The organism is Bradyrhizobium genosp. L (assembly GCF_015624485.1).
In the GTDB taxonomy this organism is placed as follows: Bacteria; Pseudomonadota; Alphaproteobacteria; order Rhizobiales; family Xanthobacteraceae; genus Bradyrhizobium.
Genome location: NZ_CP061378.1, coordinates 5190082 through 6110531 on the forward strand (window position 1 = coordinate 5190082; position 920450 = coordinate 6110531).

General features: G+C 64.9%; 853 protein-coding genes, 4 tRNA genes, 2 other RNA genes, 3 pseudogenes and 1 riboswitch (2 of these 863 only partly in view). Of the genes and pseudogenes, 380 read left to right on the forward strand and 482 right to left on the reverse strand.

All coding sequences use genetic code 11. The annotated features are described in order from the left end of the window. On the forward strand, positions 1–441 hold the 3' portion of the coding sequence (locus IC762_RS24775; protein WP_195790265.1) for an ABC transporter ATP-binding protein. It extends 357 nt beyond the left edge of the window; 441 of the gene's 798 nt are visible here — the last part of the coding sequence; its start codon lies beyond the left edge, outside the window; its stop codon occupies positions 439–441. A gap of 49 nt (positions 442–490) precedes the next feature. On the opposite strand, the gene IC762_RS24780 is transcribed toward IC762_RS24775, so the two are convergent. Beyond that, on the reverse strand, positions 491–1642 hold the full coding sequence (locus IC762_RS24780) for an AGE family epimerase/isomerase (protein ID WP_195784826.1): 1152 nt from the start codon (positions 1640–1642) through the stop codon (positions 491–493). 97 nt (positions 1643–1739) lie between these two features. On the opposite strand from IC762_RS24780, the gene IC762_RS24785 reads away from it, so the two are divergent. Further along, positions 1740–2963, forward strand: coding sequence for a phenylacetate--CoA ligase family protein (locus IC762_RS24785; protein WP_195784827.1), 1224 nt, complete (start codon positions 1740–1742; stop codon positions 2961–2963). Positions 2964–2978: 15 nt separating this feature from the next. Here the strand turns inward: IC762_RS24785 and IC762_RS24790 are convergent, their stop codons facing one another. Further along, positions 2979–3440 carry a hypothetical protein gene (locus tag IC762_RS24790; RefSeq protein WP_195784828.1) on the reverse strand — a complete coding sequence of 154 codons (462 nt, stop codon included), beginning with the start codon at positions 3438–3440 and terminating at the stop codon, positions 2979–2981. 179 nt (positions 3441–3619) lie between these two features. Between IC762_RS24790 and IC762_RS24795 the strand changes: the two genes are divergently transcribed. Both IC762_RS24795 and IC762_RS24800 read left to right on the forward strand, forming a co-directional pair. Beyond that, complete coding sequence (locus IC762_RS24795) at positions 3620–4150, forward strand: HAD family hydrolase (RefSeq protein ID WP_195784829.1); 531 nt, start codon at positions 3620–3622, stop codon at positions 4148–4150. Between the two features lie 144 nt (positions 4151–4294). Then, a complete protein-coding gene (locus IC762_RS24800) occupies positions 4295–5479 on the forward strand; it encodes a glycosyltransferase family 4 protein (protein ID WP_195784830.1) in 1185 nt (394 codons plus the stop codon). Here the strand turns inward: IC762_RS24800 and IC762_RS24805 are convergent. The 4 genes from IC762_RS24805 to IC762_RS24820 form a co-directional block, all read right to left on the reverse strand. After that, positions 5476–6573, reverse strand: coding sequence for a DegT/DnrJ/EryC1/StrS family aminotransferase (locus IC762_RS24805; protein WP_195784831.1), 1098 nt, complete (start codon positions 6571–6573; stop codon positions 5476–5478). The genes IC762_RS24800 and IC762_RS24805 overlap by 4 nt on opposite strands. A gap of 10 nt (positions 6574–6583) precedes the next feature. After that, complete coding sequence (locus tag IC762_RS24810) at positions 6584–7051, reverse strand: acyltransferase (protein WP_195784832.1); 468 nt, start codon at positions 7049–7051, stop codon at positions 6584–6586. Then, positions 7048–8109, reverse strand: coding sequence for a Gfo/Idh/MocA family protein (locus tag IC762_RS24815; RefSeq protein WP_195784833.1), 1062 nt, complete (start codon positions 8107–8109; stop codon positions 7048–7050). The genes IC762_RS24810 and IC762_RS24815 overlap by 4 nt, the downstream gene beginning before the upstream one ends. 226 nt (positions 8110–8335) lie before the next feature. Then, a complete protein-coding gene (locus tag IC762_RS24820; protein ID WP_195784834.1) occupies positions 8336–10057 on the reverse strand; it encodes a hypothetical protein in 1722 nt (573 codons plus the stop codon). Between the two features lie 143 nt (positions 10058–10200). Here IC762_RS24820 and IC762_RS24825 point away from each other — a divergent pair, with 143 nt between their 5' ends. Beyond that, positions 10201–11514, forward strand: coding sequence for an aminotransferase class III-fold pyridoxal phosphate-dependent enzyme (locus IC762_RS24825; protein ID WP_195784835.1), 1314 nt, complete (start codon positions 10201–10203; stop codon positions 11512–11514). 58 nt (positions 11515–11572) lie between these two features. On the opposite strand, the gene IC762_RS24830 is transcribed toward IC762_RS24825, so the two are convergent. The 8 genes from IC762_RS24830 to neuB form a co-directional block, all read right to left on the reverse strand. Then, positions 11573–12238, reverse strand: coding sequence for a serine acetyltransferase (locus IC762_RS24830; RefSeq protein ID WP_195784836.1), 666 nt, complete (start codon positions 12236–12238; stop codon positions 11573–11575). A 4-nt stretch (positions 12239–12242) separates the two neighbouring features. Then, complete coding sequence (locus IC762_RS24835) at positions 12243–13019, reverse strand: imidazole glycerol phosphate synthase cyclase subunit (protein ID WP_195784837.1); 777 nt, start codon at positions 13017–13019, stop codon at positions 12243–12245. Next, positions 13019–13657: an imidazole glycerol phosphate synthase subunit HisH gene (gene hisH, locus IC762_RS24840; protein ID WP_195784838.1), complete on the reverse strand. Its 639-nt coding sequence runs from the start codon at positions 13655–13657 to the stop codon at positions 13019–13021. The genes IC762_RS24835 and hisH overlap by 1 nt, the downstream gene beginning before the upstream one ends. 36 nt (positions 13658–13693) lie before the next feature. Beyond that, on the reverse strand, positions 13694–14848 hold the full coding sequence (locus IC762_RS24845) for an N-acetyl sugar amidotransferase (protein ID WP_246801205.1): 1155 nt from the start codon (positions 14846–14848) through the stop codon (positions 13694–13696). Positions 14849–14911: 63 nt separating this feature from the next. Next, positions 14912–15724: an SDR family oxidoreductase gene (locus IC762_RS24850; protein ID WP_195784840.1), complete on the reverse strand. Its 813-nt coding sequence runs from the start codon at positions 15722–15724 to the stop codon at positions 14912–14914. Beyond that, positions 15721–16761 carry a nucleotidyltransferase family protein gene (locus IC762_RS24855; RefSeq protein ID WP_195784841.1) on the reverse strand — a complete coding sequence of 347 codons (1041 nt, stop codon included), beginning with the start codon at positions 16759–16761 and terminating at the stop codon, positions 15721–15723. Before IC762_RS24855 ends, IC762_RS24850 begins: the two co-directional genes overlap by 4 nt. A 6-nt stretch (positions 16762–16767) precedes the next feature. After that, a complete protein-coding gene (locus tag IC762_RS24860) occupies positions 16768–17397 on the reverse strand; it encodes an acetyltransferase (RefSeq protein ID WP_195784842.1) in 630 nt (209 codons plus the stop codon). Beyond that, positions 17394–18476: an N-acetylneuraminate synthase gene (neuB, locus tag IC762_RS24865; protein ID WP_195784843.1), complete on the reverse strand. Its 1083-nt coding sequence runs from the start codon at positions 18474–18476 to the stop codon at positions 17394–17396. The genes IC762_RS24860 and neuB overlap by 4 nt, the downstream gene beginning before the upstream one ends. Before the next feature lie 181 nt (positions 18477–18657). On the opposite strand from neuB, the gene IC762_RS24870 reads away from it, so the two are divergent. The 3 genes from IC762_RS24870 to IC762_RS24880 all read left to right on the forward strand — a co-directional run bounded on the left by IC762_RS24870 (position 18658) and on the right by IC762_RS24880 (position 21838). Beyond that, positions 18658–19398: an acylneuraminate cytidylyltransferase family protein gene (locus IC762_RS24870; RefSeq protein ID WP_195784844.1), complete on the forward strand. Its 741-nt coding sequence runs from the start codon at positions 18658–18660 to the stop codon at positions 19396–19398. Between the two features lie 2 nt (positions 19399–19400). Then, positions 19401–20597, forward strand: a complete 1197-nt coding sequence (gene neuC, locus IC762_RS24875; RefSeq protein WP_195784845.1) for a UDP-N-acetylglucosamine 2-epimerase — start codon at positions 19401–19403, stop codon at positions 20595–20597. Positions 20598–20683: 86 nt separating this feature from the next. After that, a complete protein-coding gene (locus IC762_RS24880) occupies positions 20684–21838 on the forward strand; it encodes a phytanoyl-CoA dioxygenase family protein (RefSeq protein ID WP_195784846.1) in 1155 nt (384 codons plus the stop codon). A gap of 75 nt (positions 21839–21913) precedes the next feature. Here the strand turns inward: IC762_RS24880 and IC762_RS24885 are convergent, their stop codons facing one another. From IC762_RS24885 to IC762_RS24895, 3 genes are all read right to left on the reverse strand, one after another. Then, positions 21914–22774: a DMT family transporter gene (locus tag IC762_RS24885; protein ID WP_195784847.1), complete on the reverse strand. Its 861-nt coding sequence runs from the start codon at positions 22772–22774 to the stop codon at positions 21914–21916. A 69-nt stretch (positions 22775–22843) separates the two neighbouring features. Next, positions 22844–23458: a TetR/AcrR family transcriptional regulator gene (locus tag IC762_RS24890; RefSeq protein ID WP_195790266.1), complete on the reverse strand. Its 615-nt coding sequence runs from the start codon at positions 23456–23458 to the stop codon at positions 22844–22846. A gap of 157 nt (positions 23459–23615) precedes the next feature. Next, positions 23616–24416 (reverse strand): FkbM family methyltransferase, encoded by an 801-nt coding sequence (locus IC762_RS24895; RefSeq protein ID WP_195784848.1) that lies wholly within the window; start codon positions 24414–24416, stop codon positions 23616–23618. A gap of 159 nt (positions 24417–24575) precedes the next feature. Between IC762_RS24895 and IC762_RS24900 the strand changes: the two genes are divergently transcribed. Beyond that, positions 24576–25541, forward strand: a complete 966-nt coding sequence (locus IC762_RS24900) for an NAD-dependent epimerase/dehydratase family protein (RefSeq protein WP_195784849.1) — start codon at positions 24576–24578, stop codon at positions 25539–25541. A 118-nt stretch (positions 25542–25659) separates the two neighbouring features. Next, complete coding sequence (locus IC762_RS24905; protein WP_195784850.1) at positions 25660–26493, forward strand: 2OG-Fe(II) oxygenase; 834 nt, start codon at positions 25660–25662, stop codon at positions 26491–26493. Positions 26494–26567: 74 nt separating this feature from the next. Here the strand turns inward: IC762_RS24905 and IC762_RS24910 are convergent, their stop codons facing one another. Together IC762_RS24910 and IC762_RS24915 are read right to left on the reverse strand one after the other, a co-directional pair. After that, a complete protein-coding gene (locus IC762_RS24910) occupies positions 26568–28109 on the reverse strand; it encodes a hypothetical protein (RefSeq protein ID WP_195784851.1) in 1542 nt (513 codons plus the stop codon). Positions 28110–28192: 83 nt separating this feature from the next. Beyond that, the gene (locus IC762_RS24915; protein ID WP_195784852.1) at positions 28193–29521 is read right to left on the reverse strand and encodes a lipopolysaccharide biosynthesis protein; all 1329 of its coding nucleotides are present in this window, start codon (positions 29519–29521) and stop codon (positions 28193–28195) included. A gap of 217 nt (positions 29522–29738) precedes the next feature. On the opposite strand from IC762_RS24915, the gene IC762_RS24920 reads away from it, so the two are divergent. Genes IC762_RS24920 through IC762_RS24940 form a run of 5 tightly spaced genes read left to right on the forward strand, consistent with a single transcriptional unit; the run spans position 29739 to position 35174 of the window. Next, entirely contained in the window at positions 29739–30038 is a 300-nt protein-coding gene (locus IC762_RS24920; protein WP_195784853.1) for a hypothetical protein, read from the forward strand. After that, positions 30035–31735, forward strand: a complete 1701-nt coding sequence (locus IC762_RS24925) for an HAD-IIIC family phosphatase (protein WP_195784854.1) — start codon at positions 30035–30037, stop codon at positions 31733–31735. Before IC762_RS24920 ends, IC762_RS24925 begins: the two co-directional genes overlap by 4 nt. A gap of 3 nt (positions 31736–31738) precedes the next feature. Further along, positions 31739–32779: a hypothetical protein gene (locus IC762_RS24930; RefSeq protein ID WP_195784855.1), complete on the forward strand. Its 1041-nt coding sequence runs from the start codon at positions 31739–31741 to the stop codon at positions 32777–32779. Further along, positions 32776–34173: an SDR family NAD(P)-dependent oxidoreductase gene (locus tag IC762_RS24935; protein ID WP_195784856.1), complete on the forward strand. Its 1398-nt coding sequence runs from the start codon at positions 32776–32778 to the stop codon at positions 34171–34173. Before IC762_RS24930 ends, IC762_RS24935 begins: the two co-directional genes overlap by 4 nt. 11 nt (positions 34174–34184) lie before the next feature. Beyond that, positions 34185–35174, forward strand: a complete 990-nt coding sequence (locus IC762_RS24940; protein ID WP_195784857.1) for a polysaccharide deacetylase family protein — start codon at positions 34185–34187, stop codon at positions 35172–35174. Positions 35175–35209: 35 nt separating this feature from the next. On the opposite strand, the gene IC762_RS24945 is transcribed toward IC762_RS24940, so the two are convergent. Next, a complete protein-coding gene (locus IC762_RS24945; protein ID WP_195784858.1) occupies positions 35210–36430 on the reverse strand; it encodes a LegC family aminotransferase in 1221 nt (406 codons plus the stop codon). A gap of 5 nt (positions 36431–36435) precedes the next feature. Then, complete coding sequence (locus IC762_RS24950; RefSeq protein WP_195784859.1) at positions 36436–37434, reverse strand: NAD-dependent 4,6-dehydratase LegB; 999 nt, start codon at positions 37432–37434, stop codon at positions 36436–36438. Positions 37435–37933: 499 nt separating this feature from the next. Between IC762_RS24950 and IC762_RS24955 the strand changes: the two genes are divergently transcribed. Continuing rightward, complete coding sequence (locus IC762_RS24955) at positions 37934–39259, forward strand: hypothetical protein (protein ID WP_246801207.1); 1326 nt, start codon at positions 37934–37936, stop codon at positions 39257–39259. Here the strand turns inward: IC762_RS24955 and IC762_RS24960 are convergent. Genes IC762_RS24960 through IC762_RS24990 form a run of 7 tightly spaced genes read right to left on the reverse strand, consistent with a single transcriptional unit; the run spans position 39256 to position 47259 of the window. Beyond that, complete coding sequence (locus IC762_RS24960) at positions 39256–40419, reverse strand: glycosyltransferase family 4 protein (RefSeq protein ID WP_195784860.1); 1164 nt, start codon at positions 40417–40419, stop codon at positions 39256–39258. The two genes, IC762_RS24955 and IC762_RS24960, sit on opposite strands and share 4 nt — an antisense overlap. Then, on the reverse strand, positions 40416–41342 hold the full coding sequence (locus IC762_RS24965; protein ID WP_195784861.1) for an NAD-dependent epimerase/dehydratase family protein: 927 nt from the start codon (positions 41340–41342) through the stop codon (positions 40416–40418). The genes IC762_RS24960 and IC762_RS24965 overlap by 4 nt, the downstream gene beginning before the upstream one ends. Positions 41343–41349: 7 nt before the next feature. Next, entirely contained in the window at positions 41350–41913 is a 564-nt protein-coding gene (locus IC762_RS24970) for an acyltransferase (RefSeq protein ID WP_195784862.1), read from the reverse strand. Further along, positions 41910–42764: a methyltransferase domain-containing protein gene (locus IC762_RS24975; protein ID WP_195784863.1), complete on the reverse strand. Its 855-nt coding sequence runs from the start codon at positions 42762–42764 to the stop codon at positions 41910–41912. The genes IC762_RS24970 and IC762_RS24975 overlap by 4 nt, the downstream gene beginning before the upstream one ends. Before the next feature lie 8 nt (positions 42765–42772). After that, positions 42773–43861, reverse strand: coding sequence for a glycosyltransferase (locus IC762_RS24980; RefSeq protein WP_195784864.1), 1089 nt, complete (start codon positions 43859–43861; stop codon positions 42773–42775). Between the two features lie 3 nt (positions 43862–43864). Next, the gene (gene asnB, locus IC762_RS24985) at positions 43865–45703 is read right to left on the reverse strand and encodes an asparagine synthase (glutamine-hydrolyzing) (protein ID WP_195784865.1); all 1839 of its coding nucleotides are present in this window, start codon (positions 45701–45703) and stop codon (positions 43865–43867) included. A 2-nt stretch (positions 45704–45705) separates the two neighbouring features. Continuing rightward, on the reverse strand, positions 45706–47259 hold the full coding sequence (locus IC762_RS24990; RefSeq protein ID WP_195784866.1) for a lipopolysaccharide biosynthesis protein: 1554 nt from the start codon (positions 47257–47259) through the stop codon (positions 45706–45708). A gap of 313 nt (positions 47260–47572) precedes the next feature. Between IC762_RS24990 and rffA the strand changes: the two genes are divergently transcribed. Continuing rightward, positions 47573–48655, forward strand: a complete 1083-nt coding sequence (gene rffA, locus IC762_RS24995; RefSeq protein WP_433995922.1) for a dTDP-4-amino-4,6-dideoxygalactose transaminase — start codon at positions 47573–47575, stop codon at positions 48653–48655. 18 nt (positions 48656–48673) lie between these two features. Here rffA and IC762_RS25000 read toward each other — a convergent pair whose 3' ends face one another. Beyond that, entirely contained in the window at positions 48674–49408 is a 735-nt protein-coding gene (locus IC762_RS25000) for a hypothetical protein (protein ID WP_246801209.1), read from the reverse strand. Positions 49409–49744: 336 nt separating this feature from the next. Between IC762_RS25000 and IC762_RS25005 the strand changes: the two genes are divergently transcribed. From IC762_RS25005 to IC762_RS25015, 3 genes are read left to right on the forward strand one after another with little or no spacing between them, the layout of a single operon-like run. Beyond that, entirely contained in the window at positions 49745–53365 is a 3621-nt protein-coding gene (locus IC762_RS25005) for an autotransporter domain-containing protein (RefSeq protein ID WP_246801211.1), read from the forward strand. Positions 53366–53424: 59 nt separating this feature from the next. Beyond that, the gene (locus IC762_RS25010; protein ID WP_195784869.1) at positions 53425–53715 is read left to right on the forward strand and encodes a type II toxin-antitoxin system RelE/ParE family toxin; all 291 of its coding nucleotides are present in this window, start codon (positions 53425–53427) and stop codon (positions 53713–53715) included. An 11-nt stretch (positions 53716–53726) separates the two neighbouring features. Further along, on the forward strand, positions 53727–54026 hold the full coding sequence (locus tag IC762_RS25015; protein ID WP_195784870.1) for an addiction module antidote protein: 300 nt from the start codon (positions 53727–53729) through the stop codon (positions 54024–54026). 20 nt (positions 54027–54046) lie between these two features. Here IC762_RS25015 and gspM (IC762_RS25020) read toward each other — a convergent pair whose 3' ends face one another. From gspM (IC762_RS25020) to IC762_RS25060, 9 genes are all read right to left on the reverse strand, one after another. Continuing rightward, positions 54047–54610, reverse strand: coding sequence for a type II secretion system protein GspM (gspM, locus tag IC762_RS25020; RefSeq protein WP_195784871.1), 564 nt, complete (start codon positions 54608–54610; stop codon positions 54047–54049). Beyond that, entirely contained in the window at positions 54607–55665 is a 1059-nt protein-coding gene (locus IC762_RS25025) for a PilN domain-containing protein (protein WP_246801212.1), read from the reverse strand. The genes gspM (IC762_RS25020) and IC762_RS25025 overlap by 4 nt, the downstream gene beginning before the upstream one ends. Positions 55666–55667: 2 nt before the next feature. Next, positions 55668–56582 (reverse strand): general secretion pathway protein GspK, encoded by a 915-nt coding sequence (locus tag IC762_RS25030; protein WP_246801214.1) that lies wholly within the window; start codon positions 56580–56582, stop codon positions 55668–55670. Next, the gene (locus tag IC762_RS25035; RefSeq protein ID WP_195784874.1) at positions 56579–57304 is read right to left on the reverse strand and encodes a prepilin-type N-terminal cleavage/methylation domain-containing protein; all 726 of its coding nucleotides are present in this window, start codon (positions 57302–57304) and stop codon (positions 56579–56581) included. Before IC762_RS25035 ends, IC762_RS25030 begins: the two co-directional genes overlap by 4 nt. Continuing rightward, positions 57301–57660, reverse strand: a complete 360-nt coding sequence (locus tag IC762_RS25040) for a prepilin-type cleavage/methylation domain-containing protein (protein ID WP_349629757.1) — start codon at positions 57658–57660, stop codon at positions 57301–57303. The genes IC762_RS25035 and IC762_RS25040 overlap by 4 nt, the downstream gene beginning before the upstream one ends. A gap of 121 nt (positions 57661–57781) precedes the next feature. After that, positions 57782–58201, reverse strand: coding sequence for a pilus assembly FimT family protein (locus tag IC762_RS25045; RefSeq protein ID WP_246801687.1), 420 nt, complete (start codon positions 58199–58201; stop codon positions 57782–57784). A gap of 37 nt (positions 58202–58238) precedes the next feature. Continuing rightward, positions 58239–58697 carry a type II secretion system major pseudopilin GspG gene (gene gspG, locus IC762_RS25050; protein WP_195784876.1) on the reverse strand — a complete coding sequence of 153 codons (459 nt, stop codon included), beginning with the start codon at positions 58695–58697 and terminating at the stop codon, positions 58239–58241. Positions 58698–58708: 11 nt separating this feature from the next. Further along, on the reverse strand, positions 58709–59920 hold the full coding sequence (locus tag IC762_RS25055) for a type II secretion system F family protein (RefSeq protein WP_195784877.1): 1212 nt from the start codon (positions 59918–59920) through the stop codon (positions 58709–58711). Positions 59921–59924: 4 nt separating this feature from the next. Further along, positions 59925–61610: a GspE/PulE family protein gene (locus IC762_RS25060; RefSeq protein ID WP_195784878.1), complete on the reverse strand. Its 1686-nt coding sequence runs from the start codon at positions 61608–61610 to the stop codon at positions 59925–59927. A gap of 222 nt (positions 61611–61832) precedes the next feature. Between IC762_RS25060 and gspD (IC762_RS25065) the strand changes: the two genes are divergently transcribed. Continuing rightward, positions 61833–64133 carry a type II secretion system secretin GspD gene (gene gspD / locus IC762_RS25065; protein WP_246801218.1) on the forward strand — a complete coding sequence of 767 codons (2301 nt, stop codon included), beginning with the start codon at positions 61833–61835 and terminating at the stop codon, positions 64131–64133. A 24-nt stretch (positions 64134–64157) separates the two neighbouring features. On the opposite strand, the gene IC762_RS25070 is transcribed toward gspD (IC762_RS25065), so the two are convergent. The 3 genes from IC762_RS25070 to IC762_RS25080 form a co-directional block, all read right to left on the reverse strand. Continuing rightward, positions 64158–64610: a GNAT family N-acetyltransferase gene (locus IC762_RS25070; protein WP_195784880.1), complete on the reverse strand. Its 453-nt coding sequence runs from the start codon at positions 64608–64610 to the stop codon at positions 64158–64160. Between the two features lie 56 nt (positions 64611–64666). Then, positions 64667–65227, reverse strand: a complete 561-nt coding sequence (locus tag IC762_RS25075; RefSeq protein ID WP_246801220.1) for a tetratricopeptide repeat protein — start codon at positions 65225–65227, stop codon at positions 64667–64669. 330 nt (positions 65228–65557) lie between these two features. Next, positions 65558–66472 carry a class I SAM-dependent methyltransferase gene (locus tag IC762_RS25080; protein ID WP_195784881.1) on the reverse strand — a complete coding sequence of 305 codons (915 nt, stop codon included), beginning with the start codon at positions 66470–66472 and terminating at the stop codon, positions 65558–65560. 186 nt (positions 66473–66658) lie between these two features. Between IC762_RS25080 and IC762_RS25085 the strand changes: the two genes are divergently transcribed. Further along, positions 66659–67354 carry a WbqC family protein gene (locus IC762_RS25085; protein WP_195784882.1) on the forward strand — a complete coding sequence of 232 codons (696 nt, stop codon included), beginning with the start codon at positions 66659–66661 and terminating at the stop codon, positions 67352–67354. A gap of 74 nt (positions 67355–67428) precedes the next feature. On the opposite strand, the gene IC762_RS25090 is transcribed toward IC762_RS25085, so the two are convergent. Continuing rightward, positions 67429–68202: a hypothetical protein gene (locus IC762_RS25090; RefSeq protein WP_195784883.1), complete on the reverse strand. Its 774-nt coding sequence runs from the start codon at positions 68200–68202 to the stop codon at positions 67429–67431. 602 nt (positions 68203–68804) lie between these two features. Here IC762_RS25090 and IC762_RS25095 point away from each other — a divergent pair. The 5 genes from IC762_RS25095 (at position 68805) to IC762_RS25115 (ending at position 72942) form a co-directional block, all read left to right on the forward strand. Then, on the forward strand, positions 68805–69779 hold the full coding sequence (locus tag IC762_RS25095) for a glycosyltransferase family 2 protein (protein ID WP_195784884.1): 975 nt from the start codon (positions 68805–68807) through the stop codon (positions 69777–69779). Continuing rightward, the gene (locus IC762_RS25100) at positions 69776–70417 is read left to right on the forward strand and encodes a class I SAM-dependent methyltransferase (RefSeq protein WP_195784885.1); all 642 of its coding nucleotides are present in this window, start codon (positions 69776–69778) and stop codon (positions 70415–70417) included. Before IC762_RS25095 ends, IC762_RS25100 begins: the two co-directional genes overlap by 4 nt. Positions 70418–70511: 94 nt before the next feature. Then, entirely contained in the window at positions 70512–71246 is a 735-nt protein-coding gene (locus IC762_RS25105; protein WP_195784886.1) for a hypothetical protein, read from the forward strand. Between the two features lie 45 nt (positions 71247–71291). Then, positions 71292–72137, forward strand: coding sequence for a class I SAM-dependent methyltransferase (locus IC762_RS25110; RefSeq protein WP_195784887.1), 846 nt, complete (start codon positions 71292–71294; stop codon positions 72135–72137). Next, positions 72115–72942, forward strand: coding sequence for a phytanoyl-CoA dioxygenase family protein (locus IC762_RS25115; RefSeq protein WP_195784888.1), 828 nt, complete (start codon positions 72115–72117; stop codon positions 72940–72942). The genes IC762_RS25110 and IC762_RS25115 overlap by 23 nt, the downstream gene beginning before the upstream one ends. A gap of 57 nt (positions 72943–72999) precedes the next feature. Here the strand turns inward: IC762_RS25115 and IC762_RS25120 are convergent, their stop codons facing one another. From IC762_RS25120 to IC762_RS25135, 4 genes are all read right to left on the reverse strand, one after another. Next, positions 73000–73917, reverse strand: coding sequence for a hypothetical protein (locus tag IC762_RS25120; protein ID WP_195784889.1), 918 nt, complete (start codon positions 73915–73917; stop codon positions 73000–73002). Positions 73918–73925: 8 nt separating this feature from the next. Then, positions 73926–74594 carry an acetyltransferase gene (locus IC762_RS25125; RefSeq protein ID WP_195784890.1) on the reverse strand — a complete coding sequence of 223 codons (669 nt, stop codon included), beginning with the start codon at positions 74592–74594 and terminating at the stop codon, positions 73926–73928. Positions 74595–74630: 36 nt separating this feature from the next. Continuing rightward, complete coding sequence (locus IC762_RS25130; RefSeq protein WP_195784891.1) at positions 74631–77129, reverse strand: M10 family metallopeptidase C-terminal domain-containing protein; 2499 nt, start codon at positions 77127–77129, stop codon at positions 74631–74633. A gap of 501 nt (positions 77130–77630) precedes the next feature. Continuing rightward, positions 77631–80366 carry an FG-GAP-like repeat-containing protein gene (locus IC762_RS25135; protein ID WP_246801222.1) on the reverse strand — a complete coding sequence of 912 codons (2736 nt, stop codon included), beginning with the start codon at positions 80364–80366 and terminating at the stop codon, positions 77631–77633. Between the two features lie 467 nt (positions 80367–80833). Between IC762_RS25135 and IC762_RS25140 the strand changes: the two genes are divergently transcribed. Further along, a complete protein-coding gene (locus tag IC762_RS25140) occupies positions 80834–82027 on the forward strand; it encodes a CaiB/BaiF CoA transferase family protein (protein WP_195784893.1) in 1194 nt (397 codons plus the stop codon). A gap of 1 nt (position 82028) precedes the next feature. On the opposite strand, the gene IC762_RS25145 is transcribed toward IC762_RS25140, so the two are convergent. From IC762_RS25145 to IC762_RS25190, 10 genes are all read right to left on the reverse strand, one after another. Beyond that, positions 82029–83543 carry a tripartite tricarboxylate transporter permease gene (locus tag IC762_RS25145; RefSeq protein WP_195784894.1) on the reverse strand — a complete coding sequence of 505 codons (1515 nt, stop codon included), beginning with the start codon at positions 83541–83543 and terminating at the stop codon, positions 82029–82031. 147 nt (positions 83544–83690) lie between these two features. Then, positions 83691–84233, reverse strand: a complete 543-nt coding sequence (locus IC762_RS25150; RefSeq protein WP_195784895.1) for a tripartite tricarboxylate transporter TctB family protein — start codon at positions 84231–84233, stop codon at positions 83691–83693. 75 nt (positions 84234–84308) lie between these two features. After that, positions 84309–85406, reverse strand: a complete 1098-nt coding sequence (gene mtnA / locus IC762_RS25155; protein WP_195784896.1) for an S-methyl-5-thioribose-1-phosphate isomerase — start codon at positions 85404–85406, stop codon at positions 84309–84311. A gap of 41 nt (positions 85407–85447) precedes the next feature. After that, positions 85448–86323 (reverse strand): S-methyl-5'-thioadenosine phosphorylase, encoded by an 876-nt coding sequence (locus tag IC762_RS25160; protein WP_195784897.1) that lies wholly within the window; start codon positions 86321–86323, stop codon positions 85448–85450. Between the two features lie 159 nt (positions 86324–86482). Then, positions 86483–87430, reverse strand: a complete 948-nt coding sequence (locus IC762_RS25165) for a Bug family tripartite tricarboxylate transporter substrate binding protein (RefSeq protein WP_195790271.1) — start codon at positions 87428–87430, stop codon at positions 86483–86485. A 249-nt stretch (positions 87431–87679) separates the two neighbouring features. Further along, positions 87680–91600 carry a beta strand repeat-containing protein gene (locus IC762_RS25170; RefSeq protein WP_195784898.1) on the reverse strand — a complete coding sequence of 1307 codons (3921 nt, stop codon included), beginning with the start codon at positions 91598–91600 and terminating at the stop codon, positions 87680–87682. A gap of 523 nt (positions 91601–92123) precedes the next feature. Beyond that, positions 92124–92921, reverse strand: coding sequence for an enoyl-CoA hydratase/isomerase family protein (locus IC762_RS25175; protein ID WP_195784899.1), 798 nt, complete (start codon positions 92919–92921; stop codon positions 92124–92126). 29 nt (positions 92922–92950) lie between these two features. Then, the gene (locus IC762_RS25180) at positions 92951–94147 is read right to left on the reverse strand and encodes a pyridoxal-phosphate-dependent aminotransferase family protein (RefSeq protein WP_195784900.1); all 1197 of its coding nucleotides are present in this window, start codon (positions 94145–94147) and stop codon (positions 92951–92953) included. A gap of 187 nt (positions 94148–94334) precedes the next feature. Then, on the reverse strand, positions 94335–95618 hold the full coding sequence (locus IC762_RS25185) for an MFS transporter (protein WP_195784901.1): 1284 nt from the start codon (positions 95616–95618) through the stop codon (positions 94335–94337). A gap of 60 nt (positions 95619–95678) precedes the next feature. Continuing rightward, positions 95679–96881, reverse strand: a complete 1203-nt coding sequence (locus IC762_RS25190; protein ID WP_195784902.1) for a pyridoxal-phosphate-dependent aminotransferase family protein — start codon at positions 96879–96881, stop codon at positions 95679–95681. Between the two features lie 132 nt (positions 96882–97013). On the opposite strand from IC762_RS25190, the gene IC762_RS25195 reads away from it, so the two are divergent. The 3 genes from IC762_RS25195 to IC762_RS25205 all read left to right on the forward strand — a co-directional run bounded on the left by IC762_RS25195 (position 97014) and on the right by IC762_RS25205 (position 101455). After that, positions 97014–97814: a GntR family transcriptional regulator gene (locus IC762_RS25195; protein ID WP_246801689.1), complete on the forward strand. Its 801-nt coding sequence runs from the start codon at positions 97014–97016 to the stop codon at positions 97812–97814. A gap of 241 nt (positions 97815–98055) precedes the next feature. Beyond that, on the forward strand, positions 98056–101034 hold the full coding sequence (locus IC762_RS25200) for an FAD-binding and (Fe-S)-binding domain-containing protein (protein ID WP_195784903.1): 2979 nt from the start codon (positions 98056–98058) through the stop codon (positions 101032–101034). Continuing rightward, positions 101027–101455 (forward strand): GlcG/HbpS family heme-binding protein, encoded by a 429-nt coding sequence (locus IC762_RS25205; RefSeq protein WP_195784904.1) that lies wholly within the window; start codon positions 101027–101029, stop codon positions 101453–101455. The genes IC762_RS25200 and IC762_RS25205 overlap by 8 nt, the downstream gene beginning before the upstream one ends. Positions 101456–101551: 96 nt before the next feature. On the opposite strand, the gene IC762_RS25210 is transcribed toward IC762_RS25205, so the two are convergent. The 4 genes from IC762_RS25210 to IC762_RS25225 form a co-directional block, all read right to left on the reverse strand. Beyond that, positions 101552–102577: a DUF4424 domain-containing protein gene (locus IC762_RS25210; RefSeq protein ID WP_195784905.1), complete on the reverse strand. Its 1026-nt coding sequence runs from the start codon at positions 102575–102577 to the stop codon at positions 101552–101554. 125 nt (positions 102578–102702) lie between these two features. Continuing rightward, on the reverse strand, positions 102703–103923 hold the full coding sequence (locus IC762_RS25215; RefSeq protein ID WP_195784906.1) for a hypothetical protein: 1221 nt from the start codon (positions 103921–103923) through the stop codon (positions 102703–102705). A gap of 148 nt (positions 103924–104071) precedes the next feature. After that, on the reverse strand, positions 104072–105892 hold the full coding sequence (locus IC762_RS25220) for a DUF4344 domain-containing metallopeptidase (RefSeq protein WP_246801224.1): 1821 nt from the start codon (positions 105890–105892) through the stop codon (positions 104072–104074). Positions 105893–106048: 156 nt separating this feature from the next. Next, entirely contained in the window at positions 106049–106639 is a 591-nt protein-coding gene (locus tag IC762_RS25225) for a TetR/AcrR family transcriptional regulator (RefSeq protein ID WP_195784907.1), read from the reverse strand. 277 nt (positions 106640–106916) lie between these two features. Between IC762_RS25225 and IC762_RS25230 the strand changes: the two genes are divergently transcribed. Further along, positions 106917–107744 (forward strand): lysozyme inhibitor LprI family protein, encoded by an 828-nt coding sequence (locus IC762_RS25230; protein ID WP_195784908.1) that lies wholly within the window; start codon positions 106917–106919, stop codon positions 107742–107744. 192 nt (positions 107745–107936) lie between these two features. On the opposite strand, the gene IC762_RS25235 is transcribed toward IC762_RS25230, so the two are convergent. The 3 genes from IC762_RS25235 to IC762_RS25245 all read right to left on the reverse strand — a co-directional run bounded on the left by IC762_RS25235 (position 107937) and on the right by IC762_RS25245 (position 112070). After that, the gene (locus IC762_RS25235) at positions 107937–108716 is read right to left on the reverse strand and encodes an enoyl-CoA hydratase/isomerase family protein (protein WP_195784909.1); all 780 of its coding nucleotides are present in this window, start codon (positions 108714–108716) and stop codon (positions 107937–107939) included. A gap of 67 nt (positions 108717–108783) precedes the next feature. Continuing rightward, entirely contained in the window at positions 108784–110874 is a 2091-nt protein-coding gene (locus tag IC762_RS25240; RefSeq protein WP_195784910.1) for a molybdopterin oxidoreductase family protein, read from the reverse strand. Between the two features lie 125 nt (positions 110875–110999). After that, entirely contained in the window at positions 111000–112070 is a 1071-nt protein-coding gene (locus tag IC762_RS25245) for an ABC transporter substrate-binding protein (RefSeq protein ID WP_246801225.1), read from the reverse strand. A 173-nt stretch (positions 112071–112243) separates the two neighbouring features. On the opposite strand from IC762_RS25245, the gene IC762_RS25250 reads away from it, so the two are divergent. Both IC762_RS25250 and IC762_RS25255 read left to right on the forward strand, forming a co-directional pair. Further along, entirely contained in the window at positions 112244–113191 is a 948-nt protein-coding gene (locus IC762_RS25250; RefSeq protein ID WP_433995923.1) for a Bug family tripartite tricarboxylate transporter substrate binding protein, read from the forward strand. Positions 113192–113221: 30 nt separating this feature from the next. Continuing rightward, positions 113222–113932 (forward strand): molybdate ABC transporter substrate-binding protein, encoded by a 711-nt coding sequence (locus IC762_RS25255; protein ID WP_195784912.1) that lies wholly within the window; start codon positions 113222–113224, stop codon positions 113930–113932. Between the two features lie 9 nt (positions 113933–113941). Here IC762_RS25255 and IC762_RS25260 read toward each other — a convergent pair whose 3' ends face one another. Then, positions 113942–114748 (reverse strand): SDR family NAD(P)-dependent oxidoreductase, encoded by an 807-nt coding sequence (locus IC762_RS25260; protein ID WP_195784913.1) that lies wholly within the window; start codon positions 114746–114748, stop codon positions 113942–113944. Between the two features lie 90 nt (positions 114749–114838). On the opposite strand from IC762_RS25260, the gene IC762_RS25265 reads away from it, so the two are divergent. The 7 genes from IC762_RS25265 (at position 114839) to IC762_RS25295 (ending at position 121506) form a co-directional block, all read left to right on the forward strand. After that, complete coding sequence (locus IC762_RS25265; protein ID WP_195784914.1) at positions 114839–115585, forward strand: GntR family transcriptional regulator; 747 nt, start codon at positions 114839–114841, stop codon at positions 115583–115585. A 52-nt stretch (positions 115586–115637) separates the two neighbouring features. After that, complete coding sequence (locus tag IC762_RS25270) at positions 115638–116666, forward strand: TRAP transporter substrate-binding protein (protein ID WP_246801227.1); 1029 nt, start codon at positions 115638–115640, stop codon at positions 116664–116666. 18 nt (positions 116667–116684) lie between these two features. Next, positions 116685–117197, forward strand: a complete 513-nt coding sequence (locus IC762_RS25275; RefSeq protein ID WP_195784915.1) for a TRAP transporter small permease — start codon at positions 116685–116687, stop codon at positions 117195–117197. A gap of 15 nt (positions 117198–117212) precedes the next feature. Continuing rightward, positions 117213–118508: a TRAP transporter large permease gene (locus IC762_RS25280; RefSeq protein ID WP_195784916.1), complete on the forward strand. Its 1296-nt coding sequence runs from the start codon at positions 117213–117215 to the stop codon at positions 118506–118508. A gap of 92 nt (positions 118509–118600) precedes the next feature. Then, complete coding sequence (locus IC762_RS25285) at positions 118601–119287, forward strand: cyclase family protein (RefSeq protein WP_195784917.1); 687 nt, start codon at positions 118601–118603, stop codon at positions 119285–119287. Positions 119288–119312: 25 nt separating this feature from the next. Beyond that, positions 119313–120308: a Bug family tripartite tricarboxylate transporter substrate binding protein gene (locus IC762_RS25290; RefSeq protein WP_195784918.1), complete on the forward strand. Its 996-nt coding sequence runs from the start codon at positions 119313–119315 to the stop codon at positions 120306–120308. A gap of 103 nt (positions 120309–120411) precedes the next feature. Further along, complete coding sequence (locus IC762_RS25295) at positions 120412–121506, forward strand: amidohydrolase family protein (RefSeq protein WP_195784919.1); 1095 nt, start codon at positions 120412–120414, stop codon at positions 121504–121506. Positions 121507–121581: 75 nt separating this feature from the next. Here the strand turns inward: IC762_RS25295 and IC762_RS25300 are convergent, their stop codons facing one another. Then, a complete protein-coding gene (locus IC762_RS25300) occupies positions 121582–121854 on the reverse strand; it encodes a hypothetical protein (RefSeq protein WP_195784920.1) in 273 nt (90 codons plus the stop codon). A 118-nt stretch (positions 121855–121972) separates the two neighbouring features. Further along, complete coding sequence (locus IC762_RS25305) at positions 121973–122716, reverse strand: Crp/Fnr family transcriptional regulator (RefSeq protein ID WP_195784921.1); 744 nt, start codon at positions 122714–122716, stop codon at positions 121973–121975. A 514-nt stretch (positions 122717–123230) separates the two neighbouring features. On the opposite strand from IC762_RS25305, the gene IC762_RS25310 reads away from it, so the two are divergent. Beyond that, on the forward strand, positions 123231–123530 hold the full coding sequence (locus IC762_RS25310; RefSeq protein ID WP_195784922.1) for a hypothetical protein: 300 nt from the start codon (positions 123231–123233) through the stop codon (positions 123528–123530). Between the two features lie 13 nt (positions 123531–123543). Here IC762_RS25310 and IC762_RS25315 read toward each other — a convergent pair whose 3' ends face one another. From IC762_RS25315 to IC762_RS25335, 5 genes are read right to left on the reverse strand one after another with little or no spacing between them, the layout of a single operon-like run. Beyond that, on the reverse strand, positions 123544–124383 hold the full coding sequence (locus IC762_RS25315; protein WP_195784923.1) for a phosphodiesterase: 840 nt from the start codon (positions 124381–124383) through the stop codon (positions 123544–123546). A gap of 8 nt (positions 124384–124391) precedes the next feature. Further along, positions 124392–125450 carry an ABC transporter ATP-binding protein gene (locus IC762_RS25320; protein ID WP_195784924.1) on the reverse strand — a complete coding sequence of 353 codons (1059 nt, stop codon included), beginning with the start codon at positions 125448–125450 and terminating at the stop codon, positions 124392–124394. Then, entirely contained in the window at positions 125447–126232 is a 786-nt protein-coding gene (locus tag IC762_RS25325) for an ABC transporter permease (protein ID WP_195784925.1), read from the reverse strand. Before IC762_RS25325 ends, IC762_RS25320 begins: the two co-directional genes overlap by 4 nt. A gap of 3 nt (positions 126233–126235) precedes the next feature. Continuing rightward, positions 126236–127051 (reverse strand): ABC transporter permease, encoded by an 816-nt coding sequence (locus tag IC762_RS25330; RefSeq protein ID WP_195784926.1) that lies wholly within the window; start codon positions 127049–127051, stop codon positions 126236–126238. Positions 127052–127091: 40 nt separating this feature from the next. Next, positions 127092–128099, reverse strand: a complete 1008-nt coding sequence (locus IC762_RS25335) for an ABC transporter substrate-binding protein (RefSeq protein WP_195784927.1) — start codon at positions 128097–128099, stop codon at positions 127092–127094. A gap of 188 nt (positions 128100–128287) precedes the next feature. Here IC762_RS25335 and IC762_RS25340 point away from each other — a divergent pair, with 188 nt between their 5' ends. After that, positions 128288–129439: a zinc-dependent alcohol dehydrogenase gene (locus tag IC762_RS25340; RefSeq protein ID WP_195784928.1), complete on the forward strand. Its 1152-nt coding sequence runs from the start codon at positions 128288–128290 to the stop codon at positions 129437–129439. Positions 129440–129473: 34 nt separating this feature from the next. Here IC762_RS25340 and IC762_RS25345 read toward each other — a convergent pair whose 3' ends face one another. From IC762_RS25345 to IC762_RS25380, 8 genes are all read right to left on the reverse strand, one after another. Continuing rightward, a complete protein-coding gene (locus IC762_RS25345) occupies positions 129474–130178 on the reverse strand; it encodes an ABC transporter ATP-binding protein (RefSeq protein WP_195784929.1) in 705 nt (234 codons plus the stop codon). 3 nt (positions 130179–130181) lie between these two features. After that, complete coding sequence (locus IC762_RS25350) at positions 130182–130952, reverse strand: ABC transporter ATP-binding protein (protein ID WP_195784930.1); 771 nt, start codon at positions 130950–130952, stop codon at positions 130182–130184. Then, complete coding sequence (locus IC762_RS25355) at positions 130949–131935, reverse strand: branched-chain amino acid ABC transporter permease (protein WP_195784931.1); 987 nt, start codon at positions 131933–131935, stop codon at positions 130949–130951. Before IC762_RS25355 ends, IC762_RS25350 begins: the two co-directional genes overlap by 4 nt. Before the next feature lie 7 nt (positions 131936–131942). After that, positions 131943–132827 (reverse strand): branched-chain amino acid ABC transporter permease, encoded by an 885-nt coding sequence (locus IC762_RS25360; protein ID WP_195784932.1) that lies wholly within the window; start codon positions 132825–132827, stop codon positions 131943–131945. Positions 132828–132880: 53 nt separating this feature from the next. Next, complete coding sequence (locus tag IC762_RS25365) at positions 132881–134134, reverse strand: ABC transporter substrate-binding protein (RefSeq protein ID WP_195784933.1); 1254 nt, start codon at positions 134132–134134, stop codon at positions 132881–132883. A gap of 67 nt (positions 134135–134201) precedes the next feature. Beyond that, on the reverse strand, positions 134202–136595 hold the full coding sequence (locus tag IC762_RS25370) for a xanthine dehydrogenase family protein molybdopterin-binding subunit (protein ID WP_195784934.1): 2394 nt from the start codon (positions 136593–136595) through the stop codon (positions 134202–134204). After that, the gene (locus IC762_RS25375; RefSeq protein ID WP_195784935.1) at positions 136592–137077 is read right to left on the reverse strand and encodes a (2Fe-2S)-binding protein; all 486 of its coding nucleotides are present in this window, start codon (positions 137075–137077) and stop codon (positions 136592–136594) included. The genes IC762_RS25370 and IC762_RS25375 overlap by 4 nt, the downstream gene beginning before the upstream one ends. Further along, positions 137074–137955: an FAD binding domain-containing protein gene (locus IC762_RS25380; protein WP_195784936.1), complete on the reverse strand. Its 882-nt coding sequence runs from the start codon at positions 137953–137955 to the stop codon at positions 137074–137076. The genes IC762_RS25375 and IC762_RS25380 overlap by 4 nt, the downstream gene beginning before the upstream one ends. 165 nt (positions 137956–138120) lie before the next feature. Between IC762_RS25380 and IC762_RS25385 the strand changes: the two genes are divergently transcribed. Then, a complete protein-coding gene (locus tag IC762_RS25385) occupies positions 138121–139218 on the forward strand; it encodes an LLM class flavin-dependent oxidoreductase (protein ID WP_195784937.1) in 1098 nt (365 codons plus the stop codon). A 15-nt stretch (positions 139219–139233) separates the two neighbouring features. Further along, positions 139234–140109 carry a polysaccharide deacetylase family protein gene (locus IC762_RS25390; protein ID WP_195784938.1) on the forward strand — a complete coding sequence of 292 codons (876 nt, stop codon included), beginning with the start codon at positions 139234–139236 and terminating at the stop codon, positions 140107–140109. A gap of 3 nt (positions 140110–140112) precedes the next feature. Here the strand turns inward: IC762_RS25390 and IC762_RS25395 are convergent, their stop codons facing one another. The 3 genes from IC762_RS25395 to IC762_RS25405 are packed head-to-tail and all read right to left on the reverse strand — an operon-like array spanning position 140113 to position 142515. Next, entirely contained in the window at positions 140113–140799 is a 687-nt protein-coding gene (locus IC762_RS25395) for a TetR/AcrR family transcriptional regulator (protein ID WP_195784939.1), read from the reverse strand. Next, on the reverse strand, positions 140796–141347 hold the full coding sequence (locus tag IC762_RS25400; RefSeq protein WP_195784940.1) for a flavin reductase family protein: 552 nt from the start codon (positions 141345–141347) through the stop codon (positions 140796–140798). The genes IC762_RS25395 and IC762_RS25400 overlap by 4 nt, the downstream gene beginning before the upstream one ends. 10 nt (positions 141348–141357) lie before the next feature. Then, positions 141358–142515, reverse strand: coding sequence for an acyl-CoA dehydrogenase family protein (locus IC762_RS25405; RefSeq protein WP_246801232.1), 1158 nt, complete (start codon positions 142513–142515; stop codon positions 141358–141360). 281 nt (positions 142516–142796) lie between these two features. On the opposite strand from IC762_RS25405, the gene IC762_RS25410 reads away from it, so the two are divergent. Beyond that, positions 142797–144113 (forward strand): ISNCY family transposase, encoded by a 1317-nt coding sequence (locus IC762_RS25410; RefSeq protein ID WP_195784942.1) that lies wholly within the window; start codon positions 142797–142799, stop codon positions 144111–144113. Between the two features lie 294 nt (positions 144114–144407). On the opposite strand, the gene IC762_RS25415 is transcribed toward IC762_RS25410, so the two are convergent. The 5 genes from IC762_RS25415 to IC762_RS25435 all read right to left on the reverse strand — a co-directional run bounded on the left by IC762_RS25415 (position 144408) and on the right by IC762_RS25435 (position 145989). Next, complete coding sequence (locus IC762_RS25415) at positions 144408–144836, reverse strand: GNAT family N-acetyltransferase (RefSeq protein WP_195784943.1); 429 nt, start codon at positions 144834–144836, stop codon at positions 144408–144410. An 83-nt stretch (positions 144837–144919) separates the two neighbouring features. After that, positions 144920–145213 (reverse strand): hypothetical protein, encoded by a 294-nt coding sequence (locus IC762_RS25420; protein ID WP_195784944.1) that lies wholly within the window; start codon positions 145211–145213, stop codon positions 144920–144922. A 5-nt stretch (positions 145214–145218) separates the two neighbouring features. Then, entirely contained in the window at positions 145219–145455 is a 237-nt protein-coding gene (locus IC762_RS25425; protein WP_195784945.1) for a hypothetical protein, read from the reverse strand. A gap of 116 nt (positions 145456–145571) precedes the next feature. Then, the gene (locus IC762_RS25430; protein ID WP_195784946.1) at positions 145572–145826 is read right to left on the reverse strand and encodes a hypothetical protein; all 255 of its coding nucleotides are present in this window, start codon (positions 145824–145826) and stop codon (positions 145572–145574) included. 1 nt (position 145827) lies between these two features. Further along, positions 145828–145989, reverse strand: a complete 162-nt coding sequence (locus IC762_RS25435) for a hypothetical protein (protein ID WP_195784947.1) — start codon at positions 145987–145989, stop codon at positions 145828–145830. A 711-nt stretch (positions 145990–146700) separates the two neighbouring features. Between IC762_RS25435 and IC762_RS25440 the strand changes: the two genes are divergently transcribed. After that, positions 146701–146886 (forward strand): hypothetical protein, encoded by a 186-nt coding sequence (locus tag IC762_RS25440; RefSeq protein WP_195784948.1) that lies wholly within the window; start codon positions 146701–146703, stop codon positions 146884–146886. A gap of 56 nt (positions 146887–146942) precedes the next feature. Here IC762_RS25440 and IC762_RS25445 read toward each other — a convergent pair whose 3' ends face one another. Continuing rightward, on the reverse strand, positions 146943–147230 hold the full coding sequence (locus IC762_RS25445; protein WP_195784949.1) for a hypothetical protein: 288 nt from the start codon (positions 147228–147230) through the stop codon (positions 146943–146945). Positions 147231–147496: 266 nt separating this feature from the next. Between IC762_RS25445 and IC762_RS25450 the strand changes: the two genes are divergently transcribed. Next, positions 147497–147757 (forward strand): hypothetical protein, encoded by a 261-nt coding sequence (locus IC762_RS25450; protein WP_195790275.1) that lies wholly within the window; start codon positions 147497–147499, stop codon positions 147755–147757. A 47-nt stretch (positions 147758–147804) separates the two neighbouring features. Here the strand turns inward: IC762_RS25450 and IC762_RS25455 are convergent, their stop codons facing one another. The 4 genes from IC762_RS25455 to IC762_RS25470 form a co-directional block, all read right to left on the reverse strand. Continuing rightward, positions 147805–148158, reverse strand: coding sequence for a phasin (locus IC762_RS25455; RefSeq protein WP_195784950.1), 354 nt, complete (start codon positions 148156–148158; stop codon positions 147805–147807). A 114-nt stretch (positions 148159–148272) separates the two neighbouring features. Next, entirely contained in the window at positions 148273–148449 is a 177-nt protein-coding gene (locus IC762_RS35805) for a helix-turn-helix domain-containing protein (protein ID WP_195784951.1), read from the reverse strand. Then, entirely contained in the window at positions 148443–148697 is a 255-nt protein-coding gene (locus IC762_RS25465; protein WP_195784952.1) for a hypothetical protein, read from the reverse strand. The genes IC762_RS35805 and IC762_RS25465 overlap by 7 nt, the downstream gene beginning before the upstream one ends. Beyond that, a complete protein-coding gene (locus IC762_RS25470; protein WP_195784953.1) occupies positions 148679–149137 on the reverse strand; it encodes a hypothetical protein in 459 nt (152 codons plus the stop codon). The genes IC762_RS25465 and IC762_RS25470 overlap by 19 nt, the downstream gene beginning before the upstream one ends. 206 nt (positions 149138–149343) lie before the next feature. On the opposite strand from IC762_RS25470, the gene IC762_RS25475 reads away from it, so the two are divergent. Beyond that, on the forward strand, positions 149344–149529 hold the full coding sequence (locus tag IC762_RS25475; RefSeq protein WP_195784954.1) for a hypothetical protein: 186 nt from the start codon (positions 149344–149346) through the stop codon (positions 149527–149529). Here IC762_RS25475 and IC762_RS25480 read toward each other — a convergent pair. From IC762_RS25480 to IC762_RS25490, 3 genes are all read right to left on the reverse strand, one after another. Next, positions 149526–149729 (reverse strand): hypothetical protein, encoded by a 204-nt coding sequence (locus IC762_RS25480; protein WP_195784955.1) that lies wholly within the window; start codon positions 149727–149729, stop codon positions 149526–149528. The two genes, IC762_RS25475 and IC762_RS25480, sit on opposite strands and share 4 nt — an antisense overlap. Positions 149730–149833: 104 nt before the next feature. Further along, entirely contained in the window at positions 149834–150967 is a 1134-nt protein-coding gene (locus IC762_RS25485; RefSeq protein ID WP_195784956.1) for an alpha-hydroxy acid oxidase, read from the reverse strand. 164 nt (positions 150968–151131) lie between these two features. Then, positions 151132–152151, reverse strand: coding sequence for a GlxA family transcriptional regulator (locus IC762_RS25490; RefSeq protein ID WP_195784957.1), 1020 nt, complete (start codon positions 152149–152151; stop codon positions 151132–151134). 64 nt (positions 152152–152215) lie between these two features. Here IC762_RS25490 and IC762_RS25495 point away from each other — a divergent pair, with 64 nt between their 5' ends. The 5 genes from IC762_RS25495 (at position 152216) to IC762_RS25515 (ending at position 155735) form a co-directional block, all read left to right on the forward strand. Next, on the forward strand, positions 152216–152929 hold the full coding sequence (locus IC762_RS25495) for a hypothetical protein (RefSeq protein WP_195784958.1): 714 nt from the start codon (positions 152216–152218) through the stop codon (positions 152927–152929). Next, positions 152929–154221, forward strand: a complete 1293-nt coding sequence (locus IC762_RS25500) for an MFS transporter (RefSeq protein WP_195784959.1) — start codon at positions 152929–152931, stop codon at positions 154219–154221. The genes IC762_RS25495 and IC762_RS25500 overlap by 1 nt, the downstream gene beginning before the upstream one ends. Positions 154222–154294: 73 nt before the next feature. After that, positions 154295–155002 carry a YqcI/YcgG family protein gene (locus IC762_RS25505; protein WP_246801233.1) on the forward strand — a complete coding sequence of 236 codons (708 nt, stop codon included), beginning with the start codon at positions 154295–154297 and terminating at the stop codon, positions 155000–155002. After that, positions 154999–155322: a cupin domain-containing protein gene (locus IC762_RS25510; RefSeq protein WP_195784961.1), complete on the forward strand. Its 324-nt coding sequence runs from the start codon at positions 154999–155001 to the stop codon at positions 155320–155322. Before IC762_RS25505 ends, IC762_RS25510 begins: the two co-directional genes overlap by 4 nt. Before the next feature lie 227 nt (positions 155323–155549). Beyond that, on the forward strand, positions 155550–155735 hold the full coding sequence (locus tag IC762_RS25515) for a hypothetical protein (RefSeq protein ID WP_195784962.1): 186 nt from the start codon (positions 155550–155552) through the stop codon (positions 155733–155735). Positions 155736–155877: 142 nt separating this feature from the next. Here IC762_RS25515 and IC762_RS25520 read toward each other — a convergent pair whose 3' ends face one another. The 4 genes from IC762_RS25520 to IC762_RS25535 all read right to left on the reverse strand — a co-directional run bounded on the left by IC762_RS25520 (position 155878) and on the right by IC762_RS25535 (position 159288). Then, entirely contained in the window at positions 155878–157140 is a 1263-nt protein-coding gene (locus IC762_RS25520; protein WP_195784963.1) for a CaiB/BaiF CoA transferase family protein, read from the reverse strand. A gap of 317 nt (positions 157141–157457) precedes the next feature. Next, positions 157458–157880: a GFA family protein gene (locus IC762_RS25525; protein ID WP_195784964.1), complete on the reverse strand. Its 423-nt coding sequence runs from the start codon at positions 157878–157880 to the stop codon at positions 157458–157460. Between the two features lie 167 nt (positions 157881–158047). Next, the gene (locus IC762_RS25530; protein WP_195784965.1) at positions 158048–158620 is read right to left on the reverse strand and encodes a DUF6456 domain-containing protein; all 573 of its coding nucleotides are present in this window, start codon (positions 158618–158620) and stop codon (positions 158048–158050) included. A 95-nt stretch (positions 158621–158715) separates the two neighbouring features. Further along, positions 158716–159288, reverse strand: a complete 573-nt coding sequence (locus tag IC762_RS25535; protein ID WP_195784966.1) for a GcrA family cell cycle regulator — start codon at positions 159286–159288, stop codon at positions 158716–158718. A 129-nt stretch (positions 159289–159417) separates the two neighbouring features. On the opposite strand from IC762_RS25535, the gene IC762_RS25540 reads away from it, so the two are divergent. From IC762_RS25540 to IC762_RS25550, 3 genes are all read left to right on the forward strand, one after another. Continuing rightward, positions 159418–160047 (forward strand): LexA family transcriptional regulator, encoded by a 630-nt coding sequence (locus tag IC762_RS25540; protein WP_195784967.1) that lies wholly within the window; start codon positions 159418–159420, stop codon positions 160045–160047. 121 nt (positions 160048–160168) lie between these two features. Next, entirely contained in the window at positions 160169–160444 is a 276-nt protein-coding gene (locus IC762_RS25545) for a hypothetical protein (RefSeq protein WP_195784968.1), read from the forward strand. A gap of 173 nt (positions 160445–160617) precedes the next feature. Then, the gene (locus IC762_RS25550) at positions 160618–161769 is read left to right on the forward strand and encodes an OpgC domain-containing protein (RefSeq protein WP_195784969.1); all 1152 of its coding nucleotides are present in this window, start codon (positions 160618–160620) and stop codon (positions 161767–161769) included. Here IC762_RS25550 and IC762_RS25555 read toward each other — a convergent pair. Further along, the gene (locus IC762_RS25555; protein WP_195790276.1) at positions 161766–163070 is read right to left on the reverse strand and encodes a glycoside hydrolase family 3 protein; all 1305 of its coding nucleotides are present in this window, start codon (positions 163068–163070) and stop codon (positions 161766–161768) included. The two genes, IC762_RS25550 and IC762_RS25555, sit on opposite strands and share 4 nt — an antisense overlap. Before the next feature lie 181 nt (positions 163071–163251). On the opposite strand from IC762_RS25555, the gene IC762_RS25560 reads away from it, so the two are divergent. From IC762_RS25560 to IC762_RS25570, 3 genes are read left to right on the forward strand one after another with little or no spacing between them, the layout of a single operon-like run. After that, positions 163252–164826 carry a DUF4153 domain-containing protein gene (locus tag IC762_RS25560; RefSeq protein ID WP_246801234.1) on the forward strand — a complete coding sequence of 525 codons (1575 nt, stop codon included), beginning with the start codon at positions 163252–163254 and terminating at the stop codon, positions 164824–164826. Positions 164827–164851: 25 nt separating this feature from the next. After that, positions 164852–165556, forward strand: a complete 705-nt coding sequence (locus IC762_RS25565; RefSeq protein ID WP_195784970.1) for a response regulator transcription factor — start codon at positions 164852–164854, stop codon at positions 165554–165556. Continuing rightward, the gene (locus IC762_RS25570) at positions 165553–167145 is read left to right on the forward strand and encodes an ATP-binding protein (protein ID WP_195784971.1); all 1593 of its coding nucleotides are present in this window, start codon (positions 165553–165555) and stop codon (positions 167143–167145) included. The genes IC762_RS25565 and IC762_RS25570 overlap by 4 nt, the downstream gene beginning before the upstream one ends. 6 nt (positions 167146–167151) lie before the next feature. Here the strand turns inward: IC762_RS25570 and IC762_RS25575 are convergent, their stop codons facing one another. The 8 genes from IC762_RS25575 to IC762_RS25610 form a co-directional block, all read right to left on the reverse strand. Continuing rightward, positions 167152–168384: an acetyl-CoA C-acetyltransferase gene (locus IC762_RS25575; protein WP_195784972.1), complete on the reverse strand. Its 1233-nt coding sequence runs from the start codon at positions 168382–168384 to the stop codon at positions 167152–167154. Positions 168385–168567: 183 nt separating this feature from the next. Further along, on the reverse strand, positions 168568–169344 hold the full coding sequence (locus IC762_RS25580) for an enoyl-CoA hydratase/isomerase family protein (RefSeq protein ID WP_195784973.1): 777 nt from the start codon (positions 169342–169344) through the stop codon (positions 168568–168570). Next, the gene (locus tag IC762_RS25585) at positions 169341–170558 is read right to left on the reverse strand and encodes a CaiB/BaiF CoA transferase family protein (RefSeq protein ID WP_195784974.1); all 1218 of its coding nucleotides are present in this window, start codon (positions 170556–170558) and stop codon (positions 169341–169343) included. Before IC762_RS25585 ends, IC762_RS25580 begins: the two co-directional genes overlap by 4 nt. Before the next feature lie 22 nt (positions 170559–170580). Further along, positions 170581–171297, reverse strand: a complete 717-nt coding sequence (locus tag IC762_RS25590; RefSeq protein WP_195784975.1) for an ABC transporter ATP-binding protein — start codon at positions 171295–171297, stop codon at positions 170581–170583. Further along, a complete protein-coding gene (locus IC762_RS25595; RefSeq protein ID WP_195784976.1) occupies positions 171294–172052 on the reverse strand; it encodes an ABC transporter ATP-binding protein in 759 nt (252 codons plus the stop codon). The genes IC762_RS25590 and IC762_RS25595 overlap by 4 nt, the downstream gene beginning before the upstream one ends. Before the next feature lie 2 nt (positions 172053–172054). Next, positions 172055–173074 carry a branched-chain amino acid ABC transporter permease gene (locus IC762_RS25600; protein WP_195784977.1) on the reverse strand — a complete coding sequence of 340 codons (1020 nt, stop codon included), beginning with the start codon at positions 173072–173074 and terminating at the stop codon, positions 172055–172057. Continuing rightward, the gene (locus tag IC762_RS25605; RefSeq protein ID WP_195784978.1) at positions 173071–173973 is read right to left on the reverse strand and encodes a branched-chain amino acid ABC transporter permease; all 903 of its coding nucleotides are present in this window, start codon (positions 173971–173973) and stop codon (positions 173071–173073) included. Before IC762_RS25605 ends, IC762_RS25600 begins: the two co-directional genes overlap by 4 nt. 101 nt (positions 173974–174074) lie before the next feature. Continuing rightward, on the reverse strand, positions 174075–175334 hold the full coding sequence (locus tag IC762_RS25610; RefSeq protein ID WP_195784979.1) for an ABC transporter substrate-binding protein: 1260 nt from the start codon (positions 175332–175334) through the stop codon (positions 174075–174077). Positions 175335–175502: 168 nt separating this feature from the next. On the opposite strand from IC762_RS25610, the gene IC762_RS25615 reads away from it, so the two are divergent. From IC762_RS25615 to IC762_RS25640, 6 genes are all read left to right on the forward strand, one after another. Next, positions 175503–176999, forward strand: coding sequence for an AMP-binding protein (locus IC762_RS25615; RefSeq protein ID WP_195784980.1), 1497 nt, complete (start codon positions 175503–175505; stop codon positions 176997–176999). After that, positions 176996–177640 carry a TetR/AcrR family transcriptional regulator gene (locus tag IC762_RS25620; protein WP_195784981.1) on the forward strand — a complete coding sequence of 215 codons (645 nt, stop codon included), beginning with the start codon at positions 176996–176998 and terminating at the stop codon, positions 177638–177640. Before IC762_RS25615 ends, IC762_RS25620 begins: the two co-directional genes overlap by 4 nt. Next, positions 177637–178410, forward strand: coding sequence for an SDR family NAD(P)-dependent oxidoreductase (locus tag IC762_RS25625; protein ID WP_195784982.1), 774 nt, complete (start codon positions 177637–177639; stop codon positions 178408–178410). The genes IC762_RS25620 and IC762_RS25625 overlap by 4 nt, the downstream gene beginning before the upstream one ends. A 9-nt stretch (positions 178411–178419) precedes the next feature. Further along, positions 178420–180342, forward strand: coding sequence for an NAD(P)/FAD-dependent oxidoreductase (locus tag IC762_RS25630; RefSeq protein ID WP_195784983.1), 1923 nt, complete (start codon positions 178420–178422; stop codon positions 180340–180342). 505 nt (positions 180343–180847) lie between these two features. Beyond that, positions 180848–181477 carry a 2-hydroxychromene-2-carboxylate isomerase gene (locus tag IC762_RS25635; RefSeq protein ID WP_195790278.1) on the forward strand — a complete coding sequence of 210 codons (630 nt, stop codon included), beginning with the start codon at positions 180848–180850 and terminating at the stop codon, positions 181475–181477. Positions 181478–181552: 75 nt separating this feature from the next. Then, positions 181553–181825 carry a hypothetical protein gene (locus IC762_RS25640; RefSeq protein ID WP_195784984.1) on the forward strand — a complete coding sequence of 91 codons (273 nt, stop codon included), beginning with the start codon at positions 181553–181555 and terminating at the stop codon, positions 181823–181825. A gap of 4 nt (positions 181826–181829) precedes the next feature. Here IC762_RS25640 and IC762_RS25645 read toward each other — a convergent pair whose 3' ends face one another. Continuing rightward, positions 181830–183326, reverse strand: a complete 1497-nt coding sequence (locus tag IC762_RS25645) for a M81 family metallopeptidase (protein WP_195784985.1) — start codon at positions 183324–183326, stop codon at positions 181830–181832. 176 nt (positions 183327–183502) lie between these two features. Here IC762_RS25645 and IC762_RS25650 point away from each other — a divergent pair, with 176 nt between their 5' ends. Continuing rightward, on the forward strand, positions 183503–184297 hold the full coding sequence (locus tag IC762_RS25650) for a class II aldolase/adducin family protein (protein WP_195784986.1): 795 nt from the start codon (positions 183503–183505) through the stop codon (positions 184295–184297). A 373-nt stretch (positions 184298–184670) separates the two neighbouring features. Continuing rightward, entirely contained in the window at positions 184671–185645 is a 975-nt protein-coding gene (locus tag IC762_RS25655) for a Bug family tripartite tricarboxylate transporter substrate binding protein (protein ID WP_195784987.1), read from the forward strand. 30 nt (positions 185646–185675) lie between these two features. Here the strand turns inward: IC762_RS25655 and IC762_RS25660 are convergent, their stop codons facing one another. Together IC762_RS25660 and IC762_RS25665 are read right to left on the reverse strand one after the other, a co-directional pair. Continuing rightward, positions 185676–186506, reverse strand: coding sequence for an invasion associated locus B family protein (locus IC762_RS25660; protein ID WP_246801235.1), 831 nt, complete (start codon positions 186504–186506; stop codon positions 185676–185678). 40 nt (positions 186507–186546) lie between these two features. Continuing rightward, positions 186547–187689, reverse strand: coding sequence for an epoxide hydrolase family protein (locus tag IC762_RS25665; RefSeq protein WP_195784988.1), 1143 nt, complete (start codon positions 187687–187689; stop codon positions 186547–186549). A gap of 200 nt (positions 187690–187889) precedes the next feature. Between IC762_RS25665 and IC762_RS25670 the strand changes: the two genes are divergently transcribed. Next, a complete protein-coding gene (locus IC762_RS25670; protein WP_195784989.1) occupies positions 187890–188336 on the forward strand; it encodes a hypothetical protein in 447 nt (148 codons plus the stop codon). 13 nt (positions 188337–188349) lie between these two features. On the opposite strand, the gene IC762_RS25675 is transcribed toward IC762_RS25670, so the two are convergent. The 5 genes from IC762_RS25675 to xoxF5 all read right to left on the reverse strand — a co-directional run bounded on the left by IC762_RS25675 (position 188350) and on the right by xoxF5 (position 193591). Continuing rightward, complete coding sequence (locus IC762_RS25675; RefSeq protein WP_195784990.1) at positions 188350–189303, reverse strand: hypothetical protein; 954 nt, start codon at positions 189301–189303, stop codon at positions 188350–188352. A 124-nt stretch (positions 189304–189427) separates the two neighbouring features. Then, on the reverse strand, positions 189428–189991 hold the full coding sequence (gene gfa / locus IC762_RS25680; RefSeq protein ID WP_195784991.1) for an S-(hydroxymethyl)glutathione synthase: 564 nt from the start codon (positions 189989–189991) through the stop codon (positions 189428–189430). 31 nt (positions 189992–190022) lie between these two features. Then, complete coding sequence (locus IC762_RS25685; RefSeq protein WP_195784992.1) at positions 190023–191132, reverse strand: S-(hydroxymethyl)glutathione dehydrogenase/class III alcohol dehydrogenase; 1110 nt, start codon at positions 191130–191132, stop codon at positions 190023–190025. Positions 191133–191181: 49 nt separating this feature from the next. Beyond that, on the reverse strand, positions 191182–191679 hold the full coding sequence (locus IC762_RS25690) for a c-type cytochrome, methanol metabolism-related (RefSeq protein WP_246801691.1): 498 nt from the start codon (positions 191677–191679) through the stop codon (positions 191182–191184). A 109-nt stretch (positions 191680–191788) separates the two neighbouring features. After that, positions 191789–193591, reverse strand: a complete 1803-nt coding sequence (gene xoxF5 / locus IC762_RS25695) for a lanthanide-dependent methanol dehydrogenase XoxF5 (protein WP_195784994.1) — start codon at positions 193589–193591, stop codon at positions 191789–191791. 418 nt (positions 193592–194009) lie between these two features. Here xoxF5 and IC762_RS25700 point away from each other — a divergent pair, with 418 nt between their 5' ends. Both IC762_RS25700 and IC762_RS25705 read left to right on the forward strand, forming a co-directional pair. Further along, positions 194010–194984, forward strand: a complete 975-nt coding sequence (locus tag IC762_RS25700; protein ID WP_195784995.1) for a helix-turn-helix domain-containing protein — start codon at positions 194010–194012, stop codon at positions 194982–194984. Between the two features lie 17 nt (positions 194985–195001). Continuing rightward, positions 195002–195382, forward strand: coding sequence for a YkvA family protein (locus IC762_RS25705; protein ID WP_195790280.1), 381 nt, complete (start codon positions 195002–195004; stop codon positions 195380–195382). A gap of 24 nt (positions 195383–195406) precedes the next feature. On the opposite strand, the gene IC762_RS25710 is transcribed toward IC762_RS25705, so the two are convergent. Continuing rightward, on the reverse strand, positions 195407–196768 hold the full coding sequence (locus IC762_RS25710) for a histidine kinase (protein WP_195784996.1): 1362 nt from the start codon (positions 196766–196768) through the stop codon (positions 195407–195409). Between the two features lie 313 nt (positions 196769–197081). Here IC762_RS25710 and IC762_RS25715 point away from each other — a divergent pair, with 313 nt between their 5' ends. Both IC762_RS25715 and fghA read left to right on the forward strand, forming a co-directional pair. Then, complete coding sequence (locus tag IC762_RS25715) at positions 197082–197702, forward strand: response regulator (protein ID WP_195784997.1); 621 nt, start codon at positions 197082–197084, stop codon at positions 197700–197702. A gap of 32 nt (positions 197703–197734) precedes the next feature. Then, positions 197735–198574, forward strand: coding sequence for an S-formylglutathione hydrolase (gene fghA / locus IC762_RS25720; protein ID WP_195784998.1), 840 nt, complete (start codon positions 197735–197737; stop codon positions 198572–198574). Between the two features lie 216 nt (positions 198575–198790). Here fghA and IC762_RS25725 read toward each other — a convergent pair whose 3' ends face one another. Then, complete coding sequence (locus IC762_RS25725) at positions 198791–199267, reverse strand: DUF3280 domain-containing protein (protein WP_195790281.1); 477 nt, start codon at positions 199265–199267, stop codon at positions 198791–198793. A gap of 185 nt (positions 199268–199452) precedes the next feature. Between IC762_RS25725 and IC762_RS25730 the strand changes: the two genes are divergently transcribed. The 6 genes from IC762_RS25730 (at position 199453) to IC762_RS25755 (ending at position 204427) form a co-directional block, all read left to right on the forward strand. Beyond that, entirely contained in the window at positions 199453–200634 is a 1182-nt protein-coding gene (locus IC762_RS25730; RefSeq protein ID WP_195784999.1) for an ABC transporter substrate-binding protein, read from the forward strand. A 14-nt stretch (positions 200635–200648) separates the two neighbouring features. After that, entirely contained in the window at positions 200649–201620 is a 972-nt protein-coding gene (locus IC762_RS25735; protein ID WP_195785000.1) for a YVTN family beta-propeller repeat protein, read from the forward strand. Beyond that, the gene (locus tag IC762_RS25740) at positions 201617–202438 is read left to right on the forward strand and encodes an ABC transporter ATP-binding protein (protein ID WP_246801238.1); all 822 of its coding nucleotides are present in this window, start codon (positions 201617–201619) and stop codon (positions 202436–202438) included. Before IC762_RS25735 ends, IC762_RS25740 begins: the two co-directional genes overlap by 4 nt. After that, the gene (locus tag IC762_RS25745) at positions 202435–203283 is read left to right on the forward strand and encodes an ABC transporter permease (protein ID WP_195785001.1); all 849 of its coding nucleotides are present in this window, start codon (positions 202435–202437) and stop codon (positions 203281–203283) included. Before IC762_RS25740 ends, IC762_RS25745 begins: the two co-directional genes overlap by 4 nt. Before the next feature lie 2 nt (positions 203284–203285). After that, complete coding sequence (locus IC762_RS25750) at positions 203286–203909, forward strand: hypothetical protein (protein WP_195790283.1); 624 nt, start codon at positions 203286–203288, stop codon at positions 203907–203909. A gap of 221 nt (positions 203910–204130) precedes the next feature. Beyond that, positions 204131–204427 (forward strand): copper-binding protein, encoded by a 297-nt coding sequence (locus tag IC762_RS25755; protein WP_195785002.1) that lies wholly within the window; start codon positions 204131–204133, stop codon positions 204425–204427. Positions 204428–204455: 28 nt separating this feature from the next. Here the strand turns inward: IC762_RS25755 and IC762_RS25760 are convergent, their stop codons facing one another. Both IC762_RS25760 and IC762_RS25765 read right to left on the reverse strand, forming a co-directional pair. Next, entirely contained in the window at positions 204456–205025 is a 570-nt protein-coding gene (locus IC762_RS25760) for a PQQ-dependent catabolism-associated CXXCW motif protein (RefSeq protein ID WP_195785003.1), read from the reverse strand. 24 nt (positions 205026–205049) lie between these two features. Continuing rightward, a complete protein-coding gene (locus tag IC762_RS25765) occupies positions 205050–205931 on the reverse strand; it encodes a substrate-binding domain-containing protein (RefSeq protein WP_195785004.1) in 882 nt (293 codons plus the stop codon). 203 nt (positions 205932–206134) lie between these two features. Here IC762_RS25765 and IC762_RS25770 point away from each other — a divergent pair, with 203 nt between their 5' ends. Further along, positions 206135–207025 carry a quinoprotein relay system zinc metallohydrolase 2 gene (locus IC762_RS25770; protein ID WP_433995924.1) on the forward strand — a complete coding sequence of 297 codons (891 nt, stop codon included), beginning with the start codon at positions 206135–206137 and terminating at the stop codon, positions 207023–207025. Positions 207026–207113: 88 nt separating this feature from the next. Then, positions 207114–207893 carry a quinoprotein dehydrogenase-associated SoxYZ-like carrier gene (locus IC762_RS25775; RefSeq protein WP_246801694.1) on the forward strand — a complete coding sequence of 260 codons (780 nt, stop codon included), beginning with the start codon at positions 207114–207116 and terminating at the stop codon, positions 207891–207893. 221 nt (positions 207894–208114) lie between these two features. Here the strand turns inward: IC762_RS25775 and IC762_RS25780 are convergent, their stop codons facing one another. Continuing rightward, positions 208115–208477, reverse strand: coding sequence for a hypothetical protein (locus tag IC762_RS25780; RefSeq protein WP_195785007.1), 363 nt, complete (start codon positions 208475–208477; stop codon positions 208115–208117). An 85-nt stretch (positions 208478–208562) separates the two neighbouring features. On the opposite strand from IC762_RS25780, the gene IC762_RS25785 reads away from it, so the two are divergent. Genes IC762_RS25785 through IC762_RS25800 form a run of 4 tightly spaced genes read left to right on the forward strand, consistent with a single transcriptional unit; the run spans position 208563 to position 211382 of the window. Next, positions 208563–209540, forward strand: coding sequence for an ABC transporter substrate-binding protein (locus tag IC762_RS25785; RefSeq protein ID WP_195785008.1), 978 nt, complete (start codon positions 208563–208565; stop codon positions 209538–209540). Between the two features lies 1 nt (position 209541). Further along, positions 209542–210279 (forward strand): ABC transporter permease, encoded by a 738-nt coding sequence (locus tag IC762_RS25790; protein ID WP_195785009.1) that lies wholly within the window; start codon positions 209542–209544, stop codon positions 210277–210279. Continuing rightward, complete coding sequence (locus tag IC762_RS25795) at positions 210269–210979, forward strand: ABC transporter ATP-binding protein (protein ID WP_195785010.1); 711 nt, start codon at positions 210269–210271, stop codon at positions 210977–210979. Before IC762_RS25790 ends, IC762_RS25795 begins: the two co-directional genes overlap by 11 nt. Positions 210980–211031: 52 nt before the next feature. Next, positions 211032–211382, forward strand: coding sequence for a hypothetical protein (locus IC762_RS25800; protein WP_195785011.1), 351 nt, complete (start codon positions 211032–211034; stop codon positions 211380–211382). A gap of 73 nt (positions 211383–211455) precedes the next feature. Here the strand turns inward: IC762_RS25800 and IC762_RS25805 are convergent, their stop codons facing one another. The 4 genes from IC762_RS25805 to IC762_RS25820 all read right to left on the reverse strand — a co-directional run bounded on the left by IC762_RS25805 (position 211456) and on the right by IC762_RS25820 (position 213788). Continuing rightward, positions 211456–211692, reverse strand: coding sequence for a hypothetical protein (locus IC762_RS25805; protein ID WP_195785012.1), 237 nt, complete (start codon positions 211690–211692; stop codon positions 211456–211458). Between the two features lie 196 nt (positions 211693–211888). Continuing rightward, positions 211889–212773, reverse strand: coding sequence for a hypothetical protein (locus IC762_RS25810; protein ID WP_349629728.1), 885 nt, complete (start codon positions 212771–212773; stop codon positions 211889–211891). Between the two features lie 197 nt (positions 212774–212970). Further along, the gene (pqqA, locus tag IC762_RS25815) at positions 212971–213051 is read right to left on the reverse strand and encodes a pyrroloquinoline quinone precursor peptide PqqA (RefSeq protein ID WP_012029362.1); all 81 of its coding nucleotides are present in this window, start codon (positions 213049–213051) and stop codon (positions 212971–212973) included. A 338-nt stretch (positions 213052–213389) separates the two neighbouring features. After that, on the reverse strand, positions 213390–213788 hold the full coding sequence (locus IC762_RS25820; RefSeq protein WP_195785013.1) for an EF-hand domain-containing protein: 399 nt from the start codon (positions 213786–213788) through the stop codon (positions 213390–213392). A gap of 393 nt (positions 213789–214181) precedes the next feature. Between IC762_RS25820 and IC762_RS25825 the strand changes: the two genes are divergently transcribed. From IC762_RS25825 to IC762_RS25835, 3 genes are read left to right on the forward strand one after another with little or no spacing between them, the layout of a single operon-like run. Further along, positions 214182–215846, forward strand: coding sequence for a methanol/ethanol family PQQ-dependent dehydrogenase (locus IC762_RS25825; RefSeq protein ID WP_195785014.1), 1665 nt, complete (start codon positions 214182–214184; stop codon positions 215844–215846). A gap of 15 nt (positions 215847–215861) precedes the next feature. After that, a complete protein-coding gene (locus IC762_RS25830; RefSeq protein WP_433995851.1) occupies positions 215862–216212 on the forward strand; it encodes a c-type cytochrome in 351 nt (116 codons plus the stop codon). Beyond that, entirely contained in the window at positions 216209–217135 is a 927-nt protein-coding gene (locus IC762_RS25835) for a substrate-binding periplasmic protein (protein ID WP_195785015.1), read from the forward strand. The genes IC762_RS25830 and IC762_RS25835 overlap by 4 nt, the downstream gene beginning before the upstream one ends. A gap of 134 nt (positions 217136–217269) precedes the next feature. On the opposite strand, the gene IC762_RS25840 is transcribed toward IC762_RS25835, so the two are convergent. The 12 genes from IC762_RS25840 to IC762_RS35355 all read right to left on the reverse strand — a co-directional run bounded on the left by IC762_RS25840 (position 217270) and on the right by IC762_RS35355 (position 228262). Next, positions 217270–218178: a flagellin gene (locus IC762_RS25840; RefSeq protein ID WP_195785016.1), complete on the reverse strand. Its 909-nt coding sequence runs from the start codon at positions 218176–218178 to the stop codon at positions 217270–217272. A 16-nt stretch (positions 218179–218194) separates the two neighbouring features. Further along, positions 218195–219973, reverse strand: a complete 1779-nt coding sequence (flgK, locus tag IC762_RS25845; protein ID WP_195785017.1) for a flagellar hook-associated protein FlgK — start codon at positions 219971–219973, stop codon at positions 218195–218197. A gap of 27 nt (positions 219974–220000) precedes the next feature. Continuing rightward, positions 220001–220456 (reverse strand): flagellar protein FlgN, encoded by a 456-nt coding sequence (locus tag IC762_RS25850; protein WP_195785018.1) that lies wholly within the window; start codon positions 220454–220456, stop codon positions 220001–220003. A 19-nt stretch (positions 220457–220475) separates the two neighbouring features. Further along, positions 220476–220733 (reverse strand): hypothetical protein, encoded by a 258-nt coding sequence (locus IC762_RS25855; protein WP_195790286.1) that lies wholly within the window; start codon positions 220731–220733, stop codon positions 220476–220478. Beyond that, positions 220733–222004, reverse strand: a complete 1272-nt coding sequence (gene flgE / locus IC762_RS25860) for a flagellar hook protein FlgE (RefSeq protein WP_195785019.1) — start codon at positions 222002–222004, stop codon at positions 220733–220735. The genes IC762_RS25855 and flgE overlap by 1 nt, the downstream gene beginning before the upstream one ends. A 19-nt stretch (positions 222005–222023) precedes the next feature. After that, the gene (locus IC762_RS25865; protein WP_195785020.1) at positions 222024–222683 is read right to left on the reverse strand and encodes a flagellar hook assembly protein FlgD; all 660 of its coding nucleotides are present in this window, start codon (positions 222681–222683) and stop codon (positions 222024–222026) included. A gap of 228 nt (positions 222684–222911) precedes the next feature. Next, complete coding sequence (locus tag IC762_RS35810) at positions 222912–223418, reverse strand: hypothetical protein (RefSeq protein ID WP_433995852.1); 507 nt, start codon at positions 223416–223418, stop codon at positions 222912–222914. A 92-nt stretch (positions 223419–223510) separates the two neighbouring features. Continuing rightward, positions 223511–223933, reverse strand: coding sequence for a flagellar export chaperone FliS (gene fliS, locus IC762_RS25875; protein ID WP_195785021.1), 423 nt, complete (start codon positions 223931–223933; stop codon positions 223511–223513). Next, a complete protein-coding gene (fliD, locus tag IC762_RS25880) occupies positions 223933–225642 on the reverse strand; it encodes a flagellar filament capping protein FliD (RefSeq protein ID WP_195785022.1) in 1710 nt (569 codons plus the stop codon). Before fliD ends, fliS begins: the two co-directional genes overlap by 1 nt. A gap of 63 nt (positions 225643–225705) precedes the next feature. Beyond that, positions 225706–226530, reverse strand: coding sequence for a flagellin (locus IC762_RS25885; RefSeq protein WP_195785023.1), 825 nt, complete (start codon positions 226528–226530; stop codon positions 225706–225708). 140 nt (positions 226531–226670) lie between these two features. Then, on the reverse strand, positions 226671–227372 hold the full coding sequence (locus tag IC762_RS25890) for an RNA polymerase sigma factor (protein ID WP_195785024.1): 702 nt from the start codon (positions 227370–227372) through the stop codon (positions 226671–226673). Positions 227373–227935: 563 nt separating this feature from the next. Beyond that, a complete protein-coding gene (locus IC762_RS35355) occupies positions 227936–228262 on the reverse strand; it encodes a hypothetical protein (protein WP_246801242.1) in 327 nt (108 codons plus the stop codon). A 9-nt stretch (positions 228263–228271) separates the two neighbouring features. On the opposite strand from IC762_RS35355, the gene IC762_RS25895 reads away from it, so the two are divergent. The 4 genes from IC762_RS25895 (at position 228272) to IC762_RS25910 (ending at position 233618) form a co-directional block, all read left to right on the forward strand. Beyond that, positions 228272–230386 (forward strand): HAD family hydrolase, encoded by a 2115-nt coding sequence (locus IC762_RS25895; RefSeq protein ID WP_246801244.1) that lies wholly within the window; start codon positions 228272–228274, stop codon positions 230384–230386. A 58-nt stretch (positions 230387–230444) separates the two neighbouring features. Beyond that, a complete protein-coding gene (locus tag IC762_RS25900; RefSeq protein WP_195785026.1) occupies positions 230445–231803 on the forward strand; it encodes a hypothetical protein in 1359 nt (452 codons plus the stop codon). Between the two features lie 33 nt (positions 231804–231836). Beyond that, complete coding sequence (locus IC762_RS25905; RefSeq protein WP_195785027.1) at positions 231837–232559, forward strand: formyltransferase family protein; 723 nt, start codon at positions 231837–231839, stop codon at positions 232557–232559. A 327-nt stretch (positions 232560–232886) separates the two neighbouring features. After that, positions 232887–233618: a hypothetical protein gene (locus tag IC762_RS25910; RefSeq protein WP_195785028.1), complete on the forward strand. Its 732-nt coding sequence runs from the start codon at positions 232887–232889 to the stop codon at positions 233616–233618. On the opposite strand, the gene IC762_RS25915 is transcribed toward IC762_RS25910, so the two are convergent. The 10 genes from IC762_RS25915 to deoC form a co-directional block, all read right to left on the reverse strand. Continuing rightward, complete coding sequence (locus tag IC762_RS25915) at positions 233602–234075, reverse strand: helix-turn-helix domain-containing protein (protein WP_195785029.1); 474 nt, start codon at positions 234073–234075, stop codon at positions 233602–233604. The genes IC762_RS25910 and IC762_RS25915 overlap by 17 nt on opposite strands. A gap of 197 nt (positions 234076–234272) precedes the next feature. Next, positions 234273–235379 carry a biotin synthase BioB gene (gene bioB / locus IC762_RS25920; RefSeq protein WP_433995853.1) on the reverse strand — a complete coding sequence of 369 codons (1107 nt, stop codon included), beginning with the start codon at positions 235377–235379 and terminating at the stop codon, positions 234273–234275. A 74-nt stretch (positions 235380–235453) separates the two neighbouring features. After that, positions 235454–236545 carry an ABC transporter ATP-binding protein gene (locus IC762_RS25925; RefSeq protein WP_195785030.1) on the reverse strand — a complete coding sequence of 364 codons (1092 nt, stop codon included), beginning with the start codon at positions 236543–236545 and terminating at the stop codon, positions 235454–235456. Positions 236546–236645: 100 nt separating this feature from the next. Further along, on the reverse strand, positions 236646–238103 hold the full coding sequence (locus tag IC762_RS25930; RefSeq protein WP_195790288.1) for an extracellular solute-binding protein: 1458 nt from the start codon (positions 238101–238103) through the stop codon (positions 236646–236648). Between the two features lie 31 nt (positions 238104–238134). Then, a complete protein-coding gene (locus IC762_RS25935) occupies positions 238135–239172 on the reverse strand; it encodes a carbohydrate ABC transporter permease (protein WP_195785031.1) in 1038 nt (345 codons plus the stop codon). Next, a complete protein-coding gene (locus IC762_RS25940) occupies positions 239169–240044 on the reverse strand; it encodes a carbohydrate ABC transporter permease (RefSeq protein WP_195785032.1) in 876 nt (291 codons plus the stop codon). The genes IC762_RS25935 and IC762_RS25940 overlap by 4 nt, the downstream gene beginning before the upstream one ends. Next, complete coding sequence (gene rbsK / locus IC762_RS25945; protein ID WP_195785033.1) at positions 240041–240976, reverse strand: ribokinase; 936 nt, start codon at positions 240974–240976, stop codon at positions 240041–240043. Before rbsK ends, IC762_RS25940 begins: the two co-directional genes overlap by 4 nt. Positions 240977–240980: 4 nt before the next feature. Beyond that, the gene (locus IC762_RS25950; RefSeq protein ID WP_195785034.1) at positions 240981–241436 is read right to left on the reverse strand and encodes an RbsD/FucU family protein; all 456 of its coding nucleotides are present in this window, start codon (positions 241434–241436) and stop codon (positions 240981–240983) included. Between the two features lie 81 nt (positions 241437–241517). Next, positions 241518–243905, reverse strand: coding sequence for an aldehyde dehydrogenase family protein (locus tag IC762_RS25955; protein ID WP_195785035.1), 2388 nt, complete (start codon positions 243903–243905; stop codon positions 241518–241520). Between the two features lie 2 nt (positions 243906–243907). Further along, positions 243908–244825, reverse strand: coding sequence for a deoxyribose-phosphate aldolase (gene deoC / locus IC762_RS25960; protein ID WP_210338469.1), 918 nt, complete (start codon positions 244823–244825; stop codon positions 243908–243910). 350 nt (positions 244826–245175) lie between these two features. Between deoC and IC762_RS25965 the strand changes: the two genes are divergently transcribed. Then, a complete protein-coding gene (locus IC762_RS25965) occupies positions 245176–245970 on the forward strand; it encodes a DeoR/GlpR family DNA-binding transcription regulator (protein WP_195785037.1) in 795 nt (264 codons plus the stop codon). 81 nt (positions 245971–246051) lie between these two features. On the opposite strand, the gene IC762_RS25970 is transcribed toward IC762_RS25965, so the two are convergent. From IC762_RS25970 to IC762_RS26005, 8 genes are all read right to left on the reverse strand, one after another. Next, positions 246052–247203, reverse strand: coding sequence for a substrate-binding domain-containing protein (locus IC762_RS25970; protein WP_195785038.1), 1152 nt, complete (start codon positions 247201–247203; stop codon positions 246052–246054). A gap of 66 nt (positions 247204–247269) precedes the next feature. Next, entirely contained in the window at positions 247270–248262 is a 993-nt protein-coding gene (locus IC762_RS25975) for an ABC transporter permease (RefSeq protein ID WP_195785039.1), read from the reverse strand. After that, positions 248259–249812 (reverse strand): sugar ABC transporter ATP-binding protein, encoded by a 1554-nt coding sequence (locus tag IC762_RS25980; RefSeq protein ID WP_246801248.1) that lies wholly within the window; start codon positions 249810–249812, stop codon positions 248259–248261. Before IC762_RS25980 ends, IC762_RS25975 begins: the two co-directional genes overlap by 4 nt. A gap of 324 nt (positions 249813–250136) precedes the next feature. Continuing rightward, positions 250137–250212: transfer RNA gene (locus tag IC762_RS25985), tRNA-Lys, on the reverse strand. Between the two features lie 172 nt (positions 250213–250384). Continuing rightward, positions 250385–250987, reverse strand: coding sequence for a Spy/CpxP family protein refolding chaperone (locus IC762_RS25990; RefSeq protein ID WP_195785040.1), 603 nt, complete (start codon positions 250985–250987; stop codon positions 250385–250387). Positions 250988–251120: 133 nt separating this feature from the next. Continuing rightward, positions 251121–252407 carry a TRAP transporter large permease gene (locus IC762_RS25995; protein WP_195785041.1) on the reverse strand — a complete coding sequence of 429 codons (1287 nt, stop codon included), beginning with the start codon at positions 252405–252407 and terminating at the stop codon, positions 251121–251123. After that, complete coding sequence (locus IC762_RS26000; protein ID WP_195785042.1) at positions 252407–252979, reverse strand: TRAP transporter small permease; 573 nt, start codon at positions 252977–252979, stop codon at positions 252407–252409. Before IC762_RS26000 ends, IC762_RS25995 begins: the two co-directional genes overlap by 1 nt. A gap of 243 nt (positions 252980–253222) precedes the next feature. Next, positions 253223–254242 carry a TRAP transporter substrate-binding protein gene (locus IC762_RS26005; protein WP_195785043.1) on the reverse strand — a complete coding sequence of 340 codons (1020 nt, stop codon included), beginning with the start codon at positions 254240–254242 and terminating at the stop codon, positions 253223–253225. Between the two features lie 574 nt (positions 254243–254816). Between IC762_RS26005 and IC762_RS26010 the strand changes: the two genes are divergently transcribed. Next, positions 254817–256058 carry a hypothetical protein gene (locus tag IC762_RS26010; protein ID WP_195785044.1) on the forward strand — a complete coding sequence of 414 codons (1242 nt, stop codon included), beginning with the start codon at positions 254817–254819 and terminating at the stop codon, positions 256056–256058. Between the two features lie 56 nt (positions 256059–256114). Here the strand turns inward: IC762_RS26010 and IC762_RS26015 are convergent, their stop codons facing one another. From IC762_RS26015 to IC762_RS26075, 13 genes are all read right to left on the reverse strand, one after another. Further along, complete coding sequence (locus IC762_RS26015) at positions 256115–257413, reverse strand: chloride channel protein (RefSeq protein WP_195785045.1); 1299 nt, start codon at positions 257411–257413, stop codon at positions 256115–256117. A gap of 35 nt (positions 257414–257448) precedes the next feature. Then, positions 257449–259281, reverse strand: coding sequence for a class I SAM-dependent methyltransferase (locus IC762_RS26020; RefSeq protein ID WP_195785046.1), 1833 nt, complete (start codon positions 259279–259281; stop codon positions 257449–257451). A gap of 154 nt (positions 259282–259435) precedes the next feature. Beyond that, positions 259436–259687 carry a hypothetical protein gene (locus IC762_RS26025; RefSeq protein ID WP_195790437.1) on the reverse strand — a complete coding sequence of 84 codons (252 nt, stop codon included), beginning with the start codon at positions 259685–259687 and terminating at the stop codon, positions 259436–259438. 86 nt (positions 259688–259773) lie between these two features. Continuing rightward, the gene (locus IC762_RS26030; protein WP_195785047.1) at positions 259774–260778 is read right to left on the reverse strand and encodes a LysR family transcriptional regulator; all 1005 of its coding nucleotides are present in this window, start codon (positions 260776–260778) and stop codon (positions 259774–259776) included. 182 nt (positions 260779–260960) lie between these two features. Then, positions 260961–262520 (reverse strand): 2-isopropylmalate synthase, encoded by a 1560-nt coding sequence (locus tag IC762_RS26035; RefSeq protein WP_195785048.1) that lies wholly within the window; start codon positions 262518–262520, stop codon positions 260961–260963. 1438 nt (positions 262521–263958) lie between these two features. After that, positions 263959–264378, reverse strand: a complete 420-nt coding sequence (locus tag IC762_RS26040; RefSeq protein WP_195785049.1) for a hypothetical protein — start codon at positions 264376–264378, stop codon at positions 263959–263961. A 241-nt stretch (positions 264379–264619) separates the two neighbouring features. Continuing rightward, positions 264620–265552 carry a polyphosphate kinase 2 family protein gene (locus IC762_RS26045; protein WP_195785050.1) on the reverse strand — a complete coding sequence of 311 codons (933 nt, stop codon included), beginning with the start codon at positions 265550–265552 and terminating at the stop codon, positions 264620–264622. Beyond that, positions 265518–266525 carry a branched-chain amino acid ABC transporter permease gene (locus IC762_RS26050; protein WP_195785051.1) on the reverse strand — a complete coding sequence of 336 codons (1008 nt, stop codon included), beginning with the start codon at positions 266523–266525 and terminating at the stop codon, positions 265518–265520. The genes IC762_RS26045 and IC762_RS26050 overlap by 35 nt, the downstream gene beginning before the upstream one ends. Then, on the reverse strand, positions 266522–267403 hold the full coding sequence (locus IC762_RS26055; protein ID WP_195785052.1) for a branched-chain amino acid ABC transporter permease: 882 nt from the start codon (positions 267401–267403) through the stop codon (positions 266522–266524). Before IC762_RS26055 ends, IC762_RS26050 begins: the two co-directional genes overlap by 4 nt. A gap of 161 nt (positions 267404–267564) precedes the next feature. Beyond that, positions 267565–268269, reverse strand: coding sequence for an ABC transporter ATP-binding protein (locus IC762_RS26060; protein WP_195790290.1), 705 nt, complete (start codon positions 268267–268269; stop codon positions 267565–267567). A gap of 5 nt (positions 268270–268274) precedes the next feature. Next, the gene (locus IC762_RS26065; protein WP_195785053.1) at positions 268275–269048 is read right to left on the reverse strand and encodes an ABC transporter ATP-binding protein; all 774 of its coding nucleotides are present in this window, start codon (positions 269046–269048) and stop codon (positions 268275–268277) included. Between the two features lie 240 nt (positions 269049–269288). After that, a complete protein-coding gene (locus IC762_RS26070; RefSeq protein WP_195790291.1) occupies positions 269289–269990 on the reverse strand; it encodes an NUDIX hydrolase in 702 nt (233 codons plus the stop codon). Between the two features lie 93 nt (positions 269991–270083). Next, positions 270084–271112, reverse strand: a complete 1029-nt coding sequence (locus IC762_RS26075) for an ABC transporter substrate-binding protein (RefSeq protein WP_195785054.1) — start codon at positions 271110–271112, stop codon at positions 270084–270086. A gap of 136 nt (positions 271113–271248) precedes the next feature. Here IC762_RS26075 and IC762_RS26080 point away from each other — a divergent pair, with 136 nt between their 5' ends. Both IC762_RS26080 and IC762_RS26085 read left to right on the forward strand, forming a co-directional pair. Next, positions 271249–271698: a cupin domain-containing protein gene (locus IC762_RS26080; RefSeq protein WP_195785055.1), complete on the forward strand. Its 450-nt coding sequence runs from the start codon at positions 271249–271251 to the stop codon at positions 271696–271698. 243 nt (positions 271699–271941) lie between these two features. Continuing rightward, positions 271942–273267 (forward strand): 4Fe-4S binding protein, encoded by a 1326-nt coding sequence (locus tag IC762_RS26085; RefSeq protein ID WP_195785056.1) that lies wholly within the window; start codon positions 271942–271944, stop codon positions 273265–273267. A 102-nt stretch (positions 273268–273369) separates the two neighbouring features. On the opposite strand, the gene IC762_RS26090 is transcribed toward IC762_RS26085, so the two are convergent. The 3 genes from IC762_RS26090 to IC762_RS26100 all read right to left on the reverse strand — a co-directional run bounded on the left by IC762_RS26090 (position 273370) and on the right by IC762_RS26100 (position 276364). Beyond that, the gene (locus IC762_RS26090) at positions 273370–274647 is read right to left on the reverse strand and encodes a flavin monoamine oxidase family protein (protein ID WP_195785057.1); all 1278 of its coding nucleotides are present in this window, start codon (positions 274645–274647) and stop codon (positions 273370–273372) included. A gap of 85 nt (positions 274648–274732) precedes the next feature. Next, positions 274733–275458, reverse strand: a complete 726-nt coding sequence (locus IC762_RS26095; protein ID WP_210338388.1) for an SDR family oxidoreductase — start codon at positions 275456–275458, stop codon at positions 274733–274735. Between the two features lie 12 nt (positions 275459–275470). Beyond that, positions 275471–276364, reverse strand: coding sequence for an SDR family oxidoreductase (locus tag IC762_RS26100; protein ID WP_195785058.1), 894 nt, complete (start codon positions 276362–276364; stop codon positions 275471–275473). A 91-nt stretch (positions 276365–276455) separates the two neighbouring features. On the opposite strand from IC762_RS26100, the gene IC762_RS26105 reads away from it, so the two are divergent. Then, on the forward strand, positions 276456–277304 hold the full coding sequence (locus tag IC762_RS26105; protein WP_195785059.1) for a helix-turn-helix transcriptional regulator: 849 nt from the start codon (positions 276456–276458) through the stop codon (positions 277302–277304). Between the two features lie 151 nt (positions 277305–277455). After that, on the forward strand, positions 277456–277842 hold the full coding sequence (locus tag IC762_RS26110) for a hypothetical protein (RefSeq protein ID WP_195785060.1): 387 nt from the start codon (positions 277456–277458) through the stop codon (positions 277840–277842). Between the two features lie 63 nt (positions 277843–277905). On the opposite strand, the gene IC762_RS26115 is transcribed toward IC762_RS26110, so the two are convergent. Both IC762_RS26115 and IC762_RS26120 read right to left on the reverse strand, forming a co-directional pair. Beyond that, positions 277906–278691, reverse strand: coding sequence for an ABC transporter permease (locus IC762_RS26115; RefSeq protein ID WP_195785061.1), 786 nt, complete (start codon positions 278689–278691; stop codon positions 277906–277908). Continuing rightward, positions 278691–279506 (reverse strand): ABC transporter ATP-binding protein, encoded by an 816-nt coding sequence (locus tag IC762_RS26120; protein ID WP_195785062.1) that lies wholly within the window; start codon positions 279504–279506, stop codon positions 278691–278693. The genes IC762_RS26115 and IC762_RS26120 overlap by 1 nt, the downstream gene beginning before the upstream one ends. Positions 279507–279687: 181 nt before the next feature. On the opposite strand from IC762_RS26120, the gene IC762_RS26125 reads away from it, so the two are divergent. After that, positions 279688–280611, forward strand: coding sequence for a 2-dehydropantoate 2-reductase (locus IC762_RS26125; RefSeq protein WP_246801250.1), 924 nt, complete (start codon positions 279688–279690; stop codon positions 280609–280611). 7 nt (positions 280612–280618) lie between these two features. On the opposite strand, the gene prpB is transcribed toward IC762_RS26125, so the two are convergent. Beyond that, a complete protein-coding gene (gene prpB / locus IC762_RS26130) occupies positions 280619–281539 on the reverse strand; it encodes a methylisocitrate lyase (protein WP_195785063.1) in 921 nt (306 codons plus the stop codon). 75 nt (positions 281540–281614) lie between these two features. Continuing rightward, positions 281615–282463, reverse strand: a complete 849-nt coding sequence (locus IC762_RS26135; protein ID WP_195785064.1) for an IclR family transcriptional regulator — start codon at positions 282461–282463, stop codon at positions 281615–281617. A 167-nt stretch (positions 282464–282630) separates the two neighbouring features. Here IC762_RS26135 and IC762_RS26140 point away from each other — a divergent pair, with 167 nt between their 5' ends. The 7 genes from IC762_RS26140 to IC762_RS26170 are packed head-to-tail and all read left to right on the forward strand — an operon-like array spanning position 282631 to position 288503. Beyond that, complete coding sequence (locus IC762_RS26140) at positions 282631–283839, forward strand: ABC transporter substrate-binding protein (protein WP_210338471.1); 1209 nt, start codon at positions 282631–282633, stop codon at positions 283837–283839. Between the two features lie 56 nt (positions 283840–283895). Continuing rightward, complete coding sequence (locus IC762_RS26145; RefSeq protein ID WP_195785065.1) at positions 283896–285245, forward strand: aromatic ring-hydroxylating oxygenase subunit alpha; 1350 nt, start codon at positions 283896–283898, stop codon at positions 285243–285245. Further along, positions 285242–286048: an SDR family NAD(P)-dependent oxidoreductase gene (locus IC762_RS26150; RefSeq protein ID WP_195785066.1), complete on the forward strand. Its 807-nt coding sequence runs from the start codon at positions 285242–285244 to the stop codon at positions 286046–286048. Before IC762_RS26145 ends, IC762_RS26150 begins: the two co-directional genes overlap by 4 nt. Positions 286049–286072: 24 nt before the next feature. Then, positions 286073–286669, forward strand: coding sequence for a 3-phenylpropionate/cinnamic acid dioxygenase subunit beta (locus IC762_RS26155; protein WP_195785067.1), 597 nt, complete (start codon positions 286073–286075; stop codon positions 286667–286669). 18 nt (positions 286670–286687) lie between these two features. Beyond that, the gene (locus IC762_RS26160; protein ID WP_195785068.1) at positions 286688–286882 is read left to right on the forward strand and encodes a hypothetical protein; all 195 of its coding nucleotides are present in this window, start codon (positions 286688–286690) and stop codon (positions 286880–286882) included. A gap of 14 nt (positions 286883–286896) precedes the next feature. Then, complete coding sequence (locus tag IC762_RS26165) at positions 286897–287292, forward strand: hypothetical protein (RefSeq protein WP_195785069.1); 396 nt, start codon at positions 286897–286899, stop codon at positions 287290–287292. A gap of 11 nt (positions 287293–287303) precedes the next feature. Then, on the forward strand, positions 287304–288503 hold the full coding sequence (locus IC762_RS26170; protein ID WP_195785070.1) for an FAD-dependent monooxygenase: 1200 nt from the start codon (positions 287304–287306) through the stop codon (positions 288501–288503). A 21-nt stretch (positions 288504–288524) separates the two neighbouring features. Here IC762_RS26170 and IC762_RS26175 read toward each other — a convergent pair whose 3' ends face one another. The 3 genes from IC762_RS26175 to IC762_RS26185 form a co-directional block, all read right to left on the reverse strand. Continuing rightward, the gene (locus IC762_RS26175) at positions 288525–288818 is read right to left on the reverse strand and encodes a DUF3551 domain-containing protein (RefSeq protein WP_195785071.1); all 294 of its coding nucleotides are present in this window, start codon (positions 288816–288818) and stop codon (positions 288525–288527) included. Between the two features lie 39 nt (positions 288819–288857). Next, complete coding sequence (locus IC762_RS26180; protein WP_246801253.1) at positions 288858–289568, reverse strand: hypothetical protein; 711 nt, start codon at positions 289566–289568, stop codon at positions 288858–288860. 128 nt (positions 289569–289696) lie between these two features. After that, positions 289697–290533: a metal-dependent phosphohydrolase gene (locus tag IC762_RS26185; RefSeq protein WP_195785072.1), complete on the reverse strand. Its 837-nt coding sequence runs from the start codon at positions 290531–290533 to the stop codon at positions 289697–289699. 246 nt (positions 290534–290779) lie between these two features. Here IC762_RS26185 and IC762_RS26190 point away from each other — a divergent pair, with 246 nt between their 5' ends. Continuing rightward, positions 290780–290995: a hypothetical protein gene (locus tag IC762_RS26190; RefSeq protein ID WP_195785073.1), complete on the forward strand. Its 216-nt coding sequence runs from the start codon at positions 290780–290782 to the stop codon at positions 290993–290995. Positions 290996–291030: 35 nt separating this feature from the next. Here IC762_RS26190 and IC762_RS26195 read toward each other — a convergent pair whose 3' ends face one another. Beyond that, complete coding sequence (locus IC762_RS26195; protein WP_195785074.1) at positions 291031–294030, reverse strand: ATP-binding protein; 3000 nt, start codon at positions 294028–294030, stop codon at positions 291031–291033. A 283-nt stretch (positions 294031–294313) separates the two neighbouring features. Here IC762_RS26195 and IC762_RS26200 point away from each other — a divergent pair, with 283 nt between their 5' ends. Then, entirely contained in the window at positions 294314–294814 is a 501-nt protein-coding gene (locus tag IC762_RS26200; protein WP_195785075.1) for a hypothetical protein, read from the forward strand. A 35-nt stretch (positions 294815–294849) separates the two neighbouring features. Here the strand turns inward: IC762_RS26200 and IC762_RS26205 are convergent, their stop codons facing one another. The 3 genes from IC762_RS26205 to IC762_RS26215 are packed head-to-tail and all read right to left on the reverse strand — an operon-like array spanning position 294850 to position 297071. After that, entirely contained in the window at positions 294850–295071 is a 222-nt protein-coding gene (locus IC762_RS26205; RefSeq protein WP_195785076.1) for an Os1348 family NHLP clan protein, read from the reverse strand. 12 nt (positions 295072–295083) lie between these two features. Then, entirely contained in the window at positions 295084–295785 is a 702-nt protein-coding gene (locus tag IC762_RS26210; RefSeq protein ID WP_195785077.1) for a TfuA-like protein, read from the reverse strand. Beyond that, complete coding sequence (locus IC762_RS26215; RefSeq protein WP_195785078.1) at positions 295782–297071, reverse strand: YcaO-like family protein; 1290 nt, start codon at positions 297069–297071, stop codon at positions 295782–295784. The genes IC762_RS26210 and IC762_RS26215 overlap by 4 nt, the downstream gene beginning before the upstream one ends. 112 nt (positions 297072–297183) lie before the next feature. Here IC762_RS26215 and IC762_RS26220 point away from each other — a divergent pair, with 112 nt between their 5' ends. Further along, the gene (locus tag IC762_RS26220; protein ID WP_195785079.1) at positions 297184–297972 is read left to right on the forward strand and encodes an ATP-binding cassette domain-containing protein; all 789 of its coding nucleotides are present in this window, start codon (positions 297184–297186) and stop codon (positions 297970–297972) included. Then, the gene (locus IC762_RS26225; RefSeq protein ID WP_195785080.1) at positions 297969–299528 is read left to right on the forward strand and encodes a glycine betaine ABC transporter substrate-binding protein; all 1560 of its coding nucleotides are present in this window, start codon (positions 297969–297971) and stop codon (positions 299526–299528) included. Before IC762_RS26220 ends, IC762_RS26225 begins: the two co-directional genes overlap by 4 nt. An 83-nt stretch (positions 299529–299611) precedes the next feature. Here IC762_RS26225 and IC762_RS26230 read toward each other — a convergent pair whose 3' ends face one another. Genes IC762_RS26230 through IC762_RS26240 form a run of 3 tightly spaced genes read right to left on the reverse strand, consistent with a single transcriptional unit; the run spans position 299612 to position 302713 of the window. Beyond that, complete coding sequence (locus IC762_RS26230) at positions 299612–300574, reverse strand: ABC transporter permease (RefSeq protein WP_195785081.1); 963 nt, start codon at positions 300572–300574, stop codon at positions 299612–299614. Continuing rightward, a complete protein-coding gene (locus IC762_RS26235; RefSeq protein ID WP_195785082.1) occupies positions 300564–301550 on the reverse strand; it encodes an ABC transporter ATP-binding protein in 987 nt (328 codons plus the stop codon). The genes IC762_RS26230 and IC762_RS26235 overlap by 11 nt, the downstream gene beginning before the upstream one ends. Next, entirely contained in the window at positions 301547–302713 is a 1167-nt protein-coding gene (locus IC762_RS26240; RefSeq protein WP_195785083.1) for a COG1470 family protein, read from the reverse strand. Before IC762_RS26240 ends, IC762_RS26235 begins: the two co-directional genes overlap by 4 nt. Here IC762_RS26240 and IC762_RS26245 point away from each other — a divergent pair. After that, on the forward strand, positions 302712–302867 hold the full coding sequence (locus IC762_RS26245; protein ID WP_195785084.1) for a hypothetical protein: 156 nt from the start codon (positions 302712–302714) through the stop codon (positions 302865–302867). The two genes, IC762_RS26240 and IC762_RS26245, sit on opposite strands and share 2 nt — an antisense overlap. A 155-nt stretch (positions 302868–303022) precedes the next feature. Here the strand turns inward: IC762_RS26245 and IC762_RS26250 are convergent, their stop codons facing one another. After that, positions 303023–304735: a sulfatase-like hydrolase/transferase gene (locus tag IC762_RS26250; RefSeq protein ID WP_195785085.1), complete on the reverse strand. Its 1713-nt coding sequence runs from the start codon at positions 304733–304735 to the stop codon at positions 303023–303025. Positions 304736–304893: 158 nt separating this feature from the next. Continuing rightward, positions 304894–305598, reverse strand: coding sequence for a TetR/AcrR family transcriptional regulator (locus tag IC762_RS26255; RefSeq protein WP_195785086.1), 705 nt, complete (start codon positions 305596–305598; stop codon positions 304894–304896). A 108-nt stretch (positions 305599–305706) separates the two neighbouring features. On the opposite strand from IC762_RS26255, the gene IC762_RS26260 reads away from it, so the two are divergent. Further along, positions 305707–306339, forward strand: coding sequence for a hypothetical protein (locus IC762_RS26260; protein WP_195785087.1), 633 nt, complete (start codon positions 305707–305709; stop codon positions 306337–306339). On the opposite strand, the gene IC762_RS26265 is transcribed toward IC762_RS26260, so the two are convergent. After that, the gene (locus IC762_RS26265; RefSeq protein WP_195785088.1) at positions 306336–306569 is read right to left on the reverse strand and encodes a hypothetical protein; all 234 of its coding nucleotides are present in this window, start codon (positions 306567–306569) and stop codon (positions 306336–306338) included. The two genes, IC762_RS26260 and IC762_RS26265, sit on opposite strands and share 4 nt — an antisense overlap. 28 nt (positions 306570–306597) lie before the next feature. After that, positions 306598–306981, reverse strand: coding sequence for a lysozyme inhibitor LprI family protein (locus IC762_RS26270; protein ID WP_246801255.1), 384 nt, complete (start codon positions 306979–306981; stop codon positions 306598–306600). 128 nt (positions 306982–307109) lie between these two features. Here IC762_RS26270 and IC762_RS26275 point away from each other — a divergent pair, with 128 nt between their 5' ends. Both IC762_RS26275 and IC762_RS26280 read left to right on the forward strand, forming a co-directional pair. Next, the gene (locus tag IC762_RS26275) at positions 307110–308150 is read left to right on the forward strand and encodes an adenylate/guanylate cyclase domain-containing protein (protein ID WP_195785089.1); all 1041 of its coding nucleotides are present in this window, start codon (positions 307110–307112) and stop codon (positions 308148–308150) included. A 271-nt stretch (positions 308151–308421) separates the two neighbouring features. Further along, complete coding sequence (locus IC762_RS26280) at positions 308422–309480, forward strand: DUF2336 domain-containing protein (protein WP_246801257.1); 1059 nt, start codon at positions 308422–308424, stop codon at positions 309478–309480. A 172-nt stretch (positions 309481–309652) separates the two neighbouring features. Here the strand turns inward: IC762_RS26280 and ilvC are convergent, their stop codons facing one another. The 8 genes from ilvC to miaA form a co-directional block, all read right to left on the reverse strand. Next, a complete protein-coding gene (gene ilvC, locus IC762_RS26285) occupies positions 309653–310672 on the reverse strand; it encodes a ketol-acid reductoisomerase (protein ID WP_195785091.1) in 1020 nt (339 codons plus the stop codon). Positions 310673–310823: 151 nt separating this feature from the next. Further along, a complete protein-coding gene (locus IC762_RS26290) occupies positions 310824–311432 on the reverse strand; it encodes a LysE family translocator (protein WP_195785092.1) in 609 nt (202 codons plus the stop codon). Positions 311433–311439: 7 nt separating this feature from the next. Then, positions 311440–312330, reverse strand: coding sequence for an EamA family transporter (locus tag IC762_RS26295; protein WP_195785093.1), 891 nt, complete (start codon positions 312328–312330; stop codon positions 311440–311442). A 34-nt stretch (positions 312331–312364) separates the two neighbouring features. After that, positions 312365–313060 carry a class I SAM-dependent methyltransferase gene (locus IC762_RS26300; protein ID WP_195785094.1) on the reverse strand — a complete coding sequence of 232 codons (696 nt, stop codon included), beginning with the start codon at positions 313058–313060 and terminating at the stop codon, positions 312365–312367. 3 nt (positions 313061–313063) lie between these two features. Further along, on the reverse strand, positions 313064–313606 hold the full coding sequence (gene ilvN, locus IC762_RS26305; RefSeq protein WP_195785095.1) for an acetolactate synthase small subunit: 543 nt from the start codon (positions 313604–313606) through the stop codon (positions 313064–313066). 24 nt (positions 313607–313630) lie between these two features. Continuing rightward, positions 313631–314617, reverse strand: coding sequence for a threonine dehydratase (locus IC762_RS26310; protein WP_195785096.1), 987 nt, complete (start codon positions 314615–314617; stop codon positions 313631–313633). A gap of 153 nt (positions 314618–314770) precedes the next feature. Further along, the gene (locus tag IC762_RS26315; protein WP_195785097.1) at positions 314771–316546 is read right to left on the reverse strand and encodes an acetolactate synthase 3 large subunit; all 1776 of its coding nucleotides are present in this window, start codon (positions 316544–316546) and stop codon (positions 314771–314773) included. A 394-nt stretch (positions 316547–316940) separates the two neighbouring features. Continuing rightward, complete coding sequence (miaA, locus tag IC762_RS26320; RefSeq protein WP_195785098.1) at positions 316941–317849, reverse strand: tRNA (adenosine(37)-N6)-dimethylallyltransferase MiaA; 909 nt, start codon at positions 317847–317849, stop codon at positions 316941–316943. 112 nt (positions 317850–317961) lie between these two features. On the opposite strand from miaA, the gene IC762_RS26325 reads away from it, so the two are divergent. From IC762_RS26325 to IC762_RS26335, 3 genes are all read left to right on the forward strand, one after another. Next, the gene (locus tag IC762_RS26325) at positions 317962–319671 is read left to right on the forward strand and encodes a hypothetical protein (RefSeq protein WP_195785099.1); all 1710 of its coding nucleotides are present in this window, start codon (positions 317962–317964) and stop codon (positions 319669–319671) included. A 118-nt stretch (positions 319672–319789) separates the two neighbouring features. After that, positions 319790–320695, forward strand: coding sequence for a phosphoserine phosphatase SerB (gene serB, locus IC762_RS26330; RefSeq protein ID WP_195785100.1), 906 nt, complete (start codon positions 319790–319792; stop codon positions 320693–320695). A gap of 854 nt (positions 320696–321549) precedes the next feature. Beyond that, positions 321550–321729, forward strand: coding sequence for a DUF2442 domain-containing protein (locus IC762_RS26335; RefSeq protein ID WP_195785101.1), 180 nt, complete (start codon positions 321550–321552; stop codon positions 321727–321729). Positions 321730–321925: 196 nt separating this feature from the next. On the opposite strand, the gene IC762_RS26340 is transcribed toward IC762_RS26335, so the two are convergent. The 12 genes from IC762_RS26340 to IC762_RS26395 form a co-directional block, all read right to left on the reverse strand. Next, entirely contained in the window at positions 321926–323431 is a 1506-nt protein-coding gene (locus IC762_RS26340) for a Do family serine endopeptidase (protein ID WP_195785102.1), read from the reverse strand. 164 nt (positions 323432–323595) lie between these two features. After that, the gene (locus IC762_RS26345; RefSeq protein WP_195785103.1) at positions 323596–323796 is read right to left on the reverse strand and encodes a DUF2065 domain-containing protein; all 201 of its coding nucleotides are present in this window, start codon (positions 323794–323796) and stop codon (positions 323596–323598) included. 87 nt (positions 323797–323883) lie between these two features. Continuing rightward, positions 323884–324786 (reverse strand): protease modulator HflC, encoded by a 903-nt coding sequence (gene hflC, locus IC762_RS26350; RefSeq protein ID WP_195785104.1) that lies wholly within the window; start codon positions 324784–324786, stop codon positions 323884–323886. Continuing rightward, positions 324783–325922, reverse strand: coding sequence for an FtsH protease activity modulator HflK (hflK, locus tag IC762_RS26355; RefSeq protein WP_195785105.1), 1140 nt, complete (start codon positions 325920–325922; stop codon positions 324783–324785). Before hflK ends, hflC begins: the two co-directional genes overlap by 4 nt. A 147-nt stretch (positions 325923–326069) precedes the next feature. Continuing rightward, positions 326070–326582, reverse strand: a complete 513-nt coding sequence (locus IC762_RS26360) for a dihydrofolate reductase (RefSeq protein ID WP_195790296.1) — start codon at positions 326580–326582, stop codon at positions 326070–326072. After that, positions 326582–327067 carry a GNAT family N-acetyltransferase gene (locus tag IC762_RS26365; RefSeq protein WP_195785106.1) on the reverse strand — a complete coding sequence of 162 codons (486 nt, stop codon included), beginning with the start codon at positions 327065–327067 and terminating at the stop codon, positions 326582–326584. Before IC762_RS26365 ends, IC762_RS26360 begins: the two co-directional genes overlap by 1 nt. Positions 327068–327074: 7 nt before the next feature. After that, entirely contained in the window at positions 327075–327869 is a 795-nt protein-coding gene (locus tag IC762_RS26370) for a thymidylate synthase (protein ID WP_195785107.1), read from the reverse strand. A gap of 174 nt (positions 327870–328043) precedes the next feature. Further along, complete coding sequence (locus IC762_RS26375) at positions 328044–329015, reverse strand: tripartite tricarboxylate transporter substrate-binding protein (protein ID WP_195785108.1); 972 nt, start codon at positions 329013–329015, stop codon at positions 328044–328046. A 129-nt stretch (positions 329016–329144) separates the two neighbouring features. Next, positions 329145–330659: a tripartite tricarboxylate transporter permease gene (locus IC762_RS26380; RefSeq protein ID WP_246801258.1), complete on the reverse strand. Its 1515-nt coding sequence runs from the start codon at positions 330657–330659 to the stop codon at positions 329145–329147. A 7-nt stretch (positions 330660–330666) separates the two neighbouring features. Next, entirely contained in the window at positions 330667–331167 is a 501-nt protein-coding gene (locus IC762_RS26385; protein ID WP_195785110.1) for a tripartite tricarboxylate transporter TctB family protein, read from the reverse strand. Between the two features lie 87 nt (positions 331168–331254). Next, positions 331255–331788 (reverse strand): chromate transporter, encoded by a 534-nt coding sequence (locus tag IC762_RS26390; RefSeq protein WP_195785111.1) that lies wholly within the window; start codon positions 331786–331788, stop codon positions 331255–331257. Continuing rightward, a complete protein-coding gene (locus IC762_RS26395) occupies positions 331785–332396 on the reverse strand; it encodes a chromate transporter (RefSeq protein WP_195785112.1) in 612 nt (203 codons plus the stop codon). Before IC762_RS26395 ends, IC762_RS26390 begins: the two co-directional genes overlap by 4 nt. Before the next feature lie 78 nt (positions 332397–332474). Between IC762_RS26395 and ssrA the strand changes: the two genes are divergently transcribed. The 6 genes from ssrA to IC762_RS26425 all read left to right on the forward strand — a co-directional run bounded on the left by ssrA (position 332475) and on the right by IC762_RS26425 (position 336225). Continuing rightward, positions 332475–332837: a transfer-messenger RNA gene (gene ssrA, locus IC762_RS26400) on the forward strand. 150 nt (positions 332838–332987) lie between these two features. Further along, entirely contained in the window at positions 332988–333509 is a 522-nt protein-coding gene (locus IC762_RS26405) for an SspB family protein (RefSeq protein WP_195785113.1), read from the forward strand. Between the two features lie 154 nt (positions 333510–333663). Then, the gene (fumC, locus tag IC762_RS26410) at positions 333664–335061 is read left to right on the forward strand and encodes a class II fumarate hydratase (protein WP_195785114.1); all 1398 of its coding nucleotides are present in this window, start codon (positions 333664–333666) and stop codon (positions 335059–335061) included. 279 nt (positions 335062–335340) lie between these two features. Next, positions 335341–335526 carry a DUF4169 family protein gene (locus IC762_RS26415; protein WP_195785115.1) on the forward strand — a complete coding sequence of 62 codons (186 nt, stop codon included), beginning with the start codon at positions 335341–335343 and terminating at the stop codon, positions 335524–335526. Further along, on the forward strand, positions 335523–335798 hold the full coding sequence (locus IC762_RS26420; protein WP_195785116.1) for a ribbon-helix-helix domain-containing protein: 276 nt from the start codon (positions 335523–335525) through the stop codon (positions 335796–335798). The genes IC762_RS26415 and IC762_RS26420 overlap by 4 nt, the downstream gene beginning before the upstream one ends. Positions 335799–335871: 73 nt before the next feature. Further along, complete coding sequence (locus IC762_RS26425; RefSeq protein ID WP_195785117.1) at positions 335872–336225, forward strand: VOC family protein; 354 nt, start codon at positions 335872–335874, stop codon at positions 336223–336225. 8 nt (positions 336226–336233) lie between these two features. Here the strand turns inward: IC762_RS26425 and IC762_RS26430 are convergent, their stop codons facing one another. Both IC762_RS26430 and IC762_RS26435 read right to left on the reverse strand, forming a co-directional pair. Then, complete coding sequence (locus tag IC762_RS26430; RefSeq protein WP_195785118.1) at positions 336234–339938, reverse strand: AsmA family protein; 3705 nt, start codon at positions 339936–339938, stop codon at positions 336234–336236. A gap of 197 nt (positions 339939–340135) precedes the next feature. After that, positions 340136–341368: a cytochrome P450 gene (locus IC762_RS26435; protein ID WP_195785119.1), complete on the reverse strand. Its 1233-nt coding sequence runs from the start codon at positions 341366–341368 to the stop codon at positions 340136–340138. A 157-nt stretch (positions 341369–341525) separates the two neighbouring features. Here IC762_RS26435 and IC762_RS26440 point away from each other — a divergent pair, with 157 nt between their 5' ends. Beyond that, a complete protein-coding gene (locus IC762_RS26440; RefSeq protein ID WP_195785120.1) occupies positions 341526–342137 on the forward strand; it encodes a TetR/AcrR family transcriptional regulator in 612 nt (203 codons plus the stop codon). Here IC762_RS26440 and IC762_RS26445 read toward each other — a convergent pair whose 3' ends face one another. The 8 genes from IC762_RS26445 to IC762_RS26480 all read right to left on the reverse strand — a co-directional run bounded on the left by IC762_RS26445 (position 342138) and on the right by IC762_RS26480 (position 352156). Further along, the gene (locus IC762_RS26445; protein WP_195785121.1) at positions 342138–343430 is read right to left on the reverse strand and encodes an MFS transporter; all 1293 of its coding nucleotides are present in this window, start codon (positions 343428–343430) and stop codon (positions 342138–342140) included. A gap of 52 nt (positions 343431–343482) precedes the next feature. Continuing rightward, complete coding sequence (locus IC762_RS26450; RefSeq protein ID WP_195785122.1) at positions 343483–344229, reverse strand: ABC transporter ATP-binding protein; 747 nt, start codon at positions 344227–344229, stop codon at positions 343483–343485. Next, a complete protein-coding gene (locus IC762_RS26455) occupies positions 344210–346009 on the reverse strand; it encodes a branched-chain amino acid ABC transporter ATP-binding protein/permease (RefSeq protein ID WP_195785123.1) in 1800 nt (599 codons plus the stop codon). Before IC762_RS26455 ends, IC762_RS26450 begins: the two co-directional genes overlap by 20 nt. After that, complete coding sequence (locus IC762_RS26460) at positions 346009–346866, reverse strand: branched-chain amino acid ABC transporter permease (RefSeq protein ID WP_195785124.1); 858 nt, start codon at positions 346864–346866, stop codon at positions 346009–346011. The genes IC762_RS26455 and IC762_RS26460 overlap by 1 nt, the downstream gene beginning before the upstream one ends. Before the next feature lie 34 nt (positions 346867–346900). Further along, on the reverse strand, positions 346901–348097 hold the full coding sequence (locus IC762_RS26465) for an ABC transporter substrate-binding protein (RefSeq protein WP_246801259.1): 1197 nt from the start codon (positions 348095–348097) through the stop codon (positions 346901–346903). A gap of 165 nt (positions 348098–348262) precedes the next feature. After that, on the reverse strand, positions 348263–349246 hold the full coding sequence (locus IC762_RS26470) for an NAD(P)-dependent oxidoreductase (protein ID WP_195785125.1): 984 nt from the start codon (positions 349244–349246) through the stop codon (positions 348263–348265). A gap of 11 nt (positions 349247–349257) precedes the next feature. Further along, complete coding sequence (locus tag IC762_RS26475; RefSeq protein ID WP_195785126.1) at positions 349258–351114, reverse strand: TRAP transporter large permease; 1857 nt, start codon at positions 351112–351114, stop codon at positions 349258–349260. A gap of 10 nt (positions 351115–351124) precedes the next feature. Beyond that, on the reverse strand, positions 351125–352156 hold the full coding sequence (locus IC762_RS26480; protein ID WP_195785127.1) for a TRAP transporter substrate-binding protein: 1032 nt from the start codon (positions 352154–352156) through the stop codon (positions 351125–351127). Between the two features lie 199 nt (positions 352157–352355). Between IC762_RS26480 and IC762_RS26485 the strand changes: the two genes are divergently transcribed. After that, complete coding sequence (locus IC762_RS26485; protein WP_246801260.1) at positions 352356–353096, forward strand: FadR/GntR family transcriptional regulator; 741 nt, start codon at positions 352356–352358, stop codon at positions 353094–353096. Between the two features lie 196 nt (positions 353097–353292). Here the strand turns inward: IC762_RS26485 and IC762_RS26490 are convergent, their stop codons facing one another. Further along, positions 353293–355338 carry an adenylate/guanylate cyclase domain-containing protein gene (locus IC762_RS26490; RefSeq protein ID WP_195785128.1) on the reverse strand — a complete coding sequence of 682 codons (2046 nt, stop codon included), beginning with the start codon at positions 355336–355338 and terminating at the stop codon, positions 353293–353295. 203 nt (positions 355339–355541) lie between these two features. Here IC762_RS26490 and IC762_RS26495 point away from each other — a divergent pair, with 203 nt between their 5' ends. The 10 genes from IC762_RS26495 (at position 355542) to IC762_RS26540 (ending at position 366073) form a co-directional block, all read left to right on the forward strand. Then, positions 355542–356273 (forward strand): cytochrome c biogenesis CcdA family protein, encoded by a 732-nt coding sequence (locus IC762_RS26495; protein ID WP_195785129.1) that lies wholly within the window; start codon positions 355542–355544, stop codon positions 356271–356273. Between the two features lie 117 nt (positions 356274–356390). Further along, positions 356391–356855 (forward strand): DoxX family protein, encoded by a 465-nt coding sequence (locus tag IC762_RS26500; protein WP_195785130.1) that lies wholly within the window; start codon positions 356391–356393, stop codon positions 356853–356855. Between the two features lie 86 nt (positions 356856–356941). Continuing rightward, a complete protein-coding gene (locus IC762_RS26505; protein ID WP_195785131.1) occupies positions 356942–358732 on the forward strand; it encodes a thioredoxin domain-containing protein in 1791 nt (596 codons plus the stop codon). A 322-nt stretch (positions 358733–359054) separates the two neighbouring features. Next, on the forward strand, positions 359055–359318 hold the full coding sequence (gene bufA2 / locus IC762_RS26510) for a BufA2 family periplasmic bufferin-type metallophore (protein WP_195785132.1): 264 nt from the start codon (positions 359055–359057) through the stop codon (positions 359316–359318). A 204-nt stretch (positions 359319–359522) separates the two neighbouring features. Continuing rightward, positions 359523–359780, forward strand: a complete 258-nt coding sequence (gene bufA2, locus IC762_RS26515; protein WP_195785133.1) for a BufA2 family periplasmic bufferin-type metallophore — start codon at positions 359523–359525, stop codon at positions 359778–359780. Between the two features lie 109 nt (positions 359781–359889). Beyond that, positions 359890–360786: an MNIO family bufferin maturase gene (bufB, locus tag IC762_RS26520; protein ID WP_246801261.1), complete on the forward strand. Its 897-nt coding sequence runs from the start codon at positions 359890–359892 to the stop codon at positions 360784–360786. Further along, entirely contained in the window at positions 360783–361568 is a 786-nt protein-coding gene (locus IC762_RS26525; protein ID WP_195785134.1) for an HvfC/BufC N-terminal domain-containing protein, read from the forward strand. Before bufB ends, IC762_RS26525 begins: the two co-directional genes overlap by 4 nt. A gap of 50 nt (positions 361569–361618) precedes the next feature. Then, on the forward strand, positions 361619–362617 hold the full coding sequence (locus IC762_RS26530) for a hypothetical protein (protein WP_246801262.1): 999 nt from the start codon (positions 361619–361621) through the stop codon (positions 362615–362617). Between the two features lie 98 nt (positions 362618–362715). Further along, positions 362716–364395, forward strand: a complete 1680-nt coding sequence (locus tag IC762_RS26535; protein ID WP_195785135.1) for a SulP family inorganic anion transporter — start codon at positions 362716–362718, stop codon at positions 364393–364395. A 76-nt stretch (positions 364396–364471) separates the two neighbouring features. Next, positions 364472–366073 carry a purple acid phosphatase family protein gene (locus tag IC762_RS26540; protein ID WP_195785136.1) on the forward strand — a complete coding sequence of 534 codons (1602 nt, stop codon included), beginning with the start codon at positions 364472–364474 and terminating at the stop codon, positions 366071–366073. Between the two features lie 53 nt (positions 366074–366126). Here IC762_RS26540 and IC762_RS26545 read toward each other — a convergent pair whose 3' ends face one another. From IC762_RS26545 to IC762_RS26555, 3 genes are all read right to left on the reverse strand, one after another. Continuing rightward, positions 366127–367809, reverse strand: coding sequence for a glycosyl hydrolase family 17 protein (locus tag IC762_RS26545; protein WP_246801263.1), 1683 nt, complete (start codon positions 367807–367809; stop codon positions 366127–366129). Between the two features lie 88 nt (positions 367810–367897). Next, a complete protein-coding gene (locus IC762_RS26550) occupies positions 367898–368290 on the reverse strand; it encodes a hypothetical protein (RefSeq protein WP_195785137.1) in 393 nt (130 codons plus the stop codon). Positions 368291–368422: 132 nt separating this feature from the next. Then, a complete protein-coding gene (locus IC762_RS26555) occupies positions 368423–369847 on the reverse strand; it encodes an FAD-binding oxidoreductase (protein WP_195785138.1) in 1425 nt (474 codons plus the stop codon). 146 nt (positions 369848–369993) lie between these two features. Here IC762_RS26555 and IC762_RS26560 point away from each other — a divergent pair, with 146 nt between their 5' ends. Next, positions 369994–370479: a thioesterase family protein gene (locus tag IC762_RS26560; RefSeq protein WP_195790301.1), complete on the forward strand. Its 486-nt coding sequence runs from the start codon at positions 369994–369996 to the stop codon at positions 370477–370479. Between the two features lie 16 nt (positions 370480–370495). Here IC762_RS26560 and IC762_RS26565 read toward each other — a convergent pair whose 3' ends face one another. Continuing rightward, positions 370496–370669, reverse strand: coding sequence for a DUF1328 domain-containing protein (locus tag IC762_RS26565; RefSeq protein ID WP_021077209.1), 174 nt, complete (start codon positions 370667–370669; stop codon positions 370496–370498). 282 nt (positions 370670–370951) lie between these two features. Between IC762_RS26565 and IC762_RS26570 the strand changes: the two genes are divergently transcribed. The 6 genes from IC762_RS26570 (at position 370952) to IC762_RS26595 (ending at position 377053) form a co-directional block, all read left to right on the forward strand. Then, on the forward strand, positions 370952–373549 hold the full coding sequence (locus tag IC762_RS26570) for an ATP-dependent helicase (protein ID WP_195785139.1): 2598 nt from the start codon (positions 370952–370954) through the stop codon (positions 373547–373549). 63 nt (positions 373550–373612) lie between these two features. Next, positions 373613–374029: a hypothetical protein gene (locus IC762_RS26575; RefSeq protein ID WP_195785140.1), complete on the forward strand. Its 417-nt coding sequence runs from the start codon at positions 373613–373615 to the stop codon at positions 374027–374029. Then, the gene (locus tag IC762_RS26580; protein ID WP_195785141.1) at positions 374029–374697 is read left to right on the forward strand and encodes an OmpA family protein; all 669 of its coding nucleotides are present in this window, start codon (positions 374029–374031) and stop codon (positions 374695–374697) included. Before IC762_RS26575 ends, IC762_RS26580 begins: the two co-directional genes overlap by 1 nt. Positions 374698–374807: 110 nt before the next feature. Next, the gene (locus IC762_RS26585) at positions 374808–375098 is read left to right on the forward strand and encodes a type II toxin-antitoxin system HicB family antitoxin (RefSeq protein WP_195785142.1); all 291 of its coding nucleotides are present in this window, start codon (positions 374808–374810) and stop codon (positions 375096–375098) included. A 114-nt stretch (positions 375099–375212) separates the two neighbouring features. Continuing rightward, positions 375213–376136 carry an ABC transporter ATP-binding protein gene (locus IC762_RS26590; protein ID WP_195785143.1) on the forward strand — a complete coding sequence of 308 codons (924 nt, stop codon included), beginning with the start codon at positions 375213–375215 and terminating at the stop codon, positions 376134–376136. A 155-nt stretch (positions 376137–376291) separates the two neighbouring features. Next, a complete protein-coding gene (locus tag IC762_RS26595; RefSeq protein WP_195785144.1) occupies positions 376292–377053 on the forward strand; it encodes an ABC transporter permease in 762 nt (253 codons plus the stop codon). 109 nt (positions 377054–377162) lie between these two features. Here IC762_RS26595 and IC762_RS26600 read toward each other — a convergent pair whose 3' ends face one another. Then, complete coding sequence (locus IC762_RS26600; RefSeq protein WP_195785145.1) at positions 377163–377492, reverse strand: hypothetical protein; 330 nt, start codon at positions 377490–377492, stop codon at positions 377163–377165. A 223-nt stretch (positions 377493–377715) separates the two neighbouring features. Here IC762_RS26600 and IC762_RS26605 point away from each other — a divergent pair, with 223 nt between their 5' ends. From IC762_RS26605 to IC762_RS26625, 5 genes are all read left to right on the forward strand, one after another. Beyond that, entirely contained in the window at positions 377716–378654 is a 939-nt protein-coding gene (locus IC762_RS26605; protein WP_195790302.1) for a spermidine synthase, read from the forward strand. Then, positions 378651–379268, forward strand: coding sequence for a fused MFS/spermidine synthase (locus tag IC762_RS26610; protein WP_246801264.1), 618 nt, complete (start codon positions 378651–378653; stop codon positions 379266–379268). The genes IC762_RS26605 and IC762_RS26610 overlap by 4 nt, the downstream gene beginning before the upstream one ends. A 3-nt stretch (positions 379269–379271) precedes the next feature. Then, positions 379272–380225, forward strand: a complete 954-nt coding sequence (locus IC762_RS26615) for a M28 family peptidase (RefSeq protein WP_195785146.1) — start codon at positions 379272–379274, stop codon at positions 380223–380225. 247 nt (positions 380226–380472) lie between these two features. Then, positions 380473–381276, forward strand: coding sequence for a L,D-transpeptidase (locus IC762_RS26620; RefSeq protein WP_195785147.1), 804 nt, complete (start codon positions 380473–380475; stop codon positions 381274–381276). A gap of 340 nt (positions 381277–381616) precedes the next feature. Then, the gene (locus IC762_RS26625; protein WP_195785148.1) at positions 381617–382459 is read left to right on the forward strand and encodes an alpha/beta fold hydrolase; all 843 of its coding nucleotides are present in this window, start codon (positions 381617–381619) and stop codon (positions 382457–382459) included. A gap of 30 nt (positions 382460–382489) precedes the next feature. On the opposite strand, the gene IC762_RS26630 is transcribed toward IC762_RS26625, so the two are convergent. Continuing rightward, complete coding sequence (locus IC762_RS26630; protein WP_195785149.1) at positions 382490–383047, reverse strand: DUF308 domain-containing protein; 558 nt, start codon at positions 383045–383047, stop codon at positions 382490–382492. Positions 383048–383194: 147 nt separating this feature from the next. On the opposite strand from IC762_RS26630, the gene IC762_RS26635 reads away from it, so the two are divergent. Beyond that, a complete protein-coding gene (locus tag IC762_RS26635; protein WP_195785150.1) occupies positions 383195–383782 on the forward strand; it encodes a TetR/AcrR family transcriptional regulator in 588 nt (195 codons plus the stop codon). 112 nt (positions 383783–383894) lie between these two features. On the opposite strand, the gene IC762_RS26640 is transcribed toward IC762_RS26635, so the two are convergent. The 3 genes from IC762_RS26640 to IC762_RS26650 form a co-directional block, all read right to left on the reverse strand. Then, a complete protein-coding gene (locus IC762_RS26640; RefSeq protein WP_195785151.1) occupies positions 383895–386156 on the reverse strand; it encodes a spermidine synthase in 2262 nt (753 codons plus the stop codon). 105 nt (positions 386157–386261) lie between these two features. Next, positions 386262–386636, reverse strand: a complete 375-nt coding sequence (locus IC762_RS26645; protein ID WP_195785152.1) for a DUF6915 family protein — start codon at positions 386634–386636, stop codon at positions 386262–386264. A gap of 6 nt (positions 386637–386642) precedes the next feature. Next, positions 386643–387365 (reverse strand): hypothetical protein, encoded by a 723-nt coding sequence (locus IC762_RS26650; protein ID WP_195785153.1) that lies wholly within the window; start codon positions 387363–387365, stop codon positions 386643–386645. Between the two features lie 172 nt (positions 387366–387537). Between IC762_RS26650 and IC762_RS26655 the strand changes: the two genes are divergently transcribed. After that, positions 387538–389145 (forward strand): phytoene desaturase family protein, encoded by a 1608-nt coding sequence (locus IC762_RS26655; protein WP_195785154.1) that lies wholly within the window; start codon positions 387538–387540, stop codon positions 389143–389145. A 518-nt stretch (positions 389146–389663) separates the two neighbouring features. Here IC762_RS26655 and IC762_RS26660 read toward each other — a convergent pair. Beyond that, the gene (locus IC762_RS26660; protein WP_195785155.1) at positions 389664–389828 is read right to left on the reverse strand and encodes a Flp family type IVb pilin; all 165 of its coding nucleotides are present in this window, start codon (positions 389826–389828) and stop codon (positions 389664–389666) included. 179 nt (positions 389829–390007) lie between these two features. On the opposite strand from IC762_RS26660, the gene IC762_RS26665 reads away from it, so the two are divergent. After that, on the forward strand, positions 390008–390892 hold the full coding sequence (locus IC762_RS26665) for a 50S ribosomal protein L11 methyltransferase (protein WP_195785156.1): 885 nt from the start codon (positions 390008–390010) through the stop codon (positions 390890–390892). Continuing rightward, the gene (locus IC762_RS26670; RefSeq protein ID WP_195785157.1) at positions 390889–391395 is read left to right on the forward strand and encodes a hypothetical protein; all 507 of its coding nucleotides are present in this window, start codon (positions 390889–390891) and stop codon (positions 391393–391395) included. Before IC762_RS26665 ends, IC762_RS26670 begins: the two co-directional genes overlap by 4 nt. A 29-nt stretch (positions 391396–391424) precedes the next feature. Here IC762_RS26670 and IC762_RS26675 read toward each other — a convergent pair whose 3' ends face one another. Next, on the reverse strand, positions 391425–391640 hold the full coding sequence (locus tag IC762_RS26675; RefSeq protein ID WP_195785158.1) for a hypothetical protein: 216 nt from the start codon (positions 391638–391640) through the stop codon (positions 391425–391427). 260 nt (positions 391641–391900) lie between these two features. Here IC762_RS26675 and IC762_RS26680 point away from each other — a divergent pair, with 260 nt between their 5' ends. Then, entirely contained in the window at positions 391901–393730 is a 1830-nt protein-coding gene (locus IC762_RS26680; protein WP_195790304.1) for an aminopeptidase P family protein, read from the forward strand. Positions 393731–393999: 269 nt separating this feature from the next. Then, positions 394000–395277: a multidrug effflux MFS transporter gene (locus IC762_RS26685; RefSeq protein WP_195785159.1), complete on the forward strand. Its 1278-nt coding sequence runs from the start codon at positions 394000–394002 to the stop codon at positions 395275–395277. Between the two features lie 153 nt (positions 395278–395430). Here the strand turns inward: IC762_RS26685 and ligA are convergent, their stop codons facing one another. Continuing rightward, entirely contained in the window at positions 395431–397578 is a 2148-nt protein-coding gene (gene ligA, locus IC762_RS26690) for an NAD-dependent DNA ligase LigA (protein ID WP_195785160.1), read from the reverse strand. Positions 397579–397655: 77 nt separating this feature from the next. Between ligA and IC762_RS26695 the strand changes: the two genes are divergently transcribed. Then, on the forward strand, positions 397656–397943 hold the full coding sequence (locus tag IC762_RS26695) for a GIY-YIG nuclease family protein (protein ID WP_195785161.1): 288 nt from the start codon (positions 397656–397658) through the stop codon (positions 397941–397943). 93 nt (positions 397944–398036) lie between these two features. Here the strand turns inward: IC762_RS26695 and recN are convergent, their stop codons facing one another. The 9 genes and pseudogenes from recN to murB all read right to left on the reverse strand — a co-directional run bounded on the left by recN (position 398037) and on the right by murB (position 408748). Beyond that, positions 398037–399722, reverse strand: a complete 1686-nt coding sequence (gene recN / locus IC762_RS26700; protein ID WP_195785162.1) for a DNA repair protein RecN — start codon at positions 399720–399722, stop codon at positions 398037–398039. Between the two features lie 13 nt (positions 399723–399735). Continuing rightward, positions 399736–400551 (reverse strand): outer membrane protein assembly factor BamD, encoded by an 816-nt coding sequence (locus tag IC762_RS26705; RefSeq protein WP_246801265.1) that lies wholly within the window; start codon positions 400549–400551, stop codon positions 399736–399738. A 353-nt stretch (positions 400552–400904) separates the two neighbouring features. Further along, a complete protein-coding gene (gene lpxC, locus IC762_RS26710) occupies positions 400905–401867 on the reverse strand; it encodes a UDP-3-O-acyl-N-acetylglucosamine deacetylase (protein ID WP_195785164.1) in 963 nt (320 codons plus the stop codon). Positions 401868–402217: 350 nt separating this feature from the next. After that, complete coding sequence (gene ftsZ, locus IC762_RS26715; protein ID WP_195785165.1) at positions 402218–404008, reverse strand: cell division protein FtsZ; 1791 nt, start codon at positions 404006–404008, stop codon at positions 402218–402220. Positions 404009–404097: 89 nt separating this feature from the next. Then, entirely contained in the window at positions 404098–405414 is a 1317-nt protein-coding gene (gene ftsA, locus IC762_RS26720; RefSeq protein WP_195785166.1) for a cell division protein FtsA, read from the reverse strand. Next, positions 405411–406415: a cell division protein FtsQ/DivIB gene (locus IC762_RS26725; RefSeq protein ID WP_195785167.1), complete on the reverse strand. Its 1005-nt coding sequence runs from the start codon at positions 406413–406415 to the stop codon at positions 405411–405413. Before IC762_RS26725 ends, ftsA begins: the two co-directional genes overlap by 4 nt. Then, positions 406355–406648, reverse strand: a pseudogene (locus IC762_RS35360) (D-alanine--D-alanine ligase); the annotation flags it as partial. The pseudogene IC762_RS35360 and the gene IC762_RS26725, both read right to left, overlap by 61 nt. 87 nt (positions 406649–406735) lie before the next feature. Then, a complete protein-coding gene (locus IC762_RS26730) occupies positions 406736–407722 on the reverse strand; it encodes a D-alanine--D-alanine ligase family protein (RefSeq protein WP_195785168.1) in 987 nt (328 codons plus the stop codon). Between the two features lie 105 nt (positions 407723–407827). Beyond that, complete coding sequence (gene murB, locus IC762_RS26735) at positions 407828–408748, reverse strand: UDP-N-acetylmuramate dehydrogenase (protein ID WP_195785169.1); 921 nt, start codon at positions 408746–408748, stop codon at positions 407828–407830. Between the two features lie 20 nt (positions 408749–408768). Here murB and IC762_RS26740 point away from each other — a divergent pair, with 20 nt between their 5' ends. Then, positions 408769–409104, forward strand: coding sequence for a GIY-YIG nuclease family protein (locus tag IC762_RS26740; RefSeq protein WP_195785170.1), 336 nt, complete (start codon positions 408769–408771; stop codon positions 409102–409104). 56 nt (positions 409105–409160) lie between these two features. Here the strand turns inward: IC762_RS26740 and murC are convergent, their stop codons facing one another. The 11 genes from murC to rsmH all read right to left on the reverse strand — a co-directional run bounded on the left by murC (position 409161) and on the right by rsmH (position 422734). Next, a complete protein-coding gene (gene murC / locus IC762_RS26745; protein WP_195785171.1) occupies positions 409161–410564 on the reverse strand; it encodes a UDP-N-acetylmuramate--L-alanine ligase in 1404 nt (467 codons plus the stop codon). 24 nt (positions 410565–410588) lie between these two features. After that, positions 410589–411278, reverse strand: a complete 690-nt coding sequence (locus IC762_RS26750; RefSeq protein WP_195785172.1) for a hypothetical protein — start codon at positions 411276–411278, stop codon at positions 410589–410591. Positions 411279–411287: 9 nt separating this feature from the next. Beyond that, entirely contained in the window at positions 411288–412388 is a 1101-nt protein-coding gene (murG, locus tag IC762_RS26755) for an undecaprenyldiphospho-muramoylpentapeptide beta-N-acetylglucosaminyltransferase (protein WP_195785173.1), read from the reverse strand. A 50-nt stretch (positions 412389–412438) separates the two neighbouring features. Continuing rightward, on the reverse strand, positions 412439–413590 hold the full coding sequence (ftsW, locus tag IC762_RS26760) for a putative lipid II flippase FtsW (RefSeq protein WP_195785174.1): 1152 nt from the start codon (positions 413588–413590) through the stop codon (positions 412439–412441). Between the two features lie 257 nt (positions 413591–413847). After that, on the reverse strand, positions 413848–415257 hold the full coding sequence (gene murD, locus IC762_RS26765; protein ID WP_195785175.1) for a UDP-N-acetylmuramoyl-L-alanine--D-glutamate ligase: 1410 nt from the start codon (positions 415255–415257) through the stop codon (positions 413848–413850). Positions 415258–415378: 121 nt separating this feature from the next. Next, positions 415379–416485 carry a phospho-N-acetylmuramoyl-pentapeptide-transferase gene (gene mraY, locus IC762_RS26770; protein ID WP_195785176.1) on the reverse strand — a complete coding sequence of 369 codons (1107 nt, stop codon included), beginning with the start codon at positions 416483–416485 and terminating at the stop codon, positions 415379–415381. A 10-nt stretch (positions 416486–416495) separates the two neighbouring features. Further along, complete coding sequence (locus tag IC762_RS26775) at positions 416496–417929, reverse strand: UDP-N-acetylmuramoylalanyl-D-glutamyl-2,6-diaminopimelate--D-alanyl-D-alanine ligase (RefSeq protein WP_195785177.1); 1434 nt, start codon at positions 417927–417929, stop codon at positions 416496–416498. Next, the gene (locus IC762_RS26780) at positions 417926–419383 is read right to left on the reverse strand and encodes a UDP-N-acetylmuramoyl-L-alanyl-D-glutamate--2,6-diaminopimelate ligase (protein ID WP_195785178.1); all 1458 of its coding nucleotides are present in this window, start codon (positions 419381–419383) and stop codon (positions 417926–417928) included. The genes IC762_RS26775 and IC762_RS26780 overlap by 4 nt, the downstream gene beginning before the upstream one ends. Positions 419384–419507: 124 nt before the next feature. Beyond that, the gene (locus IC762_RS26785; RefSeq protein WP_195790305.1) at positions 419508–421271 is read right to left on the reverse strand and encodes a peptidoglycan D,D-transpeptidase FtsI family protein; all 1764 of its coding nucleotides are present in this window, start codon (positions 421269–421271) and stop codon (positions 419508–419510) included. 11 nt (positions 421272–421282) lie between these two features. Then, positions 421283–421735, reverse strand: coding sequence for a cell division protein FtsL (ftsL, locus tag IC762_RS26790; RefSeq protein WP_195785179.1), 453 nt, complete (start codon positions 421733–421735; stop codon positions 421283–421285). A 3-nt stretch (positions 421736–421738) separates the two neighbouring features. Beyond that, positions 421739–422734, reverse strand: coding sequence for a 16S rRNA (cytosine(1402)-N(4))-methyltransferase RsmH (gene rsmH / locus IC762_RS26795; protein WP_195785180.1), 996 nt, complete (start codon positions 422732–422734; stop codon positions 421739–421741). A gap of 470 nt (positions 422735–423204) precedes the next feature. Here rsmH and IC762_RS26800 point away from each other — a divergent pair, with 470 nt between their 5' ends. The 3 genes from IC762_RS26800 to IC762_RS26810 all read left to right on the forward strand — a co-directional run bounded on the left by IC762_RS26800 (position 423205) and on the right by IC762_RS26810 (position 426718). Continuing rightward, positions 423205–424077 (forward strand): N-acetylmuramoyl-L-alanine amidase, encoded by an 873-nt coding sequence (locus IC762_RS26800; protein WP_195785181.1) that lies wholly within the window; start codon positions 423205–423207, stop codon positions 424075–424077. A gap of 185 nt (positions 424078–424262) precedes the next feature. Further along, positions 424263–424787 (forward strand): FecR domain-containing protein, encoded by a 525-nt coding sequence (locus IC762_RS26805; protein WP_195785182.1) that lies wholly within the window; start codon positions 424263–424265, stop codon positions 424785–424787. 8 nt (positions 424788–424795) lie between these two features. Continuing rightward, the gene (locus tag IC762_RS26810; RefSeq protein WP_195785183.1) at positions 424796–426718 is read left to right on the forward strand and encodes a CHASE2 domain-containing protein; all 1923 of its coding nucleotides are present in this window, start codon (positions 424796–424798) and stop codon (positions 426716–426718) included. Positions 426719–426721: 3 nt separating this feature from the next. Here the strand turns inward: IC762_RS26810 and IC762_RS26815 are convergent, their stop codons facing one another. After that, positions 426722–427957 (reverse strand): RNA polymerase sigma factor, encoded by a 1236-nt coding sequence (locus tag IC762_RS26815; protein WP_195785184.1) that lies wholly within the window; start codon positions 427955–427957, stop codon positions 426722–426724. Between the two features lie 106 nt (positions 427958–428063). After that, positions 428064–428420, reverse strand: coding sequence for a YciI family protein (locus IC762_RS26820; protein ID WP_195785185.1), 357 nt, complete (start codon positions 428418–428420; stop codon positions 428064–428066). Between the two features lie 148 nt (positions 428421–428568). Between IC762_RS26820 and rnpB the strand changes: the two genes are divergently transcribed. From rnpB to IC762_RS26835, 3 genes are all read left to right on the forward strand, one after another. Then, an RNA gene (rnpB, locus tag IC762_RS26825) (RNase P RNA component class A) lies at positions 428569–428983 on the forward strand. A gap of 135 nt (positions 428984–429118) precedes the next feature. Beyond that, entirely contained in the window at positions 429119–430774 is a 1656-nt protein-coding gene (locus tag IC762_RS26830; RefSeq protein WP_195785186.1) for a tetratricopeptide repeat protein, read from the forward strand. Between the two features lie 152 nt (positions 430775–430926). Continuing rightward, positions 430927–432408: an IS4 family transposase gene (locus tag IC762_RS26835; protein WP_210338389.1), complete on the forward strand. Its 1482-nt coding sequence runs from the start codon at positions 430927–430929 to the stop codon at positions 432406–432408. A 75-nt stretch (positions 432409–432483) separates the two neighbouring features. Here the strand turns inward: IC762_RS26835 and IC762_RS26840 are convergent, their stop codons facing one another. Next, positions 432484–433215, reverse strand: a complete 732-nt coding sequence (locus IC762_RS26840) for an alpha/beta fold hydrolase (RefSeq protein WP_195785187.1) — start codon at positions 433213–433215, stop codon at positions 432484–432486. A gap of 105 nt (positions 433216–433320) precedes the next feature. On the opposite strand from IC762_RS26840, the gene IC762_RS26845 reads away from it, so the two are divergent. Together IC762_RS26845 and IC762_RS26850 are read left to right on the forward strand one after the other, a co-directional pair. Further along, complete coding sequence (locus IC762_RS26845) at positions 433321–434064, forward strand: sulfite exporter TauE/SafE family protein (protein ID WP_195785188.1); 744 nt, start codon at positions 433321–433323, stop codon at positions 434062–434064. A 74-nt stretch (positions 434065–434138) separates the two neighbouring features. Next, entirely contained in the window at positions 434139–435050 is a 912-nt protein-coding gene (locus IC762_RS26850; RefSeq protein ID WP_195785189.1) for a DMT family transporter, read from the forward strand. Here the strand turns inward: IC762_RS26850 and IC762_RS26855 are convergent. The 4 genes from IC762_RS26855 to IC762_RS26870 form a co-directional block, all read right to left on the reverse strand. Next, entirely contained in the window at positions 434995–436398 is a 1404-nt protein-coding gene (locus IC762_RS26855) for an MATE family efflux transporter (RefSeq protein WP_195785190.1), read from the reverse strand. The two genes, IC762_RS26850 and IC762_RS26855, sit on opposite strands and share 56 nt — an antisense overlap. Positions 436399–436455: 57 nt before the next feature. Beyond that, the gene (locus IC762_RS26860) at positions 436456–438258 is read right to left on the reverse strand and encodes an ABC transporter ATP-binding protein (protein WP_195785191.1); all 1803 of its coding nucleotides are present in this window, start codon (positions 438256–438258) and stop codon (positions 436456–436458) included. 330 nt (positions 438259–438588) lie between these two features. Continuing rightward, positions 438589–440178: a DHA2 family efflux MFS transporter permease subunit gene (locus tag IC762_RS26865; RefSeq protein WP_195785192.1), complete on the reverse strand. Its 1590-nt coding sequence runs from the start codon at positions 440176–440178 to the stop codon at positions 438589–438591. Between the two features lie 207 nt (positions 440179–440385). Beyond that, the gene (locus IC762_RS26870; protein WP_195785193.1) at positions 440386–441669 is read right to left on the reverse strand and encodes an HlyD family secretion protein; all 1284 of its coding nucleotides are present in this window, start codon (positions 441667–441669) and stop codon (positions 440386–440388) included. 186 nt (positions 441670–441855) lie between these two features. On the opposite strand from IC762_RS26870, the gene IC762_RS26875 reads away from it, so the two are divergent. Beyond that, complete coding sequence (locus tag IC762_RS26875) at positions 441856–442491, forward strand: TetR/AcrR family transcriptional regulator (protein WP_195785194.1); 636 nt, start codon at positions 441856–441858, stop codon at positions 442489–442491. Positions 442492–442617: 126 nt separating this feature from the next. Here IC762_RS26875 and IC762_RS26880 read toward each other — a convergent pair whose 3' ends face one another. From IC762_RS26880 to IC762_RS26905, 6 genes are all read right to left on the reverse strand, one after another. Beyond that, positions 442618–445290 carry a flavin-containing monooxygenase gene (locus IC762_RS26880; protein WP_195785195.1) on the reverse strand — a complete coding sequence of 891 codons (2673 nt, stop codon included), beginning with the start codon at positions 445288–445290 and terminating at the stop codon, positions 442618–442620. A gap of 364 nt (positions 445291–445654) precedes the next feature. Continuing rightward, positions 445655–446359 carry an SDR family oxidoreductase gene (locus IC762_RS26885; RefSeq protein WP_195785196.1) on the reverse strand — a complete coding sequence of 235 codons (705 nt, stop codon included), beginning with the start codon at positions 446357–446359 and terminating at the stop codon, positions 445655–445657. A gap of 147 nt (positions 446360–446506) precedes the next feature. After that, positions 446507–446890 carry a response regulator gene (locus tag IC762_RS26890; protein ID WP_195785197.1) on the reverse strand — a complete coding sequence of 128 codons (384 nt, stop codon included), beginning with the start codon at positions 446888–446890 and terminating at the stop codon, positions 446507–446509. A 107-nt stretch (positions 446891–446997) separates the two neighbouring features. Continuing rightward, positions 446998–448221, reverse strand: coding sequence for an extensin-like domain-containing protein (locus tag IC762_RS26895; RefSeq protein WP_195785198.1), 1224 nt, complete (start codon positions 448219–448221; stop codon positions 446998–447000). 637 nt (positions 448222–448858) lie between these two features. Continuing rightward, a complete protein-coding gene (locus tag IC762_RS26900) occupies positions 448859–449200 on the reverse strand; it encodes a hypothetical protein (protein WP_195785199.1) in 342 nt (113 codons plus the stop codon). A 94-nt stretch (positions 449201–449294) separates the two neighbouring features. Then, on the reverse strand, positions 449295–450098 hold the full coding sequence (locus IC762_RS26905; protein WP_195785200.1) for a DUF2147 domain-containing protein: 804 nt from the start codon (positions 450096–450098) through the stop codon (positions 449295–449297). 195 nt (positions 450099–450293) lie between these two features. On the opposite strand from IC762_RS26905, the gene IC762_RS26910 reads away from it, so the two are divergent. The 6 genes from IC762_RS26910 (at position 450294) to IC762_RS26935 (ending at position 456018) form a co-directional block, all read left to right on the forward strand. Beyond that, positions 450294–451079, forward strand: a complete 786-nt coding sequence (locus tag IC762_RS26910) for a DUF2147 domain-containing protein (protein ID WP_195785201.1) — start codon at positions 450294–450296, stop codon at positions 451077–451079. Between the two features lie 140 nt (positions 451080–451219). Next, positions 451220–452311, forward strand: coding sequence for a helix-turn-helix domain-containing protein (locus tag IC762_RS26915; RefSeq protein ID WP_195785202.1), 1092 nt, complete (start codon positions 451220–451222; stop codon positions 452309–452311). Between the two features lie 90 nt (positions 452312–452401). After that, positions 452402–453208 (forward strand): CPBP family intramembrane glutamic endopeptidase, encoded by an 807-nt coding sequence (locus tag IC762_RS26920; protein WP_195785203.1) that lies wholly within the window; start codon positions 452402–452404, stop codon positions 453206–453208. Between the two features lie 22 nt (positions 453209–453230). Further along, complete coding sequence (locus IC762_RS26925; protein ID WP_195785204.1) at positions 453231–453848, forward strand: inner membrane-spanning protein YciB; 618 nt, start codon at positions 453231–453233, stop codon at positions 453846–453848. 122 nt (positions 453849–453970) lie between these two features. Next, positions 453971–454297: a 2Fe-2S iron-sulfur cluster-binding protein gene (locus tag IC762_RS26930; RefSeq protein WP_246801266.1), complete on the forward strand. Its 327-nt coding sequence runs from the start codon at positions 453971–453973 to the stop codon at positions 454295–454297. A 188-nt stretch (positions 454298–454485) separates the two neighbouring features. Beyond that, entirely contained in the window at positions 454486–456018 is a 1533-nt protein-coding gene (locus IC762_RS26935) for a FecR domain-containing protein (RefSeq protein ID WP_195785205.1), read from the forward strand. A gap of 495 nt (positions 456019–456513) precedes the next feature. On the opposite strand, the pseudogene IC762_RS35815 reads toward IC762_RS26935, so the two are convergent. Then, positions 456514–456931: pseudogene (locus IC762_RS35815) on the reverse strand (NUDIX hydrolase); the annotation flags it as partial. 83 nt (positions 456932–457014) lie between these two features. Next, complete coding sequence (gene asd / locus IC762_RS26945; RefSeq protein ID WP_195790307.1) at positions 457015–457884, reverse strand: archaetidylserine decarboxylase; 870 nt, start codon at positions 457882–457884, stop codon at positions 457015–457017. Positions 457885–457918: 34 nt separating this feature from the next. Between asd and IC762_RS26950 the strand changes: the two genes are divergently transcribed. Then, positions 457919–459583 (forward strand): aminotransferase class III-fold pyridoxal phosphate-dependent enzyme, encoded by a 1665-nt coding sequence (locus IC762_RS26950; protein WP_195785207.1) that lies wholly within the window; start codon positions 457919–457921, stop codon positions 459581–459583. A gap of 286 nt (positions 459584–459869) precedes the next feature. On the opposite strand, the gene IC762_RS26955 is transcribed toward IC762_RS26950, so the two are convergent. The 3 genes from IC762_RS26955 to IC762_RS26965 form a co-directional block, all read right to left on the reverse strand. Continuing rightward, the gene (locus tag IC762_RS26955; protein ID WP_195785208.1) at positions 459870–460490 is read right to left on the reverse strand and encodes a hypothetical protein; all 621 of its coding nucleotides are present in this window, start codon (positions 460488–460490) and stop codon (positions 459870–459872) included. Positions 460491–460725: 235 nt separating this feature from the next. Beyond that, on the reverse strand, positions 460726–461415 hold the full coding sequence (locus IC762_RS26960; protein WP_195785209.1) for a class I SAM-dependent methyltransferase: 690 nt from the start codon (positions 461413–461415) through the stop codon (positions 460726–460728). A gap of 36 nt (positions 461416–461451) precedes the next feature. Beyond that, positions 461452–462507, reverse strand: a complete 1056-nt coding sequence (locus tag IC762_RS26965; protein ID WP_195785210.1) for a glycosyltransferase family 4 protein — start codon at positions 462505–462507, stop codon at positions 461452–461454. Positions 462508–462645: 138 nt separating this feature from the next. Here IC762_RS26965 and IC762_RS26970 point away from each other — a divergent pair, with 138 nt between their 5' ends. Then, positions 462646–464028 (forward strand): TAXI family TRAP transporter solute-binding subunit, encoded by a 1383-nt coding sequence (locus IC762_RS26970; protein ID WP_195785211.1) that lies wholly within the window; start codon positions 462646–462648, stop codon positions 464026–464028. A 16-nt stretch (positions 464029–464044) separates the two neighbouring features. Here the strand turns inward: IC762_RS26970 and IC762_RS26975 are convergent, their stop codons facing one another. Beyond that, positions 464045–465274: an acyltransferase family protein gene (locus IC762_RS26975; protein ID WP_195785212.1), complete on the reverse strand. Its 1230-nt coding sequence runs from the start codon at positions 465272–465274 to the stop codon at positions 464045–464047. Positions 465275–465511: 237 nt separating this feature from the next. On the opposite strand from IC762_RS26975, the gene IC762_RS26980 reads away from it, so the two are divergent. From IC762_RS26980 to IC762_RS26990, 3 genes are all read left to right on the forward strand, one after another. Further along, complete coding sequence (locus IC762_RS26980) at positions 465512–466198, forward strand: L,D-transpeptidase (protein ID WP_195785213.1); 687 nt, start codon at positions 465512–465514, stop codon at positions 466196–466198. 196 nt (positions 466199–466394) lie between these two features. Beyond that, on the forward strand, positions 466395–467963 hold the full coding sequence (locus tag IC762_RS26985; protein WP_195785214.1) for a DUF4403 family protein: 1569 nt from the start codon (positions 466395–466397) through the stop codon (positions 467961–467963). Positions 467964–468083: 120 nt separating this feature from the next. Next, positions 468084–469301: an ABC transporter substrate-binding protein gene (locus tag IC762_RS26990; protein WP_195785215.1), complete on the forward strand. Its 1218-nt coding sequence runs from the start codon at positions 468084–468086 to the stop codon at positions 469299–469301. A 111-nt stretch (positions 469302–469412) separates the two neighbouring features. Here IC762_RS26990 and IC762_RS26995 read toward each other — a convergent pair whose 3' ends face one another. Then, complete coding sequence (locus IC762_RS26995; RefSeq protein ID WP_195785216.1) at positions 469413–469700, reverse strand: hypothetical protein; 288 nt, start codon at positions 469698–469700, stop codon at positions 469413–469415. A gap of 278 nt (positions 469701–469978) precedes the next feature. On the opposite strand from IC762_RS26995, the gene IC762_RS27000 reads away from it, so the two are divergent. Continuing rightward, positions 469979–471133, forward strand: a complete 1155-nt coding sequence (locus IC762_RS27000) for a mandelate racemase/muconate lactonizing enzyme family protein (RefSeq protein WP_195785217.1) — start codon at positions 469979–469981, stop codon at positions 471131–471133. A 97-nt stretch (positions 471134–471230) separates the two neighbouring features. On the opposite strand, the gene IC762_RS27005 is transcribed toward IC762_RS27000, so the two are convergent. Next, on the reverse strand, positions 471231–474305 hold the full coding sequence (locus tag IC762_RS27005) for an alpha-mannosidase (RefSeq protein WP_195785218.1): 3075 nt from the start codon (positions 474303–474305) through the stop codon (positions 471231–471233). A gap of 163 nt (positions 474306–474468) precedes the next feature. Then, positions 474469–475008, reverse strand: a complete 540-nt coding sequence (locus tag IC762_RS27010; protein ID WP_195785219.1) for a PRC-barrel domain-containing protein — start codon at positions 475006–475008, stop codon at positions 474469–474471. Between the two features lie 620 nt (positions 475009–475628). Between IC762_RS27010 and IC762_RS27015 the strand changes: the two genes are divergently transcribed. After that, positions 475629–476942, forward strand: a complete 1314-nt coding sequence (locus IC762_RS27015) for a glycerophosphodiester phosphodiesterase family protein (protein WP_246801267.1) — start codon at positions 475629–475631, stop codon at positions 476940–476942. A gap of 141 nt (positions 476943–477083) precedes the next feature. Then, positions 477084–478244, forward strand: coding sequence for a DUF2652 domain-containing protein (locus tag IC762_RS27020; RefSeq protein ID WP_195785221.1), 1161 nt, complete (start codon positions 477084–477086; stop codon positions 478242–478244). Position 478245: 1 nt separating this feature from the next. On the opposite strand, the gene IC762_RS27025 is transcribed toward IC762_RS27020, so the two are convergent. Continuing rightward, entirely contained in the window at positions 478246–480213 is a 1968-nt protein-coding gene (locus tag IC762_RS27025; protein ID WP_195785222.1) for a class I SAM-dependent methyltransferase, read from the reverse strand. A 192-nt stretch (positions 480214–480405) separates the two neighbouring features. Next, a complete protein-coding gene (locus tag IC762_RS27030; RefSeq protein WP_195785223.1) occupies positions 480406–481917 on the reverse strand; it encodes an acid phosphatase in 1512 nt (503 codons plus the stop codon). A gap of 265 nt (positions 481918–482182) precedes the next feature. On the opposite strand from IC762_RS27030, the gene IC762_RS27035 reads away from it, so the two are divergent. Continuing rightward, positions 482183–483328, forward strand: coding sequence for a cytochrome-c peroxidase (locus IC762_RS27035; RefSeq protein ID WP_246801699.1), 1146 nt, complete (start codon positions 482183–482185; stop codon positions 483326–483328). Positions 483329–483655: 327 nt separating this feature from the next. Here the strand turns inward: IC762_RS27035 and IC762_RS27040 are convergent, their stop codons facing one another. Continuing rightward, positions 483656–483856 carry a hypothetical protein gene (locus IC762_RS27040; RefSeq protein WP_195785225.1) on the reverse strand — a complete coding sequence of 67 codons (201 nt, stop codon included), beginning with the start codon at positions 483854–483856 and terminating at the stop codon, positions 483656–483658. A 265-nt stretch (positions 483857–484121) separates the two neighbouring features. On the opposite strand from IC762_RS27040, the gene IC762_RS27045 reads away from it, so the two are divergent. Then, a complete protein-coding gene (locus IC762_RS27045) occupies positions 484122–484496 on the forward strand; it encodes a hypothetical protein (RefSeq protein ID WP_195785226.1) in 375 nt (124 codons plus the stop codon). 18 nt (positions 484497–484514) lie between these two features. Here IC762_RS27045 and IC762_RS27050 read toward each other — a convergent pair whose 3' ends face one another. Next, complete coding sequence (locus tag IC762_RS27050; RefSeq protein ID WP_195785227.1) at positions 484515–484892, reverse strand: PRC-barrel domain-containing protein; 378 nt, start codon at positions 484890–484892, stop codon at positions 484515–484517. Between the two features lie 342 nt (positions 484893–485234). On the opposite strand from IC762_RS27050, the gene IC762_RS27055 reads away from it, so the two are divergent. Beyond that, on the forward strand, positions 485235–485972 hold the full coding sequence (locus IC762_RS27055; protein WP_195785228.1) for a response regulator: 738 nt from the start codon (positions 485235–485237) through the stop codon (positions 485970–485972). A gap of 16 nt (positions 485973–485988) precedes the next feature. Next, entirely contained in the window at positions 485989–487353 is a 1365-nt protein-coding gene (locus tag IC762_RS27060; protein ID WP_195785229.1) for an ATP-binding protein, read from the forward strand. 3 nt (positions 487354–487356) lie between these two features. On the opposite strand, the gene IC762_RS27065 is transcribed toward IC762_RS27060, so the two are convergent. Continuing rightward, a complete protein-coding gene (locus IC762_RS27065) occupies positions 487357–487551 on the reverse strand; it encodes a hypothetical protein (RefSeq protein ID WP_195790308.1) in 195 nt (64 codons plus the stop codon). Positions 487552–487919: 368 nt separating this feature from the next. Here IC762_RS27065 and IC762_RS27070 point away from each other — a divergent pair, with 368 nt between their 5' ends. From IC762_RS27070 to IC762_RS27100, 7 genes are all read left to right on the forward strand, one after another. Continuing rightward, a complete protein-coding gene (locus IC762_RS27070) occupies positions 487920–488444 on the forward strand; it encodes a lytic transglycosylase domain-containing protein (RefSeq protein ID WP_195785230.1) in 525 nt (174 codons plus the stop codon). A gap of 176 nt (positions 488445–488620) precedes the next feature. Beyond that, positions 488621–488764, forward strand: a riboswitch (TPP riboswitch). Further along, positions 488752–489765, forward strand: a complete 1014-nt coding sequence (locus IC762_RS27075; RefSeq protein ID WP_195785231.1) for an FAD-dependent oxidoreductase — start codon at positions 488752–488754, stop codon at positions 489763–489765. Its footprint overlaps the riboswitch before it by 13 nt. After that, positions 489756–489953, forward strand: a complete 198-nt coding sequence (gene thiS, locus IC762_RS27080) for a sulfur carrier protein ThiS (RefSeq protein WP_195785232.1) — start codon at positions 489756–489758, stop codon at positions 489951–489953. Before IC762_RS27075 ends, thiS begins: the two co-directional genes overlap by 10 nt. 161 nt (positions 489954–490114) lie before the next feature. Further along, a complete protein-coding gene (locus tag IC762_RS27085; RefSeq protein WP_195785233.1) occupies positions 490115–490897 on the forward strand; it encodes a thiazole synthase in 783 nt (260 codons plus the stop codon). Next, on the forward strand, positions 490884–491492 hold the full coding sequence (locus IC762_RS27090) for a thiamine phosphate synthase (RefSeq protein WP_195785234.1): 609 nt from the start codon (positions 490884–490886) through the stop codon (positions 491490–491492). The genes IC762_RS27085 and IC762_RS27090 overlap by 14 nt, the downstream gene beginning before the upstream one ends. A 173-nt stretch (positions 491493–491665) precedes the next feature. After that, on the forward strand, positions 491666–493579 hold the full coding sequence (gene thiC / locus IC762_RS27095) for a phosphomethylpyrimidine synthase ThiC (RefSeq protein ID WP_195785235.1): 1914 nt from the start codon (positions 491666–491668) through the stop codon (positions 493577–493579). Between the two features lie 565 nt (positions 493580–494144). Beyond that, complete coding sequence (locus IC762_RS27100; RefSeq protein WP_195785236.1) at positions 494145–494714, forward strand: hypothetical protein; 570 nt, start codon at positions 494145–494147, stop codon at positions 494712–494714. Between the two features lie 81 nt (positions 494715–494795). Here IC762_RS27100 and IC762_RS27105 read toward each other — a convergent pair whose 3' ends face one another. Then, a complete protein-coding gene (locus tag IC762_RS27105; protein ID WP_195785237.1) occupies positions 494796–496475 on the reverse strand; it encodes a flavin-containing monooxygenase in 1680 nt (559 codons plus the stop codon). Between the two features lie 154 nt (positions 496476–496629). Here IC762_RS27105 and IC762_RS27110 point away from each other — a divergent pair, with 154 nt between their 5' ends. Both IC762_RS27110 and IC762_RS27115 read left to right on the forward strand, forming a co-directional pair. After that, positions 496630–497028, forward strand: coding sequence for a hypothetical protein (locus IC762_RS27110; RefSeq protein WP_195785238.1), 399 nt, complete (start codon positions 496630–496632; stop codon positions 497026–497028). Next, the gene (locus tag IC762_RS27115; RefSeq protein WP_195790309.1) at positions 497025–497528 is read left to right on the forward strand and encodes a mismatch-specific DNA-glycosylase; all 504 of its coding nucleotides are present in this window, start codon (positions 497025–497027) and stop codon (positions 497526–497528) included. The genes IC762_RS27110 and IC762_RS27115 overlap by 4 nt, the downstream gene beginning before the upstream one ends. 144 nt (positions 497529–497672) lie before the next feature. Here IC762_RS27115 and IC762_RS27120 read toward each other — a convergent pair whose 3' ends face one another. Both IC762_RS27120 and IC762_RS27125 read right to left on the reverse strand, forming a co-directional pair. After that, on the reverse strand, positions 497673–498107 hold the full coding sequence (locus IC762_RS27120) for a hypothetical protein (RefSeq protein ID WP_195785239.1): 435 nt from the start codon (positions 498105–498107) through the stop codon (positions 497673–497675). Between the two features lie 94 nt (positions 498108–498201). Further along, positions 498202–498600 carry a DUF4262 domain-containing protein gene (locus tag IC762_RS27125; protein ID WP_195785240.1) on the reverse strand — a complete coding sequence of 133 codons (399 nt, stop codon included), beginning with the start codon at positions 498598–498600 and terminating at the stop codon, positions 498202–498204. A 189-nt stretch (positions 498601–498789) separates the two neighbouring features. Here IC762_RS27125 and IC762_RS27130 point away from each other — a divergent pair, with 189 nt between their 5' ends. Continuing rightward, the gene (locus IC762_RS27130) at positions 498790–499173 is read left to right on the forward strand and encodes a RidA family protein (protein ID WP_195785241.1); all 384 of its coding nucleotides are present in this window, start codon (positions 498790–498792) and stop codon (positions 499171–499173) included. 935 nt (positions 499174–500108) lie between these two features. Here the strand turns inward: IC762_RS27130 and IC762_RS27135 are convergent. Beyond that, positions 500109–500870 (reverse strand): SOS response-associated peptidase, encoded by a 762-nt coding sequence (locus IC762_RS27135; protein ID WP_195785242.1) that lies wholly within the window; start codon positions 500868–500870, stop codon positions 500109–500111. 62 nt (positions 500871–500932) lie between these two features. On the opposite strand from IC762_RS27135, the gene IC762_RS27140 reads away from it, so the two are divergent. The 5 genes from IC762_RS27140 (at position 500933) to IC762_RS27160 (ending at position 503398) form a co-directional block, all read left to right on the forward strand. Further along, positions 500933–501433 (forward strand): hypothetical protein, encoded by a 501-nt coding sequence (locus tag IC762_RS27140; protein ID WP_195785243.1) that lies wholly within the window; start codon positions 500933–500935, stop codon positions 501431–501433. A gap of 21 nt (positions 501434–501454) precedes the next feature. Next, a complete protein-coding gene (locus tag IC762_RS27145; protein WP_195785244.1) occupies positions 501455–501874 on the forward strand; it encodes an NUDIX hydrolase in 420 nt (139 codons plus the stop codon). A 74-nt stretch (positions 501875–501948) separates the two neighbouring features. After that, entirely contained in the window at positions 501949–502326 is a 378-nt protein-coding gene (locus IC762_RS27150; protein WP_195785245.1) for a TIGR02301 family protein, read from the forward strand. Beyond that, positions 502316–502972 carry an HAD family hydrolase gene (locus IC762_RS27155; RefSeq protein WP_195785246.1) on the forward strand — a complete coding sequence of 219 codons (657 nt, stop codon included), beginning with the start codon at positions 502316–502318 and terminating at the stop codon, positions 502970–502972. Before IC762_RS27150 ends, IC762_RS27155 begins: the two co-directional genes overlap by 11 nt. 156 nt (positions 502973–503128) lie before the next feature. Further along, positions 503129–503398, forward strand: coding sequence for a hypothetical protein (locus IC762_RS27160; protein WP_195785247.1), 270 nt, complete (start codon positions 503129–503131; stop codon positions 503396–503398). Between the two features lie 6 nt (positions 503399–503404). Here IC762_RS27160 and IC762_RS27165 read toward each other — a convergent pair whose 3' ends face one another. Then, complete coding sequence (locus IC762_RS27165; protein WP_195785248.1) at positions 503405–504739, reverse strand: dihydroorotase; 1335 nt, start codon at positions 504737–504739, stop codon at positions 503405–503407. A gap of 129 nt (positions 504740–504868) precedes the next feature. Here IC762_RS27165 and IC762_RS27170 point away from each other — a divergent pair, with 129 nt between their 5' ends. The 5 genes from IC762_RS27170 (at position 504869) to IC762_RS27190 (ending at position 510412) form a co-directional block, all read left to right on the forward strand. After that, entirely contained in the window at positions 504869–505750 is an 882-nt protein-coding gene (locus tag IC762_RS27170) for a YgfZ/GcvT domain-containing protein (RefSeq protein WP_195785249.1), read from the forward strand. Beyond that, entirely contained in the window at positions 505747–506373 is a 627-nt protein-coding gene (locus IC762_RS27175) for a DNA-3-methyladenine glycosylase I (protein ID WP_195785250.1), read from the forward strand. Before IC762_RS27170 ends, IC762_RS27175 begins: the two co-directional genes overlap by 4 nt. Then, positions 506370–506978: a YfbR-like 5'-deoxynucleotidase gene (locus IC762_RS27180; protein ID WP_195785251.1), complete on the forward strand. Its 609-nt coding sequence runs from the start codon at positions 506370–506372 to the stop codon at positions 506976–506978. Before IC762_RS27175 ends, IC762_RS27180 begins: the two co-directional genes overlap by 4 nt. 127 nt (positions 506979–507105) lie before the next feature. Beyond that, entirely contained in the window at positions 507106–507612 is a 507-nt protein-coding gene (locus IC762_RS27185) for a tyrosine phosphatase family protein (RefSeq protein ID WP_195785252.1), read from the forward strand. A 106-nt stretch (positions 507613–507718) separates the two neighbouring features. Beyond that, on the forward strand, positions 507719–510412 hold the full coding sequence (locus IC762_RS27190) for a DUF2339 domain-containing protein (RefSeq protein ID WP_195785253.1): 2694 nt from the start codon (positions 507719–507721) through the stop codon (positions 510410–510412). A 5-nt stretch (positions 510413–510417) separates the two neighbouring features. Here IC762_RS27190 and IC762_RS27195 read toward each other — a convergent pair whose 3' ends face one another. The 9 genes from IC762_RS27195 to IC762_RS27235 form a co-directional block, all read right to left on the reverse strand. Continuing rightward, positions 510418–512388: a methyl-accepting chemotaxis protein gene (locus tag IC762_RS27195; protein WP_195785254.1), complete on the reverse strand. Its 1971-nt coding sequence runs from the start codon at positions 512386–512388 to the stop codon at positions 510418–510420. Positions 512389–512582: 194 nt separating this feature from the next. Then, positions 512583–512816, reverse strand: a complete 234-nt coding sequence (locus IC762_RS27200; protein ID WP_195785255.1) for a DUF6894 family protein — start codon at positions 512814–512816, stop codon at positions 512583–512585. A gap of 124 nt (positions 512817–512940) precedes the next feature. Then, positions 512941–513519 (reverse strand): hypothetical protein, encoded by a 579-nt coding sequence (locus IC762_RS27205; protein ID WP_195785256.1) that lies wholly within the window; start codon positions 513517–513519, stop codon positions 512941–512943. Positions 513520–513705: 186 nt separating this feature from the next. Continuing rightward, positions 513706–514692 (reverse strand): acrylyl-CoA reductase (NADPH), encoded by a 987-nt coding sequence (gene acuI, locus IC762_RS27210; protein ID WP_195785257.1) that lies wholly within the window; start codon positions 514690–514692, stop codon positions 513706–513708. A 43-nt stretch (positions 514693–514735) separates the two neighbouring features. Continuing rightward, entirely contained in the window at positions 514736–515995 is a 1260-nt protein-coding gene (locus IC762_RS27215) for an MFS transporter (protein WP_195785258.1), read from the reverse strand. 270 nt (positions 515996–516265) lie between these two features. Continuing rightward, positions 516266–517738: a cell wall hydrolase gene (locus IC762_RS27220; RefSeq protein WP_195785259.1), complete on the reverse strand. Its 1473-nt coding sequence runs from the start codon at positions 517736–517738 to the stop codon at positions 516266–516268. Between the two features lie 123 nt (positions 517739–517861). After that, entirely contained in the window at positions 517862–518005 is a 144-nt protein-coding gene (locus IC762_RS27225) for a hypothetical protein (RefSeq protein WP_195785260.1), read from the reverse strand. Positions 518006–518041: 36 nt separating this feature from the next. Next, positions 518042–520963 (reverse strand): pyruvate, phosphate dikinase, encoded by a 2922-nt coding sequence (gene ppdK / locus IC762_RS27230; RefSeq protein ID WP_195785261.1) that lies wholly within the window; start codon positions 520961–520963, stop codon positions 518042–518044. Positions 520964–521053: 90 nt separating this feature from the next. Further along, positions 521054–521209 (reverse strand): DUF3096 domain-containing protein, encoded by a 156-nt coding sequence (locus tag IC762_RS27235; protein WP_195785262.1) that lies wholly within the window; start codon positions 521207–521209, stop codon positions 521054–521056. A 250-nt stretch (positions 521210–521459) separates the two neighbouring features. On the opposite strand from IC762_RS27235, the gene IC762_RS27240 reads away from it, so the two are divergent. Next, entirely contained in the window at positions 521460–521819 is a 360-nt protein-coding gene (locus IC762_RS27240; protein WP_195785263.1) for a DUF1236 domain-containing protein, read from the forward strand. 86 nt (positions 521820–521905) lie between these two features. Then, a protein-coding gene (locus IC762_RS27245) for an IS630 family transposase (RefSeq protein ID WP_195785264.1) occupies positions 521906–522848 on the forward strand; the annotation gives its coding sequence in 2 pieces (ribosomal slippage) (positions 521906–522241 and positions 522243–522848; 942 coding nt in all). 245 nt (positions 522849–523093) lie between these two features. Here the strand turns inward: IC762_RS27245 and IC762_RS27250 are convergent. The 7 genes from IC762_RS27250 to IC762_RS27280 all read right to left on the reverse strand — a co-directional run bounded on the left by IC762_RS27250 (position 523094) and on the right by IC762_RS27280 (position 529457). Beyond that, positions 523094–523687 (reverse strand): class I SAM-dependent methyltransferase, encoded by a 594-nt coding sequence (locus IC762_RS27250; RefSeq protein ID WP_195785265.1) that lies wholly within the window; start codon positions 523685–523687, stop codon positions 523094–523096. Positions 523688–523691: 4 nt separating this feature from the next. Continuing rightward, positions 523692–525830, reverse strand: coding sequence for a glycine--tRNA ligase subunit beta (glyS, locus tag IC762_RS27255; RefSeq protein WP_195785266.1), 2139 nt, complete (start codon positions 525828–525830; stop codon positions 523692–523694). Further along, on the reverse strand, positions 525830–526765 hold the full coding sequence (locus IC762_RS27260; RefSeq protein ID WP_195790310.1) for a glycine--tRNA ligase subunit alpha: 936 nt from the start codon (positions 526763–526765) through the stop codon (positions 525830–525832). Before IC762_RS27260 ends, glyS begins: the two co-directional genes overlap by 1 nt. Before the next feature lie 183 nt (positions 526766–526948). Then, positions 526949–527140 carry a hypothetical protein gene (locus IC762_RS27265; RefSeq protein WP_195785267.1) on the reverse strand — a complete coding sequence of 64 codons (192 nt, stop codon included), beginning with the start codon at positions 527138–527140 and terminating at the stop codon, positions 526949–526951. Positions 527141–527255: 115 nt separating this feature from the next. Then, positions 527256–528167 carry a S49 family peptidase gene (locus IC762_RS27270; RefSeq protein ID WP_195785268.1) on the reverse strand — a complete coding sequence of 304 codons (912 nt, stop codon included), beginning with the start codon at positions 528165–528167 and terminating at the stop codon, positions 527256–527258. Positions 528168–528409: 242 nt separating this feature from the next. Beyond that, a complete protein-coding gene (locus IC762_RS27275; RefSeq protein ID WP_246801268.1) occupies positions 528410–529156 on the reverse strand; it encodes a tRNA1(Val) (adenine(37)-N6)-methyltransferase in 747 nt (248 codons plus the stop codon). Positions 529157–529229: 73 nt separating this feature from the next. Next, the gene (locus IC762_RS27280; RefSeq protein WP_195785270.1) at positions 529230–529457 is read right to left on the reverse strand and encodes a DUF2007 domain-containing protein; all 228 of its coding nucleotides are present in this window, start codon (positions 529455–529457) and stop codon (positions 529230–529232) included. 135 nt (positions 529458–529592) lie between these two features. On the opposite strand from IC762_RS27280, the gene IC762_RS27285 reads away from it, so the two are divergent. Together IC762_RS27285 and IC762_RS27290 are read left to right on the forward strand one after the other, a co-directional pair. Next, positions 529593–530603, forward strand: a complete 1011-nt coding sequence (locus tag IC762_RS27285; protein WP_195785271.1) for a polyprenyl synthetase family protein — start codon at positions 529593–529595, stop codon at positions 530601–530603. A gap of 180 nt (positions 530604–530783) precedes the next feature. After that, on the forward strand, positions 530784–531242 hold the full coding sequence (locus IC762_RS27290) for a hypothetical protein (RefSeq protein ID WP_195785272.1): 459 nt from the start codon (positions 530784–530786) through the stop codon (positions 531240–531242). A gap of 241 nt (positions 531243–531483) precedes the next feature. Here the strand turns inward: IC762_RS27290 and IC762_RS27295 are convergent, their stop codons facing one another. After that, positions 531484–532323, reverse strand: coding sequence for an AraC family transcriptional regulator (locus IC762_RS27295; protein WP_195785273.1), 840 nt, complete (start codon positions 532321–532323; stop codon positions 531484–531486). Positions 532324–532559: 236 nt separating this feature from the next. Between IC762_RS27295 and IC762_RS27300 the strand changes: the two genes are divergently transcribed. Together IC762_RS27300 and IC762_RS27305 are read left to right on the forward strand one after the other, a co-directional pair. Next, a complete protein-coding gene (locus tag IC762_RS27300; protein ID WP_195785274.1) occupies positions 532560–533792 on the forward strand; it encodes an ABC transporter substrate-binding protein in 1233 nt (410 codons plus the stop codon). Positions 533793–533931: 139 nt separating this feature from the next. Continuing rightward, positions 533932–535035 carry a mandelate racemase/muconate lactonizing enzyme family protein gene (locus IC762_RS27305; RefSeq protein WP_195785275.1) on the forward strand — a complete coding sequence of 368 codons (1104 nt, stop codon included), beginning with the start codon at positions 533932–533934 and terminating at the stop codon, positions 535033–535035. A 104-nt stretch (positions 535036–535139) separates the two neighbouring features. Here the strand turns inward: IC762_RS27305 and IC762_RS27310 are convergent, their stop codons facing one another. Continuing rightward, complete coding sequence (locus IC762_RS27310) at positions 535140–535487, reverse strand: hypothetical protein (protein WP_246801701.1); 348 nt, start codon at positions 535485–535487, stop codon at positions 535140–535142. Positions 535488–535722: 235 nt separating this feature from the next. Here IC762_RS27310 and IC762_RS27315 point away from each other — a divergent pair, with 235 nt between their 5' ends. Then, entirely contained in the window at positions 535723–535959 is a 237-nt protein-coding gene (locus IC762_RS27315; protein ID WP_195785277.1) for a hypothetical protein, read from the forward strand. Positions 535960–536215: 256 nt separating this feature from the next. Here the strand turns inward: IC762_RS27315 and IC762_RS27320 are convergent, their stop codons facing one another. Continuing rightward, on the reverse strand, positions 536216–536650 hold the full coding sequence (locus IC762_RS27320; protein ID WP_195785278.1) for a cupin domain-containing protein: 435 nt from the start codon (positions 536648–536650) through the stop codon (positions 536216–536218). A 318-nt stretch (positions 536651–536968) separates the two neighbouring features. Next, entirely contained in the window at positions 536969–537625 is a 657-nt protein-coding gene (locus tag IC762_RS27325; RefSeq protein WP_195785279.1) for a glutathione S-transferase family protein, read from the reverse strand. Between the two features lie 147 nt (positions 537626–537772). Between IC762_RS27325 and IC762_RS27330 the strand changes: the two genes are divergently transcribed. Together IC762_RS27330 and IC762_RS27335 are read left to right on the forward strand one after the other, a co-directional pair. Further along, entirely contained in the window at positions 537773–538996 is a 1224-nt protein-coding gene (locus IC762_RS27330) for a polyhydroxyalkanoate depolymerase (protein ID WP_195790311.1), read from the forward strand. A gap of 134 nt (positions 538997–539130) precedes the next feature. Further along, positions 539131–539922 (forward strand): substrate-binding domain-containing protein, encoded by a 792-nt coding sequence (locus IC762_RS27335; protein ID WP_195785280.1) that lies wholly within the window; start codon positions 539131–539133, stop codon positions 539920–539922. 248 nt (positions 539923–540170) lie between these two features. Here the strand turns inward: IC762_RS27335 and IC762_RS27340 are convergent, their stop codons facing one another. From IC762_RS27340 to IC762_RS27355, 4 genes are all read right to left on the reverse strand, one after another. Next, entirely contained in the window at positions 540171–541904 is a 1734-nt protein-coding gene (locus IC762_RS27340; RefSeq protein ID WP_195785281.1) for a bifunctional protein-serine/threonine kinase/phosphatase, read from the reverse strand. A 60-nt stretch (positions 541905–541964) separates the two neighbouring features. After that, positions 541965–542789, reverse strand: coding sequence for a formate/nitrite transporter family protein (locus tag IC762_RS27345; RefSeq protein WP_195785282.1), 825 nt, complete (start codon positions 542787–542789; stop codon positions 541965–541967). A gap of 430 nt (positions 542790–543219) precedes the next feature. Beyond that, complete coding sequence (locus tag IC762_RS27350) at positions 543220–543966, reverse strand: transporter substrate-binding domain-containing protein (protein ID WP_195785283.1); 747 nt, start codon at positions 543964–543966, stop codon at positions 543220–543222. Positions 543967–544149: 183 nt separating this feature from the next. After that, positions 544150–545331, reverse strand: a complete 1182-nt coding sequence (locus tag IC762_RS27355; RefSeq protein WP_195785284.1) for an MFS transporter — start codon at positions 545329–545331, stop codon at positions 544150–544152. 74 nt (positions 545332–545405) lie between these two features. Between IC762_RS27355 and IC762_RS27360 the strand changes: the two genes are divergently transcribed. Together IC762_RS27360 and IC762_RS27365 are read left to right on the forward strand one after the other, a co-directional pair. Then, positions 545406–546206, forward strand: a complete 801-nt coding sequence (locus tag IC762_RS27360; RefSeq protein ID WP_195785285.1) for an AraC family transcriptional regulator — start codon at positions 545406–545408, stop codon at positions 546204–546206. Between the two features lie 198 nt (positions 546207–546404). Next, positions 546405–547769 (forward strand): malonyl-CoA decarboxylase, encoded by a 1365-nt coding sequence (locus IC762_RS27365; protein ID WP_195785286.1) that lies wholly within the window; start codon positions 546405–546407, stop codon positions 547767–547769. Between the two features lie 52 nt (positions 547770–547821). Here IC762_RS27365 and IC762_RS27370 read toward each other — a convergent pair whose 3' ends face one another. Next, a complete protein-coding gene (locus IC762_RS27370) occupies positions 547822–548883 on the reverse strand; it encodes a hypothetical protein (protein WP_195785287.1) in 1062 nt (353 codons plus the stop codon). Between the two features lie 352 nt (positions 548884–549235). On the opposite strand from IC762_RS27370, the gene IC762_RS27375 reads away from it, so the two are divergent. From IC762_RS27375 to IC762_RS27385, 3 genes are all read left to right on the forward strand, one after another. Next, positions 549236–549619, forward strand: coding sequence for a hypothetical protein (locus IC762_RS27375; RefSeq protein WP_195785288.1), 384 nt, complete (start codon positions 549236–549238; stop codon positions 549617–549619). 309 nt (positions 549620–549928) lie between these two features. Next, a complete protein-coding gene (locus tag IC762_RS27380; protein ID WP_195785289.1) occupies positions 549929–550696 on the forward strand; it encodes an outer membrane protein in 768 nt (255 codons plus the stop codon). A 45-nt stretch (positions 550697–550741) separates the two neighbouring features. Then, positions 550742–551035: a hypothetical protein gene (locus tag IC762_RS27385; RefSeq protein WP_195785290.1), complete on the forward strand. Its 294-nt coding sequence runs from the start codon at positions 550742–550744 to the stop codon at positions 551033–551035. A gap of 33 nt (positions 551036–551068) precedes the next feature. Here IC762_RS27385 and IC762_RS27390 read toward each other — a convergent pair whose 3' ends face one another. The 7 genes from IC762_RS27390 to IC762_RS27420 form a co-directional block, all read right to left on the reverse strand. Then, on the reverse strand, positions 551069–552238 hold the full coding sequence (locus IC762_RS27390) for a mandelate racemase/muconate lactonizing enzyme family protein (RefSeq protein ID WP_195785291.1): 1170 nt from the start codon (positions 552236–552238) through the stop codon (positions 551069–551071). Positions 552239–552393: 155 nt separating this feature from the next. Beyond that, on the reverse strand, positions 552394–552663 hold the full coding sequence (locus tag IC762_RS27395; protein ID WP_195785292.1) for a DUF3297 family protein: 270 nt from the start codon (positions 552661–552663) through the stop codon (positions 552394–552396). Beyond that, on the reverse strand, positions 552660–553136 hold the full coding sequence (locus IC762_RS27400; protein WP_195785293.1) for a glutathione peroxidase: 477 nt from the start codon (positions 553134–553136) through the stop codon (positions 552660–552662). The genes IC762_RS27395 and IC762_RS27400 overlap by 4 nt, the downstream gene beginning before the upstream one ends. Position 553137: 1 nt before the next feature. After that, positions 553138–554529, reverse strand: coding sequence for an amidase family protein (locus tag IC762_RS27405; protein WP_195785294.1), 1392 nt, complete (start codon positions 554527–554529; stop codon positions 553138–553140). A gap of 72 nt (positions 554530–554601) precedes the next feature. Then, positions 554602–555147, reverse strand: a complete 546-nt coding sequence (locus tag IC762_RS27410) for a c-type cytochrome (RefSeq protein WP_246801269.1) — start codon at positions 555145–555147, stop codon at positions 554602–554604. A gap of 157 nt (positions 555148–555304) precedes the next feature. Next, complete coding sequence (locus IC762_RS27415) at positions 555305–556579, reverse strand: PQQ-dependent sugar dehydrogenase (RefSeq protein ID WP_195785296.1); 1275 nt, start codon at positions 556577–556579, stop codon at positions 555305–555307. A 176-nt stretch (positions 556580–556755) separates the two neighbouring features. Then, positions 556756–557013 carry a DUF6894 family protein gene (locus IC762_RS27420; protein ID WP_195785297.1) on the reverse strand — a complete coding sequence of 86 codons (258 nt, stop codon included), beginning with the start codon at positions 557011–557013 and terminating at the stop codon, positions 556756–556758. A gap of 326 nt (positions 557014–557339) precedes the next feature. Between IC762_RS27420 and pqqA (IC762_RS27425) the strand changes: the two genes are divergently transcribed. The 6 genes from pqqA (IC762_RS27425) to pip all read left to right on the forward strand — a co-directional run bounded on the left by pqqA (IC762_RS27425) (position 557340) and on the right by pip (position 561774). Further along, a complete protein-coding gene (gene pqqA / locus IC762_RS27425; RefSeq protein WP_035635412.1) occupies positions 557340–557420 on the forward strand; it encodes a pyrroloquinoline quinone precursor peptide PqqA in 81 nt (26 codons plus the stop codon). Between the two features lie 146 nt (positions 557421–557566). Beyond that, positions 557567–558496 carry a pyrroloquinoline quinone biosynthesis protein PqqB gene (pqqB, locus tag IC762_RS27430; protein ID WP_195785298.1) on the forward strand — a complete coding sequence of 310 codons (930 nt, stop codon included), beginning with the start codon at positions 557567–557569 and terminating at the stop codon, positions 558494–558496. A 20-nt stretch (positions 558497–558516) separates the two neighbouring features. Continuing rightward, entirely contained in the window at positions 558517–559272 is a 756-nt protein-coding gene (gene pqqC / locus IC762_RS27435) for a pyrroloquinoline-quinone synthase PqqC (RefSeq protein WP_195790312.1), read from the forward strand. A gap of 9 nt (positions 559273–559281) precedes the next feature. After that, a complete protein-coding gene (pqqD, locus tag IC762_RS27440) occupies positions 559282–559590 on the forward strand; it encodes a pyrroloquinoline quinone biosynthesis peptide chaperone PqqD (protein WP_195785299.1) in 309 nt (102 codons plus the stop codon). Continuing rightward, complete coding sequence (gene pqqE / locus IC762_RS27445) at positions 559587–560807, forward strand: pyrroloquinoline quinone biosynthesis protein PqqE (RefSeq protein WP_195785300.1); 1221 nt, start codon at positions 559587–559589, stop codon at positions 560805–560807. The genes pqqD and pqqE overlap by 4 nt, the downstream gene beginning before the upstream one ends. Next, positions 560797–561774 (forward strand): prolyl aminopeptidase, encoded by a 978-nt coding sequence (pip, locus tag IC762_RS27450; protein WP_195785301.1) that lies wholly within the window; start codon positions 560797–560799, stop codon positions 561772–561774. The genes pqqE and pip overlap by 11 nt, the downstream gene beginning before the upstream one ends. 39 nt (positions 561775–561813) lie before the next feature. On the opposite strand, the gene IC762_RS27455 is transcribed toward pip, so the two are convergent. The 4 genes from IC762_RS27455 to IC762_RS27470 form a co-directional block, all read right to left on the reverse strand. Next, entirely contained in the window at positions 561814–562695 is an 882-nt protein-coding gene (locus IC762_RS27455) for a class I SAM-dependent methyltransferase (protein WP_195785302.1), read from the reverse strand. Positions 562696–562867: 172 nt separating this feature from the next. Continuing rightward, a complete protein-coding gene (locus IC762_RS27460; RefSeq protein ID WP_195785303.1) occupies positions 562868–564061 on the reverse strand; it encodes a DUF1501 domain-containing protein in 1194 nt (397 codons plus the stop codon). A 15-nt stretch (positions 564062–564076) separates the two neighbouring features. Beyond that, complete coding sequence (locus tag IC762_RS27465) at positions 564077–565621, reverse strand: DUF1800 domain-containing protein (protein ID WP_195785304.1); 1545 nt, start codon at positions 565619–565621, stop codon at positions 564077–564079. 35 nt (positions 565622–565656) lie between these two features. After that, the gene (locus tag IC762_RS27470) at positions 565657–567855 is read right to left on the reverse strand and encodes a caspase family protein (RefSeq protein WP_195785305.1); all 2199 of its coding nucleotides are present in this window, start codon (positions 567853–567855) and stop codon (positions 565657–565659) included. A gap of 194 nt (positions 567856–568049) precedes the next feature. Here IC762_RS27470 and IC762_RS27475 point away from each other — a divergent pair, with 194 nt between their 5' ends. The 4 genes from IC762_RS27475 to IC762_RS27490 all read left to right on the forward strand — a co-directional run bounded on the left by IC762_RS27475 (position 568050) and on the right by IC762_RS27490 (position 573772). Beyond that, positions 568050–568721, forward strand: coding sequence for a DUF4286 family protein (locus IC762_RS27475; RefSeq protein WP_195785306.1), 672 nt, complete (start codon positions 568050–568052; stop codon positions 568719–568721). A 248-nt stretch (positions 568722–568969) separates the two neighbouring features. Continuing rightward, on the forward strand, positions 568970–570769 hold the full coding sequence (locus IC762_RS27480) for an FAD-dependent oxidoreductase (RefSeq protein ID WP_195785307.1): 1800 nt from the start codon (positions 568970–568972) through the stop codon (positions 570767–570769). Next, the gene (locus IC762_RS27485) at positions 570739–572586 is read left to right on the forward strand and encodes a 2-oxoacid:acceptor oxidoreductase subunit alpha (protein WP_195785308.1); all 1848 of its coding nucleotides are present in this window, start codon (positions 570739–570741) and stop codon (positions 572584–572586) included. Before IC762_RS27480 ends, IC762_RS27485 begins: the two co-directional genes overlap by 31 nt. 130 nt (positions 572587–572716) lie before the next feature. Next, positions 572717–573772, forward strand: coding sequence for a 2-oxoacid:ferredoxin oxidoreductase subunit beta (locus tag IC762_RS27490; protein WP_195785309.1), 1056 nt, complete (start codon positions 572717–572719; stop codon positions 573770–573772). A gap of 185 nt (positions 573773–573957) precedes the next feature. Here IC762_RS27490 and IC762_RS27495 read toward each other — a convergent pair whose 3' ends face one another. The 4 genes from IC762_RS27495 to IC762_RS27510 form a co-directional block, all read right to left on the reverse strand. After that, a complete protein-coding gene (locus IC762_RS27495) occupies positions 573958–575148 on the reverse strand; it encodes an ABC transporter substrate-binding protein (protein ID WP_195785310.1) in 1191 nt (396 codons plus the stop codon). Positions 575149–575364: 216 nt separating this feature from the next. Further along, complete coding sequence (locus IC762_RS27500; protein ID WP_195785311.1) at positions 575365–576909, reverse strand: SpoVR family protein; 1545 nt, start codon at positions 576907–576909, stop codon at positions 575365–575367. Then, positions 576909–578180 (reverse strand): YeaH/YhbH family protein, encoded by a 1272-nt coding sequence (locus IC762_RS27505; protein WP_195790313.1) that lies wholly within the window; start codon positions 578178–578180, stop codon positions 576909–576911. The genes IC762_RS27500 and IC762_RS27505 overlap by 1 nt, the downstream gene beginning before the upstream one ends. Before the next feature lie 101 nt (positions 578181–578281). Further along, positions 578282–580225 (reverse strand): PrkA family serine protein kinase, encoded by a 1944-nt coding sequence (locus IC762_RS27510; protein ID WP_195785312.1) that lies wholly within the window; start codon positions 580223–580225, stop codon positions 578282–578284. Between the two features lie 524 nt (positions 580226–580749). Here IC762_RS27510 and IC762_RS27515 point away from each other — a divergent pair. The 8 genes from IC762_RS27515 to IC762_RS27550 all read left to right on the forward strand — a co-directional run bounded on the left by IC762_RS27515 (position 580750) and on the right by IC762_RS27550 (position 589583). Next, positions 580750–581376 carry a hypothetical protein gene (locus tag IC762_RS27515; RefSeq protein ID WP_195785313.1) on the forward strand — a complete coding sequence of 209 codons (627 nt, stop codon included), beginning with the start codon at positions 580750–580752 and terminating at the stop codon, positions 581374–581376. Between the two features lie 44 nt (positions 581377–581420). Continuing rightward, on the forward strand, positions 581421–581867 hold the full coding sequence (locus tag IC762_RS27520) for a DsrE family protein (RefSeq protein ID WP_195785314.1): 447 nt from the start codon (positions 581421–581423) through the stop codon (positions 581865–581867). 225 nt (positions 581868–582092) lie between these two features. Continuing rightward, positions 582093–584939 carry a bifunctional transaldolase/phosoglucose isomerase gene (locus IC762_RS27525; RefSeq protein ID WP_195785315.1) on the forward strand — a complete coding sequence of 949 codons (2847 nt, stop codon included), beginning with the start codon at positions 582093–582095 and terminating at the stop codon, positions 584937–584939. A 13-nt stretch (positions 584940–584952) separates the two neighbouring features. Beyond that, positions 584953–585936 carry a phosphogluconate dehydrogenase (NAD(+)-dependent, decarboxylating) gene (gene gnd, locus IC762_RS27530; protein WP_195785316.1) on the forward strand — a complete coding sequence of 328 codons (984 nt, stop codon included), beginning with the start codon at positions 584953–584955 and terminating at the stop codon, positions 585934–585936. Positions 585937–585984: 48 nt separating this feature from the next. Continuing rightward, positions 585985–587478 (forward strand): glucose-6-phosphate dehydrogenase, encoded by a 1494-nt coding sequence (zwf, locus tag IC762_RS27535; RefSeq protein ID WP_195785317.1) that lies wholly within the window; start codon positions 585985–585987, stop codon positions 587476–587478. 2 nt (positions 587479–587480) lie between these two features. Further along, complete coding sequence (pgl, locus tag IC762_RS27540) at positions 587481–588233, forward strand: 6-phosphogluconolactonase (RefSeq protein WP_195785318.1); 753 nt, start codon at positions 587481–587483, stop codon at positions 588231–588233. A gap of 28 nt (positions 588234–588261) precedes the next feature. Continuing rightward, the gene (locus IC762_RS27545) at positions 588262–588780 is read left to right on the forward strand and encodes a gluconokinase (RefSeq protein WP_195790314.1); all 519 of its coding nucleotides are present in this window, start codon (positions 588262–588264) and stop codon (positions 588778–588780) included. Continuing rightward, the gene (locus tag IC762_RS27550) at positions 588777–589583 is read left to right on the forward strand and encodes an HAD family hydrolase (protein ID WP_195785319.1); all 807 of its coding nucleotides are present in this window, start codon (positions 588777–588779) and stop codon (positions 589581–589583) included. The genes IC762_RS27545 and IC762_RS27550 overlap by 4 nt, the downstream gene beginning before the upstream one ends. A 232-nt stretch (positions 589584–589815) precedes the next feature. Here IC762_RS27550 and IC762_RS27555 read toward each other — a convergent pair whose 3' ends face one another. Both IC762_RS27555 and malQ read right to left on the reverse strand, forming a co-directional pair. Continuing rightward, complete coding sequence (locus IC762_RS27555) at positions 589816–591624, reverse strand: glycoside hydrolase family 15 protein (protein ID WP_195785320.1); 1809 nt, start codon at positions 591622–591624, stop codon at positions 589816–589818. A gap of 19 nt (positions 591625–591643) precedes the next feature. After that, positions 591644–593593, reverse strand: a complete 1950-nt coding sequence (gene malQ, locus IC762_RS27560; RefSeq protein WP_195785321.1) for a 4-alpha-glucanotransferase — start codon at positions 593591–593593, stop codon at positions 591644–591646. A gap of 203 nt (positions 593594–593796) precedes the next feature. Between malQ and IC762_RS27565 the strand changes: the two genes are divergently transcribed. Genes IC762_RS27565 through treY form a run of 6 tightly spaced genes read left to right on the forward strand, consistent with a single transcriptional unit; the run spans position 593797 to position 607820 of the window. Then, on the forward strand, positions 593797–595761 hold the full coding sequence (locus IC762_RS27565; RefSeq protein WP_195785322.1) for an alpha-1,4-glucan--maltose-1-phosphate maltosyltransferase: 1965 nt from the start codon (positions 593797–593799) through the stop codon (positions 595759–595761). Beyond that, entirely contained in the window at positions 595758–599063 is a 3306-nt protein-coding gene (gene treS, locus IC762_RS27570; RefSeq protein ID WP_195785323.1) for a maltose alpha-D-glucosyltransferase, read from the forward strand. Before IC762_RS27565 ends, treS begins: the two co-directional genes overlap by 4 nt. Continuing rightward, positions 599060–601207, forward strand: a complete 2148-nt coding sequence (gene glgB / locus IC762_RS27575; RefSeq protein WP_195785324.1) for a 1,4-alpha-glucan branching protein GlgB — start codon at positions 599060–599062, stop codon at positions 601205–601207. The genes treS and glgB overlap by 4 nt, the downstream gene beginning before the upstream one ends. A 4-nt stretch (positions 601208–601211) precedes the next feature. Continuing rightward, complete coding sequence (gene glgX / locus IC762_RS27580; RefSeq protein WP_195785325.1) at positions 601212–603284, forward strand: glycogen debranching protein GlgX; 2073 nt, start codon at positions 601212–601214, stop codon at positions 603282–603284. Then, a complete protein-coding gene (treZ, locus tag IC762_RS27585; RefSeq protein ID WP_195785326.1) occupies positions 603281–605035 on the forward strand; it encodes a malto-oligosyltrehalose trehalohydrolase in 1755 nt (584 codons plus the stop codon). Before glgX ends, treZ begins: the two co-directional genes overlap by 4 nt. Before the next feature lie 4 nt (positions 605036–605039). Then, a complete protein-coding gene (treY, locus tag IC762_RS27590) occupies positions 605040–607820 on the forward strand; it encodes a malto-oligosyltrehalose synthase (protein WP_195785327.1) in 2781 nt (926 codons plus the stop codon). Between the two features lie 9 nt (positions 607821–607829). Here the strand turns inward: treY and IC762_RS27595 are convergent, their stop codons facing one another. Beyond that, positions 607830–608138, reverse strand: coding sequence for a polyhydroxyalkanoic acid system family protein (locus IC762_RS27595; protein ID WP_195785328.1), 309 nt, complete (start codon positions 608136–608138; stop codon positions 607830–607832). 169 nt (positions 608139–608307) lie between these two features. On the opposite strand from IC762_RS27595, the gene IC762_RS27600 reads away from it, so the two are divergent. Beyond that, entirely contained in the window at positions 608308–608472 is a 165-nt protein-coding gene (locus tag IC762_RS27600) for a DUF3309 family protein (protein ID WP_021080901.1), read from the forward strand. Between the two features lie 105 nt (positions 608473–608577). Here IC762_RS27600 and ligD read toward each other — a convergent pair whose 3' ends face one another. Then, positions 608578–611208 carry a DNA ligase D gene (gene ligD, locus IC762_RS27605; RefSeq protein WP_195785329.1) on the reverse strand — a complete coding sequence of 877 codons (2631 nt, stop codon included), beginning with the start codon at positions 611206–611208 and terminating at the stop codon, positions 608578–608580. Between the two features lie 107 nt (positions 611209–611315). On the opposite strand from ligD, the gene IC762_RS27610 reads away from it, so the two are divergent. Further along, complete coding sequence (locus tag IC762_RS27610; protein WP_195785330.1) at positions 611316–612203, forward strand: Ku protein; 888 nt, start codon at positions 611316–611318, stop codon at positions 612201–612203. 104 nt (positions 612204–612307) lie between these two features. Here IC762_RS27610 and IC762_RS27615 read toward each other — a convergent pair whose 3' ends face one another. The 7 genes from IC762_RS27615 to IC762_RS27645 form a co-directional block, all read right to left on the reverse strand. After that, complete coding sequence (locus IC762_RS27615) at positions 612308–612556, reverse strand: DUF6496 domain-containing protein (RefSeq protein WP_195785331.1); 249 nt, start codon at positions 612554–612556, stop codon at positions 612308–612310. A gap of 92 nt (positions 612557–612648) precedes the next feature. After that, positions 612649–613338, reverse strand: a complete 690-nt coding sequence (locus IC762_RS27620; RefSeq protein WP_195785332.1) for a response regulator — start codon at positions 613336–613338, stop codon at positions 612649–612651. Continuing rightward, positions 613335–616049: a sensor histidine kinase gene (locus IC762_RS27625; protein ID WP_195785333.1), complete on the reverse strand. Its 2715-nt coding sequence runs from the start codon at positions 616047–616049 to the stop codon at positions 613335–613337. Before IC762_RS27625 ends, IC762_RS27620 begins: the two co-directional genes overlap by 4 nt. A 39-nt stretch (positions 616050–616088) precedes the next feature. Then, positions 616089–616694 carry a K(+)-transporting ATPase subunit C gene (locus IC762_RS27630; RefSeq protein WP_195785334.1) on the reverse strand — a complete coding sequence of 202 codons (606 nt, stop codon included), beginning with the start codon at positions 616692–616694 and terminating at the stop codon, positions 616089–616091. A gap of 12 nt (positions 616695–616706) precedes the next feature. Next, entirely contained in the window at positions 616707–618818 is a 2112-nt protein-coding gene (gene kdpB, locus IC762_RS27635) for a potassium-transporting ATPase subunit KdpB (protein ID WP_195785335.1), read from the reverse strand. Positions 618819–618841: 23 nt separating this feature from the next. Next, entirely contained in the window at positions 618842–620545 is a 1704-nt protein-coding gene (kdpA, locus tag IC762_RS27640) for a potassium-transporting ATPase subunit KdpA (RefSeq protein ID WP_195785336.1), read from the reverse strand. Between the two features lie 119 nt (positions 620546–620664). Continuing rightward, positions 620665–620754, reverse strand: a complete 90-nt coding sequence (locus tag IC762_RS27645) for a K(+)-transporting ATPase subunit F (protein WP_016846764.1) — start codon at positions 620752–620754, stop codon at positions 620665–620667. A 594-nt stretch (positions 620755–621348) separates the two neighbouring features. Here IC762_RS27645 and IC762_RS27650 point away from each other — a divergent pair. The 5 genes from IC762_RS27650 to IC762_RS27670 all read left to right on the forward strand — a co-directional run bounded on the left by IC762_RS27650 (position 621349) and on the right by IC762_RS27670 (position 624676). Continuing rightward, positions 621349–621813 (forward strand): hypothetical protein, encoded by a 465-nt coding sequence (locus IC762_RS27650; protein WP_195785337.1) that lies wholly within the window; start codon positions 621349–621351, stop codon positions 621811–621813. Positions 621814–621826: 13 nt separating this feature from the next. Then, complete coding sequence (locus tag IC762_RS27655; protein WP_195785338.1) at positions 621827–622102, forward strand: hypothetical protein; 276 nt, start codon at positions 621827–621829, stop codon at positions 622100–622102. Positions 622103–622203: 101 nt separating this feature from the next. Next, positions 622204–622479: a hypothetical protein gene (locus IC762_RS27660; protein WP_195785339.1), complete on the forward strand. Its 276-nt coding sequence runs from the start codon at positions 622204–622206 to the stop codon at positions 622477–622479. 62 nt (positions 622480–622541) lie between these two features. Then, complete coding sequence (locus IC762_RS27665; RefSeq protein ID WP_246801270.1) at positions 622542–623918, forward strand: NfeD family protein; 1377 nt, start codon at positions 622542–622544, stop codon at positions 623916–623918. Continuing rightward, positions 623915–624676, forward strand: coding sequence for a slipin family protein (locus tag IC762_RS27670; protein WP_195785341.1), 762 nt, complete (start codon positions 623915–623917; stop codon positions 624674–624676). The genes IC762_RS27665 and IC762_RS27670 overlap by 4 nt, the downstream gene beginning before the upstream one ends. On the opposite strand, the gene IC762_RS27675 is transcribed toward IC762_RS27670, so the two are convergent. Further along, positions 624646–624834, reverse strand: a complete 189-nt coding sequence (locus tag IC762_RS27675; protein ID WP_246801271.1) for a hypothetical protein — start codon at positions 624832–624834, stop codon at positions 624646–624648. The two genes, IC762_RS27670 and IC762_RS27675, sit on opposite strands and share 31 nt — an antisense overlap. A gap of 1 nt (position 624835) precedes the next feature. Further along, the gene (locus tag IC762_RS27680) at positions 624836–625111 is read right to left on the reverse strand and encodes a hypothetical protein (protein ID WP_195785342.1); all 276 of its coding nucleotides are present in this window, start codon (positions 625109–625111) and stop codon (positions 624836–624838) included. Between the two features lie 251 nt (positions 625112–625362). Between IC762_RS27680 and IC762_RS27685 the strand changes: the two genes are divergently transcribed. The 4 genes from IC762_RS27685 to IC762_RS27700 all read left to right on the forward strand — a co-directional run bounded on the left by IC762_RS27685 (position 625363) and on the right by IC762_RS27700 (position 629591). Continuing rightward, the gene (locus IC762_RS27685; protein WP_195785343.1) at positions 625363–625767 is read left to right on the forward strand and encodes an Hsp20/alpha crystallin family protein; all 405 of its coding nucleotides are present in this window, start codon (positions 625363–625365) and stop codon (positions 625765–625767) included. Positions 625768–625779: 12 nt separating this feature from the next. Further along, positions 625780–628167, forward strand: a complete 2388-nt coding sequence (lon, locus tag IC762_RS27690) for an endopeptidase La (RefSeq protein WP_195785344.1) — start codon at positions 625780–625782, stop codon at positions 628165–628167. A 148-nt stretch (positions 628168–628315) separates the two neighbouring features. Next, positions 628316–628942: a hypothetical protein gene (locus IC762_RS27695; protein WP_195785345.1), complete on the forward strand. Its 627-nt coding sequence runs from the start codon at positions 628316–628318 to the stop codon at positions 628940–628942. Between the two features lie 28 nt (positions 628943–628970). Further along, complete coding sequence (locus IC762_RS27700) at positions 628971–629591, forward strand: hypothetical protein (protein ID WP_195785346.1); 621 nt, start codon at positions 628971–628973, stop codon at positions 629589–629591. Positions 629592–629606: 15 nt separating this feature from the next. On the opposite strand, the gene IC762_RS27705 is transcribed toward IC762_RS27700, so the two are convergent. The 6 genes from IC762_RS27705 to IC762_RS27730 form a co-directional block, all read right to left on the reverse strand. Further along, positions 629607–629855, reverse strand: coding sequence for a hypothetical protein (locus IC762_RS27705; protein WP_195785347.1), 249 nt, complete (start codon positions 629853–629855; stop codon positions 629607–629609). A 92-nt stretch (positions 629856–629947) separates the two neighbouring features. Then, a complete protein-coding gene (locus tag IC762_RS27710; protein WP_195785348.1) occupies positions 629948–631603 on the reverse strand; it encodes an OFA family MFS transporter in 1656 nt (551 codons plus the stop codon). A gap of 317 nt (positions 631604–631920) precedes the next feature. After that, positions 631921–632190 (reverse strand): sulfurtransferase TusA family protein, encoded by a 270-nt coding sequence (locus tag IC762_RS27715; protein WP_195785349.1) that lies wholly within the window; start codon positions 632188–632190, stop codon positions 631921–631923. A 66-nt stretch (positions 632191–632256) separates the two neighbouring features. After that, a complete protein-coding gene (gene mobB / locus IC762_RS27720; RefSeq protein WP_195785350.1) occupies positions 632257–632784 on the reverse strand; it encodes a molybdopterin-guanine dinucleotide biosynthesis protein B in 528 nt (175 codons plus the stop codon). A gap of 233 nt (positions 632785–633017) precedes the next feature. Next, positions 633018–634952, reverse strand: coding sequence for a molybdopterin biosynthesis protein (locus IC762_RS27725; RefSeq protein WP_195790316.1), 1935 nt, complete (start codon positions 634950–634952; stop codon positions 633018–633020). A gap of 24 nt (positions 634953–634976) precedes the next feature. Then, the gene (locus IC762_RS27730) at positions 634977–636086 is read right to left on the reverse strand and encodes a molybdopterin-binding protein (protein ID WP_195785351.1); all 1110 of its coding nucleotides are present in this window, start codon (positions 636084–636086) and stop codon (positions 634977–634979) included. Positions 636087–636271: 185 nt separating this feature from the next. Between IC762_RS27730 and IC762_RS27735 the strand changes: the two genes are divergently transcribed. Then, positions 636272–637483: an ABC transporter substrate-binding protein gene (locus IC762_RS27735; RefSeq protein ID WP_246801272.1), complete on the forward strand. Its 1212-nt coding sequence runs from the start codon at positions 636272–636274 to the stop codon at positions 637481–637483. A gap of 65 nt (positions 637484–637548) precedes the next feature. Here the strand turns inward: IC762_RS27735 and IC762_RS27740 are convergent, their stop codons facing one another. Beyond that, positions 637549–638517 carry a TAXI family TRAP transporter solute-binding subunit gene (locus tag IC762_RS27740; RefSeq protein ID WP_195785352.1) on the reverse strand — a complete coding sequence of 323 codons (969 nt, stop codon included), beginning with the start codon at positions 638515–638517 and terminating at the stop codon, positions 637549–637551. 125 nt (positions 638518–638642) lie between these two features. Between IC762_RS27740 and IC762_RS27745 the strand changes: the two genes are divergently transcribed. Both IC762_RS27745 and IC762_RS27750 read left to right on the forward strand, forming a co-directional pair. Continuing rightward, positions 638643–639599 (forward strand): Bug family tripartite tricarboxylate transporter substrate binding protein, encoded by a 957-nt coding sequence (locus IC762_RS27745; protein WP_246801273.1) that lies wholly within the window; start codon positions 638643–638645, stop codon positions 639597–639599. An 85-nt stretch (positions 639600–639684) separates the two neighbouring features. Next, positions 639685–639760 (forward strand) — tRNA-Ile (locus tag IC762_RS27750). Between the two features lie 250 nt (positions 639761–640010). On the opposite strand, the gene IC762_RS27755 is transcribed toward IC762_RS27750, so the two are convergent. Continuing rightward, positions 640011–640241 carry a hypothetical protein gene (locus tag IC762_RS27755; protein ID WP_195785354.1) on the reverse strand — a complete coding sequence of 77 codons (231 nt, stop codon included), beginning with the start codon at positions 640239–640241 and terminating at the stop codon, positions 640011–640013. A gap of 553 nt (positions 640242–640794) precedes the next feature. On the opposite strand from IC762_RS27755, the gene IC762_RS27760 reads away from it, so the two are divergent. Next, positions 640795–642561 carry an SIR2 family protein gene (locus IC762_RS27760; RefSeq protein WP_195785355.1) on the forward strand — a complete coding sequence of 589 codons (1767 nt, stop codon included), beginning with the start codon at positions 640795–640797 and terminating at the stop codon, positions 642559–642561. Next, positions 642558–643958 carry an argonaute/piwi family protein gene (locus IC762_RS27765; RefSeq protein ID WP_195785356.1) on the forward strand — a complete coding sequence of 467 codons (1401 nt, stop codon included), beginning with the start codon at positions 642558–642560 and terminating at the stop codon, positions 643956–643958. Before IC762_RS27760 ends, IC762_RS27765 begins: the two co-directional genes overlap by 4 nt. Before the next feature lie 215 nt (positions 643959–644173). On the opposite strand, the gene IC762_RS27770 is transcribed toward IC762_RS27765, so the two are convergent. Both IC762_RS27770 and IC762_RS27775 read right to left on the reverse strand, forming a co-directional pair. After that, a complete protein-coding gene (locus tag IC762_RS27770; protein WP_195785357.1) occupies positions 644174–644578 on the reverse strand; it encodes a hypothetical protein in 405 nt (134 codons plus the stop codon). Positions 644579–644725: 147 nt separating this feature from the next. Continuing rightward, positions 644726–645583, reverse strand: coding sequence for a DUF2066 domain-containing protein (locus IC762_RS27775; RefSeq protein WP_195785358.1), 858 nt, complete (start codon positions 645581–645583; stop codon positions 644726–644728). Positions 645584–645750: 167 nt separating this feature from the next. Here IC762_RS27775 and IC762_RS27780 point away from each other — a divergent pair, with 167 nt between their 5' ends. Beyond that, positions 645751–646764: a zinc-dependent alcohol dehydrogenase family protein gene (locus IC762_RS27780; RefSeq protein WP_195785359.1), complete on the forward strand. Its 1014-nt coding sequence runs from the start codon at positions 645751–645753 to the stop codon at positions 646762–646764. Positions 646765–646782: 18 nt separating this feature from the next. Here the strand turns inward: IC762_RS27780 and IC762_RS27785 are convergent, their stop codons facing one another. After that, positions 646783–647556 (reverse strand): enoyl-CoA hydratase-related protein, encoded by a 774-nt coding sequence (locus IC762_RS27785; protein WP_195785360.1) that lies wholly within the window; start codon positions 647554–647556, stop codon positions 646783–646785. Positions 647557–647784: 228 nt separating this feature from the next. Between IC762_RS27785 and IC762_RS27790 the strand changes: the two genes are divergently transcribed. The 4 genes from IC762_RS27790 (at position 647785) to IC762_RS35620 (ending at position 651158) form a co-directional block, all read left to right on the forward strand. Further along, entirely contained in the window at positions 647785–649377 is a 1593-nt protein-coding gene (locus IC762_RS27790; RefSeq protein WP_195785361.1) for a gamma-glutamyltransferase, read from the forward strand. Between the two features lie 256 nt (positions 649378–649633). Next, positions 649634–650740 carry an alpha/beta hydrolase family protein gene (locus IC762_RS27795; RefSeq protein ID WP_246801274.1) on the forward strand — a complete coding sequence of 369 codons (1107 nt, stop codon included), beginning with the start codon at positions 649634–649636 and terminating at the stop codon, positions 650738–650740. A 3-nt stretch (positions 650741–650743) separates the two neighbouring features. Further along, entirely contained in the window at positions 650744–650950 is a 207-nt protein-coding gene (locus tag IC762_RS27800; protein ID WP_195785362.1) for a hypothetical protein, read from the forward strand. A 73-nt stretch (positions 650951–651023) separates the two neighbouring features. Further along, positions 651024–651158 (forward strand): hypothetical protein, encoded by a 135-nt coding sequence (locus IC762_RS35620; protein ID WP_283816287.1) that lies wholly within the window; start codon positions 651024–651026, stop codon positions 651156–651158. Between the two features lie 198 nt (positions 651159–651356). On the opposite strand, the gene IC762_RS27805 is transcribed toward IC762_RS35620, so the two are convergent. From IC762_RS27805 to IC762_RS27845, 9 genes are all read right to left on the reverse strand, one after another. After that, positions 651357–651644 (reverse strand): DUF1488 domain-containing protein, encoded by a 288-nt coding sequence (locus tag IC762_RS27805; RefSeq protein ID WP_195790318.1) that lies wholly within the window; start codon positions 651642–651644, stop codon positions 651357–651359. Positions 651645–651787: 143 nt separating this feature from the next. Further along, positions 651788–652084, reverse strand: coding sequence for a hypothetical protein (locus IC762_RS27810; protein WP_195785363.1), 297 nt, complete (start codon positions 652082–652084; stop codon positions 651788–651790). A 190-nt stretch (positions 652085–652274) separates the two neighbouring features. After that, a complete protein-coding gene (locus IC762_RS27815; protein ID WP_195785364.1) occupies positions 652275–652958 on the reverse strand; it encodes a class I SAM-dependent methyltransferase in 684 nt (227 codons plus the stop codon). Positions 652959–652980: 22 nt separating this feature from the next. After that, positions 652981–653478 (reverse strand): hypothetical protein, encoded by a 498-nt coding sequence (locus IC762_RS27820; RefSeq protein ID WP_195785365.1) that lies wholly within the window; start codon positions 653476–653478, stop codon positions 652981–652983. Between the two features lie 42 nt (positions 653479–653520). After that, the gene (locus IC762_RS27825) at positions 653521–656754 is read right to left on the reverse strand and encodes an adenylate/guanylate cyclase domain-containing protein (protein WP_195785366.1); all 3234 of its coding nucleotides are present in this window, start codon (positions 656752–656754) and stop codon (positions 653521–653523) included. A gap of 80 nt (positions 656755–656834) precedes the next feature. Then, a complete protein-coding gene (locus tag IC762_RS27830; RefSeq protein WP_195785367.1) occupies positions 656835–658127 on the reverse strand; it encodes an NAD(P)/FAD-dependent oxidoreductase in 1293 nt (430 codons plus the stop codon). A 14-nt stretch (positions 658128–658141) separates the two neighbouring features. Further along, positions 658142–658873, reverse strand: a complete 732-nt coding sequence (locus IC762_RS27835) for an amino acid ABC transporter ATP-binding protein (protein WP_195785368.1) — start codon at positions 658871–658873, stop codon at positions 658142–658144. Further along, positions 658870–659523, reverse strand: coding sequence for an amino acid ABC transporter permease (locus IC762_RS27840; protein ID WP_195785369.1), 654 nt, complete (start codon positions 659521–659523; stop codon positions 658870–658872). The genes IC762_RS27835 and IC762_RS27840 overlap by 4 nt, the downstream gene beginning before the upstream one ends. Positions 659524–659771: 248 nt before the next feature. After that, a complete protein-coding gene (locus IC762_RS27845) occupies positions 659772–660539 on the reverse strand; it encodes an ABC transporter substrate-binding protein (RefSeq protein ID WP_195785370.1) in 768 nt (255 codons plus the stop codon). Positions 660540–660717: 178 nt separating this feature from the next. On the opposite strand from IC762_RS27845, the gene IC762_RS27850 reads away from it, so the two are divergent. Beyond that, positions 660718–661368 carry a cupin domain-containing protein gene (locus IC762_RS27850; protein WP_195785371.1) on the forward strand — a complete coding sequence of 217 codons (651 nt, stop codon included), beginning with the start codon at positions 660718–660720 and terminating at the stop codon, positions 661366–661368. A 166-nt stretch (positions 661369–661534) separates the two neighbouring features. Here the strand turns inward: IC762_RS27850 and IC762_RS27855 are convergent, their stop codons facing one another. Genes IC762_RS27855 through IC762_RS27865 form a run of 3 tightly spaced genes read right to left on the reverse strand, consistent with a single transcriptional unit; the run spans position 661535 to position 665361 of the window. Next, on the reverse strand, positions 661535–663805 hold the full coding sequence (locus IC762_RS27855; protein ID WP_195785372.1) for a xanthine dehydrogenase family protein molybdopterin-binding subunit: 2271 nt from the start codon (positions 663803–663805) through the stop codon (positions 661535–661537). Between the two features lie 3 nt (positions 663806–663808). Further along, positions 663809–664855 (reverse strand): FAD binding domain-containing protein, encoded by a 1047-nt coding sequence (locus IC762_RS27860; RefSeq protein WP_195785373.1) that lies wholly within the window; start codon positions 664853–664855, stop codon positions 663809–663811. Continuing rightward, positions 664852–665361 (reverse strand): (2Fe-2S)-binding protein, encoded by a 510-nt coding sequence (locus IC762_RS27865; protein WP_195785374.1) that lies wholly within the window; start codon positions 665359–665361, stop codon positions 664852–664854. Before IC762_RS27865 ends, IC762_RS27860 begins: the two co-directional genes overlap by 4 nt. 153 nt (positions 665362–665514) lie before the next feature. Here IC762_RS27865 and IC762_RS27870 point away from each other — a divergent pair, with 153 nt between their 5' ends. Both IC762_RS27870 and IC762_RS27875 read left to right on the forward strand, forming a co-directional pair. Beyond that, entirely contained in the window at positions 665515–666147 is a 633-nt protein-coding gene (locus IC762_RS27870; protein WP_195785375.1) for a TetR/AcrR family transcriptional regulator, read from the forward strand. A 924-nt stretch (positions 666148–667071) separates the two neighbouring features. Beyond that, complete coding sequence (locus IC762_RS27875) at positions 667072–670215, forward strand: multidrug efflux RND transporter permease subunit (RefSeq protein WP_195785376.1); 3144 nt, start codon at positions 667072–667074, stop codon at positions 670213–670215. A gap of 20 nt (positions 670216–670235) precedes the next feature. Here the strand turns inward: IC762_RS27875 and IC762_RS27880 are convergent, their stop codons facing one another. Continuing rightward, a complete protein-coding gene (locus IC762_RS27880) occupies positions 670236–671501 on the reverse strand; it encodes a D-amino acid dehydrogenase (protein ID WP_195785377.1) in 1266 nt (421 codons plus the stop codon). Positions 671502–671697: 196 nt separating this feature from the next. Continuing rightward, a complete protein-coding gene (locus IC762_RS27885) occupies positions 671698–673026 on the reverse strand; it encodes an aspartate aminotransferase family protein (protein WP_246801275.1) in 1329 nt (442 codons plus the stop codon). A 157-nt stretch (positions 673027–673183) separates the two neighbouring features. On the opposite strand from IC762_RS27885, the gene IC762_RS27890 reads away from it, so the two are divergent. From IC762_RS27890 to IC762_RS27900, 3 genes are all read left to right on the forward strand, one after another. After that, on the forward strand, positions 673184–673732 hold the full coding sequence (locus IC762_RS27890; protein WP_195785379.1) for a cupin domain-containing protein: 549 nt from the start codon (positions 673184–673186) through the stop codon (positions 673730–673732). Positions 673733–673821: 89 nt separating this feature from the next. Beyond that, complete coding sequence (locus tag IC762_RS27895; RefSeq protein ID WP_195785380.1) at positions 673822–674634, forward strand: caspase family protein; 813 nt, start codon at positions 673822–673824, stop codon at positions 674632–674634. Between the two features lie 86 nt (positions 674635–674720). Beyond that, positions 674721–675125 carry a DUF4864 domain-containing protein gene (locus IC762_RS27900; protein WP_195785381.1) on the forward strand — a complete coding sequence of 135 codons (405 nt, stop codon included), beginning with the start codon at positions 674721–674723 and terminating at the stop codon, positions 675123–675125. 164 nt (positions 675126–675289) lie between these two features. Here the strand turns inward: IC762_RS27900 and IC762_RS27905 are convergent, their stop codons facing one another. Both IC762_RS27905 and IC762_RS27910 read right to left on the reverse strand, forming a co-directional pair. After that, entirely contained in the window at positions 675290–676489 is a 1200-nt protein-coding gene (locus IC762_RS27905) for an MFS transporter (RefSeq protein ID WP_195785382.1), read from the reverse strand. A gap of 149 nt (positions 676490–676638) precedes the next feature. Then, positions 676639–677079 carry a hypothetical protein gene (locus tag IC762_RS27910; RefSeq protein ID WP_195785383.1) on the reverse strand — a complete coding sequence of 147 codons (441 nt, stop codon included), beginning with the start codon at positions 677077–677079 and terminating at the stop codon, positions 676639–676641. Between the two features lie 282 nt (positions 677080–677361). On the opposite strand from IC762_RS27910, the gene flhA reads away from it, so the two are divergent. After that, a complete protein-coding gene (gene flhA / locus IC762_RS27915; RefSeq protein WP_195785384.1) occupies positions 677362–679488 on the forward strand; it encodes a flagellar biosynthesis protein FlhA in 2127 nt (708 codons plus the stop codon). A gap of 324 nt (positions 679489–679812) precedes the next feature. Further along, entirely contained in the window at positions 679813–680013 is a 201-nt protein-coding gene (locus IC762_RS27920) for a hypothetical protein (protein ID WP_195785385.1), read from the forward strand. Positions 680014–680177: 164 nt separating this feature from the next. Here IC762_RS27920 and IC762_RS27925 read toward each other — a convergent pair whose 3' ends face one another. Next, positions 680178–680627, reverse strand: coding sequence for a MarR family winged helix-turn-helix transcriptional regulator (locus IC762_RS27925; RefSeq protein WP_195785386.1), 450 nt, complete (start codon positions 680625–680627; stop codon positions 680178–680180). A 98-nt stretch (positions 680628–680725) separates the two neighbouring features. Here IC762_RS27925 and IC762_RS27930 point away from each other — a divergent pair, with 98 nt between their 5' ends. Further along, positions 680726–681991 carry an FAD-dependent oxidoreductase gene (locus tag IC762_RS27930; RefSeq protein ID WP_195785387.1) on the forward strand — a complete coding sequence of 422 codons (1266 nt, stop codon included), beginning with the start codon at positions 680726–680728 and terminating at the stop codon, positions 681989–681991. Positions 681992–681997: 6 nt separating this feature from the next. Here the strand turns inward: IC762_RS27930 and IC762_RS27935 are convergent, their stop codons facing one another. The 4 genes from IC762_RS27935 to fliI all read right to left on the reverse strand — a co-directional run bounded on the left by IC762_RS27935 (position 681998) and on the right by fliI (position 685611). Continuing rightward, positions 681998–682966 (reverse strand): anti-sigma factor, encoded by a 969-nt coding sequence (locus IC762_RS27935; RefSeq protein WP_195785388.1) that lies wholly within the window; start codon positions 682964–682966, stop codon positions 681998–682000. 57 nt (positions 682967–683023) lie between these two features. Further along, positions 683024–683569: a sigma-70 family RNA polymerase sigma factor gene (locus IC762_RS27940; RefSeq protein WP_195785389.1), complete on the reverse strand. Its 546-nt coding sequence runs from the start codon at positions 683567–683569 to the stop codon at positions 683024–683026. 187 nt (positions 683570–683756) lie between these two features. Further along, positions 683757–684176, reverse strand: coding sequence for a flagellar export protein FliJ (gene fliJ / locus IC762_RS27945; protein WP_195785390.1), 420 nt, complete (start codon positions 684174–684176; stop codon positions 683757–683759). Positions 684177–684285: 109 nt separating this feature from the next. Beyond that, a complete protein-coding gene (gene fliI, locus IC762_RS27950) occupies positions 684286–685611 on the reverse strand; it encodes a flagellar protein export ATPase FliI (RefSeq protein WP_195785391.1) in 1326 nt (441 codons plus the stop codon). A gap of 366 nt (positions 685612–685977) precedes the next feature. Here fliI and ctrA point away from each other — a divergent pair, with 366 nt between their 5' ends. Continuing rightward, positions 685978–686679, forward strand: coding sequence for a response regulator transcription factor CtrA (ctrA, locus tag IC762_RS27955; RefSeq protein ID WP_016848562.1), 702 nt, complete (start codon positions 685978–685980; stop codon positions 686677–686679). Positions 686680–686764: 85 nt separating this feature from the next. Here ctrA and IC762_RS27960 read toward each other — a convergent pair whose 3' ends face one another. Genes IC762_RS27960 through IC762_RS27970 form a run of 3 tightly spaced genes read right to left on the reverse strand, consistent with a single transcriptional unit; the run spans position 686765 to position 689835 of the window. Then, positions 686765–688354: a S53 family peptidase gene (locus tag IC762_RS27960; protein WP_195785392.1), complete on the reverse strand. Its 1590-nt coding sequence runs from the start codon at positions 688352–688354 to the stop codon at positions 686765–686767. Between the two features lie 16 nt (positions 688355–688370). After that, positions 688371–689543 carry a hypothetical protein gene (locus IC762_RS27965; RefSeq protein ID WP_195785393.1) on the reverse strand — a complete coding sequence of 391 codons (1173 nt, stop codon included), beginning with the start codon at positions 689541–689543 and terminating at the stop codon, positions 688371–688373. 34 nt (positions 689544–689577) lie between these two features. Further along, positions 689578–689835, reverse strand: coding sequence for a hypothetical protein (locus IC762_RS27970; protein WP_195785394.1), 258 nt, complete (start codon positions 689833–689835; stop codon positions 689578–689580). 234 nt (positions 689836–690069) lie between these two features. On the opposite strand from IC762_RS27970, the gene IC762_RS27975 reads away from it, so the two are divergent. The 7 genes from IC762_RS27975 (at position 690070) to IC762_RS28005 (ending at position 694966) form a co-directional block, all read left to right on the forward strand. After that, positions 690070–690936 (forward strand): hypothetical protein, encoded by an 867-nt coding sequence (locus IC762_RS27975; RefSeq protein ID WP_195785395.1) that lies wholly within the window; start codon positions 690070–690072, stop codon positions 690934–690936. Beyond that, positions 690933–691898, forward strand: coding sequence for a glutathione synthase (locus IC762_RS27980; protein WP_195785396.1), 966 nt, complete (start codon positions 690933–690935; stop codon positions 691896–691898). The genes IC762_RS27975 and IC762_RS27980 overlap by 4 nt, the downstream gene beginning before the upstream one ends. A gap of 75 nt (positions 691899–691973) precedes the next feature. Further along, positions 691974–692438, forward strand: a complete 465-nt coding sequence (locus IC762_RS27985) for a hypothetical protein (RefSeq protein ID WP_195785397.1) — start codon at positions 691974–691976, stop codon at positions 692436–692438. A 217-nt stretch (positions 692439–692655) separates the two neighbouring features. Next, on the forward strand, positions 692656–693060 hold the full coding sequence (locus IC762_RS27990) for a DUF350 domain-containing protein (RefSeq protein WP_195785398.1): 405 nt from the start codon (positions 692656–692658) through the stop codon (positions 693058–693060). Positions 693061–693062: 2 nt separating this feature from the next. Continuing rightward, complete coding sequence (locus IC762_RS27995) at positions 693063–693476, forward strand: hypothetical protein (RefSeq protein WP_195785399.1); 414 nt, start codon at positions 693063–693065, stop codon at positions 693474–693476. 103 nt (positions 693477–693579) lie between these two features. Continuing rightward, the gene (locus IC762_RS28000; RefSeq protein ID WP_195785400.1) at positions 693580–693789 is read left to right on the forward strand and encodes a hypothetical protein; all 210 of its coding nucleotides are present in this window, start codon (positions 693580–693582) and stop codon (positions 693787–693789) included. Positions 693790–693808: 19 nt separating this feature from the next. Continuing rightward, on the forward strand, positions 693809–694966 hold the full coding sequence (locus tag IC762_RS28005; RefSeq protein ID WP_195785401.1) for a glutathionylspermidine synthase family protein: 1158 nt from the start codon (positions 693809–693811) through the stop codon (positions 694964–694966). A gap of 172 nt (positions 694967–695138) precedes the next feature. Here the strand turns inward: IC762_RS28005 and IC762_RS28010 are convergent, their stop codons facing one another. The 6 genes from IC762_RS28010 to chpT form a co-directional block, all read right to left on the reverse strand. Beyond that, on the reverse strand, positions 695139–696011 hold the full coding sequence (locus tag IC762_RS28010; protein ID WP_195785402.1) for a CheR family methyltransferase: 873 nt from the start codon (positions 696009–696011) through the stop codon (positions 695139–695141). Continuing rightward, a complete protein-coding gene (locus IC762_RS28015) occupies positions 696008–697183 on the reverse strand; it encodes a protein-glutamate methylesterase/protein-glutamine glutaminase (protein WP_195785403.1) in 1176 nt (391 codons plus the stop codon). Before IC762_RS28015 ends, IC762_RS28010 begins: the two co-directional genes overlap by 4 nt. 76 nt (positions 697184–697259) lie before the next feature. Next, the gene (locus tag IC762_RS28020; RefSeq protein WP_195785404.1) at positions 697260–697625 is read right to left on the reverse strand and encodes a response regulator; all 366 of its coding nucleotides are present in this window, start codon (positions 697623–697625) and stop codon (positions 697260–697262) included. 57 nt (positions 697626–697682) lie between these two features. Continuing rightward, entirely contained in the window at positions 697683–698153 is a 471-nt protein-coding gene (locus tag IC762_RS28025) for a chemotaxis protein CheW (protein ID WP_195785405.1), read from the reverse strand. Between the two features lie 12 nt (positions 698154–698165). Then, complete coding sequence (locus tag IC762_RS28030; protein WP_195785406.1) at positions 698166–700880, reverse strand: hybrid sensor histidine kinase/response regulator; 2715 nt, start codon at positions 700878–700880, stop codon at positions 698166–698168. Positions 700881–701066: 186 nt separating this feature from the next. Then, on the reverse strand, positions 701067–701714 hold the full coding sequence (gene chpT, locus IC762_RS28035; protein ID WP_195785407.1) for a histidine phosphotransferase ChpT: 648 nt from the start codon (positions 701712–701714) through the stop codon (positions 701067–701069). Between the two features lie 136 nt (positions 701715–701850). Here chpT and cysQ point away from each other — a divergent pair, with 136 nt between their 5' ends. Continuing rightward, positions 701851–702678, forward strand: coding sequence for a 3'(2'),5'-bisphosphate nucleotidase CysQ (gene cysQ / locus IC762_RS28040; RefSeq protein ID WP_195785408.1), 828 nt, complete (start codon positions 701851–701853; stop codon positions 702676–702678). Positions 702679–702692: 14 nt separating this feature from the next. On the opposite strand, the gene IC762_RS28045 is transcribed toward cysQ, so the two are convergent. After that, positions 702693–703157, reverse strand: a complete 465-nt coding sequence (locus tag IC762_RS28045; protein WP_195785409.1) for a YHS domain-containing (seleno)protein — start codon at positions 703155–703157, stop codon at positions 702693–702695. A gap of 153 nt (positions 703158–703310) precedes the next feature. Here IC762_RS28045 and IC762_RS28050 point away from each other — a divergent pair, with 153 nt between their 5' ends. The 7 genes from IC762_RS28050 to IC762_RS28080 all read left to right on the forward strand — a co-directional run bounded on the left by IC762_RS28050 (position 703311) and on the right by IC762_RS28080 (position 711151). After that, the gene (locus IC762_RS28050; RefSeq protein WP_195785410.1) at positions 703311–703922 is read left to right on the forward strand and encodes a DUF1134 domain-containing protein; all 612 of its coding nucleotides are present in this window, start codon (positions 703311–703313) and stop codon (positions 703920–703922) included. Between the two features lie 140 nt (positions 703923–704062). Beyond that, the gene (locus tag IC762_RS28055) at positions 704063–705358 is read left to right on the forward strand and encodes a hypothetical protein (protein ID WP_195785411.1); all 1296 of its coding nucleotides are present in this window, start codon (positions 704063–704065) and stop codon (positions 705356–705358) included. Between the two features lie 116 nt (positions 705359–705474). Beyond that, positions 705475–705549: transfer RNA gene (locus IC762_RS28060), tRNA-Val, on the forward strand. A 586-nt stretch (positions 705550–706135) separates the two neighbouring features. Beyond that, on the forward strand, positions 706136–706663 hold the full coding sequence (locus IC762_RS28065) for a hypothetical protein (protein WP_195785412.1): 528 nt from the start codon (positions 706136–706138) through the stop codon (positions 706661–706663). Between the two features lie 419 nt (positions 706664–707082). Continuing rightward, positions 707083–708025 (forward strand): IS630 family transposase gene (locus IC762_RS28070; protein ID WP_195785264.1). Its coding sequence is split into 2 segments (ribosomal slippage): positions 707083–707418 and positions 707420–708025, totalling 942 coding nucleotides; the frame shifts between segments, so codons are not numbered across the junction. Positions 708026–708334: 309 nt separating this feature from the next. Continuing rightward, the gene (locus IC762_RS28075; protein ID WP_195785413.1) at positions 708335–708592 is read left to right on the forward strand and encodes a hypothetical protein; all 258 of its coding nucleotides are present in this window, start codon (positions 708335–708337) and stop codon (positions 708590–708592) included. Positions 708593–708625: 33 nt separating this feature from the next. Then, positions 708626–711151: a hypothetical protein gene (locus IC762_RS28080; RefSeq protein ID WP_195785414.1), complete on the forward strand. Its 2526-nt coding sequence runs from the start codon at positions 708626–708628 to the stop codon at positions 711149–711151. On the opposite strand, the gene IC762_RS28085 is transcribed toward IC762_RS28080, so the two are convergent. Beyond that, on the reverse strand, positions 711069–712331 hold the full coding sequence (locus IC762_RS28085; protein WP_210338391.1) for a DNA methyltransferase: 1263 nt from the start codon (positions 712329–712331) through the stop codon (positions 711069–711071). The genes IC762_RS28080 and IC762_RS28085 overlap by 83 nt on opposite strands. Before the next feature lie 926 nt (positions 712332–713257). Between IC762_RS28085 and IC762_RS28090 the strand changes: the two genes are divergently transcribed. The 3 genes from IC762_RS28090 to IC762_RS28100 are packed head-to-tail and all read left to right on the forward strand — an operon-like array spanning position 713258 to position 717305. Continuing rightward, positions 713258–715786, forward strand: coding sequence for a hypothetical protein (locus IC762_RS28090; protein ID WP_195785416.1), 2529 nt, complete (start codon positions 713258–713260; stop codon positions 715784–715786). Further along, entirely contained in the window at positions 715783–716280 is a 498-nt protein-coding gene (locus IC762_RS28095) for a hypothetical protein (protein ID WP_195785417.1), read from the forward strand. The genes IC762_RS28090 and IC762_RS28095 overlap by 4 nt, the downstream gene beginning before the upstream one ends. Continuing rightward, positions 716277–717305, forward strand: coding sequence for a hypothetical protein (locus IC762_RS28100; RefSeq protein WP_195785418.1), 1029 nt, complete (start codon positions 716277–716279; stop codon positions 717303–717305). The genes IC762_RS28095 and IC762_RS28100 overlap by 4 nt, the downstream gene beginning before the upstream one ends. A gap of 11 nt (positions 717306–717316) precedes the next feature. Here the strand turns inward: IC762_RS28100 and IC762_RS28105 are convergent, their stop codons facing one another. Beyond that, positions 717317–717700, reverse strand: a complete 384-nt coding sequence (locus IC762_RS28105) for a hypothetical protein (protein ID WP_195785419.1) — start codon at positions 717698–717700, stop codon at positions 717317–717319. A gap of 193 nt (positions 717701–717893) precedes the next feature. Between IC762_RS28105 and IC762_RS28110 the strand changes: the two genes are divergently transcribed. Further along, on the forward strand, positions 717894–718265 hold the full coding sequence (locus IC762_RS28110) for a DUF4118 domain-containing protein (protein ID WP_195785420.1): 372 nt from the start codon (positions 717894–717896) through the stop codon (positions 718263–718265). Positions 718266–718604: 339 nt separating this feature from the next. Next, a complete protein-coding gene (locus IC762_RS28115) occupies positions 718605–718829 on the forward strand; it encodes a hypothetical protein (RefSeq protein WP_195785421.1) in 225 nt (74 codons plus the stop codon). Positions 718830–719124: 295 nt separating this feature from the next. Here IC762_RS28115 and IC762_RS28120 read toward each other — a convergent pair whose 3' ends face one another. Both IC762_RS28120 and IC762_RS28125 read right to left on the reverse strand, forming a co-directional pair. Beyond that, positions 719125–719637, reverse strand: a complete 513-nt coding sequence (locus tag IC762_RS28120) for a hypothetical protein (protein ID WP_195785422.1) — start codon at positions 719635–719637, stop codon at positions 719125–719127. Positions 719638–719687: 50 nt separating this feature from the next. Continuing rightward, positions 719688–721232, reverse strand: coding sequence for an acetolactate synthase large subunit (locus tag IC762_RS28125; protein ID WP_195785423.1), 1545 nt, complete (start codon positions 721230–721232; stop codon positions 719688–719690). Positions 721233–721455: 223 nt separating this feature from the next. Here IC762_RS28125 and IC762_RS28130 point away from each other — a divergent pair, with 223 nt between their 5' ends. The 8 genes from IC762_RS28130 to IC762_RS28165 all read left to right on the forward strand — a co-directional run bounded on the left by IC762_RS28130 (position 721456) and on the right by IC762_RS28165 (position 730495). Next, positions 721456–722025 (forward strand): L,D-transpeptidase, encoded by a 570-nt coding sequence (locus IC762_RS28130; protein WP_195785424.1) that lies wholly within the window; start codon positions 721456–721458, stop codon positions 722023–722025. Between the two features lie 93 nt (positions 722026–722118). Continuing rightward, positions 722119–722910: a DUF2927 domain-containing protein gene (locus tag IC762_RS28135; RefSeq protein ID WP_195790319.1), complete on the forward strand. Its 792-nt coding sequence runs from the start codon at positions 722119–722121 to the stop codon at positions 722908–722910. Between the two features lie 842 nt (positions 722911–723752). Next, positions 723753–724781 carry a MerR family transcriptional regulator gene (locus tag IC762_RS28140; RefSeq protein WP_195785425.1) on the forward strand — a complete coding sequence of 343 codons (1029 nt, stop codon included), beginning with the start codon at positions 723753–723755 and terminating at the stop codon, positions 724779–724781. An 89-nt stretch (positions 724782–724870) separates the two neighbouring features. Further along, positions 724871–725866 (forward strand): LysR family transcriptional regulator, encoded by a 996-nt coding sequence (locus IC762_RS28145; protein ID WP_195785426.1) that lies wholly within the window; start codon positions 724871–724873, stop codon positions 725864–725866. A 118-nt stretch (positions 725867–725984) separates the two neighbouring features. Beyond that, positions 725985–726146 (forward strand): hypothetical protein, encoded by a 162-nt coding sequence (locus tag IC762_RS28150; RefSeq protein ID WP_195785427.1) that lies wholly within the window; start codon positions 725985–725987, stop codon positions 726144–726146. A gap of 282 nt (positions 726147–726428) precedes the next feature. Continuing rightward, on the forward strand, positions 726429–727577 hold the full coding sequence (locus tag IC762_RS28155) for an ABC transporter substrate-binding protein (protein WP_195785428.1): 1149 nt from the start codon (positions 726429–726431) through the stop codon (positions 727575–727577). Positions 727578–727833: 256 nt separating this feature from the next. Beyond that, complete coding sequence (locus IC762_RS28160) at positions 727834–729036, forward strand: calcium-binding protein (RefSeq protein ID WP_195785429.1); 1203 nt, start codon at positions 727834–727836, stop codon at positions 729034–729036. 244 nt (positions 729037–729280) lie between these two features. Continuing rightward, on the forward strand, positions 729281–730495 hold the full coding sequence (locus IC762_RS28165) for a calcium-binding protein (RefSeq protein ID WP_195785430.1): 1215 nt from the start codon (positions 729281–729283) through the stop codon (positions 730493–730495). A gap of 53 nt (positions 730496–730548) precedes the next feature. Here the strand turns inward: IC762_RS28165 and IC762_RS28170 are convergent, their stop codons facing one another. Genes IC762_RS28170 through IC762_RS28180 form a run of 3 tightly spaced genes read right to left on the reverse strand, consistent with a single transcriptional unit; the run spans position 730549 to position 733109 of the window. Further along, positions 730549–730794, reverse strand: a complete 246-nt coding sequence (locus IC762_RS28170; RefSeq protein WP_195785431.1) for a hypothetical protein — start codon at positions 730792–730794, stop codon at positions 730549–730551. Positions 730795–730821: 27 nt separating this feature from the next. Further along, the gene (locus tag IC762_RS28175; protein WP_195785432.1) at positions 730822–731955 is read right to left on the reverse strand and encodes a M48 family metallopeptidase; all 1134 of its coding nucleotides are present in this window, start codon (positions 731953–731955) and stop codon (positions 730822–730824) included. 2 nt (positions 731956–731957) lie between these two features. Continuing rightward, entirely contained in the window at positions 731958–733109 is a 1152-nt protein-coding gene (locus IC762_RS28180; protein WP_195790320.1) for a DUF898 family protein, read from the reverse strand. Positions 733110–733591: 482 nt separating this feature from the next. Here IC762_RS28180 and IC762_RS28185 point away from each other — a divergent pair, with 482 nt between their 5' ends. Then, positions 733592–734863, forward strand: a complete 1272-nt coding sequence (locus IC762_RS28185) for a cytochrome P450 (protein ID WP_195785433.1) — start codon at positions 733592–733594, stop codon at positions 734861–734863. 95 nt (positions 734864–734958) lie between these two features. After that, entirely contained in the window at positions 734959–736233 is a 1275-nt protein-coding gene (locus IC762_RS28190; RefSeq protein WP_195785434.1) for a cytochrome P450, read from the forward strand. 2 nt (positions 736234–736235) lie between these two features. Here the strand turns inward: IC762_RS28190 and IC762_RS28195 are convergent, their stop codons facing one another. Further along, a complete protein-coding gene (locus IC762_RS28195; RefSeq protein WP_195785435.1) occupies positions 736236–736628 on the reverse strand; it encodes a hypothetical protein in 393 nt (130 codons plus the stop codon). 179 nt (positions 736629–736807) lie between these two features. On the opposite strand from IC762_RS28195, the gene IC762_RS28200 reads away from it, so the two are divergent. The 5 genes from IC762_RS28200 (at position 736808) to IC762_RS28220 (ending at position 742343) form a co-directional block, all read left to right on the forward strand. Beyond that, on the forward strand, positions 736808–737107 hold the full coding sequence (locus IC762_RS28200; protein ID WP_195785436.1) for a hypothetical protein: 300 nt from the start codon (positions 736808–736810) through the stop codon (positions 737105–737107). Next, positions 737100–738428, forward strand: a complete 1329-nt coding sequence (locus tag IC762_RS28205; protein ID WP_195785437.1) for a hypothetical protein — start codon at positions 737100–737102, stop codon at positions 738426–738428. Before IC762_RS28200 ends, IC762_RS28205 begins: the two co-directional genes overlap by 8 nt. A 412-nt stretch (positions 738429–738840) precedes the next feature. Further along, on the forward strand, positions 738841–741063 hold the full coding sequence (locus tag IC762_RS28210) for a hypothetical protein (RefSeq protein WP_195785438.1): 2223 nt from the start codon (positions 738841–738843) through the stop codon (positions 741061–741063). A 126-nt stretch (positions 741064–741189) separates the two neighbouring features. Continuing rightward, a complete protein-coding gene (locus IC762_RS28215; RefSeq protein ID WP_195790321.1) occupies positions 741190–741750 on the forward strand; it encodes a thiamine pyrophosphate-binding protein in 561 nt (186 codons plus the stop codon). Further along, entirely contained in the window at positions 741750–742343 is a 594-nt protein-coding gene (locus IC762_RS28220) for a thiamine pyrophosphate-dependent enzyme (RefSeq protein WP_195785439.1), read from the forward strand. The genes IC762_RS28215 and IC762_RS28220 overlap by 1 nt, the downstream gene beginning before the upstream one ends. Positions 742344–742461: 118 nt before the next feature. On the opposite strand, the gene IC762_RS28225 is transcribed toward IC762_RS28220, so the two are convergent. Continuing rightward, positions 742462–743385, reverse strand: coding sequence for a LysR family transcriptional regulator (locus tag IC762_RS28225; RefSeq protein WP_195785440.1), 924 nt, complete (start codon positions 743383–743385; stop codon positions 742462–742464). Positions 743386–743507: 122 nt separating this feature from the next. On the opposite strand from IC762_RS28225, the gene IC762_RS28230 reads away from it, so the two are divergent. From IC762_RS28230 to mdlC, 8 genes are all read left to right on the forward strand, one after another. Beyond that, on the forward strand, positions 743508–744677 hold the full coding sequence (locus IC762_RS28230; RefSeq protein ID WP_195785441.1) for an acyl-CoA dehydrogenase family protein: 1170 nt from the start codon (positions 743508–743510) through the stop codon (positions 744675–744677). Between the two features lie 9 nt (positions 744678–744686). Further along, the gene (locus tag IC762_RS28235) at positions 744687–745787 is read left to right on the forward strand and encodes a CaiB/BaiF CoA transferase family protein (protein ID WP_195785442.1); all 1101 of its coding nucleotides are present in this window, start codon (positions 744687–744689) and stop codon (positions 745785–745787) included. A 27-nt stretch (positions 745788–745814) separates the two neighbouring features. Then, on the forward strand, positions 745815–746669 hold the full coding sequence (locus IC762_RS28240; RefSeq protein WP_195785443.1) for an FAS1-like dehydratase domain-containing protein: 855 nt from the start codon (positions 745815–745817) through the stop codon (positions 746667–746669). An 82-nt stretch (positions 746670–746751) separates the two neighbouring features. Continuing rightward, positions 746752–747804 carry a histidinol-phosphate transaminase gene (gene hisC / locus IC762_RS28245; RefSeq protein WP_195785444.1) on the forward strand — a complete coding sequence of 351 codons (1053 nt, stop codon included), beginning with the start codon at positions 746752–746754 and terminating at the stop codon, positions 747802–747804. 26 nt (positions 747805–747830) lie between these two features. Beyond that, on the forward strand, positions 747831–748214 hold the full coding sequence (locus IC762_RS28250; protein WP_195785445.1) for a tautomerase family protein: 384 nt from the start codon (positions 747831–747833) through the stop codon (positions 748212–748214). A 108-nt stretch (positions 748215–748322) separates the two neighbouring features. Continuing rightward, positions 748323–749210 (forward strand): BJP family subclass B3 metallo-beta-lactamase, encoded by an 888-nt coding sequence (blaBJP, locus tag IC762_RS28255; protein WP_195785446.1) that lies wholly within the window; start codon positions 748323–748325, stop codon positions 749208–749210. Positions 749211–749306: 96 nt separating this feature from the next. Beyond that, positions 749307–749504: a hypothetical protein gene (locus IC762_RS28260; protein WP_195785447.1), complete on the forward strand. Its 198-nt coding sequence runs from the start codon at positions 749307–749309 to the stop codon at positions 749502–749504. Positions 749505–749641: 137 nt separating this feature from the next. Further along, positions 749642–751267 (forward strand): benzoylformate decarboxylase, encoded by a 1626-nt coding sequence (gene mdlC / locus IC762_RS28265; protein ID WP_195785448.1) that lies wholly within the window; start codon positions 749642–749644, stop codon positions 751265–751267. Positions 751268–751359: 92 nt separating this feature from the next. Here the strand turns inward: mdlC and IC762_RS28270 are convergent, their stop codons facing one another. Beyond that, positions 751360–752904, reverse strand: a complete 1545-nt coding sequence (locus tag IC762_RS28270; protein WP_195785449.1) for a 4-hydroxyphenylacetate 3-hydroxylase family protein — start codon at positions 752902–752904, stop codon at positions 751360–751362. Between the two features lie 84 nt (positions 752905–752988). Here IC762_RS28270 and IC762_RS28275 point away from each other — a divergent pair, with 84 nt between their 5' ends. Beyond that, positions 752989–753609, forward strand: coding sequence for a TetR/AcrR family transcriptional regulator (locus IC762_RS28275; RefSeq protein ID WP_195785450.1), 621 nt, complete (start codon positions 752989–752991; stop codon positions 753607–753609). A 254-nt stretch (positions 753610–753863) separates the two neighbouring features. Here IC762_RS28275 and IC762_RS28280 read toward each other — a convergent pair whose 3' ends face one another. Further along, positions 753864–754658 carry an SDR family oxidoreductase gene (locus tag IC762_RS28280; RefSeq protein WP_195785451.1) on the reverse strand — a complete coding sequence of 265 codons (795 nt, stop codon included), beginning with the start codon at positions 754656–754658 and terminating at the stop codon, positions 753864–753866. 67 nt (positions 754659–754725) lie between these two features. Then, the gene (gene trhA / locus IC762_RS28285) at positions 754726–755421 is read right to left on the reverse strand and encodes a PAQR family membrane homeostasis protein TrhA (protein ID WP_195785452.1); all 696 of its coding nucleotides are present in this window, start codon (positions 755419–755421) and stop codon (positions 754726–754728) included. 211 nt (positions 755422–755632) lie between these two features. Between trhA and IC762_RS28290 the strand changes: the two genes are divergently transcribed. Both IC762_RS28290 and IC762_RS28295 read left to right on the forward strand, forming a co-directional pair. Next, positions 755633–757096, forward strand: a complete 1464-nt coding sequence (locus tag IC762_RS28290; RefSeq protein ID WP_195785453.1) for a YcjX family protein — start codon at positions 755633–755635, stop codon at positions 757094–757096. Then, positions 757093–758124, forward strand: coding sequence for a YcjF family protein (locus IC762_RS28295; protein ID WP_195785454.1), 1032 nt, complete (start codon positions 757093–757095; stop codon positions 758122–758124). The genes IC762_RS28290 and IC762_RS28295 overlap by 4 nt, the downstream gene beginning before the upstream one ends. Before the next feature lie 226 nt (positions 758125–758350). Here IC762_RS28295 and IC762_RS28300 read toward each other — a convergent pair whose 3' ends face one another. Further along, the gene (locus IC762_RS28300; protein ID WP_195790322.1) at positions 758351–759901 is read right to left on the reverse strand and encodes a glycosyltransferase family 39 protein; all 1551 of its coding nucleotides are present in this window, start codon (positions 759899–759901) and stop codon (positions 758351–758353) included. 228 nt (positions 759902–760129) lie between these two features. On the opposite strand from IC762_RS28300, the gene IC762_RS28305 reads away from it, so the two are divergent. From IC762_RS28305 to IC762_RS28325, 5 genes are all read left to right on the forward strand, one after another. Then, positions 760130–761866: an adenylate/guanylate cyclase domain-containing protein gene (locus tag IC762_RS28305; protein WP_195785455.1), complete on the forward strand. Its 1737-nt coding sequence runs from the start codon at positions 760130–760132 to the stop codon at positions 761864–761866. A gap of 163 nt (positions 761867–762029) precedes the next feature. After that, positions 762030–762251 (forward strand): hypothetical protein, encoded by a 222-nt coding sequence (locus tag IC762_RS28310; protein ID WP_195785456.1) that lies wholly within the window; start codon positions 762030–762032, stop codon positions 762249–762251. 232 nt (positions 762252–762483) lie between these two features. Next, a complete protein-coding gene (locus IC762_RS28315) occupies positions 762484–763683 on the forward strand; it encodes a molybdopterin-dependent oxidoreductase (RefSeq protein WP_195785457.1) in 1200 nt (399 codons plus the stop codon). Positions 763684–763695: 12 nt separating this feature from the next. Continuing rightward, positions 763696–764007 carry a c-type cytochrome gene (locus IC762_RS28320; protein ID WP_195785458.1) on the forward strand — a complete coding sequence of 104 codons (312 nt, stop codon included), beginning with the start codon at positions 763696–763698 and terminating at the stop codon, positions 764005–764007. 247 nt (positions 764008–764254) lie between these two features. Further along, positions 764255–764455: a cold-shock protein gene (locus tag IC762_RS28325; protein WP_163149424.1), complete on the forward strand. Its 201-nt coding sequence runs from the start codon at positions 764255–764257 to the stop codon at positions 764453–764455. A 136-nt stretch (positions 764456–764591) separates the two neighbouring features. On the opposite strand, the gene IC762_RS28330 is transcribed toward IC762_RS28325, so the two are convergent. From IC762_RS28330 to IC762_RS28340, 3 genes are all read right to left on the reverse strand, one after another. Beyond that, positions 764592–766646 carry a tetratricopeptide repeat protein gene (locus IC762_RS28330; protein ID WP_195785459.1) on the reverse strand — a complete coding sequence of 685 codons (2055 nt, stop codon included), beginning with the start codon at positions 766644–766646 and terminating at the stop codon, positions 764592–764594. Positions 766647–766742: 96 nt separating this feature from the next. Then, the gene (locus IC762_RS28335) at positions 766743–767393 is read right to left on the reverse strand and encodes a hypothetical protein (protein WP_433995854.1); all 651 of its coding nucleotides are present in this window, start codon (positions 767391–767393) and stop codon (positions 766743–766745) included. Between the two features lie 90 nt (positions 767394–767483). Continuing rightward, a complete protein-coding gene (locus IC762_RS28340) occupies positions 767484–767948 on the reverse strand; it encodes an Lrp/AsnC ligand binding domain-containing protein (RefSeq protein WP_195785460.1) in 465 nt (154 codons plus the stop codon). Between the two features lie 115 nt (positions 767949–768063). Between IC762_RS28340 and putA the strand changes: the two genes are divergently transcribed. Further along, positions 768064–771072: a bifunctional proline dehydrogenase/L-glutamate gamma-semialdehyde dehydrogenase PutA gene (putA, locus tag IC762_RS28345; RefSeq protein ID WP_195785461.1), complete on the forward strand. Its 3009-nt coding sequence runs from the start codon at positions 768064–768066 to the stop codon at positions 771070–771072. A gap of 162 nt (positions 771073–771234) precedes the next feature. Here the strand turns inward: putA and IC762_RS28350 are convergent, their stop codons facing one another. Continuing rightward, complete coding sequence (locus tag IC762_RS28350) at positions 771235–772740, reverse strand: IS4 family transposase (protein WP_210338392.1); 1506 nt, start codon at positions 772738–772740, stop codon at positions 771235–771237. 60 nt (positions 772741–772800) lie between these two features. Here IC762_RS28350 and IC762_RS28355 point away from each other — a divergent pair, with 60 nt between their 5' ends. Continuing rightward, entirely contained in the window at positions 772801–774006 is a 1206-nt protein-coding gene (locus tag IC762_RS28355) for a CaiB/BaiF CoA transferase family protein (RefSeq protein ID WP_195785462.1), read from the forward strand. Between the two features lie 192 nt (positions 774007–774198). Here the strand turns inward: IC762_RS28355 and IC762_RS28360 are convergent, their stop codons facing one another. The 3 genes from IC762_RS28360 to IC762_RS28370 all read right to left on the reverse strand — a co-directional run bounded on the left by IC762_RS28360 (position 774199) and on the right by IC762_RS28370 (position 777181). Further along, positions 774199–774366, reverse strand: coding sequence for a hypothetical protein (locus IC762_RS28360; protein ID WP_195785463.1), 168 nt, complete (start codon positions 774364–774366; stop codon positions 774199–774201). Positions 774367–774465: 99 nt separating this feature from the next. Then, complete coding sequence (locus tag IC762_RS28365) at positions 774466–776013, reverse strand: hypothetical protein (protein ID WP_195785464.1); 1548 nt, start codon at positions 776011–776013, stop codon at positions 774466–774468. A 91-nt stretch (positions 776014–776104) separates the two neighbouring features. Further along, complete coding sequence (locus IC762_RS28370) at positions 776105–777181, reverse strand: hypothetical protein (protein ID WP_195785465.1); 1077 nt, start codon at positions 777179–777181, stop codon at positions 776105–776107. Positions 777182–777393: 212 nt separating this feature from the next. On the opposite strand from IC762_RS28370, the gene IC762_RS28375 reads away from it, so the two are divergent. The 3 genes from IC762_RS28375 (at position 777394) to IC762_RS28385 (ending at position 779378) form a co-directional block, all read left to right on the forward strand. Beyond that, positions 777394–777780, forward strand: coding sequence for a Crp/Fnr family transcriptional regulator (locus IC762_RS28375; RefSeq protein ID WP_195785466.1), 387 nt, complete (start codon positions 777394–777396; stop codon positions 777778–777780). Beyond that, positions 777777–778586 (forward strand): MBL fold metallo-hydrolase, encoded by an 810-nt coding sequence (locus IC762_RS28380; RefSeq protein WP_195785467.1) that lies wholly within the window; start codon positions 777777–777779, stop codon positions 778584–778586. Before IC762_RS28375 ends, IC762_RS28380 begins: the two co-directional genes overlap by 4 nt. 177 nt (positions 778587–778763) lie before the next feature. Continuing rightward, entirely contained in the window at positions 778764–779378 is a 615-nt protein-coding gene (locus IC762_RS28385) for a glutathione S-transferase family protein (RefSeq protein WP_195785468.1), read from the forward strand. Between the two features lie 118 nt (positions 779379–779496). Here the strand turns inward: IC762_RS28385 and IC762_RS28390 are convergent, their stop codons facing one another. From IC762_RS28390 to IC762_RS28400, 3 genes are read right to left on the reverse strand one after another with little or no spacing between them, the layout of a single operon-like run. Further along, the gene (locus tag IC762_RS28390; protein WP_195785469.1) at positions 779497–779994 is read right to left on the reverse strand and encodes a TPM domain-containing protein; all 498 of its coding nucleotides are present in this window, start codon (positions 779992–779994) and stop codon (positions 779497–779499) included. 3 nt (positions 779995–779997) lie between these two features. Beyond that, positions 779998–780900, reverse strand: a complete 903-nt coding sequence (locus IC762_RS28395; protein ID WP_195785470.1) for a TPM domain-containing protein — start codon at positions 780898–780900, stop codon at positions 779998–780000. A 19-nt stretch (positions 780901–780919) separates the two neighbouring features. Further along, positions 780920–781531 carry a LemA family protein gene (locus IC762_RS28400; RefSeq protein ID WP_195785471.1) on the reverse strand — a complete coding sequence of 204 codons (612 nt, stop codon included), beginning with the start codon at positions 781529–781531 and terminating at the stop codon, positions 780920–780922. Positions 781532–781686: 155 nt separating this feature from the next. Here IC762_RS28400 and IC762_RS28405 point away from each other — a divergent pair, with 155 nt between their 5' ends. From IC762_RS28405 to IC762_RS28415, 3 genes are read left to right on the forward strand one after another with little or no spacing between them, the layout of a single operon-like run. Next, positions 781687–782544 carry an enoyl-CoA hydratase gene (locus tag IC762_RS28405; protein WP_195785472.1) on the forward strand — a complete coding sequence of 286 codons (858 nt, stop codon included), beginning with the start codon at positions 781687–781689 and terminating at the stop codon, positions 782542–782544. A gap of 5 nt (positions 782545–782549) precedes the next feature. Continuing rightward, positions 782550–783695: an acyl-CoA dehydrogenase family protein gene (locus IC762_RS28410; RefSeq protein ID WP_195785473.1), complete on the forward strand. Its 1146-nt coding sequence runs from the start codon at positions 782550–782552 to the stop codon at positions 783693–783695. A gap of 13 nt (positions 783696–783708) precedes the next feature. Continuing rightward, on the forward strand, positions 783709–784905 hold the full coding sequence (locus tag IC762_RS28415; protein WP_195785474.1) for an acyl-CoA dehydrogenase family protein: 1197 nt from the start codon (positions 783709–783711) through the stop codon (positions 784903–784905). 103 nt (positions 784906–785008) lie between these two features. Here the strand turns inward: IC762_RS28415 and IC762_RS28420 are convergent, their stop codons facing one another. The 6 genes from IC762_RS28420 to IC762_RS28445 all read right to left on the reverse strand — a co-directional run bounded on the left by IC762_RS28420 (position 785009) and on the right by IC762_RS28445 (position 795443). After that, a complete protein-coding gene (locus IC762_RS28420) occupies positions 785009–787336 on the reverse strand; it encodes a xanthine dehydrogenase family protein molybdopterin-binding subunit (RefSeq protein ID WP_195785475.1) in 2328 nt (775 codons plus the stop codon). Between the two features lie 156 nt (positions 787337–787492). Beyond that, entirely contained in the window at positions 787493–788368 is an 876-nt protein-coding gene (locus IC762_RS28425; protein ID WP_195785476.1) for a dihydrodipicolinate synthase family protein, read from the reverse strand. Continuing rightward, entirely contained in the window at positions 788361–789317 is a 957-nt protein-coding gene (locus tag IC762_RS28430) for an NAD-dependent epimerase/dehydratase family protein (RefSeq protein ID WP_195785477.1), read from the reverse strand. Before IC762_RS28430 ends, IC762_RS28425 begins: the two co-directional genes overlap by 8 nt. Positions 789318–789338: 21 nt before the next feature. After that, a complete protein-coding gene (gene pgm / locus IC762_RS28435; RefSeq protein WP_195785478.1) occupies positions 789339–790979 on the reverse strand; it encodes a phosphoglucomutase (alpha-D-glucose-1,6-bisphosphate-dependent) in 1641 nt (546 codons plus the stop codon). 70 nt (positions 790980–791049) lie between these two features. Further along, a complete protein-coding gene (locus IC762_RS28440) occupies positions 791050–792702 on the reverse strand; it encodes an acetolactate synthase large subunit (RefSeq protein ID WP_195785479.1) in 1653 nt (550 codons plus the stop codon). Positions 792703–792782: 80 nt separating this feature from the next. After that, a complete protein-coding gene (locus IC762_RS28445) occupies positions 792783–795443 on the reverse strand; it encodes a M1 family metallopeptidase (RefSeq protein ID WP_195785480.1) in 2661 nt (886 codons plus the stop codon). Between the two features lie 182 nt (positions 795444–795625). Here IC762_RS28445 and IC762_RS28450 point away from each other — a divergent pair, with 182 nt between their 5' ends. Together IC762_RS28450 and IC762_RS28455 are read left to right on the forward strand one after the other, a co-directional pair. Then, positions 795626–796627: a glycoside hydrolase family 16 protein gene (locus tag IC762_RS28450; protein ID WP_195785481.1), complete on the forward strand. Its 1002-nt coding sequence runs from the start codon at positions 795626–795628 to the stop codon at positions 796625–796627. Then, positions 796617–798071, forward strand: coding sequence for a GH1 family beta-glucosidase (locus IC762_RS28455; RefSeq protein ID WP_195785482.1), 1455 nt, complete (start codon positions 796617–796619; stop codon positions 798069–798071). The genes IC762_RS28450 and IC762_RS28455 overlap by 11 nt, the downstream gene beginning before the upstream one ends. 5 nt (positions 798072–798076) lie before the next feature. On the opposite strand, the gene IC762_RS28460 is transcribed toward IC762_RS28455, so the two are convergent. Continuing rightward, the gene (locus IC762_RS28460; RefSeq protein WP_195785483.1) at positions 798077–799144 is read right to left on the reverse strand and encodes a maleylacetate reductase; all 1068 of its coding nucleotides are present in this window, start codon (positions 799142–799144) and stop codon (positions 798077–798079) included. Between the two features lie 16 nt (positions 799145–799160). Beyond that, positions 799161–800138: a helix-turn-helix domain-containing protein gene (locus IC762_RS28465; protein WP_195785484.1), complete on the reverse strand. Its 978-nt coding sequence runs from the start codon at positions 800136–800138 to the stop codon at positions 799161–799163. A gap of 160 nt (positions 800139–800298) precedes the next feature. Between IC762_RS28465 and IC762_RS28470 the strand changes: the two genes are divergently transcribed. After that, complete coding sequence (locus IC762_RS28470) at positions 800299–801024, forward strand: alpha/beta hydrolase (protein WP_195785485.1); 726 nt, start codon at positions 800299–800301, stop codon at positions 801022–801024. Positions 801025–801225: 201 nt separating this feature from the next. Here IC762_RS28470 and IC762_RS28475 read toward each other — a convergent pair whose 3' ends face one another. Beyond that, the gene (locus tag IC762_RS28475; protein WP_195785486.1) at positions 801226–802719 is read right to left on the reverse strand and encodes a flavin-containing monooxygenase; all 1494 of its coding nucleotides are present in this window, start codon (positions 802717–802719) and stop codon (positions 801226–801228) included. Between the two features lie 134 nt (positions 802720–802853). Continuing rightward, positions 802854–803303, reverse strand: coding sequence for a cupin domain-containing protein (locus IC762_RS28480; protein WP_195785487.1), 450 nt, complete (start codon positions 803301–803303; stop codon positions 802854–802856). A 338-nt stretch (positions 803304–803641) separates the two neighbouring features. Here IC762_RS28480 and IC762_RS28485 point away from each other — a divergent pair, with 338 nt between their 5' ends. From IC762_RS28485 to IC762_RS28495, 3 genes are all read left to right on the forward strand, one after another. Beyond that, positions 803642–804652: an AraC family transcriptional regulator gene (locus tag IC762_RS28485; protein ID WP_195785488.1), complete on the forward strand. Its 1011-nt coding sequence runs from the start codon at positions 803642–803644 to the stop codon at positions 804650–804652. A 97-nt stretch (positions 804653–804749) separates the two neighbouring features. Then, positions 804750–805616 carry a S1C family serine protease gene (locus IC762_RS28490; RefSeq protein WP_195785489.1) on the forward strand — a complete coding sequence of 289 codons (867 nt, stop codon included), beginning with the start codon at positions 804750–804752 and terminating at the stop codon, positions 805614–805616. Next, on the forward strand, positions 805613–805987 hold the full coding sequence (locus tag IC762_RS28495; RefSeq protein WP_195785490.1) for a response regulator transcription factor: 375 nt from the start codon (positions 805613–805615) through the stop codon (positions 805985–805987). The genes IC762_RS28490 and IC762_RS28495 overlap by 4 nt, the downstream gene beginning before the upstream one ends. Before the next feature lie 363 nt (positions 805988–806350). On the opposite strand, the gene IC762_RS28500 is transcribed toward IC762_RS28495, so the two are convergent. From IC762_RS28500 to IC762_RS28560, 12 genes are all read right to left on the reverse strand, one after another. Continuing rightward, entirely contained in the window at positions 806351–807724 is a 1374-nt protein-coding gene (locus tag IC762_RS28500; protein ID WP_246801276.1) for a sensor histidine kinase, read from the reverse strand. After that, positions 807711–808403 (reverse strand): response regulator transcription factor, encoded by a 693-nt coding sequence (locus tag IC762_RS28510; protein ID WP_195785491.1) that lies wholly within the window; start codon positions 808401–808403, stop codon positions 807711–807713. Before IC762_RS28510 ends, IC762_RS28500 begins: the two co-directional genes overlap by 14 nt. A gap of 107 nt (positions 808404–808510) precedes the next feature. Beyond that, complete coding sequence (locus IC762_RS35365; protein WP_195785492.1) at positions 808511–808963, reverse strand: hypothetical protein; 453 nt, start codon at positions 808961–808963, stop codon at positions 808511–808513. A 261-nt stretch (positions 808964–809224) separates the two neighbouring features. After that, positions 809225–811558 (reverse strand): Tex family protein, encoded by a 2334-nt coding sequence (locus IC762_RS28520; protein ID WP_195785493.1) that lies wholly within the window; start codon positions 811556–811558, stop codon positions 809225–809227. A 92-nt stretch (positions 811559–811650) separates the two neighbouring features. Then, the gene (locus tag IC762_RS28525) at positions 811651–812508 is read right to left on the reverse strand and encodes an amidohydrolase family protein (RefSeq protein WP_195785494.1); all 858 of its coding nucleotides are present in this window, start codon (positions 812506–812508) and stop codon (positions 811651–811653) included. Further along, positions 812505–813551, reverse strand: coding sequence for an aldo/keto reductase (locus tag IC762_RS28530; protein ID WP_195785495.1), 1047 nt, complete (start codon positions 813549–813551; stop codon positions 812505–812507). Before IC762_RS28530 ends, IC762_RS28525 begins: the two co-directional genes overlap by 4 nt. A gap of 113 nt (positions 813552–813664) precedes the next feature. Next, positions 813665–814702 (reverse strand): hypothetical protein, encoded by a 1038-nt coding sequence (locus IC762_RS28535; RefSeq protein WP_195785496.1) that lies wholly within the window; start codon positions 814700–814702, stop codon positions 813665–813667. A gap of 40 nt (positions 814703–814742) precedes the next feature. Further along, a complete protein-coding gene (locus IC762_RS28540; protein ID WP_195785497.1) occupies positions 814743–815753 on the reverse strand; it encodes an OmpA family protein in 1011 nt (336 codons plus the stop codon). A 232-nt stretch (positions 815754–815985) separates the two neighbouring features. After that, complete coding sequence (locus tag IC762_RS28545) at positions 815986–817104, reverse strand: branched-chain amino acid ABC transporter substrate-binding protein (RefSeq protein ID WP_195785498.1); 1119 nt, start codon at positions 817102–817104, stop codon at positions 815986–815988. Between the two features lie 273 nt (positions 817105–817377). Then, complete coding sequence (locus tag IC762_RS28550) at positions 817378–817899, reverse strand: hypothetical protein (protein WP_195785499.1); 522 nt, start codon at positions 817897–817899, stop codon at positions 817378–817380. Between the two features lie 16 nt (positions 817900–817915). Further along, positions 817916–818929 (reverse strand): DUF4424 domain-containing protein, encoded by a 1014-nt coding sequence (locus IC762_RS28555; RefSeq protein WP_195785500.1) that lies wholly within the window; start codon positions 818927–818929, stop codon positions 817916–817918. A gap of 266 nt (positions 818930–819195) precedes the next feature. Further along, positions 819196–820179, reverse strand: coding sequence for an AraC family transcriptional regulator (locus tag IC762_RS28560; RefSeq protein WP_195785501.1), 984 nt, complete (start codon positions 820177–820179; stop codon positions 819196–819198). A gap of 243 nt (positions 820180–820422) precedes the next feature. On the opposite strand from IC762_RS28560, the gene IC762_RS28565 reads away from it, so the two are divergent. After that, on the forward strand, positions 820423–821058 hold the full coding sequence (locus IC762_RS28565) for a pyridoxamine 5'-phosphate oxidase family protein (protein ID WP_195785502.1): 636 nt from the start codon (positions 820423–820425) through the stop codon (positions 821056–821058). 3 nt (positions 821059–821061) lie between these two features. Here IC762_RS28565 and IC762_RS28570 read toward each other — a convergent pair whose 3' ends face one another. The 14 genes from IC762_RS28570 to IC762_RS28635 form a co-directional block, all read right to left on the reverse strand. Then, positions 821062–821721, reverse strand: a complete 660-nt coding sequence (locus IC762_RS28570; RefSeq protein WP_210338394.1) for a hypothetical protein — start codon at positions 821719–821721, stop codon at positions 821062–821064. Between the two features lie 113 nt (positions 821722–821834). Beyond that, positions 821835–823904, reverse strand: a complete 2070-nt coding sequence (locus tag IC762_RS28575) for an alkaline phosphatase family protein (RefSeq protein WP_195785504.1) — start codon at positions 823902–823904, stop codon at positions 821835–821837. A gap of 235 nt (positions 823905–824139) precedes the next feature. Continuing rightward, positions 824140–825516, reverse strand: coding sequence for a cytochrome c peroxidase (locus tag IC762_RS28580; RefSeq protein WP_195785505.1), 1377 nt, complete (start codon positions 825514–825516; stop codon positions 824140–824142). Further along, complete coding sequence (locus IC762_RS28585) at positions 825513–826313, reverse strand: EfeM/EfeO family lipoprotein (protein ID WP_246801277.1); 801 nt, start codon at positions 826311–826313, stop codon at positions 825513–825515. The genes IC762_RS28580 and IC762_RS28585 overlap by 4 nt, the downstream gene beginning before the upstream one ends. Before the next feature lie 274 nt (positions 826314–826587). Continuing rightward, complete coding sequence (locus IC762_RS28590; protein ID WP_195785506.1) at positions 826588–827223, reverse strand: hypothetical protein; 636 nt, start codon at positions 827221–827223, stop codon at positions 826588–826590. After that, positions 827220–827783 carry a type II secretion system protein GspM gene (gene gspM / locus IC762_RS28595; RefSeq protein ID WP_246801278.1) on the reverse strand — a complete coding sequence of 188 codons (564 nt, stop codon included), beginning with the start codon at positions 827781–827783 and terminating at the stop codon, positions 827220–827222. The genes IC762_RS28590 and gspM (IC762_RS28595) overlap by 4 nt, the downstream gene beginning before the upstream one ends. Beyond that, positions 827780–828835 carry a PilN domain-containing protein gene (locus tag IC762_RS28600; protein ID WP_195785507.1) on the reverse strand — a complete coding sequence of 352 codons (1056 nt, stop codon included), beginning with the start codon at positions 828833–828835 and terminating at the stop codon, positions 827780–827782. Before IC762_RS28600 ends, gspM (IC762_RS28595) begins: the two co-directional genes overlap by 4 nt. Continuing rightward, a complete protein-coding gene (locus IC762_RS28605; protein WP_195785508.1) occupies positions 828832–829743 on the reverse strand; it encodes a general secretion pathway protein GspK in 912 nt (303 codons plus the stop codon). Before IC762_RS28605 ends, IC762_RS28600 begins: the two co-directional genes overlap by 4 nt. Next, on the reverse strand, positions 829743–830468 hold the full coding sequence (locus IC762_RS28610; RefSeq protein ID WP_195785509.1) for a PulJ/GspJ family protein: 726 nt from the start codon (positions 830466–830468) through the stop codon (positions 829743–829745). The genes IC762_RS28605 and IC762_RS28610 overlap by 1 nt, the downstream gene beginning before the upstream one ends. Beyond that, complete coding sequence (locus tag IC762_RS28615; RefSeq protein ID WP_246801279.1) at positions 830465–830875, reverse strand: prepilin-type N-terminal cleavage/methylation domain-containing protein; 411 nt, start codon at positions 830873–830875, stop codon at positions 830465–830467. The genes IC762_RS28610 and IC762_RS28615 overlap by 4 nt, the downstream gene beginning before the upstream one ends. Then, on the reverse strand, positions 830850–831311 hold the full coding sequence (locus tag IC762_RS28620) for a prepilin-type N-terminal cleavage/methylation domain-containing protein (protein ID WP_195785511.1): 462 nt from the start codon (positions 831309–831311) through the stop codon (positions 830850–830852). Before IC762_RS28620 ends, IC762_RS28615 begins: the two co-directional genes overlap by 26 nt. Positions 831312–831316: 5 nt before the next feature. Further along, the gene (gene gspG / locus IC762_RS28625; protein ID WP_195785512.1) at positions 831317–831808 is read right to left on the reverse strand and encodes a type II secretion system major pseudopilin GspG; all 492 of its coding nucleotides are present in this window, start codon (positions 831806–831808) and stop codon (positions 831317–831319) included. 15 nt (positions 831809–831823) lie between these two features. Then, a complete protein-coding gene (locus tag IC762_RS28630) occupies positions 831824–833038 on the reverse strand; it encodes a type II secretion system F family protein (RefSeq protein WP_195785513.1) in 1215 nt (404 codons plus the stop codon). A gap of 4 nt (positions 833039–833042) precedes the next feature. Further along, complete coding sequence (locus IC762_RS28635) at positions 833043–834719, reverse strand: GspE/PulE family protein (protein ID WP_195785514.1); 1677 nt, start codon at positions 834717–834719, stop codon at positions 833043–833045. 346 nt (positions 834720–835065) lie between these two features. Between IC762_RS28635 and gspD (IC762_RS28640) the strand changes: the two genes are divergently transcribed. The 3 genes and pseudogenes from gspD (IC762_RS28640) (at position 835066) to IC762_RS35690 (ending at position 839609) form a co-directional block, all read left to right on the forward strand. Further along, the gene (gspD, locus tag IC762_RS28640) at positions 835066–837441 is read left to right on the forward strand and encodes a type II secretion system secretin GspD (RefSeq protein WP_195785515.1); all 2376 of its coding nucleotides are present in this window, start codon (positions 835066–835068) and stop codon (positions 837439–837441) included. A gap of 150 nt (positions 837442–837591) precedes the next feature. After that, positions 837592–838826: pseudogene (locus IC762_RS35370) on the forward strand (serine hydrolase domain-containing protein); the annotation flags it as partial. Positions 838827–839111: 285 nt separating this feature from the next. Next, the gene (locus IC762_RS35690) at positions 839112–839609 is read left to right on the forward strand and encodes a S41 family peptidase (protein WP_246801705.1); all 498 of its coding nucleotides are present in this window, start codon (positions 839112–839114) and stop codon (positions 839607–839609) included. A 44-nt stretch (positions 839610–839653) separates the two neighbouring features. On the opposite strand, the gene IC762_RS28650 is transcribed toward IC762_RS35690, so the two are convergent. Next, positions 839654–840097: a hypothetical protein gene (locus IC762_RS28650; protein ID WP_195785516.1), complete on the reverse strand. Its 444-nt coding sequence runs from the start codon at positions 840095–840097 to the stop codon at positions 839654–839656. Between the two features lie 260 nt (positions 840098–840357). Continuing rightward, positions 840358–841008: a glutathione S-transferase gene (locus tag IC762_RS28655; RefSeq protein ID WP_195790327.1), complete on the reverse strand. Its 651-nt coding sequence runs from the start codon at positions 841006–841008 to the stop codon at positions 840358–840360. A gap of 116 nt (positions 841009–841124) precedes the next feature. On the opposite strand from IC762_RS28655, the gene IC762_RS28660 reads away from it, so the two are divergent. Next, positions 841125–841688 (forward strand): TetR/AcrR family transcriptional regulator, encoded by a 564-nt coding sequence (locus IC762_RS28660; RefSeq protein WP_195785517.1) that lies wholly within the window; start codon positions 841125–841127, stop codon positions 841686–841688. A gap of 3 nt (positions 841689–841691) precedes the next feature. Here the strand turns inward: IC762_RS28660 and IC762_RS28665 are convergent, their stop codons facing one another. Genes IC762_RS28665 through IC762_RS28675 form a run of 3 tightly spaced genes read right to left on the reverse strand, consistent with a single transcriptional unit; the run spans position 841692 to position 845942 of the window. Continuing rightward, positions 841692–842708, reverse strand: a complete 1017-nt coding sequence (locus IC762_RS28665; RefSeq protein WP_195785518.1) for an ADP-ribosylglycohydrolase family protein — start codon at positions 842706–842708, stop codon at positions 841692–841694. A gap of 9 nt (positions 842709–842717) precedes the next feature. Then, positions 842718–844868 (reverse strand): ADP-ribosylglycohydrolase family protein, encoded by a 2151-nt coding sequence (locus IC762_RS28670; RefSeq protein ID WP_195785519.1) that lies wholly within the window; start codon positions 844866–844868, stop codon positions 842718–842720. 24 nt (positions 844869–844892) lie between these two features. Beyond that, positions 844893–845942 (reverse strand): LacI family DNA-binding transcriptional regulator, encoded by a 1050-nt coding sequence (locus IC762_RS28675; protein ID WP_195785520.1) that lies wholly within the window; start codon positions 845940–845942, stop codon positions 844893–844895. 80 nt (positions 845943–846022) lie between these two features. Between IC762_RS28675 and IC762_RS28680 the strand changes: the two genes are divergently transcribed. From IC762_RS28680 to IC762_RS28690, 3 genes are read left to right on the forward strand one after another with little or no spacing between them, the layout of a single operon-like run. Beyond that, positions 846023–847366, forward strand: coding sequence for an ABC transporter substrate-binding protein (locus IC762_RS28680; protein WP_195785521.1), 1344 nt, complete (start codon positions 846023–846025; stop codon positions 847364–847366). A gap of 8 nt (positions 847367–847374) precedes the next feature. Beyond that, positions 847375–848223 (forward strand): carbohydrate ABC transporter permease, encoded by an 849-nt coding sequence (locus IC762_RS28685; protein ID WP_195785522.1) that lies wholly within the window; start codon positions 847375–847377, stop codon positions 848221–848223. After that, positions 848220–849047: a carbohydrate ABC transporter permease gene (locus IC762_RS28690; protein WP_195785523.1), complete on the forward strand. Its 828-nt coding sequence runs from the start codon at positions 848220–848222 to the stop codon at positions 849045–849047. The genes IC762_RS28685 and IC762_RS28690 overlap by 4 nt, the downstream gene beginning before the upstream one ends. A gap of 20 nt (positions 849048–849067) precedes the next feature. On the opposite strand, the gene IC762_RS28695 is transcribed toward IC762_RS28690, so the two are convergent. From IC762_RS28695 to IC762_RS28710, 4 genes are all read right to left on the reverse strand, one after another. Continuing rightward, a complete protein-coding gene (locus tag IC762_RS28695; protein WP_195785524.1) occupies positions 849068–850039 on the reverse strand; it encodes a HEAT repeat domain-containing protein in 972 nt (323 codons plus the stop codon). A 2-nt stretch (positions 850040–850041) separates the two neighbouring features. Beyond that, positions 850042–850275: a 4Fe-4S dicluster domain-containing protein gene (locus IC762_RS28700; RefSeq protein ID WP_008141081.1), complete on the reverse strand. Its 234-nt coding sequence runs from the start codon at positions 850273–850275 to the stop codon at positions 850042–850044. An 89-nt stretch (positions 850276–850364) separates the two neighbouring features. Then, the gene (locus tag IC762_RS28705; protein WP_195785525.1) at positions 850365–852107 is read right to left on the reverse strand and encodes a fumarate reductase/succinate dehydrogenase flavoprotein subunit; all 1743 of its coding nucleotides are present in this window, start codon (positions 852105–852107) and stop codon (positions 850365–850367) included. Between the two features lie 105 nt (positions 852108–852212). Next, on the reverse strand, positions 852213–852986 hold the full coding sequence (locus IC762_RS28710; RefSeq protein ID WP_195785526.1) for a ferredoxin--NADP reductase: 774 nt from the start codon (positions 852984–852986) through the stop codon (positions 852213–852215). A 223-nt stretch (positions 852987–853209) separates the two neighbouring features. Between IC762_RS28710 and IC762_RS28715 the strand changes: the two genes are divergently transcribed. The 5 genes from IC762_RS28715 (at position 853210) to IC762_RS28735 (ending at position 857858) form a co-directional block, all read left to right on the forward strand. Then, positions 853210–853515: a gamma-butyrobetaine hydroxylase-like domain-containing protein gene (locus tag IC762_RS28715; protein WP_195785527.1), complete on the forward strand. Its 306-nt coding sequence runs from the start codon at positions 853210–853212 to the stop codon at positions 853513–853515. 208 nt (positions 853516–853723) lie between these two features. Next, on the forward strand, positions 853724–854500 hold the full coding sequence (locus IC762_RS28720) for a Crp/Fnr family transcriptional regulator (RefSeq protein WP_195785528.1): 777 nt from the start codon (positions 853724–853726) through the stop codon (positions 854498–854500). Between the two features lie 165 nt (positions 854501–854665). Beyond that, positions 854666–856087 carry an ABC transporter substrate-binding protein gene (locus IC762_RS28725; RefSeq protein WP_195785529.1) on the forward strand — a complete coding sequence of 474 codons (1422 nt, stop codon included), beginning with the start codon at positions 854666–854668 and terminating at the stop codon, positions 856085–856087. Positions 856088–856125: 38 nt separating this feature from the next. Further along, positions 856126–856989 carry an ABC transporter permease gene (locus tag IC762_RS28730; protein ID WP_195790328.1) on the forward strand — a complete coding sequence of 288 codons (864 nt, stop codon included), beginning with the start codon at positions 856126–856128 and terminating at the stop codon, positions 856987–856989. Continuing rightward, on the forward strand, positions 856986–857858 hold the full coding sequence (locus tag IC762_RS28735; RefSeq protein ID WP_195785530.1) for an ABC transporter ATP-binding protein: 873 nt from the start codon (positions 856986–856988) through the stop codon (positions 857856–857858). Before IC762_RS28730 ends, IC762_RS28735 begins: the two co-directional genes overlap by 4 nt. A 249-nt stretch (positions 857859–858107) precedes the next feature. On the opposite strand, the gene IC762_RS28740 is transcribed toward IC762_RS28735, so the two are convergent. The 5 genes from IC762_RS28740 to mnmA all read right to left on the reverse strand — a co-directional run bounded on the left by IC762_RS28740 (position 858108) and on the right by mnmA (position 861460). Continuing rightward, positions 858108–858551, reverse strand: a complete 444-nt coding sequence (locus IC762_RS28740; protein ID WP_195785531.1) for a CBS domain-containing protein — start codon at positions 858549–858551, stop codon at positions 858108–858110. A 449-nt stretch (positions 858552–859000) separates the two neighbouring features. After that, positions 859001–859077, reverse strand: a tRNA-Met gene (locus tag IC762_RS28745). Between the two features lie 116 nt (positions 859078–859193). Then, positions 859194–859562 (reverse strand): hypothetical protein, encoded by a 369-nt coding sequence (locus IC762_RS28750; protein WP_195785532.1) that lies wholly within the window; start codon positions 859560–859562, stop codon positions 859194–859196. A gap of 53 nt (positions 859563–859615) precedes the next feature. Next, positions 859616–860254 (reverse strand): class I SAM-dependent methyltransferase, encoded by a 639-nt coding sequence (locus IC762_RS28755; RefSeq protein WP_195785533.1) that lies wholly within the window; start codon positions 860252–860254, stop codon positions 859616–859618. Positions 860255–860275: 21 nt separating this feature from the next. After that, on the reverse strand, positions 860276–861460 hold the full coding sequence (gene mnmA, locus IC762_RS28760; protein ID WP_195785534.1) for a tRNA 2-thiouridine(34) synthase MnmA: 1185 nt from the start codon (positions 861458–861460) through the stop codon (positions 860276–860278). Positions 861461–861860: 400 nt separating this feature from the next. Here mnmA and IC762_RS28765 point away from each other — a divergent pair, with 400 nt between their 5' ends. After that, positions 861861–863414, forward strand: coding sequence for a flagellar hook-length control protein FliK (locus IC762_RS28765; RefSeq protein WP_195785535.1), 1554 nt, complete (start codon positions 861861–861863; stop codon positions 863412–863414). Between the two features lie 9 nt (positions 863415–863423). Beyond that, positions 863424–864134: a flagellar hook assembly protein FlgD gene (locus tag IC762_RS28770; protein ID WP_195785536.1), complete on the forward strand. Its 711-nt coding sequence runs from the start codon at positions 863424–863426 to the stop codon at positions 864132–864134. A gap of 288 nt (positions 864135–864422) precedes the next feature. Here IC762_RS28770 and IC762_RS28775 read toward each other — a convergent pair whose 3' ends face one another. After that, a complete protein-coding gene (locus IC762_RS28775; protein WP_195785537.1) occupies positions 864423–864596 on the reverse strand; it encodes a hypothetical protein in 174 nt (57 codons plus the stop codon). Positions 864597–864772: 176 nt separating this feature from the next. Here IC762_RS28775 and IC762_RS28780 point away from each other — a divergent pair, with 176 nt between their 5' ends. Continuing rightward, a complete protein-coding gene (locus tag IC762_RS28780) occupies positions 864773–864994 on the forward strand; it encodes a DUF6894 family protein (protein WP_195785538.1) in 222 nt (73 codons plus the stop codon). Between the two features lie 207 nt (positions 864995–865201). Here the strand turns inward: IC762_RS28780 and IC762_RS28785 are convergent, their stop codons facing one another. Then, entirely contained in the window at positions 865202–865978 is a 777-nt protein-coding gene (locus tag IC762_RS28785) for an alpha/beta fold hydrolase (RefSeq protein WP_195785539.1), read from the reverse strand. A gap of 308 nt (positions 865979–866286) precedes the next feature. Here IC762_RS28785 and IC762_RS28790 point away from each other — a divergent pair, with 308 nt between their 5' ends. From IC762_RS28790 to flbD, 7 genes are all read left to right on the forward strand, one after another. Continuing rightward, entirely contained in the window at positions 866287–867579 is a 1293-nt protein-coding gene (locus IC762_RS28790) for an IS4 family transposase (protein WP_210338395.1), read from the forward strand. Positions 867580–867927: 348 nt separating this feature from the next. After that, on the forward strand, positions 867928–868203 hold the full coding sequence (locus IC762_RS28795; RefSeq protein ID WP_002714638.1) for a DUF1153 domain-containing protein: 276 nt from the start codon (positions 867928–867930) through the stop codon (positions 868201–868203). A gap of 177 nt (positions 868204–868380) precedes the next feature. Next, positions 868381–870000, forward strand: coding sequence for a flagellar basal-body MS-ring/collar protein FliF (fliF, locus tag IC762_RS28800; RefSeq protein ID WP_195785540.1), 1620 nt, complete (start codon positions 868381–868383; stop codon positions 869998–870000). A gap of 1 nt (position 870001) precedes the next feature. Continuing rightward, a complete protein-coding gene (gene fliG, locus IC762_RS28805) occupies positions 870002–871087 on the forward strand; it encodes a flagellar motor switch protein FliG (protein ID WP_195785541.1) in 1086 nt (361 codons plus the stop codon). Further along, positions 871087–871710, forward strand: a complete 624-nt coding sequence (locus IC762_RS28810) for a FliH/SctL family protein (protein ID WP_195785542.1) — start codon at positions 871087–871089, stop codon at positions 871708–871710. The genes fliG and IC762_RS28810 overlap by 1 nt, the downstream gene beginning before the upstream one ends. Before the next feature lie 20 nt (positions 871711–871730). Continuing rightward, positions 871731–872081, forward strand: coding sequence for a flagellar motor switch protein FliN (gene fliN / locus IC762_RS28815; protein ID WP_195785543.1), 351 nt, complete (start codon positions 871731–871733; stop codon positions 872079–872081). Between the two features lie 53 nt (positions 872082–872134). Further along, positions 872135–873520, forward strand: coding sequence for a sigma-54-dependent transcriptional regulator FlbD (gene flbD / locus IC762_RS28820; protein ID WP_195785544.1), 1386 nt, complete (start codon positions 872135–872137; stop codon positions 873518–873520). A 33-nt stretch (positions 873521–873553) separates the two neighbouring features. Here the strand turns inward: flbD and IC762_RS28825 are convergent, their stop codons facing one another. After that, positions 873554–873709, reverse strand: a complete 156-nt coding sequence (locus IC762_RS28825) for a hypothetical protein (RefSeq protein WP_195785545.1) — start codon at positions 873707–873709, stop codon at positions 873554–873556. Positions 873710–873892: 183 nt separating this feature from the next. On the opposite strand from IC762_RS28825, the gene IC762_RS28830 reads away from it, so the two are divergent. Then, positions 873893–874276 carry a hypothetical protein gene (locus IC762_RS28830; RefSeq protein ID WP_195785546.1) on the forward strand — a complete coding sequence of 128 codons (384 nt, stop codon included), beginning with the start codon at positions 873893–873895 and terminating at the stop codon, positions 874274–874276. Positions 874277–874495: 219 nt separating this feature from the next. Here IC762_RS28830 and IC762_RS28835 read toward each other — a convergent pair whose 3' ends face one another. The 8 genes from IC762_RS28835 to IC762_RS28870 all read right to left on the reverse strand — a co-directional run bounded on the left by IC762_RS28835 (position 874496) and on the right by IC762_RS28870 (position 884102). Next, positions 874496–876937, reverse strand: a complete 2442-nt coding sequence (locus tag IC762_RS28835) for a bifunctional diguanylate cyclase/phosphodiesterase (protein ID WP_195785547.1) — start codon at positions 876935–876937, stop codon at positions 874496–874498. Between the two features lie 403 nt (positions 876938–877340). Beyond that, a complete protein-coding gene (locus IC762_RS28840) occupies positions 877341–877931 on the reverse strand; it encodes a flavin reductase family protein (RefSeq protein WP_195785548.1) in 591 nt (196 codons plus the stop codon). Positions 877932–877938: 7 nt separating this feature from the next. After that, complete coding sequence (locus IC762_RS28845; RefSeq protein ID WP_195785549.1) at positions 877939–878778, reverse strand: ATP-binding cassette domain-containing protein; 840 nt, start codon at positions 878776–878778, stop codon at positions 877939–877941. A gap of 8 nt (positions 878779–878786) precedes the next feature. Beyond that, positions 878787–879593 carry an aliphatic sulfonate ABC transporter permease SsuC gene (gene ssuC, locus IC762_RS28850; RefSeq protein ID WP_195785550.1) on the reverse strand — a complete coding sequence of 269 codons (807 nt, stop codon included), beginning with the start codon at positions 879591–879593 and terminating at the stop codon, positions 878787–878789. Continuing rightward, positions 879590–880771 (reverse strand): FMNH2-dependent alkanesulfonate monooxygenase, encoded by a 1182-nt coding sequence (gene ssuD / locus IC762_RS28855; protein WP_195785551.1) that lies wholly within the window; start codon positions 880769–880771, stop codon positions 879590–879592. The genes ssuC and ssuD overlap by 4 nt, the downstream gene beginning before the upstream one ends. Beyond that, on the reverse strand, positions 880753–881706 hold the full coding sequence (locus IC762_RS28860; protein WP_195785552.1) for a sulfonate ABC transporter substrate-binding protein: 954 nt from the start codon (positions 881704–881706) through the stop codon (positions 880753–880755). The genes ssuD and IC762_RS28860 overlap by 19 nt, the downstream gene beginning before the upstream one ends. 24 nt (positions 881707–881730) lie before the next feature. Then, positions 881731–882681 (reverse strand): sulfonate ABC transporter substrate-binding protein, encoded by a 951-nt coding sequence (locus tag IC762_RS28865; RefSeq protein ID WP_195785553.1) that lies wholly within the window; start codon positions 882679–882681, stop codon positions 881731–881733. A 215-nt stretch (positions 882682–882896) separates the two neighbouring features. Beyond that, the gene (locus IC762_RS28870; RefSeq protein ID WP_195785554.1) at positions 882897–884102 is read right to left on the reverse strand and encodes an LLM class flavin-dependent oxidoreductase; all 1206 of its coding nucleotides are present in this window, start codon (positions 884100–884102) and stop codon (positions 882897–882899) included. Positions 884103–884314: 212 nt separating this feature from the next. On the opposite strand from IC762_RS28870, the gene IC762_RS28875 reads away from it, so the two are divergent. Then, a complete protein-coding gene (locus IC762_RS28875; protein ID WP_195785555.1) occupies positions 884315–885424 on the forward strand; it encodes an ATP-dependent DNA helicase in 1110 nt (369 codons plus the stop codon). Positions 885425–885560: 136 nt separating this feature from the next. Here IC762_RS28875 and IC762_RS28880 read toward each other — a convergent pair whose 3' ends face one another. Continuing rightward, entirely contained in the window at positions 885561–887294 is a 1734-nt protein-coding gene (locus IC762_RS28880) for a caspase family protein (RefSeq protein WP_195785556.1), read from the reverse strand. 281 nt (positions 887295–887575) lie between these two features. On the opposite strand from IC762_RS28880, the gene msrA reads away from it, so the two are divergent. From msrA to IC762_RS28900, 4 genes are all read left to right on the forward strand, one after another. Further along, the gene (gene msrA, locus IC762_RS28885; protein WP_195785557.1) at positions 887576–888292 is read left to right on the forward strand and encodes a peptide-methionine (S)-S-oxide reductase MsrA; all 717 of its coding nucleotides are present in this window, start codon (positions 887576–887578) and stop codon (positions 888290–888292) included. Between the two features lie 13 nt (positions 888293–888305). After that, positions 888306–888719, forward strand: coding sequence for a peptide-methionine (R)-S-oxide reductase MsrB (gene msrB / locus IC762_RS28890; protein WP_195785558.1), 414 nt, complete (start codon positions 888306–888308; stop codon positions 888717–888719). 354 nt (positions 888720–889073) lie between these two features. Further along, positions 889074–889238 (forward strand): DUF3309 family protein, encoded by a 165-nt coding sequence (locus IC762_RS28895; protein WP_195785559.1) that lies wholly within the window; start codon positions 889074–889076, stop codon positions 889236–889238. 221 nt (positions 889239–889459) lie between these two features. Next, positions 889460–889750 carry a hypothetical protein gene (locus IC762_RS28900; protein ID WP_195785560.1) on the forward strand — a complete coding sequence of 97 codons (291 nt, stop codon included), beginning with the start codon at positions 889460–889462 and terminating at the stop codon, positions 889748–889750. A 67-nt stretch (positions 889751–889817) separates the two neighbouring features. On the opposite strand, the gene IC762_RS28905 is transcribed toward IC762_RS28900, so the two are convergent. After that, positions 889818–890348 carry a DUF4112 domain-containing protein gene (locus IC762_RS28905; RefSeq protein ID WP_195785561.1) on the reverse strand — a complete coding sequence of 177 codons (531 nt, stop codon included), beginning with the start codon at positions 890346–890348 and terminating at the stop codon, positions 889818–889820. Between the two features lie 94 nt (positions 890349–890442). Between IC762_RS28905 and IC762_RS28910 the strand changes: the two genes are divergently transcribed. Further along, positions 890443–890580: a hypothetical protein gene (locus IC762_RS28910; RefSeq protein ID WP_195785562.1), complete on the forward strand. Its 138-nt coding sequence runs from the start codon at positions 890443–890445 to the stop codon at positions 890578–890580. On the opposite strand, the gene IC762_RS28915 is transcribed toward IC762_RS28910, so the two are convergent. The 6 genes from IC762_RS28915 to IC762_RS28940 all read right to left on the reverse strand — a co-directional run bounded on the left by IC762_RS28915 (position 890550) and on the right by IC762_RS28940 (position 896702). Beyond that, a complete protein-coding gene (locus IC762_RS28915; protein WP_195785563.1) occupies positions 890550–890984 on the reverse strand; it encodes a DUF5413 family protein in 435 nt (144 codons plus the stop codon). The two genes, IC762_RS28910 and IC762_RS28915, sit on opposite strands and share 31 nt — an antisense overlap. A 98-nt stretch (positions 890985–891082) precedes the next feature. Further along, a complete protein-coding gene (locus tag IC762_RS28920; protein ID WP_195785564.1) occupies positions 891083–891796 on the reverse strand; it encodes a hypothetical protein in 714 nt (237 codons plus the stop codon). Next, a complete protein-coding gene (locus tag IC762_RS28925) occupies positions 891793–892551 on the reverse strand; it encodes a hypothetical protein (RefSeq protein WP_195785565.1) in 759 nt (252 codons plus the stop codon). The genes IC762_RS28920 and IC762_RS28925 overlap by 4 nt, the downstream gene beginning before the upstream one ends. Beyond that, a complete protein-coding gene (locus IC762_RS28930; RefSeq protein WP_195785566.1) occupies positions 892508–893659 on the reverse strand; it encodes a hypothetical protein in 1152 nt (383 codons plus the stop codon). Before IC762_RS28930 ends, IC762_RS28925 begins: the two co-directional genes overlap by 44 nt. Before the next feature lie 116 nt (positions 893660–893775). Next, a complete protein-coding gene (locus IC762_RS28935; RefSeq protein WP_195785567.1) occupies positions 893776–895374 on the reverse strand; it encodes a hypothetical protein in 1599 nt (532 codons plus the stop codon). Between the two features lie 35 nt (positions 895375–895409). Next, on the reverse strand, positions 895410–896702 hold the full coding sequence (locus tag IC762_RS28940; RefSeq protein ID WP_195785568.1) for an adenylosuccinate synthase: 1293 nt from the start codon (positions 896700–896702) through the stop codon (positions 895410–895412). 346 nt (positions 896703–897048) lie between these two features. Here IC762_RS28940 and ybaK point away from each other — a divergent pair, with 346 nt between their 5' ends. Next, entirely contained in the window at positions 897049–897531 is a 483-nt protein-coding gene (gene ybaK, locus IC762_RS28945; RefSeq protein ID WP_195785569.1) for a Cys-tRNA(Pro) deacylase, read from the forward strand. 35 nt (positions 897532–897566) lie between these two features. Here the strand turns inward: ybaK and IC762_RS28950 are convergent, their stop codons facing one another. Further along, positions 897567–897818 carry a hypothetical protein gene (locus tag IC762_RS28950; RefSeq protein WP_195785570.1) on the reverse strand — a complete coding sequence of 84 codons (252 nt, stop codon included), beginning with the start codon at positions 897816–897818 and terminating at the stop codon, positions 897567–897569. Positions 897819–897939: 121 nt separating this feature from the next. Between IC762_RS28950 and IC762_RS28955 the strand changes: the two genes are divergently transcribed. After that, complete coding sequence (locus tag IC762_RS28955; RefSeq protein ID WP_195785571.1) at positions 897940–898713, forward strand: LuxR family transcriptional regulator; 774 nt, start codon at positions 897940–897942, stop codon at positions 898711–898713. Between the two features lie 20 nt (positions 898714–898733). On the opposite strand, the gene IC762_RS28960 is transcribed toward IC762_RS28955, so the two are convergent. Genes IC762_RS28960 through IC762_RS35380 form a run of 4 tightly spaced genes read right to left on the reverse strand, consistent with a single transcriptional unit; the run spans position 898734 to position 901967 of the window. Further along, positions 898734–899939, reverse strand: coding sequence for an MFS transporter (locus IC762_RS28960; RefSeq protein ID WP_195785572.1), 1206 nt, complete (start codon positions 899937–899939; stop codon positions 898734–898736). 12 nt (positions 899940–899951) lie between these two features. Further along, positions 899952–900167: a hypothetical protein gene (locus IC762_RS28965; protein ID WP_195785573.1), complete on the reverse strand. Its 216-nt coding sequence runs from the start codon at positions 900165–900167 to the stop codon at positions 899952–899954. Then, positions 900160–900753, reverse strand: coding sequence for a cysteine hydrolase family protein (locus IC762_RS28970; protein WP_195785574.1), 594 nt, complete (start codon positions 900751–900753; stop codon positions 900160–900162). The genes IC762_RS28965 and IC762_RS28970 overlap by 8 nt, the downstream gene beginning before the upstream one ends. Next, entirely contained in the window at positions 900750–901967 is a 1218-nt protein-coding gene (locus tag IC762_RS35380) for a GNAT family N-acetyltransferase (protein ID WP_195785575.1), read from the reverse strand. The genes IC762_RS28970 and IC762_RS35380 overlap by 4 nt, the downstream gene beginning before the upstream one ends. Positions 901968–902040: 73 nt before the next feature. On the opposite strand from IC762_RS35380, the gene IC762_RS28980 reads away from it, so the two are divergent. The 5 genes from IC762_RS28980 to IC762_RS29000 all read left to right on the forward strand — a co-directional run bounded on the left by IC762_RS28980 (position 902041) and on the right by IC762_RS29000 (position 906765). Continuing rightward, the gene (locus IC762_RS28980; protein ID WP_195785576.1) at positions 902041–903129 is read left to right on the forward strand and encodes a LysR family transcriptional regulator; all 1089 of its coding nucleotides are present in this window, start codon (positions 902041–902043) and stop codon (positions 903127–903129) included. After that, positions 903126–903494: a hypothetical protein gene (locus tag IC762_RS28985; protein ID WP_195785577.1), complete on the forward strand. Its 369-nt coding sequence runs from the start codon at positions 903126–903128 to the stop codon at positions 903492–903494. Before IC762_RS28980 ends, IC762_RS28985 begins: the two co-directional genes overlap by 4 nt. A gap of 154 nt (positions 903495–903648) precedes the next feature. Beyond that, positions 903649–904578, forward strand: a complete 930-nt coding sequence (locus IC762_RS28990; protein ID WP_195785578.1) for a DMT family transporter — start codon at positions 903649–903651, stop codon at positions 904576–904578. Positions 904579–904699: 121 nt separating this feature from the next. Next, entirely contained in the window at positions 904700–905509 is an 810-nt protein-coding gene (locus IC762_RS28995) for an MlaD family protein (protein WP_195785579.1), read from the forward strand. A gap of 41 nt (positions 905510–905550) precedes the next feature. Beyond that, on the forward strand, positions 905551–906765 hold the full coding sequence (locus IC762_RS29000; RefSeq protein WP_195785580.1) for an alpha-hydroxy acid oxidase: 1215 nt from the start codon (positions 905551–905553) through the stop codon (positions 906763–906765). A 146-nt stretch (positions 906766–906911) separates the two neighbouring features. On the opposite strand, the gene IC762_RS29005 is transcribed toward IC762_RS29000, so the two are convergent. Next, positions 906912–907316 (reverse strand): hypothetical protein, encoded by a 405-nt coding sequence (locus IC762_RS29005; protein ID WP_195785581.1) that lies wholly within the window; start codon positions 907314–907316, stop codon positions 906912–906914. Positions 907317–907392: 76 nt separating this feature from the next. On the opposite strand from IC762_RS29005, the gene IC762_RS29010 reads away from it, so the two are divergent. Beyond that, positions 907393–908058 (forward strand): TetR/AcrR family transcriptional regulator, encoded by a 666-nt coding sequence (locus IC762_RS29010; RefSeq protein WP_195785582.1) that lies wholly within the window; start codon positions 907393–907395, stop codon positions 908056–908058. 131 nt (positions 908059–908189) lie between these two features. Here the strand turns inward: IC762_RS29010 and IC762_RS29015 are convergent, their stop codons facing one another. Further along, the gene (locus IC762_RS29015) at positions 908190–908597 is read right to left on the reverse strand and encodes a DUF1330 domain-containing protein (protein WP_195785583.1); all 408 of its coding nucleotides are present in this window, start codon (positions 908595–908597) and stop codon (positions 908190–908192) included. Between the two features lie 157 nt (positions 908598–908754). Between IC762_RS29015 and IC762_RS29020 the strand changes: the two genes are divergently transcribed. After that, positions 908755–909600, forward strand: a complete 846-nt coding sequence (locus IC762_RS29020) for a metal-dependent phosphohydrolase (RefSeq protein WP_195785584.1) — start codon at positions 908755–908757, stop codon at positions 909598–909600. A 269-nt stretch (positions 909601–909869) separates the two neighbouring features. Then, the gene (locus IC762_RS29025; protein ID WP_195785585.1) at positions 909870–910814 is read left to right on the forward strand and encodes a DMT family transporter; all 945 of its coding nucleotides are present in this window, start codon (positions 909870–909872) and stop codon (positions 910812–910814) included. A 125-nt stretch (positions 910815–910939) separates the two neighbouring features. Here the strand turns inward: IC762_RS29025 and IC762_RS29030 are convergent, their stop codons facing one another. Next, a complete protein-coding gene (locus tag IC762_RS29030) occupies positions 910940–912625 on the reverse strand; it encodes a methyl-accepting chemotaxis protein (RefSeq protein WP_195785586.1) in 1686 nt (561 codons plus the stop codon). Between the two features lie 264 nt (positions 912626–912889). On the opposite strand from IC762_RS29030, the gene IC762_RS29035 reads away from it, so the two are divergent. The 4 genes from IC762_RS29035 (at position 912890) to IC762_RS29050 (ending at position 917358) form a co-directional block, all read left to right on the forward strand. Next, positions 912890–913933 (forward strand): C-terminal binding protein, encoded by a 1044-nt coding sequence (locus IC762_RS29035; RefSeq protein WP_195785587.1) that lies wholly within the window; start codon positions 912890–912892, stop codon positions 913931–913933. A gap of 107 nt (positions 913934–914040) precedes the next feature. Beyond that, positions 914041–915387, forward strand: a complete 1347-nt coding sequence (locus IC762_RS29040) for an ABC transporter substrate-binding protein (protein ID WP_195785588.1) — start codon at positions 914041–914043, stop codon at positions 915385–915387. 119 nt (positions 915388–915506) lie between these two features. Beyond that, positions 915507–916463, forward strand: coding sequence for a carbohydrate ABC transporter permease (locus tag IC762_RS29045; protein WP_195785589.1), 957 nt, complete (start codon positions 915507–915509; stop codon positions 916461–916463). A 52-nt stretch (positions 916464–916515) separates the two neighbouring features. Further along, the gene (locus IC762_RS29050; RefSeq protein WP_433995925.1) at positions 916516–917358 is read left to right on the forward strand and encodes a carbohydrate ABC transporter permease; all 843 of its coding nucleotides are present in this window, start codon (positions 916516–916518) and stop codon (positions 917356–917358) included. A 180-nt stretch (positions 917359–917538) separates the two neighbouring features. On the opposite strand, the gene IC762_RS29055 is transcribed toward IC762_RS29050, so the two are convergent. From IC762_RS29055 to IC762_RS29065, 3 genes are all read right to left on the reverse strand, one after another. After that, entirely contained in the window at positions 917539–917874 is a 336-nt protein-coding gene (locus IC762_RS29055; protein WP_195785591.1) for an antibiotic biosynthesis monooxygenase family protein, read from the reverse strand. A 193-nt stretch (positions 917875–918067) separates the two neighbouring features. Further along, positions 918068–919732: a mucoidy inhibitor MuiA family protein gene (locus IC762_RS29060; protein WP_195785592.1), complete on the reverse strand. Its 1665-nt coding sequence runs from the start codon at positions 919730–919732 to the stop codon at positions 918068–918070. Positions 919733–919911: 179 nt separating this feature from the next. After that, positions 919912–920450, reverse strand: the final stretch of a protein-coding gene (locus IC762_RS29065; protein ID WP_195785593.1) for an MFS transporter. The gene runs 895 nt beyond the window's last position; 539 of the gene's 1434 nt are visible here — the last part of the coding sequence; its start codon lies beyond the right edge, outside the window; its stop codon occupies positions 919912–919914.

The following is a 920450-nucleotide window of genomic DNA, read 5'->3' on the forward strand; positions in this document are numbered from 1 at the left end:
GTCTCAAGCGACATCGACATGGTCTTCAAATATTTCCCGCGGCTGAAGGAGCGCACCGGCCTTGCCGGCTATCTCTCCGGCGGCGAGCAGCAGATGCTCGCGATCGGCCGCGCGCTGATGGCGCGCCCGAAGATGATCCTGATGGACGAGCCGTCGATGGGCCTGTCGCCGCTGCTGGTGAAGGAAGTGTTCGCGATCATCAAGGAGATCAACCGCGACCTCGGCGTCACGATCCTGCTGGTCGAGCAGAATGCGCGCGCCGCGCTGTCGGTCGCGAGCCACGGCTACATCATGGAACAGGGCAAGGTGGTGCTCGACGGCTCCGCGGACGAGCTGCGCGACAACGAGGACGTCAAGGAATTCTACCTCGGCGGCGCCGGCGACCAGCGCAAGAGCTTCAAGAACCTGAAGAGCTTTAAGCGGCGCAAGCGCTGGCTGTGAGAGTTGAGGAGCGGTTCGCGTGACGATGCGTCCAACCAGGATCGTGCGTTCAGCCGAGCACCTGCTCCGCTTCGGTGACGGCGCACAGCACGTGATAGAACGACGACGCCGGAATCGTGGCGATCAGCGAATTGCCGTTGCGGTCGAACTGGTCGTACCAGCCGCCCGCCACCTGATGGTTGAGATATTGCCGCTCGAGCAGCAGCAGCGCCGCACGCGCCTCGTCCGCAGCACCGTTCTCGCCCGACTCGGCCTGGGCGATCCACGCCTTCGCCAGCTCGGTCTGCGGCCACAGCCGCCGGCTGTCGCGGCGGATGCCGCCCTCGGCGGTGCCCTCGTCGACCAGGCAGCCGGTGGCCGCGTCGCGATAGCGCAGCGCAGACGCCAGCAGTTCTCCGCGATGGCGCCCGGTCGGGCAGCCGGTGATGCGCTCAAACCCCTTCAGGAGCCAGACCCACTCCGCAAGGTGGCCGGGCTCGACGCTCACCGGCGGTATCTTCGACCAGTCCTCCTCGAAATATTCGCCGAGCACGCGGGTCTGCTTGTCGTAGAGGCTGGCGAGGAACAGCGCGAAGAACTCGCCGGCGCGGTTCTGGAACGACAAATCATGCGTCGCATCGAAGCAGGCGATCATCGCCTCGAACAGATGCATCTGCGGATTCTGCCGGCGCGGCATCGACGGCGGCAGGCCTTCCTGGAAGCCGCCATGCGGCGAGCGCAGCTGGGTGTCGAGGAACGCCAGCAGCGCGTCGATCTCGGCGCGGATCTGGGCGTCCTGGTCGAGGCCGTAGACGGTCGCCAGCGCCAGCAGCACGAAAGCATGGCCATAGGTGTCGCGCAAGGGATCGAGCACGGCACCATCAGGCGTCAGGCTGTAGACGAAGCCCGGGCGTCCGTCCGGCGCCTTGGCCTTGGCGAGCAGGTCCTCCAGCCCCTTCAGCGCGATCGCGCGGCCGTCCGGGTACCAGCCGAGCTGCGCCGCCTTGGCGTAGCAATAGATTTGGCGCGCCTGCACCATCACGCGGCGCGGCGCGGCGCGATCGGCGCTGCCGTCCTGATGCAGCCGTTCGATGAAGCCACCGGCCGTATCGTCCCAGCCGACCGTCGACCACAGCGGCAACGCCCGCTCGATGATACCGCGCTTCAATCTCGCGACGACATCGGCCGCATCGTCAGCTGCAACGTTCCCTGCCTCGGCCATCGTCTTCCCTGTAACCGTTCCAACGCCCGCGATCGCCGTCTGATAGCACGCGCGCGCCGGCGCGCAACCTGCGCAGAAATCTCCCCAAGGATCCGCCATGACCGACCATTACGACGCCCTTGAAACGCGCGCGCCGGCCGAGCGCGAGGCCACCCTGTTCGCCCGGCTGCCGCAGGTGCTGCGCCACGCGATGGCCGCGCCGGCCTATGCCAACCTGCTCCGTGGCGTCGATCCGGCCGCCATCACCAGCCGCGACGCGCTGGCGCGCCTTCCGGTGCTGCGCAAATCGGAACTCCCGGCCCTGCACAAGGCAGCCCCGCCGTTCGGCGGCTTTGTGGCGGAAAAACCTGGCGCATTCGCCCGCCTGTTCACCTCGCCGGGGCCGATCTTCGAGCCCGAGGGCCGCCAGCCCGATCCCTGGCGCGGCGCCCGGGCGCTGTTCGCGGCGGGCTTTCGCCCGGATGACATCGTGCTCAACACCTTCAGTTATCACCTCACCCCCGGCGGCTTCATCTTCGACAGCTCCGCGCGCGCGCTCGGCTGTGCGGTGATCCCGGCGGGTCCCGGCAACACCGAGCAGCAGTTCGAGCTGATCGAGGCCTATCGCCCGATCGGCTACAGCGGCACGCCGGACTTTTTGAAGATCCTGCTCGACGCCGCGGCCGCCGCCGGCCGCGACGTGTCCTCGATCAAGCGCGCGTTGGTATCCGGCGCCGCGTTCCCGAAATCGCTGCAAGAGGAGATCAAGGCGCGCGGCATCGATGCCTACCAGGCCTATGGTACCGCCGACCTCGGCATGATCGCGTTCGAGACGGCGGCGCGCGACGGCATGACGGTCAACGAGGAGCTAATCATGGAGATCGTCAAGCCCGGCACCGGAGAGCCGGTCACGCCGGGCGATGTCGGCGAGATCGTCGTCACCTCGCTCGACCCGCATCACCCGTGGATCCGGCTCGCACTCGGCGATCTCTCCGCGGCGCTGCCGGGGGCAAGCCCATGCGGCCGCACCAACATGCGTATCAAGGGCTGGATGGGCCGTGCCGACCAGACCACCAAGGTCAAGGGCATGTTCGTCCGCCCCGAGCAGGTCGCTGAGATCGGCAAGCGGCATCCCGAGCTCGGACGGCTGCGTCTCGTCGTCACGCGCGCCGACGAGGCCGATGTGATGATCTTGAGGGCGGAATGCGCCTCGGCTGCCGACGCCCTGCAGGCCGAGGTCGCGGCATCGCTGCGCGCCATCACGAAACTCGGCGGCAAAGTGGAAATGGTCGGCGCCGGCACGCTTCCGAACGACGGCAAGGTGATCGCGGACGAGCGCTAGGCCCTATTCAGCCGATCAAGGGTGATCCTGTTGCTCATTGGGCAGAACCGCCCAATAGTTCCGGCCGTTGGTGTTGGGATTGCTGCAGTCGCTGGCCGAGAAAACCAGGCCGCTTCTTTGCCAGTGCGCAAATCGCCCCCCGCCCAGCCGGGCGACGTCCGCGAACGTGCTGTGGCCGAGCCCGATCGCAATGCCATCCTCGTAGATCATGATCGGCGATTGCTGTTTCTCGACGCTGTCGTCATCGGCCCACTTCGCAAGCTTGCTCAGCACGGGCTGATGGCTGACGGCCGCGCACTGATAGACCTCGAAAGGCTTGATCAGCTGGACGACAATCTTCCCCTTCGGAATCGGGTCGACAAAGTTGTGGTTGATCCACGCGGCGAGCGGGAAGTAGAGGGCGAACAACACGGCAACGGCAGCACTGAGCCTGGTCCTCAACGCGCGACCATCATCGGCCAACGAGAAATTCGTCATTCCACAAACTCGTGCCCGTCTCAAGACCGCATTGCCGGTCCAAAATCTAGCACAGCCAAACCCGCTGCGTTAGGGGCCAGTTCGCATGGCCTCGCGCTGCCGTGGGTTGCGCGACTGCACCGCGTCGTGCAATTGAATGCGCGAAAACGTCTCCGCTCGAGCCAACGCACCACCATCCGATGAATGCCCTTTCCCCTGATCGAGCAAAGCGACCGGCGGTTTTCTTCGATCGCGACGGCGTCCTCAACCACGACATCGGCTATCTCTTCGAGACGCACAGACTGGTCTGGATCGACGGCGCCCGCGAGGCGGTGAAGGCCGTCAACGACATGGGCTATTTCGCCTTCGTCGTAACCAACCAGTCCGGCATCGCAAGGGGCCTCTACAAGGAAGTTCACGTCGAACTGTTGCACAACTGGATGGCGGCCGAGCTTGCCGGGATCGGCGCGCATATCGACGCCTTCGAATATTGCCCATTCCATCCCGATGGAATCGTGGAGCGGTATCGGCAAATCAGTCCTCGCCGCAAGCCGGCACCCGGCATGATCAATGACCTCCTGCAACGTTTTCCGGTCGATGTCGAACGCAGCTTTCTGGTTGGCGACCAGCCGACCGATCTCGAGGCCGCCAGGGCCGCCGGCCTGAAGGGCCATCTGTTCGCAGGACCGAACCTGGAACGGTTTGTGAGACCGCTGCTGCAAGCCGGCTGACCTTGGCGACGGCCAAGACGCTTGAGGACGCTATCGCGATCACCTAAGAGCGGTCTTCAGACCGTCACCCCACGAGAGCGCCCGACCGCGATGCCGTCCGAGCTGCCCAAGCCAACCAACCGGAACACCTTCAAACGGGTCGTCTTGGCCACCCAGTTCTATCCGCCGGATACGACGACGACGGCCACCTATCTCGGCAAGATTGCCGGAGCCTTCGCCGAAGATGCGGAGGTCGTGGTGCTGTCGGCCCAGAAGGGGTCCGCCTCCCCCGCGGACGGCGTGCGCGCCAATCCGTTCGTGGTCGAGTTGAAGAGCCCGCAGCCGGGAAAGCAGGCCGTGATCTGGCGGGCGCTCGCCGTGCTCGGTCTCGCCGCATCGATGTTTTGGGCCGTGCTGAGCAAGGCCCGCAGGAATGACCTGGTCTTCTGCGTGACGACGCCGTTCACGCTGCCCTATGCCGTCGTGCTTGCCGCCCGGCTGCGCGGCGCCGCCACCGCGCTCCTGATCTATGATCTCTATCCCGAGGTCCTCGAAGCCTCCGGCTTCATCAGTTCGGCATCCCCGCTCAACAAGGTCCTGCGCTGCCTCAACGGCATCATGTTCAGGGCGCTCGATGCCATCGTGGTCATTGGACGCGATGTCCCACCGCTTCTGATGAAATACCGCGGCGTCACCGCGGACAAGCTCCACTTCATCCCGAACTGGACATTTCTCGCCACGGGCTATCGCGAGCTGGCGCCGTCGAATCAGTTCAGGCCGCGCGACGGCGCGCATCTGGTGGTCGGATTGTCAGGCAATCTCGGCTTTACGCACGATCCGCGCACGGTGTTCGAAGCGGCCAAAATCGTCCGCGACGACGCCGGAATCCACTTCCTGCTGTCGGGCTGGGGCGTGGGCTGGCAGCAGCTGAAGGATCTTCAGGCTGCCGAGAAGCTGCCCAACGTGACGCTGCGCGATCCGGTGCCAGCCGAGCAGCTGGTCGAGTTCCTGTCCGCCGCCGACGTCTGGACCATTCCCTATCGCCGCAACATGGCCGGCGTGTCGATTCCCAGCCGTCTCTACAATCTGCTGGCAATCGGACGCGCCGTCATCGTCGGCGCGGAAGAGCATTCGGAGGCCGCGATCGAGGTCACTGAGGAAACGATCGGCTGGGTGGTCCCGCCGGAGGACCCTGCCCGCCTCGCCGAGGCGGTCCGCGCCGCCGCAACCGATCTGCGCGCGGTCGCCCGGATGGGGTGGCAAGCGGCGGTGGCGGCCGAGAAATTCACCGAGCAGACGGCGCTGGCACGCTACCGCGACGTGATCGCAGGCATCAAACCTGCAAGCTAGAACTTCCGGACCAGCTCGATCACCTCGTCCTGCTGGGCCCGCGTGATCTCGGCGAACATCGGCAGCGAGAGGATCTCGCCCTGGTCGCGATGCGCGTTCGGGAACTGCTCCGGACGGTGCGCGAACCGCGCAAAGGCCGGAAGCAACGGCAGCGCGGTCGGATAGTTGATCGCGGTCTGTACGCCGTTGGCGGCAAGATGCGCCGCCAGCGCCTCACGGCGCGGATGCCGGATCGTGTAGAGGTGATAGACGTGGCTGCGCCCCGGTGCGACCTCGGGCACCACGACGTCCTCGATCTGGTTGAGACCGGCGTCGTAGACATCGGCAGCTTGCTGCCGCGCCTCGGTCCAGTCGGCGAGATGCGGCAGCTTGGCGGAGAGGATCGCGGCCTGCATGCCGTCGAGCCGGCTGTTGACGCCCTCGATCTGGTGCTGGTGCTTCACCAGGCCGCCATGGCGCGCCAGCATGGCCATCTGCTCGGCGAGCGCGGCGTCGTTGGTGACGACGGCGCCGGCGTCGCCCATCGCGCCGAGATTCTTGCCGGGATAGAACGAATAGGTCGCGGCCTCACCGAACGTGCCGACCATCCGGCCCTTGTAGCGCGCCAGATGCGCCTGCGCGCAATCCTCGATCACCCAGAGCTTGTGCTTGCTCGCGATCGCCATGATCGCGTCCATGTCGGCGGGCTGCCCGTACAGATGCACCGGGATGATGCCGACCGTGCGCGGCGTGATCGCGGCCTCGATCGCCGCCGGATCGATCGTGAACGTCGTCTCGTCTGTGTCGCAGAACACGACGGTGGCGCCGGAATGGGTGATCATCGCGGCGGTCGATATCCAGGAATGCGCCGTCGTGATCACCTCGTCGCCGGGCTTCACCTTCAACGCCCGCATCGCGAGGTAAAGCGCATCGGTGCCGTTGGCGCAGGACACGCAATGGCTGACCTCTGCGGCCGCGGCGAACTCCCGCTCGAAGGCGTCGACATAGCTGCCGCGGATGAAGGCGTTGTCGCGGATCACGCCGGCGATCGCTTCATCGATCTCGCTTTTGATGCTCTGATATTGCAGCTGCAGATCGGCATACGGCACCGGCATTGGATATCCCCTATTGGCTCGCCAACAGCCGGCGTGCCGGATTGCCGGCATACGTGCCTGATGTCGTGATGTCCTTGGTCACCACCGAGCCGGCGCCGATCACGACGTCGTCGGCGATCCTGACCGGCATGATGGTCGCGTTGGAGCCGATCGACACCCGGTTGCCGATCACGGTCTCGCGCCACAGCTCTTTTCGTCCGCGCGCCGGACCGCCGGTGGAGAAGGTGTCGTTGACGAACATCACGCCGTGGCCGACGAAACAGTCGTCGCCGATGGTGACCAGCTCGCAGACGAAGGCATGCGACTGCACGCGGGTGCGCACCCCGATCACGACGCCCTTCTGGATCTCTGTGAAGGGCCCGACAAAGCAGTCGTCGCCGATCGTGCAGCCGTAGAGATTGCACGGCTCGACGATCTTGACGCCCGCACCGAAAGTGACGTCTCGGACGCCGGACTGGTGCACCTCGGGCCGGTTCACGAGACGACACCCAGCCGGCTCAGCCGCGGCGTGAAGCGCAGAAAAACCTCGGCGCCGGTCTCGATCGATTCATAGAGCGCGGAGATCAGCTCGAGGCTCCTGCGGCCCTCGAGCCCGTCGACCAGCGCGGCGCGCTGGTTGACCAGGCAATCGACCACGTGATGGTAGTAGGCCTGATGGCCGAAGCCGTAGACATTGGGCGGATTGACCGAGAATTTCTCGACGACGTCCTTGTCGGACGGCAGCTCGTCGACGAAGCGCCAGTGCCGGATCTGGTTGACCGCAAAGCCGGAGATCTCGACCGTGCCCCGCTCGCCGAGGATCGAGAGCGATCCTTCGAGATCGGTCGGGCGCGCCGCGGTGGTTGCCTCGATGATGCCGAGTGCGCCGTTCTTGAATTTCAGCGTCGCGACCGCGGTGTCCTCGGTCTCGATCTTGGCGAGCGCGGTGGCGGCGCGGGCATGGACGCTGACGACATCGCCGAAGAACCATTCCAGCATGTCGACGTGATGGCTGGCCTGGTTGGTCAGCACGCCGCCGTCATAGGCCCAGGTGCCGCGCCAATCGTCCTGGTCGTAATAGGCCTGATCGCGGCACCAGCGCACCCGCACCGTGCCCAGGATCAGCTTGCCGAAGCGGCCGGCATCGAGCGCCTCGCGCGCCTTGACCACCGGCACGTTGAAGCGGTTCTGCTTGACGATGAACATCTTGACGCCGGCCTCGTCGCAGGCCCGGATCATGTCGTCGGCATCCTGCAGGCGGAGCGCCATCGGCTTCTCGACCACGACATGCTTGCCGGCCCTGGCGCAGGCGATCACATGCACCGGGTGCAACCCGCTCGGCGTCAGCACCGCGACCGCGTCAATGTCCTTGCGCGCCAGGAACTCGTCCATGTCGTAATGGGCCGCGACGCCGAACTTGGCAGCGACCGCATCGGCACGGGCGCGATTGGGGTCGCAGACCGCAACCAGGCTCGCGCCCTCGATGTGATTGCCGCCCAGAAGGTCGGAGTGACGCTTGGAGATGCGCCCGCAACCGAGCAGGCCAAATCTGATCATGCACAGGCCCTGTCTTCTTATGGTCCTTGGCTTATGGTCCCTGGCTCATCGCCAGCCATCGCAACCGGCCAAACAGCCGAGGGAACAAGCGGCCTGTTGGGGCCGCGCGATACCGTCCATTACTCGGAAAACTCGGAGCAAGGCAAGGCATATGCGCCCTCGGCCAGCCGACGGCCGGGATTTCCGACCTACGAGCCCGCCGGAGCGGTGTGGGCAGCGCGGCCACTCAGTCGCCGACACAGGCATCGCCGCGGCCGGTGCGACGATAGAGCTCGATCGAGAGCGGCGGCGTTGCGTCGTCGAACGCCTGCGCGTCGACCCGCTCGAAGCATTTCGTCAGTCCGTGCGCCACCAGCGGCGCGTCCGGGGCCCAGATCAGCCAGGACGGAAACCTGTCCGGCCGCCGCTGCACGACCAGAAACTCATAGTCATTGCGCATCCAGCCTACGGCGGTCGAATCGGTCCATAGCGACAGCTCGCCGATCTCGGCCGTCGTCACCGCCTTCTGCTCGGCGGTGAGATTGTCGTTGAGCTTGCGGTAGAACGAGTTCAGCGCCAGCGCGACCGGGGGGATCCGCATGTCGGCCTCGGCCAGTGCGAGCGGAATCCTCGGGTCCGAGCCAACCAGCCCCACCAGCGAATGGGCCGGCAGATGGCCCTTGAGAGCGTCGGCGATCCGACGCACCTCGCCGGGAAGCGCGGTCGCCTGATTGCGAATCGACGGCAGCCTGTTGCTCCCCGACAGGTACCAGGACTGCAGCGACGCCAGCACCAGCGAGCCGGCCACCGCGCCGATCAAGACCATGCCGCTGACCTCACTTCGCTGCACCCGTTCCGACAATCCGCTCAAGGCAAGCGCGCCCGCGAGCGCGCCGAAATAGTCGAAATAGTTCGCATAGCCCTGGATGCAGATCGGGCAATAGGATTGCGCGCCGAAGTGATGGAACAGCAGCAGGAAGACGTAGGCGGCGAGGAACACCGCGATCCATCCCCGGTTCGGCATGCCGCGGACCGCCAGCGTGCCGAGCGCGAAGATGCTTGCGGCGAGCGGCAGGACATGGTGCGCCACCAGCCAGTTCAGCATGATGTCCGCGCCGAACATGTAGGCCAGCAACTGGGGCAAGGTACGGGTCGGACTGTCGAGCAGCAGCAACTGCTGGCTGAGGGTCATTGCGTGCGGGAACGGCATCAGGCCGGCACGCGACAGCCAGTCCGTGACGATCGGAAACCACAGCGAGACATAGATGAAGCGGCTGCCCCAGATCGACGCCAGCGCGACCCATGTCGCGATGAAGATGGCCGCAGCGCAAAAATAGACGCGCCAGCGATCGCGGCCGGCCCTCACCCAGGCGATCAGCAGAATCACGGCAATGAACGACACCAGGTTGACCCTGATGAAATAGATCATGGTCAAGACGACGCCGAGTGCGATGGCGACGGCGTAACCGGCCTTGCCGCGCATCGACAGCGTCAGATGCAGCGCGATCAGCTGGAGGCAGATCGAGAACGCGAACGGGGTCGCGCTGCTAAAGTAGAACACGCTGTCCTCGGTCAGCGCGAAGACGATCACCGCAAAGAGCATCGGCCAGATGCCGCAGTTCAATCGGCGCAGCAGGCCGGCGAGCAGGCCGATATTGATCGCGGTGAACAGCACGGCGACCACACGTGATGCGATGACGCCGTGACCGAACATCCATTGCCAGATCCCGATCACGTAATAGATCAGGGGCTGATACCAGGTCGCGTCCTCGGCGGAATAGGGACGCACCGCGCCGCTGATGTACCACCACGATTTCAGGATGTAGGCGGTCTCGTCCGCCCAGGTGCCCTGCCGCGACACCGCGAGCACCGACAGGCCGAGCCACAGCAGGACGATGCAGACGAAGGCGATGCTGCCCGCCGCCTGGAAACGCTTCTCGCCCTGTGCGCTGATCATATGGTCGGTCACCCTGCCCGCTTGCCTCGCTGTCTCTCGCAGTCCTGCGCCACGATTTCAAGCTGAGGCGCCAGGATCAGGCGCTGAGGCCGACAGCCTTGCCGGGGGCCAAGCCATGGGTTATTCAGCCCGGTGCTTTCCGCGGGAGAATTGGGATGTCGGGAACAGGACAAACACTTTACCGGCGCGCCCGCAAGGTGATCCCCGGCGGGACACAATTGCTGTCGAAGCGGCCGGAAATGTTCCTGCCCGAGCAGTGGCCGAGCTACTTCAAATCGGCCAAGGGCGCCGAGGTCACCGACCTCGACGGCAAGACCTATCTCGACATGAGCTATTGCGGCATCGGCGCCACCATCCTGGGTTTTGCCGATCCCGACGTCGATCAGGCCGTGAAGACCGCGATCGACCTGGGCTCGATGTCGACCCTGAACTGTGCCGAGGATATCGAGCTCGCCGAGCTCCTGGTCGAGCTGCATCCATGGGCGGACATGGTGCGGTTCGGCCGCGCCGGCGGCGAGGCGATGGCGATCGCGATCCGGATCGCGCGCGCCGCGACCGGCCGCGACATGGTGGCATTCTGCGGCTATCACGGCTGGCACGACTGGTATCTCAGCGCCAATCTCGGCGAGACCACGGCGCTCGACGGCCATCTGCTGCCCGGCCTCGATACCAAGGGCGTGCCGCGCGGCCTCGCCGGCCTGATGCATCCATTCCACTTCAACAAGCTCGACGAGATCGAGGCGATCGTCGCCGCGCATGGCGATCGGCTCGCCGCGATCGTGATGGAGCCGGTGCGCTCGAGCGAGCCGGAGCCCGCCTTCATCAAGGGCATCCGCGCGCTCGCCGACCGCTGCGGCGCCGCGCTGATCTTCGACGAGGTGACGTCGGGCTTCCGGATCAATTCCGGCGGCGCGCATCTCGCCTATGGCGTCGACCCCGATATCGCGGTATTCGCGAAGGCGATCGCCAACGGCTTCCCGATGGCCGCGATCGTCGGCCGCGCATCGGTGATGGACTCCGCGCAGGAGACCTTCGTCAGCTCGACCGCCTGGACCGAGCGCGTCGGTCCGGTGGCAGCGCTCGCCACGCTGCGCAAGCATCGCGAGCAGAATGTCGCCCGGCACCTGATGCGGATCGGCACCCGCGTGCAGAAGGGTTGGACCGAAGCGGCGCAGGCCAACGGCCTCCCCGTGCACGTCTCCGGCATCTCCCCGCTCGGCCACTTTGCGTTTGAGCTACCCGAGGCGCAGGAGGTCCGCACACTGTTCACCCAGATGATGCTCGACCGCGGCATCTTCGCCACCGGCTCGTTCTACGCGATGTGGGCGCATACCGACGCCCATGTCGACCGCTATCTGGAGGCGGTGAACGAGGTGTTCCGCGAGCTGCGCTCCGCAGTCGACCAGAAGGCGGTCAAGCAATTGCTGCGCGGCCCGGTCGCGCATTCCGGCTTCAAGCGGCTGACCTGATCAGCGCGTTTTCGAGCGAAGTGGATGCCGGTTCGCGTCAAGAAAACGCGTCCAAAATCTAGCTCGTAATCCCGAAGATGCCGCGCATCACGTTGCGCGACGTCGGCGAACGGCGCGCATTCGGATAGATCCCGTGCAGCACGCTGTCGGCCGCAAGCACCCCGCCGTCGATGATGATCGCGCCGGTCGAGACAAAGCTGTTGTCGCCGACCGCGGTCTTGCCGATCACCCGGCCGCCGCCATACATGACGACGCCGCGGCCGAACGACGGATAGTCGTTGTCGAGGTTCGCCCCGACCGTGCAGTTGTGATAGCAGAGAAAATAATCCGCATAGCTGGCGCGCCCGAGCACGGTGCCGACCGGATGCTGGACCGCGAACACGTCGGGCAGCTCGACCTCGTAGAACGCATCGAGCCCGTGCAGCGCCTTGTTCAGCGCATAGGCCTTGTCGGCGATCGGATGGCCCGGCTTCTCGCGAAACGCCGTGTTGGCGAGGTAATACAGGAAGATCGCATACTGGTCGGAATGCCGGTGCGAGAACCACGCCTCGCCATTGGCAGAGAAGCCCTTCAGCCTGACCCGAGAGAAGCAATGCTCGACCCGGCCGAGCGCCTTGTCGATGAATCCCGGCAAATCGCCGAGATCGGCGCCATCGGGAAACAGGTTCTCGAACTGCTTCTGCACGTAGAGCACCAGTTCGTTACGGCCAAGCGAGAGCTGCATGGTGCTAGTTCCTGCTCGACGAGCTCGCGCGCACGTCGAGACCGCGCGAGAACAGATGGCTGCGCAGCTTGATCGGGCTGTGATCGGTGAACAGGAACATCGACGAGATCGCGACCGCCGACGCGCCGGCCTCGAGCGCGTCGATGGCATGCTGCAGCGAGCCGCAGCCGCCGGACACGATCAGCGGCACGCTCAGCGCGCGCGACGCTTCGTGGATCACGTCGAGGTCGTAGCCCGACATGGTGCCGTCGCGGTCGATCGAACCGAGCAGCACCTCGCCGCAATGCAGATCCTCGCAGCGCCTGGCCCACTCAACCGGATCGAGCGCAACCTGCTCGCGGCCGCCGTCGATGAACACACGAGCCTCACCGGGGCCGGTCATCTTGTAGTCGATCGAGACCGTCATGCACTGGTCGCCGAAAGTGCGCGCCGCCTCGCGCAAAAATCCCGGGCGGCGCACCGCCTCCGAATTGACCGAGACCTTGTCGGCGCCGGCGCGCAGCAGCATGTTGACGTCGTCGAGCGTCTTGACTCCGCCGCCGACCGTGAACGGCATGAAGATCTCTTCCGACATCCGCTCGATGATCTCGACGACGCGGCTGCGCGAGGCCGCGCTCGGCACGATGTCGAGCACGATGAGTTCGTCGACGCCGTAATCGTTGTAGACCTTGGCCGTGGTCACCGGATTGCCGGCGACGCGCTCGTTCTCGAAGAAGCGGGTGTATTTGACGAGCCTGCCGTCGCGCAGCAGGAATTTCGGAATCAGGCGCTTCTTCAGCATCAGGGATTCCAGCGCAGGAAATTACCGACCAGCTCGATGCCGCTGTCCTGGCTTTTCTCCGGATGGAACTGGGTCGCCGCGATGTTGTCGCGGGCGATGATCGCGGTGACCGGCTGGCCGTATTGGGCGTAACCGACCACGTCGGCTTCGGCGTTGCAGCGCATCGCGAAGCTGTGGACGAAATAGAACGCCAGATTGTTCTCGCGGATGTTGGCGAGGATCGGGTGGCTGCGCTGCTTCGCCACCATGTTCCAGCCCATATGCGGGATCTTCAGCGACGGATCGTTCGGCGAAAGCCGCAGCACGTCGGCGTCGAACCAGCCGAGCCCCCGATGCCGCACGCCGTCATCGGTGTGCTCCTCGGAGGTGTTGGCCAGCAGTTGCATGCCGAGGCAGACCGCGAGAAACGGCTTGCCCTTCTCGCGGACATGGCGCTCCAGCATCGCGTCGATGCCGCGGGCGCGGATGTTGCTCATGGCGTCGCCGAATGCGCCGACGCCGGGCAAGATCACATGCGAGGCGCCGGCGATCGCGCCCTCGTCATGGGTGACGACGGGGTCGAAGCCGCAATACTCGACGGCGTTGCGCACCGACCGCACATTGTTGATGCCGTAGTCGACGATCGCAACGTGTGACATCGCCCCGCTCCCGCCGCGCACCGCGGCCCGGTCCGACTAGCCCTTGCCGCCGATCTCGACGCCCGGATGGTTCGGCCACGCGACGTGGGTGTTGTTCCACTTGTCCATGTCGGGCATGCGCCGGCCGGGCTCGACCTTGTTCGGGGAGAATTGCCAGGGGCTGACCTCGTGCTTGATCGCAATGCCGAGGAACTGCTCCTCGGTCAGTTGCAGATAGTCGAGGAACAGGTCGAGGCTCGGCGGCCGCTTGCCGTCGAACTCGCGCACCAGCGCCTCGCCCTGCTCGCGGGTCATGCGCTTGTTGCGGATGTCGATATTGGCGAGATGGTTGGTCCGGCCCATGCCGCGCTTGATGTATTTCAGATAGTCGCGCACGCCCTGGAAGAAGCACTCGATCTTCTCATAGTCGAATTCCGGCGGAATGCCCTCGACCTCCTGGCCCTTCCAGCCGAGCTCGCGCTTGATGATCTCGACGTGCTTCCTGGTGTCCCACTTGATGTAGCTGCCGAGGCAGATCGAGCGGCACTTGATCCGCATCAGATCCTTGCGCGGCGGATAGACGAACGGGTAGAGGTCGCGCTTGGCGACGCGGCCGCCGAGGAACTCGTACATGTCGTCGGCGGTGATGCCGAGATTCATCGCGCGGTTGAAGCGCTTCTCGTCGACCTCCTCCATCTCGTCATAGGAGTAGAACGACTGGTATTCGGCCAGGCTCTCGCCCCAAAACAGCAGTGGCGTCTCGTAACGGATCGCGATCTGCATGGTGTGGGCATAGATGCCGGTATGGCAGTGCCAGCAGAAGTCGCCGCGGCGCTTCAGCGATTCCAGCATCAGCTCGCGCACCACGTGCCAGTTCGGCGTGAAGTTCAGCACGTCGACGCCGAGCTGCTTGAACACGCTGGTGTTGTTCTCTTCGACCAGCGGCCGGTAGAACCAGTGGTCGAAGCGCACCACCAGCGGCTTGAGGCCGAGCTTGCGCACCACGTACCAGAGCTGGAACACGCTGTCCTTGCCGCCTGAAAACGGCACGATGCAGTCGTACAGCCCCTTGTCGCGGTATTGGCTGACCAGTTCCTGCATCTGCTTGTAACGGTCATCCCAGTCGATCTGGGTGTCACGCACCTCGATCTGGCGGCAGACGCTGCACGAGCCGGCGTCGTCGAACGATGTCGCTTCGGCCGTTTCCGGCAATAAGCACTTGCTACAGCTCAACATTTCGAAAGTTCTCGCAATTGCATGGACTTTGTTGACGGCTTACCACGCCGTCCAGCCTCCGTCGACCGCAATGCACTGGCCGGTGACATAGGCCGACAGGTCGCTCGCCAGATAAGCGACGGCGCCCTTCATGTCGTCCTCGGTCGCCATCCGGCCAAGCGGCGTGCGGGCCACGTAGCGGCTCAGGAACGGCTCCGGCGTGGCGCGGAACACGCCGCCGGGCGCGACGGCGTTGACCCGGACCCGCGGCGCCATGGTGGTGGCAAGCCACCGCGTCATCTGCAACAGGCCGCCCTTGCTCGCCGCATAGGCCGCCGGATTGCCGAGGCTGGTTCCCTCGTAGAGCCGCCAGTCCGGCCCGGCGAGCCCGTAGATCGAGGAGATGTTGATTACGCTGCCATGGCCCGATGCCGCGAGGTCCTCGGCCGCCGCCTGAACCAGGATGAACGGTGCAGTCAAATTGACCTCGAGCGCCCGCCGCCAGGTCGAATCCGACTGCTGCGCGAACGGCACCGCCCAGCCTTCGAGCCCGCTGGTACCGACAAAGGCGGCGCAATTGACGATGACATCGATGCGGCCGAATTTGTCGCGCACCCGGCGCGGCAGCTCATGCACGGCGGCGGACTGCTCGAAATCGCACGCGAAACCCTCGGCGCTGACCGACCAGCGCTCGGCCAGCGTGGCCGCGGCATCGGCGCCGGCGGACTCCGCGATGTCGACGAGCGCGATATTAGCGCCGAGCTCGGCAAGCCCGTCGGCGATCGCACGGCCGATATGGCCGGCACCGCCGGTGACGAGCGCGACGCGCCCGCCGAGCGACATCATCTCTCGCAGCGAGCGCTCGGTGCTCATCCAAAGATCCTCTGGAATTCGTCGGAGGCGCGCTGCAAATCGTCGAGACGGCCGACATCGATCCAGTATTCCCGCAGCGGGAACACCACCGATTGCTTGCCGTCGGCGATGGTGCGCTCGATCAGCGTCGGCATGTCGACCGCCTCGTTGGGCTTGAGATGATCGAGCATGCCGGGATCGAGCAGATAGACCCCGGCGTTGACGAAGAACTTCTGGGTCGGCTTCTCGCGGATGCCGACCAGGCGATGATCGTCGAAGTCGATCACGCCGAACGGCACGGTCACCGAATGCTCGCGCACGCAGACCGTGGAGAATGCCTGATGCTGGTGATGGTATTTCAGGAGCTGCTCGAAATTCACCGTGGTGAGCAGATCGCCGTTCATGACGAAGAACGCCTGCTTCGGCCGCTCGGGCAATAGTGACAGCGCGCCGGCGGTGCCGAGCCGCTCATTCTCCTGCAGGTAGTTGATCTCGACGCCCCAGGCCGAACCGTCGCCGAAATAGTCGCGGATCATGTCGGCCTTGTAGTTCACCGAGATGAAGAACTTGCCGAAGCCGGCCTTGACGAAGCCGCCGAGCACCGTCTCCAGGATCGGCTTGTCGCCGACCCGGATCAGCGGCTTCGGAATCTCGTCGGTCAAGGGCTTGAGCCGCGAGCCGAGCCCACCGGCCATCAACACCACCCAGTGATCGGATTGCTGGGCGAGCGCCAGATCGTCGATCAGCTTGACCTCGATCACCCGGCCTTCGGGATCGACGATCGGCAACTGATGGATCGAATACTTGCGCATCAGGTTCAGCGCCGCGGGATTGGAGATGCCGGCCGGCGCGGTGATCGGCTTGCGGTTCATCACAAGCTCGACCGACGCATCGAGCGCGACACCGCCGAGCAACGCACGCCGCACGTCGCCGTCGGTCACGGTGCCGACGATCCTGCCGTCGCGCTCGACGACGGCAAGCTGCAAATTGCCCTCGTCGATCCGCCGCAGCGTCTCGATCAAAGGCGTATCTTCACTGACGACAAACACCCCGTTCATGGCAATTCAATCCCGGCCGCCGGCGAAGGCGCCCGCCTCAATATTCTTTGCAACCACGGCGCCGGCGGCGACGATCGATCCCGCCCCCACGTTGACGCCAACCAAGATCACCGCTCCGGCGCCGATATGCGCGCCCTCGCCAACCGACGCGCCGCCACACAGGATGGCCCCGGGAGCAATATGCGCGTGATCACCGACCACGCAATCATGCTCGACCACCGCGCGGCTGTTTACCAGCGCGTTGCGGCCGATCCGCGCCGCGGGCTGGATCACCGCTCCCGCCATCACCTGCGCGCCGTCGCTGAGCACGGCATCGGAGGCGATCACGGCGGAGGCGTGCGAGATCACCGGAAACCTGTAGCCCAGCTCGGCAAAACGGCCAAATAGCGCGCGCCGGCCGGCGAGCCCGGAATCGGAGCGCGAGGCGCGGTTGCCGAGGCCGTTGGCCAGTTCGACCGACGCGACGTCCATTTTAAGGATTTCTTCGTCAGGTCCGGTGATCGGAACGGCGCCGATGGACTGGCCGATCCGCGCGGCGTCGCGGTCGGTCACGGCCGTGGGCCTGACGCCGCGGCTCAGCAAGGCCTCGATGACGACGCGGGCATGGCCGCCGGCGCAAAGCACGATCAGGCTCATGGCTCCAGCGCCTCATTGGCCGCGTAATCGTGCAGCGCGGCGCGGCCGAGATAGCTCCAATATTCGATCGGCGGAACGCCGCCGCCGGGGCGCTTGACGCCGAGATTGTCCTCGGTGAAGCGTTCGCCGCGCTTGACCGCACGCAGCGCCACGAGGCTGCGGCGCGCCACCGCGCGGTTCGGTACCTCCTCCGGCGCCGGCACCTTGCGGCCATCGCCGAGCGCCGCCTCGATGTCGCGGATCGAGGCGACCATCGCGGCCATCTCGTCCGGCTCGATCGAGGCGCGGTGATCGGGACCCGGCAGATTGCGATCGAGCGTCAGGTGCTTCTCGATCACGGTGGCGCCGAGCGCGACAGCTGCGGCCGCGACATGGATGCCACGGCTGTGGTCTGAGAAGCCGACCCCAAGTCCGAACGCGTCGCGCAACGTCGCCATCGCACGCAGATTGATCGAGGCCGGGTCGGCCGGATATTCGGTCGTGCAATGCAGCAGCGTGACTTTGGCCCGCAGTTCGTCCCACACCGCGCGGTCGAGCAGCACGTCGGCGAGATTGGCTGGCGTCGGCCGCGCGCCGGCATCGCGGAGATAGCCGAAAGCGATCACGCCGAGCGCCTGCTCGACTTCGGCGAGCGTCGCCATGCCGGTCGACAGGATGATCGGCAGCCTGAAGCGCGCCAGATGCAGCAACAACGGTGCGTTGGTGAGATCGCCGGAACCGACCTTCAGCGTCGAGACGCCGATGCGCCGGACCAGATGGGTCGCACTGTCGGCGTCGAACGGCGTCGACATGTAGATGATGTCAGCGGCGGCACACGCGGCCGCGATCCGCGCCTCGTCATCTTCGGACAGCTCGAGCGCGCGCAGCATCTCGAGCTGGGACTGCTCGGTCCCCGTCGTGACCTGCTGATAGCTTGCCTTCGCCGCCTCGCTGGTGGCGAGCTTGTCGGCGCGGAACGATTGAAACTTGACGACGTCGGCGCCGGCCCGCGCCGCCGCATCCACCAGCGCCAGCGCCCGCGCGGGATCGCCGTTGTGGTTAACGCCAGCCTCGGCAATGATCAGGGTTCGGCGATGCATCGGGTTTGTCGCGGGACGCGGTGGGCAATCGAAATCACCCGCCAATCAAGCGGTTGTCTTAGTCGAGTACACTGGTAAAAGCAACGCGAGCGGGCGGCTTGCACCGGTGTTCCCAAGCCTCCTGTGCGGCATGGAATAACGCCGCTTTCAGATGGCGCAGATCGCGGGATTGTCGAGGCAAATGACTGATACGGCGCAGATCCTGTTTTTGTTGGTGGGCCGCGGCGGATCGAAGGGCGTGCCGCGCAAGAATCTGCGCGAGATCGGCGGCCTCAGCCTGATCGGCTACAAGGTCCGATCGGCGCTCAAGTCGCGCTACTGCTCCCGCCTGATCGTCTCCAGCGACAGCGCGGAGATCCGCGACGAGGCCAAGCGCCATGGCGCCGAAATGCTGTTCGAGCGGCCGGCCGAGCTTGCCACCGACACCGCCTCCTCCAACGACGTGGTGCTGCACGCGATGGACTGGATCGAGCAGCATGAAGGCCGCCACTACGACGCGATCATGCTGCTGGAACCGTCGTCGCCATTCGCGCGGCCGGAGCATTTCGACGAGGCGGTCGAGCTGTTTGTGGCGCGCCAGGCCAGCCTCGTGGTCGGCATGCGCGAGACCGAGGTGGCCTCGGTGTTCGTCGGCACGCTCGGCGAGGACGGCTCGATCGGCGGCATCGTCGAGAAGATGCTGAAGACGCCGGCGCAACGCCGCCAGGACCAGGCGCCGGAGGTGACGATGAACGGTGCGCTCTATCTGGTCGGCTGGGACGCCATGCGCAGGCATCGCAAGATCTACGCCGACCCGGCCGCAAGCTACGGGATCATGATGGACCGCCTGCACTCGATCGAGATCGAAAGCGCGGCCGACCTCGCCTATGCGTCCTACGTCATCGAGCATGGCATGCTCGACGCCTCGCCCTGGCGGACGTGACCATGACCGCCGCGCCCCGCCACATCGCCGTCGTCACGGGATCGCGGGCCGATTACGGATTGCTGCGGGGCATTTTGGCGCGGCTGAAGGCCGCCGACGACGTGACGCTCAGCGTGATCGCCTGCGGCATGCATCTGGTGCAGCGATTCGGCGAGACCTGGCGCGCCATCGAGGCCGACGGCTTTCCGCTCGCAGCGAAGATCGACCTCGCGCTCGCCGACGATCGCGCCGAGACGGTGGCGCGTGGCACCGGGATCGGCATGTCAGGCTTTGCCGACACGCTCGCCAGGCTGAAGCCCGATCTCCTCGTCGTGCTCGGCGACCGCTATGAGATTTTGGCCGCTGCAACCGCGGCGCTGCTGCTCAACATCCCAATCGCGCATATCCATGGCGGCGAAGTCACCTCAGGTGCGTTCGATGACGCGATCCGCCATGCCATCACCAAGATGGCCTGCCTGCATTTCGTCGCGGCTGAGCCGTACCGGCGCCGGGTCATCCAGATGGGCGAGAATCCCGATTTCGTCTTCAACGTCGGCGCGCCCGGCCTCGATCTCGCAAGCACCGCACCGGCGCTGAGCCACGGCGAATTGTTCGCGCAACTCGGCATCACCGGCCCGGAGCGCTTCCTGCTGGTCACACTGCATCCGACCACCGCGCAGCCGGAAGCCGATGCAGCCAATATCGCCGCGCTGCTCGACGCGTTGGCGCAGGTCAAGGACCGCAGCTTCATCTTCACCGGCGTCAACGCCGATCCCGGATATCGCGCGATCGACGATGCGGTCCGCGGCTTCGTCGCGGCGCGGCCGGACCGGGCGCATCTGTTCGCCTCGCTCGGCAGCGAGCGCTATTGGGCGGCGCTGCGGCTCACCGATGCCGTGGTCGGGAACTCGTCGAGCGGCATCCTGGAGGCGCCGGCTGCGGACGTACCCTCGATCAATATCGGCGATCGCCAGCACGGCCGGCTGCGTGCCGCCTCGATCATCGATTGCCCCGCCGATTCCAGCGCCGTGCTCACCGCCCTCGAGGACATCCTGGCCGGGCGCTTCAAGGTCGATCCGTCGCTGGTTCCGCCCTATGGCCGCGGCGGCGCGTCGGAGCGAATTGCTGGAACCCTTCGAACGATCGACCTCCGCGGGGCTTTCCCCAAGCATTTCCATGACTTATCCGCCGCTTCGGACGGCGCGAATCCCGTTTCATAACGCCGCGCCCCGGTTGCCTGCACAACACGGCAGGTTGTATAGATCGGGCCGGCCCGGATAATCCCTGCGCCGCCGGAGAACGCGACATGACGACAATCGACTCCCTTTCCGATGCAGCGCCGAACGCCCGTGCCGCCGCTATCGGTGAGCTGCCGATCCCGCCCTATCGCGGCACGTCGATTCCCGAGATCGACTATGACGCGCATCCCGCCTATGGCCTGATGCTGCCGAAGCCGACCTTGGCCGAGCGCCTGCAGTCGCTGAAGGTGTTCGCGCGCACCTTCGCCTTCGTCACCATCCGCCGCATCGTCGACTATGAGAACATGCCGCTGCTGACCAAGGAAGCCGGCTTCACGGGCCTCAATGCCGCGACCGCGTGGCGTTTGATCTCACTGTACGCCCGCATCCGCACCAGCCGCATGATCGGCTCGCTGACCGGCGCGCGGCGTCCGGCCACGCCGGCGAATCCGGCGCTGCTGAACAAGATCAAATCCGACGGCATCGTCTGCCTCAATTTGACGGCGGACGAGCTCGATCAGATCCGCACCGCGACCAAGCCCGCTTTCGACAAGCTCGACGAGCGCCGCGTCCATCTGCCGCCGGAGAAGCGCAAGTTCGACGACAACGTCTACTGGTGCACCCGCTCGGCCGACCCGAACGCATTCGCGACCGTCGATGCCGTCTTCAAGCGCTACGGCGTCGCCGAGGCCGCCAGCGCCTATCTCGGCCGCCCGGTCGGCGTGAAGCATGTCAACGCGCAGATCAACGACCAGGATCTCGCCTTCTGGCGCCGCGTGTTTCCGGACACTCAGCTCGCCGATCCCTGGGGCAGCTACCTGCACATCGATGCCACCTACGGCATGCTGAAATGCGCGATCTATATCCATGACATCGGCCCGGATGGCGGCCCGTTCTGCTACATCCGCGGCAGCCAGAACGCCAAGGTCGGCCGGTTCGAAGGCATGGTACGCCGCACCATCGACTTCGCGGGCTTCTCCAGCCGCAAGCCGGAGGCGCGCAAGAAGTTCATGGCGTTGCCCGCCTTCCTGCGCAAGAAGGCCGATTTCGGCGGCGACCTGCCGGACGATTCGCCGGAAGTGCCGCGGCTGCGCGAAGGGCATTTCGCCGCGACCTCGAATTACGGCAACTGCATCCTGTTCGACGGCAACGGCATCCATCGCGGCGGCATGGTCAACAACGGCGAGCGCCGCTGCCTGTTCATCATCCTCGCCGAGATCTGACGGCGCGTCGCCGGCGGACGGGGTAATCCGACCCCTTCAAGCCAAACTCCGGATGTCAGCATGCGACAGCCGGGCTCAAACCGGTCGCGTGCGCGATCTTGCCTGGGTCATGGCGACGCCGGAGATCGCGAGCAGGCCACCGACAATCAGCTTGGGGGTCATGCGGTCGCCGAGGAACAACACGCTCGACATCAAGGCGAACACCGGAAGCAGCAGGCCGAAGGGTGCGACGCGCCTCATCGAGCAACGGGCGATCAGCCAGAACCACAGGCCGAAGCCGACAATTCCTCCGATGAAGATCGTATAGGCGAGCGCCAGCCAACCGCGTTGATCTGCCGTCACGAGGCTCGCCAGTTGCCCATATTCAAGCAGCAACGACATCAGCAAGACCTGCGGCACCGTGAGCAGCGACGACCACCCCATCAACATCAGGGGATCGAAAGGGCCGTAGCGTTTGGTCAGGACGTTGGACACCGCGAATGCGAAGGCTGCCCCGACCACGAGCAGCAGCGGAAGCGGATGTGCCGACAGGCCAGGCTCCGCTGCCAATACGACCACGCCGCCGAATGCAAGCACCACGCCGGCAGACGTCGCGAGCGACGGCCGCTCCGCGAGCAGCGGCCAGGCCAGCAGGACGGTGAACGGCGTGGCGAGTTGATAGGCGACCGCCGACAAGCTTCCCGAGCCGAGCCCAAGGCCAACGTAGAACAGCCCGAAGTTCAAGCCGCCAAGGAACAGCGAAATGGCTGCGACAGGGCCGAACTGTTGACGCGTGGGCCGCTTGACGAAAGGAACCAGCAGCAGCGCGATGGCCAGGAAACGCAGCGCAAGGAAGAACAGCGGCGGAAACTCCGCAACGCCCACCTTGATGGCCACGAACTGATAACCCCAGAGCAAGGGAACGGCCACTGCGCAGATGATCTGGATCGCAGACATGGCATCCTTCCTTTCAAGACCGATCGGTCCAAATTTCGGCGCACCGACGGCCGAGGCGCCCGTGGTTGCTTAGCTGATGAAGCGGTCGAGAAGCGCGTCGGCAGTGGCTTGCGATGCGGTCGGCGTCGGCGCCGTTTTGCCGACCACGCGCAGCCCCTCGACGAAACAGACGAGAATCCGGGCGGCACTTGAGGGCTCGACGCCATCGGCCAGCTTGCCCGCCGTCCTGGCACGATCAAGTGCATCCGCCACCCTGCTCTCCATGGCCTTGAAGAAGCCCGCGACGCGCCGACCGACGTCGGCATCCTGGCCAGCCAATTCCATGGCCGTGGCCACCAGCAGGCACCCACGCCGGCCATTGGCACCGCTGGTGCGTTCGACATAGCCGGCAAGATAGGCCCGCAGGCCCTCGACCGGCTCTCTACGCGGGTCGAGTTCGATATCCATCCGTGTCACGGCATCGGCAATGTAGCGATCGAGCGCACGCAGGAAGAGTGAGTGCTTGTCACCGAAGGCCGCGTAAAGGCTGCCACGCGAGAGCTTGGTCGCCCGAAGCAGGTCCGGGAGCGCCGTGGCGTGATAGCCGCGCGACCAGAACACGCCCATCGCGCGCTCGACCGCGGCGTCGACGTCGAAACTTCGCGGGCGGCCACGCGGCAACTGCACAGGGGTCTGGCGGCTCATTCCCAATATATAGACCAACTGGTCTAGAAATCGCAAGTGCCACTCTCGGTCAAACGACGACCGGGCGACCGCTGGGGATATTTGCTGCTATCCGGGAACCGGGCGTCTGAACTGCCGCGAGAAGGGCTTTGACCGAAGCGCTCGGTCGCCGCGCCAATCAGGCGCCGGCCTGCGGAAGCCTGCGCGACGTCCTGAGATAGTCCGTCAGCTGAGCCGGCGTGAAGGTTGCGGTCTTGCTGCGCAGCACCGAATCCTTGCGGACGAAGGCAAGATCGATCTGCGCGAGCGCGCCGTCCAGCGACCGCATATGGCCTTCCAGCACGTCATAGACCGCAAAGCCCGCCTCGTCGCAGAACCGCACGATCTCGGCGAATTCCGGGATGCCATGGCGCGCCTGCATCATGGTGGTCTCGAGAATCATCAGGTCGATCTCGCCGATGCGCGAGCCCAGCCCCTTCAGCACCTCGAGCTCGGCGCCCTGGGTGTCGACCTTGAGGAACACGGGATGTTCGAGCTTCTCCGGCAGCAGCGAATCCAGCCGCCGCATCGGCGTCGGCCGCGCCTCGCCGTCGAGCGCCTTGCCTTCGACCTGGCCATACAGGCTCGAACCGGAGACGTCTTCATGGACGTTGAAGATGACCTCGCCGTTCTCGGCGCCGGCGGCAACCTGGAAATATTCGGCGTTGAGCCGCTGCTTGAGTGCTTCGAGCACCGGCTTGCATTCGGCGACCGGCTCGATCAGGAAGTAGCGCGCGCGCGGAAACGCCTCGTAGATCGGCGGCGTGCCGAATGCGATGCCGATATCGATTACGGTCTTGACCTCGAAGCCGAGCGACCTCAGGTGCTGAAAGAACAGACGGAAGTTCCGCACCGGCGCGCTGGTGCGCATCAGGCGCAGGCCGATCAGCTCCAGGACGCGGTTGATGGCCTGGAATACGGCAGAAACGAATGCCTTCATGAAGCGAGCGCCGGTTGGACGGGTGACGGAAACCGCCGATCGCAAAATGCTCGTCTGGTGAGAATATAGCCGCAGTTTGCAATCGACTGGTCGGTTTGGTAGATCAGCCCGGCAAGCTGGTCAAGCGACCGCTTCCCGAGCAAAAACAACCAATTTCGCATGAAAATTCTTATCACCGGCAGCTCCGGCTTTATCGGGCAGGCGCTCGCGCAACGATTGAAGGCCGAAGGTTGGCAGGCCCTGGGTCTCGACAAGCGGCCGGGTCCGGCGACGGATTTTGTCTGCGATATCCTCGATGCCGGCAAGCTGCAGCAGACCGTTCAGGCCTGCGCGCCCGATGCACTGATCCATCTGGCTGCTCGAATCGACATCGACGAAACTGCCGGCGTTGAGGACTATCCCGCCAACGTCGAAGGCGTTCGCAACGTCGTTGCGGCCGTCAGCCGCACGCCGTCGATCAAGCGGACGATCTGGACGTCGTCGCAGCTCGTCTGTCGGATCGACTACGTTCCCAACGGCGACACCGACTACAATCCCGATTCCTCCTATGGCCGCAGCAAGGTGCTGACCGAGCAGATCGTGCGCGAGCAGGACGGCGGCGGCAGCGTATGGAGCCTCGCCCGCCCCACCACGGTGTGGGGACCGGGCATGAGCGCGCACTACCAGCGCTTTCTGCGCATGATCCAGCGCGGCTACTATTTCCATATCGGCAGCGAGCCGCTGCTCAAATCATTCAGCTATGTCGGAAACATCGCCCATCAGTACCTGCAATTGCTGAAGGCCCCCGAGCGGCAGGTGCAACGGCGGACGTTCTACCTCGCCGACTACGAACCGCTCGATCTGGTCGCCTGGGGCGACGCGTTCCAGCGCGCGTTTCACGCCCGCCGCATTCCGCGGATGCCGGTTTTCGTCGCGCGCGCGCTGGCGCATTCCGGCGACGCGGCCATTGCGCTCGGGCTCAAGCAGTTTCCGCTGACCTCGCGCCGACTGAAGAACATCCTGACCGAGTATCAGTTCGACCTGTCCGCGACCAGGGAAGTCTGCGGGCCACTGCCGAGCGACTTCCGGCAGAGCGTCGAGCAAACCGTGGAATGGTTCAACAGCCTGTCACAACCGAAGGCCTAGCGGCGCTGGGGCCGCGCAAAATTCTTCAAATAATTCAAAGGCCGGGATCTGTTCCTATCTTCACAATAGCGGCGATTGCGTGTAACAGCCGCACGTAGCACGGCAAGGGAGCGGACATATGCAGCGCACGCAGATCGTCGACCTCATTGTGGATCGCCTGGAAGGCGAAAGGGCCAACATTCTGTCGCAGTGGCAGGCTCCCGTCGGCACCACGACCCGGCACTTCTACGTCGACAATTTCCTGCCGATCGAGCTTGCCGATGAAGCCTACAATGCCTACCCGCGCGACGGCTCCGGCTTCTTCAGCAAGGAGACCTTTCGCGAGAAGAAGCGGACCAGCGCGCATCTGTCGGAATACGCGCCGATCCTCGCCGACCTGACCTACGCGATGCAGGACCCCGCCGTCGTCGCGAAGGTGGCCGACATCGTCGGCTTCACGCAGATCGAGCCCGACCCGTCGCTCTATGCCGGCGGCCTGTCGATGATGTTCAAGGGCGATTTCCTCAACCCGCATATCGACAACAGCCATGATGCCAAGCGCGATCGCTATCGCCGGCTCAACCTGCTGTACTACGTGTCGCCGGACTGGGCGATGGAGAATGGCGGCAATTTCGAATTGTGGAACGACGACTGCTCGATGCCGGTCACGATCATCTCGCAGCAGAACCGCCTGCTGGTGATGGAGACCAACAAGACCTCGTGGCACTCGGTGAGCCCGGTCCAGGTCGACCGTCCGCGCTGCTGCGTCTCGAACTACTATTTCTCGACGATCTCGCCCGATGCGACCGACTATTTCCACGTCACGTCGTTCACCGGGCGCCCCGACGAGACCGTGAAGAAGATCGTCGGCGTGGCCGACAACGCGCTGCGCAACATGGTCTCGAAGACGCTCGGCGTCGGCCGCGGCAAGAAGGAGATCAACTCCGATCCCGGCGCCGGCCCGAACAGCTAGAGCGCGATGTCGGCATCACACCGCCGCGCACGGCGCCGCGGTACGACCTGAGGCGTAGGAGATGTCTCCCACTCTCACGCCTTGGTGCGCTCGCCCGCAGATCTGGTCCAGATGTCGACGGCGAGGCCTGCCGCGAGCATCGAGACCAGCACCAGAGCAGAGTTGGCAACGCCCAGCGGACCCTGAACAGGGCTGAGCAAGATGCTGGCGAGAGTGAATACCAGCAACAGCCGCGGCGTCAGCAAGTGGGACAGTTTGGTACCCGCCGCACTCCATCCCGCCATGCATCCCCAGACCAGGATGTAGATGATCGCGCCGACCAGCCCGAAATCGATGAAGGCGGCGAGCCAGGCCGACGGGAAGAAACCGAACAGCCCGGCCGATCGCTGTTCTGCCTCCACCTTGTTCACCTGCTGGTCGCTCCGGAAGAACACCCGCAGGATCGGCGACAGCACACCAACTTCATAGACGCCCCATTGCGGGGACAATCCGTCACGGGCCTGCCAGCCGACATCGATCGAGCGCACGCCATGTGTCAGGTAGAAGTAAGTGCTCAGCCCAATCATCATCGCGCGCGGCGACAGGTAGCCGGCGTTGACCGCGGCGGTGACGTAGCCGCGCGGCTTCACGTGCCAGGCCTCCAGCATGATCGCCAGCACTGCGTCGGCGGAAAGCGGCTGCGGCGCCGGCGCCGCGCTGGGCCCCGTCGTTGCGGCAGCCATCTGCTTGCTGAGATCGGTACCGGAGATCACTTCATTGGATTTCCGAGTCTCGGCGGCGGCCGGTGCAGGCTGTTGTTGTTGTTGCTGTTGCTGTTGTTGTTGTCGTTGCTGCAGTTGCTGCTTCTGCTCCAGCTCGTGAATCAGCGGCGTCAACTGGGCGCAGAAATTCTGCCGGCTTGACCAGATCGAGCTCGAATAGACCGCAAACAGCCCGACCGCGAGCACCGCCTTGAGCAGCAAATAATGCCCGGCCGGCAGCGGCCGCCGCCCCTCGCTGACGCGGACCAGGATCGCGGCAATCACCAGCAGAATCACGAGCAGGATCGGCATCCGCCCGGAATAAAGCAGCGCATAGCCTACCGGCGACACGATGGATAGTTGGGCCAGCGCCGCCGCCCATCCCCTGACAACCTCGCCTTTCAGCAGGAACAGGATCACGGAGACGAAGCCGAACGAGAACATGACATAGCCGAGATAGAGGATCGGCGTGCGCTTGATCGCGATGGCATTGACCAGTCCCGGCGCGCAGCGCAAGAGCTCGGCGTAGACGCCATTGCTCACGCCGCTCAGGACCATCCGATCGAGCGCGACGAAGCCTATTCCCGCGATCCCGATCAGCGACGTGATCGTGACGGCGCGGTTGAGCGTCCTTGCCGAGGGTTCCGCAATCGGCTTCCCGCGCCCGAACCAGCGGTCAAACATGGAACCGCCGCCGCGATAGCCGAGGAGAAACAGCACAATCCCGATACCGACCACCGCCAGCACGGCCAATGACGGCTGCCCCGGGTAATCGATCGGCCCGACAGCGACCAAAGCGAGCGCTATTCCCCAGACCACGACAATGAGAGTCGCCGGCGACGAAAGACCGCCGGCCAGCCCAATAAATCGTTGCATATTGCCCCGCCAAAAAATTCCGGCGCCAACCCAAGGCTGTGTAGCAAGCTCGCTCCGGTACCGCAATGCAGTGCCGCGCGGCCTCAGGGATAGAGCATGTCGGGGTCGGTCGGCAGGCCGACGGTCTCCGCCGCGCTGCGTTCCGCGCCATTCTTGCGCACCCTGCGAACAGCGAAGCCGGTCAGCGAGGCGAACAGCACCGTGCTCGCAGCGGCGCCGGCCAGCGCCGCGCCATAGATGCCAAGCCGCGGAACCAGCGCGAGGTTGAGCAATGTCGCGACCACCGCGGAACCAAGGTTGCAGAGCAGCAGGTATTTGTCGGATCGCGCGGCGTAGAGCGCATAAGAAGGGACATCGGACATCATGCGCAGGAAGATTCCCGGCAGCATCGCGTAGAAGACCCCGACGCCCGACGCATAGGCGGTCAATCCGAGCATCGTGAGCATCGGTTTCATGACGAGGCCGCAGCCGACCATCGCGGCCGTCGCAAGCCCCAGCATCGACCAGAAGAACGAGCGCAGCGCCCCGCGATAGGCCTCGGCGCCGGCCGCGTGTCCGGCAATCACTTTCGGCAAGAACTGATGCGAGACCGATGCGCCGAGCGACAGCAGGCCGATCAAAATCGTCGAATAGAATGTGTAGATGCCGAGCGCATCGCGCCCGACAAACCCATCGATTGCGAAACGGTCGACATAGGAAATCACCAGCGCCCCGGCCGAGGTCACCATGAACGGTCGCGCCGTCCACAGCCCTTGTCGGATCGCCTGCCAGTTAGGGCGGTATCCGGTGAGCCCGCGCCAAGGCAAATCGGACAGCGAAATCGCCGAAAAGCCGATCGCCGCCACACCGCCGAGCGCCCACCAGGCCAGCACCGTCCCCAGCGTGCGCGTCGAGGGCGTCGTCAGCATCAGGACTGCGATCGCATAGACCCAGATGCCGCCGCGCAGGAATATGCCGATATAGGCCCGCACCGGGCGCGAGGTGATAATGAGGATCCGCGTCGCCTCCAGCGATAGATGCTCGGTCACCAACAGCAGAAGGAACCAAGGTGCGAGCTGTGCCGGAAACAGGCCGGCGAGGATCGCGCCGATGACGACGAGGCCGATCCCCAGCAATGCGAGCGCACAAAGCGCGATCTGGTCGACGATGATCCGGGCGCGCCGGTCGGGCGTCGCCGGTACCATCTCGCGCAACGTGTACGAGTAGAATTCGAGCCCGACCGCAAGCAGCGCAAATGCCAGCACCGCGGTCAACAGGCCGTATTCGCCCATCTCTGCCGGCGACAGCATCCGCGCCAGCAGCAGCGATAGCAGGAAGCGGCTTGCGAGCGTCAGCGCGCGCAGGATCAGCGCCGACATGGTGCCGGCGACCGCGGGCCGCCTCACGAGCTCGACCAGGCGGGACAGCTTCATGCTGCCGGCTCGCGCAAGCGCGGGGCTGCGACGGCCGCCACCACCGCCGGCCATCTTGCAAAGTCAATCGTTTGCGCTTGCATCGCTTCATTCCCCGAGCGCCGGCTCGGGCGGGTCATGGAGGAATTGCGCATTTACCGTGTTTCGGCGCGCGTGACAAATGCCGCGCGAAATCCTAAAATGCTCGCCTATCCGGACACTTAGGGAACTACGGCAAATGCCCCCAAATACGGGACAAACTCTCGCTCTGGTCTATGGCTGCCTCGACGAGATCAACGACCTGAGACCCCCGGAAGAAGCCATCGAAAAACGTCCCGACGTGCTGCTGGTTGGCGAAGGCGGCAGCCTCGACTCGCTGGCGCTGACCATGTTGATTCTCAACCTCGAACGCCAGGCCAGCAAGATGTCCGGCAAGGAGATCAGCCTGCTCGACGGGCGCGAGCTCGAGGACAATCTGGCGCGCTTTGCCACGCCGGCAGCCCTCGCCGAACTGGTCGATGAGGCCGTTGGCGCATGAGCACGCCCTGCAACGTCCTGGTGGTGTCCGATTTCAACGCCGAGCTGGTCTCGCGATATATCTCGGCCGACCGCACGATGCCGGCATGCGCCGCGACCAGCGCGCCCTACGGCCAGGTCTTCCAGGTGCTCTCCAGTGACGGCGCCGCGGCGCCCGGCAGCGTTGCGCTGATCTGGACCCGGCCCGAAGGCGTCATCCCGGAATACGCCAAACTGCTGGCGGGACATCAAAGCGAGCCCGCGCGCCTCGACGCCGAAGTCGACGCATTCGCCGCGATGATCAGGACGTTCGCGAAGCGCTGCAAATATGTCTTCGTCGCAAGCTGGGCGGCGACCTTCCATGATCGCGGGCTGGGCTTGCTGAGCTGGTCCAGGCAAGGTGCCGCCGGCCTGCTCGCGCGGATGAACCTGCGGCTGGCCGAGCAGCTCGGCGGGGCCGCCGATGTCTTCATGCTCGACAGCCAGCGCTGGATCGACGCCTCGGACAATCCGCGCGATCGCAAGTCGTGGTATCTCGCCAAGGCGCCGTTCACGGAAAAAGTCTGCAAGGCCGCAGCCCAAGACGTGAAGTCGGCGCTACGCACGGCGTCGGGCCAGAACCGCAAGCTCGTCGTCGTCGACCTCGACGACACGATGTGGGGCGGCATCGTCGGCGATGACGGCTGGGAGAATCTGCGGCTCGGCGGCCACGACCATGTCGGCGAAGCCTATGCCGAATTCCAGAGCGTGCTGAAGACGCTGGTCAACCGCGGCATCGCGGTTGCCGTCGTCAGCAAGAACGATGAGGCGGTGGCGCTCGAGGCGATCGCCCAACATCCCGAGATGATCATCCGCAAGGACGACCTCGCCGCCTGGCGCATCAACTGGAAGGACAAGGCACAGAACATCGCCGAGCTGGTCGAAGAGCTCAATCTCGGCCTGCAATCGGTCGTGTTCATCGACGACAACCCAATCGAGCGCGGCCGGGTGCGTGAGGCACTGCCGGAAGTCCTGGTGCCGGAATGGCCGGGCGATCCGTCGAAATATGCCGACGCGTTGCGCCAGCTCGACTGCTTCGATCGTGCCTCGATCACGACGGAGGATCGCGAGCGCACCCGCATGTATGTCCAGGAGCGGGAGCGGCGCGACAGCCTCACCGTCGCCTCTTCGCCGGAAGATTGGCAGGCCTCGCTGGGCGTTCGCGTTCACGCCGCCCCGGTCTCCGCGTCGAACGTGAAACGGATCGTGCAGCTGATGAACAAGACCAATCAGCTCAATCTGCGCACGCGGCGGACGACAGAGAAGGAGCTGTTTCAGTGGCTCGAAGAGGGCCATAACCGCAACCTCGCGGCGGTGACCGTCTCCGATCGCTTCGGCGACCTCGGGCTGACCGGCATCGTGAGCTGGGAACAGGTCGGCGCTGCCATCGAGATCGTAGACTATGTGCTGAGCTGCCGTGCCATGGGCCGGCGGGTCGAGGACCTGATGGTCCATCTCGCCGCGCAAGCCGCCTCGCGCGCGGGCTGCGATACCGTGAACGCACGGTTGATCCCGACCGCGAAGAACCGCCCCTGCCTGGAGTTCTGGCAGAACTCCGGCTTCACCGACGCCGGAGACAATGTCTTCGTCTGGAACACCGCGACCGACTATCCGAAGCCGGCCTTCATCACGCTGGAGAACGATGTCGCGCCGGCCGCGCCCATGGCTGCCGCGATCTGACCGATGGGCATCACCCTCGAGCTGTGCGGGCTTTCGGATCGACAGGATCTGATGGACTTCATCCGCGACTACTGGAGCGCCAACCACGTGCTGGCGCGCAGCGAAGCGCTGATGGACTGGCAACACCGCGACGAGGCCAACCAGCGCTATAATTTCATCGCCGCGCGCGACGATGAAAAGGGCATGGTCGGCATTCTCGGCTTCATCCTGGCGAGCCGGTACGACCCCACCCTTGCCGGCGAGGCCGATACGCTGTGGCTGACGACCTGGAAGGCGCGGCCGGATTTCGCCCACGGTCTCGGGCTTTTGCTATTGCGCAAGCTCGACAGCCTGATGGCGCCGAAATGGATCGGCACCGTCGGGCTCAACCTCGCGACCAAAGGCATCTATCAGGCGCTCGGCTATCACGTCGACATGCTGTCGCGGCATTACATGCTCAACAGCGCGATCGAGAACTACAAGTTGGCAACCGTGCCTGCGGACTCGCGGAGCAGCCCGAATTTCAGCTCGGGTGCGACGCTCACTGTGCTTGATCGGGACAATTTCTGGACCGCCACCGAAGGTCTCGGCCTGGACGCGTCGCTTCAGGTCCCACGCAAGACCCGTGCGTTCCTCCATGGACGCTACCTGTCTCATCCCTTCTATCACTATCAGGCAATGCTGCTGGTCGATGGGCTGCACGCCGCGATCTGCATGCTGCGGAGCTGCACAGCCGAAGGTGCGACCGCGCTGCGCATGGTGGATTTCCTCGGCGATGGCGCGGCCTTGCGACGCGCCGGCGCCGCTTTCCAGGAGTTGCTGCGCGCGAGTGACGCCGAATACATCGACTTCTTCTGCAGCGGACTGCAGGCCGAACTTGCAGCGGCCGGCTTTCTCACGGTGCCGCCGGGCAAGGATGCCGGGATCGTGCTGCCGGGCTATTTCGAGCCGTTCGAACGCTCCAATGTCGAACTCGCCTTCTCGCTGCGCGGTCCGGGCGACGATCGCATCGTCTGCAAGGGCGACGCCGATCAAGACCGCCCCAATTTGCTGATCAGTCCATGACGGCCGCTCGGCGACGGTTCGAGATCGACGATCAGCGCTGGTTTGCGGCCGCCTCCGGCGACCACAATCCGATCCATGTCGACGGCGAATGGGCGGTACGGCATTTTCCGGGCGCGCTGGTGGTGCATGGCATGCACGTCCTGCTGTGGGCGCTGGATCAGTTTGCCCAGCGGCGGCCGGGCGCGTCGTTTGCCGCGATCGACGCGACCTTCGTCAAGCCGATCGTCGTCGGCGACGAGGTCGTCGCAACCGGATCCGATGACGGCAAGCTGATCCGCGTCACGGTGGGGCGCGAAATCGCCCTGGTCGCGCGCATCGAGCCCGGCGAGACCGTCGTCGACGGTCAGCTGCGCTTTGAGCCGGGCACCCCGCCGAGCGTACCCTCTCCCCGCACGCACGCGGACATCCCGGGCTTCGCCGGGGTCATCGCGCTTCCTGAGACGGCGTCCTCCCTCCCCGCCCGGTTCGGCGCACTGGCCACCGCACTTGGTGTCGACCGCGTGATTGGACTTGCTGCCGTCTCGACCGTGGTCGGAATGGAGATCCCGGGACTTCGCAGCATGCTGTCCAAGATCGCGCTCAAATGCGTGCCGTCGACAGCCGGCGTGCTCGGTTTCGCAGTTCACAAGTTTCACGACGCCATGAGCCTCGTCGAACTCGATGTTCTCGGCCTGGGCATCCGAGGAACCGTATCGGCCTTCGCGGGACGCGAGCCGCCCGCGCCCGCCACGGACGAAGCCTTGCGCCGGATGGTGGCGCCGGCCGAATTCAGCGGGTCGCGGCCGCTCGTGATCGGCGCGGCCAGCGGGCTTGGCGCAGTCACAGCGAGGCTGCTTGCAGCGGGCGGCGCCGATCCGGTGCTCACCTGGCACGCATCCGATCTCGATGAGACGCTGCAGAGCGTGCGCAACCTCGGCGCAACCGGCTGCGCCCTCAAGCTCGATGCGACATCGCCGTCGCAGGGCCTCACCGATCTCGCCGCCACCGGCTGGGATGGCGGGCAAGTCTACTATTTCGCCTCGCCTCGCATCTTCCGCCGCCGTATCGAGCTCTACCAGGCCGGAGACTTCCGCGATTTCGCCGCGGTGTTCGTTGACGGTTTCTACGCCGTCGTCCAGCAACTGCTCGCACAGACCAGCGGCAGGTTGACCGTGTACTACCCGTCGACCGTCGCGATCGACGAAAAGGCATCGGACTTGCTGGAATACGCTGCCGCGAAAGCGATTGGCGAGCAGCTTTGCGCGCGGCTGGAAAAAAGCAATTCTCGCCTGAAGATCATCGTGGCGCGGCTGCCGCGGATCACGACGCGGCAGACGGAAACCTTCCTGAAGGTGAAGGCCGAGCTGCCGGAAGCCGTGATGCTGCCGTTGATCCGCACCGTGCAATCGGCGTGAGCGAGGGAAACATGGACAGGCCGACCGGCAAGCTCACGATCGTCATGTACCACTATGTGCGGCCGCTCAAGCGCACGCGCTTTCCACGCATCAAGGGCCTCGATCTCGACCTGTTCGAGCAGCAGCTCGGCTATCTCGCGCGACATTATTCGCTTGTGACGATGGAGCAGCTGATCGATGCCATCGACGGCCGTGGGGAGCTTCCGCCCCGGCCCGCGCTGCTGACCTTCGACGACGGCTATCTCGATCATTACACCTACGTGCTGCCCAAGCTCGTCGAGCGTAAGATCCAGGGCTCGTTCTTTCCGCCGTCATGCTCGGCGATCGACCGCAAAGTGCTCGACGTCAACAAGATCCATTTCATTCTCGCCTCCAACGTCGATCCCGACGATCTCGTCGCCACGATCGAGACGGCGTGCCGCGAACGCGCCGAGGAATTCGGTCTGCAGCCGATTGCTCACTACCGCGAGAAGTACATGGTCGGTAATTTCCTCGATCCGGCCAACGTCGACTATGTCAAGCTGATGCTGCAGCATGCGCTGCCTTCAGCGTTGCGCAGCGAACTGATCGAGCAGCTCTTCAGCCGTCACGTCGCAGCCGACGAGGCGACCTTCGCGGGCGAACTGTACGCGACGGTCGAGCAGTTGCGCCTGATGCGAGGCTGCGGCATGCACATCGGTTCGCACGGCAGCCTGCATCAGTGGCTGGGCCATCTGCCCAGAGAAGAGCAGGAAGCCGACATCGACGGATCGCTGGCGCTGCTCGACGCGGTCGGGGTCGCTCCCGCCTATCGCAGCATGTGCTATCCCTATGGCAGCTACAACGACGACACCGTCAGCGCGATCGCGTCGCGCGGTTTCAAGCTCGCGCTCACGACCGAGGTCGCGCTGTCGGAAACGAATGCCGCGGCCCGCTTCCGACTTCCGCGTCTCGATACCAATCACCTGCCGAAGGACGCATCCGCGCCGGTCAATGAATGGACATTGGCGGCCGAAACCTGATCGCCGCGGCAATCAGGGCTTCATGAACCGCGGCATCAGGTCCGGTTCGCGCCGGCGGCGAGGAACGGGCTGCTCGGCAGGTTGATGCAGCGCGTAAACATGTCCTCGGCGACGCCAAGCGGCGCGCGCGGGCAGTCGCGGTACATCGGCAGCATGTGCATCGGCGTCCACAGCGGCCGGGCGCGGATGCCGTGGCCGTGCAGCGCCGACAACAGCCGGTCGCGCTCAGCCGCATGATCGCCGTCGAGCACCAGCGTGTTGAGCCAGTAGTTGCTCTGCGCGCCGTCGGGCTCGCGAAAGATCCGCGCCCAGGGAAACGCGCTGAACGCCGCGAGATAGCGCTCGGCGAGTTCGCGCTTGGCCGCGACCATCGCCGGTAGCCGCTCCATCTGCCCGCAGCCGAGCGCGGCATTGATGTTGGGCAGGCGATAATTGTAGGCGACCTCGTCATGGTCGAACGCCCAGGCGTGCGACCTCTTCGCGGTCGAGGTGAAATGCCGGGCGTGACGGGCGTGCTGGTCGTCGTCGGTCAGGATCATGCCGCCACCGCCGGTGGTGACGATCTTGTTGCCGTTGAAGCTCAGCACCGCCGAATGGCCGAACGTGCCACAGCCCTGCCCGTTCCAGGTCGAGCCGAGCGATTCGGTTGCGTCCTCGACGACCACGAGGCCGTATTTCGCGGCAATCGCATTGAGCGCGGCCATGTCGGCCGGATGGCCGAAGATGTGGACAGGAACCAACGCGCGCAGCCGGCGCCCGGTTTCCCTGTTCACCCACCCGCCATCGCGTTGCGCGGCGATCGCCGCGAGATGTTTCTCCAGCGCAACGGGGTCGATGCCGAGCGTATCCCAGGTCGAATCGACGAAATGCGGGATAGCGCCGGCGTGGCTGACGGCATTCGCGGTCGCGACGAAAGTGATTGCGGGCAGCAGCACCTCGTCGTTGGGCTCGACGCCCTCGAGCAGGAGCGCGGCGTGCAGGGCAGCCGTGCCGTTGACGATTGCGACAGCATGGCGGGCGCCGGTCGCCTGCGCGACCATCTGCTCGAAGCGGTTCACATACTGGCCAGCCGACGACACCCAGTTGGTATCGATGCAATCGAGCACGAATTCACGCTCGCGCGCGCCGAGCCGCGGCTCGTGCAATTCCACAGGACGCGGGTTGGCGCCGAGGACGGCGTCGACCGCGTCGAGGGCGGGTTGCAGGTCGAGTGGCGCCGATCCGGCCTTGCCGGCTTGTGCGGACGAAATGCTCATCGAGGTCACAGCGTGTAGGCGTTGGCGCGATAGCGGGACAGGTTCTCCTGCTTGGTGAACCAGGCGATGGTCTCCTCGAGGCCCTTGCGCAAGCCGTCGACGCCGGCAAAACGCGGCGACCAGCCGAGCAGCCTCGCGGCCTTGGCATTGCTGGCCCACAGCCGCTCCACCTCGCTGCGGTCGGGGCGGACGCGGACGTCGTCCTGCTCGATCTCGATCTCGACGCCCATCAGCTCCGCGATCAGGCGCGCGGTGTCGCCGATCGAGATCTCGAAGCCGCTGCCTATATTGACGACCTCGCCGATGCCGGCCCTGGTCCCGAGCGCCGCCAGGAAGCCGCCGACGGTGTCCGAGACATAGTTGAAGTCGCGGGTCGGGTGGATGCTGCCGAGCTTGATGCGGCGGCTGCCGGCCGCGATCTGGGTGATGATGGTCGGAATCACCGCGCGGGTCGATTGCCGCGGGCCGTAGGTATTGAAGGGACGCACCACCGTCACCGGCGTACCGAACGACTTCTCGAACGACAGCGCGAGCTGGTCGGCCCCGATCTTGGTTGCCGAATAGGGCGACTGCCCCTGCAGCGGGTGCTCCTCGGTGATCGGAACGAACTGCGCGGTGCCGTAGACCTCGCTGGTCGAGGTGTGCACGACATGGCCGACATCGAGGTCGCGCGCCGCCTGCAGCACGTTCAGCGTGCCGCGGATATTGGTGTCGAGATAGGTGTCGGGCGAATGATATGAATAGGGGATGGCGATCAGCGCGGCGAGATGCAGCACCGCATCGCACCCCTTCATCGCGGTCCGTAGCCCGTTTGGGTCACAAATGTTGCCCGCGAACACGTCGATCTTGCCGAGGATTTCGGCCGGCAGCGAATCGAGCCAGCCATAGGATCCCATGCCGTTGTAATGCACGAAGGCACGCACGCCGACCTGTCGGCGGACCAGTTCTTCCGCAAGGTGAGAGCCGATGAATCCACCCGCGCCGGTCAGCAATACCTTTTGCAAGCTCCGAGTCTCCTGCAAGCTCCGTGTCTCCGTGAGCGCCAGCACCCGCCGCCAGCACGCCGCTTCTAGCTACTCCGGTGCCGGGAGGCCAGACGGAAAGTGCCGAAAGCCGGCGTCGCCGTCCAAAGGGCTCTTGCAATCGCCCGTAGGATCTTTTTCTTAGATCCTAATAAGTATCTGAATTTGCTATGCTATCTAAGACGATCTAAAGATCGGACGACACCGCATCCGGTCGCCGCGGACGTAGCGAAGGGGTTGGCGGTGTGTGCGATCGGCCTCCTCTGGATTGCACGACGACAAGGCACACGACCCGGGGCGAAGGAGTCTGGCAACGCCTGTTCGGGATTCGCAGAGATGAGAACACCGGGAACAGCAGGGAACATGCCGTGGCGCGTAACGCACAGGCTACAGACGCGCACAATCGCAACAAACGTTGTATGGGCGTTTTGAATGGGGTATCGGACGACGTGTTGGCGTCAAGCCTTGCTGGAGGAACTAGGTGAGTGGGATCGGTCGCGGCCTGATGCCGGAACGCTACAGGCTGCCGCTCCTGGTTTTTCTCCATATCGCGGTGGTCTGCCTGTCGCTCGGCTGCGTCGCGTATCTCTATTCGGACTATCACATCTTCTTCCGCTGGGACCGCATGGCCTCGGCAGCGGCCGTGGTCGCCGTGTTCTCGGTTGTCGCCGTTCTGTTCCTGTACGCCGAGTTCAGCTTTGGCTATTTCGTCGGGTTTTACCTGTTCACGATGATTGCCGGCTATCTCTGGCTCAACCAGTTCTCGGAATTCATCTACAACCACGCCCTGAGCGGGCTATCGGCGGCGGCATCCGCCATCGCGTTCCTGCTGCCTGCGCTGTTCATCCGATCGCCGCTGCCGCAAGTCTGGACCCTGTCGCCGAAGGCGCTCGACCGCGTCATCGACGGCATCCTGGTGTTCGGCGCCATCGTGGTGTCGATCGGCGCGACCTACGACTTCAGGCTGGTGTCGATCGAACAGATCTACGACTACCGTGAGTCGCTGCGGACTCCGACCGCGCTCAACTATCTGATGGGGATCGCGAGCGGCGCGCTGCTGCCGTTCGCCTTTGCCTGCTGCGTCGAGCTGAAGAGGCCGTTGCGCGCCGCGATCGCGCTGGCGATCCTGCTTGCCTTCTATCCGGTCACGGTGAGCAAGATCTCGCTCCTCACCTCCGCCTGGCTGGTGGTGATGACGATACTGTCGCGGATTTTCGAGCTCAGGATCGCCGTCGTCGTCTCGCTACTGGCGCCGCTGGTCGCGGGCCTGTTGGCGTTCATGCTGTTCGAGCTCGAATGGGTGCCCTATTCAGCGACGGTTCCCTATTTCGGACTGGTCAATTTCAGGATGGTCGCGATCCCGTCGCTGGCCATGGACTTCTACAACGATTTCTTCTTCAAGCATGATCTGACCCACTATTGTCAGATCGGGTTCCTGAAGTCCCTGGTGTCCTGTCCGTATAACGAACCGCTTTCGGTGGTGATCTACAAGGCGTTCGGTATCGGCGGATACTTCAACGCATCGCTGTTCGCGACCGAGGGGATTGCGTCGATCGGCGCCCTGTTCGCGCCGGTTGCGGCTTTCGTCTGCGGGCTCGTCGTCGCGCTCGGCAACCGGGCGTCGGCCAACCTGCCGCCGCGTTTGGCGCTCATCTCCGGGGCGGTGCTGGTCCAGTTGATCCTCAACGTCCCCTTCACCACCGTGCTGGCGACCCACGGCGCGCTATTGCTGTTCCTCTTGTGGTACGTGACGCCGCTGCGCGCCGAACGCAAGCCGGATCAGGGCTATTCCGGCCTGTCAGCTTAGCGCTGAACGGCCTGCCGCATGGTGGCCGCGAAGCTTGCAGCGAAGGCGCTGACATTGTCATCCTGCTGCGGGACGACATTGCGAACGGTGAGCCCGGCGGCCTGCCGTGACGCCTCCATGAGGTGGTCGGCCAGCGCAACGGGATCGTCGACGCCGAAATAGCGGGCACCGCCCGCGGTCTGCTCCCGGTGCACGTCGATGTCGGACAGGATCATCGGAACGCCGAACGATTTCGCCTCCTCCACGGTCGAGCTCCAGCCCTCGAAACGCGACGGGTTGACCATGGCGGTCGCGGCCCGCAGCAGCGCGTAGACATGAGAGAACGGAATGATGCCGACATGGCGGAAGTGCCGCTCGAGGCCGCGGCTGTGCACCTCGGCATTGACCTGATCGTAGTAGCCCGGCTCGCGCCGGTCCTCCGTGCTGCCGGATGCGCAGACCACCACATCGGCCCCGCGCTCTTTCAGGATCGCCAGAGCATCGACCACCAGCTGGTGGTTCTTGTGGCGGTAGAACTGATTGGGCAAATAGAAATAGTTTTGCGGCAGGCCATAGGCCGCAATGACTTCGGCCGGATCGGTGTTCAGCAGGCCAAGCTGCGGCTGGGTGGCAAAGCGGACCACGCGGACGTTGTTCTTGACCCGCGGGTAGTAGGCCCTGAAATCGCGCAGCGCGCTTTCGCTGCTGAGCATGATAGTGCGGCGGCCCGCGATCTGCATGCGGAAGCCGAATTCGCGCCGCCAGCGCGCGGCCCTTGGAAAAAGATGCGGCAGCGAGCGGTGCTGCAGATCCGGGATCCAGGCGATCGCCGGGATCGGCAACCGCCAGCCGAAGAAGCGCGCCGATTCGACCACCGCATCGATCCGGGCGGCGCCAAACGCCGCGCTGGCTTCGCGCGCCAGACCGAGGGCGAGTGCCTTGGCCAATTCCGGCTGGCCTTCGAAGGCCTCCGACCGCACGATCTCGACGCCGGAGATCGCGGCAAGCTGCGCCAGCTCGCCTGCGTCGCCGCGGCTGCTGGCGAACACCACCGGCGCGAACTCGCCGGGCCGGAACCGGGCCAGCGCCGCGAACAGATTGCTCTGATAATTGTACCCGCCGGCCCACAGGGTGCGCGAGATGTAGTTGAACGCGATGCGCATCGGAGCTTGCGGTGTCATGAGGCCTGCTTGAACCACGCCACATAGTCGGCAAGGCCGCGGTCGAGCGGAATCCGCCAGTCGAAGCCGACGCGGCGCAGGTTTGCATCGTCGGCGAGCAGGCTGACGGGATCGCCGGGCCGGCCGATACCGGAGTAACGCACGACCGTATTGCCGCCCAACTCCCTGACCAGGCCGTTCGCGATGTCGGCGACGCTCGCGCCCCGACCCGAGCCGCCATTGACGACGCGGAAGCCGTCCTGCCGCGATTGTCCCGCAAATTGCGCCAGCAATCGCGCGACATCGCGCACGTCAGTCCAGTCTCGGATCTCGGTGCCGGTGCCGCCGAGGCTGAGCGGCTGCTCCCCCGCCTTCAGCCGCGAGCAGATGTCCCACAACAGCTGCTTGCGCAGATTGGGGCCATAGACCGAGAACAGTCGCACCACGGTACAGCCGAGGCCGAAGGTTCGGGCATTGCTCTCGCACAACTGCTCCATCATCAGCTTGTGCTGTCCGTAAGGCGACATCGGCGTCGGCACGGCACTCTCGGCAATCGGGCCTGCGTGATCCGCACCGTAGACGGCAGCGCTCGAGGCTGCGATCACCGCGCAGTCCGGCGCGGAGCCGCGCAGCCATTCCAGCAATCGCGCCGTGCTCGCCACGGTGCGGGAGAAATCCTCGAACGGCCGCTCGATCGAGACCCCGACCGATGATCCGCCGGCCAGGTGCAGCACGCGCGTCGGCCGTCCATGCGCGGCGGCCAGCGCGTTGAGATTGGCCGCATCGATCTCGCCATTGATCCAGCTTGCAAGGCCGAGCCGGCGCGTCTCTGCCGCATCGAGCGCGCCATGGCCGACGCCATGCACGGCATGCCCCGCTGCCGCCAGTTCGCGAACCAGATGGCGGCCGATAAACCCGTTCGCGCCGGTGACCCAGATCGTCATGCGCCCTTCATGCCTCGAGGATGGACTTTACCACACGCGCGGGATTTCCGGCGACCACCGTATCATCAGCCACGTCCTTGGTGACGACGGTACCGGCCGCGATGATGGCGCGGGCGCCGATCGTGAGACCCCGCATAACGAATGCGCCGGCGCCGATCCAGGCGTCGTCGTGGATCGTGACCGGACGCTCGTCGAGATCGAGCTTGCGCGGATGGCCGCGGGTGAACATTTCCTGGATCTGGCTGTGACGCGCCACCGGGTCGACCGGATGGGTCAAATTGTCGAAGATGTTCACGCCGTGCGCGATCAGCACCCTGTCTCCGATCCTGACCGAGGCTGCCGACCAGATCCTCGTATGCTCTCCGACGTAGCACCACGCGCCGATCTCGATCCGCCCGCCATGCGCAAATGTCAAAAGCTCGCCGCGGATGACGCTGTTGTCGCCGACCACGATGCAGTCGCCGTCGCCGCGGATATTGCGAATCCGCGCTGTCGGCATCAGCCTGGCCTGCGGTCCAAGCCGGCAGGTCGCGCGCCCAACAGCTCGCTGCAGCCAGTAGTCGAGATTCATCTGATCATCTCGATGCAGGCGATGGCGCGCGCGCAGCCCGCATTGTCGTCGAGTCGACCGCGGCCGCTGTGCGGATCGAACGCCGTCGCATTGGCGACGTCGGCCTGCGAGGCGCGGCGCCAGCCGGCTTTGTCGTAGGCAAAGAATTCGAGATCGAAGGACGACGGCCCGAAGGCATCGATCAGCGCCTGGATCATCGCGCCGTCGAACAGCTGGAACCAGTTGAAATTCTCGTAGCGGCCGTAGGGCACCGTGATCAGGCAACGACCGCCGGGCGCGATGATACGCCGGAACTCGCTGACGGCATCGGCGAAGCCATGCTTGTTGGTTTCCGATTTCGTGGGATCGCTGGTGTAGAGCATCGTGTTGTCGAGCCCGACATGCTCCAGCGTCGAGATGCTGACGATGGTATCGAACGCCCCGTCCGCAAAACTGGTCTTGCGGAAATCACCGAACACGTAGGAATAGCCATCGTACCAGTAGCAGCGTTTCTCGGGCGCCAGCGTCATCATGGTCAGATCAGCCTTGCGCAGCGGATTCCGGCTGAGGACGTAGTCGTGATTCAGCGTCGAGCCTGCGTCAAGCATCCGGCCGAGCTTGACGCCGTCACGGCGCAGCCGATCGAACAGCCAGGGATATTCGACGACGCGTTCGTCGATCCCGACACCGAAGCCGTCGGGGAGTTGGCGTCCGGGTTGCACGGCCGCGCCATCGATCGCGCTCTCGATACTCGCCTTCTTGCGCGTGTAATAGCCGAGCGACCAGGGCCTGCGCCCGCTCAATTGATAGAGCGGCGACGCCGCGGCGTCGGCGATCTCCTTGATCCTGAAAACCAGACCGTCAACGTGCATGCCTGCTCCTAGAGGCGCTCCAAGAGTTGTCCAAATAGAGCCCACTGGCGCTCTTTGCTATACAAATCTCTGACCGCGGTCCGCCCCTTATCGGCCCGCGCCTTCAGTTCGTTCCAGCCACGCAGGCAATTCTCGACCTCGATCGGGCAGTCATTGCCGCTCTGATAGATCGCAATCGTCTTGCCCTCCTCCATCCCCACCGGATAGTTCCCGGCATCCGACAGCAGCAGCGCGCCGCAGCCCATCGCCTCGAAGCAGCGCATGTTGCCGCGATCGTTTCCGGCCATGTCGATCGCGCCGTTGAGCACGATCTTGGCCGAGCCGAACAGCGCGTAGAGATCGCGGCCGAACACCGGCGCCCGCGCGATGCGGGCAATGGCGTCGGGACGGCGGTGCTTGCCGAGCGGCAGCAGGCGACCGAGCGCGCTTTCGGCGAGCCGGGTCAATCGCGAGGCGTCGAGGCAGAACACGATCTTGTGCCGGGCCGAAAGATCGGCCACCTGCTCCAGCGTCCTGCCGCGCGCGCTGTGATGCCGCGAATAGCCGCCGACGAAGGCGACGTCGATCGGCCGCTCGCCCTGGCCGTACTCGTCCATGACGGGATCGACCGCGGGGAAGAACAATTCGGCCCGACAGCCCTTGGCTCGCCAGGACTCCAGGATCGAAGGGAAATTGCCGAGCACCGCGCCATAGCCGGTCAGGTCCGCATTGCCCGAGGGCGCCGCGCGCCAGCACAGTGTGGTCTTCACACAACCAGGCAGCTTGGCTGTGAACGCACTCGGATAGCGCACCGGGTCGAGATTATAGAACACCTCGGCCTCGTGATGCTCGATCTGCGCGAGCAGGATTGCTTCCAGCGTCGGCGTGCCTGCCATGCCCTGCGCGCGCGCCCACTGCCGCTGCAGCACCTCGTCATCGCCGTTGGTGAAAAAGGCCTCCGGCGCGCCATCGAGCACCGGCTTGAGGAAATGCGCCGCACCAAAGCGATCGTGCAAGAACACGTCGCGCCGCGCTTCGAACGTCGACGCGCCGGCGGCGAGTTGGTTCAGGCGCGGCAAATAGGACGGATAGAGGCCGCTATTCTGGAACAGGCGCATCGCTCACGCGTACCTTGCCAACATCCATTTCATGTTCAGATAGGGCCAGATCCGGCCGACGCTCTCCCAATCCCAGCCTTGCCGCGCGGTCAGGCGGCCGACCGCCCGCACAAGCTGCACCTCATCGACCATGTCGGCAAAGGCCGGCACCTTTCGCGCCAGCAGCTCGGCGGTCCAGCTCGAGAGCGGCCCGTTCAGCCATTCCGGCATCGGCGAGTTGAAGCCGACCTTGCGCCGCGCGGTGCGGATGCTTTCCGGCATCAGATTGGCCATCGCCTTTCGTGCCACCGCCTTGGTGATGCCGTCGGAGAGCTTGCTCGTCTCCGGCAGAGCCATCGTGTAGGTCACCAGACGCCAATCCATGAAGGGCATGCGGACCTCGATGCCATGCGCCATCGAGAGCCGGTCGAAATTGCGCAGGATCGTCGGCAGCGTGCTCGAATGGAACATGCGGTAGAGCCGCCGGTTCAGCGCACCCCAGTCGCGCGGCAGCTCGTCGTCCTCGGCGACCAGCGGCAGCGGCGCCGGCGTCGCGGCAAGCCCGCCGCGCAGGAAGTAATGCCCCTGGCGGCGGATCATCTGCGCCCGCGCCAGGTCGACGCCGCGCTGCGCGAACGGCAAGCGCGAGGTCAGCGCGGCCGCGGCGTTGCGGACACGAAACGCCGCAGACTGGCCTTCCTGCAGATAGGCGCCCATCAATTCGTCGGCGCCATGGCCGTCGAGTGACACCGTGACGTTCTGCCGGCGCAGCTCGCGGTAGATCAACCAGGCCGCGCTCGGCAGTCCGATATAGACGTCGTCATTATCCGCGAGGATGCGATCGAGGTCGGTCAACGCATCGCCGCGCCCGATCGCGAGGAAGGTCGGCTCGACCTCGGCCCAGGCCGCCGCTTCCTCGGCCGCCGGCCGCTCGTCGTTGCTGGCGCCGGGAAACGTCGCGACAAAGGCATGGCGCCAGGCGGTCGAGTCACGCGGGCCCATCCCCGCGCGCTCATGCGAGGCCATCGCGCAGATCACCGCGGACGAATCGAACCCCCCGGACAGGCAGGTCCCGATCGGTACGTCGCTGCGCATGCGCAGCGCGACGGAATCCTGAAACAGCCCGCGAAAGCGGTCCACCCGCTCGGCCTCGCCGCTCGGAATCTCCGGCAGGTGATCCACGGTGCGCCACCAGCGGCGCATCTCGACGCGTCCCTGGCGCAGCCACATGCAATGGCCGGCCTGCAGGCGGCGCACCTGCCGGAACAGGCTCCGCGCGCTGCCTTCGATGCCGAACGGATCGAGCAGCAGCCGCCGCGCCACGTCGAGATCGATTGTTGCGTCGATCAACCCGCTGCCCGCCAGCGCGCGCTGTTCGGACGCGAACACGAAGCGCTCGGGCGTCAGCGCATAGAGCATCGGCTTGATGCCGAAGCGATCGCGGGCGAGGAACAGTTCGTCGGTCGTCGTGTCGACGATGGCAAGCGCCCACATGCCGTTGAAGCGCAGCAGCATCTCCTCGCCCCAGGCTTGCCACGCGGCGAGGATCACCTCGGTGTCGGATTGGCTCCGGAAAGTCGCACCCTTCGCCTCGAGCTCGCGGCGCAACTCGAGGAAATTGTAGATCTCGCCATTGTAGAGGATGACGTGGCGGCCATCGCCAGAGACCATCGGCTGATAGCCGCCGTCGGTCGGATCGATGATCGCGAGCCGGCGGTGGGCGAAAGCGAGATTGCGCTTCGCGTTGAACCAGTTGCCCTCGCCGAACGGCCCCCGATGCGCGATCAGGCTGCTGAGCCGCGAGAGCTCGGCCGGCTCGACCGGATTGCCCCGGAGATTGACGATGCCAGCGATCCCGCACATCTCTAGACGGCCCTCAACGGCAAGAAGCGAGTGACGATGGCGCTGAGATCGCGCCGGCAGACGGTGCGATAGGGCCCAAGTTGCGAGGCGGCGACCGCGGCAACGAAGATCGCCGCCGCCGACACCACGTAGAGCGAGATCACATACCACCATGACGGCGCGTGGTCGAATGCCGCGTGGCCGAGTTCTGCGCGCAACGCCAGGGCGACCGCGATGCCGACGCCGAGCGGCACCAGGACGAAATGCAGAACGCGCGACCACAGGCCCTCGAGCCTGAACGTCCGCTGCAGCAGGACCACGGTCGTGACCATCTGCGCGATCATGCCGAGGCAAGTGCTCCAGCCGGCGCCCTGCCAGCCGAACATGGGCAGCGCGATGGCGCTGGTCGCCAGCGTGAAAATACCCGTCATCAGCGAGATCAGCGCATTGGAGCTGGAGCGGCCCTGCGACAGCAGATAGAATGCAAACACATTGGCGCAGGACCCCAGGATCCCGCTGATCGACAGCACCACCAGCACCAGTTGCGCTTCGTTCGCGACCTCTGCGCCGGTCCAGCGATAGAGCAGCGCGCCGGCAACCGGGATCAGCCCGCCGAGCGCGCTTGCCGCGAGCACGTTGAGGATCCAGGACGACCGCAGCAGCAGGTCGACCTTGCGGTCGTCGGCTTCCTTTTGCAGCGTGCTGAAGAACGGGAACAGGATCTCGCCGACCCGCAGCACGCCGATATAGACTGCCTCTTCCAGCCGCTGCGCGACGCTGTAGAAGCCGACGAATTGCGGCTGCAGCAGCGCGCCGAGCAGATAGCGGTCGGCCTGCCCGGCAAACAGCGCGCCGCTTTGAGCCGCGAGCTGCCAGCCACCGAGCTTGACCAGCGCGTGCAGCGCGCCGCGATCGAGCGCGGGCCGCGCCAGCCACTCACGGATCACGCGCCGCGACCAATAGACGGCCATCGCCAGATTGGTCGCAAAGCCCAGCGCCTGGCAGCCGAGAAAGGTCGAGGCGCGTGGCGCCAGCGGGATCAGCGCGAGCATCGACAGCGTCGCCACCAGCGTTCCGGAAATGCTGATCGAGGCGATCCGCCGATAGTCCTGCCGCGCCGTGAACAGCGACAGGAACACCGCGAACAGGCACTGCGCCAGCCAGCCGGCGCCGGCAAGCGCAAAAGCCAACGTGAGGTCGTCGGCGGCAGCACCGCTCAGATGAAAGCCCAGCCGCGCCAGCGGCGCTCCGGCAAGGCCCAGCACGAGCGTGATCACGCCGCCGGCCAGGAGCGCCATGGCAAGCGCGGTCGCAAAGAAACGCCGCGCCTCGCCGCGCTCGGACGGCGCCAATCGCTGCGCGAGCTCGCGCGCGGTCGACAGCCCGAGCGCATTGCTGAACATCAGCGCCGGCGCGACGCACGCCGTCACCAGCCCCGCGACACCGAACGCGGCGAGTCCGAGACGGAAGATGACGAACGGCAGGATCGCGAGGTTGAGCAGCACCGCGACCGCAAAGGCGACCGCATTCCACGCCGAGTTACCGAGCAGATCGGACGGACTTTTTTTCAACGCCATCCTTTTCTCAACAAACTTGCCAGCTTTCAGGCGATCGCCTCGATCCGCCTCAAGTGCCTCTGCCATCAAGGCAAAACCTTTTCAACCGGCACGGGCTAGCAGGGGCGGCGCGGAATGTCGAGGGTAGGCGTCTATCGCGCCGGCTGATCGGCGGGGTGGGCGAATTGGCCGTTGATTCCACGACCCGAAACCGCCTATCTGGCGTCATCCGCCCTTCAAATCCGCCGCCATCCCAGCGTCCGAAAGCAGCAACGTGGCCATCGACCCGATTCCGTTCAACCGGCCCTACACGACCGGGAAGGAGCTCGACAACATGGCCGAGGCGCAGCGCGCCCTGCATCTGTCGGGCGACGGCGGCTTCACGGCGCGCTGCCATCGCTGGATCGAGCAGCAGACCGGCTGCGCCCGGGCGCTTCTAACCCATTCCTGTTCGTCCGCACTCGATATGTCGGCGCTGCTGCTCGACATCGCCCCCGGCGACGAGATCATCATGCCGTCGTTCACCTTCGTCTCGACCGCGAATGCGTTCGTGCTGCGCGGCGCCGTCCCGGTGTTCGTCGATATCCGCGAGGACACGCTCAATCTCGACGAACGCCTGATCGAGGCCGCGATCACGCCGCGGACACGCGCGATCGTGCCGGTGCACTATGCCGGCGTCGCCTGCGAGATGGACGCGATCATGACGCTTGCGCGGCGCCATGGGCTCGCCGTGGTCGAGGACGCCGCGCAAGGCGTCGCGGCCGACTACAAGGGCCGCGCGCTCGGCGCGATCGGCGATCTCGGCAGCTTCAGCTTTCATGAGACCAAGAATGTGATCGCGGGCGAAGGCGGCGCGCTGCTGGTCAACGATCCCGCGCTGGTGCAGCGCGCCGAGATCATCCGCGAGAAGGGCACCGATCGCGCCCGCTTCTACCGTGGCGAGATCGACAAATACACCTGGCAGGATGTCGGCTCGTCGTATCTGCCGAGCGAGATCAACGCCGCATTCCTGTGGGCGCAACTCGAGCAGGCCGAACGCATCACCCGCGAACGCGTCGCGCTGTGGCAACGCTATCATGCCGGGCTCGAGCAACTCGAGCAGCGCGACCTGTTGCGGCGTCCGATCGTGCCGGCGGAGTGCCGGCATAACGGCCATCTCTACTACGTGCTGCTGGCGCCCGGCATCGATCGCCAGACGGTCATCAGGAAGCTGAAAGACGCCAGCATCTCGTCCGTGTTCCACTATGTGCCGCTGCATTCGTCGCCGGCGGGCCGGCGGTTCGCCCGCGCCCATGGCGAAATGTCGCTGACGACGGAGCTCTCGGAGCGGTTGATCAGGCTGCCGATGTGGGTCGGCCTGAGCGAAAGTCAGCAGCAGCGCGTCTGCGACGTGCTGGGCACGATCCTCGCGGGATGATCGCCGGCACGGACAGGCTCAAAGCCCGTCCGACTCGCCATTCTTCGGCGTCGAGCGCGGCACGAACGGCGCATAGGAGCCGTCTGCGGCACCGGCCACCGGCACCGGCGGCAGCGCGGGGTTGACCAGCGGCGTTCCGCCGATCTGGCGAGGTACGCCACCGCTGCTCACCTGCGACGTAGCCGGGGCGTCCTGGCGCTGCAGGGCAATGACCTCGCTGCGGCCGCTCTTGACGAGGGTGACCTCGCGCGGCTGCACCGCGCTGAGCTGCCACCCCTGGTGCGTGTCGCCCTGGCGCAGCCGAATCGCCTTTTGTGTCATGCGGTCGATGAACACCGCGAAGGCGTCGCCGTCGCCGACCACGGCGCCGATCAGGCTCAGCGCCGGATGCTCGGGTTCGGCAGGAGGCGGCGGCGCGGCAGCGACCGGCACCGCCGCCGGCGCAACCACGGCGCGCTGCGGCGGCCGCCGCGAGACCGAGAAGATCGGCCGGTCCACCGTCGCAGTCAGCGCCGACAGCGGCACCGCCCAGAGCGGGTTTCCGCTCGGCAACGCCTTGGCCGGCTCCCGGGCAGGTTGCGCCAGCGGCCTCAAATTGCCGATGTCGACCGAATCGCCGGCGTCCCCGGCCCGCTCGGCCGGAAGCACGTCCAGCGACGACGAGGTCGCGGCCTTTAGCTCAAGCGGCGTGGCCACGGACAAGGCCGCGCCCGACAGCAGCGCGAGAAGCAGAAATTTGGGCCACTTGTCCATGCTCATCCAAAAGCATTGTGCGATGCGGTCGCGCCGCACCCGGTCGAGCCACCCTATCCGCAGCAGGCCATCCCATCAACTCGACGCGATTCGCGGCACCGTCTCCGGTAATGATTGTTCCATGCGCTCATTGCGAATGTTGCCGAACAGTCACGCAGTCCAAAATACGCAGGCCCGAGCGCCAGAACAGCGGCACAACGCTGTGAGATCATGGCAGAAATTGGCGTGTTTCGTGACTCCGGCCGCGAAGACGTTTTGACCAAAACAATTTTTGAGACAGGCGCCATGGCTGAGCTGAGATTGCCCGTGCGGAATGCCAGGAGCGGATTGCGGTCCGTGACGCGGCATTCGATTGCGGTGCTGCTCGCCGCCACCGCATTGGGCGTCGTCTCCGCGCATGCGACCGACGGCACCTGGACCGGCACCTCCAGCAACGACTGGACCGACGGCACCAACTGGTCATCTACCCCGACCGTTCCGGACGGCACCGCGACCTTCACCAACAACGGCGCTCCGACCAACGTCGACAGCAACGGCGCGGTCAATGTCGGAACCGTGGTGTTCACCCCTGCTCCGGCCAATGCCCCCGCCTACACCATCAACACCAACGATTTCTTCATCGTGAACGGTGTCGGGGTCTCGAACAATTCGACCAACACCCAAACCTTCAACATCAATTCGGGGATGGTCTTCTCGAATGCGAGCAGCGCGAGCGCGGGCACCAACGGGGTAACCTACAACGTCAATGGCGGCGCTGCGCTGAGCTTTACCGGCACCAGCACCGCCGGCACCGCGACCATCAACAGCACGATCGGGGACATCGAGTTCTACAACAACAGCACCGCAGGCTCGGCGACGATCGCAACCGGGCTGGTGATGAATTTCAACGACGCCTCGTCGGCCGGCAGCTCGCTCATCACCAACACCGGCACGCTCGGCTTCAACACGACGGCGACCGCGGGAACGGCCAGCATCACCAACGACGCGATCGTCGCCTTCACCGGTTCGGCCACCGCCGGAAGCTCGACCATCACGACCGACAATGCGGCGACCACCGGTTTCTCCGGCTCGAGCACCGGCGGCAACGCGCGCTTCATCACCAATGTCGGCGGCACGGTCGACATCTCCGGCCTGACCTCGGGCGGCATGACGTCAGGCTCGATCGAGGGCGCCGGCGATTACGTGCTCGGTGCCAACACGCTGACGACCGGCAGCAACAACCTCTCCACCCAGGTCGACGGCACGATCTCCGGCACCGGCGGCGGGCTGACCAAGGTCGGCACCGGCACCCTGACGCTGACCGGCTTCAACAGTTATACCGGCGCCACCACGATCAATGCCGGCACGCTGGCGCTGTCGGGCTTCGGCGGCATATCGAGCTCCAGCGTCGTCACCGTCAATGCGACGTTCGATGTCTCCGGAGCAACGCTTCCCTTCGCCGCGATCACGACCCTCGCCGGCAGTTCCGCCGGCGTCGTGACGCTGGGCAGCACGCGCCTGATCATCACCAACGGCTCCACCGAATTCGCGGGCTCGATCCAGGGAGCCGGCGGAATCGATATCTTCGCGGGAACGCAAACGCTGTCCGGGGTCAACACCTACGGCAACGTGTCGCAGATCGAGGCCGGCGCGACGCTGGCGCTGAAAGGCAGCGGCTCGATCGCGAATTCGCTCTATGTCGGGCTCGCCGGTCCGGGCGCGACCTTCGACATTTCGCAGACCACATCCGGCGCATCGGTCGGCGGCCTGCTCTCGTCCGGGACCGACGGCACGGTATCGCTCGGCTCGAAGACGCTGACCATTACCAACGGCAACTTTTTCGGCGGCGTGATTCAGGACGGTGGTATCGGCGGCGGCACCGGCGGCAACCTGGTCATTGCCAACGGCGCCTGGCAGCAGCTCGGCGGCGCCAACACCTATACCGGCACGACGACGATCGCCGCCGGCGGCGAGCTTGACCTGATCAACAACGGCGCCGTCAACGGCAGCATCGCGACCTCCAGCAGCGTCATCAACAACGGCTTGTTCGATATTTCCGGCGTCACCAACGGCGCCTCGATCAAGTCGCTGTCGGGCGCGAGCACCGGTTCGGTCAATCTCGGCAACAACACGCTGACGATCACCAATGCGAACGGCAACTATGCCGGCGTGATCGGGGACAGCGGCCTTGTCGGCAGCCTCGTGATGTCGGGCGGCACGCAGGTGCTGTCCGGCACCAACACCTACACCGGCACGACCACGGTGAACGGCGGCACGCTGGTGGTCGACGGCTCGACTGCGACCTCGTCGCTGACGACGGTGAATGCCGGCGGCACCCTGGCCGGCTCCGGCATGGTCGGCGCCACCGCCGTGAACGGTGGCACGTTGGCGCCGGGATCGGCCGGCGGCAGCGCCTTCGGCCCGCTCACCGTAGCGGGCAACCTCTCGTTCACCGCAGCCTCGACCTACATGGTCCAGGTGACGCCGACCGCCTCCGGTCTCACCAACGTGACCGGGTCGGCCAATCTCGGCGGCGCAACGGTGAGCGCAGCGTTTCTTCCGGGGAGCTACGTCAACAAGCAATACACCATCGTCAATGCCACCGGCGGAATCGGCGGCACGACATTCAATCCGACCGTTGTTTCCAACAATTCGAACCTGCAATCGTCGCTCAGCTACGACGCCAACAATGCCTATCTCAATATCAAGCTGGTCTTCACCCCGCCGCCACCACCCAGCGGACCGAGCGGACCGAGCGGGCCCAGCTTGCCGAGCGGCTTGAACATCAACCAGCAGAACGTCGCCAACACGCTGGTCAATTACTTCAACGGCACCGGATCGATCCCGCTATCGTTCGCTTCGCTCAATGCGTCGGGCCTGACGGTGGCCTCCGGCGAACTCGGCACCGGCGTGATCCAGTCCTCGATCAACGCCGACAGCCAGTTCCTCGGCCTCATGCTGGATCCCACCATCGCCGGTCGCGGCACGGGCTTTGCCACGCCCGGCGGCGCCTCGGGCTATGCTGCCGAGATCAGTGCTGCGTCCGCCTATGCTATGCGTCCGGCAACCGAGAGCGAGCGGGCAGCCTATGCGATGGCCACCAAGGCGCCGTTATTCGCGCCGCAGCCGCTCAACCGCTGGAGCGTCTGGGCCGCAAGCTATGGCGGCTCGGCGACGACCAACGGCAACGCCATGGTCGGCTCGCAGGACGCCAAATCCCAGGTCTGGGGCATGGCTGCGGGCGCCGACTACAAGCTCTCGCCGGACACGTTGATCGGCTTCGCGCTCGGCGGCGGCGGCACCAATTATTCGCTGGCCAACAACCTCGGCAGCGGCTCGGCCGACCTGTTCCAGGCCGGCGTGTTCGGGCGTCACAATTTCGGCGCCGGCGGCTATCTGTCCGCGGCGCTGGCCTATAGCTGGCACGACGTCACCACCAACCGCACCGTGACCTTGGCCGGCTTCGACCAGTTGCAGGGCCGCTTCCAGGCGGAATCCTTCTCGGCCCGCTTCGAGGGCGGCTACCGCTACGCGACGCCGTGGGTCGGCCTCACGCCTTACGTCGCGGCGCAAGTGGTCACCTTCAACCTGCCCGCCTACGCCGAAACCGCAGTCATCGGCACGCCGCTGTTCGCGCTCAACTATGCGAACCAGAGCACCACCGTCGGCCGCACCGAGCTCGGCCTGCGCACCGACAAGTCCTATGCGCTGCAGGACGCGGTGCTGACCTTGCGCGGGCGCACCGCCTGGGCCCATGACTATAACAACAACAACTCGGTCAGCGCGATCTTCCAGTCGCTGCCGGGCACCAGCTTCGTGGTCAACGGCGCAACCCCGAAACCCGACTCGGCCCTGGTTAGCGCCGGCGCCGAGGTGAAGTGGCTGAACGGCTTCTCGGTTGCCGCGACCTTCGAGGGCGAGTTCTCCAGCAACGTCACCAGCTACGCCGGCAAGGGCGTGGCGAAGTATAGTTGGTAGGTCTTAGCAGACCCCGCAGCCCTTGACGTTGACGCGATTGTATCCTATAGGATACCTCAATGTTTGAGGTTCTGAAGACCGACTTGTTCGACAGTTGGCTTTCGAACCTCACGGACCGGCGCGCTGCCGCCAAGATCGCGTCTCGAATTGAACGTCTCGCGCTCGGCAATCCGGGTGACGTCAAGCCGGTGGGCGAAGGCGTGAGTGAAATGCGTCTGGCCTACGGCCCGGGATACCGCGTTTACTACAAGCAAACAGGACAACGGATCATTCTGATCCTGTGCGGCGGCGACAAATCGAATCAGGACCGCGACATCAAGCGTGCCAAGGAAATCGCGGCACAACTCTAGCAGGCAGCAAGATGGTCAAGATTTCAAAATTCGACGCGGCTGACTACCTGAAGGATCCGGTGTCGATTGCAGCCTACCTCACCGAGGCCTTCGAGACCGACGATCCCGTCTATATCAGCATGGCGCTCGACACGGTTGCGCGTGCCAAGGGGATCGCCGACATAGCGAAAGCCACCGGATTATCGCGCGAGAGCCTCTACAAGACATTCAAGGAGACCGCACGTCCGGAGTTCGAGACGGTTCGCAAGGTGATGAGTTCGCTCGGCGTCAAACTGGTCGTCGAGCCGATCGACGCGCAGAAGGTCGCCTGACGTCCAGGTATGATCGCGCCCTACTTCCCGCCCTGCCACTGGCCGGAGACACCGAGCACGACGCGGATCGGGCCGGTACCGGCTTCGCTGGCCGTGGTCAGCTGCGGCACCTGGACGTCGAGCTGATCAATGAACAGGAAGGGCATGCCGACCTCGAGATCATAGAGCAGTTTCTGCAGCGCCGGCTGCTCCATCTCGCAGCTGACGACGAGGCCGACGAAGCCGTCGCGCGCCTGGGTGCCGAGCACGTCGACCTGCGAAGACTGCACGGTGCCGCCGACATTGCCGATCGCGCTCGCGACCCGCTGCAGCAGCGCGGCGCCTGCGACCGTCACGGTCGGCCCTTCCAGGAACGGCGTGCCCGGATGCTCCGCCGACAGTGCGGCCGGATTGCGCGGCTTGCGCCCGCGCAACTGCTCGAGCAGGTCGGAGGTCCGCGCCAGCGTGCGCTGATGGTCGAGCATGCCGACGACTGAGACCACGCTCATGGTCGCGAGCCCGCCGAGCACCGCAAGATACAGCACCACCGCGATCAGCGGCGACTGCGCCAGCGTGCGCGTCACGATGTTGCTCGCCGCACTCATGGCGTCACCAGGCCGGTGACGCTGTTCTTCGGCTCGACCCGCGCCTCGATATGGAAGCGTTCGCCCGGATCGGACGGCCCACGCGTGGTCGGCGCAAAGAAGGTGGCGCGGGTGAAGTGCTGCGACTGCTCGATCAGCGGGATCAGCGACGGCGCGTTGCTGGTGATGCCGGAGATCTGCAGCTTGTTGCCGGCCAGATGCAGCTCCGTGACATAGGTGTGGTCGGGCAGCAGCCGACTCAGCGTCTCCAGCACGATCACGCTCGACGGCGTCTCGTATTTGCGTCGCTCGAGGGCTGCGACCGGCGAACGGTCGCCGCCGTCGGCGCCGGCGCGGATCGTCGCGCGCCGCGCCGAGATCTGCCGCGCCAACTCCTCTTCCTGGGCGCCGAGGCTGCTTCCGACATAGGCGGAGACGCCGGCCGAGATCACCGCGATCACCGCGGCGGCGCCGAGCACGAGTTGCAGCGCGCGGGCCAGCCGCGCCGCATCGAGATGGCCGCGCGCGCTCTGCTCGTACACTTTGACGGGTGCCGCCTGGCCCTCGACCCGGGTCGCGACCGCGACCGCCGACGGATGGAAGAGAGCCACCGCCTGCGCATAGGAGGTCGCAACCCTGCGCGGCGCCGCCGCGATCATGGTGGAGATGGCATCGCCGCTCGATGAAACCGGCGCCGTGCAGCCGAACACGGCGTCCGCCGCGCTCCATGGCGTCAGCCGATCGATCTGGGCGCGGACGATGCCTTCGAGGAAATCCGACGCCCGCCCCGGCAGTTCCAGCGGCCGGAACAGGAAGCGCTTCGGCTGCAGCACGATCTCGACCCGCTTGCCGCGGAACAGCGACGCGAGATTGGGGGCCGACAGGGCGCCGTCGGCAAAGCCGATCCGCGCGGGGACGTTGTCTTGCTTGCCCGCCGTCTCGACCGCAAAGCCGCCGTCGTCGCCCTCGACCAGACGGACCACGCGCGGCGAGACGACCCGGTTGATGGCCGCGATAAGAGCGTTGGCGACGCTTGTCGTCCAGGCGCTGACGATCGCCGTGAGGCTCGAGACCATGCTCATCTCGTGGAAACCCTTTGCGGCGCCGTGCTGCCGTCCGAATTATTGCGCCACGACAATACACGATAGGGCTCGTCGCCGCTTTCGAGAAGCAGGATCACGACCTCACTGCCGCGGCGGCTGCCGTCGGGGAGCTCGGCCTCGACGATGACGCGATAGGCCTTCGAGGCGGCCAGCGTCGCGCCCTCACCGCCGGTCATACCGACCAGGGCGCGCGGATCGGCGGTGGGATCGGCGCGCTGCGACAGAACCGATTGCAGCATCTCCGGCGTCATGTTCGGCAGCGCCGCCAGCACCTGCGGCGCGGCGTCGTGGACGTTGACCTGCGCGACATTGCTGAACACGGTGACGAAGGGCAGCATGCGCTCGATCAGCGCGGGCGGAATGCCGTACACCAGCCACAGCTCCTCGGGCGCCGGAAACGGCGCGTGCCGCGGCGCATAGGCGACGCCGGAGTTCTTGTAGAAGGCGGTCTCGGGATCGTTGTCGCCTTGCTCGGTCGGCGCCCGCCACGCCAGGATGCGGTCGGCGTAGCCGGCGGCATCGGACGCGCCGGCGCCGAGCCCGGTCATCAGGCCCGCCAGCAGCGCCTTCGGCGCGACATTGAGGTCGATCCGCGCGGCCTCGGAGCGGAACGTCACGAAGACCCGGCCGGCGCCGACCCGTGCATCGAAGGTGCCGCTGGTCGGGCGCCCGGCCTCGGTCGTGCCGGAGAGCTGCAGCGCGGTGAGCTCGAGGCCCGCTGTGACCATCGCCTCGGCCTGGATCCGCTCGGTGCTGCCGGCGACGACGACGGCGGTGTTGGTGACATAGGTCAGATAGATCAGCACCAGGCCCGCGAGCGCGGCGAGAATCCACAGCACCGCGACCACGATGAAGCCGCGCTGCAACGTGCGAGGAAGTGCGGCTGTCAAAGCTGCTCCTCCTTTTTCTCGGCCGCGGGATTGGCCCGCGTCGCGAGGCAGGCCACGGCATTCTTGGCACGAGCGCATTCCGCCGGCGCGTTGACGTGGACGGTCGCGGCGCTCGACACCGCCAGCACCTGTCCGGTGGCGGCGTCGCGCACGGAGACGCGGACCAGGCTCGGCAATTGCACCTGGTCGCGCCAGGTCGGCTGCCAGACCTGGTCGGGCCCGGCATAGGCGAAGGTGACGCGGAAGGGCGCGCGGACCAGCACCACCTGGTCGACAAAACGGATCTGCTCATCCGGCGAGCGCGGACTAAACGGCGAACGCTCGCGCACCAGCGCAAGCCCCTCTGCGTCGGCCTTCTCGATCAGGCGGATGATCTCGAGGCCGGGACGGGTGTTCGGCCCGACCGCGGTGCGGACGAAGGTGACGGAGAGCTCATTGCCCTCGAACAGCGGCCGCTTGCCGTTGCCGCTGATCGGGATCATCTCGGCGACCTCGAGATCGGCGAGCGCCCGCTCCAGCCCGATCGCGAGCTTTTCGGCGCGCTGCACCCGCAGCATGCCGCGGTTCCAGTTCGGCAGCCATTGCGCCGTGACGGTGGCAAGCGCGGCGAGGATCACCGTCATCAACAGCGTCGCCAGCAGCACCTCGAGCAGCGTAAAGCCCGCTTCGGCGCGCTGAGCACCGCGCCGAGACTTGCGCCACCATGACGTCATCGCGTTCATTGTGGCGGCGCCTTCGGCACCAGCCGCACGGTCGTGACCTGGATCTGCGCGCCGCCCGGTCCTTGCATGCGCAGATTGACCGCGAACGGCACGAACCGGTTTGTAGGCCCATCAGCAGCACCGGCATTGATCGGCGCGACGTCGATGCGCCAGCGATGGCCGGCGAGCGTGCCGCTCTGCCGTCCGACCTTCAGCGCGCTGCGCTGTGGCAGCGACGCCAGCACCGTCTCGGCGGCGCCGCTCAGCGCCAGTTTCTGGTCGATCGCGCGGGTGCCCTGCACCGTGGTGGCGATCACCGAGCCGATCGCGCCGAGCACGGATGCGACGATCGCGAGCGCCACCAGCGCCTCGATCAGGGTAAAGCCCCGAGAGTGTTTTTGAGCGAAGTGGGCACCGGTTCGCGTGAAGAAAACGCGTCCAAAAAAAAGAAGCGAGCCCGGTTCTGATCCAAACAGAACCGAACGGGCTCGCTCGCCGTCAGAGCAGATTCTGCGCGACAATATCGACCCCTCCGGTCAGCCAGTTGACGCGAATCTCGTAAGCCATGCCCGGCCGCGCCAGCGCGATGGTGCCGCCGCAGGACATCCCCGACGGAAAGAAATCGATCGAGCGCCCCGCGCTGCGGTCGGCGCAGCGCGAGGCCAGCGCCGTGTTGACGGTGACGTCGCTCGGCAGCCGGACGATTTGCCCGGTGGCGCCGGAGCGGATCGCGCGCGCCGGCGCATCGACCAGCGTCGTGACCTGGACATGCCTGCGCAACGCCGCGCTGCGGTCGGCCTTGAGCAGCGCCGCGGTCGCGGCCGCGTAGCTCTCCAGCCGCGTCCGCGTCGTGCTGCGCGGGATCGCCGGCAGGATGATCGCGGCCAGCATGCCGATGATCGCGAGCACGCAGACCATCTCCAGCAGCGAGAATCCCGCCTCGCCCCGCGGGGCGTCAGCGCACGGCACTGGTGACGTCAGCGGCCGTGCCACTGCCGCCTTCCTGGCCGTCCGATCCGAGCGAGATGATGTCATAGGCCGCGCGCTCGCCTGGCGAGCGGTAGATGTAGCCGCGGCCCCAGGGATCGTTCGGCACCACGCCGCCGCGCAGATAGGGCCCGTTCCAGCCCGGCGCGTTGTTGCCGCGGGTCAGCGCGGCGAGCCCCTCATTGCTGCTCGGATAGCGGCCGAGGTCGAGATAATAGAGATCGAGAGCGCTGGCGAAGCTCTCGATCTGGATCTTGGCCGCCTTGGATTTGGACTCGCCGAGATAGTTCAGCACCCGCGGCCCGACCAGCGCCATGATCAGGCCGATGATGGTGATGACGACGAGCATCTCGACCAGCGTGAAGCCGGCCTCGGAATGACGCCGGCGTCGCGCCGGCCGCTTGGCAGGTTCGTGAAATATCCTCATGGGCAACATCCTCAACCAACAATCTGACTGACCGACATCAACGCAGTCATCACAGACACAATCAAGCCACCGACCACGACGCTGATCACAATGATCGCCGCGGGGCCGGCGATGCCGACCACGCGGTCCAGCGTGCGTTGCAGCTTGGCCTCGTAAAATTCCGCGACCCGCCCCGCCAGCATCGGCAATTGCCCGGTCTCGTCGCCGAGACGGAGCATGCGCACAGCCATCGCCGGCAGCGCCTCGGTCTCGGACATCGCCTCCGACAGCTTGGCGCCGTGCCTGACACGATCGGCGGCCTCGGTCCAGACCTCGGACGAGCCGATCGAGGCCATCATATCGATCAGGATGCGCAAAGTCGTCGTCAGATTGACGCCGCTGCCGAGCAACAGCCCGAGGTTCCGGCAGAACAGCGCGGTGCGATGATATTTCATCACCTCGCGGATCACGGGCAGCCGCGCCATCGCGGCCAACAGCGAGCGCCGCACCCGCTCCTGCCGCAGCAGGAGCCAGGCCGAGCCGATCGCCACCACCAGGATCATCAGCACCGCATCCGAATTGCCGCGCAGCCAGGTCGACAAATTGAGGAAGGTCTGGATGAACGGATCGACCTTGGCGTTGAAATCCTGCAGCACGCTGGCGAACTGCGGCAGCACGAAGGTGAGGAAGAACAGCAGCACGCAGCCCGCCGCGCCGAGCACGAACAGCGGATAGCGCACGGCATCGCCGAGCCGGCGCTTCAGCGCCTCGCTGCGGCTGCGCTCGTCGGCCAGCACCTCCAGCACATGGTCGAGCGAGCCGGAGGCCTCACCGACCCGGATCAGCGCGACATACATCGGCGGGAACAGGCCCTGGTGCCGCGCCAGCGCCTCGGCAAAGCTCTCGCCGGCCATCACGCGCGACCGCACGTCGGCGACCACCGGCCGCAGCCGGCCGAAGTCGCGATCGGCGGCCAGCAGCTCGAGCGCGTCGTTGATCCGCGCGCCGGCGCGCAGCAACAGCGCGAGGTCGCGGGTGAAGATCGTGACGTCTTCCGGCTTCGGCGCGTTGAACAGGCTGAAGGCGCGGCCCGCCGAACCGCCTTCCTCCAGCGTGACGTTGTCGACCAGCACCAGGCCGAGCCGCTCGATCCTGGCTGCGACGTCGCCCGGCGCGGGGGCTGCGATCGCGCCCGAAACCAGCTCGCCGTCCGAATTCATCGCGCGGTAGCGGTAACTCGGCATCACATCACCGGATCGTCGTGACGCGGAACACTTCGGGCACGGTGGTCACGCCGGCGCGGCATTTTTCGACCGCATCCGCCAGCATCGTGGTCATGCCGCCCGATATCGCAGCCTGGTCGATCGCATGCGAATCGGTCTGCGGCCCGACCAGCTTGCGCACATCATCGGTCATCTCGAGGAGCTCGAACACGCCGTTGCGGCCGCGATAGCCGGTGCCGCCGCAGCGCTCGCAGCCGCCGGCCTCGTGCACCACCTCGCCGGCGGCAAAGCCGATCACGGCAAAACGCGGGTCTTTCTCGATATCGTTTGCCGAAAGTGTGTGCGGCACCTTGCAGCGGTCGCACAGCACGCGCACCAGCCGCTGCGCCACCACCGCGCGCAGGGTCGAGCGCAGCAAAAAGCCCTCGACGCCGAGATCGATCAGCCGCGGCACCGCGGCGGCGGCGGTCTCGGTGTGCAGCGTGGTCAGGACCAAGTGGCCGGTCAGCGCCGCATGGATCGCGATATGCGCGGTCTCGGCGTCTCTGACTTCGCCGACCATGATCACGTCGGGGTCCTGGCGGACGAAGGAACGCATCGCGGACGCAAAGGTCAGCCCGATCGAAGGCTTGACCTGCGACTGGTTGATGCCGGCGATCTCGTACTCGACGGGATCCTCGATGGTGAGGATTTTTCTGGTCGGTTCATTGAGGATCGACAGCATCGTCGCCAAGGTCGTGGTCTTGCCGCTGCCGGTCGGGCCGGTCACCACGATCATGCCGTGCGGCAAGGTCAGCAGCCGCGACAGCATCTTCTCATCGCGCGCAGCCAATCCGAGCTTGCTCATTTCCAAGAGGCCGCGGTCGCGCGGCAACAGGCGGATCACCGCGCTCTCGCCGCCTTGCGTCGGCATGGTCGCGACGCGGACGTCGAGCTCGGTGCGGCTGACGCGGACCCGAGCGGCGCCGTCCTGCGGCAGCCGCCGCTCGGCAATATTGAGGCCCGCGAGAATTTTTACGCGCGAGATCAGCGCTTGTGGTGGAACCGAAGACGGCGCGGGCAGCGCGCGCAACAGCCCGTCGACACGCATGCGGACGACGAGGCCGGTGCGGAACGGCTCGATGTGGATATCGCTGGCGCGTAGCTCGACCGCACGCTCCAGCAAATCGTTGAGTGCGCGCACCACCGGCGCGCCGGAGGCGAGGTCGCGCAGGCTTTCGATATCGTCGTCGGATTGCTGGCTCGCGGCCACCGCGCGCTCGTCCGTGGCGGCATCGGTGGCCGCGATGCGCTGGTCGAGCACCGTGGTGATGTCCTCGAACGAGGCCACCGCCAGCTCGACCGGCTCGCCGAACACGATCTCGGCTGCGCGAATGGCCGCGGTGTCGGAGGGATCGGCGACCGCGATGCGATAGCCGCCGTTCGGCGCGCGCAGCGGGAACACGGTGGATTCCCTGAGGAAGCGATGCGAGAAGCCGTCGAGGCACGGGGTCGCGGCAAGCAGTTGCGGCAGGCTCAGCCGCTCCACGCCGAAATAGTCGGAGACCTCGTCGGCGAACTCGGCAGCCGAGAGATCACTGGTCTCCCACAGCTCGCGCAACGGACGCGTCAGCGTCGAATTGGCGTGTTCGGCGCGCGTTCTCACGCGCGTCGGCACAGCGTGCTTATCCAGGAGATGCTGCCGGAAGGTTTCGGCGGACAAATCGCGCATCGAAGTCCCACCGCTCACGTTGTTACCTGAATACAACAGCTCGTGCGTGCAGCAATCCGGCCCTTGGCGCTTGACTCTTGTAACATCAAAAACATAATCGTGTCGTGAATTTACCGGGCGTCCGAGCCGAGGGGGATCGGACGTTATTCAATTTCAACGATAGTACTTGATAGGCGTATTTTGTTCAAAGTGGTGCATCCGCTTGCGCGCCCGCGTTCAGCGTTGACTGGAACGCTCGTTCTGTTTTTGTCCGCGTTCACGCTTTCCGCCTGCATCGTCACCGCCGATCAATCGGTCGAGACCAATCCGAAGGATCCTCGCGCGCCGGACCTTGTGGAGAAAGTGAATTCGCTCGATCTGCAGCCCCGTCAGACTACGGATACGCCGGCAGGCAGCCTGCGCCAGCAGAGCGCATCACGGCCTGCGATCTTTCTCTCCGACGGCACGCCCACCGGCGGCGAGCTCGCGGAGCGCGACGGCGGCGGCAATGGCTACGATCTGAATTTCGAGAACGCGCCGGTCGCGACCGTGGCAAAGGTCATCCTCGGTGACGTATTGCAGGTCGGCTACACCATCGATCCGCGGGTGCAGGGCACCATCACCCTGGCCTCGGTCCGTCCTGTCCCGAAACAGGACGCGATCTACGTGCTGGAGAATGCGCTGAAGATGTCCGGCATCGCGCTGGTGCGCGATCGCACCGGCAGCTACCGCCTGCTTCCGTCGGCGGAGGCGGGCCCCGGCGGCATCGACCGCAGCGCCACGGCCGAAGCCGGCCAGGGCGTCAGCGTGGTGCCGCTGCGCTATGTCTCGGCACAGACGATGTTCAAGCTGCTCGACGGCTTCGGCGTCAAGGCGACCACGCTGCGGCCCGACAATGGCCGCAACACGCTGCTGGTCACCGGCAGCGGCTCCGATCGCGCCGCGGCGATCGACACCATCATGAGCTTCGACGCCGACTGGATGCGCGGCCAATCGGTCGGCATCTTCCCGGTGCGCAACTCCTCGCCGGAGCCGCTGGTCGCCGAGCTCGAGAAAATCATGGATTCCGGCGAGGGCGGGCTCAGCACCGGCGTGGTCAAGTTCCAGGCGATCAACCGCCTCAATGCCGTTCTCGTGGTGAGCCAGAAGCCGGACTATCTCAAGCGCGCCGGCACCTGGATCGCGCGGCTCGACCGCTCCGACACCGAGGCGGTGAACCTGAAGTCCTATCCGCTGCGCTACGGCAATGCCAAGGTCGTGGTCGGCATGCTCAACGAGATGTTGGTGGCGCCCGGCAACAACGGGTCTTCCAACCTGCTCGATAACGGCACCAGCCAGATCGCGCCGGGCTCCGGCCTGACATCGTCTTCATCCTCGTCTTCGTCCGGCTCCGGCCCGATCGCCTCGCTAAGCGCGATGCCGACCGCAGCTGCCGGCGCCTCGACGCCGGTCACCGGTGTCGGCGGCGCGTCGCTGAACGCGCGCCCGGCACCTTCGACCAGCGCCGACCAGTCGCTCTCGAACGCGTCACAGTCCGGCGGCAGGGGTGCCTCCGGGCCGAGCTTCCTGCCCAATGTCCGCATCACCGCCGACATCACCAACAACGCGGTGCTGGTCTATGCCAACGCGGAGTCGCAGCGCATCGTCGAGCAGACCATCCGGCAGATCGACCGGCCGCAGCGCCAGATCGCGATCGAGGCGACGATCGCCGAGGTCACGCTCAACAACGACCTGAACTACGGCGTGCAGTTCTTCCTGGCGAGCCAGAAGGGTTCGGTCGTCAACACGATCTCGAGCGGCGGCGGCGGCACTAACAGCGTCGATCCGCCGAGCAACGCGGTCAACGCGGCGGCCGGCGCGTTGATGGGGCGGGTGCTGCCCGGCTTCAATCTGCTGGTCGGCTCGGAGAATTCGCCGCGCGTCATCCTCGATGCGCTGCACGGCGTCACCGACGTCAAGGTGCTGTCCAATCCCTCGCTTGTCGTGCTCGACAACCAGGCCGCCACCTTGCAGGTCGGCGACCAGGTGCCCTACTCGACCGGCACCGCGACGGTGTTGACTGCCAACAACACCGTGGTCAACACCATCGACTACAAGAACACCGGCATCATCCTGCGCGTGCTGCCGCGCGCCAACGCCAACGGCAACATCGTGCTCGACATCGAGCAGGAGATCTCCAGCGTCTCCAATGCCGGCGCCAACGGCCTGACGCCGACCATCTCGCAGCGCCGGGTCAAGAGCTCGATCGCGGTGACGTCAGGCCAGACCGTGCTGCTCGCCGGCCTGATCAGCGAGAGCGAGACCAAGGGCAAGCAGGGCATTCCGGTGCTCGACCAGATTCCCGGCATGGGCGATGCGTTCTCGCACCAGACCAACAACCGCAAGCGCACCGAACTGATCCTGTTCATCCGCCCGACCCTGATCAAGGACGGCGTCGATGCGCATGTCATCGCCGAGGAGATGCGCAGCAAGATGAACAGCCGCCTGGTCGGCACCAGCAACGCCGTGGTCGTGACGACCCCGCCCGGCGTGCCGCCGCGGTAGCGGGGAAACGACGCGCTGCGGGGATCAATCCAGCACTCGTTCCATGAGGATGGTGCGCTCGTCACCATGATAGCTGTCGCGCACGGCCTGGAAGCCAAGCCGCGCGTAAAAGGCTTCGGCGGTGACCGAAGACGGCACCGCCAGTTTGGAGATATTTCTTTCGCGCGCCGTACTCTCGACCTTGTCCATCAGCAACTTGCCGACCCCCCGGGCCTGGACATCCGGCGCAACGAACACCGAACGGACCACGTCTCCGTCGAGGCTTGCGGTCCCGACCACGCGGCCATCGATCTCGGCGATAAACACGGTCCGCCTGCCGATCAGCTCCCGCACGGCGCTTGGACTGAAGCTGCGCTCGACCCGCTCGATGATCTCGGCCGTGTAATCCTGCGCATTGGTTTCGCGCAGCGCACGCAGGATGACCGCGCTGATTGCATCGGCGTCGTCATCAAGCGCAGGGCGGATCGTGCAGTGCATTGCTCGGCTCCACCCGATCAAAATGGTCCGCAGTCACGACGGCAAGTCTTCGCCCCTCAATGCTCCCGCACCGGCGCCCATTCCAGCGCGCGCAGCCGCGCTTGGGCGATCTCGCCGCGCGACATCTTGCTGGTGACGGCGTCGCGGATGCGCTGGCGCGCGTCGCGCGCGCTCGGCGGCGCCGCGGCGACCGAGAGGTTGAGCCATTTGCTGGCCTCGACGATGTCGCGTGGCACGCCCTGCCCGCGGTCGTAGAGCAGGCCGAGCGAGTATTGCGCCAGGCTGTCGCCCTGCGTGGCGGCGCGGCGATACCACATCGCGGCTTCGGTGTAGTTCTGCGGCACGCCGTGGCCGGTCTCGAACAGGAAGCCGAGATAGGTCTGCGCCACCGGATTGCCGTACTCGGCGAGTGGAATGAAGATCTGCGACGCGCGCTGATAATCCTGCCGCTTGGCGGCCGCGACGCCCTGGCCCAGCGACTGCGCCGACGCCGGCGCGACGATCGAGATGCCCAGCATGACGGCCGCGAAAACCAGCGCGGCAAGCAGCGCGCCGCGCGTCCGCTTGCGGGAAACCTGGTCGTCACATTCGCAACCGCCGCGATCCGCATTCATCATGTTGCCCTGCCCGCTCTCTGCCGGGCGAGACTATTCTGCCGCAGCGAGGGAATCCATAGCCGGACGCGCTGGAAATCATTCGACGCAAGCCGGCAGGAACTCGCCTGCGATAACGACGTCACAGCGCTGTCATTCTCGATCGACGAGCACTCCTGCCTCTGGTGATGACACTGAGCTTGCCGAACAGAGGCAGTGTCGTCCCGGCGAAGGCCGGGACCCAACCACGAATGCTTATTGTTGCGCGCGCTGGGGCCACAGCTCACTTCAACAACACAACCCTGTGGCAATGGGTCCCGGCCTTCGCCGGGACGACACTGGAAAGAGCCTGCCCTACACCGCCCGCGCGACGACGACGCGGCTGCCGCCGGCGGGCCAGCGGAATCCGGCCAGGGTCATCCGCACCTCGGCGCGCAGGATCGCCGTCAGGATGCGGTTGACGAGTGGGCTCGGAGCGAATTCATGCTCTTCCTGATTGGCCGCCTTGCTCTTCTGCAGCAGGCGGCTGACCGCCATCAGCGGCAGCAGCAGCGCCGTGTAGGAGGACGAGAAAACGATCTCGAAGCCGTTGCGGCGCAGCTTGTCCTCGAGCTCGCCACGGCGGTAGCGGCGCTGGTGGTGGCCGATGTCGTCGGCGGCGCTCCACAGCCAGGGATGCTGCGGCACCGCGACGATGATGCCGCCGCCGGCGCAAGTCGCCGCGCGCAACCCGCGCAGCACCGCCTCGTCTTCGGCGATGTGCTCGATCACGTCGAAGGCGCCGGTGAGATCGAACACGCCGACGGCCGGAATGTCGCGCGCGTCCATCTGCACGAATTCGACCCCTTCGGGCAGCCGCTGCCTCGCATGAGCCAGGCCCGACGGGTGCAGCTCGGAGCCGACCAGGCGCTGCCAGCGGCGCGCGCCGGCCAGCGCGCCCAGCACCATGCCGGTGCCGCAGCCGATCTCGATGAAACGGCGGGCCTGGGGAAAAAATTTTCCGGCCAGGCCGGTGATCAGCTCGCCGCGCGGCACGAACCAGAAGTGCCCGGCCTCCACCCTGGCGAGCACCGCAAAGCCCTTGGGATCGACGCCGGAGACGGTATCGGCAAGGTCGGGGGCGAACATCGGGATGCCGTCGTCCTGCGCGACCACGGCGCCGCAGGCGGAGCAGCGCCATCCAGGCGGCCACAGCGGCGCGCCGTCGGCCACCGCCTCGACCGCGCTGCAGGCAAGGCAGCGCCGGCCCGATCCCTCCGGCAGGCTCATGCGGAACGTGGGGCAGGCCGGCCGGGACCGAACCGATCGAGGATTATGCGTGCTTTCGGCATAGAGCGACTATAAACACTTGCCCAAGCCGTGGCCAGCAACCCTCACCGGCTGGCAATCCCCGCGGCGTTCCCTGGTGCCCGATCCGGGTGCGACACCGATTTTGACGGTCAGAAGAGTGGCACGTTGCGCGTCAGCATCATCCAGTCCTGCTACATCCCCTGGAAGGGCTTCTTCGACCTGATCGGGCAATGCGACCAATATGTCGTGTTCGACAGCGCGCAATACGCCAAGCGGCACTGGCACAACCGCAACCGCATCAAGACCGCCAACGGGCTCGCCTGGCTGACCATCCCGGTGGTCACCAAGGGGCGCTTCGAGCAGCCGATCGACGAGGTCGAGATCGAGAAGCCGTGGGCCGAGAAGCATTGGCGCGCGATCGAGCTCGCCTACCGCCCCGCCCCCTTCTTCGACCAGTTCGCGCCGACGCTGCGGACCTTCTACGAACGGGCCGATGCGGAAACCAGGCTCACTAATGTCAACGAGCTGTTCCTGCGCGGGCTGGCTGAACTGCTCGGCCTCACCACCCGCATTGTCCGCGACAGCGCCTATCCGGCTGACGGGACCAAGACGACGCGGCTGAAGACCATCGCCAGCGCGGCCGGCGCCGATCGCTATCTCAGCGGCCCCTCCGCCCGAGATTATCTCGACGAAGCCGAGCTCGCCGACGCGGGAATCGCGACCGAATGGATGGGTTACGAAGGGTACCGCGAATATAACCAGCTTCATGGCGGCTTCGAGCACGCCGTCAGCGTGATCGACCTGCTGCTCAACACCGGTCCGGAGGCGCCGCGCTACCTGCGTCGCGGAGCCGCACCATGAGCACAGCGATCGTCCCAAGACGCAAACCCCGGGCGCTGGCGCCCGGGGTTCCGTCCGTCATGAGATCGATTGCCCTACTGCTGCGCAGCGGTGTTGAAGGCGCCGACCGCCGCGTTGCCGACCAGCCGGTTGGTGCCGAAGCTGGTCGGCGTGCCGGCATAGGCCGCCGTCGTGTTGAAGTTGATGTCGGAATCCGCCACGCGGATGCCGCCGCCGTTGACGCCCGTCGCATTGCTGTTTATCGCGCTGCTGTTCACCGTGATCTGCGATCCGGTGTCGCCGGTGACGCCGGTGCCGTTGTTGCTCAGATCGCTGCGTTCGACCGTGACGTTGTTGCCGGTGGCGGCCGCAAGCCCGAATGCGTTGTTGTACGAATACAGGCCTTCGACCGTCGCATTGTTGGTCGCCGCACCAGCGACAGAAACGCCGGCGCCGCCGTTGAGCGAGACCAGAGTATTTTTGACGTACAATTTGCCGCCGGCGTTGGTGCGCGCGTCGAGGATGCCTTGCTGGGTGAACTGGGTCACGACGCAATCCTCGATCGATACCGATCCGGCGGTATTGATCTTGACACCAACCAGGCCGGTCCCGATGCCCTGGATCTGGAGATTGCGGAGCACGACCTTGTCCGCCGCGCCGGCGCTGATGTTGAGGCCGTTGGTGCCGGACACCAGCACGGAGCCGAACACCTCATGGCAGTTGATGGTGATCGACTTTGTGATGGTCAGCGCGCCGAACCCGCCGGGATCGAGGCAATTGATCTCGCCCGCGGCGGCGGTCTTGGAGATCGCGCCGGCAAACGTCTTGCAGGGTGCGGTGCGACTGCATGGGTTGGCGTCGTCACCCACGCCGGAGACCCAGGTTCGGGTCGCCTGGGCATGGGCCGGGGCGGCAGCGAGAAGCGGTAGGAACAGGCCAGTGATCAATGTGAGCAAGGCTAAGCGGCGCATAATCGAACCCTCCAGTTGAAAAATGAACGTAATATTCACTCGTCCCAAAAGTCTGCGTCCCGGCATCGAAGGACCCGTACTGCAAAACCAGAAATGGGCATTGCAGCCGATAACTGAACGACAAAGTCTCGGGAGTCCACTGAACCGACCCCGTTCGCGTGAAGACGAACCCAGCCCAGTTAACCATTATGTCCGAGTATTGCGGGTTTGGTTCAAGCAGAATCGCATCGCGCGCGAGGATCCTCCGCGCCACAACTCGCGAGCGTCATCTGCGTGTTTCATATCTTTCATTCAACCTTCAAGAGCGTCCGACGCCGGGTAACTTTCTTGCGCGGGGGTCCCTGGCCCCATAGAATTCGGCGTTCCGAGGCGGGAAACCGGCTCCGTGCGGACCCGGGCAGCTTGCTGGGACCAATCCGGAATGGCATCAACGGCGCTACGGACGCCGGTTTGCCGGCCAAATCGGCCACGACGAGTGCCGATCCATCCAGGACCCGCGTGTGAAACTCTCCATTGTAACAACCCTGTATCGGTCGGCGACCACGGTCGAGGCGTTCTACCAGCGGGCCATGACCGCGGCGGAAGCGATCTTTCCGGAGATCGAGCTGATCATGGTCAATGACGGGTCCCCCGACGACAGCCTGGCGCGCGCTCTGGCGCTCCAGAAAAAGGATCCGCGCATCGTGGTGGTCGACCTGGCGCGCAACTTCGGACATCACAAGGCGATGATGACCGGCCTCGCCTACGCCGCCGGCGACCTCGTCTTCCTGATCGACAGCGACCTCGAGGAAAAGCCCGAAGATCTTGCGGCCCTGCACCAGCGCTTTGCGAAGGGCGACTGCGACGTGGTGTTCGGGGCGCTGCCGACGCGGCGCGGCGGCTTCTTCGAGCGACTGCCGGGCGCCCTGTTCTTCACCCTGCTCGACTTCCTCAGCGACCATCCGATCCCTCGCAACATCCTGACCTCGCGCCTGATGACCAGGCAGTATGTCCAGGCGCTGCTGCGGCACCGCGACCGCGCATTTTCGATCTCGCATCTCTGGCAAGTGACCGGGTTTCGGCAACAGGCCATCGCGCTCGAGAAGCTCTCGGCCTCGCCGACCAGCTATTCGCTGCGGCATCGCGTCGAGATGGCGATCCGCGACATCACCACGACGTCGAGCAAGCTGCTCTACCTGATCTTCTATGTCGGCGCCTCGATCTTCGGACTTTCGATTGCCGTGATCCTGTTCGTGCTGTGGCGCTATTTCGCGATCGGCATTGCGGTCAGCGGTTTCACCTCCGTCATCATCTCGATCTGGTTCCTCGGCGGCCTGATCACCCTTATCCTCGGTATTCTCGGAATCTATATCGCCAACATCCTGGCTGAGACGAAGCGCAGGCCATACACGATCGTGCGCAAGGCCTACCGCAGCGACGCGCCGGCGATTGTGCCCCTCCCCCGTCAGGATCAACCGGAAGGGAGCGTCCGGTGACGGAAGGCACCCACCCCGAGATCCTGCAACAGGTGGCGGTGTATTACGCCTCGCGGCTCGCGCAGCACGGGCCGACCCCGCAGGGGGTCGATTGGAACGGCCGGAGCTCGCACGAGCTGCGCCACCGCCAGTTTCTGCGCCTGCTCGACGACGCGCCGAATGGATCGCTGATCGATCTCGGCTGCGGCTTCGGCGACTTCTGGCGTTTCCTGCGCGACGCCGGCTACGAGGGAGCCTTCACCGGCTACGACGTCGCGGCGAGCATGATCGACAAGGCGCGGGAGCTATATGGCGAAAACGAGCGCTGCCGATGGCGCGTCGGGGCCGAGCCGGCGGAGCCGGCCGATTTCGCCGTTGCGAGCGGCATCTTCAACGTCAAGGGCGCGGTCGCGGCGGAGCGCTGGGCCGGCTATGTCAGCGACACGATCGACGTTCTCGCCCGCGCCGGGCGGCGCGGCTTCGCCTTCAACATGCTGAGCCTCTCGAGCGATCCCGAGCGGCGGCGAGCGGATCTGTACTATGGCGACCCGGTCGCGATACTCCGCGATTGCCTGGCGCGCTTCGGCCGGTCCGTCGCCCTGCTTCAGGACTACGGATTGTATGAATTCACCGTCATCGTGAGGCACCCCGGCGTTTGATTTGAGCACCTCATTCAGTTACGGATGAGACCGGATTGCGCCTACTACCCGAATTCACTGACCTAGCAACGCCCATGTTCAAGCTGGATTTTCGATGAGCATAATTGAGATAGATCCCGCCCGGATCGACGACGAACTCAATGCGAACGGATACGTGATCTTCCGCAATGCGGAGCTGCAACGGCTGAGCGAACAGGCGCGGTCCGAATACGAGGCCTGCCTGCGCGCGTCACCGCTGCAGGCGACCCGCGAGAAATTCCATTACAGCTCGCTGGCTGCGCGTCCATGGCGGAAGCTTGCGATCGGCTCCAGCAACGGTCTCGGCGAAAGCTACGCGCAGAACCTGCAATCGATCTACTTCTCGGCCGAGAACCCGGCCTACCCGGCGCTCGGCGTGTTGTTCAAGGAGATGATCCGGATCCGCAACAGCCTGATGGGCGTCGATCCGTCGTTCGGCTCGAACCCGGATCGCGACCGGTTTTGGGATGCCTGCCGCATCCATCATTATCCGCGCGGCGGCGGCTTCATGGTCACCCACAGGGACACGCACTTCCCTCAGGTGATCGCGTCGCAGATCGAAAAGCCGTTCTACCAGATCTGCGTGCTGTTGAGCCGGAAGGGCACCGACTTCCACACCGGCGGCGGCGTGATCTATGACGGCAACAAGCAGCGCATCGACCTCGAAGACGCCGGCGGGTTCGGATCCCTGATCCTGTTCGACGGGCGCACCTATCACGGCGTCGAGGACGTCGATCTCGATCAGGTGATCGACTTCTCCAGAACGGATGGACGGCTCGCCGCGTTCGTCAACCTCTATAAGGTGCTGTGATCGCACGGCGTCCGAATGGCTGCGCGCAAACCGGGATGAAGCAGGTTGAAGTTCGTCAAGATCAATCCTCCCGGCACCTTCTGCACCCAAGAGGCGCTCCGCGATCTCTTGAAGGGGCAGCAGGCCAAGACGTTAGGTAAGACGTTCCTGGAGGTCGGCTGTGGCAACGGCGACCTGTCCCGGATGCTCTGCGATGCCGGCCTGACCGGGATCGGCGTCGACTTCTCCGCGCAGGCGATCGAGATCGCGAAGACGGCGCTCGATCCCTATCTGAAGGACGGCCGCTACCAGCTGCATCTCGGCGACATCCGCGATCTGCCGGCTGACGCCGCCAAGGTCGACATCGCGGTCAGCTACATGGTGATGGAGCATGTCGAGGACGACGTCGGGTTCATCAGGAAGCTATCCGAGTTCGTGAAACCCGGCGGCATGGTGATCCTTGGCGTTCCAGGACGCCGCGACCGCTGGTCGTTCGAGGACGAGACGGTCGGGCACTTCCGCCGCTACGACCGCGGAGATCTCGAGGCCACGCTCGAGAAGGCCGACCTCCGCCAGGTCTCGGTCTGGTCGGTCGGCGTTCCCACCATCAATCTGCTGTTCAACGCCAGCCTCTACATGATCAAGCGCTCCGGTGCGGCATCGCATCTGGCGGAGAGCAAGCGGCAGCAGACCGAAACCAGCGGCATCCGGGAAATTCCGTGGAAGACGGTATTCCCGTCATGGGTGCGCATCATTCTCAACAGAACGACGCTGTTTCCGCTGTTCGTGCTACAGAGGCTATTCTACCGCACCGGGCTCGGCCTCGTGATGATGGGGGTCGGCAGAATCTCGGAGAACCGGCCGGGAGCCATGCTGGACCAGGTTGCACATGACACACAGCGACACGCCTAGACGCTACGGCGTTGCCGAGCAGACCCGCTCCGACACCGATGTCGAACGAACCTGCGAGACGATCCGCCAGCTCGGCTACGGGATCATCGACGGCGGCTACGACGGCGCGCAGTTGGCCGCGCTCTCGGCGGCGTTCGACCGGGCGCAGCAGCGCCATGGCGGCGAGCATGGCGGCCTCGACGCGCTCAAGGCGATCGACGAGCACAACACGATCCGCCTTCCCCTCGCCTACGAGACGGCGTTTCTCGAACTGGCGACCAATGCAGGGATCCTCGAAATCTGCCGCAAGCTGATAGCCGATTATGTGATCCTCAATCAGCAGAACGGCATCATCAATCCGCCGAACGGGATGCGCTACAATCAGGGCGCCTGGCATCGCGACCTGCCGTATCAGCATTTCGTCTCGTCGCGGCCGCTCGCGATCAATGCGCTGTTCTGCCTCGACGCGTTCACGATCGAGAACGGCGCGACCATGGTGCTGCCGGCTTCACACCGGCTGGAGGCGTTTCCGTCCGACCATTTCGTCGATACGCAGGCGGTGAAGGTCACCGCGCCTGCGGGCTCGTTCATCGTGCTCGACTGCATGGTCTTCCATAGCGGCGGCGTCAATGTGTCGGCGCAACCGCGCCGCGCCGTCAACCATGTCTATTCGATCCCCCTGCTGCGCCAGCAGATCGACCTGCCGGCTGCGCTCGGCGAGGATTTTGTCAGCACCCCCGAGTTGCGGCGGCTGCTCGGCTATGATGTTCGCCAGCCGCGGTCCGTCGCCGAATATCTGGCCGGCCGTGCACCGCCGCGGCCCTGACGAGAGCATGATCCGGAAAAGCGTGAAGCGGCTTTCCGAAGAGATCATGCTCAAGCTTCAGAGAGCGAGCTCGCCGTCCCAGACCGCCAATCCGATACCGGTCGCGCCGTAGCCGTTGCCGTTATAGGCGAGCCACAGCCGCTCGCGGTGCCAGAACAGCGCCGGATAGCACGTCATCTCGCTTTCCCAGGCCTGGTCCGACGGGCCGAGCCCCATCACCCCATCCAGCCGCCGCCAGCTTGCGCCGTCGTGGCTCGTCGCCGCACCGATCCGGTAATGCGGACCGCGACAGGCGAGGCACATCAGGAACCGGTTGCCGACGCTCACCACCGTCGGGCGCGCCAGCGCGTACTCGTCCGGCGTCGCAAATCCGACCACAGGTTCGGCCTGCCTGCTCCAGCGAAGTCCATCCGCCGACCGCGCCAGCTTGATTGCGTGCCGCATATCGGTACCGCCGACCACAGGAGCGAGATTGGAGCCGTACCACATGCGCCAATCCTGCGGCCCGAGCCGAAGCACCCAAGGATAGGATAGCGTGTAGGGATCTTCCGGCGAACGATCCAGGATCGGCCCCGGCGAGAATTTCACGAAGGGTTCGCCGGGCGCCGGCGACCGCGCCAGCCCGATCGCATTGCGCCATGCCGAGCGGACACCGAGATTCCAGCCCATGTAGTACAGCGAAAGCCCGCTGTCCGCCGCAACGACGCAGCCGACGCCGATGCCGCTATCGTCGAACGAACCATCGGCACCGGGCAGCAGCACCGGCTGCCGCCCGACCTTATCGACGCGCGGCGTGTCGGATATCTCGACGTCGATCCATCCCACATGCGAGCGCTGCTCGGCATCGCGCGCGCTGTAGAACACCCTGTATACGTCACCATCGAGGTGCACCGGCGTCGGCAGCGACGCATGGCTGCGCGCCCATGGCTGGTCTCCGGCAGGAGCGAACACCAATCCGAGACGGCGCCAGGGCATTCAGCGCCTCACAGTTTTCTCAGGCGTGTGCTCGGCACCGGCGAGCGCTCCGTTCCGCGCGGCGCGAGTACGGAGAAATCGGGCTGATCCTCCAGCACCAGCGCGCCGGCGCCCAGCACGCATCTCTCGCCGACGGTCACGTGGTCGCGGATCGTGACGTTGACGCCGACGAAGCTGCCCCGGCCGATCCGCACCCCGCCCGACACCACGACATGCGATGCCAGGAACACGTCGTCCTCAATGACCGAGTGATGGCCGATATGGTTGCCGCTCCACAGCGTGACATTGGCCCCGACCTTCGCGAAAGGCTGGATCGTGTTGTCCTCCAGGATGAAGCAGTTCTCCTGCGGCTCGAAGCCGGGAAACACCGTCGCGCGGCTGCTCAGGTAGGTCGCGAGCCGGTATCCCTTGGCCCGCGCAGCGGCCACCTTCTCGGCCCTGACGGCATTGATCTTCGCGTAACTCACCGCGACGAACATGCCGAACTCACCGGGCGGGAATCTCTCGGCCACCTCTTCGAACGCGACGACCGGCCGGCCGCGGAATTCACCCTGCTTCAGATACGCGGCATCGACGGTGAAAGCCGCGACCTCGACGTCGGAATCCTCGGTGAAATAAAAGTCGGCGAGTTCGGCAATCTCGCCGATCCCGAAGATGACAATGCGCCGCGCCTTCAATTGCAGTGCCTCCGAGCTGACAGCCGTCTCCGCGCGCTACGCGATGTGCCACGTCCCGGGCACCAGGCCGGCGCTGGAGATCAGATGCGCGCTGTTGATCTGACCATTGTTCCAGATCGAGACCGCGCCGTTGTCGTTCTGCCAGAGAATATCCGAATGGCCGTTGGCGTCAAAGTCGCCGATACCGGCGACGTGCCAGCTCGAGGCAACGTCACCAGGAGTGGCGATGAGGTGAGCCTGGCCGATCTGACCGTTATTCCAGATCGAGACCGCGCCATTGTCGTTCTGCCACAGGATGTCGGAATGCCCGTTGCCGTCAAAATCACCGATGCCGGCGACGTGCCAGCTCGAGGCAACGTCACCCGGTGTGGCGATCAGGTGAGCCTGGCCGATCTGGCCGTTATCCCAGATCGAGACCGCGCCATTGTCGTTCTGCCACAGGATGTCGGAATGCCCGTTGCCGTCGAAATCGCCGACGCCAAGGATGTGCCAGCTCGATGCATAGGAATCCCCGGTGACGATGAAGTGCGCGGTGCCGATCTGGCCGTTATTCCAGAGCGACAGGGTGCCATTGTCGTTGCGCCACAGGATATCCGACTGCCCGTTGCCGTCGAAATCACCGACGCCGGCGATGTGCCAGCTCGACGGCACGGCACCGGCGGCCGCGACCGTCTGGCTTTGGGTCACCTGCCCGTTATTCCAGATGAACACCGCGCCATTGTCGTCGCGCCACAGAATATCGCTCTGACCGCTGCCGTCGAAATTGCCGACGCCCTCGATGTGCGACGTACTCGCGACGCTGCCGGGACTCGCGATCCAGTGCGCGGCGCCCGATTGGCCGCTGTTCCAGAGCGATACGGTTCCGTTGTCACTGTACCAGAGGATATCGCTCTGCTGGTCGGCCGTGAACAAACCGGTCGCATAGTTCGCGGTGGCGTTGCTGACGTCGACATTGATATGGAACGTCACCGTCCCCGACGTCGCTCCGGACGGGTTCGAGACCGAATACTGGAAGCTGTCCGAGGACACGCCGAGGCCGGTCTCATGGTAGGTGACAAGTCCGTTGTTGACGTCCGCTTGCGTGAACGAGGTCGTGGCCGCTCCGTTCAGCATCAGCGTGCCGTGCCCGGGCACACTGGTGACCGCATAGTGCAACTGAGAGGCGCTGGCGTTGTCGACCGTGCTCAGATAGCTCGAACTCACGATATAGGCCGCGCCGGTCGCAAGCCCGAGCGGGTTTGCGGTGGCCGCAACCGTCGATAGCCCGATCAGATCGGCAGTGGTCAGCGCAATGTTGCCGGTGAGATCGATAGCGAAATCGGCGCTGCCGTCGCCGTTGATATCCCCCCGAAGTGTCGTCACGCCGGTCGTGCCGTTGTAGCCGTAGTCGAGCTCGTAGGCGCTGTGGTCGAACGACGACGTACCGATGAACTTGAACAGACCGAGGCCGCTGAGATCGATGTGATCCACGCCCGATGCGAAATCCGAGATCAGATCGTGACTTCCGCTCGCCGCAGTGACGTCCCCGGTCGCAAACGCGAAAACGTCGCCGGCGCCGTTGCCGGTCATGATGTCGGCGCCGGAGCCGGCGATCAGCCGGTCGGAACCGGCGCCGCCGATCAGCGTGTCGTTGCCCGCGCCGCCGATCAGGGTGCAACCGTTGTCGTTCGCGATCAGCGTGTCGTTGCCGCTGCCGGCGATCGCCCTCTCGATGATGGTGTTGGTCGCGATCCCGATGTTGTTGACCAGACCGCCGACCGACGAGAAGGCACCGGGATGCAGATCGATGGTCTGCGCCGCGGAGTATCCCGAGCAGTCCAGCGTGTCGTTACCGCCACTGTCGTAGATCGTCAGCGCGGGTGCCTGGTTGTAGTTGGCGAAACTGAAGATCGAGCCGGCGTTGCTGTGGAAGCCGTAGACGGTATCGCCCGTCCGCGTCGTGGTCGACGCGCCATAGATCTGGTCGACGGCGTAGATGTCGGCCATTTCCGGCGTGACGACGTAGCGATAGGAGCTTCCGGAATAATTGTCCTGCGAGAAGTAGGACATGATCGAATATTGCCAGGTGTCGTCGGCGTAGATCGCGTCGGTCGAATAGACGGCGTTGTTGTTATAGGGCCCCTGGTGGCCGAGGCCGAGCGCGTGACCGATCTCGTGGATGTACGTCTGATATCCGTAGCTGTCGATCCCGGTCTTGCCGTCATTGGTGCCGCCGTCGCTCGTGATCCAGTCGGCGCTGATGTCGACCGTAGCCGAGCTCATGATGCCCGCGCCATTCCAGCTCGCGTTGGTCATGGCCGTCATCGTGCCGGTGTCGACGAAGGTGATGTTGGCAGCGCCGCCGGTCTGGACGAAGCTGACATTGGCGACCTCGTGCCAGGCTTCGAGTGCCGACAGCGCAAGCGTCTGCTCGGCGGAATTCAATCCATTGATATTGTAGCTGACGGTACTGGAGCCCCAATGATGGGCGATCGAGCCTTCATAGGCCCAGTAGCCGCTGATCAGGTAGTTCGCAAGCGTGGGGACACTCGCCACTGTTTTGGTGGAGCTGGCATTGACCAGAGTGGCGGCGGTGCTGTCCGCAGTTGGATATGGATCGCCGGAATCTGCCAGAACGGGGGCGGCCGCCGCCCCCGCAAACGCCGACGGTCCCGTTGCGAACGACGGGTCAACCAAGCTGTCGAACAATGAATCCGTTCCGAGATCGTCGTGAAGCCAGAAGCCTTTTCGCATCATGTCGACCATACCTTGAGGTAATTGCCTGGGATGAATCGTCTGATGAACACAGACAGAATAACATAGAAGGACGACATTTCGTTTGCCGCGATCCCGCGGAAACGCCGTTGGCGGAAGATTGAGGCGACCGGGAAGATGCCGGCATGGCCTGAACGAACGTCAAAGTACCAGAGCGGAACCTGATCGGGAAAACAAAGGCCCGCAGATCTGCGCGATTGCAGCCAGCCCTGCGACATTCTGCGCCAAACCGGGCTTGGGAATTGAGCGGCCGTCTCACCAGGCGGGCCGCGGCGCCGACATTTACGCGATGTGCCAGGTGCCCGGCACGGAAGCCGCGGCAGCGACGATATGCGCACCGGAGAGCTGGCCGTCATCCCAGATCGAGACCGCGCCATTGTCGTTCTGCCAGAGAATGTCGGAGCGACCGTTGCCGTCAAAATCGCCGATCCCGGCGACGTGCCAGCCTGCGGCGACGGAGCCTGGGCTGGCGACGATGTGGGCCGCGTTGATCTGGCCATTATCCCAGATCGAGACCGCGCCGTCGTCGTTCTGCCAGAGAATGTCGGAATGCCCGTTGCCGTCGAAATCGCCGATCCCGGCGATGTGCCAGCTCGAAGCGACGGCGCCCGGACTGGCGATGACGTGGGCCGCGTTGATCTGACCATTATCCCAGATCGAGAGCGCGCCATTGTCGTTCTGCCACAGAATGTCCGAATGCCCGTTGCCGTCAAAATCGCCGACGCCGACGATGTGCCAGCTCGAGGAATAGGAGTCTCCGGTTGCGATCCAGTGCGCGCTGCCGATCTGGCCGTCGTCCCACAGCGAGAGGGTGCCATTGTCGTTGCGCCACACGATATCCGACTGACCGTTGCCGTCGAAATCACCGACGCCGGCAATGTGCCAGCCGGCAGGAACGACACCCGCGGCGGCGACGCTGCGGCTGTCGGTCGGCTGGCCGTTGTCCCAGATGAACACCGCGCCGTCGTCGCCGCGCCACAGAATGTCACTCTGGCCGTTGCCGTCGAAATCGCCGACCCCTTCGATATGCGACGTGTCGGCGATGGTACCGGGACTGGCGATCCAGTGTGCGCCGCTCGACTGGCCATCGTTCCAGAGCGACACGGTTCCGTCGTCGCTGTACCAGAGGATGTCGCTCTGGCTGCCGCCATTGAACAAGCCGGTCGCATGGCTGGCAGCGGGATTGCTGGTGTCGACGTTCACGTTGAACGTCTGCACCTGCGATGTCGCGCCGAGCGGATCCGAGACCGAATACTGGAAGCTGTCCGCAGACACCCCGAGGCCCGTCTCGTGGTAGGTCACGCGTCCACTGTCGATTTCGGCCTGCGTGAATGACGTCGTCTCCGCTCCGTCCAGCAGCAGCGTGCCATGGCTGGGATCGCTTGCGACCGTGTAATGCAGATCCGCAGCATCCACGCTATCGTTTGCCGCAAGGAAGCCAGAGGTCAGGGCATGATCGCCACCGGTCGAGACATCGAGCGGCTGGGCCGCGACGCTGATCGCAATGCCGCTCAGCGCCGCGGCAACGGCCGCATCGGCCTGCACCAGGCCGGCGCCGCTGACGGCCGCATCCGCCATCGGCAGCGCCGTCAGCTCCATGAAGTGTTCGACCTGCGCCGGCGTGAGGTTGGGATTGGCCGCCAGCATCAGTGCGGCGACGCCGGCGAGGCTCGCAGATGCAGCCGAGGTGCCGTAAAAATCGCCGAGGCCGCCGGACAGCGTCGTCGCAATGTTGTCCAGGCCCGAGACCGCGACCGGGCTCAACAGATCGGGCGTCGACAGCCGCGTTCCATCATTGGCGAACAGCAGCTCGGTGCCGGCTCCCGACGACGAGAAAGACTCGCTCTGCGCGGGGCTCACGCCGTAGACAGGCACCGAGGCAACGTTGACGGCACCCGCGGTGATCGCACCGGGCGTCATCGCATGACCAAACACCGTGCCGGTGTCGGCGCCGCTGATCGTCACCGGCAACCCGTCGGCGCCGGAAACCAGCTTGATCATCGTCGGATCGGAATTGGAGATCGACGACAGATTTTCGATCACGATCTGGTAGGTGCCGGATGCCGTGAACTGCAGGCCCGTCCACGGATTGGTCGCCACGCCGCCGACCGATCTGTTGGACACCGCCCCCAGATAGGTTCCGTTCTGGAAGACGTTCAAAACGAGATCGGCCGTGGCCGCGCCGTAGGCCTGATCCCACTCGAGCAACAGCGGAGATGGATTGGTCTTGCTGGCCGTGACCGTGATGTTCAAGACCATGCTACCGCCGAAGCTCTCGGCGTCTGCGAAGCCAAATCCATCGTAGATGCCGAACGTCGGCCGCCATGCCGCCTGATAGGCGTTGCTGGCATTGTTGCCGGCGGCCGTGACGTAGGTAACGCCCTCGGACTCCACGGTCTGAATGGCCTGGGCGACGATGCCATTCTGGAAAAACGGCTCGTCGAAATAGCTGACGTCGTCGCAGATCACTTTGCAGCCGGCCGCCGCAAGCGCGAGAATGCCGTTGGCAAAATCCTGCTCGCTGACATCGGCGGTATAGAAGGCGAGGCTGGCGCCCGGCGCGATCTCATGCACGATCTGCATCATCGCGCGGCCTTCGTCCGTTCCGCCCGACGATCGGTCTTCCAGCACCTGGATATTCGCGGCGGACGGCAACGCGCCGCTGGCCTCGTCGGCGGCCGCGCCGCCGAGATCGTTGAAGCTGTCCGAGATCACGCCGACTTTGATCCCGGAGCCGGTGCCGCTCAGGCCGCTTTCGCCAAGGGCCTGTTGCACCTGCCCGGCAGTGGCACCCTTGGCGCTGGCGGCGGCACTTGTGCTTCCGCTCGATCCCGACACTGGATTGGCCAGGCTGGCGAGGCTGTTGATCGCCTCAAAGGCCCCAACGCTCGGCTGGACCAATGCGGCCAGGCCGGCGTCGAGCTGTGGGAACTCACTGCCGGATACAAGCGGCGCCTGCACAGGCAACACCACGAACACCGGCGTGGCACTCGTTCCCGCGTCCCATGTGTCAATCAAATTACCGGTTTGATCGAGACCGTCCCAGCTCGAAATAAAATCGTCGCCGAATGCATCAAAAACGTCGTGAGGGCGCTTCATCGGTCAGTCATTTTCTTATTCAGGCAGAATTACTCGGTGGTCCCACGGCGAACGCTTGGATGAATCAGCCCGTCCCCCTGAGTCTTATCACGCGAAATATTTGCTGGCGCAATCTGCGAATGCGCTAAAGCCGGGACCATCTGTGCGAAGCGACGAAGTCGGCCTTGCGTGTATGAAGATCAGTATACCAGACCGGTCGCAGTCGGGGTCGACGGCTCCGTGGATTTACGGAATCCTAGTGAGCCGTCCGACCCCGCAGTGAAACGCCGCGTTGGGCAGGTCAGTTGTTTCCAGCTATTTCTGACGGGAGGACCGGTTGGAAACGCCGGTCAAATTGGCTAAGCCAGACGGGCCCCTTCGGGCCCGCCAATCAAGAGGTGTTCTCAATGCCCTTCCCCCGCGCGTCGCAAGCCCTGTCCCGTTTCACCGTGCTGGATCTGACCCGCGTCCGTTCGGGGCCGACCTGCGTGCGGCAGCTTGCGGACTGGGGCGCCAATGTCATCAAGATCGACGCGCTATTGGAGGATGCCGGCGGCGAGCAGCTCGGCGGGGCACGGCAGGGCTCCGACTTCCAGAACCTGCATCGCAACAAGCGCGCGATGACGCTGAACCTGAAGGACCCCAAGGGACTCGAGGTGTTCAAGCGGCTGGCGGAACAGGCCGACGTCGTCGTCGAGAACTTCCGGCCGGACGTCAAGGCCAAGCTCGGCATCGATTATGAGAGCGTGCGCAAGATCAACCCGAAGATCGTCTACGGCAGCATCTCCGGGTTCGGGCAGGACGGCCCCTATCACAAGCGGCCCGGCTTCGATCAGATCGCGCAGGGCATGGGCGGGCTGATGTCGATCACCGGCGCGCCCGGCGAAGGACCGATGCGGGTCGGCATCCCGGTCGCCGACCTCACCGCCGGACTGTTCTGCGCCATGGGCATTCTGACCGCTCTGCTGGAACGCGACGTTTCCGGCCAGGGCCAGTGGGTGCAGACCTCGCTGCTGCAGGCGCAGATCTTCATGCTGGATTTCCAGGCCGCGCGCTGGCTGATGGAAAAGGACGTCGCAAAACAGGCCGGCAACAATCATCCGACCTCGATTCCAACAGGCGTATTCAAGACGTCCGATGGCTACATCAATATCGCCACGACGGGCGGCCGGATCTGGGAACGCTGCGCGCAGGCCCTCGGCGCGCCCGAATTGTTCAGCCATCCGGATTACGTCACCGCGCCCTTGCGCTCGAAGAACCGCGACGCGCTGAACGCGACCATCAACAAGCTCACCGCGACGAAACCCACCGAGACCTGGGTCAAGGAATTGAATGAGGCCGGTGTGCCCTGCGGACCGATCTATTCGATCGACCAGATGTTTGAGGACGCCCAGGTCAAGCATCTCGGCATGGCCCAGCACGTTCCCAATGACGAGAACCGGCACATCCAGCTGGTGAGCCAGCCGGTGACGCTGTCGCGGACGCCGAGCAAGATGGCGGTGCGGCCGCCGGAATTCGGTGAGCAGACCGACGAGGTGCTGGCCGAGTTCGGCTTCGGCAAGGACGAGATCGCCGAACTCAGGCAGCGCAAGGTGGTCTGAGCTATTGCGCCCCTGCCGGCCGCACCTTGCGTGCGATGCCCGCAATGGCCCGGTCGATCAGCGGCCAGAACAGCAGCAGGATCGCCAGCGTCGTGATGGTGCCGACGAGGCCGTTGGACCAGAACACCTTCATGTCGCCGCCCGATCCGATCATCGACAGGCGGAAGGCGTCCTCGGCGCGGCTGCCGAGCACCAAAGCGAGCGTGAACGGTGCGAGCGGGATGCTGATCTTCTTGAAGACGTAGCCGACGACGCCGAAGCCCAGCATCAGCCAGATGTCGAACATCGCATTCTGGATCGCGTAAGCGCCGATCGCGCAGGACACCACGATCATCGGCGCGACGGCGGCGAACGGCACGCGCAGGATCGAGGCAAAAATCGGTACGGTCGTGAGCACCAGCACGAGGCCGACGACATTGCCGAGATACATCGAGGCGATCAGGCCCCAGACGAAATCCTTGTGCTCGACGAACAGCAGCGGACCCGGATTGAGGCCCCACACCATCAGGCCGCCGAGCAGGATCGCCGCGGTGCCGGAGCCGGGAATGCCGAGCGCGAGCATCGGCAGCAACGCCGAAGTGCCCGACGCATGCGCGGCGGTCTCCGGCGCGAACACGCCCTCGATGCGGCCCTTGCCGAAACTCTCCGGATCCTTGGAAAAGCGTTTTGCCAGATTGTAGCCCATGAAGGAGGCGGCGATCGCACCGCCCGGCGTGATACCGAGCCAGCAGCCGATCACGGAGGAGCGCAGCAGCGTCATCCAGTATTTCGGCAGATCCTTCCACACCGACAAAACGACGCGCAGGCTGATGCCGGCAGCGTGGCCGCGCAGCGCCAGACGCTCCTCCATCGTGAGCAGGATCTCGCTGATGCCGAACAGGCCGATGACGGCGACCAGGAAGTTGATGCCGCGCAGCAGCTCGGCCGAACCGAACGTCATGCGCAACTGCCCGGACACCGTGTCCATGCCGACGCCGGCGAGCAAGAGCCCGAGCGACATCGAGATCACGGTCTTGTGCTTGGCTTCACGACCGAGGCCGACAAAGGAGCAGAACGTCAGGAGATAGACGGCGAAGAATTCCGGCGGCCCGAACTTCAGCGCAAATGTCGAGATCATCGGCGCCAGGAAGGTGATGAGCAGCACGGCGACCAGCGAACCGATGAACGACGACGTGAAGGCCGCGGTCAGCGCTTCGGCCGCGCGGCCCTGCTGCGCCATCGGATAGCCGTCGAAGGTGGTCGCGACCGACCACGCTTCGCCTGGGATATTGAACAGGATCGAGGTGATGGCGCCGCCGAACAGCGCGCCCCAATAGATGCAGGACAGCATCACGATGGCCGAGGTCGGGTCCATCGTGAAGGTCAGCGGCAGCAGGATCGCAACCCCGTTCGGGCCGCCGAGTCCGGGCAGCACGCCGACGAAGATGCCGAGCACGAGGCCAACCATCATCAACAGCAGCGTCTTGCCGGTCAGCAGGACGGCAAAGCCGTGCAGCAGGAGTCCGAAGGCTTCCATCACGCGTTCCCAAACATTTCGTCATTGCCTGCGACAAACGCGAAGCGTTTGTGCAAGAGAGCGAAGCGACGAAGCAATCCACTCTTGCTTTGCTGCTGCATGGATTGCTTCGCTTCGCTCGCAATGACGGGACGGGTCATGCCGCCGCTAGTAGCCGAACGCCGCTTCGAGCGGGCCCTTCGGCATGATGACGTCGAACGCGATGTCGAAGGTTACGAACATCGCGGCGGTGAAGATGAAGGCGGTCAGCAGCGACTTCCACAGCGCGATCTTGCCGACCAGGCGCATGAAGCCGGCGATCAGGAGGAAGCTCGCGACATACAGCCCCAGGAATTGCGTGGCGAGGCAGAACAGGAAGGTCGGCACGAACACCGCCATCACCCGCCAAAGCTGCGCGCGCGAGACGAAGGTCTCGCGGGCCTCGCGATGCGAGAGCAGCGCCGTGCCGAAACCGTAGAGGCTGGCGCCGCCGAGGATGATCGAGAGATAGAACGGGAAATAGCCCGGTTGCGGCCCGGTCGAATCCCACGATGCGCCGGTGCGCCAATTGTCCCAGCCGAGTATCACGGCGAGCGCAAGCAGCAGCAGGGAGACGACGGCATCGACGATACCAGTGCTGACGACCGCAGGTGAATTGTCTTCGGGCGCAGTCGGATCGTCGACGACGATCTCAAGTTCGGTGTTGGCCATGGATGAGGGTGCTGGAGTGCGAGGACGCCGATTGGATTAGCGTGCGAGCGCAATCGGCGTCAATGCAGCGTTCAGCTAACCGGACCGTTCGGGAAACGCGCTCGCAAGTGCAGCACGGTCTGGCCTGAGCACGCCGCGCTCGGTGATCAGGCCCGTCACCAGCCGCGCCGGCGTCACATCGAAGCCGAAATTGGCGGTCGGTGAACCTTCCGGCACCACGCGCACGGTCTCGATGCGTCCGTCGGCGGTGCGCCCGGTCAGATGCGTGACTTCGCTGGCCGCGCGCTGCTCGATCGGAATCTGCCTGACGCCGTCATCGATACTAAAGTCGATGGTCGGCGAAGGCAGCGCAACATAGAACGGCACGCCATTGTCATGCGCGGCGAGCGCCTTCAGATAGGTGCCGATCTTGTTGCAGACATCGCCATTGGCGGCAACGCGGTCGGTGCCGACGATCGCGAGATCGACCATCCGATGCTGCATCAAATGGCCGCCGGTGTTGTCGGGGATCACCGTGTGCGGCACGCCGTGATGACCGAGCTCCCAGGCGGTGAGCGAAGCCCCCTGATTGCGCGGCCGCGTCTCATCGACCCACACGTGCACCTGGATGCCGCGATCATGCGCCTGGTAGATCGGCGAGGTCGCCGTGCCCCAATCCACGGTTGCAAGCCAGCCGGCATTGCAATGCGTGAGCACATTGACCGGCTCGCCCGGCTTCTTGGTCGCCGCGATGGTTTCGATCAGGCGCAGGCCGTGTTGACCGATGTCGCGGTTGATCTCGACATCCTCGTCGGCGATCTCGCGGGCGCGGGCATAAGCGGCCTCCGTGCGCGCCGGGGGCGGCAGCGGTGCGAGCACGCGATGCAGCTCGTCGAGCGCCCATTTCAAATTGATCGCGGTCGGCCGCGTCTCGATCAGCATCTTGCCGGCGCGATCGAGCGCGGTGTCGGAGGCGTCCGCACGCATCGCCAGTGCCATGCCGTAGGCCGCGGTGGCGCCGATCAGCGGCGCGCCGCGCACCAGCATCGAACGGATCGCCTCGCCGGCTTCCTGCGCCGTCCGGATTTTTGCCACGATGAATTCATGCGGCAGCCGCCGCTGATCGATCGCACCGACCGACCAGCCGTCGGGCTCGAGCCAGATGCTGCGGAAATGCTTTCCATCGACCTTCATGCCCTACGCCCTTTGCACCGTGCGCTCCCTGGAGCACTTGTTCACGACCGTAACACCCGTCCGGCAACCGCATCGAGCTTGGCCAGCAGCGCGGGATCGCGCGCCGCGGGCGCCGTGATCAGCGCGGTGTCGAGCGCGCGGTCCGAGCCGATCGGGCACGGCTCGTGCTCACGCGGGAAATCCCGCGCCAGACGGCCAACCAGCGCCTTGGCCTTCTCGGCGTTCGAGTTCAGCACGCGGATGATGTCCTGCACCGTCACGGCATCGTGCGCCGGATGCCAGCAGTCGAAATCGGTGACCATCGCGACGCTGGCGTAGCAGATCTCGGCTTCGCGGGCGAGCTTGGCTTCCGGCATGTTGGTCATGCCGATCACCGAATAGCCCTGCGCCTTGTAGGTCAGGCTCTCCGCGAGCGAGGAGAATTGCGGTCCTTCCATGCACAGATAAGTGCCGCCGCGCGCAAAGGCGATGCCTTCGGCTTCGGCGGCCGCTGCCAGATGTCCCGCGAGCAGCGGCGCGACCGGATGCGCCATCGAGACATGCGCGACACAGCCCTTGCCGAAAAACGAGCTCTCGCGCTTGTGAGTGCGATCGACGAACTGATCGACCAGCACGAAGCTGCCCGGCGGCAGTTCTTCCTTGAAGGAGCCGCAGGCCGACAGCGCGACGAGGTCGGTGACCCCGGCCCGCTTCAGCACGTCGATGTTGGCACGATAGTTGATGTCGGACGGCGACAGCGCGTGGCCCGGGCCATGCCGCGGCAGGAACACGATCGGCAGGCCCGCGATCTCGCCACGGCGCAGCGCCGCTGACGGCTCGCCCCAGGGGCTCGCGATCGCCTCCTCGCTGATATTTTCGAGGCCCGGCAGGTCGTAGATGCCGGATCCGCCGATGATCCCGAGAACGGCCTTGGTCATGTTCGCTCCTCACGGTCTCGCATTCGACCATACTGCGGCGCAATAATCATCGCGCGACGGCCAGTTGCAAGCGCATTTGGAGCGGAGGGTAAAGCGATGGGATACGGCGACACATGGCCGATCGGGGCCATGTGTCGGGTGAGCTACGAGGGGAGCCGGCTATTTGGCGACGAAGCCCGCCTCGTTCATCAGCGTGGTGTTGAGCCTGTCGTCGTCCTGGAGGAACTCGATCATGTCCTTGCCGGTGAGGAAGATCGGCTTCAACGCCTGCTTCTCCATGTAATCCCTGTATTCGGGGGTCTGCGTCACCTTCTGGAACAGGTCGACATAGAACGCCTGCTGCTCCTGCGTGACCTTGCCGGGCAGGAACATGGCGCGCAGCATCAGATACTGCACGTCGAGCCCCTCCTCCTTGCAGGTCGGGATGTCGTTCCAGGACTGCGTCTCGGTGACCTTGCTCTTGTAGGAGATGCGCTCCTTGTCGAACACGCAGAGCGCGCGCACCTGCCCGGCCCGCCACACTTCGAGGTTTTCGCTCGGGTTGTTGACGTTGGACTCGGTGTGGCCGCCGACCAGCTGGGTCGCAGCCTCGCCGCCGGACTTGTACGGCAGGTAGGAGAATTTCGCGCCGGTCTTCTGCTCCATGAACACGGTCAGCACATGGTCCTCGCGCTTGGAGCCGGTGCCGCCCATCTTGAATGGGCTGCTCGAGGCCTTCGCCGCCGCGATGAAATCCTTCACCGTCTTCGGACCGGACGCGTTGTCCCACAGCACGAACTGGTCGAGCGCGATCACCGACACCGGCGTGAGGTCGTGCCAGTTGAAGGGAATCTTCGCCGACAGCGGCAGCATGTAGATCAGCGAATAGGCGATCAGCACCTTGTTCGGATCGCCCTCGCTGGACTTCATGTACATCAGCGCTTCTGCGCCCGACGCGCCGCCCTTCAGCGACACCACCATCGGCTGCTTCATCAGATTGTTCTTCTGGATCGCCGCCTGCATCATGCGCGCCATCTGGTCGGAGGCGCCGCCGGCGCCCGCCGCAACCACGATCTCGACCGGCTTGCTCGGCTCCCAGCCGGCAAACGCCGGCGCGCTGAGCAGCATGGCCGCGACGGCAGCCGTGGCTTTCACAATCTGTCCCACGTGTCTCTTCCCTATCTCTTTGTTCGGCTTGGCAAAATGCTTGATATGGCTGGTCGGTGCATTGTGCGGATTATGGCCGGCGAGTTCAAGGCGCGAACCGGCGGATGACCTATGACTTTGGAATGAGTGGCGCGGACCGCGCTCCAAAAAAGAAAGCGGCGCGAACCCACGAGGAGCCCGCGCCGCTTTCGGCCTGGTCTTGCGCGACCGCTACACCACCAGGATGTCGTGCGGATTGAGCACGACGCCGGCCTGTACGCTGGTCACCGCGATGGCCGACGCCTGGGTTCCGTCGGCGCTGAAATACAGCGTCTGGTTGGCGGTATCGAAGTGGAACTCGGCCCCGGAGCCCGAGAACTGGTCGTCGCCCGCGGTCTCGAAGATCGACGACACGTCCATGCCGGCGGCGAGCCCGCCGCCGAAACCGCTGGCGGAGACCGCGATGTGATCGTGCTCGGTGGTGTTGTTGAAGTCGGTGATGATGCCGGGCCCGTCCGTCGACTGCAGGAACGCGAAGACGTCGTTGCCGCTGCCGCCGGTCATGCTGTGGCTGCCGGAATTGCCGATCAGCACGTCGTTACCGGCGCCGCCGTTCAGCGCTTCTGTGCCGTTGGTGGCGATCAGGATGTCGTCACCGCCGGTGCCGGTGAGCGCCGTCGACGACGTGGCATTGTTGAGGACGGTCGCCGTCGCCTGATTGCTGGTCGCAATCCCGTCGGACGAGGTGTAGTTGAACGACCCGCCAGGAGTTGCGTCGTCGCTGAACAGCACGTCGGAGCCGCCGAAGCTCGCGCTCCCGCCAGTGCTCGAGCTGACGCCGTTGACAAAGACATGATCCGTCTGATCCGGATCGGTGTCGTTTGCCGCCAGCGCCCAGGTCGGGATGTCGACCGTGCCATTGGCACCGACGTCGGTGACGACGTTTTCGCCGACCGCGGTCGGCGCGTCGTTGGTGCCGACGAGGGTGACGGCGACGTCCTGCACGACCGAGCCGCCGTGATTGTCCGACACCGTGACCAGATAGTCCTGCGTCAGCGTCTGGCCCTGGCCCAGGAACTGGATGTCGGCATTGTCGACGGTGTAGTGCCAGCCGACCGATCCCGTGCCGGAAGCGTCCGTCACCGGATCGAGCGTGAACGTCCCGACATAGTTGCTGTCGAGCGGCGCGAAACTCGCCGTGTGGGTATCCCCGGTCTCGGCGTCGGCGAACGAGATCGCGCCCGACGTCGATTCGGTCGGCGGGCTGGTCGCCGGCGTGACGCTCACGGAGTCGAGGATCATGCCGTCGGCGTCGTCGGCATAGGCGAATTGCAGCGACGTGCTCGATGCCGCGCCGTCGCCCGCGACCTCGAAGGCGTAGTGGTTGACACCCGCCGGAACGTCGGCGACCGACAGCAGGGTCATGCCGTCCCACGTCACCGAGAACGGCGTGTGGGTGCCTTCGGGATCGCCGATCAGGTCGAAGCTGATGAAGTAGTTCTGGCCCGGCGTGGTCGCAACGTCCTGCGACAACGTCTCGGTGCTGCCGGTCGGCGACAGCTGGGCCGAGTAATGGCCGAAGGCGCCGCCGAGCTCCAACTGCTCGACATGGATGTGCGAGCCGGTGGTGGTCCAGCCGGCCAGCGTGCCGGTTTCGAAATCGCCGTTGACGATCACCGGCGGGCCGGCGTCCTCCGTCACCGCACCGCTGATGTTGCCGCCCGTGATGGTCGGATTGTCGTCGGCACCGGCAATGTTGAAGGTCAGCGTCGTCGTCGCCTGATGACCCTGGCCGTCGTCGACCGTGAAGTTGAACTGGTCGGTGACGTTGTCGCCGACCTGCAGCGCGTCGACCGCCGAATTCGCCACATAGGTGTAGGTGCCGTCGGCATTGAGCACCAGCGAGCCATAGCTGCCGGCGACCGCCACACCGACATTTCCGGCGCTTCCGTCGACCTCCGTGATCGTCCGCGGCGTGCTGACATCGACGGCATGCTGGAGATCGGCGACGCTGCCGGCAGCGAGCAGATTGCCGGCGTCGGTCCCGGCGCCATCGGAGACATCGACCGAGGCCGGCGTCACCACCAGCGGATCGGAGGCGCCGTCGATGGTGATCGTGACGGTTTGCGTCGAACTGGTCGCACCATCGGCGACGATGACGTCATAGGTCACCGTCAGGGTCTCGCCCGGACTGAGGAAGTCGAGATCGCGATCCGGAATGCTGAAGGTCCAGTCGATACCGCCATGCCCCGTACCCGTGGAGTCATGCAGCGTGGTCGCAAGCGCGGTCTGCAGGTCGGCGAAGGTATCCGCCGGCAGGAAGTTCGGATCGACCGACCAGATCGCCGAATCCAGCGCGACGCTGACGCTGTGCGCATCCGACAGGTCGACATCGGTGAAGGCCAGCGTTCCGGTCGGCGACGGGCTCGTGGTGTCGATCGTGCTCGAATCGGTGACGCCGGGCTGTTCGGCCAGCGAGGCGGATCCGGGCCCGCTGGTGATCGTGACGGGATCATTGGCGCCGGTGATGACGACGGAGACGGTCTGGGTCGAGCTGGTCGAGCCGTCGCTGACCTTGACGTCGTAGTTGACGGTCAGCGTCTCGCCGGCGGCCAGGTAGTCGAGGTCGTGATCGGCGATCGCAAAATTCCAGTCGATGCTGCCGCTGCCGCTCCCGGTGGAATCGTGCAGCGTGGTGGTCAACGCCGTCGCGAGGTCGGCCTGGGTCGCAGCCGGGACAGTGCCGCCCGAGGTCGAATCGAGCATCACCGCGACCGTGTGGGTGTCGCTGGTGTCGGCGTCAGTGAAGGCGAGCGTACCGGCCGGCGTCGTCGGCGTGGTGTCGACCGCAGCCGAACCGGTGGTGTCCGCGAGCTCCGAGACGGTAGAGGATTCCGGACCGCTGGTGATCACGACGGGATGGTTGACGCCGAGGATCGTGACGGTGACGTCCCGCGTGTCGGTTGCGCCGAACGGATCCTGGACGGTGACGTGATAGACCAGCGTCAGGATTTCGCCGCCACTGAGGAAATTGGTCTCGGCATTCGACAGCGTGAAGTTCCACGAGACGTCGCCGAGCAGATGGCCCGTCGAATCCGGGCTGAGCGAGGTCGCGAACGCCGACAGCAGCGCTGCGTTGTCGAGCGGGATCGAGCCGCCCCCCGAGCGGGTCGCGGACACCGAAGTCGAGACGGTGTGGGTGTCGGAGAGGTCGACATCGCCGAACAGGAGGTCGCCATGGGCGGTCAGGTTGCCGGCCGGGCTGACATTTTGGTCCTCGACGAGATGCGCAAACTCCGGCGGCGACAGGAAGACCGGCTTGTCGTTGGTGCCGACGACGGTGATCGTGACGTTCTGCGTCGAAACGCCGCCGGCGTGGTCATCGAGCTGGACGGTGTAGGTGATGTCGAGATGCTGGCCGGCCGCGAGATAGTCGAAGGCGAGGTCCGGTGCGGAGAACGTGGTGTTGATCGTGCCGGCGCTCGAGCCTGACGTCTTGACCACGTTGTCGACGTCGAAGAACGACATCAACTCGCCGGTGCCGAGCGAGCCCGGCAGCAGGCCGTCGGTGTCGCCGGAGGCGCTCGCCGCGATGACGGTCGCGGTATGCCCGGTGTTGGTCAGATCGTCGTCGGTGAAATTCAGCGCGACGTGAACCGTGTCGGGCGAGAGCGACAGCGTCTGGCCCGCCTGCTCGGTGACGGTCGCAACCGTCGTCATGTTGATCACCGGCTTGTCGTCGGTGCCGGTGACGGTGATCTTGACGGTCTGGATCGCGGTGCCGCCGTGGTTGTCCGCGACCGTGATGTCATAGGTCAGAACCAGCGTCTGATTCTTCGACAGGAAATCGAAATCGTCATCCGCGTCGCTGAATGTCCATTTCAGCGAACCCGATCCACTGTGATCGGTGGTGATCTGCGACGTCATCGCGGCCTGGAAGTGCGCCAGCGATGCAGCCGGGATGATCGAGCCGCTCGATAACGTGGCGGAATGCAGGGTGGCCGACGTCGTGTGGGTATCGCCCTGGTCCGAGTCCTTGAAGTTCATCGTGCCGGACAGTTGATGCAGCGCCGTCGAGTCGGTGGTGTTGGCGAATTCGGTGAAACTGCCCGATGCGGACGAAGACGTGAAAACCGGAGTATGATTGGTCATGGAAAGCCCCTGCATGCGTTGTGACATGCGCCGCAGCGCAACGCTGCGACGAGGTGACGATCAGCCCTGGAATGCTCGCAAGCCGCGTTCGGCGTCAGAAAATGAAAATTGGCAATGGGTGCCGGCGCGATTGCGTCGTTGAAATTAGCGGTAACGCTTCTCAGTTTGATGACGCGTGGTTGCAGCCGCAGTCACAACGAAATTGAAAGGCGTCGAAGAATTGTAAGGGGAAGATCAAAGACCACGATCAACAACCACAACGATCATAAGTCTCACACTACAAGATCGTCAACATCAACGTGTCTCACGTTGAACCTTCGCGGCGCAGCCTGCACTAAGACTAGAGTCATCAGGCGAACGGCGGCGCGATGCGCGGGAACCTCTCGCGTCCGCGAGTGTGATGCGCGCATCACGATCGATGGAACCGCACCGGACTGATGCGGCCCATGAAATGCGGCCCATGAAATCGCGGCCTGTGAAATCCGGCCTGTGAAATCATGGGTGCGCGATCGACGGCTCGCGGCTATTTGCCCTTGAAGTTGGGCGCGCGCTTGTTGAGGAACGCGTCCATGCCTTCGCGGAAATCCTCGCTCATGTAGGCGCGCAGGATCAGGTCTTCGCCCTCCTCACGCGACAGCGTGCGGCGGATGCGGCGGACGGCCTCCTTGGTCACCTCGAGCGTGATCGGGGCATGGCCGGCGACGAGCTTTGCGGTCTCGTCGGCGCGGCGCTGCAGCGTCGCCACGTCGGGCACGACCTCGTTCAACAGCCCGAGCGCCAGCGCTTCCGGCGCTTCGACCAGGCGTGCCTTGAAGATCAGGTCCTTGGTCCGCGCCGGGCCGATCAGCGACACCAGCCGCGAGATATTTGACATCGAGAGGCAATTGCCGAGGGTGCGTGCGATCGGGAAGCCGATCCGCGTCGCCTCGGTGCCGATGCGGATGTCGCAGCAGGCGGCAATCCCGGCGCCGCCGCCGGTGCAGGCACCGGCGATCGCCGCGATGACGGGCACGCGGCACTGCTCGAGCGTACCGAGCACGCGATCGATCCGCGCCTCATAGTCGAGCGCATCCTGCGCGGTCTTGAAGGCCCGGAACTGGGAGATGTCGGTGCCCGACGCGAACGCCTTGTCGCCGGCGCCGGTCATGATCAGCGCCTTGATCGAATGGTCCTGATTGATGCTCTCGCAGATCGCGGCCATCTGCTCGTACATCGCAAAGGTCAGCGCATTGCGCGCCTGCGGGCGGTTGAAGGTGATGCGCGCTACTCCGTCCTCGACGGAATAGAGCAGGTCTTCGGTCGACGTCACGGGCGCATTCATGTCTCGCTCTTTCTGTTGTTGGATGACGTTCAGGCGACTGCCTTTGACATATGCACGGCCGTGCCCTGCTTCAGGACCTCCATCGCCGCCAGCACGCCGCCGCCGCGATGCGGCACCTTGGCCAGGTCGAGGCCCATCTCGACGCCGGAGAGCGTGCCCATCAGCATCAGGTCGTTGAAGTGGCCGATATGGCCGATCCGGAACACCTTGCCCTTCACCTTGTTCAGGCCGGTGCCGAGCGACATGTCGAAATTCTCCAGCACGATCTTGCGGAAGTGATCGGCGTCGTGGCCGTCGGGCACCCGCACCGCGGTCAGCGCCGGCGAATGCGCGCCCTGCTCCTGGCACTGGGTCTCCAGCCCCCAGACCTTGATCGCGGCCCGCGTCGCCTCGCTGTGGCGCTTGTGGCGCGCGAAAACGTTGTCGAGCCCCTCTTCCTCGAGCATCTTGACGGCCTCTCGCAGACCGAACAGCAGGTTGGTCGCGGGCGTGTAGGGCCAGGTCCCGGCCTTGTTGATGTTGATGACGTCCTGCCAATCCCAGTAGGAGCGCATCCCCGGATTGGCCGCGGCCGCGGCCAGCGCCTTTTCCGACACGGCGTTGAAGCCGAGGCCGGGCGGCAGCATCAATCCCTTCTGCGAGCCGGCGATCGAGACGTCGATGCCCCAGGCATCGTGCTCATATTCGAGCGAGCCGAGGCCGGAGATGGTGTCGACCATCAACAGCGCGGGGTGCTTGAGCGCATCGAGGATCTTGCGCACGTTGAGCGGATAGCTGACGCAGGCGGTCGAGGTCTCGTTGTGGACCATGCAGACGGCCTTGATCTTGTGCGCCTTGTCGGCCGACAGCCGCGCCTCGATCTGCTCGAGATCGGCACCATGCCGCCAGTCGCCCGGAATGAAATCGACGTCGAGCTTGAACTTGTCGGCAATGCCGTGCCAGAGCACCGCGAACTGCCCGGTCTCGCACATCAGCACCTTGTCGCCCGGCTGCAGCGTATTGACGATCGCGGCCTCCCAGGCGCCGGTCCCGGACGAAGGATAGATGATCACCGGCTGCTTGGTCCGGAACACGCGCTGCATTGCGGAAAGCACGGCAAAGCCGATCTCGGCGAACTCCTGACCGCGGTGGTCCATGGTCGGCATGTCCATCGCCCGCAGCACCCGGTCCGGCACGTTGGTCGGTCCCGGAATCTGCAGAAAATGCCTTCCAGTATGCACGGTCATCGGCGTCCTTCCCCGGTCTTGCTTCGGCTCTTGTCTTGACGCGTTTTCTTCACGCGAACCGGAATCCACTTCGCTCGAAAACGCTCTGGTGAGCCGCTCGCATATCACTATTTGACCGGCTTGTCCCCCGCCCGGCGGAGGTCCGTCATGCATATCCGACGGCGCTCCCGTTGGGTTGTGCAGGCGCTCATTCCGCGGCTACCACCTTGCCCGGCGCAACCAGTCCCTCCGCATCCTCGAACGGCCGCTCGGGATGCATCAGGAACGCCGAGACACCGCCGAGCAGCAAGAACCCCATCGACATCAGGAACGGCAGGTACCAGTTTCCGGTGGCGTCGATCACGAAGCCTGCGACCAGCGGCGAGACGATCGCGGCCAGCGCCGAGCCGGTGTTCATGATCCCCGCCGCAGTGCCGGAATATTTCGCCGCGATGTCCATCGGGATCGACCACATCGGGCCGATCACGAGCTCGGCGCAGAAGAAGCCGGCCGACAGGCAGAGCGCGACCACCGTGATGTCGCGAACGAACAGGATCGGCAGCAGCGACAGCAGCGCGCCGGCGAAGCCCACGATCGTGACGCTGAGCCGGGCCAGGCGGACATTGCCTGATCGTTCGAGAATACGATCGGAGATGACGCCGCCGATGCTGTCTCCGACGACGCCGGCAAAGAACACGCCGGATGCGAACAGCGCCGAGTTCTTGATGTCGAGATGGTAGTTGTTCTTGAAGAACAGCGGCAGCCAGTTGAGGTAGAGCCAGAGGCACCAGCCGTAGCAGAAATAGGTCAGCGTCACCGGCCACATCCGCTGCAGCAGCGGCCCCCACGGCACCTTCGGCCGCGCGCCTTGCGGACGCTGCGGCAGGCTCGCAAGCTCCGCCGCGGTGATGGCGCCGTGATCCTTCGGCTCGTTGCGGAAGTACCAGACCCACACGATGCCCCACACCAGGCTGGCGATGCCGAGCACGACGAAGGCGCCGCGCCATGTCAGCCACAGGATCAGCAGCGCGACCACCGGCGGCGTCGCCGCGTTGCCGAGCCGCGCGAAGGAATGCGTCAGGCCTTGCGCGAATCCGCGCCGGTTCGCCGGCGTCCAGTATTGCATGGCGCGGGTCGCGGTCGGAAAGGTCGCACCCTCGCCGAACCCAAGCGCGAAGCGCGCGACGAACAGCGCGGTGAGGCTGCCGACGAACCCGGTCATGATGGTCGCCGCGGCCCAGATCATGCCGCACCAGAACAAGGTCTTGCGCGGGCCGAAATGATCGCCGACCCAGCCGCCGATCACCTGGAACAGCAGATACGGATAGGCGAACGCCGAGAACACCAGGCCGAGCTCGGTGTTGGACAGGCTGAGCTCCTTCTGGATCTCGCTGGCCGCGGTGCCGATGTTGACCCGATCGACATAGGTGATGAAATACATCACGCAGAGCATGGCCAGCACGACATGCGTGGCCTTGAACCGAAACCTCATCCCCACCCCTCCCGGGTCCGCGATTTTTCTCGACGTTGGCGTTCGCGACGGCGTTGACAGCTAGGTCGTGCTGACGACTTTCAGATGGGACGCGTTGCTTTGGCTACGCTGCTCCAGGACCTTCATCGCGGCATCGACGCCGCCGGCGCGGTGCGGGACGCCGGCAACCGACATGCCCATCTCGACCCCGGTCAGCGCGCCGAGCAATGTCAGCTCGTTGCATTCGCCGAGATGACCGATCCGGAACACCTTGCCGGCGACCTTGGACAAGCCGGCGCCGAGCGACATGTTGAAATTGTCGAGCACGATTTTGCGGAACTGGTCGGCATCATGGCCGGGCGGCATCAACACCGCGGTCAAGACCGGCGAGAACTCGGACGGCTCCCGGCACAGCACCTCGAGCCCCCAATGATTGACGGCGGCACGGGTGGCGGCGGCGAGCCGCTGATGGCGGGCGAACACGTTGTCGAGCCCCTCTTCCAGCAGCATCGCGATCGCCTCGCGCAATCCGTAGAGCAGGTTGGTCGCCGGCGTGTATGGGAAGAAGCCCTTCGCGTTCGGCTTCAGCATCTCCTCCCAGTCGAAATAGGAGCGCGGCATTTTATTTGTGCGCGACGCGGCGCGCGCCTTGTCCGAGATGGCATTGAAGCCGAGGCCGGGCGGCAGCATGAAGCCCTTCTGGGAGCAGCTGACGCTGACATCGACCTTCCACTCGTCGTGGCGGTAATCGACCGAACCGAGCGAGGAGATGGTGTCGACCATCAGCAGCGCCGGATGCGCGGTACGGTCGATGGCGGCGCGGATCTCGGCGATCCGGCTGGTCGCGCCGGTCGAGGTCTCGTTGTGCACGACCATCACCGCCTTGATGGCGTGTTCAGTGTCGCCCTTGAGCCGCGCCTCGATCTCGGCCGGGTCGGCGCCGCGGCGCCAATCACCGGAGACGAAGTCGACCTCGATGCCGAAACGGCCGGCCATCTGCCGCCACAGGGTGGCGAAGTGACCGGTCTCGACCATCAGCACTCTGTCGCCAGGCGACAGCGTATTGACAATCGCGGCTTCCCAGGCGCCCGTTCCGGACGACGGGAAGATCACCACCGGGCCCGCGGTCTGGAAGACCCTTTGGCTGCCCTCGAGCACGGCGCGGCCGAGCGCACCGAACTCGGCGCTGCGGTGGTCGATGACCGGCATATCCATGGCGCGAAGAACGCGATCCGGCACCGGGCTCGGCCCTGGAATCTGGAGAAAATGGCGTCCTTGATGCATGAGAACCTCCTGATCGCCGGATCCCGGCCTCTTGACGGATCATTTTGCATTCATTTTTTGTCTTTTCAATCCAAATTTGGTATTCGATTGCAGGCATCGACGCGACAGCATTGGCAACTTACTGTTCCAGATATGAAATCCGCGATTCCCGAAATCGGCGTTCCGATCACGCAGCCGACCGCCGGCGGCGGCGACCGTCAGGAAGCCTCGCTGCACGGCGAAATCCTGCTGCGGCTGCGCGACCACGTGGTGGAAGGCAACATTGCCGAGGGCGCCCGCGTTCCCGAGCGCCAGCTTTGCGAAATGCTGGGCATCTCCCGAACGCCGCTGCGCGAGGCGCTCAAGGTGCTGGCCGCCGAGGGACTGATCGAATTGCTGCCCAATCGCGGTGCGCGGGTCCGCCGGCTCAGCGAACGCGACATCGAGGAGCTGTTCGACGTCATGGCAGGGCTCGAGAGCCTCGCCGGGCGACTGGCGTGCGAAGCCATCACGGACGAGGAAATCACCGCGATCGAGCGACTGCACTACGAGATGTACGGCCACTATCTGCATCGTGACATGCACGGCTATTTCGAGATCAATCAGCGCATCCACGAGAGCATCGTCGCAGCCGCGCGCAACGAGACCCTGCGTGCCGCCTACGCCAACTTCGCCGGCCGGATCCGACGCATCAGGTACTCCGCCAATTTCGCCCGCAAGCGGCAGCGCTGGGCCGAGGCAATGCGCGAGCACGAGGCGATCCTCGACGCCCTGCGCCGCCGCGCCGGCAGCGAGCTCAGCGACATCCTGTTCGCGCATCTGCGCAACAAGCGGACCGCAGCCATCGAGCATCTGGCCGAGGCGCAGGACGCAGCGTCTGAGACGATGCCCCGGGATGACGGGGATGCAGGGATTCTGTCCGCTCGTCGTCCCGGCGAAAGCCGGGACCCATAACCACAGGGTTGAGTTGTTGAAGAAGGCTGCGGCCCCAGCGTCGCGCAACAACGACCTTCGGTGGTTATGTGTCCCGGCTTTCGCCGGGACGACATTGAGTGTGTAGCGTCATCGAGGGTCATACATTCACATCCTCTCGGGATGACCAACTTGCTCGTTTTGAATTCATAATGTAACCAACAAGCAAGTATAATGCATAACCCCACGACGGCGGAGCCTCGTGGATCACATCGGATCTGGGATGAAGAACGCCTCATCGCTCGAACAGCGTCTGCGATCGAACCTCACCGGCGATGTGTTGTTCGACGCCTTCAACCGCGGCCGCTACGCGACCGACGCCTCGTTCTACCAGATCATGCCGGCGGGCGTGGTTGTCCCCCGCACCATCGACGAGGCGCTGCGTGCGCTTGCGATCGCGCGCGACGATGGCCGCATCGTCACCCCGCGCGGCGGCGGCACCTCGCAATGCGGACAGACCGTCAATGACGGCATCGTGGTCGATCTGTCCAAGCACCTGAACAAGATCGTTTCGCTCGACGTCGAGAGCCGGACCTGCGTGGTCGAGCCGGGCATCGTGCTCGACGATCTCAACCGACAACTGAAGAAGCACGGCCTGTGGTTTCCGGTCGACGTCTCGACGGCGTCACGCGCCACCATCGGCGGCATGGCCGGCAACAATTCCTGCGGCGGCCGCTCGCTGCGCTACGGCACCATGCGCGACAACACGCTGTCGATGGATGCGGCGCTTGCCGACGGCACGCTGCTGCATTTCGGCGAGGTGCCGCGCGATCTCACGGGGGTCAATTCCCCCGACGGCGGACTAAAACTGTTTCGCGACATGCTCGATCTCGGCGAGCGCGAGGCCGTCGAGATCGCGGACAAATTCCCGAAAGTGCAGCGCCGGGTCGGCGGCTACAATCTCGACGCGCTGGTGCCGCGCAATGCGCCGAACAACCTGGCGCATCTGCTGGTCGGCTCCGAGGGTACGCTCGCCTTCACGACACAGGTCGAGCTCAAGCTATGGCCGGTGATCCGCAACAAGGCGCTCGGCGTCTGCCATTTCGGCAGCTTCTACGAGGCGATGGACGCAACCCAGCATCTGGTCAAGCTGCAACCCATTGCGGTGGAATTGGTCGATCGCACCATGATCGCGCTCGGGCGCGAGATCGCGATGTTCCAGCCGATCATTTCGGCGGCGGTGCGCGGCGATCCGGATGCGATCCTGGTGGTCGAGTTCGCGGAAGAAGACCAGGCCGACAACCTCGCCCGCCTGAAGCAGCTCGGCGAACTGATGGCCGATCTCGGCTTCGGCTGGGACAAGCCGCAACGCAAATGGGGCGGCGTGGTCGAGATCGTCGAGCCGGCGCTGCAGGCCGGCATCGCCGATTTCCGCGCCGCCGGCCTCAACGTCATGATGTCGATGAAGCAGGAGGGCAAGCCGGTCTCGTTCGTCGAGGATTGCGCGGTGCCGCTGCCGCATCTCGCCGACTACACCGAGCGGCTCAACGCAATCTTCGCCAAGCACGGCACCCGCGGCACCATGTACGCCCACGCCTCGGAAGGCTGCCTGCATGTCCGCCCAGTGCTCAACCTCAAGCTCGACAAGGACGTCAAGGCAATGCGCGCCATTGCCGAGGAAGCCTTCGCGATGGTGCGCGAATACAAGGGCTCGCACTCCGGCGAGCACGGCGACGGCCTGGTGCGCTCGGAATTCCATGAGACGATGTTCGGCGCGCGCATCGTCGCCGATTTCCGCGAGGTCAAGGCGCGCTTCGACCCCGGCAACACGCTCAACCCCGGCAAGATCGTCGATCCGCCCAAGATGGACGATCGCACGCTGTTTCGCTATTCGCCGGATTATCGCATTGGTGAATTGAAGACAGTGCTCGATTGGTCGGCCTATCCTGGCGCCGGCGGCGGTTTCCAGGGCGCGGTCGAAATGTGCAACAACAACGGCGCCTGCCGCAAGCTCGAGGGCGGCGTGATGTGCCCATCCTATCGCGCCACCCGCAACGAGAAGGACGTCACCCGCGGCCGCGCCAACACGCTGCGGCTCGCGATCTCCGGCCAGCTCGGCCCGGACGCGCTGGCCTCCGACGAGATGATGGAGACGTTGAAGCTCTGCGTGTCCTGCAAGGCCTGCCGCCATGAATGCCCTGTTGGCGTCGACATGGCCAAGATGAAGATCGAGGTTTCGGCTGCGCGCGCCAAGACGCACGGACTGTCGCTGCGCGATCGGCTGGTCGGCTATCTCCCTCGCTACGTCGATCTCGCATCGCGGTTGGCTCCGCTTGCGAACTGGCGCAACCGCAGCCCGCTGTTGCGCGCGCTGCTTGAAAAATTCGCCGGCATCAGCGCCAAGCGCACGCTGCCGGCGTTCCGCAGCGACACGTTCCGGCCTGACGCCGAGGCATTCGGCCCGCATGACGGCCGCGAGGTCGTGCTGTTCGCCGACACCTTCAACCGCGGCTATGAGCGCGAGAATCTCGACGCCGCGCTCGAGGTGCTGGTTGCCGGCGGATATCGCGTGCACTTGCCAAAACCGTCGGACGGCACGCGGCCGCTGTGCTGCGGGCGGACCTTCTTCTCGGCCGGCCTGGTCGACCAGGCCCGCGCAGAACTCGACCGGCTGGTTGCGACCTACGCGCCATTCGCGGCCCGCGGCGTGCCTATTGTCGGGCTCGAGCCGAGCTGTCTTCTGACGCTGCGGGACGAGCTGCTTTCGCTGCGATCGGATGCCCGCGCAAAGACGATCAGCGCGCATGCCCTGCTGTTCGAGGAATTTTTGGTGCGCGAAGCGGAGGCTGGGCGCCTCGCTTTGCCGCTTGGCGCCGTCGCCGACAAGGCCGTTGTGCACGGTCATTGCCATCAAAAGTCCTTCGGTGCGTTCAAGCCGGTGGAGAAGGTGTTGCGCCTGGTGCCGGGCCTCGACGTCAAGACCATCGAGTCGAGCTGCTGCGGCATGGCCGGCGCGTTCGGCTATGGCGCGGATACCTACCAGGCCTCGATCGAAATGGCCGAGCTGTCGCTGCTGCCGGCCGTGCGCGCGGCGGACCAGGACACATTGATCGTGGCGGACGGAACCTCGTGCCGGCACCAGATCAGCGACGGCAGCGGGCGCACGCCGCTTCACGTCGCCCGCGTCTTGGCGATGAGCATCAAGTGTGCGACATCCGGTTCCGACAAATCATCCCCGACAAAGGAAGAGGCCCATGGCTGAGCTCACCCTCGATATCGCCCGCAAGATTCTGGACGCCGCATTGGCCAAGGGCATCGAGAAGAAATTCAAGCCGCTGGTCATCACCATCCTCGACATCAGGGGCGCCGTGAAGGCGACGGCGGCGCAGGACGGCACCAGCCTGATGCGGGCCGAGATCGCCCACGGCAAGGCCTACGGCGCGCTGGCGCTGGGCATGGGATCGCGGGCGATCTTTCAGCGCGCCCAGGAGCAAGCCTATTTCATCGACGCCGTGAACACGCTGGCGCAGGGCCGCATGGTGCCAGTTCCGGGCGGCGTCCTGATCCTCGACGGCAGCACCCTGCTCGGCGCCGTCGGGGTCAGCGGCGACACCTCTGATAATGACGAGATCTGCGCGCTCGCGGGCATCGAGGCTGCCGGGCTGAAGGCGAATCCCGGATAATCGTAACGGCCTGGTCGACGCTGCTCCCGCAACTGGCCCGAAACACTGGCCAGTTCGTAGCGTGCCGTGTCCGCGTAGCCGCCCGCCCGCTCCTCCTCATCGGTTCAGCCTCGTTCTCAGAAAGAGGATGTCGATGTCGCGTTGCGGCACGTAGTTCTTCACCACCATCTCGAAGGTGGTCGGGCCGATCTTCTTCACGCCATCGCCGCAGAACGACACCAGCGTCGTCGGCTCGCCCTTGTCGACGACCAGCCTGAAATCACCGATCGGCCCGGCCCAATGGCCTCCCGACGTGATGACATAGGACAAATACTGTTCGAATGCCTGAAAGGTCTTGGCGTTATCGGCGAGCGCTTTGTCGTAGAGCGATCGCGCGGCTTTCGTGAACGCCTCGTCCGTGCAGAATTTCTTTCGATATTCTGTCTTCTGAGCCGGATCCTGATCCGGCGAACCGAACGAAAGGCTGGAGAGACTGCCGAGGCTCGGGCTGTAGCTCTGACGAACCACGACATCCTTGCCGGCGGGAAAGACCTGCTTGCGCCAGAACTTCGACTTCAGCGTCCAGAGCGGGACCTGAACGGTGCGCTTGCCCTTTTCGTCATTGAAGTCCTGGGATTCGACAATTTCCGCATCAGCCAAGCTGCGACGCTGATCGTCGCGAAGCGCCGCCATGGCTTTCTCGGTGGCGTCAACCGTTGGGAGCAGCGGAATATGCAATGCCCTTAGCCGGGAGGTGATCTCGATTTCGCCCTTGCCATTCGGCGCGAGGAAGGCGCGCTGCTCGACCTGGGACTCGACTGGGCGCCCGTCGACTTGCGTCGTGAACTTCAGGAAATTATCGCTGGCGGGGTCGGGAATGTCCGTGTTGAGGTTTGGATTCCCTGAAATGTCCGGCATCGGAAACGCGATGATCGTCTCGAAATCCGCATTCGTCAGATTGCGAAAGCGATACGAGATGTGCACGGCCTTCGCCGAGAGGAACAGATCCTCGGAAACAAGCGCGATCTTGTCGGTCGTCGCCAGCACCAGCCCGCCTGCGCGGAGCGCGGCGGTGCTGTCGTCAGCTCGGGCAGCAAGTGGCACGGCGGCAAGCAAAACGAGGATGGAGGGCAGTAAGCGCATGAGAATCCCGCTTAAGGGTTGAGAGATGTTGGTGGAGAGCCACCTTGCGAAGGCGAAGGAGCCGGTTCGGCCGGCACCGCTCAGCCAAAGATGCCCCGAGCTCGGACGCATCAAGTTCAAGGCAGCTATGAATGACTCTTGCGATAGGCCTGTCCATCGTAAGAGTAGTCGTCAGCGGTTTCAGTCGACGCGGTCGCGGTGCCGACGGCAAGATCGTGAAAGCCGTTGCGGACGGCATCCACGATCTTGACGGAATATCCGCCCGTACTGAGCACGGTGTGCGCCTGTCCGGTATTCGTGACGGCGACGATCCAGATCGGACCGACGGCAGAACCCCATCCACACGCGTCCGCAGTGGTGACAAAATAGGTCCGCAGTGCTGCTCCGATCGAAGGCAGGATCGGCCTGCCGATCAGTTTGCACGAATCCGCATAGGCAGGATCATGCTTCACGGCCTTCGACACGTCTGACGGCACGGGCGCAAGTTCGCGGTCCTCGATCGTCAGGATGGGGCCAGACTGGCCGCCATCGGCAGCGGCAGGTGGTGAACTGCCATCGACTGTCGGCGAAGACGAGACCTTGAAATCCGCAGCGATCTCCTCGGGGAGTCTTCCAGATTCCAGCGCAAATTTTCCGTTGCGAGTTCGCCAGATCGTTTCCTGCGTCTGGCTCGTGCCAGCGGCCTTGCGGGTGTAGATGACATGAACCCGATCAGTCTCCAGCTGCTCACTCGCGATCGTTGCCTTGATTGTAACCACCTTGCCGTCGTCTTCTTCGGCACCGCCATTGTCCCATTCGGTCGGGATCGTACCCAGCGGGACGATGCCGCCCGATCTGAAGGCGTAGAGGGAGGCCGCGCCGTCGGTATAGCCTTGCGCGGTTTCGCTACCGGACACGATCATTCCGTCATCGTCGGCAAAACGCGCCTGAACGATGCGGCCCGCATTTCCCCACGCTGCATTTGCCTCGGCGAAGTCACGCCGGACGGTGACAAGCCTGAGCACGCCGCCGGATTTCCGCAAGACATAGGACGATAATCGGGCGCCCTCGCCATGCGCCGCCTTACCTGCGCTATCGCGGGCAGTGACAAGCACGTCAGCGCGGCTGAAGTGAAGGAGCGCGGCCAGCCTCTCGCATGCGGGCGCGTGACCCTGTCCCGCGGCATCAGCGGACCGGAAATGGACATCGTCGCCGAAAGCGGCAACCATCGCGCCGCGCAAGGCATCATCCTTCGCCACCGCATCCTTGACGTCGGCACAGAGTTCGACCCGGGGTCGGGAGGGCACCGCAATGGCGGGGCTTGCCAAAGCAAGCAGCAAGGCCACCGGCGGGACGACCTTGCTCATGACCGATCTTGCGGCCGCGATGCCGGCAGCGAAATACGGCCTGGCCTTCATGTTTCCGGTCCTCTCGGTTGTTGGATCTCGATATTCGAAGCCGCCGCCACATCGGCCTAGCCATGAGGCTTCGGTGCCGCACGGTTCACGGCGCCCCTCAATTCTTGAATGGATTCGACTTTCCGTCCCATTCCAGTGGGTTGCCGGTTTGCGCGGGGGGCGGTGCGCTCTTGCGGTTGTCATCAGGGGCCGCATCATCCCGAGGCCGGAAGCGGGGAGAGAAATGCGGCAGCAACAGGCGTGCCCAGGACCGCGTGATCTTGGCCGATTCATCGGGACACCGGTTGGCGCGCTCCTTCGGGAGCATGCCGCCATCGACGATGCCGCGGAAATGGTCGGGATCGCGACCGTAGACAATGCAGAGGAGGTTGAAATAGCGCTGCGCGTCGAGCGAATGCTCGTCGGCGAAAACCGCCACATTGTCGTTCTTAGCGCCGGCGCTGTTCACCTTGAACCAGGTCGCCGCGAGTTGCAGCACGCGGGCGATGTCGTTGGTGCTTTCGTCGTTGTTGACGTGCGCCAAGAGCAGAACCGCTGCCAACTGGTCGACCGAATCCTCTTCGCGCCCAACCGCGGGGAGATCGAGCATGTCGATCATCGCATGACCGGACTCGTGCAACAGGATAAAGCGAATATTGTCCCTGACGAACTCGACCGTAAGCGCGTTGGGATCGGAAGCACCCTTGGCCAGGGCGGCTCCGAGTTTCGTCAAGCTATCGATCATCTCGTAGCACAGCACGACGGACGAGATCTTCTTGGCGTAGAAGGCATTGATCGTGCCGCATTGCGCCGTGACGTAACGCAACGGCCGCGGGATCATCAGCATGCCGTCGAGGCCGTCGACTTCGGGAATGTTGCTGAACAGGTGCGTGTTGACGGCCCATTGATAGGCGTAGCGCAGCGCAGAATCGTCGGGTGGCCGATACTCATACGTAAAGCGCAGACCCTTACCATCGCTGGTCACCAGCGTGCCGTCGGTCGGTGCCGGCAAAGCGCCATCCTTGCGTTCCACGACCGCTTCGTCTTGATTTGGACTGCTATTCGCGGACTGCGCGCCCTGCGCCTGCTTGTTGGAATTGCCCTTGTCCTGCTGCGAGGTGTCCTGGTCGACCAGATCGGCAAGCTTCTGCAGCACCGGATATGTCGGCTGTCCGTCCGCAGCGTTCCTACCGAAGGGGTCGAATCCGTTGGAGATCAATACGGAGATTCTCTGCATCAGCACGTCATCCTCGGCCTTCCAGATCAAATCATAGCCACGGATATCGTCGCCCTTCTGTTCGACGCGGGTATAGAATTTGCCTCCCTGGCGCGTCCCCGACAGGATGAACGCGTTCTGTCGACGGAACTTGTAGGTGACCTGGTTCTGCCCGTTCATCTGCTTATCGAACAGCGCGTCGATCCCGTTGGAATCTGCCCCAGGGATATGGAAGGTCATCAACGAGATATGGTCATCCCCTGAATTCAGCGTCTCGCCGCCGGATTGATTGCCCGCCCGACGGGTCAGGATTGCCGCGGGATAGAACATGCGAATGCCGGTCGTCGAATCGAGCGGACGCCAGTCGACCTTCTTGCGTACGCCAAAAGCTGCACCGGCCAGACGCAGCGCATCCGCGGCCGTGACTTGTCCGGTAGCGGCGCGGCCTTGCTTGGTCTGGAATGCGGAGAGCGCATCCCGTGTGCCCTGCCCGAACGATCCGTCGGCAAAGCCGTTGTAGTAGCCGAGGATGATCAGCCCTTCCTGCATCAACCGCTTTTCCCAGATGTTCAGCACACTCTCGACCACGGGTGTCGAGGTCGCGTTCGCGGGAGCATTGGACGGCTGGGATTGTGCCAGGACCGGCGTGGCAAGGCAGATCAGACCGAGAAGGGCAGCGCTCGGGACGCTGATGCTGCATATGCTCGTCCAGAGCTGTTTCACGACGTGACGCCTTCCCATTGCAAGTGCTTCCATTGTTCGCCGATCAGGTGTTGGCACGCCGGACCTTCCAGCCGACGCGCCCCAGGTTTGTTCGTGAGTGCTTTCATCTCGCCGTGGTGAAGACGGGCGAAGGGGTGGCTGCTGCATCGACCATCATCAGCGGCTCCGTGCGGCCCGCCTGCGAACGGGCGCGGTCTCTGTCCCGATGATCGCCTCAGCGGCATCCCACGCCCTGCTCGCAACCGTCGGATCGTGAAAGGCCCGAGCATCGATCGTCGCACCGTCCAGCAGGATCATGAGGATCGAAGAAATCCGCGCCGCGGCCTGCTCGGGCAAGATATCCGCGAGAATGTCCTTCATCCACGCCGTCATCGTTTTCTTGTATTGGATCGCGACGGCTGAGATGTTCGGATAGTCCGTACCGAATTCGGCCAACGCGCGTTCGAAAAGACAGCCGGAAAATTCCGGGGTGCCGAACCAGGTCTGATGCCAGAGGAAAATGGCTTTCAGCTTGCCTCTTGGCGAAGCCACCGATTCCACGGAGTCACGAAGGCTGGACATGATGTCGTCATAGCGGCGTTCGAGGACGGCGCTGATCAGGTCGTCCTTCCCCGGGAAATGGTTATAGAGCGTCATTCGGGCGACATCGGATTCGACGATGACCCTGTCCACGCCGACGGGATGGAATCCGTGGCGGGAGAAAAGGTCGGTCGCAACCTTGATGATCTGCTCCTTTTTCAAGCTCATCGATGCTTCGGTGCCGAGTTTGCCGCGGTGGCCTCATCCACCCGAGATGCCGGAGTAGACATATTATACAGACCGTTCTATCTCTCCTGTCAACAGAACCGCGTGACGATGCCGCTGCCGGCGCGGCACCGACGCGCCAATGGCCCGGTTCCATCGGATGGAGACGAGTTTGGATAGTCGCGGAAATGCGTATGGAAGACCGAATGCTCGTGCCAACGATCGTTTCCATGCCAACAGGGCAGCTCCAAACGGTGCCGTCGCAAAAGCAGGCCCTCTCGTGGGGGCGACCCTCGCAATCATCGCCTTCGTATCGCCAGCCCGAGCGATCGACTGCCATAAGGCCTCGAGCACCATCGAGCATATGATCTGTGCCGACAAACGGCTTCAGAAGGCAGACGCCGACATGGGAGGCGTGTATGCGAGCCTCCTGAACGCCACGGGAGACACGGAAATCCGCGATGCTCTCGTCGCCAGCCAGAGGCGATGGCTGTCACGCCGCGACGAACGGCTCGGTCAAATGACCGGCCGCGAGGACGCTCCGGATGAAGACAGCCGACGCGGAATTGTGCTGCAAGCCATCCAGGATCGAACCAGGTATCTGGCCCGCCGTTCCGACGCCGATCCGAAGCTGCCGCGACTGGTCGAGATTGCGTTGGAGCAACGCAGATTCACCACACAGTTTAGCGGCGGGCCCTTCGCGGGCTTTGAGACCTCCTGCGATTTTCTGCCGGCAAACAGCAGCTACAGCTACGGATGCTTTTCCAGTCAACGCTATCAGAACGGCAACCGGGTCTGCATACTGGACCAGGATTGGGCGAGCGGCAGCGTCTCTGAGAAGCATGCCGTCGCCGAGGTCGTCGATGGCCGGCTCAAGACGATCGCGACCTGCTCGATCGGAGGTGGCGACGAAAATCCCTGCCCCGACGCTGAGGACCCGTCCGCCTCGCGCGGCGGCTGGAACAGCCATCCCTCACCTGTCGCGGATGCGCCACCCGCTCGTCCCCTTCCCCGGCTGGACGCCGACGTGAGCATCGACACCGACGCGCCATGGCTGCGCGCCTGCCTGACGAGCAGCCGATATCCGCCGTCCGGCATGTTGCGCTGACCCCGAAGCAACGGCCGCCTCGCCTGAGGGACGCCTGCGCGACTTCGGAATAATGGAATAATGCCACCGATTTGCCCGACATGTCAAGTTGTCGGGTCGAACGCCCCCGGCACCTTTGCATGGGGTTGTTTTCGACATTTTGGCGGTGCGCCCCTCCCCGCACGCGGGGCGAGGCGGCGCACAGTCCGCCGTTCATCGCCCCGTCCATGACGGCTTGCGCTTCTCGCCAAAGGCCTTGAGGCCCTCCTTGGCGTCCTCGGTCATCGCGAGCAGCGCGATCTGGCTTTCGGTGTAGGCGATGCTCTCGTCGAACGACATCGAGGCGATCGCCCGCATGGCATATTTGCCGCGACGGATCGCCGTCGGCGACTTGTCGACGATGCGGCCGATCAGCCAATCGATCTTGGCATCGAGTTCGGCGGCGGGAACGACGTAGTTCAGGAGACCGGCGGCCTTGGCCGCGCTCGCATCGAACGGCTCGCCGGTCAGCGCCCATTCGTTGACCAGGCGCGGCGGGGCGATCGATTGCAGCAGGCTCATCACCTGCATCGGGAATACGCCGACCTTGACCTCGGGCAGGCCGAAGATCACATGATCGGCGGCGACCGCCACGTCGGTCATGCACAGCAATCCCATGCCGCCGGCCATGCAGACCCCGCCGACCCGCGCGATCGCGGGCTTGGTCGCATTCTGCGACAGCCGCAACAGGTCGGCGTAATCGACATTGGGACGCGAATGATCCGTCGCGAACGCCGCGCCGCTGTTCTGCAAATCGGCGCCGGCACAGAACGCCTTGTCGCCCGCGCCCGTCAGCACGATGACGCGCACGTCGCCGTCGTCATGGGCGTCGCGGTAGCCCTTGGAAATGCCCGCGATCACGCTGGCATTGAGCGCGTTGCGCTTGTCCGGCCGGTTGATGGTGATCCAGAACGTCTGACCGCGCTTTTCGAGAATGACGCTGCTGTCGCTCATGTTTGCCGCCTGTGCGCTGTTGCCGGCCGACATTTGCGGCAGGATCGGCGCCGACTGCAAGCGGGAATTAGAGCGCCTTCCTGATCCAGACCTTGTTGTCGTGGAACGCGGCGCCGCCGACGGGAGCGACGGCTTCGGCGCCGGTCAGCATGTTGATGCCGCGGCCGCCGATGTGCGACTTGTTCGGGTGGATCGACTCGGCGATCAGCACGCCGCGCCGCACGCCGTCGAACAGTTTTGCAGTCAGCGTGGTCTCGCCGCGGGTGTTGCCGAGCGTCACTGCATCGCCGTCCGCGATCGACAGCGGCGCGGCATCCGCGGGGTGGATCATCACCGTCGGCGCGCCCTCGCGGGCCTGCGACGACGGCGTCTCGTTGAAACTGGTGTTGAGGAAGCTGCGCGACGGCGACGTCGCGAGCCGGAACGGGTGCTGCGCGTCCGCTTCCTCGATGATGGTCCAATGATCGGGCAGCGAGGGCATCTTGTCCCATGCGCCCATCAGGCCACCGGCACCAACCGGAACCTTGCCCCAATCGACTTTGAAGTGGAATTTCTTGTCCGCATGGGCGAAGCCGTCGAGATAGTGCGAGGTGCGGAAATCAGGCTGCAGGTCGCGCCAAATATCGGCCTCCAGCGCCGCGATATCGCCATGCCCGCTCTTCTTCAGCGTCGCGTCGATCAGCTCGCGCGCGGTCATGTCGAAGCCGGGATGGGTGGCGTTCAGCCTGCGGCCGAGCCCCTGCATCACCTCGTGATTGGAGCGGCATTCGCCGGGCGGGTCGATCAGCTTCGGGCCGACCGAGATGTGCTGATGGCCGCCGCCATAATAGAGATCGTCGTGCTCCATGAACATCGTCGCCGGCAGCACGATGTCGGCCATCTGCGCGGTCTCGGTCATGAACTGCTCATGCACCGCGACGAACAGATCCTCGCGCGCGAAGCCTTGCCGCACCAGCGCCTGTTCCGGCGCGACCGTCATCGGATTGGTATTCTGGATCAGCATCGCCTTGACCGGGCCGCCGCCCTTCAGCGCTTCCGCATCGCCGGTCAGGATGCGGCCGATCTTCGACTGATCGAGCACCCGCGTGGCGGGATCGATCGCGTCGTGGCCTTCGATGATGGATTCGTCGAAGCGCCAGATGCCGGCATTGTTGAAGAAGGCGCCGCCGCCCTCGTACTGCCAGGCACCGGTGACGGCGGGAATGCACAGTGCGGCGTGCATCTGCGCCGCGCCGTTGCGGCTGCGCGTAAACCCGTAGCCGAGGCGGAAGAACGTGCGCTCGGTCTGCCCGACCAGGCGCGCGAACGCCTCGATCTCTTCCACCGGCACGCCTGATATCGCCGAGGCCCATTCCGGGGTGCGGGTCTTGAGATGCGCTTCCAGCTCGTCGGGGCAATCGGTGTAGCGCGCGAGATAGTTACGGTCGGCAAGGCCCTCACGGAACAGCACGTGCATCACCGCGCAGGCGAAGGCGCCGTCGGTGCCGGGCCGCAGCAGGATCTTGATGTCGGCCTGCTTCATCGTCTCGTTGTTATAGACGTCGACCGCCGCGATCCTGGCACCGCGTTCCTTGCGGGCGCGCGAGGCGTGCGTCATCACGTTGACCTGGGTATTCACCGGATTGGTGCCCCAGATCACGACGAGGTCGGAGACGCCCATCTCGCGGGGATCGACGCCCATGATCTTGCCGGTCCCGGCCGTAAAGCCGATGCGGGCAATGGTCGAGCAGATCGTGCCATAGAAGCGCGAGTACTTCTTGACGTGCGAGAGACGGTTGAGGCCGTCGCGCATCACGAGTCCCATGGTGCCGGCATAGTAGTACGGCCAGACCGACTCGGCGCCGAACGCGCGCTCGGCATCATCGAAGCGCCCGGCGATTTCGTCGAGTGCCTCGTCCCAGGAGATCCGTGCGAACTGACCTGAGCCTTTCGGGCCGGTCCGGCGCAGCGGATGCATCAGCCGCTCGGCATGATGAATCCGCTCGGCGTAGCGCGCGACCTTGGCGCAGACCACGCCGGCCGTGTAGGTCTGCTGCTTGGAGCCCCTCACACGGCCGATCGAGCGCCCATCGACAACCTCGACGTCGAGCGCGCATGCCGAAGGGCAGTCGTGCGGACAGGTGGAATGGCGGATGTCGACCTTGGCGTGCTGGTTCATGCCAAAGTGGTAACATCAAACGGTCCGCGAGCCGAGAGGCATTATCCGCGCAGTTTGTGCGAAAACCGGGCATAAGCCATGCGTCAGGCGCCCAATCAGGTCGCTATCGGCGTGGGATCACCCGATCAAACGTGGAAAATCTTCGTGTAGCGCGACTTGATCGATTCTCCTTCCCGTTCCACCGCCGCCGCGTCGTCTTTCATCGTCTTGATGTCCTTCAGCGGCCTGCGTCCGGCTTTCTCCTGGGTCTGCGCGTGCACGGAACGCAGGCCGCCGAAATCGATGTTGAGTTGCTGCCCCTCGCGCCCGAGCGCAAACGATTGAAACAACCGCGCGGCATTCGGATGCGGGCAGTCCTTGAAGATGCCATTCGGGCCGACGATGATCGGTGATCCCTCGGTGGCGTAGACCGGCTCGACCGGGCGGCCGGATTCCTTCATCTGGAAGATGTTGTATTCGTTGCCGTCAGCCATCACCGCGCGTTCGCCGAGATCGAGCTTCTTGGGCGGATCGGTCGAGGACTGGACCTGCATGATGTTCTGCTTGGCGAGCTTCTCGAAATAACCCCAGCCGAGATCGCGCTGCATCTGATAGGTCGCGGTCATGATGGTGCCGCTGTAGCCAGGATGCGCCTTGACGATCTTGCCTTTCCATTTGGGATCGAGCAGATCGGCAAAACTCTTCGGCGCGTCCTCGGCCTTCACCAGATTGGTGTTGTAGGCGATGATCGAAAGCCAGACGCGGAAACTTGCGAACTGGCCGTCCGCATCGCGGTGCTCGTCCGGATAGAATTTGGCGACGTCCTCGGGAACGTAAGGCGCCAGAATGCCGTCCCGCTTCCAGACGATGAAATGCGCCGCATCGGAGGAATTGACGACATCGACGGCGTGAATGTTGCTGGAGTATTCCTGGCCGACCCGCTGGAACACGCGCTCGGCGCCGGTGCGCTCGACGCGGACGGCAATGCCGGGATATTTGGCCTCGAACGCCCTCGCCAGCTTCTCGGCGACCGGCAAATCGGTCGAGGTGTAGTAGATGACCTGCCCTTCTTTCTTCGCCGCCTCGATCAAAGTCGGCGTGACCGGTTCGGCGGCAGGCGCGGCGGCCACCACGCGCGTTGAGAACGCGGCGCCGGCCAGCACCATGCCCGAACCCTTCAGCACGTCGCGGCGCGACAGCCCGGAATGTTTCCTCATCAGATTCCCCGCACGTGATGGCGAAGTTGGGTACACCGATCTCCCGCACTTATTCCAGCGCGAGCGACGGAGTCTGTCGTCGACAGCGGCTTCAGGTTGCCGCTAGACTTCCGATCAAGAAACAAGACTTAAGTTGGGGGAGCCGATCAATGGCGGAATTACGGTACGCAGTGATGCTCGCGGCTCTGCTGACCGTGGCAATCCCGGCTTCGCACGCCCGCGCTGAAGACTACCCTGCCCGCCCGGTCAGGATCATCGTTCCCTTTGGCCCCGGCGGGCCCGCCGACGTCGTGGCGCGGCAGATCGGCAGCATCCTGCAGGAAAATCTCGGCCAGCCCTTCGTGGTCGAGAACCGTACCGGCGCCGGCGGCGTGATCGGTACGCTCGAGGTCGCGAAGGCGCCGGCCGACGGCTACACGCTGCTGATGATGTCGAACACCCAGACCGCGAATGAATCGCTGGTGCCGCAGCGCAAATACGAACTGATGCGCGACCTCGCGCCGATCGCGCCGCTGAATTCGTCCGATCTCGTGATCGTGGTCCACCCTGACGTGCCGGCGAAGACCTTGCCGGAGTTCATCGCGCTGGCAAAATCCCAGCCCGGCAAGCTCAACTATGCCTCGTCGGGTCAGGGTACGCCGTATCACATGGCGGGCGAGCTATTCAAATCCATGGCCGGAATCGATGTCGTGCATGTGCCCTACCGCAACAGCGGCGAGGCCCGCAGCGGCGTCATCGGTGGCCAAGTCCAGATGATGATCGACGCGGTTCCGGCGATGGCGCCGAACATTGCCGAAAATCAGGTCCGCGCCCTTGCCACCACGGGCAAAACGCGTTCGGCCGTGCTGCCTGCCGTTCCGACCGTCGTCGAGGCCGGCGTTCCCGGTTACGAGGCGACGATCTGGCTCGGCCTGATGGCGCCGGCAGGGACCCCGCAGCCGATCATCGACAAGCTGAACAAGGCTGTGAACATCGCGATCAAGCGGCCGGACGTCGCCCAGCTCTGGGCCACGCAGGGCGCGGTACCGATGGCGATGACGCCGGAAGAGTTCGGTAAATTCTTGCGCAGCGACATCGTGAAATGGGCCGACGTCGTCAAACGGTTCGACAAGACCCAGTAGGCTCGCTGCGTCAACCTTGGAACGGATCAGATGACGACTTTGAATATCCTGAGCGGCGGCGCGGCGCAGGGCCTGGTGGGCAGCCTCGGAGCTGCGTTCAAGGCCGCGACCGGTCGCACCATTGCCGGCGAGTTCGGCGCGGTCGGCGTCATGGCGGACAGACTGCGGTCCGGCCTGCCGATCGATATGGTGATCCTGACCGCCGCCCTGATCGCGAAGCTTGCCGATGAGGCGCTGGTGCTGCGAAATTCGATCACCGACATCGGCCGCGTTGAAACTGCGCTCGCGGTCCGCGCAGGGGATCCGCTAGCGGAGGCTCGGGATGCAGACGGGCTGCGTGCCGTGCTGCGGGCAGCGGATGCGATTTTCGTGCCCGACACCCAGGCGTCCACCGCCGGCATTCACGTCGCCAAGGTTCTCGCGCAGCTCGGCATTGCGAGCGATGTCGCCGACCGGCTGAAGATCTTTCCAAACGGCGCGACGGCCATGCGACAGCTTGCTGAATCCGATGCCCGGCGCCCGATCGGCTGCACGCAATCGACCGAGATTATCAGCACCGAGGGCGTCACGCTGTCCGGCGTGCTGCCGCCGGGGTATGGGCTCGCGACCATGTACACTGCCGCCATCGCGACGCACGCAGCGGCCGCAGAGCAGGCGCAATGCCTGATCGCACTGCTGACCTCGCCGGAAGCGGCGGAGCTCCGCGGCCGTGCAGGTTTTGTTTCCAAACCGATGCAGTGATGGCTGCGATTAGCGTGACAGCTGGGTCAGCCCCGTCGGAGGTCCATCGACCGCGGTCCAGCCGCCATCGACAAACAGCGTGCTGCCGCTGACATAACTTGCGGCATCCGATGCAAGGTAGGCGACGGCGGTGGCGACCTCGTCGGCGCTGCTCCAGCGATTGAACACGGTGTGCCCGGCATAGAGGTTGTAGATGTCCGGCCGCTGCTTGAATGGACCGGTCAGCGCGGTCTCGGCAATGCTCGGCGCGATCGCGTTGACCCGGACGCCGGAACGCCCGACCTCGGAGGCAAAGCCCTTCACCAGAAGCCCGATCGCCGCCTTGGTCGATCCATAAACCGCAAGCCCCGGCTCGATGGTCACCGCGCGCACCGACGAGCAGGCGATGAGGCTGCCGCCCTGCTGCTCGACCATGATGCGGCCGAAAGCCTGGAAGAACCAGACCGTGCCCTTGATGTTGAGGTTGATGACGCGATCGAGATCCTCGTCGGTGTAGTCGAGAATGGTCTTGCGGATATTCAACCCGGGCGTCGTGACGGCGATGTCGATGCGCTGAAATTCCGCGCGCGCTTTTGCGGCCAGCACTTCGACGTCGGCGTGGTCAGCAGCATCGCAACTGAGCGCGGTTGCCGATCCGCCCTGCTGCCGGATCGCTTGGGCGGTTGCGTCGGCGCCCTCCGGCGTGCGGTCGGCGCACAGCACGCGAGCGCCGAGCGATGCCAGTGCCTCGGCCGAGGATTTGCCGATGCCGGACGCAGCGCCCAGCACGACGGCGGTCTTGCCGGTGAGATCGAACAGCTTGCGATAGTCGGTCACCTGAAACTCCTCCGCGGATGCCGGAATGCGACTCTTGGTTTGCATCGATTGCTTGGTTCATATACTAATATATCACTATTGGGAGCAAGAATGCCCGCGCGCTCGCAGAAGACGTCCGATCTGCGTACCCCGTCCGGCGACCGCCGTGCCGGCCGGCCGCGCGCCGCGACCGCGGCCGCCCGCATCTACGCCGAGCTGCGTGCCGAGCTGGCCTCGCTGCAACGCCGGCCGGGCGAAGCGATCCTGGAATCCGAGATCGCGCGCTCCTACGGCGTCAGCCGCACGCCGGTGCGCGAGGCCATCCTGAAGCTTTCGGATGAGGGCCTGGTGGAGATCTTCCCGCAATCGGGCATCTTCGTGTCGCGCATCCCGCTGGCTGCACTGCCCGAGGCGATCATCATCCGCAGGTCGCTCGAGGAGACCACCACGCGCATGGCGACCGAGCGGGCCAGTTCCAGCCAGATCCTCGGCCTGCATTCCATCCTGGAGCGGCAGCGCGAGGCCGATGCGGCCGGAGATCGCGAAGCTTTCCATCAGGCCGATGAAGCCTTTCACGCCGCGATCGCTGATATCGCCGGGCACCCCGGCATCTGGCGGCTGATCCTCCAGGTCAAGCTTCATGTCGATCGCTTCCGGCGCCTCACTTTGCCGCAACGCGGGCGGATGGCGGAAGTGATCGCCGAGCACGAGGCCATCATGGCAGGCATCGAGGCGCGCGAACCGGCCGCCGCCAGTGCCGCCATGGTCAGACATCTCGAACGCCTGCTGGCCGATATCTCGGCGCCCCAGCACTACAATCCAGAGTTCTTCGACCAGCAAACCCAGCCAAGAAATTGAACCAGGACGACCGCGGCCGGACCACGAGCCGGGCATCAGGGAAGGAAACGACATGGACCAGGGACATCGATCGCAGCATCGCATTGCACGGCTCAACCGTCGCGACCTCTTCAGAATGGGCGCCGGCCTCGGCGCAGCGGCTGCGTTCGCAGCGCCCGCCCTTGCGCAATCGAAGGCGGTCTTCAAGGCATCCGACGTGCAGCCTCCCGGCTACCCGACCGTGGTCGCCACCGAAAGCCTCGGCAAGAAGCTGGCGGATGCAACCAACGGCCGTCTCTCAGTGCAGATGTTCCCGTCGATGCAGCTCGGCGGCGAGAAGGAAACCATCGAGCAGACCCAGATCGGCGCGATCCAGATGCTGCGCGTCAGTGCCGGCTCGATCGGTCCGATCGTCGATGAGATCAACGTCATCAACATGCCGTTCCTGTTCAAGAACACGGCGCATGCCGAAAAGATGATGGACGGCCCGATCGGCCAGGAACTGCTGGACAAGATCACCGCCAACGCCAACGCGAACCTGGTCGCGCTGTGCTGGATGAATTCCGGTGCGCGCAGCCTCTACAACACCAAGCACTCGATCAAGACGATCGCCGACGTCAAGGGCCTCAAGTTCCGCGTGATCGGCAATCCCATCTTCATCGACATGATGAACGCGCTCGGCGGCAACGGCGTCGCGATGGGCTACGATCAGGTGTTCAGCGCGCTGCAGACCGGCGTGATCGACGGCGCCGAGAACAATCCGCCGAGCTACGTCTTCAGCAATCACTACACGGTGGCGAAGCACTTCACGCTCACCGAGCATCTGATCGTTCCGGAGCTGTTGGTGTTCTCGAAACGCGCATGGTTTGCGCTTTCGGCCGACGACCAGGCGCTGATCAAGAAGCTTGCCCGCGAAGCGCAGATGGAGGAGCGCGTGCTCTGGAACAAGTACGAGCAGGAGGCGATGGAGAAAGCCAAGGTTGCCGGGTGCGAGATCGTCGAGATCGCCGACAAGACGCCGTTCCAGCAAGCGGTCAAGCCGGTCTGGGACAAATACGGTCCGAAATACCAGGACATGATCGCGCGCATCCAGTCAGCCTGACACAACGCGGAGCTCGACATGGTTGGATCGTATCGCCGCGCAATGGATTATCTCTACCTCGCCTGCGTCGTTACGGGCTGCACGGCACTGGTGCTGATCTCGGCCGTCATCCCCTGGGCGGTGTTCACACGCTACGTCCTGAACAGCGCCGCCTCCTGGCCCGAACCGCTGGCGGTCCTGCTCACCATCGTCGTGACCTTCATTGGTGCAGCGGCGGGCTATCGGCTCAACCTGCACATGAACGTCGGGTACTTCGCGGGCAAACTGCCTGACCGGTTGCGCTCCCTCGTCGATCTCCTCGTCCAGCTGCTGATGGGGATGATCGCACTGTTCATGATCGTCTGGGGCTGGCGACTGGTCGAAGTCACCTGGCACAATACCATCGCCGACTTCCCGTTCCTCTCGGTCGGCATCACCTATCTTCCGATCCCGATCGGCGGCTTGTGCCTGCTCGCATTCATCATCGAGCGGATTTTCCTCGGCGTGCCGCCCGACCCGATCGGGCCACACCACGAAATCTCCATCGACTGATCGCGAGGGGCCACGATGGATATCTTCATTCTGCTCGCGACCATGCTGGTCTGTTTCCTGATCGGCATGCCGATCGCCTACTCGCTGGCGATGGCGGCCATCGTCGGCGCGCTTTCGATCGGCATCCCGCTCGAAGCCGTCATGCTGAAGATCTCCGATGGCGTCAGCAAGGTCGCGATGCTGACCATCCCGTTCTTCGTGCTGGCCGGCGCGATCATGGCGGAAGGCGGCATGGCGCGACGCCTGGTGGCCTTTGCCGACGTGCTGGTCGGGCTCACGCGGCTGCGCGGCGGGCTTTCGATCGTCAACGTGCTTGCAACGACATTTCTGAGTGGCATTTCAGGATCAGCCGTCGCCGATACCTCGGCGATCGGTTCGGTGATGATCCCGCAGATGGAACGGAACGGATATCCGCGGGTCTTCGCCACCAATTTGACCATCACCTCCTCGGTCCAGGCGCTGCTGGTGCCGCCGAGCCACAATGCGGTGCTCTATTCGCTCGCCACCGGCGGCACCATTTCGATCAGCGCCTTGTTCATGGCGGGCGTCTTCCCCGGCCTGCTGCTCGGCTTTTCGCTGGTCATCCTGTGCGTCGCGGTCGCCTACCGCGAAGGGCACCCACGCGGCCAGACGGTGCCGGCAAAGGATGCGATCCGGATCACGATCGATGCCGCCTGGGGCCTGATCACGCTGGTCATCATCCTCGGCGGCATTCTGGGCGGCATCTTCACCGCGATCGAGGCTGGCGCCGTTGCCTGCATCTGGGCCTTCTTCGTCACCATGTTCATCTACCGCGATTATCGCTGGCGCGACCTGCCCGTGCTGCTGCACCGCACGCTGCGCACCGTGGCAATGGTGATGACATTGATCGCCTGCGCGTCCAGCGTCGGCTACATCATGGCGCTGACGCAGATGCCGGCCAAGATGACGGCGTTCTTCCTGTCGATCTCCGACAACAAATACGTCATCCTGCTCCTGATCAACGTCCTGCTGCTGGTGCTCGGCACGCTCGTCGACATGGCGCCATCGATCCTGATCGCAACGCCGATCCTGCTGCCGGTGATGAAGAATTTCGGCGTCGACCCGGTCCATTTCGGCATGATCATGCTGCTCAACCTCGGCATCGGCCTGTGCCATCCGCCGGTCGGGGCAATCCTGTTCGTCGGTTGCGCGGTCGGCAAGGTCACGATCGAGCAGGTCATGCGCAAGATCTGGCCGTTTTACGCCGTGATGTTCGCTGTCCTGATGTGCGTGACTTACCTGCCGGAGATCTCGCTGTGGTTGCCGCGGCAGCTTCAGGTGCTGCATTAGACAGAAGACGCGTCTTGCAAGGCTGCGGCAAACGCGGCAGCATCCAGGGTAGAAGCGCGCCTGCGCCAGCTCCGTCAAGAAAGGGCACCCGCATGAGGATCGTCGACCTGAGCCGGGAACTCTATCACCGCACCCCGAGCTATCCCGGTCATCCGCCGATCATGCACGGGATGTGGAAGGACCACGACGAGGCCTTTGCGGAATCCGGGAATGTCTACGGGCTGGCATCGATGTTCATCTCGATGCCCGACCATGGCGGCACGCACATCGATGCGCCCCGGCATTTCGGGCCGAGCGGCATCTCGATCGATCAGTATCCGCTGGAAAAATGCATCGTGCCCGGCATCTGCCTCGATCTGCGCCACATTGCGCCGCGCACCGAGATTACGCCTGCCGATCTCGAAACGGCCGTGACGGCAGCCGGGGTACCGGTGCCGAAGGGCGGCACTGTCCTGCTTTGCACCGGCCATCACGCACGGACATTTCCGGGCAAACAATATTCCACCGACAACCCCGGCGTGAACGTCGCGGCCACCGAATGGCTGGCCGGGCACGGTATCGTCCATTTCGGCATCGACTCGATGCGCCCAGGTCCCGACAGTGACGAGAACCTGCTCGTTCACAAGGCCTGTCTCGAGCTCGACATCACCCACATCGAAAGCCTGTGCAATCTCGAAGCATTGCTCGGCCAGGGACAGTTCACCTTTATCGGCCTGCCGATGAAATGGCGCGACGGAACAGCCTCGCCGATCCGCGCGGTGGCGGTGTTCGACCTGTAGCGTTGCGGAGAGACTGGGAAACCCGATGATGGACCGCAAAGCGTTCTTCCCGTCTCGCCGCTCAGTTCTGAAGGCTGGCACCGCACTCGCAGCCACTGGTTTTGCAAGGCGGACCAAAGCCGCCGGCTATCCCGAACGTCCGATCAAGATCATCGTGCCCTTCGCGCCGGGCGGCCCCACCGACATCATGGCCCGCATTCTCGGCACGCATCTTGGAGAGGCAGTGGGCGGCACGATCGTGGTCGAGAACCGTCCCGGCGGCGGCGGCAATATCGGGATCGGCATTGCCGCGCATGGCGAGCCGGACGGCTATACGCTCCTGATCACGTCCAGCGCTTTTGTCGTCAATCCCGGCCTCTACGCCAAGATCCCATACGATCCCGACAAGGACTTTGCCGCCATCGCCGAGCTCGGCACCTCGCCGAATGTGATCCTGGCCAATCCGAAACTCGGGATCAATTCGGTCGCCGAGCTGATCGCGCGTGCGAAGGCCAACCCGGATGAGCTGAACTATGCGAGCCCGGGCCTCGGCACGACGCCGCATCTGGCAGGCGAGTTGTTCAAGATCGTCGGCCGCATCCAGATGACCCATGTTCCGTTCTCCGGAGCCGGGCCTGCGATCCAGGCGATCCTCGGCGGAACGACGCAGATTGCGTTTGCCGCGCTGCCGCCTGCGCATCCCCATATCGAATCCGGTGCGCTGAAGGCACTCGCTGTGACCGGAGCGCACCGGTGGTTCGACCTGCCTGACGTGCCGACCATGGTCGAGCTCGGCTACACGGACTTCATCTCGGACACGTTTCAGGGATTTCTCGCTCCGGCAAGGACACCTGCGTCCATCGTCGAGCTGCTGACGGCAAAATCGATCGCGATCCTGAAAACGCCTGCCATCGCCGACCAATTGCGCAATGACGGCTTCGAGGTGCTTGCGAACGGTCCCGACGGCATGCGCAGGCGCATCACCGATGAAGTGCCGAAGTGGCGCGATATCATCGCGAAAGCCGGGATCAAGCCGGTCTGACCGGATCAAGATTGCGCGACACGCGCAGCGTGTGCCTTGCGACCGTTTCCCTGCCTCCCTACGGTGCGTCCCACCAAAAACAAGGATCAGGGAGGCGATTGTTATGACGACAAGGCGGGATTTCCTGAAGGTCGGCGCGACGGCGGCCGCCGGCATCGTGTTCTGCAGCTGCGGGCTCGTGCACAACGCACATGCACAGCAGCCGCGGCAGACGCTGCCTGTCTCGGTCAACGGCAAGCGCGTCAAGACCATCGACGTTCACTCGCACTGCCATTTCCGCGAAGCCGGTGCCCTGCTCGGTGCCGATGCGGCAAAATTCCAGTTGCCGCCGGTCAATGGCGCGGCCGAAGCCTTTATCGAAATCGACAAGCGCCTCGCTGCAATGGACGCGCAAGCCGTCGACATGGAGGTGCTCTCGATCAATCCATTCTGGTACGACCGGGATCGCGATCTTGCCGGGAAGATCGTCAAGATTCAGAACGAGAAACTCGCCGAACTGTGCGGCTCGAAGCCCGACCGGTTTGCGGCCTTCGCGTCGCTGACGCTGCAGGCGCCGGACCTTGCCGTCCAGGAGCTGGAGACGGCCGTGAAGAAGCAAGGGCTGAAGGGCGCTGCGATCGGCGGCGTCGTCGACGGGGTCGAATTCTCCGATCCGAAATTTCATCCGGTATGGGCGAAAGCGGAGGAACTCGGCGTCCCCCTGTTCATCCACCCACAGGGCGTGCCCGAGTTGAACAAGCGCCTTTCGGGCAATGGCTGGCTTGGCAACACGATCGGCAATCCGCTGGAGACGACGATCGCCCTCTCCCACCTGATCTTCGAGGGTACGCTCGACCGCTTCCCGGGACTGAAGGTGATTGCCGCGCATGGTGGCGGCTATCTCGGCTCCTATGCCGATCGCTCGGATCACCCTTGCCTGGTCGGGCCGAAGGGATGCAACCCCGAGATCAAGCTCAAGAAGGCGCCGACCGAGTACCTCAAGCAGATCTATTTCGACTCGCTGATCTTCACGCCTGAAGCGATCCGACACCTCGCCGCTCAGGTCGGCGCGAGCCAGATCGTGCTGGGCAGCGACTATCCCTATCCCTGGGAATTGGCACCGGTCGACCGCATCTTTGCCAGCTCATCGCTGAGCGACGACGACAAGGCCGACATTCTCGGCCGTACCGCGGCAAGACTGCTGGGCATTTCCGCCTGAGGGGCTCGGCCCGTCACCCATTGGCGACCCGAATGACAGTCGTCGTGCAATGAGGCGCGACGACTGCATGGGCCGTCAGTTGGCTTTCACCGCCTGGATTGCGTTGCTCGGCTGGGCCATTTGTGCCGGGCGCACGATGTTGGGCACCAGATCGGAGCCGACGCCTTCCGATCCGACGAACTCGGCCTGCGCCGCGTCCGAGATCCATTTGACCGCCGCCGGGTGACTGACCGCCATACCGATCAATGCGACGAGAACGAGCAGGGGCAGAGCGACGAGCTTGATGCTGAAACTCTGATAGTTGGTCTGCTCGTCCTGATGCTGCCGCTTGTCGAAAGAGCCGTGCATGGATTCCTCCACATTGCGGATGAGCTCCCCCCACGTCACTTATCGCAGTGCATGCAAAGCCGCTGTGAACGGCTTCACAGGCTTGCCCAATTCACCCCTTCGTGAGGCCTTGGACCGGCTATTCGCCGTCGTTCGATCCAGCGTCGACCAGTTCCTGAAGCGACTCCGGCTTCAGCACGACAATCGCACCGTGTTCGAGCCTGACCCAGCCGCGCGCCGCCCATGCCCGGAGTTGCTTGTTGATGCTCTCGCGGGTCATGCCAACCATCTCGCTGATCTCCTGCTGGGTGATCGAGATGGTGCGGCCCTGGGGTTCGCGCTTGTGCTTGTCACTCAGGCGCAGCAGCGCGTTGGCGAGCCGGCCCGGCAGGTCCAGCAGGATGACCTGCTCGACCTGGTCGCTGGTCCAGCGCAGGCGCGCGCAGAGCAGCTCGATGAACTTCATCGCAAGCGTCGGCTGGCTGCGCACGAACGGAATGAATTCGCGCCGGTCGATGACGAACAGCTCGCAATTGGAGTTGGCTGTGGCGTCGGCCGTCCGCGACCGGCCGTCGAGCAGCGCAATCTCGCCAAAAATCTCTCCGGCCTCGATCAGGTTCAAAATCGCATTGCGACCATCCGGCGACGAGATGCTGATCTTGACGGTGCCAGATATCACCGCGATCAGGGTGTTACCCGGATCGCCCTTGGAGAAGATCGCCGTCCCCCGCTTCAATGTGATGTGCTTGGCGTAGCGGCAGAGCTGGTCGAAGGCCTCGGGCTCGAGATCGGCGAAATAGGGGTGCTTGCGCAGCACCGACAGCTTGCTGTTTGAAAACGGCGGCGCGCCGACAGGTCTTTCTATGGGCAGCGCACCGGTCATCGTGATCCAGACAGATTGTGTTGAGTAAATTCGGCCCGCCGCGTGGACAGGACACCGACCTAGTCATCAATCAATGAAAGCGGAGGGACTATAGCCCTGCCGAAGGCTCACAGCAACAAACGTCGGCACCGCCGGCCCGGCGGCGCGAGGAAATGGCCCGAATACAACTTTTAGTAAAATACTAGATTCTAGATAACTCTTGATTGCGAACAGGCCGTCCGGCGTCGAGTGCCCGCCACATGCGCCGGTCACAATCTCGCCTGACGAAACCGGCATCGATCCAAACGCTACGGATGCGACCTCGGGACCCGGAGGGTCGATCGCCCTCAACCGATCTGCGCTGCGGCCCCGTCAATCGTCGGCTGACCGAAAAAGGGACGCCTCATTTTTCAGCTCGGCAATCAACTTAACCAAGTACAAACCTTGTGCATGATCCGCGTGGGCGATCAGGCTCAGGCAACCCACTCTTCATCAACTTCGGCCAGTTTCCCCTCAAAACAGGGAGTACAAAACAGTGCCGCAGATCTGGATGACCTATCGCGAAATCGCTGACATGCTGGGTTGCGACGAGGAGATCGCGCGCGCCGCAACCATGCAGCGCACGCTCGACCGAAAGAGGAGCCGCGATGGACTGACCCGCGTCAAGCTCGATTCCGAGCTGACCGCGAGGTTCATTGCCGCGATCCGCGACGCTGACGAAAGCCTGGATCAAGCCGTCCGCGCTCTTCGCAACATGCACCAGACGATGTCGCGCATCGATCGGACGACCATCGGACACGCTCACGACCATCCCGGAATGACCGCCTTGGGATAGGCGGCCGACCACCTCACAGCAACTTGCCGTCAGGTCCAAAGAACGGGTGCGGCCCATCGAACCGGCCGATCGGAATCTGGTGTGTAACCAGTTGCCCGAAGCCCTCGCCCGGAAACCAGGCGTGAAGGTGGAATGCAGCCGGCTCCACCTTGAACGACGGCTCACGGAGCTGGCCGAGGTCCAGGTCGACGGCGTGGTTGGGCGCGGGACAAATGGTCACGGCAATCCCGCCGATGGTGGTCAACATGGCACGATGAACGTGTCCGCATGCGATCAACCGCGCACGCGGGTGACGCCCGACAACAGCCAGCAACTCGTCCGCATTGAACAGGTCCTGTCGATCCATGTGCCAGATGCCGCCCTTGAATGGCGGGTGATGCAGGAAAATCAGCGCCGGCCGATCGGCCGCCGTCGCCAGCATGGCGTCGAGCCATTGCAGCGTGGAGGTTTCGAGCATGCCGTGCGGCTTGCCCGGCACGCTGGAGTCGAGCAGCAGGAGATCGAGGCTGGGTAGCTCGATTTTCTGGTCGAGCGGACCGGTGGCATGAGCAAAGGACGCGGCCGGAAAGGCGGCGCGCATCAGCTCGCGCGAGTCGTGATTGCCGGGAATGCCAGCAAAGGGAAGCCCGAGCGGCGCAAGCAGTCGTTTGAGATAGTCGTATTCCTCGCTGGTCGGCGTATCAACGAGATCGCCCGAGATGACCACGAAATCCGGCGCAGGCTCGAAGGCGTTCAGCGCTGCGACGCATCGTTCGAGCGCCTTCGCGGTGTCGACCCGGCCATAGGCGAGCGCGCCGGGCGGCTTGATGTGAAGATCGGAGATCTGGGCGATGAGAACCGGCTTCGACGACATCGGGATACTCACTGGTCGGACGGCAGCACGCGAACGGCTTCGGGGGCAATCGAAAGCCCGATTCGATCGCCGGCCTTGGCTTGAATCGTATTGGGGGCATCGACATTGAGCGGCCTGGGTGATGCACCACTGACGACGATCCGTTGTCGATCTCCGACGAAGCTGACGGCGTCGATGACACCGGCCAGCAATCCCGCTCCAGGCCCGACCACCTGAATGGTCTCCGGACGGATCATGACCGCCGCCTCCGCGATCGTGATGTCGCCTCCGATCGGCAGCCGCCCACCCGGCAGGACCAGCTCACCCTTTTCGATGGGGGCTTCAATGATGTTGGCCGCTCCGATGAATTCCGCCACGAAACGATCCCTTGGCGCGAAGTAGACCTCGCGCGGCGTCCCGATCTGGGCGATCGCGCCCTTCCGCATCACGACGATGCGATCACCCAGTTCCATGGCTTCGGCCTGGTCGTGCGTGACATAGATCGTGGTGATCCCGAGCGCACGCAGCAGCCGATTGAGCTCGCCGCGCAGTCGCTCGCGCAAGGCGGCGTCAAGCGCCGTCAAAGGCTCGTCGAGCAGCAGGATGCGGGGCCGGATTGCGACAGCGCGCGCCAAGGCGACGCGCTGGCGCTGACCGCCGGACAGCTGGTCGATCCGGCGGCTTTCCAATCCCGTGATGTTCGTCAGCGCCACCAGCTCCGCGACGCGTGCGGCGCGTTCGTCCCTGGCGACACCGCGAAGCTTCAGCCCATAGGCGATATTGTCCGCGACCGTCATGTTGGGAAACAGGGCGTAGGACTGAAACACCATCCCGACATTGCGCCGCTCGATCGGGACTGACGTCATATCCTTGCCGTCGAACAACACCTTGCCGCCGGGATCGGGCAGCTCGAGGCCCGCGATGATGCGCAGCATGGTGGTCTTGCCGCAGCCGGACGGCCCGAGCAGCACCAGCGTTTCGCCGCGCGCAATGTCGAGGGTTGCGGGATCGAGGGCGCGGGTGCCGTCGACAAATGTCTTGCCGCAGGCTTCGATCCGCACCGCTGCACCGTGCCCGACCGTACTCATCGCTTGCGATCCCTGTCGGCGAGCAGCTGCATCGCAACCAGCAGCGGGATGATCATCACGAAGAAGATCAGGGTGTAGGCGGAGGCCACTTCGAGCCGCATCGAGGCGTAGCTGTCGGCAAGCCCGACCGGCAACGTCTTGGTCAGCGGCGTGTGCAGCATCCAGGTCAGGTTGAATTCGCCAAGCGACAACGTAACGACCATCAGCGCGCCGGCGAGAATCCCCGGCACGGCATTCGGCACGATCACGTCGTAGAAGCGTCGCCATGGCGAGGCGCCCAGCGAAGCCGCGCCTTCATCCAGCGGCGTGATGTCGACGGTTGCGAACACCGCCATCACCGACCGCACCATGAACGGCATGGTGAAGATGACGTGGCCGACCAGGATGAAGAGCCAGGAGCGGCGAAAGTCGCCAAATCCGCCGTAGGCAAGCAGCAGCGCCAGCGCAATTGCAAGTCCGGGGATCGCGAGCGGCAGCGTGATGATCTCCTCGACGATCCGCGCGAGTCTGCCGCCGCGCACCTGCAACGCATAGGCCGCGGGAACGCCGACAAGCAGCGTCACCACCAACGTCGCGAACGCAATCACGAAGGACAACAGGATCGTTCCGGCATAGAGCTCCCAGACCTGCACGACCCACCGCAAGGTCACGCCGGACTGGATGCCCCGGAAATAGTTGACGGTGACGCCGGCGGAAATCGAAAGCACCGCGGGCACCACCAGGAACGCCGCAACGAGCAAGGTGAAGACGAACTGGCTCGCGAAAATCAGGCGGTCACGCATGCTTCACCCGGCCGCGGCGACTGCGCCACCGCTGAACGAGCGGGTAAGCGCCAGGATCAGCCAGGTGATCAAGCCAAGTCCCACCGAGAGCGACGCCGACGTTGCGAAGTTCGCGGCCAGCGTGAACTCCGTGTAGATCAGCATCGGCAGCACGTCGATGTTGGTTGCCAACGTGAAGGCGGTACCGAATGCGCCCATCGCCGTCGCGAACGCGATCGCGCCGGAGGCGACGAAGGCCGGCATCAACGCCGGCAGCACGACGTCGCGCTGTACCGCCCACGGGCTCGCGCCAAGCGAGCGCGCGGCCTCTTCCAGGCCGACATCGAGCTTCTGCACCGCGGCCATGATGGTGAGGATCACACGTGGGATGGAGAAGTAGAGATAGCCGAGGAAAAGGCCGGACATCGAATAGGCAAACACGATCTTCTCGCCGAACAGGCGGTTCGACACGTCGCCGATCAGCCCTTGCCGTCCGGCCAGCAGAATGATCATGAAGCCGACCACGACGCCGGGAAACGCCAACGGGAAAGTCAGCATCGCGATCAAGACCGCGCGCCCTGGAAAACGGTGCCGCTGCAGAAACGTGCCCGCAATCGTGGCGACGATCAGCGTGACAATGGTGGTTGCCGCCGCCAGCAGCACCGTGTTGAGCAGCGTCGCCCGATAGCGCGGTTCGGCGAGAATCGCGAGATATCCAGCGAGCCCCCGCGGGCCTTCGGCGCCGACCACCACCAGCCGGGCCATCGGCAGCAGGAAAAATGCTGACGTCACGACCGCGAGCGGCAGCAGGCAGAGCCAGACGAAGGAGTTTCGCGACATGGTGAGAAATGGTGCCCCGGGGGAGGAGCACCATATTGCCTCAGCGGACCTCGGCGAGATAGCGGTCGACGAAGGCTTTTTGCACGTTTTCCATCTCGCCCCAGTCCACGCTCTTGGCGCGGGCGTAGTCGCTGTCGGGGAGGAATTTGCCCTTGACGGAGGCCGGCAGATCGATCGGCCGGGCCGGACGCAGATAGGCATTGGTCCAGATCGCCTGCCCCTTGTCGGAGAGAAGATAGTCCATCACCTTCTTGGCCTTCTCCTTGTCGGGCGCGTTCTTCACGAGGCCAACGACATAAGGAAACACCACCGAGCCTTCACAGGGAATGACGAACTCGAAGTTGCCCTTTTCCGAGTATTTCGCGCGGTAGGCGTTGAAATCGTAGTCGAACAGGATCGGCATCTCACCGGAGACGACACGGGCATAGGACGTCTGTTTGGGCACGATCGGATCGTTCTTGCGCAGTTCCTTGAAGAAATTGATCGCCGGATCGAAATTGCTCGGTGACCCGCCCAGCGCCAGATTGACGGCGACGGCGCCGACATAACCGACGGCTGCCGATGACGGGTCGAGATAGCCGACCATGCCCTTGTAATCGGGTTTCAGCAGATCCTTCCAGCACGCGGGCACCGGCTTGCCGCCGAGGGCATCCTTGTTGACGAACAGACCAAGCGTGCCGGAATGGATCGTGGTCCAGTAGCCATCGGGATCCTTGAGCCCGGCCGGGACTTGATCCCAATGCGCCGGCTTGTAGGGCTCGAGCGCATCCTGGGCCTTGGCCTTCATGCCGAAGGTGACGCCGAAATAGCCGATGTCGCCGACCGGATTGCTCTTCTCAGCGAGGATCTGGGCGAGCGCCTGGCCGGAATTCTTGTTGTCATGCGGGATATCGTAGTCGAGATCGGCCTTGATCGCCTTCAGCATCGAAGCCCAGTCCGCCCATTCCGGCGGGCAATTGTAGCAGATCACGTCGGCCGCCCTCGCGGATTGCCACGGCGCGATCAGCGTCAGCGCCAGCAAGGCAAGGACAAGGCGGACGGTCTTCATGGGAGGCTCCGGATTGGCGGGGAAGGCAATGAGGATTTCAACATCAACCGGGCGATCAAGTATAGGCCGCGCATGAAGGTTTTGCGACGCGCTTGCTGCTGTGCAGCAAAAGGCTGCCCCGATGCCGGTGAGGTGCTGCGGCAGGCAGCCGTTTTACGCTAGGCTGCCGACCAAAAGAGGAAGCGCCCATGTACCAGCCGCCCGGCGTCAAGACATCGCCCGACCTTGCCATTTCCGATCAGATGAAAGCCTGGGTCCTCGGTGACCCCGACCAGTTGCTCCTGCGCGACAAGCCGACGCCGGTCCCCTCGCGCGCCGAGGTGCTGGTCCGCATCGACGCCGTCGCGATCTGCGCCACCGATCTCGAGATCATCCATGCAGGCTCGCCGGCGAGCATTCAGGGCGGCCTCCCCTTCAACAAGAATTTTACGCCGGGCCACGAGTATATGGGCACGGTTGCCGCACTCGGACCCGCAGTCGACGAGTTCAGGATCGGCGAACGGGTCAGCGTGGAAATTCATGCCGGCTGCGGCCAGTGCAAGCGCTGCCGCCAGGGCATGTATACGTCCTGCCTGAACTATGGAAAGCCCGAGAAGGGACACCGCGCCAACGGCTTTACGACCGACGGCGGCTTCGCCGAATACGCGATCAATCACATCAACACGCTGGCGCGCGTGCCCGATACCATGAGCGACGCGGAAGCAACGCTCGTGGTGACCGCCGGGACGTCGATGTATGGCTTGACGGAATTGGGGGGATTGGTTGCCGGCGAGAGCGTCGCCGTGATCGGCCCCGGGCCGATCGGACTGCTCGCGGTGGCCGTCGCCAAGGCGCTCGGCGCCAGTCCGGTGATCCTCACCGGAACGCGCAACAAGCGGCTTGCGATTGGCGAAGGGCTGGGTGCCGATCGCGTCATCAACATCAATGATGAAGATGCAGTGGCGGTCGTGAAGCAGCTGACTGGCGGGAGCGGCGCCGACTATGTCGTCGAATGCGCCGGGACCGAAGCGACGCTCAACCAGGCCATCCACATGACCAACCGCGGCGGCAAGATCTGCCTGGCCGCCTTCCCGCACGAAGCCGCAACGCTGGACATCGCGCATCTGGTGCGGAACAACATCTATGCTTACGGCATCCGTGGCGAGGGTCGCAGCGCCACCCATCGCGCGATGGAATTGATGGCCGAGAAGCGGTTCGACGCCACCAAGATACACACGCATACATTCCCGCTGGCCGACCTGCCGACCGCGCTGCGCTATGCGCGCGATCGCGTGGACGATGCAATCAAGGTGGTCGTCACCAATCGTAAAGACGCTGCGATCGCAAGCGCCGCGGAGTAGTTCTCTTCCAAGGCACCGCAGTGATGGAGCTCCCTCACACCGAGCAGTAGCGCTCCTTGATCTCGTCGTCGGCGAGCAAAGCCTGCGCCGATGCTTGATGTACCACCGAGCCTTGATCGAGCACATAGGCGCGGTCGGCGATGTCGAGCGCAAGCTCGACATTTTGCTCGACCAGGAGGACGGTCGTCCCCTGCGCCTTCATGCTGCGGAACAACGCAAACATCTCGTCCACGAGAACCGGCATGATGCCTTCGGACGGCTCATCCAGCATGATCAGGTCGGGCTTCGCGATCATCGCGCGGGCAATCGCCAGCATCTGCTGCTCGCCGCCGGACATGGTGACGGCCTCCTGATCCATGCGTTCCGCCAACCTTGGGAAAATCCCCGCGATATCGCCGATCAGTTCGGCCTCGCGCTTCTTCTGCGGTGACGCGACGAGGCCGAGCCGTAGATTCTCACGCACCGACAGGCCCTGCACAATCCGCCGCTCCTCCGGCACATAGGCGAGCCCCAGTGCAAAGCGCGTATGCGCCGGCCGCTGCAGTAGCTCCTGGCCCTTGAAGATGACCGAGCCTCTCGTTCGATCCATCAGGCCCATGATGGATTTCAGCGTGGTGGTCTTGCCCGCGCCGTTGCGACCGATCAGGCAGACGATTTCTCCCCTGGCAACTTCCAGGCTGATGTCCTGCAACGCATGGCTTGCGCCATACCAGGCATTGAGCTTGCTGATCTGCAGCATCCGTCAATGCTCCCGCTGTCCTAGGTAGACGCGCTTCACCGCTTCGTTCTGCCGGACCTCCTGCGGCGTTCCCTCGGCAAGCAGCTCGCCGTGATGCAGCACGAGGATACGGTCGCTGATCCCGAGCACCAACTTCATCTTGTGCTCGACCAGGATCACGGTGCGTTCCTTGGCAAGCTTTACGATCAGATCCATCATCGTCCGGGTTTCTTCCGGGCTCATCCCTGCGGTCGGCTCGTCCAGCAACAGCAAGCGCGGCTGACTGGCCAAGGCCATGCCGATCTCCAGCGCTCGCTGCTCGCCATGCGCCAGCGTCTTGGCCGCGCGTTCGCGGGCCTCCCATAACCCAACCAGAGCAAGCAGCTCATCCGCACGCGCGACCAGCTCGCTCAGGCGAGCGCGCGGTCGCCAGATGTCGTATCGCGACACCAGCGCCTGCAGGCCGACCCGGATGTTCTCGCGCGTCGTGAGCTGGGGAAAGACGCTGGTGATCTGAAAAGATTTCGCGATCCCCATATGCGCGAAGCGATGCTGCGGCAGCCCGGTGACATCCCTGCCCTCGAACTCGACGTGGCCGCTCGAGGGCGGGAAGGCGCCACAGAGCAGGTTGAAGTAGGTGCTCTTCCCGGCCCCATTCGGACCGATGATGGAGGTGATCTTCCCCTTGGAGAACTCCGCCGAGATATTGTTCAGCGCGACAAACTTCCCGAACGTCTTGCCGATGCCCCTGGTGCGCAGGATGACTTCGCCTGACTGTGCTGCAATGACGGTCATCGTTTGCTCCGCGCGATCAACGTGCCCCAGATCCCGGCCGGGAAGAACAGCACACATGCGACGAAGATCGCGCCGACGATCAATTGCCAGTGCACGGTCCACACCGAGACCACGTTCTCCAGGACGAGGAAAACTGCCGCACCGATCATCGGCCCGAAGAACGTCCCCATGCCGCCCAGCAGCGCAATCATCACCACGAGCCCCGACGTCTCGTAGTGCAGGATCTCGATCGGCACGATGGAGAGATGAAGCGCCTGCAACGCACCGGCGAGACCGCAGAAGCCGCCTGAGAGCACGAAGGTCAGCAACCGGGTCAGAGTGACGTCGTAGCCCGATGCGCGCGCCCGCATCTCGTTCTCGCGCACCGCCTCGATGACGGCACCGAACGGAGACGCCAGGATGCGAGACATCACGAAAAAAGCGGCGATCACGAACGCCGCGATGACATAGTAGCGCGCCATCGGATTGATGAAGTCGATCCTCAGGCCGAACAGGTCGATGGTGCGGATGTTGATGCCGCGAAGGCCGTTCTCGCCGCCGGTCCAGTCGACGGCCTGATAGAACAGGTAGTAGACGCATTGCGACAGCGCCATCGTCACCATCGCAAAGTAGATTCCGCGGGTGCGGATCGCCAGCACGCCGATCAGCAGCGCCATCAACAACCCGCCAAGAACGCCGGCCGCGATCGCCGCGTACCACGGCCAACCGAAATGGACGACCGCAATGCCGCAGAGATAGGCGCCGGTCCCGAACAGCGCCGCATGACCGAACGACAGCAGCCCCAGATATCCGAACACAAGGTTGAATCCGAGTGCATACAGCCCGTAGATCAGGATGTTCACCGCCAGAGCCGTGAACGGCATCAGCAGAGGGAAAATCAGGATCACCACGGCTGCGATGCTGGCGCGATGGCGCGTCGCGAATTCGTACCAACCGGCGGAGGTGGCACGAGGCTGCTTGATGGACTCGGTGGCTTCGGTCATGCCCGGTTCAACTCATCAGCCCGGCGCGGCCGAAGAACCCCTGAGGTCGAACGATCAGAACGATCGCCATCAGGGCAAAGATCGACACCTTGGCCATTTCGGGTGCAAACAGCGAGGTCATGCTGACGACCACGCCGACCAGAAGACCCGCCAATACCGCACCGCCGATCGAGCCCATGCCGCCGACCACCGTCACCACGAAAGCTTCGGCGAGAATGGTGCCGCCCATCTCCGGAATGACGCCCTGCAGCGGGGCCGCCAACAGGCCGGCGAAGCCGGCGATCGCAGTTCCGATCCCGAAGACGATCAGCCAGACGCGTGACACATCGACGCCAAGGACACGGACAATTTGCGGATCGCGAGCACCAGCGCGAATGATCAGCCCGAAGCTCGTCTTTTCCAGGAACAGCCAGAGCGCCAGCAGGACGACGGCGGTGGCTCCAATCACAAAGAGACGGTAAAGCGGGAAATATCCGACGCCGATGTCGACGGCCCCTTGCAGCACCTCTGGCGTATCGAAGGGGTAGCCGGTCTTGCCGAACGCGATGCGTACACATTCGACCATGACGTAACTCAGCCCGAAGGTAAGCAGCAGCGGATAGTCGATACCGCGGCCATAAAGCGGACGGATCAGCACCCGCTCGACCGCGAGCCCGAACACTCCGACCGCAAGCGGCACCGCCACCAGGCAGAGCCAGAAATTGCCACCGATCGAGATCAGATAGAGCCCGACATAGGCACCAACCATGTAGAACGCGCCGTGGGCGAAGTTGACGACCGTCAGCATCCCGAAGATCAGCGAAAGGCCGATCGCAAACAGCACGTAGATCGCGCCGAGCGCCAAGCCTGCGAACAATTGCAGCGCGATCAGATCAAAGCTCAGGCCCGCCATCCGTCCCCCCAAGCAGGCGCGCACCGTTCGACGGCGCGCGCCATTGCGCGAGCTCAGCTCTTGTGGCCGAGCGCTTCGCAGGTGCGCAGGTACTTTTCGTTGGGCTCCTCGGTCGAAAGAACCTCGAACACGTCGGAGTCGTTCTTCATGTCCTTGGACTTCGACTTGATGACGAGAACCGATTGCACCGATTGGTGATCGCATTTGCGGTAGTATTGCGGCCCCTTGTAGTAGTCGTACTTCAGGGCTTCCAACGCTGCGACCACCTTGTCGGTCTCGACGCTGCCCGCGTTCTTGACCGCCTCGAGCACAGTCCGCACGCCACCGTAGCCGAGCGCGCCGTAATCGGTCGGCAGCTTGTTGTCATACATCTTGCGAAACGCCTCGTTGAACGCCTTGGTCGAGGCGAACTTGTCCTCGATACCCCAGTAGAACGAGCAGCCGCCGACAACGCCCTCGAACGCCTGCGCGCCCGCGGCGACGCGGCTGGCGTGCGAGAGCAACGGCGCGATGATCTGGATCGACTTCTTGATGCCGAAATCGGTTGCCTGCTTCAGCGCGATCTGCTGGTCGCGGCCGAAATTGCTGATGCAGAGGATATCGGGCTTCAGCGCCTGAAGCCGGGGCAGCAGGGTCGAGAAATCGGTCGTTCCCAGCGGATGACGGATGTCGCCGAGATTCTCGATATTGAAGTCCTTGCCGACCTCGAGGAAACCGCGAACCATCTCGTGGCCGTAGGCGTAGTCAGCGGTAAGGAATGCAACCTTCTTGCCGAACTTGGAGAAGGCGTAGCGGCCGACCGCGCCCGACGTCATGTGCGGATTCAGGGCTTCATGGAATGTGTACTTGCTGAAATCGGCCGCCTCGTTGATGGCGTCGGACTGGCTGATCGAGTTGAAGATGATGCCGCGTTCCTTGGTGACGTTGTTGATCGCTAGCTGAACCGCCGCCGACAGACTGCCGACGACGAAATTGACCTTCTCCTTCTCGACCAGTTCTAGCGTCCGCGTCGCCGCCTCTCCGGGATTGAGCTTGTCGTCACGCACGACGAGTTCGGCCTTCCTGCCGTTGAGACCATCGCCATCATTGAACTGGGCGATGGCGAGCTGCGCTGCGCGCACTTGGTCCTGCGCCTCGGCGCCATAGGGACCGGTCAGGGGAACGGGGAAGCCGATCTTGATGGATGCTTCCTGCGCCTGCAGCAGATTGATACGGAATGGCGAGGCGGCAAGAATGGCGCCGGCGCCGGCTGTCGTCAGGAGCCGGCGGCGCGAAACCGACCCGGCTTTGGTGTCCGTCTTCCTCATCCCTGTTCCTCCCCAAATATTGCCAGTTTGGCTTGTTGTATTTGTGTTTGCCTGGAACGTCGCCGTCCTAGATTCGTCCCAATGCCGTCAGGATAACCTGAGGCGTGAGCGGAATCTCCGTAATTATAGTGCCAAAGGGCCGGAGCGCGTCGTTGACCGCATTGGCAACCGCAGCCGCCGCCCCGGCAGTGCCGGCCTCGCCCGCCCCCTTGGCACCCAGCTCCGTCTCCAGGGTCGGCGAGACCACGTGGCCGATCTCGATATCTGGCATCTCGCCGGACATCGGGACCAGATAGTCCGCCATGTTTGCGTTGGTCAGTTGACCACGCTCATCATAGACGCACTTCTCGAACAGCGCTGCGCCCAGTCCCTGCACCACCCCTCCCCGGATCTGCTCGTCGACCAGTTGCGGATTGATGATCGTACCGCAATCTTCGACCACCCAGTGATTCAGCAATTTGACGAATCCGGTCTCGGTATCGACCTCGAGCCAGGAGGCCTGAACGCCGTTGGTAAAGGCAAAGGGATACTGTCGGGGAACAAAATGCCGGGTCGCCATCAATTCGGGTTGGGTACCCGGTGGCAGCGTGTCCGGACGGAAGTAGACGATGCGCGCCAGCTCGTCCAACTCGATCCGCGATGCCCCGTCGCTGACGCCGACAATGCTGTTGCCGACGATGTCGAGCGTGGTTGGCTTGGATTGCAGGATGGCCGCAGCAACATCCAGAATGTTCTTGCGCAGGACCTTGGCCGCCTGCAATGCCGCCTCGCCGCCGATGCCGGCGCCACGCGACGCCCATGTCCCGCCGCCATAGGGCGTGTTGTCGGTATCCCCGAGAATAACGCGGACTCGCTCCATGGAGACGCCAAGCACGCTGCCGACGATCTGGGCCGTCAGCGATTCCGAGCCTTGCCCCTGCTCCGTGATGCTGGTCTGGCAGATCACAGAGCCCTGCGCGTCGAGCCGCACCGCAACGCCGTCCTGTGACGAAATCTTCGCGCCGCCGACGCCATAGAAAGCGGCGCTCGGATTGGTCACTTCGATGAAGCTCGCAATGCCAATCCCGCGGTGGATGTTACTGGACCGCAGCGCCGCCTGCTCGGCTCGCAGCCCGTCGTAGTTCATCATCTGGAGCAACTTGGCCAGCGAGGCATGGTGCGACAGCTGCTCGAACTTCATGCCCGACGGCGACGCGCAGGGATAGGCATCGTCAGCGATCAGGTTGCGGCGGCGAATTTCCACCGGATCCATGCCGATCCGCGCGGCGGCCAGATCGACCAGACCTTCGGTCACCGAGCAGGCAATCGGGTGTCCGACCGCCCGATACTGGCACATGACATTCTTGTTCTGGAAAACGACCCGGGCGCGCGCCCGATAGTTCTGGGCGACATATGGGCCACCGACCAGGTTGACCACCTGGTTTGCCTCGATGGCGCTGGTCCGCGGATACATCGAATAGGGACCGATGCCGGTCAGATCATCGATCTCGAAACCGACAATCATCCCATCCTGCTTGACGCCGATCCGGCCTTTGCAGCGATGATCGCGGGCGTGAATGTCGGTGTTGAAGCTTTCGACACGGTCAGCAACGAATTTGACGGGCCGGCGCAGCAGCTTGGACAGCGCGTAAGTCGCCATTTCGTCTGCGTAGATGTGGACCTTGATGCCAAAGGAGCCACCGACGTCTTTGCAGACGACACGAACCTGCGATTCCTTCAGTCCGAGATGCAAGGCCGCGATGTTCTGCACCATGTGCGGCGCCTGCGTGCCCTGATAGATAGTCAGCCGCGCCTCGGCCGCGTTCCAGTCGGCGACGACGGCGCGCGATTCGAGCGTCACGCCGGTATGCCGCCCGAAGACGAAGTCGGCCTCAACCACGGCGTCAGCTTCCGAAAATGCCCGGTCGACATCGCCGGCATGGAGGATCCGCTCAAAGGCAAGATTGTCTTTCAGCGACGCATGAATGACGGGTGTCGACGGATCGAGCGCGGTGCGCATATCCGTGACCGCCGCGAGCTCTTCGTAGTCGACGGAAATGTGCTCCATGGCGTCTTCGGCGGCCGCACGGTTGGTTGCCACAATCGCCGCGACCGCCTCTCCCTGCCAGCAAACGCGATCGATCGCGATGGCGCTTTGCGGCGCCGACTTCAATCCCTTCAGATGCGAGAGGACGCCGACCCAGGGCGTAATGACGGCCTCGAGTTCGCGACCGGTGACGACGGCGATCACCCCCGGCATACGCTTGGCAGCGCTGGCATCGATCGCCACGATACCGGCGTGAGCATGCGGCGACCGCAAGAACACCACATGCACCATCCGCGGCAGTTCGAGGTCGCTGACATATTGCCCGCGGCCTTGAAGGAGCCGGTCCAGGTTAGGTCGCGGCACCGTCTTGCCGATGTATGAATTCGGGCGGTCAAGCACCGAGAGCGTATCTGGTGGCGGACGAGCAGCGCTCATATCGATCGCTCCATCCGCGCCTTCGCCGTCGCCTCGACGGCGTCCACGATCGCCTGATAGCCGGTGCAGCGACAATAATTTCCGGAAAGATGCTCGCGGATCGCCTGACGATCCGGTGCAGGCAAATGCTTGAGCAAGTCCTGCGCCGTGATCAGCATCGCGGGCGTGCAATAGCCGCATTGCAGTGCATTGCGCTCGCGAAACGCCGCCTGGAGATCGGCAATTTCGCCACTGTCGGACAGCCCCTCGATCGTCTCGACCGACGCCCCCTGCGCCTGCAGCGTCAGCATCAGACAGGAGCGAACGATCTCGCCATCGATGCGCACGGTGCAGGCACCGCAGACCCCATGCTCGCAGCCGACATGAGTTCCCGTCAGCTTCAGATTGTCCCGGAGGAAGTCAGCAAGATTGAGCCGCGGCAAGACAAAGGCATCGACGGGTTCGCCGTTGACCAAGAGCGAGACCGGTACCGGGGCGGTCAACCCGCCGCTCCCGTCTCGAGCTCCGGACGCGCGAGCAGCGTCGCCACACAATGTCGCAGCAAGACCTTTGCAAGATGCCGGCGCATGGCCGGAGTTGCCTGCTGATCTTGCTGCGGATCGAGTTCGTCGTCCAGCGCAGCCGACGCTTCGTCGAGCGAGGCGGGGGTGACGGATACATTGATCAGCTTGCGCGCGGCCTCCACGAGGAGAGGCCGGTCCTCGACGGCAAAGAAGGCGAGCTGGAGAGCTGCGAACCGGCCGTCCTTGACGACAGCGTGAGCAGCAAGACCAATGATCGCGTAGTCGCCATGCCGCCGGGCGTACTCCTGGAAGAAGAATCTCGAGCCCTCGCCGGCGAGTGGTATCTCGATCGCGACCAGCAGCTCATTCGCCGACAGAGCCGTCTCGTAGATGCCCTTGAAAAATTCGCGTGCCGCGATCCGGCGTTCACCGTCCGGTCCGCGGACCACAACGGCCGCGTCGAGCGCTACTGTGCAGGCAGGCAGTTCCGACGCCGGATCCGCATGTGCGAGGCTTCCGCCGATCGTTCCGCGATTGCGAATTGCAGGATGAGCGACGTGGGTAACCGCCTCACGCAGCAATGGTGCATGTTCTGCCACCTCGGGGGATCTGAGCAATTCAACGTGGCGGGTGAGTGCGCCGATGATCAATGCGTCGCGCCTTATCGTAATGCCACGCAACTCGGCAAGACCGCCGATATCGACCACGAGATCTGGAGACATCAGGCGCAGGTTCATCGCCGGCATCAGGCTCTGGCCGCCCGACAGAACTTTGGCCCGGTCGCCGTGCGCAGCCAGCAGCTCCAGCGCATTCACGACGCTGGTCGGGCGGGCATAGGTGAAAGCCGCGGCTTTCATTTGGGCGTGGCCTCCCCGGGCCGATTTTGGCTTTTTCGGATTAAAGGGTCGCCCCAGTTAAAGGTCAAGCTTGTTTATCGAGTGATTATTTAGTTGATGGGGCTTGTCATCGAGGCACGAAGGACGCAGGTTCCTGACCAACCAAAGCCGGCCGCGGAGCAGATCATGAAGCTCGGGTTCTTTACGATGCCGATCCATCCCGTCGACAAGGACTGGCGGCAATCGCTCCGGGAGGATCGTGAAGCATTCTTGCTCGCCGACGAGCTCGGGTTCACGGAGGCCTATGTCGGCGAGCATGTCACCGACAGAGCCGAGAACATCACCTCCAGCATCGCCTTCATCGCCTGGATCGCGGCTGCCACCAGGCAGATCAGACTGGGAACTGGCACGATCAATATGCCCAACGCCCATCCGGCGGCGATCGCGGCTTCAGTCGCCATGCTCGATCACATGCTGGACGGCCGCTTCATTCTCGGGATCAGCCCCGGCGGCCTGCTGTCCGACGCGGAGGTGTTCGGCAATCTCGACGCCGATCGCAATGCGATGTTCCTGGAAGCGATCAATCAGGTTCTTGATATCTGGACAGGCAAGCCGCCTTATGACTTGCAGGGCAAGTACTGGAATATCTCGGTTGGAAAGACACTGATCGCCGACATCGGCCAAGGATTCATCCCCCGGCCGCTACAGACCCCCCACCCACCGATTGTCGTGACCGCGGTCGCGCCGTTCTCGAAGGGCGTCACGGAAGCCGCCGCTCGCGGCTGGGATCCGATCTCGGCAAACTTCCTGATGCCGGCCTGGGTGAAGAGCCATTGGCCCAAATATGTCGAGGGCTGCGAGCGCGTGAACCGGACCGTCGATGCCGCCAACTGGCGCGTTGCCAAGAGCGTGTTCGTCGCAAACGATGCGGCGACGGCAAAGGCTTATGCCACAGATCCCGACGGACCTTACGTGTACTACTATCATCAGCTTTTCACGAAGCTGAAGCGAGGCGGCCGGCTTGAACTGTTCAAGACGCGTCGGGATCAACCGGACTCGGAGGTCACGCTGGAGTCGATCTGCGACAAGCTGATCATCTACGGCACGCCCGACAGCGTGGCCGATCAGCTGCTGGCGTTCCAGGAGGAAGTCGGCCCGTTCGGAACCCTGCTTTATGCCGGCAAGGACTGGAAGGACCGCGAACTCGGCCGTCAATCAATGATCCTGATGGCCGAGAAAGTCTTGCCGCGGATCGACGTCGGCGCCGCTGGATCGTCGACCTGATCAAGGAGTCTCGCTGTGGCTTTCACTGATCGCATTCCCTATCAGGCTCAGATCGACCGGCCGAAGCTCACTTTGCCGGGCGGCAAGAAGCTTGCGGTCTGGGTCATCCTCAACGTGGAGGAATGGCGCATCGAAAATGCGATGCCGCGCACCGTGCTGAGCCCACCGATGGGACAACCTCTGCTGCCAGATGTACCGAACTGGTCATGGCATGAATACGGCATGCGCGCCGGCTTCTGGCGGCAATTCAAGGCTCTCACCGACCGAAAGATACCTGTGACGCTGGCTCTGAACGCCAATGTCTGCAACAGCTATCCGCGCGTCGCATCCGCAGCGCTCGAAGCCGGCTTCGAGTTCATGGGCCATGGCTTCGTTCAGGGGCCGATGCACAAGCTCGAGAACCAGCCCGATGCGATCAAGCGCGCGGTCGACACCATCGCGAAGTTCGCCGGCAAGCCGCCGAGGTCGTGGGAAAGTCCTGGTCTGACCGAGACCGACGAAACGCTTGATCTCCTGCGTCTCAACGGTATCGAGTATGTGGCCGACTGGGTCATCGACGATCTTCCGCAGGATATCGCCACGCCGCACGGGACCGTGACGACGATCCCCTATTCCGTCGAAACCAATGACATTGTCATTCACGCGCTGCAGCACCTTCCATCCGAGCAGTTCCTGAAGCGCTGCACCGACCAGTTCGATCGGCTCTACCTCGAAGGCGCGGAGAATGCACGGATCATGGCCATCTCGGTGCATCCCTACGTCACCGGGGTGCCGCATCGCATCAAATACCTGGAGGCTCTGCTCGACTACGTCATGGGCCACGACGGCGTAGCGATGATGACAGCAAGCGAGATCGGAGATTGGTACCGGAGCGAGACGGCCAAGGTGTAGGCCTCAGCCGACGGCCTTGATCGAAGCGCGCGGGCGATCGGTCGAGCTTTCGGCCAGCCGTCCAAATCCTGCGAGGAAAATGTCGAGTGCGTCGCTGATCATTTGCGCCTTATCCTCAAGGACCGGCGCATCATAAATGTACTTCCGCACACCATAATAGAAGATGCCGCCATGAAACACCCACGCCAGTTCCAATTCGGCGGCGCTCGGTTTGCTTTGCACCGCAAGCCCGGCATCGTGACGGCACTCCCTTATGATGCGGGCCAGGATCTTGTCCCTGACCATGCCGACGTACCAGCGATTGATATCGAGGCCCTTCAGGCCTGAATACAGATAGATCCGGAGCCATTTGCGGGTGAAGATCGCATCAGTGTAGTTTTGATAGAATTCCTGCAACCTTGCACGGAGGGGGCGCGACCGATCGGACAATAACCTGTCCCACCCCGGCTCGAGTGGACCAAGATAGACCTTCCGATAGACCTCCTTGATGAGGTCGTCCTTGCTCGGAAAGTACCGATAAAGCAGCGGCTGGGTTACCCCAAGCTTTCGCGCCAGTGCACGGGTGCCACCACCGAAGCCCTCTTCCGCGAATAGCTCGGTCGCCCTGGATACGAACTCGCTGCGGCGATCGTCGGCCGACAATCGTCTTTGCTTGACGCGCGTTCGCTTGGCCGGCGTCTTCCGATTCATGAACCCCCGCCATCGTCAGCCAAAAACCGGCCAAAACCGCCCCGCGCAAACAACAGAGGTTCGTTCCCGTTGTAGGCGTATCCCTCCACCGCCCCGAGGAAAATGACATGGTCTCCACCGTAGTAGCGATTGGCGGCACGGCACTGAAAATTTGCGATCGCATCCGCGAGCACCGGCGCGTTTCCAAGGCCTGGCGCCCAGGTGACCCCTGCGAACTTGTCACCAGACGATTTGGCGAACTGCGAAGCGAGCGCATGGTGCGACGCGCCAAGAACATTGATGGCAAAATGACTGGCATTCTGAAAGATACTGAGCCCCTGCGAAAACATCCCCAAGCTCCAGAGCACCAGCGGTGGATTGAGCGACACCGACGCAAATGAATTGCACGTAATCCCGTAGGGTTTTCCGTCCGCTGACATCGCGGTGACAATCGTCACACCGGTCGCGAATGTGCCGAGCGCATTGCGGAAGTCGCGAGGATCAATCGCTGAATTGTCGCTGGCCAGCTCATTGGCCGGATCAGCCGGATGTTTGGGTGGATCGGACATCCAGTCGGCCTCAAAGCGTCAGGTTTTCGGACGGTAGCCCGAGCGCGACCCGTCCGTAGTTGGTCCCGGCAGCATCAAAATTGAATGCCAGGTGGGAATTCACCGCATGTGCGTCGCGAAATTGGCGCTGCAGGGCTCCCGAGGTGAACAGGCTACGGGCTCCGCTCGCCGTAAACAGCAGCGACACAGCTTCGGTGCACAGATTGACCGAGAAGGCGCCGTCACGCCGGAGCTTCGTCTTCGCCGCAATCCCCGGCATCTGGCCGCGCCGGACATCCGCAAGCACTTCAACGCAGTTGGTGCGCATGATCAGGCGCGCGGCATCTATCTTGGCCGATGCCTCGGCGATCTTGATCTGCGTCGTCTGCAGATCACCGATCTTGGCTCTGTTATAGGTAGAGGCGCGATGCCGCGCGATTTCGACGTAATCATCGAGACACGCCTGGGCATTGCCCAGTCCGACCCCTGAGAGAACGTATGGGAATAGCGAGAACACGGGAAGCGCATAGAGCGCGTTGGGATTGACGACGCTACCCGGCGTTGGACCACCCGCGAGGTCTCTCACGGCAACCGTCATATGCCCGGGGACAAACGCATCCGCCACCCGGACGTCGTTGGATCCTGTTCCCTGCAGGCCGGTCGCATTCCACGTATCATTGATGCCGTAGTCCCGCCTGTTCAGGAGAAACAAGCGGTACTCTACGCCATCGGCTTCGTCGTCGGACGCAACGACGCCTGCGAGCATGTTCCACTCGCAAGCTTCCACGCCGGACGAGAACGGCCAATGACCATTCAAGACATAGCCGCTATCTGTCTTCCGGGCGCGACCGGCCGGGAAAACGAAAGACGACGCGATCAGCGTGTTCGGGTCCGCGCCCCACACCGTGCTCTGCGCCTCCGGTGAGAACATGGCCAGCATCCAATGATGGCTCGCGAGATTGGCAAAATTCCAAGAGACCGATGCATCGCCCTGCCCCAAGGCATCGGCGCAGTCGACCAGGGCGACATAGTCGAGTTCGCTTCCACCGACACGCCGCGGCTGCAGGATCCGGAACAGCCCGCTGTCTTGGAGATCCCGTTCTGTCTCCGGCGGCAGTCGGCGCAGTTCCTCAGTCCGCGGAGCCCGCTCGCGCAGCGCGGGAACGAGCGCCCTGGCTCGCGCGACCATGACCGAGTCTTCGTTTGGACGTGGCGCTGCCGGTACAGCAGCGTCAAGCCCGCGGCCAACCTCAACCATCGGCGTTTCCTGCGTTCGATCCAGCTTCAGATGCGCGGTCGATCTGACGTCTAGTTTATCGAGCGATCAACAGAGATCAAGGCGCATAAGCCAATGTGTCAGTAGCGCGTGATCTGTCGCCTGTTTGTAGCTCGTGAAGTGTCGTGTTTTTGGTGCCCGGGAACCAAGGGGGCACGATGGGCACGGCATCCATTCACGAGGGAGTACGACGGATGCGGTTTTCAGATTTGCTGGAGCGTACGGAGGCCAAGGAGCTGACGCAGGAGGCGGCGTCGGAGGTTCTGGGGATCAGCGTAAGGACCTTTCAACGCTGGGCGGAGCGCTTTGAGGCGGAGGGCGATGCCGGGCTTGTCGACCGGCGGATGGGTCGGCGATCGCCGAGACGGGCGCCGGAGGAGGAACTGGAGCGGATGCTGGGGCTGCTCCGGGACAAGTACGCGGACTTCACGGTGAAGCATTTCCACGAGCAGCTGCAAAAGCGGCATGACTACATGCTGGGCTATACGGTGACCAAGCTGGCCTTGCACGCAGCCGGGTTGGTGCGGAAGGCGCCGAAGCGTTCGGCGCACCGCAAGAAGCGCCCCCGCCGGCCGCTTCGGGGCATGCTGCTGCATCAGGACGGATCGCGCCACGTCTGGATCGAGGGTCTGCCCGCGAGCGACCTGATCGTCACGATGGACGATGCGACCAGCGAGGTCTACTCGATGGTCCTGGTCGAGGAAGAAGGAACGGCCTCGACCTTCCAGGCCCTGCGCGAAGTGATTGGCGAGCATGGCCTGTTCTGCGCGCTCTACACCGACCGCGGCAGCCATTATTTCCTGACCCCAAAAGCTGGCGAGAAGGTCTCGAAGACGCAACAAACCCAGGTGGGACGGGCCTTGTCGCATCTTGGGATCGAGCATATCGCAGCCTATTCGCCGCAGGCGCGCGGGCGCTCCGAGCGGCTGTTCGGCACGTTGCAGGACCGGCTGCCGAAGGAGCTGCGGCTTGCCGGGATCACGACGGTTGAGGCTGCCAATGCGTGGCTGAAGGCGCATTACATCGCCGGGCACAACGCCGCCTTTGCGATCAAGCCCGAACAGGAAGGCAGTGCATTCGTGGCCGACCGGCATGAGGCCTGGCGCGAGGCGCTGTGCGTGATCGAGGAGCGAACCGTCGCCAACGATAACACCGTTGCATGGAACGGTCGGCGGTTGCAGTTGCCGCAGAGCCGGCTCAGGCCGCACTTCGTCAAGGCCGTGGTGCGCCTCCATGAGTATCCCGATGGCACCCTCAGCGTGTTCCTCGGGCCGCATCGGTTGGCGATGTTCAGCGCCGACGGACAGCAGATCAGCCCCGACGCGCCTCAGCCTGGCAGCGTGCTCGCAGCCGTCAAGGACAAGCCCTGGCGGGCGCGCAAGCGCGCGTCCTTGACCGCTCCTGCGCGCGCCGCCGTCGAGACAGCGCGGGTCGGGGCGGAGAAACCGGCTGCAAGTCGAACAAAGAAACCCACCCGCAGGGCTAAAACCGCCGCAACAGCCGTGGCATGATCAATCAGGGAATGCCGTCCACGCCTTCCGGCTCCCCTGCTAATCTGAAACGAAGGCGACAGATCACGAGCTACAAAAACACGACATCTTCACCCGCTACGGACAGGCGCATAAGCCAATGTCGTCAAGCCATATCGCTCCTCAACGATCTTCCATACGCTTGGCATATCGACCGACTCGATGGTCCAGAAACGCGAAAGCGCCCGATGGCCACTACGACCACCGGGCGTGCTGTGCATGAAGATACTGGCCTTGATCGGTGCTCACCCACAGGCAAAGCCGGCCCGCCAAGCTCTAAACGAGCCCCTTCCACCAGTACAGCGTGTGAACCCACGCCCACGGCGTCGCGGGCCTGAACAGTTTGTATCCCTGCTGGATGAAATTGTTGGCCGAAAACACATTGTCCGTCGTATCCGAGACAATCGCCTGCCAACCGAGCCTCCGCGCCCGCGCTTCCAACGCCCGCGTCAGCCGCCGCTGCAAGCCGTGGCCGCAATGTTGCGTCACAACGCCGACGCGGCAGAGATATCCCGCATTGGCGACGTGCGTCGAGGGAACAATACCTGCGAACCCGACCGCCCTCGTTCCGTGGAAGGCAATCCACCAATACCCCAGCTCGAAATCCGGGACGCGGGCGCCGTCGTAGAACGTCAGCTGATGAAGTTCGCCGAGCGCCTCCGCGACTTCGTCATCCTGAGGCTCGACCTCACGTATTCGGTACATGGTGGAGCCCTGAGTTCTTTGTTGTCGAGCTAATGCAAAACCTATGGCGACGCGCGCTTCGCTTGTTAGAATCGAAGCACTGACTATTTTCCGAGTGTGGCCTTGATGCCCAGCCACACGGCGCCCACCAAACCGGTCGCAATGACAGTAATCGCTGCCTTGAAGGTATAACTCTGGGCTTGCTCGACGCTCCTTCGCCAGCGCCGCAGGTGTTGAAAGTCCGCGCGTAGTTCGCGCTGGTCACCCTCATCGATACCGAATGTGGCCAAGACGGTCGCAATCGTCTTGACCACGACCGCATCGATGTCACTTCGGCGAACGCGCTCTTGCTCGATCAACGTTTCCATCACGATGGCTCTCACGTCCGCCGCATTCATCAACGTCACCTTTTCAAAATTCGGACGACGTTCTCGAACGTTCGCTTACCGAAGTAGAACCCCATGATCATGCCCGCCCAGGTGCTGACATCGCCCGCGAGCTGTGGCGTCACGCCAAGCCCCATGACTTTGTCCCAAATGACGCATTTTCCCGATCCTCGGCCGCCGAATGCACCTTTGTACCGTGCAGGCTGCAGCAACGGCTCGAACACTTTTGCGGTAAGAATTTTCAGGATGGACAAGGCTGCTCTCAATGGGGAATTCGGCTCGCACCTCGATCATCGGCGACGCCACCAACCAGGACCGCCAGATCAAACCAAGCGGTAGACGAGCTTGGCCCGATGTGCGGCGCAACGTCTCACGCATCTTCGCTTTCATCAGAATCCGGCTCGACGATGATGCGCTCGATGCGATGCACGAGCTCGAGCGCGCCGTCGCCATTCTCGATCGCCTGCGGGGCCTTGCCCCAGCCGCGATCGAGGATGGCGTTGGCGGCAGAGACGCGGGCAGCGGGCGTCGCGCTCGTGGATCGCATCACGCCGACCAAGGCGTTGATCGCGCTTCTGGTATGGCTGCGCGCCAGCGAACGGATCTGGGTGATCGATTTCGCCACCCTATTTCTCCTGCCAATCGGACGGGAGGTATTCGCTCGGCGCAGTGTCGGCGTGATCGAGATCGGGGTCGGGCACGGCAGAGCGAAACGCGATGGTCGGAAAATCCGTTTGTTCGCGGCCCCGCCGCGGGCGGGGAATGAACTGGATGATCTCCGCGCTCACGCGAAATGCTCCCATACTGCGATGGCAACCAGGCCCGCAAGCGCGAGCGATATCAGATAAGCGGTCATGTGAACCTCATTGATCGGTCGGCCGCGCAACGCGCGGACCGCGGAAAGAAATGTGCGGCAGATCGCGCAATCGGCTGCGATCTTTGGGGCGCGAACCTTATCCCTGACGAGTGGGGCCGCGGGCGGCGCCGGCTTTCGCCGCGCCGCAGGGCCGGTGCGTTCGCGCGCGCCGGCCAATATGTTGACGGGTTCGGACGGCGGCGCGCTGACGACGCTCAGGCGATAGGTGGGGAGGATGTGGCGTCGTGACGTTGCGGCCGCCGTCCGATTGGTGAAACGGCAAACAAAAAGCCCGCCGCGGATTGCTCCGCGCGGGCTGCATCGATTTCGGAATGATGGAATTATGCCGGTGAGTTGCCCGACGTGTCAAACTCTTTTTTCAAGCTGAAGGAGATCGGTAAAATGCGATGCGTCGGCTTCGACGGCGGGAAACCGACTTCATCGATAGTTGGCGCAGGTTTAGGAATCGCAACACCAATGTCCGCCCAAGGTCGTATGCTTGTTGCGATGATGTCAGTGTGCCGGTGAGTTGCCCGACGCGTCAAGCCGTCGGGCGGCGTGCTGTTTGGTTCGACATCAGGACAGTTCTTGGCGGGCGTTGGCCGGATCGGCTGCGCCGCGCTCGAAACGCAAGGAGGCGTCGATGTATTTCGTTGCTGCCGTGCTCGCGGTCCTGTCGGGCCTGTTCTATGCCGCGGCTCATCATCAGATCGGTTCGCTCGGCTCGACCGTATGCCAGTATGGCGGTCTGTTCTGCGACAATCCGCTCCTGGTTATGGTCGGCGCCGGACTTGCCGCAGCCTGGGGCAAGCTGGTCAGCGTTCGCTGAAGACTGTTTGGGATTGAGCATTGCCTGCCACTGATTTTCCGACCAGGGCTTCACCTCTATTGCAACAAATTCGGATTTGCCGGTTGCGCCGGCTTTGGGCCCGGCGGGACGGGCTCGATCGGCGCTCTTGGCTCCGTCGGCGTCACTGCGGCACCGGCAGCACGTGCCGACTCGCCTGTCGTTGAGTGGTTGGCCGTCGCGGCCGGCTGCACCATTGGCGTGCTCCAGGGGCCGTGATCGACGATCAGCATGCCCAGCACGCCGAGGATTGCAACCACTGTTGCCACCGCGAGCGGTGCGCCACCGTGCCGCTTTCTGTGCTCGATCGCGCGAACATCGGTCATGACATCAGTCCTCGCAATTGTCGTCACAGGAATAAGCGGCGACTTGCGCGGAAGTTTCCGGTTCCCAAGTTCGAAAACGAGGCATGTTCACGGGAACCAATCCGCGGCTGCGGCATTCTCACAGCGTGGCCGTCACCCGCCGTTCAAAACGGCGCCTGTCGCGGATAGCCAAAGGTCATCGACCCGCTGTTCAAAACGAGCGCACGCGCGGATAGCCAAAGGTGGCGGCCACGTACCTTCCTTCGATCGAGCCCGCAGCACCGCGCATGAGCTTTGAATCACCGGAATCCCCGCTGCAACCCACGCTCGGCGAGCGCGCGATCGACGCTGCGACCGATGTTTCGCGCACCGTCACGGACGTGTCGGATGGTCTGCGCGCGGCGGCCGATCGGCTGACCGACGCGATCGCGGCATCGCGCCGACCGGGCGGAGTGCTCTCGACGGTGAGTGCGGTCACGCGCGAAGCGCCGCTCGCCAGCCTCTTCGTTGCCTTTCTCGTCGGCATCGCGGTGGCCCGCCGGCGCTAGACGCGAACCTGCCGCAAAAACGTCCCGCGCTAGAAAAACGTCCCGCGCTAGAACTTGCCTTTGGTGGCGTCGTTGGCGGCGGACATCACGTTACCCGTGATCTGCCGCATATGCTCGCCGGCATTGGTGAACTGGCTGCGCAGGAATTCGGACTGAATCCGCATCGCCTCCTGCAGATCGGTCGCGTGCACAAGCTTGCGCGCATGCTCGAACGCCGCCTTCATGTTCTGCTCGGTGAACGAGAGTGCTTGTTTGGATATCTCCGCACCGGTGCCAGGCATCGTCGTCATCGACTTGCTGGCCGCATCGAAGAACAGGCTGAAGGCCTTCTCGGCCTGATCGATGGTCTTCTCCGCGAGATCGCGGAGCTCGGCAGGAACTTCAAGTTTCGGTTCAATCATGATCGCCCCCTGAATAAGCGTCCAGTGACGTTACCATAGATTGTGACGGCGTCAGCCCACATGATCAATCAACGCCGCCGGGCCCGGTTCCGGGGCGCACCGAGGAAAATTGACCTAGGTCGAGTTCAGGCGTGCGGGATACCTCCCCAGCCCCTCGCCGGCTCGAACCTCGGAGGGTGAAGCGCCGTAGCGGCTACGGAAGCTGCGGTTGAAATAGGACTGAATGTTGAAGCCGGCCGCGGACACGATCGCGCCTATCGGAAGGTCGCTGAAGCGCCGATCGGTCAACATCCGGTGGACCCATGCGAGCCGTTTGGAGATTCGGTGAATGTCATCCCCTCAGCCTCGAACAAGCGCTGGATATAGCGCACCGGCAGCCGATGCCGTGCGGAAAGGCCGTCGATCGAGACCTTCTCGCGGCTGATCGTCTGCTCGATATCCGCCTTGATCTCGCGCAGGCGCGCCGCACGGCCACCACCGAGCGTAACCGCAACGGCCGCGTCACGCGATGCACCAAGCGTCAGGGACCATTGGAGCAATGGCGCGCGCGGGCATCGATAGGGTCAGCGAGCGACAGCCCGCCGCAACCTGGCTGACAAGCGGCTCCGCGCCCGCCGATGAATCCATCCCCGACCCGTACAAGCGCATTGCGGCTGAGCTGCTCGACCTCGAAACTGCTGGCCAACCCCACCGCAATGAACAGCCGGTCGCTTTCGACCTGATAGGGCTTACGTCGATAAAGGGCCTGGAAGAGGTCGCCGCGCATGGTGGCAAGGCCGGGCAGCCGGCAAAACAACACATTGGCATCGAGGTTGCCGGAATCGACAGGCTCGATCTCCTGCTTGCACAGGGTGTTTCCATAGACCTCGCGCCAGGCATCGAGCCGATCCTGCGGCGCATAGTCTGCTGTGGAAAATCGGAAGACCGTTCGGTCGGGCCGATGCTCGGCCGTCGCCCAAGATAAGCGGCTCCCACTCACCGTCCCGCCTCCCGCCCATCCCTCAGGGTTAGTTCCCGATCGGTTCATTTCGGTTCAAGACGACTTGACGCCAATATCTCCCTGTTCCGGCATGGAACTCCCCGATCTCGTTACCGTCCGGATTCCAATCGTGTCAGCACTGTGGCATAAGTGATTCGGATTTTCGTTGATGGCGTTGCGTCTCTCCTGGGGGCACGGGGACTACGATGCTGCACACCTTTCGACCGACACCGACCTGCACGCGTTTCAAGACCAGCATAGAGATGCCCTGCATGAAATGCGGCGCGCAGATGCGGCTTGCCCTGATCGAACCGCGCGATCAGGTTTACGACGTGCTGACCTACCAGTGCACGCCCTGCAATTCCGGCGAAAGTTTTCTGAAGGCCCGCTAACCACTCAACACTGCAGCGCCCGAGGGCGTCAGCTCCGGCCCGTCATCGTGCAGCTCGATCAGCCCGAGTTCGACCAGAACGCGCAGGTCCTCGTCGCTGACCGGTGACAATTCGAGCCGGTCGGCCTGGATATCCCGCAGCGTCCAGCGCAAACCGATGGCTCTTTCAAGAGAAAACTCAGCGAATGGATTGTCTGCCATTCGCTCCGACTAGTGCGGCATTTCGATCAGACTTTGGCTTTGCCGCGGCGTCTTTATGGACGCCGCGCAATGATGCTGCGAGGCCGCACGAGCCCCGCAATGCCTCAGTAGCGATACGGCTCGATATCCAGCAGCGGGAACGCGCTGAATACGCTCGGCAGGTTGGTCGGCATCGCCGGATGCAGATAGGATTTATCCAGTTCGGCAAAGCGGGTGACGCCGAGCAGCCCGAGGCAGCGGATCACCTCGTCCTCCAGGAGTTCGAGCATGCGCACGATGCCGGCCTCGCCCGCGGCGGCAAGCGCCCAGCACTGCAGACGGCCGATGCCGACGAGATCGGCGCCCGAGATGATCGCCTTCACGATATCGGTGCCGCGACAGACCGAGCCGTCGACCATGATCTTGGCGCGGCCTGCGACCGCCTGAACGATCTCGGGCAGTACATGCATCGAGCCGCGGCCGTGGTCGAGCTGCCGTCCACCGTGGTTCGACACGTAGATCCAGTCGACCCCGTGATCGACGGCGATCTTGGCGTCTTCAGCAGTGGCGATGCCCTTGACGACGAGTGGAATCTTGAACTTGTCCTTGATCAACTTCACGGTCCGCCACTCCAGCCCCTTCTGGAAGTCGCCGCCAGTGGCGCGAATGCGGCTTTCGCGGACATAGCGCTTGGCAATGTCACGCTCGCGCCGGCTGTAATGGGCGGTGTCTACGGTGAGGCAGAACGCGGCATAGCCGTTGGCGACGGTCCGGGCGACGACATCCTCGACGAACGCATCGTCGCCGCGCACATAGAGCTGATAAATACGCAATGCGTCAGGCGCCGCCGTGGCGGTGTTCTCCAGGCCCGGCTCCGATACCGAGCTCAGCATATGCGCCGCCCCGAACGTTCCCACGCCACGCGCGACGGCAGCGCCAGCCTCGGGATCGAAGATCTCGAGCGCGCCGACCGGCGCGATCATGACCGGCAACCGCAGCTTGCGCCCGAACAGCTCGGTAGACGCATCGACACGCGCGACGTTGCGCAGGACGCGCGGCCGGAAGGCGATTTCATCGAGCGCCATCCTGTTGCGGCGCATCGTGGTCTCGGTCTCCGAGGCACCGACGATGTAGTCCCAGGCATTCTGGTTCAGCTTGGCGCGGGCCTTCCGCACGAATTCATGCAGGTTCTGGTATTCTTCTCCGCTGGCGCCGAGCTCGACATTGCGCGCCGGCTGGATGGGGGTCCCGTCATTCATGGTGTTTCTCTCCCGATTTGGCCGGCACCTTAGCCGCAGACAAACCGCAAAAGCTACCGCCTTGAGCGCCGAATCCCGCGAGCGAAGGTCAGCCATTCGCGCGCGAGATGGATGGGCTTCGCGATCAGAATGCCTGCACCCGAATCCGGCCGCCGCATGGCAGGCTATCCGCCCGAAAAGCGACTTCGGTACTCCGTCGGCGTGACGCCGAGGTGGCGCAGGAACGCCCGGCGCATACGCTCGTCATCGCCGAACCCTGCGCGCTTGGCCACCTCGACGACGCCGCCGATTTGGCGACTCTCGAGCAACAGGCGCGCGGTCTCCACGCGCAGCGCCTCGACGCCACTCGCCGGCGTCATGCCGGTGCGGCTGACATAAGCGCGGGCGAACGTGCGCGGCGTCATTCCGGCCTTCGCCGCCAACGTCTCGACCTTCAGGTCGCTGGCGATATTCTCGATGATCCATGCATGCAACGCGCTGAAGCGCCCCTCGACGTCCGAGGCTTGCGCGGCAAGGACGGTCGAGAACTGGCTCTGACCGCCGGGCCGCTTCAGGAACACTACGAGCCTGCGCGCGACATCGAGCGCGGTGGTGTGGCCAAAATCCTCCTCGATCATGGCGAGCGCCAGGTCGATGCCGGCGCTGACACCGGCCGATGACCAGACCCGTCCGTCCTTGACGAAGATCGCGTTGGGTTCGACGCGGACGTTGGGGAAGCTGTCCTGCAAGCGTGGGCAATAGCGCCAGTGCGTCGCAGCACGCTTGCCGTCCAGGATGCCGGTCCAGGCCAGCGCGAACGCGCCGAGGCAGACCGAGGCGATCCGGCGCGCCTTTGCGATGGCTTCCGTCGTCCAATCCATCAACCTGGCGTCGTCGCGGATCTTCCAGATGCCCGGCCCGCCGGGGATCACCAGCGTGTCGATCTCGCCGGGCAGAACACTGTCGATCGAGGCGGTGTCGACCATCATGCCGACGTCGGTCGGCACCAGCCCACCCGACGTCGAAAGGTAGGACAGCGAATAGCCCGGCCCGGGCAGCTCGATCGCCTCGAGCTCCGCGAACACCTGTGCCGGCCCGGAGATGTCGAGCAGGGTCACGCCTGGAAAGGCCACCATCGCGATCCGTCGCGTCGGTGCCTTGTCGGGCGGCTCGGGCCGGGACGGTTTGGCAGCTTTCGAGGGCATATTGTCCTTTAAGCCATTCGAGGCGCCCCTGTATAGCTCGCGATGGAATACTGGAGTTTCTGCCATGTCGCGACATCTGGGCAGCGGATATCAGGCGCTCAAAACGTCGTGGGCCGACTACGCGATCTACAGTTTCCCCAACGCCTCCCGAATCGAAGACTGCGACCGTCAGCCGCTGATGGATGCGATGAACGGTATCATCGCCGTCAACTGGCAGGCCTCCGAGCCGCACTGGACGGCGGATTCCTCGCCTTTCGACAGCAAGTACAGCCTCATCCTGGTCTATGACGGCTCCGGGCTCGTCGCCTTTTCGGTCTACCGCATTCTGCAGATGTCGGCCGGGCTTGGAATCTACCGCAGCGGCACCGAGGTGCTGCCGGCGCATCAGGGCCGCGGCCTGTACGGCTTCTTCACGGCCGAAGTGCTGAAATGTTCGGGCGCCACCGAGCGAGCCGAAGGCAGCGTGCTGTACGGCTGGCGCACCCGCAATCCCATCGTCTGGGCCGCCAACGCCAAGATTTGCGAGAAAGTGACGCCCTCGCTGCTCGACGACGGGCAGGACCCTGAGCTGCAGGCCGCCTGCGTCGAGATGTGCACGTCGCTCTATCCGGGCAAGCCGCTCGAAATTCCCGACATGATCATGCGCGGCGCCTACGGCCACATCAAGCATCACCGGCAGCCCTATCACGGCGTGGCGTCGCTGGTCGACGCCGCGATGTCGCGCAAGATCCCGAATTCGGCGGATGCGCTGTTCTCGGTCGGCTACGCGAGGGTGTGATGGCGATGGTCGGACAGCAGGCCGTATACGCCCCGACGTCGCGCCTGACCGATCGCGCCTATCTGGCCTGGACGGCGGTCGCGATCGCCTACGCGATCGCTTTCCTGCAGCGCGTCTCGCCGCAATCGGTCAGCCTCAGCTTCATGCACGACTTCAACACCGACGCGGCCGGTGTTGCGATGCTCGCCTCCAGCTATTTCTGGGGCTACACGTTGATGCAGATTCCGGCCGGCCTTCTGGTCGACCGCTACGGCGTCAAGCGCGTCGTGCTGGTCAGCATGATCGCCTCCTCGCTCGGCAGCGCGGCGTTCGCGCTGGCGCCGAACCTGGTCGACGTATTTGCCGCGCGGCTGATCGTCGCCTGCGGCGATGCCCTGGTGTTCACCGCGCTGTTGAAGCTCGTCGCGCAAAGCTTTGCCGACGAGCGGTTCGGCGTGATGTCGGGTATCTCGCAGGTCTCCGGCTATGTCGGCGGCGTGATCGCGACCACGCCGCTCGCTGCGGCGGTTTCCGGCTTCGGCTGGCGGGCCTGCTTCCTGTTCATCGCCTGCATCGGTCTTGCCAACCTCGCCTTCGCGAAGCTCGCGCTCAAACCTGACCCGGCCTCGCACAGCAGCAAGACCTTGAAGGGCGTCGTCGTCGCAGCGCGGCAATCGCTCGCCCATGTCGCGAACTGGGGCTGCGCAATGACGTTCGCGTCGCACTTCGCGGTGGTAACGACGTTGTCCGGCGTCTGGGGTATCCCGATGGTGGCGCACTTCTTCAATATCTCGCCGACGGCCGCAGGCACGCCCCTGCTCGCCTTCATGATCGGCAACGCGCTCGGCTCGATCTTCCTCGGCCACGCCGCCGATCGGGCCGCCACCGCGCTCGACCGCGCGCTGGTCGGCATCTGCGTGCTGCGCATGGCCCTGATTGCGCTGTTGCTGCCGTCGATCGCCCGCACGTTCGGCCTCGTCTACGTCACGGTCGTGTTCACGGCATTGGGCCTCGTTGCCGGCGGCACCGTCCCGCTGGTGCTGAAATGCGTCAAGAAGCTTTACACGGCCGACCTCATTGGCGTCGGCGCCTCCGTGAACACCACGGCCGCCGGAATTCTCGCCGGCCTCTCCCAGCCGGTGATCGGTTTCGCGATGCTTGCCGCCAGCCAGGTCCCCGGAACCGACGCCGTGCACAACGCAACTGCGATCGGCGATGGCGGTTACGTCGCGTTGATAGTCATTCTACTCCTCATGTCGCTGCCTGGTATTGCCGGGCCGTTACTGATGAGGAGCAAGTTGATAGTCCGGTAGTCTCATTACGAGTGAAGGGGGAGTTATGAAGCATTTGTTTTTAAGAAAAGGCGAAGTTGCAGCAAACTTTCCGGTGAGCAGCTGGCAGAGCGTGATGTTCTCCGAGTTCGAAGCGCAGATGAGCAGCGATGCAAGGCCGTTCCCTTGCGTGTTCGGGGTCGCAGGGCATCGCCAGGACCAGCTCCGCTATCTCTTCCTCGATCCGTACGACGTCGACGTGCTCGGCGAGCAGCTCGCGCAATACGTCGCGCAGTCGCGTTCGTTCGGTCCCAATACGTCGCTGATCGTGTTCACGCGGCCGCGACCGGTGCAGACCCTCGACGCCTATTACCGCAAGATGTGGCTGACGCTCGACCAGCTCGCGCGCCTGGACAAGACGCCGTGGCCGGCCGAAATTCCGGAACAGATCGATCATCCGATGTGGGAGTTCTCGTTCGCCGGCGAGCCGATCTTCGTGGTGTGCACGACGCCTGCGCATGTGATGCGGCAAAGCCGCCGCTCCAGCGCCTTCATGCTCACCTTCCAGCCGCGCTGGGTGTTCGAGAAGATTCTCGGCACCGAGAAGGCGGCCAACGCCGCATTCGCCGAGGTACGCAAGCGGCTGATCCCTTACGACAGCGCGAGCCCCTCGCCGATGCTTGGCCGTTACGGTGCGGCCGACGGCCGCGAGTATCAGCAGTACTTCCTGCACGACGACAACAACGCAAGCGGTGGCTGTCCCTTCGCCAAGCTCGCCCAGAACAAGACGCCGCCGATCGAGGACAAGGAGCAGGCCGCATGACCCGCATCATTGCAGGCACGAAGACCGAATTTGCCATCGATCCGGATATCCTGAACCTGCTTCCCGCGCAGGGCTCGGTGGAGCTGCAGCACGACGCGGCAGGCAAGGTGCATCACTTCCATACCCACCCGGTCGATGAGATCCTGATGATCATCAGCGGCCGGTTGAACTTCATCTGGGATAACGGGGAACGCATCGTCGGCGCCGGCGACACGATCCTGTTGCCGGCCGGAACCCGGCACCAGTCGGAGGCGCTGGAAGGCGGCGCAGTCTATGTGATCGCGACGCAACCGCCGGCCAAGCCGATCTTCACCAGCTGAGATTTGAGGAGAAGTGCGAAACCTCAGGACAACGAGGGATCACGCGGCTCAACCGCCAAACGTTCGACCAGCTCGATGACCTCGCAACGCTGGCCGGACGCAAGTCGAAGGAAGGCCTTCAACAGTCGCAGGCCTTCCATTGTTTCGCTCGATGGAGCTCCGAGCTTGTTCCGCAGCTCTGCAACAGGGATGGGATTTTCATCTCGCACCTTAAGTGAGGATCACGAATGGCATACCCAGGCAAACGTGAAGGCTTGGCCCAGAAGGTCGAGACCGCAGCACAGGAGGCCGAGCGTCTCGGCCTGACCACCGCAACCCTGATACTCCGGATGGCACGCCTCGAGATCGATCGGGCGGAGCCGGAGGAAGTTCAAACCATGCCAAGGACCAACCTGCGCAGCAAGCCGAACTGAGGTCCGGACACGGACCGGCTCCGCGCAAAGCGCCCCGTGACACCCGAGTGACCTCGGCACGGGGCGAGTGGCTTTGCGGCGGTTAGCGAACAGATCGCGCCGCGAAACCGAAGGCCGGCCTCGAACTTTTTCCGATGCCGCGCTAAACCGCGTTGCCTGCCTTGCCGAAGGCGCCCGCCTCGGCCAATGCCGCGATGCGCCGGTCATCATAGCCGAGCGTCTTGCGCAGCACATCCTTGGTATGCTGGCCAAGCAATGGAGCAGCAACCGGATCGACCGTCGGCGTCAGGCTCATACCGACCGGCGATTCGATGTTCGGGACCGAGCCTGCGGTCGGATGCGGGATCTTGCTGAGGCGGTGCCGGTCGCGCACCTCGGGGGCATTGAACCCCTCCTCGATTGTGCGCAGATAGCCGACCGGAATATTGGCCTTCTTCATTTTCGCCATCCAGTGCTCGAGCGTGTCGCTCGCGAATACACTCGCAATGATGGCGCGCAGCTTCTCCCTGTTGGCGGTCCGCTGCCTGCGGTGCGCGAATTCGGGATCGGTGACGAGATCGGGACGCTCCAACACCTCGGTCACGAGCCGGCGATAAAGCCGATCGTTGGCGCAGGCCATGTAGAGCGGACCGTCGGACGCCCGATACACACCGACGGTCGGCGAGCCGTTCGGAGAGTTGCCGAAGCGGCCGGGATTATTACCGCTGACCAGATAGGCCATGCCGTAGAAGCCGGTCATTGCGACTGCGATATCGATCAGCGCCACCTCGACCTGCTGACCGCGGCCGAGGCGGTCGCGCGCAATCAGCGCCATCAGGATGGCGTTGCAGGCCGACATGCCGGTCGCCAGATCGACGATCGGCGGTCCGGTGCGCACCGGTTCGCCATCCGAAAAGCCGTTGAGCGACATGAAGCCGCTTTCTGCTTGCGTGATCGGGTCGAAGCCGGGCCGCAGCGCGAACTCGCCCTTGCGGCCATAGGCCGAGATCGAGCAATAGACCAGCCGCGGGTTGCTCGGCGCGACCGATGCGTAATCGAGCCCGAACTTCTTCATCACGCCGCCGGAGAAATTCTCCACCACGACGTCGGCCTTGGCGATCAACGCGCGCGCCACCTCGAGAGCGACCGGATTGTTGAAATCGAGCGCAATGCCACGCTTGTTGCGGTTGAGACTGAGATATGCCGCGCTCTCACCACCGGTCTCGGCGTGCTCGTAGTGGCGTGTGTCGTCTCCGCCATCCGGGTTCTCGATCTTGATCACCTCGGCGCCGAAGTCCGCCAGCGTCTGGGTACAGGCCGGCCCGGCGACAACCCGGGTGAAATCGACGACCAGCAGACCATCGAGCGCCGTCGGGACGCTCGGTCCACGCGGCGTGTGCTCCGGCAATTCGGGTCTCGCGGTCATGATCGGACTTTTCCTGTGTTTATTTTGTCAGACGAAATTCGACTTCGTCGTCGAGCGGCGACGCAACCGCTTTTAGCGAAGCCCCTCGCCACGACCAATTCCGGATTTTGCAGGGCGGGACCTGCGCCCGACATGGCTGCCGCCAGCTGCACAGGGCCTCGACGCACCGTGCACTCAGGCACGTCGTCGCGAGGCATGGTCGCCAAAGGAACTCAGCCGGATCCCGACTCGGCCCGGCGTCGAGCTCAACCGCGCCAGATCGTGGCGTGGCGACACCCGATCGCCACGCCATTCGACATCGTGAGCGAGCGGTCGAGCTACTCCGCCATCATTTCGCCGGAGCCGCCGAACTCGGCTGGAAAATCCTTCAGCTTCGGCAGGCCGTCGCGGATCGGCAGCACCGCCTCGGCGTAGTTGACGTGAACGCCCGGGGCGAAGCTGAGCGTCGGGATCGTTGCGGAAAAGACGTCGACCAGTCCGAGCGTCGGATGATTGGTCATCAGGTGACCGCCGCACTTGCCGCAATATTTGCGCTGGCTCATCGGCGTCTTCTCGAATGTCGCGACGTGCTCGGCGCCCTTGGTGACTTCCACCGCCTCGGGCTTCCAGAGGCTGAACGCATTCACCGGACCGCCCGACCAGGAGCGGCATGAGCGGCAGTGGCAGTAGCCCATCGCTTCCGGCTGTCCCGTGACTTGCAGCTCGACGGCTCCGCAAAAGCAGTTTCCAGTGTGCTTCATGGTTTTGTTCTCCCTGGTGACTTGTTCACGTCAAGCTCCCGTCAGCATCGCGGCACGCGTTTGAGTTATTCGAGCGGGAAAGATGCTGGAGGGGCGCAGGCGCACGCGAAGGTTACATGACAGTTCGCGGCGCTGTCGACCGTTCCGACGCCGACGAACGCGCCGCATCATCGTTGCTGCTTCTGGGGAACCCGAGGCGGCGTCGCAAATCCGTATATCAGCGCCAGCCGGTCCAGGCACTCTTTGAAGCGCCGCGCAAAATAGTCCTGCCAGCGCTGCGTCTGCAGACCGCGCCGCTGCCCGATCTGCTCCATCGTCATGCCGAGGATCAGGACCTCATGGACCAGCATCGACCCGTCGGCGCCGAGCTCATGCTCGGCCCGATTGAGGCGGAGCGTCGCCTGGCGCTGTCCCTCGGTGATCGGCTCGCGCCACTGACCGCCGTCGACATATTCGCGCGTCGTATCCACCGCCCGCGGCCCCCGTTCGGCCCGCTCCCAGTCGGCCTGGAAGGCGCGGCCGCCGCGATACTGCGAATCGTCGATCTGGCGGTGGGCGTGCAACCGCCCGAGCGGATCGTTGCGCACCGAGCGCAGCGCGACGATCTTGTCGCCGGGCTCCAACGCGAGGGGATCGTCGACTTCGACGGTCCCCACCTGGGCATTGTATGGCAAGTCCTGGGCGCGGCGGTCGTGCGCACTGCCCGGATCGTAAGGCTTCCGGCGATTGGCTCGCGGCATTGCTGATTCTCCATTGAGGCTGATGACGGGCGCGCGCGTTCCTGCGCGCGGTGGCGACCGCGGACGGCAGTCAGATGGTCAGGAGGTCGGTTGGTTCAGCCCGCCCCGATGGCGCGGAGCCATTCGGCGCTCAGCACCGGTTTCGCCGACAGTTCGGCGTCGCGGCTCAGCTGGAAATGCGGCGTGCAGTAGCTCGATCCCGGCTGGCGCGGATGACCGCAAAACGTCATCGCCTCGCCCTCGTGGTCGCCGCCATACGGATATCGGCAGTCCCCGGCTTCCAGTTCGAGCAGCGAAAGATGCCGTGGCGCGACCTCGACACAGCGAAGCTCGGGCAGATCCAGGTGACCCGAGAAGATTTTCGGCTGGCGAGGCAGGTCGGCCCGCGGCTCGGTGCGAACCTCACGCGGCTGTTCGAGGCTGGGAGCCTCCAGCGGGGACGGTTCGGGCCGGTTCTCTGGCCGATCGAGCGGTTCCGGCAACGACGGCTCGGGCCGGTCGAGGCTCCCGAGCCCCATGCGCTGGCCCCGGCTGAGGGTGGCATTTCGCGTGTAAGCCGTGCTGAATCTTGCATTAATCGTGTCGGCGATCTCCGAATAGGACATACCCCGGACCCGAAGGTCCCGCAGCGCCGCCGAATGCTCCGGCAGCCAGTTGGTTGCTTCCATTGCAAATTTCCCATTTCTGTCATTCCATCGGCGCCACCGTCATATTCGGATATTCGTAAGGAAAAGTCAAGCTTGTTTTCCGATTATCGGAACGGTTATAATGCTGGGAGATTCGGGAGAGGGTGAACCATGTTGGATGTGGCTTTAATTGAGCGGGCGTTGGAGCGGACGGGCAAGTCCAAGGGCGGGCTTGCCCAGGCGATGGGCGTTCGGGCCGGGGCGGTGTCGGAGATTCTGTCGGGAATCCGACTGATCAAGGCGTCCGAGATCGAGCCGATCGTCGAATATCTCGAGCTGAACCTGATCCCGGTCATGGGCCGGATCGGCGCCGGCGCGACGATCGAGCCGGAATACGAACAGGTGCCGCCCGAAGGCCTCGGCGAGGTCGAGCTGCCGTTCCCGATCTGGGAGGAGACCGTCGCTTTCGAGATCTCGGGCGATTCGATGCTACCGAAATACGAGAATGGCGACGTCATCGTGGTGTATCGCGAGCAGCGCCACCCGCTGTCGAGCTTCTACGGTGAGGAGGCCGCGGTCCGGCTCAAGAGCGGCGAGCGCTATCTGAAGACGATCGAGCGCGGCAGCTCGACCGGCCTGGTCAATCTCAAGAGCTTCAACGCCAAGCCGATCAACGGCGTGAAGCTCGAATGGATCGGCGAGATCGCCCTCACTTTGCCCCGCGGTCAGATCGCGCGGCTGCGCGGCAAGGCGTCGAAGAGCCGCAAATCGGGCAAGGGTGGGAAGAACGCCGACAAATAGCGCGTTGGTTGGGTGAGATGGTGATCCACGACCATATGCTGATAATCGGAAATATATCTTGACAAGGTCGCGGTCGTCGGAGATAATCTCCGGCGACTGTCAAGGCATCGATCTTTCGATTATGCAGTATTTTGTCGTGATGATTGACTATGGCCGCCGTGGCCGCGAGGCGATCGTTGACCCCGAAATGACACGGCGCGAGGTCATCGCGCGGGTCGCATCCGGGGAATATGGCAACATCTGCTTCATCCACGAGATCGTTGCGTCCTCCGTGGAGGACGTCACGGACGACATTCTTGCCGAGGCCGCCCTGCCCGAAATCGGCGTGACCGGCGCGGACCTGCAAGCCAATGCCTTCGACCATGCGCATGACCTGCGCAAGCACGAGCCCGTCTGAGGCCTCGACCGTTCACATGATGATTTCAAAAACGTGATGTTTCGCGGCTCCGGCATCTTGGCCTGAACGAGAAACGGACTAGATATCGTTCACGCGAAGTCTATTCGGATGACGCGGAAGTTCGCACTAGATTACCGAACTCGCTGCTCGGACCGGTCAATTTCAGCTTTCAAATGAATCCGACAACAAGCGCCGAGATCGCCGCACGCCAAAGCGACCTCAGGATTGCGATGCTGCTCGGCATCGCCAACTGGTTCCTGTTCCTGGACCACATTCCGCAGAACGTGGTCAGCATGCTGACCTTGCGCAACTTCGGATTCAGCGGCGCGACCGACCTGTTCGCATTCGTCGGCGGCTACACCGCCACGCTCAATTTTGCGAGAATTGCGCTCGAGCGTGGCTACCTGGTGGCGGCGACCCGCATCTTCAAGCGCGTGTGGCAGCTTTACGCCGCCTATGTCGTGCTGTTCGTCATATACGTCGAATTGATCAGCTATGCCGCAACCCGGACCGCGGCCCCCGAGATCATCAGCGAGTTCAACATCACCGGCTTCATCGATCATCCGATCCGGACGCTGATCTACGGCCTGTTCCTGCAGGCCAAGCCGCTCAATCTCGACGTCCTGCAGCTCGTCATCGCCGTGATGGCCGTCCAGCCGGTCTTTCTGCTCGGATTGCTGCGTGTGCCGAACCTGACGCTTCTGGCGTCCGTGGCGCTCTATGCGGCCGCGCGTATCCTTGACTGGAACCTGGCGTCGTATCCGGACGGGCACTGGTACTTCAATCCGTTCTGCTGGCAGCTCCTGTTCACGATGGGCGGCTGGTTCGCCCTCATGAGCAAGCGCTACGCACGCGTGATCCGCGCGATGCAGGCCGTTCCGGCGTTGCGCGCCGCGGCCCTGCTGTACCTGCTGTTCGCGCTGGCAATCGTGTCCGGCAGCAATGTCCCGGCGCTTGCCAAGATGATGCCGGGTCCGTTGATCGATACGTTCTTGCCGGACGACAAGGAGAACGTCGCGCCGTACCGGATCCTGCATCTCCTGACCCTGGCGTTCCTGTTCACGCTGCTGGTGCCGCGCGGCTGGGCGCATCTGCATTCCTACGCCCTGCAGCCCCTGATCAAGTGCGGTGAAGAATGGCTGGCGGTCTTTTGCGCGGGCGTGTTCCTCTCGTTTGCGGCCCACTTCATCCTGATCACGGGCCAGGGTTCGCTGCTGATGCAGGTGGTCGTCAGCATCGCCGGCATCCTGGCCATGACGGGCGTCGCTTATTACGTGTCGTGGTCGAGGCAGCAGGACTACAAATCGGCGGTTGGAACAGCCTAATCCACGATCAGGCCTCGCCGCAGCCGCGTCTCGCTGTCGTGCAGGATGGCGCTATCGAGCGCGTTCCGACCGGCCGCGTCGGACGCGCAGGCGAACAAGCGGTAGAATTGTGCGCCGTCATAGGCAACGAGCAAGAGATCGACGCCCGCGTTCAGCGCCTCCACGACCGCGGTGCAGACGTCATGCTGATAGATCGCCCCCATCACCAGATCATCGGTCATCACGATGCCCTGGTAGCTCCATTGCTTTCGAATCAGGCCGTCGATGACCGCCTTGGAATGTGACGCGGGCCGCTCTGGATCGACGGCGTCCACTGCCACGTGCCCGACCATCAGTCGCGCATTCGATGCCGACAGCACCTCGCGAAACGGACGCCAGTCCGTCGCCTCCAGTTCACCAAGCGGCGTATCGAGGTCGGCGCTAAAATGGTGCGTATCGGCGCGCACCCGACCGAGCCCGGGAAAGTGCTTCACGGTCGCCTGGACGCCTGCGGACTCGAGCCCATGGATATAGGCGCTCGCAATCGCTGCGACCTTGGCGGGGTCGTCCGAGATCGCGCGCTGGCCGATCAGCGTGTTGAAATCGAGCCGGTTGCGTGCCGTGTCCGGCCGGAGGTCGAGCACCGGAGCGAAATTGTGATTGACGCCAAGCGAGGCCAGTTCCTGGCCATGGATGCGTCCGAACGCCTCCGCCTTCGCCCGCTGTTGCTCCGGCGCCAGGTCGGCCAGTGTGGCGAGCGCTGGCAATCGCGTCAGCGGCGGCGCCAGATGGGAGACGATGCCCCCTTCCTGATCCGCCGCGACGATCAACGGCGGCAGACCCGCGCTGCGCCGCCTCGCCTGCAATGCGGCGATCTCCGCCTTCAGCGCCTCAGCCGTTCGTCCCGCAACATTGTGCCGCGTCACGTAGACACCCGCGATCAATCCTTTCTCGGCCAGGCGCGCCACCTCGTCGAATGACGTGTAGCCAACGATGAAATGCTGTCCGAGCGACCGCGCCAGCGCCGGCTCGGTCTGCAGGACACGGTGCTTCCGAAATTCAAACGTGCCATGCGCGGCCAGCACCGCGACCGGCGGCAGGCACCACAACACGGTCAGCAACCGTCCCATCCATCCGCGTCCACGCCAGAAGCCCCGGCGGACAAGCACAACCACGGCGGCGACACTCGCAAGCACAAGCAGCAGATTGCCCGTGCCGCGTAACGGCACCAGATAGGGATCGTTGTTGTTGATACCCGCGAACAGGAAAACGAGCCCGGCAATCCAGACCAGAGTGATGCCGATGCGCTTGATGATTTGCATGGAGACAACGGGAGTCCGAGCCGACCGGCATCGTCCGTAGCAGAGCGGATTCGCCGGCGCGAGCGGATAAGCCGCCTCTGCACGCAATCTGCATAACAATCCTGAACTCCTGCTGATCGCGTTCCCGGCATCTGCACAGGCACGGCCCAAGGTACGCCGCACGGCCAGCCGTGGAGCAGACATGGATCTGCACGGCGGCCGCAGCAACGATGTCCTTATTTCCGAGGTCATGATGACAAGCCTTGCACCACCGCAGACCGAGATCGAGAGCCAGCCGAATGACGTGCTGCCGCCGGCCAAGACCGCAGCCGCGCTTGCGCTCGCGGCGCTGGCCGACTGGTTGTTCTATGACCAGCGTCCGGGGATTTCCGTCGTGATTTTTGCAGCCGTATTGGCTTGCATATCGCTTGCCGCCAACCGCGATCACCTCGACCGTCGTCGGTTGCTGCTCGCCGGAACAATTCTTCTGGTCGGGTTAGTGCCGGCCATGGAGGACCTCAACGCCGCTTCGCTGGCCTTCGCGGTTCTCGCGCTCGGCGCGGCGCTGATGCTGACAACCAATCCCTATCTGGATGGTCTGGCCGACGGCGCCGCTTCCATGTTCGATCTCCTTCTGGTCGGTCCGTTCAGACTGTTTCGCGACGCGGTTCGCGCCTTCGACCTGCCGGCAGTCACGCGCGGCTTCGCATTGTGGTTCGTCCCAGTGCTGCTCGGCGGCCTGTTCGTCTTTCTGTTCGCGACAGCCAATCCGCTGTTCGCGAAATGGATCGGCGAGCTGAATCCGGGTGATCCGACCTCCTACCTCAGCATCAGCCGGATGCTGTTCTGGATCCTCGCGCTGGCGCTGGTCTGGCCGTTCCTCCACGTCAAGTGGCGTCGCAGTGTCGGGGTGGCAGCCGCGCAACCGCCATCGCTCACGCAAGATCCGGTCGTGCCCGCCAGGATCATGGACCTACTCGGGACCGGCGCCATCCTGCGCTCGCTGATCCTGTTCAATCTGCTGTTCGCGATCCAGACCGTGCTCGACGCGATCTATCTCTGGGGCAACGGGACACTGCCCGCCGACATCACCTACGCGTCATACGCCCATCGCGGCGCCTATCCGCTGATCGCCACGGCGCTGCTCGCGGCCGGCTTCGTGCTGATCACGATGCGGCCGCGTGGCCCGGCCGAGCAATCGCGGGTCATGCGCGCGCTCGTCTACGTCTGGGTTGGGCAGAACATCCTGCTGGTGATCTCCTCGATGCTCCGGCTCGATCTCTACGTCCAGACCTACCTGCTGACCTATTGGCGGATTGCCGCCTTCGTCTGGATGCTCCTCGTCGCGCTCGGGCTGATCTTGATCCTGACCCGCATCGTCTTGCGGCGTTCGAACGCATGGTTGGTCAGAGCCAACCTGATCAGCCTGACCGCCGTGCTCTATGCCTGCTCGCTCACCAACTTCGGCGCTGAGATCGCCGACTACAATGTCGATCACAGCCGTGAATTCCAAAACAAAGGGTTGGTTCTCGACATGAATTATCTGGTCCAGCTCGGGCCGCAGGCGCTGCCGGCGATCGACAGGGTCCTGCGGCACCGTTACGGCGACTCCGCCCCCGAGCTCCGCTACGCCGACCCTGTCCTTGTCTCCCGCCGCAATTGCCTTGTAGAACAACAGCGCCAGCAGATGGCCTCATGGCGCAGCTGGAGTTTTCGTGGCTGGCGGTTGCAACGCATCCTGGATCGGCCACAGCAGGCTACCGCGTCGGGATCGTGAAGATGCCGGCTTTCGGAGAGTGTTCGTGACGCACCGCATCCTTATCGTCGACGACGACCTGCATATCCGCGAGGTCATCCGCGTCGCGCTCAAGAAGGCCGGCATGAGCGTGGTCGAGGCGCGCGACGGCAAGGAGGCGCTCGTGCGGTTCGCCAGCGAACGGCCGGAGCTGATCGTGCTCGATATCGGCATGCCCGAATTCGACGGCCTCGACGTCTGCCGCGAGATCCGCAAATCCTCCGACGTTCCGATCCTGTTCCTCTCCGCCCGCGACGACGAGATCGATCGCGTGCTTGGGCTCGAGATCGGCGGCGACGACTATGTGACCAAACCGTTCAGCCCGCGTGAACTCGTCGCGCGGGTGAATGTCATCTTGCGCCGGTTGACGCCGCGCGCGGCCGGCGCGAAGCCGGAAGCCGCCGTGCTCGCGAGAGGACATCTTTCGGTCGACCCCGAGCAGCATGTTGCGACGTTCGCAGGCAGCCCGCTTCGCCTGACCGCAATCGAGTTCGGAATCCTGCGCGCCTTCCTGACGCGGCCGACCTCCGTTTTCAACCGCGAGCAGATCATGAGCGCGGCCTACCAGCTCAACATCCAGGTCTCCGACCGCACCATCGACAGCCATATCCGCAATATCCGCGCCAAGCTCGCCGTCGTGAACTGCGACAATGTCATCGAGACGGTGCACGGTGTCGGCTTCAAGCTCGGCCGCTGCGAGCCGCAGGCATGATGTCGTTCCACGCCCGGCAGAAATGGCGGCCGTCGCTCAGCCTCGTGATCTTCACCGTGCTGGCTCTGGTCGCGACACTTCCGCTGCTGGGGCTGTTCTTCTTCCGCCTCTACGACAACCAGCTGATCCACCAGACCCAGGCCGAACTGATTGCGCAAAGCCGCGTGCTTGCCGCGATCTATGCCCAGGACGTCCGGGGACGGCTCGACAGCGGGATCCCGCTCGGCGCCACGGTCCCGCCGGAGGCGCTGCCCGACCCCGGCGACAGGCTGACGCCGATCCGGCCCGCGCTCGATCTCGCCGGCAACGATCTGCTGCGGCGCCGGCCCGATGCGCTGCCGGCCACGAAGCCCGCGGATCCGGCCTATGTCGCGATCGGCGCCCGGCTGATGCCGATCATCCTGGAGACCCAGAAAGTGACGCTGGCCGGCTTCCGGATTCTTGACCCCGACGGCGTGGTCATCGCCGGGCGCCAGGAGGTCGGGCAATCGCTCGCCCATATCGAGGAGGTCGCGACCGCGCTACGCGGCCAATACAGCGCGGCGTTGCGCATCCGTATGCCCGACAAGCCACCGCCGCCGATCTATTCGATCAGCCGCGGCGTCGGGGTTCACGTGTTTTCGGCGATGCCGGTCATCGTCAATGATCGCGTCGCCGGCGTGATCTACACCTCGCGGACCCCGAACAACATCTTCGACCATATCTACCAGGAACGCGGCAAGTTCCTGCTCGCGGCACTGGCGGTGGTGCTGGCGACGATCACGATCGGACTATTGTTCTCACGCACCGTCACGCGGCCGATGCGCGAGCTCGTCGACCGAGCCACGCGGATCGGACGCGGCGACCGCAACGCGTTTCAGCCGCTAAATCATTACGGCACGCGGGAGCTCGCGCAGCTCTCGGACAGTTTCCTCGATATGGCCCATCAGTTGTCACGCCGCTCCGACTACATCGCGACCTTTTCGGCGCATCTGACCCACGAGCTGAAGTCGCCGCTGACATCGATCAGGGGCGCCGCCGAGCTGCTGCTGGATTCGCTGCAAAGCAAATCGGACACGCTGACGCGGACCGAGCAGCAAAGCTTCATTTCGAACATCCTCGGCGACGTCGCGCGGCTCGACGTGATGAGCCAGCGCCTGCGCGAGCTCGCCCGCGCGGAAAGCGCCCCGCAGAACGAGCAGACCCAGCTCGCGACCGTGATCGATGGTCTGCGAAGCCAATTTCCCGGAAGGGCCATCACGGCCAGCGGTTGCCTTGAACGCTCGGTCGGCATGTCCGGCGAAAAGGCGATGATCGTGCTGGCGCACCTCGCCGACAACGCCTTCAGTCACAACGCAAAAACGATCCAGATCGAGGCCGCCGGCGAAGCCTCGGCCATCAGGATGACGGTGAGCAATGACGGAGCCCCGATCTCGGATGCCAATCGCGACAAGATCTTCGACGCCTTCTTCACCACCCGCCGCGATAGCGGCGGCACCGGCATGGGGCTTGCGATCGCGCAGGCGGTCATGGTGACGCATGGCGGCACGATCCGGCTGCTGTCGTCTGGCGAGAGCGTCGTCTTCGAGCTGCGGTTTCCCGCGGTCTGACCGGAGCTAGATCCGCTCGATGATGATGGCCGGCGCCATGCCGCCGGCGGCGCACATCGTGACTAGGCCGCGCCTGAGATCACGACGCTCCAGTTCGTCCAGCACCGTCCCGATCAGAATCGAGCCGGTGGCACCGATCGGATGGCCGAGCGCGATCGATCCGCCGTTGACGTTGACCTTGTTGCGATCGAGCTTGAGGTCGCGGATGTACTTTTCGGCGACCACCGCAAAGGCCTCGTTGATCTCGAACAGGTCGATGTCGTCGAGTGTGAGCCCGGCCTTGGCCAGCACCTTGCGCGTCGCCGGCACCGGCGCGTTGAGCATCAGGGTCGGCGAGTCCCCCATGTTGGCCATCGCGACCACGCGCGCACGCGGCTGCAAGCCATGCTTGCGGACATAATCCGGCGACGCCAGCAGCAGCGCCGCGGATCCATCGACCACGCCGGACGAATTGCCCGCGTGGTGGACGAAGTCGATGTCGAGATCCGGATGCTTTTCCAGGATCAGCTTGCGGTAAGTCGTGCCCTTGTCGTCGAGCGCGTAGTCGGCCACGGCGGGGAATGCCGGCTTCAGCGCGGCGAGACCTTCCATCGTCGTCTGCGGCCGCGGATACTCCTCACGGTCGAGCGCCAGCGTGCCGTCCTCGCGATGCACCGCAACCAGGCTCTTGGCGAAATGGCCGCCGGCGATTGCCGCCGCCGCGCGCTTCTGGCTCTCGAGGCCGAGTGCATCGACGTCCTGCCGCGAAATCCCCTCCATCGTCGCGATCGCATCGGCGCAGACGCCCTGATGCGATTGCGGATGACGCGCGCGCAGGCGCAAATTGCCGTTGTCCATCATGAACGGCCCCTCGCCGCGTCGGCCTTCCATCGACATCATTTCGGTGCCGCCGGCGATCACGAGATCCTCGGAGCCCGCCATGATCGCATTGGCGGCCATGCCGACGCTGGTGATGCCGGAGCCGCAGAAGCGATCGAGCGTGACGCCCGAGGCGCGCACGTCGTAGCCGGCATCGAGCGCCGACATCCGGCCGAGGTCGCCGCTCTGCGGACCGCGCTGCGAGCTGGTGCCCCAGATGATGTCGTCGACATCAGCGGTGTTGATGCCGGTCCTGTCGGCGAGGGCCCGCAGCACGGTGGCGCCGAGCTGCTGCGGATGGATGCCGGCAAGCGCGCCCTTGCCGGCCTTACCGATGCCGCGCGGCGTCCTGCATGCGTCGATGATCAGCGCGTCAGCCATGGCGATTTCCTCTTCGGCAAATTGGTTGCGGCATTTGCCGCCGGTCCGGGATCAAAGTCAATTCGGGGCCGCCCAACCCATCATCTGATGCGCTTTCCGATTGTCCGACCGGAACACAACAGCGGATATTCTGGGCGGAGGAATATGGGCGGGCTTTGACTGTTCGAAATATAGTTCAGCCATCTATCGTCCCTTGTAATTGGGCGTCCGCTTCTCGACGAACGCATTCAGGCCTTCCTGACAGTCTTCGGTCGAGGCGACCACCACGAAACTCTCGGCCGCGTTCTCGACCGAGCGGCGGAAATCGGCGTCGACCGCGCGCATGAAGGCATCGCGGCCGACCTTCATCACGATAGGAGACTTCGCCGCAAGTTTCCGCGCGACATCGCGGGCCCGGTCGAGCGCCGTTCCCTTTGGCACCACCTCGCTCAGCAGCCCCATGCGAAAGGCGGTCGACGCATCGAAGGGCTCGCCGAGGAACAGCGGGCCGAACGCCTGGTGTTTGCCGACCAGCCGGGGCAATTGCACGAAGTGGATCGCCGGAATCAGGCCGACATCGATCTCGGGATAGCCGAAGGTCGAGCCGTCGCCCGCAATGATCATGTCGCAGGAGATCGCAATCGTCATGCCGCCGGCCCGCACCGCTCCGTCGACCGCCGCGATGGTCGGCTTGCCGAGCCGGTATTGCGTGTCGTTCAGCGCGAAATAGAGCTTCTCGAGAAACGCCTTGACCTCGATCGCGGGCTTGCCCCTGACGATGTCGAGGTCGAGACCGGCGCAAAACACCTTGTGCGCGCTGCTGATGACGATGGCGCGCACCGTCGCGTCGTCGCGCGCCTTTGCCAGTGCCGCAACAAGCGCGTCGATCAGGGGAATGCTGAGTGCATTGACCGGCGCGCGATCGAGCACGATCTCCGCGATCTGGTCGGCGACCGAGTAACGAACGAGATTTGTGCTCATGATGTCTTGCCTTCCGCTCTCCCGGCTTGCCGTACAGCGCCAGACCGCAGCAGGCCGTCGATCTCCGCAGCAACAAAGCCGGCATCCGAGAGGACGGCGCGACTATCCTGTCCAATGTCCGGCGCCGGGCAGAGGTGGTCCTCCGACAGGCTCGCGATCCCCGGCGTCCGCGGCGTGTAGACCGCACCGACGCCGGGCGTCTGCTGGCAGACCGACGCCTTGGTCGCCTCGACGTGCGAATTGCGCAGCCATTCGCCGGGACTGAGGATCCGCTCGGCGATGACGTCGGCAGCATGCAGCCGTGTCAGCCAAGCCTCCGTCGGCTCGGTCAAAAACACCTCGCGCAGTTGCGGGATCAGCGCGTCGGCAGCATCGGCGCGGCGGGCAAAATCGGCGAACCGCGGATCGCCGGCGAGATCGTCGCGGCCGATCGCGCTACACAGGCGCTTGTACTGCGGCTCGTTGACCAGCGTCACCATCATCCAGCCGTCCTGCGTCTGGTAGGTGCCGGCCGGCACGTTGAGCGCGCGCGGCGCGCCGCCCTCGAGGACGAACTCGGCGACCTTGTGCCCGAGCAGCGCGGACGTCGACTGGCAGAGATTGACATCGATCCAGCGCCCGGTGCCGACGGTCGCGCGCGCAAACAGCGTCGTCGCAATCGCCTGGAACGCATACACGCCGGTCACGATGTCGGAAATGGTGGTGCCGACCCGATGCGGAACACCGTCGGTTCCGACGTTGATCGAGACCAGCCCGGAAAACGCCTGCGCAACCGAATCGGAGCCGGGTCGTTTGGAATACGGCCCGCTCTGCCCGAAGCCGCTGACCGAGAGATAGACCAGCCCGGGATTGTCGCGCGACAGGCTTTCGTAGCCGAGCCCCAGCCGCGCGGCGACGCCGGGCCGAAAGCCCTCGATCAAGACGTCGGCTTCCTTCGCCAGCCGCTGCGCGATCACGATGCCGTCCTTGTGCTTCATGTCGAGACATAGGCTGCGTTTGCCGCGGTTGTAGACCGCCGACAGCGTCGTGTGATTGCCGTAGGTCGTGCCGAGATAGCGCGACCAATCGCCTTCCGGCGGCTCGACCTTGATGACGTCGGCACCGTAGACCCCGAGCAGCATGGCGCAATAGGGCGAAGCGATCCCCTGCCCGAAATCGAGCACCTTCAGGCCCCGATAGGGTGCCTCATGCGTCGGCATTAGCTTGCCCGCCATCCATCCTCCCATCTAAAGACCCTTACAGCGCCAGGTAGCGCTGCCGGATATTGTCGTTGGCCTTCAGCTCTTCGATGGAGGATGTGTAGACGATCTGGCCCTTGTCGATAACCGTCGCGTGGCTCGCAAGGCCAAGGCAAAAATGCATGTTCTGCTCGGCGATCAGCACCGTGGCACCGGTGCCGCGGAGCTGCCGCAGCAGCTCGCCGATGCGCTGCACGATGATCGGTGCCAGCCCCTCGCTCGGCTCGTCCAACAGCAGCAGCACGGGATTGCCCATCAGGGTACGGGCAATCGCCAGCATCTGCTGCTCGCCGCCGGAGAGCCGGCCGGCGATCCGGTGCCGCAACGGCTCGAGCAGCGGAAACACATCGTAGACGCGGCGGATCGACCATTCGTCCTCGCCGTCCGGTCCCTTCTTCTGCCCGATGACGAGATTGTCCTCGACGGTGTGCTCGGGAAAGATCTGCCGATCCTCCGGCACGAAGCCGAGCCCGGCACGGGCGATGTGATGCGGCTTCATCCCCGACACGACGCGGCCACGCAAGCTGACCTTGCCGCGGCGCGCCGGCGTCAGCCCCATGATCGCCTTCATGGTGGTCGACTTGCCGGCGCCGTTGCGGCCGAGCAGCGCCATGGTCTCGCCCTGGCGGACCGAGAACCCGACGCCGAACAGGATCTGGCTGGTGCCGTAGTAGACGTCGAGATCGTCGACCTGCACCACCGGCTGCGCGCTCATGCCACCGCTCCCGCATGGTCCTCGCTGCCAAGGTAGGCCTCGATCACGGCATCGTTCCTGCGGATCGCATCCGGCGTCCCGGTTGCAAGGATCCGGCCGTAACACAACACCACGATCTCGGGCGCAATCTTGAACACGATGTCCATGTCATGCTCGATGAACACCACCGTGATCTTCTGCGTCTCCCAGAGCTCGCGCACCTTGTCGATCATGCGCCAGCGCTCCTCGGTGCCCATGCCCGCGGTCGGTTCGTCCAGCAGCAGCACCTTTGGGTCGAGCACCAGCGCGAGCGCGATATCGAGCAGCTTCTGATCGCCATGCGACAGCGTTGCTGCGGTCCGGTCGCGCTTGCTGGCAAGGCCGAGCAATTCCATCGCGTGCTCGGCGCGGTCGCGGGTCTCGGCCAGCGGAAACCGCCGATGCATCACGCTCGCCCGGCGCTGGTCGGCACCGACCGCGGCCAGCATCGTCTCCTCGACCGTCAGTGACGGAAAGATGCTCGCAACCTGGAAGGCGCGGCCGATGCCGTGGCGCACGATCTCGGGCGGCGTCTTGCCGGCCAAGTCGACGCCGTTGAGCAGGATCTGCCCGGCATCCGGCCGCAGCGCGCCCGTGATCAGATTGAAGAACGTGCTTTTGCCGGCGCCGTTGGGACCGATCACCGCGGTGAGCGAGCCGTCGGCGAAATCGAGCGAGACATGGTCGGTCGCCTTGACGCCGCCGAAGGATTTTGAAAGCTCGCGGATCTCCAGCATGGCTAGCTCCCCGCCCTGCCGCGACGCTGCGCGATCCACTCGACGACGAAGTCCATCAGGCCCTTGCGCAGGCCGATGGCGAAGAACAGGATCACGATGCCGAGCACGATGCCGTGATACTCGGTCAGGCGGGTGACGGTGTCGTTGAGGAGCAAGAACAGCACCGTGCCGGCCATCGGCCCGAGAAAGGTGGTGACGCCGCCCAGCATGTTGATGAAGATGCCCTCGCCCGAGATCGTCCAGTAGGCGAATTCGGGGTAAGCGCCGGACACGAACAACGCCATGATCATGCCGCCGGTCGACGCGAACAGCGCGGCCAATACGAAGATGGTCAGCTTCGCGCGCCAGACATCGATGCCGATGAAGCTCGCCCGCGTGGCGTTGTCGCGGATCATGCGCAGCGTGTAGCCGAACGGCGATTGCGCGATCTGGCGCATCAGCAACAGTCCGATCACCAGCAGCGCGCAGCTCGTGATGTAGAGATGCAGATGGTTCGACAGGTCGATGCCGAGGAACGGCGGTCGCGGAATGCCGCCGCGCAGCCCCTGGTCACCGCCGGTCAGTGACTGCCACGACAGGATGGTCGAGTGGATCAGCATCTGGAACGCCAGCGTGACGAAGGCGAAATAGATCTCCTTCAGCCGCACGCAGATCGCGCCGATCGCGACGGCAACGACAAAGGTCATCGCCAGCGTCGCGATGAAGGCGACCGGGATCGCCACGCCGGTCTTCTGCATCATCAGGCCGAAACCGTAGGCGCCGAGGCCGAAGAACATGCCATGGCCGAACGAGATCAAGCCGGTGTACCCAACCAGAAGATTGAGCGAGGTCGCGAACAAGCCGTAGGCGGCGCAGCGGATCACGAAGTCGAGCAACTGCTTGCTGCCGAACAGCATCGGCAGCAGCGCCAGCACGACGAAGGCCGCGAGCGCGATCAGCAGATCGCGATAGCGCTGCGGACGGGCGTCGATTCCGTGGGCCCGGAGGGCCCGCGCGTCCTGCCCGGCCTGCAATTCGGTCATGCGACCTCCTTGCCGAACAGGCCGGTCGGGCGCGATACCAGCACGATCACCATGAAGAGATACATCAATCCTTCGGTGAACAGCGGGAAGCCGAGCGAACCGAACGAGCGGATCAGGCCAATCAGTAGCGCGCCAATCAGCGCGCCCAGAATCGAGCCCATGCCGCCGATCACGGTGACGATGAAGGACTCGATCAGCACCGAGAAGCCCATGCCCGGCGTCAGCGAGCGCACCGGCGCCGCCAGCGCGCCCGCAAGCCCCGCCAGCAGGCCGCCGAGCGCGAACACGCCGCCATAGATCAGCCCGGTGTTGATGCCGAGCGCGGACACCATTCCGGGATTTTGCGCGGCGGCGCGGATCACCTTGCCGATCCTGCTCCGCGCGAGACCTAATCCGAGAATGACCGCGGCAGCGAGCGCGACACCGATCAGCAGCAGATAATAGGGCGGCACCACGCCGCCGGCGACGAACAGCGGCGGCACCTGGAAGGCGGCCGGCATGCCCATCGAGCGGAATTCCGGCCCCCAGATCATGCGGACGACGTCGTCGAAGATCAGCACGAAGGCGTAGCAGACCAGCAGTTGCATCAGCACGTCGGCGCCGTAGACCCGGCTCATGAAGGCGCGCTCGAAGATCAGGCCGAGGATCGCGGTGCCGACCGCGCCAGCCAGTATCGCCAGCGCAAAGCTACCGCTGAGCTGGTAAGCAGTCATCGCGAAATAGGCGCCGAACATGTAGAAGGCGCCGTGGCTGAAATTGACCACCTTGAGCACGCCGAAGATCAGCGTCAGCCCAACCGCGACGAGGAACAGCAGCATGCCGATGATCAGGCCGCTGGTGGTCTGCGTCACCAGGCAAGCGGGACTGGCGAGGCAACTGACGAGCGCGTCGAGGTCCACGGGACATCATCCATCAAGGCGGCCGTCACGCCGGCGCGCAACAAAAAATCAGCGAAGGACACGAGGTAGCAGAGCCGTGGCCTCGCGTCCGCCTGCACGGATCAGGTGTAGCCCTTGCTCTTCTTCCACTCGGCTTCGAGCTCGAAGATGGTCTTCCAGTCGCCGGCCTTCACATCGGGCACGTAGGGCTCCTGCGGGATCGTGGTGCCCCAGCCGATCGCGTAGCCGACCAGCGTGCGGTCCTCGCCACGCATCGTCACGGTGCCGTCGGCACCGAACGGGCACTTGATGGTGAGCCCGGTGAGGACTTCCGCGACCTTCTTGCCATCGGTCGAATTGGCCTTCTTGACCGCTTCGTTGAGGAACATCACCGCAGTGGCGTTCTGCCACGACCAATTGGTCGGATACTCATTGTACTTCGCCTTGTAGGCGTCGCCCCAGGCCGCGTTCTCCGGCGTCGGCGGGAACGTCTTGATGTAGCGATCGCCGGAATGGATGCCCTTGGGCAGGTTCTTCACCACCGTGAGCGCGGTGTAGTCGGCCATGTTGACCGCGAACACCTCCATCTGGGCGAACATCGCGTAGATGTTGGCCTGGTCGATGTAGGAGGTGAGATCGCCGCCCCACAGGCAGGAATACATCGCCTGCGGTTTGGCCTGCAGGATTTTTGTCACCACCTCGGTGTAGTCGGGCTGGAACAGCTTTGGCCAGGACTCGCTGATGATCTCGACATCGGGCGCGAACTTCTTCAGATACAGCACGAACTCGCCGGTGGTGTCGCGGCCATAGGCATAGTCCGGCGAGCAGGTCGCCCATGTCTTCAGGCCCTTGGCCTTGGCGATCGCCGCCGCATAGCTGCCGCCGACGATCGAGTCGTGAATGCCCTGCCGCACGCAGCGGAACGCATTCGGGATGTGCTGCTTGGGATCCGCCGTCAGCGACGACGCCTCCGAGCAGGTGTGGATGCAGAGCACACCGAGATCGCGCGCCACCTCGTGCACCGCGAACGATCCCGACGACGCCTCGCCGTCGATCAGCAGCTCGCAGCCGTCGGTGTTGACGAGCTCGCGTGCGATCCGCGCGGCCTCCTGCGGCTGGCCTTTGGAATCGCGGATCACCATCTCGATCTGCCTCCCGGCAAGCCCGCCCGCGGCCTTGACCTTCTCGACCTCGAGCATCACCGCGTTGCGCGAGGACGTGCCGAGTTGCGCGACGCGGCCCGACAGGATGGTCGGCATGCCGATCTTGATGGTCTTGGCCTGCGCGCGCGCCACCCACGGCGCAGCAAACGTCACAGCACCGCTGCCCATCAGCGCAAGTGTCGAGCGCCGGCTGATGCCCGGCTTCCGGGTCCTGCTCATCTTCCCCTCCCTTCGGGTTCGCGTTCCCAAATCCCTGTCGGAGATCGTTCCGTCTCCGTGTCCACGATGTTTTCAGAGCAAGGGGGGTGACGTCAAGCCAAATATGAATTACGAGTCATAGTTCATCCAAGGACAGACGGCGCCGGAAACCGGCCCGCGAGCGGCGAAATGATCAATCTTTCCAGCTTCATCGCATTTCATGCGCGGCGGACCCCGGACCGCTGTGCGCTGAAATATCGCGGCGAAGACGTCTCCTATGCGGATTTCGACCTGCGGATCCGCCAGGTCGGCGGCTGGCTCGCCGCGTGCGGTGTCGCGCCAGGCGATGTCGTCGCCGTGCTGATGAAAAACAGCACGGCCTTCCTCGAACTGGTGTTCGCCGCGAGCCATATCGGCGCGCTGTTCCTGCCGATCAACTATCGCCTGTCGGCCGACGAAGTCGGCTACATCGTCGGCAATTCCGGTGCGCGGCTTCTGATCGCCGACGACGAATTTGCCGCGATCGCGGTCGGCGGCGTGCCGGTCGTGCTGCTCGACGAGGTCGCGCAAGCGAGCGTCACCAGCCTTGCGCCCGACATCGCGCCGGCGCCGATGCACGTCCGCCGTCCCTGCGATCTGATGCGGCTGATGTACACCTCGGGCACCACCGATCGGCCCAAGGGCGTGATGCTCACCTACGAGAACATCTACTGGAAGTCCGCCGATCAGACCCTGGTGCTCGGACTGAATGCGCAGACGCGCCTGCTCGTCGTCGGCCCGCTCTATCACGTCGGCGCGCTCGATCTGCCCGGCATCGCCGTGCTCTGGCATGGCGGCATGCTCTGCATTCATCGCAGCTTCGAGCCGGAGCCGGCGCTTGCCGCGATCGAGCGCGAGAAGCTCAACGCCGCCTGGTTCGCGCCGGTGATGACCACTGCCTTGCTCACTTGTCCGAACCGGGACCGCTACGACGTCTCCAGCCTGCAATGGGCGATCGGCGGCGGCGAGAAGACGCCGGAGGTCCGAATCCGGGCCTTCGCCGAATACTTCAAGCGTGCACGCTACATCGATGCCTACGGCCTGACCGAAAGCTGCGGTGGCGATACCTTCATGGACCCCGGCCGCGAGACCGAGAAGATCGGCTCGACCGGCCGCGCCATCGCCCATATCGAGATCGAGATCCGCGACGATGCCGGCAAGCGCCTCCCCGCCCGCCAGAACGGCGAGATTTGCCTGCGCGGCCCGAAGGTCACACAGGGCTACTGGAAGGACCCGGAGAAGACCGCATCCGCCTTCTTCGGCGACTGGTTCCGCACTGGCGACATCGGCTATCTCGACGAAGACGGTTTCCTCTATCTGACCGATCGCAAGAAGGACATGATCGTCTCGGGCGGCGAGAACATCGCCTCCTCCGAGGTCGAGCGCGTCATCTACGAAATGCCTGAAGTACGCGAGGTCGCCGTGATCGGCCTGCCCGACGCGCGCTGGGGCGAGAGGCCGGTCGCCGTCGTGGTGCCGGCAGATGGCGCAAGGCTCGACCTGGCTGTTCTTACGGATCATTGCCGCAACCGGCTGGCCGGCTTCAAGGTGCCGAAACAGCTCATCATCCGCGACAGCCTGCCGCGCAATCCATCCGGCAAGGTGTTGAAGCGCGTGCTCCGCGCCGAACTCGAGGCCACCGCATGACCGAAGTCACATCCGCCAAGGTAACCAAGCTCAACCGGGTCGAGCGCAACGCCTGGACCAAGCAGAAGATATTCGACGCCGCGACCAAGATCGTCGGCAAATACGGCTATGCCGAAGCCTCGGTCGCCCGCATCACCGAATTGGCCGGCGTCGCGCAAGGCACCTTCTACAATCATTTTGAGAACCGCCAGGAGCTGCTCGACCAGTTGCTGCCCAAGATCGGCCTCGACATGGTCCGCTTCATCCGCGCGCGAACCGGTACCGCCAGCGCGGCCCGGCAGGAGGTCGAGCGCTTCAGTGCATTCTTCGATTTCATCCGCGAGGTGCCGGAATTCCTGCGCATCCTCAACGAAGCCGAGTTCTTTGCGCCGGTCGGTTACCAGAAGCACTTCGACAATATCTCGAGCGCGTATGTGCGGATCCTCCAGCGTGCGCGGACCGCGGGAGCCACCAATACCTTCACCGACGAGGAATTCGAGGCCATCGTTCAAGTGTTGATGGGTGCGCGCGGCTATCTCAGCCGGCGTTATTCCTATTCCGAGCAGGGCGTCACGGCAGTGCCCGACTACGTCATCTCGGCCTACCGGAAGCTGGTCACGCACGGCCTGTTCACCACCAGTGGCAAGGAAAGAAAGTCATGAGCGCCGACGGCACTATCCTCGTCACCGGCGGCAGCCGCGGGATCGGCGCCGCCACCGCGACCTTGCTCGCAGAACAAGGACATCGCGTCGTGATCGTCGATATTGCGCCGGAGCCGCTGGTCGAGACCAGCGCGATCATGTGGCCCGCGCCGTTCGATGTCGCAAGCGAAGCCGCCGTCGTCGCCGGCGTCGCCGACATCGAAATGGCGCACGGCCCGATCACCGGTCTCGTGAATGCGGCCGGCGTGTTCGGCAAGATGCACGCGATCGAGCGGGTGCGGATGGAGCAATGGGACCGCGAGGTCAACATCGACCTCCGCGGTACGTTTCTGGTCGCGCGCAGCGTCGGCGTCGCGATGGCGAAGCGGCGGCATGGCGCGATCGTCAATGTCGCCTCGGTGGCCGGCATGACGTCGGGCCCGATCCACGCCTACACCGCAGCCAAGGCCGGCGTCATCCAGATCACGCAAACGCTCGCCGCCGAATGGGGCCGTGTTGGCGTGCGCGTCAACGCGGTGTCGCCGGGCTTCACCCGCACGGCGGCGCTCGAGGCCGGCATTGCATCGGGCGCGCTGAACAAGGACCTGCTCGCGCGGCCGACCGCGATGAACCGGCTGGTCGAGCCGATCGAGGTGGCGCAGGCGATCGCCTGGCTGCTGTCGCCACAGAGCAGCGGCGTCACCGGCATCAACCTGCCGGTCGATGCCGGCTACATCGCGGGCACCAGCTGGGCCGCCTATGGCGGCCTGCCGGACGCGCCGGCCAGTTGAGGACACGACATGAACATCGAGCTGCCACGCAAGACCCTCGATCTGTCCGCCGCCATCGCCGAAGGTGACATCCGCGTGCTGCTGATGGTGCTGGTGCACATGACCGGCGACGAGAAGTGGCTGGAGCCGCCCTACAAGCCGAAGCGCGACGTCCGCCTGATCCCCGATCCCGACGCCGCCGTGCCGAAAGAGATTCAGGACGAAATCCGCGCCGCCGTGCTGAACCTGTTCGCCAATGGCCAGTCGGCCCCTATCATCTCCGATCCCGGCAACGAGCTGATGCTGCGAATGATGCGTGCGACGCTCGGCGAGAACGTCACGCCGGAATATGCGCCACTGATGCGCGAGGAGATGGGCTTCGTCGCGCGCGATGCGCGCTGGCGCAACCGTCCTTCGGACGCGACACTCGCGCAGCAGCATGTGCTGATCGTCGGTGCAGGTGTCTGCGCCATCGCGCTCGGCGTCGCGCTCGGCAGGCTCGGCATCCCCTACACCATCGTCGAGAAGAATGACGAGATCGGCGGCACCTGGTACGTCAACCGCTATCCAGGTTGCGGCGTCGATACACCGAACCACTCCTATTCCTTCTCCTTCGGCGAACGCAATCCGTGGACGCGCTATTTCGCGCAGCGCCAGGAGTTGCTGGACTATCTGCTGAAGGTGGTGCGCGAGCATGACATCCGCTGCAATGTTCGGCTGAACACCGAGCTCGTCGCTTCACGCTGGGATGAGAGCAAAGGACGCTGGATCTCGATCCTCAAGACCACGAATGGTGAACAGACTTTCGAATCGACGGCGCTGGTCAGCGCGATCGGACAGCTCAACGATCCCTTGCCGGCCCGCTTCAAGGGGGATGAGGATTTCACCGGCGAGCGGCTGCATTCCGCGCTGTGGTCGGACGATATCAAGCTCGACGGCAAGCATGTCGCTGTCATCGGCACCGGTGCGACCGCGATGCAGCTGGTGCCGGCAATCGCCGGTCGCACAGCTTCCCTCACCGTCTACCAGCGCACCGCGCAATGGTCGCGGCCGGTGAAGGGCTATTCCGATCCGATCACCGAGGGCGCGCAGTGGCTGCTCGCGCATCTGCCGTTCTATGTGCAGTGGTACCGCTTCAACATGTTCTGGCGCTACGGCGACGGGCTGCTGCCGTTCCTGCGCAAGGATCCGGCCTGGCCGCATCCGGAGCGCGCCGTCAACAAGGGCAATGACCGGCATCGCCAGGAGCTGACCGATTTCATCCTCTCCGAGCTGAAGGGTCGTCCCGACCTGATCGCAAAATGCCTGCCGACCTATCCGCCCTACGGCAAGCGCATCCTGCTCGACAACAATTGGTTCAGGACGCTGACCAGGCCGAATGTCGAGCTCGTCACCGACGGCATCGACCGCTTCGCGCCTGATGGCATCGTCACGGCTGACGGCAGGCTGCGGCCGCACGACGTCATCGTGATCTCGACCGGTTTCAAGGTGACCGAGATGGCGGCGCGTCTGAACATCACCGGGCGCGACGGCAAGAATCTCAAGCAGGCCTGGGGCGACGACAATCCCACCGCCTATCTCGGCCTGACGGTGCCGGACTTCCCGAATCTCTTCGTGATGCTGGGTCCCAACTCGGGACCTGCGCATGGCGGCAGCGTGATCTTCCAATCGGAGTGCCAGAGCCGCTACATCTCGGCCTGCCTGGTCGAGATGATCGAGAACGGCATCGCCGCGATCGACGTGCATCACGACGCGCATGACGAATACATCCGCGCGGTCGACGCCGAGCATGAGCAACTGATCTGGACGCATCCGGGCATGACGACCTACTACCGCAACGAGCGCGGCCGTGTGTTCTCGGCGATGCCGTGGCGCTTCGTTGACTACTGGAGGATGACGCACGATCCGGATTTGAGTCGGTATCGCCAGACCAAGGTCCGGCAGGAAGCCTGACCTGATTAGCTCACTCGTTAACTTGACAGGCTCCGATATCTGCCGCAGCATTTCGATGACTGCACCTGTTGGGGTGAGGGAGCGCGGCTCCCGGCGTCGCAGGAATTGACGGACGATGATGTGATCGGTCGCCAGGCAGCAGAAGCGGACAGATGTCCGTCGGCCCACCCTTGGAGAGGAGCATGACGCCACCGGCGAAAGCCAGCGACCTTGCTCAACGGCAAGGTCTCGGTGCAACTTAAGGCGAACAGCAGCTGCTAGCCCCGTTGCGCCGCCGACAATCTGCACATATCCGCAGGACGAGAGCGCAAAGGCCAAGTGCTTTCGGTCCCGACATATACCTGGTCGATACCAGACATCCTTCGCTAAAACGAAGTAGCAGGGCTCCGCGATGCTTGACTGCACCGGAGCCCATTCGTTTTGCATGATCCCCTCGTGCTTCCCGCCGGATTGCGTCACGGCCTTGGATCGGAAACAATGTTCCGAGCCCAGGCGAGGATCGATGATGGAAAGGCCGAAGGTTCGAATCTACACGGACTACAAAAGTCCATATGCCTATGTCGCCAACAAGCGGCTGTTCGATCTCGGGGAGACCTACGGCGCCGAGCTGGAATGGCTGCCCTACACGCTTCGCATTCCCGAATTCATGGGCACGGTCGAGGAACGCACGCCGCATTTCTGGCGCAAGGTGCGCTATCTCTACATGGACGCGCGGCGCTTCGCCAACGCGCAGGGTCTCGTCATGAAGGGCCCGCGCCGGATCTACGACGCATTCCATTCCAGCGCCGGCATGCTGTTCGCGCAGCGTCACGGTCTGTTCCGGCCCTATCACGACACGGTGTTCCGGCGCTTCTGGAATCACGAGTTGGAGATCGACGAGCTCTCGGCGATCAGCGGGGTGATCTCGGAGATCGGCGGCTCGGCCTCCGACTTCGAGGCCTATGTGCGCGGCCCTGCCCGCGCCGAGCACGACCGCATCATCGACGAGGCCGAAACGCTCGGCGTGTTCGGCGTGCCGACCATGGTGTTCAACGGCGAACTGTTCTGGGGCGGCGACCGGATCGACATGCTGATCGAGCGAATCGAGCATCCGGAGACGATCGCAACCGCGCTCGGAAGCCGGCATCGAAGCTAGGTCCCGACGGCCGTTTCTAGTCTGTTTACCATCCTTGGCTAGCCTTCCCGGTGAAGTCATCACCGGAAGCCCAGCATGTTCAGGGAAGGCGTCCCGATTGCCTATGATGCGCCGGCCAATCTGAAGAAGTGGCCGTCGCTCAGGAACGAGCGGGTGACCGGCAAGACGCCGTATATGGTCTATAACGGTACGCTCGCCGACTGCATCCGGCTGCTGCTGGCCAAGCCGATCAAGCAGATTTCGCTTTATGACATCGAGACCGGGCGTCAGCCGGCGTTTGACTCGACCACCCTCTCTCCCGGCGACGCGGCCGAGATCGCAATGCGCAGGGATTTTCCCAAGGCTTGATTGCTCACGCGGCATCTGGCGAAAAATCCGGGCTGCCATAGGGATAGAATTGCGTCAGATCGACGTTCCGGTAAGGCAGCCTGTCCAGGCGCATCGTGCCGAGGAAAGGCTCGTCGGGCTCGACCAGCAGGATCGTCCTGGCGAAGCCGTTGTCGTCGAAGCCGCGGCGGAAGTGCACCCGCGACTTGATCACGAACGCGTCGAAGGCGTCTAGATCGGGTACCAGGGTCTTCAGCGAGAACGGCTCCATGATCTGCACCAGATAGGTGGAGAGGATCAGCAGATTGTTGCGGCCGAAGCGCACGCAGATCCAGAACTGCCCATAGCCCTCGCCCGCTGCCGTGATGGTACCCTGGATCCGCACCGGCTCTCCCGCCGACTCGTCGGCCAGGCCGCCGACCTCCATGTCGAAGGCATCGCCGGCCTTGGCGCCACCGGCCTTCAGGTGCGCAGTCGCCCTCGCGTCAGCGATCGTGGCGATCAGCGTGTTGGCCAGGTCCTGCGCGATAATCACGCGCAGCAGCCAGGTGGCCGATCCCGAGCGGTCGCTGTGATCGGCCAGCACGACCGGCGTGTTGCCATCGGTCATCGCCCGCTTTGCCAGCGCAACGCCCTCGACGATGCTGTGGAGCTTTGTCGATTGCAGCAGCGCCTCGCGGACCCGCCAGATTGTCGCGGCGAGATCGCGCGCAACCTGCTCGGCGAGCTTTGGATTATTGTTGGTGAGGACCTGGACGGTCATGCCGGCGTCGGGCACATCGGCGAACGGGAAGCCGAAGAAGATGTTGACGTAGAGATCGACCTCACGCGCTTCCCACACCAGCGCGCGCTGCACCAGATCCATCCACGGCCGCGCACCGGTCCATTGCAGCACGGTCGGCGAGATCACGGGAACCTTGATGGTCCTGTGCGCCGGCTTGTAATCGCCGCGGATCGCCCGCACCAGCATGCGCGCGGCGCGCTCGCCCTGAAGATGGGCGTCGTAATGCGGGAAATATTTCACCGTGAAGGCCATGTCGGCCTGTTCGAGGAACGCCTCGTCCTCATTGCCATGCAGGTCAAAGGTCGCCGTGATGAACGCGCCGCGCCCGACCACCTCGCGAACCTGCCGCGCCAAATCCGCCTCGGGGCGCGGAACGTCGCGCACCGCCATCGCGCCATGCAGACAGAGATAGACGCCGTCGAACGGCCCTTCTTCCTTCAGGCCTGCGATCATCTTGCCGACAAAGGTCCGGTAGGCCTGCTGCGTGATCCAGCCCGATCCCGTGCCGGTTCGCGGCCACAGCGGGGATTCGATGCCGACCAGTTCGACCTCGGCAAATTCCCGCGCCACCTGCACGAAGCCACCCATGTAGTTTTTGGGATCGAACCGCAGCAGCGTCTCGCCTTTGGCCGGCGAGCCCGGATAAATGAAATCGTCGAGCGTGGTCTCGTTCGGCAGGAAGGAGACGGTTTCGTGGGAGAAATGCAGGACGGCGATACGTATCTTGCGATCGCTCATTTGATGCGCCTCGGCTGTTTTGCCTCATAGTGACAGCGAAGATGCTGCGCGCCAACGGCATATTCGGATTCTGCCCGCCTGACCTGCAAATAAGCCGATGCCCACGCCTCGCCGCCCGCGCCGATTCTGCTATCCTGCTGACCAACGACACATCGAATTTGTCAGGAGAGAACGCCATGAATCCGCCCGTCAGCGCGCCCGCGATCAAGGTCGTCAAATCGGTACGCGACCAGGTCAGCGCCGAGGAATGGCAGGCCCGCGTCGATCTCGCCGCCTGCTATCGGCTCACGGCGATGTACGGCATGACGGAGATGATCGCCAACCACATCTCCTGCCGCGTGCCCGGTACGACGGACCAGTTCCTGATCAATCCCTACGGCATGCTCTACGAGGAGATCGACGCTTCCTCCCTGATCAAGGTCGACGTCCAGGGCAACACGCTGTTCAACGCCTCCGACTACGACGTCAACGTCGCCGGCTTCGTCATTCACAGCGCGATCCACATGGCCAAGCACGACATCGACTGCGTCGCGCATACCCATACGCCGGCCGGCATGGCGGTCTCGGCGATGGAATGCGGCCTGCTGCCGATCGCGCAGACCTCGATGCGTTTCCTGCACATCGCCTATCACGACTTCGAGGGCATCGCCGACAATGTCGACGAGCGCGAACGGCTGGTCCGCGACCTCGGCGACAAGGAGGCGATGATCCTGCGCAACCATGGCCTGCTGGTCGTCGGCCACACCGTGCCCGCCGCCTTCAACGTGCTGTTCCGCCTCGAGCGCGCCTGCCAGACCCAGGTGATGGCGCTGTCCTGCAACACCAAGCTGACCTATCCGCCGCAAAGCGTGCTCGAAGAGACCTATGAGCGCATGCTGCCCAAGCCCGGCCGCGCCGCGCGCAACGGCGCGTTGGCCTGGCCCGCGCTGCTGCGCAAGCTCGACCGCGCCGATCCGTCGTATCGGGATTGAGGTGAGCGGCGGCCGCGGTGATTAAGCCGAGGGCCGCGGCGTACTGGGTCACCCGCTCCGTGTGCGCAATTGCGCACACGCCGGGCGAGCCCCAAACGAGAGCAGCACGCTATCGCCCAAGGGGGACTTCGCATTCTCGCGACATGATGTGCCCGAGCTTTGCTCTTCGTTGCGCCGCTCTGTGAACAGAGGGCGCAGGAAAAGCCGAGCGCCGCTCGATCGGGCGGGACGGGCAGCATTAGACATCTGAGTTGGGTGAAAATCAGAACACGCGCGACCGCGGTTGCGGGCCCTGCCCGCCGGTGCCACACTTGCCGTCAATTCCGACGGCAACGGACCGGGCAAACGGTCATGCCGGACGGTGGGGGGAACGATGAAGCTCGTTGCGAAGCTGTTCGCGGCCCTGGTTGTGCTGCTCGCGGCCGAGACGGCATCGGCGCAATCCAGCTATCCGAGCCGACCGGTGAAAATCCTGGTTGGCTTCACGCCCGGAACGGCTCCCGACCTTGCAGCGCGCATTCTTGCCGACCGGTTTTCGGAGGTCTGGGGCACCCCGTTCGTCGTCGAGAACATTCCCGGCGCCGGCAGCAACATTGCCACCGATCGCGTCGCCAAGGCCGCCGCCGATGGCTACACCTTGCTGATGGGCGGCAACTCGTCGCTGGTGATCAATCCGAGCCTGTATGAGACACTGCCGTTCGCGCCGCTCAGGGACTTCGCACCGATCTCGCAGGTCTTCATCGCAGCGAACGTGCTCGCCGTTCCACCCGACGTGCCGGCCAAGACCGTCGCCGACCTGGTGGCGCTCGCCAAGGCAGAACCGGGCAAGCTTTCCTATGGCCACGCCGGCGTCGGCACCTCGCAGCACCTCGCCGCCGAATTGTTCAAATACATGGCGCATCTCGATATCAGGCCGGTGCCCTATCGCGGCACCACGGCGTTGATGCCGGATCTGCTGGCCAACCGGATCAGCCTGTCCTTTGCCAACATCGTGAACGTGGTGCCGCTCGCGCGCGAAGGAAAGTTGCGCGCGCTGGCCATCACCTCGATCAAGCGCTCGGCGCTGGCGCCCGACCTGCCGACCATGGCGGAGGCCGGCTTCCCCGGTTTCGAGGCCGTGCCGTGGTTCGGCCTGATGGCGCCAACCGGCACGCCGCAGGATGTTCTGGACAAATTGCACGCAGAAACCGTCAAGACCCTGGCGATGCCGGAGGTGCGCAAGAAGTTCGACGAACTCGGCCTCGAGCCGGTCGGCAACACGCCCGCCGAGTTCACCGCCATCATCAAGCGGGAAACCGTCGAGTGGGCGAAGGTGATCAAGGATGCCGACATCAAGCTCGGCAACTAGTGGCCCGCCTCGCCGTTCGCCGCGGGCCGATCAGCTTCCAAGTTGAATGGTGCGCTCGAGGGCCGCGGCGAAGCCGTTGAGCGGGACATTGAAGACCACGGGTTGCCCGTTGCTGATGTTCTGCGCGGCAACGGTGAGCGTCTTGGCCCGGCTCATGGTATCGGTCACCGCCGTGGGGAAGGACACCGGAAGCAAACAGCCTTGCGCCGTGCATGTCGAGAAGCGCGCCCGCTCCATGTCCTTGCCATCAAGCTTGAGGGTGGCACCGGCGTCGAGCTTCAGCCCGAACGGCATCAGCATGTTGCCTTCGGTCTTGCCGTCCCTGACCAGCAGTTCGATCGCGAAGACCTGCTGGTTGGTCTCCTTGGCGAGCTGCGTCTGGCTCAGGGTGCAGAGCCTTGTTCCGTTGTCGACCAGGCATTTGACGATCCAGTCGCCGTAGGTCTCGCTGATCGCGGATGCGCCTCGAGGAAGCTGGACCCCCCTGGCGCCGCCGTCCGCCGTCGAGGTCTGGCTCCGCGCGCCGATCGGAATCGAGACGGTGCTTGCATCGGCCGACATGGCGGAGGTTCGCGCGGCTTGCGCCGAGCCGATGTTGGCAACGAGGACGAGCGCGACAATCGCCCGGCTGTACCTCTGCGCTCTGTTGGCTTTCATCATGCAACCCGCCCGCCTCATCAAGCCTGAAACTGAATTTTCCGCTTTACGTGGGTAATTTTCCCACGTAAACGGGACACGTGTACTTGGAGCGCTTCGAAGATGCAAGAGATTATCGCCGGCGGCGTGGTCGTCGCGATTGTCGCCTTCTGCGGTGGATATTTCTGGGCCGCGATTCGGGAGGCTAAGGCCGGAAACAAGCACGGGAGGAAATTGCCGCGGTGACGCAGCGAACGCTAGGCTGCTAGCGCAGTGTCCCGAAAAACTTGCGCACCTCGCCGACGAACAGCTCCGGCTGCTCGAACGCGCCGAAATGCCCGCCCTTCGGCATCTCGCTCCAGTGCTGGATGTTGCCGAAGCTCGCCTCCATCCATTTGCGCACGGGGGTGACGATCTCCTTGGGGAACACCGCGACGCCGGTCGGCACGCACACCTTGTGCACGGTGCGCTTGCCGGGCCCAAAGCTCTCCCAATAGAGCCGCGCCGACGAGGCCGCCGTCGCGGTGACCCAGTACAGCATGACATTGTCGAGCAGCTCGTCGCGGCTGAGGATGTTTTCGGGATGGCCGTCGCAATCGGTCCAGGCCCAGAATTTTTCCAGGATCCAGGCCGCCTGCCCGCTCGGCGAATCCGTCAGCGCGTAGCCAAGCGTCTGCGGCCGGGTGGATTGCTGCTTGGAGTAACCGGAATCCCAGTCGGCATAATATTTGATGCCGTTGAGCGCCCGCGTCTCCTCCGGAGTCGGCTGCTCCCCGACATTGGGCCGGGTCGACATCGCGAGCGTGATGTGGATGCCGGCGCAGTGCGCGACATCCTGTCCGCCGATCGCGGTCGTCACCGCCGAGCCCCAGTCGCCGCCTTGCGCGAAATATTTTTCATGGCCGAGCCGCTGCATCAGCACGGCCCACGCCTTGGCGATGCGATCGACGCCCCAGCCGGTCGCGGCCGGCTTGGCGGAGAAACCGAAGCCGGGCAGCGACGGGCAGACCACGTGGAAGGCGTCGGCCGCGCGGCCGCCATGCGCGGTCGGATCGGTCAGCGGCTCGATCACCTTGTGGAATTCGACCACCGATCCCGGCCAGCCATGGGTGATGATCAGCGGCCTCGCCTCCGGATGCCTGGAGCGGACGTGGATGAAGTGGATGTCGAGCCCGTCGATCTCGGTGGTGAACTGGCCGAAACGGTTGAGCTTCGCCTCACGCGCGCGCCAGTCGTAACCATCGGCCCAATAGCGGCAGACATCCTGAATCCATGTCAGCGGCGCGCCCTGGCTCCAGTCGTCGACCGGCTCGGCTTCGGGCCAGCGCGTTCGGCGCAGCCGGGTGCGGAGATCGTCGAGCACCTCGTCAGCGATGGCGATGCGAAACGGTTTGATGGCGGCGGTCATTGCAGCTCCCTCGGCAGCTCCCTCGGCGCGGAGCCCGCCTAAGATAGGGACTGGCCGACGATCGTTCAAATCGGCCGTCTGCACGCGCCCTGCACGACAAAACACAAACTCTGCACGACCGTTGCCACGCCGCTGCAAACCGGACTGACACACTCGCGCGACCGAACGCATCGACCGCCTCGGAACCGATGGAGCGCAGGGTGATATTCTACCTGACGACCGACACGCTTGACCTGTTATTGAAGCTGGTGCTGCCGCCGAGCATCACGTTCCTGGCTGGGTGGTGGCTCATCGGCCGATGGGCGAGCCGACCGGGCATCGCGGCCGCGGGGTTCTCGCCGGCATTTGCATCCGCCTTCTTTACCCCCGCCATCTTCGTCACATATCTGTGCTTCCCGCTGCGGCTGTTCATGCCGCACGGGACTGTGGCTATCCTCTACGAGATTTCTTACGCCGTGATTCTTTGCACCGTGGTCTTCGCGCCGACATTTTTTCTGTTGCTGCCAATCGGCATCAAATCCCTCGTCAGGCAACGATGCGCGCAGCCGCTCTCCAACCGGCTTCTCTACGGTATGTTTGCCACCTGGCTGACCTTGCAGGCGGGCGTGCTTCTCTTCATCTTCAAATACCTGCTCGGCGGCTTCTGATAAGCGCACGAGGCTATTTGCCGATCGCCGTCTCGAGCAGCGCCTGCGCCTGCCTGGTGGCCTCGGCGAAGGCCGGCTGCTGTGGCGCGCGCTCGGTGAAGCAGCGCTTGAAGGCGTCCTCGCCCTGCTGACGGAAATCGCCGAGCTTGTCATACGCTTTGCGGGTGATCTGCTTCTTGTCGAGCTTCTCGGCCGCCTCGTCCGCCTTCTTGTTGAAGTCGGCGCGGATCGCGGTGCAGGCGGGCACCTGCACGGTCGGTGCGATTTCGCCATAGGCGATGTAGAGCTTGCCGTTGGCGATTGCGACTGCGAACACTTCGTCGGCGGCGTCGGGGAAGGAATCCTGGGTGCGGCCAGCCAGGAAGCCGTAGGCGTAGGAGGCTTGCGCAGGCTTGGCGAGCGGCAGGTCGTTGAAATTGATCACGGCCGCATCGGTCGAGATCGCCTGGGTGTAGAGACCTTCGAACTTCAGGGCCGCATCGACCTGCTGCGGCACGTTCTTGGTGCCCTTGTCCCACCAGGCCTTGTGTTCCCGTAGCCAGCGCGCGAACAACGGCTCGGTCGTCACCAGGATATGGGCTTTCGGCTCGACGAAGCTGCCATCAGGGCGCTTATCTCCGATCTTGCCGCCGTCCCGGCCGGTCTCGGCATCGAAGCGCAGGCCGTCCAGCATGCCGAACCCCATATCGCCCTTATATAGAGTGTCGAGATTGATCTGCGCCGGCCCGTAACCGGGGCGGGCGGGCTCGGACAGGATCGACGTCAGCTGCGTCTTGAGGTCGGCCCGCGCGGCAGCCTCGGCCTTATCGACGGCCTCGCCGGTCTTCCCGTCCTTCTCCAGCTTGGCGAACTTGGCGATCGCGGCGTCACGCGCGGCGATGTAGCGGTCTTCCGGCGACGCGGCGTGGGCCGTCGAAAGCACCAGGATCGGGGAAAGCACGAGGGCAAGGCGGACAATAAAATGCATGCCCTGTGGTCGTCCACGGGGCATGCAAGGTTCAAGGTCACGGGGGTAATGTCAGCAACATCGTTCGCCGGCAGACCCCTCTGCCGGCGGGGACCTCGTTGAGCTCAGCCGCCTAAACCGCGGCTCAAGCCGCCTTCGACTTCGCCACGTGGGTGGCGATCGCATCCATCAGCGGCGGCGACAGGCAGTCATAGGGCTCGAGCCCGAGCTCCTTCAGCCGCGAGCGGATCCCGGCCATGTCGGCCGGCTTGACGCCGGACTCGATCACCGAGGAGACGAACGCCGCGAAGCCGGGCGCGGCCGAGCCGGATTCCTGGAACAGCTCGGGATGGATGAAGTCGAGGCCGTAGAAAGGATGGCCCTTGTTCTCGATCCGGCCGTACATATGCGTGCCGCAGCCGGTGCAGGCGTGGCGCTGGATCACCGCCGCAGCATCGACGATCTTCAGCTTGTCGCCGTTCTCGAGCACGGTGACGTTCTCGCGCGGCACCACCGCGACGACCGAGAAGGTCGCTCCGTCAGGCTTCCAGCACTTGGTACAGCCGCAGGCGTGGTTATGGGCGACGTCGCCCTTGACGCCGACCTTGACCGGCTTGCTCGCGCATTTGCAGACGAGCGTGCCGCCCGCGAAGCTGCCCGAGCCGTGTTTGACACCGTTGTCAACAGACGGGTGGATATGAACAGTCATGGCCTATCCTCCTTAGTGGTTGGTCTTTGTTTCAGAACACGACGACCGAGCGGATCGATTTGCCCTCGTGCATCAGGTCGAATCCCTTGTTGATCTCCTCGAGCTTCAGCACATGGGTGATCATCGGATCGATCTGGATCTTTCCGTTCATGTACCAATCGACGATCTTCGGCACGTCGGTGCGGCCGCGCGCGCCGCCGAACGCGGTGCCCTTCCAGACGCGTCCCGTGACGAGCTGGAACGGCCGCGTCGCGATCTCCTTGCCGGATTCGGCTACACCGATCACGACCGAGACACCCCAGCCGCGATGACAGGCTTCCAGCGCCTGGCGCATCACATTGGTATTTCCGGTGCAGTCGAAGGTGTAATCGGCGCCGCCATCGGTCAGGCCGACCAGATGCTGCACGATGTCGCCGGAAACCTTGGTCGGGTTGACGAAATGCGTCATGCCGAACTGGCGGCCCCAGGCATCCTTGGAATCATTGATGTCGACGCCGATGATCTTGTCGGCGCCGACCATCTTGGCGCCCTGGATCACGTTCAGCCCGATGCCGCCGAGGCCGAACACCACGACGTTGGAGCCCGGTGTCACCTTGGCAGTGTTGACGACGGCGCCGACGCCTGTCGTCACGCCGCAGCCGATGTAGCAGCTCTTGTCGAACGGCGCGTCCTCGCGGATTTTTGCGACCGCAATCTCGGGAAGCACGGTAAAATTCGAGAAGGTCGAGCAGCCCATGTAGTGGAAGACCGTCTCGCCCTTGTATTTGAAGCGCGAGGTGCCGTCGGGCATCAGGCCCTTGCCCTGGGTGGCGCGGATCGCGGTGCAGAGATTGGTCTTCTGGCTCAGGCAGCTTTTGCACTGCCGGCATTCCGGCGTGTAGAGCGGGATCACGTGGTCGCCCGGCTTCACCGAGATGACGCCGGCGCCGACCTCGCGCACGATGCCGGCGCCTTCGTGGCCAAGGATCGATGGGAAGATGCCTTCGCTGTCGAAACCGTCGAGCGTGTAGGCGTCGGTGTGGCAGATGCCGGTCGCCTTGATCTCGACCAGGACCTCGCCGGCCTTGGGTCCTTCCAGATCAAGCTCGACGATCTCAAGCGGCTTCTTGGCCTCGAATGCGACTGCGGCGCGCGTTTTCATCTTGGTCTCCACAAAACATCACACAGGTTGTCATCCGCGCCGGACATGCTCACTTCTTGTCACCGCTGCCCATGCAGGCATCTTCCGCCTTGGTATAGGCGTCGGACTTGTCTTCGTGCTTGGCCGGCCGTACGCGCCCCACCGCATCGGTGGAACGAGCGCGCAGATAGACATAGAGGTCGTCCATGTAGCAGGCAACGTTCGGATTATCGCCGAAGGCCGGCATCACGTTCTCCTGCGAGGTCGTGACGTTCTTGCGTCCGCTCGCGACCACACCGAGAAAATCGGCGTAGTTCATGGTCTTCAGCGAGTCCTTCAGCGCCGGTGCGTAGGTCGAACCCATGCCATCGGGTCCGTGGCAGACGTGGCACTCCGAATGGTACCGGCGATAACCGGAATAGGTGTACCAGTCGACCGTCCCGTCGGGCGCAACCTTGTAGGTCGGGTTGCCGTCCTTATCGAGATATTTGCCGTCCTCGGATTTGACCGCCGCGGGGTCGCCCGGAGGTTCGGCGGAGGCAACTCTTCCCAGTGCCACGACGAAGATCGCAGCCGTCACAAACCAGATCTTACGCAAAAGCCTGTCCTCGTATGCGATTTGAAGACGGACCGGCGCATGGAGGTCACCCCATGCGCCGGAACGAGGGTTCGTCAGCTCACTGCGGCAGCGCGAACACGGTGAGCGTTCCGCCGAGCGCGGTGTAGTTGCTCAGCGCGGCGTAGCCACCGACCGCACCGAGACCGGCCGTCGGATCAGTCAGGCCGGCCGCAAGGCCGATGCCTGCCCAACCGCCGACACCCGAGAGCACGGCGACGTACTGCTTGCCATTGTGCTCATAGGTATTGACGTTGCCGATGATGCCGGACGGAGTCCTGAACTTGTAGAGCTCCTTGCCGGTCTTGGCGTCGACCGCCTTCAGGTAGCCTTCCAGCGTGCCGTAGAACACCACGCCGCCGGCGGTCGCGAGCGCACCCGACCAGACCGAGAACTGCTCCTTGTTCGACCAGACGATCTTGCCGGTCTTGTTATCCCAGGCGATGAAGTTGCCCATGTTGGTCTCGCCGGGAGGCGGATACATCGACAGCGTCGCGCCGACATAGGGCTGACCTGCGGTGTAGCTCACCTTGAACGGCTCGTAGTCCATGCAGACGTGGTTGGTCGGCACGTAGAACAGCTGGGTCTCGGGCGAGTAGGCCGCCGGCTGCTCGTCCTTCGAGCCGAGCGCGGCCGGGCAGATGCCCTTGACGTTGTGGTCTTCGCCGGCCTTGTCGGTCGACGCGGCATCGAGAACCTTCGGACGACCATAGGTCGGCGAGTTCTTGTCCATGTCGACGCCGGAGGTCCAGTTCACCTTCGGATCGTACTTCTGGGCGACCAATAGTTCGCCGGAGGCGCGATCGAGGGTGTAGCCGAGGCCGTTACGATCGAAATGGGTCAGGAGCTTGCGCGCCTTGCCGTCCACGGTTTGATCGCTGAGGATCATTTCGTTGACGCCGTCATAGTCCCATTCGTCGTGCGGGGTCATCTGATAGACCCACTTGGCCATGCCGGTTTCCGGATTGCGCGCCCAGATGGTCATCGACCATTTGTTGTCGCCGGGACGCTGCTTCGGATTCCAGGTCGAGGGGTTGCCCGAACCGTAATAGACGAGGTTCAGCTCGGGATCGTAGGAGATCCAGCCCCAGGTGGCGCCGCCGCCGATCTTCCACTGATCGCCCTGCCAGGTCTTCAAGCTCGAATCCTTGCCGATCGGCTTGCCGAGCTCGGTGGTCTTGTCGTCGACCAGGATCTGGTCATCCGGGCCTTCCGAGAAGCCGCGCCAGGCCAGCTTGCCAGTCTTGATGTCGTAGGCGGTCATGTGCGCCTGCACGCCGAACTCGCCGCCGGAGATACCGATCAGGACCTTGTCCTTGACCACGAGCGGCGCCGATGTGCCGGTGGCGCCCTTGGCGGGATCGCCGTCCTTCACCGACCAGACCACCTGGCCGGTCTTCGCATCGAGCGCAACCAGCGTGGTGTCTGCCTGATGCAGGAAGATCTTGCCGTCGCCATAGGCGACGCCGCGGTTCACGGTGTCGCAGCACATCACCGGAATGACGTTCGGATCCTGCTTCGGCTCGTACTTCCAGACAATCTGGTTGTCCTTGGAAAGGTCAAGAGCATAGACCTTGTTCGGGAACGGCGTGGAGAAGTACATCATGTTGCCGATCACGAGCGGGCCGCCCTCGTGACCGCGCAGCACGCCGGTCGAGAACGTCCAGGCCACCTGCAACTTTCCGACGTTGGAAGCGTTGATCTGATTCAGCTTGGAGTAACGCTGATTGCCGTAATCTCCGGCCGGCATCACCCAATCCTTCGGGTTCTGCGCCATTTTGTGGATTTCGTCATTGGCACTGACGGCTCCTGCGGCGAATGCCGCCATTGCCCCAAGGCTGGTCGCGTATAGCAACTTGCGCATCGTGGATTCCTCCCAGTTTCAAGAGCCCATGGTTGCCGTCGATAACGGCCCATCTTTTCGATTTTGGTTCCTAATCCCTATCCCGGCTCGCTGCGGGCGACTTGCCCAATAGCGAACAGCCGTTTGCTCGACAGCGAACCTTCGACAAATTTTTGCCACTCGGGCCTCGTCGGGCGCGAGAGTTGGCCATGCTGCAGGGCATCAATCGATTGTCGGCGTCGCGCCGGCTCCGGTTCCCGCGCATCCAAGGTTGCGCTTGACGACGCGAGAAGTAAGTCGGAGGATTGCCCGGAATTGACCGGGAATAATCCCGCCATGCTCCTCCTAACGTCTTCAAATTGGAGGAAAAGGCGTGCCATACCGGCGAAAGAATCGCGGTGATCAGTCACGCGGGGGGATCGAATCGGTGATTGGAAAGATGTCCGATACAGTCCATTCGCTGAACACAACCGGCTTGACGCCGAGGCGACAGATCCAGCGCTGGTCCGATGCGCTGACCGATCTGTGTGGCCAGTTCGACGTCGACGCGCTCGAAGGCTCCTCGCTCGAGGGCCGCATCAACTACACCACGGTGTCACGGCTGAAGCTGTGCCAGATCGAGGCAAGCCAGCATCGCATCGCGCACACCATCTCGCGCATCCGCCTGAGCGAGCATCCCTACATCAAGATTCTGTTCCAGACCCACGGCGTGTCGCATTTCGAGCAGGAAGGCATGCACTTCGACATCCTGCCGGGCGACTGCTTTGCCTACGACGTCTCCTGCCCGCACACCATCATCAGCCCGGCGCTGACCCGCCACGAGGTGGTCATCGTACCGAAGGATCTCTTGAAAGAGCGTGGCTTCCAGCTCTCCAAGATGGCGCCGTGCAAATTGTCGGCGCGCAACGGTACCGGCCGCATCGCCTATGATTTCGTGCACGCCGCGTTCGGCGAGGCAGCGACGCTGTCCGCGGTCAACGCCGCCGGCGTCGCCGATTCGCTGATCGACCTGCTGCTGCTGCCGCTGCGCGAGACCGGCGCGATGCTCGATCGCGGCAGCGCCGAGGCGACCTATGTGCGGGCCCAGGGTTTCATCCGAGAGCATCTGCGCGATCCCGATCTCTGCATCGACCGCATTTCAGCGTCGCTCGGCTGCTCGAAGCGCTATCTGCACATGCTGTTCAGCGATCGCGGCATGACGGTCAGCGACTACATCTGGAAGGCCCGGCTGCAGCACTGCCGGCAGGAGCTGGAAAGCCAGAACGGCAAGACCATCACAGATGTCGCCTTCTCCTGGGGCTTCTCGAGCTCGTCGCATTTCAGCCGCGTGTTCCGGAAGTATTTCGGCATCGCGCCGTCGTCGGTGAACAAGACCCAGCACGGCATCATGGCGGCCGACGTGGTGCTGGAATAGCGCCCGAATCCGGCGCGCTGTCCGGCCTCACGGCGTGGGCGCGCAATCTCAAACGCGACAGCTATGCGCTCTATCTTGCATCACGCGACCCGCGCGTGCCGTGGTACGCCAAGGCGCTCGCTATCGCGGTTGCCGCCTACGCGCTCTCCCCGATCGACCTGATCCCGGATTTCATCCCCGTCATCGGCTATCTCGACGATCTGATCCTGCTGCCGATCGGCATCCGGCTCGCGATCGCGCTCGTTCCGGATGACGTGATGGCCGAATGCCGGGCCAACGCCGCCGCCCTGCAGCGTCCGACCAGCCGCGCCGGCATGATTGCGATTATCGCGCTGTGGATCGCCGGCGCGCTCGCGCTCTCTTGGGCAATCTTCGCGTACTGGCATCGCCCGCGCTAGACCCCGCGCTAGACATGGGCGGCTTTAGACATGGGCGGCTTTCGGCACCAGCGCCTCGATCGTAACGCCGCCATCGCCGGAATTGATGTTGAGCGTGCCGCCGAGCGCAAGGATGCGCTCGCGCATGCCGGTCAGGCCGAGCCCGAGCCGGTGATCCGGCCGCAGGCCGCTGCCATTGTCGCTGATGCGCACCAGCGCGCAGCCGCGGCTGCCATGCATCGCTGTCTGCCGCTCGATCGGCTCGATCGTGATGCTGACCGCCGTTGCGCCTGCGTGTCGGAACACGTTGGTCAGCGCCTCCTGGACGATCCGGTAGATCGTGAGATCCGCCGTCTCGCCGGCCTCGCCGAGCGAATTCGAGATGCGGCTCTCGATCTCCACTTCCGGATGGCTTTCGCGCCACATCCGCACCAGGGCACCGAGCGCTTCGCGCAGCCCGAGCTCGGCCAGACCGACCGGCCGCAGCCGCTCCAGGATCCGGCGGGTGAATTGCTGGAGCGCGTTGACCTGTTCGAGGATGGCGTTGCCGTGCTTGCGGACCGCGGCGGGATCGGCCCTGTCGGCCTCCGACAGCCGGGTCAACGCGCCGGCATGGGCGCGCAGCGCGAACAGATAAGGCCCGAACTCATCGTGCAGCTCGCGCGCGATCTGCTTGCGTTCGGAATCCTGCAGCGACACCGCGCGCTCGGCAAGCTGCCGCTTGCCGTCCACCGCCTCGCCCAGCGTCGCCGCCAGATGGTTCAATTTGGTGCAGATCGCGGCCAGCTCGGGCGATCCGGTGGGCTCGACCCGCACCTCGTAGTCGCCCGCCTCGATGCTGTTCATGGCCTGCGACAGCGCCTGCAACGGCGCCAGCGCACGGCCGACCACCAGCATGGTGACCAGCAGCAGCGCCACCGTGATCGCAGAACCGACCTCGAGCTGGGTGATGATGCCGTCCCAGATCTCCGCCATTTCGTCGTCGGGATGCGAAGTGATGACGAGCGATTGCGGCTTGCCATGCACCGAAATCGGCACCCGCACCGAGGTCTGCTCGGGATGGACCAGCGCCACGAACCACGCGGGGGCCCGCGGCTCGCCGGCGTCGTCGACGCGCTCCGGCGGCTTCGCTGCCGCGTCTTCCTGCCGCGTGATGCTGACATGACGCAGCCGGCTCAGGTCCTTCACAATCTGGTCGAGCCGGGCGTCGGGATCGGACGCCTCGTTGAGATCGGCCACGATGGTCGCGACAAACTCGCGTGCCAGCCGGATCACGCTCTGGTCTTCGGCCTGCACGCGCGGCCCCGCTTCCAGCACCAGCCGCGCGATATTGATGCCCAATCCGACCATCAGGATCAGCGCCAGCAGCGTGTTAATGCGTGCGCGCAACGATAGTTTTCGCCACATTGCGATGCCCCCGACCGCTTAAGCGCGATGAGACGAGGAGGACTCGTCATCGCGCTTTAGCTCCTTGTTTGCGCATGATCTTTCGGAAAACCGCTTTGCACTTTTCCGGATCATGCTCGACGTCCTCCTCCGAGAGGATCGTTGACAGTCAAATTTGCCCGGCTATCTAATCCGACGCTACTGCAATCTCGCACGAGATGTACAACCGGTTCGGGAACCGATATTGCCCATCCTCATGCAAGCCGACACGACGACAACCAAGACGACAAACCGAGACGACGAACCGAGAAAAGCAGATCGACGGAACAACGCCATGCGCATTCTGATCGTTGATGACCATCCCATCGTCGCCTCGGGTTGCCGCACCGTGTTTGCCGACGATCCCGAGATTTCGCTGTCCGAAGCGCCGGACGCCGAGAGTGGCGAGCAGGCTTTCGTGACGGAAAAGCCCGATATCTGCGTCATCGACATCAACCTGCCGACGGTCTCCGGCTTCGAACTGGCACGCCGGATCCTGTCGCGCGACGCCGCCGCACGCATCATCATGTTCAGCATGAACGACGATCCGGTGTTCGCGGCGCGCGCCATCGACATCGGCGCCAAGGGCTATGTCTCCAAGACCGGCGACCCCAACGATCTCGTCGAAGCGGTGCGCGAGGTCGGCAGTGGCGGTGTTTATCTGCCGCCGGAGATTGCCCGCAACGTCGCCTTCGCGCGGCCGAGCTTCGCGCAGAACCCGCTCTCCAAGCTGACTTCGCGCGAGATGGAGATCCTGCGCCTGCTCTCCTCCGGCAAGAGCCTGTCGGAGATCGCCTGGCTGGTGCATTCCTCCTACAAGACTGTCGCCAACACCTCGTCGATCATGCGCCAGAAGCTCGGTGTGCGCACCTCGGCGGAGCTGGTGCGGCTCGCCATCGAAAGCGGCGTCGCCTGACGCCGCGCGGCAACCTTTAAGGACATACGACCATGCAAGCGATTTCGCAGAACAAATCCCATGGCGGCACGCAGGGCGTGTATCGGCATCAAAGCCGTGAAACCAGGACCGACATGACATTCTCGGTGTTCGTGCCGGAGCACGCGGCCGGCGCCAGGTTGCCGGTCGTCACCTATCTCTCGGGTCTGACCTGCACGCACGCCAATGTCACCGAGAAGGGTGAGTTTCGCGCTACCTGCGCCGAGTACGGTCTGATCTTGGTCGCGCCCGACACCAGCCCGCGCGGCGAAGGCGTGCCCGGCGACCCCGCCAACTCATACGACTTCGGCCTCGGCGCGGGCTTCTACGTCGATGCGACGGAAGCACCTTTCAACAACAACTACCGGATGTATAGTTACGTCACGGAGGAATTGCCGAAGCTGATCGCCGAGCAATTTCCCGTCGATATCGCACGGCAGTCGATCCTCGGCCACTCCATGGGCGGTCACGGTGCGCTGACGGTGGCGCTGCGCCATCCTAACCGCTATCGCGCGGCGAGCGCCTTCTCGCCGATCGTCGCGCCCTCGCAGGTGCCGTGGGGCAACAAGGCGCTGGGCGGCTATCTCGGCAGCAACAAGCAGGCGTGGCGCAAGCACGACGCCGTCGCGCTGATCGAGGACGGCGCACGCTTCTCCGAGCTGCTCGTGGACTACGGCGACGCCGACCAATTTCTCACCGAGCAGTTGCGGCCCGAGTTGCTCAAGGCCGCATGCGAGAAAGCCAACATTCCGCTCACCCTGCGGCGCCAGCCGGGCTACGACCACAGCTACTATTTCATCTCGACCTTCATGGCCGACCATCTGCGCTGGCACGCCGCGCGATTGAAGGGCTAGACGACACACCTGCCTTGTCGTCCCGGCGAAGGCCGGGACCCATAACCACGGGGTTGGATTGTTGAAGCAGGCTGTGGCCCCAGCGTCGCGTAACAATAACCTTCAGTGGTTATGGGTCCCGGCCTTCGCCGGGACGACGCTGAATGTTTGGTACCGCCTGTGGGTCGTATGTTGACGACCCTCTCAGGACGATGGACGGCAAAGGTGCCACGCAACCTACCTTGCTTGCGGCGCGCCATAGTTCGGCGCGAGCAGGCGGTTGCGCACGAGGTAATCGGCGGCGCGCGACCATGATTCGTCGGTGTTGCCGCGCATGTCGGCGCTGGCGGCCGCGAGCAGTCGTCCGGTATGCACGTCGCGCAGGTAGAGATTGATGTTGAGGATCAGGTTGGAGACCTTCTGCACGACGCCGGTGATCGCGATATCGGCGCCGACTTCACCCGCCAGCTTGACGTCGCATCCGCCGCAGGACTGAAGGTTGCTGCCATGCGCCGCAGCGCTGATCGGCGCGATGTCGACGATCCGGAACTTACCTGAATCGGCCAGTTCCTTGCGCACGAGATCGCCGACATGGCCGAGCCGCGCCTGCTCGTCGGCCTGCACGCCATACACCTCGCCCGGCAGGCTGGTATCGATCATCTCGAGATCGAACACCGCGACCTTCGGCGGTTCGGCACGCGAGGCCGCCGACATCGCCAGCATTGTCATGACAAAGATGAACGACGATCTCATGATTGTGAACCAATCGGAATCAGTAACGCGGCAACGACAAAAAGCGGGGTTGCAAGCCAGGCCAATTCGGTCATCTTGCAAGCTGGAGCATGATCCGGATCGCAATGGAAATCATGCGCTAGAAATAAGACGTAACGGGAGGACTTATGTTCCGACGGCTGATCGGCATGATCGCGCTCAGCATGCTGGCGAGCCAGGCCCTGGCGGCCGATCCGACCGAGATTCACATCGGCTATCTCGGCCATGCCGGCATCAAACAGACCCTGTCGCTGGTCGAGCAGCCCGCCGAGAACAATGGCATCGCCGGTGCCCGCCTCGCGATCGAGGACAACAACACGACAGGTAAATTCCTCAATCAACATTTCACGCTCGATGAGGTGAGGGTCAAGGATAGCGACGACGTGGTCAAGGTCGCGACCGATCTCGCCGCGCATGACGACTACATCATCGTCGATCTGCCGGCCGATGCCTTGCTCAAGGTCGCCGACGCCTTGCGCGATCGCGGCACCCTGCTGCTGAACGCCGGCGCGATCGACGACCGGCTGCGCGAGCAGGACTGCCGCGCCAACGTCGTCCATGTCGCGCCGACCCGCACCATGCTGGCGGACGCGGTCGCGCAATATCTGGTTTGGAAGCAGTGGAAGCGCTGGCTGCTGGTGGTCGGCTCGCATGACGCCGACAAGGCTTACGCTGATGCGTTGCGCCGCGCCGCCACGCGCTTCGGCGCCAAGATCGTGCAGGAACGCACCTTCGAGGACACCGGCGGCGCGCGCCGCACCGATTCCGGCGTGACCTTGATCCAGCGTCAGATGCCGGTGTTCACCCAGCAGGCGCCGGCCTATGACGTGCTCGTCGCCGCCGACGAGAGCGAGGTATTCGCGAACTATTTGCCCTATCGCACCTGGGATCCGCGGCCCGTGGCAGGCTCGGCCGGCCTGGTGCCGACCAGCTGGGACGCCGCCCATGATCAATGGGGCGCCATCCAGATCCAGAACCGCTTCGTCAAGCTGAACCAGCGGCGCATGACCGCGCTCGACATGCAGGCCTGGACCGCCGCGCGTATGATCGGCGAAGCGACATCACGCACCAATTCAGGCGACCCGAAGAAGGTCATCGCCTTCCTCAAGGGACCGCAGTTTTCGGTCGCCGCCTTCAAGGGCACGCGGCTGACCCTGCGGGACTGGAATCTTCAGCTCCGCCAGCCGATCCTGTTGGCCGATGGGCGGATGGTGGTCTCGGTGTCGCCGCAGGAGGGCTTCCTGCATCAGGTCTCCGAGCTCGATACGCTCGGTGTTGACCGGCCCGAAACGAAGTGCAAGCTGCAGTGAGGGAGATCGAACGGATGTGGCGCCAAAGTCTGCTCGCGGGGATGTTTGCGTGGCTTGCGGCCATGTCTCCGGCGTCCGCCTATGTCGCCTATGTCTCCAACGAGAAGGGCAACACGGTCACGGTGATCGACACCGACAGCTGGGCGGTGACCAAGACCATCAAGGTCGGGCAACGGCCGCGCGGCATCGAGTTCTCGCGCGACGGCAAGTTCGTCTTCGTCGCGGTCGGCGACGACGACACGATCCAGGTGATCGACACCAAGAGCCAGGAGATCGTCGACACCCTGCCCTCCGGCCCCGACCCTGAATTGTTCACCCAGGATGCCGCGGGCAAGACCATGTATGTCGCCAACGAGAACGACAACACGGTCACGGTGATCGATCTCACGACGCGAGCTCGCGTCGGCGACATCCAGGTCGGTGTCGAGCCCGAGGGAATGACGGTCAGCCCGGACGGCAAGATCCTGATCAACACGTCTGAGACCACCAACATGGCGCATTTCATCGACACCGCGACGCGCCAGATCGTGGGCAATGTGCTGGTCGATTCGCGGCCGCGCTTCGCCGCGTTCAAGCGCGACGGCTCGGAACTATGGGTTTCATCGGAGATCGGCGGCACGGTCTCGATCATCGATCCGGTCAAGCGCGAGGTCACTGGCAAGGTCACCTTCGATATCCCAGGCCTGCGCAACGAGGCGATCCAGCCGGTCGGCATCGGCATGACCAAGGACGCCAAGACGGTATTCGTCGCGCTCGGTCCCGCCAACCGCGTCGCGGTGGTCGACGGCACGAGCCACAAGGTGCTGAAATATCTCTTGGTCGGCCAGCGGGTCTGGCACATGGACTTCACGCCGGATGAAAAATATCTGATGGTCACCAACGGCGTCTCTAACGACGTCTCGGTCATCGACGTCGCCGCCCAGAAGGTGATCAAGACCATCCAGGTCGGCGAGTTGCCGTGGGGAATCACGATCGCGCAGCCATGACATCAACCGATGCACACATCGCAAGCTCGCCTGCTCCGGGCACCGTGCCCGGAATTGATGCGGCCGTGCAGCCTGCGCTGTCGATCGGCCATGTCAGCCACGCCTATGGTCCGCGCCGCGCTTTGATCGACGTCGACTTCACCGTCGCGCCGGCGAGCTTCACCGCGCTGCTTGGTCTCAACGGCGCCGGCAAGAGCACGCTGTTCTCGCTGGTGACGCGGCTGTTCGGCATCCAGACCGGCAAGATCGGCATCTTCGGCCATGACATCAGCCGAACACCGGGCGAAGCGCTGCGGCTGCTCGGCGTCGTGTTCCAGCCCCGCACGCTCGACCTCGATTTGTCACTGACGCAAAACCTGCTCTATCACGCGGCGCTGCACGGCATCTCGCGGCGCGAGGCGCGGCTGCGCGCCGCCGAAGTGCTCGATCGCATCAACCTCGCCGATCGCGCCGGCAGCAAGGTGCGCGATCTCTCCGGCGGCCAGATGCGGCGGCTCGAGATCGCCCGCGCGCTGCTGCATCGGCCGCGGCTGTTGCTGCTCGACGAGGCAACCGTCGGGCTCGACGTCAAGGCGCGCGCCGACATCCTCGACCATGTCCGCCAGCTCGTCGCCGAGCAGGGCATCGGTGTGCTCTGGGCTACGCATCTGTTCGACGAGATCATGCCGAGCGACGACCTCGTCGTGCTGCACCAAGGCAAGATGCTGGCGCATGGTCCGGTGTCGCGTGTGATCGCGGAGGCTGGCGCCCAGGACGTCAACACTGCCTTCATGCGCCTGACCGGCGTGGCGACGCTCGCAGGGAGGCCGCCGTCATGAGCAGCACGACAATGGCGCCGGAGCGCCGCGGCTTCTCGTTCTCCGAATACATCGTCTGCCTCAACGGCATCGTGTGGCGCGAGGCGCTGCGCTTCCTGCATCAGCGCGAGCGTTTCGTCTCGGCGCTGGTACGGCCGCTGGTGTGGCTATTCATCTTCGCCGCCGGCTTCCGCCAGGTGCTCGGCATCTCGATCATCCCGCCCTACGAGACCTATATCCTCTACGAGGTCTATATCGCGCCGGGGCTGATGGCGATGATCCAGCTGTTCAACGGCATGCAGTCCTCGCTGTCGATGGTCTACGACCGCGAGATGGGCAACATGCGCACGCTCTTAGTGAGCCCGCTGCCGCGCGGCTACCTGTTGTTCTGCAAGCTGCTCGCCGGCACCGCGGTTTCGCTGCTGCAGGTCTATGCCTTCCTCGCAATCGCCTGGTTCTGGGATATCACGCCGCCGACCATCGGCTATCTCACGGTGCTGCCGGCATTGGTGCTGTCCGGCCTGATGCTCGGCGCGCTGGGCATGCTGATTTCGGCCAGCATCAAGCAGCTGGAAAATTTCGCCGGCGTGATGAACTTCGTCATCTTCCCGATGTTCTTCGCATCGTCTGCGCTCTACCCGCTGTGGCGGGTGCAGGAGGGCAGCCCGATGCTATACTACGTCTGCCAGTGCAATCCGTTCACCCACGCGGTGGAGCTGATCCGGTTCGCGCTGTATGGCAAGATCAATTGGGTGTCGCTCGCGGTGGTAGGCTCCTGCACGGTGGTGTTCATGATCGGCGCGATCCTGGCCTATGATCCGTCGCGTGGCCTGGTGCGCCGCGGGCCCGGTGGAGGCGAGGCATGACCATGCTGAGCACGAATTGGCGGATCGGACTAGGCGCGCTGCTCGCCGTCGCGCTCTCGAACGGAGCGGCGCGCGGCGCCGATCCGCGCTATCCGGACTGGCCATGCGCGCAGGCCAAGGTGCCGGAGATCTCGATCGCCGCGGTCTGGGCCGGACCGCCGCTCGGCGATGCCGAAACCAAATGGAAGGACGACGTCAAGATCAGCGCCCTCGTCTCCAGGCTTGCGGCGCGCCGCGTGCCGGTCGAGGACGCGCAAAAGGAGATCACTGCGTTCCTGTCGACATCCGCGGCCGACAAGGCCAATGCCGGAAAGCTGCTGTTCGCCGGCCTGTTCGATACGCTCAATGCGCAACGCTCCCAGGTGATGAATGGGCTCGAACGCGTGATGCGCAAGCAGCGCGAAGCCGCGGAAAAAGTCCGCTCCGACACACTCGCATTGCAGGCGCTGCAGGATGCCACGCCGCCGGATCAGGCCAAGGTCGACGAGCTCGGCAATCAGCTGGTCTGGGAGACCCGGATCTTCGAGGACCGTCGGCGCGTAGTGAAGTTCGTCTGCGAGGTACCGACCACAATCGACCAGCGCCTGTTCGCGCTCGGCCGTACCATCCAGCAGGAACTGGACTAGCGCGTTTTCGAGCGAAGTGGGTACCGGTTCGCGTGAAGAAAACGCGTCAAAACAAAAAGCTAGAGCTTCGGTTCTGATTCAATCAGAACCGAAAATGCTCTAGCGGCTGCGGCGAATAGCCACTGGCATCACAAACGTATCATCCCTCCTCACACCGGCCCCGGAACCAACCGCACGGTTCGCCCGTTGCCTCCGACTTACCTGTGAAGTGGGAGGCCTCGATGCGAGCAGCCAAGATCGTCCTAACCAGCCTTGCCGCCGCGAGCCTGGTCACATCAGCAGCTCTGGCCCAGCAATCCATGTCGGGATTGGTCACCAAAATTGACCGATTGAGCGGAACCGTCACCATCCAGCAGACGCAGACCGGCACGGTTGGCGCCGCGGGCGGCTCGGCTCAGGATTACAAGGTCGCGAAGGGCGTGTCGCTCGAGGAACTCCACGCCGGTGACAAGGTGAAGTTCAGCACCACCGAGAGCGGCGGCAGCACGACGATCGACAAGCTGGACCGGGACAAGTAGGCGTCACCGCGAAGCGAAAGCGCGAACGTTACTTCTCCACGTCCACGCTTTCGCGCGGCTCCGGCTCGGCATGCGCCAGCGGCAAAAGCGCGCGCGCCCAGCCGTCGGTTCCGTCCGGATACCAGGCAACATTGCGATAGCCGTAGGACAGCACGCGCTTGGCGGCGTTCCACGACATCCAGCAATTCTCCTGGCAATAGATCACGAGCAGCGCGCCATTGTTGCCGCCGGAGGCGCGGGCCAGCCCGTGCTTGAGATAGTCTTCGGTCGGGCCCGCAAGCTTGCCGTAGCCGGTGTCGGGCAGCCACGTGCTGCCGGGGATGTCGTCGTGCGGCCGATCGCGCCACACGGTGCCTTCAGGCAGATTCTTAGGCTTCGGTGCGCGCGGCAGCACATCGATGAAGGCCCCGGATTTCTCGCGCCAGATCGTCTCCGCCTCGTCCGTGGTCAGCACGCGCGCGCCGGCAAGCGTTGCCGGCACCGGCGACCGATAATCCTCGGTGCGAAAGTCCGCGGGCTCTGCCGGCTTGTCCTGCGCACGGACAGGCGAGACGGCGATCGCGATCGCCGCCAGCAGGGCCGCGAGCAGCCTCGTCATCGTGAGTTGGTCATCGCGAATTGGTCATGGCGATTTGGTCGCACTCCCCTCGCCGATCGGCTTGTCGTTCTCGTCGAGCAGCGGCACGCCGAAATCAAGCAGGATCTTGTTGATCTCGGGCTGGTTCTCCTGGATCAGCCGATTGAGCTGGCGTTTCCAGTTCTGGTCGGCGGCACGCACGCCCATGCCGATGCGATAGACCAGCTTCGGCCCGGTGGTCTCCTTGACCAGCAGCGTCACATGCAGCGGCGGATTGGCCTTCTTGGCATAGTAGCCCGCCATCGGGCCCCACAGGATGCCGGCGTCGATCTCGCCCTTGGCGAGATCGTTCATCATCGCCTCGGCCGAGGAATCGTAGCGCGTGTCGATCATCAGCGGATAGGGCTTTGCATTGGTCATCAGCCCGGCGAGCGCCATGTTGGTCGCCGGCGGCGTTCCCGCGACGATGCCGATATGCTTGCTCTTCAGCCGCTCGTCCTCCAGCGTCGCGACGTCGTCGAGCCCGCTGCCGGGCTTGGTCACCAGGGCGTAGGCCGTGCGGTAATAGGGGTTGGTGCCCTGCACGAGGTCGTCGCCCTGCGGAAAGCCCATGATCACGTCGCAGCGATGCGAGCCGAGCGTCACCCGCACGAAGCCGGTCGCTTGCGGGAAGAACATGTAGTCGATCTTCTTCTGCAGCTTCTCGGCGAACAACTCGCCGATCTTGTTCTCGAAACCCTCATGCTTTTCGTTGGAGAACGGCATGTTGCGGGGATCGGCGCAGATGCGCAGCACCTTCGGATCGACCAGCTCGATCGAGAGCTCGCCCTGATCATTGACCTGGGCGCGCGCGATATCGCGGCCGACGAGACAGGCGATGAATCCGACAAGCGCGAACAGCACGCCACGGCATCCGACTATCTTCATCACATGGTCTCCTGTTGATCCGTCGGTGCGCCGCCATCCGTCGATTGCCCGCCGCACCATGACGTGCAACAGGAATAACCCTCGCAACCGCATCGCGTTGCTTGCTGCACTGCAAACCGGAGACGCGCGCAAGCGACTGCGTGTCCCGGAGAAACTGAGGCGGAAACATGACTCATGGCATTGCGATCGTTGCGCTGGTCCTGATGCTCGGGGCACCGAGCATAGCGCGGGCGCAACAACCGGAATTGCCTGTAAGTGAAGTCGCCCCGGGAATCTTCGTGCACACCGGGGTCACTGCGCTGATGACACGCGACAACGAGGGCGCGATCGCCAATGTCGGATTCGTGGTCGGCGATGATGCCGTCGCCGTGATCGACAGCGGCGGCAGCGTCCGCGAGGGGCGGCAATTGCTGGCGGCGGTGCGCAGCCATACCGGCAGGCCGATCCGTTACGTCATCAACACCCACGCCCATCCGGACCACAGCTTCGGCAATGCGGCTTTCGTCCAAGACGGCACAAGTTTCGTCGGCCACAAGAACCTGCCCCGCGCGCTCGCTGCGCGCGGGCAGTTCTATCTCGACGGTTTTCGCCGCACCATGGGCGACGAGCTGATCGACGAGGTGCGAATCATTCCGCCGACCGTGCTGGTCGAAGACACGCTGCAGCTCGACCTCGGCGGCCGCATTCTCACGCTGAAGGCGTGGCCGGCGGCGCACAGCGACAACGACCTCACCGTGCTCGATGAACGCACCAAAACCCTGTTCGCCGGCGATCTGGTGTTCCTGAGCCATATTCCGGTGGTCGACGGCAGCCTGAAGGGCTGGTTGCGCGCCCTGCCCGCGCTTGCCGCGATCCCAGCGGAGCGCGTGGTTCCCGGTCACGGAGCCGTGAGCGATTGGCCTGCGGCGCTCGCCGACGAACGGCGTTATCTCGAGACGCTGGCCAGGGATGTCCGCGCGCTGGTCGCGAGCGGCAAGCCGATCACGGCAGCGGCCGAGCATGCCGCCGCCTCCGAGCGGCCGCACTGGCAGCTGTTCGACGATTACAACGCGCGCAACGCAACTGCAGCATTCTCGGAAATTGAATGGGAGTAACGTTTCGTCCTATAATGATGCGCGCTGCACAGGATTTGCGACCATGCTTCGACACCGCGTTCGCCTGCTTTGCATTGCCGGCCTCGTCATGAGCACGCTGGGCACACATGCCGTGTCGGCCGCGGAGCCCTATGATCCCTGGCCGGGCCTGGTCCAGGACATCTTCAGCAACCGGCCGATGAACGATGGCAGCGACGTCATCGGCATCGAGATGCCGGCGCGTGCCGAAGATGCTGCGATCGTCCCGGTGACGCTGCGCACGAAATTGTCGCCGGGCGACAGCCGCCGCGTCACCGCGATCACGCTCGTGATCGACGAGAACCCGGCGCCGATGGCCGCGAAATTCACGCTCGGGCCGGACGCCAACGTCACGGAGATCTCGACCCGCGTTCGCGTCAACAACTACACCAATGTGCATGCGGTCGCCGAGCTCAGCGACGGCAAGCTCTATGTCAGCAAGATCTACGTCAAGGCATCGGGTGGCTGCTCGGCGCCGGCGGCCAAGAATCTCGAGGAAGCCAAGAACCATCTCGGCCAGATGCGCTACCGGCAATTCGCCAAGCCCGACCAGGGACCGGCGACGAGCACGCGCGAGGCCCAGATCATGATCGGCCATCCCAACAATTCCGGCCTGCAGATGGACCAGGTCACGCAGCTCTATATCCCGGCCTTCTTCGTCAACGATTTGCATCTCTGGCAGGACGACAGCCTGGTGCTGGCGATGGAGGGCGGCATCTCGATCTCGGAGGATCCCAACATCCGCTTCACCTATGTCTCCGATGGCGCCAAGCACATCCGCGCCGTGGCCAAGGACACCAGCGGCCACGTCTTCGAGCACGAGTGGAAGGTCGACGATCCCGGGACGTGACCTCGGGACGAGCGCTCGGCCCTGCCCTTGTGAGAGTGACCTACAGCAGCAACGGAAGTTCACCTCTCCCATGGGAGAGGTCGGCGCGCAGCGCCGGGTGAGGGGTTACGGTCCCTCGTTGAAGCTGCGGCCCCTCACCCGATTTGCTGCGCAAATCGACCTCTCCCCTTCGGGGAGAGGTGAGCCGAAACGTCGGCTGACACGAGAAAGGCCGACATGCGCTAGAAGCACCGCACTTCGGCTTCCGCCTGAGCGCGCCTCAAGTCGTTGAGCGCGTTGGAGGCCTGCTCGGACGAGCGGAACTGGCCGCCGAGATTGCCCTGCACCTGCGCCATGCTCAGCACGGTCTCGGCCGTGACATAACGATCATAGGGGATCAGCGAGGCCACCACGTCGATCGAGCAGGAGCACTGCTCGATCGCCTGCCGGGTCTCGCCATTGGACTTCATGCAGCCGAACACATATTCGGCCCGCGCCGAGGTCGGATAGTCGTTGGCCTCCTGGGCCTGCGCGCCGATGCTGGTCGCGGCTGATACGGCCAGGGTCGCGGCGACAATCGGTCCCAGCATGCCAGCTCGTGCCATGGTCCTGCTTCCTCTTCTCTTGTCGCAGGCTATGCTATGGGTTCGCGACAGAAAAGAAAACATTCGGGAAGTGGCTCAAGAAACAATGATCGATTGTGTCCGCATCACGCTGGCTGCGGCTCTGGCGCTTATGCAGGTCAGCACCTGCTTCGCCGCAGAGACCATCCGCATTGCAGCGCAGAAGACGGGAACGTTGGCCTGGGAACTTGCGGTAATCCGCTCCCATGGCCTGGACCAGAAGGCCAACCTCTCGATCGATACCGTCGAGCTCGCAAGTCCGGAGGCCGGCAAGATCGCGCTGCGCGCCGGCAACGCCGACGTGATGGTGTCCGACTGGCCGTGGGTGTCGCGCGAGCGCTCGCTCGGTGCCAAGCTCGTGTTCTATCCCTATTCAAGCGCGCTCGGCGCCGTGATGGTCGCCGCAGCGTCCCCGATGAAGACGCTTGCCGACCTCAAGGGGCATAAGCTCGCGGTGGCCGGCGGCGCGATCGACAAGAACTGGCTGCTGCTGCAGGCGGCGCTGAAGCAGGACGGCATCGACCTGAAATCGCAGGCCACCATCGTCTACGGCGCGCCGCCGCTGCTCGCGGCCAAGACGCTCGGTGGCGAGATGGACGCCACCCTCAACTACTGGAATTTCTGCGCCGCGCTGGAAGCCAAGGGCTTTCGCCGCCTCGCTGGCATGGAAGACGTGCTGCAAAAGCTCGGCAGCAAGGGCCGCATCGCGATGATCGGCTATGTGTTCGACGAGGCCTGGGCCAACGCCCACAAGGATCTGGTGGGTCGCTTCATCGCCACCACGCGCGAGGCCAAGCAGATCCTCGCGACCTCCGATGCCGAATGGGACACCATCGCGCCGCTGACCGGCGCGGTCGACGCGGCCACCCTGCACGCCTACCGAGACCGCTATCGCGAAGGCATTCCGCGCCGTCCGATCGCCGACGAGGAGCAGGACGCCCGCGTGCTCTACCGCGTGCTGGCCGAGATCGGCGGCCGCGAGCTGGTCGGCTCGGCCAAGGAGCTCGATCCCGGCACCTTCTATCAAGCGATCGCCGGAGATTGATGTGCTGCGTCTGTTGTCCTTTGCGCTGTTCATCGTCACCTGGTGGATTGGTTCGCTCGTGATCGGCGACGCCAAGCTGCCGGCACCGCCCGCGGTGCTGACCGCGATGATTGCGGAAGCGCGATCCGGCGCGCTGTTCGTCAATCTCGGCGCGACGCTCGCGCGTGTCGCGCTCGCCTTCACGCTGGCGATGGCGCTGGGGTCGGCGATCGGCTATTGGATGGGCCGCATGCCGCTTGCCAACCGGCTCGGCGATCCCTGGCTGATCCTGCTGCTCAACCTGCCGGCGCTGGTCGTGATCGTGCTCGCCTATATCTGGGCCGGGCTGACCGAGGTCGCGGCGATCGCGGCGATCGCCATCAACAAGCTGCCGACCGCCGTCGTCACCCTGCGCGAAGGCGCGCGCGCGCTCGACCCGGCACTCGACGAGATGGCGACGGCGTTTGCGTTTCCACCCGGGCGCACCTTCCGGCACGTCGTCCTGCCGCAGCTCGCGCCCTATATCGCGGCCGCGGCGCGGTCGGGGCTGTCGCTGGTCTGGAAGATCGTGCTGGTCGCGGAACTGCTCGGGCGGCCGAACGGCGTCGGCTTCGAGATCGGCATCGCCTTTCAGCTGTTCGACATCCCGCTGCTGCTCGCCTACTCGCTGAGCTTTGCCGCGGTCGTGCTCGTGATCGAGACCCTGCTGGTGCAGCCGTTCGAAGCCAGGCTATCGCGGTGGCGGCTCCGTGCAGCTTGAGGTCTCAATCACCGGCAAGAGCTTCGAGCGCACTGACGGGAAACGTCACGACGTGCTCGCCGACGTCACCTTCATGTTGAATGAAGGCGAGATCGGCGTCGTGTTCGGTCCGTCGGGCTGCGGCAAGAGCACCCTGCTCAAGATCCTCGCCGGGCTCGACAGCAATTATCGGGGCCGCGTCGTGCGCTCCGCCGGCATGCGGCTCGGCATGGTGTTCCAGGAGCCGCGGCTGTTGCCGTGGCGCTCGGTCGAAGAGAACGTGCGGCTCGCCGCGCCTGATATCGACGAGGCCGGGCTCGCGGCGCTGTTCGAGGTGCTGGAATTGACCGCTCACCGCCGTCATTTCCCCGGCGAATTGTCGCTCGGCCTCGCCCGCCGCGTCGCGTTCGCCCGCGCCTTCGCCGTCGCGCCGGATTTCCTGATCCTCGATGAACCGTTGGCGTCGCTCGACAATGCGCTGGCGGGACGGCTGCGCGAGCAGATCGCGACGCTGGTAGCGAGCCGCAAGATGATGACGCTGCTGGTGACGCACGATCTCGATGACGCCGTCCGGCTCGGCGACCGCCTGTTCTTCCTGTCGGCGCGGCCGGGACGCATCCTGCACGTCGAGACCATCGCAACGCCACGGGCCATCCGAAGCGAGCGCGAGATCGGCGAGATCAAGGCGCGGCTTTCGCTATTGGACCTTGCAAATATGTGAGACGCGGTCATCCTTGGGAAAAACACAAGGAATACAACAACGGAGGTTTTCAATGCGGCGTCGGTGGATCGTTGTTGGTGTTTCGTTGCTGGCGCTGCCGGCCGCGCTGGCCCAGACCAAGGGCAAGGGCATCCGCCTGTGGAATCTGACCAGCGCCACCATTTCGAGCTTCGAGCTGTCGCCGGCCGGCAAGAACGAGTGGGGACCGAACCAGACCTTGAACGACAAGGACAAGGAGGTCGATCACGACGAGCGCCTGCGCATCACCGGCATCGAGCCCGGCCGCTACGACGCCAAGGTCGGCTACAGCGGTTCAAAGCAATGCGTCGTCCGCGACATCGAGATCAAGGCCGATGCGGTGTTCTCGGTCGCCGACAAGGACCTCAAGGACTGCAACAAATAGCGCATGATCCGGAAAAGTGTGAAGCGGTTTTCGGGCAAGATCATGCCCAAGAAAAGCTGAAGCGCGAAGCGCCTTAGCCGGCCGGCTTGTCGCCGCCCGTGCTGGCGTGGTCATTGGGGTGCGGATATTCGCAGCGCCATTTCACTGCGGTCCATTTCGGGTGCTGGCCGATCCATTGCGCGATATAGGGCGGCGCAGCCATTGCGCATTGCTGCGGTGAGCCGTTCCAGTCGAACAGCAGATGCTGCTCTTCGCAGATGCTGGGCGACAGCACGGCACACACGGTAATGACCAGGTCCATCGGGTTCATGCGTCAGTCCTCTCGAGCGTTTTCCAGCGAAGTGGATACCGGTTCGCGTGAAGAAAACGCGTCAAAACTAGAATCTGGAGCTCCGTTCCGATCCTTTCGGAACGGGGACTCTGGAGGTACTCGTCAGTAGATAACACTGCGAAATACGTAATCAGGCAACCCAGAGTTTCACAGCCTCGTGAGGGCCTGTTCCGGATTAGAAGTTGCAGCCGAACACCAGCCGCGCCTGGTGGCGCTCGAAATTGACCAGGTCGAGCGCGGCATTGCCACCGGTCCGCTGCCCCCAGGTCTGGATGCCCCAGCTCGCGGTCAGCCGCGCCTTTTCGGATATCTGATAATAGGCGGTCGGGCCTATGAACAGCGCTTGTCCTGACAATGCGTCGAGGCCGATCCCGTCATACTTTCTGAAATAGCGTACCTCGCCGCCGAGCAGGATGTCGGGCCGCAGGCGCGCCATCAGCCCGAACGCGGCGCCGAGCGTGGCATCCTGATCCGCGGCGCCCGTGAGCGGCATCCGCGTCCATTCCGGCTGGTAGCTCAGGTTGAAGGCCGCGATCGCGAAATTGGGAATCACCTCGCGGTCGACGGCAAGAGTGAACTCGGTGCCGTAGCTGCGGACCACGGCCGCGGTCGTCTCGTCGACGCGATCACCATGCAGCTCCATCGCCAGCGTCATGCCGAACGGCGCCGCCTCGCGATCGAGGAAGCGATAGCGGAAGTCGGCCGACACGCTTTGCCAGGACAGCTGGCGGCGATCGTCGAAGCCCGGCACGCCGGCGATATCGTGCGCCATGAACGTCGTGCCCAGCTCGACGCGGAAATCCCGCATCGGAACGAACTCCGCCTCGAACTGCTGACCGACGGCGCGATAGCTGCCGGCGCTCTTGCTGAAACGTCCGGTGGTCTCGCTCTGGAATTCGCGCTCGCCGACATCGCCGACGTCGGAGCCGATCATGAAGCCGAAGATGTGTTCGGTGTCGAACTCGTCGGCGCGCGCGACAAGCGGCAACAGCGCGGCGGCGACCATGGTCGCGGTACACAGCGCGCGTGCCAACCGAATCCTGTTGTCTACGAAAGCCATCGTACGCACCCTAAGCCAAGCCGGTACGGATCGGCAAATCGGGCGCTGCTCGCCGGTCGCGGCGTCGATCTCTGCGTCTTCGGGGTGCAGGAGATCTTTCGGAGGGGAAACCGGGCGGCATGATCGCTGCCGCCGAAAGCGGACGCCTGCCACGGCTCGACGCAGCAAGCTGCGCGAGCCGGGCAGATCGCCTCAAGTCACTTGCGCGCTGCGCAGGCGTACATGTTGATTTCCATGCCCACCGGCACTTCGACGATCTTCGGGGCTTTCCAGGCCATTTCCGTGCTCCCAAGTCAATTTGGTAGTTGAGCTGACGCAAAGTCTGCGCCGCGCCGAAAGCTAGGACCGCTCCCCGCATCGCGCAAGCAAGGGTGCTTGCGACCGACTTCGCTGCTGGACATGCCGGAGCAACCAGCGGCGTGCCGGCACCTGCGGGACTGCCAATCCGGCGGGAAGATCTGACGCTGTTCTGTCAGGCATTTTCCCACTGCCGCGGCACAACGCGCGGAGAGGGTAAGCGGATTGCTCTGCTAACGTCTTGCCCAGGAGCGAAATCGTATCTTTTTTTCTCACGGGCCGGGTTCGCGGGATGACGCCCGAGGAATCGACGCCTCGCCTATTTGAGCAGGCGCAGCAGCGCCCGTCCGGCAGGCGACTTCAATTCCTTCGCGTCCAGCGTGCCGTCATTGTCGGGATCGGCAGCCTTGAAACGCTGTTCGACGACCGAAAGATATTCGTCGAGCGTTAACGTGCCGTCGTGATCGGGATCGGCCGCGGCGAGATCCTTCTTGGTCAGCCGCCCGCGCAATTCGCGCACATCGAGCGTGCCGTCGTGATCGGGATCGAGCTTCGCAAACAGGTCGGCGGCCGCCTTCTTGGCCTCGGCGAGATCGACCGTGCCGTCATTGTCTGGATCGAGCATCTTGAGCGCGCTGCCACCGCCGGATTTCGCAAGCGCGGGACCTGACAGGACTGCCATGGCCAGGGTCAAGGCAAGCGATCGACGCGAAATCATCATTGGGTCTCCCATCAAATGCTGCTCCGACAACGCGGAGCATGCCCTTCAGTCGTGGCCGACCATAGCAGGTCGCCGAGCCTGCGCAATTCGTCGAGGCGGCCGCGTTTCGCGCGGGATGACATCGACGTCCGACCGCGGGGTCGCACGAACTCACGGGCGCGCGTAGCGCGTAAACGCAAACCTTGCTCGGGCAGCAGGCAGTGGCGTTCGGTATGCCAGATTGCGTTAAGCCGTGGCGGCATCTGCGAAAATCGGACGTCCGGCGTTTGCCTATTGTAGCGCCGAAGCGCTGCTCGCGTTTTCGTGTTGACGCGTTTTGGTTTCGGGCCGATGGTTGCATCTGCAACGTCAGGAATAGGCGTGCAGAAAAAGGTCCATTGGGAGGAGCTGATGAAACGCATTGCGCTGGCCGCAAGCCTCGTAATCCTTGCATCTTATGGTGCAAGCGCCCAAACCACCGAGCAGTTGGTCAAGGGTGCGACTGATACTTCGAATGTTCTCAATTATGGCATGGGTTACAATCTTCAGCGTTTCTCGACGCTGAACCAGATCAACAAGGACACCGTCAAGAACCTGGTGCCGGTCTGGAATTACAGCCTGAACGACGACCGCAGCGAGGAATCGCAGCCGCTGGTCTACCAGGGCGTCATCTACGTCACTACGCACAACGCCACGATCGCAATCGACGCCAAGACCGGCAAGCAGATCTGGAAGAGCAAGGTCGAATATCCTGCCGAGACGCCGCGGATCGTCTGCTGCGGCATCATCAACCGCGGTGCGGCGCTGTATGACGGCAAGGTGTTCCGCACCACGCTCGACGCCAACGTGATCGCGCTCGATGCCAAGACCGGCAAGGAGCTGTGGCGCCAGAAGGCCGCGGACATCAAGGAAGGCTACTCGATGACGGTGGCGCCCCTGGTCGCCGACGGCGTCGTGATAACCGGCATCTCCGGCGCCGAGTTCGGCACCCGCGGCTTCATCGACGGCTGGGATCCGGCAACCGGCAAGAAGCTGTGGCGCACCCACTCGATCCCGACCCCGGACGAGCCCGGCGGCGATACCTGGAAGGGCGACACCTGGAAGCTCGGCGGCGGCTCGACCTGGATCACCGGCTCCTACGATCCCGAGCTGAACACGGTGTATTGGGGCATCGGCAATCCCGGTCCGTTCAATGCGGCCGTGCGTCCCGGCGACAATCTGTTCACCTGCTCCGTGCTCGCGCTCGAACCGAAGACCGGCAAGATCAAGTGGCACTACCAGTTCTCGCCGAACAACCCGTTCGACTACGACTCGGTGGCCGAGATGGTGCTTGCCGACATGAACGTCGAGGGCAAGCCGACCAAGGTGCTGATGGACGCCAACCGCAACGGCTTCTTCTACGTGCTCGACCGCACCAACGGAAAGCTGCTGGCGGCCAATCCTTACGTCAAGGTCAACTGGGCCACCGGCGTCGACCTGAAGAGCGGCCGGCCGATCGAGACCGACGTCGCCAAGGATGCGCGCGACGGCAAGAAGGTGGTGGTCTATCCGTCGATCCTCGGCGGCAAGAACTGGGAGCCGATGTCGTTCAATCCGCAGACCGGCCTCGCCTACGCCAACACGCTCGCCTTCGGCGGCCATTACAAGACCGAGCCCGCGACCTACAAGCAGGGCGAATGGTATCTCGGCATGGACCTGACCGATCTCTGGGAATGGGGTGACGGCCCGCGCGGCCATCTCAAGGCGATCGATCCCATGACCGGCAAGGCGAAGTGGGAGGCGGCCAGCGACATTCCGCGCTTCTCCGGCGTGCTGTCGACCGCAGGCGGCGTCGTCTTCACCGGCGCTCTGACCGGCGAGTTCGAGGCCTTCGATGCCGAGAGCGGCAAGAAGCTCTGGCAGTTCCAGACCGGCTCGGGCATCGAGGGACAACCGGTGACCTGGCAGCAGGACGGCGTGCAATATGTCGCCGTCACCTCGGGCTATGGCGGCGTCTACTCGCTTTTCTCCGGCGACGAGCGGCTGGCCAAGGTGCCGCCCGGCGGCTCGCTCTGGGTGTTCGCGGTCAAGAACTGAGCGTAGGACGCCCACGTGACTGAAAGAGCAACTCTGTTGACGGCGGCGATCTTCGCCGCCGTCGCGGCAGTCTTGATCGCGCAGATCCCGGCCGCCGCACAGCAAGCCAACGCGATCGAGCTTCAGGGTCAGGTCGACCAGGGCAAGAGCACCTATGCCAGGAACTGCTCGCATTGCCATGGGCCGAACATGGTGAACTCCGGAACCATCACGCCGGATTTGCGCACGTTTCCCGACGACAAGACGCGGTTCGTGACTACGGTGAAGCAGGGCAAGAACGGCAAGATGCCGCCATGGGGCGACATCCTGAGTGAGCAGGAGATCGCCGACGTCTGGGCCTTCGTGTCGAGCCGGAGGAGCCCATGAGGACCCTGCTGGCAGGCACGACGATGGCGCTGCTGGTGGCGCTCGCGGCCTCGGCCGCGGCCGCCGGCGAACCGCTCAAGGTCTGCCTCGACGAAGACGTGCCGCCACTGTCGGTGCATCATCGCGGCAAGCCGGACACCGGCTTCGACGTGACGCTGGCGCAGGCGATCGCCGCGCGGCTCGGACGACCGCTGCAGATCCAGTGGTTCGAGAGCAAGCTCGACGAAGATTCGAGTCCCGCGCTCGAGGCCAACGCGCTGCTGTCGGACGGCCGCTGCGCGCTGGTCGGCGGCTACGCCCTCACCCAGGACTCCCTCGTCGTGCCCGGCGTCAAGACCGCCAAGCTGCCCGACTTCGACGGCGCCACGCGCGACGACCGCCGCCGGCGAATCCTGCTCGGCGTGCTGGCGCCGAGCCAGCCCTATATCTATTCGCCGCTGACCGTCGTGCTCGGCCCCAAGGCCAACGGCCGCGCGGTCGCGGGCATCGGCGACCTGGCCGGCCTGCGCCTGGCGATCGAAAGCGGCACGCTGGGCGACGCCATCCTGATGACCTTCGACAAGGGCAGGCTGATCGACGACATCACCCATCTGGTGCCGGGCCGCAGCGATCTGCTCGGCGAGCTCGACCGCGGCGCGTTCGACGCGACGCTGCTCGACCTGCGCCGGTTCGATGCCTACCGCGCCGGCCACCCCGACACCAAGATCACGGCATCCGGCTATTATTACCCGATCGGCGCCAACCGCGGCTATGTCGCGCTCGACGGCGACCGCGCGCTGCTCGACGCCGTCAACAAAGCGCTCTCCGAGCTGCAGGCGTCCGGCACCACCGCCCAGCTCGGCGAGGCCGCCGGCCTCACCTACCTCGCCCCGCGCGAGCCGGCGATCCTCGGCGATGTCTGGCTGAAGATCTTGAGCCGGTAGCGCGACCACGCGACGACGGTCCGAGCTGCGTGGGGCGGGCAAAGGCGCGCTTGCGCCGTGCCCACCATCCACGACGTGCTCGCGATGGTGGGCACGCTTCGCCTTGCCCACCCTACGCAGCTGCGCAGTCGCGACTACTTCAGATAGTTCGCGAGGTTGAGGCTCTGGATCTTGGAGATCGCGGAATAGGACGCGGTGAGCTGCGCCTGATAGGTCGAGATCTGCGCCGTCACGGCGGCGACGTCGACGCTCGAGAGATCAGTGCCGAGGCTCTGCGCAAAGCTCTGGTACTCGCTCTGGTTGGCGCTCGCGGTCTCGATCTCGGAGGCCGAGGTCGACAGCTTGGCCTGCACCGTGGAGGTCGCACCCAGCGCATCGCTGGCCAGCGTGAGAGCCTGCGAGATATCGGTCTGCGACAACGAGGTCGAGTTGCCGACGAATTTCAGCACCCGCATGATCTGCTCGAAGGCCGAGTTGTCGGCGTTGACGCCGTAGGGAACGGACTGGTTGTCCGCGACGCGGACCGAGGCGATCTCGCTGTCGCCCTTGTAATAGCTGGTGTCGGCCGTCGTCAGCGAACCGGCGCCGGTCGAAAAGGTTGTCAGGTCGGCCGGGGCGGTGCTGGTGCTCCCGCCGCTGAAGACGTACTCGCCGTCATATTGCGTGTTGAGCAGCGAACCCATCTGGGACATCGCCTGCTGGGCGTAGGTGATCACGGAGGTGGTCGCCGTGCTGCTCGCGGTGGTGGCGGCGCTGAGCTGGGTGCGCAGCTGCGTCAGGATATCGGTCATCGAGCCGACCGCCGAATACATCACCTGCACCTTGCTGTCGGCGAGCTTGGCGGAATCGATATAGGATTGCGAGCGCGTCACCGAGACCTGCAAATTGATCACGCGCTCGGCGCCCGAGCCGTAACCGCCGAAATCCTCCGACTGCAACCCGGAGGATTCCTGAATCTGCTCGTTGGCCATGATCGACTGCACGCGCAGCGCGCTCGCGATCATCTGATCGGACTGTGCAAAGGTGGCAACACGCATCACCATGGCGACGACCTCACCTTCAGCCTGACTGGATCGCGGTCATCAGCGCCGAGAACATCGAATTGATCGCCTGGATCAACTCGGACGCGGCCGCGTATTTGTTCTGCAGCGTGCTCAGATTGGCGGTTTCTTCGTCGATGTTGACGCCGGACTGCGACGACATCGAGTTGGCATAGGTCGATTGCGCGGTCTGCTTGGCGGTATAGGCAGTCGATGCCGTGGCCGCCTTGCTCGCGACGTTGGCGACGAGCGTGGCGGCGTAGTCGGTGAACGAGCTGGTAGTGGCGCCGAGCCCGCCGGCCATCGCGAAATTGTTCGATCCCGTCAGCGCGCTCAGCAGCGAGTTGGTCACGGTCGCCGAGCCCGATGACAGCACCTGGTTGCCGGCGGTCAGCGTCGCCGAGGAATCCAGCGTCGCCGTGGGTAACCCCGCCGCTCCGGACAGGATGTCGCTGCGCACGGCGATATCGGACGCGCCGGTGCCGGTGACGAGATCGTTGAGGCCGAAATAGTCCGACATGCCCTCGCCCGAGCTGCTGACCGAGCTCGTCATCTCGTTGATCGAGACGCCGTTGCCCGAAGTGGTCGCGGAGATCGACAGATGCCCGTTGGCATCGATCGACGCCGACACGCCCGAGATGCCGTTGATCGCGGTGACGAGATCGCCCACCGTGGCATAGGACGACAGATTGAGGTCCTGATACGAGACCAGGTTGCCGCTCTTGTCCGCCACCGCGATGCGCACCGTCCCGGTGGCCGACAACGGTGTCGAGCTGCTCGTCGTGGCCGTGCCGGTCAGGCTGGCCGGCGGCGGCACCGACGTGCCCTGGTTCGACACCGCATTGATGCTCGCCTTCAGTTGATCAGCGAGCTGATCGAGCTGTGCCTGCGCGTCGGGCAGCGTCTGATCGCGCAGCGTGATCAGGGCGCCGACCTTGCCCGAGGTAATCTGCGAGGTGATATCGACGCCGTTGACGGTGATGCCGCTGAAGCCGCTCGAGGCCGAGCCGGCGACATAGGTGGTCGACGCCGCGACGTCCGACGCCGTCGTGTAGCTCAAGGGATGCGCCGTGCTGTCGACCAGCGCCTGGCCCGAACCGGTATAGACCTGGATGTCGCCGTTCGATGCGGTGAAATAGCTGACATTCATCATCGACGCGAGGTCCTGCAGCGCGCCGGTGCGTTGGTCCTCGAGATCGGCGGTCGACTGTCCCGCGGCGGTTTGCTGCTTGATCTGGGCGTTGAGATCGGAGATCTGCTGCAGGTCCGAATTGATGTCGCCGACCGACGAGGAGATGTCCTGGTCGGCATTGCTGCGCAGCTTCTGGATGTTGCTCGACGTATCCTGCAGCTGGGTCGTCAGCGCGTTGAGCGCGCTGACGGCGTTCGACTGCAGCGAGGCGCTGCTCGGCGTGTTGGCGAGCGACGTCAGCGCCGATTCGAATGCAGCGATCGTGTTGGCGAGCGAGGTGCCGGTCGTCGACGAGCTCGCGCTCGAGGTGCTGCCATAGAGCTGCTGGAGCTCGCTCAGGTAATTGTTGGTGGTATCGGCGGCACCGAGACCGGAATCGGCTGCGACCAGCGACTTCAACAGTAGCTTGTCGACGGTCGAGGAGATTCCCGAGATCGTGACGCCGGTACCGACGCCGGCGGTGACGTTGCTGCTCTGGTTGGCATTCTTCTGGGTGTAGCCCTTGGTGTCGGCGTTGGAGATGTTCGCCGAGGTCACGCTGATCTGGACCTGCGTGGCCGACAGACCGCTGAACGCGATTTGTTGCGCGATACTGAGCGACGACACGGCTACTCTCCTCCTGCGCCGATCCGATCAGGCCCGCACGTTGGTGCCGTAAGACGCCGCAGACGTGACACGGCGGCCGGCGGCGCCATACGGCGACACGTTGGCGATCTGCTCGCGGATCGCCTGCATGATGGCCTCGATCCGGCGGTTGCTGGCATCGATCGCGGCGCGCAGCCGCAGCACGTTCTCGTCCATCGCGGCACGCAGCCGCAGGATCCGCTCCATCAGCTGCTCGCGCAGCACGCGATCATGGACCTGAAGGTTGGCGGTCTGGCCGACCGCCTCGGCGACGCACTGCTCGAACAGATTGGCGAGCCGGTTCTTCTCGTCGACCTGCTTCAGCCGCGAGGCCGGCAAGCCCTTGGCGAGCTCGACGTTCTCCTCATTGACGACCGCGATCAGGCTGTCGATCAGCGCAATCAGCGACCTGGCGCGCTCGTCGGTCCCTGCGGGATTGATCTTGATGGTGGCTGCCGTTGTCATGGTATCGCTCCCGTCCTTGCTAGTGTCCGCCACGCAGCGCGCGGACCGTTTGCGCGCCGCGTCCATAGGCGGTGATCGCCGTTGCCCGGACCGTCGCCCGGTTGATTTCCGCATCGAGCCGCGCGCATTCGCGCATCAGCTGGTCCCGCAGCGTGGTGATGTCGTCGAGCAGCGCGCGGAGCTGGCTCCGGTCGCCGGCCTCGACGGCGTTGGCCCGCGCGGTCAGGCGTTCGAGCCTGATCAGCAGCCGGTCCTTTTCATTCTTCCTGGCGGTCATCACCGCGACACCGCCGAGATCAGGGTGTCGAACATCTTGTTGACCGTCGTGATCACCTGCGACGCCGCCGAATAGGCCTGCTGCGCCGAGATCATGTTGGAGAACTGACCACTGGTGTCGGTGGTGCTCGATTCCAGCTCGCTGCCGTAGACCGTTCCGGCGCCGTTGGTGCCCGAGGTCTGCAGCGTCGCGGTGCCGGAAGCCGCGGTTGAGGCGTACATGCCGTTGCTGTTCGCGTTCAGGCCGTTCGGATCGCTGAACGTCGCCACCGCGATCTTGTAGATCGCGATGGTCTGGCCGTTCGAGTAGGTGGCGTCGACCACACCGCCCTTGCCGACCGAAATGCTGCTCAGCTTGCCGAACGGCAGGCCGTCCGAATTGATGCCCGTGAGGTCGACCGATGGCGTCGACTCGCCCGAGGAGAGCTGCGTCAGTCCGTCGGTCTTGCCGATGGTGCCGAGATTGAGCGCGATGCTGCTGTTGGCGGCGCCGTCGGTCCATCCGGTGATATCGAGCGTCGGCGAAGCAGGCGTCGTCGATGCCAGCGAACCGTCGCTGTTGAAGGTGATGCCGACCGTGCTGGTGGTCGTGCCGGTCGCGGTGGTGCTCGAGCCGGACGCCAGCGTCGGATCGCCGAAGGTCGCGCTCCACGCATTGGAGCCGGTCTTCTTCCAGGTAATCTGGACCGAATTGGCCGTGCCGAGCGAATCGTAGACCGTCATCGAGGAGGTGAACGTCGCGCCGGTCGCCGCATCGGACGGCAGGTTCGCCGCGATCGTCGACTTGGTGGTCGCGCTGCCGCTGGTTTCGGCGACCTGGGTGTTGATCGGCCCCAGGCTCCCGGCCGACGCGTTGCCGACGACATTGCCGTCGGCGTCGGTGCGCCAGCCCTGGAGATAATAGCCGTTGTTGACCAGGTAGCCCTGGTTGTCGGTCGTGAATGCGCCGTTGCGCGTGTAGTAGGTGGACCCGCCGGCCTGCGCGTTGGTGGCCACGAAGAAGCCGGCGCCCTGGATCGCGACGTCGGTCGCGTTGGTGGTCGCTGCCAGCAGTCCCTGCTGGGTGATGTTGGCGCGGCCGGAGACCGTGACACCGCCGGAGGTGTAGGAGGTGGCGCTGCTCGACGCAGTCACCAGGTCCTCGAACATCGCCGATGTGGTCTTGTAGCCCGTGGTATCGGCATTCGAAATGTTATCGGAAATCATCGCAAGCGACTGGCTCTGCGAATTGAGCGCCGAGATCGCCGAGGAAAGTGCACCAGTCAAACTCATGATAAAACTCCGAAGACGATCAGGACGTAACGCCGATAATGTTGGAAGCGCTGACCGGGACGCCGTTCACGAGCAGCGACGGTGTCGAGCCGGAGGCATCGATGCCGGTCACCGTTCCGGTGATCGAGGTGTAGCTGAGCACCGAATTGCCGGCGGAGTCGGTCGCGGTCACCGAGACGGTGTACTGGCCGCCATCCGCGAGCTGGGTGCCGTCGGAGCTCTTGCCGTCCCAGGTGAAGGAGTTGGAGCCGGCGTTGCCGGTGCCCTTCCCGCTCCACACGACGTTGCCCGAGGAGTCCGCGACCGAGATCGCCACGTTCGACGAGGCCGAGGTCAGCGAGTAGCCGAACGTCGCCGAGCCGTTGGTCAGCTCCGCGGTGTTGGTCTTCGCCTCGACGGTGTGGCCGATATAGTTGACCGAGTTCAGCGTCACGAGGCTCGAGAACGAGCTCGCCAGCGACGTCATGCTGGAGTTGATCGATTGCTGCTCGTTGAAGTTGGCGTAGGAGGTGAGCTGATTGATGAAGTCGGTCGAGCTGGTCGCGTTGAGCGGATCCTGGTTCTGCAGTTCGCTGACCAGCAGATTGAGGAAATCGCTCGAGCTCAACCCCATCGATGCATTCGAGGCGGAGCTCGAGCTCGTGGAGCTTGCAGCAGAGGTTGCCGAGGAGACGGTCATGACAAATCTCTCTTCGCCACGGGATGCGCGGCGGAACGCGTGGGAACATTGGTCGTGAAAGTCGTTCGCAGATGAAACGGACGACGCGCCGAATTCAGGCGCGGATTCATTCGCGCCGAATCACTTGATTAGTCGGCAGAATTTGCCGCGGGCCTCACGGCAAGCGGCGCTGGCCGGCGAGCGGCACAGCGTTTCGGAAAACCAGCGAAGGATGGAGCGGCCGGGCGCTCAGAGCTGCAGGCTGATCGACAGACCCGGCTCGTCCAGCATCAGGGACGCCGGGGCCAGCGCGGGCAACAGGCAGAATGCCAGCAGCAGCGCCGGCAGCACCTTGCCGCCCGGCGCGGGCTCGTCGGAAGGCTGCGCGTCCTGCGCAGTGTCTTCAGGCGGCGCGGCCGGCTGCTTCGGCAGTTTCGCGGCTGCGGTGACGATGCGATCGAGAAGCCCCGCGGGCGCGCGGACCGGCGGCGCTGCGAGCGCGCGGCGCACCGCGCTCGCCTCCTCATACAGCGCGCGCGCCTCGGCCGAGGATGCGAGCAGCTGCACTGCGGCCAGCCGCTGATCGTCGGGCCAGTGGGACAAATCCTCCCCCAGCCGGTCGATCAAGTCCTCAAATGTCGCAAAGTCCATCCCGCGCGCAGATCCAGCCTCGTCGCCAAGGCTGTCATAAAGCATCCGCGGGACAGCGGAAATCAATTTCCGCCGGCGCGACATTAGGCCCGACATGATGTCCACCGGACGGCCATTTCCCCACCCCGACGGCCGCCGCATCGTCGCCCGTCTGCGACGAATTGGCGCTCACAGGCTGATTCGCGCCCCCGCGCGTCTCAGCGCCTGACCACTGATTCGGTGGCCTTGGCCTTGCCGGCGGTCTGCTCGACGAACTTCCAGGCGTCGCGGAGTTCCGTCAGGCTGGCAATGATCCGCCGAAAGCTTTCCTTGGCATGCGGCTGGCCGTAGGAGCGCAGGCACGCCATGATCAGCGAATTGTAGGTCCGGTACAGCCGCTCCGCCATCGCGCCGCCGCGGTTGAAATCGAGGTGATGGCTCAGCCCGCGCAGGATCGCGGTGGCCCGCGTCAGATAGTTGTGGCCTTCCTCGAAGCGCTTGGCTTCGTGCGCTTCCAGCGCCTTCTGCAGCAGCGTGATGGCGCCGTCGCACAGCATCACCACCGCCTTGAGCGGCGGCACCGCCACGGCGGCGGATCGATAGGCATTGTTGGCCTGATAGGCCATCGCATTCTGTGTCATCAGTTACTCGATGCTGCGTTCAGGAGGGCTTTCAAATAACCCAGGGTATTGTTGGCGCTTTCGATGGCGGCCTGATAGTTGGCGTATTGAAGCTGCAGCTGCGCCTTGAAGGTCGCCGCGTTGCTCTGGATGTCGCTGACCTGGGACGACAGATCGGTGTCGCGCGACTGCAGGTTGGTAATCATCGTCTGCAGCTGGCCGCTGGTGCCGGAGGTGGTGTGTGCAATCTGGTAAAGCTGGCTCGCAAGACCGGATGTCGACGTCACCGTGATCGACTGCGAGGTCGAGCCGGTGTAGGTGAACGCCATGCCGGCGTAGGCCGTGCCCGAATTGCCGATGATGGAATCGCCGACGATGGAAAAGCCCGAGCTGTCGCCGCCGATGGAAGCGCCGGTCAGCGTGCCGTCCGAACCCACCGTCAGGTCGAGCGTGAACGACTGCGGCGACGTGCCGGTGTTGACGACGTTGAGCTGACTGGACGAGGTGGTCGTCTGCGCCGCCAGCAGCTTGGTTACGCCGGCGAGATTCTGCGTCAGCACGGTGGACAGCGTACCGGTATCGAGCTGGAGCTCGTTGTTCTCGTTGAAGGACAGGCCGAGGTCGGCCATCGTCATGCTGCCGACCGAGCCACTGAGCACCTGTTGCAGCTGCGTCATGATATCGCGCATCGTGCTGTCGCCGAACAGCACCGCGCTGGACGACGCCGTGCCGTCGGAATTCTGCGCCGACTGCGCGATCACCTGATCGCGGAACGCGTTGTAATTGGTGACGAAGGTCTGCAGCGCGGTGGTGATCGCGCTGGTGTCGGCGCTGATGCTGACATTGATCGATGTTCCGGCCGGCGTCGCCTGCAGCAGGTCGAAGGTGACGCCCGTCAGCACGTCGGAGACATCGTTGGTGTTGCGGGTCAGCGAGATGCCGTCTAGGGTGAATTCGGCCGGTTGCGCCTTCTGCAGCACGTCGGTGAACGCGCCGGTGCTGTCGGTGACACCGAGCTTGTTCAAGATGTCGTCGCCGGAGGTCGACGAATAGCTGATGTTGGCCGCGTCCTGGGTCCCGGTCAGCACCATCTCATAGGACCCGCTCGACACCTGGACGATCGAGGCCTGGACGTTGGTGGTCGAGGTCTGCGCGTTGATGGTGTCGACGATATCCTGCATCGACATGCCGCTGGTGATCGAGATCGCGGAACTGGTGCCGCCGGCGAGCCCGAGCGAGAACGTCCCGGAATAGCCGAGCGCCGTCGAAGAACTCGACTGCGAGGTGCCGATCGCCTTCTGCGCGGTCGCAAGCTGGGTGATCGTAAGCGTGTGGTCGCCGGTCGCCGAGCCGCTGTTGACGCTCATGTTGAGCGCCGAGGACGCACTGACGTCGCCGGTCGCGGAAATCGTCGCCGATCGCGTGGCGAATGCGTTGGTGGTGATCGAATTGATGACCGAGGTGCTGAGCGATGACAGGCCCGTGGCCAGCGTCGAAAGCTCGGTCTGCAGGCTCTGGTAGGCGGAGACCTTGGCCTGGTTGGCGGTGATCGTCGTGGTGATCGAGGTGGCCGCCGCCAGCTTGGCGTCGACTTCGGCCGTGATCAGGGCATCCCAGTCGATGCTGGTCGAATTGGTCGTGCCGGTCGTCGTGACCGTGCTCGCAGAGCTGGACGATGAGCTCGTGCTGCTGGTGCCGGTCGTGCTCGAGGTGGCGCTGCTTACCGTCATGTCAACACGTCCGCCGGGAAAGGAATCGGGCCGGCAACAGGCCGGCCCGATTTACGCATCGAATTAGCCGAGCAGCTTCAGCAGGTACTGCGGCATCTGGTTGGCCGCGGTTTCGGCCGAGACGGCGGCCTGGGTCTTCACTTCGGCCGAGGACAGGGTCGCCTGCTCGGAGGCGATATCGACGTCCTTGATCGCCGAGTTGGCCGACTGCAGGTTCTGGGTCTGGGTCGAGATCGAGTCGGCGCTGAAGTTGAAGCGGGATTCCTGGGCACCGATCTCGGCGCGGGCGGACGACACGCTGTCGATCGCGGTATCGAGCAACGACATCGCACTGGTGGCACCCGACAGGGTCGAAACGTCGAGCGAGGTCACGCCGAGCGAGGACGCAGTCAGGCTCGTCAGCTTGATCGAGATGGTGTCGGCCGAGGTCGAGCCGACCAGCACCGCGACGCCCGAGGAGAACACGCTGGTGCCATCGAGCAGGCTCTGGCTCGAGTAGCGGGTGCCGGAAGCGATGGAGTCGATTTCGCCCTTGAGCTGCGTGAATTCCGAGTTGATGTAGGCGCGGCTGGAGTCGGCGACGGTGCCGGAGGCCGATTCAGAGGCCAGCGACTTCATGCGGGCCAGGATGTCGGAGATGTTCGACGCGCCGCCGTCGGCGGTCTGCAGGATCGAAGTCGCCTGCGCGGCGTTGGTGGCGGCCTGCTGCAGCGTGGTGATGTCTGAAGAAATACGGGTCGAGATCGCGAGACCGGCGGCGTCGTCGGAGGCCGAGGTGATGCGCGAGCCGCTCGACAGCTTCGACAGTGCGCTGGTTTCCTGCATCGAGTTGATGTTCAGGTAGCGGACCGCAGAGTTCGCGGCTGTGTTGGTGGAAATTGCGGGCATGTGTAGCTCCTGTGCTGATGGGCGACATGCCGCATCATGAGAAGATGAGAGTTGACGCGGATCCAGCCCCCGTCCGTCCGATCAAACGGAAGGGCGGCCGGTGATCAGGCGCGAAATCTTTCAGAAGCCGGATTTTATGGTTAGCAATCGGTAAACGCGCCGCGCAGGTCGCGCTCGTGCCGTTTCAGGTTCTCGCGCAATTGCTGGCGCCCGCGCTTCAAGAGCGACTCCACGGCGGCCACGGTGGTGTCCATGACTTCCGCGATCTCGCCGTTGCTCATGTTCTCGTGGTAGGAGAGGATCACCGCGACGCGCTGCTGCTCGGGCAGCTTCTGCATCGCGACTTCCAGCAGATTGCCGATCTCGTTGCGCTCGATCACGGTCGAGGCGTCGAGCTGGGTGTCGGCGACTTCGGGCACGACGTCGACATTCTCGGTGCGCGGCTTGCGGCGCAGGTCGATGCAGCGGTTGCTGACCACGCGATAGAGCCAGGTCGAGAACTTGGCGCGGCCGTGCTGCCAGCGGCCGCGATGCGTCCACACCTTCAGCATGGTGTCCTGCACCACGTCCTCGGCATCGGCGGCGTTGCCGACGATGCGCAGCGCGATCGCGTAGGCGCGATCGACATGACGCTCGACCAAACCGCGAAACGCCGCCTCGTCGCCGGCGGCGAGGCGGTCGAGCAGATCCTTGTCTTCGTCCTGGATCTCGACGGTGTCGAGCGGGCCGGCATCTTCAACCGTCGGGACGTCATTCCAGGGCGGCGTCGCTTCGGCCGGCGCGACCGCGGCCTTGGTGGCCTCGACCTCGGCCGTTGCCCTCATCTCAAGCGCGTAGCTCATGCCCCACTCTCCAACCAACGCCGCTGGCACGTGCTCCATGCGGCTTCTAAGCGTTGAACGGAGGGGTCAAACAAACCAGGCGAACTTTTTTCGTTATTTTTCAAATGCTTAGCTGGATTTTTTTGCCGACCGCCCGGCAAAAGCTGCCGCCTCACCGGGGCACAAGGGAGCAGTCGGCATGGCTCGGAGCAGTCGTTCAGCATCGCCTCGGATTTCCGCAGGAGAGGTCGTCGCGTCGGAAAACGCTGTTGCCACATCAACTAACGCCACGCGAACGACCGCGCGCATACAGCGTGCGAGTGACCGATTGCCGCGTGGACGCCGTCTTGCATTCGACGATTCCGACTAGGCAATTTTTTCCGAATCACCGTTTTGACGTTATCGAATTTTTTGAATCTGTCAGTCGCCAAGCGCGCGTTTTGGAATCCCGCGCCAACTTTTTTGGTTAAGCGCGCCTGAATTGCCGCAACGACGCGTACAACGCACCGAGGATCAGCGGGAATTTGCGCATGACGATGATGACGATCGACGCCTCGCGTCGGGCGCAGAATGTTTCTGCATGCTCATTCGATGTCTTCGATACATTTCTGCTGCGCGCCTGCACTACGCCAGATGGCGTGTTTGAAAGGGTTTTTCAGCTTTCTAATGTTTCTGAAAAGTTTCCAAATATTTCTATCAGTTTCGTTCAGCATCGAATCCAAGCTGAAGCCCGCGCGCGCAAGCTCGCGAAAGAACGTACCGGCTCGACCGAAGTTCATATCTCCGATATCTATAAGTACTTTCCTTTCAAGCTGTTCGGCCTGAAACGCGACGAGCTGGAGGATCTCGCCGAGCTCGAATTCGAAGTCGAGCTCGAGCTGTGCCGCGTTAATCCAGAAATCATTCAGCAATATTTAGACATGAATCGAGGCGGCTTCCGCGTCGGTTTCATTTCCGACACCTACTGGAACGGCGACCAGCTCGCCCGCCTGCTGCGCAACTGCAGCCCGGGGCTGAGCTGGGATTTCCTCTACGCGTCCTGCGACCACGGCAGCAGCAAGAGCGAGGCGCTGTTTGCGACCTATCTCGCCGAGCAAGGCATCGACCCCGCCGGCTCGTTCCATATCGGCGACAACCACAACGCCGACATCAAGGGCGCGCGCCAGCACGGCATTCGCCCGCGCTATTATCCGCAGGCCAGCGCTTCATTGGCGTCGAAGCTGCAGCGGGAGACCGCGCTGTTCGAGCTGTTGTGCCCTGACCAGCCGTCGCGGCTCGATCACGGCGCCCGCACCTTGCGGCGCGTGGTGACCGCCCAGAGCGCGGAGCACTCGGCCGCCTTCCACCTCGGCGTCACCGTGCTCGGCCCGGTGATGACGGCGTTCGACGCCTTCATCGAGACGCGCCGCGCGGCACTTGCAAGCGAAGGCGCGCGCGTCGCAGTCGGCTTCCTCGGCCGCGATGGCTTTCTGCCGCACCGGATCTGGCAGGACGCGCATGGCCGCACCGGTGCCTATCTCGAGATCAACCGTCGCATCAGCCTGGTCGGCTCGGCCGATACGCTCGAGCCCCTCACCGATCTCCTGAGCCGGGTCGCCAAGATCGACGCGCCGACCTTCGTCGACATCGTCAAGGTGCAGCCGCCGGCGGTGATGGCCTATTTCGCGCGATGCCCCGACGGCATCAGTGATGGCAAGGAGTTCGCCGAGGCCCTGCCCGATCTGATGGACGTCAGCGAAATCACCGACATCTCGGCCGGCGTCCGTTCGCGCGTGCTGGCCTATCTGCGCGCCCAGATCCCCGATTTCGACAGCTGCACCGACCTGATCCTGGTCGACCTTGGCTATTCCGCGAGCGTGCAGAAGTCGCTGCGACGCATCTTCGACCGCGAAGGCATCCGCATCCGCCTGCACGGTGCCTATCTGCTGACGCTGGACGATGCCTTCGACGACATCGCCGACGACGACACCGCGGAAGGACTGATCTCCGATCGCGTGGTGACGCCGCATGTCAAACGCATGCTGATCCGCAACGTCGCGCTTCTGGAGCAGCTCTGCTGTTCGGCGGAAGGATCGGCGCGCGACTATCGCGACGGCGAGGTGCTGCGCGAAGGCGACCAGCGCCCAGCGGCGCAACTGGCGATCGCGACCGAAGTGCAGTCCGGAGCCGTCAGTTACGCATCGCGGGCCCGCGACCTCGCGCCACGCTACGCGCTGCTGCCCTATGCCGATCCGCCGGTCGCCGCGCGCTGGGCCGCCGCCGTGCTCGGACGCCTGTTGCTGCTGCCCGATGACGACGAGCTGGTGCTGCTGGGCGGCTTCAAGCACGACGTCAATCTCGGCACCCAGGCGCTGGCGCCGCTGCTCGATGCCGGCTTCGTCAGCGATCGGATCATCGCGCGCGGTCTCGGCGGCGCCTGCACCTCGCCGGCACCGCCGATGTGGCTGGCCGGCAGCCTTGCCGTGCTGTCGCCTTCGCACGCCTATTTCTACGCCCTGTTCGGCGCCAACCGCCTTCCGGCCAACGTGTTCGGCGAGGCGCAATGCGGCACGCTCCAGGTCGGCCTGTTCGGCAGCGACGGCCAGGCCGCGCTGGAGGCCATCAGCGTCTACCACACCGGGCTCGGCGATCTTCGCCTGCACATCCCGCTGTCGCGCGGCATGGCGGTAGAGACGATCGCGCTGCCGCTGGCGAAGCTGATGCGCGAGGGCATGCTCCACGGCATCACCGTCCAGTACGGCAAGACCCCCGCGAAGGCCGCCGACAACTCGGACCTGAAGGCGATCGCCGACGGACGGCTGGTCTATGCCGGCCTCGAGCAGAGCGGCCGCCACTTCCGTGCGGCCAACGACGACGGCATGCTCTTGATCCCGGTCGACGGCTTCGAGGACGATTTCGCGATCTATACGATCGCGCTGACGTCGCTCAGTCACGACCGCATCCTCGCGGTCGGCGAGCACGACACGAACGGAGCTCCGTCGGCCACGCTGACCTGGCGGAACGCCAACCATCCGTCGATAACAAACGGCAACTGAATTCTTCGCCTGATCTCGCCGCCCCGCTCGTAGAAGGTTAACGAGGGGTAATGCGGGCATGATTTCGGCTCACTTGGCGCAAGCGGACGGCTTGCAGACGGATTTCGACCAGTTGTTGGCCGCGAACGGCATCAGGATGAATGCCGCCCAGCGCCGCCGGCTGGCATGGCTGGCGCGGCGGCTCGGACCTGTGAGCCTGCATCAGGGTGGCCCGGTCGCGGCCAGGGATCGCGGCGTCATTCTCGTGGTCGAACCGCCGAGCGGACCCGCCGCCGAGATCTTCTATCGGTCGCTGCGCTCCGATTGCGCGGTTGTCGTCCCCTTCGGCGAAAATCCGGCGTTCGACTTCCTCAAATCCAAGCTGACCGACTTCGGCACGATCGGACCGAGCCTCGATGGCCCGCACGAGATGTGGTGGGGCGGCATCAGCTGGCGTCCGATCGCGCCCGAACAGGGATTTCGAACCGAGGCCGCCCTGCGCGTGGTGTCCTGCTATCCCCGCGCCCACGGCGAGGATCAAGCCCAGCAGCTTCGGGACGCGCTGAGCGAATTCGGGATCGCCCATGACATCGCGCCGATCGACACCGCCGATGGCGAAGAGATCCGCGCCGCCGACAAGGCCGCCTTCATGCTGCGGATGTGGCAGGAGCATCGCGAGCCCCTGCTCTTCATCGCGCCCGATGCCACGCTGAGCGAGCCGCCGGTGTTGCCCTCGCATCTCGACTGCGACGTTGCGGTTCATAAATGGAACCGATGGGAGATGTCGGGGCGCACCCTCTATTTCGGCCGCACGGCCGCGGCAGAGACGCTGCTGAGCAACTGGCACCACATCGCGACAGCCTATCCGGCCGTCTGGGAGGGTTACCTGCTCGATCAGGCCTGGAGCCTGACGTCGTCGCAGCTGCCGCTCGACACCGTGTGGCTGCCGCGCTCCTATCATGCGCCGATCGACGATCTCGGCACGCCGCGGCACACCACGGTCGTGCACGATCTGCCCGCCGACAACGCCGATCTCGGGCCCGACGCCGAGTTCGGCATCGCGGTGCGGGCCGCGCGGCGCGCCGGACGCAGCAGCGGGCGCGACTCCATGATCGTGATCTCGTCACAGGCCGCGTCCGATGATGCGATCACCGTGATCATGCGCGACATCGCCACCAGCGACGCCCGCGAAATGGCCGCCAGCATCGAGGCGGTGGCAAGCGCCTTCGCCGCCGATTGCGGCGGCTTCGGCCGGCTCGAGCTCGCGCTGTGCCCGTGGCAGGACGACATCCGCGCCGCGAAATCGGCGGCGCGAAGCGCCAACAACCGGATCATCGAGATTGCGCCGTGGCAGACGCTGCCTGCCGATCTGTTTCGCACCGTGAGCCAATCGCGGGATGGGGGGAGCGTCGTGGTCATGGCCGGCCAGCGCGGCTGAGCCTGGCCGCGCAATGACAGGGATATCAGCACCGTGAAGACCATCATCCTCCTCACCGGCGCGGCCGGCCAGCAATTCGCGCTCATCGAGCTGTTGAAGGCGCACAATCCGTCGCTCAGCTTCCGCTGCGCGGTGACGGCGGAGGAGCTCGCCGCGATCGAGCCCGAGGTGCTGCACGAGGCACGGCTGTTGGCGTTCACCGCGAGCGTCATCGTACCGGGCGGCATTCTCGCGGCGCTCGGCCACGGCGCCTACAATTTCCATCCCGGCTCGCCGCAATATCCCGGCTGGGCACCGGCGCATTTCGCGCTCTATGACGGCGCGCGCACGTTCGGCGCGACCGCGCATGTGATGGCCGAGCGGGTGGATTCCGGCCCCATTGTCGGGGTCGAGTCCTTCATCATCCCCGACAAGATCAGCGTGCGCGGGCTCGAGCAGATCGCCTACGTGCGGCTCGCCCATCTGTTCTGGCGAATGTCGCGCGACCTCGCCTGCAATCCGGGACCGATCGCAGAACTGGACATCGCCTGGTGCGGCATCAAGAGCACGCGGCAGATGTACCGCGACATGTGCGACTTGCCCGCCGGCATCAACGCGGCCGAGCTGGCCCGCCGGATCCGCGCCTTCCACGACGATTTCCGCGGCATCCCGCTGACCACGAGCGTGCACGGCATCCGCTTCGAGCTGTCGACCGCGGCCGCGCCGGCCCCCGCCGCGCCGCAGGTGGTCTCGCCGCCGCTTGCCGCGGCGTCCTGACGCGAGGGGCAGCGATCGCGGCGCGCATCACCAAAATGTCGAAAACAACCCCATGCAAAGGTGCCGACGGCTGCCGGCACTCGGAAAAGCGCTGTCCGTAGCGGGTGAAGATGTCGTGTTTTTGTAGCTCGTGATCTGTCGCCTTCGTTTCAGATTAGCAGGGGAGCCGGAAGGCGTGGACGGCATTCCCTGATTGATCATGCCACGGCTGTTGCGGCGGTTTTAGCCCTGCGGGTGGGTTTCTTTGTTCGACTTGCAGCCGGTTTCTCCGCCCCGACCCGCGCTGTCTCGACGGCGGCGCGCGCAGGAGCGGTCAAGGACGCGCGCTTGCGCGCCCGCCACACGATGGACGATGCGACCAGCGAGGTCTACTCGATGGTCCTGGTCGAGGAAGAAGGAACGGCCTCGACCTTCCAGGCGCTGCGCGAAGTGATTGGCGAGCATGGCCTGTTCTGCGCGCTCTACACCGACCGCGGCAGCCATTATTTCCTGACCCCAAAAGCTGGCGAGAAGGTCTCGAAGACGCAACAAACCCAGGTGGGACGGGCCTTGTCGCATCTTGGGATCGAGCATATCGCAGCCTATTCGCCGCAGGCGCGCGGGCGCTCCGAGCGGCTGTTCGGCACGTTGCAGGACCGGCTGCCGAAGGAGCTGCGGCTTGCCGGGATCACGACGGTTGAGGCTGCCAATGCGTGGCTGAAGGCGCATTACATCGCCGGGCACAACGCCGCCTTTGCGATCAAGCCCGAACAGGAAGGCAGTGCATTCGTGGCCGACCGGCATGAGGCCTGGCGCGAGGCGCTGTGCGTGATCGAGGAGCGAACCGTCGCCAACGATAACACCGTTGCATGGAACGGTCGGCGGTTGCAGTTGCCGCAGAGCCGGCTCAGGCCGCACTTCGTCAAGGCCGTGGTGCGCCTCCATGAGTATCCCGATGGCACCCTCAGCGTGTTCCTCGGGCCGCATCGGTTGGCGATGTTCAGCGCCGACGGACAGCAGATCAGCCCCGACGCGCCCCAGCCTGGCAGCGTGCTCGCAGCCGTCAAGGACAAGCCCTGACGATCAGGTCGTTCGCGGGCAGACCCTCGATCCAGACGTGGCGCGATCCGTCCTGATGCAGCAGCATGCCCCGAAGCGGCCGGCGAGGGCGCTTCTTGCGGTGCGCCGAATGCTTCGGCGCTTTCCGCACCAACCCGGCTGCGTGCAAGGCCAGCTTGGTCACCGTATAGCCCAGCATGTAGTCATGCCGCTTTTGCAGCTGCTCGTGGAAATGCTTCACCGTGAAGTCCGCGTACTTGTCCCGGAACAGCCCCAACATCCGCTCCAGTTCCTCCTCCGGCGCCCGTCTCGGCGATCGCCGACCCATCCGCCGGTCGACAAGCCCGGCATCGCCCTCCGCCTCAAAGCGCTCCGCCCAGCGTTGAAAGGTCCTTACGCTGATCCCCAGAACCTCCGACGCCGCCTCCTGCGTCAGCTCCTTGGCCTCCGTACGCTCCAGCAAATCTGAAAACCGCATCCGTCGTACTCCCTCGTGAATGGATGCCGTGCCCATCGTGCCCCCTTGGTTCCCGGGCACCAAAAACACGACACTTCACGAGCTACAAACAGGCGACAGATCACGCGCTACTGACACCTTCGACACGGCACTTGACACGTCGGGCAACTCAGCGGTACGCTTCCATTATTCCGAAATCGTGCGACGCTATCGCCAAATCATCGAACTTGCGCGACAGCCTCCGAACCGCCGGCAATTGATCCGCCCCGTTCTGCCCGCTCCAGACCCGAATTGATCCCGAGCCGGTCGAGCAGATCGGCATCGCGGTCGCGCTGCGGATTGCGCGTGGTCAGCAGCACGTCGCCGATGAAGATCGAATTGGCGCCGGCCAGGAAGCACAGCGCCTGCAACTCGTCGGTCATGTATTGCCGCCCCGCAGAGAGCCGCACCACGCTGTGCGGCATCATGATGCGGGCGACCGCGACCAGGCGCGCGACCGCGATCGGGTCCGGCCGCTCCGCTGACGCGTTGACCGGCACGCCCTTGACCTCGTTCCACAGATTGATCGGCACGCTCTCCGGATGAACAGGCATGTTGGCGAGCAGCACCAGCATGCCGAGCCGGTCGGTGACCTGCTCGCCCATGCCGATGATGCCGCCGCAGCAGACCTTGATGCCGGCCTCGCGCACATGGCTCAGCGTGTCGATGCGGTCCTGCAAGGTGCGCGTCGTGATGATCTGGTCGTAATAGTCCGGCGAGGTGTCGACGTTGTGGTTGTAGAAGTCGAGCCCGGCCTCGCGCAGCCGCCCCGCCTGCGCCGGCGTCAGCATGCCGAGCGTGACGCAGGTCTCCATGCCGAGCCCCTTGACGGCGCTGACCATCTCGCAGACCTGGTCGAGATCGCGATCCTTCGGGTTGCGCCACGCCGCCGCCATGCAGAAGCGCTCAGCGCCGGCCTCTTTCGCACGCTCCGCGGTCGCGATCACGTCGGCCTTGTCCATCAGGCGCGTCGCCTTCAGGCCGGTGTCGTAGTGCGCGCTCTGCGAACAATAGCCGCAATCCTCCGGGCAGCCGCCGGTCTTGATGCTGAGCAGGCTCGCGGTCTCGACATGGTTCGGATCGAAATGGGCGCGGTGGACGGTTTGTGCGCGAAACACCAGGTCGGAGAACGGCAGGCCGTACAGGATTTCGGCTTCAGCGCGGGTCCAGTCGCTGCGGATGGTTTCGGTCTCGATCGTCACGCTGCTCTCCGCTGTTCGGCACTTGATGCCCTCGGCGGCGATGTCCGCCGAGCGATGCATCTGATCGGAGAGATATGCGTCCATTCCATGGCGCAAGTCCAGACGCCCTCCGGGACAGCAGGTATCCACGGATGGGCGGCGCCAAGCGAGAGCCGGCTTCAGGAAATAGCCTTTCCCGAAGATTTGTCGAACAGATGCACGCGCTCAAGATCGATCCCGACGTCGAAGGGCTGATCTGGTACCGCGGTGACACCGACCTGCATTTGCGCGGTGAAAGGAAAGTCGCTGACGGTTCCGATCACCAGCGTATGCGGACCCAACGGCTCGACATCCCTTACGGTCATGCGGATCGAGCTGCCTGCCGGCGCACCATGCTGGAGGACATGATCCGGCCGCACGCCGAGCACGACCGGCTTCCCGGTGCTCTGCGCCCACGCAGCTTCACGCGACTTCGGCAATTTCAGCACGATACCCGACGGCACGGTGAAGACCAGGCCGCCATCGCGGGCAACGATCTCGCCGTGAATGAAATTCATGCTGGGAGCGCCGATGAAACCCGCAACGAAGAGGTTGGCGGGCTTCTCGTAGATCGTGATCGGATCCGCGGCCTGCTCGATCCGGCCCTTGTTCATCACCACGACACGGTCGGCCATGGTCATGGCCTCGACCTGGTCGTGCGTGACATAGACGATGGTCTTGGCGAGACGGCGATGCAGCGCCTTGATCTCGGTGCGCATCTCGATCCGGAGCTTGGCATCGAGATTGGACAGCGGCTCGTCGAACAGGAACACGTCCGGACTGCGCACGATGGCCCGGCCGATCGCGACGCGCTGGCGCTGGCCACCCGAGAGCTGCTTGGGACGGCGGTCGAGATACTGCTCGAGATCGAGCACCCGCGCGACGTCCTTGACGGCCTTCTCGATGCCGGCGCGCGGTTCGCCGCGTACCTTCATGCCATAGCCGATGTTCTCGCCGACGGTCATGTGCGGATAGAGTGCGTAATTCTGGAACACCATCGCGCAATTGCGCAGGCCCGGACGCAATTGCGTGACGTCACGATTGCCGATCCGGATCGTACCGCTGCTGACGGTTTCGAGCCCTGCGATCATCCGCAAGGTCGTGGTCTTGCCGCAGCCGGACGGGCCGACCAGCACGACGAATTCCTCGTCGGCCACGTTGAGATCGAGCCCCTCGATGATCGTGTAGGGACCGTAGGCCTTGCTGACGTTCTCGATCTCGACGTGCGCCATGGGGTCGTTTTCTGTCTCTCGCAGGTAACAATTGATTATCCCGGATGACGCTGTCACGTCATCCGGGACGTCATAGGTTCGCAACTTCAGTTCTTCGTCATCAGTTCTTCGGCGGCAGGCCCATCGCCGCGCGATAGGCGGCGAGTTGCTTGGCGCGGCCGAATTCGTCGGTCAGCCTGTTCCATTCCTTGGCCATCGCATCGAGCGCGGCCTGCGGCGTGGTCTGGCCGGCGAGCGCCTTGCCGAGCTCGATCTCGACGACCTCGGTGTAGGAGAAATAGCCGGGCAGACGCATGTCGAGCGCGACGTTCTTGGCATTGATCGAGTCCGACTGGGCGCCGAGATATTCCTTGGCCTCTTCAGGCGTGAAGATCTTGCTCCACAGTTGCAGGTTGGCAGTGTGCGATTTGCGATAGGGATTGACGCCGCTGCCGCCGGTGATCGCCGCCTGCCCCGAGACCTCGGGACTGGTCAGCGTCTTGACGAAATCCCACGCCGCCTGCTGGTTCTTGCCGGCCTTCGGCACCGCGATCTGCCAGCCGCCGAACGCCATGAACGGCCCCGGCAGGACGCTCGGGAATTTGTCCCACTTCTTGGTCTTGGCGTTCCAGATCTCGTCGGAGCCCGGCAGCATTGCCGAGCCGACCTTGCCCGAGATCTTCGACTGCTTGGGGTCGGCCGCGATCACGCCGGTGTCGCCCCAGCCGATCGATTCCGCGACCTGGCCACCGGCCACCGCCGCGTTGACCTCGCCGAACGAGAAGTTCAACGCATTGGGCGGGCCGAGCTTGGAGGCGCGGATGTATTCTTCCAGGCCCTTCACCCAGCCCGGATTGTTGATCTGGGCGTCCATCGTCTCGGGGTCGAAGAACATCGCGCCCGGATAGTTCGGGTTGTTGGTGTAGGCCGCAGCGTGGCTGAAGAAGAACCAGAACTGCTGGCCGCCGCGACGGAAGGCTTCGGCCGTGCCCCACAGCCCCTTGTCCGGCCGCTGGAAGAACTCGGCGATGTCGAGATACTGCTTCCAGGTCTTCGGCGGCGCGAGGTCGTAGCCGTATTTGGCCTTGAAGCCATCCTTTTCCTTGGGATCGCTGAACAGGTCGGTGCGATAGGTGTAGGTGTGGACGTCACCGTCCATCGACTGCGAATAGATCTTGCCTTCCCACACCATCAGGCGTTCGCGATAGGCCGGCTCGATGTCGTCCCAATCCTTGCCGGACTGCATCTCCTTCGGCATCTCGCTGAGATAGGGCACGAAGTCCGGCAGCCAGGCCGGCGCGAAGCTGACCAGGTCGAATGCCGCATCCGACTGCGTGAGCGATGTCACGATCTTCGGGTAAAGCTCCGACCACGGAAACTCGACGACGTTGACCTTGCCGCAGGTTTTCTTCGACCATTCGTCGGCGCCCAGCTTGAGCGCGGAGGCGATATAAGGCCCGGTCTGCGTCGCCACCGTGAGCGTGACGCCGGAGTAGTCCGGGCTGCAGGCAGCGTTCGCCCCGCTTGCGGCGCAGGCGGTCGCGAGTGAGGTGGCAAGCATCAGGAACGTTCGTCGCAACATGGTCTAGTCCCTCCCTATCTTCAGTTTGTTACTTGATGGCTCCGAGTAGCAGGCCCGACCGCATCATGCGGCTGAGCAGGCCCGCCATGATCATCATCGGAATGATGGCAACCAGCGCCGCGGCCGAGATCGCCCACCATTCGTCGCCGCGCTGGCTGTTTTGTCCCGCCACCAGGATCGGCAGGGTCTGCCATTTGGAATTGGTCAGGAACAGCGCGAACAGGAACTCGTTCCAGACGAAGGCGAGCGTGATCATGAAGGTCGCCAACAGCCCGTTCATCGACATCGGCACCACGATGCCGAGGAAGATGCGCCAGCTCGGCACGTTATCGACCATCGCGGCTTCCTCGACCTCGATCGGCACGGCTTCGAAGAAGTCGCGCATCAGCCACACCACGATCGGCAGCGAGAACGCGACGTAGCACAAGGTCAGGCCGACATAGCTGTCGATCAGCTGGAAGCCGAGGCGGCCAATCTCGCTGTAGAGCAGATAGAGCGCAAAGGCGGTGACGATCGGCGGAAACATGCGCTGGCTGACGAACCAGAACAGGATGTCCTCATTGCCGAGGACCGGCCCCGGCAGCGGCAGGCGGTTGGCGAGGATGGCAATGACGAGCGCGATCGGGAATGCGAGCAGCAGCGCCTGCGCGCGGGTGAAGCCAAGCGTCGTATTGAACAGCAGATAACCGCCGAGCGCGAGCAGGAAGAAGATCAGGCCGGCGCCGAACCGGACCTTGAACTCGAACCGCACCAGCGCATAGGCCGCCATCGCGCCGACGGCGGTTGCAATCGCCGCGGCAGAAAGCCCGACGATGGTCGAGTTCAGGAAGGTCCGGAAGAACTCGCCTCGGATGCCCTCGACGAGATCGATGAAGGGCTGCAAGGTCGGCGTGAAGTCGATGAACGGCAAATAGGTCGGGCCGCCGACGACGCCCGGCGGCGTCTTGAACGCCGTCACCACCACCCAATAGAGCGGAAACACCGTGATCAGGCACCAGGCAAGCACGCCGAGTGCGACCAGGCGGCGGCCCCATGGCGACAGTCCGGTCAGGCTCTGTCCGCTCATCGGCGCTTCTCCAGATGAGGCTTGAGCAGCGCCAGGTAGGTCACGCCGATGATCGTGATCGCGATCAGGAACAGGAAGCTCAGCGCCGACGTGTAGCCGAGATTGAACTTCTTGAAGCCCTCCTGATAGGCGAACAAGGTCAGCGTCTCGGTGTCGACGCCCGGCCCGCCGCCCGTCATCACGAACACGGTGTCCATGATCTTGTAGCTCTCGATCAGGCGAATGAAGACGACCGCGGCCGAGATCGGCAGCAGCATCGGAAACGTGATGCCCCAGAACTGCTGCCAGGCGCTGGCATTCTCGAGCTCGGCGGCCTCATAGACATCCTCGGGAAGCGTCTGCAGGCCGGCCAGCATCATCAGGATGACGAACGGCGTCCATTGCCAGATCTCGACCGCGATGATGCAGGCGAGCGCCCAATGCCCGTTGGTCAGGAACGGCAGGTTGGCAAGGCCGAACTTGGACAGCAACTGGTTGAGCGGCCCCATGGTCGGGTTGAAGATCATCCGCGCCACCAGCGCGACCGCGACCGGCGCGAGCAGCATCGGCAGCAGCAAGGCGACGCGAAACAGCCGTTCGCCGGGCACGCGCGCGTTCAGCGCCAGCGCGACGCCGAACCCGATCGCGTATTGGATGCCGACCGCGATGAACGCGATCAAGGTCGTGGTGAAGATCGCATTCCAGAACCGCGGCTCCTGCAGCAGGGTCGCGTAGTTGCCGAGCCAGACCACGCGCGGCGGAATCGGCGGGATCAGGCGATAGCTCAGAAAGCTTGTCGTGAAGGAATAGATCAGCGGAAAGATCGAGATCGCCAGCACGACGAGCACCGCCGGCCAGATGAAGACATGCTTGATCGGATCGTTCCGCATCATTGCGCGGATTGCTCCTTCAGCAGCGCCTCGATCTCCGCGCGCCGCGGCATCGCGGGTGCAGTCCCGGGACGCGTCACCGAAATTCCCGCCGTCGCGGAGCCGAACCGCGCGGCTTCGAGCGGATCGGCGCCGCCTGCCAACGCGGCTGCGAAGCCGCCGACGAAGGCATCGCCCGCGCCGGTGGTTTCGACCACCTTGCCGGCCGCGAACGGCGGCACGTGCAACGAGCGATCGCGCGCATGAAACAGCGCACCGCGCTCGCCGAGCGTGATCAATGCCGTGCCGGCGCCCTTGGCCAACAGGGCGTCACCGGCGCGGCGGGCGCCCGCGAGATCGCCCACCGCGATGCCGGTCAGCGCTTCCGCCTCGGTCTCATTGGGCACGACGTAGTCGCAGAGCGCAAACAGGCTGTTGTCGAACTTGATCGCCGGTGCCGGATTGAACACCGTGACGCTGCCCGCCGCGCGCGCGATCTCCAGCCCCCTGACGGCGGCGTCGACGGGCTGCTCGAGTTGGGTGACGAACACGCGGCTGCCGCGGATGGCATCCGCCGCCGCGTCGATATCGGCCGGACTGAGGCCACCGGCGGCACCCGGCACCACGATGATCGCATTGTCACCGCGCGTCTCGTGGACGTAGATGAACGCGGCACCGGTCGGCGCTTCCGTGGTCCTGGCCACGCGCGGCAGAATTCCTTCGGCCTCCCAGGTCTTGATCGCGAGCTCGCCGAAAGCGTCGCTGCCGATCCGCGAGATGAAGGTCACGGCAGCGCCGGCCCGCGCCGCAGCGACGGCCTGGTTCGATCCCTTGCCGCCGGGGCCCATGGCGAATCCGGATCCGGCGATGGTCTCGCCGATCGCAGGCATGTTACCGGCGCGGAACGCGAGATCGACGACGAAGACGCCGAGGACGGCGACGCCATTGCTGCTCATCTCGTCACTCTCCGTCCGGCGCGATGACGCCCTTGCTGAAGATGAAGCAGCCATAGAAACGCCGCTCACCGGTGGCGATCACGCAATAGGCCGACTTGGCCTTTTCATAGAAGGCATGGCGCTCGACGCCGACCAATGGCCAGGATCGTCCCTCGGCGCGATCGATCGCGGCCTGCACCTCACGCTGCACCGGCGGCACTTCCTGGGGCTGGCCGACGATCTCCATGCGGACCGCGGCATCGTCGACGAACGTATCCAGCGGCAGCACCGAGAGAATGGCTTCGATCGCCTTCGCGGTGCTGACGTTATCGATGCGAAGCAGCTCGCCGAACACGGTCTGGCGCGCGATCGAGTCGGCCGGAAAATTGGTGTCGCACACCACCAGGCGATCCCCGTGCCCCATCGCCCGCAGGGCATAGAGCACGTCGGCATTGAGCAATGGATTGATGCCCTTGAGCATGTTGCGTCCTCCCTTGTCTTTCACATCGCCCGAACTCTGACGGTCCGGATCCCCCAACACTATCACCGCAAGGTGACGTCTCTAGTCTCCGTACGGAATCCAGATATTCTTCACCTGCACCGCATGGCGGAGCAAGATCGGACCTTCGCTCGCAACCTTGTCGTACCAGTCGAGCGCGAGGCCATGATCGACGAGGGTGCGCTTGAGATTGCCGACCGACAGCCGCTCGGCAGTCGCCGACGCCTCCTTCGAGCCGAACGCCCAGAGCGCATCGACGTCGTCATGCTCGGCAAGCACCTCGACCAGCGCATCGCGCTCGCCGGTGACGATATTGACGACGCCTGCCGGCACGTCCGACGTCTCCAGCACCTGATAGAAATCCGTCGCGGCCAGCGGATGACGCTCGCTCGGTACCGCCAGCACCCGATTGCCCATCGCGATCAACGGCGCCACCAGGCTGATGAAGCCGAGCAGCGGCGCCTCGTCCGGGCAGGCCACGCCGACAACGCCGATCGGCTCGTGCATCGCCAGCGCAACGCCGCGCAACGGCGGCGCATGGATCGTTCCCTCGTATTTGTCGGCCCAGGCCCCATAGCTGAACAGCCGTTCGATGCTGGCCTCGACCTCGCTACGCGCCTTGGCGGCCGAGACGCCGGTCATGTCGCCGATCCGCCGCGCAAACTCATCCCCGCGCGCCGAAAGGTTCTCGGCAAGGTAGTAGAGGATTTGGGCGCGATTATGCGCCGTTGCGCGCGCCCACGCCTCGGCCGAACGTGCCGCGGCGACCGCGTTGCGGATGTCCTTGCGGTTGCCCTCGCCGACCTCGCCGAGGTGCCGGCCCTTCGGCGACAGCACCGCGCGCGAATAATTGCCGTCGGGACGGACCTGCTTGCCGCCGACGAACAGTTTTGCCGTCCGGTCGATCGAGGGCGCCGCAAATCCGGCGCTGTCGGCCGCGCCGGTCGGCTGCGGCGATGCCTTGGCCCGCGCCTTCCGCCCGCCCCATGCCTTCGGCTTGAGATATTCGTAGAGGCCTTCACGACCCCCCTCGCGGCCGAAGCCGGACTCGCGATAGCCGCCGAAGCCGACGCTGGCATCGAACAGATTGGTCGCATTGACCCAGACCACACCGGCCTGGAGCTTCGGCGCGATGTCGAGCGCTAGCCCGATCGTTTCGCTCCACACGCTGGCGGCGAGGCCGTAGCGCGTGTTGTTGGCGAGCATCACGGCCTCATCGGGCGTGCGGAATGTCATCGCCACCAGCACCGGGCCGAAGATCTCCTCGATCGCCACCGTCGACGACGGATGCACGTTCCAAAGCAGCGTTGGCGGATAGAAGCATCCCTCCGTCGGGAGCGCCCCCGGCGCCTGATATTTCTCGGCGCCCTCCTTCACCCCGGTTTCGACCAGCGCCTTGATCCGCTCGAGCTGCACGGGTGCCACCACTGCGCCCATGTCGATCGCCTTGTCGAGCGGCGGCCCGACGCGCAGCGTCTCCATGCGGCGGATCAGCCGCCTGCGGAAGGTCTCCGCGATGCCCTCCTGCAATAGCAGCCGCGATCCGGCGCAGCAGACCTGGCCCTGGTTGAACCAGATCGCATCGACCACGCCCTCCACGGCGCCGTCGAGATCGGCATCGTCGAACACGATGAACGGCGACTTGCCGCCGAGTTCGAGCGTCAAAGACTTGCCGCTGCCCGCGGTCGACTGGCGGATCAGCCGCCCGACCTCGGTCGATCCGGTGAAGGCGATCTTGTCGACGCCAGGATTCTCGACCAGCAGCGCGCCGGTTGCGCCGTCGCCCGTCACCACATTCAGCACGCCGGGCGGCAGGCCGGCCTCAGCCGCGAGCTCGGCGAACAGCAGCGCGGTGAGCGAAGTGAATTCAGCAGGCTTCAGCACCACCGTGTTGCCGACGGCCAGTGCCGGCGCGATCTTCCAGGCCAGCATCAGCAGCGGGAAATTCCAGGGAATGATCTGGCCGATCACGCCGACCGGCACCTGATCGGCGAATTCGCGCTCCTGCAACTGCGCCCAGCCGGCGTGATACAGGAAGTGGCGGGCGGCGAGCGGCACGTCGAGGTCGCGGGTTTCCCGGATCGGCTTGCCGTTGTCGATCGCCTCAAGCACGGCAAACAGCCGCGCGTGTCGTTGCAGCATCCGCGCCAGCGCGTAGAGATGGCGGGCACGGCCGTGACCGCCGAGCCTGGCCCAGAGCGGCTGCGCGGTTCGTGCGGCGCCGACGGCCGCCTCGACATCCGCGGCAGTGCCTTGCGCAATCTTCGCCAAGGCCTTGCCGGTCGCCGGCTCGATCGTCGTCAGATGCTTGCCGGACTGGGGTGCTGCGAATTTGCCAGCGATGAAATGCCCGAACGTCGCATCGTGCCGCTTCAGCCAGGCGCGCGCCTCGCCATCAGCCTCGGGGGCGGGACCATACTCCATGGTCTCGAAGTAATGTGCGACGCTCATGTTCAGCCCACGGGATGACGGTTGAAGGCCGAGTAGCGGCCGGTGACGTGATGCTCGAGCTGACGCTCGATGTCGGCGAGCAGGCTCGAGGCGCCGATGCGGAACAGCTCCGGTTCGAGCCAGTCGCGCCCCAGCTCCTCCTTCATCAGGAACTGGTAGTTGAGCACATCCTTCGCCGTCGAGATTCCGCCGGCCGGCTTGAAGCCGATCTTGAAGCCGGTGCGCTCCTCGTAGATCCTGATCATCCGCAGCATCGCCAGCGTCACCGGCAGCGTAGCATTGACGCCCTCCTTGCCGGTGGAGGTCTTGATGAAATCGGCGCCGGCCATCATGCAGACCATCGAGGCCTTGGCGACGTTGCGCAGCGTCTTGAGGTCGCCGGTGGCCAGGATCGTCTTCAGATGCGCCTCGCCGCACGCCGCGCGAAAGTCCCTGACCTCCGCATACAGCGCGCGCCAGTCGCCGGTCAGCACATGCTCGCGGGTGATGACGATGTCGATCTCCTGCGCACCGTCCCTGACCGATGCCTCGATCTCCTTGAGCTTGAGGTCATGCGGCACGAGGCCGGCGGGAAATCCGGTCGAGACCGCCGCGACCGGGATGCCATATCCATCGAGCGCTTCGACCGCGGTCGCAACGAAGCGGTGATAGACGCAGATCGCGCCGGTGTGCAGATCGCGTCCGGCAAAGCCGAGCGCTTCGAGGATGTCGCTACGCACCGGCGCCCTCGCCTTGGCGCAGAGGCGCTTCACCCGTTCAGCGGTGTCATCGCCATTGAGCGTCGTCAGGTCGATGCAGGTGATGGCCTTGAGCAGCCACGCCGCCTGCGCATCCTTCTTCACGGTGCGCCGGCCCGGCAGGCTCGCGACGCGACGTTCGGCGGCGGACAGATTGATCCTGATCTCGTCGACCCAATCCATCTCGAGCGGACGGCCGGTATTGCGCGCGATCGGATGCGCCTGGTTGTGGTCCCGCGCATGCGGCTGCGCCGGCACGGCGGATGGATTCGGCTTCAAGACGCTCTGCGCCATAGGTCCAACCGTGCGGTGCTAGCGAATCGACGAAAACGCCGGATAGACTGAATGTGCCGATTGCAACATGCGATCCTCCCACACCTCGCCCGCTGGAGCCCTTAGCCTGCCGCCGCGCACCGCCGACATACACCGGATCGCTCTTCGGGCTTCATGTTATTATTGTAACATATTGTCGTTGCTAAACTCACATCATTGTAAGATCATTGTCAACCGGATAAGCAGGCTCGGTGACGAAAATGGCTGAAACACCGAACGCACGACCGAGCGAGACCCGCGTCCAGCGGCTGCAGCGGCTGCGCCGCGCCGTCGAGAGCAGCGGTGCACTGCATCTGAAGGACGCCGCCGAACTGCTGAAGGTTTCCGAGATGACGGTCCGGCGCGACCTCGCCGGCCCGGAAGCCGCGCTCGCTTTGCTCGGCGGCTACGTCGTCAACGCGGCCTCGCCGACCGGCATCAAATACGCATTCGAGCAGGAGATCGACCAGCACACGCAGGACAAGCGTCTCGCCTGCCGGTCCGCGGCCGCCTCGATCAAGGAAGGCGACACCATCTTCATCGACTGCGGCACCACCATGCAGTCGCTGGCGGATTGCCTGCCCGAGGACATGCCGCTCTCGGTGATCTGCTACTCGCTCAACGTCGCATCGATCGTCACGCATCGGCCGGCGACGCAAGTGATGCTGATGGGCGGGCTCTACCATCCGTCATCGCAATCGTTCTCGTCGGATGACGGCCTGTCCTATCTGCGGCGGCTCGGGGTCAACAAGGCCTTCATCTCGGCCGGCGGCCTGCATTGGGCCCGCGGCGCGAGCTGCTCGAATTTCCACGAGGTCGCGATCAAGCAGGCCGTCATCGCCACCGCGATGGAGAGCATTCTGGTGGTCGATGCCAGCAAGCTCGGCAGCCTCAAGCCGGCATTCTTCTCCGACGTCGGCTCGTTCGCGCGGATCATCGTCGGCGGCTCCGCGCCGGCAGACATGCGCAAGCACTTCCGCAGCCTTCCCGTCGAATACGTCACCAGCGCAGCCTGATCCGGACGGGGGCTGGTTCGCCCGGATCAGGTCTGCTTGGCGAGGCGCGGCCTTACACGACCGCGCATCGTACGCAAACGCCTAGTTGCAGGCGGGCTTCGCCTTGGCGCAGGCATCCGCGAGTTCGGCCGGCGGATCCTTCTTGAACACGGTCGTGTAGGATTCCAGCACGTTCGACTGTGTCACCGGCAGCGACTGCACGCCGATCCAGCCGGGCGTTTCCTTGCCGAGCAGCGCATTCATCATCGCCATCGCCTCCGCGACGCCCTGGTCATATGGACGCTGCGAACCGGTCGCCTTCAGCGGACCGCCCTTGGCGATCTCGATCGCCGATTGCAGGCCGAGGTCGACTGTCGTCACGGGAATATCGATGCCCTGGGCGCGCATCGAGCTCAGCGTGTCCAGCGCCGGTTGATCCCACACCGCGAACAGTCCCTTGATGTCGGGATTGCCGGTGAGGAAGTCGCCCGCGATCTGCGAGACTTTCGGCGGGTCGGTGAAGTCGACCTGCTTCATCTTGATGTCGGGCCGGTTCTTCGCCATCCACTCTCGCACGCCCTTGGTGCGCTCGTTGGTGCTGAAATAGTCGACACCGAAATTGACCAGCCCGATGGTCGCGCCTTTCGCGACGCAGGACGCCAGGATCTGCGCCGCGATCTGGCCGTTGCCCTGGCTGTCCGCCGAGATCATCGAGGCATACTCCTCGGGATGCTTGAGCCCGGTCGGAATGCTGTCCATCAGCACCAGCTTGATGCCGGCCTTGGCGATCTTCTTGTAGGTCGGCGCGGTCGCGGTGAAATCGACCGGGATCGAGATGATGCCGTCGGGATGCTGCTGGATGGTGTTCTCGATATCGGCGATCTGCTTGTCGACTTGATACTCGGCGGAGGCGACGCCGGTGACGGTGACGCCGTATTTCTTCAGCGTATCGGTGATGCCGGCGATCTGGAGCTGCGCCCAGTCCAGATTCACGGTCTGCATGGAGATGCCGACCTTGAAATGCTTCTCCTTGACCTTGGCGGCATCGGCGTCAGACAGCGCAAGCACCTCGGGCGAGGCGGCCTTCTCGCCATGCGGGCCCTGACCGACGATCGATTTCGGACCGAGGGTTGCGAGATCGACGCCCTTGACGCAGGTCGCCGGCACTTCGGCGCGGGCCGAGGGAGCAAACGAGATCGCCGCGGCCGCCATCAACGCGGTCAGCGGCAGGGTGTGTCGCAGGATTGGCTTCATTGTTGGTCTCCTCCCGTTTTGGCCGCCGATTCCGAAGGGCCGGCGACCTTGCCCCTATCTGCTTGACTAGCGTTTGGTGAAGGCAACCGCGGCCACGATGATCGCGCCCTTGATCACGAGCTGCATCGGCGAGCTGACGCCGAGCAGCACGAGGCCGTTGTTGAGCGTGCCGATGATCAGGCTGCCGAACAGCGTTCCCAGGATGTAGCCGCGTCCGCCGAACAGGCTGCAGCCGCCGAGGATGACGGCCGCGATGACATCGAGCTCCATGCCCTGCACGACGTCCGGCCGCGCCGCATGCGAGCGGGCCGACAGCACCAGCGCCGCGAGCCCGGCCAGCATGCCGGTAAGCATGAAGGCCGCCGTCGTCACCCATTTGGTGTTGATGCCGGAATAGAGCGCGGCGGTCGGATTGCCGCCGACGGCATAGATCCGCCGCCCGAATACATTGTAGTGCAAGAGAAGAATGCCGACGATCATCGCAGCCAGCGTCCAGGCGATCGGCACGGGCATGCCGAGAAACGAACCTTCGCCGAAGATCGCGAAATAGGTCTCGTTGGTGATGATGACCGGCTTGGTGTTGGTGACCATCATCGCCAATCCGCGCGCCATGCTGAGCGTGCCGAGCGTCACCAGGAAGGACGGGATCGAGAGCTGCGTGGTCAGGATGCCGTTGAGCAATCCGACCAGCGCACCGGTGCCGAGTCCGGCCGCCGCGCCGACGATCCAATTGTTGTCGATCTGGCTCATCGCCATCGCCGCCGCCATGCCCGACAGCGCCAAGGTCGAAGCGACCGACAGGTCGATCTGCCGCGAGATGATGATGAAGGTCATGCCGACAGCGATGATCGATACCAGCGTGGTCTGCCGTCCGATGTTCAGGAAATTGTCGACCGAAAGGAACCAGGGCGAAGACAGGCTGAACACGACGAGCAGGATGACGAAGGCGATGTAGAGCATGTAGGGCCGCTCGCCGCGCAACAGGTTCTGCAGCAGCTTGCGGCGACGGTCGGACCGCGTCGGCGCGGTGACGGCGTTGGGCGCGATCAGGTCAGTCATGCCGGCAGCTCTTGCATTGCGCCTTCCGGAGGGTTCAGGCCGGAGGCCTGGTACATCTGAAGCAAATGATGGAGTTCTTCGGCGTCGTCGATCTCGCCGCGCACCAGGACGCGCGCGACGCGGCCGTTCACGATCACCGAGATGCGGTCGCTCAGCTCGATCAGCTCGACGAGATCGGACGAGACGACGAGAACGCCGGAGCCGTCACGTGCCGCCTGTCGGACGACGCCGTAAATCTCCTCGCGCGCGCCGACATCGACGCCGACGGTGGGCTCATCCAGCAACAGCACGCGCGGGCGCGGATCATTCCATTTTCCGAACACGACCTTCTGCTGGTTGCCGCCCGAAAGTGTCCTGACCAGGCTCGAGGCCCCCTGCGCCTTGACCGCCAGCCTGCGGACCGCGGTCTCGGCGCGCTTCGTCGCGGCGCGTTGCTGCATCCAGCCCCAGCGCGAGAAATACGGCAACCGCGAGAGCGTGACGTTGCGCTCGATCGAGTGATCGAGCACCAGGCCCTGCACGTGGCGATCCTCCGGCACCAGCGCGATGCCCTGGTCGATCGCATCGGCCGGGCTCTTGGGTAGCCACCGCCGGCCGTCGATCTCGAACGTGCCGCGCTCGACCGAACGCAGGCCGAAGATGGTCTCGAGGATCTCGGTGCGTCCGCTGCCGATCAGTCCGGCGAGGCCGTGGATCTCACCCTTCAGGATGGAGAGGTCGACCGCGCGCAGCCGGTCGTTGGAGACATCGGACAGCGACAGCACCGGCGATGGTTCGACGGCGCGCGTGGCTTGAGGCTCGGCGCGAGATGCAGCCGGCGCCGACCGCTCGCTTCCGACGATTGCATTCACCAGCCGCTTCATGTCGGTGTCTGATGTGACGAAGGTCCCGGCATTGGCCCCGTCGCGCAGCACGGTGACGCGTTGGGATATCTCGAACACCTCGTTCAGCCGGTGCGTCACGTAGATCACGCCGACACCGCGGCGCGTCACCTTGCCGATCGCATCGAACAGGATGCGGACCTCGTCCGACGTCAGCGAGGATGTCGGCTCATCCAGGATCAGCAGCCGCACCTCGCCCATCAGTGCTTTCGCGATCTCGGTCATCTGGCGGTAGGCGAAAGGCAGCGAGCCGACGGTCGCCTTGAGGTCGAGGGGAATGCCGAGCTGCGTCAACATCGCGCCGGCTTGCGCCATCAACGCGCGCTTCCTGACGAAGCCGAAGCGGGCCAGCGGCTCGCGGCCGAGCATCAGATTGTCGCCGACGCTGAGCGATTCAACGAGACTCAAATCCTGGTAGACGACGGCGATCCCCGCCTCGCGCGACTTCGCCGGGCTGTCGAATGCCGCCGGTTGGCCTGCAATCTCGATCGCGCCGCTGTCGAAGGCGTGCACGCCGCTGAGGATCTTGATCAGCGTGGATTTGCCGGCGCCGTTCTCGCCCAGCAGCGCATGCACTTCGCCGGCCCGAACTTCGAGATTGACGTCCCGCAAGGCGCGCACGCCGCCAAAGCTCTTGTTGATGGCGCTGACCATCACAAGCGGCGTCATCGGCTGTGACTGTGCTGCAACCGAAACCGACGACGGCTCCAACCTTCCCTCCCACGCCGCCCATCGCTGCTACGATGGTGACATTATGTTATTATTCAAACGAATGATGTTATAATTCTACCATACCGGACGATTGTCAACGGATGGCTTCGCGCATTCGGAGGTGACTTTGAACTCTCAAAGCGCACGGCCACGCCGAACTGCGTTCGTCACCGCTATTGCGGGTGTGGGCGCAACCGGACGAGCCTTCATGGTCGTGATGAGGGGCCGGAAATACGGCGTTTTCTCTCGAGAGGCTCGATACCCAAGTTTCTGAGGACTGGGTGGTGGGCGCACCAGGGCTCGAACCTGGGACCCGCTGATTAAGAGTCAGCTGCTCTACCAACTGAGCTATGCGCCCGGAACTTGTCCGGAAGTGACCCTCGCGAGAGGGCCGTCGTTTAGCAAAGCGATTCCGGTATGTCCAGCAAGGCGGGGCAAGTTTTCCCGACTTTTCCGGATCGCCCGGGCAACGCAAAGGCCGCCGGATTCCGGCGGCCTTTCATGGGCTTGGCGAAGGGGCGCGCGCCCGCTCAGAGCCGGCCGGAACGCTCCTGATCCGGACCGCCGTCGCGATCGCGGTCGAACCGGTCATGATCGCGGCCGCCATGCTCCCAGCGGTCCATGCCGCGCTCGTGGCCGCGCCGTTCCTCGTCGCCGCCGAAGCGGCCCCCGGCCATGTGGGTCAGCATGGTGAGCCGCCGCTTCTGGTTGTCGTCGAGCGTCTTGTAGAGCGGATCGGCGGCATCGGCGATCTTCTTCAGCGACGCCGCGGTCGCCGCCATGTTGTCGGCGCGCTCGCGCAGACGGGCGACCGGGTTATCCGGCTGCTGCGCCTTGTCGGCATCGGGCTTGTCGGCATCGGCCTTCTCGGCCGCCATCCGCGCGTTGGCGCGATCGAGCCGCTGCTTGGCGAAGTCGCGCACCGCGGCCTCGACCGGCGGCCACAGCTTCTCCTGATCCGCCGTCAGCTTCAGCCCGGCGTGGACGGCTGCGATACGCGCGTCGAGGAACGCGGCGCGATCCTCGGGGTTCATCCGCATCTGGCCATGAAACCACGGACGATGTTGGGCATACACCGCGGTCGAACCGGCGATGGCGAGCGCCGCGACGCCGGCGAGCAGAACTTTCTTCATTCGAACCTCCTTTGAAGGTTGCTCGAAGATGATGCCGCTCGCCCTCGCCTTCAACTTACGGATTGGCAAGAGAGAGCTCTCTTACCAAGATGTAATCCGCTTCGTTGCCCGACGGAAATATTGAGACTTCCGTTTACTGAACCATTCCCAACAACCGCGGCAGCCACAGCGAGATTTCCGGCACGTAGGTGATCAGGCCGAGGAACACCAGCATCGCGCACAGCCAGGGCAGCACCGCGATCGTGATCTCGCTGATGCCCATCTTGGCGATACTGCTCGCGATATAGAGATTGAGCCCGACCGGGGGGTGGCACAGCCCGACCTCGGTGTTGACGATCATCAGGATGCCCAAGTGCACCGGATTGACGCCGAGCTTAGTCGCCAGCGGATACAGGATCGGCGCCATGATCAGGAGGATCGATGACGGATCCATGACGTTGCCGGCCAAGAGCAGGATGACGTTGACCACCAGCAGGAACATCCAGACCGAGAAGTTCTTGTCGATGATCCAGGCCGCCATCTCCTGCGGGATCTGCTCATGCGTCATCAGGAACGAGAACAGCACCGCGTTGGTGATGATGTAGAGCAGCATCGAGCTCATGCTCGCCGCCTGCAATAGCACCTTCGGCACTTCGGTGAGCTTCAATTCCTTGTAGACGAACACGGTGATGAAGAAGGCGTAGGTCGCGGCGACCGCGGCCGCTTCGGTCGGCGTGAAGATGCCGCCATAGATGCCGCCGAGCACGATCGCGATCAAGAGCAAGCCCCAGATGCTCTCGCGGAACGCCTTGAACTGCTCACCGAACGTCGCCTTCGGCATCTTCGGATAGCCGTTGCGCTTGGCGACGAAGAAGGTCACGGCGGCCAGCATCAGCGCCAGCAGCACGCCGGGCACGATGCCGGCCATGAACAGCGCGCCGATCGAGGTGTTGGTGGAGACGCCGTACAGCACCAGGATGATCGACGGCGGCACCAGGATGCCGAGCGCGCCCGAGGTCGAGATCACGCCGACGCCGAACCGCTTCGGATAGCCGTGATCGACCATCGCCGGCATCATGATCGAGCCGATCGCGACCACGGTGGCGACGCTGGAGCCCGAGATCGCCGCGAACATCGCGCAGGCCGCGACGCCGGCGAGGCCGAGGCCGCCCGGCAGATGCCCGACCAATGACGTCGTGAACGCGATCATCCGCCGCGCCACGCCTCCCCGCGTCAGGAAGGTGCCGGCGAGGATGAAGAACGGGATCGCCATGATGCCGAAATTGTCGAGGCCCGAAAACAATTTCAGGCCGACGCTCTCGATCGGCACCTCGGTCATCGTGAACAGGAAGGTGAGCACGGTCAGGCCGAGCGAAATCGAGATCGGCATGCCCGTCAGCATCAGGGCGAACAGCAGTCCAAAAATGAGGGCGGCGCTCATCACGCTTCTCCGAGCGCAACGGGCGCAGTCTTGCTGGTCTCGACGCCATCGACGTGGGAGGCGTCATGGTGCGGCAGCTGGTCGGTCCACCAGTAGTTCCAGCACACCTGCAGGAAGCGGAAGCACATCAGGTAGGAACCGAGCGGGATACAGGCGTAGACGATCCAGCTCGGGATCTCCATGTCGGGCGAGACCTGGTCGGTGTGCATCAGTTCGAACACGAACTTGGCGCCCATGGTGCCGACGATCGCGGTGAACAGCGCGCCGCCGAGCAGGCCGAACAGGATGGTGCCCTTGCGCCAGACGTCATTGAGGCGATTGATCAGCACGTCGACGCCGACATGGATACCGGTGCGCACGCCATAGGCGGCACCGAACTTCGCCATCCAGATGAACATGTAGATGCAGAGTTCCTGCGACCAGGTGAGGTTGATGCCGAACAGGTACGGATAGAGGATCGGCACGTCGACCAGGAAGCGGTGCAGCACGGTGACGAAGGTCAAGAGCGTCGCGGCGCCCATCAGGCTTGCGATGATGATCTCTTCAAGCCTGTCGAGAATTTTCAGCAGCATTGATCTCCCCAGTGGTGGCCTGATCTTGCGCCCCGGCCACACGCCCTATCCACAAACTCATGCAGCCGCGGTGTTCTCTTCACCTCGCCCCGCTTGCGGGGAGAGGTCGAAATTCAAGCTGCGCTTGAATTCGGGTGAAGGGGAGCCTCCGCGAGCGCAGCTATCATCGTTTGCGCGGGGAAAGCCCCTCACCCCAACCCTCTCCCCGCAAGAACGGGGAGAGGGAGCCGTTCCCGCACCGCCCTAGTTGACCGGGCTGCGGCCCGTCTCCTTCAGGAATTCGTCGATCAAGGGCTGGCCGACCCGCGAGGCGACGTCCTTGTAGACCGGCATCATCGCCTTGCGCATCGCCTCGTCCTGCTCCGGCGTGAGCGAGATGATCTCGGTCTTGCCGGACTTCTTGATCGCTTCGAGCGCGTCCTCGTTCTCCTTGGCGGACTGGCTGTTGCCGAACTCGGTCGCTTCCTTCATCGCCTTCGACAGCTGGTCGCGGATGTCGGCCGGCAGGCCGTCCCAGAACTTCTTGTTCACGATCACGACGTAGCCGATATAGCCGTGGTTGGTGACGGTGGCGTATTTCTGCACCTCATGCATCTTCTGGGTGTAGATGTTCGACCAGGTGTTCTCCTGGCCATCGACCACGCCGGTCTGCAGCGCCTGGTAGACGTCGGAGAACGCCATCACCTGCGGGATCGCGCCGAGTGCGCGGAATTGGGCTTCCAGCACCTTGGATGACTGGATGCGGAATTTCAGCCCCTTGTAGTCGGCCGGCGCGACCAGCTTCTTGTTGGCGCTCATCTGCTTGAAGCCGTTGTCCCAGTAGGCGAGACCGGTCATCCCCTTGGAGTCCAGCAGCTTGAGCAGCTTGGCGCCGAGCGGGCCGTCGGTGACCTTGCGCAGCGTCTTCAGGTCGGGGAGGATATAGGGCAGATCGAAGACTTCGAATTCCTTGATGCCGATCGGGCCGAACTTGGAGTTCGACGGCGCCAGCATCTGAACCGCGCCGAGCTGCAGCGCCTCGAGCTCTTCCTTGTCCTTGTACAGCGTCGAGTTCGGGTAGACCTCGACCTTGACCTTGCCGCCGGTGTACTTCTCGGCCAGTTCCTTGAACTTGTCGGCGGCCTTACCCTTCGGCGTGTCCGAGGCCACGACGTGGCTGAACTTGATCACGATCGGCGACTGCGCCTGGGCCGGTCCGACAAAAGCCGATCCAGCAAAAGTCAGTGCTGCGATCGATACCGCAGCTAAAATCGATTTACGCATTTTTCCTCCCGCGTAATTGCGGAGCACGAACCACCGGCCCCGGGACATCCGGTCGCACCATTACAGAGAAGCGGCTGCGAATGCCATTGCCCCTTTAGCAGGGTCTGATCGCTCCATTGCTGCATCGCAAAATGCAGCGGTATCCACCTCGGCCCTTCGACCGTTCGATGACACCGCCATCGGCTGTGCCCGTTGCGGGCGGTGAGGTCAATGCGAGGTTCGCAAATGGCGAATTCGCGGGACGCGAACGCTGCCGTGTCACCGTCGTCCTGGCGAAAGCCAGGACCCATAACCACCGAACTTGCTTTGAACAGGATCGTGGCCGCAGCGTCGCGCAATGGCCGGCAGTTGGGGTAACGGGTCTTGGCTTTCGCCAGGACGACGTTGTCGGTGGTTCTCGGTTCACCAACCAACACCGCGGCGTCATCACCCGCGCATTCCCATGCGGGTGATCCAGCATTCCAGAGGGGGTCGTGCTTGAGCCCCGGCGTCATCTCATCCGTGTCATGGATACGCCGCAAATGCAATCTAAGATAGCATTATTTTCGGACATTTCCCTTTGGGAGGACCACGCATGACAGCGCCAGCCGATCTCAAGTCGCAAGCCATTGCGGCCTTCAATCGTTACATGGACGTCTGGAATTTCGACGACTACTGGACGAGGTCCAACACCTTCGAGGCGGCCATCGAGTTCGTCACGGCGGCGCGCCGCCGCTGGCCGACGGATGCGGCCGTCCTGACCTCGGTGCGGCGGATCGACGAGGTGATTTTCGGCAACATCACCTATTTCGAGCGCGTGCTGCAGAACATCGACAAAATCTGGGCCGATGATTTCGGCTGGTGCGGCAATGCGTGCCTGTCGGCCCGGCGCTACATTCTCGATTTCCCCGACACCCAGCAGATCGTCAAGGGCGCCGGCAGCTATCTCGCGATCGCCGACCGATGCTGGCATAACATGGTGAACATCGGCTACGACGCGACCCACGACGCAAAGCCGGTGCCGCATGGATGCAGCAATAATTCAAAGGTCTCGAGCCACGACCCGATGAAGAACACGGTGACCAACGCCACCTTGTTCCTGCTGTCCTCGCGTCTGTTCGAGACGACGATCAAGCTGGAGGGCTTCAAGCCCGCCGACTATCTCGGGATGAGCCGGGCGCAGTACGAATGGTTCCACGCCTGGTTCGCGCCGCAATACGCCTATCTGCGTGCACATACTGCGCCCAACCTGAACGCCAAGCTGATCGGAGAACGTCCGATCGCCGAGCCTGACTACGAGAACAAGTTCATGTGGCAGCCGGGGCTGGTCTGGACCGGCGACCAGGGCCTCATGCTGGCGGCACTGACGGAATACGCGGCGATCCATCCGAAGTCCGCCCCCGAGGTCTTCGACGTCGTCGGCGCGGTCTCCAAAGGCCTTGCCAGCCTGCTGTTCGATGCCGACGGCGTTCTCCAGGAAGCGCCGTTCACGGCGTTCTTCACCGGCGACGGCAAGGACTATGTCTGCGGCCGCGGCGTGCTGCTGCGCCATCTGTCCTCCCCCGCGGTGGAACGGCACGTCGGTCCCGGCTTCAGGGGCCGCATCCAGGCCACGAATGCCCACGCGGTGGCGACCTGGGATGCGAACAATCAATACGGCGCAGCCTGGAATTCTGTTCAGCTCGACGCCTTCAGCGCAGCGTTCAAGCGTGGCTGGCTGTTCGGCGACGGCGCGCTGCAATGGCAGTTCGACTACGGTCCCGAGGTGATGAACGGCATCCTACAGGCCGCGGGGCTGGATGCGCTCACCGCTGCGATGAGGGTGACGCCGGCCTGAGGCATCCCATCCACCTCATCGGAGAGCTGCCCTTCAGCCGGCAACCTGGCGGACGCTCACGCGGTCGGCGATGGCCGCTCGGCAAAGCCCTTGGCGAGCGCGTGGTAGATGCCCTCCTCGCAGATCAGGCGCGAACTGGCATGCGCAATGAGCGCTGCCGCCATCAGCGGCACCACCATGCCGTGGTTTTCGGTCATCTCGGTGACGATAACGAAAGCGGTGATCGGCGCCTGCACGACGCCGGCGAAATAGGACACCATGCCGAGCAGCATGATGGCACCGAGCGGCGCGCCGTGAAACAGCGCGGCGATGTTGCTGCCGAGCCCCGCGCCGACCGCCAGCGACGGCGAGAAGATGCCGCCCGGGATGCCGCTGATCGCGGCGAACATCGTGGCCAACAGCTTGAGGACACCGAAATCCGCAGGCAGCGGCGTGCCGTGCTCGAGCGCCGTCTTCACCTGCTGATAGCCGGTGCCGTAGATCGTATCGCCAGAGACGATGCCGCAGATCGCGACCGCCAATCCGCACGCCAGCGCGAACCACAGCGGATGCCGCTTGATCGCGCGCCCCGCAGGATTGGCGATCCCGCGCGCCATGGTGATGACGACACGGCTGAACAGGCCGCCGGCCAATCCGCCGACGACGCCGCACAAGGGAACGGCAAGCCAATCGACACCCGGCGCGAGCGTGGTCGCGCTGGTGCCGAAATAGGTGTAGTTGCCCATCAGCGCGAGCGAGGTCAGGCCCGCGGCGATGACTGCTGCGATGATCAGGCTGCTGGTGCGCGTCTCGAACGCGCGGCTCATCTCCTCGATGCCGAACACGATGCCGGCAAGCGGCGTGTTGAAGGCGGCCGCGACGCCCGCGGCAGCGCCCGCAAGGATCAATCCCGGCTGGCGGCGCGGCGAGAAACGCCCGATCGCGAACATCAGCGACGCGCCGATCTGGACCGTCGGCCCCTCGCGACCGACCGAGCCGCCGCAGAGCAGGCCGAACAGAGTGAGGATCATCTTGCCGGCGGCAATCCGCAACGAGACCAGCCGTTCGCGGGCCGACTGGTCCTCCAGATTCCGCGCGGCGATCGCCTGCGGAATGCCGCTGCCCTGGGCATTCGGAAACACCCGTATGGTCAGATAGGCCGACAGCATGAAGCCGAGCGGCGTCACCAAGAGCACCGCATAGCGAGATTGCGCGAGCAGAAGCGCAAAGGCCTCCTGGGCCCAATCTGCGAGCTGTGCCAAGGCCACTGCTGCGGCGCCAACCGCAATGCCGCCCAGCAGGAATATCGCCCGCCGCTGCCAGCGTGCAGACACGATTCGGACCAGCCGTTTACGGCGATTGGAGAGAACTATCATTCAAGCAGCATTTCTGGCTCGTCGCGCGGCCGGCACTAGGCGGTCTTGCCCAACATGAAGACGTACATGTCCCAGAACGTCTCGGGTTGCTCGACTTCGTAGCGGTGCCACTGATCCAGATTAGCCTCGTCGGTCGCGCTGGCAAACTGCTTGTGGAATTTTTGGATCACCGCCGGATCGTCGAACGGTTCGAAACCCAGGAACGAGAGCCCCTGCTCGTTCAGGAATGCCGCAATCTTAGGCAGCGTGAAGCGATGCTCCATGACGTTGAACAAGAGGTCGCGGCAGCCGCTCATGCTGTAGAAGTCCTTCGACGCGATTAGCGTCTTCCATTGCTCCGGCTCGCGGGTGATGTCCTGACGACACCGTCGGATATCGTCTGCCGTGGCGCGGTAGCCGCGCGCCGCGATCCGCCCGCGGGCCTCGACGATGACGCGCCGCGCCAGCTCGCTGTAGAGCCCGATCCGCATCCGGCCGCCGGGCCGCAGCAGCGAGGCCAGCACGCGCCAGCCGGCCAGGGGCTCCGCAAGGTGATGCAGCACGCCGACCGACTCGATGTGATCGAAGCTGCGGCCGATCGTGCCGAGCTCCAGGATATCGGCCTGCGCATAGTCGACGTTGCGCAAGCCGAGCTCCCGGGTCTTGCGGCGCGCATAGGCGAGGCTGGGCAGGCTGATGTCGACCGCGAGCAGGCGAGCGTTCGGATAGACCTGCGCGATCTGGATCGCGTGCGAGCCGGTGCCGCAGCCTGCGATCAGGATATCGAGCTCGGCCTGGCGTTCCGCGCTTTGTGCGATGCGGCCGCGCGCCTGATCGGCGGCGAACGCCGTCAGCGGATTGATGGTCCAGCGCGGATAGGGATTTTCCTCGTATTGGCGCATCACCTCGACGGAGACGCTGTTCTCGACCGGGGTGAGCACGGCGATGGCGGCGCGGTCGCGCGCTTCCTCGAGCGGCTCGCCGAGCTGCACCCGCAACAGGCCGGCGACAGCGGCGGGCCACTCCCGCCGCAGCAGCGTTTCCGCCGCAGGCAGGGCATGAAGCGGGACATAGGCCGCCACGACCGCGAGCGCCAGCGGCGTGATCGCGGCCCCGGCTGCCAGGTCGCGCAGCAAGCGATCGCGCAGCGCGCCCGCAGCGCCGCTTTCTGCCTCAGTCGTCTCGTAGACATATTCGTTGATGAAGCACTGCCGGGCGAGCGCGCAGGCAAAGCCAACGACGGCGTCGTCGACCTTGCCGCGATCGCCGCCCTCGCCGGCAAGCCGCAACAGCTCGGCGCGCGCACGTCCGAGCAGCATTTCGAGCTGCGGGTTGGACAGCGTCGTTGCTTCCATCGCGCAGCAAAGGAAGAGATCGTCGGCAAGCGGGCGGACGCCTTCGGCGCCGAACAATTCGGCGGTCGCGATTTGTCGCGGCCACTGGCCGGCGAGCCGCCCGACATAGCCGGCGATGATGGGGCTCTGGAGGATGAAGCCGACGGCCTTCCCTTCCATGCCGAGCGCCAGCGCCCTGCTGAAATGCGCCATCGCCTTACTGCGATTGCCCGATGCCTGGTACGAATTGCCGGCGTTGTAATGGCAGGCGGCGTTGGCCTCGTCGGCCGCAAGCGCTTTGGCGAACAGCTTCACGGCGCCGCGGTGATCGCCCGCGGCCTGCGCCATCAGGCCGAGCAGATTGAGGCTCTGCACATGCGCAGGTTCGCGCGCGAGGATCTGACGACAGATGTCCTGCGCTTCGTTCATGCGGCCCATTCCGCGCAGGCGGCCGGCGTGCGCGGCGAGATCGGCGATGCTGACGCCCGCGAGCGCGTCAGGCCTCGCAGGCGCGTCACCTCGCTTGCCGGCCGCACGTCGCTCTTTTCGGTTCATGCGGCATGACATAGGGCCGATCGCGCTGACAGCCAAGGATAATCTACCTGGCGTCCTATGCGCGAGCGCCGGGCTTTCGGGTCATCGGCCTGACGATTGAAAAAAGGGCCCCGCCGGAGCGAGGCCCTTGTTTTGCAGTCGCCGTCCACGATCGCTAATCGTCCCAATCATGGCCGCGGATCACGACGCCGCGGTCACGATAGTAGCCGCGATCGTGATGGTACCAGCCGTGGTGCCAGCCCCGATCGTGCTCCCGGTACACGCCGACGCGCGGACCGTCGTAGCGATCGCCGTAGTAGCCGTGGCCGTTGCCGATATAAACGCCCACGCCCTGCGCGCTCGCGATGGTCGGCGCCGCGATCGTGAGAGCCGCAGCCGTAGCAAGTGTATAAGTCAGCTTTGTCATGACGTCCTCCTTCCTCGTTCCCCAGGTCAACGACCGGCGCCGACGCATGTTGCAGGAACCTGCGAGGAACTTTTCTGAAGGGCTGTTCAGACTCGTGGCGGGCATGTGCCGTTTGGCCGCGCTGTTCCTTCAGCGGGTTTCTCCGCCGCGCGCAGATGCTCCAGCATCAGGCGGCCGGTGGCGGAGAGATGCGCGGCGTCGCGGACCACGATCTTCAGTTCGCGCCTGCCCCAATCGTCGCGCAGCGGAACCGCCGCCAGACCCATGCCGGCGCCGACCACCTCGAAGGCGCGATCGGGAATCAGGCCGAGGCCCATATTGGCCTGCACCATGCGGCAGACCGCATCGAAGCCGGGCACGTTGATGCGCAGCCGCATCGTCTTGCCGGCCTGGGTCGCCGCATATTGCGAGCGCAGGTAGATCGAGCTCGCGGTGTGCAGGCCGATATGGTCGAAGTCGAGCGTTTCGGTGAAGAAGATGCGTTCGCGGCCGGCCAGCGGATGGTCGGATCGCATCACGACGACGAGGTTGTCGTGGCGGTAGTGAAAGGCCTGGAGCGCACGGCTGTCGGCCTCGGCCGAGCAGATGCCGAGCTCGGCGGTGCCCTCCTCGATGCCGCGCACCACCTGCCCGCTCGGCTGCTCCTGCAGATCGACGCGCAGCAGCTCGTGCGCGGTGAAGAAGGCGGAGAGATCCTCCGGCAGATACTGTACGATCGCCGAGAGGTTGGCGAGCATGCGGACATGGCCGCGCACGCCTTGCGAATATTCCGACAGCTCGACCGCGATCTTCTCGACATTGAGCAGCGTGACGCGGGCGTGATGCAGCAGCGCCTCGCCGGCCGGCGTCAGCGCCATGCCTTTTGCCAGGCGCTTGAACAGCGTGACGCCGAAGGCGAGCTCGAAATCGTTCATCCGCTTCGACACCGCGGAGGCCGCGATCCCCTCGCGTTGCGCGGCGCGCGTCAGGTTCTGCTCGTCGCAGACCGCGATGAAGAGCCGGAGCGTGGTAAGGTCGACGCGGCGGGTCAGCGCGGTTTCCGCCGACGTCGCGGCGCGCGGGAGGTCTGGGACGATGGAGGCGAGCGGCATGGGCGCGTCCTTGCGGGAAGCACGCAGGGTAGCGCCGCGGATGCGGCGAAGGATTCCAAAGCTGGGTGGTGATAAGCGCTACTGTTGGGAAAGGATTCCAACAATCGGCCCGGAATACAGGTTTCATCCCACGCAAAAACGCGGCGCCGAAGCGCCGCGTTTCGCATTGCATCGGTGCGCCGTCAGCTCGCCGCTTGCGCCGGGACGTCGCGCTGGCGCTTCATCACGATCTTGTTCAGGGCGCCGAGATAAGCCTTGGCCGAGGCCACCAGCGTGTCCGGATCGGCCGCGCGCGCCGTCATCGAGCGGCCCTCATGGGCGAGCCGCACCGAGACTTCGGCCTGGGCATCGGTACCTTCGGTCACCGCATGGACCTGGTACAGTTCGAGCTTGGCCTCGTGCGGCACCAAACGCTTGATGCAGTTGAAGACCGCGTCGACCGGGCCGTTGCCCTCGGCTTCCTCGATCCTGATCTGGCCGTCGACGTCGAGCTTCATGGTGGCGCGCTGCGGGCCATGGGTGCCGGCGATCACGGTCAGCGAGGTCAGCTTGATGCGGTCGTGGGCTGCGGCCATCTCCTGGTCGACCAGCGCCTCGATGTCCTCGTCGTAGATGTCCTTCTTGCGGTCGGCCAGCGCCTTCATCCGCGTGAACGCATCCTCCAGCTGGTTGGCGCCGAGCTTGTAGCCCATCTCCTCCAGCTTGTGCACGAAGGCATGACGGCCGGAATGCTTGCCGAGCACCAGCGAGGACTGCTTCAGCCCGACCATCTCCGGCTTCATGATCTCGTAGGTCGAGGCGTCCTTCAGCACGCCGTCCTGATGGATGCCGCTCTCGTGGGCGAACGCGTTGCGGCCGACGATCGCCTTGTTGTACTGCACCGGGAACGAGGTCGCGGCCGACACCACCTTCGAGGCGCGGGTCAGCTGGGTGGTGTCGATCTTGTTCCAGTACGGAAACTTGTCGTTGCGCACGTTGATCGCCATCACGATCTCTTCCAGCGCGGCGTTGCCGGCGCGCTCGCCGATGCCGTTGACGGTGCATTCGACCTGTCGCGCGCCACCCATGATGCCGGCCAGCGAATTCGCCACCGCCATGCCGAGATCGTTATGGCAATGCACGGAGAATACCGCCTTGTCTGAGTTCGGCACCCGCTCGATCAGCGTCCGCATGAAGTGGGTGTATTCCTCCGGCACGGTGTAGCCGACGGTATCGGGAATGTTCACCGTGGTGGCGCCGGCCTTGATGACGGCTTCGACGATCCGGCACAGATAATCCATCTCGCTGCGGGTGCCGTCCTCGGCCGACCATTCGACATCGTCGATCTGGTTGCGGGCGCGGGCGACCATCGCAACCGAGGTCTCCAGCACCTCCTCGGGGGTCTTGTTCAACTTTACCCGCATGTGCAGCGGCGAGGTCGCGATCACGGTGTGGACGCGGCCGCGCTTGGCGAACTTCACCGCCTCGGCGCAGCGGTCGATGTCGGCGGGATGCGCGCGGGACAGACCCGCAATCACCGCATTCTTGGAGCGGCGGGCGATCTCGCTGACCGCCTGGAAGTCGCCTTCCGAGGTGATCGGGAAGCCGGCCTCGATGACGTCGACGCCCATGTCGTCCAGCAGCTCGGCGACCTCGAGCTTTTCCTCGAAGGTCATGGTGGCGCCGGGGCATTGCTCGCCGTCGCGCAAGGTGGTGTCGAAAATGATGACGCGGTCCTTATCGGACTTGTTTGTGGTGGCCATGTCGAAATTTCCTTTGAAGCTTTGCGCCCGACGGTTGCTTATCGATTCCTTGGGCGATGTCAGGGTCTGGTGATCTCGTCAAACCCCTGAGTGCCCAGGCGCAAATGCCCAGCCGGCCCTCAGGGGCAGGTAAGAAGCAGGCCGCCAATAAGCAGGGTGGGCGTCGCAGCCGGGATCGCGGCGGCGGCACGAGCCACCTCCCCGGAAATCCCATCAATTTGGCCGCGAATCAGCATTGCCAGACCCTGTTGAGCGCCGAATCCTCCGGCAAAGCCGTTGACGGTTGGTTGCCGGGGCGGCGCTTGGTGGGGTCGTTCTAGACGATTATGGCAGAGTGGGGCAATGGGGAAAGAGGGGCAGCAAGGTTGACCTAACGAAAATCGTCTTTGTTCTCGGCGTAATGACCGCGCTTGGGTACTGGCCCGTTTCCAGTCGCAATGGCCTGCTTTGGCTTTAACCGAGCGGTAGCTGAGGCTTAGCCGATACTCTCGTTAGAATTACCTTGATGGCGGAGGGGACCTTCCGAGCCCTCATTCTTCCCGCAAAGTTGAGTATTTGGCGGAACTATGCTTTATCAGTGCGTCGGATTGGCCGTCCGAAATCCAAACAAGTCGCCGTGCACGGCGGCGGAAAGCGAGGAACAATGGCTATGTTCTGGATTACTGTGAACATAACCGTCACCATAAGTCGGTGACGACTTGGGGCCGAAAGGCCCCATTTAGGCGATACGTGACATTAAAATTTGAGATTGTATTTGGAAAGGCCGCCATTTTGGCGGCCTCTTTCATTTATCCTCACAAGACTTGCGCCTTTCTCCGCGCTCCCCTTTCATCAGCCCCAAGAACGCGGCCCTTCGCTTCGCCTTGCGCGAACGGTTGGCGTTAGACAAGTAGTGGAGCTTCGTCGGCACGAAGTAGAAGAACGTCTATTGCCCTGAGGTCGCGGCCAAGGGCTACACCGTCGCGCGATATGTCTGCCATTACAATCTGTAACGCACCCACGACGCCCTGTGCACAACGCCTGCGAAGGCGCTGGGCCTGACTGAGAAGGCTTGGACCGTTGCACATCAGTGGACGTCCCGCTCTCTATGGCCCCCACGCTGCCGACTGAGACGCAGCCGGATCGGCGCCGGAAGTTCGTGCTGATTAAGGAAAGAATAGATATTGCAGGAACCTGCAACACGCCCATCATGAAGCGCTGTACAGTTGGTTATCGTTAACGCCGCAAAACACGGCTTAGCATTGAATCCGATACACAACCCTATTGTCTGCAACGCGCAAAACGAACATGATTTCTAGGCGTGGGACGGATAGACCAAATCCTGCTAGGGCTGAAAGAAATTTCGGTGCGTCTACCATTCTAACGCCCACGGGCGGGTGCTAGCTTTCCATGCTAGCCCCGCCCGCCTCGTTTCTAGGAGCGAGTGTACCCCGGCTCCCTAGGGACCTTTACCGCCCAAAATTAGCTGAGGCTGAGGGCGGACAAACTCGGGCAACCGGTAGACTTTCCCATCGTGAACGAGCGAACCGCTGTTCTTTAGCCGGCTGAGGTTGCTCGCAGCGCTTCCCCGTAGCAATTTAATGCCGCGCTTCTGAGCAAGTTCGACTGCGGTGTTTGAATTGATACCTGTCGCCCCGGCATCGCGGGCCAATTCAAGTAGCAACAACTTCAGGTTCGTCGCTGATCGGTCATGCGAAACGCCGGCTTGATCTCCCTTTTCCATAATGGAGATTGCAAGTTCGATGCCTTCGACTTTATTCCGAAGCGCTTCGCTCTGATCAAATAATCTGATCATTTGTTGTTCGAGGCGTTCCTTCTCTTGAAGGAGTGCCTGCATACCCGGCGCTAGTTTAGCCATGACTGATTTCCTTGAAACGGGTGTCGTACCGACTACGGGGATCGAACCCGTACACCTGCTAGGGTCGCGGTTTTAAAGACCGCTGCGTCTACCAATTCCGCCAAGTCGGCACCCTTGCCGTATGCGCCAGATTCGTCACCCTTGCAAGCCGATTGATTGTCGTTGCGATGCCTGCAATTTCCTGCAAAGGACAGCAATGCTGACAAAATCTGAAATTTAGCCATTACCCAGCCATGACGTATTATTTGGAAATATTCGAGCCACGACCCTTCCCCTCGGCCTCCAGCGTCTCGCGGATGCGCTTGAACTCGCCGAGTTCGGCCTTGTCGACCTCGGGAAATTTGAGATCCAGTCTGTCCAGCGCGTTGACGATGGTCGAGCCGATCACGACACGGGCAAACCATTTGTGGTCGGCGGGGACGATGTGCCACGGCGCTTCCCTGGTCGCGGTGTGGTGAATCATGTCCTGATAGGCGGCCTGGTACTTCGCCCAGAGCGCGCGCTCGGAGACGTCGGCCATCGAGAACTTCCAGTTCTTGGCGGGCTCCTCGAGGCGGTCGAGGAAGCGCTGGCGCTGTTCCTCCTTGGAGACGTGCAGGAAGAATTTCAGGATCGTGGTGCCGTTGCGCGCGAGGTAGCGCTCGATCGCGGCGATGTCCTCGAAGCGCTCGCGCCAGATGTTCTTCGTCACCAGGCGCTTCGGCAGCTTCTGCTTGGCGAGTACCTCGGGGTGCACGCGCACCACCAGGCACTCCTCGTAATAGGAGCGGTTGAAGATGCCGATGCGGCCGCGCTCCGGCAGCGCGATCATCGCGCGCCACATGAAATCGTGGTCGAGCTCCTTGCTCGACGGCTGCTTGAAGGAGGAGACCTCACAGCCTTGCGGGTTGACGCCCTCGAACACGCTCTTGATCGCACTGTCCTTGCCGGCGGCGTCCATGCCCTGGAAGATCAGCAGCAGCGACCAGCGGTCCTGGGCGTACAGCTTCTCCTGGAAATCATTGAGCCGCTTGCGGTTGGCCTCGATGATCTTGCTGCCCGCATCCTTGTCGATGCCGCCTTTCTCCGCGGTGGCATAGGACTTCAGGTGGAATTCGCCCGCGCCGTCGAAACGAAACGGGGCGACGAAGGGCTTTAGTTCATCGGCGAGCGATGGGGACGGTTTGCTGCTCATGACCTCTCGGCGGCTTGCGTGGCGATGTGACCAGGTCGATCAGGCTACCAAGAATGCCCTTGGGCAGGAAGATGATGAACAGCACCAGCAGCACGCCGTAGACCAGATTGTCCCAGCCGACCGCCTTGGTGCCGAAGGAGATCCGCAGCACCTCAGCGAGCACGATGGTGATGACGGCGCCGACCGTCGGCCCCAGCGCCACATAGACGCCGCCGACGATGGCGGCGAACACCATCTGCAAGGACACCGCGATGCCGCTGACCGTGTCGGGCGAGATGAACATCTGGTACTGGCAATACAGCGCGCCTGCTAGCGCCGTCATCAGCGCGCTGATCAGGGTGATCTTGAGTTTTTCGGCGGTGACGTTGACGCCGGCCGCCGCCGCCGCATCCTCATCCTCCGAGATCGCCTCCATGGCGTGACGGATCATGCTGCGGTCGATCGCGCGCCAGATCACCAGACCCATGACCCAGACCGCGAGCGTGACCAGATACCAGGTGATCTTGTCGTCGAATTGCAGCGCGAGCAGCCCCTTGCCGCTCGGCGCGCGCTGCGGGGTCAGGCCGAGCGAGCCGCCGGTATAGTCGCGCGTCGCGGTGATCACCTGCAACACGATGCCTGATAGCGCGAGCGTCACCAGCACGAAATAATGGCCAGTGATGCGAAAGCGGAAGCAGGGATAGGCGACGATCAGCGCGAGCACGCCCGCAGTCGCCATGCTCACGGGAATGCCGATCCAGGGCGTGACGCCCAAGTGATTCCACAGCAGCGCCGTGACATAGGCACCGACGCCCATGAAGCCGCCATGGCCGAGCGAGACCAGCCCGAAGCGGCCCATGATCGACCACGAGGTGTAGGCGAACGACCAGATCAGGATCAGCACCAGCAGATGCAGATGATAGGGATCGCGGTGCACGAAGGGCAGCGCGACCAGCGCGACCACCGCGATGATCCATCCCGCAAGCCTGCTCACGAGCGCCTCGCCAGCAGGCCCGCGGGCCGGATGAACATCATCACGATGAAGAAGGCGAACGCCAGCACGTAGCCCCATTCGAGATCGGAGAACAGGCCGCCGAGCGAGATGATCTCGGCGAACAGGAAGGCGGCGATGAAGCCGCCGATGAAATTGCCGAGCCCGCCGAGCACGCAGATCAGGAAGGTGATCGGCCCGAACGACAGGCCGACGAACGGATGCACGTCATATTGCAGCACCAGCAGGCATGCGGCGAGGCCTGCCAGCCCGCCGCCGATCGCCGAGGTGACGAGATAGATCCGCTTCGCGTCGACGCCCATCAGCGGCATGATCTGGCGGTCCTGCGCGATGGCGCGGATCGCGGTGCCGGTGAAGGTGCGGGTCAGGAACAGATAGACGCCGATCATGCCGAGCAGCGCCGCCGCGAACGACAGCAATCGCGCGTAGCTGAAATTCATCTCGCCGAGCGCCAGCACCGGCAGGCGGATGCCGAGATTCTTGAAGTCGATGCCGAAGGCGACGGTGGCGAAGCTCTGCAGGATGAACAGCACGCCGCCGGTCGCCAGCAGCTGGTTGATCGGCGGCGCGGTCAACAGCGGCGCGATGACGAGGTAATGCAGCGCGGCGCCGAGCAGCGCGACCAGCAGGATCACCAGCGGCGCCGCGGCCCAGTACGGCAGGCCGAACACCTGCACGAGATAGTACATGCCGTACATCCCGATCATCACGAGCTCGGCGTAGCAGATCCAGGTGACGTCGATGACGCCGAAAATCAGATTGAGCCCGAGCGCCAACAGCGCCAGCACGCCACCGAGCAGGATGCCGTTGATGACGGCTTCCAGAAGATAGATGTCGAAGATATCGAGGATTGCGTGCATGGTCACTCTGCCCTAGATCATGAGGCCCAGCTGAACTTGCGCAGGCGTCATCCTGAGAGAATGTGAATGCATGACTCTCGATGACGCAACATACGCGATGTCGTCCCGGCGAAAGCCGGGACGACGAGGGGAGAGATTCGCCGCATCCCTGTCATCATCCCTCACACCCCCAGATACGCCTGCTTGATGGTGTCGCTCGCCGCGAGCTCTGCCGCGGTGCCGGCAGCGCGGATGGAGCCTGCTTCCAGCAGATAGGCGCGGTCCACGACGCGCAGCACCTGCTGCACGTTCTGCTCGACGATCAGGACCGTCAGCCCGCTGGCACGGATGCGCTTCACCAGCTCGAACACCTGCTGCACCACGACCGGGGCGAGCCCGGCCGACGGCTCGTCGAGCAGCAGCAGTTTCGGGTTCGACATCAGCGCGCGGCCGATCGCGCACATCTGTTGCTCACCGCCCGACATGGTGCCGGCCATCTGGTGGCCGCGCTCCTTCAGGCGCGGGAACAGCTCGAACACGAACGCCAGCCGCTCGGCGTAATGCGCGCGGGCGCCCGGCATGTAGGCGCCCATCTTCAGATTGTCGTCGACCGTGAGCCGGGGAAACAGCCGGCGATTTTCCGGCACATGCGCGATGCCGAGGCTGACGATGCGATGCGGCGGCGTCGCGACGACGTTGGTGCCCTGCATCGTCAGTGTGCCCTTGATGGGGCGGATCAGGCCGGAGATCACGCGCATCAGCGTGGTTTTGCCGGCGCCGTTGGGACCGATCACGCCGACAGCCTCGCCGGCCTTGACGTCGAGGCTGACGTCGAACAGCGCCTGAAAACTGCCATAGCCCGCATCGATCGATCGGAGCTCCAGCATGCCGCTCACGCCCCGATCCGGCGGCGTGCCTGCGCCGCGGCGGCGGCAGCAAGCGACGCATCGGCATCGGTGCCGAGATAGACCTCGATCACCCTGGCGTCGCCGGCGATATCGGCCGGCAAGCCCTCTGCGATCTTCTCGCCGTGATCGAGCACCATCACGCGATCGACCACCCGCATCAGCACGCCCATGATGTGCTCGACCCAGATGATGGTGATGCCGAGCTCGTCGCGGATCTTGCGCAGCATGTCGGCGGCTTGGTCCATCTCGGACTCATCGAGACCACCGAGGCTCTCATCGGCGAGCAACAGCTTTGGTCCGGTGGCGAGCGCCTTGGCCAGTTCGAGCTTCTTCAGGCCGGCGGCACCGAGGCCCTCGACGCTGGCGTGGCGATCGGTCGGCAGGCCGACCATCGCAAGCGCGCGCTCGGCCGCCGCCTCGGCCTTGCTGCGACTGTGGCGGCCCTGGCCGTAGAAGGCGGCGAGCAGCGCATTGTCGAAAATGCCGAGGCGATGGAACGGCCGCGGGATCTGGAAGGTGCGGCCGACGCCACGGTTGATGATGCGGTGCGGGGCAAGCCCCGCGATCTCCTTGCCGTCGAACAGGATCGAGCCGGACGTGGGAGGCAGCGTGCCCGACAGCAGGTTGAAGATCGTGCTCTTGCCCGAGCCGTTCGGGCCGATCAGGCCGAGGATCTCGCCCTGCTCGACGCGGAACGACACGTTGTTGACGGCGCGAAAGCCGCCAAACCGCTTGACCAGGCCTTCGACGGCGAGCACGGCGGCCCCTCTCGAAATGCGATCTGCTGTTAGGCTATCGGTGATGCCGGTCGGCAACGCCAAGCCGGCGTGCGGCCTTCGTGACCTGCATGACTCCCTCCCCGGAGATTGTGCATTGCATTTTGTTTTTTTTCTGCCGCCTATCACAGGGGGAGTGGCCGATGATGTCAAGCGCGTTCACTGCGTCGGCGCGGCGCAGGCCCGCGCAAAGAGTCAGCACATAGTTGCAGACGTGAGCGGCTACACCGCAAGCTGCGTCTCGATGAACGCGGTGACGAAGCGCGGCATCGATGCGTTGAGGTCGGCGCGGCTGCGCACCAGATGGATCGCGGCGAGCTCCGGCTGTTCTTCCCGCGCCAGATTGGCCTCGATCCGCGCCCGCAACGCATCGCCCGGGATGTCGATGCGCAGGATCCGCATCATCGCAAGCGCGGGGCCGGTGTAGATGCAGTGCCAGTCCGCATCCGCGCGGCAATCGGCCGGCGACAGGCCGGTTTCCTCCGAAAGCTCGCGCAGCACGCTGCCGGCGATGTCGACGGTGTCGCCGGAGATGTCGTCGAGATCGGGCGTTCCGGAAGGAAAATAGATGCGGCCGGGATTGGCGGTGTGCTGGCCCATCTCGCCGAGCACGAAGGCACCGTCGCTTGCCAGCAGCGCGCCCATGCCGAAGCCGTTGAACACATCCTTGTCGGGAAAACCCCAGTCGCGCCAGGCGAGGAAGCTCGCGAAATCGGTCTCGAAATAATTGGCGCCGAGCCGGTCGTCGGCAAACAGCGGATCGCGGCCGAGCAGCACGCGACCGTTCCACAGGCTCGGCTTGGCGCGCTGCTGGGCCGCGAAATGCGCGTCGATTTCCGCGCGCTTCTGGTCCGCGAACGGCCACGGCCGCCGCTGCAATGTCAAATCGAGCGTGGTGACGCGATGAATAACCGGAGCCTGCATATTCATTCACCGCGCGCTCGTCTTGGGGATGATCTGTTCGGAAAACCGCTTCACATTTTGCGCGATCGCGGCCCCGCGAGGGCGCATCATGCCCTACTTCGCGTTCGTCCCGGTCGTCTTCTTGGCCTGGTCGACATACTGGTTGGTGTAGGTCTTGGTGACGTCGATACCCGCCTTCGCCACCTCCGGCGAGCCCTCGCTGAACACCGCGAGCACGGCCTCGGCGCCCTTCGGATCCATCTTGCCGGTCTCTGAATACATCGGGATCGTGTTTTTGAGCGCGGCGAGATAGAGATCCTTGTTCTTGCCGACCATCTCGTCCGGCATCTTGGCCATGATCTCCTCGGGCGAATGCGAATGGATCCAGGCGAGCGTCGCCATCATCGCATTGGTCAGCGCCTGCACTTCCTTCTCGTGGCCCTTGACCCAGGCCGCGGTGGAATAGAGCGCGCCGCCGGGATATTCGCCGCCGAACACCGCGAGCGTGTCGTGCTGGGTGCGGGTGTCGCTCAGGATCTTGAGGTCGGAATGGCTGCCCTGCAGCACCGTGACGGACGGATCGAGCATGACGGCAGCATCGATCTGGCCCTGCTCCATCGCGGCGACCGCGGTGGCGCCCAGGCCGACGCCGATCACGGCGGTCGCCATCGGATCGAGGCCGTTCTTCTTCAAGAGATACTTCAGGAAGAAATCGGTCGAGGAACCCGGCGCGCTGACGCCGACCTTCTTGCCGGCGAGATCCTTGATCGAATTGATCTCGCCGGTGTGCTTCGGCGAGACCACCAGCACCAGGCCGGGGTAGCGGTCATAGACCACGAAAGCCACGAGCTCCTGCTTCCTGGCGGCGAGATTGACGCAGTGATCGAAATAGCCGGAGACGACATCGGCGCTGCCGCCGAGCACGGCCTTCAGCGCATCCGAGCCGCCCTTGAGATCGACCAGGTCGACCGCAAGCCCGGCCTTGTCGTATTCGCCGAGCTGCTTGGCCAGCACCGTCGGCAGATAGCACAGGCAGGCACCGCCGCCGACCGCGACGGTGAGTTTGGTTTGCGCCGCGGCAACACCCGCGCTGAGCATCAGCGCCAGCAGCGCGCCCGCAACCTTGCCAAACATCGTCTTCATGCCGTCCTCCGTCGCCGAATGCGCCGGCAACATAATGCAGCGCCGCAGGCTTGAGAAGGCGACTTTCCGCCGACTGGTCAAGGTTGCGATGGCCGCATAGCATCCGACTCACAAAAAACATCAGGGGAGGCCTTTCATGAACCGCATTGCAACCACGCTGTCGATCGCTGCGGCGTTTGCCGCCGGCAGCGGCGTCACCCATCTGCTGCGCCCGGCGCTCGCGGCCGAGACCATCACCGCGCAGGTGATCCACACCGGCGAGATGGAGGGCGACAAGCTCGGCGACGCCAACAAGATCGGCTTCCGCTCGAAGATGTTCGTCTCCGCCGACGGCGCCACCGTCTCGATCCAGGACGGCAATGTGCCGAAGCACATGCACCCCAACACCAACGAGATGCAGTATATCCTGGAAGGCACCGGCACGGTCTGGCTCGGCGACAAGGAGATCTCGGTGAAGCCCGGCGATTTGATCGTGATCCCGAAGGGCACGTCGCATGGCGGCACCAAGCCGAACGGACGCCCGATCAAGGCGATCGCGATCAAGACGCCGCCGCAGGCGCCCGACGATACCAAGCTGCTGGATTAGGATAGTCAGGACTCTCCCTACGTCATTGCGAACCGTGAAGGTGGGCAAAGGCGCTCTTGCGCCGTGCCCACCTTCACAAGGCGGTGCAAAAATGGTGGGCACGCTTCGCTTTGCCCACCCTACAATTCGCGGCGCTCTCGCAACCGGTTCCATCATTACATGATACCAGACCTATAATTGACTTGCCCCGGGGCACGATCGCGGTCAATAATATGATGATCGTAATGTAATTGAAGGTGCGCCATGAGCTTGGACGATCACCCCACGGTAAGGGCCGTACGCGCCCGCAGCAGCCGAGCCGCTCACGATGCCCCGATCTCCGCGGAATTCATCAAGCAGATCGCGCGCGACTGCGGCGCCGACGACGTCGGCATCATCGAGTTCGACCGTGCGGCGATCGCGCCGCAGCGCGACTATATCCGCAAGGTCTACGGCAAGACCCGCGCCCTGCTCGCGATTGCCTGCCACATGAACCGGGAGCCGGTGCGGTCTCCGACCCGATCGGTCGCGAACGAGGAATTCCACGGCACCTACGATCACGTCAACGAAACCGCGCGCGCCATCGTCCGCGCGCTGGACACGCACGGTATCCCGTCCTGCAATTCAGTCGCCGCCTTCCCGATGGAGATGGACCTGCCCAGGATCATGATGGTCCAGCACAAGCCGATCGCGGTGGAAGCGGGCCTGGGGCGGATGGGAATCCACCGCAGCATCATCCATCCGAAATTCGGCAGCTTCGTCCTGCTCGGCACCATCCTGCTCGGACGCGAGGTCGACGCCTACGACCATCCGATCGAGTACAATCCCTGCCTGGAGTGCAAGCTGTGCGTCGCGGCCTGCCCGGTCGGCGCGATCAAGCCGGACGGCGGCTTCGATTTCCTGTCCTGCCACACGCACAATTACCACGACTTCCTCGGCAACTTCGCGCAATGGGTCGAGAAGGTCGCGGATTCCAGGGACGCCAGGGATTATCGCGCTCGCGTGCCCCGCACCGAAACGCTCAATGTCTGGCAATCGCTTTCGTTTAAGCCGGGCTACAAGGCGGCCTATTGCATCTCGGCCTGTCCGGCCGGCGAGGACGTGATCGGGCCGTTCCTGCACGATCGCGACGCGCACTTTTCCGACGTGGTGCAGCCACTGATCGACAAGGACGAGTTCGTCTATGTGATCCCGGATACCGATGCCGAAGACACGGTGACGCGGCGCTTTCCGCACAAGAAGGTGCAACACGTCGCCTCCGGCCGCCACACCGGCAGCATCCAGGCCTATCTGTTTTCGCTCTCGCTCGGCTTCCAGCGCGGCAGGGCGCGCGGATTGGATCTCGTCACGCATCTGAGCTTCAGCGGGGCGAGCACGCTCGATGCGACGGTCGTGATCAAGGGGAAGGAGCTCCAGGTGGTGCCGGGGCGTCACGTGGGTGAGGCAGTCTTGCGTATCGCGGCCGATACCCAGGCGTGGTTGAGCGTGCTCAACCGCGACCTCGCGCTTGCCGACGCGATCGACGCGGGGCTGGTGAGCCACAGCGACGACAAGCTGTTTGCCGCCTTTATGCGGTGCTTCCCGCTCTGAGCAAATGCGTAGAGGGTTAGCCGCAGACGTAACCCACCTTCTTCGTGCGAAAATCGGTGGGTTACGCTTCGCTCACCCACCCTACAATTCCGGGCCTGCACGCTACCCAAGCAAGATCCTGCGCGCCGTCGCGCGCCCGTTGTCCAGCGCGGCCTCGACCGTCCCCATGTCCGGCCCGCTATAGAGCGCCTCGCCGGCGACGTAGATCGCAGCGTCCGCAGGCGTTGCAAGCCGCGATTGCGCGGCGCGGGTTTGCGGCGTGGCGTAGGAATAGGCGCCGCGCGCAAACGGGTCGCGCGACCAATCGATCGCCCGTGCCGCGATCATCTCATCCGCCAGGCGTCGCGCATCGAAATCGAAGATCGATGCCAGCGAGCCGAGCCCCAGTTCGATCAACTCCCGCTCGTCGAGGCCTGCCATCCCCGATGTCTTTGGACCGCCGAACCAGCCGGTCAGCACCGGCTGCGGGTCGGGCAGTTGCGTCCACCAGACCGGGATCGGCGCATCCGATATCAGGAAGGTCGGATCGGAGGGAGCGAGCGGCTGCCGCAGCCACCAACCGGTCCGGAAGCGCAGCAGCAGCTTGATGACATTGCCGAAGCCGATGTCGGCGGTGGCGGCCATGCGCGCCTGCTCTGCCGCGGGAAGCGCGATCTGCGTCAGCAGCGGGATCGGCACGGCCAGCACGACGCCATCGCAGGGATGCGCGCTGCCGTCGGCGCAGCGGATCAGGATCGTCCCGTCGGCGGTCTCGACGGCGGTGACGGCTGCGTTGCAGTGGATGGCGACGCCGTGATCGCCGCAGCTCTTTGCGAGGAAATCGATCAGCCCTCCGTAACCGCCGGCCAGGCGGGTCTGCTCGCTGCGTCCGCCATCGAGCCACTCGTCGCGCAGCGCCAGCACGCTGATCCTGTTCGGATCGGCGGCATCGTAGCCTTCGACCATGCGTTCGATCGAACGGCGCAGCTCGTCATACCGCGGCTCGGAAAAATAGCGCGCCAGAAAGTCAGCAAGAGTGAGATCGTTCTCAAGCTCGCTCAGGGCCCGGTGCAGCGCGGCCTCATCGGGAACCCCGACCTCGCGTCTGGCGAATTTTCCGTGCGCGACGGTCCATGCCGTGCCTTCGATCGGACGCGAGCGAAGTCCGGCCTCGCGCAGCAGGCCACGGGTGACGGGCGCCGCGCCGTGCACGAACTCGGCGCCAGCCTCCGCCGGATAGCCGAATTCGGACGCCGGCAGCGGATGAATGCGCCCGCCGCATCTCGCGCGCGCCTCCAGGATGGTCACCTGCCTGCCGGCTTGCGCCAACTCGCGGGCGGTCATCAGTCCTGCCGCGCCGGCGCCGACGACGACAATGCGGTGGAGACGTGATGGCGTCATTGCAGCGACAGTTGATTCCCGGCCGAGTTTGCGTACCGCTTGGTGTTATCCGCTTGTAGGCGATTTGGGTCCGCATCGCCAGCGATCACACCAGCAGGCCACCGCCGTCGACGGGAAGGACCTGCCCGGTGACGTAGCTGTTCAGCATCAGATAGACATAGGCGGTGGCGGCTTCGCCCGGCAATGCGGCGCGCGGCAACGGCAAACCCGCCACATAGCCGCGCACCATCTCCTCCGGCATCCGCTTGACCGGCTCGGTGAGAATGAGTCCCGGACACACCGCATTGACACGCAGCGGCGCGAGATCGACGGCGAGGCCGCGCGCCAGGCCCTCCATCGCTGCACCGGCTGCGGTCACGAACGGCATGTTCTTTCTCGGCCGATGCGTGAGCAAGCCGCCGGTCAGCGTGATCGAACCATCAGGCGCGATGGTGCGGCTGCCGTGCTTGACCGCCGCGAGCGCACCCCAGAAGCGCAGCGCAAGGCCCTCGCGCGCGGCGGCGAGATCGATATCGCGCGTCGCGGCGAGCCTCGGGGCGTCCCAGTCACCAGCCGTGATCGCGAGGTGATCGAAGCCGCCGACCCGATCGAAGAAGCGCGACACATGGGCTTCGTCGCGCAGGTCGACGGTGAGGCCGGAAGATCCCGGCAGCCGCGCGACCGCGGCATCGACATTGGCCGCCTTGCTGGAGGCGATCACCACCTCCGCGCCCTGCGCCTGCGCGAGCGTAGCGACGGCGAAGCCGATCCCCGACGATCCCCCGATCACGACGACACGCTTGCTGTCGAGCGACATGGTTGCATCTCGCATGGCCTGTGCTCCCTACTGCGCGAAATAAGCGGGGTGATCGATGTCGGCGATCAGACCGGGCTGCTCGGGCTGCCAGCCGAGCTGCGCGCGGGTTTGCGCGCTCGAGGTCGGCACGTCGAAGCTCACGAACCTGCCGAACCAGCCGAAATGCTCGGCGGCTTCTTCCGGGGTCTTCGAGACCAGCGGCACGTCGAGCCGGCGCGCGATCACCTCCGCGATGTCCTTGAACGCCACGCCTTCGTCGGCGACGGCATGGAACGGGCCGCCCTCGACGCCGCGCTCGAGCGCGAGACGATAGACGCGTGCGGCATCGAGCCGGTGCACGCCCGGCCAGCGGTTGAGCCCTTCGCCGATATAGGCGGAGGCGCCCTTCTCGCGCGCGATGGCGACGAGGCGCGGCACGAAGCCGTGGTCGCCATGGCCATGCACCGAGGGCGGCAGCCGCACCACGGCCGCGCGCACCCCGCGCGCCACCAGCGCCGTGGTCGTCGCCTCGGACGCACGCGGATAGGCGTCCGATACCGGAATCGGCGGATCCGCTTCGGTCGCGACGCGGCCCTGTGCGACCCGCGCGACGCCCGACGTCGTGATCAGCGGGCGCGTCGAGCCTTCGAGCACGGCACCGAACGTCTCGATGGCGCGCCGATCGTCCGCGCAGTTCGCGGCGAATTTCGAGAAGTCGTGGTTGAAGGCGCAGTGGATCACCGCGTCCGCGCGTTCCGCGCCGCTCTTCAGGCTATCGAGGTCCTCGAGCGTTCCGTAATGGACCTCGGCGCCGGCGGCGGCCAACGCCTGCGCGCCGGCGTCCGATCGCGTCATGCCGAGCACCTGATGGCCGGCGGCGATCAATTCCTTCGTGACGGCCGAACCGACCCAGCCGGTGGCTCCAGTGACGAACACACGCATCAGCAAGTCTCCAGTTTCGCTGGAGACAAATCTGGGCTACCGAGCTATCCTGTTAAAGTAGTGATCTTATCATGGTATAATGACTAACAGCATGAACGAGCATCCTGCGCATGAGAACCGGCTCGGCGCCTATCTGAAGGACCGTCGCAGCAAGCTCGATCCAGCCGTGTTCGGCTTCGCTGCGGAGCGGCGACGCACGCCGGGATTGCGGCGCGAGGAGGTGGCGCAGCGCGCCAATATCAGCCCGACCTGGTACACCTGGCTCGAGCAGGGCCGCGGCGGCGCGCCGTCGGCCGACGTGCTCGACCGCATCGCGCGGGCGCTGATGCTGACCGATGTCGAGCGCGAGCATCTGTTCCTGCTCGGCCTCGGCCGCACGCCGGAAGTGCGCTATCGGCGAAGCGAAGGCGTGACGCCGCGACTGCAACGCGTACTTGATGCGCTGGAGCCGCTGCCCGCCGTCGTCAGGACCGCAACATGGGACGTCGTGGCCTGGAACCGGGCGGCGACCGTGATGCTGACGGATTACGGATCGCTGCCGCCGCGCGAGCGCAACGTGCTGCGCTTCATGTTCCTCGACCCGCGCGTTCGCGCCGCGCAGCACAATTGGGAAAGCGTGGCCCGCTTCGTGGTCGGCGCGTTCAGGGTGGATGCGGCGCGCGCCGGCGCCGCCGCGGCGGTGCAGCCGTTTGTCGACGAGCTGTGCCGGCTCAGCCCCGAATTCGCAGCGCTGTGGCGCGACAATGACGTGCGCGGCCATGGCGAGGGCGTCAAGCAGCTGCGGCATCCGCTGCTCGGCCCGATCGCGTTCGAGTATTCGGCGTTCGCAGTCGACGGCCGGCCCGATCTCGGCATGGTGGTCTACAATCCCATCGAGCCGGCGGTCGTGGACAGGATCCGCGAGCTGATCGCGGCGAAGGCGGAACGCGAGCGTGCGTGACCGGCGCGCGCCGGGCGACAGGCGCTGTGTCGCTTGAAACGAAATGACTGGCTCGTCACGACGAAGCCGCCGCATCGGTGAGTGGTGCAAACGGCGATGGCTCGCGTTGCCGGGGGCGTGGCAGACCACCGCACGCGGCAGACGAACGAACATGACCGTCAGCGGCTTTCACAAAGCGAAACGCGAATCGAATCGCCCCGTTGACACGACCTATGGTAAAATGACCCACCACCAACCGAACGGTGGATGGGAGAAGATAGCCATGAGAGCCTCGTCACTCCTCGCGGGCCTAGCTGTCGCGATCTTGTCGATTGCCCCCGCAACTGCCGAGAACAAACCCGCACCCGCCAAGCAGGCATCCTCGCGAACACCCTGCTCCGTCTCCAGTAGCTGGCCCAATCCAACGCCGGTGGTCTGCTGGCCAGACGGCGTCAAGCTTTTCCACAACTTCAACGAATGCAGGGAATCGCTGCTCAAGCTTGGCCACGATACCAACGGCATTTCGTGGTGGTGCCACAGCCAGGGATACAAGACCTGACGGTTTCGCGTTCGGAATGCGTAGAGGCCGCCTCCGTTGGTGGCCTCTTTGATTGCAAAGCGGTTAGTCGCGCTGCGCCACGGTCGGGCGCCACACCAGCAGCCGCTTCTCCACCATGGTCACCGCCATGTCGATCAGGATGACGAAGGCCGACAGCACGAACATGCCGGCGAACACGCCGGCGACGTCGAACACGCCTTCGGCCTGCTGGATCAGATAGCCGAGGCCGGCCGCCGAGCCGAGATATTCGCCGACCACGGCGCCGACCACCGCGAAGCCGACCGAGGTGTGCAGCGAGGAGAACATCCAGGACAGTGCCGACGGCCAATAGACGTGCCGCATCAATTGCCGCTCGCTCATGCCGAGCATGCGGCCATTGTCGAGCACCGTGGTCGGCACTTCCTTGACGCCCTGATACACGTTGAAGAACACGATGAAGAACACCAGCGTCACGCCGAGCGCGACCTTGGACCAGATGCCGAGCCCGAACCACAGCGCGAAGATCGGCGCCAGCACGACGCGCGGCAGCGCGTTGGCCATCTTGACATAGGGATCGAATATCGCGGCGACCCGCGGCTGCCGCGCGAACCAGAAGCCGACGACGATGCCGCCGGCCGATCCGATCGCGAACGCCAGGATCGATTCCCACAGCGTGATCGCAAGGTGGCGCCAGATCACGCCCGTCGAGAACCATTTGACGATCTGGCTGAACACGTCGACGGGATTGGAGAAGAAGAACGGCGGCAACACGATCTTGCCGAACACCGGCACGCTGGCGAAGAACTGCCAGAGCGCCAGCGTGACCGCGGCGACCAGCACCTGCAGAGCGAGCAACGTGGCGCGCGACATCAGGCCGCCCCCGCCTGCGCCGACTGCGCATAGCCCTTCATCACCTCGTCCTTCAGCACGCTCCAGATCGCGCGGTGCAGGGCATGGAAATCCTTCTCCATGCGCACCTCGGAAATATCGCGCGGCCGCGGCAGCGTGATGCGCCAGTCGCCGATGATGCGCGCCGATGGTCCGGCCGACATGATCACGACGCGGTCGGCGAGCGCGATCGCCTCCTCGAGGTCGTGGGTGACGAACAGCACCGCCTTGCGATCGGCGCTCCACAACTCCAGCAGCAAATTGCCCATGATCTGCCGGGTCTGCGCGTCGAGCGGGCCGAACGGCTCGTCCATCAGCAGGATCTTCGGATCGCGGATCAGGACCTGCGCCAGCGCGACGCGCTTGCGCTGGCCGCCGGAGAGCATGTGCGGATAACGCCCCGCAAAGGCGCCGAGCCCGACCGAGCCCAGCCATGTTTGCGCGCGTTGCAGCGCCTCGGCCCGCGGCGTGCCGCGAATCTCGAGCCCGAGGGCAACATTGTCGATCGCGGTCTTCCACGGGAACAGCGCATCGGCCTGAAACAGATAGCCGGCGTCGCGGTTCAGGCCGGCGAGCGGCTTGTCGAAGATCCGCGCCGTGCCCGCCGCCGGCCGCAGCAGGCCGGCCGCGACGTTCAGCAGCGTCGACTTTCCGCAGCCGGTCGGTCCGACGATGGCGACGAACTCGCCGTGGGCGACCGCAAGATTTGCCTGCTCGACCGCGGTATAGACCCGTCCACCCGCCAGCCGAAACGCCACCGTCGCGTTATCAAGCGCGACCGCCGTCGGCTCTGTCATCTCCACCCCGCCTGCCTCCGAACCTTGCGGGATGGCTTAGCGGTTCGGGCGGGCAAGTTCAACGCAGCAAGATGGCGCAAGGCGCCGCCACCGAAGCGCGCTCACGCGGTTTTCAGCGGAGCCGGGTTGAGAATTGATCCGATATCGTCGAGGGTACGCACGGCGGACAAGGAGACGGATCATGCGGATTGCAGTGGTAGGCGCCGGCGGCGTCGGCGGTGGATTTGGCGCGGCGCTGGCGCATGCCGGAGCCGACGTCACCTTCATCGCGCGCGGCAAGCATCTCGCGGCGATGCAGAGTGAGGGACTGAAAGTCCAGGGCGGCCGCGGCGAGACCCATCTGGTGCCGACCCGGGCGACGGACGATCCGGCCAGCGTCGGCCCGGTCGATGTCGTGCTGTTCTGCGTCAAGCTGTGGGATGTCGAGAGCGCGGGCGAGCACATCAAGCCGATGGTCGGCCCCGGCACCGCCGTGATCCCGCTACAGAACGGCATCGACGCCCCGGAGCGGCTGCTCCCGATCCTCGGACGCAACGCCGTGATGGGCGGCGTGGCGCAAATCTCCGCCTCGATCATCAAGCCCGGCGTGATCAACCAGGTCGGCACCTTCATGCGCATGATCTTCGGCGAGCTCGACGGCAGCATCACGCCGCGCGGCAAGGCGTTGCTGGAGCTCTGCCTGAAGGCCGGCTTCGATGCGACCTTGAGCGAGCAGATCAACACCGAGCTCTGGATGAAGTTCGTGCTGCTCGCCACCAATGCCGGCATGACCGCCGTCACGAGGCAGCCGATCGGCAAACTGCGCGACGATCCCGACCTGCGCCCGTTCTTCGTCGCGGCCTGCCAGGAGACCATCGCGGTCGCCCAGGCCGGCGGCGTCAAGCTGCCGCCGGACGCGCTGACCAAGGTGCTCGATCTCATCGGCCACGCGCCGCCGGCGATGAAAGCCTCGATGGCGCTCGACCTCGAACGCGGCAACCGGCTCGAACTGCCCTGGCTGAACGGCAAGGTGGTCGAGCTCGGCCGCAAGCTCGGCGTTCCGACGCCGACGCACGACATGCTCTACGCCGTGCTGAAGCCCTATGCGATGGGCGCGCCGGCGTAGAGTTGCCTCAGCGCTGCGGCATGCCTTCGGGGATGACCGTCTCGACGATCGAGGCGTCCAGCGCCTCGTAGTCGTGCAGCCCGATGGTCGCGTAGAGCTCGGCGCGGGTCTGCATCTGCCCGACCATCTTGTGGGTGCCGCCGTCGCGCTTGATCGCGGCGTAGAGCTGCTCCTGCGCCTTGTTGGCGACCCGCAGCGCCGACACCGGCCAGATCACCATCGCATAGCCCATCGCCTCGAATTCCGCGGCCGTGAAGAACGGCGTTTTGCCGAACTCGGTCATGTTGGCGAGCAGCGGCACATCAGGCATCCGATCGGCGAAGGCGCGAAACATCTCGGCGGTGTTGAGCGCCTCGGGGAAGATCGCATCTGCGCCGGCCTCCATGTAGAGCTTCGCGCGGGCCACCGCACCGTCGAGGCCTTCGCTGGCGGCCGCATCGGTGCGCGCGATCACGACGAGGTCGCGGCGCGCTTTCGCCGCGGCGTGGACCTTGGCCGCCATGTCGTTGGCATCGGCGAGCTTCTTGTCGTTGAGGTGGCCACACTTCTTCGGCAGCAATTGGTCCTCCAGATGCACCGCGCCCGCGCCGGCCTCCTCGAACACGCGCACCATGTGCATCACGTTCAGCGCCTCGCCATAGCCGGTGTCACCGTCGACCAGTAGCGGCAACCCCGACGCGCGCACGATCTGGCGCACGAAGAACGCGACCTCGTCGACCGTGATGACGCCGAGGTCGGGCAGGCCCATCGAGGCGGTCATCGCCGCGCCCGACAGATAAAGTCCCTTGAAGCCGGCGGCCCTGGCCTGCAGCGCGGCCATGCCGTTATGGGTGCCCGGCAGCTGCAAGATGCCCGGCTCGCGCAGCAGCGCGCGAAACCTGCGGCCGGCGCTCTCGGTCGGATGATCGGCGGCGACGAGATACGGCATGGCGGCCTCCTGTTCCTTCGCTGTTCTTTCACGACGTGGCGACAGCGTCACGGGACGGTTGTAGCGCAGATCGCGTCAATCCGGACGTCCGCGTTTCGCCGCGGCGTGCTCGCTTTCGTGAAATCCCAGCAGCACCGAAATCTGCCGGCCAGCCTCCCGCACCAGCTTCGAATAGTCGTGCAGCTTGCGCTCGTCGATGCGCGCGCTTGGCCCGTAAACGCCGACCGAGCCGGCGACGCTGCCGCGATGATCGAAGCAGGGCGCGGAGACCGCGACCGTACCCGCGAATATCTCGCTTTGGCTCGTCGCATAGCCGTGGCGCCGGGCAAATGCCAGCGCTTCCTCCAGCCGCGCACGATCGGCGCTCTTCGGAATGGTGGCAAGCAGCGCGCCCTGCCGCACCGGGTCCGCGAAGGCCAGCATCGCCTTGCCGGTCGAGCCCCTGGTCAGGCTCGAACTGTCGCCGACGCCGCGGCTGATCGAAAGCACGTGACGGCTCTCGCATTCGAGGATGCAGATGCCGCGATCCTCCTGCATGCGAAACAGCGCGGCGGTCTCGCCGGTCGCCTCGCGCAGGCCTTCGACGATCGGGCGCGCCGTCGTGACGATGTCGAGCCCCCTCAGCCAGACATGCGACAGCTTCATCACGCCGTGGGCAAGGCGGAAGCGTTGCGGCTCGCCTTCGGCCTCGATGAGGTCGCGCTGCGCCAACGTCTGCAGCAGACGGTAGAGCGTCGGCCGGCTCAGCCCGACGCGCTTCTGGATCTCGATCACGCTCATCGCCGGCTGCTCCGGCGTGAAGCATTGCAGGATCGCGATCGCGCGGTCGACCGCGCGCACGCCTGATGCGCCCTGCTCGCCATCCTGCGTTCCGATCTCCGGTTTGGGTTCGGCTTTAGGTTGGAGCTTGGGTTTCTTGGCCATCGATCACCTCGGCGATTTCGGCAGGGCGCACTGCGTCGAGCGCGCTTGACCGGCCGATCCGCATGGGTACTATATCTAAATATGAGAATGATGTCCATCAGATGGACACACGGAAGAAGCAGGGAGGATTGGAATTGCTTCAGACAGCTGATCCGCACAGACGGCACATGGCCTGCACGCTTGCCGCGTTCGCCGCGTTGATGCTCTCGACCTCGCTGGCCGATGCCGCGCCCGACGGCTCCGGCATCTCGGACGGCGCGGTGCGGATCGCGGTGTTGGGCGATTATGGCAGCGGCCGCGATCTCGGCGGGCCGGGCTCGGTGACGGCGGCAAAGCTTGCGGCCGAGGATTTTCATAATCAGGTGCTGGGCAAGCCGATCGAGATCCTGTCGGCGGATCATCAGAACAAGCCGGACATCGCCGTCGGAATCGCGCGGCAATGGTTCGATATCGATCACGTCGACGCGGTGACCGATCTTGCGGTCAGCTCGGTCGGGCTTGCGGTCGCCGGGCTCGCGACCCAAAGCAACCGGACCGCACTGGTCTCGGGCGCGGCAACATCGGATCTGACCGGCGACAAATGCTCGCCCGTGATCACGCATTGGGCCGACGACACCTATGCGCTGTCGGCCGGCCTGGTCGGCGAGCTGAGCCAGCGCGTCGGCAAGCAATGGTTCTTTGTCGCGGTCGACTATTCGTTCGGCACGGCGATGGTGAAGGATGCCTCGCGCGCCGTCACCGATGCCGGCGGCAAGGTGCTCGGCGTGGTGCGCTATCCCTTCAACACGACGGACTTCTCGTCCTTCCTGCTCGCCGCGCAAAGCTCCGGCGCCAAGGTGGTGGCGCTGGCCGGCACCGGCGCCGACACCGTCAACGCGGTGAAGCAGACCCACGAATTCGGCCTGCAACAGGGCGGCCAGACCATCGTCGGCATGCTGACCTTCATCTCCGACGTGCATTCGATCGGGCTCAGGGACGCGCAGGGCATGTACATCGCCGCGCAATACTATTGGGACGACGACGAGGCCAGCCGCGCTTTTGCAAAGCGCTTCTTCGCGGTCGAGAAGCGCGAGCCGACCAAATTGCAGGCGGCGACCTACGCGGCCGTGCGCCATTACCTGAAGGCGGTCGAAGCGGGTGGCAGCGACGAGGCCAAGGCGGTCAACGCCGAGATGCGCAAGCTGCCGGTCGATTTCTTCGGCCGTCCCGCGCACATCCGCAACGACGGCCGCGTCGTCTACGACCTCTCGCTGTACCGCGTGAAGAAGCCGGACGAGAGCAAATATCCCTGGGACTACTACCAGAAGATATCGGTCATTCCCGGCGACAAGGCGTTCCGTCCCGAAGGCACGGGCGGCTGCAAGCTCACCAATTAGGAATCAACGCCATTCGCCGCGACGCATGTTCGCGCCAAGCAGACGAGGAGCAAACCATGCCGCTTCGCAACGATTTCGACCAGCTCATTGACGTCAAGAGTGGCTTCATCAGCCGCGAGATTTTCGTCGATGCCGACATCTACCGGCAGGAGCTGGACAGGGTGTTTACCCGCGCCTGGCTGCTGGTCGGCCATGAGAGCCTAGTGCCCAATCCCGGCGATTTCTATACGTCGCGGATGGGCGAGGAATCCGTCATCCTCTGCCGCGACAAGAAAAGCGAGATCCACGTCTTCCTCAATTCGTGCCGGCACCGCGGAATGAAAGTATGCCGCTACGAGCAGGGCAACACCTCGCTGTTCACCTGCCCCTATCACAGCTGGACCTACACGACTGACGGCAAGCTGCAGGGCGTGCCGCTGCACCGGACGCTCTACGACGGCGTGCTCGATCGCGACGCCAATTCGCTGGTCGCAGTGGCCAAGCTCTGCAACTACAAGGGCTCGATCTGGGCGACCTGGGACAAGGATGCGCCCGACTTCATCACCTATCTCGGCGACGCCAAGATCCATCTCGACCAGGCGCTCGATTGCCGCGACGGCCGCGAGGGCGGCTCCGAGGTGATCGGCGTGCACAAATGGGTGTTCCCCGCCAACTGGAAATTCGCCGCCGAGAATTTCCTCGGCGACACCTATCACAATCCGAGCCACCGCTCGGTCGACCTGATCGGCATCGGGCCGAGCGCGGCCGCCGGCAAGAAGGGCCGCCGCGACGACGAGCTGGAGAAGGCGCAGCACGTCTGGATCAGCTTTCCGGAAGGCCACGGCGTGCACAGCGCGATCCAGCCCGAGGCCAACGACTACATCGAGTCCTTCCTCGACAATCCGATCCTGGAACAATACTTCCGGCACTGCTTCGAGGAGCGCAAGCGGCGGCTCGGCGAACAGGCGCGGCTGTTGCCCTTCGTCGGAACGATCTTCCCCAACACCTCCTATCACGGGCGCCAACCACGCGGATTGTGCGCCTGGCATCCGCACAGCCCGACCTCGACCGAGGGCTGGCGCTTCTTCCTGGTCGACAAGGACGCGCCGAAGGAGGCCAAGGAATATCTGCGCCGCTACTACATGCGCTATTCCGGCCCGGCCGGTATGACCGAGCAGGACGACATGGAGAACTGGCTCTATGCGACCGCGGCCAGCACCGGCACGATCGCGCGGCGCTACCCCTTCAACTATCAGCAGTCGATGGGCGCCTACGTCACCGATCATCCGCTCGGCGGCGAGGTGTCCACCCAAGTCACCGAGCAGATCGCCCGCGGCTTCTACCGCCGCTGGACCAGCTACATGCAGGGCGGCGACTGGCACGAGCTGCTTGGCGCATCCGCGCGCAACCGGCAGGCCGCAGAATGACCGCCGCGGGGAAAACCGTCCTCGTCTCCGGGGGCACCTTCGGCATCGGCCGCGCGATCACGCTCGGTCTGGCGCGGCGCGGCCACGCCGTGGTGGCGTTCGGCCTCGAGGCACCGCAGGTGTCCAGCACGGCGCAGAATGCCATTCCCGCCCTCCGCGACGAGCTCGATCGCGAGGCGCTGTCCGCCGAGCTGATGGAAGCTGACGTCTCGCAGGCGGCCGACGTCGCCCGCGTGGTCGAGCGGGCGCTGGCGCGCTTCGGCCGCATCGACGGCGTCGTCAACAACGCCGCGATCGGCCCGCTCGGCACCGTGCTCGACACCGACGAGGCGTTGTTCGATCGCATCGTCGCGGTCAATCTGAAGGGACCGTACCTGACCAGCCGCGCCGCGATCCCGCACATGATCGCGCAGGGCGGCGGCTCGATCGTCAACATCGGCTCCGGCGCCGGCTGGGGCAAGCCGAACATGGCGGTCTACAGCGCCAGCAAGGGCGGCGTGATCGCGCTCGGCGCGGCGATGGCCTACGACTTCTTCCACCAGCGCATCCGCGTCAACACCGTGATCCCCGGCGGCGGCGGCATCGTCAGCGGCATGAGCCTCGGCCGCGTCGGCGGCGACGCCGCACGTTTCGGTAAGGGCGCGCCGGGCACCGCGGCCGGCCGTGCCGCCGGCGGCGACGACATCGCCAATGTCGTGGCGTTCCTGCTGTCGCCGGAGGCGGAAACGCTGTCCGGCACCGTGATCGACGTCGGCTGCTTTGCCCAGCAGGGCGGGCCGATTCCGCCGAAACCTGCGGCTTGATGATGCGCTGATGAGGAGACGCCCATGACTGCGACAGTTCCTGCGACCGTTCAGGATCAGCCGGCGACAGCGAACGCGGCAATCGAACGATCCGCCGCCTACTACCGGCTCAAGGCCGACGTCGAGGACTTCTACTATCACGAGGCGGACCTGCTCGATGAGCGGCGCTATCGCGACTGGCTCGAGCTGCTGGCCGAGGATATCAGCTATTTCATGCCGATCCGGCGCAACGTGAAGTTCGGCCAGCAGGCGGCGCGTGAAAACACCAAGCGCGGCGAAGGCATCAGCTGGTTCGATGAGGACAAGTGGACATTGACCAAACGCGTCGAGCAGATCCTGACCGGCGTGCATTACGCCGAAGAGCCGCTGTCGCGCATCACCCACATGGTCAGCAATGTGCAGATCAAGGCCGTGCGGCCGGAGCTCGACGGGCTGCGCGAACTCGACGTCACCAGCCGCTTCCTGGTCTATCAGAACCGCGTCGAGTACGAGACCTACACATTCGTCGGCCGCCGCAACGACACGCTTCGCCTGACGGACAGCGGCTGGCGGATTGCGAAACGCGAGATACTGCTTGAACAGAACATCCTGCTGGCCAAGAATCTCACCACGTTTTTCTGAACGAGGCTGAGGCTGGCAATGATTGACGTGACGGCGATCAAGGTGGGGACGCGCCTGAAACTGCAGGAAGGCGTCGTCGCCGAGGTGGTGGAAAACATGGACGACGGGCAGTGGCTGCAGGTGCGCTATCTGGAGGTCCCTGCCCGGCCCGGCGACGTCGGCCTGGTCGAGCTGTGCCATGCCCAGGACGTCGTCAAGGTGTTGAGCGAATAGATCCGGAATCGATCATGCTGCGATTTGAATACATGCCGAGCGATTTCCATCCGCTGTTTTTGTTTCTCGGCGAAGCCGCGGATCTCGCCGATCTGGCAAGGCTGCTGCGGCGCTTTGCCGAGAACCCGCAGGCGATCGCGGTGGCGGAGCGGATTCCTGGCGCGATCTCGCGCAACGAGCTGGTTCTGGCGCCGGCGGACGGCGAATTCGGCATGCGCGATCTCGGCGGCCGCTTTGCCTGGAAGCTGACCGCCTGGCAGGCGCAACGGATCGCCGAACGCATCGAGCTGCTGACGCCGGACCATAACAAGTCCGGCTCGGAGATCGTCGAGATCGGCAGCGAGGGCGAAATCCCCGTCAAGGTGTCGCGCGGCGAATTCACCGACGACTTCCTGATCACACGCCGGTAGCGGAGCGTCGCGTGAGTGGACAACGGAAACCGAAGGTCCTGATTGCCGGCGCCGGCATCGGCGGGCTGGTCGCGGGATTGGCGCTGCACCAGCGCGGGATCGAGGTCGAGATTTTCGAGCAGGCGTCCGAGCTGCGCGAGCTCGGCGCCGGCGTGCAGCTCAGCGCCAACGGCACCCGCGTGCTGATCGCACTCGGTCTGGAAGCGCAGATGCAGGCCATTGCCTGCGAGCCCTCGGGCAAGGAGATCCGGCTGTTCAGCACCGGGCGGACCTGGAAGCTGTTCGACCTCGGCGCCTCCTCACGCACGCTTTATGGCGCGCCATACTGGATGGTGCATCGTGGCGACTTCCACCGTGTGCTGGTCGATGCCTTCAACGCGCGGGCGCCGGGCCACCTGCATCTCGGCAGCCGCTGCACCGGCTTCGACGAGGACGGTGACGGCATCTGGCTGCGGCTTGCCGACGGTGCGCGGCATCGCGGCGACGTCGTGGTCGGCGCCGACGGCGTGCATTCCGAAATCCGCCGGCAGGTCGGCGGCGACACCAAACCCTTCTTTGCCGGTGTGGCGGCCTGGCGCGGCCTCGTGCCGATGGCGCGGCTGCCCGCGAGCCAGCAGCGCGACGTCGGCACCAATTGGGTTGGCCCCGGCGGCCATGTCATCACCTATCCGGTCCGCGGCGGCGAGTTATTGAACTTCGTCGGCATTTTCGAGGGCGAGAACTGGCCCGTGGAATCCTGGACCGAACGCGGCACGCGCGAGGCCTGTGGCCGCTCGTTCGCGGGGTGGAATCCCGAAATCCACGGCATCATCGACAGCCTCGATGTGCCCTACAAATGGGCCCTGTTGGGACGCGATCCGCTCGATCGCTTCGTGGCGGGACGCGCCTGCCTTCTCGGCGACGCCGCGCACCCGACCCTGCCGTTCCTGGCGCAGGGTGCCAACATGGCGATCGAGGACGGCATGGTGCTGGCGCGCTGCCTGGACCGCTTTGCGCCGGGTGAGGCCTTGCCACGCTATCAGGCGGCGCGGCTCGAACGAACCAATGCGATCGTGGTGAAGTCGGCGGAGAATGCCAAGCGCTTCCACAATCCGGCGCTCGCCGATGCCGAGGGCGCCGATGCCTATGTCTCGCGCGAATGGCAGCCCGAGCGGGTGCGCGAGCGGTACGACTGGCTATTCAGCTACGATGCGTTGCGCACGCCGGTCTGACCGCCGTCGTTCGTCTCCACGTCACTGAACGGGATGGCGGCCTTTGCGCAGGCGACGTTTGGGCGCGGCTGCCGGCGCGTAGAATGGATTTTCCGAGCACATCGCCGATCGTCCCGAAGCCGTCGCCTGGCACTGCGGCAGCGACGTGAAACTGCAATCGATGTAGTCGGCCGTCAGCCGGCCGCCATAGACGTGCATGCACACCGGATAGTTCGGATCGTAGGCCTGCGCCGCGGCGGGCCCGGCGACACAGACGCCAAAAACAGTACCAAGAGCGGCACCAAGGGCGGCAATCGCATAGAGTCTCAGGCGCATCGGATTCTCCCTGGTGGTCTCGACCGCGGTGGCGCGCGGCTATTTCTGGTCGTCCGCCGGCTTGTCGTCGTCCTCACCAAGGCAGCGAATGATGAAGGCGGCGGTGTCGCGCGGCAGGACCTGCGCGGCGCGGGCCTTGAGGCGGCACTCGACCTGCGCGACCAGGCGCGCGCGCTGCCGCTCGCTCGGCAGCGAGGTCTGCCGCAGCCGGCGCAGCGTCATCGGCGAGCCATCCGACTCGAATGCGAGCTCGTACTTCTTGCCGTTGCGGTCGGTGGCGGCGCAGGTGACGCTGGAGACCTGCCGCGTCACGAAGCTGCCGACTTGCCGGCACGAGCCCGTCGACATCTCGACCAGCGGCGCCGGCAGGCCGTCGACCCGCGGGCGGTCCTTGGACTTGAGCAGCATGCGGTCGACCGACAGCTCGAACAGATTGTCCTCTTTCCGCTCGCTGCTCTCGCCGGAGAACGAGACGATGTGGCTCGTGTCGGCGGGATCGTCGAGCACGACCGTGAATTCGGAACGGCCGCGCTGGGTGTGGAAATAGGCGACCGCCTTGCAGGTGTAGCTTTGGCCGGCGATGGTGACGTTGCGGCAGGTGCCGGACATCAGGGCGTACAGGTCGACGTCATAGACCGGGCCTGCCGCCATTGCCGACACGGGCGCATAGCCGAGTGCGATCGCGATCAGCCGCGCGAAGCAGGATGTCATGCTGGATCGATCGAGACGACGGTCGCGAGGAAAGGCCATGGCTCAAGGTCGCCGATTTGCAAGAACTCTGCAACCTGCGAAGCGGCCTTAAACAGGGGTGCTGCGCGAATCGAGCAGGAAACGAGGCTGAAATCCGCGCCAAATGGCCGCGGAGCTCGGCAGTCGCGTCAGATTTGCGGGCCGGACAGCGTGACCTCGCGCTCGGCGCGGAAGACGTTGCTGTAGAGGTTTGCGATCCACTGCCGGCCGCTGGCCGTCATGTTGAGGCAGGTGATCGCGCCCTGGATGTGCGGCGACACCATGTTCCAGTAGAACTGGGGATAGCGATCGACGATGTCGGCCGGCGATTCATAGCCGAGCTGGCGGTTGATGCCGACCTCCTCGAACTCGTGATAGAGCGCGTTGGCCTTGCGGATGTAGTTGGGATCGCCGAGCTGCCCGATGAAATCGGCAGCGCGCACGATCGCGGCCTCGTCGTCATATTGCTGGCCTTCCAGCGCCGGAAACCGCGTGCCCTCGATGTTGCGCGCGACGCGCTCGCGGTCGAGCGGCAGCACGGCTTCGAGCCGGTCGAGCACATAGAGCTTGGAGCGGTCGACATGATAGGGCATCAGGCCCGCATCCGACGAGCCGCGCGGCAACACCACCTTCTTGCCGTTGGCATCGATGACGTAGCCGTCCGGGCCGTCGCCTTTCAGCAGGCCGCGGACATAGCCGATGTCGTGGCAGAGGCAGGCGATGATCGTATGCGTGTAGTCCTCGGCGGTGACGTGGCTGTGCAGTGCGCGGCCGCGGATGATGTCGTGGCCGGCAAGCGTCACCAGCATCGTGTGCTCGACATTGTGGTAGAGCGCATCGCTGTTGCCGATGCATTCCAGCGCGATGCGGGCCGCGGCAGGCAGCAGCTCGCCGAAGCGGGCCTGCGATGCTCCGAACGTGCGGCTGACCCAGGTGGCGAGAAACTTCTCCAAAGCTCCTGCCGCCAATTCAGGTAACGTCATCATCGATGCAGCCCCCGACCGCGCAACGTTTCTATCTCGCTCCGATCTCGCGTCGTAGTTGGGCATGCACTATAGCGTATCTGCGGGCGTGCGGCTACGCACCGCGCGGTGTGGCGATCGGGTCACCGGCCGTAGTCTCCCGGTGTTGCGCACCGCGGTGCCGCTGGACCCTGATAGTGGCATGAACCCTGCATGAGTCGGTTCAGACATCGCGTTCAACCGCGTTTATCACACCGATCAAAGGCTAACATGCTCGTCACGCTCGTCGCTATCCTCTGCAATGCTCAACTCTGCATGGAAAAGGTCGTCACCAACAGTGATCAATCCGGCATCACCATGAACGCCTGCGCAGTGAATGCGCAGATCGGCATCGCCGACTGGCTCGCCAAGGGGCCGTATCACGATTGGCGCTTGCAAGGCTACAAATGCGTCGCGGGCAAGTACGTCCCGAAAAACGAAGTGTGATGTGTGCCGTGCAACGCCACACAAGGCCGGCCTGACTAAATTCGCGTCGCGGCCAGCATCCGGTCCAGCAGCGCTTCGGCCCTGGCGCGCAATGGCTTGGCCTCGCACTCGGTCGCGATCGCGATGCAGGCCTGCAAGCTGCGCACGACCGCTGACCGCTCGTCCTCATGTGTCGCGGGCGTGATCACGGCTTCGTAATACAGCGCCTCGGCCTCCAATCCGCGAAACCCCTGCTGCCGGGCCGTGTTGCGTGCGTCGCGGACCATTTGCAGGGCATCGGGGGAATGTCCCGCCTGCGCCAGAGCAGCCGCCAAATGAGTCGAGGTCCGGACAACGGACGACGTGTAGCCCACTGCCCGCGCGGCCTCGCGCGCTTCCGTCAGAATTGCCGACGCCGCATCGATACGGCCCTGGTCGAGATAGGCCATGCCGCGCTGACACCCGATCACCGGAATGAAGATACGCATGTCGTGCTCCCGCGCGAGTGCGAATGCATCATCGAGCAGGATGGCTGCGGCGGCGGGATCGCCGCGCGCCAGGATCAGCCCGCCGCCGCTATAGGCCGCGGCGGCGCGATCGAACGGCCGGCCGCTCTCGTCGGCAATCTCGTCGGCCCGTCGCTGAAATTCACCGGCGATCTCGAATTCGCCCAGCGTCGTATGCGCGATCGCCTTCATCATGCAGCACATCAGCAGCATGTATCTGGTGGTGGTGCCGATCGGCGCTCGGGGCGCCGGTCCCATCAACTGCGTACACGCGCGCGCCAGCATCGTTTCGGAGTCGCGATAGCGGCCACCGAGATAATAGGCCTGCCCCAGCCCATACTCGGCATGGTTCAGCCAGCCGGGATTGCCCCACTCTTCCGCCAGATGGACGACCTGCTCGCCGGCCGCGATCGCCTCGATCGGCGTGCCGTAGAAATTCTGCGCCGCCGCGCGGATCGTCATGGCCGCCACCTTGCGCCCGATGTCGTCGATCGAATCGGCGCGCTTGACCGCCTGCCTGCCCAGATCGAGCCATTCGGATACCCGCCCGGTTCCCATGAAAGCCATACGCGCTTCGATGCGCAGGTCGATGGCCTCGGTCTCGCGCTCGCGCGAAACCGGCGTTCGATCCAGCGCGTCCATCGAAATCTCGTAATGACTGGCCGCATCGGCGAATGCGGAGCGCCCGACACATTTGCGTGCGACGGTTCGGCCGTAGGCGAACGCCTTCGGCCAGTTCCTCGCGCGCGTCGCATGGTAGCAGAGCTTGTCGGGCTCATCCCGCAGGCCCTCGTCGCCTTCCAACACCGCAAGAATGCGTGTGTGGATTCGCTCGCGCGTCCTCTGCACCATCGAATCGTAGGTGACCTGACGCACCATGTCATGGGGAAACTCGCAGGATTCCGCCGACAAGTCGGCCGCCCTCACCAGCAACTCGGCGCGGTCGAGCCCTTCCAGAGAGTCCTGCAACACGGTTTCCGAAAGTTCGGCGACCTCGCGAAGCGTGGCCAGGGTCGAGCGAGGACCAAGCGCCGCAGCCGCCTGCATCACGATGCGCTCTTCCCTGGACAGACGATCGAGGCGCGCTGCGATGACGCCCTGGATGCTGTTGGGAATCCCGAGTTCTTCGATGGATTTCGCGAGAATGAGCGCGCCCCATTGCCCCTGCAGAATATTGATCTCCTTGAGCCGGCGGCAGACCTCCTCGATGAACAACGGCACGCTCGCCGTATGGCGAATAATCCGGCCCTTCAGGTCCAGCGTCGTCGCCGATAGCCCGACGATGGAGTCGAGCATCGCCAAACCGGAGCTCTCGTCGAGAGGTCGCAAGGAGAGGTTCTTCACGCCCCTTTGGCTGATCCAGTCCGGAAGTCCGCTCGGCCGGCTGGTGACGACGATCAGGAGGTTGGCCGCGCGCAGCGATGTCAGCGCCGCCACGACGGAGTCGCTGGCGCGATCGAGCCAGTGCAGGTCTTCGATCAGAAGCACCGTGCGCCGATGGCTTGCGGCTTTCTCGACCAGCGCGCAGGTGGCGTCCGAGATGACGCGGCCGCGCGATTGTGGCTCCAGCCGATCCCAATGCGCGTCTGAAATTGGCAGGTCGAGCACGGCATCGATCGCCGTGCGCATGATCTGCGGCAAGCCCGATCGCGGATCCTCCGCCTGTCCGGAGCCTTCGCTTCCGGTCCTCGGGCCGAGAATTGAGAGCAGCACGACTTTCAGTGCGGCAAACGGCGAACCCTGCAGGTTCGGGCTGCATTCGGCCTCGATGAGCTTCCAGCCCTCGCCCTCCAGCTCCTGCACGAACTCGTGAATCAGGCGCGACTTGCCGATGCCCGGATCGCCGCTCAGACAGATGGTTTGTCCGCCCCTCCCCACGCTATCGGCGACGCCGCGCAGCAGAGCCGTCTCGTCGGATCGACCGACGAATCGCGAGACGCTGCGCGCCTTGCGTACGCGCCAGCTCGACAGATCGCTGGCGCCAACGACGCGATAAATCGAGATCGGCTCGGCAAAGCCACGCAGCGTCTTGGGTCCGAGAGACTCAAAACGAACGTGCCCCTCGGAAAGCTTCTGGCAGGCGTCCGAAGCGTAGATCTGGCCGGGCTCGGCAATCGACTCCAGACGCGCCGCCAGATGCTGCGCCGCACCACCGATCTCGTAGACCTTGGAAAACTCACTGGCGACCACGTAAGTGACGACGAGGCCGGAATGAAGCCCGACGCGCACCTGAAGTCCGGGATCGCGCAGGGCCTGCACCCGCCGGACCAGTTCGATTGCGGCGTGACAGGCCAGGGGCGCGTGATTGTCGTCGGCGATCGGCGCGCCAAAGACGGCCGACAGCCCGTCGCCGAGTTCCTTGCTGACGATCCCGCCGAACTGGCGCACGGCAGCGCGCATGGCCTCGAGCGCCGGCTCGAGGCGCGAGACGGCCTGCTCGGGCTCAAGCTCAGCAATAAGGTCGGTCGAGTGGACAACGTCGGCGCGGAGGATAGTGACGAACTTGCGCTCGCTGTCAGGATCGGCAGTTGACGGTGTTTCTAAGCTCACATCGGCAGACGCATCTCGAACCGGGCGCCCGGCGGCCTGCCCAGCATGGGGAACCGTTCAATTGTGACGCAGCAGAAATAACGGGACAAGTCGTATATTGGGAGGGAGGCCCGCCCCCTTGCCGAGGCCGGAAGTCTCAGCTGCCTTCTCACCATCCCCTCCATGCGATCGCCGATTCCGGAGCAAAAGGCATGCGTGACGCTTGCCAACAACGCAACCTGTCGTAGACTTCGCTTCACTGATCCCGTCGCCACCGATTTTCAGATAGCAGGGAATACTGACCATGCCGCGGCTTTTTGGTGCCAAAATATACAATAATCAGGCTTACAAAGACGCTATGAACAAGAACTACTTTCCATTGAGCGCCATGAAGACGAGCGTGGCCACGCTCCAGGCGTCCAGTCTGATCCACATGGATACGATGGAGTACGGCCAATACCAGCCGATCCTGACGCCGCTGAACACTTGGCCAAATGGGGCCGGCGCCTTCTGGATGAAGGAGATGGGACTGGCCCGTCTCGATCTCACCAATCAGCCGAACAGCACGCCGCTCTCGCAAGACGAGCCGACTGTCATTCCACTGACACGTTGCGCGCTGTTGGATGCCTGCATCCGCAAATGCTTCAACTCGACGCCCGATCCGATCCCGATGATCATCGATATCGTCGACCTGCCTGCCGGCGAAACCGTACACCAGATAAAGCTGGTATGGGAATACCAGGATGGGAGCGACCGGCCAACACTGCTTCGATTTACGATGTGCTGCCCGCCCAAATTCCCCTGACACGGTTCAATCGATCGGCAAGACTTTGGCTTGGCTCAGGTCTCGCGCAGTCGCGTAGCGCGCTGCTCGAATGCCGCACGGTCGAGCCGCATGAGGGCCTTGGTCTCGGCGGCTGACAGGTCGAGTTCCCGCGCAATTGAGCCGGGATCGGTCAGCAGGCGCTCGCGCAATTCCTCGTCCAGCAGGGCTCGGCCGAGCAGCTCCTTCAGCTGCAGGCTCGGCGGAGGGAATGCGTCGGGTGGCAATTGCTCGTCCATGCTGCGCACCCGCTAACCCTGATCCCTGGCCCGCGCTGACCGTGACGCGCCGAACCGAACCGCTTCGACCGCGTCGCGTGATTTCACGTCTGGAACAACGCCATCCGAGAATGCGAGCAGCGTCTTGAGCATGCTGGCGCCGACGGCGCGATGCAAAGCCTCCATCAGCCGGTCCGGCGTTCGATCGGCAAAGAAGATGCTGCGCCCCGCCTTGAGCAGGCGGGCCCTGTCCGGGCGCGAGATCAGGCCGGCGCGACTGGCGCCTTCCATCCAGTATTCGAGATCGACCATTGGCACGGTGATCGGCTTCATGTCGAATGGCGAGTAGACCAGCGCCACATCGGCGTCCCGGCGGACGACGCTGCGTCGGAAATAGTCGTAGACCCAGCCGATGCCGAGCATGCCGGAACGGTCGAGCTCGGAGGCCCGCAACGCGCCCATGCTCGACGCGCCGATGACGGTTTTTCCCCGCGCGAGCAGCCCAAGGATTTCCTTCGGCGATACCGACAGGCTCTGGCCGAACTCGCCATCGACGATGACGACGGTGTCGTAGTCATCGAGATCAGCGAGATCACCGCGCCGGACCGGGGCCGCATAGGTGGCAACGGCGTGCTTGCGCATCTCGCTCTCGGTGATCGACGGGCCGGCAAACACGATCATCCTCGGCGACGCCACCGGATCGGCGATCGGCGCAGCGGCGTCAGGCCGGTTCATGTGATCCGTCGCAATGCCCGAGGCCCCAGGGCAGCGCGGCCGCTCTGCTCGATGAATATCGTCCACGATTCGGCGCGCGGGACCACCACACGCACCACCGGAATTCCGACCTCGGCCCTGGTCAGATCGAACGCGACGGCTTGATCGAACCCGGCGGCGCGCATCCGGTCAATGATGAACGCGAGGTCCTCATTGACCGAGGCATGCTCGTGGGACGGAATGTCGCCGAAGCTGATGGTCGGCTGACCGGGCGCCGACAATTGGCGCGCGGTGGGCGGCGCGAAATCCGTTAGATCCTCCCGACCGCCGTGGATTCCGGTCAGCCGCGATTGCGCAGCCTCGGTCAGGGCGCGCGTCAGCGCAATGCGCGCATCGGGATGGGTCCCTGCTCCGCGATAGGCAACCGCGACACCCGAGGGCCCCTCCTGCTCGGTGACGACGCAGTCGATGGTCGGGATACCGAGCTCGGACGTCAAGTTTCGGAGTTCGATGCCGAGACCGGCGCGCTGCATCTTACGGACCAGTGCTGCGGCATGACGCGGCAGGCCTCGCAGCGAGATCAAGGGCTTTCCCGGAGAGGCCGATGTCGGGCATTGATCGAATCCGATCTCCGAGAGAGTTTCGATCACCGCCGGCCTGACCAGCGTCTCGGCCATCGCAAGCGCGACGGTGTCGCGCTCGATCACCTCGCAGAGCGCGTGGCAGAGCGCATCGACCCGGGTGTTGCCGGAGGCAAGACCGTTGGTGCTCGAATAGAACAGCAGCTCCCCGACATAGGGACGATAAGGCGCCAGCAAACAGTTCAACGGCACATAGATGGGGCGGCGCGCGATCAGGTCGAACCCCTGCGCCCACTCCAGGCGGATGTTCTCGCCATAGTCGCGTACCATCGGAACATGAATGTCCAGCGGATCGACGCAGGCACCTTGACGGCGCAAATTGGCATGGGATGCGGCGATGATCGGACCGTCGTACCGTTCGGCCGCATGACGTTCGATGGCTTCCATCATCGCGCCGGCATGGGCCTGGTCCCGCGTCGTCCCCTTGCCGTTGTAATAGGAGATGCCGCCTTCGGCATCGTGCGGCCGCACCGCCACGAAGTTCGGGATGCCGATCCGGTCGAGATCGGTCACGTCGGCGACCTTGGTGACGCCGATGATGTCGAGCACAGCGCGCGCCCGGCGGATCGTGGCGGCCGGCTTGACCGAGCGCTCGACGCCTGTGGCGCTGTATTTGAGTTCCCTGGCGGCGAGCCAGTCCTCATAGTTGCACTGATCGACGCCCATTGCCGCCCTTCCGTCGACTGCCGCCCTTCCGTCGACGCTGCGGTCAGCATAATAGATCAGATGCCGAAGTCACGAGCGGTGGCAAGCCGGCGCCCTGGGAGACGTCGACCCGATGCCCGCAACGCCGCTGATCGCTTACGCCGGTGTCGGCAAGAGTTTTGACGGCGGCCGCGTGGTGGCGGTCGACGATGTCTCGCTCGCGGTAGCCGAGGGCGAATTCCTGGCCATCGTCGGCGGCTCGGGCTCGGGCAAGACCACCCTGCTCCGGCTCGCCAACCGCCTGATCGAGGCCGACCGCGGCACGGTCACGGTCGAGGGCGAGGATGTCGGCCGTATCGACCCGATCCTGCTGCGTCGCCGCATCGGCTACGTGTTTCAGAGCGGCGGTTTGTTTCCGCATCTCGCGGTCGCAGCCAATATCGGCATCACGCCAAAACTGCTGGGCTGGCCGCCGGCCGAGATATCGGCGCGGGTCGACGAGTTGCTCGACCTGGTGCGGCTCGACCGCGCGCTCTATCGCGACCGCCTGCCGCACGAGCTCTCCGGCGGCCAGCGCCAGCGCGTCGGCGTGGCGCGTGCGCTGGCCGCGAAGCCGCGCATCGTGCTGATGGACGAGCCGTTCGGCGCGCTCGATCCCCTCACCCGCGACGCGCTCGGCGAGGATTATCGCGCCCTGCATCGCGAGCTCGGGCTGACCACCATCATGATCACGCATGATATGACCGAAGCGCTGCTGCTGGCCGACCGCGTCGCGGTGATGCGGACCGGCAGACTGCTTGCGCTCGGCACGCCGGCGGAGCTCTCGACCAGCACCGATGCTTACGTCGGCGAGCTGCTGCGCACGCCGCGGCGGCAGGCCGAACGGCTTGGGGCACTGCTGCCGCGGGACGGCGCCGCATGAATCTCGTCGCCGACCCGCGCTGGCACGAGGCGCTGTCCCATCTGCCGGATTATCTCGGCAACCATGTGCGGGTCAGCGTCGCCGCGCTGGCGCTCGGGCTTCTGATCAGCCTGCCGCTCGCGATCGTCGCCCGCAACCGGCCGGTGCTGCGCGGCGCGCTGCTCGGGCTTGCCAGCATCGTGCAGACGGTGCCGGGCCTTGCGCTGCTCGCGCTGTTCTATCCGCTGCTGCTGGCGCTCGCGGCGCTGACGGCGACATGGTTCGGCTTCAGCTTCTCGGCGTTCGGCTTCCTGCCGGCGGTGCTGGCGCTCGCGCTCTATTCGATGCTGCCGGTGCTGCGCAACACCATCACCGGCCTGTCGGGCGTCGATCCGGCGGTGCTGGAAGCAGCGCAAGGCGTCGGCATGACGCCGCGGCAGTCGCTCACCATGGTCGAGATGCCGCTGGCGCTGCCGGTGATGATGGCGGGCATCCGCACCGCGGCGGTGTGGGTGATCGGCACCGCCACGCTGTCGACGCCGATCGGCCAGACCAGCCTCGGCAACTACATCTTCGCGGGGCTGCAAACCCAGAACTGGGTGTTCGTGCTGTTCGGCTGCCTCGCCGCAGCGGTGCTCGCACTGGTCGTCGACCAGCTGCTGGCGCTGATCGAGACCGGGCTGCGCAAGCGCAGCCGGATCCGCACTGCGCTCGGCGGGCTCGGCATCGCCGCCCTGATCGCGGCGACGCTGTTTCAGGCGTTCGCGCAGCCGCAGGCGCGCTATGTCGTCGGCGCCAAAACCTTCGCCGAACAATATGTGCTCTCGGCGCTGCTGGCGCAGCGGCTGCAGGCCGCCGGGCTGCCGGCAACGACGCGCGCCGGGCTCGGCTCCAACGTGATTTTCGATGCGCTCGCGAGCGGCGACATCGACGTCTATGTCGACTATTCCGGCACGCTGTGGGCGAACCAGTTCCACCACACCGATATCAAGCCGCGCGCCGAGCTGCTGGATGATCTGAAGGCTACGCTGGCCAGGCAGAACATCACCCTGCTCGGCGAGCTCGGCTTCGAGAACGCCTATGCGCTGGTGATGCCGAGGAAGCGCGCCGACGCACTCGGCATCCATTCGATCGCGGACCTTGCGTCGCGGGCGCCGGCGATGTCGATCGCCGGCGACTATGAATTCTTCTCGCGGCCGGAATGGGCCGGCATCCAGAAAACCTACGGCTTGTCGTTCCGCGCCCAGCGCCAGATGCAGCCGGACTTCATGTATGCGGCGGTCGCGTCCGGCGAGGTCGACGTCATCGCCGGCTACACCAGCGACGGGCTGATCGCGAAATACGATCTCGTCGTGCTCGACGACGACCGACACGCCATTCCGCCCTATGACGCGATCGTGCTGCTGTCGCCGAAGCGCAAGGACGATCAGGCGATGCGAACCGCGCTGCAACCGCTGCTCGGCAAGATCGACATCGCCACCATGCGCGAGGCGAATTTGCGTGCGTCGGGCAACGACTCATCGTCGTCGCCCGACGCGGTCGCGCGCTGGCTCTGGGGAAAGACCAGCACACGCTAAAGCGCAACGGAAGACCGGATCCAACCATTCTCACGCTTCAGCTTCTCGTCGAGCATGATCACCTTTCGGAATCATACCCGCTATCAGGCCCTGACCTCCTGCCGCTGGAACAGGATGTAGCCGGCGACGAACAGCACGATGGTGCAGGCGATCAGCCCCACCGTCTGCGGCCAGGCGATCATCATGCTTTGGCCGAACGGCAGCGGGGCGCCCATCACGGCGCCGCGGATCTGATCGAGGAACACCGGACCGAGCGTGCGGGTGGTCGGCGACAGCACCGCCAGCATCGCTTCGCCGAACAGCTCGTTCGGCGAGAACCGCTGCAACAGCTGGGTCCATATCGCCGTGTCGGGCGTGTCGAGGCCGAGCGCGGCGAAGCGGGGATCAGGCGGCGCGATCGCTTGCGCGATCGCCGGCGCCAGCATCGGCCACAGCACCGTCAGGAACAGCCAGATGCCGAGCGCGACCAATGCCGCCGTCGCCGGCGAGCGGAACACGATCGACAGCAGCATCGCAAGCGACAGCCAGACCCCGGCATAGAAGATCGCGATCACCAGAAACGCCAGCGAACGCGCGATCTCCTCGCCGCCCGGCGGGACGCCGAGAAAGATCAGGCCGAGCCCGATCACCATCAGCCACAGCGCGGTCAGGCTGATCGCGATAGTCGCAAGCCCTGCGAGATATTTGCCGAGCAGCAGCGCGTCGCGATAGATCGGCTGCGCCAGGATTCGCGACAACGTGCGGCGGTTATGCTCGCTGTTGATCAGGTCGAAGCCGAGCCCGATCGCCATCAGCGGAATCAGGAAGCCGAGGATGGCGACAAAGGACGGCAGCGGCGCGCGGTCGACTGTGAACAGACGCAGCAGCAGGAACGGATCCTCCGCCGTGCTCTGGCGTAGCGTGTCGATCGCCTCATAGAGCGCCGCCATCGCGGTCAACACGATCAGGAGTTCGAGCATCAGCATGCGGACACTCGAGATGTTGTCGGACAGCTCCTTGATGAAGACGGCGCCCGCGCCCTGGAAAGCCGAACCTTCACGCCGCATCGCGCACTCCTTTCGATTCCCTGGCCTGGAAGGTATGAGCGTAGATCGCCTCCAGGCTCGGCTCGTCGACCGAGAGCCGCCGCAACGCGCCATTGGCCGCGACCACCGCGCGCGCCGCATCGGCGCGCACGTCGCGGTCCGCGGTCATGCGGAAGCGGTCCTCGGCGAGCTCCTCGACCTTGTCGACGCCGGGGATCGCCGAGAGCCGTCGCGCGATGCCGGCGCCGTCGGCCTCGACCTCGACGACGAAGCCCGCGCCCAGCACCTGGACGGCGAGTTCGGCGACCGATCCCATCATCACGATCTTGCCGGTGCGAAACAGCGCGACCCGATCGCAGACGCGCTGCACCTGGTCGAGCATGTGCGAGGACAGCAGCACGGTGACACCCTCGGCCTTCAGTTCGCGGATCAGGTCGAGGAATTCGAGCGTCGCCTGCGGGTCGAGACCCGAGGTCGGCTCGTCGAGGATGGCGATCTCGGCCCGCTTGACGATGATCTCGGCAAGTCCGAGCCGCTGCCGCATGCCGCGCGAGAAGGTCGCGACCCGCTTGTTGGCGACCTCGAGCAGGCGCACCCGCGACAGCGCGGCCACGATCCGCTGCGACCGCTCGGCCATCGACAGGCCCATCAGCTTGGCGACGTAGGCGAGATTCTCCACCGCGGTCAGATGGTCGTAGAAGCCGACGGCGTCGGGCAAGTAGCCGACCCGCCGCTTCACCTTGAGCGGCGCCCGCGCCGGATCGAAGCCGAGCACCGAGACCCGGCCGGACGAGATCTCGGTGAGACCGAGCATCATCAAAATGGTCGTGGTCTTGCCGGCACCATTCGGGCCGAGCAGCCCGAACACCTCACCCTTGTTGATGTTGAAGTTGATGGCGTCAACGACGCTGGTTTTACCGTAGCGCTTGGTGAGATCGCGGGCCGCGATCACGACGTCAGATGGCACCGCGGCGGTTTCGCTCTGCTGCTCGCTCATCGCCGTCCGAACCTCGCGACCGCACCCAGCATCAAGAGCAGCGCGACGCCGATCACGCCGGCTCCGGCCATGCCCCAAACCGTCGAGGTGTTGACCGTGACGCGGAACTGGCTCGACGCCGTCTCGCCGCGCGAGGTGGCGCGCATCGCGAGCTGGTAGTCGCCGGCGAGCGATTTGTCGCTCGGCGTCACCAGCGCCTGCACCTCGGTGTCCTTGCCGGGCACCAGCCGATCGATCGTGGCTGGCTGAAACGTGACCTTCCAGCCGCTCGGCGCGGTCGCGGCGAGCGCGATGTTCTCGGCCGGCGCGGTGCCGGTGTTGGTGACGACGACCGGAATCGTGCTCTGCTCGGCCGCGACCGCACGCGCGCTCAACAGCCCGTCACGGCCGGAGAGCTGCAACTGCGGCTGGCCGGCGATATCGAGCGCCAGCTCGATCTGCGCCGTTGCATCCTCGGCGTTGACCGTGACCTTGACCGGGAAATGACCGGCGTCGACGGCGCTCGGCGGGCGCACCTTCAGCTTGATGTCCTTGGACTGGCCGGCATCGATCGGGATCGAGGACAGTTCCTGCGTGCCGTAGGCTTCGGTGAACGAGGTCTCGAAATTCGCGGGCGCTGCCGCCGCGAAGCTTGCGACCAGGTTGCGGCCGCTGTCGTTCTTGATGGTCAGCGTGTACTCGAAATTCGATTTCGGGCTGCCGCGCAGTTCGGGCAGCTTCGACGAGACCGTGAGCTTGGCCGGCAATTCCTTGGCGAGCGCGACCGCGATCGGCAGCGTCGCGTCGCTGCCCTGCCCTTCGGCCTTCACGGTCAAGGTCTGCTCGGCGAGCGAAGCGTTGGCGGGCACGTCGAGCCGCAGCTGCAACGGCACGCTGGAATCGGGCGCCGGCATCGCGGCTGCGACCGGCTGGCCGCCGCCGAGCAGCGTCGCGGTCCAGCCATCAGGCACACCGTCGACCGAGAGCTTGTAGCGCTGCGGACCGAGGCCGTAATTCTGCAGACGCAGCGAGATGTTCGAGGTGGTGCCGGGCCTGATGGTGACGGCCGGATAGTCCGTCATCAGATAGAGCCCCTTGATGTCGCGGGGCGGCTCCGCGGCACGGGCTGCGGGGACGATGAAGCCGAGGGCAACGACAAGACGCGCAAGATCGAGCGCTCGCATGGGCAAACACTCCTGCAAGAGAGGCAAGATTGGCGGGGTTGCGCTGCGCGCCGGTGAACACCGTGGCAGCGGCGCGACAGATCATCGAAACAATCGTGACGAAATCTCGGCGACCCAATTACAAATGAGTAATGCTGGGCGTCTGCGCGAATGACCTTCGTCTAACGACGTTGGTCTAGGTCATGCGGCGATCACGGCACTGTCATTCCGGCAATGGCGCAGGATGGGTAGAGCGAAGCGAAACCAGTCACTTTTCCGCCGCGTATCAAGATGATGGGTTTCGCTTCGCTCCACCCATCCCACGCTTCGTCAAAGCCCCTTGATGATCCCCGCATCGATCAACATGCGATTGAAGCGGCGCGCCTCGGCGCCGTTGTTGCAGGAATAGAACTTGCCGTTGCAGCGGAGCATGATCTCTTTCTGCTCCTCGAACGACGGATCGAGCGGAATGCCGGCGGCCTCCTGGATCACCAGCGGCAGATAGGCGGCATCGATCGTGTCCATCACCGCCGGGCTTTTCACCGGCTCGAAATTGACCGCATCGATCGCGTAATAGGTCGCGAAGTAGCGCGGATCGTAGGCCGACAGTTTCTTGCCGATGCCGGCCTCGTCGAGCCCGGGGTCGAGCAGCTGCGGCGAGAATTCCGGCTGATGATCGCCGTAACGCACGATCAGGAACGGCTGCGCCGGAAACTTGCGCTTCAGCGCCGCGACGAAGCCGGCATAGTCGCTGGCGCTCATGGCCTGCCGGCGCAGATATTCGTCCACCGCCGGCGTATTGCCCGGTCGCTGCCATGACGGCAGCAGGTCGGGACGGAATGTCGTCTCCCACGGGAAATGATTGGCCGCGAGATAGACGAAGGTGAACAGCGGCATGCCCGACGCCTTCTGCTCCGCCATCAAGCCCAACGCCTTGTCGTAGAAGAAGCTGTCGGGCTCGACGTCCTTGGCGTGCAGGTCGCGCGCGTCATAGAAGTGCTGGATGCCGGTGGTGGCCTGGAAGCTGCGCGCGCTCATGAAGCCGCCGAACGCCGGATAGAGCGACAGCGTGTCGTAACCGCAGCGGCGCAGCGCGAGCGGCAAGCCGCGGTCGACGCGCCCCGAGGCGATCCGGGTGACGAAATAGGCGAAGCGGCCGAACGAGCGAGACGACAGTCCGGCGAGCACGTTGTATTCGGTGAACCAGCTCGGTCCGCCGTTGCTTTCGGCGAGGAATTTGCGCGCGACACCGTCGTAGGATTTGAACTGGCTGCCGTAGCCCGGCGGCACCTTGACGCCGGCGGCGGCGCGGATGTCGAAGCTCGATTCATCATGGATCATGATGATGTTCGGCCGCCGGCCGGCGGGATGGCAGGCATCGACCGGCGGCACCTTGAGCTGCTCGTTCGCGACCGGATCCTTCTCCATGAAGCCGTAGGCGACGAAATCGGACACCGCGGTGACGCCGGAGCGCGCAAATTTCGAGACGTAGCCGTCGTCGTAATAGCCGCGCCAGTCCTCATCCGGCCAGGCGAAGGCGTAGCCCGACAGCGCCGCGGCGCAGGCAAGGCAGAGGGCCGCGGCCGGCAAGCGGCGGATGCGGAACGGATCGAGCCACCACAGCGCATACATCAGCGGCAACGTGACGAGCCCGGCGCCGATGACCGACCAGCGCAGGTTCGGGAAGATCGTGAGCAGGAACGCTGCGGTGTCGCGATCGATCACCATCAGGTCGACGAAGTTCGCGGTCATCTGCACCACGTCGTGCTTGAACCGCGACAGCAGCACCACCAGCACCACGATGGTCAGCGACAGCGCGCTCGACAGTGCCGGCCGGCGCAGCAGCGCAATGAACAGGAAGTTCAGGATGCCCCAGGTCAAGAGGAAGCAGAGCCGCGAGCCGAAGTCGGCCTCGGTCCGCAGCATCAGGACCAGTGCGGAGAGATGCGGCGCAGCCAGCGCCATCAGTCGCCAGACGCCAATCGCGGCAAGGCCGCCGGCCAGCGCGGCGACCGAGGAATTTTGCTGAGGCGCGGGCGCCATGGCGAAACGCGATACAATCCCGGCGCAATGCGAAGGCCCTCGGCCGCCAAGGCCATAAGGCACACCGCACAGCCGGTATCTGCACCGTGTCACAAAACTGTAATTTATCCGTCATGAATACGCAATGAACTGCCCGGCCGCCGGCGACCTCGCGCGGTTTAAACTTTGGCAGCAGGCGCAGCGCGCGTGGCGATGCTTGCAATGAAGAGATCGACGATCCTTGCGGCCATCCCTTCGGCCTCCGCGTCAGGGACGCCCCAGCGTGGCAGGTGGCCGTCGATGAACATCCGCGCAAAACCATAGACCAGCGCGCGGCCGGCAATCTGGACCTGCTTCAGGTCACGCACCCGAAGCTGGCCGGCAGCAAATGCATCGGCCAGTGTCCGTTCGGTCGAGGCGATCAGCTCGGCATTGTCGCTTGCGACTGTGGCCGAGCGGTCATGGTCGAAGAAGCGGCGGCTGGAGATGATCTCGAAATAGGTCGGGTTCGTCATCGCCCAGCGCAGATAGGCGATGCCGGTGGCACGGAAGCGGGCCAAGGGGTCAGTGGGCGGCGCATCGGCCAGCGCCGCCTCAATCTCGGCGCGGAAGCGGCGCTGCGCCTCCTCCGCGACCGCATTCATCAGCGCATCCCGGCTTGGAAAATGCCGGAACGGCGCGCCCGGCGAGACCCCGGCGCGGCGGGCGGCCTCGCGGACGCTGACTGCGTCCGGACCGCCCTCGCCGGCCAGCTGCATCGCCGCCTCGATCAGGACGCGTCGGAGATCGCCGTGATGATAGGGCTTTGCCGCCGCCGGGCGCGGCGCAGCCGGACGCGGCGCGGCGGGGCGTCGAGACGGCGGGCTCTTGGCGGGACGGCGCATCCGGGACGTCTAGCATCACCCGCTTGTGAATGTAAGCGCCGATTACACTGATTGACCGCTCGCGACTTCGGCATGTAACTGATGATTACATTAGCGAGGGGGCAAGCGATGACGACGCGTCAAAACTGGTTCGAAGGCTGGCGGCTGTTCGCCCTGCTCACCGTCACCCTGCTCGGCCTCTCCATCTGGATCGCCGCGATGCGGCAGTTCGAGGTCGAGGGCGTGCGGATGGTGATCCGGTTCACGGCACGGACCTCGCTGCTGTTGTTCTGCCTCGCCTTCTCCGCAGCGGCGCTGGCACGGCTATGGCCGAGCGCCTGGACGCACTGGCAGCGCCGCAACCGCCGCTACCTCGGCGTCACCTTTGCGGCCTCGCACGCCATCCATGCGGTCGCAATCATCGCCTTCGCGGTGATGGATCCGGCCGGCTTTGCGGCTGCAACCTCGGTCGTATCCTACATCTTCGGCGGCATCGGCTATGCCGTCGTCATCGCATTGACCGCGACCTCGTTCGACCGCACCGCGGCGATGCTCGGAACGCGCGCCTGGCGCGGGCTGCACCTTGTCGGCGGCTATTATCTGCTGCTGCAGTTCATGGTGTCATTCGGCAAGCGGATTCCGGAGACGCCGCTCTATGCGCTGTTCCTGATCCCGCTCGTAGCAGTTTTCGCGCTGAGGATGATCAGCATGGCGGCTCGCTCCGCGCCGAGTCCGGCGAAGGCAGCCGGAGAAACGAGTTAGACCAGGTGAAACTTGCGGCCGAGCCGGCGATGCACCGACATCACGGCGCGATCGACGTCGCTGATCAGGCTGTCGCCGAGCACGACGCGCGGTATCTCCCAGTTGCGGCCGATCCGTGCATCGGGCAGCGCCGCGACCGCCGGCACGCGCGCCGTCTCGCAGCCGGGCTGCGCGCGCAGCGCGTCCTCGGCAAGACGGGTCAGCTCGTCCTGGCTCTTTGCATCGGTCATGGCGGCGGGCGTGACACCGGAAGATGGCTCACTGATGGCCGATATTTTCCAGCTCCCTGGCCCGCGTCTCGGTCAGGCTGCGCATGCACTCGCCGGCATCGATGCGGGCGATGGTGCCTTCGCCCAGGTCGTAATAGAGGCAGTTGGCATCGCGGAACTGGATCCATAGCCGCTGCGCGATGCGTAGCTGGTCGCGCTGCTTGTCGCCCGCGGCATCCTTCAGCGCCTGCTGATAGGCGGCATTCATCCGCTTGTCCCACTCAGCGGTCTTGCCCTTGAGGCACTCGACCATCTGGTACGTGTTGCCGTCGCAGGACTGTGCGGGGTCGCCCAGGTCGCCGGCCCGGGCCGCCGGCGCGAGGACGGTCACGAAGGCCGCCGTGATCAGCAGGGAGGCGCGCACCGATGTCATTTCGTCTTCCTTGTTCGATCCGTGCAGCGGACAATACATGAGTGCCGCGGACAGCGCTTCCCGTTCACCCCCCGACGATGTCGGGTTGCCGCTGGCCTTCCCGATCCGCGCAGGATATTTGAGGGATCATGCGGCGCAACCTGACACCTGCGATCGTCCTGGCTGTGATCGGCCTGCTGGTCGGCGGGTTGTTTCGCTATGCGTTCGACGAATCCGACGAGGCCTCGTTCGCGAACTATCTGCGTAGCGCGACCGAAGGCGCTGCCATCAGCCTGATTGTCTGGGCGACGCATCTCTATCTGACCGCCCGTGCCGGCTGGCTGCGGCGCCTGCCGCTTGTCATCGAGCTCATCGCGCGCTCCGTGATCGTGGTTGTCGTCGTTGCGGTCGCCGCGGTCGTACTGGAGATCGTTCTGTATGGGCATGGCCTCGAGGCGAAGTGGATTCGCGATACCTTCCTGAAGATCATCGGTGTCGGCCTGCTGCTGTCGATCCCGATCACCACGATCTACGAGTTGGTCCGGATGATCGGTGGCCGCACGCTGCTCAGCGTCGTGCTCGGACGCTACCGCCAGCCGGTCCGTGAGGAGCGCGTGTTGCTGTTTCTCGATCTCGTCGGCTCGACCACGCTCGCCGAGGCGATGGGCGAAGTCCGGGTGCAGGAATTATTGACGCGCTTCTTCTTCGACATCGACGACGCCATCGTGACCCATGGCGGCGAGGTCCATGCCTATGTCGGCGACGAGGTGATCGTGACGTGGCCGGTCGACGCGGATCGGCCGTCGCGGCGCTATCTCGACTGTGTGTTCGCAATCGAGGACCGCCTGGCCAAGCGGGCCGACCATTACCGCAAGGCGTTCGGCCTGGTGCCGGCGTTTCGCGCCGGGATGCATGCCGGCGCCGTCGTGATCGCCGAATGCGGCGACTCGCGGCGTCAGATCGCCTATTTCGGCGACACCGTGAATGTCACGGCGCGACTGCAGGAGCAATGCAAGCAAGTAGGCCGCCCGCTGCTGGTGTCGGGGGAGCTGCTTCGCCTGCTGCCGATCGACGACTTCATCGTTGAGCCACTCGGCGCGACGGCGTTGCGCGGCCGCGCCGCACCGGTCGAGGTGTTCGCCGTCGCGCGGCAGCGTTCGTCCGGCGTCGCTCACGGGGTGATGTGCTAAAAAATCCATTAAGACGCATCCGCATCTGCCGCTCCGTCGGCGCGCAGCCGCAAGCCACACAACCGAGAGATGCGACCGCGCGAATTGAATCGGGTTCGGTCGTGCCGCATTAAGGATGCGAGGCACCCATATTTGCACCAGGTTCCGGGTTAACGCAGGTGTAAGCCCGGCTGCTGCATCATGCATCGCAGGTGTCATCCAACAAACAACAGGCCGCCGACCAATGGCGCAACAGCCGTCAAAATCGATTATTGGCGAACTTGAAGATGCGGTGCGGGACGGGACGTCCGCCAAGCGCGTGCAGACGCTGCGGCGGGTCACCGACCTGTTCCTGAACGACGGCGACCGTCTCAACGACGAACAGGTCAAGGTGTTCGACGACGTGCTCTGCCTCCTGATCGCGCGGGTCGAGACGCGGGCGCGGGCCGAGCTCTCCAAGCGGCTGGCGCCGCTCGACTACGCACCGTTCGAGACGATCCAGCATCTGGCCTGGGACGACGATATCGGCGTTGCCGGCGAAGTCCTAACGCATTCCAGCCGCATCAGCCCCGAGGCGCTGCGCGAGATCGCCAGCAGCAAGGGACAGGACCATTTGTTCGCGATCTCGGCGCGCGAGAACCTGCCTGAGACGGTCACCGACGTGATCATCGATCGCGGCGAGGACAAGGTGATCCGGCGCCTTGCCAGGAACGCCAGCGCGCAATTCTCCGACGACGGCTATTCCAACATCGTCGCCCGCGCCGAGCGCGACGACGAACTGGTCGAGATCCTCGGACTGCGCATCGATCTGCCGGCACGGCTGCTGCGCGAACTGCTGCTCCGCGCCAAGAACGCGGTGCGCAGCCGCCTGCTCGCGATCGCGCCTTACGGGGCGCGAGACCACATCCGTCAGGTGCTGGACGACATCGCCGAGCAGGAGGCCACCACGCCGCGCCGCAATTACGGCATCGCCGAGGAATTCGTGAAGCTGATGAAGCAGCTGAACGAGCTCGACGACGCCGCGGTGTACAAATTCGCCGAGACCGGCAAGTTCGACGAGGTTACGGTGGCGCTCGCCGTGCTCAACGACGTGCCGATCGTGCTGATCGAGAAGCTGATGCTCGGCCTGCGCTCCGACCTGCTGCTGATCCCGTGCCGCTCGGCGCGGCTGAACTGGCCGACGGTGGAGACCATCTTGCGCAAGCGGCCGCTGCCGCGTCCGCTCGACGAGGCGACGCTCGAGATCGCGCAGCGCGACTATCGGCGGCTGTCGCTGGAGACCGCGCAGCGCACGGTGCGGTTCTGGCAGCTGCACAACAGGATCGAGAAGCAGCCGGCGGCGGTGGGATGAAGCGGCGCTACAGATTTCGGAATACTGGAAAATACGACTGATTTGCCCGACGCGTCAAGTGGTTTTTCCGCTGACTGGCGACCGCCCTACTTTGCATGGGGTTGTTTTCGATATTTTGGCAGTAGCCGTAGGGTGGGTAAGTTCACGCTTTGCCCACCCTACGCATTCAGTCTCAATTCTTCGACTTGTCGACCAGCGCACCCTTCTTGATCCAGGGCATCATGTCGCGCAGCTTCTCGCCGACCTGCTCGATCGGATGCGAGGCGAGCTTGGCGCGGGTCGCCTTGAACGAGGTCTGGTTGACCTTGTTCTCCAGCATCCAGTCGCGGGCGAACTTGCCGGACTGGATGTCGTTGAGCACGCGCTTCATCTCCTTCTTGGTCTCGTCGGTGACGATGCGCGGACCGGTGACGTACTCGCCGTATTCCGCGGTGTTGGAGATCGAGTAGTTCATGTTGGCGATGCCGCCTTCGTAGATCAGGTCGACGATCAGCTTCACCTCGTGCAGGCACTCGAAATACGCCATCTCCGGCGCGTAGCCGGCCTCGACCAGCGTCTCGTAGCCGCCCTTGATCAGCTCGACCAGGCCACCGCAGAGCACGACCTGCTCGCCGAACAGGTCGGTCTCGCACTCCTCCTTGAAGGTGGTCTCGATGATGCCGGCGCGGCCGCCGCCGATCGCCGAGGCGTAGGACAGGCCGAGGTCATGGGCGTTGCCCGAGGAATCCTTGGCGATCGCGATCAGGCAGGGCACGCCGCCGCCGCGCTGATATTCCGAGCGCACGGTGTGGCCGGGGCCCTTCGGCGCGATCATCAGCACGTCGAGGTCGGCGCGCGGGTCGAGCAGGTTGAAGTGCACGTTGAGGCCGTGTGCGAACACCAGCGCGGCACCCTTCTTCATGTTGTCGTGCAGGTGCTCGCGATAGATGTCGCCCTGCAGTTCGTCCGGGGTCAGCATCATGACGAGGTCGCCCCATTTGGCCGCCTCGGCGACTTCCATCACCTTGAAGCCGGCGTTCTCGGCCTTCTTGGCCGAGGCCGAGCCCTTGCGCAGCGCAATGGCGACGTCCTTGACGCCGGAGTCCTTCAGGTTCAGCGCGTGGGCGTGGCCCTGGCTGCCATAGCCGACGATGACGACCTTCTTGCCCTTGATCAGGTTCAGGTCGGCATCGCGATCGTAGTAAACTCGCATCGTCTTTTCCTCGTTTTTAAGGGGGCCGATATCGGCCGATGGATCAGGCTTTCGGAAGGTCAGAACCGCCGGACGCCCGCGAATTTCCGGGGTTGTCTAGAGCATTTTGCCCGTCAGGGGAAACCCCCATCTCGCATGGCGCGGTGCGGCATCATGCGTCCATGAACACGGGGTAGAGCGAGGCCAGCAGCAGGACGGCCATCACCACATTGAAGACGCGGATCGCCCTGGGCGAGGTCAGGACCGGCCGCAGCGCGGTGCCGAACAGCGCCCAGGCGATGCAGGAAACAGTTCCCAGCAGCAGGCTCAATCCGACCTGGATCGCAATATTCCAGGGGAAGGCGGCGATCGCCGCATAGGCCGTAATCGTGCCGATCACCATCACCCAGCCCTTGGCATTGATCCACTGGAACATGGCCGCGCCCCAGAACGTCATCGGCCCGCGGCCGGGCCTGTCGTCCCTGTCCGCCGAGGGCGGCTCGGCCATGGCGATGACGGCGGCGAGATAGATCAGATAGAGCACGCCGCCATATTTCAGGACGGTCTGCAGCACCGGATAGGTGATGAAGATCGCCCCGAGCCCGACGCCGACGGCGCCGACCATGAAGGCGAAACCGATCGTGATGCCGGCGATGTGCGGCAAGGTGCGGCGAAAGCCGTAGGTGAGCCCCGAGGACAGCAGCATGATGTTGTTCGGGCCCGGCGTGAAGAACATCACGACCGAGAACACGACAAAGGCGAACATCAGCGAATTCGACATGGCGCCCTCACGCGACCTTCGGCAGAGGCTCTTTGGGTAAGGTCTTGGGTCGCCTCGCCAGCAGCATCACGGCGATGCCGGCGATCACCGTGACCATGCCGGCGAGCCGCAGCGGCCCGAACTTTTCCCCGAATACGATGCTGGACGCCGCCGAGCCGACGAACGGCACCAGCAGCGCGAACGGCACCACCTGTGCTGCCGGATAATCCCGCAGCAGCCGGCCCCACAGCCAATAGGCGATGCTGGTCGAGATGCCGCCGAGGCAAACCATGCAAACCAGCCCGGTCAGCGACATGTGGATCAGCGCCTGCCAGGTCGGCTGCGGCCCATTGCTGATCAGCGTAATGGCTGCGAGCGGCACCGCGGCCGACAGGCACAGCCAGGCGAACAGGTCAAACATCGGCACGCCATGCGCCCGCCGCAGCAGGAGATTGCCGACCGCAAAGCTGATCGGGCAGATCATGATGATCGCAAACGCCGCGACGCTGAAATCGTAACCGACGGTGCCGCAGATCATCAACAGGCCGAGGGTTGCGATCGCGATCCCGATCGCCTGCGTCCGCGTCGGCGTCTCGCCGAAGATCACTGCGGCGAAGGCGATGGTGAACAGCGCCTGGCTCTGCACGATCACGCTGGAAAGTCCGACCGGGACGCCGTGCGCGATCGCAAAGGCCTGCGCCAGGAACTGGCCGAGGAACAGCGTCGAGCTGATCGCGATCAGAAGCCCCCAGGAGACGCCGGGCTTGCGCAGGAACAGGCACGGCAGCGCCGCGATGGCGAAGCGCAGCGTCGTCATCAGCTCCGGCGAGAACTCGTTGAGCGCGATCCGGCTCGCGACGAACGCAAGTCCCCAGATCACCGCGACCATGACGGCGATGCCCACATCGGCCGGCTTCATTGTTGTTCTTCTTTTGCTTCGTTTGGCTCGGTGTCTAGATCTGCTCGTCCGGCTTGGGTTTGCGCACCAGATACGTTCCGTGCAGCGGCGCGTGATAATCGGCCGAGACCAGCGCAAAGCCGGTCTCGGTCAGCATCCGCTCCATCACCCAGCCGAAGGTCGAATATTCGTCGCGCATATGGGTCATCACGCTTTCGGGTTCGAAATCGTGGTTCTTGATCGAGAACTCGGCCCAGCCCTCGACGTCGCGGTCGACGCCGTCGGGCATGCTGACGAACACCATGTCGCGCAGATAGAAGTTGGCGCCCGGCTTCAGCGCGTTGAAGATCCGCGACAGCGCCACCGCCTTCCAGAAGTCGGGCAGATGATGCAGCGTGAATTCGCTGACGATCAGGTCGTAGGAGTTCGGCTGGTAGGCGAACGACAACAGCCCGGCCGGCTGGGTGCGGATACGCGCCTTGCGATCGCGGGCGTAGATCTCGGCGAGGCCGAGCATCGCCGGCGAGATATCGATGGCATCGACCTCGGCGCCGAGCAGTGCGGCCTCGGTCGCCAGCACGCCGTTGCCGCAGCCGATGTCGGCGATCCGCCAGCCCGGCTTGACGCCGAGCATGGTCAGCGCCTGGCGGGCGCGGGCGTCGCTGTCTTCGCTGACGTCATAGATCGAAGCGACCGCGGTATCGAGACCGACCCGCCGCCGTTGCGTGTAGTACCAGTCGCGCGCCAACATGACTCACATCCCTTCCGGCCCACGCGTGATCGCGGCCACCCCGGTTCGTGACACCTCGACCAGGCCGAGCGGCCGCATCAGGTCGATGAACTGATTGATCTTCGACGAATTGCCGGTGATCTCGAACACGAAGCTCTCGGTCGTGGCGTCGATCACGCGTGCGCGGAAGGCATCCGCGAGCCGCAGCGCCTCGACGCGGTGCTCGCCGGTGCCGCGCACCTTGACCATCGCAAGCTCGCGCTCCAGCGCATTGCCGGCCAGCGTCATGTCGACGACGCGGTAGACCGGGATCATGCGGTCGAGCTGATGCTTGATCTGCTGGATCACCATCGGCGTGCCCGTGGTGACGATGGTGATGCGGGAGAGATGCTTCTTGCTCTCGGTCTCCGAGACCGTGAGGCTGTCGATGTTGTAGCCGCGTCCGGAAAACAGTCCGATCACGCGCGCGAGCACGCCGGGCTCGTTCTGCACGAGCACGGACAGCGTGTGCGTCTCGTTGGGATCGTGACGCTCTTCCAGGAAATAGGCCGATGCGGGCTGGTTCATTGTCGTCCCCTTACATTCCTCTGGTCACGCCACGGCGCGCTTAGCGGCCGGCGCGGCATCCGTTCCGACCCAGGTGCGGAACAGATCGAAATCGATATTGCCGCCGCTCAGGATCAGGCCGACCCGCTTGCCGGTGAGCTTGCCTCTTTCCTGCAGCGCGGCCGCGAGCGGCGCTGCGCCCGCGCCTTCGGCGAGGTTGTGCGTATCGGTCCAGTAGGCGCGGATCGCGTGGGCGATCTCGTCGTCGGTGACCTGCAAGATGCGGGATGCGCCCTTGCGGATCAGCGCGAACGCGTCCGGATCAGGAATCCGCGTCGCCATGCCGTCGGCGTGGGTGTTGCTGGTCTCGGTGGTGACGATCTTGCCGGCCGCGAACGACAGCGCATAGGACGGCGCCTCGGTCGACTGCACGCCGACGATCTCGGTCTTCAGCCCCAAAAGATCGCGCGCCATGATGCAGCCGGAGATGCCGGAGCCCTGCCCGATCGGCACGTAGAGGATGTCGAGATCCGGCGCAGCACGAAACAGTTCGAGCGCGTAGGTCGCAACGCCGAGCACCAGGTCGGGATGGAACGACGGCACCATGTGCAGCCCGGCGAACTGGGCACGGCGCTCGGCCTCTTCGCGTGCCGCTTGAAAATCTGCGCCGTGTTCGACCAACTCAGCGCCGAACGCGCGCATCGCGCGGTTCTTCTCCGCCGAATTGCCATGCGGCACGTAGATCGTCGCCGGCACGCCGTGTCGGCGCGCCGCAAAAGCCAGGCTCTGGCCGTGATTGCCGCGCGTCGCCGAGATGATGCCGGGCACGTTCGGCCGCTCACGCTTCAGTCGTTCGAGATAGACTAGGCCACCGCGCACCTTGAAGGCGCCGGTCGGCGTGTGGTTCTCGTGCTTGACCACGACTGATGTGCCGAGCCGCTCGGCGAGCAGCGGCCACGCATGCGCCGGTGTCGGCGACACGGCAGTGCCGACGATGGCGTGGGCGCGTTCGAGCTCGTTGAGGTCAAACATGGGGGCTTCCAATCGCTCTACTCTCTCCGTTGTCATCCCCGCGAAAGCGGGGATCCAGTACGCCGGGACTCCTCGGATCGAACCGAGACGCCGCGGCGTACTGGGTCGCCCGGTCAAGCCGGGCGATGACAGTGGAATGGGTGTCAGCCATCATCACACCAGCGCCTTGCCGCCGGCGAAGGCAGTTGCGGTGGCCTCATCGGTCGCTTCTTCCGGCAGCAGCATCTCGTTATGCGCCTTGCCCGACGGGATCATCGGGAAGCAGTTTTCCAGCGCGGCGACGCGGCAGTCGAACAACACCGGGCGCTTGACCGCGATCATCTCCTTGATCGCGCCGTCGAGATCAGCCGGCTTCACCGCCCGCAGGCCGACGCAGCCAAAGGCGTCGGCGAGCCTGACGAAATCGGGCATCGCTTCGGTGTAGGAATGCGACAGCCGGTTGCCGTGCAAGAGCTGCTGCCACTGTCGCACCATGCCCATGTACTGGTTGTTGAGGATGAAGATCTTGATCGGCAGCTCGTGCTGAACGGCCGTCGACATCTCCTGGATCGTCATCTGCACCGAGGCGTCACCGGCGATGTCGATCACCAGGCTGTCGCGATGCGCGACCTGGACGCCGAGCGCGGCCGGCAGGCCGTAGCCCATGGTGCCGAGACCGCCGGAGGTCATCCAGCGGTGCGGCTCCTCGAAGCCGTAGAACTGCGCGGCCCACATCTGGTGCTGGCCGACCTCGGTCGTGATGTAGGTGTCCTTGCCGCGGGTCAGCTCGAACAGCCGCTGGATCGCGAATTGCGGCAGGATGATATCGTTGTTCTTGCGGTAGGACAGCGAGTTGCGCGCGCGCCATTGCGCGATCTGCTGCCACCACGGCTTGATGTCGGGCTTCTTCGCCTCCGCCTTGAACACCTGCAAGAGGTCGCCGAGCACATTCGCTGCGTCGCCGATGATCGGGACGTCGACGCGGATGTTCTTGTTGATCGAGGACGGGTCGATGTCGATGTGGATCTTCTTCGAACCCGGCGAGAACGCGTCGGTGCGGCCGGTGATGCGGTCGTCGAAGCGCGCGCCGACGCACAGCATGACGTCGCAATCATGCATCGTCATGTTGGCTTCGTAGGTGCCGTGCATGCCCAGCATGCCGAGCCAGTTCGGCCCCGACGCCGGGTAGGCGCCCAGGCCCATCAGGGTCGAGGTGATCGGAAAGCCGGTGGTCTCGACCAGCTCGCGCAGCAGCTTCGAGGCTTCCGGACCGGCGTTGATCACGCCGCCGCCGGAATAAATCACCGGACGCTTGGCATTGGCGAGCAGCGCCACGGCCTTGCGGATCTGCATCGCATCGCCCTTCACGCGCGGCGTGTAGGAGATGTGCACGTCCGATTTGATCGGCGGATGATAGGTGCCGGTCGCGAACTGCACGTCCTTCGGCACGTCGACCACCACCGGGCCGGGCCGGCCGGTGGTCGCGACGTAGAAGGCCTCGTGCAGCACCTTGGCGAGGTCGTTGACGTCGCGCACCAGCCAGTTGTGCTTGGTGCAGGGGCGCGTGATGCCGACGGTGTCGCATTCCTGGAACGCGTCGTTGCCGATCAGATGGGTCGGCACCTGGCCGGTGATGCAAACCAGCGGGATCGAATCCATCAGCGCGTCGGTCAGCGGCGTCACCATGTTGGTGGCGCCGGGGCCCGAGGTCACCAGCACCACGCCGGGCTTGCCGGTCGAGCGGGCATAGCCCTCGGCGGCGTGGCCGGCGCCCTGCTCGTGGCGGACCAGGATGTGCTCGACCTCGCTCTGCTGGAAGATCTCGTCATAGATTGGAAGCACCGCGCCGCCGGGGTAGCCAAAGAGGTGCTGCACGCCGTGATCGATGAGCGCGCGCACGATCATCGCGGCGCCGGTCATCTGATTGGGGTCGTGGCTCTTGTCGGTCATGGCTCACTCCGGATGCGCTTGGTTTTGCGCGGCTTTTTCGGTTTTGGTCTGATCTGCTTCGGGAAATAAAAAAGGGCCCCAGAGGCCCCATGCACACCGCCCGAATTTGGATGGCCGCTAGCCATCCCCGGCGGTGTGCCTGGGTACGACGGCGATAAGCAGTTTGGTAATAATGTTGCGCATGGCGCGGCTCGGGCTTCCCAAAGGTTGCGCGAAACATAGCGGCCAAAGCCCGAATGTCAAGGCAAGGCCGACGTTTTCGCGATTTTCGTACCCTAACGGGGTTCCGCCCGTTCGGCGAGTGTTTTTGCGCGATGAAACGCGCATGGCAGACGGGCGTCGTCATGGTCCGTAGCCCCGGAGCGCAGCGCAATCCGGGACCGCTGCGTCGGGGCTACGAAATCCTCAGCTTCTCCCGCGCCGCCTCCGGCGCCACCCATTCGAACTCCGGGAGCTGATGCCGGAACCAGGTGAACTGGCGCTTTGCGTAATGGCGCGTGTCGGCCCGGCCGATCTCAGCGGCCTCCTCCCGGCTGATCTCGCCGCGCAAGTGCCGGATCAACGCCGGCACGCCGTGGGCCTTCATGGCGGGCAACAGCGGATCGAGCTTGCGGGCAGCGAGTGCCGCGACCTCCTCGAGCGCGCCGCCGGCGAGCATGATGCCAAAGCGTGCATCGATCCGCGCGTAGAGCTGCTCGCGCTCGGGCGCCAAGAAGATCGCAGAAAATTCACCTGCCGGCAGCAAGGGCGGCAGGCCTTCGCGATGCCAGTCGGGCAGCGGCCGCCCGGTGGCCTCGACGACTTCGAGCGCGCGCGCGATGCGGGTGCGGTCGCGCGGCTTCAGCCGCTCGGCCGAGACGGGATCACGCTGCGCAAGCTCGGCATGCAGCGCCTCGACGCCATGCTGCTCAAGTCTCGCGCGCACGCTCTCGCGCACCGCGGCCGGGATCGGCGGCACCGCCGAGAGCCCGCGCGTCAGTGCCTTGAAGTACAGGCCGGAGCCGCCGACGAAGATCGGCGGCCGGCCTTCCGCGCGCGCCTCGCCGAGCACTTTTGCGGCATCGCCGACCCAGGCGCCGGCGGAGAAATTCATGCTCGCATCGACATGGCCGTAGAGCCGGTGCGGAACCAGCGCCTCCTCGTCGGCGGTCGGCCGCGCCGTGATGATCCGCAAGTCGCGATAGACCTGCATCGAGTCGGTGTTGATCACGACCCCGCCGGTCCGTTGCGCCAGCGCCAGCGCCAGGGCCGACTTGCCGCTGGCGGTCGGCCCTGCGATCAGGATAGCGGCATTTTGGCTCATCGGAACCGGATTGCATTTCAGGTCGTCCGGCGCAACAATTACTGGTTGTTGTCTTGATATAATTCACGTTCAGCCTCGCATCGATTTTCAACAAAGCCAGTTGGAGCACGTCATGAATGCTGAAAACCTGTCGGGTCGCAGGCGGGTCGCGGCCGTCGTTTCCCTGGAGGTCATGATCGCGACGTTGGCGCTGTCGCCGCACGGCGCCACCGCACAGACCGTGCTGCCGCCCGACGTCAAGCCGACCTGCATCGTCGCGCCGACCGAATTCAGCAGCTGGTTCAAGACCGGCAAACCTGAAAAGGACGGAGTCGTGGTTCCGGCCAACGGACTGGCGTTCAAAGCCGACAGCCTGTGCCCATTCTACAAATGGTCTGCACAGATGTTCCTGTGGTTGACCTCTCCGGTCGGCCCGCGCGCGCATGTGTTCGCCTCGTCGGACTTCTTCGGCATCGCGCCGCCCGACGGCAGCGGCAAGCGCAAATTCGTGCCGCAGGACGGCAACAAGCTCTTGAACTTCGCACCGTCCATTTCGCTCGTCGGCAGCAACGGGCGGCCATTCGTGGTCGACAGCACCGGGAAAACGCGTGAGGTCATCAACGTAACGGGCGGCCCGACCAATACCGGGCTGTTCCGCGACAAGGCCGACAGGCCGGTCAGCGTCGCGGCGGTTGCGGCCACGACGAACGGAAAGCCGCTGCTGCTCGACAAGAGCAACAAGGTGCTCGATGTTCAAACCGCTACAAACGGCGCCCCGCTGTTGCGCGATTCCGCAGGCAAGCCAATCGAGCTCGCCGATCAGACCGTCGAGGTCGAGGGCGTTCAGCGGCTCATCACCACGTCCGGCGAAGTCGTCGAATTCGGCCAGGCCGGCGGCAATGCGGTCCTGATGACGCGCAACAACGGCATCGTCTACTACCTGCTGCAGGCCAACGACGTGTTCGCCTATTTCAACACCGGTCTGCAGGGCAACAAATTCCCGGCCCCGCCGCCGGCCGCGTTTCCGGTCGATGCCGCGACGATGGACCTGATCACCACCATTGCCAAGAATGCACCGCCGCCCAACACCCGCAACGACTTCCAGGACCGCGTCGCACTGGCGATGGAGCTGAAGTCGTCTTGGGTTGAAGCCTCGACGCTGAGCAATCCCGGCGACTACCTGACCATCACCGCAACGATCCCGAACTTCGTTCCCCAGGGCAACACCATGCTCGTACCGCAGGGCCCTCCAAAGACCGTGGACCTGGCGCTGGTCGGCTTCCACGTCGTCGGCAGCGTTGCCGGTCATCCTGAGATGCTCTGGGCGACATTCGAGCACGTCAACAACGCACCGACCCTGCAGTATGACTACATCACGACGGCGGGCACCCCGAAGACGAACCTCGCCGACGGCAGCGGAACGTGGCTGTTCTCCGGCTCCGCCGCTTCGGCCGCACCGCTGAAGGCACGGATGCGGGCGTCCGGCGCCAATATCGTCGCCGTTCCCAACCAGACCATCGGCCCTGTCGACGTCACCCGGCAAAATCCCTGGGGCACATTCGCGCAAGACACCGACAACAACACGGACATCGTTTCGCTCAATAGCAATGTGCGCAGCCAGCTCGCCGGCGGAGACGTCCGGGCCAATTATATCCTGACCGGCGTCGAATGGACCGACGGCAACGCCCCTGACGACGCCACCAACACCCGCGGTACGCCGTTGATGGCCAACTCGACGATGGAGACGTTCAACCAGACGCGCGACTGCTTCTTCTGTCATCGCGGCGGGATGCTCGGTGGGCTCAGCCACATCTGGGACAATATGGATCCTCTGTTCCGCTAGGTCCGGTCGCGAGGGCCGGCGCGGACAGGAGGGGTTGACAGGCCGCCAGCGCGACTTGCCGCTGGCGGCCGGCCCTGCGATAAGCACGGCCTTGTCCAACCGTTTCGAATGTGTCCGCATGTCTCTTGTTGCCACGCTGATCTGCAATCCCGCGAGCCCCGCGCTCGATTCCACCATCGTCGACGGCGCGCGGGCCGTGCTGCCCTCGCCAGGCCCGGCGCAATGGCTGTTCAACGAAGTCGCCGTCGACATCCCCTTCGAGCAGCCGAACGCCAGCCGGGACGATATCAAGGCGATCGAGACGCGTCTGCGCGAAGCGCGCGCCGACCTGCCGATCGACATCGTCGTGCAGCCTCGCATCAGCAGGCGCAAGAAGCTTTTTCTGGCCGACATGGATTCCACCATGATCGGCCAGGAGTGCATCGACGAGCTCGCCGATTTCGCCGGGCTGAAGGCCCATGTCGCCGGCATCACGGAACGCGCGATGCGCGGCGAGATCGCGTTCGAGCCGGCGCTGCGCGAGCGCGTCGCGCTGCTCAAGGGACTTTCGGTCGGCGTGGTCGACGAAGTGCTGGAGAAGCGCATCACGCCGACGCCGGGCGGCCGCGCGCTGGTGATGACGATGCGCGCGCATGGCGCCTATACCTGCCTGATCTCGGGCGGCTTCACCCTGTTCACCAACGTGGTCGCACAACGGATCGGTTTTCAGGAGAACCGCGCCAATCAGCTGACGGTCGAGAACGGCAAATTGACCGGCGAGGTGATCGAGCCGATCCTCGGCCGCGCCACCAAGCTCGCCACTCTGGTCGAGCTGATGGAATCCTTCGACCTCGACGACATCGACACGCTGGTGGTCGGCGACGGCGCCAACGATCTCGGCATGATCGAGGCCGCGGGCCTCGGCGTCGCCTATCGCGCCAAGCCCGCGGTCGCAGCGGCTGCCGCAGGCCGCATCGATCACGGCGACCTCACAGCGCTGCTTTATGCGCAGGGCTATCGCCGTGACGAGTTTGTTGAGGGATAACGTCGTGTCGTCCTGGCGAAGGCCGGGACCCATAACCACAGGGTTGAGTGGTTGAAGACGCTGTGGCCCTAGCGCAGCAAACCAACTCGCTTCGCGCCTATGGGTCCCTGCTTTCGCAGGAACGACAGTGAATTTGTGGCGCGAATTGTGAGTCATACCTTCGCATTCCCGCGACATCATTTGCCCGAGTTCTGCATTTCGTTCCGCCCCTCATCGAAGAGAGGGCGCAGGGAAAGCCGGGTGCGCGCTGCACCCGCGATCTCGTGTGCAATGGAGTGAAGGAGATGCGCACACGAGCATACAGGTCCAGCGGAGGCATCCCGGCTTTCCCTGCGCGATGGTCTTACGGCTTACTTCGTGCTCTTCCCGGCGAGACTAGGCTTGGTTGTCACCGTCATCGCGCTAGGCGCAGAGCCTTGCGCAAATCGACACCTGCCACTTGGGCGTCAGAACCACACGACTTCGCCGTCCGCCTCATGCGCTTTCGTCAGTCGCGCTTTCGGCGTCCACCGCATCCCACCGCGCGTTCGTGACGTGCGCACGCCCCTCGATCGGGTAGGACGGGCAGGATTATAGGCGTGAGTTGCGAACGAAGTCAAGGTATCTTTTGAAAATCAGAACTTACGCGACCATCAGACAAGTTTCTGAGATCGCGCTGAACAACCACTAGGCGAGCCTCGAAAAGGCTCACATGCGAAGTGCATAAATTCGAGATCATGGCCTTGTTAAGATTTTTGTTGGCAGCAATGGTTCTTATGAATTCGATAGCAGCGAGCGCCACCGAGGACGCGCACGAAGATGCCGACTGAGTTTGCCAAGATCAGAATGCTTTCAATTGGTCTACCGAGGAACTCGTGGCGACGCTTGCGGACAGCCGAAAGATCGTGACTCCGCTCGCCTGGTATCCACGCCTGCACAACGCGAGCCCCACGACTCGCGCGCATTTTGAACTGATGGCCATGGGCATTCACTGGCCAGACATCGACGAGGATCTCGGTGTCGCCCGGATGCTCCAAGGCCGCCCGGCGAATTAGACCAGGCGCCGCGAGGATGGATGATGGGTATCGATGCGCTCCACCATCCTACGCGCTCGATGCTTGTCGTCCCCGCGAAAGCGAGACCCAGTATTCCAGAGATGCGCATAGGCAATCGAGAGGCCGCGGCGTACTGGATCCCCCGCCTTCGCGGGGGATGACAGTCAGGGGTGGGACGACTGCTTCGCCCCGTCCCTTACTGCACGCCGAGCGCCACAAACCGCAACTCGCCGTCGCCGTTGGAGACCAGCAGCAGCACCGACTTCTTGCCGTCCTTCTTCAGCTTCTCGACACGGGTCTTGATGTCGGCGGCGCTGGACACCGCCTCCTGCGCCACCTCGACGATGACGTCGCCGGCCGACAGGCGCTTCTCGGCGGCATCCGAGTTGCCGTCGACACCGGTGACGATGACGCCCTTCACGCTGTCCTTGATCTTGTACTTGGTGCGCAGATCCTTGCTCAGCGCCGCGAGATCGAGGCCGAGCGCCTTCTGCGTCACCGGTTTGTCGGCCTGGTCGTCCTTCGGCTTGGCGTTGGCCTGCTGGACCTTGTCGTTGTCCTCGAGGCGGCCGAGCGTGACCTTGTGGGTCTCCTCATTGCCCTTGCGGATCACGACGACGTCGACCTCCTTGCCGACCGCGGTGTCGGCGACGATGCGCGACAGATCCTTGGGATCCTTGACGTCCTTGCCGTCGAACTTGACGACGACGTCGCCGGGCTCGATGCCGGCCGGCTTGGCCGGACCCTTGTCGTCGATGCCGGCGACCAGCGCGCCGCGCGCCGGCTTGATGTTGAGGCTCTCGGCGATCTCGTCGGTGACCTGCTGGATACGCACGCCGAGCCAGCCGCGGCGCAATTCGCCGAACTTCTGCAACTGGTCGACGACGCCGGCGACCGTCTTCGACGGCACCGCGAAGCCGAGGCCGATCGAGCCGCCGGTCGGCGAGATGATCAGCGTGTTGACGCCGATCACTTCGCCGTCGAGGTTGAACAGCGGGCCGCCGGAATTGCCGCGGTTGATGGCGGCGTCGGTCTGGATGTAGCTGTCATACGGCCCCTGGCTGATGTCGCGGTTCTTCGCCGAAACGATGCCCGCGGTCACGGTGCCGCCGAGGCTGAACGGGTTGCCGATCGCGACCACCCAGTCGCCGAGTCTCAGCTTGTCGCTGTCGCCGAACTTGACCGCAACGAGCGGCTTCGGCGGCTTGAACTTCAGCACCGCGAGGTCGGTCTTCTTGTCGATGCCGACCACCTCGGCCTTGATCTTGGTGCCGTCGTTGAGGATGACGTTGATCTCGTCGGCGTCGGCGATGACGTGGTTGTTGGTGACGACGATGCCCGAGGTATCGATGATGAAGCCGGAGCCGAGCGAATTGGTCTTGCGCGGCGCGAATTCGCCGCTCTTGCCGCCACCCTTGCCGTCGGGCCCGCGGCGGTTCTTGAAGAAGTCGTCGAAGAATTCCTCGAACGGCGAGCCCGGCGGCAATTGCGGCATCGCGCCGCCACCGCCGCCCTTGGCTTCGATGGTCTGCGAGGTCGAGATGTTGACGACGGCATCGATCACCTTCTCGGCGATGTCGGCGATGCCTTCGGGGCCGCGCGCGAACGCCGGCACGGAGCTCAGCATGCTCGCAGCACCGATCGAGATCGCGGCCCCCATCAAGCGAAGGCGACGGCTCAGGGCTGGTCTGGCAGCGGTCATGTCAGAATCTTCTCCGGCGAAAGGACCAAAAATCGTTGGTGAGAGAGTGCGCCCGAACGGGCGGGCGGCGCAAGCATCTGAGCCCGTCATTTCGGCAAAAAACCGGCCGCGACAGGCTCACGATTGCGTTCTTCCGACACGTTTTCCGCGCCGGAACAAATTGATCAGCGCCGCACCAGCCAGATCAGGATCAGCCCGCCGACCGCCGAGCCGATGCCGACGACGCGCAGGATGTTGTCGGGTGTCGTCAGCGCACTCTGCATCGCCCGGCGCATCCAGGCCGGGCTTGCGGCGAACAGAATGCCTTCGAGCACGAACAGGATTCCCAAGCCGATGAGGAAGTCGCCGAACGCTATGGACCTCATCGGATCGCAGCCTCCCGCTTCAGGTTTCTTTTATTGCCGCTTGTGTGGAAGGCGGCGATGCCGTCAGCATCGCCGCCCTGGGTGACGTTATTGCTTCGGAGCCGCGGCCGCCTCAGGCGGCTTGCCGCTGGCGCTGCCGAAATATCTGAAGAAGTCCGAGTCCGGACGCAACAGGAAACGCGTGTCGCTGGACTTCAGACCGTTCTCGTAGGCCGCCATCGAACGATAGAACGTGAAGAAGTCCTTGTCCTGGCTGTAGGCCTCGGCGAACAGGCGGTTGCGCTCGGCATCGCCGGCGCCGCGCGTCTGCTCGGCGGTGGAGTTGGCCTCGGCGACGATCACGGTTGCCTCGCGATCGGCCTTCGACCTGATCTCCTGCCCCTTCTGGGCGCCCTGGGAACGGAATTCCTGGGCCTCGCGCTCACGCTCGGTCTGCATGCGCTTGTAGACCGCCACGCTGTTCTGCTCCGGCAGATCGGCACGGCGGATCCGCACGTCGACGACCTGGATGCCGTAACCGTCGGCCTCCTTGTCGAGCTGATCGCGGATCCGCGCCATCAGCTTCTCGCGCTCGTCGCGCACCACCGCGATGAAGTTGACCTCGCCGAGCACGCGGCGCAGCGACGCGTTCAACAGCGTGGTGAGCTGGAGGTTGGCGGCCTGGATCGAGCCGACGCTGGTGTAGAAGCGCAGCGCGTCCTTGATGCGATAGCGGGCGAACGCGTCGACCACCAGTCGCTTCTGGTCGGATGCGATGATTTCCTGCGACGGATTCTCGAGGTCGAGAATGCGCTTGTCGATCGAGATGACGCTGTCGGTGAACGGGACCTTGAAGTTCAGGCCCGGCTCGGTGACGACGTCGACCGGCTTGCCGAACCGCACCACGAGCGCCTGCTCGGTCTGTTGCACGGTGAACACCGAGCTGTAGGCGATGATCGCCAGCACGAACAGGACGATCAGGGCCGCGATGCCCGTGACGGGGGACCTCATCGCGTGCCTCCCTGCTGCTGGCCGGTGGTGGCCTGAGCTGCCGGACGTCGCGGCGTCAATTCGCCGAGCGGAAGATAAGGCACGATATTCTGGCCGGCGCCGCCGTCATAGACCAGCTTCTCGGAACTGCCGAGCACCTTCTCCATGGTTTCAAGATAGATGCGCTCGCGCGTCACGTCGGGGGCCTTCTTGTACTCTTCATAGACCTTGAGAAAGCGTGCGCTCTGGCCCCTGGCCTCGGCAACCGCCTGCTCCTTGTAGCCTTCGGCGGCCTGGATGATCTGCGCGGCCTTGCCGCGCGCCTCCGGCACCACGCGGTTGGCATAGGTCTGCGCCTCGTTCTGTGCACGCTCGAGGTCGGCACGCGCGGCCTGCACGTCGCGGAAGGAATCGATGACCTGCGCGGGCGGGTCGACCTTCTGCATCTGCACCTGCGTGATCTGGATGCCCGCACCGTAAGTGTCGAGCGTCTTCTGCATCAGTTCCTGCACGGTCGCTTCGGTCTGGGTTCGCGCGCCGGTGAGGATCGGCTGGATCTCGGAGCGGCCGATCACCTCGCGCATCGCGCTTTCGGCCACCGCCTTCACGGTGCCTTCCGGATTCTGGATGTTGAACAGGTACGCGCCGGCCCCGCCCGGCTTGATGCGCCACAGCACGGTGAAGTCGACGTCGACGATGTTCTCGTCGCCGGTCAGCATCAGGCTCTCCTCCGGCACGTCGCGCATGGTGCGACCGCGCCGGCCGGGATCGTCGATCACGGTCATGCCGATCGAGATCGTGTTGACGCGCAGCGCCTTCGGCAGCAGCACGGTCTCGATCGGATACGGCAGGTGATAGCGCAGGCCCGGCTGCGCGTCGCGGTCGTACTTGCCGAAGCGCAGCACCACGCCGAGCTCTTCGGACTGCACGCGGAAGATGCCGGTCGCGAACCAGATCGCCAGCGCGGCGACCAGCACCAGCGCGATGCCGATGCCGCTGAAATGCCCGCCGGGCAGCCATTGCTGCAGCCGGTCCTGGCCGCGGCGCAGCAGATCCTCAAGATCCGGCGGCCTCGGTCCGACCGATTGCGGACCGGTGCCCCATGGTCCTTTCGGACCCGAGCCCCATGGCCCACCGCCTTGATTTTTCCACGGCATCAAATCTCTCCTGGCAAGCCCATGGCCGGAACGGCCAAGCGCTCGAATGTCCGGCCCGGTTATAGGGGACCGTCGGGGCCCTTACAACGCAAGCTTCATGGCGTGACGAGCTATGCGCCGGGGCAAAATTGTCAATGCAAACATTGGTTAACCCCGGCCGCGCCGACGATATGTCACATAGGAGAAATCGACGCTGTCGCCCTCGCCGGCTGGATTGCGCACGCGTGCGACCTCGTCCCATTGCGTCGCGTCGACGATGTCGAACCGCGTGTCGCCGTCAGGCCGGGCATGGACTTCGGTGATTTCAAGGCGGTCGGCGTGGTCCATCCACTGTGCGTAGATTTCCGCGCCACCGATCACGGCAATCTCAGTGGCGAAACGACGCAGCGCGTCGCCTGTCGCGACCGCGCGGGCGCTTTCGAACGATGTGGTCACGACGGCACCCTGCGCGCGGTAATTCGCATCGCGCGTCACCACGATGTTGGTGCGTCCGGGCAGCGGCCGGCGCAGCGACTCGAACGTCTTGCGGCCCATCACCACGGGCTTGTTCATGGTGATCGCCTTCAAACGCTGCTGATCGGTTCTCAGCCGCCATGGAATGGCGTTGTCGCGCCCGATCACGCCGTTCTCGGCGACGGCGACGATGAGTACGATCTCCATCAGCGTGCTCCCTGCGCCAGCGCCGCAAGCGCCGGACCGGAGACGCGGCAGATCGTCCATTCGTCCATCAGCTCGGCACCCAGCGATTTGTAGAATGCGATCGACGGCGCGTTCCAGTCGAGCACCGCCCATTGCAGGCGCGACCAGCCCTGCGCGCGGCATTCCTTCGCCAGATGCACCAGCAGCGCCTTGCCGATGCCCTTGCCGCGCAGCGCCGGACGCACGAACAGGTCTTCCAGATAGATGCCGTGGCGGCCGGCGAAGGTGGAGAAATTGACGAACCACACCGCGAAGCCGGCCGGCTCGCCATTCCACTCCGCGATATCGCAGAACAGCCGCGGGTTGGTCCCGAACAGCGCCTCGGCGATGTCGGCCTCGCTGGCGTGAACCTCGTGCGAGAGCTTCTCGTAGTCGGCGAGCTCGCGGACCAGCGAGAACACCAGTCCGGCCTCGTCGGGCCGCGCGCGGCGGATCGTAACAGACATCGATCCCTCACACCGCGACTGCTGCCTTGATGTGCGGGTGCGGGTCGTAGCCTTCGAGTTTGAAATCCTCGTAGCGGAACGCGAAGATGTCCTTCACCTCGGGATTGATCGCCATCGTCGGCAGTGGCCGCGTCGGCCGCGTCAATTGTAGGCGCGCCTGATCGAGGTGGTTGGAATAGAGATGCGCGTCGCCGAGCGAGTGCACGAAGTCGCCGGGCTTCAGCCCGGTGACCTGCGCGACCATCATGGTGAGCAGCGCGTAGGAGGCGATGTTGAAGGGCACGCCGAGGAAGACGTCGCCGGAGCGCTGGTAGAGCTGGCACGACAATTTCCCGTTCGCGACATAGAACTGGAACAGGCAATGGCACGGCGGCAGCGCCATCTTGTCGACCTCGGCCGGATTCCAGGCGCTGACGATCAGCCGCCGCGAATCCGGGTTCTTCCTGATCATCTCGATCAGGCCTGCGATCTGGTCGATGCTGCGTCCGTCCGGCGCGGGCCAGGAGCGCCATTGCGAACCGTAGACCGGGCCGAGATCGCCATTGGCGTCGGCCCATTCGTCCCAGATCGTGACGCCATTGTCGTTGAGATATTTGATGTTGGTGTCGCCGGCGAGGAACCAGAGCAGTTCGTGCACGATCGCCTTCAGCGGCAGCCGCTTGGTGGTCAGCATCGGGAACCCGGCCGACAGATTGAAGCGCATCTGATGGCCGAAGATCGACAGCGTGCCGGTGCCGGTGCGGTCGTGCTTCTCGGCGCCGTCGGCGAGGATGCGTTCGAGCAGGTCGTGATACTGGTTCATGGCGTCTGTTTCGGGCCTTTGAGAGGACGGCGAATGTAGCGGCCAGGGCCGCGGGTCGACACGCCGATTCGGCTGGGTGCACCGATTATACCCTGAAAAATGAACACTCCTCCGCCAAACGACAAGGGGCGGAACTGGGTTCCGCCCCTGCCCTATCCGCCTGATTGCGTTGGTTTAACTTGCCGGCTTGAGCACCGGTGTCCACTTCGCGATCTCGCTTTTGACGAGGGTTGCGAGCGCCTCCGGCGTGCGCTGGGCCGGCGTCGGGATGACGCTGCCGAGTTCGAGCAGGCGCTTGCGGACCGTCTCGTCGTCGAGCGCCTTGATGGCCGCCGCGTTCAATGCGGCGACGATGGCGGGCGATGTGCCCTTCGGCGCGAAGATCGCGTTCCAGGCCTGGGCCTGGAACGCCGGCAGGCCGGCCTCCGCCGTGGTCGGCACTTCAGACAATGACGGATTGCGCTCGGCGGTGGCGACCGCATAGGCCTTGATGGTGCCGGCATTGATCTGCGGCACCGCGTTGACGATCTGGTCGCACATGTAATCGACCTGGCCGGCGACCAGCGCATTCATCGCGGGTCCCGTGCCGTTGAAGGGTACGCCGACCGGCTTGACCTCGAGGATCGCGTTGAGCAGCTCGCAGGAGGCGTGCGACACCGAGCCGATGCCGGCATGCGCGGCATTCACCTTCTCGGCGTTGGCCTTCACATAGGCGACGAATTCCCTGAGATCCTTCGGCGGGAAATCCTTGCGCGCCAGGATCAGGATCGGCGTGCCCGCGAGCAGCGCGACCGGCTCGAAATCCTTCTCCGGATGGTAGGCGAGTTTTGGATAGAGCGGCACGGAGGCCGCGTGCGTGCCCATGTGGCCGGTGACCAGGGTATAGCCGTCATTGCTGGCGCGCGCGGCCCGCGTCGTCGCGGTGGTGCCGCCGGCGCCGACCACGTTCTCGATGACGATGCTCTGGCCCAGCGTCTGCGCCATGTTGGCGGTGACGATGCGCGAGATGACGTCGGTCGGACCGCCGGCCGCGAACGGCACGATCATCGTGATGCCGCGCGTCGGATAGTTTTGCGCGGACGCCGGCGTGGCGGCGGCGCACAGCGCAGCAAGGCACGCGCCCGCAAGCGAGCGAATGGACATCATCTCGATCCTCCCCGTAAACGTCCGCGCAAAATGAAAATGCCGGCGCGACCGGCCGGCATTTTCATTTCACGGGACGACACGAAAAGTCGATTCGACTTCCGCCTGCGGCGCGCCGACGCAGGATGCGCGCTAGCCTTCCGATTCGACGAACACCTCGTCACGCTTGGCACGCAGCGTCGGCAACACCGCGAGCACCAAGAGCGCAGCCGCGATCGCCAGCAGCACCGCCGACAGCGGACGGCTGACGAACACGCTCCAGTCGCCGCGCGAGATCAGCAGCGCGCGACGCAGGTTCTCCTCCATCAGCGGGCCCAGCACCATGCCGAGCAGCAGCGGCGCCGGCTCGAAATCATGCTTGATCAGCCAATAGCCGACCAGGCCGAACGCACCGGCCAGGACGACATCGACCGGCGCGTTGTTCACCGAATAGATGCCGATCGCGCAGAAGATCACGATCGAAGGGAACATCAGCCGATAGGGCACGCGCAGCAGCCGCACCCAGATGCCGACCAGCGGCAGGTTGATGATGATCAGCATCAAATTGCCGATCCACATCGAGGCGATCATGCCCCATACCAGGTCGGGCTGCTTCTGCATCACCTGCGGGCCCGGCACGATGCCATGGATGGTCATCGCGCCGACCATCAGCGCCATCACCGCATTCGGCGGGATGCCGAGCGTGAGCAGCGGGATGAACGAGGTCTGCGCCGCGGCGTTGTTGGCGCTTTCCGGTGACGCCACGCCTTCGATCGCACCGCGGCCGAACCGCGATGGATCCTTTGCGATCTTCTTCTCCAGCGTGTAGGCCGCAAACGAGGCGATCACGGCGCCACCGCCCGGCAGGATGCCGAGGATCGATCCGAGGATCGTGCCGCGAATGATCGCGGGCGTGGAATCCACCAGATCCTTCCTGGTCGGCATCAGGCCGGTGATCTTCTGCTGCACGAGGTCGCGGCTCATCTCGGCGCCGGCATCGAGGTTGCGGATGATCTCGGCAAAGCCGAACACGCCCATCGCGACCGTCGCAAAACCGAGTCCGTCGGCAAGTTCGGGGATGTTGAAGGCCATGCGGGAGGCACCGGTCTCGATGTCGGAGCCGACCATCGACAGCAGCAGGCCGAACACGATCATCGCGATCGCCTTCAACACGCTGCCCTTGGCGAGCACCACCGCGAAGATCAGGCCGAGCACCATCAGCGAGAAATATTCAGCCGGACCGAATGCCAGCGCGAGCTTTGTCAGCGGCGCGCCGAGCACGGCGATCAGGACGGTGGCGACGCAGCCGGCGAAGAACGAGCCGATCGCGGCGATCGCGAGCGCCGGACCGGCGCGGCCCTGCCGGGCCATCTGGTGGCCGTCGAGCGCGGTGACGACCGAGGTCGCCTCGCCGGGAATATTGACCAGGATCGAGGTGGTCGAGCCACCATATTGGGCGCCGTAGTAGATGCCGGCGAGCATGATCAGGGCGCCGACCGGCGGCAGGCCGAAGGTGATCGGCAGCAGCATCGCAACGGTTGCGATGGTGCCGATGCCCGGCAGCACGCCGACCAATGTGCCGACCAGCGCACCGATCAGGCACATCAACAGGTTGATCGGCGAGAACGCGACAGCGAAACCATGGGCGAGATTGGCAAACAGTTCCATCACGCCCTCACTGGATCAGGAAGCGCGGGAACATCGGCATCGGCAGTCCCAGCACGTAAGGAAACAGCAACGCGCAGCCGAGGGTCAGGCAGGCGCCGACGATGATGGCCTCGAGCCATTTCGTCTCTTCCGAGCCAAGGGCTGCGATCAGGAAGCTCGCGAAGGCGGAGACGACGAGCCCGAGCGGACGGATCGCGAACGCGAAGAAGACGATCGCCGCCGACACGAACAGCGGCCCGCGCCAGGAATAGGCCGCGATGTGCGGACCGTCGTTCAAGACCCCCATCACGGCGACAGCGGCGCCGAGCAGCAACAGCAGCACGGCGAACATCCGCGGCGCGGTGCCTGCGCCGAACGAAAATCCGTGCATGCCCTGAAGGTCGCTGGACGCCCATAATGCAAACAGCGCGATCCCGATCAGGGCGATGCCGCCGACAAAATCCTGCGGACCGCGGACCCATTTCGGCAGGATGGATCTGACCGGCGCCTGGCTCGGCGTGTCACTCATGATTTCACTCCCCCTGGGCCGGATTTTTCCGCCCATCTTTATCGGATGGCTTGTGATGCCGGCCCGACGCCTTGCTAGCGATTTTCGTCAGACAACGCCAGCAAAACCCAAGATGCCGCCGCCGAGCAACAGCCAGAACGGATTGATCCGCGTCGCGAAGGCGAGCGCGGCTGCGACAATCGTGATCAGGGCCGCGATCCAACTTTGGTCTGACGTCCGCGCCAGGATCAGGCCGCTCGCGGCCATCAGGCCGATCGACAGCGGAACCAGCGCCGCCTGAACGAGCGCGGGCCACTGCGCATCGCGCGAACGTTCGAGGAAGCGGCTCACATAATAGGCAAGCAGCGCGGTCGGGCCGCACATCGCAATCGTCGCCGCAAATGCGCCGGCGATCCCTGCGACGGAATAGCCGATCAGCGTGACGATCAGCACGTTCGGTCCCGGCGACAGCTGCGAGATCGCAAACACGTCGGCGAACTGCTTGTCGCTCATCCAGTGATGCACCTCGACCGCGGCGCGATGCATTTCCGGGATCGCCGAATTGGCACCGCCGACCGCGAACAGCGACATCAGGCCGAAGGTCCAGACCAGCTCGGCAACCGGGTTGGAATTCTGGCTCATGCCTTCACCTTCCGCCGTGTGGCAACGGTGACCGCGAGGCTGAGCGGGATCGCGACCAGCAGCACGATCTGGAGCGGCCAGCGGATCAAGCCGATCGCGGTGAACACCAGGACCAGGATGACGAGGCCCGTGACGTCGCGCCGCTTGATCAGCGGCATCATCATCTTGAAGACGACCGCGATCAGGAGCCCGACCGCCGCGCAGGCCACGCCGGCGAGCGCGCGGCGCAACGCGGGGATCTCGCCGTAATGCGCGTAGAGCGCGGCAAGCGCGGTCGCGATCAGCATCGGCGGACCGACCAGGCCGGCGAACGCGGCACACCCGCCGGCGATGCCACGAAAACGTGACCCGAACACAACCGACAGATTGACGATGTTCGGACCTGGCAGGAAATGGCACAGCGCAAAGGTCTCGTTGAACTCCTCCGCCGTCATCCAGCGGTGCTGTTCGACGATGGCCCGCCGGGCCCAGACCAAAACCCCGCCAAAGCCCGCCAGCGACATCTTGGCAAAGGCGATGAACAGCTCGAACAGGCCGGGCTGCATGGGTGGCGATGGCGTGGAGAGATCCGGCGCCGGAGCGGCGACCGGCGGGGATTCCGGGGGCATGGGGAAAATCTAGAACGTCGCCCGGACCCAGGCCAACCCAAATCGGCGTGTTTTCACACCTGAGACAGGCCTGAATCGGCTCTATTCTTCTTCAGGCCAGCCGCCTATATTGGGGGTGCCGGTTCGCCGGCTATGGAAATAAATGGCCGTCGCAATAAACCATTCGGACCCGGGGGCGGTACCCGGCGCCTCCACCAAAGGCCACCATCTCGTTCCAGAGTGGCTTTTGGCGGGGGCGAAATAGGATCGACGAGGGCGTAAAGGGCGTGTTTTTTCTCGGTATGGTTCCGCCGTTATCGGGCTAATGCAATAGTTGCCAACGACAACTTTGCTCCGGTTGCTCAGGCTGCGTAACGCAGTTTGAAAGACCATCTTAAAGTCCTAACGGGTTAAGCTCCGTTAGGCGGGGTTCGGAGGCACCTGGCAACAGAAGCCTCCACTTTAATTTCCCCGACCGGTCAGCCTGCTATTTCCGCTGCTGGTCCCTGCTGATTTCCGGCTCCCGGCGGGGTAGCATGGCCCCAAAAGGGCGAGTCGGACGGATCCGGCGGCGCCCGCCAGAGCTACTTTTTTGCAAGCGACAGGATCACCATGGCGACCGATCACATCCGATATGACGTGCTGGCGCGGGACGCGCTGCGCGGGGTGCTGCGGCGGGTCCTGACGGATGCCGCCGAACATGGCCTGCCGGGCGAGCATCATTTCTACATCACCTTCCTGTCGACCGCCGAAGGCGTGAAGCTGTCGCCGCGGCTGCTCGCGCAATATCCCGAAGAGATGACCATCATCCTGCAGCACCAGTTCTGGGACCTGGTGGTGACGGAGGAGCGGTTCGAGGTCGGGCTGTCGTTCGGCGGCATCCCCGAGCGGCTGACCGTGCCGTTCGCCGCGGTGACCCGTTTCCTCGATCCGTCCGCGCCGTTCGACCTACAGTTCGACGCCTCGGATGCGGTGGCGGAGACCCCGCCCGTCCCGTTGCAGGCCACGCCGCCGACCCCGCTGCCCGCACCGTCGCCCCAGACCGCGGCGGAGACCAAGGCGGCCGAGGACGAGAACGCCAAGCCCAGCGAGGGCGCCGAGGTGGTGCGGCTGGACCGCTTCCGCAAGAAATAATCTAAACACGGACCTGCCCCCGACCCTGTAGGATGCCGCCCGGCACGGGATGACGGATCGTCATCCGGCACTATCTTGTGCATGCGTGATCGCTGCGCAGACGCTTCGCGCTGTCGCCCCGGATCACCATCGAGCACGCAACGGGAAGGCAACCATGGCTCAACCGACGACCCGCAAGGAATCCGACAGCTTCGGCCCGATCGACGTGCCCGCCGACCGCTACTGGGGCGCGCAGACCGAACGCTCGCGGCAGAATTTCAAAATTGGTCACGACCGGATGCCGATCGCGATCATCCATGCGCTCGCCATCGTCAAGCTCGCCGCCGCGGAGACCAACCGCGAGCTCGGCCAGCTCGATGAACGTCGCGCCTCAGCCATCACCAGCGCCGCGAAGGAAGTGATCGACGGCAAGCTCGACGATCATTTTCCGCTGGTGGTCTATCAGACCGGCTCCGGCACCCAGACCAACATGAACGTCAACGAGGTGATCGCCAACCGCGCCAACCAGATGCTCGGCGGCGAGCTCGGCGCCAAGCAGCCGATTCACCCGAACGACCAGGTCAACATGAGCCAGTCGTCGAACGACTCGTTTCCCACCGCGATGCATATCGCGGCGGCGAGCCGGATCATCGCCGACCTGATCCCGGCGCTCACCGAGCTGCATCAAGAGCTGCGCAAGAAGGAGGAGGCGTTCGCCAGGATCGTGAAGATCGGACGCACGCATACACAGGACGCGACGCCGCTGACGCTCGGCCAGGAATTCTCCGGCTACGCCGCGCAGGTCGAGAGCGGCATCGCCCGGCTGCACACGGCGGTGAAGGAGCTGTTTCCGCTGGCGCAAGGTGGCACCGCGGTCGGCACCGGCCTCAACTCGAAGCCGGAATTCGCCACGGCCTTCGCCAGGCACGTCGCCGAGATCACCAGGCTGCCGTTCACCAGCGCCGCGAACAAGTTCGAGGCGCTGGCCTCGAACGACGCCTATGTGCTGGTGCACGGCGCGATCAATTCGGTGGCGACCGGGCTGTTCAAGATCGCCAACGACATCCGCTTCCTCGGCTCGGGCCCGCGCTCGGGCCTCGGCGAACTGATCCTGCCCGAGAACGAGCCGGGCTCGTCGATCATGCCGGGCAAAGTCAACCCGACCCAGTGCGAGGCGATGACCATGGTCTGCTGCCAGGTGTTCGGCAATCAGACCACGATCACGGTCGCCGGCAGCCAGGGCCATTTCGAGCTCAACGTGTACAAGCCCGTCATGGCATACTGTATGATAAATTCTATCCAGCTGATGTCCGACGTTGTCCGCTCATTTACCGAGCATTGCGTTATCGGCATACGCGCCGACGAAAAGCGCATCGGCGAGTTGATGCAGCGCTCGCTGATGCTGGTGACGGCGCTCGCGCCGAAGATCGGCTACGACAACGCGGCCAAGGTCGCCAAATCGGCGCATGCGCATGGAACGACGTTGAAGGAAGAGGCGCTGCGGCTCGGATTTGTCACCGCGGATGAATTCGATCGTCTGGTGCAGCCGGACAAAATGACACACCCGGGCTGAAACAAGCGCAGCAATGTCCGGATAATTACGGTCAGTGCGCGTGATATAATTATGAATCATAACGCCTAAAGACTAAGGCGGCTTATCTATCAGCTCTGCGTTGACGCATGGTACAGCAAACAGGCGTCTGGTTTTCGCAGAGCGAAACTGATTCTTTGGTGCTATCACGAAGCACCAAGCGAGGATTTTGATGGACATCGAAGCAAGCGCCGAGCGCGACCACTCTTGCTTTCGTCACGATGCATCACCAAGTCCGATTTGGGGACGATGAGGACGAGCATGGGCGACGTGGTCAACTTGAAGCGATACAAGAAGCGCGACGAGCGCGAGCAACAAGCGAAACAGGCTGAAGCCAACCGTGCGCTATTCGGTCGCACCAAATCCGAACGCGCGCGCGATGAATTCCTTGCCGAGCAGAATACGCGTCTGCTCGACCAGCATCACATCGAGGGAGACGCATCATGAAGTCTCCCGTGGTGAAACGTTCGATCGTCGTTGCCGGGCACAAGACCAGCGTCAGCCTCGAAGAGGCGTTCTGGAACGGCATGAAGGAGATCTCCGGCCTGCGCAACATGACGCTGTCGGAGCTGGTCGGCGAGATCGACAACAACCGCCAGCAGGGCAATCTGTCCTCCGCGATCCGCCTCTTCGTGCTGGACTATTTCCGCTCGCGCGCCACGCCGGCGGTGCCGACGGATGTCAGGCCGCAGCAGATCGATACGCGCCAGCAGGCCTGATCACAGACCCGATCGCCGTGACGGGATCGCCGTGCTATCAAGCAGGCGATCCCGTTCTCGCGCGAGTGTCGGCATGAAGGTCAAACGCATCGTCGCCGACATCGCAGCCACCGACGTGGCGGCGGCGAAGGCATTTTATGGCGATATCCTCGGCCTTGAGCCGCTGATGGATTTCGGTTGGGTTGCGATCTACGGCTCATCCGAAATGATGCAGGCTCAGATCACCTTCGCGTCCGAAGGCGGCTCTGGCGCACCGGCGCCGGATCTCTCGATCGAGGTCGACGATCTCGACGAGGCGCTTCGCCGCGTCGACGCAGCCGGCATTGCCATCGCATACGGACCTGCGAACGAGCCGTGGGGCGTGCGCCGCTTCTTCGTCCGCGATCCCTTCGGCAAGCTGGTCAACATTCTGCAGCACCAGCCGTAGTCGCGACGCTAATTCTGCATCGCCGGGCGCGGCGGCGGGTTGGCGACCTGGGGCGTCAGCGACAATGGCGGCCGCGGCTTCGGCCTGACTGCCGCTCCGGGCGCCGGCTTGACCTCGATCGGCGGCGGCAATGGCGCGACCTGCGGCTGTCCCACCAGCGGCGCGGACGGAGCGGCGGCGGGTGCGGTGGCAACCGGCGGGACGATCGGCGGACGCGGTGCCACGACCTTCGGCTTGGGCGGTGGACGGCGCGGCAGCGGCACATCCGACGGCAACGCCGCCGAATTCGGCGGCTCGGGCACCGGCGCCGCGGGAGCGGATGGCGGTATGGCTGCCGGCGTTGGCTCTGGCGGCGGCGCCGGCTCGCCGCGCTCGATGGCATCGAGCCGCTTGGTCTCGCGATCGATCGCACGCACGGCAAGCCACGACGACAACGCCGCGATATCGATGCTGCGTGTCAAGCCGTCAGGCGTGCCCACCGCGAGCAACTGGATTTCCGGGCGGCTGCTGGCGGTGCCGACCGAGGTCGACGCCAGCGCAGCGCGAATGTCGGCCTGATCGTCGGGAATGTCGTAACCGCCGGAAACGACGGCGTTGGCGCCATTGGCGGCGAGCGTGGTGGCGCCGACGCGGATGCGGCCGTCGCGGATGTTGAAGGGAATTTGCGCCGAAGGGATCGACAGTGCGCCGGCCGCGAGCACCGGCTCGACAATCTGCTTCAACCGCACGTCGTCCGTCGCCTGGCCGGAATCGCTGGCACGGATCGCGACCTCGAACGCGCGCGGATCGAGGCCCGGAAGATTGATCGCCTCCAGCGTCACGGTGCCGCTGCCGGACAAGGCTCCCATCAGTGCCGAGGCGCTGCGGCCCTGCGTCAGCAACGTCATCTGCATCGCGGCGCGGCTCTTCGGCATCGCGAGGCCGCGATAGCGCAACGCCGCGCCGTCGACGCCCGACAGTTGCACATTGGCGTTGAGCGCAAGCCCGTTGACGCCCTGCCGCGCGTCGATACTGGCGCTCGCCTCGCCGCCGCCGATCTTGCCCTTGATGCCGTCGAAGGTCAGCGACTGCCCGTCGGATTTGACGGCGCCGCTGACCGGCTGCAACTCGGCGCCGCCCGGCAAGGTGCCGCGCAGCGCCTCGAACGTGACCTTGCCGCGCCAGCCGCCGCCGGTCAGCCCCGCCCCCAACGGCTCCGTCACGGCGTGACCCACAGCGCCGATCGCGGTCGCAAAGATCGGCGCCAGCGTGATCTGGTCGAGGCCGATCTCGCCCTCGATCGTCTTTTGATCGGCAAGCGTCAGCGCCAAATGACCGCGCAGCCGCGAGCCGGCGACGACGCTGTCGAGATCGTCGAACGCAAGCCTGCCTCCCGCGAGCGTCAGCCGCGATGACAGGCGGATGCTTGCGGCCGGATCGGATGCTTTCAGGTTCATCAGCGGACTGATGTCTGCGCTGCGGACGCGCAGGCTGATGCTCGATTTGGCGTCCTTCGCCCACGGCTCCGCGGTCCCTTCGGCATCGGCATCGAGCCCGGCGCCCCAGAGCTTTGCCTTCACCCGCAACGGTGCGCGCCAGGCGCCACTCACCGTGCCGTCGAGTTGCACCGGGCCGCTACCTGCCGCGACCATGCGGTCGAGCCCAAGCAGCGCCAGCAGGGCGTTACCGTCGCCGGCAGAAAACTTTGCGTCGGCCGTCATGTCGCTGCGGCCAAGCGCGTCGAGATCCAATGCGCGGATCGCGGCGAGTTGCGGCGCCGCCGAGATTACGGTGTTGCCCTTGACCTGCGGCATGTCGAGATCGACGGTCGCGCGCGCACTGGCGCGATCAGCCGCCTTGCCCTTGCCGAGATCGAGCGCAAGCTTGCTGCGGATAGGCCCGGAGTCCGCGCGCAACGCACCGAGACGTGCGGCGAGCGACGGCGCGAACGGCTGAATGATCGCAGTCAGCCGGCCAAGCGACGCGGCCGTGGCGTCGATCGCCAGTTTGCCGGTCGAATTGGCGCGATCGAAATTGCCGCTGCCTTCCAGCGTGACATTGTCGGGCCGGCCGATCTTGACGCGCTCGAGCACGATCGCCTTCGGGCTGTAGGCGAGCTTCGCCTGCAGCGGCCGCAACTCCTGGCCGTTGGAGATCGCGCGCCCGACATCGAGCGACAGCTGCGCCTCGTCGGGCCATTCGGCCTGCGGCCCGGCCAGCGAACGGACGAACGCCGTGGTCGCGTCGAGGTCGAGCTGCTCTGCCTTCAATTGCGCCTCGACCCTGGACCCGTTGCTGGCCTCTCGATGCGAAACCGCGACACGGCCCTCGACCGTGCCGCCCTCGACCTCCGCCTTCATGGCTTCGATGGCGAAGCCGGCCGGCGACACGGTGACGTCACCGCGCAGCCGCAGCGGCTTCTGGCTGCGATAAGCGGCATCGCTCCGGCCCTGCAGCCAGCTCATCAGCGCATCCGGCTCGGTCGATTCGATATTGAGCGCGGTCTTGAAGCTGTTCGCCGCCGTGCCGAATGCACTGGCGCCGCTCATCGACACCCGGGTCGATCCCGGTGCGCGGAACTCCAGCTGTCGCACCGTCCAGGATTTCGTGTCGGAATGCAGCTGGGCCGAGATGTCCTGCAAAGGACGGCCACCGAGCATGATCTGCTCCGAGGCCAGCTCGATGTCGGCGGGAAGCGGGATCTGCGGCAGGCCCGCCAGTAAACCGCGCAACGCCGGCACCACGCGGGCCGGCTCGACCGCGCCGTCACTGCCATCCTTGTTGCCGTCTTTGGCGGCAAATTTGTCGGCATCGAGCTGCCGTGCCGAGAGTGAGGCGCGCAACAGCGGCGACGCGCCGAACCGGAGATCGCCATTGCCGGCGAGCTTCAGCGCGCGATCCTCGGCTCCATAGCTCATTTCGACCTGGTCGAGCCGCGCCGCGGCATTGTCGCTCTTCACCTTGGCCGCGATCCGCCACGGCGGCGCATCGCTGCCGCCGCGCTGGCCCGGCGTGCCGGCCAGCACCACGGCGCCCTCGAATCGCGGCGTGCGCGCCTCGAAGGAGAGGACGCCGTCGAGATCGACCGATAGCGGCCGCTGGCCGGGATCGATGCTCAGATGCACGCGGGTGCCGTTGCCGTCGGCGCCCTGCCCCGACGAGATTCGAAACGGATAGCGGTTGCCACCAAACATGAAATTGCCGTCACCGCGGACCGCCCCGGCGAGCGAGCGGACGTCGCCGCTGAAAGCAATGTCGTTCAGCTCGAGCGTGCCGCGGCTCGCGGCATCATGCAGCGCGACGCGGCCGGTGAGATTGAGGCGGTCAATCGCCAGCGACGCCAGATTGAAGCTGCCGCTCGACGCCGGCCAGTCGATCCGACCCTTCGGATCGAGCCCGAGGTCGAGCGACGCGCCGTTGATCGTGAGCTCGGTTGCGCGCCACTCCCCGCGCATCAGCGAGCTCAGGCTGAACTCGACGTCGAGATTGGCGGCGCGGACCTTGCCGAGGTCGTTGGCGCCGCCGACGGTGACGGTTTTCAGCCTGAGTGACGGCGCCGGCAGCAGGCGTGCGTCCATGTCGCCGGCGACGCGGACCTGCGCGCCGAGGATCTTGGTCGCCTCCGCCTCGAACTGCGGCCTGAACTGGTTCCAGTCGACGAAATACGGGCCAACCAGCGCGGCGACCAGTGCAAGGATGAAAGCGATTGCCAGGCCGAGCAGCGTCGTCTGCACGGTGTCTCCTTTGAGCCCGCTCCGCGGCAGCCTGGCCATGCTAAATGCATGGCCGAACTCTTGGCAAACCCTTGGCCGGAGCAGCTCAATATATAGAGACAAGTATGGCGAAGTCACAGCGACTTTGCCGCTGCGACCTCAGGGATGGACCGAAGTTTCCCGCCTCGGGCTGCGCGCGCCGGCGATCTGCCGGCCGATCACCAGCTCGCCGGCAGCCGCTTCAGTCCGCGCAATACGAAGGTCGGCCGCCACTCCGGATTTTCCGCGTCATCGAGCCGCAGATCCGGGATCCGGCGCAGCAGGGTCGCGATGGCGATTTCGGCCTCGATCCGCGCCAGCTGGGCGCCGAGGCAGAAATGGATGCCGCCGCCGAACGACAGCGGCTTGACGTTGGGCCGCCGGATGTCGAGCCTTTCGGGGTGGTCGGGATAGACCGCGGAATCGTGATTGGCGGAGCCGAGCAGGCACAGCACGCCCTCGCCCTTCGGGATGCGCTTGCCGCCGAGGTCCTCGATATCTTCGAGCGCGACGCGGCCGGTGAGCTGCACCGAGGAATCGTAGCGCAGGAATTCCTCGATCGCGTTGGTGATCAGGCTGGGATCGGCCTTGAGCAGCGCGAGCTGGTCCGGATTGCGGAACAGCGCGAGCAGGCCGTTGCCGATCAGGTTGACCGTCGTCTCGTGGCCGGCGCCGAACAGCAGGATGATGTTGGCGGTGAGCTCCTCATTGGTGAGCTTCTGGCCGTCCTCCTCGGCCTGCACCAGCTGCGTGGTGAGGTCGTCGCCGGGCTGCTTGCGGCGGAGCTCGAACAGCTGGTGGAAATACATCGCCGCCATCACGTTGCCGGCGTTGGCCTGCTTGATCTCGTCGGGCGACATCGGCACCGGATCGAGCAGCCGCCCGCCGTCGCGGGAGCCATTGTAAAAAGCCTCGCGATGCTCCTCGGGGATTCCGAGCATGTCGCAGATGATCGTGACCGGCAGGCGGAAGGCAAAATCCTCGATCAGGTCCATCTTGCCCTGCGGGATGATGCGGTCGAGCGTCTGGTCGACGATGGCCTGGATGCGCGGGCGCATGTCCTCGACCCGGCGCGCCGTGAAGGCCTTGACCACGAGGCCGCGCAGACGGGTGTGGTCGGGCGGATCCTGTTGCAGCATCCAGTGGCTCATGCTGCGGAATGCCGGCTCCTCCATGATGTTGGGTCCGTAGCGGCGGACGGTGCGCTCGACAAAGTCCTTGCCGAAGCGCTTGTCGCGCAGCACGAGGCTGACCTCGGCGTGACGGCTGGCGACATAGGCACCGTGCGCATTGAGGTGCATCGGGTCCATCGTGCGCAACCGCTCATAATAGGGATAGGGGTTGCGAATGAATTCCGGAGCCAGCGGATTGAAAAGCGGCTCACTGCTCGTCGACTGAACGTGCTCGTTCATGGTGACCTCGTTCGCTCGCGGCGCCGGTGCTCTGCACTCTGGCGCGCCTTGGTGTCATCCTCGGGGCCGGACGGCGAAGGTCCGGAGATTCTTGGTTTCGTGCAATGCAACTCGATACACTCTTGTATCGAGTTGCATTCTGCCCTAAACTGCGCCGATGTCAAGGGTGAGAACCAGACCGACACGGGACGACACCCGTGAGAAGCTGTTCGAGGCGGCGGCGCTGGTGTTCGAGGAACAGGGCATCAACGGCGCCAGCATCGAGGCGATCGCCGCTGCGGCCGGCTTTACGCGCGGCGCCTTCTATTCGAACTTCAAGAGCAAGGACGAGCTGATCTTCGCGATGCTCGAGGATCACGTCGAGCAATCGATCCGCCGCAATCTCGATCTGCTCGCCAGGCACAGCAACCTGCCCGATTTCCTCGAGGCGCTGCGGACCATGGATCGTTCCAGGCAGGATCCACTCGGCCGCTCGCCGCTGCTGCACATGGAGATGATCCTGTTCGTGGCGCGCGCCGAAAAGCGCCGACCCGAATTGGCAAAGCGCCTGCGCGCGCGGCGCAAGCTGATCGCGGATATCGTCACGACGACGCAGAAGAACGCCGGGCGCAACGGCAAGCTCAACCCGGACTGGACCGGCGCGATCGTGCTGGCGCTGGAAGACGGTTTCCGCCTGCACCGCCTGATCGATCCGGAGACCACACCGGCGGACAGCTGCCTGCGTGCGATCACCGATTTGCAGCGCGCGATCGGCGTTTCCGCCGGCTGATCAGGCGCGCGCCGCGATCTTGTGCATCTGGCCTGCGACGGCGCGGACCTTGCCCGGCGAGGCCTGCCAGATCGCGAACGCCGACAGCAGGCTGACCGCGATGCCGACCAGGAACGCGCTGGTGTAGCTGCCCGACAGATCGTAAAGCTGCCCCGTCACCCACGGCCCGGCGGCGCCGCCGGCGAGCGCGGCCAGCATCACGGTGCCGAAGATGCTGCCGTAATGCTTGCCCTGGAATATCTCCAGCACGACGGGCCCCATCACAGAGGTGAGACCGTAGCCGAGCGCGCCTTGCGTGAACACCATCAGATAGACCAGCGGCATCACCGGCCAGTATTTCAGCGCGGCCAGCGCCGCAAAGCAGATCACGAAGCCGAAGCAGGCGATCGCCCACACCCATTCGCGGCCGATCCGGTCGGACAGATGCCCGAGCGAGATCTGGCCGGGAATGCCGAGCAGGCTGACGACGCCGAGCGCCCAGACGCCGACATTGGAGCTGAAGCCGATGTCGAGCAGGAATTTGGTCTGGTGCACCTGCACCGCGTACCAGATGTACAGCCCGCAGAAATAGCCGACCGCGATCCACCAGAACCGCGCCGTGCGCAGCGCGCGCGGCAGCGTCCAGTCGGTGCCGGCCCACCCGGGATCGACGATGTTCGATGCCGGCCTTGCCGATGTCGCCGTCGGCGCGGCATCGCCGTCCGGCTGCAGCCCGATGTCCTCCGGCCGCTTGTGCAGCAGCAGGTTGATCGGCGCGAGCACGACCAGCACCATGAGCCCCATCGCGGTGCAGGCGGTGCGCCAGCCGGTCTGCTCGATCATGTGCTGCACCCAGGGCAGCAGCGTCACCGAACCGATCCCGACGCCGGCAAAGGCAAGCCCGATCGCAAGCCCGCGGCTGCGGATGAACCAGTTCGGCACGAACAGCGATTGCCCGGAATAGCCGAGGCAGACGCTGCCCGAGCCGACCAGCACACCGATGGTCAGATAGAGGTGCCATGGCTGCGTCGTCAGCGGCGCCAGCAACAGCCCCGATCCCATCAAGAGGACGCCGAGCTCCATCACCGCGCGCGGACCGCGGCGGTCCATCAACCGCCCGATCAGCGGGCTCGCGATCGCCGACGCCACGAAGCCGAACGAGAACGCGCCGGCCGTGACGCCGCGCTCCCAGCCGAACTCGGTGATGATGGGCGGATAGAACAGCGAGAACGCGGTGCGCGCGTTGACGCCGATCGCCATGGTGACGAAGGTCACCGCGACGATGACCCAGCCGTAGAAGAAGGGAAGCCGCATCCTCACCTTGTGTCAGACCTCGCGCGCGCTGTCGATACGGCGTCCCACGGCTTCACCCTCCGAGCGCATGGCTCTCGTGACCGAAATAGGCGCGCTCGAGCCGGTGCGGCAAATCGCTTTCGCCGGTCGGCGCTTCCAGCGCGATCGTGCCCTGCACCAGGGCATAGACACGGTCCGCGCACGCCAGCGCCTTCTCCAGCAATTGCTCGACCAGCAGCACCGAGGTGCCCTGCTCGCGCAGCCGGCGGACGACGGTGAGGACACGGTCGACCAGCACCGGCGACAACCCCGCGGACGGCTCGTCCAGCATCAACAGCCGCGGCCGGCGCACCAGACCCTGCGCCACCGTCAGCATCTGCTGCTGCCCGCCCGACAGCGCGCCACCGCGCTCGCTGCGCTTCTCGGCGATCTCCGGGAAGAATGACAGCGCCTCCTCGACGCGCGACGCGCGCTCTGCCTTCGGCAGGTCGTAGCCGGCGAGCAGCAGATTGTCGGTGACGGAAATCTGCGTGAACACGCGGTGACCCTCGATCACATGCACGAGGCCGGCGCGCGCCGCATCGCGCGGCGTCGCATTGGTCATCTCGCGGCCTCCGAACCGCACCTCGCCGGTGCTGACCGGCAGCAATCCCGACATCGCGCGGAGCAATGTGCTCTTGCCGGCGCCGTTGGGGCCGAGCAGCGCCACCACCTCGCCGGCCGCGATCGTCATGTCGATGCCATGCAGCACACGAATCTTGCCGTAGCCGGATTCGAGCCGGCTCACCGCGAGCAGAGGTTCAGCCGCCGAGATAGGCACTGACCACCTCCTTATGGACGCGGATCTCCGCGGGCGTTCCCGCCGCCAGAATGCGGCCGAGATTGAGCACCGTGACCTGATGGCAGATGTCGAAGATCAAATCGGCGTGGTGCTCGACCAGCAGCACGCCGGTGCCGCGGCCGCACACCGCCTTGATCAGGGTCGCTAGCCGCGCGATCTCGTCATTGGAAAGCCCGGCCGCGGGCTCGTCGAGCAGCAGGAAATCTGGATCGAGCATCAGCGCGCGGGCGATCTCGATGAAGCGCAGTTCGCTGTGCTGGAGGCGGTCGGCGCGGACATCGGCAAGCCCTTCGAGGCCGACGACGCCGAGCAGCGCCCGCGCCTTGTCGGCCAGCATGCGCTCGTCGGCGCCGTTGCGCGGCAGCGCCAGCATCGCTTCGACAAAGCTCGCTTTGCCCTCGATCGCGCCGCCGATCATGACGTTCTGCAGCACCGACGCCTCGCCGATCACGCGCGGGGTCTGGAAGGTGCGCGCGATGCCGCTGGCGGCGCGCTTGACCGGCTGGCCCGCAGGCAGTGCCGCGTCGCCGAGCGTCATGGTGCCGGCCTTGGCGGCGTAGTAGCCGGAGATCACGTTGAGCGTCGTGGTCTTGCCGCTGCCGTTCGGGCCGATCAGGCCGTGGATCTGGCCCGGCGCGACGTCGAGATCGAGGCCGTCAATCGCCTTCACGTTGCCGAAGGAGAGCGCGATGCCGCGCAATTGTAGTGTCTTGCCGCCGTCGCGCCGGCGCACGATCTCGGCGAGCGCGGCCGGGCGCGGCACGATGGCGCGGTTGCTGGCGAGCGGACGGCGGTTGCGAAAATCGAGCAACGCCGCAATGCCGCCGGGCATCACCAGCACGATCAAGAGCAGCAGCACCGCGTAGAGGAAGGTCGACCATGACGCCAGCGGCGCGGCGATCTCCGGCAGGATCGTAAGGATGATGGTGCCGAGCATCGGCCCCAGGATCGAGCCGCGGCCGCCGATCAGGATCGCGATGAAGAACAGCACCGAGAGATCGAAGGTGAAGGCATCGGGCGTGATGTAGGTCTGCAACGTCGCGAACAATCCGCCGGCGATCGCCGCCAACGCGCCGGCGAACAGGAAGATCGCGATCAGCATCTTGGGCTTGGAGATGCCGCTGGCTTCGGCCGCGACCTCGGCGTCGCGCACCGCGATCAGCGCGCGGCCGAACCGGCTCCGCGCGATGTTGGCGCTCATCCAGGTGGTGACGACCGCGAAGCCGACGCAGAGTCCATAGAAGCCCCATGGCGTGTTGAACGGCGCGGGGAATTCCGGACCTGATATGCCGATGCCGCCGCCGGTGACGCTCTGCCAGGCCAGCGCGATCTGGGTCACGATGGTCGCGAAACCGAGTGTCGACATCGCGAAATAGAAGGTGCGCAGCCGCAGCGCCGGCAGCCCGACGACGACCCCGAAGACCGCGCCGATCAGGCCCGCGACCGGCAGCGCGGCGAACACCGGGATCGCCGGCATCACATTGCCTGCGACCAGCACGCTGGTGGTGTAGGCGCCGAGCGTCAGCAGCGCGACATAGCCGATCGCAAGATGGCCGGCGAAACCGACCACCAGATTAAGGCCGGAGACCAGCACCCAGTAGATCGCCGCACGGGTGCCGATCAGCACCCAATAGTCGTTGCTGACGAACGGCAGCAGGGTAGCCAGCACCAGGATGCCGGCAAACGGCGCGATGTGCGGCAGCGCCGCGCGCCAGGCGCCGCTCTCGGTCCGGGGCGGGGTGGCGGTGACCGCGCTCATCATACCCTCCGCGCGGTCGACATGCCGAACAGCCCCTGCGGTGCGGCGAGCAGCACCACGATGAACAGCGTGAACACCGCGACCGAGGAGAAGATGCCGCCGACCAGGAAGTTCGCCGCCTGCTGGAACAGGCCTAGCGCCAGCCCGCCGATGATGGCGCCGCGATTGTTGCCGAGGCCGCCGAGCGCGACCGGCACGAAGCCGTAGAAGTTCAGCAGCGCGCCATTGGCGAAGAAGGCGAGCAGCAGTTGCCCGCCGGAATAGCCGGCGATGCCGCCGACCACGCCGGCCAGCGCGTAGCTCGCGACGCGCAGATTGCGCTCGGGCAGGCCGAGCGCCCGCGCGGCGAAATTGTCCTCCGCGATGGCGAGAAAGGCGCGGCCGACCAGGGTGCGGCGATAGAGATTTTCGAGACCGAGGATGGTGATTGCGCAGGCTGCGACCGGCAGCCAGAATTTCTCGTCCAAGACGCCCTCACCTAGTCCGACGATCTGCGGGAATGCCTGCGGCTCGGTGCCCCATTTGATCGCAGTGACCTGCTGGATCATCAGCGCCACCGACAAGGTCGAGAGCACGTAGAGATGCTGGTCGAGGCTCTTGAGCACCGGCCGCACCGCGACGAATTCGGTGATGATCCCGATCATCGCGCAGCAGGCGAGCGTCAGCACGAAGCCGACAATGAGCGGCAGGCCGAGCTTCAGCGTGAACAGCGAACCGAACACGCCGCCCAGCATCGCGAGCTGGCCGGCGGTGAAGCTCATCACCCGCGAGGTCGAGAACATCGTGTTGTAGGTGACGCCGACCAGCGCGTAGATCGCGCCCGCCGCGAGACCGGATGCAAGAATCGACGTGAGCATCGAGGCGAGCATCGGCAGCGCCCTCGCCCGCGCCTTAACTATATCCCGGCGCCAGCGCGAAGGTGCCGTTCTTGGCGGTGCTCGATTCCGACATCACGATCTCTTCGGTGAGGTAGCCGTTATGCTCGGTCGGCGAGAAACGGTAGTTGCCGAAATAGCCGGGATAGGCCGCCAGCGTGTTCCAGTATTTGATGATGCCGGCGCTGTCGGTCGAGCCGCTTTCCGAAACCGCCTTGGCGATCAGCTCGATGCAATCGATGCCGCCGGCGACCCACCACAGCAGCGTGTCGTTCAGCGCGACATTGGCCTTGGCGAGCCGTGCCACCAGATCCTCGCTCTTGGGCGGCAGCTTGCCGGCGCTGTCATAGCTGCAGCTCTTGTAGCCGATCGCATAGACCTTCTTCCAGTTTTCCGGCTTGGCCACCAGCGTGGCAAGCTCGCCCGAGGCCATCGAGGGATGGCCGACAAAGGGCACGTCCCAGTTCATCGCGGCGCGGGTGTTGAACATGCGCGCCTCCATGCCGGTCGAGACGCTCCATACCACGATCGCCTCGGCGCCGGCGTTCTTGGCGCGCAGCATGTCCGGCGTCATGTCGGGCTGGGTGGCATCGACATTGGCCTGATAGGCCACCTCCGCGCCGTCCTTCTTGAACGCCGCAACCGAGGCACCGACGGCGGTGACGCCATAGCCCGTGGTGTCGCCGATCACCGCGACCTTCTTCACCTTGAGGATCTTCAGGCAATAATTGCGCACCGCGTCGTCCCACTGGCTGTTCGACGGCGCGATGCGAAACGCGTTGGGAAACTTGACCGGATCGATCAGGCTTTCGACGACGCAGGGATGAACGTTCGGCATCTTGGCGCGCCCCATGATCGGCGTCGTCGCCAGCGCCTCGCCCGAGTTTAGCGGGCCCCAGATCGCGTGCACCTTGGCCTGGCTGATCAGCTCCTGGGTGGCGTTCACCGCCTTGGTCGGATCGCCCTGGGTGTCGCGCATCACGAGCTCGATCTTGCGGCCTTTCACGCCACCGACGCCATTGATGGCATCGACCGCGAAATTGACGCCGCGGTTGAAGCCGACCGTCGGCGCCGAACTCGGCCCGGTGATCGCCGCGAGACAGCCGATCTTGATCGGCTCTGACTGCGCGATGGCCGGCGCCGGGAAGGAGAACGATGCGGCGCCAAGCGCGCCGGCGCTGCCCAACAACATGTCACGGCGTGAAATGGCCATGTGATGCACTCCCTCTGTCCTTTGCGGCGCCCGTCGTTGATTGCGGGACGTCCGGTGATTGATTTGTCCGCGCGCTCGCGGGCCGCGGTTTGGCAACGCCAAGTTTGAGCTGGATGCGCAGGGGTTGTCCACCCCCCGAAGCGACATTGGTGCTTCGACCTCTCCTCATGATCCCGGCCGTCGCGTCCAGCGATCCGCATTCACCGCGCCGACCGGGATCTCACCGGCGACGATCTTTGCGACCTGGCGCACGGTCTCCGCCGATTGATGCTCGATCGCCTGCGGCGTGAGGCCGCCGACATGCGGCGTCGCGATCACATTGGGGAGTTGTGCAAGCTCCGGCGACGGCATCTGGTCGGGCGCGCGGCCGACATCCATCGCCGCACCCGCGATGCGGTTGTCGCGCAGCGCCGCCGCGAGCGCGGCTTCGTCGACGAGATTGCCGCGTGACAGATTAATGAAGAACGCGTGCTTCTGCATCCGCGCCAGCGCGGCCTGCCCGATCAGGTTTTCGGTCTGCTCGTTGGCGATCGCCAGGCATACGACATAGTCGGCGCGCGCAAGCAGATCGTCGAGCGGCAGGTGCCGGATCGCAGCGTCATCGATTGTTGCGAAGGGATCGGCGACAAGCACCTGCATCCCGAGCACTTTCGCGATGCCGGCGAGATAACGTCCGATGGCGCCGTAGCCGATGATACCGATCGTGCTGCCGGCCAACTGCCGGCCCATCACGACGTCGGGCATCCGGCCACCATGATAGTCAGCCGTCGCGCGCGAGACACCACGCGACAAATCAACCATGAAGCCGAGCCCGAGCTCGGCGACCGACTGCACGAAGCCCGCACTCGCCTGCGTCACCAGCACGCCGGCACTGGATGCCGCCGCCACATCGATGTTGCGGATGTCGACCGCGCAACGCACGACCGCGCGCAGCCGCGCAAGCAGCGGGAAGATCTCGCCGGCGGCCGGCGTCATGCGGTCGGCGACGATGATGTCGACATCGCCGGCGGCCTGCACCAACGCCGCCGCATCGAGCGCCGACTCGCCCTCATGCAGCTTGACGTCGGCGACGGCGCGCAGGCCGGCCAGGCTGCGCTCGCCGTAATAGTCGCGACGCATCTGCGGGGTGTGGGCGAGCAGCACTTTCATGAACGCATCCCCTAATATCCCAGCGCGCGCGGCAAGGCCGTGCTGATGACCGGCACGAAGGCGATCACCAGCAGGCACAGCAGCAGCAGGCCGAGATAGCCGATGATCGGCTTGATGGTCTGCTCGATCGGCACGTTGCCGATCAGGCAGGCGCCGTAAAGTCCAAGACCAAGCGGTGGCGCGAACAGCCCGAGCCCCATCGCGATGACCAGCACGACGCCGAAATGCAGGGGGTCGACGCCGAGCTTGACCGCGACCGGCAGCAGCAGCGGCCCGAAGATGATCAGCGCCGCGGCGCCTTCCAGCACCGAGCCCATCACCACCAGCACCGCGATCGACAGCAGCATGAACAGCCAGACGCCATGGCTGCCCGAGATCGTCAACATGAACTCACCGACCGCATGCGGCACTTGTTGTAGCGTCAGGATGAAGGCCAGCGACTGCGCCGCGGCAACGATGAACAGCACCAGGCCGGAGCGCGTCGCCGATTGCACGAAACAATGCGCGAGGCTCCTGATGCCGAGTTCGCGGAACAGCAGGCTGCCAACCGCGACGGCATAGACGGCGGCGAAGGCGGAGATCTCGGTCGCAGTGGCGAAGCCGCTTTTGAAGCCGAAGAAGATCATGAAGATCAGGCCGAACGAGGCGATGGCGCCCGTCCACAGGTCGGATACCGCGGCGCGCGGCTCGGCGGTCTCGGCCGCGGCCGGCCGCTTGCCGAAGATGATCGAGACCGTGACCAGCGCCACCGCCATCAGCGCGGCCGGCAGCATGCCGGCGACGAACAGGCCGCCGATCGAGAGATTGGCGACGAAGCCGAGGATGATCAGATTGATGCAGGGCGGAATGGTCTCGGCCATCACCGCGGACGCCGCGAGCAGCGCCACCGCGCCACCCGGATTCTGCCGCGAACGCCGCGCCGCCGGGACCAGCACCGAACCGACCGCGGCGACGTCGGCCATCTTCGAGCCCGAGATGCCCGAGAACAGCACCATCGACAGCACCATCACGACGTTGAGCCCACCGCGCATCCGCCCGACCGCGCGCTGCAACAGCTCGATCAGCCGCACCGACATGCCGTTGGCTTCCATGAGGTAGCCGACCAGGATGAAGAACGGAATCGCCAGCAGCACGAAATTGTCGATGCCGCGCGCCATCTGCTGGGCGAAGATCACGCCGGGCAGCGTGCCCTCGACCCAGAGGAAGATCAGCGCCGCCAGCGCCAGTGCAAACCCGATCGGCAATCCCCCGACCAGCGTAAAGAAAAAGCCGAGCAGCATCAGCGTCTGCGACGACGGCAACGATGATGGCGCAAGCGCATCCCACGCCATGTAGAGGCCGACGATGACGGCGATGGCGACGACGCCCGCGATCATGTCGCGCAACGGCCGGCTGCAGAACTGCTCGAACGCGAACACCGTCATGAAGGTCGCGCCGACGCCCATCGGATAGAACGTCCATTCCAGCGGCAGGCCGGAGCCGGAGGTCTGTCCCGTGGTCAGCCAGCCCATCTTGAGGGCGTTGAACGCGACATAGCCCGCCACGATGGTGACGAGCAGCGCACCGACAGCGTCGACGATCCGCCGCACGCCTGTGGGCAGCATGTCGACGAAGAAGGCGACGCCGAGATTCTCGCTGCGGGCCAGCGCGCTTGCCGCGCCGAAGAAGCTCGAACCGACCATCAGGCCGCGGGCAACGTCGTCGGACCATTCGACCGGCGCATTGAACAAATAGCGGGCCAGCACCGAGACGCAGACCACAATCAGATCCGCCGCGAGCAGGATCGCGGCGATGGCGTCGCTGACGGCAAGCAGCGGTGCAGTGATCCGCCTTTCGCTCCGGCTCGGTGCGACGGCGGCGACGGACACGGCCACGATCTCAGGCCTGGGTGGCGCGGATCATGTCGACCACGGCCTTGGCCTCGGGCCGCGCCTTGATGAAATTGTCGGTCTGCGGCAGCACGCGCTTGCGGAACGCCTCCTTGTCGCATTCGACGACGGTGACGCCCTTCTCCGCCAACGCGGTCTGCGCCTCCTTCTCGACCGCAAGGCCATGGGCGCGGGTATCGATCGCGGCCTTTTTCGCCGCGTCGAGAAAGCCTTCGCGCAGCTTCGGGTCCATCCGGTTGTAGGTTGTGTCGCTGAAATAGACCGCGAGCGGCGAGAAGATGTGCTGGGTCAGCGCGTAGTTCTTCGCGGTTTCGTAGAATTTGCTGGCGAGGATGGTCGGCGGATCATGCTCGAGCCCGTCGAGCACGCCGGCCTGCAACGCCGTGTAGATCTCGCCGAACGCCAAAGGCGTCGCCGCCGCCCCCATCAGGCGCAGGCATTCGGTGATGATCGGATTGGGCAGCGTGCGGATCTTCAATCCGGCGAGGTCTTCCGGCGTCTTCACCGGCTTCTTCGCCAACACGCTGCGCGCGCCGAAATTATAGGCCCAGGCGATGATGCGGATATTGCCGCCCTTGAGCAGCGCATCCTCGATCGGCTTCGCCGCGCCGGCGTCGAACGCCTTGGTCTGCTGCTGAAAGCTGGTGAAGAGATAGCCGAGGTCGAAAGTGCCGACCAGCGGCACCAGGTTGGCCGAAATCGACGAGCCCGACACCATCAGGTCGATCACGCCGAGCTTCACCGAATTGATGACGTCGATCTCCTGGCCGAGCTGGTTGTCGGGGAAGAAGGCGATATCGATCTGCTCGCCGAGCCCGTTGGCTTTCAGGCTCTTGACCAAGTTGTCGTAGTAGACGCGGCCGTTGGCGAATTTGGGATCGTTGGGCAGCGACGACGAGCAGCGCATCTTCATGGTCGCGGCCTGCGCGCGGCCGATCAGCGTGGGCGCGGCGGCGAGCCACGCGGACGCTGCGACCGACGAGTGCAAGACAATCCGGCGGCTCACGCGCTTCGACGTCATGATGTCCTCCCCAGGAACAGTCCACGGATGTTTGCGCCCACCATGTTTGTTGCGGCGAGCTTGGCAGATTATTTGTCTTAATGTATGACAAAACGCATCAGGTTGCGCAAGAGAGCAACCGGGTCGCGCAAGTAGACCACCGGCTTGCGCAAGAACGCGGCGCCATCGCGTCGCATGTTTCAACCGCAGTGAGGTCTTGATGTTCCAGACATCCAGCGCGTTGCGCCGGAGCGTGCACAGCCAGGTCGCCGACCGCGTCGGCGGCAGCATCGTGCGCGGCGAGATCGGCGTCGGCGAGACGCTGCCGCCGGAGATGCAGATCTGCGCGATGATGGATGTCAGCCGCACCGTGGTGCGCGAGGCGATGCGCACCCTCACCGGCAAGGGCCTGATCGAGTCGCGGCCGAAGAGCGGCACGCGGGTGCGGCCGCCCGAGCAGTGGAATCAGCTCGATCCCGATGTGCTGCGCTGGCATCTCGAAACCGCCGACGTCGACCGCTATCTGGCAAAGCTGTTTCAACTGCGTTCCGCGGTCGAGCCGGCCGCCTCCGCGCTTGCCGCGGTCCACGCCAGCGACGACGACATCGCCCGCATCCGCGCCGGCTGCGACGGGATGGACGCCGCCAAGGCCAATGAAGACTTCGTGGTTGCCGACATCGCGTTTCACCAGTCGATCTACCTTGCGACCCGCAACGAGTTCTTCTGGCCGATCGCCCAGATGTTCGAGATCGCGCTGCGCCAGAGCTTTACGATCGCAGCCCCCGGCTCGCACCGCCCGCGTGCGCTGGTCGAGCACCGCGCCGTGCTGGATGCGATCGCCGCGGGTGATGGCGAGGCTGCACGCGAAGCAACGGTCGTGCTGCTGAAGCATTCGGCCGACGATTTGGTGCGGATCCGGGGGCGGGAGTTCGAGGCGACCGCGCCTGCCCGCAAGCGATGATGATGGTGCGCGCACCGCTCCCTCCCCATCGTCGTCCTGGCGAAGGCCAGGACCCATAACCACCGAATTCGCTTGTAAACGGGATCGTGGCCGCAGCGTCGTACAGCGGTTGGCACTCGGGGTAATGGGTCCTGGCTTTCGCCAGGACGACGATTGGGGGAGTTCGCGCTGACGCGTCGCCTCGGGATGACGGGAGCTACTTCGTCCGTGCCACCGTCGTGCCGTCCCATTCCGCATCCGTCGGATTGGCGAGCTGGTGCTGGCACCTCGCGATCATCTGCGTCGAGGCGGGGTCGCCGCCGCGGAGCGCTGCGGTCTTCTCGAACGCCACGATCGCCGCAGTGAAATCGCCGGCGCGCCAGGCGGCGAGGCCGGCCTCGTAGGAAGTCACCCAATCGGACGGCACGATCCCCTCCTCGGCCATCCCGAGCAGCTCGTAGATCTGCAATCCGCCGGCGCGGCCGTAGACGGCGAGCCGGTCGAGCTCGCGCACCACGATGCGCTCGCCGGCGAGCCGCCGCGTCTCGGGACCGATGATGATGGTCGAGCCGTAGACCTTGTTGGTGCTCTCGAGCCGGCTCGCGATGTTCACGGCGTCGCCGATCACGGTGTAGTTCAGCCGCACTTCCGAACCGATATTGCCGACCAGCATGTCGCCGGAGTTGATGCCGATGCGGATCCGGACCGCCTCGCCCTTGTCGTCGGCAAGGCCGGCTGCCGCGACCACGCGCCGGCAGGCGAGCGCCGCGCGACAGCAGTCCAGCGCATGATCGGGGTTTTGCGCGGGCGCACCCCAGAACGCCATCACGGCGTCGCCGATGAACTTGTCGATGGTGCCGCCGGTGTTCTGGATCTCCGTCGAGACGACGTCGAAATAGCGCGACAGCAGCGGGATGATGCGGTCGCCAAGCCGTTCCGACATCCCGGTGAAGCCGGCGAGATCGATGAACATCACGCTCATCGGCTTGACCGCGCCGCCGAGCCGCGCGCCGTTGCCGTCGCTCACCAGCCTGCGCACCAGATCGGCGGGAATGTATTTGCGGAACGCGGCGAGTCCTTGCGCCATGTCGCCGATCGCGCCCGAGAGGTTCTCGATCTCGGCAAGATGCGAGGGGTGCCGTTCGACCTTCTCGAGGTCGAAGCGCTCGACATGCCTGATCTCGCCGACCACCTTGATCAATGGCGCCGCGATCAGGCGCTGCGCCAGCCAGGCCGACAACAGCCCGGCGGCCAGGATCAGCACCGCAAGCCCGATCAGGAGCTTGCGGATCGTCATCTGCACCGGCCCCAGGAATTCGGATTCCGGAACCACCGTGACCAGCGACCAACCGGGAAACGAGATCGGCGTCAGCACGGCCTGATAGGCCTCGCCGCCGCGCGTCACCTGGGAGCGGAACGCCTCGCCGTCTGCGGGATCGTAGGCGCGGCCAGCCTGCCTGATCGCGTCGATCGCGACCGGCAGCAGCGGATGGTCCGTCTTCAGCGCGGTGAGCTCGTCGGCGTCCGGATCGGGCGAGGCGATCACGCCGCCGTCGCGATCGAGCAGGAACGCACCGGCAGATTTTCCGACCGTCAGCTGCGACAGGAAATTGGACACCCGCGTCAGCTCGATGATGATCGCGAGCACGCCGGTGCGCTTGCCGTCGACATCGATCGGCACCGCCAGCATCGCGGCCCGCCGTTCGCCGCGCGGCAGGGTCGTCAGCGTCGACCAGTGCTCGTCGGTGGCCGCAATCGCATCGCGGAACCAGGGCTGATCCGTGATCAGGTATTTGCTGTCCTCGACCGTGCTGCGCGTGAGCTTGATGTCGTTACCCGCGTTGTCGTACTGATCGATCCGCAGCTTGTGGTCGGGCGTGATCGTGAGCATCTCGACGGCGGAATCGCCGAGCTTGTGGCCGGCGAAGAACGAGCCGTCCGGCCAGCCCAACGCGACCCACGAAATGGTCGGCTGCGACTGCAGCTGGGACAGGAACACGAACTGCCGTTTGCGCGTGTCGTTGGCGTCCAGCACCTTTTCCATGAGCAGCGTCCGCACCGCGATCATCGACGAGCGCGCCTCGGTGGTGATCGACTGCAACTCGTCGCCGACCGCGGAGACGATCTGGTCGTTGATGGTGTTGGCCAGGGTCTGGCTCACCCGTTGTGCGGTGCGCCACCACAGCAAATGCACGCCGACGGCGCTGACCATGATCGAGGTCAGCACCAGGGCGGTGATGGCGCTACGGATGCCGATGCGCATCGGGAGGTCCGGGTTGGCGGTTGCTATCACCGCATTACGGAACACATCTCGGTTCGTTTCGCCAGCGGGGCCGTGGCCTGGCGCCCGCACACGGGCCTGTGACCATAGTTGAATGCGCCGACGGCGAAACTTCTGGATTGTTTGAGGCGTACACGCCAAGACAAGGACTGAAGACTGGGACAGCTACCCGCGAAGGCTCATTGATGCACGACGTTTCGATCCCGGCGGCCCTGATTGCCGGCCTAGTCAGCTTCCTGTCGCCCTGCGTGCTGCCGCTGGTGCCGCCCTATCTGATTTACCTCACCGGTGCGACCATCGAGCAGGTCAATCAGGACGGCGCGACGCCGGCCTCCAAGCGCGCGGTAATGACGGCGGCGCTGATGTTCGTGCTCGGCTTCTCCACCGTGTTCGTCGCGCTCGGCGCCAGCGCATCGTTCGTCGGCGGCCTGATCCGGGCCTGGTCGGCGGAGCTGTCGATCCTGGCCGGCATCGTCATCATCATCATGGGCCTGCACTTCCTCGGCATCACCCGGATCGGGCTGTTGATGCGGGAGGGCCGGATGACCGCGCCGAAACCGGTCGGGCTGTGGGGCGCCTATGTCATGGGGCTGGCCTTCGCGTTCGGCTGGACGCCGTGCATCGGACCGATCCTGGCCGCGATCCTCTCGATCGCCGCGGCCGAATCCACCGTGACACGGGGCGCCGGCCTGCTGGCCGTCTACTCCGCCGGGCTCGGGATCCCGTTCCTGCTGGCGGCACTGATGATCAAGCAGTTCTCCTCGATGTTCGCGCGGATGAAGCGCCAGCTCCACAATGTCGAGCGCGCCATGGGCGTGCTGATGGTGATCACCGGCATCGCCTTCCTCACCGGCAGCGTGTCGAGCGTCAGCGTCTGGCTGCTGGAGACCTTTCCGGCGCTGCAGAATATCGGCTAGCCCCTGTAACAACCCGCCCTTCCCAGCGAAACTTCTGCCATGACGCGGCCGTAGCTTTCAGCTTGCGCGCTCGCTCGAGCGCAGGCGGCTCGGCGGGATATTCGGGAGGGGTTTCGCATGAATTTCATCGTCAACCTGCTGATTTTGTTGCCGGCACGGATCGCTTCGCATTTCTCCTGGGCCGGCCCGCTGCTGATGCGGATCGTCGTCGGCTACACCTTCATGCTGGCCGGCTGGGGCAAGCTCACCAACCTTCCGCAGGTCACGCAGAACTTCGTCGAATGGGGGATTCCCTTCCCCAACATCCTCACCCCGTTCGTGTCGGGCGTCGAATGCTTTGGCGGCATCATGCTGATCCTCGGGCTGTTCACCCGGATCCCGGCCGCGATGCTGGCGGTGGTGATGGTCGTGGCGATCAAGTCGGCGAAATGGGGCGACGTCGATTCGCTGGAGACGCTGCTGGGTTTCGAGGAGGTCACCTACTTTGCCGCCTTCATGTGGCTCGCGATCGTGGGTCCCGGCGCGGCCTCGCTCGACCGGCTGCTGGTCAATGTGACCGCGGGCCAGAAGGAGCCGACCTGAGCGAGCTCCTCACAAACCCGTGACAGCGCGAGCCCGGATGGCGGCGGGCGCGTAGTTCGGACAGCCGGCCAGCATCGGAAACCGCCATGAGATTTGTTCGCACCGCCGCAATTCTCGTGGCTCTGGCCACCTCGCCCGCGCTCGCAACCGACGGCCCGGCATGGCGCGGCTGGAGCGACGACCTGTTCGCGCATGCCGCGGCCGAGAAGCGCTTCGTCATCCTCGATCTCGAAGCGGTGTGGTGCCACTGGTGCCACGTCATGGAAAAGACCACCTACGCCGATCCCAAGGTGCAGGAATTGCTCGCGGCGAAATACCTGCCGGTCCGGGTCGACCAGGACGCCAATCCCGATCTGTCGAGCCGCTACGGCGACTGGGGCTGGCCGGCCACCATCGTATTCGCATCCGACGGCACCGAGATCGCCAAGATCAGGGGCTATATCGAGCCGGAGCGGATGCAGGCGCTGCTGAAGGCCGTAATCGACGACCCTTCGCCCGGCCCGTCGGTCGGCGAAGCCTTCGAGGTCAAGCCGGCGACGTCGGCCTTCCTCAGCAAGGCGCAGCGCAGCGAATTGACCAAGGCGGTCGACGAGTCCTACGACAACGCACTGGGCGGCTGGGGTGAGAACCAGAAATACATCGACGCCGACAGCCTCGACCTCGCGATCAGCCGCGCTGAAGCCGGCGACGCCATCGCCGCAAAGCAGGCGCGGCAGACGCTGGACGCCGCGATCGCGCTGATCGATCCGGTATGGGGCGGCGTGTTCCAATATTCCGAGGCCGGCTCGTGGACCCACCCGCATTTCGAGAAGATCATGTCGTTCCAGTCGCAATATCTGCGGCAGTACAGTCAGGCTTATGCGCTGTGGAAAGACCCGAAATATCTCGCCGCGGCGCGCGACGTCGAACGCTATCTGACGACGTTCCTGCTCAGCCCGGACGGCGCCTTCTATGTCAGCCAGGATGCCGATCTCAATCACGAGGTCGACGGCCACAAATACTATGCGCTATCGGATGCCGAACGCCGCAAGCTCGGCCTGCCCCGCATCGACACCAATTTGTACGCGCGGGAAAACGGCTGGGCGATCTCCGGCCTTACGGCCTATTACGACGTCACCAACGATCCGAAGGCCCTGGCGATTGCCGAGCGGTCGACCAAATGGGTGCTCGCCAATCGTGTGCTGCCGGATGGCGGTTTCCGCCATGGCGAGGCGGACCGCGGCGGTCCGTATCTCGGCGACAGCGTCGCGATGGGCCAGGCTTTGCTCGATCTTTATGCCGCCACCGGCAATCGCGACTGGCTGACGGCGGCGGCCAAGGCGGGCGATTTCGTCGCGACCTTCAGCGATCAAGCCGGCGGCTTCTTCACCTCGAAGACGTCGGAAGGGAAAGCCGGCGTGTTCGCCAAGCCGGCCAAGCTGATCGACGACCAGATCCAGGTCGCGCGCTTCATGAACATGCTCAATCGTTATAATGGCAGCGAGGTCTATCGCGAGCAGGCCGCTCACGCGATGCGCTATCTCGCTGCCGCGTCGGCCGACGTACCACGGCCGCTACCCGGCGTCCTGCTCGCCGACGAGGAGCTCGCGCTCGAGCCGACCCACATGACGATCGTCGGACACAAGGACGACGGTCGCGCACAAGCGCTGCATGCCGTCGCCCGGGCCCTGCCGGCCCGCTACAAGCGGCTCGACTGGTTCGATCCGCGCGAAGGCAAATTGCCGAATCCTGATGTCGAATATCCCGATCTCGGCGAGCCCGCGGCGTTTGCCTGCAGCAACCGCATCTGCTCGTTTCCGGCCTTCAGCGCCGAGGAGTTGCAGGCGAATGTGGCGCAGATGGCCAAGCTGAAGCCGGCGCGCGCGGCGCAGAACTGAGCGGGAATTGTGCAACGCAACGAGCTCGGTCGCCTTTGGGCCGGACATTGCACCCCGCGATGAAATACTCCTAGGATGGCGGTGTTGGATATCGAACGGGATATCCAAACCCGGCAGAAGAAAATTTTCTTCCCAAACTCTGTAACCAAATCGCCTGATACCCCGTAGCTCGATCTGGACGAGCAATCAGACCGCGGCAGCTCTTCGGCGCTCCCGGCGATCCGATTGCTTTTCCGAAGATTTGTCGTGCGTCCTTGATCGGACGATCAACGGATGGTCACGGCGTGTTCTTTATTGTCACACAATCACCGAGGAGATCGTCATGAAGTTGAATTCCAAGTCGGGCGCCACGCTTGCCGCCGCTGCCGCCACTCTGTTCATCGCCGGTTCGGTCGTCTCGGCCACCTCGACACCCGCGCACGCCGCGATGGGCAAGTGCATGGCCGGCAATGCCTGCAAGGGCCAGAGCGCCTGCAAGGGCGGCGCCAATGCCTGCAAGGGCCTCAATGCCTGCAAGGGCACCGGCTTCTCGATGACGACCGAGAAGAAGTGCGTCGCGAGCGGCGGTTCCTTCGTCAAGGGCTGATCGCACCGGTCACATCAGGACAAGGCCCGGCCCCGGCGCCGGGCCTTGCTCGTTTACGGGGCCGCCAGGGCCGAGAAAAAATCTGTCCGCGCTGTAACCAAGGCGCGATTGGCACGTAGCTATGCGAGGTGCTTCCTTCGGGCCGGACTGTCGCGGCTGGGGGGTGACGCGCACCTTCAACCATCGTCCACAAGGAGACGCCTCATGAAGGTTACGACCAAGTCCGGAGCCGCAATCGCCGCCGCTGCAGCCACCCTGTTCCTGGCTAACGCCGTCGTGTCGACCACGTCCTACGCCGCCGGCGAAGGCAAGTGCATCGGCGCCAACGCCTGCAAGGGCCAGAGCGCCTGCAAGGGTGGCAATCACGCCTGCAAGGGCCAGAATGCCTGCAAGGGCCAGGGCTTCGCCGAAATGACGAAGAGCGACTGCACCGCGGCCAAGGGCAAGTTCAAGGCCGGCTAGGCCTGCGATGACCTTCGTTCGGGCGAGAGTGTCCGCTGACGGCGACGCTCTCGCCCGCTATAGTGAGCGGTGGCGATCGCGCCGGTCGCCATCGGCGTGAGAGCACGATATGAACGTTGCAAGTCATCCGCACACGCTGGCACCGGGCGACATGGTCGCGAACCGGGCACGGCCGCCGTTCCTCGGTTTCGGCCTCGGCCTGCGCGCGCAACACTACGACGAGATTCTCAGCGGCACTCCGCCGATCGACTGGTTCGAGGTGATCAGCGAGAATTACATGCTGCCGGGCGGCCAGCCGCTGCGCATCCTCGATAAGATCTGCGAACGCTATCCCGTGGTGATGCACGGCGTTTCGCTGTCAATCGCTTCGACCGCGCCGCCGAATTTCGACTATCTGCAGGGCCTAAAGGATCTGGCGAAGCGCGTGCACCCGAAATGGATCTCGGACCATCTGTGCTGGACCGGTGTGCACGGCAAGAACCTGCACGACCTCCTGCCGATCCCCTACACCGAGGAAGCGCTCGACCATGTCGTCAGCCGGGTGCAGCTGGTGCAGGATTTCCTCGGCCGCGCCATCGTGCTCGAGAACGTCTCGACCTATGTGCAGTTCAACAATTCAGAGATGACGGAGTGGGAATTCCTCTCCGAGCTGTCGCGCCGCTCCGGCTGCTGGCTGCTGTTCGACATCAACAATGTCTATGTCAGCGCCTTCAACCATGGCTATGATCCGCTGGTTTTCCTCAACGGCATTCCCGCCGATCGGGTGATGCAGTTTCACATGGCCGGACACAGCCATATGGGGACGCACATCATTGACACCCACGACCATCCGGTGTGCGAGGATGTCTGGGACCTCTACATCGCGGCGCTGAAGCGGTTCGGCCGGGTCTCGACCATGATCGAGCGCGACGACAACATCCCGCCACTCGAGGAATTGCTGGTGGAGGTGAACCGGACCCGCGAGATCGCCGCCCAGGTCTTGCCCGAGGGCGCAGCGGCGACATGAGCGACTTCGCGCGGCAGCAGAGCGAATTCCAGCGCGGCATCCTGACCGGCGACGACGGCATTTTGGCCGAGATCCTCGACAGCCCGCGGGAGAACCGCACCACGTTGTTCGGTGTCTACCGCCACGCCTACGGCTCGCGGCTGGTCGAGGCGATGCGCAACGACCACGAGCTGCTGCACGCCTATCTCGGCGACGAGATGTTCGACGAGATGAGTTATGCCTATGTCAAGGCGCGGCCGTCGGAGCATCCGAACCTGCGCTGGTTCTCGCAGGGACTGCCGGATTTCCTGCGCGGCAATGAGCCGTATAGCCATCATCCCGTGCTGGGCGACCTCGCGGCGCTGGAGAAGGCGCTGAACGACGCTTTCGACGCGACCGAGGGCGAGGTGTTGCCGCTGGAAGCGATGGCCGGCTTCGCGCCCGAGCGGTGGAACGACCTCGTGTTCACGCCGCATCCGAGCGCTACGAGGGTCGATCTGTCGACCAATGCCGCCGCAATCTGGATGGCGTTGAAGAACGACGAGACGCCGCCCGACGCGGAAGCGCTCGGCGAGCCGTCGCGTCTCCTGATCTGGCGCCAGGACACCACGCCGATGTTCCGCGAACTGCCGGCCGAGGAAGCCATGATGTGGGATGAAGCCGCCAACGGCATTCCGTTCGGCGTGCTCTGCGAGATGCTCGCGACCTATGACGATCCCGACGGCGCCGCCGCACGCGGCGCGACCTATCTGCACGGCTGGATCACGGCCGGGCTGCTGACGACGGCATCCGTCGGCGACTAGGGAATGCGCGCCATGAGCGCCGACATCGATCGTCTTTCCTCGAATGCCGCGTGTCGGCGGTGACACGCATCCCGACATATCGCGTGATCGCCGCGGCGATGCTCGTCGCGGTCATCATCGTCGGCATCGCGTCATGCCATGTCGCGGCGCAGTCCGAGTTCATGCGCGGCGACCGCATGCCCTATGACGCCTTCGACAGGCTGCCCAAGACCGACATCGAGGTCTCCGGCGCGACCATCCATGTCGGGTTTGCGCCCGGCGAGATGGCGCTGCCGAAACAGATGATCCTCGACTGGGTCAAGGCGTCCGCGCGCGCCGTCGTCAGCTATTACGGACGCTTCCCGGTGGATTCGTTGCGCCTGCTGCTGGTGCCGGTCGATGGTGCGCGGGTCAGAGGCGGCACCACCTGGGGCTATCGCGGGGCGGCGATCCGGCTGCCGATCGGCCGCGACGTCGACGCCGATGCGCTGAAGCGCGACTGGGTGATCGTGCACGAGATGGTGCACACGGCGCTGCCCGATCTCGACGACCGCTACGCCTGGCTGTCGGAAGGCCTTGCGGTCTATGTCGAGCCGATCGCCCGCGTGCAGGCCGGCGACCTCACCGCGGCCGAGATCTGGCAGGCGATGATGCGCGATATGCCGAAGGGCCTGCCGCAAGCCGGCGACGAGGGCCTCGACAACACCGACACCTGGGGCCGGAAATACTGGGGCGGCGCGATGTTCTGCCTGTTCGCCGATGTCGAAATCCGCAGGCGCACCGGCAACAAACTCGGCTTGCAGGATGCGATGCGCGGCGTGCTGGCGGCCGGTGGCAATCACGAGAAGGACTGGCCGATCGCGCGCGTGCTGTCGACCGCCGACAAGGCGGTCGGCGTCGACGTGCTGGAGCGCCTGCATGACGCGTGGGGATCGAAGCCGGTGGCGCCCGATCTCGCCGCGTTGTGGCGCGATCTCGGCGTCAAGATGAACGGCGACACCGTCGCCTTCGACGACAGCGCACCGCTCGCCGCGATCCGCAAGGCAATCACCGAACCACGGCCGCGGTAACCCTTCGCGGCTGCACACTCACGCAAGTCCACTAGCTTTTGGCCGCGCGATGCCGGACTATTTCCTGCCGCAAATCAACCGCAGGAGAATAGCGACCGATGGGCGCCAACTGGCCGGTCTTCCGTTCGCTCAAATCCTTCCAGCCCGGCAACCTGCCGGGCGACCTGATCGCCGGGCTGACGCTCGCCGCGATCGCGATCCCCGAGCAGATGGCGACCGCGAAGCTCGGCGGCTTCTCGCCGCAGATCGGCTTCTTCGCCTTCATGGCGGGAACGCTCGGCTTTGCGATGTTCGGCGCCAACCGCTTCCTGTCCTGCGGCGCCGACTCCACCATCACGCCGATCTTTGCCGGCGGGCTGGCGCTGATGGCCACTGCCGGCTCGCCCGGGTATCAGTCGCTCGCGATGGCGCTGGCGCTTCTGGTCGGCGCGATCATGATCGCCGGCAGCCTGTTCAAGCTCGGCTGGATCGCGAACCTGCTGTCGACGCCGGTCACGGTCGGCTTCCTCGCCGGCATCTCCGTCCACATCCTGGTGTCGCAACTGCCCGGCGTGCTCGGCCTGGCCGCGCCGGACGGGCCGACGCTCTACAAGCTCGGCGTGCTTGCTGGCGAAGTCGAGAACACCAATCCCTACACGCTGGCGATCGGTCTCGGTGTGCTGGCGCTGGTCGCCGGCTGCGAGACGATCAGCGCGCGGATTCCGGGCGCGTTGATCGGGCTGGTCGGAGCCACCATCGCCGTCATTGCCTGGAATCTGGAGACAAAAGGCGTGAGAGTGGTCGGCGTCGTCCCCGGCACGCTGCCGAAGCCGTCGTTTCCGGTGGTCGCTCCGGAACAATGGGTCAAGCTGTCGTCGCTGGCGATCCTGATCGCCGTGGTCGTGATGGTGCAGACCGCGGCGACGACGCGCTCGTTCCTCTCCGATCCGGACAAGCCGGCCGATGTCGACCGCGACTTCCTCGGCGCGGGGGCGGGCAGCGTGCTTGCGGGTTTGTTCGGCGCCTTCCCGGTCAATGCCTCGCCGCCGCGGACGGGAATCGTGTCGGAGACCGGCGGACGGACGCAGCTCGCCTGTCTGTTCGCAGCCGCGATCGTGCTCGCGCTGCTGGCGTTCGGCGCGACGCTGTTGCAGCACGTGCCGGAGGCAGCGCTCGGCGGCGTCCTGCTGTTCGTGGCGCTGCGCATCATCCGCGCCAGGCAGATCTCGACGATCTTCAAGCAGTCTTTCTACGAATTCCTGCTGGTGGTGGCGACGGCGGCCGCGATCATCGTGCTGCCGATCGAGCAGGGCGTCGCGGTCGGCATCGCGCTGTCGCTGCTGCACGGCATCTGGACCACGACGCGCGGGCACCTGGTCGAATTCGTCCACGTGCCTGGTACGACGATCTGGTGGCCGGCGGGGTCGCACGTCACCGGCGAGCGCCAGCCGGGCATCGCGGTGGTGGGCCTGCAGGCACCGCTGTCATTCCTCAACGCCGAGAGCTTTCACGGCAGCGTGCTCAAGGTGATATCGGCGGTGACGCCGAAGCTGCTGGTGATCGAGGCCAGCGGCATGGTCGAGATCGATTTCACCGCGGCGCAGGCGCTGCACGATCTGTTTCGCGAATGCCAAGAGCAAGGCGTGACGGTCGCCCTCGCCCGGCTCGAATCCGCCCGCGCACACGCCGCATTCGAGCGCTTCGATCTCTACGAGGTGCTGCCGCGCGATCACGTCTTCCACAGCGTCGACGAGGCGGTGCGCGCGCTGGCCGCAAAGGCAGGGATCAGCGTACGGTAGTCGCACCGATTTGCCGAGCCGTCATCAAGTTGCGATAAGTTCTGCGCGCAGTTGCTATGGAGAACAGAACGCGCCCATGACCGAGCATCATCACGAAACGATCAACCTCGCGCTCAGCCGCCGCAAGCTGCTCGCCGCAGCGGGACTGGCCGGCGCGGCCGCCATGACGAGCTCCCTGGTCCAGGCTGCTGATAGTCCTGCCGTCACCGCCGAAAGCCGATCGTCCGATCCGCTGACGACGCCCCCGGTCGCCGGCCTGCACCTGCAATTCGGGGCGGATGCGTCATCGGAGATGGTGGTGTCCTGGCACACGCTGCAATCGGTGCAAAATCCGAAAGTCGTGCTTGGTCATCTCGATGGACGGCTCGAGCAGACGGTCGAGGCTGCGCCTTCGAGCTACACCGATGCGAAGTCCGGTCAGCGCGTCTACGCCTATCACGCCAGGCTGCGCGGGCTGCAGGCCGACACCGCCTATCTTTACGGCGCCATGCATGACGGCGCCGAGCCCGAGTTCGCGACGTTCCGCACCGCCCCGCGCGGCCGCGCGCCGTTGACGTTCACGAGCTTCGGCGATCAGGGCACGCCGACGCTGGGCAAGAAGCTGGTGCCGCCCGCCGGCGTGACGCTGCCGAATGCTCCCTTCGTGAACGACAATCTCGGCTCGCCGGCCGCCGGCGACACCACGCTCGGCGTCGAGCGGCTGAAGCCGTTGTTTCATTTGTTCAACGGCGACCTCTGCTACGCCAATCTCGCCGAGGATCGGGTCCGCACCTGGTGGGATTTCTGGGAGAACAACACCCGCAGCGCCCGCAAGCGACCCTGGATGCCGTCGCCCGGCAACCACGAGAACGAGCTCGGCAATGGGCCGATCGGCTATCAGGCCTATCAGACCTTCTTCGCGGTGCCGGAGGCCGCCGGCCAGACCGACGTCACGCGTGGGCTCTGGTACGCCTTCACCGCCGGCTCGATGCGCGTCGTCAGCATCGCCAATGACGACGTCTGCTATCAGGACGGCGGCAATTCCTACGTCCGCGGCTATTCGCACGGCGCCCAGAAGGCGTGGCTGGAAAAGGAATTGGCCGCAGCGCGCGACGACCACGGCATCGACTGGCTCGTCGTGTGCATGCACCAGGTCGCGATCTCGACCGCCGACATGTTCAATGGCGCGGACCTCGGTATCCGCGAGGAGTGGGTGCCGCTGTTCGACACATACGGCGTCGACCTCGTGGTGTGCGGTCATGAGCACCATTACGAGCGCTCGCACCCGATCCGTGGCCGTGAATCGAACGCGACGCTGACGCCGGTGCCGGCCGCGACCGCAACCAATGTGATCGACACGACCAAGGGAACGGTGCACATGGTGATCGGCGGCGGCGGCACATCGGCGCCGTCGAACCAGCTGTTCTTCAACCCACCGGCATGCCGGGTGATCACCGCCGTCGGCGACCCCGACCCGAAGACCGGCAAGCGTCCGCCGGTTTATGTCAAGGAGCTGGCGCCGTGGTCGGCGGTGCGCAATGCCGCGCATTCCTACGGCTTTGCCGCATTCACGCTGGACCCGGGCTCGACGCCTGGCGGGACCACCTCGATCAAGGTGGTTTATTACGACGTGGTGGGAGCGGATGGTCAGATCGCGCCGTTCGAAAGCTTCACGCTGACCCGTCCTCGCCGCGATTAGAGCGCCTTGCAACGAAGTTCACTCCGTTCCGATTCCGTCGGAACGGAGGGGCGCTAGGCAATTGATGCACGCGCCCGCCACAGCGTCACCGCAAGCAGGATGAAGGCGGCGCAGGTCCACAACGACTGCCAGTTGGCTGGCCCTTCGTTGAGCCCGACATAGACCGCCGCGAAAACAAAAATCCCCGTGAACAGCGATTCCGCCATCGGGCGGCTGCCCTTTCTGGCAGGATTGAGCAGCGTTGCGGCCGCAAATGGCACTGCCGCGATGGTCAGCGACGCGAAGGGAAAATCGATGAAGCGCGGGTCGAACACCAGGCCGAGCGCGATCGCCGTGCCGATCACGACGACGACCATCCAGACCACCCCATGCAGGCTCGCGAGGATCGACTCGGTCTGGATGCCCCGCGGACCCAACACGTCCAGAAAGCTCGGCGATGTCCGGCCCGCCATGATTGCATTGGCGCCAAAGAGCGGCGACACCGTTGCCGCCGCCAGCAGCGAGCCCCACAGCAGCCAGCCACCCGTGCCATAACTTTCGTAGACCATTTTCTGCGCGGCCACGCCGAACAGGATACCTGCTGTCGTCGCCGACAGTCCGACCGCAAGCCACGCGACGAGCCCGCTCTGCCTGGGCTTGCGGCCCAAGGTCAGCCATGCCGCAGCGAAGACCAGGATCGCCAGCGCCATTCCGGCGTACATTTGCAGCCGCCAGCGCGGAAAATTGCTGATGGGAACGTCGGGCGGATATTTCAGGGCGCGCTGCTCGGAATCGAACAGGCCCCAATAGCCGCCGATCGTGCCCTCGATCTCGCGCTTCCAGGATTCATCATAGGCTTCGAACAAATTGACCCGGAAATGCTCGCGCCGGGCAAGGTCGAGCACCTCCGAGACCACGCGGGCCTGATTGACCGGCGACGCCAGCGACTTTTCGCGCATCCGCCCTTCGCTCGGCCAGCCGACTTCTCCGATGAAGATTTCCTTGCCCGGAAAAGCCGACGCGACCTGCCGGCGAATCTCGTCGGCATGCGCGGCCGCCTGCTCTGCCGGGATCGGGATGTTCTCCCAATAGGGCAGGATATGAACCGTGACGAAATCGACGGCGTCACCGAGCTCGCGATTGGCCAGCCAGAACTCCCAGACATCGGCATAGGTGACGGGCACGCTGACCTGCGCCTTGATCGCGCGGATCGTGGCGGCGAGGTCGGAGGCCGACATCTCCTTGCGCAGCAGAACCTCGTTGCCGACCACCAGCGCGATGATCGTGTCAGGATATTGCCGGGCGAGCCGTATCGCCGTTGCGATCTGCGTTGCGTTCTTCGGCCGGTCGCGATCGAGGAAAATGCCCTGGATGACCTTCAGCCCCGCCTTGGCCGCAAGCTCGGGAATCTGATCGAGACCGAGATCGGTCGCATAGGTGCGGATACAGTTGGAGATCCTCGCAAGTTGCGCGAGATCTTCGGCGATCTGTTCGCGCGACACCTGCGTCGCCGGTGAGAGTGACGTCTGATTATCGCGGAAGGGTGCGTAGGAGATGCATTGAACCTTGTTGTCCGGATCAATGGGCGCGTGGGCCAGGCGGATGGGAATGCCCAGCCACCACCACACCGCGCCGATCGCGCCCAGGGAGATCAGAAGAAGCGTCAGTGGGGTGCGAAGGGACACCAATTCCGTCTTCCTTGCGGGACCGATCTGCCTGATGTCGTCAATATGCGAGGCGGACACGTTGGACCGCATCCAAGCGAGCCTGCAACAGCGATCGCAAGGAAAGCAAGAGGATCAAGAAATTGTGCTTTTTCGTCGCGCATACCGCCGCCGGACCAGCTCAGCCCTGCTCGCCCTCCAGCGTCGGATGCTCCTTCAGCAGCTCGGCCTTGATCTCGCCGGCGTGGATGGCGCGGTACAGCGCCCGGGCGGTCTTGATGTTGTTGGCCTTCATGCAGAGGCCGACGATCTCGCGTACCGCCGCATCGCGCATCAATTGATCGGAGATCTTCATCGCGATCTCCATCGCGACCTTGGCGGCGCGCTCGTAGCGGTCGCGCTCGGCCTGCTGCTTCTTCGCTGGGCGGCCCGCCGGCTTGCCGAGCTTCTCGGCGCTGTCGGCTGCACCGCGGCAGATCGCGCGGATTTTGTGCGCGGCCTCGATGTCGCCGAGCGGCTGCTCGACGGGATCGTCCCAGATATCCCTGGGCCTGGTCTTGCTGAACCACAACATCGCCACGTCCTGTGGCTGGAAGATCAGGTGATTAGAGCATGATCGGGAAGCGTGTGAAGCGATTATCGACGCGATCATGCTCAAATAAAGGACTGCAGCGTGACGGCGATTGCCGTGCCGTCACACCGAACGTCATGCGGTCGGCACGATCTTTCCGGGATTGAAAATATTCTGCGGGTCGAGCGCCTGCTTCAGCGCCCGCATCGCGTCGAGCGCCTCGGGGCCGAGCTCGGCCTTGAGATATTTCTGCTTGCCCTGCCCGATGCCGTGCTCGCCGGTGCAGGTGCCGCCCATCGCCTGCGCGCGCTCGACCAGGCGATGCATGAACTCCTCGCCGCGCGCCATCTCGTCCGCATTGTCGACGTCGCAAACCAGCGAGCAGTGGAAGTTGCCGTCGCCGACATGGCCGACGATCGGCGACAGCAGGTTGAGGCGCTTGAGATCGTCCTCGGTCTCGGTGACGCAATCGGCGAGTCGCGAGATCGGCACGCAGACGTCGGTGGCGACCACGCCGACACCGGCGCCGGTCCGCAGCGCCTTCACCGACCAGTAGGCGTCGTGCCGGGCCTGCCACAGCTTGGTGCGGTCCTCCGGCTTGGTGGTCCAGGTGAAGTCGCCGCCACCGCATTCGGCGGCGATGTCGCGAAAATTCTTCGACTGCTCGGCGACCTCGACCTCGCTGCCGTGGAATTCGAGCAGCAGCAGCGGCGTCTCCGGCAGCGACAGTTTCGAATAGTTGTTGCACGCCTTGACCTGCGCTGCGTTGAGCAGTTCGATCCGCGCCACGGGAATGCCGGTCTGGATCGCCAGGATCGTGGCCTGGCAAGCGCCGCGCACGGTCTCGAACGAACATGCTGCCGCCGCGATGGTGTCGGGGATGCCGCGCAGGCGGATGGTGAGCTCGGAGATGATGCCGAGCGTGCCCTCGGCGCCGATGAACAGATGCGTGAGATCGTAGCCGGCCGACGACTTCTTCGCCCGCGTGCCGGTGGTGATGATCTCGCCATCGCCGCGCACGACTTTGAGCGCCAGCACATTCTCGCGCATGGTGCCGTAGCGCACCGCGTTGGTGCCGGAGGCGCGGGTCGAGGTCATGCCGCCGAGCGAGGCATCGGCGCCGGGATCGATCGGGAAGAACAGGCCCTGGTCGCGCAGGTGCTCGTTCAACGCCTTGCGGGTGACGCCGGGCTGGATCACGCAGTCGAGGTCCTCGGCATGGACCTCGAGCACCTTGTTCATGTCGCGCAAATCGATGCAGACGCCGCCGGCCGGCGCGTTGACCTGGCCCTCCAGCGAGGTGCCGGTGCCGAAGGCGATGACCGGCACGCGATGCGGCGCACAGATCCGCACCACGTCCTGGATATCGGCGGTTTCCAGCGCCATCACCACCGCATCCGGCGGCTGGTTCGGCAGCCAGGTCGTGGTATGGGCATGCTGTTCCCGCACTGCCTGTGACGTGATGAGCCGGTTGCCGAACCGCGCCGCCAGCGCTTCAACAGCGCTTTTCAGAGCCTGCGGCTCGGGTCGCGTCAGATTGCCCGAAATCGTTGTCGCCACGTCGAAATTCCTCCCGGATTTAGCCGACCGTGGCAAAGCTTGTATAAGGGGTCAAGTGCGCATGACTTGAAAAAGACGGCGAGCGTCTTTCACATCGTTCATGCCTGAAACCGGGATGGATCATAACCGTGCCTGCCGACCACGAGATGCCGCTGCCGCCGGCCCCGTTCAAATCGTCGCTGATGCAGATCGAGCCGCAATGGATCGACTATAACGGCCATCTCAACATGGCCTATTACAATGTGATGTTCGATCGCGCCATCGACGAGATGTGGCTGCAGATCGGGATCGGGCCGGCCTACATGCGGGAACGGCACTGCTCGACCTTCACCGCCGAATGCCATGTGCGCTATTTGCGCGAGATCCATCTCGGCGATCCCGTGCAGGTCTCGGTCTATCTGCTCGGCGCCGACGAGAAGCGGCTGCATACATTCGAGGAGCTGCGCCACGCCACCGAGGGCTGGCTGTCGGCGACGTCGGAGAACCTGACGCTGCATATCGACATGGCAGCGCGCAAGGTAGCGCCGTTTCCATCGGACATCCGTGCCCGCGCAAATGCGATCGTGGACGGCTGCGCCGGTGTGGCGCGGCCCCAGGGCATCGGCCGCAACATCGCGATGCCCTCGAAGTAGCTTCTCATTGGCCGCACTACACCCGTGTGCGACCGCGCGCCAATCCGACCACCGCCGACACCAGGAACAGGATGATGGCGATGAAGAAGATCGCCTTGGCGATTTCGATCGAGGCGCCGGCGATGCCGCCGAAGCCCAAAATGCCCGCGATCAGGGCGATGACCAGAAACGTGACGACCCAGCTCAACATGATCCAACCTCTGCTTCGTTTCCTCGGCGCGCCCGGTAACGCCGGCGCGTGATCTGAGGAAACAATCCGGTGAGGGAACGCAGGTTCCTGATCGTGAAACCGCGAAATTTTCGCCGATTTCCGGAACCAGGCGGGTTCTGGGCTGCTGCCGAAACGTTCCAGGCGGTCCCCTATAAAACCTGTCAAAACCGCCGGTCAGGCCCTATATGGCCTTCAATCCCTGCTAAGAAGGCTCCCCTTCACCGTCCCGCGGTGCCATCGTGGGGCCGAGACGATTCGCGCATGACCGAAGCCAATAAGCTGCCGCATCACGGCGTTCCCGAGCACCAGCCGCTGGCTGGCGGCATCGCCGCGCGCGCGCGGGCGGCGGCGGGCGGTCCGAACTATCTCAACGGCCTCAATCCGGAGCAGCGCGACGCGGTCGAGACGCTGGACGGCCCGGTGCTGGTGCTGGCCGGCGCCGGCACCGGCAAGACGCGGGTCTTGACCACGCGCATCGCGCACATCCTGAGCCAGGGCCGTGCCCGGCCGCAGGAAATCCTGTCGGTGACCTTCACCAACAAGGCGGCGCGCGAGATGAAGCTGCGGCTCGGCCAGATGCTGGGCCAGGCCGTGGAGGGCATGCCGTGGCTCGGCACCTTCCACTCGATCGGCGGCCGCATCCTGCGCGTTCATGCCGAGCTGGTGCAGCTCAAGTCCAATTTCACGGTGCTCGACGTCGACGACCAGGTGCGGCTGCTCAAGCAATTGCTGCAGGCCGAGAACATCGATGACAAGCGCTGGCCGGCGCGGATGCTGGCCGGCCTGATCGACAGCTGGAAGAACCGCGGCCTGCTGCCCTCCCAGGTGCCGGCGGCGGAGGCGGCCTCGTTCGGCAACGGCAAGGGCGGCAAGATCTACGCGACCTATCAGGAGCGGCTGAAGATCCTGAACGCCGCCGATTTCGGCGATCTGCTCTTGGAGAACATCCGGCTGTTCCGCGAGCACCCGGACGTGCTGCGCGGTTACCAGAACCGCTTCAAGTTCATCCTGGTCGACGAATATCAGGACACCAACGTTGCGCAGTATCTGTGGCTGCGGCTGCTGTCGCAGGCGCCGACGCGGCCGGGGCGTGCGCTGTCCGATGTCATTCCGGGAGCGATCAACACACCCGTCATTCCAGGGCGTGCCGAAGGCGCGAACCCGGAATCCAGAGGTGATGAAGACTCAGCTCGAGGTTCCGGGTCTGCGCCTGCGGCGCATCCCGGAACGACGGAGAGTGCGCCTCCCCTCAAGAACATCTGCTGCGTCGGCGACGACGACCAGTCGATCTATGGCTGGCGCGGCGCCGAGGTCGACAACATCCTGCGCTTCGAGCATGATTTTCCCGGCGCCAAGGTGATCCGCCTCGAGCGCAACTACCGCTCCACTGGCCACATCCTCGCCGCAGCTTCGCATCTGATCGCGCACAACGAAGGCCGGCTCGGCAAGACGCTGCGCACCGAGGATGTCGACGGCGAGAAGGTCACCGTCACAGGCTCCTGGGACTCGGAGGAAGAAGCCCGCGCCATCGGCGAGGAGCTCGAGGAGCTGCAGCGCGCCGGCGAGAACCTCAACGACGTCGCCATTCTGGTCCGCGCCTCGTTCCAGATGCGCGAGTTCGAGGATCGTTTCGTCACGCTCGGCCTGCCCTATCGCGTGATCGGCGGTCCCAGATTCTACGAGCGCGCCGAGATCCGCGACGCACTTGCCTATTTGCGCACCATCAATTCGCCGGCCGACGACCTCGCCTTCGAGCGCATCGTCAACGTGCCGAAGCGCGGCCTCGGCGATGCCACCGTGCAGATGCTGCACGACCACGCCCGCAAGCGCCGCATTCCGCTGTTCGAGGCGGCACGCGCCGTGGTCGAGACCGACGAGCTGAAGCCGAAGGCGCGCGGCTCCTTGCGCGATCTCGTGATGCAGTTCGACCGCTGGCGGGCGCAATCCGAGGTGACCTCGCATACCGAGCTCGCCGAAATCGTGCTCGACGAGAGCGGCTACACCGAGATGTGGCAGAAGGACCGCTCGGCGGACGCCGCCGGCCGGCTCGACAACCTGAAAGAACTGGTCCGCTCGATGGAGGAGTTCGAGAACCTGCAAGGGTTTCTCGAGCACATCTCGCTGGTGATGGACCGCGACGGCGAAGCCGGCGAGGAAGCGGTGTCGCTGATGACGCTGCACTCGGCCAAGGGCCTCGAATTCGACAACGTGTTCCTGCCGGGCTGGGAGGAAGGCCTGTTCCCGAGCCAGCGCACGCTGGATGAGCAGGGGCGCGCCGGGCTCGAAGAGGAGCGCCGCCTCGCCCATGTCGGGCTCACCCGGGCGCGCCGCCGCGCAAAAATCTATTTCGCCACCAACCGCCGTATCCACGGCACCTGGTCGACCACGATCCCGTCGCGCTTCCTCGACGAACTGCCGGCGCACAATGTCGAGATCACCGAATCCAAGGGCGGCTCCGGCTGGGGCGGCTCAGGCGGCTACGGCGCCTCGCGCTTCGACAACCTCGAATCATTCGGCTCCAGCTACACGACCCCGGGCTGGCAGCGCGCCCAGGCCAACCGCACCCGCGGCGGCGGAGGAAGCCGCGGCGGCTTCGAGGAGCGGCAATCGTCGTTTTCGGGGTCGCGCAGCGGTACCTCCTCCGGCGGCGGCTCCAGCCGGCGCGGGCCTGTCGTGATCGAGGGCGAGCTGGTGGCGAAGTCCACCGGCACGGTGTCGGAATTTTCGCTGGACGATCGGGTGTTTCACCAGAAATTCGGCTACGGCCATGTGGTGAAGGTCGACGGCAACAAGCTCACCATCGCCTTCGAAAAGGCCGGCGAGAAGAAGGTCGTCGACAGCTTCGTGGAGCGGGCATGACGAAAGTCACTCCGCTGTTGGTAGCCCTTGACCCCGGTTGAATTCACGGGTTGAGATGGCCCCATGATCCGGGGACGCCTTTTCCTGCTTTTCGTCATCGCGCTGACGGCGCCGTCGCTGGCGGCCGCGGAGACGATGAGCTTTGGTGATGCGTCGGCCGCGATCGCCAAGGCCTGCGGCGCAGACATCACCGCGAATTGCCGCGGCGTCAACCTCGACTCCAGCCGCCTCAAGGAATGCCTGTCGCGCAACCGCGACGTGATCTCGGCCGACTGCAAGGCGAACTATCTGCCGCTGCTCGATGCGATCCAGAAGCGGATCGCGGCGCGGATCACCGTCGCCAACGCCTGCAGGCTCGAGATCGTCAAGGTGTGCGGCGGCTCGACCAAGGAGACCAGCAAGTCGGTGCCCTGCCTCGTCACCGCCAAGGGCGCGAGCCGCAACTGCACCCAGGCGATCATGGACGCGGGGTATCAGTGATGCGCGCGCTGACGAGAAGCCTGTGCGGCATCGGCCTGCTCGGCGCCTTGGCGCTGTCGGCACCGGCGCAAGCGCAGACGACCGCCGTCACGCGCGACGACGTCATCGCCAAGCTCAATCACTTCGAGAGCGACGCCGCGCTCGACCTTCCCGCGCTGAAGCAGCAGACGCTCGAACGCTCCCGCTCGCGGGCGCGCAACGAGCCGCCGCCGCAACAGCGGCCGCCGATCGCGCCCGACCTGAACAAGCTGCCGGCCATCAACGCCGACATCCAGTTCGACGTCGACACCCCGATCGTGCTGCCGGCCTCCTACGAAACCGTGGGACGGATCGCCGACGCGCTGAATCATTCCGCGCTGCTGCCGTACAATTTCCTGATCGTCGGCCATGTCGAATCCGGCGGCCGACGCGACAACAACGTGCTGCTGAGCCAGCGGCGCGCCGATGCGATCCGCGACATCCTGGTCAACACCTTCAAGATCGCCCCCAAGCGCCTGCAGTCGCTGGGCCTCGGCGAAGAGCAACTGCTCGATCGCGCCCGCCCCAACGCGCCGGTCAACGCCCAGGTGCAAATCCTGCTGGTCTCGAAAGTCGCCGACACCGAGCCGGCGGCGCACCCCGCGCCCGCCGCTGCCGCCAAGAAGCCGCCGGCGAAGAAGAGGCACTGAGAGTCACGCACCGCACGGCCTCGGCCATAGCCTTCGGATATTTGGTTCTCGGAAGGCCTGGTGCGTGCCATTTATAAGGGAGCGGGCTGGAAGCCCGATTGAGGCAGACCTTGGCCCATTACGTCGCCATCATCGAGGATGCTGGACCGGACCACGCCATCGGCGTCTGGTTTCCGGACTTGCCCGGCTGCACATCCGCCGGAGATGATATCGACGAAGCGCTACGCAACGCCCCGGAAGCCCTTGAGCTTTACGCCGAGGCCCTGCAGACGGACGGCAAGGCATTGCCGCGCCCGAGAACGCTGACCGAACTGAAGACTGATCCAGAGGTCGCCGACGACCTGAGGACGTACATTGTCGCGTTGGTGGGATTACCGGCCAGGGCCCACGCCGCAGAATAGATTTTCTGCCCCGCCGGGTGATTGCAGAACGGATTTCGCGTCCCTATCTGCCGGTAACCCCGCCCCGCTGCCGGCCCATGGCCCGCGCCCTCCCCTCACGCTTCCCGACCTTTCATGCCGCCGATCATCTCCGTCTCCCATCTTTCGAAAACCTACGGCTCCGGCTTCAAGGCGCTGAACGACATCAACCTCGAGATCGCCAAGGGCGAGATCTTTGCGCTGCTCGGGCCGAACGGCGCCGGCAAGACCACGTTGATCAGCATCATCTGCGGCATCGCCAATCCGAGCCAGGGCACCATCCTGATCGACGGCCACAACATCATCACGGATTATCGCGCGGCGCGGTCGATGATCGGGCTGGTGCCGCAGGAGCTGCACACCGACGCGTTCGAGTCGGTGTGGGGCACGGTGAGCTTCAGCCGCGGCCTGTTCGGCAAGCCGAAGAATCCCGCCTACATCGAGAAGGTCCTGAAGGACCTCTCGCTGTGGGACAAGAAGGACAACAAGATCATCACCCTGTCCGGCGGCATGAAGCGCCGCGTGATGATCGCGAAGGCGCTGTCGCACGAGCCGCAGATCCTGTTCCTCGACGAGCCCACGGCCGGCGTCGACGTCGAATTGCGCAAGGGCATGTGGGAGGTGGTGCGCACGCTGCAGGCCTCCGGCGTCACCATCATCCTGACCACCCACTACATCGAGGAAGCCGAGGAGATGGCCGACCGGATCGGCGTCATCAACAAGGGCGAGATCATCCTGATCGAGAACAAGGCGACCTTGATGGAGAAGCTCGGCAAGAAGCATCTGACGCTGCAACTGCAAAACAAGCTCGATGCCGTTCCGCCTGCACTGGCCGCCTACCATCTCGAACTGTCCGCCGACGGCCGCGCGGTGACCTACGACTACGACACCAAGGGCGACCGCACCGGCATCACCAGCCTGCTCAACGACCTCCGCAATGCCGGGATCCGGATCTCCGATCTCGACACCAAGCAGTCTTCGCTGGAAGACATCTTCGTCAGCCTGGTGCGGCAAGTTTGAAGTTCCTATCAGTTTTGCCGCACCCGCTTCATAGGAACTTCAAACTCCATGCCGCACCGGGATCATAAATCTTCCAGCGCTCTGATTGCGAAGTTCGCATCAGGGGCGCCGCAAATTCATGCGAACTTCGCAATCAGATCGCTGGTGAGGGCGCCATGAATTTCCGCGCGATCCGGGCCATCTATCTGTTCGAAATGGCGCGCACCTGGCGCACGCTGCTGCAGAGCATCGTCTCGCCCGTGGTCTCGACCTCGCTGTATTTCGTGGTGTTCGGCGCCGCGATCGGCTCGCGCATCACCGAGGTCGAAGGCGTCAGCTACGGCACGTTCATCGTGCCCGGGCTCGTGATGCTGTCGGTCTTGACCCAGAGCATCTCGAATGCCTCGTTCGGCATCTACTTCCCGAAATTCGCCGGCACCATCTACGAGATCCTGTCGGCCCCGATCTCCTATTTCGAGATCGTGCTCGGCTATGTCGGCGCCGCCGCCACCAAGTCGATCATCCTCGGGCTGATCATCCTGGCGACCGCCGGGCTATTCGTTCCGCTGCATATCAATCATCCGATCTGGATGCTGACCTTCCTGGTGCTGACCGCCGTCACCTTCAGCCTGTTCGGCTTCATCATCGGCATCTGGGCCGACGGCTTCGAGAAGCTGCAGATGATCCCGATGCTGGTGGTGACGCCGCTGACCTTCCTCGGCGGCAGCTTCTATTCGGTGAACATGCTGCCGTCAGGCTGGCGCACCATCACCCTGTTCAATCCGGTGGTCTACCTGATCTCGGGCTTCCGCTGGAGCTTCTTCGAGATCGCCGACGTCAGCGTCGCGGTCAGCCTCGGCATGACCGTGGCCTTCCTGGTGCTCTGCATGGTCATCGTGGCCTGGATTTTCCGGACCGGTTATCGGCTGAAGAATTGACTTGCGAAGCAAGTCATTCCGGGGCGCGCCTTAGCGCGAACCCGGAATCTCGAAGATGGTGGCACGAGATTCCGGGTTCATGCTTCGCATGCCCCGGAATGACTCTGGCTCAGTAGCAGTGGAAGTGGCCGTGACGGTAATAGCCGCGGCAGCGATGGCCCCGGCGGTAGCCGCGATCGGGAATTCCAAGAATGCCGTCGACCGCGCCGACCGCGCCACCGACGCCGGCGCCGATGGCTCCGCCGACCACGCCGCCAACCGGCCCTGCCGCCCGGTTACCTTGATAGGCACCTTCCTGCGCGCCGCGCACGATGCCCTGGGAATGGCCGGCATGAGGGATCGCCAGCAGGCCGAGCGCGAGGGCTCCGGCTGCGAGCAGGAGCCGCGCGGAGAGGCCAGCGGGAGCGATGGCCGCGGTCTTAACCTTGATGTTGTTCATCTTGAATCCTTGGAATGCGGCGCGATGGCGCCGCCGGGTGGGACGATGAAACGTCTGAGCGGCCAAATGGTTGCGCGACCGCCCCCGTACCAAGGTCTAGCCCGGCAGCTCTCGCGGCGCTGATGACTTTCCCTGTTCCGCTCCGCCGCGATGGTCTATGAAGCTCCGCCCGGCTATCCTTCGGTTTTTCAAAGCAATCGGTTTTCAAGGAAGCAGTGTCTTGATGTTCATCCGCTCGATATTCCTCGGCGCGCTCGCAGCCGCATGTCTCGGCATCGGCGCGGTGTCCGCGCAGCAGAAGGAGACGCTGCTGGAATCCCGGGAGTCGCTCTACAACAACATCTATGTGTATCAGCGCGCGCCCTACATGATCATGACGTTCGGGCACAACAAGCAACTCTACACCGAGAGCGTGTTCGACACCGGCGACGACCGCATCCTGCCGATCCCCTATACGAGGTTCATGACCACGGCGCTGATGTACGCCAAGGACGTGCATTCGATCCTCGAGATCGGTTTCGGCGGCGGCCGCGTCGCCTGGTACCTGCACCGCTGTCTGCCCGATGTCCGCGTGACCTCGGTCGAACTCGACCCTGCCGTGCTGGAGCTCGCGCGGAAATATTTCGGGATCAAGGACGAGCCGAACTTCGACCTCGAGGCGAAAGACGGCCGCCTGTTCCTGTCGCAGTCAAAGGACAGATACGACGTCATCCTGATCGATGCCTATCGCGGCCCGTTCGTGCCGTTCCATCTCATGACCAGGGAATTCTACCAGATCGTCAAGGACCACCTCGCCGAGGGCGGCGTCGTGGTGCAGAACGTCGACCCTGATACCATGCTGTTCGATTCCGCCGTCAGGACGATCGGCGCGGTGTTTCCGCAGATCGAGCTCTACAAGACCAACGACAGTTCGGACGACAATCTCGTGACCGTCGCCTATGACGGCGCAGAGCGGAAGGCGGACGACCTCGCCGCCGTCGCAGGCATGCGCGACAAGATGCTCGGCCTGCGCTACCCGCTCGCCGCCATGCTCGCCGGTCGCAAGCGCATCGACCTCAACGATACCCAGACGATCGACGCCAAGGCCAAGGTGCTGACCGACGATTTCGCTCCCGTCGAAACGCTGAAAGCCATCGAACGGCACAACAGGAAGCTACCTTGAGGGCGTCCCGCGCGCTCGCGCCGACCATCTACCTGATCGCCTTCGTCGCCGGCGGCGTCCTGATGGGTTTCGAGATGCTCGGCAGCCGCTATCTGTTCCCGTATTTCGGCGGCGGTATCGGCACCTGGGCCAGCCTGATCTCGACGGTGCTATGCGCGCTTGCCGTCGGCTATTTTGTCGGGAGCGCCATCGTCGACCGGTTTTCGTCGCAGCGCGCCATCGGCACCGCGATCCTGGTCGCGGCCTGCTGGCTCGCGCTGGTGCCGGCCTCCGCCGACGCCGTCATGCAGACGATCCTGGCCCGCATCGGCGACGGTCCCGCCGCGACGCTGTCGGCCTCGGCCGCGCTGCTGCTGGTGCCGCTGTCGCTGCTCGGCACCTTCTCGCCGATCGCCGTCAGCCTGCTGACCCGGTCGGCGCATGAGGCCGGCCGTGTGGCGGGGCGTGTCTACGGCGTCTCCACCATCGGCAATGTCGCCGGCACCCTGCTGACGACGTTCATCCTGATTCCGTCGATCGGCTCGCGCAACATCACCTATATCTTCGCGGTCACGCTTGCGGCCTGTGCCGCGTTGCTGTTCATGGCGCCGGCACGGCAGCCAAACGAGGTCTGAACGATGCTGAAGAACCTCCGCCTCCGGCTCGCCTTCGTCGCCGCGTTGCTGCTGCTCGCGCCCGGGCCGCTATGCGCCGAGAGCAGCGCCGACCAGATCAAGCTGGAGTCCTGGGACGGCAAGCGTGCGCTCGCCACCATCGTCGACCTCTTGCGCTTCACGCCGCGCGCGATGGAGACGCCCGGCCACCAGCAGGCCATCGACTACATCACGACCGAGCTGAAGAAGACCAAGTTCGACACCATCAAGCCGCAGTCCTGGATCGCGCACGAGGCCGGCCGCACCATGGCGATGACCAACATCGTCGCCCGCTTCAATCCGGCCAATCCGCGCCGCGTCATCGTCGCCACGCATTACGACAGCATCATCAAGGCCTATCGCGATGCCAAGCATCCGGATGCGCCGATGCCGGGCGCCAACAATTCCGCCTCCGGCGTTGCCGTGCTGCTGGAGACCGCGCGCGTGCTGTCGGAGATGCCTGAGGCGCCGCCGGTCGGGATCGACATGATCCTCTTCGACGGCGAGGAAGGCCCGATCTCGATGGGCGCCGGCGATCCGAACTTCTACTCGGTCGGCTCGCCGTATTTCACCGGGCACCTCTCCGACTTCTATCCGAACGCCAAACCGGAGAAGATGCTCGACTTCGACATGGTCTGCGACCGCGACCTGCACCTGCACGCCGAGCAATCCGGGCTGCACGCGGCGCCGGCCGAGGTGAAGAAGTTCTGGGACATCGGGATGCAGATCGCGCCCGACGCCTTCGAGAAAGAGCCGGTGCCCTATTCGATCGAGGACGACCACACCGCGTTTCAGGTCGCGGGCATTCCGAGCTTCGTCGTGATCGATTTCGAATACGAGCCGTTCTACAACACCACCGAGGACACGCCCGACAAATGCTCGGTGCATAGCCTGGAGGCGGTGGGGCGCACCTTGTTGAGATATCTCTATTTGCCCTGAGCGGGCGCCGGCCGGCCAGCCGGTGGAGAGCTCACTTTCGGTGAATTGTGGCCAAAACCGCGGCTGCGCTCGCGAAAAAGTCAGCGCGGCGTGATCCGGCCGCGCCCGCTTCCGCCTTGTTTGCGCCGCGCGCCGGATTAACGATGGCTTGTTGGGGCTCTGGAACCAAAGCCGGTTTCCGTGCATATTCAATGCCGGGGGACGGAGAGCCGCGGTACAGCGATCAGGCCTGGAGGCCTAAGGTAAGATGCGTTCCTTCCTCATTGCATTCACATCCGTGATGCTGTTCACCGCCGGCGCGGCCCAGGCCAAGGTCGATATCACCGTCGACAAGGACAATCAGCAGATGACCGTCGCAGTCGACGGCGTCGAGCGCTATCACTGGCCGGTCTCGACCGGCATCCCCTCTCGCGAGACGCCGAACGGCAGCTTCCGCGCCTTCCGGATGGAGGAGGATCACTACTCCAAGGAATTCGACGACGCGCCGATGCCGCACTCGATCTTCTTCACCAAGATCGGACACGCGATTCACGGCACCGACTCGGTCGGCCGCCTCGGCACGCCGGCGTCGCATGGCTGCGTGCGGCTGTCGCGCGACAATGCCACCACGCTCTATGCGCTGGTCGAGAAGGAAGGCGTGCTCAACACCACGGTGACGCTGACCGGTTCGGCCCAGGTCGCGCTGGCGCGCAATCCGCGTGGCCGCAACACTACCGCCGTGGCCCGCCGCGCGCCGCAGCAAGTTGACGAGCAGCAGGCCGCCGCGGGCGATCCCGTGGTGCTGACGCCGCAACCGCGGGTCTATCCGGCACAGCCGCGCGCCGACGACGGCTATATCTATCCCGCCGACGGCAGCTCGACCGAGCAGCGCTACCCGGCGCCGCCGTCCAGCCGCCGTGTCTACGATGCGCAAGGTTACGGGCAGCAAGGCTACGGCCAGCAGCAGTATTACGGCAACCAGGGCTACGCGCCGGCGCCGCAGCCGGGCTACTACCAGCAGCAGCCGCGGCAGTACTACCAGCCGCGCGGCTTCTACACCTATCAGGACTGAGACGACCTGACCTCGTGACGGCGTAGCTCGCATGGGCCAGCGATCCGGATAAACGCTGCGCTCATGCGGCCTGCATTGGCGCGCCGACCGGTGCTCGCCATGCCCGAACTCGGCCCACTTTTCCCACCGGTGACCCACCTCACCTGCTTGTGACCCTCGCCCGCGCTGCGGATAGCGGGCCGCCGTGGCCTGTCGTGAGACCGTCATGCGACTGTAAAAATAGGCCGATATCCCGCGACGAGAAACGCCCGCCTGGCCCCTGAGGGCCGCTCGATGCGGAGTGCGTGATGGTTTTCCGGGCCACGTCGCGGCGCGCGCCGCAACCAGATCAGGGGTTACAATGAAACGGGGCATTGTCGTGCTTTGCCTGTGCGCGGTGGCGATCGCGGCCTATTTCACCGCGGACCGCTGGGCCATCCGCCACACCACGCTGACCTTCCACGACATGCTGCGCGACGACCGCGACGTCACGGTCCAGGTCTCGGTGCGCCGCGACCGCGAGATGCAGGCCACCGCCGAGATGATCGAGCTGCCGGTCGCGATCCTGAGCCACGGCAACACCGTCAAGAACACCGAGTACTCGTTCCTGACCAACACCTTCGCCTCGCGCGGCTATCTCGTGGTTTCAATCCAGCACGATCTCGACACCGACGCGCCGATGGTGACCCAGGTCGGCGAGGAATATGTCGGCCGCCGCATGCAGTATAATCGCGGCGTGTTCAACATCATGTGCGCGATCGACGAGCTGAAGAAGGTCTATCCGAACGCCGACTATCGCCATCTGACCCTGATCGGCCATTCCAACGGCGGCGACATCTCGATGTACTTCGCCAAGCAGCATCCGGACCTGGTCAAGAAGGTCGTCACGCTGGACAATCTGCGCGTTCCCTTCGTCACCAGCGGCAAGATCAAGATCCTGTCGTTCCGCTCCAAGGATCCGAACTTCAAGACCGATCCGGGCGTCATTCCCGACGACGAGACCCTCGCCAAGGCCGGCATCAAGGTGGTCAAGACCGGGGCGCAGCACAACGATCTCAGCGATCGCGGTCCCGACAGCGTCAAATCGTCGATCCAGGCCGGCGTCGAGCAATTCCTCGACGAGGATGACGGCGGATCGACCTTGCCGCTGCTCTCCGCGGCAGCGCCAGGCGCGGCCAACGCCGCGCCGGCGGAGAAGAAATAGCCGGCGCGCTCCGATGCGAGCCGGCAGCGGCTAGGCATGCGCGTTGCGATAACCCAGCGCGACGAGCCAGATTGCGGACAGCAGGAAGTAGAACGCGCCGAAACCGGCATAGGGGGCGATATCGAGAATCGTCGGCGCAACGGTGCCGAGGGATCGGCTGATCATGTAGCCACCGGCGAGGGCCGACTGCGCGCCACTCAGGATCATCGCCCATTGCGCGCCGGTGTGACGCCAGCGTCTTGCTCCCGTGGACAGTTGCAGCACGCCCGCGAGAACGGCCCAAACCCCGAACACGCCCAGAACGGCATACGCGCTGTGGCTGACTGCGGCGATCACGGCAAGCGCCGCGAGCGCGCTGACCCCGACGTTCAACGTCTGGGACGGGTTGGCGATCAGGCCGCCATTGACCCGGGCGTCAGCCAGATTGGCGACGGCGTCCCATACCGGGTAGATCACGAGCAGAAACGCGACCAGGCTGGGCTGCCCCTTGAAGAGAACGGCGGCCGCAATCCAGGCGATCGAGAATACGGCACGTCCGAGATAGTAGGATCGCAGCCAGCTGGCTTGCGTCGAAGGGTGGCTTTGCATCGATTGGCTCCTTGTTTGCCTTCCTACTAGTAGGAAGGCAACGTTGCGAGTCAATCCGGCATTCGGACATCTCCTAGTGAAGAACTTGTGAGGAATGCGACGCCGTAATCGCCTTGACAATTTACCTACTAGAAGGTAGGCGACGATATGGAATCGATAGCTTCGACTTCAGAGCGGATTCTCGACGTCGCGCAGTCCCTTATCGTCGCGGGCGGCTATAACGCATTCAGCTATGCCGACATCTCGGATGCGATCGGGATCAGGAAGGCGAGCATCCACCATCACTTCCCGACCAAGGCCGAGCTGGTCGCGGTGTTGGTGGATCGCTACCGGCAGCAGACGGAAGCAGGTTTGAAGGCCGTTCAGGAGCAGTTCTCCAGCCCCGCCGACCAATTGCAGTCCTACCTGAACTTCTGGCGGACGTGCATTCGCGATGCTTCGCTGCCGTTTTGCGTCTGTGCCATGCTTGCCGGCGAGATGCAGATGCTGCCGGACGAGGTCGCATCGCGCGTCCGTGCCTATTTCCATCATCTCGCGAGATGGCTTGCGTCGGTGCTGCAAGCCGGATCGGAGCAGCAGCTGTTCCGGTTGGACAAGCGGCCGGACGAGGAAGCCCATGTGCTGATGGCATCGGTTCATGGCGCGATGCTCTCTGCGCGGGCTCTCAGTGATCCCGGACTGTTCAGCGCAATCGTCGACGCCCAGATCGGCAGGCTGCTGAAAGCGGATCGCTAGAGCATGATCCGGAAAAGTGTGAAGCGGTTTTCCGGAAAGATCATGCTCAAACAAGGAACTAAAGCGCGATGACGATTCATCCGAATCTCATCGCGCTTTAAAGCCGATCGGCCTACTGCTCGCCGTCGCGCAGGCGGCGGTAGACCGCGCCCAGCACGTTGGAATAATCGTCGGTCCACACCCGCTGGTTCTCGGTCGGCTCGGTCTCGGCCCAGACCTCGGAGGAGGCGAGCTTGCCGACGTCGGCCTCGTCGCGCGCGGAGACCACGACCGAGGTCGAGAAGATGTACTCGTTGTCGCGGCCGGAATCCTCGCTGTAGACCCAGCTCTTCATCTCGTTGGCGTCGGCGATGCCGACCACGACGCTGGCGAGCTCGAGGTGCCGGTTGGAGACGTGCATCACGACGGCGCCCTGCGGGGCTAACTTTTGTTTGTAGATCGCCATCGCCTCCTCGGTCGCGAGGTGGATCGGGATCGCGTCCGACGAATAGGCGTCGACGATGATGAGATCGTAGATGCCGTCGGGCTCCTTGGCGAAGGTCAGCCGCGCGTCGCCGATCACCGGCTTCAGGTTCGGCTCGCAGTTCTGGATGTAGGTGAAATATTTCGGGTCGCGCGCGGTATCGACCATGGATTGGTCGATCTCGAAGAACTTCCAGTCCTCGCCGGGCTGTGACGCGCAGGTCAGCGTGCCCGAGCCGAGCCCGATCACCGCCACCTTCAGCGGGGCGCCCTTGCGCTCGCGCATCGCCGTGATCGCCTGCCCGATGCCACCGTCCTTGTGGTAGTAGCTGATCGGCTCCGGCCGCCCGGTAACCGGCGAGCCGTCGTCGTTCCTGAATTTTTGCGCGCCGTGGATCGTGGTGCCGTGCATCAGCACATGATACTGCCCGCTCGGCGTCACCACGATCTTGTGCACGCCGAAGAAGCTGCGCACGGTCTCGACCCGGCCGTCATCGGAGGGATAGGCGCGCAGCAGCACCAGCGCGACCACGACGGTGGCGAAGATCTTCCAGCGACCCGCGTTGAGCGCGAGCGCCAGCAGCGCCGAGAGCACGCCGACGCCGCCGATCACCCAGACCCGCCAGTCGTCGATCCAGTTGAACGGTTTTCCGGTCAGATAGGACGGCCCGATCAGCACCGCCGCCAGCACCGCGAGGAACGGCCAGTACCATGCGCTCCAGCGCGGCAGCCGCTCGTTGCCGGCAGGACGGCACAGCGCGGCGAGCGCCAGCAGGATCGGATATTCGGCGACCCAGGAGAAGGTGAACGGCGCGATCAGGCCCGCAAACAGCCCGCCGATCATGCCGCCGAACGACAGCGCGACATAGAAGCCGGTGAGATATTTCGCCGCGGGGCGCGTGCGCGCCAGCTCGCCGTGGCAGGCCATCGCAATGATGAAGAAGCAGAGCTGGTGGCCGCCGAGCGTCAGCAGCAGGTTCTGCTCGCCACCGACGGCGAGCAGCACGACGACACCGGCGATCGCCAGCGGCTGTAACAGCAGCATCCACCGATGCGGCAGCAGCGGGCGCGACTGGAACACCAGCACCCAGGTCAACAGATAGAGCGACAGCGGCAGCACCCAGAGCAGCGGCGCAGCCGCGACGTCCGTCGAGATATGCGCGGTCACCGCGATCAGGAGACCCGACGGCACCGCGGCGAGGAAAATCCAGCGCAAGCGCAGCAGCCACGACGGCGCCGGACGCTCCGCATCGTCACCGTCCAGGTTGAGCGCGGCCGTGCCGGCAGGCGCCCGCAGCAGCAAGATGCCGCAGCCCGCGATCAGCACGATCAGGAGGCCATAGCCGCAGGTCCAGATCAGGTTCTGGGTGCGCAGCGTGAACATCGGCTCCAGCAGCACCGGATAGGACAGCAGCGCCAGGAAGCTGCCGATGTTCGAGGAGGCGTAGAGGAAATACGGATCGGGACCATCGGGATGGCCGGTGCGCACGAACCAGGCCTGCAGCAGCGGATTGTTGGCGGCGAGCGCGAAGAACGGCAGCCCGATCGAGACCGCGAACAGGCCGAGCAGCCAGAGCGCGTAGCCCGAGGTCGGCGGCTCGCCCCAGCCGCTCTTGATCGCCAGCGGCAGCGTCAGCAGCGCGACCACGAGCAGCACCAGATGCACCGCGACCGGAACGGCGCGGCGCTTCAGCTTCATCAGCAGATGCGCATAGGCATAGCCGGCGAGCAGCAGCGACTGGAAGAACACCATCGCCACCGACCACACCGCCGGCGAGCCGCCGAGCCGCGGCAACACCATCCTGGTGAACAGCGGCTGCACCGAGAACAGCAGCAGCGCGCTGACGAAGATCGCAGCCGTGTAGACAACCAGCACCAGCCGGTTTCGCGAGGCGGACGGCTCAGACGTCATGAAGGCTCCCGGTCTCAATCCGGCAGATCAACACCGGGCGATCGCATTGGACCATAGCGCCATACGACGGGCAACTCGGCCGCCGATGCCAATCGCTTGAGCTGTTCAGGTCACACGAACGTCATCGGCCGCGCCGGCTTCGTCCGTCTGCGGCCGAAACGGCGTCCGTCCCATCCAGGGCTGCATTTCCAGATGTTGCAGCCAATCCTTGACCGACGGGATCCAGCCAAGATCGTCTTTGACGTGCTGTTCGCCGACCGTGCGCACCGGCACCTGCTTGCCGACACTGTTGGTCAGCGTCGCGCCGAAAATCGTCTCGCAGAGGAAGATGCCTTCGCTGTGATGACGGAGCGCGCGGTGCCGCACATCGGCAAGATGTGCCTTGCTCTCGTCGAACCAGTCGTGGATCGGGAGATAATCCTCAGGTACGCCGCCGAACAGACGGGCCGAGCGAACTGCGTGATGATAGGGATGCGCCATCGCCGGCTACCTCGCGATCTTTCGATTTTGCGTCACGGGATCGGCGCCAGGGTCGTCGGTCACGGTACAGTTGTCGAGATCAACCGTGAAGGCTCCATACATGGTGTACTCACCCGTGCCGAAGCCGCCGCTGAGCAGCATCGATGCAAATTCCTGCGACAACCACTGGTGAACAAAGATAGCAACTCTGTCGCGCTCGCTGCGGCCCTCATTCCTCGTCATCACGCCGTGGGTCACCAGCCGATCAAGAAGACCGCGATCCGTCAGTTGCTGCACCAACGCATTCGCGTCGAGCGTGCCACCTGCGGCAAGCTTCGCGTGATCGAGCCACGCGAAGCCCTCATCACCGCCCCCATCATATCGACAGTAAAGCTGCCGGACACCGAGATCGCGCAGTTCCGGCACGCTGACGGCAAGGAGCCGCTGACGGCGGAATGTCCCCTGAGCCGTCCGCGCCGCAGTCTCGGCCGCAGCAGATTGTGCGACCTGTGCGGCCGGCAGCTTCCGACCAAGCAAGCGATTCCAGAAGCTCAGGCGCGGAAGCGAGATGTTCTTGGGAGTTGACGGCTCGGGCGGGACGTCCAGCGAAAAATGAACTGGATCATGCTCCTGATCATAGCCGCGATAGATCGGCGCCGGCAGATAGACAAACTCGTCGGCGCGCGGCGCCGGCAGCTCGGAACCATCTTCGGGCCAAACGATCTCACTTTCATCAAAGATGAACGGCATTGGCGCTCCCTGCCCCGCAGCTCGAATGAACGAATCCTGCCTGCAGAAAGGCTAGCCGCCCGCGCAAATGTTGTCGAACGATCGTATTCGGAGTGGTACGGCTTGTGACCATTCTGCTGCTCAGACATCGCGGGCGGTGGTCGGATCACACTGTTCAGCCATTAGAAGCGCAATGCCCAATCGCGAATATGACGTCGTCATCATCGGAGCCGGCCACAACGGCCTCACCTGCGCGGCCTATCTCGCGATGGCGGGCTTGCGCGTGAAGGTCGTGGAGCGGCGCAAGGTGGTCGGCGGCGCCGCGGTCACGGAAGAATTCTGTCCGGGGTTTCGCAATTCGGTTGCCGCCTACACGGTGAGTTTGCTCAACCCGCAGATTATGTCTGACCTGAAACTCGCCGAGCACGGGTTGAGGATCGTCGAGCGCCGCGCCCAGAATTTCCTGCCCGCGCCCGACGGCAGCTATCTCCTGACCGGCGAAGGCCGCACCCGGGACTCGGTCGCGAAACTCAGCGCGCACGACGCCGACGCGATCGGCGCGTTCTCGGCCGAACTCGAAGCCATCGCGGACGTGCTGCGGCAATTCGTGCTGCGCGCGCCGCCCAACATCGTCGAGGGCTTTGGCCTCGGCGCAATGGGCGAGGCCTTCAACGCGCTCGGCACCGCCAACATCCTGCGGCACCTGTCGCTGGAGCAGCAGCGCGACCTGCTCGACCTGTTCACCCGCTCGGCCGGCGAGATGCTCGACGAGCGCTTCGAAAGCGACCTGGTCAAGGCGCTGTTCGGCTTCGATGCCATCGTCGGCAATTATGCCAGCCCGTATGCGGCGGGCTCGGCCTATGTGATGCTGCACCACGCCTTCGGCGAGGTGAACGGCAAGAAGGGCGTCTGGGGCCACGCCATCGGCGGCATGGGCGCGATCACGCAGGCGATGGCGCACGCGGCAGGCAGCCATGGCGTCGAGATCACCACCGACGCCGGCGTGCGCGAGGTGATCGTCGAGAAGGATCGCGCGGTGGGCGTCATCCTGGACAATGGCGAGACCATCCGCGCCAGATATGTCGTGTCGAACGTCAATCCGAAGCTGCTCTATACCCGGCTGGTGCCGGCGGGCGCGCTGACCGCGGAATTTTCCGCACGCATCGCGCGCTGGCGCAACGGCTCGGGCACGTTCCGAATGAATGTTGCGCTTCAGAGCCTGCCTTCGTTCAGCGCGCTCCCCGGGGCGGGCGATCACCTCACCGCCGGCATCATCATCGCGCCTGATCTCGGCTACATGGACCGCGCCTGGCAGGACGCGCGCGCATTCGGCTGGAGCCGCGCGCCGGTCGTCGAGGTCCTGATCCCCTCGACGCTCGACGACAGCCTGACGCCGCCGGGCCAGCATGTCGCGAGCCTGTTCTGCCAGCACGTCGCGCCGGAGCTGCCCGACGGCAAATCCTGGGACGACCATCGCGAGGCGGTCGCCGACCTCATGATCGCAACCGTCGACCAGTACGCGCCGGGCTTTGCCGCAAGCGTGGTCGGCCGCCAGATCCTGTCGCCGCTCGACCTCGAGCGGCAGTTCGGGCTGCTTGGCGGCGACATCTTCCACGGCGCATTGTCGCTCAACCAGCTGTTCTCGGCGCGGCCGATGCTCGGCCACGCCGACTACCGCGGCCCCCTGAAGGGCCTCTACCATTGCGGCTCCGGCGCCCACCCCGGCGGCGGCGTCACCGGCGCCCCCGGCCACAATGCCGCAAAGGCGATCTTGGCCGACCACCGCGCGCTGTTCGGATAGGCCGCGGGTCGCGCGGCAACCCGGTGGATAGGTCTGTGGAGAGCCGGTGGATCGGCGGTGGACTGACGCCCGTGTCACGGCGGGATGTCCGGTGGAGATCGCTGTGGGCAGGCGGTAGTGTCTCCGCTTAGCGGCAAGCTTAGCAAGGGAGGGTGACGATGGATGATCTTAGGGATAGTTCTGGCCAGCGCGAGCCCAGCGATTTGCAGGGAATTTGCATCCATTGCCAACATCCGATCGGGTATCATCATCATGAGGGCGACAGATGCAGTTGCAAGGATTGCATGTGCCCCGGGTATCAAGGCTATCCGCGTGCGGAAAATTCAAACTGAGACACTACCGGGCAGGCAGTGGAGCACCGGCTGACAACCTCGCCGCACAGGACTGGATAGCCTGTTGGCAAATCTGCGGACAACCTGTGGACATCCATGGGACGACGAACCGCGCCCTTGCCCCCAAAAAGAAAACACCGGGCGCGTGATGCCGCCCGGTGTCCTGAGAACGCCGTCAGGAGTTCGTTACTTGAGCGAACCGCTAATCGAATTGAAGGTTCCACTCAGCGCCGAGCCGACGCCGTTCACCGCCGCGATGATGGCAATTGCGATGCCGGTTGCGATCAGGCCGTATTCGATCGCGGTCGCGCCGGATTCATCGCGCAAAAACTCAACAACAAAAGCCTTCATGACAAAGTCCTGCCCATGGTTTCGATGTTTGATTTCGTAGGGAACTCGGGGTTCCGGTTCCGGAACCAGTAATAATACGGTAAAATCTAAAGTTGTTTAAACGGGTTCCCGTTCCATTTCCGAGAAAATCGAATGAAATCTGAGTTGAATTTGGAGCAAAGACTGCGCTACCGGCAGCCATGACCCCTGCCACCCACCGCGCCAGCCTCACCCTGCCGGATGAATCGACCGCAAAGCGCGCGGTAGAAGCGCTTTCCGAGGCGTTTTACGAGGATCAGGCCGCCTTCGCGGCGTTCGAGCGGCCCGATGGGCGCTGGGACGTCACCGTCCACTTTGCCGAGGCGCCGGACCAAGCGCTGCTGCGCGACCTGATCGGACAAGCTGTGCGACAGGATGTCGCAGCCAGCATGATCTTCGACACCGTGGAGGCGAAGGATTGGGTGAAGGCCAGTCTGCAGGACCTGGTCCCGGTCCCGGCCGGGCGTTTCGTGGTCCATGGCCAGCATGACCGTCCCAAAATCCCGCCGAACAAGCTCGGCATCGAGATCGAGGCGGCACTCGCCTTCGGCACCGGCCATCACGGCACCACCCGCGGCTGCCTGCTGCTGCTCGACCACGTCCTGAAGGCCTATCAGCCGCGCCGCGTGCTCGACCTCGGCACCGGCACTGGCGTGCTGGCGATCGCCGCCGCCAAGGCGCTGCACGGCAAGGTGCTGGCGAGCGACATCGACCCGCCGTCGGTGCGGGTGGCCGCGGAAAATGCCCGATTGAACGAAACGAGCCCGCTGGTGGACGTGATCCGGGCCACCGGCTTTGCCGCGCCGCGCTTCGCCGCCGACGGGCCGTTCGACCTCGTGCTCGCCAACATCCTTGCCAACCCGTTAAGGCAGCTGGCCGGACCGATGGCGCGCCACCTGGCGTCGTCGGCGCAGGTCATCCTCTCCGGCCTGCTGACGCACCAGGCGCCGGCGGTGATCGCCGCCTACCGTGCCCGCGGGCTGGTGCCGCTCAGGCATCTCAAAATTGAAGGCTGGAGCAGCCTGCTGCTGCGCAAGGTGAAATGACTGCCCCCGGCAGACAGTGCGGCGACTGCACGCTCTGCTGCAAGGTGATGGCGATCGAGCAACTGGCAAAGCCCGCCAGCGCGTGGTGCCCGCATTGCAAGCCTGGCCGCGGCTGCCGGATCTACGCCGACCGGCCGGGCGAATGCCGGAGCTTCGCCTGCGTCTGGCTCGTCAACGAGCACCTCGACGAGCACTGGAAGCCGAGCCGATCGAAGCTGGTCCTGACCACATCCGAGGACGGGCTCGAGGTCCGCTGCGATCCCGGCTTTCCCGACGCCTGGCGCAAGGAACCGTTCCGCAGCGAGCTCGGAGAGTGGGCAATGTCCGGAGAGACGCTCGACATGACGCTGGTCGTGATCGTCGGCCAGCGCATGACGTTGGTGACGGCGGAGCGCGAATTCGATCTCGGCATTGTCGGCCCCGACGAGCGGATCGTGCGGGAGCTCGAAGGCGCCAGGGTGATCAATGCGACGGTGGTGAAGGCATCCGAGGTAGAGCGGTAGTTTGAAGCCGCAATTTGCGCGTCGCGCTGCTATTCGGAGGCTGCGGGATCGCGGCTGACGATCGCGACCTTGTCTTCGCCTGCCTTGTCTTCAACGATCTTGCGCCTGATGCGTGCTTCGACGAAGCGGTCCAGCATCTGGACCATGAGGCCGCGCGGCTTTGATTCCGATTGCTCGTGTACGGCGGGCGCGACCGGGCTGCGGCGGCCCGGCGGTAAAATCTTCTCAAACGTGAATGCAGGCATCGTGCATCTCCTCACCGTTGAGTTGAGACACTCCTGGACACTCCCCGTACTTTCGGCCGAACGGTGCGCAGGTGACGCCGTCAGGCCATTCCCAATATGCCACGATTCAAGCATAGATGATGCAGAATTGTGGACATGCCGGCCGCTTTGCGGATTTTGTCCACCGAGCTTAGGCATGATCGGGGCGCGTGGAAAGCGGTTTTCCCTCGCGGCAAGTCTGCGCAAGGATCATGCTGCCATCCGAAGAAAGTGCGAAGGCGATGTTCGAAGCCCATTTCCAGACATTCGAGGAGCCCGAAGGCGGTGTGGCGCTGGCCGCACGCCTGAGCGCCGTCCGCGAGGAGCTGACCCGCCGCAAGCTGACCGGGTTCGTGGTTCCCCGCGCCGACCAGCAGCAGAACGAATATGTCGCGCCCTCCGAGGAGCGGCTGGCCTGGCTGACCGGGTTCACCGGATCGGCCGGGCTCGCGATCGTGCTCGCCAAGGAGGCCGCGGTTTTCGTCGACGGCCGTTACACGCTGCAGGCCGGCAAGCAGGTCGACCGCAAGGCCTGGCAGATCGAGCCGCTGGTCGATCCGCCGCCGGAACACTGGCTGACGCGGCATCTCGAAGCCGGCGACCGGCTCGGCTTCGACCCGTGGCTGCACACGACAGCCGCAGCGGAGCGGCTCGCCGCCGCGTGCGCCAAGGCCGGCGCCGAACTGGTCGCAGTCGAGAGCAACCCGGTGGATGCGATCTGGCACGAACGGCCGGCGCCGCCGCTCGGCCCTGTCAGCGTCCACGGCGCGCAGTTCTCCGGCGAGATCGAGGCGGAGAAGCTGAAGCGCATCCGGCTCGAGATCAACAAGCTCGGCGTCGAGGCGCTGGTGCTCTCCGACAGCCATGCGGTGGCCTGGACCTTCAACATCCGCGGCGCCGACGTCTCGCATACGCCGTTGCCGTTGTCCTATGCGCTGGTGCCGAAGGACGGCCGGCCGGTGGTGTTCATCGATCATCGCAAGCTCTCCAACGCGACGCACGACCATCTCGAGCAATCCGCCGATGTCGAGGAGCCGGCGGCGCTGGCGCAGAGGCTCACCGAACTTGCGAAGCGCGGCGCGTCGATCGCGCTCGACGGCGCCACCGCGGCCGACGCGCTGAGCCGGCTGATCCAGCACGCCGGCGGCAAGCCGGTGCGCGGCAGCGATCCGATCGCACTCTTGAAGGCGGTGAAGAACATCACCGAGATCGAGGGCACCCGGACGGCGCACCAGCGCGACGCGGTGGCGCTGACGCGCTTCCTTGCCTGGGTCGACCGCGAAGCGCCTGCGGGCAAGCTCACCGAGATCGACGCCGTCGAGGCGCTGGAGACCTTCCGCCGCCAGACCGGCGCGCTGAAGGACGTCTCGTTCCCGACCATCTCCGGCACCGGGCCGAACGGCGCCATCGTGCACTACCGCGTCACCCGCAAGAGCAACCGACGGATCGAGCCCGGCGATCTCTTGCTGATCGATTCCGGCGCGCAATATGAGGACGGCACCACCGACGTCACCCGCACCATCGCGATCGGCACGCCCACCGACGAGATGCGCGACCGCTTCACCCGCGTGCTGCGCGGCCATATCGCGATCGCGCGCGCGATCTTCCCCGACGGCACCACCGGTGCGCAGCTCGACACCCTGGCGCGGCAATATCTCTGGCAGGCCGGCGTCGATTTCGAGCACGGCACCGGCCACGGCGTCGGCAGCTATCTCTCGGTCCATGAAGGGCCGGCGCGAATCTCGAAGCTCGGCACCACGCCGCTGAAGCGCGGCATGATCCTGTCCAACGAGCCCGGCTACTACAAGACCGATGCTTTCGGCATCAGGATCGAGAACCTCGAGCTCGTTGTCGGCACCGACATCACCGGTGCCGAGAAGCCGGTCAACGCGTTCGAGACGCTGACATTGGCCCCGATCGACCGCAGGCTGATCGACGTCACCATGCTGAGCCCGGACGAATTGAAGTGGCTCAACGACTACCACGCCCGCGTCGTCAACACGGTGCGCCCGCATCTCGACGACAACGCAACGCGGCTGTGGCTGGATGAGGCGACGGCGGAGTTGAAGTAGTCGGTCGTCGGGCTGCAAGCGACCACACACTCGGTGTCGTCCCTCGCGCATGCGGGGGATCCAGTACGCCGCGGCCCATCGGCTCAACGACATCTGCCTCTGGAATACTGGGTCCCCCGCTTTCGCGGAGGACGACAGCGGGGATTGTTGCGCGAGACGAAATATCCATCGGTGCGCTTCCCGAATTCGCATGGGCGCATGCCGAAACGCACGTATTCCGCCCGACCGGGATCGCTACAGTCGGATTCACACAACGGAAACGGACCTGAATGCACGGCGTGATGGGCAAGCCGCCCGGCATGGCACAAGACAACATCGCGGCATCGAAGGTCATGCTGCTGATGCTCGTCGTGATGACGGGCGTGGCGCCGATCTCGCTCTACATGCTGGTTCCGGCGCTGCCGGTGCTCGCGACCACGTTCGGGCGCGACATCTCGGTCGCGCAGATGACGGTGTCGCTCTATATGGTCGGCATCGCGCTGTCGCAGCTGATCATGGGGCCGCTGTCCGACAAGTTCGGCCGGCGCCCCGTCTTGCTGTCGGGTCTCGGCCTGATGGTGGTGGCGGGGATCGGCTCGGTGTTCGCCGACACCCTGCCGCAGCTGATCGCGGCGCGCTTCTTCCAGGCGCTCGGCGGCGCCAGCGGCATGGTGATCAGCCGCGCCATCATCCGCGATCTCTATCCGCGCGAGCGGGTCGGCGCCATGATCTCACTGGTGGTCGCTGCGCTGATGATCGCGCAGATGGTGAGCCCGCTGACCGGCGGCCTGTTGGATATCGCGTTCGGCTGGCGCGCCATCCTCATCCTGATCACCGCAGCGTCGCTGACGGTCACCGTCTTCATCGCGCTGGCACTGCCCGAAACGCGGCGCGAACGCGCCGACACGCCGAGCTTTCGCGGCGATCTCGGCAGGCTGCTGTCGAACCGCGCCTTCGTCGGCTACATGCTGTGCCAGGTGCTGTCCTCGCAGATCATTTTCGCCTTCGCCGGCGGCGGCCCCTACATCGTCGTCACGCAGATGGGCCGCAGCAGCGCCGAATATGGCGCGTGGTTCGCGACGACGGGATTTGCGTATCTGGTCGGCAATCTGCTCTGCGTCCGCTTCGCGCCGCGGCACTCGCTGGAACGGCTGATCTGGTTCGGCCTCGCTTTGCAGCTCGGCGGCAGCCTGCTGAACCTGGTCTGGAGCCTGACCGGGGTGAACCAGGCGCCGCTCTGGCTGTTCGGTACCCAGATGATCGTGATGGTCGCCAACGCCTTCACGATGGCCAACTCCGCCGCCGGCGCCATCTCGATCCGCCCCGAAGCCGCCGGCACCGCCTCCGGCGCCATGGGTTTCCTGCAGCAGGGCATCGGCGCGCTGATCTCGCAATTCGGCGCCTATCTCGGCGGCCACTCGTCAACGACATTGCCGCTGACCGCGGCAATCTTCGCGATCTCGATCGCCTGCGCCTGCACGATGATCTTCATCGTGCCGCGGCGGAACGTGATCGTGAGCGAGCAGCTGATCGAGCAGGCGGAAGAGGAAGAGACCGGGATCATGTGAGGGGCAGCTCGCGCCTCACTCTCCACTGTCGTCCTCCGCGAAAGCGGGGGACCCAGTACACCGCGGCCTATCCGTATCCTACCGCTGTCTCTGGAATACTGGGTCACCCGCATACGCGGGTGACGACAGTGGAGCACGCGGTAACGGCGCGCTTCACTCCCCGATCAGCTTCAGCCACTCGTCCTCGGTCAGCACGGTGACACCGTGCTTCTGTGCCTCGGCAAGCTTCGAGCCTGCCCCCGGCCCCGCCACCACATAATCGGTCTTCTTCGACACCGAACCGGCCGCCTTGGCGCCCAGCCGCTCGGCCGTGGCCTTGGCCTCGTCGCGGGTCATCTTTTCCAGCGATCCTGTGAACACCACGGTCTTGCCGGCGACCGCCGAATTGCTCTTCGGCTTCTCGGCATCGATGATCTCGTCGAGCTCCTTCGTCAGCCGCTCGACGATGCCGCGATTGTGGCTCTCGCCGAAATAATCCGCGATGCTCTTGATCACGGTGTCGCCGATCTGGTCGAGCGCATCCATCTCGGCGATCGCCTCCTCGTCGCCCTTGGCGACCTTGAGGCAGGCGTCGTGGAAGGCGTCCCAGGAGCCGTAGCCGCGCGCCAGCGCCAGCGCGGTGGTCTCGCCGACATGGCGCATGCCGAGCGCGTAGACGAAGCGCTCCAGCGCGATCCGGCGGCGGCTGTCGATCGAAGCGAACAGGTTGCGCACCGAGGTCTCGCCGTAGCCCTCGATCTCTTCCAGTTTGAGCTTCGCGTTGCGCTTCTTCAGCGTGAAGATATCGGCGGGCTCCTTCACCCAGCCCTCGTCGAAGAAATACTGCAGCTGCTTCACGCCGAGGCCGTCGATGTCGAAGGCGCGGCGGGAGACGAACAGGATCAGGTGCTCGACCTTCTGGAACGGACAGGCGAACTCGCCGCTACAGCGCAGCCGCGAGCCCTCCTCGCCGGTCGCGGTCTCCTCGCGCACGACGTCGGTGTGCAGCGGGCATGGGCACTTCTTCGGGAAGTGGAATTCCTTGGCGCTCTTCGGCCGCTTGTCGATGATGACGTCGACCACCTGCGGGATCACGTCGCCCGCGCGCTGGATCACCACCGTATCGCCGATCCTGATGTCGCGGCCCTCGCGCAACACCTCGCCCTTGTTGCCGATGCCCTTGATGTAGTCCTCATTGTGCAGCGTGACGTTCTGCACGATGACGCCGCCGACGCCGACCGGCTCGAGTTTGCCGACCGGCGTGAACGAGCCGGTGCGCCCGACCTGGATCTCGATGTCGCGCAGCACGGTCATGGCGCGCTCGGCCGGGAATTTGTGCGCGATCGCCCAGCGCGGCGTGCGCGAGACGAAGCCGAGCCGCTCCTGCCAGTCGATGCGGTCGACCTTGTAGACCACGCCGTCGATGTCGTAGTCGAGCTCGGCGCGCTGCTCCTCGATCTCGTGATGGAACGCGATCAGCTCCTCGACCGAGTGGCGCAGTTTGGTCAGCGGATTGGTCTTGAAGCCGCAGCGCTCGAACCAGTGGATCATGCCGCTCTGGGTACCTTCCGGCATCGCGCTCATCTCGCCCCAGGCATAGGCGAAGAAGCCGAGCGGGCGCGAGGCGGTGATGGTCGGGTCCTTCTGCCTGAGCGAGCCGGCGGCCGAATTGCGCGGATTGGCGAAGACGGTGTCGCCGGCCGCCTTCTGCCGCTCGTTCAGCGCCAGGAACGCCTGCTTGGTCATATAGACCTCGCCGCGCACCTCGCAGACCTCTGGGACGTTGCGGCCCTTGAGCTTTTGCGGCACGTCCTCGAGCGTGCGGATGTTGGCGGTGACGTCCTCGCCCTCGGCGCCGTCGCCGCGCGTTGCTGCGGTGACCAGTTCGCCGCCCTCATAGCGCAGCGACATCGAGAGCCCGTCGATCTTCGGCTCGACGGAGAAATCGATCTTGTCGTCCGGCAGCTTCAGGAAGCGCGTGATGCGGCCGACGAAATCGACCACGTCGGCTTCTGCAAACGCATTGTCGAGCGACAGCATCGGCAGTGAATGCCGAACCTTCCTGAAACGCCCCGACGGCGCCGCGCCGACCTTCTGCGACGGCGACTCCGCGGTGACGAATTCCGGAAACCGCTTCTCGATCGCGTTATGGCGCTGCCGCAGCGCGTCGTATTCGGCATCGGTGACATCAGGCGCGTCGTCCTGGTAGTAGCGCTTGTCGTGGCCTTCCAGCTCGAGCGCAAGCCGCGTCAGCTCGACCTTGGCCTGGGCCTTGGTGAGCTTGTCGACGTCGGGGGGAGCAGCTCGTTTTGCTTTAGCCATGGCGCAAATTATAGTTGGTCATTCCGGGACGTCCGAAGGACCGGACCCGGAATCTAGAGGTTTTGGGCACCACTATCATGTCCTACTACGTCTGTATCCTTGCAAGCCGAAAGGACGGGGCGATCTACATTGGCGTAACCAATGATCTCGTGCGCAGAGTCTACGAACACCGAACCAAGGCAGTCCCCAGATTTACGTCCAAGTACAATATCACACGGCTCGTGTGGTTCGAAATCTACGATGATCCGATCTCCGCGATCTCGCGCGAGAAGGTGCTCAAGAAGTGGAAGCGGAGCTGGAAGACTCAGTTGATCGAAGCGACCAATCCGCAGTGGAATGATTTGTACGAGTCGATCTGTGTTTAGGGTCGTCATTCCGGGATGGTCCGAAGGACCAGACCCGGAATCTCGAGATTCCGGGTTCGATGCTGCGCATCGCCCCGGAATGACGGAGAAAAGCTAGCTCGCCGCCCGGAGCAGCCGATCGGCTGCGGCACGCGCCTCCGCGGTGATCTCGGCGCCGGCCAGCATGCGCGCGATCTCCTCGCGGCGGTGGTCGGCGGCGAGTGCGTTGACGCGGGTGGCGACGCGCTTGCCCTTGTCGAGGGCGTCCTTGGAGATCAGGAGATGCTGGCTGGCGCGGGCTGCGACCTGCGGCGCGTGCGTCACCGCCATCACCTGCACCTTGGCGGCAAGACGCGCGAGCCGGGTGCCGATCGCATCCGCCACCGCGCCGCCGACGCCGGTGTCGATCTCGTCGAACACCAGGGTCGGCGCCGAGCCGCGGTCGGCCAGCACGACCTTGAGCGCCAGCAGGAAGCGCGACAGCTCGCCACCGGAGGCGACCTTCATCATCGGCCCCGGCTTGGTACCCGGATTGGTCTGGACCCAGAACTCGACGCGGTCGATGCCCTGCGGGCCCGGCGCGGCCGGGTTGCTCTCGACCTGGGTCATGAACTTGGCGCGCTCGAGCTTGAGCGGCGCGAGTTCGGCATTGACGGCCTTGTTGAGTTTCTCGGCCGCCTTGGTCCGCGCCGCCGACAGTTTTGCGGCAGCCGCGGCGTAGCGCTTGTCGGCTTCATCGGCGGCGGCTTCGAGCTTCTTGAGCTGGTCGGCGCCGGCGTCGATCAGCGCGACGTCTCCGGCATATTGCGCGGCCAATGCGGCCAGCAGATCGACCGGCGTCGAATATTTGCGCGAGGCGGCGCGCAGCGCGAACAGCCGCTCCTCGATGCGCTCGAGCTCGGCCGGATCGAAATCGGTCGCGGCCAGGGCCGCGTGGAGATGCTGGTCGGCCTCTTCAAGCGCGTTGATCGCGATGTCGATCGCTTTCACCGCGGGCTCGATCAGCCCGGGCGCGTTGGCGGCGCGCCGCTCCAGCCGCCGCACCGCGGCCGATAGCGATGCGACCGGTGAATGCGAGCCGCCGATCGCCTCCTGCGCCTCGCGCAGATCGGTCGCGATCTTCTCGCCCTGCATCATGGTGGTGCGGCGGTTGGCGAGTTCGGTCTCCTCGCCCTCCTTCGGGCCCAGCGACTGCAATTCCTGGGAGGCGTGGCGCAGATAGTCGGCCTCGCGCGCGGCGCGTTCCATGCCGGCACGGTGCTCCTCCAGCGCGGTGCCGGCGGTGCGCCTGATATCCCACAGCGCCTGCAGCGCGGCGACCTCCTTGTCGAGCCCGGCGAAGGCATCGAGCAGCTCGCGATGGGTGGCGGCGTCGACCAGCGCACGCTCGTCGTGCTGGCCGTGGATCTCGACCAGCACGGCGCCGACCGCCTTCAGGGTCTGCACGCTGATCGCCTGGTCGTTGATGAAGGCACGGGTGCGGCCGTCGGCGAGCTGGACCCGGCGCAGGATCATTTCGGAAGTCTCTTCAGGACCCGTATCGTCGAGGCCGTTCTCGGCCAGGATCTTCGCCGCCGGATGCCCCTTCGGCACGTCGAAGGTGGCGGTGACCTGCCCCTGCTCCGCGCCGTGACGCACCAGCGTGGCATCGCCACGGCCGCCGAGCGCCAGCGCAAAGGCATCGAGCAGGATCGATTTGCCGGCGCCGGTTTCGCCGGTCAGCACGGCGAGGCCGCGGGAGAATTCGATATCGAGCCGTTCGATCAGGACGATGTCACGGATCGACAGACGCGCCAGCATGCGAGGACAATTCCTAGCCGAGACCCACCTTCTTGAAGGTCCTGCTGATCCAGGAACCCTGATTCTCGCTCGGCTCGAGACCGCCGGACTTTACTAGATTATAGGCGTCCTTGTACCAGCGGCTGTCAGGAAAATTGTGGCCCAGCACGGCGGCGGCGGTCTGCGCCTCGCCCGCGATGCCGATCGCCATATAGGCCTCGGTGAGCCGGTACAGCGCCTCCTCGACATGGCGCGTGGTCTGGTATTGCGTGACCACCGTCTTGAAGCGGTTGATCGCAGCGGTGAAGTCGCGCTTCTCCATGTAGTAGCGGCCGACCGCCATTTCCTTGCCGGCGAGCTGGTCGCGCGCGGCCTGGATCTTGGACTTGGCGGTGGTGGCGTATTCCGAGGTCGGATATTTGCGCACCACCTCTTCCAGCGCCGCGATCGCCTTCTCGGTACGGCCCTGGTCGCGGGAGATGTCCGGGATCTGGTCGAAATGCGAGGCTGCGATCAAATACTGGGCGTAGGACGCGTCGGGGCTGCCGGGATGCAGCGTGACGTAGCGGGTCGCCGATCCGATGCAGCTGTCATAGTCGCCGGCCTGGTAGGAGGCATAGGCCGACATCAAGAGCGACTTGCGCGCCCAATCCGAATAGGGGTGCTGACGGTCGACTTCCTCGAACTTCTTGGTGGCGGACTTCAGGTCCTTCTTCTCGTTCATCATGTACAAGCCCTCATTGTAGAGCTTGTCCGCGGGCTCATCGACGAACGTGTCGTCCTTGGCCATGAACTTGTCCCACAGCGCGCCGGTGCCGCAGCCGGCGAGTGGCATTGCAAGCACGATCATGCCCGCCGCCAAACGCAGCGTGCGCACGGCCTGCTTCAGGCCATGAAAGCCAGACGGTTGGACATCAGAAGATTTGCGTGGTTCGAGCGCCATACGCGTTGCCGACATGAAAATATAAAACCTGACGCCTTTGATGCGGTTAACGGCGGACCCCACTCCATCCATGAACCGCGATCATGGACCTCGATAATTGCCAAGCCATTGGCGCCGTGCAACCGCAGGCCTGTTTAGCCGAAAAACAGACGTTGACCAACCGAATACGCAGCCATTCCGCCCGGAATAAGGCGGCCAGATGTCTGCCACCTTGCTGGGGATATTACGTAAATCGCGACGGATAGCACCGGCTGTGCCGGTCAGGACACGTCCGGGCCATAGGCCGGGGCGATCAGCCCGCCCGCCATACCGACACCAGCCTCGACATGGCCACGGGCCGGGCGCCGCACGGTCTCGGCCTCGACCACCCGCCAGGCGCTACGGTCGGCGAGCAGAGCCTTGAGCACGGCATGGTTGACCTTGTGACCGCCGCGGAGCGAACGATAGACGCCGAGCAGCGGCAGGCCGGCCAGCGCAAGGTCGCCGATCACGTCCAGGACCTTGTGGCGGGCGCACTCGTTGCCGTAGCGCAGGCCCTCGCTGTTGAGCAGGCGGGTCTCGTCGAACACCACCGTGTTGTCGAAATTGGCGCCGAGCGCGAAGCCTGCGCCCCAGAGCCGCGCCACGTCGTTCATGCAGCCGAAGGTACGGGCGCGCGCGACGTCGCGGCGGAAGCCTTCCGGTGAAAGATCGAAGGAGAAGGTCTGGTGGCCGATCACCGGGTTGGTGAAATCGATTTCGACCTCGGCGCGGAACCCGTTGGCAAACGGACGCAGCTCGCCGGTCGAATCGCCGATCTTGACCTGCACCGGCTTCAGCACCTGGATGAAACGGCGCAGCCCCGGCTGCGTGACGATGCCGGCCTGATCAATCGCGGCGACGAACGCCGCGGCGCTGCCGTCCATGATCGGAACTTCGGGTCCGTCGACCTCGATCGTGGCATTATCCACGCCCATGCCGCGCAGCGCAGCCAGCACATGCTCGGCGGTGGAAACCAGCGGTCCTTCGCGGTCGCCCAGCACCGTTGCAAATTCGGTGGCGATCACGGCGTCGGCGGTGGCGGGAATTTCGCGGTCGGCACCGTCGAGACCGGTGCGGACAAAAATAAAACCTGCGTCGACAGGCGCAGGCCCGAGCGTGAGATGAACAGGAAGACCAGAATGTACGCCGACGCCCGTCACGGTGGCTTGCGACCGAAGCGTTGTTTGGCGGCTGAACTTCATTCGATAATGCCCACTACCCGACTTCGCTCAATTCGAGAGGCCAATTTCCCCAAGGCCGACTCGCTTGAGCTCCCCAAGTCACGGCAGACCATAGTCACTGCCCGAGAGCGTACAACTCACGCTTCTTTACCGATTGTTACCCCATCTCCGCCGCATTCACGCCCAAGGTTAACCAAATTACGGCAGCGCTTCGGGGTCTTTCCGAAAGCCGCACTTGACCATGGAAAGTATAATTAATGATTTAATATCAGGCGGTTGCTCACTCGACCGTGACCGCTTCTCCGCCTAAAGACGAAGGCCCCGGCGGTTCTCGCCAGGGCCCTCTTTTTCCGCCAAGGTTGTAACAAACTTCAGTTTGCCTGCCGGCGCAGGAAGGCCGGGATATCAAGATGGTCGTCGCCCTGTGGCGCCGTGGCCACAGGTGCGGGGCGGCCATGAGCGTCCAGACCCTGCGGCGCGGGCCGCTTTGCGTATTCCGACACCGGTGATTCGTTCGCTGCGATCTGCTGCTGAACGCTGCGGGCCGCCTTGCGCTCGGGCAGCGGCGGCATCGCCGGCGCGGCCGGGCTGAAGCCACGGGCCGCGATCGGCGGCTCGGTCTCTTCGTCGCGGCGGCCGAGGCCGACATTGGCGAGGCGCTGCAGCAGCGACAGCCGGGTTTTCTGCGGATGTTCCGCCTCGCCGTCGCCGTGGGCCTGACGAATCTCGGCCTGCGCCGGCATCGGAAGGTCCTCGAACTTCGGCATCCGCGGGGCACGGACCGGCGAACGCTCGGCCGCCTGCGGAATGAAGGTTTCGGGCGGCATCGGCTCATGCTGCTCGACCTTGGCGACGTCGTGATCCGGGAACAGCGACGGCTTCTGGGCGATCGGGCGCACCGTGACGTCGCCATACTGCATCGGCGCCTGGGGCGTTTCCGGAGCAACCGCGGCCGCGATCGCCGCCAGCGCAGCGCGCTCGACAGTATTGGCGGCCGGACGCGGCTGGGGCACTGCCGCGGCGGCGGCCGGCCCGGCAATCGGAGAGACCGTCACGCCGGTCGGCGGTTCCAGCTTCTGGGTGCGTTCGGCCAGACGCTGATTGTCGGCGCGGAGGCGCGCGGTCAGGTCGGCCAGCCGGCTCTCCGGCGAGCCGCCGGTCTGCGGCGCGGCGGGGGTCTGGGAACGGGCGATCAACGCTTGCTCGATGCCGGTCGCGACCACCGAGACGCGGATGACGCCGTCGAGCGATTCGTCGAAGGTGGCGCCGACGATGATGTTGGCGTCGGGATCGACCTCCTCGCGGATGCGGGTCGCGGCCTCGTCGACCTCGAACAAAGTGAGGTCCTTGCCGCCGGTGATCGAGATCAAGAGCCCGCGGGCGCCCTTCATCGAGCTGTCGTCGATCAGCGGGTTGGCGATCGCGGCTTCGGCTGCGGTCAGCGCCCGCTTCTCGCCGGTGGCCTCGCCGGTGCCCATCATCGCCTTGCCCATCTCCCGCATCACGGCGCGGACGTCGGCGAAGTCGAGGTTGATCAGGCCTTCCTTGACCATCAGGTCGGTGATGCAGGCGACGCCCGAATAGAGCACCTGGTCGGCCATCGCGAAGGCGTCGGCGAAGGTGGTCTTCTCGTTGGCGACCCGGAACAGGTTCTGGTTCGGGATGATCAAGAGCGTGTCGACCACCTTGTGGAGCTCGGAAATACCGTGCTCGGCGGTGCGCATGCGGCGGCCGCCCTCGAAGTGGAACGGCTTGGTGACGACGCCGACGGTGAGGATGCCCATGTCGCGGGCGGCCTTGGCGATCACGGGCGCAGCCCCCGTGCCGGTGCCGCCGCCCATGCCGGCGGTGACGAACACCATGTTGGCGCCCGAGAGGTGATCGCGGAGTTCGTCGATGACTTCCTGCGCGGCGGCAGCGCCGACATCGGGCTGCGAACCGGCGCCGAGGCCCTGGGTCACGGCGGTGCCCATCTGGATGATGCGCTGCGCCTTCGACATCGTCAGCGCCTGCGCGTCGGTGTTGGCGACGACGAAGTCGACGCCCTGCAACCCGGCGGTGATCATGTTGTTGACGGCGTTACCACCCGCGCCACCGACGCCGAAGACGGTGATCCGCGGTTTCAGCTCGCTGATGTCAGGGGGGGTCAGATTGAGTGCCATGGTTGCCTCTCTCGATTACGCGCGCGTTGGTTCGCCCCGGCCAACGGCCGCGGGAGCTGGTGAAAATGCTGTAAGCCGGGGTGCGGTCATCAGAAGCCCTCGCGAAGCCATCGTCCGACCTTTCCGAAGTAACCGTCAGTCCCTGTCCTGAGCTGCCGCGTGCGCCGCGGTTCGACATGTTCAAGATGAGCGTATTGCGGATAGACGAGCAGTCCGGTCGGCACCGAGAACGAGGCGCCCTTTGCCTCGTTGGGCAGCCGGCCGAAGCCGAGCGGGCGGCCGATGCGGACCTGGCGGTTGAGGATGCGGGTGGCGAGCTCGACGGTGCCGGTCAGTTGCGAGGCGCCGCCGCTCAGCACGACGCGTGCCCGCGGCTCGGCTGCGAAGGGTGAATCCGCGAGTCGGTCACGGACCATCTCAAAAATCTCCTCGGCGCGATGCCGGACAATATTCGCGATGGTGGCGCGGGACACGATTTGCGGAGTCTCCCGATCGTCGCCTGCGGTCGGAACGGACATCAGCTCGCGCGAGTCCGAGCCGCCGGTCAGCACCGTGCCGTATAAAGTCTTGATTCGCTCGGCATCCGCAATGCATGCGCCGATGCCGCGCGCAAGATCCATCGTGATGTGTTGCCCGCCGAGCGCAAATCCGGATGCGTGCACGAAGCGGCCGCCGGAATAGGTCGCGATCGTGGTCGATCCCGCGCCCATCTCGACGACGGCGGCGCCGAGATCGGCTTCATCGTCGGTGAGCACGGAGAGGCCGGCGACATAGGGGCTCGATGCCATGGCTTCGACGTTGAGATGACAACGTTCGACCACAAGCATCAGATTCTTGGCGACCGTCGCGTCCGACGTCACCACGTTCATGTCGACGCCGAACTGTCGCGCCACCATGCCCTTGGGATCGCGGATGCCCTTGACGCCGTCGAGCGCATAGCCGACGGGGAGCGCATGCAGCACGGTGCGGCCGGCGCCGGCGGCGTGGCGCATGCCGGCCGAGGTGACGCGGCTGATATCGTCTGAGGTGACCGAGCCGCCGTGGATATCGGCAGCCGCTTCAACGAGTTGGCCATGCAGCCGGCCGCCCGACACCGACAGCAGAACGGACTCGACGCGCACCTTGGCCATGCGCTCGGCCAGCGCCACCGCGTGACGCACCGCCTTCTCGCATTCGGCGAGATCGACCACGGAGCCGGCCTTGACGCCGCGCGACTGGATCTGGCTGTAGCCGATCAGCTCGACCGCATGGGTGCGGCCGCGCAGCGCCTCGTTCGGCGGCGACGGCCTCAAGCGCGCGATCATGCAGGCGATCTTGCTGGAGCCGACGTCGAGCGAGGCCACCAGCGCCGTGCGCTTGTGCATCGGTCGGGTCTTGGGGGTCAGGTTGCGATCGAGGCCGGTCATGCGGAATCACCCGGCTTCTTCTTGGACTTCTTGTCCTTGAACAACTCGTCGCGGGCCTTGCCGGCCTCCTCGGACAATTGCACGACCAGGCGATCGGGCAACCGCATGTCGACGGCGACGATGTCACGCGAGAACAGCTTCTCCTCCTTGTCGAGCTTGGAGAGCGCGGCAAGCGCGTTGCCGACGTCGTTCTCCGGCAGGCGGACGTCGAGGCCGTCCTTCAGGCGCAGATTCCAGCGCCGCTCGCCGACATAGATCGCGGCCTTGGTCACCGAACGCACCTGCGGGTAGCGGTCGAGCAGCGCGAGGAAGTCCTGGGCATGGGTCTCGGCCCCCTTCCCCACCACCAGCGGCAGACTGAGGAAGCGGCGCGAGACATAGGGCTCGAGCACCGCGCCATCGGCGGCGATGACGGCGAGACGGCCGTCCTGCTGCCACAATGCGAAGGCGGTGCGCTCGACGATGTCGATCTGCAGCCGGCCCGGATAGAGCTTCAGGATGGTGGCGTCGGCGATCCAGGGATTGGCCTTCAGCCGGTTGCGAACGGTGTCTGCGTCGAGGAACAGCAGCGAGGAGCGGCCGTTGACGCCGCCGATCGCCAGCACTTCGTCCTGGCTCAATTGCTTGCGACCGTTGATGCCGACGGCGGTGATGCGGAAGCCCGCGGCATTGGCGAGCGCGTTACGGGTGTCGCTCAGCGCGGACGTGAATTCGTCGACATGGCCGCCCTTGACGATGCCGAAGCCGGCGCTGCCGAACAGGATCGCGAGCGTCGCGACGACACCGATCCGGCGCGGCAAATATCGCTCGACCATCAGGATGAGGCGGTTCGGCGGCTCGCGGTCGATCACCGGCCGCCTGGCGGGGCGTTGGCGGCGGCGCGCGAAATGGGCGCCGGCATATTCGCGCAACAGCACCACCGCTCCAATAGCGGCTGCTTTCAGGTCAGCTTGGGGCCCCAGCGATCGTACCGATCGAGCGAGGCGTCCTGCACCATCCATTGCACGAGCTCGTCACATGTTGTGCCCGCACAACCCCGCGGGTCCCGACGCAGGAACGTCTCGGCAAATCCGGTGGGATAGAGTGGCCCCCTGTTCCCTGGTTGCGTTCCTCGAAGCGGAAATCCGCGACAGCTCACGCCCCGGCAGCCAAGCGCTACATGCGCCGCCAGCGTTAACCTTCGGCCTTCCTGGTAAACAAACGGTAAACGATACCTACCCGGAGCGTGTTTTGATCAACGCTGTGAGTACTTTGCCGCGAACCCGTTAGCATTTTAGCAACAGCGGCGGGTTCCATGCCCGGGAGGCGCGGGTTCCCGCCGCTACCTCGCCACACGGCGCCGGGCGAGCACGATCTGGTCGTGGAGGAAGTCGGCAAAGCCGATGCCGTGGGCCTTCAGCGCCTTGGGGTAGAGCGATGCCGCCGTCAGCCCGGGCAGCGTGTTGGTCTCGAGGTAGACTGGACCTTTCGCCGACACGATGAAATCGCTGCGCGAATAGCCGGCGCAGGACAATGCGCGGTGCGCCTTCAGTGCGTGATCCATGATCGCGGCCGAGACCTCGGGCGCGAAGCGACCGGGGCAGATCTCCTGGGTCGACTTCAGCAGGTATTTGGCCGTGTAGTCGAAGCCGCCATCCGCCGGCACGATCTCGATCGGCGGCAGCGCGAATACCGCGCCGTCGGATTGCTCGAGCACGCCGCAGGTTGCCTCCACGCCGGAGACGAACGGCTCGACCAGATACTCTTCCTGCTCGGCCGCATTGCGAACCGCGACCAGATCCTGCTTCGCATTGACAAAGATCAGGCCGTAGCTCGAACCGTCCTTCGCGGGCTTTGCGATCAGCCTGCCGTATTCGGCAAACGCCTGCTCGATCTGTTCGACGGCGATGCCCTGCGGCGCGTTCACGCCGGCGATCGCCGCAAAGCGCTTCGCCGCCGGCTTGTCGAAGGCGAGATGCGACGACGCCGAGCCGGAGCCGGTGAACGCGACGCCGCGCAGTTCGCACATCGCCTGCAACTCGCCATTCTCGGCACAGCCACCATGCAGGCCGAGGACCAGCACGCGCTGCTCGGCGCCTGCCTTGTCCAGCGCGGCACCGAGCGCGACGCCGCGATCGCCGGGCTTGAAATCGACCTCGAAGGGACGCGCGTGATTGAGCAGCTGCGCGGAGGTCACGGCGTGCACAGTATCGTCGACGTCCCAGAACCAGAGATCGGCCCCGGGTAGCGCGCGGTGCAGCGCCTGCGCGCTTGCCACCGAGACCAGGCGCTCCTTGCTGGCGCCGCCGAACAGAATCGTGGTCTGCATCAGTTCTATCCTGTCATTCCGGGATGGTCCGAAGGACCAGACCCGGAATCTCGTTTCATCACCTCTGGATTCCGGGTTCGCGCTGCGCGCGCCCCGGAATGACGACTAGCCCGGAATCCCGATCCGCTTGATTTCCCAGTGTAGCTCGATTCCGGAATTGTGCTTCACGCGTTCGCGGACCGTCTCGCCCAACGCCTCGATGTCATGCCCGGTGGCGTTGCCGGTATTGATCAGGAAATTGCAGTGCAGCTCCGAGACCTGCGCGCCGCCGAGCTTGAGGCCGCGGCAACCGGCAGCGTCGATCAGCTTCCAGGCACTGTGGCCCGGCGGGTTCTTGAAGGTCGAGCCGCCGGTCTTCTCGCGGATCGGCTGTGCGGTCTCGCGATGGGCTTGCACCTCGTTCATGCGGATGCGGATTGCTTCCGCATCGGTGATGCTGCCGCGGAAGCGCGCCGAGGTGAAGATGATGGAGGGATCGACGCCGCTGCTGCGGTAGACGAACTTCATGTCGGCATTGGTGAAGTTGTGCTTGGCGCCGTCGCGGCCGATGCCGGTCGCCTCCACCAGCACATCCTTGGTCTCGCCGCCGTTGGCGCCAGCATTCATCCGCAGCGCACCGCCGACCGTGCCGGGAATGCCGAACAGGAATTCCATGCCGCCGATATTGGCGCCCGCTGCCGTCTCCGCCACGCGCTTGTCGAGCGCTGCGGCGCCGGCGGTGACGATATCATCGGCCGCGCTGGTCTCGCCGAACGCCCGCGGCGCCAGCCGGATCACCACCCCCGGCAGGCCGCCATCGCGCACGATCAGGTTGGAGCCGACACCGACGACATAGACCGGCCACTCCTGCGGCAGGTGCTTGAGGAAGTATGCGAGATCATCCTCATCCGCCGGCGTGAACAAAACCTGCGCCGGCCCGCCGACCCGAAACCAGGTCAGCTCCGAAAGCCGCTGATTGGCCAGCAACCGCCCGCGCAGCTCCGGCATCGCGGCTTTCAGATCAGGCGTGATGTCGGGGAAGGTCATGCCAACTCACCCAGTCCGTCATGGCCGGGCTTGTCCCGGCCATCCACGTCTTGCAATATCTCCGCATGGCAGGTGGGTACGTCTATTTTCTGACCAACCGTCCGAACGGCATCCTGTATGTCGGAGTGACGAGCGATCTTGTCCGCCGAATATTCGAGCATCGGTCCGGATTCGTTGATGGCTTCACCAAGCGGTATGGTTTGAAGCGGCTGGTCTACTTTGAGCAGTTTGACGACATTCGCGATGCCATTCAGCGCGAACACAACATCAAGCATTGGCCGCGCGCATGGAAGGTCCGCAAGATTGTCGTGGCGAACCCGAATTGGGACGATCTCTTCGACACCATCACACAGTAAAGACGTGGATGGCCGGGACAAGCCCGGCCATGACGAGGAGAGAGACCGCACGGCCATCACCCCAGCGCCTTCAATTCGTCCGGCAGCGCGTAGGCCCATTGCGTGATGTTGCCGGCGCCGAGGCAGACGACGAGGTCGCCGGGCTTTGCAATGCCGTGCACGATGTTCGCGAGCTTGCTCGTGTCAGGCAGCGGGATGACGTTGCGATGGCCGTGGGCGCGCAGGCCGGCGGCGAAATGGTCGCGGTCGATGCCCGGGATCGGCGGCTCGCCGGCGGCATACACCTCCGCGACCACGACGGCATCGGCGTCGTTGAAGCAGGTGCAGAATTCCTCGAACAGCGATTGCAGGCGGGTGAAGCGATGCGGCTGCACCACGGCGATGATCTTGCCGTTGACGGATTCCCGCGCCGCCTTCAGCACGGCTGCGATCTCCACCGGGTGATGGCCGTAATCGTCGATCACGGTGACGCCGTTCCACTCGCCCGTCTTGGTGAAGCGCCGCTTGACGCCACCGAAGCCCGCCATCGCCTGGCGGATCACGTCGTCGGACACGCCGAGCTGATGCGCAACCGCGATCGCCGCCGTTGCGTTGGACGCGTTGTGACGGCCCGGCATCGGCAGCGTGATGTCGGCAATCTCGTGCACTGCGCCGCTGTTGCGATCGCGAATTGCGACGGTGAATTTGGAGCCGCCGCCCATCGGCGTCAGCTCCTTGAGCTGCGCGTCGGCCTGCGGGTTCTGGCCGTAGGTGATGATGCGGCGATCCTCGACCTTGCCGACCAGGCTCTGCACCACCGGATGATCGATGCACATCACGGCAAAACCGTAGAACGGCACGTTCTCGACAAAGCTGCGGAAGGCGTCCTGGATCGCCTCGAACGTCTTGAAGTGATCGAGATGCTCGGGATCGATATTGGTGACGATGACGACGTCGGACGGCAGTTTCAGGAAAGTGCCGTCGCTCTCGTCGGCCTCGACCACCATCCAGTCGCCCGCCCCGAGCCGCGCATTGGAGCCATAGGCATTGATGATGCCGCCATTGATCACGGTCGGATCGAGCCCGCCGGCGTCGAGCAAGGTCGCCACCATCGTCGTCGTGGTGGTCTTGCCGTGGGTGCCGGCGATCGCGACGCAGCTCTTCAGCCGCATCAATTCCGCCAGCATCTCGGCGCGCCGCACCACCGGAAGGCGCCGCGCGCGCGCCGCCATCAGTTCGGGATTGTCGCGCTTGATCGCGGTCGAGACCACGACGACATCGGCGCCGTCGACATTCTCGGCCTTGTGGCCGACCGAGACCTTGGCGCCCTTCTTGCGCAGCCGATCGAGGTTGTAATTGTCCGAGGCGTCCGAGCCCTGCACGGTGTAGCCGAGATTGAGCAGCACCTCGGCAATGCCGCTCATGCCGATGCCGCCGATCCCGACGAAATGAATGGGCCCGATCTCGCGCGGCAGTCTCATGCTCGTCGTTCCTTTTGGAGCGCTTCAATCACTGTTTGGCGCAATGACAGCAAGAATCGCATAGTGCTCGATGCTTCCGTATGGTCGTGGACTTCCCAGAAGACTTTCCAACGAAAAGGGCTGAAGGCATACCTGATCTATAACCGATTGGGATAAGTCAATCGGATAAAAACCCTCCATAAGGTGTTTGAAAGTTCCAGAGCTATTGCAATCAAGCCCGATCTCTTGCAGCTGCGATCTATATTTCATCAAGTCGGAAAGACGCGGCAGATCCCATCCAAGCTGGGTGTTGTAATGAGAAATCGCGATTTCAATGCACTTGAACTCCACCTCAGGCCTGAGCAAGACGCGTCGGCCAACAAATCGCTGCTGCCTGCATGCATGCCCCGCGGCTTGGTGATTGAGGAGACACCATGGATGGTCCGCGGCCAACACGGGGATCATATCCGTGAAAGCAACGAACGCGGCTACGCGCATTCGCTGAATGATCTCCGCGTGCGACGAAATTCCTTCGACATTGCCTAGCCAATCTGACACAGGCGCGGCTCCTGTATCTGTCCATTGGATTGCGGCTCCGGCTTTTCGATGCTCTGACAGTACGAACGGATTGTCCGGAAGCCCCATCGACCTCAATGAAATCATCCGGTTGTCATAGGAATGGAAGCCGCGAAGCGGTCCAAGGATGGTTTCAATCTCGGTAGCGTTGACCGTCATGCACCTCTTTTACAACCCCGCCACTTTCGCCACCAGATCGGCGAGCCGTTCCGCGGCGTCGAGCCGGCCGACGCCGCGCGCGGCCTCCGCCATCGTGGTCAGCTTCGAAGGTTCTGCCGCAAAGGCGGTGATGTCGGCCGCCAGACGCTCGGGCGTAAAATCGTTCTGCTTGATGCGCAGCGCGCCGCCGGCGTCCGACAGCACGCCGGCATTGGCGAACTGGTCCTGATCGATCGCGCCCGGCAACGGCACCAGGATCGAGGGCCGGCCGATCGCGCCGAGCTCGGCGACGGTGCCGGCGCCGGAGCGCGAGATCACGAGCTGGCTCGATGCCAGCCGGGCCGGCAGATCGGCGAAGAACGGCGCGAGCTCGGCATTGATCTTGAGCCTGTCGTACACGGCGCGGACCCGTGTCATGTCCTCTTCGCGCACCTGCTGGGTGACGATCAGGCGGCTCCATAGCGCAGGCGCAAGCTTCTCGATCGCCGGCGGCACGATGTCGCTCATCACCCGCGCGCCCTGGCTGCCGCCGACGACGAGCAGGCGCAGCGGGCCGTCCGGTTCGGGCGAGGTATATTTCACCGCCGCCGCCGCAAGGATCGCCGGACGCATCGGCGTGCCGACGGTGGTGGCCTTGCCGGCGAGTGCGGGATCGCGATCCAGCACGCCCGGCAGCGAGGTCGCGATCGCGTCGACGCGGCCGGAGAGGAAGCGGTTGGCGCGGCCGAGCACCGCATTGGCATCATGGATGATGCCGGGGACGCCGAGCAGGCGGGCCGCCACCAGCGGCGGCAGGGTCGGATAGCCGCCGAAGCCGACCACGGCCGATGGCTTCAGCCGGCGCACCGCATTGGCGGCAACCAGCGTGCCGTAGCCGAGCATCAACACGGTCCGTGCCAGCGAGAACGGATTGCGGCTGCGCACGGTCGCGCTCGGCACCAGGTCGATGTCGTCCCGGCCGAACAGGCCGGAGTAGCGCAACGCGCGACCGTCGGTCGCAAGCCGCACGCGCAGGCCGCGCCGGAGCAATTCCACGGCGAGCGCTTCCGCCGGGAACAGATGGCCGCCGGTGCCGCCGGCGGCCAGCAGAATCAAGGGCGCTTTGTCCATCGCTTCCAAGTACATGGCATCCAGATAGCCGACGCCGCCGTCACAGTCACCTACGCATAAGCGCGCTGCGAGCTGGCGCCTTCCATCGATTCGATCTCGGTGCGCGGCCGCTGTCGGGTCAGCGCCAGCATCATGCCGACGCCGTAGGCGAGCGACACGAACGAGGAGCCGCCATAGGAGATGAAGGGCAGCGTCATGCCCTTGGCCGGGATCAGTTGCAGATTGACCGCCATGTTGATCGCGGCCTGCACGCCGAACAGGATCGCGAGCCCGGATGCTGCGAAGCGCGCGAACATGTCGTCGGTGGAATAGGCCCGCGTCAGCGTCCGGATCACGACGAAGGCGAACAGCGCGACCAGCATCAGGCAGAGGATGATGCCGAATTCCTCCGCGGCGACCGCGAACACGAAGTCGGTGTGGCTGTCCGGCAGGCTGCGCTTGGCGATGCCCTCGCCCGGCCCGAGTCCGAACCAGCCGCCGTTCCAGAACGCTTCCATCGCGGTGTCGACCTGGAAGGTGTCACCCGAGGCCGGGTTCATGAAGCGCTTGATGCGGCCGGCGACGTGCGGCACCAGGAGATAGGCGAAGAACAGGCCGGCGCTGGCGGCGCCCGCCAATCCGAACACCCAGATCATCCGCATGCCCGCGATGAAGAACAGCGCGCCCCACACGGTGAGGATCAGCATGGTCTGTCCGAAATCGGGCTCCATCACCAGCAGCGCGACCAGCATCAGCAGCAGCACCAGCGCCATCGAGGTCGCCGGCATCTCCGGCTTCTTGGTCGATTCCGCGAACAGCCAGGCTGCGACGATCACGAAGGACGGCTTGGCGCATTCGGAGGCCTGGATGTTGACGCCGAGCAGCGTGATCCAGCGCCGCGAACCCTTGACCTCCGGCCCGATCAGCAGCGTGAGCACGATCAGGAAGATGCTGAGCGCGAACACGATCAGCGCGGTGCGCCGGATCTGCCGCGGCGTCATGAACGAGACGCCGATCAGGACGATCAGCGACGGCACCAGGAACATCACGTGCCGGTTGAAGAAATGGAAGGGATCGAGCCCGATCCGGGTCGCGACCGGCGGGCTCGCCGCCAGCGACAGGATGACGCCGGCCAGCATCAACGCGATGATCGCCGCAAGCAGCAGCTTGTCGACGGTCCACCACCAGTCCGAGAACGGGGTGCGTTGGTCACGGGCGAGCATGGGCGTCCCCAAATGGCAGAGGTAACGTCCATTCGTGGCCCAGGATGGTTTCCAGGGAGTTAACGGGATGGGTCACTTTTGAGGGAGACGATTTGCTGTGGCCGCAAACACAACTGTCGTCCCGGCGAAGGCCGGGACCCATAACCACAGGACTACGTCGTTGAAGCGAGCTGGAGCTCCAGCGTCGCCCAATAATTTCCATTCGGGGTTATGGGTCCCGGCCTTCGCCGGGACGACACCGAATATGCGGCGCGCAGTCACACCACCGGCTTCACGCCGGGCAACGCCTGCACCAGGTCGCGGAACGCGGCGCCGCGGATCTCGAAATTGCGGTACTGGTCGAACGAGGCGCAGGCCGGCGACAGCAACACGACGGCTTCGCTGAGCCCCGCCGCCTCTGCATCCCGCGCGGCGCCGGCGACCGCGACATCGAGCGTGCCGGACATCTCGTGCGGCACGCGGTCGCCGAGCGTGCCGGCGAACTCGGCGGCCGCCTCGCCGATCAGATAGGCCTTGCGGATGTGCGGGAAATAGCCGGTCAGGCTGGTGATGCCGCCGGCCTTCGGCTTGCCGCCGGCGATCCAGAAGATGTCGGCAAAGGACGACAGCGCATGCGCCGCCGCATCCGCATTGGTGCCCTTGGAGTCGTTGACGAACAGCACGTTGCCGCGGCGGCCGACCTGTTCCATGCGATGGGCGAGGCCGGGGAAGCTGCGCAGGCCGTTCTGCAGCGTGTCGTTTGAGATTCCCATCGCCAGCGCGCAGGCCGCGGCGCACGCCGCGTTCTGCGCGTTGTGCAGGCCGCGCAGCGAACCGATGCCGCCGAGCCGCGCCACTTCGCTGCGTGCCGCACCGGATGCGCGCACAATGGTCTCGTGCTCGACATAGACGCCATCGGGCAGTGGGTTCTTCACGGAGATACGGACCACGCGCTTGCCGGCGCGATCAAGCCGGTCGGCGATGTCGCGGCACCAGCCGTCGTCGACGCCGACGATCGCGGTGCCACCCGGCTGCACGCCCGCGACCAGCCGCTCCTTCACGGCGGCGTAATGCGCCAGCGTGCCGTGGCGGTCGATATGGTCCTCGGTGACGTTGAGCAGGATACCGACCGAGGGATCGAGCGACGGACAGAGATCGATCTGGTAGGACGACATCTCGATCACATGGACGCGGCCCATGCGCGGCGGCTCCAGCGACAGGATCGCGGTGCCGATATTGCCGCCCATCTGGGTGTCGTAGCCGGCGACCTTCATGAGGTGCGCGATCAGCGCGGTCGTGGTCGACTTGCCGTTGGTGCCGGTGATGGCGACGAACGGCGCGTTCGGCGCGTGGCGGCGCCGCTCGCGGCAGAACAGCTCGATATCGCCGATCACCTCGATACCGGCCTCGCGCGCCTTCAGCACGCTCCAATGCGGCGCCGGATGGGTGAGCGGCGCGCCGGGGGTGAGGATCAGCGCGCCGAAGTTCGCCCAAGACGTGGTCTGCACGGTGCGCAGATCGGCGGTGGTGAAGCCGGCCTGCGCCGCCTTGGCAACATTGTCGGCGCTGTCGTCAGCCGCGATCACCTCGGCGCCGCCGGCCCTCAGCGCGTGGCAGCTGGCAAGGCCGGAGCCGCCGAGGCCGAACACCGCGACCGTCTTGCCTGCGAAGGAGGTGACTGGGATCATGACGGCACCGCCGTCATGATCCCAGTCATTCCGGGGCTCGCGAAGCGAGAACCCGGAATCTCGAGGTTCCGGGTTCTCGCTTCGCGAGCCCCGGAACGACACCTATTGGGATACAAAATCATCACCGCAGCTTCAGCGAGGAGAGGCCGGCGAGCGCCAGCATCACCGAGATGATCCAGAAGCGGATCACGATCTGCGGCTCGGTCCAGCCCTTCTGCTCGAAATGATGGTGCAGCGGCGCCATCCGGAACACGCGCTTGCCCGTCAGCTTGAACGAGGTGACCTGCACGATCACCGAGACCGCCTCGAGCACGAACAGGCCGCCGATCACCGCCAGCACGATCTCGTGCTTCACCGCGACCGCCACTGCGCCCAGCATGCCGCCGAGCGCGAGCGAGCCGGTATCGCCCATGAAGATCGAGGCCGGCGGCGCATTGAACCAGAGGAAACCGAGTCCGGCACCGAGCACCGCGCCGCACAGCACTGCGAGCTCGCCGGTGCCGGCGACATAGTTGATCTGCAGGTATTCCGAGAACACCGCGTTGCCGGTCAGATACGCGATCATGCCGAAGCTCGCCGCGGCGATCATGACCGGGACGATGGCGAGGCCGTCGAGGCCGTCGGTCAGGTTCACCGCATTGCCGGAGCCGACCATGACGAAGGCGCCGAAGATCACGAAGAACCAGCCGAGATTGATCACGAGATCCTTGAAGAAGGGAATCACGAGCGAAGTCGAGGAGACGTCGCGCCCGAGCCGGATCAGCGCATAGGTCGCGGCGACCGCGATCACCCCCTCGATCAAAAGCCGCAGCCGGCTCGCGAAGCCGCTGGTGGTCTGCTTCGTGACCTTCAAATAATCGTCATAAAAGCCGACGAAGCCGAAGCCGAGCGTCACCGCCAGCACGATCCAGACATAGGGGTTGAGCGGGTTGGCCCACAGCAGCGTCGACACCACGAGCCCCGACAGGATCATCAGCCCGCCCATCGTGGGCGTGCCCTTCTTGGAGATCAGATGCGATTGCGGGCCATCGCTGCGGATCGGCTGGCCCTTGCCCTGCCGCAGCCGCAGATGATCGATGATCCAGGGCCCGAACAGGAAGACGAACAGCGCCCCGGTCACGATCGCGCCGCCGGTACGGAAGGTGATGTAACGGAATACGTTCAGGGCGCTGCGGAACGGCCCGAAGCCCGGAACGGTGTTGGACAGTTCGATCAACCAGTAGAACATTCAAAAAGCCCTATACCGTTTCTTCGTGCACGGCTTTGTCGGGAAAGCGCTTTTCCAGCGCGCTGACAATCACCTTCATCTTCGAACCCAGCGACCCCTTCACCATGATCGCATCACCGGCGCGGACCGCGGCGACCGCCTGCGCTTCCAGCGCCGCCGAGCTCTCCGCATAGCCTCCCCGCTTGCCGGTGGAAAGGGCATCCCACAAATTCCGCATCAGCGGACCACAACAATATACGAGGTCGATGCGGTTGGCCGCGATCGCCTCGGCGAGGCCGCGGTGCAGGTCGGGCCCGGTCGGCCCGAGCTCCAGCATGTCGCCGAGCACCGCGATGCGGCGGCCATGCGCGCTGACCGCAGCCTGGCCGAGCACGTTGAGCGCGGCGCCCATCGAGGCCGGATTGGCGTTGTAGCTCTCGTCGATCAGCGTCGCCTCGCCATGGCCGACCTCGAGCCTGCGGCGGACACCGCGCCCCGAGGGCGCCTCGAGCTGCGACAGCGACAGTGCCGCGCGTGCGATGTCGGCGCCGAGCAGCGTGGCGCCCGCCAGCACCGCGAGCGAGTTCATCGCCATGTGCCGGCCGGGCATGCCGATCTTGTAGGTGATGTCGTGGTCGAGGATGTCGGCATGCACCGCCGAGCAGGTCGGGTGCAGCGACACATCGATCAGCCGCGCTTCCGCGCGCTTGTTGGTGCCGAACGAGACGATGCGCGAGATGCCGGCCTTCTTGGCCGCGCGCTGCAGTCGCGCGAACTGCGCATTGTCGCGGTTAAGCACGACGGCGCCATCGGGCTCGACGCCGAGAAAGATCTCCGCCTTGGCATCGGCGATCGCCTCGATCCCTGCGAAGAATTCCAGATGCACCGGCTCGACCGTGGTGATGACGGCGACATGCGGCCGCACCATTTTCACCAGCGGCGTGATCTCGCCGGCATGGTTCATGCCGATCTCGAACACAGCAAAGCGCGTGTCCGCGGGGCAGCGCGCCAGCGACAGCGGCACGCCCCAATGATTGTTGAACGACGCCACCGACGCATGGGTCTCGCCCTGCGCCGAGAGCACCTTTCGCAGCGCCTCCTTGGTCGAGGTCTTGCCGACCGACCCGGTCACCGCGATGATCCGCGCCCCGAGCCGCGCGCGCGAGGCGTGCGCGAGCTCGACGAGGCCGGCCAGCACGTCGGCGACCACGAGCAGCGGCGCATCCGCCGGGAATTTGTCGCGTTGCGCCGTCTCGACGACGGCGAGCGCGGCGCCATTCTTCAGCGCGGCCCCGACGAAGCCGTGGCCGTCATGCAGGTCGCCCTTGATCGCGAAATAGGCTTCGCCCGGCTTGATGGTGCGGCTGTCGATCGAGAGACCGGTGACACCGTCCGGCAACGCGCCTTGCGTTGCTGCGCGCATCGCCTGCGCCATCGCATCCGACGTCCACAACAAAGTGCTCATGCGCCCTCCGCGGCCAATGCGTCGGCGACCGCCTCGTGATCGCTGAACGGCAACGTCTTGCCACCGATGATTTGCCCCACCTCATGGCCCTTGCCGGCCACGACCAATGCATCGCCCGGCGCCAGGCCGGCAATCCCGGCACGGATCGCCTCGGCCCGGTCGCCGATCTCGCGCGCGCCTTTGGCGGTCGCCATGATGGCGGCGCGGATCGCCTCCGGTTTCTCGCTGCGCGGATTGTCGTCGGTGACGATGACGCTGTCGGCATTCTCCGCCGCGATCGCCCCCATGATCGGGCGTTTGCCCGCATCGCGATCGCCGCCGGCGCCGAAGATCACGACGAGCTTGCGCCTGGCATAGGGCCGCAGCGCCTGCAGCGCCTTCGCGAGCGCATCGGGCTTGTGGGCGTAGTCGACGAAGATCGGCGCGCCGTTGTGCTCGCCGACGAATTCCAGCCGGCCCTTGGCGCCTTCGAGATGTTCGAGTGAGCCGAACACGTCATCGGCGGCGCTGCCGGTGCCGATTGCGAGGCCGGCCGCCACCAGCGCATTCTCGATCTGGAATTCGCCGACCAGCGGCAGCCGGATCGTGCGGGTGCGGCTGCGATGCTCGATCACTAGCTTTTGCGCAAAGCCGTCGATCGCAGTGTCCAGGACGCGGATGCCATCGCCGGCGTCGCCGTCACGCCCGACTGCGATGATCCGCAATCCGCGCTCGCGCGCCGCACCGATCACCTGCGCCGAGCAATCATGATCGGCCGAGATCACCGCAGCGCCGCCGTCGACAACGAGATCGCGGAACAGCCGGAGCTTGGCGTTCAGGTAATGCGCGACGTCGGGATGGTAATCCATGTGATCGCGCGACAGATTGGTGAAGCCGCCGGCGGCGATGCGGACGCCGTCGAGGCGATACTGGTCGAGGCCGTGCGAGGAGGCCTCGAAGGCCAGATGTGTGACGCCGTCACTTGCGATCTCGTCAAGCTGGCGATGCAACGCGATCGGGTCGGGCGTGGTCAGCGAGCCGTAGACGGTGCGCTTGTCCGACACCAGGCCGATGGTGCCGATGCTCGCCGAGGAATGGCCGAGCCGCTGCCAGATCTGGCGCGTGAAGGCGGCGACCGAGGTCTTGCCGCTGGTGCCGGTCACCGCCGCGATCGTCTGCGGCTGGCGGGAAAAGAACTTCGCGGCGGCGAGCGCCAGCGCGCGGCGCGGATTTGCCGTGACGACGAACGGCACGCGAAACGCGCCCTGCGGCGGATGGTCGCCGGCGATCGCGACCGCGCCCGCCGCAATCGCCGCGTCGATGAAACGCGCACCGTCGGTCTTAGCTCCGGCCAGCGCGAAGAACAGGTCGCCCGGCTTCACCGCGCGGCTGTCGACCGCAAGACCACCGACCACGACGGTGTCGGCACTCGGATCGATCGTCGTGTCATCGCTGAAGAGGTCGCGAAGTCTCATGATCTTCCAGTCTGGCCGGCGCCGTTCTGGCGCCGCATCTCTTGAGCATGGTCTGATCGGAAAACCGCTACACGTCTTGCGCTGGCGCGGCCCTCCGGGTCCGGATCATGCTGTCATGTACGCCTTACTGGGTTGCTCTGGATGTCGCAAGAATAAGGCGGTCGGACGGCGGCAGATCGAACCGCGGTTCGATGCCCAAAATCGGCGCAATTCGGGCGATCACATTGCCACCGGTCGGCACCGCGTTCCAGCCGGAAGTGATGAACCCGTAGGTTTCCTTCAGCGCCTGGGGCTCGTCGAGCATGATGAGGACCTGATATTTCGGATTGTCGGCCGGCAGGATCGCGGTGAAGGCGGTGAGCACCTTCTTCTTGGCATAGCGGCCGTTGACGACCTTCTCTGCCGTGCCGGTCTTGCCGCCGATATAGTAGCCTTTCGCCCTTATGTCGGCGTTCTTCGCGGTGCCGATCTCGGCATTGAGCCGCATCAAATAGCGCATCTTCTCGCTGGTCTCGGGCTTGATCACCCGCTTGGCGACCGCCATCGCTTCCTGCTCGGTGCGCTTCAGGAAGGTCGGCGGGATCAGATAGCCGCCATTGGCCAGCGCGTCGATGCCCATCACCGCCTGCAGCGGCGCCACCGCAATGCCGTGTCCGAACGAGATCGTGATCGTGTTCAAATCGCCCCAGCGCTTCGGCACGATCGGCGACGCGCTCTCCGGCAATTCGGTACGCAGCCGCTCGAGCTGTCCCATCTTGCGCAGGAACGCCTTGTGCGCCTCGACGCCCTGCGCCAGCGCGATGCGTGCCGCGCCGACGTTGGAGGAGAACGTGAAGACCTCCTTCATGCTGAGGAAGCGGCCCTTCGGCTCGTCGTCGTGGATCGCGAACTTGCCGTAGTGCAGCGGGCCGCGCGCGTCCCACATCGAATTGAGATCGTACTTGCCGGTGTCGAGCGCCATCGCCAGCGTGAACGCCTTGAAGGTCGAGCCCATCTCGTAGACGCCGGTGGTCAGGCGGTTGATGCGATCGGGATCGTGCGCTTCCTTCGGGTTGTTCGGGTCGAAGTCGGGCAACGACACCATCGCGACGATCTCGCCGGTCCTGACGTTGGAGACGAGACCGGAGGCCGCCTTGGTGTGGTATTTCTCCTTGGCCTTGAGCAACTCGTCGCGCAGCGCGTGCTCGACGCGCAGGTCGACCGACAGCTCGATCGGCTTCTGCAGCCGGTCGGTCGCGAAGCCCGCGCGGTGCAGATCGGCCAGACCCTGGTTGTCCAGCCACTTCTCCATGCCGGCGATGCCCTGGTTGTCGATATTGACCAGGCCGATCAGGTGGGCGACCTCGTTGCCGGTCGGATAGACACGCTTGTTCTCGCGCACGAAGCCGATGCCGGGAAGGCCGAGGCGATGGATGTCGAGCTGCTGCTTCGGCGTGATCTCGCGCTTCAGCCAGACGAAGCCCTTGCGGGACATCAACCGCTCGCGCGTCTCGCCGTTGTCGAGGTCGGGCAAGGTCGCCGTGAGAAGTTCGATCGCCTCGTCCCTGTCGATCAGGCGGCGCGGTTCCGCGAACAGGCTCGGCGCCTTGACGTCGGTGGCGAGGACCTCGCCGTTGCGATCGACGATGTCGGGCCGCGCGGTGGCGATAGCGTCCTGCGAGGCGGTGCGCCGGCCCCCGTGGCTGTCCGCGCCGACCGCGAACAGCACGAGGCGCCCGGCCAGCACGGCATAGACGGCCGCGAAAGCGAGCACCGCAAAGCCGACGCGGGCACGCGCCTTCGCGGCACGGTCGACGTTGCTCCCGTACAGCAGCGAGCGGATCAGGCGCTGGCGCCAGGGTTCGACGGGCTTCGCGACGGGCCTCTCGGTGCGTGCCGGATCGGTCATCTCGGATCCAGTCATTGCTGATCTCCCGGATCCTGCTCGGACTCCTGCGCAGGCGCGGGCTGATCGGCGGCAGGCTGGTCTTGCGCCGGCTTGTCGATCGAGCCGGTCGTGCTGTCAGGCGCGGCGGCAGCCTCGATGGTGTCGATCATCGAGCCGATCGGATCCTTGGCGCCCGGCCGCGCGAAATTCGGCGGCCGCTCCGGCAGGTTCTTCAGCTGGTCGTACTGGTTGGCGTTGATCGGCTTCAGCGGCAAATGCCGCTCGGCAAGCCCCTGCAGCCGCAACGGCGCGTCGAGCCTGGCCCATTGTGCGCGCAGCGACGCGATCGCGTTGCGCTGCTCGCGGATCTCGGCGTTCAACTGCAGCACGCGCTCGACGCGCGCGGTCGATTCCATCTTGATGCGGTAGACATAGGATGCCGCGAAGATCAGCATGCCGATGACCAGGAAGTGGAGGATGCGCATCCGTCACCCTCCCCGCATCACGTCTGCGAGCCGCGGCCAGGACGGCAGGTCGTCGGCCGCGTGCGGGGCCGCCGCAGTGCGTTCGGCCGCGCGCAGCTTGGCCGAGCGGGCGCGCGGATTGGCCGACACTTCGGCGTCGCCGGCGACCACCGGCCGCTTGGTCAGGATCTGAAAGCTCGGCGCGGCCTGCGCGACCTCGGGCAGATGGCGCGAGCCGGCACTGACCTTGCCACGCTCGGTGAAGAAATTCTTGACGATACGGTCTTCCAGCGAATGGAAGGAGACGACGACGAGCCGGCCGCCCGGCTTCAGCACGCGTTCGGCCGCGCTGAGCGCCTGATGCAGTTCGTCGAGCTCCTCGTTGACGAAGATGCGCAGCGCCTGGAAGGTCCGCGTAGCCGGATGAATCTCGTTCGGCTTGGCGCGCACCACCTTGGCGACGATCTCGGCGAGCGCCCCGGTCGTCGTGATCGGCGCATCCTTGCGCGCGGCGACGATCGCGCGCGCGACGCCGCGCGAATGCCGCTCCTCGCCGAAGATGTAGATGATGTCGGCGAGCTCCTTCTCGGAGGCCTTGGCGACCACATCGGCCGCGGTCACCCCGCTCTGCGCCATCCGCATGTCGAGCGGGCCATGGCCGCGGAACGAAAAGCCGCGCTCGGCCTGGTCGAGCTGCATCGAGGAGACGCCGACATCCATCACGACGCCGTCGACCGCATCGATGCCCTGCGCGGCGCAGATCTCGGCCAGATTGGAGAAGCGGTCCTCGACCAGCGTCAGCCTTCCGCCCGCGCCATCGACCAGATCGAAGCCGCCGGTGATCGCGCTGCGATCGCGGTCGATGCCGATCACGCGGCTATCAGCGACATCGAGAATCGCACGGCTGTAGCCGCCGGCGCCGAAGGTGGCATCGACATAGATGCCGCCGCTGCGCGGGCTGAGATAGTCGACCGCTTCCTGGCCAAGCACCGGGACATGACGCGAGGCATGGGCGCTCATGCGCGGCCCCCGGGCGGGGCTGCGCATGCCACATGGAATATCGATGCGCGCCGGCTCATTGCGCCAACAATCCTCGCGCCTTGCCACGCCGTTCCGGTCCCAAAGCCGCCGCGCGCGGCGCGCAGCAACTCCCGGCCTCGGCTGCAAATCCTGATTTCCGACCGGAATTGGCTGGGTTTCCATGCGATTTCGCGCAACAGAGCGGACCTCGGCCGTCCCCCAAGACCGGTTCGGCACTTCACCTCTCAGTAACGGCACTTAACGTTAAGAAAACGTTGATGATCCGTTAGCGCAACCGGGCGTCTTTTATGCGCTTTCGACTGATGCCTTCGGCCCACACAAGGGGCAGAATGCGCCCTCGGGAACCGGCGGGCCGATTGCGCAGGCCCGCACGGTAAAGGAATAGTAAACGCTGTTTATTTATCCATATGTCATATGCCGGCTCTGCCGCCGGGTTTTTGAGAGAGCTGATGGCTTCTGGTTCGTCCTCGTCTTCCAATGCTGATTCGAAGCGTCAACGCGCCCTTCCCGTTCCCAAGGGCGCGACGGATGCGAAGACGTTCACGCCGGATTCCTCGATCGCCTCCGACGTGATCGCGTCGGCCAATTACGGCGAGCGCGCCAACGGCCGGCTGCCCGACATGATCCTGCTGCACTACACCGGCATGCCCGACGTCGAGGGTGCGATCGCGCAGCTCTGCACACCCGGCACCGAGGTCTCGGCGCATTACATCGTGCTCGAGGACGGCCGCATCGTGCAATGCGTGCCCGAGAGCAAGCGCGCCTGGCATGCCGGCGTGTCGTGCTGGGCCGGCGAGGAGGACATCAACTCCTGCTCGATCGGCGTCGAGATCATCAATCGCGGCCATGACTGGGGCTATCCGGATTTTCCGCTGCGCCAGATCGCGGCCGTGATCGCGCTGTGCCGCGGCATCATGCTCCGTCTCAAGGTGCCGTCGCACCGCGTGCTCGGCCATTCCGACGTGGCCCCTGGCCGCAAGAAGGACCCCGGCGAGAAATTCCCGTGGCACTCGCTGGCCAATTCCGGCGTCGGCCACTGGGTGCAGCCGGCGCCGATCGTGCGCGGCGACGCGTTGAAGCTCGGCGCCATCAGCGACAACGTCGCCAACATGCAGGCCGCGTTCCGCCGCTACGGCTACAACATCCCGACCAACGGCAAGTTCGACGGTCCGACCATGGAGGTCGTCACCGCCTTCCAGCGCCACTTCCGTCCCGAGCGCGTCGACGGGATCGCCGACCAGTCGACGATGGCGACCCTGCACGCGCTGCTGACGAGCCTGCCGCCGGACGCGCTGGCGCCGGTGGTGGCGCAGGCGAAGTAGTTTCCGCCCTCCCGGCGCACGCCGACACCCGGCCCAGCGACCGGTTGTCGCACGTGCGGACTCCTCACTTCTGCCCCTAAACTGCCGTCCAGTGCACTGTCAGCAATGACCTGCGTCTTCTTTGGAGATGGCAGTAGGTTTCGACTGCGCCTTATTCCAAGCCCATTCAATCGAAAGACGTCACCATGACAGCATTTTCGCGATCGATCGGCATCGCTTTCCTTTGTTTCTTTTCGAGCGAGATGGCCCTTGCACAGACCGCTGGCGCCAAATGCCAGCCGGTCAGCTTTGCGGGGACGGCGCAAACACTGCGTTGCGACGGCGGGCTCACAATCATCGCCGAAAACGGCGCACAGTACACCTTGAACGACACCAATCACGATGGTCGCGTCGACTCTGTCGACCTGAGCAGCCAGGCCGTACTCCTCGAAGTGCCGAAAGTCCCGGCCGGAAAGCGGTTCACGGTCACGACGCCGCAAGCCATTGCGGCGGTGCGTGGCACCCGATGGGCGGTCGATACGACGGCACAGAAGACGTCGGTGTTCGTCGTCAACGGACGCGTTGCGGTGCGTCGCCGATTGCCTGCCGGCAGAGACAATGTCGTTCTCGGACCGGGTGAAGGCGTGGATGTCGAGAGCAATGCTCCTCTCGTCGTCAAACGCTGGCCAACCGCGCGGGTCGACGCCCTGATGGCGAGATTGGGACAATAACAGCGCTGATGAGAAGGTACCTCAAAGTCCTTCTGGCGTTGGCCCTCGCAGCGTTATGGGGAGGCGGCGTCTATTTCCTGCACGCGCAAGGCCACCTGCGCACGCTCGACCGCGCGGAATCTGCGATAACGGACTTTCGGACGGTTTTACGTGGTGTCAGGGTGGCACCCGACCTCGTTACGATCGTCGAGATCGACGATGCAGTCGTGCGGCGGCTAGGCAAATACCCGCTCGCCAGGGATGACCTTGCGAGGATTATCGATGCGATCGACAAGCTGAAGCCGAAAGTCATCGGGCTTGACATTCTGTTGTTGGACAAGGGGCCTGTTGCCGGCGATGCGTCCCTGGCAGCGTCGCTCGGCACCGCGCCCACGGTGATCGCAGCTGCCGCGGTGTTCCCCGACGACAGCCAATCAATTCCGGATCAGAAAGGCCCTTTCGCGGGACTGCCGACGGCCGCGCAATTCCTTTGGCCGCTCGCGGAATTTACCGAACGAGCCGCCGTCGGCGTGGTCAATGTGACGACCGATCAGAATGGCGTTCCTCGCTCGATGCCGATGCTGTTTCGCACGAGCGACGGGATCGCGACGTCGTTCCCGCTTCGGGTTGCCAGTTTGGCGGCTGGGGTCGAGCCTGCCATTGAACCGGACCGTGTCGTCTTGGGTCAGATCTCGATTCCGACCGACGCCGATCACGCGCTTCCGATTAGTTTCTACGGCCCTCGTCGGACAATACGAACCGTGAGCGCGAATTCGCTGCTGACGGGCGAACTGCCTTCCTCGGCGATCGAAGGCCGTGTCGTGTTGGTGGGTGCCTCCGTCACCGGCGGAGGAGACCTGTTTCCAACTCCTTTCGACCGCCTGATGCCGGGCGTGGAAGTCATTGCGACGGCCATTACGCAACTCATGGCCGGAGATGTCATACGACACGGTCGATCGATCGAGATCGTAGAGGGAGTGATTTGTGTGCTCTTGCCCGTGATGATCGTGGGTCTGTTGGCCTGGCATCGCAGCACACCGGGTATTATCGCAGCCGCAGGCCTGGTCCTTGTCTGGATGGCCATGACGTTTTTCGCCGCCTCCTCCGGCGTGTGGCTGAGCGCCGCATTGCCGCTCGCCGCCACGGTGCCTCCCGTGCTTCTGTTCGGCATCGTCGAACTCTGGTGGGGCAGGCAACGCGCGCATTATTTTGCCATGAAGAGCCAGGTTCTCGGCGAGTTCCAGGCCCCGAGCATTCAACAATGGCTCGCCGCCGACCCCAATTTTCTTGCCGAGCCGGTTCGTCAGAATGCAGCCGTGCTCTTCATCGATTTGTCCGGGTTCACTTCGCTCAGCGAGGCGATCGGCGCCGGCCGCGTTCAAGAGCTGCTGCGGGAATTTCACGCAGTCATCGACAAGGATGCCGTGAAATATCGCGGAACGATCACCGGCTTTCTCGGCGATGGTGCCATGATCCTGTTCGGCCTGCCGGCTCCTGCACCGGATGACGCGGTTCGCGCAATTGGTTGCGCCGTGAGCCTCGCGGCCAGTACGTCGGGCTGGTTGAAGACGCTGCCTGCGCCGATTGCAGCAAAGCTGGGCTACAAACTCGGAGCGCATTTCGGGGTAATCATCGCATCTCGCCTGGGAGGCAGCAGTCATCGCCACATCACGGCGACCGGCGACACCGTCAACGTGGCAAGTCGCCTGATGGAGGTCGCAGCCAGACATCGGGCTGAACTCAGCGTCAGCGACGAATTGCTGCGGGCCGGGGGACGCGATCCTGAGCTGTTCAATTCGGGATATCTCACCGGCCCGATCGAAACGCGCATCCGCGGTCGTTCGGGCTCGCTTCCGATCTGGCTTTGGCGCGCAACTGCTCGAAGCGACGATACGACCGCTATCGAATATCCCAGCGGTCCGCGCCCTCCTCTCGCACCGGGGGCAACGTAGCCATCACCCCAGCTCCGCGACCCGCCGCGCGTAGAGCCGACGCAGCGGCTCGAGCTGCGTGGCGGCAGTCGCGGCTTGATACGCCTCGCGGGCCTCGTCCTTGCGGCCGAGCCGGCGCAACAGGTCGGCGCGCACCGCGGGCAGTTGGTCGTAGCCGTTGAGGCCGCCACGCGCGGCCAGTGCATCGACGAGGTCGAGCGCACGCGCCGGGCCGTCGACCATCGAGATCGCCGCGGCGTGGTTGAGCTCGATCACCGGCGACGGGCTGATCCGCAGCAGCACCTCGTAGAGGCCGGCGATCTGCGGCCAGTCGGTGTCCTGAAAACTCGGCGCTCGCGCATGAAGCGCGGCAATCGCCGCCTGCACGGCGTAGGATTGCGGCCGGCCCGGCATCCGCAGAGCCTGCTCGACCAGCCGCACGCCTTCGGCGATCTGGCCAATATCCCACAGCGCACGATCCTGCTCTTCCAGCAGCACGATGTCGCCGCCTGCGGTCTGCCGGCCGGCACGGCGCGCGTCGTGCAGCAGCATCAGCGCCAGCAGCCCCTTGATCTCGCCGCGCGCCGGCATCAGCGCGTCGAGCAGCCGCGCCAGCCGGATCGCCTCGCGCGCCAGATCGGGCCGCATCAGGTCGTCGCCTGCGGTCGCGGCATAGCCTTCGGTGAAGACAAGATAGATCACCGCGAGCACGCCGCTGATCCGCGGTTCCAGCGCGGCGCGCTCCGGCACCTCGTAGGGGATGCCGGCGAGCCTGATCTTCTGCTTGGCGCGCAACAGCCGCTGCGCCATCGCGTCTTCGCCGACGAGGAAGGCACGCGCGACCTGCGCCGTGGTCAGCCCGCACACCGTACGCAAGGTCAACGCGACCTGAACCTCGGCAGCAAAGGACGGATGGCAGCAAGTGAAGATCAGCCTGAGCATGTCGTCATCGAGCGTCGCGTCCGCCGGCTCCGATGTCACCTCCGCGTCGAGCAACAGGTGGTGGGTCAGTTCCTGCTGCTTGCCGCGAAAACTGATCGCGCGCCGCACGCGGTCGATCGCCTTGTTGCGCCCGACATTGACCAGCCAGGCGCGCGGATTTGACGGCAGCCCATCGGTCGACCATTTTTGCAACGCGACGGCGAAAGCATCCTGCAGGCAATCCTCGGCCAGATCGAAATCGCCGACGAGGCGGATCAGCGTGGCCAGCGCGCGGCCCGCCTCGTCGCGGAAGATTCTTTCGATCTGGCTCGGGGTCATGTGCTTCCACACCACTGTCATTCCGGGGCGATGTGAAGCATCGAACCCGGAATCTCGAGGTTCCGGGTCTGGTCCTTCGGACCATCCCGGAACGACAACGTAGTCGTCACCGGTTGTCGTAGATCATCACCGGCCTGACCTCGATCGAGCCATGCTTGGCGCCGGGAATCCGCGCGGCGAGACCGAGCGCGGTGTCGAGATCCTTGGCGTCGACCAGATAGTAGCCGCCGAGTTGCTCGCGGGTTTCCGCGAACGGACCATCGGTGGTCAGGGTCTTGCCGTCGCGAACCCGCACGGTGGTCGCCGTGGTCACGGGCTGCAATCCGTCGCCGGCCTTGAAGTGGCCACTCTGGATGATCGCCTGGGTGTAAGCGCCATACTCCGCGGTCAACGTCTTGCGGTCGTCCGCAGACATACGGCCATATTCCGCGTCGCTCCGGTAGATCAGCAACAAATACTGCATCTCATCTCTCCTCTTGATCGGCTGGATCGCCGACACCCAGTCGAACGGACGACAGGCCAGACGACATCTTCAGGATAATTTATTTTGGCCGGTTGCGCGGCGCCTATCCGCTTGACGGGGCCGGATAAAACCCCCATTGCCTAGAGCGTCAGTCGGCCGGACGGCCGCTCCCGCTGGTGCCGAAAGGCCGCGGGGGAGGAAAGTCCGGGCTCCATCGACATACGGTGCCGGATAACGTCCGGCGGGGGCGACCCCAGGGAAAGTGCCACAGAGAACGAACCGCTCCCTCCTCGGACGGAGTAAGGGTGAAAAGGTGCGGTAAGAGCGCACCGCGTTTCCGGCAACGGAGACGGCATGGCAAACCACACCGGGAGCAAAACCGAATAGGGACGGCAACGCGGTTAGTTCGCGCACGCGCGATAACACCGCAGGGCGATGTCAGGCCCGCTGTCCGGGTAGGTTGCTCGAGGCAAGATGCAAATCTTGTCCCAGAGGAATGGCCGTCGCGTGCCGTTCGCAAGAATGGCGCCCTACAGAACCCGGCTTACAGGCCGGCTGATATCTTGGTCTATGAGGGGCTCGGCGAGAACACGCCGGGCCCCTCGCCATTTCGGAGTGCCTTCGCGCATGCTGTGATGCTGCGCGTCCTTTTGCTAGACTGGAGTGCCGGACCGGCGCTGCTCATGAGGACAAGAGGCATGACCTATTTTGATCTCGGGCCGTACAGCCGCAAAGTCACGACATCGTCACCCGACGCCCAGCTCTGGTTCGACCGCGGCCTCAACTGGCTGTTCGGCTTCAACCATGCCGAGGCGATCAAGTGCTTCCAGAAGGCGCTGTTGCAGGACGCGGAATGCGCGATGGCGCATTGGGGCATCAGCTACGCAGCGGGACCCAACTATAACCTGCCCTGGGTTCGCTATGACGCGAACGGCCGGCAGATGGCACTGGCGGCGGCCTACGACGCCATGCAGCAAGCGCTCGTACATGCGGAAAAGGCAAGCGCGGTCGAGCGCGCGATGATCCAGGCGCTGCCCGCGCGCTATCCGCAAGCCGCGGCAGCCGAGGACATGGCGCCATGGGACAAGGCCTACACCAACGAAATGCGCAAGGTGTTCGCGAGCTTTGCTGATGATCTCGACGTTCGATGCGTGCTCGCGGAATCGATCATGAACGAGACGCCATGGCAGATGTGGGACCTGCCCTCCGGCAAACCCGTCGCGGGCGCAGGCACCGAGGAATGCACCACGCTGCTTGAACAGGCCTTCGATCGTTTTCCGGCCGCGTGGGATCACCCGGGCCTGCTGCACCTGTATGTCCATCTGATGGAGATGTCGCCATTCCCGCAGCGCGCGCTGCGGGCGGGTGATCGCTTGCGCGAGATCGTCCCCGATGGCGGCCATTTGATCCACATGCCGACCCATCTCGACGTGCTGTGCGGGCACTACAACGACGTGCTGCTCTACAACCAAAAAGCACTGAAGACCGATCGCAGATTCCTCACCTATTCGGACGATCCGGGCGTCTATCTCGTCTACGTCATCCATAACTTCCACTTCGCGATCTACGGCGCGATGTTCCTCGGCCGGTACGCGCCTGCGATCGCGGCGGCCGAGGAGCTGATCGCGACCGTCCCCGAGCCGGTACTGCGGATTCCGTCGCCGCCGATGGCCGACTTCCTCGAAGGATACCTGACGATGAAGCAGCACGTTCTGGTGCGCTTCGGAAAATGGCACGAGATCATCGAACAGAAGCTGCCCGACGACCGCGATCTCTATTGCTCCGTGACCGCGATGATCCACTACGCCAAGGCGGTGGCGCATTCGGCGCTCGGCAATGTGGCCGAGGCAGAAGCCGAGAAGGCATCGTTCGTCGCCGCCAAGGCCCGCGTGCCGGAGAGCCGGCTCGTCCACAACAACAAGATGGTGAACCTGCTCAACGTCGCCGAGGCGATGCTGAACGGCGAGCTGGACTACCGCAAGGGCAATCATGACACCGCATTTGCGTACTTGCGCAAATCGGTCGAGCTCTCCGACGCGTTGCCCTATGACGAACCCTGGGGCTGGATGCAGCCGCCGCGCCATGCGCTCGGCGCGCTGCTGCTCGAGCAGGGACGCATCGAGGAAGCCGAGGCGGTCTACCGTTCCGATCTCGGTCTCGACGGCAAACTGAGCCGCGCCTGCCAGCATCCCGATAATCTGTGGTCGCTGCACGGGGTGCACGAATGCCTGGTTCGCCGCGGCGAAAAGGTCGAGAGCGTCCTGATCAAGCAGCGGCTCGACCTCGCGCAAGCGCGGGCCGAGGTCCCGATCAAGGCCTCCTGCTTCTGCCGCCGCACGGCAATGGTTGCTTAGCACAGTGTGGCGTCGAGTTGGGGCGATCGCGCAGCGGGTTCGCTGCGGGACGAGATGCGCTTGCACGATTTCGGAATAATGGAACAGTACCGCTGATTTGCCCGACGTGTCAAGTGAGGTGTCGAACGCCGGCAGGCCGCCGGCACCTTTGCATGGGGTTGTTTTCGACATTTTGGCAGTGCGCCCCGCCTCTGCCCGCAAGGAGCTACGGGAGCCCCGAAAGTGATTCCCCGGAGTTTGTGAATGTGATTCAAGGCCTTTCGACCTGTTTGGACGAGAGGCCTGCGATGTCTTTTGGCGATGTTCGGGTTGCGGAGCGGGCTGATTGGCTGATCGAGCGGGTGGCGACGGCGGGGACGCTGGTGCTACGCAAATTGGGGGAGACGCGCGCGGGCGAGAAGGCCGTGCATCGGTTTCTGTCTTCGCCCCATGTTTCGGTCGATCGGATTGTGGAAACGTTGGCCGGGCGGACTGCGGTTCAATGCGCCGGTCGCCGCATTCTGGCTGTCCAGGACACGACCGAGATCAATTTTGGCGGTCGTGACAAGAAGCGGCGGGGCTTCGGACCTGCCGGCGATGGCCAAACCCCTGGCTTCTTCATCCATCCAGTGATTGCCGTCGATATCGAAAGCGAAGCCGTGGTCGGTCTTGTCGATGCGGCGATCTGGACGCGGTCTGCGGATCGCGTCACGTCGCGCCGCAATCGCGCGATCGAGGATAAGGAATCGGCGCGTTGGCTGTTGGGCTGTCAGGCCACGGCAAGCGTGCTGTCCGATGCCGCCGAGGTGACAATGGTGGCCGATCGCGAAAGCGACATTTACCTGCTGTTTGCCCGCAAACCGGAGCGGCTCGATCTGATCGTGCGCGCCGGTCAGGATCGATCTTTGCTCGGTGGGGGAACGCTCTTTGGGGCGCTTGCCAGTGCTGAAGTGCTGAGCAGAAGCGAGGTCCGCGTGGCGCCGCGCGGGCCTGGTGACAAAGGGCGCGTCGCGACCGTCGAACTCCGCGCGGGCTCGGTGCACATCGCCCGCTCACAAAGTCTGGGGCAATCCGAGGCGGCCGGCAGCGTCGAACTCACCTTGGTGGAAGCACGAGAGGTCGATGCGCCGTCAGGCAAGACGCCGTTGTTGTGGCGCCTACTCACGACCCGCACCGTCACTTGTGCGACCGAGGCTGAACACGTCGTCCGCCTCTATCGCTTGCGCTGGCGCATCGAACAAGTCTTCCGCGCCCTCAAGAGCGACGGCTTGGCCCTCGACGACAGCCAAGTCGTCGACGCCGAGCGGATGTTTAATCTGACCGCCATCGCGCTCGCTGGCGCGATTCGGACGATCCAGCTTGTCGATGCCAGAGACGGCAGCCTCCGCCCGGCAACCGATGTCATTGACGAAAGCTTCGCCGTCGCGCTCGAGCACCTGTCAAAAAAGCTCGAGGGCAAAACGCTACGGCAGAAAAACCCGCATCCTATCGGCTCGCTTGCCTTCGTCTCATGGATCGCGGCCCGTCTCGGCGGATGGAATTGCTACTACAAGCCTCCAGGACCAAAGACCATGCGCGACGGCTGGAACCGCCTTGCCGCAACACTCGACGGCTATGCCCTTGCTACACAGTCACAAAATCCGGGAATCCCCTAGCCGCAAGGAGAGGGAGCGCGCGGCCTTCGATGGCGATTAGTCCCAATGTCATCGCGCACGGTCGTTCGTCGCCGATCAGGCCACGATCGTCTGCAGCAGCTCCATCAGTGTCTCTGGCGCTGTGACGTTCGGCGAATGGCTGGCGTCGATGTCGAAATGGCCCCAGCCGGCCTCGCTCCTGGTGCGCTGCGCAAATTGCCCGAATGTGTCCGCCGGCGTGATGCGGGTGGCGTAGATGTAGCTGCGCGGCAACTTCGTCTCGCCGTGCTGCAGCTTCAGCTTCTGCTCGAAACATTTGATCGGCATGTCGACACGTCGCGCAGTCAGCCATTCGACGTCGGCAGCCGATGTGTCCGGCGGGGTCGGCATCGGCGGAATGCGCCAGCCATCGCCGCTTCGCGCCGCCTCCCGCATCTTCGAGATCGCGACCTCGTTGAGGTCGAACAGCGATTGCCCGTCGCGTGGCACGAAGGCGTCGATATAGATCAGCTGCGCGATCCGTTCGCGCATCCGATCGGCGACGCCGGTCGCGACCATGCCGCCATAGGAATGGCCGACCAGCACGATGTCGCTGAGGTCCTCATAGGTGATGACGTTGAGCACGTCCTGGATATGCGCCTCGAGGTCGAGCGCCTGATGCGCGAGATGCGCCCGCTCGCCGAGCCCGGTGTAGCTCGGCGTGATCAGCCGGTGCCCGGCGGCCCGTATCAGGGGATGCATCTTCTTCCACGCCCATCCCGCCGACCAGGCGCCGTGACAGACCAGAAAGGTTTTGGACGAACTCGCAGTCGACGAACTCGCAGTCATGGGACACTTCCATTTCGATTGTCGTTGATGAGCCGCGATTTCGGAGTGTACCTGCCGGCCGCCTCGTGTAAACGTCGCGGCAATGATCAAAAGAACGAGACGACGATGAATCTGGCGGGCTACGCGATCCTGTTCTTCGGCGCGCTGGCCGGCGGCTTCGTCTCCGGCCTTGCCGGCTTCGGCACGGCACTGATGGCGCTCGGGATCTGGCTCTATGTGCTGCCGCCGACGCTCGCGGTGCCGCTGGTGCTGGTCTGCTCGGTGATCGCGCAACTCTCGACGCTGCCGTCGATCTGGAAGACGATCGATTTCCGCCTGATCTGGCCGTTCATCGTCGGCGGCCTCGCCGGCGTGCCGATCGGCATCCTGCTGATCGCGAAGGCCGACCCTGCCGTGTTCAAGCTGACGATCGGGATCTTCCTGCTGGTGTTTCCGGTTGCACTGTTCCTGCAGAAGAAGCCGATGTCGATCGCCTTCGGCGGCAAATGGGCCGACAGCGCAATCGGATTTGCCGGCGGCATTCTGGGCGGCCTCGCCGGGCTGTCCGGCCCGCTGCCGATCCTGTGGGCCAGCGTGCGCGGCTGGGGCAAGGAGCAGCGCCGCGGCGTGTTCCAGACCTTCAATTTCACGATCCTGGCGGTCGCGCTCTGCGTCCAGATCGGGAGCGGACTGGTGAAGCCGGAGCTCGCCTGGCTCGTGATCTGCGCCTTCCCGGGAACGCTGCTCGGCGCCTGGCTCGGTTCGCGGGTCTATCACGCGCTGAACGATCGCAATTTCTCCGACGTCGTGCTGGTGCTGCTGTTCCTGTCCGGCGTCGCGCTGGTGTGGAGCGGAATTGCTCCGAGATAGCGCGCGCATGGCCGCCATGTGCACCGAACGCGTCGCTTGTCGACCGCGCGGCAAAGCAGCTAACCACGTCCATCATGTCCATGTCCTCCTCGCGCGAACGTCTCGGCCTGCTGCTCGGCTTTGTCGGCATGGCGATCTTCGGCGGCACGCTGCCCGGAACGCGCCTTGCGGTCTCGGCGATTGATCCGGGTGCACTGACCGCGATCCGGGCCGCGATCGCCGGCGTCTGTTCGCTGGCGGTGCTGGTCGCGCTGCGACGTCCGCCGCCGCCGCGCGCACTCTGGCCGCAACTGCTGCTGACGATGGCCTGCGTCGTCGTGCTGTTTCCGCTGCTGATGGCCATGGGCATGCAGCGCGTCGATGCCTCGCATGGCGGCGTGGTGTTCGGCGGCATGCCGATCGGAACGGCGCTGGTCGCCGTCGCAGTGACCCACGAACGTCCGCGACCGCTGTTCTGGATCGCATCGCTGGTCGGCGCCGCGCTGGTCGTTGCCTTTGCGCTGCGGCAAGGCGGCGGCACGCTGTCGATCGGCGACCTCTTCCTGTTCGCGGCCGTCGCGGTCGCAGCGGTCGGCTACGCGTTCTCCGGTAAGCTCACGGCCTCGATGCCGGGCTGGGAGGTGATCAGCTGGGTGCTGGTGATCGCGCTGCCTTTCTCGGTGCCGGCCGCGCTGCTGACCATGCCGGCCGATCTCCTCGACGTCCCGCTCAAGCCGCTGCTCGGCCTGCTCTATGTCGCGCTGTTCTCGCAATGGATCGGGTTCTTCGCCTGGAATGCCGGCATGGCGATGGGCGGCATCGCGCGGGTGTCGCAGGTGCAGTTGCTGCAGCCCTTCGTCACCTTCGCGCTCGCCGCTTTGTTCAATGGCGAGACCATCACCTGGCAGATCGTGCTGTTCGCGACCGCCGTGGTGGCGACGGTCGCGATCTCTACACGGACGCGGGCGCAGAAGGCGCCGCCTCCGGTTCAGCTTGTTGCGGAGTGATCTCGCTCGCCCGTGGCACCAGGCGCTTGCCGAACTCGCGGCGCAGCAGCCACAGGCTCAAGGCGGCCTGCAACGTCGTCGTCGCGATCGACATGTACCAGACGTACTCGATCCGGAAGCCCGGCCGCGTGGAGAGCCAGATCACCGGCACGGCGTAGGTGAGCAGGCGGGTGGCCGAGCTCAACAGCACCGGCTTGGTATTGCCGAGGCCCTGGAACATGCTGTTGCAGGTGAACACCAGCCCCTGCGCCACGAGATTGAGCGAGACGAACTGCAGGAACATCCCTGCGACGCCCATGGTCTCCCGATCGTTCGAGAAGTTGCCGAGTAGCCATTCGGGCTTGCATTGTGCCAGGACCGTGAAAGCGCCCATCACGACGCTGGCGATCGCCACCGCCTTGACGAAGGTCTCCCGCACCCGGCCCGCATTGCCGGCACCGAAATTCTGGCCGGCGATCGGGCCCGCGGCGAGCGCGACCGCAAGCGCCGGCATCTGGATCAGGCCGAGCACGCGCGTGCCGATACCGAAGCCGGCCTGCGCGCCCGGGCCGAAATCGCGCAGCACGTAATAGATCACGCCCATCCACGCGAAGATGATCGCGAATTCGCCGCCGGCCGGCAGGCCGACGTTGAGGATGCGCTTCCACTGATCCAGCCGCGGCCGCCATTGCGCGGGATCGAACGCGACATAGCGCTCGAGCCTGTGGAAATACGCAAACAGCATCGCGACGCCGATCAGGACCGCGATCGAGCTTGCAAGTCCCGCACCGGCGACGCCGAGCGCGTGGCCGGTGCCCCAGCCCGCGATCAGCACCGGCGCCAGCGCGATGTTGATGATGACGGCTGCCGCCTGCACCAGCATGCTCGGCCGCACGATGCCGGTGGCGCGCAGCGCCGAACCCATCACCAGCGTGATGAATTGCAGCGCCAGCGCCGGCATGAACCACAACAGATAAAGCGTGCCCGCCTCGACGGTCGCCTCGTCGGCGGCAACCGCGCGCATATAGGGACGCGACAGCAAGGCGCCGGCGACCAGTGTCACCAGCCCGAACAGAACCGACAGCACCACCGCCTGGTTGAACACCGAATTGGCGTCGTTGCGGTCCTTGCGTCCGACCGCCTGCGCGATCAGCGAGACCGCGCCGACGCCGAGCACCTGCATCAGCGCGTTGATCAGGAATCCGGCATTGCCGGCCGCGGCCACGCCCGCGACGGCGGCCTCGCCGAGCCCGGTGACGAAATACAGATCGACCAATTGGCAGATCATGATCGTGATCATGCCGACGACGATCGGTGGCGCCATGGTCAGGATGTGGCTCACGATGGAGCCGCGTGTCAGGTCTTTCATTGTCGATTCCCCGGCGTGTAGCTGTCGGACTTTCGTCTCTCAGCTACACGCCACCATTTACTCTGCTGCCGCGATCTGGCCGAACTCGGTCGCCTGCCGCTCGAACAGCGAGCGGTAGATGCCGCCCGGCCGCGCGGCGAGCACCTCGTGCGTGCCCTGCTCGACGATCTCGCCGCGGTCGAACACCAGGATGCGATCCATGCTGCGCACGGTCGACAGGCGGTGTGCGATCACGATCGAGGTGCGGCCCTTCATCAGCCGCTCCATCGCCTGCTGGATCAGCGCCTCCGACTCCGAGTCGAGGCTCGAGGTCGCCTCGTCCAGGATCAGAACCGGCGCATCCGCCAGGAAGGCGCGCGCCAGCGCCACGCGCTGCCGCTCGCCGCCCGACAGCTTGACACCGCGCTCGCCGACCAGCGTGCCGTAACCCTTCGGCAGCCGCATGATGAAGTCATGCGCATTGGCCAGCCGCGCCGCCTGCTCGATCGCCTGCATCGAGGCGCCGGGCCGGCCGTAGGCGATGTTCTCCGACAGCGTGCGGTGGAACAGGATCGGCTCCTGCTGCACGATCGCGATCTGGCTGCGCAGCGACTGCTGCGTCGCCTTGGCAACGTCCTGACCGTCGATCAGGATCCGGCCAGCCGAGACGTCGTAGAGCCGCTGCACCAGCTTGACGAAAGTCGTCTTGCCGGAGCCGGAGCGTCCGACCAGGCCGACGCGCTCGCCCGCACGGATGTCGACCGACAACGCGTCATAGAGCGGCCGGCGATGGCCGCCATAGTGGAACGTGACGTCGTCGAACACGATGCGGCCGCCCGCGATGTCGATCGGCTTGGCATCGACGGCGTCGATGATGCCGAGCGGCTCGCCATGGATCTGGACCAGCTCCTCCATGTCGTTCACCGAACGCTGCAAATTGTTGATGTGCATGCCGACATCGCGCAGGTAAGCATGGATGATGTAGTAGCTGGTCAGGACATAGGTGACGTCGCCCGGCGTGGCATGGCCCGCCGCCCACAACAGGATCGCACCGCCGATCACCGACGCGCGGAAGCACAGCAGCACCAGGAGTTGCGCCGCACCGGTGTGGTTGTAGCGCAACCAGGTGCGCCGCACCCGCTTGCGCCAGCGGCCGATGACGCCGTCGAGCCTGATGTCCTCGCGCGTCTCGGCACCGAACGACTTCACCACTGCGTTGCAGGTCAACGCATCCGCCAGCGTGCCGCCGACCTTGGTGTCCCACGCGTTGGAGACGCGCGCGGCCGGCGCGACATAACGAACCGTGAACGCCATCGTCATCGCGACATAGATCACCGAGCCCACCGCGATCACCGCGCCGAGCTGCGGCCAGTGCAGGCCGAGCAGGATCATCGAGCCGACCAGCACCACCAGCGACGGCAACAGCGCCATCAGGATGGTGTCGTTCAGCAGGTCGAGCGCCCACATCGCGCGCGTGATCTTGCGCACGGTGGAGCCGGCGAATGAGTTGGCGTGCCAGTCGGTCGAGAACCGCTGCACCCGCATGAATGCCTGCTCGCCGACGTCGGACATCATCTTCAGCGTGAACGGCACGATGATCTGGAGGCCGACCAGCCGCAGCGTCACCGACAGCAGGCCGAGCGCGACGATCGCACCGAATGCGAGCATCGCCGCATGGCGTGCGGCAGCATCATTGGCGCCCGCGGTCAGCGCGTCGACCAGATGGCCGGAATAGACCGGCATGAACAGGTCGGCGGCGGTCGCGCCGAGGAATCCGCCGACCATGGCGAGGCCGCGCAACGGCTGCTCCAGCCAGTGGCGGAAGACGAATGGCAGGACGATCCGGATCGCAGCCGGTCGTTTGGTGGTGAGAGTGGTCATGGCGCATTCCGGCTACGCACATGTTGCGCAAGCCGGCTCCATCTGAAGCGACGAGCGGACGGAATCCGGCCGCAAGCGAAGCTGAAAATGATCGTTAAGGTATTGGGAAGCTTGGGTGATCGGGCATCAGGCCCGATCAGGGCTGCTGTGAGCTAACGCGTAAGCGCGTCCAGCATCACCGAACGCGGGCGCGCGATCTGCAAATTCGACGAAATCATGCGCATCTCCCCGGTTCGAGCAACGATGCGCCGCTTATAAATGCATCACGCGCGATTGGCAAGATGACATCCGCGTGAGCGCGTCAAACCGCGCGAGTGTGGCCGTTCGGACTCAGTGCGCGTCGCCGCCGGGTGCGCCCATTCGCGGCGGCTTGTTGACGAAGAGGATCAGGACGCTGAGGGCGACATAGAACAGCGACAGCATGAAGAAGGCGTCGCCATAACCCATCACCTGCGCCTGGCGGTGCACGATCTGCGACAGCTGCTTCATCGCCATGATCGCGGCGTCGCCCATGCCCTGCATGCGCTGGGTGAGCATGTTGAGCGTCTCGACCGCAGTGGTGTTGCCCCAGGTGACGCGGTCCTGCAGCCGCGAGATGTGCAAATCGGTGCGGTCGTTCAGCACCTCGTTGATGACGGCGAGCCCAAGCGCTCCGCCGAGATTGCGCATCAGGTTGAACAGGCCGGAGGCATTCTTGACGCGGTCCGGCGCCAGCGTGGCGAGCGCGATGTTGTTGGTCGGCACCATCGCGCACATCATGCCGATGCCGCGCAGGATCTGCGGCACCAACAACTCATAGAAATCGTAGTCGCGCGTGATCCAGGTCATCTGCCAGGAGCCGAGCGCGAAGGTGACGAGGCCGAACGCGATGATGTAGCGCAGATCGACCTTGAGCATCAGCCGCCCGATCACCGGCGCCATCAGGAACATGGTGATGCCGGAGACGAACATGGTCTCGCCGATCATCAGCGCGCTGTAGCCGCGTATCTCGGCCAGATAGCGCGGATAAATATAGGTGAGGCCGTAGAGCCCGATGCCGATGCAGAACTGCAGCACGCAGCCGACCGCGAAGTTGCGATTGGTGAAGGCGTAGAGGTCGACGATCGGCTCCTCGGCGGTCAACACCCGCCAGAAGAAGGCGATCGCGGAGACGAAGCCGATCGCGGCGCAGACCGCGACCGAGGTGTCCTGCAGCCACTCGTATTGCGGACCTTCCTCGAGCACGTATTCCAGCGAGCCGAGAAAGCCGGCCATGAAGATCAGGCCCCACCAGTCGAAACGATCGAGCAGCGCGAGGTTGGGCTGGTCGAAATCGATCAGCGCCAGCACGCCGATCGTAATGATGATGCCGGGCACGATGTTGATGAAGAACAGCCAGTGCCACGACATCAGGTCGGTGATGTAGCCGCCGACCGTGGGACCGATGGTCGGCGCCAATGTCGCGACCAGGCCGATGATCGGCGCCACGATGTAAAACTTGGTACGCGGAAAGATCAAATAGGCCGAGGCGAACACCGTCGGAATCATGCCGGCGCCGAGAAAACCCTGCAGCGCGCGCCACAGAATCATCTGGTCGATCGAGGAGGCGAAGCCGCACAACAGGCTCGACGCGGTGAAGCCGATTGCCGAGATCGCGAACAAGATCCGGGTGCCGAGCGCACGTGACAGGAAGCCGGACAGCGGGATCGCGATCACCTCGGCGATCAGATAGGCGGTCTGCACCCACGACACTTCGGTCGAAGACGCCGACAGACCGGCCTGGATCTCGGTGAGCGAGGCCGAAACGATCTGGATGTCCAGGATCGACATGAACATCCCGAACACCATGATGATGAACGCAAACAGCCGCTTCGGCTGGATGCGCTCGGACGCCGGCGTGGCATTCATCATCGAAGGAGAGGCCGTGGTCGCGTTGGCCATGGGCTATGGCTCGCTGTTTGCCGACACCTCTCCCCAACTGGGAGAGGTCGGCGCGCAGCACCGGGTGAGGGGCCGCCGATCCCACGAGAGGCCGTAACCCCTCACCCGGATTGCATCTGACGATGCAATCCGACCTCTCCCACAAGGGGAGAGGTAGACCGTTGATGCGGCAACCCTCTGTTCAGACGTCATAGTGCCTTCAAGGCATCACTGCGGATGGATCATCATCGGCGCATCGAGATCGGCATCGCTGTCGGCGTCGGGTGCGCCCTCGCTGGTGTCGACGGTGGTGTAGACCGACATGCCGGCGCGCAGCAGGTTCTGCCTGGCGACGCTTGCGGGCACCCGGATGCGCACCGGCAGGCGCTGCACGATCTTGGTGAAGTTGCCGGTGGCGTTGTCGGGCGGCAGCAGCGTGAACACCGCACCCGCCGCCGGCGAGATGCTGTCGACGACGCCGGTGAACTTGCGCGCGCCGTAGGCGTCGACCTTGATGGTCACGCGCTGGCCCGGACGAATACGCTTGAGCTGGGTTTCCTTGTAGTTGGCGTCGATGAAGACGCCCTCGAGCGGCACCACATTGCCGAGCCGCTGGCCGACCGTGATGTAGTCGCCGGTATTGACCATGCGGTTGGAGAAGGTGCCGTCGACCGGCGCGCGGACCTTGGTGAAGTCGAGATCGCGCTCGGCCCTGGCGAGCTGTGTCTGCAACTCGGCGAGTTGCGCGCGGGCCTCGGCCTGCTGCGCCTTGGTCACCTCAACATTGTCCTTGGCGGCATCATAGGCGGCCTGCGCCGAGCGCACTGCGGCCTGGCCCTGGTCGCGGCCGGCTTCGGAGACTTCGAAAGTGGCGCGCGAGGCAAAGCCCTTGTTGCTCAGCGCCTGCTGGCGGTCGAAATCGAGCCCGGCGCGCTTCAGCCCGGCTTCGGCGGAGACCAGCTGCGCCTGCGCCTGCTCGACCGCGCTCACCGCCGCGCCGACTTGACGGCCGATGCGCTCGATGGTCGCCTCCTGGGTCGCGATCCTGGTGCGCGCGGCGTCGACCGCGATTCGATAGTCGCCGTCATCGATGCGGTAGATCACGTCGCCGGCCCGCACGGTGGCGTTGTCGCCCGGCAGGATCGCAGCAATGTGGCCGGCGACGCGGGCGCCGAGCATGGTGTTGTTGGCGCGGACATAGGCGTCGTCGGTCGAGATGTAGAAGCGCCCGACCAGGACGTAGTAGCTGGCGTAGCTCGCGGCTGCGAGCGCGAGCAGCCCGAGCACGCCGATCATCACGAATTTGCGCTTGCCGGATTTCGGCGCGGCCGCGGTCGGCTGCTGTTTCGGCGCGGGCGCAACCGGCGCCTCCGCGGGACGGGTCTTGGCTTCTTCCGCAGCGGGAGGCGCGCCGTGGTCAGCGGCGCCGTCGCGCGCAACATCGTCCACGGCCGTCTCTAACTCGGGCTCGGAACGAACGATGCGGGCAGCCAGGTCTCTCGCTGCGGCCATAGACGGCTCCCCCAAAAAATCTCGAAGCAAAAAATCGCGAATGCCGGAAGCCGGCCTCGCGGATCGTGCGAGACATAGCATTGACCGAACCGTTCGGTCAATCTATATTCCCTTCGCGCGGATTATAATGCGTCGATTCTTACCTTCCCCCATTTTGCGTTGAGTTCTTGCCGAGAAGCTAAATCAATGGTTGCAGCCGCCCCCCACCCGCTTCCGCTCGCCGGCGAGGAGGAATCCTCGAAGCGCCGCCAGATCCTGGACGGTGCCCGCAAGGTGTTCATGGACCTCGGCTTTGACGGCGCCAGCATGGGCGAGATCGCCCGCGCCGCCGGCGTCTCCAAGGGCACGCTCTATGTCTACTTTCCCGACAAGGCCGGTTTGTTCGCGGCGATCGTCGAGGAGGAGAAGCTCGAGCAGGGCCAGATCGCCTTCAATTTCGATCCCGCACGCGACGTCGACACCACCCTCCCGGAATTCGGCCGCGCCTATATCGCGATCCTGTGCCGGCCCGGCGGCGGCTCGGCACTGCGCACCGTGATGGCGATCGCCGAACGGATGCCCGAACTCGGCAGCCGGTTCTACACCCATGTGCTCGCCCACACCGTCGAACGCTTCGCCAATTATCTCGAGGCGCGCGCCACGCGCGACGCGCTCGTGATCGACGACTACGAACTGGCCGCCTGGCAGTTCATGCAGATGTGCCAGGCGACGCTGTTCCAGGCATTCCTGTTCCAGGCCAAGCCATCGCCCTCGCCGGAGCGGATCGCCATCGTCGTCGACAGCGCCACGCGCGTGTTCTTCGCGGCGTACCGGGCGAAGTAGACACCCTCCCCTCGTCATTCCGGGGCTCGCCTCTTGGCGAGAGCCCGGAATCCATTTCACGACAGCGCTTGGGGCCCGATGGATTCCGGGCTCGCGCCAAGAGGCGCGCCCCGGAATGACGGACAGCTAGTTCGCGGCCGCGTTGATCTTCGGCAAGGCGCTGCCGTTGTCCTGCTCCATCTCCTCCGGCAGTCCCGCAAATCGCCGCAGCACCTTTGCCATCTTCACGCGGCCGCTGACGCCGGTGATGATGACGTCGACCATCACGAAGGACGAATGGAAGTGGCCGTGCGCCTTGAGCTGCTCGACCTTGACGCCGGCCTTCGCCAGCGCATCGCCATAGGCGATGCCTTCGTCGCGCAGCGGATCGAATTCGCTGGTCGCGATGAACGCCGGCGGCAGCCCGTCGAGCTTGCCGCGCAGCGGCGCGACGCGCGGATCGGTGCGGTCGGCGGGCGAACAGTAGAGATCCCAGAACCAGTACATCAGCCCGCGGGTCAGGAAATAACCGGTCGCGTTGTCGACATAGGACGGCCGATCGAAGGTCGAATCCGTCACCGGGCAGATCAAGAGCTGTCCCGCGATCTCCGGCCCGCCGCGGTCACGCGCGAGCTGACAAGTCACGGCGGCGATGTTGCCGCCGGCGCTCCAGCCGGCGACCAGCACCGGCCCCGGCCTGCCGCCAAGCTCGGCGGTGTGGGCGGCGATCCAGCGCGTCGCCGCAAAACCGTCCTCGGCCGCCGCGGGGAAGCGATGCTCCGGCGCGTGGCGATAGCCGACGCTGACGATGATCATGCCGGTGCGGCGGCACAGATCGCGGCAGAACGGATCGTCCGACAGCTCGTCGCCGAGCACCCAGCCGCCGCCATGGAAATACACCACGATCGGATGCGGCCCCGGCGTCGCCGGCCGATAGAGCTTGTAGGGCAGCGGACCTTCCGCGCCTTGCAGCATGCCGGTGCCGACCTCGCCGACCGGACGACCTGCGGGGCGGCCCTTGTTGAACTCGGTGAGGAAGTCGCGTGCGCCCTGCGCGCCCATGGTCTCGAGCGGCGGCAGGTTCATCTCGCCGAGCAAATTCAGCACCAGCCGTACGTCCGGCTGCAGCCGCACGATCTCGCCATCGTTACACTGCGCAGCAACGCCAGGACCCGACAGCCTGAAGCCGAGCATGCCGCGGCCGACCACCTCGTTGCAGATGCTGCGATAGGGACCGACGCCGCCGGTATAGGGCATCACCACCTGCGGCTTGCCGGGCACGTTGGCGCCCGTGTACCAGGTGTTGGCAAGCCGGTGCAGCGTTAGCGTCGCGCAATCCGCCATGTGGCGCTGCCAGCCGGCCTGCGCCGTCTCGGTCGCTTCCATCGTCGTGAAGCCTGCCTCGCGCAGCGCCGCGATGCGCTCGACCACCCAGTCGACATGCTGCTCGATCGACACCGCCATGTTCGACAGCACCGACGGGCTGCCGGGACCTGTGATCATGAACAGATTGGGGAAGCCCGCGACGGTGACACCGAGATAGCTCTCGGGCCCCCGCGCCCAGACATCGGACAGCGACTTGCCGCCGCGGCCGGAGATCGGATGCACCGCCATGATCGCGCCGGTCATGGCATCGAAGCCGGTCGCGAACACGATGACGTCGACATCGAAGCTGCGCCGGTCGGTGGTGATGCCGCCGGCAGTGATCGCCTTGATCGGCTCCTGCCGCAGATTGACCAGCGTCACGTTCGGACGGTTATAGGTCGCATAGTAATTGGTATCGAGGCAGGGCCGCTTTGCACCGAAAGGATGATCGCGCGGCGTGAGCGCCTCGGCGATCTCCGGATCCTTGACGACCGCGCGGACTTTTTCGCGGATCAGATCGGCGACGTGTCTGTTGCCGTCGACATCGACGCCCTGGTCGGCCCAGAGCTGGGTCAGGATATGGACCAGATCGCCCGCCGCCCACGCCTTCTCGAACCGTTCGCGCCGCTCGGCGTCGCTGAGCTGCCAGCTCACCACGGTCTGCTGCGGATACGGCACGCCCGCCATCGACCAGCGCGCGTGGTCGCGATAGGCGGCACGATCGGTCTCGAAGTAGGTCTTGCGATCCTCCGGCGCCGGCCCGTTGCCCGCAGGCAGCGCGAAATTCGGCGTGCGCTGGAACACGGTGAGCTCCGCGGCCTGCTCGGCGATCAGCGGGATCGACTGGATGCCCGACGATCCCGTGCCGATCACGGCAACGCGCTTGCCCTTGAGGTCGACGCCGTCATGCGGCCAACGTCCGGTGAAATAGATCTCGCCCTTGAAATCCTCGACGCCGTCGATCTCCGGCGGCTTCGGCGCCGAAAGGCAGCCGGTCGCCATGATGTAGTGGCGGCAGGAGACATCGCCGTTGTTGGTCGCGATATTCCAACGCTCGCTGTTATCGTCCCAAGTCGCCTTCGTCACCTTGGTGCCGAAACGGATGTCGCGGCGCAGATCGTAGCGATCGGCGACGAAGCCGAGATAGCGCAGGATTTCCGGCTGGGTGGCGTATTTCTCCGACCACGTCCAGGCGGTGTCGAGCTCGGGATCGAAGGTGTAGCTGTAGTCGATGGTCTGGATGTCGCAGCGCGCGCCGGGATATCGGTTCCAGTACCAGGTGCCGCCGACGTCGCCGCCCTCTTCCAGCGCGACCGCCGACAAGCCGGCCTTGCGCAGCCGATGCAGCAGATAGAGACCGGCAAAACCGGCGCCGACCACGGCGACGTCGACCTGCTGCGTGGTTCCGCGCTGCGTGGAGTCCGAAGCGCGTGCTGCAACCGCTGCGTCTGGCATACCATTCCTCCCGAATGTTTGATTTGGAGGAAGGCTAGTCCCGCGATTTCAGTTTGTCATCACGCGAGATGCAATCTGCCGTCGTCACAATTGTGACGGGCGTGGCTTGGACTTGGATATGCAGCGTGTGGACGCAATTGTTGGCACAGCGGTCACGACAGCGACGATATAAGCGAGCACGCGAAGCCAGACACACCTCCGCTGTCGTCCCGGCGAAAGCCGGGACCCATAACCACCGAAGCCGATTGTTGCGCAACGCTGGGGCCACAGCTGTCTCTAACAACACAACCCTGTGGTTATGGGTCCCGGCCTTCGCCGGGACGACGCCGAATGTTTGGAGACGCTAGTGACTGCGCTGATCGCATCAAACCGACCGCATCAATCCGCCGTCGACGCGGATGTTCTGGCCGGTGATGTAGCCGGCGCCTTTGGAGACGAGGAAGGAAATCGTCGCCGCGATCTCGTCCATCTTGCCGTAGCGCTTCATCGGCACGCTGTCGCGCCGCGCGTCGGTTTGCGGCAGGCTGTCGATCCAGCCCGGCAGCAAATTGTTCATGCGCACATTGTCGGCGGCGGTGCTGTCGGTGAACAACTTTGTGAATGCGGCGAGGCCGGCGCGGAACACCGCCGAGGTCGGGAACATCGCGCTCGGCTCGAACGCCCAGGCGGTGGAGATGTTGACGATCGCGCCGGACTTCTGCGCCTGCATGATCGGCGCGACCAGGCGCGTCGGGCGGATCACGTTCATCAGATAGATGTCGAGGCCGGTGTGCCACTGCTCGTCGGTCAATTCGAGCACTGCCGCGCGCGGGCCGTGGCCGGCGCTGTTGACCAGCGCATCGATGCGGCCCCACCGCGCCATCACGCCGTCAACGGCGCGCTTGAGGTCGTCATTCGATCGGTTCGAGCCGGTGAAGCCGAGGCCACCGAGCGCGTTGGCCAGCGCCTCGCCTTTGCCCGACGAGGACAGGATCGCGACGCGGAATCCGTCGGCCGCCAGCCGCCGCGCCGCGGCCGCTCCCATGCCACTGCCGCCCGCGGTGACGAGCGCGACCTTTTCCAAAGCCATGGTGGATCCCCGTGCTGACGAAAACTGACGCAACGTCTAGCACCGGAGATCGCAGCCCGGGAAGATGAGCGCGCGGATGTATGAATGCGAGACGGACGGCCCGGGGATCGCATAGAGACAGAATAAGCGCCGGGCCCGGACCCGTCGTCAGACCGGCGCCGCGCCCTTGAGCAGCTTGCCCACGGCTGCGACCAGTTCATCGGGCGAGAACGGCTTTTGCAGCAGCACGCTGTCCGGCACGCCCCTGGTCGGCCACTCGTCGCCGCCGCCGCCGGTGATGTAGAGCACCGGGAACGACGGATCGATCTCGCGGGCGCCGCGCGCCACGCGCCAGCCGTCGAGCCGGCCGAGCAAACGGATATCGGTGACGAGCGCGCTGTACTTGGTCTGGAACGCCTTCAGCAGCGTCAGCGCTTCCTCGCCGGAGGGCGCGATCGCAGGCTCGAAGCCGCCGTCCCGCAGGGCGTCCTCGACCATCATCTGCAGGTCACGGTCGTCTTCGATGACGAGAATGATCGGCGCGTCTTGCAAAGCTGTCCCCCAGAACCGGCCGAGGATGCCCCGGCTCGGCGAGCATAAGCAGCAAATAATGGCCACCGTTGGCACGGTGCCACCCAGTAGAAATACGGACGTGCGCCCTATTCGTCGGCGAATTCGTCTTCTTCGTTGACCCCGGGCTTGCCCCGGGGCGCAGCCGGCTTTCTGCCGCCAAGCGATCCTGTGGCATAAGGATCGCGCGCTGCATAGGGGTTGCGGCCAGCGGCGCGGGCGGCGACCTCCTCGCCGGAGCGGGCCGCCGGCTCGCAGATGATGCGGCGGCTGGCGCGGCGCATCAGGTCCACATGGATGTGGTCGTAGTGATAGACGTTGGAGCCCGGCGCCAGCACCGTATTGAAATGCTGGCAGGCGCCGCCCTGCACGTCACGCAGAAAGCCCTGCTCCTCCGGCAGCCCCTTCCAGCCATCCTTCACCACGATGCGGCGGCCGTCGGCCAGCGTGAAGGCGGCGATATCGAGCGCATTGCCGAACGCGTGTTCGGAGATGTGCGCATGCGGATTGCCATTCATGCCGCGGCACGAATAGGCCGAAATCTGCTTGATCTCGACGACGCGCGCGCCGAACCAGCGCTGCGCTGCCGGCTGCACGGAATCGGCGAGCCAGCGCTCCAGCACCGAGACGATCGGGCATGCCAGGGTCGCGGCCGGCTTCACGGCCACCGGACCGACCGCGGCAATCGCGCTGCCGTTCGATGGGCCGAGCCGCGGCGGCGGCGCTTCGGCCGGCGGCTGCTGCGAATAGGGCGCCGGCGAATACGATCCGGCGGCGCTGTCGCGCTGTGAACGGGACGGCAGGCCGGGGTAATAGGGTTGGCCGCCGCGCGCGTCGGGCGTGCCCTCGGGCGGCAGATCGATCTCGTCCTGTTGCGGCGCGACGCCGGGAGCGGAGAGCGAGATCGGTCCGCCCGACTGGCCGCCATAGCCCGGCTGGTTGCCATAGCCCGGCTGGCTCACAGCCTGGCTGGAATACGGCGCCTGCTGCTGCGGCGGGTTGATCGGCCAGCGCGGCTGGTTGCCGACCGGCGCCGGCGGCCGCAGATCGTCGGCAAATCCGTAAGCCGAATTGCTTTCGCCGAGTGCAGCGACCTTGAGCGGGAACTCGGCGCCGCAGGCGCCGGGACCCGAGATCGGATCGATACGGACGAGGTCGGCGCTTTCCTTGACCGCGCCGGATTTCAGGCATGCGGCCTCTGCCTCGGCCCGCCACGGCTCGCGCTCGGCAGTCTGAAACAGACCGCGACTGCAACCAGCCAGCGAAACAAGGACAAGGGAGCCGACGAGATACAAACGAACTCCACGCGTCATGCCGCGCAGGTTCTGCGAATTTAATTAAAGACTCTTCAACGCATTGATTTCATGTGTTTTTAACCATGCGATGGAACCCGGCAGCGCGATCGCGCGTCGCCGAGCTTGGTTTCTCGTGATGACCAGGTGGAGCGAACGACGACCCTGCTGCCATACGATGACGTGACGTTGGAGAATTCACCCTCGAAGGTCACGCCACATCACGCCAACGCGCGCCGCAATAGAATCAGCGCAACCAATCGGAGCCTGGCCGCCCCTGGGTTCGGCGAGCGCGTTTCACGGATTTATTTGAGGGCCGATCAACATATTGATCCGCCATTGCTTTGACCGCACCGCGGAACGCGGCATGGCTGCCGAAGGTCGACCTGGACAGGACCACTGACTTTTTCGGCCGGGAACCACTTGCTAGCGTCGGCGTTAATGCGGGCAGCGTTGTGAACCAAGGGAGCTTCCCAATGGATTTCGCGAGTCCTGTGCTGAGCAAGCTGAGCATTGTGGCCGCGTACATCGCGTTAGCCTTCGTCGGCGCCATCATCCTCGGCGTCTTCTAGACATTCGATCAGCCCTGAAGTCTCCGCGCCCGGCGGCCGCCCCGCCGGGCGCTTTGCGTCGATGGTTCGCGTCCAGATTTGAGCCGTCAGAAATTCGAGCAGCTCGAGCCGGTGACGCTGCCGATCGTAAAATCGTGGCAGACGAGGCCGGGATTGTCGGGATCGGGATAACCGTCATCCGTCCTCTGCCGCTCGCGGATCGTGTGCGAGAAGCGCCAGCCGCGGGCGCGCATCCAGTTCTTGTAGGGCCGTGACGTCGGCGAGCCGTTCTGCGGTGCGCCAAACTGCGCATCGCAATACGCATGGTCGACATGCAGCGCGTCGTCGCCGCGCCTCTGCTTCAGCATGTTGGTCCAGATGTCCTGATCGGCATGGGCGGCGGCAACGCCGCCGACCAGCAAGAGCGCCATCAGACTCACGCGTTTCATGCTTGCCTCCATCGCTTGCACTGACACCTGTCGGTCGCGCGCGATGAGGCTGCGGGTTCGAAGCCGGCCGGTTACAAATTGGACATTTGCGCGCTCATGACCGCGGTTCGGATTGGTCCCGCCGCTCGGTGAACACGCGGCGCGGCGAGCGCGAGACGCGGAGCCAGTCGGCGCCGGTGCAATAGAAGCGGCCGAGCGCGCACGCCTCGACCCGCAGCGTGTCGATCCCCTTCAGCCGCATCGTGCCGTAATAGGTGCTGCCGCTGCCGGCGCTGTAGACGGTGCCGCTCCACTGCGTGTCCTTTTTCGGCTTCATGTTGATCAGCACGGCTTCGCCGAGATCGCGTGATGACTTGTCCAGCACATAGCCGCACAGCGCCGTGCCGCAGCTGCGGATCCGCACCAGGCCGTCGGCCTCGGTCTGCCAATCGCCGACCGGCGCCTCGGCCGGCTCGTCGTCGCGTTGGCGCGGCGGCGCCGCAGGCGCGGGCTCGCGCGCCGCGACCGGAAGTGGCGCAAGCAGTGGCACCGGAGCCGCGACAACGGGCCGTGGCGGGGGTGCCGGCGGCGCTGCGACCGGGGCGGCTGCGACCGGGGCGGGCTTCTCCACGATCGCCGGCGCGGCAGACGGAGCAAGCGGTGGAAGCACGGCGCTTGCGACCGGCGCGGCGGCAATCACCGCCGTCGTCGCCGGCGCCTTGACCGGCTTTGGCGCATCATAATTCTCATCGCGGCCGTCGCGCCTGGAGACGCCGGAGACCGAGACGCAGGACAGCGAGCGGCACCGCGTGGATTCGATATGGATCCGATGGCCGCCGACCGAGAACGAGATGCCGCTGCCGGCATGGGCCGACGAAGCGAGCAGCATCAGCACGGCGAGCAGCGAAAAGCGCGTCATGGGAGTCTCCCGGATGTCAGGCCGACGCTAGCCGGGAGCCGCTCGCGGCGCCGTGATCTGAGTCACCGTGGCAGCCGTCCCGCGACCGCCCGGAGCGTGATGCACATCACGGAAGCCGGCGCTGGCGGCGCGTAGCTTCCGGGCATCATCCGATGCAACCCGGCACACGCCGCTCAACATTCAGGGGAGACTGTCATGAAGAAGCTCGTTGCGATCGCCGCCCTGCTGATGGCGACCACCTCAGCCCATGCCGGCGGGGCCGGCATCACCTTCCAGATCGACGGCCAGCGCATCCATGTCGAAGCGCCGCGCAACTGCAACGCGCTGTCCTGCATCCGCATCGTCGCGCCGGGCTACAACGGCAATATCGGCGACATCAACATGAAGGGTCTCGGTTCGAAGAAGGACGACGACGATGACTATGCCGCGTCCGACACGCCGCCGCCCCCGCCGCCGTCTTCGCCTCGCCATACGCGCTATCGCGTGCCGGCCACCGCGCAGCAGGACCAGCAATCGGCAGCCCCCGCGACGGCCGATGTGTCGCCGCCTCCTCCGCCGCCCGCCCCGACCACAACGGTCGCGACCGCCGCTCCTGCACCGGTCGAGGCCACACCCGTTGCGCCGGCGCCGGCTCCGGTCGCCGCCACCCAGCCCGCGCCGCAGCCTGCGCCGATCACCGCAGCCCCAGAGCCCGCGCCGACCGGACCGATCGGCATCTGGGCCACCGAGGAGAACAAGGGCAATGTCCGCGTCGAGCAATGCGGCGCCAACCTCTGCGGCTACTCGGAGAAAAGCGGCGAGCAGATCCTGATCAACATGAAGCCCGCCGGCAGCAAATGGAGCGGCCGCATCCACGACCCCGACTCCGGCCGCAATTACGACTCGACCATCGCGATGAAGGGCCCGAATGCGATGCGGGTGCAGGGTTGCGCCTTTGGCGGCATGTTCTGCGGCGGCCAGACCTGGAAGCGCGCCGGCTAGCTCAACGCGCGTTCTCGATGCCCGATGTCCGCTGCCTCACCCCCGGCCCAGCGGACATCGGCCGTTGATGCCCGCTTCATCCGGAGCATCCGAGACGGTATAATCTCCCGACGCAATGAATCTCACGGGAGCGGCACCAGATGGCGTTGACGGCTCTTGATCTCGGCCTCCGCGGTGCGGTGGTCGGGCTGTTCCTGGTGGTCTGCGCCGTCCTGCTGCTGCGCTACACCGCCGTGCACCGCGCGGCGAGCCTTGGTGCCGCGCTAGGCGTGGCAGGTGCGGCCTACGCGATCTCGACGGCGCCGTTCTTTCCCACCTGGTCGTTCGGCTGGAGCTCGCCCTTTGTCGCACTCGGCATGAGCTCTCCCGTCATCCTGTGGCTGTGGGCGCGCATGATCTTCGACGCGCATTTTGTGCTGCGGCCCTGGCATGGCGTGATGTGGGCGGTCGTCGCCGGCATCGGCGTCGTCACTTTCAGCGGCTCGACCGGCTGGCCGGGCCTCGCGGCGACCTGCGGCCGCCTGCTGGCGCTGACGACGATCGCCTGCGCCCTGCTCGCCATGGCGCAGATTCCGAAGGGCTGGCGCAAGGCCATCGCCACCGCGCGCGGCCGGCTGCTGGTCGCGCTGATCATCGGCATCAGCCTGCAGATGATGCTGGGCGCGGGCGCCGGGCTTGCCGCGATCCCGATCCGGGCCAACAGCCTCGCGCACGCGCTCGGCCTCGGCGCCTTCGCGCTGATCTCGGTCTGGATGATGCTGTTCGATCCGCCCGAGAGCGAGCCGGCCGTGGCCGGCGCTGGCGGAAGCGATCAGGCCACCCAAATGGCGCGCTCGCTTGGCAATGTTGACCTGACGGCGGCGGACCACGCCGCGCTCAACCGCCTTAAATATCTGATGACGACCGAACGGGCCTACCGGCAGGAGGGGTTGAGCATCGGCGTCCTCGCGGTCAAGCTTGGCCTGCCGGAGTACCGCTTGCGCAGCCTGATCAATGACGGGCTCGGCCACCGCAACTTCAACGCCTTCGTCAACCGGTATCGCCTCGACGAGGCCAAGGCGGCGCTCGCCGATCCAGGCCAGACCGAAGTGCCGGTGCTGACGATCGCGCTCGATGCCGGGTTCCAGTCGCTGGCGCCGTTCAACCGCGCCTTCAAGGCTGAGACCGGATTGACGCCGACCGAATTCCGCCGGCGGATCGCGGGCGCGACGGAAATCGCCCCGTCAGACTGACAAATCGTTCCTCGATTTCGAAATTCGATAGGCGCGAAGCCGCGCGATCTGCCTGACTGGGCCCGAACGACAGGGATTCGAGGCATCCAGGTGAGTGAGGCTGTACGAGACGGCTCGGTCCAACCCGCCGGGCTCTGGACCCCCGCGGGCCGCGGCGGCTGGCGCGAAGGCGCGGTTGTCCTTGCAATCGTGCTGGCACCGGTCGGACTGGCGGTGATCCTGACCACCGCGGCCATGCTGGCGCTGGTGATCTGGCAACTCCAGGATCAGGGCTACGTCGATCTGCCGACACCGGCCAATATTCGGCTGCTCGGGATGTTGTGCTACGTCGCCGGCAGCTGGATTGCGGTGGTCGCGGCCTGGTTCTGGTCGCAGCGACGGGGCATGCGCCGCGACGTCTTCATCTTTCGCCGGCTGACATGGCCGGCCGCGGCGGCGAGCCTCGTCGGGCTGGTGATCGCGGTCTATGGCGCCCCGGCCGCCACACACTGGCTGTCGCATGCCCTCGGCGGCGGCGGGCCGGGCGTCCGGATCAATCTGCACAGCCCGTACACGACCGCAGTCTATCTGCTGGTTTTCGTGATTACGTCGCCGTTATGCGAGGAGGTCCTCTATCGCGGGCTCCTGGTGGCCTGGCTACGTCGGGTCGGCTGGCATGATGTCGCGATCTGGCTGGTCGGCAGCCTGATCTTCGGGGCCAACCATGTCATCGCGCTCGGCGTGGCCTGGAGCATCGTCATGGTAGCCTTCGGCGCGATATTGTTCGCGCTCCGGATGCGCCATGGCTCGCTCACGCCGGCCTGGCTCACCCATCTGCTGTTCAATGCGCAGCCATTTCTGATCCTGCCGCTGATCAACAAGTTCGCCCCCGCCTTGCATCCCGGTGTCATCTCTTAAGCGACGTGGAGTTCAACGACCGATGAAGAATTTCCTCCATGCCGCCCGGCTGCTGCTGCTCGACCTGGCGTCGACCCTGGTGTTTCTCATCCTGTTCCTGACGACGCACAGCACTGCGCTCTCGGTCGGCCTCGGCGTCGCGTTCGGCGTCGCGCAGATCGGCATCCAGCTCGTCCGCGGCAAGCGAATCGACGTGATGGAATGGCTGAGCCTGTTCCTGGTCGTCGCCGCGGGCGGCGCAACGCTGCTCACCCACGACCCGCGCTTCGTGCTGATCAAGCCGAGCGTGATCTACGCGGTCGTAGGCTGTGTGATGCTCAAGCCAGGATGGCTCAATCGCTATCTGCCCGAGATTGCGAGGACCGTCGTGCCCGATGTCGCGATCAAGGTCGGCTATGCCTGGGCAGGCCTGATGTTCGTCTCCGCGGCGGTGAACGCGTTCGTCGCGCTGACCTGCGATGTGGCGACATGGGCCGTGGTGATGCCGATCTACGGCATGGTGAGCAAGATCGTCGTTTTCCTCGGCGGGTTCGCGGCGATGCGCATCATCGGCCGGCGCCGCGTCCGCGCCATGCCGGAAGCCGAACGCAACGCCGTGCTTGCGCTCGAGGGAGGGACGGCGACGGCCCAGGCTGGTTAACCAAACCGACGCGCCGCACGACGAAACCATTTCGCCCGCGCGACGAAGCCGTACTGAAACCAAGCGTCCCTACTGATCGCCCCGTCAACGCGCTGCTTCGGCGCGATCTCAAGGGGGACATCATGGCTTTCACTGCATCCGCACTTCGCCACGGCAAGCTCGTCGCCGCCGCCGCGATCGCGTTCGGCCTCATGACCTCGGCGTCCCATGCCTACACCGACGAGCAGCAGCAGATGTGCACCGGCGATGCGATGCGGCTGTGCAGCTCGGAAATTCCCGACGTCGATCGGGTGACGGCCTGCATGGTTCGCCAGCGCGCGCTGCTCAGCGACGGCTGCAAGGCGGTGTTCCACTACGTGCCACCGGCGACCACCGCTCAGCCGGCGAGCTATGCGCCCGCGACCAAGCCGGGCAAGCCGCTCAGCATCACCCCGCACAAGCGCGGCTGAACAAAAATCCCGTCGATACCAGCGAGCACCGTGCCTGGCTGAGAGGCGCGGTGCTTGATTGCGCCGACCCGCCATCACATGATGGCCGAATCGTTCATTCGGCATTCAGCCGGACGCGGCTCAATTGACGATCCGTTCGAAGGGTCCGCCCAAAAGTCCGTTCAAGTCTTTCCCGGGAATTGGTGGTGATGCGGCGCAGGCTTGCTTTCGCGCTTCTGCTTGGTGTCGGCGTCGTGACCGGCTGGCGCGCGCAGGCCGTCGCGGCACCCGAGCTGACGCAGCTGGCGCAGGCCCAGCCCGCGCAATCCCCCGCGCCCGCTCCAGCTCCTGCCACAACGCCGGCTGCACCTGCTCCGGTGGCGCCCGCAACGGCAGCGCCGACGGCCACGCCGCAGGCCGCGGCACCCGAGCCGATCGGTAACGTCGCGACCTTGACCGGCAGCGCGACCGTCACGCGCAACAACACCACGACGCCGCTGCAAATCCGCGACGACATCTTCGCAAATGACGACGTCTCGACCGCGGCGACGTCATCGCTCGGCATCACCTTCAACGACGGCACCACGTTCAACCTGCGTGCCAACACCAGGATCACGATCGACAATTACGTCTATGAAGACGGCGGTGCGCAGAACAACGCGCTGTTCGATGTCGCCAAGGGATCGGCGGCGTTCGTCGCCGCCGCGGTCGCCAAGACCGGCGACATGCGGATCTCGACGCCGACCGCGACGCTGGGCATCCGCGGCACCACTGGTCTCGTCGAGATACCTGAAGGTGCCACCGCGACCAGCGACAATGTCGGCATCAAGCTTTATCCCGACGCCGACGGCCATGTCGGACGCATCGAGGTGCACGACCGCAGCGGCGCCTCGCTCGGCGTGCTGACGCGCGGCGCGAGCGGCTTTGCGATCCGTGCCGGCACCGGCGGTGCGCGCTTCGCCGCGGTGCCGCTGACGATCTCGCCGCAGCAGGTCGCGCGCGACCAGGGTTTTGTGCGCCAGGTGCATTCGGCACAGACGCTGGGCCGCCAGGTCGTGACCGAACAACGCGACTTCCGCCGCGCCAATCCTGACTTCCGTCGCAACAACCCGCGCGCGCCCTATCCGAACCGCGGCCAGCCGGTGCAGCCGAACCCGCAGCGCCAGAACGGCCTGCCCGGCCAGAACCGCAATGCGCCGCAGCAGCCGGGTCAACAGAACCGTCCGGGCCAATTGCAGCAACAGCCCGGCCAGCAAAACCGTCCCGGCCAGCGGCAGCAACCCGGCGCACCGGGCCGGCAAGGTTCGCAGCAGCCGGGCACGCAGCAGCACGCTTTGCCCGGCCAGCCCGGCGGCACGGCGCTGCCGCATACTCCGGGTGGGCCGACGCCAGCCGGGCAACAACAGCCAGCAGGTCAGCAACCTGGACGCCAAGAACCTGCTCGCCAAGGCGCCGCGCCGCAGCCCGGCGGACAACCTGCTGCGCGGCAAGGCGGCCTGCAGCCGGGACGGCCGCAACAGCCGCCCGGCGTTCGCCCGCCGGGTCAGCCCGTCATTCCGCGCCAGGGCGCGATGCCGCCTGTGCAGGGTCAAATGCGGCCAGGCGTTCAGCAGGCCGCACCGGGCGGCCGGCTGCCCGGCTTCCTGCGGCCCGGTGTGCAGGCACGTCCCGGTCTCCTGCAACGACGGCCGCCGCCGGCAAGGCCTGCAAAGCCGCCGCCCAAGGAAAAACGCCGGAATTGATCGTGGTATCTGCCGCGTGGCGTCAGGCCGCGCGGCGCAGCCAGTCGCGCACGCGCGCAAGCAGGTTCTTGCGCACGATCGTCTGAGGCAGCGCACCGCCGGGCTCGATCTCGTGTTCAAATGTCGGCGCCTCCGCCAACACAGCCGCCTCGACCGTCTGCTCCGCTGCGACCGCTTGGTCGGTCTCCGAGGCTGTGTCGTCCGACGCGACGTCTTGTGGCGCGGTGGCCTGGACATCCGCTTCGTCTGCAATCTCGGCCGGCGTCTCTGCGACGGGCGTGACCTCGACCACCGGCATCTCTATGACGAGCGGAGCCTGTGAGGCTTCCAACGCCGTCGGCTGCGCGACGGCGGGCGGCGTCTCCGCGACCATCGGTACGTCCGCCGTGTCCGGAGGATCAACGACCGGCGTCTCCACCGTCGGCGCCTCCGCGGCCTGCCGGAGCTTCCGCCGTTCGGCGGCTGCGGCACGCAGGCGGGCTCGCCGCTCGCTCTCCGCGGCCGCCGCAGCCTGTAGCGCGATCGGCCCGACATTTTCCAGGAACGCACGCTCATAGCCGCGCGACAGCCGTTCGAGCGCGGCCTCCAGCGGCAACCAGTCGACCTCGCGGATGTCGTTCATCAACTCGCGCACGGGTTTGCCGCCGGCATCCATGCGCCAGTAGTGCACGGCCTTGAAGCGGCCGCCGGATTCGTAGACCAGCGTGCCCAGGAATTCGTGCACCTCGACGGCGTGGCCGGTTTCTTCCAGCACTTCGCGCTCGGCGGCAGCGCGCGGCGTCTCGCCGTCGTCGAGCTTGCCCTTGGGCAGCACCCACTCATTGCGCTTGCGCAGGCGCACGACGGCAAAGCGCGGCGGTGTCTCCCGCCGCAGCACAATGCCTCCCGCCGCCAGAACAGGCGTCCGCGCCATCATAAGTCCCGAAGGTTTGCGATTTTGAATTTCGTCGCGTGACGATCACACCAGTATAAAGTTATGCGGCGAAAAAAGCGAGATCAGATGGCAGGCTTTCGCAGCAGCGGCTCGCCGCATTTGATCCGCATTCCTTCCGCGACATTGTCGCAGAATTCGAAATTGTCGGGTGCGAGCACGATGATGGTCGAACCATGCTCGAACCAGCCGAGCTCGTCGCCCTTTTTCACATGCGCGTCGCAGGAGAAATCGACCGGACCTCGGGTCTGCGCATTCAGCGTGCGATTGAGGAAATGCAGACGGAGGCTCGCCACCAGGATCGCGGCGACTGGAACCAGCGTCAGCGGCTCGCCGGTCGACAGCTTTGCGCGCAGCACCGCACGCTCGTTCTTGCAGAACAGACGCTCGACCCGCTTCAGCGCGATCGGATTGACGTTCCAGACGTCGCCATGAATGAACGTCACCTTGTCGATGCTGAGATCATAGGGCGCATGGAAGCGGTGATACATGCTCGAGGTCAGCCGCAGCGTCACGAAGCGGCCGTTGCGGTGCTGCTCGACGAGCGCGGCATCGCCCAGCAGATCGAGCAGCGAATAGGGCGCGCCCTTGACCTGGAACAACTGCCCGTCCTCGATCCGGCCATGCGCGCCGATGATCGCGTCCGACGGACTCGCGATGATGGCGGGGTCGGCCGCGGCCGGGCGCAGGCCGGGCCTGAGCTCGCGGGTGAAGCAGTCGTGCAGGCTCCTGAACTCGGTCTTCTTCGCCTCCGACAGATCGAGGTCGGAAAACAGCTTCCAGAGCGCGATCGAAACGTCGCGCACCAAGGGGTTCTCGACCTTGGAGAACCAGCCCATGAAGCGGGTGATCGCGGCGCGCGGAATCCGGTTGGTGAGCAGGAAATTGAGGTCTTCCTGCTGGGTGAATGCCGAGATCAGGCCCTTGACTGTCATGAATCTGTTAGGTGCCGAGGCTAGCGCTTCTGTCATGGAAACATCCCTTCCGATTCTCTCGCTGTCCGCCGCCGCGCTCGCCGGCGCCGCCGCAGCTTTCCCCAAAATTCAGGCCCGCATCGCGCTGTCGCGGGCCAAGCACCGCTCGCTGGCCGGACATTCCAAGATGTCCAAGATGGTGGCGCGCATGTTGCCGAAATACGAATTCGACATCGACGATTTCTTCCGCTCCGACGGCGCACCGCCGGAGGTCGCGATGCAGCGCCAGGACGGCTTCTTCCGCCTCGCCGGCCTCTACCAGGATCGCTACCCCAAGGGCCGCGCACTGACCGCCGAGGTCTCGGACCGCATCTCCGACCTGCAGTTCACCGAGACCTACCGCGTGCCGTTCCAATACAGCCGCCTGGTCCGCGAGCATCTCAGCACCTCGGCCTTCATGCAGGCCTCCAGCGGCGTCACCGTCACCGACGTCGACGGCAATGTGTCCTACGACCTCACCGGGTCCTACGGTGTCAACATCTTCGGCAACGACTTCTACAAGGAGTGCATCGCCGAGGGTGAGAAGCGCGCGCAGGCACTCGGGCCTGTGCTCGGCCCCTACCACCCTGTCATCGCCGACAACGTCAAGCGGCTCTGCGATATCTCCGGCCTCGACGAGGTCTCGTTCCACATGTCCGGCACCGAGGCCGTGATGCAGGCGGTGCGGCTGGCGCGCTACCACACCAAGCGCAAGCGCCTGGTCCGTTTCGCCGGCAGCTATCACGGCTGGTGGGGCGACGTGCAGCCCGGCGTCGGCAATCCGGTATCGCCGCACGAGACCTTCACCCTCGCCGAGATGTCGGAGAAGACGCTGCACGTGCTGCGCACGCGCAAGGACGTCGCCTGCGTGCTGGTCAACCCGCTGCAGGCCTTGCATCCGAATTCCAACGCGCCCGGCGATTCGGCGCTGGTGGACTCGTCGCGCTCCTCGAAATACGACCGCGCCGCCTATACCGAATGGCTGAAGCAGCTGCGCGAGGTCTGCACCGAGCGCGGCATCGTCCTGATCTTCGACGAGGTGTTCGTCGGCTTCCGTCTCGCCGCCGGCGGCGCCCAGGAATATTTCGGCGTCAAGGCCGACATGGTGACGTACGGCAAGAGCCTCGCCGGCGGCCTGCCGGTCGGCGTGGTCTGCGGCCGCAAGGATCTGATGCGGCGCTTCCGCGACGACCGTCCGGCCGACGTCTGCTTCGCCCGCGGCACCTTCAACTCGCATCCCTACGTCATGACGTCGATGGACGAGTTCTTGAGCCGGCTCGCCAGCCCGAACTTCCGCTCGATCTACAACGGGCTGGAGGAGACCTGGAACGGCCGCGCCAAGGCGCTCAACGACCGCCTCACCGCGCAGGGCCTGCCGGTTCGCGTCGGCAACATCTCGTCGATCTGGACGGTCTATTACACCGAGCCGTCCCGCTACAACTGGATGCTGCAATACTATCTGCGGGCCGAGGGCCTGGCCCTGAGCTGGGTCGGCACCGGCCGCCTGATCTTCACGCTGAACTACACCGACGCCGACTTCGCCGAAGTCACCGAGCGCTTCGTCGCCGCAGCCGAGAAGATGAAGCGCGACAGCTGGTGGTGGCATCAGGACGGCCTCACCAACAAGAACATCAAGCGGCAGATCCTGAAAGAGATGGCCGCCGCGAAGTTCGGGCGCTGAGGCCTCAGCTACCCCGACACATCTATGCCCTTCCTTCGCCTCTCCCGCTTGCGGGAGAGGCCGGAGCGCATCGCCAGATGCGATCCGGGTGAGGGCTCTCTCCACACCAGGACTCCGACTCGCGGTGACACCCCCACCCCAGCCCTCCCCCGCAGGCGGGAGAGGGAGCGCAGTCCCATTGTGGCGAGCAGCTCGGCCGGGTCTCTTCACAGCAGTCCCAAGACGTAGATGCCCGGGACGAGCCCGGGCATGACGCAATTCAAGAAGACGTTGAGGGATCAAACGATCAGGCAGCGTGCTTGACGTGCTTCTCGAGGCCCGGATCGATCAGCTCGCCCTTCATCAGGAACAGCGGCGCCTTGTGATAGAGCTTCAGGTCGTGGAAGGGATCGGTGATGATCTTGGTCATCCAGACCAGGCCGGTCTCGATGTCGCGGATGAAGAACAGGTGCACGGTGCGGAACAGCAAGCCTCCGACGCCGACCGCGAGCCAGATCTTGGCCACCTGCCGGGTGAAGTCGCCCATCGTGACCCACGGCTTGAACAGGCCGAACAGGGTCGGATCGAAGTACAGCACCATCGGCGACAACGCCCAGATCGCCATCAGCACGACCTTGCGCTGAAGATTGTAGCCGACCTTGATGTCTTCCTTGTGCTCGTGGGTCGCGTGGTTGACGTGGTCGTAGCCCTTCGGCTCGAAGAAGAAGTGACCGGCCTGGCGCGAGGTCATCGAGACCAGCCAGCCGACCAGCGCCGACACCATCGGATCGAAGTACAGCATCACATAGGCGAATACGAAACTCAGGGCGCTGACGAAGTGCAGGCTCTGGTTGATCCGGCTGTGATGATAGTAGCGGTGGTCATCCCAGCGCTGGGTACGCAGCTCTTGCAGGAAATTCTTGATCATTGGTTCCCCCAACATCTTTCGGAACAGGGTTTACAGGGATTCGATGTAGCGCGTGTGACATCATCATAATGACATATAACGATGCGGAGCGACGCCTTGACGCAACCGGAGATCTCGCCCCATCCCCAAGAGAAGCCGCGAAACCGGGCTCGGGGTCGAGGATTGGCAGCCTGGCCGCCCGGTCTGAAGGGCGCTGTGCGCCACCTCACCCCGGCGGCCGGCTGCGGCGGCCTCCTCAGGCCGCCTTCGCCACGTCCACTTTGCGGAAACGCACCAGCGAGAAATGGCCGAGCGGCGGGATCAGGCGGCGCTCGGCGAGCTCCATGCCCTTCGTGCCGGCCAGCCATTTGGTGTAGCGCGACCAGGCAAATTCGGCAGTGCGGAAGCCGAGCGGACGCACCACCGGCTGCAGCGTCTGCTCGATGAAGCGGCGCACGCCGGCATCGGCGCTGACGCGGGTCAGGATGATCAGCTCGCCGCCGGGGCGCACCACGCGGGCGAACTCGTCCATCGCGGCTTCCGGGTTCGGCACGGCGGACAGCACGTATTGCGCCATCACCACGTCGAACGAATTGTCCGGGAATTCGAGCTTCTCGGCATCCATCACCGCGAGGCCTTCGACATTCTTCAGGCCCTGCTCGGTGACGCGCTTCTTGGCCTTCTCCAGCATCGCTTCCGAGATGTCGGTGCCGAAGATGCGGACGTTCTGGCCGTACAGCGGCAGCGAAATGCCGGTGCCGACACCGACCTCGAGCACCCGGCCGCCGATCTTGTTGGTGGCCTGGATCGCGGCCTGCCGGCCCTTGCTGAACACGCCGCCGAACACGAGGTCGTAGATTGGCGCCCAGCGGTCGTAGGCCTGCTCGACCGTCTCGCGGTCGAAGTCCATGGAACGGTCGGCGCCCAGCTTGATGATGTCAGCCATAGATCGTTTCTCGTCTGCTTTCGTTCGATTGAGATGTTAATTCGGAACCGCACTGCGGCCGGCGACGCGGCGGGCGGGCCGCGGCGCGCGGCTCGGCTGCAACGTGGCCAGATTGCCGATGAACTGACGCGCACTGTTTTCCCAGGAACGCTCCAACGCGAAATTGCGGCAGGTCTCGCGCGACATCGTCAGCGCGCGCAGGCAGGCCGCGCGCAAATCATTGTCGATGGCGCCGATCGGGTGATCCGCGATGACGTCCTTCGGCCCGGTGACCGGGAATGCGGCGACCGGCGTGCCGCAGGCCAGCGCCTCGAGCTGCACGACGCCGAAAGTGTCGGTCAGGCTCGGGAACACGAAGACGTCGGCAGCGGCGAGATGCGAGGTCAAATCCTGGCCCTTCTTCTCGCCAAGGAAAATCGCGTCCGTGTACTTCTGTTCCAGCGCCGCCTTCTGTGGACCGTCGCCGACCACGACCTTGGAACCGGGCAGATCGAGCGACAGGAAGGCGTCGAGGTTCTTCTCCACCGCGACCCGGCCCATGGTCATGAAGATCGGCCGCGGAAGATCGAGCACTGCCGGCTGGTCCGGATTGAACAGCTTGGTGTCGACGCCGCGGGTCCAGAAGCCGAGCCGGCGGAAGCCGCGCTCGGCGAGTTCGGTGCGAAGCGAGTCGGTCGCGACCATCGTCATCGACCCCGCGGCATGGAAATGGCGCAGCACGGCGTAACCGACGCTGTCGGGAATCCCGGTCCGCACCGAGACATATTCCGGGAAGCGCGTGGTGTAGGAGGTCGTGAAGGCGAGCTTGTTGCGCTGGCAATAGGCCCGCGCCATCCAGCCGATCGGCCCTTCGGTCGCGATGTGGATCGCGTCTGGCGAGGCCTCCTCGATGCGGCGCGCGATCTCGCGGCGGTTCGGCAGCGCCATGCGCAGGCCCGGATAGGTCGGCACGCCGACCGAGCGAAACCCGTCGGGCGTCAGAAACGTTATCTCGGCGCCCAGCGTCTCGGCACTGCGCGCGAGCGAGGTCAGCGTCCGGACGACGCCGTTGACTTGCGGATGCCAAGCATCGGTCGCGACGAGGATGCGCATTGCAGGAGATCCAAATCGTTAATTCTGATTCTGCTCGCACGACGTTCTGACATGGATGTTTCAAACGTATGACGTCATCGAAATGTTAGGTTGTTTTTCAGGGCAGACCTTCGCTTTTTCGGGTAACGTGACAGTATGATGTCAGAGCAAGTGGAAAACTCCGGCGCGGTGCGCCGCAGACTGAGGCGGCGAAACTCGTCGCTGCTGATTCTCGCGGCCGGCCTGCTCATGTTCGGCATCGCCGCGGGCGTGCTGTACTATGCGCTGCGTCCGGTGACGCTGCAGATCGCGGTCGGACCGACCGGCAGCGATGACGTCAAGCTGGTGCAGGCGTTCGCGCAGGCCTTTGCCCATGACGGCAGTTCGGTGCGGCTGAAGCCGGTCACCACGCAAGGCACCGCCGAAAGCATCGCGCTGTTCGCCGCCAACAAGGTCGACCTCGCGGTCGCGCGCGGCGATCTCAATCTGCCGACCAGTGCGGAGTCGGCGGCGATCCTGCGCAAGAATGTCGTCGTGCTGTGGGCGCCGTCGGGCGCGAAAGGCGCGCGGCGCTCCGCACCGAAGATCAAGAGCATCGACGATCTCGCGGGCCGCAAGGTCGGGGTGATCGGCCGCACCCAGGCCAACGTCACGCTGCTGCGCGTGATCCTGACCGAGTCCGGCGTCAATCCCGACAAGGTCGCAATCGCTCAATTCGCCGTCAACCAGATCGCCGATCTCGCGCGCGATCCGTCGCTCGACGCCTACATGGCCGTCGGCCCGCTCGACAGCAAGATAACGGTGGACGCAATCGCGGCGACCGCCGCGGCGCGCGGCGAGCCGCGCTTCCTGCCGATCGACGTATCGGAGGCGATCGCGCAGAAGCATCCGCTCTACGAGTCGGAGGAGATCGCCGGCAGCATCTTCTCCTCGTCGCCGGCACGGCCCGAGGACAAGGTGGAGACCGTCAGCGTCAACCATCTCCTGATCGCGCAGCACACGCTGGACGAGGCGACCGTCGGCGCGCTGGTGCGGCAATTGTTCACGCAGCGGCTCCAGGTCGCGCGCGATGCGCCGGCGGCCGCCAAGATCGAGAAGCCCGACACCGACAAGGACGCCGCGTTGCCGGCGCATCAGGGCGCGGCCGCCTATATCGACGGCACCGAGCGCACCTTCCTGGAGAAATATTCCGACTACATCTGGGCCAGCATCCTGCTGCTCTCCGGCCTCGGCTCGGCCGGCGCCTGGCTGCGCCACTACTTCAAGCGCGACGAGCGCGAGCGCTACATCACCCATCGCGACAATCTGCTCACGCTGATCTCGCGGGTGCGTGGCGCCGAGACGCCGGACGAGTTGGCAAAGATGATGAGCGACGCCGACGATCTGTTGCGCGAGGCGCTCGATTGCTACGACGACGGCGCGATCGAGGAAGGCGACCTTGCGGTGATCGGACTGACGCTCGAGCAATTCCACCACGCCGTCGCCGATCGCCGCACCGTGATCTCAGGCGACAGGCCGGGTCTGCCGCGGATGCGGGCGTAAGCTCGCGGGCGCGACATCAGGAAGCCGCCGGCTGTTCGGCCGCGACGCCGTTGGCCGCAGCAGCAAGTGGCGCGATGCTTTGCGGGCTCGTGGCCGCGTCAGCTTCCGCAAGCCGCCGCGGCGCCACGAACGAGAAGCCGCTGCGCAGCTTCATCACCGGCTTCTCGATCCAGTGCCAGGAGAATGCCGCGAACATCGTCACCATGACGAAGGAGATGCTGAACTGCACGATCATCGAGCCGTGCGGCAGCAACACCTTCACCACCTGCTGCAACGGAAACCCGTACAGATAGATCCCGTAGGAATAGTCGCCGCGCGAGAAGATCGGCAGCTTGGGCACCTTCGACACGCCGATGTAGGCGGTGATGTAGACCAGCGCCGGACAAATGGTCGCGTTGAGCAGCGGTTGGGTCATCCAGTCGACCGGCCCGATGAAGGCGACGGCGAGGCAGAGCGCACAACAGGCGGCGAGGATCCGTCCGTCATAGGGGATGCGATAGCGGTAAAGGTAGATCGCCATGCCGAGGATGAAGGCGACCAGCAATTTCGAGCCGCGCCCCAGGAAGATCCCCGCGCCGAAGATCTTGTCGTGCAGCGTGGCGGTGACGCCGGGCGGAAGCTGCGGCGGCATTGCGCCGTGGCCGGTGAGGTCGAGCGCAAGACCGATGCCCACAAGCAAGACGGCGCCGAGCAGGATCAGCACCGGCCTGCGCAACAGCCCGCAGGAGATCACCACCATCATCATCACGTAGCAGATATATTCGAACGGGATGGTCCAGAGCGAAGAGTTGACCTCCGGCGCGGGATTGCCGGTGAACACACCGGGCAGCAGATAGGTCACCAGGCCGGCGATGTTGCCGAAGTAGCGGTAGGTCGCGAAGCTGGTGAAATAGTCCGACAGCGGCAGGGTCGTGAAAATCGGCCCGAGGATCAGCGCCGAAAGCACGATCTCGACCGCGAGCGCGGGAACGATCCGCAGGCCGCGGTTGATGAGAAACTCCTTCAGGCTCAGCCGCAGCCCGCTGGCCGCGACCAGGAAGCCGCCGAGCGCAAAGAAGATCACGAGCGCCGCATAGTGCGGAAGAAAGACGTACCACGGCTCCGGACCGTTGATGCGTCCCATCGCGATATACGGCGTATGGGCTGCGACGACGGAGACCGCGAGCGCAATGCGGAGAAAGTCGAAGCCCGGACCGAAACCTTTTTGTCGATCCAGCAGATTGCCGATCGATTGCCCCTGCACCATTTCTTCACCATTCAGAAACAATGCCTTGGGTCAGCAAGGGGCGTGCCAGGGAATTCTGTCCCGAGCTGGGACAATTGAGGGTTAACTGTCCCACGAAACACGCACGAAACAATTCCCTAACGCCACGAAACCATTTTGGCGATTTCGTGCAAACGTCCTGAAACGCCTCGCCTGTACTGCTTTGCCTCAACGACGCGCCGAAATGAGCGCGCAAGGCGCAAACAACAGGGGTCGACAATGTTCAAATCCATCAAGCTGAACTCGCGTTTCGTCGCCGCCGCCTTCGGTGCGCTGGCGATCGGGACCGCCGCTTTCTCCACATCCGTTTCGGCCGCTCCGCTGCCGCTGTTCCCGTTCCTGCTGCCGCCGCAGACCGAAGCGGCCCCGCCGGTGCAGTCGATGCCGCAGGTCGAGGAAGAGGACCGCTCCGCCGGGCTCCCGGCCCGCCTGCGCCGCCAGGTCGTCGCCTATCAGAGCCGCGAAGCCCCCGGCACCATCATCATCGATACCCCGCACACCTACCTCTATTATGTTCTCGGCAACGGCCAGGCGATCCGCTACGGCATCGGCGTCGGCCGCGAGGGTTTCACCTGGTCGGGTACCCAGACCATCACGAAGAAGGCGGAGTGGCCGGATTGGACCCCGCCCGCGGAGATGATCGCTCGCCAGCCCAATTTGCCGCGCCATATGACCGGCGGCCCCGGCAATCCGCTCGGCGCCCGCGCCATGTATCTCGGCGGCACCGTTTACCGTATCCACGGCACCAACGCGCCGGAGACCATCGGCACCCACGTCTCCTCCGGCTGCCTCCGCCTCACCAATGAAGACGTCTCGGACCTCTATTCGCGGGTCAGCGTCGGCACCAAGGTGATCGTGCTGCCGATGAGCGACCGCCGCGCCGATCTCGGCACGACGATCCGCTAACCGGCCACATCAGGACATCGACAACGGCTCCGGCACCCAGCCGGGGCCGTTGTCGCGTTTACGATCGTTAACCTGTTCGCCACCATCGCGGCCGCGCGCCTAGTTCCGCCCGTAAACCAGCTTGATCCGGCCACACTGGCGCCCTCCTCGGCGGGCCTGTACAAGTTGTGTCAAGTTCATTTCATCCGGGAAAATGATGCAATTGCCGACGCGCCCGAGGACGATCGTGCTCGCCATCGCGGTGGTGGCGATCTCGTTCCTCGTCAGTCTGAAGGCCATGGACTGGCTTGCGCCGCGCGCCGCAGTACAGGCGCCCAAGCTTGCCGATTTGCCGCCGCTGCCGCCGGCGCCGCGCTCTTCGACCATCGTGGCGCAGGTCTCGGTCGCGCTGTCGGCGATCCGCGACGCCGCCGAGCGCGGCGCGCCGAAGACCTTTGCCGGCAAGGCCGACAATCCGGCGCAGCAGATCCTGCAGAATGCCGATATCGGCTGGACCGCCTCGCGCGGACCGATCGCGCTCGCCGGCGCGCAGGACGTGATGACGCTGACGACCCCGATCAACGGAACGCTGAAAGTCACCGGCGCGCTGTCGGCGAAAGCGACCGGCGCGGTTACCGATGCGCTCGGCAGCCTGCTCGGCGGCAATGTCGCCAAGCAGATCGGCGCGGTGAACATCAAGAACGTCAACGTCAATGGTGAGATCAAGGGCAACGTCACCCTGACCTCGCGGCCGAAGCTCGGCGCCTCCTGGCGGATCGAGCCGAACCTGCAGGCCCAGGTCAATCTGAACGACTCCAGCCTGTCGGCCGCCGGCGTCAAGCTCAGCGTACCGGCCCAGGTCAAGCCGGTGATCGACAAGACCGTCGCCGATCAGATCGCCGCGGTGGAGACCAAGCTGCGCAACGATCCGTCGTTCCAGAACAACATGCGCGCGCAATGGACCAAGGCCTGCCGCTCGATGCCGCTGCAGGGCACCGGTGGCACCTCGACGATGCCGCCGATGTGGCTCGAGCTGCGGCCGATCCGCGCCATCGCGGCGCAGCCGAAGGTCGATGCGTCTTCGCTGATCCTCAACATCGGGGTCGAGGCCGAGACCAGGATCACCGAGACCCAGACCACCCCGAATTGTCCGTTCCCGGACAAGCTCTCGATCGTGCCGCCGATGCCGGGCGGGCTCTCGATCGGAATGCCGGTCGACATGTCCTTCACGACGCTGACCCAGTTGATCGAGGCCCAGCTCAAGGGCAAGACCTTTCCCGAGGACGGCTCGGGCTCGGTCGACGTGACCGTCAAGCAGGCAAGCGTCGCGGCCTCCGGCGATCGGCTGCTGATCTCGCTGCTGGTGCGCGCCAAGGAGAAGACCAGCTGGTTCGGCCTCGGCGCCGAGGCGACCGTGCACATCTGGGGGCGTCCGCGGCTCGACCAGGAGGCGCAGACCCTGCGGCTGACCGACGTCGAGCTGGCGGTGGAATCCGAGGCCGCGTTCGGCCTGCTCGGCGCCGCGGCGCGCGCCGCGATCCCGCATGTGCAGCAGGCGCTCGCCGACCGCATGATCGTCGACCTGAAGCCGTTCGCCAACAATGCGCAGCGCAAGATCGCCGCCGCCTTCGCCGACCTGCAGAAGAACGAGGAAGGCTTGCGCATCGACGCCGACATCAACAGCATCCGGCTCGCCGGCATCGACTTCGATTCGAAGACCTTGCGCGTGATCGTCGAAACCGACGGAACCATCAAAGCGGCCGTGACCGCGCTGCCGGCGCTCTAACCACGGACCCGTTCCACAACCGGCATGCTCAAAAAGTCGCCTTTGCGGCGGCTTGCCGCACCGGATAGAAGAAGCCCGTGGAAGACCCCTTCAGGGAAAAATTTCAGGGAGTGAAATAAGATGAAATTGCTTTTGGCCGCAGCGGCGGCCGGTCTCGCGCTCGCCGCCTCCGGCACCGCGGCCAACGCCCAGATTTCCGACAATGTCGTCAAGCTCGGCGTGCTGACCGATATGTCGAGCCTCTACGCCGACGCCACCGGCAAGGGCTCGGTCGCAGCCGTCGAGATGGCGGTCGCCGACTACGGCGGCAAGGTGAAGGGTGTCCCGATCCAGGTGGTGGTGGCCGATCACCAGAACAAGCCCGACGTCGGCGTCAACATCGCGCGCAACTGGTATGACAACGAGAAGGTCGATGCGATCCTCGACGTCCCGACCTCGTCGGTCGCGCTGCCGATCTCGGCGCTGACGCGCGAGAAGAACAAGATCAACATCAATTCCGGCGGCGGCTCTTCCGACCTCACGGGACCTGCCTGCTCGCCCAACACGGTGCATTGGACCTACGACACCTACGCGCTGTCGAACGTCGCCGGCAAGGCGATGGTCAAGCGCGGCGACGACACCTGGTTCTTCGTCACCGCGGACTACGCCTTCGGCCAGGCGCTGGAGCGCGACGCCGCCAACGTCGTCAAGGAGAGCGGCGGCAAGGTGCTCGGCGATGTGCGAGCTCCGCTGAACTCGTCGGACTTCTCGTCCTATCTGCTGCAGGCGCAGGCCTCCAAGGCCAAGGTCGTGGCACTGGCCAATGCCGGCGGCGACACCACCAACGCGCTGAAGCAGGCCGCCGAATTCGGTCTGACCCAGGGCGGCCAGAAGATGATCGCGCTGCTGATGGAGATCACCGACACCCACTCGCTCGGGCTCAAGGCAACCCAGGGCCTGATCGTGACCGACGCGTTCTACTGGGACATGAACGACGAGACCCGCGCCTTCTCCAAGCGCTTCAACGAGAAGGTCGGCCACATGCCGACCATGATCCAGGCCGGTCTCTATTCGGCGACCATGCATTACCTGAAGGCGATCGAGGCCGTCGGCACCGACGAGGCGCCGAAGGTAATGGAGCAGATGCGCAAGACGCCGATCAACGACTTCTTCGCCAAGAACGGCCACATCCGGATCGACGGCCGCATGGTGCACGACATGTACCTGTTCGAAACCAAGAAGCCCGAGGAATCCAAGGGCGAGTGGGATCTCTACAAGCTGATCGCCACAGTGCCCGGCGACGAGGCGTTCCGCCCGCTCGACAAAGGCGGCTGCCCGCTGGTGAAGGCGGCGAACTGAGTACAGTCCTGTAAGTGGGCAAAGGCGTTTGCGCCGTGCCCACCTTCAAGTGACGGGCTCGAGAGGGTGGGCACGCTGCGCTCTGCCCGCCCTCCGAATCTACAATCACGATCAGCGGCTTGAACGATGCGCGTGGCGCCGCTGCACGTTCACGATGCCCACACCGCTCTCCCGAGCCTGCAAGGCCTGCAGCACCTCGGGCGGCTGCTGCACCAGCGCGGCCGCGGGTGTCGGCGCGCCGCCGTTGAGCACGTCGCGATACTGATAGATCGACTGGAACGCAGCCGGCTCGGAAATCGCGGCCTGGGCGGAGGCTGCCGTCGCCGTGATGGCCGACAGCGCCGCTGCCAGCGCGATGGCTTTGAATGTCGTTCCGGCGTTGGAATTCCTGGTGGTCATGGTAACGCTCCCGCGATTTTCATCGCATACGATTAATTCGCTTGCGCCTGATAAAGGCCCTGAAATCGCGAACTTCAAATATTACGATTTAATCGGATGCGATTTATTCGCGACTACGGCTTCAACTGTTCGTGTGTCGCATCGGCCGGCGACGACGCCAGGCCCGAGCGATCTGCTTTTGAGATGGCGCCATCCGAACAATCTATTTTTCGCAGCGCGCCGCGGCGGCTAAGCCTCTCAGCTGTGATGGAGCGAGGATCGTGAAGGGAGCAAAATCCATGACCATCAGCATCGCGCGCATCGAGGCGTTCCTGTTCCGCGCCGAGGTCAGCGAACCCGTCAAGACATCATTCGGCAGCATTCCGAGGCGCAGCGTTCTCTTGCTCCGCGTCGAGGACACCGATGGCGCGCACGGTTGGGGCGAGATCCGGTGCAACTTCCCGCCCTACAGCGCCGACAACAAGATGCGCTTGCTCGAGACGGTCATCTGTCCGGCGGCGCTGGCCGGCACCTATCTCGATCCCGCCGACGCCTGGCACACGCTCACCGCACGGACCCATCGCTGGGCGCTCCAGGGCGCCGAGCCCGGCCCCTTTGCCGCATGCCTCGGCGGCCTCGATCTGGCACTGTGGGATCTCGCCGCGCGACGTGCCGGTCAATCGCTGCGCGCGATGCTGGCCGGCACGGCCGCCCGCGATGCGGTGCCAGCCTATGCCAGCGGCCTCAACCCCGATACCGCGGCCGAAACGGTGGCACGTTGTCGCGACCAGGGATTCCGCGCCTTCAAGGTCAAGGTCGCCTTCGGGACCGAAACCGATACGGCAGTGGTCTCGACCATCTCGCGCGACCTGCGCGCCGGTGAACGCCTGATGGTCGACGCGAACCAGGGCTGGGATCTGGCCGAGGCCCGCCGCGCTGTGCCGCGGCTCGGCGCATTCGGCCTCGGCTGGATCGAGGAGCCGCTCGCGGCGGACCGGCCTGCGGCCGAATGGGCCGAGCTTGCACTGCTGTCGCCGGTGCCGCTGGCAGGCGGCGAGAACGTGATGGGATACGAGGCGTTCGCGACGCTGATCGCCAACGGCCATCACGGCGTAGTGCAGCCCGACATGCTGAAATGGGGCGGCGTCACGGCGGCGCATGCGATCGGCCGCCGCGTGGTCCACGCCGGGCGCTCCTACTGCCCGCATTGGCTCGGCAGCGGCGTCGGGCTGATGGCCGCGGCTCAGGTCCTCGCCGCGGTCGGAGGTCCCGGTCTGCTCGAGCATGATGTGATGGAGAACCCACTGCGCGAGGCCCTGGCGCAGCCCTTCCCGCGCGTGCAGCAGGGACTGTTCCCGCTGCCTGACGCGCCCGGGTTAGGCGCGGAGCCGGACCTCAAGGCCGCCGCGGACTGGCTGGTGACACGCGCCGAGTACCGCGCGACGCGTGCCTAGAGCATGATCCGGAAAAGTGTGAAGCGGTTTTCCGAAAGGATCATGCTCAAACAGAGAGCCAAAGCGCGATGACGGTTCAACTCAATCTCATCGCGCCTTAAAGACGCTGGAAGATCCGCAGCGTCGCGATCTGGAATGGACGCAGCGGCAGACGACAGCTCCGCCCTTCCGTCGGCAGGGCCTCGATGCGGTCTTCCAGCGTGTTGCTCATCCACGCCGACGCAATGTCGATACCGAAGTCGAGCACCGCGGTGGCGCGAATTCCGGCGCTCTCATAGAGCCGCAGCACAAAGCCCTCGCCGTCCTCCGCCGGCTTAATCGTATCGACGATCACATGGGCTGGCGACGCCATGAGGAACGACTGCTTCAGCGGCGCGCGCGGGCGTCCCCTGGTCCAGAGCAGCGGACGCTCGAAGCACAGAGCGCGGCCGACCGTGTCGGCGGCGCGCCAATCCCGCGCGTGCGGATAGATCGCGTAGCGCATCCGGTGACGCCCGAGATCGGCTTGCGCATCGGGGATCTCGGGGCCACGCAGCAGCGTCAGCGCGAGCTGGTTGCCGAAGGTCGAATAACCGTGACGGCAGTCGCTGAACAGCGACACGCCGAAATCCGGCTCGGCGACGTCGGCCCAGCGATGGCCGGGCACTTCGTATTTGGCCGCGTCGGCATCGGTGTTGGCGTGCGTCGGCCGCTCGGTCGCGCCGAACATCGTCTCATAGGTCGCGTTGGCCGCGCGGCAGGCCAGCGGGAACATGACCTTCAGCGCCGTCTTGCGCTCCTGCCAATCGACCGTCGTCTCGAACGTGAGGTGGTCGGCACCGGCATCGAGCCGGATCACTTGCGACAGCCGGCTGGCCTTGCCCAGCACGCGCTCGAAGCGGATCTCGCCGCGCAGCCCACCGTCCGACAGCACCGCGCAGCTCACCTCGCCCGTCACATCGCGCGGGGTCTCCAGCGCGAACGGGTCGATGTCCCAGGCTTCGAAGTCGAGCGGCCGATCGTCGAGCAGCAGGAAGCGCGCCGCCGGTGCGGCAAAGGCTTCGCGGCCGCTCGGCTGATGCAGCAGCGACCTGACAAGGCCGCTTCTGTCGATCCGCGCCTTGAGTTGCGCATTCGACAGCACGAAGCCGTCCGGTTCGGACGACACGGTGACGCAGGCATCCGTCGCGGAAACGTCTCCCGCTGCGAACGGCCCGGCAGTGACGTAGCGCAGCACGCCGTCGGGATCGGAAGCGATCTCGGCGCGGGCGCGGCCCAGCGTGTTGACCGGCGTCCAGCCGGCGCCATCGGCATCGCACAGCGAAGCCAGCACCGCCTGCGTGCGTCGCCGCGCCGCTTCGTCCACGCCGGCAAGCTCGACCTCCGCCCGCTCATAGACCTCGCGAATGCTGCTGCCGGGAATGATGTCGTGAAACTGATTGACCAGGAGCGTGCGCCACAGCGCTTCGATCTCCTGCGCCGACGGCGCCGGCTGCTGCCATGCCGTTGCAACCGTCGCCACGAATTCCAACGCCTGCAGGCTCGCCTCGCAGGCGCGGTTGAGGCGCTTGGTCTCGGCCTGCGTGGTGTAGGTGCCGCGATGATATTCGAGATAGAGCTCGCCTTCGATCGTCGCCAGATTCTCTGCGGACCCCGCGAGACGGTCGAAGAATTCGTCGACGGTGCGAATCCCAATTCGCGGCAGCCCCTGCAGGTCCTTCGCCCGCTTCAGCGTCTCCAGCATCGTCTCGTCGGCACCGCCGCCGCCGTCGCCATAGCCGAACAGATAGAGCGCGTCCGCCGTGCGGTCGGCATCCTTGTAGTTGGCGGCGTGGTAGCGCAACTCGGCAAGCTGCGCCGATCCGTTGTAGGTGTCCGCCGGCGGGAAATGCGCCAGCACCGTGCTGCCGTCCAGCCCGCGCCAGTGGAAGCTGTGATGCGGTGGCGAGGTGAACTTGTTCCAGGACAGCTTTTGCGTCAGGAAGCGCGACATCCCCGCCGACCGCATCAGCTGCGGCAGCTGCGCGTCGTAGCCGAACACATCGGGGTTCCAGAACACGGTGGAGCGTGCGCCGAACGTCCGCTCGAAATAGCGCTGGCCGTAGAGGAACTGGCGGCAGATCGACTCGCCCCACGGCAGGTTGCAATCCGGCTCGATCCAGCTGCCGCCGACCGGAATCCATTGGCCGGCAGCGGCCTTGGCGCGAATGCGCGCGAACAAATCCGGGTCGTTCTGCTCGATGATCTCGTACTGATAGGCCTGCGAGCAGGCGAACTTGAAATCGGGGTAGCGCTCCATCAGCGCGACCGCCGTGGAAAAGCTGCGCTGCGCCTTGCGCCTGGTTTCCGCCAGCGGCCACAGCCACGCGGTGTCGAGATGGGCGTGGCCGATCGCCGACATCTCGTGCGCGATGCTGCCGTTGCGCGCCGCGAGCAAGGGGGCGAGGATCGCCCGCGCTGCGGGCCACGTCGCGCGCTCCTCGGGATCGCAGACGTTGCAGACGCGGTTGAGATCGTGCAGCAGGCGGCCGGCCCAGGTGCGGTCCAGCGCCGGCTGACTTGTCTCGCCGACGGCGCCATATGACCGCGATTTGGTCGTGGGATCCCGATCGGCCTCGAGCTGGCGCAGCACGTCGTAATCGAAATAGAACGCGTGCGCTTCAGGATCGAAACGGCGCAGCTCGCACGCCACCAGCGCATAGGCCTGCGGGTCATTCCAATAGGCGCCGAACAGGCCGTCGCAGGCCACTTCGACATGAAAGCTCACGGTCTCGCCGCCGCGCGCCGGCTCAACAAGCGGCGCGGTGTGGCGGCCCGGGTTCAGCCCCTGCATCGAGCGTCCGTCGCGCCAAAGCAAGGCTTCCGAACGGCTGTCCCAATAGAGATCGACGCGCGAGCCGGCCCAGGCCGCCGGCACCTCGGCGGTCACCCGCACCCAATAAGTCGCCCACAACGGACCCAGCGTCTCGCCCAACGCGACTGGCCGATAGTCCAGCGCGAGCGCCTCGCCGAGGCTGATCCGTTCGGTGGGGCCGGCGATCTCGATCGAGGTAACCGGCGCGCGATCCGGATAGATCCTGCCCTGCAGCCGCTCCGCAAAGCGCTCCAGCCGGCGCCGCGTGTATTGCGGATAGCGCCCGCGAATCCGGGCCACCGCGGAATTGCTGCCGTCTCGATCCGTGTCGTCCGTCATGGTTCACCCGTGTCAGGGGATGAAGACCTAAGCCCGATTCGTTGAGGCTTGATTATAACGACGCGTAAAGTCCGGATCAGGGATTCACAACACGCGGCAACGGACGAAAAAGCGCGCCCGGCGACACCGGGCGCGCTTCTCCTTGCATCCGACGCGATGCACGTTACTCGGTCGCGTACTTGAACTCTGGCATCGCCTTCAGCTCGTCCTTGGTGGCGTTGAACGTCGCGTGGTCGGGATACCAGGGATTCGGCTTCGAGGCCGTCGCTGCGGGCGCCGCGCCCGTGGTGGTGTTGGTCGACATCTTGCTGCTGCCGGCGCCGGTGTTCGACGCGCTGGCGCCGGTGTAGGCGACCGGCTCGCTCGAGAACTTCACCTTGTCGAGCGGCACGGCGACCAGATGCTCGCCGACGCCAAGGAAGCCGCCGACGCCGATCACGACGGCCTTGATGCCGCCGCTCTTGTCCATCAGCAGATCGTTGATCGAGCCGACCTTCTCGTTGCTGTCGTTGTAGACGTTGAGACCGACGACCTTGGACGCGCGCCAGTCGCCCTGATACGAGGCCGACGACGTGCTCGTCGTGCTCGCCGGCGGCGACATGTTGGTCTTGTCACTCTTGGTGTCGGTCGGGGTCTGCGCAAACGCAACGGTCGCAAGCAGAGCGCTGCCGGCAACGCCGGCCATGATGGTTTTGATGAACATCGATGGGTTCTCCTCAGTTCGCCAAATCGATGCGTGAAGAACCCGTCATGTCGGCAAGCGTTCCTATCGGAACATGCGCTCAAACGCCGCCGTCGTCAGGAGGAACGCATCGCAGCAATTAGCAGTCGTGAAGGCTTCACGCCGGCTATTGCCAGGCGCAAGAGGCGTGTGGCACGCAAAATGCTTGGTTTGGGTGATGATGGCAGTATTGGTCATTTCGGCCATTTTCAGCGCCGGAATCGCGGTTGGCTACGGCATCCGCGACTTTATTTCGCGGCGGCGGCGCCGACGATTTAAGCAAGCGCAATGGCCGCAGACCTAGGCTCGCGACTGCGCGCGTTCCGCGGTCGCAGGCGCGACGACGCTTGAATAGAAGCCGTCGAGGCCAACCGCCATCCCCGGTTTTCCCTGCCCAGGCGATGCGGCAGTCATCGATCTGTCAGAGAATTGCGACAAGACAGGAGTACCGGCTAGGTTCGGCCGCGGAGGCGCGAAGCCGTGCCGCATCATCGAGAGATCGCAGGGGGGGTAGAGGCTTGGCCATGACGCACAATCGTTCACGTCTGAAAGCATGTGTCGGAGCGATGCTGTTGAGTACTGCGGCCTTGGCGTTTCTCCCGATGTCAGCGGCATCGGCGCAAACCGCCGCGGCGCCATCGGGCGCAAAACCCTTCCTGACCCTCGATGGCAAGGCACCGCTGGTGATCGGGCATCGCGGCGTGCCCGGCCTGATGCCGGAAGAGACCGAGGCATCCTACGAGCTGGCCGCGGCGCTCGGCACCGACTCGCTCGAAGAGGATCTGCACCTCACCAAGGATTGCATCCTGGTCGCGCGCCACAATCCCTGGCTCAGCGACAACACCAACGTGGCCGACGTCGCAAAGACCAATGCGGAGGTTGCCGGGCGCAAGCGCACCGTGCCGGGCGTGCTCGTCAAGGCACCGAAATCCGCGGCCGGCGGACCGGCCGAATACCCCACCGATCTGACCAATCCGGCCGACCCGAAATCGGTGTTGAAATCGCTGATCGTCGACGGCGAAGACCATACCAATGATTGGTCGATCACCGACTTCACCATGGCCGAGCTGAAGCAGTGGATCGCCGGCACCACCTATGATGCGGCCAATGAACGGCCGAAGGTGTTCAACGGCAAATTCCCGATCCTGAGCTTCCAGGAGATCGTCGATATCGCCAAGGCCAAGAGCAAGCAGACCGGACGCATCATCTCCGTCTATCCGGAAACCAAGAATCCGACATGGAATAACGCCCAGGCCATTGCAAACGGCTGCGGCGCGCCGGGCGGCCACCCGCTCGAGGACGCCCTGATCAAGATCATCAAGGACAACGGCCTCAACACCAAGGACGCTCCGATCATCGTCCAGAGCTTCGAGCCCGGCAGCCTGAAATACATGCGCGGCCATGGCCTCGAGACGCGGCAGGTCCAGCTGATCGACGGCAACGGCATCGACTTCAAGGCCGGCAAGGTGCTGCTCAACAACATCACCAATTCCCGTCCGTTCGACTGGACGGCTGCGGGCGACGCGCGGCTATACGATGCGATGGTGACGCCCGAGGGCCTCGCGGAGATCAAGACCTATGCCGACGGCATCGGTCCGTGGAAGATGTACATCGTGCCGGCCAAGATCTCGCCGTGGAAGGACAGCAACGCCGACGGCACGCCCTACAAGGGAACGATGCCGGAGGCATCGACGCAGGAAGCCACCAGCCTGGTTGCCGACGCGCACAAGCTCGGCCTGTTCGTGCACCCGTTCACCTTCCGCAACGAGAAGAAATATCTGGCCGGCGACTATCACGCCGATCCGACCCAGGAATTCCTGAAGTTCTTCCGTCTCGGCGTCGACGGCGTGTTCACCGACTTCACCAACACCGGTGTCGCGGCACGTGCTGCCTATCTTCGCGAACTGGGCTGGTAAGGCCTGGAACGTCGTGATTGCCAATCAGAGGCAGGCCGACGCACGGCCTGCCTCTTTTCTTTGGCCTCGACCGCGGACGGCGCGGTGTGACAAACTGCACCTCTGCACGATCGGGGCGAACCGATTGCGTTGGAGGACTTGATGCTTCCGAAGGCTGAATCGGCGTATTTCGCGATTGCCGACATCTCCGGCTATACCAACTTCCTCGCCGCGGTCGAGCTCGACCATGCGCAGGACATCATCGCCGATTTCATGGACACGGTGGTGAAGGCGCTGCGGCCGCCGTTTCGCCTCGCCAAGTTCGAGGGCGATGCCGCGTTCGTCTACGCGACCGGCGACAAGATCGACGGCTCGCTGCTGCAGGACGCGATCGAGGGCGCCTATTTCAAGTTCCGCCGGCGCATGCGCAGCGTTCGCCAGGCCTCGACCTGCGAATGCCAGGCCTGCGTCGCGATGGGCGATCTCGATTTCAAGTTTGTCGTCCATCACGGCGAGATGGTGAAGCAGAAGATGGGCGGACGCGAAGAGCTCGCCGGGCGCGACGTCATCCTCGTCCACCGGCTGCTCAAGAACACGCTCAGTGAGAAGATCGGCGGACGCGCCTACGCGCTCTACAGCGACGCGGCGATCCGCGCCATGGGCATCGATCCCCTGGCGCAAGGCCTCATCGCGCATCACGAAACCATCGACGTGATCGGCGACGTGGCCCTGTGGGCGCGCGATCTCGACGCCGCGTGGCGGCAGCACGACGCGCAAATCCGCAACGAAGTGACCCGCGAGAACGCATGCGCCACCTTCGCGTTCGATATCGCAGCACCGCGGCAGGCGGTGTGGGAATATCTCACCGTGCCCGGGCAATGGCGGCAATGGTGGGACGCCGACGACATCACCGAGGATTCGGGCAAGGGGCGGCGCGGCGTCGGCACCAGGAATCACTGCGCGCACGGCAAGACCACCAATATCGAGGAGACGCTCGATTGGCGCCCGGTGGATTACCTGACGGTCAGCATCGCGCTTCCCGTCCCCGGCGCGCCGCGGATCGTGGTGACCCGCGCCCTGCTCGACGGTCCGGACGGAACGACCCGCCTGGAAGTGCGGATCGCCAAGCCGAAGCCGAAAGACAAGGCGTTCGTCGAGGGCGCCGCGGCAAAGTACGGCGAACGCATGACCCAGGCGATCGCCGGCCTGCGCTCGATGGTCGAAGGCAGGCAGGCGGCGCCAGGCGCAGCGGAAGAGCCGATGCCAAAGCTATCGGCCGGACGCTTCCTGAGCGAGCCGGTGCAATCGGGCGCACGACGCTGAATCAGCGCAAGCCTGCCTTCTGCAACTGAGCGCGGAGATGGGCATTCTCCTGCTCGAGCGCTTGATTCCACGCCAGCAGTCCGAAGCGCTTGGTGTTGACGCGGGACCAGAACGCACCCGGCGCGCGACGCCATAGCGGCAGCGTTGCGATCGCAACCGCGCACTGGCCGCCCATCTCCATGACTTCGCCGAGTTCGATCAGGCCGAACGGAATCGGCGATTCGATCGCGCCGGCGATATCTTTCGGATCGCTGCGCGCGGCTTCCAGCGCCGTGTTGACGCCGATCTGGAAGAAAGCGCGCGCCCCCGCCTCGTCGCCGAATGTCAGCGCAATGCGGGCCGCATGGAAGGCCGCGGCAATGGTCTTGGTGGTCAGGATCGGGGTGAAAGAGCGCCAGTCCAGCTCGGCCGCCAGCGAGAACCATTTCAGCGCGTGATCCAGCGCGCCTGCGAGCTCGGACAGGCACCCCGCGAGAAACGCCAGCGAAATACGCCAACGCTGCACGTGCGGGTTGGTCGTGTGCCGGTTGTCCCGGCAGTAGCTATCGATCCGCTGGATCAGTTCGCCGGCCGCCTCGGCCTGGCGACGTTCGAGAATGCGATAGCCGGTGACGCAAAGCGCCGCGCCCCGGTCAGCGGATTCCGGCGCGGCGTTGTCGGCAACCCAGTTCGCGAGCCGGCCGAGCACCGCGGGATCGCTGATGCGCTCGCCGGCCTGGACCAAGGTCCGGTACAGCCAGGGATTGTCGTAACATCCGCCGAAATCGAGCACCACGGCGCCACTCGCGGACAGCGCGTCGGCAAACGCTGGGTGGCGGAACGAGGCACGCAACTCTTCGGCTCTGGCGAACGGATTGGCCGATGCCGCAACCAGGATCCATTCTCCCTCGACCTCGCTGTCGAGCGGAACGCGCTTAAGCTGGCGCGCGGTGTGCGGCCATTTGAAACCACCCGGTGCTGCCTGCGTGTAACGGGCTTCGAGCACGAAATCGTCGACCAGCCCCTCACGCAGCTTGTTCCAGTCGAAGACATGGTGATGGTACGGATTGGGATCGTTTCCGGTGTCGTCAGCCCATCGGTCCGGAACGCTGGCCACCAGGCGCCCGTCGGGCTTCAACACCCGTGCGAACTCCTTCGCCACCGCCGTCCAGTTCTCGACATGCTCGATCGTCTCCATCGAGACGATGAAATCGACGGACGCATCGGCGAGATTGTGAAGGTTGGATGCATCTCCGACCTCGAAGCGGACATTCCGCTCGCCGTAATTCGCATTGGCATAAGCCACGACCGAGGCATCGACGTCGACGCCGATGACGTTCGACGCCTGGCTCATCGCGGCGATCACGGCGGAACCGTAGCCAAGCCCGCATGCGCAATCGAGCACGACGTCGCCGGGTCGAACCAGCGAAGCGGCAAGCGCGTAGCGGACGACGTGCGCATCGGCGCGCGATCCGGTTTCGCGCAGCATGTCCATATGGAGCGCGCGTTCCTGCAGCAAAGCCTCCACCGGCCATCGGGCGGCGACCTGCGCCGGGATGCGCTGATAGACGGCAAGAGGCGGCAGCAGATCGTCCTGCATGCGCTCATAGTCGGACAGACGCAGCGAGGCCGGATGGCGCCGCCATCCCCGCGCGAACAATTGGTTCTCGAGCGGCCTGCGCAGGCCGGCAAAGCCGGGGCCGATCAGGAACAGGTTTTGCAGATGATCCTGCGTGGCGAGCGTATCGATCAGCTCGAGCGTCGCCTTGTCGGCGGCGATCTCGACGACAGCGATCGGCTTGCGCGGAACGGGCTCGCCGGTTCCAGGTGAAATCCAGCGCGAATGCGCGAATGACCCCTGGCCGACCGCATAGGCATCGCACCCCAAGAGCAGCAGTTCCTGCAGCAGATTTGGGTCGCGCGCATTCCATTGCACGATCTGGCACGGGCCAAAAATGCCGGTGATTGCAGCAGCCGTTTCGATCGACATCTGACCTGACCAGGAAGAGAACGTGGGCAGATCGCCCCTCGAATAGAACGTCCGCGATGTCGGAATCAGGCGAAATCAATCAGGCCGCTCAGCCCGGCTGGGACGGCGCAGCCGTCGGCTTTACGTTTTGAGGAGGCTGGCTGTGCGGCTAGTCCGCACAGCCAGGTTTCAACCCATCAACCTCACTTGGCCTCACTTGGCCTTCAGCTCGAGCGCGCTGGTCAGGTCGCCGAGCGGCTTCTCGCCGTGGGCGGCGATCGCGGCGTCGCGCACCGTGATGCCATGCAGGGTCGGCAGCTCGAAGCGGCGGGTGATGAAGCGCAGGATCGAGGTGGTGTCCATCGGCGTGTGATCGACAGTGCCGCGGCGCGCATAGGGCGAGACGACGATCGCCGGGATGCGCGAGCCCGGGCCCCAGCGGTCCCCCTTCGGCGGCGCAACGTGATCCCACAGCCCGCCATTCTCGTCATAGGTGACGACCACGAGCATATGCGGCCATTGCGGGCTCTTCTCGAGATGCGCGATCACGTCGGCGATATGGGCATCGCCGGCCTGGATGTCGGCATAACCCGAATGCTCGTTGAGATCGCCTTGCGGCTTGTAGAACGAGACCTGCGGCAGCTTGCCATCGTCGATCGCCTTGATGAACTCGCTGCCCGCGAGACCACCGTCGCGCAGATGCTCGGCACGGGCCGCGGTGCCCGGCGCGAAACTCGCATAGTAGTTCAGCGGCTGGTGGTGAAACTGGAAGTTCGGCACCGGCGACTTGTAGCCGTGGTCGAGCACGTCCTGCCAGGCGCCGCCGTACCAGGCCCAGGTGACGCGCTTGAGGCTCAGCATATCGCCGATGGTCGGCTCGATCTGCGGCGGCAGCGTCGTCGGCTTGCCCGGATCGGCATAGGCCTTGTCGCCGTCCTTTGCGGGATCGTTGCCGCTCGGCTGATAGGGCGGCTGCATGGTGTTGACGGCATAGAAATCGGGCGTCAGATTGCCGTCGCTGACATATTTCGGAATGCCGTCCATCGCCGATTTCGGCGAGTTGGAAGCCTCCTTCAGCGTCACGCCGTCGGCCTCGACCGCCGAGATCGACGGCTTGGCGGGGTTGCTGTCGGCTTTGGGGTAGTAAGGCGCGCAGGCGCAGACCAGCCATTGATGGTTGAGGAAGGAGCCGCCGAATGCGCCCATGAAGAAATTGTCGGCCAGCGCATATTTCCGGGCGACCTTCCACATCGCGGTCTTCGATCCGTCCCACAGGCTCATCACCAGCGCGCCGGAATCGGCCTGGGCGACGAACCGGTCGTTACGCCCGCCATTGATCTGCATCTGGTTCTGGTAGAAGCGGTGCCAGAGGTCGTGCGTGATGGTGCCGTAGCCGATGTTGAAGCCCTTCGGATCGTCCAGGTAGAACGGGCGGTTGGGCAGATGCTCGGTCTGCGCCTGGGTCACCGGCGGCGTCACACCCTTGGCGGTCAGGCCGTCCCACACCGGGGGCAGTTCACGGAACGGCTTGCCGTCGCGGTCGCGCTGGATCCGCGTCGAGGCCATCGCCTTCGACACGCCATTGGCGCCGGGGAAGCTGCCATAGAGATTGTCGAACGAGCGGTTCTCCGCATAGATCACCACGACGGTGTCGATCAGCGACAGATCGGGGGCAGCCGCCTTGCCGGAATGAGCCTTCTCGGCCGCGAGCGTCGGACCGAACATTCCGATCGAGACGCAAGACGCCAAAAGCACAGCCGCCGATTTCGTTCGCATACGAGCCCCCTGCACGCACCTGATTGTTGCTATCGTTCTACCGAGCTTCGTCATAGCCCGGACGCGCAACAAAGGCACGTTCGGAACCCGACGGCATCAAGCCATAGGCCCGGTTTGCAACATGCGGATTAAGCGTTGGACAATCGCATCGGTGATTGTCGCAGTAATTGTCGGGCCGGCCTTGATTATTGTCCCCGGCGAGGCCCGGCAGGAGATGTCGCGCGCCGACGTGCGCCGGCAGGCCGAGCAGCTTGCGGCGCTCGGCAAGGCCCTGTTCTTCGATCCATCGCTGTCGCCATCGGGCAAGCTCGCCTGCGCGACCTGCCACGATCCCGCCCACGGTTTCGGCCCGGCCAATGCCCGCGCGGTGCAATTGGGCGGCGGTGACATGCGCCAGGCGGGGACGCGGGCCGTTCCCTCCCTGAAATATTTGCAGGCGGTGCCGCCCTTCACCGAACATTTCCATGATTCCGAGGACGAGGCCGACGAAAGCATCGACAACGGCCCGACTGGCGGCCTGACCTGGGATGGCCGGGTCGACCGCGGCGCCGACCAGGCCAGGATTCCATTGCTGTCGGACTTCGAGATGGGCAACAGGAGCGAGGCCGAGCTGGCGCGCCGCCTGCTCGCCGCCGGCCACGGCAAGGCGATCGCGGCGATTGCCGGACCCAAGGCGGCCGCCAATCCTGCCACCGTCTACAAGACGGCCATCAAGGCGCTCGAAGTGTACCAACAGGACTATCGGACCTTCTATCCCTATTCGAGCAAGTATGACGCGGTGCTGGCCGGCAAGGCCGAGTTCGCGCCAGCGGAGGCGCGCGGGCTCGATCTGTTCAATGCCCCCGACAAAGGCAATTGCGCCTCCTGCCACATCAGCAAGCGCGGCAATGACGGCACCCCGCCGCAGTTCACCGATTACGGGCTGATCGCGCTCGGCGTGCCGCGCAACCGCGAGATTCCCGCCAGCCAGGACCCGGCCTATTTCGACCTCGGCCTGTGCGGGCCGCTGCGCGCCGATTTCCTCAAGCGCGATGACTATTGCGGCCTGTTCCGGACGCCGACGCTGCGCAATATCGCGCTGCGCCAGACCTTCTTCCACAACGGCGCCGCGCATTCCCTGCGCGATGCCGTGCGGTTCTATGTGGAGCGGGAAACCCGGCCCGAGCGCTGGTATCCGCGCAAGGCCGACGGCAGCATCGACAAATATGACGATCTGCCCGCAAGGGCGAAGCCCAATGTCTGCATGGACCCGCCGTTCGACCGCAAGGCCGGCGACGCGCCGGCCTTGACGGACGCCGAGATCGACGACGTCGTCGCCTTTCTCGGCACGCTGACCGATGGATATCAGGCGGCGAAGTAACGGCGCCAGCTAAAGCATGAAAATTGGATTTGAGCGGCAACAGCATCAGGACCACGTCCCCTCTCCCTGCGGGTAGGGCTATCGCATATGGGGATCACGCAGCGAACTCGGCGCAGTTGGTGTGGTCCTGGCCCTCGCCACAAACTCGTCATGCCCGGGCTTGTCCCGGGCATCCACGTCTTCGTTTCTAGGGCGGGGAAGACGTGGATGGCCGGGACGAGCCCGGCCATGACAATGTGGGAACGTCAGTGCCAGATTTCGCGCATGGCATATGCGATTGCCCTGCGCGTGCGGGGGAGGTGCAGCAAGCCGGCGGCCGGGGCGGGCTTAGTAACCGGGCAGGTCGAGCAGCTTTCCGACCGTCTCGGCGCCCTTGCCGGTGGCGGAGATTTTTCCGTTGTCGCCTATTTCCACGACCGCGCCGTTGGCGAAGCTGAGGCACCAGCCATCATCCGCTTCGTTGCGGCGCCGATCGGTCACGCCAAAACCGGCTGCGGAAACCACTGCAGCGACCTTGTCGACATCCATGGTGTCACCTCTTGCAAGACGTCGGAATGGGCATTCCTCGACCCAAAAAATCGTAGCGTGGGATCTCCAAGTCGAGACCATCCTAGGGAAAGCGGTTGTCGGCAATATGAACCAAGCGGAGCTTTGCACAATCTCCAATCCCGCCCGCGATATCCCGAGTGCGGGGTCTCCATGCAAGCCAGATGCGCTGCAGCTTCCGGACAGGTGGACAGTCATGGAGCACTCAACTAGCGTTCCGACCGGAAACCTGCGACCGGAAGCGAGCATGAACGATTTTCGCCGCGCAATCCAAGATACCCCGAAGCTCCCCCTGAGCGAAGAGAGGAGCTATTCCGACGTCGAGCGCGATTGGAACACGCTGATCGTGCCGGCAATTCTTCAGGAGCTTCGAGAGGCAGTTGAAGAAGCCGGCGGCATGGTCAAATCCAGCAAGCAATATGGACAAGACTCGATCGCGATAAAGTTCGGCGACCATCATACCCGGGCCAACATCTCGGTGCACGAGGGCTTGGCAAGGCTCTACAATCCCGCCAACTCCTCTGCCGGCAACCACCTTGGACACATCTCGGCACCCGAGACACAAGCTGCATTGAGGAATGCATTGATCGATATCGTCAAAGATCTCGCCCGGTATCGGTAAACGAGAGCGCCCGCGCGCTCAAAACCCACCCCAATACGGCGGCACGCCGTAGAACCGATGCAGCTCGACTTCCTGCGAGCGGTCGCCCCAATCGAAATCCTTGTCGGCGCGGAACGACGGAGCGCGCTTCAATTCGTCATCCTCGATGTCGAGCTCATACGCCTCGAATTTCGGATTGTAATGCAGCCGGCCCCAGGGCAGTGGAATGAGGTTGGTGCCGATGCCGAGGAAGCCGCCGAAGCTCAGCACTGCGTAGGACACCTTGCCGGAGATCTTGTCGATCATCAGCCGCTCGATATGGCCGATCATGTCGCCGTTGGCCCGCCGCACCGCGGTGCCCTCGACGCGATCGCTGGCAATGAGCTGATGCGGCCTTGCCTTGACGTCGACAGCCATCTCACCCTCCCGGGCTGAAAAACAGTCAACGCCGCGGCTGGCGACCGGGTTCCGCACGGCTACGACAGCCGCCCTTCCCTTGTCGCCGACGCGCTGCGGGCTGCGATCTGCTTTGCCTCACCAGCGCGTGGTGGTGCTGCCCGGCAGCCAGCCCCGGACTATTGCGGGGCGCCCGAAACGGCCAACTTCCGCCGGGATTTCAACAAATTACCTTGATGACAGAACGCTAACTTTCCACTGCGGCGGCGAAGCTGTTAACTGCTCACGCCGGGCAAGACATCGGAAACAAACTGAAACAAAATTCCTGAGCCGCTTTCCCCGAATCACGGACACAAGATCGGTATGACCCAGGGCACGCCCAATATCCTTGTCGTTGAGGACGACCGCGAAACGCGGACCCTCATCGCAAAATACCTCCGTACCAATTCCTGCCATGTCACCACCGCCTCCGACGGGCGCGAGATGGCTCGCGCGATGACCGACCACCGGGTCGACCTCCTGGTGCTCGACGTCATGCTGCCCGGCGAGGACGGCCTCAGCCTGTGCCGCAAGGTACGTGCGGAATCGCAGACCCCGATCATCATGCTGACCGCCCGCGGCGAGGACGTCGACCGCATCCTCGGCCTCGAGATGGGCGCCGACGACTATCTGGCCAAGCCGTTCAACCCGCGCGAGCTCCTGGCGCGGATCAACGCGGTGCTGCGCCGCCAGGCCGCCGCCCGCAACGCCAGCGCGATCGAGGGCGCCACCGTGCTGAGCTTCCTCGGCTGGCGCATCGACATCCGCCTGCGCGAGCTGCGCAACCCCGAGGGCGCCCGGGTTGCCATGACCAGCGCCGAATTCGACCTGCTCAGGACCTTCTGCGAGCGGCCCGGCCGCGTGCTGTCGCGCGACAGCCTGCTCGACCTGACCCAAGGCCGCAGCGCCGGCTCGTTCGAGCGCTCGATCGACGTGCTGGTCAGCCGCATCCGCCGCAAGATCGAGCCCGATCCGCAGGAAGCCACCATGATCAAGACGGTGCGCTCCGGCGGCTATGTGTTTACCCCCAGGGTGGAGGCGGTTGCCGCCACGAGCAACTGACCCTAAAACCCCGATCATGAAACTTTTGCGCGTGCTGAGTCTGCGGGGAATCGGCGCACAGATGGCGGCGCTGGTGGTGGTGTCGATCGTCGCGCTGCACCTGATCATCACCACGATCTTCCTGATCCACCGCCCGGACACGCCCGATCCCTCGGATCGCTGGCACACCCAGCTCGCTGCCGCCGCGCAGATCCTCGGACATGCCGACGCGTCGGAGCGGCCGCGGCTGCAGGCCGACATCGCGCGCGCCTTCCCGCAGCTTGCGATCGGCAATCCGCCGGCTGAGCCGGCCGTGCTGGCCGAGGCCGAGCCCGAGAGCCTGCACGCGCTGCGCCGGCTTGGGCCGAGCTATCACGTCTTCCTGCTGCCGCGCGCGGCCGGCACCGCGCCACGTGACGGCGAGGTGCGCCGCGTCGCGATCCGCCTGCCCGACGGCACGATGATGGCGGCGAACCTGATGCCGGATCAGCGCATGCGGTCGTTCTGGGGGGGGCCGTGGATGATGACCGTGCTGTTCGCGGTGATCAGCGTGACCCTGCTCGGCCTTTGGGCGGCCTGGGCGCTGACCGCGCCGCTGTCGTCCTTCGTCAAGGCGGCGGAAACGTTCAGCCTGAACGGCGCCGAAGCCCCGCTGCCCGAGCGCGGCCCGGAGGAGATCCGCTCGCTGGCAAAGGCGCTCAACCGGATGCGCGAGCGCATCACCGGCCTGATCGACGACCGCACCAAGATGCTGGCTGCGATCAGCCACGACCTGCGCACCCCGATCACGCGGATGCGACTGCGCGCCGAATTCATCGAGGACGAGACCCATCGCCACCGTATGCTGCGCGATCTCGACCAGATGCGCTCGATGCTGGAATCGGTGCTGTCGTTCCTGCGCAACGACCGCAAGCTCGAGGCGATGACGCTGGTCGACATCGCAAGCACGCTGCATCTCGTCACCGACCAGTTTGCCGACATGGGCCACAAGGTCGCCTACGAAGGCCCGCAGCACGCGATGGCGACCGCGCGGCCCGCCGACCTGCATCGCAGCATCACCAATCTGGTGGAAAACGCGGTGCGCTTCGGCGGCCAGGTCACCGTGCGTCTCGACGTCGAGCCCGACCGGCTCGTGATCGATATCGAGGACGACGGCCCGGGCATTTCCGACGCCCACAAGGCGAGCGTGCTGGAGCCGTTCGTGCGCGGTGACCAGGCGCGCAACATGGACGAGGCCGAAGGCTTCGGCCTTGGCCTGTCGATCGCCAACGCCATCGTGCTCGCACATGGCGGCACGCTGTCGCTGCACGACCGCAAGCCGCACGGGCTGATGGTGCGGATCGCGCTGCCGGCGCGCCCGCAGCCGCAAACGATCAGGCCGCGGCAGAAGTCCGCGGCTTGATCATCAGGCGGCGAGCGGTGTGAGCTGCTCTTCGTGGTAGATCGCGATCGCCTCGAAGCGGTAGTCGCAGGCGCGGCAATTCCACAGGTAGGACGTGCGGCCTTCGCTGTGCTCCACCCAGTCCGGGCGGGGGATCGGCTTGCCGCATTGCGCGCAGGGATTTTCACGCGGCATGGTGCCTGTGTCCTGGCGGGCCATAAAATCCTGACGGGTCATGGCGCATCTCCCGAATGGCGTTTCTTGGCTTTTGGAAGGACAGTCGTGCTGACTGAACACGCGCACGCCGTCGTCGCGCACTTTAGACCTTGACTGCGTCGTTTGCACGACACACCGCCGTGTACGGCGTGCGGCAAATTCGTCCGAGAGAATCGGACATAGAGAAACGGGAATCTGTCGAGACAATTTGAAGCATATCTCGCGTGAGGCGTCGTTCGGTTCGGCGGTCCCCGGAAAGCCACGGACGCGTAACACGCCGCCGCGCGCAGCTTTTGCCACATTCCTGCCCGCTCGCCGTACCAATGAAACCGCAGAACCCGACGCGCAGTGAACGGCCCGATCGAACCAGCATGAAGAATATCCAGAACCTTGGCGCAATGGCCGCCATCGCGCTGCTCGCGTCCTGCGCGGGCGCGCAGGCGCAATCGCGCGCGCAATATGAGGCGATGGTCGCAGCCGAGGCCCAGGCCAATCTGGTGCCGGAAGAGCTGGTGCATCGCGTCATCGTGCGCGAGAGCAAGTACCAGCCGCGGCTGATCGGGCGCGGCGGCGCGATCGGGATGATGCAGATCAAGCTGCCGACCGCCCGCGGCCTCGGCTACACCGGGACCGCCGAAGGCCTGCGCGACGCCGCCACCAACCTGAAATACGGCATCAAATACCTCGCCGGCGCCTACCGTGCCGCCAACGGCGATTTCGATCGAGCCGTGCGTTATTTCGCGGGCGGCTATTACTATGTCGCAAAGCGGCAGCGCGTCGAGCACCAGAAAGAAGCGAAACATACCGGCGAGAGTGCACCGCCGAAGGAGCTCGCAAAGCAGAAGCAAATGACGGCCGCGACCGCCGACGCCAAGCCGGAACAGCCTGCAAAATAGCGGCTCCAGTATCCCGGACGAGGCGCAGCCTGGCGCTGCTCCGCAGAGCCGGGACCTCTGCCATCGACCAAATGGCCCCCGGCTCGGCAGCGCATCGCTGCGCGTTGCCTTGCGTCCGGGGAACAAGCACGGTCCTGGCAGGCACGTTGACACGCCCACCCATCCGCTTACATTAGAGCCGTTCCGAGGGGTGCTCCGAGGAGGAGCTGAGATACCGCAAAGCTTGGGCCCGCTAGAGATAGCGATCAGTCCGGGACCGCGGTGACCCTTTGAACCTGATCCGGGTCATGCCGGCGAAGGGACAGGGATGTACCAGACGACACGACCGCGGGGGGATTCCCCCGTCTCCATCATCGGCGCAGGCATCGCAGGCGCCTGGCATGCGCTGCTGCTCGCAGAGGCCGGACGTGCCGTCACCCTGCATGAGCGCAGTGACGCCGCGATGACGGAATCCACAAGCCACTGGGCCGGCGGGATGCTGGCGCCCTGGTGCGAGGCGGAGGCCGCCGAGCCCGTGATCTCCCGCCTCGGCATCCGCTCGCTCGATCTGTGGCGGCAGCATTTTCCGCAGACGCCGTTCAACGGCTCGCTGGTGGTGGCGCATCCGCGCGACCGCGCCGATTTCGAGCGCTTCGCCCGCCTCACCTCTGGCCACCAGCGCCTCGACGCGCAGGGCGTCAGCGCGCTCGAGCCCTCGCTCGAGGGCCGTTTCCGCGAAGGCCTGTTCTATCCCGACGAAGGCCATGTCGAGCCGCGCCGCGTGCTGCCGCAGCTGCACGCCGCCATCGCCGAGGCCGGCGGCACCATCGCCTTCAACAGCAATGCGGAGGCCTCCGATCTCGACGGCCTGGTGATCGACTGCCGCGGCCTCTCCGCGCGCGACCGCGAGCGCACCTTGCGCGGCGTCAAGGGCGAGATGATCATCATCGAGACGTCGGAGGTCGAGCTGGCGCGCCCGGTGCGGCTGATCCATCCGCGCTGGCCGCTCTACGTGATCCCGCGCGGCGACGGCCGCTTCATGCTGGGCGCGACCTCGATCGAGGCCGAAGATACCGGCGTCAGCGTGCGCTCGGCGCTGGAGCTGTTGGGCGCGGCTTACGTCGTGCATCCGGCGTTCGGCGAAGCGCGCATCGTCGAATTCGGCGCCGGGCTGCGCCCGGCCTTCCCGGACAATCTGCCGAAAATCAGGATCGAACAGGAACGCATCACGGTGAACGGACTCTACCGTCACGGCTTCCTGCTGGCGCCGGCGCTGGCGGAGCTGACGGCTGCCTTCCTCGCGCGCGGCGAAATCGACAATGAGGTGATGCAATGCGCGTGATGGTCAACGGCGAGCAGCGCGAGATCGCGGCAGCCAGCGTCGATGCGCTGCTCGCCGAGCTCGCCTACGAGGGCACGCATTTCGCGATCGCGATCAATTACGACGTGGTGCCGAAGAGCCGCTGGGCCGAGACCGCGTTGAAAGCCGGCGACGAGATCGAGATCATCACGCCGCGGCAGGGAGGGTGATGTGAGCTTTTATGCGAATTCCCTCCACGTGTCGTCCCGGCGCAGGCCGGGACCCATAACCACGACCTGCAATTGTCGGAAAGAACGTCGCCCCGCGTACCCGATTGAGGGGCCGCGGCGTATGGGTCCCGGCCTTCGCCGGGACGACGAGGCATAGACACATGGTCACCTTCTACGGCAAATCCTTCGCCTCGCGCCTCTTGATCGGCACGGCGCTGTACCCCTCGCCTGCGATCATGCAGGCGGCGATCCGCGCCTCCGGCGCCGGCATCGTCACGGTGTCGCTGCGGCGCGAGGCCGCCGGCGGCAAGACCGGCGATGCGTTCTGGTCGCTGATCCGCGAGCTCGGCGTCACCGTGCTGCCGAACACCGCCGGCTGCCGCAGCGTGCGCGAGGCGGTGACCACCGCAAAGCTGGCGCGCGAATTGTTCGGCACGCCCTGGATCAAGCTCGAAGTCATCGCCGACAACGACACCTTGCAGCCCGACGTGGTCGGCCTGGTCGAGGCGGCCGCGATCCTGATCAAGGACGGCTTTGAGGTGTTCCCCTATTGCACCGAGGATCTCTCGGTCGCCTCGCGCCTGGTCGAGGCCGGCTGCAAGGTGGTGATGCCGTGGGCCGCGCCGATCGGCAGCGCCAGGGGCATCATCAACCGCGACGCGCTAAAACTGCTGCGCGACCGGCTGCCGGACATCACGCTCGTCGTCGACGCCGGTCTCGGCGCACCGTCGCATGCGGCCGAAGCACTCGAGCTCGGCTACGACGCCGTGCTGCTCAACACCGCGATCGCCAAGGCCGCCGATCCGGTCGCGATGGCCAATGCCTTCCGCCTCGGCGTCGAGGCCGGCCGCACCGCCTATGAAGCCGGGCTGATGGACGCCCGCGACTTCGCCTCCCCCTCCACCCCTGTCGTTGGGACCCCGTTCTGGCATGCCGTATCCTGACAAATTCTATCCTGTCGTCGACAGCGTCAAATGGGTCGAGCGCCTGACCAAGCTCGGCGTCGGCACCATCCAGCTCCGCGCCAAGGAGCTCGACGACGGCCAGGCGCTGCAAATCGTCAGCGACGCGCTCGCGGTGGCCAAGGGCACGGGCACCAAGCTCGTCGTCAATGACTACTGGCGCGCCGCGATCGTCGCCGGCGCCGAACATCTGCATCTCGGCCAGGAAGACCTCGCGGACGCCGACCTCGCCGAGATCCGCAAGGCAAAGCTGACGCTCGGCATCTCCACCCATGACGACGCCGAACTCGCCACCGCGCTCGCGGCAAAGCCCGACTACATCGCGCTCGGCCCGATCTTTCCGACCACGCTGAAGTCGATGCGGTTCGCGCCGCAGGGCATTGCGAAGATCACGGAATGGAAGCAGCGGGTCGGCAACATCCCCCTTGTCGCGATCGGCGGCATCAAGTTCGAGCAATCAGCCGAAATCTTCGCCGCCGGCGCCGACTCGATCGCCGTCGTCAGCGACGTCACCCAGAACGCCGACCCCGAGGCGCGGGTGCGGCAATGGCTCGGCCTCAACGCGGAGGCTGCGTGATGAGGCCTCGGCCCGCACACTATTCGACCCGTCACCCTGAGGTGGCCGCTTCTTCAGCGGCCCTCGAAGGGTCGACGGCCCGGCTCCATCCTTCGAGGCTCGCAAGCGCTCGCACCTCAGGATGACGAACACTACGCGATGACGCGATAATCAGATTCAACGGAGGACTCGTTATGAACATCCGCTCCAACCCCGACACCACGCTTCCCGCCGTCACCACCGGTCCCCTCCCCTCCTCGCGAAAGATCTTCGCGACGCCGGCCTCCGCGCCCGATCTCCGCGTGCCCTTGCGCGAGATCATCCTCTCCGAAGGCGCCGGCGAGCCGAACCTGCCGGTGTACGATACCTCGGGTCCCTATACCGATCCCAACGTCACCATCGACGTCAACGCCGGCCTGGCGCGCAATCGCCTCGCCTGGGTCAAGGAGCGCGGCGGCGTCGAGGAATATCAGGGTCGCGACATCAAGCCCGAGGATAACGGCAATGTCGGCGCCTCGCATGCCGCAAAGGCCTTCACTGCGCATCACACGCCGCTGCGCGGGCTCGACGGCCACAAGATCACGCAGCTCGAATTTGCCCGCGCCGGCATCATCACCAAGGAGATGATCTACGTCACCGAGCGCGAGAACCTCGGCCGCAAGCAGCAGCTCGAACGCGCCGAGACCGCGCTCGCCGACGGCGAAAGCTTCGGCGCTGATGTCCCTGCCTTCATCACGCCGGAATTTGTCCGCGACGAGATCGCGCGCGGCCGCGCCATCATCCCCTGCAACATCAACCATGCCGAGCTCGAGCCGATGATCATCGGCCGCAACTTCCTGACCAAGATCAACGCCAATATCGGCAATTCGGCGGTGACCTCGTCAGTGGAGGAAGAAGTCGACAAGATGGTGTGGGCGATCCGCTGGGGCGCCGACACCGTGATGGACCTCTCCACCGGGCGCAACATCCACACCACCCGCGAATGGATCTTGCGCAACTCGCCGGTGCCGATCGGCACCGTGCCGATCTACCAGGCGCTGGAGAAGTGCGAAGGCGATCCCGTCAAGCTGACCTGGGAGCTCTACAAGGACACCTTGATCGAGCAGTGCGAACAGGGCGTCGACTACTTCACGATCCACGCCGGCGTCCGCCTGCCCTACATCCACCTCACCGCCAACCGGGTCACCGGCATCGTGTCGCGCGGCGGCTCGATCATGGCGAAGTGGTGCCTGGCGCATCACAAGGAGAGCTTCCTCTACACCCATTTCGACGAGATCTGCGACCTCATGCGCAAGTATGACGTGTCGTTCTCATTGGGCGACGGCCTCCGCCCCGGCTCGATCGCCGACGCCAACGATCGCGCGCAATTCGCCGAGCTCGAAACGCTCGGCGAATTGACCAAGATCGCGTGGGACAAGGGCTGCCAGGTCATGATCGAGGGCCCCGGCCATGTGCCGATGCACAAGATCAAGATCAACATGGACAAGCAGCTCAAGGAGTGCGGCGAAGCGCCGTTCTACACCCTCGGGCCGCTGACCACCGACATCGCGCCGGGCTATGACCACATCACCTCGGGCATCGGCGCCGCAATGATCGGCTGGTTCGGCTGCGCCATGCTCTGCTACGTCACGCCGAAGGAGCATCTGGGTCTCCCGGATCGCAACGACGTCAAGACCGGCGTCATCACCTACAAGATCGCAGCCCACGCCAGCGATCTCGCCAAGGGCCACCCCGCCGCGCAACTGCGCGACGACGCGCTGTCCCGCGCGCGGTTCGACTTCCGCTGGCAGGACCAGTTCAACCTCGGCCTCGACCCCGACACGGCGAAGAACTTCCACGACGAGACCCTGCCGAAGGAAGCCCACAAGGTCGCGCATTTCTGCTCGATGTGCGGTCCGAAGTTCTGCTCGATGAAGATCACGCAGGACGTAAGGGATTACGCGGCGACGCTGAATGATCCCGAGAAGCGCACGATCGCCGGCGTCGGCCTGTCGATGTCGGGCGTGATCGAGGACGGCATGGCGACGATGTCGCAGAAGTTCAAGGAGATGGGCGAGAGTTTGTATCTCGATGCGGAGAAGGTTAAGGAGAGCAATCGGGTGTTGTGAGGGCTCTCCGCTCGTCATGCCCGGGCTTGACTCGAGTATCTGTCGGAAAGCAGGAAGCCGGGCAAACGCCCGGCTTCTTCTCTTCAAGTGTACAATTGATTCTATGCTACTTCAGATTTATTATCACTTCTTTGCGATGGGGAAACTAATTATGACCGACAGATATACCAAGACTGTTCTCACAATAATTGCAGCGGCTATCGCGGTTCGTCAATCTTCGCATGCAGCCAACGCGCAGACCGAACCGTGCGGTAGCAGCAAGAATCCTTGCGCAGTCTATAATGTCTATTGGGATGACACATCGTTTGGGTGGAGGCCATGCTATCAAGTTGGCCGCAGCTGTTACGTTGTCGGTACATTGAAATAGACGATTGCGAATAACCCCGATGAGCGAAGCGACATCCGGGATTAACGTCAGTCCCTCTGCCCCATGCGCGCTACCCACTGCAACTAATCCGCATTTCTACGGGCAATATGCCCCCCTTTCAAGTTGTTGTACGAGCGTATACAATTATTGCGGGAACGAATTCTTCCTTGCCCACGGTATGCCGTTTGGAGCGCAGCAATGACAGGAGAAGCTGAACCTTCCTTGCCTGAACAATGGCTAGGCAAACTGAAGAACCGACCAGCCGTGGCCGTGCTTATCGTGCTAGCGACTATCGTCACCGGCGTCGCGTCGTTTTGGGATACGATTGGCAAACTCGTCTCCTCTTTTGGTGATGCTCCTAAGCCTCCAAGCGTCGTAGTAACCCTACCAACACCAACTCCGCCGCCTCCACCTCCCGCCAAAAGAGTCTCGTTCGCCGAGGACTTTTCCTTGGGAGAGAACGATGCATATACCTCTAGTCATGGGATCTCGATCCGCACGCACTACATCATGATGGAAAACGGAATCGTTGCGGAAATTGGCGCCTCCGCGACGGGCGACGTCGAATTGCTCCAGAAGATGCGAAGGGGACAACAAATTGCGCTTCATCGCAATGATTGCGATTGGCTAACCGTGACGATCAAGGATATTGACCTTTCGCCGCAAGGCGGCATGACATTCGATCAGCTTAGCAAAATGGGCCCGGCGGCCGAAATGTTTATCACCCGAAAGGTAGTCGGAAATATTACTGGACGCTGCGAGGAATGACTCGCATGAGCGACAAACGACAATTAGCCAAGATAAGCAATCGGCATCTGGGGCTAATGGACGTCCCGCATATCGCCGCGCTCATGCGGGCCACATCCTACGCTGACGCGCCGACGCTCGCACGTCTCCCCTCGTCCCCGCGCCGAACCAAATCTCTTCATACCCCCTCGCCGCAACGCCATTGATGATCCCCAAAAACTTCGGCGTGCCCCCGTTGTAGACGAAGTACCGCACCGTCCCCTCCTCATGCCCCGCCACGTTGGAGTTGTAGCCGGTGAACCAGGACTTCGCCTTCCGCATCAGCATGATCTCGTACATTTTGGCGACATGCGCGGTCCAGCGCTGCTGCGCCTCCAGCGTGGGATCGGCGCGGGTCAGGCCGCGATCCCACATGTGTTGCAGCAAGCCCGTGCACCAGTTCACGCCGTTCTCGATGCCGCGTGGAAAGTTGGTGGAAGCGGAGGCGCTTTGCGGGCCGGTCGGCATCAAGAGGTTCGGGAAGCCGTGGACGAGCATGCCGAGGAAGGTGGACGGCGCGTGCCTCCATTTGTCTGATAGCTTCGCGCCGCTGACGCCGGTAATGTCGATCAGGTCGTAGGCGCCGGTGATGGCGTCGAAGCCGGTGGCGTAGACGATGATGTCGAAGGCGTAGTCGCGCGCCGAGGTGCGCAGGCCGGTCTCTGTAATACGCTCCAACGGCGTCTCGCTGAGATCGACGAGATGCACGTTGTCGCGGTTGTAGGCCTCGAAATACTTCGTCTCCAGCGGCAGGCGCTGCACGCCGAAGCCGTGATCCCGCGGGATCAGCTTTTCGGCGACCTTGGGATCGTTGACGCGACCGCGGATGCGGTCGGCGATGTACGCCGACAGTTCGGCGTTGGCGGCTTCGTCCATGAAGATCTCGCGGAAGTTGGCGAGCCAGATGCCGAAGCCGGGTTCGTCGTAGAGCCTGTCCCACAGCGCAACGCGCTCCTCGCGCGTCACCTCGTAGAAGCCGCGGCTCTGGGGTCCGTGCACGAAGCTGCCGGGCGTCAGCGTGCAGGCGGCGAAGATCTCGTCGTAACGGGCGCGGATATCGGCCATCTCGGCTTCGGAGATCGGGCTGTTGTTGAGCGGCGCGCTCCAGTTCGGGCGGCGCTGGAACACGGTGAGTTCGCCCGCCTTGTCCGCGATCTCGCCGATCAATTGGATGCCGGTGGCGCCGGTGCCGATCACGGCGACCTTCTTAGCCGTTAGATCGACCGGCTCGTGCGGCCAATAGTAGGTGTGGAACGAGCGGCCCTTGAAGTCGTCGATCCCGGGCACCCGCGGCATGGTCGGCGCCGAGAGCAGTCCGATGCCGAGCACCACGAAACGGCAGGTCAGCGTGCGGCCGTCGCTGAGCTTCAGCTCCCAGAGATCGCACGCCTCGTCGAAGCGCATCGCCTCGGCCTTGCAATTGAACTGCATGTACTTGCGCAGATCGAATTTGTCGGCGACGTAGTTGAGGTAGCGCAGATTCTCCGGCTGGCCGGAGAAACGCTCCTTCCAGTGCCATTCGTCGAGCAGCTCGCGCGAGAACGAAAAGCCATAGGTATAGCTCTCCGAGTCGAAGCGGCAGCCGGGATAGCGGTTCCAGTACCAGGTGCCGCCGAGATCGGGCGCGGCTTCGAGCACGGTGGCATCACAGCCGAGATCGGCGAGCCGCTTGATCTGGTAGATGCCCGCGACGCCGGCGCCGACGACGATCACCTCGTAATGGGTCTTGGCCTCGCCCGACATGTTTCGCTCCGCAATCTCGTTGTTCGGGCGATTACAAACCGTTTCGCTGGCGCGAGCAACCGCTTGCAATCGAGCCCGCGACCGCACAATTTGCGTTGAGGCGCTGCAACGTGCGCAGCGCACGTGAACGCCGCGCAGATTCATTGGGGCCAGCATGACCGATACTCTCACCGGCGTCTGGGACGGCAGCTATGTTCAGCCGGCGCGCGGCATGGTCACGTTCCTGGCGACACTGATCGAGGCCGGCGGCGCGCTCGGCGGCAGCGTGACCGAGCCCTGCATGATGCCGGCCTGTCCGATCAGCACCCACAACGCCTCGATCGCGGGTTCCCGCGCCGGCAGCGCGGTGTCGTTCGTGAAACGCTACGAGCCGCCCGGCTACGGCTATGACACGGTGCATTACGAAGGCAAGGTCAACGCCGAGGCGACCGAGATCGACGGGCGCTGGAAGATCATGGGCACGGGATTTTCGGGCACCTTCCTGATGGTCCGCGCAACGCGCGCGGCGGAAAAGGTCGCAACCGACGAGACGGCCAAGGAGCCGGTGCGATAGACCGCCTGCCCGACCAGTTCCACGCCAACCTGCGCCTCGTCTTCGTCGGCACCGCGGCGAGCACGCGCTCGGCAGCCGTCCGGCATTATTACGCCCATCCCGGCAACCGCTTCTGGCGCGCGCTGCACGAGGCGGGTATCACGCCGCGGCGCTACCGGCCGGATGAATTTGCCGCACTGCTCGCGCTGGGCATCGGCTTCACCGATCTCTCCAAGACCGGCGCCGGGATGGATCACGAGATCGCACGGCACACATTCGATGTGATCGGCTTCAGGGCGAAGATCGAGAGCTGGCGGCCGCACACCATCGCCTTCACCAGCAAGAAGGCGGCGAGCCTGTTCTATCGGCGGCCGACCAGCGCGATCGCGCTCGGCCGGCAGCCGCCGATGCGCGGCTTTCCCGAGGTGTTCGTGCTGCCGTCGCCGTCGGGCGCAGCGTCCGGGCATTGGACGTTGCAGCCGTGGCGCGAGCTCGCGGAATGGATCAAGATCGGATCGTAGGAAACGTACTCTCCCCGTCATTCCGGGGCGCGCCGCTTGGCGCGAGCCCGGAATCCATCAAGCCGCAGAGTTAGTGGATGAATGGATTCCGGGCTCTCGCCAAGTGGCGAGCCCCGGAATGACGGGATGGCACGAGGCACCGCGCTACTGCTTCAACGTGATCGCAAGCCCGCTGAGGTCGACATTGGCCATCAGTCCGACCTGCTTGCCGCCCAGTTCCAGCACTGCGCCGTTCGGGTTGGTCAGCAGGATGCCGCGCACGCCGGCGCCGAGCGCAACGCCCATGCCGGCCGCGGCGTAGACGCCCTCGATGTCCTGCGCCCGGCGGATGTTGCGGACCCGGCCCTGCAACGTGGTCTGCGAGCCGCCGAACACCAGGCCATAATCGAGGCCGCCGGCCGTCAGCCCATAGGTCTTGTCATGGAAGGTCAGGACCCCCTTGCCGATCGAGCCGCCGAAGATCCAGCCGCCCTTGAAGATGACGAGCGTCACCACTCCGTCCTCGGCCCGGGCGGCGGACGGTCCGGCGAGCAACGCCAGCGCGAGCAGCACGGCGCGGGCGGCGGTTGGCAATCTCATGGGGTGTTCTCCGAACGAAGTGAGAGGCGGGTCGATTCGCGCCAATCTAGCCGGGGCGCGGCAGCATTGAAATGACCGCAGGGTCACACGTCCTTCACGATAATGATCGCAGCACCGGCTGATACGCCGTCAGGTTGGCGTCATAATCACTTTCCCACGGGAAACGCCCCGCGCCGTCGGGCCAGATCATTTGCAGGATCGGAAACGGCCGCCTCGTGGTGCCGTAGAACCATAGCGCCGTTCCGAAATAGGGTCGGTAAGCGCTTCCGGGTATCCGGGCGAAGCTGAGCCGGCGGTCGATCAACAGATCATCGCAGACGTCGCCGTCTGCATAGAGTCGGCCGGCGGCTGCGCGAGCCCGGACCTCGTTGATGACATTGGCCGCATCGCGCCGATCGAGCCCAAAGATCGCGAGCTCGGCCTGGCCGTAATTGAGATAGAGCCCGACCGAGAACGCGTATTCCGGCGCGCTCCCGTCGGAGAGGACCTGCACGATGTGACATCCGTGGGTGCGAACGTCGTGGAGAATTCTTTCATCGGCCGGGTCTTCGGCTGGCGGCCATTGAAACTGGTCCTGCATCGGCGTGCCCTCACGGAAGACGCATCAGCGTAGTCGGTAACTTTGGCCTTTTGCAATGGATGCGCTAGCCTTCCCCCGTACACGGGCCATGGAGACATCCCCATGTCGATCAAGCACATCCCGCCTCCACCCGGCGTCAAGGCGCCGCCGCTCTCGTTCGGCGCCCGCGTCGGCGATCTGTTGTTCATCTCCGGCATTCCCGGCTTCGATGCCCATGGCGGACTGCCCGACGGCTTCGAGGTGCAGTTCGCCAATGTCGTCACCAATTTCAGGCGCGTGCTCGACGAAGGCGGCGCCACGATGCGCGACCTCGTCAAGGTCAACGTGCTGCTGACCCGCGCAGCCGATGTCGCCTCGATGAACAGGCTCTATGCGGAAGCGTTCGGCCCGGCGCCCTATCCCGCGCGCACCACCTGCGTGGTGGTGGCGCTGCCCGATCCGAAGATGCTGATCGAGATCGAAGGCGTGGCAGCGGTGAAGGGGTGATGCCTCTCGCCCGCATTCCGGCGTCGGGTTTCCCCCTCGTCTTTCCGGGGCATGCGAAGCATGAGCCCGGAATCCATGGCGCCGCAGATTTTGCGGACGAATGGATTCCGGGCTCTCGCTACGCGAGTCCCGGAATGACGAAAGAAAGAGCTGCGCGAGCGACTTCGTTTTTTCGTAATTATCTCTTGACTCGTACCCCAACTCAGCGGTTTAATGTCGGCGTCTCACCCGATCGAGGGGCGCTGCGCATCGTCTGGAGTGTTGCGGTGAGATGCGGTGGACGCCAAACGTGTCAGTGACGACAGCACGTGAGGCGGACGGCGAAGTCGTGCAGGCCTGACGTCCTAGTGGCAGATGTCCCTCGCAAGACGCGCAAGCGTCTTGTCGAGCGCGGTGACACAAAAGCCCAGTCTCGCCGGGGCGAGCACGTATAAGCCGTAACCCATCGCGCAGGGAAAGCCGGGTTGTTCCCGGTTACACCTGTGGTCCTACTCCCGTGCTTTTTGTTGCACGGGACCCATGGGTGCAATCGGCACCCGGCTTTCCCTGCGCCCTCTGATCGAAGAGTGGCGAAACGAACAGCAAGACTCGGACAAATCATGTCGCGAGAGCGCGAAACTATATCCTCAGCCCCGCTGTCATCGCCCGGTTTAACCGGGCGACCCAGTACGCCGCGGCCCATCGGCTCAAGCACGACTGCCTCTGGAATACTGGGTCACCCGCATGCGCGGGTGACGACACCGCGGCGGTGGTTGGTGAATCGAGAACGACCCCCAGCGTCGTCCTGGCGAAAGCCAGGACCCATTACCCCAACTATCAATTGTTGCGTGACGCCGGGGCCACGATCCCGGTCACAACGAAGTCCAGTGGTTATGGGTCATGGCTTTCGCCAGGACGACGAGGCGGAGAGCGGCGTGCGCGACTATTCCGATGCACTAAAACAACGACCCTTGCCCATCATCCTCCGGCGCAGGCGTCTTGCGCGGTGCCGGCTTCTTGGCCGGCGCGGCTTCTTCCGCCGCGATCTCTTCGGCCGTCATCGGCAGCGTGAGTTGCGCATCGTCATTGGCAAAGGCATTCACCCGCGTCGTCACCTGGTGCCAGGCGAACTCGCCGACATCGGGGCCCTTCAGCAGCGGCATCACCTCGTCGGCATCGTCATTGCGGCAATCGAGCCAGCGCGCGAAGTCGTCGGGGCTGACAGTCACCGGCACGCGATGATGCAATTGCGCAAGATCGCGGCTTGCCGGCGCGGTGACGATGGCGACCGTGTCCTGCTCCTCGCCGTTCGGGCCCATCCAGGTCTCGGCCAGCGCGGCGAAGGCGATCGGATGGCCATCGCGGCGGTGGATGAAGAACGGGCGCTTGCGGCCTCCGGCATCCTGCCATTCGTAATAGCCATCGGCCGGGATCAGCGCGCGGCGGCGCCGGATCGCGTTCTTGAAGGCGTGCTTCTCCCGCACCGTCTCGGCGCGGGCGTTGATCAGGAGCGAGAAGGTGCGGGGCTCCTTGACCCAGGACGGGATCAGGCCCCAGCGCATCAGCTGGAAATGCCGGCCGCCATTCTGCAACAGCACTACCGGGATCGGCTGGGTCGGCGCAACATTATACCGCGGCGGGAAATTCGGCTGCTCGATATAGCCGAACATTTCCCGCAAGGCCGCCGGCGGCGACGTGATCACAAAACGTCCGCACATATCCCGTCCAGAATGGTATCCGTTTATTCCGCTTTAACTCCAGCCGTTAAAGAGTGCATCAGATGACCTCAACGGCCGCCATAGCGGGCTCCTCCCCGCGACCGACGTATCCCGACGAGGCGCGGGCTGCGCAGTTGCGCGCCGCCAACATCAATCCCCGCACCGGGCTTGCGACCGACTACCTCAATCACTTCAACGAAGCCATCATGCTGCTGGAGATGATCCCGGACATCCCGGAATGCGCCAGCGATTTCCTCGAATGGCGCCCGCTGACCTATGCCGAGCACTTCATCGCTTCCAATTTCCGCGCCCGCGACCTCGCCATCGAGGCCTACCAGACCGCGGACGCCGGGATCCGGACCGAATTCGATGCGCTCACCGACAACATGACGCGAATCCTGTCCGAGGTCGGCGTCGCGATGCGCCAGTTGCAGCAGGACCGGAGCCGGGTCCAACTCGCCGAGCAGGCCATCGTCTGGGTCAAGCCGCTGGTGATGCAGACCGCCGGCGTCATCAATGGCGCCGCCGAGGCCGATGTCGACAGCATCATGGCGAGCGCCTGATTTGTCGGGCATGATGACGCCGTGATTTCTCCCGACCCCGCAATCCGTCCCCAGCTCGCCGTCTCCGGCGTGATCTTTCGTGACGGCAAGGCGCTCTTGGTCCGCCGCGCCCGCTCCCCCGGCAAGGGCTTCTATTCACTGCCCGGAGGCCGGGTCGAATTCGGCGAATCCCTGCACACCGCCCTGCATCGCGAGGTCGACGAGGAGACCGGCTTGCGGATCGAGATCGTGGCCCTGGCCGGCTGGCGCGAGGTGCTGCCGAGCGGTCCGGGCAGCGGGCATTACCTGATCATGTCGTTCGCGGCGCGCTGGACGTCCCGAGAACCGGTGCTCAACGATGAGCACGACGATTTCAAATGGCTGGCGCCGGAGGCGATCGGCGACCTCAAGGTCACCGGCGGCCTCCATGAGGTCATTGCCGCGGCCCGGAGGCTGGTTTGAGGGGGATTTGGGCGCTCCCCCGCCTTGCCTCGGGCGCATTGCGGGGGCATACCACGGCCATTCCGGAACCCCTGATGCGTCAAGCTTTTCTCGCCATTTTGATCCTTGCGTCGGCAGCCCTCGCCGCGCCCGCCCGCGCCCAGGACGCGCCGGCGCCGTTCGATGGCGACCTGCAGCGGCTGGCCGAGATCCTCGGCACCCTGCACTATCTGCGCGGCATCTGCGGCTCCAATGAGGGCGCCAAATGGCGCAACGAGATGCAGGCGCTGATCGACGCCGAGACCCCCTCCGGCGACCGCCGCGCCCGCATGATCGCCGGCTTCAACCGCGGCTATAACGGCTTCCAGCAGACCTACCGGACCTGCACCCCGGCCGCCGTGGTCGCGATCCGCCGCTACATCGAGGAGGGCTCGAAGATCTCCCGCGACCTGACGGCCCGCTATGCCAACTGAGCCGGTGCTCTTCTTCGACCTCGACGGCACGCTGACCGATCCGAAGCCCGGCATCACCGGCTCGATCCAGTATGCGCTGGCAAAGCTCGGCCGGACCGTTCCGTCGCAGGACGAGCTCACCTGGTGCATCGGGCCCCCCTTGAGGGCGAGCTTCGTGGCGCTGCTCGGCGGCGAGGACTATGCCGACCGCGCGATCGAGCTCTACCGCGAGCGGTTCGGCGATGTCGGGCTGTTCGAGAACGCGGTCTATCCAGACATCGCCGAGGTGCTGGCCACGTTGCGGCAGGGACCACGCCGGATGTTCGTCGCGACCTCGAAGCCGCATGTGTTCGCGACACGGATCGTCGCGCATTTCGGATTGAGCGGTTATTTCGACCATGTGTTCGGCTCCGAGCTCGACGGCACCCGCGTCAACAAGGTCGACCTGCTCGCCTATGCGCTGCGACAGACCGGGGTCGATCCGGCGCGGGCCGTGATGATCGGCGACCGCAGCCATGACGTGCTCGGCGCGACGAAGAACGGCATCCGCGCGGTCGGCGTCACCTATGGCTACGGCACGGCCGAGGAATTGCGCGAGGCCGGCGCCAGCCATCTCTGCGGCTCGCCGCGCGCGGTGCTGGAGCATATCCACAACTCAAGCGATTGATGCGCGCAAGATATCCGGATTTCCCGTTTAAATGCCCAAGGGCCCGTTAACCTTTCTTAAAGATATGGCTAGGCGGACCCGGCATGCGTGGTAAATCTCAGATGCGTCCCGCCGTGGTTCGCTTCCGAACCGCGTGTCCCATTTTGATGAAGTTTCATGCGCCATCCAGCGATCTTTCCGATTCACCACGACGATCCGCGGCCCGATCACGAGCAAAAGCAGGCAGCGTTAGGCTACCTCAATCAGGCCTGGGCCGAGGCGCGGCTCGATGGCGTCGACGGCGACTGCCTGGCGCAGGCGAGCCTGTTTGCGGCGCTGGCCGAACTGGTCTCGACCTATGGCGAGGACGCAGTGGCGAAGTTCACCGAAGGTTTTGCCGCGCGCGTGCGCAACGGCGAGTTCTCGCTGGCGCTGGCGCGGCAATAAAATCCACTACGGCTTCAGCGTCTCGAGGAAGCGGACCGGCTCGCCGGTCGACGGCGTCGCGAGTTCGCCCTGCCACATCACCCGCTTGCCGCGCACGAAGGTGCCGACCGGCCAGCCCTGCACCTTTACGCCGTCATAAGGCGTCCACCCCGCGCGCGAGGCGACCCACCGGTTGGTGATGGTCTCGCTGCGCTTGAGATCGACCACGGTGAAGTCGGCGTCGTAGCCCGCCGCGATGCGGCCCTTGCGGGCGATGTTGAACAGACGCGCAGGACCCGCGCTGGTGAGATCGACGAATCGCGCCAGCGACAGCCGGCCGGCGTTGACGTGGTCGAGCATCAGCGGCACCAGCGTCTGCACCCCGGTCATGCCCGAGGGCGAGGCCGGATAGGTCTTGGCCTTCTCCTCCAGCGTATGCGGGGCGTGGTCGGAGCCGAGCACGTCGATGATGCCCTGCTCGATGCCGTACCAGATGCCGGCACGATGATCGGCCGAACGCACCGGCGGGTTCATCTGCGCCAGCGTGCCGAGCCGCTCATAGCATTCCGGCGCGGCCATCGTCAGGTGATGCGGCGTCGCCTCGCAGGAGGCGACATCCTTGTGGTCGCGCAGATAGAGAATCTCTTCCTTGGTCGAGATGTGCAATACGTGAATGCGCTTGCCGGTCTCGCGCGCGAGATTGACCAGCCGTTCGGTCGCCATCAGCGCGGCGGCCTCGTCGCGCCACACCGGATGCGAGCGTGGATCGCCCTCGATGCGCAGCGGCTTGCGCTCGTTGAGGCGGTATTCGTCCTCGGCGTGGAACGCGGCGCGGCGCCGGATCACCTGAAAGATCCGCCGCAGGCTCTCGTCATCCTCGACCAAAAGCGCGCCGGTGGAGGAGCCGATGAACACCTTGACGCCGGCGCAGCCCGGCGCGCGCTCGAGCTCCGGCAGGTCCTGCACATTCTCGCGGGTGCCGCCGATGAAGAAGGCGAAATCGCAGTGCATGCGGTGGTGGCCGCGCCTGATCTTGTCGGTGAACGCCTCTTCGGTGACGGTCAGCGGATTGGTATTCGGCATCTCGAACACCGCGGTGACGCCGCCCATCACGGCGCTGCGCGAGCCGGTCTCGAGGTCTTCCTTCTGCGTCAACCCGGGCTCGCGGAAATGCACCTGGGTGTCCATCACGCCGGGCAGGATATGCAGCCCCTTGCAGTCGATCACCTCGCCGGCCGCGGCCTGGCCGAGCGAGCCGATCGCGGCGATGCGGCCGTTGACCACGCCGATATCGCGGATGCCCTCGCCGTCCTGATTGACCACGGTGCTGGATTTGAGAATGGTGTCAAAATGCTGATTCATCGGTCCTCGGCGCCCGCTTTGTGCTGTCGCGCGGGCCTTGTTCGGCGCACTCTAGCGCCTTAGCTTGGCAGGGGATATCCGCGGCCGTCGCGTTTCCCAAGGAACTTGAAAAAAGAGCCAATTTTGCGAATGAAAGCAGCGTTTCTTCCGGATCGGGGCGTGGTCAAAGTCTCTGGCGAGGACGCCCGCAACTTCCTCAATGGCCTGATCACGACCGACGTCGATGAGCTGCGCCCGGGGCTGGCCCGGTTCGGCGCGCTGCTGACGCCGCAGGGCAAGATCATCGTCGACTTCCTGATCACCGAAATCCCGGCGGGCCATGGCGGCGGCTTCCTGATCGATGCGCCGCGTGCGCTCGCCAAGGGACTCGCCGACAAGCTCGGCTTCTACAAGCTGCGCGCCAAGGTCATGGTGGAAAATCTTTCCGAGAGCCTCGGCGTGCTGGCAGCCTGGGACGGCGAGCCTGCAGCGACGCCCGATCTCGCCTTCGCCGATCCGCGCAACGCCGCGCTCGGCTGGCGCATCCTGATCCCGGAAGACCTCAAGCAAAAGCTCGCCGAACTGATCGGCGCCGATCTCGTCGACAGCGCGGCCTACGAGGCGCGTCGCATCGCGAGCGGCGTGCCGCGCGGCGGGCTCGATTTCATGTATGGCGACGCCTTCCCGCACGAGACCAACATGGACCGCCTGCACGGCGTCGATTTCGACAAGGGCTGCTATGTCGGCCAGGAGGTGGTGTCGCGCATGCAGCACCGCGGCACGGCGCGCACCCGCACCGTGAAGGTCGTCCTCGACGGCCCCTCGCCCGAAGCAGGCGCTGCGATCCTGGCCGGCGACAAGCAGGTCGGGACCATGGGCTCGGCCGCGGGTGAGAGAGGCCTCGCGCTGGTCCGTATCGACCGCGTCGCCGACGCGCTGGATGCCGGCCTGGCGCTGACCGCCGGCGGGCTGTCGCTTCGCCTCGCCGACCCCGATGACATCGGCAATCCACCCAAGAAGACCGTCGCATGAGCCGCACCGCGAAACAGCATCCCGACGGCAAGACGCGCTGCCCGTGGCCGGGCGAGGATCCCTTCTACGTCGCCTATCACGACAATGAATGGGGCGTGCCGGAGTATGACGACCGCGCGCTCTACGAAAAGCTGATCCTCGACGGTTTCCAGGCCGGCCTCTCCTGGATCACGATCCTGCGCAAGCGCGAGAATTTCCGCAAAGCCTTCGACGATTTCCGGCCCGAAAAGATCGCACGCTACACCGACAAGAAGGTGCATGCGCTGATGAACGATGCCGGCATCGTGCGCAACCGCGCCAAGATCGAGGGCGCTGTGGCGAGCGCGAAGGGCTATCTGGAGATCATGGAGAAAGGCCCGGGCTTCTCGAAGTTCCTCTGGGACTTCGTCGACGGCAAGCCGAAGGTCAACCAGTTCAAGACCACCGCGAGCGTTCCGGCCTCGACGCCGGTGTCGATCAAGGTCTCCAAGGAGCTCGGCGCGCGCGGCTTCAAGTTCGTCGGCCCGACCATCGTCTACGCCTTCATGCAGGCGACCGGCATGGTCAACGATCATCTCGTCACCTGCTTTTGCCACGCGGCCTGCAGCGGCAAGCAACGCACGCCGCGGCTCAAGACGAAATGACCGCGCACAGATCGGCCGAGTCCGTCCGCGCCTGGCAGCGGATGCTGTCCGGGCGCCGGCTCGACCTGCTCGACCCCTCGCCGCTCGACATCGAGATATCAGACATCGCGCACGGACTGGCCCGGGTCGCGCGCTGGAATGGACAGACCTCCGGTGCGCACATCTTCTCGGTGGCGCAGCACACGCTGCTGGTCGAAGCCGTGATGCGCCAGCAGACGCCGCGCATCGACGCGCGCTGCCGTCTTGCTGCGATGCTGCATGATGCACCGGAATACGTCATCGGCGACATGATCTCGCCGTTCAAGGCGGTGCTCGGCGGCGACTACAAGGTGGTGGAGAAGCGACTGCTGTCGGCGATCCATATCCGCTTCGGCCTGCCCGCGGTGCTGGCCGACGAGATCACGCAGCAGATCAAGGCGGCCGATCGCGGCGCGGCCTATCTCGAGGCGACGCGTCTGGCGGGGTTTTCGGAAAGCGAAGCCAAACGCCTGTTCGGCCGCGATCCCGGATTGCCGGAGGCGACCGAGCGCGACTATCTGACGCCGTGGACCGCGGCCAGGGCCGAGAAGCAGTTCCTCGAGCGCTTCAAGGCACTGCACGTGTAGTTTCGCAGGGTGGGCAAAAGCGAAGCGTGCCCACCCTCGCGAGCACGTCGAGAATGGTGGGCACGTCGCTTCGCGCCTTTGCCCACCCTACGGCAGCGGCTATAGTGGCGGTAATCTGGGGAACCTCATGCTCCACGTCTGCTCGCTCGCCGCGCTTCCCGACACGGTGCTCGCCACCGGCGCCAGCCATGTGCTCACCGTGATGGCCAATGTCGACCAGGTGCAACGGCCGCCATCGGTGCTGTCCGCCAATCATCTGAAAGTGTCGATGGACGACATCACCGAGGTCATGGACGGCTTCGTCGCGCCCAACGAAGCGCATATCGAGCAGGTGCTGGCGTTCGTGCGCGGCTGGGACCGTCGCGCGCCGATGGTGGTGCATTGCTACGCCGGCATCAGCCGTTCGACCGCGAGCGCGTTTGCCGCGGCGTGCGCGCTCAATCCGCAACGCGATGAAGTGGCGATCGCGAGGCTGATCCGCGCGGCCTCGCCGATCGCTTCCCCAAACCGGCTGATCGTCAGCCTCGCCGACAAGGCGCTGGGGCGCGACGGCCGGATGCTGCGCGCGCTCGACGCCATGGGGCCTGGCAGCATGACCGTCGAGGGCCGCCCGTTCCGCATCGATCTGGAATAGCACGAACGTGCCAGGCACGACGGCTTGAACTTCCGGTCTCCGAAAGTGCACATAGTAGATTGCGACGGGCGTCACGCAGGCTCCGGCGCGCTTTGCCGGAGGCCCAATGTTCGATTCGCCGTTCGACTTCCTCACCCTGGTGATCGCGATCGCCGCGGTCATTTTCGCGCGCAAGGCGCTGGGGCAGATCGCAGCGCTGCAGCGCCGGCTGGAGACGATCGAGGCCGCGATGACGGCCGCCGCGCGGCCCGCTGCACCACCGCCGCTGGCACCGGCGCAGGAGTTCGAGCAGACGCCTCCGGCGGCGCCTTCCATCATGCAAATACCGCCACCACTACCCGAGACGGCCTCCATCGCGCCTGACACGCAGGCCGAGCCGGCCGCAAGCGCTTCGCCGCCACCATTGCCGCAACCGGCGCCAGGCTTCGAGGAAACTCTCGGCACCCGCTGGGTGGTGTGGATCGGCGGCCTGACGCTCGCGCTCGGCGGCTTCTTCATGGTGCGCTACACGATCGAGGCCGGGCTGATCGGGCCCGGCGTGCGCATCATGCTCGGCGGCCTGTTCGCGCTGGCGCTGCTTGCGGCCGGCGAATGGAGCCGGCGCAAAGAGAACATCTCGAACGTCGCGGCGCTGCCGATCGCCAACATTCCGGCGATCCTCACCGCCGCCGGCACCGCGGTGGCGTTCGCCACCGTCTATGCGGCCTACGCGCTGTACGATTTCCTGGTGCCCGCCACCGCCTTCATCCTGCTCGGCCTGGTCGCGCTCGGCACGCTGGCAGCCGCGCTGCTGCACGGGCCGGCGCTGGCCGGGCTCGGCATCGTCGGCGCCTTCGTCACGCCGATCCTGGTCTCGTCGGACAAGCCCGACTTCTGGTCGCTCTACATCTATCTTGCGATCGTGACGGCGGCCTCGTTCGCCCTCGCGCGTATCCGGCTGTGGCGCTGGCTTGCGGTCACCACGATCGCCTTCGCGCTGCTGTGGACCTTCCCCTGCCTGCAATGCGGCGAGGGGATGATCGCGCCGCACGCCTTCCACGTCATCGCGGGCTTCGTGCTGGCCGCGCTGCTGGTGGTCTGCGGCTTCATGTTCGGCCCCGACGGCGATAGCGAGGAGATCGAACCGATCTCATCGGGCTCGCTCGCGGCCTACCTCCTCGGCGCTGTCCTGATCGTGCTGAACAGTGCGCACGCCGACACCGCGATGGTCAGCTTCGCACTGCTGATCGCCGGCACCCTGGTCGTCGCCTGGCGCGCACCGGCCGCCACGGGCGCGATCGGCGCCGCGTCCGCCTTCGTCTTCATCGTGTTCGGGGAATGGGCGGTGCGCAGCAATCCCGACATGCTGGTGCTGCCCGGCGGCGCGATCCCGGGGATCGGGCCGTCGCCGACCGATGGTTCGGTCACGTTGCATCTCGTGACGGCGGCGATTTTCGCCGCGGCATTCGGCATCGCCGGCTTCCTCGCGCAACTCCGTTTTGCGACGACGAAGATCACCGCGACCTGGGCCGCCGCGGCCGTCTTCACGCCTGTCGCGCTGCTGGTCACGCTTTACGCGCGCATCGCGCATCTGGACCGTTCGATCCCGTTCGCGATGACAGCCGTGCTGCTTGCTGCGGCCTATGCGGCCGCGACCGAGGCGCTGACGCGGCGCGGCGAACGGCCGGAACTGTCGCCCTCGATCGCGCTGTCCGCGACCGGCGCGCTCGCCTCGCTGGCGCTGGCACTCACCTTCGCGCTCGACAGGGGCTGGCTCACCATCGCGCTGGCGCTGGTCGCGATGGGCACGGCGTGGCTGTCGGTGCAACGGCCGATCCCGTTCCTGCGCTGGCTCGCGGCGATCCTGGCCGGCATCGTGGTGCTGCGCATCGGCTACGAGCCGCGGATCGCCGGCGACGCCGTTGGCACCACGCCGATCTTCAACTGGCTGTTGTGGGGCTATGGCGTGCCGGCGCTGTCGTTCTGGGCGGGAAGCGCTTTCCTTCGCCGCAATGGCGACGACGTCCCGCTGCGGACGGTCGAGTCCGCCGCGATCCTGTTCACCGTGCTGCTCGCCTTCATGGAGATCCGTCACGCCGTCAATGGCGGCGACGTCTACCGCGGCACCGCCGGGCTGACCGAGGTCGCGCTGCAGGTCGCCGTGGCGCTTGCGATGGCGATCGGGCTGGAGCGTTTACGGCTGCGCAGCGGCAGCGTCGTCCACAATGTCGGCGCAGTGCTGCTGACCGTCTTCGCGGGACTTGCCGGGCTGTTCGGATTGTTCGGGCTGGAGAACCCGATGCTGTGGCCGGAGAATGTCGGCGGCGGCTTCATCAACCTGCTGCTGCTCGGCTATGCACTGCCGGCCGTGCTGGCGCTGCTGCTATCCTACGCGGTGGCGGGCCATCGCCCCGCCAGCTACGGCAATACGATCGCGGCGGGCGCGCTGATCCTCGCGCTGGCCTATGTCAGCTTCGAGATCCGCCGGCTCTATCACGGACCGGCGCTGACGTTTGGCGCGACCACGGATGCGGAGCAGTACACCTATTCGATCGCCTGGCTGATGTTCGGCGTCGTGCTGCTCGGCATCGGCATTCTGGTCAACTCGCAGCGGGCGCGGCTCGCCTCCGCCGCAGTGATCGGCTTGACGATCGCCAAGGCATTCCTGATCGACATGTCGGCGCTGACCGGCGTCTACCGCGCGCTGTCGTTCATGGGCCTCGGCATCGTACTGGTGGCGATCGGCTGGCTATATCAGCGCATCCTGTTCCGCAGGCAGGCCCCGCCGGCGCCGCCCCCGGTCCCGCAGGCCGGGGCATAGCAGATTCACGCCGCCCGGATTCCGTCGAGGAAGCGGGCGAGCTCGAGCTTCAGGCGGCTGCTGTCGCGCGACAGCAGCTGCGCGGATGCATGGACCTGCGCGGACGCCGCGCCGGTCTCTCCCGCCCCGCGCTGCACCTCCGCGATATTGCCGCTGACCTGCATGGTGCCTTGCGCGGCGTGCTGAATGTTGCGCGAGATCTCCTGGGTCGCGGCACCCTGCTCTTCCACCGCCGCGGCGATGGTCGAGGAGATCTCCGACATGCGGCCGATGGTGTCGCCGATCTCCTTGATCGCCAGCACCGAGTCCTGGGTCGCGGCCTGGATGCCGCCGATCTGCTGGCTGATCTCGCCGGTCGCCTTCGCGGTCTGGTCGGCGAGCGCCTTGACCTCGGCGGCGACCACCGCAAAGCCGCGGCCGGCCTCGCCGGCGCGGGCCGCCTCGATCGTGGCGTTGAGCGCCAGCAGATTGGTTTGTCCCGCGATCGTATTGATCAGCTCGACGACGTCGCCGATGCGCGCAGCCGCCTTCGACAATTCGCTGACGCGACGGTTGGTCTTCTGCGCCTGCCCGACGGCCTCGTCGGCCACGCGGGAGGATTCCTGCACCTGGCGGCTGATCTCGTTGATCGACGAGGTCATCTCCTCGCTCGCGGACGACACCGACTGCACGTTGGTCGACGCCTCCTCGGAGGCCGCGGCAACGACAGTCGCGAGTTCTTGCGATCGCTCGGTCGACCGCGACAGCGTGTTGGCTGACGCTTCGAGCTCGGCGGCCGAGGACGACACGGTCGCGATGATCTCGCCGACCGCGCCTTCGAAAGCTGTGGCGAGCTCGCGCATATCGGTCTTGCGCTGTTGCTCCTGACGCCGTTCGGTCGCGACTTGCTCGGCGCGCAGCCGATCCGCCTCGATCATGTTGATCTTGAACACGTCGACCGCACCGGCCATTTCGCCGATCTCATCGCGGCGGCCGAGGCCGGGAATCGCGATCCCGACATCGCCCCCGGCGAGCCGCGTCATCGCCCCGATCATGCCGGCCAGCGCGTTCGAGATCGACCGGCCGATCAGGAACGACAGACCGAGCACGAACAGCACGGCGACCGCAAACGCCACCAGCATCCATATGCCGGTCTGCTCGCGGATCGCGGCTTCTTCAGGATCGGCCCGGCGGTGCAGGCGTTCGACACCGTCGCCGACCTCCGCCATCAGCGGCTCCAGCGCGCGGAACGTCTTCATCATGCCGGCGTCGTAGCCTGCGGCCTGCTGTGCCGTCTCGGCCCAGGCCATGAAGTCCTTCTGGTATGTTTCGAACTTGGCGTTGATCTCATCCATGGTGGCGGACGGAATCGCGACGAACGACAGCGCGCTGGCGAACTCGTCGGCCGACTTCTTCAGCTCGGCGATGTATTTCGGGTCGCGCCGCAGCATGAAGTCCTTTTCGTTCCGCCGCATCATCAGCATCCAGGTCATCAGGCGCGGATCATCGACCTGCTTGACCTTCGCCTCGATGTCGTGGACCGCCGTGCGCAGCGAGCCGGCCAGGCCTGCATTCTCGTTCAGGCCGAGCCTGGTTTCGGCAGCCACCAACGCTGTGAAGTCGGCGACATAGGCCTTGAAGCCGTCGCGGGCGCGTACGGTCCTGTCGAGCAGATCGGTCATGCCGCCGGCACGCATCAGCGTCTGCAGACGCTCGAAGTCGCGATCGATCGCGACCACCAGTTGGGCATGCGCCTTGGCATAGGACTCGTCGTGCCGCTGCTGAAAGTTCTTCTCGTTCCTGCGCGCCTCGAGCATCTCGATCGAGATCTGCTTGTTGAGCTCCGAGATCGCCCGACCGTTATTGGCGACGGCGCGCGCGGCATCCTGCCACCGGCTGCCGACTTGATAGATCGTGCCGCAGGCAAGCAGGCCGAGAAGCCCCGCCGCGCCGATGGCCATGACCTTGTGCGTGAGACGGATGGAAATGCCGGGCATGAATATGTCCTGATGGCTTACATGTCCGAAACCGGACCGAGCAAATGCATAGCTATCAGGTGAATTTAGCCGGTTCGCTTTTATGCTTCGTTAACTGTGCCTGCTGGCGGGAATAGTGCCGGACGGCGGGACGCAGCGCAGCGCGGCGGTACGGCCGCGCTCACGCGTGAGGCAGAAGTCTCGCACCGCTCCATTCAGTCGACGGACTCCGCGACCAGGCGAATCCTGAACACGGGCTTCTTGCCCTCGTCGAGCAGCTCCATGTGCCACTCGCTGTTCTGCTTGAGATTGCGCGAAATGCTGCCGAGGAAATTGCCGCAGACCTTCGTCATCTCGGCCCATGCGACATCGCGGTTCTCGAACTCCGTCGGATGGTCCGACGCGCCAGCGTAATCGCCGTCACTGATACGAAAAAAATATTGCGCCATATCTGTACTCAAAAGCGTGTCCCCACGTTCGGTGAACGTAGGCTATTGAGTAGCCACCGGCGTAAACGCCGCCATCCGTATGACTACGGCTTGGCGGCCCGCGACAGATTAAAAATTTGTGGCGTTAGTCTGTCGAGCGCCGCAATTCCGGCGCGCTCTCGACCTTGGCAGGCTCGGCCTTGACCGGCTCGAGCTTGGAGCTTTCGACCCGCGGCGTCTCGACCCGCGCGACCTCGGGCGGCGAAGCGTCCGCCGAGCGGGTGCGCGGACGCAGCGAGCGCGGGCGCGCCACTGCGCGGGCCATCAGCATCTGCTGACCGCCCTGGTGATGGAATTCGCAATAGGCGAAGCCCATGCCGGAGACCGAGCCGCGGAACGAGACTTCGTCGTGCTTGTCGAGGTTGAAGCAGGGCTCGAACGGCAAGCCCTTGAGCGAGGCGCACACGCTCTGGCCGCGGATCTGCAGCGTATTGCCGGGCAGGCGCACATGGCGGATCGGGCCGGAGCCGGAGAACTGGATCGAGCCCGCTGCGCCCATGTCGTCGAGGATGCGGCCGGCGCCGCGGGTGCCATCGAAACAGGTGAAAGCGAACACCTTGCCGGCGACGAATCTGCGGGCCTCGTCGGCGTTCATCATGCCTGCGAATGCCGGTACGACCATTGCTCCGGCCGTGACGGCTCCCAACACAAAACGCGCAAGCATGCAGCTACTCCACTCTACGAGCGCGGGCTCGGCTCCTTGTTCGAGCATGATCTTCGAGCAGGCGCCCTTCACGTCTGCATGAGGCAAACCGGCCTCCCGGATCACGCCGCAAGCGTCTTTACCCGCTGCTTACCATACTAACCGTGGCAACATTGGAGCAGCTTGGTTGGTAAAGTCTGAACGTCCTCAGACTATTTTTACCACGATCCGGCCGCGGACCTGGCCGCCGAGGATTTTCGCGCCATAGCCGATGACCTCGTCGATTGCGATTTCATGAGTGATATCAGCCAGTTTTGCCTTATCCAGGTCACTGGCCAGACGCTGCCAGGCGACCCTGCGCAACGCAATCGGGCACATCACCGAATCGATACCGAGAAGGCACACCCCGCGCAAAATGAAGGGCGCGACCGACGACGGCAGGTCCATACCGGCCGCCAGGCCGCAGGCCGCGATGGCGCCGCCATACCTGGTCATCGACAGCAGATTGGCGAGCGTGGTCGACCCGACGCTGTCGACGCCACCGGCCCAGCGCTCCTTGGCGAGCGGCTTGGCGGGGCCTGAAAGCTCGGCGCGGTCGATCACCTCGGCAGCGCCGAGGCCCTTCAGATAATCCGCCTCCGCGGCGCGGCCGGTCGAGGCGATGACGTGGTAGCCGAGCTTCGACAGCACGGCGATCGCGACCGAGCCGACGCCGCCCGCGGCGCCCGTCACCACGACCGGACCGCTGTTCGGCGTCACGCCCTGCTTTTCCAGCGCCAGCACCGAGAGCATCGCGGTGTAGCCGGCGGTGCCGATCGCCATGGCGTCGCGGGCCGAGATCCCGTCGGGCAGCCGCACCAGCCAGTCGCCCTTGACGCGGGCCTTCTCGGCATAGGCCCCGAGATGGGTTTCGCCCATGCCCCAGCCGTTGCAGACCACCTTGTCGCCCGCTTTCCAGTCGGGATGGCTGGATTGCTCGACCGTGCCGGCGAAATCGATGCCGGCGATCATCGGGAACCGGCGCACCACCGGCGCCTTGCCGGTCAGCGCGAGGCCGTCCTTGTAGTTCAGCGTCGACCACTCGACACGGACGGTGACATCGCCGTCCATCAGTTCGGCGTCGTCGAACTGCGTGAGCGCGGCGGTGGTACCTTTGTCCGCCTTGTCGATCCTGATCGCCTTGAAATTTGCCACGATGCGCGCTCCCTAAAGTCTGGTCTCGGGATTGTTTATCCCATCAGGCAGGCTGCGCAACCGGGCGTGCGACAGGCGCCTCGACGATCGGCAGGTTGATCAGGGCCGACAGCACGCCGAAGGCCACCGACAGCCACCAGATCGGCGTGTAGGAACCGTACTGCTCGAACACGACGCCGCCGAGCCAGACGCCGAGGAAGCCACCGACCTGGTGGCTGACGAAGGCGAAACCGTACAGCGTGGAGAACCAGCGGGTGCCGAACATCAGCGAGACCAGCGCCGAGGTCGGCGGCACGCTCGACAGCCACAACAGCCCCGAGACGGCGCCGAATGCGATCGCAGAGAACGGCGTCACCGGAAACGAGATGAACGCCACGGTCGCAAGCGCGCGCGTAAAATAGATCACCGACAACAGATAGCGCTTCGGGACGAAGTTCTGCAGCCAGCCGACGCTGAGCGAGCCGATGATGTTGAACAGGCCGATCGCGGCAACGACCCAGCCGCCGGTCGTCGCCGGAATGCCGCGATCGGCGAGATAGGCCGGCAGATGGATGGTGATGAAGGCAAGCTGGAAGCCGCAGGTGAAGAAGCCCAGCACCAGGAGCACATAGGAACGATGGCCGAAGGCCTCGGCCAGCGCCGTCCTGAACGATTGCTGGTCGGCGGCCGGCACCTTGCCGGTCGCGGCCGGCGGCGTCGCAAGCGCGAACGACAGCGGCAGGATCAGCAGCATCAGTGCGCTGAACACGACGAGCGCAGTCTGCCAGCCGAAATTGTCGATCATGGCAACGCCAAACGGCGCAAACAGGAACTGGCCAAATGAGCCGGCGGCGGTGCCGGCACCGAGCGCGATGCCGCGCTTCTCCGGCGGCAACAGCTTGCTGAAGGCGGCCAGCACGAGATTGAACGACGAGCCCGACAGGCCGAAACCGATCAGCACGCCGGCGCTGATGTCGAGCGACAACGACGTCGTCGAGTAGCGCATTAGGAGCAGGCCGGCGGCGTAGAGCAAGGCGCCGACGATCATGACGCGCAGCAGACCGAAGCGATCGGCAATCGCGCCGGCGACCGGCTGGCCGAGCCCCCACAAAAGGTTCTGCAGCGCGATCGCGAGGCCGAAGACATCGCGACCCCAGGAGAATTCACGGCCCATCGGCTGCACGAAGAAGCCGAGGCTGGAGCGCGGGCCAAAGCTCAGCAGCGCGATCGCGCAGCCGCAGACGATGATCACGAGCGGCGTGCGCCAAGTACGTGACACCGGAGTGCCGGAGCTCGGACGCAGGTCCCCGGTGGTTACAGCCATCTGGTCTTTCCCCCGCAACAGAAGCCGCGCGGGAGCGGTCCCGCCGAACATTACCGGGAGTTAATGCAATTGCATGAAAATCCCAAGAGGGGGCGGGGAAAAATTTTCGCCTGCAAGGCTGATCTGCGGAAGGGGAACGCCTCAACGAGTCGTCCCGGCGAAGGCCGGGACCCATACGCCGTGAAGAAAGTCGGTTCGGGAAGTGGCTGTCGCCAGCTCGCCTCAAACACCCGCAGGCGGTTATGGGTCCCGGCCTTCGCCGGGACGACATCACCGCTTCGCGCTGGCCAGTTCCGCCGAGCTCTGCGCGGCCTCGGCGAGTTGGGCGGAGATCGCGGCGGTCTCGGCCGGGTTGCCCCATTTCGGCGCGTCGCTGCCGTCGCCCCAAGCGCGCGGACGATAGAAGGTGTGGACGCCGAACTTGTACATCTTCTTCATTTCGCTGACCCAGGACGGCCGCACCCAATAGGCGTGATAGTGCGTCGAACGATCGACCTCCGGCAGCCACAATTTGCCGTCGAGCATCGCCTTCGCGATCTTCCTGGCGCGATCCCACATGTCGGGCTCGCGGACGACGTCGGGAATGTTGTCGCAGGCGAAGGTGAACTGGCAGGCGTAGTGGCGGTTCTTGTTCTGGTAGACCACGCCGCACACGGTGTCCGGATATTTGCCGGAGAAGGCGCGGTTCAGCACCACCTGGGCGACTGCGATCTGGCCGCGCACCGCTTCCCCGCGGGCCTCGAAATAGACCGCCTCTGCCAGGCACTTCTCCGACTTGGCGCGCGACTTGTCGTCGAACAGGCCGAGCCGCTCCGCCGGTGTCTTGCTGTGCTGGTCGTCGGCGTTGACCTCGCCCTTCGGTGCGACGCTCTCGCCCATCTCGCCGGCCTTGACCGGGGCATCGGCATCGACCGGCAGCGAGGCCATCACCTTCATGTCGGGATCGGGCTGCGCCGCCGGCCGCACGATGGTCGGGGCCTCGCCGGGTTGCCAGCGCTCCATGTTCTCGGGCGCGCCGAGCGATGAACCGAAAAACAGGCTCGCGGTCTTGAACGAAAATGGATCGCGTGGCTGCGCACGATCGGCGGGGGCAGCCTTTGCCGGCGCGACCTTCAGGTCATCGAGCGGCTCGGCCTCGAGCGACAGCGACACATCATATTGCTGCGGCGACGGCGTCGCATATTGCGGCAGCGGCGGCGCGCGTAGCGCCTCCTGCAATTCGGGATCGAGCGGCGCGCTGTCGGCAGGCGCGGTCGCGGTCTTCATGCCCTTGACCGACGCGTTCGAGGTCGCGGGATCCTCACTGGCCGGAGTCGTGTTGGCGGGCGCGGATGGCTGGACGTCGTCGGGCTTGCGGACCACCAGACGATCGCCTTTCATCGTGCGATCGACCTTGGGAAAATCGGAGGCCTGATAGCGCGGCGGAGGTTCGGCGATCGGGTTGCGGTTGATCGCGCCCGTGACATCGCCATCCTGACTGTCGAGCCGCGCGAGCAGCACGCTCGGCGCCTGCGGCGCCGAGGTTCCGATCGGACGACCGAAGCTGTAGGTGGCGACCTGGATCGAGCCGAGCGAGGAAGCGAACATGCGCTTCTGCCAGCGCTCCGCGACGCCGGGCTGCCGCGCCAGCAGCGAGGCGATATCCTGATATCCGATCTCGGTCGGCATCAAGGCGAAGATGCTGAGACCGAGACCGAAGAGCGCGAGCCTTGCGCTCCTCGGCTGGTGACGCAACACAAACATCGTACGCTCACGCAACGCTTACTGAGTGCAATCGAATGCGGTCCATCCGCGCAATTCGACCTTTTTTGTTGCTAACCTGTTTAGGTTGCCGCGGAGTTAATCGGCGTTGCACCCGCGCTACACTCAAGCGGCCGCGTGGTTCTCGCGCATGGCATCGCGCGCCTTGGTAAATGCCAGGCGGATGGAAATCGTGAACATCCGGTCAACGGAGATGGTGAACGAAGTATTGCGCACAGCAATGCGCAACAAACAAAATGGCCGGGACATTTGTCCCGGCCATTGGTCGCCAAACGGTTTGATCGCTCACGCCTGGCTGGCGATCGCCTTGCCGAGCGCGGCTTGCGCTGCGGCGAGACGCGCGATCGGCACGCGATAGGGCGAGCAGGAGACGTAGTCGAGCCCGACCTCGTGGCAGAACGCCACCGACGCAGGATCGCCGCCGTGCTCGCCGCAGATGCCGACCTTGAGGCTCGGCCGCGTCTTGCGGCCGCGGGTGACGCCGATCTTGACCAGCTCGCCGACACCGTCGCGGTCGACCGAGATGAACGGATCGATCTCCAAAATGCCCTTGGCAACGTAGGTGCCGAGGAAGCTCGCCGCGTCGTCGCGGCTGATGCCGTAGGTGGTCTGGGTCAGGTCGTTGGTGCCGAAGGAGAAGAACTCGGCGGTCTCCGCCACCTCGCCCGCCATCAGGCAGGCGCGCGGCAGCTCGATCATGGTGCCGACCTGGTAGTCCAGCTTGGCGCCGGTTTCCTTCATCACGGCCTTGGCGGTGGCATCGATCCGCGCCTTGACCAGGTCGAACTCGGCCTTGGTCGCGATCAGCGGCACCATCACCTCGAGACCGACCGGCTTGCCGGTGCGCTTGCCGGCCTCGACCGCGGCCTCGAAGATCGCGCGCGCCTGCATCTCGGCGATCTCCGGATAGGCGATCGCAAGACGGCAGCCGCGGAAGCCGAGCATCGGGTTGAACTCGGCGAGCTCGCGCGCGCGGTCGGCCAGCTTGCGCGGATCGGTGTTCATGGCGCGCGCCACTTCCTCGACCTCGGCCTGGGTGTGCGGCAGGAACTCGTGCAGCGGCGGATCGAGCAAGCGGATCGTGACCGGCAGGCCCTTCATGATCTCGAACAGCTCGACGAAATCAGCGCGCTGCATCGGCAGCAACTTCGACAGCGCCTGGCGACGGGATTGCTCGTCCTCGGAGAGGATCATCTCGCGCACGGTGCGGATCCGGGTCTCCTCGAAGAACATGTGCTCGGTGCGGCAGAGGCCGATGCCTTCGGCACCGAACTTCACCGCGGTGCGCGCGTCATCGGGCGTGTCGCCGTTGACGCGGACGCCGAGCTTGCGGACCTCGTCGGCCCAGCCCATCAGCGTGCCGAACTCGCCGGACAGTTCCGGTTCGATCATCGGCATCCGGCCGGCCAGCACCTGGCCGACCGAGCCGTCGATGGTGATGACGTCGCCGGTCTTGAAGGTGCGATTACCCACCGTCATGGTGCCGCGGCCGTAATCGACGCGGATGGTGCCGCAGCCGGAGACGCAGGGCTTGCCCATGCCGCGCGCGACCACCGCCGCGTGCGAGGTCATGCCGCCGCGGGTGGTCAGGATGCCCTGAGCGGCGTGCATGCCGTGGATGTCTTCCGGGCTGGTCTCGATGCGGACCAAAATCACCTTGCGTCCGTCGGCCTGCAGCTTGGCGGCTTCGTCCGACGAGAACACGATCTCGCCGGAGGCAGCACCGGGCGAAGCCGGGAGGCCGGTCGCGATCACGTCCCGCTTGGCGGCGGGATCGATGGTCGGATGCAGCAGCTGATCGAGCGAGGCCGGGTCGATCCGCGTCACCGCGTCCTTCCGGGAGATCAGGCCTTCATTGGCGAGCTCGACCGCGATGCGCAGCGCAGCCTTGGCGGTGCGCTTGCCGCCGCGGGTCTGCAGCATCCATAGCTTGCCCTGCTCGACCGTGAACTCCATGTCCTGCATGTCGCGGTAGTGCTGCTCGAGCAGCGTGTAGATCCGCGTCAGCTCCTTGAAGGCAGCCGGCATCGCGGCTTCCATCGACAGCTTGTCGGAGCCGCTCTCCTGGCGCGCTTCCTCGGTGATGTCCTGCGGCGTGCGGATGCCGGCGACGACGTCCTCGCCCTGCGCGTTGATCAGGAATTCACCGTAGAGCTTGCTCTCGCCGGTCGAGGGATTGCGCGTGAACGCAACGCCGGTCGCCGAGGTCTCGCCCATGTTGCCGAACACCATCGCCTGCACGTTGACGGCGGTGCCCCAGGATTCCGGGATGTCGTGCAGCTTGCGATAGGTCACCGCGCGCGCGTTCATCCAGGATGAGAACACAGCTCCGATCGCGCCCCACAGCTGGTCGTGCGGATCCTGCGGGAAGTCGTGGCCGGTCTCCTTGGCGACCGCCTCCTTGTACTTGCCGACCAGCTCGACCCAGTCGTCGCCGGTGAGGTCGGTGTCGAGCGTATAGCCCTGGCCGTCCTTGAAGGTGTCGAGGATGTCCTCGAAATGATGGTGCTCGAAGCCGAGCACCACGTCGGAATACATCGTGATGAAACGGCGATAGCTGTCATAGGCGAAGCGGCGGTCGCCGGAGAGCTCGGCGAGCGCCTCGACCGTCTGGTCGTTGAGGCCGAGATTGAGCACGGTGTCCATCATGCCGGGCATCGAGGCGCGCGCGCCGGAGCGGACCGAGACCAGCAGTGGGTTCTTGGCATCGCCGAAGGTCTTGCCGGTGATCTTGCCGACATAATCGAGCGCCTTCTCGACCTGTGCTTTCAATTCCTTCGGATAGGTCTTGTCGTGCTCGTAGAAATAGGTGCAGACCGAGGTCGGGATCGTGAAGCCGGGGGGCACCGGCAGGCCGAGATTGGCCATCTCGGCAAGGTTGGCGCCCTTGCCGCCGAGCAGGTCGCGCAAGGTGGCCTGGCCCTCGGCCTTGCCGTCACCGAACGTATAGACCCACTTTCCTGCCTTGATCGCCGGCGGCGCGGCCTTCGCTGCGGCGGGGGCTGCCTTGACGGCCGGCGCCTTGGTCACGGGCTTCGTGGCAGCCTTGGCCGCGGCCTTCGGAGCCACCTTCGCGGCGGTCTTCTTGACCGCTTTGCGAGCCTCCGGCACGGCCTTCCGGGCCGAGGCAGAGGGCTTTGATTTCGCTACTGTTTTCTGGGCAGTTTTCACGACAGTTTTCTTGGACTTCGCGACGGCTTTGGCCATGTCAGACAACAATCCGGAAAGAGGGGTCGAGGATGCGCGCCTTACACCATTTTGGGGGGTCCCGCGCAAGCCGCGAAACCCCACTGTCCGCTACAGATGGATCCAGTGCAGCAGCCCCATCCCCACCAGCCCGATGAAGATCAGGTAGATGGCGACGATGAAGTTGAGAAGCCGCGGCATGATCAGGATCAATATGCCTGCGATCAGAGCCACGATGGCAGGCACATGCGCAGCGGTGATGACCATTGAAATTTCTCCGGCTGTTTTTCGGATGATCGAATCGAGAGCGGCAGTTATCCGCCGGGGCAGTTCCCACATCAAGACGCCTGTCGCGCCAACAGGTTCCCCTCCTCACGAAAATTGCTCGAAAATGCCGCGTATATGGCGGGCGTTTTTCCGGAACGTCACGGCTGCAGATGAATTGGCTCGCATGTGCGCTGGCTGACACCGGCGACTTGCAACGCGAATATCTTGCAACGTGAACATGGAGCGAGCCATGCGAAACCGAATCTTTGTCGTTGCGGCAGTTGCAGCCGCGATCACCGCGCCCACCATTGCCGCGCGCGCGCAAACCGTCGGCATCGTGCGCGGCGGGCCTCCCGTCGCCATCGAGGACGATGGCGGAATCGCGGCCGAGCAGCGTCCCGCGTTCCGCGAGTATATCGTGCGCGAGCGCGTGCCGAACTACACCATTCCGGGTCGCGTCGTGGTCGGCACGACACTACCGGATGCCAGTGTGACCTATTACGACGTGCCGCAACGGTTCGGCGCGACGCCCAATCGTTACACCGTCGTGAACGGCGAGACCGTGCTGGTCGAGCCGCGCTCGCGTCGCATCGTTCAGGTGATCGACTAGAGTCTTTCCGACTTTGTCTGAATCGGGGATTCCCAAATCAGGTGAGCTCTGATTCAAGCTTCCTGCTGGGACGGAGGCCAGCAAGGATGGCGCGAGCATACTCACTGGATCTGCGTGAGCGTGTTGTTGGGTTGGTTGCAAGTGGCGAAACGTGCCGGGCGGTGGCGGAACTGTATGACGTCAGCGTTGCGAGCGTCGTGAAATGGTCGCAGCGGGCGCGAGCGACAGGCAGCGCGGCGGCCAGGCCGATGGGCGGCAGGCGGCCTTACCTGCTGGAAGGTGAGCGCGACTGGCTGCTGGCTCGGCTGACCGCGAAGCCTGATCTGACCCTGCACGCGCTGTTGGCGGAGCTTGGGGAGCGCGGCGTCGTAGTGTCCTGCGACACGCTCTGGCGATTCCTCAAGCGCCAAGGCATCAGCTTCAAAAAAAACCGTGTTCGCGACAGAGCAGGATCGTCCTGACATCGCGCGCCGCCGGGCCTGGTGGAGACGACACCAGTCGAAAATCGATCCTGCTCGTCTCGTCTTCATCGATGAGACCTGGGCAAAGACCAACATGGCCCGGACCCATGGCTGGTGGCGACGGGGCGCCCCTCTCAGGGCTCAGGTCCCGCACGGCCATTGGCGGACGATGACCTTCCTCGCAGCACTCCGGCACGACCGTATCGCGGCCCCCTGCGTCATCGACGGGCCGATCAACGGCGAGAGCTTCCGTGCCTATGTCGAGCAGTTGCTGGTGCCAACGCTCCAACCCGGCGACATTGTCGTCATGGACAATCTCGGCTCCCACAAGGGCCAAGCTATCCGCACGGCCATCCGCGCCGCGGGCGCCCGGCTCGTCTTCCTGCCGCCCTATAGCCCCGACCTCAATCCGATCGAGCAGGTCTTCGCAAAGCTCAAAATCCTGCTCCGCAAGGCTGAAGAACGCACCGTCGACGGCGTCTGGCGTCGCATTGGCAGTCTTCTCCAACACTTCACACCGCAAGAATGCGCAAACTACCTGCGCAACGCAGGATATGCTTCTGTCTAAATCGGAAAGGCTCTAGCGTACCAACGCCTGAACGATCAGTCCGGGCGCCGCGCAAGCGGATGTGCGCGATGATCGACCGGACCAGAAAGCCCCGCCCGGCCTCCCCTCCGGGCGGGGCTTTTCTGTCTCACGACGCTGATCGCGTAGGGTGGGCAAAGGAGCGCACCATCGTGCCCGCCATTGAGAGCGCACGCGTGATGGTGGGCACGATGCAAGCGCGCCTTTGCCCCACCCTACGATGTTCCTCAGCCGCTCTTCCGCACCACGAGACGATGAATGACCTTGCCGGAGGACGCGCTGACGACCTCTTCGTCGAGCAGCGATGACGCCCCCACGAGCGCGGCCCGCACTTCCGCTGCGTCGAACGCCGCATAAAGCCGGCCATGCGCATCGCGCTGATCGGCGCCCGCGGTGACGCGCCAGCTCAGATAGAGCACGCCGCCCGGCTTCAGGATCTCGCGCATGCGGCGTACCGACGGCGCGATCAGCGCATGATCGAGATGCATGATCACGGTCTCGCACAGCACATTGTCGAAATGGCTGGCGGCGATGTCGCGAAGCTCGGGCAGCTCGGTGTGAATAAAGCGCAGCTTCGGATGGCGGGCGCGGGCTTCGCTCAGCAAGCCTTCGGACGCATCGAAACCTTCGGCCGGAAAACCGTTGGCATCGAGCCAGGCCACCTCCCGGCCGCTGCCGCAACCGATGTCGGCGGTCGCGCCGCCCTCGATGAAGAAGCGCGCAACGATGTCTTGCAGATCGACCGGCGCCGGCTGGTCGTGCCAATCCTGCGCAAACGCCGCCGCTTCCTTGTCGTAAGCGGCGAGCGCTGCGCGATCCATTGGCCTAGCCCTCGATTTTGGAGAAATCCGCCACCGCGCGCGTCGCGCTTCGAATTTCGCTGAGTAGCCTCAGGCGATTTTTGCGTACATTCGGATCATCGTCATTAACCTTCACCTTCTCGAAGAAGGCGTCAACCGCCGGGCGGAGCTTGGCTAACGCACTCATTGCACCGATCAAATCGTTCTTCGAAACAGCTGAAGTGGCCTCCGAGTGAGTAGCTAGGATTGCAGCATCCAGCCGCCGCTCTTCGTCGGTCTGATAGAGGTCAGCATCGGGTGATTCAAGGTAAGACAATTGATCCTTTTTCTCTTCAATTCGAAGAATGTTCTCCGCGCGTCTGGTGCCTGCGAGAAGATTCCGGCCGTCTTCAGTTTCAAGAAATCTGCCAAGCGCTTCGACGCGGTCAACAATCGGGACAAGAGGATGTCCTTGAACTAGCGACCCAGCACTCAAGGCAGCATCGACGAGATCATGCCGCGCCTTCTGTTCGCGAAGCTGTACTTCCAACCGATCCTCGAAGAAGGCCATCAACTGGTCCGCAACGTCGGCAACGCTCGTATTGTTTTTGACGTCGACGACATCGGCATATTCTCTGCCGAATGAATTCTTAAAGTGATCGACGACAAGGTATCGCAATCCAATTCCAAGTCTATTTTCGAGAATAATCCGGATCACTCCTAGAGCTGCTCGGCGGAGCGCGAACGGGTCTTTAGAGCCGGTCGGCTTTTCATTGATCAACCAAAAGCCCGCCAACGTATCCAGCTTATCCGCCAACGCAACCGCGACGCTCGCCGGATCTGTCGGCACACGATCCGTCGGGCCCTGCGGCTTCCAATGCTCCTCGCTTGCGGCGGCGACGGACGCATCCTCGCCCTGCGCAAGCGCATAGTACTTGCCCATCAAGCCTTGCAGCTCTGGGAATTCGCCGACGACTTCAGTCAACAAATCCGCCTTCGCCAGCCGAGCTGCGCGCTTTGTCTTCTCGACATCGGCGCCGATCAGCGGCGCGATCTCGGCGGCCAACCGTTCGATGCGCTTGATCCGCTCCGCCTGCGTCCCGAGCTTCTCGTGGAACACGATCTGCTCGAACTTCGGCAGCCGATCTTCCAGCTTGGTCTTCAGATCGGTCTCGTAGAAGAACTTCGCGTCGCTCAGCCGCGGGCGGATCACGCGTTCGTTGCCGGCGACGATGGTCTTGCCGCCGTCGGGGGCCTCGATGTTGGCGGTGAGCACGAACTTGTTGGTCAATTTGCCCGTGTTGGGGTCCTTGACGACAAAACACTTCTGGTTGTTGCGGATGGTGGCGCGGATCACCTCGTCGGGGATCGACAAGAATTCGTTCTCGAACGATCCCATCATCACAACCGGCCATTCGACGAGGCCGGAGACCTCGTCGAGCAGCACCTGGTCCTCGACCAACTCGAGGCCTTGCGCGAAGGTCAGCTCCTTGGCGTCCTCGAGGATGATGTCCTTGCGGGCCTGCGGGTCGAGGATGACCTTGGCGGCCTTCAGCTTGGCCTCGTAATCCTCGAAGCGGCGCACGGAGATCGCACCGGGCGCCATGAAGCGGTGGCCATAGGTGGTCTGGCCGGCCTCGATGCCGTCGATGGAGAACTTGACGACTTCGGGCTCCTCGGTCTCCAGACCGAAGGTCGCCGTGATCGCGTGCAGCGGGCGGACCCAGACCAGCGCGCCCGGTTTGGCCGAACGCGCACCCCAGCGCATCGATTTTGGCCAGGGGAAGGTGCGGATGATCACCGGCAGCATTTCCGCGATCACGTCGATTGCGGGGCGGCCGGGCTTTTCGATCAGCGCGATGTAGAAATCGCCTTTCTTGTCGTGTTGAATCTTTGCCTCATTGATCGAGGCGAGACCGGTGGCCTTCAGGAATCCCTGGATCGCGGGCTCGGGGCCGCCGACCCGCGGGCCGCGGCGCTCTTCCTTCAGATCGGGCTGGCGCGCGGGGACGCCGTGCACGGTGAGCGCGAGGCGGCGCGGGGTCGCGAATGCCTTGGCGCCCTCGTAGACGAGGCCTTCGGCGACGAGCTTGTCCGTCACCATGCGACGCAGATCGTCGGCCGCCTTGGCCTGCATGCGGGCGGGGATTTCTTCGGAGAACAGTTCGAGGAGGAGATCGGGCATCAGACCGCCCTGCCCGTTTCAGTGTGGATCCACGCCTCGCCGCAGGCCTTCGCCAGCTCGCGCACGCGTCCGATGTAGCTCTGCCGCTCGGTCACCGAGATGACGCCGCGGGCATCGAGCAGGTTGAACACGTGGCTCGCCTTGATGCACTGGTCGTAGGCCGGCAAGGCCATCAGATGTTCCTTCGCATTGCCCCCCTCGCGCCAGCCGGCGGCGAGATATTTGCGGCAGGCCTCCTCGGCCATCTTGAACTGCTCGAACAGCATCGCGGTGTCGGCATGCTCGAAATTGTGCCGGGAGTATTCCTGCTCGGCCTGCAGGAAGACGTCGCCATAGGTCACCTTCTCGGCGCCCTCGCGGCCGTTGAAGTTGAGGTCGTAGACGCGGTCGACACCCTGCACATACATCGCGAGGCGCTCGAGCCCGTAGGTGAGTTCGCCCGCGACAGGCGCGCATTCGACGCCTGCGACCTGCTGGAAGTAGGTGAACTGGCTGACTTCCATGCCGTCGCACCAGCACTCCCAACCGAGCCCCCAGGCGCCCAGCGTCGGGCTCTCCCAGTCGTCCTCGACGAAGCGGATGTCGTGAACGGCGGAATCGATCCCGATCGCGGCCAGCGACTTCAGGTAAAGCTCCTGAAGGTTCGGCGGCGACGGCTTCATGATCACCTGGAACTGGTAGTAGTGCTGCAGCCGGTTGGGGTTCTCGCCGTAGCGGCCGTCCTTGGGCCGCCGCGAGGGCTGCACATAGGCCGCGTTCCACGGCTTCGGGCCCAGCGCCCGCAGGGTGGTGGCGGGATGGAAGGTGCCGGCGCCCATTTCCATGTCGTAGGGCTGCAGGATGACGCAACCCTGCTCGGCCCAGAACCGCTGGAGGGCCAGGATGAAGCCCTGGAACGAACGTTCCGGGCGCATGTGGTCAGGCAGGGCGTCCATCGTCACTGCAGGTCTCGCGTGGGGGGTGTGAAGCGCGCGGGACCGTATCGGCGGCGGCCAATGGAATCAAGGCGATGGGGGATGTTGGATGGCGTCATTCCGGGGCGATGCGTCAGCACGAACCCGGAATCCCGAGATTTCGGGTTCGTGCGCTTCGCACACGCCCCGGAATGACGGCGAGAGCTACACCGGCCGGTAGGCCCCGGTCACGGGGTCGCGGCGCAGGGTCTTGATCTCGTTCGCATGCCCGGTCTCAGCCACGCGGGAAAGTCGCGCCTCTTCCAGTTCCTGGTTGATCCGAACGGCCGTCTTGTACGCCCAGCGGACCACGGCCAAGCCTCCCAGGACGCCTGCGAATGCAATCAGCGGCGGCATCGGTCGATCCTTGTCGTTCACGTCTGTCAGGCCCCCAATGACGGCCATTCTTGCGCAACCTGGGCTGCGCCGCAATCGCGCTTTTGGGGCTAAATGGCGCGCTCACATCCACGTGTCAGAACCCGAATCGCCCCCAAATCGCCCGCGTTTCCAGCGCCGAGATCAGTTCCTCCGGCAAGCCGGCAACCCCCTCCAGCGCCGCCATGGATCCCGCCCCCGGCGCGCGCCGGCCGAGCAAGCCGGACAACAGGCCGGCCGCCGGCGCGATCACCGGTGTCAGCACCTTCTCGCCATAGCGGGCGCGCAGGGTGGAGCGGAGGTCACCGATGCCGTCGGCGAGCCCGAGACCGACCGCGGTCTCGCCCGCCCAGTATTCGCCGGTGAACAGCAGATCGTCGGCGCCCTTGAGCCGGCCGCCGCGGCTCTGCTTGACCAGCGCGATGAAGATCGCGTGGATCTCGCGCTGGATCGCCTTCAGCCGGGCGACATCGTCCGGGTTCTCGGGGAGGAACGGATCGAGCATCGCCTTGTGGCTGCCGGCCGTATAGAGCCGCCGCTCGACTCCGATTTTCTTGATCAGCCCTTCGAGGCCGAAACTGCCGCCGACCACGCCGATCGAACCGAGGATCGAGGACGGGTCGCAATAGATCTCGTCGCCGGCGCAGGCGATCATGTAACCGCCGGAGGCCGCGACGTCCTCGACGAACACCAGCACCGGCAGCTTCTTCTCGGCGGCGAGTTGCCGGATGCGCAGATAGATCTGGCGCGACTGCACCGGCGAGCCGCCGGGCGAATTGATCACCAATGCAACTGCCTTGGCATTCCGCGTGCCAAAGGCGCGCTCCAGCATCCTGGCGACGCCCGAGAGCGTCATGCCCGGACGCAACGGCGTCACCGCGCCGATCACGCCTGACAGCCGGACCACCGGCACGACGGCCACGCCGCGCCTGAACCGCGCCGGAAGCATGCCCTGCATCCGTTCGAGCACGCCGGACTGCGCGCCGCGATCACTTCTTTGTTCACTCATGCCGTTACCTCGAATTAACCACTTTTTATCACGCCACTGTCATTGGATTACCCGGAACGCGTTTTGCATTGTCGTTGTTGGGGCTGCAAATGCGCGGCGGAGAGAGACATGAAGATCTACCTGCTGATTTTGCTGATCGGTACACTGCTCACGGCGATCCGCTTCACGTCAACGCCGGAACGCCAGTCGGAAACGGCTCCGCAGTGATTTCGTGCCACTGAAGCGGGCATTCGATTGCCCGCTCAAGGCCGCGCCAGCGGCAACCCTCCCTTTCCAGCCATGACCTCCTGAACCCATTTATTGGGCACGCCTGACTCATCATTGAGCACGAGCGCGGCATGCAGCCGCAGCGGCGCCCGGCCGCCTTTGACGGCGCGAACCAGGATTCGGATCGCCGGCGACACTGCATTGGCATGAACCGGCAGTATCTCGACACTGCCAAAGCCGCGGTCGAGCGCATCGAGCACCTCGGCAAGCCCGTCAGCCCGCCAGATCATCGCAAGCCGCCCGTTCGATTTCAGCATCCGCCGCGCCACGTGAACCCAGCCGGCGAGCGTGGTCGCGGTCGCGACATGCGCCCGCTGGCGCACGCTATCCGGCGAGGCACGATGCCTCGTGGCATCGTTGAACGGCGGGTTCATCAGCACGACGTCGGCGCTGTCGGGGCCGAGGGCGGCGTCGGCAAAGGCTGACGCGTCCGCTTCGACATCGAGGATGACCACATCGGCCCTGATCGCATTGGCTGCGGCATTATTCCGCGCCAGCTGAGCCAGATCGGGATCGATCTCGACCAGCGCCAGATCGATCGCGCCAACCCGCCGGGCCACGGCGAGGCCCGCCGCGCCGACGCCGGAACCGAGATCGACCACGCGATCGCCCGGTTGCGCCGCCGTCGCTGCGGCCAGCAGGATCGCGTCATGGCCGGCGCGATGGCCGCTGCGCGGCTGCTGCAACGTCAACTGCCCGCCGAGGAATCCGTCCTCGGTCACATCAACGGCGAGAGACTGCTTTCTTGACGCGTTTTCGTCGCGCGAACCGGGGCCCTCGTCGCTTGAAAACGCTCTAATCATCGGCCCGCAATTCATGGCCAAGGCCGGCATCGGTCAGGAGCTGGCGGGCCTCATGGTTGTCATCCTCGTGCACCAGGATCCGCCGCGGCAGCACGCCGAGCGAGCCCTCGATGATGCTCATGTTCTGGTCCAGCACCAGGTGATGGATGTTAGCGCCATCAAGCAGCGCACCGATGGCGGAGACCAGCACCATGTCGTTGGTTCGAACCAATTCCCGCAAGTCACGCTCTCCTCTGCACCGGGCTGTCCGGCCGCTGCGACGGATGTCAACAACTTCGTGGTCTTGCCGCGTCGCGGCGCAGTTTCTATTGTTATAGCTGAGGATAGTGCCAATTCGACAAAAGTGGAGACCAGCGTGGCGGTTATTGTTCCCTTCGAAAGCCCGTCCAATGCGTCGATCGACGGGCTGGTGGGGCTTGTCGCCGCCGACATGGAGCGGGTCAACGCGACCATCATCTCGCGGACCGGCTCGGAGGTCACCATGATCCCCGAGGTCGCCAACCACCTGATCTCCTCCGGGGGCAAGCGGCTGCGACCGATGCTGACCCTGGCGATGGCCCAATTGGCCGACTATTCCGGCGACGGCCATATCAAGCTTGCCGCCGCGGTCGAGTTCATGCACACCGCGACCCTGTTGCACGACGACGTCGTCGACGAGAGCGAGCTGCGCCGCGGCAAGCTCTCGGCGCGGATGCTGTGGGGCAACGAGGCGAGCGTCCTGGTCGGCGACTTCCTGCTCGGCCAGGCGTTCCGGATGATGGTCGAGGTCGGCTCGCTGCGCGCGCTCGACATCCTGTCGGCGGCGGCCGCCACCATCGCCGAGGGCGAGGTGATGCAGCTTGCCGCGGCCAAGAACACCGCGACCACCGAGGACGAGTATCTCGCCGTCATCCGCGGCAAGACCGCCGAATTGTTCGCGGCAGCCTGCGAGGTCGGCCCCGTGATCGCCAACCGTCCCAAGGCCGAGCAGACCGCCTGCCGCTCGGTCGGCATGAATCTCGGCATCGCCTTCCAGCTGGTCGACGACGTGCTCGACTATGGCGGCAAGTCCGCCAAGCTCGGCAAGAATGTCGGTGACGATTTCCGCGAGGGCAAGATCACGCTCCCCGTGGTGCTCGCCTTCCGCCGCGGCAACGACACCGAGCGCAAATTCTGGATCCGCGCGCTGGAGCGCGGCGAGATCGGCGCGAGTGACCTCGACCATGCCATCGGCCTGATGACCAAGCACCGCGCCCTGGAAGACACCATCAGCCGCGCCCAGCACTACGGCGCCATGGCGGTCGACGCGCTGGCACTATTCCCATCGTCGCCGATGAAGACGGCGCTGGAAGAGGTGGTGGCGTTCTGTCTGGCAAGGTCGCATTAGCACAGGCGCAGCCCCTTAAACGGTGTCATCACCCGCGCATGCCGGTGATCCAGTATTCCAGAGACGCTTGGGTTGACAGGCTTTGGCGAGTTGCCCGTCGGGTTATTTTGTCGCACCCGCTGCGCCGCAGGCGTAAGCTGAGTTTTGTCCGCCCCATCGCCCGCGCCAACGGAGACTTCCGTGCCGATCCACCTCGAGAACGAGACGCTGTCGATCGCGCTTCCCGCCGGCTGGGTCGATCAATCGGACAATGACGTGCTCGATTTCGTCAATCCTTCGACCAACGAGGAGCTGACGATCGGCTTCGGACAGATCAAGCAATGCGCGGATGCTCGCCAATTGTCCGGCATCCTCTGGAGTCTCATCGAGAGCAAAGCGAAAGCGTTTGGCGAGATCTCCGCGGGACAGTTCACCGTGCTCGATGCCGTTCGACCAACGCGCAGCATACCCAGCAACGGTGAATTCTCCGGCCTCGACAGCAAGAACTCGATCTATGCAAGGGTCTCCGTGACCGGAAATCTCAGCCAATTCATCAGCGTCAGCTACTATCTCCATCGCTGCAACGCGACCTCGGCGGAGACCGGCGCGAGGGCGCGCGCCGCGATCGGCATGTGCCGGATCAAGGGCCTGGCCGCGTGATCTATCGAGCACGACGTGGATGGTGGGCACGGCGCAAGCCCGCCTTTGCCCACCCTTGGCGCCGTCGTCCCGGCGAAAGCCGGGACTCATAACCACAGGATGAGCTAATTGAAAAAGGCTGTGGCCCCAGCGTCGGGCAACAACGAACTTCGGTGGTTATGGGTCCCGGCCTTCGCCGGGACGACATCGGGTTTGTGGCACTGACTGTTGCGAATGACGCCGCGCTCTGCCCGCGGCGCACCTACTCCCGCACCGGCACCCAGATCTCCAGCCCGCCATTGCCGGTCGCTCCATCGAAGCTCTCGTCATAGCGCTCGAAGTTCGGCGCGTCGGCGACCTTCATGCCTGATTGCGGCAGCCAGCGATTCCAGATCGTGTTGACGGTGCGGCGGATGGTCGAGATGTGGTCGGCGTGCTTGAACACGAGGTACTTCTGCTCGGGGATGCGGACGCGGGCGAATTCGCGCGGCAGGTCGGAGAAATCGGTGACCTCGACGCCGGCGACGTAATCGAAATTGCCGGCGTCGTCACCGTTGCAGCAGACGCCGTAGGAGACCTTGCCGACGCGGCGGGGAATATTGGCGCATTGCACGTGGAAGCCCTGCCACTGGTTTGGAATCCCGGCGGTGCTGCCATTGGCGTGGTTGTAGCGTTCACCGATGCCGGCGACGAGGAAGGCCTTGGCCACGGCGGTGCGCGGCGGATCGATGTGATCGAGGGCGGTCGAGATCATGGTGATCGGCTCCTGCAGCTTGAGCGCCTTGAGGCAATTGGTTGCGCGCACCGCCTCTGGCGTGATGCCGAAATGGTCGCGGAAGGCGCGGGTGAATGCTTCGTGGGAGCCGTAATCCGCATCCAGCGCCAGCGTCAGGATGTCGGGCGCGCCGGCCGCGAGTTCGCGCGCGGCTTCGCTGAGCCGGCGTGCCCGCACATAACGCATCACCGAGAACCCGGTCGCCTCCGCGAAGGCGCGCACCAGATGGAAGCGCGAGACGCCGGCGACGCCGGAGATCTCGTCCAGCGTCAGCGGCGCGCCGAGATGGCTTTCGATGTACCAGAGCGCTTTCTGGGCCGGATTCATGGACGGCGGTTTCCTCTCACGAAGCGGGGGCACCATGCACGGATGCTGCGCGCGGCGTTTGACCGGCGTTGCTGCCTGACTGTGAAACGCGGGTTCCGCTGCGCGGAAATTTAGCCGAAAGGCGTTGCTGGTAACATGGTCCCAATCGTGCATACTCGCTGACGCATCGATCCGACGGCTCACCAAGCTGCCTGAAAAATCAAGACGGCATGAGCCGCGGCCAGTCAGGGAGGACCATGATGCATCACCGACACTTGAACCAAGCCATCTCCGCGGCACTTGCGGGATTGCTGACGATCGCCGTCGCCGGCGTCGCCAACGCACAGAAGAAATACGATCCGGGCGCGACCGACACCGAGATCAAGATCGGCAACATCATGCCCTACTCCGGCCCGGCGTCGGCCTATGCCACGATCGGCAAGACCGAGGCGGCCTATTTCAACAAGATCAACAGCGAAGGCGGCATCAACGGCCGCAAGATCAACTTCATCTCCTACGACGACGGCTACTCGCCGCCGAAGATGGTCGAGCAGGCCCGCAAGCTGGTCGAAAGCGACGAGGTGCTGTTGATCTTCAATCCGCTGGGCACGCCGGGCAACAGCGCGATCCAGAAATACATGAACGCCAAGAAGGTCCCGCAGCTGTTCGTCTCCACGGGCGCCGCCAAGTGGAACGACCCGAAGAACTTTCCGTGGACCATGGGCTGGCAGCCGAGCTACCAGGTCGAAGCGCGCATCTATGCCAAATACATCCTGCAGAATTATCCCGGCAAGACCATCGGCGTGCTCTACCAGAACGACGATTTCGGCAAGGACTATCTGATCGGCCTGCACGACGGGCTGGGCGACCAGGCCAAGAAGCTGATCGTGATCGAATCCTCCTACGAGACCTCGTCGCCGACGGTGGATTCGCAGATCGTGCAGATCAAGGGCGCCAATCCCGACATCTTCGTCAACATCGCAACGCCGAAATTCGCGGCACAGGCGATCAAGAAGGTCGCCGAGCTCGACTGGCATCCGGTGCAGTTCGTCACCAACGTCTCGGTCTCGATCGGCGGCGTGATGAAGCCGGCCGGCTATGAAGCCGACCAGGGCGTGCTGTCCACGCAGTATCTGAAGGATCCCGCGGATGCCGAGTGGAAGACCGATCCGTCGATGAACGAGTGGCGCGCCTTCATGACGAAATGGTACCCCGAGGGCGACCAGAACGATGCCTCGACCGTGTTCGGCTACGGCGTCGCCCAGGGGCTGGTGCAGGTGCTCAAGCAATGCGGTGACAACCTGACCCGCGAGAACGTGATGAAGCAGGCCGCCAGCCTGGACTTCCAGATCGGAATCTATCTGCCAGGCACCAAGATCAAGACCGGACCTGACGATTATGCGCCGATCGAGCAATTGCAGATGATGCGGTTCAAGGGCGAGAGCTGGGAGCGGTTCGGGCCAGTGATGAGCGGCGAGAAGAGCTCGTAGGCGCTTCGCTGCATCGTTTGGGAATTCGTCATGCCCGGGCTTTGCCCGGGCATCCACGTCTTCGACACGATTCAAAAGCAGGATATCGGGGTCGGGGCATGGCGACGCCCGGCCTCTGCGAGCGGGAGGAACAACAACAATGAAAATCACCGACGTCCGCGCCCACCACATCCGCATCCCCTATGACGCAGGCCCTGCGAGCTTCCGCCAGGGCGCCGCCGCGATCTCGGCGCTCGACATGGTGATCGTCGAGGTCACGACCGATGCCGGCCTCACCGGCTGGGGCGATGCCTTTGCCTACGTCTGCCCGAAGACGAGCTGCACGGCGGTGGCCGAGATGATCGCGCCGCAGGCGCGCGGCCTCGAGGTGCCCGATGCCGCCGGCATTCCCGCCGTGATGGAGCAGATCCAGCGCAATCTGCATCTGTTCGGCCGCTACGGCATCACGATGTTCGCGATCTCGGCGCTCGACATCGCGCTGTGGGACCTCGCCGGCAAGGCGAAAGGCGCCCCGCTGCATCAATTGATCGGCGGCGCCAAGCGCACGACGATCCCGGCCTACGCCAGCCTGTTGCGGATCGGCACGCCGCAGCACATCGCGGCCGAATGCAAGAAGGCGATCAAGCTTGGCTATGCCGCCATCAAGCTGCACGAGACGACGGTGCCGGCGGTCGACGCCGCACGCCAGGCGATCGGCCCCGGTGTGCCGCTGATGGTCGACATGAACTGCCCGCTCGACGGGCCGTCGGCTATTCAATTCGCCCGCGACTGCAAGGCGTCCGCGCCGATGTTCCTGGAGGAGCCGGTCTGGCCGCCGGAGGATTTTGCGACGCTCGCCGCGGTGCGCAGGGAAGGCCGGCTCGACGTCGCGGCCGGCGAGAACGCCTGCACCGTGCATCAATTCCGCCAGATGATGGCGGCCAGCGCGGTCAGCCACGCCCAGCCGTCGGTGATCAAGGTCGGCGGCGTCACCGAGTTCTTGAAGGTCGCGGTGCTCGCCGACGAGTTCGGCGTCCAGGTGATTCCGCACTCGCCCTATTTCGGGCCGGGCTTCCTCGCCACGCTGCATCTGATGGCGGTGCGCGATGCCGGCCTGATCGAGGTGTTCTTCATGACCCGCCCCGCCTGCCTCTGGGGCGGCCGCATCGACGTCGACGCCAACGGCCATGTCGCCGTGCCGCAAGGCGCAGGGCTCGGCTACGAGCCGGATCGTGACGTGATGGAGACATATCGGGTGGCGTGAGGCATTCGTCATGCCCGGCCTTGTGCCGGGCATCCACGTCTTCGCTTACGCAGCAAGATAGACGTGGATGGCCGGGACAAGCCCGGCCATGACGGACGAAGTACCTACTTCGCCCCTTCCTTCGCTGCCGGCGCTGCATCCTTCGCCGCGGGCGCGTCGGCCTTCTTCTTCAGATCGTCCGCGATCTTGCCCTGCGCGGCCTGCAGATCCGCGACCAGCTTCTGCAAACTTGCGAGCGAACTCTTCAAGCTGTCGATCTGGCGATTTGCGGCGTCGAGCTTCTGCTGATGATCCGCCGTCAGCCGGTTGATCGTCTTCTGCAGGAAGTCGACATTGCTCTGCAGGCAGCTGGTGCGCCGCTCCATGGTTTTCTCGACGGTGCAGATTTCGATGCCGGGAACATCCTGCGCATGCGCGCGTCCGACGCCAGCGAGTGCAAGCGGCACGAGCATGGCGACAGCAGCACGAGCGATCATCGTTACCCTCACGTCGGTCATCTCCCGGTCAGAAACCATCTTTCACAGCTTTGTGCTTGCGATGCACAAAGCAAGGCAGACATACCATACTGAAACCGCATTCAAGCTGTGTGCTTCACCCATTACGGGAACTTCTCGTGGGGACGGGGGTCTTCGGAACTTGTTTGGTTCGACCCTGTTGGCTCGACCTTGGGCAGTGGAGACAGATCACATGGCAACGCGCGATAAACGGCTGGCACAATTCGATGGCAATGGCGAACCTGCGCCGGAGCTGCGCGTGGAAGTGCTTTGTGAGGATCACAGCGGAACGTACCAGCTGCCGTTCGCCTGCCGCTTCGTCGACGGCCAGTGGCGCAACGACACCACCGGCGGCGCGCTCGAGGCCAATGTCATCGCCTGGCGCATGCCGCGCGACAAGGCCGAAAGGCAGCCGGGCATGATGCTATAACGGCCGCGCGCTGTTTCAAAACGCGACGCGACCAAGGCATCTGGCGAGGCATCTGGAATGCAGTCTTAAGATCCGGAACGCGGACGGAACGAACCGCGTCCGAATCACTGATTGAGAGTCGTACTCCGTTGTTCACGGCTAGATGTGGCCATCAGTCCGAGACAGCGCACCACATACAGAAGCATGACGATCGGCCGCAGCCAGCGGCCGACGACAAAGGTTAATTCCTCCGCAGACGACATCGCGCGTTCCTCCATCACTTCCACGGCGTCGGCGGCGGCACCTTGTCGACCCCCGGCTCGACGTCGACGGTCTTGAAGTCGGCGGGGCTGACGATTTCGAGGTATTCCATGTCCTCGGAATAATCGAACAGATAGTGGGTGATGCCGGGGCGCTGATGCACGACGTCGCCGGCCTGCACCAGCGTCTCCTTGTCCTCGTACATGAAGCGCGCCCAGCCCTTGGTCATGATCACGATCTGGAATTCGCAGAGATGCTTGTGCCAGCCGGTGCCTTCTTCGGGCGGCAGGTCGGGATTGGCCTTGACCAGATGGCAGATCACCTGGCCGTTGGTGGCGTCGGCGATGCCGAGATCGCGATACAGGAAGAAGTCGCGCAGACCTCCGCCCTTGAACTCGGTGTCACCGGGTTTGACATGGGAGAATTTGCCGACGACGGCGTGTTGATTCATCTGTAGCCTCCACGGTTCTCGTATCAGCGAGATCGCGGCGCGGCTCAGCGTCCAAATTTTCGGCAGCGTCGCATCGTCGCGGTCACAGCTCGCTCGTTGCTATGCGAAATCCTTGCCAGCCGGCTTGCGCGCGCTGCGGCCTGTCCGACGCGATCGTTACCGAAGGCGGAAGCACTTGCAGCAAAGCGTGAATCTGCACTTTCCCCCGTGGCGCGGTTTCCCGCCATGGTGGCAAGGCCATGCGCCGGCCGCACGTCCGTTGAGCAAAGCCTGCCCCGGGCTTGAGCCGGCGAGCCGCCAGGCCGGACGGCGCACTGCCTAATATTCGACCTCGAGCTCCTCGACGTCGGCGGGCTCGGCCTTCGCGGCCTCGATCCATTCCGCCATCTCGGGCATCGCCATGATGGTTGTGGCATAGGCCGCAAGCTTTGGCTCGAGCTTCACGTCATAGGTCATGAAGCGGGTGACGACGGGTGCGTACATCGCATCCGCCATGGTGCGGCGTTCGCCGAACAGGAACGGCCCGCCGGAGGCGGCGAGGCAATCGCGCCAGATGGTGCAGACGCGGTCGATGTCAGCCTGCGCGCGCGACCAGATCTTGAAGCCGGGGAAATGCCCCTTGAGGTTGACCGGGAGCGACGCCCGCAGCGTGGTGAAGCCGGAATGGATTTCGCCGCAGATCGAGCGGCAATGCGCGCGCTGCACCCGATCCTCCGGCAACAGGCCGGCCTGCGGCATGATCTCGTTGAGGTACTCGCCAATCGCCAGCGTGTCCCAGACGGTCGCGCCCTCATGGCGCAGGCAGGGCACCAGGATCGAGGACGACAGCAGCAGCAGCTCGGCGCGCGTCGAGGGATCGTCCGGCGCCGCCACGATCTCCTCGAACGCGAGGCCTGCGAATTTCGCCAGCAGCCAGCCGCGCAGCGACCAGGACGAGTAGTTCTTGCTGCTGATCGTGAGTGTCGTTGTCGCCATGCCCATTCCTCACGCCTGAACGCCGCCCGACGCCTAAAGCCCGGGTGCCCGTCATTCCTGCTGGCAAGCCACGTGCCAATTTGCCGGGCAACCGGCCCTGCTCTGGCGTCGATATTGCATGGCAAGCCGGGCCAGGGGCGGATGCGTATGATGTCGATGATGTACCAAGCCTATCAGAACCACATGGACCTCACGGCGCCATGGCGGACTGGGGCTGCGGCGGCGCTGAAATACCTCAACCTGGTACCGCGGGGTGCCTCGGATCGAACCTTCGGCCGGCTCGCCGCCGCGCTGGAGCTGATCTCCCGCTCCAGCCTGACCTATGCGAGGCCCGCTTACGGCATCGGCAGCGTCAAGGTCGGCAACCGGGAGCTGGAGGTGACCGAGGAGGTCGCCTACGCGACGCCGTTCGGCTCGCTGTTGCATTTCAGGAAAGTCGACGGGCCGGAGCAGCCGCGGCTGCTGCTGGTGGCGCCGATGTCCGGCCATTTTGCCACGCTGTTGCGCGGCACCGTGACGACGCTGCTGCAGGACCACGACGTCTACATCACCGACTGGCACAATCCGCGCGACATCCCGCGCGACGAGGGCCGCTTCGGGCTGGAGGACTACACCGATCATCTGATCGACTTCCTCGCCCAGCTCGGCCCGCGCGCGCATATGGTCGCGATCTGCCAGCCCTCGGTGTCGGCGCTGGCGGCAGCCGCTGTCATGTCGGAGGACAACCATCCGGCGCGGCCTGCGTCGCTGACGCTGATGGCCGGGCCGATCGACACGCGGATCCTGCCGACCAAGGTCAACCAGTTCGCCAAGAGCAAGCCGATCAAATGGTTCGAGGATAATCTGATCAACTACGTGCCGATGCAGTGCAAGGGCGCGCTGCGCCAGGTCTATCCCGGCTTCGTGCAGCTCACCGCCTTCGTCTCGATGAATCTCGAGCGCCACATCAAGCAGCACATGGACCTCGCCAATCATCTCGCCAAGGGCGAGACCGAGAAGGCCGCGGTGATCAAGACCTTCTACGACGAATATTTCGCGGTGATGGACCTGCCGGCGGAATTCTACATCGAGACGGTGCGCGACGTGTTTCAGGAGCACCTGCTGCCGCAAGGCAAACTGATGCATCGCGGCCGCCCGGTGAACCCGGCCGCGATCAAGCGGATGGGGCTGATGACGGTGGAGGGCGAGAAGGACGACATCTGCTCGATCGGCCAGACGCTCTCGGCGCAGGACCTCTGCGCCGGCGTGCGGCCCTATCGCAAGGTGCACCACATGCAGGCCGGCGTCGGCCATTACGGCGTGTTCTCCGGCAAACGCTGGAACAACGAGATCTATCCGCTGCTGCGCGATTTCGTGCATGTGAATTCGTGAGGGGCCCGCGGTCTCTCGCCATCCTTGCCACTTCATAGCCCGTCCTCGATGGACGGCTAGCCACGCCTCCCCCCAAGCAGTAGTGTCCCCGCCACGACGACCCACGCCTAAGAATCGTCCCGGGAGAAACCTCCATGCGTCCCCTCGCCTTCCGCACCCTTGCGTTCGCCTCCATCAGCGCTCTCTTCCTGACGTCGGCCGCGTCCGCCGCCGAGGTCCACGTCATGATCTCGGGTGGGCTGACCGCGGCCTACAAGGCGCTGGTGCCGGTGTTTGAGCAAAAGACCGGCAACAAGGTCGTCACCGCCTTCGGGCCGTCGATGGGCACCACCACCAACGCGATCCCGGTGCGGCTGGAGCGCGGCGAGCCGGCCGACGTGCTGATCATGGTCGGCTATGCGCTCGGCGACCTGATCAAGCAGCGCAAGGTCAAGGACGACAGCCGCGTCGATCTCGTCAAGTCGCCGATCGGCGTCGCGGTCAAATCGGGCGCGCCGAAGCCGGACCTCAGTTCGGCCGACACCGTCAAGCAAGCGCTGCTGGCGGCGAAGACGATCGCCTATTCCGACAGTGCCAGCGGCGTCTACGTCTCGACCGAGATGTTCTCCAAGCTCGGCATATCAGATGCGATGAAGGGCAAGGCGCGGCAGATTCCGGCGACGCCGGTCGGCGAGATCGTGGCCAAGGGTGAGGCCGAGCTCGGCTTCCAGCAGATCTCCGAGCTCAAGCCGGTCTCAGGCATCGACATCGTCGGCCCGCTGCCGGAGTCGTTGCAGAAGATCACGGTGTTCTCCGCCGGCATCGCGACTGTGTCGAAAGAGCCGGAAGCGGGCAAGGCGCTGATCAGTTTCCTGGCCTCGCCGGAGGCGCACGACGCGCTGGTCAAGAGCGGGCTGGACCCGATTCCCGCCGGCGCGACGCATTAGCTGTGTCGCCACTCGCTCCCCGTCATTTTGAGGAGCGAGCAGCACCAAGCATTCCGAGTCGTCCCGGCGAAGGCCGGGACCCATAACCACCGATGGTCATTGTTGCGCGTCGGTTGAACGACGAGTCCGGCCCGCAATATCCGCCGCGGAGTATGGGTCCCGGCCTTCGCCGGGACGACAGCGGAGTATGTGGCGCCGCTCGCAACTCAGCGAACGGCGCATCACAGGAAAAGCGTCACCTTTTCATCCTACCGAACATGATGCGCCCCATACGCCAGCAGCAGGATCACGACCAGCGCCAGCGACAGCGTCATCGATTTCCAGAACAGCACCGGGTTGCGCTCGATCAGCGGGGTCGATGACGTTGCCAAGTACCTTGCGTTCGGATTGCGCAGGTCGAACAGGAACTCCGAAAAACTGTCGTAGCGTTTCAGCGGGTTCGGATGCACGGCGCGCTCCAGCGCGCCGTCGACCCAGCTCGGGATGTCGCGGCCGCGGTGCGTCGCCGGGCTGTAGACCAGCCTGTTGAAGTCCGACCGCGTTCTTGCCCGCGCGATTGCGGCGCCATAGGGCAGCCGGCCCGTCAGCATCTGGTAGGTGACGATTCCGAGCGAGAACAGGTCGGAGCGCGGCGAGCCGCCCTCGCCCAGAAAATATTCCGGCGCGCTGTATTGCTGGGTGCCGAGGATTTCGTCACCACCCCGCGCCGCCTCCGCCACGCCCGAAATGCGCGTCGCGCCGAAATCGATGATCTTCACCGTCCCGGTGCGATCGATCATGATGTTGTCGGGCCTGACGTCCTGATGCAGCATCTCCTTGCGGTGGAAGGCGCGCAGCCCCTTGGCGATCTGCTCGGCGATGTCGCGCACCGTCTCCAGCGCGGGGTTCGGGTGATCGATCATCCACTGCGTCAGCGTCTGGCCGTCGATATATTCGGTCGCGACGTAGAGGAAATTGCGCCGGCGCGGCGGCAGCCAGGGTCGCAGCACGTGCGGTGAGTCGATCCGCCGCGCCACCCATTCCTCCATCATGAAGCGCTTCAGATAGGCGCTGTCGTCGCGCAGATCGATCGAGGGGATCTTGATGGTGACGGTGGTGCCAGTCTCCTCGTCGACGGCGAGATAGATATGGCTGCGGTGCGATGCGTGCAGCTCGCGCACGATGCGATAGCCGTCGAACCGCATCCGCGCATCGAGCAGCGGTGGCAGCGGCAATTCCGCGGGCTGGCCGAACACCTCGCTGGCGTCGCCGTCCGGCAGTTCGTCGATCCGGACGATCTGCGCGGTGAGATTGTCCGGGCTGCCGCGCTCGAACGCCTCTTCGACGATCGTCTTTGCCGCGGCATCGAGCTCGGCGGCACTGTCCTGAACCATCCTGGCGAGCTGCCGTACCGGGACGTGCTCGTAGATCCCGTCGGTCACCAGCAGGAAGATGTCGCCGCGCTCGAGCCGAAGGTTCTGGTAGTCGATCTCGAGCTGCGGGTTCACGCCGAGCGCGCGGCCGAGATAGCTCTGCTCGGACGAGATCACGACGCGATGATCGTTGGTCAGTTGCTCGAGGCTGTTGCCGGAAACGCGGTAGATCCTGCTGTCGCCGACGTGAAACAGATGCGCCGTGGTCGACTTGATCACCAGGGCGCTCAGCGTGCAGACATAGCCCTTGTCCCTGTCATAGGGGTTCTGGCTGCGCCTTGTCTGCGCATGCAGCCAGGAATTGGTCGCCTCCAGCACCCGCTGCGCCGAGGTCTTCACCGACCAGGAATCTGAGGTGCAGTAATAGTCGGTGAGGAAGCTCTTGACCGCGGATTCGGACGCGATGTGTCCGACGCTGCTCGACGAGATGCCGTCGGCGAGCACCACGGCGATGCCCTTCAGGCCGAGCAACGGCTCCTCGGGGATCAGCACGCCGTGGAAATCCTGATTGGTGTCCTTGCGGCCCTTATCAGAGAATTGCCCGACCGATATTTTCAGCGCGCGCGGCATCGCCTAAGTCAAATCAAATGGGTCTCTCCGTGACAGGAGAGACCCATTTGCCCGTCAGGATCAAGCCGCGAGACGGTCGCGGTCGCGGCTCGGCGCCGTCTTCACATGGGTCGTGTAGAGCGTGAGCCCGGTGAAGGCGAGACCGCCGGCGAGGTTGCCGAGCACGGTCGGAATCTCGTTCCAGATCAGATAGTCCATGATCGAGAACTTGGCATGGAGCATCAGGCCGGACGGGAACAGGAACATGTTCACCACGGAATGCTCGAACACCATGTAGAAGAACACCAGGATCGGCATCCACATCGCGATCACCTTGCCCGGCACCGTGGTCGAGATCATGGCGCCGACGACGCCGGTCGAGACCATCCAGTTGCAGAGCATGCCGCGGATGAACAGCGTCGCCATGCCGGCGGCGCCATGCGCGGCGTAGCCGAGCGTGCGGCTCTCGCCGATATTGCCGATGGTCATGCCGACCTTATCGGGATCCTGGGTGAAGCCGAAGGTGGTGACGAAGGCCATCATGAAGGCCACGGTGAGCGCGCCACCGAAATTGCCGACGAAGACGAGGCCCCAGTTGCGCAGCACGCCGCCGAGCGTGACGCCGGGGCGCTTGTCGAGCAGCGCGAGCGGCGACAGCACGAACACGCCGGTCAACAGATCGAAGCCGAGCAGATAGAGCATGACGAAGCCGACCGGGAACAATAGCGCGCCGACGATCGGCTGCCCGGTGTTGACGTTGATCGTCACGGCGAACCAGGCTGCCAGCGCGAGGATCGCGCCGGCCATGTAGGCGCGGATCACGGTGTCGCGCGTCGACATGAAGATCTTGGCTTCGCCGGCGTCGACCATCTTGGTGACGAATTCGGACGGTGCGAGATAGGCCATTCGTAAAGTCCCCTTGCGCAATTGGCTCGCGCCGGCCGCCTTGCGAGAGCGACGCGTGCTGGTTGAAATGCGCGTCCGTCCGGGGAGATGGGGGTCCCGACGATTGCTCGAGGCGCCCAAGCGCCCGGATCCCCTCGCCTTGGCCGGCATTGGCTTCGGCGTCCGGAGGACGGCAGTCGTCGTTGACCGATGCCTGTAAAAGCAATGGACATGCCAACCGGGCCGTCGCCGGCGCCGATCCAGAAAGTCTTCTAAGTACAACGGCTTAATAAACACATGGGGAGACGCAGCAAGGCGATGGCGTCAATTTATGCAGCATGCACAGATGTCGCCCACGGCAGTGCTCGGCTGCAGCGCTCGGGCCTTCCGCAAACATCCGGTGTCGTCCTGGCGGAAGCCAGGACGACGGGGATAGGTTGATACGCGCGCCCTACTTCGCTCCGGTCCGCACCGGCGTGTCCTTCAGGCCGTTACTGTCATAGGCCTTGCGCAGCGTGCCATTGGCGATCGCCTCGTTCATGAACCTGGTGGCGAAGGCCGCGGCGAGCGGATGGTCGAGCGGCACCGCGACGGCGGTGACGGTCTGCTTGAAGGTCTCGTCCAGCACGCGGGTGCCCGGAATCTTCTTCGCCATCGCATTGAGCTGGTCGCGCGACAGGGCGAAGGCGTCGATCCCGCCGCTCTTCAGGAGATCGGCGATCTCGTCATAGGTCTGATAGCCCGTGACCTTGGCATGCTTGAGATGGGCGATCGCGCCGCGCATCGTCGTGGTGTTGTTGACGGCGGCGACCTTGACGCCGTCCTGATCCAGATCGGCGAAATTCCTGATCGTCGAACCCGGCTTGACGATGTAGGTGGCGTCGGCGACCTCGTAGATCGGACCGAAGGTCATCTTGGTTTCGCGCTCGGGATCCTTGGGCAGGAAGGTGACATCCCAGGTGCCCTTCGCCGCGGCGTCGGTGATCTGGCCGGAGTTCTGGTGCACGACATACTCGACGGGCACGCCGAGCTGCGCCGCCATCTCGCGGCCGAGATCGACGGGAACGCCGGCATAGCCGCTCTCCGTCTTGGTCGACCAGAACGCGCCGCCGGCCGGGCTGATCGCGATCGCGACCCGGAGCTTGCCGGTCGGCGCGATCTGATCCTTTAGCGCATCTGCATTGGCTGAAGAGGCCATCGTCATCACTCCCAAAACGAGGCCAGCCAGACGCAGCAATCGAAAAGACATCGGACCTCCTCCGCGCCGGGTTCGGCCCGGCCGTTGCTTGATCCGAGTCTTCTAGCTGACGGGGGCGCGAGCGTACAGCGACCAACCCTCGCATTTGCGAAGGGCTGGCCGGCGGGAGCGATGCCTGCGGCCTTACTCCGCCGCCTGCGTGGCGGGCGTCCGGATCTCGCGCGGCAGGATGATTGCGGCCACGATCGCAAGCAGGCACAGCGCGGCAAAGGCGCGCAGCATCATGGCAAAGCCGCCCTGGTCATAGAGCCAGGCCACCAGGCCCACGGAGGCGCCGGCCGCGGTGAAGCCGACGAAGTAGCGCACCGAATAGGCGCGCGAGCGCCATTCCTCGGTGGTGTATTTGCCGACCATGGCATCGTTGACCGTGACCTGGCCGAACGCGCCCATCACGATACCGATCGAGACCAGGATCAGCGGCAGGTTGGACAGGCTCGCCGCGAGATAGAGAAACGGCGCCAGCATGAACGACAGCGGCAGCGCCACCGTCTTGAGCGAATGCCGGTCGAGCAGCTTGCCGATCGTGTACTGCGTCATCGCGCCGAACACATAGACGGCGGCCGCGATCACGCCGAGCAGGGCCGGGCTCTTGGTCAGGTCGGCGAGCCGTTCGGCGAACAGCTTTGGCAGTGCCACCGTCACCGCGTTGAAGGTGGTCGAGATCGCGATCACCACGATCAGCAGCGACAGCACCACGCGCCACATGTCCTGCTTGGCGACGCGTGCCTGCGCGGCCGCCTGCTTGGAGCCCTTGCGATCCTCATGCACCACCGTCATCGCGAAGGCGATGCCGATCAGCACGGTGACGGTGCCGGGCACGATGAAGGCCCAGCGCCAGCCGAGATACTGCCCGATCACCCCGGAGACCAGCGCCGAGGAGGCGACGCCGAGATTGCCCCAGACGCCGTTGATGCCCATCTGGGCGCCGAGCTTTTCGGCATAGGACACGATCATCGCGGTGCCGACCGGATGGTAGATCGAGGCGAAGATGCCGATTGCGAGCAGCGCGGCACCGAGCTGCCATGGCGTCTGAACGAAGCCGACCGAGATCATCGCAAGCCCGATGCCGACGAAGAAGATCACCATCATGTGGCGGCGGCTCCAGCGGTCACCGAGCCAACCGGTGATCAGCGAGCCGGCGCCGAAGGCGATGAAGCCCGGTGTCGCATACGGCAAAAGTTCCGAATAGGCCATGCCGAGCGCCGGCCCCATGATGATCACGGCGGCGGCGAAAATCAGCATCGCATAATGGTCGATGAAATGCGCGGCGTTGACGAAGCTGATGACACGGCTAGGACTGTTCATGGACACGGCTCTCAGGCGAATCTTCAATGGCACCGAAATAGGTTATAGGTGCTTGTCTTGACGGGATGTCGCCAATGACTATCGCTAACCCGCCAATCAGAGCCCTCTACGAGCAGCGCCGCATCACCGGCGACGGCGTGCATCTGGTCGCGCGCACCTATGAAAAGGGCGTCCGGCTCGATCCGCACATGCATCGCGAGGCGCAGCTGGTCTACGCCACCAGGGGCACCATGCAGGTGACCACGCCGAAGGGGCGCTGGCTGGTGCCGCCGGACCGCGCGGTGTGGGTGCCTGCCCTGTTCGGCCATGCGATCGACGTGCTCGCCGACATCGAGATGCGGACGCTGTATTTCGAGCAGGCCTGGCTCGCGCGCGAGGAGCGCAGCGACAGTCTCGCCAACGAGTTCGTGGTGCGGGTCTCGCCGCTGCTGCACCAGGCGATCCTTGCGCTGTTCGACAAATCGAGCAGCGATGAACGGATCGAACTCCTGATCAGGCTGGTGATGCTGGAGCTGCACCGCGCCGAGGACCCCGCGACCTTCATACCGCTGCCGCAGGAGCCGCGCTGCCGCCGTGCCGCCGACATCGTGCTGGCAGATCCAACCCGCGACTACGAGATCGAGACGCTGGCGCGCACGGTCGGCACTTCGGCGCGGACCCTGTCGCGGCTATTCTCGGTGGAGACGCAATTGTCGTTCAAGAGCTGGTGCCAGCGCGCCCGCATCGCAGCCGCGATCGAGCGGCTCTCGACGGACGTCAATGTCTCGGTCAAGCAAATCGCATCCGACCTCGGTTATGCCAGCGTGCCGGCTTTTTCCCATGCCTTCCGCCAGGTCACCGGCAAGACGCCGACGGAATTTGCGGAGAAGACGTAAGTGACGCTCGTCATACACTGACATTCGTCATTCGCGGGCTTGGGGAAGCGACGCCATCCTACGGACGGCTATGCCCAGACATGACGCGTATACCGTTATCAAGCTGCGCCATATTTCCGCACGATCCATGCGTTTGATTCAGGTGCTCCCGACCTTAAATCCGGTGTAAGGTTCGGCTTCACTGGATACGTCCCGCCCATGGCCAACGCCTTTTTCTCTGATCTGCTCTCGACGATTTCCGAACGCGGCCGCACCCTGTTGCGTCGCGCCGGCCCGGCCGACGACATGCAGGACGCCTCCGAGCTGGTGGAATTGTGCGAAGCGCTGCTGTCGGGCCGCGGCGAGGCCTCCGGCACCGCGATGGCGCGCGAGGTCCTTGACCGCTACCACCATCTCGATGCCGCCGGCCGCCTCACCTTCTTCCAGAGCCTCGCCCGCGATTTCGGGCCTGATCACGGCAGGCTGATGCAGGCGATCGACAATTGGCGCGCCAAAATGAACGACAAGGCCAATGGCGACGACGCCAGCGATCTGCATTTTGCCTCCGAGCCGCGGCGGCAGGAATTGATCCGCCGGCTCAACCGCGCACCTGGCGGCACCGGTGAGCTGGTCTCGATGCGAACCGATCTGCTTTCACTGACGAAGGGCAACAAGGACCTCGCCGCGCTCGATCGCGACGTGGTGCATCTGCTCTCGTCCTGGTTCAACAGGGGATTCCTCGTGCTGCGCAGGATAGACTGGTCGTCGCCGGCGAACATTCTGGAGAAGATCATCCGCTATGAGGCGGTGCACGAGATCCGCGACTGGGACGACCTGCGCCGCCGCATCGATCCGGTCGACCGCCGCTGCTACGCCTTCTTCCATCCCGCGCTGCCCGACGAGCCGCTGATCTTCGTCGAGGTCGCGCTGACCGAAGCCATCCCCGGCGCGATCGCGCCGCTGCTCGCCGAGGAACGTGAGCCGGTCCCGGTCGAGCGCGCCCGCACCGCCGTGTTCTACTCGATCTCCAACACCCAGCGCGGGCTCGGCGGCATCTCCTTCGGCAGCTTCCTGATCAAGCAGGTCGCCGAGGAGTTGCGCCGCGAACTGCCGAAGCTCGACAATTTCGTGACGCTGTCGCCGGTGCCCGGCTTCACGCAGTGGGTCAAGCAAGCCGATGACGTGCCGCTCACCGAGGACGAGCGCCAGCTGCTGGAGAGCCTCGACATATCAGGCTGGCCTGACAATGCCGAGCTCGAAGCCCAGCTGCGCGTCGTGCTGGAGCCGCTCGCGGCCTATTACTTCCTCAAGGCCCGTACACCGAAGGGGCGGCTGATCGATTCCGTCGCGCGCTTCCATCTCGGCAACGGCGCGCGGTTGGAACGCATCAACTGGCTCGGCGACCTCTCGCCCAAGGGCCTGCGCGAATCCGCCGGAATCATGGTCAACTATCTCTATCGCCTCGACGACATCGAGAAGAACCACGAGGCCTACGCCAACAATGGCGAGGTGATCGCCTCCAGCGCGGTGAAGAAGCTCCTGAAGGGCGAAGGCCGGCGGCTGCTGGACATGCGGCTGGGGTAAGGCCCCGCTCTCCACGTCATTGCGAGGAGCTCGCAATGACGTGGATAAAATATCACGTCGACGCCGACCGCCCCCGCAGCAGCGCCGCGGGGAGATGCGTCGCAAGCCAGCCTGCGATCGCGCGCTCGTTGCGATGGTAGAGCAGGCCGGCGGCGATCACGGCAATTCCGATCAGGGACAGCGCGAACGGAAACAGCAGCGTATCCTTGAACACGACATCGGCGAGATGTCCGAGATAGAGGCAGATGCCGAACGCGCCGAACACCGCATAGGCGCGCCGCATCAGGATCACGGCCAACGCGAGCAGGCCGGCATTGAACAGGCAATACAGCGCCCGCCCGAACTCAGTCGCGCTGCTGGATGCCGTGATGCCACCCCAGAACGCCATCAGCCCGAACAGATGCAGCCAGAACGCAAAGTCGCCGCTGCGGCTGCGGTAGTCCACCGTCCAGGCCGCCGCCAGGACGAGCAGCCCAAACCAGACCGAGACCCGGCGCCGCGTCTCAAAGTCGGCGTAAGCCGTGCCGCTGAACCACGGTGCCAGGTCCATCGACATGAACCACAGCGCGACCGCGATGATCGCGACGATGAAGGCAAAGCGGTAATAGCGCAGCGCAACGACACCGGCGGCGACGGTTGCGATCTCCATGAACAACCAGCTGCCTTTGATCCAGATGTAGAAGTCCTGCACCGTGCCGGGCTTGCCGAACTGGCCCCACCAGCCAAGCTCATCCTGGATGCCGTAGACCGCGAGCGGCGCCATCGACACCGCGATCGCGATCAGGAGGCCGCCCGGAACGCGCAGATGCTTGCGGTGCCAGAGATGGTGGCCTGCCACGGTGAAGGCGGCCGCATAGGCGAGCGCGGTGAGCGCGAGCGCGCGGCCGCCCATCTGCGTGAAGGCCAGGGTCGAGAACAGGCCCATGGCGCCGATCACGATCAAGGCGCCGGCGTACCAGAGCAGATACGCCACATCGAATTTCGCCGGCCGCGCGCCGTCCAACTGGCCCTGCGGCCGGTCGCTCGCCAGGAAGCCGAGCAGCCGCTCCAGATCGGCCGGGCTGATCACCCCGGCATCGGCCGCAAGCCGCAGATCTCGCACTGAATAGTCCATCCGATTGCTCCCGCGTGGCGGTTGGTGCCGCTCCCGGGTCAAGCGGGAGCGGCATGGCTTCGGATCATGAGTATATTCAAACTTGAGCGATGTTCAATATTATTTTGAGCAATGCTCACACGATTCCGTGAGACGACCCGCACGAGGAGTCGCGCGGCTACCTCCAGGAGCATGAAGCGTCAGCCGCGCGACGGGCTGATTTCTGTTTCTTCTTGTTGCTGAAAATCAGACGGAAAGAATTCGTGGCCCTCCGCGGTCGCAATGTTGCGAGATGTGACACGACACGGATCGCCACGCTGCGAGGTTGCCAAACGTTCACTTGCCGATTTCAGAACAAGCGGGAGAGTGATCGATGGCTCGGGGCCAATGCAGGCAAGACAGGATGTCAATGCTTCAGAACTTTGGCGTGGCGCGCTCCGCGCGATTGCCGGCGAGCGGCAATCCCAGCCCCCGCACGATGAAAGCCGGCCTTGATGACGATCTGAAGCAACGCTTGTCCAGGCTGCTGCGTATCTGCATCGGCCTAATGCGAAGATGGGATTGGACCGGCCGCTTGCTGTCGCGCGACTCCGAGATCGGCGACTATCGGCGGCTGGAGCGCATCTGCCGGCAGCTCGCCGCGCAAGCCACGATGCCGGAGCAGCACACCGCGATGCTGATCATGGCGCGGCGCTATCGCGCGGCCGCCAGAGCTCTCGCGCGCGGCCATCGATTCGCGATCGCAAAAGCGCTTTAGCTCGACGTCGGCTTCGACGCACATCCGGCGCTGACGATCACATCATCGTGCGCGATCTCCGACGTCATCGATTGCTCAGCAATCTCGCGCCTATCGCCGTCGAGAAAATGCCGTCGATGAGTCTCTTTTCACGCGCTCTCTGACACGAACCTTGCGTGCGTGTTTCGCCGATCAATGCGGAAACCTGCGATGCGCGTTCGCTTACAAATCGACATTCATCGAGCTTGCGACAATTTCACGATACACGCGCGCGATTTTCCTTATGGTCCTCGGCGGGGTTGGTCGTGACATCGCATGGGGACTCTCATCATGAAAAGAATTCTGCTTGGCGTCGCTGGCTTCGCAGCAATCGCCACACCGGCCTTCGCGGCCGATCTCGCGCCGCGCACATATGTGCCGACGAAGGCGCCGCCGCTGGTTTCGCCGGCCTATGACTGGAGCGGCTTCTACGTCGGCATCAACGGCGGCGGCGGATGGAGCCGGGATTGCTGGAACAACACCGCCCTATTCGGCACGGCCGTGAGCCCGAGCGTCGGCGAAGGTTGCGGCAGCAATTCGGGCGGCACGGTCGGCGGCCAGGTCGGCTATCGCTGGCAATCCGCGTCGTGGGTGTTCGGCGTCGAGGCGCAGGGCAACTGGGCCGACATCTCCGGATCGAACCAGAGCCTGGTGTTTGCCAACGTCACCAACCAGAGCAAGATGGACGCCTTCGGACTGTTCACCGGCCAGATCGGCTATGCCTGGAACAACGTGCTGCTCTACGTGAAGGGCGGCGCCGCCGTCACCGACAATCAATATTCCGGCTGGTCGAACGTGTCAGGCATCCAGCTCAGCTCGGCCAACGATACGCGCTGGGGCGGCACCGTCGGTGTCGGCCTCGAATACGGCTTTGCGCCGAACTGGTCGGTGGCCGTCGAATACGACCACCTGTTCATGGGGAGCGAGAACAACACCTTCATCGGCGTTGCGCCCGCCAATCTCGGCGTCAACACGCGCAACGAAGACATCAGCCAGGACGTCGACCTCGTTACCGCGCGGCTCAACTACCGCTTCGGCTATGGCAGCAGCAGGTACTGATCCACAGAACGCGATGGTGAAAGGTCAATCAGAGTGAATCTGAAAATGGTGCGTCAAGCGATCCTCGTCCTCTTTGCCGCGGCTGCGCTCGGGATGCTTGCTCCCGACGCCGCCTCGGCGCGCGGCGGCTACGGCGGCGGATTCCACGGTGGATTTGGCCGCGGCGGCTTCTATCGCGGATATGGCTGGGGCTACGGACCGGGCTTCTACTACGGACCCGGCTATACCTACGGCTATCCGTACTACGGTTATCCGGCCTATGGCGGCTGCTACCGTGTCCGGCAGCGCGTGCATACAACGCGCGGCTGGCACTATCGCATCGTGCGGGTCTGCGACTGATTGCAGGGCGCGCAGTGACGACAACTGCGCCCTTTACTCCGCCAGCGCTTTCATCTCCTTGTAGAGATCTGACTTGCCCTCGAAGCCGATGCCCGGAAGATCGGGCATCGTGATGTGGCCAGCCTCGACGCGCACGCCGTCGGGGAAGCCGCCATAGGGCTGGAACAGGTCGGGATAGCTCTCATTGCCGCCGAGGCCTAAGCCGGCGGCGATGTTGAGCGACATCTGGTGGCCGCCATGCGGAATGCAGCGGCTCGGCGACCAGCCATGGGTCTTCAGCACGGCAAGCGTGCGCAGATATTCGCACAGCCCGTAGGACAGCGCGCAGTCGAATTGCAGCCAGTCGCGGTCCGGGCGCATGCCGCCATAGCGGATCAGATTCCTCGCGTCCTGGTGGCTGAACAGGTTTTCGCCGGTCGCCATCGGACCGGGATAGAATTCGGCGAGCGCGGCCTGCAGCGCATAGTCGAGGGGATCGCCGGCCTCCTCGTACCAGAACAGCGGATAGTCCCGCAGCATCCTGGCGTAGGCGATCGCGGTCTCCAGGTCGAAACGGCCGTTGGCGTCGACCGCGAGCTGCGCGCCGCTGCCGATCTCGTTGAGCACCGCTTCGATACGCGCGCGATCCTCGGCAATCGGGGCGCCGCCGATCTTCATCTTCACGACATTGTAGCCGCGGTCGAGATAGCCGCGCATCTCCTTGCGCAGCGCGGAGAGATCCTTGCCGGGATAGTAGTAGCCGCCGGCAGCGTAGACGAAGACGCGCGGATTGGCCGACACGCCATGGCGCTCCGCAAGCAAACGAAACAGCGGCTTGCCTGCGATCTTCGCCACCGCATCCCACACCGCCATGTCGATGGTGCCGACCGCGACCGAGCGCTCGCCATGGCCGCCCGGCTTCTCGTTCGACATCAAGGTCGACCAGACCTTGTCGGGGTCGAGATTATCGCCGCTGGCGTCGAGCAGCGACGCCGGATCGGCCTCCTTCAGCCGCGGCGCGAAGCGCTCGCGGATCAGGCCGCCCTGCCCGTAACGGCCGTTGGAATTGAAGCCGTAGCCGACCACCCGCCTGCCGTCGCGCACCACGTCGGTGACCACGGCGACCAGGCTCGATGTCATCTTGCTGAAATCGATATAGGCGTTGCGGATCGGCGAGGAGATCGGTTTTGTCACTTCGCGGACGTCGACGATGCGGACGGACATGGGGGTTGCTTTCTATGTTGGTTTTTCGGCTACCTCCACACCGTCATTGCGAGCGAAGCGAAGCAATCCATTTCACGGCATAACGGATAGATGGATTGCTTCGTCGCTTCGCTCCTCGCAATGACGGAGGATGGACGACGGCCAGCGTCGGTCCGTCAGGACTTCGCTTTGTCCCTGAAATACGGCTCGACCGCGCCGTGCACCTTCAGCGTCAGCGGATTGCCGTGACGATCCTTGGCGTTGCCGGCCGTGACACGCACCCAGCCCTCGCTGATGCAGTACTCCTCGACATTGGTCTTCTCGACGCCCTTGAAGCGGATGCCGACGTCGCGCGACAAGATCGCCTCGTTGTAGTAGGGGCTGTTCGGATCGATCGAAAGACGATCCGGAAACTGGTCGTTGGTGGTGTCGTCGTTCTCGCTCATAGCAACGCCTCGATATCCTTCTTCAATCCTTCGGGCCGGGCGGTCGGCGCATGCCGCGACACGACCTTGCCGCTGCGGTCGACCAGGAATTTGGTGAAATTCCATTTGATCGAAGACCCGAGCAGGCTCGACTTCTCACGTTTCAGATACGCGTACAATGGGTGCGCATGGGCGCCATTGACGTCGATCTTGGCGAACATCGGAAACGTCACGGCATATTTGGTCTCGCAGAAGTCGGCAATCTGCTTGGCGTCGCCCGGTTCCTGCGCGCCGAACTGGTTGCAGGGGAAGCCGAGCACCGCAAAGCCGCGCGGGGAAAGATCCGTGTAGAGCTGCTGCAGGCCCTTGTATTGCGGGGTGAAGCCGCAGGCGCTCGCGGTGTTGACGATCAGCAGCACCTCGCCCTTGAAACCTTGCAGCGGCACGTCCTCTCCGGCGAGCGACTTGGCGGAGAAATCATAGACTGTCGGCATGTCAGACCACCGGATCGATCGGGGCGGACGGCGTGCCGCCCGCTTCCACCGCTTCACCCGCGGCAAGGCAGAGGTCTTCGCGATAACGGCCGGCCACCAGTTGCACGCCGACCGGAATCCGGCCGACCAGGCCTGTCGAGATGACGAGCCCCGGCAGCCCCATGAACGGGATCGCGATTTGCGGCAGTTGCGCATGCCAGACCCGCGCGAACGACGCCTCGTCCTTGCGGTCGAGATGATCGGGGAACGGCAGCTCGCCGGAGACCGGCATCAGCAGCACCGGGTATTTGTCGAAGAAGGCGAACCATTCGCGGGTCAATGTCGCGCGGCGCGCCAGCGCCTGCGACAGGTCGAACGGATGCACGCGCGGGCCGACGCCACGCAGGCAGGCCAGCGCGCCGGGATCGCCCTCGCGTTCGGCGAAGGCCAACTGCGCCTCATAGCCGTCGCCGAGCCAGAGCCTGGTCTGGATCTCGGCGGCCTCGCGCAGCGATGGCGTGTCTGATATCTCCTCGACGATCCAGCCGGCCTTTTGCAGCCGCTTGCCGGCATCGGCGACCGCAGCGACCACCTCGGGCACCGGGTTGAGGCCATCCGGATTGAGACACATCGCCACGCGTTTTTCCCGCGGCGCGCCGTCCAGCGGCACCGGCGCGTACCAAGGATCGCGATAGTCCGGCGCCGACATCGCCGCGAGTGAGATGCGCAGGTCGTTGACGGTGCGCGCCAGCGGCCCAGAGACCGCAGAGATCTGCGGGCCGATCGGACGCTCCGGCAGCGCAGCGTTGAAGGCGGGGATACGGCCCAGGCTCGGCCGCAGGCCGTGCACGCCGCAGGCATAGGCCGGATAGCGGATCGATCCGGCGATATCGGTGCCATGCGCGATATGGCCGATGCCGGCCGCGACCGCTGAGCCCGCGCCGCCCGACGAGCCGCCCGGCGTGATGCCGGGATCGCGCGGGTTCTTGGTGTCGCCGTGGATGAGATTGGTGGTGAACCAACGATAGGACACCGCCGGGCAGTTGGTGCGGCCGAGCAGCACGGCGCCCGCCTTGCGCAGATTGGCGACCACAGGGTTGTCGGTCTTGGCGATCAGGTCGCGCTGCGCCTTCAGCCCGTTGGTGGTGGCATAGCCTTCCTGGTCGACATTGACCTTGATCGTGACGGGCACGCCGGCGAGCGGGCCGACCGCCTCGCCGCACGCGATCGCAGCATCGACCGCGGCGGCCTGTGCCAGCACGTCGTCCGGGCGGTGATCGACCACCGCATTGATCTTCGGGTTGACTGCATCGAGCCGGGCAAGCCCCGCCTGCGCCGCCTCCTTGGCCGAAACCTGCTTCGATTTGATGAGGCCGGCGAGTTCGGTCGCCGACAGACGCCAAAGATCCTGCATAAGACACTCCGTATGACGGAGCTTCTTTAGCGCCACGCGGAGGACAAGGCCAGCGGCCGGCGGCCCGAGGTCTCAGCGGACGCGGGCGATGTAATAGGCGAGATCGGCGATCTGCTCCTTGGTCACCGTCTGCATCACGTCGGCCATGGTGGCATCATAGCCGTGGCGCGAGTTGTCCTTGTACTCGGCGAGCGTCTTGGCGAGGTAGTCCTCGCGCTGGTTGGCGATGCGCGGGACGTTCTCCTTGCCCGAAAAATCGGTGTTGTGGCAGGTGTTGCAGCGGTTCTGCTGCACCAGCGCCTGGCCTTTCCCCATCCGCGCCGGATCGCCGGCGTCCGCGGGCGGATTGGGCTTCGGCAAGGTGGCGATGAAATCGGAGAAGGTCCTGAGGTCGTCGTCGGTCAGCGGCTTCGCCATCTCGTTCATCGGCTCGAAGGTGCGCAGCTTCTCGCGGAACATGAAGAGCTGGATCAGCGCGTAAGGCGCCTGCTGGCCACCGAGCGAGGGCGTGTTCTCGGTCTCCGACGTGCCGTGCTCGCCATGGCAGGCGAAGCAGGTGACGGTGCGTTCCTGGATGGTTTCGGCGTTTGCGGAGAAGGCGACGGATGCAAGGAGCATAGGGATCATCATCTTACGCATTCGTCTGCTCCTGACTCCTACAGGGTCATTCCGGGCTGGTGCGCAAGCACCAGACCCGGAATCTCGAGATTCTCAGATGCGCAATTGCGCATCATAGTTCGATGCTTCGCATCGCCCCGGAATGACGGCGGTGTCGTTACTGGTTCGCGACCTTCGGCTTGCCGTAGCTGACGCGGTAGACCGCGCCGTTCCAGTCGTCGGAGACGAGCAGCGAGCCGTCCTTCAGCAGCATCACGTCGACCGGGCGGCCGACATATTTGTTGTCCTCGAGGAAGCCGGTCATGAACGGCTCGACCGATTTCACGGTGCCGTCCTTGTTCAGCTTGACGACGACGACGTCACCGCCCTGTTTCTGCGTCTTGTTCCAGGAGCCGTGGCGCGCGACGAAGATCGCGTTCTTATAGGACTTCGGGAACATGTTGCCGGTGTAGAAGCGCATGCCCAATGAGGCGGTATGCGGGCCCATCAGGCCGACCGGCGGCGTGTAGTCCTTGCAGTTCTTGCCCCAGCCGAGCTCCTGGTCGATGATGTTGCCCTGCCAGCAGAACGGCGCGCCGAAATCCTCGCCGGCCTTGGTGACGCGGTTGAGCTCGTCCTCCGGCACCGACTCCGACAGCCAGTCGCGACCGTTGTCGGTGAAGTACATCTGCTTGTTCTCGGGATTCCAGTCGAAGCCGACCGAGTTGCGCACGCCGAGCGCGTAGACCTCGGCGCCTGAGCCATCGAGATTCATGCGGCGGATCTGGCCGTGGGCGTCGTCATGCAGCACGTCGTTGCCGGGCTGGCCGACCGGGACGTAGAGCTTGTTGTCCGGACCGATGGCGATGAACTTCCAGCCATGGGCCTCGTCCTTCGGCAGCTTGTCATAGATCACGGTCGGCTTCGGCGGGTTGTCGAGCACATCGTCGATCTTGTCGATCTTGGAGACCTGCGACAGCTCGGCGATGTAGAGCGTGCCGTCCTTGAAGGCGACACCGTTCGGACGGTAGAGGCCGGAGGCGATCACCTTGACCGAGCGTTTGCCGTCCTTGTTGACGATGGCATAGACCTTGTCGACCAGTCGGCTGCCGACGAACACGGTGCCCTTGTCGCTGAGCGCCAGCGAGCGCGCGTTGGCCATGCCGGCGGCGTAGACCTCGACATTGAAGCCGGCCGGCACCTTGAGCTTGGCCAGCGGCAGCTTGTCGGGCGCGGCCGGGATCGGCGGACCCGCCACCGGCGCGAGCTTTGCGGCGGCCTCATTGTCCGGACGTCCGATCATGGGCGAGCCGGGCGGCAGCGCCTGCGCAGCTGGCGCGGCACCTGCGGCTGGCGGGCTGGCCGGCTGCTGCGCCGCAGCATGCAGCGTGAAAGCCCCGAACACAGCGCCTGCAAGCAACAGGCTGCGCGGCGCAAAGTAATAATTTGTCATGATGTTCTCCCCTGGGCGGAAGCCATCTTCCTTGCACCGGTCCTCTCAACCGGCGCTGGCGGCCTTCCCGCAGGTAGTTGTGCGAATTTGTCCGGACAAATGCAATCGGAAACATAACGACGCCGGCGCGGGCGGCCGGTGCGCGGCGCGCGACCCGACGCGTCGCGCTCAACCGATCAATGTCTGGTGATCGAGCGGTCCGGGCGATCGAGGATTGCTTCCGTGAACGGGAACTCGAGCACGATCTCACCCTCGTCGTCGGTCACCTCGATCACCGCACTGAGCAGCGCGCCGTCGGCACCTTCGGTCTTGAGCAGCTCACGAATCATGGCACGCGCCATTTCCCAGGCGCGATCCGGGTCCCGCAGGATCTCGCCGTCGGGATCGGAAATCAGCTCGTCGCCGATACGGGTGTTGAAGAAATAGCGTGGCATCGGCAGAACTCGGCTCAAGTTGAGCGCCCGCCTCCGCCTGCGGGGCGCAAATCGTCATCAGGACCTTCGGAGGATACAGGCTTCCCCACTCCGTCCCCAAACATCACTATTCACCCCATCGCGAACAACAGGAAAAAGGTCTGATGTGATGGGCTTTTCAAGGCACGGTGCGCACAACTGCGTGAGCGGGCCAAAGGCCGCATTTTGCGATGCAGCATTCGCGCGACAGAGCAACCTTGCAAAAGATTTAACTGGCGAACTTTTTCATCCGCAGTAGTTTAACCCGCAGGGCGGAAGTTCGTCCGGTTGCAACAATGGAGAGCCACATGGCCTGGAAAGCACCGAAGATCGTCGAAGTGTCGGTCGGCATGGAAATCAACATGTATATGTGCGCCACCCGCAAGTAAGCGGTCGCGCCCAATACAGGTTTAGCGTTCAGCGCAGGTGGACATCCGGGCGTGACCCGCTCCCGAGCAAGGGAGTGTGTTTCCAAGCCGGGGTCCACCTCGCAGCGTTTTGGGATTGATTCAAGACATTCTCCGGGGGACGGATCATGCTTCGCGTCGTCGTCCTCGGCGCCGCAGCGGGTGGCGGCGTTCCGCAGTGGAACTGCGGATGCCCGGTTTGCAGGGCCGCGCGGCACGAGCATCCGGAATTGCAGAGCACGCAGGCCTCGATCGCATTCAGCCGCGACGGCGCCAACTGGTTCCTGGTCAACGCCTCGCCCGACCTGCGCCAGCAGCTCATTGCGACCCCGCAGTTGCATCCCAAGCAAGGCGCGTTGCGCCATACGCCGATATCAGGCGTGATCCTCACCAATGGCGAGATCGATGCCGTCGCCGGGCTATTGTCGATGCGCGAGGGCTCGCCGTTTGCGATCTACGCCCATGAGCGGGTGCTGGCGATCCTGCGCTCCAACAGCATCTTCAACGTGCTGAACGAGAAGAACGTCAAGCGCGAGGCGATCGCGGTCGATCAGGCTTTCGAGCCCCGTTTGCCCGACGGCGCCCCGTCAGGACTCGAGGTGTTGCCGTTCGAGGTTCCCGGCAAAAGCGCCTGGTATCTCGAGGGCAAGGCGCATCCCGCCGGCCGCGACGGCGTCGGCGATACGCTGGGCCTGCGTATTGCGGACCGGGCGAGCGGCCAATATTTCTACTTCCTGGCCGCCTGCGCGCGGGTGGACGACGACCTGAAGTCGCGGATCAAGGGCGCGCCGCTGGTGTTCTTCGACGGCACGGTGTGGCGCGACGACGAATTGATCGCAGCCGGGCTCGGCAACAAGACCGGCCAGAGCATGGGACATATCGCGATGTCCGGCGATCATGGCGCGATCGACAGCCTCGCCGGCCTCGACATCGGACGAAAAGTGTTTTTGCATATCAACAACTCCAACCCGGCGCTGCTTGGGAGTTCGGCCGAACGCAAGGCGGCCGAACAGGCGGGCTGGCAGATTCCCTCCGACGGAACGGAGATCGTGCTGTGAATATGGTGCCTACCAACGGAATGACTGCGCTCTCGATCGGCAAGGGCATGACGCTCAACAGTGCCGAGGAGATGGAGGCGACGCTGCGCACGATCGGCGCGACGCGCTATCACAGCCTGCATCCGTTCCACCGCCTGCTGCACGGCGGCAAGCTCAACAAGGGCCAGGTGCAGGCCTGGGCGCTGAACCGCTACTACTACCAGAGCACGATCCCGCTGAAGGACGCGATGGTGATCTCGCGCTTCCGCGACCGCAACACCAGGATCGAGTGGCGTCACCGCATCGAGGATCATGACGGCGATCCCGGCAATGAGGGCGGCATCGATCGCTGGCTCAAGCTGACCGAGGGCCTCGGCCTCGATACGGCTTACGTGGAATCCACCGAAGGCATTTTGCCGGCGACGCGCTTTGCGGTGGAGGCCTATGTGCATTTCTGCCGCGACCGCACGCCGCTGGAGGCGATCGCCTCCTCGCTCACCGAATTGTTCGCGCCGAACCTGCACGAGGAGCGGATCTCGGGGATGCTGAAGCATTACGACTTCGTCAACCCCGACATCATGAGCTATTTCAGCCGCCGCCTGACCCAGGCGCCGCGCGATGCGAACTTCGCGCTCGACTATGTCAAGCAGCACGCTAGGACGCCGGCCGAGCGCGAGGCGGTCTGCAACGCGCTGATCTTCAAGACCAACGTGTTGTGGGTGCAGCTCGACGCGCTTTCCCATGCCTATGTCGACGGTCACATTCCGCCCGGCGCCTTCGTGCCGAAGACCAGCTAGGAAAAACCGATGGCCAGCCGCAACATCAGCGTCAGCGAGAGCAGCCGGCCGAAGCTGCCGCGCCATGCCAAGCTGAAATTCGACGAGACGCGGCAAGTCTGGGTGATCCTGGCGCCGGAGCGCGTGCTGGCGCCGGACGAGATCGCGGTCGAGGTGCTGCAACTCTGCGACGGCATGCGCACTGTTTCAGATATGGCGGAGCAGCTTGCCGCGAAATACGCCGCTCCGCGCGAGGCGATCCTGACCGACGTGGTCGCGATGCTGCAGGACCTCGCCGACAAGGGCTTTCTCACCGAAGCGCGCGAGAACACAGCATGAGTGCCACGCTCGCCGACAACAAGACCACCTCAACCGCCCCGAGCGACGGCCTCGCCGTGCTGGAAGGCGCGCGCTCGGCGGCCGAGACCTATGGCATCCCGCTCGCGGTGCTGCTCGAGGTCACCCACCGCTGTCCGCTGCAATGCCCCTATTGCTCGAACCCGGTCGAGCTCGACCGCGGATCGACCGAGCTCACCACCGACGAGTGGAAGAAGGTGCTCAGGGAGCTCGCCCAGCTCGGCGTGCTGCAGGTCCATTTCTCCGGCGGCGAGCCGACCGCGCGCAAGGACATCGTCGAACTGGTACAGCATGCGAGCGATGTTGGGCTGTATTCCAATTTGATCACGTCAGCCGTGCTGCTGACCCGGGACAGGCTGAAGGCGCTGGCCGACGCAGGTCTCTCCCATGTGCAGATCAGTTTTCAGGGCAACGAGCCCATCGTCGCCGATCGCGTCGCGGGCCTGAAGGACGCGCATCGCAAGAAGCTCGAAGTAGCGAAATGGACGCGTGAGCTGGAATTGCCGCTCACCGTCAATGCGGTGATGCACCGGCAGAACCTGCATCAACTGTCCGACATCATCCAGATGGCCGTCGACCTCGACGCCGACCGGCTCGAAGTCGCCAACGTGCAGTATTACGGCTGGGCGCTGAAAAACCGCGCCGCGCTGATGCCGACCATCGAGCAGATCGAGGAGACCAGCCGCATCGTCGAGGAGGCTCAGGCGCGGCTGAAAGGCACGCTCGCGATCGACTACGTCGTGCCGGACTATTACGCGCTGCGGCCGAAGAAATGCATGGGCGGCTGGGGCCGCCAGTTCTTCAACATCTCGCCGGCCGGCAAGGTGCTGCCGTGCCACGCCGCCGAAAGCATCACGGGGCTGGAATTCGAATCCGTGCGCTCGAACCATTCGATCGCCTGGATCTGGCAGAACTCGGAAGCCTTCAACCGCTATCGCGGCACCGGCTGGATGCCGGAGCCGTGCAAATCCTGCGAATTCCGCGAGGTCGATTACGGCGGCTGCCGCTGCCAGGCCTTTGCGCTGACCGGCGATGCCGGGAATACCGACCCGGCCTGCGCGCTGTCACCGCTTCATGACGAGATCTTCAAGCAGGCCGAGCAGGAATCCGAAGGCGCGCAGAGCCGCTTCCTGTACCGCAATTTTGCCGGCGGCACGCTGGAGGCGGACGAGCGCCGGGACGAACGTAATGGCGCCTGACGCCGATGCCGGCAAATCCACCGGGCGCGCCGATCCGTTTGCCCCGCTGACATCGGAGCAGATCGATGTCGGTGACGGCCACGATCTCTATGTCGAGAGCGTCGGCCGCGAGGGCGGCATTCCGGCCGTCTATCTGCATGGCGGACCGGGCAGCGGCTGCCAGCCGGATCATCGCCGGCTGTTCGATCCCGAACGATTCCACGCCGTGCTGTTCGACCAGCGCGGCTGCGGCCGCAGCCGGCCGAAAGGCAGCCGCCAGCACAACACGACGCAGCATTTGATCGCCGACATGGAGACGATCCGCGAGCGGTTCGGCTTTGCGCGCTGGATGGTGGTCGGCGGCTCCTGGGGCGCGACATTGGCGCTGGCATATGCGCAGGCGCATCCCGCGCGCGTCAGCGGCCTGGTGCTGCGCGCGACCTTTCTCGGTACGCACGAGGAATTGGAAGACGTCTTCCTGCGCACCCTGCCCCGGTTCTATCCCGCGCTTTACGAGGACTTCCTCAACGTGCTGCCTGAAAGCGAGCGCGCAACCCCGCTCGCCGCCTACTACCGCCGCATCCTCGACCCCAGCATCGACGTGCACGGCCGCGTCGCGCGCGCCTGGCACGACACCGAGCGTACGCTGTCGGAGCACACGCCGAAGCAGACCCGGCTCGACCTCCAGAAAACATCGGGCGTGCTGCCCTCGACGCCGTTCATGGAGGCGCACTACTTCGCCAACGACTGCTTCCTGCGCCCCAACCAGTTGATGGAGAATGTCGGCCTGCTCGCCGGCATCCCCGGCATCATGGTGCAGGGCCGCTACGATCTGCTCTGCCCGCCCGCGACCACGCACGCACTCGCCGCACGCTGGCCGGGCAGCGAAGTCCGCATCATCGACGGCGCCGGCCACATCCTCTACGACCCCGGCATCCGCAATGCGGTGATGAAGGCGATCGCGGACCTGGGTTCGAAGGCGCGTTGATATCCGGGCGTGCGCGCTCTCGCCCGTGACGATGCCCTGTTACCGCTGCGTCGGATTGATGAAGGCGTCGAGGGGCGGCGGCGCGAGGGCGTGTGGGTACTTGAACGTGTTGTGCTCGAGCGGAATGAACCAGCCCTCGGGCATCCCGGGCAGCACATAGTTTCCCTGAAACCGGTTCGGCATGGTCATCAGCGTATCGTTCTCGCCGAACGTGGTGCCGATCGGGACGTATTTCATGTTGAATCCGAAGACGGCATAGGCGGCAGCGTCGACGAAGCGTCCCGCATTTGAAAAATCCGGCTGGCCGCGCAGGTTGGTGTCCTGAATTGCGACGCTGTGGATCTGGTCCTTCACATAGAAAAGCGAACTCAGGTCCCGAACCACCTGGCCGAACTCATGCGAGGCGTCATGGTGCAGCAGAATGCAGCTGCCCTGCTCCTTGCAAAGGACGTCGCGCACGTAAGTCGGCAGGTCGCCGCCGTACAGACGAACGTTGTCGGCCTGCTCCGGATATGTGCGCCGAACGCGCTCATGCCCGAAGTGCAGATACTTGTCGTCGATGTCGATCAGGTCGATCTGAAAGTTGAATTCATGCGCACAGCCGGCGAGAATGACCGAAGAGCCTCCCATGTAAACGCCAAGGTCGACAACTTTCGTCAGTTTCTCGCGGAACGCAAAAATACAATTGAAGAGATCCCAGTAATAGGCGGCCGAGCATTGGTCCTCGTAGCCGACATCGAACCTGGCCGCCCGTTCGGCGATACGATCAAAGTGCGCGTTCTTGCCGCGGTAGGCCGCAAGATTTGCGCGATGACCGCTGTAGATCTGGATTCCAAGCTGCTTTTGGATGTCCGTCGCATCCAGGTGCTGGATCCCGGACGAAGGTTCGATGAACCCATATTTTCGGTCGGAGACTGTCATGTAAGCCGACTCACCCTGACGGAATCGACGGAATACTAGGCAAGTGAATGATCGCCCGCAAATGTCCAATTCAAATGGGCGATAGACGGATTCGCGGAGACGCCCCTCACCCGGAACTCATCTGCGATGCGTTCCGGCCTCTCCCCGCAGACGGGAGAGGCGAAGGTTGCGGCTAGACCAAATTCAGATCCTTCGGCTTGATGCCGGTGAAGATGCGCTCGAGGCTGGCCTGCTGCAGGCCGTAGACGTGCTGGATCAGGCCGCCGAAGAACGCGCGGTAGTCGGTCAGCACCGGATAGTCGCGGTTCTGGAACAGCGTTGCCTGCGCGACCTGGATCTGCTCGCCGGCCATGCGCCCGCCATTGATGCCGCCGCCCATCACCCAGTAGACGCTGCCATGGCCGTGATCGGTGCCGCGGTCGCCGTTCTCGCGGAAGGTGCGGCCGAACTCGGAGATCACGACCACCACGGTGTCGCGCCACATCGCGGGCCCGATCTCCTCGGAGAAGCCGGCGAGGCCGCGGCCCAATTCGCCGAGGCGGTCGGCGAGATAACCGGTCGCGGCGCCCTGGTTGACGTGGGTGTCCCAGCCGCCGACGTCGACGAAGCCGAGATTGAACTGCTCGCGCATCAGCCGGCCGATCCGTCGCGCCGACAATTCGAAGCCGCGCGGCGACACCGCACCGCGATTGGCCGCCATCATCTCCTCGGAGACGGATTTGTAGACGTCGTCGCGAACGCGAAAACCCTCCGCGACCGAATTGGCGAGATCGCCCTTCGCATACATCTCCCGGATCAGCCTGGCCTGGCGGTCGTCGACGCCGGGCTTGGAAACGCTGGCGATGCCGATGTTCGGGATCTGGGCGTGGCCGCGGAAGATCAGCGGCAATTGGTCGGTGAAGGAGATCGGCTTCACCCGCGTCAGCTCGACGGCCAGCCGGCTCATGAAGCCGGAGCGGTAGTCGCGGCTGCCGCCGACGGATTGCCCGAGCTCGATCGTGTCCTGGGTCTCGAAATGGCTGCGCGAGAGATCGTCGCTGGTGCCGGCGAACGGCACGAAGGCGATCTCGCGCTTGGCCCACAGCGGATAGATCGAGTCGCGCAAGCTTGGATGCAGGCCCCAGCCGGCATCGAGCGAAAGCGCCGCGTTCGGGTTGCCGGCATCGGGCCGCGCCACCGCGAGCGTCGGGCGCGAGGCGTAATAGAACTCGCTGCCTGTGGGCACGACCACATTGGCGGCGTCATAGGCGCCGCGCAGGAACACGACGAGCAGCCGCGCGTCGGTCGCGGGCGCAGCCCAGACCCGTCCGGCAAGCGTGAGAGACGTCGAAGCGGCGATGGCCTTGAGCAGATCACGGCGGTCCATTGGCGAACCTCCCTTTCAGTGCATGAACTCCGGGGACGACAGATAAAGCGTGTTCCAGTCCTGCGGCGACACCGCCTGATCGAGCGCGGCGAGCGTGGTCGGGCTCAGCGTCTGCCTGATGGTCGTGAAATAGAGCCCGTTCATCACCAGCGGAAACGCCGGCCGGTCGACTGCGTTGGGCTCGTTTGGCTTGAACAACCCGGCCGAGCCCGATCCGATCGCGCGCGCGATCTCGAAGCGCAGCATCATCTGCCCCGGACCGTTCCAGGCGGCCGACAGCATCGAATAGCCGTCCGGCGTCTCGTGATTGAACAGGCCCTCGGAGAGGCGATTGAGCCAGCCCTGGATCGGCAGCGTGTTGAGCACGACCTTGTCGTCATAGGCGAGCCGCACCGCCGACATCACGTAGAGCACGGGATCCTTGAATTTTGTAGTCCCCTTCAGGGTCACGGCAAACTCGGGCGCGTGCACCAGCGTCGACATCACAGCCGCGATATCGCCGTCGGTCCTCTGAAAGGTCTGCGCCATGCGCTGCACCAGCGCATCGGGCGGATTGTCCGACACGAAATAGGTCGCAAGCTGTTTTGCGATATGCGTGGCGGTCGCCGGATGGCGGCAGAGGATGTCGAGCGCCTCGTCGACTTCGGCAAGGCCCCTGCCCTTGATCTGATGACCGAGAAAGGTCTTGTCGCCATAGTCGTGCCGCGCCGGATTGAACTCGAAAGCGCCTTCGCGGACCAGCTGCGATTGCAGCTCGGGCTTCAGCTTCGGGTCCTCCGGCTTGAAGTCGATGCCGACGCCGGTGAGGATGCGCGCCAGCGCCTCGACATCGGCCTGGGTGTAGCCGGAGCCGACGCCCATGGTGTGCAGCTCCATGATCTCGCGGGCGTAGTTCTCGTTGAGATGGCCGGCCGCGTTGTCGGCATTGTCGAGATAGCGCAGCATCACGGGATGATGCAGCGTCGCGGTGAGCAGATCGCGGAACTTGCCGAGCGCATTGGCGCGGATGGCGCGGTCCTCATAGTCGCCGACCAGCACGCGGATGTTGGCCTTGTACTGGTGGACGTTGAAGTGGTTGAACCAGAACCAGGTCAGACGCTCGCGCAGCTGGTCCGGCGCATACAGCGCGTGCAGGATCGAGCGGGCCGCAGCCTGTTTGGCACGGTCGTTCATGGCCTGCTGGTAGACCTGCTGCGCCGCCTTCTTCTGCTCGGGATCGGCGACCTGGTTGGCCGACTTGCCCTGCTGGTCGAACGATGCGGCGATGTCGAACGGGAAGCGATGCACGTCCGGCATCGCCTCGATCTGGCTGCGGACCGCGGCCGGCAATGCGGAATTGGCCGGATGCAATTGCTCCTGCAGCCAGCGCTCGGCACCGACGTCGCGCAGATGCGCGGCGCTGGAGGCGCTGACGCCCCAGGTCAGGCGATCGAGCAGCGCGACGTCCTGTGCGTTGAGCTCGGCCGCCAGCGCGCAGCTCTGGCCGGCCATCAGCGCGGCCACCGCGCCGACGACGAGCGTGGCGACCGACCGCCCTCCACGGCGTCTGGTGTTGCTCATGGATGCTGACCTGCCCGGCTCATGACGTCACATCCTCAGCGTTTGCACTTGTTGGGCGGACACGGCGCCGGCCGCGCAGCGGCAGGCCTCGGCGGTGGCGCAGGACGCGGCGGCGGTGCCACGCGCTGCGCCACGGCCGGCCGTGGTGGCGGCGGTGCGGCGCGCGGGGCTGGCGCGGGACGCGGCGCAACGGCCGCAGCACGCGGCGGCGGCGGAGCTGCGCGCGGCGGCGGCGCGGGACGCGCAGCCGGTGGCCGGGCCACCGCGGTACGCGCCGGCGGCACAGGCCGCGCAGCCGGCGCCGGCCGCGCGGGCGCCGCGATCGCAGGCCTTACGTTGCCGGTCGGTGCGGTCGCCGCGTGCGTCAGCGGCGGTCTTCCTGGCGTCCTCGCGGCTGCCGCAGGTGCAGGTGTCGCTGGCGCCGCCATCGGCCTGGCACCTGGCCCCGGCCGGGCGTTGGCGGGTGCCATCGCCGTGGCGGGCTTGCCGGGCGCAGGCGCTGGCACGTTCGGGTGGACGCCCTGTTGTGGAGCGTTGGCGGGTGCGGTCGCGGTTTGCGGCAGCGGCGGTGCGTTCCTCGCTCCCGGCAGGGAGTGAGCACCAGCACCGGGCGCGCCCGGCGCGGCGCCCGGCGCCGGTCGCACAAGGGCGCCTGCGCCCGCTGGAGCGCCCTGCGGCCCGCCCGGCTGCACCAGATTGGCGCGCTGCAACGCGGCGGGCGGCAACGACGGGCCGCGCGAGATCGGCCCACCGGGGACGGCCGGCCGCATCCCGGCCGCGCTGAGCTGCGCCGGCGTCGGGTTCGGATTGTTGATCACCGTGTTGATGATCGTGGTGTTGTGGATGTTGTTGAACACGATGTTGTTCGGCGGCGGCGCGACATAGGCCGGTGCCGCGACATAGGCCGGGATCGGCACGAACAGCGGCGTCGGCAGAATGAACAAGCCGATCGGCGGCGGCGGGGGCGGCAGCACCACGAAGTCCGGCGGCGGTGGCGGCAGGAACACCACCGGCGGCGGTGGCGGCGGCGCGAAGCCAAATACCGGATCGCTGTAGTACAGCACCGGACGATCGACATATTCGATCTCATCCGGCGGCGGTGGCGGCACGTCGTAATCGATTGCGGCGAACTGCGGCGGCGGCGCCAGCGCGGCCGAGAGATAAGCGAGCCGGCGCCGTGCATCGGCCGCGTGCGGACCGCGCGGATAGCGGTTGAGATAGGACCAGTAGGCGTCCGGCGTGTCGGTGTTGTAGGTGCGCCGCCAGGTGATCGCCTCGCGCCGCGCCGCCACGATCGCGCGCACGCGCTTGGCGAGCGGATCGCTGGGATAGGCCTGCAGATAATCCTGATAGCCCTGCAGCGTGTCGCGCTCCAGCGCCGCCGCATAGGCATCCTGGGCCGGGAAATCGCGGATCGGCTTGGTGCGCAATCCGGCGTCGACTTGGGCCGGCGGCGCATCGGGCTTGCGCTCGAAGAACACGAAGGGCGAATCGACCTTCTGCGCATCCCATGGGATCTGCGCGCCCTTGGTCATCTCGTTGACGCGGAGCCGGACGCGGTCGAACACATCGGGCAGCGTGAGACCGCCGGTGCGGATCATCTCGGCCAGCGCCTGCGCATAGGGGCCATAGGGCGGCGCGCCGTCGGGAGCGATGGTGCCGGGCGCGGAGCTGAAGGCGATCAGCATTTTTGCTTCAGGATCGACCAGTGCAAGGCCGCCGGCGAGCGGCTGGCCATCCTTGGCGAACGGATTGCTGCGGGCCGCATCGAGCACGACCACGCCCGCCTTGATCGGCAGCGCCGCGAGCTGATGGGTGTAGTCGGACAACCGGATCGTCTCGACCGGCACGTCGGTGTCGCGGGCGATCTTGGCATCGACCGGCACGAAATAATTCTCGCCGGTCAACTGCACGCCGTAACCGGCGAGATAGACGAAGGCGACCGCGTTGGGACCGGCGTCCTGCACCTTCTGGACGAAATCGCGGAACGATTTGCGCAGCGTCTCGGCGTCGAGATCGCGCGCGCCGATCACATCGAAGCCGGCCGCCTGCAAGGTCTGCGCGATCAGCCCGGCATCATTGGCGGCGGTCTGCAGCGGGCCGGCCTCGTAGGCGCCATTGCCGACCACCAGCGCGAGCCGCTTCTCCTGGTCCTGCGCGTGCGCGGGCAGCGACGCGAGCGACACGAGACCGATGATTATCGCCCAGAAAAATCGCGCCGAAATTCGCGCCATGGCGGTCGTTCCTTTTTCTTCTCAGACATTGGCGAGTTGAATGGAAATGCTACGTCCGTGAACCCGCGCTGAACAGGATTGCAGCAATTGTGGCAATCCTTGGTCTGACCGGTCGCGTGCATCGGGAACCGGCTTCCCTGCGCGATGTCGTTCGGCGATATTGCATCGAGAAAACAAGGCGAGAGGAGCAATCGATGCCGATCGCCGGACAAGGCATGCTGCTGACATCGATGGATGTCGATCCCTTACACGAAGCTGAATTCAATCGCTGGTACGATCGCGAGCATATCGAAGAACGCGTCGCGATCGACGGATTCGTCGAGGCGCGCCGCTACGTCGCCCATGACGCCAAGCCGAAATATCTCGGCCTCTACACGACCGCGACCTTCGACGTGCTCGACAGCCCGACCTATCGCAAGGCGCTCGCCAACCAGACCGAATGGTCGAAGGCGAATATCGCGCGCTTTGAGAACATGATCCGCGGCGTTGCGCGCATCTCGATCAGCCGCGGCGTGGGCAGAGGCGCAGCGCTCGGCATCATCCGGTTGCGTCCGCCCGCCGACGGAGCGGAGAAGCTGCGCGATGCGTTGCGCGAGCAGCTCGATCCGTCGCAGCTCGACGGCATCATCTCGATGCATCTGCTGGAAAACGATCCGGTGCTGTCGAAGCCGCTGACGCCGGTCGCCGCGAAGGCCGATCCCGGCGCCGGCGACTGGTTCGTGCTGATCGACGCCACCGAGCCGGGCACTGTGCCATCGGCTGCGGCGCGCATCACCGACAATGCCGCGTTCAAGCCGCTGGTCGTCACCAGCGGCGTCTACCGCCTGCTCTGGGATCTCGCCAAGAGCGACCTGCCGCGGGATTAATCGGCGTCATGCGGTGGTGCGGCGTTCATGCTGCACCGCCGCATAACGCAATCGAGATTAACGCTGCGCGCACATCAGCCGCGCGAAAGCTGATGATCGGACAATTTAGCCTTTGCCTTCCCTGGAACGGCTCTAATAAGATAAGCCTATGATCCAATTCAAAAACCAGAACAACGCCGCGTGAGCGTTCGTCGTCAACGATAAGGCCGCGCATCAACTGGCATTTTCCGCGCGGGTCAAAGGTAGGAATGAAACCGACTGATATCTCGGCGCCGGACTACTTTCATAAAGTGGTCGATTGCCAATGGGCCTGCCCCGCACACACTCCAGTTCCTGAGTACATCCGGTTGATTGCTGAGGGGCGTTATAGCGACGCCTACATGATCAATTGGCAGTCCAATGTGTTCCCGGGAATCCTGGGACGCACCTGCGATCGTCCCTGCGAGCCGGCGTGCCGTCGCGGGCGGGTCGAGGAGACCCCGGTCGCGATCTGCCGCCTCAAGCGTGTCGCCGCCGATTTCAAGGACGACATCACGCACCGCCTGCCGCGGCCGGCCGCGAAGAACGGCAAGCGCATCGCACTGGTCGGCGGCGGTCCCGCCTCGCTCGCGGTGGCGCGCGATCTGGCGCCGCTCGGCTATCACTGCACCGTGTTCGACGGTGACCCCAAGGCCGGCGGCATGATGCGCAGCCAGATTCCGAAATTCCGGCTGCCCGACAGCGTGATCGACGAGGAGACCGGCTACATCCTCGGCCTCGGCGTCGAGTTCAAGGGTGGCCACCGCGTCGACAGCCTGAAGCAGCTGCTCTCCGAGAATTACGACGCGATCTTCGTCGGAAGCGGCGCGCCGCGCGGCCGCGAGCTCGAGATTCCCGGCCGCAAGGAGGCCGCCGCCAATATCCATATCGGCATCGAGTGGCTCGCCAACGTCTCGTTCGGCCATATCGACAAGATCGGCCGCCGCGTCATCGTGCTCGGCGGCGGCAACACCGCGATGGACTGCTGCCGCACCGCGCGCCGCCTCGGCGGCGACAGCGTCAAGGTGGTGGTCCGCTCCGGGTTCGAGGAGATGAAGGCCTCGCCGTGGGAGAAGGAAGACGCCATGCATGAGGACATCCCGATCCTCAACTTCATGGTGCCGGTGGCATTCAAGCATGTCGGCGGCAAGCTGATCGGCGTCACCTTCCAGCAGGTCAAAGCCGAATACGACGCCAATGGCCGCCGCAATCTGGTGCCTTCGGGCGAACCCGATCAGACCATTCCCTGCGACGACGTGCTGGTTGCGGTCGGCCAGGAGAACGCGTTCCCCTGGATCGAGCAGGATTGCGGCATCGAATTCGACAAATGGCACATGCCGAAGGTCGATCCCAAGACGTTCGTCTCGACCAATCCGAAGGTGTTCTTCGGCGGTGACGCGGCGTTCGGGCCGAAGAACATCATCTGGGCGGTGGCGCACGGCCACGATGCCGCGCTCTCGATTCACAGGATGGTGTCCGGCGAGGATATCAACGAACGTCCGCTGCCCGAGGTGCACGTCTCCTCGCAGAAGATGGGCATCCACGAGTGGAGCTACGACAACGACATCTCCACCGACAAGCGCTTCAAGGTGCCGCATCGCGACAAGGTGATCGCGCTGAAGGACATCCGCGCCGAGGTCGAGCTCGGCTACGACGTCAAGCTCGCGCTCGGCGAGGCGGAGCGCTGCCTGAATTGCGACGTGCAGACGGTGTTCGCAGCCCCGCTCTGCATCGAATGCGACGCCTGCGTCGACATCTGCCCGATGGACTGCATCACCTTCACGGCGAATGGCGAAGAGGATGACGTCCGCGAGCGGCTCAAGGCGCCCTCGCCGCATCACGACCAGGCGCTCTATGTCTCCGGCGACCTCAAGACCGGCCGGGTCATGGTCAAGGACGAAGACGTCTGCCTGCATTGCGGGCTGTGTGCCGAGCGCTGCCCGACCGGCGCCTGGGACATGCAGAAGTACCTCATCGATATGGTTCACGCAGGATCAACATGTCAGTCCAAAGCCCGATCAGCAGCGTAAACGACTTCGTCGTCCGCTTCGCCAACGTCAACGGTTCGGGCTCGGCCTCCGCCAACGAACTGTTCGCGCGGTCGATCCTGCGCCACGGCGTGCCGGTCTCTCCACGCAATATCTTCCCCTCCAACATCCAGGGCCTGCCGACCTGGTATGAGGTGCGCGTCACCGAGCAAGGCCATCTCGGCGCCCGCGGCGGCGTCGACATGATGGTGGCGATGAACCCGCAGACCTGGGACAAGGACGTCGCCGGCATCGAGCCCGGCGGCTATCTGTTCTACGATTCGACCAAGCCGATGCCGTCTTCGAAGTTCCGCGAGGACATCAACGTCATCGGCGTGCCGCTGACCGCGATCACCAATTCGACCTACTCGGATCCGCGGCAGCGCCAGCTGTTCAAGAACATCATCTATCTCGGCGCGCTGTGCGCGCTGCTCGACATGGACCCCAAGGTGGTCGAGCAGCTGATCGGGGAGCAGTACAAGGGCAAGGAGAAGCTGTTGTCCTCCAACGTCCATGCGCTGCATCTCGGCCGCGACTGGGCGCTGCAGAATTTGAAATGCCCGATCGGGCTGCGCGTGAAGAAGTCCGACAAGGTCGGCGACCGCATCTTCATCGAGGGCAACAGCGCGGCCGCGCTCGGCGCCGTCTATGGCGGCGCCACCGTCTGCGCCTGGTATCCGATCACGCCGTCCTCCTCGGTGGCCGAAGCCTTCACCGGCCATTGCAAGAAGTACCGCCACGATCCCGAAACCAAGCAGGCGAAATACGCCATCGTGCAGGGCGAGGACGAACTCGCCTCGATCGGCATCGTGATCGGCGCCTCCTGGAACGGCGCGCGGGCCTTCACCGCGACCTCGGGTCCCGGCATCTCGCTGATGACCGAGTTCATCGGCCTGTCCTACTTCGCCGAGATCCCGGCCGTGATCATGAACATCCAGCGCGCCGGCCCCTCGACGGGCATGCCGACCCGCACCCAGCAATGCGACGTCATCGCCTGCGCCTATGCATCGCACGGTGACACCAAGCATGTGCTGTTGTTCCCGGAAGATCCCGCGGAGGCTTTCGAGTTCGCGGCGCACGCCTTCGACCTGGCCGAACGGCTGCAGACCACGATCTTCCTGATGCTCGACCTCGACATCGGCATGAACCACCGGCTGTGCCGTCCGCTGAAATGGGACGACGCCAGACAATATGACCGCGGCAAGGTGATGACATCGGAGATGCTGGAAGAAGGCCGCGACTTCGGCCGCTATCTCGACGTCGATGGCGACGGCATCCCCTATCGCACCTATCCCGGCACCCATCCGACCAAGGGCTCGTATTTTACCCGCGGCACCTCGCGTGACCGCTATGCGCGCTATTCGGAGGAAGGCGCCGTCTACGCCGACAACATGCAGCGCCTGGTACGCAAGTTCGAGACCGCGCAGGACATGGTGCCGCGGCCGCTGCAGGCCAATGCCGGCAAGCCGACCAAATACGGCGTGATCTATTTCGGCTCGACCTCGCCGGCGATGGACGAGGCGATCGGCCTGCTGGAGGCGCGCGGCCATCACCTCGACCGCTTACGCATCCGCGCCTTCCCGTTCCACTCCAGCGTCGCGAGCTTCATCGCCGACCATGATTTCGTTTACGTGGTCGAGCAGAACCGCGATGCCCAGCTGCGCCAGCTGATCGTCAACGAAAACGGCATCGACCCCGTCCGGCTGGTGCCGATCCTGCACTATGACGGCACGCCGATCACCGCGCGCTACATCGCCAACGCGATCGCCGACCACCAGGACCATCTCAAGGTGACCCCTCTCCGCAAGGCCGTGTCATGATCGATCATCCGGTCTTTCCGGCGTCATGCCCGGGCTTGACCCGGGCATCCACGACTTCCTTTTCTCCGGCCAAGACGTGGATGGCCGGGTCAAGCCCGGCCATGACGTGGTTGGAAGCGCAGGTGCAGTCATGACCTACATTGCAAAGCCGAAGTTTCATCATCCCGGCCTCAAGAAGAACGAGCTCGGCTATACCCATCGCGACTACGAGGGCAAGATCTCGACCTTGTGCGCCGGTTGCGGCCACGACTCGATCACCGCCTCGATCATCGAGGCCTGCTACGAGCTCTCGATCGAGCCGCACCGGGTGGCGAAGATCTCCGGCATCGGCTGCTCGTCGAAGACACCGGACTATTTCCTCGGCAACTCGCACGGCTTCAACTCGGTGCACGGCCGCATGCCGTCGGTGCTGACCGGCGCCAACCTCGCCAACCGCGACCTGATCTATCTCGGTGTCTCCGGCGACGGCGACTCAGCCTCGATCGGCTTCGGCCAGTTCGCGCATTCGATCCGGCGCGGCGTCAACATGACCTACATCGTCGAGAACAACGGCGTGTACGGCCTGACCAAGGGCCAGTTCTCGGCGACCGCCGACCGCGGCTCGAAGTCCAAGAAGGGCGTCACCAACACCGACAACGCCATCGACCTGGTCGCGATCGCGCTGCAGCTGGGGGCGACCTTCGTGGCGCGCTCCTTCTCCGGTGACAAGACGCAGCTGGTGCCGCTGATCGCGGCCGCGATCCGCCACAAGGGCGCCTCCTTCATCGACGTGATCAGCCCCTGCATCGCCTTCAACAATCACGCCGGTTCGACCAAGAGCTTTGACTACGTCCGCGAGCACAATGACGCGGTGAACCGGCTCGACGTGCTGGTCGGCCGCGAACCGATCAGCGTCGATTACGCGCCCGGCACCGTGCAGGTGGTCGAGCAGCATGACGGCTCCAGGCTGGCGCTGCGCAAGCTCGACGCCGATTACGATCCGCATGATCGGCTCGGCGCCCAGACCTTCCTCGCGAGGCACGCCGCCAAGGGCCAGATCGTCACCGGGCTGCTCTATGTCGATCCGGACGCCGAGGATTTGCACAGCCATCTCGACACCGTCGAGACGCCGCTCAACACGCTCGACGAGAAGGCGCTGTGCCCGGGCTCAGCGGTGCTGGACAAGATCAACGCCAGTTTGCGCTAAGCACTCATTCTCGCCGGCGCGTGGCAGGGACGTGCAACAAACTCTGTGTCGTCCCTGCGAAAGCAGGGACCCATAACCACCGACGCAGATTGTCAGGCTACGCTGGAACGACGAGCGCCGTTCACAACAGAAGCCGCGGCGTATGGGTCCCTGCTTTCGCAGGGACGACAGCGGAGTTAGTGACGCTACTTGTCGCTCAGCACATCTCCGAACAGCGCCCACGACTTGCCGTCGAACCGCGCCATCTGGATCTGCCGGATCGGCGTCACGTTGTCGGGCTCGGTCTGAACCTTAATGCCCGGCAGCAGCATCGGCAATTCGAGCGCCTTCAAATTCGTCGCCTGCTTGATGATGTTGTCGCGGCTGTAGTCGCCGTTGCAGTTCTTCAGCACCGCGGCCATCACCTGCGCTACCGTATAGCCCTGCGCGTTGAAGAGATCGCCCATATTCGCGTTCGGCTGATACTTCTTCATCCAGGCCGAAAACTCCTTCTCGCCGGGATCGTCGGCCCAGCGCGGATCGGTCGGATCCTTCAGATAGAGCCCGGTCACGACGCCTGTGACATTCTCGAGCCCGGCCGGCTCGAGCACGGCGGAGACCGAATTGGAGACCGACGGCAGGATGGTCAGCGGCTTCCAGCCCATGCTCGCCGCCTTGCGCAGCGCTTGCGCCGCGAATTTCGGCGTCGCCTCGGCGAAGAACACGTCCGCGCCGGACTCCCGCATCGTCACCATCTGGGAGTCGATGGTCGGATCCGACGTGAGGTACGTCGTCTCGGCGACGATCTGGCCGACATGCTCGCCGAGCCCGTCCTTGAAGCCCTTCAGGTAATCCTTGCCGGCGTCCTCGTTCGGCGTGATCACGGCGATCTTGGCATCCGGCTTGGTCTGCAGGACGTACTTTGCGTAGAGCTTGCCCTCGAGCTCGTAGGTCGGGTTGAAGCCGACGGTCCAGGGAAAATGCTTGGGATCGTTCCAGCGCGTCGCGCCGGACGAGACGAACAGCTGCGGCACCTTCTTGATGTTCAGGTACTTCTGCACGGCGATGTTCGGCGCGGTGCCGACCGAGCTGAACAGCGCGACCACTTCATCCTGCTCGACCAGCTTGCGGGTCTGCTCGACCGTCTTCGACGGCGAATAACCGTCGTCGAGGCTCTCGAACTCTATTCTGCGGCCGTTGATGCCGCCCTGATCGTTGAGCATCTGGAAATAGGCGGCTTCCGCACGTGCGACCGTGCCATAGGCGGAGGCCGGGCCGCTGTAGGGCGCGGTGTTGCCGATCTTGATCGACGTCTCGGCGGCAACGGACGGCGAAATCAACGGGGTCGTGAGCGAGGCAATGGCGAGGAGGCTCGCCAGAGATGTGCGAGGTGACAAGAGCGTATCCTTTTCTTGGTCTTGTTGATGCGGCGCACCTTATCCATCGCGCCCGCGCAGGCAACCGGCAACGGCGCTCGCACTGGATGCGCAATACGCATCCGGGAACGCAAATGTTGCCTTGATGTTCGTGATGTAAACCTTCGGCGATCACGAAGGTTCATCGAGCGAGACATCCATTCCGCGAGACGGGCGCGCGGAATGGATGCAGGGTCGTTATGCCGCCACCGCAGCACTGCGCGGGCTGACGACGAATTCCTTCAGCACCTTGTCCGACCCGTCGACCTCGGTCAGCATCACGTCGTAGGTCCAGAGATCGGCGAGGTGTTGCAGTACGCGCCGCGTATCGCTCTCGTTGAGCTGCGCGCCCTTCACCGTGGTGTGACGCAGCATCAGGCGGCGGTCGCCGGCGAGGTCGACGTCGATCACCTCGATATTGGCATCGACGAAGCCGACGTCATATTGCCGCGCCAGCTCGCGCCGGACGCGCCGATAGCCGCGTTCGTCATGGATCGCATCGACCTTGATGCCGGCGCTTTCCGCCGGATCGTCGTGCAGATGGAACATGCGGAAGCGCCGGATCAGCGCCGGGCTGAGATACTGGCTGATGAAGCTCTCATCGCGATAGTTGCTCCAGATCTCGCGCAGCACGCCCTCGACGTCGCCCTTGCCGGCGATGTCGGGGAACCAGTGGCGGTCCTCGTCCTCCGGACTGGTCACGATGCGCTCGATGTCCTGCATCATGGCGAAGCCGAGCGCGTAAGGGTTGAAGCCGGAGTAACGGCGGTCGTCGAACTCGGGCTGGAACACCACATTGGTGTGCGACTGCAGGAATTCGAGGAAATTGCCGTCGGTGATCCGGCCCTGCCGATGCAGGCGGTTCATGATGCGGTAATGGACATAGGTCGCGGTGCCCTCGTTCATCACCTTGGTCTGGCCCTGCGGATAGAAATACTGCGCGATGTGCCGCACGATGCGGATCAGCTCGCGCTGCCAGCCGTGCAGCCGGGGCGCCGACTTCTCCAGGAAGTACAGGATATTCTCCTGCGGCAGCCCGAGCAGCGCGCGGCGGCGTTCGACCGAGAGCGCGGCCTTGCTCTTGGCCTTGGTGTTGGGCACCGTGCGCCAGAGATCGTTGAAGATGGCCTCCTCGTGCTGCCGGCGCTCGCCGGCGCGCTTCTCCTCGGCGCGGAGGTCGAGCGTCTTCTTGCCGGGATAGCGGTCGACGCCGTGCGACATCAGCGCGTGCGCGGCGTCGATGGTCCGCTCCACCGCTTCGCTGCCGTGGCGATCCTCGCAGGCCGCGATGTAGCCCTTGGCGAATTCAAGATAGTCGAGGATGCCGTCGGCATCGGTCCACTGCTTGAACAGATAATTGTTCTTGAAGAAGTGGTTGTGCCCGAACGCCGCGTGCGCGATCACCAGCGTCTGCATCGTCGCGGTGTTCTCCTCCATCAGGTAGGAGATGCACGGCGACGAGTTGATCACGATCTCATAGGCGAGGCCCATCAGGCCCTTGCGGTAGGACGCCTCCTGGAACGCGAACTGCTTGCCGAACGACCAATGCTTGTAGAACAGCGGCATGCCGACCGAGGAATAGGCGTCGAGCATCTGCTCGGCGGTGATGACCTCGATCTGGTTCGGATAGACCTGGAGCCCGAGCTCCTTGCGGGCGATCTCCTCGCAGGCATCGTGGATCCGCTGCAGGGTCGGGAAATCCCAGTCGGCGCCCTCGAACAGGCGTTCGCCGGAAGAAGCCATTACGCAACCCTTTCCTGCTTGCTGCGGCGCTTGAACAGGTCCTGGAACACCGGAAAGATCTCGCCGCGCTCGCTGACCTTGCGCATCGACAGCGGCGCGCCGTCATTGCGCAGGCGCTCGTACAGCGTCCAGAGCGAGGAGTCCGGCATGTCGAAGGTGTAGTTGGCGGCCTCGCCGACCTCGAGGTAGGCGAAGAACTGGCAGGCCGGCAGGATGTTGTTGGTCAGGAGCTGGCCGGTCAGCGCGCTGTCCGACGTCATGTTGTCGCCGTCCGAGGCCTGCGCGGCATAGATATTCCAGTCCGAGGGACGGAAGCGGGTACGGACGATCTCGTTCATCGCGACCAGCGCGCTCGACACCAGCGTGCCGCCGGAGGCGGGGCCGTGGAAGAAGGTATCCTCGTCGACTTCCTCGGCGCGGTCGGTGTGCCGGATGAACACGATCTCGACATGCTTGTAGCGCCGCTTCAGGAAGACGTAGAGCAGCATGTAGAACCGCTTGGCGAGGTCCTTCATGTGCTCGGACATCGAGCCCGAGACGTCCATCAGGCAGAACATCACCGCCTGCGCCACCGGCTTCGGCACCGTCTCGAAGCGGCGGTAGCGGATGTCGATCGGATCGATGAAGGGAATGCGCTTGACCTTGGCCTTCAGCGCTTCGAGCTGCGCGATGAGCTCGCTCCGGCGCGTCTCGTTGTCGCATTGCGCAAGCTCGGCCTCGAGTGCCTCGATCTCGTCCTTGCGCGGCCGGCGCAGCGCCACGCGCCGCGCCAGCGCGCGGCCCACGGTGCGGCTGATCGAGATGTTCGCCGGCGAGCCGGAGGTGGAATAGCCGGCGCGCTGGAGGCCCTCGCTCTCGGTCTCGGCGAGCTTGCGCTTGGCAAGGTCGGGCAATTCGAGGTCGTCGAGGAACAGGTCGACGAATTCCTCGCGGCTGAGCACGAAGCGGAAGGCATCCTCGCTGTCGCCCTCGCCGGCGCCCGAGCCCTTGCCGCCGCTCTGGTTCGGCCGCGGCAGGTAGTCGCCCTCGATGAACTTCTTGTTGCCGGGCAGCACCATGTCGCGGGTGCCGCCCTCGCGCCGGAACCGCGGCTCGTCCATGCCGTCCAGCGGGATCGTCACCTCGCCGCCTTCCAGGACATCCTTGATGTCGCGGTCCTGAGACGACTTCTTGACGGCTCCCTGCACCAGCGCCTTGGCGCGCCGCAGGAAGCGCTGGCGGTTCTCCAGGCTCTTGCTACCCGGATTGAGCCGCCGATCGACGATATGCATGACCACGTTGCATCTGCCTCACGCCGTGATGCGATTGATCGCACCACATTTCCCTGTTTGACGGAACACGGAAAGCCGTTGGCGGCTTTCCGGATGCCACGCTAGCCGGCCTGCTTCACCCGCATGTACCATTCGACGAGCCGGCGGACCTGGCGCTCGGTGTAGCCGCGCTCCACCATCCGCGCGACGAATTCGCCGTGCTTCTTCTCGGTCTCGCCGTCCTTCTTGGAGCCGAACGAGATCACCGGCAGCAGATCCTCGACCTGCGAGAAGATCCGCTTCTCGATCACGTCGCGGACCTTTTCGTAGGAGGTCCAGCTCGGGTTCTTGCCGCCATTATGCGCCCGCGAGCGCAGCGAGAATTTCACCACCTCGTTGCGGAAATCCTTCGGGTTGGCGATGCCGGCCGGCTTCTCGATCTTGGTCAGCTCCTGGTTCAAGAGCTCGCGGTTCATCAACTGGCCGGTGTCGGGATCCTTGAAGTCCTGATCCTCGATCCAGGCATCGGCGTAGTCGACATAGCGGTCGAACAGGTTCTGGCCGTAGTCGGCGTAGGATTCCAGATAGGCCTTCTGGATCTCGTTGCCGATGAACTCGGCGTAGCGCGGCGCGAGGTCGGCCTTGATGAATTCGAGATAGCGCTTCTCGGTCTCATCGGGCAGCTGCTCGCGGCGGATCGACTGCTCCAGCACGTACATCAGGTGCACCGCGTCGGCGCCGACCTCGGTGGTGTCGTGGTTGAAGGTCGAAGCCAGCACCTTGAAGGCGAAGCGGGTCGAGACGCCGTCCATGCCTTCGTCGACGCCGGCCGCGTCCTTGTACTCCTGGACGCTGCGCGCCTTCGGATCGGATTCCTTCAGGCTCTCGCCGTCATAGACCCGCATCTTGGCGAACAGCGTCGAGTTCTCGTGCTTGCGCAGCCGCGACATCACCGAGAAGCGGGCCAACGTCTCCAGCGTCGCCGGCGCGCAAGGTGCGGCGGCAAGCTCGGAGGTCGTGATCAGCTTGTCGTAGATCTTCTGCTCCTCGGTCACCCGCAGGCAGTACGGCACCTTGATGACGCAGATGCGGTCGATGAAGGCCTCGTTGTTCTTGTTGGTCTTGAAGCTCTGCCACTCCGCCTCGTTGGAGTGCGCGAGGATGACGCCCGTGAAGGGGATCGCGCCGATGTTCTCGGTGCCGATATAGTTGCCTTCCTGCGTCGCCGTGAGCAGCGGATGCAGCATCTTGATCGGCGCCTTGAACATCTCGACGAATTCGAGCACGCCCTGGTTGGCGCGGTTCAGCCCGCCGGAATAGCTGTAGGCGTCGGGATCGTTCTGGGCGTAGGTCTCGAGCTTGCGGATGTCGACCTTGCCGACCAGCGAGGAGATATCCTGGTTGTTCTCGTCACCGGGCTCGGTCTTGGCGACCGCGATCTGGCGCAGCCGCGAGGGCTGGATGCGCGCGACGCGGAATTGCGAGATGTCGCCGCCGAACGCCTCGAGCCGCTTGTAGGCCCACGGCGACATCAACCCGCTCAGGCGGCGGCGCGGAATGCCGTACTTCTCCTCGATCATCGGCCCGAGCTGCTCGGGATCAAACAGGCCGAGCGGCGACTCGAACACCGGCGAGAGTTCGTCGCCGGCCTTCAGCACGTAGATCGGATGCACTTCCATCAGCGCCTTGATCCGCTCGGCGAGCGACGACTTGCCGCCGCCGACCGGGCCGAGCAGATAGAGGATCTGCTTGCGCTCCTCGAGCCCTTGCGCCGCGTGGCGGAAGAAGCCGACGATGCGCTCGATCGTGTCCTCCATGCCGTGGAAGCCGGCAAAGGCCGGATAGGACCTGATCGTACGGTTCAAAAAGATACGGCCAAGGCGTGGGTCCTTGGCCGTGTCGATCATCTGGGGCTCACCGATCGCCGCTAATAACCGCTCGGCCGCATTGGCATATCGCATCGGATCACTTCGACACGACTCCAGATACTCCGCCATCGACATGTCGGTCTGGCTTCGCGCTTCGAACGACCTTGCGAAGGCGTTGAACAAAGAATCGTTGTACATGATCCCTCTCTCCACGATATGTATCGCCGCACGACTGACACGAGTCGCAACTAAGAGCATCCAAGGATCGAATCAGCGTCGGCACGCTAGGTTCATTGGACACCCGACCGACTCACTTCGGCAACGCACGGCGCGTGCAGCCTCTGCCTTATCAACAGGCAGGAAGCTTAATGGTTCATCAATATCCCCTGACAAGGGCCTGATTTTCCGGGCTGTAGCGCTCCCGCCACATCCGGGTTTTACCGGGCCTGACCGCCAGGACGGACATCCGAGCCGGGCAACTTCCCCGTCCGACAATGAACCGTTGGGCTCCTCTGAAAAGGTGTGACTGTTGGGCCGTGGCGTCAAGATACGCACCTCACACACCGCATCAACAAAGCTTCGGGAGCGGCTTGAACGTGCCTTGCTGCCGCCGCGACTAAGGCAAGACCAGCGCAGTTCCGCGCGGCACCATTGCCGCGCATCCATGTTGATGCCGTCCGAGCGCCCCCTATTCCCGAGCAAACCTATTCCCGATAACGGCCATGAAACGGATCATCCTTGTTGTCCTCGCAGTTGCGGCAAGCGCCGGTACGATGTTGGCGGCCCAAGGCGGCGCCCAAGCGCAGGAGGCCGTCTCCAAGGCGAAGGCTGCGGCCTTCGACGCGCGGATGTTCAAGGTCGCCGTCACCGGGAAATCGGCAGCCTGCTTCGTGCGAAGCTACGACACCAGCCATCTCGCGCAACACCCGATGCAAAAGGTCAGCGCGATGAAGCTCCTGGTCGAGGCGGAGCGCGTGCCGGAGACCGGGACCGTCAACTATGCCGTCAGCATCGGCATCCAATACCGCGATCGTCCCGGCAATTTCGAATCCGGCGGCTACTGCGGTCACGTCATTGCCACCGCGGCTGGCCACGAATTGCGTTACGAATGTGCCGCCGATTGTGAAGGCGGTGGCATGACTGTGGCACTCTCGAAGGATAACAAATCCGCGATCATGCGCGTGGCGCGCATCGGCATCTCCGATCCGAGCAAGCCGAACGAGTATACCGGCGAAATGCTGGTCGGCAGCGGCGACGACAAGGTCTTTCGGGTCGATCGGGTCGACGTCAAGGAATGCGCCGAACTGATGACCGATCGCGCGGAAGTCGCCGCAGTCACCCACGAGTGATAGGCTTTGCTGAGAGGCTTGGCCGGCAATTGCGGGAGGAAGCTTTGCATCGACGCGGTATTCTATGGGGCGCGACTGCCGCGATCGGCGCCGTCTTTGCGGCGTCGCGGGCGGATGCCGCGACGGAGGCGACAACGAAGAAGCTGAAGGTGGTCTATCACCTCTCCGATCTCGACAAGGTCAACTTCGTGCTCGGCAACGTCCAGAACCACATTGACGGCGTCGGCGGCCCCGACCATGTGACGATCGCCTTGGTGGTGCATGGCCAGGCGCTGAAGGCGTTTCATTCCGCCGGCGCCAATCCCGATCTGTCGCGACATGTCGGCCAGTTCACCAAGGACGGTATCGAGCTCGCCGCCTGCGGCAACACCATGAAATCGCAGAACATCGGCCTCTCCGACCTGCTCCCCCGCTTCGTCAGCGCCGACAGAGGCGGCGTGGTCCGCCTCGCCGAGCTGCAGTCGCAGGGCTACCTCTATCTGCGGCCCTGAGCTCATCGCGCTTTAGCGCACCGCAACACGTCATAAAAATGTACTGAGACCGGGCTCTCCTCGGATCGCAATCCGGAGGGGATCGAACTGATGTGATTGGCGTTATCCGTCGGGAACGCTGACATTCCGCCCGGGCTCCCCGCCGCATGTTGACAATCCGCCCCCGCCCCCGAAAGCTGCCCGGGAACCCAAAAACCGACCCTCGATCGAACGAGAACAGGCCCCATGAACCCCGTCAAAGCACTCGAAAATCACGGCCAGGCCGTCTGGCTGGACTTCCTCGCCCGCGGCTTCATCGCCAAGGGCGACCTGAAGCGGCTGATCGAGACCGACGGCGTCAAAGGCGTGACGTCGAACCCGTCGATCTTCGAGAAGGCGATCGGCAGCTCCGACGAATATGACGGGGCGATCAGCCAGGCCCTGAAGCACGGCGACCGCTCGGTGGCCGACCTGTTCGAGCATGTCGCGGTCGAGGACATCCAGCATGCCGCCGACGTGCTCCGCCCGGTCTACGACCACAGCCACGGCGGCGACGGCTTTGTCAGCCTGGAAGTGTCGCCCTATCTGGCCATGGACACCAAGGGCACCATCGCGGAAGCGCAGCGGCTTTGGAAAGACGTTCACCGCAAGAACCTGATGGTCAAGGTGCCGGCAACGCCGGAGGGGCTGCCGGCGATCGAACACCTGATCGGCGAAGGCATCAGCATCAACATCACCTTGCTGTTCGCGCAGAAGGTCTACCGCCAGGTCGCGGAGGCCTATCTGAAGGGTCTTGAGAAATACGTCGCCAAGGGCGGCGATCCCTCCCATGTCGCCAGCGTCGCCAGCTTCTTCGTCAGCCGCATCGATAGCGCCGTCGACAAGCAGCTCGACGAGAAGATCGCCCGCGCCAACGACCCGTCTGAGAAGGAGCGGCTCGCCGCGCTGAAGGGCAAGGTCGCGATCGCCAATGCAAAGCTCGCCTACCAGGACTACAAGCGCCTGTTTTCGGGCGCGCGCTGGGACAGGCTGAAGGCCAAGGGCGCCAAGCCGCAGCGGCTGCTGTGGGCCTCGACCGGCACCAAGAACAAGGACTACCGCGACGTGCTCTATGTCGAGGAGCTGATCGGTCCCGACACCGTCAACACCGTGCCGCCGGCAACCCTCGACGCCTTCCGCGATCACGGCAAGACCCGCGACAGCCTGGAAGAGAACGTCGAGGACGCCCGCCACGTGCTGGAGGAGCTGGAGAAGTCCGGCGTCTCGCTCGACGCCATCACCGAGGAGCTAGTCAAGGACGGCGTCAAGCTGTTCGCCGACGCGGCCGACAAGCTCTACGGCGCGGTCGCCCACAAGCGCGCGACCTCGCTCGGCGGCGGCATCGACCACCAGAAGCTCGCGCTCGGCGCGACCATTGCCAAGGCGGTCGAGAAGAGCACCGAGGACTGGCGTGCCGCGGCCAAGATCCGGCGGCTGTGGCAGAAGGACAAAACGGTCTGGACCGGTGACGACGAGAACAAATGGCTGGGCTGGCTGACCAGCGCCGCCACCGCCGACGTCGCCGATTACGAGGATTTCGCCCGCCGCGTGAAGGGGCAGAATTTTACCGACGCCGTCGTGCTCGGCATGGGCGGATCGAGCCTCGGGCCGGAGGTGCTGGCCGAAACCTTCCCGCACAAATCCGGCTTCCCGCGGCTGCATGTGCTCGACTCCACCGATCCGGCGCAGGTCCGCGCGATGGAGGAGTATGTCGACATCTCGAAGACGCTGTTCATCGTCTCCTCCAAGTCCGGCGGCACCACCGAGCCGAACGTGATGAAGGACTATTTCTTCGACCGCGTCAGCAAGGCGATCGGCGAGGACAAGGCCGGCCATCGCTTCGTCGCGGTGACCGATCCCGGCTCCTCGCTGCAGAAGCTCGCGATCAAAGAGGGCTTTGCCCGCATCTTCTATGGCGATCCCGCGATCGGCGGCCGCTATTCCGTGCTGTCGCCGTTCGGCCTGGTGCCGGCGGCCGCGGCCGGCATCGATGTTCGCGGCCTGCTCCATCACACGCTGTCGATGGTGCGCTCCTGCGGCGCCGACGTGCCGCCGCACGAGAACCCGGGCGTGCAGCTTGGCCTGGCGATGGGCATCGCAGGGCTCGAAGGCCGCGACAAGGTGACGATCTTCTCCTCGCCCAAGGTTGCCGATTTCGGCGCCTGGACCGAGCAGCTGATCGCGGAATCCACCGGCAAGGACGGCAAGGGCCTGATCCCGATCGAGGGCGAGACCATCGGCGCCCCCGATGTCTACGGCAACGACCGCTTCTTCATCGACCTGCGCACCGAGAACGAGCACGACGGCGCGCATGAGGCAAAGCTCGCCGCGCTTGAAGCCGCCGGCCATCCGGTGGTGCGCATCGCGATGAAATCGATCGACCATATCGGCCAGGAATTCTTCCGCTTCGAGATCGCGACCGCGGTCGCAGGCTCGATCCTCGGCATCAACCCGTTCAACCAGCCCGACGTCGAGGCCGCCAAGATCAAGACCCGCGAGCTGACGGCAGCGTTCGAGAAGACCGGCTCGCTGCCTGCCGAGAAGCCTGTCGTATCGGCGGCAGAGGTCGATCTCTACACCGACGCCCAGAACGCCGACGATTTGCGCCGGGGCGGCGCCAATGGCGACCTCAACTCCTGGATCAGAGCGCATCTCGCGCGTTCCGGCAGCGGCGACTACGTTGCCCTGCTCGCCTATATCGAGCGCGACGGCGATACAATCGACGCGATGCAGGCAATGCGGCTGAAGCTGAGGGACGCCAAGCATCTGGCGACCTGCGCCGAGTTCGGCCCGCGCTTCCTGCATTCGACCGGCCAAGCCTACAAGGGTGGCCCCGACAGCGGCATCTTCCTGCAAGTGACGGTCGACGACCCGCACGACCTGGCGGTGCCCGGGCAGAAGGCGAGCTTCGGCGTGATCAAGGCGGCACAGGCCCGCGGCGATTTCGACGTGCTCACCGAGCGTGGCCGGCGCGCGTTGCGGGTCCATCTCAAGGGCGATCTCGCTTCCGGCCTCGCGGCGCTCGATGCCGCGATCTCGGCTGCGCTGAACTGACGGAGGCAGAGCAATGCAACTCGGCATGATCGGCCTCGGCCGTATGGGCGGCAACATCGTCCGCCGCCTGATGGCGCGCGGCCACTCCACCGTGGTCTACGACAAGGATCCCAAGGCGGTCTCGGCGCTCGCCGCCGACAATGCGGCGGGTTCGTCCTCCCTTGAGGACTTCGTCCTCAAGCTGGAGGCGCCACGCACCGCCTGGGTGATGCTGCCGGCCGGCAAGATCACCGAGACCACCATCGAGGCGCTGGCAAAACTGATGTCGCCCGGCGACGTCATCATCGATGGCGGCAACACCTTCTGGCAGGACGACGTCCGCCGCGGCAAGGCGCTCAGGGAGCGCGGCCTGCACTATGTCGATGTCGGCACCAGCGGCGGCATCTGGGGCATCGAGCGCGGCTATTGCATGATGATCGGCGGCGAGAAGGCCGTGGTCGACCGGCTCGACCCGATCTTCAAGGCGCTCGCCCCCGGCATCGGCGACATCCCGCGCACCGACGGCCGCGAGGGCCGCGACCCGCGCATCGAGCAGGGCTATATCCACGCCGGCCCGGTCGGCGCCGGACATTTCGTCAAGATGATCCACAACGGCATCGAATACGGCCTGATGCAGGCCTATGCCGAAGGATTCGACATCCTGAAGAATGCCAATATCGAAGCGCTGCCGCGGGATCATCGCTTCGACCTCGACATCGCCGACATCGCGGAAGTGTGGCGGCGCGGCAGCGTGATCCCGTCCTGGCTGCTCGATCTCACCGCCTCGGCGCTGGCGCACAACCAAACGCTCGATAATTACTCGGGCTTTGTCGAGGATTCCGGCGAGGGCCGCTGGACCGTCAACGCCGCGATCGACGAGGCGGTGCCGGCCGAAGTGCTGACGGCCGCGCTCTACACGCGCTTCCGCTCGCGCAAGGATCACACCTTCGCGGAGAAAATCCTCTCGGCGATGCGGGCGGGCTTCGGCGGCCACAAGGAACCGCCCAAGAAGGCCTAGGATAGGAAAGCATAGAACAAGACTTGAACCGAACCCGCGGAAGGTCACGTGCAGAAGAAACCCGATCCATGCTCCTTCGTCCTGTTCGGCGCCACCGGTGACCTGACGCACCGGCTGGTGACGCCGGCGCTGTACAATCTCGCCGCCGGCAACCTCCTGCCGGACAAATTCTGCGTCGTCGGCGTGGTCCGCAAGGGCATGTCGAGCGAGCAGCTGACCGACAGCCTGATGCAGGGTTTGCGCAAGTTCGCCACCCGCCCCGTGGACGAGGCGATCGCGAAGCGGCTGTTCGAATGCGTCACCTCGATCGAGGCCGATCCCAGCGACCCGGCCTCCTTCGACGCCATGAACGAACGGCTCGACAAGCTCGAAAAGGCCCGCGGCACCGGCGGCAATCGCCTGTTTTATCTCGCGACCCCGCCGAGCGCCTTCCTGCCGATCAGCGAGCAGCTCGGCCGTACCGGCATGCTGCAGGAGAACGGCGCCTGGCGGCGGTTGGTGATCGAAAAGCCGTTCGGCACCGATCTGGCGTCGGCAAGGGCGCTGAATGCCGCGCTGCTGAAGCTGATGGACGAGCACCAGATCTACCGGATCGACCATTATCTCGGCAAGGAAACGGTGCAGAACATCCTGGTGCTGCGCTTCGCCAACGGCATGTTCGAGCCGATCTGGAATCGCAACCATATCGACCACGTCCAGATCACCGTCGACGAGAAGCTCGGCGTCGGCCATCGCGGCAGCTTCTATGACGCCACCGGCGCGCTGCGCGACATGGTGCCGAACCATCTGTTCCAGTTGCTCTCGCTGGTGGCGATGGAGCCGCCCGCGCGCTTCGATGCCCACGCGGTGCGCTCTGAGAAAGCCGAGGTGCTTGCGGCGATCCAGACCCAGAGCGAGCAGGAAGCGCTGTCCAACTCGGTGCGCGGCCAGTATCGCGCCGGCAAGGTCGGCGACACCGAGATCGACGACTATCTGAAGACACCGGATGTCAGGCCGGACAGCAGCACCGAGACCTATGCCGCGCTGAAGCTGACCATCGACAATTGGCGCTGGGCCGGCGTTCCCTTCTATCTGCGCACCGGCAAGGCGCTCACCACCAAGCGCACCGAGATCGCGATCAAGTTCAAGCAGGCGCCGTTCGCGATGTTCCGCGACACGCCGGTCGACCGCCTGTCGCAGAACTATCTGATCATCTCGACCGAACCGACCGAAGGCATCGAGCTGCAATTCAACACCAAGGTGCCCGGTCCGGCGATCAACATCGACGGCGTCGAGATGAAGTTCCGTTACAAGGATTACTTCAAGGCCGAGCCCTCGACCGGCTACGAGACGCTGATCTACGACTGCATGATCGGCGACAACATTCTGTTCCAGCGCGCCGACAGCGTCGAGGCCGGCTGGCAGGCGGTGCAGCCCTTCCTCGACGCCTGGAAGAGCGCCGGCGGTCGGGGGCTGCAGCCCTACAAGGCGGGTAGCGAGGGCCCCGAGGCCGCCAACGCGCTGCTGACCCGCGACGGCCGCAGCTGGCGGAAGTTCGGCTGACCATGTCTGCGGGCAACGAGCGGAAGATCATGACCGTCGCCGATCCGGCGGCGATGGCGAGGACGGCCGCCGAGCGGCTGATCGCGAGGGTCGCGACGGACAACGGCCGGATCGCGATCTGCCTGACCGGCGGATCGAGCCCGAAGGCGCTATATGAGCTGCTGGCGACGCCGGAGTATCGCAGCAGGATTCCGTGGGACCGCATCGACTGGTTCATCGGCGACGAACGCCTGGTGCCGCGCAAGGACCCGCTGCACAATATGAGCATGGCACGGCAGGCCTTCCTCGACCGCTGCGCACCTGCCGCCAACGTCCATCCGATCGCAACCGACACCGCCGACCTCAGGGATCCCGACGTCAGCGCCGCCCTCTATGAGAACGAGCTGATGGCGTTTTATGGCGCCGAACAACTCGACCCAAAGCGGCCGCTGTTCGACCTCGTGCTGATGGGCGTCGGTCCCGACGGTCACACCGCCTCGCTGTTTCCCGGCTATCCCGCGGTCGAGGAGACCAGGCGCTGGGTGGTCGGCGTGCCCAAGGCCAATGTCGAGCCGTTCGTGCCGCGCGTCTCGCTCACGCTGCCCACGCTGGCCTCCTGCCGCGAGATGCTGTTCGAGATCGCCGGCGAGGGCAAGCGTGCGATCTTGACGCGGCTATTCGCAGGGGAGAATCTACCGGCCAATCGCGCGCGATCGCAGAACGAAACCGTCTGGCTCGTCGATCAGGCCGCGCTGCCGGAGGACGTTCGTGGCTGATGGGCAAAGCCCCTGTGCATTGGTGGTGATGGGCGTGTCGGGCTCGGGCAAGAGCACCATCGCAGACCATCTCGCGGTCAGGATCGGCTGGCGCTACGAGGACGGCGACACGTTTCATCCGCCGAGCAATGTCTCGAAGATGCATTCCGGGCAGCCGCTGACCGACGAGGACCGCTGGCCGTGGCTCAGGGCCATTGCCGCCGAGATCGACCGCACCTGCAGGATAAGCGAGCGCGCGGTGATCGCCTGCTCCGCCCTGAAGCGCAGCTACCGCGACATCCTGGTGCATGGCCGGAAAGATGTCCGCATCGTTTTCCTCGACGGCTCCCAGGAGCTGATCGCCTCGCGGCTGATCGCACGCAAGGACCATTTCATGCCGCCCGGATTGCTCACGAGTCAGTTCGGCACGCTGGAGCCGCCCACGCCGGATGAACGCCCGATCACCGTCGCGATCGACCGCACGATCGACATCATCGTCGAGGACATCGTCAGCCAACTCAACCTGGACCGTCCAAACCTGGATCGCCCGAACCTGGATCGCTCATGACCCGCATCGCCCTTGTCGTATCCGACGTCGACGGCACGCTTCTGACCAAGGACAAGACCCTGACGGAAGGCGCCAGGACGGCGGTGCGCAAGCTGCATGAGGCCGGCATCGGCTTCACCATCGTCTCCAGCCGGCCCACGATCGGAATGGGATTCCTGGTCGCGCCACTCGCGATCTCGCAGCCGATTGGCGCGTTCAACGGCTCTTCGATCGTCGATCCGCAATTGAAGCCGATCGCGCAGCATTTGATCCCGGCAGCGACCGCCGAACGCTGCGTCGACATGCTGCGCGACCATGGCGTGGACATCTGGCTGTTCACCAACGACCGGTGGCTGACGCGCAACCCCGACGGCGAGTATACCGCCCACGAGCAGCGCACCATCAAGCACGACCCGACCATCGTCAGCGACTTCACGCCCTATCTCGACCAGGCCTGCAAGATCGTCGGCGCCAGCTCGGACGCGGCGCTGCTGCAGCGCTGCGAGAAGGAGATGCAGCAGATGGTCGGCAATGAGGCAACCGCCGTCCGCTCACAGACCTACTATCTCGACGTCACCCCGCCCGGCCACGACAAGGGCACCTTCGTCGCCGATATCGCCAAGCGTCTCGGCGTCGCGCTGGAGAACGTCGCCACCATCGGCGACATGCAGAATGACCTCCCGATGTTCGCCAAGAGCGGCATCTCGTTTGCGATGGGCAATGCCAGCGACGACGTCAAGGCGCGCGCCACCCATGTGACCGAAAGCAACGAGCACGACGGCTTTGCCCGCGCGATGGACGTGGTGCTGAAGAGCGGCCGCTGAGGCACGATCGGATTGGGCTGAGCATCAGCCGCAGCGGAACCAGGCTCCCTCTCCCGCGAGGGAGCGCTGGCACGATTTCCGAATAATAGAAGAATACCGCTGATTTGCCCGACGTGTCAAGTGCCGTGTCGAACGCCGGTAGCCGCCGGCACCTTTGCATGGGGTTGTTTTCGATATTTGGCAGTGCGCCCCTGCGACGGCAGCCTATCGGCAGGTGGCTATCGGCCTCGCCTTACGTCGAACGCTGCATTGCTGGCTTCTCGTGCTCGGCCTTGGCGCCGCTCAGATTGTGCGCGGTGTTGATCAGCGCGATGTGCGTCAGCGCCTGCGGGAAATTGCCGGTCTGCCGGCCGGCGGCGCCGTCGTATTCTTCCGCCAGCAGGCCGACATCGTTGGCGACCGCGACGACGCGGTCGAACATGACCTGCGCCTTGTCGAGATCGCCCGCCAGCACATGGGCGTCGGCGAGCCACAGGCTGCAGGCAAGGAACGCGCCCTCGATCGGCTGCACTTCGTCGGACGCTTCGCGCGGATCGTGGCGCAGCACGAAGCCGTCGCGCATCAAATGCCGTTCGATCGCCGCGATGGTGCCGCGGATCTTCGGATCGGTCGGCTGCAGGAAGCCGACCGACGGCAGCAGCAACAGGCTGGCGTCGAGCAGCTTCGAACCGTAGCTCTCGACAAAGCTGTCGAGCTCCGGATCGAACCCCTTCTCGCAGACGTCGCGGTGAATGGCCGCGCGCAGCACCCGCCATTTGACCAGCGGCGCCTTGAAGCCGAAACGTTCGGCGCTCTTGATCGCGCGGTCGAACGCGACCCAGCACATCACCTTGGAAAACACGTAGTGCCGGGGCGTGTCGCGGCGTTCCCAGATGCCGTGATCCGGCCTGTCCCAGACATCGGCGAGATGATCGACGACCGTGCATTCCAGCGACCAGTTCTCTTCGTCGAGCTTCAGCTCGGCCATGCGGGACTGGTGGAAGGCGTCGATCAGTTCGCCGTAGACGTCGAGCTGCAGCTGGGCATGGGCGGCATTGCCGACGCGCACCGGCTGCGCGCCTTCATAGCCGGGCAGCCAGCCGGCCTCCCATTCCAGCAGCCGCCGCTGGCCCATGATGCCGTACATGATCTGCATGTTGGCCGGCGCGCCGGCGGCGGCGCGCAACAGCCAGTTGTGCCAATCCGCCGCCTCCTCGGTATAGCCCGAGTTCATCAGCGCCAGCAGCGTGAAGGTGGCATCGCGCAGCCAGCAGTAGCGATAATCCCAATTGCGGGCGCCGCCGAGCTTTTCCGGCAATGAGGTGGTGGGGGCCGCGACGATGCCGCCGGTCGGCCGGAAGGTCAGCGCCTTCAGCGTGATCAGCGAGCGCATCACCAGATCGCGCCGGTCACCGCCGTCATAGGTCGAGCGGCTGCACCATTCGCGCCAATAGTCCTCGGTATCCTTCAACGCCGCCATGGGATCGATCGGCTCCGGCACCGGGGAATAGGATGCGCCGTAGGTCAGCACGAACGGCACGGTCTCGCCCTCGCCGACCTCGAAATCGGCGACCGTGGTCAGATCCTCGCCGCGGGTCTCGACCGGCGTGCGCAGCACGGTCATGTCCTGCCCGGAGATCGCGAGCAGCCCCTCGCCGTCCGGATTCTTCCTGACCCAGGGCACGTCGACGCCGAAGCCGAAGCGGATCACGAGCTCCATGCGCATCTTGACCCGTCCCCTGACGCCGCGCACGAGGCGGACCACGTCGGAGGCGTGGCCGCGCGGCGGCATGAAGTCGATCAGCGCGACGATGCCGCTTGCGGTTTCGAACCGCGTCTCCAGGATCAGCGTGTCGTCCCAATAGCGGCGCGACGTCCCCGTGATCTCGCCGGACGGCGCGAGCAGCCAGCGACCATGCTTCGAGGTGCCGAGCAGCGCCGAAAAACACGCATCGGAATCGAACGCCGGCCAGCACAGCCAGTCGATCGAGCCGTCGCGGCCGACCAGCGCCGCGGTCTCGGCATCGCCGATCATTCCGTAATCTTCGATCCGGGATGCCAACTGCCGCGCTCCTGCCGGGTCAGCCGCGCGACCGCTCGCGGGTCGCGCGTTTCAGGGCCTCGATGTCGATCGCCGAGCCCAGTTGCGCGAGCGAAACCGGCAGCCGCCGCTTCCAGTTCGGATGCTCGTAGACGGTGCCGGGGATGTTCGGCTGGTCGACCAGGCCAAGCAGGTCCTCCATCGCAACCACCAGGATCCGCGACTTCGTCCGCGCCATGAAGCCGACCACCGAATACAGATCGTTCTTGTGGATGTCATGGTGGCCCAGCACGGCGTCGAGCTCGCCGAGCGCGTCCCACCGCCCCTGGTCGGTCTCGCCGGGATCGATGCCGAGCGCGCGCTTGGTCTTGAGGTCGCTGAACGAACGCCAGCCGGCATAGGTCGAGAGGTCGTGGGTGTTGAAGGCGACCAGCGCGTCCGGGAGATAGTGATCGGCGTTGCGGAAGGCGCCGTGATCGTCGCGCTCGAACATCATCACCAAATAGGACCAGATGCCCCAGCCGTTCATCTGCTCGCGGAAACCTTCCGGCACGGTGCCGAGATCCTCGCCGATCACGACGCAGCGACTTGCCACGCTTTCCTGCGCGGTCGCCGCCAGCAGCGCCTCGAACGGCATCAGCACATAGGCGCCATTGGCCGGGCCGAAGCCGCGCGGCACGAGGTAAAGGCGCTTCAGTCCGAAGGCGTGGTCGAGCCGGATCGCGCCGGCATGGCGCATCGCCGCGCGCAGCATCTGCTTGAAGGGCACGAAGGCGCGTTGCTCCAGGCCCGCGGCATTGAAGCCGGCGAGCCCCCAGTCCTGGCCTGCGGTGTTGAGCGGATCGGGCGGCGCGCCGACGCCCAGATGCCGCGAGATCGCGACCTGCTCGTTCCAGGCATCGAAGCCATCCGACTGCACGCCAACGGCGACATCGAGATAGAGCCCGACCCGCATGCCGAGCTTGTGCGCCAGCGCCTGGCAGGCGGCGAGCTGGCGATCGGCGGTCCATTGCACGAATTCGACGAACTCGACTTCCGTTGCCGTCTCGCGCGCCCTGCGCAACCGGGCGCAGGCCGCATCGTTGGGCTGCCGCCATTCGTCCGGCCATTCCCACCATGGCAGGTTGAACGTGTGCCGCATCGTCTCGAAAGCGGCGAAGCGCGACAGCAGCGCGCCGTGCTCGCTGCGATAGGCCTCGAAATCCTGCCAGCGGCCGAGCCCGGGATTGGCCTTGAAGGCCGCGAACGCCGCGCGCAGGGCGGGCCATTTCAGCGCGGCGACCCCGACATAGTCGACCATGTCATGAGTGCGAAGCCGCGCCAGCGCGCCTTGCGTCTCCGCATCGATGCGATATTCGGGGATCTGCTCGACGTCGACGTAGAGCGCGTTGAGGAACTGCCTGGAGTTCGGCGAGTATGGGCTGCAATCGCCAGGCCGGTCGTCGAACAGCGCGTGCAGCGGATTGAGCCCGATGCCGTCGGCGCCGACGGAATGCGCGAACTCGAGCAGGTGCTGCAGATCGGTGAAATCGCCGATACCCCAGTTGCGCGCGGAGCGCACGCCGTAGAGCTGCGCGGCGATCACCCAGCAGCGGTCGAACTCGCCGCCAAATGCTTTCTCGGGCGCCACCAGCACCGGCACCTCCTCGTTCGCGCCCAAGGCGTCCGAGAACTGGAGCCGATGCACGCCTTCGGGCAGACCGGTCGGCCAGACCACGCTGCGCTCATGCGCTTCGCCTTGCGCGAGCCGCGTCGCGCCGTGCATGATGGTCCATCGCACCGGAAGCTGGGCCGCTTCCGACAGCGCCGTCGACGCCGCCCGACCGGTGCGGATCACCACGGGATCGGCGACGATCCGCCGCGGCGCGGAGGGCGGCAGCGCATCGAGGATCACCGTGAGCGCTTCGGGCGTTGTCACACGGAGGTGACCGCTGCCATCGATATATTCGGTCTGGATGCCCAGGGTCTTGGCTTTGGTATAAAGGTCCATTCGGCACGCTGCTGGCTCGCAACGGTATTCGGCTCGTTGCTAAATTGGTGAGATACGGGAAAGGGATAGTTGATGCTCAACGCTCTACCCTATCAGGCGTTCCAGCCGGGAACCAATGCCCGGCGAGAGGCTTTCTATAAGGGTCTGGCGTGCCTCCTTCGCAGCGCCGGGACGTCATTTGCTCCTACAATGGCGGCATCACCGTGAACAAAACTGCCCGGCCTGTCGAGAGTGCGCACGGCACTTTTCATATCACCGACATTTATCCGTCGGTCGATGGCGGCCGTTTTCCGGTCAAGCGCATCGTGGGCGAACAAGTCGAGGTGTGGGCCGATATCTATCGTGACGGGCACGACGTGATATCAGCCGTCTTGCTGTGGCGGCACGAGGATGGCGGCGAATGGCAGCAGGTGCCGATGACGTTCCATAGCGACGACCGCTGGGGCGGCAGTTTCGTGCCGGAACGGACAGGCCGCTACAGTTACGCGATCGAGGCCTGGACCGATGACTTCGCGACCTGGCGGCATCGCTTCGAGCAGCGGCAGCGCGACGGCGGCGACCACACGCTGGACGCGATCGAAGGCGCCGGCATGCTGACCCAGGCCCAGGCCGGCGGTCCCGCCGCGGCGGCCGTGATCATCAGGCAGTGCGAAATCTTTCTTGAGACCGGCGAGGCCGGCGCGTTGCTCGCGCCGGAATTGCAGGCGGCGATGGCCCGCAGCCAGTTTCGCCGCGACGTGACGCGCTCGCCGCTGTTTGCGCTGACCGTCGATCGGCCCCGCGCGCGCTGCGGCGCCTGGTACCAGATGTTTCCGCGCAGCCAGGGCAAGGTTGCAGGTGTCCATGCCACGTTCGGCGATTGCATGGCGCGGCTGCCCGACATCGCGGCGATGGGCTTTGACGTCGTGCTGCTGGCGCCGATCCACCCCATTGGCCGTACCCACCGCAAGGGCCGCAACAATGCCGCGATGGCGCAAGGAAACGATCCCGGCAGCCCCTACGCGATCGGCTCGACCGAAGGCGGTCACGATGCCGTGCATCCAGAGCTCGGCACGTTGGACGATTTCCGCGCCTTCGTGGCGGCGTGCCGCACATATGGCATCGAGGTCGCGCTCGACTTCGCCGTGCAATGCTCCCCCGATCATCCCTGGCTGACGCAGCATCCGGAGTGGTTCGCGCGTCGCCCGGACGGATCGATGCGCACGGCCGAACATCCGCCGCAGCGTTGGGACGACGTCGTCAATCCGGATTTCGCCGGCGAACACGCAGCCACGCTGTGGCAGGCGCTGCGCGACATCGTGCTGTTCTGGGTCGCGCAGGGCGTCAAGATCTTTCGGGTCGACAATCCCCACACCAAGTCGCTGCCGTTCTGGGAATGGCTGATCCGCGAGGTGCAGCGCCACGACGCGGACGTGCTGTTCCTCGCCGAAGCCTTCGCGCGGCCGAAACTCATGAAGGGCCTCGGCAAGCTCGGCTTCTCGCAGTCCTACAGCTATTTTACCTGGCGCACCCAGCGCGCAGAACTCGAGCAGTATCTCGGCGAATTGACCGCCTATCCGGAACGGGACTTCTTTCGGCCGAATTTCTTCGTCAACACACCGGATATCCTGCCCTTCCACCTGCAAAGCGGCGCCCCCTGGATCTTCAAAGCGCGCCTCGCGCTGGCCGCGACGCTGTCGAGCAATTACGGTATCTATAGCGGTTTCGAACTCTTGGAGCACGCGCCGATCCCCGGCCGGGAGGAATATGCCGATTCCGAGAAATACCAGATCAAGGTCCGCGACTGGGACGCGAGCGGGAACATCAAGCCCTATATCGCCACGCTCAACCGGATCAGGCGCGGCAATCCGGCGCTGCAACAGACGGCGAATGTTCGCTTTATCGGTATCGAGGACGGCGACGTGACCGGTTTTGTCAAGGAAGCGGTCGATCAGAGCAATGTGATCGTCACGGCGATTGCATTGACATCGGATGCGCATGAGTTCTGGCTTCCGCTCGGCGACGTCATGGTCGGCGTCGGCGAGGCCCGCCGGCCGGTCGCGGCCGTGGACAATCTCGTCACCGGCGAGCGTCACACCGTGGAATGGGGAGGCGTGCGCCTGCGTATCGATCCTGCGCGCGATCCCGCGCTGCTGCTTTGCTGCGTGGCCTCGAGGGAGCCGTCATGAACGTATTCTCCACCGTCGACATCAAGGAGAAGATCACGATCGAGGCCGCCGACCAGCTCTGGCACAAGGACGCGATCATCTACCAGCTCCATGTCAAGGCCTTCGCCGACAGCAACAATGACGGCATCGGCGATTTCGCAGGCCTGACGGAGAAGCTCGGCTATCTGCAGGAGCTCGGCGTCACCGCGCTGTGGCTGTTGCCGTTCTATCCTTCGCCCGGCCGCGACGACGGCTACGACATCGCCGACTATGGCGACATCAATCCCGACTTCGGGACGATGAAGGATTTCAAGCGCTTCATCCAGGAGGCCAAGAAGCGCGGCCTGCGCGTCATCACCGAACTCGTCGTCAACCACACCTCCGACCAGCACGCCTGGTTCAAGCGCGCGCGCCGCAGCCCGCCGAATTCCAGCGCGCGCAGCTGGTACGTCTGGAGCGACACCGACCAGAAATATCTCGATACCAGGATCATCTTCACCGATACCGAGAAGTCGAACTGGACCTGGGATCCGGAAGCCGGCCAGTTCTACTGGCACCGCTTCTTCTCGCACCAGCCGGATCTGAACTTCGACAATCCGCGCGTGGTGAGCGCCATCACGCAGGTGATGAAGCGCTGGCTCGACACCGGTGTCGACGGCTTCCGGCTCGACGCCATTCCGTATCTGTGCGAGCGCGACGGCACCAACAACGAGAACCTGCCGGAGACGCACGCCATCATCAAGCGATTGCGCCGCGAGCTCGACGCCTACGCCAAGAACAAGATCCTGCTCGCCGAGGCCAACCAGTGGCCGGAGGACGTGCAGGAATATTTCGGCCGTGAAGACGAATGCCACATGGCCTATCACTTCCCGCTGATGCCGCGCATCTACATGGCGATCGCGCAGGAAGACCGCTTTCCGATCACCGACATCCTGAGGCAGACGCCCGACATCCCCGCGGCCTGCCAATGGGCGCTGTTCCTGCGCAATCACGACGAGCTGACGCTCGAAATGGTCACCGATGTCGAGCGCGACTATCTGTGGTCGACCTATGCCAACGATCCACGCGCCCGCATCAATGTCGGCATCCGCCGGCGTCTTGCTCCACTCATGGACAATGACCGCCGCAAGATCGAGCTGATGAACTCGCTGCTGCTGTCGTTTCCGGGCACGCCGATCATCTATTACGGCGACGAGATCGGCATGGGCGACAACATCTATCTCGGCGACCGTAACGGCGTGCGCACGCCGATGCAGTGGTCGCCGGACCGCAATGGCGGTTTCTCGCGCGCCGATCCGGCGCGGCTCTACGCCCCGATGATCATGGACCCGGTCTATGGCTACGAGGCCGTCAATGTCGAGGCGCAGTCGCGCAGCCTGTCGTCGCTGCTGTCGGCGACCAAGCGGCTGATCGCGGTGCGCAAGTCGACGCTGGCGTTCGGGCGCGGCACCATGACCTTCATCCGCCCGGAGAACCGCTCGGTGCTCGCCTATGTCAGGCAGTACAATGGCGAGGTGATCCTGTGCGTCGCCAATCTGTCGCGCTCGGCGCAGGCGACCGAGCTCGACCTCTCCGCCTTCAAGGACCGCATTCCGCTCGAGATGCTCGGGCGCACGCGCTTTCCCGCGATCGGCGAACTGCCCTACATGATCACGCTCGCGCCTTACGGCTTCTACTGGTTCGAATTGCGGGAGCGCGACAAGTCCGAGCCCGTGGTGCCGCGCGCGGTGCCCGAGTTCGAGACCATGGTGGTGCCGGTGAATTCCACCTGGACGTCGCTTGCGCGCGAACGCGGCATGTTCGAGCGCGACGTGCTGCCGGGTCATCTCGCCCGCACCCGCTGGTATCCGGAGCACTCCGCCAAGGCAATCCAGCCGACGCTGGTATCCGCGGTCCCGTTCTGCGACATCGGCGACAACCGGCCCTGGCTGATCTTCTTCGAGACCACCGAGCGCGGCACCACGAGCCGCTACGTGCTGCCGATGCAGATCGAATGGGTTCGCTTCGACCGCGAACGCTACAACCCGCGCGCCTTCGCCGCCGTGCGCCAGGGCGCCCGCGAAGGCACGCTGCTCGACGTCGCGACCGACCAGATCTTCACCGGCCTGTTCCTGCGCAATCTGCGGGAGAACCTCACGGTCGACGAGGGTGAGCAGGGGCTGAAGCTGGAATTCCGCCCGACCAGCCGCTTCTCCGACAGACCGGTGCGGCAGCCCGAGCGCATCCGCGTGTTCGAGAACGACCAGCCGCATTCGACCGCGCTGGTCGACAATGAATACGTCACCAAGATCTATCGCAAGCTCGAGGTCGGCATCAATCCGGAGATCGAGATCTGCCGCTTCCTCACCGAAGTGGTCGGCTTCCCGAATACGCCCGCTTTGCTCGGCACTGCCGAGCTGGTCGAGGGCGACAAGCGCAGCGCGATCGCGGTGCTGCATGCCATGGTGGTCAATCAGGGCGATCTCTGGACCGTCGGCGCCGGCCATCTCGACCGCTTCGTCGAGACGCAGCGGCTGCTGGCGCGGAGCGAACACCGCGCCGACAACGACGACCAGGGCTCCTATCTGCGCCAGATGTCGCAGGGCGGCAAGCGCCTCGCCGAGCTGCACATCGCGCTCGCCAGCAACCGCGAGCTGCCCGATTTCACGCCCGAACCGACCAAGCCTGAAGACCTGCAGCGCTGGAACGACGAGATCATGGCCCGCGCCGAGCGCGTGTTCGACACGCTGAAGCAGCGCCGCGACACCATGAAGGAAGCTGACCGGCTGCTGGCGGACCAGCTGCTGGCCCGTCATGATCTGCTTCCGGAGCAGTTGAAGGCGCTGCTGCCGCGCGAGATCGACGGCTTCAACATCCGCCATCACGGCGATCTGCATCTCGGCCAGTTGCTGGTGGTGAAGGACGACGTCTTCATCATCGATTTCGACGGCGGACCGGGCCGTACCATTGCCGAGCGCCGCCGCAAGGCGCCGCCGGCGCGCGACGTAGCCGGCCTGATCCGCTCGATCGACTACGCGACGACGGCCGCCCTCGAACGCGCGCTCAAGGTCACGCCCGACGAGGGCGGCAGGCTGAGTCTCGCTTTGGCCGAGTGGCGCGACCGCGCCGCGGACGCTTTCCTGGACTCCTACCGCGAGGCCATGGCGGGCCAGCGGCTATGGCCGGCCGATGCCGGCGCCGCCGATCGCCTGCTCGGCTTTTTCCTGCTTGAGAAGGCCTTCTACGAGATCGAATATGAGTTGACCAACCGGCCGGATTGGCTACGCGTGCCACTGACCGGCCTGTTGAGGATTTTGGCACAACAGCCGCGTGAGGTTGCATGAACAAATTGCCCGCCGAGGCCTATGCCATCATCGAGGGTCGGCACACCGATCCTTTCCACTATCTCGGCCTCCATACCGAGGGCGACCGCAAGGTCGTGCGAGCCTTCCTGCCCAACGCCAGCAATGTCGAGGCGATCGGCGAGCATGGCGAGACGGCGCCGCTCGCCAAGATCCACGATTCCGGCCTGTTCGCGGGCCCCCTGCCCAACGGCTCGACGCGCTACCAGCTCCGCGCGCGCTTTGGCGACGACGTCGTCGAGCTGGAAGACGCCTACCGGTTTCCGCCGATCCTGAGCGATTTCGATCTCTATCTGCTCGGCGAGGGCACGCATCAGCGCGTCTACGACACGCTCGGCGCGCATCCGATGACGCTCGACGGCGTCGACGGCATCGGCTTCGTGGTGCTGGCGCCGAATGCGCGGCGGGTCAGCGTGGTCGGCGACTTCAATTTCTGGGACGGACGGCGGCACCCGATGCGGGTGCGCGGCCCCGGCTATTGGGAGCTGTTCATCCCGCGCGCCCGCGTCGGCGACCATTACAAATTCGAGGTCATCGGGCGCAACGGCCAGCATCTGCCGCTGAAGTCGGATCCGCTCGCCTTTGCCGCCGAGGTGCGGCCGAAGACCGCCTCGATCGTGATCGACGAACGCAAGATCCCGCATCCGCGCCCTGCCCCCGATCGAATCAACGCGCTGAGCTCGCCGATGTCGATCTACGAGGTCCATCTCGGCTCGTGGCGGCGCAAGGGCCGCAACGAGTGGCTGACCTATCGCGAGATGGCCGAGCAGCTTCCCGCCTATGTCAGCGATCTCGGCTTCACCCATATCGAATTCCTGCCGATATCAGAACACCCGTTCGACGGCTCCTGGGGCTACCAGCCGACCGGCATGTTCGCGCCGACCAGCCGGTTCGGCTCGCCCGACGATTTCGCCGCGCTGGTCGATGCCTGCCACGGCGCCGGCCTCGGCGTACTGCTCGACTGGGTGCCCGGACATTTCCCCGACGACCCCCATGGCCTCGGCCATTTCGATGGCACCGCGCTCTACGAGCACGCCAACCCGCTGCAGGGCCGTCATCTCGACTGGGGCACGCTGATCTACAATTACGGGCGCACCGAGGTGACCAATTTCCTGGTCTCGAACGCGCTGTTCTGGCTTGAGCGCTACGGCATCGATGGTCTGCGCGTCGATGCCGTCGCCTCCATGCTCTATCTCGACTACAGCCGTCCCGCCGGCGGTTGGATCCCGAACAAATATGGCGGCCGCGAGAACATCGAAGCGATCGATTTCCTGCGCCGCTTCAACACCGAAGTCTTTGCGCACTTTCCGCAGGCCACCACGGCTGCGGAGGAATCCACCGCATGGCCGCAGGTGTCGCGGCCGGTCGAATATGGCGGGCTCGGCTTCGGCTACAAGTGGAACATGGGCTGGATGCACGACACCCTGAAATATATCGGCAAGGATCCGATCCACCGCAAATACCATCACGGCGACATCCTGTTCGGCCTGCACTACGCGTTCTCGGAAAACTTCATCCTGCCGCTGTCGCATGACGAGGTCGTGCACGGCAAGCGCTCGATCCTGGGGCGCATGCCGGGCGACGACTGGCAGCGCTTCGCCAATCTGCGCGCCTATTACAGCTTCATGTTCGCCCATCCCGGCAAGAAGCTGATGTTCATGGGGTGCGAATTCGGCCAGGAGCGCGAGTGGAATCACGACTATTCGATCGACTGGCACCTGCTGGATCAGCCCAAGCACAAGGGCATTCAGAACGTGGTTCGCGACCTCAACCGGCTCTACCGCGCGCTACCGGCGCTGCATGAGCTCGACTGCGACCAGGCCGGATTCGAATGGGTCGTGACCGACGACGCCAGCAACAATGTGTTCGCCTGGCTGCGCAAGGGCAGCGATGCGCGATCGCGCTGCCTGGTGGTCACGAACTTCTCGCCCAACGTCTATCGCAACTACCGGGTCCGCGTGCCGTTCGCCGGCAAGTGGCACGAGGTGCTCAACTCGGATTCCGCGCATTATGGCGGCACCAATGTCGGCAATGCCGGCGAGATCCGTGCCTCGGAAGGCGCGACACCCGAATTGACCCTGACCATTCCGCCGCTGGCTGCGATCTTCCTCGTACCGGAAAGCTGACTTGATGCGATTGACCGGGGGCACGTCCGCACGGCTCGGCGCAAGCTGGGACGGCAGGGGCACCAATTTTGCGCTGTTCTCGGCGAATGCAGAGAAGGTCGAACTATGCCTGTTCGACGGCCAGGGCCGCCGCGAACTCGAGCGCATCGAGCTGCCGGAGCGCACCGAGGACGTCTGGCACGGCTACCTGAACGACATTTCGCCCGGCCAGCTCTACGGCTATCGCGTCTACGGTCCTTACGCGCCGGAGCGCGGCCACCGCTTCAATGCCAACAAGCTGCTGCTTGATCCCTACGCCAAGCGGCTCGCGGGACGGCTGGTGTGGAGCGATGCGCACTTCGCCTATCGCACCGGCAGCGCGCGCGAAGACCTCTCGTTCGACCGGCGTGACAACGCCCGCGGCATGCCGAAGGCCATGGTGGTCGATGAGACCTTCAACTGGGGTCGCCGCGAGATCAGGCCGCACGTTCCCTGGGAAGACACCATCATCTACGAGGCCCACGTCAAGGGCCTGACCCAGAAGCGTGAGGACGTGCCGCCGAATTTGCGCGGCACCTATGGCGGGCTGTCGTCGCCGGCAATGATCGATCACTTCAAGCGGCTCGGCGTCACCACCATCGAGCTGCTGCCGGTCCACGGCCTGATCGACGACCGCATCCTGGTCGAGAAGAAGCTTTCGAACTACTGGGGCTACAACAGCATCGCCTTCTTCGCGCCGGAAGCACGCTACGCCCAGGACAATGTGCTGGACTCCTTCCGCACCACGGTTGCGCGGCTGCACGACGCCGGCATCGAGGTGCTGCTCGACGTCGTCTACAACCACACCGCCGAAGGCAACCACATGGGCCCGACGCTGTGCTTCCGCGGCATCGACAACGCCTCCTATTACTGGCTGAACCGCGAGAACCCGCGGTTCTACGACGACTTCACCGGCTGCGGCAGCTCGGTCAACCTCACCCATCCGCGCGTGATGCAGATGGTGATGGATTCGCTGCGCTACTGGGTCGAGGTCTGCCATGTCGACGGCTTCCGCTTCGACCTGGCGACCACGCTGGCACGGGGGCCGAACGGCTTCGATCGCGGCCATTCGTTCCTCACCGCCGTGCGCCAGGATCCGGTTCTGGCGACGGTGAAGATGATCGCCGAACCGTGGGACCTCGGCCTCGGCGGCTACCAGGTCGGCGGCTTTCCCTCGCAATGGTCGGAATGGAACGACCGCTATCGCAGCGCGATGCGGCGCTATTGGAGCGGTGAAGGCAGCCTGATCGGCGAAATCTCCGGTCGCATGACCGCCTCCTCCGACCTGTTCCACCATGACGGCCGCGCCACGCGCGCCAGCATCAACCACATCACGGTGCATGACGGCTTCACGCTCGCCGACCTCTTCAGCTACAACGAGAAGCACAACGAGGCCAATGGCGAGGACAATCGCGACGGCTCCAACGATAATCTCTCCAACAATTGCGGCCATGAGGGCCCGACCGACGATCTCAAGATCAACATGCTGCGACGGCAATTGCGCAAGAATGCGCTGGCCTGCCTGTTGCTCGCACAGGGCACGCCGCTGATCCTCGCCGGCGACGAGGCCGCCAACACCCAGAACGGCAACAACAACGCCTATTGCCAGGACAATGAGACCGGTTGGGTCGGCTGGGAAAATCTCGGTACCGAGGACGACTTCATCGACTTCATCGGCCATCTCGCGGCCTTGCGCAGCCGCTTCGGCCAGCTCCGCTGCCAGCGCTGGCTCGACGGCCGCCGCGCCGACGGCAGCTATGGCGTGCTGTGGCTGACGCCTGCGGCGGAGGAGATGAAGGAGTCCGACTGGAAATTCCCGGAAGGCCGGTTCGTCGCCTATGTCATGGGGCCGATGGAACCGGGACAGGCGCCGATCTTTATCGTGCTGAATGCCGCACCGGAGGAGATCGCGTTCAAGATGCCGAAGATGCCCGAATACAAGAGCTGGCAGCAGGTGCTGAATACGACCAAGAGCGCGCAGACCGCCGAGGAATTTCTCTCCGGCGCCGACAACAAGGCACCGCCACGTGCGGTGCTGGCCTTTGCAGGCGCCGCATGAACGCACAGCATTTCGGCCCGGAGCTGACCGCTGACGGTACACGCTTTCGGCTATGGGCGCCGGCGGCCAAGCGCGTCGACCTGCTGCTCGACCGGCCGCATGCGCTGACCCGCGACGCAGCCGGCTGGTACGTAGCGGAAATTCCGGGCGTGCGCGCGAGCACGCCTTACAAATTCCGCATCGATGATGAACTCGACGTCCCCGATCCGGCCTCCGCCTTCCAGCCGGACGACGTGTCCGGTCCGAGCGAGGTAATCGATCATTCCGCCTTCAAATGGCGCGCGACGGAGTGGCGCGGGCGCCCGTGGCATGAAGCCGTTGTGCTCGAAGCCCATGTCGGCACCTTCACGCGAGCGGGCACCTATCGCGCCATGATCGACAAGCTCGATCATCTGGTTGCGACCGGCGTCACCGCGCTCGAGTTGATGCCGCTGGCGGATTTCGCCGGCAAGCGCAACTGGGGCTATGACGGCGTGCTGTGGTACGCGCCCGACAGCGTTTACGGACGCCCCGAGGATCTCAAGACCCTGATCGACGAAGCGCATCTGCGCGGCCTGATGGTGATGCTCGACGTGGTCTACAATCATTTCGGCCCGGAGGGGAATTACCTCGGCCGCTACGCGCCGAGTTTCTTCACCGATGCGCATACGCCGTGGGGCAGCGCGATCGATTACCGCGTCGCGGAAGTGCGCGCGTTTGCGGTCGGCAGCGTGGTGAGCTGGCTGCGCGATTATCGTTTCGACGGGCTGCGGTTCGACGCGGTGAACATGATCGTCGAGGCCGGAGATGTCGCCGTCGTGCACGACTTCAGCAACGCGGCGGGCCGCCTCGCGGCAGAGACCGGCCGGCACATCAACCTCGTGCTCGAAAACGGCGACAACCTCGCGAGCCTGCTGGATGCAGCGGAGGATCCGCCGCGCGGCAAGTTCCGCGGACAGTGGAATGACGACTATCATCACGCCTGGCACGTGCTGCTGACCGGCGAGACCCAGGGCTATTACGAGGACTACCAGCGCGCGCCGAAGCAGGACCTCGCCCGCGCGCTGTCCTCCGGTTACATCTATCAAGGCGAGGTTTCGGCCTTCTGGGGCAACAAGCCCCGCGGCGAGCTGAGCGGCGCGCTGTCGCCGACCTGCTTCATCAACTTCCTGCAGAACCACGACCAGATCGGCAACCGACCACTGGGCGATCGCCTCGTCAGCATCGCCAAGCCGGAAGCGGTGGCCGCGGCGCTCGCGGTGACGCTGATCGCGCCGACCACGCCGATGCTGTTCATGGGCGAGGAATGGGGCGCGACGCAGCCGTTCCCGTTCTTCTGCGATTTCAAGGGCGACCTCGCCAACGCCGTGCGCAAGGGACGCCGCGAGGAATTCGCCTGGGCCTATGCCAAATATGGCGACGATGTCCCTGATCCACTTGCCGAGACGACGATGCAATCGGCCGTGCTCGACTGGACCGCGCTGGACTATGATCCCGGCCGCGCGCGCCTCGAGCTGGTGCGCGGCCTGCTCGCGGTGCGCCGGCGCGAAATCACGCCGCGACTTGCCGGCGCCCGATTTGGCGACGCCAGCGTGAATGACGACCTGCTCACCGCGCATTGGCAGATGAGTGACGGTCACACGCTCTGGCTCACCGCCAATCTGTCGGACCACGCGATCACGGATGCTCCCGGGCCAAAGGGAACCGCGATCTGGGGCGGCGCGTTGTCAGGCAACCTCCCCGGCTGGGCGGTGCTTTGGCACATCGGATAGCACAATGCCTTCGGCGATCCCGATCGCGACTTACCGCCTGCAACTCACCGCCGATTTCGACTTCGATGCCGCCGCACGCGTGGCGCCGTATCTGAAATCGCTCGGCATCAGCCATGTCTATGCCTCGCCCTTCACGAAGGCGCGCAAGGGCTCGAGCCATGGCTATGACGTCGTCGATCACACCAGGTTCAATCCGGAACTCGGCGGCGAACAGGGCTTCATGCGGCTGGGCGAGGCGCTGAAGCGCAGCGATCTCGGCCTGATCCTGGATTTCGTGCCGAACCATGTCGGCGTGCACTTCGCGGACAACCCGTGGTGGCTCGACGTGCTGGAATGGGGACCGGTCTCGCCGCATGCGGTTTCGTTCGACATCGACTGGGACCAGCTGCCGTACCGCGCGCGCGGCGGCGTGCTGTTGCCGATCCTGGGCGGGTCCTATGGCGAGGTGCTGGAGCGCGGCGAGATCGAGCTGCGCTACGACGACAGCGAGGGCAGCTTTTCGGCATGGTATTTCGAGCACCGCCTGCCGATCGCGCCGGAGCGTTACGGCGAAGTCTTGCGCGCCATCGTCCGCGAGGCCGCTGCGGAAGACAGCGTGGCCGGACGAACCATGCTCGAACTCACGGCACGATACCGGGGCCTGCGTCATCCCAACCGCGCCGAGGCGCCCGGCCTCAAGGCCGAGCTCCGCGCGATCGACGGCGGCACCGGGATCATCACGCGCGGCCTTGCCGCCTATCGCGCCGGCGAGGACCGTCCCACGCAGACCTTGGCACTGCATCATCTGCTGGAACGCCAGCACTACAAGCTCGGCCACTGGCGGCTTGCCTCGAGTGACATCAACTACCGCCGCTTCTTCGACATCAACACGCTGGCCGGCCTGCGGGTCGAGGATGCCCACACTTTTGAAGCCAGCCACAGCCTGGTGCAGCGGCTGATCGCCGAAGACCGGCTGCAGGGCCTGCGGCTCGACCACATCGACGGCCTGCGCGACCCCGCGCAATATTTCCAGCGGCTGCGCCGCCTGATCCGCACGGCGCAACGCACCAAGCCAAAGCCGTTCTACATGGTGGTCGAGAAGATCCTCGGCGAGGATGAAGACCTGCCGAAGTTCAGCGGGGTCCATGGCACCACCGGCTATGAATGGATGAACGTGATCAGCCAGCTGCTGGTCGATGGCGCAGGCCTCGATCCGCTCAGCGAGATCTGGCGCCAGATCAGCAACCGCTCGCCGAATTTGACGCCGATGCTGCGCGAGGCCAAGCGGCGCGTGCTGGAGACGCTGTTGACCAGCGAATTCACGGTGCTGGCGCGGCTCCTGGCACGGATCGCCAACGGCCATTATTCGAGCCGCGATTTCTCGGCCGACAGCCTGCGGCAGGCGCTCGAGCTCTATGTGCTGCATTTCCCGGTCTACCGCACCTATCTCACCGCCTCAGGCCCGACCGCACACGACCGCGCCCTGATCAACCAGACGATCACGCGCGCCCGCGCCGACTGGTTCGCCGCAGACGAGGGCATCTTTGACTTCCTGCGCGACGCGCTGACCATGGACCTCCTCAAGCCCGGCCGGCCGCCGCACTCCGCGCCGCGGGTCCGCCGCTTCGCCCTGAAGGTGCAGCAGTTCACCGGACCGATGATGGCGAAGTCGCTGGAGGACACCACCTTCTATCGCTATCACCGCCTGCTGGCGCTGAACGAGGTCGGCGGCGATCCTGCGGCACGCGCGCTTCCCGCCGATCGCTTCCATGCCATGATGCAGGCCCGCGCCCGCGACTGGCCGCACGGCATGACCGCGACCGCGACCCACGACACCAAGCGCGGCGAGGACGCCCGCGCTCGCATCATGGCGCTTGCCGAACTCCCCGGCGAATGGACCAGCGCAGTGGCACGCTGGAAGGTGTTGAACGCGCCGCATCTCGTGCTCAACGGCGAGATGCGTGCGCCGTCGGCGACGTTCGAATACATGCTGTATCAGGCCCTGCTCGGCGCCTGGGATCCCGATGACAGGGATTTTGTCGAACGCATCCAGGCCTATGCGCTGAAGGCCGCGCGCGAGGGCAAGCAGGAGACGAGCTGGCTCAATCCGCATGAACCCTATGAAGCGGGCGTGAAGACCTTCATCGACCGCATCCTGGATCGCAACACCTCGCCGGAATTCCTCGATGCGCTGGAGACCCTGGCGCAACGTACCGCATTGATCGGCGCGCTGAACTCGCTGAGCCAGGTGACCTTGAAGGCGACCATGCCCGGCGTGCCGGATTTCTATCAGGGCACCGAGACGTGGGATCTGTCGCTGGTCGACCCCGACAATCGCCGCCCGATCGATTTTGCCGCACGCGCGGCGATGCTTACGACGCTGGAGACGCCGGATTGGGATGCGCTGGCGCAGAACTGGCGCGACGGCCGCCTGAAGTTCGCCTGGACACGGCATCTGCTGCTGCTGCGCAACGCGCACGGCGACGTATTTGCCAATGGCGACTATGAACCGCTCACGGTGAGCGGCCCGCACCGCGACCACGTCATCGCCTTTGCCAGGCGCCATGGCCGCGATGCCGTGATCGTCGCGGTGGTGCGCGCATTCGCGCCGTTCACGCAGGGCGGACGGAGCTGGCCGCGTCCCGAGGCGTTCGAGGGCGAGATCGACGTGACGGGGTATGCGCTCGCGGAAGGCGCACGCAAGGTCCAGCTCTCGACACTGTTCGCGGACCTGCCGGTCGCGATATTGAAGGCGAAGACGGCAGGCGCGAAGCGCGCGCCAAAGCCGGCGCGCTCGCACGCCTAGCAGAGCCCGTCAGCGCTTGGTCAGCAGCAGCTGCCCGCGCTTCTGGATCGCGATCTGCGCCAGCTCGGCGAAACGCTGCAGCAGCGAGGGCAGCGTCACTTCGAGGCGCACACAGCTGTCCTCGACATCGAGATGCCCGGCCGCAACCTGGCCCAGCGCCCGGACGCGGAAAATCATGCGGTTATCGTCCCAGCGCTCCTCGTCGACCTCGAGCACCGGCACGCTTGCCGCCGCGCGCGACAGCCCACTCTTCAGGCGGCGCATGGCCTCGTCGCGGCCGAGACTGTGCGGAATCGAAACGATCAGCGGCGCCGACATCGCGGTGCACTCCTTCGTGGATTCACCTCATGTAGTTCTGTTCCTAAGCAAACGGAAGAACCTCACAGTTTTATCGCAGCGCCACAACCGGAACCTTCACAGTTCCGGGTTGTTTCCTTTTCCGAAGGGCAGAGACGAAACGACCCCACGGGGCTGAGGAGACTTCAAGATGTCAATTGGAACGATCATTCTCATTATCCTGGTCATCGCGCTGCTTGGCGGCTTCAGCGGCATCGGCGGCGGACCGTTCTACGGCACCGGCTATTACGGCGGCGGCGGATTGGGCCTGGTGATCGTGATCCTGCTGATCCTGCTATTGCTCGGCAGGCTGTAAGTCGGAGCCGTAGGGTGGGCAAAGGAGCGCAAGCGACGTGCCCACCTTCACGAGCGCAGCAAAAAAGGTGGGCACGCTTCGCTTTGCCCACCTTACGTACCTCGACTACTGCGCCGCGAGCTTCTTGATCGCGGACCTGATCGAACCCGCCGCGTCCTCGTAACCATCCCACGCCTTCGACTTCGCGAGCAGCGCCGGCACGCTGCGCAGTGTGTATTTTGTCGGATCGAGGTCGCCGCGGACCTGGGTCCAGGTCAGCGGCATCGACACCGTAGCGCCCGGGCGTGCCCGCGGCGACAGCACCGCGACCGCGGTCGAGAGCCTGTCGTTGCGCAGATAGTCGAGAAAGATCTTCCCCGTGCGCTTGGCCTTGGACATGTTGATCAGATAGCGCGCGGGATCGTCCTGCTCCATCCATTGGCAGATCGCTTGCGCAAAAGCCTTGGCCTCCTTCCACGTCACCTTGTCCTTGCCGCCCGACAGCAACGGCGCCACGACGTGCAGGCCCTTGCCGCCGGTGGTCTTGCAGAAGCTCTCGAGGCCGACCGCCGTCAACCGCTCGCGCATCTCCTTGGCGGCCTCGACCACATCGGCGAATGCGACGTCGGGTGCAGGATCGAGATCGAACACCAGCCGGCCCGGCGTGTCATAGGCGTCGGGCGCGCAATTCCAGGGATGCAGCTCGAGCCCGCCGAGCTGCGCCACCGCAGCCAGCCCCTCGACCTGGTCAATCTGTAGATAGGGTTTGCGGTCGCCTGCCACTTTGGCGAGCTTCAACAGCTTCGAGGTACCGGCCATGGCGTGGCGCTGGAAGAAGGTCTCGCCGTTGATGCCGTCGGGCGCGCGCACGATCGAGCACGGCCGGCCCTTGAGATAAGACATCATCCATTCGCCGACCGCCTCAAAATATCGTGCAAGATCGAGCTTGGTCACCGGCTCGCCGTCGCCGGCGTCGGGCCACAGCGCCTTGTCCGGATGCGAGATGACGACGCCCATCACCTCGCTCTTTGCCGCACCCTTGCTCGCAGTGCCTTTTGCCGCGCTCTTCGCCATCGGCTTCACCACCCTGGTTGCGACTGGCATCTCGGCCTCCACCTCGTGCGCCGGCTTGTCCTGACGCAGGCCCTTGAACGCGGCCTGGCGAATATTGCCGGCATCGGTCCAGCCACCGAACTCGATCTCGGCGACCAGCTCCGGCTTCAGCCAGTGCACGTCGCGGGTCTTCTTCGGCGCGTCCTTGCCGCCGAACGGGCTGTTGTCCGACGCCGCCGCCTTCAGCGCCGGCATGATGCGGCGGACCGTGTCCTGGCCGAATCCGGTGCCGACGATGCCGACAAAGACGAGATGATCGCCGCGATAGACGCCGGCCATCAGCGAGCGGAATTTGCCGTTGGTCGTTTTCCAGCCGCCGAGCACCACCTCCTGGCCGGCGCGGATTTTTGCTTTGGTCCAGTCATCGGAACGACCAGACCGATAAGCGCCATCGAGCCGCTTGGAGACGATGCCTTCGAGTTTCAGCTTGCGCGCCGATTCCAGCACTGCCGGGCCGCTTTCCTCGAAATGTTCGACATATCGGATCACCGGGTTTTTGCCCTTGCGCGCCTCGAGCAACGCCTTCAGCCGCGCCTTGCGTTCGGCAAGCGGCAGCGGACGCAAATCATTGGTGCCCTCGAACAGCAGGTCGAACGCGTAGAACACCAGCCGGTCGGTCTTGCCGTCGGAGAGTGCGGCCTGCAGCGTCGAGAAATGCGGGGTGCCGTGCTTGTCGAGCGCGACGATCTCACCGTCGATCAGGACATCCGGCAGCCTGCCGGCCTCCTTGGCGATCGCGCCGAATTTCCCGGTCCAGTCGAGCCCCTTGCGGGTCTTCAGCACGGCTTCGCCGTCCTCGACGCGAAGCTGCACACGGTAGCCGTCGAATTTGATCTCGTGGCACCAGCCCGCGCCGCCGGGCGGCGTGTCGACGGCGGCGCAGAGCTGTGGCGAGACAAAGGCCGGCATCTCCGCGACCTGCTTCGGCTTCGGCTGCGCTTTCGGCGCCGGTGCCTTGGTCCTGGCGCGCTCGTCCGCAGCCAATCCGTGATTGGAGTGCCAGACTGCATCGGCTTTGGCTTTGCCATTGCCCTTCGCCAACATGAACGGCTTTGGCGCCTTGCCCTTGCCCGATGCGATCTGATCCATCGAGCGGCCGGATGCGACCGAGCGGTCCTCTGCAAGGATCTCTTCGCCGTTGCCTTCCACGGCATATTCGTCGCGATGCTTGATCAAGAGCCAGTTGGTGCGCTTGCCGCCATAGCGGTCGCTCTTCATCCGCACCAACACCCAGCTGCCATGCAGTTTCTCGCCGTCGAGCGTGAACTTCAGATCGCCCTTCCTGAAGCCGCGCTCGGGGTCGTCGGATTGCCAAAAGCCGCGATCCCAGAGCTGCACCGTGCCGCCACCATACTGGTCCTCGGGAATGGTGCCTTCGAAGTCGCCGTAGTCGAGCGGATGGTCCTCGACCTCGACCGCGAGCCGCTTGTCGTGCGGATCGAGCGAGGGCCCGCGCGTCACCGCCCAAGACTTGAAGGTGCCGTCGAATTCGAGCCGGAAATCATAGTGCAGCCGGGTCGCATCGTGCTTCTGGACCACGAAGCGCCGCAGCTCGGCCGGCGCCACCTTGACCTCGCCGGACGGCTCGCTGGTCTTCTCGAAATCGCGCTTCTTGCGGTAGGTCGACAGGTTTTTCAGCGGCACGTGCAAAGCCTCGGCGCAAACGACGACCGCCGCCTCCGCGCGGCTGTCAGGAACCAAAACCCACGGTATCCGTTCAAGTTCCAAACTCAAGCCGTTTGGAGATGATGATGGCCGCTCCCCGCGCTTACTGGAAAGGCACGCTCAAACTGTCGCTGGTGTCGTGCCCGGTGGCGCTGTACCCGGCTTCCACCGCGGTCGAGAAAACCCGCTTCCACATGATCAATCGCGAGACCGGCAACCGGCTGAAGCAGCAGATGGTCGACACCGAGACCGGCGACGTGGTCGAAGGCGAGCAGAAGGGCCGCGGCTACGAGGTCAGCAAGGGCAAATATGTCGAGATCGAGAAAGACGAGCTCGAGGCCGTTCAGATCGAGAGCAACCACACTATCGATATCGACTCCTTCGTGCCCGAAGGTGAGATCGACAAGCGCTATCTCGACCATCCCTATTACATCAGGCCCGATGGCAAGGCCGGCGTCGACGCCTTCGCGGTGATCCGCGATGCCATGAAAGATCAGGACCGCGTCGCGCTGGCGCGGATCGTCCTGACTAACCGCGAGCACGTCATTGCGATCGAACCGCTCGACAAGGGGATGCTCGCCACCACGCTACGCTACCCCTACGAGCTGCGCGACGCCGACGACTATTTCGACGATATCAAGAGCCCGAAGGTGACCAAGGACATGATCGAACTCGCCGGCCATATCCTGGACAGCAAGGCCGGCCATTTCGATCCGTCGACATTCAAGGACCAGTACGAGACCGCGCTGAAGACGCTGGTGCGCCGCAAGGCCGCCGGCAAGCCGATCAAGGCGGCTGCGCGCGAAGAGAAGCCGAGCAATGTGGTGAGCCTGATGGACGCGCTGAAGCAGAGCCTGAAGGGTGGGAAGGGCGGCGTGAGGCGTTCAGGCTCCACGGCGCGCCGCCAGACCTCGCACCGCCGCGCGGCGAAGAAGTCGCACCGGTCGAGCGCGCGGTCGCGCAAGGCGGGGTAGGTAACTCGTCATGGCCGGGCTTGACCCGGCCATCCACGACTTCGTCGCCAAGAGGATGGATGCCCGGGTCAAGCCCGGGCATGACGAGAAGAGTATGACGCCTTCTACCGCTTCTTGGCAGCCTTACGCTTCTTGGCGGTCTTCCGTTTCTTCGTCGTTTTCTTGGCCGCCTTTTTCGCCTTCTTCGGCACCCTCTTGCCTTCGGCCCTCGCCTCCGACAGGCCGATCGCGATTGCCTGCTTGCGGCTCGTCACCTTCTTCTTGGATCGGCCGCTCCGCAGCGTGCCTGCCTTGCGCTTCTTCATTGCACGTTCGACGTCGGCGGATGCTTTCCGCGAGTATTTTCTTGCCATGGTGTCTCTCCCGGTACGGATGAGCAATCCTCACCGCCAGCGAAAGTTCCGCACCTCCGCTGTCGTCGCCCGGCTCGAGCGGGGCATGACACTCAATCCGCCGCGCGTAGCCGATAGCCGATGCCGGTCTCGGTCAGCACGAATTGCGGACGCTCGGGATCGGCCTCGATCTTCTGGCGCAGCTGGCGCACATAGACGCGCAGATATTGCGCGTCGGTCAGCTCGTCCCACAATTCCTTCAGCAGGAAGCGATGCGTCAGTACCTTGCCGGCGTGCTGCACCAGCACGCGCAGCAAATCATACTCTTTCGGCGACAGCTTGATCTCCCGCTCGCCGACCTTGACGATCCGGCGCACCAGGTCGACCGAGAGATCGCCGGAGCGAAACACCGGCCGTTCGCCCTGCACCTGCAACTGGTGCCGAAGCGCGGCGCGCAGCCGCGCCAGCAGCTCGTCCATGCCGAACGGTTTGGTCAGATAGTCGTCGGCGCCGAGGTCGAGCGCCTGCACCTTGCCGGCCTCGTCGCCGCGGCTCGACAGCACCACGATCGGCACGTTCTCGTTGCGGCCGCGGATCATGCGCAGGAGATCATGGCCCTGGATGTCGGGCAATCCGAGATCGAGGATGATCAGCGCCGGCCCTTCGGCCAGCATCTCCAGCGCGTTCTTGCCGTTGGAGGCTTCGAGGATGTCGTAACCCTGCGTGCTCAGCCCCATCCGCAGCAGCTTGCGGATCGGCGGCTCGTCGTCGATGACCAGAACCTTGATCGGAGTTGCGTTCATGCAGCAGTGTCCAGCGCGTTGGTGTCGGCAGGAATCGGCAGGCGGATGGTGATGACGGCACCGCTGCGGTCGGTGCGGTTGGTCGCCGCGATCGTGCCGCGCATCGCCTCGACGAAGCCGCGCGAGATCGCGAGGCCGAGGCCGGTGCCGGGGCGGACATGGTCACCCTTCTCGGCGCGGTAGAACTTGTCGAACACGCTTTCGAGCTCCGTCGCCGGAATGCCGTTGCCCTCGTCGAGGATCTGCAACGTGATCCTGTCGCGTTCGCGGACGCCCCGGATCGCGATCGTGGTGTCCGAAGGGGCGTATTTGGCGGCGTTGTCGAGCACGTTGAACAGCACCTGCTCGAACAGCACGGCATCGAGCTCCAGCATCGGAAGGTCGGCCGCAAGCTCCAGCGACACCTTGTGATACAGCAGGATCTTTGCGGCGCGACGCAGCGCGCTGCCGATGATCTCGCCGACATCGTGCCGCGCGGTGTTGGGCACGATGGCGCCGGATTCCAGCTTGGTCATGTCGAGCAGATTGGCGATGAAGCGGTTGAGCCGCTCGGACTCGTCGATTACGGTCGCCAGCAGATCGTGCTTCTGCGCCTCCGTCAGGCTGATACCGAGGTCACGCAGCGCCGACGCCGAACCGAGCACGGACGCCAGCGGCGTCTTGAGGTCGTGCGAGATCGAGGTCAACAACGCGCCGCGCAGCCGGTCGGACTCCACGGTGCGCTTGACGCGGTCCATGTCCTCGACCAGCAGCACGCGCTCGATCGCGAGCGCGCCCTGGTCGACCAGCGCGTCGAGCAGCCGGCGCTGGTCCGGCGTCAGCAACGGCCCGGTGCGGTCGTCGTCGATGCCGATCACGCCGATCGGGCCACGCCCGGTGCGCATCGGCAGGAACAGGCGCTTGCCGCCCGGCAGCGTGTCGGAGCCGCGGCCGGCCGGACGGTCGTTGCCCCAGGCCCAGTTGGCGGCGGCGAGATCGGCCTGGTCGAGCTGGTCCTCCGGCGGATAGCCGCTCTTGACCGTCAGCACGCCATCCTCCGGCAGCAGCAGCACCACCCGCACCTTCAGCATCAGAGCGATCTGATAGGCGGTCGCCCACAGCACGTCGTCCAGCGTCGCGGTGCCGGCGAGCTTGCGGCTGAACGCATAGAGCGATTCGGTGGTGCGGACGCGGCCGAGCGCGGTGTCGGCCTGGACACGGACGCGCGCCGCGACGTTGGAAACGATCAGCGCGATCAGCATGAAGAAGAAGAATGCCGCGACATTGGTCGGATCGGTGATCGTGAAGGTGTAGACCGGCGGCAGGAAGAAGAAATTGTAGCACAGCGAGGCGGCGACGCTCGCGAGCAGCGACGGCCACAGGCCGTAGCGCGCGGCCGCGCCGACCACCGCGGTGAGGAACACCAGATCGACATTCTCGATGCCGAAGAACGGCTGGATCAGCTTGGCGGCGCCTAACCCGATCCCGATCAAGAGCAGCGACATCAGATAGGGCCGCGGATTGAACGGCTCCTGCCGCTGCGCGGTCTGCACCGCCGCCTTGCCGACCGGCTGCTCGTCGCCGGCGATCACGTTGACGCTGATATTGCCGGCCCGCCGCACCAGATCGTGCACCACGGAGCCGCGTATCAGCTCGAACCAGCGCGACCGCGTCGACTTGCCGATGATGATCTGGGTGACGTTGTTGGCCTGCGCGAAATTGATGACGTCGTCGGCGATGCGGCGGCCGACACCGGGAATGGTCAGTGCCTCGCCGCCGAGCGATTCGGCCAGCCGCATGGTGTCGGCGAGCCGGTCGCGCTGCTCGTCGGTCAATTGCAGGCTACGCCGCGTCTCGATGCTGAGCGCGGTCCATTGCGCATGCAGCCGGTCGGCGAGTCGCTTGGTATAGCGCACCAGGCCTGCGGCGCGCGGGTCCTCGCTCAGGCAGACCAGGATGCGCTCGCCAGCGGCCCAGGGCCCGGCGATCGCATTGGCCTGCATGTGGGTAAGCAGTTGTTCGTCGACCCGCTCGGCGGTGCGCCGCAGCGCCAGCTCGCGCAGCGCGGTCAGATTGCCGGGCGAGAAATAATGCTCCAGCGCGCGTTCGGCCTGCTTGGGCACATAGACCTTGCCCTCCTTCAGCCGCTGGATCAGATCGTCGGGCGTCAGGTCGATCAGTTCGATGGCGTCGGCGCGGTCGAACACCGAGTCCGGCACGGTCTCGCGCACCCGCACATGGGTGATCTGCGCGACCACGTCGTTGAGGCTCTCGATGTGCTGGATGTTGACGGCGGTGTAGACGTCGATGCCGTGCGACAGCAATTCCTCGACGTCGAGATAGCGCTTGGGATGCCGGCTGCCCGGCGCGTTGGTGTGGGCGAGCTCGTCGACCAGCGCAAGCTGCGGCCGCCGCGCGATCAGGGCGTCGAGATCCATCTCCTCCAGCGTCTGGTCGCGATAGCTGAGCTGCTTGCGCGGCACTACGTCGAGGCCCTTCAACAGCGCCTCAGTCTCGACCCGCCCGTGGGTCTCGACCACGCCGACCACGACATCGACGCCGGCCTTGAGCCGGGCGTGGGCGCTCGAGAGCATCTCGTAGGTCTTGCCGACGCCGGGGGCGGCACCGACGAAGATCTTCAGCCGTCCGGAACGATCGGTCTCCCGACGCGCCGCATCGAGCAGCGCATCCGGAGAGGGTCGTTTCAAGGGGTCGCGGCGCTGACTGGCCATGCCGCAATATAGTCATCCTGCGAGAGCGGGCCTACTCCCCTATTTCGCGTTCGCCGCATCCAGCGCCAGGTTGAGCGCAAGAACGTTAACGCGAGGCTCACCCACGACGCCGGCGAAGCGGCCTTGCGTGTTCTGTGTCACCAGCTGGCGCACCGCGTCCTCGGACATGCCGCGCGCCTTGGCGACCCGCGGCACCTGGAACAGCGCGCCCTCCGGCGAGATATCCGGGTCGAGCCCGCTGGCCGAGGTCGTGACGAGATCGACGGGCACCCGTGCCGACGGATCGTCCGCCTTCAGCTTCTCGACATCGTCCTTGAGCCGGTCGGCCAGCGCCTTGCTGGTCGGACCGAGATTGGAGCCGCCGGAATTGGCGGCATTGTACGGCGCCGGCACGGTCTTCGAGGCATCGTTCGGATCCGGCGCCACGGTCGCCGACAGCCGCCCGTGGAAATATTTGTCGTCCTTGAACTCCTGCCCGATCAAAGCGGAGCCGATCACCTTGCCGTCCTTCTCGATCAGGCTGCCTCGTGCCTGCTTCGGGAAGATCACGCCGGCGATCGCGGTCATGGCGAGCGGATAGGCGAGGCCCGTGATGGCGGTCAGCAGCAACAACACGAGGATGGCGGGGCGAATTTCTCTCAACATGATCGTGGTTCCTTAAGCCAGGCCCAGGGCGGCAACCATCAGGTCGATCGCCTTGATGCCGATGAAGGGAATGATGATGCCTCCCAGGCCGTAGATCATCAGGTTGCGGCCGAGCAGCGCGCCGGCGCCGATCGCGCGGTACTTGACGCCTTTCAGCGCCAAGGGAATCAGCGCGATGATGATCAGCGCGTTGAAGATGATCGCCGACAGGATCGCGCTCTGCGGGCTCGCCAGGTGCATCACGTTGAGCACCGAGAGCTGCGGATAGAACGCGAGGAACATCGCCGGGATGATCGCGAAATATTTGGCGACGTCATTGGCGATCGAGAACGTGGTCAGCGCGCCGCGGGTCATCAGAAGCTGCTTGCCGATCTCGACCACCTCGATCAGCTTGGTCGGATTGGAATCGAGATCGACCATGTTGCCGGCCTCGCGCGCGGCCTGGGTGCCGGTGTTCATGGCGACGCCGACGTCGGCCTGCGCCAGTGCCGGCGCGTCGTTGGTGCCGTCGCCGCACATCGCGACAAGCTTGCCCTTGGCCTGCTCGTCGCGGATCAGCTTGAGCTTGTCCTCGGGCGTGGCCTGCGCCAGGAAGTCGTCGACGCCGGCTTCCGCCGCGATCGCGGCCGCGGTCATCGGATTGTCGCCGGTGATCATCACGGTGCGGATGCCCATGCGGCGCAGCTCGGCGAAGCGCTCGCGGATACCGCCCTTGACGATATCCTTCAGATGCACGACGCCGAGCAGCTTGCCGTCCTTCGCCACGGCCAGCGGCGTGCCGCCGGCCTTGGCGATCTCGTCGGCGATCGCCTGGATCTCGCGCGCTTCCGCGCTCATCGTGGCCGCAACTGCGCGGACGGTGTTGCCCGAGGCAACGGTGCGCGCCCCGCCGCCGTCGACATAGCTCAGGATCGAATCGACCGCGCCCTTGCGCACCGAAGAGCCGCCGGCGTCGATCCCGCTCATGCGGGTCTGCGCCGTGAACGGCACGAAGGTCGCCGCGAGCTCCTTCATGTCACGGCCCCGGATGCCGTATTTCTCCTTGGCGAGCACCACGATCGAGCGGCCTTCCGGCGTTTCGTCGGCGAGCGAAGCAAGCTGGGCGGCGTCCGCCAGATCCTGCTCCGAAACGCCGCGGATCGGACGGAACGCGGTGGCCTGGCGATTGCCGAGCGTGATGGTGCCGGTCTTGTCGAGCAGCAGCGTGTCGACGTCGCCGGCGGCTTCCACCGCACGGCCGGACATCGCCAGCACGTTGAAGCGCACCAGGCGGTCCATGCCGGCGATGCCGATCGCCGACAGGAGCGCGCCGATGGTGGTCGGGATCAAGGTGACGAACAGCGCCACCAGGATCACGACCGAGATCGAGCCGCCGGCATAGGCCGCATAGCTCGGGATCGTCACCGTCGCGAACACGAAAATGATGGTGAGACCGGCGAGCAGGATGTTGAGCGCGATCTCGTTCGGCGTCTTCTGCCGCTCGGCGCCCTCCACCAGCTTGATCATGCGGTCGATGAAGGTCGAGCCTTGGGCGGCGGTGATGCGGACGCGGATCCAGTCCGACAGCACCTGGGTGCCGCCGGTGACCGCCGAACGGTCGCCGCCGGATTCACGGATCACGGGCGCCGATTCACCGGTGATCGCGGCCTCGTTGACCGAGGCGACGCCCTCGATCACCTCGCCGTCGGAGGGGATGTTGTCGCCGGCCTCGACCAGCACGATGTCGCCGACCTTGAGCGAGGTGCCGGGCACCATGCGGAAGGTACGGTCGGTGCCGGTCAAGAGCTTGGCCTGGCTCTCGGTGCGGGTCTTCTTCAGCGATTCCGCCTGCGCCTTGCCGCGGCCTTCGGCGACGGCCTCGGCAAAGTTTGCGAATAGCACCGTGAACCAGAGCCAGAGGATGATCTGGAAGGTGAAGCCGAGGCTGGCGCCGCCGATGACGAGGTCGCGCACGAAGATGATCGTGGTCAACGCGGCCACCACCTCGACCACGAACATCACGGGGTTCTTCGCCATCAGCCGCGGATCAAGCTTGACGAAGGCCGACCCGATCGCCGGCACCAGGATCTTCGGGTCGAGCATGGTCGACGCCGTCACCTGTTTCTGCAGTCTTGTGGTTTCCATGGAAGTCACTCCAGTCAATTTGATCAGAACAGCGTGTTGGCGTTCATGGCGAGCTGCTCGACGATCGGTCCGAGCGCCAGCGCCGGGAAGAAGGTCAGGCCGCCGATGATCAGGATCACGCCGACGACCAGGCCGACGAACAGGCCACCGGTGGTCGGCAGCGTGCCCGCGGATGCCGGGATCGACTTCTTCTGAGCGAGCGAGCCAGCCATCGCCATCGCCGGCACGATCATGAAGAAGCGGCCGACGAACATCGCCGAGGCGAGCGTGAGGTTGTAGAAGAAGGTGTTGCCGGAAAGACCCGCGAAAGCCGAGCCGTTGTTGCCGGTCGCCGAGGTATAGGCATAGAGCGCCTCGGTGAAGCCGTGCGGGCCGGCATTGGCCATCGAGGCGACCGCCTGTGGCAGCACCACGCCGACCGCGGTCCAGCCGAGATACATCAGCGGCAGCACCAGGATCGCGAGCATCGCCATCTTGACCTCGCGGGCTTCGATCTTCTTGCCGACATATTCCGGGGTGCGGCCGACCATCAGGCCGGCGACGAAGATCGACAGCACGACGAACAGCAGCATGCCGTAGAGGCCGGCGCCGACGCCGCCGACGATGATCTCGCCGAGCTGCATGTTGATCAGCGGGATCATGCCGCCGAGCGCGGTGAACGAGTCATGCATGGCATTGACCGCGCCGCAGGATGCGGCCGTGGTGATGACCGCGAACAGCGCGGAGGCGACGATGCCGAAGCGGACCTCCTTGCCCTCCATGTTGCCGCCGGAGAGCCCGAGCGCGTGCATCATCGAGGTGCCGCTGGCCTCTGCCCAATAGGCGATGGCGACGCCGGCCACGAACAGCACGCCCATCACGGCGAGGATCGCCCAGCCCTGCCGCTCGTTGCTGACCATGCGGCCGAACACGTTGGTCAAGGCAGCGCCGAGCGCGAAGATCGAGACCATCTGCACCAGGTTCGACAGCGCGGTCGGGTTCTCGAAGGGATGCGCCGCGTTGGCGTTGAAGAAGCCGCCGCCGTTGGTGCCGAGCATCTTGATCGCGACCTGCGAGGCCACGGGTCCCAGCGCGATGGTCTGCTTGCCGCCTTCCAGCGTGGTGGCGTCGACATAGGCACCGAGCGTTTGCGGCATGCCTTGCGAGACCAGGAACAGCGCGTAGACGACGCAGATCGGCAGCAACACGTAGAGCGTGCAGCGCGTCACATCGACCCAGAAATTGCCGACGGTGCGCACCGAGGAGCGCGAGAAGCCGCGGATCAGCGCCATCGCCAGCGCGATTCCCGTCGCGGCCGACAGGAAATTCTGGTGGGTCAGGCCGAGCATCTGGACCAGATAGGATAGCGTGCTCTCGCCGCCGTAGTTCTGCCAGTTGGTGTTGGTGATGAAGGAGATCGCAGTGTTGAAGGAGAGATCTTCGGCCACCGCCGTCTGCCCGGCCGGATTGAACGGGAGAGCCGCCTGCAGCCGCATCAGGCCGTAGATGATGAAGAAGCCGCCGACATGGAACAGCAGCATGGCGACCGTGTAGGTCAGCCAGTGCTGCTCGCGCCGCTCGTCGACGCCGCCGACCCAGTAGATCGCGCGCTCGACCGGGCGCAGCACCGGCGACATGAAGGTGCGCTCGCCGTTGAAGACACGGGTCATGTGACCGCCGAGCGGTTTGACCAGCGCGACGACGATCGCGCAAAATAGAACAATCTGCATCCAGCCGATGACGGTCATTGACGTCAAACCTTTCGAACGGGGGCGAAGCGCAGCAGCGACGCCAGCAGGCCGAGCAGCAGCCCGGTGAGCACGGCGTCGGCGGCGAGGATCTTGCAAAGCTCGAGCATGGCCGGTGCCTAGAAGCGTTCCGGCCGCAGCAGCGCGTAGGTGAGGTAGAACAACAGGCCGAGCGAGACGAGGCCGGCGAGCGAGTAATCGAAGATCATCGCGGCCTCCCCTTAGAGCCGTTCGCAGGCATAGGCGTAGCCGATGCCGGCCGCGAAGAACGCGAGCGCAAGCGCCGACATGACGATGTCCATCATGGGAAACTCCCGTACATCCGAGGGGCGCGGGCGACCGCATAAGCGTTCCGCGCCGGATGGCCGTGAAGTGCCACCCGGGACATAGGTTTTCGAGATGTGGCGTATGAGGACGTTATAGGAATTCCATAAGTGCCGCCGTCGTCCGTAGGGTGGGCAAAGCGAAGCGTGCCCACCCTCACGAGCACGTCACTTGAAGGTGGGCACGGCGCTGTGCGCCTTTGCCCACCCTACGGACTTCCCAGTCGTCCCGGCGAAGGCCGGGACCCATAACCCCAAATGCCGTTTGGCGCGCGCCGCTGGAACGACGAATCCCTTTCACAGCACCCGCCGCGGAGTATGGGTCCCGGCTTTCGCCGGGACGACACGGGGACACGCCCCGTTCCATCTTTATGGAATCCCTATATCTCCGCCTCTCGCCTCATCTCGTTTTCAAACGGCGATCCCGTCATTTTGGACGTGCGGCCAATATCTTGGGCCGCGCGTGGACGAGATGACGTCATGTCAGTGCTTTCCGAAAACTCCTCCGTCGAGCTCGGCGACCGGCTGCGCGGCGCTTATGCCGTCACAGCAGAGTTCATGGCCGACCTCATCAGCCAGACTTGCCGGCGCTTGCCATCGGCCGGCCAAAGCGGCAAGGCCGCGCATGTCGAGCGCCTGATTCTATCAGGCGCCTGGACCGATGCAGCACTGGCGCTGCTCGATCTCGAGCTGCCGCAATGGCAGCTCCGCCGCCTGGTCTATGACGAGAGCGAATGGCATTGCGCGTTGTCGCGCCAGCGCGAGTTGCCGGACTGGCTCGACCAGTCGATCGAGACCCATCATGCCGATCTTGCGCTTGCGATCCTTGCCGCCTTCGTCGAGGCGCAGCGGATCAGCGCGCCCGAGAGCCGCACCAGCGTGCCCCGCGTCCGCCGTGGCGCACCTTCGCTCCACGAGCCGCAACTCGTCGACAATTTTTCCTGATGGCCGCACCGCCATGAATGCGAAAGATCTGCCGCGCGGGCTGCGGTCGGTGCAGGTCCTGATCCGGTTCGGATTCCGGCTCGCCATCATGCTCGGCTTTGCCGCCTTCGCCAGTGCCGGCTTCGGCCGTGGCCTGGTCGCGCTGTTGTGGATGTCGGCCCTGATCTGCGCCGCGGTCGGCGCCTTCAGGCGCGAACCGCCATTCGCAGGCCATCTTAACCATTGGGACGAAATGACCGCCTATGCCGCGCTGTGCGCGCTGAACACCGGCATCGTCCAGCATACCTGATCCTATGCCGCGCTTATGAAGTCGCTCGCCGGTCGCGCTCGATTTCATATCCCGCGCGCGCGACATTGGACGCGTGATGACCACCACAAGGACCGACTAACGTGAAACTCGTCGAGCCTCCCTCGTGCAGCGCGGCGTCTTCCATCGTCTTCATCGGCCGCAACCACCGCGGCCAGTGGGTCGCCCAGCAGCAGAACGGCCTGTTCGGCGGCCTGTTCGTCAACCGCGCCCAGGCCGTGAAATACGCGTTGTTCGAGAACGGCCAGCATCCCGAAATGATCGTCGACGTCGCGCGCGAGATCGAGCTCGACATGCGCGGCGAGAGCGCGAGGCAAGTCATTGCAATGCACAATGGCCCGCGCCAGCAACGTCCGTGACATCACGCCCATATTGAGGTTCTCCGCCGCCGCCCCATATGCTCGGCGAGGGAGTGCTTGCCGTGCAGATTTTTCGGGCGGCTCTCGTTGCGGTGACGACGTTCATTGCTCTGGCTGTCTCGATCCGTCCCGGTGTGGCGGAAGAGAACAGCCGCCTTGCCCTGACCATTTCAATCGACGGAGCGATCGGGCCGGCATCGGCCAGCTATGTCAAGGACGCGCTCGCCAAGGCGGCCGAACGACGCGCCGAGATCGTCGTGCTGCGCTTGAATACGCCGGGCGGTCTCAACTCCAGCATGCGCGAGATCATCGCAGACGTGCTCGCCTCGCCCGTTCCCGTGATCGGCTATGTCGCGCCCTCCGGGGCCCATGCGGCGAGTGCCGGGACCTACATCCTCTATGCGACGCATCTCGCCGCCATGGCGCCGGGCACCAATATCGGCGCGGCGACGCCGGTTCAGATCGGCGCACCGATGCCGGGGCTGCCTGGCACCCCCGACAAGGACGGCAAGGACAACAAGGCCGGCGAGAAGGACGCCATGACGGCCAAGGTGACCAATGATGCCGTCGCCTTCATCCGTAGCCTCGCCGAGCTGCGTGGCCGCAATGCCGACTGGGCCGAGAAGGCGGTGCGCGAGGCCGCCACCCTGTCCGCCAATGCAGCGCTGCAGGCGGGAGTCATCGAGATTGTTGCGCGTGATCCGGCCGATTTGCTCAGGCAGGTTGACGGCCGCATGGTGGAGATCGCGGGCAAGACGCAACACCTGGCGACGAAGGATCTTGCGCTGGAGGCCATCGAGCCCGGCTGGATTTCGCGGCTGCTCGCGGTCATCACCGATCCCAACGTCGCATTCATCCTGCTGATGGTCGGCATCTACGGGCTGATCTTCGAGTTCATGTCGCCCGGCATGATCGGCCCCGGCGTGGTCGGGACGATCTGTCTGCTGCTCGGCCTTTATGCCCTCAACATGCTGCCGACCAATTATGCCGGCTTCGCGCTGATGCTGGTCGGGATCGTGCTGCTCGCGGTCGAGGCCTTCAATCCGACGGTCGTGATCGGCGTCGGAGGGCTCTTAGCCTTCGTGCTGGGCGCGCTGATGCTGTTCCGGGGCGAGGCGCCCGGCTACACCCTGTCATGGTGGGTGATCGGCATCACCGCGGCAATGTTCGCAGCCTTCCTGGTTGCGGTGCTCGGCGCGCTGCGCCGCGCCGCCAGGGGACCGGTCCTGACAGGCGCGCAAGCCATGCAGGGCCTGCCCGCCGAGGTGCTCGACTGGACCGGAACCACAGGTCACGTCTTCGCCAATGGCGAGCGCTGGCAGGCGCGCGGCACCGAGACGTTCAGGTCCGGAGAGACGGTCGAAGTGGCCAACATCATCGATTTGACGCTGGTGGTGCGGCGCGCCGCGATCGCCGCCGGCGCAGGAGGTTCAGCATGATGCTCGATTATTTCAGCTACGCGGCGCTTGCGCTGGTGATCGTGATTTTCCTGTCGCAGGCCGTTCGCGTGCTGCGCGAATATGAGCGCGGCGTGATCTTCACGCTCGGCCGCTTCTCTGGTGTGAAGGGCCCGGGGCTGTTCCTGCTGATCCCGGTGGTGCAGCAGCTGGTGAAGGTCGATCTCCGGGTGATGGTCCAGGTGGTGCCGCCGCAGGACGTGATCTCGCGCGACAACGTCTCGGTCAAGGTCAACGCCGTGCTCTACTTCCGCATCGTCGATCCCGAACGCGCCATCATCAAGGTCGGCGACTACATGGCCGCAACCAGCCAGCTCGCGCAGACCACGCTGCGCTCGGTGCTCGGCAAGCACGAGCTCGACGAGATGCTTGCGGAACGCGACCGGCTGAACGCCGACATCCAGGAGATCCTCGACAAGCAGACCGACGTCTGGGGCATCAAGGTCACCGCGATCGAGATCAAGGATGTCGATATCAACGAGACCATGGTGCGGGCGATCGCCAAGCAGGCCGAGGCGGAACGGTTGCGGCGCGCCAAGGTGATCAACGCGATGGGCGAGCAGCAGGCCGCCGAGAAGCTGGTCGAGGCCGGGCGGATCCTCGCCCAGGAACCGCAGGCGATGCAGCTACGCTACTTCGAGGCGCTGCACGATATCGCCGGCGAGCGCTCGTCGACCGTAGTGTTTCCGGTGCCGATGAACCTGCTCGATCACCTGACGCGACGGAGCGAGGCGACCTGACCCGGCTGATGCTTGGCGCGCCAGGCCGGACCGGGACCGCGCATGTAGTGCGCCTCGGGCCGATAGACGCCGATCGGCTGGCCGATCCAGGCCAGGAACTTGAACAGCGCCTCTGCGGCGCGGCGCAGCAGGACGCCGACAGATGACACGACACGCATCTCAGTAATCCCACTTCTCGCCGAGCACGACCGGCGTGCGCGGATAGCGCGTGGCGTCGCCACCGATCGTGCCGACATCCAGATTGATGCGCGCCCAGTCCTCGTGACCGCGGTGCAGCAACAGCTCGTTGCGCAGGCGGTGGATCTTGGCCGCCGCGATCGCGCGGTGGATCGCCCTGAAGGCGGCGCGGATCCGCCGCAACGCCCGCCGCGCCGTGAAGCGATGCGAAGCGGTGGCCTCCAGCATCCGGACATCGTGCGAATAGAGCAGGGTCATGTCACACCTTCCTTCCGGCGGCGCGCGTGCGCACCGCGTCAAGCCCAGAAGATGCTGAGAAGGCAGTAGGAATTCGAGAGGATCCGCCATCAAGCCGCATAGCCGCGGCATAAGCGGCTTGATGGCGCGAGCATCACCACAAATCGGAAAATTGCGGAGCTTTTGCCCCAAAATCCTCCTCTCCGGAGCAGGTTTACGGTCGGCGGCAAGACCGCTAACGTCAGCCCCAAAGCGACACGGAGAAGGCGCCCATGCGGCCCAAGGATCCCCTCAACTGGATGCTGTCGGATGCGATCGAGACGCTCGCCCGGGCGGAGCGCATGCAGCAGCGCTTCCTCAATCTGCATCCCGCCGGCAACCGCGAGCCGAGCTGGGAACCGCCGATGGACGTCATCGAGACCGACGACGAGATCCTGATCTTCATTGCATTGCCGGGGGTCGACCCTGACGACGTGGAGACCGCGCTCGACGGCGCGACGCTCATCATCAGCGGCCGCCGCACCCTCCCCCCCGAACTGCGCGACGCCCGCATCCTGCGCCTCGAGCTGCCGCAGGGCCGCTTCGAGCGCCGCATCCAGCTGCCTGTCGGCCGCTACACCATCAGCCGCTTCGCCGCGCATGGCTGCGTCGGCCTGCGGCTCGGCAAATCGAGCTAACGGAGTTTTGGCATGGCCGCAACAGACGTGACCGCGCCCGCATCGTCGTCCGATCGCGCAACCCCCATTCCGAGCGATGCCCTGATCATCGTCCCGGCGCGCAATACCGTGCTGTATCCGAACGTCATCGTCCCGATCACGATCGGGCGCGCGAAGTCGATTGCCGCAGCCCAGCAAGCGGTGCGCGAGCAGCGCCAGATCGGCATCATCCTGCAGCGCGACGCCGAGACCAACGATCCCGGCCCCGACGATCTCTACCGGATCGGCACCGTCGCCAACATCGTGCGCTACATCACCGCCGCCGACGACACCCACCACCTGGTCTGCCAGGGCGTGGCACGCATGCGCGTGCTCGACTATCTGCCGGGCACGCCGTTCCTGGCCGCCCGCGTGCTGCAGATCCCGGAGCCGACCACGACCTCGCCCGAGATCGAGGCCCGCTTCCTCAATTTGCAGCGTCAGGCGCTGGAGGCCGCGCAGCTGTTGCCGCAGGTGCCGCCGGAATTGATCGCGGCGCTGCAGGGCACGAATTCGCCGGCAACGCTGGCGGATCTCGCGACCTCCTACATGGACATCAAGCCGCAGGAGAAACAGGACATCCTCGAGACCATCGACCTGGTGGCGCGGATGGACAAGGTCTCGCGCCATCTCGCCGAACGCATCGAGGTGCTCAGGCTCTCCCAGGAAATCGGCCAGAAGACCAAGGCCGCGTTCGACGAGCGGCAGCGCGAGGCGATCCTGCGCGAGCAGATGGCGACGATCCAGCGCCAACTCGGCGAAGGCGACGGCAAATCCGCCGAAGTTGCCGAGCTGACCAAGGCGATCGTGGAAGCAAAAATGCCGCCGGAAGCCGAGGGCCAGGCCCAGAAGGAGCTGCGCCGCTACGAGCGGATGCCGGAGGCGGCGGCCGAGTCTGGCATGGTACGCAGCTATCTCGACTGGCTGATCGACCTGCCCTGGGCGCTGCCCGAAGAGAAGCCGATCGACATCAAGGAGGCGCGCAAGATCCTCGATGCCGATCATTTCGGCCTCGACAAGATCAAGAGCCGCATCATCGAATATCTCGCGGTGCGCAAGCTGGCGCCGGGCGGCAAGGCTCCGATCCTCTGCTTCGTCGGCCCGCCCGGCGTCGGCAAGACCTCGCTGGGGCAATCGATCGCGCGCGCGATGAGCCGGCCGTTCGTCCGCGTCTCGCTCGGCGGCGTGCATGATGAGGCCGAGATCCGCGGCCACCGCCGCACCTATATCGGCGCGCTGCCCGGCAACATCATCCAGGGCATCAAGAAGGCCGGCGCGCGCAATTGCGTGATGATGCTGGACGAGATCGACAAGATGGGCCGCGGCGTGCAGGGCGATCCGTCGGCCGCGATGCTCGAGGTGCTCGACCCCGAGCAGAACGGCACCTTCCGCGACAATTACCTCGGCGTGCCCTTCGATCTCTCCCGCGTCGTCTTCATCGCGACCGCCAATATGCTCGACGGCGTGCCGGGTCCGCTGCTCGACCGCATGGAGCTGATCAGCCTCGCCGGCTACACCGAGGAGGAGAAGCTCGAGATCGCCAAGCGCTATCTGGTGCGCCGCCAGCTCGAGGCCAACGGGTTGAAATCTGACCAGGCCGAGATCGAGCCGGATGCGCTCAGGCTGATCATCAAAAGCTATACGCGCGAGGCCGGCGTCCGCAACCTGGAGCGCGAGATCGGCAAGGTGTTGCGCAACGTCGCGGTGCAGATCGCCGAAGGCAGCACGAACCACGTCACGATCGCGCCGAAGGACATCGCGACGTTGCTCGGCCAACCCCGGTTCGAGAACGAGATCGCGATGCGCACCAGCATTCCCGGCGTCGCGACCGGCCTCGCCTGGACCCCGGTCGGCGGCGACATCCTGTTCATCGAGGCCTCGCGCACGACGGGCCGCGGAGGGCTGATGATCACCGGCCAGCTCGGCGACGTCATGCGCGAGAGCGTGCAGGCCGCGCTGACGCTGGTGAAGAGCCGCGCCACCCAGCTCGGCATCGATCCCACACTGTTCGAGAGGAGCGACATCCACGTCCACGTCCCCGCCGGTGCCACGCCGAAGGACGGCCCAAGCGCCGGCGTCGCGATGTTCACCGCCCTCACCTCACTCCTGACCGATCGCACCGTCCGCAGCGACACCGCGATGACCGGCGAAATCTCGCTGCGCGGCCTGGTGCTGCCGGTCGGCGGCATCAAGGAGAAGGTCGTCGCCGCGGCCGCGGCAGGCCTCACCCGCGTCATGCTGCCGGCCCGCAACCGGCGCGACTACGACGACATCCCGGCCAGCGCCCGCGAGAAGCTGGAGTTCATCTGGCTGGAGCGGGTCGACGAGGCGATCGCCGCGGCACTGGAGCCGGCCAAAGCGACACCGGCCGCCGCGGAGTAATCGCGACAGTCCTGCGACATCGCAGCCGGCGCGCCTCAAAAATACTCGCCGCCGCAATCAATCATAGATTGTCTGGATATCGGTAAATTGTCTATGGTTGCTTCGACGCGCGGCAATGTTGCCAGCCGCCGGGCCGGGAATTGCGATCATGGCGAAGTCATTTGAAATCGAAATTGCGCTTGACGATCTCGAGCTGCTGAAAGCCCAAGGATATCTGCTGTGCGTTGCCGGCGCCTTTGGCGAGGAGAGGCCCCTCGTCGTCTGGCGGTGCTTCGGCAATTATCTGGAGAACAACCCTTTCAGCCTGACCGGTCAGTTCGAGGTGTTCGCCACCTCCTCGTTCAAGATCGGTGGCGTGGTCCATGTCGATACCAAAACCATGGCGATCGCGCCGGGCCAGCAGACCACATTCACCGCGGATGCGGAATTCCAGCCGCCGGTTGCGATCGACCAGCCGCGCAGTATCATGATTCAAAGCCAGTATCCCGGACCCACCCACATCGGGTTTAACAGCACGCTGACGGGCCCTGACAATGTTCAGCAGACGACGCCGATCTTCGTCTCGGACAACGTGTTCGGTTCTACTAATTTTGTCTTCATGCCCCTCGACGCATTCCAGGTCTGGCTGCAGCAGAATGTCGTGACCAGCAACATCATCGATCCCCACATTACCAATCCGGGCACGATCGATCTGACGAATAAGGATTTCGTGAAGCTAACCTACCAGAACGGCAAGTGGTCCGAACAACCCGATGCGCGGCCGAGCGCTGCGTGACCCGGCCGTTCGCCAAAGGGAAGCTGCCATGGTGAAACTCGTTCAGATCCAGATCCATCAGACCGACTACCGAACCCTGAAATCCGGCAACTACAATCTCTGCTTTGCGCAGAAGACCAACGGTGCCTACACCGTGCTGTGCCAGTCGATCTCGAACTATCTGCCGTCCACCCACTTCTCGTGGCAGCCCGATTACCAGCTCTTCGGCACCAATTTCTTCACCGCAGGCGCCGCTGTGGTCGTCGAGACCAATGCCGTAGCCGTCGACCTCGTCAGGATGAGCGTGGCCGCCATCGACGCTGCGGGCGTCGTGGAACCGGCGGCTGGCGGAGCCGCCGTCAGCTTCATCCCGTTCTCCAACGCGAACGGCCCTATCCATGTCGGACTGATCGGGTCGTCCGCCGGCCCCGATGATACGCAGCAGTCGCTGCCGATCCATGTCGGACCGCAAGCCGCCGGCATCGGCCTCGCGCTGCTTGCGCCACTCGACATGGTTCGGGTCTGGTTTCAGCAGAACATCGCGACCAGCACGATGCTGAGCGCTGAGATGCTGGCAAGCGGCCCGAACGCGATCGAGGTCGACCTGACGGCCTCGGACAAGGCCTCGCTGCACTACGAGAGCGGCATGTGGTCGATCATCGATGCGTGAGGCCAGCGGCGCGCCTCAGCTCTTCCCCATGCAGTCTTCGATGTAGAACCAGCGGTCGTCGCCGGTCAGGCCCTTGGCTTTCACTTCGGCGCGGCAGGCCTTCAGCTTGGGCTTGTTGGCCCGCCAATGCGCCCGCATCTCCTTCAGCTTCTGCATGCTGAGCTTCATCCTCGACGGCTTGGCCTCGGTGGTCTGGGCGGACGCCGAATGCAGCGAGCCGGCCAGGAGCAACACGGCCGCGAGACAGCTTGCAGTACGAAACATTGAAACCCCCATTCCCAATTGTTGTTGATTTAACAAACGCGATCGCCGCAGGGACCTGATGAACAGGCATCCCGCGGCGACGAGAGCAGCGATCAAAGGATTTTGATTGCGCTCTGAAGCGTCATGTACACGCCGTAGGCCAATGGAATGCCGACGAACAGCCAGAACAGCGCGGACTGCGCGTCCAATCCCCCCTTGCCGATCCCGAACGATCCGGTCTGCCCGGCCGAAGCGCCGGCACTCGCCTGTTGCAGTTTCGCGACCTCCGCCTCGCTCATGTACCACTTCGGATCGACCGGCTTGACCAGATAGTTGCAGATCAGGCCCGCGACCAGCATCCCGCACAGGATATACATGGTGGAGTTGTAGAGCTGGTCACGCGGCACGCCGGCCGCAAGCTGGAATTCACGGATGTAGTTCACCACCACCGGACCGATGATGCCGGCGGTCGACCACGCCGTCAGCAGACGGCCATGGATGGCGCCGACGAACTGGGTGCCGAAGATGTCCGCGAGATAGGCCGGCACGGTGGAGAAACCGCCGCCATACATCGACAGGATGATGCCGAAGCCGAGCACGAACAGCAGCTTGTTGCCCGTCACGGCGAAGGTCGGCGCCAGCGCGTAGAGCACGATGCCGAGGATGAAGAACGTGTAGTAGGTGTTCTTGCGGCCGATATAGTCCGACAGCGTGGCCCAGAAGAATCGGCCGCCGATGTTGAACAGCGAGAGCAGCCCGGCGAAGCCGGCGGCGATCACGGCGATCTGTCCCTTCTGCGCCGCGTTGAGCGCATTGAAGCCGACATCGGGCAGCCCGATCAACTTGCCTCCGAAAATCTCCTGCAACATCGGCGAGGCCATGCCGATCACGCCGATTCCCGCCGACACGTTCAAGCAGAGCACCCACCAGATCAGCCAGAACTGCGGGGTCTTGTGCGCGTTGTCGAGATGGACGTGATGCTCTGATATCATCGTCTTCTTCTCGCTCGGCGGCGTCCAGCCGTCGGGCCGCCAACCGGCCGGCGGCAGGCGGTAGCGGAACGCGCCGATCACCATGAATACGAAATAGATGACCGCCAGGGTCAGGAAGGTTTCCCAGACGCCGACCGACGTCGGTGTCTTGAACTGGTTCATCAGCCAGGCGGCAAGCGGAGCACCGATCATCGCGCCGCCGCCGAAGCCCATGATCGCCATGCCGGTCGCCATGCCGCGGCGGTCGGGGAACCATTTCACCAGCGTCGACACCGGCGAGATGTAGCCGAGACCGAGGCCGATGCCGCCGATCACGCCGGAGCCGAGCCACATCAGCCAGAGCTGGTGGAGATAGATGCCGATCGCGCCGAGCACGAGACCGCCGCACCAGCACAGCGCGGCGACGAAGCCGGCCTTGCGCGGCCCGACCTTCTCCAGCCAGCCGCCCCACACCGCCGCTGCGACGCCAAGCACCACGAAGAACAGTGTGAACATCCAGCCCAGGCTCGCGACCTTCCAGTCGCAAGTGGTGGTGAACAATTCCTGGACCAGCGAAATGTCGGGGCACGCTTTCGGCGCGTTCAGGCCGATCGCGCGCGACAGCGGCAGCCAGAACACCGAGAAGCCATAGGCCATGCCGATGCAGAGGTGGATGCACAGCGCCGCCGGCGGCACCAGCCAGCGGTTGAATCCGGCGGTCGCGATGGTCCGCTCCTTGTCGAGAATACCGGCACCTGCCCCGGCAACGCTTCCAGCGCTGCTGCTTATCGTCGTCATTGCAACCTCCCTGCAGCCGCCGTTACGTCAGGCGCATCTGCTGTCTTCGGTCCCGCCTCAGCCCCTGCGGCGCAGCTGCCAGACTGCCGTTCCGCAAAATTCCCCGCATGCGCCGGGACCACCACGCGCATTCTGGAATTTGAACCCCCAACGCGATCGGATATGCCCCGAACGCGCGGCCAATCTGGATACGATCTGCCCTCAGCCACGTGCCTTCGCCCGGGCACGAGTCTATCGCCACAACCAGACGGACATTATCAATTCGTGCAGACGGGGGAACTAGGAGTCGATAGGCAAAAGGTAGATATCCGCTGCGTCTACCTCGTACGCGGCAATGCAGCATTTGACTTGTCTATCGTCCCATTCGTCTTCTCGATCAGAAAAACGATGCGAAGATCGCTTCGCTCGGCGATCTCGACCTTATCGCCGGTTTCCCGAATGAGGTTCGGGATATCGATCACCGACAACGGATCGGTGCAATGCACTTCGAGGACGTCGCCAGGCATCACCCGCTGCAGCGCCTTGCGGGTCTTCAGTGCCGGCAGCGGGCATTTCAGGCCGGTGAGATCGAGCTTGGTCGTGGTCATGCTGCGACCATGGCGAAGCGGTGGCGTATCGTCAACGGAGATGCGGCCCTCGCGCAGACCGTCGCGTCAGTGCCCGGCGGACGCCGCTGCCAGCACATCGTCGACCGCGATCGCGGACCGCAGCATCAGCGCCGCCACCGCCTCGACGTCATCGAGATGCGCCACCGGCAGCGTGGTTGCAATTGCAACGTCGCTCGCGAGTCCGACCACGCGTGCGTCGTCGGGAAACAGCAGCGGCTTGCCGTTGGCGCCGCGATGCACCTCGATCTTGTTGACCGGCTCGCGCTTGAACCCCTCGACCACGACGAGATCGACCGGCGCCATCTTGGCCAGCAGTTCCGGCAGGTGCGGCTCGTCGGCGCCGCGCAGCTCATGCATCAGCGCCCAGCGTCGCGACGAGGACACCAGCACCTCGGTCGCACCGGACTGCCGGTGCACCCAGGAATCCTTGCCGGGCACGTCGACATCGAATTCGTGATGCGCGTGCTTGATGACGGAGACGCGCAGGCCGCGGCGCAGGAGATGCGGTATCACCCGCGACAGCAACGTGGTCTTGCCTGCGCCGCTCCATCCCGCGAGGCCTATTATTTTCATCCGATCCAGTTCCACATATCGGCCCTCGCCTTGCCCGTCATTGCGACCAGAGAAGCGACGAAGCACCCGTAACAACGATTATGGCTGGATTTCATCATGCCTCCAACACGCTTATATCGGCAGCGAGCCATGCGCGGGTGATGACACCGCGTTTTGGCGAGCGATGCGCAACACACTCGGTGTCGGCGCTGCGAAGCAGGGGCGACACCTGGAGAGAGGCGCGCCCGGTGACGCTATGCCGGCCTGAACCCAGCTTTCGTCAAGGCCACGCGGCTTTCGTCCGACGCCAGGGCCTCGAGAAAAGCCTGCACCGCGGGCCGCTGCTTGCGCGCCGTCACCAGCGCGAAATCATAGTGCTCTTCAGCGAGCGGAATGAACCCGAGCCCCGCCGCATGGGCGACCGGTGCGATGGTCATGCCCCAGTCGGCGCGGTGCTGCGCCACTGCGGCCGCGACCGCGTTGTGCGAGCGCGGCTGATTCCAGTAGCCGTCGGGCCTGCTGCCGCCCAGCAACCGGTCGATCAGGATGCGGGTGCCCGCACCCTGGTTGCGGTTGACCATGATACAGGCGGGATCGGCGAGCGCAGTGCGCACCGCATCCTGCGCGCTGAGGCCGGTGAAGCGCGCATCACTCGCGCGGAACACGATGCCCTGCATGCGTCTCCAGCCCGGCACGAGTTCGAGGCCGGCGGCGAGATAGGGCGTGTTGTAGGTCTCGGTCTTGTCGTCGAACAGATGGATCGGCGCCAGATCGCATTCGCCGCGCTTGGCGGCCGCGAGCCCGCCGAGGCTGCCGACCGCGATCGAGCGGACGACGAGCCCGGCACGCGCCAACGGCGCGGTGACGAGATCGAGCCCGGTGCAATGGCTGCCGACGACAACGAGATCGGGCACCCGCACATGCGGCGTGAACAGCGTCACCTCGGTGTCGCTGCCCGCCGCCATCTGGTCGGCGAGCGCATCGATCTTCAGGAAACCGTCGGCCTGTGCAAACGACGTGATCGCGCCCGAGCCCTTGCTGCCGGGATAGGCGATCAGCCCGTCGCCGCTTTCGACCAGCGACACCATGACGAACTCGGTGCGGCCGAGCTCGGATGCAATCCGCACCGGCACCTTCGCCGTCACCGTGGCGTCGGAGCGCGGCGGCAGCCCCGCCATCCGGCGCAGCACCGGCACGATCATGTCGTGGAAGGTGAACATCGCCGAGGTCGGAAAGCCCGGCAGGATGATCACCGGCTTGCCGTTGCAGACCGCGAGGCACAGCGGCTTGCCCGGCTTCAGCGCCACGCCGTGGGCGACGATGCCGGGCTTGCCGAGCCGCGCAATGATCCGGTGCGAGACGTCGCCCGCGCCCTTGGACGTGCCGCCCGACAGCACCAGCATGTCGCTGTCGGCCAGCGCCCGGCGCATCGCGGCCTCGAGCCTCGCTTCATCGTCGGCGATCGCGCCGAGAAAATGCGCGTCACCGCCGTTCTCGGCGATCGCCGCGGTCACGATCGCACCGTTGGTGTCGTAGATCGCGGCGGGCGGCAACGCCTCGCCCGGCTGCACCAATTCGTCGCCAGTCGAGAGGATCGCAACACGCGGCCGCCGGGCGACCAAGATCTCGGCAATGCCGCAGGCTGCCAGCATGCCGATCTCGCGCGAGCCGATCATCGTACCAGTGCGCAGCAGCACCTCGCCGCGCGCGATGTCGGAGCCGGCATAGGAGACGAACTGCCCGGCCGAGGCCGCGCGCCGGACCTCGATCGCGCGCGCTGCCGCGGGCTGGGTGTGCTCGACCATCACGATGGCATCGGCGCCACGCGGCACCGGGCCGCCGGTCGCGATCGGCGTCGCGGTGCCAGGCAACACCGGCCGGGTCGGCGCCGTGCCGCAGGCGATGGTCTCGTCGTTGAGATCGAGCCGCACCGGCGCGGCTTCGCGCGCGCCGACCAGATCGGCGGAACGCAGGGCAAAGCCGTCGACATTGGAACGATCGAACGGCGGCACGTCGATCGGCGCCACGACATCCTGCGCCAGCGCACAGCCGAGCGCGTCAGCGAGCCGTCGCGTCTCCGACGGCAATTCACGCGGGAACAATGCGGCTTGGAAACGCGCCAGCGCCTCCTCGCGCGACAGGATGGTCAGGAACTGGTCCTGGTCGACGGATGCGCCGGGTTTTGTCATGGACGTGCTGCTCATCTGGGAAACTCAGTCCCGCAACATATAGGCATCGACAACCGCGCCCGCAGCAAAGCCTTCGGAGGTCCCGGGCACGATCAGCACGGCGTCGGCGCGCGCGATCGCATCGAGCGAGAGATCCCCGATCGCCAGCGCCGACCAGCATTCCTGCCGACAGGCCAGCAGCGCGACCTCGGCGACGCCGACGGTGGAGGCGATCTTGCGCGACAGCGGCAGGCTGCGCGTCGCGCGCGGCTGCCGCTCCGACAAGCGGTCCAGCAGGGGAAGCGCGACGGCCCACCAGGCCGCAAAGGCCTGGTCCGGCGCGCCGGGCAGCGCGATGACGGGCGTCGCATGCATCCGTCCGACCGCCATGGTGCGCCCCGGCTGCAAGGCGATGCCGTGCGTGATCAGCGCGCCGCGGCTGGCCAGCGCGCTTGCCGTCGCATCGGTGCGGCCGACACCGGTGCCTCCGATCGTGACCAACAGATCGCAGCCATCCACCTCGAGCGCGCGCGCGACATCAGATACATCCCGCCCCGCCTCGGCGCAGATGACGTCCGCTCCCGCCAGGCGCGCCGCTTCCGCAATCAGCGATGTCGTCACCTCGCCATTGGGAATGTTGACCAGGCGCAGCCTCGGCCGCCGCACGCGCAGTGTCGGCCATCCGGCAGCGCGCGCGAGCAGCAGATTGCGCGACCGCACCGGCTGTCCCGCTTCGGCGACCGCGCATCCCTGGGCGATATCGCCACCGGCATGTCGGACGCCCTGCCCCGGGACGGTTTCGCCGAGCACCTGCGCGATCGGACCGGAGCTGTCGACCAGGTCGGCATCGACAACGCAGTCGGCACCGATGGGCATCGCGGCGCCGGCCTCGACCCAGACCGGCGGCCCGGCCAGCGGCAACGGCGCATAGGAGGACGCCCCAACCAGATCGCCGGCACGCATCGCCCAGCCGTCGCCGGCGGCAACGTCGTGCGGCGGATGCGCATCGAGCCGCGGCATCTCGGCGGCGACGCAGCGCAACGCGTCGGCGAGCGGCAGTTCGACCGGCGCCACCGGTGCTGCATCGCGCAGCACGGCGGTCAGCGCCGCATCGAGCGGGGTGAGCGAAACCGGCAGGCGCTGGGTGGTGACCATGGCCCGCTATGGACCGAATCGGTGCTGAAGGAAACTGCCTCGCGTCCATCCGCACCCCGCCATTAGACCGAAGGCGCGTTGACGCGGCCCTCCAAATAGTTGCAAAAGAAACCAATATGGCCGGCCGCGAAAGCCCGGCACAAAGCAATAATGGCCAATGCGCCAATTCACGGGAGGGAGACAGGATGATCACCAAGAAGCTTGCCATGTTCGGAACGCTCGCGGCCGCGTTGCTGGCCTCGTCGGCCGCGTTTGCCCAGGTGTCCGACGACGTGGTCAAGATCGGCGTGCTGACGGACATGAACGGCCCGGCCTCGACGCCGACCGGACAGGGCTCGGTGACCGCAGCCCAGATGGCGGTCGACGATTTCGGCGGCAAGGTGCTCGGCAAGCCGATCACCGTCATCGTCGGCGACCACCAGCTCAAGCCCGACATCGGCGCGACCATCGCACGGCGCTGGTATGACGTCGACCAGGTCGATCTGATCGTCGACGTGCCGGTGTCCGCGGTCGGCCTCGCGGTGCAGAACATCGCCAACGAGAAGAAGAAGCTGTTCATCACGCATTCGACCGGCGCGACCGATTTCCACGGCAAGTTCTGCTCGCCCTACGCGATCCAGTGGGTGTTCGATACCCGCGCGCTCGCGGTCGGCACCGCGCAGGAGGTGGTGAAGCGCGGCGGCGACAGCTGGTTCTTCATCACCGACGACTACGCGTTCGGCCATTCGCTGGAGAAGGACGCCTCGGCGATCGTGACCAAGAACGGCGGCAAGGTGCTCGGCGCGGTGCGGCCGCCGTTTGCGACGCCGGACCTGTCGTCCTTCATCCTGCAGGCGCAGGCCTCGAAGGCCAAGATCATCGGCATTGCCGGCGGCCCGCCCAACAACACCAACGAGATCAAGACCGCCGCGGAGTTCGGCGTGTTCGCCGGCGGCCAGCAGATGGCGGCGCTGCTGGCGCTGATCACCGACATCCACTCGATCGGGCTGTCGGCCGCGCAGGGCCTGCTGCTGACCACTTCATTCTACTGGGACATGGACGACAAGACCCGCGAATGGTCGAAGCGCTATTTCGCCAAGTTGAACCGGATGCCGACGATGTGGCAGGCCGGCGTCTATTCCTCCGTGACGGCCTATCTCAATGCGATCAAGGAGGCCGGCACCGACGAGCCGCTGAAGGTCGCGGCCAAGATGCGCGAGAAGCCGGTCGAGGATTTCTTCGCCCGCAACGGCAAACTGCGCGAGGACAATCTGATGGTGCACGACCTCTGGCTGGTGCAGGTCAAGACCCCCGCAGAATCGAAATATCCGTGGGACTATTACAAGATCCTGGCGAAGATTTCCGGCGACGACGCGTTCGGCCCGCCGGACCCGGCGTGTCAGATGATCAAGAAGTGACGACCGGAGGTCGTCATTCCGGATTCGATGCTCACGCATCGCACCGGAATGACGGCCTCCCCACCCTATTTCGCCACCCCGATCTCACGAAGATATTTCAACACGCCGGGGTGAATGAGATTGATGTCGGGCGCGGCGGCCACCGTGTTCGCGGCCGTGGTCTCGCAGGCCTGGGCGAGCTTCTTGCAGAAGGTGGCCTCGACGCCGTGCAGCGTTTTCGCCAGCCGATAGGCGACATCGTCGGGGAGGCCGTCGCGCACCAGCACATAGCTCCAGGAACCGACCGACGCGATCGCCTCGGTCTGCTTCGGATAGCTGCCTGCGGGCACCGTCAGCGGCTTCAGAAAAGTATGCTTGGCGCGGATCTTTGCGATCTCGTCTGCAGTCGGCGCGATGAAGCGCGCGCCGGTGGCGCTCTCGGCCATCTTGGTGAAGCCGGGCCAGCCGATGCCGGCGCCCCACAGCGCGGCCGCGCGGCCATCCTGGACCATAGGAGGCCCGTCGCCGGCGTGGTCGAGATAGATCGACTTGAAGTCCTCGTCCTGCTTCAATCCGATGCCATCGAGAATATAGCGCGACAGGATCGGCAGGCCGGAGCCCTTGGCGCCGAACGCGACCGGCTTGCCGACCAGGTCCTGGATCGTCTTGTAGGGGCTGTCGGCGCGGACCACGAACATGCCCGGGCTGGAATACATCGCGGTGAGGATCTTCATTTTCGTGGCAGGCGCGCGTCCGATGCCCTTGAAGGCCTCATAGGCCGGCTCGCCCGCGACGGTCGCGATATCGACGCTGCCGGCCTCGAGCAGCGGGATGTTCTCGTTGGAGCCCTTGGTGTTGCGCGGCTCGATCGACAATGTCGGATCGGCCGCGTTCACCACCTCGGCCAGCGCGTTGCCGTAGAGCGGAAAGCCGCCGCCCGGCGTCGCCGTGGCGAAACTGATCGTGGTCTTCGACATCGCCTTGTCCCCCTCCTGCGCGCTCGCACCGCCCGCCGACATCAGCGCGACGGCGCATATCACAACAGCGAATTTCATCTCAAGCCTCGGCATCATGTCGCCCGCGACAGACTCGCACGGCAGACGGCGTAGGCAAAGGAGGCGTTTTGTGAAACGATGCCCGTAACGGTCACAAGAAAATGAGGGAGACGATGATCCGGTTGATGCGTATTGCGTTGCTCGCTTTGGTTTGTGCCTTTGCCTTGCTCGGCGCCGCCTCCGCCGCCGATTATCCGAACCGCCCGGTGCGCTGGCTGATCGGCTTTGCCGCCGGCGGCCCGGTCGACATCGTCGCGCGCATCATGGCGCAGTGGCTGTCGGATCATCTCGGCCAGCAATTCGTGGTCGAGAACCGCGCCGGCTCCGGCGGCAACATCGCAGCCGCCGCCGCCATCAACGCGCCGCCGGACGGCTACACGCTGCTGTTCGTCGCGCCCAACAATGCGATCTCGACCTCGCTCTACAAGAAGCTGCCCTACGACTTCCTGCGCGACACCACCCCGGTCGCCAGCATCATGCAGCTCACCAACATGCTGGTGGTCTCGAATGCGATGCCGGTGAAGACCGTCCAGGAGTTCATCGACTACTGCAAGGCCAATCCGGGCAAGATCGCCTACGCTTCGTCCGGCAACGGCACCTCGGTGCACATGTCGGCCGAGCTGTTCAAGGCGATGACCAAATGCGACATGCAGCACGTGCCCTATCGCGGATCGGCGATCGCCTTTCCCGACATCATCTCCAACAAGGTGCAGCTGATCTTCGACAATCTGCCGTCGGCGCTGGAGCAGTCGCGCGGCGGCAGCGTGCGCGCGCTCGGCGTCACCTCGCCGCAGCGCTGGCCCGGCGTGCCCGACGTGCCGGCGATCGCCGAGACCGTGCCGGGCTTCGAGGCGGTCGGCTTCTACGGCATCTCGGCGCCGAAGGGGACGCCAAGCGAGATCGTCGATCTCCTCAACAAGGCGGTCGGTGACGCGCTGAAGGACCCGAAGCTGGTGGCGCGCCTCGCCGAGGTCGGCGGCATCCCGAAGCCGATGACGCCTGCCGAGTTTGGCAAGCTGGTGGCCGACGAGACCGAGAAGTGGCGCAAAGTCGTGGAGTTCGCGGGTGTTTCCGTGGATTAAGGCCTGCGCCATTGCCGGATCGCGGCCCAGCCTGTAAACGGAGCCGGCACCGTCGCCGGCCCCTCACGCGGCCCGCGAGGCGGCGGGGCCTGTAGCTCAATGGTTAGAGCCGGCCGCTCATAACGGTCTGGTTGCAGGTTCGAGTCCTGCCGGGCCCACCAGCCTTCGCGCGCTTCGGCGCGGCAGGCCCGTGCCACAAATTCCCGGCTAAGTGAGCGAAGATTGTCGCGCCGAAGCCCTCTTGGGCGAAGGCGGACTGCGGCCACAAGCCACGCCTCACCAAAACCGCGAAAACAACCCCATGCAAAGGAGCAATGACCTGCTCGATGCCTTGAGCGACCCATTCGAAAACCATTTGACACGTCGGGCAACTCAGCGGCACGATTCCATCATCGCCCCCGATGGCCTGCTTCAGCGACCATCAATGCACTTGTGATGCTGATCGGGACGCTGCAGCATCGGCATGGCCTCTTCAAAGGCCGCCGCAGTCTGCAGTACGGCGAGCATTGAAGCGCCGGCTGGCGATCTGCAGATTGTCGAGCCGCGTCGCGGTACAGCGAAGGCCGTGATCGAGCAGGCCGCCGGGTGATCGGAACGATCGAAGTGCTTGGCTCCAAATAGACGCGTCTCGGCGAGCGACAACAATCCTCCCGCGTAAACCTCTCAGCGCGGGCGCTTCGGCAGCCGGTCGGGATTGAATGGCGGCGGCGGGCCGTCGGCGGCGGGATTACGGTGACTGCGCACTCAATCCACTTGGCGCGCTTCACGCGTTGGGCCAGCAACCGTCACGCTCGTTCCAACTAAGTGCACTGTCACCGCAATCAGCAACGGGGTTGCGTGGTTTGCTCCTGCGTCAAAAATAAAGTCGAGCCTTCTAACAGACGTTAGAAAATCACATTTTCACTATTGTTTTCAAGACAGTAAGTCGTCACTACGGTCACTTTCCGTAGATGGATCATGCTACCTTGTCGGCTGCACGAAAGCTGTGGACAGCGAAAACACCTCCATTCACGCGAGAGAACAAATTGCGCACGATTTGAAAGGTCATTTTTGCGAGGCATTCCGCCCCGGCGCAATTGCGACGTGTTCACTCGCGACGCGAATCGGCCACGTCCGCGCAACCTAACCAAAAGGCAATTATATAGATCATATTTGTCAGTGATTGTATGCGCCAAAGCAAAGCTAGCCTGAACCAATGGAGCAAGCAGAGTTCATTCGCATCGTAACGGAAGCGCCGGGCATGTTCGCCTGGATGCTAGGTGCAGGGTCGTCCCAAAGCGCTGGCTTGCCCACAGCATGGGATATCATTTGGGATCTGAAGCGCCGCTATTACTGTTCCGAAGAGCATCAGGAAGTTTCGTCGAACGACCTTCAGAACGGTGCGGTCCGCGAGAAGATTGAATCCTATCTGATGTCGCGCGGCTTTCCCGCGACGAGCGACCCAACGGCCTATAGCCGAAGTTTCGAGTTGATTTTTGGCACCGACCTCGAGCGGCAGAGCCGCTATCTGCAAGCAAAGCTTTCCGAGAAAGCGTCATCCCTTACCCTCGGTCACAGAATCTTGGGCGGCCTCTTCAGCACGGGGGCGATCAAGGTCGTGTTTACGACCAATTTCGACACCGTCGTCGAGCGCGCCGTTGCCGAGGTTACCGGCAAGAGCCTTTCTGCATTTCATCTGGAAGGCAGCTACGCCGCAAAGCAAGCGCTGAACAACGACGCCTTCCCAATTTACTGCAAGCTTCACGGTGACTTTCGCTATACGAGCATCAAAAATCTTACAGAGGATCTGAAAACCCAGAACGCCGAGATGGGCGATTGCCTCGAAAGCGCCTGCAATCGGTTTGGCATGATAGTGGCGGGCTACAGCGGCCGCGACGAAAGTGTGATGCAGCTCCTTCACCGTATCCTCGACGGCCCTAATCCTTTCCCACATGGCTTTTACTGGACAACGCTTAAGGGACGGAATCCGCTCCCGGCTGTGACCGCGCTGTTGGAAGTCGCACGCGCCAAGGGCGTGCGCGCCGAGCTTATCGAAATCGAGACATTCGATTCCTTGATGTCACGGATCTGGAAGCAATTCCCGGACAAGCCAAAAGAGCTCATCGAGAAGATCGGCCGAACCGGCTCTCAAGCTGTTTCTATTCCACGTAAGGGCGCTGGTAGCGGCGACCCAATTTTGCGCCTTAACGCGCTTCCTTTGCTTGAAATGCCGGACACCTGTCTTGAGCTTAGCTTCGCAGCTCCCAAGGACTGGCACGATATCCACTCTGCGGAGAAACAAGCACGCGATCAGATTGTCGCGACCAAGGGCAGTTCGATCTTGGCGTGGGGCGATGAACAGACACTACGGCGGGCGTTTGGCAAGGATCTCACGTCCTTGTCGCCGTACTGCATCAAGGATCGCCTTCAGGATTACGCTAACAATCTCTACCTCAAGGGATTCATCGAACGGGCGATAGGCCTTTCTCTTATACGGGGTAAGCCACTGCTCATGCGCGATTGGCGCGGAGGGTCGGTCCTTATTCTTGATCGACAACATCCCAATCTCGCCCTGACGAAGGGAATTTCTCAATGTGTCGGCAGTTTGTACGGCCGGATTGAAGGGATGATCTCCGCAATAACGCCTGAACATCCCAAGTCCGAAGAAGTCTGGTGGGCAGAGGCGGCCCGGCTCGATGTGGATGAAATTGACGGCCGGTTCTGGCTCGTCCTGAAGCCCGACGTTTGGATATGGCCCAAGCACGCGCGGCAGCAGGCAATCGGCTTTTTGGACGAGCGGCTGGGAAATCGTTTCAACAACCGGGGCGATGCATTGCTCTCGGCATGGATCAACCTCGTGCTTCCGAGTACAGGGCGGGCGGCCGATCACGTCTTGCAGCCGTTTGAAGGCCAGGAGAGCGCCGGCTCACCGAAGATCGTCGTCAACGCCCGTACGGCCTTTAGCCGGAGGATGGCGGTATGACAGCATCACCTTCGGAAATGGATGGCTATGCGACGATCCCTGAGCCAGACCTTGTTTTTGCTGGTGGTGGCTTGGACAAGCATCCCTTGCGCGGCCTCATTCGGCGTGGGCCCTATAGCCTGCCGCTCGGGATCCCGGCGCGGGTTCGTCTGGCCTTGCTGGCGCCGAAGGGGTTGCTTCCGAAGCTCGACAGTATTCTACGCGAACTGGGAGGCTCCGCCCGGCCGCGCGAAGCGCTCAACTACTATCCAGAGTATCCGGGTTTCGAACGGCTTTTCCGTACCCCGCTCATTGCTGAGAACGCGCGCCGGTTCGAAATGTCGGAGGATCTCAATCGCCTCGCGCTTGAAGGCAATCGCAACGAACTTGCACGTCAAATCTTCGACGCGATCGGCAAGCTCACCCTGCACCGCGCAGAGTTCGACGTTTTGTTAATGTATTTGCCGAATTCCTGGGAAGCATGCTTCGAGTCGCCAGGCTTTGATCTACACGACTTCCTCAAAGCTTTCTGTGCGCCGACCCGGATTCCGATCCAAATAGTCTTGGAAGGCGCGCTCCTGCGCAAGTGCCGCGCGAATGTGATGTGGGGTCTTAGCGTCGCGCTGTACGCAAAAGCTGGCGGAATTCCTTGGAAGCTCGCCGGCCTCAATCCCGACGAGGCCTACATCGGCATCAGCTATGCCATGAAGACGAGCAGCGATGGGACTGATTACACGACCTGCTGCAGTCAGGTGTTCGACCCGGATGGCACCGGATTTCAATTTGTTGCCTACGATACCAAAAGCTTCACGCAGGATCGACGCGGCAACCCGTACCTCGACTACAACGAAATGCTGGCCGTGATATCGCGAAGCCTTGAGATCTATCAGAGCGGCCATTCAGGCCGTCCGCCCAAGAAGGTAACCGTGCACAAGAATACCCCCTTCAAGGAAGAGGAAATCCTAGGGACTCTCGATGCGTTCAGCGATCGGACCGATGTTGAGCTTGTCCAGATTGTAAAATCGTCGAACTGGATGGCCCTTGCGTATGGCGATAACAAACGTGCCTCAGCCTACCCCCTTCTCCGCGGGACGCACTTGCCCCTGACCCCTGATGCGGCTTTTTTCTGGTCGCAAGGCAGCGTGGACGGAGTTCACATGACCGCATCCAAGCCGGTCTATAAGGAAGGCAATCTAAAGCCAATTCCATCTCCGCTCCTGCTAAAGCGATTTACGGGAGCTGGAGGATGGCACGACACCTGTGCCGGAATTCTTGGGCTTACAAAAATGGATTGGAATAACAATACGCTCTACAAGAAATTGCCGGTGACGTTGGAATATTCCCAGCGCTTCGCGCGAATTATTCAGCAGAATCCAAATATGGTCGATGACGTCTTCGATTTCCGAAATTTTATGTAACACATGTGCAGTCCGATCACTTGATTAGAGCGCTTGCTCATAAGGTCGCCGAGGTGAATTCATAATCTCCTTGCTCCAAAATGACCGTGCTACTGCAAAGTCAGCGAGAAATGCCCGGCTCGCAGTTTCTCAAAGATTCCACAAACTTCAGGTGTCGGAGCAACGCATAAGTTCGATACGTATCCAATAAGGCCCACCAAGGATGCGGTAACCGCTCAGCGCGGGCGCTTCGGCAGTTTCGGCAGGCGGTCGGGGTTGAATGGCGGCAGTGGTCCTTCCGCGGCCGGCGCGGGCTCGGCCTGCTCGCTGCGGATCAGCGTCCCCTCCAGCAGCATGCCCGGCACCTCGTCGGCGGTCGCAACATACGCGCCGATATTGCCGACGAACGATCCCTCGAGCCGCAGCGTGAGATTGTCGGCGCCGAACACGGTGTCATGTCCCTCGCTGTGACGCTTGGTCGTGACGATGGCGACAAAATGCTCGCCGTCGACTTCGCAGGTGCCGCTGTAGCTCATGATGCTGTCGCGGCCCCAGATCTTGCCGTCTGCGACATGCGCGATTCCGGTGCCCTGACTCAAGGGGGTCTTGAACCACGCAGCGTAGGTACCGTCTTTGAGCATCGGAATGGGACTCGTATTGGAAACGGCCCAATCATCGGCAGCGCGCCCTAAGGGATGGTTAACCTCTGTCGACGACCCGGTGTCCTACGTGCGCCCGCGCGCGAGTTCCACGGCCGCCCGCGAGAGGTCGCCCCCGTTGCCTGCGGCTCATTTCGCACGCCCCGGATCGCCATTGCCGGACAGCACCTGCGCCGCACCGCCGACGCCGCGGCGGAATGCTTCGTCGAAGCTCACCCCGCGGAACTGCCATTTGTAGTCCTTGCCATGCCAGGCGATCTGCCATTGCGTGGTCCATCCGAGGTCATTGTCGTCCCAGACCAGCCGTCCGATCAGCGGCACCTCGCCGCCCTTCGGCGCGGCGATCGCCAGCAGTTTCGCGGGCGGCATGCTGCGGAGCTGGTCCACGGTGATATTGGCGCTCGTATCAGGCAGCACGACGCGCATGCCGCGCTTGTCTGCTGCGGCCTTGAGCGCGTCGCGCTCGAGATCTGATTGCGTGCCATCGGCCGCAACGATGTAGTCCTTTGGACCGTGTTGCATCTCGGCAAAGACGCCGAGCACCGGCCGTTGCGATCGCCACGGCTTCAGGCCGAGCTCGCCGAGCACGCGATCGATTTTCTTGTCGTCAAAACTCACGGTCAGATCGTAGGGCCGGTCGCGGGTGCCCTGCTCGTCATGATGCGGCTTGCCGGAATATTGATCGTGATAATCGAAACTGCTCACGAACTCCTTGGCCCTCGACTGGTAGACCGCAAGCCTGCGGTCGCCGGCGAGCTTCGGCTGGCCGGAGACCTTGATGAGGACATCCTCCAGACAGGCGCCGAAACCGATGATGCGGTTCGGCTCGCCCTGGCCAGTGACGACGGTCTGCGCCCGATATAGATCGTCGGCGGCGACCGCCATCGCGCCGTTGCCACAGATCGGCGCCGCAGCCAGCAGCGCGCCGGCCAAACAGCGCGTCAAAATTCCGATCAGAACCTGTCTCGTCTTGCGCAAGATCGTCATGATCACCTCCCGCAACGGTGGCGCGGCCGGCGCAGATTGGCGGTATTTCCCGGCGGCGCCAACTGGTTTCGACATGGCCGACATTCGGCACGTCCTCCCGCATGCACTGGCCACGCGCGGCCGGCCTGACATAGTGTCGAGAAAATATCACGCTGAGGAGACGTCCCGTGAAATGCTACGAACTGCAAGGCCCCGGCGGCATCGAGGCCCTCGCGCTGGTCGACAAGCCGGTTCCGCAGGCCGGCCCCGGCGAAGTCCTGGTGCGGCTGAAGGCGGCGACGCTGAACTATCGCGACCTGCTCACGGTCAAGGGCGGCTACGGCTCGCGCCAGAAATTTCCGCTGGTGCCGGTCTCCGACGGCGCCGGCGTGGTCGAGGCGGTCGGCGCCGGTGTCAAAAGCCTTGCGGCCGGCGACCGCGTGGTCGGCAGCTTCTTCGAGAGCTGGCTCGGCGGCGAACCGAGCGAGGCCAGGATGCGCGCGGCGCTCGGCGGCAGCGTCGACGGCGTGCTGACCGAGTACCGGGTGTTCCCGGCGCACGCGCTGGTGCGCACGCCGGAGCATCTCAATGACGTCGAGGCGGCGGCGCTGCCCTGCGCCGGCCTCACCGCCTGGAGCGCGGTGGTCAAGCTCGGCAACGTCAAGCCCGGGCAGACCGTGCTGACGCAGGGCACCGGCGGCGTCTCGCTGTTCGCGCTGCAATTCGCCAAGATGTGTGGCGCCCGCGTCATCGCCACCTCCTCCAGCGACGCCAAGATCGCGCGGCTGAAACAGCTCGGCGCCGACGTCACGCTGAACTACAGGAGCACGCCCGACTGGGGCAAGAAGGCACGCGAGCTGACCGGGCGTGGCGTCGACCTCGTCGTCGAGGTCGGCGGCGTCGGCACCTTGAACGAATCGATCCGCGCGACGAAAATCGGCGGCACCATCGCCTTCATCGGCGTGCTCGCAGGTCCCGCCACCTCCGACAGCCGGCTGCCGCTGATGGTGATGCAGCAGCAGCGGCTGCAGGGCGTCACCGTCGGGTCGGTCGAGGATTTGCAGGCGCTCTGCGACGGCATCAGCATGCACCGGCTCACACCCGTGATCGACAAGGTGTTCGCGTTCGACCAGGTCAAGGACGCATTCGCCCACATGGCGAGCGGTGCGCATTTCGGCAAAGTCGCCGTTGCGATCGGATGACGTGTCTGCGCCCAACACCTATTGTCCCGTAAACTGCGCCTTGCGCTTCGCGACAAAGGCCTTGCGGCCTTCCTGCGCATCCGCGCTCTCGCGGATCACCATTTGTACTTCGAGCTCGCGGGCAAACTGGCCGGCATAGGTCGCATGCTCGCTCTCCTCGAGCAGTTGCCGCGTCGCGACCAGCGCCCGCGTGGGCCCGTCCGCAAGGCGCCGCGCCAACGCCTTCGCTGCGTCGAGCAGGTCCGCGTCGTCGACGACCTCGCGCACCAGTCCCCACTCCCTGGCCCGCTCGGCGGAGAGCGCCTCGTTGAGCAGCATCAGCTCGAGCGCGCGCTGCCGGCCGATCAGGCGTGGCAAAAGCCAGGTCGAGCCGAGATCGGGCACCAGCGCGATCCGGCTGAACACCTGGATGAAGCTCGCCGAGCGCGCCGCCAGGATGACGTCGCCGGACATCGCCAGGCTGAAGCCGCCGCCGGCGGCGACCCCGTTGACGGCGACCACCACCGGCACACGACATTCGCGCAAAGCGCTCAGTGCCGGCCAGTAATGCGTCATCACACCAACATAGATGTTGTCGCCGAGCGAATTGGCGGCCTTGAGGTTCTGCCCCGAGCAGAAGCCGCGGCCCTCCCCGGTCAGCACCAACGCACGGATGCTGGCGTCGGCGGTCATCTCGCCGATCGCACGGGCGAGATCGCCGAGCAGCTCCGGGGTCATCGCATTGAGGCTCGAGGGATCGTCGAGCGTCAAGATGCCGACCTTGCCGTCACGCTCGCGCTTCACAGCCGCCATGCTCATGCTCCCTGAAGGTTCTTGCCCTGATGGTTCTTGTTGCGCTGACTGCGCGATGCTTGGCATGCTACGCCAACGTGCCCGACCCGCAACTAAAGCGCGATGAGATTGGGTTGAAATCGTCATCGCGCTTTAGCCCTTTGTTTGAGCATGATCTTTTCGGAAAACCGCTCCACACTTTTCCGGATCATGCTCTAGAACAGCGAAGCAACGCCAGGAAGCAGTGCCATGTCCGACCAGTTCTCCACCTCGCAAGTGATCCGCAAGCCCGCCGTCAGCTCCAAGGGCGGCATCGTCGCTGCGCAGTCGCGCAAGGCGGCCGAAGTCGGCGCCGAGGTATTGGCCGCGGGCGGCGATTGCGTCGATGCAGTGATTGCAACCACCTTCGCGCTCGGTGTGCTGGAGCCCTGGATGAGCGGCGCCGGTGGCGGCGGCGCCATGGTGCTTTATCGCGCCCGCGACAACCGCTGCGAGGTGATCGACTACGGCATGCGCGCGCCCGACAGCCTGCGCGTGGAAGATTATCCGCTGACCGGCAGCGGCGTTGCCTCCGACATCTTTCCCTGGGCACGGGTCAAGGACGACCGCAACCTGCACGGCCCCGGCTCGATCGCGGTGCCCGGCGTGGTCGCCGGCATGGAGGAAGCGCATCGTCGCCACGCCAAACTGCCGTGGAAGGAGCTGCTGGCGCCGAGCGTGGAGCTCGCCGGCGAAGGCCTGCTGGTCGATTGGTGGACCACCGCCATGATCGCGAGCTCCGCTGCGGATCTGAGGCGCTATCCCGCCAGCGCCGCGGCCTATCTCGTGGACGGCCTGCCGCCCAATGCGCAATGGGGCATCAAGTCGGTGGTACGGATGGCGCAGGACCGGCTGAAGGCGACGATGGCGCAGCTCGCGGCAGCCGGCCCGCGTGACTTCTACGAGGGCGATCTGGCGCGCTCGATCGCCGACGATATCCAGGCCGCCGGCGGCGCATTGTCGGTGCGTGACCTCGCCGCGTTCCGTGCCGCCCTGCGCGAGCCGCTCAAGATCCCCTATCGCGGCGGTACCGTCTACGCGACACCGGAGCTAACCGCGGGTCCGACCATGGCGCGCACGCTCGGTCTGCTCCAGAAGGCGTTCGAGCCCGCGCGCGGCGGTCCGGATGCCGTGGCCTACGCGGCCTATGTCGAGGCGCTGCAGGCCGCCTATCGTGAACGGCTGCAGGACATGGGCGACCTCGACGGCCACCGTGCGCTCGGCGCCGAGGCGATCGCGCCGTCCTGCACCACGCATTTTTCCGCGGTCGACCGCGACGGCAACATGGCCGCGGTGACGCAGACGCTGCTGTCGACCTTCGGCTCCAAATTCGTGACGCCGAACACCGGGCTCACCATGAACAACGGCATCATGTGGTTCGACCCTGCGCAGGGCAACCCGAACTCGCTCGCGCCCGGCAAACGCTGCCTGACCAACTACACGCCCGTCGTGGCGCAGGCCGCCGACGGGCGGACGCTTGCCGCCGGCGCCTCGGGCGGCCGCCGCATCCTGCCCGCGATATCGCAGCTCTTGTCGTTCGTGATGGATTTCGGCATGGACCTCGACGCCGCGATTCACCAGCCGCGCATCGACGCCAGCGAAGCCGCGGTCGTGATCGGCGACGTGCGGCTGCCCCAGCCAGTGCGCGACACGCTGCGCGGCCGCTTCGACTATGAGGAAGCGCGCATCCAGACCCTGCCGATGAAATTCGCCTGCCCGAGCCTCGTGCTGCGCCACGGCACCACCAACAGCGGCGCCACCGAACCGTTCCAGCCCTGGGGCGATGCGGTCGCGGAGGGGTGAAGCGATCACGGCGGCATGCACGCTCGCCGTCCCTGATTTCGCACACGCGGTGTCGTCACCCGCGCATGGGGTTGATCCAGTATTCCTGAGGCAGTCGTGCTTGAGCCGATGGGCCGCGGCGTGCCGGGTCGCCCGGTCCATGTGCGCAATTGCGCACAGGCCGGGCGATGACAGCGGTGGGTGGGGACGCATTGCGCGGCCGCATGTTCGACACGAACGGCTGGCAGGGTGCAGCCTTTCCCCTTTCGGAGCGGTCATGCGTTGTCTTCCGTTGGTCGGCGCGATCCTGTTGTTTCTCACGGTTTCCACGGCGCAGGCAGCGGGCCTCAGGGCCTTCAACGTTCCCGCAGGCCCCGGCGGGCCGGCGATCCGGGGCGTGATATGGCATCCCTGTGCGCAGCCGCCGCAGGAAATCGATGCCCGCGACGGCAGAACGTTCTTCGGCGTGAACGATTGCGCGATCGTGGGCGACAGGCTTCCGCTGATCGTGATCTCGCATGGCCGGCGCGGGTGGCTCGGCGGTCACCATGACACGGCCGAGGCCCTGGCAGACGCCGGCTTCGTCGTTCTGACGATCAATCATCCGACCGACACCTGGAGCGACACCAGCGGCACCGACAGCCTTGCCGTCCTGGTCGAGCGGCCCGCCGATATCCAGCGTGCGATCGACTACGCGCTCACTGGCTGGCCGGACGCGGCGCGCATCGACGCGGGGCGCATCGGTCTCTACGGTTTTTCCTGGGGCGGCTACACCGCGCTCGCCGTGATCGGCGGCAAGCCCGACCTCCGCAAGGGCCTGCCCAACTGTCGGACGTCGGGCTTGCGCGCCTGCAAGGAACTCGAGGATGGGCAGCTTCCGCGCGGGCCGGTCGTCCATGATCCGCGCGTCCGCGCGGCCGTCATCGTCGATCCATATCCGGCGTTTTTGTTTCCGGAGGAAAATCTGAAAGGCGTGACGATCCCGGTGCAGTTGTGGAGTTCGGATCCCGCCCAGAATGGCGACGGCCTGTCCGGGTGTTGTGCCGCCGACATCAAGGACCGGCTTCCCGCAAAGCCCGACTATCACTTCGTCAAGGACGCGAAGCACTTCTCGTTCCTTGCGCTCTGCACGCCGAAGGAGGCGGAGACCGCGAACACCTGCACCGACGCGCCGGGCTTCGATCGCGCCGCGTTTCACAAGCAGTTTCACGCCGCGGCCATCGCGTTCTTCAGAAAGCACCTGGGCGAGGCCGCGACGCGCTCAGGCCGTGCGCCGGAACACAAGGACTCGACCAGCACCGGAATGGCAACTGATCCATCCCGGCCCGCGTGCATTGCATCACGGAAGCGTCTACAATGGCGCAGCCGCCAAGCCCGGAGATGACGCATGTCCCATAACTACAAACTGAACGAAGACGTCCACCACCAGCCCCAAGGACCGCAAGGGCGTGCCGAAGTCGAACCGCCGATGGTCTACACCATCGTGCAACGCATGCCGATCGAAGCTGACGGGCGTCTCAGATACCGCATCAGGAGCAAGTCGGAGAATATCGAGCGCGTCGTGACGGAAGACCAGCTTTCATACTCGCAATGAACGCGCTTGATGACGCGTCAGAGGGGTTCTGTCATGCTGCTCTTGCATCATCATAAACCGGAGGAGGACTGACATGGCCAAGGGCGAGCAAAGAAGCAATCGAGAAGCCAAGAAGCCCAAGAAGGAGAAGATCAAGACCATCGCTGCGGCGCCCAGCCAGAAGACCGCCGGATGGCAGCCGGCCATCGGCTCCGGCAAAAAGAAGTAGATCTGGCGGCGGTCGTTCGACGATACGGCCGCTGAGATCACAGCAAGCCGCGACCGCTCAGCATGCCGCGGCGTTGTTCCGATGCTCAGTTATCGGCCTAAAGCGCGACGAGATTGGGTTGAATCGTCATCGCGCTTTAGCTCTTTGTTTGAGCATGATCTTTTCGGAAAACCGCTTCACACTTTTTCGGATCATGCTCTAGCATCCGCGACCGCGAAAATCGATGCCGCGCAAAATGATGCCCGGAGGATTGCCTTCGAACTCCCGCGCGTCGAATTTGCGCGATGCGCATTGCTCGATGCGATCCCGCAACCGCTGGAATTGCTGTTCGCGCTGGTCGGCCGCAGTCCGCGAGACGTGCTCGATCTCGTCCATTGCCGCGGCGCTGATCGCGCACGGAATCTCCCTGGTGCCATCCATCATCGAGAACAGCACCACCATGCGATTGAATTCATAGCCCCCGACATTACCGCGCATCAGCGTCATGCGAGCTGCCTTCCGGTTGTTGGAGCGCGGGTGCTGCGGGCTCCCGTGACGGTCACTTCTTCTTGGGCCGGCTGAGGATTGATCTCGGCGATCCGGCGCAAGCACTCGGCTTCGGACTCGTGCGGGTCGACGATTCGGCCCGTTCAACTCTCGCCGGCAAGCCGGGTCAGGTCGGCCAGCACCGCCGCCACAAGGTCACGGTGATGCGTATCGGTGGGCGCCAGACCGGCGGCATACAGATTCAGCACGTAGCGCGCCTTTTCGACGGCCTCCGGCCATGACGAGGCCGGGACCGCGACGAGCTGGAGCTCCACGGCCGCCTGACGTTCGCGCAGCATCTTGGCGTTGACCTCGACGTCGGCGATCACGCGACGGATGTCGGTGGCTTTTTGCGCAGCCAGGCCGCGATGCTTGTCGAGATCGATCGGAGGCTCGGTCATGACGGCACATTCGTCGCTGCGTTGCGCGTCCGACAGATCGACCCCACGCTTCGACGAACAAGAGCCACGTTTTCCATCACGACCGACCGTGCGCGCTATCGCCGCAAATAGCTATCGTTTTCTCGCGCAATGCGCCCATTTGGACGAATAAGGCGGCCGGTGCCGAGGGCGACGCGATCGCTCCGGTCGATCAGGCAGCGTTGCATCGCGCCAGCAGGGTGACTTCGTCCATCCCGTAGCCTTCGACCGTGCTGACGGTGCAGCCGAGCTCGCGTTCGCAGTAGCGAATCCACGGCCCGGGGCTGGTGCGATAGAGCTGCACCCCGGCGGCATCCGCTTCTGCCGTGCCGGTGACAAAGTTGACGGCGAAGCCGCGCTCGCTGGCGCGGCGGAGGTCGGTGAGCATCTCGGCGACAAACGCCTCCCAGGATGGGCGGGAGCTGCCGACATTGACGTTCATGATACCGCTGGCGACCGAATAGGTCGCAACGCGCGGGCTGCCCCTGGCAAGCTTGAAACGCCGCCCCGGCGCCGAGAAGCGGCGGCGCGCACGCCTGATCATGGCAAGCGACAGGTCGGTCCCGAGATAGTCGATGACGGCTTGCGGATGGCGCCTGGCGAGGTAGGCGCACAGCGCGCCGTATCCGCAGCCGATGTCGTTCAGGCTGAACGGCGCGGAAAAATCGCAGAGCTTCAGCAACTGGACGAAGCGAAGCTCCTGGGTGGCCTGGCAGGACCAGTCCACCCCGCGCGGGGTAGCGCCGAATTCGGCCACCCGCGCGCTGTAGTAGGATTCGACATCGGCATACAGGCCGGAGAACCGTGCCCGGTCGCGTTGAGCGCCGGAACCTGCGGTCTCCGCCGCGATGCTCATGTCTTGCCCATTACTCACTTATTCATTTCTTGGCCTTCTTGGCCCGCCGCTGCTTGGCTGCGTCAGCGGCTTCCTTGCGGGCAACCTGGCTCGGCTTGGTCGGAATCGAGAGCACCCGGTACGGCTGGGTCGAGTAGATCAGCGGGGTTCCGCCCTCGGATGCGAACGTCACCTGCGCATTGTCCTTCATGGCGTGAACGCCGACGAACACCGGCAGGAGCGAGCCCTGCGTGAGCGCATGCCGGAACGCCTGGATCACCCGGTTGTAGCCGCTCACATTGGCCACGTCGGAGGGATAGTCCTTCAACGTGCCGAGGAAGGTGTACCAGCGCTGGCGCTCGGCCCGGTCGCTCGGCTCGATCCCGATCAGCTTGAAAGATTGCTCGAGCGGATGCTTGGGCGAGAAGATGTCGAATTCCTTCTGCAGCTCGACCATCTCCGCGATCCCGGCCGGGCCGAACCGCTTGTTCAGCAGTTCCAGCACGTCGCGCGTCGTCTCGTCTTGAATAGCTCTTCCCATGAAAACCCCCTCAGTAGCTTGCTTCGAGAAATAAAAATGATGTTAGCGGCGTCGCTCGAGGTGCAATCGAAGCTGATCGAGCTGTGGCTCGAAATAGGCTGCCCCGGACACGTCCAGCAGATTCTGGGCTGCGCTGACAAGCGCGTCAAGCTCGTCATGCGATGTGTTGCCGAGCGCGCAAACGATCAGGCCGCGCAGCACGGTCGCGTGCAGCTCGGCAACGCGATCCGTCCTGCGCCGCGCGACCGTGAGCGCCTCGTCGGCCGATTGCAGGGCGGCATCAAAGTCGGCGGCGAGATAAAGCGCTTCGGTCAGGTCGGCGAGCATGCGCGCCTCGAACTCCAGGCCGGCGCGCGCCGAGCGTGCAAAGTCGATCGCCTCCCGAAGCTGCGGCGCGGCGACCCTGAAGTCACCCGCCGCGGCGCTGGCAAGGCCCGCGCTTGCGACCGCGGCGACCCGCAGGTAGGGCGTTCCGGACTGCTCGGCCAATTCGGCGATCCTGGCGGCATGCGGCTTGGCGAGTTCCGGCCGGCTGCGCCGCCAGGCCATCTCGACCATCGCGAAATGCGGGATGAACTGCACGACCGCCGCGAAACGCTCCGGCTCGGCCCGCAGCACCTCGGCGATCCGCTGCTCGGCCTCGTCGAACCGGCCGAGCCGGACCAGGATCCGGGTGCTGAGACACTTGATCCAGTGCTCGACGTCGAAGCCGAGGATCTGGTTGGGGTTGAGGCCGAGGGTGACGTTGTTGTCGAAACCGCCCTGCTCGGCAATGGTCGCAAGCGCCACCTGGCCGGCGTCCAGCGCCTCGCCGAGGCGACCCGACAGGAAGAACGCCTGGCTCAGCATGGCGTTGACCGTGGCAAACCGTCCGACGTCGCCGGTGTCGGAGGTGAGCTTCACCGCGTCCTGCACCAGATTGACATAGTCGTCGGCCGCCGCGGTCGCGGCCAGGATCCGGCCATAGGCGCCGAGCAGGATCGGCTCGTTCATCCGGTCCGCCGTGCGCGCGTATTTGATCGCCTCTTCGGCGTAAGGCTTGACCTCTTCGGCTGACATTCCCTCGCGCCAGCCGAAATTGAGGATCTGGCCGCTCGACATCGCCCGCAGCCGGTCGACATATTCGGATGCCGGCTGGTCCTGCAGCAAAGCGCGAACCTTCTTCCAGCTCTTCAACGCCTCGGCGGAATTGGTCTTGCCGATCCAGCGCGCCGCCCGTTGCAGATGGGCGACCGCCTCCAGCGGCTGGCCTGCGGCCTCGTAGTGATAGGCGAGCAACCCGGCAAACTCGTCGAGCCTGCCCCAGTCGAAGCTCTCGATCGCCTTGGCCACGGTGGCGTGCAGCGTGGTCAGCCGCGACCGCAGCTGGGTTGCGTAGGCCACCTCCTGGATCAGGGGATGGCGAAACGCGAGCAGTCCCTTGTCATAGGGCGGCAGGTCGTACAGCAACTCGGCCTGCCGGAGCTGCGAGATGGCTTCCAGCAGATCGTCGTTGGGCAGCGCCGCGACCGGACGCAGCACCGACATCGCGACCAGCCGGCCGATCACGGCCGCGGTTTCCAGCACCCCCTTGGCGACGTCCTCGAGATGATCGATGCGGGCGGCGACGACGGCCTGCACCGTCGCAGGAAGCGGCACCGCATCGATGCCATGCCTGAGCCGGTAGTTGCCGCGCTCGCCTTCCACATTGCCGCGCTCGACGACGGAGTTGGCAAGCTCCTCGATGAAGAACGGATTGCCCTGCGCGCGCTCGATGACGTTGCTGCTCAGCAGGGCCAGCGAGGGATGCCGGCCGAAATGCTCGCGCAGCAGCTCGTTCGATTCCGACCACGCCAGTGGCGGTATCGCGATCTGGCGATAGTTGGACCGCTGCATGAACGCGGCGGAGAAGCCCGGCCTGAAATTGACCAGCAGCAGCGTCGCCGTGCCGACGATCGCATCGACCAGCGCCTCGACGAACTCCTCGCTCGCCGCGTCGATCCAATGCAGATCCTCGATCAGGATGACGGTCGACATGTCGCCGGGGCGCGCCCGGACCAGCGTACGAACCAGCTCGAGCAGTTGCAGCTTGAGCGCGCGCGGATCGAGCTTCGGCGCCGGATGGTCCGGATCGGCGAGCCCGAGAAACTCCAGCAGCACCAGCAGGTCCTGGTTCGACAAGCCCATCTCGGCAAAGCGGTCGATGACGCGACGCCGGGATGTATCGATCGGCTCCTTGGCCTGGATGCCGAAATAGTCGCGCAACAGTTCGAGCACGGGCTGGAACGGCGTCGCGCGGCCATGCGCCAGCACGCGGGCCTCATAGACGCGGATGCCCCTGCGGCGGCAGTTCTCGGCGAACTCGAAGCACAGGCGGCTCTTGCCGATGCCGGCATCGCCGACCATGCCGACCACCCGGCCGTCGCCGCCGACCGCGCGCGACAGCTCATATTCCAGGGCCGCCGTCTGCTCGGTCCGGTCGACCATCGCCGTGAGGCGCCGTCCGCTGCGGAAGATGTCGCTCGCGGGCGCGCTGAGCAGACCGGTCAGCCGGAAAACCTCGACCGGCGTGGCGATACCGCGGATCGCCTGCATGCCGAGCGGCATGACCTCGACGAACTGCCTTGCGCCGGCATAGGTGTCCCGGGTGATCAGGATCGCGCCCTCCTCCGCCATCTGCTCCATGCGGTTGGCGATATGGACGTTGGCGCCGGCGGCGTCGTAGGTCTGGTAGATGGTATTTTCGACGGTCTGGACGACCACCTCGCCGGTGTGCAGCCCGACCCGGATCTGCATGCCGGGATCGGCCAGCCGTGCGATCGAATCCTGCATCGCAAGCGCCGCGAGGCAGCCACGGACGGCGTGGTCCTCATGCGGCCGCGGCGGCGCCCCGAACAGCGCCATCACGCCGTCGCCCTGGATCTTGTTGACGATGCCGTCGTAGCGGTGGACGGCCTCCTTCATCAGGTCGAGCACCGGCTCCAGGCGCCGCATGCCGAGCTCGGGATCGCCGAGGCTGTCGATCAGGTTGGTCGAATTGCGGATATCGGCAAACAACAGCGTGAGACTCTTGCGTTCGCCGCCCTTGGTGCTGAGCGAGCGGAGCAACCGCTGCGAGGGCTGGTCGGCACGCGCGCCGCCCGCGCCACCGAGCGGCGTGCCGCAACGGCCGCAGAACCGGCTGGAGGGACCGTTCACATGTTGGCAGGAATCACATTTGAGGCCTAACGCCGCACCGCAATCTTCACAATAATCGTTGCCAGCCCGGTTTGCATGACCGCATCGCTCGCACTGCATAAACAGCCTTTCGCTGAAGACTGCGAATATATCCGACTCACCGTAATAGCCCAGCGCATTCTACAGTTCTGTGGGCGGCTTCACACTCCGAGCCGGTCGCGCAGGCGCCCGGTCAGGACCGCGGCAGTGACGCCGACCCGCCAGAAGGCGTGCATCGGCATCGGCTTGATGCCCGTGATCGGCATGTCGATCTCAGCCTTGTCGCCCTCGACCAGGCGGCTGGCGAGCTGCGCGCCCATCGCGGTCGAGAGCGCGACGCCGCGGCCGTTGCAGCCGAGCGAGATCAAAAGGTTCTCGGCGGGTGCGTGGACATGGGGATAGTGATCGGCGGTGATGGCGAGGCGGCTGTTCCAGCCATGGGTCCAGCTCGTGCCCCTGAGCTGCGGCCACAGCCGCTCGGCATAGCTGATGAGATAGGCGACGTCGGCAGGCTTGCTGATCCAGCGCATCGGGCCGCGGCCGCCCATCAAGAGGCGGTTGCGCGCGTCGATGCGGTAATAGACCGTGATGTGGCCGCTCTCGTAGAGCACCGGGCGACCAGGCATGATCGAACGTGCGACCGCATCGGACAGCGGCGCCGTGGCCGCGATCGAGGAGAACACCGGTACGATGCTGCGGCGAAGCGCCGGCCAGAGATCATCCGTGAAGCCGTTGGTGGCGAGCAACACCTTGTCGGCATGCACCACGGCGCGCGGCGTCTCGATCCGCCAGCGGCTGCCGTCGCGGCGGAGCGCCAGCGCCGGCGTCTCGCCATGAACGGCAGCGCCCGCGCCGATCGCGGCGCGCGCCAGCCCACGGGCGTAGCTCAGCGGATGCAGATCGCCGCCGCGGGCATCGAGCATCGCGCAGAGATAGCGGTCGCTGCCGGTCATCGCGCGCATCTCGGCGGCGTCGAGCAGTTTTACGGGCATGCCGCGCGCGATGCATTGTTTCGCGGTCGCGGCGATCGCCGCCGCGCTGGCCTCGTTATAGGCGGCGCGCAGCGTGCCGTTCTGCCGCGCCTCGCAGGGGATCTGGTAGCGGCGGATCAGCTCGTGGGTGAAGTTGGTGGTGCCATAGGAGAAGTCGATCATGCGGCGGCCGAGGTCGGCGCCGAAATCGGCCTCGATCCGGTCGGGATCGTGCTTCAGCCCCGGATTGGTCTGCCCGCCATTGTTGCCGGAGGCGCCCCAGCCGGGCTCCTGCGCCTCCAGCACGGTGGCAAGCACGCCGCGCTCGGCCAGATGCAACGCGGTGGAGAGGCCGGTGAAGCCGCCGCCGATGATCGCTACGGGGACGCTGGTGTCCGATGTGAGCGGCGGGGTCGGCGTCGCTTCCACGGCGGTGTCGGCGTAGAGGCTTGGCGGCAACGGGAGACGGACAGAAGCGTTCATTGGATGGTACCGGATCACAGCGGATGCAGCACGCGGCGCAGGAAGTCCTGGGTGCGCGGGTGCTGGGGCTGGTTGAGGACGGATTTCGCGGCGCCCTGCTCGACGATGACACCGCCGTCGATGAACAGCACGCGGTCGGCGACGTCGCGGGCAAAGCCCATCTCGTGGGTGACGACCACCATGGTCATGCCGTCATCGGCGAGCTTGCGCATCACCGACAGCACCTCGCCGACCAGTTCCGGATCGAGCGCCGAGGTCGGCTCGTCGAACAGGATCGCCTTCGGCTGCATCGCGAGCGCACGCGCGATCGCGACGCGCTGCTGCTGGCCGCCGGAGAGTTTTGCCGGGTGCACGTCGGCCTTGTCGGCGAGGCCGACCTGCGCCAGCAACGCACGGCCGCGGGCGAGCGCCCGATCGCGCGGCTCTTTCTTCACGAACAGCGGCCCCTCGATGACGTTCTCGAGCGCTGTCCGATGCGGGAACAGGTTGAAGCGCTGGAACACCATCGAGACCTGGGTGCGGACCGCGACGATCGACTTGTCGTCGCGATTGACGCGCGCGCCTTCGACCGTGATGTCGCCCTGGTCGTAGCTCTCAAGCCCGTTGATGCAGCGCAGGATGGTCGACTTGCCCGAACCTGACGGACCGATGATGCAGACCACCTCGCTCTTCGCGACCGAGGCGGTGATGCCCTTCAGCACCTCGACCTTGCCGAAGCTCTTGTGGACGTCGCGGAGCTCGATCATTTGCGGCTCGCCTGCTTCTCGAAGTGACGAACCAGCAGGATCAGCGGGATGCTCATGGTGAGATACATCAGCGCCACCAGCGTGAACACGCTGGTGTTCTTGAAGGTCGAGGAGGCGATCAATTTGCCTTGCAGCGCCAGCTCGGCGACCGTGATGGTCGAGGCCTGCGAGGAATCCTTCAGCATCATGATCATGATGTTGCCGTAGGGCGGCAGGATGATCCGCACCGCCTGCGGCAGCACCACGCGGCGCATCGTGAGCCACCAGCCCATGCCGATGGTCTGCGCCGCCTCGATCTGGCCCTTGTCGATCGCCTCGATGCCGGCGCGGAAGTTTTCCGCCTGATAGGCCGAATAGGCGATGCCGAGCCCGATGATCGCGGCCTGCAGCGCCGATAGCGCGATGCCGAAATCCGGCATCACGAAATAGATGTAGAACAGCAGCACGATGATCGGGATGCCGCGGATCACGTTGATCAGCGCGGCGCTGAGGCCGGTGAGGATACCGATGCCGGACACCCGCATCAGTGCCCACACCAGCCCGAGCACGGTCGACAGCATGAGCGAGCCGATGGTGACGACGATGGTCAGCCAGACTCCCTGCAGCAGGATCGGCACGAACTCGACGGCGTCATGGAAGAACTTTTGCATCGGCTAGATGTATCTGGTCGCCGCACGGGTTCGAACACCACCACCGTCATTCTGAGAGACTGTGAACGTATGACTCTCGATGACGCAACATACTCGATGTCGTCCCGGCGAAGGCCGGGACCCATAACCACCGACGGTCATTATTGCGGACGCTGGGGCCACAGCCTTCCTCAACAACTCAACCCTGTGGTTATGGGTCCCGGCCTTCGCCGGGACGACGAGGGGAGAGATTCGCTGCGTCCCCGTCATCACGAAGCGTCGGCCTTCTGGCCCCATTTCTGCAGGATCTTCGCAATCGTGCCGTTGGCCTTCAGCTTCGCCAGCGAGGCGTTGATCTTGGCGAGCAGTTCGGTGTCGCTCTTGCGGACGCCGATCGCGACGGTGCCGACGGTGACGGGCTTATAGCTGTCGACCAGCCGCACGTCGGCAAAACTGCCCTGCTGCAGATTGTAAGCGAGGATCGGATAGTCGGCGAAGCCGGCCTTCAGGCGGCCCGCATTCACGTCGCGCAGGATGTCGGGGATGGTATCGTAGACCTTGACCTCGCTGAACAGCCCGGTCTTCTTCAGCGCATCGACGAAGGCCGTGCCGACCTGGGCGCCGACCACCGTGCCCTTCAGCTCCTCCTGCGAGGTGTAGGCCTTGGTGTCGGCCTTCGGCACCACCAGGCCCTCGCCATAGGTGTAGACGTCGCTGGAGAAGTCGATCACCTCCTTGCGCGCCGCTGTGGCGAACATCGCAGCCGCAATGATGTCGATCTTGTTCGCGGTCAGCGACGGGATCAGCGCCGAGAACTGCATCGGCTCGATCTGCACGGTGAAGCCGGCTTCCTTGCCGACCTCGGTGGCGAGATCGACCATGATGCCCTGGATGGTGTTGGTCTTGGTGTCGAGGAAGGTGAAGGGGATGCCGGTCGGCGTCGAGCCGACCTTGATGACCTGCTGCGCCTGTGACGGCGCGCCGATGACAACCGCAAGCGCCGCCAACGCGGCCTGGACCAGACGCTGAAACGACATCGCAACTCCTCTTGAAGCTGGCCCGATGCCGCGTCGCCCTGTTTCCAGACGGATGTTGCGGGCGACGCCGTTCCGGCCTATTTTCACCAATATGAAATTGTGGTCACGAAACCGCGGCCAATGCAAGCGGTTTTCATGCACATGAAGGAAGCGGACTGACGTGAGCGGCGGCAAGAGAATGCGCAAAGTGGCGGCAGCGCGGCCTGCGACCGCGCGCCGCATTGCGAAGAGGCCCGTCAAGAAGGCCGCCGAACCGCCGATGGATCTCGCGGTCGGCCGCCGCATCCGCGATTTGCGGCGTGCCAAGGCAATGTCGCTCGAGACCATCGCCGCGCGGACAAAGCTCTCGATCGGCTTCATCAGCCAGATCGAGCGCGGCCTGTCGTCGCCCTCGCTGCGTGTGCTGGCGACGCTCGCCGACGTGCTCGGCGTCGGCATCGCCGCGCTGTTCGGGGCTGCGCCGAATGACGACGGTGCCGCGAACGGCGTCGTCACGCGCGAGGTGCAGCGCGCCGAGCTGAAGCTTTGGCGCACCGGGATTTCAAAGCAGTTGCTCAGTCCGGCCGGCAGCGAGAGCCGGCTCAACCTGTTCCTGGTGCATCTCGAACCCGGCGGCAACACCGGCGACGAGTTCTACACCCATGACGGCGAGGAAGCCGGCCTCGTGCTTGCCGGCGAGATGACCCTGACGGTGGATGCGGAAACGTGGACGTTGAAGCAGGGCGACAGCTTCCGGTTCGCCAGCCGCCGGCCGCACCGGTTCGCCAATCCGGCCCATGATGCGAAGGCCGTCGTGCTGTGGGTGAATAGCGTGACGGCGGCGGGGTGAGGCCCCGCTCTCTCCACGTCGTCCCGGCGAAGGCCGGGACCCATTACCACAAGGTCTTGTTATTCAAGAACGCTTGCGGCCCCAGCGTCGCGCCACAACCCACATTCGTGGTTATGGGTCCCGGCCTTCGCCGGGACGACACCGTTAGCTACTGCGCCAAGACGCATCAAACCGACAACCCCATCGCCACTTCCTCGATCCGGATCGGAAACCGCCGCACGCGGATGCCGGTGGCGTGCCAGACGGCGTTGGCGACGGCGCCCGCGCTGCCGGTGATGCCGATCTCGCCGACGCCCTTGATGCCGAGCGCGTTGACGTGCGGATCGTGCTCGTCGACCGTGATTACCTCCATCGGCGGCACGTCGGCATTCACTGGCACATGATATTCGGCGAGGTTGGCGTTGAGGATGCGGCCGGAGCGCTGATCCATCACCGCCTCCTCATGCAGCGCGAACGACAAGCCCCAGATCATGCCGCCATAGAGCTGGCTTCGCACCATCAGCGGATTAATGATGCGGCCGGCGGCGAAGGCGCCGACCATCCGGCTGGCGCGGATCTGGCCGAGCTCCGGATCGACCTTGACCTCGGCGAACACCACGCCGTGCGAATGCATCGCATATTGCGACTGCGCCGCAGGATCGGCCGCGCCCGTGCCGCTGGCCTCGACCTCGGCGACGCCGGCGCGCGTGAGGATGTCGGCATAGCTTTCGCTGCGCGCGTCGTCGTCGCGGCGATGGAGCCGCCCGCCGCGCGCGACCACACCGGCATTGCCGGCGCCGAACAGCGGCGAACGCTGGTCCGAGGTCGCGAGCTCGGCGAGCTTGGCGATGACGGCCGCACCCGCGCTGTGGATTGCAGCGCCGACGGTTGCGGTATGCGCCGAGCCTCCGGCAATGCCGGCATCCGGCAGATCGGAGGTGCCGGAGCGGAACGTGACCTGGTCGAGATCGAGGCCGAGCTGGTCGGCCGAGATCTGCGCCAGCGCGGTCCAGGCGCCCTGCCCCATGTCGTGGGCGCCGGTCTCCATCACGCCGCGCCCGTCGGCGCGGATCACAGCGCGGGCGTTGCCCTGGAACATCAGCGCCGGGAAGGTCGCGGTGCCCATGCCCCAGCCGACCAGAAAGCCGTTCTCGTCGCGCATTTGCTTCGGTTGCAATGGACGTCGCGCCCAGCCGAAGCGTTCGGCGGCCCTGGCATAGCACTGGCGCAGCGCCTTGGACGAAAACGGCTTGCCGGTGGTCGGCTCGACGTCGGCGTAGTTGGTCAGCCGGAATTCCAGCGGATCGATGCCGCAGGCGAACGCCGCCTCGTCGATGGCACTCTCGAGCGCGATCGAACCGGTGGCTTCGCCCGGTGCGCGCATGAACAGCGGCGTGCCGGTGTCGACGCGCACCGCTTCGTGCGCGGTACGGATCGCAGGGCTGGCATAGAGCGTGTGCGAGGCGTCGGCGGCGGGCTCGTAGAAATCGTCGAAGCTCGACGTGGTGATGCGCGCGCGATGCTCGATCGCGGTCAGCCTTCCCGCATCGTCGGTGCCGATGCGCAGCCGCTGCCGCGTCGGCGGACGGTGGCCGACCGGGCCATACATCTGGCTCCGCCGCAGCACCAGCTTGACCGGACGCCCAACCAGCTTTGCCGCCATGATGCCGAGCACCTGCGGTCCGGAGATCAAGCCCTTGGAGCCGAAACCGCCGCCGAGGAACGGGCTGTTGATGTGAATATTGCCGGGCGGAATCCCGAACAGGCCGCCGATCCGCATCTGCGCCATCGCCATGCCCTGGCTCGGCGTGTCCAGAAACAGCCGGTCGCCGTCCCACATTGCGACGATCGCATGCGGCTCCATTGCGTTGTGGTACTGCGGCGGCGTCTCATAGGTCGCATCCGTCAGTTTCGATGCCGCCGCGAAGCCGGCAGCGATATCGCCGTGAACGACTTCGGCTGGATGGCCGATCCCGACCACCGGCGGCACGTAGGGCTCGCCGGCGTCGAGGCCGACGCGGGCGATCTCGACCTGGTAGCGCGGCGACAGCAGCGCGGCGCCCTCGGTCGCGGCCTCCAGCGTCTCGGCGATCACGACCGCGATGGCCTGGTTGGCGTAACGTACCTCGTCGCTCTGCAGGAGCTCCATCCTGAAGGCGAACGGATTGCCCTTGGCGTCGGGGTCTTCCGCCAGTTCCGGCTTGTGCGACGGCGTCATCACGTCGACCACGCCGGGGTGGCGCTTCGCGGCGGCGACGTCGAGCGATTTGACGCGACCGCGTGCGATGCAGCTCGTCGTGATCACGGCATAGAGCATGCCGGGCGGATGATTGTCGGCGGCATAGCGCGCCTTGCCGGTCACCTTCAGCACGCCGTCGGCGCGGGTCAGCGGCTGGCCGATATTCGAGCCGTGGCGGAGATGGGCGGGGTCGCGGGTCGGGTTGATCTCAAGCGTCATGCGTCACGCTCCTGCGAGAGATGAGAAGGGAGAGCCGGGCAGCGCGGGCATGCGCGCCGGCGTGCCAGCGGCAGCAAGGGTGAGCGCACGCACCACGATGCGCTGCGCGAGCTCGATCTTGTAGGCGTTGTCGCCGGAGGGTTTTGCGCCCGCGAGCGCGGCGCGGGCCGCCTCGCGGTAGGCGGCCGCATCGGGCGCGCGGTCCGCGAGCAGCTGCTCGGCCTCGCGCGACCGCCACGGCTTGGCCGCGATGCCGCCGAGCGCAAGCCGGGCCTCGCGGATCTTGCCGTCCTCGATCCGCAAATTGGCTGCGGCGGAGACCACGGCGAACGCATAGGACGTACGCTCGCGGACCTTGATGTAGCGCGCATGCGCGGCAAACGGCTTCGCCGCGGCCGGCAGCCGCATCGCAACGATCAGATCGCCGCGCTCCAGCTCGGTCTCGCGCTCCGGCGCCGCGCCGGGCAGGCGATGCAGCGCCTCGAGCGGCAATTCGCGCCGGCCGCCTTTGCCCTCGATCTCGACCGTCGCGTCGAGCGCCACCAGCGGCACGCAAAAATCCGACGGATGGGTCGCGATGCAGCCCTCGCTCCAGCCGAGCACCGCGTGCAACCGGTTCTCGCCGTGCAGCGCATCACAACCGGCACCGGGCCAGCGCTTGTTGCAGGCGCTGCCGGCATCATAGAAATAGGCGCAACGCGTCCGCTGCATCAGATTGCCGCCGACCGTGGCCGCGTTGCGCAGCTGCGCGGAGGCACCCGAGAGCAATGCCTCGGCGATTGCGGGATAATTGCGTGCGAACTCGGCGTCATGCGCGAGATCGGCGTTGCGCACCAGCGCGCCGATCCGCAACGAGCCGTCGGCGAGATGCTCGATGCGATCGAGCCCGGGCAGACGCGTGACGTCGACCAGACGACTCGGCCGGCTGACGCCGCCCTTCATCAAATCGAGCAGATTGGTGCCGGAGGCGAGATAGGCCGCGCCCGTCTCGCTTGCCGCCGCGATCGCATCCGTGACATTGGCCGGCCGGACATAATCGAAATTCATCATGCGGAGCGCCTCTGTTTTGCGTGGGTCGTGTCGGCGGTCATGTTTGTCTGCGCTTCGAGCACGGCCTCGGTGATCCCGGCATAGGCGCCGCAACGGCAGAGATTGCCGCTCATGCATTCGCGCACCCGCTCCGGATCGGAGCCCGCCTGCCCCTCCCGGATCAGGCCGATGCCGCTCATGATCTGGCCCGGCGTGCAGAAACCGCACTGGAAGCCGTCATGGGCGATGAAGGCGGCCTGCACCGGATGCAGCTCGTTGCCAGCAGCGATGCCCTCGATGGTCAATATCTCGGCGCCGTCATGGCTGACGGCGAGCGCGAGGCAGGAATTGATGCGGCGTCCGTCGACCAGGACGGTGCAGGCGCCGCACTGGCCGCGATCGCAGCCCTTCTTGGTGCCGGTGAGATCGAGCCGCTCGCGCAAGAGGTCGAGCAGCGTGACGCGGGGATCGTCGAGGGCGATCTCCCGGCTGATACCGTTGATGGTGAGCGTGATTGGAAGATTCATGCAGGGCTCCGATCCGTGTATGGTCGGGTTGAATCGAGGCAAAGCGCGCCCGTGGCCCGCCGACGGAGGTTCGGCGCGCCTTGTCAGGCCGGATGCTGGTCGCCATATACGGAGGCCACCTCCGTTTACAAGGGAGGGTGAAAAGAAAAAGCAATGGCCGGTCGATCAACTGAAATTGTCCGCAAGCCGCGCGCGGATGCGGTGCGCAACCGCGAGCGCGTGCTGGAATCCGCCAAGTCGGTGTTCTCGGCGGGCGGCAGCGAGGCGAGCCTGGAAGCGGTGGCGCGCCATGCCGGCGTCGGCATCGGCACGCTCTATCGCCACTTCCCGACCCGCGAGGCGCTGTATGAGGCGGTCTATCGCCGCGAGGTCGAGCAGCTTGGCGACCTTGCCGAGCAACTGCAATGCGCCCCCGAGCCGGTCGAGGCGCTGAGGCGCTGGCTGCGCGCCAATGTCGAATTCGTCGCCACCAAGAAGGGCATGGTGGCAGCACTTGCGCTGGTCGCGCACGGCCCGAGCGAATTGCATGCCTATTCGTTCGACCGGCTGACCAAGGCGATCGGCACCCTGCTGGCGCGCGCGGTCGCCGCCGGCGCGATTCGCGATGACATCAGCGCCGAGGACGTGCTGCGCGCGTTGATCGGCATGTGCTACATGCACGACCAGCCCGGCTGGCAGGCGACCGCGCTGCGGCTGCTGGATGTGTTCGTGGACGGGCTCAGGGTGCAGCCTTCAGCCGACGGCCCGGCCGCCAAGTCCCACCAGACCAAGCGCAAGACGCGATAGCCATGCGACGAGGGCCCTCGCCTGAAGCTGACCGACGCTGGCGAATCGAAGAGCAACGTTGCCGGCGCAAGTTCACCACAGCGGCATCGTTGATCGCAGCAGGACTCGTGCTCACATGGATTTCGGCATACTTCGGCCTGCGTCCGCTTGCGATCCTCTGTACGATTGCGGTTTTCGGAGCCATGGCCTGGACGATCGTTCTGATCGTCCGGCGCCGACGCGCATTCTACGCGATCATGGCCGACGACGGGCTGTCGAAGCGAGAGGCCGCCTACGAAGACCTTCGCAGCCACGGAGGTTGAGGGGTCGCAGCCAGCCGGATGCGCGTTCGTGCGGCCCGTTGCCTCATCCGGGCGACTACGGGCGACCCCCGTCAATGTTCAAAAGTGAACCGACGGCATGATCTGCACTCCGGTAGACCACCGGCATTGCCAAGTCTTGGAAATACTAGCTCTCGGAAATACTAACGATCAGCCCGGCCATCGTGCCGGGCTTTTGTCGTCGTTGCCTGTCCTGACCGCGGGTTAGTCGGGGGCTGTTGCTGTTCGGCAGGTTCGACGTGCTGGCGCCGGATTGCCGACCGCCATGCAGGGCGCGTTCGACATCGCCGAACGCCAAATGAGCCGATAGTCGCGAATGTTGCATCATTAGACCTTCTTCAAGCCAACGACACGCTTGATGTTGCCCGAAACCTCACATGGCTGCCTGGCAGTAGAACGAAGGTCGAATGGCCGCTCCGCCGTTTCCATTCGCGCGACGGGCTCAACAATGATTATCCTCGCAGGAAACCGGTAGACACGAAGCATTGCTTCGCGATCCACCAACAGGTCATGGCGAGGAAACCGCGCGTTCGCGCTCGAGCTTTCGAGGACGACTCCCGACGTTCGGGAAAAGATGCGCCTGCCGTTCATTTGGACCACAGAAATGAACGAGAGCATCTCATCTCCCTTCGTCCGCTACCCGATCGGCACCTCGCTGCTGATGGCCGGCATCCTGTTCGTCGGCATGGTCGCATATCCGCTGCTGCCGGTCGCGCCGCTGCCCCAAGTCGATTTTCCGACCATCCAGATATCCGCAAGCCTGCCCGGCGCCAGCCCCGAAACCATGGCCTCCTCGGTCGCGCAACCGCTGGAGCGGCAGTTCGCGCAGATTCCCGGGATCGCGCAAATGACCTCGACGAGCTCGCTCGGCTCGACCTCGGTCACCATCCAGTTCGATCTGAACCGCAACATCGACGGCGCTGCCAACGATATCCAGGCGGCGATCAACGCGGCGAGCGGCCAGTTGCCCAAGAACCTGCCGTCACCGCCGACCTATCGCAAGGTCAACCCGGCGGACTCGCCCATCCTGCTGTTGTCGGCGACCTCGGACACGCTGCCCCTGATCAGGGTGAGTGACGCGGTCGACGCCCAGCTCGGGCAGCAGATCAGCCAGATTTCAGGCGTCGCCCAGGTGTTCATCGGCGGGCAGCAGAAGCCCGCGATCCGCGTCCAGATCGATCCCGCCAAGCTGGTGGCCAAGGGGCTGTCGCTGGAAGACGTCCGCAGCCAGATCGCGATCACGACGGTCGACAGTCCGAAGGGCAATATCGACGGCGCGAGGCGCGCTTACACGATCTACGCCAACGATCAACTGCTCGATGCCAAGGACTGGAACGACGTCATCATCGCCTACCGCAACGGCGGCCCGTTGCGGATTCGCGACATCGGGCAAGCCGTCGCCGGGCCGGAAGACATGAAGCAGGCTGCCTGGGCCGACGGCAAACGCGGCGTGTTCCTCGTCATCTTCAAGCAGCCGGGCGCCAACGTCATCGGAACGGTCGACAGGATCAAGGCGCAACTTCCGAGACTGATCGCGGCGATCCCGCCGGCCGTCAAGATCAAGATCATCAGCGACCGGACATTGACCATCCGCGCCGCGGTCGAAGACGTGCAGATCACGCTGCTCATCACCATCGTCCTGGTCGTCATGGTGATCTTCATCTTCCTGCGCAGCTTCTGGGCCACGGTCATTCCCGCAATAACGGTTCCGCTCGCGCTGCTCGGCGCCTGCGCGCTGATGTGGGTGTTCGGCTATACGCTCGACAACCTTTCGCTGATGGCGCTGACGATTGCGGTCGGCTTCGTGGTCGACGACGCCATCGTCATGCTGGAAAACATCACGCGCTATGTCGAGCAGGGCGCGAAGCCGTTCGCCGCGGCGCTGCAAGGCGCCGGCGAAATCGGGTTCACCATCCTGTCGATCAGCATCTCGCTGGTCGCGGTGCTGATCCCGCTGCTGCTGATGGGCGGCGTCATCGGCCGGCTGTTCCGCGAGTTCGCGGTGACGCTCGCGATGGCGATCTTCGTATCCCTCGTGGTGTCGCTGACCCTGACGCCGATGATGGCATCGCGCTTCCTGCGCGCGCATGGCGAAACCAGGCACGGCCGGCTCTACCAATGGAGCGAGCGGGCGTTCGACCGGTTGTTGCAGGCCTATCAGCGGGGATTGGACCTGGCGCTGAGCTGGAGCCGAACGACGCTCTGCATCTTCTTCGCGACGGTGGCACTGTCGATCTATCTGTTCGTGATCATTCCCAAGGGATTCTTCCCGCAACAGGACAACGGCTTCCTGAACGCGGTGTCGGAAACCGCCCAGGATATCTCGTTTGCCGACATGAAGCGGCATCAGGAAGAGCTCAACCAAATCGTGCAGGCCGATCCCGCCGTCGACAGCATGGCGGTATTCATCGGCGGCGGCGGCACGGCGCTGAACTCGGGCCGCATGTACATCACGCTGAAGCCGCGCGAAGAGCGTGACGTCGACGCGCAGCAGATCATTGCGCGGCTGCGGCCGAAGCTCGAGAAGGTCGAGGGCGCACGCCTCTACATGCAAGCCTCGCAGGATGTCCGGCTCGGCGGCCGCGCCACCCGGACGCAGTTCGAATACACGCTGCAGGATGCCAATCTCGACGAGCTGAACCAATGGGCGCCGAAGATTCTGGCGAAGATGAAGACGCTGCCCGAATTGCGCGACGTCGCCACCGACCAGCAGACCGAGGGCACGACGCTGACGGTGACGATCGATCGCGACACCGCGTCGCGCTACGGCATCCAGCCGCAACTGATCGACGACACGCTGTACGACGCGTTCGGCCAGCGCCAGGTCACCCAGTATTTCACCCAGCTCAACAGCTATCACGTGATCCTGGAGATACTCCCGGAGTTGCAGGGCAACCTCGATACCCTCAACAGGCTGTACATCAAGTCGCCGACCACGGGCGACGAGGTGCCGTTGTCGGTGTTCTGCAAATGGACGACGGTGCCGGTGCGCCCGCTGGCGATCGCCCACCAGGGGCAGTTTCCCGCGACCACGATCAGCTTCAACCTCGCCCAGGGCACGGCGCTCGGCCAGGCCACCGACGCCATCCAGCAGGCCGTCACCAACATCGGCGCGCCGGGCACGCTCAGCTCGAGCTTCCAGGGCACCGCGCAGGCGTTCCAGCAATCGCTCAGCACGGTGCCGCTATTGATCCTGGCCGCGCTGGTCGTGGTCTATCTGATCCTCGGCGTGCTCTACGAGAGCTACATCCATCCGCTCACCATCCTGTCGACACTGCCGTCGGCCGGCGTCGGCGCGCTGGCGATCCTGATGGCGTTCGGGTTCGATTTCTCGCTGATCGCGCTGATCGGCATCATTCTGCTGATCGGCATCGTGAAGAAGAACGGCATCATGATGGTCGACTTCGCGATCGCGGCCGAGCGCGAGGAACATCTGTCACCGCGCGAATCGATCCGGAAGGCGGCCCTGTTGCGTTTCCGCCCGATCATGATGACGACGATGGCGGCGCTGCTCGGCGGCGTTCCCTTGATGCTGGGCACCGGCACCGGATCGGAAATCCGCCAGCCGCTCGGCTATGCGATGGTCGGCGGGCTGATCGTGAGCCAGGCGCTGACATTGTTCACGACGCCGGTGGTCTATCTCTATCTCGACCGGTTCTCGAACGCGCTTTCGGGTTGGGCCGCGAAGCGGCGCGACGATGCCGAACGACCTGCGCCGCCGCCGGAGATCAGGAACGCCGCCGAATAGCCATTCGCGGACGACGATCGCTACCCGAACCGGTGATCGTAACGGGTGATCGACAAGTCGCTGGTGTCGACCTCGGGCGCCTTGCCCGAAAGCATGTCGGCCAGCACCCGGCCCGAGCCGCACGCCATGGTCCAGCCGAGCGTGCCGTGGCCGGTGTTGAGATGCAGATTCGCATAGCGCGTCTTGCCGATCACCGGCGGGCCATCGGGCGTCATCGGGCGCAGGCCGCACCAGAAGGTGGCCTTGGGAAGATCGCCACCGCGCGGAAACAGGTCGGTGAGCGAATGATCCAGCGTCGCGCGCCGTGCGTCGTAGAGCTTGGTCGAATAGCCCGAGATCTCCGCAGTGCCGCCGACGCGGATGCGATCGCCGAGCCGCGTGATCGCGACCTTGTAGCTCTCGTCCATCACGGTGGATTCCGGTGCGCCTGACGCATCCTTGATCGGCACCGTGATCGAGTAGCCCTTCACCGGATAGACCGGCAGCGAGATGCCGAGCGGCCGCACCAGGTGCGGCGAGTAGCTGCCGAGCGCGACGACATAGGCATCAGCTGTCATCACGCCGGCGCTGGTCGCAACACCGGTGATACGGGTGGTGTCCGCGTTCAGTCCCTGAATGCCGACGTTAAACTTGAACTTCACGCCGATCTTCTCGGCCTCCAACGCCAGCGCCTGGGTGAACATATGGCAGTCGCCGGTTTCGTCCTGCGGCAGACGGAGCCCGCCGGCGAATTTCTCCTTCACCTGCGCCAGCGCCGGCTCCGCGGCAATGCAGCCGTCGCGATCGAGCACCTCGTAGGGCACGCCATATTGCTTGAGCACGGCGATGTCCTCGCCGGTGCCGTCGAGCTGGGCCTGATAGCGGAACAGCTGCAAGGTACCGCGGTCACGCTCATCATACGTGATGCCGATCTCGGCGCGCAGCGCCCGCAGGCAGTCGCGGCTGTATTCGGCGATAGGGATCATCCGGCTCTTGTTGACGGCGTAGCGCGCCGAGGTGCAGTTGCGCAGCATCTTGAAGAGCCACCACCACATCACGGGATCCGGCTTCGGCCGGATCACCAGCGGGCCGTGCTTCATCAACAGCCACTTCACCGCCTTCACCGGCACGCCGGGGCCGGCCCAGGGCGAGGAATAGCCGGGCGAGACTTCGCCGGCATTGGCAAAGGAGGTTTCGAGCGCGGGCTTGGCCTGGCGGTCGATCACCGTGACCTCATGGCCGGCGCGCGCGAGATAATAGGCCGAGGTGACGCCGATCACGCCACTGCCGAGAACAAGGACCTTCACTTTTCCTCACATCCTGCAGCGACAAAACAGATCGCCGCTGCGAAACCACCCTGCTTCGCAGCGGCGACAGCAATGTGTAAGAGCCAGCAAGTTTCAAGCCAAAAGCCCCGTTCCGATGGAACGGGGCTTTGATTTTCTTTTGACGCGTTTTCTCGACGCGAACCGGTACCCACTTCGCTCGAAAACGGGACGCTTGTCAGGCCACGCGCTTGATCGCATCACCCAGGATCGAGACCATGTCGTCGATGTGCTTCTTCTCGACGATCAAGGGCGGCGACACTGCGAGCGAGTCGCCGCTCATGCGCAGGTAGAGCCCGCTGTTGAAGCAATCGACCATGAGGTCGTAGCCGCGTGCGCCGACTGCGCCGTCGCGCGGCGAGACCTCGATCGCACCCATCAGGCCGAGATTGCGGATGTCGACGACATGCGGCAGGCCCTTCAGCGAATGCAGGCCGTCGCGGAAGTAACCGGCGAGCTCGGCGCCGCGGGTCAGGAGGCCTTCGTCCTTGTAGATGTCGAGCGTGGCGAGGCCGGCCGCGCAGGCCACCGGATGGGCCGAATAGGTGTAGCCGTGGAACAGCTCCATGGCGTTGTCCGGGCCGACCATCAGCCCGTCATAGATCTCGCGCTTCGCGAACACCGCGCCGCAGGGCACGCTGCCATTGGTGATGCCCTTGGCGGTGGTCATCATGTCCGGCGTCACGCCGAAGAAGTTGGCAGCGAACGGCGTCCCGAGACGGCCGAAGCCGGTGATGACCTCGTCCATGATCAGCAAGATGCCGTGCTTGGTGCAGAGCTCGCGCAGCCGCTGCAGATAACCCTTCGGCGGCGGCAGCACCGCGGTCGAACCCGGCACCGGCTCGACGATCACGGCGGCGATGGTGTCGGCGCCGTGCAGCGCCACCATCCGCTCGACATCGTCGGCGAGCTCGGCGCCATGGTCCGGCTGGTCCTTGGCGAAGGCGTTGCGGGCGAGATCGTGGGTGTGGCGGATGTGATCGACACCCGGCAGATGGGTCGCGAACTGGCGGCGGTTGGCGACCATGCCGCCGACCGACATGCCGCCGAAGCCGACGCCGTGATAGCCGCGCTCGCGGCCGATCAGCCGGGTGCGGGTCGCCTGGCCGTTGGCGCGATGATAGGCCAGCGCGATCTTCAGCGCGGTGTCGACCGATTCAGAGCCGGAATTGGTGAAGAAGATGCGGTCCATCCCCTTCGGCGCGATCTCGGCGAGCCGTTCGGCGAAATCGAACGCCAGCGGGTGGCCCATGTTGAAGGACGGTGCGAAATCCAGCGTCGAGAGCTGCCGCTCGACCGCGGCCGCGATCTGCGGACGGCCGTGGCCGGCATTGACGCACCACAGGCCGGCGGAGCCGTCGATCACCTGACGGCCGTCGACCGAGGTGTAGTACATGCCCTTCGCGGAGGAGAACAGCCGCGGCGCCTTCTTGAACTGGCGGTTGGCGGTAAACGGCATCCAGAGCGACTCGGTCTTGATGGTGTTCGGAATCTGATGAACGGTCACGGCGGCGCTCCAAGGCTGTGAGGGCTGGGTTGCCATACTCCGATCACGCTTCACACCACGCAACAAGTCCTTTTCTGCCCCATCACAAGCCATTGATCTGATTGGAGCGGTCTGGCAGGATTTGTTCGATCCGCAACACCTGCAACAGGGATTTGAAATGAGCGTCGATATCGGCGGACGGCTGCGATTCATCCGCGCGCGCGCAAAACTGTCGCAGCGCGAACTCGCCAAGCGTTCCGGGGTGACCAACTCGACGATCTCGCTGATCGAATCCAATCAGATGAACCCGTCGGTCGGCGCGCTGAAGCGCATCCTCGACGGCATCCCGATGGGGCTGGCGGAATTCTTCGCGATCGAGCCGGAGCGGCCGCGCAAGGCGTTCTACCGCGCCGAGGAGCTGACCGAGATCGGCAAGAAACCGATCTCCTACCGCCAGGTCGGTGACAATCTGTTCGGCCGGAGCTTGCAGATCCTGATGGAGCGCTATGAACCCGGCAGCGACACCGGACGGGTGCCGCTGCAGCATGAGGGCGAGGAAGGCGGCATCGTGGTGAGCGGCCGGCTCGAGGTCACCGTCGACGACGAGCGGCGGGTGCTCAACGCCGGCGACGCCTATTACTTCGAAAGCCGACGCCCGCACCGCTTCCGCTGCATCGGCGCCAAGCCCTGCGAGGTGATCTCAGCCTGCACGCCGCCGTCATTTTGAACCGGGCGCGATCAGGATCGAACCTGGCGGCATTCCGATAGACAAATCTCAGGACTGCCCGGCTTCACCGTCCTGCGGAGCGCTTCTACATGTTCGGCCGAAACAGCCTGCTGTCGCGCCTGATCGTCGCGGCATTCGTGCTGTGCGTCGGCGGCGCTGCGCATGCGGAGAAGCGCGTCGCGCTGGTGGTCGGCAACTCCGCTTACCGGGACGCGCCGAACCTGCCGAACCCGGCCGCCGACGCCAAGCTGATGGCGGAGACGTTGACCTCGCTCGGCTTTTTCGTGGTCGGCGGCGGCGCGCTGGTCGATCTGACCAAGGGCGGCTTCGACGAGGCGCTGACCGCCTTCAGCCGCGAACTGGCCGGCGCCGACGTGGCGCTGTTCTATTATGCCGGTCACGGCGTCGAGACCCACGGCCTGAACTACCTGGTGCCGGTCGACGCCCATCCGGCCGATGAAGGCGACGTGTTCATGCAGGGCGTCGGCATGGCCGGCGTGCTCGCGCAGATGGAGAAATCCGGCGCCAAGATCAATCTCGTGCTGCTCGATGCCTGCCGCAACAACCCGTTTCGCGGCCACGGCGTGCGCTCGAAGACCGGCGGGCTGGCGCAGATGCAGGCGCCGCCCGGCACGCTGATCTCGTTTTCGACCCAGCCGCGCAGCGTCGCGCTCGACGGCCATCACGGTCACAGTCCCTATACCCGCGCGGTTGCCGCCATCATCCGGCATCAGGGCTACGGCCTGTTCCGGACCTTCAACGAGATCGGGCTCGCGGTCGAACGGGAAACCCACGGCCGGCAATTGCCATGGCTCGCCTCCTCGCCGATCGCAGCCAGGTTCTACTTCGCGGGCCAGTCGCCGGCGGCGGCCGAGCAAAGCCCGCGTCCGATCCGGAACTGAAAGCGGCCACCTCGGCTTCGTGACTTGTGCCGGAAACCGGATCGGGTTGTGATCCGTAACAGCAGATATCCGACACGGAGCCCCGCATGCGCGCGCTTCTCCTCATTGCCGCCGTTCTGCTTGCCCTCGCCTCGTCAGCCAAGGCGGACGACGTCACCGCCGCACAGGACGTGATCCGGGCGCAGGAGCAGGCGCTGAGCCACGACGATGCGGCAGCCGCCTATTCCTATGCAGCGCCCGCGATCCGGCAGATGTTTCCGCAGGCCGATATCTTCATGTCGATGGTGCAGAGAGGCTACGCGCCGGTCTATCGTCACAAGAGCTTCGAGTTCGGCGAGGCGCGCAGCGAAGGCGACCGGATCGCGCAGCGCGTCCACATCATCGATGCCGATGGCGAGGCGTGGGAGGCGCTCTACACGCTTGAGCGGCAGTCCGACGGCAGCCTGAAGATCACCGGCTGCTCGCTGCTGAAGGCCGGTCAGTCGGTGTGAACCAGAGCATGATCCGGAAAAGTGTGAAGCGGTTTTCCGAAAAGATCATGCTCAAACAAAGAGCTAAAGCGCGATGACGATTCAACCCAATCTCATCGCGCTTTAGGCGGGGATTCTTATTTGAGCATGATCTTGTCCGGAAAACCGCTTCGCACTTTTCCGGATCATGCCAGCGCCACCCGCTGCCGGGCGCGCATCAACAGCAGCAGCACGATGCTGACATTGAGCAGGTTCCAGGCCAGTCCATTGACGAAGGCGGCGGCGTAGGATCCGCTGGCGTCGAAGATCACGCCTGAGATCCAGCCGCCAAAGGACATGCCGAACACCGACGCGAAGATCACGATGCCGATCCGGGTCGCGGCTTCCGACGCCGGCATCGCTTCGCGCACGATGATCGCATAGCTCGGCACGATGCCGCCTTGGAACAGGCCGAACATCGCCGAGATGATGTAGAGCGAGGTCAGGCTGTCGAAGAACAGATAGAACAACAGCGCCGAGCCTTGCGCGATCGAGCCGATCAGGAGCGTGCGCAAGCCTCCGATCCGGTCGGCCAGGAAGCCCGAGCCGATCCGGCTGATGATGCCGAAGCCGAGCATCAGCGACAGCATCTCGGCGCCGCGCGCCACGCCATAGCCGAGGTCGCCGCAATAAGCCACGATATGGACCTGCGGCATCGACATCGCCACGCAGCAGGAGATCGACGCCAGCGCCAGGATCGCGGTCAGCGCATTGGTCGAGAGTCGCAGATCGACCCGTGGTGCCGCCGCGTTGGCGTGGCTGCGGCGGGTCGCCGCCCCCATCAACAGCCGCAACACCACGAGCGCGAGCGCCATCGCGACCGCGGTGAAGATGCCGATCGCGACATGGGTGGTGCGCCAGCCGACGCTTTGCATGCCGAAATTGACCAGCGGCGGCCACACCGTGCCGCCGACGTAATTGCCGCTGGCAGCGATCGCGACCGCAAGCCCGCGGTAACGGTCGAACCAGTGCGAGGCCTCCGCCATCAGCGGGCCGAAGGTCGCCGCCGATGACAGACCGATCGCGAAATGCAAGAAAATGAACGCCCAGATCGACGGCGCATTGCCGGCGGCGACATAGCCGAGCCCGAGAATGCCGATGCCGGCACCGATCGCCGCGACGATGCCGTAGCGGTCGCTGATCTTGCCGGTGATGACCTGGCCGATGCCGAAGCCGAGCATCACCATGGTGAAGGCGAGCGACGCCGTACCGCGGGTCGCGCCGAAATCTGCCTGCACGACCGGCAACGCCACCACCACCGACCACATGCCGACGCTGCCGAGCGAGCCGATCACCACGGCGATGGCAAGCCGCAGCCATGCCCGGCGCGAGTCGGGGATGAACATTGCGGGTTCGGAGGAAAATTGAGAAGAAATTGCCACGGCGGCCGGAACTTCGTCGGCATTTGCCTTGAGGTCAAGCCACAATGCCGAGAGATTAGGCATGCACGAGCAAGGGGAGCTGCCAGCTGCCGCCATCGCGCCTTGTGGCCAAATCAATTGGCGTAGTTCGGGTCCTGATGCTGGAACGGGCCGCACTTCGCGTTGCGGGCGAACCGCTGATCGAAATCGACCATACCACCACCGACCGGAATCTTTGTCGACGGCAGGCCGCGTGTGTACTGGTTGACGGTGACGAACTTCTTGTCCGCGCTCATCGTGATCCGCACCGGCTCGAGCGACTTGCCCTTGTTGATGTCGGACAGATCGAGCGTGTAGTAGCCGTTCACCGTCCGGCCGGCGGCCATGCCCTGATCGGAGTAGATCACCGCATCGGGAAGGTAGAGCTCGATCGGGACGCCCTCTGCGTTGCAGACCAGCATGCGGACCAGCCAGGCCCGGTCGTCCGGCAGCGAAGCGGCCGAGGCGGGTGCGGACGATACCGCCGCTATCGCGGCAAGTCCGATCGCGGCCGCACGCCCTCCCTTGTTCGACATGATCTGCTCCGAGGATTCCGTTGCTCGCGTTCGTCGGACGGCGGCTTGCGAAAGTTCAGCGTCCCGGCCCGGAAATCGTCAGTGCCTTGCCGGAATTAACCCTTTGCTAACCATACACCGGGCAAAAATTGCCCAGTGAAGTCGAGTGTCGTCGAACGCGTATAGCGGGTGGAGATCCCCGTGGACGCCAGCGCGGTGCCTCACTTTCGGAACGGCGGCCCCTCGGCCGTCGCGCAGACGCTTGGCGGCCGCGGCCGCCAGTCGCGAGGGAGAGCGGCAACCATGGTCGACATCACGGCGGGTCAGGGTACGGCGGGCAAAGGCGGCTTCCCGAGCCTGAGCGAGATCAGCGACATCATCAAGCGCGGCGACCTCGCGCTGGCGATCGGCGTCATGACCATCCTGGTCGTGCTGATCCTGCCGCTGCCGTCGATCGTGCTCGACCTGTTCCTGGCGGTCTCGATCACGCTCTCGATCCTGATCCTGATGACCTCGCTGTTCATCCAGGCGCCGCTGGAATTCTCGTCGTTCCCGACCATCCTGCTGATCTCGACCATGATGCGGCTGTCGCTGAACATGGCCTCGACCCGGCTGATCCTCTCCCACGGCCACGAGGGCACCGCGGCGGCCGGCCACGTCATCGAAGCCTTCGGCAACTTCGTTATGGGCGGCAACTTCGTGATCGGCATCATCGTGTTCGCGATCCTGGTGATCGTGAACTTCGTGGTCATCACCAAGGGTTCGGGCCGCATCGCCGAGGTCGCGGCGCGCTTCCAATTGGACTCGATGCCCGGCAAGCAGATGGCGATCGACGCCGACCTCTCCGCCGGCCTGATCGACGAGAAGGCCGCCCGCGAGCGCCGCAAGGCGCTGGAGGACGAAAGCGGCTTCTTCGGCGCCATGGACGGTGCCTCGAAGTTCGTCCGCGGCGACGCCATCGCAGGCCTTCTGATCGTCGCCATCAACGTGGTCGGCGGCATCATCATCGGCGTCGCCCAGCAGGGACTCGGTTTCGCCGAGGCCGCCCGCTCCTACACCGTGCTGACCGTCGGCGACGGCCTCGTCACCCAGGTGCCGGCGCTGATCGTCTCGACCGCGGCGGGCCTCCTGGTCTCCAAGGCCGGCATCACCGGCGCCGCGGACAAGGCGCTGATGAACCAGCTCTCCGGTTATCCGCAGGCGCTCGGCATGTCGGCCGGTGTCATGCTGATCCTGTCGCTGCTGCCGGGCATTCCGACCGTGCCGTTCCTGGCGCTCGGCTCCGGCGCCGCGGCGCTGGCCTGGAGCGCGCGCAAGCGCAAGAAGGTGGCGAAGGCCGCCGAAGCCGCTGCCGCGGCCGCCCCGGCTGCGGCCGCCGCCGCGGCTGCAGCGGAAGAGCCGATCGCTGCCGCGCTGAAGATCGACGACCTCAAGATCGAGCTCGGCTATGCGCTGTTGCCGCTGGTCAACGGCCCCGACGGCACCGACCGCCTCACCGAGCAGATCAAGGCGCTGCGCCGCTCGCTCGCCATCGAGATGGGCTTCGTGATGCCGGCGGTGCGCATCCTCGACAACGTCCAGCTTGAGGCCAACAGCTACGCCATCAAGATCAAGGAAGTCGACGCCGGATCGGGCAAGATCTGGCCGAGCCAGTTCATGGTCATGGACCCCGCCGGCAACCAGGTGCACCTGCCCGGCGTCCACACCATCGAGCCGACCTTCGGGCTGCCCGCAACCTGGGTCGATGCCGGCCTGAAGGAAGAGGCCGCGCTGAAGGGTTACACCGTGGTCGACGCCGCCACCGTGCTGTCGACCCACCTGACCGAGCTGCTCAAGACCAACATGTCGGACCTGTTGTCCTATGGCGAGGTGCAGAAGCTGATCAAGGACCTGCCGAAGGAGCAGGGCGAACTGATCAAGGACATCGTGCCGAGCCTGGTCACGGTGTCGGGCATCCAGCGCGTCCTCCAATTGCTGCTTGCCGAGCGCATCTCGATCCGCGACCTCTCGACCATCCTCGAGGGCATCGCCGACGCGCTGGCGTTCTCGCGCAACCCGGCCACCATGGTCGAGCACGTCCGCGCCCGGCTGGCGCGGCAGATCTGCGCCCAAAACACCTCGCCGAACGGCTACCTGCCGCTGATCGCCTTGTCGGCGCGCTGGGAGCAGGCCTTCGCCGAGTCGATCGTCGGCCAGGGCGACGACCGCAGCCTCGCGATGCAGCCCTCGAAACTGTCCGAGTTCATGACCGCCGTGCGCAACGCCTTCGAGCAGGCGGCGCGCGAAGGCGAAGCGCCGGTGCTGGTGACCTCGGCGGCGATCCGGCCCTTCGTCCGCTCGCTGGTGGAACGGTTCCGCTCGCAGACCACCGTGCTGTCGCAAGCCGAAATCCACCCCCGCGCCCGGCTGAAGACAGTCGGCAGCGTCTGAGAAAGTGCAAATCAGCCCGCGGCTTGGGCAGTGTTTTTGCGTCACAGGCAACTGATTTGTGTGGAACCGCCCAAAACGGCCCTATTCGCAGCGCAGCGATGTGGCTGAAATTCAACATGTTGATATTACATGGAATTAACCTGAGATGGGCGCCTCAGGAGGGCGCTTTTGATCGCGGCCGATCACGTCTGATCACTGCCTTGTGATAGCCCCTTGGGAACGGAATCGGCGAATCCTACGTTAGCGGGGCGAGACAGGTTGAACCGGCCGGCAGAACCGATCGACCAATCTGTGAGACGAACGGGAAGGCGGCAGGAGACTTCCATGAACCACTCGATCTACAGCGCAGATCGTACGACGCATCTGAAGATCGTCGTGGTTGCATTGGTCGCCGGCATCATGGTCGCCGGTTTCGGCATCACGATGCATAACCCGTCGGATGAAGGTTACACCCAGACGGCGCGTGTGATGAAGGCCGGCAAGCCGGTCGCGATCACGAGCTCGAGCAACTCGCTGGTCCGTTGATGGGCAGGCTCGCTAACAGGAGAGTTTCACGGAATTCACGTAGTCTCTTTACAGCCCCCCAAAGTCGCTACGTGGATATTTAAGACCCCCAACTACCCCCAAGTTGACTGCGAAAACGCCCGCTCCCCACGGGCGTTTTCTTTTTTGTGTGGATGGGCCGGCCGTCACGGCTGAAGCAGATTGTCGACGCAGCGCCGCAGCAATTTCGACAGCAGTTCAATGTCCGCTTGATCCAGTGATTTGGTCATGCGCGTCTCGATCCCGACAACGGCGGCGCGCGCCCGTCCGAGCACGTTGCGCCCGCTGCGGGTCAATTCGCCGCGCAGGATTCGGCCGTGGCGCGGATCGGCGCTCCGCGTCAGCAAGCCGTCACGCTCGAGATTGGCGACGAGGCCCTGCATCGACTGAGCCGTCACGAAGGCGGCGCGCGCCAGCGCAGCGTTCGAGATGCCCGGATCCAGATCGACCGCAACGAGCACGGCGAATTGCGGCGCCGTAATTCCGAACGGCCGGATCGCATCGTCGATCTGAACCCTCAGCGCATGCTGCACGAGTTTGATCAGGTAACCGAGGGCGCCGGAAACCGGCGCCGGCATCGCATCCGAACTTGACATATAAAGAGCCTGATACTTAATATAAGGAGGCTGATATTACGGTCTGCGCACTGCTTTGGCAATTGCAGGACCGAACACATGCGACCAAGGAGACGCCCATGAAGCATCCGCTGAAGGTGATCATCATCGGCGCTGGAACAGGCGGGCTTTGCCTGGCGCATGGCCTGAAATCGGACGGCATCGAGGTCGAGCTCTTCGAGCGAGATCGATCGCCCGCCGATCATCAGCAGGGTTATCGGCTCAGCATCAGCGCGACCGGCGGCGCCGCGCTGCGCGATTGCCTGCCGGCGGAGCTGTTCGACGAGCTGGTTGCGAACGCTGCCGAGCCCAGCCAGGGCATCACGTTCGTCGATCATCGACTGAACCGTCTGCTGGCGATCGACTTTCCGCACCGCGGCCGCGGCGATCCGGCAGCTGAACGTCCGATCGCTCGAGCGGCGCTTCGTCGCATCTTGTCGGAGGGTCTCGACGACATCACGCGCTTTGGCAAGACGTTTTCCGCATTCGCCGATGATGCGAACGGATCCGTCATCGCGCGGTTCGACGACGGGAGCACGGCAAAAGGCGATGTCCTGATCGGCGCTGATGGCGCGGCCTCGCGCCTGCGTTCGCAGTTGCTGCCGCATGCCCGGCGCATCGAAACCGACGTCGTCGCCATCAGCGGCAAGTTTGCGCTCACTGACGATAACCGCGCGGCAATCCCTCCCCCTGTTTTGCGCGGCCCGACACCCGTCCTCGGCCCGCGCGGCGGCTTTCTGTTCGCGAACGCGGTCGAGTACGCCGCGAACACCGGCCGTGCCGCAGATCCGGGTCGCATTGCGACGGACCGGGAAGCCTACGTGATGTGGGGCTTTTCGGCACACCGCAAGCTGTTCGGGACTGTCGCGCTGGACGAGCTCGGCGGCGCGGCATTGAAGCGCGTCGTGCAGGCGATGATGCAGGACTGGCATCCCCACCTCAGACGCCTCGTCGAGATGGCCGATGCATCGACGGTCTCGACATTTGCAGTGAAGACGTCGGTCCCGATCGCTCCCTGGACGACGCGGAATGTGACGCTGCTCGGCGATGCCCTTCACAACATGACGCCCTTCCGCGGGACCGGAGCCAACACCGCCTTGCGCGACGCGGCCGCTCTTCGCACGGCGCTGTCGGCTTGCGCCCGCGGCGAGCAACAGTTGATTTCGGCGCTGGCGCGCTATGAACGCGAGATGATCGCATACGGCTTCGATGCGGTGCGGACCTCGCTTGCGGATATGGAACGCTTTCACGTCGAAAACGGATGGTCGCGATTTCGCGTCAAGACGGCGCTTCGCGCCGCCGACTGGATTCCGCCGCTCAAGACGCGGCTCACGCGCGGCCGTTGAGCGCCGTCAGCGCGGCGGCGCCGACGCCGGCGGCACCGTCTCGATCAGCTTGCCAGTCAGGATCGGCGCCGAGGTCGGCTGGCCGCTCGGCGAGCCGCCGGCCTGCTCGACGGTCACCGCATAGGTGGCGCCGTTGATCACGTCGGGGTCGTAGCCCGACAGCACCGGTCGCGCGGTGAAGTCGCTGGTGCCGATCACGCCGAGCGAGCGCGGCTGCGGCAGTTTGTCGGAGATCAGCCAGAGCTCGAAATTCTTGCCGGGGTCGGCCGTAGCGCCGACCTTGCGGACGGTAAAATTCTTGGTGGCGCCGTCGATGGTCAGAATGAAGGCCGGACCACCGCTCGGGCCCTGCAGCAGCGCGACATATTGCGAGGACGGCGCGAATGCCGGCGCCGGCACCTTCACTTCCACGGTCTGGATGCGCGGCTTCGGCCGGAACGCGTTGGGCAGCGCGTCCGGCTGGAAGATCTGCAGACCGAGCATCACCAGCAGGGCAGCCGCGATCGCGCTCGCGGCCGAGGCGATGCTGCGCCAGCGCCTGACGCGGCTCGAGAGCGCGATGACGTTGCTGTCGTCGTCCACCCTTGCTGGCGCCCGGCGGAGCTCGATCGCAGGCGGCGACGAGGTTTCGGCGGGGACGAACTCCGGCGCAGGCGAAGGTCGTAGCGACGGCACCGGAGCCGGCGGCGCGACGTGCGACGACAACGGCGGCGCCTCGGGCAGCGGCAGCGGCGGCCCCTGCGCTTCGCTGGACAGGCCGATCGCCGCCTTGATGTTGTCCCAGACAATCGCGCGCGGTTCGATCGAGCCGACCATCTGGTTCAGCGATGCCAGCCTGAACTCCCACGCCTGCACGACGGCCGCGAACGCGCTGTCGAGCGCCGCCATGCTCTCGACCTGCGCGCGCTCCTCGGCGTCGAGCGTCCCGAGCGCATATTCCGCGGCGAGCGCGATATGGTCTTCGCTATCGGCCATCAACGTGGTTCGCTACAGTCCAAAGCGTTACCGTCCAAATCGCTACAGTCCAAATCGCTACAAACCAAGGCATTCGCGGATATCCATCAGGCTGCGACGCAGCCACGTCTTCACCGTATTCACCGGCGTCGCGAACTTTCCGGCGAGCTGCTCGCGGCTCCAGCCGTTGTAATAGGCGAGCAGCACGAGCTTCTGCCGATCCGGCTCCAGACGACCGACGCACTCCAATAGCCGCTTCAACTCTTCCGTCATTTCCCGCCGCGCCAGCGGATCGGGCTGGTCGGCGGCCACTTCCATGGCTGCAGGCTCGTCTTCCATCGAGACCTCGCCGCGCTTGCGCACGACATCGATGGCGCGGTTGCGCGCAATCGACGACATCCACGTGATCGGGGAAGCAAGGTCCGGGTTGAACTGTGCGGCGCTGTTCCAGATCTTGACGTAGGCCTCCTGAAGGACCTCCTCGGCGATATCCTGTCGGCGCAAGATACGCAGCACGACGCCAAAGAGTTTCGCCCGGGTCGCCGCGTAAAGCTGCTCGAAGGCGGCCTCATCCCGCTCGGCAACGGCGGCGACCAGCCGGGCCAGCTCAGCCGGTGTCAGCATTCAGCGCCCCCCAAAGCCCGCGTCCCCCGTCGCCTCATTTGCCGATCGTCACCGTTTGTGTCCGAACGGTGGTAGCATATTTTGCACGCTCGCAGTCCACCAGTGCCCGGCTTGTGGACATCGTCAAACAAAAACCCGGACCGTGAGGCCCGGGTTCGCGCAATGTGGTCGGCGATGGAAAGTGGGTTCAGGCGATGACGCCGAGACGGGCGCGCATCAAGCCGATCGAGTCCATGTCGGCCTGTTCGCGGGCAGTCTCTTCGGCGCGCTCGCGGGCCTGGTCGCGCTCGTCGAGCAGCTCGACCTTCTTCAGCTCCTCGAAGGCTTCCGACAGCAGCGCCTTGGCGTCCTCGAGCTGGACCCGCAGCTCGTCGGCCGAACGGGTCAGGTTCTCCCGGCGCTGGATCGCCGCCTTGGCATAGGTCGGATAGGCGAAATGGGTGGGGTCGTTGATCCCGGCGCGCTCCTGCTCGACCTGGATCTCGCGCTCGAGCTCCACCGACATGCGGTGGAAGTCGGCGATCATGCCTTCGATCTGGGTAACCCGGCGGCGCTTCTCGTCGACCTGAAACTTCTTCAGGCGGATCAGCGTTTCTCGTGACTTCATCGACTCATACTCCCCAGAAGTCCCGAACCTGAACGCGGGACAGAGCCGGCTCCCCCCTGGGCCGCACCGGCTTCGCTAATGGTGTAGAGCCGATGATGGCCTGACAAAGTTAGCGTTCCGTTTCCAAACCCGACAGGATTTGAGCGAGTTGCCGGTAGCCGTCGCCGAGGCTGGTGGCCTCTTCCTTGCGCTGGCGCAGGAACGCCTCCAGCGGCTCGTGCAGCCGGATCGCCTCGTCGACCTCGGGGCTGGAACCCGGCCGGTAGGCGCCGAGCCGGATCAGTTCCTCCATGTCGGCATAGGTCGCCATCACCTGCCGCGCCTTGGTGATAAAGGGCAGGAAGTTCGGGTCGGCGGACCGCGGCATGGTGCGCGAGACCGATTTGAGGATGTTCACCGCCGGATAACGGCCGCGCTCGGCGATCGCGCGCTGCATCACGATGTGGCCGTCGAGGATGCCGCGCACCGCGTCCGCGATCGGCTCATTATGGTCGTCGCCGTCGACCAGCACGGTGAAGATCGCAGTGATGGTGCCGGCGCCGGTGCCCGGCCCTGCCCGCTCCAACAGCTTCGGCAATTCGGTGAACACGGTCGGCGTGTAGCCCTTGGCGGTCGGCGGCTCGCCGGCCGACAGCCCGATCTCGCGCTGCGCCATCGCAAAGCGCGTCACCGAGTCCATCAGGCACAGCACGTCCTGGTCCTCGTCGCGGAAGTACTCCGCGATCGACAGCGTCAGATAGGCCGCCTGGCGCCGCATCAGCGCCGGCTCGTCCGAGGTCGCGACCACCACGACCGAGCGCGCCAATCCCTCTTCGCCGAGATCTTCCTGCAGGAATTCCTGCACCTCGCGGCCGCGTTCGCCGATCAGCCCGATCACCGAGATCGCGGCATCGACATTGCGCGCCAGCATCGACAGCAGCACCGACTTGCCGACGCCGGAGCCGGCGAAGATGCCGAGCCGCTGCCCGCGGCAGCAGGTGAGGAATGTATTGAGACCGCGCACGCCGAGGTCGAGCGGCGGGCCGACCCGCTGGCGCGAATGCGCCGGCGGCGGCGAATTGCGGTAGGGCATCGGGGAGGCGCCGTGCACGAGCGGCCCCTTGCCGTCGATCGGCTCGCCCATCGCATTGACGACGCGGCCGAGCCAGGCCGGCGACGGCCGCACCTGGCTCGCCGCATTGGCGATGACCGCGCGGCAGCCGCGCCTGACGCCGTCGAGGCCGCCGAACGGCATCACCACCGCGTTCTCGCCGGAGAAGCCGATCACCTCGGCTGGAATGAAGCGGCCCTGGCCGACGTCGATCACGATGCGGGCGCCGACCGACATCGCGTGGATCGGGCCCGCAATCTCCACCATGAGCCCGCGAACGCCGACGACGCGGCCATAAATATTGACGCCGTCGATGTCGCCGATCTGCTCCGCGAGCGCCTTCATTGCGAAAACCTTAAGTTTCGACGCTTTTGGCCCCGCCGCTTAACTTCGTGTTTACCCGCATCATTAATCATTGCGTCACTGTCTTTGGTAACTGAGGTCGCTTGCCCTTCAGAAGAAGGGCGAGTCGCGAGAGTCGGTTAGGCCTGGCTCTTAATGTGGAACGTGAACGAGCGCGGATAGGAAAAGCTTCTTCTACGCAATATCTTAGGGCGATTCGACAAAAATTGCACGGTTAGAGCTTGCGCGGAGGAATCAGTTTTTGTTAACCATGACTCGTCAGGATCCGAATCAGTTGTCAAAGGCGTTTTGTGAGTGCCGCAAGTGCGGCCGACCTGACGCCCGGAGCGGCGACTATAGGGGACTGGCATGCGCGTTTTGCTGATTGAAGATGACAGCGCCGTCGCGCAGTCGATCGAGCTGATGCTCAAATCCGAGAGTTTCAACGTCTACACGACGGATCTCGGTGAAGAAGGCGTCGATCTCGGCAAGCTCTACGACTACGACATCATCCTGCTCGACCTCAACCTGCCCGACATGTCCGGCTACGACGTGCTGAAGCAGCTTCGGGTCTCGAAGATCAAGACTCCCATTCTGATCCTCTCCGGCCTCGCCGGCATCGAGGACAAGGTCAAGGGTCTCGGCGTCGGCGCCGACGACTACATGACCAAGCCCTTCCACAAGGACGAACTGGTCGCCCGCATCCACGCGATTGTGCGCCGCTCCAAGGGCCACGCCCAGTCGGTGATCCAGACCGGCGATCTCGTGGTCAATCTCGACACCAAGACGGTCGAGGTCGGCGGCCAGCGCGTGCACCTGACGGGCAAGGAATACCAGATGCTGGAGCTGCTCTCGCTTCGCAAGGGCACCACGCTCACCAAGGAAATGTTCCTCAACCATCTCTATGGCGGCATGGACGAGCCGGAGCTGAAGATCATCGACGTCTTCATCTGCAAGCTGCGCAAGAAGCTCGCCAACGCCTCCGAGGGCCGCAACTTCATCGAGACCGTGTGGGGCCGCGGCTACGTGCTGCGCGAGCCGCACGAGGCCGACGAGCGCATCCCGGCCTGATCTCAGGGCTTCATGCAGCGAACCTCAGGGTTCGACCTCCCGACTTGGACCCCGCCGCAAATGGCGGGGTTTTTGTTTGTGGAGGCTACGCCACCGGGATCGCGGCGAGCGCTGCAACGATATCCGCGCCGTTCGGCACGCCCAGTCCGGTGCAGGCGTTCCAGCCGCGGCCTGCATCGTAGCCCTTGCCGTCGACCTTGTTGTCGCCGCGCTCGATCTGCCGGAACAGCGCCGCGTTGGCGTAGAGCGCGGAATTGACGAAGCCGAGCGGTGTGGCGCGGCCGGCATTGGCGATCGCGATCAGCCCGGCCCAGAGCGGCGCGACCGCGCTGGTGCCGTCCTTGATCATCACCTTGCCGTTGAGCACGATCTTGTAGCCCGGCGTACCGGCCGCAGCCGCGGCCACGTCGGGAACGCCGCGCCGCTGGCCGCCGTCATTGACCGATGGCGGCAGCGTGAGACCGGTCTGGTAGGCCGGCACCGGAAAGACGTCGCTGATCCCGCCGCCGGTGCCGGTGGCGCCGCCGTCGTTCCAGACGACCTCCTCGCCGGCCGCGGCAGCAGGCTGCGTGCCGCCGCAGCTCAGCGCATAGGGGCTCGAGGCCGGAAACCAGACATGCGCGTCGCCGTCGTTCAGCCCGCCGGTCGCGAGCTGGTCGCCGGCGGCGAACAGCACGGTGACGTTCAGCCGCTTGGCATCGGCCAGCACGCCCTGCATCGCGTCGCGCGCCGAGGAGCTCCAGAAGGTCTCCACACTGCCCCAGCTCACCGACAGCACCTGCGGCTTGTTGACCTTGTCGAAGACCGCCTGGTTGATCGCGCCGACCAGGCTCTGGATGTTGTTGCCGGCGAAGTAGACCACGATACGCGCCTTCGGCAGCAGGCTGGCGAGGATCTGGAGATCGAGCGCGATCTCCTCGTCGGACACGGTCCCTTGGCCGAATTGATTGCCGCCGCCTGCCGGCGCTGTGCCGCCGGCGACCGTGACGGCCTGGTCGATGATGTCGGGCGCCGCCCGCCCCGTCGCGGCCAGCGCCTGGGCCAGATCGGTTTTGAGGTAACCGCCGCCGAGCGCGATGATGCCGACGCAGATTTTCGAGACGTCGCGGTCGAGCGGGATACCGTAGCGCGCGGCCACTTCGGTCGGCCACAGCCCGGCACCCGCGCCGTTGCCGGCAAGCGCGCGCAACCGCGGCGCCGGCCTGAACACCGGCCGGTCGTCGAAGCCGAGGATGGCACGCGTCCACGGCGCGATCTCCTTCGGGACCACCAGCGTGCCGACGCGGGCGCGGAAGCGGCACTGGCCATCATCATAGATGCGCAGCGTCGCGCCGAGGACCTCGGTCAGCAGGCGCGCCGTCGCCGCCAGCGTGACGATGCGCTGCGACAGGTCGATGTCGAGCACCGTGACGTGAAACTTCGCCGCCAGCTTCTTGATGCGCTCGGCGGCGCGGCCGTGGGTGCGGCGGCGCTGCGCCGCGAGCGCCGGCCGCGTGATCGGCTTCGCCAGCCTGGCGAGGTCGCCGGCGCTGCCCGGCTGGAATGCGTCGGGCGTGCGCCGCTTCAGGTAGACGGTGATGACGATGCGTTCATCCGGATCGACCTCGCCGACATATGTCGCACCGATCGGGGCGGCGCGATAACTGCCGGCGAGTTGTACCGTCGACCCGGTCACCGCTGCGCCCGCCTGATCATTTGCCCTTGCAGTTGCGGTTCACCTTCGGCGGATCCTGGGTGTCGTCGAGCGCGCAGAACGGGATCGACCAGACGAAGTCGGCCGAGGTCGCGATCTGCGACAGGCCGCTCATGCCCTGGAAGATCGGCGGCTGGCTGGAGAAGCTCCAGTACCAGGCCGGCTGGATCGGGCCGAGCGGCGCGCCGTTGTCGTCAAACCCTGCGCTCGAGGTCGCGGCGCCCTTGCTGTCCCAGGCGGCGCGGCCATGGCAGGTGATGCAGGAGGATTGATCGACGAAGCCGTTCTCGGTGACCGAATTGCCGAGGCGAACATCGAGCCCGGTGGCATCGGTGAAATCGGTCTGCGATCCCTTCAGGCAATAATTGGCGAACGCCGGATCCCAATCGGCCGATGCGATCATCGCCGTGAGCGCCGGCGTCTTGACGCAATCGGGGTAGCCCTGGTCGGCCTGCTGGTTGGGCGGCACCGGATTGGTCTGCGCACCGAACGAATCGCGGCAGCCGATGATGTCGCAGCGCCCGGGATTGAACTTGTGCTCGAAGGTCGCCCAGGTCCAGTTCGGCACCGCCTTGGAGATGATGTGCATCGACACGAAGGCATATTGCTTGCCGTCGGCGCCGGTGTTGACGTGATACAGTTTGGGCACGTCGGCGGCCGCGACCTTGCCGTTGGTGAAGGCGGGAATGTCCGTCACCGGCACCCAGTTCGCCTTGACCTCCATCGCGCCGACCGGGAACGAGAGGGTCTTGCCGAACGCGGCGCGAAGACCCGAGATCTTGTAGAGGTTGTTCTGGACGATGAAGTCGAACGAATCCTTGTTGCGGCGGGATTCCTCGAGCACGCCGCGGCCAGGCGGGATCGCCGGAAGCAGCTTGCCGGCGCGCTGCAGCGCGACCCGGCCGAGTTCCGGCACCGCAGGCTCATGCAGCTGGAGCGGCACGGGCGCGGCCGGAAATTGCGGATTCACCTTGAACGTATCGGTGTCGCTGGCCCAGGTCTCGAACAGCGCGTTGCTGCCGCCGGCGCGGGCATTGACCTGAATGAAGAACTGCCAGGCGAGCTGATCCGGCGCGTTCATCGCCGGGTTGGGCGTCGACTGCGCCGCGGCCGGAACGATGGGAAGCAGAAACAGACCACAGGCGAGCGCAAAATCGATCGGTCTTCTCATCTTTGCTCTCCACTCAAGGGGATTAGGGCAAGGGTTAGGGTTGGAATCCATCCGTGATCCAGCTCGCATAGATGTCGAGCGTGTCCTGCGACCATTTGTGACCGGGCGGCATGAAGCCGGCCGTCAGCGCGGCGAAGACGCGGCGCGCATTGGCGTGGTCGGAAAAATCATCATTGGCGGCCGGGTCGCACATCCAACCGGCATCGTCGAGACGAACGCCTTTCGGATCCATGCAATGAACGTCGCCCGGGCGAAATAGCGGCAGAATGTCCTTGCCATAGCTCGTGGTCATGGCGGTCACCGATCCTGTTCGCGAGCCTACACTTCAGGTTGCATGTTCTATAGACGACTATTACGCGCGCCGTTGTGAAGCGGATCACAAGCACGCGCCGCCATCGCAACGGTTTTTGTTTTCGGCATTGTGAACCAACTCACGCGTGGGCAACCGATAATCATCGCACAATCCAGGCGAGAACGGCCCGGACCGTCCGGGCTGGACCTCGTTCGCTGAAAGATCGGACCGCCGATGTTCATCCTGCTTGGGGTGCCCGACGATCCCTGCCTCATGGCGATGGCAAATGCGCTCGCCGAACGGGGCCGCGACGCGTCGATCCTTGCGCATCCCTTTGCCGAAAGGGCGTGTGGTGCCTGGCGATATGACAACGCCGGTGCCGACATCGCGCTGTCGATCGACGGCAAGGCGGTCGCGATCGAGGGCGTGCTGGCATCGCGGCGTTCGCTGCCGCGGATCACGCCGTCCGAACAATGGTCGCAGCAGGATTTGCTCTATGCCAACGCCGAAGGCGAAGCTGCCTTGCTCGGCTGGCTGTGGGCGCTGCCCTGTCCGGTGATCGACCGCTGGCCGGCCTGGCTGTGGTACCACACGCGGCGCCCGCTGCTCTCATGGGCCCCGCTGCTGGCGCAAGCCGGACTGCCGCCGCTCGACTGCATCGTCACGTCGGACGCGCAGGAGCTGACGCGCTTCATGGCCGCGCAGGGTGGTGCTGCGATTGATCCGCCGGCCGGCGGCGTCCGGCAACTCGTCGGCGCCGACGAGAAGGCGGAGCTCGCGCTTGGCGCGCGACGGACGCCGGTGCGGCTCACCGGACTGCACCAGGGCGCGTGGCGTGCCTGCCTCGCCGGAAACAGTCTGATCTGGGACGACGGCACGGCGCCGGATGCAGATCGATTGACGCCGCGTCTGCGCGCGTTCGCGGCGCGCGTCGGGCTGAGCTTCGTCGAATTCATCGTCACCTCGGATGCCGCGCCGCGGATCGTCGATGTCGAGCCGCGTGTGCGCTACGAGCTGTTCGGGCCTCTCGCACGCCGCGCCATCGCCGATGCGCTGGCCGGCGCACTGACCGCTACAGACAACATGCGGGCCGCGTCATGATCCTGATTTGCGGCCGCGTCACCGAGCCGGTCACCGAGCTGGTCTGCGCCAGGCTCGCCGCCGAAGGCCTCCCCTATCGCGTGCTGGACCCGAACGTGCCGGCCGATCCCGACGTCGCCCCCGCGCTGCACGCGCGATGGCGCGACGGCTCGCTGGTCGACTTCCATATCGCGGGTCCCGGCTGGCATCTCGACGCCGGCGATGTCACCGGCGTGTATTTCAGGCCGGTGCAGAGCGCGACCCCCGACATCCCAGGCCTCTCACCGGAAGCTGCCATCGCGCTACAGGCGCAGCGGCTGGCGGCGCTGGGCGCGGTGCTCGATGCGCTGCCCTGCCCCGTCGTCAATCCCGTCAACGCCGGCATGTCCAACAACAGCAAGCCCTACCAGGCCATGCTGATCCGCGACTGCGGCTTCCTGGTGCCGGCCACGCTGGTCACCAACGATCCAGACGCCGCTCTCGCCTTCGCGGCCGCGCATGATGACGACGTGATCTACAAGTCGATCAGCGGCGTCCGCTCCATCGTCCGCCGCTTCGACGCGCGGCAGGCCGAGCGGCTGCCGCTGCTGCGCCACGGCCCCGCCCAGTTCCAGCAGCGCATCAAAGGACGCGACGTGCGGGTCCATGTGGTCGCCGATCGTGTTTTCGCAACCGAGATCGAAACGCCATCGGTCGACTATCGCTATGCTGCCGGCGACGGACAGCCGATCGCGATGCGGCCGACCGAATTGCCCGACGATGTCGCCGCGCGATGCATCGCGCTGACCAAGCGTCTCGGCCTGTTGCTCTCCGGCATCGACCTGAAGCAAACGCCCGACAACGAGTTCTTCTGCTTCGAAGCCAATCCCTCGCCGGGCTTCCTGTTCTTCGAGCGTGCGACAAATCAGCCCATCAGCACCGCGATCGCACAACTGCTTGCGGGAGCGACGGTTTTCGCAAAGCCCGCTGAAGTTGCATTGTGAGATAGTACATATCTACCGAGATATGGGCCCGGTATCCTGCTCCCGTTTCATCACCTCAGCATGGGAGAACTGGTCATGGCGAAAGATCCGAAATCCGAACCTTTCGTGTCTCAGCAGGACAGGCCGAACATCACCGCCGATACCCCGCTCAGCGAGCTGCGTGTGCGTGACCTGCATCAGGTGCTCGGCACGGCCGCGCAGCTCAAGGCCGTCGACAAGACCCTGGTCCACGACAAGAACGTCATCCAGGACAAGAACATGATCCACGAAAAGAGCCTCATTCTCGACAAGACCCACAAGGATCTCGAGAAGATTCATCCCGACAAGCTGCCGAAGGAAGTGAAGGAGATCGAAAAGCTGGTCAAGGATGCCGACGGCAAGCATTTCAAGGACATCGTCGACCAAATCGTCGTCAAGCCGGTTGCCGAAGCTCCCCCCGATCCAACCCAGGTCGGCGGCGGTGACCCGATCCAGAAGCTTCAGTCGTCGGTCGACCAACTCGCCGACGAGGTCGCCCAGATCAAGGCGAAGATCAAGTAGGCGGTTGCCGTCCAAAGTTCAGGTCACAACATCCCGGGAGCGTCCCCGACAGCTCGTCTGGCGCTTCCGGGCCGTCTGCAACGCAAATGAAATGAACCCGCGATCGCCGTGCGCCGACCAATGGGTCGTGCAATTCTGTCGCAGCACGAATCAGCCTCTGACCGGAGCGCCTGCACGCCCACCTTCCGGTCACGCATGTCACGGATGGCGCCACGACATGATCCTCCAATCCCTCGCCGGGCTGCCGGCGTTCCTGGTCTATTTCTGCACGGCGCTGATCGCCGTGGTCGCCTACCTCTTCGTCTACACCCGCGTCACGCCGCACAACGAATTCCAGCTGATCCGCGACAACGATCCGGCGGCGGCGATCGCGCTCGGCCTGAGCCTGCTCGGCTTCGTGCTGCCGGTGGTCAGCGCCATCGCCCATTCCGCCAACGTGCTGGATTGCCTGATCTGGAGCATCATCGCGCTGATCGTGCAGATCATCGTGTTCTTCATCGTCAAAATTCCGGTGCCGAACCTGTCGGCGCGGATTGCGGCCGGCGAGCTCGCGGCGGCGATCTGGCTCGGGCTGTCCTCGCTGGCCGCAGGCGCGCTGAATGCCGCCTGCATGATCTACTGACCATGGCGCGCAAGCCCAATCCCGAATTCGGCCGGCGCCGGCCCCAGGTGCCGGCGCCGCCGGACGGCCCGCCGGTCAAGCGCTCCAACCATGTCGCGCTGCTGGTGATGGGTACGCTCGCGGTCGGCGGCAGCGCCTATGCGCTGATGCCGCGCGAGACTTGCCAACCGCCTCCACCGCCGCCGCCGGGCATGGCCGCGCCGGCGACCCCGCAACCGGGCATCGGCTGTGGCCCGCGCAGCTCGTCATCCGGATCCGGCGGCAGCAGTGGCGGCCATTGGTCATCGCGCAGCAGTTTCTTCGATTCCTCGTCCGGCGGCGGCTCGTCGTCGTCCTCATCCTCGTCGTCGAGCTCGTCGGTGAGCCGCGGCGGCTTCGGCTCGTTCGCCCATGCGTTCGGTTTCGGCGGCGGCTGACATATCCCGTGCACGTGAACGTGTTACGCACCCGCTTTCTCTTGCCCAGAGGTCATAGCTGATGGAAACTCGCGTCCACTCATCGTGGGGAAGCATCGCAATCATGAAACGCTCGCGCCGCGTCATCCTGAAGCTGATGGGGAGCGTCGTGGTCGGCGGGATGGCGGTGGGCGTGACGCCCGCCAGCGCTCGCGGTCGTCGCCACCGCGCCAAAGTCCAGCCCTCGCGCAGCGCGGTCTCCGGCGGCTTCGGCAGCGCGCCCCGCCACATCGCGCGCTACGGCGAGGACGATCCCTCGCATGGTGGCAGCTAACTGACGCAAAGCCTCGATCATGCAACGCATCGCCTGCCCCGAGCGCGACGATTGGCGGACCACCGCCGAGAACGCCGGCTTCACCTTTCACACCATCGAGGGCGAACGCTATTGGGACGAGCGCGCCTACTATGCTTTCACGCTCGACGAGATCGAGCGCGGCATCGAGGCGCCGACCGGCGAGATCGACGCGATGTGCCTCGAGCTGGTCGAACGCGCGTTGCGGGATGACAGCTATCTGCGGCAGCTGAAAATCCCCGAGGGCTATTGGGACCTGCTCGCGGAAAGCTGGCGCCGCAAGGATCCGAGCCTTTACGGCCGGCTCGATCTCAAATTCGACGGCAGCGGCCCGGCCAAGCTGCTCGAATACAACGCCGATACCCCGACCTCGATCTTCGAGGCCGCGGTGTTTCAATGGACCTGGCTCGAGCAGGCGATCGAACGCAACATCATCCCGAAACGCGCCGACCAGTTCAACTCGATCCACGAGCGGCTGATCGAGGCCTGGAAGACGCTCGGCGCCAGGTATCCGCTGCATCTCACCGGCATGACCGGCAATGCCGAGGATGCCGGCACGCTCGCCTATCTCGAAGACACCGCGGTGCAGGCCGGGCTGAAGACCACGCTGCTCGACATCGAGGAGATCGGGCTGCGCGACGACGGCGAGTTCGTCGATCTCGACGATCGAACCATCAGGCTCGCCTTCAAGCTCTATCCCTGGGAGTGGATGTTCCACGACGCCTTCGGCAAGAACATCGCCACCGCGCCGACGCGCTGGATCGAGCCACCCTGGAAGGCGATCCTGTCCAACAAGGGCATCCTGCCGTTGTTGTGGGAGATGTTTCCGAACCACCCCAATCTACTGCCGGCCTATTTCGAGGACGACCCGCAGGCCGCAAGCCTCGGGACCTCGTTCGTGCGCAAGCCGATCTATTCGCGCGAAGGCGCCAATGTCGAACTGATCAGCGCCGGCGCCACGCTGGTCGCGCAAGAGGGCCCCTACGGCGCCGAAGGTTTCATCCGCCAGGCACTGGCGCCGCTGCCGAATTTTTCCGGGCAGTATCCGGTGCTCGGGAGCTGGCTGGTCGATGGCACACCCTGCGGCCTGTCGATCCGCGAGGACGAGAACCCGATCACCGGCAACACGTCCCGGTTTTTGCCGCACGCGATCTTGTAGGCGTTGACGCCAGAACGAACACTGCTCCCTCCCCGTCATCCTGAGGTGCGAGCGGAGCGAGCCTCGAAGGATGCACGGCCCGGTCGGTGGCCGTCGACCCTTCGAGGGCCGCTGAAGAAGCGGCCACCTCAGGGTGACGGGGAGAGAGTTCGATAGCGGTTCGAAGGTGCACTCACCGCGCCGCCGACGCGACCGCCTTCAGCGCATGGACCGCGGCACCGGCGCGCGCGACGGCGGGAGTGCCGGGCTGGTAGAGCCCGCGGCGGTCCGGATAGGGCCGGAAGGCGTTGGTGATGCCGACCACGGACTCCGCCGCGCCGAGCGCCAGCACGCCGTCCGGCTCAAGCATCCGCGCCAGCTTGGCGAAGATCCCGGCCTTGGTGTCCTGGTCGAAATAGATCAGCACGTTGCGGCAGAAGATCACGTCGAAGCTGCCGAGATGCGAGAAATCCTGCAGCAGATTGAGCTGGCGGTGCTGCACCATGCCGCGGATATCGGCATTGAGCTGCCAGAGCTCGCCCTTCTGCACGAAATGCTTCACCAGCAGCTGGATCGGCAGGCCGCGCTGCACCTCGAACTGGCTGAACAGGCCGGCCTTGGCCTTCTCCAGCACCGCCTGCGACAAATCGGTGGCGATGATCTCGATGCGCCAGCCGGTGAACAGCGCGGTCATCTCCTTCACCAGCATCGCGATCGAATAGGGCTCCTGACCGGTCGAGCCGGCCGCGCACCAGATCCGCAAGCTGCGTCGCGCGGCGCGCGCTCGCGCCAGCGCCGGCAGCACGGCCTCCTTCAGGTGATCGAACGGGATCTTGTCGCGGAAGAAGAACGTCTCGTTGGTGGTCATCGCCTCGACCACCTCCGACGTCAGCGGCTCGGCGCCGCCCTTCAGCTTCTGCACCAGCTCGGGAATGCCGGCGAGGTTCGACCGGCGCGCCAGCGGCACCAGGCGGCTCTCGACCAGATATTGCTTGTCGGCCGAGAGATCGAGGCCGGAACGCTCTTTCAGCAGCTTGCGCAGATACTCATAGTCCAGCGGCGTCACGAACGGTCTCCCGAAAACACGCGTACAAGTTTCGCTGCGATCTGATTGAGCGGCAGTATCGCGGCGCAGATCCCGGCGTTGGCCGCCGCGCCGGGCATGCCCCACACCACGCTGCTGGCTTCGTCCTGCGCGATCACGCTGCCGCCGGCGGCGACGATGTCCTTGCCGCCGCGCATGCCGTCGGAGCCCATGCCGGTCAGGATCACCGACATGATGCTGCCCTGCCAGACGTCGATCGCGGAGGTGAACATCGGATCGACCGCGGGCTTGCAGAAATTGATCGGCGGCCCGTCGTCGAGCGCAATCACAGCGTCGATCCCCTGGCGCACGATGCGCATGTGACGGCCACCTGGCGCCAGATAGATCTGGCCGGGCTTGATAGCCTCGCCGTCGACGGCCTCATGTGCCGGCCGCTTGCTGGCGCGCGCCAGATGCTCGGCAAGAATGGTGGTGAAGGTCGGCGGCATGTGCTGGGTGATCAGCACCGGGAAGCGATCGATCACCGGACCGATCTCGCCGACCAGCGTCATCAGCGCCTGCGGGCCGCCGGTCGACGAACCGATCAGCAGCACCTTTGGCGGCAGCAGGCCGAACGCGCGGCGCGCGATCTGCGCCGGCGCGACGGTCGCGGCGGGTGCTGCGCCCGGCGTTGTGACGCGCAGCCTGTCGTGACCGGGGGCGAGCGGCGGGCTTGCCGTGGTATGGACCGCGCCGCGCCGGGCCCTCGGGCCGAGGTGGCGGATCTTCTGGATCAGGTCGTGACGGAAGGTTTCCGCGGCGGTGGCTTCGCGGGTGCTTTCCGGCTTCGGAATGTAGTCGGCCGCGCCGAGCGACAGCGCCTTCAGGCTGATCTCCGCGTTGCGGCGGGTCAGCGTCGAGGCCATGATGATGACGAGGTCGCGCTTCTTCGCCAGCAGCTGCGGCAATGCGGAGATGCCGTCGAGGTCGGGCATCTCGATATCGAGCACGGCGACGTCCGGATTGATCCGCTCGAGCTGGTTGACCGCATCGAGGCCGGTGCGCAGCGAGGCCACCACCTCCATGTCGGGCTCGGCGCCGATCCAGCGCGAGATCATCCCGCGGATCACCACGGAATCGTCGACCACCATCACCCGCACCTTATCGGTACGGGTCGAGGTCGGGGTCCCAACGCTTGTCAACGCAACACTCATGACTTCACCAGCGACGCAACACTACGCACAACAACCGTTGAGCCGAAGGCTTCTGCCGCCGGATCGAACGTAACAGTTAGAGAAGCCCGACTTCCTGGAACTTGGCGGTGACGATGTCCCGGTCGAACGGCTTCATGATGTATTCATTGGCGCCGGCATGCAGCGCGCGCGCGATGTGCGCGACGTCGTTCTCGGTGGTGCAGAACACCACCTTCGGCGCATCGCCGCCCGGCATGCGGCGGAGATTGCCGAGGAACTCGTAGCCGTCCATCACCGGCATGTTCCAGTCGAGCAGCACGGCGTCAGGCATCCCGCGCTTGCAGGCCTCGAGTGCCTTCTCGCCGTCCTCGGCTTCCGTGATCTGGAAGTCGAGACCTTCCAGGATGCGGCGGGCGACCTTGCGAATGACGCTTGAGTCATCGACAACAAGACAAGTTCTCATTTGCGACCTCTGCTTCCTCATCCCCAAGGGGATGTCTGGTTCCTCAGTTGGCCCTGCTCACGCCGCTTTGGCGTCGGGCACCAATTCGAGCACGCGATCGACGTCGAGCACGACCATGAGCTGGCCGTCGAGGCGGTGGACGCCGCCGGCGAGCTTGGCCATCCGCGGATCGAGATTGACCGGGTTGTCCTCGCGGCTGGCATCGGGCAGCCGCAGCACCTCGCCGATCTGGTCGATCAGCAGGCCATAGGATTCACCGCGCTGGTCGACGCCGACCGCCATCGGCGGCTGGCCGTCATCGGCCTTGGGCAGCCCGAGCCGGGCCCGCATGTCGACCACGGTGACGATGCGGCCGCGCAGGTTGAGCACGCCGGCGATCTCGCTGGAGGCCAGCGGAACCCGCGTCAGCCGCTCCGGCATGAAGACGTCCTGGACACGGGAGATCGGCAAGCCAAATAGCTGCCCGCCGATCACGGCGGTGACGTATTCGGACATCGCGCCTTCGGTGGTTTCGGTCTTGCTGGTCATCCTGTGATCCCTTTAGGCCGCCCGGCTCAGTTCGGCGGTCTGCTCTTTCAGCGCCGCGATCAGCCCGGGACGATCGAATTTTGCCACGTAGTCATGGAAGCCGGCCTGCCGGCCGCGCTCGATTGCCGCCGGCGAGATCATCGCCGACAGCGCGATGATCGGCATGCCCGTGAGATTGTGGTCGGAGCGGATGCTCTCGGCGAACTCGAACCCGTTCATCTCGGGCATCTCGATGTCGGTCAGCACCACGTCGAAGCTTTGCCCCGAGCGCAGCGCGGCGAGGCCCTCCTGGGCGTTCGGCGCGGTCCGCACCCGGTAGCCGGCGGCCTTCAGCACCGGCGCCAGCATGTTGCGGAAGAAGGCACTGTCGTCGACCAGCAGCACCGACTGCGCCGACATCGACGGGCGCATCTCCTTGCGCGAGAACCAGTCGGCAAACGCCATCGGCAGGAAGTGGCCGACGTCGATCACCTCGGTGGCCTGGCCCTTGATCACGGCCGAGCCCAGAATGCCGTCCTGCGAGCCGGCGACCTCGATGTTGAGGCGCTCCTCGACGATGTCGATGATCTCGTCGACCACGAGCCCCATCGAGCGGCCGTCATCGGCGAACACCAGGATCGGCTGCGAGCCCTGGGTCTGCACCTGGACGCCGGCCATCTGCACCAGCGGCATCAGCTGCTCGCGGTACTGCACCATGTAGCGGCCGTTCGAGAGCTCGATCTTGTCGGCCGCAATCTCCTCCAGCCGGGTGACGAGGCTGAGCGGCACCGCCTTGGGCTGGTGATTGCCGGCGCGGAACACCAGCAGCGAGGTCAGCTGCTCGCCGCCATTGGCGTGCGCAGCGGCGCTGTCGTCGGCCATGTCATGGGCGGAGGAGCCGGCGGCGCCCAGCGCCTTGGCGATCCCGTTGGGGTCGATGATCATGATCACGGCGCCATCGCCCAGGATGGTATTGCCGGAGAACATGTCGATGTGGCGCAGCTTCGTGGACATCGGCTTGACCACGATCTCCTCGGTGTGGAACACGCCGTCGACCACGATGCCGAAGGTCTGGCTGCCCACTTGGGTCACGACGATGAAGCCGTTCTCGGCGTCGGTGGTGGCGCCGTCGTCGATCTTGAGCAGCTTCTTGAGATGGATCAGCGGCAGCAGCTTGTTGCGCAACCGCAAGACCGCGGTGTCCTTGATCCGCTCGATGCGGTGCTCGGAGTTGGCGCGGGCCCGCACCAGCTCGACCACCGAGAGCTGCGGGATCGCAAAGCGGTCGCCGCCGGCTTCCACGATCAAAGCCGAGACGATCGCCAGGGTGAGCGGGATCTTGATGGTGACACTGGCGCCCTCGCCGGCCACGCTCTTGATGTCGATGGTGCCGCCGATCTGGTCGATATTGGTGCGCACCACGTCCATGCCGACGCCGCGGCCGGACACCGAGGTCACCTGCGCTGCGGTGGAGAAGCCCGGCGCGAAGATGAACTTGTGGATCTGGGCCTCGGTCATCTTCTCCAGCTCAGCCTCGGTGACGAGACCGTTCTGGAGCGCCTTCGCCTTGATCCGCTCGGTGTTGAGCCCTCTTCCATTGTCGGCGATGCAGATGATGATGTGGCCGCCTTCGTGATAGGCGCTTAGGCGGATGGTGCCCTGCTCGCCCTTGCCGCTCGCGACCCGCTCGGCCGTGGTCTCCAGGCCGTGGTCGGCGGAGTTGCGCACCATGTGCGTCAGCGGATCCTTGATCAGGTCGAGCACCTGGCGGTCGAGCTCGGTGTCGGCGCCGTGCATCTCGAGCTCGATCTGCTTGCCGAGTTCGCCGGAGAGGTCGCGGACGATGCGGGGCAGCTTCTGCCAGGCGTTACCAATGGGCTGCATGCGCGTCTTCATGACGCCCTCCTGCAGCTCGGCGGTGACGTTGGAGAGGCGCTGCAGCGGCACCTTAAACTCGGTGTCCTCGTTGCGGCGGGAGATCTCGAGCAGCTGGTTGCGGGTCAAGACCAGCTCGGAGACCATGGTCATGAGGTGTTCGAGGGTGTCGACATTGACCCGGATCGACTGGTTGGCGATCTTGTCGCCTTCCTGGACCTCGCTCTCGGCGGCTGCCTTGCGGACCGGCTTCTTGGCGGCCTCGGTGGGCGCGGCCTCGGCAACGGGCGCGGCGGGTTTTGCCACCGGCGGCGGGGCCGGCGCGGCCGCTTCGGTCTCGGTCTCGCGGAAGGCGCGCTCGAGCTCGTCGAGCGAGACCTCACCCGGACGCAGCGGACGCTCCAGCGTCTGCACCACCAGCGTGCCTTCGGTCATCGCCGGCTGCATCGACGGGGCTTCGACTTCAGGCACCTCTTCAGCGGCCGCCATGGCTGCCATACCGCGCTCGACCATCGCCTCCAGCTGATCGATCAGGTCGCGATCGTTGCCCTCGGGCTCGGCCTCGGTCGCCTCGAGGCCCGCCAAAATCTCCTTGATGCGGTCGATCGAGGACAGGATCAGCGTCACCGCCTCTGCCTTCACCGGCATGCCGTCGCGGAATTTGCCCATCAAGGTCTCGCCGGCGTGCGCCAGCGCTTCCAGCCGCGGCAATCCCAGGAAGCCGCAGGTGCCCTTGATGGTGTGCACAAGCCTAAAAATATTATCCAGGATCTTCGCGTTGTTCGGATCCTGCTCGAACTGCACCAGCTGATTGTCGACCGTATCCAGGCTCTCGCTGCTCTCCGTCAGGAACTCGCGCAACAGATCGTCCATGAAACCAGCCTTTGAAAACGGGAGCGACGCGCGACATCGACGCGCCTGACGGAACCGGGCCAGCTTCTCCGCAAACCGTTTAAGTTTGGTTGAGTAAATGGAAAAGAACGGGATCAACAAAGAGATAAGGCCGCGCGATCAAATCGCGCGGCCTTTGGTAACGCCTGATTAATAAAGTTCCCGCGTTCAGGACGCGGCGATGATCACCGTCTCGCCCTCGAGCTTGAGCGTCACCTTCAAACCGCAGGCATCCGCCAGCAGACGGGTGTAATGCGGCTGCACCGCATGCGCATCGACCGTGTTCGACGAATTGCCGTCGAGGAGATCGACGATGTTCTGCGGCACGCGGGCATGGAGGCCTGCCGCCGTGATGCGGAAGCTCATCGTCTCGCCGTCGCCGACCGGATCGATGGTCAGCGAGCCGCCGCGCGGGATCGTCTGCTGCGCGACGACCAGCATGTTCAAGAGCAGCTTGACGCGATTTTTGGGCAGCAGCAGCCGCGGCAGATTCCAGGTCAACGTGACCTTGCCGTCCTCGATATGGCCCTTGGCCATGGTCTGGGCGTCGCCGAGGTCGATCTGCGCGCCGGAGGAACCGGCGGCGCCGAACGCCAACCGGCAGAACTGCAGCCGCGCCGAGGCGGTCTTGGCGCTCTTGCGGATCAGATCGAGCGCGAAGTCGCGATCTTCGGGCTTGGGATTGTCGTCGAGCACCTCGAGCCCGTTGACGATCGCGCCAACCGGACTGATGAGGTCGTGACAGACCCGCGAGCACAATAGCGCCGCGAGTTCGAGCGAATCGGGAGCGGGACCGGGAGACGAAGTGGCGGACATCAATTGTTCCTGGAAAACACGCCGCGGGAGGCGTGCGAATCACGCATGCCTGTCGGCTTGATACACTGCGAAGACGCATGCTGCCAGCTTGCGGCGGGGCTGATATGGAGAGACGAACAGGATATGAGACCCGCCCATGAATGAGGCAAAGCCGACCGTAATCGGCTGCGATAGCGCCGCCCCGCTGCTGGACGAGCTGACCGGGATCGTCATCCGGGCCGGCGCGGCGATTCTCGGCATCGACCGTTCCCGCATGAATGTTGCCGGCAAGGGCGACGGGTCGCCGGTCACCGAAGCCGATCTCGCCGCCGACCACATCATCGTCGAAGGGCTGGCACGGCTGGCGCCGCATATCTCGCTGCTGTCGGAAGAGCGCGTTCATCTCGCGACGCCACCCTACAAGGACAGTTTCTTCCTGATCGATCCACTCGACGGCACCAAGGAGTTCGTCGCCGGCCGCAACGAGTTCACGGTCAATCTGGCGCTGGTCACCCATGGTGCGCCGCTGCTCGGCATCGTCGGCGCGCCCGCGCTCGGCGTGATCTGGCGCGGCATCGTCGGCCGCGGCGCCGAGCGGCTGACGCTGCGGGACGGCGCGATTGCCGAGGCGGTCCCGATCCGCACCCGTCGATGTCCGCCGCGTGGTGCGCCATGGACGGTCGCGGTCAGCCGCTCGCATGGCGATGCGCGGACCGAGGGCTTCATCGACGCGCGCGGCGGTGCCGTCCGCGCGGTGCTGGGCTCGGCGGTCAAGTTCGGCCGTGTCGCCGAGGGCGGGGTCGATATCTATCCGCGCCTGTCGCCGACATCGGAATGGGATGTCGCGGCCGGCCATGCGGTCGTGGTCGCGGCCGGCGGCAAGGTGACGGACTCGGCCGGACATCCGCTGCATTTCGGGCTCGGCCGCGAGGATTTTCTGGTGCCGGAATTCATCGCCTGGGGCGACCCGGACGAGGCGCCCTGATCAAGGCGTCCTGATTATTGCGCGAGATCGGCTTCCAGCTCGGGCCACCGCGCCACCGCGTCGTTCAGGAAATGCGCCGGGTCGGCGGCAAAGGCGTCGCGGCTTTTCTCCCGGCTGAACAGATAGAGCCGGTTGCCGGCGACCACGAAGAAGCGCGGATTGCCGGCGCAGGTCACCCCGCGCACCAGGTCGGTCGGATCGTAGCCGCCGAATTGCGGGCCATAGATTTCCGGATGTGCAACGAACGAGGCGCGGTTGCCCTCGTTGCGGAAGCGCCAGACCGCGCCGGCTTCGGCGGCCTCGAATTCCGGCCGGCCCAAACTGGCCTCGGCATCGGTGAAATAGGCCACCGGATCGAATCCCTCGATCGCAAGCCCGGAATAACGATTGGTCACCACCCGCTCGGTGGTGGAGGCGCGGACGGCCGGGTCGGGCGATGCGGTCGCCAAAATGCCCGCCAACAGGCCGAAAAACGCCATTCCCCGGCGCCAACCGTATCTTTCCTGCCGTTGTGCCGTCATAGTTGGTACCGATAACATCCGAGTCGAGGGGACACTGGACGCAACCTAGAGCCGAGCTTGTTGGCGTCAGGTTAAGGGGCTGCGCCCGGATTTCGATAGCAGGGGTTCTTTATGACTTTCGCATCACGCCTTGCCGCGGTCGCGTTCGCCGCGCTGATGTGCTGGACCGCACAGGCGTCCGCACAGCAACCCCCGGGCCCGCCGCCGCAATATCCGCCGCCCCAGCGTGACCCGACCCCGTATACTTACGGACCTGAGGAGCTGGTCAACGCCGGCCACAAATTCTTCGGCAACGTCTCGCGCGGGCTCGCCTCGGTGATCGAGCGCGCGGTCAGCCAATGGGGCCTGCCCAACGGCTATGTGCTGGGCGAGGAAGGCTCCGGCGCGTTCGTGGCCGGACTGCGCTACGGCGAAGGCACGCTCTACACCAAGAACGCGGGCGACCTCCGGGTCTACTGGCAGGGTCCCTCGGTCGGCTTCGACTGGGGTGGCGATGGCGCGCGCACCATGACGCTGGTCTATAACCTGCCCTCGACCCAGGCGATCTATCAGCGCTTCGTCGGCATCGACGGCTCGGCCTATATCGTTGGCGGTTTCGGCATGACCGCGCTGACCGCCAGCAACATCGTGCTGGTACCGATCCGCTCCGGCATCGGCTTGCGGCTCGGCGCCAATGTCGGCTATCTCAAATACACCCCGCGCGCGACCTGGAACCCGTTCTGATCGCCGCATCGACGGGGTCGTGCCGCCCGGCCAAGCCGGCTGCTCATCGCAATAAAGGTTAACGCTGCGACGGGCTGGCCTTTGGCTGGCCCGCCGTGGCATTGTGATTAACGAATTCTTTCCTGGTGGAGTAACCCTTCATGGTCGAACCGATCATGTACGCGGCGATCGGTTTCCTGATCTCGATGCTGTGCGGACTGATGATCGTGCCGCTGGTGCACAACCGCGCGGTGCGGCTGACGACGCGCCGCCTGGAAGCCGCCACCCCGCTGTCGATGGCCGAGATCCAGGCCGACAAGGACCAGCTCCGCGCCGAATTCGCGATGTCGGCGCGCCGGCTCGAGATGAATGTCGAGCAGCTCAAGAACAAGACCACGAGCCAGCTCGCCGAGCTCGGCAAGAAGACCGACGCGATCAACCGCATGAAGATCGAGCTCGGCGAGAAGAACGCCGCGATCTTCGCGTTCGAAGCGCGCGAGAAGGCGGTCAAGCAGCAGCTGCGCGCCACCGAGGAGGAGTTTTCCGCCAAGGGGGAGCTGCTGCGCAGTGCCGAGCAGGCATTGAGCGACAAGCAGGCCGAGCTCGGCAAGATCAACGCCGAGCTCAGCGACCGCTCCATGACGGCCGACACCCGCCAGATCGAGCTGGTCGCGGTGCGGACCCAGGTCGAGGAGTTGAGGAGCCGCGTCGGCGAGGCCGAGAAGGAATTTTCGGCGACCCAGGCGCGCCTCCTCCAGGAGCGCAGTCAGTCGGAGACCGCGACGCGCGACCTCACGGACGCCCGCGGCCGGGTCGAGAATCTGAGCCAGCGCGTCACCGATCTCGATCGCCAATTGATCGTCCAGGTCAAGGAAGCCGAGATGCTCGGCAACCGCGTCAACGACCTCGAGGGCCGGCTTGCGACCCAGGGCAAGCTACTCACCGAGCGCGAATACGAGAACGGCCAGCTCAAGCAGGCCAATGCCGCCGCCGAACGCACCTTGCAGGAACTGCGCGAGGAGATCGCAGCATCGAGCGGGGGCAAGTCGTCCGCGCTGGAGAAGCTGCGCCAGGAGAAGGCCGCGGTCGAGGAGCAGTTGCGGGCCGCGCGCGACGAGCGCGGCAAGTTGCAGCGTGACATCAACGCGATCCAGCAGCAGGCGGAAAGCTCCTGGGCCACCGAGCGGATGGAGAACGCGCTGCTGCGCGAGCGCATCAACGACATCGCTGCCGAAGTGGCGAAGCTCGCGATCCAGCTCGAGGGGCCGAATTCGGCGATCGAGGCGATGCTGGCGGCCGAGCCGACCGTACCGGCCAAGGCCGCCGCGAAGCCGGTCAACGGCACCGCCAATGGCGCGTCTGCGGCGAGCAGCCCGCCGGAAGGTGGCGGCACCCTGGCCGAACGCATCCGGGCGCTGCAGTCCCACGCCTCCCGTGCCCGCCAGCAGGGCGCGTGATTTCGCGTGCTCCCGGCTTGACACCGCTACCCGGCACTTCGTAAATCGCACGCTCTGACCCAGCGCCTTTTCGACCGGCCCGCCGACCAAGACGGCCTGTCGCACCGTCAGATCCCGGACGCATAGCTCAGCGGGAGAGCGTTCCCTTCACACGGGAGAGGTCCAAGGTTCGATCCCTTGTGCGTCCACCATTAACCCCTTGTTTTAAGGGTTTTTTGCTGCCCGCTTTAGTTCCAATGTGCGTTTCGTTGCTTTTTCGAGCGTCAGAATACGCTAGATTGGCCCAAAATCCGCCCACTCGAATGCTCGCAAATTGTTGCCGCAGACGCGCGAGAACGTTAAGGCGCTTTCGCTCAATGACTTGTGGAGCTCGCAATTTTTGAAATGAGGTCGGGCGCTCTTCGTAGGATAGGGAGAGGTCAAAGGCCTAGTATCTGTGGCGATCTACCCTGCGGAATGTCCATGGCGGCGCTCGTTCACGAGATATGGGAAGACGAAGATGAAGACAACATTATCGAGGGCGTGTGTCTTGCCGGCCCGGACGGCGATGATTTCCGCAAGCTCCTCAGTAGCAGGGCGAGGTGCGTCCACCGATTTGAGGCTGGATGCCATTTTGAGGCTATGACGATCTACTATCGCCTATATAGCCGGGGCATCTACACTTCTGATTTTGCGGCGGATCACGAGCCCTATCCAGAGGATTGGGCTCAGCGACAAGCGAGTTAATGTGCTTGAAATGGACACGTTTGGGCAACGTGTGGATGGGTGGGTCTAGGAATGTCCGACAAGGTCCGCATCCAGTACAACCTTGGTCAACACGGTTGGTCGCGTTTCCAACTAGTCGTCGGCGCAACCTCAGTCGTTGTCGGCCCTTTCGGTTACTGCACGGATGCGTTGGGCGATCTCGTTCGCGCGGCGCTTATGATTGCAACTTCAGCATCGCGAGCAGAAGTCTCCCTTGACGCCGAGCCCATGGAATGGCGATTAGTCGCCGGACCATATTGGAATCCCACCCAATCAAGCTGGACTGATTTCCGCCTTCGCGTCCTGACCTTTCAGTATCTAGCCAACCCACCTTCCCCGGACGCGGAAGGTATTTGTTTGCTCGAAGCCCAATGCTCGCCGGAAGACTTTGCCCGTGCGGTCCTAGAAGCCGCGCAGGCGATCTGGGATGAGTACGGTGCCGACGGCTACGACAAGGCGTGGGGTGGACCGTGTGGATTTCCGCTTCGAGCATTGCATGCCTTGAAGACGGCTATGTCAGTTCCGGAGCCTCGGACTGGTTGGCTGAATTCGAGTTCCTGACGCTTCCGCAAGCAGAGAACGCATCGCCATTTGTCGCGCCTGAATCCACCTAGGAATGCACTCTAAGGTCGTCGCCCAAAAAACGCCCAACCGACGCGCTCTGAGAAAAATATCTATTATATTTCAATAGCTTATAATTAGCTTTACAAGACCTTCACACGGGAGAGGTCCAAGGTTCGATCCCTTGTGCGTCCACCATACCGGACAAGCTACGACTCCCCCAGCTCGTTAGTTTAGCAGCCATTCCAGCCTCAGATATCCGACTGACGACGCTACGTAACTGAACCTGAGTTCATACTGCGGCCCGCGCTCGTGCGAGTTCTATATCTTTAGAGTCTTTCCGACTTTGTCTGAATCGGGGATTCCCAAATCAGGTGAGCTCTGATTCAAGCTTCCTGCTGGGACGGAGGCCAGCAAGGATGGCGCGAGCATACTCACTGGATCTGCGTGAGCGTGTTGTTGGGTTGGTTGCAAGTGGCGAAACGTGCCGGGCGGTGGCGGAACTGTATGACGTCAGCGTTGCGAGCGTCGTGAAATGGTCGCAGCGGGCGCGAGCGACAGGCAGCGCGGCGGCCAGGCCGATGGGCGGCAGGCGGCCTTACCTGCTGGAAGGTGAGCGCGACTGGCTGCTGGCTCGGCTGACCGCGAAGCCTGATCTGACCCTGCACGCGCTGTTGGCGGAGCTTGGGGAGCGCGGCGTCGTAGTGTCCTGCGACACGCTCTGGCGATTCCTCAAGCGCCAAGGCATCAGCTTCAAAAAAAACCGTGTTCGCGACAGAGCAGGATCGTCCTGACATCGCGCGCCGCCGGGCCTGGTGGAGACGACACCAGTCGAAAATCGATCCTGCTCGTCTCGTCTTCATCGATGAGACCTGGGCAAAGACCAACATGGCCCGGACCCATGGCTGGTGGCGACGGGGCGCCCCTCTCAGGGCTCAGGTCCCGCACGGCCATTGGCGGACGATGACCTTCCTCGCAGCACTCCGGCACGACCGTATCGCGGCCCCCTGCGTCATCGACGGGCCGATCAACGGCGAGAGCTTCCGTGCCTATGTCGAGCAGTTGCTGGTGCCAACGCTCCAACCCGGCGACATTGTCGTCATGGACAATCTCGGCTCCCACAAGGGCCAAGCTATCCGCACGGCCATCCGCGCCGCGGGCGCCCGGCTCGTCTTCCTGCCGCCCTATAGCCCCGACCTCAATCCGATCGAGCAGGTCTTCGCAAAGCTCAAAATCCTGCTCCGCAAGGCTGAAGAACGCACCGTCGACGGCGTCTGGCGTCGCATTGGCAGTCTTCTCCAACACTTCACACCGCAAGAATGCGCAAACTACCTGCGCAACGCAGGATATGCTTCTGTCTAAATCGGAAAGGCTCTAGTCACCGCTGGACCCGCCGCTTCCGTAGGCCGAGCTTTGCCGCAATCCCTCGAAGGCAGCGCTTCTTCAGCTTCGTCCCACGAACAGGTTTGCGGTCAACGCTCCGCGACGATCTGCGAGCATGGCTCAGCGAACCTGATTGGCAGCTCGCCCTCCTAGTAGTGCACGGGGGTCGGAGCGCCCCTTACCTCTCGCCAATTTCGAAAATTTTCTGGACTCCTTATATCTAATAATTTAGAGGATATATTATACGATAATATACGGATAGGAATTCAAGCACAAAGGAGAAGATAAATGCTTGAAAAATCTGCTGGACAGAAGGATTCAGCAAAAAATATCAAGCGCGAAAAGTTCGTCGAACTAGCGGAAAGCCGTACAATCAACGCCATCAAGGCTATCCGCGTCATCGGCAAATTGGGGAACAAAAATGCCTACCAATTTGACGACTCGGACGTAGCCAAAATTATCCGAGCTTTGAGCAAGGAAGTCGAAGCCTTGAAAGCCCGGATGTCCACAACCGGCGGAAAAGAGTCGGTGGAGTTCAAATTGTGATGTACGGTTCTCACTAACGGGGGGTTGCAATCAATGACGAACGGCCAGATTCGGGACCTTTGTCTCGCGCTTCTGCATGCTGAATCTGAAGATGAAGCGATCACGGTGCTGAAGGAGGCGGGATATTGGGACAAGCCTGAACTCTGGCGGCACTACGGGGACTTGGAGAACAACTGGGGCACCGGCGGCAACCAGCAGAGCCTTGCCGAGGCGGCCCTCGCCGAGAAGTTAGTGAACTCGGTGGACGCCCGACTCATTAACGAGTGCCTGGTGCGGAAAATCGACCCCAAGAGCAAGGAAGCGCCCCAGAGCATTCCGGCCGCGGTCGCGGCTTTTTTCGAGGAGCCGGGTAAGAAGCAGACGAGCGGCCTCATCGAGAACTGGACCGACGACCGCATCCGCAACGTCGCGCAGGGCATCACGCTCACCGCCACCGGCACGCGCCCGACCCTCAATCTCACCATCGCGGACGTGGGCGAGGGTCAGAGCCCTCGCAGGCTGCCGAACACGATCCTGTCGCTCAGCCGGTCGAACAAGATGTATATCAAGTTCGTCCAGGGACAGTTCAATCAGGGCGGCGCGGGCGCGCTGCGCTTCTGCGGTCAGCGCAATCTCCAGCTCGTCATCAGCCGCCGTAACCCGGCGCTGCTCGGCCCCGATCCTGACGACATCGACAAGCAGTGGGGCTTCACCATCGTGCGCCGCGAGCGCGCGTCCGAAGCGACCGACGGCCGCAAGAACTCGATTTTCACCTACCTCGCCCCGGTTGGGGTCGGCAAAGCACACGAGCCGCGCAACGGCGACGTGCTGGCGTTCACCGCGGCAACGATGCCCCTGTTCCCGAATGATGACGAGCCGTTCGGCCGCGAGACCGGCTATGGCACCGCCATCAAGCTCTACGAGTACCAGTACATCGGCGAACGTTCGAACATCATCTTCGGCAAGCGTGTCATCTTGCGCCGTCTCGAGCTGTTGCTGCCGGAGGTCGCGTTGCCGGTGCGCTTGCACGAGTTTCGCAAAAACCCCGCCGGCAAGGTGCTGCCCAAGGGTAGCCGCGAGACCACGCTTGTCGGCCTGCGCCGCCGTCTGGTCGATAACGAGAATGTCGAAGCGGGATTCCCGATCACGCTGAATTTCTCACCCAAGGGTGAGAAGCTGATCGCCGACGTGTTCGTGTTCAAGCCGGAGGGCACCGAGCGCGACGATGACGAGGAAGAAGGCAAGGACCGCAAGAAGCTGGGTGGCATCAAGTCGTATCGCAAGCGCGAGGGCGTCGTGTTCGTCCGTAACGGTCAGACGCAGGGCAGCCTGCCGCGCGACTACTTCAAGCGCGAAACGCTGAAGCTCAAGTCGATCGCCGAGGACATGCTGGTTTTCGTGGACTGCGACCAGATGAGCCCGGACGTTCGCGAGGATCTGTTCATGCCTTCGCGCGACCGCCTCGCCGACATTGCGTTTAAGGCCGAGCTTATCGATTCCCTCGATCAGGCGCTCAAGGCCGATGAAACGCTCAAGCAACTCCGCAACAAGCGGCAGCAGGAGCGCGTGTCCGAGCAGTTGAAGGACGACCGCCCGCTCAACGATGTATTGCAGACCCTCATCAAGAGTTCGCCCAACCTGACCCAGCTCTTGCAGCTCGGCCAGCGCATCTCCGCACCGTTCAACACGGTGATGGTATCGAGCCATCCGGAGGAGCCGTTCAAGGGCGAGATTTACCCGACTTTCTTCAAGACCAAGAACGTTGAGTACGGCAAGGTCTTCAAGCGCATCGCGCCGATCAACCAGCGCATGAAGTTCACATTCGAGACCGACGCGCGCGACGATTACTTCCGCCGCCGCATTGAGCGTGGCAACTTCTCACTGATCTACGTGGACAAGAAAGGCAACGAGCAGGACTGCTCATATGTCGGGCCGAACCTGAAAAGCGGGATCGCGTCGGTCATGGCGAACTTGCCGGACGACGCTGAGATCGGGGATGTCATCAAGCTCATTGCCCGGACCGACGACCCGCACAGCACGTTCGAGAATGTCATCGAAGCCACGGTGAAGCCTGCGACCGAGACCCAGCCGGGCGGCGGCGGCACCCGCAAGCCTCCGCAGAACAAGCCCGGCAACGACCGCGAAGCGCCGCGTCAGCTCTCGACGCCCGCGATCAAGCGCGTATTCCGTGAGGAATGGGAAACGCAGAACCCGCCGTTCAACGAGTGGACCGCCATGCGCGTCGATGTCGCCGGCTACGACGCGCAGGAGAACGAAATCTACGAGTTCAAGATCAACATGGACAACACCCCGCTCTTGAACGAGATCAAACAGCGTAAGCTTGAGGACATGACCGCGCGCAATCAGTTCCTCTACGCGAATGTCCTGGTCGGTTTGTCCCTGCTGCTCCAGGACAAGCAGTCGCCGGAGAACAACGACGAGAACGCGCCGTCGATCGAGACGCGCATCGAGGAAACGACGCGAGCGATGGCGCCGTTCATACTCGCGCTGACTGGCCTCGGCCAGCAGGACTTGTCCGAGGGTGATGATCTCGACGGACTTGAAGCTGCGACGGGCTGACCGTCGCCTTCCGGTGAAAAAGAACAACCTCCTGCGAGCCAGGAGTTTCGCCGCGTTGCATGCTGTACCAGCGGCGTCCCGGCACGCTACGCCAAAGTCTACCGTCTGCCTCCTGGGCCAGAACGGGCAGCGTCATTTCTGAAAGGCCACAAGCCTCCATCGCGTCCAGATAGCGCGCGAGCTGCCTACGGGCATCCGAGAACGCGATCATCTGGACGATGGTGGTGTCCTTGTTGGCGAGCGCCGCTACGGACGACATCGATGCCTTGATGTTCGCGAAATAGCTATCGAGTTGCGGATTCTTGCGGTCGCCCATCGTGTAATAGCTCGCGCCCGAACCATCGAGCTTGTTCGCGATCATGAAGGGCAGCGGCGTTTCCTTGCGCCCATCGACCTGCCAGCGGTGATACAGAACGTGGACGCCGGGATATGGCGGTGACGTGACCACGAGCCGAGGGGCGCGCATGCCTCGAACATTGTCATCGTGTTCAATGCCAGCGGTACTTCGCCGCAGGACTGTCACGCCTTGACGCCCATTCGCTTTCACGGCCGCGCGCAACTCCCGCGCCCCCTGCACCATGTCTTTCGCGGTATCCGTCAGGACGCGACGGAAGTCTTCAATGGTCGCTTGTTTACTTCTGCCGTCTAGCGCCCATTGTGCAGACCGCAGGACCACGCAGCGCCCAAAAGACTCCAGGCGCGGAGTACCGAGCTTCATTGCGCTCGCGATCGATTGCTCGATCGCCTTGCGCATGCGCCAACGGTCGGGGTGATCCAGATGCTTGTAGTAACCGAGGTCTTCATAGTCCGACAGCACGACGGACGGACGGTGGATATCCACCGATCTCGCCACCCGGTCGGACCACCAATCGAGCCGATCAAGTTCGGCTTCGGAGTAAATCGTGCACTTCACAGTCGAGACGAACTCGGCGAGCGTGCTGATGTCAACGCCCATGCCTTCGCGCCCCGCGGCGAGCGCTTCGACGACCGTTGTTCCGCCGCCGACATGCGGATCGAGCACGAGATCGCCGGGATTAGTGAACGCTCCTATAGCGGCGCGGGCGAAGACGGGTGAGAAGCGAGCAGGGTATTTGTAGAAGCCGTGTGTCAGTCCCCGGACGGGCTCCGTCGTGCGCGCAGCCGCTACCAATGCGCTCTGCGCATCGTCAGACAACTGCAAGTAGCGCTTATTCCGAGATTCATGCATCGGTAACCATAAACACCGAACATGGTTAACGCCCTCCTAACTGGAGTTCCATAGGCCGCAGGAGTTGTATGGACCCATCCCAGGCGACACCAAGCCTGATAGCTTTTCCCCGCAATCTCAGAGAGTTAGCCGGGCGTGGATCGATCCCCTTCCCAGGGAGGGGCTTAGGCAACCAAAAATATCCAATATTTTCAATCACTTAGATGCATGAGTTCTTCACAAGGAACGGCGTGCAAAATGTGTGATCGAACAACGATTTCGCTTACAACGTATTGATATTGTTTATATTTTATCCTCGACTATCGCCCTTCACACGGGAGAGGTCCAAGGTTCGATCCCTTGTGCGTCCACCATTAACTCAGCGAAATCAATCGATTGTCGGACCGAGATGTTCTCCGCCTTGCTGTGGAGCGGGCGAAACAACCTGATCAGAGCGGTACGAACATGCGCAAAATCGATGGAGGCTATCGATACTCAGCCACTCACGACGGTCTGGCTGCAGGTTCGGCTCCTGCCGGACCACCGATAAATCGACGGCTTCGTCCGCGCGGCACAACCGACGTCGGATTTTTGCAAACACAAGTGGTCGCTACTGGCGATCCGCACGAGACCATGTTGAGGTCACGAAATTTCGTAGTCGTTTTGCCGACCGGCCGCGACTCCGATACGTCTTGGATCGTATTGCCTCAGCTTGAGCACATCGGAATGGCATCGGCAAAAAATTGTCGTTCAGCAAAGAGGCGTCTCAAAATATAAATTTTTCCTTGCTTCATAATTGATCTGTGAACCAACGCATAAAGTCTGCGGCGGAAATATGGCAAGAACTTTCCGTCGAGACTTCCCGCTGACCAGCGTTCCTCAAGACCAGACGGAAAGTCGGCAGAGCGTTGGGGGCTCAAATGAACGCTGTCGTTTTCAATACGGCTCGCCGTGACCAGCGGCGATGGCTACGCCACAGGGCCGTCTATTATGTTCTCATTCACGACGGCGATACGTTCGTCCCGAACGCCCGCCTCACATCGATCGTCCTTGATAACGGCGCGCTGATCGTCGGCGGAACGCCGATCTACAACGCCCGGTTCACGGCGGATCACATTGCTTGGGTCCAGCAGAGCGCGGGCCTGTACTCGGCCGGCCACATCTATCTCCATGGCGAAGGGCTGAACGCGCACGGCGTGGTCTATCAGGGCACGTCGCGCGCGGATGCCGTCAGCCATGACTTCATCGGGACGAGCATCAAGCCTGCCGCCTACAGGACGGCGGTCACGACCTCCGCCTACCCTGATTCCAGCGATCACCCGGCGGTCCCCTCGAGCGATTGGCGGGCCGGACCCGAACTCGCGATCGGCTACGAGATGCGGGTGGGGTTTACGATGCCGGAGCCCGTCGTGGCGCTGGGCGGTCGCGACGTCACGCGTTTCGCGACCTGGTCGGTCGACGCCAAGGGCGAAGCACTGCTGTTTCTTGCGCTGGACGACGCCGCATGTGCGGCGCTCGGCCCCGATGCGCCGAGATCGGCTTGGCTGGCGTTTGATATCTCCAGCCCGCATCCGACAGGCGCCGGCGCCGTCACGGCATGCTGCGGACCGACACCGCCGCCGGGACAGCGTTTCCTCTTCACCGCCACTCCGGTCGCGGAGACCGCGAGGCTCGCGATCGCGCCGCTGAGGAGCATCCCGCGCGAAACGCTGACCGCCGCCGTCGGCGCGCTGACCATCGCCGATCTCATGACGATCCTGCCCGACGACACCGTCACCGACTACGCGCGAGCGGCCCTGTTGCGCAACATGAAATGGGCGATGGGACAGGACGATACCCAGCGCGACTGGCTGGACAAATTTCTCGGCCAGATTCCGCCGACGATCGAGTCCACAGAGGCGACCGATCTCATTCGCAGCAGTCTGTCATGGTATCAGAGTGACTTCGCCAAGGCCTACCTGACCGAGATGTTTCAGAAATACGACGGCCACGACGTTCCCGAATATCGGCGCCTCAACGATCAGCAGGCCGCGAAGCTGGATGAATATTTTGTATCCGGTCTGGCGGCGTCGGCCGACTACAGCAAGCAGCAGAGCGGCCTCTATGTCGAGGCGTTCCGCACCAGCCTTCCGGCCATCAACGCGTATCTCTCCGATGGTCCCGGCGGGGGCGAGAAATGGGCCCAGGCGCTGTTCGAAAAGCTGACCGACGGCGCTCAATTCACACTGATGGTCAATCGGGTGGCGGGAGCGCTGGGCGACAAGGCGGCGATGGCGCCCGTGAACAATTTCGCATCGCTTCTGACCGCGCTGCAGCCCGACGCGACGCTGGCGCGATCCTATTTCAAATCGATCCTGACCGGAACCGTCACAAAGCTCGCGCCCAAGGCGATCCATTCCGACAAAGACATGATCATGCAATGGCTTCCATCGGCGCTGGAAGCGATACTGCGGCATTTCGCCGATCACGACGGCGACAGGCCCGACGGCGTCGACATCACCGAGCAAGAAGCCAAGGACATGCTGGACCTCTATTTGAAGAGTCCGGCCGATATCAGTTCCGCCCTCGGCGACTTGATCGCCAAAGTGATCGCGAGCGACCTGCTCGATCAGATCGTGCAATTGGAAGACCAGTTCGGCAGCATCGCCGAACGCTGGCCCGCCTTCGCGAAGGCGTCGAAACTGTTGTTCGCCCTCGGCTGGATCGGCAGCGTCAGCAACATTCTCGTGATCCTGATCAAGGGCGATTGGTCGAAGATGACCGACGTCCAGAAGGCCCAGTTCGTGACGGACTTCGCAAAGACGACGTTGGACGGGTTCGACGCCGTGCCCGAAATCTACAACGGGGTGAAGTCGATCACGGTCAAGGTCTGGAGCAGGGCGATGAGCGAAGCCAACGCGCCCGAACTCCAGATCGAGATGCAGTCGATTTCCGAACAGGCCCTGGACGGAGAGGACCTGGTCGTCGCCGTTGCGAATGAGGTGAGCCCGCTGCTGGAGGCTGGTGCGGCCGAAACCAGCGCCTTCGCAAGGATATTCGCCGAGGGCGTCGTGAGCGGCGTCGTCAAGATCTTCGGCGCGGTCGCAGCGCTCGCGATGGCCGGCTATTCGCTTTGGCAGGCGATCAAGGACATCGAGGGCGGAAAGGGCGTCACCATCATCGTTCTCGACTTCCTGATCGTCACGGCGAATCTGGTGAGCGCGGGACTCCTGATCGCAGGCTTGATGACCGCCACCAGCATATTTCCGCCTGCCGCCGCGCTCGCAGCCCTCGCCGGCGCGATTCTGTCGATCATCGAGGTGTCTCTGGAACCGCCGCCACCGAATCCGATTGACGATTTCATGAAGGATGTCGGCATTCCGTGGGTCGATGCGTACAGCTCGCCCTTGACCACCAAGCAGCCCTCGCCTCAGTTGATGCGTTTGGCGCGGACGGGGTGGGCCCGATGAGCGCGAACGCCGGCGGCACCACCACCTCGACCTTCCAGACCATGATCGGATCGACGCGCGTGCCGCCATCGTCGACAGAGACGACGCACCCCTCGGCCCCGGGCTTGCCGTTGACCTTGTCAGTGACGATGGAGGGGGACGATCCGAACATAACTGTCCAGCTCGGAGATACCGACGTGCTCGGCGGCGACGATGACGCCTCCTACGCCGATCTGGTCGCGGGAGCGGGCGACACGCTCGTCATCAAGATCGACCTCAGCGCGATCGCGAGCCTCGCCTGCAACGGATCGCCGGATTTCTATCTGATTTGCTCGGCGACGATCGATGCGGCGGGGGCGGCCTTCCAGGGCTCGGTTCAGTCGATCTGCCGGGACCGCAAGGGCGTCGGCGACTTCAAATGGACAGGTCATGTTCCGCCGGGCGTCGCTGCGGAGACGCGGCGCGTCTGTCGCCGGATCGTCGATGAGCTCAAGCGCCGGGAGATCAAAGCATGAGCCGACCGCATCCCTCTCAAAGCAAGCGGATGATCGACAGGCGGTCGGTGTTGCGAGGCGCGGCCGCCGGCCTCGCCGGAGCGATCGCCGGGGTCGAGCCTTTGCGCGCGCAGTCCGGGGACGAGAATCTGCTCAATCAGTTGATCGCGATGGACGATCTGGAGCTGCGCAAGGCCGTTGGCACGACGTTTATTCAGTATTTGAAATGCGCCCCCCCTATCAAGGCCACGTTCTTTCCTGACGCGACGGCCCCCGACATTAAATATGACCCGCGATTTACTCTGGGTTCTTCCGACCCTCTCGTTAACGCCGGCTACCCGCTGGCAGAAGCTCTCATTGTTTGGGCGCTCGCGAACACCTCCGAATACGGCTTTAATAAAACCGCGAACGGCCCATCCGCGGCAAAGGTCGTCAGGACATTTTGCATCCTCGATTCTGGCAAAGGGGCCGTGGAACACGTTGCTGACATTCTTTACACCAGCATGTTCCCGCAATACGTCAAATCAGACGGGACGACATTCGCGTTCTTCCTCGATCCGGGCAAGCGGGACCACTTCACGGATCTGCTGGCAGAAACGTTGATCAGCGATGATTTCTTCAACAAGGCCATGGCGCGCAAGAAGGCCGACCCTTCGAATTTCCCACAATATGTCTATATGCAGCTCTTCAAGATCAGCGCTCTGATTGGGTACAACAACCACGTGAGTGACGATCCCCGCTACAAAAACGCGTTGAATAAATGGCTGCCCTTTATCAACCGGCAACACTGGACGAAATATCAATACTTAACCATCGATAAGTTCTCGGAGCAGACTTTCATGCCCGAGGTTCAGGCCGCGATCACCATGCCGACCGTCGTGTCGCATCACAGTGGCGGGACGTTTTGCGCAGGCGGCTCGAACGCCCGATGCCACACTGATCAGATCCCGGATTATAATCACGGTCTCGGGGTCGAAGGGTGGCTGTTGGGTCCTCATGTGGATGCGTCGCTTTTCAACCGAGTTGCACCGGACAACAAGAAATAGCCAAGCGGGCCTCACCGGTCTGTGCGCTGCGCGCCGCCGATCGGACCCGGCCGCACCTCGCGCGGCAATGACGGCGCTCCGGACGGGCGGCGGTTGAGCTCGCCGAGCAGGTCGCGCACCGCGCCGTCGAATTGATCGGGCTGGCGATTGTGGTCGACGGCTTGTTGGCGGCGGCGACTAGAGAGGTCGTCATTGGCGGCGACCAGCAGGCGTTCGAGATTGATGGCGTCTTCAGGCCCGGTGGGGGCGACCACGGCCTCGCTCCGCTGCGGCTGAGCCTTCGGCTGCTCGCCGCGCGCGAGTCTGCGGCGCTTCTGCGAGATCATCTCGCGCACGCCGTATCCCGCTACGAAACCGATGCCCATGGCGATGAGAATGATCAGAATTCCAAGCATTGTCGTTGTCCCCGCGATCACCCTGCCGCGACGCAGTAAGCGCCACAATGCGGCAGGGACTTGACCATCCAGGTTCCTGTTCGCCGTGTTGCGACGCAACCGTCGAGGCCTCCATAACACGGATTCCTACGGGCTTTTATTTGCAATCCCCCTCGGTTAGCTTCCGTGGAACTCGCGGGGGCGGGAACGAGCGATGCGCAAGGGCAACGACTACATTCTCACGCTGCGGCCGTGGTCGGTGTCGACGTTCATCGTCGCCGTGCTGGCGGTGGCGCTCGCCGCCGCGCTGCAGGAGATCGGCGCGACCTTCGGCCTGCAGCTCTATTTCGCCGCCTTCGTGCCGGCGATCCTGATCGCCGGCCTGCTCGGCGGCGCGCCCGCCGGCGCCTTTGCCACCATCATCTCGCTGCCGATCGTCTGCTGGGCGTTCATGCCGCCTTACTTCGAGTTCAGCTGGCCGAGCGCGGCCGACTGCGACAGCATCTCGGCATTCCTGCTGTCGAGCGCACTCGTCGTGTCGTTCTCGCAGCTCTACCGGGAAGCGCTGGTGATCCTGCGCAAGTGAGCGGTTGCCCACCATCGACGGCGAGCCAGTGTCGCCCGGAGTAGCAGGCTTCAGATCGCGAGCATCCATACCGTCACGATGGTGGCGAGCGTCGCCACGCCGCTGATGGTCCAGCCGGCCAAATCGGACGCTTCGTCGGTCGTTTCCGTCATTGATCGTCGCCGCATGGCGCATCTCCTCGGACATCCTGCCCGGCTTCTCAACACGGCGCGCTGCTTTCCGGTTCCGGCCCGGCGCGCCGTTCACGCGGCGGTCACGGACAGCTGATCCGTGTAGTGGAACCCTGCGACATTCCGTCACGTTGAGGCGCGCCGGAAACCAACTTGGGAGAACCATCCGATGCGAACAACAATCCTCGCCGCCACCGCCATTGCCTTCCTGTCGTCGACCGCGCTCGTGCATGCGCAAACCGCCGCCAGCCCTACGCCCGCGGCACAGGGCGACGACGCCAGCAAGGGCGATGCGACGAAGATGGCGCCGAAGAAGAAGGCCAAGAAGGCCGCCAAGAAATCGAGCGCCAAGTCTGGCGAAGCAAAGTCTGGCGACGACGCAGCCAAGCAATAAGCAGAAACAGCCGCCGTCGCGCATCACGCAAAGGCCGCCTCGAGGCGGCCTTTGCCCGTTCAGGCAGGCCATGATCTCGGTATCGGTGAAATGCGGAAGGGGGAGCGAAACAGAGGCGGGACTGGTGATGCGCACCGCGATCGAATCGTGTTGAAAAAAACCACCAGCCCCTGAAATTGCTCCACCTGCCGCGCCACATTTGTGCCGCAGAGAGGCGACGCGCGCATGACCCAAACAGGGTATCACGCCGAACACCGCAACGATTCCGCGTTAGCGTTAACGCCGCGCGCCATCGTTATGCACCGAGGCCACTCTCACGCAGCCGCTCGGCGAACCACAGCGATATCGGCCGCTCGATGACGCCTCCCGCATAGATCTCCGACGCGCCGACCCCGCTCCGTCCGAGTGTCACGAGCACGCCGGCGGCATAGGCGAACCAGACGTGCGGATCGGTCAGTGCCTGCAGCTTATGCTGATCGTGCTCGATCGGCTGGTGGTTACTGCCCTTGCGGACTTCGATCGCGAGCAGATTGTTGGGAATCTCGCGCTGATGCACCACGATGTCGGGATAGACCGACTTGCCGAGATGGTCGTCGGTCGAGACGATCGAACCGCGCGGCAGCCGCAGCGTGCGTTCGCCGAGCCGGTCGTAGTTGCAATCGACCTGCCAGCCGGAAAACTGCCGCTCGATCTGCACCGCGAGGCGGTGAGTGAGCGTTCGCTCGCCGAGGTCGCGCTCCAGCAGGAACTTGTCCTGCCCGTAAAACTCCCTCAGCGCGGCGATCACCTTGTTCAGCTCGGTCTGCATTGAAGCCTCCGACTGGACTGGACCGCCGCCGCGGTCGCCAAATGAACTCTCTATATCTGCACTTCGATCAGTCGCGGCCCCGGCTCCGCGACGGCGTCCGCGAGCGCCTGGTTGAACGCGTCCACGGTCGTGACTGCCCTGCCCGGCACGCCCATGCCCTTGGCGAGCGCGACGAAGTCGAGCGTCGGGCTATCGATCCTCAGCATGTCCTGCGCGCGCTTGCCCGGCTCGCCGGCGCCGACGCCGTCGAACTCGCCACGCAGGATCTGGTAGATGCGGTTGGCGAACACGATGGTGACGACGTTGAGCCCTTCGCGTGCCTGTGTCCACAGCGACTGGATCGTGTACATCGCCGAGCCGTCGCCGACCATGCAGATCACCTTGCGGTCCGGACAGGCGATCGCGGCGCCGGTCGCGACCGGCGTCGAGTAGCCGATCGAGCCGCCGAGGTTCTGGATCCAGTCATGCGGCGCAGCGCCCGCCATCACCGGAAAGAAGCCGCGCCCGGTCGTGATGGATTCGTCGACCAGGATGGCGTTGTCGGGAACCGCGACCGCGATGGCCTGCGCGATCGACGCGTGGGTCAAAGCGCCGGTCGGCTTGACCAAATCGACCTTGGCCTGCGGCTTGACGTCGGCCGCTCTGGCGCCGACCGCCGAAGCCAGCGCCTCCAGCGCCGCCACCGAGTTCTCGCCGCTCGAGGTCATGCGATGCACCTCGCATCCCTCGGGCTTCAACAGGCTCGGCTTGTTCGGATAGGCGAAGAACGCCACCGGTTCGTTGGCTTCGACCAGGACGATGTGCCGAAAGCCCTTCAGCACCGCCAGCGCCTGATCGATCGGATAAGGGATCCGATCGATCGAGAACCGGCCGACGCCACGCGCCATCCGCGGGCTCGCCAGCGGCCCCATCACCTTGCAGCCGGTCTTGCCGGCGATCTGCGCCGCCAGCGCCAGCCCCTGCTCGGTCACCGCGCTGCCGGTCATCAGCAGCAATGTCGGCTCGCCACCGCGCAGCACCTTGGCGGCGGTCTCGACCGCCTGTGCCGAATAGCTCGGGCGCTGCGCGTCGGTCGCTACCTCGGCGATCCCGTCGGCCTCGTTCCACGCGGTGTCGGCGGGCAGGATCAAGGTCGCGATCTGCGGCGGTGCGCTCTTGGCGGCGGCGATCGCAGCGGCGCCATCGGACGCGACCGACCTGGCATCCGGCGAGGTCCGCACCCAGGACGACATCGGCCGCGCCAGGCCCTCGATGTCGGAGGTCAGCGGCGCGTTGTAGCCGATGTGGTAGGTGGCATGCTGGCCGACGATGTTGACGACGCCGGAATTGGCCTTCTTGGCGTTGTGCAGGTTGGCGAGGCCGTTGGCGAGACCGGGCCCGAGATGCAGCAAGGTCGAGGCCGGCGAGCCCTTCATGCGGAAATAGCCGTCGGCGGCTCCGGTCACGATGCCCTCGAACAGGCCGAGCACGCAGCGCATGCCCGGCACCTTGTCGAGTGCGGCGACGAAATGCATCTCCGAGGTGCCGGGGTTGGTGAAACAGACATCCACGCCACCCGCGACCAATGTCCGCACCAGGCTTTCCGCACCATTCATCGCGCCGCTCCCAATCGCTGCTGTTCTTTGAGACCGGACCAGATCAACCATTGTTCGTCCGCTCCGTCAAAGGCTTGGCCCGACAATGCAGGTATCGCCTGCGGTCTGTTGCCTTTTTAAACCGTGTTGCCGGAAAGTGGCTGCGCTCACGGCTTCGTCGCTTGCGAAACGCCGGCAAGTGTGGACTCTCTGGCGGCATATTTGATTGTTCGCGAGGACGATGATGATGCGCCCGATTGCCCTGATATTTGCCGCGCTCGTGGTGGTCGCCGGCAGTGGCCAGGCACTGGCCGAGAGCACCGATTTCCGCGACTTCTTCGGCGGCGGAAACATCTACGGCAGCGGCGTCAGCCCGATCCCGCGCACCACCGTCACCTACGAAACCAACTACCCACCGGGCACCATCGTGGTGAACACCGCCGAGCGCCGGCTCTATCTTGTGCAGGGGAACGGCCAGGCGCTGCGCTACGGCATCGGCGTCGGCCGCGATGGCTTCCGCTGGAGCGGCACCCACCGCATCACCGCCAAGAAGGAATGGCCGTCCTGGACGCCGCCGTCGCAGATGGTGCACCGCCGCCCCGATTTGCCGCGTCACATGGCCGGCGGTATCGACAACCCGCTCGGCGCGCGGGCGATGTATCTCGGCTCGACGCTCTACCGCATCCACGGCTCGAACGAGCCGGAGACGATCGGCCAGGCGGTCTCGTCGGGCTGCTTCCGCATGACCAATGACGACGTCAAGGACCTCTATGATCGCGTCTCGGTCGGCACCACCGTGGTGGTGAAGAACTGATCGCGCCGATATTGAGGGAACGCGGCGCTGCCATCCGGCATGATCGCTGATCTCGCCTTGCGCTGCCGCACGCGTTGCGGCAGCGTCGTCAGGATGTACCGACACCGCCTCCCGCTCCTTCTCGCCGTCGCGCTCGCCGCGCCCCTTGCCGACGCCGTGTTGACTGCGGCCGCCGCCGAGATCCCGGCGATCGCCTCGCGTCAGCGCAGTGAGAAGAAGAGTTTTACCGACACCGAGATCGTCGAGGGCTTTCTGAAGACCGCGTTCGGTGCCGAATATCATCTCGCCGGACGGGTCGACCGCATCAGGAAATATGACGGCCCGGTCCGCGTCTTCGCCGACGGCCGCGCCGACCGCAGAATTCAACTCGGCAAGGTCGTCGCCGACATCCGCGCCAAGATCCAGCATCTCGATATCGCGATGACCGAGAACGGTGAGACCGCCAACGTCACGGTCAAGCTGGTGCGCGACCGCGACCTCTACCGCACTATCGCGACCTCCTACGGCCGCGAGCGCGCCAAGGAGATCCGCACCTCGCTCGACCCGCAATGCCTGTCCGGCTTCCGCAAGAACGAGGCTTACGAGATCGAGCATTCCGACGTGATCCTCACCGTCGACAATGGCGACTTCGTCTTCCTCGACTGCGCCTATGAGGAGCTGTTGCAGTCGCTCGGCCCGATCAACGACACCGCGACGGTGCCGTGGACCATGTTCAACGACAGCGTCTCGATGGGCTTTTTCGACGTCTACGATCAATACATCCTCAACCTGCTCTACGACCCCCGCATCAAGCCCGGCATGACCGTGCAGGACGTCAAGGCTGTGCTGCCCGACGTCCTCCCCGACGTGCGGGCGTGGGTGACGCAGGTGAACCATCTGGAGTGAGGGGTGCGAGGCGGGCACCACATCAATTCTGTCGTCCTGGCGAAAGCCAGGACCCCATAACCGCAGGGTTGCGTTGTTGAACGACGCAGTGGCCCCAGCATCGCGCAACGATCTGCATTCGGGGTAATGGGTCCTGGCTTTCGCCAGGACGACTGCGTGTGGGTGGTTCTCGACTCACCAACCTCCACCGCGGTGTCATCACCCGCGCATGCGGGTGATCCAGTATTCCAGGGACAGTCGTGCTTGAGCCGATGGGCCGCGGCGTACTGGGTCGCCCGATTAAATCGGGCGATGACAGCGGGGGTGGGGATACAGCTTCGCGTTCTCGCGACATGATTTGTCCGAGCTTTGCTTGTCGTTTCGCCCTCGCTTTGCAGAGGGCGCAGGGAAAGCCGGGTGCCGATTGCACCCATGGGCCCGGTGCAACAAAAAGCACCGGGGTAGGACCACAGGTGTAACCGGGAACAACCCGGCTTTCCCTGCGCGATGGGTTACGGCTTATACGTGCTCACCCCGGCGAGACTGGGCTTTTGTGTCACCGCGCTCGACAAGACGCTTACGCGCCTTGCGAGGGACATCTGCCACTAGGACGTCAGGCCTGCACGACTTCACCGTCCGCCTCGCATGCTGTCGTCACTGACACGCTCGGCGTCCACCGCATCTCACACCGCGTCTGTGACGATGCGCAGCGCCCCTCGATCGGGTGAGACGCGCACATTAAACATCTGAGTTGGGGGCCACGTCAAGAGAAACTTCGGAAAATAAGAATGATGAGGATATGCTTGACCTTGCCCCTGCGGCCGCCCCCATAAGAAGGACCTCAGATGAGGCGAGGTGATTCGATGAACGCTGCCACGAAATTCTTCAGTCCCTCCGAAGCTGCGGAACGGCTCGGCATTTCGGCGAAGGCGCTGCGGCTCTATGAAGAGCGCGGGCTGATTGCGCCGGTGCGGACGCCGGCGGGATGGCGGGCCTATGGTCCAGCCGAGATGGCGCGCTGCGGCGAGATCGTCGAGCTGCGCGCGCTCGGCCTCAGCCTCAGTGAGGTGGCACGGATCCTGAGCGGTGACGCCGACATCCTTGCGCGGGTGCTGGCGGCGCACGAGGCCGCGCTCGGGGCACGCGTCCGGCAATCCAGCGATGCCATCGCCAGGGTGCGCCGGCTGCGCGCCGAGTTGGCACACGGCCAAGTGCCCGCGGCGCGCGACCTGATCGGTGCGGTCCGGGCTCGCCCTGCTCTCAGCATTGCCTTCGACCTGCCCTGGCCGTGGGGTGGCGAGCGCTTCGAGCTGCGCGACATCAGGCCCCTCAACCACATCGTCGGACCGCTCGGCAGCGGCAAGACGCGGCTGGCGCAGCGTCTCGCCGAGGCGCTGCCCGACGGCGGGTTCATCGGGCTGGACCGTGCCGCGGATGGCGGCGCCGCGACGCGCGCACGTCTCGACACGGACCCGGCCCTGAAGGCAAAGGTCGACCAGGATCTGGCGACGCTTGTGGCCGACGGCGCGGTGGCGTCACCGGCGCTCATCGCACTGCTGGCGGTGCTCGGGGCCGACAGCCCGGCGATCGCCGTGATCGACATGCTGGAACAGGGGCTCGACACCGCGACGCAGGAAGCCCTGATCGCGCATCTGCGCCGCCGCGCAGCCTGGGCGCGGCCGCTGTTCTTTCTGACGCGCTCCAGCGCGATCCTGGATCTCGACGCGGTCGGCCCCGACGAGGCGATCATCCTGTGCCCCGCCAACCACGGCCTGCCGAGCCTAGTCACGCCGGTTCCTGGTGCGCCCGGCCATGAAGCGGTCGCGACATGCCTCGCCTCGCCCGAGGTGCGCGCCCGCACCGAAGGCGTGATCGCATGGCGGCCCGCATAACATCTACAGGTTGTGTCCGTAAGCATCCCTGACCTGTACGCACGGTTCCGGTCGGATACGCCGACAAAACTGTGCTATAAGCCGGGCAAATGAGCGAGCTACCCCGCACCCAGGCCCTGCGCTGCTTCATCACTGTCGCCCGCGAAGGCACCGTCTCACGCGCCGCAGCCGTGTTGAAACTGACCCAGCCGGCGGTCAGCCTGCAGCTCAAGGCGCTGGAGGAAGCCTCCGGCTTGCAGCTGTTCAACCGCACGCCCGGCGGCTTCACGCTGACCGAGGCCGGCGCGGCGCTGCTGCCGCTGGCGCACAAGGCGGTCGCGGCGGCGTCCGATTTCAAGACCACCGCCGAGCAGCTGAAGGAGGCGCAACGCGGCACGCTGCGCGTCGGCACCATCCTCGATCCCGAATTCACCCGGCTCGGCCCGTTCGTGCGCAGCCTCGCCACCTCGCCGCCACGGACCGAGGTGTTTTTGCGCCATGGCGTCAGCGACGACGTGCTGGCGCAGATCGGCCGCGGCGAGCTCGACGTCGGCTATTATGTCGATGCGACGCCGGCCGAGCAGCTCGGCCATCACAGCTTCGCCGAGCGCACCATTGCCGACGGCCGCTACCAACTGGCGCCGCTGTTGAGCTACGACTACCGGGTCATCGCACCGATCGGCTGGAGCGACAAGGTGATGGGCAAGGGCTGGGCCGAGCTCGCCGAGCTGCCCTGGATCGCAACGCCGCCGCATTCCGGCCACCGCCGGCTGCTCGACGACATCTTCCGTCCGCTCGGGAGCTTGCCGAAACGCGTCGCCTATACCGACCAGGAAGAGGCGATGATCGATTTCGTCGAGTCCGGCGTCTGCCTGTCGCTGGCGCGCGACAATCTGCTGGCCTCGCGGCTGGCGCGCCCGCATCATTTCGTGGTCGCCGACAAAGTGAAGATCACCTGCGACCTCAGCTTCGCCTGCCTCACCGTGCGCCGCCACGAACCCGCGATCACGCAGGCCTTCGCCGCGGTGCGCGCGGTGTGGAGCATCAAGCCGGCGGTCACCGGCGCCGGCGCGACGCGGACGCGCAAGGTGGCGAAGAACGTCTAGCCAGAGACGCATTGCGTACATTTTGATGGTGTGCGAAGGCGCACTTCTTAACGATTGACCGGCATGGCTGGGCCACCGGCGCTTGCCCTGTTGCGGCCAGAGCGGAGGAGGCGCTTGCATGAACCGCGATTTCTGGTCGGCCTTGTTTTCGTGGTGGCCGTTCGTCGCATTGATGGCTGCGTGGTTCCTGTTCGGGCGAAAGCGCGTGTTGGCGCTTGTAAGGTCGCGGATGCTCAGCAAGAGCGCGCCTTCACGGGCAGATGACCGCAGCGACGGATAGAGCAGGCCGGCGTGAATTCAAGGCGGGGAGCCGCGCGGTTCGCCGGGACGACTTAGTGAGCCAAACATCGTCACATCCGGGACTGCGGGTCCGGCGCAGTCGTGAGGCTCAACCGCGGTTCAGGGTGCGGGCGGATGTTCGTTGCGTCAAGTGAGCGCCCTGCCCGACGTCCCCAATTCTTGGGACAGACGCAGTCGGCGGAATCAATATAATGCGGAGCCGACAGTCCGTCGGCTATCATCGGCGCATTATACAAAAAGAACTTCACGGGGAGGATTTGCAATGAAACGAGCCGTTGCCGGACTCTGTCTATTGGCGAGCGCGATCCTGATCGCGCCGGAGGCACATGCAGACATCAAGGTCGGTATCGTGGTGTCCGGCTCCGGGCCGGGCTCGGCGCTCGGCCAGCCGCAGATGCGCGCAATCGCCGCGCTGCCGAAGGAGGTCGGCGGCGAGAAGGTGGTCTACATCGCGCTCGACGACGAATCCGACCCGACCAAGGGCACCCAGAACGCGCGCCGCCTGGTAATCCAGGACGGCGTCGACATCCTGATCGGCTCCTCGCTGACGCCGGTGACGATGCCGATGCTCGACGTCGCCTTCGAATCCAAGACGCCGATCATTTCGCTCGCCGCGGCGACCGCGATCGTGCGGCCGATCGACGACCGCCGCCGCTGGGCCTTCAAGGTGGTGCCCAATGACGATCTGATGGCGGCAGCGATCCTGAAATACATCGCCAAGTCCGGCATCAAGACGCTGGGCTATATCGGCGTCTCCGACGGCTATGGCGAAGGCTATTACAGCGAGATCTCCAAGCTTGCGCCGCCGCTCGGCATCACCGTGACGACGCACGAGGTCTATGCGCGCGCCGACACCAGCGCCATGGGCCAGGCGCTGAAGGTGATCGCGACCAATCCGGAGGCGGTGTTCATCGCCTCGGCCGGCACGCCGGCGGTGCTGCCGCAGGAGGCGCTGCGCGAGCGCGGCTACCAGGGCAAGATCTTTCAGACCCACGGCGTCGCCTCCGAGGAATTCATCAAGCTCGGCGGCAAGAATGTCGAGGGCGCGGTGTTCACGGGCGAGGCCTTCACCATCGCCGACGATCTCGCGCCGAACGATCCGTTCCGGCAGGCGCGCGACGAGCTGGTCGCGGCCTATGAAAAGGTCAACGGTGCGAAGCCGAACATCTTCGCCGCGCATCTGTGGGACGCGATCACGCTGTTCCGGCGGGCGGTGCCGAATGCATTGAAGGGTGCAAAGCCCGGCACGGCGGAATTCCGCGCCGCGCTGCGCGACGAATTGGAGCGCGGCAAGGACGTCTATCTCAACAACGGCCTGTCGACCATGAGCGCGACCGACCACAATGGCTATGACGAGCGGTCGGCGTTCCTGATCAAGGTGGAGAACGGCAAGTTCCGGCTGCTGCAATAGGTCGCAGACGGATCCGCGCTTTTTCGCGCGCGGGCCATCAAAACTTCACGCATGACGCAATCAGCCGTCATTGCGGCGGCGATCTCCACATCGCCGCCGCGGTTCCCGCACGCGATCAAACTCTGTCCCGAATTCCAGCAAATCTCCGCCATCTACCCAAGGTAGATATCTCCCGGTGAAGCGTGGTCAACAACGCGTCGTGCAAGACATCGTGCTGACGTCGGCCCGCTTCAGGAAATGAAACGGGAGCTACGCCATGCAACATCTGCCGAACGACACCATCCATGTCGCGCTTGACCAGTTTGGCCAGGTCGAGACCGTCTACGGAGACCCCAACTTTCCGTCCGACGGCAACACCTGGGGCGGCGACGACACCATCACGGCCGATGTCACCGAGGCCAACACAAAGCTCACGATCTTCGGCGAAGACCACACCACGCTGCTCGGTCAATCCCACGGCGGCAACGACACGATCACGGCCAATATCGGCTACGGCTGGGACACCGCGCTTGTGGTCGGCGATGCCCCATCGATGATCGACACCGCCAAGGGCGGTGATGACAAGATCGATGTCGACGCCCACGGAGCGGTGTTCAGCAGTGTCTCCGTCGACGGCGATGTCGCGGGCGACATGCTGGGGCATTCGCAAGGCGGCGACGACGTCATCACCGGCGCGACCGGGTGGCGCGGCTACAGCAACGAGTTCTCCGGCGATGCCGGCGGTTCCATGATGGACACCGCGCAGGGCGGCAATGATACGATCAACGTCTCGGTGCAGACCATGGACGGCTACGCGAGCCTCAGCGGCGATGCCATGGGTTCACTGCGCGGCCTCGCGCATGGTGGCGACGACAATCTGACCCTCACCCTGAGCAGCGACAATTTCTTGGCCGGCGGATCGCTGTCGGGAGATTCGGCGACCTCCATGTTCGAAGCCGCCCAGGGCGGCAATGACGTCCTCACAGTCAAGCTCGGCAGCCCCGACTCGGTGGCCTACACGGAGCTGTACGGTGACGCCCCGGTGATGTCCGGCAATACCCACGGCGGCAACGACGTCCTCACCGGCGGCGCGGGCACCGATTTCCTGTATGGCGATGCGCGGAGCTACGACCCGGCGGCGCCGGGCTCGATCACCGGCGGCAAAGACATCCTCAACGGTGGCGCCGGCAACGACCAGCTTGCGGGCGGGCCGAACGACGATAGCTTCGTCTTCAACAAAGGCTCCGGCAGCGACGTGATCGCCGACTTCGACCAGGGCAACAAGGCCATCGGCAGCACGGCGGCGGAGCACGATCTGATCAACGTGCACGATTACGGGTTCGCCAACTGGACGGCGCTGTCGAGCCTGATCAGCGACAATGCCGCCGGCGATGCCGTGATCCACCTCTCGGCCAACGACACCATCACGCTAGACGGAGTGCACGCGGCGGCCCTGCATCCGACCGATTTCATCATCTGATGGCATTGCGTCGGGACGACGATCTCGTCCCGCGCAATCACGTCATCGAAACTTCACCAAACCGCAGCAATGCGACGCGACGGCGATCTCCCACATCGCCGTCGCGGCTGGCTGCGCGCCACCAAACTCTGTCCTGAATTTCGGCGAAACTCCGCCATCTACCCAAGGTAGACGTCTCCTGGTGAAGCGCGGCCGCAGCCGGCGCTCGCGAAGCGCTTTCGGAAATACAACCTGGAGTTAGGTCATGCAGCATCTGCCCAACGATAGCCTCACCGTCACCTTTGACTACCCTGGCACAATCGAGACCCTGTACGGCGACGCCGGCTTTCCGACCACCGGCGATGTCGTGGGCGGGAACGATACGGTGGGGGTCGACATCGCCACCGACGATGCAAGCGTCACGGTCTATGGCGAGGACAACACAACGTTGCACGGCCGGGATCACGGTGGCGACGACCTGCTGGTGGCGAGCCTGGAGAGCCACCACGGCGACACCGTCGTCCTGATCGGCGATGCCCAGTCCATGATCGACGGCGCCAGGGGCGGCAATGACGGGCTCGTCGTCGATGCCTCCGGCGCTCTCAATAGCAACATCTCGGTCTATGGCGATGTCGCGGGCAACATGTCCGGCAATTCGCTCGGCGGCAATGACAGCATCATCGGCAGGTCCGGCGGAGGCTACAACAACGTCTATGCCGGCGATGCCGGCGGCGCCATGAGCGATACCGCGCACGGCGGCAATGACACGCTCAATGTTGATCTGCCCACCGCACCCACGACAGATGGCGGAGCGGTGCTGAGCGGCGACGCCATCGGAACCATGAGCGGGAGCGCCCATGGCGGCAACGACAGCCTGACCCTGACCGGCGGCGGCACCGACGGCGTTAGCCTCATTGGAACCCTGGCGGGGGATTCCGACACCGCGCTGATCGACACCGCCCAGGGCGGCGACGATACCCTCACCGTCAACATCAGCGGGCAGGCTGCGAACGTCTCCGTCACGATGTATGGCGACGCCCCTACCATGGCCGGCGCCGCGCATGGCGGCAACGACGTCCTCAACGGCGGGGCCGGCAACGATATCCTCTACGGCGATGCCAGCAACTACGCCTTCGCGGACGCCGGCCTGATCACCGGCGGCAAGGACACGCTCAACGGCGGCGCTGGCGACGACCAGCTCTGGGGCGGGCCGAACGACGACACCTTCGTGTTCAACACCGGCTCCGGCAATGACGTGATCAATGATTTCGACCAGGGCAATAGTGCCGTGCACAGCACGGCAGCGGAGCACGACCTGATCAATGTGCACGATTACGGCTTCGCAAGCTGGGCGGCACTGTCGAGCCACATCACCTCGGATGCCGATGGCAATGCCATCATTTACCTGTCGGCCAACGACACCATCACCTTGGACGGGGTGCACCCGGCCGCCTTGCATCAGACCGACTTCATCATCTGAGCGCATTGCGCAGGGCGCGATCTCGCTCCGCGAAGCGCGGAGCGAGGGCCGCGCTACTCGCCGCCCCAGCGCCAGCGCGGCGGCTCGCCCTTCCACCAGCACACGGCGGCGAACAGCAGGCTCAACACGACGACGTAGCCGATGAACTCCGGCCGCGAATGCCGGGCGATCGTCGCGGCGCCGATCGCGATCAGCGCCAGGAAACCCGCAAACGCCACCCAGCCTTGCCAGGTGATGGGAAATCCCCACCCCCAGCCATAGCGCTTGGCGGGAAACCAGTATCCGGGATCATGCTGCATGGGATTGCTCCTACGCTTGCTTCGCGATCACACCTTGCCCGCCCCGCAAATTCCCTTCAGCGCACCCCATTCGGCGGCCGACAGCAGCGGCGGCCCGCTGAGCGTGCTGCCGGCGTCGGCCTTGCTCATCCGCGCCAGGCGATCCTCGGTGAGCGGATGGCTGGAGGCGATCGAGATTCCCTTGCCCGCTTCCTTGCCGGTGACGCGGAAGATCAGCTCGCCCATCGGCTTCGCCGGCCGGCCAAGCTTGTGCATAGTCTTGATCGCAAAACTGTCGGCGTTGCTTTCGGCGTCGCGCGAATAGGACGCCGTCACCAGCGAGCGCGAGGCGAAGATCAGCGCACCGGAGCCGGTGATGTCGCCGAACAGGAGTCCGATCAGGAACGAGCTTCCGCCATTATGGATCAGTTCGCGCATGCTGTCGCGATGCCGGAGATGGCCGAGCTCATGCGCCAGCACGCCCGCGACCTCGTCGGGATTTTCGGCCTTCGCCAGCAATCCGTCGAACAGATAGATCTTGCCGCCCGGTAGCGCGAAGGCATTCGGGACCGCCGTCGCCAGCACGCCCGATTGCACCGAATTGTCGAAGCCGCCGGAGGCGCGCAAGGTGCCGACCAGCTTTTCGAACGCGGCCTGCCCGGCGGCATTGTCGCATCGCTTGCCGCCATTGAAGATCACCTTGACCTGCGCCTCGGCGACATCGCCGAGCCGCCGCTCGAAGGAGGCCGGCACCAGCGGCGTCAGCCGCTCGGCGGCGAGCGGCACGCCGAACAGCACCACCAGCACGATCGAAACGGCGGCCCCCAGCGACCAGCCGACGATCGCAGCGACGCCCCTGCGGTTCGGCAGGCCGTCGTCGAGTTGGTCGCAGCGCACACCGAGATCGGCGGCCAGGCCGGCGTCGCGGATCTCGAGCCGCGCCAGCGCCGGCGCGCTCGTGCAGCTCAGCCGCAACAGGCCGGCCGGGCTGTCGGCGCGGCGGATGTCGTGATAGGCCCAGCGCGCGAGCAGCTCGCCGTCCTGATCGCCGTTTTGGCGGATCTCCAGCGCATCGGACAATGTCAGCGCGACCACGCGGCGCCGGCTCGACGCTCCGTCGAAATAGACGCCGCCGGCCGCTGACTGCGCGGCGGGACTGAGCGCGCTGGGATCGGTGTCCATGGCTAGAAGCCCGCGACGTCGAGGCCGTCGGCAAAGCCTTCGCCGAGCGCATTGGCGAGCTCGCCGCGCGCGGTGACGTTGGCGGCGGCCTGCAGATTATGCACGATGGTCGAGGACAGCACCCGCACCCAGAGATCGCGCATCAAATAGACCCGCATCACCACGTTTGCCGCCAGCGCCATCGCGAGGTAGCCGATGCCGAACAGGATCAGGAGCGGAATGCTCTTGGTGAACGCCTCCTGCTTGAAGAAATCCGCGATCGAGGAGCCGCTCATGCTCGCAACCAGGAACGTGCAGAGCACGAGATAGAGCGCGAACACCAGGCCGAGCAGTGCCATCCAGCCGATCACCTTCCAGTACAGCCCGATCAGCGCGCTGCGCCGCATGGTGGATTCCAGCCTGACCTCGCCGAAGCGGATGCCCGACAGCCACCAGCGCCACTCGATCGCCTTGTAGGCGCCGTAGACGAACGGCGTGAAGACATAGAACGACAGCGCGAACGGCGTCAGCAGCCACAGCCACCAGCCGCGCTTGAAGAACTCCCAGCCGCGGCCCTCGAACGAGCCCTGCAGGTCGCCGTAATAAGAATGGCGCATCTTGTAGCGCTCGAGCGCGGCCTCGCGCCACGGCAGCGCCAGGCCGAAGGTGACGAGGACGAGAAGGCCCCACAGCGAGGACTGCAGCGCATAGATCCAGCCCGAGCCGCTCATCCAGAAACGGACGCCGCGCCACACCGTGCGCGTCAGCCGGTAGCGCCGCGCACGATAGATCGCGAATTGCCCGAACACGTAGAAGAACGCGACCAGCGGCAGCGAGGCGAACGCCTTGAGATGCTCGGCCTCGATGCCGACCAGGAAATAGCCGAGATAGATCGGCACCAGGATCGCGAGCGCGACCAGGAAGCCGATCAGGAGCTCCTTGCCGCGGCCGGTATATTCCGGCGCGTCGCCGTCGATCACCGTGTTGGTCCAGAGGTGACGGCGGATATCGGTGGAAAGCCAGAACCGGTAGAAGCCGACCGTGACGAGCTCAAGGCCGGCGCCGCGGACCACGAGGTGGAAGAAATCCTTCCGGTTCCCGGTAAACGCCACCGGCATCGGCGGCGGATCAGGCTGCGGCGGTGGAAGCGGCGGCCCCGGCGGGGTCCAACTCATGTCATTCACGGGACAGCTCCAGGACGGTGACGATCTCTGGCGGAGAGAAAGCACACATTTGTCGCAGCGAGTGTGATCCAGGTTTCACAGCAGGTCGAGGGAACGGGCAGGTTTTTGGCGAGATGCGCCTGGCTTGCATTAACGGGGGGTTGCCTCGGAGCGCGAAAATCGGCGAGCGGTGTGAGGGGGTTGTTGATCCAGTCGCGCGAGATAACATCGGCCGTCGCCCGAAGGTGAGTGCTTCGTCGAATCAAATTTGTCGTCGCGCCGACATCGCCAAACCAAACGCTGTTTCAAACGGCGTTGGTTGCCACCCTGCCCTGCACCGTTCAGGAAAGGCCCGGAATTGGCCGCTTTGGGAGGCTATCGATGCGGCCAAATGTGTCGCGATAGTCCTTGCGCAAACCGCCGAATGAGAATGTAATTCGATAAAACATCGCGCCGGCCATGCTCCGGCGGCCGAACCGGTTGAGGAGCCGCTCATGCACGGGACCATCGATCTCGTCGAAGACGCCAATCTGGATGCCGCGCGCGAGCGCGCCAATGCGCTGCCGCTCGCCGACTACGATCCGGGCGATCCCGAGCTGTTCAAGTCGGATACGTTCTGGCCGTATTTCGACCGGCTGCGCAAGGAAGACCCGGTGCATTACTGCAAGGACTCGATGTTCGGGCCGTACTGGTCGGTGACCAAGTACAACGACATCATGGACATCGAGACCAATCACGCGGTGTTCTCCTCGGCCGCCTCGCTCGGCGGCATCACCATCCGCGACGTACCGCCGGACCTGCGCCGCGAAAGCTTCATCGCGATGGACCAGCCGCGGCATTCGGCGCAGCGCAGAACCGTGGCGCCGATGTTCACGCCGACGCATCTCGACGAGCTCGCCATCAACATCCGCAAGCGCTCGACCGAATGCCTCGACAACCTGCCGCGCGGCGAAATGTTCGACTGGGTCGACAAGGTCTCGATCGAGCTGACCACGCAGATGCTGGCGGTGCTGTTCGACTTCCCCTGGGAGGACCGCCGCAAGCTGACGCGCTGGTCCGACGTCGCGACCACCCTGCCCGGTGCCGGCGGTTTAGTCGCCACGGAAGACGAACGGCAGGCCGAGCTGATGGAATGCGCCAGCTATTTCGCCCGGCTCTGGAAGGAGCGCGCGAACCAGCCGCCGAAGAGCGACCTGCTCTCGATGATGGCGCACTCCGACGCCACGCGGAACATGGACCCGAAGAATTTCCTCGGCAATCTGGTGCTGCTGATCGTCGGCGGCAACGACACCACGCGCAACACGCTGTCGGGGAGCATCTACGCGCTCGCCAAGCACCCCGAGCAGTACAAGAAACTGAGGGACAACCCGGCATTGATCGATTCGTTCGTGCCCGAGGTGATCCGCTGGCAGACCCCGCTGGCGCATATGCGGCGCACCGCGCTCGCCGACTTCGAATTCCGCGGACGCCAGATCAAAAAGGGCGACAAGGTCGTGATGTGGTACGTCTCGGGCAACCGCGACGAGGAGGCGATCGAGCGTCCTTACGTGTTCGACATCGAACGCGCCCGCCCGCGCACCCACATCTCGTTCGGCTTCGGCATTCACCGTTGCGTCGGCCTGCGGCTCGCCGAATTGCAGCTGAAGATCATCTGGGAGGAGATCCTCAAGCGCTTCGACACCATCGAGGTGGTGGACGAGCCGCAGCGGGTCTATTCCAGCTTCATCAAGGGCTACGAGACGCTGCCAGTGCGCATTACGGCGTGAGGCAAGGGAAGTGCCTTCCCTCTCCCGCTTGCGGGTGCGACCTCCCCCGCAAGCGGGAAAGGTGCAAGTCAGAACATTCGCTGGAGCAAGAAACGATGAACGTCCAGACCGCCGTCCGTGCCGACCGGGCCGAGCTGCTGCGTCAGGCGCGCGAGGAAGCCTATGCGACGCCGCTTGCGGATTTTCATCCCGGCGCGCCGCGCCTGTTCCAGAACGACACGCTGTGGCCGTTCTTCGAGCGGCTGCGCAAGGAAGAGCCGGTGCATTACTGCACCAATGCGCCGATCGAGCCTTATTGGTCGGTCGTGAAATACAACGACATCATGCATGTCGACACCAGCCACGGCATCTTCTCCTCGGATTCCACGCTGGGCGGCATCTCGATCCGCGACGTGCCGCCCGGCTATGACTGGCCGAGCTTCATCGCGATGGACCAGCCGAAGCACGCCCATCAGCGCAAGACCGTGTCGCCGATGTTCACGCCTGATCATCTCGACGAGTTGGCGAAACTGATCCGGCAGCGTTCGCAGAGCGTGCTCGACAATCTACCGCGCAACGAGACCTTCAATTTCGTCGAGCGCGTCTCGATCGAGCTGACCACCCAGATGCTGGCGACGCTGTTCGATTTCCCCTGGGAAGAGCGGCGCAAGCTGACGCGCTGGTCCGACGTCTCGACCGCGCTGCCCAAAAGCGGCATCGTGGAATCGCCGGAACAGCGCCGCCGGGAGATGGACGAGTGCTATGGGTATTTCTCGAAGCTGTGGAACGAGCGCGTCAACGCCCCGCCGAAGAACGACCTCTTGTCGATGATGGCGCACTCGGACGCCACGCGACACATGGACCCCGACAATCTGATGGGCAACATCATCCTGCTCATCGTCGGCGGCAACGACACCACCCGCAACACCATGAGCGGCTCGGTGCTGGCGCTGCATGAGCATCCCGAGCAGTTCGCGAAGCTGAAAGCGAACCCAGACCTGATCGACACCATGGTGCCCGAAGTGATCCGCTGGCAGACCCCGCTCGCCCATATGCGGCGCACCGCGCTGGTCGATACCGAGATCGGCGGCAAAAAGATCAAGAAGGGCGACCGCGTCGTGATGTGGTACGTCTCCGGCAACCGTGACGACGAGGTGATCGACCGCCCCGACGAGTTCATCATCGACCGCCCCCGCCCGCGCATCCATCTCTCCTTCGGCTTCGGCATCCACCGCTGCGTCGGCATGCGGCTCGCCGAACTGCAGCTCAAGATCGTCTGGCAGGAGATGCTGAAGCGCTTCGACCGCATCGAGGTGGTCGGCGAGCCGAAGCGGGTCTATTCCAGCTTCGTGCGGGGGATCGAGAATTTGCCGGTGCGGATTCCGGGGTAAGCTCAGAACTGGAACGGGACAACCGACACGGACACCTTACCGTCCGACGCGCGCTGAACCGTGAAATCGATCTGCTTTGACGCCTTGGTGTTGCCGATGCTCACCGAAATGCCGCCGCTGCACTGTAGCGTCCGCTTGTCCGCGCTGGTCGAGGTCGTAACCATTCGCTCCGTGAGGAGATAAAGCGGCTTGTCATTATCGGGATTCGGCTTTGCGGTCGATTCCCTAGCCGCGTAGTTGACCAGTGGGTTGTGATGGTCGGCTTCGACGGTCTGCAGCACGGCATTCCGGGTGTCGATCGAGTCGCAGCTAAGCTGCTGGTCGCCGCAGGCGCTCAATAGAAACAGCAACGGAAAACCACAGGCGGCAAACGATCGCTCGCAGAAATTCGGCATCCAAAATGCCTCGCGTGATTGAGGACGTCTGACAATCGACCGCGGGACGCATTGTTCCAAACGCTGGATCACCCGAGTGGGTGATGACGAGCTATCGTAACATCCTTAAGTTGCGAAATCGCTCAGCAAACTCCAATAATCATCCCGACACCGGGATTGCATCCATATGGAGGACGTCAATGCCGAAAGCCTTTATCGAATACGATAAGCGCCTCGATACGGTTGACGACGACTTGACCGCCAGCCCGGAGATCGCGGTGACCGAGGAGAAGCCGTTCGACGGCGCGACCTTGGTGACGCTGTCATTCATGATCACACCGTTCCTGATCGATCGCGTGCTAACTCATCTCGAGAGAATGAAGCATCCGCCGGACATGTATCTCAAGGTCGAGATCGATGATGGTAAGAGCAAGGGACCGGTCAAGGTCTTGATGTCGCAGTTGAAAGACTATTTGCTGAAGCAGCTTAAAAATGGCTGACGCCGACCGCGATGACCTCCTGATGCACAAGCTCAGGCGGCGCTGCGTCATACGGGACAACGAGTTTTTCCTGCCAGATCCGAAGGAAATCTCGTTGTTCCGCGCGCACGCACCGAAAGGCGCGCTGCTGGCCGTGCTTGCCTCGGCGCAAGGTCAAATTTCGTCAGTCAAGACGCCGAGCAATCTGTGCATCATCTGGGATCGAATTCTGATCCGCGTGTTCAACGATTGCTTCCTCGAAATCATGGGCACTCTGGCGAAGGAGCCACAACCATCGCTCAACGCCGCCAAAAGCTTGATCGCAGCCGTGCTTGCTCTTTTGTCGCTTCGATTCTTTGAACGGGAGCCGGCGCTGGGAACAGGCGTCGAAATCGCAAGAATGGCTCTTGTTCAGCAATTGCCCGATGAGCCGCAGACCACGATGTCCATTGCAGGCATGGACCTGTCCAGATTGTTCCGCTTGTTCGTGCTCGCGCACGAGATCGGTCATCTGCGATATATCAGAAATGAAGACCTTGCTCGGTCAACGGGCTTCTTCCGTGACCTGCTCGATCAATTTCCCATGTGTCTGACTTATGTCGACGGCAACGTGATCTTCGGCGGCATGGAGGGCTTCGATCGCGAGAAGCACAACGCGCCTGAAAAGACACGTAGGTTGATTGCGGCGTTCAAGAAGGAGGTCGAGCGCAACGGAAATTTCGTCGAAGAGCTCGCCGTGGATGCCGTGGCGACCGAAGCCCTGGTATCCTTTGCGGTATTGCAGCTTGCCGCCAACCTGGAGGGAAGGACGATATCCGGAGAGGAAGCGAAGGGCGAATGGCGCCCCTTGTTCATCAACCTCTATCATCGCGACCCCGAACTGATCATGAAAGAGATGTTCAAGGCACGCACGGCGATCCGGCTCGGCGGCTATTTATACAGCCTGACGGCCAACATCGAGAACCTGGTGCGGCAGGCGAGAAATGGATTCGACTTTTCCTTGCCGACCGCAACGGACCTATTGGCCGAAAATGCCACGCTCACGGAATGGAGCTTTCGGAATGACTTTCGTCAGTTTTGCTTCGATCGATTTGTGATCTCCAATTTTACCAAGGAAATTCCCGAATTCATCGACGCATACGAGAAGCTGGTCAACGATCCCTGCAACCTCGTCGAACGCAGGTTTTTCACTGTCTATCAAGGCATCGTTTCCTGGGACTTGCTGCGGCAGGTCACTGAAGTCGCGCATGAGGGCTATCGCAAGGCATCGGACGAACGGTTCGTCGGGATGGATGTGCCAATCCACGAGCCCGGCGCGGGAATCGAGTTCCTGCGGTGCTAGATCGTTCACGAGCACCGGGCAGAGCCGCGGAGGGCAGTCCAATAGCGATGTGCTCAAGGCCGAGCTTCCTTGCAACGCATTGGATGCGATGAGTGCAGGGAATCAACCCGATTTGTGCATCGTCGCCGGCGATTCGGTTGCTTTGCTGGATGGTCGATTAGCCGATTGCTCGAACTTGGCCGGGCGCTTCGCGCGCCATCCTGGACAAGCCCGGCGTCCTGACGCGGATTCGCGTCGGAGACCCTGCGCCCAAAAAGGCGGCACCGTTCCTCGAGGCACTGGTTGCCAGCAGAGGCTATGACAGCCAGCGGGTGAGTGGTAGAGTCAAGCCGAGCTTGATCGTCTTTGGCAATGCGGGTGACGGGCAAGACGCCTGCTGTCCGGGCGCCGACTCCCAAAAAGGAAGCCACCGATGACGTCTCCACGTGCCACCGCGAGCGCACTCGACGTGTACTCGCAAGGAGCCCCCTTTACCTATGCCACCGCGACCCGCATCCTGAAAACCACGGCGATATCGGTGTCGATGCCGGCTGGACATTCCTGGGACGCCGGCTGCGCGCAGTTCAGCGCCGTCTCCGTTCCCGATCCGACCACGGGACAGCAGTATTTCTGCCTCATCGTCGACGGGGCGGGGATACGTTACGACTTCACGCTCACTCCGGTGCACACACCCGGGCACCCGGATTCCCTCCAGGGAGGATTCGTCCTCACTGGCGCCGGCGGCTCAATCACCGAGTTTACGGGCTGGACCTACGTCATCGACCCGACGAGCGACCAACATTATTTCGTTTGCTCCGCATCGACCGACCTGGGCAACGGCCTGTATTGGAGTTGCCTGACGCAGACCTACAAATTCATTCCGCCAATGATGGAAACATACGAGCCAAGCGCCGGCTCGGGGCCGCAGGGCGTTTGGTCCATCGGCGACACCATCTGGTTCACCAAGGGAGACAATTCGCTTTGGCAAGTTGCCTTCGCCGACATGCTCGCCGGCACGACCACATCGTTGCAGCAGATCGGCTCGACCGGAATTGTGCAGGCGGTCATTTCCGACGGCGCGGCGCCGCCGACCTGCTACGTGCTTGCGGCGGTCGCGAATGGCGGCAGCTACGACCTCGTCGAGTTTCCGGCAGGCAGCCCGGCGAATGCCGTCACGATCCAGTCGGGGTTTAGTCCCGGCGGCCTCAAGACGACTCCCGACGGCGCGATATGGAATATCGTTCCCGATCTGAGCCAGAGCGATCTCAAGCAGCCGAAGTCGCAAGTCGCCATGCTGGTCCCGAGCTATCCGGTCAACGGACGTACGCCCGCATGGGTCGATCCATTTGCGGGCGCCGATCCATCGCTCTACGCAGCCGGAACGACGCAATCCATCATGGACGCGTTTCCGCTGTCTGCCACCGACGTCGTGCTGCTGACGACGCCGAATGCGAGCACTTACGTCTTCAATCAGTTTGCCCCAGCCACGGCGTGGCAGATGACGCGCGTTGCCATCGGCGTGTTCGATCAGCCCGCCGTTCCCTTCAATGCGTACACCGGCGATACGCTCAGCGCCTACACCCAGATCAGCCAAGACCTGATCAAGGCCGACTCGAATGCAAACGACATCAGGGCGCTGTATGGCCAGATCTCGTCGTCGCAGGCCAGCCAGTACTACGCCGCCCTGTCGACGATGACGGCTCCCTCGACGTTTTCGGATACCGCGGCGTGGACCAGCGTTCAAAACGACGTCCTCAACGAGCTGGGTGATCTCGTCTCGACGTCGTCGTTCTGGGATTCGATGTCGCAGGTCGTCAGCATCCAGAACCAGATCAATTCGATGGCGGTCGGCTACGTCGCCAACAGCCTTGCGATTCCGACCACGGCAACCCTGATCGACACCACCGCCGGCACGGTGAACGCGCTGAACATCGCGGCCCTCGGCGCAGGCAGCGGCGCCTCCATTCTCACCTGCATCGGCGGGTTTATCGCGGTCAGCGCGGCCGCGGACGCGGCGACGCTCGGCCTGTTCTCGGCAGGCGCGGCCATCGTCGGCATGCTGTGCTCGTTCTTCGGATCGCGCGCCACCAACTACACTATCAACGTCAGCGATCCCATGTACTTCATCAGCGCCAAGCTCGGCGAGGTGGACGGCGTCCTGGGCCAGAACTTCACCGAGACCCTGAATACGATCCAGTCCTACGCCCAAGCCAACGCCAAGGACGGCGGGATGCTGGCCGCGGTCGGCTCGCTCTACAGAAACGGGACCTGGACGGCGACGCCGCCGCAGTTCGAGCCGGGCTCGAGCCAGCCGCCCAGCTCGTTCCAGGCCTATTACAACGACTGCGTGCTGTCGTTGTTGCCGGCCTTCGTGCCGCTCGTGACCGCGATGGATTACACCATCATCAACGAACCTGGCGGTGCAAAGTGGAATACGTTCAAGGGGAAGCCGGTCTATGTGAGTCCTGCGCACACATTCTGGGACACGCAGGGCAACGAATACCAGGGCGCGTTGCTGCAATACGCGTCAAAGAGCGACCAGAGCAAGCCGCTCGGTCAGGATCTCGACGCGCTTCTGTTCACGACCTGGAATATTCCTTACGCAGAGGTCTTCCAGCAATGGAACATTTCGGAGCAGCCATCCTGGATTTCCTGATGACCGCGAACGCGCTCCTATAAAATTCCGGCATAGCTGCGCGCGCCAGATGCGAAGGGAATAATACCCCAACGCGCGGTAAACCTTCGGCATGACGACGCGCCAATGCGTCCCCATCCCGAGGCCATGATGGACCAGATTGCCGTTCACCAAGACAGCGCGACCAGCACCGACTGGCCGGTTGCGATCTACCGCACGCTGAAGCAGTTCGGCGTGGCGCAGGTGTCTTACGTGCCCGATGCCGGACATTCCAGGCTGATCAAGCTGTCGCATGCTGATGCCGCGATCAAGACCACGGTGCTGACCACCGAGGAGGAAGGCGTGGCGTTGTCCGCCGGCGCCTGGCTCGGTGGCGATCGCGCAGTGCTGCTGATGCAATCGAGCGGCGTCGGCAATTGCGTCAACATGCTGTCGCTGATGGCGAGCTGCCGCTTCCCGCTGCTGACGCTGGTGACGATGCGCGGCGAATGGGCGGAGTTCAATCCCTGGCAGATCCCGATGGGCAGGGCGACGCCGCAGGCGTTCGAGATCATGGGCGCCACGGTGCTGCGGCTCGACGACCCCGACGACGCCGAGGAGGTGATCTCGGCGGCGGCCTCGCTCGCTTATGACGGCGACCAGCAGGTCGCGGTGCTGATCTCGCAAAAGATGATCGGCCGCAAGAAGTGGACCAAGGAGACGCACTGATGTCAGCCCCAACAGGTACGCTCGATCGCCGCGCCACGGTGAAGACCCTGCTCGCCGACCGCGGCGATCTCCTCGTGGTGTCCGGGCTCGGCTCCTCGACCTATGATCTGTTCGACGCCGGCGATCATGCCGGCAATTTCTATCTCTGGGGCGCGATGGGTGGCGCGGCGATGATCGGGCTCGGGCTGGCGCTGGCGCAGCCGAAGCGGCCGGTGCTCGTCATCACCGGCGACGGCGAGCAGCTGATGGGGATCGGCAGCCTGCTGACGATCGCGACCAAGCAGCCCGGCAATCTGTCGATCGCGGTGCTCGACAACGGCCATTTCGGCGAGACCGGGATGCAGCTCAGCCATTCCGGGCTCGGCGCGAAGCTCGAGGTGATCGCGCGCGGCGCGGGCATTGCTTCGGTGAGCGATATCGCCGACATGGCGGGCATTGAAGCCTTCCGCACCGGCCTTCGCGATCTCAACAGTGGCCCACGACTGGCAAGGATCAGGATCGCGACCGGCGAGGTCGAGCGCGCGTTGCCGCCGCGCGACGGCGCATACCTGAAGAACCGCTTCCGCGAACATCTCGGCTTCGTGGTGAGATGAGGGCCAGTGAATGCATGCAATCCTGTCATTGCGAGGAGCGCTAGCGACGAAGCAATCCATGCTTCCGCGTATGCCGCTCGATGGATTGCTTCGCTTCGCTCGCAATGACGGGGCCCGCTCAGGCGAGCTGGATGTCCCAGAGCCCCTCGGCGCGCAACGCGGCGACCTCGTCGCGCAACAGCTTTGCGATCAGCGTGATCGCATTCGAGCCGGGATGCTCGACCGGCGCAGCCAGCGCCAGTTCGCGCCGTGGTGCGGGCCGCGCGATCGGTGCGGTCTCGAGCCGGCCCTCCGCCACCTCGCCGCGCACCGAGGACGGCGGCAGCAGCGTATAGCCGAGCCCCTCCTCGACCAGGCTGGTCAGCACGCGGAACGAATCCGCCTCGAGCTTGACGTCGACGGCGATCTTCTTCTTCGCGGCCGCATGCTCGATCAGCGCGCGGAGCCCGTGCGAATGGCTCGGCAGCACCAGGCGCTGGCGCAACAGCCAGCCGATATCGACCTGCTTCTTCTGCTTCAATCCGCTGCCGCGCGGGCCGACCGCGACGATCGAGTCGCGGCCGAGGCTCTGCACCGCCAGATGCAGGTCGACCGAGGGGCCGTAGATCACCGCAAGGTCCATCTCGCCGCGGTGCAACCATTCGATCAGGTGGCCACTGTAGCTCTCGACGATGCAGAGCGCGATGCCGGGATAGCGTTCCACCGTGCGCCGCGCCAGCCGCGCCGACAGCACGCAGCTCACCGTCGGAATCAGTCCCAGCACCACCCGACCGGACGGCGCGCCGCCGGCGGACTGGATGTCGTCGCGGATCTGGTCGATCTGCCGCACGATGCCGCTGGTGCGCGCCAGCAGCAGGCGGCCGGCATCGGTCAGCACCATGCCGCGGCCGTTGCGCGTGAACAGCTCAGTGCGCAGCTCGTGTTCCAGCAGCTTGATCTGCCGGCTCAGCGCCGGCTGCGCGACCCGCAGCGTATCGGAGGCCTTGCTCAGGCTGCCGAGTTCTGCGACGCACGCAAAGGTCCTGAGCTGGCGGAAATCCATACTTGCCAATCCTGGAAGGCAGGTTCATACGCTATAACAAAACAGCATAGGGAGTTTACCGGGGCCCCACAACAGCGGGCGCAGCACCCGGCATCCGCGCAACCACGCGATAAGAAGAACCAATGACCGCACACGACACCCCCATCGACGACCACACCGACATCCGCGGCGCCGTCGCAAAACTCTGCGCGCAGTTTCCCGGTGAATACTGGCGCAAGCTCGATCGCCAGATGGCCTATCCGAAGGAGTTCGTCGATGCGCTGACGGAGGCCGGCTACCTCTCGGTGCTGATCCCGGAAGAGTATGGCGGCGCGGGCCTGAAGCTGTCGGCGGCGGCGGCGATCCTGGAAGAGATCCAGCGCGCCGGCTGCAATGGCGGCGGCTGCCACGCCCAGATGTACACGATGGGCACCGTGCTGCGGCACGGCAACGACGCGCAGAAGGCCAAATACCTGCCGAAGGTCGCGACCGGCGAGTTGCGGCTGCAGGCGTTCGGCGTCACCGAGCCGACCAGCGGCACCGATACGTCGTCGCTGAAGACCTTTGCGCGGCGCGATGGCGATCATTACGTCGTCAACGGCCAGAAGATCTGGACCAGCCGTGCCGAATATTCCGACCTGATGATCCTGTTGGCGCGCACCACGCCAAAGGACGAGGCGAAAAAGCGCACCGACGGGCTGTCGGTGTTCATCGTCGACATGCGCGAGGTCAAGGGCAAGGGTCTGGAGATCCGCCCGATCCGCACGATGATGAACCACGCCACGACCGAAGTGTTCTTCACCGACATGAAGGTGCCCGCAGAAAACCTGATCGGCGAGGAAGGCAAGGGCTTCCGCTATATCCTCTCCGGCATGAATGCCGAGCGGATCCTGATCGCCGCCGAATGCGTCGGCGATGCCAAATGGTTCATCGCGAAGGCGACCAACTACGCCAAGGAGCGCAGCGTGTTCGGCCGGCCGATCGGCCAGAATCAAGGCATCCAGTTTCCGATCGCCAAGGCTTACGCGTCGATGCGCGCGGCCGAGCTGATGGTCAAGGAAGCGACGCGCAAATACGAAGCCGGGCTCGATTGCGGCGCCGAGGCCAACATGGCCAAGATGCTGGCGGCGGACGCCTCCTGGGAAGCGGCCAATGCCTGCGTGCAGACCCATGGCGGTTTCGGCTTCGCCGAGGAGTATGACGTCGAGCGCAAGTTCCGTGAGACAAGGCTCTACCAGGTGGCGCCGATCTCGACCAACCTGATCCTGTCGTTCGTCGCCGAGCACGTGCTCGGCATGCCCCGCTCCTACTGAGTTTGCACCATGTTGCCGCTTGAGGGATTGACCGTCATCGCCGTCGAACAGGCGGTCGCCGCGCCGTTCTGCTCGTCGCGCCTGGCCGACGCCGGCGCCCGTGTCATCAAGATCGAGCGGCCCGAAGGCGATTTCGCCCGCGGCTACGATGCCGCGGCGAAGGGTCAGAGCAGCTATTTCGTGTGGCTCAACCGCGGCAAGGATTCCGCTGTGGTCGATCTCGCCACCAAGGAAGGCCGCGCGCAGCTCGAAGAGCTGATCGCGGGCGCCGACGTGCTGTTGCAGAATCTCAAGCCGGGCTCGATGGACAGGCTCGGCTTCTCGCGCGAGCGGCTGCGCAAGGACTATCCGAAGCTGATCATGTGCACCATCACAGGCTATGGCGACACCGGCCCCTACGCCGATCGCAAGGCCTATGATCTGCTGATCCAGGCCGAGAGCGGGCTGGCCTCGATCACGGGCGGACCGGAAGGCGCCTCGCGTGTCGGCATGTCGATCGTCGACGTCGCGACCGGCGCCACCGCGCATGCCGCGATCCTGGAAGCGCTTATCGGGCGCGGCCGCACCGGGGATGGCGCCGACATCCGGATCTCGATGTTCGACGTGATGGCCGACTGGCTCACGGTGCCGCTGCTCAACGCCGAGGACGGCAAGCCGCCAAAGCGCATCGGCCTCGCCCACCCCTCGATCGCGCCCTACGGCGTGTTCCGCTCCAAGGACGGCAAGGAGATTCTGATCTCGATCCAGAGCGAGCGCGAATGGAAGACGCTGTGCGCCAAGGTGCTCGATCAGCCCGCACTGCCCGATGACCCGCGCTTTGCCACCATGGTGGCGCGGGTGCATAACCGCGCGCTGACCGACCAGATCGTCGGCGACGCCTTCGGCCGACTGACGCGCGAGGAATTGCTGACAAAACTTGCCGCGGCCGATATCGCCTTTGCCGAGGTCAACAGCATGGAAGACCTCGCCAGGCACCCGCATCTGCGCCGCATCGAGGTCGACACGCCGAACGGCAGGGTCAGCTATCCGGCGCCGGCCGCGATCGTCGTCGGTGAAGACAGGCATTACGGCAAGGTGCCTGCGATCGGCGAGCGCAGCAAACGCTCTTAAGAACATCTCCTGCACGGAGCAAGACGCATGAGCGACAAACTCGACCTCGATCATCTCCGCCAGTGGATCGGCAAGACCACGGAAGCCTCCGACATCGTCACCAAATATCTGGTGATGGGCCTGCGTGCGACGTTGTTCCAGGAGATCGGCGAGCCGAAGGCGGGCGACGCCGCGCCGTGGACCACGCATTGGTGCCTGGCGCAGCCGGTGTTTCCGATGTCGCAGCTCGGCCCCGATGGCCACCCGACTCGCGGCGGCTTCCTGCCGCCGGTGCCGCTGCCGCGCCGGATGTGGGCCGGCGGCGAGCTGGAATTCGTCGATAGCTTGCGGATCGGTGACGAGGCCAAGCGCGTCTCGCGCATATCGGATGTCACGGTGAAATCGGGCTCGACCGGCACGCTGTGCTTCGTCTCGGTCAACCACGAGGTGACGACCTCGCGCGGCATCGCGATCCGTGAGCGGCAGGACATCGTCTATCGCGAGATGACGAGCACGCAAGGCGCCGCGCCCGCCAAGGCGCCGCCGCCTCCGCCGGCCGCGCAACACCGCGAGAGCCATGTCTCGGACCCGGTGCTGCTGTTTCGTTACTCGGCGCTGACCTTCAACGGCCACCGCATCCATTACGACCGCGACTACGTCACCAAGGTCGAGGGATACCCGGGGCTGATCTTCCATGGCCCGCTGCAGGCCGCCCTGATCGTCGAATTCGCTGCCAAGCTCAAGGGCGGCAAGGCGCCGAAGACATTCGCCTATCGAGGCGTGCAACCGCTGTTCGAAGGCAGCGAATTCTCGGTCAATGCCAACGACAAAGACGGCGGCTTGGAGCTGTGGACCGCGAATGCCGAGGGGCAGCCGACCATGAAGGGCACTGCGAGCTGGTAGGCCAAGCGCCGACGCAACAACAGCTTTCGCGAAAGCGTCGTATCCCCTACTGTGCCGCGATCAATCCGTCAGGTCGCAGATCATGAGTCGTTTCTGGAGTCCCCTCGTCCACACTTTGTCGCCCTATGTGCCCGGCGAGCAGCCGAAGCGCGATGGGCTGATCAAGCTCAACACCAACGAAAATCCCTACCCGCCGTCACCGCGCGCGCTGGCCGCGATCGCTTCCGCGACCGAGCGGCTGCGCCTCTACCCTGACCCGCACGCGACCGCGCTGCGCGAAGCGATCGCGGCCCGCACCGGCGTGGCGCCCGACGAGGTGTTTGTCGGCAACGGCTCGGACGAGGTGCTCGCCCACACTTTCCAGGCGCTGCTGAAGCACGATGCGCCGCTGCTGTTTCCGGACATCACCTACAGCTTCTATCCGGTCTATTGCCGCCTCTACGGCGTCCATCACGAGGTGGTGCCGCTCGACGATGCGATGCAGATCCAGCCCGCCGACTACCGGCGGCCCGGCAGCGCTATTCTGCTGTGCAATCCGAACGCGCCGACCGGCGTCGCGCTGCCGCGCGCCGCGATCGCCGCGCTCATTGCCGAACATCCCGATCGGCTCGTCATCGTCGACGAGGCCTATGTCGATTTCGGCGCCGAGAGCGCCGCGTCGCTGGTCAAGCGCCACGACAATCTGCTCGTGATCCAGACCCTCTCCAAGTCGCGCGCGCTGGCGGGCCTGCGCGTCGGCTTCGCCATCGGCCAGCGGCCGCTGATCGATGCACTGGAGCGGGTCAAGGACAGCTTCAACTCCTATCCGCTCGACGGCCTCGCACAGGCGGGCGCCGCCGCGGCCATCGCCGACGACGCATGGTTTACCGAGACGCGGGGGCGCATCATCGCGAGCCGCGAGAAGCTGACCGAGAGCCTGACCGCACTCGGCTTCGACGTGCTGCCGTCACAGGCGAACTTCGTGTTCGCCCGCCATCCGGGCCACCGCGGCGCCGATCTCGCCGCGGGACTGCGCGAGCGCGGCGTGCTGGTGCGGCATTTCCAGAAGCCGCGGATCGCGGATTTTCTCCGCATCACGGTCGGGACCGAAGACGAGTGCAGCCAGTTGATCGCGCTGCTGCGCGAGCTGCTCTGATCACGCCGTCACCAAGGAGCCCCACCATGCCGTTCGTTCGCATCGACCTGAGGCGCGGCAAGTCCGCCGAATACCGCAAGACATTGGGCGAGATCGTCTACAAGGCGATGATCGACCTGATCAACGTGCCGCTGAACGACAAATTCCAGGTCATCACCGAGCACGATCACGGCGATCTCAACCATGCCGACAGCTACATGGGCAATGATTACAGCAACGATGTCGTCTTCATCCAGATCACGCTGAACGCCGGCCGCACCGTCGAGATGAAAAAGGCGTTCTACAGGCGGATCGTGGACGACTTCCAGAGCGAGCTGCAGGGACGGCCGGACGACATCGTCATCAACCTGGTCGAGGTCGCCAAGGAAAACTGGTCGTTCGGCCACGGCATCGCCCAATACGCGACGTGATCCTGCGCTGATTGCAAGCCGCGCCGGCGATGGCGCAGCTTGCGATCGATCCCGACAACACGCATAGTGCAGGCGGTCCGGCAACGACAACCAGCAGGGAGACGACCAATGAGGACGCTCGCAGCCGCGCTGTGCGCGCTCGCGCTGATCACGACCGGCGCACAAGCGCAGACGTTGAAGGACTTCATGGCCACCGTCATGAAGAAGTGGACCGCGCCGTTCGAGCCGTTCCAACTGGTCGGCAACATCTATTATGTCGGCACCGACGGGATCGCGGTCTACATCATCAAGACGTCGCAGGGCCTGATCCTGATGGACACTGCGATGCAGCAGTCGACCGGCATGATCAAGGACAATATCGCCAAACTCGGCTTCAAGGTCTCGGACATCAAGATCATCCTCAACACCCATGCGCATCTCGATCACACCGGCGGCTTTGCCCAGATCAAGCAGGAGACGGGCGCGCAGCTGATCGCGGGCGAGCGTGACAAGGCGCTGCTCGAAGGCGGCTACTATCCCGGTGACGAGAAGAACGCCGATCTCGGCTTCCCACCGGTCAAGGTCGACCGCACCGTCAAGGAAGGCGACACCGTGACGCTCGGCGAGGCGACGCTGACGGCGCACGCGACGCCGGGTCATTCGCCCGGCTGCACCAGCTGGGAAATGACCGTGAGCGACAGCGATCAGGACCGCAAGGTGCTGTTCTTCTGCTCGGGAACGGTGGCGCTGAACCGGCTGGTCGGCCATCCGACCTATCCCGGCATCGTCGACGACTACCGGTCGACCTTCGCCAAGGTGAAGGCGATGAAGGTCGACGTGCTGCTCGGGCCGCATCCGGAAGTCTATGGCATGCAGGAGAAGCGTGCGGCGATGAAGGACGCCGCGGAAAATCCGTTCGTCAAGCCCGGCGAGAACGCGACCTATGTGTCGGCGCTCGAAGCGGATTTCGACAAGCAGCTCGCCAAGCAGACCGCGGCGCTGGACAAGCCGAACTAGCGCGCCGGTTCCGCGCTGCCGCCGTGCCGCTCGCAGCCCGTTGCGGCCGGCGCTGGAACGCATTGCATGCTCATGCGTTCCCCGCCAAACGGGAGGATGCCATGCTCAGGGGATGAACAGGTCGCGGTGCTCTGCGATATCGCGCAATCCATCGCCTTCGCCGACGACATGCATGGCGAGGTCGACCGGCTCATCCGGGAAGGATATGTCGCCAAGGACGGCGACCTCTACGAGCTGACGCCCAAGGCGCAGAAGGTGTTGTCGGATCGCGGCGCAGGCCTCAACGAAGCCTGACATCCATCCTCCGCCCCTGCTTGACATTGCGCGGCAATCCATCGACAGGTGGATCGCTTTTCCGCGTTCGCTCTCCTGCAAATCGCGGAAGCCAAGACGCCAGCTGCCAACTCACAGGCCATGGGGAGCCGCGCCCAATGTCATCCCGCAAGCCCGCCGCAACGAACAAGACCGTCACCGTCAAGGACGCCACTTTCGGACTGTTGCGCGCGTTCGGCGTCAAAAAGGTGTTCGGCAATCCCGGCTCGACCGAACTACCGTTCCTGAGCGATTGGCCCGACGACATCGACTACGTGCTCGGCCTGCAGGAGGCCTCGGTGGTCGGCATGGCCGACGGCTATGCGCAGGCGACCCGCAACGCCGGTTTCGTCAATTTGCATTCGGGCGCCGGCGTCGGCAACGCGCTCGGCAATATCTACACCGCGCATCGCAACCAGACGCCGCTGGTGATCACGGCCGGGCAGCAGGCGCGCTCGATCCTGCCGCTGCAGGCGTTCCTGTACGCCGAGCGCGCGTCCGAATTTCCACGTCCCTATGTGAAATACAGCGTCGAGCCGGCGCGCGCCGAAGACGTGCCAGCCGCGATCGCGCGGGCCTATTACGTCGCGATGCAGCCGCCCTGCGGACCGACCTTCGTCTCGGTGCCGATCGACGACTGGACCCATGCGACCCAGCCGATCAACGCGCGCCAGGTCAGCCGCGAGCTCGGGCCCGATCCATCAGCAATGCAGGCGCTGGTCGCCGCGCTTGCCGACAGCAAGCACCCCGCGCTCGTCGTCGGCCCGGGCGTCGATCGTGCCGCGGCCGTCGACCTCATGGTCAAGGTCGCCGAGAAGACCAAGGCCTCCGTCTGGGTCAGCCCATTCTCGGCGCGTTGCTCGTTTCCGGAACGCCATCCGCAATTCGCCGGCTTCCTGCATGCCTCGCCCGGCCAATTGTCGGATGCGCTGCGCGCGCATGATCTGGTCCTCGTGATCGGTGCGCCGGTGTTCACCTTCCATGTCGAAGGCCATGCCGCGATCTTCGATGGCGCGAATGCGATCTTCCAGATCACCGACGATCCGGACGCGGCCGCGGTGACGCCCGCGGGCCATAGCATCGTCGCGACCATGAAGCCGGCGCTGGCTGTTCTGCTCGACATGCTGCCGGAGACCGCGCGCGCGGCTCCTGCCGGCCGCACGCTGCCGCCGGCGCCCATCGCGGCCGATCCGATTCCGGTCGAATACGTCCTGCACACGCTCTCGGCCATGATGGGGCCGCAGGATGTGCTGGTGGAGGAAGCGCCGTCCCACCGGCCGGCGATGCAGAAGTTCATGCCGATGCGCGGCCAGGACAGTTTCTACACCATGGCGAGCGGCGGCCTCGGCTACAGCCTGCCGGCCGCGGTCGGCATGGCGCTCGGCCGGCGCGAGGGACGCACGGTCTGCCTGATTGGCGACGGATCCGCGATGTATTCGATCCAGGCGCTGTGGACCGCAGCCCAGCGCAAGCTGCCGCTGACGGTCGTCGTGCTCAACAATTCCGGCTATGGCGCGATGCGCTCATTCAGCCAGGTGATGCAGGTCCGCAACGTGCCGGGCCTCGATCTGCCCGGTATCGATTTCGTCAGGATCGCCGAAGGCATGGGCTGCGACGCCACGCGGGTGACGACATCGGCCGAACTCGCGAAGGCCTACCAGCGCGGCCTGTCGCACCAGGGCACGAGCCTGATCGAGGTGATGGTGGATTCGGCGGTGCCGCTGCTCTACGCGAAGAACGGCTGAGGCGCGCAGGATGGGTGGAGCGCAGCGATACCCATCAATTTGTACCCGCGGTTAGGACGATGGGTATCGCTTCGCTCCACCCATCCTACGAGCTACGAGAGCGCGTCTTGATGCTGCAGCGTCGGTGCAAACGGCTCCGGCACTTCACAGCCGGTCGCGCAGCAGCGGCCGGGCTGCTTTGAGACGCGGCGGCCCTCGTCGGCGAGGCCGCGGCCAAGCAGATTCTCGACCAGCTCGGCTTTTTCCATCACGGGATAGTTGCGCCAGATCTCGCGCTTCATCGCCTCCGGCGAGCCGCCGCCATGCAGCGAGATCACGGAATACCAGCCGGCCTCATGCGACACGGTGAGGTCCTCGATCAGCCGCGCCACCTCGGCGCGCTGCTCCGCCGGAATGTCGGGACGGCCGCCCATGACCGCGGCGAGCGAGGCGCGCGTTTCCGGATTGTGATCCTCGTCCGGCCCCGGCAGCGCGACGATCAAACCGCCCGACACGTAATGCGCGACGCGGTGCATGTCGTAGATCTTGGTTGCCAGCAGCAGCTTGCCGATGTTCGAGAACACCGCATCCGGCATCACCGAGCCGGCGGGATCCCTGGTGCAGTACACCGAAGATGCGACGCCGCAGGCGTAAAAACTCTCGGTGATGGTGATCAGCTCGACCATCGCCTCGCGAATATGTGCGTGCTTCTCGGCATCCAGCCCGTTGGCCTCGATCATCAGCGCGCCGGCACCGATCAGGAGATCGCCGAAGCCGGCGCGGGCGCCGATGCAGGAATGCCGATGATGCGTGGCATAGGAGGTGGTGAGGAAACCGCCCTCCTCGGTTTCGCCCGCCAGGAAGATGCGATCGTGCGGCACGAACACGTCATCGAACACGACGACGCCGACCGACTGGCCGTATTTCGCCGAGAATTTCGCCGCGGCCTCGCCGGGCCGGCCGGCGGGTCGCGCGATGATGGTGACGCCGGGCGCATCGACCGGCACGGCGCTGCACACCGCAAAATCCTTGTCGTCGGGTGCGTGGGTGCGGCACGGCATCACCAGGAATTCGTGCATGTAGGGCGCTCCGGTGACGATCGCCTTGGTGCCGCGGATCACGATGCCGTCCGCGCGGCGCTCCCTGATGTGGACGTAGACGTCGGGATTGGCCTGCAGGCCCGGCCGCTTCGAGCGGTCGCCCTTGGCGTCGGTCATGGCGACGCCGAGCGTGAGATCCTGGTCCTGCACCTCATGCATGTAGTTGAGGAAGCGCTGGCGGTAGTCGGTACCGTGGCGGTCGTCGGTGAGCCTCGTCGCCTGATAGAGGCCGTTGAGCGCATCATGGGTGAGATAGCGCTGGGCGCAGCCCGACGTCCTGCACACCAGCCGCACCGCCTCGAGCTTGTAGAGCAGGTCCTGCGAGCTCTCGTTGATGTGGAGCATGCGGTTGACGGTCTTGCCCGAGGTGCCCTGCCGCGCCGTCATGATCGGCACATGCTCGGCCCGGTGGGCGAAGTCGTAGGTGACGCCGACGCCGGCGACGCCGGGCGCCAGCAAGGGCTCGTCGGCGACGCTCGCGATCGCCTCACCGTTGACGAACACCCGCGGCTTGTAGCGGCGCAGGGATTCCCGGTAGTCCGCAGCCGTCATCAGCATGGCGATACTCCCTTGCTCATTTTTTCTAACACTGTTAAATTATCTAACAGTGTTCAAATCGAGTCAAGACGGGATTGCCCGCCGATGCAGATGCGCGAGAGCCGGAAAGAGGCGGTCAGCCGCCACAAGCGGGAGCTGATCCTCGACGCCGCGCGCAGCGTGTTCGCGGAAGAAGGTCTCGAGGGCGCCAGCCTGCGGGCGATCGCGACCCGCGCCGGCTACACGCCGGCGGCGCTGTACTTCCACTTCGATTCCAAGGAAGCGATCTATGCCGAGGTGCTGCGGCAATCGCTGGCCTCGCTCGGCGAAGCCGTCGGCGCGGCGGTCGCGACGACGCGCGGCGCCAGGCAAAGACTGCACGCCGCCGGCATGGCGTTCTTCCGCTACTACGCGGACAACCCGCGCGACCTCGACCTCGGATTCTATCTGTTTCGCGGCGGCATGAAGCCGGCCGGGCTCGGCCATGACCGCGACCACGCGCTGAACACTGCGTTGGAGGCGGCGCTGCATCCGATCGCGGAAGCCGCGGAGGCGCTCGGTGCGTCCAGGGCAAAGGCCAACACCGTGATGGTGGACTGCTTCGCGCACGCCACCGGCCTCCTGCTGTTGCTGCACACCGGCCGCATCAGGATGTTCGGCGCGTCAGCACCCGAATTGATGGACGCCTATCTGCGCGAGAAGATCGCGCAACTCGGCAAGGCGTGAGCCCGCGCCCACGTGAGGAAGCCACCGGCGGAAGGGTTCCCTCCCCCCTTGCGGGGGAGGGTTAGGGAGAGGGGTGCCACACGACGTGCTCTCTCGACGTGGGTCTCAACGACGTACGCGATCGAGATTTGCGAGGGCGAGACTCACATCAATTATCTCGCCCGGGGCCACCCCTCTCCCCAACCCTCCCCCGCAAGGGGGGAGGGAGCCCGATGTGCGTGCTCACCTTACGCAAGTCACGCGCGCTTCGCCTCTCACTTCCCGTAACTCTCGCGCATCTTGGCCTGGATCTTGGCCATGCCGCCGATCCAGCGGTCGTAGTTCTCGGTCTTCTTGCGCATGTAGCCGAGCACTTGGGGGTGCGGCAGGATCAGGAAGGTCTCCTGATCGAGGGCCTTCAGCACATCCTGCGCGACCTGCTCGGGTGACAGATCGCCGTCGCCGGACTGCGGTCCCTTGGGAATTCCGCGCAGCATGTTGGTGTCGACGCCCTGCGGGCAGAGGATCGAGACCTTGATGTTGTCGGCGCGGTGCGAGATCGCGAGATTCTCGGCAAAGCCGACCGCGGCATGCTTGGTGGTCGAATAGGCTGGGCTGCCGACCTGCGACAGCAGGCCCGCCGCCGAGATCGTGTTGAGGAAATAGCCGCCGCCGCGCGCCTTCATGCGTGGCACCAGATGCCGCGCAGCATAGACATGCGCCATGACGTGGATCGCCCAGCTCCGCGACCACGGCTCGTCCGAGCTGCCGCCGGCGTTCACCGAGAGCGGATCGAAGCCGCCGCCGATGCCGGCGTTGGAGCAGAACAGCGCGATCGGGCCGAACATCCGTTCGGTCTCCTCGATCACATGCAGGATGTTCTTCTCCTGACCGACATCGCATTTGAACGCGGCGCCGCCCGCTGATGCTGCGACCTTCTCCGCCGCCGCATGATCGAGGTCCACGACCACGACCTTGGCGGCGCCGGCGGCATGGAACGCCTCGCACAGCGCCTTGCCGATGCCATTGCCACCGCCGGTGACCACCACAACTTTACCAGCCACCTGCATGGCCATCCTCCCGGAATCTCAGAGCGCTCGGGATATGATAGCCCATTCGCCGCGCTTGGCGAGAACTTCAACTCGCCAGCACGACGTCGAACACGGCGGTGTAGTGGCAGGCGGCGCCGAGCAGCACGAAACAGTGCCAGATCGCGTTCTGGAAGCGCAACCGCCGCCAGGAATGGAAGATCACGCCCAGGCTGTACAGGATGCCGCCGGCGAGCACGAAGCCGAGCGCGGTCGCCGGCAGCGTCTTCACCACGGCGTCGTACAGCATGACGCCGCTCCAGCCCATCGCGAGATAAAGCCCGATCGAGAGCCGGTCGAAACGGCCGGGATAGCGCAGCTTGAGCCAGATGCCGAGGATCGCCACGCACCACACGCCGGTGAGCAGCGCGATCGCCAGATAGCTTTCCTTCAGTTCCACGATGAACGGCGTATAGGTCGCGGCGATCAACAGATAGATCGCCGAATGATCGAACCGCCGCAACACCCATTTGGCGCGCGACACCGGCCAGAGGTTATAGGTCGCCGACAGGACAAGCATCGCCAGGAGCCCGGCGACATAGACCGACACCACGGCGACGTCGAACGGTCCGGCATAGACCGCGGTCAGCACGATCAGCGCGGTTGCGGCGACCAGCCCGAAGCAGACGCCGATGGCGTGGACCACGCCGTCGGCGATCAGCTCGGCACGGTCGTAGTTCCACAGCGCGGCGCCGGCCGCGTGGATCGAGGTCGAGGCCAGTTGCTTCAAGCGAAAAACCGTCATGCCGGGACGCTTTCCTCTGCCGACTAAACAATGGGTATCGCGGAAACCGCGACGCGTTCAACCCCCTTGCAACCCCCTTGCAATCCCCTTGCCATCCCCTCGCCTGCAAAGGCGCCGGAAATGTGAAGCTTGATTTTGACCCGATAATCGCCACCTTGCGGATGACCGCCCGCCTTTTCGCCCCATTTTGCCGGGTTTCTGTTAACCCTCCATGCCCCCCAGCTTTACCGATATCGTCGAGGAAGCCCGGCTCTCGGCGCGGGCGCTGCTCGACTATGGCGAGGGCTTCTTCAACCCCACCGTGCGGCTCGGCGTCACCGGCCTGTCGCGCGCCGGCAAGACCGTGTTCATCACCGCGCTGGTGCACGGGCTGACCCGCGGCGGCCGCTTCCCGGTATTCGAGCCCTACGCCTCGGGAAGGATCGCGCGTGCCTATCTTGCGCCGCAACCCGACGATGCGGTGCCGCGCTTCGCCTACGAGAACCATGTCCGCACCTTGGTCGAGGAACGGCGCTGGCCGAGCTCGACCACCGACATCTCCGAGCTGCGGCTCGTGATCGAATACCAGCGGCAAAATGGCGCGGACCGGACGCTGACGCTCGACATCGTCGATTATCCCGGCGAGTGGCTGCTCGACCTGCCGCTGCTGAACAAGAGCTTTGAGCAATGGTCGGCCGAGAGCCTTGCGCTGTCGCGCGAACCGTTGCGCGCGCAACTCGCCGCGCCATGGCAGGCGCATCTGGCGACGCTGCAGCCGGACGCGCGCGAGGACGAGCAGGCCGCGCTCGCTGAAGCAAGGCTGTTCACCGACTATCTGCGCGCCTGCCGCGACGATCGCTTCGCGATGAGCCTGCTGCCGCCCGGCCGCTTCCTGATGCCGGGCAATCTCGCCGATACGCCGGCGCTGACGTTTGCGCCGCTCGATGTGCCCATCGACGGCAGCGCGCCCGCTGGTTCGCTGTGGGCGATGATGCGGCGGCGCTACGAGGCCTACAAGGATGTCGTGGTGCGACCCTTCTTCCGCGATCATTTCGCGCGGCTCGATCGCCAGATCGTGCTGGCCGACGCGCTTGCCGCATTCAACGCCGGACCCGAGGCGCTGCACGATCTCGAGGCCGCCCTCGCCGGCATCCTCGATTGCTTCCGGATCGGCCGCAGCACGATTTTGAGCGCGCTGTTCCGGCCGCGCATCGATCGCATCCTATTCGCGGCGACCAAGGCCGACCATCTGCACCACCAGAGCCACGACCGGCTGGAAGCGGTGCTGCGGCGGATCGTGGCCAGGGCCGCCGAGCGCGCCGAATATGCCGGTGCTGCGATCGACGTGGTGGCGCTATCAGCGGTGCGCGCCACCCGCGAGGCGCAGGTGAGCCGCGGCCGCGACACGCTGCCGTCGATCCTCGGCACGCCGGCGCCGGGCGAGGTCGCCAATGGCGAGACGCTGGACGGCGAGACCGAGGTCGCGACCTTTCCGGGCGACCTGCCCGAAAATCCCGAGGACCTGTTCAAAGGCACCTTCCGCGGCCTCTCGAGCGCCGATGCCGAGGCTGCCGACTACCGCTTCCTGCGCTTCCGTCCGCCCAAGCTGGAACGATCGGGCGATGCGGAGCCGTCGCTGCCTCACATCCGCCTTGACCGCGCCCTCCAGTTCCTGATCGGAGACCGACTGCAATGAACGACAAGACGCCGCAGCGGCGGCCGGCGACGTTCAAGCTCGACGATCCCGGCGTGGTCGTGATCGATTCCGACGACACCGGCCGTCTCGCGCGCGGCACGATCCAGGTCGTGCCGGAAGCCGAGCCGTTGCTGCTGCCCGCGACGATCGACGCACCGCTACTGCCGGCGCGCCGCGGCTTCCGCTGGGGCACGCTGTTCTGGAGTTCGGTCGCGGGCCTGGTCGCGCTCGGCACCGGGCTCGGCGTCATCGATCTGATCGAGGATCTGTTCGCGCGGAATGAAGGCCTCGGCGTGCTCGGGCTGGCGCTCGCGGTGATCGCCGCGGTGGCGCTGGCGGTCGTGACCACGCGCGAGCTGGTCGGGCTGACGCGGCTTGCGACCATCGAGAAACTGCATCTGCGCGCGGCCGAGGTGCTGATCAGCGACGACCGCGCCGCGAGCCGAGCCGTCGTCGCCGACCTGCTCAAGCTCGCGCACCGGACCCCGCAGCTCGCCCGCGCCCGCAGCGCGCTGCAAAGCCATACCGAAGACATCATCGACGGCGCCGACATGATCCGCCTCGCCGAGCGCGAATTGATGACGCCGCTCGACGAGGAAGCGCGGCGGCTGGTATCGAGCGCCGCACAGCGCGTCTCCGTCGTCACCGCGGTCAGCCCGCGCGCGCTGTTCGACGTGCTGTTCGTGTTCGTGGCGTCATTGCGGATGATCCGGCAATTGGCGCGACTTTACGGCGGCCGTCCCGGCGCGCTCGGCATGATCAGCCTGCTGCGCCAGGTGATCGCGCATCTCGCCATTACCGGCGGCATCGCCGCGAGCGACAGCCTGATCCAGCAGATGCTCGGCCACGGCATCGCCGCGAAACTTTCGCAGCGGCTCGGCGAAGGCATGCTCAACGGCCTGCTCACCGCGCGGCTCGGCCTCGCCGCCGTCGACGTGACCCGGCCAATGCCGTTCAATGCATTGCCACGCCCGGCGCTGGCGGATCTGGCAAAGGACCTGCTCCGCAAGCGGGAGGAGGAAGAGTGAATGCGTAGGGTGGGCAAAGCGCAGCGTGCCCACCATCACGAGCCGTGCAAGACGTGGTGGGCACGCTACGCTTTGCCCACCCTACGAATGCGGCTCGCTCGGCGCATGTCCATGGCAGTTATTGCGCCCTCTCCCCTTGTGGGAGAGAGCAGCTCCGGTGTCAGCCCGAGCTCGCTTGGGTGAGGGGTATGTCTCCACGAGCGCTGCCCCTGCGGAGAGAGACCCCTCATCCGGCAGCCTTCGGCTGCCACCTTCTCCCACAAGGGGAGAAGGTGAAGTCGCCGCACTCATCCAGCAGCGCCAGCACGCGCCAGCGGAAGAAGGTGCTGTTCGGCGGCGGCGACAAATCAGGCGTCCAGCCAGAGATCTTCTCCAGCGCGTAGGTATCCATCACCGTGCCGCGCCAGCTGCGCACGACGCGCTCCAGCGGCTGCCGCACCGCGGTGGTCTCATTCCATAGCGGCAGATCGTGCTCGGGCTCGCGGCCGACATAGAGGCCGACGTGATCCCTGATCATGTTCAAGCCGGGATCGGCAAAGCCCTGGAAGCGACCGCGTTCGGCGATTTCGATGACAGGCACGCGGCCGCGCAGGAACCAGCGCAGCATCGCATAGGTGCGGTAATCCGTGGTCGCGACCCAGGTCGCGCCGGTCGCCTTGAGTTGCGCCTCGGCGCGCGCGGCCAGCAGGTCGTAGCCTGCTTCGGTGCCAACCGGATCGGTGTGGCCGGTGATGTTCCACGGCACCACCGTGTAGTACAGGAACACGCAGACGACGAACGCGATGCCCGACGTAACAGCGGTCCGCGCCCAGAACACCGTGGACTTGACCAGCCCGACCGACCAGCCCTCGAACGGCATCTTCGTGACGTTGATGGCGACCGCGGCAAGGCCGGCCGGCCACAGGAACATCGGCCAAGTGTCGCCGACCCGCAAGGTCAGCGACTTCCAGAGGAAGTAGACGAACGGCAGCAGCACCGCCGTCGACAGCAGGATCGCGACCGGCTCGCGCTTGCGATAGCCGCGCCACGCCGTCAGCGCGGTGCCGAACAGTGTGACCGGCAGCAGCACGAAGCCGACCAGGCCGAACTGCATGCCGATGAACTCACCGAGCGTGCGCAACTCGATCTCGCGCTCGACGGTCGCGCGCACCGCCTGGAAGCGGAACGAGGCCCAGTCGTGCTGCGCGTTCCAGATCAGCACCGGCGAGAACACGAGAACCGCGAGCACTGCGGCGAGGTACGGATACGGGCTGCGTAGCCAGCGCCACCGCCAATCCGGCACCAGCGCGAACGCTACCACCGCCGGCGCAAGCATGATCGCCGTGAATTTCGACAAGGCGGCGAGCCCGGCAAATAGCCCGGCGGCGAGCCACCAGCGCCCGTCATTCGTCTGTGCGAGCCGCACCAGCGACCACAGCATCGCCACCGCGAACGGGATCAGCGCGGTGTCGGGCGCGACCTTGGCCATCAACAATCCGTAATACAGCGCCGCCTCCGGCAGCAGCAGCGCCAGCATCACGGCGCGGACATTGTTGCCTGTGACGCGGCGGACGATGTCGGCGAGCAGCAGCTGGGTGACCAGCATCGCCACGATGCCGCCGAAGCGGACGCCGAAATTGGTGTCGCCGAAGATCGCCGTGCCGAAACGGATCGACCAGGCGATCATGGGCGGATGGTCGAGGAACGACAGCACGTTCTCCTTCGACCAGGTCCAGTAATAGGCCTCGTCGGTGCGCAGATCGAGCGCATGGGCATAGACCAGCCGCATCACCGTCATGGCCGCGATCACGGCGATCACGCCGCGCCAGTCGGGCGCGCGGGAGCGCGCCGGCTTAACGCTGATGTTATCGGCTCCAGGTTCGGCTTGAGCTATCGTCACGGCGCGCTTTTTGTTCGACTCTGCGGGGGGTGTCAACGTGCCAGGGCATCCCCTATCCCCCACGCGGCGGCCGGCAATGGTGTTCAGCACGGGAATTAACCACTAGACTTGCCGATCATGACTCACATGACCTCCCCTTCGCGTGACCATCTGCAGGAAATCGCCCGCGGCGTCGGCCTGCGGCAGGTCCGCCTGGCCTCGGGCGCGATCATGTTCGCCTATCTGGTCAGCCATTTCCTCAACCACGCGCTCGGCAACATCTCGACCGAGGCGCTGGCGATCGGCGTCCACTACCACACGCTGTTCTGGCGGTTCCTGCCGGTCACGATCCTGTTCTACGGCGCCTGCCTGGTGCACACCGCGCTCGGCATCTATGCGCTGTACCAGCGCCGCGAATTCCGCTGGAAGGCGATCGAGCCGTTGCAGCTCGTGCTCGGCCTCAGCGTCCCGATGCTGATCCTCTTTCACGTCGTTGGCGTTCGGCTCGGCTATTCGCTGTACGGACAGCAGAAGCTCTACCCGCAGGAGTTCTACAACTTCTTCGTCGCGGCGCCGTATCGGCTGTGGCAGACGCTGGCGGTGCTGGTCATCGCCTGGGTGCATGGCTGCATCGGGCTTTATTTCTGGCTGCGGATGCGCGCCTTCTTCGAGCGCGCCGCGCCGTTCCTGCTCGCCGCCGCGGTGCTGATCCCGACGCTGGCGATGCTCGGCATCTACCAGGGCGGCCGCGCCACGCTCGCGGACTATGACGATCCCGACTGGCGCAAGCAGGAGCTCTCGGTCGAGAAGCTCGGCACGGCGGCCGAGGGCAACATGCTCGAACGCATCACCGGCGGTCTCACGATCGGCTATCTCGGCCTGCTCGGCCTCGTCCTCGTCGGCCGCGGGGCACGTGCGCTGCTGGAGCGTCGCGGCGGCATGATCGCGCTGTCCTACGGCAACGGCCGCACGCTGCGGGTGCCGAAGGGCTTGAGCGTGCTGGAGGCGAGCCTGCGCTACAACGTGCCGCATGCCAGCGTCTGCGGCGGCCGCGCACGCTGCTCGACCTGCCGCATCCGCATCATCGGCGACCACGCCACACTGCCCGAGCCGTCGCCGCGCGAGGCGTTCGTGCTGCATCGGGTCGGCAGCGCCGATCCGTCGATCCGGCTCGCCTGCCAGCTGCGGCCGAGCACCGACCTCTCCTTCTTCCAGCTGTTCCTGCCGAACACGATTTCGGCGGACGGCCATGCCACAAACCCGACACGGGTCGGCCAGGAGCGCTATCTGGTCAGCATGTTCGTCGACATGCGCGGCTCGACGCAACTCGCCGAGAAACGGCTGCCGTTCGACACCGTGTTCATCGTCAACCGCTTCCTCGGCGCGGTGTCGCAGGCGGTGCTGGAAGCCGGCGGCCGGCCGAACCAGTTCATCGGCGACGGCATGCTGGCGCTGTTCGGGCTCAGCACGGACCGCCACACGGCCTGCCGCCAGGCGTTGCGCGCGGCGGCGCTGATCGCGGCCAATATCGAGGAGCTGAACCAGTTCCTCAGCCACGATCTGCGCGAGCCGATCCGCTTCGGCATCGGCATCCATGGCGGCGAGGTGATCGTCGGCGACATCGGCTATCGCGACCACATGGTGTTCACCGCGCTGGGCGATGCCGTCAATGTCGCGGCGAGGCTGCAGGACATGACCAAGAGCCTGGCCTGCGAGGCCGTGATATCGGACGAGGTGCGCGCCACCGCCGACCTCGCTGAAGACGCCCTGCCCGCGCAGCAGGTCGCGATCCGCGGCCGCAACGAGCCGATGATCGTGCGCACGGTCGTCTCCACACACGTGCTGTCCGCGCTCGTCAGCGACGCGCGCGCGGTTGCGGCCTGACCGGTTCAGCGCCTCCTCGTCACAGTGTGATCTGCAGCACACCTGAACATCCGTTCAGCGAATGCCCTCGAACGCGCCGCGCGCTCGGCGCGACTGATGGGCGATGGGTAACACTGCAACCGCGCCACGACAGAGCTCAACGCGCATCCAAAGGAGAAAGACCATGTTTCGCAAACTGACCCTCGCAATCGCCACTGCCGCCACCCTCGGTGCCGCCGCGCTGGCTCCGACCGCCGCTTCCGCCAAGCCGTTCTTCTTTCATCCGCACCACTTCTGGGGCGGCCCCGGCATCGCCGTCGGCTTCGTCGACAGTGGCTGCTACGCCACCCGCCTGGTGCTGACGCCCTACGGCTATCGCTATCGCACCGTGAACGTCTGCTACTGATCGAACCCCGATCGAATCCTGCGGTTCGATCGAAACGCCCCGGCCGCCGACGCGGTCGGGGCTTTTCGTTGCTGCGACGCGAAGCCGGTGGACGCTGCGAAAGCTCAATTGACTCGGCCATCCCCGGTGCGACATTTGCACCTCGCGCGCACTCCATGATGCGACGGCGCGCGAGCCAGGCGGGTGTGGTGGTGACCAGCTCGCGACAAAGAACAGCTTCGGAGGAAGCGGAATGCTCGATCGACGAGACTTGATGAAGCGCGCCGGCATGGCCGCTTTGGTGACGGGGCTGGGATCACGCGGCGCATTCGCGCTCGACACGGTGACCTTGCCGATTGGCAATGGCGAACGGCCGCTGGTGCGCTATCCGCAGAAGCGCCCGTTGATCGGCCTCACCAGCCGGCCGCCGCAACTGGAAACGCCGTTCGCGATTTTCAATGACGGCCCGCTGACGCCGAACAACGCCTTCTTCGTCCGCTATCACCTCGCCGGCATTCCCTACAATCTCGATCCCGATACCTTCACGCTCGAGATCAAGGGCAAGGTCGACAAGCCGCTCAAGCTCTCGCTGAAGGACATCAGGAAGATGAAGGCGACCGAGCTCGTCGCCGTCAACCAGTGCTCCGGCAACAGCCGCGGCTTCTTCAATCCGCGCGTCGCCGGCGGCCAGCTCGGCAACGGCGCGATGGGCTGCGCGCGCTGGCACGGCGTGCCGCTGAAGACCGTGCTCGACATGGCGGGCGTGCAGGTCGGCGCCAAACAGGTGACGTTCGGCGGCATGGACGGCCCGGTGATGGAGACGACACCCGATTTCGTCAAGGCGCTCGACATCGACCATGCGCGCGACGGCGAGGTGATGCTGGCCTATGGCATGAACGGCGACGACCTGCCGTTCCTCAACGGCTTCCCGCTCCGCCTCGTGGTGCCCGGCTATTACGGCACCTATTGGGTGAAGCACCTCAACGAGATCAACGTGATCGACAGCGTGTTCGACGGTTTCTGGATGAAGTCCGCCTACCGGATTCCGGATACGCCCAACAACGCGGTCGAGCCCGGCACCGCGCCGAAGGCGACGATCCCGATCAACCGCTTCACGGTGCGCTCCTTCATCACCAGCATCGCCGACGGCGGCAAGCTGAAGGCCGGCCGCACTTTGCTGCGCGGCATCGCCTTCGACGGCGGCAAGGGCATCAAGGAGGTCACGGTCTCGACCGACGGCGGCAAGAGTTGGACGCCGGCCAAGCTCGGCAGGGATCACGGCAATTACGCGTTCCGCGAATGGAAGCTGAAGGTCAGGCTCGCGGCTGGATCGTATGACCTGAAAGTGCGCGCCACCAACAATGCCGGCGACACCCAGCCAATGGATCCGCTGTGGAATCCGGCCGGGTATCTGCGCAATGTCGTCGAAACCGTGCACGTCACGGCGGCGTGAGGAGACGCATCCATGACATTCAACCTGCTCCCCACTTTCGCTGCGATCGCCACGCTCTCGATCGCCGCAGCCATGGCCGCGCCGGTGAACTACACGCTCCCCGAGGAGACCGCGTCGTTCAAGCCCGGCCCCAATCTCGAAATCGTGCAGAACAACTGCACCGCCTGCCACTCGGCCGACTACATCAAGACCCAGCCGCAGGGCGAGAAGTTCAAGAAGGATTTTTGGCAGGCCGAGGTAACCAAGATGATCAAGGTCTACGGCGCGCCGATCGACAATGCCGACGTCGGCAAGATCGTCGAGTATCTCGCCGCGACGTATTGAGGCTTCCAGCGACGCGGGAACGCTCGTCCGGCCGCACCGGAACAGACGATTTTGCACTGCATCAATTGACCAGGAAACAGGCAGATCGGCATCCAGGTCACACAAATCCGGGCGTTTCTTGCCGAAAACACACCCTCGTTTGATCTACCCAGCTTTTTTCAAACTGCTATCCTGTCCGGCACAGACAGGTCGGTTTGTGCGGGGACCGGCGGGTCTGCTTTCGATTGATTCCGCGGAGACGACTGGAATGCCCAAAGGTACAGTGAAGTGGTTCAACCCGACGAAGGGTTATGGCTTTATCCAGCCCGCATCGGGCGGCAAGGACATTTTCGTGCATATTTCAGCGGTTCAGAAGGCTGGTCTTCAGTCCCTGAACGAAGGCCAGTCGGTCGAATACGAAGAGATCGCAAATCGCGGCAAGACTTCGGCTGAGAACCTGAAGGTCTAGCGCTCCAACGCCAGACGACACGGCGCACTCTCGGAGGTTATCCGGGAGTGAGGACCGAGCCAGCAATCAAGACATCGTGACGTTCGGCGGAGCGGCGAGTGTCGGCGCGTGCCGCCAACGATGACATTCGTGAACGTCACAGGCAGGTGCCACTCTGGCCCGAGCCGCACGGCACCTTCTTCGACAATTCCTGGATCTTGCGCCTGGACTCCGCCTGCGCCAGCACGTCGAACACGCTTCCCGGCGCAAGCTGCGTGGCCTTGCGGAAATCGTCCGTCGCCTTGCCCGGATCGTTGAGGGCCTCGTGCGCCTTGGCCCGTGCGAACAGGCTCTCCACCGTCTCCTTCTGCGCGATCGCACGATCGAGATCCGCGACCGCCTTGGCGTAGTCGTGCTGCGCCGACCAGGCGATACCGCGCAGCGTCAGCGCTTCGTGATAGTCCGGCCGGCTCGCCAGCACGAAATCGAGATCCTTCATCGCGTCATCGGTCTTCTTCAGACCGAGATAGGCCCGCGCCCGCAGCACATGCGCGAAGGGATCGTTCGGCACCTTGCCGACGATCTGGTCGAACGCGACGACGGCCCGGTCATATTGCGCCGAGGTCAGCATCGCGAGCGCACGGCCGAGCTGCGCCGTGGGATTGCCGGGGTTGCGCTCCAGCACGGCGTTGATGTCGACGAGCCCCTCGTCGGTGCGGCCCTTGAGCAGCAGTTCCAGTCCGCGCCAGGATCTCGCCAGCAGATTGCCCGGTGCGAGCGCCAGCGCCTGGTCGAAATCCAGCAGCGCCTTGTCGATCCGGTTCAGGCTGACATTGGCGAGCCCGCGCTCGGTGAAGGCCAGCGACTCCTTGGCGTTGAGCGCGATCGATCGATCGAAGTCGGCGAGCGCGTCCTGCACCTTGCCGGTGCTGGCCTTGGCCATGCCGCGCCCGAGATAGGCCAGCGAATTGTTCTGATCGAGCGCGATCGCGCGGTTGGCATCGGCCGTGGCGCCATCGAACTGCCGGATCCCCGCCAGGGTGATCGAACGGAAGGCAAGCAATTGCGCGTCGTCCGGCTTCTGCCGGAGCAGATCGTCGAGGTCGTTGCGCGCCTCGGCAAGCCGATTGAGCCGCCAATAGGCCAGCACCCGCAGCCGCAACGCCGCTCCGTTGTGCGGATCGCCGCTCAGCAGCTGGTTGAGGCCAGCGAGGGCGCCTGCAAAGTTGCCCTGGGCGATCGACTGCTTCGCCTGCTCGATCTGCTGGCTGACGGCCGGCGTCGGCTGCGCTGTCGATGGAGCCGGCGTTGCCTGCGGCGAGACGGCCGTGCCGGACTTGGCAAGCTCGGTCTGCATTGCGACCGCCTGCTGGCGCTGCTGCTGCACCTCCTTGTTGTCAGGGACGAACGTCAGGAGCTTGTCGAAATCGGCAATCGCACGCGCGTAGTCCCCCTTGGCGCTGTAGAGCTGGGCGCGAGCGAAATAGGCGCCGCGCTCGGTCTGCGGCGCCTGCGCGATCGCGCGGGAGAAATCCACGATCGCAGGCTCGATGTCGCCCTTGCGGCGATAGGCCTGGCCGCGCCAGTAGAACGCGCCCTGCGTATTCGGATTGATGGCAAGGGCGGTGTTGAGGTCGGTCAGCGCGGCATCGAGCTGCCCGGTTTCGACATTGACCCGCGCCCGCCCGACATGGGCTACGGCAAGATCCTGCTTCAGCGTAATCGCCTGATCATAATCGACGAGCGCATCCGGCCAGGCGCGCTGGTCGGCGCGCAGATTGCCGCGCGCCACGAAGACGAAGGCGTTTTTCGGTTCGAGTTCGACCGCGCGGTCGAGGTCGGCCCGTGCCTGGTCGAGCTTGCCCTGATGCTGCCGCGCATAGCCGCGCGAGAGCAGCGCAGCGATGAATTGCGGGTTCAGCTGCAGCGCTGCGTCAGCATCAGCCGCCGCTGCGTCGAACTTGCCATGGTTGTTGTAGAACCGCGCGCGGCCCGCAAAGGCCTTGACGCGGTCGTCGGCCGGCCGCGCCGCATCGTTGACGATGGCCGAACAGGCGGCCTCGGTCTTGTCGGCGGTCTGCCCGTTGCAATCCTCGAGATCGCCCGCCCGCGCCGCGCCAATGGCTGCGGACATCAACAGCGCGATCGCCGGCAACAGGCGGCGGCCGATGTTGCAGATCACGGCATCAGCGCAGATCGGGTGAAACCGCATGTCGTAACCCCGGCGATTGGCTGGAAGCTCCGGCTATCCCTGCAGTCAACGCTTCAGACGCCTTGCGGTGCCAGCCCCACGGCGGCAGGCCACCGTTCAATCTTCCGTCACCCATTTCGTGACGGTCATCACGTCGGGCGGCTGCAAATAGCCGCGCGGCCAGAGATCGACCACCCATTCCACCTTGGTGGCACGCTCGACCAGCACGGCGGTGTTGTGCGGCGTCTGCCCCAGCGAGAACCCGCGGTAGTGGGGATCGCCGACGTCGTGAAACCTGAACAGGTTCCACATCTGCATCACCAGCATCAGGCTCGTGGTGTTGCGGGTGATATCCCAGCAATCGTAGTTGTGACTGTCATCGTTGGCCCGGAAGTCGGCCTTCGCGACGCGCTTGCTGGTGCCGAGGATCGGCCCCATGCGGCGGTCGAACCAGATCACCGCCTTCTGCATCGCCGCGCGCTCGGCGGCTGCGTTGGCGCGGCCACCGGCCATGATCCGGGTCAACGCCGCCCTGTCGCCCGCGGTGAAATCGAGCATCACGCGGCGCCGGCAGACGAAGCTGTAGCAGACCGTCATCTGGCTTGCGGTCGGCGGATAGATCGAGACCGAGGTGTAGAGCTGGGCCTGGCCGGAGCTGAGCTCGGCGGCGGAGGCAGACCAGGTCGACAGCAGCGCCAGCATGGCACCACCCAGAACACCGGCAAATCCGGTCCGCCGCGCTCGTTTCCGCTGATCGGTGTCAGTCATGATCCCTGCCCCACTGCAAGCAGGATTAACGTGGGTCGACAGCGATGCCAATACGCCGGGCGCATGGCTGTGGATCACATCCGGCGGATGTCAGCCGACCGGCAGCGGCGCGTCGCGCTTGACCTCCTCCATCACGGCATAGGTGCGGGTCTCACGCACGCCAGGCAGTGCCAGCAGGGTCTCGCCAAGAAACCGGCGATAGGCGGTCATGTTGGCGAGGCGCGCCTTGACCAGATAGTCGAAGCCGCCGGCCACCATGTGGCACTCCAGCACTTCCGGCGCGGTCTGGACCGCCTTTGCGAATTTCTCGAACACGTCGGGCGTGGTCTTGTCGAGCAGCACCTCGACGAACACCAGCAGACCGAGCCCAAGCCGGTGCGGATTGAGCCGCGCGCCATAGCCTTCGACAAAGCCGTCGCGCTGCAATCGCTTCAGCCGCTCGCCCGCCGACGTCGGCGACAGACCGATGCGCTCGGCCAGCTCCACATTGGCGATCCGGCCATCCCCTTGCAGGATCGAGAGGATTTTGCGGTCAATCTTATCGATGTCCGTCATATGTCTGGTTATCTCTGATATCTACCTTATTTTCTAAGGCAAATGTGCTAATTTGTCTATCGAACCACGGTCCGTGAGCGCGTAGGTGTTCCCGCGAAACCCCTGAGGAACCGCCATGCCTGACCCGTCACCCGCCCCTCCCTTATTCAGCCCGCCTTACGCGGCTGATGACGCTGCCATCGCGGGCCGCCTGCTGCGGGAGGCCAGGCTCGGCGCGGAGCGGGAGACGCGGATCGATCGCACCGCGACGCGGCTGATCGAGGCGATCAGGGCGAACGACGATCCGCTCGGCGGGGTCGAGGACATGCTGCGGGAATTCGCGCTGTCGACCAAGGAGGGGCTGGCGCTGATGGTGCTGGCGGAGGCACTGCTGCGGGTGCCCGACGCGCGCACCGCCGACCAATTCATCGAGGACAAGCTCGGCCAGGGCGACTTCATCAATCACGAGACCCGATCGAGCGCGTTCCTGGTCAACGCCTCGGCCTGGGCGCTCGGCGTCTCGGCCCGTGTGATCAAGCCCGGCGAGACGCCGCAAGGCACCATCGGGCGGCTGACCAAACGGCTCGGCGCGCCGGCGGTGCGCGCGGCGACGCGGCAGGCGATGCGGCTGATGGGCAGCCATTTCGTGCTCGGCGAGACCATCGAAGCGGCACTCGCGCGCGCGCAATCGCATGCGGCACGCACCTCGCGCTACTCCTTCGACATGCTCGGCGAAGGCGCGCGCACCGCCAGTGACGCGCAGCGCTATTTCGAATCCTATGCAAGTGCGATCGAGGCGATCGGCAAGGCCGCAGGAAGCCGGCCCCTGCCCGACCGACCCGGCATTTCCGTCAAACTCTCGGCGCTGCATCCGCGGTTCGAGGCGGTCAGCCGTGCGCGCGTGATGCGCGAGCTGGTGCCGCTTCTGGTCGACCTGGCGCGCCGCGCCAAGGCGTTCGAGCTGAATTTCACCGTCGATGCCGAGGAAGCCGATCGGCTCGAGCTGTCGCTCGATGTGATTGCCGCGGCGTTCGCCGATCCGTCGCTCGCCGGCTGGAGCGGCTTCGGCCTCGCGATCCAGGCGTATCAGAAGCGCGCCACTGAGGTGATCGAATACGTCGATGCGCTTGCGCGCAGCCTCGACCGCCGAATGATGGTGCGGCTGGTCAAGGGCGCCTACTGGGACACCGAGATCAAGCGCGCGCAGGAGCGCGGCCTCGACGGCTATCCGGTGTTCACCCGCAAGGCGATGACCGATTTGAACTACGTCGCCTGCGCGCAAAAACTGCTGGCGGCGCGGCCGCGGCTCTTCCCGCAATTCGCGACCCACAACGCGCTGACGGTCGCAACCATCCTCGAACTATCAGACGATTCCAACAGCTTTGAATTCCAGCGCCTGCACGGCATGGGCGAAGCGCTCTATGCGCAGCTCGGCAATGACCGGCCCGAGATCGCTCACCGCACCTACGCGCCGGTCGGCAGCCATCGCGACCTGCTAGCCTATCTGGTGCGGCGGCTGCTCGAGAACGGCGCCAACTCCTCCTTTGTCGCGCTCGCGGCGGACAATCGCGTGCCGATCGCGGACCTGTTGCGCCGCCCGGTCGAGATCATCGGTGCGGACACCAATGCGTCTCATTCCGGAATTCCGCTGCCCGCCGATCTCTATCGGCCGCAGCGCGAGAATTCGCATGGCATCGAATTCGGCGAGCGGAGCGCGCTCGACCGGCTGATATCGGCGATCGCGATCGAGAAGGCCGCGCCCACCGCGATCGCCGCGGCGACCCCCGCGCAGGCGGACGCGGCCGTCGTAGCGGCGCGTCGCGGCTTCAAGGCATGGAACGGCACGCCGGCCGCGCGGCGGGCCGACATCCTGAACAAGGCCGCGGAGCTCTTGGAGCAGCGCCGCGCGCACTTCATCGCGCTGCTCCAGAGCGAAGGCGGCAAGACAATCGATGACGCGCTCTCGGAGCTGCGCGAGGCGGCCGATTTCTGCCGCTACTATGCCGCGCTCGGGCGCAACTTATTCGGCGAAGCCGAGGCGATGCCCGGACCGACCGGCGAGAGCAACGTGCTGGCGCTGCGCGGCCGCGGCGCCTTCGTCGCGATCTCACCATGGAATTTTCCGCTGGCGATCTTCCTCGGCCAGGTGACGGCGGCGCTGATGGCCGGCAACGCCGTGGTGGCAAAGCCCGCCGAGCAGACGCCGCGCATCGCGGCCGAGGCCGTCGCGCTGCTGCATGAGGCGGGCGTGCCGGCGTCCGCATTGCATCTGGTCCAGGGCGACGGCGCGGTCGGCGCGGCGCTAGTCGCGCATCCTGCCATTGCCGGCGTCGTCTTCACCGGCTCGACCGAAGTGGCGCGCGCGATCAACCGCACGCTGGCGGCCAAGGACGGGCCGATCGTGCCGCTGATCGCGGAAACCGGCGGCATCAATGCGATGATCGTCGATGCCACCGCGCTGCCCGAGCAGGTCGCCGACGACGTCGTGATGTCGGCGTTCCGCTCCGCCGGCCAGCGCTGCTCGGCGCTGCGGCTGCTGTTCGTTCAGGACGACGTCGCCGACCGCATGATCGAGATGATCGCCGGCGCCGCGCGCGAGTTGAAGATCGGCGATCCCTCAGATCCGTCGACCCATATCGGGCCGGTGATCGACGCCGAGGCCAGGCAGCGGCTGGACGCGCATATAACGCGCATGAAAAAGCAAGCGCGCGTGCATTTCGCGGGCGACGCCCCGGCCGGCAATTTCGTCGCGCCGCATATCTTCGAGCTGGCGGCCGCGAGCGAGCTTACCGAAGAGGTGTTCGGGCCTGTCCTGCATGTCGTGCGCTACCGCGCCGAAAAACTCGGCGAGGTGCTGGCCGCGATCGAGGCGACCGGCTTCGGGCTGACGCTCGGCATCCACTCCCGCATCGAGGACACCGTCGAGGCCATCGTCGATCGCCTCCAGGTCGGCAACATCTATGTCAACCGCAACATGATCGGCGCGGTCGTCGGCGTGCAGCCGTTCGGCGGCAGCGGCCTGTCCGGCACCGGCCCCAAGGCCGGCGGCCCGCATTATTTGACGCGGTTTGCCACCGAGCAGACGGTGACCATCAACACCGCGGCGGCCGGCGGCAATGCGGCGCTGATGGCGGGGGTGGAGTAAACTTCTCATCCTCCCCTGGAGGGGGAGGATCGGTTCGCATGCAATGCGAACCGAGGTGGGGTGGAAGTCTCTCCACCCGAACGCTGCCCGTGTTGAGAGATCACCCCACCCCCGTCTCACATTTCGCTTCGCTCAATGTGAGCCGACCCTCTCCCTCCAGGGCTAGGGGATTCCCGGATTTTGTGACTGTGTAGCAAGGGCATAGCCGTCGAGTGTTGCGGCAAGGCGGTTCCAGCCGTCGCGCATGGTCTTTGGTCCTGGAGGCTTGTAGTAGCAATTCCATCCGCCGAGACGGGCCGCGATCCATGAGACGAAGGCAAGCGAGCCGATAGGATGCGGGTTTTTCTGCCGTAGCGTTTTGCCCTCGAGCTTTTTTGACAGGTGCTCGAGCGCGACGGCGAAGCTTTCGTCAATGACATCGGTTGCCGGGCGGAGGCTGCCGTCTCTGGCATCGACAAGCTGGATCGTCCGAATCGCGCCAGCGAGCGCGATGGCGGTCAGATTAAACATCCGCTCGGCGTCGACGACTTGGCTGTCGTCGAGGGCCAAGCCGTCGCTCTTGAGGGCGCGGAAGACTTGTTCGATGCGCCAGCGCAAGCGATAGAGGCGGACGACGTGTTCAGCCTCGGTCGCACAAGTGACGGTGCGGGTCGTGAGTAGGCGCCACAACAACGGCGTCTTGCCTGACGGCGCATCGACCTCTCGTGCTTCCACCAAGGTGAGTTCGACGCTGCCGGCCGCCTCGGATTGCCCCAGACTTTGTGAGCGGGCGATGTGCACCGAGCCCGCGCGGAGTTCGACGGTCGCGACGCGCCCTTTGTCACCAGGCCCGCGCGGCGCCACGCGGACCTCGCTTCTGCTCAGCACTTCAGCACTGGCAAGCGCCCCAAAGAGCGTTCCCCCACCGAGCAAAGATCGATCCTGACCGGCGCGCACGATCAGATCGAGCCGCTCCGGTTTGCGGGCAAACAGCAGGTAAATGTCGCTTTCGCGATCGGCCACCATTGTCACCTCGGCGGCATCGGACAGCACGCTTGCCGTGGCCTGACAGCCCAACAGCCAACGCGCCGATTCCTTATCCTCGATCGCGCGATTGCGGCGCGACGTGACGCGATCCGCAGACCGCGTCCAGATCGCCGCATCGACAAGACCGACCACGGCTTCGCTTTCGATATCGACGGCAATCACTGGATGGATGAAGAAGCCAGGGGTTTGGCCATCGCCGGCAGGTCCGAAGCCCCGCCGCTTCTTGTCACGACCGCCAAAATTGATCTCGGTCGTGTCCTGGACAGCCAGAATGCGGCGACCGGCGCATTGAACCGCAGTCCGCCCGGCCAACGTTTCCACAATCCGATCGACCGAAACATGGGGCGAAGACAGAAACCGATGCACGGCCTTCTCGCCCGCGCGCGTCTCCCCCAATTTGCGTAGCACCAGCGTCCCCGCCGTCGCCACCCGCTCGATCAGCCAATCAGCCCGCTCCGCAACCCGAACATCGCCAAAAGACATCGCAGGCCTCTCGTCCAAACAGGTCGAAAGGCCTTGAATCACATTCACAAACTCCGGGGAATCACTTTCGGGGCTCCCGTAGCCCGCAAGGGGAGGGTAAGAAAGCGCCGTTGCATCGATCCCCCGACATTGGTCAAATGGCGCCTCGATCGGGATCATCGCACGCGATATTCCAGCTACCGGAAAAACACCAACAAGCGCCACGGGAGCGAGGGCACGATGGACAAAGGCATTTTTGACGGGCTCAAGGTTCTCGACTGCGCGAGCTTCATCGCGGCGCCCGCGGCCGCCACGGTGCTGTCCGACTTCGGCGCCGACGTCATCAAGATCGAGCCGCCCGGCGCCGGCGATCCCTACCGCAATCTGCCGAACCTGCCCGGCTATCCATCCAGCGAGCACAATTTCGCGTGGATGCTGGAGGCCCGCAACAAGAAGAGCCTGGCGCTCGACCTCACCAAGCCCGAAGCGCGCGAGGTGCTCTACAAGCTCGTCAGCGAAGCCGACGTCTTCATCACCAACATGCCGCCCCAGGTGCGGGCCAAGCTCGGCATCACGCACGAGCATCTCGCCCATCTCAACGACCGGCTGATCTACGCCTCCTTCACCGGCTATGGCGAGAAGGGTGAAGAGGCCAACAAGCCCGGCTTCGACTCCAACGCTTATTGGGCCCGCTCCGGGCTGATGGACCTGGTGCGCGCCGACGAGGACGTCACGCCGGCGCGTTCGGTCGCCGGCATGGGCGATCACCCCTGCGCGATGGCGTTCTATGGCGCGATCGTCACCGCGCTGTTCCAGCGCGAGAAGACCGGCAAGGGCTCGCATGTCTCGACCAATCTGATGGCCAACGGCGTCTGGGCCAATGGCGTGCTGGCGCAGGCCAAGCTGGTCGGCGCCAAGTTCAAGAAGCGCAAGCCGCGCGAACAGGCGCTCAACGCGGTCACCAACCACTACAAGTGCAAGGACGGCCGCTGGATCATCTTGTCGCTGCTCAACGAGGAGCGGCAATGGCCGACGCTGATGCGCTGCATGGGCCGCGAGGATCTCGTCACCGATCCGCGCTTCGCCACCAAGCCGGACCGCCATGCGCGCTCGGTCGAGTTGATCAAGGTTTTCGACGAGGTGTTCGCCAGCAAGGATCTTGCCGAATGGCGCAAGATCCTCGACGGCAACGGGCTGGTGTTCGGTGTCGTCGGCATCCTCGACGATATCCCGCACGACAAGCAGATGATCGAGAACGAGGTGCTGGTGCGCTTCGAGAACGATACCATGCTGACCGTCAACAGCCCGATCTTCATCGACGGCGCCAAGAAGGTGCAGCCGCGCAAGCCGCCCGAAGTCGGCGAGCACTCGGACGAGATCCTGCGGCAGGCCGGCTACGACGAGGCGACGATTCAGAAGCTGCGCGCGTCGGGCGCGGTGGCGTAGGCGGCCGTCTCTCTCGTCGTCCCGGCGAAGGCCGGGACCCATAACCACCAATGCAGATTGCTGCGCGACACTGGAACGACGAGTCCCATTCACAACCTCCGCCGCGGAGTATGGGTCCCGGCCTTCGCCGGGACGACGAACGCGGATGGGGCGTCCGGTCTTTGTCAAACTCGGCGTGCGTGTGAAACGAACTCAACGCTTCAGCCAGGCCCAGACGATGGCGACTGCGATGATGCCGATGATGATTGCGAGCCCGATCGCCCAGCTGCTGACACGGACGGCGCTGACGGTCTGACGTTCGGCCTCGTTCGCCGCGATCTCGCGGTTGCGCTGCTTGTTGTCCTGCTCAGGAGCACTCATCCGCCAGGTCTCCGCTCAAGGGCTTGCCGGGTCTTGGGCGATCGCCAATGTAGCATCAAATAATGACGCCCGGGCCTATCGGTTCCGGCAAAAGCGGCGCTACCGCCCCTTCACGAAGCACATACCCATGCGCGAGGTCTTGCCCGCAACCTGGCAGGCGAGCCCCTCCGCACAGGTCCAGCCGCGGAAGCTGCGATCGGTCTCGGCCGGCCTCGCCCCCGGCAGATAGCAATGCGCGCCCCAGCCGTCGCTGTATTCGGTGCCGGCAAGCTCGGTCGAACCGCGCAATTGCGGGCGGTTGGAGAAGCCGCGCGAAAAGTCCGGCGCTCTGCCGTCGCGGAAGCTTGCGAGGATATCGCGGCGGCGGACCTGGTCGCCGAAGAAATGCGGCGAGGCCGGCACTACGGTGGAGTTCGACGGTTTGGCCGCCATCCAGTCGACGCCGGGAAAATGGAAGCCTCCGATGCCGCGGGTCTGGTGACAGCCGGCGCAGGTGACGTCGTTGAGCCGCCGCTCGAAGCCGGCGACGGACTGGATGTTCTGCAACTTCGTTCCGTCGGCCGTGGCCTTCTTCAGGGCGCCGACCACGTCGCCATCCGAGAACACCGCCGGGCCGGCCGCGCCCTCGCCCTGCACCAGCCCGAATTCGGGCGCGAGCTCGCCGAGGTCGAAGCCGGCCGGGGTCGGCGCCACCGCAGACGTGGCGAGGAATTTCTCGGGGATCAGCAACGTGCCGCGGTCGAGTTCGGCGAAATGCGCAGGCGCGAGCAGCCACGCCTTGAAGTCGCGGCGCAGCCCATCGTCGGCGAGGATGCGATCGCGATCGATCTGGTTCTCCATCGGCGCTTCGACGAAGCGCTTCGTTGCGCCGTCATAGTCGAACACTTTCAGGAGATAGTCGGTGCGGAAATCGCGCAGCGCCGATTTCGGCGCGTGCGCGATCTGCAGATTGGTCTCGATGCGGTCGATGTTGCTAATATCGATCAGCGCGAGCGGTCCGTCCGTGCCGAACAGGTTTTCCAGTGTCGGCGGCGTGTCACCCATGTCGAGCCAGCGCCGGGCGATCCCGCGACAGGTGAGTGCGGCATCGTTGCCGTCGCCTTTCGCCTTCAACACCAGGTTCAGCGTCATCGGCAGGCGTTGCGAGACCGCATTCTCGCCGATCAACGGCACGTCGGCGCGGGTCAGCCGGTAGATCAGCCGGATCTCACCGCAGGCATCGGGTGCCACATAGGCGCGGTCCATCCGGTTGACGATGCCTGACAGCACGAAGCGGACATCCGCGGAATCGAACAGCGCGCGGTCGAACAGCTGGAAAGCAAAGCGATCGCCCGTGCCGATGCTCTCGTTCGGCAGGCTTGCTTTGTGCTTCTCGACATAGCGGTCGAAGTCGCGCGCCAACGCCTCATGCACCGGCACCATCGCGGGCAAGGCGAACAGCTCGCGGTTCGACAGCGGCGTATCGACCGAACGCTCCGGCGCCAGCATGCGGCCGAGACCGAGGCGGCCGTGATCGAGCTCGCGCAGAACGGCGGGATCGATGATCCCGGCACCGCGCTCGAGTGCGCGATCCTCGCCGGCACGCGCGAATGCCGCGCCACAGAGCAGGAGGAACAGGGCAAGGAGACTTCGCAGCGCGCCGCTCATGCCTCCACTAACACCGCGCGCCGACGCCTATTCAAGAAAAAAGGCGCTTCACATCGCGGTGAAGCGCCTTGCTGTTGTCGACTTTCGGCGATCAGCGCGAAACGATCAGGCCCCGGCTGGTGACGACCACCCAGCGGCCGTCCTGCCTGCGGATCGCATCGACACGGCCGAGCCCCGGGACGGGGTCGCCGGCATAAACCTCGTAGATGCCGCCGCGGCCTTCGATCAGCGCGCCGCCATTGCCGACGTCGCGCAGCGCCCAGCCGTCGAGCACCGGAAGGCGGCCGACCTCGGTCTTGGGCGCGGCAGCGGCCGGCGTGGCGGCAGCCGTCTGCGGCGTCACCGTGCCGGTGGTCTCGCGGGCGGGCGTCTCGCGTGCGGTCGCGGGCGTCGCAGCCGCGGTGGTGGTCGGCGCCTGCGGCGTGGCGCGGAGCTTGTCGACGGTTTCGGTGAGCTTGGCGAGCTTGGCCATCGGCTCGGCCTGCGCCTTCTCGACCTTTTCGAGACGATCATTGGCGCGGTTGAACTGGGCCTGGCCGGACTTGGCGGTCTGCTCGACGCTGGCCTTCAACGAGGTGATCTCGGATTCGATCCGGGCGATCGCGGCTTCGCGGGCGCTGTCCTTGGCGGCCATATCTGACCCGCCCGTATCCTTCGCGGAGGCAACGGCAGGCGTAGCGACACGGCTGAAACCTGCGGTCGCCAGCGCGCCGCCGATAGCGCCCGCGACGGTCGCGAGCGCAATCACGGCGGCCATCGCCGCAAACCGGCCGGACGACTTGGCGGGCTGCTCGGCGGCCGGCTTGGACGCGGTCTCTTCATGGTCCCACGAGCGATCCCAGGCGCGGTTGCCCGGCGCCATGATCATCAGCTTGCCCGGGAAGCGCGGCTCCTCGCGGGAGCCGGTCTCGACCTTGGGCGTCTCCATGTTGACCGGCTCGACGTCGGGTTCGAACCTGGCTGCGTCCAGCGGCGGCGGCTCGACCTTCGGCGCGTCCATTTTGGGCGCGTCGGCCTTCGGCGCCGTCTCTTCCTGATCGGGCGAGAGGCTGGGAGCCTGGACATGAGCCTCGGTTTGGGCCGCGGCCATCACGGGCTCGCTCTTCGCCGCCATATCGGCACCGGCCTGACTGCTAACCGGCTCGCTGTGCTGCTCACTCACGTTCAAAGTCTCCAGACTGGGTTGACAATTCGGTAACTTTTATTGCTTGCGAAATCGTTACCCGGGCGTTGCATTACCTAAGTTTTAGGAACTTTTCCGGGCCGGATTGCGGCGAGACCGGCCTGCGGCAATCCGCGCCACCCCTTGCAAAGGCGGTTTGCGGGCCTGGCTTTCCCAACTAACATGGTACCTTCCAGCCAGAAGGCAGGGGCGGTGCCATGACGATCGAGAAATGCATCGTAGAATTCGATGTCGATGACGTCATTTTTGAGGAAGGCTCGACCGGCCGCGAGCTTTACGTGGTGCTCGACGGCAAGGTCGAGATCGCCAAGATCGATGGCAAGATCGATGGCGGAAACAAGACGGTCATCGTCGGCCTCGGCAAGGGCGAGTTCTTCGGCGAGATGGCGGTGATCGACGGCTCGGCGCGGTCGGCGACCGCGATTGCCGCTGCGCCCCACACGCGGGTGATGCGGATCAACCACGCCCGCTTCGTCTATCTGGTCAGCCAGCAGCCGGCCTTCGCGCTGATGGTGATGGATGCGCTGTCGAAACGCTTGCGCGCATCCAACAGCGTCACCTACCGCACGGCGGCCGCGCCATGAGCGATCGCCGGCCGAGCCCGTTCAAGACCCTGCACGACACCGAGATGGCGACGCTGATCGAGGCCGCCACCGACGTCTACCAGATCCGCTTCAAGAACCGCGCGGCCAACGCCTATCTGGTGCGTGGCAGCAAGCGGACCATCATGATCGACGTCGGACTGTCGTCCAACTATCCGCACCTCACAGCCTGCCTCGGCCATATCGGCGTCACGCCCGAGATGATCGACATGGTGGTGCTGAGCCACGAGCATCTCGACCACATCGGCGCGGCCTATCATTTCCACGGCCGCGCCTATATCGCCGCGCACCGGCTCGCCGCCAACAAGATCATGCTGCGCGACGACTTCTCGATGCTGCGCAAGATGTTCAACGAGCCGAACGTGCCCGTTGATGTCGACATCTGGCTCGAGGAAGGCAATCTGCTCGACCTCGGCAATTTCCGTCTCAACGTGATGTATACGCCGGGCCATACCTCGGCCTGCATCACGCTGTTCGACCAGGACAAGGGCTTGCTGTTCGCCGCCGACACGCTGATGCCCGGCGGCGTGATGGGCGGAGTGTTCGGCTCCGGCTCGATCGCCGACTACATCCAGTCGCTGGAGCGGCTGAAGGGATTGAACTCCAGGATCCTGCTGTCCGGTCACGGCCGCCTCTCCGACACGCCGCAGGACGACGTCCGGATCGCGCTGGCTCGCTCGCATGGGCTGCTCGAAGACACCGCTCAACTGTTCGACGCGCTCGATGCGCGCGCCAATTTCGAGCCGATCATGCAGTCGGTGCGCGATCTCAACAAGCTGGACGATTGATGCGCGCTTTCTCCCCGTCATTGCGAGCGAAGCGAGGCAATCCATCGCCCAGCATACGCGGGAGCATGGATTGCTTCGTCGCTGTCGCTCCTCGCAATGACGGAGAATTTGACAAATCCCCGCGCGGCCTGTTCAACGATGGCAACAACAACCCTTAGAAAACAGGGAGCGAGGACCATGAAGTTTTACGACTCGATCGGGCCGAACCCGCGCATCGTGCGCTGGTTCATGGCGGAGAAGGGCATCGAAATGCCCAGGCAGACCGTCGACCTCCGCAAGGGCGAGAACCGCGAAGAGGCGCATCTGAAGCGCAATCCGCATGGCCAGATGCCGACGCTGGAGCTCGACGACGGCAGCTATCTCTCGGAGATCGTGCCGATCTGCGAATATCTCGAGGAGAAGCATCCCGCGCCCGCGATGATCGGCGCGACGCCCGAGGAGCGCGCCGAGTGCCGGATGTGGACGCGCCGGGTCGATCTCAACATCGCCGAGCCGCTCGCCAACGGCTACCGCTTCGGCGAGGCGCTGAAATTCTTCGAGAAGCGGATTCCGGTCGCGCCCGAAGCCTCTCCGGGGCTGAAGATGATCGCCGCCAACCGCATCAAATGGCTCAACGACCAGATGGAAGACGGCCGCGACTACATCGCAGGCAAGCGCTTCACCCTCGCCGACATCCTGCTCTATTGCTGGCTCGATTTCGGCAACCAGGTCGGCCAACCGATGGACCAGTCGAACGGCAACATCGTGGCCTGGTTCAACCGCGTTGCCGAGCGGCCGGCGGTGAAGGCGTAGTTCCACAAAATTCGTCATGCCCGGGCTTGTCCCGGGCATCCACGTCTTTGGTTTCCAGCGAAGACAGACGTGGATGGCCGGGACAAGCCCGGCCATGACGACGCGGGAACGATGGTTCCTAGATCACCACCGGCTTGTCCGGCAGTTCATTGGTCCCGCCCTCCGCGTGCGGAAAGTATTTCGCGAGCTCCCGTGACACCGCCTCGATCCCCCTGATCACACCCTGCTCGAACCGGCCGGCGGCGAAATCTGCCTCCATCGCGCGGCAGATCGCTTCCCAGCCGTCGCGGCCGACCTTGGCGTCGATGCCGCGGTCGGCGACGATCTCGACGTCGCGGTCGGCGAGCAAGAGATAGATCAGGACGCCGTTGTTGTGATGGGTGTCCCAGATCCGCAGATGCGAGAACACATCGAGCGCGCGTTCGCGTGCCGGCTGGTTGCGGAACAGCGGCACGCCGTCGAGCGCGCCTTCGACGACGAAGCGGATCTGGCCGGCATGGGTGGCCTCGCCCGCCTTGATCGCGCGCTCGATGGCATCGAGCACGCGCGGCGGAAAGTCACGCCGCACCCGCCAGCGGTGTTCGATGAGATGCTTGCCGATGCGCCTGATGCTCATGGCCTACCAGCTCCCCGAGGCGCCGCCGCCACCAAAACTGCCACCTCCGCCGCTGAAGCCGCCGCTGTCGCTCGACCCCGAGCTCGAACCGCCGCTCCAGCCGCCGCCACCGGACCAGCCGCCGGGATAACCGCCGCCACGCCGGTACGGTCCCGAGCCGACTACCGGACCGCCGAAATTCAAGCCGCCGAAGATCAGCGCCGCGACAAAGCTGGCCAGGCCGAGCACGGCGGCGGTGACGAGCGAGCCCGCCACTATCCAGGCGAACACGCCGACGACACCGCCGGTCGCGACCGAGCCAAGCAGCCGCCCCAGCATTCCGCGCAGGAAGCCCGCGACGATAATCACGACAAAGATCGTGACCGGATTGGCGAGATCGACCAGATTGGGCGCCTGCCAATGCTCGGGCTCCGGCGCCGGCAATTGTTCGCCATTGACCAGGCCGATCATGCGGTCGACACCGGCCGAGATGCCGCCCGCAAAATCGCCGGCCTTGAATTTCGGGGTGATGTCCTCATCGATGATGCGATGGGTGATGACGTCGCTGAGCACGCCTTCGAGGCCGTAGCCGACCTCGATGCGCAGATGGCGGTCGTTCTTGGCGACGACCAGCAGTGCGCCGTCGTCGACCTTCTTGCGCCCGATCTTCCAGGCCTCGGCGACGCGGATCGAGAACTGCTCGATCGGCTCGCCGTCCGTGGTCGGCACGATCAGCACCGCGATCTGGGCGTCCTTGCGGGTCTCCAGATCCTTCAGCTTGGTGTTGAGCGAGGCGATATCGCTTGCCGACAGCGTCCCGGTCTGGTCGACGACGCGGCCGGTGAGCTGTGGCACCGCGACCTCGGCCAGCGCCGGGCACACCAGGCCCATCAGCAAGGCAAGCAGGATGATCCGTGCGGCGGCCATCGCGGGCAAGGCGCCGGCGCTACTTCGACGGCGCCGGCGCCGGATTATTGAAATCGACCTTCGGCGCGGTCGAGATCTCCTTCTCATTGTCGACCGTGAAGTTCGGCTTCTCCTTGTAGCCGAACGCCATCGCGGTCAAATTGTTCGGGAAGGTACGGATGCCGACGTTATAATCCTGCACCGCCTTGATATAGCGGTTGCGCGCCACGGTGATGCGGTTCTCGGTGCCCTCGAGCTGCGCCATCAGGTCGCGAAACAGCGCGTCGGATTTGAGCTGCGGGTAGTTCTCGGTGACGACCAGGAGTTTCGACAGCGCGCCGGTCAGCTCGCCCTGCGCCTGCGTGAACTTCTGGAACGCGGCGGGATCGTTCAGCACCTCGGGCGTGGCCTGGATGCTGCCGACCTTGGCGCGCGCATTGGTGACGCCGAGCAGCACGTCCTTCTCCTGTTGCGCAAAGCCCTTCACCGAGTTGACCAGGTTTGGCACCAGATCGGCGCGGCGCTGGTACTGGTTGACCACCTCCGACCAACTCGACTTGACCTGCTCGTCATTGTTCTGGATCGCATTGTAGCCGCAGTTGGTCAGGCTCAAGGTCGCCAGCGCTGCCAGCACGGTCCAAAGCTTGCGCATGAAGGTTCTCCCCGGTGGAATCTTCGGCAGCGTACCAGATTTTCGTCGTGTAATCCCGTACGGCGGTTTTCGCGGCCGCTTTTGCCGATGATGGCCCTTGCCTCACCCTCCCCGCGCCGTTCATCATGCAGAGAAAATCGATCCCGGGAGGATCCATGTCAGCAGACCAATTCGAGACGCTCGTCGTCGAACGGCCGGAGCCCGCGATCGCGCGGATCGTGATGAACCGGCCCGAGGCGCGCAACGCGCAAAACCTGCAAATGACCTACGACCTCAACGCCGCCTTCGACGCGATGGTGCAGGACGATGCGGTCAAGGTCATCATCCTCGCCGGCAACGGCCCGCATTTCTCCGCCGGCCATGATCTGCGGCCGACCGGGAAAAACCAGGCCGGTGTTGATTTCCCGCCAGTCGGAAATTGGGGCGGCTTCGCCGAACCGAACGCCCACGGTCGCTTCGCGCGTGAGCAGGAGATCTATCTCCAGATCACAAGGCGCTGGCGCAATCTCGCCAAGCCCATGATCGCGGAGGTGCACGGCAAATGCATCGCCGGCGGGCTGATGCTGGCCTGGGCCTGCGACCTGATCGTTGCGAGCAGCGACGCCGAGTTCTGCGATCCGGTGGTGACGATGGGCGTCTGCGGCGTCGAGTGGTTCGTGCATCCCTGGGAGCTCGGCGCGCGCAAGGCCAAGGAGATGCTGTTCACCGCCGATGTCTGGAACGCCGAGGAAGCGCATCGGCTCGGCATGGTCAACCACGTCGTGCCGCGCGACAATCTTGCGGCCTTCACACTCGCGCTGGCGCAAAGGATCGCAGCCAAGCCTGCCTTCGCGCTGAAGCTTTCCAAGGAGGCGGTGAACCGCTCGATCGATATCATGGGCCAGCCCGCGGCGATCGATCAGGCGTTCGCGCTGCATCAGCTCTGCCACGCCCACAATTTGCAGGAATTCGGCATGGTGGTGGATCCCGCGGGCCTGCATCCCTCGGTCCGCAAGACCGCCAATGTGAAGTAGAGAAGATGGACCTCACCCTCAGCGACGAGCAGCGCCTGCTGCGCGAAAGTGCCGACCGCTTCGTGGCGGAAACCTTTGACGCCGAGCATCGCAAGAAGGCCGCGAACGACCCGCTTGGTTTCTCACCCGCGATCTGGAAGCAGTTCGCGGAGCTCGGCTGGCTGGCGCTGCCGATCAGCGAGGCCCATGGCGGGCTCGGCGGCGGCGCGATCGAGATCGGGATTCTGATGGAGGCATTCGGGCGCGGGCTGGTGTCCGAGCCGTATCTCGCAACCATCGTGCTCGGCGCCGCGCTGGTCGCCGAATGCGGCACCGCCGCGCAGCAGCAGGCCATCCTGCCTGATGTCGCTGACGGCTCGCTTTACCTTGCCTTCGCGCATGCGGAGCGCGCCGCACGCTTCGATCTCGCCCATGTCGACACCACAGCCACGAAAAGCGCCGACGGCTGGCGGCTGAACGGCAGCAAGACCGCGGTGCTCGATGGCGCGGCCGCCAATCGGATCATCGTCTCCGCGCGCGTCGCCAATGCAAATGGCGCCTCCGGCAGGCTCTGCCTGTTTCTGGTGCCGGCGGATGCGCCGGGTCTCACCTTGCACGACTATGCGCGGCTCGGCGGCGGGCGCGGCTGCAACCTCGATCTGAAAAACGTGCAGATCGCGGCCGATGCCCTGCTCGGCGACGGCGGCGACGCGCTGCCCGCGATCGAAGTGGTGGTCGACCGCGCGATGGCCGCGCTCGGCGCGGAGGCGGTCGGCATCATGCAGACGCTGCTCGACACCACGCTCGAGTACACCAAAATCCGCAAACAGTTCGGCCGGCCGCTGTCCGCCAACCAGGTGATCCGCCACCGCCTCGCCGACATGGCAATGCAGGTCGACGAGGCGCGATCGATGGCGCTGCGCGCCGCGCTGATGGCCGATGCCGAGCCGGTGGCGCGCAGCCGTGCGGCGTCGGGTGCCAAGGCAAAAATCGGCAAATGCGCGCGCTTCGTCGCCGAGCAGTCGGTGCAGCTGCACGGCGCCATGGGCGTCACCGAGGAGCTCGACATCGGCGCCTATTTCAAGCGGCTGCTCGCCTTCGACGCGCTGTTCGGCGGCAGCGCCCATCATTACCGCCGCCACGCCGCGCTGAGCGGCCGCGCGCAAGCTTAACGGAGAGCGCACGATGGATCTCACCTTCAGTGCCGAAGAACACGCCTTCGAGCAGGAAGTCCGCGACTTCATCGCCGCCAATCTGACGCCGGAGATGAAGCGCGCCACCGCGCTGACGCCGTCGGTGTTCTCCGATCCCGATATCGGCATGGCCTGGCAGCGCGCGCTAAACCACAAAGGCTGGGGCGCGCCGGGCTGGCCGGTCGAGCATGGCGGGCCGGACTGGACGCCGGCGCAGCGCTGGATCTTCGAGGCCGAATCCGCCCGCGCCGGCGTGCCCAACGTCAACGTGATGGGCGTCAAGATGGTGGGCCCGGTCATCATCGGCTTCGGCTCGCCGGAGCAGAAGAATTTCTATCTGCCGCGCATTCTCGCCGGCGAGGATTATTGGTGCCAGGGCTATTCCGAGCCGGGATCGGGCTCCGATCTCTCCTCGCTGAAGACGCGCGCGGTGCGCGACGGCGACGACTACGTCATCAACGGCACCAAGATCTGGACCACGCATGCGCATCACGCCAACCGCATGTTCGCGCTGGTGCGCACCAGCGACGGCGAACGGCAGCAGGACGGCATCAGTTTTATTCTGATCGACATGAAGATCCCGGGCGTCACCACGCGCCCGATCCTGACCATCGGCGGGGATCACGAAGTCAACCAGGTGTTCTTCGACGACGTCCGCGTGCCCGTCGCCAACCGCGTCGGCGAGGAAGGCAAGGGCTGGACCTACGGCAAGTACCTGCTCGAGTTCGAGCGCGGCGCAGGTATCGCCTCCGCCAAATTGCGCGAGGCGCTGCGGACGATCGCCGAGCTCGCGGAGTCCGAGGTGACCGGCCGCGCCATCGAGGACCCCGACATCGCGCTGCGGATGACGGAGGTCGAGGTCGACATCGACGCGCTCGAGATGACCGAGCTGCGGGTGCTGTCCGCGTTGCAGACCGGGCAGAACCCCGGCGCGGTGTCCTCGCTGCTGAAGTTGCGCAACAGCGAGATCCGGCAGGCGGTGACACGCCTCGGGGTCGACGTGATCGGCCATGACGGGCTCGTCGTCGAGCCGACCCGGCCGCTCTACCGGCTCAACCTCGAGCCGGCGATTCCGGAGGAGCTGCTGCCGGTGGTGCCGGAGTATCTCAACGGGCGGGCGTACACGATCTTCGGCGGATCGTCGGAAATCCAGCGCGATATCATCGCGAAGATGATGCTGGGGCTGTAAGGCACCGTCGTTCCGGGGCATCGCGTAGCGATGAACCCGGAACCTCGCGCCGCAACTTCGAGGTTCCGGGTTCGATGCTACGCATCGCCCCGGAACGACGGAATCAAGCCACCCCCGCCCGCGCATCCCTGATCGCCTGCCAGATCTTCACCGGCGTCAGCGGCGTGTTCAGCTGCGTGATGCCGAGCTCGCTCAGCGCGTCCATCACGCCGTTGGTGATACAGGGCGGGCCGCCGATCGCCCCCGACTCGCCGCAGCCCTTGGCGCCGAGCGGATTGGTCTTGCACGGCGCGGAATCATCCAGCGTCACCGTGATGGACGGAATGTCGCTGGCGCGCGGGATGCAATAATCCTGGTAGCTCGCGGTCAAGAGCTGGCCTTCCTCGCTGTAGGCAACACCCTCGTAAAGCGCCTGCCCGATGCCCTGGGCAACGCCGCCATGGACCTGGCCGGTGACCAGCATCGGATTGACCGCGACGCCGACGTCGTCGACCGTGGTGTAGCGCACCACCCGCGTGACGCCGGTCTCCGGATCGATCTCGACCTCGCAGATATGGGTGCCGTTCGGCCAGCTCGGCCCGTCGACCTCGCCCTGGCTGTCGACCGACAGCTTTGCGCCGTTCTCCTTCTTCGCGATCTCGAACAGGCTGATGCGCCGGTCGGTGCCGACCACGGTGAGGAAGCCGTCGCGATATTCGATGTCGTCGACGCCGGCCTCCAGAATATTCGACGCCTTCTCGCGCGCCTTGTTGATCATGTCGTTGGAGGAGACCGCCACTGCGGTGCCGCCGACGAACAGCGAGCGCGAGCCGACGCTGCCGAAGCCGACGGCCAGATCGGTGTCGCCCTGGATCACGTCGATGCGGTCCATCGGGATGCCGAGCGCATCCGACACCATCTGGGTGTAGGTGGTGGCGAGGCCCTGCCCCATCGCCATGGTGCCGGAATGCAGCACGACGCGGCCCTCGGCGGTGGCGTGCAGCGAGACGTTTTCGGTGTGGGCGCGACCGCCGGTCCATTCGATGTAGCTGGTCAGGCCGCGGCCGTAGAGCAGGCCCTTCTTCTTCGCCGCCTTCTTGCGCGCGGCAAAGCCGTTCCAGTCGGCAAGGTCGGCGGCGCGCTCCAGCATGTGGGCGAAGGCACCGGAATCGTAGACCTGTCCGACCGCATTGGTATAGGGCAGCTGCGCCGGCTTGATGTAGTTGACCTTGCGGATCGCGCGCGGGTCCATGCCGATCTGGCGCGCGGCGGCGTCGAACAGACGCTCGACGATGAACACAGCCTCGGGCCGGCCCGCGCCGCGATAAGCGCCGACCGGCGCGGTGTGGGTCATCACCGACTTCACCTCGAAATGCACCAGCGGCAGATCGTAGACGCCGGTCTGCACGAACGGGCCGAGCACCAGCGGGATGATATTGGCGGTACCGGACGAATAGGCGCCGGTGCCGCCGATCGAGCGCACCCGATAGGCCAGCACGCGGCCCTTGGCATCGAGCGCGAACTCGCCGGTCGAGGTGAGGTCGCGACCATGGGTGCCGCCGACGAACTCGTCGGTGCGGTCGCCGCGCCAGCGGATCTTCTTGTTCAGCCTGGTCGCGGCATAGGCGACGATGCCGTCCTCCGGATAGAGGCTGGTCTTCTGGCCGAAGCCGCCGCCGATATCGCCGACCAGCACGCGCACGCTCTCTTTCGGCCGCTTCAGGATCGATTCCGCGAGCAGGTCGCGGGTCGAGCCCGGGGTCTGCGACTGGACATGGAGGAGAAGGCGTCCGGTCTTCTTCTCGATCTCGGCAATGGTGGAGCGCGGCTCCATCGCCGACGGCACCAGGCGCTGGCTGACCAGGTCGAGCGACACCTTGTGGGCAGCGCCGGCAAAGGCTGCCTCGACCTTGGCGGCGTCGCCATAGCTCATCGCGGCCACGATGTTGTCCGGCGCTTCCGGCCAGACCGAGGGCGCACCGGGCTTGATCGCCTCGACCGGATCGACCACCGAGGGCTTGACCTCATAGTCGATCTCGATCGCCTCGGCCGCGGTCTGCGCCAGCACGCGCGAGGTCGCCACCACCGCCGCGACGCCCTCGCCGGCAAAGCGCACCACCTCATGCGCCAACAGGCGACGTGGCGGCACCGACATCGGCGAGCCGTCCGGCCGCTTGAAGATCGCGAGCGTCGGCAGCGTGCCGATATCGTCCTTCACCAGGTCGGCGCCGGTATAGACGGCCTCGACGCCCGGCATCGCCAGCGCCGCGGCAGCGTCGATCGATTTGATGTTGGCGTGGGCGTGCGGCGAACGCAGCACATGCAGCCAGAGCGCGCCGTCCTCCGGCTTGTCGTCGATGAAATGGCCCTTCCCGGTGACGAGCCGCTGATCTTCGAGACGCTTGATCGGCTGGCCCGCACCAAAACGTAGATTGCCGGGAAGAATGTTCATCGAGAAGTCCTTAACGTGTGAAGTTTCGGCGGGTTTTAGCGGATTTTCGGAATGAGACAACTCTCCGCCGTCATTCCGGGATGGGTCCGAAGGACCAGACCCGGAATCTCGAGATTCCGGGTTCGATGCTGACGCATCGCCCCGGAATGACGGACGTCAGCCCAGATCCCGCAATGCTGCCTCGACCATCTTGCGCTGCTCGGCCGTCAGCGGGGCCTGCGGCGGCACGGGGTCGCCGACGTCATAGCCCTGGATCGCGAGCCCGGCCTTGATGCAGGCGGCGAGGTTGAACCGGGCGAAGGCTTCATTGATGCGCCAGAGCTTGCGTTGCAGGGCGATCGCCTCGTCCCAGCGGGTGCGGCGGCAGAGGTTGTAGAGCTCGACGCTCTGCCTCGGGATGATGCAGGCCGGCCCCGCCATCCAGCCATGGCCGCCGATCAGCATCACCGCAGCCGGGATGTGCGCCGAGGCCGAGAATACTTTCAGGCTGTCGCCGCAACGGTTCATGATCGACAGCAGCCGCCCGGTGTTGGTTGAGGCGTCCTTGATGTAACCGATGCGCGGATGCGCGGCGAGGCGCGCGATCACATCGAGCGTGAGATCGGAGCGCTGGAAATTCGGATTGGTGTAGATCACCACGGGAATGTCGACTGCGTCGGCAATGGCACGGAAATAAGCCTCCACCTGGGCGTCATGAAGCGGGAAATAAGCCTCCAGGATCGCCAGGATGCCGTCCGCGCCACGCTTCTGATAGGCTTTTGCTTGTGCGACTGCATCCGCCGTCGTGGTCGCGGCGACGCCGGCGACCACCGGCACGCGGCGCTGCGCCGCCTCGATCGTGGACTGCACCACCTGCATGCGCTGGGCATTGTTGAGATAGGCAAATTCGCCGGTCGAGCCGAGCGGCGTCAGCCCGTGCACGCCGGCCTTGATCAGATCGTCGCACAGCCGGCCCAGCACGTCGGTGCGGACATGGCCGGCAGGATCGACCGGGGATACCAGATAGGGAAAGACGCCGTGGAAATCAGCCATCTGCAAGCCTCGTTGACGGCGAGACATAGTCGGGATCGTGCGCGAAGGGAAGCGGCCGACCGTTGCGCAATGCGCCGAGCACCGCGGCAAAGTCGGTACCCGCGCGGAAACCGAGCAGACGTTCGGCCTTGCCGGGATCGTAGATCCGCCCGATCGACCTCGGCAGATGCCAGCCCCGCTGCGCGAACAGCGCCGGCGCATCCGGGAAGTGGCGCGCGATCACGCCCGCCGCGTCGGTCTTCAACGCCGCGACGTCGCTGCGCGCAAACGGCGTCGGCGCGCTGATCACGAAGATTTCGAAGCCGCTGATCCTCTCGAGCGCCGCGACATGGGCGTCGGCAGCGTCCTCGACGGTGAGGCGGCGATACAGCAGCTCGGTCGCCTTCAGGTTCTCGCCATGGATCCCGCGGATGGTGTCGTCGTCCTCGGGGAAGAAGCGGCTGGTGCGCAGCACCGCGCAATTCAGCCCGTGGTCGCGGCTATGCAGCCGGCACAGCGCTTCGGCCGCGAGCTTCGTCACGCCATAGATGTTGCGCGGCTCGAGCGGCCCCGTGGTCTCGTCGAGCCAGACGGCGTGGGACCCCTCCTCGTCGCGGATCGCCTGCGAGATCATCAGCGAGGTCGTCGAGGTGAACACGAAACGGGCGTGGCCCGCCGCAACCGCCGCTTGCAGCAGGTTGAGCGTGCCTGACACGTTGACGTCGACAAAGGCCTGCGGCGCGAACCGCGCAATGTCAGGCTTGTGCAGCGCGCCGGCATGGATCACGGCCTCGATGCGGTGATCGGCGAACACGCGCTCGACCACCGAGCGCTCGGCGACCGAGCCGACGACATCGGTCGCTTCGCCCGACACCACATCGAGTCCGATCACGCCGTGGCCGGCCTGTCGCAATCGCGGGGCGAGGAAACGGCCGAGCCAGCCGGAGGAACCCGTCAGCAGCACCCGCATGACGTCAGTCCCGGCTCGCGCTCAGAACACTTTGGCGATCGCGGCCTGCGCGTCGCCCTGGATCTGCTTGAGATGGTCGGGCCCGCGGAAACTCTCGGCGTAGATCTTGTAGACGTCCTCGGTGCCGGACGGACGCGCGGCGAACCAGCCGGCCTCGCTCTCGACCTTGATGCCACCGAACGGCTGGTCGTTGCCCGGCGCCTTGGTCCTCACCGCGCGCACGGGATCGCCGGCGAGTTGCGTCATGTTGAGCTGCTCCGGCCCGAGCGCCTTCAGCGCATTCTTCTGCTTCGGCGTCGCGGCGACGTCGATGCGCGCGTAATAGGGCACGCCGAGCTCGGCGGTCAGTTCGTGAAACAATTCGCTGGGATCGCGACCGGTCTTGGCGATGATCTCGGCCGCGAGCAGGCCGAGGATGATGCCGTCCTTATCGGTGGTCCAGACCGAGCCGTCGCGCTTGAGGAAGGACGCGCCGGCGCTCTCCTCGCCGGCAAAGCCGAAGCCGCCGCTGCCGAGCCCGTCGACGAACCATTTGAAGCCGACCGGCGTCTCGACCAGCCTGCGGCCGAGCTTCTTCGCCACGCGATCGATGATCGAGCTCGACACGATGGTCTTGCCGATCGCGGCATTGGCACCCCATTGCGGCCGGTGCGCGAACAGATAGGCGATCGCGGTGGCGAGGAAATGGTTCGGGTTCATCAGCCCATTCGAGCGGGTGACGATGCCGTGGCGGTCGGCATCGGTGTCGTTGGCGAAGGCAACGTCGAAGCGATCGCGCATCCCGATCAGGCTTGCCATCGCGTAAGGTGACGAGCAGTCCATCCGGATCTTGCCGTCCCAGTCCGCGGTCATGAAGCGGAAGGTGGGATCGACCGCCGTGTTGACGACGCTGGCATTGATGCCGTAGCGCGCGATGATCGGCTCCCAGTAATGCACGGCCGCGCCGCCGAGCGGATCGATGCCGATCTTCACGCCGGAAGACTTGATCAGCGCGAGATCGACGGTATTGCCGAGATCGGCGACATAGGGCGTGATGAAGTCATGCAGATGCGTGGTCGCCGCCTTGCGCGCGCGGTCGTATGGCATCCGCGCGACGTCCTTGAGGCCGGCCTCGATGATGCGGTTGGCGTTCTTCTCGACCACGCCGGTGACGTCGGTGTCGGCCGGGCCGCCATGCGGCGGATTGTACTTGTAGCCGCCGTCCTCCGGCGGATTGTGCGATGGCGTGATCACGACGCCGTCGGCAAGGCCGCTCTCGCGGCCCTTGTTGTAGCTCAGGATGGCGTGCGAGATCACCGGCGTCGGGGTGTAGCCGCCCTGCGCGTCGATCATGATCTCGACGCCGTTGGCGGCGAACACCTCCACCGCACTCGCCAGCGCCGGCTCGGCCAGCGCATGGGTGTCGATGCCGATGAACAGCGGGCCGGTCAGCCCCTTCTCGCGCCGGTAATCGCAGATCGCCTGCGTGGTGGCGAGGATGTGGTCCTCGTTGAACGAATTCTTCAACGATGTGCCGCGATGGCCGGAGGTGCCGAAGGCGACACGCTGGGTCGGATCCGCCGGATCGGGCTTGCCGGCGAAATACGCCGTGACCAGGCGCGGCACATTGGCGAGCGAGGCAGGATCGACCGGTTTGCCGGCGGCGGGATTTGCTGCAGTCACGGGACCTCTCAGACCTTACTTTCCAATCAAGCCGACGGCATTTCGTTCCCTGCCGCCCGCGCGTAACTGATCAGGACACGTCGATCTGCTGCACCTTCTCGCGCAGCTCGTCGACCAGCACCCGCTTGTTTTCGGAATAGTCGATCGGGACCACGACGAGATGCACGCCGCCGCCGGCAAACGCCCGCTCCAGGGTCGGCACGATCGCCTCCGTGCTCTCGATCCGCGAGCCCTTGGCGCCATAGCTCTCGGCATATTTGACGAAATCCGGATTGCCGAAAGTGAGGCCGAAATCCGGGAAATGATCGACCGCCTGCTTCCAGCGGATCATGCCGTAGGCGGAATCCTCCAGGATCAGGATCACCAGGTTGAGCTTGAGCCGGACCGCGGTCTCCAATTCCTGTGAGTTCATCATGAAGCCGCCGTCGCCGCACACCGCGAGCACGCGGTTTTTGGGATAGAGCATCGCCGCCATCATCGCCGACGGCAGGCCGGCGCCCATGGTGGCGAGCGCATTGTCGAGCAGCAGCGAGTTCGCCAGCAGCGTGCGGTAGTTGCGTGCGAACCAGATCTTGTACATGCCGTTGTCAAGCGCGACGATGCCGTCCTCGGGGATCACCTGTCGCACGTCGTGCACGATGCGCTGCGGCGTCGGCGGCCAGCGGCCCTCGGTGGCGCGGTCGGTGATCCTTGCCAGAATGCCTTCGCGCAGGCTCAACAATGCGCTGGCTTGCGGCAGCTTGCCCTCGACCCGGTTGGCCAGCAGTTCGAGGCTCGGGCCGACATCGCCGATCACCTCGACCTGCGGGAAGTAGACCTGCTCGACATTCGCCGCCGTGTAGCTGACATGGATCACCTGCGGCCCCTTGGGGCCCATGATGAAGGGCGGCTTCTCGATGGTGTCGTGGCCGATCGCGATGATCAAATCAGCGCGGTCGATCGCCTCATGCACATAATCGCGCTCGCTCAGCGCCGCGGTGCCCATGTAGAGATTGGTGCCGCCGGACACCGTGCCCTTGCCCATCTGGGTCGTGAAGAACGGAATTTTCGTCCGCCGCACGAAATCGCCGATCCCGGCAGTACTACGCGGGCGCGATGCGGCGGCGCCGAGCATGATCAGCGGCCGTTGCGCCTTCAGAATCATCGCGGCGGCGCGGTCGAGCGCCGCGGCATGCGCGATCGGGATCTCGATCGGATGCGGCGACACCACGGCGAACGGCTCGGTTTCCTCGCCCGCGATATCCTCCGGCAATTCGAGCAGCACCGGCCCGGGCCGCTCCTGCATCGCGATCCGGAAGGCGTCACGGACCAGCGTCGGAATGGTTGCCGGGCTGATGATCTGCAGCGACAGTTTTGTGAGCGGACGGAAGGTGCCGACGATGTCGACGATCTGGAACTTGGCCTGACGGCTGCTCAGAACGCCCTTCTGTCCGGTCAGCATCACCATCGGCATCGCGCCGAGCAACGCGTAGGCCGCGCCGGTGGTGAGGTTGAGCGCGCCGGGGCCGAGCGTCGTGATGCAGACGCCGGGCTTGCCGGTCAGCCGTCCATAGGTCGCCGCCATGAAGGCCGCGGCCTGCTCGTGGCGGGTCACGATCAGCTTGATCGAGGACGTGCGCAGGCTCTCGACGACATCGAGATTCTCCTCGCCGGGAACGCCGAACACCCGTTCCACGCCCTCGTTCTCGAGGGCCTTGACCAGCAAATCGGAACCTTTGACCATGTCAGCCTCGCATCCTGGATTGCATGCTGTCGGGCGAGCATAGCCGCATCGCGTGCCGCCGCAAACTCCTCAACCCTTCCTCAGGGCTTGTGTGCCACGGCCCAGGCCGCGACCTCGGGCAGGACGCGCGCCACAAGGTCGGCGGAGATCGCGATCGATTCCTGCGCCCGCGCCACCATCACCCGCCCGCCGCTGGTCGATTGCGAGGGGGCGAAAGCTGCGAGCTGCGCCGCGTGGGCCTGATCGGTGAAATTGGTCATGAAGTTCGGGACGAACTGGTCGCGGAAGCCCGGCCCCTGCTTCGCCAGCAGCGCAGCGAAATTCGCCTGCACGAACTCCCAGGCGAGCTGCGGCTGCTCGCCGGTGGACGCAACGGTGTTGATCATCGGCAGCACAATCGTGTCGGGCAGCTCATTGGTCAGCGTCAGCGCCAGCGTCAACCGCGCCAGCTCGACATCGCGGGCGCCGGCCGCGGCGAAATAATAGCGCAGCCGCTCATTGGCGGCTGTGCTGCTGCGCGCGAGCGCGAGCAGCCGGTCATAGGTTGCCCGGTCGGCCGTGACGCCGACGACATGGGCGACGGCGTCGCGCAGCGCAGTCGGCAGCGTAGGGGGATCATCGAGGAACGCCGCGAAGCGCCGTTTGGCCTCGGCGATCACGGCCTCGTCGCCGAGATCGCCAAGCGTCGAGATCAGCCCGGCGCGCAGCAGCGCGGTGTCATCGGTGGCGGGGCCGCCGTCCCAGCCGATCCGATCGAAAACCGGACGCAGCTTTGCGCGCGCGAAGGCCTGGATCGCCGGCCGCTCGGCATGGTCCCGTGACAGGCGGTTGAGCCCGGCAAAGGTGCCGATCACCTGGCTCCATACCGCGCGATGATCGCCGGTATCGAGCGCATCGAGCAGCGCGAGGTAGGACGACGGGTCGGCGCGGCCGGCCTGCACCAGCGCCCAGCTGTCGGTCACGACGTTGAGCCGATCCTCGACCGACATCTGCGGCAAGGCATTCAGCAGCGCGCCGCGGTTCTTCGGGCCGTATTCGACCCGGTAATAGCCGATGTCGCCGAGGTTGACCTTGATGGCGTCGCCGCAGGCTCCGGCCGGAAGATCGCGGCTGCCTTGCAGCAGGATTTCATCGAACGGCTTGCCGCCCACCGGCCCGGCCGCAATCGGAATCCGCCACTTGCGCGCCGGCAGCGGCGCTGCGCCGGCCGGTGCGACCACGAAGCGATCCTGCCGCAGCGCGAGGTGCTGCGAGCCGTCATCGCAGGCCGTCTCCGCGATCACCAGCGGCACGCCGTCCTGCTCGGTGAAGGATGCGGCCACGCTGGAGACATCCTTGCCGGCCGCGCTCTCCAGCGCCTGCCAGAGATCCGCCGTGGTCGAATTGCCGTAGGCATGCGCGGCCATGTATTTGCGAATGCCGTCGCGGAACGCCTGCTCGCCGAGATAGCTCTCGAGCATTCGGATGAAGGCCTCGCCCTTGCTATAGGTGATGGCGTCGAACGCCGTGACCGCCTCGCTGTGGTCGGCGATCGGCTGCTGCACCGGATGCGAGGTGCGGCGGGCGTCGAGCGCCATTGCGAATTGCTTGCTGCTGGAGTCGTTCAGCCAGCTCTGCCATTGCGGATAAAAATGCTCGGAGGCCTTGGTCGACATCCAGCTGGCAAAACCCTCGTTGAGCCAGAGATTGTCCCACCAGGCCATGGTGACGAGATCGCCGAACCACATATGCGCCATCTCATGGGCGATGATGCCGAAGATGCCGCGCCGCGCGGTCTCCGCATTGGTCGCGGGATCGAACAGCAGCCGGCTCTCGAAGAAGGTGATGCCGCCCCAGTTTTCCATCGCGCCGCCGAACCCGCCGGGCACCGCGATCAGATCGAGCTTCGGCAGCGGATATTTCACGCCGAAATAGTCGTTGTAATAGCCGAGCAGCTTTGCCGCGCTGTCGAGCGCGAAGCGGCCCTGCTCGCTCTTGCCTTCGGTGGTCACGACGCCCACGGTGACGCCGCCGGCATCCGCCGTGACGCGCTCCAGTTCACCGACCGTGAGCACGAACAGATAGCTCGACATCCTGGGTGTCGGCGCGAAGATGACCTTCTTCAGGCTGTCGCCGGCCGGCGCCTCGCTGACGACGGGCATATTGCCGACGGCGAGCAGATTGTTCGGGACCACGACGGAAAGCGCGAAGCTCGCCTTGAACACCGGCTCGTCCCAGCATGGAAAGATCCGCCTTGCGTCCGCCGGCTCGAGCTTGCTCGAGATCAAGCGCTTGGTGCCGGCCTTGGTCGGATAATCGACCGCGAACAGGCCGCTGCCGAATTTGTTGATCTGCGCCGTGAAGGCGATGCGAAGTTTGTGACGTCCCGCCGCAATCGGTTTGGCGAAGGTCAGGGTCGCCGTCTGCGCGGCGGTGTCGGTCGCCACCTCGGCGCGCTCCGCACCGTCATCGAGCCCGACCTCGCCGAACGTGGTGTTGATCGCGTTCAACGTGACCCGCACGGTCGGTTCGCGCACCTCGATGTCGACGGTTTCGACACCCGGCAAGGCGAGCGTCGTGAAATCCGGCGTCAGCTCGATCGCATAGTTCAGCGGGATGACCGTCTTCGGCAGCTTCCCCGGCGTGCCGTCGAAGGAGAATGTCGGCTCGGCATGCGCGCCTGCGGACGTCAACAGCAGCAGGGCCGCCACGGCGAGAGGACGCAGGAGCGATCCTTCGAGATGATTTACGAGCTTGTTCATGGGATGAGGGTCAACGCGGATTCCCGGGAGAGACATCCGCCAATCTAGGGGAGAAAACGTGGATGCGAAACTGACAAGGTCGCGATTCCGATGCTGATTGCTTGTTGCTCGACCGCGGGATGAAAGGCTAACGTGGAGCGCTTCCCGTTCACTGCCGCCCCGACGCAATTCATGACTGGCGAATGACGACACGGTTTGCCATGACGATCAGCCTTGTTGCGGCGCTGACGCCGGCCTTTGCCGGCGATGGCACGGAGGACGCTCCGCTCGAATTGACGCTGCCAGTGACCACCGATCCCGCGATGATCCAGTGCCGCCAGGTCGGCCCGCAGGGCACCATGTCGCTCGCCTTCCTGCCGCTGCACCGGACCTTCAACGACGAGTTCGACGAGCATCCGCTGGCGAGCGGCCGCTGGGTGCCGCATTACGCCGGCGGCGCGGCGTGGCCGGAGGCACGCTACTGGGGCGGCGACGGCTCCGACTTCAAGCGCAAGACCAGCGCCAATGGCGAGCAGCAGATCTATGTCGATCCGCGCTATGCCGGACGCGGCTCCGCGCCGCTCGGCCTCGATCCGTTCCATGTCGAGAACGGCGTGCTCTCCATCACCGCCAGGCGCACGCCGGCCGAGCTGAAGGGCGTGCTGTTCAACAATGAATACACCTCCGGCATCCTGACAACCCAGGGCACGTTCTCGCAAAAATACGGCTATTTCGAAATCCACGCCAAAATTCCGATCGGCACCGGCGTGTGGCCGGCCTTCTGGATGCTCGCCGACAATGGCGGCTGGCCGCCGGAGGTCGACGTCGTGGAGGGGCGCGGACAGCGACCGGGCGATCTCGTGATGACGACGCATTGGCGCATTCCCGCGACCGGCAGGATCGAGCATTGCGGTTTCGATTTCTCGGTCACCGGCGCCGAGGCCGACTTTCACAATTACGGTGTGCTTTGGGAGCCGGACCGGCTGATCTATTTCATCGACCGCAAGCCGGTCGCCGATATCGCGGTGCCGATCGGCTTCGACGATCCGATGTACATGATCGTCAATCTGGCGATGGGATCGAAATTCTTCGTCGGGGTCGGCTTCGTCGACGGCGAGTCGCCGGTGACGGTTTCGTTCGAGATCGACCGCATCTCCGCTTACCAGATCGACATGACCTTCGCGGGAGCCAGCAATGTTCGGTAAGTTCTCGCGCCGGCAGTTTGCGGGCCTTGCAGGCCTCTCGGCGCTGGGCCTGTCGGCGCCCGCCGCCGCGGCGGACAGTGCGCCCCGGCCGGACAGCGCAAGCTTTCCTCCCGGTTTCCTTTGGGGCACCGCGACCTCGTCCTACCAGATCGAGGGCGCGGTCGACGAGGACGGCCGCGGCCGTTCGATCTGGGACACCTTCACCCACACGCCGGGCAAGATCGAGGACGGCACCACCGGCGACCGCGCCAATGATCATTATCACCGCTACAAGGAAGACGTCGGCCTGATCAAGGATCTCGGCGCGAAGGCCTATCGCTTCTCGATCGCCTGGCCGCGGGTGTTCCCCGACGGCACCGGCACGCCGAACCCGAAAGGCCTCGATTTCTACAACCGCCTGGTCGACGAGCTCCTGGCCACCGGCATCGAGCCCTATGCCACGCTCTACCATTGGGACCTGCCGCAGGCGCTGCAGGACCGTGTCGGCGGCTGGCGCTCCAGCGACACGTCGAAGGCGTTCGCCGACTATGCCGGCTATGTCGCGGCGCGGCTGACCGACCGCGTCAAGAACATCTTCACCGTCAACGAGGTCGGGCGCTTCCTCTATTTCGGCTATGGCCTCGGCATCGACGCGCCCGGCCTGACGCTGCCGCCGGGCGAGGTGAACCAGGCGCGCCATCACGTCGCGCTCGGGCATGGTCTCGCGGTGCAGGCGATCCGCGCCAGCGGCCGCGCCGGCACGCGGGTCGGACCGGCCGAGAACATCACGGCCTGCGTGCCCGCGATCAACACGCCGGACAACATCCGCGCCACCGAGACCGCGACGCGCGAGTTCAATTCGAGCTTCCTCGGCGTCGTGCTCGAAGGCAGATATACCGAGGGTTACCTGGCCTATTCCGGCAAGGACGCGCCGAAATTCACCGCCGAGGAATTGAAGATCATCTCGCAGCCCGTCGACTTCGTCGGGCTGAACATCTACGCGCCGCAATTCTACATCGTCGCCACCGACCGCAAGCCGGGTTGGCAGCCGCTGCCGATGCCGGCCTCGTTCCCGCACATGAACTCGGAATGGCTGAAGATCGCGCCCGAGACCATCTACTGGGCGCCGCGCATCGCCGCCAGGCTTTGGGACATCAAGAGCATCTATATCAGCGAGAACGGCACGTCCGGTGAAGACAAGATCCATCCCGATGGACAGATCTACGACCTCGATCGCATCATGTTCCTGCGCAACTATCTCACCCAGCTGCAGCGCGCCACCAGCGAAGGCGTCCCGGTCCAGGGCTATTTCCTGTGGAGCCTGATGGATAATTTCGAATGGATCTTCGGCTACGAGAAACGCTTCGGCCTCTACCGGGTGGATTTCGAGAGCCAGGCGCGGGTACCGAAGCTGAGCGCCGCATTCTATCGCGACGTCATCGCGCGCAACGCGATCGGGGTGTGACGATGCTATCCGGCCTGCGGCCGCCCACCGGTCCACGCCCGCGTGAGCAAATCGCGAATGCCGCTCTCTTCGATCGGTCGTGGATTCCAGTACGGATTCCTGGTCGCGAGCGCGGCGGCTTTTGCGATGCCATCCTCGGGCATGCCGAGCTCGGCAAGCGCGCGCGGCGCGCCGAGCCGGGCCGACAGCTCGAACAGGCCGTCGGCCGCATCGCGCGCGCCAAGCGCCCGCGCGGCGCGACCGATCGCTTCGGGTGCGGCCGGCGTGTTGTAGGCGATGGTGTGCGGCAGCAGCACCGCATGGGTCTCGGCATGCGGCAGGTCGAACAGCGCACCCACGGTGTGGCAAAGCTTGTGGTGCAGCGCCATCCCGACGGTGCCGAGGCAGACGGCACAGAGCCATGCGCCATACAGCGCGTCCGAGCGCGCATCGAGATCGTGCGGCCGCGCCATCACCTCGGGCAGCGAGGAGGCGAGCTTGGCGATCGCCTCCTCGGCCATCAGCGACGTGATCGGGTTGCCGTCGCGCGCATACAGCGCCTCGGCGGCATGGGCGATCGCGTTGAGGCCGGAGATCGCGGAGAATTTGGCCGGCATCGAGAGCGTCAGATTGACGTCGTAGATCACGGCCTCGGGCAATATTTTCGGCGATGATTGCGTGGTCTTGACGCCGTCGACGGTCTCGCCGAGCACCGGCGTCATCTCGGAACCGGCATAGCTGGTCGGCAGGATCAGCTGCGGCAGGTCGGTGCGCAGCGCGATCGCCTTGCTCAGGCCCGTCGCTGCGCCCGCGCCGATCGCGACCACGCCGTCCGGCTTCAGTTCGTGCACCGTCTCCATCGCGCGCTGGGTCACCGCCTGGGGCGTGTGCACCACCGCGCCGTCGAACAGGCCGGCCATACGGCCGCCGGTCAGGCTCGCGAGATCGCCGAGCTCGGCCTGCTGCCGTCGGCTCGCCAGTACCAGCGCGCGCCTGATGCCGAGCCGGTCGAGCTCGTCCGGGAGGCTCGCGATGGTGCCCGTCCCGAACACGACCCGCATCGGGCTGACTTGATAGGTGAACGACTGCGGCATGATCAGTCCCGTCCAATCAGCCGCGCCGCCAGTCCCGTGGCGTGCAGCCGAAGCGATGCCTGAAGCGGCGCGTGAAATGCGACAGATCAGAGAATCCCCAGTCGAACGCGATGTCGCCGATCGCGCGCCCGAGCAGGAGAGGATCTCTAAGGTCGCGCGCCGCGCCGTCAAGCCGGCGGTCCATCACATAACCGGCAAAGCTGGTGCCGGCCCGCGCGAACAGCTTGTGGACATAGCGTTCGCTGATCGACACCGACGCGGCCACCGCGGCCGCGGTCAGACCGGGCTCGCGCAGCCTGCGTTCAACTGCGCGGCGCAGTGCGATCCAGGTCGCCTCCACGAGGCTGATGGACCCCATGTCGCGGCGACCGTCGCGCGACAGGCTCAAGGCAACGAGGTCGAGCAGCACGCCGAACAGCCGCGCATTTTCCTCTTCCGGCGTGTTCGGCGCGGCCGAATTCAACGCACGCGCCGTCTCCACGATCAGATGACCGACGAGCGGATCGTCGGACACCCGTGCCGGCTTGACCGCGAATGACGGCGGCAGACGATCCAGCAGCAGCTGCGCCGGCACCCAGAACGACGCGACATGCAGCGACGGGCCTCGACTGTGATGCAGGGCGAACAGCCGCGCGCTGTCGAAGATGCCGACCTGCCCGGCCGACAGCTCGACGTTGCGTCCGTCCTGCTCGATGCGGCAATGGCCGGCAAGTTTCAGATTGAGGTAGAAGCAGCTGCTGCTCGACGCCGCGATGTCGCTCGCCGAGCGCAGCACGAGGTGGCCGGGAAATCTGACGCGATTGATGGCACCCGCACCGAGCCCGATCCGTTCGATTCGTGCCGGAAAGCTGGACTTGTCCGTCGGTTCCGGCGTCAGCTTCATGAACACTTGGCAGATCGCTTCCCGATAATAGGCGAATTGCTCGGCGGGCCGCACGTCCTCGGTATTCCAGGCCAGGCCCGGCACACCGTCGGGGCGAGCGATTTGTTGCATCAGTTCACTCCGAGCCTAGTCCAGTGCAGCCTCAGCCAAGCGCCGCGGGCCCGGCTACCGCAATATCCGACAAACCGCCGCGCGACCCGTCGCGCCATAACCGGAAGCGAGCGTCGATCTAACCAAACCGCTCAAGGAAGCACAATTGGAGAAAGCCCATATGTCGACCTATGTTCTCGTCCATGGCGCCTGGCATACCGGCGCCGAGCTGGAGCCGGTGGCGGCGATCATCCGCGAGGCCGGCCATGTCGTGCATACGCCGACGATTGCGGGCAACCGGCCCGGCGACAAAAAGGACACCGGGCTTGCCGAGGCGATCCGGTCGATCGTGGACTATCTGGCCGAGCATGACCTGACCGACATCGTGCTGGTCGGCCACAGCTATGGCGGCATGGTCATCACCGGCGTTGCCGACGCGGCCGGCGACCGCATCCGCCGGCTGGTGTACTGGAACGCGTTCGTGCCTGACGATGGCGAGTGCCTCAACGACATGGTGCCGCCGACCTACCTCGGGCTGTTCGACGCGATCGCTGCCGAGCGTGGCGATGGCTCGGTGGTGCTGCCGTTCCCGATCTGGCGCGAGGCTTTCATCAACGACGCCGATCTCGAGACGGCGCAGCGCGCCTACGACGTGCTGAACCCGCATCCCTTGAAGACGTTTCAGGACAAGATCGCGCTCAAGACCAACCCGGCCGAAATGGGAATCGCGAAATCCTACGTCAACTGTACCGAGGACACCGCGATGCCGCACGGCCTGCCCTGGCACCCGCGGCTGTCGCAGAAGCTCGGCCTGTTCCGCCTGGTCCAGCTGCCGGGCAGCCACGAGCTGTGCTTCTCCAACCCGGCGCGCCTGGCGCAAGCCTTCCTCGACGCCGGCCGCGATTAAAAATGTGAAGCTTTGTCCTCATTCACCGCCGTCATCGCCCGGCCTGTGCGCAATTGCGCACATGGACCGGGCGACCCAGTACGCCGCGGCCCCTCGGCTTAAGCACAGCCGTCTCTGGAATACTGGATCACCCGCATGCGCGGGTGATGACACTGAGCAAGCTGAGCAATCCGTCGCATCATCCCGAGGACGGCGTTTACGCTAGGCCACCGCCTGGTAGTCCGGCGCGGTGGCAAGGAAGCGCGCATAGGCGTCGGCATCGGGCGGCGTGAACTTCTCGACCAGCGGGTTGCGGCGCCACGTTTTGGCGCCGATGTCGGCGAGCAATTCGTCGAAATGCTTGAAGTGGTAAGGCGCGACGCAGAGCCCGCCATAGACGCCGGCCGCCGGCCGCTCGACGCGTCTGAAATTGAGCATCATCGCGATGTTGTCGTGCATCTCGGCGGCATCAGGCTGTCGCGCGAGCTGGCCGTCGGCGTAGCGCACCAGCCAGTTCGCCGCGAGGTCGGCGCACAACACGGTGCAGAAGCTCGAATTGAAGCCGACGAAGCCCATGTCGGGCAGATCGGGATTGGCGATCAGGCGATACAGCCGATACTGCCCGTCGGGCTCGACCAGCCTGGCCTGGTATTCGTCCGGCAGGAAGGGCACGCCGAGCTTGTAGCCGATCGCCAGCACCGCGAGATCGGCATCGACGCGCTGGCCGCCGCTCATCACGATGGAGTTGCCCTCATAGTGATCGAAGGTGCCGCGCACCGCCTTGATCCGGCCGTCAGCGACCATCGGATAGAAGCCCGGGGTCGCGATCGGCACCGAGCAGTTGACCCCGTCCTCGATCCGCTCCTTCGGCACCATGCCGCACTGCTTCAGCTTGAGCTGCATCTTCAGCATGCTCTCGAGCCCGCGCCAGTTGGCCCAGACCAACGGCTTGGCGATCGCATGCGCGAGCCGGGCGGCAGGACCGATGCCCCAGCTCGCGAACATCTGCTCCTGCGCGCGGATGTAGAGAATGCGCTTGAAGTTGACGAGACCGCCGACGAAGTAGGGGATCCGCCAGACCGGTTCACGAAACACGATGGTGACCTCGCTGGCGCCGGAATTGACGGCATTCACCGCGATGTCGGTGGCGGATTTCGAGCCGCCGAGCACGACCACCTTGCGCCCCCTGGCGAGAGCGGCATCCGCATATTGCGAGGAATGCAGGATCTTGCCGCCCTGCGCCTTGAAGCCGTCCTCGCCTGATAGAGCCAGCGTCTGCGGCTCGTTGAACTGCCCGGTGCAGACCGCGACGAAATCGAAATCCTCGTGGCCGGCCGCGCCGTCGCTCGCGCGCAGCGCGAGCGTCCAGCCGGGCTTGCCGTCGCCCCGGCGCTTCATCGCCTCGACCCTGGTGTTGAACCGCATCGCGCCGTCGAGCCCGTGGCTGCGCGCATAGTCGCGCAGATAGGCATGGACCTGCGGGCCCTTCGGCCACTCCGGATAGGCCTCCGGCATCGCCTTGTCGGTGTAGCGGTAGAGCTCCTTCGGGCTCTGCGTCTGCACGTCGGGATAGGCGCGCGCCGGCTCCCAGACGCCGCCGAGATCGCCGCTGCGCTCGATGATGGTCACCTCGTGGCCGCGCGCGGTGAACGCCTTGCCGGCGGCGAGGCCCGAAATGCCGGCGCCGATCACGCACACTTGCTTCTGCTTGACCATGAAACCTCTCCGCGATGAATGAACAGGTGATGTGTCGGGCGCATGCGTCCCCGTCATCGCCGGAGCCTGCCCCGGCGATTGACGTCCCGCGTGCGACATTGTCTGCGCGGCTTTTTGTCTGTGCCGCCTTGCGCCTAGTCGTTGGCGTCCGGCGGCAGGAAGTCCACTTCGTGCTCGGCGGAGATACGGACCACCTCGGCCGGGTCCTGCAGATTGTGCAGCTTCTCGAACAACGCCTCGAGCTTCGCCATCGGCGACACCCAGAACAGCGCCCGCGCCGGCTTGTCGGACTTGTTGAAATAGCCGTGCGGAATGCCGCGCGGCAGACGCACGAGGTCGCCGACCTTGGCCTGCACCCAGACGCCGTCGAGCTTGAGGTCGAGCACGCCCTCCTGCACCAGGATGAACTCGTCCTGGGTCGGATGGATGTGCACCGGCACGAACTGGCCGGGATCGCTGTTGGTCTCAAAGGCGAAGGTCGAGTCGGTGACCGCCTTCGGATAATAAACCTGGCCCAGGATATTCCAGGTCTTGCCGGCATAACCGGTGCCGTTGCGGGTAATGCCTTTTTCGAGCGTGCCCATGTCAGCCTCTCCAGTGTTGACGCGCCTTGCAGAACTGGAGCCTGTCGCCAGCCGATAAGGCTGTCTAGCCGATAAACGAATCCGCCGCCGTTGCGGTTATGCTGCAATGCGGAAGCACACGGCCGTCGGGAGCCTGCCCAATGCCCTTGCTCCGGCCTGCGCGCCGATCGGGCAGATTGCGCGATAAAACTGCGTTTGCCTTTGCCGGCGAATGCACCGGATCCCGTGAAGAAAACGCGTCAAAACAAAAACCTGGAGCTCCGTTCCGATTCCATCGGAACGGAAAATGCTATAGGCTGCCAGATGTTTTATACCTCAAACAACTCCGGGCCGGCGTGATGGCGATGCGCAGCGAGGCTGCGGCAAGGACACGGCTGAAGGATTTCGCGCGCGTCGCGACGGCGCGGGTCGACGACGCCGCAGAAGCGATCGGCCGCATCTTCTGTCCGCACGCGCTGACGCCGGTCGATCACTCGGAGGACGATTTCTTCGCGGTCCACAATTGCGCGGGATTCGATGGCTTCTCCATCAATTACGTCGCCTATGGCGGATCGGTCGCGATCGATCCCGGCTGCCTCGACCGCTTCTTCCTGCTGCAACTTCCGCTGCACGGCTCGGCCGCGATCCGCACCGCCGCGCGTGACATGACCACGGGGCCAGGACACACCGCATCGCTGCTGTCGCCAACCATCCCGACAGAGATGACCTGGCGCAACGATTGCGCTCAGCTCATCCTGCTGCTCGACCGCAGACTGGTCGAGCACCGCGCCGCGGCGCTGGGCGGCACGGGCGCACGACCCGTTGAGTTCGATCCGGACGTCGCGCTGAGCGGACCGCTCGGACAAACGCTCGCGGCGCGGATCGAGCATCTCGTCACGCTTGCCGAAGGGCTCGGACCACGCAAGACGCTGTCCGCGGTGACCGCGGCCGATTGGCGCGAGTCGTTTCTCCACCTCCTGCTCAACGGCCAGCCGCACAGCCTGAGTCGCGCCATCGATGTCTTCAACGGCCGCGCGGAGACCCAGCCGGCCGCGTTGAAGCGGGTTCGGGCGTATCTGGAGGCGCGCGCGAGCGAGCCGCTGGATCTCGCCGAGCTCGCAGACATCGCCGGCACCGGCATTCGCGCGCTGCAACTCGGCTTCCGCCGCCACTTCGGCACCACCATCACCGACATGCTGCTCGACATCCGCCTCGCCCAGCTCAACAGGCGGCTGAAGTCGGCGCGGCCGGACGAACGCATCGTGGATATTGCATTCGAGCTCGGCTTTACCCATCTGAGCCGGATGGCGAGCGCTTACCGCGCCAAGTTCGGCGAGAGCCCGAGGGCGACGCTGCAGCGGCTGAGCTGAGGTTCCGAACGGATTCTCGTGGTGAGGCCCTGCCCATCCGGCCAGTTTCCGAACCTGCCGCAACATTCCAGATTGGGGGAAGCCAACGGAGCTTCTCATGACCGAACCGACCATCCTCTCCTCACTCTCCTCCGCCTTATCCGAAGTGATCGCGCGTACCGCGCCTGCGATCGTCGCCGTGCATTCGCACCGCCTGCGCGCCTCCGGCTTCGTCTGGAAGGCGGGCCTCATCGTCACCGCCGAGGAGGCGCTGGCCGATGACGGCGAGATCGAGATCGAGCTTGCCGACGGCAGCACGCGGCCGGCGACCGTCGCCGGACGCGACCACACTACCGACGTCGCATTGCTGCGGTTCGACGGTGACACGGCGCCGGTCAAGCTGTCGGCCCAGGTTCCTGCGCTGGGCTCGCTCGCCGTGATCGTCGCGGCCGATCGCGGAGCTGCGACCGCACGGCTCGGCATGGTGTCGCGGTCAGGCCCCGCCTGGCGCAGCCTGCGCGGCGGCGAGATCGACGCGCGGATCGAGCTCGATGTCCGGCTGCGGCACAGCCAGCAGGGTGGCCTCGCGCTCAATGCCGCGGGCGAGCCGTTCGGCATGGCGGTGCTCGGGCCGCGGCGGGTGCTGACGATTCCGGCCGCGACCATCGAGCGCGTCGCGGCCCAGCTCGAAAAGAACGGCCGCATCGCGCGCGGATATCTCGGCGTCGGCTTGCAACCGGTCCGGCTCGACGACGGCATCGGCGCGATGGTGATGAATGTCGACAAGGCCGGCCCCGCGGCCGCCGCCGGCATCCGCCAGGGCGACGTGATTGTGGCCGTCAACGGCGAGAAGCTCTCCAGCGTGCGCGCGTTGTCGCGCAGCCTCGGGCCGCACAGCGTCGGCACCGTGGTCGAACTCACCGTGCATCGCGGCGGTGAGCCACAGAATTTCAAGGTGACCATCGCCGAGAGGCCGGAGACGTGAGCGAACCAGCCGCCGCCGAGATCGTGATCGCACTCGAGGTCGATGACGCCGCGCTCGCCGACCGGCTGGCGACGCTGCTCGGCGGTGTCGCCGGCCTGCGGCTCGCCGCGCCCGGCGAGCAGGCCGCCGCCGCGATCGTCGCGCGCGGCCGCGAGACCGCAGGCGCCGATGAGTTCGAGCTGACGCCGCGCGAGCTCGACGTGCTGGCGCTGCTCGCCGAGGGCGCCTCCAACAAGATGATCGCACAACGGCTCGGCATCTCCGTCCACACCGCGAAATTTCACGTCGGCTCCCTGCTGGACAAGCTCGACGCCACCGGCCGCACCGACGCGGTCGCACATGCGGCAAGGCGCGGGGTGATCAATTTGTGAGGGGTAATGCGGTGGTGATGGTAGCGTAACGCGCTGTCTCCACCTGTCGACGTCCTGGCGAAGTGTGGTCCCGTCATCCTGAGGTGCGAGCGGAGCGAGCCTCGAAGGATCGACGGCCACCAGCCGGGCCGATTCATCCTTCGAGGCTCGCCTAAGTGGCTCGCACCTCAGGATGACGGACGCGGTCAACTTGATACACTCGCAGGAGTCGAGAGCCAGCGCGATTTCGGAATATTGGAATAGTACCGCTGAGTTGCCCAACATGTCAAGTCGCCATGTCGGCAGCCACCGACTCCTTTGCATGGGGTTGTTTTTCGATATTTGGCAGTGCGCCCTGCGGGGCGTCGCGGCAGCGTGCCCACATTACGCGCTTTCCGATCCGGGAAACCACAGCTTGACCAACAGCCCCGGCGCGTTGTCCCGCAGTTCGATGCTGGCGCCGTGCAGGCTTGCGACTGCCGCGACCAGGCTGAGGCCGAGGCCATTGCCTGGCGTGTAGCGGCTCTGCTCAAGGCGGGTGAAGCGCTTGAAGACGTGGCCGTGCTGATCGGCCGGAATGCCGGCACCGTCGTCGGCGACCGCGATCATCGCGCCGGCGTCGTCTCCGCAACAGGTCACGGTCACCCGCCCGCCGGCGCGGCCGTGCTTGATGGCGTTGTCGACGAGATTGGCGATCGCGTCGAACAGCAGATCGCGATCGCCGGTCATCAGCACCTCGCCGTCGCCGGCAAGATCGAGGCGGGTGGCGTCGCGCTCGGCCGCGGCATCGTACAGCTCGACCACCTCGCTTGCGATCTCGACCAGGTTGACGGTTCGGAAGGCGCCGCGCCGGGCGCGCGTCTCGATCTCGGAGATCCGTGTCAGGGAAGCGAACATCCCCAGCACGGTGTCGAGATCGGCGATGGTGTCGCCGATCAGCGCCGCGTCGGTCTCGCCGTTGCGCGGGGCATGATAGGCCTTTTCGAGGCGGCCGCGCATCCGGGTCAGCGGCGTGCGCAGATCGTGCGCGATGTTGTCGCTGACCTGCTTGACGTCGCCCATCAGGGTCTGGATGCGGTCGAGCATCAGATTGAGGTTCTCGGCGACGCGGTCCCATTCGTCATGGCTGCCGCGCAGCGGGATGCGCTGGTCGAGACCCGAAGCCATGATGGCGCGGCTGGTCGCATTGATCGATTCGATGCGGCCGACCGTACGCCGCGTCACCCCGACGCTGGCGCCGGCGGCGAGCACGATGATCAGCAGGCCGACTGCGATGCCGGCCATCCTGATCCGCGCGGTGAAGCTCTCGAGATCGCTGATATCCTGCGCAACCAGCAGCCGATCGCCATTCGCCAGCGTCTCGGTCACGCCGCGCAGCAGCGGCCCCTCCGAGGCGTGCGACAGCCCCGGCGCGCGGAATTCCGTCCATCCCTGCCCTGCGCCCGCCGGCCACTGCTTGAGGTTGCCGGCAAGCAGCGCCGATCCGGACCCTGCCAGCAGATAGACGCGATCGGCAAGACTGCCGTCCGCGATGCGCCGGTCGATCAGGGCGACGAGACCGTCGCGCCCCGTGCGCGCGAAGACGTCGCGCAGGACCGCCTGCTCGCTCATGATCGCGCGATCCGCGCGCTCACGCACATAGGAGACGGTCGACCAGTAGACATAGGCGAAGATCGCCGAAACGAGCAGGCCGAACGTGCCGATGGCGATCAACGCCAGGCGGTACGTCGATGAGCGTAGCGTCTTAGCCAGGAGCACGGAGGCAATACCCGATGCCGCGGATGGTGTGGATCAGCGGATAAGCCTGCTGATCGTCGACCTTGCGGCGGACTCGTCCGACATAAACGTCGATGATGTTGGTGGAGGGATCGAAATGCAGATCCCAGACGTGCTGCAGCAGCATCGCGCGCGACACCACGCGGCCCTCGTTGCGCGCGAGATATTCGAGCAGTTGGAACTCCTTCGGCAGCAGCGGAATCCTGCGGTTGCCGCGGCTCGCGGTGCGCGCGATCAGGTCGATCGCGAGATCGCCGACCCGCAGGATGGTCTCCTTCGCCACGGTCTCACTGCGGCGGCCCAGCGCCTCCAGCCGCGCCAGCAGCTCGACAAAGGAGAACGGCTTGACCAGATAGTCGTCGCCGCCGGCGCGCAGGCCGCGCACGCGGTCGTCGACCTCGCCGAGCGCGCTGATGATCAGGAACGGCACCGCGATGCCGTCGTCGCGCAGCTGGCGCATCACCGCGATGCCGTCGATGTCGGGCAGCATGCGGTCGATCGTGATCACCGCATAGTCGCGTGCCGCGCCGTGGCTCAGCGCCTCGCGGCCGCTGGCGGCGAGATCGACGTCATAGCCGCTGGTGGTGAGCTGCTCGACCAGTTGGCCGGCGGTTTCAGGATCGTCCTCGACGACGAGAATGCGGCGGTGAGCTCCGGTCATCGTGTTCGATATCTCCGAGCGCGCCCCGCGACGATCGCCACCAGACTATTCCATTCCGGGGCTGGATGGAACGCCTGGCGGCGACCGCGTCAACAGTGCGGTCCGTGTTACCAATAATCCCCGCACACATTGACCCACTGCCATCCGTACGGCGTTACTGTCCGGCTCCAGCAGCCATCATAGTAGCCGTCATAATACCCGCCGCCGAAGGCAACGAAGCGATGGTGGCGGAAGAAGCCGTGATGATGGAAACCGTGAGGGCCGTGGAATCCGGCACCGGCAAAGCGCGGTCCGAAGGCCGCGCGGCCCATCGGTGCGCCAACATGCGCACCGCCGAACTGCGGGCCGCCGCCCATATGCGCGAAGGCCATGCCGCCGCCGTGCATACCGCCACCAAAACCGCCATGCATGCCGCCGCCGAAGCCGCCACCGTGACCACCACCGCCGCCACCGCCATGGCCGCCGCCACCACCGCCGCCTCTGGCGAACGCCGCCGGCGCAAACGCCACGCCGGCCGCGACCATCGCAGCCACGAGACCTGTGAAGAGCCTGTTTTTCATCGCGAGATCCTCCGTCACTGAGCTGCGGCGCGAGTTCTTCGCCGCAAGCCGACGTGGACAGCAGACGCAAACCGGCGGCTGCCTTCAACTGACAAATGCGCCAGATTCTGACACGCGATTTAGGTTGGATGAGGGACCGCTGATCTTGATGCGGTTTTTCCGGATCGGCATCACGCGACGTTGATCCGATGCCGCAAGCGCGCAGTCCGCAGGGTGGGCAAAGCGGAGCGTGCCGACCCTACGATAGCTGTGCCAGCAGCTTCACGTCGCCTTGCCGCCGCCGCTCTTCTCGGCGGCGCGACGCAGCGCGTCGGCGAGCGCGCCGCCGGCCTGTTCCGGCGCCTTGCGTGGCGCTGACGACGTCATCCGGCCGGAGCCGCGGGATTCGTCGCGTGCGCCCGAAGTCTCCTTCTTCGCGCCGACCTCATCGTCGAGACGCAAAGTCAGCGCGATGCGCTTGCGCGCGACCTCGACGTCGAGCACTTTCACCTTGACGATGTCGCCGGGCTTCACCACCTCGCGCGGGTCCTTGATGAAGGTCTTCGACATCGCCGAGATGTGGACGAGGCCGTCCTGGTGCACCCCGATGTCGACAAAGGCGCCGAACGCGGCGACGTTGGTCACGGTACCTTCGAGGATCATGCCCTTCTTGAGGTCCTTGACCTCCTCGACGCCTTCCTTGAACACCGCGGCCTTGAACGCCGGACGCGGATCGCGGCCGGGCTTTTCCAGCTCGCGCAGAATGTCGGTGACGGTCGGCAGACCGAAGGTGTCGTCGACGAAGGATTGCGGCTTCAGCCCGCGCATGATGTCGGAATTGCCGATCAGCGCCTTGATGTCGCTCTTGGTCGCCTCGAGGATGCGCCGCACCACCGGATAGGCTTCCGGGTGCACGCCCGATGTGTCGAGCGGATCCTCGCCATTGGTGATGCGCAGGAAGCCGGCACACTGCTCGAATGCCTTCGGGCCGAGCCGCGGCACGTCCTTCAGCGCCTTGCGCGACTTGAACGGGCCGTTGGCGTCGCGGTGCTGCACGATGCTCTGCGCCAGCCCCTGACCGATGCCGGACACCCGCGCCAGCAGCGGCACGGAGGCGGTGTTGGCGTCGACGCCGACGCCGTTGACGCAATCCTCCACCACGGCATCGAGCGAGCGCGCGAGCTTGGCTTCGCCGAGATCGTGCTGATACTGGCCGACGCCGATCGCCTTCGGATCGATCTTGACCAGCTCGGCCAGCGGATCCTGCAAACGGCGCGCGATCGAGACCGCGCCGCGCAGGGTGACGTCGAGCTCGGGCAATTCGCTCGAGGCGAAAGCGGAAGCCGAATAGACCGAGGCGCCGGCCTCGGAGACGACGATCTTGGTCATCTTCAGGTCGGGCAGCCGCTTCACCAGCTCGGTCGCGAGCTTGTCGGTCTCGCGCGAGGCGGTGCCGTTGCCGATCGCGATCAGCTCGACCTTGTGCTCGATCGCGAGCTTGCCGAGGATCGCGAGCGCCTCGTCCCAGCGCCGCTGCGGCTCGTGCGGAAAGATCGCCGTCGTCGCCAGCACCTTGCCGGTGGCATCGACCACGGCGACCTTGACGCCGGTGCGGTAACCGGGATCGAGCCCCATCGTGGCGCGGGCACCGGCGGGTGAAGCGAGCAGCAGATCACGCAAATTCGAGGCGAACACGCGCACGGCTTCGGTCTCAGCCGCGGTCCACAGCCGCATCCGCAGATCGATGTTGAGATGGATCTGGATTTTGGTGCGCCAGGCCCAGCGCGCAGTCTCCATCAGCCATTTGTCGCCCTTGCGGCCCTGATCGGAGATCGCGAAGCGATGCATGATCTTCAGCTCGTAGCGGGTTGGCACGCCGGCCACCGGCTCCTGCGCCTCGGGCTTCAGCGCGAGATCGAGGATCTCCTCCTTCTCGCCGCGGAACAGCGCCAGGATGCGGTGCGACGGCAGCTTCGGCAGCGGCCCGCTGTAGTCGAAATAGTCCTTGAACTTCTCGCCTTCGGTCTTCTTGCCCTTGCGGACGGTCGAGGCCATCACGCCGTTCGACCACATCTCCTCGCGCAGCGCGCCGATCAGGTCGGCATCCTCGGCGAAGCGTTCGACCAGGATCGCGCGCGCGCCTTCCAGCGCGGCGGCGACGTCGGCAACTTCCTTCTCCGCGTTGACGAAAGGCGCGGCCGCTTCCTTCGGATCGTGCTCGGGCTTGGTCAGCAGCTGATCGGCGAGCGGCTCGAGCCCGGCTTCCTTGGCGATCTCCGCCTTGGTGCGGCGCTTCGGCTTGTACGGCAGATAGATGTCTTCCAGGCGGCCCTTGCTGTCGGCCGCCATGATCTGGGCTTCGAGCGCGGCATCGAGCTTGCCCTGCTCGCGGATCGAATTGAGCACCGCGGCGCGGCGCTCCTCGAGCTCGCGCAGATAGGTCAGCCGCTCTTCCAATGTGCGCAGCTGCGCGTCATCGAGCGCGCCGGTCAGTTCCTTGCGGTAGCGCGCGATGAACGGCACCGTCGCACCGCCGTCGAGCAGCGTCACCGCCGCCTCGACCTGCTCGTCGCGAACCCCAAGCTCCTGCGCAATCTGTCGATGAATCTTTGCCACGCTCGTCTCTCTGCAACCGTCGCGCCACCGGTCAGCGACGCGGACGCCGCTTATGGACCATCGGCGAATGATTCATCAAGGCGCGCTGTGGATCAAATTTGGCGCGCGCTCCCCCGCCCACGGCTTGACAAATACACCCGCGCCGCATTGCCGCCGAAAATCGCGGCCTTCGCTTCACTTGACAAATCAGCCAGCAACGTCTCGGCCGCCGCGAACCACTGGGCATAACCGCCGGCGAGATTGACCACCGGCCAGTCGCTTCCCCACAGCATGCGCTGCGGGCCGAAACAAGACAGCGCGTGATCCACCGCCTCTTTGAGGTCGGCGACCTGCCAGCCCGGCGCCGCCTCGGTCACCAGTCCCGACAGCTTGCAGACGATGTTGGCGCGCGCAGCGAGCGCAGCGATGTCGTCCTTCCAGGCCGCGATGTCGCCGGTGGAAAGATGCGGCTTGCCGAAATGGTCGAGCACGAATTGCAGATCGGGGTGGCGATCGACCACCTGCACGAGACGTGGCAAATGGCGCGGCAGCACCAGCGCGTCGAATACGAGATCATGCCGTGCCATCGCCTCACACTGCGCCGCCAGCGCAGGCCGCAGCAGCCAGTCGTCGTCGGCGATGTCCTGGACCATCGGCCGCAGGCCGACCAGCAGCTCGCGCGATGCGATCGCATCGATCCGCGTGACGGCATCGTCGGCGTCGAAATCGATCCAGCCGACCACGCCGCGGACCTGCTCGGCATGCGCGGCGATATCGAGCATGAAGGCGGTCTCCGCCTCGGTTGGCGCCGCCTGCACCAGGATCGTGCCCTCGATCCCGGCGGCGGCGAGATGCGGCGCCAGGTCGGCAAGATCGAAATCGCGATAGAGCGGCGCAAGCTGCGGCGTCAACCAGCCATAATCGGCGCGCGCAAGCCGCCACACATGATGATGCGAATCGATCCGCATCATGCCGGCACCGGCGCGGCCGCGTCGAGCAGCCGCTCGGCCTTGAGGTCGCGCCATAGCGCTGACGGTACCGGTGTCGACAGCGCGGCGACGTTGCGGTCGACCTCCTGCGGCGTCTGCGCGCCGAGCACGAGGCTCGCCACGGCCGGGTGGCCCAGCGCGAAATGCAGTGCTGCGGTCGGCAGCGCCACGCCGTGGGCGCGGCAGACACGCTCGATCGCCGCTACTTTCTGCATCACCTCAGGCGGCGCATCCTTGTAATTGTACTTGGCGCCTGCGACCGCACCGGTGGCGAGGATGCCGGAGTTGAACACGCCGCCGAGCATCATGCCGATGTTCTGCTTCTCGGCGAGCGGCAGGAATTCGGCGAGCGCCGGCTGCTCGAGGAGCGAATAGCGGCCGGCGAGCAGCATGGTGTCGAAGGTTCCGGCCTTGGCGAAACGCACGCACATATCGGCTTCGTTCACGCCGATGCCGATGCCCTTGACCACACGCTCGGCGCGCAGCCTGTCGAGCGCCACATAAGCCCCTTCCATCGCCTCGCGGAACCGGGCCTCGATCGCCTCAGTGCCATGGGTCCAGACGTCGACGTCGTGGATCAGGAGCAGATCAAGCCGGTCGGTGCCGAGCCGCAGCAGCGACTGTTCGACCGAGCGCATCGTGCCATCGTAGGAGTAGTCGACCACGGCGCGATGCGGCGCGCCGCCGACGAAATTCGAGCCGCTGCCGCGGTCGTGGAACGGATCCATCCAGCGCCCGACCTTGGTGCAGACGACGATGTCGTCGCGCGCCACCCGGCGCAGCGCCGTGCCGCTGCGATGCTCGGCGAGGCCATGGCCGTAGAGCGGCGAGGAATCCAGCAGATTGACGCCGAGCGCAAAGGCCCGCTCGGCCGCCGCGATCGCGGCCGCATCGTCGAGATGCGCAAAGAGATCGCCGAGCGGCGCGGTCCCGAAGCCGAGGATCGAGACGTCGAGCCCGGTGCGGCCGAGCTTGCGGCGCGGCAGCGCCGTGGAACCTTGATTGGAGGATTGCTGATGGGTCATGGCTGCGCCTCGTCCGCAATTGTTCTTGCTTGCGGGCAGACTAGCGCATTTTCCGCTCCAATTGGAATTGGAATGAAATCGCTCCGGCGGCGGGGAGCCCGGCCCCGTCGCCTTCAGCGCCCGATCTTGCGGAACTTGTCGGAGAGACCATCGAGATAGCCGACCCAGGTCGCGTTGATCGGCTGGTTTTCGATCAGCGCATGAAACCGGATCATGATGCAGATCAGGAACAGCGGGTGGACGAACGCCGCGCGCAATGTCAAGGTCAGCAGCAGCGCGATCGAGACGGTGACGGCGGCGCCATACTCCCGGACGGAATCCGGCAGCCACACCGTCACCAATCCGGCGGGCACCAGCAGCACCAGGCACAGCAGGATGCTCAGGATCCGCTCCGCAATCACCATCCAGATCGATGTCGTCAGGATCGGCCGCGCGTTCTGGCAGTAATAGACCAGGCCGTCCTGGATGTTCTTCCCGGGATCGCCGCCGCCGCGCGCAAGGTCGTAGGACAGCACGACCTTGTCGAGGTAGCGCGTCGCCGCGGTCAGGATCGTGTTGACCAGGCCGACGATCGTACTGACGCCCGGCGTCGGCAGCCATTCGCTGAGCGTATCCAGCGCGTTGTGGAAGGCGCGCAGCACGCCGCGAACCAGCGCGCCGAGCCCGAACAGGACGGCGACCTCGCCGAACCGTTCCATCACGATGCGGCGGCCATAGGCGAATTGCCCCTCGCTGCCATTGCCGACCTGACCGCGCGTGATCAGCTCGGTGATGACGGCGACATGGCCGCAAGCGATCATGTGCAGCACGTAGCGCAGCATCGCGCCCCAGATCCAACCTGCGATGAGAAGGGTGACAAGGAACCAGCCATAGCCGAACACGGCGGCGACGTGGGTGCCGAGCCAGACCGCCCCGCCGATCGCGACCACGGCCCAGACCACGCAGGCCGCGGCGAAGGCGAGCAGCACGCCCCATCGCGCCAGCGCGTAAGGCAGGGTTTCGAGCAGCAGCTTCAGCGCCGTCGCCAATCCGTGATCGTGGACCAGCAGCGGATAGGAATGGGAGGCGCCTTGAGACGCACCTTGGGATTGCCACGCGGCCGAACCATCGCCGCTGCGCCCTCCGCCATTGGCCAGACTCATCTGAGACACTTGCTTTCTCTTCTCTTGCTGTGAGCGATTGCCCGTTCGGCTATTGCGGAATCAGCTCGACGCGGCGGTTCTTGGCGCGGCCGTCGTCGGTGGCGTTGCTGGCGATCGGCGCGAGCAGGCCGGCGCCGTAGCCCTTCAGCCGCGCAGGGGTGATCCCGTAGGTCGAGACGAGATCGGCAACCACGGCCTCGGCGCGAGCCTGAGACAGTTGCATGTTGAAGTCGAAGCCGCCGACATTGTCGGTGTGGCCGACGAGATAGACCTTTCGCGCCGGGTCCTTCTTCAGGAATGCCGCGATCTCGTCGAGTGCCGGCCGCGAATCCGGCTTCAGCTGCGACTTGTTGAAGTCGAACAGGATGCCCGAAAGGATCACCTGTCCCGACGTGTCCAGCTTCTTGGCGATCTCGGAGGCCGAGACCGGGACCATGCCGTTCTTCATCTCTCCGACCTGGACGGCGTCGAGCCGGACCACGACCTGGCCCTTCTCGACCTTGATCTCGGGGTTGTAGCCGTCCTCGTATTCGACGATGTAGAGCGCGATGTAGGTCTTGGCGGCCCCCTCCTCCTTCACCGCGGCGAGGTAGCGCGACTGGTCCGCGCTGTAGCCGACGATCTGGCCGCCGGGACCCATGCTCTCGAAGAAGCTGCCTTGCGCACCGCCGAATGCGGGACCCTTCGCCTCATAGAGCACGCGATAGCCGGCGGTCGGCAGATAATCCTTGTAGCTGCGGAACACCTCGGCCGACGACGCGCCCTTCGGCACCGTGTAGAGCAGCTGCGTCAGCCGCCCCTCGAGATCCTGCCTGGCCTCGATCTCGGCCTCGTTGGTATTGGAATTGAAGCCGGTGATCTTGCCGGTCGGCAGGGTGTATTCGGCAAAATTCCGGGCATCGCACAGTGCGATCGAGGAGTTCTGGAAGCGCATCATGCCATCGAAGTCGCGGCAGCCGGTCTTGTCCGCCGCAAATGCATGCTGCGCGGTGAAGAGGAGCGCGACCGCGCCGACGAGGTGAGCCGAGAGCAAGGTGAATGTCAGGCGACGGGAGATCATCGAATTTTCCGGTTGATTGGTGGCAATCGTTGAATGAGCGGTCGTTTGCATCGGGCAAGTCAGGCGGTACGGCACACTGCAACGCGCACGACAAGGCGCATCGCAGGTCTCACAGCGCCAACACCCGGGGCTGGCAGAGGGTCTGTACCGTTGGCGCTGTGAGCCGGCGCAGCCGGGCAGAGGCAGTCGCCGCATCGGTCAAGGGGAGGAGCACCGATGCGGCGGCGTGCGGTCATTGCCCGGCTGGCAGTTCGGCGTAGTTGCCGTCCTTGTCGCGGCGGTAGACGACGTAGTCGATCAGGGTGATGTCGCCCTTCGGCGTGTAGCTGATGCTGCCGAGCACGGTGTCCCAGTGGCCTGCCTTGATGGTCGCCGCGATCTTCCTGGCGTCGGTGGTCTTGGCGCGCGCGACGGCCTGGCTCCAGATCTGGAACGCGGCGTAGCTGTAGAGCGTGTAGCCGTCCGGATCGATGCCCTTGTCCTTGAACTTCTTCAGGGTCGCGGCCGCGGTCACCTTCTTGCGCGGATCGGGCGCAAAGGTGAACAGCGAACCTTCAGCGAGCGGACCGGCGATCGCCGCGAACTGCTTGTCGACCAGCGCGTCGCCGCCCATCAGCACGGCATTGACGCCCTGCTCGCGCATCTGGCGCAGGATCAGCGCCGCCTCGGCGTAATAGCCGCCGACATAGACGAGATCGATCTGTTCCTTCTTGAAGCGGGACACCAGCGCGGCGAAGTCCTTGTCGCCCTTGGTGTAGGCCTCGTAGAGCTTCTCCTTCACGCCGGCGGCGTTGATCGCGTTTTTGGTCTCGTCGGCAAGGCCTTTGCCGTAGGTGGTCTTGTCGTGAATGACCGCGACGTTCCTGGTCTTGTAGTTCTTGATGATGTAGGCGGCTGCGACCATGCCCTGCTGGTCGTCGCGGCCGCAGACACGGAACGTGTTCCACAGGCCGCGCTCGGTGAATTGCGGGTTGGTCGAGCCGGGCGTGATCTGCAGCACGTTGCCCTCGGCATAGGCGTCGGATGCGGGGATCGATGTCGACGAGCAGAAGTGGCCGTCGACGAACGGGATCTTCATGCCTGCCATCTTCTCGGCAACCGACACCGCCTGCTTCGGATCGCAGGCATCGTCGCCGATCTCGAGCTTCAGCTTCCTGCCGAGCAGGCCGCCGGCCGCATTGATCTCGTCGACGGCAAGCTCGGCGCCGTTCTTGAACTGCTGGCCGAAGCTCGCCTCGGAGCCGGTCATCGGGCCGACCACGGCTACGCTGATATCCTGCGCCATGGCAGCGCCCGACAGCGCCAGGCTGGCACCAAACGCAAGAAAGTATCCTCGGAACGGAAACGTCATCATATTCTCCTGGATGGTCTCAAGTCGCCTCAATGCATCGCAGTCGAATCGCATCGAGTGCGACGATCACCGGGGCTGCCTTTTAGGCGCATGGGGGCTGACAGGCTCGGACTGAGGCGACGCGGGATTGGACATATGCGACATCGCGCAACATTGTGAAGACACGCTGCCGTGCATTGGGCCGAGGGCGGACGCGAATCGTCGATGCATTCGAAATCGACGTCGCGTCAGCTTCTGTTACAGGGCGTTGGTGTAGACGACAGCGTCGTACCGCTATGGCCGCGTCAGCGGCTCGGACGCCTCCGGCTTGACGCCGGCTCCGATCGGCGCCGCCGGCGCGACGACGCCCTTCAGCTCGATCTCGTAGTAGCCGCCGACCTTGATCGCGCCCCATTGCGTCGAGACCGCCAGATTGATCCGCTGCTGCGTCGGCAGATCCGCGTCAGTGTGGCTGCGGCCAAAGCCGCCGCCTTTGGACAACACTTCGAGATGGGACAGACGGACGCCGTCGCTGTTCCAGAAATCGAAGTTGAGATGCTGCGGCAGCGGATTGCCGAACACGCCCATCTCCTTGAAAGCGAGCTCGACATCGACATGGCCCGGCCCGGCGATGAAGGTGTAGTAGTGGCCCTTGACGTCATTAGTGATGTTGGCGCGGTTGACGCCGAGACCGAGCACCGTCGGTTGATGCGGATCGGTCGACTGCGCCGCTGCCCGGACCGCAAAGCCGGCGATGCACGACAACAGCGCCGCTGCGCACAACCATCGCATCACGGTGGGCTTTCGTTGCTTCATCATCATCCCGTCGGTCTCAGCTCTTGATCGGAACGAAGATCACGATCTTCAGGTCGCGCGACGGCGTGAAATTCGAATGCCGAACCTCGAAGCGCGTCGGCCCGGTCTTCTTGACGCCGTCGGCGCAGAAGCTGACGAGATTGGACGGCTCGCCCTTGTCGATGGTCAGATGGAAATCGCCGATCGGCGCCGCCCAATTGGCGCCGGTCGAAAGCACATAGGCAATCGAGCGTTCGCTGAACGGCGGATAGTCGAGGCGCTTCGCCGCACGCGCCCGTTCGATGGTACGGATCATGTCGTCATCGATGCAATAGGACGCGAGAAAGCCTTTCGCTTCAGGATTGCTGCGCCAATTGTCGGCGCCGATGATGGTCTGCACCGAGCCGCCGACGCTCGGACGATAGGTCTGCTCGAACGTCGTCTCCCGTCCCGCGGGGAAGCTCTGCATCCAGGTATAGGCCGAACGTAGCGTCCAGGTCGGCACCAGATGGTCTTCCATCGGCCCACCGGAGCCATAGGTCTGAATCGCGCCAACGCCGAGCTTGACGAGCTCCGGCCAGTTCGACTTCGGCAATTTGTCCAGACGCTCGCCGGCCGGCCCCCTGATCGGCATCAGCGGGATTCCGAGCGTGCGCAACAGCGGGGTCTGATCGACGCCTTTCGCCAGCGCCGTCTGCTCGAGCCGTGGCGCGACCGGCCTGCCGTCGACACTGACGCGGAAGTCGAAGATGTTCTCGGAATTGTCGGTCGGAATCCCGATGTTCTCGTCGTCTTCCGTTCCGACGATGTCGGGCATCGGGAACGCGATCATGATCGTCTTGTCGGCCGCCGAAGCGTTGATGAATTTGTAGACGATCCGGATCTCGCGCTCCGAAATGAACAGATCCTCGGAGCGCATCACGATGTCGGGGTCGTGCTTGAAGCGAAGGCCGCCGGTCTCGAGTGTCGCGGAGGTGTCGTTCGCCCGCGCGCACCAGGGCAGCAAGGCGGCGAACAGGACCAGAAAGCTGCGTGCAACCAAATGAGGCATTGTCGTTCCTTTTCTTGTTCGGACGAAATCGGCGGTCAGACGGCACGATCCTTGGCCACGGAACGGCAGACCGATGCCGCTCCGGATCGAACGACACGATCATCGGAGGCGCCTTTTAGAGATGTCGTGGAACGCCGGCTCGGCGTGATGCGACAGGAATTAGGACAAATGCGACAGCCGTCCGCGATTTGGGCGCGGAGGCGAGCATGCCCTGTCGGAGACAGCGCGGGGGATCACCACGACGTGCCGTCGAGAGCAGCGACCTGCTAGCGGGCGCTCCGCGGCACGATGCGGATTTCGGATGGCGTCGCGCCGTAGTGCCGGCGGAAGGTGCGGTTGAAATAGGACAGGTCGCCGAAGCCCGACTCGAACGCAATGGTGCCGATGGTGGTGTCGATCCGGCGCGGGTCGGTCAGCAGGCGATGCGCGCGCGCCAGGCGCTGGCCGAGCACGAACTCGGAGAATGTCGAGCCCGCGCCTTCGAACAGCCGCTGGATATGACGCGGCGTCAGTTTCAGCCGTGACGCGACGGCGGGCAAGGACAGGTCGCCATAGCTGAGATTCTCGGCGATGTCGGCCTTGACCGCGGTGAGCCGCGCCGCCGCCAGGCCGCGTTCCTCCACGACCTCCGCCCCGTCGCGGTTGGCGCCGATGATCAGGGCACCGAGGTCGGTGAGATGCTTGACGACGGCTTCGGCCAGATCGGGCGTCGAAAGCTGGTAGCCGTCGTCGAGCTCCCGGGCGTAGAGCGCAAGCAGCCGCATCGCCTCGGTGTTGGCCGGCAGCGGCCGCATCAGCATGTCCTCGGGATCGCGCACCAGCGGTGCCAGCGCCTTGCGCGGCAGGCGGAGGCCGAAGAAGCGGCTCGGCGCGGCCGGAACGATCATGTTGCCGGCCTCCGCGCTCGACTGCAGCACGGCTTCACCCGGGCCGAGCTCGATGTCCCGACCGCGCTGCGAGGCGCGCGTGTTGCCGCTGGTGATGATGGTCAGCACCAGATCGTCGGTGCCGTCGAGCAGCTCGCGCGGCCGCGCGATCTTGAGGTTGCTGCACGCCCACGATCCCATGCCGAGCCCGGCCAGCTCGCGGACATTCGCTTCGGCGTGGAATCCGCCGTCGCCCAGTGGTTCGGTATCGAGCTTCACGATCATCCGCCCGATCTGCTCGCGGAAAATCGGCAGCCGGTCGCGCGCGCCGAAATGCGCGGTCGAGAAGCGAAATTCGGTGATATCCCGCGACGGCTCGGTCATCGGTTCCTCATGGCCCGGGGACGTCGCTGGTCATATGAGGCTGATTTGTGGCAGTGCGGCAGGACATGGCAAGGATAGGTGTCGGGAACCCGACCGCCGGTTCAAACCATTGGAATATCGAATGAAATATTAGCTTCGCTTATGCGGCATGCGCGAGCCGGACAGCTCGGGCCAGCGCAGCATGGCGCGGTGATCCGCCCATTGGATGCGCTATACATTGATGGGTCAGGAAGGGGTTCGACCATGGACAGCCAGGGCGCGGGCGGCAAGCCGCCGGTCAAATCGCAGGACGATCTTCGCGCTCATTTCGGGCAGCTGAGCCCGCTTGCCGAGAAGAAGGTGCTCGACCATCTCGACAAGTTCTGTCGCGACTTCATCGCGCTGTCGCCGTTCCTCGTCATCGCCTCCAGCGACGGCAAGGGCCACGCCGATGCCAGCCCGCGCGGCGATGCGCCGGGCTTCGTCGCCGTGATCGACGACAAGACGCTTCTCATCCCGGACCGCCGCGGCAACAACCGCGTCGACACCTTCGGCAATATCATCGCCTCGCCCGGCATCGGCCTGATCTTCTTCGTGCCCGGCATCAACGAGACGCTGCGCGTCAATGGTCACGCCGAGATCTCACAGGAGCCCGGTTTGCTGACGCCGCTGACCGTGCAGAACGTCACGCCGAACATCGGCCTGAAAGTGCATGTCGACGAGAGCTATTTCCATTGCGGCAAGGCGCTGATGCGCTCGAAACTGTGGAATCCCGCCACCCAGGTCGAGCGCCACAGTTTTCCGACGCTCGGCCGGATCATCGCCGAGCAGACTGCCGCGGTCGAGGTCGAGGTTGCCGAGAAGACGATGGAAGAGGCCTATCGCACGCGGCTGTATTGAAGCTCATTGCGAGGCCGGTGGCGCGACCCAGACGTCGCTCTGTTGAATCCTCCGGATCAAGGCCTGCGGATCGAGCTTGCGCAAGCCTGCCTGGATCGCGAACGATTGCGCCGGCTGCGGCTCGTCGCGAATGTGGTCGGCCGAGATCACCACGCCATCCGCGGTCTCGATCTGCACGGGAAATCTGCGATCGCGGTCGACCCAGCCGACAAATCCGAGGCCGGCCGGCGCCTCGACCCGATAGACGTCTGCCTTGCGCCCTGCGACCAGTTCCTCACCGCTGCGTTCGCACCGCCATGCGTTGCGATCAAGCGGCGCGGCGAGTTCGGCCATGGCCTGCCATTGGCGGCAGGGATCGTCGGGATCGACCGCAACCAACATCCGGGTCAGCGGACTCGACTGCTTCGCATCCATGAAGATGCGCGCGTCCGGTCGGACGAAATACGCCGCGGGTCCGGCCGCATCGACCAGGAAAAAACCATCCGGAAACGCCGTCGTCTCGATCCGGGCCTTCGGACCGGAGACCCGCAAGGTTCCGATCGACCTCACGGTGGCGCCATTCCGCGCGACGAGATCGGCGGAAAACTGCTGTGCATCGGCCGGCAAGGCAAGCAGAACGCCAGCGAGCAAGCAGGTCAGGGCGATCCAACGCCCCAAAGACATCTTCTCTTTGCACTTCATCTCATGCCCTTACGCAGTCGGCCAAAAACGGCGGCGCCGACCGAACTATCGGTTCGATCGGCGCCGGTCTCGGATGGATTACGTCCGGAGTAAGATCACTCCGTATAGGACAGCGTCACCGCCGGCTTGGAGAAGTCGAACGCGTCGAACATGTCCGACAGCGCCGGGCTGTTGGTCGGGACATACTCGTTGTTCTTCGAGTAGGTCGGATTCGGCAGGTTGTCGCGGCTGCGGTTGGTGAGCGGCTGGAGAGCCCAGTTGCGCTCGATGAACTTCAGCAGCGAAACGTGGTCGCCGTAGTTGTGGTAGACCTTGCCGCCCGTCGAATAGGGCGACAGGATCAGGATCGGCATGCGCGGTCCGTCGCCGAAGAAGTCGATCGACTGGATGTAGCCGGAGTCCCAGTAGCCGCCGGCCTCGTCCCAGGTGATGAACACCGCGGTCTCGGCCTTCAGCTCCGGATTGTTGTCCAGCGCGTTGAGCACGTTCAGGGCATAGGCCTCGAACAGATCGACCTTCGAGCTCTGCGGGTGACCGTCGAGCAGACCGTCCGGCTTGCCGAACGACACCGCGGGCAGCGTGTTGTTCTGGATCGCCGTGATCAGATCGGCAGTGTCCTTGACATGGGCCTGACGCACGGCCGGGCTGGCCATGATCGAGGTCGCATACTGGAACGGATTGCAGATCTGACAGTAGGCAACGCCGAGCGCGTGGGCCGGATCGGCCACGGCTGCGGCATTGAGGTCGGGGTTCGCCGGATTGGCGGCGACCGCGGCGTTCGACAGCGCCACGGCGTCGTTATAGGCACCACCATAGTAGGTCCAGGTGATGTTCTTCTCGATCAGCGCATCGCCGATGGTGCGAACCGGCGACGGCGGAAGGTTGCTACCGCCCGACAGCGCACCGTTCGGCAGATAGCCGGGGTTGGTGTTGTTGAGCATATAGAAGTGGTTGGGCTTGCAGTTCGGCTCAGCCGCGTACGGCAGGTTGTTGAGATAGGTGACGATCGGCTTCACGCCGGGCTGGAACACGTCCGAGCAATTGCTGAAATTGCCGTCGACCATGTATTTGTTAACCGAGCCCGCGACCGGGTTCGGATTGGCGATCAGGCTGGTCGGCGGGGTGACCGGGTTGCCCTTGCCGTCGCTCCAGAACGCCGCATCGCCGGTGCCGAGCATGAAGTGGTTGGCGCCGGTGCCGCCGTGGAACGACTGGTGGAAGTTGTCGCCGAGGGTGAAGCGGTCAGCCAGCATCTTCAGCACCGGAGCCTGACCCTGCTGGGCGTTATAGAAGCCCATCGAGTTGGCCATGCTCTTGTTGGACGACGAATAGGTCGCCATCACGAACGGGAACAGGTCGGCCAGGCAGCCCGAATTGTTCTTCTTGGTGGCGCTGGCGGCGCTGCAATCTTCCTGCTGCCAGTCCTGATAGAAGCGGTGCGTGGTGTCGCCGGTGTAGTCGTCGTCGCTAATCTGCTCGCCCTGCAGCGGGAACGGTCCGGTCAGCGTGCCGGCGCCGGGAACGCGGGTATCGAGCGCGCCGGTCGGCAGGCCGCTGAAGCCGGTGGTGAGGATATCGAGATCGGCCGGATCCATGTCCTTCTCGACGCTCGCTTCGGCGATCGTCTTGAACGGAGCGCCGGTGTCGCTCTGCGCGGTCGGCGTGCCGTTGGTGTTGGGCTGCGGCATCATATTGGTCGCGCTATAGGGCGACTTCGAGATCTGCGGCGCGCCGATGTAGAACGAGGTCTGGCCGGCGACCGAGAACTGCTGGGCCTGCGCGAAGTTCGGGCCCGGCGTGCCGTCCTCGTTGACGATGCCCTTCGACAGCAGGTTCGAGATCGTCTGGCCCTTGCCCTTGGGCTTGTAGACGCCGAACGTGTGATCGAGGCCGCGATTTTCGCCGATCAGGATGATGACATGCTTGATCGGCGACGCGGTCTTCACCTTGTCGCCATGATCTTTGCCTTGGTCCTTGCCATGATCACCGTCGTGGCGCGCACGATCGCCCTCTTCATGCGCCTTGTTGTTGTGATGCGAACGCTTGTCCCAATCGCTGTGGCCGCCCGGATAGTGAGCGGCATAAGCGGCTGTTGCGACGAGCACCGATGATGCGACGCAGATCGCGGTGCTGGTTCGCCAGTGCTTGTTGTAATTGAAAGTCATTGTCGACCTCGGGTGTTTGCAGTGAGCAACACGCCTTGAGTAATGCGACAACATGACGCGGACTTTTCGCTGCCGTGAAAGCGGCGAATAAATTTCGAAACGTTCAAGATTTTCTGTGGAGACATCCGCAGCATTCAGCTGCATCTGTGCGATTCACATTTACTACTTTTACTAGAAATGATTCTGGAACAACTTGTGCAACAGATCAGCGCGATTGAACTTCAATACAGCTCGATCAATGCGATACGTGCTTCGACTGCATGACCTGACGAAGCGCAGCATAGTGCTGGTCATGCACGTCCTGATTGAACAGCGACCACGGCTCGGCACTGGCCAGCAGCGCAGGCACGGCAGCCGCCATCAGGTTGCGATAATTCCTGAACTCGGTCGCGGCATCGCCGTTGCGCCCCGTTGCGACAGCCATATCGATTCGCCGCAGCGTCAGCACGAGTTCCTTGAGACTGTTGCGTGCAAGCACGCGTTGCTGCTCGCCGCCTGATACTGCAGTGTTCTTGCGATCCGGATATTGCTCGGTCAGCTCACGCAGCTCGCGGCCGATCGTATCGACTGCGAGCGTGACCGTGTCCTTGTCGCCGGCGGGAATCGCGGTCGCGAGCACCGAGGAGAAGTCGTTGATCTCCTTCAGCGTCGCGCCGGCACCATCGCGCTCGTAGGGCTGCGCCCCGTCGCCGACGGCGGTGAGATAGGCGACGAGATCGCCTTTGTCCTGCGCCGAGAGGCCAAGCTGGAAGGTGCGGTCGAAATAGTCGACCACCTGATTGAAATCGTCGAAGCGGCCGTCGTGGAAATACGGCGCATTGAAGTCGGCGTTGCGCAAGGTCGGCGTCTTGAACAGGCCGCCGGAACCTACGTCGTGCTGCTGATGATCGACGAAGCCGGACGACGGAACATGGCAGCCGGCGCAGCTCATGGCGGGATCGTGCGGGAACGCTCTTGCAAACAGCGATTCGCCGCGGCGCTCGGACTCGCTGATCTTGCCGACCAGCCGCCCGCCCGGCCCAAGGCTCTGATTCGGCAGGAAGTCGATGTCCTGGATATAGGCCACCATCGCATCGAGCGTCGCCGGCTGCGGCTCGGGTCCGGCGAACTCGTTGGTGATGACATTGTGGACGAAGTCGCGCAGCGAGGCGAAACGGCCATCGGCACCGTAGGGTGCGAGATAGCGCGCGCCGCGCAGGCTCGGGATCCGCACCGGATCGAGCACCAGATTGTTGGCCTTCGGATTGAACAGCGGACCGGTGGTGTCGAACGTGCCCGGCTTGCCCGACATCTTCGGCATGAAGAATTTGGCGTTGTTGACGCCATTGACGTGACAGGTGCCGCAGCTCACGCCGGCCTGCCGCGCGACTTCGCCGAGGATGGTCGGTGAGTTGAAGGCGAGATCGCCGAGATTGACGAGATAGGATTTCGCGCCGGCGGCCTCCGAGCGGAACACTTCGCGCGGCTTGTCGAGCGCGTCCTCGTTCAATTCGGTGGTCGCGGGCAGCACGGTCTTGTTGCCGTCGACGGGAAAGGCCACCGCGCGCCCGAGCAGCGCAACAGCCACCACACCGCCGATCGACGCGGCCAGCCACAATCGGGATGAATTCATCGGACCTGGGCCTCGAGCGTCGGCCGCTGCAGCCCGAGCTTGGCGGACGCTCCCTGCAACGCCACCACCAGCTCCTCGCTGGTGCGGCGCAGATCGGCGATATCGACATGCGGAAGATCTGACGTGGCGACGATCGCCTCGAGTTGCGCGATCCGGCTGCTCACCATCTCGTCGAGCTTGCCGTCCACCGGCTTGAGCGCGGCCGAGAAGATCGTGTGATAGGCGAAATCGATGCCGGCGATATTGTTGCGCATGTCGTCGAGCGAGGTGCCGCTGATCCGCGATTCACCGCCATCGGCCTTGCTCTCACCGACTTCGTAGGCGAGCCGCACCGTGCCATCGAGCAGGCCTTGCGGCGCGAGCTTGATGTCCTTGAGCTTGTCGTGGAGATCGTCGAGATGCGCGACCAGCGCCGCCGCGTCAGCGTTGACGTCGGTCGAGCCCGCGCCGAACAATTTCGCTTCGATCGCGTGGAACCCGCTGTCCGCGTTCGGCCAGGCGTCGATCTGCGCGTCGAGCTCGGGGACGAATCCCGCGGTAAACACTTCGGAGCGCTCCCAGCCGGCGCGCGCCGACAGCCAGGCCTTCTTTGCACCGGGCAGATCGGCAGCAGTAGCACGCCCCTGCAATGCACGCGCGCCGGCCAGTGCGCTGGCGACGCCTTCGATCAGATAGGGCCGATAGCGTTCGGCGCCCTCTTCGAGCACGCCGGCGTTAGCGGCGCGTGCATTGGCCAACGCCGCCAGCAAAGCCAGGCACGTCGCCATCAGCATCTTGTGCATTGTCAGTCCACTCATCGGCCACGAAGGGCTCGTGGCAAGCAGCGAGCCGAACTATTGTCGGCATCCTATGCCGTTTTGTGACAGACACACTTCACGTCGTATCTTTTCCGCTTCGACATATTGTTTTGATGCTTCGACAAATCGTCGTGCTGCAAGCGCGCTTCATCGATGCAACCGCGCGTTTCAAGACTGATCTGTTCAACGCGCAAAAGCTTGTTGCAACGAGGTGAGCTTGCTCGCACCGCTTGTCCCGTCACCATGCATATCGATCACGAAGCGTATTGTTGATCTAGTGTCGCACCAGGAACGGCCTTAGCTCAGCGTTCACCGGGAGCAGACGGCTCTCGCCGCTGGCTTCGCTTCCCGGCTGCGGCAGCGTCAGCAGTGCCCGCTGTTCGTCCTTCTCCATCGTGACTTCGCGTCCGTTGATGATGCGCAGCCGCCAGCCCTGGAAATCGTCGCCGATCTTCAAGCGCAGCGCGGCCTTGTTCGATTGATCGAGAAAAATCCCAAAACTGTCGGCGCCGCTGGCGATGGTGCCGACGAGCGACAGCGGCGGCGGCTCGATCTCCACCTTGCGCGGCGGCGGCGCCTTCGCAGCGACCGGTTCCGCGACGACGGCAGGGGGCGGCCGCCGCGACGGCGAGAACACCGGCCGGTCGCGCGTGTTGGACAGCGTCTTGACCGGGATTCCCCACAGCGGATTGTCGCTGAGCGGGCGGGCTGCCGGTGCCGGCGCCGGCGCCACGCGGACCGACGTCACGGGCTGTTCGGCTGATGGCGGCGACGTCAGCGCGCGTCCGCCGAGCCTGGTGTCGTCGAGCAGTCCCGCATCGAGGGCATCGCCGGCATCCGACACCGCGCCCGCGGCCGGATGCAGCAACAGCGCCGACAGCGCGAGGATCGCCGCAAGCCATCGCATCATTTCGCGCCTCGCCATTGTCCGGAGACACCGAGCAACACGCGCAGCTTGGCCGGATCGGCGCCCTTGGCCGCGTCATCGGTGGTCGGCTGCACCACCAGCTGGTCGATGAACAGGAACGGCATGCCGGCCTCGAGATCGTAGAGCACCTGCTGCAACTGCGCCTGCTCGATCTCGCAGTTTGCCACCATGCTGATGAAGCCGGCCTTGGCCGGAACGTTGGGAACATCGAGCTGCGTCGACAGCACGTTGCCGCCGAACTTCGTCACCGCGGCCGAGACGCGTTGCAGCAGCGTGGCGCCGGCAACGGTGACGGTCGCGCCCTCGAGATAGGCCGAGCCCGCCGGCATGCCGGCTGTGCCCGGCGCGGTGTTGGCCCTGGAGCGGCCCTCCAGTTGCGCCAGCAGCGCCGCGGTCGCCGCCATCTCGCCGCGACGGCCGACGAGATCGAGCAGCGACGACACCACCACGAACAGCAGCACGGCCGCGAGGCCGAGATAGCTCGCCGTCGCCACCATGGGCGAAGTGCCGATTGACGTCAGCGACCGGAACGATGTGCTCATGAGCCTGACCCGAAATAAGCGGTGACGTTGGCTTCGACGTGGAAACTCTCCGCGGATTCGTTCGCGGCGTGGGTCGTCGGCGCGAAGAAGGTCGCGCGGGTGAATTGCGGCGACTGCTCCAGCAGCCGGATCAGCGCGGGCGCGTCCTGCGTCATGCCGATCACCTGCATCTTGCTGCCCTCGATGCGCAGCTCCGTCACGTAGGTGGTGTCCGGCAGCACGCGCGAGAGCGCTTCCAGCACCATGACGCTCGATGGCGTCGATTGCTTGCGCTTGGCCAAAAGCGCGATCCCGGACGAGGCGCCGTCCGCACCGATGCGCAACGCGGCGCGGCGCTGCGCGATCTGGCGTTGCAGATCCGCCTGCTCCGATTGCAGCCAGCCGCCGAGATAGATGTCGAGCAGCAGGCAGGTTGCGGCTGCGGCCGCCACCGAAGCGAGCCCGATGCGCAGCAGGCGCGGCACCTGCGGCCCGGCCAGGCCGCGGAGCTGCTTGTCGACCAGCGTCACCTGCAACGGCGCGCCGTCGCCGCCGACCGAAGGCGCCGAGACCGCAACGGCGGCGGCGCCGAGCGTCCTCGCCAGCCGCAGCAACGGATCGACCTTGGTGGCGGCGGTGGCGCTGAACGCGACCTCGATGCGATCGCCCGAGATCGGCTGCGGCGCGCCCCAGCCGAACACCGCCTCGGTCGCGCTCCATGGCGTCAGGCGGTCGACCTGCGCGCGGATCATGCCGTCGAGGAAATCGCCGGCCTGGCTTGGGAAATCGAGCACCCGGCTGACGATATGATCGGACCGCAATCCGATCTCGATGCGGCTGCCGTCGAACGCGGCCTTCCAATCCGCAGGCAAAGGCGGCTGCGGCGCGTCGCGATCAAGCCGGAACGCGCGCGGGGCGAGCCCTTCGAGGCTCGCCGTGAACGCGCCATCGACGTCTTCCTCGAGCCTGATGACGCGCCGGCGCGTGAAGCGGCCGGCGGCACCGTCGATTGCGATCGCAACGGCGCCGATCCACCGCTCGAACCATTGCTGCGCCTCGGCGATCAGCGTCATCGTCTGCCCCCACGCAGCGAAACCGTTTGCTGCAACTCGACGTCGTCCTGCCAGGACAGCACGCGATACGGCTCGGTCTTGTCACCCATCGCGATCACGGCCTCCGAGGTGGTGCGGCGGCCGTTGCGGAAGCGGATCGTGACCGCAACCCGGTAGCACGGGCTTTGCGCCGGCGCCGCCGCGCTTTGCGGGGTCGACGGCTGCGAGCCAAAGCTGCTCTGGACGTTGATGGGATCGCCGAACCCGCCGCGCTGGTCCGGCGGGGTCTGGCCGGTGGCGAGGCGAACCTCGGGCGCGGCGATCGCCGGATCGACATCCGGCGAGCCGTTGAACACCGTGACGAAGGGCAGCGCGCGATCGACCAGTTGCGCCGGCACGCCCGCGACCAGCGCCAATTCGTTGACATGGGTGAACAGCGCCTGCCGCGGCGCATAGCCGAGCGCGTTGTAACGCGCCGCCTCGGCATTCTCGCTGCCCGCCGTCGGCCGGGTGCGCCAGCCGACGATACGGTCGGCATATTCGGTCGCCGCGTCCTTGCGCGCGCCGAGCACGGCGAACAGGCCGGACAGCGTCGTCTTCGACGCGTAGTTCAGATCGATGCGTGCGGCTTCCGAAGTGAAGACCACGGCGATATCGGCCTCATCCAGCCGGAAATGGAACGCGCCATGCGACGGCCGCGTCTTGTCGTCCGACAGCGCCAGCTGAAAGGCGGCGAGCTCCAGCCCAGCCGACACCAGCGCTTCGGTCTGCAGCGCCATGTCGTTGGTCGCGAGCGCCCGGGCCGACGCGGAGAGATAGGCCGAGAAGATCAGCACCAGCGACGACAGCGCGAGCAGGATCCAGAGCACGGCGACGATGACGAAGCCGCGGCTCGCCGAACGCTCCCGCAGTTTGCGGCGAAGATCCATCACGTCTTCCCCGCATCATTCGGCGCGTTATCCGGATTGGTCTTGTCGGCATCGCCCTTGTCGGTGCAATTGCCGTCCGGCTTGGTGCAGTCGCTCGGAATCTGGACATGGACCGGCGCGATGGTCGAAACCGACAGGATGCGCTCGCTGGCGGCGTCGCGCACCGTCAGGCGGATCATCGCCGGCAGCCGGTCGGCCTGCTTCCACACCCGCTTCCAGATCCGGTCGGGACCAGCATAGGCAAAGGACAGCCGGTAGGGCGCACGCAGCAGCACCACCGGTCCGCCGAGATGCACCTGTTCGGACAGCGATACGCCATCGGCCAGCGGGGTGAAGCGCGCCTGCGAGCGCACGGTGACGAACTCGCCGTGATCCCTGGTCTCGCCGAGGTGGACGATGTCGAGCCCCGGCCCGGCATTCGGCCCGACCGCCGTCCGCACGAACGTAACAGACAATTCCGATCCATCGAACAGCGGCCGCTTGGTGTCGCGGTTGGCGGGAATGAACTCTGCCGCGGCGAGATCGGCGCCGATCCGCTCCAGCGCAATCCCGATCAGCTCGCTGCGCTGGATCCGGTCGAGGCCGCGGTTCCAGCTCGGCAGCCATTGCGCGGTGATGGTGGCGAGCGCCGTCAGCAGCATCCCCATCAACGCCAGCGCGAGGATGGTCTCGATCAGCGTGAAGCCGCGCTCATGCGCGCGGGATCTTTTGCGCGCCGGCGTCATTCCGATGGTCTCGGCATCAGCCGCACCGTGCGGATATCGGACAGCGATCCGCCGGGCAATTTGACGCGAATCCGCACCAGCTCCGGCGTCCACGGAACATTGGCGTCGGACACCGTCCATCCACCTCCCAGCGGACTGACATCGATGACCCAGCGATAGCCATCCGCCTGCCCGCTCGACGTGCCCGGCTGCAGCGCATCGCGCGGCGGAATGCCGACCGTCATCAAGGTGCGCGTCGCCTGCATCAGCGCGACATGCTGCTCCAGCGACCGCACGCCGCGCGTCTTGACGCCCATCACGCTGCCGATCGCGATGACCGAGACGGCGACCAGCGCCAGCGCCACCAGCACCTCGAGCAGTGTAAATCCCGCATCCTTGCGGTCAGTTGGCGACGTCGCGAGCGACAATCTCGATCCTTCCGGTGAGCCAGTTGACGCGGACTTCGTACCCCGCATCGAGCCGCGTCAGCGCGATGGCACCGCCGCAGGATGCGCCATTGGCGAAGAAGCGGATGGTCGACAGCGCGGCCTGCCGCCGGCAGGTCTGCGGCAGGATGGCATCGAATCGCACATCGTCGGGGATTCGCAGCATCATTTGCGACGAGCCGGAATGGATCACCCGGCTCGACGCATCAACCAGTGTCGCGACGCTGGTCGAGCGGTCGATCGCCGCATTGCGATCGGCCTTCAGCAGGGTCGCGGCCTGCAGCGCATAGGCCTGCAGCCGCGACCGCGAGGTCTGGTGCGGAATGAACGGCAGCAGCACGGCCGCCAGCAGCGCGATGATGGCGAGGACGCACACCATCTCGAGCAGGGTGAAGCCGCGCTGCGTGGCCTCATTCATCCCGGTCAATCGCTCCCGGTGTTGGCGGCCGTGGCCTTCTCGAGCGAAATGTCGGCCGAGGTGCCGCTGCCGCCTTCCTGGCCATCCGAGCCGTAGGAGACGATGTCATAGGGTCCATGCTCGCCGGGCGAGCGATAGATATAAGGATGGCTCCAGGGATCGTTGGGAACGGTGCCGCCCTTCAGATACGGGCCGTTCCAGGCGGCAACGCCGGGCGTGCGCTGGACCAGCGCGGCAAGTCCTTCCGCCGTCGACGGGAAGCGGCCGGCGTCGAGATAATACAGATCAAGCGCGCTGGAGAAGCTCTGCAGCTGGATGCGCGCGGTCTTGACCTTGGACTCGCTGAGATAATTCAGCACGCGGGGCCCGATCAGCCCCATGATCAGGCCGATGATCGCGATCACCACCAGCATCTCGACCAGCGTGAAGCCGGCTTCACCGGACCTGCCTCGCTTATGCACGGCGAATACTTTAGCGATGACGTTGCGCGTTCTCATGAGCGATATCCCCTGCTAATTGACCAGCTGCGTGACCGACAGCAGCGCCGTCATGACCGACACGATCAGCCCGCCGACGACGGTCGAGATCGTGATGATCGCCAGCGGCCCGACGATGGCGACGACCCGATCCAGGCTGCGCTGCAGTTTTGCTTCGTAGAATTCGGCGACCCGCCCGGCGAGCGCGGGCAGCTGTCCGGTCTCCTCGCCCAGCCGCAACATCCGCACCGCCATCGGCGGCAGGCTGTCCGCGACCGCGAGCGCCTCCGACAATTTGCCGCCGTGGCGGACGCGATCGGCGGCCGCCGCCCAGTTCGCCTCGCTCCCGGTCACCGACATGATGTCGACGAGGATGCGCAGCGCCGCGGTGAGATTGACGCCGCTGCCGAGCAGGACACCGAGATTGCGGCAGAACAGACTGGCGCGATAGAACTGGAAGCCGTTGCGGATGCCGGGAATCTTCGAGATCCCATTGACCAATGCCGCGCGCACGGCGGCCTGCCGCAGCAGCCACCACACGAGCGCAATCGTGCCGGCCGCGGTCAGGCTCGCCGCCGTGGCATTGGCGCGCAGGAAATCCGAGACCGCGATGAAGTTCGCCAGCGCGGTGTCCGACTTGCCGCCGAAATCGCCGAGCACGGTGGAGAATTGCGGCAGCACGAACAGCAGGAAGAACAGCATCACGCCGCAGGCGGCGACCAGCACGAATGCCGGATACTGCATCGCATCGGTCAGCTTGCGGCGCATCGCCTCGGAACGCGCCCGTTCGGTGCCGAGCATTTCGAGCACCGAATCCAGCGTGCCGGAGATCTCACCGACCCGCACCAGCGCGACATACATCGGCGGGAACAGCGCCGGATGATCGGCCACCGCATCGGCAAAGCTCTCGCCGGTGAGCAAGGCCGCGCGGATCTTGGCGACGACGGGGCGCATCCGCCCGACATCGGCATCATTGGACAGCAATTCCAGCGCATCATCGAGCCGCGCGCCGGCCTTAAGCAGCAGCGCAAGGTCGCGCGTGAAAATGGTGACCTCGGCCGCGCTCGGCCCGTTGAGGAAGCTGAAGCCGCCGGCGCCGCTGCCGGCGGCGCGCTTGTCCTCGACGGTCTCGATCGGCAGCAGTTTCAAATATTCGATCCGGCGCGCGACCTCGGCCGCGGTCGGCGCGGAGATCGTGCCGTTGACGACCTCGCCGGTCTGGGTCAGGGCGCGGTAGCGAAAATTCGGCACCGCCTCACCTCAGGGTCGTGACGCGGAGAATTTCGGCGGGCGACGTCAGGCCGGCGCGGCATTTGGCAATGCCGTCGTCGAGCATCGTGGTCATGCCCGCGCGGATCGCCATGGCGTCGATCTTCAAACCATCGGTGCGCTCGCCGATCAATTCGCGCAGCTCGTCGGACAGTTCGAGCAGCTCGAACACGCCGAGCCGGCCGCGATAGCCGGTTCCGCCGCAGCGTTCGCAGCCGCACGGCTCGTGCACGCTCTCGCCGGCACGGAAGCCGAGCGAGCCGAGCCGCGGATCATCAGTGAAATCGGCCGCCACCAGCGGCCGTGCGGTCTTGCAGCGCTCGCAAAGCTGGCGAACCAGGCGCTGCGCGATCACGCCGCGCAGCACCGAGCGCAGCAGGTAGCCCTCGACGCCGAGGTCGAGCATGCGCGGCACCGCGGCCGCCGCGGTTTCGGTGTGCAGCGTCGTCAGCACCAGATGGCCGGTCAGCGCCGCATGCACCGCGACATGCGCGGTCTCGGTGTCACGGATTTCACCGACCATGATTACATCGGGGTCCTGGCGCACGAAGGAGCGCAGCGCGGTCGCGAAGGTCAGGCCGATCGCCGGCTTGATCTGGGACTGGTTGACGCCCGGGATCTCGTATTCGACGGGATCCTCGACGGTCAGGATCTTGCGGGTCGGCTCGTTGAGGATCGAGAGGATGGTCGCAAGCGTCGTGGTCTTGCCGCTGCCGGTCGGCCCGGTGATCACGATCATGCCGTGCGGCAGCTTGAGCAGCCGCCGCAGCCTGGTTTCGTCCGATGTCGCGAAGCCGAGCTTGTCCACAACCAGGAGGCCGCGGTCCTTGGGCAGGATACGGATGACGCAGGCCTCGCCGTGCTGGGTCGGCATGATCGCGACGCGGATATCGATATCGGCGCGCCCGGCGCGCAGCCGCGCCGCGCCGTCCTGCGGCAGCCGGCGTTCGGCGATGTTGAGATTGGCGATGATCTTGATGCGGGAGACCACCGCCTGCGGCAGCACACCCGACAGCGCGGAGACCGGCCGCAGCAAGCCGTCGATCCGCAGCCGCACCGTCAGCCCGGAGCTGAAGGGCTCGATGTGGATGTCACTGGCGCGAAGCTCGACCGCCTTTTCAAGCAGGTCGTTGACGGCGCGGACCACCGGCGCGCCGCTCGCGAGATCGCGCAGGCTTTCGATGTCGTCCTCGCGCGGCAGTGCTGCCGCCGGTTCGGCTGCGTGGCTCTCGGTGGCATGAAAGCTCTGGTTCAGCGCGACCGCGACGTCTTCCGACGACGCAACTTTGATGGTGATGCCGTCGCCGAGCACGATCTGCGCCGCGCGCTGGGTGGCCTGATCGGTCGGGTCGACGATCGCGAGAACGTTCGATCCATCCGCCGCCGTGCAGGGATAGACCATGGTTTCGCGCAGGAAGCGCGGCGAGAACGAGGCGATCAGCGGCTGAGCCGCGATCATGTCCTGCAGCGTGATCCGCTCGAGCGCGAAGAAACGGGCGGCCTCGTCGGCAAACTCCGACGGCGAGAGGCTCGTGATCTCCCAAAGCTTCTGCTGGCGATAGTCGGCACCGCGTCCGGCCTGGTCGGGCGCCCCGTCGATCGGCGCGACGTGCTTGTTCTGACGGAGGTAGTCCACGAACTGCACGGACAGATCGTTGGCCATTCTTGTTGTCCCGTCATACTTGTTTGGCGATCGGCTCACGCCGCGTTTGCGGATCGGCTCGCACCGCGACATCGGCCTGCGCTCAGCCTCGGCTGTTATCGATCCGAAGTATGACAGCTGTGCGAAGTCGGGATTCCCTCGCGCTTCAAGAAACTTTGAGACGAGGTCGCGTGTATCGCAACGATTTCGCTTCACAGTTGCGAAGATGCGATGCTGCACGAGCCCGAACGACAATCATGTAACCAATTTATTTCTGTCATGTTCGATCGCTAAGAGTCCGTTGGGCGCCCGGGGATCGATCGTCTCGACAATCTGGAACTTCAGCCAGTCACAAGCGAAGGGCTTCATGCAACGCGTAAGCATACTCGGCCGCCGCCCGGCGATCCGTGGCGGCCTTGGTGCGGCATTCGTCCTGATGTCGCTGGGATTGCTCGCGTCCTGCAATTCCGCGACCGTCGGCGAGAGCGTGGATGCGTCCCAGCTCGACATCACCGATAAGGTTCGCTCGCTGGATCTGTCGCCGAAGCAGCCGCAACAGACAGGTGGCGTCGCAACCGCCGCCGGCCAGAGCGGCACGGTTCGCGCGGCGATGTATGAAGGCTCCGAGGTGACGGCCGTGTCCGACGAGCGGCCGCAGCCATCGTCCAGCGGCCAGGGATTCGACCTCAACTTCGAGAACACGCCGGTCGCGACCGTCGCCAAGGTCGTGCTCGGCGACATCCTGCATACCGGCTACACGATCGATCCACGGGTGCAGGGCACGGTCAGCCTGGTCTCGGTGCACCCGGTGCCGAAGTCGGACATGGTGTTCGTGCTGGAGAATGCGCTGCGGCTGAGCGGCGTCGTGCTACTGCACGACACCACCGGCTATCGCCTGACGCCGCTCGGCGACGCGGTCGGCGGCGGCCATGTCGACGCCGCGGCCGCCAATCCCGAAGCGGGCTTCGGCGTCTCGGTGGTTCCGTTACAATATGTGTCGGCGCAGACGCTGCTGAAGCTGACCGACAGCTTTGCCACGAGAGCCGGCGCCGTGCGCGCCGACACCGCGCGGAACCTGTTGCTGATCCAGGGCACCGGCGCCGAGCGCCGCAGCGCGGTCGACACCGTGCTGAGCTTCGATGTCGACTGGATGCGCGGCCAGTCGGTCGGCATCTTCCCGATCGCGAGCGGCCCGCCGGCGCCTTTGATCGCCGAGCTGGAGAAGATCGTCGATTCCGGCGAGAACGGCTTGAGCCAGAACCTGATCAAGTTCGTGCCGATCGCCCGCCTCAACGCGGTGATGGTGGTGAGCAAGAAGCCGGAGATGCTGCACACCGCCGCGACCTGGATCAAGCGGCTCGACCGCAACGACACCGCGCGAACCACCGTCCACGTCTACCGCGTCAAGTATGGCGACGCGCGCCAGATCGCGAAGGTGCTGACCGACATGTTCCTCGGCGGCTCGTCGTCCAGCCTGCTCGACAGTCCCGACAGCCAGCTCGCGCCGGGCTCCGGGAGCGCGTCGAGCTCAAGCGCCGATCGCCTGTCGCTGAACGGCAACAATTCGAGCTCGGGCACCAATGGCTTCGCATCCCGCAGCAGTCTCGGGACCAGCACGACTGCGGGCGGAATGAACGGCCAAGGCAACGGACTGGGCGGTGGGCAAGGCGGTGCCAACGTCAATCAGAACCAGGACAAGAACGCGGCGCTGGACAGCGGACACGGCTCGGGCGGCAACGGCCAGCCGATGATGCAGGACGTGCGGATCACGCCCGATGCCGTCAACAACAAGCTCCTGATCTATGCCGACCAGGCCAACTATCGCATCATCGAGGCGACGCTGCTGCAGATCGACGAGCCGCAAACCCAGGTCGCGATCGACGCCACGATCGCCGAGGTCACGCTGAACAACTCGCTGTCCTACGGCGTGCAAACCTATCTCACCAGCCAGAACCTCGGCCTGAAGCCGAACACCGGCTCGATCCTCAATACCCAGGCGACCGCGGCGCCGGCGACCACGACCGACGCGACCACAGGCGCCACCACCGTCGCGGGTTCGCTGACCAATGCCTTCATCAACCAGGCCTTCCCCGGCTTCAACTTCCTGATCGGAAACGCGACGCAGCCAAGCCTGATCCTGGATGCGTTGCACGCCGTCACCAGCGTCAAGGTGCTCTCCAACCCGTCGCTGGTCGTGATCAACAACCAGGTGGCGACGCTGCAGGTCGGCGACGTCGTGCCGGTGTCGACCGGCAGCGCGACCGTCCTGACCACCAGCAACACCGTGGTCAACACCATCGACTATCGCAACACCGGCATCATCCTGCGGGTCTCGCCGCGCGTCAGCGTCGACGGCACGGTGCGGCTCGACATCGAGCAGGAGATCTCCAACGTGCCGCAGACCAGCGCCAACAGCCTGACGCCGACGGTGTCGGAGCGGCGGGTCAAGAGCCAGATCTCGGTCGCCAACGGCCAGACCGTGCTGCTGGCCGGCCTGATCAGCGAGCAGCAGAGCGGCACCCGCAACGCCATTCCGGTGATCGACCAGATCCCCGGTCTTGGCGACGCCTTCGGACATCAAAGCAACGCCACCCAGCGTACCGAGCTGATCATCTTCATCCGCCCGCAGATCATCCGCAACGGATCCGACGCCCGCAATGTCGCCGAGGAGCTCCGCTCGCGCCTGCGCGGCAACATCGCCACGACGACCAGCAACCAGGCCGTGACCACCAGCATGCATTGAGCTGGGCCGCGAGCGACGGCCGATTTTCCAGGTCCAGCGCGGCCGATCGAAAAATCGGCTAGCCGGGACCCGGAATTCGGCGAGCCAGCACCGGATTCCGATGGCAAGAATGGGCAGAGATCGCCCACCGCCCCACGCTGGAGACCGTCGATGCCCCTGCGCAAGCACCGGATCAAGGGTTTGCTTAAACTGTCCTGCGCGCTGATCCTCTTGGTATTGGCGGCAAGACCGGCAGCGTCCGACGACCTGACGCAGGCTGGCGATCCGGCGTCGCTCGGCTTCTCGGCGGCGCGGTTGGCGCGGATCGCGCCCTGGTACCTGGCGCGCTTCGACAGCTTCCCGCCATCTGAGGGTCTCCTCCCCGGCGCCGTCATCGCCATCGCCAAGGGCGGCAAGCTGGCTTATCTGCAAGCGATCGGATTCCAGGACCGCGCCAAGACGATCCCGATGAAGACTAATTCGATCTTCTGGATCGCCTCGATGACCAAGCCGGTGACAAGCGTCGCCGCGATGATCCTGGTCGATGAGGGCAAGCTCGAACTCGATGCCCCCGTCGCCCGCTATCTGCCCGAGCTCGCCGAGATGCGGGTCGCATTCCAGAAGATCGATGCGAGCGGTAAGGCCGAATATGGCTCCGAACCGCCGAAACGAGCGATGACGGTTCGCGATCTGCTGCGTCACACCTCCGGCTTGATCTACCCGGAGCTCGACTTTGCCTATCCGGAACGCGGCCTCGCGAACCCGGCGGCGGAAGCCGGGATTCGCACCATCCACATGCTGTATGGCTGGAAGGCGGTGTTCCGACGCGATAAGACGCTGGCGGATTTCGTCTCCAGCCTGGCTGGTTTGCCGCTCGCCCATCAGCCCGGCGAGGTCCATGAATATGGCTGGAACGCCGACGTGCTGGGCCGGGTCGTCGAGGTGGCGTCCGGCCAGCCGCTCGACCAATTCCTGCAGAGCCGCATATTTGCGCCGCTGCAAATGGTCGACACCGGCTTTGACGTGCCGAAGGAGAAGCTCGACCGTTTGGTCGATTCGCCGATGCCGCAACGGCCGCCGATCTGGGACGTGTCACGACACCACCAAAACTGTTTTCCGGCGGCGGCGGGCTGGTTTCGACCGCGCCCGACTATGTCCGCTTCTGCCAGATGCTCTTGAATGGCGGCGAGCTCGATAGCGTACGCGTGCTCAGCGCGGAAGCGGTGAAGCAGATGACGACCAATGCGCTGCCGCCGGATGTCCGCATCTTCGGCGGCGACGAGGTCGGCAGCCGCGCCGGGACGACCTTCGGGCTCGGCTTCGGCATTCGGACTGATCCTGTCCATGGCTGGATCCCGGGCGCGCCCGGGAGCTTTTCGTGGGCCGGATATTGGGGCACCTATTTCTGGGTCGATCCCGCCGAAAGATTGATCGGCGTGCAGATGATCCAGGCGACGCCGGGCAGCAAGGCGCGCGGAGCATTGGTGTCGCGTGGGATCAATCATCTGACCTATGGCGCATTGGCGATCCCTGCGCTGTCCTCCTCTCCGGCGGCACCGATAACCTTGAGCCCCGAGGCGCTTGCCGAATATGCCGGGACCTATGATTTCGGCGGTACGGTGAGCGCGCGCGACAGGCAGGGCCTGGCCGATGGCAAGAACGGTTGGCTTGGCATCGAGGCTTTTGTCGGCATGGGGGAGGATGGCTTGAAGATCAACAAGCCGACGCCGGGCAGTCCTGCGACCAAGGCCGGCGTGACGGCAGGTGACGTCATCACCGAACTCGACGGCGGGCCGCTCAAGGGCCTGCCGCTCGCCGATGTGTTGGCCAGGCTGCGCGGCGCGGCCAACACCGCGGTCAGGATGAAGATCGTCCATGGGGGGCAGGATGGCGCAAGCGAGCTCAGCGTGGTGCGAGCCGCCTACCGGGTCAATGTCGTCCAGCTTCAGCTTCGCGTCGAACAAGGCAAGCTCGTCGCGGAAGCGACGGGGACCTGGCCGATCCTCGAATTCGAGAAGAGCAAGGTCGTGCCGCTGGTGGCAACATCGAGCAACGAATTCATCGTGGACGACGACGATCACACCCGGATCGCCTTCGTCAGGGATGCGGCGGGCAAGGTCTCCGGGCTGACATTGAATCCCGGAGCCTGGGAGCAGAACGCGGCGCTGCTCGCGCCGGCGGCGAAATAGGCGATCCGCCATCCGGATCGTCGACTACCCGACTGCGATCCGCCTCAGCCGATCGAGAGGCCGCTGCGCATGATTTGCTCGAGCCATGCCGCAAAGCGCGGATGCCGCGCAAACCGGCCTTGCAGCGTCATCAATTCCTGCTGGAACACCGGCAGCGACAGAACTCTTTCAATGTCGGGCTCCCTGATCTTCCAGATCGCCGGCGGAATGAAGCCATGCACATAGAGCTCATAGAGCTCGAAGATCGAGTGGATCACTTCATGCACGATCCGGCGATCCTCGAACGTCAGCTCCGAGGCGGCGGACGCGTCGAGGAATGCGCTGATCGGCAGCCGGCGCCGCAGATCGGAAATGCGGTCGGAATATCTGAGGAAGATATCGGCGCCGAGCCGCCGGTTGTTGGTGTGCAACGCGGTGTAGATCGCCGTGACGCCGACCATGATGGTCCCGAGCGTCATGAATTTGAGGATATGGTCGAGCACCGCCATGTCTCCTTTCGGCCCCGTTGCCGGATCACGCGGAAAGCCGCAAGCGATCCCAGCCAAGCATCTTCATGCCGGAGACAGGCGGCTGTTGTCGAGACGGTGCATCCCGACACGCTCGGCGTCGTCCCTGCGAAAGGCCCCATAACCGCCGAAGGTCATTGTTGCGCGGCGCTGCAACGACGATCCCGTTCACAACATCCGCCGCAGCGTATGGGTGTCTGCTTTCGCAGGGACGACAGCTTTGTGGGCGGCGCCGGCGTCGTTCAGCTGGCGGCCGGCGCCGTCAGCGCAAGCTGCTGCTTCACGCTCGGGCGCGCCTGCATCCTTGCGTACCAATCGCGCAGCGCGGCGCACTCGGTCGGCACCGGCAGCTTCACCAGCGCGGCGAAGATCAGGCCTGCGATGACCGTGATGTCGGCCATCGAGAACGCCGCACCGGCGATGAATGGCTGGTCTTGCAGAACCCCGTCGAAATAGCGCATCCCCCGCACCGCCTTGTCGCGCTGGCGCAAGCCCCATTCGGCGTTCTGATAGATCTCGACGTCGGGCCCGAGCCCTGGCGTGCCGTGGTGGAAATAGGTGCTGATGGCGTCGAGCAGCTCCAGCTCGGCGCGCTTGTTCATCATGTGGATCACGCCCTTGTCGCGCGGCGTGCGGCCGGTCAGCACAGGCGTACCGTCGAGCGCGTCCAGATATTCGGTGATCGCCGTGCACTCGGCGATGAATGTGCCGTCGTCGAGTTCGAGCACGGGCAGCGTGCCCGAGTAGTTCTTGGCGAGGAAGTCGGGCCTCTTGTGCTCGCCCTTGCGCAGACTGACGGTGACGAACGCAACCTCGGACTGCAGGTTTTTCTCCGACAGCGCGATCCGGACGCGGGCCGGATATGGACCGGTTGGCCAGTCGTGAATCTTCATCATTTGCCTTCCTTCTCTACCTATCACTTGGTAGGTCGTGATTAGAGCTTCAAATCCGGACGGTCAAGGCCTATCTATCGGTTGGTAGAGAGTCGCGAAGTAATGAGGATCCCGGCGTGAGCATAAGTTCCAAGGAAGCGATCCTGGCCGCGGCCAAACGGACCGCGCAGGCACGCGGCTATGGCGGGCTCAACTTTCGCGATCTCGCCGATGAGGTGGGCATCAAGGCCGCGAGCATCTACCATCACTTCCCGAGCAAGGCCGAGCTCGGCGCCGCAGTGGCGCGGCGGTACTGGATGGACACCGCGGCGGCACTCGAGGCGATGCTGGCCGAAGCCTCGGATCCCCTCGACTGCGTCAGGCGCTATCCCGACGTCTTTCGCAAGGCGCTGGCGAACGGCAATCGGATGTGCCTGAGCAGCTTCATGTCCGCGGAATATGACGACCTGCCGGACGCGGTGAAAACCGAGGTACAGGCCTTTGCCGACATCAACGTGGTATGGCTGAGCAGGGTTCTCTCCACGTCGGGGATCGTCGGTCCCAGGCAAAGCGAAGCGCGGGCGTGTGCCATCTTCGCCGCCGTCGCCGGCGCGCAACTGATGGCGCGAAGCCGCGCGGACATCGCACTCTACGACACGTTGATCGAAAGCTATCGCGTGGCGGGGCTGCTGCCGCGATGACCGTTACGATGTCTTGATCGGGCAGCGCGCGATCGCCTTCAGCTCGCTCTCCATCTTGGCACGTGTGATGGCGACGAGCCGCGAAGCCAGATCGGCCTGCGCGCCCTGCGAATCGACCGGCAAACATGCGATCAGTTCGGCATTTGCCGGTGACACGCCGCTCAGCGCTCCGCAAATGCCGGCCGCCATGCAGGCGATGGTATCGGCATCGCGGCCGAAATTGGCGCCGAGGCTGGCGGCCAATCGCGGATCGCCCTTGGCAAGGTGAACGATCGCGAGCGCGGCAGGAACCGTTTCGCGGCTGTCGCAGGCAATCCGCTGACGGAATGTCGCGTGATAGCGCTCGCGGAATGTCCGGTAGTCGGCGGCCTGATCGGCAAGTTCCAGTGCGGCTGCGATCAGAGCGAGCATGTCCCGGCCGCTCCATGGCTTCAGGTGAGCGGTCGACGCTGCGAGAACCGACCCGACCGTCGCCTCCGGCATCAGCGCTTCAGCGACCGCGGCGGCGATCGCTGCAGCACCGTCTTGGCAGAATGCAACGTCCGTCACGTGGAGCAGGCTTGCGATCTCCATGGCCTGCACGGCCGCGGCGCGCGGATTGCCGGCATTCACGATACCGACCGGCGCGATCGCCATCGCGGCGCTCGAGCTCGGCATCGTGCCCGCCGCAACCGTGCGCGGCAAATAGCCGTGACGCAGCTTGGCGGCCGCGTGCAGCACGGACGGAAAGAAACGCCCGACCTTGCTGCCGAAGATCATGCTGTGCCGATCGCGCCATTCCTCGGCCCAATGATCCGCATCGGCATAGCCGCCGGTCCGGATCAGCGCGAACGCGATCAGATCGCGCATGATGGTGTCGTCGGTCCCATCGCCTTCGAACGAATCCACCCAGCAGAAGCGCGCCTCGATCTCCGCCGGCTCGAGATTTTCGGTCGGCGTGCCCATGGCGTCGCCGATCACGCCGAACGCGAGGCACGCAAGGACGTGGGCTTCAAACCGGCTGGAGCTATTGGCTTCCATGACTTGTCCTCAAAGCGGAGAAATATGGACCGCTTGCGCCGCGATCGATCCGGTATCGACGACGAGACCGATTGCCCCGCCCGTCAGCGGCAGCCTGCTCTCGTCGCGCACCGAGAACGCCAGGCGGCCGTCGATGAAAGCCTCGATCTCGACGCCGTGCAGGCGAAGCTCCAAGGCATATGGCCGGTCCAACTGCCAGGCGAAGCGGTCACTCGCGAGGATGGTCTCGTCATGGTCGCGCTTGACGAGGCTGACGCGGCCGCCATCGACGTCGTTGAACAGCAGCGCGTAGTAGCGCTCGCGCCCTTGCAGGCGAGCGGCAAGACCCCATCCCCTGGCGAGCAGCGGCGTGACCTCCGACCTGACGGAATAGTCACGCCATCCCCGCGAGCCTTGCGAGATGAAGCCGATGCCTTCGCCGTTACTGACGCGCAGTCCTTCCCAGCGAGTCTGGAACTGACCGGCATTGTTTACCCAGGCATGCTTCCACATCGTGCTCAGATTGTCGTCCGGCCGATAGAGGCTGGTCTCGGGCGCGCCGGACCAGGTGAGATAATCGAGATAGACCGAGCCGTCGACGCCGAGCGGCGTTTCGGCTTCCAGTTCGAGCCCGATCTCGAAGATCGGATAGCCGTGCGTGTCCGGAATCCGCCAGCGCAGCACCGCCTCGTTGCCGGACCACAATGACTGCCGCTCGCCGAAGATCGGAACGAGTTGATCGCGCGTGTCATAGACACTGGCGTAGAGACGCACCGCAACGTGCTCGATATCTTGACTGGCCTCGACCCTGGCTTCGACGATCTGTCCGGAATGCAGCGTGGGACAGGCCAGGAGCTGATAGATCGGCATCGTGAAGACGTCCTTGTCGAAGAACGTCGGCGTCGCAACCCGCGCCACCCGCCCCGGCGCCAGGCGCCGGAAGCCGATCGCGAGGCTGCGGCGGCCATCGCGGCTGTGGCCTTCGACATTTTCGAGTTCGACGCAATGCAGATGCGCCGGCGCGTCCGACTTGGCGGAAAATCCCTGCAGGCTGCCTGGGAAATCGAAATTGAAGCGCGTGCCATTCTTTGCTGGCACGTAGCCGCGCGATCCCGCGAGTCTGTGCCCGGCCTGGATCAGCGCATTGGCCTCGATCACGGCATCGGTGATCGAGCCACCGCCATCCGCCGTCGACACATACATCCGGTCGGCGACCGGGGTGCGGAAATCGGGGCCGGCGTCGATGCCGGCAAGCCCCGTCCTGATACCGAACAGGCAGCCGACATTGCCGGCGTTACAATCGGTGTCCCAGCCGGCGGTGTTGGCGATGCGCATCGCATCCTGAAAGCTGTCGCCGCCATAGAGCGTCGCCAGGATGATGAGGGCGTGATTGGGAACGACATGGCAATTGCCGTTGAACTTGTCATAGCCGTAACGCTCGGCAATCAGCGCCCGCGTCCGCTCCCAATCCTTGCCGTTGTCGCCGGCATGCCATCCGCGCACGTCCTCGACCACGCGCCGGATCAGGCAATCGGCCGGCACGAATCCGAGACCCACATCCAGCAGCCTTCCGACATCGCTCTCGACAAAGGCCTGTGCCTCCATCGCCGCCAGCAATTTCGCGGCATGGACGGATTCGCCGTCGTGGCTGACCCGTCCCGCCTGCTCGGCAAGATACGCCGCCTGCTCGGGATTGCCGGGGCTCACCATCGCCCAACCATCGATGAAGATCTGCGCGCCGATCTGCTCGGCGACGGTCTTGCCGTTCAGCTCGATCGACCCGCTGCGTGGCGCCGGAATGCCGGATTTCAGCCGCTGATAGGCCGTATGCTCCGTCGAGTTGCCGATGCCGCCCCACCACAACACCGAGCGATCCTCGACGATGTAGTTGAGCCAGGTGTTGCCGATCTGCTTCGACGTCAGGCGCTCGGGATAGTCGCAATCGGCCAGTGCACGCGGAAAGGCGAAGGTCCCCGAGACATCGTCGTCGGTGACGACGAGATGATGCGAACGCAGCGCGACGTCCCGCCGCTCGTTGACGTAGTAATTGATCGGACCGAGCTCCCGCATGATCCGCTCGTAGGTCCATCCTTCGAACGGGCGTCCGAGATAGACGCCGATCAACTTGCCGAGCACGCCGGCATAGACGCGTTCGGCATAATCATCTGGTATCCGAGGCACGTCACACTCCCCTCGCCCGCGGCGCTAGACCGACGAACGCTTCACGATTTCAAATTTCAGCTCGCGGCTTTGACCGCGCGGCTTCAGGCCGCCCGGCTGCAATCTTTCGAGCAGCGTGCGCGCCGCGAGCGCGCCGAGGTCGAATTCCGGTTGACGGACCGTGGTCAGGCCCAGGAGGTTGGCGGCCGGGATGTCATCGAAGCCAACGATCGCGATGTCGCCGGGGATCGACAGGCCGGCGCCGCGCGCGCAGACCATCGCACCGATCGCCAGCATATCGTTGGCACCGAACACGGCGGTCGGACGATCCGGCCCCCGCGCCAGGATTTCGCTCATCGCACGCGCGCCGGACTCTTCCGAATAGCGACTGTCGGTGACGACATCCGGCACGAGACCGGCCTCACGCATCACCGCGGCATAACCGAGCGCACGCTGCCGGCTCGGCCCGACTTCCGCAAGGATCATGGCGATGCGCCGATGCCCGCTTGCGATCAGATATCGCGTCATGGCGGCGGAGGCCTCGGCGTTGTCGATATAGACACTGTCGATCGGCAGATCGCCGCGCGGCTTGAGCCGGCTCTCGAGCCGGACGATCGGAACGCTCTGCCCGGCGAGCGTCGCGAGTTGCGGAACGCGCAAATGAAAGAACGTACCGACCACGCCATCGGCGCGGCCCTGCAATAGCCAGCTCAGCGCCCGCGCCTCGCCGTCCTCGCGCCCGTCGGTGTCGAACATCAGCACGTCATAACCGGCGGGCGCGGCGACCGACTGCACGCCCCGCACCAGCCCCGGATAGAACGGGTTGGTGATGTCTGGAACGACGCAGGCAAGCGCCATGGTGCGGGCGCGGCGCAGCATCCGCGCCGGATGGTGTGGCTGATATCCCATCTCGCCGGCGAGCTTGAGAATGCGCGCCCGCGTCGCCTCCGGGACGGACGGCGTCTCCGCCTTGTTGATCACCAGCGACACCGCGGCCTGCGACACGCCGGCCGCCAGCGCAATGTCCTTTTGTGTGGTGCGCGGATTGAAGCGCGCCCTGCTCCCGCCGCGCGGTGTCTGGGTTGACGATCTCATCTCGTTTAATTATACGTATTACTAACGGAACTTCAACAAGCATAAAGCCGTCGTTCCCGGGGAAAAGAGGAAGCGCCGCCATGACAGTGACCAGACGCCAGATCGTTGCTGCCCTGCCCGCTGCCGCGCTCGCGGCGAGCCTCCCGCGCGCGCCGGCCCGGGCTGAGGGCGAGCGCACGACGGTGACCTTCTGGTTCGCGCAGGCCAACTCTGATGGCCAGGCGGCGCTGCGCACCGATCTCGTCGACGCCTTCAACGCCTCGCAGGACAAGTATCTGCTGCAGCTCGAGGTGAAGGGCGCGGCGGTCAACAATCTCCTGAAGGTCGCGCTGCTCGCCGGCAACGGCCCGGACATCGTGCAAACGTCGGGTCCCTCCTATCTCACTGCGATCGCCAATGCCGGCCAGGTGCTGCCGCTCGACGAGTTCGCGGCAAAGTACAAATGGAAGGAGCGCTTCCTGCCGGCGCTGCTCAACACCGGCGTCTACGGCGGCAAGCTCTACGCTTTGCCGCGCGATTACGAATCCATGCACATGTTCTACAATAAGCAGCTGTTCAGCGAGAACGGCTGGAAGGTTCCGACCAACCGCGCAGAGTTCGAAAGCGTCGCGGATGCCGCGCTGGCCAAGGGCGTCACGCCGATCAGCGCCGGCAATGCCGACTGGAAGGGTGTCAACGAATGGCTGATGACGGCGTTCTTCAACAACGTCGCCGGTCCCGATAATGTCCGCAAAGCGCTCGGCGGCGAGCTGCCGTGGACGGCGCCGCCCTTTCTCGAAGCCGTCGACCTCTCGAAGGCCTGGTACGGCAAGGGCTATTTCGGAAAGAACTACCTTTCCCTGACCAACGAGCAGAGCTTTCTCCAGGTGGTGAACGGCAAGGCTGCGATGGCGTTCAACGGCACCTGGTCGTTCGGCACCAAGTCCTACGGCATGTCGAAGCCCGACACGGTGATGGACGTGGTTCCGATCCCCGGCCTGAGCGACAAGGTGACCGAGCCGCTGCTGCATCTCGCTTGCGGTGCCACGCTTTCGATCGCGAAGAACTCGCCGAATGCAGAAGGCGCAGCCGCCGTGTTCGAGTTCATGCTGTCGCGGAATTTCTACCAGACCATGAACCGCGATTGGCCCGGCAAATGGGCGTTGCCGGTAAAAGACCTTCCGCCCGATCTTCTGCAGGGCATCGGCTATCCGCTGTTCGAGAAGACCATTGCCAGCCTGCACGACGCCTTCAGCAGAGGACGCTTCGGCTTCACCACCTGGACCTTCTGGCCGAACGCTGCGAACAGCTATGTCATCGAGGGCATCGAGCAGGTCTGGCTCAACCGGATCACCACCGACGCCTTCCTCAACCGCCTGCAGACGGTGTTCGCCCAGGAGTTCAAGGACGGAAAGGTGCCGCCGCTGCCTCCACGCATGATGTGAGCCGCAGAATGTGGCTGTTCGCGTTGCCCGCGCTGCTCATCAATGTCTGCATCATCCTGATCCCGGCGCTGCTGACGCTGATGGCCGCGTTCTTTTTCTGGGATGGCGTGGGCACGCCGGTATGGGCCGGGCTCGCGAACTTCCAGAGCCTGTTCGACGATCCCGTGTTCTGGACCGCGCTGACCAACAACTTCATCTGGACCGCGATCTTTCTGATCGTGCCGATGTGTCTGGCCGTGGTGATGGCGGCGGCGCTGATGATCGTCCCCTCCTCCCGTATCGTGGTGCAGTCCGTCATCTTCCTGCCGCGGATCCTCGCCGCCGCCATCACCGGCCGCGTCTTCCAGGGCATGATCTTCAGCCCCGTGACGGGATTGCTCGGCTGGCTCAATAATCACGGACTTTCGATCTCGGACCCGCTCGCCGATCCCGACCGCTCGCTGTATGCCGTCGCCGCGGTCGACATCTGGCATTGGTGGGGCTTTCTCGCGGTAGTGTATTTCGCCGCGATGCGACAGATCAGCGTCGATCAGATCGAGGCCGCCCGTCTCGACGGCGCCGGCTTTTTCGCGCTGCTGCGCTATGTGCTGCTGCCCGGCATCCGACCGACGCTGGCACTGATGATGATCCTCACCGTGATCTGGTCGTTCCAGGTCTTCGAGTTCATCTACATCGTGACCCAGGGAGGTCCAGCGAACGGCAGCGAGGTGCTGGCCACGCTGGCCTATCGTCAGGCCTTCTTCGCCGGCGATGTTGGAAAGGCGACGGCGGCGGCCTGCGTGATGAGCCTGTTCGGCCTGTGCGCGACGGCGGCGTATCTCTGGCTGCAAGGCCGCGACAGCGCGCACGCCGCATGACGGAAAGCCGCCTGAACCGGACGCTCTGCCTGGCATTGATCGGCCTCGCGTCCTTCACGTCGCTGCTGCCGATCTTGCTCGCGGTGATGAACGCGCTGAAGACGACGGTGGAGATCAGCACCAATCCACTGGCGCCACCCCACCAGCTGCACTGGGAGAATTTCACCGCAGCCTGGAACAATGCAGCGCTTGGACCGAGCCTGCTGCACAGCGCCGAGGTCGCAGGCCTCACCATCGTCATGGTTTGCGCCACCGCTGCGCCTTGCGCCTACGTGCTGGCCCGCCAGCGCGGCCGCGGCTTCCGCCTGCTCACCTTCTATTTCATGGCCTCGATCACCGTCCCGGTGCAGCTCTATCTCTATCCGCTGTATTTCATCTTCGCCAAGCTCGGCCTGGTCAACTCGATCCCCGCGGTGGCGCTGATCTACACGGCAATGTTTTCGCCGTTCGCGATCTTCCTGCTACGCACCTATGTGGTCGCAATTCCCTATGCGCTGGAGGAAGCCGCGGAGGTCGACGGCGCAACGGCGTGGCAGAAATTCTACCATGTCATGCTGCCGATGATGCGGCCAGGGCTTTTGACCGTTGCGATCATCGTCGGCCTCAACGCCTGGAACGAATTCGTCATCGCGGTGACGTTCCTGCAGAACGACAGCAACGTCACGGCGATCGTGAAATTCTATAATCTGACCGGACAGTACTCGACCGATTGGGGCGAGATGCTGGCCGCAGCGGTGACCATCGCGCTGCCGGTCGTGCTGGTCTTCGTGCTGCTACAGCGCCGCTTCATCGACGGCATGACGGCCGGCGCGGTCAAGTCATAGCCGCTCGCCGGCGTTCAGGTTCACGCTTTCGCCTTTTTCGCCACGATCTGTTGCAACGCCCAGCGGGCGTTTTTTCGTACGTCGGGATCGGCATCGTCGGCGATGACGGCCAGGAACGCTTCGCCGTCGGGATGCGCGATCTCGCCGAGCGCCGCGGCGGCCTCCTTGCGCAGGTTTGCCTGCTCATGGTTGACGCAGCTTCCGATCGGACGCACCGCGCGCTCGATCTTCATCTTGCCGAGGCTGCGGATCGCCTTGAGCCGCACCTGCCAGAACGAGTCCGCAAGCGACGCCATCAGCTGATCAGCGGCCAGCGCACCGTTGACGTTGAGTCCCAGCGTCTCGGCCGCCATCTCGCGCACCATCCAGTCCTCATCTTTGAGTGCGCGCGTCACCGTTTCCGCCGCCGGCTTCATCTGCGAGAATGCCAGCGCGCTCACCGAGGCACGCCGCGCATGCGCATCGGGGTCGTGGATCAGCGCCGTCAACGCCGGGATCGATTCCTCGAGCTTGAGGAATCCGATCACGCCGATCGCCTGCACGCGCACCGCAGCGTCCTGATCCTGCAACGCCTCCAGCGCCGGCTTCAGCGTGTCCTTGCGGCGCAGCTCCTTCAACGCACGTAGCGCGCCCATGCGGACGAAGGCGTGGCCATGCTTGACCAGCGGCAGGATGACGTCGGCGCAGGCCGGATCCTTGAACTCGGCCATGCTGTCGGCCGCAGCCGACGCCACGATGCTTTCAGGATCGACCAGCAATCGCGCCAACGCGCTGGCAGCCTCCGGCCCGTCGAACTCCCCGAGCGCCATCGCAACCTGCTGGCGCACGCCAGCGTCGGGATCGGACACCATGTTGGCGAGATGGCCGACCGCGGCCGGATCGCCGGAATGGCCGAGCGCAATGATGGCGACACGGCGCTCCGCCGGGTCCGCGGCCTGCAACCGCTCATCGGCGTCTTCGAGATCGTCGTAGGATTCGAACGGGCTCGACATGCTCACCTCAACAGATAGGGAATGTTGACGGTCACGGCGCCGGTCGGGCAATCCGCCTCGCAGGGCATGCAGTACCAGCATTCGTCGTAAGCCATGTAGGCCTTGCCGGTCATGTCGCTGATGCGCAGGACGTCGAGCGGGCAAACGTCGACGCACACCGTGCAGCCTTTGTCCGCGATGCATTTGGCGTCGTCGACCACCACCGGGACCGATGTCTGGTAGGAAGCGAGAGGCATCGTCAATCTCCTGTTGATCTTCGGTGAAAGCGTTTTCGAGCGAAGTGGATACCGGTTCGCGTGAAGAAAACGCGTCAGAAACAGACCGTTCACGCGCTGACGCGGATGCGCTGCTTGTCGTAGAGATCCTTCTCGTCGTCGGCGATCGGCACGACATAGGGCTCCACGGCACGCTTCTCGCTCGTCATCCTGCCGTCCTGCTTGGACAGCAGCGTATGGCAGAACCAGTTCTCGTTGTCCTTCTCCGGGAAATCCGTGCGCCAATGGTAAAGGCCCCAACGGCTCTCTTCGCGGAACAGCGAGGCATGCGCCGCCATGTCGGCGCAGTCCATGATCGACTGCACCTCGAGTGCGCGAAGCAACTCGTGCGCATTGCGGGCGATCATGTGCTGCTGCATGTCCTCGCGGACTTCGGCGAGCCTGTTCATGCCGAGCTCGTATTTGCGGGTCACCTTCGGCGGCTGCAGATAATCGTTCACCAGGCGCCGCGTCTTGTATTCGATCTGGTTCGGGGGAATGCCGTCCTCGCGCGTTGTCGGGGCCAGCACCCGCTCCCGCTCCAGCGCGACGTCGGCAGCGTCGAAATCAGCAAAATCGTGGCTCTCGGCGAATTCCATCGCATCGGTGCCGGCAACCGAGCCGTTGGTGAAAGCGCCCAGCATGTAATTATGCGGCACGCTCGCCATGTCACCCGCTGCGTAAAGGCCTGGCACCGTGGTCCGCGCGTTATCGTCGACGAACACGCCGGAGGCGCTGTGGCCGGAGCAGAGACCGATCTCGGAGATATGCATCTCGATCGATTCCGAGCGGTAATCGACCCCTCGCCCCTGCTGGAACAGGCCGCGCGTCGGCCGCTCGACCTTGTGCAGGGTCTGTTCGATCTCCTCGATGGTCTTTTCATGGAGGTGCTTGAGCTGGAGGAAGACTGGGCCCTTGCCCGAGAGCAGCTCATTGTAGAACTCGAGCATCATCTGGCCCGACCAGTAGTCGCATTCGATGAAGCGCGAGCCCTCATTGTTGGCGGTGAAGGCGCCGAACGGGCCGGCGACATAGGCACAGGCCGGGCCGTTATAGTCCTTGATCAGCGGATTGATCTGGTAGCATTCGAGGTTCGCGAGTGCAGCTCCGGCGTGATAGGCCATCGCATAGCCGTCGCCGGAATTCGCGGCGTTCTCGTAGGTGCCGAACATGTAACCCGAGGTCGGAAGCCCGAGCCGGCCGGCGGCGCCCATGCACAGGATGACGGCCTTGGCCTTGATCACCAGGATCTCGGCGGTCCGCGTGTTGACGCTGATCGCGCCGGCCACCCTGCCATCGGCGGACTTCAGCAGCCGCGTCGCCATATAGCGGTTCGAGATCAGGATGCGGGCGCGGCGAAGCTGGCGGTACAGCGCCTTCTTCACGGTCTCGCCGTTCGGCATCGGCAGCACATAGGTGCCGATATGGTGGACCTTCTTGACGGCGAAGTCGCCGTTCTCGTTCTTCAGGAAGCGAATGCCGAAGCTGTCGAGCTCCTCGATGATCTTGTAGCAGTTCTGGGCATATTTGTAGACCGCCTTCTGATCGACGATGCCGTCGTTGGCGATCGTGATCTCCTTGGTGTACTGCTCGGGCGTTGCGTAGCCGGGAATGACGGCGTTGTTGAGCCCGTCCATGCCCATCGAGATCGCACCGGAGCGCTTGACGTTGGCCTTCTCGAGCAGCACGACGTCAGCCTTCGGGTTCTTCAGTTTCGCCTTGAGTGCGGCCATCGGGCCGGCGGTGCCGCCGCCGATCACCAGCACGTCGCAGGAAACCTCCGAAAGTCCGTCGACGATCTGATCTAGTGCCATTGCCTGCTCCTGGTTCGCCGGCGCGACCGGCGCCATTGCATGAGATTTGCCGAGGTGGTCCCGCCGCGATAGCAATTAGTTGTCAGCGGCGGACAATTGCCGGCCCTATCGCTCGACGAACGCTTTCTCGATTACGAAGTGACCGGGCTGGCTGTGATTGCCCTCGGCAAAGCCGCGCGCCGTGAACATCGTATGGAGTTCTTCGAGCATCGCCGGGCTGCCGCAGAGCATGATCCGATCGGTATCGCGGTCGAGAGCGGGCTGCCCGATGTCCTCGAAGAGCTGATCGGAAGCGATCAGGTCGGTGATGCGGCCGCGGTTCCTGAACGGCTCGCGGGTGACGGTCGGATAATAGACCAGCCTGTCCCTGATCAAGTCGCCGAGGAATTCGTGGTCACGCAGGCTCTCGACGAGTTGCTCGCCATAGGCCAGTTCCGAGATTTGGCGGCAGCCGTGGGCCAGCACGATGGTCTCGTAGCTCTCGTAGACGTCGGGGTCCTTGATCAGGCTCGCGAAGGGTGCGAGCCCCGTTCCGGTCGACAGCAGCAGCAGCCGTTTGCCCGGCAGGAGATTACCGGTGATCAGCGTGCCGGTCGCCTTGCGGCCGACCAGGATGATGTCGCCTTCCCTGATCTTCTGAAGCCGCGAGGTCAAAGGACCATCAGGCACCTTGATGCTGAAGAACTCCAGTGCTTCCTCGTGATTTGCGCTCGCCAGGCTGTAGGCACGCACCAGCGGGCGGCCATCGACTTCAAGCCCGATCATCGCGAACTGGCCGTTCTGGAAGCGAAAGCCGGGATCGCGTGTCGCGGTGAAGCTGAACAGGGATTCGGTCCAGTGCTTGACCGAGAGGACCGTTTCCTTCTGAAAAGCGCTCATCGTTCGTCTCTCCTTGCATGCGCGATGCAAGGCAAAGTCCGGAATGACGCGAATCCCGCAACCGCGATCTGTCGTCTTCGGTCGATTAGTTTCACATTTTGCGGGCGATGATTTGCAAGCAGGCAATCCGCTGCGACAAGCCCGTGGCTTTGCATCGAATCCGGCAATTAGTTGCTGGCCAGCCCATCCGTCGCGGTGTCAGGAAGGACGGTGGAGAATAGCCATGACCGTGACTGCATTGGTGGCGCCGACCGTGACCGATTACGAAGCCAGCGTCGATCTCGCGACACTCGTCGTCCGCACCGCGCATGACGAACAGGTCGAGCTCGCCGCCGAGCAGCTTCGCCTCGCCTGCAAATGCGCCCACTGCACGCGGGCCCGCTTCGATGGACGGTTTCCCGAACGGTTTCCGGGAATCGCGATCACCGGGATCGACGATCTCGGCTACGGGCTGAACATCGCCTTCTCGGACGGGCACAATCGCGGAATCTATCCAAAAAATTATCTACTGAGACTGGCAGGACACTAGCCGATCTTCCGTTCTATCCGGGACCCCGACCGGCAAGCCTCCGTTCTATAAATACCCCGCTTTTCAGTGATGGATTTCCGCCCCCGCGCGCTTGGCGCGGTCCCGACATCACGCAGGCGTCGGCGCCTGGCCGTCCCGACTTGCCAACCCGCTCTGGCACGGACATTGCTCCTGTTTAGAACGGTTTGAACAATCCGGAGGCGGCTCGATGTTACTGCAGGCGGCCAATGCGGTTCGCGCGACCGTTCCCGCTACAATCCGGCCTGCCGGCAGCTCCTCGCTGCTGCTCACCGAGAACCGGCGATGGATCGGCGGCCCACCACCGCTGATGGACAAGCTCACGCCGCGCGAGCGCGAGCTGGTGCTGAAGCAAGGCCGCCGCAAGGTCCTCAATCGCGGACAGACCCTGTTCAACCAGGGCGGCAAGCACGACGGCATCTGGCTGATCGAAAGCGGCCGGATCCGTGTCTTCTACATCTCGCCCCAGGGGCGCGAGATCACGCTCGCCTACTGGCACGTCGGCAATTTCGTCGGTGGACCCGAAGTGTTCGAAGGCACCGTCCATCAATGGTCGGGCATTGCATCGAGCAATTGCAGCGTCGTGCACCTGCCTGGAAAAGAGCTGCGTTCGCTGGCCGCGGAGCTGCCAAATCTCGCCATCGGCCTGATCGAAGGCCTGACGTTCAAGGGCAAATGTTACTCGGCGCTGGCGCAGATGCTGGGGACGCGCTCCGTCACCCAGCGTCTGGCCCATCTGCTGCTGCATCTCGTCGAACTCTACGGTGTGGAGGACGCAGACGGCACGGTGATCGCGGCGGCGTTCACCCATGCCGACATCGCCCACATGGTCGGCGCCACCCGGCAGTGGGTGACGATCAGCCTCAAGCGCATGCAGGAAAAAGGCATCGTCCTGACCAAACGCTCCCAGATCGTGGTTTGTCGGCCCGAGGTCCTGGAGGAGATGCGGGGGCAAGCGTCCGATTGACGCCGATGCACATGCAATTGGCTTTAGGCGGCAAAACTGCACAAGGAGTAAGCAACCGGCATTTCCCGGCAACTAATCGACAGCGCCGATGAATCCGGATTTGCCCTGCCCGCGCCCTCACCCAATCATGGCAACCACAGCACATCCAACCGAAAGAGGATGAGAATGGTCCGCCACCTTCCCACGCTCTCGCTCGCGATGTCGGTGACGTCGCTGGCGCTTCTGTTCGCGCAGCCGGCCGCGGCGGAAACGGTGACGATCGGCATCGGCACGCAGGATACGACCAGCAACACCGTCACCGCCGGCGTCGTCATCCGGCAGCTCCATTTGCTGGAAAAATACCTGCCGACCGGCGGCAAATACGCCAACATCAAGTTCGAGCTGGATTGGCAGAACTTCACGTCCGGTCCGCCCGTCACCAATGCGATGATGGCGAACAAGCTGCAGATCGGCATGATGGGCGACTATCCGCTGATCGTGAACGGCTTCACGTTCGAAAACAATCCCGAGAGCAAGAGCCGCTTGATCGCGGTTGCCGCCTACAGCCTCTCCGGCTCGGGCAACGGCATCGTCGTCCACAAGGACTCGCCGTACTACGATCTCGCCGATCTCAAGGGCAAGCTCGTCAGCGTGCCCTTCGGCTCCGCGGCGCACGGCATGGTGCTGAAGGCGATGCAGGACCGCGGCTATGGATCGGATTATTTCCAGCTCGTGAGCCAGAGCCCCGAGGTCGGCTCGACCAATCTGCAGGAGAAGAAGATCGACGCGCATGCCGACTTCGTACCCTTTGCCGAGTTGCTGCCGTTCCGCGGCTTCGCGCGCAAGATCTTCGACGGCGTCGAGACCAATCTGCCGACCTTTCACGGCGTCGTGGTGCGCACCGACTTCGCGGACAAGTACCCCGAGGTCGTCGTCGCCTACATGAAGGCCATCATCGCCGCCAACCAGTGGCTGCGCGATGATCCCAAGCTCGCCGCAGAGAAAATCCAGGAGTGGACCGGCATCAACAAGGAGGTGGTCTACATCTTCCTCGGACCCGGCGGCAACATGACCACCGATCCCACCATCAAGCCCGCGCTGATCGACGCCGCCACCACCGACGTCGCGGTGTTGCAGAAGCTCGGGCGCATGAAGGAATTCGATCCGAAGAAATGGGTGGATGATTCGTACATCCGCAAGGCTTACGCCGAGATGAAGCTCGACTATGACGCGCAGCTCGCGAGCACCAGGAATTACGAGATCAAAGGCGAAGACAGCTTCTGCAAGAAGCCGATCGCCGATCCGCGCAAGGCCGGCCAAGTTTGGGTCGATGATGCCGGCATCCTGCCGTTTGCCAGCGCCTCCTGCACGCTCGGCGCCTACGCCGATTTCAAGGCCAAGGGCAGGAAGATCGACGTCGCCTATGTCTTCGACACCACGAGGGGCATCAAGCTGTTCGCCGACCAGGCATTCTATGCCGTCGGCGACGGCGAGGTGGCGCCGTTCTTGCTGAAGAAGGATGCGGAAGCCTATGCCGCGAAGATCAACGGCAAGGTTCTCGGCTTCGATGACGCTGTGAAATCCGCGGTCAACGGAGGCAAGACGTGAGCAGCAGTCCCGCCATCCTGCGGCCGCCGCAGGACGCCATGCCGGCACCAGCAGCCGTGAGCGAACCCGCACCCGCCGCGACACCCGTCCCGTCGCCGTCGTTCGGCACGCTCGCGGGGCGCTGGTATCGGCTCAATCAGGACCGGCTGCGCGCAATGGCGCTCGCCGCGATCTCGCTCGCCGCCTTCCTGATGCTGTGGCATCTGCTCACCACCTATCGCGTCGTGTTCTTCGTGCGCTTCACCAACGTGCCTTCGCCGCTCGCGGTCTATGCGAGCTTCAGCAGGGCGATCCACGATCCGAAGTTCCTGCTGCACCTGCTGCTGAGCTGCCGCCGCATCCTGTTCGGCTTCTCGCTCGCCGCAATCGTCGGCGTGCCGCTCGGACTGGTCATGGGACGCTTCAAGCTGATCCATGAGATCGTCTTCCCGGTCGCGGAAGTGCTGCGGCCGATCCCGGCGATCGCCTGGGTCCCGATGGCGATCATGCTGTGGCCGACCAACGAGCAGAGCATCGTCTTCATCACCTTCCTCGGCGCCTTCTTCCCGATCCTGGTCAACACGCTGCATGGCATGTCGCTGGTCGATCCGGTTCTGGTGCGCGCGGCGCAATGTCTTGGTGCCCGGGAGCGCTCGATCTTCCGCGAGGTGTATTTTCCCGCCTCGCTCCCGCACATCTTCACCGGCCTCACCGTCGGCATGGGCGTGGCATGGGTCTCGCTGATCGCCGCCGAGATGATTTCCGGACAATACGGCATCGGCTATTTCACCTGGGAAGCCTATTCGCTGGTGCAGTATCCCGACATCGCGCTCGGCATGATCGCGATCGGCGTGCTCGGACTGGCATCGAGCCTCGTGATCCGAAGCGCCGGCCGGCTGGTGATGCCATGGAGGCCGAAATGAACGAGGTTCGAAGCAGCCCGCCGAAGGGTCACATCGAGGTCAACAACTTCTCGCTCAGCTATGAGAGCATCGACGGCGCCGTGCAGGCCGTCACCGACACACACATCCACGTCAATCCGGGCGAGTTCGTCTCGATCGTCGGCCCCTCCGGATGTGGCAAGTCGACGCTGCTCAACGCGGTCGCAGGTTTCCTCAAGCCCACCACCGGGATCGTCACCGTCGATGGCGAGCCGGTGAACGGCCCGAGCGCCGAGCGCGGCATGGTGTTCCAGCAATATTCGCTGTTTCCATGGAAGACGGTGCGGGAGAACGTCGAGTTCGGCCTGAAGATGCGCGGCATGGCGCGCTCGCAACGCGAGCGGGCCGCGCGCACGCTGCTCGGCCTCGCCGGGCTCGAGGCGTTCGAGAAGCACTATCCGGAAAAGCTCTCCGGCGGCATGAAGCAGCGCGTCGGCATCGTGCGGGCGCTCGCCACCGGACCGAAAGTGCTGCTGCTCGACGAGCCGTTCGGCGCACTCGACGCCCAGACCCGCGTCATCATGCAGCAGATCCTCACCAACATGTGGCAACGGCTGAAGATCTCGGTGCTGTTCGTCACCCATGACATCGACGAGGCGATCTTCCTGTCCGATCGCGTCTACTGCATGACCGCACGCCCCGGCTCGATCAAGGCGGAAATCCCGATCCCGCTCGAGCGCCCGCGGCAGCAGGCGATGATGATGTCGTCGGAGTTCTTAGGGCTGCGTCGCGGATTGATGTCGCTGATCCGCGAGGAAAGCCTGAAGGCGATGGGCGGCGAGATCAACGACCTCGGCATGCAGGGACTGAACATCGAGCTGCACGGCCATTCGCTCGCCGAGGTGCTGTAGCGACCACGCTGCTCGGCCACGAACCCGATGCGCGCCAAAATGTCGAAAACAACCCCATGCAAAGGAGCCGTCAAGCTGCCGGCACGGGGAAATAGCAACTTGACACGTCGGGCAACTCAGCGGTATTTTTTGATTATTCCGAACTCGGTCGAATATCCCCGCTTTTGGCGCTGAAAGTCCGTCGGGTCTGGAAGCCGGCTACGGCGCCGCAAGATCGCGGACGGGGGCGACGGCACCGCGGTTCGTCTGTCAGCCGCCGGGGCCGTCCTTCATGATGTAGCCCATCAGGTCGCCCAAATTGTGCTCCAAATCCCGGATGATGTTCTTGACGACGTCTCCGATCGAGATCACGCCCACGACCTTGCCCGCGTCCAGCACCGGCAGATGGCGAAAGCCGCGCGCAGCCATCAAGGCCATGCAGCCGTCCAGCGGATCGTCCGGTTTGACCGTAACCGGCTTGCCCGTCATCACTTGAGCCACCGGCGTCTGCTTCGCATCGAGCCCGGGCAGCAGTACTTTGATGGCGCAATCACCCTGGGTCACGATACCGACCAGCACGTCGTCGTCGATGACCAGCACCGACCGGACCCGGTTGTCGCGCATCTGGCGCAAGGCTTCGACGACCATGTCGCCGGAACGGACATGGATCAGGGCGCCCTTCTTCTGGGCCAGAGCATTTTTGACTGTGCTCATCGACCTCCCCTCGTCGGCCCCGTCCTGCCGGCGTCATGGTCCGCGTTGAAGGTTAGTCGAAATATCTCGCCCTGTCAGCACCGCGCCGATGTCGCCGGCGAAGCCTGCCACCGATCCAGGCGGCGGGATTTTCACCGCTTCGATGCGTAACCCTGCAGCACCTTCATTACTTCCACTTCGAAGCCCCGGCAAAGGGACTGATTGCGGACGCAGAAGCCGCCGACTTGCTTCATCGCGCGCGGGAGCGGTGAGGCTTGAGACGGAACGAGCAACCGGCCCCAAGCAGACAAGCGCGATGGAATTGCACCTTCAGGCAGTTCGGCGCTTCAAGCTCGGTCGTTGGTGAAGACCGTGATCGTTCTGCCGCGAAAGCCCGGGAAAAATGCGAAGTGAAAATTCGGGACCATCTGATGGCCCGGATCGGGACGCACATTTGTCTTCAATGAAAATGGTAGCGGGAGAGGGACTTGAACCCCCGACCCCAGGATTATGATTCCCGTGCTCTAACCAGCTGAGCTACCCCGCCAGGGCGTCGCGATCGACGGCCGAGCGGCCGCGGGTGCGAACGGGCGGGATATAAAGAGTGGGGGCCGCGCCTGTCAAGCAAACCCGGCCCTCGCCACAACATATTGGAGACAGGCGTTATTTCGGTCTCACCGAGGGGTCGCCACCGGGGCTGCCGGGCGGCGGAATCACCGGGGTGTTGCCGCCTTCCGGGGTTGGCGCGCGGATCTCCGGATCGACGCTCGCGGGCGGGCACAGCACCCCGTCGGATTTGGCGAGCTTGTCGCCGAGCGGCTGGCTGCTGCCTTGACCGGTCGTGGTTCCGTCCGGCGCCGCCGCGCCCGGATGCGACGGCTCTCGCATCGGGGCGCAATTCGCGGTCCGTGCCGGCTGCGGCGGCGCAGTCTGGGCCGGCGGCGTTGCGGGCGCCGGCGGCGCCTGGGCTACGGCGATCGCGGGCAACGCCATCAAGGCGCAGGACAGCGCGAGGGTGCGGTTCAATCTCATGCCGGGAAAACCGCGACACCGCGCGGATGTTCCCCGTCAAATTGGTCGCAGCCTCACGTTTTGCGGAAACGGATCAGCGAGAAATGCCCCATCGGCGGCATCGGCCGCCGTTCCGCGAGGCTGACGCCGCCATGCCGCGCCGCCCAATCGGTCAGCCGGGCCCACGGAAATTCCGGCCGCCAGCCGAGCCGCCGCGCCAGCGGCGCGAAGGCGAGCTCGAAGGCCCGGCGCGGCCCGCTCTCGGCGCCGATGTGATTGACCAGGATCAACTCGCCGCCGGGCTTCAGCACGCGGATGAAATCGTCGAGCGTCGCCTCAGGATCCGGCACCGCGGTGATGACGTATTGCGCGACCACCGCGTCGAAGAACGCATCTGAAAATGCCAGGTTCTTGGCGTCCATCACCGCCAGCATCTCGACATTGCTCAAGCTGAGTGCGCGCACACGCTTGAGCGCCCGCCGCAGCATCGGCGCCGAGATATCGACGCCATAGAGTTTCGTGGTGCGCGCATAGTCCGACAGCGACAGGCCGGTGCCGACGCCGACATCGAGCACGCGCCCGCCGATCCGATCGGCCTCTGCGATCGTCGACTGCCGGCCCTGATCGAACACCTTGCCGAACACGAGATCGTAGACCGGCGCCCAGCGCCCATACGCCTTTTCGACCCCCTCGCGGTCGATGTCCCCAGCCATCCCTGCCCCGACGCCTTTTCTCTATTCTGCGAGCGTTGCCATTGCATCGCGTGGCACAGCGCGCGCAACACGGCTCGCGCTCGCGCTCTTGATGAAGCCGCCGCCCAGCACGCGCGCCTGCCCCGAGGCCGCGTCGTAGAACACGCAGGCCTGGCCGGGCGAGACGCCCTCCTCGCCGGCGACGAGCTCGACCTCGTAGCCGCCATCGGCGGCGCGCAGCCAGGCCGGCTGCGGCGCGCGCGTCGAGCGGACCCGGACATGGATCTCGATGCCGTCGCCGATCACGCGATCCAATGCGCCGTCGCCGATCCAGTTGACGTCGCGCAACGCGATGCGGTCCATGCGCAGCGCCTCGCGCGGCCCGACCACGACACGGCGCGTCGCCGCATCGAGCTTGACCACATAGAGCGGATGGCCGGACGCGATGCCGAGCCCCTTGCGCTGGCCGACTGTGAAATGAACGATGCCCTGGTGCCGGCCGATCACGTTGCCGTCGAGGTCGACGATCTCGCCCGGCGCGATCGCGTTCGGCTTCAGCCGTCCGATGATGTCGGTGTAGCGGCCGGTCGGCACGAAGCAGATGTCCTGGCTGTCCTGCTTGTCGGCGACCTCGAGGCCGAAGCGCCGCGCCAGCTCGCGGGCTTGCGGCTTGGTCATGTCGCCGAGCGGAAAGCGCAGGAAGTCGAGCTGCTCGCGCGTGGTCGCGAACAGGAAGTAGCTCTGGTCGCGATCGGCATCGGCGGCGCAGACCAGCGCGCGCGACCCGTCGGCCAGCCGGCGCGAGGCGACATAATGCCCGGTGGCGAGCGCCTGCGCGCCGAGCTCGCGTGCGGTCGACAGCAAATCGCGGAACTTGACCGAACGGTTGCACTCGATGCACGGCACCGGCGTCTCGCCGAGCGCGTAGCTGTCGGCGAAATTGTCGATCACGGATTCCTTGAAGCGGCTCTCATAGTCGAGCACGTAATGCGGGATGCCGATCCGCTCGGCGACATTGCGCGCATCATGGATGTCGCGGCCGGCGCAGCAGGCGCCCTTGCGATGGGTCGCCGCGCCGTGGTCGTAGAGCTGCAGCGTGATCCCGACCACGTCGTAGCCCTGCGACTTCAAAAGCGCAGCGGTCACCGAGGAGTCGACGCCGCCAGACATGGCGACCACGATCCGTGTGTCCTCAGGGCGGCCTTGGAGATCCAAATCGTTGAGCATCTTAAGGGGTCATTGATCTCTGTCGCGACGAGCTTTTGGCGCCCCGCGACGGGAATTGAAAGAAGTCTTTGTCCAGAGGGACTTGAACGCGTCCAAAGAACGCATCCAAGGCCGGATGGGTCGGTTCGGGACGCGTCGAAGGCCCGCCTTTAATATAGGCCGTATTCCGGGGAGGCAATCAGGGCAAGCCACGGGGCCGCCCCGCGTGACGGGCAAATCTTGCCGCCGGGCAAAAAGGAGACCGCGCGGAACCCTTCCGGAAAGGGTTCCAGCGTCAGATAAATACCTGAAATAGCTAGATATTATCTAGTTCCGCATGCTGGCCCAGTCCTTGCTGACTGGAGGCTGGAAGTCTCATTCTCGGGGTTGGGCCGTGGTCAGCGTCACGTCGGAAACACATGTGTCTTTTCAGAGCGCGATAGCGCGCTCTTCCCGTCCGGATCTGACCGCGCAGGCGAGCAATGACAGCTTTGCCGCGCTGGTCGACGGCAACACGGCTGCCGCCAACGACACCCGCTCGTACGACAATTCGAGCACGCAAACCCCACCGTGGCGCCGGACCGACGATCCGTCGACCTCGGATACGCCGCCGCCCGACAGTTCGGCGTCCGCCCCCGCGACGGACAATTCCAGCAGCTCCGCCTCGTCGCAGGACGACGGCAAGGTCGACGGCAGCCGCAGCAGTTCGCGCAAGGACAAATCGAAGTCGACGTCGAAATCCGACGGCTCCGACTCCACCGACCAGGCTGCGACCGCGGCACCGGGTCAGCCCGGCGCCGCGCAGGATCCATCCAGCGCGGCGGCCGCTGCCGCCGCTGCAGTTGCTGCTACGGCCGCACCGGCAAATACCGCGGCAACCGCCACCTCGTCCGACCAGCCGGCCGCACCGCTCGCGATCGCCGCGGCCGCGATTGCGGCAAGCTCGGCGATCGGAGGCACCGGCGCCGCTGCCGGCGCGCAGGCGGCAACCACCGCAACCGCCACGGCCAACGCAGGCAATGTCGCCAAGGCGGCCGGCGCCAAGTCCGAAACCCAGCTCATCTCCACCGCGGACGCCGCAACGGCGCAAGGCGCGGCGACCGCCGCAGGCAGCGCCATCACCGGCGGCGCGCTCGCCGCCACCGTCGCGACCGGCACGCCCGCCACCAGGACCGCGGCGCAACCCGCAGCTCCAGCGGCTGCGAAGGATGGCAAGGCCGCCGCGGCGGCCGATCCAAACGGCAACGCCAACGCCAACGCCGCCACGCCGACCACGGTCGTCTCCGGCGTCACCCAGACGGCAGCCGTGACCAGCAAGGCGCAGGCCGACAGTGGCGCCTCCGATGCCGTCAAGGCCGACGCCGGCGGCAATGCGACGCCGGCGCCGGCCGGCAATGGCCACGCCGCCGCGAACGCGCAGACGCAGCTCAATACGCCCGACGCCAGCGCGCAGGCCGCGAACGCTCTTCAGGCACAGCTGACGCCGACACAGGTCACGCCGACCGCGACACCGCAATTGACCGTGACGGCGGCATCGCAGAGCGCCGCGGTGCCGCTCGCAGGCCTTGCGATGCAGATCACCGCCTCGGCGCGGAGCGGCAAGAGCCGGTTCGATATCCAGCTCGACCCGGCCGAACTCGGCCGCATCGATGTCCGCATCGACGTCGATCGCAACGGCCAGGTCACCTCGCATCTTACCGTCGACCGGCCGGAGACGTTGCAGTTGCTGCGCCAGGACTCCAGCCAGTTGCAGCGCGCGCTCGACAATGCCGGCCTCTCGACCGGCAACAGCGGACTGCAGTTCAGCCTGCGCGACCAGTCGCAATCGGGCCAGAACAACAACAGCCAGCAGCAGCAGAACCCGAATTCGCACCGCCTGATCGTCAGCGACGACGACAGCGTGTCCGCCGCCACCGCCGGTCGCTCCTACGGACGTGCGGCCAGCGCGCTGGGCGGCGTCGACATCAGAGTGTGAGGAGTTTCGATGGCCGTCGATGCAACCATGCCGACACCGGTGGTTTCCGCGCCGAGCACCAATAGCGGATCGAGCTCCAGCAGCAGCAGCAAGAGCGCGTCGACCTCGACGCAGGGGATCGCGGACAATTTCCAGACCTTCCTGACGCTGCTGACGACGCAGCTGCAGAACCAGAACCCGCTCGACCCGCTCGACACCAACCAGTTCACCCAACAGCTCGTGCAGTTCGCCGGCGTCGAGCAGCAGCTCAAGTCGAACGACCAATTGAAGTCGCTGATCGAGATCGAGAAGAGCGCGCAATCGACCCAGGCGCTGGTCTATGTCGGCAACACGGTCGCCGTCGACGGCAGCAAGGCGCAGTTCGACAAGTCGGCGACCTGGAATTTGGTCGCGACCGAGGCCAACAACGCCACCGTCACGATCACGAGCTCGACCGGCCAAACCGCCTATTCCGGCAATTTCAACCTGAAGCAGGGCAATGCCAGCTTCGTCTGGGACGGCAAGGGCAATGACGGCACGCAGTGGCCGCCCGGCACCTACACCCTGACCGCCACCGGCAAGGACTCCAAGGGCAACGACGTCGCGATCTCGACCGAGATCCAGGGCATGGTCGATTCCGTCGACCTCACCGCCTCGCCGCCGCTGCTTTCGATCGGCGGACAAACCTACACCACCGACAAGATCAAGCGCGTGGTGCGCACGGTGCAGAGCGCGAGCTGATTGCGCCGTCGTCCTTGCGAAAGCCAGGACCCATAGCCACAGGGTTGCGTTGTTGAAGCGCGCTGTAGCCCCAGCGTCGCGCGGTAATCTAGATTCGGGGTAATGGGTCCTGGCTTTCGCCAGGACGACGCTGTGGGTAGTTCTCGATTCACCAACCACCACCGCGGTGTCATCACCCGCGCATGCGGGTGATCCAGTATTCCAGAGGCAGTTATGCTTGAGCCGATAGGCCGCAGCGTATTGGGTCGCCCGGTTGAAGCGGGTGAAGCGAGCGCGCCCGTCGCGCGATCAGTCGCTCTCTTCCCGCGCCAGCCGCTCGGCCTTGAGACGTTCGTAATTGGCCCTGAACGCCGCGTCGGCTCGACTGCGTTCGGCGATCGCTGCCTCTGCATCCTTGCGGCGTTGCTCGGCCAGCAGGGCCTTCTCTTCAGGAGAAGGCTTGGGTTTCCTTTGATAATCCATGCAAATCAACGCATATCAGCGCGGAAAGTTCCCCTGAGGCCGCAGCTGGTTCCCTGTCCGGATGTGCGCTGCCCCGCTCGTCCTTCCGGTACGCGAAGCTAGCAACCTCCCCGTAAGCCATGCGTTGCCGCCGGAATGACAAAGGCCGGTCTCCGCATGATGGCGAGCTGATCACGATGCCCAAATATTTCTTTCACCTTGCAGGCGATATCCCCGCCCATGATGTCCTCGGTCACCAATGTGCCGACGCCAGAGAGGCGGAGGCGCATGCGAATTTCATTGCGCACCGAATTGGGACCGAGAAGCCCGAGATGGTTCGCGACGGCAACTGCATCTCGGTTCGAGATGAAGCGGACAACGAGCTCTTCCAGGTCCCTCTCGCCTCGACGACGGTGTGAGAGGCAACGTCTTTCTCGCGACCCTTGAGCGGAGCTGACCCTTGAGCGGAGCAGATGATGAATGACGATTTCAAGAACGACATCATGATCGTCGGCGCCGTCAGCCTGGCGCCGGTCGTCACATTGACGCTGGCGGTCATCGCCATGGCCATGAGCGCACACTGATCGCGACAGCCGTCACAGGGCGACGGCTGGCACGCGTCGCCGTCACGTCGCTACGCCCGCGGCGTCGAGGATCAGCCGCGCGATCGCTGCGGGCTGCGAGATCAGCGCGAGATGGCTTGCCTTCACCTCGATCGTGGTGGCGCCCATCCGCTTCGCCATGAAGCGCTCGAGATCCGGGTTGATGGTGCGGTCCTCGGTCGAGACGGCATAGAAGCTCGGCTTGCTGCGCCAGGCCGCCTGCGTGGTCTTGCCGGCCAGGAGTTGTTTGTGGAACGGCTGCTGCACCGCGTAGAGCACCTTGGCCCTGGCTTCCGGCAGGTCGCCGGCGAAGTCGCGCAGGAACGCCGCTTCGCTCAGTCGGCCCTCGTCGCCATCGAACACGATGCCGGCGCTTGCCGGCGGCGTCGGATAGGTCTTGGCCAGTGCGGTGTAGTCCTCGCCGGCATCGGGCGCGCGTGCGGCGACATAGACCAACGCGGAAACGTTCGAATGGACGCCAGCTTCGGTGACGATCATGCCGGAGAAGGAATGGCCGACCAGAACCGTCGGGCCATCCTGGCGATCGAGCACGCGCTGCGCCGAGGCGACAGCGTCGGGCAGCGTGGTCAGGGGATTCTGCACCGACGTCACGTTGAGCCCGGCCGCCTGCAACAACGGAATGACCTCGGTCCAGCACGAGCCGTCGGCGAACAGCCCGTGCACCAGCACGACATTACGCGCCTTCACCGGCGGGGTGGCGGCCATGCCGCGCGTGGAGACGAGTGAAGCCGCGGCGCCGGCGAGCAAGGCAGTCGAGAAAGTGCGTCTGTTCATCATCATGACATCGAGTCCATTATTGTGCGGTCGATTGCGTGCCCACCTTTGTGGACGGACAATCTCTCCTACGCAGGCAGAGGGCTCGGGGTTACGCGCTCGCGAAATTGCGAGAGGACGCTTCCGTCAATCATCTCGCCCGGGGCCACCCCTCTCCCCAACCCTCCCCCGCAAGGGGCTACGGGAGCCCCGAAAGTGATTCCCCGGAGTTTGTGAATGTGATTCAAGGCCTTTCGACCTGTTTGGACGAGAGGCCTGCGATGTCTTTTGGCGATGTTCGGGTTGCGGAGCGGGCTGATTGGCTGATCGAGCGGGTGGCGACGGCGGGGACGCTGGTGCTACGCAAATTGGGGGAGACGCGCGCGGGCGAGAAGGCCGTGCATCGGTTTCTGTCTTCGCCCCATGTTTCGGTCGATCGGATTGTGGAAACGTTGGCCGGGCGGACTGCGGTTCAATGCGCCGGTCGCCGCATTCTGGCTGTCCAGGACACGACCGAGATCAATTTTGGCGGTCGTGACAAGAAGCGGCGGGGCTTCGGACCTGCCGGCGATGGCCAAACCCCTGGCTTCTTCATCCATCCAGTGATTGCCGTCGATATCGAAAGCGAAGCCGTGGTCGGTCTTGTCGATGCGGCGATCTGGACGCGGTCTGCGGATCGCGTCACGTCGCGCCGCAATCGCGCGATCGAGGATAAGGAATCGGCGCGTTGGCTGTTGGGCTGTCAGGCCACGGCAAGCGTGCTGTCCGATGCCGCCGAGGTGACAATGGTGGCCGATCGCGAAAGCGACATTTACCTGCTGTTTGCCCGCAAACCGGAGCGGCTCGATCTGATCGTGCGCGCCGGTCAGGATCGATCTTTGCTCGGTGGGGGAACGCTCTTTGGGGCGCTTGCCAGTGCTGAAGTGCTGAGCAGAAGCGAGGTCCGCGTGGCGCCGCGCGGGCCTGGTGACAAAGGGCGCGTCGCGACCGTCGAACTCCGCGCGGGCTCGGTGCACATCGCCCGCTCACAAAGTCTGGGGCAATCCGAGGCGGCCGGCAGCGTCGAACTCACCTTGGTGGAAGCACGAGAGGTCGATGCGCCGTCAGGCAAGACGCCGTTGTTGTGGCGCCTACTCACGACCCGCACCGTCACTTGTGCGACCGAGGCTGAACACGTCGTCCGCCTCTATCGCTTGCGCTGGCGCATCGAACAAGTCTTCCGCGCCCTCAAGAGCGACGGCTTGGCCCTCGACGACAGCCAAGTCGTCGACGCCGAGCGGATGTTTAATCTGACCGCCATCGCGCTCGCTGGCGCGATTCGGACGATCCAGCTTGTCGATGCCAGAGACGGCAGCCTCCGCCCGGCAACCGATGTCATTGACGAAAGCTTCGCCGTCGCGCTCGAGCACCTGTCAAAAAAGCTCGAGGGCAAAACGCTACGGCAGAAAAACCCGCATCCTATCGGCTCGCTTGCCTTCGTCTCATGGATCGCGGCCCGTCTCGGCGGATGGAATTGCTACTACAAGCCTCCAGGACCAAAGACCATGCGCGACGGCTGGAACCGCCTTGCCGCAACACTCGACGGCTATGCCCTTGCTACACAGTCACAAAATCCGGGAATCCCCTAGCCCGCAAGGGGGGAGGGAGCCTGACCGGCCTCCTCACCTTACGTGCGCAATGTTGCTCTCCGTTGCTTGATTGCTTCCGAAATTCATCAGCGACATCTGTCAGGCAGCCACCGGCGGGCGGGTTCCCTCCCCCCTTGCGGGGGAGGGTTAGGGAGAGGGGCGCCCCTTGCGCCACTGCCTGACGCAGCGCGCAAAGCATCCGCGACCCCTCAAATACGCCTCGACTGCCCCCTGTTCCCGGCAGTTCCAACGAGAATCGTATTGAAGCCTTGGGCTTAGGCAAATTTTAAACCGGCAGGCGTAGGTTACCTCCTGCGAGTTCAGTGGTTGAGAGTTTGTGAGTACACCATGACAGAACCCCATCGCCCGAGGGTGAAATACGTCATCGGGCCTGACGGCAGCCCGTTGACGATAGCCGACCTGCCGGCCCCCGGTACCAAACGGTGGGTGATCCGCCGCAAGGCCGAGGTCGTAGCCGCGGTCCGCGGAGGCCTGCTTTCCCTCGAGGAAGCATGCAGCCGCTACACGCTGACCGTCGACGAATTCCTTTCCTGGCAGTTCTCGATCGACCAACACGGTCTGGCCGGGCTGCGCACCACACGTATCCAGCAGTATCGGCAGTAAACCTCGCGCAAAAGGTTGCATTTGATGAAAACCGGTCTCGCTTCGCGAAGCCGGTTTTTTTCATGTCCGCGTTTTTGCCGCGGTTCTTAATCTTCGTTAACCAGATGGAAACCATACCCTAGGCAATAATTGCCCAGTCGGACCCCCGAGGGGCCGCATGCTGCCTGGGGGCTGTTGGTGCAAAGTCTGGTTGCTTTCCTGAGAGGTCTTGGTGCGGCCCGTCTCACGGCCATGGTTGCGGTCACCGCAGCCCTGATCGGCTTCTTCGCCTTCGTCATCATGCGCGTCACCACGCCGCAGATGACCACCCTGTTCACCGACCTGTCGACCGAGGATTCCTCGGGGATCATCAAGGAGCTGGAGCGCCAGGCGATCCCGTACGAGCTGCGCAATGACGGCGCCATCATCATGGTGCCGAAGGACAAAGTGACGCGGCTCAGGATGAAGCTCGCCGAGGGCGGCATGCCCAAGGGCGGCGGCGTCGGCTACGAGATCTTCGATAAATCTGATGCCCTGGGCACCACGAGCTTCGTCCAGAACATCAATCATTTGCGCGCGCTGGAGGGCGAGCTTGCCCGCACCATCCGCGGCATCGACAAGGTCCAGGCCGCGCGCGTCCACCTGGTGCTGCCGGAGCGGCCGTTGTTCTCGCGCGAGACGCCGGAGCCGTCGGCCTCGATCGTGCTCCGGGTGCGCGGCGCGCTGGAGCCGCAGCAGATCCGCGCCATCCGCCACGTCGTGGCCTCCGCCGTCAACGGGCTGAAGCCGCAGCGGGTCTCGATCGTCGACGAGGCCGGACAGTTGCTGGCCGACGGCGCCGCCACCGATGCCGATGCGTCAGCCGGCGACGAGCGCCGCACCGCCTTCGAGAAGCGGATGCGCAAGCAGGTCGAGGACATCGTCTCCTCGGTGGTCGGCTCCGGGCGCGCCCGGGTCGAGCTGTCGGCCGATTTCGACTTCAACAAGATCACCGAGACCTCGGACAAGTTCGACCCCGAGGGCCGGGTGCTGCGCTCGAGCCAGACCCGGGAAGAAAGCAGCGCCACCGCCGACAATAGCGGCCAGGTCACCGTCAACAACGAGCTGCCGGGCAACCAGAACGGCGACAACGCGGCGCGCGCCAAGGACCAGAGCAAGAAGAGCGAGGAAACCAACAATTACGAGATTTCCCGCACCACCAAGACCGAGGTGACCGAGGCCGGCCGGGTCAACCGGATTTCGGTCGCGGTGCTGGTCGACGGCGCCTACTCCAAGAACGAGAAGGGCGAGCTCGTCTATCAGGACCGTCCCAAGGAGCAGCTCGACCGCATCGCCGCCCTGGTGCGCTCCGCGATCGGCTTCGACCAGAAGCGCGGCGACCAGGTCGAGGTGGTCAATCTCCGCTTCGCCGAGCCGCCGACCGCGCAGCCGATCATCGAGCCGACCGGCTTCCTCGGCATGCTGCAGTTCACCAAGGACGACGTGATGTACGTCATCGAGCTCGGCGTCATGATGATGCTCGGCCTGGTCGTGCTGTTCATGGTGGTCCGCCCGCTGGTCAAGCGCATCGTGGCGGTCGACGCTCTCCCCGCGCTGGTGCCCGCCCCCGCGCTGGCCGAAGCCTCCGAAGGCACTGCAGCCACCGGCCAGGCCCTGATCCCGAGCAACAGCGCCGCCGCGCAGCGCATCGACGTCGCCCAGATCCAGGGCCAAGTCCACGCCCAGGCCGTGCACCGGGTCGGCGAGCTCGCCGAGCGCAACCCGAACGAAACCGTCGCCATTGTTCGTCAATGGCTGAGCGAACCTGCGGAGGGTTGAGATGGCCGCCGTCCCGCAGACCACCAACACCAACGACATCACCAACGTGCTGTCGACGCTGGGCAGCCGCCAGAACGGCCGCCCCAAGAGCAAGCCGCTGTCCGGCCCGAAGCGCGCCGCGATCCTGATGCTCGCGCTCGGCGAGCAGTATGGCGGCAAGATCTGGTCGATGCTCGACGACGACGAGGTGCGCGAGCTGTCCTCGCACATGTCGACGCTCGGCACCGTCGAGGCCGACACGGTCGAGGACCTGATGGTCGAATTCGTGTCGCGGATGTCGGCGTCGGGTGCGCTGATGGGCAATTTCGACGCCACCGAGCGGCTGCTGCAGCAATACCTGCCGACCGAGCGCGTCGCCGGCATCATGGACGAGATCCGAGGCCCCGCCGGCCGCAACATGTGGGAGAAGCTCTCCAACGTCCAGGAAGAGGTGCTCGCCAACTACCTCAAGAACGAGTACCCGCAGACCATCGCCGTGGTGCTCTCGAAGCTGAAGCCGGAGCACGCCGCGCGCGTGCTCGCGATCCTGCCCGAGGACATCGCGCTCGACGTGGTCGGCCGCATGCTGCGGATGGAAGCGGTGCAGAAGGAAGTCATCGAGCGGGTCGAGCAGACGCTGCGCACCGAGTTCATGTCCAACCTCTCGCAGACCCGCCGCCGCGACGCCCATGAGGTGATGGCGGAGATCTTCAACAATTTCGACCGCCAGACCGAGACCCGCTTCATCACCTCGCTCGAGGAAGAGAACCGCGAATCCGCCGAGCGCATCAAGGCGCTGATGTTCACCTTCGACGACCTGATCAAGCTCGACGCCGCCTCGGCGCAGACCCTGATGCGCAATGTCGACAAGGACAAGCTCGGGGTTGCGCTGAAGAGCGCCAACGAGGAGGTGCGCGCCTTCTTCCTCGGCAACATGTCTTCCCGCGCCGGCAAGATGCTGATGGACGACATGGCCGCGATGGGCCCGGTTCGGCTGCGCGACGTCGACGAGGCGCAGGCGCTGCTGGTCAACCTCGCCAAAGACATGGCCGCGCGCGGCGAGATCACGCTGACCAAGAACCGCGCCGACGACGAGCTGGTGTACTGATGGCCGCGCCCGCAAAATTCATGTTCGACAACGATTTCTCGGCGCCCGACCGCGCCCGCGAACGGGCGCCGACGCCGGCCGAGATGGCGCAGAAGATCGCCGATGCCGAAGCGCGCGCCTACCGCGCCGGCCATGAGGCGGCGCTGCGCGAGGCCAAGGTCGAGAGCGACCGCCGCGCGGCGCTGGCATTGGAGCAGATCGGCGCCGCGATCAACGGTATCGCCGCGCGCTTTGCCGGCGTCGAGACGCGGATGGAAACCGAGGCGGTCGACGTCGCGGTCGCAGTCGCCCGCAAGCTCTGTTCCGAATTGGTCGCCCGCGAGCCGCTCGGCGAGGTCACCGCGCTGGTCAGCGACTGCTTCTCGCATCTGGTGGCGACCCCGCATCTGGTGGTCCGCATCAACGACGCGCTGTACGACGCGGCGCGCGACAATATCGAGCGGCTGGCGGCGCAGAGCGGTTTCGAGGGCCGGCTGGTGATCCTGGCCGAGCCTTCGATCGCGACCGGCGACTGCCGGATCGAATGGGCCGACGGCGGCGTGGTGCTGGAGCGCGCCGCGATCGAAGCGAAGATCAACGAACTGGTCGGGCGCTATCTGGCGTCCCGCGGTCAGCCCGGCTGACGGAGAAACGAGGACAGACCATGAGCGACACCGACACCCACGTCCCGCTTCCCGACCTCAACTCCTCGGATGCGCCCGGCATCGACGACGTCGGCTACAACGAGGACGAACATGCCTCGCGCATCGCCGCCGACCTCGAGGCCGTGTTCGACGTGCCGGTGCAGGTCTCGGCGGTGCTCGGCCGCTCCAAGATGGACGTCGGCGACCTGCTCAAGCTCGGACCCGGCACCGTGCTCGAGCTCGACCGCCGCGTCGGCGAGGCGATCGACATCTATGTCAACAACCGCCTGGTGGCGCGTGGCGAAGTGGTGCTGGTGGAAGACAAGCTCGGCGTGACCATGACCGAAATCATCAAGGCGGACCGCTCTTAACAATTCAACGGTAGCGCGCGGGATTCGCGCGACCAGACGGACAGGAGACTATCATGCGGCTTCTCATCGTTGGCACCCTGAAGGGCCAGCTCACCACCGCCACCAAGATCGCGATGGAGAACGGCGCCACCGTGACCCACGCGGAGACCGCCGAACAGGCGATGCATGTGGTGCGCGGCGGCAAGGGCGCCGACCTGCTGCTGGTCGATGTCGGCCTCGACATCCGCGACCTCGTGATGCGGCTCGAGGCCGAGCACATCCACGTGCCGATCGTCGCCTGCGGCATAACCAGCGACGCCCGCGCCGCGGTCGCCGCGATCCGCGCCGGCGCCAAGGAATACATCCCGCTGCCGCCGGATCCCGAATTGATCGCAGCCGTGCTCGCCGCGGTCGCCAACGACGCCCGCGACCTGGTGTGGCGCGACGAGGCGATGGGCCGGGTGATCAAGCTCGCGCAGCAGATCGCCGGCTCGGATGCATCGGTGATGATCACCGGCGAGTCCGGCACCGGCAAGGAGGTGCTGGCGCGCTACGTGCACGCCCGCTCGGCTCGCGCCAAGCGGCCGTTCATCTCGATCAACTGCGCGGCGATCCCCGAGCACCTGCTGGAATCCGAGCTGTTCGGCCACGAGAAGGGCGCGTTCACCGGCGCGGTCGCCCGCCGCATCGGCAAGTTCGAGGAGGCGACCGGCGGCACGCTGCTGCTCGACGAAATCTCCGAGATGGACGTCCGCCTGCAGTCCAAGCTGTTGCGCGCGATCCAGGAACGGGTGATCGACCGGGTCGGCGGCACCAAGCCCGTGCCGGTGGATATCCGGATCATCGCGACCTCGAACCGCAATCTGAGCGAGGCGGTGCGCGATGGCACGTTCCGCGAGGATTTGCTGTTTCGCCTCAACGTGGTCAATCTGAAGATCCCGCCGCTGCGCGACCGCCCGGCCGATATCCTGGAGCTGGCGCAGCATTTCGCCAAGAAATACGCCGAGGCCAACGGCGTGCCGGTGCGCCCGATCTCGGCCGAAGCGCGCAAGGTGCTGACCAGCAACCGCTGGCAGGGCAATGTCCGCGAGCTGGAGAACACCATCCACCGCTCGGTGCTGATGGCGCAGGGCGACGAGATCGGCGCGGACGCAATCCTGACCCCCGACGGCGACCGCCTCGACCTCGCCAAGACCGCGCCCGCGGTGGCGCATGCGACGCTGGCGGCCGAGCAGGTCACCCGCGCCTTGGTCGGCCGCACCGTCGCCGATGTCGAGCGCGACCTGATCCTGGAGACGCTGAAGCACTGCCTCGGCAACCGCACCCACGCCGCCAACATCCTCGGCATCTCGATCCGCACGCTGCGCAACAAGCTGAACGAATATGCCGACGGCGGCATCCCGATCACGCCCGCCGGCAACGGCGCAGGCGACTATCAGCGGCTGGCGACGGCGGGCTGAGCGACGGAACGCAGGCGCGGCCGCCTCGCCGCGTCACGAATAGCTCGGCGCGTCAGGCTTGCGGAATATCCGGATCGGATCGCCGGGCGTGATGGTGCGGCCGCTGAATGCCGCATAGGCATAGAGCGCGAGATAGCCGACGGCGAGCAGGCCTACGACATAGAATAGAATGGCTCCGGCGCGCTTCATCGAACCGTCACGTCTGCGAAACATCCCGGGCTTTTAATCCCTGGCCTGCTTGAGCGCCACCGGCAACATGCCGCGCTGCGCCATCGCCGTTTCATCGCTTGAATCTTGCTCTCTTGAATCTTGCGCGCAGTTGCCGTACTCAATCTCCTATTGCTTTTACTTTTTTAACAACTGGAGAGAGATATGGCTCTTTATGCGCAGTCCGCCGCCGGCACCCACACGACCAATTCGAGCTCCTGGACGTCCATTCCGGGCCTCACCCTCACGATCCCTGAGGGGGTGGGCACCATTGCGATCGTCGTTCTCAACATTCCATTTCCGTATGCGACGGGTAACAATACCCCGGGCGGTAACTTCGGCATCAACATCAATGGCGCGGTGTCGCCTGTCGTGGCCGGTTTTACCTACAACGAGCAGGTCCCACAGTCCACGGGCCGGGTTCCGACGACGCTGGTCGTCGGTGTTCCGCTTGGCAACAAACCGCAGGTCATTACGGGCGTCTGGTCCAACGTCCGCGGCAGCACGGTGATCATCGATACGCCCGCGACGCTCACCGCGGTGTTCTGACGATATCGTTTCAAGCGAAGGCCCCATCCCGCGCCCGATGCGGGATGGGCGGGATTTCTGAAGCATCGGGAGATGCCTCAATAACAGATCACAGTGGTCCGGGCTGCGGCAGGCGAAAGCAACATCATCATCGACTCGCCAGCGTCGCTGACTGCGATTTTCAGCCAAAGCGTTTTCGAGCGAAGTGGATACCAGTTCGCGGGAAGAAAATGCGCTAAATTAGACGCTGGCCCGCTTCAGCTGGATCCGCCACGCTTCGCGCTCGATGCGGACGGCTACCAGCGGCGCCTTGTCGGGGGCGACGGGCGGAGAAAAGACGAAGCCCTGCACCACGTCGCAATCGAGGCCGCCGAGCACATCCAGTTCGGCCTGTAGCTCGGCGCCCTCCGCCACGACGGTCATGCCGAGCCCGTGCGCGAGGGCGATGATGCCGCCGAGCAGCTTGCGCTTCTCCGGGGCGGTGGAGATGCCGTCCACGAAGGCCCGGTCCACCTTGAGCCGGTCGAAGGGCAGGCGCGTCAGATAGCCGAGCGAGGAATAGCCCGAGCCGAAATCGTCCAGCGCCAGCCGGGCCCCCAGACCGGAGAGCGCCGTCAGCGTGCGACTGATCCGCTGCTCGGTATGATCCACGAACAGGCTCTCGGTCAGCTCCAGGCACAGGAGCTCCGCCGGAAAGCCGGTCTCGGCCAGCACCGAAGCCACGGCCATCTCGAAATCCGCGCTCCAGATCTGCGCCGGCGAGACGTTGACCGAGACGGTGCGCCGCGGCAGCCCGGCATCCAGCCAGGCACGGCCCTGCCGGCAGGCTTCGCGCAGCACCCACAGGCCGAGATCGACGATCAGCCCGGAGCTTTCGGCGATCGGGATGAACTCCTCCGGCGAGATCGGCCCGCGCTCGGGATGGGTCCACCGCAGCAGCGCCTCGAAGCCGGTAACGTGACCGGTCTTCATATCCACCTGCGGCTGGTAATGGGCGTGCAGAGCGCCGGTTTCCACGGCGTGGCGCAGATGCCGCGCGAGATCGAGCCTTTGATCGACCGCCTGGGCATAGACCGGCTCGAACAGTTGCGCGCGGCCGCGCCCGGCCTCCTTGGCCATATAGAGCGCGAGGTCGGCGTTGCGCACGGCGGTTTCCGCGGTCGCCCCATGCTCCGGCAGGCGGGCGATGCCGATGGTGGCGCCGACGAAGGCTTCGCCCTCGCTCAGATCGACGGGGCCGGACAGCCTGCCGATCAGCCGATCGGCAAGCCCGGTCAGCGCGGCATCGGACGTGCCGCATCCCTCCGCCAGCACGGCGAATTCGTCGCCGCCGAGCCGGGCGATGAAGGCGCGCGGCCCCAACTCCTGCCGCAGCACCGCCGCCACCCGGATCAGCAATTCGTCGCCGGCGGCATGGCCGAGGGAATCGTTGACCTCCTTGAAGCGGTCGAGGTCGATGAGCAGCAGCGCGCCGACCCGGCCGTCCAGGGCACAGCCTTCGATCAGGGCGGCAAGCTGGCGCTTGAACAGCGCGCGATTGGCGAGGCCGGTCAATGGATCGCTGTAGGCGAGCTGCTCGAGCTGGCGCTCGGCCTCCTTCCGCTCCGTCACGTCCTGCACGGTGCCGATGATGCCGATGACCTTGTCGTGCGCGAGCTCGGCCTTGCAGATCACCGCCAGATCGCGGGGCGTGCCGTCCGCATGCAGGATGCGCAGATCCGTAGCTTCGGTCCTGCGGGTGCGGACGACCCGTTTCTGGACGTTGCGGAAACGGTCGGCGTCGTCACCCACAAAATAGGGCCGCATGGTCTCATCGGTCGGCTCGAACGTATCCGGGTCGAAACCGAGCAGCTGGTAGAGTTCGGGCGCCCAGACCGTGCGGCCGCCGTCCAGCCGATAGCTCCAGGTGCCGATCTTGCCGAGCTGGTGGGCTTCCTCCAGCGCCCGTGTGCGCTGGTCGAGCAGCGCCTTGGCCGCTCGGAGCTGGGTGATGTCGCTGGCCGTGCCGCGATAGCCGAGAAAGACGCCGTCATCGGCGAAGATCGGCTTGCCGCTGGTCGAGATACTGACACGCGATCCGTCCTGTCCGATCACCGTATAGGTGAAGTCGCGGAAAGGGCGATAGGCCTCCATGTCGGCGCGGTGCCGCGCCATGCCTTCCTCGTCCTCGGGCGCGTAAGCCAGTTCCCAACGTGCGCTGCCGCCGGAGGCGACCGTCTGGAAGGCCGCATTGCCGTCGAGCAATTTGGGATAGGGCAGCAGGCGATGCTGGGCGTCGCTCTCCCAGCACCAATCCGATGCCGTGCTGACAAAATCGGCGAGCCGCTGCTCGCTCTCCGCCAGGCGCCGCAGCGCAGAGGTCTCCACCGTGACGTCGCGGACAATGCCGGACACGCGCCGGACCTCGCCGCACGCGTCGAATTCCGCTTCGCCGTGCACCACACAGTCGAGCACGCTGCCATCGGGCCTGCGGAGCCGCGTCTGCACCGCATACGGCTTCCCCTCCGCCCAGCAGGCCGCGTAATGCGCTTCGAGAACGGTCCGGCTTTCAGGCAAATAGCGCGCGTGCACCGTGGCGATCGGGATGAAGCCGTCGATCGTCTCGAATTCGTAGAAGGCGGCGAACTCGGGCGATATCCAGAAATCGGTCGCAGCCGCGCTGTGCGATTCCCAGTAGCCCATGCGGGCCATCCGGATGGCGGAGCGCAGCGACCGTTCCTCATGCCAGCGGCGACGCGCTTCCCCTGCGGGTGCCTGCCCTTGCGGCAATCTGCTAACGGCCATTGGTCCCCAACCAAACGCTAACGCACACTCGCCCCACCGACCATTAGCATAGAGCGCGACAACCTTGGAGCGAAGGCGGTCACAATCCGGGGATGGTCCGCATATTTGGTGTAGTTTCGGTGAATTCCGCGATCGACGGCAAGATACGGAACGGGCCGATCTGGATGAAACTCTTGATGTTGCGGTTAAGTTCGGGTTGCTTCAGCCGCCCGTCGCCTCAAGACTTCAAACCTGGACTGTATCTGGCACCGCCAATCCGCGCACCGGATGTTTCAGCCGAGACGCAACCAGAGCGAGAATCCTAGCGCAGTCCCCGCGCATGGACGTGGCGCGACGGCAGGCTGACTTCGGCCAGCCGCGCGGCGTCTTCCTCCTTGTCGATCGCGACGTATTCGCCGTGCCAATAGGCCAGCGCGGCGGTGCGTTGCGACGACACCACGTCCAGCACGCGGCCGATCACGATCGCATGCGAGTACCGCTCGATGACCTCCTCGACCTCGCAGTCGAGCGCGGCGAGCGCATCGACCAGCAACGGAACGCCGGAGGCGCGCGTGGTCCATTCGGCCCCAGTGAAGCGCGCCGCCCCCTTCAGGCCGTCCTTGCCGGTGAAGCGCTCGGCGATCTCGACCTGATCGGCGGTCAGGATGTTGACGCCGAACACGCGATGGCGCGCGATCAGCGGCCAGGACGAGGCGGCACGGTTGATGCCGACGATCAGCGATGGCGGATCGACCGACAACGACGACACCGAGCTCACCGTCATCCCCGAAATCTCCGCACCGCGGCCGGCGGTGATGACGCTGACGCCGCCGGTGAGGTGACGCATCGCGCCGCGGAATTCGCCGGCGGAGACCACGGGCTCGATCGCGACGTTGCGGACGACGGGGTTCATGACGGCCTCACAGCGTGTCTTCACTGCCTTCGAGCAGATGCTTCAGGATCTCGCCCTCCAGCGCGGCAAGCTCGGCCGAGCCGCGGCGGCGCGGCCGCGGCAGGTCGATCATGACATCCTGCGCGATGCGGCCGTCCTCGATGACCAGCACGCGGTCGGCGAGCGCGACCGCTTCGGCGACGTCATGGGTCACCAGGATCGCGGAAAAGCCCTGGTCGCGCCAGACCCGCTCGAGCAGCGCCTGCATCGATATCCGGGTCAGCGCATCGAGCGCGCCGAGCGGCTCGTCGAACGCCAGCACGCGCGGCTGGCTGACCAGCGCGCGCGCCAAGGCTACGCGCTGCTTCTGGCCGCCCGACAGCACCGAGGGCCACTGCGCCCGCTTGTCGCCGAGCCCGACCTCGACCAGCGCCTGCTCGGCGCGCGCCTGCGCATCGGCGGACGAACGCTCGCGGCCAAGCCCGACCTCGACGTTGGAGAGCACGCGCGCCCAGGGCAGCAGACGCGGCTCCTGGAACATGACGCGGATATCCTGCGCCCGCGGCGGTTCGCCAAAGGCGATGCTGCCCGCGGTCGGTTTCTCGAGACCGGCGATCAGCCGCAACAGCGTGCTCTTGCCGCAGCCGGAACGACCGACGATGGCGACGAATTGACCGGCGGGAATATGCAGATCGATGCCGCGCAGCACCTCATTGTCGCCGAACGATTTGCGTAAACTCCGGATGGTCAGCGACAGCCCGCGGGCGGCCGTCTCCGGCCCCCGGCGCAACTGCTCGGCCTCGGCGATGAAGTCGGCACGCGCGACCGGTTCGGCGTTGGCTGACTGGAAACGAAGCACTTCTTGCATTCTCATTCTCACTTGTTCTGGAAGGCCGGATGCCAGGACAGGGTCAGCCGCTCCAGCGCCCGCGAGGCGCTGTCAGCGAGCTTGCCGAGCAGGGCGTAGATCAGGATCGAGAGCACGACGACGTCGATCAGCATGAACTCGCGCGCCTGCATCGCCATGTAGCCGAGGCCCGACGAGGCCGCGATGGTTTCGGCCACGATCAAGGTCAGCCACATGATGCCGAGCGCAAAGCGCAGGCCGACGAAGATCGAGGGCAGCGCGCCGGGAAAGATCACGCGGCGGAACAGTTCGCCGTCGCTCATGCCGTAGATGCGGCCCATCTCGATCAGCTGCGGATCGACGGTGCGGATGCCGTGCAGCGTGTTGAGATAGATCGGGAAGAATACGCCGAGCGCCACCAGAAACAGTTTGGCCTGCTCGTCGATGCCGAACCACAGGATGACCAGCGGGATCAGCGCCAGATGCGGAATGTTGCGCACCATCTGCAGCGTGGTGTCGGTGAGCTTGGCCGACAGCTGCGAGAGGCCGTTGGCGAGACCGAAGGCGAAGCCGATGCTGCCGCCGATCAGGAAGCCGATCGAGGCGCGCCAGAAGCTGACCCAGATGTTCTTGATCAATTCACCCGACAGCAGCAGCTTCCAGCCCGCCAGCGCGACGTCGGTCGGCGCCGGCAGCACGCGCGACGGCACGAAGCCGGTCACGCAGGCGAGCTGCCAGATCAGGACGATCGCAAGCGGCACGATCCAGGGGATCAGGCCGTCGACCTTGGGCAATTTCGGCGCGGTGACGCGCGGGAGAGAGTCGATCAAACTCATGATTGCGATGCCTGTTTCTGCGGACGGTAGTCATTGCCGATGGTTTCACCGAACGGCCCGGTGTTGACGCGAATCGGCGTCACGTTGTTGCCGTGCCCGAGCGACAGCAGCGGGAACACCAGCTCGGCGAAGCGATAGGCCTCCTCGAGATGCGGATAGCCGGACATGATGAAGGTATCGACGCCGATGTCCTGATACTCCTTGATCCGCGCGGCAACGGTCTGGGGATCGCCGACCAGCGCCGTGCCGGCGCCGCCGCGCACCAGGCCGACGCCGGCCCACAGGTTCGGGCTGATCTCGAGCTGGTCGCGCCGGCCGCCATGGAGCTCTGCCATGCGCTGCTGGCCGACCGAATCCATCCGCGCGAAGATTTTTTGCGCGGCCGCGACCGTGTCGTCGGTCACGTACTGGATCAGCTCGTCGGCGGCCTTCCAGGCCTCCGCATTGGTCTCGCGCACGATCACGTGCAGGCGGATGCCGAATGACAGCTTGCGGCCGCGCTGCGCGGCCACCGCCCTCACCCGCGCGATCTTGTCGGCGACCTGCGCCGGCGGCTCGCCCCAGGTCAGATATTTGTCGACGGTATCGGCCGCGACGTCGATGCCGGCATCCGACGAGCCGCCGAAATACAGCGGCGGACGCGGCGATTGCACCGGCTGGAACAGCAGCCGGCCGTCCTCGATCCGGATGTGTTCGCCGTCGGCGTTGACGGTCTTGCCGGCCAGCAGGTCGCTGTAGACGTTCAGGAACTCGCGCGTCACCGCGTAGCGCTCGTCATGACCCAAGAAAATGCCGTCCCCCCTGTTCTCGATCGGATCGCCGCCGGTCACGACGTTGATCAGGAGACGGCCGTTCGACAGCCGGTCCAGCGTCGCGGTCATGCGGGCGGCGACGGCAGGCGATTGCAGGCCGGGACGCACAGCCACCAGATAGCGCAGCCGCTCGGTCCAGGGCGCGACGGCGGACGCCACCACCCAGGAGTCCTCGCAGCTTCGTCCCGTCGGCAGCAGCACGCCGTAATAGCCGAGCTGATCGGCGGCCTGCGCGATCTGACGCAGATAGTTGAAGTTCACTTCGCGGCCGCCGATCGACGTGCCGAGATAGCGGCTGTCGCCGTGGGTCGGCAGGAACCAGAGGATGTTGGCGTTGTCTGCGGTGCTCACGTGCCCGGCCTCCATGCGACGTCGGAAATCTTGATGTGTTTGGGGATCAGGCCGAGCGCGAAGAATGAATCGGCCACCTGTTGTTGATCGGCGATGACCGCGTCGGTGACCGGCTTGATGCCGTAGGCCTGGCGCTTCAGCGCCACTTCCACCACCGGCACCGACAGGCCGATGGTCGGGGCAAGCTGCTCGGCCACCGCGTGAATGTCGGACTTCGCCCAGTCATCGACCTCGCTCAACTGCGCCAGCACGAGATCAACGATCTTGGGATCGCTCTGGAGGAATTTCTTCGAAGCGAAGTAGAACTGGTAATTCGCGACGATGCCGGTGCCGTCAGCGAGCGTGCGGGCGCCGGTCGCGGCTTCCGCCGCCGACTGGAACGGATCCCAGATCACCCAGGCATCGACCGCGCCGCGCTCGAACGCCGCGCGCGCGTCGGCGGGCGCGAGATAGGCCACTTCGACGTCGGAATATTTGACGCCGGCCTGCTCCAGCGCCTTGACCAGGAGATAGTGGACGTTGGAGCCCTTGTTGAGCGCGACCTTCTTACCCTTCAGCTCGGCCACCGACTTGATCGGGCTGTCCTTCGGCACCAGGATCGCCTCGCCCTTCGGCGCGGCCGGCTCATAGGCGACATACTGGATCGGCGCGCCGGCGGCCTGCGCGAAGATCGGGGGCGCCTCGCCGGTGTTGCCGAAATCGATTGCACCGACATTGAGCGCTTCGAGCAGCGGCGGGCCGGACGGGAATTCGGTCCAGACGACTTTGTAGCCGACCGCCTTCAGCTTCTCCTCGAGCGAGCCCTTGCTTTTGAGCAGCACCAGCTTGCCGTATTTCTGGAAACCGATGCGGACGACCTTGTCCTGCCCGTAGGAAGCGCCGACGGTCGCTGCGACCATGCCGACCGATAGCACCGCGTAGGCAATCCAGCGTCGAAACAAACGCGTCATGGGAACGTCCTCGATGGGGGTGGATCAGCTCTGGGGGTTGCGCCAGACGATGTCGCGGATCGCGATCTGCTTCGGGATCAGGCCGAGCTTGAAGAAGCGGTCGGCGACGCCCTGCTGGGTGGCGATGATGTCGTCGGTCACGGGCCCGACCTTGAACGCCGAACGGTTGGCCGCGATGGTCTGGATGTCCAGCGCGATGCCGGTGACCGCGCTGAGCGATTTCGCCACGTCTTCGCGATGCGCCTCAGCCCACGCCGCCGTCGATGTCGTGACGTCGATGATCTGCTGCAGCAGCTGGCCGTTGTTCTTCGCGAAGTCGCGGTTGGCGATGTAGAACGAGTTGCTCTTGGTGATCTCGTGCGCATTCACGAGGATGCGGCCGTTCTGCTTGGTCTCGCCGATCGCGAAATACGGATCCCAGATCGCCCATGCATCGATGCTGCCATTGGCGAAGGCCGGCCCCGCGTCCGGCGGCGTCAGATAGACCGGCGTGATGTCGGCGTAGGTCAGACCGGCCTTCTCCAGCGTCTGCACGGTGATGTTGTGCGCGCTCGATCCCTTGGTAAAGCCGATCCGCTTGCCCTTCAGCTCGGCGATGCTGCGGATCGGCGAATTCTGCGGCACCAGGATGCCCTGGCCGTTGGTGATCGGCTGTCCTGCGGCATACACGATCGCAGCACCGGCAGCTTGCGCGAACACCGGCGGCGAATCGCCGACTGCGCCATAGTCGATGCTGCCGACGTTCATCGCCTCCATCATCGGCGGGCCCGAGGAGAACTCGACCCATTTCACGTCGATGCCCTGCGGCTTGAAATGTTCTTCCAAGGTCGCGCGCTGCCGCGCGATGACGAGCACGCCGTTCTTCTGGTAGCCGATACGAATTTCCTTCACGCCGGCTTGCGCATGCGCGCGCTGAACCAGCGCAGCAGCTGCGGCTGTGCCGAGCGAGAATTTAAGGAACTCACGACGCTTCATTCCAACGACCTCCTGACGATCGCGCGTTTTGCAGCGCACGATCACGCGTTGTCAGGATGATGGGGGGCGCGAATGAAGCTGTCGAGCACCGCACAAAAATAGCGATGCCCGCACTTCGGTGCGGGCATCGCGCGGGCCGTTTCTTTTAAGGCGTGGATCGCGTGTAGCGAATTATTTTCCTCACGGAAACGCGAGGCGGCTCGCACAAGAATCGATCAGCCTGCGGCAGCGCTTTTGGTGCCGACATTGACCGCGAGCTTGCCATAGCGGTCGGTGAAGGCCTGAGTGTCGATCTCCTCGAGCTTGATCGCGCCTGACAGCACGCCCTGCTTCCATGCGTCATGCTCGGGATCGTGCTGGAACTCGGGCATCACTTTCCGGCCGAACAGCTCAAGCGACTCGCAGATATGCTCGTGCGTGTTCTTGCCGGCCTGGTTGAGCAGGATCACCTGGTCGATATGCGACGAGCGGAAGCGCCGCAACTTCTTGCGGATCGTCTCCGGCGAGCCGATCAGGCCGCCGCGCAATGCGGCCTCCTGCGCCTCCGGATTGTCGCGCTTCCACTTGTTGTACTCGTCCCACATGTTGACGGTGCCGGGCGCCGGCCGCTGCCGGTTCTGCGCCTGGCCGTAGTAGCGCAGCGCGAACTGGAAGAAGGTGGCACCGTCGGCACGCTTGCGGGCTTCCTCGTCGGTCTCGGCGCACATGAAGAACGAGACCAGCGCCATGTTCGGATTGATCTCATAGTCGGCGAGCTTCTTCAGCCGCTTGGTGATCGCGTTGTAATAGGCGTGCACCCAGGCATGCGCCGCCTCGGCGCTGACGAACTGGAAGCCGAGCGCACCGAATCCGTTCTCGCCGGCACGCTCGATGGTCGGCAATTGCGAGCACGCCATCCACAGCGGCGGGTGCGGCTTCTGCACCGGCTTCGGCACCACGTTGCGCAAGGGGATATCGAAATACTTGCCGTGATGCTCGGTGCCGACCTTGGTAAACATCGGGAAGATCGCGGCAACGGCTTCCTCGAACACCTCGCGCTTGGTCTCCATGTCGCGGCCGAACGGCGTCAGCTCGGTGATCGAGGCGCTCTCGCCCATGCCGAACTCGCAGCGGCCGTTGGAGAGCAGATCGAGCACCGCAACCCGCTCGGCGACACGGGCCGGATGGTTGGTGGTGAGCTGATAGATGCCGTGGCCGAGCCGGATCTTCTTGGTGCGCTGGCTGGCGGCGGCAAGGAAGGATTCCGGCGCCGGCGAGTGCGAATACTCCTCCAGGAAGTGGTGCTCGACGACCCAGGCGTAGTCGTAGCCGAGCCGGTCGGCGGTCTCCAGCTGCGTCAGCGCGTTCTGGTAGAGCCTGAGCTCGTCGCCGTCGGTCCAGGGGCGCGGCAGTTGCAGCTCGTAGAAGATGCCGAATTTCATGGCGTCACTCCCAAAGGTCGCGTCCCCGCCTCCCATTTTTTGGACAGTCTAGTGCCGCCCCAACCCAAGTCTAGCCTTGGGGACGAAACTCCAATTCCGCGCAGCGGAAGCTGGCTTGATTGGAACGCATGAATGTTTAGCTTGTGCAGGTCTGAGTCGCGGCGTTATCGGTCGCGTGCTCGCCCCTCCGAAAGCCCCAAGACGATAGTCACGTGACCACCTTCACGCCGCACCAGGATTCCGCGCTGAACGCCGTCGCCGAATGGCTGAAGGCCAAGCCCGGCAAAAACGGCACGCCGCCGGTGTTCCGCCTGTTCGGCTATGCCGGAACCGGCAAGACCACGCTGGCGCGCCACATCGCCGAAGGCGTCGACGGCGAAGTCAAGTTCGCGGCCTTCACCGGCAAGGCGGCGCTGGTGATGCGCAACAAGGGCTGCGACAGCGCCTCCACCATCCACTCGCTGATCTATCGCGCCCGCGAATCCGGCGTCGAGCAGCCGAGCTTTGAATTGTGGGACGACGCGCCGGCCTCCAAGGCCAAGCTGATCGTGATCGACGAATGCTCGATGGTCGATGCCGAGCTCGGCCGCGACCTGATGTCTTTCGACTGCCCGCTCTTGGTGCTCGGCGATCCCGCGCAATTGCCGCCGATCCAAGGCGGCGGCTTTTTCACCGACGCCGAGCCGGACGCGATGCTGACCGAGGTGCATCGCCAGGCGCAGGACGATCCGATCGTGCGGATGTCGATGGACATCCGCGAGGGCCGCGAGCTCGAGATCGGCCGCCATGGCGAGAGCGAGGTGGTGTCGCGCAAGGAGCTCGATCCGGATCGCGTGATGCGCGCCGACCAGGTGCTGGTCGGCCGCAACAACACCCGCCGCGCCTACAACATGCGGGTGCGGCAGCGGCAGAACATCGAGGATCCTTTGCCGGTGGCCGGCGACAAGCTGGTCTGCCTGCGCAACAACCGCAAGAAGGGCCTGTTCAACGGCGGGCTGTGGCGGGTCAAGGCGCGGGCGCAATCGAAATCCAGGATCATCACCATGCGCGTGATGCCGGACGAGGATTTTGGCCACAAGGTCACAAAAGTCTCGGTGCGCGGCGAATGTTTCGACGGCGGCATCGAGGGCATTCCGTGGGAGCAGCGCAAGCCCTATGACGAGTTCGATTACGGCTATGTACTGACGGTGCACAAGTCGCAGGGCTCGCAATGGGACGACGTGGTGCTGTTCGACGAGAGCTTTGCGTTCCAGGACAGCCGCGCAAGGTGGTTGTATACGGGGATTACGCGGGCGGCGAAGCGGCTCAGCATCGTGGTGTGAGGCGTTCCCCGGATGCTGCGCAGCGCGAAGCGGTGCGCTGCTGGTCCGGGGTCCATGATCCCGGGTCGATGCGGCACCATGGGTCCCGGCGCTGCGGAGCGGCACTGCGTACCGCACCGCGTCCGGGACACAGCGACTATTTCCCCGCCACGAAATAGAAATCCTCACGTCCGGGCAGCGAGCCGTAGGTGAACGGCTGCTGCTTGTGCTTGGTCGCGGTCCAGACGTCGTCGCGGACGATGTCGAACAGTTTGCGCACCTCGACCTTCGGCTCCTTGATGTCGCGCGCCAGCGCCATCGCAAACGGCGAATTCGCGGCGTCGCCGTCGAGCGCGGTCTCGCCGTGCTTGGCGGCATAGACCACCATGAAGCCGGCTTCCGGCTCGATGTTGGAGAGGCCCTTGTTGACCAGCTTGAGCGCGATGGTGTGCTTCATGGTCTTCTCGAACGGATTGTCGCGGCAGGCATCCAGCATCACCAGGCGCAGCTTGCGCGCGCCCGACACGGCGGCGATCACCTGCTCGAGCGCGACCGCCTGGCTATCGGCATCATGGTCGCTGGCAAGTCTTGCGTCGGTCGGGATCAGATAGTTGATGCCGCCGATCTCCATGCCGTGGCCGGCATAATAGATCACCGCCCAATCCGACTTCTCAGCCTCGGCGCCGAACGCGCGCAGCGCGGCGAAGAACCTGTCGCGGCCGAGATCCGCCTCCAGCGTCACCACGGCAAAGCCGAGGCTGCGAAAGGTCGACGCAACCAGCCTGGCGTCGCGCGGCGGGTTGTCGAGCGCGGGGACGTTCTTGTAGGCGCCGTTGCCGACGATCAGCGCGACCTTGCGCGGCTCGGACGACGGCGCCGGCGCGGGCGACGTCCCCTTGGCGGATTTGGGCGGCACAGGCGGTAGATTGGCGACGGACGGCGCCAGCGCCGCCAGTCGCTCCCTGGCGAATTTGCGCGCCACTCCGGTCTCGGTGTCGTCGACCAGCGTCAGCGCAACGCTGGCCGAGCGATAGTCGGCACGGGCGGCATTGATATCGCCGCGCTTCTCGAACAATAGGCCGCGGCCGGCATGGCCGCGGATGTTGTTCGGCGCGGCCTTCAGCACCTCGTTGTATTCGGTGAGCGCGGCGGCGAGATCGCCCTTGCCGAAACGCGCATTGGCGCGGCTCACCAGCACGAAGACGTCCTTTGGCGCGGTCGCGAGTGCTGTGTTGCAATCCGCCAGCGCCTCGTCGAATTTCTTCATCTCGGTGTAGGTGATGCAGCGGAGCGAGAACACCCTTGGTCCGTCGGGCTTGAGCGTCAGGGCATCGCCGAAATCGACCAGCGCCGCGTCGTACTGCTTGAGCTGGGTCTCGACCCGGGCCCGGTTGTAGAGATGGATGTACTTCGCTTCGGCGAAGGAGGCGGTGTATCTGACCGCGAGATTGAAATCGGCGAGCGCACGCTGGAGCTCGCCGGTGCGCATGTAGATCAGGCCGCGGTTGTTGTAGGGATTGGAATAGCGCGGGTTCAGCTCGATACAGCGCCCGAAATCGGCCATCGCATGCTGGTCGTCGCCCTTGTTGGAATAGGCGACGCCGCGCGAGTTGAGGTAGGAGACGTTGTCGGGGTCGGCGGATAGCGCGCCGCTGAAGGCTGCGATCGCGCCGTCATAGTCGCGCTTTTTGGCCAGCGTGTCGCCGCGATACCCGAAGGCTGCGGCCCGCGACTTGCCTGTGATCCTGTCGTCGGCGATGACGGTCTCGCAGGCCGCAAGCCGTGCGGTGGCCTCGGCCTCGCCGTTGCGGCAGGTGTCGATGTCGCCGGCCGCATGGGCGGCTCCGGCGAGCATGAGAACGGCAATCAACGAGAGCAGCAGACGTAGCATCCGAGCGAGGCCCCCAAGCTGATAAGTCGCGCCCTCCCGGTCGCGGTTCACAGATGCAAGGACGGGTCGATTCCGGTCAAGTGCGGCCCGAACGGCGCCATGGATGTCTGCCTAAGCCATTGCAGACCCGTCGAAATCCTTCACGAAACCGTGTGGGCTTAGGCGTAACAAAACACCCCCTCGCTCGTATCTTGGGGCATCGGAGCAGCTCGGCGCGATTTGCGAATGCCGGCTCCCGCTCTAGACTGGCCCCCAAACAGCGTTTCCCACGAGGACCTCCAATGCCCCGCAGCTTCATCAGCCGCCTCACGCTTGGCGCCGCCGCGATCGGCGCGCTGGCCGTTGCCGCCTTTGCCGTCGCGCCCTCGCTTGCCGCCGAGGACGCCGTGATCATCCCGCCGCCCGCCTCCGATGCGCAGGAGAGCGGCCTGAAGACCGTCGTCGTCGCCGGCGGCTGCTTCTGGGGCGTGCAGGGCGTGTTCCAGCACACCGCCGGCGTCGCCAGCGCGGTGTCCGGCTATTCCGGCGGCAGCAAGGCGAATGCCGACTACGAGAAGGTGTCGACTGGAACCACCGGCCACGCGGAATCGGTCGAGATCAAATACGACCCGCAGAAGATCTCCTACGGCAAGATCCTGCAGATCTTCTTCTCGGTCGTGCACGATCCGACCCAGCTCAACCGCCAGGGCCCCGATAGCGGCACGCAGTATCGCTCGGCGATCTTCACGACCAGCGACGAGCAGAAGAAGGTGACCGACGCCTATATCGCCCAGCTCAACGCCGCAAAGGTCTACGGCAAGCCGATCGTCACCAAGGTCGGCGCGCTGCAGGCGTTCTATCCGGCGGAGGGCTATCACCAGGACTACCTGACGCTGCACCCGAACCAGCCCTATATTGCCTATAACGACATCCCGAAGGTCGAGAACCTGAAGAAGATCTTTGCGGAGAACTACGTCGAGAAGCCGACGCTGGTGAGCAGCACGAAGGCCACCAACTGACGGAGGAGTTTCCATGTCCGACACCAAAACCGACGGCAAGGTCACGAAGAGCGAGGCCGAGTGGCGCAAGGAATTGACGCCGATGCAGTATGCCGTGCTGCGTGAGAAGGCGACCGAGCGTCCGTTCACCGGCGAATACGAGCATGATCCCCGCAAGGGCACCTATGTCTGCGCCGGCTGCGGGCAGACGCTGTTCGAGTCCGACCAGAAGTTCGATTCCGGCTGCGGCTGGCCGAGCTTCTCCAAGCCCGCGGCCGAGAGCCATGTCGACGAGGAGCGCGATGCCAGCCACGGCATGATCCGCACCGAGGTGCTGTGCTCGAAATGCGACGGCCATCTCGGCCACGTCTTCAACGACGGCCCCGGCCCGACCGGCCTGCGCTATTGCATCAACTCGGCGGCGCTGAAGCTGAACGAGGAGAAGTGACGGCGGACACGCGTCATGCGCGGGCTTGACCCGCGCATCCATTGAAAAGAGTCATTCGTTGCGATGGATTGCCGGGTCAAGCCCGGCAATGACGGTGGGCGATGGCAGCACCTGCCGAATAATCTCCCCTCACGTCGAACGTCTCACCCGCCCCGCGCGACCAAGAACCGGTCGCGCGGGGTTTTGCTTTGACGGCCACCGTTCTTGCCCGCACGGAAACGAGGGAAGTTCTAGTGACCGCCCCGGAATGACGACGTAGACATCGCCCGGCCGCCCAAAGTGTGCTTCACTCACCTTTAGCGGGGCCGTCGGCGTCTCGCCGGGCGGCCGCCGCCTCCTCACGAGGAGGGCACCATGTCGCTCGGACTGATCCTCATCATTCTCCTGCTGATTATCCTCGCGGGCGGCTATAGCGGCCGGGTCGGCGGCTATGGCTATGGCCTCGGCCACTCCGGAATGGGCCTTTTCGGGGTGATTTTGATCGTGGTCCTGATCCTGGCCTGGCTCGGCAAGGTATAAATACTGTAAGTCTTTGAAATAAAACGACTTATAAGAATTGTTGCGGTGCCATGCGTGGATTCATCATGTGCCCTGCCGGGCCGCTTCCGGGGTCGCATTTCTGTCAAATAGGCCTATATTAGGGGACGAAATGAGTGTACGGCGCGCCGGCCGATCGCAGGGCGCCGTCCCCAAAAATCCCAATCGCCGCGCCAGCGCTAAAAACAAAGAGGTCGTCGACCATGCGTCCCCTGCGTCCGTTCAACTACAACACATCCGCCGAGCTGTTTCCTGCCGCGATCCGCAAGAAGAAGCGGGCCGGCTTCGCCTATCGCCGTTTCGGCACCGCCGCCGAAGCCGTGCAGTTCGCAATGGAGCAGTTGCCGGCAGATTCGCTGAACGGCGCCTATTTGCAGGTCGAGGAAGCCCGGTTCGACCAGAACGGCATCCGCTCGCTCTATGAGAGCGAAGCCTTCCCGCTGCCGCGCCATCCGCGCCCGGCCGCGAGCCAGACCGACGCCGACGCCGCGTAACGCTTCTCCGCTACGCTGCCTGACGAAAAGCCCTCGGACGTGTCCGGGGGCTTTTGTTTTGGGCAAATTACAATCGTGGCTGCTTGTCGAGCCAACGTCGCAGCAGGCGGACGTTGCGCATGTTGGCGCGGAACATGACGTCGAAGGCGTCGCCGGCCACCGGCACCATGCCGACCACGCCGTCGAGCGCGACATTGCCGAGCATCCGCGCGGTGATGTGCCAGGGCGCGCCGAGCAGGCGGGCCTCGCGCACCAGCCACAGCGAGATCGCGGTCGTGATGAGGTCGCCGATCACGGGGATCAGGCCGATGATCCCGTCGATGCCGTAGCGCACATTGGTGCCGGGCACGATGAAGGCGACGTCGAGCAGCTTTGCGATCGTCTCCAGCCGCACCAGCCGCTGCTCGCGCGTCAGGTTGCCGAACGGGTTGGCGGCCGATGTGCGGAAGTCGAACTGCAGCCGCTCGAACGCCGGATGCGACGCCGCGTCCGGAATCTCGCGGCCATCCTGATCGATGACCTTGCCGCGCGCCTGAGCCCTGCCGAACGGCGGCCGCGATCGCGCAGCATGGGGTGTGAAGATATCGTCCTCGGGCATGTCGATCACATGGGGTACGCCAACAGGCGGTGCAAGTTGCGGCACATTACCGCTGTGTCATCTGCGTAGGGTGGGCAAAGGCGCGGCACGCGCCGTGCCCACCATTCTCGGCGTGCTCACGATGGTGGGCACGCTGCGCTTTGCCCACCCTACGTTTATTGGCTTTCGCCAGGACGACACCGGGATTGATGTCGCCACCGCTCAATGCTGCGCCGACGTCGCCGCCGGCTGATACAGCTCCTCGGCATATTTGTGCGCGAGCCACGACGTGAGCACGGCCGGGATGAAGCCGACCAGCCCGTAGAGGATGAACTGCACCGGACCGCTCTCGGAGCCGTGCGAGGCATACAGCAGCGCCGCCCCGATGAAGCCCGCCGCGCCCACGATCAACGTCCGCAGCGCCGGCGCGATGCGCCGGACATGCATCAGGATGTCGTCGACCGCCGCCAGCATCAGCGACGGCACGATGCCGAACAGGTAGTTGTATTGCAGCGACTTGCCGAACACGACGAACAGCTTCACCACCTCGCCGCCATTGGTCTCGGTCCAGTAGCCGGACTGATAGGTGGTCGCGAGCAGCATCAGGAAGCCGCCGATGAACGGCCCGATCGCAGCAAAGATGAGATAGCGTTTCATGGTGAATGCCTTGCCAACCGATCCCACCACACGAGACTGTCAATTCTAGGATTATCGGCACTCAAGGCCGTGTCAACGGCTAGGGCTTGAGATTGCAACTAAAGACCTGAAAACCAAATGCAGTTCCCGAGCGCACCGTCGAAATCAAAAGTGAGCTTTGTAAGCGCCGCGGGCCGTCGCGGAGCGCCGTCAATTGCTATCGTCTGATTGGCCGCGACCCCCTTATTTAGTATCTCTTCGTAGTAGCAACGCTGCACTTGCGGCCTACTTGTGTCACTTAGCTCAAAGCTCCAGCCGGTCACAACAACACCTGCCCCAAAAGGCGCGGACTTGAACACCGTGTACCGCGTGAAAGGCAATTCCTTGCTATTTGCCGTTGCATCAAGTTGGAGCTGCCGCTTTGAAGGCTGCGGAACATCTGTCCTAAAATCACCTGTCACGCGAATAGATGATGCTGGATCCAATTTAACGGTACTACCTTCGGCCAACTTCACCGTTTGGTTTTTCGCAAGATTTACCTCGGTGTTGGCAAGAACCATTGTGCCGCTAACTGACGTTTTGATCTGGGCTCGCTGGAATGCTTCATTCAATGCTCTTGCTACAATCTCGGCGGACGGGTTCACGGAAATCGTGTAACTATACCCCCAAAGAGCCACCGCACATCCGGCGGATATTAAACAAGCCGCAATTGCGCAGCCGCCACAGAGCCAGCCAAATGCAACAGCCCGCTTGATGCGGGCGTCCGCTTCGATGCGAGAATTCAGGTTCGCCGCAAAGGCCGCCAAGTTTTCGTTGCCATCTTTAAACTTCATTGGCCTTCCTTCCGGAACCAAACACATCTGGCCGTGGCAGCAGTCACGTCGAAGGCCTTCGGGACAACCTTGATTGCATCGGGAACGCCGTCAGTCGCAAGATCAATCCGGATTGCAAGGTCCGAATTTTCCGCCCTTTCATTGTAGTAGCAATACTGCGTCGTCGGCCGTTCTTGGGCGCTTGTAAGAAACTCCCAGCCTGTCAGCACACTTCCTTGCTCAAACGGCACGGACTTGAATACCGTGAAATTAGCAATCGTCTTCGCCTGCAATGCATTCTTAGGAGTCGGTGAACGCGGCGCAGAGATTGATGGAAGCTGGACGCGAATTTCCCCATCTGCCGCGACCTTTGCGCCAGGATCGAGGAGGAGACGTGAATCGTTATCCAAGACAACCGTCGCATCCTTCGCCAGCCTTAGTTCCGGAGATACAATTTCAACTCGGCCATCAGCACTTCCGTGAAGATCAACGGCCGACAGCGCTTTCTGAAATGTCGACGAGAGCAATTCCAACTGGGATGATGTTCTCGTAACAAACGAATACCCATACAATCCAACTCCCGTTGCGACGCCGAAGCCGAAGCCGAGAACACCAACTCCCACCACTCTCCAAAAGCCCACACGACCAGACACAGCGGACATCTCCGCTGAAATTCGGTTGGAAATGGCTTCCGTGAGGTTTTGATTTAGCGGGGTTGGAATCTGCTCCACACTAAGCACCCCTGTTAGCTCTGTCAGCGGCCGCTGCAACTGCATCCGCGGCCTCCTTGCGGATCGCGGCGACGAGTGGCCCAAATAGATAGGCAGCAGCCTCGTCCGGAATAGTGACAGCAGCTAAGTCCTTTGGCTTCTTGATTCTGCGGACAGCCGTCATCGCGATTAACGTTGAAGAGCAAGCCGCAGCGATTGACGAAACTACTATGAGAAAGAACTCAAGAGTCTTGAGCTGTTCTGGCGTAACCTTGTCAGGGTCGACCCGGAATAGCATTGCAGCAAGTGAATGAAGCTGCGACTGAAATACCGACTCTCTATTCTCCGCCTCCGCCTTGCTCATCGCTTCCGAGATCGGCCGCAACTCGTCACGCTTCGCCCGTAACCCAGCATCCGCCTGCACAAGCGCCGCCTGTGCTTGATCAATTTTTGCCTTCGTTGACGCGATTTCGCTATTGAGCGTCTTCAGGGCTGGATTCTGTGAGCATTTTTGGGTGACCGTCGGAGCACCACCCGGCAGTGGATTTGGTATGGAGAGGGCCGAGCAGTTCTGCATAGGCTGCTTCGTGAGTTGCTCATTCAGCGACTGGAGTGCCTGCGTCAGGGCATCACGATCTCCCCGCTTTTGAGAGACGGTTTCTGTGGCTGCTTCGATCTCGGCCTGCTTTCTGGAGAGATTGTCCTGAAGGCTCTTCACCACATCATCTTTCCGATGCGTGTCTTCTAGGCGCGGCGTAAAGGAAGCTGCCCCGATCGCGTAAAGCGAATTTGATGTCACGGCGACCGCGCACAACACACCAACCAACGCCGCGAGTTTGACTATCCAAGAGTTTTGAGTTCGCACGGCTATCGCGAGTGGCACGCGAGCCAGCTCAACCATCGCCATTGCGACCGGGAAGAGCATGGCTTGCACTGTCTTGAAGGGTGACGGGTCCGGCAATTGAGCGACTGTGACGTAAATGTTCGTCAGAATGAGGCCGATGATCGTGAATTCGACCACGAAGGCGAGAACGATCTGCTTCACGTTAATCGAGTAACCGCGTTCTCGGTCACGCAGCAGTCGAGCCAGCTGACGCTTAGGAAGCTTTTCGTCGACCAAGAGTTCAGCTTGATGCAGGGGCTCAACCGTCCCCGCAGGCCCGGAATAGTTCATAGACGGCCCCCACCAACGGTTGTGGGGTTACGCTAACTCAACAGTTGGCACCATGCCAAGACAGCAGAACAACGGGTCTAGGCGCACCCCCGGGAAATTACGGCCTTGCGAAGGACCTACTCCCCCCACGCCGCGAACGCGTCGTTGAACGCGCGCTCGCCCGGGGCGCCCTTTTCGATCGCGATGATGGCGCGGCGCTGGTTGGTGTAGACCAGTGGCACGTCGAACCAGGAGCGCTCCTTGAGGAGCTGCATGTTGCGCGAGCGGTCCTGGTCGACGTTGGAGAGGCCGACCAGGAAGAAGCCGTCGGTGACCTTGACGGCGAGGCCGGCAAGCGGCGTGCCGCGGGCCTGCTCGTTGGACTTCATCAAGATGCCGGGCACGTTGCCGACGCCGCCATTGGCGAAATCCTGCGGCAGGATGAAGGTCAATTCCGCGGTGTGGCTCGCCGGCAGCGACGAATCGGTGTTGCGGCGGAACGACATCGTCATCTTGAACTTGCGCTCGGGGATGTCGATGTCGGCGCGCACGGCGATGTCGGGCTTCGCGTTGCCGCTTCCCTTGATCTGCTCGGTGCGCCAGACCACCGAACCGACATACTGCTTGCCCTTCGGATCCGACGGATCTTCGTCATAGAGCACGACTTTCTGCGCGACCGGCGCGACCGGCTCGCCCGACGACGAGGGCTGGCCGACGCGGTCGGTGATCTTCTTGCTCGCGGGCGTCGAGGTATCCTTCGGCGCCTCGGTGGCCGTGGTCGGCGATTTGTTGAACAGGCTTGAGACGAAGGCCGTGGCCTGCTGGCGCAACAGAATGCCGGTGCCGACCAGGATCAGCAGGATGCCGATCACGATGGCGCTCTTGAACGGGAACATCGAGCCGACGCGCGGCGGCCGCTTCGGCTCGCGCTCGGCGCTGCCGATCCGCGAACGCTGCGGCGCTTGCGGCGGCTGCGGCGCGTAGCGCTCGGCCTCCTCGATCGCCTCGTCGTAGGAATAGGGCTGCGCGTCGGGATCGGCGCCGCGGCTCTCGAGATTGGGCTCGAGCCGGTCGAACTCCGGCGAGGGCGACGGCACGTTGGCGTAGGTCTTGCGCGCGTTGCGGCTGGCCTGCGCCGCGGCGCGGCCGAGATCGTCGGCGTCGGCGGTGATGTCGCGGAAGCCACGGACGCCGGGGGCGGCCGGAGGCACCGGCGGCGGCGCGCCTTCGCCGCCGCGGCGCGGGATCGGCGGACGCTCGCGGGTCGGCGGCAATTGGGCGTCGGCAGCAGGCGCCTGCGGAGCTTGCGGCCGCGACGGCAGTGGTGGCGGCGGCGCGGATGGCGGCGCATCGGCGCGCAGATTACGCGGCGGGCGGGGTTCGCTGGCGGGACGCGGGCGCGGCGGCGCGGGATCGGCCGAACTGCCCTCGAGCGGGCGGGCGGCGCTGGCGCGGCGGAAGCTGTCGCCACCGCGGGCGGCAGCGGCGGCGCCGCCGCCGGAACGGGTGGCCTCGCGGGCGCGCTGGGCGGCTTCCGACTCGACCTTGCGGACGGCCTCTTCCAGCGACAGCCGTTCGCGGGTGATCTCGGATTCGGAGAGCGGCGGCTGCACGCTGCGGAGCTGCTGGATCAACGCCGTCCGCGCCCGCGCGTACAGCGCGCGGCGGGCTTCGCCGGGGGCGGTCGGGTCCAATCCGGCAATGGCGCGGGCGATCAGCGGGTAGTAGTCAGCCATTTCCACACAATTGGTGGGATATAGGTAATATCCCGTTAAGCCTCGAACGGATTCTGTACCAGAATAGTATCTTCACGTTCCGGACTGGTGGATAGCAGGGCGATCGGACACCCCACCAATTCCTCGACCCGGCGAACATATTTGATGGCCTGGGCCGGCAGGTCGGCCCAGGACCGGGCATTGGCCGTCGGCTGCTTCCAACCTTCGATGGTCTCGTAGATCGGCTCGACGCGGGCCTGGGCCCCCTCGCCGGCCGGCAGATGGTCGATCTCCTTGCCGTCGAGCTTGTAGCCGGTGCAGACCTCGATGGTGTCGAAGCCGTCGAGGATATCGAGCTTGGTCAACGCGAGGCCGGCAATACCGCAGGTGCGGACAGTTTGTCGCACCAGCACGGCATCGAACCAGCCGCAGCGCCGCTTGCGCCCGGTGTTGACGCCGAATTCCTTGCCGCGACGGCCGATCTCCTCGCCGATCTCGTTGTTCAGCTCGGTCGGGAACGGGCCCTGGCCGACCCGGGTGGTGTAGGCCTTGCAGATGCCGAGCACATAGCCGACCGCGCCCGGGCCCATGCCGGTGCCGGTCGCGGCCTGCGCCGCCACGGTGTTGGACGAGGTCACATAGGGATAGGTGCCGTGATCGACATCGAGGAGCGCGCCCTGCGCACCCTCGAACAGGATGCGCTTGCCCTCGCGGCGCTTGATGTCGAGCAGCCGCCACACCGTCTCGGCATAGGGCAACAGCTTCGGCGCCAGCGCCGTCAGCTCGTCCAGGATGCCCTTGCCGTCGATCTCCTCCAGATTGTGGCCGCGGCGCAGCGCATTGTGGTGCGCCAAGAGGCGGTCGATCTTGTGCGGGAGCGTGTCGAGGTCGGCGAGGTCCATCAGTCGGATAGCACGGCGGCCGACCTTGTCCTCATAGGCCGGGCCGATACCGCGGCGGGTGGTGCCGATCGAGGTGATCGCATTGCCGGATTCGCGCAGCGAATCCAGCTCGCGATGCAGCGGCAGGATCAGGGTGACGTTCTCGGCGATACGCAGATTGTCGGGGCCGACGGCGACGCCCTGGCCCTTGAGCTTGCTGACCTCGTCGAGGAAGGCCTGGGGGTCGAACACCACGCCGTTGCCGATCACCGCGAGCTTGTGGGGGCGCAGCACGCCGGAGGGCAGCAGCGCCAGCTTGTAAGTCTCGCCATTGATCACGAGCGTATGGCCGGCATTGTGGCCGCCCTGGAAGCGCACGACGATGTCGGCCTGTTCCGACAGCCAGTCGACGATCTTGCCCTTCCCCTCGTCGCCCCACTGGGCGCCGACGACGACAACATTGGCCATTTCGAAGATGTTCCCTTTAGGTGTTTTCAGCCCATGATCGCGGCGAAAACGCGTCCGCCCACAACGATCATGCTCGGTGTGCCCAGCCTCAATCACGGCCCGAGGCCGTTCGCACGCAAGGCGCCTATCGGATAAAGGAAGCGGGTCGGCTGCGCAAGCAAGAAGGGCGCGTTTTAAGCCTTTTGGATAGGCTTCAACTCCTTGAATCCCCTGAAAATTCCGTAACACGCGAGCCGGCGCGCGGCTGGCGGGAATTTAATGTTGGGGCGGCGTGCGGCACGCCGCGCCGACGATTGATCGCGGCCTGCATTGCGGCGATCATCGGCTTTCACCAACCGGCGCGATCATGCCCAATTCGACACCAGCCACCATGGCGCTCAGGAAGTTCGGCCTCGCCTTCAGGCTCCACACCTATGTCTATGATTCGAGCGCCGAGAGCATCGGGCTGCAGGCCGCAGAGGCGCTCGGCGTCGAGCCGAACCGGATGCTGAAGACGCTGATGGCGGAGGTCGACGGCAGAGCCGTATGCGCCGTGGTGCCGTCGGACTGCGAGCTCAGCATGAAGAAGCTCGCCGCCGCGATGGACGGCAAATCGGCCAAGATGATGAAGCCGGCCGACGCCGAGCGGCTGACCGGCTACCATGTCGGCGGCATCTCGCCGTTCGGACAGAAGAAGCGGGTGCCGACCGCGATCGACGCCTCCGCCCTCACCCACATCACGATCTTCGTCAATGGCGGGCAGCGCGGCCTGCAGATCGAGATCGATCCGAACGATGCGGCACTGGCCGCAGGCGCGACGATGAAGGCGCTGACCGCAACGCGCGACTAGATTACGGCCCAGGCCTTCACGTCACGGCTTGCACGTCACGGCTGTTCGCGCGCCCACAACATCGCCTCGACGATCGCCTCGCGGAGCTTCGGCCGCACCTCGTCGGAGCATTCGATCAGGGCCATGATCGCATTGGCGCGGGCGGCAAAGCGGTCGCGGCGCTCGTCGTCGTCGGGCGCCGGTCTTTTCAGGACGTCCATCAGCATGTCACTCTTGGCAAGGTCCGCGACCAGCGGGAATGCTTCGATACAGGTCGAGGTCACATATCCGGGCTGAACTCGTCTCACGCCTCACCCCCAATACCCCGCAGCAATGGCTGCCGATCGACCTGCGATTGCCGCTGGACGTCGCAGCATCTGGGACAGGAGGCGCCAATTATGATACCCCCGAAATCGGGGGGTTTGGTCAATGGGCCTGGAACAAGCGATCTCGATCATCGAGACCTCGGCCACGATGGACGAGCTTCGCACCTCGCTGCACCGGATCATCCAGGACTACGGCTTTTCCGGCTTCGGCTTCGTCGATGCGGGCCGGCCGGAGCTCGATCTGCCCTACTACACCGGTACCTTTCCGCGGGCGTGGGAGCGCACCTACATCCAGAACGATTTCGTCCACAGCGATCCGGCACTGGCCCGGTCGCGCCGGACCAACACACCGTTCACCTGGAGCGAGCTGAAGCTGCCCGCGCGCAACGGCCGCAAGCGGCCGCCTGAGGTCAGGACCATGGATGCCGCGCGGGAATTCGGCTTCAAGGACGGCCTGGTGGTGCCGTTCCATTATCGCGACCGGTTCGGCGCCGTTCACTCCAGCTCGACGGTGTTCTTCTGGGAAGACCAGGAGCAAAGCTTCGACAGACTGCTCGCCGGCCACCGCCACGAGCTGCATCTGTTGATGATCTACTGGGTGCAGCGGGCGATGGACATCGTCAACCGCGACCAGCGCAACGCGCCGACCATCCTGAAGCCCGCCGACAGCGCCGAGGCGATCAAGCTGACCGGCCGCGAGAAGGAGGTGATGGCCTGGGCGGCGCGCGGCAAGACGGTCGCCGACACCGCGGAGATCCTCCACCTCTCGCCGGAGACGGTGGAGGGCTTCATCAAGCAGGCACTGCGCAAGCTCGATGCCTCCAACAAGACCCATGGCGTGGCGAAGAGCATCGCGCTCGGGATCATCGACCTGTGAGATGCTGACGGCGAGTGCGCTCAGGATGCGGTGCTGAGCTCCGGCCCAACCTTGCGCGCCCAGGCCTCGCGCCGGCGCAACAGCAACACGAACAGCGCGACCAGCGGCACCATCGCGGCCAGCAGCGCGCTGCCGGCAAACAGCGCGGCCGCCGGCGTGTGCCAGGCATCCTGCAGCCGACCCGCAGCGGGAGGACCGGCCGCCATCAGGAGATAGAAGCAGGTGTAGAAGATGCCAAAGCCGAGCGAGCGTTCGCGCGGCTGCAACAGGCGCGCCGGCAGCGACAGGATCGCGCCCGACAGCGGACCGACCGCGACGCCGAAGACCAGGCCTGTGATCGCCGGATGGATGCCGGCGGCGAACAGAGCGAGCGCGACGGCCGCGATCAGCCCGCAGCCGATGATGGCCGCAACCGGCCTGCCAGCACGATGCACGAGGTAGCCGCCGAGGGGGATCGCGACGATCGTGAACCAGATCGCAAGGCTGACCAGCGAGGCGGCCGTGGTCGGCGTCACGCCCTGCCCCTGCAACAGCAGCGGCGCGTAGCTGAAGAACAGGATGCAGGCGAGGTTCATCACGCCCCAGATCGTGCCCGCGACGAGCACCGGCAGCAGCACCGCCGGCGGCAGCCGCGCGGTGACATCGGAGGCCGCCTGCGCGTTCGCCTGCGGCGCAAGGCGCGGCAGCAGCGCAAACGCGATCAGCGCGGCGCAGGCCGCGGCCGCGCCCGACAGCATCACCGCCGGCCAGCCCGAGGCATGCAGCAGCCAGGCCTGCACCGGCAAGGCCACCATCGCGCCGAACGGCCAGCTCATCTGCAACAGCGACATCGCCAGCACGATCTCGCGGCCGTCGAACCAATCCGTGATCATCTTGGTGGCGACCAGGATGATGATGGTGGCGCCGACGCCGCCGGCGAGGCGCGCCAGCAGGGCGGCGGCGAGACCGCCGGAAGCGGCGAGCGCGACGCCGGATGCGATCATCAGCGCGAGGCCGAGCGCGCCGAGCCTTTTCTCGTCGACGCGCTGCCCCAGCAGTCCGGCCGGGAAAGCGACGATCACGCCGGGCAGGAGATAGGCGCCGATCAGCAGGCCGATCGCGGCATAGTCGAGCGACAGATCATGCATCAGCGCGGACGTCGACGAGCCGATCGACTGGAATTGAAACCCGGTGGCGGCACGCGCGGCGAACAGGACGGCAAGGATGATCCATCTGAGCCGAACCATCGCCGCTCCCGCTCAATCCCGGTCGCCGGCCACCAGGCTCACGCTGACGGCGTCGGACAACTCGCACAATTCGTGTTCTGAAATCTCGTTGGACGACAACCGCACCTGCATGATGGCCAAGTCGACCAGATGCGAGGCAAACGTCAGGCCGCCAGCCTGCAGAACGTTGCGCTGCTCCGTCAGCACCACAATCACGTTGCGCAACCGGCGGCTACTCAACTCATCCATATCGATGCCCCTTGAGTGGCCGTTGCGCGGTCGCGAGCAGCCACTGGCGGGTGGCGCTCGCGTCGGCGAACAATTCGATGGCGCGCGCCGCCACCGCGTGAACCGCGGCGGCGTCGACGCCGTAGCGCGGACGGCTGATCGAGGCGTCGTCGAGGAAGGTGACCTGCTTGCCGCGATGAAAGGCATCGATCGCGGTGGCGAGGCAGCCGTCCTCGGCGCAAAAACCGGCAATCGCGAAGCCGTCGATCCGCGACACCACGTCCTCGAACAGCGGGTTGCCGTAGCAGGACGGCTGCTCGCGCTCGAACACCATGTCGGCCCGCTTCGGCTCGAAGCCCGCGATCCAGGGCGACGGCGGCGCCCGCTCGCCCGGCGCCGCGGCGTCGCAGCGCCGCGTAAAGGCGATCGGCAGGCCGATCGCGCGGGCGTGCCGGATCGCGACACGGCAATTGTCCAGCACGCGCGCCACAAGTTGCGGATTGTCCCGCGCCAGATCCTCGCAGCTGCGCGTCTGCAAATCGACCATCACCAGCAGGCCGGTGGACGACGCCCCGACATAGCTGCGCAGATTGATCACCGAGCTCATTGGTGGGCCGCCTCGCACAGGCCGCGGCTCGCCGAGCGCTCGAGGATACCGGGGCGGTCCCACTGCCCTTCGGGACGGATGATCCGATAGGGATCGTCCTGCAGCGTGATGCTCTGCGGATGCTTCTCGGTCTCGAGCTTGACCTCGACATAGTCGAAGTCGGAGAACACCAGCTCGCGCCCGTCCATCAGGCGGAAGCCGCGCGATTCCCAGACCTTCAGGAAGCGCTTCTGCGAATGCGCATAGAGCGTGCGGTAGCCCTTCTTGCGGCAGAGATCGATCGCGGCGTCGAGGATCTTGCCGGCAAGCCCGCCGCCGCGGCCCTCGTGGCGGACCGCAAGCCGCTCGAGCTTGGCGAACTCGGCGAAATAGCGGATCCGCATGCAGCCGACCGGCTCGCCGTTCTTGTGGCAGATCAGGTGCGTCGCGGAGAAATCGTTGCCGTCGAATTCCTCCTCGAACGGGCAGCGCTGCTCGCCCATGTAGATCGCGCCGCGGATCGCGATGACGCGCGTCATTTCATCCATCGAGCGCACCACCTCGACTGTGACCCGATCGCGCGGCGCGGGCTCGACCTGCGGAAGGTCGCCGGAGCGGTCGAACATCTGCAGCTTCGAGGTGAACAGGCCGTCATACTGCGCGCCCGGCGTGAAGCCGAGCGGCTCCAGCACGCGCAGGCCGCCCTTGGTGACCGGACGCGAGTAGATGTTGACGCCGCGATAGAGCGGCGCGGAGAACTTCTCCAGCACCAGCGGAATGCCGGCGGCGAGCACGCCCTTGGCGTGGATGCCCCAGACATAGATCCCGGCCGGGCGCTCCGACTGCCGCGCGATGTAGCACAGCTCCGGGTTCTTGGTGTCGAGCCGGCCGTCGATCAGCCGCCTTGTCCCCTCATGGGTCAGCGGCAGCACCGCCAGGAAGCCTTCGCCCCTGGGGGCGTTGATGTCGTAACGGTGGCGCCGCGCGATCGCCCAGAACGTATCGGGATTATGGTTAGCGACCGTCTGGAACAGCCGGTTCGCGGTCAGCCCCGGAATGTCGACGCGGGCGGCGTCGATCAATTCGGCGATGCTTTCGGCGTCAACATTGAAGATGACCGCGCGTCTGGCCATTTGCAGCGCGGTCATCCGATCGAGCGAATGTGCGGCAGATCGCCCCTGCGAGGTCGTTCCACCGGCGGTTTTACGTAGGAGATCGAGGTCGAGCGCAGTCATTCCATTCGTCTCTTGGTTGTGGAAAGCCCGTAGTTCTGCAATGAATAATGAAAGGAGAATGGAGGCATTTTGTATGCACTCAGGTGAGCGCAGGGGTGCGCACGGTGGTGCGCACATCCCGGGCCGGATGGCCAATTGGGATCTGATCCGGATCTTCCTCGAGGTGGCCCGGATCGGCAGCTTTCGTGCGGCGGCAGAGCAGCTGAACATGTCGGCCAACTTCCTGAGCAAGCGCATCGCGCTGCTGGAGCGGGCCTACAACACCACGCTGCTGACGCGGCATGTCGACGGCATCCGCCTGACGCGGGAAGGCCAGCAGATCCTGGAAGCCGCCAAGCGGATGGAGGAGGCCTCGTTCGGGCTCGAGCGCGCGCTCAACCAGGCGACGCCGGCGCTCAGCGGCGAGGTGCGCCTGGCGGTGACCGAGGGGCTCGGCACGTTCTGGCTGGCGCCGCGGCTGGTCGAGTTCCAGCGGGTCTATCCGGGCCTGCTGGTCGATCTCAACTGCGAGATGCGCTCGGCCGACCTGCTCCGGCTCGAGGCCGACGCGGCGGTGCAGCTCGAGATGCCGGAGCAGCCCGACCTCAAGCGGCTGAAGCTCGGCCGGCTGCACATCATGCCGTTCGTCAGCCCGTCCTATGTCGAGATCTACGGCATGCCGAAGGGGCCCGACGACATCAGGCAGAACCACCGCATCGTGATCCAGGACGCCGAGCAGACCAAGGGCAAGGAATGGTTCGACCTGCATGCGGGACGCGAGCAGGTCGGCTTCGTCGCGATGCGCAACAACGTCTCGACCGCGCATCTGTGGTCGATCGCGAAAGGCGCCGGCATCGGCTGGCTGCCGACCTACGTGCCCGCGCTCGGCGATCCGCTGATCCCGCTCGACATCGGCTACAAGTTCGAGCTCGACATCTGGCTCGCCTATCATCCCGACGCCAAGAAGATTCCGCGCGTGCGCCAGCTGATCGACTGGATCGTGCAGTCGTTCGACGGACGGAAATATCCCTGGTTCAGCGACGAGTTCGTGCATCCGAAGGATCTTCAGCGCGCCTACAAGGATGCCGAGCCGCTGGTGAATCTGTTCGCCGGCTTCAAGAAGGTGTCGCGTCCGAAGGTCGTCCCGCTGCTCGCGAAACGCTCATCGGGGGGCGAGCGATGACCGGACGGTCCCACGAAATCGATCAATTCGTGAAGGCGCGCTGGCGCGCGATCGGCCTGTCGCCGGACGATCTCGCCGAGGTGCTCGGCGCCGGCGCGGAGCAGCCCGCGAAAGCCGGCAACGGCGAGATCGCCGTCGGGCGGCTGGTGCAGCTCGCAACCGCCTTGGGCGTCGGCAACGGCCGCGGCGGTGTCGAGGCGCGCCGATCAGGCGCGAACGAGGCGATCACGGCCGAAGCGCTGCTGGAATTGCGGCTGCTGCGGCTGTTCCGTGACCTGAAGGAGCCCGGCACGCAGCGCATATTGGTCCAACTGGTCGAACAGATCGTCAAGCGCCAGGCCGCCGCTCCGCCCGAGGCCGGCTGACCGCGATCCCTCGCGGCCCGCGCATGGTCGCGATGCATCCGCCGCCATTGATGGAATGGCCAAATCCGTGTCTGTGGCTGAGGCCGGGAGATACCGGCCCGGCGGCGATCCGCGGGGCGCGGGCCGCGGCGTCATCGAGGCCGGGCCCCATTGAATGTCTGCTTCCGAATCCACTTCGACGCCCGCGTCCGGCGGCTGGATCGCCAACCAGCCCTATCTCCTGCTGTGCATCACCGCGACGTGCTGGGCCGGCAACGCCATCGTCGGCCGGCTTGCCGCCGGCCACATTCCGCCGGTGACGCTGTCGTTCCTGCGCTGGTCGGCGGCATTCCTGATCGTGCTGCCGTTCGCCTGGAAGCACCTGGCGCGCGACTGGGCCGCGATCCGCAAGAATCTCGGCATCATGGTGCTGCTGTCGATATCAGGCATCTCGGCCTTCAACACGCTGCAATACTGGGCGCTCGAGCACACCATGGCGCTGAACACGATGCTGCTGCAATCGGCAGCGCCGCTGGTGGTCGCGCTGTGGTCGCTGGTCCTGCTCGGCGCCCGGCTGACGGTGGCACAATTGTGTGGCGTGCTGCTCTCGCTGTGCGGCGTGCTGGTGATCCTGCTGCATGGCGATCTCACCTCGCTGTCGAAGATCGACTTCAATAAGGGCGACCTGATCTTCATCGTCGCGCTGGTGATCTTCGCGCTGTATTCGGTGCTGACGCTAAAGCGGCCCGCGATCCACGGCCTCTCGGTCGCGGCCTTCACCTTCGGCTGCGGCGCGCTGTTCCTGATCCCGTTCTTCGTCTGGGAGCTCTCCGCGCGGCCGGTGATGCAGCTCACCACCAATAATCTGCTGTCGCTGTTCTATGTCGCGGTGTTCCCCTCGACGCTGGCCTATCTCTGCTTCAACCGCGGCGTGCAGCTGATCGGCGCCAACCGCGCCGCGCCGTTCTTTCACATGGTTCCGGTGTTCGGCACCGTGATGTCGATCGTGTTCATCGGCGAGCATCCGCAGGCGTTCCACTTCATCGGCTTTGCGCTGGTGCTGGCCGGCGTGTTCGCGGCGTCGCGGAAGCAGTCGGCGGCGTGATCGATCCTCCCCTCTCCGGGCGGGCGAGGCGAAGGGGACACGGTGACTATTTCGGGCAAATCCGCTATTTTCCCGAGACTGCTTCTTTCCCAGGACTGCTTCGCGGACTGATCCGGACAACATGGCGCGCGCCAGCAATGTGATGATCGGCACCCTGACGCTGGCCCTGATTGCCGGCTCGCTCGGCGGCTGGCTGGGCTATCAGCGCTATGCCGGCATCAAGCGGCTGGTGCCGTTCCGCGTGATCTTCGAGGGCACGGCGTCCGGGCTGCGCCGCGGCGGCAGCGTGAATTTTGCCGGCGTGCGCATCGGCGAGGTGGTGTCGATCAGGCTCGACCGCCACCGCGTGGTGGCGATGACCCGGATCGAGGGCAATGCACCGATCCGCAAGGACACCCAGGTCGGCCTCGAATTCCAGGGCCTGACCGGGATCGCGGCGATCTCCTTCACCGGCGGTACCGACGATGCACCGGAGCCGCCGCTCGGCGCCGACGGCATTCCGGAGCTGACCGCCGACCCCGAAGGCACCATGGGCGTGCAGGAGAAGCTGCGCGTCGCGCTGCGCAATGTCGACCGCATCATCGTCGAGAACGAGGCCGACGTGAAGGACACGCTGCGCGGCTTCGAGACCTTCACCGATTCGCTGTCCGGCAACGGCGAAATGGTCGCCGCCTTCGTCGATGCCGCCGCGGACGGCGTCGACGCGGCCGACGCCAAGATCACCTCGGCCGACAGATACCTCAAGACGCTGGGCAGCGACAAATATGGCGGCGAGCTGCTGCCGACCGTGATCTCGTTGCGCGAACTGGTGCAGAGCTTCGACAAGAAGTCCGGCGCCTTCATCGCCGACACCCGCAAGACGCTCAACGACGTCAGCCAGTCCGTCAACGCGTTCAACGCGAAAATTGCCGGGCCGGCCCGCAGGCGCTAACGTGCGCCCTTGAACCAAGAACAACAACGGAAACGCTGACCGTGCACGATCGAACCGCGCCCTCCCCGCCTCCCGCAACCGTCACCCGTGCCACGAGCGCCGTACCGCGCCGCTTGCAGCGCTATCTCACGCTCGACGATTTCGAGCCGCAGGCGCGGCGGATCCTGCCCAAATTCCTCTATGGCTACATCTCCGGCGGCGCCGAGACCGATGCGGCGCGCGCCGACAATCGCAAGGCGTTCGAGGAATACGGCTTCGTGCCGCGCGTCCTGCAGGACGTCTCCGGCCGCGACCAGACCACGACGCTGTTCGGCAAGAGCTATGCCTCGCCGTTCGGCATTCCGCCGATGGGCTCGTCGGCGCTGTGCGCCTATCGCGGCGACATCGTGCTGACGCGCGCGGCCGCCGCGGCCAACATCCCGATGATCCTGTCGGCCTCCTCGCTGATCACGCTGGAAGACGTCCGCGCCAACAATCCGGACGCCTGGTACCAGGCCTATCTGGCCGGCGTCGACGAGCGCATCGAACCGCTGGTCGACCGCGTCGCGGCCGCCGGTTACGACACCTTCGTCGTCACCGCCGACGTGCCGGTGCCGCCGAACCGCGAGAACAACATCCGCAACGGCTTTCAGGTGCCGTTGTCGATCACGCCGCGGGTGTTCTGGGACACCATCAGCCATCCCGACTGGCTGCTCAACACCTGGGCCCGCACCGTGTTCAACCACGGCATGCCGCATTTCGAGAACATGGATGCCAAGCAGGGCCCGCCGGTGCTGTCGAAGAACCTGATGCGCAACATCGGCAACCGCGACCAGCTCGCCTGGAAGCATGTCGCGCTGATCCGCAAGCGCTGGCCCGGCAAGCTCGTGGTCAAGGGCCTGATCTCGCCGGAAGACGCGCGGCTCGCCCGCGAGCATGGCTGCGACGGCGTGCTGGTCTCCAACCATGGCGGCCGCCAGCTCGATTACACCTTCTCCGGCCTGCGCACGCTGCCGGAGATCGCGGCGCAAAAGGGCAACATGACCGTGATGGTGGACGGCGGCATCCGCCGCGGCACCGACGTGATCAAGGCGCTGGCGCTCGGCGCCGACTTCGTCTGGGTCGGCCGCCCGTTCCTCTATGCCGCGGTTGCCGCGGGCGAGGCCGGCGTAACGCGTGCGATCTCGCTGCTGCAGGCCGAGATCGACCGCGACCTCGCGCTATCAGGCATCCGCAGCCTGAAGGAGATCACGCCGGAGCTGGTGCGGAAGTTTTGAGCGAGTAGCGTCCGCGGCCCTGCGAGCACGAGGGCGCACTGCCAAATATCGAAAACAACCCCATGCAAAGGAGCCGGCGGCTGCCGGCGTTCGACGGCAACTTGACACGTCGGGCAAATCAGCGGTACTCTTCCAATATTCCGAAATCACGCATAGCGCGCCGCGCCCATGCAGAGCGCGGTGATCGCGAGCAGCCCGGCCGCGATGCGTTGGGCGACCGCGAGCCGCGAACGGGCGCGTGATCCATCATCCGCATTGGTGCGCAGCTGCCTGACCGCGCTGCCGCCGACGACGATCTGCACCGCGACCGCAGCCAGCGCCGAAATCGCGCCCAGCGCCAAAATCTGCTCCGACCGCGCGAACGAGCCCTCGTGAACAAGATGCCAGAGCGTGGCGCCGGTGACGATCGCGACCGTCGCGGCGCCGAGCTGCGGGCCCAGCAGCCGCTCGCCGCCGAGACCGCCGGTGCGCGCCAAAGTGAAGCTCGAGCCAGCCCAAAACACCGATGACAGGACGTGCAAGGACAGGGCTATGATGAGGGCGGTCTGCATGGTCTCGCTCCAGAACGGTCTTTGGAAATTAGATATACATAATGTATAATCAATTCGACGAAAGCAAGGCAGACGGATGCCGCCGCGCAGCTATGTGAGCCCGGCGCGCAGCGCGGCCGCGGCCGAGACCCGCGAGCGCGTGCTCGAGGCAGCCTCGCGCACGCTGCGCGAAGGCGAGAGCATTGCGCGCTTTTCGCTGGACACGGTGGCGAAAGCGGCCGGCGTGACCCGGCTCACCGTCTACAACCAGTTCGGCTCGCGGCGCGGGCTGCTGGAGGCGGTGTTCGACGGCATCGCCCGGCAGGGCGGGCTGCATCAGCTCGCCGAGGCCTGGACCACGCCCGATCCCCAGGCCGCGCTGGATCGGGTGATCGAGATCTTTTGCGGCTTCTGGAGCCGCGATCCGGCGATCGGCCGGCTGCACGACGCGATGGCCACCGATCCGGAGTTCGCCGAAGCCATCCGCGAGCGCAACGACCGCCGCCGCCGCGGTTTTACCGCCATGGTCGACCGGATCGCGGGCGACGCGGCGTCGCCGCAGGCCCGCAAGGACGCTGTCGACCTGCTGTTCATGCTGACGAGCTATCCGACCTTCGCCTCGCTGCGCCCGGGGCGGACGCGGGAGGAGGTCTGCCGGCTGCTGCAAGCCGCCTGCCGCGGCGTGATTGCGCCGCTATCATCCTATAACTCACGGGCGGCACCAAACACTCAGCGTCGTCCCGGCGAAGGCCGGGACCCATGACCACCGATAGTCATTGTTGCGCGTTGGCGGAACGACGAGATCGCCCCCTAACATCCGCCGCGGAGTATGGGTCCCGGCCTTCGCCGGGACGACGACGCATATGGCACCGTTCACGTTTCAGGGTGACGGCATCAGAGCTGCGTCGCCTTGAACTTGCTGTAGGCCTCGCGTGTCGCGATAATCACGTGCGCCTCGCAGCCGTTGTTGCGGTGCGGGTCGCAGCGCGTCTCGTAGTCGGCCGAGGTCATCATGTCGATGAAATCAGCCACGCTCGGATAGTAGACCAGCGCGATGTAATCCCATTGCTGGCCGGCCGGCTCGCCCAGCGCGACCGCCTCGGCATTGCCGGTCCACAGCAGCGTGCCGCCGCGCGCCTTGATCATCGGCACGGTGAGCGCGCTGTAGCGCAGATAGGCGTCCCGGCCCGAGCCGTCGCCATCGAGCGAGCGTGGGCGAAACCGCATCAGATTGACCATCACCACCGGTGCCGCGCGGTCGAGCTCGCCCAGGCCTTTGATGTTCAGGAGATCGACACCCATTCTTTCTGCTCCATCCAGGCATATATTTCCGAGCGCTGGCCGCGGTCCGGCCGCAAAGATTATGTCACATCGCAAGGCTACGCTGAAACGCGCCCGGGCTCGAGGCTTGCACCTCCAGGCTTGCAAGCGGCCCCTGCGCCTCCCGGAGGTCAAGGCCGTGATGACCCTTCCCGAACTTGCGGCCGACGCGCTCGGCAAGTTCCTCGGTGAATACATGCAGCGCCGGTTCGGCAGCTCGCAGACCGAGCTGGTCGAGATGGTGCCCTCGATCGCGCGGATCGCGATCGAATGCATCGGCAACAGCGACGCGCTCTACCACAATGTCGAGCACACCATGCTGGTGACGCTGGCCGGCCACGACATCCTGCGCGGCCGCGCGCTGCATTCGCACATGACCGCGGAGGATTATGCGCATGTCATCATCGCCTGCCTCACCCACGATATCGGCTATGTGCGCGGGCTGTTCGAGGCGGACGGCGAGAACGGCTATCTAGTCGATCCCGACGGCCGCAAGGTGACGCTGACGCGCGGCGCGTCCGACGCAGGCCTGCTGCCCTACCATGTCGACCGCTCCAAGATGTTCGTGATGGAGCGGATCAAGGGCATCCCCCAGCTCGACAAGGGCCGCATCGCGCGCGCCATCGAGGGCACGCGCTTCCCGTTGAACGTGCCCGGCGAGACCGAGGAATTCGGCGAGGAGGCCGCGCTGCTGCGCGCCGCCGACCTGATCGGGCAGCTCGGCGATCCCCACTACATCCGCAAGGCCAACGCGCTGTATCTCGAATTCGAGGAGGCCGGGGTGAACCGCCAGCTCGGCTACGACTCGGCCGCCGACCTCGTCGACCGCTACCCGCAATTCTATTGGGACAGCGTCGCCCCGCAGGTGCAGCGCGCGATCCGCCACCTCAACGTCACCTCCAGCGGCCGGCAATGGATCGCCAATCTCTACAGCAACGTGTTTCGCGCCGAGCGCGACATCTCGCTGTCCGGGCCGCAGCCGTAGACGCGCGTCAAACTATCCTGCGGGAATGTGAGTGTATGACGCGCGACGTCGCAACAATTTCGATGTCGTCCCGGCGAAAGCCGGGACCCATAACCACGGAAGGGCATGGTTGCGCAACGCTGGGGCCGCACCTTTTTTCCAACAACCCAATCCTGTGGTAATGGGTCCCGGCTTTCGCCGGGACGACAGCGGTGGTGGTAGCCGCGCATGGCTCCAATCCGCTCTTTCGCCTTGTCGCGACGCCGGTTCGGGCACAACATCGGCGGATAATGACCGCCTTGCCGTCCGCACCCGCCGTCCCGACCAGACGCTCGCCGCTCAACTGGCTCAACAATCAACCCTATTTGCTGCTCAGCCTGACCTCGCTGTTCTGGGCCGCCAACATCGTGCTGGCGCGGCATGTCGGCAGCCATGTGCCGCCGATCACGCTGACCACGATCCGCTGGTTCGGCGTGTTCCTGATCCTGCTGCCGTTCGCGTGGCCGCATCTGAGAGCGGACTGGCCCAAGCTGCGCAGCGCGCTGCCGCTGATGCTGTTGCTGTCCGCGGTCGGCTTCGCGTTCAACAACGCGATCTCCTACTGGGCCATGCAATATACCGAGGCGCTGAATGCGCTCTTGATCCAGTCGGCCGGCCCGCTGTTCGTGGCGCTGTGGTCGCTGGTGCTGTTCGGCGTGCGGCTGACGCCGGCGCAGCTCGCCGGGATCGCGATCTCGCTCGCCGGCGTGCTCATCATCATCCTGCGCGGCGATGTCGCGGCGCTCGCCTCGATCAGCTTCAACCGCGGCGACATCATGTTCGGCGCTTCACTGGTGTCGTTCGGGCTGTATTCGGCGCTGATCCCGCGGCGGCCGAAAATCCACCAACTCTCGCTGATCTCCTTCACCACCTGCTGCGGCGCGTTGATGCTGCTGCCGGCGGCAATCTGGGAGTTCTCCTCCGGCGCGACCTTGCAGTTCGACCCGCTGACGCTGGCGACGCTGGCCTATGTGCTGATCTTCCCGTCGACGCTGGCCTATCTGTTCTTCAACCGCGGCGTCGCGCTGATCGGCCCGAACCGCGCCGCGCCGTTCTTCCATCTGGTGCCGGTGTTCGGCTCGGCGATGGCGATCCTGCTGCTCGGCGAGACGCTGGCGCCGTATCACCTGATCGGCTACGCGCTGGTGCTCGCCGGCGTCATCATCGCTTCGCGCCAGGGATCGGCGAAAAGGTAGTGCGGCGAACGCCGGAATCGTAGGGTGGGCAAAGGCGCACTTGCGCCGTGCCCTCCATCAAGTGTCGTGCGCGTGAAGGTGGGCACGCTTGCGCTTTGCCCACCCTACGCACTACGGATCCGACCTTACGCCGCCCGCACCTTCTGCAGGAACTCGTCGACCGCATTGCGCAGCGCGCCGGACTGGGTGTCGAGCTGGCGGGCGTTCGAGAGCACGTCGCCTGCCGCGGTGCCGGTGGCGGCGGCCGCCGAGGTGACGCCGCCGATATGGGCCGAGATCTCGCTCGAACCGGCCGCGACCTGCTGGATGTTGCGCGCGATCTCGCGCGTCGCATCGCCCTGCTGGTCGATCGCGGTCGAGATCGAGGCGGTGATCTCGCTCATCTGCGCGATCGTCGCGGTGATGCCGCCGATCGAGGTCACCGCCTCGCCGGTGGAGGACTGCATCGCGGCGACCTGCGCCGAGATCTCCTCGGTCGCCTTCGCGGTCTGGTTGGCCAGCGCCTTCACTTCGGAGGCGACCACCGCGAAGCCGCGGCCGGATTCGCCGGCGCGCGCCGCCTCGATGGTGGCGTTGAGCGCCAGCAGATTGGTCTGGGCGGCGATCGAGTGGATCAGCTTGACCACCTCGCCGATCTTCTCGGCGCCGGTGGAGAGCGCCTGCACGGTGGCATTGGTGCGCTCGGCATCGGCCACCGCCTGGCTTGCGACCTCGCTGGAGCGCGCCACCTGGCGGGCGATCTCGGCGACCGACGAGGAAAGCTCCTCGGCGGCGGCGGCCACGGTGCCGACATTGTTGGAGGCAGAGTCGGAAGCCGCACCGACGGTCGCCGCCCGCGCGCTGGCGTCGCTTGCGGTCGCGGTCATCGATTGCGCGGTGGTCTGCATGCCGGCGGCGGCCGAGGCCACCGAACGGACGATGCCGTTCACGCTACGCTCGAAATCGCTGGCGATGTTCTCCATCGCGGAGCGGCGTTCGCCGGCGGCACGGGCCTGGGTCTCGGCCTCGGCCTTTTCGAGATCGCGGATCCGGATCGCGTTGTCCTTGAACACTTGCACGGTAGCGGCCATCGCGCCGACCTCGTCGCCGCGGCCGACACCGGGAATCTCGCCGTCGAGCTTGCCGTCGGCGATCTCGCGCATGCGGGTGCCGAGCAGATTGAGCGGCCGGGAAATGCTGCGGCCGATCAGCCAGGCGACCGAACCGGAGATGATGCCGATGCCGAGGATGGCCAGCCCGAGCAGCCAGGCGATCGGCCGCATCTTGGCGTCGATGTCGTCGAGATAGGCGCCGGTGCCGAGATACATGTCGAAGCCAGGCACGGCGACCGCGTAGCCGAGCTTGCGGATCGGGGTCTCCTGGCCGGGCTTCACATATTCATAAAACAGCAGGATCGAGCCGTTGGCCTTGACGCCGTTCATCAACTCCCAGGACAGCTTGCGGCCGTTGGTCACGACCTCCATCCGGTTGGTGCCGACCTGTTTCGGATCGGGCGCCAGCACGGTGATGCCGTCATAGCCGGTGCCGAACAGGTAGCCGGAGCCGTTGTCATAGGTCATGGCGTTGGCGCGCTTGCCGAGCTCCGCCATCGCCGCTTCCTTGGTCAGCTTGCCGGCGTCGACGTCCTTCTTGAGGCTTTCCGCGTAGTTCTTCGCCATTTCGACCATGGCCTTGGCCTGGTCGATGCGCGCATTGGTCATCTCGCGCTGGATCAGATTGATCGCGAGAACGCCGGCCGTGCAGAGGCCGACCAGGGTCACCCCGACCAAAATGCCGAGCTTGGGGGTGATCTTCAAATTTGACAGCTTCACGGGGGTCTCCAGGAGCGATGGGGAACGCGACGCGATTGGCGGATTTGATGAGGTTGAAAGTATTGATGCCCCTCACGGTAACGTGAGACATTTACCCGTTGGTTACGGTGGCTCCCCGTAGAAGCCCGGAGGATCGGGCCGCCAGCCGGCCGGCAAGTGTGGAGCGCGCCGCCGGGGTCGCGTAGAAGCATCCGAGGCGACGGGTCCGCCCGTGGCCGAGAGAGCAAGAAGCAAGAACAGAAGACTTCAAATCGGGAGCAGACGATGTCGAAATTCAGGGTGGTGACGCCGAAGGGCGCGAGCTTCACGGTCGCCGGCGGCGGTTATGACTATGAGCGGGAGGCGCTCGACCCGATCGGTGCCGAGATCATCGAGGCGCCGGCCAACGAAGCCGAATTCATCGCCGCCGCGAGAACCGCGGATGCGATCTACGCCAAGGGCATGCCGATCACCAAGGCGGTGATCGACGCGCTGGAAACCTGCAAGGTGATCACGCTCGGCAGCGTCGGCGTCGACTCGGTCGACGTCAAGGCCGCGACCGCCCGCGGCATCCCCGTCACCAACATCCCCGACACCTTCATCGAGGAGGTCGCCGACCACGCCATGATGCTGCTGCTGTCAGGCTTCCGCCGCCTGGTCGAGCAGGACAAGATGGTGCGCAGCGGCCGCTGGGCCGAAGGCCGGCCGGCGCTCTTGAAGATTCCGCGCCTGATGGGCCAGACGCTCGGCTTCGTCTCGTTCGGCCGCGTCGCCCGTGCGGTGGCCAAACGCGCCGCGCCGTTCGGGTTGCGGATGATGGCCTACGATCCCTTCATCCAGGAAACGCTGATGTACGACCACGGCGTGATCCCCGCGACATTGTCGGAGGTGCTCACGCAGTCGGATTTCGTCTCGATGCACGCGCCGGCGCGGCCCGAGGTGCATCACATGCTGACCGAGAAGCATTTCCGCCAGATGAAAAAATCCGCCGTCTTCATCAACACCGGTCGCGGCGCCACGGTCGACGAGGAGTCGCTGATCAAGGCCCTGCAGGAGGGCTGGATCGCGCATGCCGCGCTCGACGTGCTGGAGAAGGAACCGCCGTCGCACAACAATCCGATGCTCGGAATGGACAATGTTACCTTGACCGCCCATGTCGCCTCGGCCTCGGCACGTTTCGACGAAGCGCGCAAGCGTCGCGTGGGCTACGAATTGTCACTAGTGCTGCAAGGCATGTGGCCGGTAAGCTGCGTCAACCCGTCGGTGCTGCAGAACACCGCGCTGCGCCGCTGGCAGCCCGTCAGCATGGATCGCGGTCCGAACAGCTAAGGCGGGAAATGCGTGCTCGCGCGAGGTTCGCGCGAGCATGCGCAGCAAGGCCGAAGAGCCCTCACCGGCGATCAACGCCGGGAGGGTCACAAAGCAGGGAGGAATGCATGAGGAACGACCTCACCCGTCGTGACGCGCTGGCGCTGGGGCTATCGGCGGCAGCACTGGCCGCAACCGGCGCATCCGCGCAGGAGGCATCGAAGATCAAGGCGGCCGACGCGGCGGCGCCGTCGCTGCCGATCGAGAAAGGCGCGTCCTTGCGCATGCTGCGCCCGGTGCGCTTCGTGCAGGCCGACGAGGACGTGTTCCGCGCCAACGCCAAGAAGTTCACCGACAAGACCGGCGTCGAGGTCAAGGTCGATTTCGTCGGCTGGGAAGACATCAACCAGCAGACCGCGGTGACCTCGAACTCCGGCGCCGGCCCCGACATCATCATCGGCTTCGGCGACGCACCGCATATCTATATCGACAAGCTGATCGAACTGACCGACGTCGCCGACTATCTCGGCAAGCGCTATGGCGGCTGGCTCGCGCTGGCGCAGACCTACGGCAAGCGCGCCAAGTCCAACAACTGGATCGGCCTGCCGTTCGGTGCCTCGGGCGGTCCGCTGGTCTACCGCAAGTCGCTGATCAATGCAGCCGGCTATGACAAGGTGCCGGAAGACCATGCCGGCATCCTCGCGCTCTGCAAGAAACTGAAGGCCGCCGGCAAGCCCGCGGGCTTCGCGCTCGGCAACGCCGTCGGCGACGGCAACGGCTTTGCGAATTGGCTGTTGTGGTCGCACAACGCCGCGCTGCTCGATGCGGAAGGCAACATCATCGTCAACAGCAAGGAGACGATATCAGCGCTGAAATACCTGAAGGAGCTGTATCCGACCTTCATCGCCGGCACGCCGTCCTGGAACGACGTCTCCAACAACCGCGCCTACTCGTCGCAGGAGATCGGCCTCACCGCCAATGGCGTCTCGCTGTATTTCTCGCTGAAGAATGATCCCGCGACCAAGCCGGTCGCCGACGACACCGAGCATCAGTTCCTGCCCAAGGGACTGGCGCCGACCTCGCCGATGTCGGGCCTGACGTTGAACGCGATGGTGTTTAAGCACTCGCCCTACCCCAATGCGGCGAAGGCGTTCCTGCAATTCATGCTGGAGCATGACCAGTACGAGCCGTGGCTCAACGCCAATTCCGGCTATTGGGCGCAGCCGCTGGCGGCCTACGCCGATGCGGCGGTGTGGTCGGGCGATCCCAAGGTCGCGATCTTCAAGGACACGATGAAGAGCCCTTATTACAACGGCTACAAGGGACCGATCTCGACCGCCACCGGCGCCGTCAACGCCGATTACGTGCTGGTGCAGATGTGCGCCTCGGTCGCAACCGATGCCGCGACGCCGGAGGCGGCGGCCGCGGAGGCCGAGCAGCGGGCCAAGCGGTATTTCCGGCGGCAGGGGCGGTAGCCGGATTTCGACGTTTACGCCGTCATTCCGGGGCGCGAAGCGAACCCGGAATCTCGAGGTTCCGGGTTCGATGCTGCGCATCGCCCCGGAACGACAACTCAAGCCAGGACAACCGTCTGATGTCCGTAACGACTCTTCCAGCCCGCACCTACGCGCTGCACCAGCCGAACTGGATCGTGCGCCTGTTCGACTACAAGCCGTTCCTGATCGTGATGTGCCTGGCGCCCGCGATCGGCCTGTTGCTGGTGTTCCTGACCTATCCGCTCGGCCTCGGCATCTGGCTCGCCTTCACCGACACCACGATCGGCCAGCGCGGCATCTTCATCGGCCTGGAGAACTTTCAGTATCTGCTCAAGGATCCGCTGTGGTGGAACGCGGTGTTCTACTCGATCTTCTACACGGCGGTGGCCACGGTCGGAAAATTCGCGCTCGGCTTCTGGCTGGCGCTGCTGCTCAACAATCATTTCCCGTTCAAGAGCCTGATCCGCGCCATCGTGCTGCTGCCGTGGATCGTGCCGACGGTGCTCTCCGCGCTGGCATTCTGGTGGATCTACGATCCGCAGTTCTCGATCATCTCCTATCTCCTGGTCGACGTGCTGCATCTGCGCACCAGCTATGTCGACTTCCTCGGCTCGCCCTGGCCGGCGCGGTTCTCGCTGATCGTGGCCAACATCTGGCGCGGCATCCCGTTCGTCGCGATCTCGCTGTTGGCGGGATTGCAGACCATCTCGCCCTCGCTCTATGAAGCCGCGATGCTCGACGGCGCCAGCGCCTGGCAGCGCTTCCGCTACATCACCTTCCCGATGATGATGCCGATCCTGGCGATCGTGATGACGTTCTCGATCATCTTCACCTTTACCGACTTCCAGCTCGTCTATGCCATCACCCGCGGCGGCCCGGTCAACTCGACGCATCTGCTGGCGACCCTGGCGTTCCAGCGCGGCATCGCCGGCGGCGAGCTCGGCGAAGGCGCGGCAATCGCGGTGTCGATGATCCCGTTCCTGATCTTCGCGACGTTGTTTTCCTACTTCGGCCTCGCGCGCCGCAAATGGCAGCAGGGAGAAGCCAATGACTGACGTCACCGCCTCGCCGGGCAACAGCAACGTCGCCAGCGCCACGCCGGACACCATGGCGTGGGAATCCCGCAGCCGGCGGATGGTGATGATCTATCTGCCGCTGGCCTGCTTCGTCGTGATCCTGCTGTTCCCGTTCTACTGGATGGCGATCACCTCGTTCAAACCGAACGCGGAGCTCCTGAACTACAAGGAGCACAACCCGTTCTGGATCACCTCGCCGACGCTGATTCACATCAAGCATCTGCTGTTCGAAACCGACTATCCGCGCTGGCTGAAGACGACGATGCTGGTCGCGGTCGGATCGACCTTCCTGTCGCTGTTCGCCTCGACCCTGGCGGCCTACGCGATCGAGCGGCTGCGCTTCCGCGGCAGTCCTTACGTCGGCCTCGGCATCTATCTCGCCTATCTGGTGCCGCCGTCGATCCTGTTCATTCCGCTCGCCACCGTGATCGTGCAGTTCGGCCTGTTCGATTCGCCGCTGGCGCTGATCCTGGTCTATCCGACCTTCCTGGTGCCGTTCTGCACCTGGCTCCTGATCGGCTATTTCAAGTCGATCCCCTACGAGCTCGAGGAATGCGCGCTGGTCGACGGCGCGACCCGGCTGCAGATCCTGCGCCGGATCACGCTGCCGCTCGCGGTGCCCGGGCTGATCTCGGCCGGCATCTTCTCCTTCACGCTGTCCTGGAACGAGTTCATCTACGCGCTCGCCTTCATCCAGAGCGGCGCCAACAAGACGGTGCCGGTCGCGATCGTGACCGAGCTGATCACCGGCGACGTCTACCAATGGGGCGCGCTGATGGCCGGCTCGCTGCTCGGCTCGCTGCCGGTGGCGTTGTTCTATTCGCTGTTCGTCGACTACTACGTCTCGTCGCTGACCGGCGCGGTGAAGGAGTAGCGGGACGCGATCCCTCCCCAACGTCGTCCCGGCGAAGGCCGGGACCCATACTCCGCGGCGGATGTTGTGGACAGGACTCGTCGTTCCACGGGCACGTAATAGCGAGCATCGGTGGTTATCGGTCCCGGCCGTCGCCGGGACGACGCTGATGTTGGTTTCCATGGCACAAAGGGGTTGCCTTCATCCCGCGCTGTGCTTCGCCCGCTCGGTGATCAGCACCTCGAAACCTTCGAACTTGGGATGGCCGAGATAGAGGCTGCCACCGGTGTCGTTGCCGGCGCGGGAATGGGCGCGGCGGAACGCGTCCGACCTGGTCCAGGCTTCGAATGCGGCCTTGTCGGCCCACACCGTATGCGTGGCATAGAGCGTGTGGTCCTCGGCCTCGGGCCCCTTCACCAAATGAAACTCGATGAAGCCCGGGGTGTCGCCGAGATAGGATTCCCGGCTCTTCCAGACGGTCTCGAACGCCTGCTCCGAGCCCGTCTTCACCTGGAACCGGTTCATCGCGATGAACATGAAAGCAGTCTCCTGTCTGCGGCGGATACGCCGTATCTCGCTGGTCGATCTCGTTGATAGCACAATGTCATCGCCCGGGCTTGACCGGGCGATCCAGTATTCCAGCGGCGTTCCTTTTCAGACGAAAGGCTGCGGCGTACTGGATGCCCGCTCAAGGCGGGGCATGACAGCGAGTTTGTGGATCGGCCCGCCCTCACCCCGCCGGAACCATCACGACGCCCTTGTCCTTGGGCCAGCGCACCCGCCAGGCGAAGTTGATGTCTTTGACATCGCCGGGCCTGGCCTCGAACGCCCATTCCAGCACGCCGCGCCTGTCGCGGATGTTGGTGGTGGTCGCCGGCGTCGAGGCGGGCAGCATCTCGACCACGATGTCCTCGTTCTCACTGACCGGCAGCTGGTCCTGGATCGCGACCTTGATCGGGAAGTCGTGGCCGTTGCGCACCGTGGTCTTGAAGGCGCGCTCGTCGGTCTTCGATGTGGTCACGATCAGGCCGGCGGAGCCCTCGTTGCGCTTCACCACCGTGCGCTCGATCTTGACCTTGTCGTCGGCACCGAAGCCGAGCCGCACGGTCTCGTCCTTGGCGGTCGCCGCCATCCGGCCGCGGCCGACGAAGATGCCGTCGCGATAGATCGAGACCCGCCCCGGCAGCAGCGGCGCATCGTCGGCCTGCACGAAGCTCGCCTCGAGGAACGCGGTCGGGTCGATCACCGGCACCGCGCGGATCGCGAGGTCGGGCGTGATCTTCGTGGTCGAGATGCGCAGGCTCTTTGCGCCTTCATTGGCTGCGACGCTGACGCGGCCGGGGATCTTGAAACTGGCCTGGAAGGCGCTGGTCTCTGCGACAGCCTCGCGTTCCTCTGCGGGTCTGACGGCCATGTCGGCCATCGCCGCCGAAGACACCGGAGCCGGCATGGCGCGCTGCTGTAAACCGTCGACCGCCTTGCCCGCCGCCATCGGCAGCAGCGGCTTCGGGTATTGCACGAGCAGCGGGTTGAGGTCGGGCGCATTGCCGCCGCGCGCGACGTGCACGGTGGAAACGACCAGCGCGACGTTCGACCAATCCTCCCCGGTCGACTGCGTGATCTCGGCGCGCCGCACCAGCTCGAGCGCAGGCTTGCGGTCCCTGGCGCCGGCGTCGAGACGGGCGTCATAAACCGGCATCCAGCGGGCGTTACGCACCGCGTAGGTCACGCGCAACGTCGCCTTCGTCGCGGCGGCCGAAGCGACCTCGATCCTGACCTCGAGCTTGCTAGGCGGCTTGGTGGCGCGATCGGCCTCGAGACGCGCCAGCTCGCGATCGATGTCGCGCTGCTTGCGCGTGGCATCGCGGATGGCGTTGTCGGCGGTCGCCACCTCATCGGCGACGGCGGAGAACGCCGTGCGCCACTCGCTCACCGGACGCGCTTCGCCCTTTTCGCCGATACCGACCGGCGACGCCTCGGCAAAATGTTCGGCAAACTTCCTGCGCGCCTCGGCCGACGCGATGAGGCCTTGCAGATCCTCGCGCTGGTCCTTCAGCGCCTCGATGCGCTTGTCGATCTCCGGAAGGTTGGCCGGCGGAGCGAGATGCGGCGGCCGTGCGTCGATCGCGCCGATCGTCAGCGCTGAACCGGCCTCGCCCTCGACCCGCAGCGAAGACGGATCGAGCCCCAACGGGAAATCCTTCGCGACGAGCGTGTTGTCGCCGGCCGGCAGATCCAGCGTCATGACGCGGGAGACGCTCGCGCCGTCGGGATAGACGGTGACGGCATCGACATTGGAGGCCGCATCGAGATCGGCCGCCTGCAGTGGGCCGGCAACCAGGGTGCTCACCAGCACGAGGCTGGTGGTGACGAGACAATTGGCAATCAATCGCATGGTATCCCTCCGGAAGCGCCGCATCGCGCACGAGATGTCGAGGGTGCGCCCGGTCGACCGGCGCACCGCTCCTCGTGCTGAGACGCGGCGAGGAAGGAACTGGTTCGATTGAGGTGTCGGTGCGGCGCGACGGTGGCGCCGCCACGGCCGGCAGGTGGCGCGGCGATGTCTCTCGAACCTCAGCGCGCGGTTCTGCGCCGGATCAGGAGAAAGTTCGGCACGAGACCGACCAGCGTCAACGCGGCCATGATCCACCAGCCGCGCTGGAAGGCTGCGATTCTGTCGGCCATCGAGACTGGCGTCGCAACGATCGCGACAAAGATCGCAACGCCGATTGCCAGCGCGGACTGCCGGATCATGTTGATCACGCCGGAGCCGGTCGCAAACGAGGACGGCGGCAGGGAACCGGCGCCGACGCCCATCAGGGTCGGAAAGGTCAACCCGACACCGACGCCGGTGAACATCATGCCGATGATGAAGGCCGGCAGGTTGACCTCCGCGCCGAGGAAGGTGGCCCAGATGCCCAGCGCGGCTGCAAAGCTCAGGATGCCGGCGGCGATGACCGGCGCCGCGCCAAACCGCGCGATCAAGCGGCCGGCGAACAGCAGCGAGGTGAACGGCACGAGCAGCGGACCCGGCGCGATCGCAAGACCGGTCTTCAGCGCCGACCAGCCCCACACGGTTTGATCCCACAGGGCGACGGAGAGCAGCATGGCGC

Coding starts and splice junctions, on each gene's coding strand:
- IC762_RS24780 (WP_195784826.1), bottom strand. CDS start 1,642: ATGGCCGAGGCAGGGAACGTTGCAGCTGACGATGCGGCCGATGTCGTC.
- IC762_RS24785 (WP_195784827.1), top strand. CDS start 1,740: ATGACCGACCATTACGACGCCCTTGAAACGCGCGCGCCGGCCGAGCGC.
- IC762_RS24790 (WP_195784828.1), bottom strand. CDS start 3,440: ATGACGAATTTCTCGTTGGCCGATGATGGTCGCGCGTTGAGGACCAGG.
- IC762_RS24795 (WP_195784829.1), top strand. CDS start 3,620: ATGAATGCCCTTTCCCCTGATCGAGCAAAGCGACCGGCGGTTTTCTTC.
- IC762_RS24805 (WP_195784831.1), bottom strand. CDS start 6,573: ATGCCGGTGCCGTATGCCGATCTGCAGCTGCAATATCAGAGCATCAAA.
- IC762_RS24815 (WP_195784833.1), bottom strand. CDS start 8,109: ATGATCAGATTTGGCCTGCTCGGTTGCGGGCGCATCTCCAAGCGTCAC.
- IC762_RS24825 (WP_195784835.1), top strand. CDS start 10,201: ATGTCGGGAACAGGACAAACACTTTACCGGCGCGCCCGCAAGGTGATC.
- IC762_RS24830 (WP_195784836.1), bottom strand. CDS start 12,238: ATGCAGCTCTCGCTTGGCCGTAACGAACTGGTGCTCTACGTGCAGAAG.
- IC762_RS24835 (WP_195784837.1), bottom strand. CDS start 13,019: ATGCTGAAGAAGCGCCTGATTCCGAAATTCCTGCTGCGCGACGGCAGG.
- hisH (WP_195784838.1), bottom strand. CDS start 13,657: ATGTCACACGTTGCGATCGTCGACTACGGCATCAACAATGTGCGGTCG.
- IC762_RS24850 (WP_195784840.1), bottom strand. CDS start 15,724: ATGAGCACCGAGCGCTCGCTGCGAGAGATGATGTCGCTCGGCGGGCGC.
- IC762_RS24855 (WP_195784841.1), bottom strand. CDS start 16,761: ATGAACGGGGTGTTTGTCGTCAGTGAAGATACGCCTTTGATCGAGACG.
- IC762_RS24860 (WP_195784842.1), bottom strand. CDS start 17,397: ATGAGCCTGATCGTGCTTTGCGCCGGCGGCCATGCCCGCGTCGTCATC.
- neuB (WP_195784843.1), bottom strand. CDS start 18,476: ATGCATCGCCGAACCCTGATCATTGCCGAGGCTGGCGTTAACCACAAC.
- IC762_RS24870 (WP_195784844.1), top strand. CDS start 18,658: ATGACTGATACGGCGCAGATCCTGTTTTTGTTGGTGGGCCGCGGCGGA.
- neuC (WP_195784845.1), top strand. CDS start 19,401: ATGACCGCCGCGCCCCGCCACATCGCCGTCGTCACGGGATCGCGGGCC.
- IC762_RS24880 (WP_195784846.1), top strand. CDS start 20,684: ATGACGACAATCGACTCCCTTTCCGATGCAGCGCCGAACGCCCGTGCC.
- IC762_RS24885 (WP_195784847.1), bottom strand. CDS start 22,774: ATGTCTGCGATCCAGATCATCTGCGCAGTGGCCGTTCCCTTGCTCTGG.
- IC762_RS24890 (WP_195790266.1), bottom strand. CDS start 23,458: ATGAGCCGCCAGACCCCTGTGCAGTTGCCGCGTGGCCGCCCGCGAAGT.
- IC762_RS24895 (WP_195784848.1), bottom strand. CDS start 24,416: ATGAAGGCATTCGTTTCTGCCGTATTCCAGGCCATCAACCGCGTCCTG.
- IC762_RS24900 (WP_195784849.1), top strand. CDS start 24,576: ATGAAAATTCTTATCACCGGCAGCTCCGGCTTTATCGGGCAGGCGCTC.
- IC762_RS24905 (WP_195784850.1), top strand. CDS start 25,660: ATGCAGCGCACGCAGATCGTCGACCTCATTGTGGATCGCCTGGAAGGC.
- IC762_RS24910 (WP_195784851.1), bottom strand. CDS start 28,109: ATGCAACGATTTATTGGGCTGGCCGGCGGTCTTTCGTCGCCGGCGACT.
- IC762_RS24915 (WP_195784852.1), bottom strand. CDS start 29,521: ATGAAGCTGTCCCGCCTGGTCGAGCTCGTGAGGCGGCCCGCGGTCGCC.
- IC762_RS24920 (WP_195784853.1), top strand. CDS start 29,739: ATGCCCCCAAATACGGGACAAACTCTCGCTCTGGTCTATGGCTGCCTC.
- IC762_RS24925 (WP_195784854.1), top strand. CDS start 30,035: ATGAGCACGCCCTGCAACGTCCTGGTGGTGTCCGATTTCAACGCCGAG.
- IC762_RS24930 (WP_195784855.1), top strand. CDS start 31,739: ATGGGCATCACCCTCGAGCTGTGCGGGCTTTCGGATCGACAGGATCTG.
- IC762_RS24935 (WP_195784856.1), top strand. CDS start 32,776: ATGACGGCCGCTCGGCGACGGTTCGAGATCGACGATCAGCGCTGGTTT.
- IC762_RS24940 (WP_195784857.1), top strand. CDS start 34,185: ATGGACAGGCCGACCGGCAAGCTCACGATCGTCATGTACCACTATGTG.
- IC762_RS24945 (WP_195784858.1), bottom strand. CDS start 36,430: ATGAGCATTTCGTCCGCACAAGCCGGCAAGGCCGGATCGGCGCCACTC.
- IC762_RS24960 (WP_195784860.1), bottom strand. CDS start 40,419: ATGACACCGCAAGCTCCGATGCGCATCGCGTTCAACTACATCTCGCGC.
- IC762_RS24965 (WP_195784861.1), bottom strand. CDS start 41,342: ATGACGATCTGGGTCACCGGCGCGAACGGGTTTATCGGCCGCCATCTG.
- IC762_RS24970 (WP_195784862.1), bottom strand. CDS start 41,913: ATGAATCTCGACTACTGGCTGCAGCGAGCTGTTGGGCGCGCGACCTGC.
- IC762_RS24975 (WP_195784863.1), bottom strand. CDS start 42,764: ATGCACGTTGACGGTCTGGTTTTCAGGATCAAGGAGATCGCCGACGCC.
- IC762_RS24980 (WP_195784864.1), bottom strand. CDS start 43,861: ATGCGCCTGTTCCAGAATAGCGGCCTCTATCCGTCCTATTTGCCGCGC.
- asnB (WP_195784865.1), bottom strand. CDS start 45,703: ATGTGCGGGATCGCTGGCATCGTCAATCTCCGGGGCAATCCGGTCGAG.
- IC762_RS24990 (WP_195784866.1), bottom strand. CDS start 47,259: ATGGCGTTGAAAAAAAGTCCGTCCGATCTGCTCGGTAACTCGGCGTGG.
- rffA (WP_433995922.1), top strand. CDS start 47,573: ATGGCCGAGGCGCAGCGCGCCCTGCATCTGTCGGGCGACGGCGGCTTC.
- IC762_RS25000 (WP_246801209.1), bottom strand. CDS start 49,408: ATGGACAAGTGGCCCAAATTTCTGCTTCTCGCGCTGCTGTCGGGCGCG.
- IC762_RS25010 (WP_195784869.1), top strand. CDS start 53,425: ATGTTTGAGGTTCTGAAGACCGACTTGTTCGACAGTTGGCTTTCGAAC.
- IC762_RS25015 (WP_195784870.1), top strand. CDS start 53,727: ATGGTCAAGATTTCAAAATTCGACGCGGCTGACTACCTGAAGGATCCG.
- gspM (WP_195784871.1), bottom strand. CDS start 54,610: ATGAGTGCGGCGAGCAACATCGTGACGCGCACGCTGGCGCAGTCGCCG.
- IC762_RS25025 (WP_246801212.1), bottom strand. CDS start 55,665: ATGGTCTCGAGCCTCACGGCGATCGTCAGCGCCTGGACGACAAGCGTC.
- IC762_RS25035 (WP_195784874.1), bottom strand. CDS start 57,304: ATGAACGCGATGACGTCATGGTGGCGCAAGTCTCGGCGCGGTGCTCAG.
- IC762_RS25045 (WP_246801687.1), bottom strand. CDS start 58,201: ATGGTCTGCGTGCTCGCGATCATCGGCATGCTGGCCGCGATCATCCTG.
- gspG (WP_195784876.1), bottom strand. CDS start 58,697: ATGAGGATATTTCACGAACCTGCCAAGCGGCCGGCGCGACGCCGGCGT.
- IC762_RS25055 (WP_195784877.1), bottom strand. CDS start 59,920: ATGCCGAGTTACCGCTACCGCGCGATGAATTCGGACGGCGAGCTGGTT.
- IC762_RS25060 (WP_195784878.1), bottom strand. CDS start 61,610: ATGCGCGATTTGTCCGCCGAAACCTTCCGGCAGCATCTCCTGGATAAG.
- IC762_RS25070 (WP_195784880.1), bottom strand. CDS start 64,610: ATGCACTGCACGATCCGCCCTGCGCTTGATGACGACGCCGATGCAATC.
- IC762_RS25075 (WP_246801220.1), bottom strand. CDS start 65,227: ATGATGAATGCGGATCGCGGCGGTTGCGAATGTGACGACCAGGTTTCC.
- IC762_RS25080 (WP_195784881.1), bottom strand. CDS start 66,472: ATGAGCCTGCCGGAGGGATCGGGCCGGCGCTGCCTTGCCTGCAGCGCG.
- IC762_RS25105 (WP_195784886.1), top strand. CDS start 70,512: ATGAGCATAATTGAGATAGATCCCGCCCGGATCGACGACGAACTCAAT.
- IC762_RS25115 (WP_195784888.1), top strand. CDS start 72,115: ATGACACACAGCGACACGCCTAGACGCTACGGCGTTGCCGAGCAGACC.
- IC762_RS25120 (WP_195784889.1), bottom strand. CDS start 73,917: ATGCCCTGGCGCCGTCTCGGATTGGTGTTCGCTCCTGCCGGAGACCAG.
- IC762_RS25140 (WP_195784893.1), top strand. CDS start 80,834: ATGCCCTTCCCCCGCGCGTCGCAAGCCCTGTCCCGTTTCACCGTGCTG.
- IC762_RS25145 (WP_195784894.1), bottom strand. CDS start 83,543: ATGGAAGCCTTCGGACTCCTGCTGCACGGCTTTGCCGTCCTGCTGACC.
- IC762_RS25150 (WP_195784895.1), bottom strand. CDS start 84,233: ATGGCCAACACCGAACTTGAGATCGTCGTCGACGATCCGACTGCGCCC.
- mtnA (WP_195784896.1), bottom strand. CDS start 85,406: ATGAAGGTCGATGGAAAGCATTTCCGCAGCATCTGGCTCGAGCCCGAC.
- IC762_RS25160 (WP_195784897.1), bottom strand. CDS start 86,323: ATGACCAAGGCCGTTCTCGGGATCATCGGCGGATCCGGCATCTACGAC.
- IC762_RS25165 (WP_195790271.1), bottom strand. CDS start 87,430: ATGCTGCTCAGCGCGCCGGCGTTTGCCGGCTGGGAGCCGAGCAAGCCG.
- IC762_RS25170 (WP_195784898.1), bottom strand. CDS start 91,600: ATGACCAATCATACTCCGGTTTTCACGTCTTCGTCCGCATCGGGCAGT.
- IC762_RS25175 (WP_195784899.1), bottom strand. CDS start 92,921: ATGAATGCGCCCGTGACGTCGACCGAAGACCTGCTCTATTCCGTCGAG.
- IC762_RS25180 (WP_195784900.1), bottom strand. CDS start 94,147: ATGACCGTGCATACTGGAAGGCATTTTCTGCAGATTCCGGGACCGACC.
- IC762_RS25185 (WP_195784901.1), bottom strand. CDS start 95,618: ATGAGGTTTCGGTTCAAGGCCACGCATGTCGTGCTGGCCATGCTCTGC.
- IC762_RS25190 (WP_195784902.1), bottom strand. CDS start 96,881: ATGCATCAAGGACGCCATTTTCTCCAGATTCCAGGGCCGAGCCCGGTG.
- IC762_RS25195 (WP_246801689.1), top strand. CDS start 97,014: ATGAAATCCGCGATTCCCGAAATCGGCGTTCCGATCACGCAGCCGACC.
- IC762_RS25200 (WP_195784903.1), top strand. CDS start 98,056: ATGAAGAACGCCTCATCGCTCGAACAGCGTCTGCGATCGAACCTCACC.
- IC762_RS25205 (WP_195784904.1), top strand. CDS start 101,027: ATGGCTGAGCTCACCCTCGATATCGCCCGCAAGATTCTGGACGCCGCA.
- IC762_RS25210 (WP_195784905.1), bottom strand. CDS start 102,577: ATGCGCTTACTGCCCTCCATCCTCGTTTTGCTTGCCGCCGTGCCACTT.
- IC762_RS25215 (WP_195784906.1), bottom strand. CDS start 103,923: ATGAGCAAGGTCGTCCCGCCGGTGGCCTTGCTGCTTGCTTTGGCAAGC.
- IC762_RS25225 (WP_195784907.1), bottom strand. CDS start 106,639: ATGAGCTTGAAAAAGGAGCAGATCATCAAGGTTGCGACCGACCTTTTC.
- IC762_RS25235 (WP_195784909.1), bottom strand. CDS start 108,716: ATGAGCGACAGCAGCGTCATTCTCGAAAAGCGCGGTCAGACGTTCTGG.
- IC762_RS25240 (WP_195784910.1), bottom strand. CDS start 110,874: ATGAACCAGCACGCCAAGGTCGACATCCGCCATTCCACCTGTCCGCAC.
- IC762_RS25245 (WP_246801225.1), bottom strand. CDS start 112,070: ATGAGGAAACATTCCGGGCTGTCGCGCCGCGACGTGCTGAAGGGTTCG.
- IC762_RS25250 (WP_433995923.1), top strand. CDS start 112,244: ATGCTCGCGGCTCTGCTGACCGTGGCAATCCCGGCTTCGCACGCCCGC.
- IC762_RS25255 (WP_195784912.1), top strand. CDS start 113,222: ATGACGACTTTGAATATCCTGAGCGGCGGCGCGGCGCAGGGCCTGGTG.
- IC762_RS25265 (WP_195784914.1), top strand. CDS start 114,839: ATGCCCGCGCGCTCGCAGAAGACGTCCGATCTGCGTACCCCGTCCGGC.
- IC762_RS25270 (WP_246801227.1), top strand. CDS start 115,638: ATGGACCAGGGACATCGATCGCAGCATCGCATTGCACGGCTCAACCGT.
- IC762_RS25275 (WP_195784915.1), top strand. CDS start 116,685: ATGGTTGGATCGTATCGCCGCGCAATGGATTATCTCTACCTCGCCTGC.
- IC762_RS25280 (WP_195784916.1), top strand. CDS start 117,213: ATGGATATCTTCATTCTGCTCGCGACCATGCTGGTCTGTTTCCTGATC.
- IC762_RS25285 (WP_195784917.1), top strand. CDS start 118,601: ATGAGGATCGTCGACCTGAGCCGGGAACTCTATCACCGCACCCCGAGC.
- IC762_RS25290 (WP_195784918.1), top strand. CDS start 119,313: ATGATGGACCGCAAAGCGTTCTTCCCGTCTCGCCGCTCAGTTCTGAAG.
- IC762_RS25295 (WP_195784919.1), top strand. CDS start 120,412: ATGACGACAAGGCGGGATTTCCTGAAGGTCGGCGCGACGGCGGCCGCC.
- IC762_RS25300 (WP_195784920.1), bottom strand. CDS start 121,854: ATGCACGGCTCTTTCGACAAGCGGCAGCATCAGGACGAGCAGACCAAC.
- IC762_RS25305 (WP_195784921.1), bottom strand. CDS start 122,716: ATGACCGGTGCGCTGCCCATAGAAAGACCTGTCGGCGCGCCGCCGTTT.
- IC762_RS25315 (WP_195784923.1), bottom strand. CDS start 124,383: ATGTCGTCGAAGCCGGTTCTCATCGCCCAGATCTCCGATCTTCACATC.
- IC762_RS25320 (WP_195784924.1), bottom strand. CDS start 125,450: ATGAGTACGGTCGGGCACGGTGCAGCGGTGCGGATCGAAGCCTGCGGC.
- IC762_RS25325 (WP_195784925.1), bottom strand. CDS start 126,232: ATGCGTGACCGCCTGATTTTCGCGAGCCAGTTCGTCTTCACCTTGCTC.
- IC762_RS25330 (WP_195784926.1), bottom strand. CDS start 127,051: ATGTCGCGAAACTCCTTCGTCTGGCTCTGCCTGCTGCCGCTCGCGGTC.
- IC762_RS25335 (WP_195784927.1), bottom strand. CDS start 128,099: ATGAAGACCGTCCGCCTTGTCCTTGCCTTGCTGGCGCTGACGCTGATC.
- IC762_RS25340 (WP_195784928.1), top strand. CDS start 128,288: ATGTACCAGCCGCCCGGCGTCAAGACATCGCCCGACCTTGCCATTTCC.
- IC762_RS25345 (WP_195784929.1), bottom strand. CDS start 130,178: ATGCTGCAGATCAGCAAGCTCAATGCCTGGTATGGCGCAAGCCATGCG.
- IC762_RS25350 (WP_195784930.1), bottom strand. CDS start 130,952: ATGACCGTCATTGCAGCACAGTCAGGCGAAGTCATCCTGCGCACCAGG.
- IC762_RS25355 (WP_195784931.1), bottom strand. CDS start 131,935: ATGACCGAAGCCACCGAGTCCATCAAGCAGCCTCGTGCCACCTCCGCC.
- IC762_RS25360 (WP_195784932.1), bottom strand. CDS start 132,827: ATGGCGGGCCTGAGCTTTGATCTGATCGCGCTGCAATTGTTCGCAGGC.
- IC762_RS25365 (WP_195784933.1), bottom strand. CDS start 134,134: ATGAGGAAGACGGACACCAAAGCCGGGTCGGTTTCGCGCCGCCGGCTC.
- IC762_RS25370 (WP_195784934.1), bottom strand. CDS start 136,595: ATGAGCGCTGCTCGTCCGCCACCAGATACGCTCTCGGTGCTTGACCGC.
- IC762_RS25380 (WP_195784936.1), bottom strand. CDS start 137,955: ATGAAAGCCGCGGCTTTCACCTATGCCCGCCCGACCAGCGTCGTGAAT.
- IC762_RS25385 (WP_195784937.1), top strand. CDS start 138,121: ATGAAGCTCGGGTTCTTTACGATGCCGATCCATCCCGTCGACAAGGAC.
- IC762_RS25395 (WP_195784939.1), bottom strand. CDS start 140,799: ATGAATCGGAAGACGCCGGCCAAGCGAACGCGCGTCAAGCAAAGACGA.
- IC762_RS25400 (WP_195784940.1), bottom strand. CDS start 141,347: ATGTCCGATCCACCCAAACATCCGGCTGATCCGGCCAATGAGCTGGCC.
- IC762_RS25405 (WP_246801232.1), bottom strand. CDS start 142,515: ATGGTCGCGCGAGCCAGGGCGCTCGTTCCCGCGCTGCGCGAGCGGGCT.
- IC762_RS25410 (WP_195784942.1), top strand. CDS start 142,797: ATGCGGTTTTCAGATTTGCTGGAGCGTACGGAGGCCAAGGAGCTGACG.
- IC762_RS25415 (WP_195784943.1), bottom strand. CDS start 144,836: ATGTACCGAATACGTGAGGTCGAGCCTCAGGATGACGAAGTCGCGGAG.
- IC762_RS25420 (WP_195784944.1), bottom strand. CDS start 145,213: ATGAATGCGGCGGACGTGAGAGCCATCGTGATGGAAACGTTGATCGAG.
- IC762_RS25440 (WP_195784948.1), top strand. CDS start 146,701: ATGTATTTCGTTGCTGCCGTGCTCGCGGTCCTGTCGGGCCTGTTCTAT.
- IC762_RS25445 (WP_195784949.1), bottom strand. CDS start 147,230: ATGACCGATGTTCGCGCGATCGAGCACAGAAAGCGGCACGGTGGCGCA.
- IC762_RS25450 (WP_195790275.1), top strand. CDS start 147,497: ATGAGCTTTGAATCACCGGAATCCCCGCTGCAACCCACGCTCGGCGAG.
- IC762_RS25455 (WP_195784950.1), bottom strand. CDS start 148,158: ATGATTGAACCGAAACTTGAAGTTCCTGCCGAGCTCCGCGATCTCGCG.
- IC762_RS35805 (WP_195784951.1), bottom strand. CDS start 148,449: ATGTTGACCGATCGGCGCTTCAGCGACCTTCCGATAGGCGCGATCGTG.
- IC762_RS25475 (WP_195784954.1), top strand. CDS start 149,344: ATGCTGCACACCTTTCGACCGACACCGACCTGCACGCGTTTCAAGACC.
- IC762_RS25480 (WP_195784955.1), bottom strand. CDS start 149,729: ATGGCAGACAATCCATTCGCTGAGTTTTCTCTTGAAAGAGCCATCGGT.
- IC762_RS25485 (WP_195784956.1), bottom strand. CDS start 150,967: ATGAATGACGGGACCCCCATCCAGCCGGCGCGCAATGTCGAGCTCGGC.
- IC762_RS25490 (WP_195784957.1), bottom strand. CDS start 152,151: ATGCCCTCGAAAGCTGCCAAACCGTCCCGGCCCGAGCCGCCCGACAAG.
- IC762_RS25495 (WP_195784958.1), top strand. CDS start 152,216: ATGTCGCGACATCTGGGCAGCGGATATCAGGCGCTCAAAACGTCGTGG.
- IC762_RS25500 (WP_195784959.1), top strand. CDS start 152,929: ATGGCGATGGTCGGACAGCAGGCCGTATACGCCCCGACGTCGCGCCTG.
- IC762_RS25510 (WP_195784961.1), top strand. CDS start 154,999: ATGACCCGCATCATTGCAGGCACGAAGACCGAATTTGCCATCGATCCG.
- IC762_RS25515 (WP_195784962.1), top strand. CDS start 155,550: ATGGCATACCCAGGCAAACGTGAAGGCTTGGCCCAGAAGGTCGAGACC.
- IC762_RS25520 (WP_195784963.1), bottom strand. CDS start 157,140: ATGACCGCGAGACCCGAATTGCCGGAGCACACGCCGCGTGGACCGAGC.
- IC762_RS25525 (WP_195784964.1), bottom strand. CDS start 157,880: ATGAAGCACACTGGAAACTGCTTTTGCGGAGCCGTCGAGCTGCAAGTC.
- IC762_RS25530 (WP_195784965.1), bottom strand. CDS start 158,620: ATGCCGCGAGCCAATCGCCGGAAGCCTTACGATCCGGGCAGTGCGCAC.
- IC762_RS25535 (WP_195784966.1), bottom strand. CDS start 159,288: ATGGAAGCAACCAACTGGCTGCCGGAGCATTCGGCGGCGCTGCGGGAC.
- IC762_RS25540 (WP_195784967.1), top strand. CDS start 159,418: ATGTTGGATGTGGCTTTAATTGAGCGGGCGTTGGAGCGGACGGGCAAG.
- IC762_RS25545 (WP_195784968.1), top strand. CDS start 160,169: ATGCAGTATTTTGTCGTGATGATTGACTATGGCCGCCGTGGCCGCGAG.
- IC762_RS25550 (WP_195784969.1), top strand. CDS start 160,618: ATGAATCCGACAACAAGCGCCGAGATCGCCGCACGCCAAAGCGACCTC.
- IC762_RS25555 (WP_195790276.1), bottom strand. CDS start 163,070: ATGCAAATCATCAAGCGCATCGGCATCACTCTGGTCTGGATTGCCGGG.
- IC762_RS25560 (WP_246801234.1), top strand. CDS start 163,252: ATGGATCTGCACGGCGGCCGCAGCAACGATGTCCTTATTTCCGAGGTC.
- IC762_RS25570 (WP_195784971.1), top strand. CDS start 165,553: ATGATGTCGTTCCACGCCCGGCAGAAATGGCGGCCGTCGCTCAGCCTC.
- IC762_RS25575 (WP_195784972.1), bottom strand. CDS start 168,384: ATGGCTGACGCGCTGATCATCGACGCATGCAGGACGCCGCGCGGCATC.
- IC762_RS25580 (WP_195784973.1), bottom strand. CDS start 169,344: ATGAGCACAAATCTCGTTCGTTACTCGGTCGCCGACCAGATCGCGGAG.
- IC762_RS25585 (WP_195784974.1), bottom strand. CDS start 170,558: ATGGCGGGCAAGCTAATGCCGACGCATGAGGCACCCTATCGGGGCCTG.
- IC762_RS25590 (WP_195784975.1), bottom strand. CDS start 171,297: ATGAGCGCGCAGCCGGTGGTGCAGGTCGACGATCTCGACGTCTACTAC.
- IC762_RS25595 (WP_195784976.1), bottom strand. CDS start 172,052: ATGCTGGAGATCCGCGAGCTTTCAAAATCCTTCGGCGGCGTCAAGGCG.
- IC762_RS25600 (WP_195784977.1), bottom strand. CDS start 173,074: ATGACCGAATTGCAGGCCGGGCAGGACGCGCGGGCCCTCCGGGCCCAC.
- IC762_RS25610 (WP_195784979.1), bottom strand. CDS start 175,334: ATGAGCAGGACCCGGAAGCCGGGCATCAGCCGGCGCTCGACACTTGCG.
- IC762_RS25615 (WP_195784980.1), top strand. CDS start 175,503: ATGATCAATCTTTCCAGCTTCATCGCATTTCATGCGCGGCGGACCCCG.
- IC762_RS25620 (WP_195784981.1), top strand. CDS start 176,996: ATGACCGAAGTCACATCCGCCAAGGTAACCAAGCTCAACCGGGTCGAG.
- IC762_RS25625 (WP_195784982.1), top strand. CDS start 177,637: ATGAGCGCCGACGGCACTATCCTCGTCACCGGCGGCAGCCGCGGGATC.
- IC762_RS25630 (WP_195784983.1), top strand. CDS start 178,420: ATGAACATCGAGCTGCCACGCAAGACCCTCGATCTGTCCGCCGCCATC.
- IC762_RS25635 (WP_195790278.1), top strand. CDS start 180,848: ATGGAAAGGCCGAAGGTTCGAATCTACACGGACTACAAAAGTCCATAT.
- IC762_RS25640 (WP_195784984.1), top strand. CDS start 181,553: ATGTTCAGGGAAGGCGTCCCGATTGCCTATGATGCGCCGGCCAATCTG.
- IC762_RS25645 (WP_195784985.1), bottom strand. CDS start 183,326: ATGAGCGATCGCAAGATACGTATCGCCGTCCTGCATTTCTCCCACGAA.
- IC762_RS25650 (WP_195784986.1), top strand. CDS start 183,503: ATGAATCCGCCCGTCAGCGCGCCCGCGATCAAGGTCGTCAAATCGGTA.
- IC762_RS25655 (WP_195784987.1), top strand. CDS start 184,671: ATGAAGCTCGTTGCGAAGCTGTTCGCGGCCCTGGTTGTGCTGCTCGCG.
- IC762_RS25665 (WP_195784988.1), bottom strand. CDS start 187,689: ATGACCGCCGCCATCAAACCGTTTCGCATCGCCATCGCTGACGAGGTG.
- IC762_RS25675 (WP_195784990.1), bottom strand. CDS start 189,303: ATGCATTTTATTGTCCGCCTTGCCCTCGTGCTTTCCCCGATCCTGGTG.
- gfa (WP_195784991.1), bottom strand. CDS start 189,991: ATGACTGTTCATATCCACCCGTCTGTTGACAACGGTGTCAAACACGGC.
- IC762_RS25685 (WP_195784992.1), bottom strand. CDS start 191,132: ATGAAAACGCGCGCCGCAGTCGCATTCGAGGCCAAGAAGCCGCTTGAG.
- xoxF5 (WP_195784994.1), bottom strand. CDS start 193,591: ATGCGCAAGTTGCTATACGCGACCAGCCTTGGGGCAATGGCGGCATTC.
- IC762_RS25700 (WP_195784995.1), top strand. CDS start 194,010: ATGTCCGATACAGTCCATTCGCTGAACACAACCGGCTTGACGCCGAGG.
- IC762_RS25710 (WP_195784996.1), bottom strand. CDS start 196,768: ATGTGGCGAAAACTATCGTTGCGCGCACGCATTAACACGCTGCTGGCG.
- IC762_RS25715 (WP_195784997.1), top strand. CDS start 197,082: ATGCGCATTCTGATCGTTGATGACCATCCCATCGTCGCCTCGGGTTGC.
- fghA (WP_195784998.1), top strand. CDS start 197,735: ATGCAAGCGATTTCGCAGAACAAATCCCATGGCGGCACGCAGGGCGTG.
- IC762_RS25725 (WP_195790281.1), bottom strand. CDS start 199,267: ATGTCGGCGGCCTCGCGTGCCGAACCGCCGAAGGTCGCGGTGTTCGAT.
- IC762_RS25730 (WP_195784999.1), top strand. CDS start 199,453: ATGTTCCGACGGCTGATCGGCATGATCGCGCTCAGCATGCTGGCGAGC.
- IC762_RS25735 (WP_195785000.1), top strand. CDS start 200,649: ATGTGGCGCCAAAGTCTGCTCGCGGGGATGTTTGCGTGGCTTGCGGCC.
- IC762_RS25740 (WP_246801238.1), top strand. CDS start 201,617: ATGACATCAACCGATGCACACATCGCAAGCTCGCCTGCTCCGGGCACC.
- IC762_RS25745 (WP_195785001.1), top strand. CDS start 202,435: ATGAGCAGCACGACAATGGCGCCGGAGCGCCGCGGCTTCTCGTTCTCC.
- IC762_RS25750 (WP_195790283.1), top strand. CDS start 203,286: ATGCTGAGCACGAATTGGCGGATCGGACTAGGCGCGCTGCTCGCCGTC.
- IC762_RS25755 (WP_195785002.1), top strand. CDS start 204,131: ATGCGAGCAGCCAAGATCGTCCTAACCAGCCTTGCCGCCGCGAGCCTG.
- IC762_RS25760 (WP_195785003.1), bottom strand. CDS start 205,025: ATGACGAGGCTGCTCGCGGCCCTGCTGGCGGCGATCGCGATCGCCGTC.
- IC762_RS25765 (WP_195785004.1), bottom strand. CDS start 205,931: ATGAAGATAGTCGGATGCCGTGGCGTGCTGTTCGCGCTTGTCGGATTC.
- IC762_RS25770 (WP_433995924.1), top strand. CDS start 206,135: ATGCTCGGGGCACCGAGCATAGCGCGGGCGCAACAACCGGAATTGCCT.
- IC762_RS25775 (WP_246801694.1), top strand. CDS start 207,114: ATGAGCACGCTGGGCACACATGCCGTGTCGGCCGCGGAGCCCTATGAT.
- IC762_RS25780 (WP_195785007.1), bottom strand. CDS start 208,477: ATGGCACGAGCTGGCATGCTGGGACCGATTGTCGCCGCGACCCTGGCC.
- IC762_RS25785 (WP_195785008.1), top strand. CDS start 208,563: ATGATCGATTGTGTCCGCATCACGCTGGCTGCGGCTCTGGCGCTTATG.
- IC762_RS25800 (WP_195785011.1), top strand. CDS start 211,032: ATGCGGCGTCGGTGGATCGTTGTTGGTGTTTCGTTGCTGGCGCTGCCG.
- IC762_RS25805 (WP_195785012.1), bottom strand. CDS start 211,692: ATGAACCCGATGGACCTGGTCATTACCGTGTGTGCCGTGCTGTCGCCC.
- IC762_RS25810 (WP_349629728.1), bottom strand. CDS start 212,773: ATGGCTTTCGTAGACAACAGGATTCGGTTGGCACGCGCGCTGTGTACC.
- pqqA (WP_012029362.1), bottom strand. CDS start 213,051: ATGGCCTGGAAAGCCCCGAAGATCGTCGAAGTGCCGGTGGGCATGGAA.
- IC762_RS25820 (WP_195785013.1), bottom strand. CDS start 213,788: ATGATTTCGCGTCGATCGCTTGCCTTGACCCTGGCCATGGCAGTCCTG.
- IC762_RS25825 (WP_195785014.1), top strand. CDS start 214,182: ATGAAACGCATTGCGCTGGCCGCAAGCCTCGTAATCCTTGCATCTTAT.
- IC762_RS25835 (WP_195785015.1), top strand. CDS start 216,209: ATGAGGACCCTGCTGGCAGGCACGACGATGGCGCTGCTGGTGGCGCTC.
- IC762_RS25840 (WP_195785016.1), bottom strand. CDS start 218,178: ATGGTGATGCGTGTTGCCACCTTTGCACAGTCCGATCAGATGATCGCG.
- IC762_RS25850 (WP_195785018.1), bottom strand. CDS start 220,456: ATGACAACGGCAGCCACCATCAAGATCAATCCCGCAGGGACCGACGAG.
- IC762_RS25855 (WP_195790286.1), bottom strand. CDS start 220,733: ATGACCGCCAGGAAGAATGAAAAGGACCGGCTGCTGATCAGGCTCGAA.
- flgE (WP_195785019.1), bottom strand. CDS start 222,004: ATGAGTTTGACTGGTGCACTTTCCTCGGCGATCTCGGCGCTCAATTCG.
- IC762_RS25865 (WP_195785020.1), bottom strand. CDS start 222,683: ATGACCGTCTCCTCGGCAACCTCTGCTGCAAGCTCCACGAGCTCGAGC.
- fliS (WP_195785021.1), bottom strand. CDS start 223,933: ATGACACAGAATGCGATGGCCTATCAGGCCAACAATGCCTATCGATCC.
- fliD (WP_195785022.1), bottom strand. CDS start 225,642: ATGACGGTAAGCAGCGCCACCTCGAGCACGACCGGCACCAGCAGCACG.
- IC762_RS25885 (WP_195785023.1), bottom strand. CDS start 226,530: ATGCCCGCAATTTCCACCAACACAGCCGCGAACTCTGCGGTCCGCTAC.
- IC762_RS25890 (WP_195785024.1), bottom strand. CDS start 227,372: ATGAGCTACGCGCTTGAGATGAGGGCAACGGCCGAGGTCGAGGCCACC.
- IC762_RS25895 (WP_246801244.1), top strand. CDS start 228,272: ATGAATCGAGGCGGCTTCCGCGTCGGTTTCATTTCCGACACCTACTGG.
- IC762_RS25900 (WP_195785026.1), top strand. CDS start 230,445: ATGATTTCGGCTCACTTGGCGCAAGCGGACGGCTTGCAGACGGATTTC.
- IC762_RS25915 (WP_195785029.1), bottom strand. CDS start 234,075: ATGCGGTTTTCAGATTTGCTGGAGCGTACGGAGGCCAAGGAGCTGACG.
- bioB (WP_433995853.1), bottom strand. CDS start 235,379: ATGGACGCATATCTCTCCGATCAGATGCATCGCTCGGCGGACATCGCC.
- IC762_RS25925 (WP_195785030.1), bottom strand. CDS start 236,545: ATGGCGCACGTCGAGATCGAGAACGTCAGCAAGGCCTACGGTCCCTAC.
- IC762_RS25935 (WP_195785031.1), bottom strand. CDS start 239,172: ATGAGCGGACAGAGCCTGACCGGACTGTCGCCATGGGGCCGCCGCCTG.
- IC762_RS25940 (WP_195785032.1), bottom strand. CDS start 240,044: ATGATGCGGAACGATCCGATCAAGCATGTCTTCATCTGGCCGGCGGTG.
- rbsK (WP_195785033.1), bottom strand. CDS start 240,976: ATGAGCAGCAATGGCGTCGCCGTCCTCGGCGTCTTCGTCGTCGATCTC.
- IC762_RS25950 (WP_195785034.1), bottom strand. CDS start 241,436: ATGCTCAAGGGCATCAATCCATTGCTCAATGCCGACGTGCTCTATGCC.
- IC762_RS25955 (WP_195785035.1), bottom strand. CDS start 243,905: ATGAGCGTCGCACATTACTTCGAGACCATGGAGTATGGTCCCGCCCCC.
- deoC (WP_210338469.1), bottom strand. CDS start 244,825: ATGGATTGGGTCGACGAGATCAGGATCAATCTGTCCGCCGCCGAACGT.
- IC762_RS25965 (WP_195785037.1), top strand. CDS start 245,176: ATGGCTGAAACACCGAACGCACGACCGAGCGAGACCCGCGTCCAGCGG.
- IC762_RS25970 (WP_195785038.1), bottom strand. CDS start 247,203: ATGAAGCCAATCCTGCGACACACCCTGCCGCTGACCGCGTTGATGGCG.
- IC762_RS25975 (WP_195785039.1), bottom strand. CDS start 248,262: ATGACTGACCTGATCGCGCCCAACGCCGTCACCGCGCCGACGCGGTCC.
- IC762_RS25980 (WP_246801248.1), bottom strand. CDS start 249,812: ATGACGCCGCTTGTGATGGTCAGCGCCATCAACAAGAGCTTTGGCGGC.
- IC762_RS25990 (WP_195785040.1), bottom strand. CDS start 250,987: ATGAAGAAAGTTCTGCTCGCCGGCGTCGCGGCGCTCGCCATCGCCGGT.
- IC762_RS25995 (WP_195785041.1), bottom strand. CDS start 252,407: ATGAGCGCCGCCCTCATTTTTGGACTGCTGTTCGCCCTGATGCTGACG.
- IC762_RS26000 (WP_195785042.1), bottom strand. CDS start 252,979: ATGCTGCTGAAAATTCTCGACAGGCTTGAAGAGATCATCATCGCAAGC.
- IC762_RS26005 (WP_195785043.1), bottom strand. CDS start 254,242: ATGCGTAAATCGATTTTAGCTGCGGTATCGATCGCAGCACTGACTTTT.
- IC762_RS26010 (WP_195785044.1), top strand. CDS start 254,817: ATGACAGCGCCAGCCGATCTCAAGTCGCAAGCCATTGCGGCCTTCAAT.
- IC762_RS26015 (WP_195785045.1), bottom strand. CDS start 257,413: ATGATAGTTCTCTCCAATCGCCGTAAACGGCTGGTCCGAATCGTGTCT.
- IC762_RS26020 (WP_195785046.1), bottom strand. CDS start 259,281: ATGAACCGAAAAGAGCGACGTGCGGCCGGCAAGCGAGGTGACGCGCCT.
- IC762_RS26025 (WP_195790437.1), bottom strand. CDS start 259,687: ATGACAAAGCTGACTTATACACTTGCTACGGCTGCGGCTCTCACGATC.
- IC762_RS26030 (WP_195785047.1), bottom strand. CDS start 260,778: ATGCCGCTCGCCTCCATCGTCCCAGACCTCCCGCGCGCCGCGACGTCG.
- IC762_RS26035 (WP_195785048.1), bottom strand. CDS start 262,520: ATGGCCACCACAAACAAGTCCGATAAGGACCGCGTCATCATTTTCGAC.
- IC762_RS26040 (WP_195785049.1), bottom strand. CDS start 264,378: ATGGCTAAACTAGCGCCGGGTATGCAGGCACTCCTTCAAGAGAAGGAA.
- IC762_RS26045 (WP_195785050.1), bottom strand. CDS start 265,552: ATGAGCAGCAAACCGTCCCCATCGCTCGCCGATGAACTAAAGCCCTTC.
- IC762_RS26055 (WP_195785052.1), bottom strand. CDS start 267,403: ATGCACGCAATCCTCGATATCTTCGACATCTATCTTCTGGAAGCCGTC.
- IC762_RS26060 (WP_195790290.1), bottom strand. CDS start 268,269: ATGCTGGAGCTCCGATCGATCGATGCGGGCTATGGCAGTTTTCAGGCG.
- IC762_RS26070 (WP_195790291.1), bottom strand. CDS start 269,990: ATGCAGGCTCCGGTTATTCATCGCGTCACCACGCTCGATTTGACATTG.
- IC762_RS26075 (WP_195785054.1), bottom strand. CDS start 271,112: ATGAAGACGATGTTTGGCAAGGTTGCGGGCGCGCTGCTGGCGCTGATG.
- IC762_RS26080 (WP_195785055.1), top strand. CDS start 271,249: ATGAACCGCATTGCAACCACGCTGTCGATCGCTGCGGCGTTTGCCGCC.
- IC762_RS26085 (WP_195785056.1), top strand. CDS start 271,942: ATGAGCTTGGACGATCACCCCACGGTAAGGGCCGTACGCGCCCGCAGC.
- IC762_RS26090 (WP_195785057.1), bottom strand. CDS start 274,647: ATGACGCCATCACGTCTCCACCGCATTGTCGTCGTCGGCGCCGGCGCG.
- IC762_RS26095 (WP_210338388.1), bottom strand. CDS start 275,458: ATGCGAGATGCAACCATGTCGCTCGACAGCAAGCGTGTCGTCGTGATC.
- IC762_RS26100 (WP_195785058.1), bottom strand. CDS start 276,364: ATGCGTGTGTTCGTCACTGGAGCCACCGGCTGGGTCGGTTCGGCCGTC.
- IC762_RS26105 (WP_195785059.1), top strand. CDS start 276,456: ATGAACGAGCATCCTGCGCATGAGAACCGGCTCGGCGCCTATCTGAAG.
- IC762_RS26110 (WP_195785060.1), top strand. CDS start 277,456: ATGACCGTCAGCGGCTTTCACAAAGCGAAACGCGAATCGAATCGCCCC.
- IC762_RS26115 (WP_195785061.1), bottom strand. CDS start 278,691: ATGTCGCGCGCCACGTTGCTCGCTCTGCAGGTGCTGGTCGCCGCGGTC.
- IC762_RS26120 (WP_195785062.1), bottom strand. CDS start 279,506: ATGACAGAGCCGACGGCGGTCGCGCTTGATAACGCGACGGTGGCGTTT.
- IC762_RS26125 (WP_246801250.1), top strand. CDS start 279,688: ATGCGGATTGCAGTGGTAGGCGCCGGCGGCGTCGGCGGTGGATTTGGC.
- prpB (WP_195785063.1), bottom strand. CDS start 281,539: ATGCCGTATCTCGTCGCCGCCGATCATCCGACCGAGAGCGCCGGCCGC.
- IC762_RS26135 (WP_195785064.1), bottom strand. CDS start 282,463: ATGGCCAAGAAACCCAAGCTCCAACCTAAAGCCGAACCCAAACCGGAG.
- IC762_RS26140 (WP_210338471.1), top strand. CDS start 282,631: ATGGCCTGCACGCTTGCCGCGTTCGCCGCGTTGATGCTCTCGACCTCG.
- IC762_RS26145 (WP_195785065.1), top strand. CDS start 283,896: ATGCCGCTTCGCAACGATTTCGACCAGCTCATTGACGTCAAGAGTGGC.
- IC762_RS26150 (WP_195785066.1), top strand. CDS start 285,242: ATGACCGCCGCGGGGAAAACCGTCCTCGTCTCCGGGGGCACCTTCGGC.
- IC762_RS26155 (WP_195785067.1), top strand. CDS start 286,073: ATGACTGCGACAGTTCCTGCGACCGTTCAGGATCAGCCGGCGACAGCG.
- IC762_RS26160 (WP_195785068.1), top strand. CDS start 286,688: ATGATTGACGTGACGGCGATCAAGGTGGGGACGCGCCTGAAACTGCAG.
- IC762_RS26165 (WP_195785069.1), top strand. CDS start 286,897: ATGCTGCGATTTGAATACATGCCGAGCGATTTCCATCCGCTGTTTTTG.
- IC762_RS26175 (WP_195785071.1), bottom strand. CDS start 288,818: ATGCGCCTGAGACTCTATGCGATTGCCGCCCTTGGTGCCGCTCTTGGT.
- IC762_RS26180 (WP_246801253.1), bottom strand. CDS start 289,568: ATGGCCTTTCCTCGCGACCGTCGTCTCGATCGATCCAGCATGACATCC.
- IC762_RS26185 (WP_195785072.1), bottom strand. CDS start 290,533: ATGATGACGTTACCTGAATTGGCGGCAGGAGCTTTGGAGAAGTTTCTC.
- IC762_RS26190 (WP_195785073.1), top strand. CDS start 290,780: ATGCTCGTCACGCTCGTCGCTATCCTCTGCAATGCTCAACTCTGCATG.
- IC762_RS26200 (WP_195785075.1), top strand. CDS start 294,314: ATGCCGCGGCTTTTTGGTGCCAAAATATACAATAATCAGGCTTACAAA.
- IC762_RS26205 (WP_195785076.1), bottom strand. CDS start 295,071: ATGGACGAGCAATTGCCACCCGACGCATTCCCTCCGCCGAGCCTGCAG.
- IC762_RS26210 (WP_195785077.1), bottom strand. CDS start 295,785: ATGAACCGGCCTGACGCCGCTGCGCCGATCGCCGATCCGGTGGCGTCG.
- IC762_RS26215 (WP_195785078.1), bottom strand. CDS start 297,071: ATGGGCGTCGATCAGTGCAACTATGAGGACTGGCTCGCCGCCAGGGAA.
- IC762_RS26220 (WP_195785079.1), top strand. CDS start 297,184: ATGCCCGCAACGCCGCTGATCGCTTACGCCGGTGTCGGCAAGAGTTTT.
- IC762_RS26225 (WP_195785080.1), top strand. CDS start 297,969: ATGAATCTCGTCGCCGACCCGCGCTGGCACGAGGCGCTGTCCCATCTG.
- IC762_RS26230 (WP_195785081.1), bottom strand. CDS start 300,574: ATGCGGCGTGAAGGTTCGGCTTTCCAGGGCGCGGGCGCCGTCTTCATC.
- IC762_RS26235 (WP_195785082.1), bottom strand. CDS start 301,550: ATGAGCGAGCAGCAGAGCGAAACCGCCGCGGTGCCATCTGACGTCGTG.
- IC762_RS26245 (WP_195785084.1), top strand. CDS start 302,712: ATGGGCAAACACTCCTGCAAGAGAGGCAAGATTGGCGGGGTTGCGCTG.
- IC762_RS26240 (WP_195785083.1), bottom strand. CDS start 302,713: ATGCGAGCGCTCGATCTTGCGCGTCTTGTCGTTGCCCTCGGCTTCATC.
- IC762_RS26250 (WP_195785085.1), bottom strand. CDS start 304,735: ATGGCGCCCGCGCCTCAGCAAAATTCCTCGGTCGCCGCGCTGGCCGGC.
- IC762_RS26255 (WP_195785086.1), bottom strand. CDS start 305,598: ATGCGCCGTCCCGCCAAGAGCCCGCCGTCTCGACGCCCCGCCGCGCCG.
- IC762_RS26260 (WP_195785087.1), top strand. CDS start 305,707: ATGACGACGCGTCAAAACTGGTTCGAAGGCTGGCGGCTGTTCGCCCTG.
- IC762_RS26265 (WP_195785088.1), bottom strand. CDS start 306,569: ATGACCGATGCAAAGAGCCAGGACGAGCTGACCCGTCTTGCCGAGGAC.
- IC762_RS26270 (WP_246801255.1), bottom strand. CDS start 306,981: ATGACATCGGTGCGCGCCTCCCTGCTGATCACGGCGGCCTTCGTGACC.
- IC762_RS26275 (WP_195785089.1), top strand. CDS start 307,110: ATGCGGCGCAACCTGACACCTGCGATCGTCCTGGCTGTGATCGGCCTG.
- ilvC (WP_195785091.1), bottom strand. CDS start 310,672: ATGCGAGTTTACTACGATCGCGATGCCGACCTGAACCTGATCAAGGGC.
- IC762_RS26290 (WP_195785092.1), bottom strand. CDS start 311,432: ATGTCGAATTCGCTGATGTTCGCCTTTGTCGTGTTCTCGGTCGTGATG.
- IC762_RS26295 (WP_195785093.1), bottom strand. CDS start 312,330: ATGAAGCCGGCCGATGTGGGCATCGCCGTCATGGTCGCGGTGATCTGG.
- IC762_RS26300 (WP_195785094.1), bottom strand. CDS start 313,060: ATGTTGGCGCGCGACTGGTACTACACGCAACGGCGGCGGGTCGGTCTC.
- ilvN (WP_195785095.1), bottom strand. CDS start 313,606: ATGAACCAGCCCGCATCGGCCTATTTCCTGGAAGAGCGTCACGATCCC.
- IC762_RS26310 (WP_195785096.1), bottom strand. CDS start 314,617: ATGTTTGACCTCAACGAGCTCGAACGCGCCCACGCCATCGTCGGCACT.
- IC762_RS26315 (WP_195785097.1), bottom strand. CDS start 316,546: ATGACCGACAAGAGCCACGACCCCAATCAGATGACCGGCGCCGCGATG.
- miaA (WP_195785098.1), bottom strand. CDS start 317,849: ATGAGCCAAAATGCCGCTATCCTGATCGCAGGGCCGACCGCCAGCGGC.
- IC762_RS26325 (WP_195785099.1), top strand. CDS start 317,962: ATGAATGCTGAAAACCTGTCGGGTCGCAGGCGGGTCGCGGCCGTCGTT.
- serB (WP_195785100.1), top strand. CDS start 319,790: ATGTCTCTTGTTGCCACGCTGATCTGCAATCCCGCGAGCCCCGCGCTC.
- IC762_RS26340 (WP_195785102.1), bottom strand. CDS start 323,431: ATGACCGCTGCCAGACCAGCCCTGAGCCGTCGCCTTCGCTTGATGGGG.
- IC762_RS26345 (WP_195785103.1), bottom strand. CDS start 323,796: ATGAGGTCCATAGCGTTCGGCGACTTCCTCATCGGCTTGGGAATCCTG.
- hflC (WP_195785104.1), bottom strand. CDS start 324,786: ATGAGGTCCCCCGTCACGGGCATCGCGGCCCTGATCGTCCTGTTCGTG.
- hflK (WP_195785105.1), bottom strand. CDS start 325,922: ATGCCGTGGAAAAATCAAGGCGGTGGGCCATGGGGCTCGGGTCCGAAA.
- IC762_RS26360 (WP_195790296.1), bottom strand. CDS start 326,582: ATGGAGATCGTACTCATCGTCGCCGTCGCCGAGAACGGCGTGATCGGG.
- IC762_RS26365 (WP_195785106.1), bottom strand. CDS start 327,067: ATGTCTGTTACGATCCGCCGCGCGCGGCCCGACGAGGCCGGACTGGTG.
- IC762_RS26370 (WP_195785107.1), bottom strand. CDS start 327,869: ATGAACCAGTATCACGACCTGCTCGAACGCATCCTCGCCGACGGCGCC.
- IC762_RS26375 (WP_195785108.1), bottom strand. CDS start 329,015: ATGATGTCCATTCGCTCGCTTGCGGGCGCGTGCCTTGCTGCGCTGTGC.
- IC762_RS26380 (WP_246801258.1), bottom strand. CDS start 330,659: ATGGAACTGTTTGCCAATCTCGCCCATGGTTTCGCTGTCGCGTTCTCG.
- IC762_RS26385 (WP_195785110.1), bottom strand. CDS start 331,167: ATGAGTGACACGCCGAGCCAGGCGCCGGTCAGATCCATCCTGCCGAAA.
- IC762_RS26390 (WP_195785111.1), bottom strand. CDS start 331,788: ATGAGCCAGAATTCCAACCCGGTTGCCGAGCTGGTCTGGACCTTCGGC.
- IC762_RS26395 (WP_195785112.1), bottom strand. CDS start 332,396: ATGCCCCCGGAATCCCCGCCGGTCGCCGCTCCGGCGCCGGATCTCTCC.
- IC762_RS26405 (WP_195785113.1), top strand. CDS start 332,988: ATGGCGACCGATCACATCCGATATGACGTGCTGGCGCGGGACGCGCTG.
- fumC (WP_195785114.1), top strand. CDS start 333,664: ATGGCTCAACCGACGACCCGCAAGGAATCCGACAGCTTCGGCCCGATC.
- IC762_RS26415 (WP_195785115.1), top strand. CDS start 335,341: ATGGGCGACGTGGTCAACTTGAAGCGATACAAGAAGCGCGACGAGCGC.
- IC762_RS26420 (WP_195785116.1), top strand. CDS start 335,523: ATGAAGTCTCCCGTGGTGAAACGTTCGATCGTCGTTGCCGGGCACAAG.
- IC762_RS26425 (WP_195785117.1), top strand. CDS start 335,872: ATGAAGGTCAAACGCATCGTCGCCGACATCGCAGCCACCGACGTGGCG.
- IC762_RS26435 (WP_195785119.1), bottom strand. CDS start 341,368: ATGAACGAGCACGTTCAGTCGACGAGCAGTGAGCCGCTTTTCAATCCG.
- IC762_RS26440 (WP_195785120.1), top strand. CDS start 341,526: ATGTCAAGGGTGAGAACCAGACCGACACGGGACGACACCCGTGAGAAG.
- IC762_RS26445 (WP_195785121.1), bottom strand. CDS start 343,430: ATGCGGCTTCCCTTCTTCTACGGCTGGGTCATCGTCGCGGTGACCTTC.
- IC762_RS26455 (WP_195785123.1), bottom strand. CDS start 346,009: ATGAGCGCGGTCACCGCCACCCCGCCCCGGACCGAGAGCGGCGCCTGG.
- IC762_RS26460 (WP_195785124.1), bottom strand. CDS start 346,866: ATGCTCACGTCGATTCTTGCATCCGGTCTCGCGGCGGGCGCGATCTAC.
- IC762_RS26465 (WP_246801259.1), bottom strand. CDS start 348,097: ATGGCCATTTCACGCCGTGACATGTTGTTGGGCAGCGCCGGCGCGCTT.
- IC762_RS26470 (WP_195785125.1), bottom strand. CDS start 349,246: ATGAAAGTGCTGCTCGCCCACACCCCGCAGATGCGTCGCGACTATTAC.
- IC762_RS26480 (WP_195785127.1), bottom strand. CDS start 352,156: ATGACGTCGAAGCGCGTGAGCCGCCGGATTGTCTTGCACTCGTCGGTC.
- IC762_RS26485 (WP_246801260.1), top strand. CDS start 352,356: ATGTTCCAGACATCCAGCGCGTTGCGCCGGAGCGTGCACAGCCAGGTC.
- IC762_RS26490 (WP_195785128.1), bottom strand. CDS start 355,338: ATGCGCATCGGCATCCGTAGCGCCATCACCGCCCTGGTGCTGACCTCG.
- IC762_RS26495 (WP_195785129.1), top strand. CDS start 355,542: ATGCACGACGTTTCGATCCCGGCGGCCCTGATTGCCGGCCTAGTCAGC.
- IC762_RS26500 (WP_195785130.1), top strand. CDS start 356,391: ATGAATTTCATCGTCAACCTGCTGATTTTGTTGCCGGCACGGATCGCT.
- IC762_RS26505 (WP_195785131.1), top strand. CDS start 356,942: ATGAGATTTGTTCGCACCGCCGCAATTCTCGTGGCTCTGGCCACCTCG.
- bufA2 (WP_195785132.1), top strand. CDS start 359,055: ATGAAGTTGAATTCCAAGTCGGGCGCCACGCTTGCCGCCGCTGCCGCC.
- bufA2 (WP_195785133.1), top strand. CDS start 359,523: ATGAAGGTTACGACCAAGTCCGGAGCCGCAATCGCCGCCGCTGCAGCC.
- bufB (WP_246801261.1), top strand. CDS start 359,890: ATGAACGTTGCAAGTCATCCGCACACGCTGGCACCGGGCGACATGGTC.
- IC762_RS26525 (WP_195785134.1), top strand. CDS start 360,783: ATGAGCGACTTCGCGCGGCAGCAGAGCGAATTCCAGCGCGGCATCCTG.
- IC762_RS26535 (WP_195785135.1), top strand. CDS start 362,716: ATGGGCGCCAACTGGCCGGTCTTCCGTTCGCTCAAATCCTTCCAGCCC.
- IC762_RS26540 (WP_195785136.1), top strand. CDS start 364,472: ATGACCGAGCATCATCACGAAACGATCAACCTCGCGCTCAGCCGCCGC.
- IC762_RS26545 (WP_246801263.1), bottom strand. CDS start 367,809: ATGCGGTCCAACGTGTCCGCCTCGCATATTGACGACATCAGGCAGATC.
- IC762_RS26550 (WP_195785137.1), bottom strand. CDS start 368,290: ATGTTGTGGTTCAGCAAGACCAGGCCCAGGGATATCTGGGACGATCCC.
- IC762_RS26560 (WP_195790301.1), top strand. CDS start 369,994: ATGCCGCTGCCGCCGGCCCCGTTCAAATCGTCGCTGATGCAGATCGAG.
- IC762_RS26565 (WP_021077209.1), bottom strand. CDS start 370,669: ATGTTGAGCTGGGTCGTCACGTTTCTGGTCATCGCCCTGATCGCGGGC.
- IC762_RS26570 (WP_195785139.1), top strand. CDS start 370,952: ATGACCGAAGCCAATAAGCTGCCGCATCACGGCGTTCCCGAGCACCAG.
- IC762_RS26575 (WP_195785140.1), top strand. CDS start 373,613: ATGATCCGGGGACGCCTTTTCCTGCTTTTCGTCATCGCGCTGACGGCG.
- IC762_RS26580 (WP_195785141.1), top strand. CDS start 374,029: ATGCGCGCGCTGACGAGAAGCCTGTGCGGCATCGGCCTGCTCGGCGCC.
- IC762_RS26590 (WP_195785143.1), top strand. CDS start 375,213: ATGCCGCCGATCATCTCCGTCTCCCATCTTTCGAAAACCTACGGCTCC.
- IC762_RS26595 (WP_195785144.1), top strand. CDS start 376,292: ATGAATTTCCGCGCGATCCGGGCCATCTATCTGTTCGAAATGGCGCGC.
- IC762_RS26600 (WP_195785145.1), bottom strand. CDS start 377,492: ATGAACAACATCAAGGTTAAGACCGCGGCCATCGCTCCCGCTGGCCTC.
- IC762_RS26605 (WP_195790302.1), top strand. CDS start 377,716: ATGTTCATCCGCTCGATATTCCTCGGCGCGCTCGCAGCCGCATGTCTC.
- IC762_RS26615 (WP_195785146.1), top strand. CDS start 379,272: ATGCTGAAGAACCTCCGCCTCCGGCTCGCCTTCGTCGCCGCGTTGCTG.
- IC762_RS26620 (WP_195785147.1), top strand. CDS start 380,473: ATGCGTTCCTTCCTCATTGCATTCACATCCGTGATGCTGTTCACCGCC.
- IC762_RS26625 (WP_195785148.1), top strand. CDS start 381,617: ATGAAACGGGGCATTGTCGTGCTTTGCCTGTGCGCGGTGGCGATCGCG.
- IC762_RS26630 (WP_195785149.1), bottom strand. CDS start 383,047: ATGCAAAGCCACCCTTCGACGCAAGCCAGCTGGCTGCGATCCTACTAT.
- IC762_RS26635 (WP_195785150.1), top strand. CDS start 383,195: ATGGAATCGATAGCTTCGACTTCAGAGCGGATTCTCGACGTCGCGCAG.
- IC762_RS26640 (WP_195785151.1), bottom strand. CDS start 386,156: ATGACGTCTGAGCCGTCCGCCTCGCGAAACCGGCTGGTGCTGGTTGTC.
- IC762_RS26645 (WP_195785152.1), bottom strand. CDS start 386,636: ATGGCGCATCCCTATCATCACGCAGTTCGCTCGGCCCGTCTGTTCGGC.
- IC762_RS26650 (WP_195785153.1), bottom strand. CDS start 387,365: ATGCCGTTCATCTTTGATGAAAGTGAGATCGTTTGGCCCGAAGATGGT.
- IC762_RS26655 (WP_195785154.1), top strand. CDS start 387,538: ATGCCCAATCGCGAATATGACGTCGTCATCATCGGAGCCGGCCACAAC.
- IC762_RS26660 (WP_195785155.1), bottom strand. CDS start 389,828: ATGAAGGCTTTTGTTGTTGAGTTTTTGCGCGATGAATCCGGCGCGACC.
- IC762_RS26665 (WP_195785156.1), top strand. CDS start 390,008: ATGACCCCTGCCACCCACCGCGCCAGCCTCACCCTGCCGGATGAATCG.
- IC762_RS26670 (WP_195785157.1), top strand. CDS start 390,889: ATGACTGCCCCCGGCAGACAGTGCGGCGACTGCACGCTCTGCTGCAAG.
- IC762_RS26675 (WP_195785158.1), bottom strand. CDS start 391,640: ATGCCTGCATTCACGTTTGAGAAGATTTTACCGCCGGGCCGCCGCAGC.
- IC762_RS26680 (WP_195790304.1), top strand. CDS start 391,901: ATGTTCGAAGCCCATTTCCAGACATTCGAGGAGCCCGAAGGCGGTGTG.
- IC762_RS26685 (WP_195785159.1), top strand. CDS start 394,000: ATGCACGGCGTGATGGGCAAGCCGCCCGGCATGGCACAAGACAACATC.
- ligA (WP_195785160.1), bottom strand. CDS start 397,578: ATGGCTAAAGCAAAACGAGCTGCTCCCCCCGACGTCGACAAGCTCACC.
- IC762_RS26695 (WP_195785161.1), top strand. CDS start 397,656: ATGTCCTACTACGTCTGTATCCTTGCAAGCCGAAAGGACGGGGCGATC.
- recN (WP_195785162.1), bottom strand. CDS start 399,722: ATGCTGGCGCGTCTGTCGATCCGTGACATCGTCCTGATCGAACGGCTC.
- IC762_RS26705 (WP_246801265.1), bottom strand. CDS start 400,551: ATGATCGTGCTTGCAATGCCACTCGCCGGCTGCGGCACCGGCGCGCTG.
- lpxC (WP_195785164.1), bottom strand. CDS start 401,867: ATGAAGTTCAGCCGCCAAACAACGCTTCGGTCGCAAGCCACCGTGACG.
- ftsZ (WP_195785165.1), bottom strand. CDS start 404,008: ATGGCACTCAATCTGACCCCCCCTGACATCAGCGAGCTGAAACCGCGG.
- ftsA (WP_195785166.1), bottom strand. CDS start 405,414: ATGACCGGCCTCGATCGCAACCTGACCCCCAAGACCCGACCGATGCAC.
- IC762_RS26725 (WP_195785167.1), bottom strand. CDS start 406,415: ATGGATGGTGCAGGACGCCTCGCTCGATCGGTACGATCGCTGGGGCCC.
- IC762_RS26730 (WP_195785168.1), bottom strand. CDS start 407,722: ATGCAGACCACGATTCTGTTCGGCGGCGCCAGCAAGGAGCGCCTGGTC.
- murB (WP_195785169.1), bottom strand. CDS start 408,748: ATGACCTTCCCCGACATCACGCCTGATCTGAAAGCCGCGATGCCGGAG.
- IC762_RS26740 (WP_195785170.1), top strand. CDS start 408,769: ATGGCCGGGCTTGTCCCGGCCATCCACGTCTTGCAATATCTCCGCATG.
- murC (WP_195785171.1), bottom strand. CDS start 410,564: ATGAGACTGCCGCGCGAGATCGGGCCCATTCATTTCGTCGGGATCGGC.
- IC762_RS26750 (WP_195785172.1), bottom strand. CDS start 411,278: ATGACGGTCAACGCTACCGAGATTGAAACCATCCTTGGACCGCTTCGC.
- murG (WP_195785173.1), bottom strand. CDS start 412,388: ATGGACAAAGCGCCCTTGATTCTGCTGGCCGCCGGCGGCACCGGCGGC.
- ftsW (WP_195785174.1), bottom strand. CDS start 413,590: ATGCTCGCCCGTGACCAACGCACCCCGTTCTCGGACTGGTGGTGGACC.
- murD (WP_195785175.1), bottom strand. CDS start 415,257: ATGATCCCAGTCACCTCCTTCGCAGGCAAGACGGTCGCGGTGTTCGGC.
- mraY (WP_195785176.1), bottom strand. CDS start 416,485: ATGTTCTACTGGTTGATCGAACTGTCCAACACCGTTCCGGGCTTCGGG.
- IC762_RS26775 (WP_195785177.1), bottom strand. CDS start 417,929: ATGAGCACTTTGTTGTGGACGTCGGATGCGATGGCGCAGGCGATGCGC.
- IC762_RS26780 (WP_195785178.1), bottom strand. CDS start 419,383: ATGAGACTTCGCGACCTCTTCAGCGATGACACGACGATCGATCCGAGT.
- IC762_RS26785 (WP_195790305.1), bottom strand. CDS start 421,271: ATGACCGATCCGGCACGCACCGAGAGGCCCGTCGCGAAGCCCGTCGAA.
- ftsL (WP_195785179.1), bottom strand. CDS start 421,735: ATGCGCATCCTCCACTTCCTGGTCATCGGCATGCTGATCTTCGCGGCA.
- rsmH (WP_195785180.1), bottom strand. CDS start 422,734: ATGAGCGCCCATGCCTCGCGTCATGTCCCGGTGCTTGGCCAGGAAGCG.
- IC762_RS26800 (WP_195785181.1), top strand. CDS start 423,205: ATGGCTTCTGGTTCGTCCTCGTCTTCCAATGCTGATTCGAAGCGTCAA.
- IC762_RS26805 (WP_195785182.1), top strand. CDS start 424,263: ATGACAGCATTTTCGCGATCGATCGGCATCGCTTTCCTTTGTTTCTTT.
- IC762_RS26810 (WP_195785183.1), top strand. CDS start 424,796: ATGAGAAGGTACCTCAAAGTCCTTCTGGCGTTGGCCCTCGCAGCGTTA.
- IC762_RS26815 (WP_195785184.1), bottom strand. CDS start 427,957: ATGACCCCGAGCCAGATCGAAAGAATCTTCCGCGACGAGGCGGGCCGC.
- IC762_RS26820 (WP_195785185.1), bottom strand. CDS start 428,420: ATGCAGTATTTGTTGCTGATCTACCGGAGCGACGCGGAATATGGCCGT.
- IC762_RS26830 (WP_195785186.1), top strand. CDS start 429,119: ATGACCTATTTTGATCTCGGGCCGTACAGCCGCAAAGTCACGACATCG.
- IC762_RS26835 (WP_210338389.1), top strand. CDS start 430,927: ATGGGGTTGTTTTCGACATTTTGGCAGTGCGCCCCGCCTCTGCCCGCA.
- IC762_RS26840 (WP_195785187.1), bottom strand. CDS start 433,215: ATGACTGCGAGTTCGTCGACTGCGAGTTCGTCCAAAACCTTTCTGGTC.
- IC762_RS26845 (WP_195785188.1), top strand. CDS start 433,321: ATGAATCTGGCGGGCTACGCGATCCTGTTCTTCGGCGCGCTGGCCGGC.
- IC762_RS26850 (WP_195785189.1), top strand. CDS start 434,139: ATGTCCATGTCCTCCTCGCGCGAACGTCTCGGCCTGCTGCTCGGCTTT.
- IC762_RS26855 (WP_195785190.1), bottom strand. CDS start 436,398: ATGAAAGACCTGACACGCGGCTCCATCGTGAGCCACATCCTGACCATG.
- IC762_RS26860 (WP_195785191.1), bottom strand. CDS start 438,258: ATGACCACTCTCACCACCAAACGACCGGCTGCGATCCGGATCGTCCTG.
- IC762_RS26865 (WP_195785192.1), bottom strand. CDS start 440,178: ATGGCCAACGCGACCACGGCCTCTCCTTCGATGATGAATGCCACGCCG.
- IC762_RS26870 (WP_195785193.1), bottom strand. CDS start 441,669: ATGGCCGCAGCGAGAGACCTGGCTGCCCGCATCGTTCGTTCCGAGCCC.
- IC762_RS26875 (WP_195785194.1), top strand. CDS start 441,856: ATGGTTGCAGCCGCCCCCCACCCGCTTCCGCTCGCCGGCGAGGAGGAA.
- IC762_RS26880 (WP_195785195.1), bottom strand. CDS start 445,290: ATGCCAGACGCAGCGGTTGCAGCACGCGCTTCGGACTCCACGCAGCGC.
- IC762_RS26885 (WP_195785196.1), bottom strand. CDS start 446,359: ATGGCTTTGGAAAAGGTCGCGCTCGTCACCGCGGGCGGCAGTGGCATG.
- IC762_RS26895 (WP_195785198.1), bottom strand. CDS start 448,221: ATGACGCGTGGAGTTCGTTTGTATCTCGTCGGCTCCCTTGTCCTTGTT.
- IC762_RS26900 (WP_195785199.1), bottom strand. CDS start 449,200: ATGAAACGCGTGAGTCTGATGGCGCTCTTGCTGGTCGGCGGCGTTGCC.
- IC762_RS26905 (WP_195785200.1), bottom strand. CDS start 450,098: ATGACGCGCTTTTCGCTGCTCGCCGTGCTGATGCTGCTCGCTTCGTCG.
- IC762_RS26910 (WP_195785201.1), top strand. CDS start 450,294: ATGAAGAAGCTCGTTGCGATCGCCGCCCTGCTGATGGCGACCACCTCA.
- IC762_RS26915 (WP_195785202.1), top strand. CDS start 451,220: ATGGCGTTGACGGCTCTTGATCTCGGCCTCCGCGGTGCGGTGGTCGGG.
- IC762_RS26925 (WP_195785204.1), top strand. CDS start 453,231: ATGAAGAATTTCCTCCATGCCGCCCGGCTGCTGCTGCTCGACCTGGCG.
- IC762_RS26930 (WP_246801266.1), top strand. CDS start 453,971: ATGGCTTTCACTGCATCCGCACTTCGCCACGGCAAGCTCGTCGCCGCC.
- IC762_RS26935 (WP_195785205.1), top strand. CDS start 454,486: ATGCGGCGCAGGCTTGCTTTCGCGCTTCTGCTTGGTGTCGGCGTCGTG.
- asd (WP_195790307.1), bottom strand. CDS start 457,884: ATGACAGTCAAGGGCCTGATCTCGGCATTCACCCAGCAGGAAGACCTC.
- IC762_RS26950 (WP_195785207.1), top strand. CDS start 457,919: ATGGAAACATCCCTTCCGATTCTCTCGCTGTCCGCCGCCGCGCTCGCC.
- IC762_RS26955 (WP_195785208.1), bottom strand. CDS start 460,490: ATGATCAAGAATTTCCTGCAAGAGCTGCGTACCCAGCGCTGGGATGAC.
- IC762_RS26960 (WP_195785209.1), bottom strand. CDS start 461,415: ATGGCTGACATCATCAAGCTGGGCGCCGACCGTTCCATGGACTTCGAC.
- IC762_RS26965 (WP_195785210.1), bottom strand. CDS start 462,507: ATGCGCATCCTCGTCGCGACCGATGCTTGGCATCCGCAAGTCAACGGC.
- IC762_RS26970 (WP_195785211.1), top strand. CDS start 462,646: ATGTCAGAGCAAGTGGAAAACTCCGGCGCGGTGCGCCGCAGACTGAGG.
- IC762_RS26975 (WP_195785212.1), bottom strand. CDS start 465,274: ATGGTGCAGGGGCAATCGATCGGCAATCTGCTGGATCGACAAAAAGGT.
- IC762_RS26980 (WP_195785213.1), top strand. CDS start 465,512: ATGTTCAAATCCATCAAGCTGAACTCGCGTTTCGTCGCCGCCGCCTTC.
- IC762_RS26985 (WP_195785214.1), top strand. CDS start 466,395: ATGCAATTGCCGACGCGCCCGAGGACGATCGTGCTCGCCATCGCGGTG.
- IC762_RS26990 (WP_195785215.1), top strand. CDS start 468,084: ATGAAATTGCTTTTGGCCGCAGCGGCGGCCGGTCTCGCGCTCGCCGCC.
- IC762_RS26995 (WP_195785216.1), bottom strand. CDS start 469,700: ATGACCACCAGGAATTCCAACGCCGGAACGACATTCAAAGCCATCGCG.
- IC762_RS27000 (WP_195785217.1), top strand. CDS start 469,979: ATGACCATCAGCATCGCGCGCATCGAGGCGTTCCTGTTCCGCGCCGAG.
- IC762_RS27005 (WP_195785218.1), bottom strand. CDS start 474,305: ATGACGGACGACACGGATCGAGACGGCAGCAATTCCGCGGTGGCCCGG.
- IC762_RS27010 (WP_195785219.1), bottom strand. CDS start 475,008: ATGTTCATCAAAACCATCATGGCCGGCGTTGCCGGCAGCGCTCTGCTT.
- IC762_RS27015 (WP_246801267.1), top strand. CDS start 475,629: ATGTCAGCGGCATCGGCGCAAACCGCCGCGGCGCCATCGGGCGCAAAA.
- IC762_RS27020 (WP_195785221.1), top strand. CDS start 477,084: ATGCTTCCGAAGGCTGAATCGGCGTATTTCGCGATTGCCGACATCTCC.
- IC762_RS27025 (WP_195785222.1), bottom strand. CDS start 480,213: ATGTCGATCGAAACGGCTGCTGCAATCACCGGCATTTTTGGCCCGTGC.
- IC762_RS27030 (WP_195785223.1), bottom strand. CDS start 481,917: ATGTTCGGTCCGACGCTCGCGGCCGAGAAGGCTCATTCCGGCAAGGCG.
- IC762_RS27035 (WP_246801699.1), top strand. CDS start 482,183: ATGTCGCGCGCCGACGTGCGCCGGCAGGCCGAGCAGCTTGCGGCGCTC.
- IC762_RS27040 (WP_195785225.1), bottom strand. CDS start 483,856: ATGGATGTCGACAAGGTCGCTGCAGTGGTTTCCGCAGCCGGTTTTGGC.
- IC762_RS27045 (WP_195785226.1), top strand. CDS start 484,122: ATGAACGATTTTCGCCGCGCAATCCAAGATACCCCGAAGCTCCCCCTG.
- IC762_RS27050 (WP_195785227.1), bottom strand. CDS start 484,892: ATGGCTGTCGACGTCAAGGCAAGGCCGCATCAGCTCATTGCCAGCGAT.
- IC762_RS27055 (WP_195785228.1), top strand. CDS start 485,235: ATGACCCAGGGCACGCCCAATATCCTTGTCGTTGAGGACGACCGCGAA.
- IC762_RS27060 (WP_195785229.1), top strand. CDS start 485,989: ATGAAACTTTTGCGCGTGCTGAGTCTGCGGGGAATCGGCGCACAGATG.
- IC762_RS27065 (WP_195790308.1), bottom strand. CDS start 487,551: ATGGCCCGCCAGGACACAGGCACCATGCCGCGTGAAAATCCCTGCGCG.
- IC762_RS27070 (WP_195785230.1), top strand. CDS start 487,920: ATGAAGAATATCCAGAACCTTGGCGCAATGGCCGCCATCGCGCTGCTC.
- IC762_RS27075 (WP_195785231.1), top strand. CDS start 488,752: ATGTACCAGACGACACGACCGCGGGGGGATTCCCCCGTCTCCATCATC.
- thiS (WP_195785232.1), top strand. CDS start 489,756: ATGCGCGTGATGGTCAACGGCGAGCAGCGCGAGATCGCGGCAGCCAGC.
- IC762_RS27085 (WP_195785233.1), top strand. CDS start 490,115: ATGGTCACCTTCTACGGCAAATCCTTCGCCTCGCGCCTCTTGATCGGC.
- IC762_RS27090 (WP_195785234.1), top strand. CDS start 490,884: ATGCCGTATCCTGACAAATTCTATCCTGTCGTCGACAGCGTCAAATGG.
- thiC (WP_195785235.1), top strand. CDS start 491,666: ATGAACATCCGCTCCAACCCCGACACCACGCTTCCCGCCGTCACCACC.
- IC762_RS27100 (WP_195785236.1), top strand. CDS start 494,145: ATGACAGGAGAAGCTGAACCTTCCTTGCCTGAACAATGGCTAGGCAAA.
- IC762_RS27105 (WP_195785237.1), bottom strand. CDS start 496,475: ATGTCGGGCGAGGCCAAGACCCATTACGAGGTGATCGTCGTCGGCGCC.
- IC762_RS27110 (WP_195785238.1), top strand. CDS start 496,630: ATGACCGATACTCTCACCGGCGTCTGGGACGGCAGCTATGTTCAGCCG.
- IC762_RS27120 (WP_195785239.1), bottom strand. CDS start 498,107: ATGAGATTGCCAACCGCCGCCCGCGCCGTGCTGCTCGCGCTGGCGTTG.
- IC762_RS27130 (WP_195785241.1), top strand. CDS start 498,790: ATGTCGATCAAGCACATCCCGCCTCCACCCGGCGTCAAGGCGCCGCCG.
- IC762_RS27135 (WP_195785242.1), bottom strand. CDS start 500,870: ATGTGCGGACGTTTTGTGATCACGTCGCCGCCGGCGGCCTTGCGGGAA.
- IC762_RS27140 (WP_195785243.1), top strand. CDS start 500,933: ATGACCTCAACGGCCGCCATAGCGGGCTCCTCCCCGCGACCGACGTAT.
- IC762_RS27150 (WP_195785245.1), top strand. CDS start 501,949: ATGCGTCAAGCTTTTCTCGCCATTTTGATCCTTGCGTCGGCAGCCCTC.
- IC762_RS27155 (WP_195785246.1), top strand. CDS start 502,316: ATGCCAACTGAGCCGGTGCTCTTCTTCGACCTCGACGGCACGCTGACC.
- IC762_RS27160 (WP_195785247.1), top strand. CDS start 503,129: ATGCGCCATCCAGCGATCTTTCCGATTCACCACGACGATCCGCGGCCC.
- IC762_RS27165 (WP_195785248.1), bottom strand. CDS start 504,739: ATGAATCAGCATTTTGACACCATTCTCAAATCCAGCACCGTGGTCAAT.
- IC762_RS27170 (WP_195785249.1), top strand. CDS start 504,869: ATGAAAGCAGCGTTTCTTCCGGATCGGGGCGTGGTCAAAGTCTCTGGC.
- IC762_RS27175 (WP_195785250.1), top strand. CDS start 505,747: ATGAGCCGCACCGCGAAACAGCATCCCGACGGCAAGACGCGCTGCCCG.
- IC762_RS27180 (WP_195785251.1), top strand. CDS start 506,370: ATGACCGCGCACAGATCGGCCGAGTCCGTCCGCGCCTGGCAGCGGATG.
- IC762_RS27185 (WP_195785252.1), top strand. CDS start 507,106: ATGCTCCACGTCTGCTCGCTCGCCGCGCTTCCCGACACGGTGCTCGCC.
- IC762_RS27190 (WP_195785253.1), top strand. CDS start 507,719: ATGTTCGATTCGCCGTTCGACTTCCTCACCCTGGTGATCGCGATCGCC.
- IC762_RS27195 (WP_195785254.1), bottom strand. CDS start 512,388: ATGCCCGGCATTTCCATCCGTCTCACGCACAAGGTCATGGCCATCGGC.
- IC762_RS27200 (WP_195785255.1), bottom strand. CDS start 512,816: ATGGCGCAATATTTTTTTCGTATCAGTGACGGCGATTACGCTGGCGCG.
- IC762_RS27205 (WP_195785256.1), bottom strand. CDS start 513,519: ATGCTTGCGCGTTTTGTGTTGGGAGCCGTCACGGCCGGAGCAATGGTC.
- IC762_RS27215 (WP_195785258.1), bottom strand. CDS start 515,995: ATGGCTGTAACCACCGGGGACCTGCGTCCGAGCTCCGGCACTCCGGTG.
- IC762_RS27220 (WP_195785259.1), bottom strand. CDS start 517,738: ATGTTTGTGTTGCGTCACCAGCCGAGGAGCGCAAGGCTCGCGCTCTTC.
- IC762_RS27225 (WP_195785260.1), bottom strand. CDS start 518,005: ATGTCCCGGCCATTTTGTTTGTTGCGCATTGCTGTGCGCAATACTTCG.
- ppdK (WP_195785261.1), bottom strand. CDS start 520,963: ATGGCCAAAGCCGTCGCGAAGTCCAAGAAAACTGTCGTGAAAACTGCC.
- IC762_RS27235 (WP_195785262.1), bottom strand. CDS start 521,209: ATGGTCATCACCGCTGCGCATGTGCCTGCCATCGTGGCTCTGATCGCA.
- IC762_RS27240 (WP_195785263.1), top strand. CDS start 521,460: ATGCGAAACCGAATCTTTGTCGTTGCGGCAGTTGCAGCCGCGATCACC.
- IC762_RS27250 (WP_195785265.1), bottom strand. CDS start 523,687: ATGGATCGCGCAGCGCTCGCCGCTTACGACAAGGAAGCGGCGGCGTTT.
- glyS (WP_195785266.1), bottom strand. CDS start 525,830: ATGCCCGATCTCCTCCTCGAACTGTTCTCCGAAGAAATCCCCGCCCGC.
- IC762_RS27260 (WP_195790310.1), bottom strand. CDS start 526,765: ATGGACGCCCTGCCTGACCACATGCGCCCGGAACGTTCGTTCCAGGGC.
- IC762_RS27265 (WP_195785267.1), bottom strand. CDS start 527,140: ATGCCGCCGCTGATTGCATTCGCAGGCGTCCTGGGAGGCTTGGCCGTG.
- IC762_RS27270 (WP_195785268.1), bottom strand. CDS start 528,167: ATGAGTGAACAAAGAAGTGATCGCGGCGCGCAGTCCGGCGTGCTCGAA.
- IC762_RS27295 (WP_195785273.1), bottom strand. CDS start 532,323: ATGAATCCGGCCCAGAAAGCGCTCTGGTACATCGAAAGCCATCTCGGC.
- IC762_RS27300 (WP_195785274.1), top strand. CDS start 532,560: ATGATGCATCACCGACACTTGAACCAAGCCATCTCCGCGGCACTTGCG.
- IC762_RS27305 (WP_195785275.1), top strand. CDS start 533,932: ATGAAAATCACCGACGTCCGCGCCCACCACATCCGCATCCCCTATGAC.
- IC762_RS27310 (WP_246801701.1), bottom strand. CDS start 535,487: ATGCTCGTGCCGCTTGCACTCGCTGGCGTCGGACGCGCGCATGCGCAG.
- IC762_RS27315 (WP_195785277.1), top strand. CDS start 535,723: ATGGCAACGCGCGATAAACGGCTGGCACAATTCGATGGCAATGGCGAA.
- IC762_RS27320 (WP_195785278.1), bottom strand. CDS start 536,650: ATGAATCAACACGCCGTCGTCGGCAAATTCTCCCATGTCAAACCCGGT.
- IC762_RS27325 (WP_195785279.1), bottom strand. CDS start 537,625: ATGGCGACAACGACACTCACGATCAGCAGCAAGAACTACTCGTCCTGG.
- IC762_RS27330 (WP_195790311.1), top strand. CDS start 537,773: ATGATGTCGATGATGTACCAAGCCTATCAGAACCACATGGACCTCACG.
- IC762_RS27335 (WP_195785280.1), top strand. CDS start 539,131: ATGCGTCCCCTCGCCTTCCGCACCCTTGCGTTCGCCTCCATCAGCGCT.
- IC762_RS27340 (WP_195785281.1), bottom strand. CDS start 541,904: ATGCCGCGCGCGCTGAAAATATCGGTCGGGCAATTCTCTGATAAGGGC.
- IC762_RS27345 (WP_195785282.1), bottom strand. CDS start 542,789: ATGGCCTATCTCGCACCGTCCGAATTCGTCACCAAGATGGTCGACGCC.
- IC762_RS27350 (WP_195785283.1), bottom strand. CDS start 543,966: ATGGCCTCTTCAGCCAATGCAGATGCGCTAAAGGATCAGATCGCGCCG.
- IC762_RS27355 (WP_195785284.1), bottom strand. CDS start 545,331: ATGAACAGTCCTAGCCGTGTCATCAGCTTCGTCAACGCCGCGCATTTC.
- IC762_RS27360 (WP_195785285.1), top strand. CDS start 545,406: ATGACTATCGCTAACCCGCCAATCAGAGCCCTCTACGAGCAGCGCCGC.
- IC762_RS27365 (WP_195785286.1), top strand. CDS start 546,405: ATGGCCAACGCCTTTTTCTCTGATCTGCTCTCGACGATTTCCGAACGC.
- IC762_RS27370 (WP_195785287.1), bottom strand. CDS start 548,883: ATGGACTATTCAGTGCGAGATCTGCGGCTTGCGGCCGATGCCGGGGTG.
- IC762_RS27375 (WP_195785288.1), top strand. CDS start 549,236: ATGGCTCGGGGCCAATGCAGGCAAGACAGGATGTCAATGCTTCAGAAC.
- IC762_RS27380 (WP_195785289.1), top strand. CDS start 549,929: ATGAAAAGAATTCTGCTTGGCGTCGCTGGCTTCGCAGCAATCGCCACA.
- IC762_RS27385 (WP_195785290.1), top strand. CDS start 550,742: ATGGTGCGTCAAGCGATCCTCGTCCTCTTTGCCGCGGCTGCGCTCGGG.
- IC762_RS27390 (WP_195785291.1), bottom strand. CDS start 552,238: ATGTCCGTCCGCATCGTCGACGTCCGCGAAGTGACAAAACCGATCTCC.
- IC762_RS27395 (WP_195785292.1), bottom strand. CDS start 552,663: ATGAGCGAGAACGACGACACCACCAACGACCAGTTTCCGGATCGTCTT.
- IC762_RS27400 (WP_195785293.1), bottom strand. CDS start 553,136: ATGCCGACAGTCTATGATTTCTCCGCCAAGTCGCTCGCCGGAGAGGAC.
- IC762_RS27405 (WP_195785294.1), bottom strand. CDS start 554,529: ATGCAGGATCTTTGGCGTCTGTCGGCGACCGAACTCGCCGGCCTCATC.
- IC762_RS27410 (WP_246801269.1), bottom strand. CDS start 555,147: ATGCTCCTTGCATCCGTCGCCTTCTCCGCAAACGCCGAAACCATCCAG.
- IC762_RS27415 (WP_195785296.1), bottom strand. CDS start 556,579: ATGACAAATTATTACTTTGCGCCGCGCAGCCTGTTGCTTGCAGGCGCT.
- IC762_RS27420 (WP_195785297.1), bottom strand. CDS start 557,013: ATGCCACGCTATTTCTTCAACACCCGTATCGGCGACGAGCTGATTTCC.
- pqqA (WP_035635412.1), top strand. CDS start 557,340: ATGGCCTGGAAAGCACCGAAGATCGTCGAAGTGTCGGTCGGCATGGAA.
- pqqB (WP_195785298.1), top strand. CDS start 557,567: ATGCTTCGCGTCGTCGTCCTCGGCGCCGCAGCGGGTGGCGGCGTTCCG.
- pqqC (WP_195790312.1), top strand. CDS start 558,517: ATGACTGCGCTCTCGATCGGCAAGGGCATGACGCTCAACAGTGCCGAG.
- pqqD (WP_195785299.1), top strand. CDS start 559,282: ATGGCCAGCCGCAACATCAGCGTCAGCGAGAGCAGCCGGCCGAAGCTG.
- pqqE (WP_195785300.1), top strand. CDS start 559,587: ATGAGTGCCACGCTCGCCGACAACAAGACCACCTCAACCGCCCCGAGC.
- pip (WP_195785301.1), top strand. CDS start 560,797: ATGGCGCCTGACGCCGATGCCGGCAAATCCACCGGGCGCGCCGATCCG.
- IC762_RS27455 (WP_195785302.1), bottom strand. CDS start 562,695: ATGACAGTCTCCGACCGAAAATATGGGTTCATCGAACCTTCGTCCGGG.
- IC762_RS27460 (WP_195785303.1), bottom strand. CDS start 564,061: ATGGACCGCCGTGATCTGCTCAAGGCCATCGCCGCTTCGACGTCTCTC.
- IC762_RS27465 (WP_195785304.1), bottom strand. CDS start 565,621: ATGAGCAACACCAGACGCCGTGGAGGGCGGTCGGTCGCCACGCTCGTC.
- IC762_RS27470 (WP_195785305.1), bottom strand. CDS start 567,855: ATGGCGCGAATTTCGGCGCGATTTTTCTGGGCGATAATCATCGGTCTC.
- IC762_RS27475 (WP_195785306.1), top strand. CDS start 568,050: ATGCCGATCGCCGGACAAGGCATGCTGCTGACATCGATGGATGTCGAT.
- IC762_RS27480 (WP_195785307.1), top strand. CDS start 568,970: ATGAAACCGACTGATATCTCGGCGCCGGACTACTTTCATAAAGTGGTC.
- IC762_RS27485 (WP_195785308.1), top strand. CDS start 570,739: ATGTCAGTCCAAAGCCCGATCAGCAGCGTAAACGACTTCGTCGTCCGC.
- IC762_RS27490 (WP_195785309.1), top strand. CDS start 572,717: ATGACCTACATTGCAAAGCCGAAGTTTCATCATCCCGGCCTCAAGAAG.
- IC762_RS27500 (WP_195785311.1), bottom strand. CDS start 576,909: ATGGCTTCTTCCGGCGAACGCCTGTTCGAGGGCGCCGACTGGGATTTC.
- IC762_RS27505 (WP_195790313.1), bottom strand. CDS start 578,180: ATGCATATCGTCGATCGGCGGCTCAATCCGGGTAGCAAGAGCCTGGAG.
- IC762_RS27510 (WP_195785312.1), bottom strand. CDS start 580,225: ATGTACAACGATTCTTTGTTCAACGCCTTCGCAAGGTCGTTCGAAGCG.
- IC762_RS27515 (WP_195785313.1), top strand. CDS start 580,750: ATGAAACGGATCATCCTTGTTGTCCTCGCAGTTGCGGCAAGCGCCGGT.
- IC762_RS27525 (WP_195785315.1), top strand. CDS start 582,093: ATGAACCCCGTCAAAGCACTCGAAAATCACGGCCAGGCCGTCTGGCTG.
- gnd (WP_195785316.1), top strand. CDS start 584,953: ATGCAACTCGGCATGATCGGCCTCGGCCGTATGGGCGGCAACATCGTC.
- pgl (WP_195785318.1), top strand. CDS start 587,481: ATGTCTGCGGGCAACGAGCGGAAGATCATGACCGTCGCCGATCCGGCG.
- IC762_RS27545 (WP_195790314.1), top strand. CDS start 588,262: ATGGGCGTGTCGGGCTCGGGCAAGAGCACCATCGCAGACCATCTCGCG.
- IC762_RS27550 (WP_195785319.1), top strand. CDS start 588,777: ATGACCCGCATCGCCCTTGTCGTATCCGACGTCGACGGCACGCTTCTG.
- malQ (WP_195785321.1), bottom strand. CDS start 593,593: ATGGACCTTTATACCAAAGCCAAGACCCTGGGCATCCAGACCGAATAT.
- treS (WP_195785323.1), top strand. CDS start 595,758: ATGAACGTATTCTCCACCGTCGACATCAAGGAGAAGATCACGATCGAG.
- glgB (WP_195785324.1), top strand. CDS start 599,060: ATGAACAAATTGCCCGCCGAGGCCTATGCCATCATCGAGGGTCGGCAC.
- glgX (WP_195785325.1), top strand. CDS start 601,212: ATGCGATTGACCGGGGGCACGTCCGCACGGCTCGGCGCAAGCTGGGAC.
- treZ (WP_195785326.1), top strand. CDS start 603,281: ATGAACGCACAGCATTTCGGCCCGGAGCTGACCGCTGACGGTACACGC.
- treY (WP_195785327.1), top strand. CDS start 605,040: ATGCCTTCGGCGATCCCGATCGCGACTTACCGCCTGCAACTCACCGCC.
- IC762_RS27595 (WP_195785328.1), bottom strand. CDS start 608,138: ATGTCGGCGCCGCTGATCGTTTCGATTCCGCACAGTCTCGGCCGCGAC.
- IC762_RS27600 (WP_021080901.1), top strand. CDS start 608,308: ATGTCAATTGGAACGATCATTCTCATTATCCTGGTCATCGCGCTGCTT.
- IC762_RS27610 (WP_195785330.1), top strand. CDS start 611,316: ATGGCCGCTCCCCGCGCTTACTGGAAAGGCACGCTCAAACTGTCGCTG.
- IC762_RS27615 (WP_195785331.1), bottom strand. CDS start 612,556: ATGGCAAGAAAATACTCGCGGAAAGCATCCGCCGACGTCGAACGTGCA.
- IC762_RS27620 (WP_195785332.1), bottom strand. CDS start 613,338: ATGAACGCAACTCCGATCAAGGTTCTGGTCATCGACGACGAGCCGCCG.
- IC762_RS27625 (WP_195785333.1), bottom strand. CDS start 616,049: ATGGCCAGTCAGCGCCGCGACCCCTTGAAACGACCCTCTCCGGATGCG.
- IC762_RS27630 (WP_195785334.1), bottom strand. CDS start 616,694: ATGTTGAGAGAAATTCGCCCCGCCATCCTCGTGTTGTTGCTGCTGACC.
- kdpB (WP_195785335.1), bottom strand. CDS start 618,818: ATGGAAACCACAAGACTGCAGAAACAGGTGACGGCGTCGACCATGCTC.
- kdpA (WP_195785336.1), bottom strand. CDS start 620,545: ATGACCGTCATCGGCTGGATGCAGATTGTTCTATTTTGCGCGATCGTC.
- IC762_RS27645 (WP_016846764.1), bottom strand. CDS start 620,754: ATGATCTTCGATTACTCGCTCGCCGGCCTCGTCTCGCTCGGCCTGTTG.
- IC762_RS27650 (WP_195785337.1), top strand. CDS start 621,349: ATGTCAGTGCTTTCCGAAAACTCCTCCGTCGAGCTCGGCGACCGGCTG.
- IC762_RS27655 (WP_195785338.1), top strand. CDS start 621,827: ATGAATGCGAAAGATCTGCCGCGCGGGCTGCGGTCGGTGCAGGTCCTG.
- IC762_RS27670 (WP_195785341.1), top strand. CDS start 623,915: ATGATGCTCGATTATTTCAGCTACGCGGCGCTTGCGCTGGTGATCGTG.
- IC762_RS27675 (WP_246801271.1), bottom strand. CDS start 624,834: ATGCGTGTCGTGTCATCTGTCGGCGTCCTGCTGCGCCGCGCCGCAGAG.
- IC762_RS27680 (WP_195785342.1), bottom strand. CDS start 625,111: ATGACCCTGCTCTATTCGCACGATGTCCGGATGCTGGAGGCCACCGCT.
- IC762_RS27685 (WP_195785343.1), top strand. CDS start 625,363: ATGCGGCCCAAGGATCCCCTCAACTGGATGCTGTCGGATGCGATCGAG.
- lon (WP_195785344.1), top strand. CDS start 625,780: ATGGCCGCAACAGACGTGACCGCGCCCGCATCGTCGTCCGATCGCGCA.
- IC762_RS27695 (WP_195785345.1), top strand. CDS start 628,316: ATGGCGAAGTCATTTGAAATCGAAATTGCGCTTGACGATCTCGAGCTG.
- IC762_RS27700 (WP_195785346.1), top strand. CDS start 628,971: ATGGTGAAACTCGTTCAGATCCAGATCCATCAGACCGACTACCGAACC.
- IC762_RS27705 (WP_195785347.1), bottom strand. CDS start 629,855: ATGTTTCGTACTGCAAGCTGTCTCGCGGCCGTGTTGCTCCTGGCCGGC.
- IC762_RS27710 (WP_195785348.1), bottom strand. CDS start 631,603: ATGACGACGATAAGCAGCAGCGCTGGAAGCGTTGCCGGGGCAGGTGCC.
- IC762_RS27715 (WP_195785349.1), bottom strand. CDS start 632,190: ATGACCACGACCAAGCTCGATCTCACCGGCCTGAAATGCCCGCTGCCG.
- mobB (WP_195785350.1), bottom strand. CDS start 632,784: ATGAAAATAATAGGCCTCGCGGGATGGAGCGGCGCAGGCAAGACCACG.
- IC762_RS27725 (WP_195790316.1), bottom strand. CDS start 634,952: ATGACAAAACCCGGCGCATCCGTCGACCAGGACCAGTTCCTGACCATC.
- IC762_RS27730 (WP_195785351.1), bottom strand. CDS start 636,086: ATGGTCACCACCCAGCGCCTGCCGGTTTCGCTCACCCCGCTCGATGCG.
- IC762_RS27735 (WP_246801272.1), top strand. CDS start 636,272: ATGATCACCAAGAAGCTTGCCATGTTCGGAACGCTCGCGGCCGCGTTG.
- IC762_RS27740 (WP_195785352.1), bottom strand. CDS start 638,517: ATGAAATTCGCTGTTGTGATATGCGCCGTCGCGCTGATGTCGGCGGGC.
- IC762_RS27745 (WP_246801273.1), top strand. CDS start 638,643: ATGCGTATTGCGTTGCTCGCTTTGGTTTGTGCCTTTGCCTTGCTCGGC.
- IC762_RS27760 (WP_195785355.1), top strand. CDS start 640,795: ATGGAGCAAGCAGAGTTCATTCGCATCGTAACGGAAGCGCCGGGCATG.
- IC762_RS27765 (WP_195785356.1), top strand. CDS start 642,558: ATGACAGCATCACCTTCGGAAATGGATGGCTATGCGACGATCCCTGAG.
- IC762_RS27770 (WP_195785357.1), bottom strand. CDS start 644,578: ATGCTCAAAGACGGTACCTACGCTGCGTGGTTCAAGACCCCCTTGAGT.
- IC762_RS27775 (WP_195785358.1), bottom strand. CDS start 645,583: ATGACGATCTTGCGCAAGACGAGACAGGTTCTGATCGGAATTTTGACG.
- IC762_RS27785 (WP_195785360.1), bottom strand. CDS start 647,556: ATGGCGGCTGTGAAGCGCGAGCGTGACGGCAAGGTCGGCATCTTGACG.
- IC762_RS27790 (WP_195785361.1), top strand. CDS start 647,785: ATGTCCGACCAGTTCTCCACCTCGCAAGTGATCCGCAAGCCCGCCGTC.
- IC762_RS27795 (WP_246801274.1), top strand. CDS start 649,634: ATGCGTTGTCTTCCGTTGGTCGGCGCGATCCTGTTGTTTCTCACGGTT.
- IC762_RS27800 (WP_195785362.1), top strand. CDS start 650,744: ATGTCCCATAACTACAAACTGAACGAAGACGTCCACCACCAGCCCCAA.
- IC762_RS35620 (WP_283816287.1), top strand. CDS start 651,024: ATGGCCAAGGGCGAGCAAAGAAGCAATCGAGAAGCCAAGAAGCCCAAG.
- IC762_RS27805 (WP_195790318.1), bottom strand. CDS start 651,644: ATGACGCTGATGCGCGGTAATGTCGGGGGCTATGAATTCAATCGCATG.
- IC762_RS27810 (WP_195785363.1), bottom strand. CDS start 652,084: ATGACCGAGCCTCCGATCGATCTCGACAAGCATCGCGGCCTGGCTGCG.
- IC762_RS27815 (WP_195785364.1), bottom strand. CDS start 652,958: ATGAGCATCGCGGCGGAGACCGCAGGTTCCGGCGCTCAACGCGACCGG.
- IC762_RS27820 (WP_195785365.1), bottom strand. CDS start 653,478: ATGGGAAGAGCTATTCAAGACGAGACGACGCGCGACGTGCTGGAACTG.
- IC762_RS27825 (WP_195785366.1), bottom strand. CDS start 656,754: ATGCAGTGCGAGCGATGCGGTCATGCAAACCGGGCTGGCAACGATTAT.
- IC762_RS27830 (WP_195785367.1), bottom strand. CDS start 658,127: ATGAACGCTTCTGTCCGTCTCCCGTTGCCGCCAAGCCTCTACGCCGAC.
- IC762_RS27835 (WP_195785368.1), bottom strand. CDS start 658,873: ATGATCGAGCTCCGCGACGTCCACAAGAGCTTCGGCAAGGTCGAGGTG.
- IC762_RS27840 (WP_195785369.1), bottom strand. CDS start 659,523: ATGCAAAAGTTCTTCCATGACGCCGTCGAGTTCGTGCCGATCCTGCTG.
- IC762_RS27845 (WP_195785370.1), bottom strand. CDS start 660,539: ATGTCGTTTCAGCGTCTGGTCCAGGCCGCGTTGGCGGCGCTTGCGGTT.
- IC762_RS27850 (WP_195785371.1), top strand. CDS start 660,718: ATGCGCAAAGTGGCGGCAGCGCGGCCTGCGACCGCGCGCCGCATTGCG.
- IC762_RS27855 (WP_195785372.1), bottom strand. CDS start 663,805: ATGACGCTTGAGATCAACCCGACCCGCGACCCCGCCCATCTCCGCCAC.
- IC762_RS27860 (WP_195785373.1), bottom strand. CDS start 664,855: ATGATGAATTTCGATTATGTCCGGCCGGCCAATGTCACGGATGCGATC.
- IC762_RS27865 (WP_195785374.1), bottom strand. CDS start 665,361: ATGAATCTTCCAATCACGCTCACCATCAACGGTATCAGCCGGGAGATC.
- IC762_RS27870 (WP_195785375.1), top strand. CDS start 665,515: ATGGCCGGTCGATCAACTGAAATTGTCCGCAAGCCGCGCGCGGATGCG.
- IC762_RS27875 (WP_195785376.1), top strand. CDS start 667,072: ATGAACGAGAGCATCTCATCTCCCTTCGTCCGCTACCCGATCGGCACC.
- IC762_RS27890 (WP_195785379.1), top strand. CDS start 673,184: ATGAGCGTCGATATCGGCGGACGGCTGCGATTCATCCGCGCGCGCGCA.
- IC762_RS27895 (WP_195785380.1), top strand. CDS start 673,822: ATGTTCGGCCGAAACAGCCTGCTGTCGCGCCTGATCGTCGCGGCATTC.
- IC762_RS27900 (WP_195785381.1), top strand. CDS start 674,721: ATGCGCGCGCTTCTCCTCATTGCCGCCGTTCTGCTTGCCCTCGCCTCG.
- IC762_RS27905 (WP_195785382.1), bottom strand. CDS start 676,489: ATGTTCATCCCCGACTCGCGCCGGGCATGGCTGCGGCTTGCCATCGCC.
- IC762_RS27910 (WP_195785383.1), bottom strand. CDS start 677,079: ATGTCGAACAAGGGAGGGCGTGCGGCCGCGATCGGACTTGCCGCGATA.
- flhA (WP_195785384.1), top strand. CDS start 677,362: ATGGTCGACATCACGGCGGGTCAGGGTACGGCGGGCAAAGGCGGCTTC.
- IC762_RS27920 (WP_195785385.1), top strand. CDS start 679,813: ATGAACCACTCGATCTACAGCGCAGATCGTACGACGCATCTGAAGATC.
- IC762_RS27925 (WP_195785386.1), bottom strand. CDS start 680,627: ATGTCAAGTTCGGATGCGATGCCGGCGCCGGTTTCCGGCGCCCTCGGT.
- IC762_RS27930 (WP_195785387.1), top strand. CDS start 680,726: ATGAAGCATCCGCTGAAGGTGATCATCATCGGCGCTGGAACAGGCGGG.
- IC762_RS27935 (WP_195785388.1), bottom strand. CDS start 682,966: ATGGCCGATAGCGAAGACCATATCGCGCTCGCCGCGGAATATGCGCTC.
- IC762_RS27940 (WP_195785389.1), bottom strand. CDS start 683,569: ATGCTGACACCGGCTGAGCTGGCCCGGCTGGTCGCCGCCGTTGCCGAG.
- fliJ (WP_195785390.1), bottom strand. CDS start 684,176: ATGAAGTCACGAGAAACGCTGATCCGCCTGAAGAAGTTTCAGGTCGAC.
- fliI (WP_195785391.1), bottom strand. CDS start 685,611: ATGAAGGCGCTCGCGGAGCAGATCGGCGACATCGACGGCGTCAATATT.
- ctrA (WP_016848562.1), top strand. CDS start 685,978: ATGCGCGTTTTGCTGATTGAAGATGACAGCGCCGTCGCGCAGTCGATC.
- IC762_RS27965 (WP_195785393.1), bottom strand. CDS start 689,543: ATGAGAAGACCGATCGATTTTGCGCTCGCCTGTGGTCTGTTTCTGCTT.
- IC762_RS27970 (WP_195785394.1), bottom strand. CDS start 689,835: ATGACCACGAGCTATGGCAAGGACATTCTGCCGCTATTTCGCCCGGGC.
- IC762_RS27975 (WP_195785395.1), top strand. CDS start 690,070: ATGTTCATCCTGCTTGGGGTGCCCGACGATCCCTGCCTCATGGCGATG.
- IC762_RS27980 (WP_195785396.1), top strand. CDS start 690,933: ATGATCCTGATTTGCGGCCGCGTCACCGAGCCGGTCACCGAGCTGGTC.
- IC762_RS27985 (WP_195785397.1), top strand. CDS start 691,974: ATGGCGAAAGATCCGAAATCCGAACCTTTCGTGTCTCAGCAGGACAGG.
- IC762_RS27990 (WP_195785398.1), top strand. CDS start 692,656: ATGATCCTCCAATCCCTCGCCGGGCTGCCGGCGTTCCTGGTCTATTTC.
- IC762_RS27995 (WP_195785399.1), top strand. CDS start 693,063: ATGGCGCGCAAGCCCAATCCCGAATTCGGCCGGCGCCGGCCCCAGGTG.
- IC762_RS28000 (WP_195785400.1), top strand. CDS start 693,580: ATGAAACGCTCGCGCCGCGTCATCCTGAAGCTGATGGGGAGCGTCGTG.
- IC762_RS28005 (WP_195785401.1), top strand. CDS start 693,809: ATGCAACGCATCGCCTGCCCCGAGCGCGACGATTGGCGGACCACCGCC.
- IC762_RS28015 (WP_195785403.1), bottom strand. CDS start 697,183: ATGAGTGTTGCGTTGACAAGCGTTGGGACCCCGACCTCGACCCGTACC.
- IC762_RS28020 (WP_195785404.1), bottom strand. CDS start 697,625: ATGAGAACTTGTCTTGTTGTCGATGACTCAAGCGTCATTCGCAAGGTC.
- IC762_RS28025 (WP_195785405.1), bottom strand. CDS start 698,153: ATGACCAGCAAGACCGAAACCACCGAAGGCGCGATGTCCGAATACGTC.
- IC762_RS28030 (WP_195785406.1), bottom strand. CDS start 700,880: ATGGACGATCTGTTGCGCGAGTTCCTGACGGAGAGCAGCGAGAGCCTG.
- chpT (WP_195785407.1), bottom strand. CDS start 701,714: ATGTCCGCCACTTCGTCTCCCGGTCCCGCTCCCGATTCGCTCGAACTC.
- cysQ (WP_195785408.1), top strand. CDS start 701,851: ATGAATGAGGCAAAGCCGACCGTAATCGGCTGCGATAGCGCCGCCCCG.
- IC762_RS28045 (WP_195785409.1), bottom strand. CDS start 703,157: ATGGCGTTTTTCGGCCTGTTGGCGGGCATTTTGGCGACCGCATCGCCC.
- IC762_RS28050 (WP_195785410.1), top strand. CDS start 703,311: ATGACTTTCGCATCACGCCTTGCCGCGGTCGCGTTCGCCGCGCTGATG.
- IC762_RS28055 (WP_195785411.1), top strand. CDS start 704,063: ATGGTCGAACCGATCATGTACGCGGCGATCGGTTTCCTGATCTCGATG.
- IC762_RS28065 (WP_195785412.1), top strand. CDS start 706,136: ATGTCCGACAAGGTCCGCATCCAGTACAACCTTGGTCAACACGGTTGG.
- IC762_RS28075 (WP_195785413.1), top strand. CDS start 708,335: ATGCTTGAAAAATCTGCTGGACAGAAGGATTCAGCAAAAAATATCAAG.
- IC762_RS28080 (WP_195785414.1), top strand. CDS start 708,626: ATGACGAACGGCCAGATTCGGGACCTTTGTCTCGCGCTTCTGCATGCT.
- IC762_RS28090 (WP_195785416.1), top strand. CDS start 713,258: ATGAACGCTGTCGTTTTCAATACGGCTCGCCGTGACCAGCGGCGATGG.
- IC762_RS28095 (WP_195785417.1), top strand. CDS start 715,783: ATGAGCGCGAACGCCGGCGGCACCACCACCTCGACCTTCCAGACCATG.
- IC762_RS28100 (WP_195785418.1), top strand. CDS start 716,277: ATGAGCCGACCGCATCCCTCTCAAAGCAAGCGGATGATCGACAGGCGG.
- IC762_RS28105 (WP_195785419.1), bottom strand. CDS start 717,700: ATGCTTGGAATTCTGATCATTCTCATCGCCATGGGCATCGGTTTCGTA.
- IC762_RS28110 (WP_195785420.1), top strand. CDS start 717,894: ATGCGCAAGGGCAACGACTACATTCTCACGCTGCGGCCGTGGTCGGTG.
- IC762_RS28115 (WP_195785421.1), top strand. CDS start 718,605: ATGCGAACAACAATCCTCGCCGCCACCGCCATTGCCTTCCTGTCGTCG.
- IC762_RS28120 (WP_195785422.1), bottom strand. CDS start 719,637: ATGCAGACCGAGCTGAACAAGGTGATCGCCGCGCTGAGGGAGTTTTAC.
- IC762_RS28125 (WP_195785423.1), bottom strand. CDS start 721,232: ATGAATGGTGCGGAAAGCCTGGTGCGGACATTGGTCGCGGGTGGCGTG.
- IC762_RS28130 (WP_195785424.1), top strand. CDS start 721,456: ATGATGCGCCCGATTGCCCTGATATTTGCCGCGCTCGTGGTGGTCGCC.
- IC762_RS28135 (WP_195790319.1), top strand. CDS start 722,119: ATGTACCGACACCGCCTCCCGCTCCTTCTCGCCGTCGCGCTCGCCGCG.
- IC762_RS28140 (WP_195785425.1), top strand. CDS start 723,753: ATGAACGCTGCCACGAAATTCTTCAGTCCCTCCGAAGCTGCGGAACGG.
- IC762_RS28145 (WP_195785426.1), top strand. CDS start 724,871: ATGAGCGAGCTACCCCGCACCCAGGCCCTGCGCTGCTTCATCACTGTC.
- IC762_RS28150 (WP_195785427.1), top strand. CDS start 725,985: ATGAACCGCGATTTCTGGTCGGCCTTGTTTTCGTGGTGGCCGTTCGTC.
- IC762_RS28155 (WP_195785428.1), top strand. CDS start 726,429: ATGAAACGAGCCGTTGCCGGACTCTGTCTATTGGCGAGCGCGATCCTG.
- IC762_RS28160 (WP_195785429.1), top strand. CDS start 727,834: ATGCAACATCTGCCGAACGACACCATCCATGTCGCGCTTGACCAGTTT.
- IC762_RS28165 (WP_195785430.1), top strand. CDS start 729,281: ATGCAGCATCTGCCCAACGATAGCCTCACCGTCACCTTTGACTACCCT.
- IC762_RS28170 (WP_195785431.1), bottom strand. CDS start 730,794: ATGCAGCATGATCCCGGATACTGGTTTCCCGCCAAGCGCTATGGCTGG.
- IC762_RS28175 (WP_195785432.1), bottom strand. CDS start 731,955: ATGGACACCGATCCCAGCGCGCTCAGTCCCGCCGCGCAGTCAGCGGCC.
- IC762_RS28180 (WP_195790320.1), bottom strand. CDS start 733,109: ATGAGTTGGACCCCGCCGGGGCCGCCGCTTCCACCGCCGCAGCCTGAT.
- IC762_RS28185 (WP_195785433.1), top strand. CDS start 733,592: ATGCACGGGACCATCGATCTCGTCGAAGACGCCAATCTGGATGCCGCG.
- IC762_RS28190 (WP_195785434.1), top strand. CDS start 734,959: ATGAACGTCCAGACCGCCGTCCGTGCCGACCGGGCCGAGCTGCTGCGT.
- IC762_RS28195 (WP_195785435.1), bottom strand. CDS start 736,628: ATGCCGAATTTCTGCGAGCGATCGTTTGCCGCCTGTGGTTTTCCGTTG.
- IC762_RS28200 (WP_195785436.1), top strand. CDS start 736,808: ATGCCGAAAGCCTTTATCGAATACGATAAGCGCCTCGATACGGTTGAC.
- IC762_RS28205 (WP_195785437.1), top strand. CDS start 737,100: ATGGCTGACGCCGACCGCGATGACCTCCTGATGCACAAGCTCAGGCGG.
- IC762_RS28210 (WP_195785438.1), top strand. CDS start 738,841: ATGACGTCTCCACGTGCCACCGCGAGCGCACTCGACGTGTACTCGCAA.
- IC762_RS28215 (WP_195790321.1), top strand. CDS start 741,190: ATGATGGACCAGATTGCCGTTCACCAAGACAGCGCGACCAGCACCGAC.
- IC762_RS28220 (WP_195785439.1), top strand. CDS start 741,750: ATGTCAGCCCCAACAGGTACGCTCGATCGCCGCGCCACGGTGAAGACC.
- IC762_RS28225 (WP_195785440.1), bottom strand. CDS start 743,385: ATGGATTTCCGCCAGCTCAGGACCTTTGCGTGCGTCGCAGAACTCGGC.
- IC762_RS28230 (WP_195785441.1), top strand. CDS start 743,508: ATGACCGCACACGACACCCCCATCGACGACCACACCGACATCCGCGGC.
- IC762_RS28235 (WP_195785442.1), top strand. CDS start 744,687: ATGTTGCCGCTTGAGGGATTGACCGTCATCGCCGTCGAACAGGCGGTC.
- IC762_RS28240 (WP_195785443.1), top strand. CDS start 745,815: ATGAGCGACAAACTCGACCTCGATCATCTCCGCCAGTGGATCGGCAAG.
- hisC (WP_195785444.1), top strand. CDS start 746,752: ATGAGTCGTTTCTGGAGTCCCCTCGTCCACACTTTGTCGCCCTATGTG.
- IC762_RS28250 (WP_195785445.1), top strand. CDS start 747,831: ATGCCGTTCGTTCGCATCGACCTGAGGCGCGGCAAGTCCGCCGAATAC.
- blaBJP (WP_195785446.1), top strand. CDS start 748,323: ATGAGGACGCTCGCAGCCGCGCTGTGCGCGCTCGCGCTGATCACGACC.
- IC762_RS28260 (WP_195785447.1), top strand. CDS start 749,307: ATGCCATGCTCAGGGGATGAACAGGTCGCGGTGCTCTGCGATATCGCG.
- mdlC (WP_195785448.1), top strand. CDS start 749,642: ATGTCATCCCGCAAGCCCGCCGCAACGAACAAGACCGTCACCGTCAAG.
- IC762_RS28270 (WP_195785449.1), bottom strand. CDS start 752,904: ATGCTGATGACGGCTGCGGACTACCGGGAATCCCTGCGCCGCTACAAG.
- IC762_RS28275 (WP_195785450.1), top strand. CDS start 752,989: ATGCAGATGCGCGAGAGCCGGAAAGAGGCGGTCAGCCGCCACAAGCGG.
- IC762_RS28280 (WP_195785451.1), bottom strand. CDS start 754,658: ATGCAGGTGGCTGGTAAAGTTGTGGTGGTCACCGGCGGTGGCAATGGC.
- trhA (WP_195785452.1), bottom strand. CDS start 755,421: ATGACGGTTTTTCGCTTGAAGCAACTGGCCTCGACCTCGATCCACGCG.
- IC762_RS28290 (WP_195785453.1), top strand. CDS start 755,633: ATGCCCCCCAGCTTTACCGATATCGTCGAGGAAGCCCGGCTCTCGGCG.
- IC762_RS28295 (WP_195785454.1), top strand. CDS start 757,093: ATGAACGACAAGACGCCGCAGCGGCGGCCGGCGACGTTCAAGCTCGAC.
- IC762_RS28300 (WP_195790322.1), bottom strand. CDS start 759,901: ATGACGGTGATGCGGCTGGTCTATGCCCATGCGCTCGATCTGCGCACC.
- IC762_RS28305 (WP_195785455.1), top strand. CDS start 760,130: ATGACCTCCCCTTCGCGTGACCATCTGCAGGAAATCGCCCGCGGCGTC.
- IC762_RS28310 (WP_195785456.1), top strand. CDS start 762,030: ATGTTTCGCAAACTGACCCTCGCAATCGCCACTGCCGCCACCCTCGGT.
- IC762_RS28315 (WP_195785457.1), top strand. CDS start 762,484: ATGCTCGATCGACGAGACTTGATGAAGCGCGCCGGCATGGCCGCTTTG.
- IC762_RS28320 (WP_195785458.1), top strand. CDS start 763,696: ATGACATTCAACCTGCTCCCCACTTTCGCTGCGATCGCCACGCTCTCG.
- IC762_RS28325 (WP_163149424.1), top strand. CDS start 764,255: ATGCCCAAAGGTACAGTGAAGTGGTTCAACCCGACGAAGGGTTATGGC.
- IC762_RS28330 (WP_195785459.1), bottom strand. CDS start 766,646: ATGCGGTTTCACCCGATCTGCGCTGATGCCGTGATCTGCAACATCGGC.
- IC762_RS28335 (WP_433995854.1), bottom strand. CDS start 767,393: ATGACTGACACCGATCAGCGGAAACGAGCGCGGCGGACCGGATTTGCC.
- IC762_RS28340 (WP_195785460.1), bottom strand. CDS start 767,948: ATGACGGACATCGATAAGATTGACCGCAAAATCCTCTCGATCCTGCAA.
- putA (WP_195785461.1), top strand. CDS start 768,064: ATGCCTGACCCGTCACCCGCCCCTCCCTTATTCAGCCCGCCTTACGCG.
- IC762_RS28350 (WP_210338392.1), bottom strand. CDS start 772,740: ATGATCCCGATCGAGGCGCCATTTGACCAATGTCGGGGGATCGATGCA.
- IC762_RS28355 (WP_195785462.1), top strand. CDS start 772,801: ATGGACAAAGGCATTTTTGACGGGCTCAAGGTTCTCGACTGCGCGAGC.
- IC762_RS28360 (WP_195785463.1), bottom strand. CDS start 774,366: ATGAGTGCTCCTGAGCAGGACAACAAGCAGCGCAACCGCGAGATCGCG.
- IC762_RS28365 (WP_195785464.1), bottom strand. CDS start 776,013: ATGAGCGGCGCGCTGCGAAGTCTCCTTGCCCTGTTCCTCCTGCTCTGT.
- IC762_RS28375 (WP_195785466.1), top strand. CDS start 777,394: ATGACGATCGAGAAATGCATCGTAGAATTCGATGTCGATGACGTCATT.
- IC762_RS28380 (WP_195785467.1), top strand. CDS start 777,777: ATGAGCGATCGCCGGCCGAGCCCGTTCAAGACCCTGCACGACACCGAG.
- IC762_RS28385 (WP_195785468.1), top strand. CDS start 778,764: ATGAAGTTTTACGACTCGATCGGGCCGAACCCGCGCATCGTGCGCTGG.
- IC762_RS28390 (WP_195785469.1), bottom strand. CDS start 779,994: ATGAGCATCAGGCGCATCGGCAAGCATCTCATCGAACACCGCTGGCGG.
- IC762_RS28395 (WP_195785470.1), bottom strand. CDS start 780,900: ATGGCCGCCGCACGGATCATCCTGCTTGCCTTGCTGATGGGCCTGGTG.
- IC762_RS28400 (WP_195785471.1), bottom strand. CDS start 781,531: ATGCGCAAGCTTTGGACCGTGCTGGCAGCGCTGGCGACCTTGAGCCTG.
- IC762_RS28405 (WP_195785472.1), top strand. CDS start 781,687: ATGTCAGCAGACCAATTCGAGACGCTCGTCGTCGAACGGCCGGAGCCC.
- IC762_RS28410 (WP_195785473.1), top strand. CDS start 782,550: ATGGACCTCACCCTCAGCGACGAGCAGCGCCTGCTGCGCGAAAGTGCC.
- IC762_RS28415 (WP_195785474.1), top strand. CDS start 783,709: ATGGATCTCACCTTCAGTGCCGAAGAACACGCCTTCGAGCAGGAAGTC.
- IC762_RS28420 (WP_195785475.1), bottom strand. CDS start 787,336: ATGAACATTCTTCCCGGCAATCTACGTTTTGGTGCGGGCCAGCCGATC.
- IC762_RS28425 (WP_195785476.1), bottom strand. CDS start 788,368: ATGGCTGATTTCCACGGCGTCTTTCCCTATCTGGTATCCCCGGTCGAT.
- IC762_RS28430 (WP_195785477.1), bottom strand. CDS start 789,317: ATGCGGGTGCTGCTGACGGGTTCCTCCGGCTGGCTCGGCCGTTTCCTC.
- IC762_RS28440 (WP_195785479.1), bottom strand. CDS start 792,702: ATGGTCAAAGGTTCCGATTTGCTGGTCAAGGCCCTCGAGAACGAGGGC.
- IC762_RS28445 (WP_195785480.1), bottom strand. CDS start 795,443: ATGAACAAGCTCGTAAATCATCTCGAAGGATCGCTCCTGCGTCCTCTC.
- IC762_RS28450 (WP_195785481.1), top strand. CDS start 795,626: ATGACGACACGGTTTGCCATGACGATCAGCCTTGTTGCGGCGCTGACG.
- IC762_RS28455 (WP_195785482.1), top strand. CDS start 796,617: ATGTTCGGTAAGTTCTCGCGCCGGCAGTTTGCGGGCCTTGCAGGCCTC.
- IC762_RS28460 (WP_195785483.1), bottom strand. CDS start 799,144: ATGCCGCAGTCGTTCACCTATCAAGTCAGCCCGATGCGGGTCGTGTTC.
- IC762_RS28465 (WP_195785484.1), bottom strand. CDS start 800,138: ATGCAACAAATCGCTCGCCCCGACGGTGTGCCGGGCCTGGCCTGGAAT.
- IC762_RS28470 (WP_195785485.1), top strand. CDS start 800,299: ATGTCGACCTATGTTCTCGTCCATGGCGCCTGGCATACCGGCGCCGAG.
- IC762_RS28475 (WP_195785486.1), bottom strand. CDS start 802,719: ATGGTCAAGCAGAAGCAAGTGTGCGTGATCGGCGCCGGCATTTCGGGC.
- IC762_RS28480 (WP_195785487.1), bottom strand. CDS start 803,303: ATGGGCACGCTCGAAAAAGGCATTACCCGCAACGGCACCGGTTATGCC.
- IC762_RS28485 (WP_195785488.1), top strand. CDS start 803,642: ATGGCGATGCGCAGCGAGGCTGCGGCAAGGACACGGCTGAAGGATTTC.
- IC762_RS28490 (WP_195785489.1), top strand. CDS start 804,750: ATGACCGAACCGACCATCCTCTCCTCACTCTCCTCCGCCTTATCCGAA.
- IC762_RS28510 (WP_195785491.1), bottom strand. CDS start 808,403: ATGACCGGAGCTCACCGCCGCATTCTCGTCGTCGAGGACGATCCTGAA.
- IC762_RS35365 (WP_195785492.1), bottom strand. CDS start 808,963: ATGAAAAACAGGCTCTTCACAGGTCTCGTGGCTGCGATGGTCGCGGCC.
- IC762_RS28525 (WP_195785494.1), bottom strand. CDS start 812,508: ATGATGCGGATCGATTCGCATCATCATGTGTGGCGGCTTGCGCGCGCC.
- IC762_RS28530 (WP_195785495.1), bottom strand. CDS start 813,551: ATGACCCATCAGCAATCCTCCAATCAAGGTTCCACGGCGCTGCCGCGC.
- IC762_RS28540 (WP_195785497.1), bottom strand. CDS start 815,753: ATGATCTCCCGTCGCCTGACATTCACCTTGCTCTCGGCTCACCTCGTC.
- IC762_RS28545 (WP_195785498.1), bottom strand. CDS start 817,104: ATGACGTTTCCGTTCCGAGGATACTTTCTTGCGTTTGGTGCCAGCCTG.
- IC762_RS28550 (WP_195785499.1), bottom strand. CDS start 817,899: ATGAAGCAACGAAAGCCCACCGTGATGCGATGGTTGTGCGCAGCGGCG.
- IC762_RS28555 (WP_195785500.1), bottom strand. CDS start 818,929: ATGCCTCATTTGGTTGCACGCAGCTTTCTGGTCCTGTTCGCCGCCTTG.
- IC762_RS28560 (WP_195785501.1), bottom strand. CDS start 820,179: ATGACCGAGCCGTCGCGGGATATCACCGAATTTCGCTTCTCGACCGCG.
- IC762_RS28565 (WP_195785502.1), top strand. CDS start 820,423: ATGGACAGCCAGGGCGCGGGCGGCAAGCCGCCGGTCAAATCGCAGGAC.
- IC762_RS28570 (WP_210338394.1), bottom strand. CDS start 821,721: ATGTCTTTGGGGCGTTGGATCGCCCTGACCTGCTTGCTCGCTGGCGTT.
- IC762_RS28575 (WP_195785504.1), bottom strand. CDS start 823,904: ATGACTTTCAATTACAACAAGCACTGGCGAACCAGCACCGCGATCTGC.
- IC762_RS28580 (WP_195785505.1), bottom strand. CDS start 825,516: ATGAATTCATCCCGATTGTGGCTGGCCGCGTCGATCGGCGGTGTGGTG.
- IC762_RS28585 (WP_246801277.1), bottom strand. CDS start 826,313: ATGAGTGGACTGACAATGCACAAGATGCTGATGGCGACGTGCCTGGCT.
- IC762_RS28590 (WP_195785506.1), bottom strand. CDS start 827,223: ATGATGCGATGGCTTGCGGCGATCCTCGCGCTGTCGGCGCTGTTGCTG.
- gspM (WP_246801278.1), bottom strand. CDS start 827,783: ATGAGCACATCGTTCCGGTCGCTGACGTCAATCGGCACTTCGCCCATG.
- IC762_RS28600 (WP_195785507.1), bottom strand. CDS start 828,835: ATGACGCTGATCGCCGAGGCGCAGCAATGGTTCGAGCGGTGGATCGGC.
- IC762_RS28605 (WP_195785508.1), bottom strand. CDS start 829,743: ATGGATCTTCGCCGCAAACTGCGGGAGCGTTCGGCGAGCCGCGGCTTC.
- IC762_RS28610 (WP_195785509.1), bottom strand. CDS start 830,468: ATGACGCCGGCGCGCAAAAGATCCCGCGCGCATGAGCGCGGCTTCACG.
- IC762_RS28620 (WP_195785511.1), bottom strand. CDS start 831,311: ATGAATGAGGCCACGCAGCGCGGCTTCACCCTGCTCGAGATGGTGTGC.
- gspG (WP_195785512.1), bottom strand. CDS start 831,808: ATGAGAACGCGCAACGTCATCGCTAAAGTATTCGCCGTGCATAAGCGA.
- IC762_RS28635 (WP_195785514.1), bottom strand. CDS start 834,719: ATGGCCAACGATCTGTCCGTGCAGTTCGTGGACTACCTCCGTCAGAAC.
- gspD (WP_195785515.1), top strand. CDS start 835,066: ATGCAACGCGTAAGCATACTCGGCCGCCGCCCGGCGATCCGTGGCGGC.
- IC762_RS35690 (WP_246801705.1), top strand. CDS start 839,112: ATGGGGGAGGATGGCTTGAAGATCAACAAGCCGACGCCGGGCAGTCCT.
- IC762_RS28650 (WP_195785516.1), bottom strand. CDS start 840,097: ATGGCGGTGCTCGACCATATCCTCAAATTCATGACGCTCGGGACCATC.
- IC762_RS28655 (WP_195790327.1), bottom strand. CDS start 841,008: ATGAAGATTCACGACTGGCCAACCGGTCCATATCCGGCCCGCGTCCGG.
- IC762_RS28665 (WP_195785518.1), bottom strand. CDS start 842,708: ATGGAAGCCAATAGCTCCAGCCGGTTTGAAGCCCACGTCCTTGCGTGC.
- IC762_RS28675 (WP_195785520.1), bottom strand. CDS start 845,942: ATGAGATCGTCAACCCAGACACCGCGCGGCGGGAGCAGGGCGCGCTTC.
- IC762_RS28680 (WP_195785521.1), top strand. CDS start 846,023: ATGACAGTGACCAGACGCCAGATCGTTGCTGCCCTGCCCGCTGCCGCG.
- IC762_RS28685 (WP_195785522.1), top strand. CDS start 847,375: ATGTGGCTGTTCGCGTTGCCCGCGCTGCTCATCAATGTCTGCATCATC.
- IC762_RS28690 (WP_195785523.1), top strand. CDS start 848,220: ATGACGGAAAGCCGCCTGAACCGGACGCTCTGCCTGGCATTGATCGGC.
- IC762_RS28695 (WP_195785524.1), bottom strand. CDS start 850,039: ATGTCGAGCCCGTTCGAATCCTACGACGATCTCGAAGACGCCGATGAG.
- IC762_RS28700 (WP_008141081.1), bottom strand. CDS start 850,275: ATGCCTCTCGCTTCCTACCAGACATCGGTCCCGGTGGTGGTCGACGAC.
- IC762_RS28705 (WP_195785525.1), bottom strand. CDS start 852,107: ATGGCACTAGATCAGATCGTCGACGGACTTTCGGAGGTTTCCTGCGAC.
- IC762_RS28710 (WP_195785526.1), bottom strand. CDS start 852,986: ATGAGCGCTTTTCAGAAGGAAACGGTCCTCTCGGTCAAGCACTGGACC.
- IC762_RS28715 (WP_195785527.1), top strand. CDS start 853,210: ATGACCGTGACTGCATTGGTGGCGCCGACCGTGACCGATTACGAAGCC.
- IC762_RS28720 (WP_195785528.1), top strand. CDS start 853,724: ATGTTACTGCAGGCGGCCAATGCGGTTCGCGCGACCGTTCCCGCTACA.
- IC762_RS28725 (WP_195785529.1), top strand. CDS start 854,666: ATGGTCCGCCACCTTCCCACGCTCTCGCTCGCGATGTCGGTGACGTCG.
- IC762_RS28730 (WP_195790328.1), top strand. CDS start 856,126: ATGCCGGCACCAGCAGCCGTGAGCGAACCCGCACCCGCCGCGACACCC.
- IC762_RS28735 (WP_195785530.1), top strand. CDS start 856,986: ATGAACGAGGTTCGAAGCAGCCCGCCGAAGGGTCACATCGAGGTCAAC.
- IC762_RS28740 (WP_195785531.1), bottom strand. CDS start 858,551: ATGAGCACAGTCAAAAATGCTCTGGCCCAGAAGAAGGGCGCCCTGATC.
- IC762_RS28750 (WP_195785532.1), bottom strand. CDS start 859,562: ATGAGATTGAACCGCACCCTCGCGCTGTCCTGCGCCTTGATGGCGTTG.
- IC762_RS28755 (WP_195785533.1), bottom strand. CDS start 860,254: ATGGCTGGGGACATCGACCGCGAGGGGGTCGAAAAGGCGTATGGGCGC.
- mnmA (WP_195785534.1), bottom strand. CDS start 861,460: ATGCTCAACGATTTGGATCTCCAAGGCCGCCCTGAGGACACACGGATC.
- IC762_RS28770 (WP_195785536.1), top strand. CDS start 863,424: ATGGCCGTCGATGCAACCATGCCGACACCGGTGGTTTCCGCGCCGAGC.
- IC762_RS28775 (WP_195785537.1), bottom strand. CDS start 864,596: ATGGATTATCAAAGGAAACCCAAGCCTTCTCCTGAAGAGAAGGCCCTG.
- IC762_RS28780 (WP_195785538.1), top strand. CDS start 864,773: ATGCCCAAATATTTCTTTCACCTTGCAGGCGATATCCCCGCCCATGAT.
- IC762_RS28785 (WP_195785539.1), bottom strand. CDS start 865,978: ATGATGATGAACAGACGCACTTTCTCGACTGCCTTGCTCGCCGGCGCC.
- IC762_RS28795 (WP_002714638.1), top strand. CDS start 867,928: ATGACAGAACCCCATCGCCCGAGGGTGAAATACGTCATCGGGCCTGAC.
- fliG (WP_195785541.1), top strand. CDS start 870,002: ATGGCCGCCGTCCCGCAGACCACCAACACCAACGACATCACCAACGTG.
- IC762_RS28810 (WP_195785542.1), top strand. CDS start 871,087: ATGGCCGCGCCCGCAAAATTCATGTTCGACAACGATTTCTCGGCGCCC.
- fliN (WP_195785543.1), top strand. CDS start 871,731: ATGAGCGACACCGACACCCACGTCCCGCTTCCCGACCTCAACTCCTCG.
- flbD (WP_195785544.1), top strand. CDS start 872,135: ATGCGGCTTCTCATCGTTGGCACCCTGAAGGGCCAGCTCACCACCGCC.
- IC762_RS28825 (WP_195785545.1), bottom strand. CDS start 873,709: ATGAAGCGCGCCGGAGCCATTCTATTCTATGTCGTAGGCCTGCTCGCC.
- IC762_RS28830 (WP_195785546.1), top strand. CDS start 873,893: ATGGCTCTTTATGCGCAGTCCGCCGCCGGCACCCACACGACCAATTCG.
- IC762_RS28835 (WP_195785547.1), bottom strand. CDS start 876,937: ATGGGCTACTGGGAATCGCACAGCGCGGCTGCGACCGATTTCTGGATA.
- IC762_RS28840 (WP_195785548.1), bottom strand. CDS start 877,931: ATGAACCCCGTCGTCCGCAACGTCGCGATCGAGCCCGTGGTCTCCGCC.
- IC762_RS28845 (WP_195785549.1), bottom strand. CDS start 878,778: ATGCAAGAAGTGCTTCGTTTCCAGTCAGCCAACGCCGAACCGGTCGCG.
- ssuC (WP_195785550.1), bottom strand. CDS start 879,593: ATGAGTTTGATCGACTCTCTCCCGCGCGTCACCGCGCCGAAATTGCCC.
- ssuD (WP_195785551.1), bottom strand. CDS start 880,771: ATGGAGGCCGGGCACGTGAGCACCGCAGACAACGCCAACATCCTCTGG.
- IC762_RS28860 (WP_195785552.1), bottom strand. CDS start 881,706: ATGACGCGTTTGTTTCGACGCTGGATTGCCTACGCGGTGCTATCGGTC.
- IC762_RS28865 (WP_195785553.1), bottom strand. CDS start 882,681: ATGAAGCGTCGTGAGTTCCTTAAATTCTCGCTCGGCACAGCCGCAGCT.
- IC762_RS28870 (WP_195785554.1), bottom strand. CDS start 884,102: ATGAAATTCGGCATCTTCTACGAGCTGCAACTGCCGCGCCCCTGGACC.
- IC762_RS28880 (WP_195785556.1), bottom strand. CDS start 887,294: ATGCTACGTCTGCTGCTCTCGTTGATTGCCGTTCTCATGCTCGCCGGA.
- msrA (WP_195785557.1), top strand. CDS start 887,576: ATGCCCCGCAGCTTCATCAGCCGCCTCACGCTTGGCGCCGCCGCGATC.
- msrB (WP_195785558.1), top strand. CDS start 888,306: ATGTCCGACACCAAAACCGACGGCAAGGTCACGAAGAGCGAGGCCGAG.
- IC762_RS28895 (WP_195785559.1), top strand. CDS start 889,074: ATGTCGCTCGGACTGATCCTCATCATTCTCCTGCTGATTATCCTCGCG.
- IC762_RS28900 (WP_195785560.1), top strand. CDS start 889,460: ATGCGTCCCCTGCGTCCGTTCAACTACAACACATCCGCCGAGCTGTTT.
- IC762_RS28905 (WP_195785561.1), bottom strand. CDS start 890,348: ATGCCCGAGGACGATATCTTCACACCCCATGCTGCGCGATCGCGGCCG.
- IC762_RS28915 (WP_195785563.1), bottom strand. CDS start 890,984: ATGAAACGCTATCTCATCTTTGCTGCGATCGGGCCGTTCATCGGCGGC.
- IC762_RS28920 (WP_195785564.1), bottom strand. CDS start 891,796: ATGAAGTTTAAAGATGGCAACGAAAACTTGGCGGCCTTTGCGGCGAAC.
- IC762_RS28925 (WP_195785565.1), bottom strand. CDS start 892,551: ATGCAGTTGCAGCGGCCGCTGACAGAGCTAACAGGGGTGCTTAGTGTG.
- IC762_RS28930 (WP_195785566.1), bottom strand. CDS start 893,659: ATGAACTATTCCGGGCCTGCGGGGACGGTTGAGCCCCTGCATCAAGCT.
- IC762_RS28935 (WP_195785567.1), bottom strand. CDS start 895,374: ATGGCTGACTACTACCCGCTGATCGCCCGCGCCATTGCCGGATTGGAC.
- IC762_RS28940 (WP_195785568.1), bottom strand. CDS start 896,702: ATGGCCAATGTTGTCGTCGTCGGCGCCCAGTGGGGCGACGAGGGGAAG.
- ybaK (WP_195785569.1), top strand. CDS start 897,049: ATGCCCAATTCGACACCAGCCACCATGGCGCTCAGGAAGTTCGGCCTC.
- IC762_RS28955 (WP_195785571.1), top strand. CDS start 897,940: ATGGGCCTGGAACAAGCGATCTCGATCATCGAGACCTCGGCCACGATG.
- IC762_RS28960 (WP_195785572.1), bottom strand. CDS start 899,939: ATGGTTCGGCTCAGATGGATCATCCTTGCCGTCCTGTTCGCCGCGCGT.
- IC762_RS28965 (WP_195785573.1), bottom strand. CDS start 900,167: ATGGATGAGTTGAGTAGCCGCCGGTTGCGCAACGTGATTGTGGTGCTG.
- IC762_RS28970 (WP_195785574.1), bottom strand. CDS start 900,753: ATGAGCTCGGTGATCAATCTGCGCAGCTATGTCGGGGCGTCGTCCACC.
- IC762_RS35380 (WP_195785575.1), bottom strand. CDS start 901,967: ATGACTGCGCTCGACCTCGATCTCCTACGTAAAACCGCCGGTGGAACG.
- IC762_RS28980 (WP_195785576.1), top strand. CDS start 902,041: ATGCACTCAGGTGAGCGCAGGGGTGCGCACGGTGGTGCGCACATCCCG.
- IC762_RS28985 (WP_195785577.1), top strand. CDS start 903,126: ATGACCGGACGGTCCCACGAAATCGATCAATTCGTGAAGGCGCGCTGG.
- IC762_RS28990 (WP_195785578.1), top strand. CDS start 903,649: ATGTCTGCTTCCGAATCCACTTCGACGCCCGCGTCCGGCGGCTGGATC.
- IC762_RS28995 (WP_195785579.1), top strand. CDS start 904,700: ATGGCGCGCGCCAGCAATGTGATGATCGGCACCCTGACGCTGGCCCTG.
- IC762_RS29005 (WP_195785581.1), bottom strand. CDS start 907,316: ATGCAGACCGCCCTCATCATAGCCCTGTCCTTGCACGTCCTGTCATCG.
- IC762_RS29010 (WP_195785582.1), top strand. CDS start 907,393: ATGCCGCCGCGCAGCTATGTGAGCCCGGCGCGCAGCGCGGCCGCGGCC.
- IC762_RS29015 (WP_195785583.1), bottom strand. CDS start 908,597: ATGGGTGTCGATCTCCTGAACATCAAAGGCCTGGGCGAGCTCGACCGC.
- IC762_RS29025 (WP_195785585.1), top strand. CDS start 909,870: ATGACCGCCTTGCCGTCCGCACCCGCCGTCCCGACCAGACGCTCGCCG.
- IC762_RS29035 (WP_195785587.1), top strand. CDS start 912,890: ATGTCGAAATTCAGGGTGGTGACGCCGAAGGGCGCGAGCTTCACGGTC.
- IC762_RS29040 (WP_195785588.1), top strand. CDS start 914,041: ATGAGGAACGACCTCACCCGTCGTGACGCGCTGGCGCTGGGGCTATCG.
- IC762_RS29045 (WP_195785589.1), top strand. CDS start 915,507: ATGTCCGTAACGACTCTTCCAGCCCGCACCTACGCGCTGCACCAGCCG.
- IC762_RS29050 (WP_433995925.1), top strand. CDS start 916,516: ATGGCGTGGGAATCCCGCAGCCGGCGGATGGTGATGATCTATCTGCCG.
- IC762_RS29055 (WP_195785591.1), bottom strand. CDS start 917,874: ATGTTCATCGCGATGAACCGGTTCCAGGTGAAGACGGGCTCGGAGCAG.
- IC762_RS29060 (WP_195785592.1), bottom strand. CDS start 919,732: ATGCGATTGATTGCCAATTGTCTCGTCACCACCAGCCTCGTGCTGGTG.